Here is a 911,834-nt window from a genome sequence, read left to right on the forward strand (position 1 = left end):
CCTTTTCGGTGAAGACCTCATAGGTGAAGATGACATCGTCGGGCGTGATCTGCTGGCCGTCCGACCACTTGGCGTTGGGGTCGAGGTGGAACTCGATCCATTCGCGCTCGGGGTCGATGTCGACCGACTTGGCAGTCAGGCCATAGATGCTGAAGGCCTCGTCGGCACTGCGCTGCATCAGCGATTCGAAGACGAGATTGCCGTAGATCGTATCTATCATGCCGCGCGCGGTGGTGCGCAGGCTCTTGATGATGAACGGGTTGAGATTGTCGAAGCTGCCGATGACGCAGTAGGTGATCTTGCCGCCCTTGGGGGCGTCGGGATTGGCGTAGGGAAAGTTCTTGAAATCGGCGGGCAGGGCAGGGGTGCCATGCATGGAAAGGCCATGAACGGGCTCGGCCAGAGCGGCGCGCGGCGCCAGAGTTGTGATGGCGGCGGTGGCAACCAGCAGCGAAAGAGTGCGTCTCACGACGATTCTCCACGAATTCGGGGAAGCTTTGATGATTCGAAGCGTAGCGCAGGCGTATGTGGCCCGTCCATGCTGGCGCAAGGCACAAGAAATGCATGGAAACAGGCTGGATTCGCGGCTCGCGGCAGTGTAACACGCGCGGCGAAGTCATGCTGTTGCCTCATTTGCCCAACAGGTAGCGTCGACACACGGCTAGGGCCGGTTCCGGGATTGTTTGAGAGGAATTCATGAAGATGACGAGCCAGAAATTCGACGGTCTCCGCCTGTCGGCCTTGGCGGCTGGCGTTGCCGGTCTGCTGGCGTCGGGCCTCGCGCCGGCCGCTGCGCAGCAGCAGCAGGTGCCGCAGGGCTGGTTCAAGGCCTGTTCCAAGCAGGCTGACGTCGATATCTGCAACGTGCAGAACATCCTGACCGCGAGCAACGGCCAGCTGGTCACCGGCATCTCGATGATCGAGCTCAAGGGCAAGGTCAACCGCAAGGTGTTCCAGGTCACCGTGCCGAGCGGCCGCCTCATCCCTCCGGGAATCGGCCTGCAGGTCGATGGCGCCAAGGCCCAGAAGCTGGAATACGTGATCTGCTTCCCGGACCGCTGCGTGGCCGAGATCGCCCTGACCGACGCGCTCGTCGGCTCGTTCAAGAAGGGCACCGACCTGACCCTGACCTCGATCAACTTCCAGAACCAGCCGAACCCGATCAAGGTTTCGCTGTCGGGATTCACCGGCGCCTTCGATGGCGAGCCGCTGAAGCAGTCGGACCTGGAAGACCGCCAGAAGAAGCTCCAGGAGTTCGTGTCGAAGAACAACGAGGACTTCGCCAAGAAGCTCAAGGAAGAACAGGACAAGGCCAAGACGGCCAACTGATCGACCTGACCGTACTGAGCTGAAAAAAAACCGGGGTTTCGGCCCCGCTTTTTTGTTGCATATCAACTGGTTGCGTCTAGTGGCTGCTACGCGCCTTGGGGGCGTAGTGACCATCCGCTGTCTTGTCGAAAAACTCACCGACCTGTGGATGCCGCACCGGCTCGCCGGAGCTGTCCTCCAGCAGGTTCTGCTCGGAGACATAGGCGACGTATTCGGTCTCCGCATTCTCTGCGAGGAGGTGATAGAAGGGCTGGTCACGCCGCGGGCGCACGGCGGCGGGGATCGCGTCGTACCACTCCTCGGTGTTGGCGAATTCGGGGTCGACATCGAAGATCACGCCCCGGAACGGGAAGACCCGGTGGCGCACCACCTGTCCGATCGAGAATTTTGCCGTCTTCATGGATCACCTGCACCGCGTGAGAGTTGCCAATTCACACGCGCTTTCAATCGCTTAAGACACGTTCGAGGTCGATCTTTCCGTTCGGCCCCTGAGATCGCGCCCTTCCAACTTCCTATTTGGCGCAGCAAGGCAGCCATTTCAATGGCATAGCGGCTTGACGGCCGGTCCGGCGGCACGATACCGGCTGGTAGCAATGCTCCATCGCGCATCCGTTGCCCGCCAGGCGGCGAACGCGCCTTTTCCAGCACGAGAAGCGGGAAAGCGCCGATGTCTGAGGTGATCGGTCTGGTCTTGCCCTTTTTCGGGCTGATCTTCATGGGGTTCGTCGTTGCCCGGATCACCCGGCAGCCGCTGGAAGCGCTCGGCTGGATGACGACCTTCATCGTTTATGTCGCCCTGCCGGCGCTGTTTTTCCAGCTGCTGGCCAAGACGCCGTTCGAGCGGCTGACCGAGTGGGGCTACATATCAGGCGCGGTGTTCTCGACCTTCGTCATCTTCATGCTGATGTTTACGGCCTCCTGCATCCGAGGGCGCGGCGAGATCGCCGAATCGACGATCAAGGGGCTGGCGTCGGCCTATGGCAATATCGGCTACATGGGCCCAGGTCTGGCGCTGCTGGCCTTCGGCGAGGAGGCGGCGGTTCCAGTCGCACTGATCTTCTGTTTCGAAAACATCATGCATTTCACCGTAGCACCAATGATGATGGCGCTGGCCGGCGACGAGCCGCGCTCGCCGATGAGCGTTGCTCTGGACGTGGTCAAGAAGATCGCCTTTCATCCGTTCATCGTTGCAACGGCGATCGGCGTGCTCGCGGCCTATGTCGAATTCCGGCCGCCCCTGCCTGTCGAACGCTTCCTTGAATATCTGTCGCGGGCGGCAGCACCCTGCGCATTGTTTGCCATGGGCGTGACGCTGGCCTTGCGGCCGTTGAAGCGGGTGCCGCATGAGATGGTGCCGATCGCGCTGCTCAAGCTGATCCTGCATCCGCTGCTGTGCTACGTCGTGCTGAGCTGGGTTGGCAATTTCGAGCCGGTCTGGCTGTTCTCGGCCATGCTCATGGCGGCATTGCCGACGGCGACCAATGTTTTCGTCATCGCCCAGCAATATGGCGTCTGGGTTGAGCGGGCTTCGGCCAGCGTGCTGGTCACCACCTGTCTGTCTGTCTTGACGGTGACCGGGCTGCTTTACGCGATCCAGCACGGCATTTTGCCGCCGGATCTCTTTCCTTAAGCTCAGTCGGTGGCAGCGTCGCCGCCGCGGCGCGGCGAACGAAGCCCGGCGACGGCCGAGGAAAAGCCGCTACCCGGGCGCAGGCCTTCGCGCATGAAGAAGGCACGGAGTGGCGAGAAGACGCCGAGAACGTTGAGGCCGGCGCTGCGCGCCAGCTGCGCCGGCAGCATGTCGGACAACAGCGACCTGTTGAGCAGGTTCACCGCGCTGGTGCGGGCAACAATGTCGGGACGCCGTGCGGCATCATAGGCTGCCAGCGCTTCTGGAGCCCCGGAATCGTCGCGATGTTTGGCTGCCGTTTCAACGAGTTGGTCGACATCCCTGATGCCGAGATTGAGCCCTTGCGCGCCGATCGGCGGAAACACATGCGCTGCTTCGCCGACCAGGGCGATGCGGTTCTGGGCGAAGCGCAGCGGCAAGGATGTCGACAAAGGGTAGATCTGGCGTCCGCCCTCGATCGTGACGCGGCCGAGCATCGACTGCATCTGCTGCTCGACACGTTGCGACAGCGCATCGTCGCCGACGCTGGCGAATTCCTTGGCGGTTTCGGGTCTGAGCACCCAGACGAGGCTTGAGCGGCGGCCGGGTAGCGGCACCTGGGTGAATGGCCCGGTTTCGGTGTGGAATTCGGTCGAGGTGAAGGCGTGGTCACGACTGTGGACAAAATTCAGCACCAGAGCGGCCTGTGGCAGCGACTGCGCTGAGGCCGAAATGCCGGCGGCCTGGCGGGCCTGTGAATTCCTGCCATCGGCGGCAACCGCCAATGGCGCTTCAACCAACGTGCCGTCCGATAGCGTGGCAATCACCTTGCCGGGCTCAAGGGTCCAGTTGTCGACCATGGCGCGGCGCCACTCGATTCCCGAATGGGCTTCGACCGCCTTTTCCAGAACTGCATTGAAGACGCGGTTCTGGAAGTTCAGCCCAAAATGCTCTTCGCCGATCTCGCCGGCGCGGAAGGTGACCATCGGACTGCGGATCAGCCGCGACGTGCCGTCGATGATGCGCATCACCTTGAGGGGAGCAGCATCTGGCTCGAGCGAATCGAGCATGCCGAGCGTGGCCAGGAACTTCAGCGCCGGGACCATCAGAGCTGTGGTGCGGCCATCGTCGGTCCGGGCCGGCGGTCCGGCAAGCACGACGCTGAAGCCGGCCTTGGCAAAGGCGAGGGCTGATATCAACCCCACGGGCCCGGTGCCTGCCACCAGAATTCTCGTGTCGACGCTCATCGGCAGCCCATGCTGTTCCAGTGCTGTCTCAGCACCTCGGTTTTCCTGGTATATTGCAGGCCTAAGCCATTGATCAACGCGGCGATTCATCCCATTCGGTCGCAACAGTCGATCCCGGCGCAATTTCAGCCAGCCTGATAACTTGCCGGCTCATCACGCCGAAGTGGATGAAGCAGTGTTGGCGCCGTGACAAGGCATTTTCGGTTTGGCTTTCGTCTTGTCTGGAAAGCGACGCTGCTATTAAGTGCCGGAATGGCAAGGGAGACTACCGGTGGCAAACAGGAGGCACGATGACTAGAGAATTCGTGCAATCATGCCGCAACAGATTTGCTCCATATGCTCGGTCATGTTCATCCACTCGGCTCAATTCTGCAAAATGATTGGCGGGAAACGTGAAGCCTAAGAAAGTCACATGGCCGCAGGCGCGGGCCTTTTCGGTCCATCTTCTCACCGCATCGGGTTCGTTCCTTGCCTTCCTGTCGCTGGTTGCGGCGAGTGAGGAGCGCTGGACGGCGATGTTCTGGTGGCTGGGGCTCGCTCTTTTCGTCGACGGTATCGACGGGCCGATTGCGCGCAAGCTCGAGGTCAAGGAGATCCTGCCGACATGGTCGGGCGAACTGCTCGACAACATCATTGACTACGTCACCTACGTCCTGATCCCTGCCTTCGCGCTCTACCAGAGCGGCTTCATGGGAGAGGGGCTGTCGTTTCTGTCGGGCGCGATCATCGTGGTGTCGAGCGCGATCTACTATGCCGACACCGGGATGAAGACGAAGGAGAACTTCTTCAAGGGCTTCCCGGTGGTGTGGAACATGGTGGTGTTCACGCTGTTCGTCATCGAGCCGGGGCAATGGGTGTCGTTCGCAGTGGTGGTCATCGCCGGCATACTGACCTTCGTTCCGATGAACTTCCTGCATCCGGTGCGGGTCGTCAGGCTTCGCAACATCAACCTGCCGATGACGCTGATCTGGTGCGCGTTTGGCGGTGTCGCGCTGTGGCAGGCCATGGATGCCAGCGAATGGGTCAAGATCGGCATCGCCATCAGCGGCATCTACCTGTTCTTCATCGGTGGCGTTATGCAATTTTTCCCCAAACTCGGCGGCGAGCCGGCAATCGAGACAGAGAAAGACTGACGACGTGCCCAAAGCCATACGCGTTCACGCCCACGGCGGCCCCGAAGCGCTTGTCTATGAAGAGGTAGAGGTCGCCCGACCGGGGCCCGGCCAAGCGCTCATCCGCCATACCGCGATCGGCCTGAACTTCATCGACGTCTATTTCCGCACGGGGCTTTATCCTGCGCCCGCTGGCATGCCGGTGACGCCTGGCGGCGAAGCGGCCGGCGTGGTGCTCGAACTCGGCGAGGGCGTGAACTGGCTTTCTGTCGGCGACCGCGTCGCCTATTCCATTCCGACGGGCGCCTATTGCGAGCAGCGCGTGATTGCCGCCGACAAGCTGGTCAAGCTGCCCGACGGCATCAGCGACGAGCAGGCGGCGGCGATGATGCTGAAGGGCATGACCGCCGAATACCTGCTGCTGCGTACCTTCAAAGTGAAGGCCGGCGATACGGTTCTTTACCACGCGGCCGCTGGCGGCGTCGGCCTGATCCTCGGCCAGTGGGCAAAGCACCTCGGTGCGACAGTCATCGGCACTGTAGGCTCGGACGACAAGGGCGAGCTTGCCATGGCGCATGGCTTCGACCACGTCATCAACTATCGCAGCCAGGATTTCGTCGCCGAGGTGGCTGCCATCACCGGCGGCAAGAAATGCGACGTCGTCTACGATTCCGTCGGCAACGACACCTTTCCCGGCTCGCTCGACTGCCTCAGGCCGCTCGGCACATTCGTCAGCTTCGGCCAGTCCTCGGGACCGATCCCGCCGTTCAGCATTTCGCTCCTGGCCCAGAAGGGCTCGCTGTTTGCCACCCGGCCGACGCTGTTTGTCTACAATGCGCTGCGCGAAGATATGGTAAGGTCGGCTGACGCATTGTTCGATGTGGTGCTGAGCGGCGCCGTCGAGATCAGGATCAACCAGCGTTATGCGCTACGCGACGTGGCACAGGCTCATGCCGATTTGGAAGGCCGCAAGACGACGGGGACGACGGTTCTTATCCCTTGAGTTTTCGCTGGAATTCTTGAAGCTCTTTCAACTTCTGACATGCTTTGCGCCGGGAGCAGGACGCGCCTACCATGCTCCCGGGAACATAAAAAAGAACTGACATGGGAGGCGTTGTGGACACAACCCCTTTAGCCAATGGTCGGAACCTGCTTGAGGTTCGCGGCCTGACGAAGGTATTCGGCACGTTGAAGGCGTGCGACCAGGTCGACTTGACCATCGCCAAGGGCGAAATCCATGCCCTGCTCGGTGAAAACGGCGCCGGCAAGTCGACACTGGTAAAGATGCTGTTCGGCTCGCTCGAGCCCAATGCCGGCGAAATTGCCTGGAACGGACAGCCTGTCAGGATCACCAGCCCAGGCGTCGCCAAGAAACTCGGCATCGGCATGGTTTTCCAGCATTTTTCGCTGTTCGAGGCGCTGACGGCCGCCGAGAACATCGCGCTGTCGCTGGCCGACGACACGCCGATCAGCACCATTGCTGCCAAAGCGCGTGCGCTGTCCTACAGCTACGGCCTGCCGCTTGATCCGGACTCGCTTGTCGGTGATCTCTCGGTCGGTGAGCGCCAGCGCATCGAGATCATCCGCTGCCTGCTGCAGACACCAGACCTGATCATTCTCGACGAGCCGACTTCGGTGCTGACGCCACAGGAAGCCGACAAGCTGTTCGAGACGCTGGAGCGCCTGCGCGCCGAGGGCAAGTCGATCCTCTACATCTCACACCGGCTCGATGAAGTCCGCCGGCTTTGCGACAGCGCCACGATCATGCGGCACGGCAAGGTTGTGGGCCACTGCAATCCCCGGGTCGAAACACCGTCCTCGCTGGCTCGCATGATGGTCGGCACCGAGGTCAAGAACGCCGAGCGCACCACGGCATCGGTGCGTGGCGAGGAACTGCTCAGCATCTGCGGCATGAGCCGCAAGCCAGCCGGGCCGTTCTCGATGCCGCTCAAGAACATCTGGCTGAGCGTCGCCGGCGGTGAGGTCATCGGCATTGCCGGTGTCGCGGGCAACGGCCAGGGAGAACTGTTCGAGGCGATTTCGGGCGAGGCGCTGCAGGAAAGCGCAGACGCCGTCCGCATTCGCGGCAAGTCGGCCGGGCGCATGGGCATTTCGGCGCGGCGTCTTCTGGGGGCGGCTTTTGTCCCGGAGGAGCGCCTCGGTCATGGTGCTGCGCCGCGCCTGCGGCTGTCTGACAATCTTTTGCTGTCGCGCCACAGCACGGACGGCAAGGCGTTTGTCGGTACCGGCGGAATGGTCAAGTCTGGTGCTATCCAGAAGGCGGCACAGCGCATCATCGAGGTTATGGACGTGCGCAAGAGCGCGCCCGATCCGGAGGCCGCAGCCCTTTCGGGCGGCAACCTGCAGAAATTCATCATCGGCCGCGAGCTCGATCGCAATCCGTCGGTGATGGTGGTCAACCAGCCGACCTGGGGCGTCGATGCCGGTGCTGCGGCGCGCATCCGCCAGGCACTGATCGAACTCGCCCGCAATGGTTCGGCGGTGCTGGTGATCAGCCAGGATCTCGACGAGCTGTTTGAAATCTCCGATGCCATCGCTGTCATGCACAATGGCGAGCTGTCCAAGCCGATCCCGATCGCCGAGGCCACACTCGAGCGTATCGGCCTGTTGATGGGCGGCGCCGAACCAGGTCACCTCGACCCTGCGAAGGAGGTGGCGTGATGCGTATCGAACTCGTCAAGCGTCCCGAACGCTCCAAGTTGTTCGCGGCACTTTCACCCTTCATCGCGCTCGGGCTGACGCTGATCGCCGGCGCGATCATGTTCTCGCTGCTCGGCAAGAGCCCGGTCGAAGCGCTCTATTATTACTTCATCGATCCGCTGCGTGAGGTCTGGTCGCTGCATGAGCTGGCGGTCAAGGCTGCACCGCTGATCCTGATCGCGGTTGGTCTGTCGATCTGCTACCTCTCCAACAACTGGAACATCGGCGCCGAGGGCCAGTTCATCATCGGCGCCATCACAGGCTCGATCCTGCCGGTCATGTTCCCCGATTTCCAGTCGTGGATCGTGCTGCCGCTGATGCTGTTGATGGGTGTCGCCGGCGGTGCCGCCTATGGCGCTATTCCGGCCTATCTCAAGGTGCGCTTCAACACCAACGAGATCCTCACCAGCCTGATGCTGGTCTACGTCGCACAGCTGTTCCTCGACTGGATGGTCCGCGGCCCTTGGCGCAACCCGGCGGGCATGAACTTTCCGGAGACGCGCACCTTCAGTCCGAGTGCCGTGCTGCCCGAGATCTGGTCGGCATCCGGCCGTGCCAACTGGGGTTTTGTCTTTGCCATCGTCGCGGCGGTTGCGCTGTGGTTCATGCTGTCGCGAACGCTTCGAGGTTTCGAGGTGCAGGTGCTTGGGCAAAGCCCGCGCGCCGGCAAGTTCGCAGGCTTCTCACAGTCGCGCATGGTGTTCTTTGCCTTCCTGGTGTCGGGCGGGCTCGCCGGCCTTGCCGGCATTTCCGAAGTCTCGGGCGCTATCGGCCAGCTCAGGCCGACGATTTCACCCGGTTACGGCTTTGCCGCGATCATCGTCGCCTTCCTAGGACGCCTGAACCCGCTCGGCATCATCGCCGCGGGTCTGGTGCTGGCGCTGTCCTATCTCGGCGGCGAGGCAGCGCAGATCTCGATCGGCGTGTCGGACAAGGTGGTGCGTGCCTTCCAGGGTATGCTGCTGTTCTTCGTGCTCGCCTGCGACACGCTCATTCTCTATCGCATCCGCTTTGTCGGCGCCTCCGCTGCAAAGACCGTGGAGGCCAGGCAAAATGTTTGAAGATATCCTGATAACGATTGCGACGGCGGCAACCCCGCTCTTGATCGCAGCCGTCGGCGAAGTGGTGGTCGAGCGCTCCGGCGTGCTCAATCTCGGCGTCGAGGGCATGATGGTGATGGGGGCGGTGACCGGCTTCGGCGTGGCGCTCGCCACTGAGTGTCCATGGCTCGGCGTGCTCGCCGCCATCATCGTCGGCATGCTGTTTTCACTGCTGTTCGGTTTCCTGACATTGACACTGGTGACCAACCAGGTGGCGACCGGCCTGGCCCTGACGCTGCTCGGGCTCGGTCTCTCAGGTATGCTCGGCGAAGGTTTCGTCGGCCTGCCGGGCATCAAGATGAGCTATCTCTACATCCCCTATCTCACCGATGTTCCCTATATCGGCAGGCTGTTCTTCGGTCAGGATCCGCTCTTTTACGTGTCGATTCTGCTGACGGCGGGCGTCGCCTGGTTCCTGTTTCGCTCGCGCGCCGGCCTGACGCTGCGGTCGATCGGCGACAACCACACCTCGGCGCACGCGCTTGGCATCAAGGTCATCGGCATCCGCTATCTCGCGGTCATGTTCGGCGGCGCCTGTGCGGGACTCGCCGGCGCCTACCTGTCCCTCGTCTACACGCCGCAGTGGATCGAAAACATGACCGCCGGCCGGGGCTGGATTGCCTTGGCGCTGGTGGTGTTCGCGTCCTGGCGGCCGTGGCGCGTGCTTGCGGGCGCCTATCTCTTCGGAGCGGTCTCGATCGGCCAGTTGCATGCCCAGGCCCTGGGTGTCGGCGTGCCGTCGCAACTGCTCTCTTCGCTACCCTATCTGGCAACCGTCGTGGTGCTTGTGCTCATTTCGCGCAACAGGCGGCTCACGATGGTGAACACTCCGGCTTCATTGGGGCGGCCGTTTGTGCCAGATCGCTAAGATCATGGCGACGATTCGGAAGTCGTTCCGGTGACTTCCGGTCCGAACCATGTACAGGGACTATAAAAGGATGGGATAGTGCCCCGGGCAACCACTAGAGGAACAAGAGTATGAAGAAGACAATATTGTCGTTCGCCGCGGCGGCTGCCGTGATGTCTTTCGGAACCATGGCTGCGCAAGCAGCAACCAAGGCCTGCTTTATCTATGTCGGCCCGATCGGCGATTTCGGCTGGTCGTACCAGCACCACCAGGGCCTGGAGGAGATGAAGAAGGCGCTCGGCGACCAGGTCGAGACTGCCTATCTCGAAAGCGTGCCGGAAGGTGCCGACGCTGAGCGCGCCATTGAGCGCTTCGCGCGCTCGGGTTGCAACATCGTCTTCACGACGTCGTTCGGCTATATGGATCCGACCAACAAGGTTGCCGGCAAGTTCCCGGATGTGAAGTTCGAGCACGCCACCGGCTACAAGCGCGAGCATCCCAACGTCGCGACCTACAACTCGCGCTTCTATGAAGGCCGCTATGTGCAGGGTGTGATCGCCGCCAAGCTGTCGAAGGCAGGCGTTGCCGGCTACATCGCGTCCTTCCCGATCCCGGAAGTGGTGATGGGCATCAACGCTTTCGTGCTCGGTGCGCAGTCGGTCAACCCCGACTTCAAGGTCAAGGTGGTGTGGGCCAACACCTGGTTCGACCCGGGCAAGGAAGCCGACGCCGCCAAGGCGCTGATCGACCAGGGCGTCGACATCATCACCCAGCACACCGACTCGACCGCCCCGATGCAGGTTGCGACCGAGCGCGGCATCAAGGCCTTCGGCCAGGCTTCGGACATGATCAAGTTCGGCGAAAAGACCCAGCTGACCTCGATCGTCGATGATTGGGGCCCATACTACATCGAGCGGGTCAAGGCCGTGATCGACGGCAGCTGGAAGCAGCAGGACGTCTGGGGCGGCATGAAGGAAGGCCACGTCGTGATGGCGCCCTTCACCAACATGCCCGACGACGTGAAGGCGCTGGCCGAAGAGACCACCGCCAAGATCAAGTCCGGCTCGTTCAACCCCTTCACGGGCCCGATCGCCAAACAGGACGGTTCGGAATGGTTGAAGGCTGGCGAAGTGGCCGAGGACGGCGTGCTGCTCGGCATGAACTTCTACGTCAAGGGCGTGGACGACAAGCTGCCGCAGTAAGCGGATCGATATCGGCTGCGAGACGCCTCGCGGTTCAAGGAACCCCCGGTTATGCCGGGGGTTTTTCGTTTCAGGCGTCGCATGCAGCTGGCGCCTAGTCCGATTGGACCTGTATGCCTGATGCCGCGAGGACATTTTGGGCCGATTGCAGCCAGCCCCGGGATGACCAATGAAGACGCGCGAATATGTCTGCAGCTCGCACACGATAAGCGGCGTCATGCCAGGCAACCCCGTTGCCTCGCGCCATGGCTTTGCCGAGCGTGTGGAGGCGTGTGCTGCGGCCGGCTACACCGGCATGTGCCTGCATTTCCGCGACTATGCCGAGCAGCGGGCGCGTGGGTTTGGCGATGGCGAGCTTCGCGCCATTCTCGATGCACATGGCATGAAGCATGTGTCGGTCGAGTTCCTGACCGACTGGTTCATGGACGGCGAGGCGGGCCTCATCTCCCGCCGCAACGAAGAGACGGCGTTCCGGGCGGCGGCCGCGTTCGGCGCCAAGGTCATCAATGTCGGACCCGATCTTGGCGAACGTGGCATATCGCTCGAGACCATGCAGCGGAAATTCCGCGACCTCTGCGGCCGGGCGGTCGAACATGGGCTTTCGATCGCGCTGGAACTGGTGGCCTGGGGCAATGTGCGTGACGTAGACACGGCGCTGGCGATCATCGGCGACATTCCCAATGCCGGGCTGGTCATCGATTCGTGGCATGTTTTCCGCGCCGGCGTGCCGTTGGCGGATCTGAGGCGGATTGCCGCGAACAGGATCCTGTGCGTGCAGGTGAACGATGCCGGCAAGGTGCCGGTCGGCCAGCGCTCGGCCGAGACCATGAACCGCAGCCTGTGCGGGCAGGGCGCATTCGATCTTTCCGCCTTCGCTGCGACGCTGGATGATATGGGCGTTGCCGCGCCGTTCAGCGTCGAGGTGATTTCGCCCGAACTCGCGGCTCTCGGCCGGAATGAGGCGGCGAAAATTTCGTTCGACACGGCACGGGACTGCTTTTCCTGACCATTAGCGCCCAAGGGGGGGCGGCCATGGACGACGACGACAAAGTCGGCGTCTGAACAACCGCGTCCGAACCTTGCACGGGGCGACCGACCGCTCCGTTTTCCTGCAATTGTCGTTAGTCCGTTCGAACGATGTTGCGGGCGTCGCTGGCACGCATAAGCTGACCTCAAAATACGCCTTCCTCGTCAGCGTTCCGGGCTTGCCCGCGGTGCAGGCAGGGCGGGTTCATAAGTGAGGTCAGGGAGGCGAGCTTATGCTCAGCGAAATACTGATCATCGTGATACGCGGGATCGCCATCGGGTCGATCTTTGCCACCATCGCGATGAGCTTCAATATCGTCCATGGCGCGACCAACATCTTCAACTTCGCCCAAGGCAACATGTTCATCCTCGGCGGCTTCGCCGCCTATTTCCTGGCCAACCAGGTCGGGCTTGGCCAGTGGAGTCTGATGCTGCTGCTGACTGGCTTGGGCATCGCCGCCGTCGTCGCCGTCCAGGGCTACATCACGCTTTTGCCGCTGCGCTCCTCGGTCGAGCAGGACAGCTGGCTGATTTCGACGGTGTCGGTCTCGGTGATCGTGGCGGCGTTGCTGATGATCACACAGGGGCCGTTCGCCTATTCCGTCCAGAGCGTCGTGCCGAGCTTCCGCATCTTCGGGACCCGCACGCCGGGTGCCTATGCCTTGGCGATCGGTGCGATGATCTTCTGGTTTTTCGCGTTGCGCTACTTCCTGCGCCGCACTTTCATCGGTCTCGCCATCAGCGCGCTGTCGCAGGATTTCGACGCCGCGCGTGCTGCCGGCCTGCCGGTGCGCCGGCTGCAGCTCATCTCCTTTGCAATCAGCGGCCTGATGGTCGGCACCGTCGGCTTCCTCGTTGCTCCTGTGATCTCGGTCAGCCCTGACGCCGGCCTGAAATATGTGCTCAACGGCTTCGTCGCCGCCGTCGTCGGCGGCATCGGTTCCAACGCCGGCACGCTGATCGGTGGACCTCTGGTGGGCGTGGTGGCGATGCTGACCGCCTACAAGGTCGGTGGTGCCTATCAGGACCTCGCATCGTTGCTGGTTCTGGTGCTGATCCTGATGTTCCGGCCGCAAGGCCTGTTCGGGCGCGTCGGCGCAAGGCGGGTGTGATCATGCAGGCGACCGCGAACGTACAAACCGGACCCGTTTCCATGGCTGAAACCAAGCCGAAAGGCCGCTTCAACTCCGACCTGACGCAGGTCTGGATCGGCGTGGCGCTGATCGCGATCACCGGCTTCGGCCCGGTGATCGCCGGCAATTCCTACTGGATCCACACGTTCCAGCTGGTGAACATCTACATCGCAGCAGCCATCTTCCAGAACATGCTGTTCGTCGATGCTGGCCAGAAGTCGTTCGGCCAGGGCGCCATCCTCGGACTTGCCGCCTATGTCGCTGCGATCCTGTTCGGCCTGCATGGCTGGTCGTTTGCCGCCGCCGCGATGGGTGGCATCGTCGCTGCCATGCTTGGCGGCCTGCTGTTTGCCCTGCCGGCGTTGCGTGTACAAGGCTTCCACCTCGGCTTCGTAACCATGAGTGCCGCGATCGTTTTCCCGCAGCTTCTGGTGACGCTCGACAAGTGGACCAACGGCATCAACGGTATCAGCGTCACCGTACCGGCGCTGACCAATCCGATCGTGGGGAGCATGTCGCCGCTGGCGATCGCGGTTGCGGTGTTCCCGATGATCGCGCTGTTCGTCCATTACGGCATTCGGCGCTCGAAGCTCGGCCGTATGATGTTCGTGGCGGCGCTGAGCCCGGAAGCGGCGCGTTCCCTGGGCATCAAGCCGGGAGTGATGCGCTTCACCGCCTTCATCGTCGCGTCGATCGGGACCGGTATCTGCGGTATCCTCTACTTGCCGACGGTAGCTTTCGTCAGCCCGCAGGGCTTCAACATCGAGCTGTCTTTCGTGTTCTTCTTCGCGGTCGTTGTCGGCGGTCGCGGACAGATGCTCGGTCCGATCATCGGCATCTGGATCGTCTACATCCTGCCGAACATCCTCTTGGCCGGTTTCGTCGAGTATCGCCTCTTGATGTATGGCTGCCTGACGCTTGTTGCGGTCATGGCTTTCCCCGATGGCATCGTCGGCTCGGTCGAGCGCCTGCGCGCCAAGCGCAAGCAGACCGGCGGTGGCGAGCAGGCCTTCCGCATCGACGGTTTTCTCGCCGACCTGCAGGCCGGCAAGACGGTCCGCGAGCCGAGCGAGGAGATCGCCGTCGAGGTGCGCAACGGCACCAAGAAGTTCGGCGAGGTGGTGGCTGTCAGTGCTGTCGACCTCAAGGTTCGCAAGGGTGAGGTGCACGGACTGATCGGCGCCAACGGCTCGGGCAAAACCAGCCTGCTCAACGTGCTGAGCGGTCTGTCGCGCCTGAACACCGGCTCCTTCATGATCAACGGGGTAGACGCGACCAACATGGCGGCCGACCGCATCGCCAATATGAGCCTCGGCCGCACCTTCCAGGCGCCGCGCATCTTCAGCCAGATGTCGCTGTGGGACAACTTGAAGATCGGCATCGATGCCCGCGTCGGCCCTGCCAGCGCTGACATCACCGCGCTCGCCAAGGCAATGGAGAAGAGCTTTGGGCAGGACAGTGCCACGCTCCTGTCGCATGGCCAGCGCCGCCTGGTGGAGGTAATGCGCACGGTGCTCAAGGAAGCAACCATCGTCTTGTTCGACGAGCCGGCTGCCGGCCTGTCGCAGAGTGAGCGCACCAACTTCGCCAATCTCGTCAAGTTCCTGAGCCGCCAGATGGGCAAGACAGTTATCCTGGTCGAGCACGATCTCGACCTGGTGTGGGGTATTGCCGACACCATCACTGTGCTGGAACAGGGCCGAGTGGTTTCTTCAGGCAAGCCGGACGTAGTCGCCAAGGACCCGGCTGTGCAGCATATGTTCGTGGGGTCGCGCCATGCTTGAGGTCAAGAATCTGGTTGCAGGCTATGGCACCATCCCGGTGCTGCGCGATGTGTCGCTGACCGCAAAGGCGGGCGAGATCCTGCTCATCGGCGGCGAGAATGGCGCCGGCAAGTCGACGCTGATGCGGGCGATCGCCGGCTTCAACAAACCCGACAGCGGCGAGATCCTGCTCGACGGCAAGGCGATCGGCGGGATCGCGCCAGAGAAGGTGGCGCAGTCGGGCCTGCGCCTTGTGCTTGACGGGCACCGTGTGTTTCCCGAGCTCAGTGTGTTCGACAATCTGCGCATGGGCGCCGCCGCCCGGCGTGGCGACCGTGCCGGCTTCAACAACGCGGTCGAGGAGATCTACTCGGTCTTCCCGATCTTGAAGGAAAAGCAGAAACTCTACGCCCGCGATCTCTCAGGCGGTCAGCAGCAGATGCTGGCGCTCGGCCAAGCCTTCATCGCCCAGCCCAAGGTGCTGCTCTGCGACGAGCCATCGATGGGCCTTGCCCAGGCGCTGCTGCCACCGATCCTCGCCTTCCTGCGTCGCTGGGCGCAGACCGGCACGGCGGTTGTCATCGTCGAGCAGCATCTGGCTGTTACCGCCCCCTATGCCGACCGCGCCATGATCATCGAGCGCGGCCAGGTGAAGTTTTCGTGCCTCGCCTCCGAACTGGACGAGAAGCTGAACGCTCCGGCTGTCGCGGCGGAGTAAGGGCTGATGAACGACGAGGGCGCGGTCGGGGACCAAGTTTCGGGCGCGAATGCCGGAGACCCTGAAAACGGGCCGCGCGCCTATATCAGTTTCCGGGGGCAGGTCGAGCCGCGCTGGCTCGACGTCAACCGGCACATGAACGTGTCCTGGTACGACCACGTGTTCGATATCGCCGAAAGCGATCTGTTCGAGGTCTTCGGTATCCATGACGACTACATCAGGCGCACCAGCTACAGCTTCTTTCGGCTGGAAAAAAGCGTTCGCTACGAACGGGAACTGATGCCGGATGCAAAGCTGGAAGCCCGCAGCGTCGTGCTGTGGACCGACCTGAAGCGCGTCCACCACTTCCACGAATTGTGGAATGTCGACCAAAATTACCGCGCCGCGACGGTCGAAGGCCTGTCGATCCATGTCGACCTGCGCCTGCGCAAGGCAGCCAGGATCGTCGAGGCTGCCGTGGCCGATCCGCTGACAAGGCTTGCCCAGGAGCACGCGCGCCTGCCGTGGCCCAAGGGCGTAGCGCGGCGAGACTTCAGGGCAAGGACGTGACGTTCAGCGACCTCGAATTCGACTATGTCGTCGTGGGCGCAGGTGCGGCCGGCTGCGTGCTCGCCGCACGCCTGTCCGAGAACCCCAATGTGCGGGTTGCCGTCATAGAGGCCGGCGGGCTGGACAAGGACATGTTGATCCGTATTCCGGGCGCCAATGTCGTGACCGGCACGCATCCCGCCTACAACTGGAGCTACGAGAGCGAACCGGTGCAAGCGCTGGGCGGCCGCAAGCTCTATTGGGCCCAGGGCAAGCTCGTCGGCGGCTCCAGTTCGATCAACGGCATGATGTACATGCGCGGCCACCGGCGCGACTACGACAACTGGAAGGCGCTGGGCAATGACGGTTGGGGTTATGACGATGTTCTGCCCTATTTCAAGAAATCCGAGACCAACGAGCGCGGCGCCAACGACATTCATGGCGGCAGCGGGCCGATGCAGGTGTCGAAGGGACAGGGCACTGCCCCCGTCTGCGACATGTTCCTCGATGCGGCGGCCGACGAAGGCTTGCCGCTGACCGACGACCTCAACAAGGACGCGGCCCAAGCCTTCGGTCATGTCGACCTGACCATTGGCAAGGGCAAGCGTTCAAGCACGGCTGCGGCCTTCCTGCACCCGGCGCTGAAGCGGCCGAACCTGACGCTGATCGTCAACGCCCCGGTCAAGCGGGTGGTGATCGAGGCGGGGATCGCCACCGGAGTGGTGTTTGCCCATGAGGGCCGGCCACGCGTGGCGCGCGCGGTCAAGGAAGTGATACTCAGCGGTGGCGCAGTCAACTCGCCGCAATTGTTGATGCTGTCGGGCGTGGGCGACGCGAGCAGCCTGCAGCGTCTCGGCATCAAGGTAAACGCAGACAGCCCCGAGGTCGGACAGAACCTGCAGAACCACCCGATGTACCGGCTGATGTACACGACGACCAAGCCGGTCAGCGCCTACAGTCACGTCAAGCCGTGGGGGGCATTGAAGGCCGGCGCGCAATATGTGTTCCAGCGTCGTGGCGTGCTGAGCCGCGGGCTGTTTCCAACATCAGGCTATTTCCACGCCGTCGAGGGCGATCCCAGCAGCGAAATCCAGGTCTGCATGGCACCGGCAACAGTGATCCGCCGTGGTCCCGGGGTGCTTGGTATCCTGCCGCGGGAACATGGCTTCACGCTGTTGCTCAACCATGGCTCGCCCTACAGCCGGGGCCAAGTCACACTCAAGTCGGCCGATGCGATGGCGCATGCCGCGATCTCGCCGAACTATTTCTCTGATCCGCGCGATCTCAAGATTCTGACGGAGGGAGCCGCCCGGACGCGTGCGATCGTCAACCAGCCGGCTTTGCGCAATGTGCTTGCCAAGGAACTGTTGCCGGCGCGGCCGATCCGTTCGCTCGACGACATCGCCGAGGACATTTTGGCGACGGCCGTGACGCACTACCACGCTGCCGGCACCTGCCGGATGGGTGCGGACACAGACTCGGTGGTCGATCCACAACTGCGGGTGCGTGGTGTCGAAAGGCTGCGTGTCGCCGACGCGTCGATCATGCCGGTGCTGGTCAACGGCAACACCTATGCCGCGACAGTCATGATCGCGGAGAAGGCTGCCGATATTATCAAGGCGGCTGCCTAGGCTGTTTGCCTTCTAAATAAGATAGTTAGCGAACGAAGATGATGGAGTAGACGAGATGGAAAAGCGCGTTCTCGGCCGCACGGGCCTTGAGGTTTCGGTTGTCGGTCTCGGCTGCAACAATTTTGGCGGCATGATCAGGAGTCTCGACACCGAGGGCGCCCGCAAAGTGGTGCATGCCGCGCTCGATGCCGGCATCACGCTGCTCGACACCTCGGATTCCTACGGCGTCAATGGTGGGTCGGAGATCACTTTGGGCGAGGTGCTCGGCGACCGGCGCAAGGATGTGGTGTTGGCGACCAAGTTCGCCTCGCCGCTCAACCGCGAGAAGAGCAATCGCTACAACGGATCGCGCGGCTACATCATGAATGCTGTCGAAGACAGCCTGCGCCGGCTCAAGACTGACTACATCGACCTCTACCAGTACCATTTCCCCGATCCGCAGACGCCAGTCGAGGAGACGCTGCGGGCGCTCGACGATCTCGTGAAGCAGGGCAAGGTCCGCTATCTCGGCTGCTCGAACCTGCCGGCATGGATGCTGGTCGATGCCAGCTGGACTTCGCGCCATCACAATCTGCACAGCCTGCAATCCACCCAGGCCGAATACAATCTGATCTCGCGCACGGCCGAGACCGAGCTGTTCCCGGCGATGCACCGCACCGGCATGACGCTTTTGCCCTATTTCCCGCTGGCGAGCGGCCTCCTGACCGGCAAATACCGCAAGGGTCAGGCGCTGCCGGAGGACACGCGCATGAACATGGCCTATTTCAAATCCGGCCTGACCGACGCCAATCTCGACAAGGTCGAGAAGCTGATCGGCTTCAGTGAAGCGCGCGGACGCACCATCCTCGAGCTGGCGTTTTCCTGGCTGGCCTGCCAGCCGATCGTTTCCAGCGTAATTGCGGGTGCCACCCGTCCCGAGCAGGTGGTGGCCAATGCAGCGGCTGCCTCGTGGAATCTGACGGCAGCGGAGCTCGCCGAGATCGATACGATCTGCAAATGATCGTGCGGCAAGTGATTGTGCGGCGCACAAAGTTGCCGGCGCTTTAGTCCCTTTGGACGATTGCACCCCTTGGCGGGGAACGTAGTTTCTCCGGAGCTACCAAGTTGAATTGTCAGCGGAAACCCTTGATATGAGCGATCTGGTTGAGCCGCGTACGGCAGACATCATCTATGAGACGGGCGAGCCGGTCCTCTACGAAACCGAGGGACCGATCGCCTGGGTGACGATGAATCGCCCGACGTTCAACAACGCCCAGAACTCCCAGATGACCTATGCGCTCGACGATGCCTTCAAGCGCGCAGTCGACGACGACACGGTGAAGGTCATCATCCTGCGCGGCGCGGGGAAGCATTTTTCTGCCGGCCACGACATCGGCACGCCGGGTCGCGACGTCAACAAGACCTTCGACCGTCGCCTGATGTGGTCCGACCACACCAACAAGCCGGCTGCCGAAATGCTCTACACCAGGGAGCACGAGGTCTATCTCGGCATGTGCCGACGCTGGCGCGACATCCCCAAGCCGACGATCGCACTTGTGCAGGGCGCCTGCGTCGCCGGCGGGTTGATGCTTGCCTGGGTCTGCGACTTCATCGTCGCCACCGACGATGCCTTCTTCCAGGATCCGGTGGTGCGCATGGGCATTCCAGGCGTCGAGTATTTCGCACATGCCTTCGAGCTGCCGCCGCGCGTCGCCAAGGAATTCCTGATGATGGGTGAACGCATGCCGGCGTCACGCGCCGAGCAGTTCGGCATGGTCAACAAGGTGGTTGCCCGCGACGAACTGGAAGGCGCCGGTCGGGCCATGGCCGAAAAGCTGGCGCAGTATCCGCGCCTCGGCCTCTGGCTGTCCAAGCAGGCGATCAATCATGTCGAGGACCTGCGCGGAAAGCGCACCGCCATGGACGCGCATTATCACATGCATCATTTCGCCCATGCCCAGAACGACCTGACCACCGGCAACACGCTGGGCGGACAAGACGCCAAGAGCATGGCCGCCGCCAACAAGAAGCAGGCCGGCGAGGCTTGAGCCCGCCGCCGACCAACGGGAATTTCCAAGCGTGGATCTTGATTACACCGACGAGCAGCAGGCCTTCCGCCAGGAAGTGCGCTCCTGGCTCGAAAAGCATGTGCCCAGCAAGCCGCTGCCGTCCTTCGATGCCAGCCGCGAGGGTTTTGAGGCGCATCGCGCATGGGAGCGCGTGCTGGACGAGGGCCGCTGGGGCATGGTGACCTGGCCGGAAAGCTATGGCGGGCGCGGGCTCGACCTGATCCAGTGGCTGATCTTCGAAGAAGAATATTACCGTGCCGGCGCGCCGCTGCGCGTCAACCAGAACGGCATCTTCCTGCTCGGGCCGACGCTGATGGAATATGGCACCGAGGAGCAGAAGGCGCGCTTCCTGACCTCCATGGCCTCAGGCGACGAGATCTGGGCGCAAGCCTGGTCCGAGCCTCAAGCCGGTTCCGACCTGGCCTCGGTGCGCGCGACCGCCGTGCCTGAAGGCGACGAATATGTGCTCAAGGGCCACAAGATCTGGTCGTCGCGCGCGGTCTTCGCCGACTGGGCCTTTGGGCTGTTCCGCACCGATCCGGCGTCGCAGCGCCATAAGGGCTTGTCCCTGATCTTTTTCCCGCTCAACGCCCCCGGCGTGCGGGTGCAGGCGATCCCGCAGATCGACGGCGAGACCGGCTTTGCCGAAATCTTCCTCGACGATGTCCGCGTGTCCGCCTTCAACCGACTCGGCGGCGAGGGCGAGGGCTGGAACATCTGTATGGCAACTGCCGGCTTCGAGCGCGGCCTGATGCTGCGCAGCCCGGCGCGCTTCCAGGTGGCGGCGCGCAAGCTGGTCGAGCTCTACAAGGCGCATGAGGCCGAGGTCGAGCCAACGGTGCGCACGGCGGTGCTGCAGTCCTGGATGGACGCCGAGGCCTATGCGCTGTCGATCTACGCCACCGCATCGCGGCTTGCCGCAGGCGGCCATATCGGCGCCGAGGCCAGCACCAACAAGATCTTCTGGTCGGAAATGGACATCGCCATGCACAAGGCGGCATTGTCGATCCTGGGCGCCCGTGCGGAACTGCTGCGTACGGCGCCCGAGGCGGGCGACATCGGCCGCTGGCTGGACGGCTACTTCTTCTCGCTGGCCGGACCGATCTATGCCGGCTCGAACGAGATCCAGCGCAACATCATCGCCGAGCGTATGCTTGGGCTGCCGCGCGCATAAGGGGAGGCGAAAAGATGGATTTCCGTTTCTCCGAAGAACAGACGATGACGGCTGACGTCGTCCGTGAGTTGCTCGCTGACGTCTGCCAGCCCGCCGACCTGCGCCGATTGATGGGCGAGGGCGCTGCCCGCGACGCTTCCCGCTGGGCCAAGATTTTGGAGATGGGCCTCGCCGGTGCCCTGGTGGCTGAAGACAATGGCGGCCTCGGACTGTCGGCCATCGACTTCGTGCAGATCGCCGAGGCTTGCGGCTACGCCGGGCTGCCGGAGCCGCTGGTCGAGAATGCAGGCGTGGCGTTGCCGCTGCTTGCTGCCTTCTCCGACAATGCCCGGGTGGCCGCGCTGCTCAAGCGTGCGCTCGCCGGCGATGTAACCGTCACGGTGGCACATCCGGCCAATTCGTTCGTCGCCGATGCCGATACGGCCGAGGCGGTACTCGTCGTCCGCGACGGTGCTGTCCATCTCGTCGAAACCGCCAAGGCAAGGATCGTGGCGCAGCCGAGTGTCGATCCGTTCCGCCGGCTGTTCACGGTTGAATTCGAGCCGAGCGACGCAACGCTGGTTGCCGGCGCCAGCGAGGCCGCAGTCCCGCTGGCTGCCGCTCTCGACCGTGGCGCGCTGTTTGCAGCCGCTCAGATGCAGGGTCTAGCCCAGCGCTGCGTCGATCTCGGTGTCGCCTATGCCAAGGAACGCCAGCAGTTCGGCAAGCCGATCGGCTCCTACCAGGCGGTCAAGCATCACCTCGCGACCGCCCAGGTGAAGATCGAGTTCGCTCGTCCGGTGCTGCATGCGGCAGCCGCCCAGCTCGAGCAGAGCGATCTCTACAGCCGCGCTCGCATCTCGCAGGCCAAGCTTGCCTGCACTGATGCCGCCGACGTCGCGGCTCGGACCTCGATCCAGGTGCATGGCGCCATGGGTTATTCCTGGGAGGTGGACGTTCACTTCTTCCTCAAGCGTGGCATCGCGTTGACCAGTTGGTGGGGCGGCACTGCCTTCCATCGCGAGCGCGTCGCAGCCCGCGTCTTTGCGCGTCCGCTCGGACCCGAACACACCTTTGCCGGAGAGGCCTGATATGCCTGAAGCCTATATCGTCGACGCCGTCCGTACGCCGGTCGGCCGCAAGAAGGGCTCGCTTGCCGCCCTGCATTCGGCAGACCTTGGTGCCCAGCCGATCAAGGCGCTGATCGCCCGCACCGGCATCGACCCGAACGCGGTCGATGACGTCATCTATGGCTGCACCGACACGATCGGCTCGCAGGCCGGCGACATCGCCCGCACCTGCTGGCTGGTGGCGGGTCTGCCCGACCATGTGCCTGGTGTAACCGTCGACCGCCAGTGCGGTTCGGCACAGCAGGCGGTGCACTTCGCCGCGCAGGCGGTGATGAGCGGTACGCAGGAGCTGGTGATTGCCGGCGGCGTGCAGAACATGAACATGATCCCGATGGCGTCGGCCATGCTGGTCGGGCCGCAGTTCGGCTTCCCCGATCCGTTCAGCACCTCGCCGGGCTGGCGCGCCCGCTACGGCGACCAGGAGGTCAGCCAGTTTCGCTCGGCCGAAATGATCGCCGAGAAGTGGCAGTGCAGCCGCGACGAGATGGAGCAGTTCGCGCTGGAGAGCCACCAGCGCGCCATTGCCGCCATCGACGCGGGCCGGTTCACCAATGAGATCGTGCCGGTCGGCGACTTCGCCGTGGACGAGACGCCGCGCCGCGACACATCGCTCGACAGGATGGCGACGTTGAAGACGCTGGTCGAAGGCGGTCGCGTGCATGCCGGCGTCGCCAGCCAGAACGCCGATGCGGCGGCTGCACTGCTGATCGCCTCGGAACAGGCGGTGAAGGACCACAACCTCAAGCCGCGCGCCCGCATCCACCACATCAGCGTGCGCGGCGACGACCCGGTCTGGATGTTGACAGCGCCGATCCCGGCGACGCGCCATGCGCTTATGAAGACCGGCCTGAAGATCGAGGACATCGACCTGTTCGAGTGCAACGAGGCCTTTGCCTCGGTCCCGCTCGCCTGGATCAAGGACCTTGGCATTCCACGGGACAAGGTGAACGTCAATGGCGGCGCGATCGCACTCGGCCATCCGCTCGGCGCCACCGGCGCGCGCATCATGACCACGATGCTGAACGAACTCGAGCGCCGCAACGGCCGCTATGCGCTGCAGACCATGTGCGAAGGCGGCGGCCAGGCCAACGTGACCATCATCGAGAGGCTCTGACCATGCCGTGCTATGCCTTTGAAGGCATCGTGCCGGTGGTCGACCCCACTGCTTACCTGCATCCGACGGCTGTGCTGATCGGTGACGTGACCATCGGGCCGCGCTGCTACATCGGCCCCGGGGCGTCGCTGCGGGGCGATTTCGGCCGCATCACAGTCATCGGCGATGCCAGCGTGCAGGACAATTGCACCTTGCACACCGGCTCGGGCTCGGACTGCATCGTCGGCCGCGGCGCGACCGTAGGCCACGGCGCCATCCTGCATGGCTGCACGGTGGGCGAGAATGCACTTATCGGCATGAATGCCGTGGTGCTCGACGGCGCCGTTATCGGCGACGACAGCCTGGTGGCAGCGCTCAGCCTGGTGAAGAACGAGGTGGTGACGCCTCAACGTAGCCTGATCGCCGGCAATCCAGCCAAGGTGATCAAGGAAATGCCGGAAGCCGCTATCATTTGGCGCAACAATGGCGACGGTGAGTATCAGCGGCTGGCCGACCGGTCGCTTGCCGATCTCGTGGAATGCGAACCGCTCCGCGTCGCGGAACCTGGCCGCAAACGCAACACCGGCAAGGCGCGCGCTGTGCGCCTGTCGACCAAGACAAAGTGAGAAGGACTGACATGGCAGCGATCTGCGAAAACAGGGTTGTGATCGTCACCGGCGCCGGCCGCGGCCTCGGTCGCGCCTATGCGCTGGGCCTCGCGGCCGAAGGCGCGAAGGTCGTGGTCAACGATCTCGGCGTCGGCACTCATGGCGACGCGACGGCGGAGACGCCGGCGCAGCAGGTGGTCGACGAGATCAAGGCCATGGGCGGCCAGGCCGTCGCCAACTATGATGACGTCACCGATTTCGAGGCCGGCGGCCGCATCGTCAAGGCCGCACTCGACGCCTTTGGTGACCTGCATGCCGTGGTCAACAATGCCGGCTTCGTGCGCGACCGCATGTTCGTGTCATGCACGCCCGATGAATGGGACGCGGTACTGCGCGTGCATCTGCGCGGCCATTTCTGCGTCAGCAGACACGCCGTCGACTATTGGCGCGCCCAGCAGAAGGCCGGCAAGACGGTCGACGCCCGCATCATCAACACCTCTTCGGGCGCCGGCCTGCAGGGTAGCGTCGGCCAAAGCGCCTATTCGGCGGCCAAGGGCGGCATCGCTTCGCTGACACTGGTCCAGGCAGCCGAGCTCCGCCGCTACGGCATCACCGCCAATGGTCTTGCGCCGAATGCCCGCACGCGCATGACAGAGACCGCCTTTGCCGAGGCCATGCAGGCCAAGGACGGCGAGTTCGATATCTTCGCGCCTGAGAACACCGCACCCCTGGTTGCCTGGCTGTGCAGTTCGGCGTCGGCTGAAGTGACCGGCCAGATCTTCGAGCTGATCGGCGGCAAGATCCGCATCTGCCTCGGCTGGAACGACGGCCCTGAATTCGACAAGGGCAGCCGATGGGACGCAGCCGAGCTCGGCGACCGGATCAAGGAACTGGTGGCCACGCGTCCGGCACCGAAGGCGGTCTACGGGGCGTAGCCGAGCCACTGCGTCAGGAAGAACTGAAGGGCGTCGGGCAACCGGCGCCCTTTTCTTTGGTCAATGCAGTATCCCCGGGGATGCCGCATCCCGGGGGACGCGCAGTCTGGGCAACGCGGCCAAGAAAAAAGGGCGGCGCTTGCGCACCGGCCCTTGGGGAAAAGTCTGCACCTGCCGCTCCGGACCCCGCATCGGAGGGCAGGCGCACGCGATCAGGCGTCTTGGGGGACCTCTTCGCGCAGAATGTTCTTGAGCACCTTGCCTTGCGGGCTGGTGGGCAGGGACGGACGGATCTCGACGCTGCGCGGGCACTTGTAGTTGGCCATGTTGGCGCGCGACCAGTCGATGATGTCCTTCTCGGTGGCGCTGGTGCCCGGGCGCAGCACGACATAAGCCTTGCCGACCTCGCCGAGACGCTCGTCTGCCACACCGATCACGGCAACGATGCCGATGGCCGGGTGCTGACTCAGGATGCGCTCGATCTCGGCCGGATAGCAGTTGAAGCCACCGGTGATGTACATGTCCTTGAGACGGTCCTCGATGCGCAGGTTGCCGTCGCTGTCGAAGTAACCGATATCGCCGGTGTGCAGCCAGCCCTCGGGGTCGATGGTCTTGGCCGTCGATTTTGGATCGTTGAAGTAGCCCTTCATGACGATGTAGCCGCGGATCACCACTTCGCCGGGCTTGCCGTCGGGCAGGAAATGGCCGTCGTCGCCCATGATACGGACTTCGACGCCGGGAGCCGCCTTGCCGGCAGTGTTGGCAATCACCTCATCCGGGTCCGACGCCAGGCACATGGTGCCGTAGCCGCCGCACTCGGTCAGCCCATAGCCGTTTACAACGCCGGCGAAGCCGAGTTCCTCGCGCATACGCCGGATGAGGATCGACGGCACGACCGCGCCGCCGGTGACGCCGAGGCGCAGGCTGGAGGTGTCGAATTTTGCCAGGTCCGGATGCTGGAGCATGCCCTGGAAGATGGCGGGCGGACCGGGGATGACGCTGATCTTCTCTTCGGCGACGCGCTTGAGGATTTCGCCGGCATCATAGGTGAGATGCGGCATCAGAACCGCGCCACGCATCAGCGAAACGATGGCGCCGGAGCGATAGCCGAAGGCGTGGAAGAAAGGGGGGATGACCAGGATGCGGTCATGCTCGCGGATACCGACACGCGTTGCCCAGGCATCGATCGCCTGAAGGCACTGCTGGTGACCGTACATGACGCCCTTGGGATAACCCGTGGTGCCCGAGGTGAACAGCATGTCGCAGAGATCGTCCGGACCGACAGTGGCCTCGCGTGCGGCAAGCTCGGCATCGCTGATGCTGTCGCCCGATGCAACGAAGCTCTCCCAGTCGCGATCGCCTTTGCTGCCGTCGCCGATGACGACAACTTCGCGCAGCAGGTCGCGCGTCTCGGCACGGAGCTGGTCAGGGTAATAGGTGTTGAGGAAGTCGCCGACCGAAAACAGCACCGAGGTGCCGCTGCGCTTGACCAGCTCGGCGATTTCCGCGCCCTTGAAGCGGGTGGAGGCGGGAATGAGCACGGCGCCTGCGGTGACGAGGCCAAGGGCTGTGGCGAACCATTTCCAGGTGTTGGGCGCCCAGACCATGATGCGGTCGCCCTTCTCGACACCGGCTGCGATCATCGCCTTGGCGACGCGCTTGCGCATCGCGTCGAGCTCGACGAAGTTCAGCACGACGCCATTGTCCTCAACGGCCGTGCGTGTGCCATAGAGCTCGGCGGCGCGCGCGCAGAGGGCAGGAATGGTGGTGAACTTCCAGTCGGCGTCTTCTGAGATCATCTGTCTACCTGGAGGCACTGGGCCTGTTCGACGGTATGGCGGCCGCGGACGGTCACCGGGCTAGTTTGGCGGGAACATAGGCGTCGGCGGGCGGCCAGCATCGTCCGAAGAGACGAATAAACCTTACGGCGACCGACATAAAGGCTGTAGGACTGCGTACAGACGCGCGCGACGGACCATGCCTGGAGTTATGACATGAGCAATGCCCCGCAACCTGTTGGCTCGACCTTCGAGGGCAGGGTCGTCATCGTGACCGGTGGCACCAAGGGCATTGGCCGGGCGATCGCCGAGGGTTTTCTCGGCGCGGGCGCAACCGTCGTCGTCTGCGCACGCACCGAGCCGGACAGCCTGCCGCATTCGAACGGCAACAGGGCGATCTTCATGCAATGCGACGTGCGCACGGCCCAGGCCTGCAAGGAGCTGGTCGACCGTGTCGGCGAGGAGCATGGCCGTATCGACGTGCTGGTCAATAACGCCGGCGGCTCGCCCCATGTCGACGCAGCGACGGTATCGCCGCGCTTCTCCGACGCCATCGTCAATCTCAACCTGATGGCGCCCGTCTACATGTCGCAGGCCGTTTACCACTGGATGGCGAGGCTGCCGGAAGGCGGCAACATCATCAACATCGCCAGCGTGTCCGGCCGCCGGCCGTCGCCAGGCACCTCGGTCTACGGCGCGGCCAAGGCTGGCCTGCTCAGCCTGACCACCAGCCTTGCGCAGGAATGGGCGCCCAAGGTGCGCGTCAACGCCATCATCGTCGGCCTCATCGAGACCGAAAAAGCCGATGAGACCTATGGCTCACGCGAGGCACAGCAGGCGATTGCCGCCTCGGTGCCGATGAAGCGCATGGGGCGTGGAGACGACATCGCCCGCGCCGCCCTCTACCTCGCCAGTCCGACGGCGACCTTCGTCACCGGTGCGCAGCTCGAGGTGCATGGCGGCGGCGAGACACCGCTGTTCCTCGACCTGATCAAGCGTTACGCGCCGGACGCGAACTGACCGTGGCCGATCGCGCGGAAGTATCTGGTGCCGCGCCCGATCACGACCGGCTGGTCGAACTGCTCTATGCCGGTATCGGCGAAGCAAAGCCCTTCGACAGTTTTCTCAAGGGGTTGCGGGCATCGGTTGATGCTGAAAGCAGTACGCTGATCATCGAGCGCCAGCGCCGCGACCGACCGGGTGCGATCTATTCCGGGGCGGCGTCGGAAGAGCGCATCGCGCGCTACAACGACCTCTACACGCAAGACCCGTTCATCGACCTGCCGCTCGGCAAGGTGACGACGCTTGCCGAGCTTGTCGGCGAGGGAGGATTTTCCCGCTCGGAATTCATGACGAGTTTCATGACCGGCTCGGGCTGGATGCATGTCGTGGGTGCCGATATCGTCGAGCCCTCCGGGGCGCGGGTGCGGATGCGTGCGACACGTGTGCTGGGTCGGGACAATTTCGGTACGGCCGAACGAGAGTCGTTCCGACGGCTGTTGCCGCATCTGACGCAGGCGATGGGGCTATTCCTCAGGCTGAACGGGCTCGAGGCCGAGCGCGAGCTGTTCGCCGGTGCGCTGGGGCGGTTGGCGGTGGGCGCCATCATCGTCGACCGTGACTGCCGCATTCTGCAGGCAACGCCACAGGCCGAAGCGATCCTGGCCGAAAAGGACGTGCTAAAGAACGATCGCGGCAGGCTGCGCCTGCTCGACGAGGCCGGACCGAGCGGTGCGTTCACCACGGCGGTGGCCGAGATTGCCGAGACGAGCGACGCCTCCTTTGCCGGCTCGCGCGCGTTTTCGATTCATCGTTCCTGCGGCGAGGCGCTCGGGCTCGTCGTCAGGCCGGCACCGCATTCGGCCAAGCTGCATGCGCCGCTGCGCGGCGCGGCACTCGTCATCATCGCCGACGCCGGCAGCAACGTTGCGCCGCAGCCTGCGGTGCTTGTCAGGCTGTTTGGCCTGACGCCGGCAGAAGCGGAGCTTGCGGCGCTGATGGGGCAGGGTCTCGACCTCGACGATGCCAGTGCCACGCTCGGCATCACCAAGAACACCGCCAAGGCGCATTTGCGCATGGTGTTTTCCAAGACCGGAGTGAGCAGGCAGAGTGAGCTCGTGCGGCTGCTGCTGCGCTCGGTCGACGAGCTGAGCTAACGGCCAACCGCAATTTCTGGGCTCGCCCGTTCGAACGATGCCTCAGGGCCCTGTTCTGCGCGATGCTGCGATCGTTGCAGGACGTGGAGGAGCGCGGAATGTCCATTGAGGTCGACGAGCTGGTGGCGGACACGCGAGCGGCGATGCGCCGGCTGGCGAAGTCGGTGGTGATCCTGACCACAAGCCATCAAGGCCAGCGGCTGGCCATGGCCGCGACCGCTGTCGACAGCCTGAGCATGGAGCCGCCGTCACTGCTCGCCTGCGTCAACCGGAGCGCCTCGATCTTCGCCGCGTTCCAGGCGAAAGTACCATTCTGTGTCAACATATTGGGACGAAATCATGAAGCATTGGCGCAACGTTGTGGCGGCCAGGTGAAGGGCGAGGCGCGCTTCGCCGAGGGTGACTGGCGCGAGCGCCAGGGCATTCCTTATCTTGGCGACGCCCAAGCCAACATCTTCTGCGCCAATGACGGAGAATTCTATTATGGTACCCATGGCGTGTTCGTTGGGCGGGTTACCGACGTCGCACTGTTCGGCAGCATCGAGCCGCTGATCTATGCCGACGCCCGCTACGTCGGCGCGCATCTGGCAATGTGATACAAAGTGATACAAACGCCTATCGACCAGGCAGCGGAAAGGCCCGATGGTTGTGCCGGCCTTTGTCATTTCCGGTGCGGGAAAAGGCGGCCGGCTCCTGGGTGCCGACCGCTGGTAACCTATTCGGCGGCAGCGACGCGCAGCTTCTTGCCGCGGAAATGCGGGATCACCTCGCTGCCAATCAGCTCGATCGTCTCCATGATCGCTTCATGCGGCACGGTGCCCATCTGCGACAGGAACATGATCTCGTCGGCACCGGCCTCGAACAGGCGCTCGACATAGCGGATACAATCCTCTGGCGTGCCATAGGCGTCGTTGATGTCGTCGAGATAACCATAGGCCTGCGGATTGTAGGCGATCTTGTCTTCGCCGAGCTTGGCGAACTTGTGCTCGCGCACCTTGTCGAGCGCCGCCAGATGCTCTTCCGGGCTCATGTCGTCGACCTCAGGCTTGGGACCGCCCTGATACCAGTGCGACAGCGCCTCGGCGAAGAAGCGCTGGCCACGCAAGCCGATGCGGCGGGCCTTGTCCCGGTCGCGCAGGACGATGGCCGGGCACAGGGCGGAGAGGTGCTCGGTCGGGCGGAATCCGACCTGGTCCTCTGGTTTGCGCTCGGCAAAGGCCTTCCGATAGGCATCGCTCTTGGTCTTGATCTCGTCGGGGCCGCCGAAACCCATGACCAGCGCACCGAGGCCACGCGAGCCGGCTGTCAACACCGCCTCCCAGCGTGTGCAGGCCATGTACATGCGCGGGTGCGGTTGCTGCAGCGGCTTGGGATGGACGGGGCGGGCTGGAAACCTGATGTACCGGCCGTCATGCTCGACCACTTCTTCGGTGAAGAGGCGCGGGATCAGATACATGCTCTCGTCGATCAGCGGCTGCAACTCGGCCAACTGGTAGCCAAAGGCACCGGCCTCCTGCTGGCTGCCGCCCTTGCCGACACCGAAATTGACGCGGCCATTCGACAGGATGTCGAGCATGGCGACACGTTCGGCGACCTTGATGGGATGGTTCATCGCCGGCGGCAGGCAGACGACGCCATGGCCGATCTCGAGCCTCTTCGTCTGGCCGGCGACAAAGGCGAGGAAGGTTTCCGGTGCCGACATGTGCGAATATTGCGTCAGGCCATGGTGCTCGACGCACCAGACCCCGTCGAAGCCGCTCCTGTCGAGCTGCACGCACTGTTCCACCATCTCGCGGAAAACCTGCTGCTCGGCCTCCCGATGGGTTTCGGCGATCTGCGCCTCGTAGATCATGGAAAATTTCACTGGCAGGATCCTCCGCTTGAGACAATTGCCCTTTCGGCATGAGCTGGAGTGTCCGGCTGGCAATCACGAAATTCATCGTTCGATCGGGTGAGGGCCGTTTTGCTGCTGATGGCATTGGGCCAGGCGAGGCAGCTGCTGGCTCAATTCAATGGTCCTTATGGACGATGCCTGCCAATCACGTTAGGCCGAAACGGCGGCATCGATTTCCGTGGAGACCAGACTATGACTTCCAGCATTCGCAGCCGGCGCGCCATTGTCGCCGCCCTGATGTCGTTCACCGCCCTGGCAGCTGCCGGCACGGCCAGGGCCGAAGAGACGATCAAGATCGGCGGCATCATGTCGCTGACCGGCGCGGGCGCCTCGATCGGCAAGAATGCCGAGGTCGCCTGGAAGCGTGCTGTCGACGACATCAACGCCGCCGGTGGCATTCTCGGCAAGAAGGTCGAGCTGGTGCTGGCCGACACGATGACCGACCCGACGCATGGCGTCAGCGAGATGCGCCGCCTCATCGAAAGCGAGAAGGTTGCGGCGGTAGTTGGCCCGGCAACCAGCCAGGAAACGACGCCGCTGATGCCGATCGGCACCGAAGCCAATATCGCCCAGGTTTCAAGCGCCGCCTCGACGCAGCTGACCCCGCAGGTCGGCCCGTACCACTTCTCCACCTCGCCGATCGGTGAGAACCAGATGATCCCCAACATCGCCTATGCGCTCGATACGCTGAAGCTGACCAAGCTGGCGCTGATCTCGGACAATGGCGGCATGTCGAAGGCGGCGGTGTCCGACATCGTCAACTACATGAAGGGCAAGGGCGTGGAGCCGGTCGCCATCCAGGAATTCGCCTTCCGCACCGAGGACATGACCCCGCAGCTGTTTTCGCTGCGAAACTCCGAGGCCGAAGCGGTGCTGCTGATCAACTCGATCGGCGACGACGCCCGCAAGATGCTGGAAAATCGCTATGACATCGGCTGGGACGTTCCCGTGCTGGCGAGCCTGACCATGACCAACTACGCCGTCGGCAACGCCGCCACAATCGGCACCGAGCCGTTCGAGGGCGTGTATTCGGTGCAGTTCGAGGGCATGACCTTCTGCCCGGGCGACGCGCTCGGCGAGAAGCCGTTCGCCAAGTTCGCCGAGAAGGCCAAGGCCGATATTGCCGATCTCGACCGCATGGGCGGACCCTCGGCGCTGGTGCCCTATTACATCCAACCCTTCATCCTGGCTGCCGCCATGAACGGTTCGGGCAAGACCGACGGCAAGTCGGTTGCGGCCTGGATCGAGGCCAACGCCGGCGAGATCAAGACGCTGACGGGCAAACTGGCGGCCAGCGCCGACAACCACTTCCTGCCGTCGGTCGAGAGCCTCAAGGTCGTCAAGAACCCATACCAGCTGCGCGAGGACGGTCTCGTCGAACGTGCCGACTGCGCCCAGTAAGCAGCAGAACGGTTTCAACTTGCGAAAGGCGTCGCCGGTTTCCGGCGGCGCCTTTTTCATTGGCTCACCCGATCGAACGATGCGGCGAGTCTTGGGGCTGGCTTTCACTCCAGCCGAAGAAATGCCGCGGAGGTTGGTTATGGAATTGGCGCTCGATGCAGATATTGCCGCGATGGCGGAGGTCGTCGCCAGGCGGCCGCCGCTCGACCTCGTCAATGTCGACATCCCGGCGTTGCGCGTTGCCGTGAACGCGGCGGGATGGCCGACGGAGCGCACCGAGATGGCCGCGGTCGAGAACATCACCGTTGCCGGCGGTGCCGGAGACATCCCGGCGCGACTCTACAAGCCACGTCAGGGCAAGGCATTGCCGCTGCTGGTCTTCCTGCATGGCGGCGGCTTCGTGCTGTGTTCGCTGGATACGCATGACAATTTCTGCCGGGCGCTGGCCAAGGCGGGCGATTGCGCGGTGCTGTCGATCGACTACCGGCTGGCGCCGGAACACAGGTTCCCGGCAGCCTACGAGGATGCTTTGGCGGCTCTGGAGTGGGCGGCGGCCAACGCTATCACGCTCGGCTGCGACGGCAGGAGGCTGGCGCTTGCCGGAGATAGTGCCGGGGGCAATCTGGCGGCAGCTGCCGCACTCCATGCCTCATCGGAGGTCCGCCTGAAACTGCGACACCTGTTGCTTTTCTATCCTGCTTCGGATCCCACGGCTTCCGGCACGAGTTACGACACTTTCCCGCAGACTCCATTCCTTAGCGCGGGAATGATGCGCTGGTACTGGCGGCAATATGTGGGTGAGCCGGCTGGCTTGGCAGATCCCCGTGTCGCGCTGCTTCGGTCCGTCGATCTTGCCGGGCTGCCGCAGACGACGATCGCCATTGCCGAATTCGATCCCTTGCGCAGTGAGGTCGAGGCCCTTTACACAGCGCTGGCCGAGTCCGGTGTTGATGTGGAAGCCAGGCGCTACGACGGTGTCTCGCACGGCTTTGCCAGCATGGTCGGATTGATCGGCAAAGCGCGGCTGGCGATCGACCACGGTGGCGCCAGGCTGCGCGATGCATTTGCCAGGAACGCCTGAGATGCTGGAGGCAAGGCTGGCGCGCGCCGAGGCAATGCTCGACATCATCGCGCTCGAGGCGCGCTATGCGCGCGCCTGGGACTGCTGCAATGGCAAGGCATGGGCCGATGTGTTCACTGCGGACGGCGTGTTCGAAATCGCGGCCGTCGGCGACCGCTCGGCGCTCAAGGTTGAGGGCAGGGAGCAACTGTCGGCTTTCTGCTTCGATTTCACGGCGAAATTCTCCGGCGTTCATGTGCCCGGTCTGCCGTTGCTCGACATCGACGGGGACGAGGCGACCGGTCACCTGCATTTCCAGTTCGTCGCCATCGGCCGGTTAACACCGAACCACACGATGAGCCGCACAGCTTGCGGCCAATATGATGTGCGTTATCGCAGGACCGAAAAGGGCTGGCGCATGGTCCATCGATTGGAAAAGGCGTTCAGCAGCGCACGAAGCGAATTCTTCGATTTCTGAGCGTTCAGCGCCTTTCCTCAAGTACCAGGTCAGCAGCGCGCCAGGCCAGCGCCATCACAGGGCCGTTGGTGTTACCCGATATCGGTGCCGGGATGACCGAGGCATCGATCACACGGAGGCCATCGACGCCATGGACGCGCAATCGCTCGTCGACGACGGCGTCGGCGTCATTGCCCATCCGGCAAGTGCCGACCGCATGCAGCCCCGACACGAAGGTCGCGCGGAAGGCAGCGAGCATGTCGTCGTCCGATTGCACTGCTGGGCCAGGCCAAAGCTCCTGCTTCACGAAGGGCTGCAATGCAGGCTGGGCGACGAAGTCGCGCATTATGCGCATCATCGAAATGGCGGTGCGCCGGTCGTTTTCCGTCGCCAGCCAGTTCGGCCGGATCGGCGGCATGTCGCGCATGTCGGCCGAGCGGATGGTAATCTCGCCGCGGCTTTCCGGCCGCAGGGCATAGCCGATGATGGTGATGCCGGGCTCGGCCTCTAGCTTCAGGCGGCCTTGCAGCAGCCCACGGGCGAAGGTGTAGGGTGACAGCGATAGCTGCAGATCCGGATAGGTGACGTCTGACGAGGAGCGGACGAACGCGCCGATTTCGGACGCACCGAAGCTCATCAGCCCCGTGCCGGCGAGATAATAGCGCAGCACCTCGCCGACGAGGCGCAGGCCACTGAAGCTGCGGTTGTGGCCATGCATTCCGGCAAGGCGATAGGGCAGCGCCACAACGAGGTGTTCGGCAAAGTTGCGGCCGACGCCGGGCAATTCGGTCACAGTCTGGACGCCAGCCGCCGAAAGCACATCATGGCGGCCGACGCCTGACACCTGCAGCAGTTGCGGTGACTGGATCGCGCCGCAGGCAACGATGACCTCGCTTGCCGACCGGGCGGTGCGTTGGCGACCGCCCACGAGATATTCGACGCCGACTGCCCGACGACCGTCGAACAGGATACGCAGAACCTGCGCGCCGGTTTGGACGACGAGGTTCTTGCGCCGCATCGCCGGTCGGAGGAAGGCGCGGGCCGCGCTCATGCGCCGCCCCATGTGGTCGACCGTATGCGTGTAGGTACCGACGCCATCGCGTCTGGCGCCGTTGAGGTCGTCGAGATGGTCGAGGCTGAGCGAAGCACCTGCATCGAGGATCGCCTGGCCGAGAGGGTCGGCGAGAGGACGAACACTGACCTGCAAGGGACCATTGCCGCCCCTGATGACATCGCCACCAAGCTGATGGTTCTCGATCTTGCGGAAGACTGGCGCCATCTCGGTCCAGCTCCAGCCCGTGACGCCGAAGTCGGCCCAGCCGTCGTAGTCCTCGGGGGCGCCCCGGCAATAGAGCATTCCGTTGATCGAGCTCGATCCGCCAAGCCCGCGGCCGCGCGCCCATGTCTCGGCTTCCGGCCGACCTTCTTCATGCTCGACAGGAAAGTTCCATGAGCGTTTCGGATGCTTCGTCAGCTTGACCCATCCCCGGGGCATCCGGACCAAGGGATGAAGGTCCGATGGTCCGGCCTCGAGGACAAGCACCCTATGTCCCGGGTCTTCGCTTAGCCTGTTGGCCACCACACAGCCGGCCGAGCCGGCGCCAACGATGATCGTGTCGAATTCTCTCATGCCGCGATGTCTTGCGCGTGCGCGTCGGCTCGCATCCTGCAAACGAACTAGCCCAGGCAAGCGTTGTTCAGGCCCAGGCCGACATATGCGGTAGTCCGCATGGACGATGTTCGGCTCGCCTGCATCCTGTGATTTCTCCTTGAGGAGTCGTCACGCCATGCCGCGTGGCGGCCTTGCGCGCACATCAATGCCGGCGCGCATCCAGACCGGCACCAAAGCCTACGTTCCTGGGGAGGAATGACATGAAGAAATCCATTCTCGCGGCAGCTTTGCTGCTGTCGACCGCGCTGACTGCCGCAGCACAGGACACCAGCGTCAAGCTCGGCGTGCTCAACGACCAGAGCTCTTCCTTCTCCGCGCTCGGCGGCACCGAGGTGACCGAGGCAGTCAAGCTGGCAATCTCCGACTTTGGCGGTCAGGTGCTGGGCAAGCCGATCGAACTGGTCTCGGCCGATCATCAGAACAAGCCCGAGATCGCACTGTCCATCGCCCGCGAATGGCTGGAGCGCGACAATGTCGACGCGCTGTTCGATGTCGCCAATTCGGCAATCGCGCTTTCGGTCAACAACCTTTTGGGCGAACAGAAGAAGCTCGGCTTCTTCGTCTCGCCGATGACCGACAAGATGACCGAGGCCGACTGCAACGGCTACGGCATGGCCTGGGCATACGACGCCTATTCGCAGGTGCGTTCGTCGGTCAGCGCCCAGCTCAAGGCCGGTGGCGAGACCTGGTTCATCCTGTCGCCCGACTATGAAGCCGGCAAGGTGCTGGAAGCCGGCGTGAAGACCGCCGTCGAGGAAGAAGGCGGCAAGATACTGGGTTCGGTGCGGGCGCCGCTCGGCACCACCGACTTCTCGTCCTACATCCTGCAGGCCCAGGCCTCGGGCGCCAAGGTTCTGGCGCTGACGGTCAATGGTCCTGAACTGGTCAATGCGCTCAAGCAGGTCCAGGAGTTCGGCCTGATCGACCAGGGCATGCGCGTGGCGCTGACCGTGCTGCACCAGTCGGATGCGCGCGCCATCGGCCTTGAAGCGCTGAAGGGCATCCAGTTTGCCGCCGCCTGGTATTGGAACACCGATGACGCTTCCAAGCACTTCAAGGAAGAGATGCAGAAGAAGACCGGCAATGCTCCGGGCTGGGTTGCGGCCGGTGCCTATTCCGCAGCGACCAATTATCTGAACGCCGTCAAGGCCGCCGGTACCGACGAGCCGACCGCGGTGCTCGCCAAGCTGCGCGAAGGCAAGATCAACGACCTGTTCGCAAAGAATGCGACGCTGCTGCCCAACGGCCGCCTCGTGCATGACATGCAGCTGCTTGAGGTGCGTGCGCCCGGCGAGGCATCCGATGCGCAGGACGTGTTCAAGGTCGTGACCACCGTTCCTGCCGACATCGCCTTCCGCTCGATCGACAAGAGCGCCTGCAAGCTGGCCAAAGGCTGATCCGACAGCGCCGGACGGCACGCTCGCCGTCCGGCGCGTCCACCCGATGGGAGTGACGACTTGCCCGGCTATCTGATCTTCGAGATCGAAATTACCGACGAGGCCGCCTGGCAGCACTATCGCGAGGTCGCCGGGCCGATCATGGCCGCCGGCGGCGGGCGTTTCGTCTTGTCGGGCGATCGAATCGAAAGCCTCGAAGGCGGCTGGCAGCCGGCGACGATCTCGGTGGTCGAGTTCCCGAGCGCTGACGCGGCGCGCCAATTCTACCATTCTGACGACTACCAGAAGGTGGTGGCACTCAGGCAGCTGGCATCACGCGGCAAGGGCATTCTCGTCGACGTATGACGGGCGCCCTGTGCCGCATATTTCCTAGAGTACGTGGAGGACAAGGTGCAGCAAGGCACTGCGGACGACTACATCATCGAGGCGTCCGGGCTGAGCCGGTATTTCTATGGCTTCGCCGCCGTAAAAGACGTCGACCTCAAGGTCCGGCGCAATACCATCCACGCCCTGATCGGCCCCAACGGCGCCGGCAAGACGACGACCTTCAACCTGATCACCAAGTTCCTGCAGCCCAGCGAAGGTACGATCCGATACAACGGCGAGGACATCACCGCGCTGAAGCCGGAAGAGGTGGCGCGCAAGGGCATCGTTCGATCGTTCCAGATTTCGGCGGTGTTTCCGCGCATGAGCGTGCGTGAAAACGTGCGCATGGCACTCCAGCGGCCGACGGGGACCTCCTATCGCTTCTGGCAAAGCGAACGCACGCTCGGCGTGCTCAACGATCGCATCGATGAACTGCTCGACGCTGTCGGCATGCTTTCCTATCGCAACCATGTCGCGGTCAATCTGCCTTACGGTCGCAAGCGCGCGCTGGAGATTGCCACGACGCTGGCGCTGGATCCCGAGATGCTGCTGCTCGACGAGCCGACCTCGGGCATGGGCCACGAGGACGTCGACCGCATCGCCGAACTGATCCGCAAGGTAGCAAGCGACCGCACTGTCCTGATGGTCGAGCACAATCTGTCGGTGGTTTCAGCCCTTTCCGACACCATCACCGTGCTGGCGCAGGGACGGGTGCTGGCCGAAGGCAACTACGAAACCGTGTCGCGCGATCCGCGCGTTGTCGAAGCCTATATCGGTGGCGCAGATGACTGAGACTTCCCAGGTGGTGCTCGACATCGCCGACCTGCATGCCTGGTACGGCGAGAGCAAGGCGCTCCACGGCATGAATTTCGACATCCGCGAGGGTGAACTCGTCACGCTGCTGGGCCGCAACGGCGCCGGCAAGACGACAGCGCTGCGCTGTATCATGGGCCTCGTGCGCAAGAAGACCGGTGTTATCACCTATCGCGGTGAGAACGTTGCGAAGCGGGCGCCCGAGATCATCGCCCGGCGCGGCATCGCCTACTGCCCGGAGGAGCGCGGCATCTTCTCGAGCCTGTCGGTGGCCGAGAATCTGGAGCTGCCGCCGGTCATCGCCAAGGGCGGCATGACCGTGGACGAGATCCTCGAGCTGTTCCCGAACCTCAAGGCGCGCTGGCAGAGCCCCGGCACCAAGCTGTCAGGCGGGGAGCAGCAGATGCTGGCCATCGGCCGCATCCTGCGCACGGGCGCCAAGCTTTTGATCTTCGACGAGCCGACCGAAGGCCTTGCGCCGGTCATCGTCAAGCAGATCGCCGTCGTGCTCGAGAAGCTGAAGGCGAGGGGCTTCACCATCCTTCTGGTCGAGCAGAACTTCCGCTTCGCTTCCAAGCTCGCCGACCGGCATTTCGTCGTCGACCACGGCAAGGTGGTCGAGCGCTTCAGCCGCGACGAACTCGCCGGCAATGAAGCCAAAATCCAAGCTTATCTCGGGGTGTGATGGCCATGATGGACCTGATTGGCGTTCCGCCAACCCTTCTTTTCGGCCAGCTGCTCGTCGGCCTCATCAACGGTTCGTTCTACGCCATGATGAGCCTGGGCGTGGCGATCATCTTCGGCATGTTGCGCATCGGCAACTTCGTCCATGGCGCGCAATACATGCTGGGTGCGTTCGGCGCCTGGTATCTCATGCGCTTGCCTGAACTGTTCCCGGGTCTTGGTCTGCCGTCGATCGGCTACTGGTGGGCGCTGGTCATCGTTCCGCTGGTGGTGGCTGTCATCGGCGCGCTGATGGAGCGCATCTTCATCCGCCGCGTCTACGATCTCGACCATGCCTACGGCCTGCTTTTGACCGTCGGCCTCGCCATGGCGATCGAGGGTGCCTTCAACGTCTACTACGGTGCCGCCGGCCAGATGTATGGCGTGCCGGAGTCTCTGAAAGGCGGCATCAATCTCGGATTCATGTTCCTGCCGATCTACCGCGCCTGGGTGATCGCTGCGGCAATCGTCGTCTGCTTCGGCACCTGGTACATGGTCGAGCGAACCAAGCTCGGCTCTTACCTCCGGGCCGCGACCGAAAATCCCGATCTCGTCCGTGCTTTCGGCATCAACGTGCCGCGCTTGTTGATGCTGACCTACGCGTTCGGTGTCGGTCTTGCCGGTTTCGCCGGCGTCATGGCAGCCCCGATCTACCAGGTCAGCCCGCAGATGGGGCAGGGCATGATCATCACCATCTTCGCCGTCGTGGTCATCGGCGGCATGGGCTCGATCTTCGGCGCCATCGTTTCCGGCCTGATGCTCGGCGTGATCGAGGGCCTGACCAAGGTCTTCTATCCGCAGGCCTCGGCAACCGTGATCTTCATCATCATGGCGCTGGTGCTGATCTTCCGCCCGGCTGGCCTGTTCGGCAAGGAGACGACGAGCCACTCGGTCGCCGACGTCTCGTCGGGCCGCTCCGGCAGCTTCCTCGAGAACGGTCGCCTGTGGCTCGCGATCTTCACGGTCGGCGGCGTGGCGTTGCCGTTCCTCGTCTATCCCGTCATGGGCATGAAGATCCTGGTGCTGGCACTGTTCGCACTCGCCTACAATCTGATCTTCGGTTACGTCGGCCTCCTCGCCTTCGGCCATGCCGCCTTCTACGGGGCATCGGCTTATGTGACTGCGCATGCCGCTGCCGCCTGGGGCCTGCCGACCGAGCTCTGCATCCTTCTGGGCGTCATGGTGGCGACGGCGATCGGCGCGTTGTTCGGCTGGTTGGCGATCCGCCGGCAGGGGCTCTACTTCGCCATGATCACGCTGGCGCTGGCGCAGATCATCTATTTCTACGGAGTGCAGGCGCCATGGACCCATGGCGAGGACGGGATCCAGTCGGTGCCGCGCGGCATGCTGTTCGGCGTCATCGATCTCTCCAACACGCTGAACATGTACTACGTGACCCTCGCCGTGTTCCTGGCCGGCTTCGCCTTCATCTACCGCATCATTCACTCGCCGTTCGGCCAGACGTTGAAGTCGATCCGCGAGAACGAGCCGCGCGCCATTTCGCTCGGCTATTCGACCGACCGGTTCAAGCTGATCGCATTCACGCTTTCGGCGATGCTGTCGGGCGTAGCAGGCGGCCTCAAGGCGATCATCTTCCAGCTGGCGTCGCTGGCCGACGTCTTCTTCATGACCTCGGCCGACGTGCTGCTGATGACGCTGATCGGCGGCGTCGGCACGCTGCTTGGACCGGTGGTCGGTGCGGCAGTGCTGGTGACGCTGCAACGCGAGTTGGCCACCCTCGGTGCCTGGGTCGTGGTGGTGCAGGGCATCATATTCGTTCTCTGCGTGCTGTTCCTGCGCAAGGGCATCATCGGCACGCTGGAGGAATTCCTGGCGAACCGCGCCGAGCGCAAGGCCCAGCAGACGGCCGACCACACCGAGGCCACCACCAAAATCACGGCAGCACCATGAGCGCGCCGTCGACTCTGGTCATCGGCATGGGGCCTGGGCTTGGCCAGGCTTTGGTGAAGAAGTTCGCGCGTGAAGGACATCGTGTTGCCTTTGTCGGCCGCCGCGCAGAAGCGATTGCACGCTACGAGCAGGAGCTGCGGGCCGAGGGCCTCGACGTTGCCGGATTTGTCGGCGACGCCGGCAAGCCCGAAGAGATGGACCATGTCCATGCGGCGATCCGCGAGCGGCATGGCGATGCCGAGGCGCTGATCTACAATGCCGCCATCATCGAGCCGGCGCGGTTCGTCACGCCGTCGCGGCTGGGCGAGGTGAAATACGGCACCGCCGACGGCTGGAAGTCGCATGGTGAGGCGGCCAGCGTCGACTACGTCGTCGACGCCTTCAGGACCAACGTGGCTGGTGCGCTGCATGCGGCCCAGGCCGTTGCGCCAGGAATGATCGACCGCGGCCGCGGTACGATCCTGCTCACCGGTGGTGTGCTTGCCTTTGGCCCGTGGATCGAATGGGGCGTGACCTCGCTCGGCAAGGCGGCGCTGCGCAGCCTTGGACACTCGCTGGAGAAGGAACTCACCCCTGCGGGTATTCATGTGTCGACTGTCGCCATCCATGGCACGATGCAGGCCGGAACGCCTTACGATCACGATCTGGTCGCCGCAGCCTACTGGAGGCTGCATGTCCAGCCGCGCGCAGAATGGCAGCCGGACTTCCACGTCAAGCAGGACGCCGAAGACGGCGGGGATCCCGACGTATGAGCGCGCCCGCGATCAGGTTCGACGGCAAGCGGGTGCTGGTGACTGGCGGCGCCAGCGGCATTGGCGAAACGGTGGCAAGGCTGCTCTCGGATCTCGGCGCACGCGTGGTCATTGCCGACCTGAACCGCGAACAACTCGATCCGGCGGCACAGCGCACCGCAGCAGCCGATGTCACCCAGGGCGACGTCGCAAGTGAGGACGATGCCGAGCGCATGGTCAGGGAAGCGATCACGGCTCTCGGCGGCCTCGATCTCGTTTTCAACTCTGCCGGCATCGGCGACGACCTCGTGCCGGTGCACGACCAGTCGGTGGAACGCTGGCAGCGCGTCATCGACGTCAACCTCAAGGGCACCTACCTGATGTGCCGCGCCGCATCGCGACCGATGCTCCGGCAGAGATGCGGCGCCATCGTGAATGTGTCGTCCATCGTCGGGCTCGGCGGCTTCCCGCGTCGCTCGGCCTATGCCGCGGCCAAGGCCGGGATCAATCACCTGACGCACACGCTGGCCTGCGAATGGGGTCCCTCGGGCATTCGCGTCAATGCGATCGCGCCGGCTTATACGCGCACGCCGATGGTTCAGGCTTTGCTCGAGCGCAAGGCATTCGACCCGACGATCCTGGAACGGCGTACGCCGCTTGGCCGACTGGCGCTGCCGGAAGAAATGGCGCGAGCCGCCGTGTTCCTGCTGTCGGACTGGGCGTCCTACATCACAGGCACGGTTCTGCCGGTCGATGGCGGCTGGAGCGCATTCGGTGGCGCGGGTGATGTGGTGTCCGCTTAGGGACAATGGCCAGGTGTAAGCTGCAATGCAAAAGGCCGCGCATTTGACGCGGCCTTTTGCGTTCTGGTAGCCCGCGTTCACTTGTTCCTGAAATCGTCCAGTCGGTTTTCGCGCAGCGCCAGCACCAGCTCGCGTTTGCGGATCTTGGCGGCCTCGACCGGCATGGTGTCGATGAAGTGGACGGCGCGCGGGGCCTTGTAGGCGGCAAGGCTCTCGCGGCAGTGGCGGATCAGCTCATCCGCGGTCGCGTCCTGTCCCTCTGCCTTCACGATGACCGCGACCGGGATTTCGCCCTTGCTCTCGTCGGGCGCGCCGACCACCGCGCACATGGCGACCGCCGGATGCTTGTAGAGCAGGGCCTCGATTTCCAGCGGATAGACATTGTGGCCGCCGGCGATGATGACGTCCTTCTTGCGGTCGACGATGAACAGGTAGCCGTCCTCGTCGACGTAACCGAGGTCGCCCGACTTCCAGCCGCCATTGCCGAAGGCCTCGGCAGACGCCTTTTCGTCCATCCAGTAGCCTTGGGCGACGCAATCGCCCGAGATGATGACCTCGCCGATCTGACCCTGTGGGACGGCGTTGCCTTCGTCGTCGACGATCGAGATACGCGAGCTGCCGACGGGCAGGCCGGCGGAGCCTGGCTTCCGGATGCCTGCCGTCGGCTCCATGACGTTCTGGCCGCTGGTCTCGGTCGAGCCGTAAACTTGCGTGACGCGGGCGCCCGACAACTCCTCGAAGCGTCGGATGACCGGCTGAGGTACAGGTGAGCCGCCCGTCGTGCAGATGCGCAGCGACGACAGATCGTGCTTGGCCGGATCGACCTCGTTGACCATGTAGACATACATGGTCGGCGTGCCGCCGAAATAGGTAGCCTTGTATTCGCCGATTTCGGAAAGCACACGCTGGGTATCCCAGCGCTCGTGCAGGACGATGGTGCCACCGGTGTACAGGCAGAGGTTGAGCGTCACGGTCAGGCCGAAATTGGTGAACAGCGGCACGGCGCAGAGATAGACTTCCTCGGCAAAGCGCGTGCGGTGCGAGACCATCATGTCGCGCAGTGTCGAGCACTGGTTGAACTGCGATTGCGCGGCGCCCTTGGGCGCGCCGGTCGTGCCGGAGGTGAAGAACAGGGCGCAGATGTCGTCCATGTGGCAAGCGACGTCTTCGAATGTCGCGGGTGCCGTGGCCATCAGCGAGGTGAGGTCGTCGGTGCTGCCGTCGCCCGAAACGACCAGGCAATGGGCGAGATCGGCGAACTCGGCCCTGATCTCGGAAAAATAGGACCAGGTCGAGCTGTCAGCGACGAGCGCCTTCATGCCGGTCTGGGCAACGATCTTGCGCAGCTCGGCGTGGCGGAACATGGCGCTGAGCGGGGCCGGGATCGCGCCGAGGCGCTGACAGGCCCAGAAGCCGATCGCCATCATCGGCGTGCTCGGCAGATAGAGCCCGACGCGGTCACCCTTGGCCACGCCGCGCGCCTTGAGCACATTTGCCAGCTGTGCCGTCAGTTCGGCGAAGCGGGCATAGGTGATCGTCTCCTTGTCGGAGATGATGAAGTTGCGCTCGCCGATCAGCCGTGCGTTCCGCGCCAGCACCTGGCTCAGGATTTCCATGCTCGTATTTCCTGCAGTCGAAATTGGGATTTTGTGGCGACTAGAGAACTTGCCCGCATGAGCAGGCATCGTCTGCACAGACTAAGCCAGTCCGGGCGCGCCGGTCATGAAATCAGGATGCCGCCATCGATGGGCAACTGGTGACCGGTCATTTTCCGTGACTCGTCCGAGGCTAGATAAAGTGCTGCGTTGGCGACATCGACCGGTTCGGCGATGCCGAGCAGATAGGCGTCGAACTGTGCCTTGAGATGCGGCTCGCGCTCGAAGAAGCCGAGGACTCGGTCGGTGGCGACCGCGCCCGGCACCAGCACGTTGACGCGAATATTGTCCTTGGCGAATTCCACTGCCATCGAGCGGGTGAGCGAGATGACGCCACCCTTGGCCGCCGAGTAGGCGTCGCGGTTGGGGATGCCCATGGCCCCGACGATCGACGAGCAATTGATGATCGAGCCGCCGCCAGACCGCTGCATCAGGGGAATCGCGTTGCGGCAGCAGACCCAGGTGCCGAACAGGTCGAGCTTGATGCAGCGCCAGAACTCCTCGAACGGCGCAACCGTCACCGGGCCGTCGGCTGAACTCGAGCCGCCGGCGTTGTTGTAGAGCACGTCGAGCCGACCCCAGGCGTTCATCACCAGCTTGAACGCCGCCTCGACGCTGTCAGGCTCGGTGACGTCTGTCTCGACATAGAGTGCTGTGCCTCCCGATGTATTAATGGAGGAGGCGATGGCCTCGCCCTTGTCGCGGCTGCGGCCGGCCACCGCCACCTTGGCGCCTTCACGTGCAAAGAGCCGCGCCGCAGCCTCGCCAATGCCGCCGGTCGCGCCTGAAATGAATGCCACTTTGCCTGCCAGACGGGCCATGATGATCTCCTCGAAACGTTATCCGCGAACCTGCGCGCCCGGGCGCCTTCAACATCGTCCGAAGGGACTAAGATTGCCGGACATTTCAGCGGCTTGGCGGCCAAAATGCGTGCAGCCTTGTGACTAGTCCCATCAGACGATGTTAGCGGTCTGCCCCTGTCCCATTCCTTGCTTCGATTGAAGAAATTGGCAGTGCCGAAATGGCAGCAACAAGCGGCGTAGGAAAATGAAGGCAGTGATCTGCAAGGAGTTCGCCCCAAGGGCGCAGCTCAGGATCGAAGAGGTCCCTGAACCGTTGGTGAAACCGGGCCAGGTGGTCATCCGCATCGAGGCATGCGGCATCAACTTCTTCGACGGACTGATGGTCGAGGGCAAGTATCAAACCAAGCCCGAGCGACCCTTCACGCCGGGCAGCGAAGCCGCCGGCACGATCATCGCGGTCGGCGATGGTGTCGAGCGTCTGAAGGTCGGCGCGCGCGTGTTGGCCTTTGCCGGCATCGGTGGTTATGGCGAGCAGGTCGCGGTCGATGCCTGGAAGGTGTTTCCGATCCCCGCCGAGATGAGCTTCGTCGAAGCCGCCGGCTTCCTGATCACCTATGCGACATCGCACCATGCCCTCAAGGATCGTGCGCAGATCAGGCCGGGCGAAACGATGTTGGTTCTCGGCGCTGCCGGCGGCGTCGGGCTGACAGCGGTCGAGCTCGGCAAGCAGATGGGTGCGCGCGTCATTGCTGCCGCCTCCAGCGACGAGAAGTTGGCGCTATGCCGCGAATACGGGGCCGACGAGACGATCAACTATTCGACCGAGGACCTGCGCCAGCGGCTCAAGGAACTGACGGACGGGCAGGGCGTCGACGTGGTCTATGATCCCGTCGGTGGCAACATGACGGAAACGGCGGTGCGCGGTCTGGCACTTTTCGGCCGGCTGCTGGTGATCGGCTTTGCCGCCGGCGACATCCCCAAGATCGCGCTCAACCTTTTGCTGCTCAAGCAGTCGGCTTTGATCGGTGTGTTCTGGGGCGCCTATGCACGCTCGGCGCCGGAGAAGAATGCCGAGAATATCGCCGAGCTGATGGACTGGTTCGCCAAGGGCAAGCTCAGGCCGCATATCTCGGCCGCATATCCGCTCGACCGCTTTGCCGAAGCGCTCGACGTCGTCATGGAGCGCGCCGTCAAAGGCAAGGTCGTGCTGGTGACGGGCAATTCAGGACATAGCAAGGAAGGAGTGCCGGCATGACCGAGCTGCTCGCAAGGACCGTTTCGGTCGCAAAGCAAGGCAACATTCTGGTCGCGACCGTCGACAACCCTCCCGTCAACGCGCTGTCGCATTCGGTCCGGTCCGGGCTGATCAAGGCCGTGAAGGCGCTCGAAAGCGATGCCGGGGCGCGCGCCATGGTCATTTTGTGCGAAGGCCGCACCTTCATCGCCGGCGCTGATATCACCGAATTCAAGAAGCCGATGGTGGCGCCGCTGCTCGGCGAAGTGATCGACACGCTGGATGCTGCAACGAAGCCGATCGTGGCTGCGATCCACGGCACCGCACTTGGCGGCGGCCTCGAAGTGGCGCTTGCCTGCAGCTACCGCATCGCGGTGGAGAGCGCCAAGGTCGGCCTGCCCGAAGTCAAGCTCGGCATCCTGCCGGGGTCGGGCGGCACGGTGCGCCTGCCGCGTCTTGCCGGCGTCGAGCAGGCACTGGCGATGATCAGCGAAGGCGGTCAGATTACGGCACGCGATGCTCTGGAAAAAGGCATCGTCGACGAGGTCGTTTCGAGCGAGCTCAAGGCGGCGGCCGTAACCTTCGCCGAGAAGGTGATTGCTGGCGGCGCCAAGCTGCGCCGCACCAGCGACCTGCCGGTGCCGGCGTTCGACCCAGCCGTGCTCGAGACCAGCCGTGCGGCATTGGCCAAGAAATACAAAGGTTTCAACGCACCTCTTGCTGCGGTGGATCTGGTCAAGATGGTCACCGAGACGCCGGTCGCCGAGGCGATCGCGTTGGAATACCAGACCTGCAAGGAGTTGCTCGTTTCGCCGCAGTCGAAGGCGCTGCGCCACATCTTCGCGGCCGAGCGCGAGGCGCTCAAGATCGACGGCGTCGAGGCCGAGGTGAAGCCGCGCGACGTCAAGAAGGTCGCCATCGTCGGTCCGGGCACCATGGGCCGCGGTATCGCCGCCTGCTTCCTCAACATCGGCATTCCGGTGACGCTGATCGGCCTGACGGACGATGGCCTGGCTTCCGCGGTCAGGGCCATCGGCAATATCTATGAAGGCAGCGTCAAGCGCGGCAGCCTGTCGTCCGAAGAGATGGAGCGCCGCATGGCGCTGCTGACACCAGCGACCTCCTATGACGGCGTCGGTGACGTCGATCTTGTGATCGAGGCGGTGACCGAAGACATGATGGTCAAGAAGGACGTCTTCGCCAGGCTCGATGCCGTCCTGCGCGACGATGCGATCATCGCCACCAACACCTCGTTCCTCGACATCGAGGAACTCGCCGGCTCGTCGAAGAACCCGGCGCGTGTCGCCGGCATGCATTTCTTCAACCCGGCCAATGTCATGAAGCTGCTTGAGAATGTGCGTGCAGCGAAGACCGCCCCCGACGTTCTGGCGACCACCACGGCGCTGGGCAAGCGGCTGGGCAAGGTGCCCGTCATGGTCGGGCGCTCCGAAGGTTTCGTTGCCAACCGCATGCTGTCCAAGCGCACGCGCGAGGCTCAATTCCTGCTCGAGGACGGTGCGACGCCGCAACAGGTCGACCGCGTGCTAACCGCCTTCGGCTTCCCGATCGGCCCGTTCGCGCTAGCCGATCTCGCCGGCATGGACATCATGGCCGCAGCGCGGGCGGCACGTGTCGCCCGTATGTCGCCGCGCGAGCAGCAGTGCAACATCGTCGACAAGCTGGTCGCAGCCGGCCGGCTCGGCCAGAAGTCGGGTGCGGGCTACTACGTCTATGACGAGAACCGCAAGGCTTCGCACGATCCAGCTGTCGATGAACTGCTGGAGGCTCACCGCAAGGAGCGAGGCTTCGCCGCGCGTCCCATAACCGACGAGGAAATCCTCGAACGCTGCCTGTTTGCCATGGTGAACGAGGCAGCCAAGATCCTCGACGAGGGTGCGGCGGCGCGGCCCGGCGACATCGACGTCATCTGGACCAACGGCTTCGGCTTCCCGACCTATCTGGGTGGTCCGATGTTTTATGCCGACCAGGTCGGCCTGCCGAAGGTCAAGGCGGCGCTCGACACATACGCGGGCCTCGTAGGTGACCAATATTTCAAGCCGGCCGCGCTGATCGAGCGGCTGGTTGCCGAGGGCAGGGGCTTCTACGGCTGAGGCCGTATCCCTGCCGAAACAGAATGAAGAACAGACGGACTAGGATGCTATGAACAAGGAAATGGACCTGAAAGCGGTCGTCGCCCAGCTGCGCGACGGCATGACGATCGGCTTCGGCGGCTGGGGTCCGCGGCGCAAGCCGATGGCGCTGGTGCGCGAGATCCTGCGCTCGGACCTCAAGGACCTGACGCTGGTGGCTTATGGTGGGCCGGAAATCGGCATGCTTTGTGCTGCGGGCAAGGTCAAGAAGCTGATCTACGGCTTCGTGTCGCTCGACGCGATGCCGATCGAACCCTACTTCCGCAAGGCGCGCGAAGCCGGAGCGGTCGAGGTGTCGGAGCTGGACGAGGGCCTGCTGCTGCTCGGCCTGCAGGCAGCCGGCCACAACCTGCCGTTTGCGGCGACCCGCGTCGGCCTCGGCTCCGACGTCATGAAGTACAACCCGCACTTCAAGACGGTGAAGTCGCCCTATGACGACGGCGAAGTGCTGTTGGCGATGCCGGCGATCAAGCTCGACGTGGCGCTGATCCATGCGAGCCGCGCCGACCGGCTGGGCAACACCCAGACCGACGGTCCGGATCCGTTCTTCGATGGCCTGTTCGCTCGTGCCGCCGACAAGGTGTTCGTTACCACCGAGGTGCTGGTCGACCGCATCGGGGATGAACACTCCGACAAGGCCAAGAGCCAGCTGTTCGAACGCTGCCTGGTGACTGGCGTGGTGTCGGCACCGCTCGGTGCGCATCCGACGGCTGCGCATGAGGCCTATGGTTGGGACATGGGCCACCTCAAGGACTACGCCGCGTCAGCTGGTGAAGAGGGCGGCTGGCAGCGCTATTTCGACCAATATGTGAAGGGCGGCGATGCCAGCTACGCCTCGAGCGTTGGCGGCGAAGCCAAGATCCGCGCCCTGCCGCTCCCCATTTTCTGATCGGACACGACATGACGACTGCAAAAGAATTCACGCTTGCCGAACTGATCGTAGCTGTCGGTGCACAGGCCTGGGCCTCCGATGGTGAGGTTCTCGCCACCGGCATCGGCCCGCTGCCGCGTCTTGCGGCCGGTCTTGCCAAGCTCACCTGCGCGCCCGGGATCATGATGACCGACGGCGAGGCCTATCTTGTCGAGGACCCGATCCCGCTCGGGCCGCGCGGCGACTACAAGCCGAAGTTTTCCGGCTGGATGCCTTACGGCAGGGTCTTCGACAGCGTCTGGAGCGGGCGCCGCCACGCCATGGTGACGCCAGTGCAGGTCGACCGCTACGGTCAGGGCAACATCTCCGCACTTGGCGGAGAGTTCCAGAAGCCTAAGGTCGCCATGCTTGGCGTCCGCGGCTTCCCCGGCAACTCGATCTGCCACAAGAATTCGATGTTCCTGCCCAGCCACTCGAAGCGCACCTTCGTCGAGGGTGAGGTCGATGTGGTGGCGAGCGTAGGCTACAACGCCAAGAACTGGCCGGAAGGCGCCAAGCCCGCCGACGTCAAGCTCGGCGTAGTCATCACCGACCTCTGCGTGTTCGATTTCAACGGTCCTGATCATGCGGCGCAGGTGCTGTCGCTGCATCCTGGCGTCACCTTCGAGCAGGTGCAGGACGCGACCGGCTTCCCGCTGCTGCGCGCCGAAGGCATGACCACCACCGCGGCGCCGACCGAGGAGCAGATGGCGATCATCGCCAGGCTCGACCCGCACAATGTCCGTGCCACCGTCCTGAAGGGCAATCCTCCCGGCGTCCGCGCCGCCTGACGAACCCGCCGCCGGCACTCGCTGCCGGCGGCTCTTCCTGGAATGGCAGTGACGGACGCAAGATGGACTTCGAATACAGCGACAAGACAAAAAGCCTGCTCGAACGGCTTAATGCCTTCATGGATGAGCATGTCTATCCCAACGAGCGCCGCTATCACCAAGAGGTCGAAGCCGACCGCTGGGGCCATCCGCCTGTCTTGGAGGAACTCAAGGCCAAGGCCAAGGCGGCCAAGCTGTGGAACCTGTTCCTGCCGGATTCTTCGCATGGCGCGGGCCTGACCAACACCGAATATGCACCGCTCTGCGAAGTCATGGGCCGGGTGCACTTCTCGTCGCAGATATTCAACTGCTCGGCACCTGACACCGGCAACATCGAAACCATAGAGCGCTATGGCACCGAGGCGCAGAAGGCGCGCTGGTTGCCTGCCATGCTCGACGGGTCGATCCGCTCGGCCTTCGCCATGACCGAGCCTGACGTCGCTTCCAGTGACGCGACCAACATCCAGAGTTCGATCGTCCGCGACGGCGACGACTACGTCATCAATGGTCGCAAGTGGTGGATATCAGGTGTCGGCGACCGCCACTGCGAATTGCTGATCTTCATGGGCAAGACCGACCCGGGTGCTGCCAAGCACCAGCAGCAGTCGATGATCCTGGTGCCGATGGACACGCCAGGCATCAAGGTGCTGAGGCCGATGACGGTGTTCGGTTATGACGATGCACCGCACGGCCACATGGACATGCTGTTCGAGAACGTGCGGGTGCCGGCATCCAACATCCTGCTCGGCGAAGGCCGGGGCTTTGAGATCGCGCAAGGCCGCCTCGGACCCGGCCGCATCCATCATTGCATGCGCCTGATTGGCCTTGCCGAACGCTGCCTGGAGCTGATGTGCCGCCGGGTGAAGAGCCGCGTCGCCTTCGGCCGGCCGATCGGCGAACAGTCGGTGACGCTCGAGCGCATCGCCGAGTCCCGCATCCTGATCGACCAGGCTCGCCTGCTGACGCTGAAGGCCGCCTATATGATGGACACCGTCGGCAACAAGGCGGCGCGCGCCGAAATCGGCATGATCAAGGTGGCCGCCCCCAACATGGCCTGCAAGGTCATCGACTGGGCGATCCAGGCGCATGGCGCTGCCGGGGTTTCGCAGGACTTCGTGCTGGCCAATTATTATGCGCATGCCCGCAAGCTGCGCTTCGCCGACGGGCCAGACGAGGTACACCGCAACCAGATCGGGCGCATCGAACTCGCCAAATACGTGGACTGAGCGGGAGGCGCGCCATGGATGCCAGCCGTTTCGTCGGAACCGAGCCGCTCGCCGCCGACAGCAAGATCGACGTCGCGCGGCTGCACGCCTACCTCAAGGCCAACATTGACGGCTGCGAGGGCAAGCTCTCGGTCGAGCGCTTCCGCGGCGGCCAGTCCAACCCGACCATGCTGTTGTCATTCGACGGCAAGCGCAAGCTGGTGCTGCGCAAGAAGCCCGACGGCAAGCTGTTGCCCTCGGCGCATGCCGTCGACCGTGAATTCCGCGTCATCAGTGCCTTGCGCGACAGCGACGTGCCTGTGGCCGGCGCGCGGCTGCTCTGCGACGACGACAGCATCGTTGGTGCAATGTTCTACGTCATGGATTTTGTCGAGGGACGCTCGTTCTGGGCGCCTGCCTTGCCAGAGCAATCGCCTGCGGAGCGCAAGGCCATCTATATCGAGATGAACCGCGTTGCAGCGGCGCTGCACACCACCGACTACAAGGCGGCCGGGCTCGAGGATTTCGGCAGGCCGGGAGACTATGTCGCCCGCCAGGTGGCACGATGGTCCAAGCAGTATCGGGCGTCCGAGACCGAGACGATCGAGGCGATGGACCGGTTGATCGACTGGTTGCCCGACAATATCCCGCCTGAAACACGGACGTCGCTGATCCATGGTGACTTCCGCATCGACAACATGATCTTCCACGCGACCGAAGCGCGGGTGCTGGCAGTCGTCGACTGGGAGCTGTCGACGCTGGGCGAGCCGATGGCGGATTTCGCCTATCACATGCTGACCTGGCGCCTGCCCAATCAACCCTATCGCGGCCTGGGTGACCTCGACATCGGCGTACTCGGCATTCCCGACGAGCGCAGTTATCGCGACGCCTATCTCAAGGCGACGGGGCAGGACGGCGTTTCCGACCGGCATTGGTACGCCTATCTCGCCTACAGCCTGTTTCGCGTCTCCGGCATCCGCCAGGGCATCATGAAGCGCGTGGTCGACGGCAATGCGGCGAGCGCGCACGCTCGCGAGGCCGGCGCCTTGGCGCGGCCGGTGGCCGAATTCGGCTGGCATTATGCCGAACTGGCGATGAAATCATAAGGGAGGATCGACATGAGCGGACTGTATCCGGCCGAAGGAGCGGCCATCGTCATCGGTGGCAGCGGCGGCGTCGGCGCCGAGATTTGCCGGGTGCTGGCGCGCGACGGTTGCGACGTGGCGTTGACCTATCACAGCAACCAGGCCAAGGCGGAAGCTGCAGCCGAAGCGGTCCGCGGCGAGGGGCGCAATGCCTCCATCTACAAACTCAACATCGAGGATGTTGAGGCGACCCGCGCCTTCATCGACGGTGTGGCGGAAGCCAATGGCGGCATCCATACGGTGGTCTATGCCGCCGGGCCGCTCGTACCGCTGATCCATCTCAGCAAGATTGAGCCCGAGCAGATGCGCAAGCACCTGATGCAGGACGCCTTCGGCTTCTTTAATGTGGTCCATTATGCCATTCCGCATCTGCGCAAGGCACGCGGTTCCATCGTCGCTTGCCAGAGCTCGGCGCAATATCGCTTTGCCGCAGCCGACGGCCTCTCGGTGGTGCCGAAATCGGCGGTGCATGCCCTGATGAAGGGCGTCGCAAAGGAAGAGGGGCGCTACGGCATCCGCTCCAATGGCGTAGCGCTCGGCATCATCGAGACCGGCCAGCACACGGAACTCAGCAAGCTCGGCTATATCGACGACAAGTACATGCAGGCGGCGGCCATGAACACACCGCTGCGCCGCAACGGCAAGGCCATGGACATCGCGGAAGCGGTGTCGTTCCTGGCCTCCAGCCGCGCCGGTTTCATCTCCGGTGAGGTCATCAATGTCGACGGCGGCTATCACGTCTGATCGCATCTGTGGCGCGGGTTCGGTTGCCCGCGCCGTTGCCTCTTCCGCATCGGCCGTTCGCAATCGATGCGTGTCATGGACCCGCCGTTAGTCTTTTCAGACGATGTTCGGCCGCCCCGTCGCTCCTAGCAAGTAGTTGGAAAACTTCGGTTCCGGGCGCTTCGCAGCAGAAAATATCCTCTGCGTTGCCTGCCTGGTTCCCTGCCGACAACAACTGTTCTGGAGCAATCCTTTGCGCGAAGCCGTCATCGTTTCCGTCGCCCGCACCCCCATCGGCAAGGCCTTCCGTGGCGCCTTCAACGACACTGAAGCACCGGCGCTGTCGGGCCACGCGGTGCGCGAGGCCGTCATTCGTGCCGGCATCGCCCCCGACGCCGTCGAGGACGTCATTATGGGCTGCTCGGCCCAGCAGGGCACGCAGGGCTACAATATCGGCCGCCTGACCGCAGCGGCCGCGGGACTGCCTGACAGCGTGCCCGGCATGTCGATCGACCGCATGTGCTCGTCGGGCCTGATGGCAGTGTCGATCGCGGCCAAGCAGATCATCGTCGACGGCATGGAAACCATCGTTGCCGGCGGCGTCGAATCGATCAGCCTGACGCAGAACAAGCATAAGAACAGTTATCGCTCGCGCTCGCAGGCCGTGACCTCGCAGTGGCCGCATATGTACATGACAATGATCGAGACCGCCGAGATCGTCGCCAGGAAATACGGCATCAGCCGCGAGGCCCAGGACGAGTTCTCTCTCGCCAGCCAGTTGCGCACGGCTGCCGCCCATCAGGCCGGCCGCTTCGACGACGAGATCGTGCCGATGGCCTCTCGCAAGATGGTGGTCAACAAGGACACCAACGAGACCAGCTTCCAGGACGTGACGCTGGCGCAGGACGAGGGTTTCCGCGCCGACACCAATCTCGAGGGCCTGGCCAAGCTGAAGCCGGTTTTCGCCGACGGCGAAGTGATCAAGCTGGGCGAATATGTGACTGCCGGCAATTCGTCGCAGCTGTCGGACGGTGCTGCCGCTCTGGTGGTCATGGAGGCAAAGCGCGCCGAACAACTCGGCCTCAAGCCACTGGGCGCCTATCGCGGCATGGCGGTCGCCGGATGCGCGCCAGAGGAAATGGGCATCGGGCCGATCTTCGCGGTGCCGAAGCTGTTGCAGAAGCACGGCCTCAAGGTCGACGACATCGGCCTTTGGGAACTCAACGAAGCCTTCGCCAGCCAGGCGGTCTACTGCCGCGATACGCTCGGCATCGACCCGGAAAAACTCAACGTCAACGGCGGCGCCATCGCCGTCGGCCACCCGTTCGGCATGACCGGCGCGCGCACGGCCGGCCATGTGCTGATCGAGGGCCGGCGCCGCGGTGTGAAATACGGCGTCGTTACCATGTGCGTCGGCGGCGGCATGGGGGCTGCCGGCCTGTTTGAAATCTTCAACTGATCGCACAGAGTAGGGATATAGGAGCGCCCTTCGTCCCAATGGACGCACGGCGCTCCTTTGGGAAGGGACGATGACCGATCTCGGAATTGCACAGGGGCTCAAACCCATTCTGGGGCCTGCAACCCAGCTCGGCTTTGTCGTCCGCGACATCGAAAAGGCGATGCGCCACTGGATCGATGTTTCGGCGTCGGTCCATTCATCTTCATGGAGCGCGGCGTCAGCCAGCCCGTCAGCACCACCTGGCATCGCGGCCAGCCGGTCGAGGTCGAGCTCAAGCTCGCCTTCGGCTACATGGGTGATGTGCAGATCGAGCTGATCGAGCAGACCAACAACGCCTCGTCACCCTACACGGACTTCCTGGCGGCCGGACGTGAGGGCCTGCAGCATCTGGGTTTCTGGGTGCATGACCATGCCGAGGCGACGGCTCGCGTCGAGGCTGCCGGCTATGAGCGCGACTACGAAATCCGCGTCGCCGGCCAGGACCAGTCGATCCTCTATTACCGCTCGCCTGACCTCTACGGACCGATGCTGGAGATCGTGCCGCCGATGTGGCGCCGATCGCGCCAGGCGGTGCTGGACCATATCCGCGCCTACGCCGGCACGCATCCGATCATCCGCTTCGACACCTACAGCGCCTTCATCCAGCATGCCGGCGTGACGTTCGACTGATTTCGCTGAAATTGCTGTCAGCCGCGGCCGTCGGAACAACCGGCGGCCCTTTGCTATTTGACCAGCTTTTCCAGCTCGTCGATCTGCTGGCGCAGTCCCGAGATGGTCTGGCGCACGGCTTCGGCATCGCGCGGCTGGTCGTGATGGGCACGCAGGCCGGCCAGAGCCATGTCGGCAATGATCTCGCCGATCTCCTGCGGTGTCTTGGCGCCTGATGGCGAGTACCAGCGCGATGTCCAGTTGGCCATGCCGATCACCGCAAAGGCGGTAACCTTGGGATCGACAGTGCGAAACTCGCCTGACGTGATACCGTCGGAGATGCAGCGGACGTAGAAATCATAGATGTGGCGACGGCCCTGGTTGTAGAGCGGACCGAGCGCCTCGGGGATCTGGGTTTCGAGCCGCGACAACAGGATGAAGCGCGAGCCGGAAGACAGGCGGCGGACGATGCCGTCGACGATGGCGCGGCGCAGTCGCTCGGTTGGCGACAGGCCGGGCTCGGCCATCAGCTCCTGCAGCCGGTGTGACGGCGTCAGCGCTTCCGACTCGACGAGTGCTGCCAGCATTTCTTCCTTGTTGCGGAAGTAGTGGTAGACGGCCGAGCGGCCGAGGCCGAGCGCCTGGGCGATGTCGTTGATGCTGGTCTGGACGTAGCCCTTGCTGTCGAACAGCTCCGCGGCGATGTCGATCAGCTGTTCGCGCACCAGCTCCTTGCGCGGATTGGTCGACGCGCGGACCGAGCCGTCGCGATCGAGATATTCTGCGCCTGCGCTGCCATCCATCTGTGCCATACGCGCCATCCTGCTCAAATCAGCAACTCCACGCTTTGGATGTTCGACGCTGCGTTCGACAACCGGGGGTCGAATCGCCCAAAGCCCAGGCTACTGGCCGGATCGAATATAATACGCTTCGCGTTTCTGTAAGCCTGCCGCGATGCAGGATTTTCGTCGTCAGGCGTCAGTGTCATGATCTGGCTTCACCGGCCTCACCGGAGATCGGCCGATAGAGCGGAGCACCGAACAGCGGGCGGCGCGATTGAGGCAGGCGTCCATCGGCATCGATGACGCCATAGCGGCTAGCCAGTTCGGTCGAATAGAAGGTGCCGCCGCTGAGCGTCATGGCGTCGCCGGCGGCATGGATCGCCGCCAGCACACGGCCGATGAAGAACGGCGTCTCGATATGCGGCAGGTTGCCGGCAGTGTCACCGACGACGCCACCTGCGGCGATGCCGGCAAGCGTGCGCTCGGTGCCGATCAGGCCCGGCCACAGTGAAATCGCTGCGACGTCGAAGGGGCGCAATTCGTGCGCCATGTCGTGGGCCAGCTTGTCCTGGCCGGCCTTGCCGACGCCGTAGGGCAGGCTGTGACGGTAGATCTTGCCGCCGGGGCCGGAGGTGTTGGCGATCAGGCCGGAGCGCTGGCGGACCATGATCGGGGCGGCGAAGTGGCTTGCCGCATAGCTCGATCGCAGCCCGACATCGATCATGTCGCGCCAGAGCGACAGTGGGCGCTCCCAGAAATTGCCGTCCGGTACGGCCCAATCAGGCATGGCGAAGGCATTGTTGACGAGCAGGTCGAGACGTCCTTGTTCTGCGTCGACGCGTTTGAACAGGGCCTCGGTCTGGCTGTCGTCAAGGTGATCGCAAATGGCAACGATGCCCTTGCCGCCGGCCTGGTCGATCGCCTCGGCAGTGTCGCGGACGGTTCCGCCCCATGGGCCGATGGCCTTACGATCGCTGCGGCCGGTGCAATAGACGATGAAGCCCGCTTCGCCGAGCGCAATCGCGATGCCGCGGCCGAGACCGCGGCTGGCGCCGGTGACGACGGCGACCGGCCTGTGTTCCATGCCGCTCAATTGGGTTTCCTCTGGTAGCCGAGACCAAGCGGCTGCTGGTTGCCCGCCAGAGCCCCGGCGAAAGCCTCGGCAACCGCCCCGTAGCTCCAGTCGCCTTCCAGGACCGGATCGGCGATCAGTGGATGGGTGACCAAGGACAACTGTTTGCCGGCGATGCGGACGACCTGACCGTTGATCTTCTCGGCGGCGTCGGAAAGCAGAAAGCTGACGACCGGCGCGTTGACGTCGGCGTCGGGCAGGGCGGCGTAGTGCACCTCGCGGCTCGCTGCCTGCTCGGCCATCAGCGCCTTGTTCTGGGCGGCCATTGCGGTTTCCGCCAGAGGCGACAGCGCGTTGACACGCACGCCGGTGCCACGCAGTTCCATGGCCCAGCTGTAGGTAAGGGATGCCACCCCGCCCTTGGTGGCGCCATATCCGCCAAGGGCGACGTCACCGGCCTGGGAGCCAGAGGCGACATTGATGATCGAGCCGCCCGTGCCTGCGGCGAGCATACGCCGGGCTGCATGGCTGGCACAGGCGGCGGTGCCGATGAGATTGATCTCGACCATGCGGCGCATGTCCGTCTCGGTGAGGTCGAGAATCTTGCCGATGCGGAGAATGCCGGCATTGTTGACGACGCCTGTGATGGCGCCGAAAGCATCGATGCAGGCGTCGACCAGCTCTTGGGCATAACTCCAGGACGAGATGTCGCCGGTATGTGCAACGGCCTTGCCGCCCGATGCCACGATCGATTCGACCGTCGACCGCGCGGCGTCGACGCTGATGTCGTTGACGACAATCGCTGCGCCAAGGCTTGCGGCATGGCGCGCATAGGCGGCGCCCAGCCCGGATCCGGCACCGGTGATGACCACCGACTTGCCCTGAAGTGTATTCATTTCGTGTCCTCCCAGCCGGCCACCCTGAACGGACAAGCTCAGGCGGACATCCCACGTTCGGACGATGCCAGCGCAGGCGCCTGCTTGGGCCTGAGGACTGCCGTAAGCCGGTCAGCTCAGCTTTTCACGCTGCTCGACAAAAGGTCGCGCGCTTCGGGCTGGCCGTTGAGCAGACGGTTGATGCGATTCTGGACACGCCAACCTTCTGACGTGCGGACGAGTTCCCAGCGATTGGCACTGGCGCGTTCGACGCGCCAGTGGTCGCCCTGGTTGAGGTACACACGAGAGTAGCCGGTGGCCACGGCCGTGTCTCCGTTGACGGTGACGTGGGGCATGCTCAGCACGTGGGCGCAACCATCGGCGACGTAGTGGATATGCGGTTCGATGTTGACAAGCGAACCGACATTGTCGGCACCGACGAGCGGATCTCCACCGAAATCATATGCACCAGCTTCGGCCCAGAGCGAAGCGGTGGCACTGGCGGTGCGGCTGTCGACCGACGGGCCATAGGTGGCGATCAGCTGATAGATGGCCAACTGGTCTTCCAGTCCTTTGATGCGCGCTTCCAATGCCGCAAATCGCGCTTCGATATCAGACATTTCCCGTCCTCCGCTGCCGTTTGTCGGCTCATAGCTGACCCACTCGACGCGTCCGCCATCGTTCGTTTGGAGGATGAAGGCATTTTCGTCTGACGCGACGGTGGCCGGACATCAGGGGAGGATGGGATGGATCTTGCAGAGCGGATCGCCGCCGAACACGAATGCGCCAAGCTGGTGCAGCGTTATTGCGTGCTTGTCGACGACTACAGGCACGAGGAGCTCGTCGCGCTGTGGGCGCCTGACGGCTTGTGGGAGACCTGGAAAGGGCCACTCAGAGGCCATGCCGAAATGAGCGCCTATCTTGACGCCAAGGCGCAGACCGACACCACGATCCACATGGCGCACAACATCGTCATCGATGTGATCGATGAAGACAATGCGAGCGGCGTTGCGATCTTCACCTTTCACGGCACCAGCCGCAACGATCCGAAGGCGACACTGCCGCGCGTGGTCGGGCGCTATTTCGACCGCTTCGTCCGCACCACTGATGGCTGGAAGTTCGCCCACCGGCGCACCGACATGACTTTTCGCGCCGGCTGAAGAAAGCCGCCACTCCATTTGAAATGAAGAGACTGACATGACAGACACCTCACTCGCCGGCATGGCCAACTCCCTTCTCGGCAAGGTCACTCTGATCAGCGGCGCCGGCGCCGGAATTGGACGCGCCATCGCGCTGGCCTTCGGCCGCTGCGGAGCAATCGTGGTCGTCGCCGAGAAGGACCAGGGTCGCGCCGACAAGGTGCGGGCCGAACTCGATGCCGCCGGCGTCTGCAACATCGTCCTCTGCGCCGACGTCACTGACGCGGCTGCCGTTGACAAGGTGATCGCACGGGTCAGGGACGGCTTCGGCCGGCTCGACGTGCTGGTCAACAATGTCGGTGACTTCCTCGGCGTCCATAAGCCGTTCGCTGAGACGACGCGCGAGGAGTGGAACGCGCTCTACGGTGTCAACCTCGAGCACATCTTCCTGATGACGCATGCCGCACTGCCACTGCTGCGCCGGGGTGAGAGCGCCAGCATCATCAACATCTCGACCATCGAGGCCTTCCGCGGCATTCCCAACTTTGCCGTCTACAGCGCATTCAAGACCGCGATCACCGGCTTCACCAAGAGCCTGGCGCTCGAACTCGCGCCTGAGAATATCAGGGTCAACGCGATCGCGCCGGAGACGACCGAGACAGAGCAGATCCAGATCCTGAAATGGATCCCGGAAGAGCACCAGCACATGATCAAGCGCTGGATGCCGCTGGGACGCTATGGACAGCCTGACGATACGGCGGGCGCCGCACTGTTCCTGGCGTCGCCGCTGTCGAGCTGGATCACCGGTACGACCATCAACCTCGACGGCGGCGCGCTTGCCGCCGGCGGATGGCGTCAGACGGCCGACGGCACGTGGACGAACAGGCCAGTCATCACCGCGCACGCCCACAAGGGCTGACATCAGGCGCCGGCGTCAGGCCCGGCGCGCCTTCTTGGCGTTCAACCCACGGTCTGGGCGCCATCGACGACCAGCAAGGCGCCGGTGACGAAACAGGACTCCTCGGAGGCCAGATAAGCGAAAGCGCTGGCGATGTCCTCGGGCTCGCCGCTTTCCTTGCCGGCAAGCTTGGGCGGCTTGACCATGATGTCGGGGTCCTGGTTCTCGATCGGCTGCAGCCCGGTGCCGATCTCGGTACGGACGCGGCCGGGGCAGATGGCGTTGAAGCGTACGCCCTTGGGGGCGTACTCCGTCGCCAGCGATTTGGTCATGGCGATGATGCCGGCCTTGGATGCGGCATAGGCTGCGGCATAGGCGATGCCCTGCACGCCGGCGGTGGACGCCGTTGAGACGACATTGCCGCGCGAGGCGACGAGTGCCGGCAACGCCTGATGTACGATGTGGAAAACGCTCTCGAGGTTGATGCCGAACACCAGCGACCAGTCTTCGCCGGTCTGGTTGGCGAAATGATCGCGCCGGTAGATGCCGGCATTGTTGATGAGACAATCGAGGCGGCCGTGCAGCGCCAGCGCGTCATCGACCATACGGCGCGCCGAGGCGGTGTCGGCTGCGTCATAGGCGATGGCGTCGGCGCGGACACCGTATTGCGCGGCCGCGGTGGCGCAGACCTGTCTTGCGCCTTCGACGTTGCGGTCGGCGAGGATCAGTGTTGCCCCCTCGGAGCCCAGGCGGAGGGCGGTCGCGCGGCCGATGCCGGATGCGGCGCCGGTGATCAGCACCACCTTGTTGTCGAAACGCTTGAGCGCCATAGTCTCCTCCAGTGCAATGCGCGACCGCTTCGCGCCGGCCGTCTGAGGCGAGTAGACTAGGGCGGGCCAAGCACCAGCATCCCACATTTGGACGATGTTGCTGGCGCTGGCCGGTGGCATCCGGCATGAAGCGCTTTGCCACTTCAGGCGCAGCGGCGCCGCTCCAATCCGTGCCCGACAGGACCGCATGCTCGAATTCACACCAGACCAGCAGATGATCCGCGAGGAAGCCCAGCGCTTCCTGCGTGAACAGTCTTCCTCCGAGGCGATCCGGCTGATCGTCGACACTGGCGCGAGCCATGACGCCGGGCTGTGGGCCAGCATTTCGCGTGAGCTCGGCTGGTGCGCGATGGCTGTCCCGGAAGAATTCGGCGGACTGGGGCTCGGCGCCACCGAGGTGGCAATCCTGATGGAACTCACAGGTGCACGCCTTGCCTGCGTGCCATTCTGGTCGACGGTGTGCCTGGCGGCACCACTCCTGCAGTCGGCCGGAAGCGAGCCCGCCAAGGCGAAGTATCTTGGCGCCATAGCCGCGGGCGAAATGGCCGTGACCGTCGCCTATGCCGATCTTTCAGTGGCCGATCCGGCGGCGACGGTTGCGGTCAAAGCTCTCAGGACCGACGGTGGCTACAGGCTGGACGGCAAGGTCGCGCAGGTCATCGACCTCGAGGCGGCCGATATCGTGCTTGTACCGGCAGCGCTGGAAGACGGAGCGACGGCGCTGTTTGCGCTGGCGCGCGACGCAGGACAGTCAGTTGCGCCACTCGAGGTACTTGATCGGACGCGTCCGGTTGCTGCACTCGAACTGGCCATGGAGGTTTCCGCCGAGAGCCGTATCGATGAAGGGTGCGTCAGCGCCGGCCAGTTCCGCGAGGCACTCGCTTTTGCCAATCTCGGACTTGCCGCCGAACAACTGGGCGCGGCGCAAGGCGCGCATGAGGTGACGCTTGCCTACATCGCCGAGCGTGTTCAGTTCGGCCGCACCATTGCCTCGTTCCAGGCGATCAAGCACCGCTGCGCCAAGCTGGTGGTCGAAATTGCCGAGGCGCGGTCGCTGATCTTCGGAGCCGCTCAAGGTCTGGGCATTTCCGACGCAGCAGAAAGCGCGCTGGAGATCGCTGGGGCGCGCGTGCTCGCCTCCGACCTGCAGTTCCGAGCCGCCGAGGAGGCGATCCAGCTGCATGGCGGCGTCGGCTTCACCTGGGAATACGACCCTCATCTCTATTTCAAGCGGGCGCAAGCGAATGCCGCGCTGCTTGGCGCGCGTGAGGCGCAACTCGACCGCATTGCCGCATCTGTCTTCGGTGACGGAGGTGTGAAATGAGCGACCTGAACGCCTTCCGCACAGAGGTGCGCGACTGGATGGCAAGCCATCTCAGCGGCACGTTTGCCGAACTGAAATATCGCGGCGGTTCGGGCGAGGGCGACGTCCTGCCGGAACTGCGCAAGGAATGGGAGCGCGAACTCGCCGCCGGCCGCTGGACCTGCCCGGGCTGGCCTCAAGAACATGGCGGGCGTGGCCTGTCGGTCGCCGAACAGGTCGCGTTCCAGGAAGAATACAGCCGCGCCGGCGGTCCCGGTCGGATAGGCCATATCGGCGAGGGCTTGATGGGGCCGACGCTGATCGCTTTTGGCACGGAGGAGCAGAAGAAGCGCTTTTTGCCAGGCATCCGGAGCGGCACAGAGTTCTGGGCCCAGGGTTATTCCGAGCCGAGCGCCGGTTCGGATTTCGGCAATATCAAGACCCGGGCCAGGCTCGACCCTGTAACAGGCGATTGGGTCGTGTCGGGCCAGAAAGTGTGGACCTCGCTGGCGCATCTGTCCGATTGGATCTTTGTCGTGGCGCGCTGCGAGGAAGGCTCGGTCGGCCGAAATGGCCTGATCTTTCTGCTCATGCCGCTCGCCCAGCCGGGCGTCGAAATCCATCCGATCAAGCAGATCGGTGGCGGCGCCGAGTTCAATTCGGTGTTCTTCGATGGCGCGCGTGCCAAGGCTGATGATGTTCTGGGACAGCCCGGCGACGGCTGGAAGATCGCGATGGCGCTGCTCGGTTTCGAGCGTGGCATTTCGACGCTCGGCCAGCAGATGAGCTTCCAGCAGGAACTCGACCTGATCGTCGAGATATCAAAGGAGAACGGCTCCGACCGCTCGCCTGCCATCCGCCAACGCGTCGCCTATGCCTGGACCGGCCTGCGCGCCATGCGTTACCTAGCCATGCGCGTACTGAGTGACGACCAGTCGCCGGAAACGCGGCGCGAGGCGCTGACCTACAAGTACCAGTGGTCGAACTGGCACCGCGACCTTGGCCGGCTCGCAATGGACGTGCTGAAGATGGATGCCAACGTCGTTTCAGACGATCCGCGCCGCGAACGCCTGCAGCAGATGTTCCTTTTTGCGCGCGCCGACACGATCTACGGCGGCACCAACGAAATCCAGCTCAACATCATCGCCGAGCAAGGGCTCGGCATGCCCAGGGAGCCGCGCGGCAAGCTGTAACAGGCAAGGACGCGCCTGGGCCAGGGAGGAAATTTGGCATGGGCATCAGGGAGGCGGGTCTTCAGGAGATCGCGGCGCGCGAGGCGCTGCGGCGACTGGTGACGGCCTATTCGCGCGCCGTCGACCGGCGCGACTTCAAGCTGTTGCGCAGCCTCTATCACGACGAAGCCTACGAGGAGCATGGCGACATGTTCGTGGGCGGGCCGGACGACTATATGGCCTTCGTCGAGAAGGCGCTGTCGAACTATGCCGCGACCGCGCATTACGTGGTCAACACCAGCTTCGAGGTCGATGGCGACCGCGCCGAGGGCGAGGTCTACAAGATCAACTATCACCGCACCCATGGCCCCGACGCTCATGAAGTGATCACCGGCAGCCGCAGCCTCGACCGCTACCGGAGGGATGGCGGCGAGTGGCGATTTCTCGGTCGCTCGATCACGCTCGACTGGTCGACCAGGCGAGTCGTTGACGCCGATGCCTACAAGGATTTCGCTGCCGGCAGCCCGCCTGGCCAGCCGGGACCCGACGACCTGTCCTACCGGGCCCTGACGCTTTTCGGTCGTCATGGCTGACATCCAAACCAGTTCACAGACCAGGACTTCCTGAGGGAGCGAAAGCATGACTGACCAGAGACAATTCGCCGGCAAGATTGCCGTGGTGACCGGTGCCGGCAACGGCATCGGCCGCGCCGCGGCAATTGCCTATGCCCAGGAAGGTGCCGATGTCGCGATCCTCGACCGCGAAGCCGCGGCGCTGGCCAAAACCGCCGAACTGGTGCGCGCCCACAAGGTCAAAGCGCTGCCCCTGGTCGGCGACATGATGGATCAGGAGGTCGTCGCCGAGAGCTTTGTCCGCATCAAGCGCGACCTCGGGCCGGTCGACATGCTGCTCAACAACATCGGCCAGACCGCGCGGGAAAACTATTCCGAGTTCTGGCAGGCCAAACCCGAGACGCTGCAGTTCGTGATCGGCGTGTCGCTGATGACGACGCTGACCTGCACACGCCAGGTGGTCGAGGACATGCGTGAGCGCCGCTCGGGCAAGATCGTCTCGATCTCGTCGGACTCGGCGATGAATGGCGATATCGGCACTGTCGACTACGCCTCGGCCAAGGCCGGCGTGCTCGGTTTCACCCGCGCGCTTGCCCGCGAACTCGGGCCGTTCAAGGTCAACGTCAATGCCGTCTGCCCCGGCCCGACCAATACGCGCGCCATGCAGCGCATCCCCAAGGATGCCTATGAGCGGGCCAGGAACATGATCCCGCTCGGTGAACTCAGCGAGCCGGAAGACATTGCAAATGCTGTGATTTTCCTGTCGAGCGAAAAGTCGCGCTTCATCACCGGCCAGACCTTGATGGTCAACGGCGGACGCGTCTTCTACTGATCGTTTTCGTTAGTTCATTCAGACGATGTTCGGCTTTGTGCGGCGCATCATTTGAAACGAGACAGTGCGATCGCCCTTCTGCCATCGGCCGATGGGCGGTCGCCGGATCTTCCAGCGAGAGAGAATGTCCATGAACCTGCATACCGTCTTGTGCGAACGCCTCGGCAGCCGCTATCCGGTGGTGCAGACGGCCATGGGCTGGGTGGCCGACGCAAACCTCACCGCCGCGACCTGCAATGCCGGTGGCTTCGGTTTCTTCGCGGGTGCGACCACCGAGCCGGGCGATGTCGAAAACCAGATCCTCGCCATCAAGTCGAAGACGGACCGTCCGTTCGGCGTCAATTTCCACATGTTCCAGCCCAACGCCGAAGAAGTCATCTCGGTGGTCATCAAGCACAAGGTGCGCGCCGTGAGTTACGGCCGCGGCCCCGATGCCAAGACGATCAAGCGGCTCAAGGATGCCGGCGTGGTGTGCATGCCCACCGTCGGTGCGGTCAAGCACGCGATCAAGGCTGTCGAGCTCGGTGCCGACATCATCACCGTCCAGGGCGGTGAGGGGGGTGGCCATACCGGTGCTGTGCCGACGACCATCCTTTTGCCCCAGGTGCTCGACGCCGTGAAGGTTCCGGTGGTTGCCGCCGGCGGCTTCTTCGACGGGCGCGGCCTTGCTGCAGCTCTCGGCTATGGCGCCGCCGGAATCGCCATGGGCACGCGCTTCCTGATGACCAACGAATCGCCGGTGCCGCGCTCGGCGCTGGATCGCTATCTCGCGACCAAGGACCCGACACTCATCCGCACGACCACCGCCGTCGACGGCCTGCCGCAGCGCTTCATCGAGAATGCCGAGATCAGGCGCCTCGAAAACATGAGCCTGCCGGCGCGCCTCGCCATGAGCATGAAGTACGCACGCCAGTGGGGCAAGGAGAGCGGGCTTGGCCCGATCGCCATGGCCAAGCTCGGCCTCAAGGTGCTGTCGAGCGGCGAGAACAGCTTCGCCCAGACCGTGATGGCGCCGAACCTGCCGACGCTGGTGCAACGCGGCGTGGTCGAAGGCAACACAGAAACCGGCCTGCTGCCTTCCGGCCAGGCCGCAGCCATGATCGACAGGCTCGAAAGCTGCGAAGAGCTGATCGCCCGCATCGTCAGCGAGGCGGAAGCGCGGCTCAAGGCCATCTCGGCGCTCGTCGCCGCCAATTGAGTGGAGAGAATTCGATGAGCGACCAATTCTGGACCAAAATCGAGGACGGCATTGCCGAACTGGTGATCGAGAACGCGCCGGTGAATGCGCTCGACAGTATCGGCTGGCGCAGGCTTTCGCAGGAGATCGACGCGCTCAACGCCAATGCCGATGTCCGCGTAATCGTGATCCGTGCCGAGGGGCGGGGCTTTTGCGCCGGCGTCGACATCAAGGAACTTCAGAAGCACCCGGAGCGCATTCCCGAAGTGAATGCCGGCAACTGGGAAACCTTCCGCGCCATCCATCGCGGCCTGAAGCCGGTGATCGTGGCTGCCCATGGCTACATCCTCGGCGGCGGCATCGGCATTTGCGGCTCGGCCGACATCGTCCTGTGCTCGCCTGACGCGACCTTCGGCGTGCCAGAGGTCGACCGCGGCGCGCTCGGCGCCGGCGCGCATCTGCAGCGCCTGTTTCCGGTGCAGAAGGTGCGCCAGATGTATTTCACCGGCGAGCCGATCGACGCTGCGGAAGCCTATCGCCTCGGCGCGGTCGAGAAGGTGGTGCCGCGCGAGGAGCTCCGAGATGCCGCCCTCAAGCTCGCCAAGACCATCGCCGCCAAGAGCGCGATCATGATCCGTCTCGCCAAAGAGGCGCTGAACGGCATCGAGGATGGCGATCTCGAGAAGAAATACCGCTGGGAGCAGGGGTTCACGGCCCAGGCCTATCTCACCCAGGAATCGCAGGAAGCGCGCGACGCCTTCGTCGGCAAACGCGACGCCGACTTCAAGAAGTAACCAGATCAGGACGCCCGGACATGACCGCCACCAAGATCCTTCCCGCCCCGCCCTATGTCGAAGGCCATGGCCTGCTCAAGGGCCGTTCGGTGCTCATTACCGCGGCTGCCGGCGTCGGCATCGGCTTCGCTGCAGCCCGCAAGGCGATCGAGGAAGGTTGCCGCGCCATCATGATCTCCGACGTCCACGAACGGCGCCTGGCGGAAGCGGCCGACAAGCTGCGCGAACTCTCGCCGACCGTCGAGATCTACAGTCAGCTCTGCAACGTCACCGACGAGGAGCAGGTGCAGTCGCTTGTCGATGCGGCTGAAGACAAGCTCGGCGGCATCGACGTGTTGATCAACAACGCCGGTCTCGGCGGCCTCAAGTCCGTCGTGGAAATGACCGACGCCGAATGGAACCTGGTGCTCGACGTCACCCTGACCGGTACGATGCGCATGACGCGCGCCGCACTCAAGAAGATGCAGCCGCGCGGCAAGGGCGCCATCGTCAACAACGCCTCCGTGCTCGGCTGGCGCGCCCAAAAGGGTCAATCGCATTATGCTGCCGCCAAGGCAGGTGTGATGGCCTTCACCCGCTGCTCGGCGGTGGAAGCTGCCGAATACGGTATCCGCATCAATGCCGTGTCTCCATCGATCGCCATGCACGACTTCCTCAAGCGCTCGGCGCCGCAGGAGCAGCTCGACGCGCTGGCGAGCCAGGAGGCCTTCGGCCGCGCAGCCGAGGTGTGGGAAATCGCCAACGTCATGATGTTCCTCGCCAGCGACTATGCCGGCTACATGGTTGGCGAGATCGTCTCGGTCTCCAGCCAGAGGGCCTGACGATGGGGCTCGTCTTCTCCTCGCCCGACGAGGCGGTGGCAGCCATCGGCCAGAACCTCGGCTCGACCGACTGGCTCACCATCGACCAGGCGCGTATCGACATGTTTGCGGAGGCGACCGGTGACCACCAGTGGATCCATGTCGATCCGGTTCGCGCCAGGGACGGTCCGTTTGGCGGAACGGTTGCGCATGGCTGCCTGACGTTTTCGCTGATCAACGGCTTCCTGCCCGACCTGTTCAAGGCCGAGGGCATGAAGCTGGGCATTAATTATGGTTGCGACCGGCTGCGCTTTCCGGCACCCGTGCCGGTCAACTCCAAGGTCCGGGCGACGGGCGAGCTGGTCAATGCCGAGTTCCTGCCTGGCAATGCCGTGCAGACGACGGTGCGGGTGACCATAGAGATCGAAGGTTCGGCCAAGCCGGCCTGCGTCGCCGACATGGTCGGCCGCTACTACTTCTGAGGCGCTGGGCGCTTCGGCCACCGGAGGTGACAATGAACAAGACTGGTGACGCGCAGGCGGAGATCCTGGCGCGACTGGACAGGCTCGAGTCGCGCGACGAGATCCGCCAGCTGATTTCCAAATATTCGCTGGCGCTCGACATGCGCGACATGAACGCGATGGCCTCGCTGTTTGCGCCCGACGTCAAGGTCGGCGGCGGCAAGTCGGGCAGGGCGGCGCTGCGTGACTGGCTCGACGAGACGATGCGCAAACAGTTCGACGGCACCTCGCACCATGTCGGCTCGACAATCATCGAGTTCGTCGATGCCGACAATGCGGTGGGCGTCGTCTACTCCAAGAACGAGCACGAATGCGGCGCCGAGTGGGTCATCATGCAGATGATGTATTACGACCGCTACGAGCGCATCGACGGGCGCTGGTTCTTCCGCCGCCGCCAGCCGCTCTACTGGTACGCCACCGATCTCAACAAACCGCCCGTCGGCGCGCGCAAGATGCGCTGGCCCGGCCGCGAGCCCTATGAAGGCTCGTTCCACGAGCTGTTTCCGTCGTGGAAAGAGTTCTGGGCGCGCTCTGGCCCCGATGAGGCCCTGCCGGAACCGGCGCCGCTCGAAACCTTCATCGAAACCATGCGCAGAGGCAATGAAATCCGTGGCAACCGTGTGCGCTGAGAAGACCTCCGAGGGGCTGATCGCCGGCAAGCTGTTCCAGCCGATCAAGATCGGCAAGCTGGAGCTGTCCAACCGCATCGCCATGGCGCCGATGTCGCGCTATTTTTGCGCCGACGGCGTGCCGCACGAGAAGGTTTCTGCCTACTATTCGCGCCGGGCGTTGAACCAGGTCGGCCTCATCATTACCGAGGCGACCTATATCGGCCATCCCACGGCGCCGAGCTATGAGGGCGTGCCCTACTTTGCCGGCGAGGCAGCCCTTGCCGGCTGGGCCAAGGTACGTTCGGCAGTGCATGCCGCCGGCGGCAAGATATTTCCGCAGCTCTGGCACACCGGCAGTTTCCGCAACTCGGCCATGGCGCCGCAGCCGGGCGTACCGGGTGTCGGCCCGTCCGAGAACACCAACGCGTTTACCGGCCATCCCGAAGCGACCAGGGCGATGACCGAGCCAGAAATCCTCGAGGTGATCGAGTCTTATGCCGAGGCGGCGGAAGCCGCACAGCGGCTTGGTTTCGACGGCGTAGAGATCCACGGTGCGCATGGCTATCTGATCGACGAGTTCTTCTGGGAGACCTCCAACCGCCGCACCGACCGCTATGGCGGCAACCGTCGCGAGCGCACCCGCTTCGCAGTCGAGGTGATCGAGGCGATGCGCAGCCGCGTCGGTCCCGACTTTCCGATCTCTTTCCGCTATTCGCAATGGAAGCAGCAGGACTACAAGGCCGTGCTAGGCCAGACGCCCACTGAGCTGGCCGAAGTGCTTGAGCCGCTGGTCGATGCCGGCGTCAGCATCATGCACTGCTCGACACGCCGCATTTGGGAGCCGGGTTTCGCGGCGGAAGGCGACATGACGCTCGCCGGCTGGACGAAGAAGCTCACCGGCTTGCCCGTCATCGCCGTCGGCGGCGTCGGCCTCGACCGGCCGGGGCTCAATGCGGCGGAAGCGGCTTCGCTCGACGTGATCGAAAAGCCGCTTGCACGCGACGAGTTCGACATACTGGCTGTCGGCCGGGCATTGCTGGCCGATCCTGCCTGGGCGTTGAAATTTCGGCAAGGCCGGGCCCACGAAGGCGTGGGCTACGCCAAGGAACAGCTGAAATCGCTGTTCTGACCAGAGAGGCGCCGTTCGCGGCGCCTTTCTTGTCGAGGGGATACGCTTTCCATCTGCTCAGACGAAAAGAAGCGCCGGGGACCTTGTCCGCCGGCGCTTTCAGTTTGGGTCGACAGGGAGTTGGGAGGATGAGCTGTCAGGCCGCCTGGCGCGGCCCATGACCGAGGATCACGGCGCTGTTCAGCACCAGCCGGACCAGTTCCGTCTGGCGTGTGATGCCGCTTTTGGAGAAGATCGAGCGCAGATGGGCGCGTGCGGTGTTGCGGGAGATGTCGAGCGAGGTGGCGGCGTCTTCGAGCGACAGGCCTGCCGTCAGTCGGCGGGCAACCGCGGCTTCCGCTGGCGTCAGATCGAACAGCTGGCGCACGAGTTCGCCTTCGACCTCGGGATTGGCTTCGGGATCACGGATGTAGACGGCGACGGCCGAGTTGGCGGCTGCGGCGTTGTCCTTGCTGCCGCGGATTGGGCGGACGATGACACCGAGATTGCGCGAACCCGACTGCTTGGTCAGCGACAGCCCGCGCGACGTCGTGCCGGCATCGTCGGCGGCGAGCTGCATTGCCGCCTTGACCGCCGTCTGGAAGTCGCGGTCCTCCTTGGCCGAGGTGGCGCGCAGCTTGTTGCCCTGAATCTGCAGGCCGTCACGGGCTTCGAGCAGGCGCGTTGCGGCGTCCGAGGCGCGGACGATCTTGCCGGAATGGTCGAGGATGACGACACCGACATAGAGCTTGTCCATGACGTCGGAATAGAGCCGGCGCTCGACCTCGGTGGCGCCCATGCGCCAGGACGTCTCGACGCCGCGCGCAAGCTGCGAAACGAGGATCTCGCAGACCGAGGCTGCGTCGTCATCGAATTTGGCGTCCGAGCGGTCACGGAATACCCAGAGCGTGTAGCGCGCGGTGTCATCGGTGGGCACATAGGTGGCCGACATCGGCTGGCAGCGCTCGGAGAGATAAGCGAGCTGCGCCGGGCGCGTGAGGGCTGCACCTGCCGTGTCGGTCATCTGCTCATCGATCTCGGTAAAGGCGTAATAGGTTTCGCCGGTGCGCAGGCGGTCCTCTATCACCAGCACGGCGGCATAGGCGTCGAACTGCTCGCGGATCAGCTCGAGCGGGGTGCGCAGCGGCTTGCCGTTCATCAGGCTGTCAGAGACGCGGTTGAGGAAATGGCCGAATTCGACGATCGATCTGGCGTGAAAGGTCATGGCAGGAGCTCCCAAAATCCGCCGCACGGGGGCGTGCGGGACCGGTTCCCGGCTGCGCGGTGCATGCCAGGAGGTCATGAGTTCGATTGTATTGGCGAGGGCCTGGTATCGGCCCGGCGTCAGCCGATCAGGACGGCGGGAGGAAACCTCGTCGGGCAAGATGCCGGACGGACGACGATCCAGTTGTCATGCTGCGTAGGCTCGAACCGGTCATCGCGCTTCCTCCCGAATGCGAAATGTTTAATGTCGACAGTTATGTCATTAAATTGACACGTCGTCAAATTCGAAATGCGTTGCGTAGAATTTTTGACATGGTGTCAGTGGTGGACAAGTCTTGGGCAGAGTGCAAACGAAACGGGCCGGATCTTGCGACCCGGCCCGCACGTTCAGCAGATGAAGAAGGAAATCAGGCGCCGCAGTCAGCGCGCTCGACCAGACCGTCTTCGCGCGGCTTGTAGGGGTTCTTGACCACCTTGATCGACTCGGGCGCCGGCAGGAAGTGGCTTTTGCCGCTCGCCTGGATCGGGCCGGTGAGCATCTGGACGGACGCGGCATTGGCCTGCAGCCAGGCAGCGACCGACTCGCCGTCGGTCTTGCCCGAACCGTTGATGGCAGCCGCCAGCACGATCGGCTGGATGTAGTACGGGATCAGCGCCGAGGCACCGCCCATGCGGTCGACGTCGGCGACCTGTTCCTTTGCGCGCTTGGCGAACTTGGCGAAGGCGTTTTCGCCGACTGGGTCGCTCGGGCAATAGGTCATGCCGACGAACTGCACGCTGTAGACGTCCTTGAAGGCGTCTTCGCCGACCACTGCGACGTTGCCGACGGCGTAGTTGGTCATCGTCTGGTTGGCCAGAACCGGCACGTCCCAGCCGATGTCGGCGCGGTTTTCGAGCAGCTTGCGCGAGTCGTCGCCGATCGAGTTGATCAGAAGGATCGCTTCGGCGCCCGAGCTGCGCATCTGGAACAGCTGCGGGGTCATGTCTTCGGTGCGGAAGGCGAACTCCTGCACCGCGGTCGGCTCGACGCCCTTCGACTTGAGGTAGTCGACGATCTCGACCACGGCAGCCTTGGACATGCCGCCATTGTCCGAAATCAGCGCCAGCTTCTTGAGCTTCAGCACGTCGATGGCGAAGTCGATGTTCGGCTTCATCTGATTGAGACCAGTGACCGAGCCCGAGAAGTGGAACGGACCAGCTTCGGGCGTCAGCTGAGTCGAGGCAGCAGAAGAAACCTGGGCGATCTTCTTTTCGCTCGCCACAGGAACGACCGGAATGGTTTCCTGGCTGGTTGCCGGGCCGACGAGCGCCTCGACCTTTTCGTTCTCGATCAGGCGACGCACTTCGGCAACGGCATGGGTCGGGTCAGTCATGGTGTCGCCGAGAACCAGCTCGGCCTTCTTGCCGAGAATGCCGCCGGCGGCATTGATGTCTTCGATGGCCAGCTTCCAGCCCACTTCGGCGGTCTTGCCGATCGAGGCGCCGCCGCCGGTCATCGACATGATGCCGCCGATCTTGACGACCTCCTGTGCCTGCGAAATACCTGCCGACAAGGCAAGGGCTGCCACCGACACCATTCCGATGGCAGTGCGACGCGTAATGGAACCATTCCATTGGAAGTTCATGCGTTTCTCCTCCGCTTACTTCGACCGACAAACAGTCACGGCCATGTGTCCGAAACATCGTCCGCTTGGACGATGGAGGGGGAGGAGCTTCCGAATTCGTTAGCGAGAGCTAACAAAAGACGCATGCTTCAGCGCGGCGGTGCCTTCCTGGTGACGACGGCCCGCGCAAGGGCAGGCTCCGGCAGCTTGCGCCAGGCCAGCCAAGCGAGCACGGCCCCCAGTGCCATCAACGGCACGACGACGGACATGCCCAGCATCGCATCGCCGAGGATACCGGCGACGACAGTGCCCAGGAGGCCACTGCCCATCTGCAGGAACCCGCTCAGCGAGGAGGCGGCCCCGGCACTGTCGGGGAAGGCGGCGACAGTCGCGGCAGACATTGCCGGCATGACGAATGAATTGCCTAGAACGAACATGGCCATGGGCAGCGCGACCGACAGGAAGGTTGGCTCGTACAGTCCGAGCAAGACCGCCATGGCAGCAGCCCCGAGGCTGCTGATCCCCAGGCCGACGGGCACCATACGATAGGCACCATAACGTGGGATGAGACTGCGCATGACAAGCGAGCCGGAAATGAAGCTGGCCGACTGGAACAGCATCGCGAGGCCGAACTGCGCCGGCGTCAGCCCCAGCCGATCCATCAGGATGAAGGGCAGGACGGTCGCCTGGGTGTAGTAGGCGCCCAGGGTGCCGGCGATGACGAGGCTGGAGAACAGGAAATAGCCGCTGCCGAGCAAATTGCGATAGGTTTTCATGACGGCGCCCAGCCGCACCCGGCTCGGGTCGCGCTCGACGGTTTCGACCAGCGCGAAACGGACCGTCAGCAACGACGCCACGCCCATCAGGAACATGATCGAGAAGATGGCATGCCAGCCGGCGACTTCCATGACCAGACCGCCGACTGTCGGCGCGATGGCCGGCGCCAGCGCCAGGATCAGCGTGATCAGGTTGAGGATGCGTGCTGATTGCTCGTGGGCAAAGAGGTCGCGCACGATCGCGCGCGACAAAGACAGCCCGACTGCCGCGCCCGCGCCCTGCAACAGCCGCGACAGGATCAGCACGTCGATGGAGGGCGCGACCAGCGCGCCCAGGCTGCCGAGAAGGTAGATGCCGAGAAAGGCCAACGTCACCGGCTTGCGGCCATATCCGTCGGAGAGAGGACCACACACCAGCTGGGTGAGGGCGAAGCCGGCGAAATACAGCCCGAGCGTCATCTTCACCGCCTCTTCGGTGGTGCCGAAGGCATGAACGATTTCGGGCATGGCCGGCGTGAACAGCGACAGCGAGGCGGGACCGAGACCGGCTAGCACCGCACCGACGATGGTCACGCGCCGCTCGCTCATGAGGCCGGGCTGCTGGTCTTCTCGGTCTGATGTCATGATGCTGGCCCCGGCTCGATCGATGGCAGGCGCCTGAGCGGCAGAGTGCCTGTCACCAGATCGAACCGGTGCCGGGAAAGATCATCCGTCATACGGACTAGCGCGGGGATAATTCGGCTGCGTGTCGGCCAAAAGAAAGGGGCCGCATGCTGCGGCCCCTGGAGAGGTGTCAGACAGCGGTGCCGTAGAGATCGTATGGATCGGAGCGATCGACCTTGACGGTGACGATGTCGCCGACGCGCAGCGGACGGCGCGACTGGATATGGACCGAACCGTCGATCTCGGGCGCGTCGTACTTGGTGCGGCCCTTGGCCGACGTGCCGTTGGCCTCGTCGATGATGACGGGCAGGCGCTTGCCCACTTTCCGTGCCTGCGCGGCGGCCGAAATCTTCTGCTGGCGCTGCATGAAGCGATGCCAACGGGCTTCCTTGACCTCCTCGGGGATCTGTTCGAGGCCGAGGTCGTTGGAACGCGCGCCCTTGACCGGCTCGTATTTGAAGCAGCCGGCGCGGTCGATCTTGGCCTCGTCGATCCAGTCGAGCAGCATTTCGAAGTCTTCCTCTGTTTCACCGGGGAAGCCGACGATGAAAGTCGAGCGGATGGCGAGGTCAGGGCAGACGTCACGCCAGCCGCGGATGCGCTCGAGCGCCTTTTCGCCATGGGCCGGACGGCGCATGTTTTTCAGAACCCGCGGCGAGGCGTGCTGGAAGGGGATGTCGAGATAAGGAAGGATTTTGCCCTCGGCCATCAGCGGGATGACGTCGGCGACATGCGGGTAAGGATAGACATAATGCATGCGCACCCAGATGCCGAGTTCGCCCAGTTCCTGCGACAGGTCGAGGAACTTGGCGCGGACCTCGCGCTCCTTCCAGACGCTGGTCGCATATTTCACGTCGATGCCGTAGGCGCTGGTATCCTGGGAGATGACGAGCAGTTCCTTGACGCCGGCATTGGCCAGCTTTTCGGCTTCGCGCAGCACGTCGGCGGCAGGGCGCGAGACAAGGTCGCCACGCAGGTCGGGGATGATGCAGAACGTGCAGCGGTTGTTGCAGCCCTCGGAAATCTTGAGATAGGCGTAGTGGCGCGGGGTCAGCTTGACGCCCTGAGGCGGCACAAGGTCGGTGAACGGGTCGTGCGCCGGCGGAGCAGCCTCGTGCACGGCGGCCATGACGCTTTCATAGGCCTGTGGGCCGGTGATGGCGAAGACGTTGGGGTGCTTCTCTCGGATCAGTTCGGGCGTGGCGCCCATGCAGCCGGTTACGATGACCTTGCCGTTCTCCTTCATTGCCGTGCCGATGGCGTCCAGCGACTCGGTGCGGGCGGAATCGAGGAAGCCGCAGGTGTTGACCACGACCAGGTCGGCGCCGTCGTGCTTGCGGGCGATCTCATAACCTTCGGCGCGGAGCTGGGTGAGGATGCGTTCGGAATCGACAAGCGCCTTCGGGCATCCGAGGCTGACGAAGCTGACGCGGGGTGCTGCTGACATAGGCAGGTTTCCAATGGACGCGGGCCGGTAACCCATGAGGTCCGGCCCGAAAATCTGTTGATGTGTCGATCTGTCGGCTCTGAAAAGAGCTCAATTCGGGCGGCGCAATAGCACAGATCGGGGCCCAAGCAAACCGGCTGATCGCCACATGCAAAAAGGGCCGGAAAAACTCCGGCCCTTTTTGGTCTGTTGCTGCGGCTCAGTGGGCCGGCGCGCTGTGGCCGCCAAACCACTCGCTGAGGAACCCAAACTGTTCCGGGAACTGATCTACTGCGCCGTCGAGCAGCATCTTCACCGCGACATAGAGGATGATCAAAAGGCCGATATAGGCGATCCAGCGGTAACGATGCAGCAGGCGCGCGACGAAGGAGGCGGCAAAGCCCATCAGCGCGATCGACAGCGCCAGACCGATGATCAGCACCGTGGGATGATCCATGGCGGCACCGGCAACGGCGAGCACGTTGTCGAGCGACATTGACACGTCGGCGATGACGATCTGCCAGGCGGCCTGGGCGAAGGTCTTGCGCGGGCCCTTGGCGGCGATCTTGCCGTCCTTGTCATAGTCGGCGTCGGCAAGCGCCTCGGTCGCTTCATGTTCCTGCTCGTGGCTGACGCTCAGTTCGCGCCACATCTTCCAGCACACCCACAGAAGCAGCAGGCCGCCGGCGATGAGAAGCATCGGCCCGATGGCCAAAAGCCATTGGGTGATCAGTGCGAAACCGATACGGAGAACGGTCGCCGCGGCGATGCCGACGAGGATGGCCTTCTTGCGCTGATCGGCCGGAAGGCCTGCCGCGGCAAGGCCGATGACGATGGCGTTGTCGCCGGCAAGCACGAGGTCGATAGCTATGACCTGCAGAAGGGCTGTGAAGCCTGCAGCAGTGAATATCTCCATCGGACGGGACCCTCTCCGTTCAGTTCCAATGTCTTGATGTCGGCTATAACGCCCGACGCGCGTGCGTCAACAGACAAGCAACGCGTTTATTCGAAACGGCTTAAATCGGCGCGTTCCCTGACGTGAAGCTGACGAAACCTGGTGACAAACGCGGTTGGGCGTTCGTATTTGGAGCTCGACCGGCCGCTCCAGTAATCACTCGCAGACGTATCTGACGCGACCCGTAGAGCCGCTTACGGCGCGGCAGGATATCGGCTTGGAATTGCCGGTGCTCGCCGCACCGCTTGGCGCGCGCGTCACCGGGCGAGGGCCAGGCTGCTCGGTGGCAAAGCGAATATCGGGCCCGGTTGGAAAGGCGGCAGCCTGCTGGCGCTCGGCCGCGGCACGCTTGGCTTCGTCGTCCTGCCAGAAGCGCCGGGAGTCCATTGGTTTCGGAATGACGACGGTGCCATCGGACGAGCGACTGCAGCCGCCAAGCAGCGTGGCGGAGAAACCCAGGGTCAGCGCAAGCGTCAATGTCGAACCGAAATTCATGCGAATGCTATATCGCGGCCGAAGGCGTCGATAAAGTCCCAGAGTGCAAGCAGTTGGGATAAATGAGAAAATTCGTCCAGGACAGATCGACGCTGCCAGGCAAGGCCGCTCGGTCCGAACCTGAGGGGTTGTATGCTCAAAGCGTGTTTGCAACCGAACTCAAAGTTATCGCGATTGCCTGTTTGTATCTCTCGAATTCCGGCGACGTCTGCCTGACCACCTGTGGTGGCGGCGACGTCGGGGTTGAACTGGGGAGCGAGGTTGCTGCAGGAGCACGTCCGGTCATCTTTTTCTCCGCCCAGGCAACGACATAGGTGGCGTTCTTGCCGGTGAGGAAGGGATTGGCCTTGATCACGACGGCGCCCAGGACGTCGGCGATCATGGCATCGCCGGAGGCGGTCAGGATCTGGTGGGCGCCTTCCATGCCGAGGAAGTGGCAGAGATAGAGCCGCCCGGCGGTGATCTGGTGGCCGCGCTGCTTGAGATAGGCTTCGCCCTCGCGAGCCAGGTTGCGCACCATTTCGCGCGAGATGGTCGGATCGAAGCGCAATTCGAGCAGTTCGGCCGTCGAGAGCGAACGCGCGAGATCGGGCCTGTAGGTGTTCATCATCCTGATCCAGGTGCTGCTGATGAACTGCCCCAGGCCCGTCGCTGACGACAGCGGGTTCTTGGCACGCGCGCTGCCGCCGCTTTCGACATGGATGATGCGGTTGGTCAGGATCTCGATGGCCTGATCGTCCGAGGAGGTGGTGGCGACAGTGGTCGTGGTTGTGGTCGTTGCCACGGCAACGGAGACAGTGCCGAGCGGATCGATGGCCTGGCCGTCCTGGTAGAGCTCGAAATGCAGATGCGGGCCGGTCGACAAGCCGGTGGTGCCAATATAGCCGATGATGTCGCCGGCCTTGACCGCGGTTCCGACGCTGATGCCATCGGCGAAACGCTGCATGTGGGCATAGCGGGTCTCACGGTTGTTGGCATGCGAGATACGGATGAGGTTGCCGTAACCCTTGCCGTCACCCTCGAACACGACCTGGCCGTCAAAAGCGGCGGCGATCGGGGTGCCGATGGGGGCCGCCCAGTCGACGCCCTTGTGGATTCGGACAGTCTTCAGGATCGGATGCTTACGCGGTCCGAAGGTCGAGGTCATGACGCCGTTGACCGGCGTGAACATACCGTTCGTCGTCGCCAGCGATCGAACCTGGTCGTCGCCGCCGACACAGGAGAACTGGCCGTCAGTCTGCTGGAAGACGAAACATTCGAGCTTCTTGTCGGTGCCGTGGACGCCGACATAGAGCACGCGGCCGGCGACGCCATCCTTGCCGCGCGCCGTCTCCGAATAGAGCAGGACCAGGCGCTGGTCCTCGGTGGCAAAGGCGTTCAGGTCCTGGCCGCGCGACAGGTACATGATGGCCTCGCCCAGCACGCCGGTGGGCACGTTGTTGCGGGCAGCGGTCGAATAGATCGCGTCGAGCAGCCGGTATTGGCGCTTCTGGGCGCCGGCTTGCGGTGCGCCTGAATAGTTGAACAGATCGTCGCGCACCCACGGGTCGACGCCTTCGACGAACTGGCCGGCCGAATTGCGGGCAAGCGTGCCGATGAACCTGTTCATGGCGTAGACCGAAACCTGCATCAACGCCATTGCCGGGGCGCCGCGGCGCGGCCGGAAGCCGCGCAGGGCGACGACATAGCCGGGCTCGAGGGTCTCCAGCTTGAAGACCGCCTTGAGTGCGTCGCTGACCAGCTTGGCTTCGTCGGTGGAAAAATGCGCCTCGAGCGCAACGCTTTCGAGCGAGCGGCTGGTGAGGATCTTGATGAAAACGTCTTCGGTCGCCTCGAACCGCTCGGGCTCCGGGGTCACGGTCGCGACGCTGGTGTTGTTTTCGACGGCGGTTTTTTCGAAGGCGGGCAGAGCGGCTTCGCCCTGGTCGATGGTTTCGCCCCAGCCCGCGCCAACATCGGACGTGTCGTCGCCCTCGGCTTCGTCGAGGTCGGTTGCGATCGGCGGCGTCGGCTGGATGTTGGTTTGTTGCCCTGGCTGAGGCTCGGCGACAGCGCGCTGCGCCTGAAAGAAGGCAAAGTCGTCCTGCGTCGACGGGATGGCGGTCATGAAGCGTTCGCTGGAGCTCAGCATCGTGTCGGAGAGGTATTCGATGCTTGGCGAGATGCCGTCTTCGATAAGATCGGCCGGGCGGGAAAGCTGGCGTCGCTTGGTCTCTGTGCCTGCTTCATGCGCGAGGTTGATCCACATCGGGTCGCCGGCGAGGTCGACGATGGCCGGGACGTAGACAGCGGCATCGGCCGGCACGATGTCGCTTTCCTCGGTCGGCTGCAGGTCGCCCTCATATTCGCCCGATGGCCAGTAGTCCGCGCCGAAATAGACGGCGGCAGCGACGATACCGGTGAGGGCAAGTATGCCGGCAATGATCATGGCCTTGAGCTGCCGTTCGCGCGAGCGCCTGGCCATACGCTGCTGCTTTTGCTGCTTGAAGCTCGCGTCAATGCCATGCGTCATGGCGAAGACCCGGTCAGGAAGAAGGTCCAGCGCGACTGTTCCAGCGTGTCGACTTCGTAGAAGCGGGCGGCGATGTGGCCACGCTGCCAGCATTCGTCGATGCCACGCACGGTGAAACGCTTGCGCTCGACGCACATGTCGGTCGAACCGCTGAGGATGGCATTGCCGAAGACGTCGGTCGCGTAGATGTAGATGTAGCGGTTGGTCAGCTCTTCGCGGATGACGTTGACGCACTGATTGGCGCCGATTGTCCACCAGCCATCGGTCTGGAATGCGGCTTCGACTTCCTGGCCGACGGCGAGATTGACGACGTCGAGCGTCTGGTTACAGACGGTAAACTCCGCGCGAGCCAGACTGGGGGCGCAAAGCAATGACAGCAATGTCAGCAGGGCAAAGGTGGCTCCTCGTGCACCGGTTCGGTGTCCGATCCCGCCCGCATCGTCTTGCCGGCCGCTATCGGCCTCCCGCCAAAGCTTGAGAAGCTGCACCGTCGGTCTCGCCCCGAATCCGCACCAGTACAATGGTGACGTTGTCCGTTCCGCCGCGCTCGAGGACCTTTGCCAGCAGATCTTCGCAAGCCGCCTGCGGTGTCGTCGAAACCACCGCGGCCTCGATCTCCTCGTCGGAAACATGGGCGGTCAGGCCGTCGGTACCGAGTATGAAGACGTCGCCGGGCAAGAGATCGCCCTGGCGGAAGTCGACGTCGATGTCGTCGCTGACGCCTATGGCGCGGGTGATGACATTGCGGCGCGGCCAGGTCTGCGCCTCCTCGGCGGTGATCGCACCGCGATCAAGCAACTCCTGAACCTCAGTGTGATCGTGCGAGACCTGGGAGATCGAACCGTCACGCACCAGGTAGACGCGGCTGTCGCCGAGCCACAGGCAGGCGAACTTGCCGTCCATGGCAAGCAGTGCTGCAACCGTCGAACCCATCGTCGCGCCACGCGAATCCGATATCTCTCGGATGTCGGAATGAGCCAGCCTCAGCCTGTCGACGAAGCGTGCGCGCAGATCCGGCGCCGATTCAGGAATGCCGATCGTCGACAAGTGTTCGACGATGCTGGCGGAGGCGACCTCGCCGGCATCGTGGCCGCCCATGCCGTCGGCGACGACCCACAGGCCGCTGCGGGGCTCGATCAGGTAGCTGTCTTCATTGACCTGACGGACGCAGCCCTTGTGGCTGACGCCATAGCTTTCGAAGGGGAGGACGACATCGTTCAATGGCCTCAAGCGCTCTCGGGCGCCCCTCTGCGTTGCGTATTGACGCGCGCACCTTTCAGTCTGCCACAGGCCCGTGCGTTAGAGTACAGAAATTAACACGTGCCGGACTGACTGTGCCTACACACCGTTTCAAAGCCCCTTCGGACAGGTAAAACCGGAGAATGCGGCCAGCGAAAAGGGATTGCCCGGCGGGTTGATCTGGACGGTGTAGGCGACATCGCGGCCGCCGATGACGTAGCGCAGTTGCAGCTTGTCGCCATTGACTGTCGAGGTGCCTGCGTCGAGCAGGCGCTTCAAGGCCCACGGCCCTTCGAACCTGATGGCGGATTCGCGCCCGGGAAGCTCCGGCGTAAGGCTGAGATTGGCCGACCCGGCGGAGGCACTGCCGGGCCATGTGACGATGCCCGGGCTGCTGCCGTTCTGATAGCTCTGGACGACCTGTCCGTTGACGTCGAGCAAGGCCATGTCGGCGTCGCCATGCAGCGAAAACGGCGTGAAAGTGATGTTGACCGCAGGCGTGGACCCGCCAAGCGGAAAGAACGCGTCGCGGATTTCGGCGGCCAGCTGGAACTGCTTCAGCGTCGACCTGGAGAGCCCACGGCCCAGGCGCGACTCCTGCTTCCATTGCCATTCGGTCCCCGACATGTCTGCGAAAGAGGCCAAGTTTTGTGCGAAAAACCTGTCGATGATGCCGCTGGGCGCGAAAAGCCGGGCGAAATCGCCGATCGGCACATCCTGGCTGGCGCCGGTGCCGAAGGGATAGCGGTTGGCGATAACTTCCTCGCAGGGGCCGCTGACGGTCTCCTGCAGCGACTGGTTGAGTTGCGCTACGGAGGTCTCGGCCACGTCGCCCTCGAAATCGTCGGCGGCAGCGTGGACCATGCGCGACAGTGTCTTGGGCAGGCGCGAGGCGTTGGCGCGGAGATTGGATATCTGCAGCTGAAGATTGGCATTGACGCGACCTGCCTGCGACGGGGCGGCGGCCGAGATCGTCAGGCTCTGATAGACGGCATGGAAATTCTGGATCAGGGCATCGATCGGGCGCTGGCCGGGACGGCCATCGACAAGAAGCTGGAACGGCCGGAATTGCGCCTCGATGTTGGCGCCGGGCACGATGGTCGGCGCATTGGCGAATGCCGCACCGGCGCGACTGGCGGATTTGCGGCCCGGCAACTCGATGCCGATGCGGGCGAGGCCATCGGCACGCGCATCGGCGTCGGCAGTCGGGCCTGAGCCACGTGTCAGCGCCGTCTCGCGGGCAATCGCCTCGAACAACTGCGCCAGCGGCGAGCTGGGCGAGCCGGCGGCTGACAGCGCGAGATATTCCGGCTTGTCCGCCGCCATCGGCCGGAATTTGAGCTTGTCGAGAACACCGTTCCATACGGCTGAAAAGTCGCTGCTGTAGCGGTCGAGCAACTCTGGGCCGAGCCGCAACAGTTCCTGCTCGACGCCGCCTTGCTCGCCGCCGGCGCCGACGACCCATTGCTCGTCTATGAGTTTCTGGGCGATTCCGGAAAGCTGTGTCAGGTAGAAATCGTTGAAGCCGGCATAGGTATAGAGGCCGCGAACACGCAGCGCAGACAGGTCGCTGCCATCGACGGTCTCAAACACCAGCTTCGCTTCCTGGCCGCCCTTCGTGGTGACGGCGAAGTCGTCGAGCGTGGCCGCGGTCAGCGCCGAGGCGATCAAGGCGGAAGCCTGATCGGCGACCGTCATGCGGCCCAGCGCGCGCTGCGCAGACTCGACCACGGGGCGATTGAGCTCGAATGCCGGATCGAACTCATCGTCGAGCGTAAGCATCGCCCTCAGGTGCTTTTCTAGGATGAGACGGCCTTCGCGATTTTGCGGACCGGGATAGCGGTTCTGCTCCCAGTCCTTCTTCATCCACGAGACGATCTGTTCGTCATCGACCTTCGGCGCTTCGCCTGCGAGCATCAGATAAATCTTGAGAGCTTCGTAGAGAGCCGCAGGATCGCTCATCTTCGCTTGGATGGTGCGTTCAAGGTGCAGCAACAGGCGAGGGCGAAGCATCCGCTCCAGCGCCAGCCGGTAGGTCGTCTCCGATGCCGACAACAACCGCGCGCGCTGGCTGAGCCCGAGCGTTTCGCGCGCCGGCGTCGGCTGGTCGCGATGCTCGTAGCCGGTCGGCAGGCCGCTGATGCTCTCCAGCGCATCGATGACATTCTCAAGGTCAACGTCGGATACGGTTTCCGCCTGCAGCAGTGCGGCGGCGGACGACGTGTAGCTTTCCGCAGCCTGGCTGGTGGCCGCGATCAGGGCCTTGTTTGCGGCATAACTGACCGCCAGAACGCCCAAGGCGGCAGCGGCGATCAAGCTGATGGCGCCGGTTCCGGCGAAGCGGGCAAATCTGGCGCGCCGGTCGGCGGCATCGTCATAGGAGACCCAGCCGGCCTCAGCAAAGATGACATTGGCCAAAAGGTCGTGCAGGAAGAAGCTCTTGCCGGTCCCGGACAGCTGTGCTTGGGATCCGTTGCCGAAACCACGGCCGATGGCGCCGAGTACGCGGTCGATCGGCGTGCCTTCCTGCGTGCCGGAGGAGAAGTAGAAGCCGCGCAGGATAGCGCTTGCCGGCTTCTTCGTCGGTTCGAAGACACGGCCGAGAAAGGTCGCACAGCGTTGCTTAAGCGAAGCAAACTGCGCGGCGAAGCTGAAGATAGCGATGCGCGCGACCGGATCCTGCTCGCCCTGCATACGGTCGGGCACGTCCTCGGACAGGCGGCGAACGAGCGCATCGAATTCAGCCGGAACCTCGCTGACCATGTTCGCCTTTCGGTCGGCGCCCTGGAATGTCGTACCCCACACCATGCGCCGGTCGGTTTCGTCCAGACTGCCGAAACTCTCCATGAAGCCGGCGATCAGGTCGGCCTTGGTGAACAGCACATAGACGGGAAAGCCGATGTTCAGCGTCTCGTGGATTTCCTGCAGGCGATTGCGGATGACGACGGCGTGGGCGTCGAGCTCCTGGTCGCTTGAAGACATCACATCGGCTAGGCTGATGGCGACAATTACGCCATTGATCGGCTGCCTGGCGCGGTGTTTCCTGAGCAGCGACAGGAAGGCGAGCCATCCTTTGCGGTCGCTTTCGGTGTCGGAATCCTGGTTGGTGTAGCGGCCGGCGGTGTCGATCAGCACCGCTTCATCGGTGAACCACCAGTCGCAGTTCCGGGTTCCGCCGACGCCGGGCACCGGCTGGGCCGTGCCGGACACGGTGATCGGAAACGTGAGGCCCGAATTCACCAACGCCGTGGTCTTGCCGGCGCCGGGCGGGCCGATGATCAGGTACCAGGGCACCTCGTAGAGGAAATTGCGCCTGCCGCTGGCGCGCTTGAGCGCCGCGAGGGCCTTGGTCATGCCCGTTTCGAGCAATTGGCCGTCGCCGTCATAGGCACTCTCGCTGGCGATGGCGGCAGCGAGCGCCTTTTGAGCACGGCGCGCAAACCAGAAGCGGAACAGGGCGATGCCTGCGGCCAATGCAAGGATGAGGGCGATGATGGCGACGCGCGCGCCAGTAGATTCGAGCGGCTGGCTGCCGACCAGGACGATCAGCGGGCCGGCAAACCACACGGCTGCGGCAAGGCCGGCCAGTGCCATGACGCTCAAAGTTCTGAGCAGCCACGTCATCACGACCACCACAGCATGCGGCGGGGCGCGCTCATGGTGCGTCCTCGCGCCGGATCATGACGTCGACACGGCGGTTCAAGGCGCGGCCGTCGGCGGTTGCGTTGTCGGCGATCGGCACGTCCTCGCCCTTGCCTTCGACAGCTATTCGCGAGGCATCGCCGATCCCCTGAACAAGTGCCTTTGCCACAGCCTCCGCCCGGGCAACGGATAGATCGTAGTTCGACTTGTAGGCACTGGACTGGCGCGGCTTCACATTGTCGGTGTGGCCGACGATTCTGATCGGACCCGGTTCGCCTGCGAGTGCAGCCGCAATGCGCGCCGCCACGGGCGTGAATTCAGGCTTGGTCTCGGCCTTGCCCGGCTCGAACAGCAGCTCGTTGTTGAGCTCGATGATGATGAACTCGCCCTTGGAGGCGACGGTCAATGCGCCGGCGCCGATGTCCTGGGTGAGGGCAGCGCGGATGCGGTAAATCTGCGCCATGGTCGGGGCTGTTGCTGCCGGTTTGGCATCCTCGACCGGCGAAGCCGGCTCATCCGGCGCTGCCTGCTCGATCGGCGGGGCGAAGTCGCTGCGTTCGATGGCGACCGGCTTCGATGGTGTGAGTGCAAGCAATGTCGCGGCGAGCGCGTCGCCCTCTCTGGTGACGTCGCCGCGCATCCAGAAGAAGGCGGTGGTGACGAAGGCGAGGGCGAGGGCGGCCATCGCCCAGAGCGGTAGCCTGTAGGGGCGTCGGTCCACGGTGGCCGCGAGGCCCTGCCAGTGCGGAGAAATACCGTCGTCGGTGAGCGGCCGGAAGTAGCGCAGCGCGGCGTACAGGTCCTGGCGCACGAGCTCAAGGCTCTGATTGCCGCCGGCGACGCCACGATATTGTCCGGCGAAGCCGAGCGACATGCAGGCATGCATCAGTTCGAGCAGGTCGCCACGCTCCGCCGGATCGGCCAGCACCGAGTTCAGTGCCTCGAAGAAGCCGTTTCCTGACGCATCGATCCCGTAGAAGCGCGACAGCATGCCGTGCTGCGCCCAGTTGTCGGAGCCGATGCCCGGCAGGTTGGCGATGATGTCGTCGGCTGTCTCGCAAAGGGCATATTTCGCGACATGCGCGTCGTCTTGGTTCACGCCGGCTTCGGCGGCTTTCCATTCGAATTCTTCGATGCATTCGGCGACGTGCTGGGCCAATACGGACACGTCGGCTTCGACCGTCACCGTCCTGAGATGGCCAAACAAGATGAGAAGCGGCGTTGCCGCTGATATCAGCGGGTTGGCCCCGGAAACCTGGACACGTTCGGCCGCATCGAACAGGGCCTCCAGCGACGTGCCTGCTGCCGTTGCTGCCTGCTTACGCTGCTTGTGGCTGTTGCGGGGCGCGTCGCCAGGGGCGTCGCCGAAGGGACTGGCCTGATAGATCACCGTGCCCGAACTTGGCGCCTGCTGTTCAGGGCCGCCGGTGTAGATGATGGTCGGATCGGACGCCGGCTGTGGTGGCGAGGGCTGGTCCGGACGCGGCGCGCGGCGCGGCGATCCGCGAATGACGGTTCTGCCGTCGGAGCCGGAAGGATCGTCCTTCGAACTCATCGCCGATTATCCGCTTTCGCGCGACGGCTGCCATGCCCTGACAATGCCGCGGATGCCTCCGGTCACGTGCCAACAACGCATCGTAATGCATGGAAATGCCGATGGGAACCGGGGCTGAACCGCCCGCCGAAACGGTGGGGCCGACCGAGGGATCAGCTGCGTCCAGCAACGTTACTTCTTGTTCGCCGACCTGGCGTAGGCCTCGCTGAAATAGGCGAGAAAGACGTCGAGCATGCCGTTTTCATGCGCGGCCTCCTTGGCTTCCCATGTCGCGACGAACATGTCCCAGGCCCGCCCCTTCTTGGAGACGAAGGCAGAGGCGGGGAGCTTTCGCTCGATGGCATCGGGCGACAGTTCCGAAAGCAGCCGCGACAAGGCCGCCTGCATCGCCGCATAGGTCGCGAGTTCATGCGTCTTGAGATCGCGGAATGCCTCCTCGACGCTGTGCCGGGCGTCGAGATAACCCGAGCGACGCTGGGCAAACATGATCTCGAGAATTTCTTCCGAGCGCGGAATGAACTTCAGCGGGTTGTTGTCGACGCCGCCGATCATCGTGCGCTGGCTGCTCTTGGCGAGCGCCTTGGCGGCAGCGCGCGCCTTGAGCAGCAGGGCAAGCTCGTCGACAACCGCGCGCAGCACCGCGCCGACTTCGGCGGCAACATCCTTCGGGTCGCGCTGCAGGAACACGTCAGGCGAAACGCCGGCGCCGGCAGCGATGAGCCGGAGCAGTTCGGTCGCCTCCTGCCGTTGCGGCGGGGGAGGCGCAGGTTGCACGGGCACGGCCTGCGGCGGGCGCGCATGCTGGACCGGCTGACGCGCCACGACACCCGCCGCCGACTGGCCGTTGCTCGGACCTCCGAAGAAGGGATCAGCCAGTTGCGGCGGTGGCTGGCCGATATCTGCGGCATGGCGGGCCGGGATCGGATTGCCCCAGTCGTTGCCGGCGCTGCGGTCGTCCTCGAGCGCGACCGAGACGATATAGCTGCCAATCGATAGCTGGTCGCCGTGGCTGAGCGGATGTGGGTCGGTGACGCGCTGGCTCGAGCCGTTGACGAATGTGCCGTTGCGCGAGACGTCGTAGAGCCAGAACGTACCCCTGTCGTAACGCACCTCGCAATGCAGGCCTGAGATGAACAGGTTGGGATCGGGCAGGTTCCAGTCGCGATTTTCGCGCCCGATGGCGAAGCTGCGACCATTCGAACTGTAGAACAGCGGTCCGCCGGTGGGCAGCCTGTCGACATTCTCGATGGTCAAAGTGATGAGCATCCGAATTCGCCCGCCAAACCTCTGTTTCCGGCAGCCTCGTCCAAATTCCTTATTATATTCTAGCAGTTTGCAGCGACAGCAGCACAGGGGGATTTGGGCGCGCCGCTTTCGCGTCCGTGCCGTGCCGGCTTTGGCCGGTTGAAAAACTTGTGCTAAGCTTCGCGACAGATGTCCGGCCGTCCCCGCGGAGAGGCACGACGCCATGGCTAACGATCGCGCGACTGTGGTCCGGACACCGCTCGGCGACGCGTTGACATTCACCCATCTGGCCGGCCGCGACGAGATCAGCCGCTGTTTCGCCTATGCCGTCGGCTTCGTCAGCAGCGACCCTGATATCGACCCGTTGAAGATGCTTGGCGGCGCCGTCTCGGTCGAGGGCGAGTCCGACCCGAAACGCTGGTTCAGCGGCCTGGTGTCGGATTTCCGCCTGACCCGCATCGAGGACCGGCAAGTTTATTATGAAGCGGTCGTCCGGCCGTGGCTGTGGTTTCTCGGCACGGCCACGGACTGCCGCATCTTCCAGAACATGAGCGTCATCGAGATCGTCGAAAAGATCTTCTCGAAATATGGCTCGGCGAAGTTCGAGAAGCGGCTGCAGGGTTCCTATCCGCCGCGCGACTATTGCGTCCAGTATGACGAAAGCGACCTGGATTTCGTCCAGCGCCTGCTCGAGCACGAAGGCATCATGTATTTCTTCGAGCATGGCGACGGCGAACACACGCTGATCCTTGCCGACGCGATGAACAAGCTCAAGCCGGCACCGGGCTACGAGAAGGTGCCGTATCATTTCGAAGGGCAAGGCGCGCGCCGCGACGTCGAGTACATCACGGAGTGGATACCCGGCAGCTCGGTCAGGCCCGGCGCCTACACCCACACCGACTACGACTTCAAGAAGCCGGATGCCAGCCTGATGGCGAAATCAGACCAGGCATTTGGCCACAAGCTGGCATCGGGCGAAAACTATCGCCAGCCCGGCGCCCACCTGGATGTCGGCCGTGGTGACAAGATCGCCGGGATCCGCCGCGAGGAGCTGCAGGCCGTGCACCAGCGTATTGCCGCTGCCGGCACCGTGCGCGGGCTGTTTTCGGGCTGCACCTTCAAGCTCGACGGTTTTCCGCGCGACGATCAGAACCAGGAATATCTTGTCGTCAGCGTCGAGTACCGGATCTTCGATCCCGGCTATCACACCGGCATCGACACCGAGGGCGAAAGCTTCACCGTGGTACTCGGCGTTGCGCCGACAAGCCTGCCATACCGCCCGCCACGGATCACACCGCGCCCGATCATGCGCGGACCGCAGACCGCGCGTGTCGTCGGCCCGTCGGGCGAAGAAATCTTCACCGACGAATACGCCCGGGTGAAGGTGCAGTTCCACTGGGACCGCCTGGGAAAGAAAGACCAGGACAGTTCGTGTTTCGTGCGCGTGTCGCAGACCTGGGCCGGCAGCGGCTGGGGCTTCATCCAGATTCCGCGCATCGGCCAGGAGGTCATCGTCGATTTCATCGAAGGCGATCCGGACCAGCCAATCATCACCGGCCGCGTCTACAACGCCGCCCAGATGCCGCCCTACGGCTTGCCCGGCAACGCCACGCAGTCGGGCTGGAAGTCGAACTCGTCGAAGGGGGGCGGCGGCTACAACGAACTGATGTTCGAGGACAAGGCAGGCTCGGAACTGGTCAATTTCCAGGCCCAGAAGGATCACAACCTTCTGATCAAGAACGACCGCACCAAGCTGGTGCAGCACGACCAGTCCGACCGCATCGACCACGACGCCAAGCATTCCGTCGGCCACGACCTCGACGAGGACGTCGGCAACAACAAGACCGTGAAGGTCGGCGTCGACCAGAAGACCGACATCGGATCCAACGATACGGAAACGGTGGGCAAGAACCGCTCGTTGACCGTCGGCTCCAACGAGACCATCAGCATCGGCTCCAACTCGACCGAGACGATCGGCGCCAACCACGCCCAGACAGTCGCCATCGCCCAGGCGATCACGGTCGGCGCTGCGCGGGTGGACACGGTGGGTGCGACCGAGACGCGTACGGTCGGATCGGCGCAGACCAACACGATCGGGTCGACGCGCGCGGTCACAGTGGGTGCCGCCCAGACCCACCAGATCGGTGCCGATGACAGCTGGAACATCGCATCGAACCAGGAGGTGACGATTGGCGCCGACCAGACGTTCAACATTGCCGGCAACCAGAAATCGAAGATCGGCAAGGGAAGGCGAACCGAAATCGCCACCGACGACGGGACCAAGGTAGGCGGCGCCTACGAGTTGCGGATCGCCAAGGCGAGCATGGTTCAGATCGGTGAAGACGGGAAGATGAATGTCGGCAAGACATTCCTGATCGAAGCCGGCGACGCCATTGCGCTGAAATGCGGCTCTGCCAGCATCTCCATGAAGAAGGATGGTACGATCACCATCGAGGGCAAGGACATCAGCATCAAGGGATCGGGCAAGATCAACATCAAGGCTTCCAGCGACATCGTCATGAAGGGCTCGGAGATCAAGCAGAACTGAGGGCGCAGGGGATGACCAGAACCATCAAACGGATCGAGGGTGTAGTCATCGGGGTCTTTCTCGGCTTCGACGGTGCTGCACCGCTCGTCGTGTTTCCCGGCAATCCCAGGGACACTGCGCTTGCCGCGCGCAGCCTGGCCGAACTCAGCGCCGACATGGTCGGAGCAGAGGTGGCGCTGCTGTTCGAGGGCGGCGACCCCGGCCGGCCGCTGATCGTCGGGCGCATCGTCGAGCCCGTGCGCAAGGCACAGACGCCGCAGGTCGTTCGAGACGGCGAGCAGGTCAAGATCGTGGCCGGGGAACGTCTCGAACTGCGCTGCGGCAAGGCCACAATCATCATGGAGAAGGATGGGCATATCACCATTCGCGGCACATACGTCACCAGCCATGCCAGCGCGGCCAACCGCATCCGTGGCGGCTCTGTAAACCTAAACTGATGCCGAAGATCGTTCTGCGCGAGATCGTGCGGCAGCATGCGGAAATGGCGGCATTTCTGTGGACCGTCTACGACCATCACCTGCTCCATCCGGATGAGAACCCCGACATGGACGAGGAGCGTCTTGCGCGGCTGGTCGAGCGGCTGGATGCTCATCTCGACGGCCTTCGCATTGCAGGAGATGCCGGACGCGAGATCGCCCAGGAAGTCTACGCCGAATATCCTGAGGTCGGTGAGCTCTTCGTGCTTAGGATGCTCATGGAGGGCGCGCCGCAGCGCATAGCTGAGCTCGACCTGGAAAAGGTCCGGGCCTATCTCCGCGTCAACGGTGGCTGATCTGCGTGGGCAAGCGCGCCCGGTCTACAATCAGGTGAGCTTGAAGCCGTCGTCGTATTCGAGCGACAGCGATTTCCATTTCTTGCCGTCGAAGCGCCAGGCACTGTCGGTGCCCGCGACATAGAGATAATCGCCATCGGTACGGATATCGGAAGCGGTGCCGGTTTCCACCTCCAAGGGCACGATGGCGTTGCCCTTCTCCACGCCGATTCCGCCCTCATCGCCCCAATAGGCCTTGCCGCTATAGGTGCGCACGGCAAGATGGGTGGTGGTATCAGCCGGTTCGAGCTCGACCGCTTCTTCGTTGGCGATGCGCAGGCACGTTCCGTCTTCGCCGGCGACCCTGATCGTGCCGTCCGCGGCAACGTCGATGCCATAGAACACTTCTTGGCGATGCAGTTCCAGCGGCTGCCACGTCGAGCCCGCGAGCTTGTGCACCGATCCTGATTTTCCGCAGACCCAGATGCCATGCTTCGCGTCACCGTGAATATCCATGTATTCAGCCTGGGTTATCGGCGTGATCGGACGCCAGTCGTCTCCGACCAGCTTGACGGCGCCGCCTGAAGAGCCGACCATCATGGTGCCACCTGGGTCGGCGGCCCAAACCTGGCGAAAGCTCTCCGTGCCGACCTGATCGCGGGTCCATTGCTTGCCGCCGTAGCGCCAGATCCAGATCGTTGCCTCGAGCGCAAACAGTTCGCCTGAGGGCGACGCCGATAGCGACGTCAGCCATTCTGACGTGAACAGAACGCCCTTCGCGGTCTTTGGATTGAAGTCGTCGACCACAAAAATGACCGACACCGTGGTGTCGTAGTCGGAATCCGCGAGCAGGAACAGAATGGCCACCTTGCCATTGCCCATCGGCGCGACCTGAAGGCATTCGATCGAGGTGTCCTCATCTTCGACGAAGTCTTCCAGCTCTTCCTTGTCCATCTTCAGCTTACCGATCATGGCTAACGCCTCCCTGGCGGTTGGCTAGGCAGAGATCATTCACGGGCAGTCCTTCTTGGACTTGGCGACGTCGGACGCCCTGACGACGACTTTCTTCGGGTCCTTTCCGAGGCTCACGGCCTCCTTCTTCAATCGCTTCTTGGCAACTCCGGCAAGTCGGCCCTGGTCAATTGCCTTCGGGCAGGTGTCGACACAGCGCTTCGTGTCCTTCACCTCCTGCGCGTCCTTGCCCATGCTCTTTTTCTGATAGTCCTGGTTCGCTTTCCTGAGGCACTCCGCAGCAGCATCCTTCACTTCGTCAGGAATTTTCGGGTCATCCATGTTGTCGACCGTTGCCCTGGCGCATTTCTCGTTGAAATCGCCGAGCTTGCCCTCCTGGTTGAGCTTGATCCACTTGGCCGCTTCCTGGGTCTTGAGGTTGTGGGGCGTCTTCGACCCCTTGCCGATGACTTTGCCGGTGGCGCCAGCCTTCTTTGCCTTTGCAGCTTCGCCCGGAACCCATTTTGCCTTCATGCAGATGCAGGGGGCCTTGCTTTCATCATAGGCCTGACAGCAGTCGAGGGTCAGGTCACGCACGCCCTTGGCGGTGAAGAAGCGCACTTCCGTGGTGTGCTCCTTCTCATACCCCTCCGGACACGTCAGCTTGTTGTAAGGCTTGATCTCCAGCATGCTGCAATTGAAGGTCGCCACCGTCGCGGTGGAAATGTTCGGCATCGGCGGCCCGCCGGCGGTCGGCGAGGCGTGGTCGTTTGAGCCGATATCGGAGAAGCGGCTGATCGGCTCGCCGTCCATCTTCACATTGCCTGACCAGGCGTGGGCATATTCCTTGCCCGTGTTCACCGAGGTGATGATGTTCTTCTTCGGCGCGCAGCCGGCTTCGTTGCCCGAACATTTCGTATAGTAGGACTTGTTCTTCTGCGTGATCGTCTTGCCCCCGATCTTGACCGTACTTGTGCCGCTGTCGGTGTCGTCGTCCATGCTGAAGGTGGGATAGGGGATCGGTACGCCGGGGGGCGTCGCGGGCGTCTGCGGCGGCGTGAAACAGACATAGGGGAAGGCGGCGATGATCTTGTTGGCCTGCGCCTTGCAGGCGATCTCCAGACCGTTGGCATAGACGGTCATGCGGCTCTCCTCGATGCAAAGACTGCAGCGCCACACGCGCCGTCATCCGACGACGCTTCGATGAGCACCGGATTGCCGGCCGCGTAACCTTTTGCCGCCGCGGTCCAGGCCATGCCCACCATCACGGGAACGGCTGCGGCACCGATGTTGCCAAGCGATTCCGCAGGCGACCACAAATCCTGGAATTCGTGGCGGCCGCGCAGCAGCCGGATCGAAGCGAGTGCGGTCTGCTTGAACCAGTATTGTTCGCCGATGAGGTCCGAGATGCGGTAGCCCAGCCGGTTCATCTCGATGCCGGTTTCGCCAAACGCCGCATCATAGGCCGCTGTCATGCCATCGGCTCGCAACGGCAGATCGTCCTTGTTGTAGATCGAGGCTGTTTCGCGCGACAGGCCAAGGCCGAATAGCTGGAAGTTTCCGCCATTCGGCCGGGTGCACAACACCGCCGCCGCTGCCTCTCCCGGAATGAAGCCGTTCGAGTTGTCGGCGGTCAGCAGGCGGCGTCCCTTGAGGTAATGGGCAATCGTCGGCGCGGTCAGATAGCTGTCCACGCCAGCGATCATCACATAGGGCACGTCGCCTGATGCCAGCAGCCTGCGGGCATAATTGAATGCTACGTGCCCGGCAGGGCGCCCATGCGCCACGGTGCGGGAGCGGCTGTGAGGTTCGACCTTGACGATTTCGCCGATCCGCCGGAGCAGGCCGGAGTTGTCGCGCACCGGCCTGCCCGGGCGACCTTCCTCGGGAAGGCAGAGGATAAGTGCCGTCTGGCCGCGCGCTTCCGGCGCGCGCTCGAATGCCTCGGTAATGGCCCCTGCGGCCAGATGCGCCATGCGCTTCTCGCCGATCCAATTGCGCGGCAGCGGGACGGGCGCGCCGGTCAGCCACCCCTCCGGCGAGCCGAGGAAACGCGTCTCCTGGAAGCCGTCGAGGCGCGCGCGCATGGCTGCGCATGCTGAAGGCGCATCGAGTCCGACGGCCGTGGCCATCCCGACCGAAATGATGGCGACGCCGGCGGTCATGCCTCTTCCTCCTCAGGTGCTACCCCATCGGCACGGACGAAGGTGCGGCCGGCTGCCCGCGCCCTCAGCATGGATTCGGTGGGGGGACCTACCCAGCATTCGGTAAAATCCAGAATCGTGCGCTCGATCCGCTGCGCTACCCGCCAGACCAGGTGGTAGCGGCGGTTCTCCGGGTCGAACAGGATAGTGTCGGGGTACAGCTCACCCTCGAAACTCTTGGCGCCATCCTTGAACAGGGTCATCTCAAGCCCGGTTGGCGGCAGCCGGAAGCTCACCCGACCTTCCGGCGTCAGGTTCACCAGCTGTACCTCTTCACCACCCTTGGGATGATCGATCTGCTGGTCTGGCGGAGCCATCTGGAAATAGCGCTCGTCGAAGTCGGACGGCAGGAAGGGAAAGATGTTTTTCGTCCAGTTGTCATCGTAGGTACCGCCATGTTCGATGCGGCCGGGCCAGCCGCGGCCCATCGGTCCGAAGCTCATCGGCGTGTAGTCGCCGAAGGGCGAGCGGACTTCCTCGCCGACCTTCTGGGTGTTGGGCAGCCGCAGGCCCGGAATGAGGTGCTGGTTCCTGGTGCGCGACCAGCCGGTGCCGACCGGATTGGCGCCGTAGACGCCAGGCATCTTGTCCTCGGGATCCAGCTTGTCGACGCCACCCCAGGCGACGTCATAGCTGATCGGCAGTTTCAGGAAGGGCTGCGGTGCGGTCGCGGTGAAGACCGGGCCGATGGCGCGCCACTCGCGATGGCCGACCACCTCGAACAGTTTCGACCAGTTGCCGACCTTGATGCCGACCGGCACACGTTCCGCCGGCCGGCCGCCGGGCGCATAGGCGCAGCCATTGGCAATCACGTCGCAGCGCGGCTTGCGGAAGGCAAAATCGGTTTCCCACAGCGTGGCGGAATAGCCGGGCTCGCCCGTCTGCGTGTCGGCAAAGACCAGCGGCGCCTGCTCGGCCGACTTGCGCACCAATCCGCCCGGTGCGTCGGGAAGGTCGAACGTGCCCTTGACCACGACGACGATGTAGTCGTGGCCAGCCTTGTCCATGGCTACGGTGAATTGATGGACGTAGCCGGTCTGGTTCCAGATCTGCATCAACTGGTCTCCCAGCTCGCGGTGAGCAGCCGGTCGAGGACCGCTTGTGGGGCCGCCGGATCGACGTCCACCGGCACCCATGGGCCGGCCCACAAGACCATGCTGAGCACAGGCTCTCCCGTCATGTCGGCGATCGGAAACGGCAGCTCGGCAAGGCTGGCGGCGAATTCGTCTGCGCTGACATAACCATAGCGCGCCGCGTCGGCCGCCATCTCAATGTCGTCGAACCATTTCGCCGCCATGTCGGCCAATCCTGAATTGGCGGCGGAGAGGGGGGCTGCGACCGTCAGCGGAAAACGGCGGCCGGCGCGGTCGTTGCTCGTCACGACGATGCCCGCCATCGGGCCGTTGGCATCGGGACCGAGCAGGAAACGCAGTGCCACGTCCTCTGGCCAGGCGCCCGAACTCTGCAATGGCGCGAGGTGGCTTGCCACCCAACGGTCCCATGCGCGCACGAAGTCGCCGGGAAGCCCGCGGCCGACGAAGTCTCCGGTCGCCGGAATCTTGCCGTAGAAGCCGGTGGCTAGATGTTCTGCGGGCACGTGAACCTCTTGAACATCTGCAGGTTGTAGGGGTTCTCGACACTTGCCGCCTTGAGCTCGAAGTCGGCGTAAAAACTCTTGGCGCCGAGGCGCAGGTTGTAGACGTCGGACAGCGATGTCGCCGTGAAGCGACCCTTGGTGAGCAGCCGCAGCCAGGCCCAGCTCCCGGTTTCGTTGACGATGACTTCAGGCGACCCATCGATGGGCTGGAAGGCCAACGAGATGGTGCCGGTGCCGTCCTTGCCCGGCCAGGTCATCGGCTGAGGGCGGGTGGCGTTGTTGTAGTAGACGAGGCTTTGGCCATCGAGGTTGAGCGTCACCCGCGTGACTGTCGGCGACAGATCCTTGGGCTCGAGCGTGAAGCTCATCAGGGGGCCGGTGCCACCGGGGAACAGGTCGTCGCGAATACGGCGCGCCTGCTCGAAGGCGGCAAGGGCAGACGAATCCAGCCCCATGTCGGCACGCCAGGTCCATGGTTGTTTGGCCGTGTCGACATAGCTGATCAGGTGGTCGTTGGTGAAAGCGTCGATCAGTCCGCCTGGGCCGAACAGGCGGGCGAAATCGCGGACGTTGACGTCAACGGCACTTTCCGGGCTGAACGGATATCGGTTGGTCAAGGCAGCCTGGCAGAACGGCAGGATGTCGGCGCGCCAGATGGCATTGAGTTCGGAGGTGACGGCCTTTTCGGTCAGGCCGCTGGTGTCGCCGGCGATGCCGCCGAGCCAGTCGTCGATCGGATCGGGCAGGATCTGCGCCTGGCGCGCGACGGCACCGGTGAGTTCCGCGAGCCCGCCCTGCTTCTTGATGGCATCCTGCGGGTCGGGATTGGCGGTGACTGTCTGCAGCACATTCGATAGTGCCGTCAAGGCGACGACCGCGGCATCGAGCATGGGAGGCTGGCCGTCGACTTCGGCGACCGCACCTTTCAGCGGCTTGAAATGCTCGGCGACGAGCGTGCCGGTCATGTCGACTTCTGCTGCCGACCCGGCACGTGGCAACAGCTTGGCGCCGGCTTTGGCCAGTTTGCCGACCTTGCCGAGCTTGCCCAACAGCTTGGAGGCGCCTTTCGATGCGGCCTTGTTGTCGCCGGCCGGCTCCTCGTCCGAGCGGATGAGATCGGTCTCGTGAACGACTGCCGTGACCAGGCGCTTGAGCGCGGAATCGGCGCTCGACAGGTCCTTCAAATTTTCGCTGGCGACGTTGAGGTCGGTCAGCGGTGCCAGCCTTATGTCGCGCAGCAGGCTGTCCCACTGGGCGATGAAATCCTCGTAGTAGAGCTTCAGGATGTCTTCCGACAGCGCCGACACCGAGGTCTCGGAATTCTCCTCGCAGCCGCCGGCAAAGACGGCGCGGTCGAGGGCCGCCTGGGCGGCGACATCCTCCAGCCGTTCGAGGATGACGTCGTGGAAGCCGGCATAGGTGAATGCGCCGGGCAGGCCGACACGCAATGTTTTGTCGGAGCGGCGGGCAAAGACCTTGGAGCCGTTCGGGCCGGCGAAATTCGCCGGGATCCACTCCTTCAGTTCGGAGACGGCGGGATCGGCCAGCAGCTGCTTGTAGGCGCGTGCTGGCAGCGAAATGGTGCAGACGCTTTTCAGGGCCTCGGCGACCAGCGCCGGATCGGGCGCGACATAACTCGCGTCGATCGTCATGCGGCGGATGGCGGCAAGCTGGTGCTCTTCTGCGTTGGGCGTCGGGAAGGGCGCGACGGGTGCGAATTCGGGCAGGTCGTTGACCCACCAGTTTTGAGCGAAATCCGCGTCCATCTGGGAGAGGCCGGTCATCATGCGATAGGTCTTGAGCGCCCCCAGCATGAATTCCGGATCGCGGACCTGGCGCCACATCGTCGTTTCGAGCAGGGCGACCATGCGGGGTTCGAGGATGTTGCGCAAAGCGTGGTTGTAGCTGTCGGCCTGGGCCCGCAGCAGCTCGGGAGAGGCCGTCGGGCCGACCAGGTCACGAAAACCGCTGGGCGGCGGCGTGCGCGCATTGGTGACCTCATCCATCGCAGCCAGCGCAACGTCGATGTCGGGCGCATCGACAGGAGCCGGGGCCGCCGCGAATGGCGCCAACGGCGCCTGCAGTGCCTCCAACTGGCCGGCTTGGGCCGCGATGGCATTGCGGTTGTCGTAATAGGACAGTCCAAACAGCGCTCCGGCAAGCAGGACAGCTGCTCCGCAGGCTGCGGCGGCACCGCGCCAGATCCAGGTCCGGCGGCGTTGCGCCAGGGGGTCGAACATGCCCAGCCCGGCTTCCTTGAAGATCACTTCGGTGAGCAGGTTTTTGAGGAAGAAGCTGCGCTTTTCGACGCGTGGCGACGACATGGCGCGGCGCGGCGGCAGGCCGAACGAGGAAGAGAGTGCAGCGGTAAGCCGGTCGATGGGCGCGCCTTCCTGTGTGGCCGAAGTCAGATAGACGCCGCGCAACCAGGCGCTGTCTTCGTAGCGGCTTTCGCCGAAAATCTGTTCGACAAGAAGACGGATCGGTTCGGACAGGCTTTCGACCTGGGCCGGGAACCTGAAAATCTCGGCGCGGGCGGCGAGGCTGTCTTCGTCCTCGAGGCGGGGGACGAGGCGGCGCTCGAGCTCGGTCGCCAGCAACGAGATCTCGCTTGCGACCATCTTGCCGTCGACGCGTGCATCAGGCGCGAAGGTCGTGCCCCAGACCTGTTCGCGGGCCGAGGTCGAGAGGCCGCCGAAGAAGGGCTCGAAGCCTTTGATGAGGTCCGCCTTGGTCAGCATCAGATAGACCGGGAGCCGGATTTCGAGACGTTCGTTCAGCTCGGCGAGGCGGCGGCGGATCTTGCGGCCATGCGCCTTGATGGCTTCATCGCCCTCCGAGAACGCATCGATCGACAGGGCAACGATGACACCGTTCAGGGCGCGCCGGCCGCGATGTTTCTTCAACAGGTCGAGAAAGCCCAGCCATTCCACGGCATCGACATCTGGCTGGCTCTCCTGCTGGACGTAGCGGCCGGCGGTGTCGATCAGCACCGCGTGTTCGGCGAAGAACCAGTCGCAGTTGCGGGTGCCGCCGACACCCTGGATGTCGTCGGTGAGGTCGATCGGGAAATTCAGCCCGGACTGGCGCAAAGCCGTGGTCTTGCCGGTGGCCGGCGGTCCGACGATGACATACCACGGCATGTCGCGCAGCAACTTGCGGCCGCCGAGCTTGCGCCGCTTCATCTCGTCCATCAGCCCCTGGAACTTGGCGCCGACCGCGGCAACGCTCTGTTCGCCCGCCGTCAGCGGCTTCTCGACCGGCGGCGCGGCAATCTCGGCGACGAACATGCGATTGGCTCGGATGGCGCGGCGCTGCGCCAAAATCAGCCAGATCAGCCACAGGATGACCAGGCCTGCGATCAGCGCCATACGCACGGTTTCGGACGCAAACGGCGTGCTCTGGCCGACCGCGACGATGGGGCCGAAGATCCAGATGATCAGGGAAAGCAGCGTCAGGCCGATCAGCGTCCAGAGCCACCGCGATGTCAGTACCGACCAGAGGAAGCGCAGGATGAACATCTGTCACAACCTCTTTTCGACCAGCACTTCGACGCGGCGATTGAGCGCCCGGCCTTCACGCGTGGCGTCGTCGGCAACGGGGTCGGTGGCGGCGCGCCCCTCGGAGCGCACGCGCTCGCGCGGCACGCCGTTCTGGACGAGCATGTCGGCAATTGTCGCGGCGCGGGCCTCCGACAGGCGCTGGTTGGTGGAAAGCGGGTTGGTTCTTTGCAGCGGGATGCCGTCGGTATGTCCGACGATGGTGACGTTGCCGATCAGCTCCTGGTTCTCGACGATCACCTTGGCGATTGCCTCGATGAGCGGCTGGAAGCCGTCGGTCAGCTCGGCCCTGGAGGACTGGAAGAGCTCGGGGTTGGAGGCCTGGACGACGAGGCGGGCCAGCGACACGCTTTCGGCGCCCTTGAGCGCCGGGCGCAGGCCCTCGGGCGTGGCTGCCGCGAACTCCGGCAACAGCGCGAAGTCGACGGTCTCGACCGGTGGCGCTTCCGCCTTGGGTGTGGTGCGCAACACCTCGGCGCGGTCGGCCGGTGGAAGCGCACGCACAAGGGCCGAAAGCTGGACGGCCTGGTTGCTCAGCCCCAGCGAGAAGGCGATGTAGATCGCGGTGGCGAGCACGGCAGCGATGACGCCCATCACCCAGATCGGCACGGTGAAGCGCGGCGCCTCGTCGGCGGCAACGACGCCGCGCCAGTTGGGCGACAGCGGCGCGTCTTCGGCATCGGCGTCGCGCAGGAAGCGGGCGGCGGCGACACGCACGGCATTCAGCGACCGGTCGCCCGAGCGGCCGGGTACCCGGTATTTGCCGCGGAAGCCCAGCGCCATGCAGTGATACTGCAGCTCCAGCATTTCCCTATCGCGGTTTGGGTGGCGCTCGAGCTCCTCCAGGCGCGAGAAGAACTGGGCACCTGCATCGACGTCGCCGCGCAGCATGACAACCAGAGGTTGCCGAGGCCAGGCGCTCGAGCCGCCCCACGGCGTGTTCAACGCGAGGTCATCAAGCAGTGCGGCCACCGCCCATGCAGCCTGATCGGCCCGTTCGACCGACGATCCGGCGGCAACGGCGGCGTCGCGACCGCGCACCAGTTCTTCCTGCAGGCGGGTGCGAAGGTGTTCAGGATTCTCGGGCGGCAATGCGTTTTCGAGTTCGGGCGCGAATTCCAGCAAGGCGGAAAACGCATTGACCAATGTGTTCGGATGGGTGCGCGAGCGCTTCAGCGGCGCAGACGAAAACGGCATCGGCATGCGCGGCTGCGGCGTACCCACCATGCGTATCCGGGTACGCTCACGATCCTCCGACAAGCCGAAAGGATCGTCCTGGCTCATCGCGTCACCTGTTCACCGAATAGCAGTCGACCTGCGGCTCGCTCGGCAATACGCCGGAAACGCCGATGACGAATCCGGGTGCGTCGAGGAGGGAGGCCCAGTGCTCGCTTCTCTGATCGAGTTCAAGGCAAAGGCGGTCGCCGTCATAGGGGATTTCGCGCGGCTGCGAATGCAGCGGCTTCAGCGGTATGCCCGGCAGGCGCGACTTCCACAGGCCTTCGAATTCGCTGGCGGCCCCCACCGTCGCCTGGTTGACGAAGATCTTGCGCAGCGCGTCCTCGGACAGCTCGGAGCCGACGCGGATGACGATGCGACTGGCGACGAGCAGCTTGGGGTTGTCGATGCGCACCTTCCAGACATTGGTGGAGTGGCGCATGACCGGCAGCGCCCGCGATTTCGGCTCGACATAACGCAGGCTGAGGATCAGCGAACGCAATGTGTCGGCGAGCGCCGAATAGGCAGGACCTGGGGCCATGTGGTCATAAACAGGCAGTTCGGCGAGACGGCGCGAATTCGAGCCGTAGGTCGCCATCGATCCGGCGAGGCCGGCAAGTTCGAGATAGAGTTCGGCCGGATGGAAGATGTCCTGCGCCAGCATATGCGCCAGGCGTGGTCGCGCCGCATTGGCAAGGTTGAGCATCAGCAGATCTTCGACGCTGCGGCCGGGGCCGCCAAGCACCATCTTGGCATGCGCCTCGGCGATCTGGTCGAGCCCGGTGATGACCTCCTGCAGAAGCTGGGCGTACCAATGGACCGCACCTGTGGCGAGCGTCGGCGGCAGGAAGTTGGCGTCGACGGCAACACCGCCATCGGCGCGCAGGCCGGTGATTTCGGTAATCGGCAATGCCGTGTAGCCGCCGACCGATTTTCCCGGAGCAAGCAACAAGGCCTGCGGACGGGCGATCTCGATCTCTTCGGGGTCCGATCCGCCTTGCACGGCATCGCGAACGGTGACGATGCGGCCGCGGTAGCGCGCACCGCTGGTCTCGGCATGCGCCGGATCGAAGCCGACGCCACCGGGCGGTTCCAATGGTACCGCGATCAACACCGGACCGCCGCCCATGTCGGCGGTGATGGCGAGCGGCTTTGGCGCGTCCATGGTGTCGGGAATGGCAAAGGGCGTGCCGTCGGGAAAGATGCCGCGCGCCGAAAGCACGGCGACCTGTCCGGCTTCCAGCTGGGCCGGGTCGAGGGTGAGCGTGCGAAAGCCATAGGTGTGAAGTTGCCCGGCCTGCAGCGCGCCGCGCACCGTCGCCTCGAAGAAGCGGTCCTGTTGCTGGAAGTGCTGGGTCCGAAGGAAAAGCCCTTCGGACCAGAGCACCCTGTTTGCGTCGGTCATGCGGCAACTCTCTGCATCGACAACTCCTGATATGGCTCGGTCAGGCCGAAATGCCTCCGCTGCCGAGCGTCACGGTGATCGTCACCGTCGAACCCGGTGAAACCGACTTCGTCGTCCGCCAGGTGCGACCGGTTGGTTCGCGAACAAGCGCGACGAAGCCGAGCGCGGTCGCCTCCGGCTCGACGGTGATCGTCTTCGATGCCGCCGCACCCGGGCCGACCGAAAGCTGGTCGGAGCCGATGAGATCGCCGGCAAGTGCCGAGCCGGCGTCGCCCTGCAGGGCGAAATAGTCGGCCGAGTTGAACTTGCCCGTGCTCTTCAATCGCATGACCAGAACCGTGACCGGCCTGTCGCCGCCGTCGGGCCCGGGGTTCATGCCGGCTTGACCGCTCACATTGACGGTGACGGTGGACGGTTTCGGTGGCCCGCTTTGGCAGGCGGCCACCAGTCCTGTAGCGCCGAGAGCAATAATGAAGTCGCGCCGGTCGATCATGCGTCACTCCTCTTCATATGCGTTGCGGAAGTCGGCTCCTATTTCGCCCATGAAGCGCGTCTCGGCACTCAGGGCGATCTCACGATGGCGTTTCTTGTAGAGGTCCCAAAGCTTGGCGCTGCGGCCGCCGGCGAGCAGTTTCTCGATCGACGAGCTCGACTTCAGCTCCTCTTCGAGCGCGACGGGATCGAAGCGGTCGATCATGTGGCGCAGCGCGCCTTGCAGGCCGCGCCAGGCGCGAACATGGTGGTGGGCGAGGTCGCGGATCGCATCCGATATGGCCGGCTCTCCGGCGAGAAAACCCGGACTGCGCTCGGCCAGGATGGTTGCCAGCGCATCGTCGACCGTGGGCAGGAACTTAAGCGGATTGACCTCCGAGGAGCCGACGATAGTCTGCTCGATGCGAGCGTTGCCCTTTTCCTCGGCGCGCTTGCGCAACAGCTGCATCAGGCCTTCGAGCATCAGGCGATACTCACGGCCGAATTTTTCCATCTCAGCCAGCGGGTCGCGGTTGGAAGAGGCGTTTTCGCCAAGGCCCATGCCGCGCAGGAAGGCGGCGCGCAGCGCGCTGTCGGACGGTGCGGGCGTAGGAGTTGGCGCGGCTGCAGGTGCTGCCACCACATTTGCCGCGGCCTTCTCCCGCGCACGCAGCGACATCGGCGGCGGGGGCGGTGTGTCCGCTCGGCGGGCAGGCGCGTCCCAGGGCGCAACCGATGCCGGCTGTGCCGGAGCCGGAACTGGGGGCGGAGCGAGAGCGGTTTCGCGCGGGTCTGCATCGACCGCCGGCGGAAGCGGCGTCATAGGCGGAAGGTCGAAACCGTCATCGAATGACGGCGATTGTGTCACGACTGGTTCCGCTTTTGACTTCGGCGTCTCGGCCGAAGCGAGGCCGAAAGGATCGGCAAAGGCTGCCGTGCCGTTCTGGCTGTCGTCGGCATGGCCGTTCACAACGGGTGTCGCCACCGGATCGAGGCTGAACGGATCGTCGAAGGCAGGCGAATTGCGCTCGGAGCCGCCGGCGCGCTCATAGGCGCGGAACGCGCCGGGCTCGGGATGCTCGAACGGGTTGGGCAGATCGGCGGGCCGGGGGCGTTGCGGCTCCTCGTCCGTCTTGATCGAGAAGAAATCGTCGCCGCCGAGACCGACCGGGGCGCGAGATGCGGCAGGCGCCGGTTGCGGCACCGATGTCCTGGACGATGTTGGCTTGAAATGCTGCAGGTGGGCTTCCGTCGGCTGCAGCTCCACCGACACGACATAGTCGCCAAGACGGAGCCGCATGCCATGGCGCAGTTGCGCCGAGTTGCCCGAGCCAAGGGCGCTGCCGGCGTCATCGATGAACAGGCCGCTGCTCGACGTGTCGACGACGACGTAGCCGTCCTGTCCTGATGTGATCTTGCAGTGGGCGCGCGAGACGAACATGTCGGGGTCGTCGATCTGCCAGTCCGCATCGGGACTGCGACCGATCACGAGTTCACCCTGATCCAGCCGGGTCTGGCGCACTGCCTGTGCGCGCGGTCCCTGCTCAAGCGTGAGGAGCAAGCTCATGCCCCGACTCCCGCCATTTCGGGCCGCCAGCCGACGATCGTCCGCAGGCGCATATCCTCAGCATCGCCCCTTTCGGCAGGGGGCGCAAGCCACGCCGTTCGGCCGAGCTGCGCCGCCCCGATGCGGGCCGGCGGCACCTCGTCGCTGGCCAGCACAAGCCTGAGGTCGACGTCGAGCAATTCACCGAGGAGGTCGCTTATGGCGCGCTTGAGGACAGCCAGTCGCCGGCTGCCGGGAAGGAAGGATGAGTAGGTGTTCAAATCGAGCGGGCCGAGGCGCAGCTCGACGCGGTTCTGGCGGCTGAAGCTGCGCGGCCCGATGGTCGCACTTCTGCCCAGGGAGGCGCTGGCCATGCCGAGCCTCGTCTGCAGCGCGGCTGGAACGTCCAGCCATGACGCCACGAACTCCTTGAGCTGGACCTTCACATTGAACACTTCGGCGACGAACAAGGTCAGCCGCTCGGGCCCGTCGACCTGTCCGGCAAGTGCTGCTGCCTGGCGCAACTTGACCGAATCCATGTCCGGGTCCTGGGCGTTGCCGGTTTCGGGCAATCCGATGCCGGCCATTGCCTCCAGCATCGCGCGGATACGCCCGCCGACGGCACGCTCGACCTGCACGCCGGGATGCGCGTCCGCCCAGGCGCGGTAGAACAGGGCGATCATGCGGTGCTGAAGGATATTGACGAACTCGACGAAGGTCGTGTCGCTGGTCTGATGGGCATCCGCACCGGCAAACCAGCGTTGCGACATGCGGTCGAGCACCCACCGCGTGACATGCAGCGGCAGCGGGCCTTCGGGGCCAAGCAGGCCAAGATTGGCGACGGTGACCCGCGCGGCACCCTTGTCGGTGGCGGGCGAAAAATTGACGACGTCCTGGGTCGCGAAGCCCAGACGCACATGCTGGCCGAGGCGCGCCGGCTCGCGGTCCGGCCGGCCGGAGTGACCGAACAGGCGGCCGTCCCGGTTTTCAAGCTGGCGCAGCAGCTCGAAGAAGTCATAGCCCTCGGACAGCGTGTCGGCAGCCGCTAGATCAGGAAGCGGTTGCCGGGCGTCATCGGCCATGGCACGTCCTCCTGCTTCTGGAGCAGCCGCGTGCGGGTGCGCACGAAGCCGTTGATACCGGCGTGGCGGGCGAACAGCCGCGCCAGAAGCGCGGAAAGCAGCAGCGAGCTTTGGCCTGACAGAACCGACTGGTCGATGTGGAGCAGGATCTCGATGCCGCGGCCGAAACACATCGGCCCCGGTATCGCCAGGCGCTCGATCACCGGCTGGGAATCGATGCGGACGATCGAGCGGACATGGCGCGCCAGCCCCGGATCGCCGCGATCGGCATAGAGGTCGAGCAGTGCGTGCAGCGGATCGACGCCGCGCCCTTCCTTGGCAAGGCTGAGGAAGTTGAGCGCGAGTTGCGCCACCAGCCGCCAGGCCAGATCGTCGGCCCGCGATTCAGCGTCGGCCCCGGCAGGCAGGGCGGCGGGAATGGAGGGCTGTGGCGCACGCAACGCACCAAGCAGGCGGACCGCCTCGACCGGGTCGCCGCTCTCCAGCGTCAGCGTCGGATTGTCGTCGAGGATCGGCAGGTCGCGATTGGTGCAGAGAGCGGTGATCTCGATGCGTTTGAGCGGCCGCCCGGCCGGGATGCCTGCCGGGCGGGAGATCGCCAGGAAAACGTCGTCGCCGGTGTAGGAGGTGCGCGTCATGCCCTCGCGCCGTTCGTCTTCGGTGGCGCGCCGTGGACGGCGCTCGATCGAATAGACCCAGCCGCTGCCCCGGTTCTGACCCAGACTGAACAGTGCCGGTATCTCGGCGTCGGGGCCCTGGGCGTCGGCATCCTCGACATGGGTGACGCGGAAGATTTCGAAATCCCGTGGCCGGGTCCGGTCGGCATAAAGCACCTGCCGGGTCTTGCGGGCATCGAGCTCGATGACGTTGCATTCGCGCTCGAACAGATTGATCACCGGTGTGGCGAAAAGCTCGAAGTCGGCTGGCGCGAGGTCGGCGAGTTCAGGTGCTGCCCGCCGCAGCAGGAAGAAGATTTCGAGCCCCGCTTCGGAGCTGCGCACGACCGGCAGCAGACCCTGCACGCGGACATAATGGAAGCGCTCCGGCATCATGAAATATTCGCGCAGCAGCCGGTAGCCTTCGAAGGTCGGACGCGTGCGCGGCATCAAAGCTTCACTGTCGTTGATGCCGATCATCTCGGGCTGTGGCAGCACCGTGAGCTTGCCTGACTTGCCGTTGGGGCGGGCGCCCATTGCCGTGCAGACGCCAAAGATGGTGTCGAACAGCAGCGACGCCTTGGTGCGCCCGGCAAAATGCAGGTCGAGCCGATCGAGCGCCAGTTCGTTGAGCTTGCCCTTGCCGGATCTGGCGATGGTGATGCGCAGCGCCGCCTCGCACACAACACCACTGATCGGCGAGATGCCGGCTGCGGCGAGCGCGCTGCGATCCTGATAGTAGCCGACCGACGCAATCTCGATCGGCCACAAGGTGACGTCCTGGGCGGTCGTGAAGGTGGAGCGCGTCGAAAGGTTGGGCTGCAGGTTGGCGACAAGCCGGGTGCTGCGCTTGACGACGTGGCCCATGTTCATCGTCTGAACCTGCTGGCCCGGCTTCAGCACCGCCATGGTCACCGCGGGCGCCTGCGTCAGCAGGTCGGGATAAAGCACTTCGAGGACGCTGCGCGCGAACCTCGAGCGTTCGGCATCGACCTTGAGCCGGGTGCGTGCGGCGAGGAAGGCGACGCCGTCGAGCAGGCGCTCGACATAAGGGTCGGGGCAGGGCGCGGTGTCGAGCGAGAGGTTGCGTGCGACCGCCGGGTGCATGTCGGCGAATTCCGCAGCAAGCGTGCGGATGTGGGTCAGCTCCTCCTCGTAATACTCCAGGAAGATCCGATCCATTCTATGCCTCGCCGTATTCTGTCCGCGCCAAGCCGTTGTCGAGATTGATCGTGGTCCGCAGCCGGAGCCGTTCCGGCGTCGGCGTCATGATCAGCACCCCGTCGATTTCGATCTTGATGCCCATGCTCTTGTCGTTGAGGGTGACCGTGACCTTGGTCGCGCTCTCCTTGAGGCGCGGCTCGAAATTGGCCAGGACCGTCTTGATTTCACGGGCCAGCGCGTCCTTGTCGAAGTCGCGGGACGAGCGGCCGGAGAATGAAGGCACGCCGTAGTTGACCACGCTGCGCCGCACCTCCGGGAAGTCGTCGAGTTTCAGGCGACTTTCGGCGGCCTGCTCATCCTCGACGTCGGACAGCAACGGGACGGCATCGAAACGCTCGGTGTTGAACAGCGCCTCGATGTCGCGGCGAACCGCCTCGCGCAGCACGCGCGCCGACACCACAATGCCCCGGTTTTCGAGTTCGACGCGGTTACGGTTGAGGAAGACCAGCCGGTGCAGACGCTGCTTGTGGTCGGGCGTGAGATCGAGATCGGAATCGATCACACGCGCACTGCCGGTGGCGAGCGCTTCGACACGCTCGCTGCCAAGTTCATTGTTCAATGCCCGCTGCAGGGCCTCGATTTCAGAGCTTAGTCCAGGCAGGTCGTTCACCAGCCGGTCCCATAGCGATGGCTGTGACGCCTCTCGCCTTGCTTGCTGAACTCCACTGGCCTTCATCATGCAGCACCAGGGCGTCTATGCGGCACGTCACAAGCCGGTTGCAACGCTCATCTCTTGCGTATGGTCGGTGTCGTAGACCAGCTCGATCGTCTTGTAGGCGAACTGCACGAAGTCCTGGAGCGTGTCGCTGTTGGTCGTGCTGGCACCGAAGCCATAAGAAACGACGGATGCTTCCTTCATGGTGATGACGAAGTAGTCGCTCGTCTCGCCATCGATCGTGCGGCGGCAGGAAACCACCACTTCGTCGAACTGCTTGTTCTCGTGGCAGGCCTTGGCGAGGTATGGCGACGACATGTCGACATCCTTGGAACAACTCACCGTGCCCAGCGCGACGCGGCCCTTGCGGGAAAGCGAATTGGGATCGAATGGGGCCACCATGTTGAAGGCGACGTTGAATATCTCGATCTCTTCGTCATGACCATCGCGGGTGCTCGGACCCTTGATGTCGGGAACCTTCAGGAAGCCGTCGATCTTGGTAGCTTTTCTCAGATCGTCATCCGATGCCATTGTCTCTCTCCGTTACTGGACAGTTCAGGACTTGACCGAAGGCAGCTCCGACACCAGCCGAAGCGAAGCGTTGATTCCTTCCAACTGGTAGTGCGGGCGAAGGTAGAAGCGCGCGTTGTAGTAGCCGGGACGCCCTTCGACGCTGTCGACCTGGACCTCGGCCGCGGCGAGTGGGCGTTTGGCGCGGGCCTTGTCGTCGGCGAAGGCCGGATTGGCGAGCACGTAGCGGTTGATCCACTCGGTCAGCCATATCTGCATGTCGGCGCGTTCCTTGAACGAGCCGACCTTGTCGCGCGCAATCGCCTTGAGATAGTGGGCAAAACGCGACACCGGGAACAGATAGGGCAGGTTGGCACTGAGGCGCTCGTTGGACTGCGCGTCGGGATCGACGAGCCGTCCCGCACGGGTTTCATCGTCCTGCAGCGAATGGGCGCCGATGAAAGCGGCAAGATCGGTGTTCTTGCGATGCAGGATCGGCATCAGGCCAAGCTTGGCAAGTTCCGCTTCGCGGCGGTCGTCGATGGCGACTTCGGTCGGGCACTTCATCGCGATCGAGCCGTCGTCGGTCGGGAAGCTGTGCACCGGCAGGTTGATCACCGTGCCGCCATTCTCGACGCCGCGGATCTGCGTGCCCCAGCCGAACAGCTTGTGGCTGCGGTTGATGTTGACGCCCATCGGGAAGGCGGCATTCATCCAGACATATTTATGGTGGTCGCCCTGGACCTCCTCTTCGAAGGCGAAGCCCTTCACCGGCACGGTGTCGGCGCCATAGGGCAGGCGGGCCAGGACGCGCGGCATGGCAAGGCCGATGTAGCGGGCGTCCTCACTCTCGCGCAACGATTGCCACGAGGCGTAGGCCGGATTGGAGACGATCTGCTGCAGGTCCTGCGGATTGGGCAGTTCCTGCCAGCTGTCCATGCGGAACAGGCGTGGCGAGGCCGCCGCGATGAACGGCGTATGCGCCGAGGCGCAGACGCCCGAGATGTTGCGCAGCAGGCCGACGTCGCGCGGGTGGTTGGAGAACTCGTAGGCGCCGATCAGGCAGCCGAAGGGTTCGCCGCCGAACATCGAATATTCGTCGGTATAGACCTTCTTGAACACAGGGCTCTGGTCCCACATCTGGCCTTCATAGTCTTCCAGCGTGTCGGCCAGCTGCTCCTTGGAGATGTTCATCACCCGGATCTTCAGCTTCTGGTCGGTCTCGGTGTTGTTGACGAGATACCAGAGGCCGCGCCATGTGCCCTCCATCTCGCGCACTTCCGGTGCGTGCAGAATCTCGTTGAGCTGGACCGTCAGCATCTTGTCGATGCCAGCGATCAGCGACTTGATCGACTTGATCGCGTTCGACGAGATGGTGGTCGTCTCGGAGCGCGACTGGGCGGCGAGCGCGAGATTGCGCACGAGCTGCTGCAGCTTCTCGCTGTCGTCTTTCTTGACCTTGAAATCCTTTTCCAGCAGGTCGCTGAATTCTCCGAGGTCGATGGCCTCCGCCTCGGCGACCGTTGGGCTCTTCTGCTGCTCGGCCATGGCTCTACTCCTCGACCTTGTCGCTGTCCGAGAGCGCCTGGCTGGCGATCTGGCCGAGCAGAGGCTCGTTGTTCAGCAGTTGCGCGATGCGCTTCTCGGCATCGGCGCGACCGTCCATGAAGCCCAGAAGCTCTTCCAGCTGACGGCGCATCTTGAGGATCTCGGCCAGCTGCGGCACCTGCTCGGCGATCTTGTCGGGAGCGAAATCGCCCATCTTGGAGAAGGTCAGGTCGATTGCCAGTTCTTCTTCCCGTTCGGCACCCTCGGCCTGGGGCAAGGTGTTCTTCACACGCGCCTTCACCCGCGGTCCAAGCGCTTCCATGAAGCGCGGGAACCTGTTGGCGTCGGTCTCGACGAAGGTGCGGTCGAGCACCGTCTTCTGGGCCTCCTTGGTTTGCGACGACCCGGCGAGATCGGCCATCACGCCCATCACGAAAGGCAATTCAATCGTCGTCGGGCTGCCGTAGGTCTCGACGTCATAGGCGATCTGCACGCGCGGCGCGCGATTTCGCTCGATGACCTTTGCTTTGCTTTCGGCTGGCATGCTTGGCTACCTTTCATCCTTCTGAGGCGTCTTCTTGTCAGTTACGCCGGCGAGGAGCCGGAATTCCTTGAGCCCCGAGGGGGCGAGATCTTCCATCAGCTCGACGAAATCCATGTGCACCATGCGGCGCACGCGCCGGGCGAGGTGCGGGATCGGGCTCGACGGTTCGGTACGGTCGTAGAAGGCGACGACGAGATCGAGGCATTTGACGACGTCGTCGCGCGAGGTCAGGCGTTCGGGGAGTGCCATTGTCGGTCCCGCATGGTTGGCCACGGGCTCTGGCGCGTGGCCGTTGGGCTGTGCGGCCGCAGGTGCCGAGGTCGCCGTCTCCGGCACTGTTGCCGCGTTGGGCGCCGGCCGCGCGGCTGCTCCGCGCTCGATCGTGGTCAGCATGCGGTCGAGAAATTTCTTGAGCTCCGGGACAGCCGGTCCGGTGCTTTCCAGGCGCTTGTTGAGCGCCGAGTCGAGGGCAGCAAGGGCGGCAGCCGCCGCGCGGGCATCGGCAACCAATTGTTCGAGGGCCGCGGCAGCCTGATCGGCCTGGGCGGCGCAAGCGCTGCGCAGGCGCGTCAACAGCTGCTCGTGCTTGGTCGACAGGGCTGCACGTTCGGCGGCGTTCAGACCCTGTGCCGCTTCCTGCAGCATGACGCGGTCGTCGAGCGCACCCTGCTCGAGCTCGCGGCCGGTAACCGGGCCGAAGCCGCGCGGCGCGAAGAACACCATCTTCCTGAGGTCGTGGAGCAGACCAGGCTCCTGGCCGTTCTGCAGGTCGAGCACGGCGTTGACGCGGCGCAGTGCTGCATCGCGCGGTGGCGCGTTGGGCCGCAAAGCGGGGTGCATCGTGTCCCAATGCGCGTCGAAGGTCCGCGCGATCAGCATCAGCCCTTCGGCAAGGCCTGCCAGTCCGCGGGAATTGGCCAAGGCGCGGGTGACCAGCGTCAGCAGGCGCAGGTCGCGGCCATGGGTGCGCAATTCGTCGGCTTTTTCGAGGACGTCATCCCAGTCGACGGGAATGCTCACTTCGGCCGAGGGCCGGTTGCGCTCGTCATGGACGACATCGGATTGCGGGACGGCGAGGCGCTCGAGATCATGGAAGCGCGGATCATTGCGCAAATCTTCCCCCGACGGGTTTTCACCGTTCAAAGGGTTGAGCCAAAGAGCAAGATCAACCACGCACCCCCCCACGCCATACTCAGGTCGGAAGTAGCCGGTATTCCACTCGATTTCAGTTTTAGCACAGTTCAGGCGCCGCTCAAAGTTGGACGCGTCTAGCCCTTAAGCGTTAGTCACCACCGCCGCGCGAATTGTTATAGTCGTTCGGTGGCGGGGGCGCGGATACCGTCCGCCCCCGCTCGTGGGCCGGCTTTGTAAAGTCGCGGTTTGTGTGGCAAATTGCAGTGATCGCAGTCCGGCCATTGGAGAAATTCCATGGAACAGAAGGGCATGCAGCAGCGCAGGTCGTCCCAGGGCTTCAAGCGCAAGGAACTGGTCGGCAAGCTCAATCCCACCTGCTTGCGCGCCTTCAAGGCGGCGGCCGACGCGGCGAAGCTGCGTGGCAACCCTTACGTGGAACTTGTTCATTTCATTGAGCAACTTGTACTTTCGGATCGCTCTGACGTGCAGATGATCCTGGCTGACGCCGGCGTCGATGCGGCACGCGTCGCCGGCGACATGACACGCGCGGTCGACAAGCTGCCTTATGGCGCGACCTCGATCGAAGAGTTCTCCGACCACATCTTTCACGCCATCCAGGAGGCCTGGAACCTGGCGACGCTGGAGTTCGGCTCGGACGAGGTGCGCAGCGCCCATGTGATCCTGGCCTGCCTGAAGGTGCCGGTGCTGGAAGGGCTGTTGTCGAAGATCAGCACCGAGTTCGACAAGATCGACGCCGACGGCGTGATCTCGCGTTTTGCCGATGTGATCGACGGCTCGCTGGAAGGATCCGCCGCAAGTGCCGCGACGCCCTCCGACGAGGCGCCGCGGCGCCTGTCACCTGGCGGGGAGTCGGCGCTGGCGAAATATGCCACCGATCTGACGCAGCGGGCACGCGACGGCAAGATCGACGCCGTCGTCGGCCGCGATCCGGAAATCCGCCAGATCGTCGATATCCTGATGCGCCGGCGCCAGAACAACCCGATCCTGACCGGCGAGGCCGGCGTCGGCAAGACAGCCGTAGTCGAGGGTTTTGCGCTACGCATCGCCGAGGGCGACGTGCCGCCGATGCTGCAAGGGGTGAGCCTGCGCATGCTCGATGTCGGCCTGATGCAGGCCGGCGCCAGCGTCAAGGGTGAGTTCGAGAAGCGGCTGAAGGCCGTCATCGACGAGGTGCAGTCTTCCGAAACGCCCGTCATCCTGTTCATCGACGAGGCGCACACACTGATCGGCGCCGGCGGTGCTGCCGGCACGGGGGACGCGGCAAACCTGCTGAAACCGGCCTTGGCGCGCGGCGAACTGCGCACCATTGCTGCCACCACCTGGGCCGAATACAAGCAGCATATCGAAAAGGACCCGGCGCTGACCCGGCGTTTCCAGGTGGTCAAGATCGAGGAACCAGACGAGGCCGCCGCGATCCTGATGTTGCGCGGCGTTGCCGGCGTGCTGGAGAAGCACCATGAGGTGCAGATCCTCGACGAGGCGATAGAGACGGCGGTCAAGCTGTCGCATCGCTACATCCCGACGCGGCAACTGCCAGACAAGGCTGTCAGCCTGCTCGATACGGCCTGTGCCCGCGTCGCCATCTCCCAGCACTCCCGGCCCGGCGAGGTCGAGGACCTGATGCGCCGCAGGCAGGCGCTCGAGGTCGAGCAAGGCATCATTGGCCGTGAGGCGGCGATCGGCATCGAGGTGGAGGACCGCAAGGCGCGCGTCGAGGCCGGGCTGGTCGAGACGGACGCCGCACTGGCTGCGGCCCAGGAGCGCTGGGACAAGGAAAAGGCCGCCGTCGCCGAAATTCTCGACCTGCGCGCCAGGCTGCGCGGGCAGGGCGTGGCGCTCGATCCCGTTGTCGCGGAGGCGCAGGCGTCGGAAGAAGCCGGCGAGGAACCGATCGCTGCCAATGACGATGCTGCTGTCGATCAGGATGTCGCGGCTGACAGCATACCCCAGGTTGAGCAGGTCGAAACCGCTCAGCAAACAGAGGCAGTCTCCGATCCCGGGGCCGACCTTGTGCGGCTCAAGCAGCTGATGGCGGTGCTGGCCGAGGCGCAGGGCGAAACGCCGTTGATCCTGCTCTCCGTCGACCGCAATGCGGTGGCCTCAGTGGTGCAGGACTGGACCGGCATTCCCACGGGACGGATGCTGACAAGCCAGACGGAAAAGGCATTGCGGCTGGCGCAGACTTTGTCCGAGCGCGTGGTCGGCCAGGATCATGCGATGGAAATGATCGCCAAACGCGTTCAGACCAGCCGCGCCGGGCTTGGGGCACCGGAAAAGCCGGTCGGGGTGTTCCTTTTGTGTGGCCCCTCGGGTGTCGGCAAGACCGAGACGGCGCTGGCGCTGGCCGAGACGCTCTATGGTGGCGAGCAGAACCTGATCTCGATCAACATGTCGGAATTCCAGGAAGCGCACACCGTGTCGACGCTGAAAGGCGCGCCTCCCGGATATGTCGGCTACGGCAAGGGTGGCATCCTGACCGAGGCTGTCAGGCGCCGGCCCTATTCGGTGATCCTGCTCGACGAGGTCGAGAAGGCGCATCCCGACGTGCACGAGATTTTCTTCCAGGTTTTTGACAAGGGCATGATGGATGACAGCGAGGGCCGGCGGATCGACTTCAAGAACACGCTGATCCTGCTCACCTCCAATGTCGGCTCCGAGGTCATCATGTCCAAGACCAAGGGCGGCGAGCTGCGCGAAAAGATCGAGAATCTCGACGCTGCCTTGCGGGCGCCGTTGCTCAAGGTGTTCCCGGCGGCCTTCATCGGCCGTGTCGTGACGATCCCCTATTATCCGCTGTCAGGCGAGATGATCGAGGCGATCACGCGCCACCAGTTCGGCAAGATTGCCCGCCGGCTGCAGGTCAGCCACGGCGCGGAACTGGTGATCGGCGATGGCGTGATGGAACTGATCAAGGCGCGCTGCACCGAGATCGAATCCGGCGGCCGGATGATCGACGCGATCCTGACCAACACGCTGTTGCCGGAACTCAGCCGCGGCGTGCTCAACCGTTCGCTCGATGGAGAAAAGCTGACGCGCGTGACGGTCGGCGCGTCAGGTGAGGGGTTCAGCTACGAGTTTGGGTAATTCACCTGCGGGGTAGGTGCTGCAACGCCCTACCAAGGGCTTCCACTGTCGCCACCACCACCACTATCGCTTCTTTCGCTGCGTTCAACGCTCGGCGTCGCCGGAACGATCGGCTTCTTGACGACCCTTGGCTGAACCGGAGCCGCGACAGCGACCTTCTTCGCAGGCGCCACTTTCTGGACCTGTACCGGCTGAACAGCTGCCTGCTCTTCGACCTTCATCAAGGAACCACAACCGCACAGCGGCGTAAGCACGGTCGCCATTAGAAGACTGATGGTATGCGATCGCATGTAACGTCTCCCCTTCATGAGCCCAGCATGTCCAAACGTGGTCGTGTTTCGATCCATTCCTTGTGCAGGAGGTCGCTCAGTAGCTCCCCGGAACTACGCGGTGCGGCCGTTCCAAGAACGGTGCTTGCGGCTTGGCGGGTTCGCGGTCCAAGCCTGCCATCAATTTCGCCGACATCTTGGCCGGCACGTTTGAGCGCAAGTTGCACTTCCTTGCCGATTGTCAGAGCGTCGACGCCTCCCAATGCCTTCTTTGCCTGATCGGAAGCGTCCTTGAAGTTGAATGAGGCGGACAAGGCGTAAAGGCGGGCGATCTCACCGTTGTCTTTCTGCAGTGTCGGATTGTCCTTCAGTAACTCGGCAGCGTAGAAGGCACCCCATGCGTCGCCCCTCTCGGCGCTTTCGCGGTACCAGGTTGAGATTGTTGCCGCATCAGCTGTGTTCTCTCGCTGGGCAAGGCGCGCTAGCAACCGACCGGCATATGGATGCCCCATTGCGCGGGCCTTCTCAAACAATTCGGCGGCGTGCTTGGTGTCCTTCTGTACGCCTGCTCCATCGCGATAGAGGATACCGAGCAAGACCATGCCGTAGACGTCGTTGCGATCCGAGGATTCCGTGATGAACTTGAGGGCGCGGGCCTCGTCTTTAGCGACATGTTGTCCCGACAGGTACTCGGTGCCCAGCATGTTCATCGCATATGTGTGGCCGGACTCTGCCGCGCTCGCGACCATCGCCATGCCACGATCGATGTCTGGCCTCGTGCCGAGGCCCGTAACCAGCGCCCGGCCCAGCGCATATTGCGAATAGGGATCGCCACGCTTGGCACCGGATTCGAACAGCGGGATCGCTTTGGCCGGATCGCGCTCGACCGCGGCGCCGAACTGATAGAGCCTGCCGAGCAGATAGCTGGCGCGGACATGGCCGGCATCGCTGGCGGCATTGAGTTCGATCAGGGCGTCCTTGAAATCGCCTTGGGCATAAAGGGCGCGGGCGTACTGGTACTTGAACCGGGCGATCTCGGGATGCTGGTTGACGGCTGCCTTGCAAGCGCTCAGCGCCCTGGGTACGTCGATGTCGTTGGGCAGCTTGCCGTCGGCAACCGCCTGGACGTCGAGCGGTTCGGCGGCGAGCGTGTCGCACTCATTGACCGAGACGGCGACATTGATGGTGATCGGGGCGGGTGCTGCGGTCTTGGCAGCCGGCATCAGCACGACGGTGCGCAGCGGCTCCTTTGCAGGCACCTTGTCGGCGGGCAGGGGGATCGGCTTGACCTCCATGCTGTCGGTGCTGGTGTCAACCTTGCCGGCGCTGCCGCTGGTGTTCATCGCCACCGTCTCGGCCACCGGCTTTGTCTCGTCCTCGGCGGCGACGAGCTTGAGCGACGGGCGGATGCGCAGCTTGGTGATGTCTTCGGCCTTGATCAGGTCGCCTTCGGAAACGATCTTGCCGTCGACCGCCACCTGCGTCTCCGGATCGCGCTTTTCGAGCCGCAGCCAGCCGGTGGGGGCGGCACTCGTCGAGCGCACCACTTCTTCGGGCATGGCGGCGAAGCCGGTGCCGATGTCGGATGCCATGGCGACGAGGATCGGCTTTGCCTGTTCGGGCGCTGCCGGCTTCGGCTCGTCGCCCTGCTGGATGTTGAGCGCCGGCTTGACCTGCACCTCGGCGACGGCCTTGCTATCGACGACGACGCGGATGATGCCGCTGGCGCTGCGGCCGCCATCGGTGGTGACGGTGTAGCGCACCTCGTCGGCGGTCATGTCGGCGGAAGCCGGCTTGAACATGACCTCTTCGATGCGATCGGCCGCAATCTTGCTGTCGAGGCTGAGCTGCTGGTCGCCGAGCCAGAGCGTGCCCTGGTCGGGCAGCTTGGTGAAATTGACCGTCAGCTCGGCGTTGCCGCTGGTGATCGGCGGCGAGATGCGCAGCGCCACCTCCTTGGTTTCAGGCGGAACACGAACCTCGCGCATATCCTCTATAATCAACAGGTTCTGGCGGGTTACGAAGAAGAAAGATGAGGTGAGGCTCGACGCATCCCACGGCGTCTGGCGCCCGTCTGTGCGCTTGATGACCTCGGCGCGGATGTCGCTGAGCAGCTTCCTGACCTCGACATTCGGCTTCAGCGCATATTCGGCGAAGGTGCCGGTGAACGGGCTCAAGCCATCATTGCCGTCGAGCGCGACACGGTCGGGCGCGGTCGAATAGACGATCAGCGTGCCGTCCTGCGGCGCGACCGAGGCCAGGCCTTTTTTTCCCTCGACCGCGACCTTGGCCTGGCCGACATAATAGGAATTGTTGGCGAAAGGATTGTCGCGGCAGGCGTCGAGGATGGCGATCTGCAGCGAGGAGGTTTCGCGCATATATTCGAGCAGGCTCGACATGTTGTAGGCTTGGACCTCGAGGTCGTAGGAGGTCGCCAGTGTGGCGTCGACCGGGATCATGAAGTTGTGGCCGCCGACCTGCACCGCATGACCGCTGTAATAGAACAGCGCGACGTCGCCGTCGTTGAGCGTGCGGAGGAAGCCGAGAATGGTTTCCTCGAGGCCCTTCTTGTCGAGATCCTTGCCGAGCGTGACCTCGAAATTGGCGCGTTCCAGCACCTCGCGGATGCGGTCGGCGTCGTTGGCGGGGTTGGGCAGCGGGGCCAGATGCTGGTAGGCGGTGTTGCCGATGACCAGTGCAGCGCGGCGGCCTGACACGCCGTCAGCCGCCAAGGCTGTGCTCAGGGCCAGGAGCAGGATGAGACCGCAGGCGGCGAGAGCGCCGCTCAGGCGCGCGAGAATGCCAGCATTGCGAGCAGGCAAGCAGCCTTCGCATACCATGAACTGCTCCTTCCGGACATGCAGTCTTTACAGGCTTGGCACGGCTTGCATCTATTAGCGGTGAAGCATCCTCCTGACATGGACCTGTGTCAACGCAGTCGACATAGATCAAACGGCCTATTGCCCGGCGCGCGCAAAGGCCTCCGCGAGCAAAAGTCCCCATCGCGAAAATCCGTGTTATTGTCAGTCCGGTGATCGAAAAATCGCAGGTGTGAAGCAATGGCCGAACGGCGCTCACGCATGGATGGAACCAGGTCATGACGCCGGAGGACAAGACACGTATCGCGCCCGATACCGGTGTTCATCAGGGCGTGCAGCTCAACGGCATCTATGAGATCGACGAGCACATCGCCACCGGCGGCATGGGCGAGGTCTATCGCGGCCACAACATCCAGACCGGCGACCCGGTGGCGATCAAGGTCGTGCTGCGCGAATTCGCGCGCGACCAGGGCATTCTGGCGCTGTTCCGCAAGGAGGCGTCGATCCTCAATCACCTCTCCAACGACGCCATCGTGCGCTATCACGTCTTCACCATCGATCCGACCATCGGCCGGCCCTATCTCGCCATGGAGTTCGTCGACGGCCAGTCCCTCGGCGAGCGCATCCGCAACGGCCCGCTCGACACGCGCGAGGCGCGCAAGATGCTGGCTCGCGTGGCCTCCGGCCTGTCGGTGGCGCATGAGGCAGGCGTCATCCACCGCGATCTGTCGCCCGACAACATCGTCCTGCCCGGCGGCAAGGTCGAAAAGACCAAGATCATCGATTTCGGCATTGCGCGCTCGGCCAATGTCGGCGGCGGCACTTTGCTCGGCGGCAGCTTCGCCGGCAAATACAGCTTTGTGTCGCCCGAGCAGCTCGGGCTGTATGGCGGCGAAATTACCGACCAGTCCGACATCTACAGCCTCGGCCTGGTGCTGGCCGCCGCCTTGCGCGGCAAGCAGCTCGACATGGGCGGATCGCCGGTCGAGGTGATCGAGAAACGCCGCACGGTACCGGACCTCACCGGCATCGACCCCGATCTTCTGCCGTTGCTGCAGTCGATGCTGCAGCCCGACCCCAGGGATCGCCCGGAAAGTGCGGCGGCGATCGTCGAATGGCTGCGCGAGACGAGCGGTGCAACGGCGCCGCCCGTCACGCTGCCCGGTATGCCGCTGCATGACCAGGAACAGCGCAAGCCTGCCGAAGCCTGGCGGCCGCCGGGATCGACATCGAGCGGGCAGAAGCCGATGCCGGCTGAGGCGGTGCTGCCGCGCGATGCGCCGTGGCGCACCGCCGGTACGACGGGCAAGCCAATGCCCGACCCACGGCAAAGAGCAGCCCCCAAACCTGCACCCGCCGCGAGCGCAACCAAGTCACCACGCGGTGCGCTGGTAGGTACAGTCTTGCTGGCCGCCGTGGCCGCCCTGGGCGCCGGCGCCTATTTCTCCGGGTTGATGGACGGGCTCCTGCCGGGAGAAACTGATGTGACATCGGGGCAGGAAGCCGCTGGCGGCAAACTCACGCCGGCGCCGCCCGTACCCAAGGAGACGGTGCAGGTTCCGGCCAAGCCTTTGCCAGAGCCCGCGCCTGTAACCGAGGCAAAGGCGCCGGCACCGACTGACATCGCCAAGCCGAAGCCCGCCGTGCCGGTCAAGCCAATTGCCTTGCCCGAGCCCCCGAAGGCTGCGATGAGCGCCGCCGACTGGTTCAAGTCCTTTGACGGCGGTCCCTGCTTCTATGCCTCGGTGGCCAACGCATCGGCGCCCAGCCCCGAGGTCGAGGGGCTGGCGACCTCGAAGGCGCCGTTCGACAAGCTGAGCCGCGACTTTGCCTCGGCCTTCGGCAACGGCCCAAAGGTCAATCCGCGCATGATCGAGCGCGAGCAGTGCCCAGTCGCCGATTTCCTCGAGGCGGTGCATCCGGACACCGGCCAGGGCCCGACCCTGCAGTTGAACAAGGACAACCTCAAGGTCGGAGACTCGCTGCAAGGCACGCTGAGCCGGACCGGCAGCCGCAATGTCAATCTGCTGCTGATCGGCAAGGACGGCGTCGTCTACAACTTCGCCAGCCTGCTCAAGAAATCCGGGCCCGACGCGGCGAGCTTCAGCATGAAGCTGTTCCCGCTCAACGACCAGGAGGCCACGGCGCCCGAACCGCATCTGATCGTGGCGCTGGCGAGCGACAGCGGCATCAAGGCTGCCGACATCAAGGACCCCGAGCTCGCTTCCGACCTGTTCCCGAAAATCCGCACGGAGATCGAAGCACAGCCGAACGCCGCCGGTATCGCCTTTGCCTATTTCCTGTTCGACCGTTGAGTTTCGTTCAGATCACGGCGGGCGGCTGCTGAGGCCAGCGCTGCAGCGCTGCACGACCCGTATCCGTCAATTCGTAGATGCCGCGATCAACGCGTATGAACCAGCCATAAACATTGTCCTGCAGGATTTTGGGCGCGCGCGACACTGACTGGCTGAGGTCGCGCGGCCGCCTGGGGCCGTCGACAAGGGCCACGGCGCATTTCAGCGCGTCCTGGCGATAGGCGGTCATGATCGGCGCGCGCGAGCCACCGCCGACGACTGGGTCTCCCTGCCTCCGGCGATGTTCTGATACGAGGCGCGAGCGCCGTTTCGGATCGCGGCGCGGCGCCGGTGCCTCCGGGCTGAGCAGGACTTCGACCCGTTCGTCGTCGAATATGCCGAGCAGGCCGAAACCCAGGCGACGGCAGAGATTGCGGAAGCGTTTGTCGCCCTCACGGCCCTTGCCGCGCGGCGACATGCGGGCGGCAAGCCAGATCTCGTCGGCGGCGGCAGCACGATCGACACCTTGCAGGATGAGCTCGAGATTGAACTGCAGCTTCAGCTCGCAGACGACGACGATGGGCGGCGCATCGCTGCTCAGCGCCAGCAGGTCGCAGCCGCCGATCTCGCCCTTGACCTCGAAGCCGAGGCCTTCGAGGAAGTGTTTTACCGGGCTGTAGAGGGCCGTCTCGAGCAACAGGTTTTCTCACCGCATGAACGCTGGGCCAAGGCTTTGCCTCGTCGCTGGCGCTGGCCAAGTCTGCGTCGAATCATTCAGAATATCATGCCGATGCCACCGCCATAGTCGAGCGGTGACATCCGGCATCGGGGCATTCGACCCGGTTGGCGGCCAATTCGCCAGGACAGCGCCTGGAGCAATTCCAGGAAAAGTGTGCATCGGTTTTCTGTCCGGAATTGCGCAGAAACAAGTAGATGGAGAGTTTCCGCGATCCGAACAAAAGCGGAAACGCTAGTCCGAAATCCGGGGAATACCCTGCAATGCAGCCGCCGAGAGTGTCCTCAATCTGATGCGGGAGGCGCGTTCCTGGTCGCAATAGACCATGTTGCGGGCGACACGCTTGGCGCGGCCGCGGCCTTCCGGTGCGCCGGTGTTGGGATTGACGTCGAACTTGGGAAAATTGCTCGAGGATATGTCGAGCCGAAGCCGATGGCCCTTCTTGAACAGATTGGCCGTGGCAAAGGGTTCGATGGTGATGCTCATCACCTCGCCCGGGACGCAGGGTTTCGGCGCATCGAAGCCATCGCGGTATCGGCAGCGGAATATGCCGTCCGTCAGGATCATGGCGAAGCCGGTGGGATAGTCCTCGCTCGGTGGATAAACGTCGATCAGCTTTGCGGTGAAGTCGGTATCGGGGCCGTCAGTGGAAGCAAAAAGCTCAACGGTCACCGGACCGACGACGGCAATGTCTTCGGCAAATGGCTCGGTTTCGAAGGAGAGAACGTCCAGCCGAGCCGAAAGCGGCAGATTGGTGTTGTCACAGCCGAAGAACCGCGCCTGTTCGCGCTGATCGAAGCCGCCGCCCTCGAACACCGGTTGGCCGCTGGTCAACGCGCCGCCGATGGTCGGCACGGGGTGCTTCGGATCGAAGTCGTAGACGAATGGAGCTGCCGTTCGGGCAGGGGCCTCGGTCGACAGGCGGCCGTCCTCGTGGAGGTGCAGCACCGTTTCCTCGGAGGTCGGTACCGGCCAATCGGGTGCGGCGATCCAGCGCCCACCATGGTCGAGGCGGCCTTGCGGAGTCTTGCGGCCCGACCCACCGCCCATGACGAACAGGCGCGCGCGCGGTTCTCTGTCGACGCCATTGTCTGCGTCCTTCATCCAGCGGTCGAACCAGCGGCGGCGAAACTCCAGCCAGCTTTCGCTAACATTGCCGCCCAAGGGGGCGGTCGCGCCGAACTCGACATCGCCGGCGAAGGTGGCGTTGCGGTTGCCGTGCAGATTGGGGCCCATGATGAGCGCCATCGGACGATCCCGGTCACGCGCCAGTCCTTCGTAGTTCTCGAAGGTGGTTTTCACATAGGCATCGTACCAGCTCGACAACAGCGCGACCGGCACATTCGGGAAAGTATCGTAGCTTTCGGCAGCATAGATGCCGGGCTGCTTCCAGTAGTCGTCGAAGGTGCCGTGACGCCACTGTTCGAGCAGATAGTCCTCGTATTCGGGGACCCAACGCACCGGTGAGCGCCGCTCGGACCAGGGCATGGCGTTGAACCAGCTTCTGACATCCTCCGCTTCCAGTGCGCGCAGCAGGTTGGGGTCGTGTTTGGCCGCGGTGCTCTCGCGGGCATTGTTGTACGCCCAGGTTGCCTGCTTCAATTCAAACGCGCCGCCCTGGCGAATGCCGCAGGTAAATGCGTTGGAGAACCCACCGGAGTCCATGACCATCGCAGCAAGGCCGGGCGGGTTTAGGCAGGCCAGAGCCATCTGGGTGTGCGCGGCATATGACAGCCCCATCGTGCCGATCTTGCCATTCGACCAGGGTTGCTCGACGATCCAGGCAAGCGTGTCGTAACCGTCAGGACCTTCGGCGAGGTACTTGGTGAACGCGCCTTCCGAACCATGTCGGCCGCGGCAATCCTGATAGATCACGACATAGCCGTGGCGGACGAAGTGGCTTGCGACTTCGGCCCGCGTCATCGGCCTTGCCATGCCGAGTTCGATTTCCGAGCGCGAGCGCTCATCCTTGCCGTAGGCGGTACGTTCCAGGATGACGGGCAGGGCGTCTTCCAACACCCTGCCGTCATCTGCCGGACGATAGATGTCGGCCGCGAGCCGGACACCGTCGCGCATCGCCACCATCACATCGCGATGGACCACGACGCCGGGGCTCACCGGCTCGAGCGCAGGCAAGGACGCGACGCCCATCGTTTCGGCTGCTGCTTTCATGACTGCCTTACTTCGTCGTGTGGGCAAAGGTGGCGAGCGTGTCTTCGCCCTTGGAAGGGGTGAAGGCGATGCTGTCCCGGCTCGCCCAGGTGACCACCGGCCAGTAGAGCGGCATGATGGCGACGTCGCCGAAGGCGACCTCGGCAGCTTCGGCCAACAGCGCGTTGCGCTTGTCGACGTCGAATTCGGCCAGCGCCTCCTTCATCTTGGCATCGTAGGCGGGATTGGAATAACGCGCCCGGTTGAAGGAGCCGGTGCCAGCTTCCTTGTCGAACGTCATCAGCACGTTGGTCATGCCGGGCGCCGCAGACGGGGTGGTTGTGCCGAAGGAGAATACGAAGGCCGAGAATTCCTGCTTGCCGGCCGCCGCGACATAGACGCTGTAGGGCTGGGTGACGACGCCGTTGACCTTGAGTCCACCACGCGCAAACAGCTGGCCCAATGCCTGGCCGACATCGGCGTCGCCGGCAAAACGGTCGTTGGACGAATGCACAGTAATGCCGAAACCGTCGGGATAACCCGCCTCGGTAAGCAAAGCCTTGGCGCCGGCGAGATCGATCGCGTCCGGCTTGAGATTGGCCGAGTGGCCGCCGATGCCTTCAGGCACGAGCTGGCCGGCGGCGGCACCTGCACCCGACAGGATGCGGTCGATCAGAAGCTGGCGGTCGACCATCTTCGACATCGCCTGGCGCACGCGAACATCCTTCAGCGGGCTCGGCGCCAGCTTGGCGCCCGCCTTGTCGGTGACGAACGGGCTCTGGTCGCGTGCGCTGTCGAGTGCCAGATAGATGATCCGTGCCGAGGGCGTGGAATGCAGTGCGATGCCCTCGACGCTCTTCAGCGTTGCGACATCCGCCGGCGGCACGGCGTCGATCAGATCGACAGCGCCGGAACGAAGCGCCGCAACGCGTGCGGCGTTGTTGGAGATCGTGCGGAAAGTGACCTTTTCGAATTCCGGCTTGTCGCCCCAGAAATCGTCGTAGCGCTGAAGCACAAGGCGGTCGCCCGGCACCCATTCGACGAATTTGTAGGGGCCGGTGCCGATGGTCGCAGCGCCACTGTTGAAATCCGCGATGCCTTTGCCTTCGGAGGCCTTCCTGGAAACGATGTAGACCATGCCGGCCAGTTCCATGAATTGCGGCGTCGGCTTCTTGGTGGTGAAGCGGATGGTGGTCGGATCGACGATCTCCATCTTTGCGATGGAGCCGACATTGGCAGTGAACGGTGCCGGGCTGTTTTCGATCGTCGACACGCGTTCGAGCGAATAGACGACGTCCTCAGCGCTCAGCGGTGAGCCGTCGTGGAACTTGACGCCCTGACGCAGCTTCACTTCCCAGGTGAGCGGATCGGTATTCTTCCAGGATTCGGCCAGGTTCGGCTTGATCTGAAGGTTTTCGTCCTGTTCGACCAGCCGCCCGAAAATATGCTGGGCGGCATTCTGGTTGTTGCCGGTGCGCGAGAATTGCGGGTCGATCGCCGAAGGCTCGGCGGAAATGCCCACTGTAAGGTCGGCGGCAGATGCGGCCATGGAAAAGCTGCTGGCGAAAAGCAAAGCTGCGAAAGACGAACGGATGATCTGCATGGTCGTGTTCCCTTTTCTGTTCATGCAATTGCGGTTGTCGGGATGGCGGGCGAGGCCGCCTTGCCCGGCAGCTCGTTGAGATGGCAGGCGCTGACGTGGCCCGCCGCGATCTCACGCAAGATCGGCCGCTCGATGCGGCAACGGTCGAAGGCGTGCGGGCAGCGTGGATGGAAATGGCAGCCCGAAGGCGGATGAAGCGGCGAGGGGATCTCGCCTTTCACCGGATTGAACTGGCGTTTGCGCTGCTTGATCGTCGGCACTTCGGAAAGGAGTGCGATCGTGTAGGGATGATTGGGCGCGGCGAAGAAGGCGTCCGCCGGGGCGCTTTCGACGATGCGGCCGAGATACATGATCGCAACGCGGTCGGAGATATGCTTGACCACGCCAAGGTCGTGGCTGATGAACAGGTAGGTCAGACCGAGTTCCTGCTTGAGCTCCATGAACAGATTGAGGATCTGCGCCTGGATCGAGACGTCGAGTGCCGACACCGATTCATCGCAGATGATGAAGCGTGGATTCACCGCCAGGGCACGCGCGATGCCGATCCGCTGGCGCTGGCCACCAGAGAACTGATGCGGGTAACGGTTGAGATAGGACGGGTCGAGGCCGACACGCTGCATCAGCGCGGTCACCATTTCGGCGGCATCACGCCGCGCCACCATGCCATGGGCGATTGGCGCTTCGCCGATGATGTCGCGTATCGTCTTGCGCGGATTGAGCGAAGACATCGGGTCCTGGAAGATCATCTGCGAGGCAAGCCGCGCAGCCTTTGCCTCGGCACGCGGCAGCGCCGACATATCCTTGCCCTGCCAGTTCATCACGCCATCGGACTGGGACAGGATGCCAGCCATGATGCGGCCGAGCGTGGATTTGCCGCAACCGGACTCGCCGACGAGCCCGACGACTTCGCCGGGGTTGATCGTCAGCGAGACGCCGTCGACGGCATGAACGACACGCTCCTCTATATTGGCGCCAAGAAAGCGCGCCAGCCGCTCGGCGTAATCCAACCCGCGCGTGAACCGTCGAGAAATCGAAGTGGCTTCGACAAGAGGCGTCATGCTGCCCTCGCGATCTGCGGGTGGAAGCAGCGCCAGCGGTGGCCGTCGGCTGTGGCTTCTTCTTCTGGTTCGGTTTCGCAGGCTGCTGTGGCCGCAAAGCAGCGCAGGCGGAATGGACAGCCCGCAGGTCGCCCAAGCGGTGGCGGCGCCATGCCGGGAATGGGCGTCAGCGGTTCGCCCCGTTCGAGATTGGCTGGAACCGAACGCATCAGGCCGATCGTGTAGGGGTGGACCGGACTGTCGAGCACCGTGTCGGTTTCGCCGGTCTCGACGATCCTGCCGGCATACATCACCGCTATCCGGTGGGCGAGGCCGGCGACGACGCCGAGATCATGGCTGATCCAGATCAGCGACATGCCGAAGTCCCGGCTCAGCCCCTGGATTACCGCCAGGATCTGCGACTGGATGGTGACGTCGAGCGCTGTCGTTGGCTCATCGGCGATGATGAGCTCCGGCCGGTGTAGCAGTGCCATGGCGATTGCGACACGCTGGCGCATGCCGCCGGAAAACTGATGTGGATAGGCGGCCAGCCGTTCGTCGGGCGAGGGGATGCCGACCAGACCGAGCGCTTCGACGGCGCGAGCCCGCGCCTCGGCCCTGGAGACGCGGTCATGGGCGCGCACCGTCTCGACCATCTGGGTCTCGATCGACAACACCGGGTTGAGCGTCATCATCGGGTCCTGGAAGATCATGGCGATCTTCTTGCCCCTGAGTGTCCGCATCTCGCCCTGCGAGCGGCCGACAAGGTCTTCGCCATGAAACAGGATCCTGCCGCCGGCGATACGTCCCGGCGGATCGACAAGGCCCAGAACTGAAAAGCCGGTGATCGACTTGCCGGAACCGGACTCGCCGACCAGGCCGAGGATTTCACCCCGGCCAACCTCGAACGACACGCCGTCCACCGCCTTGGCCACGCCGGCTCGGGTGAAGAAATAGGTGCAGAGATTTTCGACCTTCAGCGTCATCTCATCGCTCCGAAAGTCGGGGGTTGAGCACTTCACGGAGACGGTCGCCGACGATGTTGATGCTGAAGACCAGCGCCAGCAGCAGAAGGCCGGGATAGACCGATATCCAGTATTGGCCCGACAACAGCGTCTGGTAACCATTGGCGATCAACAGGCCGAGCGACGGCTCGGTGATCGGCAGCCCGATGCCAAGGAAGGACAGCGTTGCTTCGGCTGAAATGGCGTTGGCCACCTGAAGCGTTCCGATGACGATGATCGGCGGCAGGCAGTTGGGCAGCATGTGGCCGAACAGGATGCGCGGCTTGGAAAGCCCCAGCGATGCGGCGGCTTCGACATATTCCTTGCCGCGCTCGATCAGCGCTGCTGCGCGCACCGCCCGGGCGAACTGAGCCCACTGGACGATGACCAATGCCAGCACCACCTTCCACACGCCCTGGCCAAGCAACGCCAGCAGCATAAGTGCCACCAGGATGGTGGGGAAACCGAGCATCAGGTCGACAAGGCGCATGATCAGCGTGTCGATGCGGCCGCCATAATAGGCTGCGGTGAGGCCAAGTGCCGTGCCGACCGCAAGAGCGATGACTCCGGAGAACAGGCCGACGCCCATCGACGTCCGCAGGCCGTAGACCATCGCCGAGAACATGTCGCGGCCCTGGCCGTCGGTTCCGAGCCAATAGGTCGTGCCCGACATGCTGTTGGACATCGGTGGCAGGCGCGCGTCGAAGAAGTCGATCGCTGCGAGGTCATACGGGTTCTGCGGCACCAGCGCGGGGCCGAAAATGGCCGTGGCGATCAAGATCAGGCAGATCGCGAGCGCGATCGTCGCCTTGGGGCTGCCGAGAATGCCACGCAGCGAGCGCGCCCAGAACGACTGGCTTTCCTGGAAACGGTGGGTGAGCGCTGTCATTGCGTTTCACTCAGCCGGATGCGCGGATCGAGCATCGAATAGACGATGTCGACGGCAAGATTGATGAAGATGAACATGGTGACGACGACCAGCAGGTAGGCAACGACCACGGGCCGGTCGAGCACGGTGATGGAATCGATCAGGAGCTTGCCGATGCCGGGCCACGCGAAGATGGTCTCGGTCACCACCGCGAAGGCGATCAGCGACCCGAATTCCATGCCGACCACGGTGACGATCGGGATCAGGATGTTCTTCATCACATGGACGGAAATGATACGGCGTTCGGACAGGCCCTTGGCACGGGCGAACTTGATGAAGTCGAGCGGCATCGTTTCGCGCACGCCGGTGCGGGTCAGCCGGATGACAAGCGACAGCTGGAACAAGGCGAGGTTGGTCGCCGGCAAGATGAGATGAGCGAGCCCGTCCCAGGTAGCCAGGGATGTCGTGATGCCGAAGATCTCCCCGGTTTCGCCGCGCCCGGATGACGGCAGCCAACCGAGCCAGACCGAAAAAATCATGATCAGCATCATGCCCTGCCAGAAATTTGGCAGGCTGAAACCGAGAATCGAACCGGTCATGATGGTTTCGTCCGTCACCGAACGCGGCTTGAGCCCCGCAATCAGGCCGAGGGGAATGCCGAGCACGAGCGCGATGGCGAGTGCGACGAAAGCGAGTTCGAGTGTGGCCGGCAGCCGCTGAAAGATGAGGCTGATGGCCGGCTGGTTGAAGACGAAGGAGCGGCCGAAATCACCGTGCAGCGCGTTGACGAGGAAGGTGCCGTATTGCGCGACCAGCGAGCGGTCGAGCCCGAGCGCCCGGATCGCCGCCTCGCGCTCGGCGAAGCTGGCGTCGGCGGGGATCAGGATGTCGACTGGATTGCCGATGGCGTAGACGCCGACAAAAACCAGAAGCGACGTCAGGAATACGACAAACAGGCTCTGGCTGAAGCGGCGGATGATGAAGATCGTCATCGCGTTTGCGCTCCTTGCATGACTTGCCTGAATGGGCTGCGCCCGGTCATCACGTGAATGCTCTCCTCCCGGCGCCGGTTGCCGACTGCCTGTTGTCGTGCGACGTAACAGCGAGGGCGGCAGGCGCGCAATCTTATGAGTTTTGTGCATTACTCGATGCGAAAAGGGCCGTGCAGCAGCGTGGGGAACTGAAAGCTGAATGAACCTGAAGCAGTTGGACGTGTTTCGCGCGGTGATGCAGACCGGTTCGACGATCGGCGCATCGGGCGTGCTCGCCTTGTCACAGTCGGCAATCAGCCGCCAGCTCACGAGCCTGGAGGAAGAGATCGGTTTTGAGCTGTTTCGTCGTGAGAAGGGCAGGCTGGTTCCAAAGCCTGAGGCAACCGCACTGCTCCAGGAGGTCGGCGAACTCTCGGACGTCTTGGCACGGCTAAAGCGCCGGACCGACGAACTCAGTGCCGGGCGCTCGGGCCGGACGCTGATCAAGATGGGGTTTCCGCACTCGCTGACGACGACGCTGTTGCCGAAGCTGGTCGCCGACTTTCTGGCAACGCAGGATCAGGTCAGTATCGAGCTGGTGGCCGGCCCCTACGATATGATCGAACGCGCGGTCATGGGCCGCAGCGTCGATTTCGGCTTTGTCCGGTTGCCGACCGAAGATCGTGGCCTGGTGACGATGCCGCTGGTGTCGAGCGGGCAGCTATGTGTTTTGCCGGCCGGTCATCCGCTGGCAGCGCGCGAGACCATCAGTGCCGACGATCTTGCAGGCTCCGATCTGGTGCTGCTCGGGCGGCTGAGATCGAGCCGCGAAGACATCGAAGAGCGGCTGCGGCGTGCCCAGGGTGCGGTCCGTTGCCGGGTCGAAGCGCATTCGGTGGAGGCAAGCGTCGCGCTGGTTGCCGAGGGCATAGGCGTTTCGATCATCCCGGCGCTGATCGGCAGCCTGCTGAAGTCCGAACGCGTTGTCATGCGGCCATTCGCGCCGCCGCTGTGGAGCGACTACGGTATCGCCACGCTGCGCGAAGCGCCACTTTCCAGGCCGATGTTGATGTTCATCGCCATGTTGAAAGAGCGACTTGTCGGTGACGGCGTGCTGACCAAGCCGATCTGAGCTGGGCCATGACAACATGCCTCGTGATGGACCAACAACGCCTGCATTGATCAAGGATCGACTTTGGGAGATAGTCGGCGCCATTGGTTCAGGAGCCTTGGGCGTATGCGTACACCGGTTGCCAACCAGATCAGGAAGCGCAGGGCCGTCTCCGACGCGCTCGGCCGCCATAAGGTATTCGTCAGTTCCAGGCTGTTTCGAGGCGATGGCCAGACCATTTCGCGGGTGCTGGTCTCGGGCCAGTATTACGACGTCAGCGACGCCTTGCTCGACAGGCTGATGGCGGGTGCGACCCCCAGGGAGCTTGAACTGGAGCCCGCGCCCGAAGACGCGGCGCACTAGGCCGGGATGGCAGCGGAAAAGCTTCGCACCTACCGGCAAAAGCGCGATTTCACCAGGACGCGCGAGCCACGCGGCGTCGAACAGGCGGGCGAGGGCAACCGCTTCGTCGTGCACAAGCACCATGCCACCGCCGACCACTACGATCTGCGCCTCGAACTCGACGGCGTGCTCAAGAGCTGGGCGGTGCCGCGCGGGCCGTCGCTCAATCCGGCCGACAAGAGGCTTGCCGTCGAGACCGAGGACCATCCGCTCGAATATATCGACTTCGAAGGCCTGATCCCTGAAGGTGAATACGGCGGTGGGCCGATGATCGTCTGGGACGGCGGCGTCTGGGCGCCGATGGAGGACGCCCGGGCGTCGCTCGACAAAGGCGCGTTCAAGTTCCGGCTCTGGGGCGAAAAGCTCAAGGGCGGCTGGATGCTGGCGCGGCTGAAGCCGAAGCCGGGCGAAGACAAGCGCAACTGGCTGCTGTTCAAGGAACATGACCCGGCGGCCGACGAGACGACGGACATTCTCGAAGCGCGGCCAGAAAGCGTAAAGTCTGGGCGGCGCATCGAGGAGCTGGTCGTGGTTCCGAGGAAGCCGCCGCCACCGAAGCCCGGCGACTTCAAGCCCGACAAGCTCGCGGGGGCGGTGCGGGCGCCGATGCCGGCACGGATCGAACCGCAGCTGGCCACCGCAGCACCCAAGCCGCCGTCGGGCGAGGGTTGGCTGCACGAGATCAAGTTCGATGGTTATCGCACCATGGTGCATCTGGAAGGCGGAACGGCCCGGCTGATCACCCGCAGCGGCATCGACTGGACAAAGCGTTACGGCAAGCTTTCGGCGGCGTTTCGCGACCTGCCATGCAGCGACGCGGTCATCGACGGCGAGATCGTCGTTCTTGACGACAAGGGCATCAGCCGGTTTGCCGCCTTGCAGGACGCGCTGGCCAGCGGGCACGACGAGCTCCTGGTGTTCTACGCCTTCGATCTTCTGCATCTCAACGGCTGGGGCCTGACGGGCGTAGAGCTTGGCAAACGCAAGGACTTGCTGGAGACCCTTCTTGCCGGCCATGTCCACGCGCAGTCGGCGCTGCAGGTCAGCGGGCATGTCGAGGGCGACGGCCAGGCATTGTACGACCAGGCAACCCTGATGGGATTGGAAGGCGTGGTGTCGAAGCGACGCTCGGCGCATTACACATCAGGGCGCTCGCATAGCTGGACCAAGACCAAGGCGCTGAAACGGGACGAATTCGTCATCGCCGGCTACACCACATCCGAAGCCGCAGAGGGCCTCGCGGCACTTGCGCTCGGCGAATGGGTGGACGGAGAGCTGCAGTATCGCGGCAAGGTTGGAACCGGCTTCGACGCCGAGACGTTGCAGTCATTGCTGCACCGGCTGCAAGGCCTGCGCGAGGGTGCGGCGAAGCTCGATGGCGCGCCGAAGGAGGTCATCCCTGTGCGACCCGTGCTCAATGCCCGCATCCACTACGCCAACCGCACCGCCGACAATGCGTTGCGGCATGCGGTGTTCAAGGGGCTGCGCGAGGCCGAGCTGTCGGAGGCGCCCCTGGCCCCGCGCAAGCGGCTGATCACCGACGCCGACCTTGCAGCCGTCACCATCACCAATCCGGAGCGCCGAATGCTCGGCAAGTCAGGGCCGACCAAGCTCGACATTGCCGTCTATTACGCCGCCGTCGGCGATTTCATGCTGCCGCACATCATGGGGCGGCCGGTGTCGCTGTTCAGGTGCCCAACCGGCCAGCACAAGGACTGCTTCTTCCAGCGCCACGCCTTCACCGGCATGCCGGCAACCATCGCGCGGTTCGAGACCAAGAACTCCGAGGACGAGACAAAAACCTACATTTCGGTCGAGGACGCCAAGGGCTACCTCGCGCTGGCGCAGTTCGGCGTCGTCGAGTTTCATGTCTGGGGTGCATTGCGCAAGCGCCTGGACAAGCCCGATCGGGTCGTCTTCGATCTCGATCCGGGCGAGGGGATCGGCTGGCGCGAGGTGGTCGAGGCGGCCGTGCATGTCCGCGACGAGCTGACGAAGATGGGGCTGGTGCCGTTCGTGAAGACCTCGGGCGGCAGCGGCATCCACGTCGTCGTGCCGACGACAGGCAAGCTCGGCTGGAAGCAGTTCCATCAGGCAAGCAGCGAAATCTCGTCGCGGATAGCCAGGACCGCGCCCGACACTTTCACCACCGTGATGGGCAAGGACAACCGCAAGAAGCGCATCTTCATCGACTTCCACCGCAACGCGCGCAGCGCGACCGCCGCTGCGCCCTACAGTCTTCGCGCCCGCACCAACATGCCGGCGTCGACTCCATTGAGCTGGGCCGATCTCGAGTCCATCGACGCTCCAGCGGATTTGAACTATTCTTCGCTTCCCGGACTTGTGGCAAGGTCGGGCGATCCTTGGGCAGACATATCAGATCATGCCAAGGACTTGCCGGTCGAGGTCACTGCCAAGAGTAAGTCTTGACCACGAGTATGTCTTGAGTTGTGTCGCGTAGGAGACAAGCATGGCACCAAGGGCAAGTTGGAAGGGGTATCTGAAACTCAGCCTGGTCAGCTGCCCGGTGCGGCTGTACCCGGCGACCAGCACGAGCGAGCGCATCAGCTTCAATCAGCTGCACAAAGACACGCACAACCGCATCAACATGAAGCCTGTCGATCCGGAACTCGGTCTCGTCGAACGCTCCGACCTCGTCAAAGGCTACGAATACGAAGACAAGAAATACATTATCATCGACGAAGCTGACATCGACAGCGTCAAGATCGAATCCAATCACACGATGAACATCGAAGCCTTCGTCGATGAAGACTCCGTCGACGTGATCTACCAGGACGCGCCCTATTATCTTGCTCCTGACGGCGCGATGGCCGAGGAGACCTTCGCCGTGCTGCGCGAGGCCTTGCGCAAATCGGGCAAGCTCGCCATCGCCCGCCTGGTCCTGTCCAGCCGTGAGCGCGTGGTGACGATCGGCGCACGTGAGAACGGCATGTTCGTCTGCACCTTGCGCAATCCGAGCGAAGTGCGTGGCACGTCTGAATATTTCGGCAACATTCCCGCTGGCAACCCGGACCCGGAAATGTTGGAGCTGGCCGAAGCGCTGATCAAGCAGAAGCTGACGACATTCGATCCGAAAAACTACGAGGACCGCTACGAGATCGCCTTGATGAAGATGATCAAGGAGAAGCTGAAGGGTCACAAGCCGATCATCGCGGCGGCTCCAGAGCGTGGCAACGTCATCAACCTGATGGATGCGCTGAAAGCCAGCCTCGGCCAGGCCAAACCGCCGGCCAAGAGCAAGACCAAGGCCGAACCGGCAGAGAAGCCCGCAGCCAAACTTTCGGCCGCTGGCAGCGGCAAGGCAGCGAAAGGCAAGAAGTGACGGCACTTTCGGGCAGGATCTTTGGCCTGGTCGGTGCGCTTGCCGCCTTTCCCAGGCGGCTTGCCGTGCGCGAGGTCGCTCGACAGGGCGGTGAACTGCAGCATGGCGTGACGCGGCGGACGACGCATGTCGTGGTCGGACGTATGTTGCTCGCCAAGCTTGACGAGGCGCAGTTGGAGGCGCGGCTCGACGCCGCGCTTGCCTCCGGTCGACCGGTGCTCAGCGAAAATGGCTTCCTCCGCGCGCTTGACCTGCTCGATCGGGCAGATGGCGCGGAGATGACCCGACAGTCGCTGATCGAGCAGTCGCGCATCGAGCCGCACGCCTTCGACTTCCTGTCGCTGTTCGACGCCTTCGAAGGCGACAGCGAGCCCTATGCGTTTCGCGACCTGATCCTGGCCCGGAAATATGCCGGGCTGCTGGCTGGCGGTGCAACCTGGAGCGCCATTGCCAGGTCGGTCCGCCGTTCGGGTGCCGTCGCGTCGCTCAGCGCGTTGTCGTTGCATGCCGACGGCAAGGACTCGATCTATGCCCGTCTTGGTGAAGACCTGGCCGAACTGGACGGCCAGCGGCTGTTGCCGTTGGGACGCCCAGGCGATGCCGAACTCGAGGATATGTTCGCGCTCGCCGAACAGGCGGAGGAGGGTGGTTCTTATGCCGAGGCGGCGGCGCTCTACGCACGCTGCCTTGCCGCCGATCCGAGCGACAGCGTCGCGGCATTCAACCGCGCCAACTGCCTGCGCGCGGCCGGCAACAGCCAGGAGGCGATGCAGACCTATCTCAGGGCGATCAAGCTCGACCCGAAATTCGTCGAAGCCTGGTTCAACCTCGGCGGGCTGTTTGCCACCGAAGGCAAGGTGCACACCGCACGGCGCCACCTCAAAAAGGCGGTGGCGCTCGACCCGACCTACGCCGATGCGATGTTCAACCTCGCCAACCTCGAATATGAGGCCGGCGACCTGGCCGAAGCCAGGCGCTGGTGGTCGCTTTATCTTGAGCTCGACGGCACGTCGGAATGGGCCAAGACCGCCGCCAAGGGCATCCAGTATGCCGATCTGCATCTCAGGGAACGGACGGCAAGCTAGATGGCATTGCATTTTCTTTTCGACGGGCCGGAAGACGCTGCCGTCACCGTGCTTCTGGCTCACGGCGCGGGCGCGCCGATGGACTCGGCGTCGATGACGGCCGCTGCCAGCGCGCTTGCCAAGGTCGGCTTTCGCGTGGCGCGCTTCGAATTCGGCTACATGGCGGCGCGGCGGAGCGAAGGCGCACGGAAGCCACCGCCAAGGGCGGAAACGCTGAACCCCGAATACAAGGCAGCCGTTGACCAACTGGCCGCCAAGGGACCGCTTGTCATCGGCGGCAAGTCGATGGGCGGGCGTGTCGCCAGCATGGTCGCCGACGAATTGTTTGCGTCGGGCAAGATCGTCGGGCTCCTGTGCCTTGGCTATCCGTTCCACCCTCCGGCCAAACCGACGCAGTTGCGCACCAAACATCTTGCGGCACTGAAGACGCCGACGCTGATCGTTCAGGGAACACGCGACGAGTTCGGAACGGTCGAGGAAGTTCCCGGCTATGAGCTGTCTGAGCGCATCGAGCTGCTGTGGCTCGAGGATGGCGACCACGATCTCAAACCGCGCAAGAGCATTTCCGGCTTTTCCGCCGCGGATCACCTGAAAACGCTGGGCGAAGCGGTCGCCGGCTGGTCGGCCCGGCTGACCTGACCGAATGAAGATCGCCACCTTCAACGTCAACAACGTCAACCGCAGGCTCGAAAACCTGCTGGCTTGGTTGAAGGAAGCAAAACCAGATATCGTATGCCTGCAGGAGCTGAAGGCGGCGGACACACAGCTGCCGCGTTCGGCCATCGAGGCGGCGGGTTATGGCGCGGCCTGGCTGGGACAGTCGACCTGGAACGGCGTGGCGATCCTTGCCCGCGATGCCGAGCCGGTCGTGACACGCTGGGAGCTGCCCGGTGATCCCGACGATCGCCAGAGCCGCTACATCGAGGCTGCGGTCAACGGCGTGCTGATCGCTTCGCTCTATGCGCCGAACGGCAACCCGCAGCCGGGGCCCAAATTCGATTACAAGCTGGCCTGGCACAGCAGGCTCAACGCGCATGCGGCAACGCTGCTTGCGGCCGATGTTCCGGCAGTGCTTGCCGGCGACTTCAACGTCGCGCCCGAGCCCTACGACGTCTACGCAACCAAATCCTACGACGACAATGCGCTCGTCCAGCCCGAGAGCCGTACCGCCTTCAGGCAATTGCTCGATCAGGGTTGGACCGATGCCATCCGCAAGACCTATCCCGCCGAGGTGGTCTACACCTTCTGGGACTACAGGCGAAACCGTTGGCCGCGCGACGCCGGCCTGCGGCTCGATCATATGCTGCTGAGCAAGAAGATGGCCAAGCGCATGACTGGTGCTGGCGTCGATCGCGAGGTGCGCGGTCGCGAAGACGCGAGCGACCATGCCCCGGTTTGGATCAGCACGAAGTAGCCGGCTTGCGGCTACCTCATGACCGGTGGATGGATTGCTCGATCGGTCAGGCAGGGCGCCACTCGAATTTCAGTTCCTCGCGGAAGGCGAAACGCACGATATGGTCGACAACGACCTGTTCCATGCGTGGCAGGTCTTCGGCCTCGACATTGACCGTCAGCGTATGGTCGTCGGCGCGCAGGTCGACAACACGTCCTTCGCCAAGGTCGATGCGACCTTCGGCCGGTGAAAAGTCGACTGAAAACTTGTGGCTCCAGTGCTTGCAGAGCTGCTGCAGATAGCGGCTGGCGTGTTCGGTGGCGACTGATGCAGTTGATCTGGGCATGATTGTCCTCGGATTGATTGTCACCCTGGGCGCCGACAGGGCGGATGTAGTCTCGCGATTTCGTCAAAAATGCGAGGCCGGGGCGCTGTGCATGGCAAGGTGGCTCTGCGCGATACGCCTTGCACTGTCGCAGAACGAAGGGAAATCCGGCAGAACGAGTTGATGTTTAGAGCCAGCGCCTGTTCCGAAGAGTTGGCGGTCGCCTTACGAGAGACCGTACCGTTTCAATGGAGCGAAGGGCGGGATGGCGAGGAGCCTTGCCGGAGGTGGGCGTATTCGACGCGGTTGCGTCCCTTCTCCTTGGCCGCCTGCATCTGGCGGTCGGCAGTGAGCAGCAGTTCGTCGGCGGTCGCGTCGGTTTCGAACAGCACGGCGCCGACACTGACGGTCAACGGCCAGGTCAAACCGCCGGCAACGGGTTCGAAACTCGCCTCGGCAACCGCATTGCGGATACGCTCGGCAACTTTCTCGGCATTCGCCTTGGTCGCTCCGGGCAGGTAGACGGCGAATTCGTCGCCGCCGATGCGCCCGACAAGATCGCCGCTTCGCACCGAAGCACGGATGATGGCGGCAATCGCGCTGAGCGCCTGGTTGCCGGCGGCATAGCCGATTTGCTCATTGAGGCGCCTTAGATGATCCATGTCGATCACCAGCAGCGCTCCCGGCCGCCGCCCTGTCGCAGAGCTCGTTGCGATGACGTCGATTGCCGCGGTGAACAACGGGCCGGTGAGGCATGACGTCAGGCTGTCATGCGCCAGCTCCTGGGCGTATTTTTGCTTCAGCGAGGCGTTTTCGGTCAGGCTCAGGCCCAGCAGCACAAGCAGGGGGGTGATGAAGAGCAGTGGCAAGAGAAAAGCGTTGACCGCGTCACGCCAGAGAATTTCGGCATCCACGCCAGCAAAGACAAGGACACGGAAGCCCAGTCCGACGATGACGAACAAAAGCGCACCACCCAAGGTCAGGAGCGCGACCTGACCCCATCGGCGCTGTGTTATTGCATTCAGCCTGTCTAGCATGCGTACCCAGCCGAAAGTCTTTCCAAGGATTTCGACCTTATCCGGCATATCTGCGCAATACGCGTCGCGAGAGCGCACTTTGAGCGCGAGGCCACAGTTACGAAGCGTTATGGTTAACGGAATGCTAAGGACCGCTTCGCAAACTCACTGGCGTGCCTTGCTGGCATCTATAGCCTAGCAATAGCGATCTTTCGGATAAGACCGGTGGCGGACCGTAGCCGATGAAGCAGAGAACTACGTTCCTCCACTCGGCACGAGCGCCGCTTGGTTAGGCGCTCCGCGCTTGACAAGCGGGACAGCGTCCTCATAATTCACCCAAAAGGATGAATTATGCGCTACGAAGGACCATCGGCTTACTTGGACAGGACGCTAATGGCGCTCGCCGATCCTGTTCGGCGGCGCATATTGAAGCGACTGGGGGCCTCAGAATCCCGCGTCACCGATGTTGCCGCCGAGTTTTCAATCTCGCTGAATTCGGTGAGCAAGCACATCCGTCTCTTGGAGCGAGCGAGGCTCATCGAGCGGAATGTGTCCGGGCGTGAGCACATACTTCGCTTCCGCCCCGAGCCGCTCTCTGAGGTTCAACAATGGATCGCGGCTCAGCAAGCCTTCTGGGCGAGCCGGCTTCAAGCCATCGACGATCTTTTGACGGCCGAAGATGCGGCGAGTGAGATACCACCTCGCAAGGAGAAGAAGCGTGTCTAGAACCATTGAAGCGAAGACGCGCCATGAGTTCAAGGCGTCGGCCGAGCGTGTATTCGATGCATGGCTCGATCCGGTGAAAATGCGGTCCTGGGCGGCGCAACCTGTTCCGGGAATGCCCTCATTCGATATTCGTAGGGTCGAGATCGACGCGCGAGTCGGCGGCAAGTTCACCTTTTCAGATATGCGGGAAGACGGCGAGGCAGTTCATTGGGGCTACTACCTCGAAATCGATCGACCCCGGAAGCTTGTCTTCACCTGGTTCACCTCGGAGGAAGAAGAACAGGAGAACAACTCTCTCGTCACCCTGACAATCGAACCGCTCGACAACGGATGCCGAGCGACCATCGTGCACAGTATGGATGAGCGCTGGGCCGAATGGGCGAAGCAGACAGCGGCTGGCTGGGCCCTCATGCTGCGCCAGATCGACTTGTATTTCGGGGCGAATGCAAACAACGACCAGAGCAGTATCCAGTAGGCGGTATGCATTGCGAGTCGCCCCGCAACGGGTCACAATGCTGCGATGCCCCCCCCGGATCAAGCCCGCACGACCTCGTGCAGCTATCCTCTATGAATAGGGGGTATCTCGCGCACTCACCGTTAATGGCCTAGCGTCGCGAAGACATCTCGAACCCGCGGGGTTCGCAAGCCCGAGCGGGCATCGCGCGGCCAGTGCGCTCTATCGGAGCCGTCAGCGAAGCAAACCGGCGTGAGACAAAGGAATTGGCGGAGAGAGTGGGATTCGAACCCACGGAGAACTTGCGCCCTCGACGGTTTTCAAGACCGTTGCCTTAAACCACTCGGCCATCTCTCCAAACCATTGCAGCCGCTGTGCTATTTGCCTGGTCCGATACGGTCGGATCGGCTGGTGCGCAGGGCTTGCAACCATCTGGTCACGAGTGCCGCGTTTATAGCTTTCCCTAGCTCGCCGTCAACGCCGCGAATCTTAAACAAGATGAGAAACGCCCAACATCGTCATTGGGCGGCAAGTGGCGCATCCGGCTTCGGCGAACCGGTTGGCAACACTGCGCTGCAACCCTGGCGCACGCAATCGCCGATCTGCACGGCGCTTCGACAACGCTGGAAGACAACAAATCCGGCTCCTGCCATCGGAACCCAAACAGCCAATGAGGCCGCTTCAGCTGTCGAAGTGGATTATCTTCTTGTTATGTTTTTTGTCATAATGACCTGAAAATAATAGCTTTCTTACGCTGCGACGCTGCGCTTGTTCTGCCACGGCGAACTTGGTTGAAGTCAAGTTACTCGAGGGCAAGCGCCGTAATTGTGCCACAATCTCGCCCGTTTCGGACCACAGTCGATTAATAGGCTGGCAAGCATTACCTGCGCACATAGGGGACTGGGGATACGTGCGCGAGCTGACTCCACATAAGCGTAACGGCGCTGCGCCTTTGGCGGCGCCGGAGTAGACTGGCAGGGGACTTCACGACAATGCAGAACTCGACGCGGACGCGTTTTGGGCGCGCAGCCACGGTCAGCATTCTCGCAGCAACGGTGGTTTTCATTGCCGGCTGCGCCTCCCAGAAGCCGACCTCCGTCGCCAGCAAGAAGCGCTCCAAGGAGTATTTCGCCGAGTCCGAATATGGCGTGAAGGCAAGCCCGCGCGTGACGACAGCAATGTCGAACCTGCCGCGCGGCGGCGGCCGGGACCAGACCGGCAAGCCCTACAAGGTGCGCGGCAAGTGGTACTACCCAAAGGAAGACAAGAATTACGCCGCGATGGGCCCGGCCTCATGGTACGGCGACGCCTTCCACGGCCGTCTGACCGCCAATGGCGAAATCTACGACATGACGCATCTGACCGCGGCGCATCCGACCATGCCGCTGCCGAGCTATGCGCGCGTCACCAACACCAAGAACGGCTCATCGGTGATCGTGCGCATCAACGATCGCGGACCCTATTCGAACGACCGTGTCATCGACCTCTCCAAGCGCGCCGCCGAGATGCTCGACTATGCCCACAGCGGCACGGCCAATGTGAAAGTCGAATATGTCGGTCGGGCACCGCTCGACGGCCGCGACGACCAGTACCTGCTGGCGTCCTACCGCCCGGGCAAGGGCATGGCCGATCCGATCAATGACGGCTTGCCGGCTGGCGTGATGATTGCCATGAACGGTCCGACGCCGAGCGTCGGCGTCGGCCAGGCGGCAGCCTTCCCGGGCACGATGACCACAAACGCAGCGCCTGCAATGATCCAGCAGGCCAGCGCGCCAGCCAACACGCTTGCCGCCCAGGCGGTCCAGTTCGAACAGCCGGCTGTGGCTGCGCAAGGGCAGGGCATCGTCGACGTCGTGCTGCCGGATTTCGGGCCGATCGCGCCTGAACGTCCCGACGGTATGATGGTGCCGCAAACCCGCGTGGCGCTCGCCACCATGGGCTACGCCAGCGAAAGCGAGAGTGCTGCGACCCGCGCCTTCGACGCACTTGCAGGCAATTCGATGACGTCGAGTGACATCGTCGAGTCTTGGAAACGCCTCAATCCCGGGCCGCGTGCCGAGCAGAAGCTGGAAGCTTATGTCGCAGCCGGCACGTTCGAGGACAGCGCAGAAGCCCAGCGTATCGCGAAGGCGCTATCGGCTTACGGTCGTACCCTGGTCGAGCAGTCCGACTTCGAAGGCAAGACCTGGTATTCGGTCGACCTTTATCCCGATGGCAAGACCTCGATCGACGCCATGCTGAAGGCGGCCTGGTCGCATGGCGCACCCGACGCGTTTGCGGTTCACGATTAAGGCATTCGCGCCTGCGGAGCTGTGGCTATCTGCCCCGCCACGGTTGATCCCATCGATCGAAGACTGATAGGTTCACGACGCTCGACCGGAACGGGGCCGAACGGGGCAGTATCTCTCATGAATTTCAGACTATCCGCTCCGATCAGCTTGATGATCGGCTTGCTTGCAGCGCTTGCCTTCACAGGACAGGCTGAGGCTCAGCTGTTCGAAACGAAGGCCACCCAAGCCTACATGATCGATGCCGAAACTGGCACCGTGCTGTTTTCGAAGGATCCCGACAAGCCGATGGCTCCGGCTTCGCTGGCCAAGCTGATGACCATGGAGGTGGTGTTCAACGCCATCAAGTCGGGCCGCTACAAGCTCGACGACACCTTTGCAGTGAGCGAAAACGCCTGGCGCACCGGTGGCGCCGCATCGCGCGCCTCGACGATGTTTGCCGCGGTCAAGTCGCAGATCCGCATCGAGGACCTGATCCAGGGCGTTACTGTACAACTCGCCAATGACGGTTGCATCGTGCTTGCCGAAGGCATGGCCGGCTCGGAAGCCAATTTCGCCCTGCAGATGACCGAACGCGCCCGCGAGATCGGGCTTCAGAAGTCGACATTCGTCAACTCGACGGGCCTGCCGGCGCCCGGCCAGACCACCACCGTGCGCGAGCTTGCCACGCTCGGCCTGCATATCTGGCGCACATATCCCGAGTTCTACCGCTATTACAGCCTACCGGAGTTCAACTGGAACAAGATCCTGCAGCGCAACCGCAATCCGCTGATCACCATGGACATCGGCGCCGACGGCATGGCGGCCGGATTCACCGAAGGCGAGGGCTTTGCCATCGTCGGCTCGGTCAACCGAGAGGGCAGGCGGCTGTTTGCCGCCATGGCCGGCCTTGCCAGCGACCGCGAGCGCTCGGAGGAAGCACGCAAGCTGCTCGACTGGGGCATGCGATCCTTCGAGAAGTCGGAGATCTTTGCCGCCAACGAGACAGTCGGCGAAGCGCAGGTGTTTGGCGGTACCAGATCGCATGTCGCGCTGGTGGCCCAGAAGCCGATCTCGCTGTTTTTACCGATTACCAATCGCGAGCGGCTCGTGGCACGCATCGTCTATGACGGCCCGGTGGCAGCTCCGATTGCACAGGGAACGCCGATCGGCTCGCTCAAGGTCTGGATCGGCGACACGCTGAGCCAGGAAACCCCGCTCTATGCCGCAGAGGCTGTCGAAGTAGGTTCACTGCAAAGCCGTGCCCTCGACGCGGTCAAGGAACTCGCGGTCGGCTGGCTCAGATAGTTCGGGTGGACCTTTGCGGCTCTCGACGCTAGAGCTTCGGCACCTACATAAGATATGCCGTGAGGCCGTTCGTGCGGCATGACGTGCGGTGCAGCGGACAGAAAGGCATTGGTTTGGCGCGCGGCTTCTTCATCACATTCGAAGGCGGCGAGGGCGCAGGCAAGTCGACCCAGATCGAACGCCTGGCCAGCAAGCTTCGCGACAAGCGCTATGACATTCTGGTGACGCGTGAGCCCGGCGGCTCGCCCGGAGCCGAAGCGGTGCGCCATGTGCTGCTGTCGGGTGCCGCCGAGCCATTCGGACCGGAAATGGAAGCGCTGCTGTTTGCTGCCGCGCGCTCCGACCATGTCGAGCAGGTGATCCGACCGGCCGTCGAGCGTGGTGCCATCGTGCTGTGCGACCGCTTTCTCGATTCGTCGCGTGTCTACCAAGGGGTTACGGGCGACCTCGATCCCGACTTCATGGCGGCTGTCGAGCGCGTGGCAATCAATGGCATGATGCCCGACATGACGCTGATCCTCGATCTCGACCCAACCGAAGGCCTTCGGCGCGCCACTGCCAGGCGCGGACAGGATGTGGCCGACCGTTTCGAGAAGGAGACCGTCGAGATCCACCAGCGCCGGCGCGAGGCCTATCTGGCAATTGCCGAGAACGAACCTGAGCGATGCATCCTGATCGACGCATCGAGGGATCAGGAAGAGGTCGAGCACCAGATAACCGACGCCGTCTTCGCCGCCCTCGAGGCGCGCGCTACTGCCGGCAGCCGGGCCAGGGCCGACGCCTGATGTTCGAACGGATCGCCCCCGAACAACACGACACGCTCGACGGCATTGCCGAGCCGGCCGAAAACCCGCGCCTGTTCGGCCATGAACAGGCGGCCGCGATGCTGACCGCGGCCTATCGCTCGGGCAAGCTGCCGCATGCCCTTATCCTCGCCGGCCCGGTAGGCATCGGCAAGGCGACACTGGCCTTTCACCTCGCCAATCATCTGCTGCGTCATCCCGACTATCGCAGCGCGCCCGAAGAGCTCGCGCATCCAGACCCGAAGTCGGGACTGTTCCGCCAGGTTGCCACCGGCGCGCATACTTCGGTGCTGCACCTGACGCGGCCGCAGAACGACAAGACCAAGGGTTTCAAGTCGGTCGTGACAGTCGACGAGATCCGAAAAGTGTCGCGTTTCCTATCGATGACCTCGCATGATGGCGCCTACCGTGTCGTCATCGTCGATCCGGCCGACGACATGAACACCAATGCCGCCAATGCGCTGCTCAAAAACCTTGAAGAGCCGCCGGCGCGTACACTGTTCGTCCTGATCGTCCATGCGCCCGGCAGTCTGCTGCCGACGATCCGTTCGCGCTGCCAGACCATCCGCCTGACCCCGCTCGACGACAATGCGCTGCTGGCAGCCCTTGCCGGCACCGATCAGCCGGCGCCTGACGAGCCGGAGGCGCGCGCGGCGCTGGTGCAGCGGGCAGGGGGCAGCGTGCGCGCTGCCATCCTGCTCACCCAGTATGGCGGGCTGGAGATCGCCGAAGCGCTTGACAGGATCGTGCGGTCCGGACGCAACGACATCGGCGCCGCGCACAAGCTCGCCGATGCGGTGGCGGGCAGGGACAGCGCCATCCAGTTCGACGTCTTCAATCGCCGCGCGCTCGACCTGCTGGCGGATACGGCGACGCAAGCTGCCTACAACTCCGACCTTTCACGGGCCAACGCCTTGTCCGATGCTTGGCACGACGCGCAAAACGCGATATCCGAGACCGAGACCTACAATCTCGACAAGAAACAACACGTCCTGGCCATGATCGACCGCTTGAATGCCGCATTGCGAATGTGACGCTCGTCCGAGCCGGATGGCAAACGCCATGCCGATGCGTTATCTGACCGCGACCCTTTCAATCCGACATTCATGACGGCCCACCCATGTCCCGCGAAAAATTCTACATCACGACCGCGATCTCCTATCCCAACGGCAAGCCGCATATCGGCCACGCCTACGAGCTGATCGCAACCGATGCTCTTGCCCGCTTCCAGCGCCATGACGGCAAGGATGTTTTCTTCCTCACCGGCACCGACGAGCACGGCATCAAGATGCTGCAGACGGCCAACCGCGAAGGCATCACCGCACGTGAACTGGCAGACCGCAATTCGAACGAATTCAAGAAGATGGCAACACTTCTGAATGCGTCGAACGACGATTTCATCCGCACCACCGAAGAGCGTCACTATGCTGCCTCCCAGGCGATCTGGAAGGCGATGGCTGACAAGGGCGACATCTACAAGAGCAGCTATGCCGGCTGGTATTCGGTGCGCGACGAAGCCTATTACGGCGAGGAAGAGACCGAAGTACGTCCCGACAATGTGCGCTATGGCCCGCAGGGCACGCCGGTTGAATGGGTCGAGGAGGAGAGCTACTTCTTCCGCCTGTCGGCCTATCAGGACAAGCTGCTTGCGCTCTATGACAGCAAGCCCGACTTCATCGGCCCCAACGAGCGCCGCAACGAGGTTGCGAGCTTCGTCCGTTCGGGTCTGAAGGACCTGTCGATCTCGCGCACGACATTCGACTGGGGCGTGCCGGTGCCCGGCGACGACAAGCACGTGATGTATGTCTGGGTCGACGCGCTGACCAACTACATCACGGCGCTCGGCTATCCGGACACCAGCGCCGAGAAGTGGGCTTACTGGCCTGCCGTTCATATCATCGGCAAGGACATCGTCCGCTTCCATGCCGTCTACTGGCCGGCTTTCCTGATGTCCGCCGGCATCGAGTTGCCGAAGCGGGTGTTCGGCCACGGCTTCCTGTTCAACCGCGGCGAGAAGATGTCGAAGTCGCTCGGCAACGTCGTCGATCCGTTCACCATGGTCGAGCATTATGGCCTCGACCAGGTGCGCTACTTCCTGCTGCGTGAGGTTCCGTTCGGCCAGGACGGCAGCTACAGCCACGAGGCAATCGTCAACCGCACCAATGCCGATCTCGCCAACGACCTCGGCAATCTTGCGCAGCGCTCGCTGTCGATGATCGCCAAGAACTGCAATGGCGTGGTGCCGCAGCGCGGCGAATTGGCGGAGGCCGACAAGGCGATCCTCGACCAGGCCGTGGCGGCGCTGGCGACGGCGCGCAAGGCAATGGCGGAGCAGGGCATCCACCACGCCCTCGCCGCGATCTTCGCCGTCGTTGCCGAGGCCAACCGCTACTTCGCGGCACAGGAGCCCTGGGCACTAAAGAAGACGGACCCGGCGCGCATGGAAACGGTGCTGTGGACCACGGCCGAGGTGATCCGTCGCGTCGGAATCATGTGCCAGCCGTTCATTCCGGCCTCGGCGGCGAAGCTGCTCGACCTGCTTGCCATCACCGACCGGGACTTCGTCCATGTCGACGCCGCGCATGCGCTGGTCTCGGGTGCGGCACTGCCGGCACCGCAGCCGGTGTTCCCGCGCTATGTCGAACAGGCAGCGGAAAGCTGAGGCCGGCAGAAATGTTGGTCGACAGTCATTGCCATCTCGACTTCCCCGATTTCGCCCAGGAGCGCGCCGATATCATCGCGCGCGCCAAGGCGGCGGGCGTCGAGCGGATGGTCACGATCTCGACGCGCGTGAAGCGCTTCGAACAAATCCTTGCGATCGCTGAAGAATTCGGCGAAGTTTTCTGCTCCGTCGGCACCCATCCGCACAACGCTGCGGAAGAACTCGACGTGACGACCGCAGATCTGGTCCGGCTGGCACAGCACCCGAAAGTTGTGGCGATCGGCGAGGCCGGCCTCGATTATTTCTACGACAAGTCGCCGCGTGACGCACAGGCGCAGGGCCTGCGCGTCCATATTGCAGCGTCGCGTGAAACCGGATTGCCGCTGGTCATCCACGCCCGTAACGCCGATGACGACATGGCTGATATCCTCAAGGAGGAAACAGGGAAGGGTGCCTTCCCCTTCATCCTGCACTGCTTCTCGTCAGGGGCCGAGCTGGCGCGCATCGGCGTCGCGCTTGGCGGCTATGTCTCGTTCTCCGGCATCCTGACGTTCAAGAACTCGGCCGAGCTGCGCGAAATCGCCAAGGACGTGCCGCGCGACCGGCTGCTGGTCGAAACCGATGCGCCATACCTTGCGCCGCCGCCGCATCGCGGCAAACGCAACGAGCCGGCCTTCGTGGCGCAGACGGCTGCAGTGCTGGCCGAAACCATCGGTGTCAGCGCAGCTGAAATCGCCGACATCACCACAGCCAACTTCTTCCGGCTGTTCACCAAGATGCCGAGGCCAGCCTGACGCCATGGCCGACGTGCTGCGCCTTACCATTCTGGGTTGCGGCTCGTCGCCAGGGACGCCGCGCATCACCGGGGACTGGGGCGCCTGTGACCCGACAAACCCGAAGAACAGGCGCACCCGCGCGGCCGCCATGGTCGAGCGCATTTCCGACACCGGCGTCACGCGCGTCGTCATCGACACGGGGCCGGATTTCCGCGCCCAGATGCTGGCCGCCGGCGTTCGCCACATCGACGGCGCGGTCTACACGCACCCGCATGCCGACCATATCCACGGCATTGACGACCTCCGGGGCTATGTGCTCGAGCGCGGTAGCCTCGTTGATATCTGGGCCGACGTTTTCACGCTCGACAGGCTGAAACAGGCATTTGGCTACTGCATCGAAACGCCGCCGGGCAGCTCATACCCACCGATCGTGCGGCCGCATGCGATCGCGCACGACCAACCATTCGTCATAACGGGAGAGGGGGGTGCCCTCACCTTTCTGCCGCTGCCGCAGATCCATGGCGACATCATCTCGCTCGGCTTCCGTGTCGGGCCTCTGGCCTATTGTTCCGACGTCAGTGACTTCCCTGATGCGACGGTCACATTGATGATGGGCCTGGAACTGCTCGTCGTCGACGCCTTGCAGCATAGGCCGCATGTCAGCCATCTGTCGCTCTCGGAGGCGTTGGAGTGGATCGGGAAGCTCAAACCAAGCAAGGCCGTGCTGACCCATATGCACGTGCCGCTGGACTACGCCGCCGTCATGGACGCCACGCCGGCACATGTCGAACCGGCCTATGACGGCATGACGATCGAAATGCCATTTCCGACAGAGTGATAAGCTGACAGTTTGACGCGCGCCTGAGTGGCATCGCAGCCGGCCAATAACGCGCATTGCGGCGAATGCGTCCAAGCCGATCGTCAGCCAAGCTTGCAGAGACGACCGGGAACAGCAAAAACCCAGCTAATCAGCGTTTCTGAAAGGTAGACTTGTTCCATAATCTATCTTATGCGACTTAAATTTGTAGCCGGGTGGGTTCTACCTTGAAGTGCGACTTTGCTGCGATACCAATGGGTTATCGCACGCAAGGAACCGCAGATGAGACGCACCTACTCCCAGATCGATTTGGATGAACGCCGTAAGATCGAGCGCTGGCGCCAAGCCGGAGTAAGTGTCGACGCGATCGCTGAGAAGCGCGGACGCCATCGCTCGACGATCTTCCGCGAGATCGCGCGGAACAAGTTCGAGGATCGGGAGATGCCCGATCTGACCGGCTACTTCTGCGATATCGCAAGCTTGTTCGACATCCGCAGCTCCAGGCCGCAATCATCGAGCGGATCAAACATGGCTGTCGCGTGACACCGACCCACTGCCCTTCGATGACCGCCACCTCAAGCAAGCGGGTGCTCATCTCAACGCGACACCACGTAAATGTCTTGGCTTCAGAACGCCAGCGGAAGTGTTCAGGCACAAGCTTCTGGCTGCCCGGCGATGAACCAGCTACCTTGCCTTGGCTCAAAGTCGCACTTCGCCCAGAACTCACAATGCGAACTTCACGATCAAAAGTCGATTGATCCGATCATCCGCGTTGCCTCGGCCAGCTCTTGCGCTATTTCCGGATCGTCAACCCGCATAGCAATGTGTACGTTGCCAGCACGATGTTTGCCGCTGTGGTAGCGGGCGATCGAAAACTGGAGCGCTCCGACGCCCGAGTTGCGCGCAAGCGTCGGCGGTGCGTCGCGCGGCAAATCGTCGGTTACATCGAACCAATCCGCTGGCAGGTCGAGCAGCAATCCGTATCACAACGAGTGACTGTATGCGGCAGCGGAAGCGCTTTAGCCTTGTTGTTGCTATGATGGCCATGGAGACAGGACGTGACGTCGGACAGGCAACGCAAAACCCATTGGGACGGCATCTACGGTACCAAGGCCGAAGACGCAGTCAGCTGGTATCAGCAGTCGCCGGAGCAGTCGCTGACGCTGCTTGAGCTCGTCGGCGCCTCACCGGCATCAGCCGTCATCGACATCGGCGGCGGCGTCTCGCATCTGGTCGACGTGTTGCTCGGACGAGGCTTTGACGATGTCACCGTGCTGGACATCTCGCAGGCAGCACTTGATGCGGACCGCGCGCGCCTTGGACCGGACGCAAGCCGCGTGACCTGGATCCGCAGCGACGTAACCGCATACCGGCCGGACCGCGGCTACGACATCTGGCATGACCGCGCCGCGTTTCATTTCCTTACCGAGGCCAGCGATCAGGAAACCTACGCCACGGTATTGGACAGCGCGCTGAAGCCCGGCGGCCATGCGATCATCGGCACTTTCGCACCCGACGGTCCTGAGAAATGCAGCGGGCTGCCGATCGTCAGGCACGATGCCGGCAGTATCGGCACATTGCTGGGCGACGGCTACGAGCTCGTCGACACGCGCCGCCACGAACACAGGACGCCATGGGACAGCGTGCAGCTATTCCAGTTCAGCACGTTCCGCAAACGGGGCTGACGACCACCCTGCCCGTATATTAGTCGTTACTGGATCGCCGCAAGGTCGCGGCGGCACAGCAACAGGTCAAGCCGGTGCCGCGACACGCCTGGATGCAAACGCCCTGGCCAGCCACATGCCGACAAGCATCATTGGCAGGAAGGCATATGTGCCGGCAGCTCCGAGCGTGGTTGCCGTCAGTGCTGGCCCCGGGCAAAAGCCGCCAAGTCCCCAGCCGATGCCGAAAATGGCCGAGCCCAACAGAAGCGGCCAGTCGATCTCCGTCTTGGCCGGAAGCTAGAACGCGGCAGCGGCCAACGGCTTTGAGCGTTTCAATACAAGGCGATAGCCGACGAATGCGGTGATGACGGCGCCACCCATGACGAAGGCCAGCGACGGATCCCAGGTGCCAGTCACGTCAAGGAAATTCAACACCTTGGCCGGGTCGGACATGCCTGAAACAACGAGGCCTATGCCGAACAGCAGGCCAAGCGCGAGATTGACAAGAAACGACATGGTCAGTCTCCTAAGACGTGCCGGACGATGAAAACCGTGACGAAGGCCGTGGTCATGAAGGTGACGGTGGCAAGCAGCGACCGCATCGACAGCCGCGACAGCCCGCAGACACCGTGTCCACTGGTGCAGCCGCTGCCATAGACCGAACCAAAACCGACCAGCAGACCGGCGATGGCCATCAGCGACAGGTTCGATGAAACGGTCTGGAGCACCTCGTTTCCGGATGCCATCAGATAGATCAGGGGTGCGGCGACCACGCCGAGAACGAAGCCGAGGTGCGACGGGAAAGCACCGTCGGCATAGGGCGGCAAAAGGCGGCTGGCGATGCCGCTGATGCCCGCTATGCGCCCTTCCCAGGCTATCAGCAGCACGGCCGCCAGGCCGATCAGGATGCCGCCTATTGTCGACGCGATGGGGGTAAATTCAGTCATTGTTCCTGCTTTTCGTTCGAAATTGGCGCGGTCGCCGGCGCACAGAACATGCGGTAGAGCAAGGCAACCATTTCCGCGACGCGCTCGTCGGCCAGACGATAGAAGACCGACTTCGATTCCTTGCGGCCGGCAATCATTCCGGCGTCGCGCAGCTCGGCGAGCTGTTGCGACAGGCCCGGTTGTCGGATGTCGAGGCGATCTTCGAGGGCGCGCACCGAACGCTCGCCGTCGACGAGGGCACAAACGATCATCAGGCGATTGGGATTGGCGAGCTTCTTCAGAAATTCTGAAGCCTCCCCCGCCCGTTCAAGCAGTTCAGATATCGCCTTGTTGGCTTCGGGATTCACGGCATTGACCTCGGTTTGGATGTGCGCATGTCCGGATCGCCCTAGCGTCCGTTTGACGGCGCCCGCATTGGTTCGCTTTCATAAATTACGTATATATGATTGCATTTTTTTGCAATCGACACTCTGCATATGTCAAGGCGCGAAACGAAGCGTGCGGATTGGCAAACGGCAGAAATTGGTCATAGACCGAGCTCGCGTCCGGGCAAATGTGCAACGGACGACATCGCCGGCGACTAGGGCCAATCGACATTCAGGATTCCCGGCGGGATGGAAGCGTGATTCATAGGTTTCCGTGGTAAGCCTCCGGTGGGGGCCGCGGCCGCCTTGGATTGTCAGCGTGCCTGACTACGGCTTTTCTCGAAGCCGACCTTGCCGAGAGCGCGGCGTCTGGCGAGCTTTTTCATCCGGGTTTGGATTTCGTCTTCATCGGCATGTGCGGGATCGAACGGACGGCCGTGCCAGCGCTTGAGTTCGCGATGCTGCTCGTGCTTGGGATCGGCGATGGCGTCGAGGAACAGTTCGAAGCCGGGGATGCCGCCGACATCTTCGGGTGGGGCGCGGCCGGCGCCGTCGATGTAGCGGGGATACTCGGCGGCGGGATCGGCATCGGCGACCGCCTCGATCGTGATCGTGTGCCTCCAGTCGTCACCGAAGTCGTAGGTGTAGGTCAGTTGCATGATGCCGCGATCGACCAGCGAGCCGAGCCGCAAGGTCTTCGCCGAGTAGGTTTTATCGCGCAGGCTATCCCATTCGGGATTAGGGATGGCGTAGCGCCTTCCGTCGGCGCGGAACTCGAACAGGTGATAGTCGTCAAACGGCATGGCCGCCTGGATTACGTCGTGCAAGGCCTTGAGCGTTGCCGTCAGCGGCACCTCGGCGCGCCGCCAGATGGCTGGCTGCCAGTCATCGAGCTGGATCCTGATGCGGGCGATGCGATCGGCGTGGCTCATGCCGCCAATCTTGCAGATTGCGCCTTCCAGTTCCACGGCAGGAGTTCGGACAGCCGGCTTTGCGGCGTGTCGGCGATGCGGGCGAGCACATCGGCGAGCCAAGCCTGCGGGTCAGCATCATTGAGCTTTGCCGTGCCGATCAGGGTATACATGACGGCCGCGCGATCGGCGCCACGGTCCGACCCAGCGAAGAGCCACGACTTTCTGCCGAGAGCCAAGCCGCGCAGCGCCCGTTCGGCAGCATTGTTCGTCAGGCAGATGCACCCGTCTTCGAGGAAACGAGCGAAGCCCGCCCAGCGTTTGAGCATGTAGTCGATCGCCTGGGCGACCGGGGCGTGGCGCGAGAGCCTGGCACGCTCGCCACGCATCCATGCTTCCAGCTCGGCGACGAGCGGCGCGCTTCTTTCGGTCCTGACGACAAGACGCTGCTCGCCAGCCAAGCCGTTGATGTCGCGCTCGATGTCGAACAGGAGATCGATGCGTTTGACGGCTTCGAAGGCGATCGGCGAGATCGGCGGCGCGGCCTTTCCCCGACGAGCATTGGCGGCGATGTCGGCAAGCACGAAGAACTTGCGCCGCGCATGGCTCCAGCAGAGCGCCTCCGTCACCGGTCCGGGCTTGCGGTCGCGGAGGTAGAGCCGGTTGTAGCCGGCATAGGCGTCGGCCTGCAGAATGCCGGTGAACTGCCGTAGGTGCCGCTCTGGATGATCGCCGGACCGGTCGCGGGATGCGTAGAACAGGGCTGCCGGTGGTGATGCACCGCCGAAGGGCCGATCGTCGCGGACATAGATCCAGGCTCGACCGGTGGTCGTCTTGCCCTTCGCCAGGATCGGCACCGTAGTGTCGTCGCCGTGAAGCCGCTCTGCCGAGAGCACATGGTCCTCGATCAGCGCATGCAGCGGACGCAGCACCACCGCGCATGCGCCGACCTGATCGGCCAGCGTCGACAGGCTCAGCTCGATGCCTTCGCGGGCATAACGCTCACTCTGCCGGTTCAGCGGCTGGTGCTGGCCGAACTTCTCGAACAGCACCATGGCAAGCAGGTTCGGGCCGGCAAAGCCGCGCGGCGTGACGTGGAACGGCGCCGGTGGCTGCGTGATCGCCTCGCACTGCCGGCACGAGAACTTCTCGCGCACCGTCTGGATCACCTTCCACTGGCGCGGGATCACCTCCAGCGTCTCGGTGACGTCCTCGCCCAGCTTAGACAGCCGGACCGATCCGCAGCACGGGCAGCTCTCGGGTGCGGCAATTACCACGCGCTCGCGCGGCAGATGCTCCGGGAACGGCTTGCGCGACGGGCGCCGGCGCTCGAATGAGCGAACCGTCTGTGTCTGGGACGCCGCCCTCTCGGCAGCGAGTTCGTCCTCCGATGCGTCCGCCTCCAGATCCTCGAGCTGTAGTACCATCTGCTCGAGCAGCCTGGCCTTGCGTTCCGAACGGCTGCCATAGAGCTCGCGCCTGAGCTTCTCGATCTCCAGCTTCAGTCGTGCAATCAGCGCCTCCGTCCCGGAACTGACCGCCGCCGCGCGGGCGGCAAGGGCTTCGGCCTCAACGCGCGCGGCGCGCTCCGCGAGGATCATCGCGTGGGCGGCGGCGAGGTCGGAAGGGAGCGATTCAGCGGCGGACACCAATCGATGGAATCACATCCACCGCCATGTGCAAGGCCAAAATCGTCAGCCGGTCGCCGTCGGCCGCCAGGTCTTCTGCGGCATGCGCCAATCAATGCCTTCGAGCAGATAGCCGAGTTGGGCCGGCGTGATAGTGACTGCGCCGTCGGCCGGCGATGGCCAGATGAAGCGGCCGCGCTCGAGCTTCTTCGAGAACAGGCAGGCGCCCTGGCCGTCGTGCCACAGAACCTTGATCAGATCGCCGCGACGGCCGCGGAAGACGAACAGATGACCATTGTGCGGATCACGCTTTAGCGTCTCCTGCACCACCAGCGCCAGGCCCGGAAAGCCCTTCCTCATGTCGGTGTGGCCGGTCGCCAGCCATACCCGCACGCCGCTCGGAACCGGGATCATCGGGACCCGAGCGCGTCCAGAACGCGCCGCAGCGCCTCGGCATCTACGTCGCGATCGACGCGGACGCGGCGCCCGCCGCCAAGCTCGATCTCGATGATGCCGCTCTTGCGGCGACGTCGGCCGGGAGACGCCGATGGCGCCGGCGCCTCAACGGCGGGCGGCGCAGCAGCAGGAACGATCTCGACCGCGACCAATTGCGAGGGACCGGCATCGACCCGATCACACAGGTCCTTGCGCCATCGAAAGAGTTGGCTGACGTGAATGCCCGCCGATCGCGCGACTTCCGACACCGACACGTCAGGCTCAAGAGACGCCGCGACCAGGCTCTCCTTCTCCTCACGCGACCACCGCCGGCGTCTCTCGACCGACGTGATCACCTCCACCCGCGGCATCGTCATAGGGCTACTCCTAGGATTATCCCTAGGACTTCCGACGTTCGCCCTCAGCCCGCAAGGCGGTCCTCACCGGAGGGATACTTTCCGTGATTTGGCGGAGACCTGATGATGTCAGTGAAACGATATGAACTGAGCGAGGTGCAGTGGCGGCGGATCGCAGCACTGTTGCCGGGCAAGGCTGGAGATCCGGGACGGACTGGCTCTGACAACCGTCTTTTCGTCAATGGTGTGCTGTGGGTGCTTCGATCGGGCGCCCATTGGCATGACCTGCCGGAGCGCTACGGCAAGTGGAAGACACTGCACAAGCGCTTCTCGCGCTGGTCCAAGGCGAAGGTCTGGGAGCGGGTCTTCGACGACCTCACCAAGGACCGGGACAACCAATACCTGATGCTCGACAGCACCTTGGTCCGCGCCCACCAGCAGGCGGCGACCGGAAAAGGGGGGACAAAAATCAGGCTCTGGGGCGTTCCCGAGGCGGATTGACCACCAAGATCCACATGCTCGCCGACAGCTTCGGCCGCCCGCTGAGGTTCCTGCTCGCCGCTGGCCAGAGCCACGATATCCTTGCCGCGCCGATGCTGCTGCAAGGCTACACCGCTGAGGCCGTTCTGGCCGATCGAGCCTATGATTCCAATGCCTTGCGCAGCCTCATCGCCGAAATCGGCGCCAAGGTGGTCATCCCCTCCACCCGCTCCAGATCACAACCCATCCCGCATGATCCGCTCATCTACCGATGCCGCAACCATATTGAGCGATGCTTCAACAAGCTCAAGCACTTCCGACGTTTCGCCACCCGCTACGACCGGCGCGCCATCCACTTCCTCGGCTTCATCCACATCGCCGCAACCATGATCTGGATCCGCTGAATGTCGATTCAGCCTAGTCGTCGGAGTGGCTGCGGTTGGCCTTGTTGCGTGCCCAAAATTCGAGGCGTTTTTTGATGTCGCGTTCAAAGCCGCGTTCATTGGGCGCGTAGAATTCCGGACGGTTGGCGCCGGCAAGCTCATCTGGCATGAATTCCTGGCCCGAAAACGCGTCGGGATAATCGTGGTCGTACTTGTAGCCCTCGTGGTAGCCGAGTTCCTTCATCAGCTTGGTCGGGGCGTTGAGGATGTGCTTTGGTGGCGCCAGAGAACCGGTCTGCTGGGCCATGGCAATCGCCTGGTTGAAACCCATATAGGACGCGTTCGACTTGGGCGCCGTTGCTACATAGGTGATCGCCTGGGCCATGAACAGGCGCCCTTCCGGCCACCCTACCCGCTCGAACGCCGTCCAGGCAGCGATGACCTGCGGCATCGCCTGCGGGTCGGCCATGCCGACGTCTTCGGATGCGGCGCAAGCCAGGCGGCGGAAAATCGTCGCCGGAGATTCGCCGCCAACAACCATGCGCGCTGCCCAGTAGAGCGACGCCTGCACGTCGCTACCGCGCAGGCTTTTATGGAAGCAGCTGAGCATGTTGTAGTGCTCTTCCTGCCCCTTGTCGTAGACCGGAGCACGCTTCTGCACCGTCTCGGCGAGGCCGCCGACGTCGAGCACCACGCCAGAAGGCAGCGCGAGCAGCTCCTCGCAGAGCCCGATCAGGTAGCGCCCATCGCCATCCGCCATGGTCAGAAGTGTATCACGCGCGTCAGCGTCCAGCGGCAGCTTCCTGCCGGCATGCGCCTCGGCCCGCTCGGCCAGGATGGCAAGGTCAGGCTTCTCGAAACGCTTGAGCGTGTAGACCTTGGCACGCGACAGCAGAGCCGCAACAAGGCTGAAGCTCGGGTTCTCCGTCGTCGCACCGATCAGCACGATGGTGCCGTCCTCGACATGCGGCAGCAGCGCGTCCTGGGTGGTTCTGTTGAAGCGGTGGAGCTCATCAACGAACACCACCGTCTGGCGCCCTGCCCCGCTGCGCAGCTGCCTGGCAGCGTCCACGACCTTCCTGAGGTCGGCGACACCAGAGAGAACCGCCGAGAGCTGAACAAAATCGAGACCGATTTCCTTGGCGACCAGCCGGGCAATCGTCGTCTTGCCTACGCCTGGCGGCCCCCAGAGGATGAAGGACGATGCCTTTTTCGACTTGACCATGCGGCCGATCGGACCGTCAGGACCGAGGATATGGTCCTGACCGATGACCTCGCTGAGGCTTTGCGGACGCAATGTCTCGGCAAGCGGGCGCGGCACGACCTCGTCGAAGAGAGAGCTCATGCGGTGGCCCTCCCCCCGATCCATTTATGTGCCACGTCCAGTTCGAGCATGGTCAAACGCTCAGTAGCGCAGCATCTGCCGCATGATGCGGCCGTCGCGCTCGACGGTGAAGCGCCACCAGCGTGTGTCCTCTTCGGAAAGCAGCTTGAGCTTCTCTGCGGTGTCGATCGTTTCACCGTTGAGCTCGCGCACGATGTCGCCGGCCTGGAAGCCGAAACCGGCGGCCGCCGAGCCGCCGTCAACGCCGACAATCACGACGCCTTTGGTGTCGGTCGCAACGCGCAGGCGCTGAGCCAGGCGCGGCGACAGCACGGCGACCTTGGCGCCGGCAAACGGGCTGCGGCCGCCCAGCAACACCTCGTTCGTGCTGGCGCCTTCCGGCGCGCGCTCAAGCGCCACTTCAACGGCCTTTTCCTCGCCCTTGGTCAGAACCGACAGCGTCGCCTTGCCGCCGATCGGCTGGGTCGCCAGGCGATAGTCGAGCGCTTCCATATGCTCGATGGCGGCTCCGTTGAACGACAGAACGACATCGCCGGGCTTGAGGCCGGCGCGTGCCGCCGGACCGTTTTCGTCGACGGACGAAATCAGCGCGCCGGCAGGATGGTCCATGCCGAGCGATTCTGCGATCTGTGGCGTCACCGGCTCGAACGAGGCACCAATGAACGGCCGTTCGAAGAACTCCGCGCCGCCCTTGGCCGCCTCGGTGAAGGCGCGCACCATATTGGAGGGAATGGCGAAGCCGATGCCGATCGAGCCGCCGGTGCGGCTGAAGATCGCCGTGTTGATGCCGATCAACTGGCCGCCCATATTGATCAGCGCGCCACCGGAATTGCCCGGATTGATGGCGGCGTCGGTCTGGATGAAGAAGCCGGAGTCGGAGACGCCGATATGCGTGCGGGCCAGTGCCGAGACGATGCCGCTGGTCGTGGTCTGGCCAACGCCGAAGGGATTGCCGATGGCAAGAACGAGATCGCCAACCTGTAGCGCGTCGGAATCGCCGATGGCGATCGTCGGAAACGGCTTGTCGGAATCGATCTTCAGCACGGCAAGGTCGAGCGAGTCGTCCTTGAGCAGAACTTTTGAGGTGAATTCACGGCCATCCGACAGAGCGACCTTCACCTGGTCGGCGTCCTGGACGACGTGATTGTTGGTGACGACGATGCCGCTCGCATCGACCAGTACCCCGGAACCGAGCGAGGAGCGATTGCGCGGCGCGCCACGGCCGAAGAATTGCTCGAAGAATGGATCGCCCTCAAAGGGCGAGCGTGCCTTCACCTGCTTGGAAGCATAGACGTTGACCACTGCGGCAGACGTATCCTTGACCAGCGGCGCGAAGGAAAGCTGCATCTCCTCGCGGCCGAAGGGCACGCGACGGTCGGGGCCGGGCGTGGCCGTGCCATCCTTGCCGCCGTTCAAAAGGTCCGTCAGCACATCCGACAGGCCGGGATCCTCGGCGGGCTTGGTGGCCTCCTGGGCCGATACACCACCTGCAACGGCCATCCAGGCACACAGCGCAAGCAGCAAATAATGTTTCGCACGCATTGCGAATCCTCCAACGTCTAGTCGGCGCCATTGTCGCGACGATTGTGCAAATTGAAAGGCTTTATGCGCGCGAAAGCGCTTATTTCCGCATAGTTGGCGCGGGATGCAGAACAACCGCTGCAGCCTTTTCTGGCGGGTCGCCCAAAACAAAAGGGGCCGCGAGGGCCCCTTCGGTTCAAAACAACGATGCGGGCTGTTTATGCAGCTTCAGCTTCGTTGGCAGCTTCGGCTTCGAGGCGAACGCGGTCGCCGGCGCCCTTGGCGGAGGTGTCGCGATCGACGAACTCGATGACTGCCATGGCGGCGTTGTCACCGCGGCGGAAGCCAGCCTTCATGATGCGCAGGTAGCCGCCGTTGCGGGTGGCGTAACGCGGCGCGACGACGTCGAACAGACGCTTCACGACGTTTTCGTTGCCGATCTGGGCGATCACCTGGCGGCGGGCATGCAGGTCGCCGCGCTTGCCGAGCGTCACCAGCTTCTCGACGATCGGACGCAGGTCCTTCGCCTTTTCGAGCGTGGTCACGATCTGCTCGTGCTCGATCAGCGAGACCGAGAGGTTGGCGAACATGGACTTGCGGTGGCTTACGCTGCGGGCGAAGCGACGGCCTTTGAAACCGTGGCGCATGGCTCTTTTCCTTCTTCAGTTGTTCAAGAGGCCACGGCCTCTGATGGTTTTCCGCAAGGCCGTCGGACCGGAATATCCGGTCCTAGGAACCTTGCTCGACTAAGTCGTCTTAGTACTGGTCTTCGTATCGCTTGGCGAGGTCTTCGATGTTTTCCGGCGGCCAGTCCTGCACTTCCATACCGAGGTGCAGGCCCATCGCGGCCAGAACTTCCTTGATCTCGTTGAGCGACTTGCGGCCGAAATTCGGAGTACGCAGCATTTCTGCTTCCGTCTTCTGGATCAGGTCGCCGATGTAAACGATGTTGTCGTTCTTCAGACAGTTGGCCGAACGGACCGAAAGCTCCAGTTCGTCGACCTTCTTGAGCAGCGCCGGATTGAAGGCAAGCTCGGTAACGGCCTCGGCTGCAACTTCCTTCTGCGGCTCGTCGAAGTTGACGAACAGGGCGAGCTGGTCCTGCAGGATGCGAGCAGCGAAAGCCACCGCGTCCTCACCGGTGATCGAACCGTCGGTCTCAATGGTCATGGTCAGCTTGTCGTAGTCCAGAACCTGGCCCTCGCGGGTGTTCTCGACCTTGTAAGAAACCTTCTTGACCGGCGAGTAGAGGCTGTCGACCGGGATGAGGCCGATCGGAGCATCTTCTGCGCGGTTGCGTTCAGCCGGGACGTAGCCCTTGCCGGTGTCGACGGTGAACTCCATACGGATCTCCGCACCCTCGTCGAGCGTGCAGATGACGTGGTCGGGGTTCAGGATCTCGACGTCGCCGACCGTCTGGATGTCGCCGGCGAGCACGGCACCGGGGCCCTGCTTGCGAACGACCATGCGCTTCGGGCCGTCGCCTTCCATGCGGATGGCGATTTCCTTGATGTTGAGCACGATATCGGTGACGTCCTCACGAACGCCGCCGATGGACGAGAACTCATGCAGCACGCCGTCGATCTGGACGGCAGTGACGGCAGCGCCGCGAAGCGACGACAACAGCACGCGACGGAGCGCGTTGCCCAGCGTCAGGCCGAAGCCACGCTCAAGCGGTTCGGCGACGAGCGTGGTCAGCGTCTTCTTCTTGGACGAGAACTCGATCTTGTTTGGCTTGATCAGTTCCTGCCAGTTTTTCTGGATCATATTCGCTTCCTTCCGTTGCCCCGCCACCATCCAATCGTGGCGGGCGACCTGGAAACCGTAACGAGCGCCCAAGGCGCTCGCACGGGGTGAAATATTAGACGCGACGCTTCTTGCGCGGGCGGCAGCCGTTGTGCGGGATCGGCGTCACGTCGCGGATCGACGTGATGGTGAAACCCGCAGCCTGGAGCGCGCGCAGCGCCGATTCACGACCCGAACCCGGACCGCAGACTTCGACCTCGAGCATACGCATGCCATGTTCCTGGGCCTTCTTGGCGCAGTCTTCGGCAGCCATCTGGGCAGCGAACGGGGTCGACTTGCGCGAACCCTTGAAACCCTGTGCACCGGCCGACGACCAGGCAATCGTGTTGCCCTGCGCATCGGAGATGGTGATCATGGTGTTGTTGAAGGTCGAATTCACGTGGGCGACGCCCGACGAGATGTTCTTGCGTTCGCGACGACGAACGCGAGCGGCTTCCTTAGCCATGGTAGTCCTTTCAGTTGATCTCTTCACCGCCGTAATACCAGCGGCTACACCAGCCTGCTTTTAAGGTGTCAGGCCGAACACCCGCCCATAAAAGGCGAAACCGGCGGGCCGAAACCCGCCGGGAACGAAATTACTTCTTCTTACCGGCAATTGCCTTGGCCGGGCCCTTGCGGGTGCGCGCATTGGTATGCGTGCGCTGGCCGCGGACCGGAAGCGACCGGCGGTGACGCAGGCCGCGGTAGCAGCCGAGGTCCATCAGGCGCTTGATGTTGATCGAAACTTCGCGGCGCAGATCGCCTTCGACCTGGTAGTCGCGATCGATGGTCTCGCGGATCGACAGGACTTCAGCATCGGTCAGCTGGTTGACGCGGCGCTCAGCCGGGATGCCGACCTTCTCGACGATCTCCTGGGCGAACTTCTTGCCAATGCCGTGAATGTACTGAAGCGCAATCACAACGCGCTTGTTGGTCGGGATATTAACGCCGGCTATACGAGCCATTTTCTCACTCCATTTGGGCCGGACTGTGCCGGCGCTTCAAGTTGCCCCGCGTCCGGTGGAGGCCGGCCCATGCGGGTTTTCCGTATCAATATGACTATGCACCCTAACGGGCAAACACCGTCATGCCTGAATGGAAGACGGGCCGCCATACGCCAGTACAGCCCGTCAGTCAAGCACGACGGCTGTTTTTAGTGCGTGACCGCTGCGATGACGGCTTCAATCTGCGCGGTAACGTCGTCCATGTCGGCCATTCCGTCGACCTGCTTGAGCAGGTCGTTGGCGTAGTAGTAGCCGATCAACGGCGCCGTCTTCTTGTAGTACTCGCGCAAGCGTTCTTCGAACACCTTGGCATTGTCGTCCTTGCGAACCGGTTGGCCAGCAGCCTGTGCTTCCTCGGCGCGCTTCAGAATCCGGCCAACGAGTGCCTTGTCGTCGACGACGAGCTCGATCACCACGTCGAGATGCAGGCCGCGTTCGGCCAGCATGTCAGCGACTGCATCGGCCTGCGCCAGCGTGCGCGGGTAACCGTCGAGGATGAAACCCTTGGCGCAGTCGTCCTGGTCGATTCGCTCGGCGACGATGGCATTGACGATCTCGTCCGAAACCAGCTCGCCGGCGTCCATGACAGCCTTTGCGCGCTTGCCAACTTCCGTCTCGGCCTTCACTGCGGCCCGCAACATGTCACCAGTGGAAAGCTGCGGGATACCGTGCTTTTCAACCAGCCTCTGCGCCTGAGTGCCCTTCCCCGCCCCGGGCGGTCCCAGCAAAATAAGCTTCATCTTCCCCTCTTACCTCCACGGAGCTTCGACTTCTTGATCAGCCCCTCGTACTGGTGGGCGATCAGGTGACCCTGAATCTGCGCCACGGTATCAAGGGTTACATTGACCACGATCAGAAGCGAAGTACCACCAAGGTAGAACGGAACGCCGGTTGCCGAAATCAGGAACTCGGGCATCAAGCAGATGACGACCAGGTAGGCAGCGCCGATGACGGTGACGCGGGTCAGCACGTAGTCGATATATTCCGCCGTGCGTTCGCCGGGGCGATAGCCGGGGATGAAGCCCGAATGCTTCTTCAGCTGGTCGGCAGTGTCCTTCGGATTAAAGACGATTGCCGTGTAGAAGAAGGCAAAAAAGACGATCATCGCGGCGTAGAGCAGCATGTAGAGCGGCTGACCATGGCCGAGAGCGGCCATGACAGTGCTCACCCAGCCGGGCAGCGTTGCGGTGTTCGAGAAGCCCGCGACGGTCGCCGGCAACAGCAGCAGCGACGAGGCGAAGATCGGAGGAATAACGCCTGCGGTGTTCAGCTTCAGCGGCAGGTGCGACGTATCGCCCTGGAACATCCGATTGCCGACCTGGCGCTTCGGATACTGGATCAAAAGGCGACGCTGGGCACGCTCGAAGAAGACGATCAGGGCAATGACGACGATCGCCAGAACGATGATCGCGAGAATCAGGCCGGTCGACAGAGCACCGGTGCGGCCGAGTTCCAGCGTGCCGCTGATGGCGCTCGGAAGGCCTGCGACGATGCCGGCGAAGATGATCAGTGAAATGCCGTTGCCGATGCCGCGCGCGGTGATCTGCTCGCCGAGCCACATCAGGAACATTGTGCCGCCGACAAGCGTGATGACCGTCGAGGCACGGAAGAACATGCCCGGATCGGTAACGATGCCGTTGCCGCCCTCGAGGCCGGCGGAAATGCCATAAGCCTGGACGACCGCCAGCAGCACGGTGCCGTAGCGGGTGTACTGGTTGATGATCTTGCGGCCCTGCTCGCCTTCCTTCTTCAGCGCTTCAAGCGACGGCACGACCGACGTCATGAGCTGCATGATGATGGAGGCGGAGATGTAGGGCATGATGCCGAGCGCAAAGAGCGCCATGCGCTCGACAGCACCACCGGCAAACATGTTGAAGATGCCGAGCACGCCGCGGCTCTGCTGGGTGAAAGCCTGCGCGAATGCGTCGGGGTTGATTCCCGGAAGCGGAATGTAGGTACCGAGGCGGTAGACCAAAAGCGCGCCAAGCGTGAACCAGATGCGCTTCTTGAGGTCTTCGGCCTTGGCGAAGGCTGCGAAATTCAGATTGGATGCTAGTTGTTCAGCAGCCGATGCCATTCAGGGTACTCCGCTTGGTCACGCCGAAATGCCGCGATGGGCGCGGCGCGTGTCACCGAAGCCACGAGATAGGCTCCGGGAGGCAAACATGCAAGCGGCGGTATCTCTACCGCCGCTTACTTTGCAAAGCCTTTTACTCGGCGGCTGCCACTTCAGGCAGCTTCACCGATCCTCCAGCCTTTTCGATCTTCTCGATCGCCGGCTTGGAAGCGCCGGCAACATCAAAGGCCACCTTGGCCTTGAGTTCGCCGTCGCCGAGGATGCGGACGCCGTCCTTGACGCGGCGAATCACGCCGGCCTTGACGAGCGCCTCACCGGTCACGGTCTCCTTTGCGTCGAGCTTCTTGGCATCGATCGCGGCCTGGATGCGGGCCAGCGAAACGGTGACGAAGCTCTTTGCAAAGATGTTGGTGAAGCCGCGCTTCGGCAGGCGACGGTAGAGCGGCATCTGGCCACCCTCGAAGCCGTTGATCGCGACGCCCGAACGAGCCTTCTGGCCCTTCACGCCGCGGCCGCCGGTCTTGCCGGAGCCGGAGCCGATACCACGGCCAAGACGCTTCTTGGAGTGGGTCGCGCCGGCGTTGTCACGCAGATCGTTGAGTTTCATCTTCTATCTCCTGCGCTCGGCTTACGCCTCGTCCACAACGCGGACGAGGTGCTGGACAGCTGCGATCATGCCACGCACCGAAGGAGTATCCTCCAGCGTGCGCTTGCGATGCATCTTGTTGAGGCCGAGGCCGACCAGCGTTGCGCGCTGTTCCTTCGGACGACGGATCGGGCTGCCGATCTGCTCGACGGTGATGGTCTTGGTTGCTTTCTTGGCCATGGTCATTGTCCCTGGTCAGCTCGAGCGACTATTCTTCAGCCGCTACGGCGGTGCCGCGGCGGGCCTGAAGCGTCGAGTACTTGATGCCGCGCTGTGCAGCCACATCCTTCGGATGCATCTGGCTCTTCAGCGCATCGAAGGTCGCACGAACCATGTTGTACGGGTTCGACGAACCCATCGACTTGGCGACGACGTCGTGCATGCCGAGCGTCTCGAAGACAGCGCGCATCGGACCGCCGGCGATGATGCCGGTACCCTGCTTGGCAGAGCGCAGCAGAACGCGACCAGCGCCCCAACGGCCTTCAACATCGTGGTGCAGCGTACGGCCCGAGCGGAGCGGCACGAAGATCATGTCGCGCTTTGCCGATTCGGTTGCCTTGCGGATCGCTTCCGGCACTTCGCGCGCCTTGCCGTGACCAAAGCCAACACGGCCCTTCTGGTCTCCGACGACGACGAGTGCCGCAAAACCGAAACGCCGGCCGCCCTTGACGACCTTGGCAACGCGGTTGATGTGGACGAGCTTATCGACGAACTCGCTGTCGCGCTCTTCGCGGTCACGGCTACGGTCGCGACCACCTTCCCTACGTTCTTGTGCCATATTCCTATCCTTATTTTTTTCCGGAAGCACGGGGGTTAAAAACCAAATCCGGCGTCTATAGCGTCGCCGGATTTATTGCAACTGCTCAGAAATGCGGCACAGCGCCACGCGCTACGCCGTAGACTGCATCAGAAGTTGAGGCCACCTTCACGTGCGGCTTCGGCAAGTGCCTTGACGCGGCCGTGATAGATGTAGGCGCCACGATCGAAAACGACGTCCTTGACGCCAGCCTTCGAAGCACGCTCGGCGATCAGCTTGCCAACCGCGGTCGCGGCAGCAGTGTCGGCGCCGGTCTTCAGCGAGCCCTTGAGATCCTTCTCGAGGGTCGAAGCGGCAGCGAGCGTACGGCCGTTGGCGTCGTCGATGACCTGGACGTAGATATTCTTCGACGTGCGGTGAACCGACAGGCGCGGACGGCCGTTGGCGACCTTCTTGATCTGGCGGCGGATACGCGCCGAACGGCGCAGGGTGGTTTCTTTCGAAGCCATAGTAGCAGTTCCTTGCCTTCTGAAACGGGCGCGGCCATCTGCGGTAAGCCCAATTGCTTCCCGCGACCGCGCACCGCGGCGTTGTTGTTACTTCTTCTTGCCTTCTTTGCGGACGATCTTCTCGCCTGCATAGCGCACGCCCTTGCCCTTGTAAGGCTCGGGACCGCGGTATTCGCGGATCTCGGCAGCGACCTGGCCGACTTGCTGCTTGTTGATGCCGTTGACCACGATTTCGGTCGGCTTCGGCACCGTGATGGTGATGCCTTCCGGCGTCTGATAGACGACGTCATGCGAGAAGCCAAGTGCCAGCTGCAGGTTCTTGCCCTGGAGCGCTGCACGGTAACCGACGCCGGTGATCTCGAGCTTCTTTTCGAAGCCGTCCTTAACACCCGTCAGGATGTTGACGATCTGCGTCCGCGACATGCCCCACTTGGAGCGCGCGTCCTTCGACTGATCGCGCGGCTGAACAGCGATTTCGCCGTTTTCCATCGTGACCAGAACTTCGTTGTTGACCACGAACTTCAGCTCGCCCTTGGGCCCCTTGGCCGTGACGGTCTGGCCGTCGACGGAAGCGGTAACGCCCTGCGGAAGCTGAACGGGTTTCTTGCCAATACGAGACATAGTCCTCGTGCCTTTCTTGTTTCAGCCTACGCAGATCAGAAGATCTGGCAGAGGATTTCCCCGCCGACGTTCTGTTCGCGCGCTTCGTGGTCGGCCATCACGCCCTTCGGGGTCGAAAGGATCGAGATGCCGAGGCCATTGGCAACAGGCGGAATCGACTTGGACGAGACGTAGACGCGGCGGCCCGGCTTGGAGACGCGGGCGATTTCGCGGATAACCGGCTGGCCGTCGAAGTACTTCAGCTCGATTTCGATCTCGGACTTGCCGTTTTCGAAGTCGGTCTGGCTGTAGTCGCGGATGTAGCCTTCCGCCTTCAGCACGTCGAGAACACGGGCGCGCAGCCTGGACGCAGGCGTCGACACGGTCGACTTCTTGCGGCCATAGGCGTTGCGGATGCGGGTCAGCATATCGCCGAGAGGATCACTCAAAGACATGTCAAATGCTCCTTACCAGCTCGACTTGACCAGACCGGGGATCGCCCCGATCGAGCCCAGGTCGCGAAGCGCGATACGCGACATCTTAAGCTTGCGATAGTAGGCGCGCGGGCGGCCGGTCACTTCGCAGCGATTACGAATACGGATCTTTGCCGAGTTGCGCGGCAGCGCGGCGAGCTTGAGCTGCGCGCGGAAGCGTTCCTCGATCGGCTTGGCCTGATCCATGACGACGTCCTTGAGGGCCTTACGCTTGGCAGCGTACTGGTCCACAAGCTTGCGGCGCCGATTGTTCTTCTCGACTGAGCTGGTCTTTGCCATTTCAGATTTTTCCTTTTCTCGCTGCCGTTACTGCCGGAAGGGGAAGTTGAAGGCCTTGAGCAGAGCCCGGGCTTCTTCGTCCGTCTTGGCGGTCGTGCAAACGATGATGTCCATACCCCACATCTGATCAACCTTGTCGTAGTTGATCTCGGGGAACACGATATGCTCCTTCAGGCCCATAGCGTAATTTCCGCGGCCGTCAAAGCTTTTCGGGTTCAGACCGCGAAAGTCGCGAACGCGCGGCAGTGCGATGTTCACGAGGCGGTCCAGAAACTCGTACATGCGCTCCTGGCGGAGCGTCACCTTGGCGCCGATCGGCATCTGCTCACGCACCTTGAAGCCGGCGATCGACTTGCGGGCGCGGGTGATGACCGGCTTCTGGCCGGCGATCATGGCCAGGTCTTCAGCGGCAACCGACGGCTTCTTCGAATCCGCGGTAGCTTCGCCAACACCCATGTTGAGCACGATCTTGTCGATGCGCGGAATCTGCATGACGTTGTCGTACTTGAACTGTTCCTGCATCGCCTGGCGGATGGTCTCGTTGTAGACCTTCTTCAGACGCGGCTCGTTGGTTGCCTTAGCCATTGATGACTTCTCCCGAGCGCTTGGCGACACGCACCTTCGTGCCGTCCTTCTGGACCTGGAAGCCGACGCGGGTCGGCTTGCCATCCTTGGGGTCGACGAGCGCGAGGTTCGACAGGTGGATCGGCGCTTCCTTGGTAATGATCCCGCCCTCTTGGGTCTGGGACTGCTTCTGGTGGCGGCGGATCATGTTCACGCCGCGGACAACTGCCTTGTCTTCCTTCGGCTGGACAGACAGCACCTCGCCGGTGCGGCCCTTGTCCTTGCCGGCCAGAACGACAACCTTGTCGCCTTTACGGATCTTCTGCATTGTTCCGGCTCCTTACAGCACTTCGGGCGCGAGCGAGATGATCTTCATGTGGTTCTTGGCGCGGAGTTCGCGCGGAACCGGCCCGAAGATACGCGTGCCGATAGGTTCTTTCTTGTTATCGACAAGAACGGCCGCGTTCTTGTCGAAACGGATCACGCTGCCGTCCGGACGACGAATGTCCTTGGCCGTGCGAACCACGACCGCCTTCATCACGTCACCCTTCTTAACGCGGCCGCGCGGAATGGCTTCCTTGATCGACACCACGATGATGTCGCCAACAGAAGCATACTTCCGCTTCGAGCCGCCCAGCACCTTGATGCACATGACACGACGGGCGCCGGAATTATCCGCGACGTCGAGGTTTGTTTGCATCTGAATCATGACTGGCCGCCTTCTTCTTCTCTAACGGGATGGGCTACCGCCCTCCCCGGCTTGTCCAAAATTCGTTGTTACGCCTGGTCCGGGGTGATGACGACCCAGCGCTTATCCTTGGAAATCGGCTTCGATTCCTGGATAGACACCTGATCCCCCACCTTGTGGGCGTTGTTTTCGTCGTGCGCCTTGTAGTTCTTCGACATACGCACGGTCTTCTTCATCACCGGGTGCGTGAAGCGACGCTCGACCTTGACGACGACCGTCTTCTCGTTCTTGTCGCTGACGACCGTACCCTGCAGGATGCGCTTTGGCATGGTTTTCGTCCTTAAGCCTTCTTGCCGGCCGACTTCTCGGCGGCGATGGTCTTGATACGCGCGATGTCCTTACGAACTTGTTTCACGCGCGCCGTCTTTTCCAGCTGACCGGTCGCCTTCTGGAAGCGCAGGTTGAACTGCTCCTTCTTGAGGCTGGCGAGCTCGTCAGTGAGCTGGTCCTGGGTCTTCGTCCTGATGTCCGAGGCTTTCATGATCAGCCCTTCCTTATTCTGCGATGCGCTGAACGAAGCGCGTCCTGACCGAGAGCTTGGCGGCGCCGAGACGCAGCGCTTCACGCGCCACTTCCTCGGAGACACCATCGATCTCGAACATCACGCGACCTGGCTTGATGCGGCATGCCCAGTAGTCGACGGCGCCCTTGCCCTTACCCATGCGGACTTCGGTCGGCTTCGACGTGACGGGGACGTCCGGGAAGATACGGATCCAGACGCGGCCCTGACGTTTCATTTCGCGGGTGATCGCGCGGCGAGCCGCCTCGATCTCACGCGCGGTGACGCGGTTCGGCTCAAGCGCCTTCAGTCCGAAGCCGCCGAAATCCAGGTTGGTGCCACCCTTCGCGGTACCGTGGATGCGGCCCTTGAACTGCTTACGGAACTTTGTGCGCTTTGGCTGCAGCATCGTTCTAACTCCAAATTCCTATGCGTATCAGGCGTTTTCGCGACGGCGGCGCTCAGGGCGCTCGCCAGCATGCGAATGCTCGCCTTCGGTTGCGCGACGCTCGGAAGCCATCGGATCGTGCTCGAGGATCTCGCCCTTGAACACCCACACCTTGACGCCGCAGATGCCGTAGGCGGTCTTTGCCTCGGCAGTGCCGTAGTCGACGTCGGCGCGCAGCGTGTGCAGCGGAACGCGACCTTCGCGGTACCACTCCATACGTGCGATTTCAGCGCCGCCGAGACGGCCCGAGCAGTTGATGCGGATGCCCTCTGCGCCGAGACGCATGGCCGACTGCACCGCGCGCTTCATGGCGCGACGGAAGGCAATGCGGCGCTCGAGCTGCTGTGCGATCGACTGTGCGACCAGCGTAGCGTCGGTCTCCGGCTTGCGAACCTCGACGATGTTGAGGTGCGTCTCGGACTTCGTCATCTCCATCAGCTTCTTGCGAAGCTTTTCGATGTCGGCGCCCTTCTTGCCAATGATCAGGCCCGGACGGGCTGCATGGATGGTCACGCGGCACTTCTTGTGCGGACGCTCGATCACGACCTTGGAGATCGCGGCCTGCTTCAACTCGGCTTCAAGATACTTGCGGATCTTGATGTCTTCGTGGAGCAGCTGGCCGTACTCACCGGTGTTTGCGTACCAACGCGAGTCCCAGGTGCGGTTGATGCCGAGGCGGAGACCAATTGGATTGATTTTCTGGCCCATTACGCGGCCTCCCCTTTCTCTTCGACTTCACGAACGACGATCGTGAGGTGCGAAAACGGCTTCTCAATGCGGCTGGCGCGACCACGGCCACGAGCGTGGAAACGCTTCATGACGATCGACTTACCGACAAAGGCTTCCGCCACCACCAGTGCATCGACATCGAGGTCGTGATTGTTTTCCGCGTTGGCGATAGCCGATTCGAGGGTCTTCTTAACCGTTCCGGCGATGCGCTTGCGCGAAAATTCCAGATCCGAAAGCGCGGTCGCTACCTTCTTGCCGCGGATAAGCGCGGCAACGAGGTTGAGCTTCTGCGGGCTGACCCGGATCGTGCGGAGGACCGCACGTGCCTCGTTGTCAGCAAGCCTGCGCGGAGCTTTGGCCTTGCCCATGTTACTTCCTCTTTGCCTTCTTGTCCGCGCCGTGACCGTAGTAGGTCCTGGTGGGAGCGAACTCACCGAACTTGTGGCCGACCATGTCCTCGTTCACCGAGACCGGGACGTGCTTCTGGCCGTTGTAGACACCGAAGGTGAGGCCGACGAACTGCGGCAGGACGGTGGAGCGACGGCTCCACATCTTGATCACCTCATTGCGACCGCCTTCACGAACCTTCTCTGCCTTCTTGAGCAGATAGCCGTCAATGAACGGGCCTTTCCAGACTGAACGAGTCACTGGCGTTACCTCTTCTTAGCTCTTGCGCTGATGGCGCGAGCGCAGGATGAACTTGTCGGTCGCCTTGTTGGACCGCGTCTTCTTGCCCTTGGTGGGCTTGCCCCACGGGGTCACCGGATGGCGTCCGCCCGAGGTGCGGCCTTCACCACCGCCGTGCGGATGGTCGACCGGGTTCATGGTCACGCCGCGGTTGTGCGGACGCTTGCCACGCCAGACCGTACGACCGGCCTTGCCGTCGTTGATGTTGCCGTGGTCCGGGTTGGACACGGCGCCGACGGTGGCGATGCAGAGACCGCTGACGACGCGCTGTTCACCCGAGTTGAGGCGAAGGATCGCCATGCCCTGGTCGCGGCCGACGAGCTGGGCGTAAGCACCAGCCGAACGAGCGACCTGACCGCCCTTGCCGGGCTTCAGCTCGATGTTGTGGACGATCGTGCCGACCGGCATCGAAGCGAGCGGCATTGCATTGCCCGGCTTCACGTCGACCTGCTCACCAGCGATGATCTTGTCGCCGGCCTGCAGACGCTGCGGAGCAATGATGTAGCTCAGCTCACCATCGTCGTACTTGATCAGTGCGATGAAGGCGGTGCGGTTCGGATCGTACTCGAGACGCTCGACCGTGCCGACGACGTCGAACTTGCGACGCTTGAAGTCGATGATACGGTACGAACGCTTGTGACCGCCGCCGATGAAGCGAGCCGTGATGCGGCCGTAGTTGTTACGACCGCCCGACTTGGTCAGGCCTTCGGTCAGACCCTTGACGGGCTTGCCCTTGTGCAGACCCGAGCGGTCGACGATGACCAGCTGGCGCGTGCTCGGCGTTACTGGCTTGAATTTCTTAAGTGCCATTGTCCTGTCCTCTCAGCCCAGCTCAGAGACCCGTCGCGACGTCGATCGACTGGCCATCGGCCAGCGTCACTACCGCCTTCTTGACGTCGCTCTGGCGGCCGATCGTGCCGCGGAAGCGCTTCACCTTGCCCTTGCGGACCAGGGTGTTCACAGCAGTCACCTTCACGCCGAACAGCGCTTCGACGGCAGCCTTGATCTCGGGCTTGCTCGCCTTCTTGGCGACATTGAAGACGACCTGGTTGTTTTCCGAAGCCATGGTCGACTTTTCAGTGATCGCCGGCGAGACGATCACGTCATAGTGGCGGAGATCCGTCATTTGAAGCGCTCCTCGAGAGCCTCGACGGCGGCCTTCGAAAGGACCAGCGTGCCGCGGCGCAGAATGTCGTAAACGTTGATGCCCTGGATCGGCAGGACATCGATGTTCGGGATGTTGGTCGCTGCGCGCTTGAAGTTGAGGTCAAGCTCAGCACCACCGATCACCAGGGCATTGGTCAGGCCCAGCGTCGCGAAGTTCGCGATCAGCGCCTTGGTCTTGCCCTCGGCGAGCGTCAGCTCGTCGACGATGATCAGGTTCGATGCCTTGGCCTTGGCCGACAGGGCGTGCTTCAGGCCGAGAGCGCGGACCTTCTTGGGAAGGTCATGCTCGTGGCTGCGAACGACCGGGCCGTGGGCCTTGCCGCCGCCGCGGAACTGCGGAGCGCGTGCCGAATGGTGACGAGCGCGGCCCGTACCCTTCTGCTTGTACATCTTGGCGCCGGTGCGCGCGATTTCCGCGCGGCCCTTGGCCTTGTGCGTGCCCTGCTGCTTCTTGGCGAGCTGCCAGCGCACGACGCGCTGGAGAACGTCTTCGCGCGGGTCGAGGCCGAAGATCTCTTCCGAGAGCTCAACCTTGCCGGCATCCTTGCCTGCGAGGGTTGTAATCTTGAGGTCCATTATTCCGCTCCCTCGTTGGCCGGAGCCTTGTTGCTGGCAGCGCGGATCGCAGCCGGCTTCGGCGCGTTCTCAGGAAGCGCAACCTTTGCGGCGTCGCGAACCAGGATCCATGCACCCTTAGAACCCGGAACCGCGCCGCGGATCAGGATGAGACCGCGATCGGTGTCGGTCGAGACGACCTCCACGTTCTGGGTGGTGACGCGAACGTCGCCCATGTGGCCGGCCATCTTCTTGCCCTTGAACACCTTGCCCGGGTCCTGGCGCTGACCGGTCGAACCGTGAACGCGGTGCGACAGCGAGTTGCCGTGGGTGGCACGGCCGCCGCCGAAGTGGTGGCGCTTGATGACGCCCTGGAAGCCTTTACCGATCGTCGTGCCCGTCACGTCGACCTTCTGGCCAACGACGAAATGCTCGACGGTGATCTCGGCGCCAACGTCCAGCATGTTGTCTGCGGAGACGCGGAACTCGGCAACCTTCGACTTCGGCTCGACGGAAGCGGCAGCGAAGTGACCGCGCAACGCCTTCGTCGTATTCTTGACCTTGGCCAGGCCAACGCCGAGCTGAACGGCAGTGTAGCCATTCTTCTCTTTGGTCAGCTGCGCCACGACCTGGCAGTTCTCCATGCGGAGAACGGTGACGGGAACGTGTTCGCCAGCGTCATTATAGACGCGGGTCATTCCCACCTTCTGTGCAATTACACCTGAACGCATCGGTTCGTTTTCCTTCAGAGGAGCCGTTTGGATCTGTTCGCGCGGCTCATGTTAGCTCTTAGAGCTTGATTTCGACGTCCACACCTGCCGCGAGGTCGAGCTTCATCAGAGCATCGACGGTCTGCGGGGTCGGGTCGACGATGTCCAGCAGACGCTTGTGCGTGCGCATTTCGAACTGCTCGCGGCTCTTCTTGTCGACGTGCGGCGAGCGGTTCACCGTGAACTTCTCGATCCGCGTCGGCAGCGGGATCGGGCCGCGAACATTGGCGCCGGTGCGCTTCGCGGTCGACACGATCTCACGCGTCGAAGCGTCGAGAACCCGGTGGTCAAACGCCTTGAGGCGGATGCGGATATTCTGTCCGTTCATGGTCACTTCCTTGTTCTGGCGCGGCGCGGGCGTATTCCCGCCCGCGACAGATCGTTAATTCGGATTATTCTTTGATCGAAGCGACGATGCCGGCGCCGACGGTGCGGCCACCTTCACGGATAGCGAAGCGGAGCTTCTCTTCCATGGCGATCGGCACGATGAGCTCGACGTCGACGGTGATGTTGTCGCCGGGCATGACCATCTCGGTGCCTTCCGGCAGCGACACGATGCCGGTCACGTCCGTCGTGCGGAAGTAGAACTGCGGACGGTAGTTGGTGAAGAACGGCGTGTGACGGCCACCCTCTTCCTTGGTCAGGATGTAGGCTTCAGCCACGAACTTCTTGTGCGGCTTCACCGAACCCGGCTTGCACAGCACCTGGCCGCGCTCGACGTCTTCACGGCCAACGCCGCGGATCAGCGCGCCGATGTTGTCGCCAGCCTGGCCCTGATCGAGCAGCTTGCGGAACATTTCAACGCCGGTAACCGTCGTCTTCGAGGTTGCCTTGATGCCGACGATCTCGACTTCTTCGCCAACCTTGACGATGCCGCGCTCGACGCGACCGGTGACGACAGTGCCACGGCCCGAGATCGAGAACACGTCTTCGATCGGCATCAGGAACGGACGGTCGATCGGACGCTCCGGCGTCGGGATGTAGGCGTCGACGGCTTCCATCAGCGCGCGGATCGCGTCTTCACCGATCTTCTTGTCCGAATCGTTGAGCGCAGCAACAGCCGAACCCTTGATCATCGGAATGTCGTCGCCCGGATATTCGTACTTCGACAGCAGCTCGCGAACTTCGAGCTCGACCAGTTCGAGCAGCTCGGCGTCGTCGACAAGGTCGACCTTGTTCAGGAACACCACCAGGGCGGGAACGCCAACCTGACGGGCGAGCAGGATGTGCTCGCGGGTCTGCGGCATCGGGCCGTCAGCAGCCGACACGACCAGGATCGCGCCGTCCATCTGGGCAGCACCGGTGATCATGTTCTTGACGTAGTCGGCGTGGCCGGGGCAGTCGACGTGGGCGTAGTGACGGGCCGGCGTCTCATACTCGACGTGCGCCGTCGAGATCGTGATGCCGCGGGCCTTCTCTTCCGGCGCTGCGTCGATCTGGTCGTAGGCCTTGAACTCGCCGAAATACTTCGTGATCGCAGCAGTCAGCGACGTCTTGCCGTGGTCAACGTGACCAATCGTGCCGATGTTCACATGAGGCTTATTACGCTCGAATTTACCTTTTGCCATGTGAGGTCTCCATTCTTGCTAGCCCAGTAAGGGCGTTGAATTAATAAAACGCTGCAATTCCTTGGAATTACGCGTATTTCTTTTGAACTTCCTGAGCGACCGCGGTCGGAACCGGCTCGTAGTGGTCGAACTGCATCGAGTACTGGGCGCGGCCCTGCGACATCGAACGCAAGCTGTCCACGTACTTGAACATGTTTGCCAGCGGCACCATCGCGTTGACGACGACGGCGATACCACGGCTTTCCTGGCCCTGGATCTGGCCACGACGGCTGTTCAAGTCGCCGATGACGTTGCCGACATAGTCTTCCGGCGTGACGACTTCGACCTTCATGATCGGCTCGAGCAGCTGGACGCCCAGCTTCGGAGCAGCTTCGCGAAGGCAGGCGCGGCCGGCGATTTCGAAGGCGAGAACCGACGAGTCGACATCGTGGTAGGCACCGTCGATGAGCGTCGCCTTGACGCCGATCATCGGGAAGCCAGCGAACGGACCCGACGACAGGACGCTGCGGAGGCCCTTGTCGACGCCCGGGATGTATTCCTTCGGAACAGCACCGCCAACGATCTTCGATTCGAAGACGAAGTCTTCGCCCTCGGGGTTCGGCTCGAACACCAGCTTGACGCGAGCGAACTGACCGGTACCACCCGACTGCTTCTTGTGGGTGTAGTCCTGCTCGTGGGTGCGGGTGATCGTCTCACGATATGCAACCTGCGGAGCGCCGACATTCGCCTCGACCTTGAACTCGCGGCGCATGCGGTCGACGATGATGTCGAGGTGCAGCTCGCCCATGCCGGCGATGATGGTCTGGCCCGACTCTTCGTCCGACTTGACGCGGAACGACGGATCTTCAGCAGCCAGGCGGTTGAGCGCGAGGCCCATCTTTTCCTGGTCGCCCTTGGTCTTCGGCTCGATCGCGATCTGGATGACCGGCTCGGGGAATTCCATGCGCTCGAGGATGACCTGGTGCAGCGGATCGCAGAGCGTGTCGCCGGTGGTCGTTTCCTTGAGGCCGGCCAGAGCAACGATGTCGCCGGCATATGCCTCTTCGATGTCCGAACGCGAGTTCGAATGCATCTGCAGCATACGGCCGAGACGCTCCTTCTTGCCCTTGACGGTGTTTTCGAGCGAAGCGCCCTTGACCACCTTGCCCGAGTAGATGCGGCAGAAGGTCAGCGAACCGACGAACGGATCGTTCATGATCTTGAAGGCCAGCATCGACAGCGGCTCGCTGTCGTCGGCGTGACGCTCGATCTCGGCTTCGGTCTTGGCATCGATGCCCTTGATGGCCGGGACGTCGAGCGGGGACGGCAGGAAGTCGACGACGCCGTCGAGCAGCGGCTGCACGCCCTTGTTCTTGAAGGCCGAACCGCAGAACATCGGGAAGAACTTGACGGCGATGGTGCCCTTGCGGATCAGCGCGCGCAGTTCGTCGTTGGTCGGCATCTTGCCTTCGAGGTAATTCTCGAGAGCCGTCTCGTCCATTTCGACGGCGGTCTCGATCATCTTCTCGCGGAACTCTTCAGCCTTGGCCTTGAGGTCTTCCGGGATCTCGACGACGTCCCAGGCAGCGCCCAGGCTCTCGTCGCGCCAGACGAGCGCATTCATCTCGATCAGGTCGACGACGCCCTTGAATTCCGACTCGGCGCCGATCGGCAGCTGAACGGCAACGGCGGTCGCACCGAGGCGCGACTTGATCATCTCGTACGAGCGATAGAAGTCGGCGCCGATCTTGTCCATCTTGTTGCAGAAGATCATGCGCGGGACGTGGTACTTGTCCGCCTGACGCCACACGGTCTCGGTCTGCGGCTCAACACCGGCGTTGGCATCGAGCAGCGCAATGGCGCCGTCGAGAACGCGCAGCGAACGCTCGACTTCGATGGTGAAGTCGACGTGGCCGGGGGTGTCGATGATGTTGAAGCGGCGCTGCTGGCCGTCACGGCCCTTCCAGAAGGTCGTGGTGGCAGCGGACGTGATGGTGATGCCGCGCTCCTGCTCCTGCTCCATCCAGTCCATGGTGGCAGCGCCGTCATGGACTTCGCCGATCTTGTGCGACTTGCCCGTGTAATAAAGGATGCGCTCGGTGGTCGTGGTCTTGCCGGCGTCGATATGCGCCATGATACCGAAATTGCGGTAGTCTTCGATCTTGTATTCGCGGGCCATGGGAGGTGCCTCTCAGTCGTTCGGACGCGCTATTACCAGCGGTAGTGCGCGAAGGCGCGGTTGGCTTCCGCCATCTTGTGGGTGTCTTCACGCTTCTTGACGGCGGTGCCGCGGTTGTTCGCCGCGTCCATCAGCTCGCCCGAGAGGCGGTCGACCATGGTGGTCTCGTTGCGGTTGCGGGCAGCAGTGATCAGCCAGCGAATGGCGAGTGCCTGACGGCGCTCGGGGCGCACATCGACCGGAACCTGGTAGGTGGCGCCGCCGACGCGACGCGAACGCACTTCCACGTGCGGCGCGACATTGTCGAGCGCCTGATGGAAGACAGTGACCGGCTCCTGCTTGGTCTTGGCCTGAACCTGGTCAAGCGCACCGTAGACGATCGTTTCGGCGATCGACTTCTTGCCGTCATACATGACGGCGTTCATGAACTTGGTGACGACGAGATCGCCGAACTTGGGATCCGGGTTGATTTCGCGCTTATCTGCACTGTGACGACGGGACATAGCTTTTGTCTCTCAAACTTGACTGGCGCTATATGACGCGGAGAACCTCGCGCAGCGCCTAATTGCAGAAGCCGAATTACTTCGGACGCTTTGCACCGTACTTCGAACGGCGCTGCTTGCGATTCTTCACGCCCTGCGTGTCGAGCACGCCGCGGATGATGTGATAGCGAACGCCCGGAAGGTCCTTCACGCGACCGCCGCGGATCATGACCACGGAGTGCTCCTGAAGGTTGTGGCCTTCGCCCGGGATGTAGCCGATCACTTCAAAGCCATTGGTCAGGCGAATCTTCGCGACCTTACGCAGAGCGGAGTTCGGCTTCTTCGGCGTCGTCGTATAGACGCGCGTGCAGACGCCACGCTTCTGCGGGTTGGCCTGCATGGCCGGAACCTTGTTGCGCTTCACCGGCGCAATGCGCGGCTTGCGGATCAGCTGGTTGACGGTAGGCATTAAACCCTCTTGTCTCTCAATTCCGTGTCTTAAGCCCGTTTGGGGCGGCTTCAAGCGCGAAATCCATACGCGAATTCGGGCCACAAACCGCGATCTGCGGTCTTGCCCGAACAAAGGCAGAGGAAGCGAATCCGCTTCATGCACGCCGGAAATGTCTTCTCGCTCGTAAAAAACGAACCCTGTTTGAGGTGAACTCCAAAGCACGTCGCTTCGGAAAAGCCAACCTCACATCGGCTCAGACGACGCGGTATCTACTCGCATGACCGCGAACCGTCAAGCCCACCCCCCCAAAAACCTTAACGAAACCGGGGCTTCGGGCGGGTTGGCGGGCTTGCGGCAACTATATTGCGCTGCAACATGGGCTGTAAGTCAGTTTATAAGGCTGTTTGTCCTGTCTTGCACCCCGCCTTCGTGCGAAAATCGGGGAAACCGGGGCGAATCCCCCGCAAACGAATCCAGATCCAGGGAATCACCATGAACGACAACGACGAACGGCCCGTGACGATCATCACCGGTCGGGTCTGGCGCAAGAAGGGCGGCAAGCCCGAAGGCGTCCACATCATGCTGGTGGCGCCCGACGACGACAGCGCCGTGCGCTCGGCGCTGGACGCGCTGGCAAAGGAGGGTTACGCCGAAGCAGAACTCGATCAGATCGGCGACATGCAGGGCGAACCTGACGACGAGCCGCACATCTCCGCCTATCAGGGGGCCCTCGAAGGCGAAGTCTCGATCGTCACCTTCAACGAGCCGTTCTGAGTCAGCGCATGTATATATAGAGAGGTCAGTTGACTGGCCCTGCCCCGCCGATGTCGGCCATTTCAGGTTCGGCAGGCTTTTGGCCAGTGGCGCGATTGACCAGCACGGTGACGAACCACAACACGACACCAATGCCGATCAGGATACCGGCGATCTTGTATTGAACAGGGTCGCGCCCAGTCCAGGGGCCGGCGAAGAAAGCGCAAGCCACGGCTCCCAGGATCGGCAACAGCGTCGGGGTGCGGAAGTGATCGTGCCCAACCCTGTCCTTGCGCAGCACCAGCACCGCGATGTTGACCACCGTGAAGACGCATAGCAGCAGCAGTGCGGTTGTGCCGCCCAGCGCCGGCACCTCGCCGACGAATGTGATCAGCGCGAAAGCGAGCAAGGTGGTGAAGCCGATCGCGATGTAGGGCGTGCGACGCGAGGCGTGAACCTTGCCTAGCACTTTCGGCAAGACGTGTTCGCGGCTCATGCCATAGACCAGACGGCTCGCCATCAGCATGTTGATCAAGGCGCTGTTGGCGACGGCAAACATGGTGATGAAGCCGAAGATCTCAACCGGGAAGTTCGGCGCGCCGGCCTGGACGACCTTGAGCAGCGGCGTCTCGCCCTCGCCCAGTTGTTCCGGCGGCACGAGCGTGATCGCCGAGATCGACACGAGCACGTAGATCACGCCGGTGATCAGCAAACCGGTCAGCAGCACCTTCGGGAAGATGCGCGTCGGATCCTTGCACTCCTCGGCCATGTTGACCGAGTCCTCGAAGCCGACCATGGCGAAGAAAGCGAGCGTCGTCGCCGCGATCACCGACCAGAAGGCGCTGCGGTCGGGCGCCGAGTGGAACTGAGTGATACGGGAGACGTCGCCCTCACCGGCGCCGATCGCCCAGAGGCCGATGACGATGATGATCATCAGGCCGGTGAACTCGACGCAGGTCAGCACGACATTGGCTTTGACACTTTCGCCGACGCCGCGGAAATTCACGGCTGCGACGATCGCCATGAATGCCAGACCGATGAGCGTGATGCCATAGGTGCCGGACAGGCCGAGATCGAAAGCCCCAGACATGTTGGCAGCGAAGGCGCGCGAGGCCGTCGACGCCGAGGTGATGCCCGAGCACATGACGGCGAAAGCGACGATGAAGGTGATGAAATGGATGCCGAATGCCTTGTGGGCGTAGAGAGCGGCACCGGCCGCCTTCGGGTATTTTGTGACCAGTTCGAGATAGCTGAAGGCAGTGATGACCGCGACGACGAAGGCAATCAGGAACGGCAGCCAGACCACGCCGCCAACCTGCTTGGCCACCTGCCCGGTCAGCGCATAGATGCCGGTGCCCAATATGTCGCCGACGATGAACAGCAACAGAAGCCACGGGCCCATGACGCGATGGAGGCTCGGCTCGACCGCCTGTCCTTTCGCATTGGAGGGGACATCGGTCATCGGGCACTCCTTTCAGGGCTGATGCACTTCAAGGAGGAGGCTATTTTCGCAACCTCGGGATGTCAAACGCCGCCAATACGTTAGAACAGACGCAGATGCGGCTGACAGCTCGTCGACCGGTGCCATCCCTGCGAGATCTTGGGAAAAGCCGCCAGATTGCGCCGGCGGCCCTTTCACCGAAGGATCTGCAGCGCTCGGATCAGTTCGTCGCGGCATCCAGTTTGAGCACGACGAACTGGGTGAACTGCTCCGGGTTGAAGTTGTTGTCGGAGGCAATGACCAAAGTGCGCTGGCCGTCGATCTCCGGTCCCCATGTCACCGACTCGATATTGTCGATGTCGAGACCAAAGTCACCCTCACCCAGCTTAAGAACCTTGCGCTTGGGCATGGCGGTTGCCGCGACGCCCTTGATCGAGGCCGCCCCCTTCACGTCAGTCGCGCCGGAGAAACTCGCCAGGTAGAAATTGATCTCGCTGCCGATGCCGAGCGCGAAAGAGCGTTCGATCGCCAACACATGGTCCGGTCCGAAGAACATGAACTCGGAGAGACCGTTGTCGTTGTAGAACGGGTCCTGCGTCGCCTTGGTGAAGATCGGCCCGTTGTCATAGACATACTCGGCCGTGACTGCACCGCTGGCAATGTCGAAGCCGATGACGCGCGACGGGCTGCCGGCTTCCAGCCGTCGCCTTTTCGCCGTCCTGTGCCAATGCGTTTTCGGTCCCCGCCCAAAGGGTCTTGCCGTCGGGCGAAATGGCAAGGCTTTCAAAAGCCAGGTTGCCGCGAACACCCCGCGTCCTGTCGGCATCGGGCAGATAGGCTTCGGGAATGGCAAAGCTCCTGACATGGGTGCCGTCGAGTTTTGCCTCATAGATTGCGGGTCGGCCGGCGGCATCACCCTCGCTCGACCAGAAGAGACGGTTGGCCGCCGCGTCGAAGCGGATCGCCTCGGGGTCGACGTCCTTCTTGGCGAAGGCGGCACCTTCGGCGTCGCGTAGCTCCGCGCTCGACACGATGTCGATGCCGTGAACGCCCTTGCCGTCGATGGCAAGCTTCAGCGTGTAGAGCCGCGCCGGCGCGCGCTCAGAGCGGTCGTCAGAAATGGCGTAGAACAGCCCGCTCGCAGCGTCGTAGTCGAGACCGGAAATCCCGCCGAACTCGGCGCCCGCGATCTTCAGTCCGGTCGGCAGCACGACCTGGCCGAGCAACGATGCCTTGAATGGCGTGGCCTCCTCGGCCTGGGCTGGCAAGGCAGCCGACGCCAACAGGGCAGCGAGGGCGGAAAAGACGGTTTTCATGATGACGGCCACCTGGCATGTGCGTTGAAGCAGCATGATTAGCGGCGGCATTTGACAGCGGCGTGAAGCCCTGTTGTCACCGAAATGAAAAAAGGGGGCCGAGGCCCCCTTTTCCAGTTCCTTGCGACGACACTCTTACTGAGCGGCGTTGACCATGTCGGTCAGGATCGGCTCGGCCACTTCCGCACCCGAGAGCTTGCGGCGCTCGTCGAGGATCAGCTCGTCGCGCGAGGTGGCGATGCGCCGGATCTGGCTCATCATGCCGCCCGTGCCGGCCGGGATCAGGCGGCCGACGATGACGTTTTCCTTCAGGCCCTGCAGCATGTCGGTCTTGCCGGCGACAGCTGCTTCGGTGAGCACGCGGGTCGTTTCCTGGAAGGAAGCGGCCGAGATGAAGGACGGCGTCTGCAGCGATGCCTTGGTGATACCGAGCAGAACCGGCTGACCTTCGGCAGGCTTCTTGCCTTCCTCGATCAGGCGCTCGTTGATCTCGTCGAACTCGATGACATCGACGTGATCGCCCGGGATATAGATAGAGTCGCCCTGTGCGGTGATCTCGACCTTCTGCAGCATCTGCCGGACAATGACCTCGATGTGCTTGTCGTTGATCGACACGCCCTGCAGTCGGTAGACTTCCTGGATTTCATTGACGAGGTAGGAAGCGAGAGCTTCCACGCCCTTGATGGCCAGGATGTCGTGCGGCGCCGGGTTGCCGTCGAGGATGTAGTCGCCCTTTTCGATGGCGTCGCCGTCCTGGAGATGGAACGGCTTGCCCTTCGGGATCAGGTATTCGACCGGTTCAAGCGTCGAGTCATGCGGCTCGATGATGATGCGGCGCTTGTTCTTATAGTCGCGACCGAAGCGGACCGTACCATCGATCTCGGCGATGATGGCGTGATCCTTTGGACGACGGGCTTCGAAGAGCTCGGCAACACGCGGCAGACCGCCGGTGATGTCCTTAGTCTTCGCGCTTTCCATCGGGATACGCGCCAGAACATCGCCAGGGCGAACCTGTGCACCCGGCTCGACCGAGAGAATGGCCTCGACCGAGAGCAGGAAGCGGGCATCGCCGCCCTTCGACAGCTTGCCAACCTTGCCCTTGGAGTCCTGAACCACGATCGCCGGCTTCAGGTCGTTGCCGCGCGGGGTCGACCGCCAGTCGATGACCTCACGCTTGGTGATGCCGGTCGACTCGTCGGCCGTTTCCTGGACGGAAATGCCGTCGACCAGATCCTCGAACGCCACACGGCCTTCGATTTCGGTGAGGATCGGACGGGTGTAGGGATCCCACTCGGCGATACGCTGGCCGCGCTTCACCTTGTCGCCATCGTCCACGAAGATACGCGAACCATAAGTGACGCGGTGGGTGGCGCGCTCCTTGCCGGTCTCGTCGAGGATCAGGATCGCCATGTTGCGGCCCATCACGACGAGGTTGCCGTCGGAGTTGCGAACCACGTTGCGGTTGCGGATCTCGACCTTGCCCTCATACGAGGCTTCAAGGAACGAGCTGTCCACCACCTGCGCGGTACCGCCCATGTGGAAGGTACGCATGGTGAGCTGCGTGCCCGGCTCGCCGATCGATTGAGCGGCGATGACGCCGACAGCTTCGCCCTGGTTGACAGGGGTACCGCGTGCCAGGTCGCGACCGTAGCAGACCGCGCAGACACCGACCTTGACTTCGCAGGTCAGGGCCGAACGGATGCGAACCGACTGGACGCCAGCCTTCTCGATGACCTCGATGTCACGCTCGTCCATGAGCGTGCCGCCCTTGACCAGCAGATCGCCAGTGACCGGGTGGTTGATGTCGTCGAGCGCGGTGCGGCCGAGAATGCGCAGGCCGAGCGAAGCGACAACCTGGCCGGCATCGACGATCGGCTGCATGGTGAGGCCCTTGTCGGTGCCGCAATCAACCGAGTTGACGATGCAGTCCTGCGCCACGTCGACGAGACGACGGGTCAGGTAGCCGGAGTTTGCCGTCTTCAGAGCGGTATCCGCGAGACCCTTGCGGGCGCCGTGGGTCGAGTTGAAGTACTCGAGAACCGTCAGACCTTCCTTGAAGTTGGAAATGATCGGCGTCTCGATGATTTCACCCGACGGCTTGGCCATCAGGCCGCGCATGCCGGCGAGCTGGCGCATCTGAGTGGGCGAACCACGCGCACCGGAGTGCGACATCATGTAGATCGAGTTCATCGGCTTCTGACGACCGCTGTCCTCGAACTCGACCGCCTTGATGCGGGCCATCATTTCGTCGGCGACCTTTTCCGAGCACTTGGCCCAGGCGTCGACGACCTTGTTGTACTTCTCGCCCTGGGTGATCAGGCCGTCATTGTACTGCTGCTCGTATTCCTTGGCCAAAGCCTCGGTGTCGGCGACCAGCTTCTCCTTGGTATCCGGGATCAGCATGTCGTCCTTGCCGAACGAAATGCCGGCGCGGCAGGCATGAGCGAAGCCGAGAGCCATGATGCGATCGCAGAAGATGACCGTCTCTTTCTGACCGCAGTGGCGGTAGACGGTGTCGATCATCTTGGAGATGTTCTTCTTGGTCATCTCCTGGTTCGCGGTGTCATACGGCACGTTGACGTTCTTCGGCAGCAGTTCGCCGATGATCATGCGGCCAGGGGTCGTGTCGTGGATCTTGGACACGACATTGCCTTCGGCGTCGACCGTGCGGAAGCGACCCTTGATCTTGGCGTGCAGCGTGACAGCCTTGGTCTCAAGCGCGTGCTGGAGTTCGCCCATGTCGGCAAACACCATGCCCTCGCCCGGCTCGTTCTGGTTGACGATCGAGAGGTAATAGAGACCGAGAACCATGTCCTGCGACGGCACGATGATCGGCGCGCCGGAAGCCGGGTGCAGGATGTTGTTGGTCGACATCATCAGCACGCGTGCTTCGAGCTGAGCCTCAAGCGACAGCGGAACGTGGACAGCCATCTGGTCGCCGTCGAAGTCGGCGTTGAAGGCTGTGCAGACGAGCGGGTGCAGCTGGATCGCCTTGCCTTCGATCAGCGTGGGTTCGAAGGCCTGGATGCCCAGGCGGTGCAGCGTCGGTGCGCGGTTGAGCAGAACCGGATGCTCGCGGATGACCTCGTCGAGGATATCCCAAACCTCAGGCTTTTCCTTCTCGACCAGCTTCTTGGCCTGCTTGACGGTCGAGGAGTAACCCTTGGCGTCGAGACGAGCGTAGATGAACGGCTTGAACAGCTCGAGCGCCATCTTCTTCGGCAGGCCGCACTGGTGCAGCTTGAGCTCCGGACCGGTCACGATGACCGAACGGCCGGAATAGTCGACGCGCTTGCCGAGCAGGTTCTGACGGAAGCGGCCCTGCTTGCCCTTGAGCATGTCGGACAGCGACTTCAGCGGACGCTTGTTGGCGCCGGTGATGACGCGGCCACGGCGGCCATTGTCGAACAGAGCGTCGACGGCCTCCTGCAGCATGCGCTTCTCGTTGCGGATGATGATCCCCGGCGCACGGAGCTCGATCAGGCGCTTCAGGCGGTTGTTGCGATTGATGACGCGGCGATAGAGATCGTTCAGGTCGGACGTCGCAAAGCGACCGCCGTCCAGCGGGACCAGCGGACGCAGGTCCGGCGGGATCACCGGCACGACCTTCATGATCATCCACTCGGGGCGGTTGCCCGACTCCATGAAGTTCTCAACCACCTTGAGGCGCTTGAGATACTTCTTCTGCTTCAGTTCCGACGTCGTCGTCGCAAGCTCGGAGCGCAGGTCGCCGGCGATCTTCTCGAGATCCATCGAGGCGAGCAGGTCGTGAATGGCTTCAGCGCCGATCATGGCGGTGAAGCTGTCCTCGCCATACTCGTCGACAGCGATCTGGTACTCTTCCTCGCCGAGGAGCTGGTGCTCCTTGAGTGCGGTCAGGCCCGGCTCGGTAACGATGTAGTTCTCGAAATACAGGACGCGCTCGATATCCTTGAGCGTCATGTCGAGCAGCGTGCCGATGCGGCTCGGCAGCGACTTCAAGAACCAGATGTGGGCGACGGGCGCTGCGAGCTCGATGTGGCCCATGCGCTCGCGGCGAACGCGCGACAGGGTGACTTCCACGCCGCACTTTTCGCAGATGACGCCCTTGTACTTCATGCGCTTGTACTTGCCGCACAGGCACTCGTAGTCCTTGATCGGGCCAAAGATGCGGGCGCAGAACAGCCCGTCACGCTCCGGCTTGAAGGTGCGGTAGTTGATCGTCTCCGGCTTTTTGATTTCGCCGAACGACCAGGACAGAATCTTCTCAGGGCTGGCGAGCGAAATCCGGATGGAATCGAACACCTGCGCAGGCGCCTGGGGGTTGAAGAGATTCATGACCTCTTGGTTCATGCCGTTCTCCTTTTCGGGGCCCACGAAAGCCCCTTTTCATCGTGTGCGGGCCAGAGCGCCCGCCAGCTTTCGGCCATCGCCGAAGAATTCTCATCGATGAACGCGATCAGTACCCAACCATGGGGATCGCGTTCAGGCGGCTACGCCGCGGGCAAATCCCGCGGCGCGCCTTTGGTGCTTACTCGGCGGCGTTCGGCAGCCGATGGTTTTCGTCGACCTTGGTGTTCTCAAGCTCGACGTTGAGGCCCAGCGAACGCATTTCCTTGACAAGAACGTTGAAGCTCTCGGGGATGCCCGCTTCGAACGTGTCGTCGCCGCGCACGATCGCCTCGTAGACCTTGGTACGGCCGGCCACGTCGTCCGACTTCACGGTCAGCATTTCCTGCAGCGTGTAGGCGGCGCCGTAAGCCTCGAGCGCCCAGACCTCCATTTCGCCGAAGCGCTGGCCACCGAACTGCGCCTTGCCGCCCAGCGGCTGCTGGGTCACGAGCGAGTACGGTCCGATCGAACGGGCGTGGATCTTGTCGTCGACCAGGTGGTGAAGCTTGAGCATATAGATGTAGCCCATGGTCACCTTGCGGTCGAACGGCTCACCCGTACGGCCATCGTACAACTGCGACTGGCCAGAGGTGTGAAGACCCGCCTGCTCCAACATGATGTTGATGTCGGCTTCATGCGCGCCGTCGAACACCGGGGTCGCAATCGAGACGCCACGCTTCATCTGCTCGCTGAGGCGAACGATGCTTTCGTCGTCGTAATCGCGGACCGGCTCGTTGCGGTCGTTGGCCGGAATGAAGCTCTCGAGCGTCTCGCGCAGCGGCTTGATATCGCCACCAGACTTGTACGCCTCGATCAGTTCACCGATCTTCTTGCCCATGCCTGCGCATGCCCAGCCCAGATGCGTTTCCAGAATCTGGCCGACATTCATGCGCGAAGGCACGCCGAGCGGGTTGAGCACGATGTCCGCATGCGTGCCGTCTTCGAGGAACGGCATGTCCTCGACCGGAACGATACGCGACACGACACCCTTGTTGCCGTGACGGCCGGCCATCTTGTCGCCGGGCTGCATCTTGCGCTTCACCGCAACGAAGACCTTGACCATCTTCATGACGCCGGGCGGCATCTCGTCGCCGCGCTGCACCTTCTCGACCTTGTCCATGAAGCGCTGTTCGAGCTGCTTCTTGGAGTCGTCGTACTGGCCGCGCAGAGCTTCAAGCTCACCCTGCATCTTCTCGTCTTCGACGGCGAACTGCCACCACTGCGAACGCGGATAGTCGTCCAGCGTCTCCTTGGCGACGGTCGAGCCCTTCTTGAAGCCCTTCGGGCCGGCAATCGCGTCCTTGCCGATGAGCATGTCGCTCAGACGGCTGTAGACGTTGCGATCGAGGATCGCCTGCTCGTCGTCACGGTCCTTGGCGAGACGCTCGATTTCCTCGCGCTCGATTGCCATGGCGCGTTCGTCCTTCTCCACGCCGTGGCGGTTGAAGACGCGCACTTCGACGACGGTGCCGAAGGTTCCGGGCGGCATGCGCATGGAGGTGTCACGGACGTCGGACGCCTTTTCACCGAAGATGGCACGCAGAAGCTTCTCTTCCGGCGTCATCGGGCTTTCGCCCTTCGGTGTGATCTTGCCGACCAGGATGTCACCCGGTGCAACTTCCGCACCGATGTAGACGATACCGGCTTCGTCGAGGTTCTTCAGAGCCTCTTCCGAAACGTTCGGAATGTCGCGCGTGATTTCCTCTGGCCCGAGCTTGGTGTCGCGCGCCATGACCTCGAACTCCTCGATGTGGATCGAGGTGAAGACGTCGTCGGCCACGATGCGCTCGGAGAGCAGGATCGAGTCCTCGTAGTTGTAGCCGTTCCACGGCATGAACGCGACGAGCACGTTGCGACCGAGAGCCAGATCGCCGAGCTCGGTCGACGGACCGTCAGCGATGATGTCGCCCTTGTTGACCCGGTCACCCATGCGAACCAGCGGGCGCTGGTTGATGCAGGTGTTCTGGTTCGAACGCTGGAACTTCATCAGACGGTAGATGTCGACGCCGGATTTGCCCGGATCGAGGTCTTCGGTCGCACGGATAACGATACGGGTCGCGTCGACCTGATCGACGATACCGCCGCGGCGAGCGCCGATGGCAGCGCCAGAGTCACGGGCAACGATCGGCTCCATGCCGGTACCGACGAACGGAGCCTCGGCGCGCACCAGCGGCACGGCCTGACGCTGCATGTTCGAGCCCATCAGAGCGCGGTTGGCGTCGTCGTTTTCCAGGAACGGGATCAGCGCAGCTGCGACCGACACCATCTGCTTCGGCGAAACGTCCATAAGGTCGACGTTTTCGCGCGGCGCCATCATCACTTCGCCAGCGTTGCGGCAAATGACGAACTCGTCGACGAAGTGGCCGTCCTTGTCGAGCGCGGCGTTGGCCTGGGCAACGAAGTGCTTGGCCTCTTCCATCGCCGAGAGATAGACAACCTCATTGGTCAGCGTGCCGTCGACGATCTTGCGGTACGGGCTCTCGATGAAGCCGTACTTGTTGACGCGTGCGAAGGTAGCCAGCGAGTTGATCAGACCGATATTCGGGCCTTCCGGCGTCTCAATCGGGCAGATACGGCCGTAATGCGTCGGGTGCACGTCGCGGACTTCGAAGCCAGCGCGCTCGCGGGTCAGACCACCAGGTCCAAGCGCCGAAAGACGACGCTTGTGGGTGATCTCCGACAGCGGGTTGGTCTGATCCATGAACTGTGACAGCTGCGAAGAACCGAAGAACTCGCGCACGGCGGCGGCCGCCGGCTTCGCGTTGATCAGGTCCTGCGGCATGACCGTGTCGATCTCGATCGAGGACATGCGTTCCTTGATCGCGCGCTCCATGCGAAGCAGACCGACGCGGTACTGATTTTCCATCAGCTCGCCGACCGAACGGACACGGCGGTTGCCGAGGTTGTCGATGTCGTCGATTTCGCCCTTGCCGTCGCGCAGTTCGACAAGCGTCTTGACCACGGCAAGGATGTCATCCTTGCGCAGGACACGGACGGTGTCTTCAGCGTCGAGCTCGAGGCGCATGTTCATCTTGACGCGGCCGACTGCCGACAGGTCGTAGCGCTCGCTGTCGAAGAACAGCGAGTTGAACATGGCTTCAGCGGTTTCGAGCGTGGGCGGCTCACCCGGGCGCATGACGCGGTAGATGTCGAACAGAGCATCCTGGCGGCTCTCGTTCTTGTCGACGGTCAGCGTGTTGCGGATATAGCCACCGACGTTGATGTGGTCGATGTCGAGGATGTTGATCTCTTCCTCGCCAGCCGCCAGCAGCGTCTTCAGCGTCTTTTCGTCGATCTCGTCGCCGGCTTCGAGGAAGATTTCACCGGTGGCGTAGTTGACGATGTCCTCGGCGAGATAGCTGCCGAAGAGGTCATCTTCGGTCGCCTTGATCGCCTTGAGGCCCTTCTCGGCAAGCTGCTTGGCCTGACGCGCGGTGATCTTCTTGCCGGCTTCGACAACGATCTCGCCGGTGTCGGCGTCAACCAGGTCGCCAACAGCCTTGAGGCCGCGGAAACGCTCGACCGAGAACGGAATGCGCCAGTGGTCGCCCGACTTCTTGTAGGTGATCTTGTTGTAGAAGGTCGACAGGATCTCTTCGCCGTCCATGCCGAGCGCCATCAGCAGCGACGTCACCGGAATCTTGCGGCGACGGTCGATGCGGGCATGGACGATGTCCTTGCTGTCGAACTCGATGTCGAGCCACGAGCCACGGTAAGGGATGACACGCGCGGCAAACAAAAGCTTGCCCGACGAGTGCGACTTACCCTTGTCGTGATCGAAAAACACGCCCGGCGAACGGTGCATCTGCGAGACGATGACGCGCTCGGTGCCGTTGACGATGAAGGTGCCGTTGGACGTCATGAGCGGCATGTCGCCCATATAGACGTCCTGCTCCTTGATGTCCTTGATCGACTTCGCGCCGGTGTCCTCGTCAATATCGAACACGATAAGGCGCAGCGTCACCTTGAGCGGCGCAGCGAATGTCAGATCGCGCTGACGGCACTCGTCGACGTCGAACTTGGGCGCTTCGAACTCGTACTTGACGAATTCAAGCATCGACGCGCCGGAAAAATCAGAAATAGGGAAGACCGACTTGAAAACGGCCTGCAGTCCCTCGTCCGGACGGCCACCCTTGGGCTCGTCCACCATGAGGAACTGATCGTATGATGCCTTCTGAACCTCGATGAGGTTCGGCATCTCCGCAACTTCCGGGATCTTTCCGAAGAATTTGCGTACGCGTCTGCGGCCATTGAAAGTCTGGACCTGGGCCATCGTCGCTCCTTGCTGCCTCTTGGGGTGAGCGTCGCTAATGCTCACCTTGCATGCGCGCCGCCTCAGCGGCGGCCTATCCAAAACGGGCGAAAACCCGTTTCCTGAAAGCCGCATTGCGGCCCTCAGGAAATAGGTTCCCCTCAATCCCCCGGGTCACGGGAGCCGGTGGACGGCAACTGTGCCGCCCACCGAAACCGTGAGCTTACTTGAGCTCGATCTTGGCGCCAGCTGCTTCCAGCTGAGCCTTGAGCTTCTCGGCGTCGGCCTTCGAAACGCCTTCCTTGACGGGCTTCGGAGCGCCTTCGACGAGGTCCTTGGCTTCCTTGAGGCCCAGGCCGGTGATGGCGCGGACTTCCTTGATGACTTCGATCTTCTTGTCGCCGGCAGCTGCCAGGATGACATCGAACTCGGTCTTCTCTTCGACCGGTGCAGCAGCAGCGCCGCCGCCAGCAGCAGCAACAGCCACGGGAGCTGCAGCCGAAACGCCCCACTTCTCTTCGAGGAGCTTCGACAGCTCAGCCGCCTCGAGGACGGTCAGGGCCGACAGGTCGTCAACGATCTTTGCGAGATCAGCCATTTTTCTATTCCTTCAATCAGTTCGAACGTGAGTTGATGATAGCGAGGAACGGCCTCATGCCGCCTCGTCCTTCCGGGCATAAGCGCCAATGACGCGCGCGACCGAAGCCGCCGGCGCATTGACGATCTGGGCGATCCGGGTAGCCGGGGTGGCGATCATGCCAACCAGCTTTGCACGCAGCTCGTCGAGCGACGGGAGCGAGGCGAGAGCCTTCACACCATCGGCGTTGAGCAAGGTCGTGCCCATCGAACCACCAAGGATGACAAGCTTGTCATTGGTCTTGGCGAATTCGGACGCGACCTTCGGCGCTGCAATCGGATCTTCCGAATAAGCAACCAGCGTCTGTCCCTTGAACAGATCGATGATGTTTTCGGATTCCGTGCCCTGAAGAGCGATTTTGGCGAGACGGTTCTTCGCGACTTTGACGGTGCCGCCGGCCTGACGCATCTTCACGCGAAGATCGTTCATTTGCGCGACGGTGATACCGGCATAGTGGGCCACGACCACTGAACCTGCGTTCGAGAACGCGTCATTCAGGCCCGTGACGAGTTCGCGTTTTTCCGCTCTGTCCACTGCCTATCTCCAGTTGACCGCCTCCCATTTGCGGGGTGAGCGGTCGGGTTGCCTTTTGCCGGGCGGCCAATCCAGAAATTCCAGATCACCCGAACGGCGCTCGAGGATCCTGCCCCCTTTCGCCACACCTGACGGGCTTGCGGCCCGGCGCGATGCGCAGACAAAAGGCAAACACGGTTCGAACCTTTCATTGGAGCAGAGGCTCCGTTGTCTGGTCTTCACCCGTCTCATGCAGGCCCATTCGAATTAAGGACCAAGGGTCGCCTGGACCGCCTGCAATCTCGGACAGGATTTTCGAAAGCTGTTGCCAGCTTCCGAAAATCCGGGCCCGGAGGCCCGGAATACTATTCAGGATCCAGCCGTTGCCGGCTGACCCCGCTTCAAATCATCAGGACGCTGCGAGCGTGCCGAGGTCGACCTTGAGGCCTGGGCCCATCGTCGAGGTGACGGAGACCTTCTTGACGTAGACGCCCTTGGCGCCTGCCGGCTTGGCCTTGTTGACCGCGTCAGCGAAAGCGCGGACGTTTTCTTCCAGCGCCTTGACGTCGAACGAGACCTTGCCGACGCCAGCGTGGATGATGCCGGCCTTCTCGACGCGGAACTCGACGGCGCCGCCCTTCGAAGCCTTGACGGCTGCTGCGACGTCGGTGGTGACGGTGCCGACCTTCGGGTTGGGCATCATGCCGCGCGGGCCGAGCACCTTACCGAGACGGCCGACCAGCGGCATCATGTCGGGGGTGGCAATGCAGCGGTCGAAGTCGATCTGGCCCTTCTGGACGATATCGACGAGATCTTCCGCACCAACGACGTCGGCGCCGGCGGCGCGGGCTTCGTCAGCCTTGGCATCACGTGCGAACACGGCGACGCGGACGGTACGGCCCGTGCCGTTCGGCAGGTTGACCACGCCGCGGACCATCTGGTCAGCGTGGCGCGGGTCGACGCCGAGGTTCATGGCGACTTCGATGGTCTCGTCGAACTTGACCGACGAGCGAGCCTTCAAAAGCTCGATGGCTTCACCAAGGCCATAAGCCTTGTTCACATCGATGCCTTCGCGGGACTTGGAAACGCGCTTTGCAATCTTAGCCATGATCTCAGCCCACCACTTCCAGGCCCATGGAACGAGCCGAGCCTTCAACCATCTTGATGGCGGCTTCGATGTCGTTCGCGTTCAGATCCTTCATCTTGGTCTCGGCGATCTCACGCACCTTGGCGCTGCTGATCTCACCAGCCTTGACCTTGCCCGGCTCCTTCGAGCCCGACTTCAGGTTGGCAGCCTTCTTCAGGAAGTAGGACACCGGCGGCGTCTTCATGACGAAGGTGAACGACTTGTCCTGGTAATAGGTGATCACGACCGGGATCGGCGATCCCTTCTCGAGCTCCTGGGTCTGCGCGTTGAACGCCTTGCAGAACTCCATGATGTTGATGCCACGCTGACCAAGCGCCGGACCGATCGGGGGCGACGGCGTCGCCGAACCCGCGGAAACCTGGAGCTTGAGCTGGCCCGCTATTTTCTTAGCCATCTCTTTCCTGCTTTCGTCTTATGCCGGATGACCCGGCGGTTGCAGTTCGGTGGTGCGAAAAAGACAACCGGCTAAGCCGCCTCATCTCCCACCATGCTTGCGCCAGGCCTGCGCCCGACACTGCCTTCCACCGAAACCGGTGACAGGCGCTTCGATCAGCCCTTTTCGACCTGACCGAATTCGAGATCGACAGGCACGGCGCGCCCGAAGATCGAAACTTCCACCTTGAGGCGCGCGCGCTCCTCGTCCACTTCCTGGACGAAACCGTTGAACGACGCGAACGGACCGTCGGAAACGCGAACCGCTTCGCCGATCTCGAAGGTGACCGACGGCTTCGGGCGCTCGACACCCTCCTGAACCTGGTTCAGGATGCGCTGGGCCTCGGATTCCGTGATCGGCACGGGCTTCGAATCGCCAAGGAAACCAGTGACCTTCGGCGTGTTCTTAACGAGCGAGAACACGGCATCGGTCAGATGGGCCTTCAAAAGCACATAGCCCGGGAAGAACTTGCGCTCGGCATCAACCTTGCGGCCGCGGCGAACCTCAACAACCTTCTCGGTCGGAACGACGATCTGCTCGATCTGCTCGCTCAGGCCCTTCTGCTTGGCCTTGTGCTCGATGTCCTCGGCGACCTTCTTTTCGAAGTTCGAATAGGCGTGGACGATGTACCAGCGCGCAGTCATCTCAGGAATTCTCCGTATTCGCGACCTTAACGGCCCATGCCCAAGATCTGCTCGACGGCGAATGCCATCAGCTGGTCAGCGGCAAAAAAGAAAATCATCGCAATAATTGCAAAGCCGAGAACCATGACCGTGGAGATCATCGTCTCGCGCCGCGATGGCCACGTCACCTTCGCCGTTTCCGACCTTACCTGCTGCAGAAAGGTGAAGGGGTTCGTGGTTTTCGCCATGTGCCGCTCTGCTCTCAACGTCCGTTGACCGGACTTCTGGATGATCCCGTGACCGGGAGATGCCATCACATGGCCGATATCCACGCCGAATCAGCGCAACATTTCGCCCATGCAATTCGGACGCGTAAAGCCGGATCCCCAGCTCCACGCGCCGCGTGTCTGTTTCGCTTACATAAAACCGATTCTCTCTCCACGCAAGTGGCAGGAACAAGCTTTACGTTTGTACGCCGCGTCGGAACCATCCAGTCGTTCCGTTCCGGCTATTGCAGTCCTTATGCCTGAATTAGCGAATTCTGGCAAGACTGGCACGGGCAGCAGGGCTCGAACCTACGACCTGCGGTTTTGGAGACCGCCGCTCTACCAACTGAGCTATGCCCGTGCATCTCGCCGCGCATCATCTGCGCAGCACGGGCTTCCTAGGGATTTCCACCGCATCTGTAAAGAGCGCAATGCGTGATGTCGGAAACATTCACAGGCGGATTTCGTCAGGCTTAACACAAGCGCCCTCTCCCGCCCGATGGCTACCGGCGTTCAGCTGCACGCGGCTTTCGCCAGTTTGCGCTGCCGAATCTGTTTGACGGCCAGGAACGCTGCCCAAGCACAGATGGTGATCTCGAGCGCGAAGGTCCAGTGCAAGACAAAGCTCAGCACCCAGTGCGAATAGCGCGCCGGAATGGTGACAAGCTCAACGGAGCCGTCGCTGAACGGCATCAGCCACAGCATCGGCGCTGCAATCGAATCGAGCACCATGTGGATCATGGCGGCAAAGAAGAACACCGCGGCCGCGGATGCGAACCGTGGCCTCAGCCACTTGACCAGCGGCAGGACGACACATCCAAGCGCGACCCAGAACAGCGGCCAGTGTGTGATGAAGCTGTGGTGGTGCGTCTGCTGGCCGTCGACCAGGTAGAAGTAGAACATGTCGAGGTCGGGCGCGATGCTGCCCAAAAGCGCGGCGGGCATAACCGCGCGGGTACCAGGCCTGACGTCCCGAGCCAGCGTCCCCAGGACGAAACCGGCCGGCAGATGCGCGATCAACATGCGATTTGTCCCCTGTCCCAAGACAGGTTCCGCGAAATTACGGCGGTTTTTGGGGTCGGGGCATTGCCTGGGCAGGCCCAGGCTTCATCTCACGGTTTGGCTGCTGGCACGTAAGGTCCGCCAGGAACGCCCCAGCCCCAACGAGGCATAGGCTCGTGCAGCGCCGGTGCGGCACCGTCCTGTGAATTCAGCTTGGCCAGCCGCGTGCCCCATTCGAGATAGGCGACGAATGCCGAACGAAACTCGGGATCGCCGGGCAGCTCCACCTCGTCGGCGGCATCGAGCAACAGCGCGATCCACCGCCGGCGCTGCTCCTCGGTCAGGTGGCGATTGAGGTGGTGGCTGATCATCGCGGGATGGCCGCCATGGTTTTCACTATAATCCTTGGGCCCGCCGAACACCTCGCCGATGAACGCAGCGACATGCGCGGGATGGTCGCCGGACATGTGTCGGAACACAGGCTCGAGCACCGGATCCGCGAGGACCTTGTCGTAAAACACCTCCGTCAGCCGGTTGAGCGCCGCAGCTCCGCCGGCCCAATCGAACAATGTCGGTACGTCTTTCTGCATCGTTTTCCTCCACTTGCGTTGGAGGCATATGGGGAGCTGAATCGCCGGCGGGAAGTGAGCAACGAAGAACTCCTGCCATGCCCCTCCTAACGCAGCGCGCGGCAGTTCACAGGCCGAGGTGACATCCGGCAAAGGCCGCTGTCGATCAGAAGTTGCGTAGAACCCGACCTGGTCGTCAGGTATCCCTCCCGGAGGAGAGCCAGCGCTGCGTCATCCAACTTGTCATAACCGGGTGTCGCGTCGGCGACTTTCGGTCCAACCCCCATCTGCACGAGGTAATGGTTCCGTATTGGAGCATCCAGTGCCGGACTGGCACCCCAGCCTGCTAGAATTCCCTCGCCAATCAGTCGGGTCTTTCCTGCCGACAGCACCAAAAGGCAACTCTCGCCACATTCCGCCCCGCCTGATCCCGCTATGCCCAGATATGGCCGACCGTCACCTTGCCAGCCGGTGCAGCCCTTGCCGTTCGGCTTGCAGCCGGCGAAGAACGTGCGCCCAACGGCCACATCAAGACCGTTGGCGCGGACAACGCGCCCCATCAGCATCGCGGCAATCGGATCGCCCTCGCTTGAGGAAATTATCAATGGCAGCTTTATGTCACCTAGTTCCTTGAGCAGAGTTTCCAGCCGCTGCGGCGCAGTTTCGTCGACCTGCCCTTCGGCGGAGATCCATTCCGGGCAGTCAGGTTCACAGGCCCCGACCGAACGCACGACTGCGAGCCACATCCCGGGTCCTTTCGGCACGAGCGGCTTGGGGTAGGAATTGGACGCAAGTTTTTTTCCCGGCGCCAGAACGCAATTCGCAGCAGGAGCCGCGGTCCTGCAGTTCTCGATGCTCACCAGCACGTCGGTAGCATCCAGGCTGGTTATCAGGTTCATGTTGAGCATCTCGACGGGCGCCAGCTGCCGCATCTCGGCGGCGGGAGTGCTTTGCCCGACCTCGTACATCTCCTTCTTGACCCCCATCTCCTTGAGATAGGTCAACATCCTGGCGTTGAACGCCTTTCCCATCTTGGTGGTGGTGTAGCTGCCAACGGTCTTGCGACGGACGACCTTGCGGCTGACGGTCTTCCTCTTGCCTTTCACGACCTTATAGGTCTCGCGATAGGTGATCTTTTGCTGCGTGACATGGGACGTCACCTGATGCACCCCCATATAGGCCCACTGGCCGACATGGCGGCGTACTCCGCCCGCGAACATCACCGAGCAGGCGGAGGCGCAATAGGCGCCAGCCGAGTATAGAGCGCCCTGGTAGATGCCTTTCCTGGCCGGATCGAGCTTGCAACCCTTCTGATCGGGCGCGCATTCGACGAAGCGTGTCAGCCCGACGCCAATGTCGAGCTTGCGGGTACGCAGCATGCGGCCCAGTTCCAAGGCTGCCTCGACCCGACCGCCTGGCGAGGTCACGATGACCGGCAGCTTTTTGTCGCCGAGTTTCTTGAGAAACTTCTTGAAGGCGGCTGGTGTCGCTGGAGTGATCGCGCCCTCGGCCGAGATCCATTCCGGACAAAAGGGCTCGCATCCCGGAGCAGAGCTGCGCACGACGACAAAGCGCATGGGCGGTCCGTCATTTTCCGGCGGCTTGCTCTTGGCTGCTTCAGCCGACCAGGGGAGAAAAAGGGCAGTTGCGGCGGCAAAGAAAAGCGGCAGGAGAATTCCCCGCCAAACCGCGCGCACTCCTGTCCCCATGACAAATCCCCACCTTCCTTCTTGCCGAGATACTAATGCGGGATCGGTGACGCGCAATGTGCCGCGCAAACAAAAAAGGGCGGCCCGAAGGCCGCCCTTGATGCATTCGACGAAAGGACGTCGATTATTCTTTGATCGAAGCGACGATGCCGGCGCCGACGGTGCGGCCACCTTCACGGATAGCGAAGCGGAGCTTCTCTTCCATGGCGATCGGCACGATGAGCTCGACGTCGACGGTGATGTTGTCGCCGGGCATGACCATCTCGGTGCCTTCCGGCAGCGACACGATGCCGGTCACGTCCGTCGTGCGGAAGTAGAACTGCGGACGGTAGTTGGTGAAGAACGGCGTGTGACGGCCACCCTCTTCCTTGGTCAGGATGTAGGCTTCAGCCACGAACTTCTTGTGCGGCTTCACCGAACCCGGCTTGCACAGCACCTGGCCGCGCTCGACGTCTTCACGGCCAACGCCGCGGATCAGCGCGCCGATGTTGTCGCCAGCCTGGCCCTGATCGAGCAGCTTGCGGAACATTTCAACGCCGGTAACCGTCGTCTTCGAGGTTGCCTTGATGCCGACGATCTCGACTTCTTCGCCAACCTTGACGATGCCGCGCTCGACGCGACCGGTGACGACAGTGCCACGGCCCGAGATCGAGAACACGTCTTCGATCGGCATCAGGAACGGACGGTCGATCGGACGCTCCGGCGTCGGGATGTAGGCGTCGACGGCTTCCATCAGCGCGCGGATCGCGTCTTCACCGATCTTCTTGTCCGAATCGTTGAGCGCAGCAACAGCCGAACCCTTGATCATCGCAATGTCGACCCTGCGGCATCGGGCCGTCAGCAGCCGACACGACCAGGATCGCGCCGTCCATCTGGGCAGCACCGGTGATCATGTTCTTGACGTAGTCGGCGTGGCCGGGGCAGTCGACGTGGGCGTAGTGACGGGCCGGCGTCTCATACTCGACGTGCGCCGTCGAGATCGTGATGCCGCGGGCCTTCTCTTCCGGCGCTGCGTCGATCTGGTCGTAGGCCTTGAACTCGCCGAAATACTTCGTGATCGCAGCAGTCAGCGACGTCTTGCCGTGGTCAACGTGACCAATCGTGCCGATGTTCACGTGAGGCTTGTTACGCTCGAATTTACCTTTTGCCATTGTCTCTTTCCTTGAGCATCGGGACCTTGGTTCCGGTCGGATGCGGGGCGATTACCGATAAAGGCCGAAAAAGACAAGCGCCTTTTGGCCAAACGACCACGTCGAGGCCAAAAGCAGTGCTGCTCTTTCAGTGCTGGACGCACATATGGGGACAAGCGGATGCAAATAAAAGGCTTCTTGCTTCGGCGAAAAGCCTGGAGCGGGTAGCGGGAATCGAACCCGCGTATTCAGCTTGGAAGGCTGCTGCTCTACCATTGAGCTATACCCGCGCCCCTGAGCGTCACGCGCCTGTTCAGGAGCGAAGCACGCCCTGGTATTCCTTGCCGCGCATTGCATCCAAAAGATGGAACCATCCTTTGAGGCAACGTTTTATGGCGTCCGGGCCGGCAGTGGTGGAGGAGGTTGGATTCGAACCAACGTAGACTGAGTCAACGGATTTACAGTCCGTCCCCTTTAACCACTCGGGCACTCCTCCAACTGCTTTGCCGGAGCCATGCTACGAGGCATTTGCGATCCCGGTTCGTGGCGAAGCGCCCTGCCCCGAAATCTGGGTGGGCTTATGGCGACAAGGTTTTGGCCTGTCAACCGGACATGGTGCGTTTTCATGCGGATTATTCAAAGTGCCGACTAACGGGCCGTATCCAAAGCCAGGCGTGGCGGCTATAGCAGGCGCATGAACGATACGAAAAAGCCCGGAACACCCAAAGACAGCCACTATGCCAAGCTGCGTCGCACCTTCCGCGACCAGAAAAGCGGCGGGGCACCCGCCTTCAGGCCCAAGCGTCCGCTGCCTCCGGGCGAGAACGCTCCTGACGGCCTGGTGCGGCTTTATGGCCTGCACACGGTGCGCGCGGCACTCGACAATCCACGCCGCAAGATCAGCCGCATGCTGGTGACACGCAATGCCGCCGAGCGGCTGGAGATTGCCGACATCGGCGCCCTGCCCTTTGCCACGGAACTGGTCGAGCCGAAGGACATCGACAAGATCACCGGCACCGACGCAGTGCATCAGGGCGTGCTGATCGAGGCCGAGCCGCTAAAGGCCAAGGCGCTGTCGGCACTGGGCGATTCGCCGCTGATTCTGGTGCTCGACCAGGTGACCGACCCCCATAATGTCGGGGCGATCATTCGTTCTGCAGTAGCATTCGGCGCCGGCGCGCTCATCACAACGCAGCGCCACAGTCCACATGAAAGCGGCGTACTGGCCAAATCGGCCTCCGGCGCGCTCGAGCACATCGACATGATAGAGGTGCGCAATCTCGCCGACGCGCTCGGCGTGCTGCACGAGGCCGGCTTCCAGACGATCGGGCTTGATTCGGAAGGCCCTGCGGAACTCGAAAAGGCGTTTGCCGGCGACAAGGTCGCTTTGGTGCTCGGCGCCGAGGGCAAGGGCCTGCGCCAAAAGACGCGCGAAACCGTGACGGCACTTGCCCGCCTCGACATGCCGGGCGCCATCCACTCGCTCAACGTGTCGAACGCAGCGGCTGTGTCGCTGTATGCGGCTCGACGCTTCCTGGCTGGCAACGGCTAGCGCTGCGGATGCCACGCAAGTTCGCGACCAAAGAGGATTGGCTGGTCGCCTGTGCAAACACAGTGGAACTGCTTGGGTCGATGTCACCAAGCGAATTCTACAACAAGGAGACAATGGAGTATCATTCTACGGCCAGATCGGCCGTTGTGAGCTTGGCCAATGGGCTCGCGGACGCCGGCGATTTTGGTGCGTTCCTTCAGCGTGAGGACCAGACGACACGCCGGCTCCCTTCTACCCCCGAGGCATTGAGGGGGATGGCGCTGTCAGATATGCACTTTCGGCTCATATGTACCTTCGCTGACGAACGATGGATGCCGGGTTTTCTGGCAAGGGCATTCAATGATGGCGTGCTGATTCCGGCCCTTGAACAGCTATCTGCCAACATCGACCACTTCACACTCCAAGAGTGACGGCTCCGGCCCTCCCCGGCCCCTTGACCTTCCACCTGGAGGAAGCCGTAATTTCCATGGCGCAACGGAGTTTCGCCATGGCCAGCCGCCCCCCAATTGGCGCCTTCCTGTCAGCTTTTTTTCGCGCTTGGAACCGCCTTACACGCGACGGGGACAGGGCTTGGGCGTCACCGATCTGGCCGGCAAGACGCATATTCATGGCCTCGCCTTCGACCGCGCCGATTCGTCGAGCGTGCTGGTTGCCACTCATCACGGCCTGATGAAGGCGGCGCTCGACGGCGCGGTGACGCCGGTGTCGGACAGCCGAGACGACTTCATGGGCTTTACACCGCACCCGACCGACGCAACGATCCTGTTTGCCAGCGGGCATCCGAGGGGCGGCGGCAATCTCGGCTTCATCAGGTCGGGCGATGCGGGAAAGAGCTGGCAGCAGATCGCACCCGGCGTCGACGGCCCCGTCGATTTTCACCAACTGGCGGTCAGCCCCTCGAACCCTGACGTGCTATACGGTTCATATGGCGCGATCCAGGCCAGCCGCGACGGCGGCAAGAGCGGGGCGATCGCCGGCGACGCGCCGGCCAAGCTGATCGACCTGGCGGTCTCGTCTGAAAATCCCGATGCCGTCTACGCCGCAACAGAAGACGGGTTGATGGTGAGCCGTGATGGCGCCAAGAGCTGGCAACAGCTCGCCCTGGCCGGCCAGCCGGTCACGACAGTGGAGTTGGCCTCCGACGGCGCGATCTACGCCTACGTGCCGGGGCGTGGGCTGTTGCGCGCCACCGAGGCGGCGCCGGACTTCAAGGCAGTGGGCGAAGGCCCCGACCCTGCCGGATGCATCTTGCACCTGGACGCGCAGGCACCCAACCGCATGGTCGCCGTCACCGGCACCAGCGCCATCGTCGGTTTCAAGCGATGCCGGCGCGACATGGTCGGTTCTAGCCGCCAAGTGACGTTGTCCCTACGAAACGCGGAACGGGCTCCAACGTCGCCGCTGGAGCCCGGTCCTCGACAGTGCCGGGACGATCACGGCGTGGGAACGTTGCGCCGTGGCTTCCCCTCCTATGCCGCCTTGCCTTTGGCGTCGGCCGCTTCCGAGCCGACTTCGAAATTGGCCATGCGCTCGAGCGCACGCACCAGCGCCGAATGGTCTTCCTTCGCGCCACCGTTGGCGGCGCAGGAATTGAACAGCTCCTGCGTCATCGAGGTGTTGGGCAAGGATACGCCGAGCGCCTTGGCGCCCTGAAGCGCCAGATTGAGGTCCTTCTGATGCAGTTCGATGCGGAAGCCCGGCGCAAAGGTGCGCTTGACCATGCGATCACCGTGAACCTCGAGGATGCGCGAGGCAGCCAGTCCGCCCATCAACGCCTGTCGAACCTTTGCCGGGTCGGCGCCCGCCTTGGAAGCGAAGACCAGCGCCTCGGCGACGGCCTCGATGGTGAGAGCCACCACGATCTGGTTGGCAACCTTGGTGGTCTGGCCGACGCCGTTGGGCCCGACGAGCGTGATGTTTTTGCCCATCTTCTCGAACACCGGACGGGCGCGCTCAAACGGCTTCTCCTCGCCGCCGACCATGATCGTCAGCGATGCCGCCTTGGCGCCGACCTCGCCGCCTGACACCGGTGCGTCGAGATAGTCGCAGCCAAGCGCGTTGATCTTTTTGGCGAATTCCTTGGTCTCGATCGGCGAGATCGAGCTCATGTCGATCACCAGCTTGCCCTTGGACAGGCCTGACGCAACACTGTTTTCACCGAACAGCACTTCAGCAACCTGCGGTGTATCGGGCACCATCAGGATAATGATGTCGGCAGCCTTGGCCAGTGCCTGGTGCCCGCTGACCGCCTTCAACCCTTTGCCAACCAGCTCGGTCGGCAGCGCGCCACGATGATCGCTGGCGATGACTTCATAACCGGCGTCGAGCAGGTGACCTGCCATCGGCGCGCCCATGATGCCCAGGCCGACAAATCCGATTTTTTCCATTTTCGTATTCCTTTTATTCCAGTGGCCGCGCGCTCAGGCAGCGGCGCTGCCCTTGTCGGCAAATCCAGCAAACCAGCCCAGGCCTTCGACCGTTCCGGCCTTGGGCTTGTATTCGGCGCCGACCCAGCCGGTGTAACCGATGCGGTCGAGATGCTCGTAGAGGAACGGGTAGTTTATCTCGCCCGTGCCCGGCTCATGACGTCCGGGATTGTCCGCCAGCTGCACATGCGCAATGCGGGTCAGATTGGCCTCGATGGTGCGGGCGAGATCACCCTCCATGATCTGCATGTGGTAGATGTCGTATTGCAAGAAGAGATTGTCCGAGCCGACCCTGTCGATGATGCCGAGCGCCTGTTTGGTGGTGTTCAGGAAGAAGCCGGGGATGTCCCTGGTGTTGATCGGTTCGATCAGCAGGCGGATGCCCGCCGTCTTCAGCTTTTCTGCCGCGAAGGCGAGATTTTCGACGAAGACATTTTCCAGCACGTCGCGGGCGTTGCCGGCAGGCGCGATGCCGGCCAGGCAGTTCACCTGCTCGCAGCCGAGCGCATGCGCATAGCTGATCGCCTTGGCGACGCCCTGGCGGAACTCGTGGATTCGGTCTGGCAGCACGGCGATGCCGCGCTCGCCTGCCGCCCAGTCGCCAGGCGGCAGATTGAACAGAGCCTGCGTCAGGCCGTTCTTCTTGAGGCGCGCGGCAACGACGTCGGGCGCATGATCGTAAGGCGCGATGTATTCGACGGCCTTGAAGCCGGCGCGCGCGGCGGCGTCGAAGCGATCGAGAAAGTCATGCTCGCCAAAGAGCATCGACAAATTGGCTGAAAACTTGGGCATTGTTGTTTCCTCGAAAAATCAGTCGAGCAGCATGATTGCGGTCGGCGCGTCTTCGTTGCTCTCGGCAAGCTCTTCGAACTCGACGACATTGTCGATCTCGACGCCCATGGAGATGTTGGTGACGCGTTCGAGGATGAACTCGAGAACGACCGGCACCTGGTGCTCCTTCATGAGCTGCTTGGCCTGCTTGAAGGCTGCGGCGAACTCTTCCGGCTTGCGCACGCGGACCGCCTTGCAGCCCATGGCCTCGGCAACCGCGACGTGATCGACACCATACCCCGCCTCTGGATCGTCCGCGCGGTTGATGTTCTCGAAGGCAAGGCTGACCTCGAAGTCCATCTGGAAGCCGCGCTGCGCCTGGCGGATCAGGCCGAGATAGGCGTTGTTCACGACGACATGGATATAAGGCAGCTTGTGCTGGGCGCCGACGGCCAGTTCCTCGATCATGAACTGGAAATCGTAGTCGCCCGACAAGGCGACGATGTCGCGGTCCGGATCGGCGGCACGGACGCCGAGCGCTGCCGGCAGGGTCCAGCCGAGCGGGCCGGCCTGGCCACAATTGATCCAGTTGCGCGGCTTGTAGACGTGCAGGAACTGCGCGCCGGCGATCTGCGACAGACCAATGGTGGTGACATAGGTTGTGTCGCGGCCGAATGCCCTGTTCATCTCCTCATAGACGCGCTGCGGCTTGAGCGGGACCTGGTCGAAATGGGTCTTGCGCTTCATCGTCTTCTTGCGCTGCTGGCATTCCTTGGCCCAGCCCGACCAGTCACGCAGCTTGCCTGCCGTCTTCCACTCGGTGGCGACGTCGAGAAGGATCTTCAAGGCAGCACCGGCATCCGAGGTCACGCCGAGATCGGGCGCAAAGACACGGCCGATCTGTGTCGGCTCGATGTCGATGTGAATGAACTTGCGGCCTGCGGTGTACTTGTCGACCGAACCGGTGTGACGGTTGGCCCAGCGGTTGCCGACGCCGAGAACGAAGTCCGAGGCCAGCATTGTCGCGTTGCCATAGCGGTGCGACGTCTGCAGGCCGCACATGCCGGCCATCAGGCGATGATCGTCGGGGATCGAGCCCCAGCCCATCAGGGTGGGAACGACCGGAACCCCGGTGATTTCGGCGAATTCGATGAGCAGGTCCGAGGCATCGGCATTGATGACACCGCCGCCGGCAACGATCAGCGGCTTCTCCGCCTGGTTGAGCATCGACAGCGCCTTCTCGGCCTGGGCCCGCGTCATCGCCGGCTTGTGGATGGCGAGCGGCTCATAGGCGTCGATGTCGAACTCGATCTCGGCGAGCTGGACGTCGACCGGCAGGTCGACCAGAACCGGGCCCGGGCGACCCGAACGCATGAGATAGAAGGCCTTCTGCAGCGCCATCGGAACCAGGTACGGCTCCATGACGGTGACTGCCCACTTGGTCACCGGGGCGGCGATCGCGGCGATGTCGACGGCCTGGAAGTCTTCCTTGTTCAGCCGCGCACGCGGCGCCTGGCCGGTAATGCAGAGGATCGGGATCGAGTCGGCGGATGCCGAATACAGGCCGGTGATCATGTCGGTGCCGGCCGGACCCGACGTACCGATGCACAGGCCGATGTTGCCGGCTTTGGCGCGGGTATAGCCTTCGGCCATGTGCGAGGCGCCCTCGACGTGGCGGGCCAGGACGTGCCGGACGGTACCGCGCGCCTTCAGCGCTGAATAGAACGGGTTGATGGCCGCACCCGGCACACCGAAGGCACACGAGATGCCTTCCTTCTCAAGAACGAGGACCGCTGCATCGACAGCGCGCATCCTGGCCATGGTCTTACCTCCAACTGAAAACTGATGTTGGCTGATCGTGTCATCGACGACCGCATTTTGCAATTTTTTCAAAATATTTTTTCATTCATTGAAGTCAGCGCTTACCATGTGATTTTGCTTCGATTTTCATTTTTCGTTGCATCGCTCGCCAATATGGATGAAAAAGTTTTTTAAAAGCAACTGGAGTGACGCAATGGCAACGATGGAAAAACGACAGCGCGGACGGCCCCGCGCATTCCAACCGGCATCGGACGCAGGATCAGTGCAGTCGCTCGACCGGGCGTTGCGCATCCTCGCCATCGTCGCACACGGTGACGGCCTGTCGCTGAGCGAGATTTCGGCTGCGTCCGACCTTGCCGCCGCGACCGCCTATCGCATGCTGACCACCTTGCAGAACCATGGCATGGTCGAATTCGACAGCGACGGCCAGTTGTGGTCGATCGGGGTCGAGACCTATCGTATGGGGGCAGCCTTCCTGCGCCGGCGCAAGCTCGTAGACCGCGCACGCGCGGTGATGCAGGAGCTCATGGAAAAAACCGGGGAAACCGCCAATCTCGGCGTCGCCGAAGACGATTGCGTGGTCTTCGTCAGCCAGGTCGAGACACATCAGGCGATCCGCGCCTTCTTCCGGCCGGGCACGCGCAGCCCCTTCCATGCCTCGGGCATCGGCAAGGCAGTGCTTGCCCATCTCGACCGCGAGCGGGTCAATGCCATCGTGCGCAAGGCCGGGCTCGACGCCTATACGGAAAGGACACTGTCTGAACCGGCGCTGCTTGCCCGCGATCTCGAGAAGATCCGCAGCCGCGGCTGGTCTGTCGACGACGAAGAACGTTATCCCGGCATGCGCTGCATCGCTGCCGCGGTGTTCAACGAATTCGGCGAACCCATTGGCGGCGTTTCGGTTTCCGGGCCGACGGTGCGCGTGACCTCGGAACGTCTCGGCGAAATCGGCCCGATCGTCCGCGACGCCGCAGCAGAACTGACCAGGATGATCGGCGGCTCGCCCGAAGGCACGGTGCCGGGTCTCTGAAAGCGCCTGGTGGGAGAAGGGTTGCCCCTCTCCCACAATGCAATCTGGTTCCGACTACAGGCGGCAGTAGCGCAGGCGGCCGTCATAGCCGACATAGGTGTCGGTGCGCGGATCGTAGCTGCGGTAGCGCGCGAAGCAGCGTTGGACGTGGCTGTCGTAAGGGTCGACCGGGTAATAGGCGTCGTAATAGGGTCCAGGCGCCGGGCGGTGGCCGCCGGCAATGATCGCCCCGGCGATGAAACCGCCGGCGCCGGCAAGGGCTGCAGCCTCGGCGCGGGTCAGGCCACCGGCAGACGACTGCTGGACGGTGCCGATGAGGCCGGTTGCGACGACGGTGGCTGCGATAAGGCCCGAAACCATCTTGCTCTTGAAAGACATGGTGCTCTCCTTCGGTTGATCTGGGAGGCGTTTCTCCGCCTCATGCCAGTCAGTCGTGGCCAGCACCCAAAAGGTTCACGACCCCCGAGAATCTTTTTTGCGGATAGGTCAAAACGCCGATCCGCGTCAGCCATCGCCTTAACTTGACAGCGGCGTGACAACGGCTGAAGTCACCTCATTCGCAATGACCAGCGCTGGAACGATCATGAGCCTGCAATCCGTGAAAGCCTTCTTCGCCGAAAACGCCCCTGACATCGACGTCATCGAGACACAGACAAGCTCGGCAACCGTGGCGCTGGCGGCCGAGGCGCACGGCGTCGAGCCCGCCCAGATTGCCAAGACCATCTGCATGCGCGTCGGCGAGCGGGTGGTCCTTGTCGTCGCGCGCGGCGATGCACGCATCGACAACCGCAAATGCCGCGACGCCTTTGGCGCCAAGCCGCGCATGCTGGACGTCGAGCAGGTGGCGGAATTGACCGGACATCCCGTCGGAGGCGTCTGCCCGTTCGGCCTGGCAACACCGCTCAAGATCTATTGCGACGTATCGCTGCGTGCCTATGACGAAGTCGTGCCGGCGGCCGGCGCCACCAACGCCGCAGTGCGAATCGGCGTCGAGCGCATGGCAACGCTCGTCAGCGCCGAATGGTGCGACATCTGCCAGGACGCCGTCGCCAAGACGGATGCGGAAGCTGCTGAGTAAGAAGAACTGGTGCCCCCGGCAGGAATCGAACCCGCGACCTTCGGTTTACAAAACCGCTGCTCTACCAGCTGAGCTACAAGGGCAATTCGCCCCGGTTAGCATATTTTGCGGTCCAGTAAAGACAATTTCGGGCGAGCCGCGCGGCATCCCCAGATGCGCACAGGCCCCGCGCCCTAAAACTGAAGCCTCGCGCCCACTATATCCAGATCGCAGGCAGCATGAACGCCGGCGCTGGAGGTGATGGATGATCAGGTTCGTGATTATTGCCGTGGTGGTGATTGTCGCGTGGCTGCTTTTGCTCAAGCTTTTCCGCCAGATGAAAGAGGCGCGGGTCGACTGGACCGGAATCGCCACGATCATCGGCTTTATCGTGCTCGCCATCTACCTGCACTATGTCACCGGCATCGGCTGACCCTGGCCCCCCGCAAGACGGCCTCAGACAACCGGCACCACCGGACTGGCAAACACCACACGATTGCGCCCCTGTTCCTTGGCCTCATAGAGGCAGCGGTCGGCAAGGCGCATGAGCTGCGATGTTGGTTGCTGCCCAGCGGATACGACCGCACCGATGCTGACCGTCAGGCGATGCGGGCGGCCTTCCACCGGATAGAATGCAAGCCGCTCGACCTCGACGCGGATCCGCTCGGCGACAGCGGCCGCCTCATCCGGACCTGTGGTTGGCAGGAAGGCGCAGAACTCCTCACCGCCGACACGCCCGACCAGGTCGTTTTCGCGGATCGCCGAACGTAGCGCCTTCGAGATCAGCTTGAGCGCCTCGTCGCCGACGAGGTGGCCAAAGGTGTCGTTGATGCTCTTGAAATTGTCGGCGTCGATCAGAAGCAGCGCGCCGGAATCGCATTTGCGTCTGGCTTGTTTCGATTTCTCGAAAAATGCCTCGCGATTCAGCAGCCCGGTCATGTGGTCGTGCGTTGCTTTTGCCTTCAACTGCATGTGGGCTTGCGACAGTTCGGCAAGCGCACGGCTGAGTTTCTCGTTCTGCCAGAAGATCAGGAATGCCGCAGGAAACGCCGTCAGCACCGGCAGGATCGAATTCATAGCAAAGACGAACGCCGTGAAGGACTGGCCGGCTGAATGACGGATCGAAAACGAAACGACCTGGGTCACGAGGATGACGGCGATGGTGACCAGGCTGGCCTTGAACGTGATCTTCCACACGACGATCCCCTTCCATGTCCGGGTCCGAATGCAGAGCTGGATAGCGAGCGAAGCTTAACGCTTTGCGATCCGGCCATGGATGTATCTCGCTGACGGAATGCGTAAGTGGTGTGAGCCCCGTGGAAATGTACGCCTGCCTCCGGCACAGTCTTTGTCGAGGCGGATACTTGACCTTCCCGAGGCCGAAGGCGGAATGTAGGCCCGAACGACATCGAATCCCCGTCCATGGAGTAGCAAATGCTAAAGCAAGTCTTGGTCGCCTCTGCCCTGGCGGCGATCACCGTTTCCGTAGCTCAGGCACAGACATGCGAAAAGAACTTCAAGGTCAGCGGCATTCCGCTGGTTACGGCGGTTTCCTTCAAAAGCTCGCAGTCGTTTCCCAAGGTCAAACAGGCGCAGGCCCTGAAGCGCCTCGCCCAGGCAATCGCCGCCGAGGGCTTCTCCGGCATCACGGTCAACAAGGAACTCGGGGCGATCGACGCCTATCAAGACACTTCGGGCAGCGGCCGGCTGCAGACATTGCGTGTTGTGGCTCGAAGCCAGGGCGGCGGCACCCTGGTCAACGCCGTGTTCGACATCCAGCCGGGCCAGGTGACCACCAACGACGTTGTCCGCACCGGCATGTGCTCGATCATCCGCTCGGCCGGCGGTTGAGCAGCCAGCGCCAGGCTGGCGCAGGCCGGCTAGCTCCCTTTGCTTTGGCAAATCAGCGTGCTACCCCGTTGCCGGCGGCCGGCATCGGCGTTCGGACCGCCGCCAGGGAGCACATGGACGCCAAGTCGCTGACATTTTCGTTTGCATCGTCAGGCACCGCGGAGGCGGATGCCGCGGCCAAGCGGCTCGCCCAGCGCTATGGCCAGATACCTCATGACCGGGCAGATATTGTCGTCGCATTGGGCGGCGACGGGTTTCTGCTCCAGACACTGCGCGAGACGATGAGTACCGGCAAGCGTGTCTACGGCATGAACCGCGGCACGGTCGGCTTCCTGATGAACGAGTACCGCGAAGGCGCCCTGCCCGAGCGCCTTGCGGCTGCGGTGCCCGAAACCATCCGGCCGCTGGAAATGATGACCGTCGACGACACCGGCACGTCAAGGGAAGCGCTGGCGATCAACGAGGTTTCGCTGCTGCGCCAATCCTACCAGGCAGCCCGGCTGCGCATTTCGGTCGACGGCAAGGTCAGGCTGGACGAGTTGATTTGCGACGGCGTCATGGTGGCGACGCCGGCAGGGTCCACTGCCTACAATCTGTCGGCCCACGGCCCTATCCTGCCGCTCGATGCACCGCTGCTGGCCCTGACCCCGGTCAGCCCGTTCCGACCCAGGCGCTGGCGCGGTGCGTTGCTGCCCAAGACGGCGGTTGTTCGCTTCGACATTCTGGAAGAGCAAAAGCGGCCGGTGAACGCAGTTGCCGACCATACCGAGGTCAAGTCTGTGGTTTCAGTGGAAGTTCGGGAATCCGCTGTGCACACCGCGACGCTGCTGTTCGACCCGGGCCATTCCTGGAGCGAACGCATCCTGGCCGAGCAATTCAAATACTGACCATTGGGCCACAGCTGGAAGTATTCAGCTGCAATCGCCACGTGTGTGCCAGTTTGAGTTGACAAATCGCGCACTTACGCCTATCGCGTTGCGGCATATTGCAGGCGGTTTGCGCCTGTCGTGGCCAGCGTGCCGCGCCCTTGAACGAGCAAAGACAGCCAACACACTTGTCCGAAGACACTCAGACCGCTCCAGAAGCGTTGACCTTCGCAGACCTCGGCCTTTCGCCGAAGGTCCTTTCCGCAGTCACCGACGCGGGCTACACTCAGCCCACGCCGATCCAGGCAGGCGCGATTCCGCACGCGCTGCAGGGCAAGGACGTTCTCGGCATCGCCCAGACAGGCACCGGCAAGACGGCTTCGTTCGTGCTGCCGATGCTGACGCGCCTCGAAAAGGGCCGCGCCCGTGCGCGCATGCCACGCACTCTGATCCTTGAGCCGACGCGTGAACTCGCGGCGCAGGTCGAGGAGAACTTCGTCAAGTACGGCAAGAACCACCGGCTGAACATCGCGCTGCTGATCGGCGGCGTGTCGTTCGACGAGCAGGAAAAGAAGCTCGAGCGCGGCGCCGACGTCCTGATCGCCACGCCCGGCCGCATGCTCGACCATTTCGAGCGCGGCAAGCTGCTGCTGACCGGCGTCGAGATTCTCGTCATCGACGAGGCCGACCGCATGCTCGACATGGGCTTCATCCCCGACATCGAGCGCATCTGCAAGCTGATCCCGTTCACGCGCCAGACGCTGTTCTTCTCGGCGACGATGCCGCCTGAAATCACCAAGCTCACCGAGCAGTTCCTGCATGCGCCGGTGCGTGTCGAGGTTGCCAAGGCGGCCTCTACCGCCGTCAACATCACCCAGCGCCTTGCCAAATCCGGCCCCAAGCCCTGGGACAAGCGCGAGACCCTGCGCCGCCTGATCAAGGCGGAAGGCGACGAGATCAAGAACGCGATCATCTTCTGCAACCGCAAGGTCGATGTCTCGGAATTGTTCCGCTCGCTGGTCAAGCACGACTTCGATGCCGGCGCGCTGCATGGCGACATGGACCAGCGAGCGCGCATGACCATGCTGTCCAATTTCCGCGACGGCAAACTGCGCCTTCTCGTAGCGTCGGACGTTGCCGCGCGCGGCCTCGACATCCCTGATGTCAGCCACGTCTTCAATTACGACGTGCCGATCCATGCAGAGGACTACGTCCACCGGATCGGCCGTACCGGTCGCGCCGGACGCTCGGGCAAGTCGTTCACCATCGCGACGCGTTCCGACACCAAATATGTCGACGCCATCGAAAAACTGATCGGCAACAAGATCGAATGGCACGACGGTGACCTGTCGACTGTCGTTGCCAGCGAAGGCGACGACGAGGCTCCGCGCCGCGGCCGTGGCGCGCCACGTCGCGCCGGCGGCAAGGACAAGCCAGGCCGCGAGCGCGACCGCAGGCCGCGTGACGAGGCACCGGTTGTCGAGGCTGCCGCCATCGTGGCAGCCGAAGCGCCTGCAGACAACGTCGTTGCCGACATCAACGAGCGCCGTGAACGCAAGGAAGCGATCAGGAACGGCAATGCCGATCGCAAACACCGCGAGCACGAGGACCGGCCGCGACGCGACGATCATCGTGGCAATCGCCGCCATCAGCGCGAGGAAGAAGACGACCGCACTGTCGGCTTCGGCGACGACATGCCAGCCTTCATGCTCATCGCGACAAACATCTGAGCGACATGACGCTCCAGAAAATGGCCCCAACGGGGCCATTTTCTTTTGCTGCTACACCCATCCTGATGTCGTTCAGTCGAGACGGCTTCGTCAGCGCGCCATGTTTTTCGCACCGGCGCTCAATGAAAAACGGCCCCGCAAGGGGCCGTCTCCTTCATGAGTTTTCCGGTCTGCAGCTCAGGTGAGCGGCGACAACTGAATCTCGACGCGGCGGTTTTGCGCGCGGCCTTCCGAAGTCGCGTTGGACGCAATTGGGCGAGTCGCACCAAAACCGGTAACGGCAAAGCGCCTGGAATCGACGCCCTGGGCACCAAGGTAGTTGGCGACCGACAACGCGCGACGCTGTGACAGGTCGAAATTGTGCTGGTCGCCGCCGGTCGAATCGGTGTGACCGAACACGTCGACGGTGGTCTGGTTGAACTTCTTGAGCACCAGCGCCACCGAGTTCAGCGTGTTGTAGAAGCCGGCCTTCACCGCGTCCTGGTCGGTGGCAAAGGTGATGTTCGACGGCATGTTCAGGATGATCTGGTCGCCGGCGCGGGTGACGCTGACGCCGCTGCCCTGCAGCTGGGCACGCAGCTCGGACTCCTGCCGGTCCATATAGCCGCCGGCGAGACCACCGGCGAGAGCGCCGACACCAGCGCCGATCAGCGCGTTGCGGCGGTCATTGCCGCCGGCGAGCAGACCAAGGCCGGCGCCGGCGAGTGCGCCGATACCAGCGCCTGCAGCGGCGTTCGAAACCTTCTGCTGACCGGTATAAGGATCGGTCGTGCACGCACCGACGAGCATGCTGCCAGCCAGCGCGAAAATCACTGTCTTCTTCATCAGGATATGTCCCTCTCCGTACCGCGAAACGCATCGGGCGTTCCGCGCAAAGCCCTTCACCGGCCTTGTAGCATGAAATACGGCGAAAAACGGAACGGAAGCAGTGACAAATGGGCAAACTCCGGCCTGCCCGCACGACAATCTAGTCGGCTACCAGAGGTTCTTGCCGTCGACCATCACGACTTCGATCTTGTCGAGGTCGAAGTCATCGAAGAGGCGTGCATTGACGCTGACCTTGGGGTTGTCGAAATCAGCTTCGCCGGTCGACCAGTCGGGTGTCTCGGTGAAGGTGCCGCAACCGCAGACGGCGCAGAAGCCATGCTTCACCACATTCTCTCCGCGCGCGTAGAAAGCAACGTTTTCCGGCGGACTGACGAGCTTGAACTGGGCGGGCGTGTAATAGGCCCAGAGTGCGCCGCGCTTGGAGCAGAACGTGCAGGTGCAGAAGGTCACCGTCTCTGGCACCTCCGTTACCTCAAACATGGTCGCCTTGCAGTGACAGCTGCCTTTGATCACCATCCTGGTCTTCCTCGCATGTCGTTTTGGGTCGCTTTCCTGCGACGGCGCACCATAGCGAGACGCTGCTGACACGCTGGTGTCAGCAGAACGGCTGTCAGGATTGTCAGTAGGACTTCGGCGGCACGAACAGGCAGAGGGTCTTGCTGTCATCGGCACCCGCGACGGAGCACCAATGATATCGGCCATCAGGCGATTCGTGGATCCGTGCATCCTGGTAGGTCACCACCTCGCCAGTGCCCTCGATGACATAGCCTTGTGGCCGCTCGCTTATCGCCTGCTTCGGCACCTCACGGCAGTCGTAGCCGGAACAGCAAGCGAAGGGATAAGTCCAGCCTTTCGGCGCGTCGTGGGATAGAGCGAGCGGCGTGCTGAGCGAAATCAGCGCGAGCGTGGACAGTGCAAGGATGTATCGGCGCAGGCGGAGGTTTTCTGGACGCATGGCGTCATCCCCTGAGATTACCTCCCAAGCGAATCCTGCTCCCGCACGCTTAACGAAATCCTACCTGAAATGTTCCGTCGACCGACGACCCGGTCATCACGCTTTAGCGATGACCGGGTGATGCCGGAAAGGGCTAGTCCAGATCGGCAACCGCCTGCCCTGCCCCGCCTTCGATGCGCTGCGACAGCGACGCTTCCATGAAGTCGTCGAGGTCGCCGTCGAGGACGTCGGACGGGCTGGTGCTTTCGACGCCGGTGCGCAGATCCTTCACCAGCTGATAAGGCTGGAGCACGTAGGAGCGGATCTGGTGACCCCAGCCGATGTCGGTCTTGGCCGATTCCGTCGCGTTGGCGATGGCTTCGCGCTTCTTCAGCTCTTCCTCATAGAGGCGCGAGCGCAACATTTCCCAGGCCTTGGCCTTGTTCTTGTGCTGCGAACGTTCGGCCTGGCAGGCAACAGCGATGCCGGTGGCGATGTGTGTGATGCGCACCGCCGAGTCGGTGGTGTTGACGTGCTGGCCGCCGGCGCCCGACGAACGGTAGGTGTCGATGCGCACATCCGATTCCGAGACGTCGATCTCGATCGAATCGTCGACCACCGGGTAGACCCAGATGCTCGAGAACGAAGTGTGGCGGCGCGCATTGCTGTCATAGGGCGAAATGCGGACCAGGCGGTGGACGCCCGATTCCGTCTTCAGCCAGCCATAGGCGTTGTGGCCCTTGATCAGCAGCGTGGCAGACTTGATGCCGGCCTCTTCGCCGTCATGGACTTCCAGTACCTCGACCTTGAACCGGCGACGTTCTGCCCAGCGCGTGTACATGCGCAAGAGCATGTTGGCCCAGTCCTGGCTCTCGGTGCCGCCGGCACCAGCGTGCACTTCGAGATAGGTGTCGTTCTGGTCAGCTTCGCCCGACAGCAGCGACTCGATCTGGCGCGCCCGGATCTCGCCGGCCAGCGAACGGATGGCGGTTTCCGCTTCGCTGATGATGTCAGCGTCGCCTTCTTCCTCGCCCATCTCGATCAGGCCGATATTGTCGTCCAGCGCCTGGCTCAGGCCCTTGATGGCCTTGATGTTGTCGTCGAGCGACTGGCGCTCGCGCATCAGCTTCTGGGCTTCCTGCGGGTCGTTCCAGAGGTTGCCGTCCTCTGCCCGCATGTTCAGGTAATCAAGTCGTTTTACCGCTTGATCCCAGTCAAAGATGCCTCCTCAGCAGGGTTATCGCCTGCCTGATTTCGTCGACAATGTTCTGCGTTTCCGCGCGCATGGAGATTGCTTCTTTTTGCTTGTTTCGCGCCCGAAGGCGGCTGTTGAATCCGCGCGGAACATAGGGATGAGGTCGTCCCCTGTAAAGCAAAATGGGCAGGCGCCTTCAGCTCTGCCCATCCGCCATGTCACTGCGTCGATCACCTAGCCGGCATAGGCCGCTTCAAGCCTGGCGACGTCGATCTTGGTCATTTGCAGCATCGCCTGCATGACCCTGGCAGCCCTGGCGCCATCGGGGTCGCCCAGCAGGCGCGGCAATGCCTCGGGGATGACCTGCCACGAAAGCCCGAATTTGTCCTTCAACCAGCCACACTGACCCGGCTGGCCGCCCTCGGACAGCTTGTGCCAGAAATGGTCGACCTCGGCCTGGTCCTTGCAGTCGATGCTCATCGAGATCGCTTCGGTGAACTTGAACATCGGACCGCCGTTCAGCGCGGTGAACTGCAGTCCTTCGAGCTCGAACTCGGCCACCATGACACTGCCGGCAGGCCCGGGACCAGCCTCGCCATAGCGGGTCATCTTGCCGACTTTGGAGTTGCGGAAAACCGACGTGTAGAACGTCACCGCCTCTTCAGCCTGGTTGTCGAACCACAGGAACGGGCTGATCTTCTGCATCATCTTCTCCTCACTGAATTTGCAATTGTCTCGCCGTTTCCTGCCGGCTGTCGCGTCCGACACCTCGACAGAGCAGGTTCCGGCAGGGCTTCGGACCGCTCGCGTTCCCGCATGACATCAGGCTCGAACAGCATTCTATAACTAAAAGGATATATAACTATTTGGATATTATCAAGCGAGGCTACAAACAAAATGCGCGCGGCCAAGCCACGCGCATTTGTCGGTTCCCTTCGATGTGCCAGCTGATGCCGGCCGATCGGTGCCTAATAGAGGCCGCCGCCGCCTTCGCTGATGGCCTTGCTGGCCTGCGGCGACAGCGCTTCGCCGTAGCCATTGGTGCCGTCTTCGCCCATGCCGATGACCCAGTAGCTGTCGGCAGGTCCGGTGCCCGGCTTGAAGGCCTCCATGATGGTGCCCGGCGCGCCCTCGGCTGCCTGCATGCCGGTCTTGCGATCGATCGAGATCAGCTTCATGCCGGCTGGAACGACGAAGTCGCTCTTGGGCGTGCCGTCGAGTGCCGTCGTCATGAAATCCTTGAACACCGGCGCGGCAAGGCCGCCACCCGTGGTGCCCTTGCCGAGCCCCTGCGGCTTGTCATAGCCCATATACAGTCCGACAACGAGGTTCGGCGTATAGCCGACGAACCAGGCGTCCTTCTCGTCGTTGGTCGTTCCGGTCTTGCCGGCGATCGGACGATTGAGCGACAGCAGCGTCGTTGCGGTACCACGCAGGACAACGCCCTCCAGCATCGAGGTGATCTGGTAGGCGGTCATCGGGTCGAGCACCTGCTCGGAATTGTCGACAAGTTCCGGCTCGGGCTGATTGGCCCATTCCGTGGCGACGCATCCCTCGCAGCCGCGCTCATCATGCTTGAACACGGTCTTGCCGTAGCGGTCCTGAATGCGGTCGATCAGCGACGGCTTGATCTGGCGGCCGCCATTGGCCATCACGGCATAGGCCGAAACCATGCGCATGACGGTGGTTTCGCCCGCACCCAGCGCCATCGGCAGATAGGGCGCCAGCTTGTCGTAGACACCGAAGCGCTCGGCGTATTCGGCAACCGTCTTCATACCCATGTCATTGGCGAGGCGCACCGTCATCAGGTTGCGCGAGCGCTCGATGCCGGCGCGCAGGGTCGACGGGCCAGCCGCCTTGCCGTCATAGTTCTTCGGCGACCAGCTGGTATTGCCCGACTGGATGGTGATCGGGCCGTCCATGATCACCGAGGCCGGCGTGTAACCGTTGTCGAGTGCTGCCGCGTAGACGAACGGCTTGAAGGCCGAACCTGGCTGGCGCATCGCCTGGGTCGCGCGGTTGAACTCGGACTGCGAGTAGGAGAAGCCGCCGACCATGGCGAGCACGCGGCCGGTGTGCGGGTCCATGGCGACGAGGCCGCCCGACACCTCCGGCACCTGGCGCAACGCATAGCTGTCGCCTTCGTTCTTCTCGACATAGATGACGTCGCCGGCCTTCAGCACTTCGGAGGGCGAGTTGGCCTTCACGCGCTTTCCGTCGGCGACGTAGCGCATGGCAAAGCTCATGTCGTCTTTCGAAACGGTGCTCGTCTCGCGCTCCTTGGACAGCGCGCCTGATATCTCGCGCTTGGGCTGCAAGCCGATATCGAGGCCCGTCTTCGTGGCGTCGAGCACCACGGCGAGACGCCATTCCGGAATGTCGTCCAGCGCCTTGACCTCGCCGAGCGCCGTGCCCCAGTCAGCAGATATGTCGATGCTCTTGACCGGGCCGCGATAGCCGCGCAGGCGATCATATTTCTCCAGGCCCGACTGCATGGCCTTGCGTGCCATGGCCTGCAGTTTCGGATCAAGCGTGGTGCGGACAGACAGGCCGCCTTCATAGAGCGCGTCCTGGCCGTAGCGCGCGATCAGCTCGCGGCGCACTTCCTCGGTGAAGTATTCGCCGGCGAAGACATAGGTGCCGGTCCGGCGCGGCGTCACGCCAAGCGGCGAGGCCTTGGCCTTGTCGCCTTCTTCGCGCGACACGTAGCCGTTGGCGACCATCTGGTCGACCACCCAGTTGCGGCGCTCGATGGCACGGTCGGCATATTTGAACGGGTGATAGTTCGACGGGCCCTTCGGCAGCGCGGCGAGATAGGCGGCTTCAGCGACGGTCAGCTCGTTGACCGACTTGTCGAAATAGGTCAGCGCGGCACCCGCGATGCCGTAGGCACCGAGCCCGAAGAATATCTCGTTGACGTAAAGTTCGAGGATGCGGTCCTTCGAGTAGGCCTGCTCGATGCGGAAGGCCAGCACCATTTCCTTGATCTTGCGCTCGTAGGTCTGGTCCGAGCTCAGGAGGAAGTTCTTGGCGACCTGCTGGGTGATGGTCGACGCACCGACCTGGCGGCGGCCGGAACCGAAATTCTGGAAGTTGGTCAGCACGGCGCGCCCAAGGCCGGTCACGTCAATGCCGGGGTGATTGTAGAAGTTCTTGTCCTCGGCCGACAGGAACGCCGCCTTGACGCGATCAGGCACGGCCTGGATCGGCAGGTAGAGCCGGCGCTCACGCGCGAATTCACCCATCAGCGCGCCGTCCGAAGCGTGCACACGCGTCGTCACCGGCGGCTCGTATTTGGCGAGCACCTCGTAGTCGGGAAGCTCCTTGGTCAGCTGGCCGAGATAGATCGCCACGCCAGCTGCGACGACGAGCGCAAGCGTCGTGCCGATGCCGAAGAAATAGCCGATAAGACGAATCATGCCCGCTCCAGTACAAGGTCCGGGGATTCCCTAAACCAACCCGCCATCATCGCAAGCCGCAGGTACTGTCCCGATCCGCTAACGGCCACCCATGTCGCGCGGTTGTGGACAAAATACGGCAACAGCCCGCAAGCGCCAAATATTCTGGCCGAAAACACTAGAAATGCCCGTTCCGCCGCTTGCCGGCAATGCCAGCAAGCATGCCAGGCAAGTCGACTCAGCCGCCGGTTGCGCCGCGCTCGGCAACAAAGGCTGCCACCGCCTTGGAAATGCTCGTCGCGGCCTTCTCGCGCCAGTCGGCGCTGCGCAGTTGCTCTTCGTCCTGCGGATTGGAGAGATAGCCGAGCTCGACGAGGACCGACGGCACATCAGGCGCCTTCAGCACCCGGAAGCCGGCCGAACGATGCGGGTTGTTGATCATGCCGACCGTCGGCGACAACTCACCGACCAGCGAGCGCGCGAAACGCGTCGAAAAGCCATGCGTCTCGCGCCGGATCAGATCGACAAGAATGTCGGATACCGCGTGGTCTTCTTCGGCGACATCGACGCCAGCCAGTTGGTCTGAGAGGTTTTCGCGATCAGCCAGTGCCTGCGCGTCGGCGTCGGAGGCCTTGTCCGAGACGGTGTAGACGGTGGCACCTCGGATACCCTTGAGCCGGATCGTGTCGGCATGGATCGAAATGAACAGGTCGGCTTCCTGCTGACGCGCGATGCGAACACGGTCGTCGAGGCGGAGAAACTCGTCACCTTCGCGGGTCAGGACGACCTTGTAGGCCTTGTTGGCGGCGAGCTTGGCCTGCAGCTCCTTGGCGAAGGCGAGCGTGACCGTCTTCTCGACAGTGCCATTCAGGCCTTCGGCGCCACCGTCGATGCCGCCGTGGCCAGGATCGAGCACGATGGTGAACGGGCGGTCGCCGCGATGCGCGATCTTGCCGAGCCTGTCGGTCTTGGGTGTCGTCGAACCTGTCGTTTCAGCCTGGATGGCCAGCGCGGCATCGAACTCGCGCTCCGAGGCGGCGGCGATGTCGGCAACCAGGCGATAACCCGATCCGTCTTCATTCTTGAGAATGTCGACCTTCTCGACGTTGAACGGCCCCTTCGAGGTCACGATCAACCGCGAGGCGCCCTCGCCCGCGGCGCCATAACGCACGCTTTTGATGAGACCGCGCGGCTTCAAGTCCCTGGCGTCGATCGCGAGCGTCGCACCAGGAAGATCAACGACAAGTCGATGCGGGCTACGCAGCAAGAACCACTTCGGTTCGGGTTCCTTGTCGAAATTCATGACGATGCGCATATGAGTCGCGTCACCCGCCATCTTGTAGTCGAGCGTCCTGATCGTGTCGGCGGCGATTACCGGCTGGCAAAAGATGCCGGCAAAGATGGTGAGGAACGCCAAAGCCGCGAACACGATGCGGCGAACCGCGCCGCCGGGCTGAGTGCCCCCGAACGGGAAGCTCTTGCCAGTCAATGCCGCAGGCCCCATCTCAGTCTTGCCGCTCCAAAAGCAGGCGTACAGTCATTGCACGCCGTTACCATTCGCAGGCCGAACAGGCGGCCCCTCGATTAACGAGTGGTAACCAGAGAAGGTTAACCGAGTCTTTGTCGGAATGCTCCCCCCGACGTCGCCGCATCCGCCTTTGCCGGCATCGGAAATCAGGGTTGCGCTCAGTCTCGCCAAATCATAAAAGCGACATTGGATCACTGCAATCCAGGGCCCGCGCCCCCAGCGCCTTCCGCTAGGGAACCACGCGACGAGCGATGGCCCGGCTCGCAACAGAGACAGTTTCAGTGATCGCGACGAGATTCGCAGGCGCGGCCCGTGGCGGGGTAGCGACTGCGTTGGAAAAACGGCCCGGGCACCGTTCCGCGCCGGCTCTGTAAGAGCAAAGTAGCTGGTCCGGATTCCCGGGCTTCGATTTGAAACAAGGTTCCGCAAGGTCACGCATTGGCCACAGACGCAATCATGGACTGGTCCGCAGGTAACCGCGCCATCACGGCAGCGGGCGGCACCGCCATGGCGTTTTGGCTGCGACCGGCGGGCGCAAAATCATCCGGCACCCCCATTTCAGCGACCCCACGGCGGCGGACGAGTTCCCGCAGGCCGCAGCTGACGGCTGCCGGGAGGACAAATAATGCCCAACAAGATGCTGATAGACGCCTCCCACCCGGAGGAAACACGGGTTGTCGTTGTTCGCGGTAACCGTATTGAAGAATTTGATTTCGAATCACAGGACAAGAAGCAGCTCAAAGGAAACATCTACCTCGCCCGCGTAACGCGGGTTGAGCCGTCTCTCCAGGCTGCCTTTGTCGAGTATGGCGGAAACCGTCACGGCTTCCTCGCCTTCAGCGAAATCCATCCCGACTATTACCAGATTCCGGTTGCCGATCGGCAGGCGCTGCTGCGCGCCGAGGCGGAAGAAGCCGAGGACGAGGACGACGAAAACAACGACGGCGACGAGAGCAAGAGCCAGGATCGTAACCGTGGCCGCCGCAGGCGCCGCGGCGGCAAGAACCGTGACCGCAACGACGAGAACAAGCCGGAGGGTTCGGGCGACGACGACAGCGCGTCTTCCGAGGACGATGGCGATTCGATCGCCGCAAGCGATGCTTCGGACGCCAATGGTGACGAGCACGCCACAGAGACGTCCAGCGATGAAGGCAATGGCGGTTCCGACGAGCGCGAACCGACGTCGATCGCCGCATCGGTCGATGCCGACGTCGTGTCCGAGCGGGCTCCTGAGCCGACGGTCACCGAAAACGAAAACGGCGGCGTGATCGAGGAAGTGCATTCGACCCATCACGACGATCACGAGATCGAATCGGTCGGCGCCGAAGACGCACTCGAAGAGGTGCGCAACCGCCGCAAGCCGGTTCGCCGCCACTACAAGATCCAGGAAGTCATCAAGCGCCGCCAGATCCTGCTGGTCCAGGTGGTCAAGGAAGAGCGCGGCAACAAGGGCGCTGCTCTCACGACCTACCTGTCGCTCGCCGGCCGCTACTCGGTGCTGATGCCCAACACGGCACGCGGCGGCGGCATTTCGCGCAAGATCACCAACGCCCAGGACCGCAAGCGTCTGAAGGAGGTCGTTGCCGATCTCGAAGTGCCGAAGGGCATGGGCGTCATCCTGCGCACCGCAGGTGAAAGCCGCACCAAGGCCGAGATCAAGCGCGACTACGAGTACCTGATGCGCCTGTGGGAGAACGTCCGCAGCCTGACGCTGCAGTCGACGGCCCCGGCACTGGTCTATGAGGAGGGCAGCCTGATCAAGCGATCGGTGCGCGACCTCTACAACAAGGACATCGACGAGGTTCTGGTCGCCGGCGAAGACGGCTATCGAGAGGCCAAGGACTTCATGCGCATGCTGATGCCCAGCCATGCCAAGGTCGTCCAGCCTTACCGCGACATCACGCCGATCTTCGTACGCAGCGGCATCGAATCGCAGCTCGAACGTATGGTCCAGCCGCAGGTGACGCTGAAGTCGGGCGGCTACATCATCATCAACCAGACCGAAGCGCTGGTTGCCATCGACGTCAACTCCGGGCGCTCCACCAAGGAGCACTCGATCGAGGAAACCGCCCTTCACACCAACCTTGAAGCCGCCGAGGAAGTCGCGCGCCAGCTCAGGCTGCGCGATCTCGCCGGCCTGATCGTCATCGACTTCATCGACATGGAGGAGAACCGCAACAACCGTGCGGTCGAAAAGAAGCTCAAGGACTGCCTGAAGAACGACCGCGCCCGCATCCAGGTCGGCCGCATCTCGCATTTCGGCCTGATGGAGATGTCGCGCCAGCGCATCCGCGCCAGCGTGCTGGAATCGACGATGAAGCCCTGCCCGCATTGCGGCGGAACCGGTCATGTCCGTTCGGACTCGTCGGTGGCACTCCAGGTCGTGCGCGCGATCGAAGAGTTCCTGCTCAAGGACTCGCGCAGCCACATCACGGTCAAGACGCCGGTTGCGACCGCGCTCTACGTGCTCAACCACAAGCGCTCGACGCTGGTCGATCTCGAAAACCGCTTCGGTGTGACCGTCACACTCGAGGCCGATGACAGCGTCGGTTCGCAGAACCACGCCATCTTCCGCGGTGCCATTGCCGAGAAGCCGGCAAACTTCGCCCTGCCCGTCGCAGCTCCGGCCTATGAAGAGCCAGAGGAAATCGAAGACGAGATCGTCGAAGAGGAAGCAGAGACCGTCGTCGTCGAGGCGCAGCCCGCCCGCGCGCCGCAGCCGGCTGCGGCCGAAGGCGGCGAGCAGCACGACCGCAAGCGGCGCAAGCGCCGGCGTCGCCGTGGCGGCCGCGACCGTGACCGCGAGCATGGCGCTCCTCAGGAAGGTGCCGTCGTCGCTGGCGAGGCCAACGAAGCCGAAGATGGCGAAGAGGACGTCGCCGCTGAAGCCGTTGTGTCCGAGGAAGCCGGTGAAATCGCCGCTGTCGACGCAAGCGCTGCCGAAGATGCCGCCGCCAAGAAGCGCCGTCGCGGCAAGCGTGGCGGTAAGCGTAACCGCAAGGAAGACGACGAGCAGTCGGCGGAAGGTAGCGAACAGGTCGCAGGCGACGAAGGCGCCGCTGCCGAAACCGTTGCCAGCGAAGTCGTGACGGCGGAAGTGGCGGTGGTCGAGGTTGCCGCTGAAGAGCCGGAGGCCGTCATCGAAGCCAAGCCGAAGAAGGCGCCGCGCCGCTCGGCAAAGGCCAAGAAGGCTGAGGCCGAAGCAGCAGCCGCTGAAGCGCCCGCCGCCGAAGTCGTTGCCGAGGCTGCAGCGCCGGAAGCTGAAACGAAGCCCGGAAAGAAGGCGGCAAAGCCGCGTGCGCCACGTCGCAAGGCTGCCGCAGCCCCAGCCGAGGATGAGGTCGTCTCCGAAGCCCCCAGCACTGAACCCCCTGCCGCGGCTGCAATCGCGCCTGCGACGCCTGTCGTCACCTCGGTCGTCGAGACCGAAGAAGCTGCCGCTGGCGAAGCCAAGCCGAAAAAAGGCGGCTGGTGGCAGCGCAAGGGCTTTTTCTAATCTTCGATTTTTCCGACATTAAAGACCCCGGCCAGCATTCGCTGGCCGGGGTCTTCAATTTGTGAGATTATTTTGCTTGCCGTCCGACACCATTTGCACCGATATACGGCTCAGCAAATGGTTAGACTCATATTTTGCTTTTAATACTGCCCGGAGAGACGGCCGATGACGAGTGATAGCAAGATCGACATCCTAGGACTGACTGCCCATATCGTCAGCGCCTATGTAGAGAACAACAAGGTTCCTGCAACTGGCCTGCCAGAGTTGATCGCCAGCATCAACGCCTCGATCCTGTCGCTCGATCAGCCCGCCGAAGAACCTGTCGAAGCCCAGCAGCCGGCGGTGAACCCGAAGCGCTCGGTTCACCCCGACTACATCGTCTGCCTGGAGGACGGAAAGAAGTTCAAGTCGCTCAAGCGCCATCTCTCGGTTCATTTCGGGCTGACACCCGAAGAATATCGCGCCAAGTGGGGCCTGCCGGCCGATTATCCGATGGTCGCGCCGAACTATGCCGCTGCGCGCTCTCAGCTCGCAAGGTCGCTCGGCCTCGGGCGAAAGGCAGCTTCCGCGTCCTCGAAGGCGGCGTCAGCACCTGCCAAGACACGCGGCCGCGCCAAGAAGGCATAATCTCCGGGAATTCAGTTACGCGCTTCGGGCCTCCCGGAGCGCGTTTTTTGTTGCGCAGTTTTTATGCGGCGACCACGTCCGCCGAAAAACGCAGTTCGCGCATCGGTCGCACGCGCTGCGTCGTCCGGTCATAGATCGGATCGGCCTTGTAGGCGTCCAGCGCCGCCTGGTCGGCAAACTCTGCATAAACGACGATGTCGATCTCGTCGGAGTACCAGTCGACCTTGGTGTTGACGGTCACTTCGAAGACCGTGGAATGCGGAATGCTGCCAAGCGCCGACAATTCCTCGCGGATCATCTCGACGTCCTGTTTCTGCCGCGCACTGAAAAACACGATGTGCCGGATCAAGCCGCGACTCCTTCTGCTGCTTTCGCTGGCGCCTTTTGGGTCGGCTTTCAGCCGGCGTCAATCGGGCAAAAGGCAGCAGCGGATGTCGGACAGCAGATCTGTCAGCCGGTGACCATCCTGACGACGCGATGCACCTCGCGTACACCTTTGGCGGTCGCGTCGCCGTGGTTGTAGAGCATGTCCCAGATGAGGAACAAGGCGACGCACATGATCGCAATGACGTAGCGAATTTGATGTCCTCCCCTGAGCGGCGCAGCAGCCTGGGAAACGATATGCGCCGTCGGCTCACCTTAGAGCATTAGCGTACTCTAATAACAAAGGAAATCGACGCTGCACGGGATTGCATCAGGGCAATCCCGGAGGGCTCCCCTCTGGCATATCAGCGCTTGCCAGATGTCACTTGAAGTTGGAGATTTTGACGGTGAAGATCACGACAGATTCACCGCAGCACGCGGAAGTCTTGGCGGATCCAAGCCAAGTCGATCGCGAGCTGACCGGAGATGCGTCCGGCGGCGCGTCCCCGATCAGATGAGCGAACGGTGCACTGGCTTGGAGCAACGCGCCCGACACGCCGTATCGGGCAGCAACTTTGGGACGTCGAGATGGCCCAGCGTAACGCGGACGGTTTCACGAATCAGGGCGTGACGAAGCTTCACGAAGGCAATGTCGCGGACTTTGCCAGAGGTTTGCCGGCGCGCGTACGTATGACGCTGTCTGCAGCACTGCATCTGCCGCGCGGTTCGCTCAAGGTGAAGATGCCTGACGGACGCAGCATCCTGGTCGGCGGTAAGGCGCCAGGACCGGAAGCGGAGATTGTCCTGCACAACTGGAAGCTACCGTCGCGCGCCTTCAGCGGCGGCACGATCGGGGTCGCGGAATCCTACATCGACGGCGACTGGGACAGCCCCGACGTCACCAGCTTCCTCGAGTTGTTCGTGGTCAACAGCGAAGCCGGCGAAGGTGTCGCCGGCGGCGCCAACTGGCTGCTGACAACCATTCAGCGCATTCGTCACTGGCTGAACGACAACACCCGCACCGGCTCGAAGAAGAACATTTCCGCGCATTACGACCTTGGCAACGCCTTCTACAGTCAGTGGCTCGACCCGAGCATGACATACTCGTCGGGGCTTTTTGCCACCGGCGCCAATGATCTTGCCGGCGCGCAGACCGAAAAGTACCGGGCGCTGGCGCGCGACACCGGTATCGGCCCGAATGACCATGTGCTGGAGATCGGCTGCGGCTGGGGCGGCTTCGCCGAGTTTGCGGCGCGCGAGATCGGCTGCAAGGTGACCGGGCTCACGATCAGCCGCGAGCAGTTCGACTTTGCCCAGAAGCGCATCCACAATGCCGGGCTTGCCGACAAGGTCGAGCTCAAGCTGCAGGATTATCGCGACGAGACCGGCCGCTACGACCGCATCGCATCGATCGAGATGTTCGAGGCCGTCGGCGAAAAATACTGGCCGGCCTTCTTTGCCAAGATGAAGCAGTGCCTGCCCTCGGGCGGCACGGCGGGCCTGCAGATCATCACCATCAATGAGGCGGCCTATCCCGTGTACCGGAAGCGGCCGGATTTCATCCAGCGCTACGTCTTTCCCGGTGGCATGCTGCCGACGCCGACGCTGCTCAAGTCGCTCGGCACCGAGCACGGCCTCGACTATCTGCGCGAGCGCGTCTTTCCGCAGGATTATGCCCGTACCCTCGCCGAATGGCGCACCCGCTTCTGGTCGTCCTGGGAGCGCATCGTGCCGCTCGGCTTCGACGATCGCTTCAAGAAGCTCTGGGAGTTTTATCTCCATTATTGCGAGGCAGGCTTCCGCGCCGAGTATATCGACGTCAGGCAAGTGGTCTACAAGGCCTAGGCGCGTTAAGCTAAACAGGACAAGGGGCGGAGACCGGTGCTCTTCGCCCCCGTCTCGATTTGACTAGGCCTGACCTGCGCAAGAATCAGCGACGTTCTTCCTGCTTGTAATCTTCGATCTCGGCACATCCAAGGCCGCAATTCCCGATGAATTCTTGAAATAGTCTTCAATTTGCGCATTTCCGCCGTGAAAATGCCTGCTCGCTCCTCTGTATCATTGTCTCGGTCGGGGCAACGGAGGGACAACCTGGCATGCGCAAGCGCAATATTATCTTGCTTCTGGTCGTTACGGCCGCTGGAGCCGTCTATCTCAACAACACGTCGCTGCTCTCGGACCGAGCCGCCGGAAAGCCCGTGGTGCTGGCCCATCGCGGGCTGGCGCAGGAATATGATCGTACCGGACTGACCAACGACACCTGCACTGCCGAGCGCATGCTTCCGCCTCGGCACGACTATCTCGAAAACACCGTACGTTCGATGGACGCAGCCTTCAGGCGTGGCGCCGACGTGCTGGAACTCGACGTGCACCCCACCACCGACGGCAAGTTCGCGGTCTTCCACGACTGGACCGTAGATTGCCGCACCGAAGGCAACGGCGAGACGCGCAGCCATTCGATGGCGGATCTCAAGAAGCTCGATGTCGGCTATGGCTACACCGCCGACGGTGGCAAGACGTATCCCTTTCGTGGCCAGGGTGTCGGCCTGATGCCATCGCTCGACGAAGTGATGGAGCGGTTCCCCGATCGGCGCTTCCACATCAACGTCAAAAGCAACGACGCCAAGGAGGGTGAGGCATTGGCGGCCTTCCTGTCGGCCCTGCCCAGGGAACGCCAGGCCGCCCTGACCATCGTTGGTGGCGACAGGCCGTTGCAGGCGGTCAAGGCCGCCCTGCCCGACATGCGGACCCTCAGCAAAAAGTCGCTGACCCGCTGCCTGCTACGCTACGCGGGGCTCGGCTGGAGCGGCTACGTGCCGGAAGACTGCCGCGGCACGACGCTTGGCGTACCGATCAACTTCGCACCGTGGCTGTGGGGTTGGCCGGACCGCTTCCTCGACCGGATGGAAAGTGCCGGCACCAACGTCTACCTGTTCGGCCCTTATCACGGCGGCGGCTTCTCCGATGGCATCGACGACCCCGCCATCATCGAAACGCTACCAGCCGGCTATTCGGGCGGCATTTCGACCGACGCACTCGAGCTGGTCATGCCGGCACTCGAACGCCGGAGCAACTGACCAACCTTTGCGCAGATGAAAGGGCCGGCCGGATTGCTCCAGCCGCCCTCCCCAATCAGGTTCCTAATCTCAGAGCGTGATGCGGTATTTGGCAAAACCCTCTGCGCCGTCGCCCGCCGGCTCGATCTTGACCGCCTTGACCTCTGATATGTGGTCCTTGGCCTTGGGGCCGGTCTCGAAGATTACCGAGGCCCCCGCAACCGGCGCGAACGACCAGTTGGAGTCGGCAGACGGATTGATCGTGCCCTGGTCGACGATGTAGCGCACGATCACGTCGCGGTTGGTGTCGGGTGCCTCGAAGACAAGCTTCGACGCGTTGATCTCGGGGAAGTTGCCGCCGCCGCCGGCGCGATAGTTGTTCGACGCGACAACGAATTTCGCTGCGGGATCGATCGGCTTGCCCTCGAACATCAGATCGACGATGCGATTGGAGTTCGCATCCAGGACCACACCCTTCGGATCGTACTTCGGCGGCTGCGCCAGGTCGATTCTGTAGGTCACGCCGTCAATGACGTCGAAATTGTAGGACGGGAAGTCTGGATTGATCAGCACCTGGTCGGCCTTGCCAGGCTCGATCCTGTTGAAGATGCCGGCCGACATTTCCAGCCACTCCTTGACTTGGGCGCCGGTCACCGCAACCGCCTGCACCGTGTTGGGATAGAGGTAAAGGTCGGCGACGTTCTTAATCGCGACGGCGCCGGCCGGGACATCGGTGTAATAATCCGGCCCGCCACGTCCGCCCGACTTGAAGGGTGCCGCGGCCGAGAGCACCGGCAGGTCCTTGTGCTCGGTGTCCTTGAGCATGTCCTTGATGTACCAGATCTGCGCCTGGCTCACGATCTGGACCGAAGGATCGTCGGCAACCAGGGCGAAATAGGAATAGAGCGGCGCCGACGTCTTGCCCACGGGCGTGCGCACATAGGCGAGTGTCGCCTCATGCTCCTCCTTCGCGGCAGCCTCGACCGCGGCCTTGCTCTCGACCGTCGGCACCACCTTCTTGTCGACACGCTTGGAGATCGGACGCGCCTCGCTGGTCGAGCTGACCACCTTCCAGCTGTTGCTGTCGCGTTCCAGCAAAAGGTCGATCAGGCCAAGATGCGAGCCCCAGAAGCCGCCCATCACGCCCGGCTTGCCGTTGATCGTGCCCTTGGCGTTATCGAGCCCCTCGACCTTGTCGAATTTTGGTCCGGGGAAATCGAGATGGCTGTGGCCGGTGACGATCGCATCTATGCCATCGACGCCGGCCAGCAGGATGGAGGCGTTTTCGAGATTTTCGGCTGCCTGCGGCGTGCCCATGCCGGAGTGCGAGAGCGCGATGACGATGTCGGCGCCCTGCTCGCGGATCTCGGGCACCCAGGCCTGGGCTGCCTTGACGATATCGCGGGTCATCGCCTTGCCGTGCAAATGGCGCGAATCCCAGGTCATCACCTGGGGCGGCACGAAGCCGATCAGGCCGATGCGGATCGGATGCTCCGCACCCGAGCCATCCTTCACCTTTTTGTCGAGGATCACATAGGGCTTGAGGAACAACTCGTCCTTGGTCGCGTCTGCGGCGAGCGCGCCCTTTGTCAGGTTGGAGCAGACGACGGGGAAGTTCGCGCCGGCGAGCACCTTGAACATGTAGTCGAGGCCGTAGTTGAACTCGTGGTTGCCCAGCGTCGAGCAATCATAGCCCAGCGTGTTCATCGCCTTGATGATCGGATGGACGTCGCCATCCTTCATGCCGCGCTGATAAGCCATGTAGTCGCCCATCGGGTTGCCCTGCAGGAAATCGCCATTGTCGACCAGGATCGAGTTGGCGGCTTCAGCGCGGATGGCGTCGATGATCGAAGCGGTGCGGGCAACGCCCATCGTGTCGTTCGGCTTGTCGGCATAGTAGTCATAGGGAAACACGTGGACATGCAGATCGGTGGTTTCCATGATGCGGAGATGCGCCTGATTTGCCTGGGCGCGTGCCGAAAAGGGATGGAGCATCACAAGTGCACCCGCTGCAGCCGATCCCGCCAGGAAAGAACGACGAGATACAGGTTGATTCACGTTGGACATTTTCATTCTCCAGGAAATGAACTGACAGTATTTAGCCGGCGTCCCAAAGATCAAATGTCGCGCCAAAATTCACGCGAGTCCAGCCGACTCGTATGACACCCTCGCGACATTACTCGGGGAATGGATTGGTCCAGCGCGATGCCGCCCATTTCGGCCTGGTTTGTTTCTGCTCAGAGCAGATCCGGCCTTATTCCCATAACGGTGCGATCGACGATCTCGCGCAGGGCGAAGGATGAATTGATCTTGGTGACGTGCGGCATCGCCGACAGCCATTCCTTGTGGATGCGCTCGTAGTCGGGCAGATCACGGGCGGCAATGCGCAGGATGTAGTCGTATTCGCCCGACATGAGATGGCAGGACAGGACGTTGGGGCAGCGCTTCACCGCGACCTCGAAGTCCGAAAGCGTCTTCTCGAACTGGCCCGACAGCGAGATATGCACGATGACGGTCATCTGGTGACCCAGCGCGACATTCGAAAGCCGGGCGTGGTAGCCGCTGATGATGCCCGATTTCTCCAGGTTGTCGAGCCGGCGCGAGCAGGCCGATTGCGACAGCCCGATCTTTTCGGCCAATGCCGCATTGGGCATCCGCCCATCCTTCTGCAGCGCGTCCAGAATGGCGATATCGATCCTGTCCAACGGCATTCTTCGAATTTCCTTCGATAATACAGAGGATATGCGCAAAAATTACCGAACACCCCATGGTAGCGCAACCGTTTTCGCAAACATATTCGAAACGATTCGTGATTGACTTCGTCATCGGGAGAGAAGGCCAAAATGGCTGCGGAGGAGCAGGAAGATGCGCGTAGGTTGTCCCAAGGAAATCAAGAATCATGAGTACCGTGTCGGGCTGACGCCCGGTTCGGTTCGCGAATATGTCGCCCACGGCCACGAGGTTCTGGTCGAGACCGGCGCCGGCTCAGGCATCGGCGCCGACGACAATGCGTACCGCGCGGCCGGCGCCCAGATCGCCAAGACCGCCGAGGAGGTGTTCACCCGCTCCGACATGATCGTGAAAGTCAAGGAGCCGCAGCCCAAGGAATGGGCGCAACTGCGAGACGGCCAGATTCTCTATACCTACCTGCATCTTGCGCCCGATCCCGAACAGACAAAGGGGCTCGTCGCCTCGGGCGTGACTGCCGTCGCCTATGAGACGGTGACCGACGATCGCGGCGGCCTGCCGCTGCTGGCGCCGATGTCCGAAGTTGCCGGTCGCCTGGCGATCCAGGCGGGGGCCACCGCGCTACAGAAGGCCCATGGCGGCCGTGGCGTTTTGCTCGGCGGTGTGCCGGGTGTGCTGCCTGGCAAGGTCGCAGTCATCGGCGGCGGCGTCGTCGGCCTGCATGCGGCGCGCATGGCCGCCGGGCTCGGCGCCGACGTCAGCATCATCGACCGCTCGATCCCGCGCCTTCGGCAGCTCGACGACCTGTTCGCCGGCCGTGTACACACGCGCTACTCGACAGTCGAGGCGCTCGAGGAAGAGTGTTTCTCGGCAGATCTCATCATCGGCGCTGTGCTTATCCCCGGCGCTGCCGCGCCCAAGCTGGTCAGCCGTGAAATGCTGTCGGGCATGAAGAAGGGTGCGGTGCTCGTTGATGTCGCCATCGACCAGGGCGGCTGCTTCGAGACTTCGCACGCCACCACCCATGCCGACCCGACCTACGAAGTCGATGGCATCATCCACTATTGCGTCGCCAACATGCCGGGTGCTGTGCCGGTCACCTCGGCGCATGCGCTCAACAACGCAACGCTGCAATACGGCCTAGCGCTCGCCGACCGCGGCCTGAAAGCGCTCGCCGACGAGCCGCATTTGCGCAACGGCCTCAATGTCCACCGCGGTCGGATCACCAATCGCGCGGTCGCCGAAGCGCTCGGCTATGAGATGACGGAAGCAAAGTCGGCACTGGCCGCCTGATTCTCTTTGGAGTTGCGATCAAGCGCCCGCCGCAGCGATGCGGCGGGCATTTTCTTGTCTGTCGATCCCTCGCCGGCTCGGCTTCGGCAAGATACTACCAAAAATAGTTTGCGCTTCGGCACGGATTTGCCCACCCGTGACATCTTAGCTGCATCAAACGCAACGCAGGCGTGCCATGACTGCATGGGGTTGCGACATTGGGCGTGGGCAAGACCTTCGAAATGCTTCCCCCCCGGGCAATCGGGGCAGTTGCGATGGCACGTCGGCAGATTCCGCTGAAGAGCAGCAGGATTTGCCGCCAAGCCATTGGTGCTTGAGGATATTTCGTGGTCCAGACGTTCATGCCGGGAAGCTAAATTGCCTGCGAGTGTGACATTTTAGTTGCACCGTAAGCAACCTAGGCGTGCTAGCAAGGCGACATTGGGTAAGGTTGGGGTAGTAAATTATGAAATTTGGCAAGACTTTGCAGGCGCTGTTGCTTGGCGCTGTGTCGGCTGTTGCGATCAACTCGGCAGCCCTTGCGGCTGATTCAGTCGCGGAAGCGCCAGCGGCAGGCTTCAACTGGAGCGGTCTCTATGTCGGCTTCGGTGGTGGCGTCGGTGCGGTCAAGCACGGCCTGGAAATTGCAAATCCGAACGGTCCGGAAACCATGGGCCTGCCTGACCTCGGTGGCGGCGGCGTCTTTGGCGAAGTGACCGTCGGCTATGACTACATGGTGTCGGACCGGTTCCTGCTCGGCGCATTTGCCGATGGCCATTTCGGCAATATCGGCCTTTCGCTCGAGGCTGCCGGCGGCTTTGCCGACGCAACACTCAACAACACCTACGGCTTCGATGTCGCAGCTCGCGCAGGCTATCTTCTGACGCCGACGACGCTCGGCTATGTCCTCGGCGGATACAGCTGGCAGCAGTTCAAGCTCGACGGCACGATCGTCGGCACGCCTTTCGAGTTCGACGAAAGCCGAAGCGGCTATGTGCTCGGCGTCGGCCTCGAAACAGTGGTCAGCGGCAACTGGACCCTCAAGTCAGAATATCGCTACGCCAACTATGGCAATGACACCGTCGTCGACCTGGGCGGCACCGGCCTGCTCAACGTCGCACCGACCACCCACACGTTCCATGTCGGCGCCAACTACCGCTTCGGCGGTCAGAATGGCGGCGGCACGTCCTTTGCAGCGCCCGCCTATAGCTGGACCGGCTTTTACGTCGGCGGCGCGCTCGGCGCAGGCGCCATTACCGATGAGATCAACCTTGGCGGCGGTGCGGCCTCGTTCAATGGCATCGGCGGCGAAGGCGCCTTCGGCGAGCTGAGCGTCGGTTACGACCACGAACTGAACGGCAACTGGGTTGTCGGCATCATGGTCGACGGTCGTTATTCAGGGATGAGCACGCAACTGTTTGATGCTTCGGCATTGGGCGGCCCGAAGCTCGAAGGCAAAGCCGACTACGGTTTCGACATATTGGCCCGAGTTGGCGCCAAGGTGAACGAATCGACCCTGGCATATGTGATCGGTGGCTATAGTTGGCAGCACGTCACAGAAGACAGGCTTGATGGCGCCGATGTCACCGAGTTTGATTGGAGCGTTGGCGGCTTCTCGGTCGGTGGCGGCCTCGAAACGGCTGTGACCAACAACATGTCCGTCAACCTCGAGTATCGCTACTCGAAGTTTGAAGGCCAGGACTACGACAGCGGCGGCATGTGGGAAACGGTTCCCGCCTTCCACACCGTCCGCGTCGGTGCGAAGTACAAGTTCAACTGAGACCGTTTCAGGCAAACGGCCCCAACCCGCCGCAGCGATGCGGCGGGTTTTTTGTTTGCGGTTCAGTTAGATAGCAACGCCGTTTGATTTGCCTTCTTGGTCCAGTTCGATCCGGCACTGGTAGCAATTGTTCTTTGCCGAGCGCATGTGCACGTAGGCCACTTCGGGTCGCTGGAGCAGCATTTCGGCGCGCTCACGGATTTCGGGCGTCGGCGTCACCGCCCCCGTGCCATAGACGATACGATCGTCGGCGCTGTAACCGCGCAGAATGTAGTCCTTGGTTCGGGTAAACAGTTCAGGCAATTCTGCCGCTTCTGGCGCGCGCGGGCATTCATCGGCATGCAGAAAGATCGGCCCGGTTTCGGCATAAGGCTGAACTGCCGGAAACGGCCTGTAGGCAAGAATGAGATAACCCTCGCCGGCACCGACATTGGTCAGGCAATGGCGGCACGGCACGCCGTCGCCATCGGAGACCCTGCGCTCCGGTGTCATGCCATAGGCGTCAGGCCCGCCCTGCTGGAGTGCCCGCACCGCCTCTGTGGGCAGGCCATGGAAAATGATGCTCATAACGACAATCCTCGTTGATCGATTGTCGCAAGCTATGGCGAGCGCAGGCATGCGCCCACCCGATTTCCTGCACCACCTGTTTCCTAAACAGACAGCGTTTCGTCCATCAGCGCGTCGAGCACCCTGACCAGGCCGGTGAATTCGCGCACCCGACGAACGGCAAGCAGGGTGCCGGCGACGTAAGGCACTGCCGAGGTGCCGGCATCGTGGCGAATGGTCAGTCGCTCCTCAGGCAGACCGAAAACGGCTTCGCAGGACAGCTGATAGGATGGCAGGCGCAGTGAATGGACCTGCACCGCCGTACCCTCGCCCAGCTTGGCGCCACGGGCTTCCGGATGCCCGTAAACTTCCGAGGTCGGCAAGGCCGTCGGCGCACCGCGAATCTCGGACAGCGTCTCGGCCAGCTCGAGCGCGGTGCCAGAGGGGGCGTCGGCCTTTCTTGCGCTGGCATAGTCGATGATTTCGACGTCGGGCACATATTGCGCCGCCATCAGCGCAAACTTCTTCATCAGGGTCGCGGTGATCGAATAGTTGCCGGCGGCAACGACACCGACGTTGTTGGCGCGGGCCGCCGCGTTGATCTCGCGGTAATCAGCAGCCCTCAGTCCTGATGTGCCGATGACGACATGGCAGCCGCGCGAAATGGCGAGCATGGCATGGTCGCGCACGGCAACCGGCTTGGTGTAGTCGACGACGACATCACAGGGCGCGGCCAGGGCCTCGGCAAGCGTGGCACTGATCCTCTGGCCGCTCGGCTGACCACCTGTCGCCACGCCAACGTCGTGGCCGGCAGCCCTGCGTGCGACTGCGCCGACAAGCCGCATGTCGCCTTGCCCCTCTATTGCCGGGACAAGCGCCTTGCCAACCCAGCCGGTGGCACCGGCCATCACCACTCTGATCGTCATCTTTTGCCTCCAATTTGGTATACTGTATACTACATTGGAGGACGCAAATAAAGCCCGGCTCTCGCAAGCCGGGCTTGTTGGCGCTGAAAATCGCTCGATGCTAGCGGATGAACGCGTCGTAGCGGCGCAGCGTGACGCGGCGGTTGCGCCAGTTCTCGTTCTGGGTCGGCACCAGCAGGAACTCCTCGCCATAACCCACGGTTTCCAGCGCATAGCGAGGGATGCCGAACTCGCGCACAAGGGTCTGCTTCAGCGAGGCGGCGCGGCGCTCCGACAAGGCCTGGTTCGACGAAAACGAGCCGACGGCATCGGTATGGCCTTCGATCAGCACACGCGCATCCGGGTCGCGGCGCAGGATGCGGTCCAGAGCGTTGGCGATGTTCTCGACCTTGCCATATTGCGAATAAGGCACCTCGGCCGAGCCGAAGGCGAAATTGATCGACTGGATGTCGATCGACGGCGCCATGCGGCGCAGGTCGGGCCGGCGCTTGAATTCACGAACGGTGACGCGCTGGTTGGGCCTGAGCTTCATTGTCGGTGCGGCCTGAAGCTGGCGCTCGATCTGCGACGCCGAAGGCGTCGTCGCCTGCGCGGCAGCGAGCGAAGGCGCGGCAAGCACGGCGATCAGCGCTGCGGCAAGCGTACGGCGGTTCAACATCCTCATTCTCCTTGCATATTTGTTGCGTGGAAAATGCCAGAACCGACATGAAGCAGCGATGAACGGGCGGTTCAGGCTGGGTTGTGCGCCATTACGGCCGCATCACGCTTGCCGAACGTTCGGCAAAGCTCATGGTGCGAACCGTTTCGGTTTTCTGAGCAACTGGCGAAAAACCCATCTTCTGGTAGAGCGGCAAGGCCGCAGGATGGTCGAGGGTGCAGGTCTGAACCGTCACCTTGTGCGGCCTGTAGGTCCACGCCGCTGCGATCGCAGCCCCCAGGAACCAGCGGCCGATACCCTGCCCGGTGGCGTGTTCCATCATGCCGAAATAGGCGAGTTCAACCTCTTCGGGCAGATGCGGCTTGATGTCCATGAAGCCCGCCGGCGCGCCATCGAGATAAAGCACCCTGATGTCGCGGTCCTCGCGATGCAGACCGGCGGCAAGTTCTTCGTCATTGAGCCTCAGGCTGTTGACCCAATGCCATTTGCGGCCGACGCGGTCGGCGAGATAGCGGTAGTAGTGCAGCGGAATGTCACGCGTCCTCAGAAGCGCGATCTGGCGATTGACCGGCAGCGGCGGCGTGTAAACAGGTGGCGTGTGCATTTCCAGAAAGGTGACCGTCACCTCGATGTTCTCGCTGCGGTCGACGGCCATGCTCATGCTTTCCCCGTCACGACAGGCGTGTCGGACATGCCGCCCCATTCGGTCCAGGAACCATCGTAAAGCCTGACGTCGCCGTGCCCGAGCGACTGAAGCGCAAGCGTGATGACGGCAGCGGTAACGCCCGAACCACAGGAGGTGACGACAGGCTTCGTGAGATCGAGCCCCGCCGCCTCGAGCGTTGCCTTCAGCCGGTCGAGCGGCAGAAGCTCGCCATTCTCCGACAACGTCACCGACGGCACGCTGTGCGCACCCGGCATGTGGCCGGAGCGCAGGCCAGGACGCGGTTCTGGATCGGTGCCCTCGAAGCGTCCGGCAGAACGCGCGTCGGCGATCTGGGCACTGCCCGTGTCGACGATCTTGCGCATCTCGGCCAGCGAAACGACCTTCGAAGCGTCATAGTCGACGTGGAACACGCCGGGCGCGGTCTTGGTCGGCTCGGCGGTCACCGGTCTACCAGCCGCCTTCCAGCGGTCGAAGCCACCGTCGAGAATGTAGACCTGGAACACGCCCATGATCCGGAACATCCACCAGACCCGCGGTGCCGTCTGGAACCCCGGGCCGTCATAGATGACGATGGTGTCGTCCGCCGAAATCCCCATCGAGCCTGCGAAACGTGCAAACAGAGAGGGTGACGGCAGCGTGTGCGGCAGTGCAGAATCCGGATCGACGATCAGGTCCTGGTCGAAGAACACCGCACCCGGGATGTGGGCGGCGTCATATTCGGCGCGCGGGTCGCGTTTCTGCGCCGGCATGTACCAGGAAGCGTCGACGATCGACAGGCCGGGCGTACCTAGCCGCATTTCCAGCCAGTCCGCATCGATGACGAAGGCGCTCTTGTCACTCATGGCAACGTCTCCAGGTTCAATTGGCAGGCATCGCGCCGAAGCGGATGCGGAAGCGGCGGTTTTCCCGCCCCTTCTTTTCGATCTTGCCGATATGGATCTCGCCGATTTCGGCAGTGCTGGCGACATGGGTTCCGCCGCAGGGCTGGCTGTCGACCGAGGCATTGTCGCCGATGCAGACGAGCCTGATCTTGCCGGTGCCGGATGGCGGGCGCACATTCTTGGACTTCACCAACGTCGGATTGGCGGCAAGCTCGGCGTCGGAAATCCAGCTGGTGTAGATCGGATGGTTGGCGCGGACGAGCTCCATCAACCTGGCGGTCACATCTTCCCTCGTGAAGCCGGCGTCGGGGATGTCGAAATCGACGCGCGAATCCTCCTCGCTGACCGACGCTCCGGTGATCGGGTACGGACAGACCACCGTCAACAGATGGCAGGCCGCGTGCATGCGCATCAACAGAAGCCGCCGCGGCCAGTCGATCGCCAGCCTCAACCGCTCGCCAACCTCGGGTACTCCCTGTTCCAGAGCGGGCACATGGATGATCTCGTCCTTGCTTTCACCCGTGATCGTGGCCTCCACAGCGATCCGGCTGCCGTCCTCGCGCACCAGGATGCCGGTGTCGCCGGGCTGGCCGCCCGAGGTCGCATAGAAGATCGTCCGGTCGAGGATAATGCCGCCGCGCTCATTGACGCCGACGACACTGGCCTCGGTCTCGCGGAGATAAGAATCCTCGCGAAACACCGCCTCGGTCGAAAATGCCATCACGCCACCTGCTCGAACGGCACCGAAATGCTGGGCTCGGTCTCCATCCAATCGGGCACAGGCAGGCTCTTGCTACGCAGGAAATCAGGGTTGAACAGCTTGGACTGGTAGCGCGTGCCGAAATCGGCAAGGACCGTCACGATGGTGTGCCCAGGGCCGAGCTGTCTTGCCAGCCGGATCGCGCCGGCAATGTTGATGCCGGTCGAGCCGCCAACGCAGATACCCTCTTCCTGGATCAGCCCGAAGACGATCGGCAATGCTTCCTCATCGGGGATTTGGTACGAAAAATCCGGTGTAAAATCTTCCAGATTGGCGGTGATCCGGCCCTGGCCGATGCCTTCGGTGATCGAACTGCCTTCGGCTTTCAATTCGCCCGAAGTGTAGTAGCTGTAGAGCGCAGCACCCAAGGGATCGGCGATGGCGATCTTCACGGCAGCACTCTTTGCCTTCAGCCCGATCGCTACGCCCGCAAGCGTGCCGCCGGTGCCGACGGCCGAAACGAAACCGTCAACCTTGCCGCCGGTCTGCTGCCAGATTTCCTCGGCCGTGGTGCGGATATGGCCTTCGCGGTTGGCGACGTTATCGAACTGATTGGCCCAGATGGCGCCGTTCGGCTCGGTTTTCGCCAGTTGCTCGGCCAGGCGACCGGAAACCTTCACGTAGTTGTTCGGGTTCTTGTAGGGAACGGCCGGAACCTCGATCAGCTCGGCACCGAGCAGGCGAAGCGCATCCTTCTTTTCCTGGCTCTGCGTGTCGGGAATGACGATCACAGTGCGGTAGCCGAGCGCCTTGGCAACGACGGTCAGGCCGATGCCGGTATTGCCGGCCGTGCCTTCGACGATGACACCGCCGGGCCGCAGCAGCCCGCGTTTTTCGGCGTCGCGGATGATGAACAGGCCGGCGCGATCCTTGACCGATTGCCCCGGGTTCATGAACTCGGCCTTGCCGAGTATCTCGCAGCCGGTTTCCTCCGAGGCCCGCTTGAGCCGGATGAGAGGCGTATTGCCGATGGCATCGATCACCGAGCGCATGAAGATTCCTTCCTAATTCGCCTGAGAACCCTAGAAATGTGAGCTCGCGCTTTCAAGGGATGAAATTCTCTGGACCAGTCGCATCCCGACGTCAACGCGCGCAAGCCCCCTCCCTGACCAGTCAAGGCACCATCATCACGGTGCTTCCTAAAACAGCCTTTCCATATGCATGCCGCCCGGCTAGAGCTACGCAATAGCTACTGCCCAGAGGTTAGAAGTGAGCACATACCGGGCCGACCCGGAACACGGGGTCGCGTGGATTACCGGCGGCAGCACCGGTATTGGCCGCAGCGTGGCCCGCTTGTTGGCAAAACAAGGCTACACGGTTGCCGTCACCGTCCGGGCCAACGACCCGCTCGATACTCTGATCGAGGAAACACGCGGCATGGCCGGAAAGGTGCTGGCCTTTCCCTCCGACGTCACCGACGAGGCTGGAATGGCTGCCGCCGTCGCCGCCATCGAAGCGCAGGCCGGGCCGATCGTGCTCGCGATCTTCAATGCCGGGTCCTACATGCCGGTAACCGGCGAAAACCTGCGCATGGAAGCCTTCCGCCAGAGTTTCGCCGTCAACGTCTTCGGCGTCATCAACGGCCTGGTTCCTGTGATCGAGCGGATGCGCAATCGTGGCCGCGGACATATCGTCTTCATGGGCTCGATCAGTTGTTATTTCGGCTGGCCGACGACGGCCGCCTACGGCGCCACAAAGGCAGCCGTCAACATCATCGCCGAAGCGCTGAAGTTCGACTTCGACAAGATGAACATCCGCACCCAGGTGATGAACCCCGGTTTCATCGACACGCCGCTGACCCAAAAGAGCGCCTATTACATGCCTGCGATGATGCCGGTCGAGGCGGCCGCCGAACGGGTCTGCAAGGCGATACGCAAGAGCGGTTTCGAGGTCACCTTCCCACGCCGCCTGACATGGGCAATGAAGCTGTTGTTCCTGCTGCCGCGACCATTGCGCGAAATGGCGCTGCGCGTTGCCACCCGCTGGAAGATGGAGCCCTTGATCTATCTCAGGCGCTCGAGCTTCGACTGATCCTCGACCACGACCTCGGGCTTTGCGTCACGTGCCCAGAGGTAGATGACGATCGCCGCCCCCAACATCAGCACATAGAACCAGAACAGCGCCGAATAGGCTGCCGTCGGCTGACCCGGCAGCAGATTGGCGGTGACCACTGCGCCTGTCGCGAATTGCATCAGTCCCACGCCGCCGATGGAGAAGAAGTTCATCAGCGTTACGCCCCGCCCGATCAGGTGCGGCGGCAGGAATGCGCGCGCATGCGCCATCAGCAGGCCGTAGGCACCACCAGACACGCCGATGATCACGAAGATGAGCGTGACGGTGGTGACGTCGGTGACGACGTTCAGCGCGAGATAGAGGATCGCCATGAGGCCGATGGTGTTGCCGATGACAGCCACCCACTTGCGGGTGCGGAACATCGTGTCGAGCGGGCCATAGACAAAGGCGCCGGCGACCATGGCGAGCGCCATGAAGAACGTCACCTGCCCGATCAGCAGCGCGTCGGCGCCGTAGACATCGACGAGATAGGGACCGGACCAGAGCCCCCTGATGCCGGTCGTCGGCGCATAATTGATCGCGGTCAGTGGGATGATCGGCCAAAGGACACGCATTCGCAGCAGTTCGAGATAACCGCCGAAACCGATATTGCCCTCTTTCATGTCCTCCGGCGATTTCGGATCACGCACGGCGACCAGCACGGCAAGTGCCGCGGCAATGGTAATGACACCCAGCCCGGCCATGACCGGTCGCCAGCCGAACGCCTCCGCAGCCTGCGCCAGCGGGGCGGCGCCAATGACGTTTCCGGCGGTGCCAAAAGCGACCATCCACGAGGCGAGCACGGCAAAGCGGGCAGTGGAGAAAGTGCGCGCAAATATGAACAGCGATGACATGAGCACCGGCGCGCAACCGATGCCGATCAGCGCCATGGCCGCCGTGACCAACCAGGGAGCAGTTGCCAAGGCAAAGACAAAGGCGCCACCCCCGCCGCCGAGCAAGAGCAGTGTCGAAGCGGTGCGGCGCGGGCCAAACCGGTCGAGTGACACCCCGATGAAAAATTGCGCCAGGGCAAAGGTGATGAAGAAGGCGCCGGAGGCGACGGAGAGTTGCGCCTTGGTGGCACCGAGCTCGGCGGTGAGTGCCGGGGTCAGCACCGCCAGGAAGGAGCGATAGAACTGGGACAGCACATAAGCGATTGCGAGCGTCGCTATTCCGGCCATTCCGTCCCCTCAAACGAAAGGGCGGCCGAAGCACCGCCCCGACCGCCCTAACCTATTCATACAATGCAGCAAATGGACCAGTCAGGCCCGATCTGCTGCACAGATCACGCTGCGCGCGTGTTCGGCTTGCGCGCACCGAAGCGGCGCTTGCCGCCCTTGGGCGCAGCACCCTTCGGAGCGCCGCCAGACTTGCGGTCGCCGCCGCCATGGCCGCCCTTGGGCTTGCCGCCATTGTTGCCACGCGGGCGCTGACCGCTGGGTCGACGCTCGTCGCGCTCGCCGCGATCGTTGGCCGGCGTGAAGCCGCGCGGTTCGCCAGCCGGACGCACCGGATCAGGTTCGCCGAGGTGATCGGCGTCGATGGTCAGCTTCATGCGGATGATGCGCTCGACCTGACGCAGCTTGGAGTTTTCCGAAGGATCAACCAGCGTGACCGCGATGCCATTGGCACCGTTGCGGCCAGTACGACCGATACGGTGGACGTAGCTTTCGGCTTCATCAGGCAGATCGAAGTTCACGACGTGGCTGATACCCGGCACGTCGATACCGCGTGCCGCGATATCGGTGGCGACCAGAATGCGAACCTTGCCGGCGCGGAAACCGTTCAGTGCAGCCTGACGTGCGTTCTGCGACTTGTTGCCGTGGATGACGGCGGCGGGGAAACCGTCGCGGTCCAGATCCTTCACGACGCGGTCGGCGCCATGCTTGGTGCGGGCAAAGACCAGGACCGAAGTCATGGCCTCGTCGGCGAGCATCTTTGCCAGGATCTGGCGCTTCTGCTTGGTGCGGGCGAGGATGATGCTCTGGCGGATCTCGGCGGCGGTGGTGCTCTGCGGGGCAACCTCGACGCGGATCGGATCCTTGAGCAGGCCCTGGGCGAGTTCGGCGATCTCCTGAGGCATGGTTGCCGAAAACAGGGCTGTCTGACGGTTGCGCGACGTTGCCTTGGCGATGCGCTTGACGTCATTGATGAAGCCCATGTCGAGCATGCGGTCGGCCTCGTCGAGGACAAGCCATTCGGTGTCGGCCAGAACGAGGTCGCCTTCGCGGACGAGGTCGGTCAGGCGGCCCGGCGTGGCAATCAGCACGTCGACGCCCGGCGCGATCTTCTTGACCTGCGAGAAACGCGACACGCCGCCGAGGACCAGCGCGGTCGAGACGTGCGCGCCCTTGGCGAGCACCTTGATGGTGTCTTCGATCTGCACGGCGAGTTCACGCGTCGGCGCAAGGATCAGCGCACGCGCCGTCTTGGGTCGACGCTTGGTGCCGAGCGCCATGATCTTGGACAGGATCGGCAGCGAGAAGGCCGCAGTCTTGCCTGAACCGGTCTGGGCGATGCCGAGGATGTCGCGGCCAGCCAGCTGCGCCGGGATCGACTCGATCTGGATCGGCTTCGGCTCGTTGAACCCGGCCAACTGGGTCGCCTTGAGCAGCGCGCCGGTAATGCCGAGTTTGGCGAAGCCGTTCAGCTCCGCATTGTTTTCATTCGTCAATATCTTCTTCTTTCGTGCGACGGCTATTCCGCCACAAACAACAATGGCGGCAGGGCGCAACCTGCCGGCCTGAATCTCTCGTGAAACGACAAGGCGGCGGACGACTGTCCGCTCGGCTGCGCTGTCGTGCCCGCTGGCCTCATGCCGCGGGTCTATTCCGCCGCCTGCCGTTACCGGCAAGGGTGAAAACAGACGCAACCAGTCTCTCTAGTGAGAAAGCCGTAAGCCCGGCCCAAGCGCCTATGACGCCGCATATGGATGATTTGGGAGGAAAATGCAAGCCGCCAATGCTGCATCGCAACATTCCAGCTTGGCAGCGTAATGCCGGCTCCGGCCTCACGCGTTGGCGACAACTTCGTTGAGCGCGTCCAGATCGACGTAGAAAATCCGGGTAATGGCGATGATCAGCTCGTCCCCCAGATATCCATATGACTTCAGGATGCTGACCGCGGTGAGTATGTCGACCGGCTCGGTCAGACGCCTCTTCATGCTTTCCTCGACAAACTGTTCCAACTGGCTGTTCCCTTGTCGATTGCCCAGACGCAACGAACACAGACCAGAACGCTCGATAAGAGGTATGGATCGCAGCTTGCGCGGAACTTGCCGGCACCGCCGGACAACCACGCATCGATCGGGAACGCGGGAAACGGTCGACTCACAAGGCCATCCTCAGGTTAGCACAGCCGCATATCCATGCTACCTCAGGGACGATCAGGCTCCGCCTCGACCCTTGATGTGCCGATCGCAACGTCGAGGGCAAGCCGGACCATGTCGGAGAACAGCTCCTGGCGCTCGGACGCATCCGTATCCTCGCCATTGACGAGGCTGTCGACAACCGTGCAGATCGACAGCGCCTTGGCTCTGAAGCGCGCGGCGATCGTGTACAGCGCGTTTGTCTCCATATCGACCGCCAGCGCGCCATGGGCACGCACTCCGGCAAAACGCCCGAGCACATCGGGATGATAAAACACGTCGCTCGAGGCCGTCTGGCCGACATAATGGATGATGCCCATTTCGACTGCCCGCCGGGCAGCCCGGCACAACAGCTCGAAGTCGGCGCTCGGCGCGTAGTCGTAGACACCGAAAAGCTGGCGATTGATGGCGCTGTCGCTGCTCGACGATTGTGAAATGACCAGACTGCGCAGCTTGACGTGGTCGGCTAGGCCGCCGCAGGTGCCGACGCGGATCAGTGTCCGTGCGCCATAGGTTTCAAGCAGCTCATGAGCATAGATGGCGAGTGAAGGCGCACCTATGCCTGTCGTGTGCAGGCTGATTGGACTGCCGCGATAGCGGCCAGTATAGGCGAGTGCCCCACGAACCCGGTTTATGCAGCGGACATCCTCAAGGAAGGTGGCAGCGATCCATTCGGTACGCTGGGGATCGCCCGGCAGTAGAACGGTTTCGGCGTAGTCGCCTCGTTTCGCCTCATTATGCGGCGTGGTCTGCATCTGTCACCCCCGACGACGCTTCCCCGCATGATGGCACGATCAGCACATACGGGAAAGCTAATAGAAAGTCGGGCAGGACTGACACTGGCTGTACACGATGCCTAGCCTTCTAGCACCTCTTTGACGACGGTCGCCAGTTGCTTGAGAGAGAACGGCTTGGGCAGGAAGCCGAACTGCGCATCCGCCGGCAGGTTCTTGGCAAAGGCGTCTTCGGCATAACCTGATACAAATACGAAGCGGATGTCGGGCTGACGCTTGCGCAGTTCGCCAAGCAGTGTCGGCCCGTCCATCTCGGGCATCACCACGTCCGAGACGACGATGTCGATCTGGCCCTTGAGCTCGTCGAAAATCTCGAGCGCCTCGACGCCCGACGACGCCTCATGCACGGTGTAGCCGCGCGACGTCAGCGCCCTCACCCCGCCCATGCGCACGGCATCCTCGTCCTCGACCAGAAGAACGGTTGCCGAACCGGAAAGGTCCTTGGCGCCATTGGCCTGTGCTGCTTCCGGCTGTTTCGGGGCCGCAGTCACGGCAATCTCGCCGTCCGCCTTTGGCTCCTCGACCGGCATTGGCTTGGCGACATGGCGCGGCAGGAAGATGCGGAACACGGTTCCCTTGCCGACCTCGGAATCGCAGTAGATGAAACCGCCGGTCTGCTTGATGATGCCGTAGACCATCGACAGGCCCAGGCCGGTGCCCTTGCCGACTTCCTTGGTGGTGAAGAACGGCTCGAAAATCTTCTTCAGAACCTCGGGCGCGATGCCGCTGCCGGTGTCCTCGACCTCGACCACGACATAGTCGGCAGGCACCATCTCACGATAGCCATAGGCCTTGCACTCGTCGGCAGGCACGTTCTTGGTGCGGATCATCAGGTCGCCGCCGTCGGGCATCGCGTCGCGCGCATTGACGGCGAGGTTGACCACCACCTGCTCGAACTGGCCGATATCGGCGCGGACCGGCCACAGATCGCGGCCATGATCGATCTTGAGTTTGATGCTGTTGCCGACCAGGCGCGCCACCAGCGTGCGCAGGTCGGCGAGCACGTCGGTAAGGCTCAGCACTTCGGGGCGCAGCGTCTGCTTGCGCGAGAACGCCAGCAGTTGCCTGACCAGAGAAGCGGCGCGGTTGGCATTCTGCTTGATGTTCATGATGTCGGGGAAAGACGGATCCGACGGACGATGGTTGGTCAGCAACAGGTCCGACGCCATGATGATGGCGGTAAGCACGTTGTTGAAGTCATGCGCAATGCCGCCGGCGAGTTGTCCCACCGCCTGCATCTTCTGGCTCTGCGCCATCTGGTTTTCGAGCGCTTTCTGCTCGGTGGTCTCGACCGCATAGACGATCGCCGCCTCTTCGGCGCCCTCGGCATCCGATCCGTCGGCAACCGCATTGACGTAGAAGCGCATATGGCGCTCCTCATTGTCGGGCATCACGGTGTCGATGGGCGCAATATCGGCCTGCCGCTGATGAGCCTTCTCGAGAGCGGCCGCGAAAGCCGCTCGGTCGCGATCGTGGATGACGGTGTCGAGACGGACCTTGCGGTCGACGGCATCCCGATCGACGACAGACGAAAACAGCGACAGGAACGGTGCATTGGTGCGCAGAATGCGGCCATTGTGATCAACGCCGGCGATCGCCATCGGCGTCGAATTGAAGAAGCGCGTGAAGCGCACCTCCGAAGCACGCAATTGTGCGGAAGAGTCCTCGCCCTGGGTGCGATTAAGCACAATCGTGCGCGTCGGCCCGTTGACGCCTTCGCGGCTTGCCGAGACGCGGTGCATGAATCGCACCGGCAAGGCCTCGCCCGCGATGGTCGCAAGATCGAGATCGATGACGGCGTTGCGCGTGGTTCCCGGATCGGCCTTGACCGAGCGGACTAGCGCCATGCCGTCGCCGGCGACGACCTCGTCGAGCGTGACGGCGCCGGGCGTGAAGCTTGCCAGGTCGATGCCCAGCCATTCGGCCAGCGTCGCGTTGACATAGGTGATGCGGCCGTCCTGGTCGGCCGAGAAGAACCCTGCCGGGGCATGGTCGAGGTGATCGATGGCCTGCTGCAGATCGAGAAAGAAGCGCTCCTGCTCGGCTCTTTCTGGAGAAATATCGGCCAGTTGCCAGGCGTTTAGCGGCTGGCGCTGGCTGGGCACCGTGAAAGCGCGTGCCCGCACGCGGTACCAGCGCGCGCCGGGAGCTGCACCTGGGCGAATGGATTGTGCGAGGCGGAACTCGCCATCGTTGGCCTCGCCGTCACGCAGGCCGGACGCGAGCTGCGAGATCGTCGATGACGCTTCGGGCACGTCCGACAGCAGGCCCTCGACAGTCTTCAGGTCCGTGGCGGTCGTAGCCCCGGTCATATCGGCATAAGCGCGGTTGGCGTAGACGACGCGGCCCTTGGCGTCGGTAAGCACCAGGCCTTGCGACATCGAGTCGACAAATGCCTTGGAAAGCCCGTCGGCCGGCGAACGCGGTGCGATCTGGACGAAGCCGATGGCGGTCGCGAAGAGGTAGCCGACGCCGACCATCGCAAGCACGCCGAGCATGCCCATCAGGAACGGGTCGCCGAGCCTCTCGCGAAAGATGCCGAAGACGATTGCCGCCACCGTCAACACGACGATAAAGATGATCAGCCGGGTGATGGCATCGGGGCGCGCTGCCTGATCCACAATCGGAACCGGATAGAAGTCGTTGCGCGTTTCCTTGGCCATGCCCCTGCGAGTCTCTCCGGCTCCTTCGTATTGGAGCGGTTGAATCACATTCTCCTTACCGGGAAAAGGCCTAGCCACAAAAAGGCGGTGCAAGCCCGGGGCAAGATCATGCGCTTAGCGTCAATCGTGCCTGTAATGCGTGATGGCAACTTGCCGGGCGCGACAGCTAAGGTTTAGTGTCGCGCGGGGCGGCGACGGGGGTAAGACATGTTTGAATGGCTCGATAGCGTAGCAGGACCTGGATACACGGCGGCGGTGCTGTGGACCTTCGCCGCCCTCGTGCTGCTGGTCATCGTGCTCGTCATCGTAAAGCTGGTCCGCAGCCTGACTTTCGGCACCTTCGTTGCCGGCGGCAGGAACAGGAAGACGCGTCTCGCCGTCATGGACGCGACCGCCATCGACAGCCAGCGGCGGCTCGTTCTGGTGCGCCGCGACGACATCGAACACCTGCTGCTGATCGGCGGGCCGACCGACGTGGTGGTCGAAACCGATATCCGCATGACCGCGCCGCGGCGCCCGGCACTGACCGGCACCGAAGGTGCGCAACAAGCGCCCCAGGCGCCTCGTCCCCAGCAGAGCCCGCAGCAGCCAGCCCCTCGCCCGGCAACGCCGGCGACTGCCAGGCCGCAACAGCAGCAGCAGGCACCAGCGCCGGTCCAGTCACGCCCGGCACCGCCCAAGATGCCCTTGGCTTCGGCACCGCTGGTCACGAACAGCCCGGATCCCAAAACCTATGTTGCGCCAACCTACTCGGCTCCAGTGCGACCTGCACCTGCGCCCGTGGCGGCACCATCGCCGCGCGACCTCATCGACGACACGCTGATGAAGGAGCTCGAAGTGTCGCTCGACGACAAGCCGCAAGCCAAACCGGCAAAGCTTGTGGATCCATCGCTCGATGACGAAATGGCCAAGCTGCTTGGCGAACTTACCAGTCACAAGCGGTAAGCTTGACCGACGATCTTGTAATGCGGACAAGAAAAAAGGCGGCCGAAGCCGCCTTTTTCGTTTCTGCCATTCCGCGATCAGTCGTCTCGATAGACTTTTTCGCGGCGCTCGTGACGCTCCTGAGCCTCAATCGACAGCGTAGCGATCGGACGAGCGTCCAATCGCTTCAGCGAAATCGGTTCACCTGTCTCCTCGCAATAGCCGTAGGTACCCTCGTCAATCCTCTGCAGGGCAGAGTCGATCTTGGAGATCAACTTGCGTTGCCGGTCGCGTGCCCTGAGTTCAATGGCACGGTCGGTCTCGGACGATGCGCGGTCGGCAAGATCCGGATGGTTGGCATTTTCCTGCTGAAGTATTTCGAGGGTTTCGCGAGCTTCGCGGAGGATGTCGTTCTTCCAGGCAACCAACTTAGCTCTGAAGTAAGACTTTTGCCGTTCGTTCATGAACGGCTCCTCATCGGAGGGCACGTAGCCAAGAGTAACGGTATCGTTCATTCGACTCACCCGACAACCCCGTTTTGGCGCCTATATATTCGCGGGCCAAGCCCCACACAAGCGTATTCATCGAAAAGTTTGCGCCGCCCACAATGTCGTGATTCGGACGTGGCAAGCGCGCAACTCTCTCCTCAAGAAACGCGCAATGGCATCGTCCGGTTGCAAGCGGCCTGACGCTTGGCTACATCCAGAGATGACAAGTTGGCGCAGGCTCGTCGCGAGATCGGGCTTCCAGGAGCAACATTTGGGAAAGCTCTACCTTCTCCGACACGCCAAGGCCGGCTGGGCCCTGCCCGGCGTCAGGGATTTCGACCGGCCGCTCGACGCCACCGGCATCGCGGACGCCGAAGCCACCGGCACGGCAATGCGCGCCAACGGCTATGTGCCGGAACTCACACTCTGCTCCAACGCCCGGCGCGCCCGCGAAACCCTGGAGGGCCTCGCCGGCCACGCGGACACCGGCCGGGTCGTCTTCACCGACGACCTCTACAGCGCCGACGCCGCGGGCTATTTCGACAAGATCCGCGAAAATGGCAGGCACGGCTCGATCCTGGTCATCGGCCACAACCCGATGATGGAAGACCTCGCCATGGCTGTTTCAGGCGATGGCGACCAAGCGGCGCTGCATACGCTGCAGACCGGTTTCCCGACCTCGGGCCTGGCCGTGATCCGCTTCGAAGGCGAGCTTTCCGGAGCCGAACTCGGCAATGGCTATCTCGAGGCGTTTCTGACGCCTGCCGATCTTTGAAACCGGCCGATCTTTGAAACCGGCCGCCATTTCAAATCCCTGCAGCGGCACCTATATCCGGCGCGACCGCATGGGGATCGACAATTGGCGTCTCTGACCACCTTCACCGATGAGGCGCGCATTGCGCTCGACACGTTTTCCGGCCGTGCCGTGGGACTTTTCTCGCCGTCTCTGCGGCTCGGAGTGACCGGGTTGTCGCGGGCCGGCAAGACCGTTTTCATCACGTCCTTCGTCCACAATCTGATCCATGGCGGCCGGCTGCCGCTGTTCGAGGCACAGAAATCGGGGCGCATTTCACGCGCTTTCCTCGAAGAACAGCCTGACGACGCCGTGCCTCGCTTCCAGTATGAGGATCATGTTTCGGCCCTCGTCGACCAGCGCATCTGGCCGGATTCGACCCGCGCGATTTCGGAACTCAGGCTGACCATAGAATTCGAGTCGGCCTCCGGCTGGAACCGCATGTTTTCAGCTGGAAAACTGTCGGTGGACCTCGTCGACTATCCGGGCGAATGGCTGCTCGACCTGCCGCTGCTCGGCAAGAGCTACGATGATTTCTCCCGGGAGGCGTTCGAGCTCGCACGCCTGCCGGTTCGTGCCGACCTGTCGGAAGCCTGGCGTGAGCTTGCCGCCACGGTGAAGCCCGAGGCGGATGCCGACGAGATGACGGCCCGGCGGCTGTTCGAGAGTTTTGCCGCCTATCTCAAGGCCTGCAAGGACGGCGAGCGCGCGCTGTCGACGCTGCCGCCCGGCCGGTTCCTGATGCCCGGCGACCTCGAGGGATCACCAGCGCTGACCTTCGCCCCGCTTCCCGGCCTCAGCCAGCGGGCGCGGCCCGGCTCGCTGCACGCGATGATGGAAAGGCGCTACGAGGCCTACAAGACGCATGTGGTGAAGCCGTTCTTCCGCGAACATATCGCGCGGCTCGACCGCCAGATCGTGCTGATCGACGCGATGCAGGCACTGAACGCCGGCCCCGGCGCCATCGCCGACCTCGAGCGCGCGGTGACCGAAATCCTCGCCTGCTTCCGGCCGGGCCGGGGCAATATCCTGACCGACCTGTTCTCGCGACGCATCGACCGCATCCTGGTTGCAGCGACCAAGGCGGATCACCTGCATCACGAGAGCCACGACCGGCTGCAGTCGATCGTGCGCCGGCTCACCGACCGCGCCGTGGCACGCGCCAACCTCTCCGGTGCCGAGGTCGACGTGCTGGCGCTTGCCGCCGTCCGCGCCACCCGCGAAGGCACCGTCAAGCAAGGTCGCGAGACACTGCCCGTCATCATCGGGACCCCGATCGAAGGCGAGACGATCGGCAAGGAACGCTTCGACGGCAACAGTGAAACTGCCATATTTCCCGGGGACTTACCTGACAAGGCTGATGTCGTGTTCCAGGATTTCGGCACCAATCACCGCCAGGATGCGAATGATCCGACGATCCGTTTCGTGCGCTTCCGCCCGCCCCGGCTGGAGCGCACGGCCGAAGGCGTGACGCTGTCGCTGCCGCACATCCGGCTCGACCGCGCGCTGCAATTCCTCATCGGAGACCATCTCGCATGAGCGCTCCCCGAAAACCCGCGGCCTTTCGCATCGAGCCGGAACCGGTAACGGAAGAGACAGCCGTCCGTGCGCCGTCGGCGGCGGCACCACGCAAGCCGCGCGCGCTGGCAGCCGAAGCCGCTGTGGTGACGCCAGCCGAGTTCGATGTCTTCGACGAGGCGGATATTGCTGCGGCCGAACCACCACCCGCAACCGCCCCAAGGCGCAGGTCCCGCATCGGCGCGATCTTCCTTACCGCCTTCGGCATCCTGATCTCGCTCGGCGTCGGGCTCTGGACCGACAGGCTGATCCGCGACCTGTTCTCGCGCGCCGACTGGCTCGGCTGGCTGGCGGTGGCCGTCGCAGGCATCGCGGCATCGGCGCTTGTGGTGATCCTCGCCCGCGAGCTTCTGGCAGTGTTCCGGCTGGCCTCTGTCGAGCGCCTGCGCAACCGGGCGACTGACGCCATTGCGCGCAACGATCCGGCCGCAGCTCGCAACGTCGTCGACGAATTGTCGAACCTCTTGTCGTCGAAGCCTGAAACGGCGGCGGGCCGGCGCGCGCTCGCCGACCTGCGCGGCGAAGTGATCGACGGCGCCGATCTCGTGCGGCTCGCCGAAGCCGAAATACTGACACCGCTCGACGCGCAAGCGAAGATTCTCATCCTCGACGCCGCCAAGCGTGTGTCGCTGGTAACCGCTGTCAGCCCGCGTGCGCTGGTCGATATCGCCTATGTCGCGTTCGAGGCCGGACGTCTGATCCGGCGCCTGTCTGAACTCTATGGCGGCAGGCCCGGCACGCTCGGCTTCTTCCGGCTTGCCCGTTCGGCCCTTGCCCATCTCGCCGTTACCGGCTCGATTGCCGTCGGCGACAGTTTCGTCCAGCAGCTTGTCGGCCACGGCCTTGCCGCCAAGGTCTCGGCCAAGCTCGGCGAAGGCGTGGTCAACGGCATGATGACGGCCCGCATCGGCATCGCCGCGATGGAAACGGCACGGCCCCTGCCCTTTGCCGCGGTCAAGCGCCCCGGCATAGGCGATTTCCTGGCTGCGCTGACCACCTTCGCGACCAAGGACAAGGGCGCCGAAAAGGTCAAATAGACGAAGCATTAACCATTCTTGGTCATGGTCCTCCCAGCTAATCGTTCCAGTTTCCTGCTGTCGGGTGTGCCCATGAAGCGCTTGTTGTTGTCCGCTGTCCTGCCTGCCGTGGCCATGGCGCTGCCGTCCGTCGCGCACGCCGACACGGTCAAGGGCGCCGAGCGCGACAAGAAGTTCTTCAAGACGGTGGAAGGCGAATGGGTCGGGCCGGGCGAGATCGTCGCCGGCAAATACAAGGGTACCAAATTCACCTGCAACTTCACCGGTTCGACCCCTGACGGCACAGTCGGCATGTCTCTCGACGGCGGATGCCGCGTCGGCGTGTTCACGCAGAAGATGTCGGCAACCATCGAACAGAAGGGCCGCAGCGGCTATCGCGGCAAGTTCCTGGACGGCTCCGAAGGCAAGGGCCTCGACATCATCTCCGGCAGTGTTGTCGACGGCCGGAAGGTGATCCTGTCGCTCAACCGCAACCAGCTCAACGGCGTCATGCAGGCACGCATGCCCGACGACAACCTGATGCATGTCACCGTCTCGGTACGCGTCGACAAGCAACTGGTGCCGGTGATCGGCATGAAGCTGTCGCGCGTCGACGGAACCGCCGTCGGAGCCATCGCCAAGAACTGATTCTTCAAATCGCAAAGAAAAAGGGCGGCACCCGTGGTACCGCCCTTTTCGTTTCAGGCCGAAGAATCAGCCCTTGATGGCGGTCAGCAGGTCGTCATAGGCCTTGCAGGCCTCTTCCGACGTCGTCGCACCGGTGTACTTCGTTGCAACTTCCTGCACCTTGGCGGACAGCTCGGCAGCCTTGGCCGGGTCCTTGGTGATGGCTTCCTGAAGCGCGGTCGCCACTTCCTGGCCCTTCTTGGTCAGAACCTCGGCGGTGCATTCCGGCGCCTTCGAGCAGGCCGAAAGGCCAAGCGCGGCAACGCCGAGCACGGCAAACAGCATATTTTTCATGTCAGTCCTCTCCTCGTAGCCGGCAACAAACGCCGGCGGCAGTTCAACCCCACACTGGTCGAAACCGAGCCCGCCTTAGCGTCAAGCCATGTCACACGCAATGGCAGGTTGTGGGGCCAGAGCCATGCCATAGCGATTCGGCGACAATGTTGTGGCAGGACAATTCGATAGGCTGGCCGGGCTGTTCTGAAGCGCCCGAAGCACCTATCTTGGCGCTTTCCCACCAAGCGGTATCAGCCGCACAGCCAAGGATCGAAAAGGCGCATGGCAGCAGAGACAGCGGGTGTCGATCTGGTTCCGGTGGTGGCGCTGCTGGCTGCAGGCGTCGTGGCCGTCCCCATCTTCAAGCGACTCGGCCTCGGCTCCATCCTCGGCTACCTCAGCGCCGGTGTGGTCATTGGCCCATTCGGCATCGGCATCTTCACCGAATCCTCCACCATCCTGCATGTCGCCGAACTCGGCGTGGTGATGTTCCTGTTCATCATCGGCCTCGAAATGCAGCCGTCGCGGCTGTGGGGTCTGCGGCGCGAAATCTTCGGGCTGGGCGCACTGCAGGTCGGCATCTGCGCGGCTCTGTTGACCATGGTTGGCCTCGCCGGAGGTTTCCTGGTCTCCCAATCCTTTGTCGCCGGTGCCGGCTTTGTGCTGACGTCCACCGCAATCGTCATGCAGTTGCTCGACGAGCGTGGCGAGATGTCGACGCCAAAGGGGCAGCGCATGGTTTCGATCCTGCTGCTCGAGGACCTCGCCATCGTGCCTTTGCTGGCGCTGGTGGCCTTCCTGGCGCCGGTCGCAGCCTCCGACACTGGTACGGGCTGGGCCGGGCGGCTGACCGACATCGGCATCGGCGTCGCGTCGATCACCGGACTGGTCATCGCCGGCCGCTATCTGCTCAATCCGTTGTTCCGGGTCCTTGCCGACTCGCGCGCTCGCGAAGTGATGACCGCAGCTGCCTTGCTCGTTGTGCTGGGTGCAGCACTCGCCATGCAACTTGGCGGTCTTTCCATGGCGATGGGTGCGTTTCTCGCCGGCGTGCTGCTGTCCGAATCGACCTTCCGCCATCAGCTCGAAGCGGATGTCGAACCCTTCCGCGGTATCCTGCTCGGCATGTTCTTCATCGCGGTCGGCATGTCACTCGACCTGACGGTCGTGCTGGCCAACTGGCAGATGATCGCCTTCTACGTCGTCGTCTACATGCTGATGAAAGGCATCGGCATCTATGGGGTTGCGCGTTTCCGGAAGTCGGGTCATCGCGAGGCGCTGGAACGTGCCGTCATCATGGCGCAAGGCGGCGAGTTCGCCTTCGTGCTCTACTCCTCGGCGCTGGCCGTCGGCATCATCGACGGCGAGGCCAATGCGATCCTGACTGCCATCATCATCATCTCGATGGTGCTGACCCCGTTGGCGATCATGGTGCTGCGCCGCTTCACGCCGCAGGTCGAACAATCGCTCGAAGACGTTGATGTCGCAGCGGAACTCAGTGGCACGGTGCTGGTGATCGGCTTCGGTCGCTTCGGACAGATCGCCAGCCAGCCTTTGCTGCTGCGCGGCGTCGACGTGTCGATCATCGACAACGACGTCGAGATGATCCAGGCGGCCGCTGATTTCGGCTTCAAGATCTATTATGGCGACGGCACCCGGCTCGATATCCTGCATGCGGCAGGCGCCGGACGGGCACGCGCCGTGCTGATCTGCGTCGACAAGGAAGACGTTGCTGTCCGCATCGCACAAAACCTCGCCGCCGAGTTCCCGTTGGTGCCGGTTCTGGCGCGTGCCTATGACCGCGGCACGGCGATGAAGCTCATTCGCGCCGGCGTCGACTATCAACTGCGCGAGACATTCGAATCGGCGATCGTCTTTGGCGGCGCCACGCTCGAAAAGCTCGGCGAGGATCCGGACGACGTCGCCGAGGTGATCGAGGAAGTGCGCCGCCGTGACGCCGCACGGCTGGAGATGCAGTTCGCCGGCGACATCCACGCCGGCGGCGACTTCCTGCAAGGCAATATCGCCGGGCCGGTGCCGACACCGCTGACACCGCCGCGCCGTACCGCCAAGGCCCTCAACGAGGAAGCAGCGGACGCGATCGCCAAGAGGGTCGTGCCTGGCGAATGATGGATTTGCCGTCGCGCGTCGATGGGCTACGCGCGATGCCACAGTGAAAGCAACGAGGAGCCGAAGATGATCGACAGGCAGCGTGCAACCGAAGTGGTCGCCTTTTGGCGCGAATCCGGGCCGGAAAGCTGGTTCCGCAAGGACGAGATGTTCGACGACAGCTTCCGCAGCCGCTTCGGCGACCTGCACATGGCCGCCGCCAAGCGCCAGTGCGACCACTGGGCAGACGATGCCGAGGGGGCGCTGGCGCTGATGATCCTGCTCGACCAGTTTCCGCGCAATTGCTTCCGTGGCAGCGGCCACATGTATGCCACCGATCCGCTCGCCCGCCATTTCGCGCGCCAGGCGGTGGCCGACGGCCACGACATGGCGACGGATGCGCCAATCCGGGTGTTTTTCTATCTGCCGTTCTCGCATTCCGAGACGCTGGCCGATCACGACACCCCGCTCGCACGCTCGACGGCGCTTGGCGGCGACTACCTCAAGCACGCCATCGGTCATCGCGACATAGTCGCCCGTTTTGGCCGCTTCCCGCACCGCAACTTCATCCTCGGCCGCGAATCGACCGAGCAGGAGCTGGCGTTTCTCGAAGCCGGCGGCTTTTCAGGTTAAGTTGCTTCCGCCGTAGTCACGCCTCAGAGTTCAAGACGCATCAGCGGCCGGCCCGGCTTCCGTTCGATTGCGCGCGTAAACCCCGCCTTTTCGAACACCCGCGTCGAGCCGACAAACAGGCTGACCGGGTGTTTGCCGTTCGATTGGTCGATTGGGCAGGCTTCAAGCACGCGGGCACCCGCCTGGCGCGCGAATGCGACACCGGCGTCGACAAGCCGGTGCGTCACACCCTGGCCGCGTGCCTTGCCGCGGATGAAGAAGCAGGAAATGGCCCAGACGGCTGGATCGCCGGCATCCTCTGGTGACAACGGCGCGGAGCCCCTGCCCTTGTTGTTGAATTCGGGCACGTCGGCGCGCGGGCCGATCTGCATCCAGCCGACCGCTTGGCCATCCGAGAATGCCAGCAGGCCCGGCGGCGGGCCGGCCGCGATTCGCGTCTTGATGTGATCCTTGTTGCTCTCGCGTTTGCTGTCCCGCCTGACCGCCGGCGGCAGCCTGAAATAGGTGCACCAGCAGCCATAGCAGGCGCCCTGCTCGCCGAACAAATCCTCAAAATGCGGCCACAGATCCGGTGTCAGCGGCGAAATGGCATCAGTCATGGCATGGCTCCAGAGCGCAGCCTTGTCCCGACGGGGCAGCTGACATAAAATCGCGCTTGTTCTCTTTATGTTCGCAGCGAAGGCGATGCCTGTCAACGATCCCAGCCACGGTTTTTGCCGCGACTGCCTTGCCCTTCAGCGTGGGTCGGGACCGCGCTGCCACGGCTGCGGCAGCCCCCGCCTGTTGCGCCATCCCGAGCTTTACAAGTTGCACCTCGCCCATATCGACTGCGATGCCTTCTATGCGGCGGTGGAAAAGCGCGACAATCCCGAGCTCAAGGACAAGCCGGTCATCATCGGCGGCGGCAAGCGCGGCGTGGTCTCCACGGCCTGCTACATCGCCCGTATCCATGGCGTGCGCTCGGCAATGCCGATGTTCAAGGCGCTGGAGGCCTGTCCAGAGGCGGTCGTTATCAGCCCCGACATGGAAAAATACGTCCGCGTCGGGCGCGAGGTGCGCTCGATGATGCAGGCGCTGACGCCGCTGGTGGAGCCGCTGTCGATCGACGAGGCCTTTCTCGACCTCGACGGCACCGAGCGCCTGCATGGCCTGCCGCCGGCACTTGTGCTCGCCCGCTTTGCGGTTGCCGTCGAGAAGGAGATCGGCATCACCGTCTCCGCCGGCCTGTCCTACTGCAAGTTCCTCGCCAAGGTCGCTTCCGACCTGCGCAAGCCGCGCGGCTTTGCCGTCATCGGCGAGGCCGAGGCGCTCGCCTTCCTCGCGCCACAGCCGGTGACGATGATCTGGGGCGTCGGAAAAGCCTTTGCCGCGACGCTCGAAAGCGACGGCATCCGCAGCATCGGCCAGTTGCAGCGCATGGACCGCGGCGACCTGATGCGGCGCTACGGCACGATGGGGAGCCGGCTCTATCACCTGTCGCGCGGCCAGGACGATCGCCAGGTGTCGCCCGACCAGGAAGCCAAGAGCGTTTCGGCGGAAACCACCTTCGATACCGATCTCGCGTCGTCGGCGGAGCTGGTGCCGGTGCTGCGTGCGCTGTCGGAAAAGGTCTCGGCGCGGCTGAAGAAGGCAAACATTGCCGGCCGCACCGTCGTGCTCAAGCTCAAGACCCAGGACTTCAAGCTCCGGACGCGCAACCGCCAGCTGACCGACCCGACACGGCTTGCCCACCGCATCTTCCAGACCGGCATGCAGCTTTTGTCGAAGGAAACCGACGGCACAAAGTACCGCCTGCTCGGCATCGGTGTCAGCGATCTCTCCGATGACGAACGCGCCGACCCGCCCGATCTCGTCGACGTCCAGTCGCGCAAGCGGGCGCTGGCCGAAGGCGCCATCGACGTGCTGCGCGGCAAGTTCGGCAAGAACGCCGTCGAGACCGGCTACACCTTCGGCAAAGGCCGCAATGCGCATCCGCCCGAGGCGCTGGACGACTGAAACGCACGCGGCAAGCACGTCTCCTGGAACCAGCGTCTCGCTACCAGGCGAATGTCAGGCCGGCGCGGCTGCCCACCGTGCCGTGGCGCGCGCCGACACCGATGCCGCCATGCAGGTGCAGATTGTCGTTGAAGCGCATGGCTGCGGTTCCGGCAAAGCCGTTCTCGCCCTCGAAGTTGACCCAGTTGATCGACATCGCGAAGTCCTTGTCGGAAGGCAACGTGCCGCCCGCCATCGCCAAGGCAATGGCGCTGCTGGCCTTTGCCGATGCTGCCGGAGAAGCTGTCCTCCAGCGCGGCGACGCGGCCGTCGAGCGAAGCGATCGTGTCCGGCCCGAAGTTCGACATCGCCAGATTGCCGCCGACCCCCATTTTGCTGCTGCCATGCTGATCTTCCCCAAGAGCGCGCACAGGTGGGGCAAATCAAACACAGTCTGGGAGTCGCGCATCCGGCAGATGCCGGATGAAATCTGCTTCGCAGCAGATTCAGCGGGTGCTCGAGCCGAGTGTTTTTGGAGTTTTCACCGGCGCCATCGCCGATGCCAGTCAGAGGCGCTCCCGCAGTTGCTTCAGCGGATACAGGTCACGCCGGCTCGCCTTCGACAATGCTGATACGCGGCCCGGCGTCGATCACCTTGGTCAGCCGGAAGCCGGATGCTGCGAACAGCGCCGCGAACTCGTCCCTGGTTCTTTCCTGTCCGCCGGGTACCGCCAGCATGTTGAGGTCGGCGAATTTGGCGCGCGCGCCTTCGTTCGGTGGCGCGAGAACAGCTTCGAGTACGACCAGCGTCCCATCCGGCCGGATTGCCCGCCGGCAGCTTTTCAGCACGGCGATCGAGCGCTCGTCGTCCCAGTCGTGCAATATCCATTTCATGACATGCGCATCGGCACCCTCCGGCACGGCAGCGAAGAAGTCGCCGCCGACCACCTCGCAGCGATCGGCGACCGACGCCGCACTGAGAACGGCACCGGCACCCTCGACCACCATCGGCTGGTCAAACAGGATGCCGCGCTGCGACGGATTGCGGGCAAGGATCGCCACCAGCAAGGCGCCCTGGCCGCCGCCGACATCCATGACGACGTCGAAGCTGCCGAAGTCGTAGGCCGCAAGCACCGCCGTAGCGACTGCCGGCACGAAGGACGACATTGCCCGGTCGAAGATCAGCGACTCCTCTGGATGATCGATGCGGTACTGCCAGACACCGGTGCCATGGGCATGCGCGAACGCGTTCTCGCCGGTGCGCACGCTGTGCAACAGCTCACCCCAGGCGTCGCGGTAGTAGGCTCGGCCAACCATGCGCGCCCAGGGTGCGACGGATTGCTCGGCATCCGAACGCAGCCCCGACCCAAGCATCGTCAGGGAAAACTGCCTCGTCGCCCCTTCATGGAGCACACCGACCGAAGCAAGCGCACGCAACAGGCGGTAGAGCGCCTGCGGGTGAGACCCGGTCGCAGCGGCGAGATCGTCGCTGGAGCGCGGTCCGTTCGTCAGTTCATCGGCAATGCCAAGGGTTGCGGCGACGCAGATCGCCTGGGACACCTGATACCCATTCACCATCTGCATGAGGTCTGCTGCGGCGGCTTTCTCGTCCATGACGGCGCCCTCTCACTGGCCGAGGCAAAGTACCAGCAGTGATGAAGCGCCGCAACGAAGCAAAGTGTTGCACGCGGCAAGAAATCGCCAACGGCTTTGTCGATCCTGCTGCCTTCTGCTCGTCGTGTTGGCAGACTAGGCTCAGACAATGGTGTCGGGCCTCATTGTGCGGGAGCAAACCAATGCGTTTCATGTTCGTGATCAAGGCCAGCAAGGACTCCGAAGCGGGCGTCATGCCCCCGGCGGAAATGATCTCAGCCATGGCCGACTATCACGGAGAACTGGCCAAGGCCGGTGTGCTGCTCGACGGCAGCGGCCTGCAGCCGAGCTCCAAGGGTTGGCGCATCACATGGTCTGGCGGCAAGAAGACCATCACTGATGGCCCCTTTGCCGAGACCAAGGAACTGATCGCCGGCTACACGATCATCCAGGTGAAGACGCGCGAGGAAGCGATGGAATGGGCCAACCGCTTTCCCAACCCGCAGATCGAGAACGGCCAGATCGAGGTGCGCCAGATGTTCGATCTCGAGGATTTCGAGCCCAGCGAAGGCATCGATCGCTTTCGCGAAATGGGCATCGCGCAAGACAGGCCATAGATGGCCGCAAACCATGGCCCTCCGCAGCCAACGATGCCGACCGACTTTGTTTCTGATGACAGCGTCGCCAGAAGCCGCGCGACGCACAGGGCCATCGAGACAGTGTTCCGCATGGAGCGGGCGCGGATCGTGGCGGCACTCACCCGGTTCACCCGCAGCGTCGACCTGGCGGAAGAGTTGGCCCAGGATGCCCTCATCGCGGCACTGCGCAACTGGCCCGTTTCAGGCATCCCGGACAAGCCTGGCGCCTGGCTGATCACTTCGGCCAGGCGCCGGGCCATCGACCATTTTCGGCGTGCCAAGATGGCAAACGGCAAACTCGCACTGCTGGGTATCGATGCCGACGTCGAGGCAATGGCCGAGCCAGAGGACGGGATGGGCGACGACATGCTCGGACTGATGTTCGTGTCCTGCCATCCGGTGCTTTCGCCCGACGCACGGGCGGCACTCACCTTGCGGTTGGTCGGTGGCCTGACCACGGAAGAGATCGCCCGCGCCTACCTAGTTTCCGAAGCAGCGATGGCGCAGCGCATCATCAGGGCCAAGCGCACTCTGTCGGACGCTTGCGTGCCGTTCGAGGTGCCTGCCGGCCAGGATCGCGCCGACCGGCTGAGCTCGGTGCTCGAAGTGCTCTATCTCGTCTTCAACGAAGGCTATTCCGCCACCCGCGGCGACGATTGGATGCGGCCACAACTCTGTCAGGAGGCGATGCGGCTGGGGCGGATGCTGGCGCTGCTTGCACCCAATGACACTGAAGTTCACGGCCTGGTCGCGTTGATGGAAATCCAGGCATCGCGCTTGCCGGCCCGCACCGATGCCGACGGCAAGCCGATCCTGCTGCTCGACCAGATCAGATCCCGTTGGGACCATCTGCTAATCAATCGCGGCCTTGCGGCACTCGCCAAGGCCGAAGCCATGCAGCAACCAGGCCCATACACGCTGCAGGCGGCGATCGCGGCCTGCCACGCCCGGGCGCACGCGGCCGAACAGACCAACTGGCCGCGCATCGCCGCTCTCTACGCGGCGCTGGCCGCGCTTGCGCCCTCGCCCGTGATCGAGCTGAACCGGGCCATGGCACTGGCGATGGCATTCGGTCCGGCAGCCGGACTGGAGCTCGCCGACCAGCTGATGCTGGAGCCGGCGCTGCGCAACTATCACCTGCTGCCAAGCGTGCGCGCAGACCTGCTGATGAAGCTCGGTCGCCTTGGCGAGGCGCTTGGCGAGTTCGAACGGGCGGCTGCACTAACCCAAAACGAGCGCGAGCGGGCCATGCTTGTGGAACGGGCGCAGGCCTGCCGGGCCGAGCTGGCCGGCAAGGCGAGGTGACGTCGCGGAGACAACCTAACCGGCTAGACCAGCTCGACCTCGACAACTCCCGGCACGGCGCGCATCGCCGAAGCGATCGACGGCGTGATGCGGTAGCGTTCGCGTAGCTCGATTTCGATCTCGCCCTCGGCCTCGCCCTTGAGCACGATGAAGCTTACCTCGCCTTCGCCGCGCACCGTCAGCTGGTTGGACAGCATGTTGAGCGGAGCCGCGTCGCGCACGAAGATGCGCAGCGTCTTCTGCACCCGGCTCGCTTCGTCCTCGAGCGACTGCACAGTCTGGATGCGCAGGTTGACGCCTTCGGGGCGATCCTCGGCGGCAACGGTGACGACCACCGATTTGCCGGGTTCACACAGGTCGCGATACTGCGCCAGCGTCTCCGAGAACATCACCGCTTCATACTGGCCCGAGACATCCGAGAACTGGACGATGCCCATCTTGTTGCCGGTCTTGGTCTTGCGTTCCTGCTTGGTGGTGACGGTACCGGCCAGACGCCCTGCGGTCGCACCACGCTTCACGGCAGCGGCAAAGTCGGCCCAGTTCTGGACGCGCATCTTCTCAAGTGCGGCCTTGTATTCGTCGAGCGGATGCGCCGAGAGGTAGAAGCCGACGACCTGGAATTCGCGATGCAGGCGATCGGCGGCAAGCCAGGCATCGGCGACCGGCAGGTGCAGCGACGGCGCCTGCCCTGAGGCAGCACTGCCGAAGATGTCGGACTGGCCAAGGGTGGCATTTTCGTGGGCGCGGGAGGCAAGGCCCATCATGCGCTCGATGCCCGCCATCATCGCCGCGCGCTCGTGGCCGAAACAGTCGAGCGCGCCGGCCATGATCAGGCTTTCAAAGACACGCTTGCCGACCAGCTTGGGGTCGATGCGCTCGCAGAAGTCGGCGAGGCTGGCGAAGGGCTTTTCCTGGCGCTTGGCAACAATGTGGTGCACCGCCGCCTCACCCACGCCTTTGATCGCGGCGAGCGAGTAGAAGATCTTCTTCTCGCCGACCTCGAAGTCGCGGAAGCTGGTCATAACCGATGGCGGCACGACGTCGATGCCGAGCCGCATCGCATCCTGGCGGAAGTCGTTCAGCTTGTCCGTGTTGGACATATCGTAGGTCATCGAGGCCGCGAGGAACTCGACCGGATAGTGTGCTTTCAGATACGCCGTCTGGTAGGAGACGATGGCGTAGGCTGCGGCGTGCGACTTATTGAAGCCGTAGTCGGCAAACTTGGCGAGCAGGTCGAAGATGGCGTTGGCCTGCGGTTTGCTGACCTTCTTGTCCATGGCACCGGTGACGAAGCGCTCGCGCTGCTTGTCCATCTCGGCGCGGATCTTCTTGCCCATGGCGCGGCGCAGCAGATCGGCTTCGCCGAGCGAATAGCCCGACAGCACCTGCGCGATCTGCATGACCTGCTCCTGGTAAACGATGACGCCTTGCGTCTCCTTCACCAGATAGTCGATCATCGGATGGATCGAGGCGATCTCCTCGTCACCATGCTTGCGGGCGTTGTAGGTCGGGATGTTCTCCATCGGGCCGGGGCGGTAGAGTGCCACCAGCGCGATGATGTCCTCGACCTGGTCGGGCTTCATGCCGATCAGCGCCTTGCGCATGCCGGCACTTTCAACCTGAAAGATGCCGACGGTCTCGCCGCGCGACAGCATGGCGTAGGTCAGCGGATCGTCGAGCGGGATCAGCGCGAGGTCGATGTCGACGCCCTTGCGGCTGATGAAATGCACCGCCTTTTGCAGCACCGTCAGCGTCTTCAGGCCGAGGAAGTCGAACTTCACCAGTCCGGCCTGCTCGACATATTTCATGTTGAACTGGGTGACCGGCATGTCCGAGCGCGGGTCTCGATACATCGGCACCAGTTCGGACAACGGGCGGTCACCGATGACAATGCCGGCGGCGTGCGTCGAGGCGTGGCGGTAGAGGCCCTCGAGCTTCTGTGCCATGTCGAGCAGCGTCTGCACGATCGGCTCGCGTTCTGCCTCCTCGGCAAAGCGCGGCTCGCCCTCGATCGCCTGGGCCAGCGTCACCGGATTGGCCGGGTTCTGCGGCACCATCTTGGTGAGCTTGTCGACCTGGCCATAAGGCATCTGCAGAACGCGGCCAACGTCGCGCAGCACGGCGCGCGCCTGCAGCGTACCGAAGGTGATGATCTGACCGACCTGGTCGCGACCATACTTGCCGACCACATAACGGATCACCTCTTCGCGGCGGTCCTGGCAGAAGTCGATGTCGAAGTCGGGCATCGAGACGCGGTCGGGGTTGAGGAAGCGCTCGAACAGCAGCGAGAAACGCAGCGGATCGACATCGGTGATGGTCAGCGCATAGGCAACCAGCGAGCCTGCACCTGAACCACGGCCGGGGCCGACCGGGATGCCCTGTTGCTTGCCCCATTTGATGAAGTCGGCAACGATCAGGAAGTAGCCCGGGAATTTCATTCGCTCGATGATGCCAAGCTCATATTCGAGCCGTTCCTGGTACTGTTCGGGCGTGTAGCCGGTCGACAGGCCACGCGTTTCCAGGCGCATCGCAAGACCTTCGCGAGCCTGGCGGGACAGTTCCGCCGCTTCGGCGGCAACCGCCGCGTCAGCATCGGCGATGTCGCCACCGGTGAATCGCGGCAGGATCGGATTGCGGTTCTTGGGATAGTAGGAACAGCGCCTGGCGATCTCGACGGTGTTGTCGATCGCCTCAGGCAGATCGGCAAAAAGCTCTGCCATCTCCTTCTGCGACTTGAGGAAATTGTCCGGCGTCAGCCTGCGGCGATTGTCCTCGGCGACGACCGAACCCTCGGCGATGGCAATGAGCGCGTCATGGGCCTCGAAGTCGGCACGCTTGGCGAAGAACGCCTCATTGGTGGCGACCAGCGGCAGATAGTGGCGATAGGCGAGTTCGATCGTTGCCGCCTCGATCATGCGGTCATAGCCGGCCAGACGCTCGAGTTCGACGTAAAGCCGATCGCCGAACATCTGCTTCAGGGTGAGCAGGCGGCTTTCGGCAATTGCCGTATGGTCGCTCTTGATCGCGGCACCGACCGGCCCGCGTGGGCCACCGGTCAGGCAGATAATACCGTCCGCTGCGGTGGCGAGCCAATCGAGCTTGGCGTGCACCGGTTCGCCGTTCGGGGTTTCGAGATAGAGCCGGCTGACCAGCCTGACAAGGTTGGCGTAGCCGGTCTCGGTCGCGGCAATCAGAACCACCGGAAACAGATCGAGTGCCTGCTTCCAGCCCTGGCCGCGTTGGGTGCTGTCGCCACCGTCTGCAAAGTCAACGTCGACCTGGCAAGCGATCAATGGCTGCACACCATCCTTGGTGGCCTTCTGGGCAAACTCCAGCGCGCCGAACAGGTTGTTGGTGTCGGCAACCGCGATGGCGGGCGCCTCGTCCTTGGCAGCGTGTCCGACGACCTTGTCGAGCTTCAGGGCACCTTCGAGCAGCGAATAGGCAGAGTGAACGCGCAGATGAATGAACATCCGGTCGGAAGTCTCTGGTTTTTCTGCCCTTATGAGCGCTTCACGCTTCAGGGGATCGCGTGGGAGCCTGTCACTCGACATCGAATCGTCTGCCATTTACCTGGAAATTCCGTGGCCATGTTCGGCCACGCCAGCCACCATGTCCATCCCGCAAGGGGTCGCGTCGGAAACCGCTTGTGGAGTATCTTGCCAACCGTCGTCCTGCGACGTTCAGGTGTCGCCTTGCCGGTTGCCTGCGGCGGCAAAACCTGAAACCTTGCCGACAACAAATTTTCCTCTGAGTAGATATAAGGACGATCGCCATGAAAACCCGCGCCGCCGTTGCTGTTGGAGCCGGAAAGCCGCTCGAGATCATGGAGGTGGACCTCGAGGGGCCGCGCGAGGGCGAGGTGCTGGTCGAGATCAAGGCGACCGGCATCTGCCACACCGACGAGTTCACGCTGTCGGGCGCCGATCCCGAAGGCATCTTCCCGGCCATTCTCGGCCATGAGGGTGCCGGCGTCGTCGTCGATGTCGGCAAGGGTGTCACCTCGCTCAAGAAGGGCGACCACGTCATTCCGCTCTACACGCCGGAATGCCGCTCCTGCCCGTCCTGCCTCAGCCGCAAGACCAACCTCTGCACCGCGATCCGCGCGACGCAAGGCCAGGGGCTGATGCCTGACGGCACCTCGCGCTTCTCGATCGGCAAGGACAAGATCTTCCATTATATGGGCTGCTCGACCTTCTCGAACTTCACCGTGCTGCCCGAGATCGCGCTCGCCAAGGTCAATCCGGACGCCCCCTTCGACAAGATCTGCTACATCGGCTGCGGCGTGACGACAGGCATCGGTGCGGTCATCAACACGGCACGCGTCGAGATCGGCTCGACGGCCATCGTCTTCGGCCTCGGCGGCATCGGCCTCAACGTGCTGCAGGGCCTCAGGCTTGCCGGTGCCGACATGATCATCGGCGTCGACATCAACAATGAGCGCAAGGCCTGGGGCGAAAAGTTCGGCATGACGCATTTCGTCAATCCGAAGGAGGTCGAGGGCGACATCGTTCCTTATCTGGTCAACATGACCAAGCGTGGTGCCGACCAGATCGGCGGTGCCGACTACACCTTCGACTGCACCGGCAACGTCAAGGTGATGCGCCAGGCACTCGAAGCATCACATCGCGGCTGGGGCGAGTCGATCGTCATCGGTGTCGCCGGCGCCGGCCAGGAGATTGCGACGCGGCCGTTCCAGCTGGTCACGGGCCGGACCTGGAAAGGCACCGCCTTTGGCGGCGCACGCGGCCGCACCGACGTGCCGAAGATCGTCGACTGGTACATGGAGGGCAAGATCCAGATCGACCCGATGATCACCCATACGCTGAAGCTCGAAGACATCAACAAGGGCTTCGACCTGATGCATGCAGGCGAAAGCATCCGCAGCGTGGTCGTCTACTGATGAGCGGCATCGCATATGAGATCGACGTAAGATCGCTCGACGAGCTGTCGCCGCGCGACCTCTATGCGATGCTGAAGATGCGTCTCGATGTCTTTGTCGTCGAGCAGAAATGCGCCTTTCCCGAGATGGACGGCAAGGATCCCGAGGCGCTGCACCTCAGGCTGCTTGCCGGCAAGGAATTGCTGGCCAGCACGCGCATCCTCGCCCCATCGGGCCATGACGATCCGGCCTATATCGGCCGGGTGGTGGTCTCTCCTGATCATCGCGGCAAGCGCCTCGGCAACAAGCTGATGGCCGAATCCATAGCCGCCTGCGAAAGGCTCTTTCCGGACCGGCCAATTGCGCTTTCGGCCCAAAGCCATCTCGAGAAATTCTACGCGTCCTTCGGCTTCGACACAGTGTCGGACGAATATCTCGAGGACGACATCCCGCATGTCGACATGCTCAGGCCTGTCCCGCGCGCAAGAGCCTGACGGGGCTTACTCCAGCCAGGTCGTGTCGAAGGCACCGGCTACATGCAGGTCGGTCGTCTCCAGCCGTCCAGGCCCGAGATTGGCGAATTTGTGCGGCGTGTTCGCCGGCGCCACCAGGATCTGCCCGGCCTCCGCTTCGATCGTCTCGTCGCCGACGGTAAACAACGCCCGGCCGACACGGACGATGAACACCTCCGGATAAGGATGGGTGTGCAGCTTCGGCCCGCCGCCGACCTTGTCGCTGCTGAAGAACACCACCGAGACATCGGCGCCGAAAGCGCCGCCCTGGAACTCGCCGTGCCAGGAATCGGGCTTTTCGGCCCATTGTTCGCGATTGATCAGATGTGCCATGCTCGGTCTCCGTTCGACGCGCCAGACCATAATCAAAGAACTGCCTTCCCGGAACCGTGCCTGAAATGACTGAAAATGCCCCTGTGATCTATGTCGATGCCGACGCCTGCCCGGTGAAGGACGAGGTGGTGAAGGTCGCCGAACGGCTGGACCTCGTCGTCACCTTCGTGTCAAACGGCGGCTTGCGCCCGTCGCGCGATCCGATGATCCGCAACGTCGTGGTCTCAAAGGGCGCCGACGCCGCCGACGACTGGATCGTCGAAAACGCGCGCGCCAACGACATCGTCATCACCGCCGACATCCCGCTCGCCGCGCGCACCGTGGCGCTTGGCGCCCATGTGCTCGGCCCGACCGGCAAGCCGTTCACGCCGGAGACCATCGGCATGGCGGTCGCCATGCGTGATCTGAAACAGCACCTGCGCGAAACCGGTGAAAGCAAGGGCTACAATGCCTCCTTCTCCGCCCAGGACCGCTCGCGCTTTCTCGGCGCGCTCGACCAGATGGCGCGAAGGGCTGTGAAGTCGGTGCAGGCACAATGAAGCCGTTCGGCCGCCATTTCATTTTCCTGGCAAGCGCCGGCATCGGGGTGGCAGCGCTCGCCGTGGCAATGCTGCTCCAGCATCCGCTCAGCTACAGCATCGCCGCCAATACGTTTTTCGCCACTTACATACTGCTTGTCCTGCGTGAAATGCCGCGACTGACGGCGGACTTCCTCAGCCGGCGCGCCCAGCAGGCCGACGAGCCGATCTGGATCATCTTCTTGGTGACCATCGGTATCGTCGTGGTCGCCGTCGGCTCGCTATTCGTGCTGATGAATGCCAAGCAGGTTCCGCATCCCTCCTGGCTGGCGTTTTCGCTGCTGTCGCTGCCGCTCGGCTGGCTGACCATCCACGCCATGGCGGCCCTGCACTACGCCCGCCTCTACTGGAAAGGCGACACCAAGGCCGATGCCGCGTCGACACGCAGCCGCAAGCCGGTCGGCGGCCTGATCTTTCCCGGCACAGAACGCCCCTGTGGCTGGGATTTTCTCTACTTCGCCGTGGTCATCGGCATGACGGCGCAGACCGCTGACACCAACATTTCGTCGACGCACATGCGCCAGGCAGCGCTTGTCCATTCGGTCCTGTCGTTCTTCTTCAACACCATCATCGTCGCCGCGGCCGTCAACCTGGTGGTCTCACTCGCAAGCTGATTTCACGCCGAAGTCACCGCCGCAGCGAAACAATTCCCGACGCCAAAGCGTAATCCTCTGCGAAAGGGCGTAAGATGACGCCCCCGCAATCGCCGATGCCACGGGAGATCGGGTGTTATGGAAAGCCAGGCGCACATGCTGCAGCAGGCGAATGACGCGAAAGCGTCAGGCACCCGCGGCGAACTCGTCTATCGGCAGACACGCTGGACACGCCTCACCCATTGGATCTGGGCAGTGTCGCTGTTTTTCCTGCTGCTGAGTGGTCTGCAGATCTTCAACGCCCACCCCGCGCTCTACATCGGCAAGCAGTCAGGCTTTGCTTTCAGCAACGACGTGCTGGTCATCGGTGCTGAAAATAGCCCAACGGGACCAGTCGGTTACACGACGATCCTGGGAAACAGATTCAACACGACGGGTGTGCTTGGCCTGTCGGGATCGGCCGCCAATCCAAACGGGCGCGCGTTTCCGGCATGGGCGACGATTCCATCCGGCCAGGATCTCGCCACCGGCCGCGTCGTGCATTTCTTCTTCGCCTGGGTGCTCTCAGGCACGTTGCTCGTCTGGCTCGTCGCCAGCGCCATCAACGGCCATCTGCGTCGCGATCTTGCGCCAAGCGTCAACGATCTGCGCAACCTGCCGAAGGACGTCGCCGACCACGCCAGGCTGAGGTTCCACCATAGCCGCAACTACAACACCTTGCAGAAGCTCGCCTATGGTGGCGTGCTGTTCGTGCTTCTGCCGCTGATGATCGTCACCGGGCTTGCCATGTCGCCGAGCATGAATGCAGCCGTGCCGTTCCTCGCCGACCTGTTGGGCGGACGCCAGACCGCGCGCACCATCCACTTCGTCACCATGGCGCTGCTCGTCGGCTTCTTCGTTGTCCACATGCTGATGATCCTGGCGGCGGGACCGATCAACGAACTGCGCTCGATCGTCACCGGCTGGTATCGCACCGACCCACCGCAACGCGACCGTCGCGAAGGGAGCGCCTGAGATGCCCAAGTTCCAGCTCAACCGCCGGCGCTTCCTCACAACAGCTACGCTCAGTGCATCGACACTTGCACTCTCCGGTTGCGACGCCTTCGATTTTCTCGCCGATCGCGACAACGGCGTGCGCAATGTCCTCGAGGGTGCCAACGACCTGACATACCGCGTCCAGCGGCTGCTCGCCGGCCGCGAGTCGCTGGCCCAGGAGTTCACCGAGGCCGACATTCGGCAGCCGCAACGCCCCAACGGCATCACTGCACCCGACGACAGTGTCTACAAATCCCTTCAGTCGGGCGACTTCGCCGACTGGCGGCTGGAGGTGACGGGCCTGGTCGAAAAGCCGCTATCGCTTACGCGCCAGCAACTGATGAACATGCCCTCGCGTACCCAGATCACCAGGCATGACTGCGTCGAGGGATGGAGCTGTATTGCCAAATGGACAGGCGTGCCGATGGCGCTCGTACTCGATGCCGCCGCGGTCAAGCCCAATGCCCGCTACGTCGTCTTCCACTGCCTCGACACCATCGAACGAAGCCTCTCGGGCGAAGTCAAATATTACGGCTCGATCGATCTGGTCGACGCGCGGCACCCGCAGACAATCCTCGCCTATGGCATGAACGGCATGCCGCTGCCGGTCGAAAACGGCGCACCGCTTAGGGTGCGTGTCGAACGACAGCTCGGCTACAAGATGCCGAAATACATCCACAAGATCGAGTTGGTCGACGGCTTCGGCGCCATGGGCCTTGGTAAGGGGGGCTATTGGGAAGACCGTGGCTACGACTGGTACGGCGGCATCTGACGGACGATCGCAAGCGCCATTGATAGTCACGCTTATTCAATAGCTTGACCGATTTTTCGTATCTTGCGGTTGCGCATCCGGGCTCGCTGGCCGATGCTCGCGGCATGCCGCCCAGACATTAGGCGGCCCAAATCCAACATACGACAGGAGGCCCTTCTGGTGTCCGACACCACGAACATCTATGAGCAGACACCCGATCTCGACACCATTGGCGGACGCCTGTCGCGTGCGCGCGAAGCAAGCGGCCTGAGTGCTTCGGAACTTGCCTGGCGCCTCGGGGTCAAGACCGCCACCATCAATGCCTGGGAGCGCGACCGCTCGCAGCCCGGGGCCCATCGCATCGCCAAGCTGGCCGGCCTGCTCGGCACCAGCATTTCCTGGATCCTGCACGGCATCGGTCCTGCGCCGCGCGAAGACGACCTGTCCGCCGCCTCGGTTTCGTTGCAGATGGAACGGCTGCTACGACTGCACCGCCAGACCGGCAACCTGATTGGCCAGCTCGAGCGCGACCTGCGCAAGCTGGAAAGTGCCGGGACCTGACCCGGACCACCCGGAAGTATTGGTTGGGACTATCCATCCGGTGAATAAGCACTGCGCGGACAGGTGACAAAGTGTCGTCGGTGGGATATTGACGACTCGTCTGGAGCCTTTGCGGGCTCCACCTGTTTGCGGGAGAGAGCAGCGAAAGCTGACGCCGAAGGGGAAATCGCCCGAAATCTCTCAGGCAAAAGAACCGTAAACAGGAAGGACACTCTGGAAAGTCGGGACCTTGGTCCCGCGCCGAAGGTGTAAGCGCTGCCGACAGAGTTCCGGAGCGCGAGTCTCTCAGGCTTCAGACAGAGGGGCACGGAATGGCTGCCACAAGCGGCTGGACACGTGCGACTCTGGAGAAGACATGACAGGCGAAGCCACCAACCAACTCCCACTTGCAGATCTGCATGCAGCCGCCGGTGCGCGCTTTGGCGCCTTCGCCGGCTGGAACATGCCGCTGACCTATCCTGCCGGCGTGATGAAGGAACACCTTCACACCCGGGAGCATGTCGGCCTGTTCGACATCTCCCACATGAAGCTGTTCCTTGTCACCGGCCCGGGGGCCGCCGACCTCATCAACCGCGCCTGCCCGCTCGATGCGCGCGCGCTTGAGACCAGGCAGTCGAAATACACCTTCTTCCTGACCGAGACCGCCGGCATCATCGACGACCTGATCATCACCCGTCTCGGCGACGAGCGTTTCATGGTGGTGGCCAATGCCGGCAACGCAGCGACCGACGAAGCGCATCTGCGTGCGCTGGCCAAGGACTTCGACGCCACGATCGAGCCGCTCGACCGCGTCTTCATCGCGATCCAGGGCCCCGAGGCGGCCACAGTGCTCGGCAAGGCCGGCATTGCCACCGACGCGCTGTTCTTCATGCAGGGCTTCGAGCCGCGCGCCACCTGGTTCATGAGCCGCTCCGGCTATACCGGCGAGGATGGTTTCGAGATCGGCCTGCCGGAGGCAGACGCGCGCGAATTGCTTGCCAAGCTTCTGGCCGACGAGCGCGCCATGTGGATCGGCCTTGCCGCACGCGACAGCCTGCGCCTCGAAGCCGGGCTCTGCCTGCATGGCAACGACATCACCCCCGACAACGACCCTGCAAGTGCCGGCCTGATGTGGGCGATCCCCAAGGACCTGCGTGCAGACGGCGGCTTTATCGGCCGCGCGGCACTTGCTGCGATCCTCGCCGACGGCGCCAAGGAAAAGCGCGTCGGCCTGAAGCCTGAAGGCCGCCAGCCGGTGCGCTCCGGCGCCGAGCTGTTCGATGCCGACGGCAAGCTGATCGGCCGCGTCACCTCGGGCGGCTTTGGCCCGTCGGCCGGATTCCCGGTCGCCATGGGCTATGTCTCAGCGTCGCTGGCCAAGGCCGGCACCCGTGTCTTCGCCGACGTCCGCGGCACCAAGGTGCCCGTCGACGTTCATTCTCTTCCCTTCACGCAGCATCGCTACCGCAAAGGATAATTTCCATGACCAAGACCTATTTCACCGAAGACCACGAGTGGATCCGCGTTGAAGGCGACATCGCTACCGTCGGCATTACCGACTACGCCCAGGAACAGCTTGGCGACCTGGTCTTCGTCGACCTGCCGGAAGCCGGCCGCAAGCTCGCCAAGGGCGACGTCGCCGTGGTCGTCGAGTCGGTCAAGGCCGCATCGGACGTCTATGCACCGATCGACGGCGACATCACCGAAGCCAATGCAACGCTCTCGTCCGACCCGGCGCTCGTCAATTCGGCTGCATCAGGCGACGGCTGGCTGTGGAAGATGAAGATCGCCAATGCGGGCCAGCTCGACGGCCTGATGGATGAAGCGGGCTACAAAGCCCATATCGGTTGACAGGATCGCCTGAGATGACCACCGCACCCTATCCCTTTTCGGCCCGCCACATTGGGCCCGGCCCAAAACAAACCCGCGCCATGCTCACCGCCATCGGCGTACCCTCCGTGGAAACGCTGATTTCGCAGGCCGTGCCGAAGTCGATCCGGCTCGACCGCGCGCTCAACCTGCCGGCCCCGGCGAGCGAACATGAAGCGCTTGCCGAGCTTGGCGAGAAGATGGGCCGCAACAAGGTGCTGAAGAGCTTCATTGGCGCCGGCTATCACGGCGTCAACGTGCCTCCGGTCATCCAGCGCAACCTGTTCGAGAACCCGGCCTGGTACACCGCCTACACGCCTTACCAGGCCGAAATCAGCCAGGGCCGCCTGGAGCTCCTGTTCCACTTCCAGACGCTGGTCGCCGAACTGACCGGCCTGCCGGTCGCCTCCGCCTCGCTGCTCGACGAAGCAACCGCCGTTGCCGAAGCGGTCGGCATCGCGCTGCGCCATCACCGCGACAAGCGCAGCCGCGTCGCCATTGCGGGTGCAGCGCACCCGCAGGTCCTCGACGTCGTTCGTACCCGCGCCGAGCCGCTGGGCACCGAGATCGACGGCGAGACCATCGACGACAACACGGCAGCGCTGATCGTTTCCTGGCCCGACACCAACGGCGTCTATGGCGACCACAGGGCGGCGATCGAGAAGGCCAAGGCCGTCGGCGCCATCGTCATCTTCGTCTCGGATCCGCTCAGCCTGACCGTAACCGATACGCCTGCCAGCCTTGGCGCCGACATCGCCGCAGGGTCGATGCAGCGCTTTGGCGTGCCGATGGGCTTTGGCGGTCCGCACGCAGCATACTGCGCCGTCTCCGACAAGCTGACCCGCCTGATGCCTGGCCGCCTCGTTGGCCAGTCGGTCGACAGCAAGGGCCGCCCCGGTTACCGCCTCGCACTGCAGACCCGCGAACAGCACATCCGCCGCGACAAGGCGACGTCGAACATCTGCACCGCACAGGCCTTGCTTGCCAACATGGCGGCATCTTATGCCATCTGGCACGGCTCGGTCGGCCTGCAGGCGATCGCCGAGCGGGTCCACGCGCTGGCCAGCCGTCTTGCCGAGAGCCTGAAAGCTGCCGGCCTGCCGGTGCTTGGCGACAAACGTTTCGACACCGTCACCATCGAGGCCAAGGGCAAGGCCGAGGCTATTGCCGCCGAGGCCGAGAAGACCGGCCGCCTGCTGCGTGTCATCGACGCCGACCATGTCTCGGTCGCCTTCGACGAGACCTCGACAGCTGCCGATCTCGAAGCGATCGCTGCCCTGTTTGGCGCAAAGGTCGTGGCCGAAGCCAAGCGTTCGCTGCCGGGCCAGCCGCGCGGCAAGGAGTTCCTGACCCAGCCGGTGTTCCACCAGAACCGCTCGGAAACCGACATGATGCGCTTCCTGCGCAGGCTGGCCGACAAGGACCTGGCGCTCGACCGCGCCATGATCCCGCTCGGCTCCTGCACCATGAAGCTCAATGCCGCCGCCGAGATGATGCCGGTCAGCTGGCCGTCGGTCGCCAACCTGCATCCGTTCGCGCCGACCAGCCATTCCCTCGGTTATCGCGCGATGACCGACGACCTCGAAGCATGGCTGTGCGAAATCACCGGCTTCGACGCCGTCAGCCTTCAGCCGAATGCCGGCAGCCAGGGTGAATATGCCGGCCTTCTGGCCATCCGCCGCTATCACCATTCGCGTGGTGAGACGCAGCGCAACATCTGCCTCATCCCGTCCTCGGCGCATGGCACCAACCCGGCCAGTGCTGCCATGGCCGGCATGGACGTTGTTGTCGTGCACTGCCTCGAAGATGGCGACATCGACGTCACCGACCTCAAGGTGAAGGCCGAGCAGCACGCCGACAAGCTCGCGGCGCTGATGTTCACCTACCCCTCGACGCATGGCGTGTTCGAGGAAGGTGCGCGCGACATCTGCGAGATCGTCCATGCCCATGGTGGCCAGGTCTATTTCGACGGTGCCAACCTGAACGCGATGGTTGCGCTTTCGCGGCCCGCCGACATCGGTGCCGACGTGTGCCACATGAACCTGCACAAGACGTTCTGCATTCCGCATGGCGGCGGCGGCCCCGGCATCGGCCCGATCGGCGTCAAGTCGCACCTGGCGCCGTTCCTGCCAGGCCATGTCGAAATCGGCAGCGCGCATGCGGTGTCGGCTGCCCCCTTCGGCAGCGCCTCGATCCTGCCGATCACCTGGATGTACATCCGGATGATGGGCGCTTCGGGTCTCAAGCACGCGACGGAGACGGCGATCCTCAATGCCAACTACATCGTCAGCAAGCTCGAGGCGCACTATCCCGTGCTGTTCAAGGGCCGCAACGGTCGTGTCGCGCATGAGTGCATCCTCGACACCCGCGTGCTCAAGGAGCGTGCGGGCATCTCGGTCGAGGACATCGCCAAGCGCCTGATCGACTACGGCTTCCATGCGCCCACCATGTCGTGGCCGGTTGCCGGGACGCTGATGGTCGAGCCGACCGAGTCCGAGCCGAAGCACGAGATCGACCGTTTCTGCGAAGCGATGATCGCCATCGCCAACGAAGCGGCAAAGGTCGAAAAAGGCGAATGGCCTAGGGATGACAATCCGCTGGTCAACGCGCCACACACGGCGACCGAGACGCTGGCCGGCGAGTGGAAGCACCCCTACTCGCGCCTCGAAGCGGCCTATCCCGGCGGCGATCCCGACACTGTCTCCAAGTACTGGCCGCCGGTGTCGCGCATCGACAACGTCGCCGGCGACCGCAACCTGGTCTGCGCCTGCCCGCCGCTGAGCGAGTACCTCGGCGCAGCCGAGTAACCTGACCCGGCGAACACCTTCATCGGCGGCGCACCTCACGGGCGCCGCCGATTTGATTCATAGCCTGTCGGCTTAAACCGCAGCGTACGCCGAAATGGCCGTTCGTCAGAGATCGAACGGGTGGCCCAACGGGGTCGGGCTACGCAACTTTGATGCAGTGTTCAGTTCGGGAAACTCATTCAGTATCGGTACAACAGTCTCGACAAACATGTTTCCCATGGCGATTCCCACCGCCGTCCTCAACTCAACAAAGTCTTTGTCGGAGATTTTGCCTTGGCAATCCAAAAGAAGGTCGTTTAGTAGAACTCTACTTTCTACCGCTATATCAAGAAGGCGTTCGAATGCCTCTCGCCTCTCCATCGCACTCTCCGACTCTTTGCTTTACTTTGTAAATCAAGCTCTCGCATCGCGACATCAAAGGCAACCATCACCCGCCTGCCTGTGCAGCCAATCCGGAGTGAGCCCTGCAGCTAGGTCGGACAATCGTCGGGTTCGCCGATGCTATCAAGCAAACAGCAGTTCCGGCTCGCGATAAGCCTTGCTGCCCGCATTTCCAGCCGTCGCGACGCGGTTGCGGCCGGCGCGCTTGGCGGCGTAGAGCGCAGCATCGGCTCCAAGCAGCATCTGTTCGACCGTGCGCGGCTCATCATCGCCGAAACACACGCCAACGCTGACCGTGCTCCGGAGCGGGCCGAGCTTGGTGCCGACGACCTCGGCGCCGAAAGACGCGCCAATCTTGCGCAGGACGTCATAGACCTCCAGCGTGCTCATTCCCGAGATGACGATGGCAAATTCCTCGCCACCGAGCCGGAATACCTCGACGCCGTCGCGCGATTGTCTTCTGACAACATCGGCAAAACGCTGGAGCACCCGGTCGCCCACGGCATGGCCGAAGACATCGTTGGTCCGCTTGAAGTGGTCGAGATCGGCCATGGCGAGAGCCCGGCGTTCACCGAACTGCGTGTCGCCATGCAGCGACGTAAGCGCCCGGCGGTTCATCAGCCCCGTCAGCGGATCGGTCAGCGTTTCCTCGGTCAGCCGGCTCTGGGTGCGCAGATGGTGGAACGAGATGGTGAGTGCCCCAAGTGCGGTCATGCAGGCAACGACCACGACAGTATTGACGTCCTCGGCCCAGTTCCTGGGCACGCTGCCGAGCACCCACTGCTTCTGCTGCACGATGACGAAGGCGCATAGCGCGAAGGATATGGCGCTGCTGCCGGTAAGCAGCGAGACCGGGGCCAGCACGCGGCGGTCGACCTCCTTGCTCGTCCAGAATGCGGTCGCGGTCATGACGAGGATGCCTGTTACCGCCGAATAGGCGATGACAAAGCCGAGACCGTCGAAGCCCGCCGCGGTGACCACGACTGTCAGGACGATGATCGCGGCGACCGGAAAGGCTGCGGGTTTCGACCAGCCGCGCTCGATATACTGGTCGGCGGAGGTGAAGACGACGAAGAAGCCGGCGACGAGCAGCGCCAACATGCCCTGCCCGAGCCATGAGGAGGCATGGCGACCATAAAGCCAAAAGGCGATGACATGGGTGACAAGAAGTAGTATTCCCACCGCCATCGTGAGAACGAAACGGGACTGACGCGCCGTCAGCCAGATCGCGACGAGTGTTCCGCTCAGACACGCACCCGACAGGGCCGTGGCGAGCAACAGGGAACCAAAGTCAAGCACGGGGGCGCGGCCTTCCTGATGTCCGAATGTTCGGGCAGCAGTTATTGGACATTCCGGGTCAGCCGCAACCTTACATTGCCGCGCCATCGTCAGCTGAGTGCTGCGACTTCGGTTAGCGTTTACGAAAGGTTGCGCCGGCCCTGCCAATTCGGGCAAATCGAACGGGCGGGGGACGAACAGATCAGGAACTGTTGCCGGACCGGCAAAACTGGCAAACTCGACAAGTGATTCGCAGCGCGGAACAACCGTATTGAGCATGGACGACAACAGCGACCTTTTCGGCAATCTCGGCAACCAGCCTGCACGCCCCGTTTCCCGTCCGGTTGACCCGCTGGTCGCGGCGGCCGCGGCGGCGAAGCGCCCTGCTCCGGCAAAGGACGCCAGCGACAGCTACAGTGCTGCCGATATCGAAGTTCTCGAAGGCCTGGAGCCCGTCCGCCGTCGCCCCGGTATGTATATCGGCGGCACCGACGAAAAGGCGCTGCACCATCTCTTTGCCGAAGTCATCGACAACTCGATGGACGAGGCGGTGGCTGGCCATGCGACCTTCATCGAGGTCGAGCTCGACGCCGAGGGGTTCCTCACCGTCACCGATAACGGTCGCGGCATCCCGGTCGATCCGCACCCCAAGTTCAAGAACAAGTCGGCGCTCGAGGTCATCATGACCACGCTGCATGCCGGTGGTAAGTTCGACTCCAAGGTTTATGAGACCTCGGGCGGCCTGCACGGTGTCGGCGTTTCGGTCGTCAACGCGCTCTCCGACCAGCTTGAAGTCGAGGTGGCGCGCAACCGCAAACTGTTCCGTCAGCGTTTTTCGCGCGGCGTCCCGCAGGGCGGGCTGGAAAGCCTTGGCGACGTCCAGAACAGGCGCGGCACCAAGGTGCGCTTCCACCCCGACCCGGACATCTTCGGCAAGGGCGCGCATTTCGAACCGGCACGCATCTACAAGATGGCGCGCTCCAAGGCCTATCTGTTCGGCGGCGTCGAAATCCGCTGGAGCTGCGATCCCACGCTGATCAAGGAAAAGGACGAGACGCCTGCCAAGGCCGTGTTCCACTTCCCCGGCGGTCTCGGCGACTATCTCAAGGCCTCGCTCGGCAGTGAGATGCAGGTCACCCGTGAAATCTTCTCGGGCAAGAGCGAGAAGCAGAGCGGCCACGGCTCGGTCGAGTGGGCCGTCACCTGGTTCGGCGGCGACGGCTTCATCAATTCCTACTGCAACACCATCCCGACGGGCGACGGCGGCACCCACGAGATGGGCTTCCGCAACATACTGACGCGTGGCCTGCGCGCCTATGCCGACCTCGTCGGCAACAAGCGCGCCTCGATCGTCACCAGCGAAGACGTGATGATCTCGGCCGCCGGCATGCTATCGGTGTTCATCCGCGAGCCCGAGTTTGTCGGCCAGACCAAGGATAAGCTGGCAACTGTCGAGGCCATGCGCATCGTCGAGACGGCGATCCGCGACCCGTTCGACCACTGGCTCGCCGACAATCCGCAGGAAGCTTCCAAGCTGCTCGACTGGGTGATTGCGCGCGCCGACGAGCGCGTGCGGCGGCGCCAGGAAAAGGAAGTGTCGCGCAAGAGCGCGGTGCGCAAGCTGCGCCTGCCCGGCAAGCTGGCCGACTGCACGCAGAATGCTGCCGCCGGCGCCGAACTGTTCATCGTCGAGGGTGACTCGGCGGGTGGCTCGGCCAAGCAGGCGCGCGACCGCTCGATGCAGGCGATCCTGCCGCTGCGCGGCAAGATCCTCAACGTCGCCAGCGCCGGCAACGACAAGCTGGCCTCGAACCAGTTGATCGGCGACCTGATCCAGGCGCTCGGCTGCGGCACGCGCTCGAAATACCGCGAAGAGGACCTGCGCTACGACCGCGTCATCATCATGACCGACGCCGACGTCGACGGCGCGCACATCGCCTCGCTTTTGATCACCTTCTTCTACCAGGAGATGCCAGAGCTCGTCCGTGGTGGACACCTTTACATGGCGGTGCCGCCACTCTACTCGATCCGCCAGGGTGGCAAGGTCGCCTATGCCCGCGACGACGCCCACAAGGAGGAGTTGCTGAAGACCGAGTTCACTGGGCGCGGCAAGATCGAGATCGGTCGATTCAAGGGCCTTGGCGAGATGATGGCCTCGCAGCTCAAGGAAACGACGATGGACCCGAAGAAACGCACGCTGCTGCGTGTCGAGGTCAATGAGAGCGAAGACGACACCAAGAGCGCCGTCGACGCGCTGATGGGAACCAAGCCGGAGCTGCGTTTCCGCTTTATCCAGGAACGCGCCGAGTTCGCCGCAGCGGACGCGCTGGATATCTGATCAGGATTTGAATGAAGAAAGCGGCCCGCAGTCAGGCGGCCGCTATCGCCAGAGCGTGGCCGCGGGCGTTTTCACGCAGGGCTTCGAGGTGGATCGACTTCACCAAAGAGGCCAATTCGCCTTCGGCTGCCTGGCCACCCAGTTCCTTGAGCATCAGCCAACTGACTTCCTGGGCACCGGCGACACGACGGCCATTGGCAACTTCGCGCCAGATCTTCAGCGCCCGCAGGATGATCGCGTGTGTCGCATCGGCGAGGCCGGCGGAGCGCAACAGCGCGGTCAGCGCGACGTCTTGCCCAGCAGAAAGCAGCGCCCTCACCCGTGGTTCGTCGCGACCGGTCAGGACGACAAGGGCAGCGCCGAAGAAATCGACCTTGCCATGGGCAAGGATGCGGATGATGAAGCTTGCGGTCAGGTCGCCGCGCAACCTGAGATGTTCGACAAGCGCCATGTGTTCGTTGGCGCGGGTGCCCTCGATCAACGTCAGCGAAGACTTGACGCAGGCATCGCGCGTCACCTTTTCGGCGCGCGCGGCGCCCATCAATGCCATGACGAAGGGCGAGGCCTTCAAGGCCTCGCCAAGCTTGACCAGCAGCAGGTGCCGGCAATCGGACGGCAGGCGCGGATCGGCGACAAGTGCCTCGCGCACGTGCGCATCATGGCCAAAGCGCTCAGCCATGCGGCGGAAGCTCAGCGAGGCGATGTCGGCGCCATAATTCCGCAGCAGGACGACGCAGGCTTCGGCCTCACCGACTTCAGCGATCGCAGCCGAAACCGACATCGACACGACCGGCCGGTCGGCAACGAGCTTCTGGATGGCAATCGAGCCCGATGCAACGCGGTCGATAAGGTCAGCGTCGGTCAGCAAGGGAGAACGCGCCAGCACCATCGCCGCAACGTCGGGCTGGTCAGCGGCAAGGGCTGCGATGATCTGGAGCGGTGCGTGGACGCTCATCGAAAGCGCCTCGGCCAGCGCCTGGCGCACTTTCGAAGACGGGTCGTCGAGCAGCAGCGTGAGCGCCGCTTCAGCTGCGCAGCGATCCTCGAACGGCATCTCGCGGTTGACATAGGCGCTCGCAAGAGCGGCAGCCGCGGCCGCCCGCTCACCCACCTTGGCTGTGTCTATCCATTTCAGGAAATGCGAAACGACCATCCGCTTTTCTTCGCCCCTGGCAGCAAGCGCCCAAACCCAATGACGACCCTAGGAAGAAAAGGTTTACGAACGGTTCACCATATCCGTTAACCCTTGCCGGGCCGCGAGGCAGCGCCTATCAAATCCGCACAACGGGAGGAGTTGCCGATGGCTGGACTGTATCTTGAGGAATTCGTCGTCGGCCAGGTGATCCGGCATCAGCTCACCAAGACCGTAACCGAGAGCGACAACATGTTCTTCTCGACGATGACGCTCAACCCCCAGCCGCTGCACATCGACTTCGACTTTGCCGCCAGGAGCGAATGGGGCAAGCCGCTGGTCAATTCATTGTTCACGCTCGGGCTGATGATCGGCATTTCAGTGCACGACACGACGCTCGGCACCACCATCGGCAATCTCGGCATGACCGAGACCACCTTCCCGCATCCGGTCTTTCACGGCGACACGATTCGTGTCGAGACGGAGGTGCTTTCGGTGCGCGAATCGAAATCGAAAACCGATCGCGGCATCGTCGAGTTCCTGCATTGCGCCTATAATCAGGACGGCGCGCTCGTTGCCAAATGCCAGCGCCAGGCGATGATGATGAAGAAGAAGGCGGCCTGATGCGCTCGCTGCTGTTCGTTCCAGGCGATTCCGAAAAGAAGCTCGAACGCGGTTTTTCGTCCGGCGCCGACGTCGTCATCGTCGATCTCGAGGATTCGGTCTCACCCGACAACAAGGCGCATGCGCGCGGCGTCGCCGCCGACTTCATCGCCAGCAAGCGCAACGACACCCGCGCGTCGATCTATGTGCGCGTCAATGACCTGTCGACCGGACTCACCGACGACGACCTCAGGGCGATCGTGCCGATCGCGCCAGACGGCATCATGCTGCCCAAGTCGAATTCCGGCGCCGACGTCCAGCATCTCTCTACCAAACTGCGTGTGCATGAGGCGGAAAACGGCCTGCCGGACGGCGCCATCCGCATCATCCCGATCATCACGGAAACCCCGGCCGGCGTGCTGGCGACCGGCAGCTATGCCGGCGCAAGTGCCCGGCTTGCCGGGCTGACATGGGGGGCGGAAGACCTTTCGGCGGCCATCGGCGCACGCGTCGCACGCGACAGTGACTGCCGCTACACCGACGTGTTCCGCCTGGCGCGGGCAATGACGGTGCTGGGTGCAGCGGCAGCCGACGTTGCCGCTGTGGACACCGTCTTCGTCAACTTCCGGGATGGCGAGGGCCTGCGCGCCGAGTGCCTCGAAGCCGAACGTGACGGCTTCACTGCCAAGATGGCGATCCATCCGGACCAGGTCGCCATCATCAACGAGGCGTTCACACCGACCACTGATGCGGTGGCACACGCGGCCTCCATCGTCACCGCCTTCGAGGAGGCGGGCAATCCGGGCGTGGTCGGCATCAACGGCAAGATGTATGACCGGCCGCATCTGAGGCTCGCCCAGCGCCTGCTGGCCCGGGCGCGTGCTGCCGGCGTCGCCGGCTGAGGTTCAGTCCTCCCAGCGCGGCCGCCGCATCGAGAAGATGGCATCGATCGTCGAATAATCCATGTAGCCGAGGCGCGAGACGTTGCCGGCCTTGACGACGTCGAACAACCCATCGGTCAGATAGGCCTCGTCGATGTGGATGCCGACGACCTCGCCGATGACGACGATGGCGCCGGTCTCCTGCCCGCTCAGACCTCTGGGGCGGAAGATCTCGGTGACCTTGCATTCCAGCGCAGCGGGTGCCTCGCCGACGCGTGGCGGCGCCACCAGCCGCGAAGGCACCGGCGTCAGCCCGGCATAAGCGAACTCGCTGACACCGCGCGGCGCATTGACCGAACTCTTGTTCATCTTCTCGGCCAGGTCGCGCCCGACGAGATTGGCAACGAACTCCCTGGTTTCGCTGGCGAAGGTGGCACTGTCCTTCTGACCCTCGGAGGAAAACCACACCAGCGGCGGCTTGCCGGACAGCGCGTTGAAGAACGAATAGGGTGCGAGATTGACCGCCCCATCCTTGCCGACGGACGAAATCCAGCCGATCGGCCGCGGCGACACCAGCGACTTGAATGGGTCATGCGGTAGTCCGTGGCCTTTCGACGGCTCGTAGAACACCTGTGCTAGCCCTCCCAAGGCCCGGCATAGTCAGCATAGAGCTTTGCCACGTCTGGACGCTGGCGCTCCTGTCCGGCGCCATCATAGGAGCCGATATGGACGAAGCCGACAACACGTTCATGCGGCGCAAGGCCAAGCAGTGCGCGGCCCTCTTCGCAATCCGAATACCAGTTGGTGATCATGTTGGTGCCGTAACCGAGCGCATTGGCTGCGGTAATCAGGTTCATCGCCGCCATGCCGCCCGACAGGAACATTTCCCATTCGGGGATCTTGGGATGGTCCTTGGGGCTGGACACCACGCCGATGACCAGCGGCGCGCGCGAGAATCGGGCAAGCTCCTGGTTGCGTCGGCCTTCCGGCAGCGGTCCTTCCCGGCGTTCAGCCAAGTCAGCCAGCTTCTGGCCGATCTCGACACGCACGTCGCCACGATAGAGAATGAAGCGCCAGGGCTCCAGCCGGCCGTGATCAGGCACGCGGCTTGCCGCCGCCAGAATGGTGGCGATCTCGGCGTCGGACGGTGCCGGCGCCCGGAGTTCGGGGATCGGCGCGGAGTTGCGGGTCAGCAGGAAGTCGATAATCGGCGATGTCACGGCGCGGGCACTCCTTGGATGTTGGGCTGAAGCGCCTGTCCGTAAATGGTGGCTGCTCTGGCATCGGCGCAGTGCGGTTGAGAATCCATCGCGCCGGAATAGCCTTGAAATTGCCACCGCCTTGCGCTTCAAACAAGGGATGCTGAGGGGATCCTTCCGACTTTTCGCGCCGATTCTGGCTGTCGCGCTGTTCGCCGTGCAGCCTGCGGCCGTTTTCGCGCAGGACGGTGCCGCGGCAATCGACGGGTTGAGCCTTCCCGGCATTTCTAGTTTTGCCTCGCCGCGCGGCGACGAACCGCTGGCGACGGGCGCCCTTGGCGAGATCACGCTGACCGCGCAGCTGACCGACAAGGGCAGCGACATCGGCCGCGGCCTGGTCTGGCGCGTCTTCCGCCCCGAGGCCGGACCCGACGGCAAGCTACCGCTGGTCGCTTCGGCCCTGGGCGGCACCAGCATGTTCCAGCTGCCGCCCGGCAGCTACCTCGTCCATGCCTCCTATGGCCGCGCCGGCGCCACCAAGCGCATCACCGTTGGCAAGCAGGGCAAGCGTGAGAGCCTGGTGCTCGACGCCGGTGGCCTGAAGCTCGACGCCGTGCTTTCCGGCGGCGTCCGCATCCCGCCGGCCAAGCTCAAATTCTCGATCTTCGAAGGTGATTCCACCAGCGACGGCGAACGGGCGCTGATCATCCCCAACGTCGCGCCCAATTCGGTGGTGCGGCTCAATTCGGGCACCTATCACGTCGTCTCGACCTATGGCAGCGTCAACGCCGTCATCCGCTCAGACATCCGCGTCGAAGCCGGCAAGCTGACCGAGGCAACCGTCGAGCACCGCGCCGCAGACGTCACCTTCAAGTTGGTGCGCGAAGCCGGCGGCGAAGCCATCGCCGACACGTCCTGGTCGGTGCTGACGGAGTCAGGCGACCCGCTGCGCGAGGCCGTCGGTGCCTTCGCCTCGATGGTGCTGTCGGAAGGCGACTACACAATTATCGCCAAGAACCGCGATCGCATCTACCAGCGCGACTTCACCGTCGTTGCCGGCCGCAACCAGGACGTCGAAGTTGTCGCCTCGGAAGACGCCGCCATCGACCCCAACGAAGGCGCGGACTAGGCTTCAGCAAGTCGCCTGACTTCCGGACCTCTGAACTGAAAAGGGCGGCATCGAGCCGCCCTTCTTGTTTGTCTCAGGCGTAGGCCTGTTTGTCTCAAGCGGTCAGCGCGCGGCGCCTGTCCGGCGCCATCGCCTCGTCACGCAAAGCAGCGATTGCCTCGTCGAGGCCCATCGACACTTGGTCGCGCGAACCGAGACGGCGGACATTGACGGTCGCCTCTTCCGCCTCGCGCTTGCCGCAGACAAGAATGACCGGAACCTTGGCCAGCGAGTGCTCGCGGACCTTGTAGTTGATCTTTTCGTTGCGCAGGTCGACTTCGGCCGACAGGCCGGCGGCCTTGAGCTTGGCAGCGACCGAACGCGCATAGTCGTCGGCGTCCGAGGTGATCGTGGTCACCACCACTTGCTGCGGCGCGAACCACAGCGGGAAGTGGCCCGAATAGTTCTCGATCAGGATGCCGAGGAAACGTTCCATCGAACCACAGATGGCGCGGTGGACCATGACCGGCTGCTTCTTCTCGGAATCCGAGCCGATGTAGAAGGCGCCGAAGCGTTCGGGCAGGTTGAAATCGACCTGGGTCGTTCCGCACTGCCATTCGCGGCCGATCGCATCACGCAGGACGTATTCGAACTTGGGGCCGTAGAAGGCACCCTCGCCCGGATTGATCGACGTCTTTATGCGGTTGCCGGACTGCGCCTCGATGGTCTTGAGCACATTGCCCATGATCTCTTCGGCGTGATCCCATGCCTCATCGGAGCCGACGCGTTTGTCGGGCCTCGTCGACAGCTTCACCGAAATCTCGTTGAAACCGAAGTCGGCATAGGTCGACAGGATCAGGTCGTTGATGCGCAGGCACTCGGCGGCGAGTTGTTCCTCGGTGCAGAAGATATGCGCATCGTCCTGGGTGAAGCCGCGCACGCGCATCAGTCCGTGCAGCGCGCCTGACGGCTCATAGCGGTGAACGTTGCCGAATTCGGCGAGCTTGACCGGCAGGTCGCGGTACGACTTCAGGCCATGCTTGAAGATCTGCACGTGACCCGGGCAGTTCATCGGCTTCAGCGCAAAGACGCGGTCGTCGTCGGTGTCGTCACCAGCAACCGTCACCTTGAACATCGCGTCGCGATACCAGCCCCAGTGGCCCGAGGTCTCCCACAGGCTCTTGTCGAGCACCTGCGGCGCGTTGACTTCCTGGTAGCCCTGCTGGTCGAGGCGGCGGCGCATGTAGCTGACCAGGTTCTGGAACATCTTCCAGCCCTTGGCATGCCAGAACACGACGCCCGGACCTTCCTCCTGGAAGTGGAACAGATCCATCTCGCGGCCGAGGCGGCGGTGGTCGCGTTTCTCTGCCTCTTCCAGCATGTGCAGATACTGGTCGAGCTGGGCCTGGTCAGCCCAGGCCGTGCCATAGATGCGCGTCAGCATCGGGTTGTTGCTGTCACCACGCCAATAGGCACCGGCGACCTTCATCAGCTTGAAGGCGCTGCCGATCTGACCGGTCGAAGCCATATGTGGGCCGCGGCACAGGTCGAACCAGTCGCCCTGGGCGTAGATGTTGAGGTTCTGGTCCTCGGGGATCGCGTCGATCAGCTCGAGCTTGTAGGCCTCGCCCTTGTCGCGGAACACCTGCTTGGCCTTGTCGCGCGACCAGACCTGCTTGGTGAACGGCTTGTTGCGGCCGATGATCTCGCGCATCTTCTTTTCGATCGCCGGGAAATCCTCCGGCGTGAAAGGCTCGTTGCGGGCGAAATCGTAATAGAAGCCGTTGTCGATGACAGGGCCGATGGTGACCTGGGTTCCGGGCCACAGTTCCTGCACGGCTTCCGCCAGCACATGCGCGGTGTCGTGGCGGATCAGCTCGAGCGCGCGCGGGTCGTCGCGGGTGACGATCTCGACCTTGCCGGACTTGCCGAGCGGATCGGAAAGATCGCGCACGGTGCCGTCGACGGCATAGGCCACCGCCTTCTTGGCCAGCGACTTCGAGATCGACTCGGCCAATGCAGCACCAGTCATTGCCGCGTCGTAGTCGCGGACGGAACCATCGGGGAATGTCAGGGAAACGGAATTCGACAAAGCTCTTCTCCTATCCAGTCCCGCAAACGAGCGCGGGTGGTAAAAAAACCGGATGCGTCCGGCAGCGAGGGGTCTTTTAGGGGGAGTTTTCTGGCTCGTAAAGCCAAACAGCGACGCTTCGAGCGCCGCTGCGTCATTTCGGAGGAGCCTGGAACTAGTTGGCCGACTTGATCAACCCTGGCAGGTCGGTGAGGAAGTCGGCGCGCACCTTTGGTCCCATGAGTACCGGGCTCTTGCCTTCGTTGACGAACAGCCTGGCAAAGACGACCTTCCGGCCGTCCTTTTCGGCCCAACCGACGAACCAGCCAAACGGCCTGGTGCGATTTTGGGCGCCTGCCTTGTTGGTCAGCCAGCCGGTGCCGGTCTTGCCCTGGACCTTCCAGTCGCCGGCGTCGAAGGCAGGCAGGATCTGGCCGGTCATGTCGTATGCCTTGGCCGAGACCGAAAGCTTACGATCGAGAATACGCCTGATGAATGCCGCCTGCTCATCTGGCGAAATCTGCAGCGACGAGCTCAGCCACGAGTGGGTCAGGCCATCCTTCTTGCCCGGATTGCCCGTGATGTCGCCATTGCCATAGTTGAAGCTCTGGACATAGCCGGCAAAGCGCTCGTTGCCGAGCTTGCGGGTGATCTGCTGCGAGTACCAGACGACGGAATCCTTTTCCCAGATCGTCGGATCGACAGGCCTGTGATCGCGTTTGATGGCATTGAACTCGGGCTTGTAGTCCCAGCGCGGCGTATGCGCGTCGGTGAGGATGCCAGCATCGTAGCCCATAAGCGCCAGCGGCACCTTGAACGTCGATGCCGCGCTCACGCGCCGGTCACAGGTACCATCGCGGCGCAAGGTGGCGCCGCTTTGGGCATCGACGATCAGCGTGCATTCGAACACCGGCTTGAGCGCCGGATCATTGGCGGCCGCCTGCGCCGCGGCAATAGGCACTGCAAGCAGAGAAAAGAAAGCGAAGATCGAAGATCGACGAAACGAAGCAAGCACTGTCATGACATCCTCTGTCGGTTGGCGCCAAAGGACTATGGACGGCAATTGTCTCGAATATGGCTCAACTTGGACGGAACTGTCTTAGCCTGATCAAACGGTAAACCGGAAAATATCGGCGTTAACTGATATGCGGCGCGCGCTGCATCCACTTCAATGCCCCGATGGACGTCGACCAATCAGCCAATAGCGCCACGGCAGGTACCAGGCATAGGGCGCGGCAAGGCTCTCCGGCACCCGGTCGATGCCATGGGTGCCCCAGGGGCCGCAACGCAGGACGCGAAACAGGCCCATCCAGCCGCCGGCCCACAAGCCGTGGCGCGCAATCGCCTCATGCGCATATTCCGAACAGGTCGGCAGATGCCGGCATGAATTGCCGATAAAGCCCGAGAGCGTCAGCTGGTAAAGCCGGACCAACGAGGTGCCGAGCACTCGGCCGGGCGTCTTGCGCCACGGCCCGGCCCAGTTGCGGCCGCGCGCGGCGGTGCCGCGTGATTGGTCATGTCCGTGGTCCATCGTCTCCGCCGGATCGGAATCTATTCGCTATAGATGTCCATTCCGCCATGCAGACGCAATGTTCGGCATCTACCACCTCGCCGCTGCGGCGCCGTGTCACGCATTCCAGCCAAGCTTCGCCCCGCGGTGGGGGCACCGCCGTTGCGGAGCGTCGAGTTGAAGCCGGTCGGCGTCGCAGCACTTCGTTCTTTGGATGGCATGGTCGCACTGAAAGGTCGCGATGCGGAACATCTCTGCGTAGGCGTTGAAGAGCGTTGGCATGGTTTTTCCTCCTTGTGTCGGAGGATTAGACGGCCTCTAGCCGTGCTCTTCAAACGAGTATAACGTCCAGCTTGGATAACTTGAGATTATGCGAATGAACCGCGGGCGGCTTCCGCTGACGGCATTGAGAAGTTTCGAGGCAGCCGGGCGGCACCTGAGTTTCAGCCGTGCAGCCGACGAGCTGTTTGTCACCCAGGCGGCCATCAGCCGCCAGATCCGCGAGCTGGAGAGTTTCCTGCGCCAGCCGCTGTTTGTGCGCTATCACCGTCGTGTCGAACTGACCGAGCCGGGCCAGAAATTGCTGCAGCAGCTGGTCAAGAGCTTCGACGACATCGACCGCCGGCTTTCTGAACTGGCGACACGGCCTTCCCTTTCAGTGGTCAGCGTCAGTGCCGAGCCGGCGCTGGCTGCCAGCTGGCTCCTGCCGCGCCTCAACAAGTTTCGCGAGATGCGCCCCGACATCGAGATCGCGCTCGATGTCGACCCGCGCCTGATCGATTTCCGCAGCGACCAGGCCGAGCTCGCCTTGCGCTTCAGCGCGCACAACAGCTCGTGGCCGCGCAGCGAGTCGGAACTTTTGGGGATGGTCGTCGATTCGCCAATCCTGTCGCCGGCGCTGCTGGCGTCCGGCCCGCCACTGGACTCCCCTGCCGACCTGCGCCGCTACACGCTGTTGCATGAGGAAAACCGCCAGGGCTGGGCACGCTGGTTCGAGGCGGCGGGTGCCGACGAGGCATCCGTCCCGGAGCGCGGGCCGTTGCTGGCCGACGCGGCACTGTCGAAACAGGCGGCGATGCTCGGCCACGGTGTCGCCCTTGGCGACCTTTTGCTGGTCTACGAGGAGCTTCAGGCAGGAACGTTGGTCAAGCCGTTCGAGACCAACGTCGTCTGCGGCGGCTACTGGCTGGTGGCGAAGAACCTGGCCAAGCTGTCCGAGCCGGCACAGTGCTTCGCCGAGTGGATCAAGACCGAATTCACCGAAAGCCTCGAGATTCTCGACAACTGCCTGGCGTCAGCCTACCTGCGCTCGATCTGACCGATGGCGTCGACCACGGCGTCGAAGGTCAGCATCGTCGAGGCGTGCCGCGCCTTATAGTCGCGCACCGGCTCGAGATATTTCAGGTCGCCGAATCTGCCCTCCGGCGGCGTGCCGCCTTCCTTGAGCATGCGCAGCATCGTGTCGCGCACGGCGCGCAATTCATCGGCGCTGGCGCCGACGACATGCTCGGCCATGATCGATGACGACGCCTGGCCCAGAGCGCAGGCTTTCACCTCATGCGCGAAGTCGGTGACGATACCGTCCTTCATCGCCAGATCGATCGTGACCGTCGACCCGCACAGCTTGGAATGTGCTGTCGCCGTCGCATCGGGGTGATCGAGCCGGCCGAGCCGGCCGATATTGCCGGCGAAACCGAGAATTTTCGTGTTATAGATGTCGTCGATCAACTTTTTTCACTCTGAGTGCGTGTGATGAACAACTCTTGTCGCTGACGCATCTTCCAATCGTCGTCTTCACCCATATATAATGGTGGCGCTCGCCTCCCGACAAGGAGCTGAAAAGGCATCGGGATTTGAGCAAGATAAGCAGCTTTGGGTACGGCACTCGTTCCGGTGGTCCCTAAAGTGGCTGTGTCCGTTCAACTCGTCCCTGCTCTGACAGGGACTACTGGAGACGCCTGATATGGATGCCGTAGCGAAGAAGCTGATGCCGCAATCAGCCTATATGGACAAGCATGCAACCGACCGCCCGACCGAGGCGGAGGTCGAAGCCGCTGTGAAGGTGCTCCTGCGCTGGACCGGCGACGATCCACAGCGCGAAGGCCTGATCGACACGCCCAAGCGCGTGACCAAGGCTTTCCGTGAAATGTTCAATGGCTACGACATGTGCCCGGCCGACGAGCTTGGCCGCACATTCGAGGAAGTCGCCGGCTACGACGACCTGGTCATCGTTCGTGACATCAAGTTCCATTCGCATTGCGAGCACCATATGGTGCCGATCATCGGCAAGGCTCATGTCGGCTATCTGCCGGATGGCAAGGTCGTCGGTCTCTCCAAGATCGCCCGCGTCGTCGATATCTTCGCCCACCGCCTGCAGACGCAGGAAGCGATGACGGCGCAGATTGCCGGTGTCATCCAGGACGTGCTAAACCCGCGCGGCGTCGCCGTGATGATCGAGGCCGAGCATATGTGCATGGCCATGCGCGGCATCCGCAAGCAGGGTTCGACGACCCTGACCTCCACATTCACCGGCGTTTTCCGGGATACCCCCGAAGAACAGGTCCGGTTCGTGACCATGGTACGAGCCGGCGGCGGCGGGATCTGATCCCGCTTCGCCGGAGCCCCGACTTAGGACCCCGGCGATGACTTTGCAGTTTCCCGAAGCTCCCAACGACAAGCGCTCCCTCGAAGAGGGCGAGCTGTTCTCGCCACGTTTCGACGTCAACGGCCTGGTCACCGCCGTGGTGACCGACGCCGCCGACGGCATGCTCTTGATGGTCGCGCACATGAATGCCGAAGCGCTGGCTCTGACGATCGAGACCGGCATCGCCCACTATTGGTCGCGCTCGCGCAACGCGCTTTGGAAGAAGGGCGAAACCTCGGGCAATTTCCAGCACGTCCAGGAGATTCGCACCGACTGCGACCAGGACGCGGTGTGGCTCAAGGTAAAAGTGAGCGGCCACGACGCAACCTGTCACACCGGCCGGCGTTCTTGTTTCTATCGGACGGTGGGACGACAAGGCAGTGTCGCGACGCTCAGCGCGGACGGCAGCGATCCGCTGTTCGATGTCGACGAGACCTACCGCAAGAAAACGTGAACCGGCTACCTGTTCCAGAACACAGAGATTCACGATTTTAATACGGGTCGGGAGTAGTCTGTATTTGGGAACAAGGAGTGTGCGATGCTCGAATGGGCGTCATTCTATGCGCGCCAGAACGTCCGGGAAGCCAATGGCTTTTCTTCCGGCACAAGCTCGAACGTTCCCGAAACAGCAAGACAGAACGGCATTTCACTGGCGCTCGGCGGCGGTGCTGCACGCGGCTGGGCCCATATCGGCGTGCTGCGCGCGCTTGATGAAGCCGGCATCCGCATCAACATGATCGCCGGCACTTCGATCGGTGCCCTCGTCGGTGGCTGCTATCTCGCCGGAAAGCTCGATCAGCTCGAGGAATTCGCCCGTAGCCTGACCAAGCGCCGTATCTTCGGACTGTTCGACTTCAAGCTCGGCGGCAGCGGACTGTTCGGCGGCATGAAGCTCGATTCTCGCATGCAGCAGCACATGGGCAGCATCACCTTCGAGGATCTGCCGAAACCCTTCGTCTGCGTTGCGACCGAAATCCGCACCGGCCACGAGATCTGGCTGTCGAGCGGTTCGCTGATCAAGGCGATGCGGGCGTCCTACGCCCTGCCCGGCGTGTTCGAGCCGGTCACCTGCAACGGCCGCGTGCTGGTCGACGGCGCGCTCGTCAATCCCGTGCCGGTTTCGGTCTGCCGCGCCAACGAGCAGCCCTTGGTCGTTGCGGTCAACCTGCACTACGACCTGTTCGGCCGCGCGGCAGTGATCAAGCATAGCGCTGGCGAACTGGTGGTCGAGCGTCCGGCTGCACCGGGAGAGAACTCCGCTCAAAGCGAGCGCGAGGCACGGCTCGGCATCACGGGTGTCATGGTCGAAGCGTTCAACATCATCCAGGATCGCATTTCCCGCGCGCGGCTGGCCGGCGATCCGCCAGATCTGTCGATCCAGCCCAAGCTCGGCCTGATCGGCCTGTCCGAATTCCACCGCGCCGACGAGGCCATCCGGCTCGGCTACGAGGCGACAAAGGCGCAGATGGAAGAGATCCTGAGGCTTCAGGCGGTTCTCGGCTAAGACCAATTCTCGGTCAAGGACCGGCCAGCGACGCGTCGACGATCCTGAACTGGGCCGTGCGGCTGCCATTCCAATGATTGACCGAAATCGAGCCGGCGACGTGTATTGCACGGTCGCGGTTCCGGAACAGGAAATCGCCAAGTGGCGTCTCTGCCGCCCTGAACGCCATCGCCTGGACCTTGCCGCCGCTTTCCGAACGCAGGTCGATGCGTATATGTGCGGAGCCGACCAGCCTGGCATCGGCGATGCGATGCCTTGGCAGGACGAAAACGGGCGGCACATGCCCTGCCCCGAACGGTCCTGCTTTCTCCAGCGCGTCGACGAGGTTCAGCGTCGCGCCTTCCGCGGCCAGCGCACCGTCAATCTTCAGGCTTTCCTCATCCTGCAGGCGGAACACGTCGGCTGCGGCGCGCTGTTCGAAGAAGGCGCGCAACTCGCCCAGCTTGGCGCGCTCAACGGTGATGCCGGCCGCCATGGCGTGCCCGCCACCCTTGACCAGCAGTCCGGCTTCGACCGCCTCGCGCACCAGCCGGCCAAGGTCGAAACCGGACACGGAACGGCCTGACCCTGTGCCAACGCCATTCGGGTTGAAGGCAATCGCAAAAGCCGGGCGGCGCGCGTGATCCTTGAGACGCGATGCCAGCAAGCCAACGATGCCAGGGTGCCATGTGGTGCTCGCGGTGACCAACACGGCCGGGCCCGGTCCGGCGCCGATTTCGGCATCGGCCTCGGCGCGTGCCTCGGCCAGCATCTCCGTTTCCATCGCCTGGCGCTCCTGGTTCAGGCGGTCGAGCGTTTCGGCGATGGTTCCGGCTTCGACCGGATCGTCGGTGGCAAGCAGCTTGCTGCCGAGCGCAGCGTCGCCGATGCGCCCGCCGGCATTGATGCGCGGGCCGAGCAGGAAGGATAGGTGGAAGGTGTTGAGCGGCTCGCCTATGCGCGCGACGCGGGCGAGTGCCGTCAGCCCGACATTGTTCTGCTGGCGCATGGCCTGCAGCCCCTTGACGACGAAGGCCCTGTTCACGCCGGTCAACGGCACGACGTCGGCGACCGTCGCAAGTGCCACAAGGTCGAGCAGCTTGAGCAGATCGGGACGCGGCGCGTCAGGCAGTCGCGCGCGCATCACCTTTGCCGTCTGCACCAGGGCCAGGAAGGTGACGCCGGCAGCGCAGAGATGGCCTTGGCCGGAGAGATCGTCGTCGCGGTTCGGATTTACCACGGCCACGGCATTCGGCAGCGCGCCGCCGACCTGGTGATGATCGAGCACCACGACATCGGCGCCGGCCTCGTTGGCTGCGTCGATGGAGGCGGCGCTGTTGGTACCACAGTCGACGGTGACGATCAGGCTCGCGCCGCGCCCGATAAGCTCACGCATCGCATCCGGGTTCGGGCCGTAACCTTCGAAGATGCGGTCGGGAATGTAGATCTCGGACTCGATGCCGAAATGGGTGAGAAATCGCTTCACCAGCGCCGACGAACAGGCACCGTCGACGTCATAGTCGCCGAAGATCGCGACCTTTTCCCTGCGTAGCACCGCGTCGGCAAGGCGCGATGCCGCCTTGTCCATGTCGGTCAGCGAGGCCGGATCGGGCAACAGGTCGCGGATGGTGGGGTCGAGGAAACGCTCGGTGTCCTCGGGCAGCACGCCGCGGCCGGCAAGCACACGGGCGACGATGTCGGGCACGCCATGCCCCTGGGCGATGGCGAGCGCCAGCATGTCCTGGCGTTCGGTCAGGCGATGTTCCCAGGAAACACCGGTGGCCGAACGCCTTACGCCGAGAAAGTTACGCTTTTCAGTCGCCATTCAGTTGAGGTCCACCCGCTTCGGATTGACCATAGGCGACCGCAACAGGCGCGTAATCAGAATTTTTCCAGATCCTGGTGGCGTGCCTTGATCTCACGCACGGTCTTGGACGACGAGCGCAGCACAATCGTGTGGGTGGTGATCGAGTCACGACCGAACTTGACGCCGGCAAGCATGTTGCCGTCGGTGACGCCGGTGGCAGCGAACAGCACGTCGCCACGCGCCATCTCCTCGACGCGGTAGACCTTTTTGGGGTCGGTGATGCCCATGGTGGCCGCGCGCGCAACTTTCTCAGGGGTGTCGAGCATCAGGCGTCCAAGCATCTGCCCGCCGGTGCAGCGCAGCGCAGCAGCAGCCAGCACGCCTTCGGGCGCACCGCCGGTGCCGAGATAGATGTCGATGCCGGTTTCCTCGGGATCGGTGGTGTGGATGACACCGGCCACGTCGCCGTCGCCGATCAGGCGGATGGCAGCACCGGTCTCGCGCACGGCTTCGATCAGCTTGGAATGGCGCGGACGGTCGAGGATGCAGGCGGTGATTTCTTCGACCGGCACGCCCTTGGCCTTGGCGACGCTGGCGATGTTGTCGGCCGGCGAGGCGTCGATGTCGATGACACCCTCGGGATAACCCGGGCCGACGGCGATCTTGTCCATATAGACGTCAGGCGCAAACAGCAGGCTGCCCTTTTCGGCAATGGCGATGACGGCAAGGGCGTTGGGCAGGTTCTTGGCGCAGATGGTGGTGCCTTCGAGCGGATCGAGCGCGATGTCCACATCGGGGCCGCCGGAACCGACTTCCTCGCCGATGTAGAGCATCGGAGCTTCGTCGCGTTCGCCTTCGCCGATGACGACCGTGCCGTTGATGGCAAGGCGGTTCAGTTCCTGGCGCATGGCGTCGACGGCAACCTGGTCGGCGGCCTTCTCGTCGCCGCGTCCGCGCAGCCTGGCTGCAGCCACGGCGGCCCGCTCGGTGACGCGCACGAGTTCCATGGTGAGAATCCGGTCGAGGCCGGCTACAACGCTTTTCGCCATAATACTGGGTCCTGAAGTCGATGAGTTCGGAGCGCCCAAACCGGGCCGGCTCTTATTGTCAAACCCGCATGACAACGGCAAGACCTGTTGCCCGGTTTATCGAAAGCGAAACAATATCAATCGATTGAAAGGGAATTGCGGCTTGACTGCCTGGCCGGGGGCACAATTGCGCCCCTGACCTAGACGCCTGCTCAGCCGGCGCGCTCGATGCGGATGACCTGCGGCTTGTCGGTCAGGTGACCGTCCTTGGTCACGCCGTCGACGGCCTTGCGCACGGCAGCTTCCGTGGTCTCGTGGGTCACCAGGATGACGGTCTTCTGGGCGATGCCGCCTTCGGTGCCATTGGCGTGCTGGACGATCGATTCCAGCGAAATGTCGTTGTCGGCCATGCGCTTGGCGATCGCTGCGAAGACGCCGATGCGATCATGTACGGTCAGGCGGATGAAGTAGCCGCCGGCATGGCTGCGCATCTGCGCCTTTTTGTACGGCTTCAGTTCCTTGGCCGGACGGCCGAACACCGGACCGTGCTGGAAGCCGGGCCGGCTCTTGGCGATGTCGGCGATGTCGCCGACGACGGCCGACGCCGTGGCGTTGCCGCCGGCGCCGGGGCCGGATAGAAGCAGCTCGCCCAAAATGTCGGTTTCGATCGCCACCGCATTGGTGACGCCGTGGACCTGGGCGATGACGGATGCCGTCGGCACCATTGTCGGGTGCACGCGCTGCTCGATGCCGCTTTCGGTGCGCTGGGCAACGCCAAGCAGCTTGATGCGGTAGCCGAGTTCAGCCGCTGCGCGAATGTCGGCCTGGGTGATGTTGGAGATGCCTTCGAGATAGATGTCGTCGGCAGCGATTTTCGAGCCGAATGCCAGGCTGGTCAGGATGGCGAGCTTGTGGGCGGTGTCGTTGCCCTCGATGTCGAAGGTCGGGTCGGCCTCGGCATAGCCCAGGCGCTGGGCGTCGGCGAGGCATGCCTCGAAGGTCAGGCCTTCGGCTTCCATGCGCGTCAGGATGTAGTTGCAAGTGCCATTGAGGATTCCGAACACGCGATTGACGCTGTTGCCCGCCATCGCCTCGCGCATGGTCTTGATGACAGGGATGCCGCCGGCAACGGCCGCTTCGTAGTTGAGCAGTACGCCTTTCTTCTCGGCGACCTCGGCCAGTGCCACGCCATGCTTGGCGAGTAGCGCCTTGTTGGCGGTCACGACATGGCGGCCGGCATCGAGCGCGGCACGCACACAGGCGCGCGCAGCACCTTCGTCGCCGCCGATCAATTCAATGAAGACGTCGATGTCGGCCTTCTCGGCCAGCTCGATCGGATCATCGAACCATTGCGCGCCGCTCAGGTCGACACCGCGATCACGGCTGCGGTCGCGGGCGGAAACGGCGGTCACGACGATTTCGCGACCGCATTGCCGGGTGAGCTCGGCGCCCTTGTCGCGCAGCACACGCGCCACCGAAGCACCGACCGTGCCGAGACCGGCAATTCCAACACGCAATGCTTCAGCCATGGTCGCGGCGCCTCTTTATTTCAATCGTTCTGGGAATGTGGCGCGGTGCCGCTCAGCGATGGGCTGCGAGCGGAACCACGTTGTTGGGGTGTTTGGCTGTGGTCTGCAGGAAGCGCTTGATGCTTCGTGCTGCCTGGCGGATGCGGTGCTCGTTTTCGACCAGCGCCAGACGCACATAGTCGTCGCCGTGCTCGCCGAAGCCGACGCCGGGAGCGACAGCCACGTCCGCATGTTCGATCAGCAGCTTGGAGAATTCGAGCGAACCAAGATGCTTGAACGGCTCCGGGATCGGTGCCCAGGCAAACATCGTCGCCGCCGGCGCCGGGATTTCCCAGCCGGCACGGGTGAACGAGTCGACCATCACGTCGCGGCGCTTGTGATAGACTTCGCGCACCTCGGCTATGTCGGCACCGTCGCCATTGAGCGCGGCAGTTGCCGCCACCTGGATCGGCGTGAACGCGCCATAATCGAGGTAAGACTTCACGCGGGTCAGTGCGGCGATCAGGCGCTCGTTGCCGACGGCAAAGCCCATGCGCCAGCCCGGCATCGAAAACGTTTTCGACATCGAGGTGAACTCGACGGTGACGTCGATCGCGCCCGGCACCTGCAGCACCGAGGGCGGCGGATTGCCATCGAAATAAATCTCCGAATAGGCAAGATCCGACAGGATGATGATGTCGTGCTTCTTCGCAAACGCCACGACGTCTTTGTAGAAGTCGAGCGAGGCGACGAAGGCCGTAGGGTTCGACGGATAATTGAGGATAAGCGCCAGCGGCTTGGGGATCGAGTGGCGGACGCCGCGCTCGAGCGCCGGAATGAAGCCATCATCCGGCTTGGCCTGGAGTGAGCGGATGACGCCGCCCGACATGATGAAACCGAAAGCGTGGATCGGATAGGTCGGATCCGGACACAGCACGACGTCGCCAGGCGCGGTGATCGCCTGCGCCATGTTGGCGAAGCCTTCCTTCGAGCCCAGCGTCGCAACGACCTGGGTATCGGGATTGAGCTTCACGCCAAAGCGGCGGGCATAATAATTGGCCTGGGCGCGGCGCAGGCCGGGAATGCCGCGCGACGACGAATAGCGGTGGGTGCGCGGGTCGCGCACCACTTCGCACAGCTTGTCGACGATGGCGGTCGGCGTCGGCAGGTCCGGATTGCCCATGCCAAGATCGATGATGTCGGCGCCCCGCGAACGGGCGCTGGCCTTCAGCCGGTTGACCTGCTCGAAGACATAGGGCGGAAGGCGGCGGACCTTGTGAAATTCTTCCATGTCAGTTCCAGGTAAACGGGGGCTCGGCGATGCGTGCGCGATATACACTCAATTGCAGGCGGGGTCGATAGTCTCGCACTTGCCTTCGATGGCCTTCAGCGTGTCGTCGCCGTGCTTTCTGGCAAGCGTGGTCATCGCCGCCGAATTGCCACCGCCTGCGCCGGCCTTGGCGCCCTGGCGCTGTCTGGCAGCCTGGAGTTCGGCCAGCTTGGCGGCCTTCTGGTCCTCGGTGAACTGGGCGGCGGCCACCTCAGGCGCAATGTTGAGATTGGGGTAGGTGCCGGTATCCTGCGCGCCACGTCCGGTTGCCGGTGCAGCGCTGCTGTCGGCGCTGGTCGTGCTGGTGCAGCCGGCAGCGGCAATGGCCAATGCCAGCACGCCCGCGGACAACATCACGCGGGAGCAGAAAAAAACATTCCGACCAACACTATATGTCATAAAGTTTCCCCGACAGGCGCGGTAGAGCGCGTTGGACCCGGTAAGACGTCACATGATACTATGTCAACAATGGGCGCTTTGGGAGGACCAGCAAGAACCATGGCGAAGGTAGACGATTCGGACAAGCAGAGTGGCGATACCCCCTCCTCCGTCGAGCAATACCTCGTCAAAGATCCGGAACGTTTTGCGCTCAACATGGCCCGCATGATCGAGCAGGCCGGGAAGGCAGCCTCCGCCTGGGCCGAACCGCGCGAGAAGGGCGAGGTGCGCGACACCGTCGCCGAGCCGATGGCCGACATGGTCAAGACCTTCTCCAAGCTTAGCGAATACTGGCTGTCCGACCCGCAACGCGCGCTGGAAGCGCAGACCCGATTGTTCTCCGGCTATCTCGACGTGTGGAGCAAGTCGATCCAGCGCATGGGCGGCGACGAGGTCGACGACGCCGTCAAGCCAGAACGCGGCGACAAGCGCTTCCTCGATCCCGAATGGGGCCGCAACGCCTTCTTCGATTTCCTCAAGCAGGCCTATCTGGTGACTGCGCGCTGGGCCGGCGACCTCGTCGACCATGCCGACGGTCTCGACGAGCACACCCGCCACAAGGCCGGCTTCTACGTCAAGCAGGTTGCCAACGCGATTTCGCCGTCCAATTTCATCCTCACAAATCCGGAGCTGTTTCGCGAAACCGTCGCCAGCAACGGCGAGAACCTGGTGCGCGGCATGAAGATGTTTGCCGAGGACATTTCGGCCGGCAAGGGCGACCTCAAGCTCCGGCAGGCCGACTACAGCGGCTTCGAGATCGGCAAGAACATCGCCACCACGCCGGGCAAGGTCGTCGGCCGCAGCGACGTCGCGGAAATCATCCAGTACACGCCGACCACCGACAAGGTGCTGAAGCGGCCGCTGCTGATCTGCCCGCCATGGATCAACAAGTTCTACATCCTCGACCTCAACCCGCAGAAATCCTTCATCCGGTGGGCGGTCGAGCAGGGCCACACGGTCTTTGTCATCTCCTGGATCAATCCAGACCAGCGCCACGGCCTGAAGGATTGGGAAGCCTATATCCGCGAAGGCCTGCAATATGGACTCGACATCGTCGAGCAGGCGACGGGAGAAACCAAGGTCAACGCCATCGGCTACTGCGTCGGCGGCACGTTGCTGGCGGCAGCATTGGCTCTGCTGGCACAGGAAGGTGACCACCGCATCCAATCGGTCACCTTCTTCACGACGCAGGTCGATTTCACCTATGCCGGTGACCTCAAGGTGTTCGTCGACGAGGATCAGATCAAGGCTCTCGAAGGAGCGATGAAGGACAAGGGCTATCTCGACGGCACCAAGATGGCGACGGCCTTCAACATGCTGCGCTCGGGCGACCTGATCTGGCCCTATGTCATCAACAACTACATGCGCGGCAAGGAGCCGACGCCGTTCGACCTGCTCTACTGGAATGCCGATTCGACGCGCATGGCAGCGGCCAATCACTCCTTCTACCTGCGCAACTGCTATCTCGAGAACAACCTGTCGCAAGGCAGGATGGAGCTGGCCGGCCGAACCATCTCGCTCGCCGACGTCACCATTCCGGTCTACAACCTCGCTGCGCGCGAGGATCACATCGCCCCTGCCCGCTCGGTCTTCCTCGGCTGCCAGTATTTCGGTGGCGATGTCGACTATGTCGTCGGCGGCTCTGGGCACATCGCCGGCGTGGTCAATCCGCCCGCCGCCGGCAAGTACCAGTTTTGGTCGGGAGGCAAGCCATCAGGCGATTTCGACGAATGGCTCAAGGGCGCTGCCGAGACGCCGGGCTCGTGGTGGCCGCACTGGCAGCGCTGGATCGAAGCCAAGGACGACACCCGCGTTGCGGCACGCAAGCCTGGCATAAGCGGGCGCGTGCTAGAGGATGCGCCCGGCAGCTATGTAAAGGTACGCGTGTAACCAGCTGTCACAGGCATTGAATTGACGCCCTTTACCAAGAGGGCGAAAACATGGCGCCTATCATGATCTCGCCTTAATTGGCGCCTAGCCCGCTTACTGGGGGATCATTGCCACAAGTTTGAGTGCCGCTTCTTCTGCGGAAGCGGGGTTGCGTAGATGTTCGATTTCAATCGCCAAGCGTAATCGTTGGCCTGCAGTGCATGAGAGGGGATCCGGTTTGACGTCAGGACGACTGCGATTCGCAGACCGGCGCTGCGGCGTTGCGCTGACCGTGCTGGTTTCGCTCATGAGCGTGTCCTGCTCCTCGACGGGCGAGCCGAATTTCGACCTGACAAATCCTGCGGCCAACGCCGCAACGACCACCGAAACAACCACTGCCCAATCCGTGACCGCAGCAGGCGCCCCAGCCACATCAGTGGCCCAGGCAACGATGAGCACGGCAGCCGACACTGCCCTGCCCGACCAGGTCGGTTATGTCCCACTGATCAAGCCGGGAAGCGAAAACGCAGCGGAAGTCGCCATCGCCAGTGCCGAACAGCCGCAGCAGGTCGCGACGGCAGCCACAGCGGAGCAGCCGAAGACAGCAGCTGTCGCTTCCCAGGCTGCGGACGCAAAACCGGCCAAGCCGCCGGTGCAGCAGGATACCGGCTTCATCCTGACCAATGGTCCGGCAGCCGAACCAGAGGCGCCCAAGAAGAAGGGGCTGTTCGCCTCGTTGTTCGGCTCTTCATCTGCCAAGGCAGCACCTGCGCCCGCCGAACAGAAGGCAAGGCCGCTGATCGCGATGGGCGACGAATCGTCTGAAACCAAGCCGAAGGCACCCGAGGAAAAGGCCAAGCCGATCATCACGCTGGCCTCGGCAAAAACTGAAGCAAAGCCGGTGGAGCTTGCGTCGCTGGGCGGCTCGTCGGGCGGCGATTCGAACTGGGCGCTGCCGGGCGTGCGCACCACCGATCTGTTCGAAATCAAGCGCAAGTCCGGCCTCAACGACGACAGCGACGTCGACCTGCACGAGGACGAGGATCCAGAACTGTACCAGACGGCATCGGCTGCCGGCATGGCGCGCCTCGCGCCTAACGGGCTGCTCAAGCAGCATGAAAGCGTCGATGTCGCCTGCCTGAAGCCGTCGCTGGTGCGCATCCTCAAGGCCGCCGAGCAGCACTACGGCAAGAAGATGATCGTGACATCGGGCTATCGCAACCCGGAACGCAACCGTCGCGCCCGCGGCGCCAAGAATTCGCAGCACATGTATTGCGCGGCAGCCGACATCCAGATTCCCGGCGTCGGCAAGTGGGAACTGGCGACGTATCTGCGCGCCATGCCTGGCCGCGGCGGTGTCGGCACCTATTGCCACACCAATTCCGTCCACATCGACGTCGGCCCGGAACGCGACTGGAACTGGCGTTGCGGCCGTCGCCGTGGATAAGTCGAAAAAATTTCGCGGCGCAGCAAAAAGACGGGTTGCCTGTCTCGAACAAGCCAACTATACACCGCCTCACCTGAGCGCGCCCATCGTCTAGCGGTTAGGACACCGCCCTTTCACGGCGGTAACAGGGGTTCGATTCCCCTTGGGCGTACCAGGTTTTCTCCACATTTTTTGAGCATTTCGGAAGACGCGGCAGCTGCAATTCTTGCACGCATCGTCTCGCTCTCGGTAATGCCCGACGGCACATGTCTGTATTCAAGGCAGGTCCAACTGACCGCCTGTCAATGCACGCCGCTACCGAACGAGAAGCAGAGCCACGAACGGCTACGGCCTCTCCCTCGCCTCATAATGGCTAAGGCGCAAAGCCGTCATGGCTGGATCGACGTGCCCTTCGATCTGCCAGGCGGCGCGGCCGGCCTTGGCGCGGGTTGGGTTGTGGTGAAGTTCGCGCCCTTGCGGGCCGCCGAGGCCGCGGCGGCGAGGCTAACGTCGAAAGCCACGAGAACGGGGGAAAGGGCATCGACCATCGCCTGATCGCCGATCTTTGCGCCACCGATCTCTGCATCCGTGCGAGCTCTGCCCGCAGCGCCTCCCGCATCGGCAGACCGGTCGAGCCGCTGTCTCCGGCGGCGGCGAAGACGAACGAGGCGAGCAGCGCTGACGGCCGAAGGCTTAAGTTAACGCGGACCTTTTTTGGATCGTGACCAAGCCACCAATGTTAGGCAGGCGCGTTGACAGCACGCTCTTGTGGCGCCGCCTAATGAGCAATTTGTTGCTCAGAACCCCGGCTGGTCCCGGCTACATCGCGATAATAGACAAGCTCAGTTCACACACAGGCCCGGCCGCCATCCGTCGGAGACTTGGGCGGGCGTTCAACATAACTCGAGCAGGAACTCGAATGCGGCTGATGGTGACTAATACAGCTTGTCAAAAAGTTGCCAGACGTCGAACGGCAAGTCTTCTTGCTGCGTCTGATCACCATTGTCCCCCGACAATGAGCCAAGAACGGAGATGAACTCTCCCTCAGCTATGATGCGATCGACCTCGCTTCGAGTCTTTTCGCGAAAGAATTCACAGTGGATGGTATCGATAGACCTTCCAACGATGTGGCAACCAGAGGTCCCCTCATCATTATTGAATCTCAGGTAGAAGAAATCCGGGATGGTTCTCATGCCGCCGACACGAACGGATGCACCCCCTTCAGAGAGTCGTATGAGTCGAAACTTCGCTCCGTGTATTTCGCGCACGCCACGCGCTGGGAAAAGCAACTCTACCTCACAATTGACTTCTCTCCACACCCAACTTTGGCATTTATTTACATCCTTTGAAGGCATGTACGCAATTCCTACAATTTACAAGGCAATTACGAGCGAACGAGCAGAGTTTTTCACTACATCTTGCTGACGATCAGAATGCCAACTTCTCTTGCAGCCTCCTCGAATGCAGACCTGGCATGGGACGTCTCTTTGGTCCCTTGCAGGACAGCGAGACAAGCCTCGGTCGCGGTGACGAAATTAGGTCCAGTTGCTCGTGGCCACCGGAAGAGCAGGTACTCGGCTGCTTCTTGAGTGGAGGCTACAGAGCGTATCTCGTCTACGGCGCCAAGCTGAACCAAGACCGGAGTATCGAACGGTTCATCCTCCAACTCACAACCTCGCCTTCTGTGGAGCCCGCAGGCTCCAGTTCCCATTATGATCAAAGCTGGAATGCGCTATTCCCCGAGGACAATCCGGACGAGGTCAATTGTACTCCTCGCACCTACCTTCTTGAGCAGATTGGCTCGATGGAACTCAACGGTGCGAGGAACGATACCTAGCTGGCGAGCAATTTCCTTGCTGGAGCAACCCCTCACGAGTTCGCCCAAGACGTTTCGCTCCCTCGATGTGAGCGTGTCGTGCCCCGGAAAGGACTTGGAGCAGATATCGCCATTGACCTCCGCTACTTCCTGTTTTGTTTGCCTGGTGAACTTGCGTCCAGGAGTCTCCAGGAACTCCCATTCGCCACACCTCCTGGCGATGGTAAACTGATGGGCGCGGGCTACATCAAGCAGGTCGACGATCCGACTTTCCGAAAGGGAATACGTGCAGAGAACAACCATCTTCTGGCCAGCGAGCGATCGGTCCAGTTCGCGCTCGTACTCCGTGAATTCCTGAAAATGGTTGGTGCCAATCCAGAATGCGTTTCCACTCACACGCATCCCCTCGTAGCCCTTGGCCAATGCGAGCCGCAGCTTGTTGTGCCACCCCCCGGTAATCCGCTGCAAATCGAACTCGCCGCCGCGCAGATACCAGTCCGTGCCTGCAATAAACTCGATTTGTCCCGCATCGAGGCGCTCATCAAGGTCGGGGACTGACCGGCGCAGCGCATTCCTTGCGTCCGCCTCCGTGATCGGATCAGAGATCGCCCAAACGCAGAACTCGTTGCCTTCCAAACCTGCCTTTAGATACAGGAAATTGGCGTCCAGAAGGTCCTGCTTTGTCTCGTAAAAAACACATATGTGCGTGCCCCAAGCGATTTCGCTTATGGAGCTGATGCCGGAATTGCGTGGCGCTTGGGCCGGACCAGCAGTGTCTTTCAGATCGTCTTGAACCCTGCGCGCAGCAGAAGATTTCATATGGCTCACCAGTGGGTCCGGCCGAGATTGGGGACCCCCACGTAAACGACCATTTCCAGACGCGTAAACCTGACAATATCAACAGTACAATATTCGCCGACCGCTTATCGTTCGTACTCCTAGGCCATAAATAGGCGGCTGCATTTAAAGGCCATTTCAACTAATTGTTGTGCGCAAGACGCGGGTTCATAGCACTCACTAGGAGCCGCTCGAACTGTAACGCACGTCGGCGAAGAGGGTTCCCCGCTAACTCCTCGGCCATTGCTGACAAGCCTCCCCAAGAACTGCGATGAACAACCGTATGGCTCGCGGATTCCGACCGGATGCCAGATGGCCGCCGCGATCTCGAGGATTTTGCAAAGGCGTATCCGGCTCCATGGGTGCAGCAGGAAAATCCGGGCACACACAAGACCGGAACAGGGAGCGAGGGGCCATAGCATCGCGATCGTCATCGGGACGCGGATAGCGCATCTCGATGGTGCAGAGGCGGCGGCGCTGCTGCTCGAGGATCTGGCGCGCTGACGGCGCCGAGCGCATCAACGCCGGGATCGATGTGGACTTCGAATCGCTTGGCGGCGCGGCGGGCCCTGCCTTGGACGGGTCGGGGCCCACCGCGGTACTCAGTCGAGATCAGTTGATGACGTTACCGTAGAAGCCGGCCTCGACCTTGGCCATGTCGATAGAGGCAAGATCCTCAGGCAGGGCATAATTGTCGGCATCGGCATGCACCGCCGCGACATCGAATTTGTTCGCATCGGCGATGAAGGCGTTGGTCACGAACCGCTCCGTGTCGATGTCGATCGACGACTGGCCGATCTTCTTCAGGATTTTGAAGAAGCTGTCCCAGCCCCGGATGTCGTGCTCGCCCCAGCCTTTCCGCTTCGCCATGTCGCCCTTGAAGGTGCGATGGATCTGCATGAGGCTCTCCGTGCCATAGCGCGGGCCGTAATTCGCTTTCGTCGTCGGCAGTGCCTTGAAGACGATGTCGGCAGCGGCCCTTGGATTGCGGTCGGCAAATGCGCTGCCCATGGCCCAACCCTTGAGATATTGGGCGAGGAAGTGGCGGCGGTCCTGGTCCTCGATGTCGGCACGTCGTACGACCAGCGAATTGGACGGCAGCGGCGAGCCGCGCATGCCGAGCCAGTAGTCGAAGTCGAGCCCTTTGGCCGAGAGGTCGGCGCGCAACCCTTCCCAGGCCAGGCAGGCATCGCCCTGTCCGCTCGCGAGTGCCGTGGTCCAGGTTGGCCAGCCGGCTTCGACATACTTGATCGACTTCGGGTCAACGCCGGCAGCTGCAAACATCGGATCGCAGATCGACTGCCAGGCGGCCGACCCGAGCAGCACAGTCTTGCCCTCGATCTTGGCAAGATCCTGCACGCCCTCGCCTTTGCGGAAGGCAAAGTTGAAGAGGTCGAGATTGCCGCTGCCGAAGACCGAAACCAGATCCATCCCGCTGTTGACGGCATAAGACAGCACGCCTGGTGATGGGAAGCCAATGTCGGCCTGTTCGACGGCCAGGAATTTGACCACGGCAGTGCCATCCGACGGCCCCGGCTGCATTGCCGTCTCGACAGCCAGATCGCCGAAATAGCCCATCTCCTTCGCCACCCAATAGGGGTAGTCGTCCATTACCTCGATGGTCCCGCGCGGCGAGATCCAGTTGAATGGCGAGGCGTAGGGCTTGGCGAATGCGATGCCCGGCTTGAACAGGCTGCCTCCGAGTACCGTGCTCGTCACCAGGCCTCCCGCTCCCACCTGGAGCAGCCTGCGGCGTGAAATGTTGGTCGTTGTCATTGCATGTCCTCGATACAGAAGACCGCGGTCAGGTGGCGCTGGCGGGCGCGGTCATTCCCCGCCCGGCCAATCAGCTCTCCCAGCCGGCGAGTTTCTTTCCGAGCCAGAAGAAGAAGGCGTAGATCGCGATGCCCGTGACCGCGAGGATCAGGATGCAGGCGAAGAATTCGGGCATGCGCAGCGTCGACGAATAGGTCGTCAGTCGGCTGCCTATGCCGAACCCGCCTCCCGACATCTCGGCACCCACTGCGGTGATCATTCCGAAGATTGCGCCGATCATCAGTCCGACGATGACCATCGGCATCGCCATGGGGATGCGGATCTTGGTGAATATCTGCAAGGTGCTGGCGCCATATGACCGCGCAAGCGCGATCTTGCCGGCATCGACGCGCCTGAAGCCGGTCGCCGCGTTGACCATCACCATCGGGCCGGAGGCCAGGGCGACGGCAATGACACGCGGCGTGTAGCCGAAGCCGAAATTCAGGATCAGCAACGGCACCAGCGCCAACATCGGCGTGGTCACCAGAAGCAGGATGTATGGCGTGATCACCTTCTCGACGAAGGGGAACTGGGTGATAACGGCCGCCAGCACCAGCCCAATCGAGGCGCCGATGGCGTAACCGGCAAACAGCTCGAACAGCGTGTAGCCATAGTGCTGCGAGATTGTCGTAATCTCCGGCGAGGCGAAGACGGCGGCAATGGTCGACGGTGCCGGCAGTATGAACTGAGGGACATCGAAGAAGCGCAGCAGGAATTCACCGCCGCCGATGACGAGGACGGCAACGGCAAGGATCGCAATGATCTCACGCGCACCCTGGCCGCCCATGCCGCTGACGATTCCCGTGGCACTGGCAAGGCCAGAGCCTCCGGTCGGCAGGTCTGAATTGTGGGTCATGTCGGTCATGGTTACCTCGCGGAGGTCGTGCGCCCTGCCGGCGGCACCTGATGCTTGATGTCGGATTTGATGTCGTTGACGAGGTCGAAGAACTCACGGGTTTCCATGAGTTCCAGCGGACGCGGCCGTTCGAACGGCACGTCGACGACCCTGGAGATGCGGCCCGGACGGGCGCTCATCACGTAGACCTTGTCGGAGAGAAAGACGGCCTCGGCGATGGAGTGGGTGATCAGGATCACTGTCTTGCGCGCCTCGAGCCAGATCTCCTCGACAAGCTTGTTCATCTCATCGCGTGTGAAGGCATCCAGCGCGCCGAAAGGCTCGTCCATCAAGAGGACGTCAGGGTTACTGGCGAGTGCGCGCACGATCGAGGCGCGCTGTTGCATGCCGCCGGAGAGCTCGCGCGGCATCTTCTCGCCGAAGCCGCCAAGGCCAACACGTTCGAGCAAGGCCTCGACCCTGTCCCTATCCGGCCTGATCCGGCGCAATTCGGACGGCAACGAGATGTTTTGCTCGATGGTGCGCCAGGGCAGCAGGTTCGCTTCCTGGAACATCATGCCGATGCTGGGATGCGGCTGCTTGATCTCATCCTCGCCCAGGTGGATCCGGCCGCCGCTCAGCTGGTGGAGGCCAGCAATGGACCAGAGCAAGGTGGTCTTGCCGCAGCCGGATGGTCCGACGACAGAGATGAACTCGCCAGCCTCGACGATCATGTCCACGTCCTGCAGCGCGTGGACCACGCCTGAGTGCGCTGCATATGTCTTGGTTGCGCCGCTTATGCGCAGCGCCTCGTGGGTATGGCCTCCCATCCCATCCTCCCTGTCCGGGACATGCTTCTCCCGTTCCAGCGCCATCGGCGCCGACCAAGAGTTGCGTCCCTGTTGTTGGTCTCAGTTGTTGAGAAGAGCCCTCAAATGCTCATCCACCTGGCTGATGTAGCCGGGTTCAAATCCGTTGAGGCCCATATGGCCTTCCGGGGTGTGGATGAGCTTCAGTTCCGCACGCTCGATCAAGGCACAGTCCGCTTCGCATTCGTGCGGCGGGAAAAACATGTCGTGACTGATCGGCATGACATAGGTTTTGGCGGTGATCCGTTTCAGTGCCGTCGGGAGGTCTCCGCCCGTGTGGCGGGAAACATCGGCCCGCTGCCACTTCCACATTTCGCAGAGCAGCACGTTGGGATCCATGGGTTCGAAGTAGGCTTTCATCACCCCGTTGATGAAGTCGTCGGGCGACGACATGCCGAGCACGTTCCGCCAGCGTTCCTCCTGGTAGAACTGCGGCGACCACCCCAGGGTTGCCACGATCCTCGCCAGGCGGCCCATACCGTCGCGCACGTCATGGCCGCTATTGTACCAGCCGCCATTCCAGCCGGGATCGGACATCAGCGCGTCGGCGCAAACATCGACGAAGATGGCCTGGTGATGCGAGATGCGGGCAGTTGCCGCGATCGGTGCTGCGCGCACGACCATGTCGGGATAGCGCACAGCCCACTCATAGACCTGCTGCCCGCCCATCGACCCGCCGACGACCAGTGCCAGCCGTTCGATGCCGAAATGCTCTGTCACGAACCTGTGTTGGGCCCTGACATCGTCCCCAATGCGCAGCTTCGGAAACTTGGCCATGGATTGCGGTGCCGGCGAGTTCTGCGGCGACGACGACACCCCGCTGCCGATCTGGTCGACGACAATGATGAAGTACTCGTCGGGGTTCAGCGCGTGATCGCGGCCGACATAGACATCCGCCATCACCTTGCCCGTCCCGGAGAACCAGGTTGTCACCAGGATGGCGTTGGACTTCTCGGCGTTGAGGCGACCGAAGGTGCGATAGGCGAGTTTTGCGCCACGCAGCGTTTCACCATCTTCAAGGACCAGGTTTCCGAGATCGTAGAGCTTGAACTCGCCCTGCGTTTCACGACCGTAATACGGATTGTCGATCATCGTGAGGCCCTCAGTCGAGGCTTTTCGCGACAGCGTCGAGGCCCACCTGCGCGCAGCTTTCGTCCTGGTCTTCGCTGGCGCCGCTGACACCGATCCCGCCAATGACGTCACCAGAGGCTGACTTGACGGGCAGACCGCCGGCAAAGGCGACAAGGCCCGGGACAAAAGCCGCACCCGGCAATCCCGCGCCCACGCCATCGCGCTTCACGCCAAAGGACAGGTCAGCCATGGCCCGGGTCGGAGCGGCGTAGAGCGCGGATGTGGTTGCCTTGTTCTCCGCGATGTCGGTGCAGGCCTTGCAGGCCCCGTCCTGTCGCGCGGCGGCAATGAGCCGTCCGCCATCGTCGACCACGACGACATTGACCTGGGCGTGTCCTGCGGCTGCCTGTGCCGCGAAGCAGGCTGCGATCATCCGTCCAGCCGCCTCATAACCAAGTACGGGCTTGGCCAGCCCCTCGGCCGCACTGAGCGTCGGCAGCCATGCCACCAGCGCCGTTGCCACAAGCAATCGTTTGCTCATCTCGTCTCCTCCCTCGGCCAAGCCATCTGTCTGGGGGCTTCAGCGTCGAAGGAGCTTACGAAGAATGCTTGGTGGCCATCTATCGCGAACATTCGCGATGCCGACCAGAGTTCGCCGAAACTTCAGTTCATCGGCATATCATATTGATAATGCTTACTTTACGATGGCCGGCGTAAGAATGGCGAGAACGGATGACCGCGCGTGCGGCAGTGCTCCCGGCTAGGACAAGTCAGACCGGGCAAGCAGGCTGACCAAAGCCGATGTACTGGAGGCACCGGTCTTCTGCCGGATGCTCCTGAGCTGATGGTCGATCGTGGAAAGTGAGCGGTCGCGAACCCGCGCGATCTCCTTGTAGCTCATCCCCTTCGCAACCAGCCGTGCAATCTCCAGTTCGGACGCCGTCAGTGTCGCAAGTGAGGCAGTGTCCGAAACGCCCGCATATGCGGCCAGGGATCCCTGTGGTTTTCCAACCGCACCACGAGAGCCTTGGTCGGCAATCTGCTTGGATACGGCGATGATCGGGCTCAGGACATCCGTCACGGTCTGCTCGAAGCAATCGTAGAGACCGGATTCCCAGGGCACCAGGTGTTCGGTCCAGTCGGCACAGATCAGGCCGTAGCCACCGCGCTCGGTGCGAAGCGCCCAGGCGAGTTTCGATTTCGTCCGCGCCCCGGACATCCTTTGCCGCAGCCGCATGGTGACGCGGCGGTCCTGCTTGATGTCGGCAAAGATCAGCGGACGAGGGTCCAGCCACATCGCCTGCATGGCGACGTCGCGGTTGTCGACAGCCTTGCCGCATCCGAACGAAGGAACGTCAAAGCTCGCGTCCTTTGCTTCCGCAAAACCCGGGAAATAGTCCTTCGCCTCACGCATCCCGAAACCGGTATCGACCCGCTGGCATCCGAGCTCGGCCCGCAGCCAATTGGTGGCGACCGACCAGCACCCCGGCAAATCGTCGAGACGAAGCAGCATATGCGCGGCCAGGTCGCGCGCATGGCGATAGCGAATGGTGCTGCGATCGAGGAGGCGGTTTCGCAGCTGTCGCTGCGCAGCAAGGATGCCCCCGCGGAAGTCTTCCGCAAAGGCTGGATACGTGTCCTGGTTTCGCCCGTCCACCAACCCTTCCCCTCTGACGCGCTGTGTCTGGCCAAAAGTTCGGCTGAAGGACAGGGCGACACGACGTTCATTCAGACTCTATGCCGCCCCATCAATGAGTCAAATCCTGGATGGCCTGATCGGCAAGCGCAGACACCTCTCCGCGCCAACCCACCAAACCAGCCAACGCTCTTTAGGTTGCCAGATGTTCAAACAGCCGTGCCACAGCCTCCGCGCCGGGATCGATGTGGCCCTCGAGCTGCCTGGCGTTGATGTAGGCGGCGCGACCGGCTTTGGCGCGGGTGAGTGTGGCAGTGTAGTTGGCACCCTTGCGGGCGGCCGTGGCAGCGGCGGACAGGCTGTCGCCAAGGGCGTCGAGGGCGGGTGCCAGGGCGTCGACCATTGTGCGATCGCCGATCTTCGCGCCGCCGATCTCCTGCATGCGCGCCAGCCCGGCCCGCAGCGCCTCACGCATCGGCAGGCCGCTGGAGGCGCCGTCGCCGGCTGCGGCGAAGAAGATGGCGAGCAGCACGCCAGATGAGCCGCCCATGGTCTGGCTCAGTTCCTGGCCGATAGCGCGCAGAAGCTGTGTGTGGTCGGACAAAGGCAGCCGGTCGATGGCGCTGATCAGGGCGCGGGCGGCCCCGGCCAGCGTCGACCCTGTGTCACCGTCGCCCGACTTGGCATCGAGCGCGTTGAGGTCCTGCTCGGCCGCGATCAGCACGTTGCAGCAATTGACCAGGAAGGCGCGCGTGCCCGCGTGGTTGGACGGCATCGGCGTGATCGGCGTCAGCCCGTCGGGCATGGGCGCGACCACGAGCGACCTGACCTGCGAGACGCCGGGCCATGCCGGGATCGCGACGGGCGCCTTCAGCAGTTCCAGTTCCGTCGCGTCGGCGGGAAATACCGAAATGGAAATACCCTGCATGTCGAGCGAAGTCATCAGCGGCGACGGCCCGATGGCATGAGTGATCCTGTCACCGATGGACGACTGCAGCAGGTCATGCGCCAGCACCGACATTTCGAGCACCGAGGTACCGCCGAGATTGTTGACGAGCACGACATGTGGTCCCTCGCCCATAAGTGCCGCCAGCCGCTCGACCATTGTGGCGACGGAGGCGCGCGCGCCGGCGAAGTCGATCTGCTCAACGCCGGCCTCGCCGTGGATGCCGAGGCCGAGTTCGGCCTTGCCGAGCGGAATGCGATCCTCCTTGGGCGAGCCAGGAACGCTGCAGGTGTCGAGCGACATGCCGATCGAGCGGGTGCCCGCAATCACATGTTTCGCCGCCGCCGTCACCGTCTCCAGGTCAGCGCCACGTTCGGCGAGCGCACCGGCAATCTTGTGCACGAACAGCGTGCCGGCGACGCCGCGCGCCTGCGGCAGGTCAGGCAAGGCGATGTCGTCGCCGACGATGACCATCGAAACGTTGAGGCCGAAGGCCCGTGCGCGCTCGGCAGCGAGGCCGAAATTCAGCCTGTCGCCGGTGTAGTTCTTGACGATCAAAAGGCACCCAGCCGGACCGGTTACCGCCAGGATGCCGGCGAGCACGGCGTCGACGCTGGGCGAGGCAAAGACGTCGCCGCAGACCGCGGCCGTCAGCATGCCCTTGCCGACGAAGCCGACATGGGCCGGCTCATGGCCGGAGCCGCCGCCGGAGACGATCGCCACCTTGGACCTGTCCCAGTCGCTGCGCAGCACGACGCGGATATGCGGATAGCCATCGAGGCGGGTCAGCGCGCCGCCCGACAGCGCCAGCACCCCATCGATGGCCTCGGTGACGACGTCTTCGCGCCTGTTTATGAATTGCGCCATGAAATCTTGCTCCTCAAGCTAAACGCATGCCCGCCGCATCGAAGTAGAGCGGCCGCGACGGCTGGATCCGGATTGTTTCGCCGCCCTTGAGCGGCGTGTGGGCATCGGTGACGGTGACGAGGTCGTGCCGCTTCAGGTTGAGATGCAGCCGCGTCTGGTCGCCGAGATGCTCGACGCGCTTGACCAATGCCTCCTCGCCCTCGCCCTGAACGATGTGCTCGGGGCGCAGGCCAATGCTTTTCGCCCCCGACGGCGCTCCGGCAAAGATGTCGGCCGGCAGGACGTTGATGCGCGGCTGGCCGAGCCGGGTTGCGGCATAGACACTGACCGGCTGCTCATAGACCTCGCGCGGCGAGCCGAACTGCACAAGTTTGCCTTCGTTCAGCACGCCGACATGGGTCGCCATCGTCATCGCCTCGATCTGGTCGTGGGTGACATAGAGCAGCGTCGCCCCCAGCTTGGCCTGGATGCGCTTCAGTTCGATGCGCAGGTCGGCGCGCAGCTTGGCGTCGAGCGAACTCAGCGGCTCGTCCATCAGGAAGATCTGCGGATTGCGCACCAGCGCACGGCCTATGGAGACGCGCTGCATCTCGCCGCCCGACAATGCGGTCGCCTTGTTGTCGAGCTTGTGGCCGATCTGCAGAACCTCGGCGACCTCCCTCACGGTCCGGTCGATGAGATCGCGTGGCGTGTTGAGCAGCGGTGATTTCAGCGGAAACTCAAGGTTCTGCCGCACCGTCAGATGCGGATAGAGCGAATATTGCTGGAACACCATCGCCACGTTGCGCTCCGCCGGCGACAGCCCCTTCATCAGGCGTCCGCCGATATGGACCTCGCCGCTGTCGGGCACATCGAGCCCCGAAACCATGCGCAAAGTCGTCGTCTTGCCGGCGCCCGTCGGGCCGAGCAGCACGACGAAGGAGCCGTCGGGGATGGTCAGTGACACATTGTCGAGCGCGAAAGTGCCACCGAAGCTCTTGGTCACGTTTTCAAGGACCACTTCAGCCATGTCCCAGCACTCCGTCATTGGCGTCCGATCGCAGCGCCTTGCCGGTTTCGGCGTCGAACAGTGACAACGTCCTTGCGTCGAAGGCGAGGCCGACCAGCTCGCCCTCGCGGACCGGCCGGTCCGAGGGAATACGCGCCTTGAGGTCGCCGTGGCTCGATCGCAGCGTCACGATCTGGGTGGTGCCTAGATATTCGACCGCTGTGACTCGCCCCCTGTATGCCGACTCGGTGGCGAACCTGACATGCTCGGGCCGAACGCCGAGCGTCAGCTTGCCGGCCCGCCCCTCCCGCGCGGCCGGCACTTCGATCTTCGCCTCGCCGAGATCGACCGACTTGCCGCCAATGCCGATCATGCCTTCGAAATCGAGGAAGTTCATGGATGGCGAGCCGATGAACTGGGCGACGAACTTGGTCGCCGGCCAGTCGTAGATCTGCTGCGGCTTGCCGAACTGCTCGACGACGCCATGGTTCATGACGACGATCTTGTCGCCCATCTGCATGGCCTCCAGCTGGTCATGCGTGACATAGACCGTCGTTGCGCCCATGCGGTCGTGCAGCGCGCGCAGCTCCTCAGCCATGTGCTCGCGAAATTCGGCATCGAGCGCGCCGAGCGGCTCATCCATGAAAAAGGCTTTTGGCTGCCTCACGATAGCCCGGCCAAGCGCCACTCGCTGACGGTCGCCGCCCGACAGCCCGCCGACCGGCCGATCGAGGATGTTCTCGATCTTGAGGATGCGGGCGACCTCCTGAACACGCGTCTTCACTTCCTCGCGCTTCATGCCCTGGCTGACCAGCGGATAGGAGATGTTCTTGCGCACGTTCATGTGCGGGTAGAGCGCGAACATCTGGAAGACGAACGCGATGTCGCGCTTGCTGGCCGGCTTCATGCCGACCTCTTCGCCATCGATGAAGATCTCGCCCGAGGTCGGCAGCTCGAGGCCCGCCATCATCCTGAGCGTCGTCGTCTTGCCGCAGCCGGAGGGGCCGAGCAGCATGAAGAACTCGCCGTCCTCGATGGTGAAGGTCGATGAGCGCACGGCGGTGAAGGCGCCGAACTCCTTGCGCACATTCTGGATTCTGATCTGTGCCACGGGCCTACTCCGGGAAATGGCTGACGATGATGAACATCACTGTGCCCAGCAGGGTTACGAGGAAGGACCAGGAATAGAGGACCAGGGCGAATGGCTGCATGAGCATGACGACGCCGGCGGCAATCAGCACCGAGGCCAGCATCTCCCAGGCGCCGCGCCGGAAATGAAGCAATCCGTCGAGGAACCTGGTCATTTGCGTACCGCTCCGAAGGTGATGCCGCGCAACAGGTGCTTGCGCAGGAGAATGGTGAAGACCATGACCGGCACGAGGAACAGCGTCGCGCCCGCGGCGACCGCCGGCCAATCCTGGCCGCTGACGCCGATGATGGTCGGAATGAAGGGCGGCGCGGTCTGGGCATTGCCCGAGGTCAGCAGCACGGCAAAGGCGTATTCGTTCCAGGCGAAGATCAGGCAGAAGATCGCGGTCGAGGCGATGCCGGTCGCCGCCTGCGGCAGCACGACCTTGTAAAAAGCCTGGAAGCGCGTGTAGCCGTCGATCAGCGCCGCCTCCTCATATTCGACCGGGATCTCGTCGATGAAACCCTTGAGCAGCCAGACCGACAGCGACAGGTTGACCGCCGTGTAGAGCAGGATCATGCCGGCATGGGTGTCGCTCAGCCCGAGAGAGCGGAACATCAGGAAGATCGGGATGGCGACCGCGATCGGCGGCATCATCCGCGTCGACAGGATGAAGAACAAAAGGTCGTCCTTCAGCGGCACCTTGAAGCGCGAAAAGGCGTAGGCGGCTGCTGTCCCCAGCACGATGCAGAGCACGGTCGAGCCGAAGCCGATGATGACGGAATTGGTGAAGCGTTCGGCAAAGCGCGACGGTCCCGAGATGACCAGCCCGTCCTTGCGCACAAGCCTGTCGTACCAGGTCTGGGGCTCGCCGACCGCCTGCAACTGTTCCTCGGTCAACCGGGTGCGGGTGGTGAAGACATTGACATAGCCTTCAACCGTCGGCGTGAAGAAGGTTTTGGGCGGATAGGCGATGGCATCCGACGGGGTCTTGAAGCTGGTACCGATGATCCAGACCAGCGGCAAGATGGTGATCAGCGCATAAAGGACGACAAGTACCCCGGCGAACCACTTCTGCCGGCGCGACGGCTCGGTGATGGAATAGCTGCTCATCGCTCTTTCACCTTGTTCAGGGCTTTGACGTAGATCGAAGCCAGACCGAAGACGGTCACGAAAAGGATGACGGCATAGGCCGAGGCATAACCGGTGCGCCACTTCTCGAAGGCTTCGCGCTTGAGGTTGATCGAGGTGAGCTCGGTGATCGAACCCGGACCGCCGCCGGTGAGCTGGACGACGAGGTCGAACATCTTGAAATTCTCGATGCCGCGGAACAGAACGGCGAGCATCAGGAACGGCAGCACCAGCGGGATGGTGATGGTCCAGAACTGCCGCCATTTGCTGGCGCGGTCGCATTCGGCGGCTTCATAGATGCTGTCGGGAATGGAACGCAGCCCCGCCAGGCAGATCAGCATGACGAAGGGCGTCCACATCCAGGTGTCGACGATGACGATCGCCCAGGGCGCCAGCGCCACGTCGCCGATCATCGAGAAGCTGGAGGGATCGGCACCCGTCAGGAAGCCTATGGCATAATTGAACAGGCCGATCTGCGGCTGGTAGAGGAAGGTCCAGAAATTTCCGACGACCGCCGGGCTCAGCATCATCGGCAGCACGATGATCGTCGTCCAGAGATCATTGCCGCGGAACTTCTTGTTGATCAGATAGGCGAGCGAGAAGCCGATCAGCACCTGCAGCACCAGCGTCCAGATCAGGAAGTGGGCCGTTGCCTGCATGGTCAGCCAGATGTCCTTGTCGGACAGGATGCTGATGTAGTTCTTCAGGCCGACGAACTCGACCTCGGCATTGGGTCGATTGACGCGGAAATTGGTGAAGCTCAGCCGGATCGTCCAGATCAGCGGAAAGATGTTGACCGCGAGCAGGAGCACGATTGAGGGAGCAACGAAGAGCCAGGCGAGCGAACGGTCAGACAGACCCCGGAAACGCTTGGCAATGGCGTGCGGCGTCGCTTCGGCGACGCGATCCACCGGTGAATGCAGCATTGATATTCCCCTGATTATCAACTGTGCGGCGACGGAGCCGGCAAGCGCCGGCCCCGCACCGTAGCATGGCCCGCTGGGAGGATGCGGGACAGGGCTTTACAGCGATCAGTACTTGCCTTCGTCGTCGAAGATCTGCGTCCAGTCCTTGGCGAGACCGTCGAGCGCATCCTGGGCGGAGCCCTGGCCGGCAACGACATAATCGTGGAAGCGCTTCTGCGTCGCCTGCAGCAGCGAGGCGTAGGCCGGCTCCGCCCAGAAATCCTTCACGATGGCCATCGAGTCGAGGAAGGTCTGGGCATAGGGCTGGCTGGTGGCGAAGCCCGGATCCTCGACGACCTTGCGCAGTGCCGAATAGCCGCCCATCTGCCACCATTTCTGCTGGACCTCGGGCTGGGCGAACCACTTGATGTAGGCGAGCGCGTCGTCCTTCTTCTCCGAAGCCGAGACCACCGAGATGCCCTGGCCGCCGAGCTGGGCGAAGGCCACCCCGTCCGGACCCGCCGGGTTCGGGAAATAGCCCGACTTGTCGCCACCGACATTGGCATCGGCATTGATGCCGGGCCAGGTGAAGGCGAAGTTCATGTGCAGCGCCACCTGGCCCGACTTGTAGGCGTCAATGTCCTCGGACATGTAGGCGTCGGAATGGCCGGGAGGCGTACAGCAATCATAGAGCTGCTTGTAGAATTCCAGCCCCTGCACCGCCTTGGCCGAATTGACGAACCCATCGAGCTCGTAAGGCTTGTCGGGGTTCTCGTACTGGAAGCCGAAGCTGTAGAGCACGTCCATCGCGCCCATGGTGATGCCTTCGGACCCGCGCTCGGTGTAGATCGCAGCACCATAGACAGTCTTGCCGTCGATCTCGCGCTTCTGGAAGAACTCGGCGATGTCCTTGAGCTCGGCGAAGGTTTTTGGCACGGCGAGGTCACGGCCGTATTTCTTCTTGAACTCGGTCTGCAGCTCGGGCCGCGCGAACCAGTCCTTGCGATAGCTCCAGCCGATGACATCGCCGAAGGCCGGCAGCGCCCAGTAGTTCGGCGAATTCTTCGGCCATTCGGCATAACCGACGACGGTCGCCGGAATGAAGTCGTCCATCTTGATTCCTTCCTTGTCGAAGAAATCGTTGAGCTTCACATATTGGCCGTTCTCTGCCGCGCCACCGATCCACTGGCTGTCGCCGATCATCAGGTCGCAGAGCTTGCCGCCCGAGTTCAGCTCGTTGAGCATGCGGTCAGCGAAGTTCGGCCACGGCACGAACTCGAACTTCATCTTGACGCCGCTCTTGGCCTCGAAATCCTTGCTCAGCTCGACCAGCGCGTTGGCCGGGTCCCAGGCGGCCCAGCACAGCGTCAGGTCCTTTGCGCTGGCCTGGCTTGTTCCCGCCACGCCGGCAGCCAAAACGGCGCCGAAAGCGGCCAATGATCTCACATGGCGAATTGTCATGGCTGGGACCTCCCTCCCATCCTTCCGACCTCCATCGGAAGGTGAAAACGCCCGCTTGGGGCACCTGACGCGGAAACGATCTTCCTGGCGGGCCAGTCTCCTCCGCGCCGCCTGCGTGGCTCGCTCAGTCCTCCCGGCGACCACCATGAGAGTCTTAATTGAGGTGCGCACCTCAATGCAAGCGAATTTTGAGGCACGCACCTCAAAACTTGATTTTCATCTGGTTTTGTTGGAGAAATCGCCCGAAGACGACATGATCGGGAAGAGAGTCGAGGATGCGGCCAACCGCGAGAGACCTGGCAGAAGCCGCGGGCGTCAGCCTCGCGACCGTCGACCGCGTCCTCAATGAGCGACCGAATGTCAGCCCAAAGGCGGCGAGGAGCGTGGCCGAGGCGATCGAGCGCATCGGCTTCATGCGCAACCCCGCCGCCGTGGCGTTGGCCCGCAACAAGACATACCGCTTCCGCTTCGTCCTGCCGACGTCAGGTGACCAGTATCTTGCCGAACTCATCGCCCGCGCCGGCGAAGCGACGGAGGCACTCCGCGCCGATTCGACCGACGTGGAAGCCGTGCAGATCGCCATGAGCGACCCACACCATGTCGCCAAATACCTCACGGCCATTGACCACGACACGGTCGACGGCGTTGCCGTCATGGCGCCCGAGTCACCGCAAGTGCGCGACGCGATGCTGCGGCTGGTCGAGCGCGGTGTTCGGGTGGTGCAGTTCCTGTCGGGCCAGGAGCGACTTGAGAGCGCCGACTATGTCGGCGTCGACAATTTTGCCGCTGGCGCCACCGCCGGCAAGATCACCGGCCGTTTCCTCTGCGAACGTCCGGGCAAGATCATGGTCGTTGCCGAAACCATGATGGCCCTCGACAGCATCCAGCGCCGCCTCGGCTTCGACAGCATCATCAACGCCCAGTTCCCGCATCTCGAAAGCCTGCCGTCGCTGGAGACTTATGGCGACGAAAAGCGCGCCGAACTGATCATCCGGCGCACCTTGGAGCACAACCCCGACACGGTCGCCGTCTATGTCCTGAGCTCCGAGGCCCGCATCCCGCTGACGGCGGTGTGGAACACGCAAGGCGCCCGCGCGCTCACCGTCGTCGCCCATGAGCGAACCCCGTTCAGCGAGCAGGCGCTGATGGACGAACGCATCGACGCCGTCATCGCCCAGGACCCCGGCCACGCCGTCCGCAGCGCGCTGCGCATCCTGCGCGCCCGTTCCGACCACCGCGAACCTCTCGCCTCCCAGGAGCGCATCCGCATCGAAGTGCTGCTCAAGGAGAATCTGCAGTTCGATTGACCGGGAGAGCACAGCGCGTACCCCAACTGTCGAAGGTAAAGGCGGCTCATCTCCGGCGCTGAGGCGCATCCTGTCAGGTGCCTCCAATCACTTACAGTTCAACTGCAAGTCGCGCATGTGGCGACGGCAAAGGCTTTGCCATATCTTGACGCCGTCCAGCCGCGACCTGCGATTCACCTGACCGCCAAACCGGAAGAAGCGCGATGCATGCCACAAGAATAACGGTCGCCCTGCTCGCCTGCCTGACCCTGTCGGCCTGCGGCATGGCGAAAGCGGCGAGGACCGGCGGCCAGACATTCGACAAATACGGCTGCATGGCGCGCGACTTCAAAGGTCAGCCGCCTTGCGAACCGGCTGAAGCTCCCGCGCCTGGTCCATAACAGGCGTGCCCCCTTTACGTCACCGCTTTGACGACCTACTGCAGACGGACATATCGAGCTGCAGCGGAAGGAAAAGACATGTCCGAGATCATCGTCAAAGACAGCAACGGCACTCAGCTGAATGAAGGCGATTCCGTTACGCTGATCAAGGACCTTAAGGTCAAGGGGACCTCCGAGACGATCAAGCGCGGCACGCTCGTCAAGAACATTCGCTTGAACGGCAATCACGGCGAGATCGAATGCAACACCAAGCAGGTCAAGGGGCTGGTGCTGAAAACCGAGTTTGTGAAGAAGGCCTGAGCCGCCAACGCTGCGCCGCGCCGATAGACCAGCGTCAACGCGGTTTTAAGCTCTGAAGTCCAGACTCAGCGCATGTCTGGATTCGCCCTTCCCAAGTTGAGATGGTTGGTGCTCGGCGCACTTGCTGCCGGCGGCTGGGCGATGACACAGGACTTGCCCAGCAAGGCGCGCTTCGACGATCGCCCGGCCAGGGCAGCCAACAAGTCCAGGGCGGAAACCACCGAGCGCAAGGACGTCACCGTCACCAGGCCGAAGGTCAATGTCGCGCCACGGCCACAAGCTGACGTGGCGCGCCCCAAGGTGGATGTCGAACTGCGCAAGCTGGCTGCCGCGCCGAAGCCCAAGGCAGAGGTTCCAACTAAGAAGGCGGCAGCCACGGCGCCTGCGGCCAGAGAAAGGACGCCACGCAAGCCTGCCGCCGACATCGAGACGGCCTCGATCACACGCCCGCCCACGCCATTGCCGCGGCCGAAATCGACAGCAAAGGAGCCGGCGCCGAAATCGACGAGCACCGGCGCTGCCGCGCTCAACGTGCTCTATACCAGCACCACGGTCTATCTGCGCCAGCGCCCAAGCGTTTCCGCCCCCGTCACGTCAAGTCTCAAGCAGGGCGAGAGTGTCAGGGTGTTCGCCCGTGACGGCAAATGGACGCTTGTGTCGGCCTCGGGACGCAAGGGTTGGTTGCATGGCGACCTGCTGCGACCGGCGGATCCTGCCGCCCCTCGCCCGAAACAGACGCTCGGCCACGCCGCCAACACCGCCACGCCGGGCTGAGCCGCCTAAATTCGCCTCTGAAACAGCCGATATCATGCCTGATCGGGCATTGCGGGTTGAAACCGGACGCATCCGGTGCCAAATCTGCGGCTCGTCTCGCAGGTGCTGCGAGCACCCAAAAGGTTACCCGGTAGAGGTCAATGGTCAGCTATCTCGACGCCGCCACGGCGCCCCTCAGGAACACCGGCCAGATCCGCCTTTACGGCGCCGAGGCTTTTGAAGGCATGCGCAAGGCGTGCCAGCTCACCGCCAGCTGCCTCGATGAGCTGGTCGACCGCGTTGCTCCAGGGGTTACAACCGACGCCATCGACCGTTTCGTCTTCGAATACGGCATGGATCACGGCGCGCTCCCGGCGACGCTGAACTATCGCGGCTACACCAAGTCGTCTTGCACCTCGATCAATCATGTCGTCTGCCACGGCATCCCCGACAACAAACCGCTCAAGGACGGCGACGTCGTCAACATCGACGTCACCTACATCCTCGACGGCTGGCACGGCGATTCGAGCCGGATGTACCCGGTCGGCACCATCAAGCGCGCCGCCGAGCGGCTGCTCGAAGTCACCCACGAATGCCTGATGCGCGGCATCGCGGCTGTCCGTCCAGGTGTCCGTACCGGCGCGATCGGTGCTGCCATCCAGACCTATGCCGAAGCTGAGCGCTGCTCGGTGGTGCGCGATTTCTGCGGCCATGGCGTCGGCGCGTTGTTCCACGACGCACCGAACATCCTGCACTACGGCAATGCCAATGAAGGCGTCGAGATGCGCCAGGGCATGATCTTCACCATCGAGCCGATGATCAATCTCGGCCGGCCGCATGTGAAGGTGTTGTCGGACGGCTGGACGGCGGTCACCCGCGACCGCTCGCTTTCGGCCCAGTACGAGCATACGGTCGGCGTTACGGCCACAGGCTGCGAGATTTTCACACTCTCGCCCAAAGGGCTCGACCGACCGGGCCTGCCCGCATAAGATCACCTCGCCGGCAAGCGCATCGGCCCGCACAAGCACGATGTGTCAACTTGGGGAGAGCGTCCTAGCTGCGTTCGTTCGAACGCACAGGCGATCGCGCCGGCGGGGGCGACATACTGGGCATGGCGAGCGACGATCACGACGAGCGCGGTTTCTTTGGCGAGCGGTCGCTGCCGCAGCCCAAGCGCGACACTGAGCCGGAGAAACCCCACTATCTCGGCCATCGCGAGCGTCTGCGCGCGCGTTTCTCGGCAAGCGGCGGCGACGCCCTCGCCGACTATGAACTGCTCGAACTCTTGCTGTTCAGGCTGATCCCGCGCGCCGACACCAAGCCTGTCGCCAAAGCCCTGCTCGCCCGCTTCGGCACACTCGCCGAAATGCTGGGCGCACCAGTCAACCTGCTGCAGGAGGTCAAGGGCGTCGGGCCGGCAGTGGCTCTCGACCTCAAGATCATCGCCGCCTCGGCCACGCGCATGGCGCGCGGCGAAATCAGCGGCCGCGAGGTGTTGTCGTCGTGGAACCAGGTGCTCGACTATTGCCGGGCAGCGATGGCGTTCGAAGAGCGCGAGCAGTTCCGCATCCTGTTCCTCGACAAGAAAAACGTGCTGATCGCCGACGAGGTGCAACAAACGGGCACCGTCGACCATACGCCGGTTTATCCCCGCGAGGTCATCAAGCGCGCGCTTGAGCTGTCGGCCACTGCTGTCATCCTCGTGCACAACCACCCGTCCGGCGACCCGACACCTTCACGCGCCGACATCGACATGACCAAGACCATCATCGACATCGCCAGGCCGCTCGGCATCGCCGTGCACGACCACATCATTATCGGCAAGAAGGGCTTTGCCAGTATGAAGGGGCTGCTGCTGATCTAGACGTGCGCAGCAGGCATTGGCCGGAACAGCTTTCGACGAAGACAGAATCAAAAAAGGCCGCCGGATTGCTCCAGCGGCCTTTCCTGTTTCACTCAGGAGCGTCGCCCTATTCGGCGTCGGCTTCCTTGGCCTTCTTCTTCGGAGCGGCCTTCTTCTTGGGCTCTTCGCCCTCGGCCTTCTCGGCCTTGTCTGCCTTCTTGGCCGAAGCCTTCTTGGCCGGCTTTGCCGAAGCCTCGTCCTCGTCGTCGGCGAGCAGCTCTTCCTTGGTCACCTTCTTGTCGGTGACGGAGATCTGCGACAGCAGGTGATCGACGACCTTCTCCTCGAACAGCGGCGCGCGCAGGTTGACCAGCGCCGACGGGTTGTTGCGGTAGAAATCGAACACTTCCTGCTGCTGGCTGGCCGGGTAGCGGCGAACGGTGTCGAACAGACCGCGCTGCAACTCTTCGTCGGAAACCGTCACGCCGGACTTCTCGCCGATCTCGGCGAGGACCAGACCGAGGCGCACGCGGCGCTCGGCAAGGCGCTGGTACTCGGCACGGGCTTCTTCTTCCGTCGTCTCTTCGTCGGCAAAGGTGCGGCCGGCGATCTCGAGATCGCGGGTCACCTGGCTCCAGATGTTGCCGAATTCGGCTTCGACGAGCTTGGAAGGCGCCTCGAACTGGTAGGCACCGTCGAGCTGGTCGAGCAGCTGGCGCTTGACCTTCTGGCGCGTCATGGCGCCGAACTGGTTCTCGATCTGGCCGCGAACAATGTCACGCAGCTTATCGAGCGACTCGAGGCCGAGGTTCTTGGCGGTCTCGTCGTTGACTTCCAGCTTGCCGGGGGCAGCGACTTCCTTGACGGTGACGTCGAAGGTGGCTTCCTTGCCGGCCAGATGCGCGGCCTGGTAGTTCTCCGGGAAAGTCACGGTGACGAGCTTCTCGTCGCCTGCCTTGGCGCCGATCAACTGGTCCTCGAAGCCGGGAATGAACTCCTTCGAGCCGAGCACCAGCGGCTGGTCGCCGCCCGTGCCGCCGTCAAAGGCAACGCCGTCGATCTTGCCGACATAGTCGATGGTGACGCGGTCGCCTTCGGCGGCCTTGCCGGTCTTCGGCTCGTAGGAGCGCGCCGATTCGGCAACGCGGTTGACCTGCTCGTCGATCTCGCTTTCCGGAACGTCGTAGACCGGGCGTGACACCTTGATGTCGGTGAAGTCCTTGATCTCGATCGCGGGAATGACTTCATAGCTCAGCGAGAACTCGAAATCGACGCCGCCGGCCAGGATCTTCTCGGCTTCCTTCTCGTCCTCGGTCATCACGACGTCGGGCTGCATCGCAGCCTTTTCGCCGCGCTCGGCGATGATCGTGCGCGTCGAGTCGGTCAGGATCTCGTTGACCACTTCGGCCATGAAGGACTTGCCGTACATCTTGCGGATGTGCTGCATCGGCACCTTGCCCGGACGGAAGCCGTTGATGCGGACCTTGTCCTTGGCAGCCGAAAGCCGCTTCTCGAGACGGGCTTCCATATCGCCGGCAGGAACCGAGACCTTGATCTCGCGCTTGAGGCCGGAGTTGAGCGTTTCGGTGACCTGCATCATCAAACCTTTGTTTTACGTATGGCGCGGCTTGAACGGCGTCCTGCCGTTCAGCCTGCCGGAATTCGTTTGCCGGGGGTGGCTTCAAGTTCGCAAATCGTCATCCTGGCCCGCCATCGCGGCCCGTTTGGCTCCGCCATCTTCCGAAAATCCGATAAGTTATTGTTTTTCCGACTTCTTATCGTATCTTTCAGAGACGGTCCTTTGCGTCCCATCCTATTTGACAGGCCTTTTGTCACAGGCGAAGCCAATTTTCAACTATCTTCGCGGTTTCTCCCGGCCCGGGTCATTTCGGCTCCGAGATTGACAGAATGATGGCGGCATGTGATTGGCGGTCGCATGCGGATGTGGCGGAACTGGTAGACGCCCTGGATTTAGGTTCCAGTGCCGAGAGGCGTGTAGGTTCGACTCCTATCATCCGCACCATAGACGCTCTGCCCGGCGGACCTGAAACCTCTGATCGCGAGTGATCGAGCCGTGCACGCAACGACAAATCCCCCAGCTACCACCTCCACTGCCGACAACAATCGCCCGGTCCGACCGCGACGCAGCCTGCTCATTGCCTCCGATGCGGTGTGGCCGCCCGTTTCGGGTGGGGATCTACGCAACTGGCAGAATGTCCAGGCCCTTGCGGGGCTGGGTGATGTGCTGGCGACCTCGGTCCACGCACCAGCTGCACCTACGACGCTCGACGACGACAGGATCACGACACTCGCCCTTGCCAACGCAGCCGAGGCCGCAACCTCGCCGCGCCTCGCCAAACGCCGGACCCCGATCGACACACGCATCCCGCAAGTCGCGCTTACGCGCCTGCTGGCGGCGGCACGCGACTTCAAGCCCGATGCCATCGTCGTCGAGGGTATTCCACTGTTTCCTCTCCTCGAGCATCTGCGCCCACTGGCGTCGACGATCGTGCTCGACATGCACAACATAGAGTCCGACCTTTTCAGGCAGATGATGCCGAAAACCGGCTGGCTGGGAGGGCTGTTCTCAAAGAAGGCCCGCCATGTCAGGCGCATGCGCGACATCGAGTTGCAGTCGCTGCGCATGGTGGACAAGGTCTGGGTCTGCTCGGAGCAGGATCGCGACAGACTACGCGACCTGTCCGGCGGGCGTGCCCTTGCCGATGTCGTTCCGAATGGCGTTCCCCGATTTGATCTCATCCCGGAACAATTGGCCGACCAGCCCGCAATGGCCACGGGCCAGCCGACGCTGCTGTTCATCGGCCACCTCAACTACCCGCCGAATCTCGAAGCGGCGCGGCGGTTGGCAACGCAAATCCTGCCGCGGCTGCACGCCGCGCTCGGCGGCGCAAGGCTCGTCATTGCCGGGCGCAACCCGCACCGCAGCCTTGGCGACGTGGCTGCCTTGCCCAATGTCGAACTGATAGCCAATCCAGACGATCTTGCGGAGCTTTATCGCCGAGCGCATCTTGCCGTCGTACCGCTGGTCAGCGGCGGCGGCACGCGGCTGAAAATACTGGAAGCGATGGCCTGGGGCCTCCCGGTCGTGGCCACCCGGCTGGCTGCGGAAGGCCTCGGCCTTGTCGACGGTGTCGACATCGACTTTGCCGAGACCGACGACGACCTCGCCGCGCGCGCGGCGGCGCTGTGCACGGACACCGACTGGCTTCAGGCGCGGCGGCTCCGTGCCCGTGAAACAGTCACGCAGCGCTTCGGTCCGAAAGCCATCGCGGCGGCCGTCAGATCCAGCCTCGCGTGATATCCGAGAAACTCTCGATATCAGCTTGATAAGCCTTGTCTAATAATGCCATGACATGCAGGATGACTGAAAGACGAAGTTGATCGGCTTTGCATGACAATTCCAAAAATTCTTCACCAGACCTGGAAGACGGACAGAATTCCCGACAAATTCCTCAGCTGGTCGACGAGTTGGGAGAAACACAATCCGGGCTGGCGGCACATCTTGTGGAGCGACAGGATGCTGCTCGACTTTGTCGCCGAACACTATCCTGATTATCTTGAGACCTACTGCAGCTACAAGGTCGGCGTCCAGCGTGCGGACGCTGCGCGTTACATGCTGCTGCACCATTTCGGTGGCGTCTATGCCGACATCGACTGCGAATGCGTGGCGCCCTTCGACGGGCTTTTGGACGAGAACCGCGTCGTCCTGTGCAAGGAACCCCAAAGTCAGTCGGATGCGCAGACGCGCATGCGCAACCTGCCTCACCTTCTCTTCAACGGGACGATGGCGAGCCCGAAAGGACACCCGTTCTGGCCCCACCTGCTTGCCTATCTGCCTTTGGTCAAGGATGCGCGGGACGTTCTCGATGCCACGGGCCCATGCCTTCTGACGGCGGCGCAGCTGAGTTTCCCCGATCAGTCGGCCTTTGCGATCCACCCGAACGAACTTTTCAGCCCGGCTGGCAGCAGCGGCAATTCGGCCGACGCCGCCACGACCGCGACCCTGTCCATTCATCACTGGGCCGGCACCTGGTGGATCAAACCCAAACCACCGTCTTTGCTGGCACGGTTGCGGCAAAGCTACTATCAGGCGCGGCATGCCTTGACCAAAGGCGAGCAGCTCGACCTGGCCGCAGCACAGGCGGCAGTCGACCCGGCTGCCCTCAACCGCCTACCGCCCTCGGGCAACAACATCGCGATACTTGTGCCATTGCGCGATGCCGCCGACCACATTGAACCCTTCCTCGCAGCGCTCGCCCGGCTCGGCCACCCCAAGGAGTGCATAAAGCTGGTGTTCTGCGAAGGCGACAGCAGCGACGGCAGTTGGGAAAGGCTGACCGAAGCGACCGCTGCACTCAAGGGAAACTACCGCGACATCGTGCTGCTCAAGAAGGACCTTGGCATCAAGATGGAACGAGCGAAGCGCTGGAAGCCGAGCCTTCAACGCAAGCGCCGCTCGGCCATTGCCGCCGTCCGCAATCATCTCATCAGCCACGGGCTCGATGCCAGTGACGACTGGGCTCTGTGGATCGATATCGACGTCTGGCGTTATCCCTCGGACGCCATATCGCGCCTGATCGCTTCGGGCGGCAGGATCGTCGTTCCCAACTGCGCGGTGGCGCCGGGTGGTGGCAGCTTCGACATGAACAGCTTTGCCACTCTCCGAAAGCCAAGGGATTACCGATACTACCGCGCGCTGCGCGGCGGCCTCTACCAGCCTCCAGCCAAGGAAAACACCAGGCTTTACCTTAGCGACCTGCGCCATCTCGACAGCGTAAACCTCGACGGCGTCGGTGGCACGATGCTGCTCGTCGACGCAGCGCTGCATCGCGGCGGCCTCAACTTTCCCGAGATCCCCTACAGGTTCCTGCTCGAGACAGAAGGCTTTGCTGCCCTTGCCAATGATCTCGGCGTCGTGCCGCTCGGGCTGCCTAAAATAGAAGTACTGCACGTCCCCTGGTGAACGCCAGCGGACTTGCCCTGTCTTGATGCCTTAATAGAGCGGTTCCTCAAACAGCATTGTGTCGCCGTCCATCAGTGCCTTGATCTGGCCGGTGCCGTCGCTGCCGACCGCCACCTTGATGCCGAAGCTGCGCAATTCGGGCTCCGCGCCGGAGTTGCGCTTGCGCATCTCCTCCTCGATGGCCAACCCTTCGCCCTCCGGCACATAGAAGCGCTCGATGCCGTAGTCGACGCTAATGGTCGAACCCGGCGTCAGGCTCCAGGCATTGGTGACCTGGCCGCTAAGATCGACCTCATCCGGGCTTGCGATCGTCGAGTCAGTAGTGAGCATGGCGGATTTGGCGCGCCAGTACCCATCAGCGTCCTTCTTCAAGCGGACGACGATCGGCCATCCTTCCACGGCCGCCGCTTCACCCTGTGGTAGGTTTTCGACGATTTCGACAGGAATGCGCGAGATGTCGTAGCCAAGCCTGACATAGTCGCCGCGCAACAGGTCGCGCGGGTCGACGGGCTCGACCTTGAGCAGGATTTCCTTGCCGTCGCGCAGGATCGCCGCGCGCCCGACGATCATCCAGCCGAGGAAACCGATTTGCGCCAGGGCCACGACAATGGCGGCGACAACGAGCTTGTAGCGGGTCATCACGCGGCTCCCTGGGCTGGCTGTGATTTCATGCGCCGTTCGATGCGGATGATCGCATAAGCTAGGCCGGCGAGGATTATTGCAGCTGCGAAGAAGAAGCCTGCCGTGCCCAACATGGAGCCGACCGTCACCATGTAGACGATCGCCAATTCGAAGGCGAAGCCGATATAGGCGATCCAGCGCAAGCCTCGACTCTCGCGACCGAGGAAGACGATCACGGCCGCGATGACCGCCAGCGCCACGGCAGCGGCGATGACAAAGCCTGCATCATCCATCTGGTCGAGCTGGACCATGCCCATACCGGAGAGGAAGCCGATCAGCGCGTGCAGCGGCAGCCGCCCGCCAAGCTGGGCAATGCGCTCCGAAGCCGCAGGTGCCAGCGCTGCAGCGGCGAGAAGCGCTGCCGAGACCAGCGCAAGCACCAGCCCGACCTCCAGCGACTCGTAGTGAAAGCCGAGCAGCACCGCATAGAGAATGACCGACAGCGCGATCAGGTGGCGCGCAGCGCGGCTCTGCGTCCAGAACGACAGCGCCCAGTATGCGGCCATGAACACAATGAAGAGATGCGGAAACTCCGCGCGGCGGAACAGCTCAAATCCCTTCGTCACCAGCCATGCGTCGGCGATGCCGATGGCGGCGACAGTCAGGGCATTCGAACGCAGTGCGGCCGCGGCTATGGCCGTGCCTATCGACCAGGTGACGATCGCCGCCGCCTCGTCGCCGGAGAAATGGTACATCTGGCCGATCAGCGCGATCGAACCGCCAAAGGCCGCGGCAGCGATCAACCACAATGCTTCGGCGAAGCCGCCATGGTCCCGCTGCTTGAGCACGGCTCCGCCGACATAACCCGCGAAGATCACGGCAAACAGCGAGGCCACTCGCGCCGGGCGCGGTATTGCTTCCCAGTTGGCCGCGACAAGGATCAGGATCGCTGCCGCAAACAGCAGAGCCGCCATCATGGCGAGGATCGAACCGAAATTGAGCCCGTTGCGCTCATTGGTCTCGACATCGCGGATCAGCGCGTCACCGGTCGCGCGGTCGACGAGCCCGCTGTCGACCCAACGGCCGATGTCGTTCTTCACCTTGGTGGCATAGCTCGCCATATGTCGCTTCCCCTGCCCGACGGCCCACACCAGGGCCAAGCCGTTGTCATCATGGCGAATTTCAGATTCGGTCACAATTATGACCGAAGCCTTAATGCCCATTAATGTTGCAATGCACAAAACGCATTGCTGCCATGCGAGCATAGCGCTTCAATTTTAGGCAAGGGCATCCTATCTACGCCCCGTACACAGAAGAGAAAAGAAGACGAACGGAAAACGAAGATGAACCTGATCCGCAATTACCGCAACTGGCGCCGCTACCGTGACACTGTCTCCGAGCTGAGCCGCCTGTCGAACCGTGAACTGACCGACCTCGGCATTACCCGCAGCGATATCCACTTCGTCGCTCGCAAGGCGATCTAACCGAAGCCGATCTACCCAAACTACCTGTCCGAACCGAAAAGAGAACTGAAATGAACTTGCTCCGCACTTACCGCAACTGGCGTGCATATCGCGAGACGGTGAACGAGCTTGGCCGTCTGTCGAACCGCCAGCTTGCCGATCTCGGCATCAATCGTGGCGAGATCCAGTCGATCGCCCGCCGTGCAATCTAATTCAAGCTTTCCGTCCGGGTCGACCTCCTCCCCGACCCCGATGGATCTGGTCAGCTTTCTCCTCCCATTGAGCTGACCACCTTAACACACCCGCCGGATCCTCCTCCCCCGGCGGGTGTCGTTAGCCCGAGAGCCTCGCCCTCTTCGATTGGCGAACAGAATTCAGCCTGCGCCGACCTCCTCCCCGGCAAAGGCGAATAGGTCAGCTTCTTCCTCCCGATAAGCTGACCACCAACAACGACACCTGCCGGACCTCCTCCCCCGGCAGGTGTTGTTACCCGGTGCATGACCCCGAATATCGAAATCGATTTTCGGAAAGGATTATGCACCCACCATAAGTGCTACAGCGTCCTTTGCGCGTCCAAATGGACGCGCTGCGTTGTAGAGAGCGTCGCCCTCTTCGATTGGCGAACAGAATTCAGCCTGCGCCGACCTCCTCCCCGGCAAAGGCGAATAGGTCAGCTTCCTCCTCCTCCCAGAGGCTGACCACCAAAACCAATACCCGCCGGTCCTCCCCCGGCGGGTGTTGTCGTTTTGGCGCCGCGCCTTCGATCTCGGGAGATAACTGCCCTAGTTCAGCGCGCCGCTTTCCAGCACACCACGCTGCTTCCAGTCGTTGAGCCGGATGATGTCGGGCGCGCCACCCATCGGCGCATACCAGGAATCGACAACCCATTTGACGCCGTCGGGGGCCCGGATCACCGCAGTCCAGTGCGGATAGCGGCCATCGAGCAGGAAGCCCCTGGAATCGCGTGCCTCCACCTTGTGGTGGCGGAGCAGGCCGCGACGCGCGAGGTAGCGCAGCAATGCATCGGTGTTGGTCGATTCATCGACGCAATCCATCTGTCCGCGTATCTTCGAGGCGCCGAACTCCGAGCGTGGCTGATCGCGCACGCCTGTCACTTGCTGCGCCCGCTTTTCGAAATAGCTGACCGCCCGGGCGATCGCCTTGCGCTCGGCCTCCGGCGTGGCACGGCCGGCAGCCATGATCGATGCAAACTTGCGGTCATCACCAAGGCCAAGATCGAGGCGCGAACGAAACGCGCAGCCATAGCCATGGCAGATGTCGATGGACGTTGCCGGGGCCGCGACGGCGCGGTCAGTGACCGGACTGCCGGCCATGATGGCAACAAGGCCGGCAAACAGAACAAACGAACGTCTCGTCATGGCATGATCCTAGTGATTGTCCCGCACCGGCTGCAACTCGCAAGCCGCCCAATCGTTGCATTCCCCTGGCCAAGGGATTATTCCGGCGCCATGAGCACAAAACCCATTCACATCATCGGCGGCGGTCTCGCCGGATCGGAAGCGGCATGGCAGGTGGCTTCGGCCGGCGTGCCTGTCATCCTGCATGAAATGCGCGGCGTGCGCGGCACCGACGCGCACAAGACCGACGGCCTGGCTGAGCTTGTCTGTTCCAATTCGTTCCGCTCGGATGACGCCGAAACCAACGCCGTCGGCCTGCTGCACGCCGAGATGCGGCTTGCCGGCTCGCTGATCATGAGCGCCGGCGACGCCAACCAGGTTCCCGCCGGCGGCGCGCTCGCCGTCGACCGCGACGGTTTCTCCAATGCCGTCACCGCACGGCTCGAAGCGCATCCGTTGATATCAATCGTGCGCGAGGAAATCACCGGCCTCCCGCCCGAGGACTGGGACCAGACGATCATCGCAACCGGCCCGCTCACCGCACCTTCGCTGGCCGAGGCGATCGCCGCCAGCACCGGTGCCGACGCGCTCGCCTTTTTCGACGCGATTGCGCCGATCATCCATTTCGACAGCATCGACATGAATGTCTGCTGGTTCCAGTCGCGCTACGACAAGGTCGGCCCCGGCGGTACCGGCAAGGACTACATCAACTGCCCGATGGACAAGGAGCAGTACGACGCCTTCGTCCAGGCGCTGCTCGATGGACAGAAGGCCGAGTTCAAGGAGTGGGAAGGCACGCCCTATTTCGACGGCTGCCTGCCGATCGAGGTGATGGCCGAGCGTGGTCGCGAGACCCTGCGCCACGGGCCGATGAAGCCGATGGGCCTGACCAATGCGCACAACCCGACTGTGAAGGCCTATGCAGTTGTGCAGCTGCGCCAGGACAATGCGCTCGGCACACTGTACAACATGGTCGGTTTTCAGACCAAGCTGAAGCATGGCGAGCAGGTCAATGTGCTGCGCATGATTCCGGGGCTGGAAAACGCCGAATTTGCGCGTCTCGGCGGCCTGCACCGCAACACCTATCTCAACTCGCCGACCCTGCTCGACCCGACGCTGCAGCTCACGTCGCGACCGGGCCTGCGTTTTGCCGGCCAGATCACCGGTTGCGAGGGTTATGTCGAAAGTGCTGCCATCGGGCTTTTGGCCGGCCGCTTCGCCGCCGCCCAGCGCTTGGGACAACAGATCAGCACTCCACCCGTGACCACCGCCTTCGGTGCGCTGCTCAACCACATCACCGGCGGGCACATCGTCTCGGACGACGAGCCTGGCAAGCGCTCGTTCCAGCCGATGAACGTCAATTTCGGCCTGTTCCCGGTCATGGAAGCGCCGAAAGTCGAAGGCAAGCGCCTGCGCGGCAAGGAAAAGACCGTTGCCAAGAAGAAGGCGATGACGGCGCGCGCGCTCGTCGACTGCCGCGCCTGGCTCGGCCTTGCCCCCGCGGCACAGGCCGCGGAGTAGGCATCAGGCCATGGCGCTTGCGGAAACGCAACGGCTGACGCTCAGGGAAATGGAACGCGGCGACGCCGTCGCGATCCAGTCCGTCTTCAATGACGATTATGCCCATCGTTTCTATCCGGAGATGACGAACGAGGCCGCGGCGATAGAGTGGATCGACCGCAACCGCGAACGCTACCAGCGCGACGGTTTTGGCCTGTGGGCAATCATCGACAAGACCAGTGGTGCGCTGATCGGCGATTGCGGCCCGACCTGGCAGGATGCCGGCGGCACCCGCGTGCTGGAAATCGGCTATCACATAGCGTCGCAATGGCGCGGACGCGGCTACGCGCTCGAAGCCGCCCGCGCCGCCATGGCTTTCGGTTTCGCCAGGACCACCGAGCCCCTGATCGGCTCGATTGTCGCCACCGACAATGCGTCATCGGTCAGCGTCGCCCGGCGCCTGCACCATGACGTCCGCTCCTACGTCAACGCCCGCGGGCTTGATCGATTCCTGTTCTTCACGCGGCGCGAGCGGTACGTCTCGTCCTAGCGCTCACGCGCGCGAGGTCACTCGCCAAGTATCGGCCCCGCTTCAGGCAGCCCCGGCTTGCCCGCTTCGCCGGGATTGCGCCTGACATAGGCGGCTTTCAGGCTTTCCGAGGTCTCGCGCGAGCCGTCATGGCTCCAGCCCGGCGGCATGAACAGGTAACCGAGGCGCTGGCGCAGGCTGAGCCCGGACGCGAATGCGTCCTTGAACATGCCAATCCATTCATGGAAGGCGACGCGGACCGGATTGAAGGTGCCGATGTTGTGGACGATACCGTAGCGCGGCAGGTCCTCTTCCCGTTCCTCGACGAAAGTGCCGAACATGCGATCCCAGATGATCAGCGTGCCGGCAAAATTGGCGTCAAGGTAACGCGGGTTGGTGGCGTGGTGCACCCGATGATGTGACGGCGTGTTGAAGATGAACTCGAACCACGCCCACATCCTGCCGATGGCCTCGGTGTGGATCCAGAACTGCCAGACCAGGTTGAAGCCGAAGACGAAGGCGATAACCGCCGGGTGGAAGCCGAGCAGCACCAATGGCATCTGCAGGATGAACATGCCGGTGAACAGGCCGGTCCAGCTTTGCCTGAGCGCGGTCGACAGATTGTAGTGCTGGCTCGAATGGTGGTTCACATGCTCGGCCCAGACCCAGCGCACGCGGTGAGCGATGCGATGGTACCAGTAGTAGCGCAGGTCATCGAGCAGGAAGGCTGTGATGAACACCCAGAGCGACAGGCCAAGGTCGAAGACCCTGAATTGCCAGACCCAGAGCAGAGCCCAGTAAGACACGACGCCGAGCAAAAGGCCGGCAACCACGTTTCCTGTGCCCATCATCAGGCTCGTCAGCGTGTCACGCGTTTCGAAAGCACCCTTCGCCCGGCCTGTGCGAACAAGCCAAAGCTCTATCAGGATCGCGATCACGAAGAACGGAATCGCAAGCTCCGTGACCTTGGGAAAATCGTAGTTCTCCATCACGCCTTATCCCCTTCGCCGCTTGCGCCTGATCTGCCCGAAAGCGCGGCGACCACAGCGCCGGCAGCCTCGGCATCCGTGAAGCGGAAGTCTCCGCCCTTCCAGGTGAAGTCGAGCAAGCTCAGCGCTACGGTCCTGTCATCGCGGACAGTTACGGCCGCCACATCGGCCCCGGTCACGATACGCGTGAGAAACTTGTCACCGATGCCGCGGACGATACCGACGGAGCCGTTGTCGAGCTGCAGGAACGCCGTGCCGCCGTCCTCGGTCAGCAGCACCGCGCGAGACGCGACATCAGGAAAGTCAGTGGCAAACCGCTGCAGCGCATGGTCCGTGCCCGCCAGCTGCGCCTTTGCACTGCCGCCACTAAGATGCACGGCAGCCACTACCGCTGATATGCCGACGACGACCATCGCCACCAGTATTGGCAAGCTCATGATAACAGATGTCCTCCCGAAACCGCTCTCCAGGCGATTTCAGCGGCAGACTAGCATCGTTGACGTTTACGTCAACGATAGTCTAGCGCCACCCACGGGAAGCTGTCGCGACCATGGCGAAATGCTTGCGCAGCACAGACATGCCATCTTTGCCGCGCTCGACGCGGTCGAGATAGGCAGGCGTCAGCGCAATCGGCAGGAAGGCTGGCCGCAATGACTGCGGCAACGCCTTGGCGCCGCGTTCGAAGGCACGGAGATGCTCCCGCGCCAAGGCAATCATCGCCTGGACCGCGACAGTCGATCTCTGGTCGTCGATGCCAGCGACGAACTCTTCCGGCGTCAGGCCGGCCGCAGCAAGGATGTCCCGTGGCACATAACATTGGCCGCGCGCCCGGTGCATCGGCAGCAGGCGCAGCAACCCTGCGATCGCCTGGGCGCAACCAGCATGGCCCGCAAGCTCCGCATGCTTCGGCGCGCCGTCGGCATCGAGCACCAGCGAAGCCAGTTGGATCAGCGCCGAGGCAGTCTCGCCGCAATAGCCTTCGAGGTCGGTTCGCGACGGCATCGGGTCGTCATAGAGATCGAAGATACGGGCTTCGAGGTAGTTGTCGAAAGCCGCGACAGGCAGACGATAGGATTCGATCACCGCCATCAAGGCTGAGGCGAGCGGATGTCCGGCGCCGGCTTCCCGACTGCCCGAGGCAATGACGTCGCGCCACCATTGCAGCCTGATCTCACCGGGCATCGGCTCGCTGACGCGGTCGCGGATGGCTGCAATCTCGGCGTTGAACGCATAGAGCGCCAGAAGCGCCGGCCGCTTGTCCTCGGGGGCGTAGAGCGCAGCAAGATAGCGGTCGCGATCGGCAACGCGCACCGTATCCATCAGGGCTTTCGCCGGGTCGTTTGCGCCGTGCACGTCAGTCGACAGCAATGAAGGCCGCGGCGACGGCGCGATCTTCGGCAAGCAGCACGTTGTAGGTGCGTACCGCTGCCCCCGTCGACATCGGGTCGGCCGAGATCCCGGCGGCCTTCAGCGCGGCGCGCAACGCTTCCGGCAGGCGGCGCAACTCCTTACCCATTCCGACGAGCAGGATCTCCACAGCCCCTGCCTCGGCGAACAGCTTGTCGAAATCGGACGGCTGCAGCGCCTGCGCATCGGCCGGCTGCCAGCCATAGATGCCTGACGGCAGGCACAGGATCGATCCGCGATGCGACATGTCGGCGAAACGGAAGCCACCGTCGCCATAAGCGTCGACGGGCGCCCGTCCCGGGAAATGCGCCTCGCGGATGATCATTCCCGCCATGGCTTACGACTTGGTCGGCTGGGCACCGGCCGGCACGGCCGGCTTGCCCATGTCGTCCGCGCCTTCAGGCCGCAGCTTGAACAGGATCAGCAGCGGACCAGCGACGAAGATCGACGAGTAGGTGCCGACCAGGATGCCGAAGATCATCGCCAGCGTGAACGACTGAATGACCTCGCCACCGAACAGGTAGAGCGAAACCAGGGCCAACAGCGTCGTCACGCCGGTCAGCACGGTACGCGACAGCGTCTGGTTCATCGACAGGTCGAGCAGCTGCTCGATCGGCATCTTCTTGTACTTGCGCAGGTTTTCTCGGACGCGGTCATACACGACGACGGTATCGTTGATCGAATAGCCGACGATCGTCAGGATCGCCGCGATACTGGTCAGATTGAACTCGATGCCGGTTATGACATAGAGCCCGACCATCATCGTCACGTCGTGCACAGTCGCGATGATCGCACCGAGCGCGAACTGCCATTCGAAGCGGAACCAGATATAGATCAGCATCGCCAGCATGGCGGCGAGCACGCCGATCGTTCCCGACCAGGCCAGTTCGCTCGACACCGTCGGTCCAACCGATTCGACGCGCCGGAAATCGTACTCGGCGGAAAGCTCGCCGCGCACCTTCTCGACCACGCTCTGCTCGGCATTGTCGCCGGCATTCTGCCCCTCGACGCGGATCAGCAGCGTGTTGTTGGCGCCGAACTCCTGCACCTGAACGTCGCCGAGGTTGAGCTCGCTCAGCCTGGCGCGGACGGCGGCCGAGTCAGCGGTACCGCTCTTGGACTGCACCTCGATGCTGGTGCCGCCGCGGAAGTCGATGCCGTAATTCATCTCGATCGAGAAGAACAGCACGGCCGCCAGGATCGACGCCGCTGCGGACAGGGTGAAGGCATGGCGCCGCCAAGACATGAACGGATAGCTGGTGTTGTCGGGCACGAAGCGCACCAGGCCCTTGGGCAGTTCCTTGGGCTTGGCGCGGCGCAGCCAGATCGAAACCAGCCAGCGGGTCAGGGTGAAGGCGGTGAAAACGGTCGTTAAGATGCCGATGGCGAGCGTGACAGCGAAGCCGCGAACCGGACCCGAACCGAGATAGAACAGGATCAGGGCGGCGATGAAGGTGGTGAAGTTGGCGTCGACGATAGTCGCCAGCGCGCGGGCAAAACCCGAGTCCAGCGACTGTACCAGGGATCGGCCGAGTTGCCGCTCTTCGCGCACGCGTTCGTAGATGATGACGTTGGAGTCGACCGCCATGCCGACGGTCAGCACGATGCCGGCAATGCCGGGCATGGTCAGCGTGGCACCCAGGATGGACAGGATCGCGATGATGAGCGCCACGTTGGCGGCAAGCGCAATGTTGGCGATAATGCCGAGCGTGCCATAGGCGACCAGCATGAAGCCGACGACGAGGATGCCTGCGATGACCGAGGCGAACTTGCCGGCGGCGATCGAGTCGGCGCCAAGGCTCGGACCGACGGTGCGTTCCTCGACGATGGTGAGGTCGGCGGGCAGCGCACCGGCGCGCAGCAGCACTGCCAGATCATTGGCGCTTTCAGCGGTGAAGCTGCCGGAAATCTGACCCGAACCGCCGAGGATCGGCTCGTTGATGCGCGGTGCCGAGATCACCTGGTTGTCGAGGATGATGGCAAACAGGCGACCGACATTCTGCTGGGTGGCCTGGCCGAAGCGCGATGCGCCCTTGCCGTCGAAGCGGAAGGAAACGACGGCTTCCGAGGTGCGCTGGTCGAAGGTCGCCTGCGCGTCGGTCAGGTTTTCACCCGACACGATGACGCGGTTTTCGATCAGATAGGGAACGGGCGGATCGTCCTGCGAATACATGACCGTCGAGCCTGCCGGCGGGCGGCCCTGCAGGGCCTCCTGCGGCGACATCGACTGGTCGACCATCTGGAAGGTCAGCTTGGCGGTCTTGCCGAGGATTTCCTTGAGACGGGTCGGATCCTGAAGGCCCGGAACCTGGACCAGGATGCGGTCGGCGCCGGCGCGCTGGATGATCGGCTCGGTGGTGCCGAGCTCGTTGACGCGGCGGCCGATGACCTCGATCGACTGGGTCACGGCATTGTTGACGCGGTAGTCGATGCCGCCTTCGGTCAGCGTGTAGCGCAGAAGCCCGGCCTCGGGCTCCTCGAGCGACAGCTCGCTCACGGTACCGGTGCCGAACATGCTCGACGACAACGGCGCAACCAACGGCGCGAGCGCCGTCTTGGCCGCATCGATCTCGTTCACATCGCTGATGCGCACCTGCACCGTGGTGCCGGTGCCGGTCAGGCCGGTGTAGCCGATCTTAGCGTCGCGCAGCAGCGTGCGGATGTCGTCGCGGGTCGCCTGCAGGCGTTCATCGACCAGGTCCTGCCGGTCGATGGACAGCAGGATGTGCGAACCGCCCTGCAGGTCGAGGCCAAGCGTCAGTGCGCGCTTGGGAAACCACCCCGGAAGGGAATCGAGCTGAGACTGGGTCAGCATGTTCGGGATGGTGAAGAGCACCCCGAGGAGCACGACGGCCCAGATCGAGATTGTCTTCCAGCGCGAGAAATAGAGCATTTGGCCTCGTCCAATAAGGCGTGATCGCGGTGCTTATCGCCCGCCTGCGATTACTTCTTGGCGTTCTGGTTGGCGATCGGCTCGCCCTTGACCCGAACGTCGGAAATCGTCGCACGCAGCGCCGTCACCTTGAGACCATTGCCCAGATCGATCTCGAGCTCGTGGTCGTCGATGACCTTGCTCACCTTGCCGACGAAGCCACCACCGGTGACGACCGTATCGCCGCGGCGGATCGCCGTAAGCATCTCGCCGCGCTTCTTCAACTGGGTGCGCTGCGGGCGGATGATCAGAAAATACATGACCACGAAGATCAGCACAAACGGCAAGATGCTGATGAGAACGTCGGGCGCTCCCGCGGTGGCGGCCTGTGCGTATGCCGGCGTGACGAACATGAATGTCTCCTGAGAAAGTATCGGGATACCGCACATCGGGACCCCGGAAATGTGCGCGGAATATAGTCGCTCATGCCACCAATGCAACTACGCTTGGCCCAAGCCGTGGCGCTTTTCCGCGCAATTTGAGCGTGTTACAGCGTCGCGCACAGGTAATGTCTAGAGACTAACGGGATCGGCCATGGAAAAGACCATCGAAGCGCTCAACTCCAAGCTGGATCTTCTGATCGCTGCGGTAACCAGGCTTGCGCCTCCGTCCGTCCCCGAAACCGACATCGCCACCGCCGACTGCTATGTCTGGGCGGCCGATCCGGGCTTTCTCGAACCCGTATTGCGGGTCAACCGCGTCGACATCGGCCTGATCAAGGGCGTCGACCGCGTCCGCGACATCCTCGTCGACAACACCGAGCGCTTCGCCGCCGGCCTGCCTGCCAACAACGTGCTTTTGTGGGGTGCGCGCGGCATGGGCAAGTCGTCGCTGGTCAAGGCAGCACATGCCACGATCAACGCCTCGGGCAAGACGGCAACGCCGCTCAAGCTGATCGAGATCCACCGCGAGGACATCGACACCCTGCCCAAGCTGATGAACCTTCTCAAGGCGGCGCCCTTTCGCTTCATCCTGTTCTGCGACGACCTGTCGTTCGACCATGACGACACCTCGTACAAGTCGCTCAAGGCGGCCCTCGAAGGCGGCGTCGAGGGCAGGCCCGCCAACGTCATCTTCTATGCAACGTCGAACCGCAGGCATCTCCTGCCGCGCGACATGATCGACAATGAGCGCTCGACGGCGATCAACCCGTCGGAGGCTGTCGAGGAAAAGGTCTCGCTCTCCGATCGCTTCGGCCTGTGGCTCGGCTTCCACAAATGCTCGCAGGACGAATATCTCGAGATGGTCAACGGCTATGCCCGTTACCACGGCTTCGACAATGATCCGGAGACCCTGCGCGCCGAGGCGCTGGAGTGGGCGACGACGCGCGGCAGCCGCTCGGGCCGCGTTGCCTGGCAGTTCATCCAGGACCTCGCCGGCCGCCTGGGCCAACCGCTGAAAGACTGAACCCTCCAAACGAAAAATGCCCGCCCCTGGTCGGGACGGGCTGATATGGCGGGACTGATGGAGGTCACGCGACCCGCGCCGGCATCGATCCGAAAACCCCTTACGATTTTCGGAAAGCGATGCGTGGCTCCAGTGCCTATTCGAGGTAGCCGCTCGGATCGACCGGCGTGGAGTTCTTGCGCACTTCGAAATGCAGCTTCGGGGCATCGGTCGAACCGCTCATGCCTGACAGCGCGATCTCGTCCCCACGTTTGACCTTCTGGCCGCGCTGGACCTTGAGCGAGCTTGCGTGACCATAGACGGTGACGAGGCCGTTCTCATGGCGCACCAGCACCGTGTTGCCGAATTCCTTGAGCCCGTCGCCGGCATAGATGACGACACCGTTTTCGGCAGCCTTCACCGGCGTGCCTTCGGGCACCGAGATGTCGATGCCGTCATTCGACTTGCCGCCGCCCTTGCCGTAGTTGGAAACGACGCGGCCACGCACCGGCCAGCGCATGCGGTCGATACCGGTGGCATTTGGCGCTGCCTCGGCCGATTCCTCGGCCTGCTGCACCAGCTTGTCCTTCTTCGGCGGCGTGTAGGCAACGGCGGGAGCTTCGGCCGCAGGCTTGGCCGCGGCAACGGCCGGCTTCGGAGCGGCTGTGGCAGCGGTTGCGGTAACGACCGGGTCGACGGCGGGTGCAGCCTTGGCAACAGTCGAGGTCGCGCCGCCAGCCGGCACCTTCAGCGTCTGGCCGATCCGGATGCGGCCATCCTGCAGGCTGTTGGCCTCCTTGAGTGCCGCCGTCGACACGCCGAGCTTCTTGGCGATACGGTTGAGCGTATCGCCTTCGACGACCTTGTAGCCGCCGCCGGCACCTGCCGGCTTGGCATTGCTGTCGGTCGGCGAGCCGAGCTGCGCGGTTGCGGTTTCCTTGGTCTTGGGCTGCTGCGGCAGCACCGCAACCTTGTTGCTCGGCAAGGTGGCCGGCTGCGGATTTTTGCCCGGAACCTTGAGCGTATTGTCCTGCGCCGTCTGCGGCTGGGCTATCGCGCCGGTCGACCTATTGTCCAGCGCAGGTGCCAATGCCGGGGCTTGAGCCGGAGCCTGGGCGGTACGAACTGGAGCCGGAGCAAGCGCTGGCGCCTGGGCGACCGGTGCCGGCAGAGGCTGCGACGACACCGGCTGCAGACTGCCGCGACTGACCGAACCGGCACTGGCCGAGGCAACCGGCGTCGCCATCTGGGCATCGCCAGGGAATGGCTGCTGCTGCGGCTGCTGGTTGATGATCGAACGCTGGTTCGGCGTCGATGCGGTGAAGATGTCATCGACACCACCGCCGCCAAATCGCGACACTCCGGAACTGCACCCTGCGGCCATGCCGGCAACCAGCAGAACGGCGCCGCCGCGCGCCAGAGAGCGTCTATTCGCCTTCAAAATACTGAAACGCATCGCACTGACCCGCGCTTTACCCGATACCAACTAGGCTTGATTAAAGCGCGTTAATGTTACTGGCCGGTTAAGAGGATCAAATAAATCAAAAGCTTCGCCAGCTCGCGACAAGACGCTTTCCGAGGCGGGCTGGAGGCCCCGGCTGCGCGCAGATAGCAGCGATGTGGGTGGTGCCGACTTAGATGACGGCAGCGACGCCGCGGGCCAGCGGCTGCAGGCGGACGACGCCGAGGTCTTCGCGCTCGAAGCGGCTTCCGATCTTGGTCAGCTTGCACAACACCTGCTCGCCCTCTTCCGGGCCGATCGGCGCGATCATGGTGCCGCCGCTCGACAGCTGGTCGACGAACATGCGCGGATGGCTGTCGAAGGCAGCCCATACGACGATGCGGTCGAACGGCCCCTCGCCCGGCAGGCCGTTCGAACCGTCGGCCTGGCGGACCAGCGCATTGCCAAGGCCGAGCATCTCGAAGCGCTGGCGCGCCAGATCGGTCAGGGTTTTGAAACGCTCGACGGTGACGACCCGGCCGGCAAGCCGCGCCATGACCGCGGCTGTGTAGCCGGAACCCGTACCGACTTCGAGCACACGGTTTCCCTGTTCGATGTTGAGCGCTGATATGACCGCCGCCTGGAGATCGGCGCCTTCGATCGCCTCGCCACATTCGATCGGCAGCATGCGGTCCGACCAGGCGATGGAATGGAACTGGCCAGCGAGGAAGTCGCGACGGGGCGTTGCCTCGAAGGCGGCGATCAGATTTTTCGGAACGATGCCGCGCCCGCGCAGGCGAAGAAGAAAGGCGGCGAAGCCCTCACGGTCGTCCGGCATCATATTCATGCAATAGCCTTGGCCAATTGATCGCGCAGTTCATGCGCCGTCATGTCGAGCTTGAGCGGCGTGACCGAAATCTGCTTGTTGCGCACGGCGTGCAGATCCGTGCCCGGCTTCACCTCCGGCTCATCGCGGCCGAAACGCAGCCAGTAATATGGCAGGCTGCGGCCGTCGCGGCGCTCCTCGACCCAGATGCCGTAGGCAAGCTTGCCCTGGCTGGCGACCACAGGTCCGGTGACCTCTTCGGGCGGGCAATTCGGGAAATTGACGTTGAGCAGCACGCCGATCGGCAGTTCCGTGGCGATCAGCTTGCGCAGCAAGGCCGGGGCCAGCACTTCGGCCGTCTCGTAAGGCACGATGCGTTCGTCGTTTTCATAGATATAGGCCTGGCTCAGCGCAATCGAGCGGATGCCGATCAGAGCACCTTCCATGGCACCCGCCACCGTGCCCGAATAGGTCACGTCATCGGCAACGTTGAGACCCGAATTGATGCCCGAAAGGATCAGGTCCGGCGGCTCTGGCAGGATCTTGCGGGCGCCCATGATGACGCAGTCGGTTGGCGTGCCGTTCACGGCATAATGCTTGTCGCTGATCTTGCGCAGCCTGAGCGGCTCCGAGATCGACAGCGAATGCGCATAACCCGACTGGTCGGTTTCCGGTGCCACCACCCAGACATCGTCCGACAGCTGGTTGGCGATCCGCTCCAGGACAGCCAGGCCTTCGGCGTGGATGCCGTCGTCGTTGGTCAGCAGAATGCGCATGTCACTTCGCTTCGATCTTGGTCAGGCCACCCATGTAAGGCAGCAGCGCTTCAGGAATCGTTACGCTGCCATCCTCGTTCTGGTAATTCTCGATGACGGCGATCAGCGCGCGGCCGACGGCAACGCCCGAACCATTGAGCGTGTGCACGAAACGCGTGCCCTTCTCTTCCTTCGGACGGTAGCGGGCATCCATGCGGCGCGCCTGGAAGTCGCCGCAGACCGAGCAGGACGAGATTTCACGATAGGTGTTCTGGCCGGGAAGCCAGACCTCGATGTCGTGTGTCTTGCGCGCGCCGAAGCCCATGTCACCGGTGCACAGAACCATGGTGCGGAACGGCAGGCCGAGGCGCTTCAGCACCTCTTCAGCGCATTCGGTCATGCGGTCGTGTTCGGCCAGCGCACTGTCGGCGTCCGTGATCGAGACCAGCTCGACCTTGTAGAACTGGTGCTGGCGCAGCATGCCACGCGTGTCGCGACCGGCAGAGCCTGCTTCCGAACGGAAGCACGGTGTCAACGCCGTCATGCGCAGCGGCAGCTGCTCGTTGGCCACGATTTCCTCGCGCACCAGATTGGTCAGCGGCACCTCGGCGGTCGGGATCAGGCCGAGCCGGCTCTCGCCATGCGGCACGAAGAACAGGTCTTCCTCGAACTTGGGCAGCTGGTTGGTGCCGAACAGCACCTCGTCACGCACCAGAAGCGGCGGCTGCACTTCGGTGTAGCCGTGTTCCGACGTGTGCAGGTCGAGCATGAACTGACCGAGGGCGCGTTCGAGCCGGGCCAGCTGGCCCTTGAGCACGGTGAAGCGCGCCCCGGACAGCTTCGCGGCGCGCTCGAAATCCATCAGGCCGAGCGCCTCGCCGATCTCGAAATGCTCCTTCACCCAGTTCGGGCGCGGCAACACCTTGCCGACGGTGCGCAGCACGACATTGCCGGTTTCGTCCTTGCCGACGGGCACGTCTTCGAGCGGCACGTTGGGGATCACGGCCAAGGCTGCGTCGAGCGCCTTGTCGAGCTCACGCTCGCGGCCTTCGCCGTCCTGGATGAAACCCTTGATCTCGGCGACTTCGGCTTTCAGCTTCTCGGCAAGGGCGGAATCACCATTGCGCATGGCGTTGCCGATCTCTTTCGAGGCGGCGTTGCGGCGCTCCTGCGCTTCCTGCAACTTCGAGACATGGGCGCGCCGCGCCTCGTCCTTTGCGATCAGGTCCTCGACCGTCGACTTTGCCGCATCCGCCGACTGACTGCGCTTCATCAGCGCTTCGATCAGAGCTTCAGGGTTCTCGCGAATCCATTTGATATCAAGCATTTAAAAGTTTCCGGTCGCGGCAGTTGTCGAACAACCGCGCCGGCGGATCGGGCTGTCAGCCGGCCTTGTCGGCGCTGCCTGTGCCTTCGAGCGAAGTGGATGCTGCTTGCGATTGCGGGGCCGCGGCACTGTCGTCCGCATCCTGCTTTTCGCGCGCCACACGTTCCTGTTCGCGCTTCTTTTCGATCATCCGGGCGGTCCAGATGGAAATCTCGTAAAGAAGGATCGTGGGAAGGGCAAGGCCGATCTGGCTTACCGGATCGGGTGGGGTGAGCACTGCCGCAACGACGAAAGCGATGACGATCGCCCATTTGCGCTTCTCGGCCAGCCCTTGCGAACTGACCATTCCGACCCGCGCCATCAGTGTCGTCACGACGGGCAGTTGGAACACCAGGCCGAAGGAGAAGATCAGCGTCATGATCAGGCTGAGATATTCCGACACCTTGGGCAGCAGAGAAATCTGCACCTGGTCGTCGGTGCCGGCCTGCTGCATGGCGAGGAAGAACCACATCACCATCGGCGTGAAGAAGAAATAGACCAGCGACGCGCCCATCAGGAAAAGCACCGGCGAAGCGATCAGGAACGGCAGGAAGGCCGCGCGCTCGTTCTTGTAGAGGCCGGGTGCGACGAACTTGTAGATCTGCGAGGCAATGACAGGGAATGCAATCACCAGGCCGCCGAACATGGCGAGCTTGATCTGCGTGAAGAAGAATTCCTGCGGCGCGGTGTAGATCAGCTCGACCTTGTGCGGATCGAGCCCGGCCCAGTTGGTCGCCCATTTGAACGGGATGACCAGCAGGTTGAACAGCTGCTTGGCAAAGAAGAAGCAGACAAGGAAGGCGATGAAGAAACCGCCGATGGACCACATCAGCCGGGTGCGCAATTCGACCAGATGTTCGATCAGCGGCGCCGAGGACTTCTCGATTTCGTCGTCTTCGGCGCTCACGAGGCTTTTCCTGCTTTGGTCGTCTTGGCGGTCTTTTTGGGCGCAACAGCCTTGGCCGATGCTGCCTTGGCTACCGGCGCCTTAGCCGGAGCGGACTTGGCCACGGGTGCCTTGGTCGTTGCTACCGAAGCCTGGGCTTTTGCGGCAAGCTTGGGCGCGGCAACAGCTTTAGCCGCGGCCTTGGGCTTGGTCGCTGCCTTCGGCTCTTCGGCTTTGGCTGCAACCGCTGGCGCAGGAACAGGCGTGGCCTTGACCTCGGCGGCCGGAAACACCGGTGATGTGGCAGGCATCGCGTCCGGCCCGGCAACGCCTGGCATGACGGTTGCGCCATTCTTCAGCGGTTCGGCCGGATGCGTTGCGTCCACGGCAGGATCAGCCGACGGCGCCGGCTGTGACGGCTTCATCGCCGCGTCGAGGCCGGCACGCACATCGGAAGCCGCCTGCTCGAAAGGATTGAGCTGCTTCCTGATCTGCTGCGCGGGGTTGAGACCGCGCAGTTCGTCGACCGACTTCTTGACGTCGTCGAGCTCGGCTTCCTTCAGCGCCTCATTGAACTGGCGCTGAAAATCGCCCGCCATGGAACGAGCCTTGGCCGTCATCCGCCCCATTGTGCGGAGCATCTTGGGCAAATCCTTGGGGCCGACGACCACGATCATGACGACCGCGATCACCAGCATTTCGGTCCAGCCGATTTCAAACATGTCGGTGCGATCCGGCTAGCAAGAGACGATGGTCAGCTCTTGCTGGCCTTTTCCTTGGTCGAGTTCACGGTCTCATCATTGCGGTGCTCGACCGTCTTGGAGTCATCGGCTTCGTCGTCCGACATACCCTTCTTGAAGCTCTTGATGCCCTTGGCCATGTCGCCCATCAGTTCCGGGATCTTGCCACGACCAAACAGCAGCAGCACGACGACCAGAACGATCAGCCAGTGCCAGATTGAAAACGAACCCATTGAACTCTCTCTTGAACAGTTTCCCTGCGATTGATCTAGGCTCTTTCGCTTCCGGATTCAAACACTAGAACATCCGCTTTCCGAAGCGACAGCCATATATCACGTGCTTTTGCGGACAAAGCGCCGCAGCGTATGCGCGCCCGCACCGGCGTCTCGGCGCCCGGCACCGCGAGTTCAAGCAGTTCGACGACGCCTAGATAGCGCCTGGAAATGATGCGGGCCTGCGTTTCGCCGGTGTCCTCGCTGACGTCGATGCCGGTCAGGCGCACGGCGACAAGCACGTCCGCGCCGTCTGAAACGGCTGTTTCGACCTCGCCCACCGGGGTCGCGGCATAACCGTCCAGAACAGTGGCTGGAAAGACGTTGAGCTCGGAAAAGAAGCCGGCGACGAACAGGTTTGCCGGCTTGAGGTAGAGGTCTTCCGCCCTGCCCGTCTGTACCAGCTTGCCGTCCTTCAACAGCGCGATGCGGTCGCCCATGCGCATCGCTTCTTCGGCATCGTGGGTAACGACGATGGCAGTCGCCCGGCTTTCGCGCAGGATCGCCAGGGTTTCGGCGCGCACCGAATCCTTGAGGCGCGAATCAAGCCCGGAGAACGGCTCGTCCATCAACAGGACCGCCGGTCGCGGCGCCAACGCGCGAGCTAGAGCCACGCGCTGCTGTTCGCCGCCCGACAATGCATGCGGATAGTTGTCGGCGTAATGTTCGAGCCCGACGCGGGCGAGCGCGATCAGCGCTTCCCTCCTGGCCTCCTCGCGCGACAGCGCGGTCAGCCCGAAGCGGACGTTGTCGAGGATGGTCAGATGCGGAAACAGCGCAAAATCCTGGAACACCAGGCCGATAGAGCGCTGTTCCGGCGGCAGGAACACCTGAGGACCAGCGATTTCCTTGCCGTTCAGCAGTACGCGCCCGGAGGTCTGCGCCTCGATGCCGGCGGCAATCCGGAGCAGCGTCGTCTTGCCTGAGCCCGACGGCCCTAGAAGGCACAGCACCTCGCCCGGCTCGGCGGCAAGACTGACCTCGCGCAGCGTCTCCGAGCCATTGCCGAAGGAATGGCGAATGTCCTCAAAAGCCAACCGCGCGGCGAAGGTCACGCCCGCAGTGACACGCGCTGCCGTCTGGGTTTGATTTGTCGTCACAGGATCGACCTCCTGCTGCCGGTTCCACACCGGCGCGGGTCAATCATCTGTGGCGCGGGGTGTCAACAGGCCGAGCTCTTCCAGGTCGATGTCGGTGAGCGGGTCCTCGTCGTCGGTGAGCAGGTCAGGATCGGACGGCGGCAGCGGCACCGAGAAGCCGGGCGGCATGCGCGACGACAACAGCCCTGCCCCCTTCAGCTCTTCCATGCCGGGCAGATCGCGGATCTCCTCCAGGCCGAAATGATCGAGGAACTTGTCGGTCGTGCCATAGGTCACCGGCCGGCCCGGCGTCTTGCGCCGGCCGCGCATGCGCACCCATTCGGTTTCCATCAGGGTGTCGAGCGTGCCCTTCGAGGTCTCGACGCCGCGGATATCCTCGATCTCGGCGCGGGTCACAGGCTGATGGTAGGCGATGACCGACAGCACTTCGAGGGCGGCGCGCGACAGCTTCTTCTGCTGGATGGTGTCGCGGCTCATCAGGAAGGCAAGATCGCCGGCAGTACGGAACGCCCAGGAATCGGCAACCTTGACCAGATTGACGCCGCGCCGCTCGTAGATGCGCTGCAACTCGGCCATGGCGGCGGGAACGTCGATGCCTTCCGGCAAGCGCGCGACAAGCTGCCGTTCGCTCACCGGCTCGGCGCTGGCGAAAACGATGGCTTCCGCCATGCGCGCGGCCTCGGCCAGATGCAGCCGTGCCGCCGGGTTGCGCTCGACAGTCTCCTCGTCCTCGTCGTCGAGGGCAAACGGGGCGACATTTGATCCTTCGGTCATGACGCACCTTCGGTCTGCGGGGCCGCGGCCTGGCGTTCGCGCAGGTAGATCGGCGCAAACGGCTCGTGCTGACGGATTTCGACGGTCCCGTCGCGGACCATTTCCAGGCTGGCGGCAAACGAGCTGGCGATCGCCGTTGCACGCTCTTCGGGGCTGGTCATGTAGCGGATCAGGAAATGATCGAGCGCAGTCCAGTCCTTCAGTTCGCCGACCATGCGGGTCAGGATCTCGCGTGCTGCCTTCAGCGACCAGACACCGCGCTTGGCGATCTGCACATTGGTAATCGCCTGCCTTTGGCGCTGGCCGGCATAGGCGCTCAAGAGATCGAATAACGAGGCCGAGTACTCGTTGCGCTTGTCGATGATGACCAGTTCGGGGGCGCCGCGCTGAAAGACATCGCGACCGAGCCGGTTGCGGTTGACCAGCCGAGAGGCGGCATCGCGCATCGCTTCCAGGCGCTTCAGGCGGAATTGCAGCACGGCGGCCAGCTCTTCACCGCTCTCGCCCTCGTCGCCCGGCAACTTGGGGATCAAAAGCTTGGACTTGAGGAAGGCGAGCCATGCCGCCATGACCAGATAGTCGGCGGCGAGCTCCAGCCTCAGGGCCCGCGCCTGCGAGACGAAGGTCAGGTACTGCTCGACGAGGGCCAGGATGGAAATGCGCGACAGATCGACACGCTGGCTGCGCGCCAGGTGCAGCAGAAGATCGAGCGGGCCTTCGAAGCCGGCGACGTCAACGACCAGCGACGGATCGTCAGTCATGCGGTCGTCAGCGTTCTCCGCCCACAGACGGTCCATCGGTGCTGGCTTTTGCGCCTTGCTTTCCAATGCTTCCGCCAATTCCGTGCCTTCTCCTTGAGAGGCTATGCAACTGCCTCGAAAGTGTGTCCGAATTCCGCCTGCTGCACGGTTTCAGCGCGGGCATGCAACTTGCCGGCGATTTTGCAGTGAAGGACAAGATCGGCATCCGCCGCAAGGATTGCCGCGGTCTTTGCCCGGTAATCCCCAGAAAGCCGCGTCCCCAACGTGTCAGGCGGTGATTCGGTCATGCCAAGAGCTTAGCGCCTTTTGACCTGACATAGAATCGTGCGCATCGTCAGGGCCTGAAAACGAAAACGGCGCAGCCAGGCTGCGCCGTTTTCCGATTTGGGTGTGGCTCGCTTACTTCGAGACGAAGCAGTTGCCGCCGGCGGCCTTGTAGCTTTCGCACAGGCTGACCGCATCGTTGCGGGTGCCGGCAGGTACGCGAACACGCCAGAACGTGCCCTTGCCGGCGATGTCGGCCTTGACGATGCTGACTTCGCGGCCGTTCAGCACGCTGCCGTAGCGGCGGGCGAGATCGGCATAGGTCGACTTCGCGGCGGCTTCGCTCGGCTGCGAGGCGATCTGCATGGCCCAGGCGCCGGATGCTGCAGCCGTCGTCGGGGCCGACGGCGCGATAGCTGCCACCTGGTCAGGCTTGACCTCGCCAACGACATCGACCGGCTGCTCGGACGGGCGCTGTGGCGCGATCGGAGCGGTTGACGGGGTGTTGGCCGACTGCGCAGGCTTGGCGACAGGCGCCAGCGCCGACTGTGCCGGGACGGTGCCGGTGGCTTCACTTGCCGGCTCGGCAACGCGCTGCGGTGCCGGATCGGTCGGCTCGGTTGCGGCAACAACGGCCGGGGCCGGTTCTTCGCGCGGCACCAGCGTGCCATCAGGCCTCACCACCATGGTGCGGACCTTGCGCGGAGCAACAGCAGCCGTCTCGGTGCTGGCGTCGGGCTGATCGGCTTGTGGCACTTGCGCGACACGCTCTTCCGACTTCGCGGTCGGTTCAGCGGCGACATCGTCTCCGTTGAGCGGCAGGTTTTCGGGCATGTTCGCCTCGGCTTCCTGTGCCGCGAGATCGACCGGCTCTTCAGCGTTGGTAACAAGCTTGTCCTGGGCCGGAGCACCATTGGTCGAGCCGCCTGCGACGCGGTCATAAACCTTGCTGTCCTGGTTCGGCACGGTTGCGCCGCCCGGATTTTCCGGCTTGATCTTGATCGGGCTCTCGTCGGCCTTGACGATGACGGGGGCGCCTGCCCCCTCGCCGCCGCCGAACGACAGTGCAAAGGCGCCAATGCCGCCGACAACCGCGACCGCACCGACGATTGCGGCGATCATCATGCCGCGACGTGCCGGACGGGCTGCCGGCGAACCGGGCAGCGTTTCCATCGCTTCGTCGAAATCAGGATCGTAGTCGAACTCGTCGGCCTGGGCCTGCTGGCGCGGCGCGTTGGGCTGGCTCTGCTGCATGCCGCCGAGGTCGAAGCCACCCAGGCGGTCATCGGCCTGCTGGCGGCCGGCATACATCGCTGCGGCACCGGCTGCGGCCGCACCTGCCAGTTCGATCGGCTGCGATGCATCGCCATCGCGCAGCGTCTTGCGATCGAAGCCGTCGGCATAGGGATTCGATGCATAGTTCGACGACGCGGCAGGCTTGGTAACCTCCGGTGCATTCATCTCGTTCATCAGGTTCGAGAATTCACCGTCGAGATCGTCATAGGCAGGAGCCGGGGGGGCGTCATCCTCGAACGACAATTCAGGGATGTCGAGGTCGTCGGCGAGCGCGACGGCCTTTTCCGGCACATCGACGGTCTCGATATCGGGCGCATCATCGAAGGACGAAACGGCGGCGAAAAGCTCGGCTTCCAGATCATCGACCTCGGGCTCAGCTGGCGCATATGCCTCTGGTTCGGCCTGCGGTGCATAAGCTTCGGGCGCATAGGCAACGGGTTCAGCCTGCGGCTCATAAGTCGGCGCGACCGGCACATAGGCGTCCGGCTGCTGGATTGCTTCCGGCTGGTAGCTCGACTGGGCTGCTACAACAGGAGCTGCTGCGCGCGGGGCAACCGGCGTGCCGAGGCCCCAGCTGCGGGCCTGCTCGTAGCGTGAGGCCGCAAGCGGACGCATCGGCGCTGCGGCAGCAGCGGCTGCTGCGACGGCGACTGCCGGCGCTGCAACTTCCGCCACCTCGGCCACGGCACTGCGCTCGAGCGCCATGTCGAAGGCGTCGTCATCAAAGCTGACGTCGATGTCGGCCTGGTGATCGTAGCTCGGCTCGGAATAGCCAGCATCGGCCTGGACGGGAGCCTCGGCGGCCACGAATTCCTCGACCTGCGCGTCGTAGGACGGCGCATAGTCGGTGTCGTCATAAGCCTGGGCCGGCTCTTCGGCAGGCTGCTCGGGCGCCCACAGCGAGCTTGCGAAGGTCGGCTCGGGCTCAACAGCAACCGGTTCGACGACGCGAAGCGGCGTCGGCTCGGACAGCGCCTTGGCCTGGCTGCTCATATTGCCAAGCAGTGCGTTCAGCTCGTCCTCGAGGCTGGTGTCTTCGACTGTGGCCACCGGGGCCGCGACTTGGGCGACCTCGAGCTCCTGGATCGGCGCCTCGACCACCGACTCGACGGCTGGCGCTTCATAAGCGACCGCAGGCTCATAGGCGGGCTCTTCGTCACGCAGCGCCTCCTGCAGGCGGCGTTCGAACTCGTCATAGTGCTCGGCCTGCGCGACAGGTGCTGCAACCGCCTGCGGCTCCTCGACCAGATCGGCATGCGAGAACGCGATTTCCGGCTCGGCCGTCTGGTATTCGCCCAGTGTCAGCTGATCGTCAGCGACGGCTTCAACAGCATAGTTGTCATCGTCAACAGCCGCGAAATCCATGTCGACATCGGCAAGGGCGACGTCAAACTCGGCATCGAGATCGACTTCGGTCGAAGTCGAATAAGAAACCGGCGCAGCGACCTGCTCGGCAGGCTCATCGGCCACCAGCAGTTCGTCCTCCATCGAGAATTCCTGTTCGAAGGACGCAGCAACCGCGTCGTCAAAATCGGGCTCAGGCGTGAAGGACGGTTCGGGCGTGAAAGCGGGCTCAGGAGCGAAAACGGGTTCCGGAGCGAAATTGACTTCAGGCGCCGGCTCATAGGCAGGTGCGGCAGCATAAGCCCGCTCTCCGGGATGAAGCAGCTCATCCTCGAGCGAGAAATCCTCGAAGCTCGCGGCAACGGCATCGTCGAACGACGCGTCGGAGGCGAACTCCGGCTCACGAGCGCGCTCTTCGGTCGGCGCGTAAGGAACCGACGATTCGACGGGCGCGTAGGACGAGGGTTCGTTTGCCTGAACATATGCCGCGGGGGCAACGTGCTCGGGCGCCGCGACGAGATCGTCGCCGGCCAGTTCGCCGAGCAGTTCCTTCTCCAGATCAATGCCGAAGTCGTCGTCGACAGCCGGTTCGATGCGCTCAGCGGGCGCGCCAACATCCTGGCGCACCACTGGCTGGCGCGGGTCGAAACCCATGATCCTCGTCAATTCGGCGAAGGGATCTTCGTCGGCGAAGTCATTCTTGTCTGCGATCTTCAGCTGGGTTCTGTCTGCCATTCTTTTTCCCGAACTCTCGCACTTTTTTCGGACGCAGTGAACGTCGCGTAAGGTTGGCCCTTACCAGCGCAATGTGGGCAAAAGGTGACATTCAGCTCCGGAAAACCTAGCGCATTTCGGTCGGCGCATCCGCTCCGATCAACGCCAGGCCTGACGTCAAAACGTCCGAAACAGCCTGCACCAGCCCGAGTCTGGCATAGGTCAATTCTGGATCGTTAACCTTAACAAACCGTAAGTCATGGTTGTCCGTGCCACGATTCCAGTGTCCGTGGAAGGTGCTTGCGAGGTCGTAGAGATAGAATGCCAGCCTGTGCGGCTCCATCGACTGTGCGGCCTGTTCGATCAGGCGCGGATACTCGGCAAGCTTCTTGATGAGTGCGATTTCGCCTTCGTCCGTCAGCCTTTCGACAGCCCCGATCAGGCCGGCGCGCGCGAACTCTCCTTGGCCGAGCTGCTCCTTTGCCTGCCTGAACACCGAGTGGCAGCGCGCTGATGCGTACTGCACGTAGAACACCGGATTGTCCTTGGACTGCTCGGTGACTTTGGCAAAATCGAAGTCGAGCGGCGCATCGCTCTTGCGGTAGAGCATCATGAAGCGAATCGCGTCGCGACCAACTTCCTCGACGACCTCGCGCAGCGTGATGAACTCCCCTGCCCGCTTGGACATGCGCACCGGCTCGCCGTCGCGGAACAGCTTGACCAGTTGGCACAGCAGCACGTCGAGCTTGACCGCACCGTCGGTGACGGCACGCGCCAGCGCTTCCATGCGCTTGACGTAGCCGCCATGATCGGCGCCAAGCACAAACACCAGCTCCTCGAAGCCGCGGTCGACCTTGTCCTTGAGGTAGGCGACGTCGGCGGCGAAATAGGTGAAGGCGCCGTCCGACTTGACCAGGGCGCGATCCATGTCGTCACCGACCTCGGTCGAGCGGAACAAAGTCTGCTCGCGGTCTTCCCAGTCGTCAGGCTTCTCGCCCTTGGGCGGCGGCAGCTTGCCCTTGTAGACATGGCCCTTCAGTGTCAGGTCGCTGATCGCGGAGCGGATCGCCTTGGCGTTGTCGGCATGCAGTGTGCGCTCGGAGAAGAACACCTCGTGGCGAACGTTGAGCAGCGCCAGATCCTCGCGGATCATCACCATCATCGCATCGATGGTGCGATCCTTGATCAGCGCCAGCGCCTCCTCATCCGGCTTCTGCAGCAGATCGCGGCCGAATTCCTTGGCCAGCGCCTGGCCGACCGGCACAAGGTAGTCGCCGGGGTAGAGGCCGGCAGGGATCTCGCCGATCTGCTCGCCGAGGGCTTCGCGATAGCGCAGCATTACCGAGCGGCCGAGCACGTCGATCTGCACGCCGGCGTCGTTGATGTAATATTCCTTGGTCACGTCGTAGCCGGCAAAGCCGAGGATGTTGGCCAGCGCATCACCGACAACCGCGCCACGACAATGGCCGACATGCATCGGCCCGGTCGGATTGGCCGAGACGTATTCGACGTTGACGCGCTTCTTCTTGCCGAAGCCGGAGCGGCCGTAGTCGGTGCCGCGCGAAAGCAGGTCAGCCAGGTGCTTCTGCCAGAAGCTGTCGTGGAGCTTGAGATTGACGAAGCCCGGGCCGGCAACCTCTGCCTTGGCGACGTCGGCATCCTTGGACAGCTCCGCCACAAGGCGTTCAGCCAGCGCGCGCGGGTTCTGCCCGGTCGGCTTGGCCAGCACCATCGCCGCATTCGTCGCCAGATCGCCATGGGTCGCATCGCGCGGCGGCTCGACGGCAATGCGCGTCAGATCGAGCGCGCCGCCCTCTTTCGGAGTCAAATCAAGCGCTTCGACGGCTTTGGTAATCCGCTCGCTGAAATCGGCGAAAATGTTCATTTCTGGGCTTTCGTAGGACGCTTCGACGTCACTTTTGACGTGACATTCCACTGAATGATGATTTCGCCCGGCCTAAACCAAATCGGGCGTATGGTCAAACAAGCGTCGGTGCTCCTTGACCGCATAGGTGTCGGTCATGCCAGCCAGGAAATCGGCGACGGCGCGTGCCTTGATGCGATCCTCGGCCCTGTCGAGCCCCTCACGCCAGCCCTCGGGCATGGCGCGGGGATCAGCGTAATAGGCGTCGAACAGGTCGCGCACGATGCGGTCGGCGTTGGCGCGCACCCGCATCACCTCGGAGTGCCGGTACATGTTGCGGTAGAGAAAAGCCTTCAGCTCCTTCTCCGAAGCCGTCATCTCGCCCGAAAAGGTCACCATGACCTCGCCCGCGTTCCTCACCTCATCGGCGCTTTGCGGTGCCAGGCGCGCGATCCTTGCGGTCGCGGTGGAGATGACGTCCTCGACGAACATGGTGATCTGGCGCCGCATCAGTTCGTGACCGGTGCGCATTGGGTCGAGCGCGGGATAACGCTCGCGCACGCCGCGCAGGATCGCGGCCGGCAGTGGCACGTCGTCAAGCATTTCGAGGGTCAGCAGCCCTGCCCTCAGCCCGTCATCGATGTCATGGGTGTTGTAGGCGATGTCGTCGGCGATCGCGGCACACTGCGCCTCCAGGCTGGCAAAGCGGTCGAGCTCGAGGTCATGCAACTCGGAATAGTCGCGGATCGCCTGCGGCACGGGGCCCTTCAGCCCCTTGCCGGTGGCGTCGGTCAGCGGGCCGTTGTGCTTGACCAGCCCCTCCAGCGTCTCCCAGGTCAGGTTGAGACCGTCGAACTCGGCGTAACGGCTCTCCAGCCGTGTCACCACGCGCAGCGACTGGGCGTTGTGGTCAAAGCCACCCCAGGCCGCCATCTTGTCGTTCAGCGCGTCCTCGCCGGTGTGGCCGAACGGCGTGTGGCCGAAATCGTGGACCAGCGCGATCGCCTCGGCGAGATCCTCGTCGCAGCGCAGCGCACGCGCCAGGGCGCGGGCTATCTGCGCCACCTCGATCGTGTGCGTCAGCCGGGTGCGGAAATGATCGCCTTCATGGGCAACGAACACCTGAGTCTTGTGCTTGAGGCGACGAAAGGCCGTCGAATGGATGATGCGGTCGCGGTCGCGCTGGAACGGCGTGCGTGTCGGGCTTTCAACCTCGTCGAACAGGCGGCCGCGCGAGGCCGCGGGATCGCAGGCATAGGCCGCGCGCGGCCGGTAGCCGAAGCCGATATCGCCAAGTTGCCGTTCGCCTGCCATACTCCCCACCTGTTGACTTGCCCCAGGTGGCTTCATACCTATCATAAGAAACTGAAAGCAAGGTGACGCCAATGGGCGCTGATGCCAAGACCGCCATGAAGGTCGACATGACCGAAGCCGCAGCGAAGCGGATAGCCAAGATCGTCGCCGGCGATCCGGGCAAGATCGCGTTGCGCATCTCGGTCGAAGGCGGCGGCTGCTCCGGTTTTTCCTACAAGTTCGACCTCGTCGAAGGCCGCAACGACGACGACGTCGCCATCGAACGCGATGGTGCGACGCTGCTCGTTGACGACCTGTCGCTCGTCTATATGGGCGGCTCGGTCGTCGATTTCGTCGACGACCTGATGGGCCAGTCGTTCCAGATCAAGAACCCCAACGCGGTCGCCGGCTGCGGCTGCGGCACCAGCTTCTCCATCTAGTCATGCGCAGGCCGCAAGCGCTCCGTCAGGTGGCGCTTTCGGCCGGTCGCGACATCGACGCGACGCTTGCCTTCTGGCTCGATGTCTTCGGCCTTCCCGTACACGCCCGCTACGACCCGCCCGGCATCGCCTTCATCATCGTCGGCGGCATCAGGCTGTTTTTCACCGGCGGCATACCGCAGGCGACCGTCTATCTCGACATAGACGACCTCGACTCCTTTTACGAAACCGCATCCGACAATGGCGTGGCGTTCACCACGGCACCCACGCTCGTCCACCGCGATGCGGCGGGCGAATTCGGCCCTGCCGGCGAGAGCGAGTGGATGGCTTTCCTGAAGGACCCCGCCGGCAACACGATCGGGCTGGTCGAGCGCAAATAGGCTTGCGCATTCCTCTGAACCACTCCATCTCGTCGCGATGCGCCGCTGCCCCCGGGCGTTCTACGATTCCGAGCGTAAGGGAACAGCATGCATATCCGTCGTTTTGAACCGCGTGACTTCGATGCCGTGGTGAACGTCATCCTGCCCATCCAGCGAGACGAATTCGGCTTTGACGTTACCGTCGACCACCAGCCGGACCTCCGGATCATTCCAGAATTCTATCAGCGCGACCTTGGCGATTTCTGGGTCGCCGAAGCAGATGGCAAGATCGTCGGGACGATCGGCCTGGTCGACATTGGCGATGGGCTCGCCGCCTTGCGCAAGATGTTCGTCGCCGCCGAGTGGCGTGGCCGCGAACATGGAATCGCCGCAAAGCTGCTGGGGCTCTTGCTTGCCACGGCCCGCGAACGCGGCATCCGCGCGGTCTATCTCGGCACCACCGACAGGTTTCTTGCCGCCCATCGCTTCTACGAGAAGAACGGCTTTGCCGAGGTCGCCAGATCCGACCTGCCGGCGAGCTTCCCGGTCGTGTTCATCGACACCAAGTTCTACGTGCACCGGCTGGATGCCTGAAAAGCAGAGGGCCCCACGCAGGGGCCCTCGTCTCTTGCCAGTGGTCCGGCATCAAGCTTCCGACGCCATCGCAGCTTCGCGGATCTCAGCCTCGTTGACCTTGGTGCCGTTGAAGAAGGCGTTCAGCACCACCGCCGACACCGATGCCAGAAGGATGCCCGACTCGATCAGCGGGTGGATGTCGTGCGGCATCCACATCTTGAAGTCGGGGGCGACGAGCGGGATCATGCCGAAGCCGATGGAGACCGCGACCACGAACAGGTTGTTGCGGTTGGTCTTGAAGTCGACATTGGACAGGATGCGGATGCCGGTCGCCGCCACCATACCGAACATCACCAGCCCCGCACCACCGAGCACCACGGTGGGCAGCGCCTCGACCAGCGCGCCCATCTTGGGCACCAGTCCCAGGATCAGCAGGATCACACCGCCGGCAACGCAGACAAAGCGGCTCTTGACGCCGGTAACGCCGACGAGGCCGACATTCTGCGAGAAGGAGGTGTACGGAAAGGTGTTGAACAGGCCGCCGATAATGGTGCCAAGACCATCGGTGCGCAGGCCCGCCGACAGCATCGGCTGGGTCACCTTGCGTCCGGTCATGTCGCCGAGCGCCAGGAACATGCCTGTCGATTCGATCATCACGACGATCATCACCAGCACCATCGTGATGATCAGGATCGGGTCGAAGATCGGCATGCCGAAGCGCAGCGGCGTGATGAGCTCGAACCACTCAGCCGAAGCGACCTTGTCGAAATGCATCATGCCGAGCGAAGCGGTGAGCACGCCTCCAATGAGGATGCCGAGCAGCACGGCGATGTTGGCGACAAACCCCTTGCCGAACTTGGCGATGACCAGGATCGACAGCAGCACGACCGCCGAGATCGCGACATTGACCAGCGGCGCATAGGCGGCGTTGGGCGCGGTTGCGGCGAGCGCAAGCTTGGCCGGGATCGGCGGGATGGTCGAGCCGGTGGCAGCCGCCATCTCAGTCACGGTCTTCAGCCATTCGGCATGCTCGGGCGCCACCAGCCGGGGCGCGGTCGGACCGACCGGGTTGCCGAATATCCAGTTGATGCCGATGCGCATCAGCGACGCGCCGATGACGACGATGATGGTGCCGGTGACAACAGGCGGAAAAAACCTGAGCATGCGGCTTACAAGCGGCGCGATCAGGAAGGCGACGATGCCGGCGCCGATGATGGCGCCGAAGATCATGCGGGCGCCGTCGGGGCCCTGATTGGCGTTGGCCATGGCGACCATCGGGCCGACGGCGGCGAAGGTGACGCCCATCATGACCGGCAGCTTGATGCCGAACCACTGGGTCGCGCCGAAGGACTGGATGATGGTGACGAGGCCGCAGACGAAAAGATCAGCGGAGATCAGGAAGGCGACCTGCTCCGGATCGAGCTTGAGGGCTCGTCCGATGATGAGCGGCACCGCGATAGCGCCGGCATACATGACCAGCACGTGCTGGATGCCGAGCGCGGCTAGGCGAGGCGCTGGCAGCACCTCGTCCACAGGATGAGTACTGTTGGACATGGCATTTGTTCCCCTTTTGCCAGCCGGTCCGAAGAATGCCGAAGAGGACCGGTTCCCTTCTCCCAAGGGATGGTGCAGGATCGTCTGGAACCGCCGTGCAGGCTATCAAGAATTGTTTGAAATCATCGCGTGAAATTCATGAAGATCGTCACCTGGAACATCAACGGCGTCCGTGCCCGTATCGAGAACCTTGTGCATTGGCTCAAGGAAAGCGATCCGGACATTGTCTGCCTGCAGGAAATCAAGACGGTCGACGAAGGCTTTCCACGTTTCGAGATCGAGGCGCTCGGCTACAATGTCGAAACCCACGGCCAGAAGGGCTTCAACGGCGTCGCGATCCTGTCCAAGCTGCGCTTCGACGAGGTCAATCGCGGCCTGCCGGGCGATGATGCCGACGAGCAGGCGCGATTCATCGAAGGCGTGTTCTCGACCGACAAGGGCGTGTTGCGCGTCGTGTCGCTCTATTTGCCCAACGGCAACCCCGTCGGCACCGAAAAATTCCCCTATAAGCTGTCATGGATGGCGCGGCTGGAGCGCTGGGCAACGCAGCGGTTGGCACTCGAAGAGGCGCTGGTGCTCGCCGGCGACTACAACGTCATCCCCGAGGCCATGGACGCCCGCAACATCGAGCTGTGGCTGGGCGATGCGCTGTACCAGCCTGAGACGCGGCAGGCGTTCCGCCGGCTGATCAACCTCGGCTTTACCGAGGCCGTGCGCGCGGTCACCGACCAGCCCGACGTCTATACCTTCTGGGATTACCAGGCCGGCGCCTGGCAGAAGAACAACGGCATCCGCATCGACCACCTGCTGTTGTCGCCGGAAGCCGCGAACCGCTTCGCCTCGGCCTCGATCGAAAAGCACGTCCGCGCCTGGGAAAAGCCGTCCGACCACGTGCCCGTGGCGATCGATCTCAATCTTCAGGCGGCGTGAGCCCCAGCCAGGGCTTCGGCCCTGGCACAACATGTCATGCTGTTGAAATACATCGGGCGACCGCCAGTGGCGGTCTTGCCAACAGGCGTATGCAATCCGGCAGCGGTAATCGTTCCGCCTACTGGTTGCCTTTGGTCAGGATGTCTTCGGCAAGCGAGATCGCCGTGCGGCGATCGGATTCGTCGGCCAGCGCAAATGCCTCTTCCTGCATGCCGCGGATCCAGGGCTGGTCGGAGGGCTGGGCGCGTTCGAGGGCCGCGGTCATCATGGCAAGGCCGCGCACCACCTTGCCGCTCTGGAACAAGAGATTGCCAAGCGTCGCCTGCGCGCCGGCATGGCCCTTTTCCGCCGCCAGCTGCAGCCAGCGGCCCGCCTGCTTGACCGACGCCTTCACGCCACCGTCGCCCTTGAGGAACATCTTGCCCATCTCATACTGGGCATTGGCATTGCGGTAGTTGGCGGCGGCGCGCATGTAATATTCCTGCGCGGCGACCGGGTTGGCCGAGACCGGGCTGCCCGGGATGCCTTCCTTCATGTAGCCACCGAGTGCCACGAGCGCATCGGAGACATAACTCTCCTCAGGCGAGCCGGGCTCGACATCCTGCTCGGCGATCTCGGTGAAGAATTTGAAGGCCTCGTAGTCGTCCTGGGCGACGCCGTCGCCTTCGGCATACATGCGTGCAAGCTTCCAGGTGGCGCCGATCTGGCCGTTTTCAGCAGCGTAGCGATAGGCCTCGACGGCCTGGTCCTTGTGACCGCTCTTGTAGGCGGAGAAGCCGAACTGGAACACAGCCCACGGGTTCGATTCCGGCTTCACGCCGGTCTTGTCGTCGAACACCTTGTCGTCGAACGCCAGTGCCTCGCCTGCGGCGCCCAACAGGGAGACCGCGACAAGCGCCGAAAAGGCTGATGCTCTTACCAACTCAGATATGCGCATGGCAGTACGTTTCTTCCGCCCACCTCGGTGGGTGACCGTGCCCTTGCCCTGCAGCTCGGACACAATTCCAGATCGTGCCCGGCTTTTCGGCCGGACCCGGATTCCATTCTTTCGCCCTCTCCACGCTTTCGCAGTCGGACCGCGCCAGGCCAGCCTCTGCGGCCGTCTGCGCCAGGTCCACGACATCGATCACATCAAGATGCGCGTTGTTTTCGACCAAACTACGGCCAAGGCGTTGCAAGAAATCGTGATCGGCGGCCAACTGCGCCGGCACGCTCGTGGAGTGTATGACGACGCCAATACTTCTGCGGGGCGCGCGAAAACTCGAAGCACGGCAGGAAAAGCGGCGTCCAAAGACCGATGCCGCCGTCTTTCGACGGCTGGGCAGCTTGGCCATGAAGGTCGCCTTGGCGTTCATTTCTGTTCCTGCCGCGACATCGCGACTTTGCTGTTGGATTCCATTGACAACGTCCCTCAACCGGGCGCTGGTCCGAAGACCCATTCGAGGTGCGCCGGGTTTATGGCGGGAAATTGGCAATGTCCCCGTCATGTTCCTTAGCCGATAGCTTGATTAAAAAGTGTTGCCGAATCGTCACAACTGTTGCCGACTTGCCGCGCCATGGTTTCTAGAACGGAAACGCGCGGGTCGGCGACAGGCCACAAAAAAGCCGGGCACGAGGCCCGGCTTTTTTTGATCAGATTGTGGAGGTTACCACTTCACGCTGTAGCCGGCTGAGACGGCGACGGACCAGTCGTTGCCGACAGCACGATTGAAGCCAAATGCCGGGTTGTTGGCAGGCACAGCAAGGCTATACTTATCTTCGGTAGCGGCAGTCAGATAAGACAGACCGAGGCCGGCGCGCAGTTCGCCGCCGATCTTGTCCTTCATCGAAACGCCGGCGCCAATCGTATAGGTATCGCTCTGAAGGTCCCAGCCGGTGCCGACACCACGGTCCCACGTTGCAAAGACCGTGCCGGAGATCGCATCAGTGAAGGCGTGGCCGATACCGCCCGTGACCGTCCAGCCGTCCTGCCAATTGTAGGTATTAATCCGAGTGGTGGGGCCGGGATTGAACTTGTTTAGAACAAGCAAGAGTCGCTCGTTCACCGACCAGTCTGTCCACTTCACACTACCGTATGCGAGCCAACCTGGAGCGATGCCGGACTGAACCTTCAACTCAACGCTCTGGGGAAGCTCCGCAAAGCCCTGCGCAACTGGTGCTCCGTTGGTCGTACCCTCTGCTGCCACATCGGTACCGGAGCGGTACATCAACTGAGCGCGCAGTGCGATTTCCGGAATTTCGTATGCAAGTCCAGCACGCCAACCGATATCGTTGTCCTTCAGCCTAACCGAAACGGTACCGCTGCCGCCAAGCAGAGTGTAGTCAACGTTTTCGACAAAAAGCCCGCCGAGAAACGATAGGCTTCCCTTGCCCAAGTCATACTTGAAGGCGCAGGTGGCGCCGTATTCCGTGACCGTAAAATCTTCTTCGAGCTTCGCCAGCGTTCCATTGCCAGGGAAGCGATAGGTCACGCCGCCGCCATAAGGCTGGCTCACTGTCCCGGCGCAGGAAAGCTGGTCAAAGAACTTGAACTTAACGGCAGCTGACGGGACGACATAAGTATCCGCGAAATTGTAGCCAGTACCGTCCGCGTAGCCATTTACAGTGAATTCGCGGTGCGGCTTGACCACGACGACGCTGGTACGCAGGTTAAAGTTGCCCTGTTCAAACAGGATGTCCGTATCGGCCGTGCCGCGCGAAAAACCGCCAGCCTGGGCTGTGCCTGCCGCAACGATCGTCAGCGCCGTTGCCCCCAGCAGCGCTTTGAGACGCGAAATGTTCATGGTGGTCCTCTCCCGAATGCCTCGTGACGAGAATTGAACGAATTCAGACTGCTCACGCAACATTGATTTTTTGCAAACATTGGCGGCCCAGCGGCAGGGGCATGGCAGGGGTCATCGCCTTCCGCTTACGCAAACGTCAATTTTAGCCAATTCCGCATCATTCGATCCTGAATCTCCAGGGAAATCCGGAACCGGAATGCAAAAACAGCCCGAAATCGGGCTGTTTTGGAGGCTTGTTACATTATGGCAACAATCGGGCGCAAAATAGTTACATTGGCCACAATTTACGCAGCGACATGCCTTTTCTGACGGCACAAGCAAAGCCTGCCGCAACGTCATCGCGCGGCAGGTTTTGAGCTTCGAATCGTCAGCCGGCGTCGCGCACGCGCGACAGCGCCGTGTCGAGCTTTTCCTGCGTCCGGCGGTAGTCCTCGAGCTTTTCGCGCTCGGCTGCGACGATCTCTTCCGGAGCCGAAGCGACGAACTTCTCGTTCGACAGCTTCTTGTGCAGCCGGGCGATCTCCTCGGTCGTCTTGGCGAGCTCCTTCTGCAGGCGCGCCGCTTCGGCGGAGAGGTCAATCAGGCTGCCGAGCGGCAGGCAGGCAGTGGCTTCGCCGGCGACGATCTGGGCCGCTCCCTTGGGTGCCGCCGCCTCATGCGTGATCTCGCCGACGCGGGCGAGGCGCGCAATCGCCGACTGATGGCGCTTCAGGCGCTCCAGCGTCTCGGCATTGGCCCCGACGAAGACGAGCGGCGCGATCGCCGCCGGCGGCACGTTCATTTCGGACCGAACCGAGCGGATGCCGCTGACGAGATCGACGAGCCAGTTGATCTCGGCCGCAGCGCCCACGTCCTCGAAATCAGGCGCCGGCCATGCAGCGTGGCACAGAAGCGACGTGCGCTCCTTGCCCTCGCCGGCGGTGTGCGCCCACAGCTCCTCGGTCATGAACGGCATCATCGGATGCAAGAGCTTGTAGATCTCGTCGAGCACGAAAGCCGCGACCGCCTGGCTTTCCGCCTTGGCGGACTCGTCCTCGCCCATGAAGATCGGCTTGAGCAGTTCGAGGTACCAGTCGCAGAAGGTGTTCCAGACGAAACGATAGGCAGCACCAGCCGCCTCGTTGAAGCGGTAGGTGGTGATCGCCGCAGTCACCTCGCGCGTCGCGCGGGTCAGTTCGGTCAGGATCCAGCGGTTGACGGTCAGCTTGGCGTCGTTGAGCCAGAATTCGTCATTGCGCGCGACACCGTTCATCTCGGCAAAGCGCGTGGCATTCCACAGCTTGGTGCCGAAGTTGCGGTAGCCGGCAATGCGGGCCGGATCGAGCTTCACGTCGCGGCCCTGCGCGGCCATGATCGCCAGGGTGAAGCGCAGCGCGTCGGCGCCATACTCGTCGATCAGCTCCAGCGGATCGATGACGTTGCCCTTCGACTTCGACATCTTCTGGCCGTTCTTGTCGCGAACCAGCGCATGGACGTAGACCGTGTGGAACGGCTCCTCTTCCATGAAATGCAGGCCCATCATCATCATGCGGGCGACCCAGAAGAAGATGATGTCGAAGCCGGTCACCAGCACGTCGGTCTGGTAATAGGTTTCGAGCTCGGGCGTCTTGTCCGGCCAGCCGAGCGTCGAGAACGGCCACAGCGCCGACGAGAACCAGGTGTCGAGCACGTCCTCATCGCGGGTCAGGATCTTGCCCGGTTCGAAATTCTCGAGGCGCTCCTCGACCCAGGCCTTCCACGGCCCTTCAAGCGCGAGATAGTGCTGGATCGCTGCATCGAGGGCTTCTTCCTCGCTGCGCTCGACGAAGACCTGGCCGTCCGGGCCATACCAGGCCGGGATCTGGTGACCCCACCACAGCTGACGCGACACGCACCAGGGCTGGATGTTCTCCATCCAGTCGAAATAGGTCTTTTCCCAGTTCTTGGGCACGAAGTTGGTGCGGCCCTCGCGCACCGAGCGCAAGGCAGGCTTGGCCATCTCGGCGGCGTTGGCGTACCACTGGTCGGTCAGGAACGGCTCGATCGGCACGCCGCCACGGTCGCCATGCGGCACCATGTGCTTGTGGGGCTCGATCTTGTCGAGGAAACCGCCCTCTTCCATGATCTGGACGATCAGCTTGCGCGCCGCGAAGCGGTCGAGGCCGTGCAGTTGCGCCCACACGCCGTCGCGCATCTCGGTGCGCTCGACGCCTTCGAGGAACTCGTCGTTGTCGACGATGTTGATGTTGGCCTCGACGGTCAGGATGTTGATCTGCGGCAGGTTGTGGCGCTTGCCGACCTCGAAGTCGTTGAAGTCATGTGCCGGCGTGATCTTGACCGCGCCCGACCCCTTTTCCGGATCGGAATATTCGTCGGCGACGATGGGGATCCTGCGGCCGACGATCGGCAGCACGACGTGTCTGCCGACGAGGGCTGCGTAGCGCTCGTCTTCGGGATGGACGGCAACGGCGGTATCGCCGAGCATCGTCTCAGGCCGCGTGGTCGCAACCGTGATGTAGGTCGCCGGGTTCTCCGGATCGTAGACCTCACCTTCGACAGGATAGCGGAAGTGCCAGAGATTGCCGTTGATCTCGTGCTGCTCGACCTCGAGATCGGAAATCGCGGTCAGGAGCTTCGGATCCCAGTTCACAAGGCGCTTGTCCTTGTAGATCAGGCCCTGCTTGTGCAGCGTCACAAACACCTCGATGACGGCCTTGGACAGGCCCTCGTCCATGGTGAAGCGCTCACGCGACCAGTCGCAGGAGGCACCCAGCCGCTTCAGCTGGTTGAAGATCATGCCGCCGGACTCGTCCTTCCACTCCCAGACCTTGTCGACGAACTGCTCGCGGGTCAGGTCGCGGCGATGGATCTGCTTTTCCATCAGCTTGCGCTCGACCACCATCTGGGTGGCGATGCCGGCATGGTCCATGCCGGGCTGCCAAAGCACGTTCTTGCCACGCATGCGCTCGAAGCGGACCAGAATGTCCTGCAGCGTGTTGTTCAGCGCATGGCCCATATGCAGCGAGCCGGTGACATTGGGCGGCGGGATGACGATGGTGAACGGGTCGGCACCCTCGGGCGCGCCGGCGCCTGCCTTGAAGGCGTCGGCATCTTCCCAGGCCTTGGCAATCCTGGGTTCGACTGTTTTGGCGTCGTAGGTCTTCTCAAGCATCGGAATTGGTTCCGTTTTGGTCCGGATCTGTTGGTCCGGTGTAAATCGGATGGGTGCAACCAAGTCAACAGCGCGGCAAGCACCAGCCGGAAACGAAAACGCCGCCCGAAGGCGGCGCTTTCATGTCGGCAGAGCCGAAATCACTGTGCGCCGCGTGCCACGCGTTCGATCTCTTCGCGTACCAGCCGTTCGACCAGCGTCGGCAGGTTGTTGTCCAGCCAGTCCTGCAGCATCGGCCGCAGCATCTCGGTGGCGATGTCGTCGAAGGATTTGCGGCTGCGCGCCGCGTAGGCGTCGTTGAGCTCGCCGAAAGCCGCTGAGATCTGGCGACCCGCCTGTTCCGAGATGATCGCAGGCTTCGGCGCGGCCAGCTCTTCGGCCACGGCAGGCTCCGGCGTTGCCACTACGGTCTGGGCAACGACCTGAGGTGTCTGCTTCTCCGCTTCGCGCGGACCAGCCAGGCGCTCCATCTGCTCTACGGCGATCGTCGACTGCGGCGCCCAGCTTGCGGCAGCCGGGCGGGTTGCGGCGGGCATCTCCACGATGGGCGCCGGTGTCTCGACGACGGGCGCTGGCGCCTCGGCGACGGTTGAGCGCATGGGCATTGCGGTGGCCGCCGCGACCTTCGGCTCTGCCGACGGCCACTTCGCGGGCTCGTCGCGCCGCGGCACTTCCTGCTTCGCGGCCATCGGTACGGCCTCTGCCGGCTTCACATCGACCGGCGCGGCCTTGGGCGCCTGGAACTCGGCCCTGAATGCCTCGACTTCGATGATGTTGCGGTCGCTGCGGTCGTCTTCGGGCTCCGGCCGCATCTGTTCGAAATCAACCGCCGGACGGCGTCCGGTATCGTTGTCTTCGATGATCCTGCGGATGGAAGCGAGAATCTCTTCCATCGAGGGTTCGCGCTGAGCGCTGCTAGCCTGAGCCATCGTCACATCCGCCGCCTTTGTGACAGGATACAAAATGCGCCCGCCGAAACGGGCGTCGAATCAGAGCCCAAGCGTAGCCGACTGATTCCCCTTCGAGAATCCCCAATCGGACACCCCTGGCGATTTCAACAGAATACAGTGTCCCGGCCGCTCGTCGGCAAAACGAAAACGGGCGCCTGCTCCATAGGAGCAGACGCCCGCCTGATCAGGTAGCCGGCTCGCTGAAGCTCAGCGGCCGTCCGGCGTGCGGAGACCGATCCACTTGTCCTTGACGGCGTTGTAGTGCTCTTCCGGCTTGTACTTGGTCACCTGCAAATTGAGCCGCTCGACCGACAGATTGCCGGCGGCCGACAGGATGGCATAGCTCGCCACCACGACATCGCGCTCGGCGGTCGCCAGGTTGATCTGGGCGTCGATGACGTCCCTCTGCGAGTTGAGCACGTCGAGCGTCGTGCGCTGGCCGACATTGCGCTCCTCGATAACGCCATTAAGCGCCAGCTGTGCTGCCGAGATCACTTCGCGGTTCGCCGCCACCGCCTCACGCGCCGCCGCGTACTGCGTCCAGGCGGACGTCACCGCCTGACGAACCTGGTCGCGGCTGACATCGACTTCGATGCGAGCCTGGCCAAGTGATTCCTTGGACTGGCGCACGGTCGCCGAGGCACGGCCACCCTGATAGATCGGCACAACGAGCGATGCGCCGATATTGGCCGAGGTCGTCCAACCGTCCGGCGAGGTGATGCTGTTCGGTGAATTGTCGCGATGGACCTGCGAAATGCCGGCCGATGCCGACAGTTGCGGCAACAGCGCGCCTTCGGCCGATTTCACCGAGAAGCCCGCCGCGTCGACGAGATATTCGGTCGCCTGGATCGCCGGATGTTGATCGGCCGCCAGTGCTACAGCGCTGTCGAGGCTCTTTGGCAGAAGCTTGGACAGCGGCGCTGCCCCCTTCAGGTTCTTCGGGTCTTCGCCGACGAGTCGGCGATAGGTCGCAGCACTTGCCAGTGCCTGGGCGCGGGCAGCGGCCAATTGCGCAAGCGCCGACGACCGCGAGGCATCGGCCTGCGCCACGTCGGTACGGGTGCCCTCGCCCACGTCGAAACGCGAACGGGCAGCGCGAACCTGTTCGCCGAGGAACTGCAAATTGCGTTCCCTGAGCGCCGCGATCTGGCGGTCGCGGATCACATCCATATAGGCGCTCGCCGCATCGAACAGGATGTTCTGCTCGGTATTGCGCAAGCTCTGGTTCTGCGCGCGCACACGCGCCTCGGCAGCTGCGACGTTGTTCTTGGTCTGGAAACCGTCGAACAGCGACTGCTTGATCTCGATGCCGAACGAGCCGGTCGTCAGGTGGCTCGTCGAGTCCCGCCGCGTCGTCGAATAATCGATACTGGCGGAGCCATTGATCGTCGGCCGATAGCCCGACTTGGCGATCGCCACGCTTTCATCGATGACACGCACCCCGGCGCGGGCCGAATTGAGCTGGGAGTTGTTCTGATATGCCTTGGCCAAGGCCCCGAGGATCGTTTCCGCGGAGGCCGACAGCGGCGAAAGCGCCGTCGCGGAAACCAAAGCTACGGCAAACACACTTTTACGGAAAAACGACACGCGCGTCCCTCATTCATTCTGCGGCGAGCTGCCCGAAGACAGCTACTAATGCCCCTCGCCGAATCCGACAACAAGCGACCAATCTGGACTAGTACAGTCCAGAATCAATCACCCTCGTCCGCTCCTTAGATCATCACGACGCATTGCCCGCCGCAAGAAAAAGGAGATCAGAACTCAAATTCGTGTGTGCGATTGAAGCCGGGTAGTGGCTTAACTGCCGCATTGAAAGCACGACGCGCCGTCACTACGGCACCATCCTTGAGGAAGACGCTGGCGACGCCGGCGTTGCCGCGACCCTCTACGACGACCAGACGACCGCCGTCCTTGAGCTGGGCAAGCAGTGCCTCGGGGACCTGCTCGACACTGCCGCCGACGAAGATCACGTCATATGGCGCCTGCGACGGATAGCCGGCAGCGAGAGGTGCCGTTACCACGACGACATTATCATGGCCGAGTGACGAAAGCGTCGATGTCGCCTTTGCGGCAAGCGTGGCATCGCTTTCGAGCGCGATCACCGAGCTGGCGATGCGCGACAGCACCGCCGAGGAATAACCCGTGCCGCAACCGACATCGAGAACGAAGTCGCTCGGCGCAATTTCTGCCAGCTGTGCCAGCTTGGCGAAGGGCGACGGCTCCATCAGATAGCGCGGCTGATCAGCATCGGCGGTCGCGCCGTAGCGCATGTCTTCGTCGATATAGGCAAGCTCGCGATGGCCGCTGTCGACGAATTCTTCGCGCGGCACGGACAGCATAGCTGAAAGAATGGCTGCGTCGGTCACGTCGGTGGTGCGGACCTGGCCGTCCACCATCTTCACGCGACGTTCGGAAAAATCAGCGTTCATGTTCAACTGGTCCGCCTTCGGCGCGTGATGCGCAACTATAACTGCCCGAATGGGTCCTCGGCGGCGGTTGCCGAGGAAGCTGGAGGCCTCGCCCGGAATCGAACCGGGGTGCAAGGATTTGCAGTCCTCTGCGTAACCACTCCGCCACGAGGCCTCGCCGCTTCGGGCGTCTACAGCGCTCCAATAGGTTGCCAGGATTCCGCCGTCAAGCGGGAGACGACTCTTTCTCCGTGGGTTTTGGCTGCCGCCACGGCAAAGGACCTGGGAAAGGCTCAGCAAAGGATTCGATCATGCACCGCAGCAGCAAGAATCGCAGCAACGCCCTTGTTTTCCCTCCAGACGCGGCTCGGCCAACGCCTTCGCAACGTGGCCGGGCGGTGCAAGGGCGATGTCGGGCGATTCCCTGGCGTCGCCTGCGCTAGTTCGCTGGCCGCTTGCGCCGCTCCCACCAGATGATCAGCCTGCGGCGTACGCGGCGGACGACATGGAATTCGTGCGACAGGACCAGAAGTCCGAGCGGAATCATCCAGAAGCCAAGCACCGGCAGGAAGCCCAGCAGGCCAAAGAAGGAGAGGGCGACGCCGATGCCGATGCGCACCCCGCGCGAACGCGGCATGGCGAATTCGCGGCCGAAGATCGAAATCTTGCGTCTGGGTGGCTGCTGGGGGCTGGCGCTGGTCATTATCCCTGCATTTGCTCGGTGAAGCCTGTGCGCCCGAATGACGCGCCAAGCCGGCGAAAGGCTTGGTAAAGCGGACATATGAGGCCGTCCCGGGGTGATTACCAGAAAGCTGTCTGGGAAAAACTCGCAAAAAGGTTCGATTACCGCTTTGCAAATCGAATTCCCGTTGCTATACGCCGCCTCGTTCACACCAGAGCGCTGTTCCCCGGTAGCTCAGTGGTAGAGCAACCGGCTGTTAACCGGTTGGTCGCTGGTTCGAATCCGGCCCGGGGAGCCACTTCCACTTAGGAAGTTGTTATTTCTCAACGTTTTCAATAGCTAGGAACTCCCTCCGGTCCACATCGCGGTCCACAGGAGGTTCACTTTGAGGCTGGTTTTGAAACACGTTGTCCCCACCAAAGCAGGAACTTGGCATTACCGCCGCCGACTCCCGAAAGACGTGTCGGAGGTCTTGGGACGGGGTGAGTTCAAGCGCCTTCTCGGTTCCACCGAAAAAGAAGCCGTTCGGAACTTCCCGAAGGTCAACGCAGAGTTTGAGCGGCTGGTGTCCGAAACCCGGAGACGGGCGGCGGCGGCGGCTACCCCCACTCTTGGGGCCGCAACACCGTTGGAAATCCACCGCGCGGCGGAGCGTCGTGCCCGTGAACTGGCGCAAGCCTCGATCACCTTGGGCAGTGAGTCGCTCCCCGGCGACCACTACGACGCCATAGACATTCTCCGCGAAAGCTACCTGTCGTCGCGTCCCGTGGACCCGGAAACGGGCGAGCCCTTGGGCGATCCTGGGGTCGAAGGTCGCGCAATCGCCTTGCTGTCGAGCGGCGGCAAGCTTCCCCGCCCTGCCCCGACCATCGATGACGCCCGAAAGCTCTACCTGAAAGAGCGTGTCGGAGACGACGACAAGAAGAAGCTAGAGCTTGAACGTGTTTTCCGGTTGGTCGGGGAAGCGCTCCAACAGGACCGAACCTTAGCGAGCCTCAAGCGGGAAGACGCCAAGGAGGTCCGCGACCATATGCGGGATGGCCGGAAAGCCTCATCCGTTGACCGCTATCTCAACGTGGTCCGCGCCGTCATCAATCACGCCATCCGCGAATTTGACCTCGGCGGCATGGCGAATCCCTTCATGCACCTTGAAGCTGGTCCAAAAGACAAAGCCGAGCCAGACCGCGACAAGCGCCGACCTTTCACAGAGAAGGAATTGACCGCCACCTCCACGCGCATCATCGCCATGGCCCGAGCCGACCTTCGGCAGATTTGGCAAATGCTGGAGGGGACGGGGTGTCGTCTGGCCGAGATTGCTGGCCTTCGGAAGGCCGATGTCCACCTTGACCACGCAATCCCTCACATAGTTGTCGAGTGGCACGAGGACCGCCGAATCAAGAATGCAGTTTCCCGTCGCGCTGTTCCCCTGATGGGGGCTGCTCTCGTAGCGGCGCGGGATGCCGTTGAAACCTCGACAGGCGCGAATCTACTGTTCCCGCCATATGGCCGCCTTAAGGGTCCTGCGGCTGCCTCGGCGGCCCTTGGCAAGCACGTTCGGGCCTGTGTTATCGATCCCAAGGTGACCACCCATTCCCTCCGTCACCTAATGAAAGACCGGCTCCGGCTAGCGGGAGTCTCGAAATCTGACCAAGACATTGTTCTCGGCCACTCATCAGGTAGCGTTGGGGAGGACTACGGCGGTGACGAGGCCCGCCTAGAGGTTGCACGACGGGCCCTTGAAGCTGCTCTGTCACAGTCGAAGGGCGCGCCCAAGAAGGCCGCCTGACCCCCCCACAGCGCCACTGTGCTGGCGACAACGATAGAGGCCCCGCCCAAACTTGAACGGGGCCCTTTCAGGTCATCTTTCGGGCCTATCCTCAATGAGCGCCCCGAGGGTGGCTGTGAGGGGTATCCAGTTTCCCAACGGCATCAGGCGGGCGGCGGTACGCAGTTGCTGCTGTGACACCTCCTCACCCTCCCACGCAGACTTCATCGCACCCCGTCCGAAGTTTCGGAATACGTCAATGTAGTCGAGCGCCGGGGAGCCTAAGAACGCGTCGGTGGCTGAGCCAGAGGCTCGGGCGTTGCCGAACTGCGGCCCGACGGGAGTCCACATCGTAAGGCTATCGAGGAACATCGGGACCACCGAGGCGGTCGCCGTGCGGGCCCATCCGTTCTTGACGAGGTTCACCGGGTCCATGGTCTCCTCCCAATACTTGTCCCACCCATCTTGGGTGACTGCCGTACCGGCCTGACGCACCATGAAGGTGGCAGCGCCAGCGGCCAGTTCTCCGAGGAGGAGGACGAGCATCCGGGGATCGGTGAATGCGCCATGGTTCAGAGACCAAAGCGTGGACTTGGCGAACGCGCCGAAGACGAAGGAGCGGAACTGCGTGAACAGTTGTGCCACAGGCACGGACATCCACTTCGAGAGCCCGCCGAAGTCGTTCTGCTGAACGAGACGGTCGGTATAGCGCCCGAGGAAGACCCGGTACTTGGTGACGGCATCCGTGTCCCACTTGCCGACGTTGACGCCGACGATCTTCCGGCCTTCGAACTCCGAGTGGTCGAGGAGGTTCTTGAACAGGAGCTTGGCGTCCTGCTCCCCGAGGCCGATGGAGGCCAGCCGGTCGAGGTCCCGCTGCTTGATCTTCGAGAGATCGAAGCTCCCGTCCTGCTGGCGGACCTTCCGGGCCATTCCCGCGATCTGCTGCGTGATGGCTTTCATCGCCCACCGCTGCTGGTAGTCGTGGATTTGGCGCATGAACGAGACGTTGGTGGTGAGCCGCTGCCCCGCGTCCAGAACGTTGTCCACGAACTGTGTCACGCGACCACCTGGCTCTGCTCCGAGACGGTCGTCGGTGAGGCGGAGGTCGTAGCGGTTCCAGAGGTTATCCAGACCGATGCCGGTCATGTCGGTCAATTCGTTGAGGAGCCTGTCCTTGCTGGTTTTCCCGGCCATGACGGCGCGGGTCATCGAGCGGAGTGCCGGCATCTGCGAGACCGCAGCGCGGAAGCCCGTCAGGGACACGATCTTCCACGTTTCCTGCACCTGATTGAGGCCCATATTGGACATCAGGCGGACGAACTGAAACGCCTTCACTCGGCGTATCCACTGAGCGTAAGCCTTCTCGGAGCCGTAGACCGGCATCCCGTTGATACGCTTCCAGCCGAAGTCGATGTTCTCAAGGGCGTTGTTGAGTTCCGCGTCCTTCTCCCGCTTGGTCCCCGGCATGAGCCTGTAGCTCTCCGCAAGGGACTGCTTGAGCTTCGCCAGATCGGCCTCCGAACGGATGCCATCCGCGATCACGTCACCGTTGGACGGGTTCATGATCTTGGTCTTGGCGAAGGCCACGCGGCCCGACATGGAGCGCGCATAGCGGCGGTAGAGGAGTTCGGCGTCATCCTCGAACAGGTCCCGAACCCGAAGTTGGTGGACGTTCCCTTGTCGATCCGCGACCGAGAACTTCTCGTTGTAGTCGAGGAGCGTCCTGCGCTTGAGGTAGCCTACGCCCTTCGAGCCGTCCGTGGTCTTCTTGGCGTCGTCCATCATCCCCGACAGGAGATCGAACACCTGGCCCAACTCGTCGTCGGATAGGAGGTTCTTGTTGTCGAGGGTGTCGTAGAACGAGGACTTGAAGCCCTCCCGGTCGTTCATGTGGAGGGACTTGCTCATCCCGTCCTCGATCCCGTACCCGGCCTTGCGAAGGTTCCCCCAATAGCCTCGGGCCATTTTGGCGGCCAGCTCGTCGCTGATGTCGGAGGAGTGCTTGCGGATAGCGCCCTTAATGAGCCCCTCCATGACCTCGTGGTGGAATATCGTGTCCACCTGAGCGATGCGCTCATGGTTCGCCACCAGTGGAAGGTAGTTGGCGTCGGCCTTGCCGTTCCAGAGACCGGCTTGGTTCATTTCATCGGCAAAGGAGGCCATGCCCTTCTTGAGGGCGCTCGCCGCCTTGACGACATGCTGGTTCGTGTCCGGGGACGGATGGGGTTCCCAAACGTAGTCCGCGACGAGGCGATTGAACTCGGCCTCGCGCTGCGCCTTGCCCGTCATGTTGAGGCGCGACAGTCCGCCTTCCGCGACGTAGGCGTTCTTGGCCGGGACGTACTCCAGATTGAAGTTGCCCTGCATCTGTCGGTGGAGTGCGGTGAAGCGGGAGTTCACGCTGTCGGGGACGACGCTGTGATCCTTGAAGCCCGCCGTCTCCTCAAAGAGGTTCTGCCCGATGAGGCGGGTGAGCGGGTTCTTGGCGGTCGTCATCTGGCCCGTCACGTCGCCCTGTCGGAACCACCCGCCGAAGCCGGTAGCAACGTCCTCATCCCTGATCTCGACGGAGAGGCTCCGCGCGTCGGGAATGAGGTTGTCTCGGGCCATCGGGTTTCGAGCCGCACCAGCGGAGCCGGTAAGGTTCACCGGAGGGGCCACAGGACGCGCCGATAGCGCCACCTGCTCGAAGGCAAGGTCAGCCTCGTAGGCCGTCGCTCGGCCGCGCGTGAGGGCACCACCTAGGGCCCCGAACAGGGCACCCACGCCAGCCGCCATCAGGGGGTCCGCGTGGGGGTCATCGAACAACTGCTGCGAGCCGTAGTCGATGGCGGCGTTGGAAGCGGCACCCATGGCAGCACCAGCAGCGGCCCGACCGGCGACCGAAAGGCCACCGATGGCTGCACCGGCCATGCCGCCCGTGAGGAGCGACGGAAGGGCCACTACGGGGTCCGTAGCGCCCACCAAGAGGGATGCGCCTGTTGCTGACCAGCCGCCAGCGGCGAGGCGCTCTTGGCGGACGACATCCTCCGAGGCCCACTTTAGGCGCTGCTGGAGGACGTTCTCGGAACCCGAGGAGAGGAGGAAGTCGTGGTAGGTGTCGGGGTACTGCTTCGCAAGCTCGACGCCGCGATCCTCCCCGATCTGATAGCCGGGATCGATGGTGTCTTCGGAGGCCCACCGGAGCATCTGAGCGGTGATCGTCTGCGACTGGAAGGCCGCGCTGACCTCACCGCCAAAGCTGTCGTATGGCTGCGGTTCGGGGTTGGCGTTGCGCTCCACGATGTTGACCGGGCGCTGTGTGCCGAGGGCCGCGTCCGGGTGCGTGGTGATGTCAGGATTAACGTCGCCCTGGGTGTCCGGGTAGTGGGTCCGTTCGGTGGGCGTATAGGTGCCCCCGAGAAGGGCCGCGGCCTTCCGCTTATGGCCCTCCATCTGGTGGTTCACCTTGTCGTCCGAGGTGCCCCAAGCGCCGCCGTTATTGGCGTCCGACTTGTGGCCCCCGTTGGGGCTACCGGTGTTGATGGTGGCGTACATCTGGTGGATGCTCATGCCCGGCTTGAAGCCGTTGGCGACGAGGAAGTCCGCCGAGGAGCGAACCGCGTCCTCAATGGGCATTCCACGGTAGTAGTTGAACTGTTTGCGCTGCGGCTCGCCCATCTGGATCAGACCGCGATGGGTGCCGTGTTGGGTCGTCGGGCCCTTCTGCCAAGGGTCGAAGGTGCCGCCTGTCTCGTAGGACATGACCGTGGCGAAGTCTTGGGGGTCCGCCCCGATGCGTTCCGCTTCCGCCCTGATGGCGTCGGCAAGTCTGGTAGTCATTCAGTCTCCTATTGCGCTCTTGCGCTGTTCAAAAAGAAAGACCCCGCTCAAGAGCGCTGAGCGCGTCTCGAAACGGGGCCTTAAGATTCATTTTGGGAGGGCGCATAGCAGGGTGGCGGTCGATTGACACGACACCTTGAGCCCACTACGTCGGCAGTGGGCGTCCCCCGATACATTCGTTCAGGCAATAGTCCAAAGCATCGCCATATGCCGTTCGTGCAATCCACGACGGACGGGCCGCTAAGGGTCTCTCTTAGCTCGAATGTAAGGAGGATTGGTCAATGGGAAGTACAAGTTCTCATAAACCTGACCTTATTCGCTACTTCCGCCTCGCGATCCGCTGGATCAAGAGGGCGTGGGACCTCTACCGGGTATACGAACTCATAGAGGCACTGGTCGAGGCAGCTTAAGAATAAGGGTATTCAGGGGACGCCCACCTATCGCGACAACCTTAGACCCGCACAATCCCGGCCCGTACAGCCGCCCCGAAGGACAACGCTGGCCGCCCCGGAACAGTCACGATCCACTCGCCCCGGTTGTTCTTCGACAGGGCCTTGCGTTCTGCCGGAGACATGCCCTCGACCATTTCGGCGAACGCTTCGGGATTGGCGGTTGGTAGAAGCGCCAGACGGTTCACGGCTTGCTGCCCGAAATGCTGCATCTTGCTCGCATCGCCCATGATCGTTGCCCGCCGTGCTTCTCGAAGCTCATCGTCGGTCATCGTCTCCATCAGCATATTGACGGACGAACCGACGCCCAAAAGCGTATCGTTCGCTTGGGCCGTATATCCGGCGACGATCTGGTCTAGGTGGTCGGCGGTGACGCCCTCCGGGAGCTTGTCAGCCTCGGGCAGATAGCCACTGTCGGCCACCTCGTCCAAGCCCATATCGACCATCTGCGGACCATGGGCCTGTTCGATGCTCTGGATGGTTTCGCTGGCGACCCGTGCGGCGGCCTCTAGGGCGTGTTGGGCCTCTTCCAGGGTGTCGGTCCCGGTGTCGCTCTGGCGGTCCTGTGCGGAGTCGTGAGCGCCCTTAGCGCCGTTGCTGGTGCCGGTGTCGCCCGCCGTCGCGGCCCACTGCCGGGCTCCACGCTCGACGGGCTGCTTAAAACCCGACGCAGCATCCTCCCGGCTGATAAGACCGGCCTGTATCGCGGCCTCGACAGTGGTCTCAACGCCACCGATGACAACATGACCGGGACGGAGAGAGGGGGCGGCGTATGCGGTCTGAATACCCATGGTCCGGGAGCCGTCGCGGCCCTTGGTGCCGACATCAACGTGCGTGGTCTTGCCGCCGATGGTGATGGTCGGCATAGCTGGGGCGAAAGCCTTGTGCCCGTTGGCGTTCTCGAATTGTCGGACGAGTGCCTCGTGCTGTTCCGGGGAGTAGCTGCTGTCGATGGTGACTGAGTTAATATTAGCCATTGATGAGGTTTCCTGTTGAAGTTGACTGAGTCGGTTTCTGAATCGCGTTTGCCGCGTTTAGCCGAGAGTTTGTTCGGTCTTTGGGGGACGAGCGATCTACGGGTAAGTGCGTGGCTGTGACCGGGAGGCGGACGACAACGCGGTCCTGCCACCAATCGCCGCTCGGGGTGATCCCCGCCTGTCTCATTTCGCGGTAGCGGAAGACCATCTGCTTGACCCTGCGGACTGGTGCGCCGGTCGTCTTCCCGATCTCGTATTCGGATGAGTAGCACTGGCCGTTTTCTCGCTCGATGACCTTGGTCCAAGCGGCGTTGTCGGCAATCGCTGCCGCTGCTTTGTGGTTCATGTCATTTCCTTAGTTTCGATGTGATGGCTGATGGTTCGGAGGGTGGGGCGTCCAAGCACGACCACGAGGGCATCAGCCACAAGGCTTTCGTGCCCTTCGCCGTACTTCGATCGGTCCCCAATGGCGGCCATGAGCCGTTGCGCTATGCGGGCGACGACAAGGGCCCGCGCGTGGCCCGTAGGCTGCACGATCTGGCGGCCCATAGCGGTCAGTCTCCACGGAGACGGGAGAAATTACCGAAGGCGGTGTCGAACGGATCGGACTTGCTCCAATCGCCATCCGTGAGAACCTCGGCAGGTGCCCCGCTTTGATCCTCGGCAAGCTCTATTGCCGGGGGTGTAATTGGTGCACTCCCAGCGCTGGTACAGCGGGCGCACAATCGCTCATGTCCATGGCCCGCGACGTACAAGACTCCGCATCCACGACACTTACCCTGGCGGACTCCGAATCGCCTGAGCATGTCGGAACTGTCCCGAAGCGCTACAACTCTCACGCCGCCCGCCGTCATTGTCTGCGGCGGAGCCAGCGCCGAGGCGTCTACCCACGGTCGGGCCGCCCACCCTCGGCTCATAGACCACGCTCCAGACGTAGCGCCTTGCTCTGATGCGCCAGCGCCGTGTCGTTCCGCTTGGCCCTGCCCCGTTCCCAAAGCAGGTTACCACTCCGAAGGTCGAGGGTGTCGCCGTTGGAATATCTGATTACGGACTTGGCGCCCGCGCCGACGACGACACGAGCCACCTGCACAAGCGTCCCGCCTCGTGTCCCGTCAGGAACATAAGTACGGACGTATTCGCGGCCCTGTGAGTTCGCGTTCAAGAACCATGCGGCGGTCGCTCCAGCGTCGAGAACTTGCCTGTATGCCCCTGCCTCGACCAAGGCATGTCGTCTCCCTTGACGGTCGAGTGCAACCCTAAGGCACTCCACGCCGTACTCATCGGTGAAAGGGACCGGGGTGGGTCGAGAAGGCTCGCGCGACATTGAGCGGCGGGATGTTTCCGCGCGGATGATGCTGATGTTCGGCAGTTTAGGTGATGGCGATAAGAACATCGCTGGTTCCTTCACATGAGAAAAGCGAACGGCCCTGCAAGGTGTCCTGCAAGGCCGCTCAAGATTGATGATGATGGGTTTTAGGCTTGGTGCGCCGCTTGCTGCCCTATGGGCGCTACTGTTGCCGGGCTAATACACGTCTGAAAACTGATAGCGACACGGACGGACGCGATGGCCAACTAGCAAGGGGAAATCCAACGGACTCACTGTCAGAAGCACTCTGTCCGTGGTTCCTTGGAGGAGGGAGCCGTAGGTGGGGGCATATCGAAGGTGCTCATATCGAACAGCCGTAAGGGGCCTCCTCGCTATACCCTTATAGGTATGTACAGGGGGACCCCATCCTAGAGGTAAGGGGTAATTGGATGAGGAGGGAACAGCGGTCCGCGTTCACCCACTTACCTATCAGCGCTCATCTTCCTCCTCCTCGCTTGAGGACACGGCGACTGCGCGTCCCCGACGCTGCCGCATGTCGCGGCGGAAGCAGTGAACGGACAGGTCTCCCCGCAGTTCCTCCGGCAGGACCGCATTAAACTCGACCACCTTCATGACCGCCCAACGAAACGGCGTCAGCACGTCCGGGGAAGCGAGCCCGCTACCAGTTGCCAGCGCCATGGCGGCTTGCTGTAGGAAGTCTTCTGCATGGCGAAGTGCCGTGACTGCGTTCCTCACCTCTATGTCCAGTCCATGAGCCGAGGCCGCTTCAAAAAAGGCAGCGTCGGCGGCGATCAGTGCTCCGATGGAAGCTTTGAGGTCGGATAGCGAGGTGGTCGAAATGGGAGCCACTGTGGGGTCTTGGTCGATATGCATAATGGGCCGTCCTGTGTTGAGTGATGATTGAACGGCAACCACATAGACGCCATAAAACTGATTTGAAACAATTACTTAGTCCCACAATCGGAACGATATTGGTTTCGTCCCATTGCCGAGACCAATTTCTCCAAGGCGGCCAACGCCTCTTGCGCGAGATCGCCGCCGGATCGTCCCACGACAGGAACGAATGGACAAATTGACTCAGGCAGGAGCGGCGCGGACTATCTAGTAGCGGGTGGTAATCACCAGAGTCGCCAAAAGGGGGCAACGGAAAGGCCCCGGCAGGGTCGCCAAGGAGCCTCGGAGTGGTTGCGCGAGATCAGGGCCTACCAGCGAAAGAACGTGTCCCATACGCCCCATAGCCCTGCCAGCGCCACCGGGACAATCACAACCAAGCTGATGGCGCTCATTGCGCTGCCTCCGGCTGAACCCTTTTGGCAGCTTTGGCAACTGTCGCCCGACTGGCACCCGTCAATCGCATGACGGCGCTCCACGACTTCCCCTCGGCTAGTAAAATGCCAATCTGCTCTAGCCGCTCTGTGTCTTCTGGGCGGCCCCGATAGGCTCCCTCGGCCTGTGCCTTTGCGATGCCCTGGGCCTGTCGTCTGCGGCGGTCTTCGTAGTCCTTGCGAGCGATGGCGGCCAGCATGTCCAGCATCATGCCGTTGATGGCGTCGGCCATGCGTTGCGTGAACTCATCCCCGTTCGCTCCGACCATCTGCCATGAGGTCGGCAGGTCCAATGCGACGACGCGGAGGCGCTTTGCTGCGATCTCAGACCGGAGCTTCTGCCAATCGTCAGCTCCCAATCGGGACAGGCGGTCCACCTGCTCGCACAGTATCACATCACCGGCGTGGGCATCGCCGAGTAGCCGGTGAAGCTCGGGCCTATCCAGTTTCGCCCCGCTCTCGTTCTCGACATACCAGCTTGCAATCGTCATGCCTCGCTCGGTGGCGAAGGCTTCAAGATCTTTCCGCGCCCGTTGGGCGTCCTGCTCTTTGGTCGAGGCGCGGAGGTATGCGCGAATGAACATGACAGAGGCTCTCATCGGTCTGCTTGAACTGGTCTGCATATTAGTGGTCTGCATAGGGCTGTCAATGGCAATTAGCAGACCAACGTTTGCAGGGTGGCTGAATGGTCTGCCAGAGGCGCACCCAGAAGTAACCGGCTCTGGCCCCTGTCCTGATGGCCATTGCTCGGCCTGTGGGCTCTGCTATATCGCCCCCCGAACGTGGCCCCCGGAGTGAGACGAGATGGACGAGACAGACGCCGTAGTGGTCGACAATCGGAGCGACTTCGCGCTGTGGGCAATTGAGCGCGCCAAGGCTATCGTCGGAGAGCAAGGCACGGCTCTCGCACTGGCGGCTCGTGACGGGGACGAGGAGGCTTTGAGGGCGACAGGGAACGCGCTCGGCACCGCAATCTCCGCAGCGCTGCTGGAGGTATTTGACGGACTGCTGCCAGCCGAAGGACGGGACTGACCTGACTTCAATCCGCGCGACAACCAAGCGCAGCCGCTCCGTGAGAAGACCCCCTACCGGGGGGTATCGCGCCGCCTCACTTGTCGAGGTCGAGGTCTCAGATTTTTTGGTATTTTTTAGATCGGTCTATCGGTAAGCCTCCGGTGGGGGCCGCGGCCGCCTTGGATTGTCAGCGTGCCTGACTACGGCTTTTCTCGAAGCCGACCTTGCCGAGAGCGCGGCGTCTGGCGAGCTTTTTCATCCGGGTTTGGATTTCGTCTTCATCGGCATGTGCGGGATCGAACGGACGGCCGTGCCAGCGCTTGAGTTCGCGATGCTGCTCGTGCTTGGGATCGGCGATGGCGTCGAGGAACAGTTCGAAGCCGGGGATGCCGCCGACATCTTCGGGTGGGGCGCGGCCGGCGCCGTCGATGTAGCGGGGATACTCGGCGGCGGGATCGGCATCGGCGACCGCCTCGATCGTGATCGTGTGCCTCCAGTCGTCACCGAAGTCGTAGGTGTAGGTCAGTTGCATGATGCCGCGATCGACCAGCGAGCCGAGCCGCAAGGTCTTCGCCGAGTAGGTTTTATCGCGCAGGCTATCCCATTCGGGATTAGGGATGGCGTAGCGCCTTCCGTCGGCGCGGAACTCGAACAGGTGATAGTCGTCAAACGGCATGGCCGCCTGGATTACGTCGTGCAAGGCCTTGAGCGTTGCCGTCAGCGGCACCTCGGCGCGCCGCCAGATGGCTGGCTGCCAGTCATCGAGCTGGATCCTGATGCGGGCGATGCGATCGGCGTGGCTCATGCCGCCAATCTTGCAGATTGCGCCTTCCAGTTCCACGGCAGGAGTTCGGACAGCCGGCTTTGCGGCGTGTCGGCGATGCGGGCGAGCACATCGGCGAGCCAAGCCTGCGGGTCAGCATCATTGAGCTTTGCCGTGCCGATCAGGGTATACATGACGGCCGCGCGATCGGCGCCACGGTCCGACCCAGCGAAGAGCCACGACTTTCTGCCGAGAGCCAAGCCGCGCAGCGCCCGTTCGGCAGCATTGTTCGTCAGGCAGATGCACCCGTCTTCGAGGAAACGAGCGAAGCCCGCCCAGCGTTTGAGCATGTAGTCGATCGCCTGGGCGACCGGGGCGTGGCGCGAGAGCCTGGCACGCTCGCCACGCATCCATGCTTCCAGCTCGGCGACGAGCGGCGCGCTTCTTTCGGTCCTGACGACAAGACGCTGCTCGCCAGCCAAGCCGTTGATGTCGCGCTCGATGTCGAACAGGAGATCGATGCGTTTGACGGCTTCGAAGGCGATCGGCGAGATCGGCGGCGCGGCCTTTCCCCGACGAGCATTGGCGGCGATGTCGGCAAGCACGAAGAACTTGCGCCGCGCATGGCTCCAGCAGAGCGCCTCCGTCACCGGTCCGGGCTTGCGGTCGCGGAGGTAGAGCCGGTTGTAGCCGGCATAGGCGTCGGCCTGCAGAATGCCGGTGAACTGCCTCAGGTGCCGCTCGGGATGATCGCCGGACCGGTCGCGGGATGCGTAGAACAGGGCTGCCGGTGGTGATGCACCGCCGAAGGGCCGATCGTCGCGGACATAGATCCAGGCTCGACCGGTGGTCGTCTTGCCCTTCGCCAGGATCGGCACCGTAGTGTCGTCGCCGTGAAGCCGCTCTGCCGAGAGCACATGGTCCTCGATCAGCGCATGCAGCGGACGCAGCACCACCGCGCATGCGCCGACCTGATCGGCCAGCGTCGACAGGCTCAGCTCGATGCCTTCGCGGGCATAACGCTCACTCTGCCGGTTCAGCGGCTGGTGCTGGCCGAACTTCTCGAACAGCACCATGGCAAGCAGGTTCGGGCCGGCAAAGCCGCGCGGCGTGACGTGGAACGGCGCCGGTGGCTGCGTGATCGCCTCGCACTGCCGGCACGAGAACTTCTCGCGCACCGTCTGGATCACCTTCCACTGGCGCGGGATCACCTCCAGCGTCTCGGTGACGTCCTCGCCCAGCTTAGACAGCCGGACCGATCCGCAGCACGGGCAGCTCTCGGGTGCGGCAATTACCACGCGCTCGCGCGGCAGATGCTCCGGGAACGGCTTGCGCGACGGGCGCCGGCGCTCGAATGAGCGAACCGTCTGTGTCTGGGACGCCGCCCTCTCGGCAGCGAGTTCGTCCTCCGATGCGTCCGCCTCCAGATCCTCGAGCTGTAGTACCATCTGCTCGAGCAGCCTGGCCTTGCGTTCCGAACGGCTGCCATAGAGCTCGCGCCTGAGCTTCTCGATCTCCAGCTTCAGTCGTGCAATCAGCGCCTCCGTCCCGGAACTGACCGCCGCCGCGCGGGCGGCAAGGGCTTCGGCCTCAACGCGCGCGGCGCGCTCCGCGAGGATCATCGCGTGGGCGGCGGCGAGGTCGGAAGGGAGCGATTCAGCGGCGGACACCAATCGATGGAATCACATCCACCGCCATGTGCAAGGCCAAAATCGTCAGCCGGTCGCCGTCGGCCGCCAGGTCTTCTGCGGCATGCGCCAATCAATGCCTTCGAGCAGATAGCCGAGTTGGGCCGGCGTGATAGTGACTGCGCCGTCGGCCGGCGATGGCCAGATGAAGCGGCCGCGCTCGAGCTTCTTCGAGAACAGGCAGGCGCCCTGGCCGTCGTGCCACAGAACCTTGATCAGATCGCCGCGACGGCCGCGGAAGACGAACAGATGACCATTGTGCGGATCACGCTTTAGCGTCTCCTGCACCACCAGCGCCAGGCCCGGAAAGCCCTTCCTCATGTCGGTGTGGCCGGTCGCCAGCCATACCCGCACGCCGCTCGGAACCGGGATCATCGGGACCCGAGCGCGTCCAGAACGCGCCGCAGCGCCTCGGCATCTACGTCGCGATCGACGCGGACGCGGCGCCCGCCGCCAAGCTCGATCTCGATGATGCCGCTCTTGCGGCGACGTCGGCCGGGAGACGCCGATGGCGCCGGCGCCTCAACGGCGGGCGGCGCAGCAGCAGGAACGATCTCGACCGCGACCAATTGCGAGGGACCGGCATCGACCCGATCACACAGGTCCTTGCGCCATCGAAAGAGTTGGCTGACGTGAATGCCCGCCGATCGCGCGACTTCCGACACCGACACGTCAGGCTCAAGAGACGCCGCGACCAGGCTCTCCTTCTCCTCACGCGACCACCGCCGGCGTCTCTCGACCGACGTGATCACCTCCACCCGCGGCATCGTCATAGGGCTACTCCTAGGATTATCCCTAGGACTTCCGACGTTCGCCCTCAGCCCGCAAGGCGGTCCTCACCGGAGGGATACGTCTATCGTACAAATTTGGACACCGGCATTCACTTAACCAAGGCTTTGACAATTGGAAAAGCGCGATCATAGGGCACGCCAGAATCGCGTCCGAACCATACTCTGGACCCAACACTCACCGAGCCTGACCCATAAAAGCACTTAGGATGCCACATCAAGACGGCGCCCTTTTCATCATGGATGCGCCCCGTTATGCCTGGCAGGTCAACTACCGTCCCGTAGCCGTACGAGGTTGGGCCGTAGCAAAGCTCTCCACACAGCTGAACCAACTGATCAGCTGATGGACGCTTGCCAACATCCTTGTCCAAGCATTGCAGAATTATCTCGTATAGCTGACCACCAAGAGTCTTGAACTGTGGCCCATTGATTAGGCTGGGCCTCTTAGGGGGGATTGCCTCAACTATTTTCGGGATCGACTTCAGCCCCATACCGAACGGGAGTTCGCCGGAAAGCAATTCGTAGATTATGGCGGCAATTGCCCAAACATCAGACGACTTCTTTGCCACCCTGAAGTCATTTATAGCCTCAGGGGACATGTATGGGATCGCTCCGAGGACCGTCTTGGAAGAGGTTGCCCCGCCAACCTCCGCCCATTCACCGATTTCATCCTCAGCCATCTTCGCAATGCCGAAGTCCGTAATCTTCACATCATGAAACCGAGCCCCGCCGACAACCATAATGTTGCTCGGCTTCAAATCTCGATGGACAACATCAACAGCATGGGAAGCCGCCAACCCTTTGGCCAATTGGTGTAAAATTCGAGCACATGTAGAAGGAGGTAGGTATGGCAGATTACCATTCATTACTGCAAATAAATCTGTATCAGGAACTAACTCCTCTATAAGGTAGGGCCTCTCCCCTTCTTCAAAATAATCAAGCGTCTTCGCAACATTTTGATGGTTAACCTTCGCGCTAACGACCGCCGATTGTTTGAACCGTTTGGCTCCAGAATCATCCTTGGGGGTCTTAAGAGCGACATTTCGTTCGAACAACACATCGAACGCCAGATACACGTGTTGCATACCCCCTGCGCCAATCCAGTCCTTCGGAACATATCGCCCCGCAAGTGGAGACATCCCGGTTGAAATTGGGCCCTTCAATTCATCACCTCCGGGTGGGATATGTCGGCAGTAATTGACGTTCGCCCCCGCAACCCGGGATCCCCGAGAACAATAACAGACGAACCCTGAAGGATATAACCAACAACTACAGGCCTATTATTGTGCCGAACATGTCCAGAAACATTCGTAACCACAAACTCAAGCCCATTGTAGCTTATTGTAACAGAATCTGCACCAGAGCTTAGCTTCACCTGACTCCGAGAAGCATCAACCACATGGTCCATCCCCGAATGAGTTAGAAGCATTCGATGCTTACCAAAAAGCAACTGCTTTCCTATTGCGATTTTCAATTCTGCCGCCGAAGGCCGAGCGTTCGGATCACAACTTAGACAACGATTAAGCAACGCGGTTATCCCCGCTGACAACTTTAGCGGTATTGCATCGAAAATAGCAGGCAGCGCAGGAACAGACGGCGGTATTGAGCCAAGTTCAGGCGGAAGGTTACCGCCATTCAGCAGCCAGAGCGCCGTAGCGCCAAACGCAAAAACGTCCACCGCTGCAGTAAAAATATGATTTCCATCTTTGTCGGATACGAACACCTCAGGCGCCGTGTAGAACTTTGTAAAGTACAACTGCTTTGTTTTCGCGTCCTTTTCAATTTTTGCCAAACCAAAGTCAAATATCTTAAGAACTCCAGACACATCGAACTTCATGTTATCTGGCTTAATATCTCGATGCACCCTCCCCGCAGCATGAATGTCCTGGATTCCAGCAACGATAGAATATAAAATACCAATAGATATTAATTCATCGGTCGAAACATCCAAGGGCGATATTTCTTTACCTTCAATAAATTCTTCAACAAAACCGACTATTTCCTCTCCATCTCGTAAGACGTCTAGGACTTGCACAACGTATTTTGATCTTATGTCTGCTAGCGCAGACAGTTCATCCATCAGGCGGTGTTTCTCAATCCCGGCTTTAAGAGACTTAACGACCACTTTGCGTTGAAGATTCTCGTCAAGACACACCAACGTATCCGACATGCCGCCGCCCGAAAGGGTCTGCAAGACAGTTGCATACCGACTTGGAAGCCCAATCATAATTCTTCGATGTCCTTGCTTCCAAACTCAATATTCAGCTGCGGCTTGGCTCCTACTTCGTCATCGCTCCTCTTACTGGCGTTTGGGTCGGCCTTCTTGCTCGCCTTTTTGCCGCCCCGTGACGGTTTCTTAGGTTTATCAGCCGCTGCGGTTGGCTTGTTGTCCTTGAGTGCTTCTGGCTGCACACGTTGAGGAGAGCGAAGCGGTCGTTCTATCCATATTTCAAGCCGGTCGCTTACCCCCCAAAGCGTCAACTCGGCGCCGTCGCCGAAGGTAGGCGTCCAGACAACATCAGACCCCGTTATCGCAACTGCTGTCGAGTTATCCTCGACTCCCACCGCTTCCGCCACAAAGACAACTTTGCGGACCAATTCTGCGGGACTGCGAGACCGCCTGGCTATGCCGTCAAGGGTCCTCCTTCCGAGGCTGTGCGCGCCATCGGAAGTCAGAAGGTATGTCGGCTCCATGCCCTTAGGGAGACGGAAAATATGTGGCTCTATCGGCGCTCCGATGCCAACAAACTGGAGCAGTCGATTGTCAAGAGTGTCTTCGTCCGCGCTGCCGGGGGGCCTCAGTTGGCCCCCAATGGTATCGTCTCGGGTAAGAAGGCTAAGCCCTTCCTCTGCGCCACACTCATAAAGGCGGCTGTCTCCCACATGAACCGCCCAAGCTTCTTTCATACTGGTCGAGACAATAGCTGTAAGCGTGGTCCCGCCACTGCCCCGGAACCGGCGGAAAACCTCTCGGTTCGCAGCCGAGACCGCGTCATGCAGAATATCTTCAATAGAACGCCGAGAGCTGGTGGCGAACTGGCCAACAAAATTGCTAGCGGCACAGGCCGCTGCTTCTCCCCCCGCAGCCATCCCTCCCATTCCGTCGCAAACAAGTGCAATAAGAAATGTTTCACCAGATGGCATCGAGAGCGTCGCAACCGCTGCGCGGTCTTGATTTTCAACTCGCACCGGCCCTTTCAGCGTGCCGAGGGCCAATCCGGGACTCACCAGAGTGCTCCGCCCCGAAAGCTCGCCAGAAAGGAAGAACTCAATGCGCTTAACAAGTCCTGTTGTCACAAGTGCTCCAATTTGGCGCAGAACAGTATTTTCAGGTAGTAGCTCACAATTACGGCTTTCGACAGAGGAATCGCCGCGCTCGTTGCCATCTTGGGCTTACTCAGACTTGGGCGCTAGCTCTCACTTGGTAGGGGCGGAATCCAGTATTGTCTTGGCAACCAGGCGCCGCTATCGTACTGTTGTCGCGGTCCACAATTGGGCCACATGAGGTACACATGGCCCGATACCGGCCAGTGGAGATTTCTAGCTTAACGCATTGAACATGTTGTAGAAATCTTGGATCTTCGCCCGGTTCGATTTCGTTCGGATTGCCCGGCCCGGGGAGCCACTTCATTCTCAAAGCATCGAAGTTTTCAGATCAGCCCTCGCCTTGGCGGGTCTTCGGTTGTTGTCCGCCTTACCGCGCAAACTGTCCTTGCAGGCCTGTCACGCCTTCTGAGCGCAGATCACCTGATATCGGCCGCCGGTAGCCCCCATGTCAGTATTGATCGGCCTTTCACACCATCGCCGCTCAAGCGATTCGTTGGAATCAGACATCGCAACGAATTACGCATTCAGCCTTAAGCAACCTGCAATATGTCCACTCTAGATATGCAACCATATCTTAAGGTCATTTGTCGGGCGCAGGATGATACGTTTCCTCTCACTGGGCATTCTAACGCTGCTGCTGACCGGATGTTCGGACAGCGATTCGCCACCGCAAGGTAATCCTGCCGATTCCCTGAGAACGGACCGCTTCGGCTATCAGGTCGATTCGAACGTCATTGTCGGCAAGGACAATTCTCTCAGCTGGCTCAAATCGGTCGTCACGGGCTATGCACCCGTCGAAGGCGAGCGCCCGGCCAAGATCGGCTGGCTCGAGACGACCCAAAGCTGCAAGTTTCCGCTTCCGTCCGTCGGCGACAAGCTCGTCCAGATTCACACCAACGAGACCAATCAGGTTTCCGATGTCTTCGCCCTGTCGCAGGCGGAAGTGCTGGAGCGGGCGCAAGCCTATGTCTCGCAATGGCAGAATGACGGAAAGGACCCAGGCGTCAATTCGAACCGCTCCGGCGATCGGCTGAGGGTGGTCAATGTGGTCGTCACCGAAACGGCGGCGCCCGTCTATCTGGTGCTTGCCGGCGGCTTCGACACGCTCTGGAACATCCAGAAATCGCCCAATGCCCGCCTCTCGCGCGTTGCCATCATCGGCACGCGCAACGCCGGTATCGTCAATCTCGAGCCCGGCACGCCGGTCACCGTGCTGGCCGGCAACGCCGCCAAGGATTGCAAGATATCGATATCCCGCCGCCCACAACCGTTCTGGAGGGTCGTCGAGGCTGCCAAGGGCGGCGACCAGATCTCCAAGGAGGCGGTAGCCAGCCGCAATGCGATCTACAACAGATATGACCGCTGGTTCCGCGCCAGTTTCGGCAAGGCCAGCGAAGAGGTCACCATCGGCATCGACCAGATGAACCACGCCATCGTCGGGCCGCTGCCGGCATCACTCGAAGAGCGCTTGCCTTACCGTGGCATCACCGACGCCACCGTGCAACTCGCCCGCACCGACTACGCCTTCGTTGCCGCCTCCCGCGACGACTATGATTCGAAGCATTCCGATCTCGTCACCATGAAGGCACAACAGCTCGCCGGAGGCGACCTCACAACTCTCAATCGGAAGCAATGACGGCCATGCAGGGCAGTTTTCTCAAGATCGTGGTCGTCGTGCTGCTGCTGTTGGTCGGCGCGCCGCTCATCGGCAGCCTGATCTTCAACGTCGCCGCCGCAGCCTACATCATGCAGATGATGGGCATGGTGAGCGACAGCCAGGAAAAGGCGGCTGAACGGCGGGCATCGGATTTCCAGGGCGTCAAGGTCGTGCCCGAGGGCGCGCCGGGTCTGGTGGCGCTGCGCAACTTCGACGACTTCGAGCAGACGCGCACTGTTTCCCTCAACATGCATATGCGGCTGACGGACATCCGGCGCGGCGACCAGAACGCTTTCGACGCCAACGACGTCGAGGCGTATCTCGCGTCTCGCCTGCCCGTCCTGGCGCGCGCCGAATGCGACCTGATCGTCAAGGCCTTCGCCAGCAAATGCGCGGTCAACAGGGTTTCGGCCCGGCCGACGGAAGATCTGTACCAGGTCAGCATGCGCCTGACCTTCGTCCAGCGCGAGCCATTCGGCGAGGTCGCCAAGGCGCCCGAACTCAACTACGTAGAAATCCCGCTCAACCTGAATGACGGCGACGACAAGTCGATCATGACCGACAGCTGGGTTTCACAACGGACGAGGTATTACGACGCCGTTGCCAAGGGCTGCGCCAGATCCGCGCCCAGAACAAGAATTGCGCCATCATGACGCTGACAATCGCCTCGACCCCGCAACGCGGCAGCTCGGCCATCAAGGTCAATGCCGGCGCACGCTACGCGATCCTGCAGTGACGGGGTGATCCTGCCGGGACGGCTTGCGGCACGGCGTTGCCCTGCCCGCACGACCGCTCTCCGGGTAATGCCAAGGCCGCCGGACAATCGCCCGCGCGGCCATTCGCCCTCGCGCAGATTCGCGAACGACCAGCAGCAGTGCTGATTGCCAGACCAGCCTAGGTGTCGAAGCTATGAAGGTTGTTCATTCGAGGAGGGACTGAGAAGCTGGGGTTGCGAAGCCAACCGGCGTGCTGCCGGTTCGGCCGGGGTTTCGGAACGAACGGCTTATCGCTGGCTCGACCGCTACCGGGCCGGCGACCGGGTTCTGCACGATCGCAGTTCAGCGCCGCGCAACTGCCGGCATCGGCTGGCAGCCATGCAGGTGTCGCGGATCGAGCAGTTGCGGCGCCAGCGCATGACCGGGCCGGCAATTGCCCGGTCCTTGGGCCTGGCGCGTTCGACGGTAGGCTTGGTGCTGCGCCGGCTGGGACTGAACCGGCTGGCCTGGCTCGATCCCCGGCCCCCGGTGTTGCGCTACGAACGGCAGCGGCCGGGCGAACTGATCCATATCGACATCAAGACCTTGGGCCGTATCGACGGCGTTGGCCATCGGATCACGGGTCAGCACCAAGGCCATCATCGCGCCCGAGGCATCGGCTACGAACACCTGCATGTCGCCATCGACGATGCGTCCCGCCTCGCCTATGTCGAACTGCTGCCCAGCCTGGGCCGGGATGATGCCACCGGGTTCCTCAACCGGGCACTGGCCTGGTACGCCAGGCTGGGCGCCAGGGTTGAGCGGGTGATGACCGACAACGGCTCGGCGTATCGCTCCAAACTGTTCGCCCAGGCACTCCAAGGTGCCGGTGCCCGACACATCCGCACAAGGCCCTACACCCCGCGCACCAACGGCAAGGCCGAGCGCTTCATCCAGACTTCGCTGCGCGAATGGGCCTATGCCAGGCCATACGCCTCATCGAACGAACGCCTGCGCAACACCTCCTCGACCAGGAGGTCGAGGAGGCGGTCTACGCGCTGGTGGCCGATCTGCGGATGAGCAAGCAAGACATGCTTGCGCGTCGTGATCCGCGAATGGCTGGAAAAGGGCGGGTATCTGCCGGTACGGATGCTGGACGAAGACGACGAAGTGGATGGGAATGCCTAGATGCGGTCGCCCCCGCACCGTTCTACTCGCTCTCGCGCCGCGGCAGAGCCAGGCTAACGGCGCTCGTTAGCTTCGCAAGAGCGAGGCAGGGGCCCATAAACGACAAAAAAGCCCCGCCACCTTTCGGCAGCGGGGCGCTTGGGGTGGCCAAAGCGACGATCACTTCCTGGCTTCCACGCGGATGACTGTCGGGTCGTCGTCCTTGTGGACTGCCAGGCCCTTAGCCTCGAGCGAGTGAACGACATCAAAACCGACCACCTCCAAACGGCGCAGTAGATCATCCCTCACGATGAAGCGGCGGTAGTGACCGTGTATGCGTTCGGTCGGGCTAATCACCTCGCCCAAACGTGCCATTGGGTCATTGATGGACCTGCATTCGATAAACAGCTGACCACCTGGCTTGAGCGACCTATGGACCGCCTCGAGCGTCTCGACCTCCTCCGCGAGCGGCATGGCGTGCAAGACGAAGCGACTATAAACGGCATCGAACTTCCCGTTTTGCAGGGATGGGAGTTCAGGAAGCCGACCAGAGCGGAATTCGGCATCGATATCGCCCTTGTTGGCCTCGCAGTTCTCGATCGCCTGTGCGGACAGATCGATGCCAACGACCCGATGGCCTTGGCGTCCGAAGAAAATGCTATCCCGGCCGTTTCCACAGCCGACCTCCAGCAACGTTATGGGGCGCGGCGACAGCTTTTCGGCAACGGCCATCGCGAACGGAGAAGGCGACGAGGGCGCCGCGCCTTTCGAATAGTAGCTGCTCCAATGAGCGGTGCGGCCCATGTCCGGACTGCGCCACGCGGTGTTGAGAAATGCCTCGACGATCAGCGCGGCACTGTCGGCAGGCGAAACCCCTCCGTGGTTGTCAATCACCACATCAGCAGCGGCAGGCTCATCATAGAGCCGGGCAACGTCACCGATGCTCCCATACAGTTTCTTGGTCTCTTGGTCGCGGGCGCGCCGCTCATCCTCTGGTACGCGCAGATAAATCTGCAGGCTTCGCGGGATGTGCCTCCGCATCCACTGCACCACCTCGTCATACATGGCGACGGCGCTGATAACGACCGCATATCCTTGCGAGGACAGGTGGCTGCAGAGCCGGAAGTACACTTTAGCGAGCTCGACCCGCTGATCTCGTTCGTATCCCCAATTATTTCCCAGGATGGAGCGCAGATCGTCGCCGTCGAGAAAAATCGACGGCTGCCCGGCTTCGAGCAACTGGGACTGGACTTGCCTGCCTACGGCTGTCTTCCCAGCCGCAGAAAAGCCCGTTATCCAGATCACACCAGAGTTCAAGTCAACATTTTGCAAACCGTTCAAAACTTTCCACCGTTAGGGCAACATGAAATTTGTTTCGTGGCTACAAAATATTAGGGCCAACTACAAGACACCACTACCGGAAGGCTACTCTCCCGTACGTGTACGGTCTCGCCGTTTCGAACCGATCCAAGATGGACAGATCGTCTTTCACGGAATCAACAAGAGCGGGTCGCTTGCTCTGTCCACCGTCTTGCGCGAAGGATACAAACGGGAAGCGCGGCTGAATCAGTTTTTCTCGCGCTATCTGAGTATCCCGCAGCACGAGCGCGACTTCCACGAGATCATTCGAAACTCCTCAGGGCACGCGTTCTTCGTCGACCACAACATCTATGGAGCTATTTCTCCTGCTCCGCATCGCGCCTTGGTTACAATCCTGCGCCATCCTCTCCCCCGCATATTCTCGGTCTACCGGTGGCTTGAGCGACACCATTCGAAGGATTTCGGAGGTTCGATGCCTGCCTTTATCGAATGGGTCAGGAACACAAAGGGCATCACCTATAGTCAGCTTGAGCAGTTTGGCGCTGGCTATGGGCCTGAGATGCACGAACTGCGAAAACTGCCAGGCGACGAACTGCTGGATAGGGCGAAACAGGCACTGGCCAAGGATGTCCACTGCCTTGGCTTGGCAGAGCGCTTCGAGGAAACGATCTTCCTTTTTGCACATCTCTGCGGTCTATCGGCAGTGCCCGCGTGGAAGCGTGACGACCGAAACAGCGACCGCCCCCTGGTCAGCACCATCGACAAGAACGATCTCGATCTGGTCGAGGAGGCGTTTCACTGGGATTTCAAGCTTTACAGGTTTGCGGTCGACCTATTCGAAAAGCAGTTGCAGGACGTTGCATTCGACACGGATGATCTCGGCCGCTACAAGTTGGCGTGCATCGACGAATACAAAGACCGTCTTGTCTGATTTGGTCAGGGTGGCGGCCGGCCGGTGAACCATGTATAGGCCCCAGAAACCACCCGGCAGCGCCGACGATTGCGATCCCTGTCTTCAGCAGTAGCCGCCCAGCCGTGCCTGCGCCCTGTGCCTGTGTTCGAAGATTAACGACGTCGTCGGTCACCGCCTGCATGTTCGCCTGACTGTGCTTTACCGAGATCAGGTCGGACTCGACGCGCGTGAGGCGATGCACAAACTCATCGAACTGGCGGTGAACCCCTGCGCGGCTTTCGTCAGCTCGATCCATCCGGTCGAGGATCGCTTCAAGCTGCCCTTCCATACCGCCAAGCATCATATCCATGCTGCGCTCGGTCACAGGCGGCTTTCCTTTCCGTGACGCGCACATTCGCTCTTGGTCCAGATGCCGCCGGTGAATAGGCCGGCCGCGGTCTCGTCGATGCCAGCCTGGTCTTCTGGCGTCTTGCCCTGAACACCGACCAGCGACGTGCCGACAACGGTGCGCAGCCCGTCAGTGCTGACAGGCGCCGGTTTCGAAGTCGAACAGCCCGCCAGTGCCAGTGCAGCGGCGAAGCTCAGCGCGCCAGTGCTCAGCAACGTTGCCGGCATTGTCATTCCTCTTGGATATCTCGGCGACAAACCGCGCCTGTTCGGCCGAACGGCCGTAGCGATAGGCCGCTGTGTGGCTCCAGGTCAGCGCTGCGCCAGTCCTGAAACACCGCCAGTATCGGCACGATCACGCTAGTGATGATCCACTGCCAGACGGTCTTGCTCTTCATCGGATGCTGCTCGAGCTCGCCAGGATCCGCGACCACGGATTTTTCGATAACGACGGGCTCGGAGGTGACCGGAGGCGCGGCGACCGGAGGCGAAGCCGGTTTCGGTTCGGCCATCTTCAGCGCCGCGTCGCGCACGCCAAAGACGCGGTCCGTCCAGTCCTTGCCGAAGGACGGCAAGGTCTTCAGGCTCCGCAGGAACGCCATGCGCTTGTCACACAGGTCGTTGATGACGGTGGCGCGCATCGCGGTCTTGGTGGCTGCGATGGTGGCCGGGCCGATCCTACCATCCTGCACGACACCGACGACGCCCTGCGGGTACTTGGCCGCTCTGCCCGGCCCGCTGTTCACAACGAAGTCGAAGACGGCATAAGTCGACGCCGTGGGGCAGTTCGGCGCCATGCACAGCGTCCCAGTAGAAGCGCCGGTAGACGGTGGACAACTGCGCGTGGGTGATCCCCCGCAGATCGTCCTTGGTGGCGCCCGGCTTCACGTAACGGCGGAAGTTCGCCAGCGTGACGCCTTTCATGGTGGCGCCGCCAGGATCGGCCGGATGATCTGACCAGCCCCCCTCATGTTTCAGGACGAGCGAAAGCGCCCGCGGGAAATTGCGGTCCATGGGAGTACTCCATTGTGGTGGGCAGCCGCCGTAATTCCCGCAGGGTGCGGGGCGTTGGGGTTGCTTTTTCCGCGCTACTTGCTACGTCCGCCGGGAGAGATGGGTAGACTTCGGATGCGGCACGAAAACAATTTTGACGTTCTTCGGCACATTGCCGCGATCACGGTACTGGTTGTTCATAGTTTCCCGCTGACTGGTCAGTCGGATCCCAGTGCTTCCGTGTTCCTGTACTTCGGCGCGTCAGGTATGGCGGTCGACACATTTTTCTTCATCAGCGGGTATCTCGTCACTGTCTCGTCGATCCGCCGATCGGCGATTGAATTTGTCGCCGCGCGAGCGCTCCGTATTCTACCGGCGCTTTTCTTCGCAGTTCTCTTCTGCCTCGTGCTGGGCTTGCTCTGCACGACCCTGCCTGCTTGGGACTACATCACTCATCCCGCGACACGTGGGTATCTGGGCAACATCTATGTGTTTGGGTTGCAATTCCGGTTGCCGGGCGTTTTCGAGGGGTTGCCCCACGCTGGCGTAAACGGCTCCATCTGGACTATCCCGCTAGAGGTCGCGATGTACATCGTTACCTTGGCACTGATCATGACCCGGCTGAACCGCTCAGTTTGGGTCTATGTCGTGCTAGCTGCGACCTTTTTCGGTTCGTTCTTCGTCGGCGTCACGCAATTCGATCTTGGGTGGACCAATCAAGGCCCCGCCATCCTCCCTCACGTCCGCCCGTTCACGACCCTGCACTATGGGTTTTTCTACCTCGCGGGCGCGATCTTCTCGTTTTGGCGTCCCAAGCCGAGCATGTGGGTTGTGTTGCTGGCAATATGCCTGATGGTGGCGACTGTTCGGACCATGCCCGGCTTCGCCATTTACTTCGTGGTCATGCCATACTTGATCTACTCGCTGGCCTTTTCTGGCCCTTTTATCAAGATGCCCTTCGGCATGGACGTCAGCTACGGGGTCTACATCTATGCGTTTCCGATCCAGCAGACGATCGTTCACCTCTTCGGTGCGGCCATCGGCCCATATTGGCTGACGGTCACGGCCCTCCCGCTGACCGTCGTCATGGCTGTGCTTTCGTGGTTCCTGGTGGAAAAGAAGGCGCTCGCACTGAAAGACACTGTTTCCGGCTATCTTTCGTCTGTCCAGCCCACGCGCCCTGCGCTTGATGCCAACGAGGCGGGCTGAAGCGACTAGGCCGCGGCTTCGGACTCAGTGTTGTCTTGACGTCCATCAGCCTGCACATCGGCCGGCTGCAGCCGAACCATCGCGTCGATGAAGTGATGAACCTCCCGATAGGGGCGTGCTGCAAGGTAGTCGAGCAGCGCCTGTGCCAATGCCTGCGGGATGAGAAAGTTTTCCATGAGTTATGCTCCGATCAGACCGTGACCGGCTGTCGCGTGAAGGTCATCTTTCAGGGCCTTGATTGTTTGTGTCGCGTCCCGGAGGGCATTCATGACCGCCGTCATTTCTGCCTGCACATACTCAGCAGACGCGGTTCCCGCACAGGTCGCATTCGCCGTGCGCTTCGCGGTACCCGTGTCGATAGACCAGCCGGTCTTTCTGGCGCCGACGACAGGATTGGTGGCAATGCGAAACGTCGAATTGGAGATGTTGAACCCAAAGATTTCGGTCGAGCCGTTCTGAAGGACTACGTTGTTGGTCGCGGTTGGCATCGTCATGCTGAGCGTGCCGGTCGCTTCGAAGTCTATTTTCTGGGCACGCTGGAGCCGAACAGCCGAAACGACGCCAGCGGCGGCGGAGGAGAAGTCTAGCCCCGCACCAGCATACGTGCCGGTGATCCTGATGCCGTAATCCTTCTTGCCGGAGTCCACGATGCCGGCGCCACCGGCACCCGATGAATTCTGGATGTTGATGCCTGTAGTTATCGCTTCGGCACCACCACCGATCAGAATGCCGTTGATCCACTTACCCGACGTGCCGCCGTTGCGGATGCGCAGGCCGGCGGTAAAGCGGCCCGCGGCGCCGCCGGTGGCTGGATTGGTGAATGCAATCAGGTCAATGCCGTAGCGATGGGAGTTCGTGTCTGGGCCGTTGGCGGTGATCTTGATTTCTGTACCAATCAAGCCGCCGGTGGTCGCAGCGTTCGTCAGATCGTTGGCTTGAAAATGCCCCCCCCCAGCACACACCGGCCCCTGTACCGAACTTGTTTGCTACACCTGACGTTGCAACGCCGCCTTCACCTGTGAAAGGGTTACTGTTGTTTCGCCAATCGATTTCACCCGACAGAGACCACGGACGACAATCACTTTCGGCTCCATCTGCCACGTCGTAGAGAACACGGAGAGCTTTCGGGTTGGCGGCGGTTCGCCCGCTCGCTTTTCCAAACCGATGAATTTGTACAGGTCGCAGTAATTCCGTTGTCCGAGTTGATGCCGGGGTCTTGCGACCGAATTACAAGCTTACTGTCGGCAATGGCACCAACGCCGATACTGCCGAGCTTGGCAACCTGGAGACCAAACTGGCCACCGCTTCCAATTCGAAGGTCGTCTGCTCCAGCACGGGAAATTCCCGTGTCAGCGTCATCGACAAACCGAAGGCTAGGCACTGTTTGCGTTCCATCTTCGATTGTCCCTGCATTGTCCCCCGCCCTAACGAACGTTAGGACATATTGCGCTTCCGCAACAAACACTCCGTTGCCACCTATATGGACGTGCTCATCCGCATGGAACGTGCGGACAAACGCAATGCCGGTCTGGGCGGCGAGCATTTCAGCGCCGTGGTCGCCACCTCCGGCAGGCTCAAGGGGTTCGTACGCATGGATCTCGCGCTGCGCGACGGCGTCCTGCCCAGCCAGGACGAAGCGCATGACATCGCCATGCGTTTCCTGTCCGACCATGCCGCCGACCTTCTGCCTCGCCACGAGGTCAGCTTCATTGCTCCGCATGACGAGGCGATCCGCGCTGACGGCAAGAGCACAACGTTGACGGGCATGAAGGTGAAAATGCGCAATCTTGTCGACGGCCGCTGGTTCTGGGTGATCGTCGGCGCCGACCGCGAGGTGATGGTGTTCGAGCGCGACATCGTCTGGGCCAACCTCGAAGGCCGCCGCCAGAGCGAAAAATGGCTGCATGACAGCTGGCTGGCAGAGCAACACTAAACCGGCGGTGCCTGAGCCCGGGCCGGCCTGCAGCATCGTCCAGCGCGAAATGCCTCAGCGCGAGGCGAAGATCGACCAGTTCATCCTTTTGGTCAGCCGTTCCAGCGCGATCGAGCCCAGCATCGAGTTGCCGCGCGCATTGAGCCCCGGCGACCACACGGCGATCGATGCCACACCAGGCACGATCGCCAGGATGCCGCCGCCGACGCCGCTTTTTCCGGGAATGCCGACGCGGAAGGCAAACTCGCCCGAACCGTCATAGTGTCCGCAGGTCAGCATCAGCGCGTTGATGCGGCGGGCGCGCTCGCTCGAGACGATCGTGTGACCCGTCTCCTCGATGCGCCCGGCATTGGCCAGGAACCGCCCCGCATTGGCCAGTTGCAGGCAGCTCATGGCGACGGCGCAATGGTGGAAATAGACGCCCAGCGTCATCTCGGGCGCGTGGTTCAGATTGCCGAACCCCTTGAGATAGTTGGCCAGTGCGAAATTGCGGAAGCCGGTGGCGCGCTCGGAATTGGCCACGTCGCGGTCGATGATGACAGAATCGTCGTCGGCCACAGTGCGCATGAAGCTCAGCACCTCGCCGATCGCCTCGCGCGGCTGGTGGCCCGACAGCAGCACGTCGGAGACGACGATGGCCCCGGCATTGATGAAAGGATTGCGCGGAATGCCGTGTTCGAGTTCGAGCTGGACGATGGAGTTGAAGGCCGTGCCTGAAGGTTCGCGCCCGACGCGGTTCCACAGCTGGTCGCCGACGCGACCAAGCGCCAGCGCCAGGGTGAACACCTTCGATATGCTCTGGATCGAAAACGGCTCGTCGGCGTCACCCGCCGCCGCCACTTCGCCGTCGTTCTTGACCACTGCGATGGCGAATTTGGCCGGATCGACCTTGCCCAGTTCTGGAATGTAGGAGGCAACCTCGCCGCGCTCCGTCTGCGCTGCCATCTCGGCGACGATCTCGTTCAGCGTATCCTGGAGGCTGGGCATGACACTTCCTGCTTCGACCGGCTCGAACCGGCAGGCCGTTCTACATCAAGTCGCGCGCGACGCCACCCATCCCCTGGTCATCACAGAGCGGCACAACCCTGACGCTTTGTGGGCTGGCGGCCGCCGAATCGTCGAAAGATGTGCCGAAAGCGAAACTTTCGTAGCGGCGATTCACGTATCCCTCACGTTGCGTCAACACGGCACTGTTACAAGCAACCTCTAATGTTCGTTCAACCCACCAAACGGAGACGTTGCGAAATGCGTTTTTCTGATGTGCGTGAGAGCCTGCGGAGCATCGGCGTGGTCATGAGCAAGCGTGGTGAAACCATCCGGCTCAATTATTTCGGCGGCCTCGAAGATACGGCCAAATACGCAACCGACCTGCAGGAAGCGCTGGCACTTGGCAGGGAACTCGCCGGCCCCCGCCGCAGCAACGGCTCGTCGGGACGCTAACCTTTCACGACTGGCGACGCGACGGCGCACGATCTGCGCGTCGCGGTCACCGAGGCGATTGCCGAAACGCTTGGCGCGTGAGGAACATGGGCCCCATCTGATGGGCCGTCAAATCTGCATTTCACGGCTGTTTTGACGTTTCACTCACGCCGCAATCACCCCGCCTCCCCTAACGTCCTTCCGAAATCAGGCCGGAATCGGCTCCGGCAAGAGTGGTGAGGAACGCTGGAATGCTGCAGGTTTTGCCCGGTGCCAGAAGCATACAAGCACGCGCACTTGCCGGAATGTCGTTGTATGCTCCCGATGCAAGTTGCGAGGACCACAGGCGATTCGACCTGTGGTACCCTCTTCAGGGGCATGGACGACCTGCAGCGAAGGTCCGCACGATGGCTGGTGAAGACGCCAGTACGCTTTGCAATATCTACCTGTTCGGGGCGCTGGCCGTCACCGACGCAGCCGGCGCGTCGTGCACGCCCAAGGCGCAGAAGTCGCGCGCGCTCATGGCCATGCTGGCACTTGCTCCACGCGGTGCCCGCTCGCGTATCTGGCTGCGCGACAAGCTATGGAGCGACCGCGGCGAGGAGCAGGCCGCAGCCAGCCTGAGACAGGCCCTCGTCGACGTCCGCAAATCGCTCGGCCCGATCGCCGACAGCATCATCATTTCCGACAACCACACCATCTCGCTCGACCTCAACCGCGTGTCGGTCGACGCGCTGCAGTTGCTCGACCCGTCGCGCCAATCCGTGCCCAGCGAAGTCGAGCTCGAATCCTGGCCGGAGCTGCTCGAAGGCCTCGACATCGGCGACCCCGAATTCGAGGAATGGCTGATGCTCGAGCGGCAGGTCTGGCAGGGCCGACTCGAAAATGCGCTCGGCCAGCGCGACGTCAGCCCCAAGGACAGGCGCAGCAACGGCCTCATCCCGGCCCAGGGACAGAAATCGGGACCGAATTCCTCCGACGGCGGCAACCGCAAGTCGCTGCCGCTGACCGGGAGCCGGACCGGCTGGTCGGTGGCGCTACTGCCGCCGGCGATCTCAGGCGATGCCTTCGGGGCAGAATCGCTGCCCGACATGTTTTCCGAACTCTTGGTGCGGTCGCTGCTCGAAGGCGGCGAACTGACCGTCTCCGACCTGTCGCGGCCGGATCTGTCGCCGACGCAGGAACCGGAAACGGCGTTCGATTCGGTGGCGCTGGCGATTCAGGTCCGCTACCGCTTTTCGGCGCACCAGGCCTATATCAGCGTCAGTGTCCATCGCACCGCCGACCGCAGCCTGCTGTGGATGGGCGGCGCCACGCTTGAACGGCGCGCGATCGAGGCAGGCGAAACCTCGGCGGCGCACCAGCTCATCAACGAGGCGATGGACGAGTTGCGAAAATATTTCATTGCGCGCTCCGAACAGACCGACGACGCCGTCGAGGCCGAGAGCCTCTATGCCGCCGTCAACGCCATGTTCCGGCTGTCGCGCAACGACCTCGTCATGTCCGAGGCGTCGCTCCGGCGCATCATCGCCCAGCGGCCGTCGTCGCAGGCCTATGCCTGGCTCGCCTTCCTGATGACCTTCCAGGTCGGCCAGCGTTTCTCCGATTCTGCCGTGGCCATCGAGCAGGCTCAGCATTACGCCCGCAAGGCGCTGGAACTCGATTCCAGCAATTCGGTCACCCTGGCGCTCGTCGGCCATGTGCATTCGTTCCTGTTCGGCGAATACGACTACGCATCGGGCCTGTTCGAGCGCGCCATCCGCGCCAACCCGACCCAGGTGCTCGGCTGGGACCTCTATTCGATGCTGCATGCCTATGCCGGCCAGCCGGACAAAGGGCTCAGCCTCGCCAACTGGGCGCGCCATCTCGGAGCCTACAGCCCCTATCGCTACTATTTCGACACCTCGCGGCTGATCAACGCCACGCTCGCCGGCAATCATCGCGTCGCCATCGAAGCCGGCGAGCAGGCGCTACGCGAGCGGCCCGATTTCAATTCGCTGCTGCGTTATCTCGTGGCGAGCCACGCCCAGCTCGGCGACATCCGCGCCGCCCGCTCGCTGCTCGACCGGCTGAACGTCGTCGAACCCAATTTCTCGATCAGCTCGCTGATCGACGCCCGCTATCCAATCATGCGCACCGAGGGCGGCGCCAATCTGATCTCCGGTCTGATCAAGGCCGGTGTCAAAAAAACATGACGGACGCGCCGAGCACCGCACATTTCGATCAATTCAATGGGGAATTCAGTGTCTGGCAACGACAGCTCCGCGCCTGCTGAGGGCGGCTTTTCGCACTTTCTCGATCAGTACCGCTTCAAGATCGCCGGCGACGACGTGCTGCCTTGCGCGGCCACGGATCGGCCTCCGATCGTGTTGGAAACCACACTCGCCTCCGGCGCCGAGGCGATGGTGATGTCGGCCGGAGTCGCCAGTGCCGTCATGAGCGCCGGCGTGCTCAACAAGGCCTCGCTCAACAAGAACAAGAATAAAAACAAGAACAAAAACAAGAACAAGGGCAGCGCTCTTCAATCGGGATCAGGCACTGGATCGCAGGCAAGCCTGATCCCGGCCTTCGAGCTCAGGCGTCTGCACACGTCGCCCTCGCCACATGCGTTCACGGCAGCGCGCAAATTCACCTGGGAGCAGCTCGACATTCCGCTGCCGCCCGGCCCCGACGTCACCCGTCTCGAAACGACAGTCATGCTTTCGCTGCAGGCCCGTGACCGCGAACGCTCGCGTCGCAAGGACGACATCGAGCGCGAGGCGACGCTTGACGTCTCCGACTTCACCAAGCCGCTGGGCATCGACGGCATCAGCGGCTTCGACCAGACCGAGGGCCTGTTCCAGTCGATCCTGACGGCCTGCGAATATGTCGGGCTGATCTACAAGGCAAAATTCAACCGCACCCGACCCAACCAGGTCGAGCCACGCCTGCGGCTCATGCTGCCCAATCCAGCGCACCAGGCCTATCCGAGCAACCACTCGTTCCAGTGCCACTCGATTGCCTTTGCCTTCAACGCCATCCTGCCGGAGCACCCGGCGACGGAGGAGCTGTCGCGCATTGCCCGCAAAGTCGCGGAAAACCGCGAATGGGCAGGCCTGCACTATCCCAGCGACACCAATGGCGGCCGGGCGCTGGCACAGCGCTTCCAGCCATATCTGCGTGACGCCTTCATGGCGAACTATCTCGCCGCACAGCGCGAATGGATCTGAGGGGCGATCATGGCAAACGGCAACACACAGTTCTCCTTCCAGCACCCTCAGTCCTACTACTACCTCTGGCACCTTGCGGCACTCGGCGTGATCGATGCCACCTTCGGGCCGCTGACCCCGGGTGGCGGGGTCGACTACTCCTCGCCCACAATCAACGGCACCGTCTGGGATACGATATCAGAGGCGTTCCCGGCAGCGACGGCTCCTGCGACAGTCGCGCTGATCGACGTCGGCGTCAGCCGCAGCCACCCCAACCTCAAGAGCCGGCTGGACGCGGTGAAGTCGATCGACCTGGTGAGCCACCCCTATGGCGCCAAATATGTCGCCGCCCCTGCCGCCAGCCCCTATGACCCCGAGGTCAAGGCCGCCTTCTTCGCCGGCATCTCCACCGCAGGGCTGGGCACGCTCAACCTGACGGGCCCGGAGACCGCCTATCTCGGCAGCCTGATCGCCGAGCTCGCAGCTTCGGAAGGCGTGCTGCACACGCTGATCGAGGGTGACGAGACCTTTGGCAGCCACGGCACCGCTGTTGCTGGCCTCGTCGTCGGCGAACCGGCGGCAACCGTCGCGCCCAATCCGGCGATCGCCCTGCCCGATGTGCTGATATCAGACGACGGCACTGCCGTGCCGAACCCGAACCGCAACATGCTGCCTTATTTCGGCGTCGACCCGCTGTCGCGGCTGATCTCGATCCGGACCGGCTTCGAGCAGCAGCCCGACCAGTTCATAGCAGCGCTCCTCTATGCCTTTGCCAATGGCGCCGACGTCATCCTGTTGCCGCGCGGCATCCCCGACCCGGTGCGCAGCGTTTTGAATGCCAAGCCGGAGCTCTCTCAAGACCTCGACGACCGTGCCAACTGGGAGCGTGCCGATCTGTTCGCCCGTCTTGAGGAGGCGACGCCGCCGGCAAGCGAGATCAGGCCGCATGCGGTCGGCAAGACCGGCAACCGCGAGATCGCCTGGAACACGCTCGCCAAGCTCATCGTTGCCATCAGCCGCAAGGTGCCCGTGGTCTGCGCGGCCGGTAATGACGGCGAGAGCCAGCTGATCTACCCGGCCAATCTCGCCGCCGCCAACAACGGCATCATCGCCGTCGGCGCGGTGACGCCACATGGCTACCGCTCCGGCTACAGCAACTATGGCGCCAAGCTGACGCTTGTCGCGCCGTCGGACGATTTCGAGATCTATACCAGACACCAGTTGCGCGTCGACCGGACCAACCCGATGGTCGACCAGCACCACTACCATCCGGGCAAGGGCAAGGTCATTCCGCACAGCCATTTCTCGCTGCTGACCACCGACCTGCCCGGCACCTTCGGTTATGCCGGTGGCTCCGACCCCTATTCGTCGATCCTGCCGCCGCTCGACAACCAGGGCATCGGCGGCGGTTACTACACCACCTTCGGCGGGACCTCCGGCGCGGCGGCTCTCGTCGCCGGTGTGGCTGCCCTCACGGCCCGTGCCCACAAGGCAAAGCATGGCGCCGCGGCGAAACTGGACGGCCTGACATCCAAAGCAAACCTCATTGCCGCCTGCGATCAGAATGCTTCTGTCAAGCCGGGCACGACCCCGCTGACGCAGGATCCGATGAACGCCGACAACGAACCGGCGAAGGGCAAGACGTATTTCTTCGGCGCTGGCCTGCTCGATGCCGGCAAGGCGGTCGCGGCAATACTCGCGCCCTGACCGATCGCGTAACTCATGTCGGAATGCATGCTGGGGGGCATGGGCATTCCGGCGCTCAGGCGGCAAAGCCCATCCTCCCCTTTGCCCCTGTCCGCCCCGTCGGTACGGCCGACGGGGCGGTTGCGCTTTCAACGCAGCCAGCGTTCCAGGCGATCCATCGACTCGATCATGTCGTCATGGCTGCCCGCATAGGAAAACCGCATGAAACGGTGCCCTGCGAGCGGGTCAAAATCCCGGCCCGGCGTGGCTGCGACATGCGCCTCGGCCAGCATGCGGCTGGCGAATTCCATGCTGTCATTGGTCAGCCGCGAGACGTCGCAGAAGGCGTAGAACGCACCGTCCATGGGTGCGGCGAAGCTGAAGCCCAGTTCCGGCAGTCTTTTGGCCAGCAGTTCGCGGTTCCAGGCGTAGCGCGCCTTGATCACTTCGAGTTCGTCAGTGACGTTGAACGCCTCGATGGCCGCCACTTGCGACAGCTCAGGCGCCGAGATGTAAAGCGATTGCGCGATGCGCTCGACTGGCCGCACCAGCCGGTCCGGTAGCACCATCCAGCCGATGCGCCAGCCGGTCATGCAGTAATATTTGGAGAACGAGTTGATGACGGTGACGTCACTGTCATAGGTGAGTGCGGTCACATCTGGCGCGCCATAGGCGAGCCTATGGTAGATTTCGTCCGAAATCACCGCGATCCCGAGTTCGCGCGCGGTATCGACAAGCGCCTTGAGGTCGCCGGCCGGCACGACGGCACCGGTCGGGTTGGCGGGGCTTGCAAACAAGACGCCTTTCAGCGGCTTCTGCGCATGTGCTGTGCGCAGGTGCTCGGCATGGAGGTAGGCCGCGCCCTCCAGCTCGATCTCGACCACGTCGAGCCCAAGAGCGCCCATGATGTTGCGATAGGCAGGATAGCCGGGCGCCGCGATCGCCACCCGGTCGCCGGCATCGAACATTGCCAGGAATGCGAGATTGAAGGCCGCGGACGAGCCGGTGGTGACGGCGATTCGCGAAACCGGCACATCGATGCGGTAATGCTCGGCATAATGTGCCGAGATCGCCTTGCGCAGATCGGAAAGCCCGAGCGCGTCGGTGTAGCCGATACGGCCGAGTTTGAGCGCGGCTGCCGCGGCGTCACGCACCCGCTGCGGCGCCGGATCGGAGGGTTGGCCGACAGCCATCGAAATGACCGGCGCGCCCAACGCCCTGAGCCTGTTGGCCTCGGCCAGAATGTCCATCGCATGGAAGGGCTCGACTTCGCCGCGCCGTGAAATCGCAACCGCCATTTTCGTTCACTTTCTACTGTCGCCCGCCAGGCAATGTGCCGCACAAATGCCTGATTGATATGGGGATCACAAGTTGATGAGTTTCTTGAACCAGCCTTTTCACAGCCCGACGGCTCGTTTACGAGTGTTTCCCGCTATGCAGAGCATCACAAGTCTTTCGCGTTTCGTCGCAAGATCAACGCGCGCAGTCACTGCGCTTGCGCTGTCGGCCGGGCTTGCTCTCGGCACAATGGGAACTGCCCATGCACAGGGTGTTCCGATCGTCCGCGACGCCGAGATCGAAGCCCTGGTGCGCGACTATGCCCGGCCGATTCTCAAGGCGGCGGGGCTTGCCAATTCGAACATCAACATCGTGCTCGTCAACGACCCGGCCTTCAACGCCTTCGTTGCCGGCCGGCGCATGTTCATCAACACCGGCGCACTGATGACGGCCGAGACGCCGAACGAGATCATCGGCGTCATCGCCCATGAAGCCGGCCACATCGCCGGCGGCCACCAGGAGCGCCTGCGCGACCAGTTGGCGCGTGCCCAGACGATGGCGATCGTCGCCGCCCTGCTTGGCGCCGGTGCCATGGTCGCAGGTGCAGCGAGTGACGCAAAGGGCCTTGGTGCTGCGGGCGCCGGCGTCGTCGCCGGCGGTTCAGAAATGGCACGGCGCAGCCTGCTCGGCTACCAGCGCACGGAAGAAGTCACCGCCGATCGTTCGGCGATCACCTATCTCAATGCCACCGGCCAGTCGGCGCAGGGCATGCTGAAGACATTCCAGCGCTTCCAGAACGCACTGTCGCTGTCGGGCGCGCGCGTCGATCCATACCAGGTCAGCCACCCGATGCCGCGCGAGCGCATCGCCAATCTCGAGACGCTGGCGCGCGAAAGCCCCTATTTCGACAAGAAGGATTCCGAGGCGCTGCAGCAGCGGCACGACATGATGCGTGTCAAGATCGCCGCCTACACCCAAGGGCAGGCCGCCACTTCACGACTGCTGCGCGGCACCGACGGTCTCGCCTCGCGCTATGGCGACGCCCAGTCGACCTATCTTTTCGGCGATCTGCGTTCGGCGCTGAGCAAGACAGATGCGCTGATCAAGTCGCAGCCGAAAAACGCCTACTTCCACGAGCTGCGCGGCGACATCCTGATGAAGTCGAACAAGCCCGCGGCCGCAGCCGAGGCCTATACCAACGCTGTCCGCCTCGACACGGCGAAATCAGGTATCCTGCCGATCCAACTCGGCCAGACCTATCTCGCCATGGGCACGCCCGACGCGCTGAAGAAGGCTGTCGTCGAAATCCGCAAGGGCCTCGACCGCGACCGCGAGAACGCCTCGGGCTATCGCTACCTCGCTCAAGCCTACGGCATGCTCGGCGACGTCGCCGACGCCGACCTTGCCACCGCCGACGGTCACTACTACAGCGGCGCCTATCAGGACGCGAAAATCTTTGCGATGCGAGCCCAGCAGAAGCTCAAGCCAGGCTCGCCGGGCTGGGTCCGCGCGCAGGACATCATCAACTACAAAGCGCCGAGCAAGAAAAAGAAGTGAACTTTCTTTCGGCGGACAGCGACACACAGCGCCGCGCGTCATCCGGACGCGCAAAGGACGCTGTAGAACTTTAAACCTGATGCATGCCCCTTGCCAAAAATCGTTTCAGATTTTCGGAGGCATGCATAAGCCGAAACGGCTGGAGACCAAGGGACCATGAAAAAAGCACTTCTTCTCGGCACGACCGGCATCGCCGTCGCCCTCGCCATGCTGGCCTTCGGCCTCGCCGGTTCGCCAAATGCCGCACATGCGGAAACAGCGGCTACCACGGCCCTCGACAAGAAGCAGGTCGAGACGATCGTGCGCGACTACCTGCTCAACAACCCTGAACTGCTGCTCGAAATGCAGGGCGCTCTCGAAGCCAAGCAGAAGGAAGAGCAGCGCATCGCCAGCCTGAGCGTGATCAAGGAGAGCAAGGACGAAATCTTCAACTCGAAGTTCGACGGCATCGTCGGCAATCCCGACGGCAAGATCACTATCGTCGAGTTCTACGACTACAATTGCGGATACTGCAAACGCGCCCAGGCCGACATGAACGCGCTGGTCAAGACCAACCCCGACCTGCGCTTCGTGCTCAAGGAGTTCCCGATCCTCGGCCCGGACTCTCAGAAGGCCCATGTCGTGTCGATGGCCTTCCGCAAGTTGATGCCCGAGAAGTACGGCGAGTTCCACGACAAGCTGCTCGGCGGCGAAGGTCGCGCCGGCGAGGACAGCGCCATCAAGCTGGCGCTCGAGCTCGGTGCCGACGAGGCCAAGCTGCGCGAGGCGATGAAGGACCCCACGATCGGCGAAGCCTTCAACCGCACCTACGATCTCGCCAACAAGCTGCAGATCAGCGGCACGCCATCCTATGTCGTCGGCAACGAGGTCGTCTTCGGCGCACTCGGCCAGGATGTGCTGGCGGAAAAGATCGCCGCGGCAGCCGCCTGCCAGGCAAATTCCACCTGCTGAGCAAGCTTTGTTCAGCGCGAGCCGTTGTGGACAGCGCAAGAAGTCGCTTGCGCTCTTTCCGCGACGGCTTATGCCGATTATAGAGGGTCCGCCGCGCCAGAGAGGATCTGGCGGGTGGAAAGGTCTTTAATTTGAAAACGGTTTACGTCCTCAACGGTCCGAACCTTAACATGCTGGGCAAACGCGAGCCCGGGATTTATGGCGGCAAGACCCTGGCCGACATCGAAGCCGACTGCCAGGCGGCAGCCGCCTCGCTCGGCCTTGCGATCGAATTCCGCCAATCGAACCACGAGGGCGTCCTGGTCGACTGGATCCACGAGGCCGGCGAAAAAGCTGTCGGCATCGTGCTCAATGCAGGCGCCTACACCCACACCTCGATCGCGCTGCAGGACGCCATTCGTGCCGTCTCGCCCTTGCCGGTCGCCGAGGTGCACCTTTCCAACATCCACGCCCGCGAGCCGTTCCGCCACAAATCGATGGTGGCACCAGTGGCCGTGGGCATGATCTGCGGCTTCGGACCGCTCGGATACACGCTGGCGCTGCAGGCGCTGGCCGCCCGGCTCTGACCGGAAACAGGAAGAGAAAAGGCTAGAACATGGCGACGAAGAAGACCGATGGTGTTGATCAGCAGCTGGTCCGCGACCTCGCAGGGATCCTGAACGATACCAACCTGACCGAGATCGAAGTCGAACTCGGCGATCTCAAGGTGCGCGTGTCGCGCCAGGCAGCGGCTGCCGTCCAGGCTTACGCCGCGCCGGCGCCTCTCCCGCTTGCAGCCGCCGCACCGGTGGCCGCAGCGGCTGCCGCTGCCCCGGCTGCTGCCGTCGACAGCTCGAAGAACGCAGTGCCCTCGCCGATGGTCGGCACCGCCTATCTCGCGCCGTCGCCGGATGCCAAGCCGTTCATCGAGATCGGTTCGGTGGTCAAGGAAGGCCAGACGCTGCTGATCATCGAAGCGATGAAGACGATGAACCAGATTCCGTCACCGCGCTCCGGCACGGTCAAGGCGATCCTCATCGAAGACGCGCAGCCTGTCGAATACGGCATGCCGCTCGTCGTCGTCGAGTAAGCCGGAAGGCTGCGCGCAATGTTTCAGAAAATCCTGATCGCCAATCGCGGCGAAATCGCCCTCAGAGTGCTGCGCGCGGCCAAGGAGCTCGGCATCCAGACGGTTGCCGTGCACTCCACCGCCGACGCCGACGCCATGCATGTGCGCCTCGCCGACGAAAGCGTCTGCATCGGACCGCCGCCGTCGCGCGACAGCTATCTCAACATCCATCAGATCGTCGCGGCCTGCGAGATAACAGGCGCCGACGCCGTGCATCCGGGCTATGGCTTCCTGTCGGAGAACGCCAAGTTCGCCGACATCCTGGCTGCGCACAACATCACCTTCATCGGTCCCTCGGGCGACCACATCCGCATCATGGGCGACAAGATCGAAGCCAAGCGCACCGCAAAGCGCCTCGGCATCCCGGTCGTGCCCGGCTCGGAAGGTGCCGTCAGCGACGAGAAAGAAGCCAAGCGCGTCGCTGCCGAGATCGGCTATCCCGTCATCATCAAGGCATCCGCCGGCGGCGGTGGCCGCGGCATGAAAGTCGCGCTGACCGAAGCCGACCTCGAGATGGCGCTCGCCACGGCGCGCTCGGAAGCCGGTGCCGCCTTCGGCGACGACGCCGTCTACATCGAAAAGTACCTGCAGAAGCCGCGCCACATCGAAGTGCAGATTTTCGGCGACGGCGCCGGCAAGGGCGTCCATCTCGGCGAACGCGATTGTTCTTTGCAGCGCCGCCATCAAAAGGTCTGGGAAGAGGCCAATTCGCCCGCCCTCAACAGCGAAGAGCGCTCGCGCATCGGCGACATCTGCGCCAACGCGGTGGCCAATCTCGGCTATTCCGGCGCCGGTACGATCGAGTTCCTCTACGAGAACGGCGAGTTCTACTTCATCGAGATGAACACCCGCCTTCAGGTCGAGCACACGATCACCGAAGCGATCACCGGCATCGACCTCGTGCACGAGCAGATTCGCGTCGCCTCGGGCGGCGGCCTGTCGGTCACCCAGAACGACATCCGCTTCCACGGCCATGCCATCGAGTGCCGCATCAACGCCGAGGATCCACGCACCTTCGTGCCCTCGCCCGGCACGATTACGCATTTCCACACGCCCGGCGGCCTCGGCATCCGTGTCGATTCAGGCGTCTATTCCGGCTACCGGATCCCGCCATACTACGACAGCCTGATCGGCAAGCTGATCGTGCACGGCCGCAATCGCGTCGAATGCATGATGCGTCTCCGGCGCGCGCTCGATGAATTCGTGGTAGATGGTATCAAGACGACGTTGCCGCTGTTCCGCGAGCTTGTCGGTAACCCCGACATCGCAAATGGCGACTACGACATCCACTGGCTGGAAAAACATCTCGCGAAAGGCGAGTAGAATGAGGGTCGCATGACCCGACCTTATGCGCCCGGCTACGGCATACCCACGGACCTTCTTCTGAAGGCCTATGCGTCGGGCGTCTTTCCCATGGCAGAAAGCGCGTCGGATCCGGAAGTGTTCTGGGTCCGGCCCGAGACACGCGGCATCATCCCCTTCGACGGCTTCCATGTGCCGCACAGCCTCGCCAAGACGATCCGGCAGGGCCATTTCGAGATCCGCTTCGACAGCGACTTCGAAGGCGTCATCGACGCCTGCGCCGAACGGCGCGCAGGCCGCCTGTCGACATGGATCAACGCGCCGATCCGCGAGGCCTACACCCACCTTCACCGGATCGGCAACGCCCACTCCGTCGAGGCCTGGCGCGACGGCGAGTTGGTCGGCGGGCTCTACGGTGTCTCCCTGGGCCGCGCCTTCTTCGGCGAAAGCATGTTCTCACGCGAGACAGATGCGTCCAAGGTGTGCCTCGTCCACCTGGTGCAGCGGCTCAGAGAACGCGGCTTCCTGCTGCTCGATACGCAGTTCACAACCGATCACCTGAAGCGCTTCGGTGCGGTCGACGTGCCACGCGACAAATACGAGAAGCTGCTCGCCAAGGCGCTCCTCGGCGAAGCCACCTTCACGCCCTGAGGGCAAGCTAGCTCTTCGTCTGAGCCGCTTGCGTTATCGGCGTCTGGGCGTGGAACATCATCTTCCAGCCCTGCAGGCGATGGACGTAGCCCGTGCTCACCAGCGCCTGGTACGGCTCGCCATCTTCACGGATTGCCTTGGCCTCGTATGTCAGCATGACGATGTCGCTGCCCGGTTCGACGATTCCTTGCACCTTCATCTCGAGATTGCGCCAGCGGCGCGGCTTGGTCGCGGTGGCGGCAAGCTCGGCATTGCTCATCACGCCCGCCATCTCGGGAAAAGCGACAAGGCACTCCCTGTCGGCGTTTTCGGCAAAAAACTCCTGGTTCCCGGTCCAGAATTCCCGTTCGAGCTCAAGCAGTTCGTCACGGTTGACGGTCACGGCACGATCCTCCGCTGGCGTTGCTCACGACGCCAAACGTCAGGGGCCCCAAGCGGTTCCGAAAAAGGCTCAGTTGGTCTTGGCGGCTTCCGGAGCCGGAACGTCCGACTTCTGCTTGCAGGCCTTCAGCCAGACGTCATAGACGGCGTGCTCGACGGCGTTGAGGCCCGGGCTTTCGGCAAACATCCAGCCGGTGAAGATGCGCCTGATCTTGCGGTCGAGGGTGATCTCGTCGACTTCGACGAAGGAATCGGTCTTCGGCTCTTCGTTCTCGGGCCTGGAATAGCAGACGCGCGGCGTCACCTGCAGCGCGCCGAACTGCACGGTCTCGTCGACATAGACGTCGAAGGTGATGATGCGGCCGGTGATCTTGTCGATGCCGGCAAACTCGGCAACCGCGTTCTTGATCCGCTGCGGCGGGGCCGCGACCTTGGGTGCTGCCTGTGTCTCTGCAGGAGCAGGCTGGGCCTGATCGGGAGCAGGCTGCCCCTCACCCGGCAAGGGTGGGACGTCGATGGCAGGCAGATCGTCACCTTGCTCGACCTGCTGATCGAGCGGCAGCCGCTCGATGCTGTCCTGGGCCGTTGCCTGGCCAAGCGCTGCGCACAGCGTTGCCGCCACAAGTAGGGTTTTCGCCTTCGATCGTCCGCTCGACGGAATCCGGCCAGGAAAAATCATTCAGTCGTTACCGCCGTTGCGCCCGGAGTGTGTCCCACTCGCTGATTCCCACGCGCCAAGGCTAATCGCCTGACGCCAATGGGCAAGGAGTTAGCCGCCAATTGTGGCGACAAATGTCCGCGCCGTTAAGCTGTCTGTCTTAAGCGCCGGGCGTCCAGGCGTCGTAGTCGCCGGTGACCTGCGGGCGATGCGTATTGCCCAGCACCGAACCCTTCGGGCGGTAGGCGCCGCCGGTGCCGGTCAGATTCGGCTGATGCGGCTTCTGCCAGTCACGCGGAATGTAGTTGTCGCTCGGCGGCGCCACGTCGACACGATGGTGCATCCAGCCGTGCCAGCCGGGCGGAATCGTCGAGGCTTCGGCATAACCGTTGTAGATCACCCAGCGGCGCGTGCGGCCTTCCGAATCCTTGCCGCCTTCATAGTAGACGTTGCCGAACTCGTCCTGGCCCACCTTGGTGCCTTTGCGCCAGGTGTGGAAACGCGTGCCAAGGGTCTGGCCGTTCCACCAGGTGAAAAACTGGACAAGGAATTTCTTCATCGGATCCTCGCGGCAGGCGCGTCGAAAGTCTCCTGCTTATGGCGTCACGCCGGCGCGAAGGCAAGAGATTAGACGCCGCAACCTGGTGCCTGCGACGATTGGCAGACGATCCATCAACACCTACTGTTCACGGTGAGCACCAGAATGGACGCAATCCATGCCCTTCATGCAGATCCTCGAAATGCTGAGCATGCTGGTGACGATCTTCGGCCTGCCGCTGGCGATCTTCATCTTCGTCTTCGAACAGCGCAAGGCGCGGGTCAACGAAGAGGAAGAAATCTACCAGATGCTCTCAGACGGCTACACCAACTTCCTGACGCTGTCGCTCAACCATTCCGACCTCTACCTGCAATCGCAGACCGCAACGAAGGACCTGACGGCCGAACAAAAGGACCGGCTGCTCGCCATGTTCGCAATCCTGATCTCCCTGTTCGAACGTGCCTATCTCGTCGCCTACGAACCCGGCATGTCCGATCGCAAGCGCCGCCGCTGGGCATCCTGGGAGGATTTCATGCGCGAATGGTGCCGGCGCGAGGATTTTCGCAACGCCCTGCCCCAGCTCCTGCCAGGCGAAGACCCCGCGTTCGCCGTCTACATCAGGCGCCTTGCGCAGGAAGAGGCAGAGCCGCGCTCGTCCTGATGGACGATGCCATTTCGCACTTGCTCACGTTTTCATCTCGCACTTGCAAAGTAATTAGCCGGTCCTTAAAGGACTCTCGCCCTGACAGGGCTCACGGACCGGCCTTGGCCGGAAACGTCGAGGGAGGAAAAGACATGGCTTCCGACGCGCCTGCGGCTGCCGGCCGCATCACGCCCGCCGCTCTGCTGGCCCGCAAGGGCAAGGAGCCCATCGTCTGTCTCACCGCTTACACCTATCCGATCGCCCGGCTGCTCGATCCGCATGTCGATCTGCTGCTCGTCGGTGACAGCGTTGCGATGGTGCTGCATGGCCATCCCAACACGCTGGGCGCGACGATGGACATGATGGTCGCCCACGGCCAGGCGGTGATGCGCGGCGCGTCCCGCGCCTGCGTCGTCGTCGACATGCCCGCCGGCAGCTACGAGGACAGCGTCGAAAACGCCGTCACTTCCGCCGGCCGCATCATGCGCGAAACCGGCTGCGATGCCGTCAAGCTCGAAGGCGGCGTGGCAATTGCCGCGCAGATCGCAGCCATCGTCGCATCAGGCATTCCCGTCATGGGCCATATCGGGCTGTTGCCGCAGTCGGTCGAAAAGGAAGGCGGCTACAAGATCAAGGGCCGCTCCGAGGCCAATGCCGAGGCGCTTTATGCCGATGCCAGGGCGGTCGAGGCGGCGGGCGCCTTTTCGGTCGTCATCGAAGGCACCGTCGAGCCGGTTGCGGCCGAGATCACCCGGCGCATCACTATTCCCACCGTCGGCATCGGCGCCAGCCCCGCTTGCGACGGCCAAGTGCTGGTCATCGATGACGCCATTGGCCTGACCGTCGACCGGGTGCCCAAATTCGTCAAGGAATACGCGCATTTGCGCGATGTCGTCGCTGACGCCGCCGCGTCCTACGCTCGCGACGTCCGCAGCCGCGCCTTTCCCGGCCCCGAGCACCTGTTTTCGCTGAACAAGGACAAGGCATGACCATTGTCGTCGAAACCATCGCCGCCCTCCGCGCCCAGGTGCGGGCATGGCGTGCCGAAGGACTGAAGGTCGCGCTGGTGCCGACAATGGGCGCGCTGCATGACGGCCATGTCTCGCTGATGCGTGCCGCCCTTGAGCGCGCCGACCGTTGCGTCGTCTCGATCTTCGTCAATCCGCGCCAGTTTGCGCCGACCGAAGACCTCGACAAATATCCGCGCCAGTTGGCGCTCGACCTCGACAGGCTGGAAAAGGCGGGCGTCCACCTCGCCTTCACGCCCGGTGTCGAGGAGGTCTACCCGCAAGGCTTTGCCACCTCGATCTCGGTCGGCGGCCCGTCGGCCGGGCTCGAGACCGATTTCCGGCCGGCTTTCTTCGACGGCGTCGCCACCGTCGTCGGCAAGCTGTTCATCCAGTCGGAGCCCGACCTCGCCGTGTTCGGCGAGAAGGACTACCAGCAGCTCTGCGTGGTGAAGAAGCTTGTGCAGGACCTGAACCTGCCGCTGGAGATCGTGGGCTCGCCGACGATCCGCGACAGCGAGGGCCTCGCCATGTCGTCGCGCAACGCCTATCTCAGCGCCCAGGAACTCGAGATCGCGCGCCGATTGAACAAGATCCTGCGCAAGGCAGCGTCCGCCCTTGAAGGCGGTGCCGACGAGGCGGTGACGATGGCCGCCGCGCGGCAGGACGTGCTGGAAGCCGGATTCGATGCCGTCGACTATGTCGCCGCGCGCCAAAGCGACACGCTCGCGCCATGGCAACGCGACACGGACGGTCGAGTGCTGGTTGCGGCCCGCCTCGGCAAGACGCGTCTCATCGACAATGTCGAGATTTCGGCCAGCTAAGTCCGGCCTGTATCAGCCCAGCTTCTTCTCGAAGATCAGCGCCGGAATGCCGGACTGGTCGGCGCCGCAATTGGCAGTCGCACCGGCATGGGCGAAACCATTTGCTTCGTAGAAGGCAATGGCGCCTGCATTTGCCTCTTCCACTTCGAGCCGCAACATGCGCGCCTCGGGAAAGCACTGTTCGATCTCGTCGAGCAGCAGCCGACCGACGCCGGCCCGCTGGTGGCGCGGCAGCACATAAAGTTGGTGCAGCATGACTGTCTTGGCGTCACCGGATGCCGCCGCGAAGGCCATGCCGGCGATGGTCTTGCCGTCGTCGGCAACAAGAAACTCGGAATTCGGCCGCGTCAGCCGCGCCTTGAGCGACGCCAGCGAATGCCACTCTGCCGTGATTTCATCGACCCGCTCGACGCCATAGATGGCGTCGTAGGTCGCGTGCCACGTGTCGGCGAGCAGCGCCTTGATCGTCTCAAGGTCGCGCTCGCTCGCCGTGCGTACGAACATCGCTATTCCTCGATGCCGAGCTTGGCCTTGACCAGGTCGTTGACCGCCTGCGGATTGGCCTTGCCGCCGGTCGCCTTCATCACCTGGCCGACGAACCAGCCGGCCATTGTCGGCTTGGCGCGGGCCTGGTCGGCCTTGTCGGGGTTGGCGGCGATGACGTCGTCGACGGCCTTTTCGATGGCGCCGGTGTCGGTCACCTGCTTCATGCCGCGGCTCTCGACCAGCTCCTTGGGGTCGCCGCCCTCGTTCCAGACGATCTCGAACAGGTCCTTGGCGATCTTGCCGGAGATCGTGCCTTCCTTGATCAGGTCAATGATGGCACCGAGCTGATCCGGAGAAACAGGTGCGTTTTCGATATCCTTGCCGGCCTTGTTGAGCGCGCCGAGCAGATCGTTGATGACCCAGTTGGCGGCCGCCTTGCCGTCGCGGCCGCTTGCCACCTTCTCAAAATAGTCGGCGATCGACTTTTCGGAAACCAGAATCGAGGCGTCATAGACCGACAGGCCGAGCGAGGTGACCAGGCGATCCTTCTTGTCGTCGGGCAGCTCGACGAGGTCCTTGGCGAGCGCGTCGACATAGGCCTGGTCGAATTCCAGCGGCAGAAGGTCCGGATCGGGGAAATAGCGGTAGTCGTGCGCCTCTTCCTTCGAGCGCATCGAACGCGTCTCGCCCTTGTTCGGGTCGAACAGGCGGGTTTCCTGGTCGATCTTGCCGCCATCCTCGAGAATGGCGATCTGGCGACGTGCCTCATATTCGATAGCCTGGCCGACGAAACGGATCGAGTTGACGTTCTTGATCTCGCAGCGCGTACCGAACTCGCCACCCGGACGACGCACCGAAACGTTGACGTCGGCGCGCATCGAGCCCTCGTCCATGTTGCCGTCGCAGGTGCCGAGATAACGCACGATGGTGCGCAGCTTGGTGACATAGGCCTTTGCCTCGTCCGACGAGCGCATGTCCGGCTTGGAGACGATCTCCATCAGCGCCACGCCCGAACGGTTGAGGTCGACGTAAGACATTGTCGGATGCTGGTCGTGGATCGACTTGCCGGCGTCCTGTTCGAGATGCAGGCGCTCGATGCCAATCTCGATGTCCTCGAACTCGCCCTTGCGGTCAGGGCCGACGGAGATGGTGATCTTGCCCTCGCCGACGATCGGCTGCTTGAACTGTGAGATCTGATAGCCCTGCGGCAGATCGGGATAGAAGTAGTTCTTGCGGTCGAACACCGACTTCAGGTTGATCTGCGCCTTGAGGCCGAGGCCGGTGCGGATCGCCTGCTTGACGCATTCCTCGTTGATGACGGGCAGCATGCCGGGCATTGCCGCGTCGACCAGGCTGACATTGGCGTTGGGCTCGGCGCCGAACGCGGTCGACGCACCGGAGAACAGCTTGGCTTCCGAAGTGACCTGGGCATGGACCTCCAGGCCGATGATGACCTCCCAGTCACCGGTGGCACCGGAAATGAAGCGCTTGGCGTCGGGCGTGCGGGTATCGATGAGGGACATGGCGGCCTGCGTCATTGGATCGAGAAGATGCGGATCGAGAAGTACGAAACGCATAGTTTAGTGTGCGCCTTCGCTAGTGCAAACAGCCAATGGAGGCAAGCGCTGCCTGCGCGGCAAGGCTGCGGCTTGCGTTCTCATCTCGCTTCAGGACATCGCTTCGGCGGCGACAAGGCCTCTTGGCAGGTCGACCTTGACCACAAGCCCGGTCGGCCTGTTGTCGTCGAGCGCTATCCTGCCGCCATGGCCGTGCACGATGTCGGCGACGATCGACAAGCCCAGGCCGAAGCCGCGCCTGGCGCTCGCGCCGCGTGAGGCGTCGACCTTGTAGAAGGGTTCGAATACACGCGCCCGCACCGTTTCGGGGATTCCGGGGCCGTTGTCGCTGACCTCGATCAGCACCGCGTCGTCGGTGGCGGTCAGCACCACCTCGACATTGGGCGCGAACTTGACGCTGTTGTCGCAGAGATTTGTTCGTCATTGGCTGTGGCGCGATCTGCTGCCCAAGCCGTATCCGGGGCGAGAATCCCGATGACCATAACCGCCAGCGACATGCGGAAAGCAACCGGTGCAGTATCTATATTTGCGGACATGCGTACTCCGAAGCCTGAGATGGGCGCCCCGCCCCACCGGGCGTTGCACCCGACGCGACCAGTCATCCCAATTCGGAACCCGTGCCGGTATGAAGTAATGTCAAGTCTTGTTGCAGCGATGCCGGCATCGGCAACAGATCCGCCAGCCAGCAACCCGACCGCGCGGGTCGGTGGGCTGGCATTTCGCCTGCTTCGTTGCTATATCCTGGCCATCCCTATGGAGTGTGGATGTTCTATTCGTCTGAGCCCTGCTGAGGCCCCAGCCTTCTCCTGAAGGCGGGGCATGAAAACCTGAAACCCCGTGCCGTGAGTTCTCGCGGCGGCGGCATTTTTCTTTGGCCCATCGGCCAGGTTTTCCAGGACTCATCAAGAATGGACATCTCGCGCACGGAACAGCGCATCCTCCACCTGCTCGCCCAGGGCGGACGTATCGAAATCGAGAAGAACGACAAGAGCAAGATCGAGGCAGCCATCTGCCTCACCCGCGATGGCTGGCGCTATCCGGGCTTCGATCTCGACCTTTTCAGGAAACTGAAGCGAAAGAAGGCTGTTTCTTCTTCCGATGGCGGCCCCTATCGCATCACACGGCGCGGACTCGAACTCGTCCGCTCCGAACTCGACAACAGGTAAAAGGCGGCATCGCCGGCCGGGATCAGTCCTGGCCGGCGCAAGCCCTGCGTGCTCCTGAGCTCAGGCGGTGGCGATGTAGGCCTTGATTTCCTCTGCCTCCCGCTCGACATCCTCGATGCGGCGCTTGACCACGTCGCCGATCGACACGATGCCGTAGAGATAACCGTCGCGCTCGACAGGTAGGTGGCGGAATCGGCCGACCGTCATGATCTCCATGACCTGGTTAACCGTGTGGTTCTCGTTGCAGATCTTGACCTTGGGGGTCATCACGTCGCGCACCGCCTTTTCAAGGGCGGCACCACCTTCCTTGCCGATGATACGGACGACGTCGCGCTCGGACAGGATGCCGACGATCTTGCGGTCGCCATTGGTCACGACCAGGGCACCGATACGGTGTTCGGCAAGAATGCGAACCGCTTCCGACAGCTGTACATTGGGCCCAATGGTAAAAACGTCGTGGCCCTTCTTCTCGAGAATTGCCTTCACAGTCATCGTGGCCTCCTGCTGCTGTCGATCAGTCAAAACACTCCATGCCGGCCCACCGGGCCAACTGCATCGTGCGCTGCATTGGGTCGCATTTCAAGTAAAACGCGCTCAGGCAAACTCGCGCCTGCGGTCGAAAAACCTGATGCCCAGAAAGCCCGCCAGGAAGCCGCCTATATGGGCTTCCCAAGCGATCTGATTGTCGACGCCAGGGGTGAAACCGACGATCCCGGTGACTAGGTTGATGACCATCCACACGCCCAAGAAGGTCATTGCCGTCCGTGAGCGGAAGACATCGCGGATCGGCAGCGGCGCGCCTGCAAAAGCCGGCTTGCCTTGCGAACGGTCGACCTGGAAGCTGAAACGCGCGGCAGCCCCCATCATGCCTGAAATCGCGCCCGAGGCGCCGACGAGCGGCGAGGCATCGGTCGAATGCAGCACATAGTGCAGCGCCACCGCCGCAAGCGTCGTGACGGCGAAGAACGCCGAGAACCGAGCGACCCCGAGTCGGTTGGCAAGCGGCGAGCCGAACGCTGCCAACCACACCATGTTGATGATCAGGTGGGCGAAGCCGCCATGCAGGAAGGCATAGGTCAGCGGGCTGGTGAAAGCCCAGATTTCGAGATCATATTGGCCCGAATAGCGGATCGGAATGAAAGCTGCCCGTACCACCAGGGCAAAATCCTGGTCGGAGCTGAGGACATAGACACGGATCAGATGGATCGCCACGCAGGCGCCGATGATCGCAATGACGATGGCTGGCAGGTTGAACACCGGTTCGCGGCGCTGCGGCTCGGCCTCGATGATCTCAGGCGCGTCGTTCTGTCTTGCTGGTTCGCTCATGCACTTCCGATTCGTTTGTGGTCCGGCGTGCGCCAGCCTCGTTCCATCTAGTGCAGGCCGGCCGAAAGCGCAAAAAAGAAGCCGCCCAGGGTTGCCCCTGGACGGCTGGTCGAGCCCCCCTGCCCGTCCCCAAAAGTAACTCTTGACTGAAGTGCTGCCGACCGCGCCTGCGCGGCCACTTCATGGAGTGAATGGAACGTGCCACGTAAGCCTGGGCACAGCAACGTAAACCCTTTGTTAACCTTAACGATCCCGACCCGTTAACAACTGTTACCAAGACTGGCACGCGTCCTGCTCCGCGCCTCATGTAGTCCTCAAGAATGAAGCGATTCTGTCCAGAGATGGCACATCAGGCACAGAAACGCTCGGAGCGGAGCAATATGAAACAGAAAGGATCGCTGGCACTGTTCCAATATTGGAACCGCCTTCGCGACGGCCGACCCGCACCTAAACGGACGGAAGTCGAGCCGGCCGAGATCAAGGCCCTGCTTGCAGACACTTTCATCCTCGAGCGCGACACCCGCGGCGAAGCGGTCTTCCGCCTCGCCGGCACCCGGCTGTGCGCCACCTTCGGCCGCGAGCTCAAGGGCTTTTCGTTCCCCTCGCTGTGGCGTCAGAAGGACCAAAGGCTGATGGCACGCCTTGCCTATGGTGTGTTCCAGCAGAAGTCCGTGGTGGTAATCAACTTCGAAGGCTTCACCTCCAGCCTGCGCGCAACGAGCTTCGAAATGCTTCTGCTGCCGCTCGATGGCGGCATCGAAAACCCGCGCAGCCTGGGCGTCCTGTCGAGCGTCGACCGGCCGTTCTGGCTCGGCTCCGATCCGCTCACCGATGCCTCCATCGAAAGCGTGCGCGTCGTCGATCCGGACCTGGAGCCGATGTTCCTCAAGAACCGTCCGGCGGTCACCGTGCCATCGCTCGCACCGAGCGATAGCGCCCTTTCCGGCGAGCCGAGCCCGCTCGATGGCGCGCGCCGGATACGCCACCTGTTCGTTCTCGAAGGCGGACGCGAAGAATAGCGCAAGCGGGCGACCCCAGAGGCCCGCTGCTAGGCGTTTTGTTAACCTCTTTGGCTCTAGTTTCGCCCAATAGCTCCCCGATGCGGTTCGGCGGGAGTTTGCAGATATGAGGGTAACATGAGGCCAGCGGCGATTGACTACGCGCCGTCACGGGCGGAACGACGCAACTTCCAGCGCGTCCGCGTGAAGATCTATGGTCGCTTCATGCTCGAGGATCGAACCGAGCATGCCGGCCAGGTCGTCGACATGTCGCCCGGCAACGTCGCCTTCCGCACCGACCGCTCAGGCGCCGCAGGCGAAAAAGTCATTGCCTATATCGACCATATCGGCCGCGTCGAGGGCGTCATCACCCGCACGCTATCGGACGGCTTCGCCATGACCGTCATCGCCTCCGAGCGCAAGAAGGACAAGCTGGCGGCCCAGTTGACCTGGCTTGCCAACAAGCACGAACTCGACCTGCCGGAAGACCGCCGCCACGAGCGCGTCGCCCCGCGCAATCCGATCAGCGCGCTGCAGCTCATGGATGGCCGGCAATATCCCTGCCGCATCATCGACCTGTCGCTCTCAGGTGCTGCCATCGAGATCGAGGTTAAGCCGGCGATCGGCGTCCAGGTCACGCTCGGCACCATGCGGGGCCAGATCGTCCGCCACTTCGAAGACGGCGTCGCCATCGAATTCGCCGTCATCCAGCGCCCCGAATCGCTCGACACCGAGTTCAACCGCCCGCGCACCTGACTGCGCCCAGTTTTCATAAAAAGGCACAGCCTGACCTTCCGCCGAAGGTCAGGCTGTTTGTATTTTGACCCAGGCACATCCGAAAGCGCACAAGCGTAGCGTTCCAGAACAACGGCAGCGGCTCGAATGCTGTTTCATTCCAGCACAGACAAGCCCGCGACTGCCTCTCCGGCGTCACCTCCCCGGCATCACGCTCCTCACCATCACAGCATGGATCCTCGGGGCAGGCCTCTGGGATGACGAAGCGGAGAGGCAGCTCCGGACAAACCGGGCTTGCCACCCAAGCCCGCGAAACAGGTCATGCCACTCGGACCTGATTGCCCGATCCCTGCGGCACGCAGCGTCGTCATGCCAAATTCGATAAAAATGTAATCAAATTTTCCGCAAGTTTTATTCTTATTCTATTCTTTGTTTCCGCAATTTCTCTTTTGTTTTTACTCAACATCTACTTCGCAGTTTTGCGTCAAATAAATCCGGACCTGTCATTGTCACCTCAAACGGGGAGACAACAAAATGAACATGCGTCGGGGATGGCTTCTGCTTCTGGCCACGACAATTCAGGCAGGCGCCGTCAGCGCCGCCATGGCGACACCGGCAGTCATGCAGACCAACGGCCGCACCACCCAGCCGGTCGGCCACTATGAGCTGTGCAAGCGCTCGCCGATCGAGTGCAATGAAAAGACCGCAAGCAGCAAGCCGGTCGAGCTGACCCGCAGCCTGTGGAAGGCGATGATTGCCATCAACGACAAGGTCAACACCGACGTCGCGCCGCGCACCGACATGGAAATGTGGGGCCAGGAAGAAGTCTGGTCCTATCCCGACAACGGCGCCGGCGACTGCGAGGACTATGTTCTGGAAAAGCGCCGCAACCTGATGGAGCTGGGCGTCCCCGCCGGCAATCTGCTGATCACCGTCGTGCGCCAGCCCAATGGCGACGGCCATGCAGTCCTGACGGTGCGAACCAGCCTCGGCGAATACATCCTCGACAACCTCGACACGCGGGTCCAGGCCTGGGACGAGACCGAATACACCTATCTCAAGCGCCAGTCGGAGCGGAATTCGGGCGTCTGGATTGCGATCAACGACGGCCGCGCCGACGCGGTGGCGTCGGTTCGCTAAGCGCAGCAGCCCCGGGCGCGCCCTATGAGAGGCGCGCCAAGGCAGCCGCAGCCCTATGAATCGGTGCATGGCATTCCGAAAATCGGCCCCGGTTTTCGGGGGCATGCGCTGGTGAGAAAACCCGGTCGCGTCCCCACCCTCCCCGTCCCCAACGACCGGGTCTAGGAGCCGGCCCATCCCCGGGCCGGCTCCGCCTTTTCAGGCAAGCCAGAGTGCAAACGAAATGCCGCCGGGCAAGGTGGTCTGGCTCAAGATAAGCCCGCGGTCGCGGGGATGAGTTTCCCTGGCTGCGAAAATGCCGAAACGCAGCGGCTGTGTTCAGAAGCCTGGCGTCGCTGCGCCGCGCGGCGCAGCCTTCGCGAGTCGGCCGTCTCGCCTAGTCCTCGCGCTTCTTCAGCCCGCCGGAAAACCGGCGCTGGTTGGCGACGTAATCGTCCGCGGACTTGCGCAGCCGGTCGGCGGCTGCGTCATCGAGTGTGCGGATCACCTTGGCGGGGGAGCCGACAATCAGCGAATTGTCGGGAAATTCCTTGCCTTCTGTCACCAGTGCACCGGCACCGACAAGGCAGTTCCTGCCGATCCTGGCGCCATTGAGCACGATCGCGCCCATGCCGATCAGCGAATTGTCGCCGACCGTGCAGCCATGCAGGATAGCCCTGTGGCCGATGGTACAGCCCTCGCCGATTGTGAGCGGAAAGCCCGGATCGGTGTGCATTACCGTATGTTCCTGGACATTGCTGCGGGCGCCGATGGTGATCGGCTCGCGGTCGCCGCGGATGGCTGTCCCGAACCAAATGCCGACGTCGCGCCCGATCCTGACATCGCCAACCACCGCCGCATCGGGCGCGATCCAGCTGGTGGCGCGGTCCTCGAACTGCGGCTCGACCCCGTCGATTGCGTAAAGCGGCATCGTCAATTCCTTTTCTTTGGCGCGCGCAACCTATGGAGCGCATCGCCACAAGGCAAGCGTGCAACACAGCCTTAACGCGCCATTAACCATGCGCACGCAATGTCGAACAGATATCGGGCTCCCGAACGAACGGGAGCTGGGGTTACCGGCCCGGCAAGGCGCATGACGCGAAGGCAAATGCCAGCCGTGGCCGCTCTGGAGACATCAGATGAAGCAAGAGACGGCCGACAATTCCGGTTTCGACGTCGTCGATTCGGCGCTGATGATGAAGGTCTTCTACGGCTTTGCCGTGCTCGCCATACTTTCGGTGGCGATCAGTCTGGGCGGCCGCTGGTTCGGCCAGACCATCGCCATGGCCGGCTACACAGATGAGGTCGCACCGCGCGAAATCGTCATCGGCAACGACGTCATTTCAGCCCCCGCCAACATGATCCGCTTCGAGAAGGCCCGCCGCGACGGCATTGCCGGGCGCCTCGATCTCTATCTGCGCTGGCCCGAAATGGACGGCTACAGCGAGGCGGCACGGCCGGCATTCAACAATCTCGACGGCCACAAGCGCATCGTCTTTCTCAGCCTAGAACCGCGCATGATGACCCGCGACATGAGCGGCCGTCTTGCGCCAATCTACAGCGAACTGACCGTCAAGCCGGGCGTACCGGGCCCCGAAGGCATGACGCTGTTCGGCTTCACCGAGAACTCAGGCTATCTCAACGAGGTGCTTGCGGTTGCCGCGCGCAACGGCGAACCACCCTTCGTCGCTCGCTGCCTCAGCGGCACGGAGGCTGAGGAATCGCTCGCGCCTTGCGAGCGCGACGTCTTCGTCGGCAAGGATCTGAGCCTGACCTACAGATTTCCGAGGGAGCTTCTGGGAGAGTGGCGTGCGCTGGACCGGGCGGTGATCGCCAAGGCGAATGCCATGCTGCACGTGAAGTAGCTGCCGCGCGAACGTCGCCGCGCGGCGCAGGGGCCGAGCGATTGGTCAGCCCAGATCGACGTCGAGGATCGCCATCGAGAAATTGTAGTCGCCGTCGTCCTCGTCCTTGAAAACGATGCCGAGGAATTCGTCGCCGATATAGACCTCAGCCGAGTCGTCCTTGCGCGGACGTGCCTTGACCTGAAGGTTGGGGTTCTGGAACTGACGCTTGAAATAGGCGTCGAGTTTTCGGATTTCTTCCGGCTTCAACTGGCTTCTCCGGCTTGTCGTTAAGAGACGCGCTTCTGACACGCCAACCATGGCGCTGTAAAGGCAAGGCTTGGCTTACCCCCGCGCAAATCGCGCCAGCGCCCGTCACGGGCGCCGGCACGCAATCTCAGATATCGAAGCTGACGACGTGATCCATGGTCTGCGACGGCAGCAGCTGGTCCATCTGGCTCGACGGTCGGTCGCAGCCGGTTTCGCCGACGACGCGCGCCGGAACACCTGCCACCGTCTTGTTGTGCGGCACCGGCGACAGCACCACCGAACCCGCGGCGATCTTGGAGCAGTGGCCGACCTCGATGTTGCCGAGGATCTTGGCGCCGGCGCCGATCAGCACGCCGTAGCGAATCTTTGGGTGGCGGTCGCCCCCGGCCTTGCCGGTGCCGCCCAGCGTCACGCCATGCAGGATCGAGACGTCGTCCTCGACGACGGCGGTTTCACCGACGACGAGACCGGTGGCATGATCGATGAAGATGCCCTTGCCCATGCGCGCGGCCGGGTTGATGTCGGTCTGGAACACCGAGGACGAGCGGCTCTGCAGATAGAGCGCGAAATCCTTGCGGCCGCGGTTCCACAGCCAGTGCGCCAGGCGATGCGTCTGGATGGCGTGGAAGCCCTTGAAGTAGAGCACGGGCATCAGATAGCGGTCGCAGGCGGGATCGCGATCGTAATAGGCCTGGATGTCGGTGCGCACCGTGTCGCTCCACTCCGGCCGATCTTCCAGCATGGCATAGAAGGTCTGGCGGATCAGGTCGGCGCCGAGATCCTGATGCGCCAGGCGCTCGGCCAGACGGTGGATCACCGCTTCCTCGAGCGTGTCCTGGTTCAGGATCGTGGCATAAAGAAATGCCGCCAGCAGCGGGTCGCCCGCAACCGCATCGGTCGCTTCGTCACGCACCGATCGCCAGATCGGATCGACCGGCTTCACCGAGCTTGGGCGCGCTGCGGATATGGTGTTCATCGACGGTCTCCGTTCACTGCCGGCTTGTGCATTCCCGCGCGGGACATATAAGCCAGATGTTAGCACGATTGAACTCAATTTTCCTTAGTGCTCGATCAAGTGGATTTGGTTCGCGGATATTCAAGGCGCCATGGAAACTGAACCCTTGCTGGTCACGACGGCCGGTGGCGTTGCCACGATCGTCATCAACCGCCCGTCGCGCAAGAACGCCGTCACCCAGGCGATGTGGGTCGACCTGGCCCGTCATGTCCTCCTGTTGTCGTCCAATCCCGACATCCGTGTCATCGTCCTCAGCGGCGCGGGCCAGGACTTTTCCGCCGGCGCCGACATCTCCGAATTCGATACATTGCGCGGCGATGCCGACAGTGCACGCGCCTATGAGGCGACAAATTCGGCGGCCTTCGCCGCCCTGCGCAACAGCGCCATTCCCGTCATCGCGGCGATCCGCGGCATCTGCTTCGGCGGCGGCTTCGGCCTGGCGGCGGCCTGCGACCTGCGCATCGCCACGCCGGACGCCCTGTTTGCCGTGCCCGCGGCACGCCTTGGCCTCGCCTACCCGCAGGACGCGATGGGCGACATCGTCTGGGCCGCCGGACCGCAGATGGCGAGATATCTCACCTACACCGCCGGCCGCATCGATGCGCAGGCAGCCCTCTCTGCAGGGTTCCTGCTCGAAACCGTCGAACCCGAGCGTTTCGATGCCCGCGTCGGCGAGATCAGCAGGACAATTGCCGAGAATGCGCCCCTGTCGGTGCGCGCCTCCAAGGCGGCAATCCGCGCGGTGTTGAGCCGTGACGCAGGCGACACAGCCCTTGCCCGGGCCGCCGGCGACGCCACCTTTCTCAGTGACGACTATGCCGAGGGCCGCGCCGCCTTTGCCGGCCGGCGCACACCCGTGTTCAAGGGGCGGTGACATGTCTTTGATCGACGACGCCACCAAGGCGGAACTGACCGCCCTCTATCAGGCCGACGACCGCCATTACCACGGCATCCGCCACATTGAGGCTTTGCTGGGGCTGCTGACGGAGTATCGCGCCCAGTTCGCCGATGCCGAGGCGGTCGAGGCGGCGATCTGGTTCCATGACGCGATCTATGACAGCCGCGCCAAGGACAATGAGGCGCAAAGTGCAGCGCTGGCCGCCGACAGGCTCAATGGGCGGGTCGACGCCGCTCGCCTCGCCGGCATCGTCAGGATGATCGAGGCCACCGCCAGCCATGAGGTGCCTGCATTCGAAGATGCGGCAGCCAAGGTCGACGCAGCCCTTTTGCTCGACATGGATCTGTCGATCCTCGGTGCCCCGGCTGACATCTTCGACGCCTATGAAGACGCCGTCAGGCGCGAATATGACTGGGTCAGCGACACCGACTGGTGCGCCGGTCGCGGTGCGGTGCTGCGCAATTTCCTGGCGCGGCCTCGTATTTTCCATACCGACATCTTCGTGACGCGGTTCGAAGCCGAAGCACGAGCCAACATGGAGCGCTCGCTGACAAGGCTGGGCGGCTGACGCTCAGAGCGGGTGCTCGGCATAAAACTCCAGAACGCGCTTCTTGAACGTCCTGTCGCCGACGGCCAACATGTGGTCGCGGCCTTCAATATCGAAGCTTTCGCCATGCGGCATCAGGCGTGCCAGTTCCTCGGGAGAGCCGGCGATATCGTCCTTGGTGCCGACGGCGACCAAGGTCGGCTGCATGATCCGCCTGATGTCGTTGTCGGTCACCAGTTCGCGTGAGGTCGAAATGCAGGCGGCAAGTGCCTTTTTGTCGCTGCGCGTCTGGTCGGCGAAGGCGCGGAACATCCTGGCCCGCGACTGTGTGATCGCAGCAGGGTCCTCGGCCAGCAGTGCGGCGGCGATCGGGTCCCAGTCGCCGACACCGTCGACCATGCCGATGCCGAGCCCGCCGAACACCAGCGTCGCCACCCGGTCGGGCGCCTCCAGCGCCATGAACGCCGAGACGCGCGCGCCCATCGAATAGCCCATGACATGGGCACGCTCGATGCCGAGATGGTCGAGCAGGGCCACCGCATCGCTGGCCATCTTGCTCGGCGTGTAGTCGGCCTCGTTGTAACTCTTGGTCGAGCCGCCATGGCCGCGATGATCGAAGGCGACGGCGCGGTATCCGGCTTCGGTCAGCGTCTTGAACCAGCCCGGCGACACCCAGTTCACGAAGTGGCTGGAGGCAAAGCCATGGATCATCAGCACCGGCTCGCCGCTGCCGGCGCCCGCCGGCGGCAGGTCGAGAAACGCCAGGTCGAAACCTTCATGGAAAAAATGATCGATAGCCATCGTTGCTCCGAATGGTCTTTGGCCCAGGTCTGGCGTCAGCCCGGATTGCCGGCGGCAGCCGTGATTGCGCGATGCCTGAGCCTGACGCCGTCGGCAATGCCTGACCTGGCTGCCGTGCCGGCCTTGAGTTCGAGCACGAAGCGCGCCGGCTCGTCGGGTGCAATGACCGCTTCCGAAAATGGCGTGCCCGGCAGGACGTCGAGCACCTTGCCGTCGGGACCGACAAAGACCAGGTCAAGCGGCAATGGCGTGTTCTTCATCCAGAAGCCGACCGGCTGGGTCTGCTCGAACACGAACAGCATGCCCTGGTCGTCGGCAAGGTCCTTGCGGAACATCAGTCCCATCGAGCGTTCGCCCGGCTCGTCGGCAATCTCGATACGGAACGGCACGTCGCCCCTGGCGGTGGCAGCGATCAGTGGCTCGGCATCGACCGGCAGCTTCATCGCCTCCTGGGCAATGCTGGCCCCGGTGGCAACCAATGAAACGACAAAGGCCGGCGCCGCAAACAATGCAGCGCCGAGGGCTCCGGCCAGCAGCGAATTGCGTGTGATCATTATATCCATCTTCGGGGCGCGTTCGCGTTTCTGGTCAGGCCGATCCGAAAATGGTGGATTTCGAGAACCGGAGCAGAGCTGACATTCAGGTCCGTGAGCGCCGGAAGCGCAGAAAGCCGCCATTTGCAGGCCGGCTTCACCTGAAACCTAGTGCGAAACCGGCAAGGTCCCTAGATCGGGGTGAATTTCGGCAGCCATAAGGCCTTTGTCGCCCTTGCCGAAACGAACCAGCACCACCTGCCCCGGCCGAAGCTCGGTGACGCCGAAGCGACGCAGCGTTTCCATGTGGACGAAGATGTCCTCGGTGCCTTCACCGCGCGTCAGGAAGCCAAAACCCTTGGTACGGTTGAACCACTTGACCAGCGCGCGCTCGAGCCCGCTTTCCGGCGTGACCGAGACATGAGTGCGCTGTTCCTGCATTTCGGCGGGGTGCACTGCGGTCGAATTGTCGATGGAGAGCACGCGGAAGGCCTGCAGGCCGCGGTCGCCCTGCTTGACCAGGCAAACGACGCGGGCGCCTTCGAGCGCCGTCTGGAAGCCGTCGCGGCGCAGGCAGGTGACATGCAGCAGCACGTCGCTGCCAATTCCGTTGTCGGGAAGAATGAAGCCGTAGCCCTTGGCCACGTCAAACCATTTGATGGCGCCCGAAAGCTCGACCAGACCGACACCGTCGTGGCTGTCGTCGAGCTCGAAAGCGTCACGGCCAGTGCCGTTCTGCACCACGAGAGAGGCCTTTTCCCCCATCAGAACGCCCCCTTTCCTTGCAAACGCCATTACTGATTCTTGAGATAAGATTAACACTTCCGTTTTGGTCTTACGCAAGGGCCGACCGGCCATTTTTCGACTTGCCCCCCGGATAGCCACAAGCTTCGCGCCAGTTCCGCAGAAAACGCACTGCCATGGTTGCCGAGCGTGCGGGCCGCGCCCTATGTATCGCGCCGAACCCCAACCCAAGGAACAGCGATGCGCTATCTGCACACCATGGTCCGCGTCAAAGACGTCGACGCCTCACTGGACTTCTACTGCAACAAGTTCGGCATGAAGGAGATCCGTCGCTCTACCAACGAAAAGGGTCGCTACACGCTGATCTTCCTCGCCGCCGACGAAGACGTCGGCGCCGGCAGCGAGCGCCAGACGCCGCTGCTCGAACTGACTTTCAACTGGGACACGGAAGACTATCAGGGCGGCCGCAATTTCGGCCACCTCGCTTATGAGGTCGACGACATCTACGCCACCTGCCAAGACCTGATGAACAAGGGTGTCACCATCAATCGCCCGCCCCGCGACGGCAACATGGCCTTCATCAAGTCGCCCGACGGCATCTCGATCGAACTGCTGCAGAAGGGTGAGCGCCAGGCCCCGGCGGAACCCTGGCTGTCGATGCCCAATATCGGCAGCTGGTAACAGCGCCAGCCCGAAACCGGGACCGGTTTCGACAGCAGGACACACCGGGAGGCTCAGGCCTTCCGGGCCATGTCGAGCAAAGTCAGCACGGTGCGCCAGTTGCGCATCGTGCCCGGCACCTTCAGGGTGCGCGGCAGCACCTCGGCGAACTTTGACTTGCCGAGACCATCGGGGGCGTGAAGGTAGAGAACGTCGCCCTTGACCGCGAAGCTTTCAGGACCGGTGCAGCGCTCCGCCAGCCGCGCGATCTCTTCGGCGGTCGGCTCACGCTCCAGCGCGCTCGCATGCAGCCTGGTCGGATCATCTGCCACTTCGGGATAAGGATTGCTTGCCACCAGCGCCTCGAGCCAGCCGAGGTCGCGCACCATGATCCGCGAGCGAAAGCCCCAGCGCTTTTCGAACGCCGCCTCGATACGCTCGGTCAGTGGACCGGCTTCGGAAGCCTCGGCTCCGAACACCACGTTGCCGCTCTGGATGTAGGTCGCAACGTCGGCAAAGCCGAGCTCTTCGAAGAATGTCCTGAGTTCAGCCATCCTGACGAGGCGGTTGCCGCCGACATTGATGCCGGAAAACAGCGCGACGAACACGCTCATATGATGAAGCCGCCCAGCGTCTCGTTGTCGGTGATGTCCTGGTACTGCACGCCCTCGACATCGAAACGCGCCTTGAGCAGGTCGAAGTTGCGCCGGTCCTTGGTTTCGATGCCGATCAGCACCGAGCCGAAATTGCGTGCCGACTTCTTGAGGTATTCGAAACGCGTGATGTCGTCGTCCGGGCCCATGAGCTCGAGGAAATCACGCAGCGCGCCGGGCCGCTGGGGGAAGCGGATGATGAAGTATTTCTTCAACCCCTCGAAGCGCAGCGCCCGCTCCTTGACGTCGGGCAGGCGCTCGAAGTCGAAATTACCGCCCGACACCACCGCCACCACGGTCTTGCCCTTGAGCTCTTTCTTCGAGAAGTCCTTGAGTGTGTCGATCGCCAAGGCACCGGCAGGTTCCAGCACCACGCCCTCGATATTGAGCATCTCGATCATCGTGGCGCAGAGGCGGTTCTCCGGAACCAGATGGACGCTGTCGGCCGGAAAGTCCTTGAGCAGGCGCAGCGGCTCGCGACCGAGCTCGCCCACGGCCGCACCGTCGACGAAATTGTCGACCTTGGCGAGCTTGACCCGTTTGCCGGTGGCGAGGCTGTCGCGCAGGCTGGGCGCACCCGCCGGCTCGCAGAAGACGAAGCGTGGTGCAGCACCCGTCTCGGCGAAATAGCGCGTCACGCCGGCCGCCAATCCGCCGCCGCCGACCGGCAGCAGCACCATGTCGGGCGCACGCCCGTTCGGCATCTGGGCGGCAATCTCGAGCGCCACTGTCGCCTGGCCTTCGATGATGTCCTTGTGGTCGAAAGGCGGCACCATGTGCCCGCCCGAGCTTTCGCAAAACTCCAGGGCGGCGCGATAGCAATCGTCGAAGAAGTCGCCGACCAGCTTGATCTCGACGAACTCACCACCGAACAGCCGCGTCTTGTCGATCTTCTGCTGTGGCGTCGTCACCGGCATGAACACCACGCCCCGCTTGGCGAAATGCCGGCAGACGAAGGCAAAACCCTGGGCGTGATTGCCGGCCGACGCACAGACGAACAGCTCGGCCTCATTGCCGGCGGCAAGCGTCTTGCGGAAGAAGTTCAACGCGCCGCGGATCTTGTAGGAGCGCACCGGCGTAAGGTCTTCGCGCTTCAACAGCACGCGTGCGCCAGTCTTGCGCGAGAGATAGTCGTTCTCCTGCAGCGGCGTCTCGGGAAACAGCTGCCTGACTGCCCCGGCTGCCAGCGAAACCCTTTCGGCAAAACTGGTCATGGCGAAGGCACTCCTGAAATCGACCGGGCAAATGCTGTGGCCCGCGTCCCTGCGCTATTGCATATTCGGCGCCGTGAAGCCACTGTCCGGCTCCCGCCACCAGGTCCAGGCCGACAGATTGGCTCGCCGCGATACATTTGGGGATACGTCTCGGTGAACAGAATTGCCGTCCGCGCCGCGATCCACATCGCAGCCGTCTTTGCCATCTACCTGTCCGTTGCAATGCTCCTTCCGGCGGCCGTCGACCTCTATTACGGCAATGACGACTGGCGCTCCTTCGCCTTCACCGCCTTGTTCATGGGCGGCCTGTCGCTGGCCATAGCGCTGGCGACCCAGGGGCGCACGCCTCCCGCCAACACCCGCTTCGGCTTCCTGCTGGTCAATTTCCTCTGGCTCACGCTAGCGATCGCGGGGGCCGTGCCGTTCATGACGTCGTCACTGCAGCTCAGCGTCACAGATGCCTTTTTTGAATCGGTCTCGGGCATCACCACGACAGGCTCGACCGTCATCAGCGGGCTCGACACCGCGCCTCCAGGCGTTCTGATCTGGCGCTCGCTGCTCAACTACATGGGCGGCCTCGGCGTCATTGCGCTCGGCCTGTTCCTGCTGCCGTTCCTCAATATCGGCGGCGTTTCCTACTTCAAGATCGAATCCTCCGACATTGAAGACCGCCCCTTCGAGCGTTTCCAGACCTTCACGGTCAGCCTGATCGGCATCTACACCACGCTCGTCGTCACCTGCGCTTTCGCCTACGCTGCCGCAGGCATGACTGGCTTCGATGCAGTCAATCACGCCATGGCAACGCTCGCCACGGGCGGCATGTCGACCAGCGACACGTCCTTCATGCGTTATGCAGGCGAGCCTGCGATCCTGTGGATCGGAACCACCTTCATGTTCATCGGCTCGCTGCCGTTTTCGATCATGATCCTGTTTGCCGTTCGCGGCCGGCTCGACGCGCTGCGCGACCCGCAGATCCGGATCTTTGCCGGCTACTACGTCGTCTTTGCGGTGGCGGTCGCAGTCTATCTCAGCGTCCGCACCGGCATGCCGTTCTTCATGACCCTCAGCCACACCGCCTTCAACTTCATGTCGATCATCTCGACGACCGGTTTCGCTTCCGACGACTACGCGCTCTGGGGGCCGTTTGCCGTCGCCTGTATTTTCGTCGCCACCTTTCTCGGCGGCTGCTCCGGCTCCACCACCGGCGGTATCAAGGCCTACCGTTTCCTGATCCTCTTCGAACTTCTGGCCAACGGCTTGCGCCGCCTGATCTATCCCAACACGGTGACGCCGGTGCGCTATGGCGACCGCTCCGTGCCACCTGAAATGCAAAGCGCGGTGGTCCTGTTCATCGCGTCCTTCTTCGTCATCTGGGGCATCGGGACGATCCTGATGGCAGCCACCGGCCTCGATCTCGTGACGTCGATGACGGGCGTGCTTACTGCCCTCACCAATGTCGGCCCCGGTCTCGGCCCGATCATCGGCCCCGTCGGCAACTTCGCCTCGCTGCCCGATGCCGCCAAGTGGATCTGCTCGGCCGCAATGCTGCTCGGCCGCCTTGAAATCCTCGCCGTGCTCGTGATCTTCACGCCAACTTTCTGGGGTCGCTAACTCTGTGAACTCCGGTGCGGAAGCCCTTGTTTCCGCCACAATTTCGGCAATCCGGCAACACTCCTCCACCGACTTCCGCCGAAGCTGTTACTTTCGGCTGGACCCGACTTACTTCCGCCACTATGAGCCGGTCGGGAGGAAGGCATGCTGAATGCACTGCCCGTCAGAGAGATCGCCAAAGTGTCGCCGTCGAAATACTGCCTTGTCATCGTCGCCCTCCTGTTGTCCGGTTGCATCGGGCAGCCGTCCGGCGCGCTTTTGACGGGTGCCGTGGTCAATGTCCCGGTCCAGGAGATCGCCGGCAACCATGCGATCTTCGTCGCCTCGACGCGCCAGTACGCCGCCGACAACAAGGAGGTCTTCGACCGCGACCGTTCGGCGACGCTGAACTTCGCCCGCGTCGACGTGACCGTTCCCAAGGTCCACAAAACCGGCCAGATCGAACTGCGCGGCCGCAAGGACCCGGATCCGACCAAATTCTTCACCGCCACCAACGCGGTCGGCTACCAGACGCAGCCCGAATTCTCCAAGGCGCTCAGCGCCGACATCGCCGCACGTGGCGGCCGCGCAATGCTATTCGTGCACGGCTACAACACCTCCTTCGACGCCGGCGTCTACCGCGCTACCCAGATCGCGCATGACTCGGGCTATACCGGCACGCCGGTATTGTTTTCATGGGCGTCCGGCGGCAGCACGACCGACTATGTCTATGACAGGGAAAGTGCTGCGGCCGCACGTGACCAGCTCGAGGTGACGCTACGCATGCTCGCCCAGTCGGGTGCGCGCCGCATCGACATCGTCGCGCATTCGATGGGCACTTGGGTAACCATGGAAGCGCTGCGCCAGCTGGCGCTGACCGGCGACCGTGACCTTGGCGGCAAGCTCGGCGACGTGGTTCTCGCCTCACCCGACATCGACGTCGACGTATTCAAGAGCCAGATGCGCCGGTACGGCAAGCCGACCAAGCCGTTCTTCCTGATGACCTCGGGCGACGACCGCGCACTCAAGCTGTCGGGCATCCTGGCCGGCTCCAAGCCGCGCCTCGGCGATTACAAGAACGCCGCCGACCTCGCCGAATACGGCGTCATCGTCGTCGACCTGTCGGATGCAAGGGGTGCGGACAGCTTCAACCACACCAAATTCGCCGACAACCCGCAGATGGTGAAACTGCTCGGCCAGCGCCTGCGCGCCGACGACGGCTTTGCCAGCGACCGCGAGGTCACTGACCGCATCAACATGCTCGGCGGGCTGCAGTAGGGCCGCCGCTACAGGAATGAAAAAAGGGCGCCTTGGGCGCCCTCAGACTGCTGACGAACCCCGTCGAATTTCGGCGGGGTTTTGTTTTGTGGGTTGATTGAGCTTTTTTGGATTGATGTCGGGGGGCAGATGCCAAGGCCGTTGCGAGCCGGCTTTGGCCTCATGCGAGGCTTGGTTTTGGCTTTGGCCAGAGGCTGATTGCGATCTTTTTCATGTTCTGGGCGGCGGCTGCGATCAGGCACTGGCAGGCGACGCGTGTTCGCCCTCGGAAGCGGGCATAGCGATGGCCGAAGAGCTGCTTGGCATCGGCGAAGGATCGCTCGACCGTCTCCTTGCGGCGTCGATAGATCGCCTTGCCCCATGCGGTTAAGCGGTTGGCATCGACCCGCTCGCGGACATCCTGCCAGACATGGCGCGTGATGGTGCGCTCGGCCTTGGCGTTTGATGTGCAAGACGCCAGCAGCGGACAGTTGCGGCAGATCGTCGGGTCGCTCCTGTAGTGGCGATAACCGCCGCGATCGGTGGTGGCGTAAGTGAGCAACTGGCCCTGCGGGCAACGATAGCCGTCAAGGTCCGGCTCATGGACGAAAGCGCCCTTCCTCATCTTGCCAGGCTTTGGCCGGGTCGGGTTGCGATAGCCGACGACACCGTGGATGTTCCTGTCCTCCAGGCCCTTGGCGATGCCTGGCGTGGCATAGCCGGCATCCAGCCCCGCCGCCGTGACGTCGAAGCCGAAACGCTCCACCTGGCGGTCGAGCCGGTCGAGATAGACGATCGAGTCATGCACGTTGGCCGGCGTGGCAAACGTGTCGGTGATGATGCCGAAGCCGCCATCCACCGTGCGGTGATCGAGATAAAAGAAGCCCTTCGGCTTGCCCTCGCGCACCATATAGCCAGCCTCAGGATCGGTGCGCGAGACCTTCGTCTCTTTCACCGCAGGCTGCCGCTCCTGCTCCTTCAGCGCCTTCTGGCCGTGCAACGCCCGTTCGGCATCGATCGCCCGGTCGAGCTCGCCCCAGTAGTCGGCACGCGACTTGGCGACCATGGCAAGGTCGTACTTGCCCTTGTTGGCATTGGCCTTCAGGTGCGTGCTGTCGGTGTAGAGCACCGTGCCGTCGACCAAGCCTGCCCCGATCGCCTGCTCGACAATGCGGTCGAAGATCGCCTGCGCGATCGTCTCGTCCTGGTAGCGCCGGCGTCGGTTCTGCGACAATGTCGAGGCGTCGAACACCTTGTCCGTCAGCTTCAGCCGCAGGAACCACCGGTAGGCGACATTGACCTCGATCTCTCGCACCAATTGCCGCTCCGAGCGCACCCCGAACAGGTAGCCGATGAACAGCGCCTTGAACATCAAGGTCGGATCAAGTGGCGGGCGACCATTGTCGGCGCAGTAAAGCGGCGCTGTCAGATCGTGGATGAACGAGAAATCGATAACACCATCGATCTTGCGCAGAAGGTGATCAACTGGAACCAGTTGATCGAGCGTGACGATCTCAAGTGCGGTTTGTTCAGGGCCGGCTCGCTTCAACATCACCCACTGAATCACAAACCCCCAACTCTCGCCAGGGGGTTGTCAGCAGTCTGAGGGCGCCTTGGGCGCCCTTCTTGGGCGCCCTTTTTTGTCCCTGCCCTTGGCTTCCGCCTCAGACGAACAAATCGACCTTCTCGAAGGTCCTGACATCGACCAGACCGACATCCGAGATGCGCAGTTCGGGGATCACCACCAGCGCCAGCAGCGAGTGCTGCATGTAAGCGTTGTTGAGGCTGCAGCCCATGTCGCGCATTGCCTGCACAAGCTTGTCGGCTTTGGCGGCGACGATCTCGGCGCGCTCGTCCGACATCAGGCCGGCGATCGGCATCTCGACCAGCGCCAGCTCCTTGCCCTGGGAGAACAGCACGACGCCGCCGCCGACCTGCCCGAGCCGGTTTGCGGCCAGCGCCATGTCCGCCTTGTTGGTGCCGACGACGATCATGTGGTGGCTGTCATGGGCGACAGTCGACGCCAGCGCGCAGTCCTTCACGTAGCCGAAGCCCGAGACGAAGGCGTTGGTCACCTGCCCCGTGGACCGGTGGCGCTCGACAAGCGCGATCTGGCAGACGTCGTTGCGGCGGTCCATGCCGACCAGCCCATCCTCGACCGGCAGGTCGGCCTCCAGCGCGCGCGTCGGTGCCTGGTTCTCGATGACGCCGATGACACGAACGCGCACCTCGTTGGCGCCCTCGGGTGCCTTGATGTCGAAATCGAGCGCGCCGAGCTGCTTGCCAAGCTTGACCGTGTTCTTGGCCTCAGTGGGATAGGCATAGGCCGGAATGTCGATGTCGAGCCTGCCAGCCTTGGCGACGCGCACACCGCGGGCATAAACCTCGTCGATCTTCATTTCGGCCAGATCCGAGACGATCAGCACGTCGGCCAGCCTGCCCGGCGCGATCGAACCGATCTCGCGCTCTAGGCGGAAATGCTGGGCGGTGTTGATCGTCGCCATCTGGATCGCGGTCACCGGCTTCAACCCCTGCTGGATGGCGTGGCGAACGACGCGGTCCATGTGCCCGTCATGAACGAGCGTGCCGGAATGGCTGTCGTCAGTGCAGAGGATGAAGTTGCGCGGGTCGATGCCCATCTCGGTCACAGCCTTGATCTGGCTGGCAACGTCGTACCAGGCAGAGCCGAGACGGAGCATCGCCTTCATGCCCTGACGGACGCGGGCGATAGCGTCCTCGGCGCGGGTGCCCTCATGGTCGTCCTCTGGCCCGCCGGCGACATAGCCGTGAAACGGCAGGCCGAGGTCGGGCGAAGCATAGTGGCCGCCGACGGTTTTGCCGGCCTTCACCGTCTCGGCGATCTCGCCTGTCATAACCGGGTTGTTGGCGGCGACACCGGGGAAGTTCATCACTTCGCCCAGGCCGACGATGTTCTCCCAGCTCATCGCCTCGGCAACGTCCTCGACGGTCAGCACCGCACCGGCATTTTCCAGCCCCGGCGCCGACGGCACGCAGGACGGCATCTGCACATGGACGTTGATCGGCATGGCCAGCGCCTCGTCATGCATCAGCCTGACGCCCTTGAGGCCGAGCACATTGGCGATCTCGTGCGGGTCAATGAACATCGAGGTGGTGCCGTGCGGAATGACGGCGCGGGAAAACTCGGTGACGGTGACCATGCCGCTCTCGACATGCATATGCGCGTCGCACAGGCCCGGCACGAGATAGCGCCCGCCGGCGTCGACGACCTTGGTGCCCTGGCCGATGGCGTGGCTGGCGTCGGGCCCGCAATATGCGAAGCGGCCGGCTGATATGGCCAGGTCGGTGCCGGGGATGATCTCGCCCGAATGCACGTTCACCCAGCGACCGTTGCGGATGACGAGGTCGGCCGGCTTGCGGCCCATCGCGACGTCGACCAGTGCAGGTGCGGTCTCGGTCCAGGGGCGCGGCTTGGCGAAGGCGGTCGTGTTGGGCATTGCAAGGAATCCTGTGTGCTTTCGCAACGACTGTAGCGAAAGTCGCGACGGAAAACAGAGCCTTGGTTGTGCGGCATCACCGCCCCGCTATACTTGGCGGCAGAAACGGTTCGGGCCGCGTCATGCAGCATTTTCTTAACGGTCGCCGCTTGTTGTGGCCGGGGCTTGCCCTGGCAGCGCTGGCGCTTGCGATCGTGGTGCTGGGCGGCCGGCTCGCCACGCGCGCCTACATGGATGAAGCCGAGGCGCGTGGACAGACGACGCTCCGGCTTGCCGTCTCGGCTCTCACCGGCCAGATCAGCCGCTACAAGTCGCTGCCACAGCTGATCGCCGACAATGACGACATCCAGCTGCTGCTCGCCTCGCCCGACGACCAGGCGCTGCGCGACGTGGCCAACCGCTACCTCAAGTCGATCAACGGTCTGCTCGAATCGTCCGATATCTATCTGATCAAGCCGGGCGGCGACACGATCTCGGCCAGCAATTACGACCTGCCCACCACCTTCGTCGGCGAGAACTATTCCTACCGCCCCTACTACCAGGATGCCATCCGCGGCGGCATCGGCCGCTTCTTTGCGCTCGGTGTCATGTCCAATATGCGCGGCTACTACTTCTCGGCGCCGGTAATACTCGGCGAGCGCGTCGCCGGCGTCGTCGTGCTCAAGGTCCATATCGAGGAGATCGAGGCCTCCTGGCGCGGCGGCGACTTCGAGCTGACGGTTACAGACCCCGAAGGCATCATCTTCATGAGCAGCCGCCCGCTCTGGCTCTATTCGAGCATGAAGCCGCTGACTTCAGAGATGCTGGCGCGCACCACCGCCTCGCGTCGCTATTCCGATGCGATCCTGCGCAACCTGCCCGTGTCGCGCTTCATGGCCGACGGCCGCGAATTGCTGGCGATAAGCGAACGCGGCAACACCCGCGAGTTCCTCGAGGTTGCAGAGGAGATGCCCGAGGCTGGCTGGACGGTGCATGTGCTGGCCGACACGGGTTCCGCCCGCGCCCAGTCGCTGACGGCTGTCGTGCTTGCCCTGCTGGCGCTCGGCCTAGCGGCACTCGCCGGTGCCATCGTCCTGCAGCGCCGTGCTCGGCTCGCAGAACGCATGCAGATGCAGCAGTCGGCGCAACAGGAGCTCGAACGCCGCGTCGAGGAGCGCACAGCCGACCTGGCACTGGTCAACACACGGCTGGAAACCGAGGTCGCCGAGCGCCGCGCCACCGAGCAACAGTTGCGCCAGACCCAGGCCGACCTCATCCAGGCAGGCAAGCTCGCGGCCCTCGGCCAGATGTCGGCGGCACTGTCGCACGAGTTCAACCAGCCGTTGGCTGCGGTGAAGACCTATGCCGACAATGCCGCGATCCTGATCGACCGCGAGCGCGTCGCCGAGGCCCGCGACAACGTCTCGCGTATTTCGAGCCTCACCGACCGCATGGCCTCGATCAGCAGGCATCTGCGCAATTTCGCCCGCAAGCCGAACCAGAAGCTCGGCCCGGTGTCGCTGCAGGAGGTCGTCCACGACACCCAGGAAATCGTCGGCTGGCGTCTCAAGGCAGCGGATGCGACACTGTCCGTCGACCTCGGGCCGAGCCCGTTGACGGTCAAGGCAGGCTCGGTGCGCCTGCAGCAGGTACTGGTCAACATCGTCACCAATGCCGCCGACGCCGTCGAAGGCCTGCCCGACCGCCGCATCGAACTGATGGCCAGGCGCAAGGCCGGCAAGGTCACCATCACTGTACGCGACCATGGACCCGGCGTGCCCAAGGCCATCGCCGAACGCATCTTCGACCCGTTCTTCTCGACCAAGGGCGTAGGCAAGGGCCTTGGTCTCGGGCTCTCGATTTCATACAATATCATCAAAGACTTCGGTGGGAGTCTTGGTGTCATGACTCATGCTGAGGGCGGGGCCTTGTTCACGATCGAGCTCGATGCGATGCGCTCCGCCATGCGCGAGGCCGCGGAATGAAGCCGCCGGTCGTGCTTCTGGTCGACGACGAGGACGAGCTGCGCCGATCGACCGCGCAGTCGCTCGACCTCGCCGGCCTCGCCGTCCAGGACAGCCCCAGCGGCGAGCGCGCCCTCGACTTCATCACCCAGGGCTTCAACGGCGTCGTCGTCTCGGACATCCGCATGCCCGGAATGGACGGCATGACGCTGATGGGACGCATCCACGAGGTCGACCCCGACATTCCCGTCATCCTGGTCACCGGCCATGGCGATGTCCAGCTTGCCGTGCGCGCCATGCGCGAGGGGGCCTACGACTTCATCGAGAAACCCTTCACCTCCCAGCACATTGCCGAAATGGCTGCGCGCGCCATCGACCGGCGCAAGCTCGTACTCGAGAACCGGGAGCTGCGCGCCGCAGCTGGCAAGAACGACGACCTCGAGGCCCGCCTGCCCGGGCGCAGCAACATCATGGTCGAGTTGCGCTACAAGCTGCGCGCCATTGCCGGTACCGATGCCGACGCGCTGATCATCGGCGACACCGGCACCGGCAAGGAAGTGGCGGCTCGTGCGCTGCACGACATCAGCAGCCGCGCCACCAAACCCTTCGTCGCCATCAATTGTGCCGCCTTGCCCGAAACCCTGATCGAGAGCGAGCTGTTCGGTCACGAGGCCGGCGCCTTCCCCGGCGCGCTGCGCCCACGCTACGGCAAGTTCGAGCATGCCCGTGGCGGCACGGTGCTTCTCGACGAGATCGGCTCGATGCCGGCAGACCTGCAGGCCAAGCTGTTGCGCGTCATCCAGGACCGCATCATCTTTCGCCTCGGCTCCAATGAGCCGATACCGCTCGACGTGCGCTTCATCGCCACCAGCAAGGCCGACCTCGACGCCGAGGTTGCTGCCGGACGCTTCCGCGCCGACCTGCTCTACCGGCTCAACGTCGTGACCTTGCGCATGCCCGGGCTCACGGCTCGCCGCGAGGACGTGCCGCTGCTTTTCCTGCAGCTGGTGCGCGAAGCAACCGGGCGCTACCGCCGCGAGGCGATGGAGGTGCCGCCCCGCATCGTCGCCGACATCGCCCGGCGCGACTGGCCCGGCAATGTGCGCGAATTGCGCAACGCCGCTGACCGTTTCGTGCTCGGCCTCGGGCTGCAGTCCACCGAAGAGGGCTCCAGCGACGGCGACGAGCGCCTGGCCGAGCGCGTCGCCGGCTTCGAGAAGAACGTCATCCAGGCAGCCCTCGTCGCTCATGGCGGCAGCCTCAAGCCGGTCTACGAGCAGCTCGGCATCTCGCGCAAGACGCTCTACGAGAAGATGCAGCGCTATGGTCTCGACAAGAATCAGGTCGGCATGGCGGATGCCTCCGAGCAGTAGCGGCCGCTTGGTGTGTGGAATTCCACACACCGGGAAAGGCCGATGTTACCTTTTCCACCCACCATCGAGGTCGACATGGCATTTTATGCGTCAACAGTGGCTGCGTGACATTGCGGAACGGCTCCGGCTGCCGCCCAATCGGCCATCCGACGCCGGCCCCGGAGGAGCTGTGGTCAAGGCGGAGGTCGAGTTCCGATATCTGGGAGGATTCCGTGAAGAAACTTATCGCCTCGCTGGCGACGGCAGCCGCCGTTGCCATTTTCCCGCTTGCTGCCAATGCCGCGGGCTATCCCGAACGCACCATCACCGTCGTCGTGCCCTTCGCCGCCGGCGGCCCGACCGACACCGTCACCCGTCTCGTCGCTGAATCGATGTCCAAGGATCTCGGCCAGCAGGTCATCGTCGAAAACGTCGGCGGTGCCGGCGGCACGCTCGGCGCCGGCCGCGTCGCCTCCGCCGATCCGGACGGTTACACGCTGTTGCTGCACCACATCGGCATGGCCACCAGTGCAACGCTGTACCGCAAGCTCGCCTATGACACGCTGAACGCCTTCGAATATGTCGGCCTGGTCACCGAAGTGCCGATGACCATCGTCGCCAAGAAGGACCTCGCGCCGACCGACCTCAAGGGTCTCGTCGAATACGCCAAGGCCAACAAGGACACCGTCACCGTCGCCAACGCCGGCATCGGTGCAGCATCCCATCTGTGCGGCATGCTGTTCATGAGCGCCATCGGCACGCCACTGGTCACCGTGCCCTACAAGGGTACCGGCCCTGCCATGACCGATCTGCTCGGCGGCCAGGTCGACATCATGTGCGACCAGACCACCAACACCACCAAGCAGATCCAGGCCGGCACGATCAAGGCCTATGCCGTCACCTCGCCTGCCCGCCTCGACGTGCTGAAGGACGTGCCGACCACCAAGGAAGGCGGTCTTGAGGGCATGGAAGTCGGCATCTGGCACGGCGTCTACGCGCCCAAGGGCACACCTGCCGAGGTGACCGAACGCCTGTCGAAGTCGCTGCAGGTGGCCCTGAAGGACCCCAACGTCGTTGCCCGCTTCGCCGAGCTCGGCACCATCCCGTCATCCGAGGCGGACGCGACCCCGGCAGCACTGAAGGCCAAGCTCGAAGACGAAATCGCGCGCTGGAAGCCGATCATCGAGGCTGCCGGCCAGTTCGCCGACTAAGCCACGACCCGGGCCGCGCTCCGGCGCGGCCCTTCTCCGGCTGCCCCTTCTCCCGACGGAGAAGCCCATTCGCTGCACCCCCTTGCCAATTGCCGACGCCGCGCGATCATGCGCGCGTTCGATGCTCCCTAGTCGCCCTCAGGCGCGACCAGGCCAAGGCAGGCGGACGGGGAACAGAACAAGGCAGCCACAGAACGTCAGGCGCCAGCAGAGGGCCTCGCATGAAAAACCTCGCCATCGACCCAACCAATGGAGCCTGCGGCGCGATCTTCGTCGCAACCGGCGCCTTCTTCGCCATCCAGTCGCTCGGCCTCGACCTCGGCACCACTTTCCGCATGGGACCGGGTTACTTCCCGCTCGTGCTTGCTCTGGTACTGATCCTGCTCGGGGGCATCGTCATCGTCCAGGCCACCCGCATAGCCGGCGAGCCGATCGGCCCGATCGCCTGGCGCGGCTTGGCCTTCATCCTGCCTGCACCGATATTCTTCGGCCTCACCGTGCGCGGCCTCGGCTTCGTGCCGTCGATCTTCATCACCTGCCTGATCGCTGCCTTCGCCTCGACCCGGATGAAGCCGCTGGCTGCTGTCTTGCTTGCCGCCGGCGTGACTCTGTTTTCGGTCGTCGTGTTCAGCTACGCACTCGGCCTGCCATTCCAGCGCTTCGGCCCCTGGCTGCCGTTCTGAGGGGTATGAGATGGAACTCTTCGACAATCTCGCGCTTGGCTTCTCCACCGCCTCGACGCTCTACAATCTCGGCTTCTGCCTGATCGGCGTGCTGCTCGGCACGCTCATCGGCGTGCTGCCCGGCATCGGCGCCACCGCAACGATCGCCATGCTGTTGCCGATCACCTTCCAGATCGGCGACCCCGTCTCCTCGCTGATCATGCTCGCCGGCATCTATTACGGCGCGCAATATGGCGGCTCGACCACGGCTATCCTGATCAACATGCCGGGCGAATCCTCGTCCGCCGTCACCGCGATCGACGGCTACCAGATGGCCCGGCGTGGACGTGCAGGTGCGGCGCTGGCGATCGCCGCCATCGGCTCGTTCTTCGCCGGCACGGTGTCGACCTTCCTGGTTGCCATCTTCGCGCCGCCACTGACGGCGATCGCGCTGCAGTTCGGTGCCTCAGAATACTTCTCGCTGATGGTCGTCGGCCTGGTCTCATCCATCGCCCTTGCCCATGGCTCGATCGTCAAGGCACTGGCGATGGTCGTTCTCGGCCTGCTGCTCGGCCTCGTCGGCACCGACATCTACACCGGAACGCCACGCTTCACGCTGGGCATCCGCGAATATGCCGACGGGCTCAACTTCGTCGCGGTCGCCGTCGGCGTTTTCGGCATCGCCGAGATCCTGCGCAACCTCGAAAGCGAAAAGACCCGCGAAGTGCTGATGGCCAAGGTGTCAGGCCTGATGCCGACACGCGAGGACTTCAAGGCGATGGCAGCACCTATCCTGCGCGGCACGGCAATCGGCTCCGCACTCGGCATCCTGCCCGGCGGCGGCGCGATCCTTGCGGCGTTTGCCTCCTACACGGTGGAGAAGCGCGTCTCCAAGAACCCGGAAGAGTTCGGAAAGGGTGCGGTCGCCGGCGTCGCCGGTCCGGAATCGGCCAACAATGCCGGTGCCCAGACCTCGTTCATCCCGATGCTGACGCTCGGTATCCCGGCCAACCCCGTCATGGCGCTGATGATCGGTGCGATGATCATCCAGGGCATCGTGCCCGGCCCCAATGTGGCTACCGAGCAGCCGGCGCTGTTCTGGGGCATCATCGCCTCGATGTGGATCGGCAATTTGATGCTGATCATCCTCAACCTGCCGCTGATCGGCCTGTGGGTGAAGCTACTGACAGTGCCTTACTACGTGCTGTTCCCGATCATCATGGCGTTCTGTGCAATCGGCGTCTACAGCGTCAACTCCAACGTCTTCGACCTCTATGCCGTCGCCTTCTTCGGCTTCATTGGCTACGTGCTGGTCAAGCTGCGCTGCGAGCCGGCGCCGCTGCTGCTCGGCTTCGTGCTCGGACCTCTGCTCGAGGAAAACCTGCGCCGCGCCATGATCCTGTCGCGCGGCGACCCGACGACCTTCTTCACCCGCCCGATCAGCGCCCTGCTGCTGGCGATAGCCGCGGGCGTGTTGATCGTCGTGCTGCTGCCGGCAGTTCGCAAGAAGCGCGACGAGGTCTTCGTCGAGGAAGAAGGCTGATCAAAAACCAGCAACTTGCAGCAAAACCAACGGGCGGATCTTCCGCCCGTTGACTTTTCCAGCGCATTGGCAGTCACTTGCCGCACAAGATGGGCGGAGGCGGGCATGCGTTCTTTCTGGACTGCCGTTGTTGTTGCTTTTGTTTCACTGTTTTCCATTGCTGCAGTGGGCGCTGAAGAGCGCTGGCTGACCTTGCCGGAACCGGCCGCCATGCCGGCCTCCACCGAAACCGGCTATGCCAAGGTCAACGGCATCGACATGTATTATGCCGTGTACGGCTCGGGCGACCCGGTGCTGCTGATCCATGGCGGCCTCGGCCATGCCGACATCTGGGCATGCCAGGTGGCCGAGTTCTCCAAGACCCACAAGGTGATCGTCGCCGACAGCCGCGGCCATGGCCGCTCGACACGCACCACCGAGCCCTTCGGCTATGAGTTGATGGCCTCAGATTATCTTGCGCTGCTCGACCATCTCAAGATCGACAAGACCGCGATCGTCGGGTGGAGCGACGGCGGCATCATTGGTATCGACATCGCCATGAAGCACCCGGAGCGCCTGACGCGGCTCTACGCACATGCTGCCAACGTCACCACCGATGGTGTCGATCCCGGTGTCGAGAGCAACAAGACCTTCGGCGCCTATATCGAGCGCTCCGGCAGGGACTATGCCAGGATGTCCAAGACGCCGACCGAATACGACGCCTTCGTCGGCCAGATCAGCGAGATGTGGAAGACGCAGCCGAATTGGACCAAGGAACAGCTGGCGACGATAACGGCGCCGACGGCCATCGTTCTCGGCGACCATGACGAGGCGGTGACGCGCAAGCACACCGAATACATGGCCTCGATCATTCCCGGCGCCGAGCTGATCATCCTGCCCAACGCCAGCCACTTCGCCATGCTGCAGGCACCGGACGAGTACAACAGATCGGTGCTGGAGTTCATCGACGGGAAGTAGACTTTCAACCGCAGCGCCCGTTCTGCCTTTGCAGGCGACCGCAACAAGCGATCGCCATCGGCCGCTGCGCCGGCTCGCCGCCGTTCGTCGCATCGACCATGCCCTTCATTGCCCCCAAGCGGAACAAATCGTGTATGGAAGGCCAAGGCCGCTGACTCGCGGCGCGATGAAATGGCGGACAGCATGGCAATCAAGTTCACAGAAAAGGCGGCCCCGGCCGCAGCAAAACCCACGCCTGCAAAGGCGGCCTTGCCGGCCGCAGTACCGCAGGAAGCGGCAAATGTCGCGACGAAGGAGGCGGGCAAGAAGCCGGCCAGAAAGACGCGCCGCAAGTCGGTGAAAAAGGATGCTGCAGCGGTGTCCCCGCTGCTCGATTTCAACGGAACGAAGTAGCCACAAGCGCTTCCCGGAACACCGGACGCATAAGGCAAGCACCTGCTGGAGTTGATCGTTCCCACGCGGCGGGACGCGATCCAGACCCAAGCTGGATGGCGCGGCAGCCCCCATTCAGGACACCAATTGCCCGTCACGGTCCGGTGGCGGCACAAGGCCAGTTGACGGAATCGCCTGCGCAGTTGAAATGCGAGCCAAGCGGACGTGGCGAAACTGGTAGACGCAAGAGACTTAAAATCTCTCAGCCTCGGCTATGCGGGTTCGATCCCCGCCGTCCGCACCAAACATCGCTCCATTGCCCAGCGCACGCGAATCGAGCCTCGATCGCGAGGCATATCCGCCCACATATTAGCGTGACATAATTGCCACGCTCACACTCTTTCGTCACCGCACAACCACACCGGAAAATTGCGGATTGTTTCAGAGTGAAATACAACTTCACCGCGTGGGGGCGTTGTGAGTGGGGAGCCGAGTACATGCACTACAATTGGGAACGTGCGCCATACTTCTGGGAAAAACACCGTAGCGCCTGCCTTGGACTTGCCGCCGCCGTTTGCGGCGCCTGGGTCGTGTTTTCCATCGTCCCTCTCTGAACCGGACCAGATAGCACCGTCCAAAACGCCGTTTGACGGCATGCAACCATTTGCGCCCGGCAACGTTTGAGCGGGCATGGTCGCATATGAATCCATTGCGCGCTGTGTATCTGTTGCGCCTCCGCGCCAGACGACCGGCCGTTGTCGCCTGACAGCAAGCACCGTTGCGCCCGGCACTGGGTCGCCTACCGCTCACCGTATTTGCCATGCCCACCGGATAGGCCGGGACGGTCGTGAGGCTCTTCTCACTGTCGCGCGCGGACACTCGCGGCAGCACGGCCCCTTGAGGCGCTGATGCACAACGACAAACCACCCAACGAGGAAACCCATGGCCAAGCTCGTCTATGAGATCGTCCAGCACGATGGTGGCTGGGCCTACAAGGTCGGCGACACCTTTTCCGAGACCTTCCCCACCCACAATCACGCCCTGCAGGCCGCCGAGACTGCGGCAGCCGAACAGCGCGTCGCCGGCTCGACCGACGGCATCCAGTACGAGGATGCGGAGGGCCGCTGGCACGACGAACTCGCCAAAGGCGACGACAGGCCGGACACCGAAGTCTCCGACTAGCCGTTTGCAACGAACTGCCTGAACCTTTTGCCATGTCAGCGATACTCACCGGCATCCGGCGAGACGCCGGTTGCTCGGCGGAGGCCGAACAGTGTCGCTCATGTCAGTATTTGCAGGCAAACCAGCATTTTCAACCAAGGCGGCGCTCTCGGCCGCAGTGCTTGCCACCGTTGCGGCAACGCTATCCATCGGCGTCGCGACACCGGCGCAGGCGCAATATGCGAAGGCACCGTTCACGGCCTGTCGCGTACCTACAGCCTGGCCCGCGGCACCGGCTTCCTTGCCGTGCGCGCCGGCCCGAGCGCCACGGCGCCCATGATCCATCAGTTGTTCAACGGCGACACCGTCGAGATCACTGACAGGCGCGGCAGCTGGTACTTCGTCGGCGTCGACGGTTTTGAAGGCTGGGCCCACCGCAGATGGATGAGCAATTCCTGCGGCTACTGACCTTCGGCCCGTTCCGAGGCGAATGCCTTGGCAGCAATGCGCCGGATCATCGCCGCCACCCGTTGCGGCACGACGAATTGCGGCATGTGGCCGAGGCCTTCGACCAGGTCGAGCTCCAAGCCCTTGATCCTGCCGATCAGGGGTTCACCGTGCAGCCGGTAGTCGAGCACACGGTCGGCGGTGCCGAACATCACCGCGACCGGCAGGTCGAGCTCGCCATAACGCGCCTCGATGGCGCCGAGATTAAGCTCGATCGCCACCATGTCGGCTGAGGACGCGTAGAAATGGCTCGGCCGCAGCCCGGCAAAACCGCCGCCTGACGTGCCATAATCCTTCGGTGCCGCCTGCGGCGAAAACAGGAAGGCCAAGGTCTGCGGCGCGTATTTCAGGCTCGTCGGTATGGCAATCGTCTCCGCCACCAGACGGCGCTTCAGCCGCGACTTGATGTAGAGCGAGCGGAATTCCGGCCGCAGTTCGTTCTCCAGATGTGTCAGCGGCGACAGCAGCACCAGACCCGACACCGCCTGCGGATGGTTTTGCGCCAGCGTGAATGCGACCGCACCGCCAAGCGAATGGCCGACGACAAGCGGCCGCTCCAGCCCAAGTCTTTCGATGAAGCGCGCGACCAGTTCGGCCTGCTCGACCAGGCTGCCGGAAAAGCCGGCCGGCCGGATGGAATAGCCCGAGCCCGGCCGATCGAGTGCGATGCATCTGAATTCGGCGAGTTCGGGAAACAGCGGATGGCGGAAATGGTGCAGTTGCGCGCCGAGGCCGTGGATGAACAGGATCGGCCGGCCCTGCCCTTCGTCGGCATAATGAATGTTGTGGCGGCCCAGTTGCAGGAACTTGCCGCTGGCCGGCACGGCGCGTTCTACCTGTGCCGATATCCTGCGTGTCGCCAGCACGAAATAGCCGCCGACAAGGGCAATGGCTAGGAAGGCGATGCTGGCCACCCAGCCGAGAATCGTCGTCGCCATCGAACCTCCTGGAAGCAATGCCGGCAGTCTAGCCGCCCAGGAGCGCGGGCTCAAACACACCAATGCAAAACGGGCGGCCCAGCGGCCGCCCGTTCACAAAAATCATAACGATCCGAAGCTGTTAAGCAAGTTCGTTGCTAAGCAACGTCTCTGTTATGCAACTTCCTTGACGGCGTTCGAACCCTTGCCATGCAGGCGGATGGCGATCTCGGCCACGCGCTTGCCCTGGAAGTGGGCGCCTTCGAGTTCCTGTGCCGAAGGCTGGCGCGAACCGTCGCCGTCCGAGGTGGTGGTCATGCCGTAAGGTGCGCCGCCACGGACGACGTCATTGCCCATCTGGCCCTGGTAGGCATAGGACAGCGGAACGATGACCATGCCGTGGTGCTGCAGGTGGATCTGGGCGTTGATGAGCGCCAGTTCGGCGCCGCCATGCTGGGTCGCGGTCGACACCATCACCGAGCCGACCTTGTCGAGCAGCGCGCCCTTGGCCCAGAGCGGGCCGGTCTGGTCGAGGAAGTTCTTCATCTGCGAGGCCATTGTGCCGTAGCGGGTGGCGGTGCCGATGATGATGCCGTCATAGTCGGCCAGTTCGAGCGGGTCGGCGATCGGCGCTTCCTGATCGAGCTTGTAGTAGGCGGCCTTGGCGACTGCCTCGGGCACAAGCTCGGGAACACGCTTGATGGTCACGTCGGCGCCGGCGGCGCGGGCGCCTTCGGCAGCGGCCTTGGCCATCTGCTCCATGTGGCCCCAGCTCGAATAATAGAGAACAAGAATCTTAGCCATTTCAAACTCCAGCGGGAAAATCTCGTTGCGCCGTCTTGGGTCGGCGTCTGGGGAGAGATGTAATCCAATGCGCGTTCAATGAAAGCGTGCCAATACGTGACGCATCGTTCACCAAACAGCGACCATTGCCCGCTTGCCTGCATGAATGAAGAACGATCAGCAGCCTTCAGCATTCCGAAAGCTTCTGGTCGCCAAATCTGGCCGGCTGGTGTTAAGCCATTGCACCAACAAGCTTGCGAGACGATCTTGGGACAACAACAAGCAGCCTTTATGTTGATCGCAGCCGCTTTGATCGTGACCGGTCCGGCATGGGCGGTAAATGCTCCCCACTGCGCGATGTTTCATGGCGCCGGCCAGCTCGTGCAAGTCGTTGTCGAGGATGAGGGACCGCGAACCTCCCCTCCTGCCTCATTCGACCCGGCGGTCAGTGTCCGGCTGGCATACCCCAACGACTACCGAAGCCTCCCACTGACAACTGCTGGGCAAACCATGTTGCGCCACCAAGACGGCGAGAACTTCGTGATGCGTATGGACGGCGGTCCGCTGCCTTGGTTGATGAGGCACACCCTTGCTGGAAAGCCAATCAAGCCGGACGACCAACCGCCGTCATTCAGGTTCCTCATCCACGACCGCTACAGTGTGGAAAAACTGGTTCCGATCAGGATTCGCACGGTAACTGGGCTGCCGTGGTCCTTCGACATGATCCCTTTCACGCTCATCCCGGCAGAAACCGAAGGGCTGTTCGAGGTCACCGATGTCAAAACGCCGACATACCAAAACAAGAGAATTTTTGTCACGACAATGGAAGCGCCATTCAAAGACTTGCTAGAATGCAACACCCCAGCCCACGGAATGTCCCCCCAGTGCGAGCATCAATTTGACTACAAGGCGGTCGACATCACCGCGTCATACTCATTGCAATTGTTCGGCCGATGGAAGGAAATTAAAAGTCTGATCCAGACATTTCTCGCCTGTGCATACGCAGAGGAAATTCCACATAAATCGGGAACCAACCCGGTCTGGGACTAGGCTCGTCGGCAAGCCCGCCCAAGCGGTTTGCGAACGACCGTTGCAGGGCCCAATGCCTGCGGCATATACCTCACTGGCTCTGGCACCCCAGCGCACCTCACTGACAGCGGAGTTCCCAAATGGCCGACATCGTCACCGCAGCAATGATCGTCATCGGCGACGAGATCCTGTCCGGCCGCACCAAGGACAAGAATATCGGCCACCTCGCCGACATGATGACCGCCGCCGGCATCGACCTCCGGGAAGTGCGCGTTGTAGCCGACGACGAGGACGAGATCGTCGCCGCGGTCAATGCGGTGCGCGCCCGCTACGACTACGTCTTCACCACGGGCGGCATCGGACCGACGCATGACGACATCACCGCCGACTCGATCTCCAAGGCATTCGGCGTGCCCTGCGAATACGAGCCGCGCGCCTATGCCATGCTGGAGGCCAACTACGCCTCGCGCGGCCTCGAATTCTCCGAAGCGCGCAAGCGCATGGCGCGCACCCCGCGCGGCGCCGAGCTGATCGAGAACCCGGTCTCGGTGGCGCCCGGCTTCCGCATCGGCAACGTCCACGTCATGGCCGGCGTGCCGTCGATTTTCCAGGCGATGCTCGACAATGTCATGCCCACCCTCAGGACCGGCGCCAAGCTGCTGTCGACGACGGTGCAGTGTCCCTATGGCGAAGGCACCATAGGCGGCCCGCTCGGCGAGATCCAGAAGGCGCATCCCGACACCATTATCGGCTCCTACCCGAAATATCTCGACGGCAGCTTCTGGACCGAACTCGTCGTGCGCTCCCGCTCCGAGCAAGCCATGGACGCCGCCCGTATCGCCATCGAGGCCATGCTCACCAACATCGCAGCTGCTGCCAAACACGCCACAAAGACTTGATCCCAAACACTTGATCCAGGTCACATGGGAACAAGTAGCCGCATGATAGTGTTTCTTTGCTGAGCAGATTTCTGCGCACAAAGGAGGGTTCCATGCCGTTCAAGACAATCGTTGCCATCATCCAGAGCGAACGCGACGTCAGCCGCGTTCTCGACGTGGCGATCCCGTTTGCCGACCGGCACGAAAGCCACCTGATCGGCGTCCACGCCGAGGCGCTGGCCATGCCCTACACGACGGCTGTCGGCTTTCCCGACACCGAATTCATCCAGGCCAATGCCGACCTGTGCAAGGAGCGCGCCGAAAAGGTGCAGAAGGCATTCCTGTCGCGCATCGAGACGTCGGGCGTGTCGTTCGAATGGCGCAGCTTCGAGAGCTTTTCCGGCGACAGCGCGCTGTCGGGGGTCGAAAGCGCACGTTGCGCCGACATCGTCATCGTCGCCCAGGCATCTCCGGATGCGAAGGACTCTGTTGCCGCCGATATAGACTCTTTGATCTACGAGGCCGGCCGGCCGGTGCTTGTCGTGCCGCATGCCGCGCCGCTGATCTCGACGTTCCGCCGCATTCTGATCGCCTGGAACGGCAGCCGCGAAGCCACCCGCGCTGCCTTTGACGCCCTGCCCTTCATCATCGAGGCCGACGCCACCGAAATCCTGGTCATCGATCCGGTCGAAACAGCAGCCCAGAGCATGGACGCGGCAGGTGCGGAGATCGCCTCCGCCTTTGCCCGCCATGGCGCCAAAGTGTCGGTCAGTGTTCAGGAATCGCGGGGCCACACGGTCGATGCCGTCATCCACAACAAGGTTGTCGAAACCGGCGCGGACCTCCTGGTGATGGGCGCCTACAGCCATTCCTGGATCCGCGAATTCCTGTTCGGCGGCGTCACCCGCAACGTCCTGCAGGCCGGCGACACGGCTATCCTGCTATCGCGGTAAGATAACCGCACAACTCCTGCCGCCCCGCCCTTGCCAAGGACGGGGCTTTCCGGCTAATTCCGCCTGCATTCCCATATTTCCGCGCCATATGGCGCGCCGAGCCGGAGTGCGCGTCAAATGTCCCTTCCCGAAAAAGCCTTTCCCGTATCCTGGGACCAGTTCCATCGCGACGCGCGTGCGCTCGCCTGGCGTCTCGCCGGCGTCAACCCGCAGTGGAAGGCGATCGTCTGCATCACCCGCGGCGGCCTGGTGCCCGCGGCCATCATCTCACGCGAACTCGGCATCCGCCTGATCGAGACGATCTGCATCGCCTCCTATCACGACTACACCTCGCAGGGTCAGCTGCAGGTGCTGAAGGAGATCACGCCCTCGCTGCTCGAAGGCGAAGGCGAGAACGTGCTGATCGTCGACGACCTGACCGACACCGGCAAGACCGCCGCGATCGTGCGCGCGATGATGCCCAAGGCGCATTTCGCCACCGTCTACGCCAAGCCCAAAGGCCGGCCGCTGGTCGACACCTTCGTGACCGAGGTGTCGCAGGACACCTGGATCTATTTCCCCTGGGATCTCGGCTTCACCTACCAGAAGCCGATCGCCGAAGACCACATGGGCTGAGCCGCGACGCCTGTCTCCGAAGTCTCGAGCGGCCCGGCCGTTAGAGCGCCGCGCGTCCTGTTCGGACGCGCAAAGGACGCTCTGACTATCCAAGGGTTCGCATCGTGTTTTCCGAAAATCGATTTCGATTTTCGGGCCGATGCGTGCCGGGCGCCTTCATTATCAATCTATTTACTTTTGTTACGGAGGATTAACCGTACAATTCGTTACGCGGCATATGAGTCTTCTGGCTGGGTGGGACTGCCGATGCTTATGAAGCCAAGCTACCACAATCACCTTCTTGAGCGGATTCGCCGCCTGTTCGGCGCGACGCCGTGCCGAATGCAGGTCGCCGCCCTGCCCTGGCACCGCACCGCAACCGGCATCGAGGTCATGCTCATCACCAGCCGCGACACCGGACGCTGGGTGCTGCCCAAGGGCTGGCCGGAACCGTCCGAACGGCTGTGCGAGACCGCAGCGCGCGAGGCGAGCGAAGAAGCCGGCCTCAGCGGATCGGTCGACACCCACGAAGCCGGCCGCTATTTCTATCTCAAGGAGCTTTCCAGCGGCGAGCAGGTCGCCTGCGAGGTGCTCGTCTATCCGCTCGAGGTGCGCAAGGTCGCCGAGAAGTGGAAGGAGCGGCGCCAGCGCACGCGCAAGTGGGTCTCGCCCAGTGAAGCCGCGCGCATGGTCAACGAACCCGATCTTTGCCGGCTGATCTCGTCCTTCGGTGCCGCGCACGGAAAATTCGCCGCCTGAAACGGGCTTGCGCCCGCGCAGTCTAGGGTTCGCGGCCCGCCCTGACCGCCCTTTCGCCGGCTTCGTTCACGCGGCCGGTTCTCCCCGTTATCCACACAAGTGACACACAAGATGTTGGGGTCACAAAAACTGCATAAACGACTTCTTGACGTTAACGGCCGAGTCGCTTTTTATGACTCAAGCGCGCTTGTTGAGCACGTGACCGGAAAGTTCTGAGGCCGGTCCTTTTCTCCAGATTTAGTGAGTTCCCGCTCGCATTTGCACCCCCACAGACGGGGTGGTTTCGCGCGCGGTTCCGGGGTGTCCAAGAGGTTTGCGGGTAAAAATTGGGGACTGGCGGAAATCTTCTGTTAACACTATATTTAGTGTTTGCAGGCAGTCTGAACGCTAGATAGTGTGAGTTGTCCCTCCATGAGGGAATCGCAATCAAAGTTTCAGTTCGACGGGCCCGGTACGGGCCGCAGGCTTGAGGAAAGCAGTCTCCGCAAGGAGATTCTCCAGCCAGGCGGCGGCTAGTCCGGGAAAAGGCAACCGGCTGTCCAGGCAGCCGGATCAACGGGCTTGCGTCTTTCGCATCAGCAACGGGAAATCTCCCGCGAAAGACGCTATATATAGACAAAAGGAAATCGACCGATGCGCATCGAGCGGCGTTTCACCAAGGATGGACAATCGGCCTATGCGGAGATCGAGTTCCGCAAGGCCCTATCCGAGATCAAGAACCCCGACGGTTCGGTGGTGTTCCGCCTCGACAACATCGACGTGCCGGCGCAGTTCAGCCAGGTCGCTGCCGACATCCTGGCGCAGAAATATTTCCGCAAGGCCGGGGTGCCCGCCCGCCTGAAGAAGGTCGAGGAGAACGACGTCCCCTCCTTCCTGTGGCGCTCGATCCCCGACGAAGCCGAACTGGAAAAGCTGCCCGAAAACGAACGCTATGGCTCCGAGACCGATGCCCGTCAGGTCTTTGACCGCCTCGCCGGCACCTGGACCTACTGGGGCTGGAAGGGTGGCTATTTCAAGTCCGAAGGCGACGCCCGCGCCTTCAAGGACGAACTGGCCTACATGCTCGCCACCCAACGCGTCGCGCCGAACTCGCCGCAGTGGTTCAACACCGGCCTGCACTGGGCCTATGGCATTGACGGTCCCGGCCAGGGCCACTTCTATGTCGACCCCTTCACCGGCAAGCTGACCAAGTCGAAGTCGTCCTACGAACATCCGCAGCCGCATGCCTGCTTCATCCAGGGCGTCCAGGACGACCTCGTCAACGAGGGCGGCATCATGGACCTGTGGGTGCGTGAGGCACGGCTGTTCAAATATGGCTCGGGCACCGGCTCCAACTTCTCGATGCTGCGCGGCGAAGGCGAAAAGCTGTCCGGTGGCGGCCGTTCGTCGGGCCTGATGAGCTTCCTCAAGATCGGCGATCGTGCCGCCGGCGCCATCAAGTCAGGCGGCACCACCCGCCGCGCCGCCAAGATGGTCGTCGTCGACGCCGACCACCCCGACATCGAGGCCTATATCGACTGGAAGGTGAAGGAAGAGCAGAAGGTCGCAGCACTCGTCACCGGCTCCAAGATCGTCAAGCAGCACCTCGCCAAGATCATGGCTGCCTGCGTCAACTGCGAAGGCCAGGATGACGATTGCTTCGATCCGGCGGTCAACACCGCGCTCAAGCGCGAGATCAAGGCTGCCAAGAAGAACGCGGTGCCGGAAAACTACATCTACCGCGTCATCCAGTTCGCCAAGCAGGGCTACACCTCGATCGAGTTCAAGACCTACGACACCGACTGGGATTCGGAAGCCTACCTCACCGTTTCGGGCCAGAACTCCAACAACTCGGTCTCGCTCAAGGACGACTTCCTGCGCGCCGTGGAAACCGATGGCGACTGGCACCTGACCGCCCGCAAGGACGGCAAGGTGATGAAGACGCTCAAGGCGCGCGACCTGTGGGAAAAGATCGGCTACGCCGCCTGGGCTTCGGCCGATCCGGGCCTGCACTTCAACACCACGATGAACGACTGGCACACCAGCCCGGCTGCCGGCCCGATCCGCGGCTCCAATCCGTGCTCGGAATACATGTTCCTCGACGATACCGCCTGCAACCTGGCGTCGATCAACCTTTTGCCCTACCGCAACGCCGACGGCAGCATCGACATCGCCGCCTACGAGCACACCGTGCGGCTGTGGACCATGGTGCTCGAAATCTCGGTCATGATGGCGCAGTTCCCGTCCAAGGAAATCGCCAAGCTGTCCTACGAGTACCGTACGCTTGGTCTGGGCTATGCCAATATCGGCGGCCTGCTGATGACCTCGGGCATTCCTTATGACAGCGACGAAGGCCGCGCCATCGGCGCAGCTCTGACCGCGATCATGACCGGCATTGCCTATGCCACCTCGGCCGAGATGGCCTCCGAGCTCGGCGCCTTTGCCGATTACGACCGCAACGCCGACAACATGCTGCGTGTCATGCGCAACCACCGCCGCGCCGCCTATGGCGACAAGGACGGCTACGAGAAGCTGTCGGTCAATCCGGTGCCGCTGGTGGCAAGCGACGTCAAGCAGCAGGAGCTGGTCAGCCACGCCCGCGCTGCCTGGGACCTCGCCATCGAGCTGGGCGAAAAGCACGGCTACCGCAACGCCCAGGCAACCGTGATCGCGCCGACCGGCACGATCGGCCTGGTCATGGATTGCGACACCACAGGCATCGAACCTGACTTCGCACTGGTCAAGTTCAAGAAGCTCGCCGGCGGCGGCTACTTCAAGATCATCAACCGTGCAGTACCCGAGGCGCTGCGCACGCTCGGCTACACCGAGGCCCAGATCGCCGAGATCGAGGCTTATGCAGTCGGCCACGGCAATCTCAACCAGGCACCTGGCATCAACCCCGGCTCGTTGAAGGCCAAGGGCTTCACCGACGAGAAGATCGAAGCGCTGAATGCGGCGCTGAAGAGCGCCTTCGACATCAAGTTCGTGTTCAACCAGTGGACGCTGGGTGCCGACTGGGTGAAGGAGACTTTTGGCTTCACCGACGCGCAGCTCAACGATTTCTCGTTCGAAATCCTGCCGGCCATCGGCTTCTCCAGGAAGGACATCGAAGCCGCCAACATCCATGTCTGCGGTGCGATGACCCTCGAGGGAGCGCCCTTCCTGAAAGAAGAGCACCTTGCCGTGTTCGACTGCGCCAATCCCTGCGGCAAGATCGGCAAGCGTTATCTCTCGGTCGACAGCCACATCCGCATGATGGCGGCAGCCCAGCCCTTCATCTCGGGCGCCATCTCCAAGACCATCAACATGCCCAACGAGGCGACGGTCGAGGACTGCAAGAGCGCCTACATGCTGTCATGGAAGCTGGCGCTGAAGGCCAACGCGCTCTACCGCGACGGCTCGAAGCTGTCGCAGCCGCTGAATGCCTCGCTGATCGCTGACGAGGACGAGGATGAAGACGAGGTCGTCGAGGCGCTGATCGCAGCACCTGCCGCCGCCAAGGCGGTACAGGTCACCGAAAAGATCGTCGAGCGCGTCATCGAGCGTCTCTACCGCGACCGCGAGAAGCTGCCGAACCGCCGCAAGGGCTACACCCAGAAGGCTGTCGTCGGCGGCCACAAGGTCTATCTGCGCACCGGCGAGTTCGACGACGGCCGCTTGGGCGAAATCTTCATCGACATGCACAAGGAAGGCGCTGCCTTCCGTGCGATGATGAACAACTTCGCCATCGCGATCTCGCTCGGCCTGCAGTACGGCGTGCCGCTCGACGAATATGTCGAAGCCTTCACCTTTACCAAGTTCGAGCCGGCCGGCATGGTCATCGGCAACGATGCCATCAAGAACGCCACCTCTATCCTCGACTACGTCTTCCGCGAGCTCGCCGTCAGCTACCTCGGCCGCCACGACCTCGCCCATGTCGACCAGTCGGACTTCGACAAGACCGCACTTGGCAAGGGCATCACCGAAGGCAAGGCCCTGCCCTTCTCCAAGGGCCTGACCCGCGGTGCCTCGCCGCTCAAGGTCGTCTCGGCCGGCGCCGGCAACGACCCCAAGGGTTCGGCCACCACCGCCCCGGCGCGCGCCACACCGGTGACCGCCTTCTCCGGTTCCAACGTGCTGTCGCTGTCGCCAAAGGCTGCGATCTCAGCTGAGGAATCGACCGCCTACAAGCGCGACTACGAGGAGCGCGCCAAGGAACTGGCCGAGGAAATCACCGTTGAGGAGACGGAGGAAACGGTGACGACGTCGCTGTTCACCGACGCCGCCGCCCAGGAAGCCTCCGACGCCAAGAAAGTCGCCGCCGACCGCCGCGCCAAGTCGATGCTGCAGGGCTACACCGGCAACTCCTGCTCCGAGTGCCAGAACTTCACCATGGTCCGCAACGGCACCTGCGAAAAGTGCGACACCTGCGGCGCGACATCAGGGTGCAGCTGAGGCTGGTCAGCAGTGGGCGGACACCCAAAGTTGTGTGCCTGAAAGCCAATGTTGTGTTCCTGGAGCGGCGAAACGGCCGCTCGATGAGAAGTAAGGGAAGCTGCGAAGAGTGCGCAGCTTGAGGATGCACGGAGAGCTGCCTCTTGGGCGGCCACCCAAAGTTGAAAATGCCCTGACGCGTCACCGTATCTTGCTCAGCGTCAAGATGGATGGCTCATCCGACACTCAAAGTTGGCTCGCCTAGATCGATAGGGAAAAAAGCCCGGACATATAGATATCCGGGCTTTCGCTTTCTGGCTCTCTGTCCCTGGTTAAGGGCGTGAAGGCAAAATCTCGCGGGCACTCGCGCCCCCACGGAACGGTACATGTGATTGCCTCTGTGCTCGGCATTCGCTCGCTTGGTCCAGCATGTCACATGCTGTCTGACGCATCTCCTCGCTTGTTTGTTCGCATGGATCCGCATTTCAACAAACCTGGATATCGAGCTTGTTCAGGGCTTGCATAAGCTGGAGCTTCGGCAGTTTGGTGAGATCTTTTGCGACCTCTTTCACCAGTGTGGAAAGCAGAACTCCGGGTAGGTTCTGACGCAGTGCCCCGAGCATGCGTGGCTCGGCGACGATCGCAAGATGATCGAATTCATGGTCGGCGTAGCGCCGTCCCAATTCTTCAATGAGCGTAATCGCGAACTGCACCTCTTGCTCTTGGACTGGGTCAGACGCGTACTCCATCGCGGAGCGCCGTCTTCCCTTGGACGCAAAGCTGCGTCCGGGTCTGTCCGACATAATCTCGCGCAGTGTTTTGTGATTCACCTCGAAAACCAGATCGTCCAACAAGGCTGCGTCCTCGTTGTCGCCCTCCATCCGGCGAATGATGCGAGCACGAGCGCCATCCGCTACCAAGATCCACATTTTCTTGCGTTTCATGGCGCATTCCTTTCGGAGTGGTTCTTGATGGTCGCAAGAGAATAAGTCGGTGCTCGCCACCTCGCTTTGACCGGGGTCAAGGCGCGCATGGAACAAAGTCCGTTTTCTGAAGGCGGGCGAAGCAACCGGGCGAGCGAACCTCCCTTCTGGCAGCGACATAAGACCTAGCAGGAGCAAATGCTGTGCGGCTGGCACGATGCATATACAGCCTTGTTGCTATCGGTGCGGTGGCAGGAGCTGCCGCCTGGTATTTCTGGCGCCCCCCAAGCGTGTCGGTTGCGACGATGTCGCGCGGAGACGCGGCCGAAATCGTCTATGCAAGCGGTACAGTCGAGCCACGGACCTGGGCGAAAGTGGCCCCGGTGGTTCGCGAACGTATCGTCGAACAATGCAACTGCGAAGGGTCCCGGGTCTCACAAGGCGACGTTCTGGCTCGTCTGGATGATAGCGAAGAGCGCGCGGCACTGGCCGAACTTGAGGCACGACGCTCGCTGGCCCAAGAGGATTTTCGGCGCTTGTCCGTACTTGCCGAACGGAACGCGGCCAGCCGACAAGCGCTCGATCGCTCCCAAAGCGAGCTTCTGCAAATTGAAGCCCTGGTCGCTGGGCGGAAAGCCCGGCTCGAGACTTATGTTCTGCGAGCGCCCAGTCCGGGGATCGTTCTCAGGCAAGATGGTGAGGTGGGCGAGGTCGCCGAGCTAGGTACGGTTTTATTTTGGGTCGGGGAGCCAAAACCACTGCTCGTGGTCGCAGATGTCAACGAAGAGGACATTCCCCGCGTCGAAATTGGTCAACGCGCCCTTCTTAGAGCCGATGCCTTTCTGAAGCAAAAACTCGAGGCTCAAGTCGACAGCATTACGCCAAAAGGCGATCCGGCGACGAAGACCTATCGCGTCCGCTTTCGGCTGCCCGATGAAACACCGCTGCGCATCGGGATGTCGACAGACATCAACATCGTCGTCCAAGTCTCGAAAAATGCCCTGCTCATTCCCTCTGCTGCGGTTGACCAGAACCATGTCTTCGTTGTCGAGGACGGCAGGTCGCGACGGCGCGATATTCGTATCGGCATCCGCGGCACGGGCAGCACCGAGGTTCTGGCTGGCCTCGACGAAAAGGCTCTCGTCGTCACTCCCTATCCTGCCGACCTCGCCGACGGTAGCCGTGTGATCATCTCAGGCCCAGAGGAGTAGATCATGCCCCTCATTCTCGACATTGCGGTCACGCATATCGCCGGACGCGGGCGACAGACAGTTGTGGCCATCCTGGGTGTTGCTGTTGGCGTGGGCTTCTCAATTGCCATGGCGGCATTGATGCAGGGTGGGCAGGACGATTTCGTCAGGCAGCTCATCAACACCATGCCTCACGTTGCCATCACCGACGAAATGCGCACAGCCCCCCGGCAGCCTGCGGAGGACGTTTTTGCCACTGCCGCCATTTCCGGGCTGAGGCCACGTGATGATCGGCGTGGGATCATCAATCCGACGGCTGCAGCAGCCTGGCTCGACACCTGGGTTCCCGGTCGCTTCTCAACGAGCCTGAAGACGCAAGGTGTTATCCGCTATTCCAATCGAGAAGCTGGCGCGGCGGTCATCGGGATCGATCCGATGCGAGAATCTGCTGTTTCGCCGATCATCGAGGAGTTCGTTGAAGGCAGCTTCGCAGCGCTCGCGGCGGGCGGCAACAACGTGGTGATCGGAGACACCATGGCTTCCCGGCTAGGTGCCAGCTTTGGAGACACGATAACGGCCGTTTCCTCAGACGGGCTTACCCGCGCGTTCAGAATTGTGGGCCTGTTCCATACCGGGACAACGATTCGTGACGAAGGCGAGGCCTACGTTCTGCTGAAGAATGCTCAAATCCTGTCAGCGCGCCCGAACGCCATCAACGAGATACGAATTAAGCTCGACAATCCGGACAGCGCACCTGCGGTGGCGCACCGGGCTGAGACTGAGCTTGGCTACAAGGCTGTTGCTTGGCAGGAAGCGAACGAATCCATCCTCGAGGCCCTCGTTGTCCGCAATGTCATCATGTACACGGTGGTAGGTGCGATCATGCTGGTCGCCGGATTCGGCATCTACAACATCATCTCCACCATCACGCATGAGAAGGCGCGTGACATCGCCATCATGAAGTCGCTCGGCTTCCCCGAAGCCGACATGCGTCGCATGTTCCTGATGGAAGGCTTGGCAATCGGCGCTGCCGGCTGCGCGTTCGGTTGGCTCCTCGGCCTTGCAATGACCTACGCTCTGTCGCAGGTTCGCTTCGAAATCGCCGCGACCGGTCAGGAAATGACCCGGCTGCCAATCACTTGGAGCATTCTGCACTATTTGAGCGCTTCAGCTTTTGCACTGGCCTCTGCAGCGGTCGCTGGATACTTGCCCGCCCGCCGTGCGGCCCGTCTCAATCCTGTCGACATAATCCGGGGCGCATCATGAGCCCGCTGATCGAGACCGAACGACTGACGCGTATTTTGCCGGAAACAGTTCCGGTAACGCTCGTCAAAGATGTCACGCTGAGCATTGGCGAAAAGGAATTCGTGGCCGTTACTGGACCGTCTGGGTCCGGCAAGTCTTCTCTGCTCTACTTGCTCGGGCTCCTTGACAGCCCCACCAGTGGCACACTGAAGATCGGTGGACGCGACACCGGACCCATGGACGAGAAGGAGCGCTCCCGTACACGGCTTTCGATGATGGGTTTCGTCTTCCAGTTCCATTTTCTCCTGCCAGAGTTCACCGCGCGAGAGAACGTGGAGATTCCAATGCGCAAGCTGCGCCGCCTCGAACGAAGCCAGATACGCGAGCGGGCCAGCGAGTTGCTCATATCCCTGGGGCTTGCCGAGCATCTCGACAAACGGCCTGACCAACTGTCGGGCGGCCAGCGACAACGGGTCGCCGTGGCGCGATCGCTCGCAAACGACCCGCCGATCATCCTTGCCGATGAACCGACGGGAAGCCTGGATAGCAAAAGCTCCGAGCAAGTTTTCGAGATACTCCAGCACCTCGTACGTGAACGCGGCAAGTCCATCGTGGCGGTTACGCACGACCTCGAAATGGCAGCCCGCATGGATCGCCGCATCCATCTTGTCGACGGCAAGATCGCTGAAGTGGTCCCAGGCTAGCTTGGCTTATAGTGGCGATGCGCCCGCCCCGGGACGATTGCCTCCAAGGACACGACAATGAAGAACAAGGCATTTCTCCATCGTTTTGGTTTTGCCATTCAGGGACTGCAAGACGGCTGGCGACGTGAGCGCAGTTTCCGCACTCAAGCGCTGATTGGCCTGATCGTTGTCCTAGGCGCTGCCCTGCTCGGCATTTCTGGTATCTGGCTGGCCGTCATTGGGCTGGCGATTGCCGTTGTGCTGGCCGCGGAACTGTTCAACTCGGCTCTTGAGGCCCTCGTCGATCATCTGCATCCGGAAGTACATCCGGAGATTCGCGTTGTTAAGGACATGGCGGCTGCCGGCGTGTTGCTCGTCTGCCTTGGCGCGCTGACGGTCGGTTTGCTGTTCTTGGCGGCACACAGCTAAGCCATCCAGGCGTGGCCAATAGCAGGCGGTCACACAGTCTCCCCTCGACCAATCGGAAGAGTGCACTCCAACTCGACATACAATTGACATGGCTCAACGCATGCTGAGTCACATTGACTACGCTCCCGAAGACATTTCCATCTTGGGAAGGAACGCGGAATGCAGAGCGCCAAGAAGTCACTCGCCGAAATCGACGACGCATTCGTCGATTCCGAAGAACTCCATCTGCTTCATCGGTATTGGCAGGCGGCGAACTATCTGTCGGTTGGGCAGATTTATCTGCTGGACAACCCTCTGCTGCGGGAACCGCTGAAGCCCGAGCACATCAAGCCACGCCTGCTTGGCCACTGGGGCACCACACCCGGACTCAACTTCATCTACGCACATCTGAACCGCCTCATCAGGAACCGCGACCTCGACATGATCTATGTCTGCGGGCCAGGCCATGGCGGACCGGGTATGGTGGCCAATACATATCTCGAGGGCAGCTATTCCGAGATTTACCCCGAGATCGGCCGCGACACCGACGGCATGCGCGCGCTCTTCCGGCAGTTTTCCTTCCCCGGCGGCATCCCCAGCCACGCCGCGCCTGAAACCCCCGGCTCCATCCACGAAGGCGGAGAGCTGGGCTATGCACTGGTTCATGCGTATGGGGCCGCCTTCGACAATCCCGATCTAGTCGTAGCCTGCGTGATAGGCGACGGCGAAGCTGAGACTGGCACGCTTGCAGCCTCATGGCACTCGAACAAGTTCTTGAGCCCTGTCCATGACGGCGCCGTCCTGCCGATCCTGCACCTCAATGGCTACAAGATCGCCAATCCGACGGTGCTTGCCCGCATCGACAAGTCCGAGCTGCATGACCTTCTGACAGGTTACGGGCACGAACCCATCTTCGTCGAGGGTGAGGACCCTGTCGAAATGCATGGCAAGATGGCCATGGCGCTCGACACTGCATGTGATCGCATCGAGGCGATCCAGACGGCAGCAAGGCGGGAGGGTCGCGCCGAACGCCCCCGCTGGCCGATGATCGTATTGCGCAGTCCCAAGGGCTGGACTGGTCCCAAAGAGATAGACGGCAAGAAGACCGAAGGGTTCTGGCGGTCTCATCAGGTCCCGATCACTGATCCACGCCAAAACGAGGAGCATCTTCACATCCTGGAACAATGGATGCGGAGCTATGACCCCGACAATCTGTTCGACGATCAGGGAAGGCTGCGCGCGGAGCTGGCGGCATTGGCTCCTGAGGGGATCAGAAGGATGGGAGCCAACCCTCACGCCAACGGCGGTGGCCTCAAGCGCGACCTTGTCATGCCCGACTTCAGGTCGTTTGCGATCGATGTGCCATCACCCGGTTCCGTCAACGGGGAGGCGACGCGGACAATGGGACGGATGCTCAGGGAAATCGTCGAGCTGAACGCCGAGGCTCGGAACTTCCGCATCATGGGACCCGACGAGACTGCTTCCAATCGGCTTGATCCAGTGTTCGCATCCACCGACCGGGTGTGGATGGCCGACATCGAGCCTTATGACGAGCACCTTGCCCGCGATGGGCGTGTCATGGAGGTTTTGAGCGAGAATCTCTGCCAGGGCTGGCTGGAAGGCTATCTACTGACAGGGCGGCATGGGCTGTTCTCTTGCTACGAAGCCTTCATTCACATTGTTGACTCGATGTTCAACCAGCATGCCAAATGGCTAAAGGTTTCACGAGAATTGCCTTGGCGGCAACCGATCGCTTCGCTCAACTATCTTCTGACCTCGCACGTCTGGCGGCAGGATCACAACGGCTTCAGCCATCAGGATCCGGGCTTCGTCGACCTCGTGGCCAACAAGAAGGCGGACATAGTCCGCATCTATTTGCCTCCCGATGCCAACACCCTGCTTTGGGCAACTGACCATTGCCTGCGCACTTTTAACCGGATCAATGTGATCGTGGCTGGAAAGCAGCCCCAGCAACAATGGCTGAACATGGCCGACGCGATCGCCCACTGCCAAGCTGGAGCAGGCATCTGGCATTGGGCCGGCTCCGAAGACGACAGCGGCCCCGATGTTGTGATGGCCTGCGCCGGCGATGTACCCACGCTAGAGACACTTGCCGCGGTGGGCCTGCTGCGGGAAGCCCTGCCAGACCTGAAGATTCGTGTCGTCAACGTCGTGGATCTCATGACGTTGCAGTCGGCTAGCCAGCATCCCCACGGCCTCACAGATGCAGCTTTTGACGCATTGTTCACTGCGGACCGACCGGTCGTCTTCGCCTATCACGGCTACCCTTATCTGATCCATCGGTTGACCTATCGCCGCAACAACCACGAGAACATCCACGTTCGCGGCTTCCAAGAAGAAGGTACCACCACTACGCCTTTCGACATGACCGTTCTCAACAAGATGGACCGCTATCATCTCGCCATCGAAGCTATCGACCGCGTCCGCAACCTTGGGCCCAAGGCTGCAGAAGCGCGGGCCTATTTCGAGAACTGTCTCTCACAACACTGGCATTACGTCCGAGATCATGGAGAAGACATGCCCGAGGTGCGCAACTGGTCATGGCGGGGCTGAGAAAGGAAGAACCACATGGCTCTCCTGGCGCTGAACGCAGGATCTTCCAGCTTGAAATTCGGGCTGTTCACGCAGTCGCCTGCTGGCCCGGAGCAGTTGTTACGCGGCGTGTTCGATGGCATTGGCGGATCTCCCCGTTTTTCGGCAAAGCACTCGTCGGGCCAAATTCTCGCCGACGGCCGACCTGTTGCCGCGAGATCAACGGCATCGTTGCTGGAGGGACTTATCGAGTTTCTCCAACCGTTCTTGGACGGCCGGCCGCTGGAGCTGGTCGGCCACCGCATAGTTCATGGCGGAAGCCGCTTTGTGACACCAATTCGCCTGTCGACGGACGTTATCGCCGCACTTGACGAACTCACCCCCATCGCCCCGTTGCACCAGCCCGCGAGCCTCGCGCCCGTCAGGGCGTTGGCTGAGCTACAGCCGGGCCTCGTGCAGATTGGCTGTTTCGACACGGCTTTTCATTCCTCGATGCGGCCGCCCGCCAGCCGATATGCGCTTCCCCGTCAGTTAGAAAGCGATGGCGTGCGTCGCTACGGCTTTCACGGCTTGTCCTATGAATATGTTTCCCACCATCTGGGCGAGATCTCACCTCGGCTTTTGCAGCAGAGGACTATTGTTGCCCATCTGGGCAGCGGCTGCAGTCTTTGCGCCATGGTCGACGGGAAGAGCCAGGACACGACCATGGGTTTCACCGCACTGGATGGGGTGATGATGGCCACACGCTGTGGTTCGATTGATCCCGGCATCCTGCTCTATCTGCAAAAAGCGCAAGGGCTGGGGGTCACCGAGGTCGAGGACCTGCTGTATCGTCGATCGGGCCTACTCGGCGTGTCGGGCATATCGGGCGACATGCGCGCCCTGCTTTCCAGCAGCGATCCACGGGCGACCGAGGCCATCGACTTGTTCGTGTTCAGCATTTCACGGGCCATTGCGGCTCTTGCCAGTTCGATCGAAGGCATCGAGCTTCTGGTTTTCACTGGAGGGGTCGGCGAACACGCAACAGAAATACGGCAGGCGATTTGCCGGCGACTCCAGTGGTTGGGGGTCAAACTCGATCCATCGCGCGACGGCGACGTGATCAGCCATCCCGACAGCAAGGTGGAGGTTCGTGTGATAGCCACGAACGAGGAACTGTCCATTGCCAGACAGATGTCCAAGTTTCAGTCCTGACAAGTCGGCACCCGGCGCGACCCAACTGATCCCACGCTGTTGACCCAAGTCAAAGCGTTGCCGTTGATGCGTTTCTAGGATTGAAGCGAACCGCTGCTGCGGCTCCGGGACATTCGGGCGGGGACAGCCAATGAAGTATCGCGAAGTGCAGGAACGCCTGCGTGCGGTGGGCGTAGCAATCAGCAAGCGAGGCGGCGTCATCCGGGTCAATTATTTCGGTGGCTTCGAAGGAAGCGCGAAATACACAACTGACCTGCAAGAGGCGCTGGCCCTCGGACTTGCGATGGCCAGGCCGGAACATCTGCCCAAGATTTGGCTGTCAGTTCGACCAACCGACTAGTCCCGCAGCCGAGCGTTCCAGACCGTCTCGCTCGATGCCTCACGATCGTTCGGTTGTCAGGGCTCGGCGCAACCGACGAATGACAGCAGACCGTTTGGGGGCCACCGGTAATCCGACAGGCTCCGGCCGGCGAGGATAACCTCGCCAAGAGCCTAATGCGACTGCAACGAAGCCGAGCCAATCCGCCTTTCATATAGAATCTTCAGGCCAAGCAAACCGGCAACTACGGCAAACACAAGGAACCACGTCAAATCGCCGAGGATGTCGGCAACAGCCAGAATGCTGCGACTGAAAAGTATTCCCAACCCAACAAATTGGAACACCCAGACAGCTTCGCCGAAGACACCCCAGACGGTAAAGCGTGACCAAGGATAGGCCATCATACCGGCAACAATGTTGACTCCCGGACCGAGCGGGCTAAGCAGCCACCTGGTAAGGAAGACACTGATTGCACCCCATCGGACAGTTGCTGTCCGCGCATGGCTAAGGGTGTCGGCCATGTGCAGCCTCTCGGCTAGCCTTTCGGCCAGCCCCTCGCTTCCCAGGCGGCCAATCAGGTAGCCCACCTGATCACCCAACACAGCGCCGGCAATCCCCCACGCGAAGATGGAGACCAAATCCAACTGGTCGCGCGCCACCAGCGAACCGGCCACGAGCAGGGCGAGCGACGAAGGAAGCGGTACGCCGAGGCTACCGAGAGCAAGGATGGCGAACAACGCAAAGGCACCATAGTCCGCGAGAAAAGCCATCGCCGCATCGCTCATGGGCCTAGCTGCCGCTCATTCTATCGGACAGACCGCCGTTCGATTGCTGCCGGCTCCTGCCTATGCTCGCTTCGATGGTGGATTTGAGCGCCTCAAACGAAACGCCCTTGGCCGATGCTATGTCGCCAAGGGTCCGCCTGTCCGAAACACCTGTCGGAAGATCAAGCGCACTGAAAAGCGCTTTCGGCTCCAGATTGTAGGAGTGGGCCACATAGCCCACTGTCATCCATGGTTCGATCGGCTCGTCGCGGTGCGATGACCAATAGACCGCATGGACGGTCAGGCGAATCGCGAAGAACCCACTGGCAACAAGTGCGGTGACGAACGCAGCCAGCAGGATCAGATTTGCCAGGCGGACCGGTATCTTGTTCGAGCGGATGCGCATTACCCTCCCCGACCTTGCATGTCTGTTGGAGTTCTTTCAGCGGGACTTGCCAGGGTCATTTGTTCATTTCTCATCTACGTCCTCAGCACCCTGTAGATCGCCGGGATGACGAGCACCGTGAGCAATGTCGACGAAGCAAGACCGAACAGCAGAGAGATGGCGAGCCCTTGGAAGATCGGATCCGACAGAATTACCGCCGCGCCAATCATGGCTGCGAGCGCGGTGAGTAGGATCGGTTTGAAACGAATTGAACCAGCTTCAATCAGTATCTCGGTCAGAGGCAGTTCGCCGGTGTTGGCATGACGGATAAAATCGACAAGCAAGATTGAGTTACGCACGATGATGCCGGCGAGCGCGATGAACCCGATCATAGAGGGCGCCGAGAACGGCGCGGAAAGCAGCCAATGGCCACCCAGTATGCCGATGAAGGTCAGCGGTATCGGTGTCAGGATCACAAGCGGCAGCTTGAAGGAGCCGAACTGCGCAACGACCAAAATGTATATGGCAAGCAGCGCGACCACAAATGCTGCGCCCATGTCGCGGAAGGTCACCCAGGTAACCTCCCATTCGCCATCCCAAAGGAGCGTCGAGGAACCCTCATCCTGCGGTTGGCCATGCAGCGAGACGACGGGCTTCGGAAGCCCCGTCCAGTCCTGCACATCGATGGCCTCCCGCACCGCAAGCATGCCGTAAAGGGGGGCTTCGAAAGTTCCAGCGAGTTCAGCCGTTACCATTTCGGCAGCGCGGCCATTGTGCCTGAATACCGGAAACGACGCACGTTCTTCGGCAACCCGCACAACGTCGCCGAGTTCGACAACGCCGCGATCACCCGGCAGTACGTTGGCTGGAAGGGGCGTCGCCAAGAACTGCTCGTCGACAACCCTATCGCCCTTCGGCCGCTCGACGCGGATGGGGATTGGTTGCCGGCCGCCTCCGCGATGGGAATAGCCGACCGTCGTGCCGCCGTTGAGGATCGCGATCGTGTCGAAGACGTCGCTCTCTTCGACATGGAAGAATTCGGCGTCGTCGGTTGAAATCCGCATGCGCAGCCGGCGCGCGGGCTGCCCATAGGAATTGTCGATGTCGACGATGAATGGAACCGACCGAAAGGCCATCTCGACCTTCTCCGCGACTTTTCGCCGGGTCTCGCCATCGGGTCCGTAGACTTCTGCCAGAAGCGTTGCCATGACGGGTGGCCCAGGCGGCGGCTCGACGACCTTTAGGCTGGTGCCCGACGGCATGGACACGGCCTTGATACGCTCTCGAATCTCGAGCGCGATCTGATGGCTGGAGCGGATGCGCTCCGCTTTGGGCAGAAGGTTTATGGCGACATCGCCCTGTTGCGGCTCCGTCCGATAGAAGGAATGGCGCACCAGGCCGTTGAAATTGAAAGGTGCCGCAGTCCCGGCATGCGTCTGGACCGACATCACCTCCTCCAAAGCCAGAACTATGCGCGCAACCTCCTGCGCAACGCCGTCTGTGGCTTCGACGGAGGAGCCCTCGGGCAGGTCGATCGTGACCGATAGCTCTGACTTGTTGTCGAAGGGAAGCAGCTTGACGGTCACATCCCTGGTGTAAAACAACGCAAGGGAACCGAGGGTAAGAATGCCGACTGCGAGCAGAAACGACCAGCTTGCGATTTTCGACGACAGGATCGGGCCTGCCACGGCGGCATAGGTGCGGCCGAACACGCCGCCATGCCCCTGGTGGTGACTGATCGGGGTTGCCCTACCGGCGATCCTGAGCATCAACCAAGGTGTTACCGTGACAGCGACGAAGAACGAAAAGATCATCGCTGCCGACGCATTTGCAGGAATCGGGCTCATATAGGGTCCCATCATCCCCGACACGAAAAGCATCGGCAGAAGCGCAGCGACGACGGTAAGTGTCGCAACGATGGTCGGATTGCCGACCTCGGCAACCGCCTCAATTGCAGCATCCTTGCGTTCGCGGCCGTCGCCCATGCCCCAGTGGCGCGCGATGTTTTCGATGACGACGATTGCGTCGTCGACGAGAATGCCGATCGAGAAGATGAGGGCAAAAAGCGATATGCGGTTGAGCGTATAGCCCATCCACCACGAAGCGAAGAGGGTAAGCAGAATCGTTACGGGAATAACTACAGCGACGACTACGGCTTCACGCCACCCGATGGCCAGCCAGACAAGAAGGATGATCGAGACCGTGGCGAGCCCGAGATGATAAAGCAGCTCGTTCGCCTTTTCGTTGGCGGTCTCGCCATAATTGCGTGTGACTTCGACCGACACCTCGCCCGAAATGAGGCTTCCTTTGAGCATTTCGACACGGTGCAGGATCGATTCGGCAACTGTCACCGCATTCGAACCCGCACGTTTGGCAATGGCCAGCGTGACCGAAGGAACGCGCGAAACTCCATTTTTCGATCGTAGGACCGTCGACACCAGAATTTCCCCCGTGTCGGTTGCGAAGGCAACGTCGGCCACGTCACGGACATAGACTGGACGGTTATCGCGCGTCGTCACCAACAGATTGCCGATCTGGTTTGGTGAACTCAGCGTCTCGCCGGCAATGACGGCGATCTGCTCGCCATCGTCCCTGGCCCCTCCAGCAGGAAAGGCCTTGTTGGCTCCGGAAACCTTCGCGGCAAGCTGCTGCAGCGTGACGCCGTAGAGGGCGAGCTTTTCGGGACGCGGCGCCACCCGTATGATCTCTGCCGTTTCGCCGACGAGATAAGTCAGGCCGACATCGTCGATCTTGGCAATCTCGGTGCGCAATTCGCGTGCGATGCGCGTCAAATCGTTCGCCGTTATGCGATCGGCCATGTGTGGGTTGGGCGAAAGCGTCAGCGTGACGATCGCAACATCGTCAATGCCGCGGCCGACGATGCGCGGTTCGGGGACGCCGAACGGAATGCGGTCCAAGTTCGCGCGGACCTTGTCATGGACACGCAACACCGCGGCGTCGGATGAAGTTCCGACGATGAAGCGTGCGGTTACCATCACTTGATCGTCGTCAGTTTGCGAATAGACGTGCTCCACGCCATCTATTCCTTTGACGATCATTTCCAACGGTTCGGTGATCAGCTTGACGGCATCATCGGCCTTCAGGCCGTCAGCGCGAACAAGGATATCAACCATTGGAACCGAAATCTGCGGCTCTTCCTCACGTGGCAATGTCAACAGAGCGACGAGTCCGAACGCGAAGGCAGCGACCAGGAACAGCGGCGTCAGTGGCGAGGCGATGAAAGCTCGCGTCAAGCCCCCGGCAATACCAAAACTCATCGGGAGCTTCATGGCGTGATCACGACATCGCCGACGGCGAGTCCAGTCAGGACCTCGACATAGTCCCCGTCAGAACCTGCGATCCGCTCGCCCAGTACAAGCGCCCGATCAATCTCGACGCCACTAACCATCACACGGACAAAATCGATGCCCGACCGGGCTTCAACGGATGCGACCGGTACGAGCAGTGCTGAGCGCTCGCCAACCGGAACCTCGACGAGCACACGGGCGCCGATAAAAGCCGTTTCCAGCTTTTCGACCTCGACGTCGGCGAGAACGCGGCCATTCTCGATCTGCGGGTAAATTTTTGCGAGACGGCCGGTCGAGTCCGCGCCGTTCGCATTAATACGGATCGAGGCCCCCTCTTTCAGCAGCGGAGCATGGCGTTCAGGCATCGCCAGGCGCAGGAAAACGCCGCCACCGCCTATCGTGGCCACCACTTCGCCGGCCATGATGACGGCGCCCCGCGTCACCGGCACGGTGAGCACGCGGCCAGCGCCGGGCGCGAATACTTCTCCCTCAGCGCCTTGCTGAACGATGACCGATCGTTGCGCCTCGCTCGCAGCCAGTTGGTTTTGTGTAACATCCGCATCGGTCCGAAGCTGGTCGAGACGCTGCGCGGTCATCACGCCCCTTTCGACCAGGGTCTGGCCGCGGGCCAACTCGGATCTTGCCGTGACAAGTTGCGCCTCAAGCGCGCGAATTTGCGCGTCGATCGCGGCGATCTGAAAAGCGATCTTGTCATCGCGAACGGTAGCGATCTTCTGCCCGGCCTTGATATTATCGCCCTCGCTCACATTGAGCTCGACGATTACTCCACCAATGCGGGCACGCGCAGGAATCGTGTCGCGTGCCTCGACCCGGCCATAGACCGCCTTCCACTCGATCACCGGGGTGGGAGCGAGCGTCACGGTTCCAGCCAATGCCGGGCCACACGCGAGCAGCCCGGCGAACAGCGGCAAGGATCGCATTTCGGCAAACCTTAAAAGGCGCGGCCCGGCTTGACGCCGAGCATCTTGAAGACGGCCGCTGCCGGGCAGAATCCAGTGAACGCGGATTGCACCAGATTCAGGCCAACAAAGACCGTGAGCCAAACGAACAAGGGCGAAACCCAAATCGTCAGCACCACCGAAAGCAGCACCATGATGCCGGCAAATGCGAGAACGGAACGGTCAAGCGTCATTGGTAATCTCCATCTGTCTGGAAAAGGCCTGCATAACTCTTGGATACGGAGCCGGAACGTGCCGCCGCATGTCCTGCTCGGCAAAGCATCGAGCACTTAGACATGCGGCGTAGCCGCGCCGTCATCGATCTTGATTTCCTTCAGCTTGTCGACGCCCATCACCTGCAAGGCGAGACGCTCGTAAAACGGCTCGGCCTTGCCTGTCCGGACCTTGTGCAGGAAATACCTCTCGAAGCCGACCTTCGCTGTGTGTACCCATTTGCCGGAGGACGACCAATTGACATTGCGCGGCGGGATTTGCGGCTGGGCGACGAAAGCAACGCCGGAATCGCCCAGGTCGGCCAAGCAAACCGCGTTCCATGTTGCTTGAGCATCCGGCTCGGCGCCCGTAACCAAGCGGCCAATGTTCCGGGCTGCAGCAGTCACCATGGATTCGATCATGAAGCCCGTTTTTGGAACGCCGGTCGGGACCGGCGTCTTTCCGAGAGGCGCGATGGCGACGCACACGCCGATTGCGAAAATATCCGGGTAGGAGGTGCTGCGCTGATGTTCGTCGACGACAATGAAGCCGCGAGCATTGGTTAGGCCTTCGATGCCAAATACGGCCGCAACACCGCGAAACGCCGGAAGCATCATTGAAAAGACTTGCGGAAGTTCGTGCGCCTTCTTCAAGGACCCGTCGTCGGCGATTTCCGAGACGAACATCTTACCCGGCTCGACGCGGTCAACCTTGGCATTGCAGATCCACTTGATGTGATGCTGACGCAACTCGCTTTCGAGAAGTCCCTTGGTGTCGCCGACACCGTCCAGGCCAAGGTGACCAACATACGGCTCCGAGGTGACGAAAGTCATCGGCACCCGATCGCGAACCTTGGCCTTGCGCAGCGCCTTTTCGAGGATGAATGCAAATTCGTAGGCGGGACCGAAGCACGAAGCGCCCTGCACAGCGCCGATGACCACTGGGCCTGGATTGTCGACCAACGCATCGAACGCCTTCTTTGTCTTGAGGGCATGGTCGATGTGACAGATTGACTGCGAGTTGTGGTCAGGTCCGAGCCCGTCGATCTCATCGAAAGCCAGTTCGGGACCCGTAGCAATCACCAGATAGTCGTAGGCAACAGAAGATCCGTCGTTGAGTTCGATGCGACGCTCTGCCGGTTTCAGCCGCTTGGCGCCTTGTGGATGCAGCGCGATGTCGTGGCGTGCAAACACCGGCGCAAGGTCGACTTCGATCGATTCCCTATCGCGCCAACCGACCGCAACCCAAGGGTTGGAAGGCACGAACGAATAGCGGTCTCCATTGGAAACAACCGAAACCTTGTGTTCTTTCCCAAGACCTTTGCGAAGCTCATAGGCCATGATCGTGCCGCCAAGCCCGGCACCGAGAACGACAACATGCGCCATGCATTCCTCCCGCTGTGATGCCCTCGCGCACGCTACAAACCGTTGTTTCAGCGCCGCCGAACGCTTGTGATATACGGCCTCCTCACCAGTTCGGCCTTGATCTTTGTCAAGCGACCGACTGATACCGCCACAAGTGCCCCTGCCAGCAGTGAACGCCGTCTTGCCAGTCGACGCATCCTGGGAAACGCAATGAGTGAGCGTGTCTTACGGACACGGGACCGCACCTATTTCGACGCACACAAGCGCAGCAAAGACATCCCGGTTGATGGGCTGAGCACTGGAAGATCGGGGCTGACAGGACGGATCAACCGCTCGTCGGCGTTGGTCTTGCGACTGGCGGGTCCACGCTCGACGCCGGGAATTCCACGATGAAACAGGCCCCACCCTCCGGCACCCTTTCATAGCGTACGGACCCTCGGTGGTGAGTGGCGATCTGGCGGACCAAGGATAGTCCAAGGCCCCAACCGCCCTTGCTCTCGCTTCGTCCCGTCGGACGGTAGAACGGTTCGAAGACCCGTGTGCCCTCGCCGTCCGGAATGCCCTCGCCGTGGTCTTTGACGCACAGGCGCACGATTGCCCCATCGGTCTCGACCTCGGCGATCACCGGCGGAGCCCCATGGCACAACGCATTCTGCATCAAATTTCGAACCAGGCGTCTCAACAACCGCACATCGCCCGAGATCATGGCGGTCGAGCCGGAGACCGCAACGTCGTTGCGCGCACCTTCTTCGGCTGCAAGTGCAAGCATGTCGACGGCTTCCACATGGTCCAGTTTTTGGACATGGTCGAGCCGGCTGGCCAACAGGATTTCCTCGACCAGGCTGTCGAGTTCCGAGAGGCTTTGCACGATCTCTCGCTTCGTTGCCTGATCGGCCGAACGCTCGTAGAGATCTATGGCCATGCGAAGCCTTGCCAACGGCGAACGCAGTTCATGGCTGGCATTGGCGAGCAGGGACCGGTGCGCGTCGACCAGACGTTCGATGCGATCGGCCGCAATGTTGAAACTCCGTGCGACTGCTGCGACTTCATCGCTGCCACTCGCCGCAACCCGGGTTCCAAGCTCGCCTGCCCCCCAAATTTCCACGCCGCGGCGCAGACGCTCCAACCGCCGCGTCAGATGACGAACCACAGGATAGGCTGCAAGGCCGATGACACCGGCGATGACTGCCAGATAGCCAAGGGGATTTCGTCCACCCGGCCCCAGGGGCATGCGGGCCTGTATGACCCGTCCATCCGCCAGTCGAATTGCAAACGGCCGTTTGCCATCGTGCGACTGACGCGAGCCGGGCGCATCGAATTTGAACGGTTCTCCAGCACTGGCAATCAATTGTTCATGCGGGTTGTATAGCGCCAAGTCGGCTGCGAAGGCGTCCGCAAGCCGTTCAAGCGTGATCTTGAGCATAGCCGGATCGTCGGTCACCGGTAACATTGTGGCGATGAATTTGTCACGCCGGCCGCCCCATCCCCGGTCCAGCTCGTCCTGCCCCAGCCGGACAAAGAACGCACTCGTGAATGCGACTACGGCCAAACTGGCCAGCAGCGTGAGGTAGACCTTGAGGAAGAGGCTGTTGCGCACCACAGTTTCGCCCCGACTTATTTCTGATCGTCCTGAAAGCGAGCGAAAACATAGCCGGCGCCGCGCACGGTTACGATGCGACGCGGGTGTTTGGGACTATCCTCGATTGCCGCCCTGATCCGAGAAATATGCACATCGATCGACCGATCGAACGCTTCGAGTTCCTCGCCTTTGACAAGGTCCATCAGTTGCTCGCGCGACAGCACACGTCCGGCATTCTCCGCCAATGCAACGAGAAGGTCGAATTGATAGCTGGTCATCGGACAATCGCGGCCATCGATACGGACTGAACGAGAACCGGGATCTATCTCGAGCCGCCCGGACCGAAGGATGCGTGATGCGGTCAGATCGCCGCCACGGCGCCGCCGCAGTATAGCCTTGAGACGCGCCAGCAGTTCGCGCGGATTAAACGGCTTTGGCAAGTAGTCGTCTGCGCCCAACTCCAGCCCGATAATCCGGTCCGTCTCATCCCCTTTCGCCGTGAGCATAAGAATGGCCACGTCAGATACGGCGCGCATGCGGCGGCAGGCCTCGAAGCCGTCCAGGTCGGGCAGCATGACGTCGAGAATTACCGCGTCTGGCGAACGCCGTTGCACATCAGCGAGGCCGGCATGCCCGGTTGCCGCAGTGTGGACGATGTAGCCATTTCCCGAGAGATAGTCCGCGATCATGGCGGACAGGCGTGTGTCGTCATCGATGATCAGCACCTGTTCCGCCATGGCCGGGACTCTCCGGATTTCAACCTTGCAGTTGAAATCCTACCACCGGCCGTGGCCTCCGCGCGCGTTGAAACGCTCCAGAATCTTTGCCCTTTGTTCTGGCGTCAGGATTTCTGCCGCATCGACAAGAGTGGCCGTCATTTTCCGCGAGGCGGCATCGATCGCGGCAACGCGCTCACTGCGCAACTTTTCGATTGCAGACCGGTCGATAGTCGGCGCGCCCAGAATGTCGGCTGCGGCGTTGCGCGTGTCCCTGAAGTCGTCGAGCATCGGAGCGATCTCATCTCGGGCAGAACCGAAGAGCTCCTTCAGCTTCTTCGACTGTTCCGGTGTGGCATCGATATCTTCCATCATATGCTCCATCCGGCGCTCCGAGAAGCCACCGCGGCCCATAGAAGCATCCATCATCTGGTGTCCCTTGCCAAAATGCAGCATTCCGTGCCCATCTCCGAACTCGCCACTGTTGGCCACAGCAAGTCCAATGCCAGCGACTGCTGCGGCAGCAAGGCCGCCGATAACGATGCGCCGTCCCCAGCTACGCGACCCAGTTGCGGTGTTCGGAGCCAATGGGGCCTGCATATCCTGCTTGTCGTTGTCCATGATCGCTTCCTTGGTTAGGCGGCACTTGCTGCCGCGATAACGCCAGACTGGAGGGTCAACGTTTCTCGAGTGACGGGGAAGTGTGAAGAAATGTGAAGGTGCCTCCCTGTCGACCAGGTTTCCAAGGACGCTCTTTGACTTGGCTCAAGGCGGTGAGCGATGGCGACTGGCAGATATATGTCGCTGCATCCGGTGAGCGGGTTTCAGTCTGCCCTGCGGAATACCGCAATAATGGAGTGCGATCGTTTTGACTGACTGGATCAAGCAGTTTCCGGGCTTGTCCCGTATCGAGCCGGCCGTACGCGACGCGCTGACCCGAAAGAGCGCCATAATTGCGGTCCCGCAAGGCACTGTGATCTTCGGTCCTGGCAAGTCACCCGAGAACCTGCTTCTGCTGCTGGAAGGCAGGGTGCGGGTGCAGCAGGTCTCGGAAGGTGGCCGCGAGATCGTCCTTTATCGGGTCGAGGCTGGACAAAGCTGCGTACTGACGACCGCCTGCCTGTTGGCCCACGAAGACTATTCCGCCCAGGGCATCGCCGAAACCGACGTGCGCGCCGTGGCCATCCCGCGCGCGGTCTTCGATGACCTGGTCTCCCAGTCGGTCGCTTTCCGCAGTTTCATATTCACCGCCTATTCCAAAAGGATCACCGATCTGTTTCAGGTCATCGAAGACATCGCGTTCCAGCGCGTCGATATCCGGCTGGCGCAGAAGCTGATCGATCTGGAACGTGGCGCAAGACAGATCAAAGCCACGCATCAGCAGATGGCAGCCGAACTGGGCACCGCGCGCGAGGTTGTCTCGCGCCAGTTAGGCGAGTTTCAGCGACGGGGATGGATTCGGCAGTCGCGCGGGACGATCGATCTGGTGGATATTGCCGGGTTAGAAAGACTAGCCGCCCTGGATGCGGGATAGATCTCATGGTTTCTCGTGAACAGTAGCTATCGCTGATGCTCAGGGCTCCAACGCTAGAACTCAAAAAGGCCAGAGAGGGCTAGGCGCACACCGGTGAAGAACACGGGCTGCCTGAGGGTCAAAATGGCCTCCGGACGACTTGGAAGCAGTACCCGCGCGGGCGCCAGCCGGGCTCTCCCACGCCCGAGTTCGCACCCAATCTGATCGCCCGGCAAGGCCCGCGAGCCGACCACCACGCCAAGCCGCGACCAATGCTCCGCCAAGATTACCAAGGAACTTGATACCAGCACAGCGGAGACAGGCAGCACAGCCTCGGTATCGCCCCTTTCGCCGCCCCGTCAGCCTGCAAGTCCCGCCATTCACTTCCGCTTGGTGACATCGTCACTGAACGGCGGATCGAAAGGGCATAGACAGGTCCCGTATTCAACAGGAGATCAGGACAATGATTGCCAATGTAGGAACCATAGACCGGGCTCTTCGTCTTGTCCTCGGCGTGGGGCTGATCGCTGCGGCGTTGTTCAGCAGTTGGGACGTCTTTGACAGCGTTGCACTAGAATATGGCGCTGTGGTCGTGGGCATTGTGATGCTGGCGACTGCCATGTTCCGCTTCTGCCCACTCTACGCGGTGCTGGGGGCCACGACGTGCCGGAACTGACCACCATCGAAACCCTTTTCACCCCGTGGCAATCCCTCTCAGGCGGCATTCTGATCGGGCTGGCCTCGGTGCTGCTGATGCTGACCCTTGGCCGGATCATGGGAGCCACCGGCGTCCTGGCAGGTGTTCTGACGCCGTCCGCGCATCCAGATACCGGTTGGCGGCTTGCATTGCTGGCCGGGATGATCAGCGGGCCGCTTGTTACGCTGGCTGTGACCGGGCAGATGCCCGCAGTCGAGGTAACCGTGTCCATGCCGATGCTTCTGGTGGGCGGCGTGCTGGTCGGGATCGGCGTAACCTACGGATCCGGCTGCACCTCGGGACACGGGGTTTGCGGGGTGGCGCGCCTGTCGCGCCGGTCCATTGCGGCAACATTGACCTTCATGCTGACCACCGGGGTGACCGTCTATCTCATCCGTCATGTTCTGGGGGCCTGACACATGCGACTTCTGACGTCCTATCTCATCGGCCTTGTCTTTGGCGTGGGCATTTCGATTTCGGGCATGGCCAACCCAGCCAAGGTGCTCAACTTCTTCGATGTGACAGGCAACTGGGACCCAAGCCTCATCTTCGTCATGGGAGGGGCGGTTATCATCGCCTTCCTTGGTTATCGCATTGTCTTGCGCAGGACCTCGCCGATCATCGACGCGAAATTCCACTTGCCCGACAATCTGCGCATCGACGCCCGTCTGCTCGCCGGCTCGGCCGTGTTCGGCGTGGGCTGGGGCATCGCCGGGTTCTGCCCGGGGGCTGCGCTCCCCGCCTTGGGAACTGGCCGGATCGAGGTCGTCGCCTTCGTGGCGGCGCTGATCGCCGGCATCTTTGGCGCCAAGGGCCTAATGGCCCTGAGCGGTGCGCGCACAGCCCGCGTGCTGCGCCGCGAAACCTGAACCAGAAAGGAGACTGCCGTGACAGATTATCCGATCAACATGTCCGTCAAACCACAGGTCGAGGCATTCTTCGACCCGGCAACCAATACCATCAGCTATGTGGTGAAAGACCCGTCCTCGAACGCCTGTGCCGTGATCGATTCCGTCATGGACATCGACTATGCGGCGGGCCGGATCACCTATGACCATGCCGACGCCATCATCGACCATATCCGCAAGCACGGCCTGAAGCTGGAGTGGATCATCGAGACCCACGTGCATGCCGACCACCTTTCCGCCGCGCCCTACATTCAGAGCGCTCTCGGCGGCAAGATTGGCATCGGCGACAAGATCATGGTCGTTCAGGACACGTTCGGCAAGATTTTCAACGAAGGCACCGAGTTCCAGCGCGACGGCAGCCAGTTCGACGCCCTATTCGAGGATGGCGACACCTACAAGATCGGCAACATGCAGGCGGTGGCAATCTACACCCCCGGCCATACGCCGGCCTGCATGGTTCATGTCATGGGTGACGCGGCTTTCGTGGGAGATACACTGTTCATGCCCGATGGCGGATCGGCGCGCGCCGATTTCCCTGGCGGCGATGCCGCCACACTTTACGACAGCATCCAGAAGGTGCTGGCTTTGCCAAACGAGATGCGCCTGTTCATGTGCCACGACTACGGTCCCAATGGCCGCGACATCCAGTGGCAAACCACGGTGGCCGCGGAAAAAGAACACAACATCCATGTCGGCAAAGGAGCCACCAAGGAGCAGTTCGTGAATTTGCGCACCGAACGCGACGCAACGCTGGCGATGCCAAAACTCATCATCCCGTCGCTCCAGGTGAACATGCGCGCAGGCGAGGTGCCGACCGACAAGGACGGCCGGCCAATGCTCAAAGTACCCATCAACGCGCTTTGACCTCTGACCTCCATTCAAGGACAAGAAAATGCAGGACATCAAACACATCACGCCGGATTTCGCGGTCAGCCCGCAGATTGCGCCTGTACAACTCGCCGACCTGAAGGCCGCGGGCTTTACAACAGTGATCTGCAACCGCCCCGATCACGAGGATGCAGGCCAGCCAAGCTTTGCCGAGATCAAAGCCGCCGCCCTGGTCGCAGGGCTTGAGGCGTTCCACATTCCGGTCACGCCAGGTCAAGCAACCAGGGTTGACGTTGTCGCTTTCGACACCGCCGTGGCCACGGCTCAAGGCAAGGTTCTGGCCTATTGCCGTACGGGCGCCCGGGCGCAGAGCCTCTTTGCCGCGATCCAGGGATGAACCCGGCACAGTCTGCCCCTTTCTGCAGACGCATTGAAGCCGCCTCTCTTGGACCATGAAGAACCCAGAAAAGTCTCGTCCCATGTCCGCCATATCGCTCGCCCGCTATCTTCCGATCCTGCAATGGGGCCGGACCTATGACCGTCACGCCCTGACGGGCGACCTGCTGGCGGCAGTGATCGTGACGATCATGCTGATCCCTCAGTCGCTGGCCTATGCGCTTCTGGCGGGATTGCCGCCGGAAGCCGGGCTCTATGCCTCGATCGCGCCAGTCATCCTTTACGCGATCTTCGGTACCAGCAGGGCGTTGGCCGTGGGACCAGTGGCGGTGGTGTCACTGATGACGGCCGCTGCCATCGACAACATCGTCGAACAGGGGACCATGGGCTATGCCGTGGCCGCCCTCACCCTTGCAGGATTGTCTGGGGCAATCCTGCTGGCGATGGGGCTCCTTAAGCTGGGATTTCTCGCCAACTTCCTGTCACATCCCGTCATCGCAGGCTTTATCACAGCATCCGGCATCCTCATTGCGACCAGCCAGATCAAACATATTCTGGGCGTAAGAGCAGGTGGCGACACTCTGCCTGCAATGGTCGTATCACTGGCCGACAACCTCATTGCGACCAACTGGATCACCCTGGTGATCGGGATCGGTGCCACCGGGTTTCTGTTCTGGGTCCGCAAGGGTTTGAAACCGATGCTGCGCCAACTCGGCCTTGGCCCGCGCCTGGCGGATGTGGTGACCAAGGCCGGTCCGGTGCTTGCCGTGGCCGTGACGACGGTCGCAGTCTGGGGCCTCGGACTGGATGCAAAGGGAGTGCAAATCGTTGGTGACGTGCCACAGGGCCTGCCGCCGCTAACGCTGCCCTCATTTTCCACCAATCTGATCGGGCTTCTGCTGCTTCCCGCATTGTTGATTTCGGTCATCGGGTTCGTGGAATCCGTCTCGGTCGCGCAGACGCTCGCCGCCAAGAAACGACAGCGGATAGACCCCGACCAGGAACTGATCGGACTGGGCGCCGCCAACATCGGGGCGGCTTTCACGGGAGGATACCCGGTGACGGGTGGCTTCGCTCGATCGGTGGTAAACTTCGATGCAGGGGCCGAGACGCCTGCCGCCGGCGCCTTTACCGCAATAGGGTTGGCCGTCGCAGCCATAGCGCTAACCCCGCTGATATACTTCCTCCCCACGGCCGCCTTGGCCGCGACGATCATCGTGGCGGTGCTTTCGTTGGTCGATTTCTCGATCTTGAAGCGCAGTTGGACCTACTCGAAGGCAGATTTCGTCGCCGTGGCCTCGACGATCGCTCTGACCCTCGCGATGGGCGTAGAGACCGGCGTATCAACGGGAGTGGTGCTATCCATCGTACTACATCTCTACAGATCCTCGCGTCCACATATTGCAGAGGTTGGCCTTGTTCCAGGCACCCAGCATTTCCGCAATATCCGACGCCACACCGTCCTCACCGACCCTACCCTTCTCACCATCCGCATCGACGAGAGCCTCTACTTCGCCAACGCTCGTTTTCTCGAGGATTACGTCGCCGATCGCGTCGCCTCCGATTGCCCGATCAGAAACGTGGTGGTGATGTGCTCTGCCATCAACGAGATCGATCTCAGCGCACTGGAAAGCCTGGAGGCGATCAACCATCGCCTGGGGATGATGGAAGTGAAGATGCACCTGTCGGAAGTGAAAGGCCCGGTGATGGACCGGTTGAAAAGATCCCATTTCCTCGATGCGCTGACGGGGCAGGTGTTTCTGTCGCAATACGACGCGATGCAGACCCTTGCCCCCAAACAGGGCCTGAACCACCCGGACAACCCAAGTCATGCCGCGAGCACCTGTTCAAGGTCAGATCCGGGGTAAGCCGTGACATCACCTCTCGCCTTGACCGATGCGGGTGCGTCCCCCATCGTCGAATTGGCTCCTGGGCAGCGTCCGCTTTTGGATGGCTCGAAACAGGCGTTCGACACGGCCCGCAAGCGGCTGGGGGATCCGCGTCGAGATGATGGCTCGGACATCCGCTCCTGGGCGGCATGCAGAGAGAACTGGTCGGCACGGCTCAAGGTCGGCCCTCAGTGGTGAGGGCTCGGCGCAGCCGACGAATGACAGCAGACCGTCCGCGTTCGTCCGCCTGCTGACTGACGGCCTGGCTTACATCGAGCAGCAATTCCGATAACTCGTTGTGCCAATCAAGGCGGGCGACCTTGCCCGGCAACAGACGCTTCGGTTCGTTGAAATCAACCCTTTGCGCGCCGGCCCTACCGAGATCGAAGGCTTCGTCGAGTTGCGGCGCAATGATACGTTCCGGAGAGACGAATGCCGCCAAGCGTGCCTTCAGTCCGGACAGGCCAGTTTCTTCGCCATGGGTCAGGAATACCCCTTTATGGATAGGCAGGCGCGCCCTTACCCAATCCTCGAGCTCGCTGGCATCGGCGTGGCCCGAATACAGGTCGAGCAGTCTGATCCGAGCCTTGACTTGAAACTCCTCTCCCTGAATTCGTACCCGTTCGGCCCCGTCGAGGAGTATGCGTCCCAGCGTTCCCTGTGCCTGAAATCCGGCAAGCATCACTGTTGCGTTCCTTCGCCACAGATTCGCCTTCAGATGGTGTCGGATGCGACCTGCATCGCACATGCCGCTTGCTGCGATCACGACGTAGAACCCGCTAAGGCGATTGATCGCCTTGCTTTGCTCAACCGTTTCCGTGAAGCGAATTTCACGAGAACTGAGGGCCTGCCTGAGCGCATCGCCTTCCTGGATTTCGTCGGCATGTCGCTCGAAGATTGTGCTGGCGCGAGTGGCTAGCGGCGAATCCACGAAGACATCGGCCTTGGGAATCTGCTCTTCGCGCATCAACCAGAACAGGTCGACAAGCAACTCCTGCGTTCGTTCGACGGCAAACGATGGGATGATAAGCGGACCACTTGCGGCGAGCGCGCCTTGCACTTCTTGCAAGAGCAGGGACCTACGTCGCTGAGGGGTGATTTCTCCTCGCTCCCGATCTCCGTAGGTCGATTCGCAAATCAGATAGTCGACATCCGTCGGCGCTTCCGGATCCGGCTGCAGAAGTTTGTGGGCCGGACCGACATCTCCGGAAAACAATAGTCTGAGCGGCTTGTCCGAAAAATTGATCTCAATTTCGACTGAAGCGGACCCCAACAGATGCCCGGCGTTCCAGAACCTAACCCGAACACCAGCTACGACTTCGAACCATTCTTTATATTGCCTGGCATGGAAGAGCGTCATGCACTTTGCCGCGTCTTCCGCCGTGTATATGGCGGCTACTGCCATACGACCCCGTTGGGCGTTGCGGCGATTGAGGTGCTCAACTTCCATTTCCTGGATGTGAGCGCAATCGGGCAGCATGACCGAGCAGAGATCGATCGTGGCTCGGGTAGCATGTATGGGGCCGGAGAACCCATGCTTCATCAGCTTGGGAAGCAACCCACTGTGATCGATGTGGGCATGGGTCAGCACGACCGCGTCAATCCTGCTCGGATCGAATGGAAAGTCTCCGTAATTGAGCTCCCGTTCAGATTTCGACCCTTGGAAGAGACCACAGTCGATCAGGATGCGCTCGTTCCCGACTTCAAGCTCGTAACAAGAGCCTGTCACCGCATGAGCCGCGCCATGAAAACGTAGACGTGGCACCATTTCTTGACGCTCCGCGAAGGTTCCCGTTTTGGCGTGGTCCGCCAACCTAGACGCAAGTCTGCCAGGTTTCACTTTGCAAGCCTTGACTGGGGTCAATTTTCGGCCTGCTATTTTGAACCCATCCGGAAGCGGGGTGCAGGCTTGTCATGGCAAGGAAGAGCGCAGGCATACTAGCGTTCAGGCGAACGCAAGGGTTCGTGGAAGTCCTGCTTGCACATCCGGGCGGGCCGTTCTGGAGCAAACGCGATCTTGGCGCCTGGTCCATGCCCAAAGGCGAGTATGCCGACGACGAGGAATCGGAGGCAGCGGCCAGGCGAGAGTTCCAGGAAGAGACAGGCATCGAAGTGACGGGCAAGCTCATTCCGCTCGGAACCGTCCGCCAGCATAGTGGGAAGCTGGTCACCGCCTTTGCCGTGGAAGCCGACATCGAGACGACCGATTTCAAAAGCAACCTGTTTGCCATGGAGTGGCCGCCCCACAGCGGCCAAGACAAGCTCTTCCCGGAGGTGGACCGAATTGAGTGGTTCTCGTTGGCCGACGCGAGCAACAAGCTCGTCGCCGGACAGCGTCCATTGTTGGATTTAATGAGCCAAGCAACTGCGAGCGCAGCCTCTGCGGAAAGATGCTCGGGCCAGTGACTGGGACAATGCCCAGCCATCTATTCACACATAACCGATAGCGCCTGCATCTTGACGATTTCAACCGTTCTCAAGGACACCAGCCGCATGATGCCTTGTCCGCGCAGTCGGGTGAAAACACGTGACACGGTTTCAAGCGACAGGCCTAGATAATCGGCAATGTCTGTCCGTGACATCGGCAGTTCAAAGCGCTCGAGCCCACCCTGACGCTCGAACATGTCCAGCAAAAAGGCGGCAACTCGCTCAGGGGCATTCTGACGGCCGAGAACGAGGAGATGCTCCTGGGCGCGCACCAGGCCGCGCAGCGCCAGAGGCAGCAGCGTTGCCGACAAATCAGCGGTTGCCGACACTCTCATGGAAAGCGTCGAGGTGGCACCGACCGCCTCGGCGAAGAAATGATGGCGACTATCTGCCTCAAATCCGAACACTTCGCCGGGCAGGTGAAATGCAGAGATTTGCCTGCGGCCATCAGCCAGCAGCCTGTAAACCCGAACGCAACCGAATTTCACCACATAGAAGCAGTTCGCGTCGCTGCCTGGGGAGAAAATCTCGGAGCCAGCCGGATGGAATGACGCGGGCATTGGAACTCCGAATGCCGGAAGAGGCATCTGGCCTAAAAGCGCGTCCCAATTGGACTCCGTGGTATTGTCGACCTTGCCCTGAGAATGCATTGCTCTCTCCCGCTGTAACCGGGAGATTCATCGCGCATGAGCCGCTGCGGAGAAATTCGGTTATGTCACTAGGGGACAATACGTAGTCACGTGATGGTTTGGGGGCTGTTAATGCTGCCTGGCACCAAGTCCCGCTTCGATGGCCATTCTCACCAGTTCTGGAAGGCTTCGCGCTTCCATTTTGGACATCACGCTTGCCCGGTGAACCTCGACGGTTCGAGGACTGATATCGAGATCGTAGGCGATCGTTTTGTTGGGGAGGCCCGCAACAACGGCGGCGAAGACCTCGCGCTCGCGTTCGCTCAACAGCGCCACGCGTGAACGAATGGCAGATATGTCCTCGTGAACGGCCTGCCTTCCGAGGCTGGCGATGGCCCGGTCTACGGCCGAGATCAGGACATCGTCCTTGAACGGCTTTTCGATGAAATCGAAAGCTCCTGCTTTCATGGCTTCGACGGCAAGTGGAACGTCGCCATGTCCCGTGATGACGATCGCGGGAATGGCGCAGGATAGCTGGCGGAGCCGCTGAAGCAATTCGATCCCATCTACGTCAGGCATGCGAAGGTCCGTCACCAGGCAGCCATTGCGGATGGTTGGTGCCGCAGACAGGAACGCCAAGGCAGACTCGTGCTGGCGCACAGTGTATCCGGACATGGTAAGCAGGAATGCCAGAGACCTTCTGACCGGTTCCTCGTCGTCGACGATGTGGACGACGCTCTCACCCTTGTCCATCGATCGTCTCCTGTTCAAAAGCAGGCAAGGTGAAGCGGAAAGTGACCCCGCCATGGGCGTTCATCCGCATGCTCAGCTCGCCACCGTGGGCCTCAACGATGCGTTTGGCAATGGAGAGGCCAATGCCCATGCCGCTGGCCTTGGTGGTGACGAAGGGCTGGAAAAGGCGTGCAGCGATTTCATCGGGGATGCCAGGCCCAGTGTCGGAAACTTCGACGGCCACTTCCCCCGGGTTCCCAGAAGCTGTCCGCACGGTGAGCAGCCGTGTGTCGCTATCGCGCATGGCTTCAATGCCGTTGCGCATGAGATTTGTGAGCACCTGCTGGATCTGCACTCTGTCAACCATCACCATCCCTGTTCCGGGCCCGAAATCAAAGACTGAGCGAACGCCTCGCTCTCTTGACCCCATCAGAGCCAGAGCGCCTGCCTCTTCGACAAGCTTATGAATGTCCTCGGGCGCTTTCTCGGTCTCCCCGCGCATCACGAATTCGCGCAGATGGCGAATGATCTCTCCCGCTCGTAGCGATTGCGTCGCAATCTCTTGCAACGCCTCTGGAAGCTGGGAAGCCGCTTGCTCTGGGCGTTCGCGCAGCATGCGGATTGACCCTTGCGTGTAGTTTGCAATTGTCGACAGCGGCTGATTGAGTTCGTGTGCAAGCGTGGAAGCCATTTCGCCCAGCTCGTTGAGGCGGGCAAGCCTGGCAAGTTCGCCTTGAATCTCCTGGAGGCGAGCTGCAGATTCCTCTCGTTCGGTCAGATCCCTGATGAAGCCGGTGAAATAGATCTTGTCGCCGGATTTCATCTCGCCCACCGCAAGCGTCATCGGAAACGTGGAGCCATCCTTCCTGCGGCCGACCACCACCCGGTCGACCCCGATGATGCGCTTCTCGCCAGTGGTCAGGTACCTGCGGATGAAGCCATCGTGACCGCTTCGATACGGCTCCGGCATGAGGATTCGAACATTTTTGCCCCTGACTTCCTCTTCCAGGTAGCCGAACTGCCTGACTGCTGCCGTGTTGAAGGAAACGATGGTTCCATCTCTTTCGATGACAACCGAAGCGTCGAGGACGGTGTCCAGTATCGACTTGAGATGGGCCTCGCGCTCGACGAGCCTGTGCTTCGTTTCCTCATTGACGGTCCAGGCCCTATGCAGGAGTTCACCCATTGCCGCCAGCGCGAACCCAACGAGGGTGAAAACCAGCAGCGCACCGACACCAGTGTTGCCCTCCAACTTGAGCCCGCCAATGTAGAAAGCGCCAATGACGGACAGGGCGACGGAAACCAGTCCGGGGCCTGTGCCGCCTATCATCGCAGCCATGAGAATTGCCGGTACGAAGAGTATGAAAGTGGCGCTGTCAGCCAGAAAGCCATGGAGGAGAATACGCACCAAGAATGCGAATGCCACGACTGAACAGGCAAAAAGGTAAGCTTTTTCCCCTTTGTAAACAGAGGGAAACGTTACCTTGCGGAACTTAGAGATGGCGTCTGCTGCCATACCCGCTTCCTGATGTCCCCTGACCTAACGCCGCCGAAATGCCGGTCAGCATTCCACCCTTGTACATCCATAGATCTTGCAGAGCTATCGGGATCGCGTGCAGGCTGAGAGAGTGGGGCCGCGGGCGCAATCCGTTTGACACAGGTCAATGCAGCCCTGGCTTTCTGCGAGAGACTGGACGCTTTCTGCTGCCGAAGGAGTTCGAAGCATGTCTGACGCCGCTCTCAAGCAGGATGTCCTGGACGAACTCGATTTCGAGCCCAGCATCGATGCGGCCCACATCGGCGTAGCAGTTGATCACGGTGTTGTCACCTTGACTGGACACGTCTCGACCTATGCTCAAAAGGCCGCGACAGAAGCAGCGACGCGACGGGTGAAGGGGGTTAAAGGGATCGCTCAAGAAATCGAGGTCCGGCCCTTCGGAGCCAATGCCACCGCCGATGACGAGATCGCCAGGCGGGCTCTAGACACCCTGGCATGGAATACGACGATTCCAGACAACGCTGTTCAGATCACGGTGCAACGTGGCTGGGTGACGCTTACTGGTAGCGTCACTTGGCAGTACCAGAAGTCCGCCACAACCGATGCCATACATCGGCTGGCTGGCGTGGTCGGCATCTCCAACAATATTGAAATCAAGCCGCACCTGACATCAGCCGATGTCAGCAAGAAGATTAAGTTGGCCTTGATACGCAGCGCTGAAGTCGAAGCTCAAGCAATCCAGGTTTCGGTAGTCGATGGAACTGTCCGGCTGGAGGGCCACGTTCGGACATGGTCAGAGCGCATGGCCGCCGAACGCGCAGCTTGGTCCATCCCCGGAGTGACCCAGGTCGACGACCGAATTTCGGTGAGTTGAAGGCATATTGAGGGACTGCTGCAATGAAGGCAATGCTGCTGGAGCATGTGGGCCAACAGCTTCGGCTTGTTGAGAGGACGGATCCTTTCCCCGGGCCCAGGCAGATTCGACTGCGTGTCGAAGCCTGCGCCGTATGCCGAACCGATCTCCATGTTATCGACGGAGACCTGCCAAATCCGAAGCTGCCGTTGATCCCGGGGCACGAGATCGTGGGCATTGCTGACCTAGTCGGATCGGATGTCGACAGTTCTATGCTCGGCCGTCGATTCGGCGTGCCTTGGCTGGCTCGAACGTGCGGCACCTGTCTCTATTGCAGCACGGGTCGCGAGAACCTGTGCGATGCAGCTGAGTTCACAGGCTACACACTGGACGGTGGTTTCGCGACCCATGTCTTGGTTGGCATCGACTATGCCTTCGAGCTCGACCCCCTTGCCGATCCGGTGGCGCTGGCCCCTCTGTTATGTGCTGGGCTTATCGGGTGGCGATGCCTGAAAAAGGCGGGAGACGCTAAGCGTCTCGGGATCTTTGGTTTCGGCGCGGCCGCTCATATCATCGCCCAGGTTGCGGTCTGGCAAAAACGGGAAGTCTTTGCTTTCACCAAACCGGGAGACGTGACCGCCCAGGGCTTGGCCCGCCAGCTTGGCTGCGCGTGGGCAGGCAGTTCGGGAGATCAGCCTTCGGCAGAACTTGACGCGGCGATCATCTTTGCATCGGTTGGTACCCTTGTGCCGAGGGCGCTCGCTCTGGTTCGCAAAGGCGGGCGCGTTATCTGTGGCGGCATACACATGAGTGACATCCCCGCCATGGAGTACAAAGTCTTGTGGGGGGAGCGCGAACTCGTTTCGGTGGCGAACCTGACGCGTGGGGATGGCCAGGAGTTCTTTTCAATCGCTGAGCAGGCGAAAATTCATGCCCGCACCACCGCCTATCCGCTCCAAGAAGCCAACACCGCACTAGACGACCTTAGGTCGGGAAAGCTCAGTGGGGCTGCAGTCCTAACGCCTTGGCCAATTTCTGCCCGGCATTGGATACCTCGCCGACGGGCCAATCTGTGAGACAGCTATCGACGCTTGGGGAATGCGCTACCGTTACGATGGCCTCGCCCCGCGCGACGTCGGCGGATGCCTGGATGTCTTATGCCTGCATACGGGTGAATGGATCGATCCCGGCGGCCTCATCTACATCGCAGAGGTTCCGTGAACCAAAGTGCAGGACGTGCCGTGATCAGCCACCACCCGAGCATGCGCTAGATATTTTGCACCGCCTTAGCATTTGGGACCGCAACTTGATGCGCGACATGTCTTCCCGGATAGGAAACCCACTGATGAGCATCTTCGACAAGATCAACAAGAGGCTTTCGGACAATCTGTATCGGCATGGGCATTACTTGACGGACCCCCACGCAAAAGACCATGACAAGATCGTTGAAATGGTCGACGACCTCATGGAGTTTGTCAAAGAGGACGCGAAGAAGGACGTGAGGGGGAAGGTCATAAATCTAATACGTCGCCACAAACGTCACGACGTGGAAATATGAGGCACCCACGAGTGACGATCAGCTATTCCGAACTGGCACGACGTAGATTGGCCATCTCGACGGACTACTCACAGGCTAAGAAACATCCGAGGACTGGGCTGGCCCCCTAGCGGAGTTCATCGAGCGCCTATCCCAAGGCTTTCGATCTTCCGGATCCATTTCTTCCGCCGCTCCAGACTTCCCCCCACAGGCCCGAGCAAGGTTTCATATACGGGCTTGATCCCCACGAAATTCAGGATCCCTCGGCGCATGCCAGCGATCCCGTGGTTGAGGAACCATAGCCGATAGAAGATCGACGGCATTCCCATGGTCACCACGATCCGAGCGGATCGGCCTCGCAGGAGAGATTCTGTCAGCATTCCCTTGTTTTCCGGGTACTGGAAGGCCACTCCTGGCCGCATCGTCTGCTCGAGGAATCCTTTGAGCAGTGCAGGCATGGTGCCAAGCCACAAAGGGAATACGAACACTAAGTGTTCAGCCCAGACGATCGCGTCGGTAGCCGCTCGCAATGGTTCAGGGACAATACCGTGCTCGAACTCTTCGGCGGTCCTCAACAGCGGGAAGTCTGTGATCGCCAGATCGATCTCACGGATCTGATGGCCCGCGCTCTCCGCCGCGGCAGCATACGCTTTCGCAAGCACGCGACAAAACCGATCGGGGGAAGGATCCGGGTGACCAATTACAATGAGGATACGTCGAGCCATCGAGACAACTCCGTTCACTGCGACCTGCTCGCCAATCCGCCAACAAGGGCACGCTTCGTTGGACTGTGCAGGCCAGTGTTAGAAATGCCAGAAGTCGCGAAGAACCGGACCTTCAACCACTCCGTCGCCATCACATATGCAAGGGTGATGTAGAGCAGTCCGCCCATGGTTGTTAAAGGCAGAGGCACGAACCCAAACCAGGCGGCCACGGGCGAATAGGACAGACTAACCGCAACGGCACCGACGAGGATCGTAAGCGAGACAAGCATCCGACTGGGACGGCTTGCCCAAGCAGGCTTGTGGGTCCGAATGACCAGAACGATGGCAAGTTCGGTGAGTAACGATTCAGTGAACCAACCGGTCTGAAACACCGAAGCGTCGGCGTGAACCACAAACAATAGGAAGGCGAACGTTGCCGCGTCGAACAGGGAACTGACCAAACCGAAACGGATCATGAAGCGGCGAATGAAGGAGATGTCCCATCTCCTCGGCCGCCTGGTTTCATCTATGTCGACATTGTCGGTTGCGATCGCCAAAGACGGGAGATCGGAAAGAAAGTTGTTTAGCAGAATCTGCTTCGCCAAGAGGGGGAGAAAAGGCAGGAAAAGCGACGCGATGGCCATGCTGATCATGTTGCCGAAGTTCGCGCTTGTCGTGATGGCGATGTACTTCATTGTGTTGGCAAAGGTCTTTCGACCGTCGTCGATCCCCAACATGAGAACCCCAAGGTCCCGTTCGAGCAGAATGATATCGGCCGCCTCGCGCGCCACGTCGACGGCTTGATCCACCGAGATGCCGACATCGGCCTGGTGGAGTGCCGGCGCGTCGTTGATGCCATCCCCGAGGTAGCCGACAATCCGGCCTCGTCTCTTGAATGCTTCGACGATCCGTTCCTTCTGGTTGGGGTCGATCTCGGCAAAAATGTCGATGTCTTCGACACGCGCGAACAAGGCTTCCTTCGTCATGTGAACCAGTTCGCCGCCGGTCAATATCGCGTCGGGGGCTAGGCCTATTGCCTTGGCAAGATGCCTGGCAACGTGTCGGTCATCGCCACTGATCATTCGAACGGACACGCCGCGATTGGCGAGTTCCTTCAGTGCGTCAGCCGAGCTCTCCTTTGGAGGGTCGAAGAATAGTAGAAAGCCCGCGAGCGTGAGATCCATTTCATCACCGCGGGTGAAACCTTCAGTCTTCAGAAACTGACGGACAGCCAGGGCAATAACGCGAAAGCCCTGTTCGCTCCACGACCGAACCTGGTCATCGATATCGGCCCGACGCTGATCGGAGAGTTTTTCAGCCGTGTGTCCGTCTGTCTCAGTCCCGCACACATCCAGCATCGTCCGGACCGCACCCTTGCAGATCATCAGCGAGCCGCCTTCGGCTCTGCGGACGATTACGGACAGGCGCTTGCGGGCGAAGTCGTAGGGAATCTCGTCGAGCTTGAACTCTTGCCCGCCCAGGGGCTGCTGCTCCTGAGTGCCGGCATCGACGATCGCTTCGTCGAGTGGATTCTTGATCCCAGTCTGGAGCGACGCGTTCAGTTTCGCCCAAGCAAGCAGTTGATCGGATGGCCGCCCACGCGAATCTACCCATCGGTCAAGCCGAATGGCTCCTTCGGTTAATGTCCCCGTCTTGTCGGTACACAGGACATCCATGCTGCCCAGGTTCTCAATTGCCTCGAGCCGTCGGACGATCACGCCATTCTTGGCCATGACCGCGGCCCCACGAGCGAGCGTCACGCTGATGATCGCAGGCAACAGTTCCGGGGTAAGGCCGACCGCCAGTGCAAGAGAAAAGAGCAGCGATTCTGCCAACGGTCTGTGGAGCAACAGGTTGACCACAAATACGACGATCACAATCGCCAGCATCACCTCGGTCATGAGGTATCCGAATCGCCGGATCCCCTTGGCAAAGCCGCTTTCCTCCACCCGCCTCTCGACTGCATCGGCGATGGCTGCGAACTCTGTGGCGCTTCCTGTTGCGACGGCGAGTACGGTAGCCGTGCCACTGCGGACGGATGTCCCTGTGAAGACAGAATTCGTCCGTTGCCCCAGCGGCGTTTCTGCCCCGACTACTCCCATGGTTTTCAGGACGGGAAAGGATTCGCCAGTCAGGACCGCCTCACTGACGTTGAAGTCTCGGGCATCGACGATGAGGCCGTCGGCAGCAATCATGTCCCCAGCGGATAACTTGAGAAGATCACCGGGGACGACCTCATCTACGGCAACGTCGGTCTCGATACCATCGCGCAAAGTCCTGACTCTTCGAAGCAATTGACGCTTCAGGGCCAATGCGGCCTTGGACGCGCCGTATTCTTGCGTGAAGCCCAGGCCACAACTCGCCAACAGTATAAGGCAGATAATAATCGCTTCTTGCGCCTCTCTCATCAGAGACGACACTGCCGCGGCAAACATGAGTATGAGCACCAAAGGGCTGCGGACTTGCCGAAGCACCAGGCGGAGAGCCTCTCCCCCCGAGCGATCTTGAATGGCGTTGATTCCGTGAAGCGCACGACTTTGGTTCGCTTGCGCGGTGGTCAAACCGCTTGGGTTCGTGCCCAGCGCGGTCATGACCTCCACCAGCGGCATCGACCAATAGGGATCACGCTGCGGCTTCATCGGCTCGCCTCGCCCCTTCGAGGGTATTCCAGATGTCAGAGGGGACCACTAACAGAACAGCCGGACGGCCAACTGAGGTGTCACGGCCGCTCGACCCTGGCGACCTGGTAGGTATGCATGGCTTGTTTTCGTCCGATCGAGACGTATTCGCCGACAGTGAAACGTTCGTCGTTCAGGCGAAAGCCGATCTCATCGTCGCGGTCGCCTTCAGAATAGTCGAAATACCACTGCCCGCCCGGCTTGCGCCTCAGCAATCCTATGCGGTCTTCGCTCCCGTCGCCGAACTTTCGGACGCGGCAAAACGCCTGGTGCGTCTTCCAGTCGGCAGCATCAAGCCGACCTTCAGCATCGAGTGGGACAAGCAAATCGTATCCGACCTCTCGATCCCCGATGGGATGTCCCTTTTCGCGGGCCAGAAGCAGCCGCACGTTCCGAAAGCCAGGTGTCAAATCTGCCAACGAGGTCATAGCGCAATCCTCTATTTGCCCTGACATAGCGCTCGATCCCGCGGGACGGCATTGATCCGCGTCAAATTGACGACGACCAGGACATGGCACCCGTAAGGAAAAAGACAGCCGCGCCTAACGCCATGGCTATGAGCGTCGCCAGAAGCAGGCCTCCGGCAAAACGACCAGGTCCGGCAATCGCAGCCATTCCTATGCGCCCCAACGCATTCGCCGCAAGTGCCACCAGCACAGCCCAAGCAGCAGTCTGAGTGGAAGTCGGCCCCGCCACCAGGCGAAGAGCGCTCAGTACGGCAACGTCGACGTCGAAGAGGCCGGAAAGCGTCGAGACCGCAAGCACCCCTCTGCTTCCAATCAAGCCTGCCGTCCATGCACTTGCTACCGACGCAATTGAAAAGAGGACTGCAAACGCAAGCAATGGGTAGAGTTCGAACGGATTGCGCACCAAATTGCTATCTACCTTCTGATCACCGTAGGCTGACAAGAAGAAGCCACCCACGCAGCCGAACCCGACAGCGGCAGCGAGGGCTGATGTTGCAATGAGCCCGGCCACACTCGGCTCCAGGACAAGGACCACGACGACCACTCGAATGATGGAGACGGCTGCTGCAAGACACGCTGCTCCAACCAATGTTAGCACGCCTCCTGAAGTCCTGGCGGAGCGAGCCAAGGCTATGGTGACTGCTGTCGAAGAAACGACAGCGCCTGTCACGGAACTGACGACCAGACCACGCCTGGCTCCGAGAATGCGTACGGCGACATAGCCCGCGTACGAGATCCCGGCGATTAGAATGGTGAAGACCCAAACCTCGCGAGGATTGAAACCTCCCCATGGGTCAACCGCCTTGTCGGGCAACAGTGGCAGCACGACTGTCGTCATGACGGCTAGCACAAGTGCCGAGCGCAACTCGATCCAAGTCAGTCGCCGAAGCAGCCCGTGCAGAACCTCCCGGCTTGCTAGGGTCGCAGCCAAAACGCCGCCACCAGCTGCCGCGGCACGGTAGTCGCCCACAACAGCCAAGGCCCCCAGTGAGAAAACCCCCAGGCCCGCCACGACCCCGGTGACGCTGAAGTCCTCGTCATGTGCCGCCTCCCGCGCTTTGTACCAAGACAGAACGGCGGCAAATCCAAGGAAGCCCGCAACCAGCACTGCCGGCGCTTGTACGGCTTGGCTGAGGGCAGCGATAACACCACCAAGAAGCCCAGAAATCCCGAATGTCCGAATGCCTGCAGTGCGGCTTCGATCAGGCTCGTTCCGTTCTTGCCACCCACGCTCGAGGCCAACCAGGAGCCCGATCGCCAGCGCGAGTCCGAGACGTGCTATGGCACCATCCATTGGTCACCTGCTGTCGAAGCGGCTTGTCATTGGTATCCCATTTTGCGTTTCCCATGGTCGCCGAGTGCCCGCAAAGCATTGAGGATGACCGCAACGTCTATCGCCTCCTGAAGAAGCGCCCCAGAGACAGGCGAAAGAAAGCCAAAGGCCGCGGCGATCATCGCCAATGCAGATAGCCCGATGCCAGCCACGATGCTTTGTCTTGCGATCATGGTAGTCCGGCTCGCGATTTCAACCGCCGTCGCCACAGCCCCTAAGCTGTCTGTCAGGACGACCACATCTGCAGCCTCGGATGAGGCTGTTGCTCCGCGAGCACCCATCGCAACACCCACTGTGGCCATCGCTAGTGCTGGAGCATCGTTGATGCCGTCGCCGACCATCATGGTAGCTGCCTTGCTGCTCTCGGCATTTACAACAGCCACCTTGTCAGCGGGTGACGCGTCCGCAACGACGAGGTCCAGCGGGAGAGTGGCCGCTATCCGATTGGCGGCATCTGCATCATCGCCTGTCAGCATTATGCTGCGCCTCACGCCGGCATTCCGAAGCCGGGTCACGGCCGAAACAGCATCCGCCCGAAGGCCGTCGCCAAGAACCAAGACCGCCGCGAGGCGGCCCTCGACAGCCATGTACACAACAAGAACCGGATGCCCCTGATATCGGGACACCACCCGTTCCGCCCAAGCCGGGGGCGCTGAAGCCGCCAAGATTAGGGACCGGGAACCAGCGGAGACCCTGGTTCCTGAAATGGTTCCGATCAACCCCGATCCTCTATGCTCACAAACGCTATCAGGGCGCGTCAAGGTGAGCCCCCTGTTTCTAGCGAGGGCAACGATCGCTGAGGCGAGAACGTGGTGAGATGCCTGTTCCAGGGAACCCAACAAACTTAGAAGTTCATCTTCGTCTCTTCCCGGGGCAATTTGCATCTCGATCAGTTGAGCGCCGCCATGGGTGAGTGTGCCTGTCTTGTCGAAGATGGCAGTCCTCACTTTTGCGAGGGCTTCCAGCGCCGTGCTGCCCTTCATCAGAACACCCTGACGTGCCGCGCGGGAGACTCCGGCTATGAAAGCGATCGGCGCCGCGAGAATGAGCGGACACGGTGTTGCCACGACCAGGACGGCGAGTGCTCGCACTGGGTCACCTGAAACATGCCACGCGGCAGCTGCCACGATCAGCGTGAGGGGCAACAACACCAACGCAAATCGGTCGGCCATGCGGATGAATGGTGCTTTGGCAGTCTGAGCCGCCTCGACCATTCTGACGATGCCGGCATAGGTGCTTTCCGCTGCGACGGCAGTGGCGCGCATGTGAAACATTTCTCCTGCGTTCCCTGTGCCGCTGCGGACTGCATCTCCTTGCTTGCATGCCTTTAAGAACGGCTCCCCGGTGATGGCGGACTCATCGATCCTTGTGTCATCATCGAGCAGCACGCCATCGACGGGCAGCACCTCGCCGGCCCGAACCATCAAATCGTCTCCAACCGAGACGCTCTCGATTGAAATGCTCTCGAGGACCTCGCCGCGGCGGCGGTGCGCAATCCTCGGTGACCGGTCAGTCAAGGCCTTCAGGTCACTTTGGGCACGACCACGAGCATAGTCCTCAAGGACATTGCCCCCCATGTACATGATCGCGACAACTATTGCGGCCAAATCCTCACCGAGCCAAAGCGCCGCACTCATTGACACAAGAGCAATGGCATCGACACCAAAACGACCAGCCCACAGATCTCGGCCAATGGAGAGTGCGAGGGCGGCGATCACCGGGGCGCTTGCGAAGGCCCAAATGCTGTCAGCCAGATTTTCCATGCCGAGCTGAAAATGTGTCGCAAACCCAGCGGCGAGCCCTAAAACGGCGATCGCCAGTAAGATCTTTCTGAGCAAGGGTTCGTTGACGGGCATGTTCCCTCGATCGCTTTGCACGACAACAGGTACGAGTCTGCCGTCGCCATTCCGACTTCAGACGGCAGCCGCGTCCCGCATACGTTCGAGTCACATTGCGACAAGATCGTCCGAGAGGACGCTACCTTCGGTTTGACTATCGGAGCGCTGCGCAAGCGCCTTGATCCACGTCAATTTGGATCCGCGCTCGCTCCGACCTCAAACCAAAACACTGCTCTCCAGCGATTGACGCGCGTCAAAGCCGAACGGCCAATTGCAGCGCACTCTGCCAGCAATTGGTCTGCACTTTGGGAGACGCACCATGGCTGCCACAGACATCTCTTCCGCACCTAACTCCGCCGCCGCGACAGCAAACGGGACCAAGCTGCGCCTGGGCCCATTGACGGCCCTTGTCATCGGTTCGATGGTCGGATCCGGGGTGTTCAGCCTGCCGCAAAACATGGCCGCTGGCGCAGGTCCTCTTGCCATTGTGATTGGCTGGGCCATTACCGCCATCGGCATGCTGGCATTGGTGTTCGTCTATCAGTCTCTTGCGACCCGCAAGCCAGAACTTGATGCCGGGCCATATGCCTATGCAAAAGCTGGGTTCGGACCGTTCGTCGGCTTTAACAGCGCCTGGGGTTATTGGATCAGCGCCTGGGTCGGCAATGTTTCATACGCTGTGATCGTATTCAGCGCACTTTCCTACTTCTTTCCTGCCTTCGGCGATGGAAACACATGGCAGGCCGTAGTAGGCGCATCAGCCCTGCTGTGGGCAATCCATTTCCTCATCATGGCTGGCGTTCGGCAAGCTGCACTCGTCAACCTGATCGTGACGGCAGCCAAGATCGCTCCCATCGTCCTGTTCATCGGCATCGTCGTCGTGGCATTCAAGGTGGACGTATTCAATGCCGACTTCACTGGGCTTGGGAATACCAGCCTCGGTTCAATCATGAACCAGGTGAAGAGCACGATGCTGGTGACGTTGTGGGTATTCATCGGCATCGAAGGCGCCAGTGTATTTTCGGCTCGCGCCGAGAAGCGCAGGGACATTGCCAAGGCCACCGTCTTTGGCTTCCTAGCCTGCCTTGCCCTCTACGCACTGGTCTCCCTGTTGTCGCTCGGCATCATCAGTCAGCCGCAACTGGCTGCACTGAAGAACCCCTCGATGGCAGGCGTTCTAGAGGCCGTGGTCGGTCCGTGGGGTGCCATACTTATCAATCTGGCATTGGTTATTTCAGTGGTCGGCGCATTCCTGAGCTGGACGTTGCTCGCAGCTGAGGTGCCGCATATCGCAGGTAAAGACGGCACCATGCCGGCCTTCTTCGGTCATGAAAACGACCGTGGCGTTCCGTCCGTATCGCTCTTCGTGACCAACATTCTGGTGCAAGCGTTCCTCATCATTACGCTGTTTGCGCAGAGCACCTACCAAGCTCTGTTCTTCATCGCTTCGACGGCCATCCTTGTCCCCTATATCTTCTCTGGTGCTTACGCCGCAAAGCTGGCGATACAAGGCGACAGCTATGGTGCCAGCGAAAACCGTAATGCGCCTTTGCTTATGGGGCTGTTGGCCACGGCATACGGGCTGTGGCTCGTCTATGCCGCCGGGCTTTCGTACCTGTTCATGTGCGCCGTGCTCTACGCCCCAGGGATCGTCTTCTACATCTGGGCACGTCGGGAAAACAGCCAGCGGATCTTTCGACCTGCGGAAGCTGCGATCGGTCGGGGTCGCCATCTATGCGGCGTACCAGATGTGGACGGGTGCGGTGAGCGCGCTCTGACCCATTCCGAAAGGTTTAGCCATGGCCGAACTCGGCGTTCATTCCGAAACCGGTCGGTTGCGCGAAGTCATCGTGCATCGGCCTGACCTCAGCCTCCGCCGCCTCACACCAGGGAACTGCAAGGCGCTTTTGTTCGATGACGTGCTTTGGGTCAGGCGCGCACGTCAGGAGCACGACATTTTCGTGGATTCGCTCCGCGAGCGCGGCGTGACCGTGCACCTCTTCGGTGAGCTGTTGGCCGAGACCATGGCAATCCATGAAGCCCGCGACTGGCTGCTCGACCGCAGGGTAGACGCGTCGGTGGTTGGCCATGACATGGTCAGCGAGCTTCGTGGCTGGCTCGACCCCATGCCCGCAGAGCAGCTTTCATCGCTTCTTGTGGGCGGAATAACTCGCGCCGAACTGCCGTTCGACCCCGCTGGCCTGACGGGCAAGACACTGCTTGCAGAAGACTTTGTACTGCCTCCGCTGCCCAACCAACTTTTCACTCGCGACAGCTCCTGCTGGATCTATCGGTCCGTGTCGGTGAATCCGATGTATTGGCCAGCGCGCAAGCCGGAGGCAGTCAATGTCGAAGCGGTCTATCGTTTCCATCAGCGTTTTCGAGCCGCCGACGTGCCCTTTGTTGCGCCTGACAAGCCCGGTCCAAATGTGAGTCTGGAGGGCGGCGATGTCATGCCTATCGGCAATGGCGTGGTCCTTGTCGGAATGGGCGAACGAACCACTCCACAAGCCGTGGGCGGCCTCGCGCGAAACCTCTTTTCGGCCGGAGAAGCTACCCAGGTGATCGCGGCGCTTATGCCCCGCGATCGGTCCTTCATGCATCTCGATACTGTCTTTACCTTGTGCGACCGCGACCTCGCGACAATGTTCCCGGCGGTGGTCGGGCGGCTTCAGACTTTTTCGCTGCGCCCAGGTGAAGGCATCAATTCCGTCGATGTTGTCGAGGAGCGCAGGAACTTCACGGAAGTGGTCACAGAGGCGCTCAATCTGAAAACCCTGCGCATCGTCGAAACTGGCGGTGACGCACCCGAAGCCGAGCGAGAGCAATGGGATGACGGCAACAACGTCGTTGCGATCGAGCCGGGTGTCGTCATCGGTTACGACCGCAACGTCTACACCAACACGCAGCTACGGCGCGCAGGCATCGAGGTCATAACGATCGAAGGCAGCGAGCTGAGCCGCGGCCGCGGTGGAGGCCATTGCATGACGTGCCCGATATCTCGAGATCCGAATTAAGAGGAGATCACCATGCCCGTAAACTTGCATGGGCGTAACGTCCTGACGCTTGATGATTTCTCCGGCCAGGAGATCCGATATCTGCTTCGGCTTGCCGCAGATCTGAAGGCCGCCAAGCAAGCGGGAACCGAAAAGCCGCGGCTGACCCGCAAGAACATCGCCCTGATTTTTGAGAAAGATTCGACCCGCACCCGATCGGGCTTCGAGGTCGCGGCCTATGACCAGGGCGCGCACGTTACCTACATCGGGCCGTCAGGAAGCCATATCGGTCACAAGGAATCGATGAAGGACACCGCACGGGTGCTGGGCCGCATGTACGATGCCATCGAGTATAGGGGCTACAGTCAGCACCAGGTCGAGTTATTGGCGGCCTATGCGGGGGTCCCAGTCTACAACGGACTCACTGACGAAGCGCATCCAACCCAAATCCTCGCCGATTTCATGACGATGCGGGAATTCACCCACAAACATCTCTCGGACATGACGATCGCATTCGTCGGAGAAGGCAGAGACAATGTTGCCCAGTCGCTGGCGATAGGTGCAAGCAAGCTTGGTATGGATATCCGGATCGCGTCTCCCCGAGAGCTGTGGCCCGACAATAATTTCTGCGCCCACGTGAAAGAGCTGGCCGAACGAAGAGGCGGACAGTTCAGGATCGACGACGACGTGCAGGCCTGCGTCAAGGGAGCTGACTTCATCTACACCGACGTTTGGCTTTCTTTGGGTGAGGACGAAGGCGGCTGGGGCGAGCGGATCAAGTTGCTGACACCTTTTCGGGTCACCCGCGATCTGATGGCCGCGACAGGAAACCCTCACACCAAGTTCATGCATTGTCTGCCAGCGTTCCACGATACCGAGACGGCGGTCGGGGCGCATATCGAACGCGAATACGGCATTGACTGCATGGAGGTCGAGAATGCCGTTTTCGAGTCCGAGGCTTCGATCGTGTTCGATCAGGCGGAGAACCGCATGCATTCGATCAAAGCCATCCTCTTGGCAACGATCGGCAGCTGAAATGCGTATCGTTGTGGCGCTTGGAGGCAACGCCCTATTGAAGCGAGGCGAACCGATGACGGCAGAAAACCAGCGCGCCAACATCAGAAGAGCGGCCCGGTCACTCGCCGACCTCGTGAGCCAGGGCCATGCCCTGGTGATCACTCATGGAAACGGTCCGCAGGTCGGGCTGCTTGCCCTGCAGGCGGCCGCGTCTTCGGGCGAGCCATTTCCACTGGACGTGCTCGACGCAGAAAGTGCAGGAATGATCGGCTATGTTCTTCAACAGGAACTTGGCAACGTCATGAGAGATCGGCATTTCGCCACCCTTCTCACCCAGGTCAAAGTCAATCCGCACGACCCTGCCTTCAGCAAGCCGACGAAACCGATCGGACCAATGTATGATAAGGCGATAGCGACAAAGCTGGCTGCCGAACGGGGCTGGCACATCGCGCCTGACGGCGAGAAGTGGCGGCGTGTCGTTGCCTCGCCGAAACCGCTTGAAATCCTGGAAGTCCAGGTGATCAGCTTCCTGACCGAGGGCGGCGTGACCGTTATCTGCGCCGGCGGGGGAGGCATTCCGGTAGTCGAGCTGAGCGACGGAAGCCTAGCCGGGATCGAAGCAGTCATCGACAAGGATTTGGCATCTTCCCTGCTGGCGCGACAGCTTGATGCGGACTTCTTGCTCATGCTGACGGACGTAGATGCTGCCTACGAAAATTGGGGTACGCCACGCGCTCGCCCCCTCGATCAGGTCAGTGTTTCCGAGCTCTCGCTGGATGACTTCGCTCCTGGCTCGATGCGTCCGAAAATGGCCGCGGCCATCGAGTTCGCGCATGCAACAGGTCGGCCTGGCGCAATCGGACGTCTCGAAGACGCTTCGGCCATCGTGGCCGGAACTAGGGGCACCCTGGTTCACGCGCATGACGTGGCGCACAATCCATCTTCGACAGGGATTGTCAATTGATCCGCGTCAAGGCGTTCACCCCTGCTTGCGCCATTGTAGATCGAGTTGGATCCTGATTTCGAGGCGCAGAAATGAGCTACAAATCCGTCCTTGTGAACATCGATATCGACGGACCGGTCATTCCGATTGTGACGGTGGCAATCGAGATCGCGAGATCCCACGACGCAAGATTGATCGGTCTCTGTGGGGCCGACGCACCGCTGCCTATTGCTGGGGTCATGACGGCGGAAGCATGGCAACAGATGCGGGACAACATCGAGAAGCGCTTCACGAAAGTGCGGGCAGAGTTTGAGCGGTTGACCACGGGATCGGTGCGGACCGAATGGCGGCAGAGCCTGACCAACCCCACCCATGCAGTGGTCCAGGCAGCCCAGTCAGCGGACCTCATCGTCATGGCGGCTTCAGAGGGCGCGGCTACCGGAGATTCCTATAAGCACGCCAGTCCCGCGAGTGTCGTTCTTCGTGCGGGCCGTCCGGTTTTGGTCGTGCGCGACAAGGTGGAGCAGTTTGGTGCCGAGCGCATCGTTGTGGCATGGAAGGACACACGCGAAGCCCGACGCGCCGTAGCCGACGCACTGCCTCTGCTTGTCGCGGCCAAAGAAGTGACGGTGGTGACCGTGACGGCTGAGGCAGATCAAGTCATTCGAGATGGCCTAAACAATGTAGTCGCTTTCCTGGCGGAACATGGCATCAAAGCCACGCCAAGATTGATCGAAAGCCCCGATGAATATCTCATGTTGTTCAATTTCATCGACCGTAGCGGTGCTGACCTCGTGGTGTCGGGCGCGTACGGGCACAGCCGATTGAGAGAGTGGGCGTTTGGTGGGGTCACGCGCGCATTGCTCGATGAAGCCCGGCTCAATCGGTTCTTGTCAAGTTGAGAGCATTTCGCCCAACCGCGCGGATCGAAAGCCCAAGAAGAGCGGCTTTCGGTCCTTCTTCGTTGAAGAGTTTCGTCGGCAGTTATTGAGCGTCCGCTGACAGCTGAACATTAGTCAGCGCATCCGACTACATCGACATGTTCGTGTCGGTCGGTCGAACTCCCTTTTCTTCGGGAATCTCCGTCGTCGTGGCTTCGGTCAGCAGCAACGTGCTAGCTACCGAAACTGCATTTTCCAACGCAATGCGCACGACCTTGGTCGGATCGATGATACCCGCCTCGACGAGATCGACATACTGCTTGCGACCAGCGTCAAAGCCGAAATTGTCTTTCCCTTCCAGCATTCTCGCAACGACGACACCTCCATCGACTGCGGAATTCTCCGCTATCTGGCGCACCGGAGTTTCGAGCGCCCGTTTCAAGATCTGCACTCCCGTACGCTCGTCCCCGTCAACGAGCTTCTCTTCCTCCTCGACAGCCGTCGTACAGCGCAGGAGTGCAAGCCCGCCACCGGGAACGATGCCCTCTGCGATAGCTGCCTTGGTGGCGCTGATTGCGTCGTCCAAGGCCTCTTTTCGTGATTTCATCTCGGATTCGGTGGGAGCCCCCACCTTGATTACCGCAACGCCCCCAGTGAGCTTTGCGAGCCGCTCCTGCAGCTTTTCGCGATCATAATCGCTGGTGGTATTCTCTATCTCCCGGCGAATCTGCTCGATCCTGGCATCAATTGCCTTGCGCTTTCCGCCGCCGCCTACGATTGTCGTGTTTTCCTTGTCGCACACGACGCGGCGGGCACGGCCGAGTTGCTCGACCGAGACATTTTCAAGCTTGATACCCAACTGCTCCGAGATGAGCTGTCCTCCCGTCAGAACTGCGATGTCCTCAAGCATTGCCTTACGCCTGTCGCCGAAACCTGGCGCCTTGACGGCACAGCTCTTCAGTGTCCCGCGGATGTGGTTGACGATGAGCGTCGCAAGAGCATCTCCCTCAACCTCCTCGGCCACGATCAGAAGGGGCGCGCCGGACTTGGCCACGGCCTCGAGAAGCTTAACCAGATCGTTCAGCGTACCAATCTTGCGGTCCACGACCATTACAAGCGCGTCCTCAAGGACCGCCTCCATCTTCTCCGTATCAGTCGCGAAATATGGTGAAAGGTAACCACGGTCGAACTGCATGCCCTCGACCACGTCGAGGACTGTCTCCGTCGTCTTTGCCTCTTCAACGGTGATGACACCGTCATCGCCGACCTTCTCCATGGCCGCTCCAATCAGTTCGCCAATCCCGGCATCATTGTGCGCCGAGATCGCAGCGACCTGTTCCCTTTCCCATCGGGTCTGAACCGGTTTGGAAGCTGCCTTCAATGCTTCGATCGCTCTTTTCGCAGCGCGATCGAGACCTCGCTTGATATCGATGGCGCTGGCACCTGCCACGACGTTTCGAACGCCATCAGCGAGCATCGCTTGAGCAAGAATGGTCGAAGTGCTGGTTCCGTCACCCACCATCTCGCCCGTTTTTTCGGCTGCCTGCCTGAGCATCCGGGCTCCGAGATTTTCCTCCGGATCCCTGAGGTCGAACTCTTTGGCGATCGTAACGCCATCATTGCAGACTATTGGCGGACCCCATCTTGCCTCGATCAGAACCGACTTCGAACGCGGTCCGAGTGTAACTCGAACCGCGTCGGCGAGCTGGGCAGCGCCTCGCAATATCTTCTCGCGAGCCTCCGAACGGAACAACACTTGTTTGTGAGCCATTGCGTGATCCTTTTGAAGGTCTGGAGATTGCCGGATCCGTCAGGATGCTTCACTTGGTCGTCGGCGATTTCTGAGCATTGCCACCCATCATCCCAGTGCCGCATCCGGATGGCATGTGTTCCCATTCGGTGTCTTGTGGCAGGGTGATCCCCAGTTCCGCTGCGCGTTTCTGCATGGCCTCGTGGTGCTCGGCCCGGATAGCGTCGCATTCCTCGTCGGACTTTGCGCTACGCATCCGGTCCATCATCGTGGCCATCTCATCCGCGGACATCATTTGATGACCTTGGAACATCAACGGGCCACGCATCTGGGCCAGAGTCCCTGGGACTTCGCTGGCCAGGGCAACAATCGCGACTGCCGCCCCCAGCATGCGCTTGGTGAACTGCATGTTCATTTGGTTCCTCCTTTTTCACAAATGAAGCACGGGTTGACCCGACGAGCCTTGATGCATGTCAATCTGAACGGCGACATCGGGAATTGATCTAGGGCAATGCGTCCTGCAACGCGGAGCCGTACTGGTCCATGGAGGAGGAAGTCGCTTTGACCATCCGCAACCTGGAATTCGTTCTGCATCCCAGATCGATCGCCATATTCGGCGCATCGACCCGGCCCGGCTCGGTAGGCGCGGTGGTCATAGAGAACATTGTCCAGGGAGGGTTCGAAGGACCGATCTGGCCAGTCAATCCAAAGCATCGTGAGATCGCGGGCAGACCTTGCTATCGAACCGCCAAAGAACTTCCCGAGGCACCCGATCTCAGCGTGATCGTTACCCCTGCCGAAACGGTTCCAGGCATTGTCCGGGATCTCGGCAACATAGGCAGCAAGGCGGCTGTCGTAATCACTGCCGGCCTGACGGTGGAAAACGGCCTCAAGCAGGCAATGCTCGAGGCCGCAAAGCCCAATCTGTTTCGAATAGTTGGGCCTAACACGCTTGGCTTGCTCACGCCCAAGCTGAAACTCAACGCCAGCTTTTCGCATTGCAATGCGTCCCCGGGCGGCATCGCGCTGCTTTCCCAGTCCGGGGCGATCGTGACAGCGCTGGTAGACTGGTCACTCGACAACAATGTCGGCTTTTCCCACATCGTGTCCCTGGGCGACATGGCCGATGTTGATGTTGGCGACTACCTCGACCTGCTCGCCAGTGACCCGTCCACGCATGCGATCCTGATGTACCTGGAAACTATCCCCCATCCGCGGAAATTCATGTCGGCTGCACGGGCGGCAGCTCGGCTCAAACCGGTGGTCGCGATAAAATCAGGCCGACATGATCAGGCTGCAAAGGCGGCCATGACACACACTGGCGCACTTGCCGGCGGTGACCGCGCGGTCAGCGCTGCTTTCACCCGGGCGGGAATTCTTCGCGTCGGCGGTCTCATTGAGCTGTTCGATGCGGCAGAGATACTAGCTCTTCTGGGGCCGCTTCAACAAACCCGCCTGGGCATCGTAACCAATGGCGGTGGTGCCGGAGTCCTCGCGGTCGACGACTTGCTTGATCGTCGCTGTGAACTCGCTGCGTTCGCTCCCGCGACGGTTGAACGCCTTAACGCCTGTCTGCCGTCGACCTGGTCGAAAGGAAACCCGGTAGACATCATCGGTGACGCATCGCCACGTAGATATGCCGAAGCCATTGAAGCCGTCGCAGCCGACCCCGGAACAGATGCCCTGATGGTTCTAAATTGCCCGACTGGCCTCGCCTCTTCGACCGATGCGGCATTGGCCGTTTCTTCAATCGCCCGAAGCGGAAAGATAGACGGAAAGCCGTTGATCACCTGCTGGCTTGGAGAAAGCACGGCACGACAGGGGCGACACCTTTTGCAAAACGCCGGGGTCCCGAGTTTCGAGACTCCGGCTGAGGCAGCTCAGGCAGCATCATATCTCAGCGAGTGGTCGCGAGCCCAGGCCGCATTGATGCGAGTGCCGCCGGAGTCCGGGAGCGCTTACATGGCTGACCGCTCCCACGCGATAGCAATCTTCCGGGCGGCTGCGGCTGATGGACGGCAAACGTTGACGGAGGCCGAAGCGAAGGAGGTGATCGCGGCATATGGCATTGCAACGCCAAAGACCGTAGTCGCAAAGTCACCCGCAGATGTCGAGAAGGCTGCGGCAGCTATGCTCCTGAGTGCCGACAAGGTCGTCGTCAAGCTTGTGTCCAGGGACATCTCTCACAAATCAGACGTTGGCGGGGTGGCTCTCGACCTGGGTTCTGCTGAAGCTGCGCGGGAAGCCGCCGAGGCCATCTGCCTTCGCATACAGCACTCTTCGCCTGATACGTCGGTGGACGGTTTCACTGTCCAGCCCATGATTAGCAAACGGAGCGCATACGAACTGCTCGTAGGCATCCATCAAGACCCGATCTTCGGGCCTGTGATTATGTTCGGAAGCGGCGGCGTTGCCGTTGAATTGCTTGACGACACGGCAGTGTCTTTGCCTCCGCTCGACGACGTATTGGCGGGAGATCTCATCGACAATACGCGGGCAGGCCGATTGTTGGCAGGATATCGTGATCGCGAACCAGCCAATCGAGCCGCCATATTGGGTACCTTGGACAGTGTCTCGCGACTGGTCGTCGACTTTCGCTGCATCAAGTCAATGGACATTAATCCTCTGTTGTCGGATCGCGAGGGAGCGGTCGCCCTGGATGCCCGCATCCAGTTCGATCCATCGTTGATCGAGGATCCCGCACCCAATGCCGATCTCGTCATTCGTCCATATCCATCAAAGTGGGAGCGAGACATCGAGGTCAAAGGGCAGCGATACATCATCCGGCCGATCAAGCCGACAGATGTCGCTCTCTATCCGGCATTCCTGGCTAAGGTCACGCAGGAAGACATGCGGCTACGATTTCTCAGTCCTCGCAAGCATTTTCCAGACCAGATGCTAAAGCGGATGACCCAGCTCGACTACGACCGCGAGATAGCCTTCGTAGTCATTGCGCGTGGTGGTGACGAGCTTGCCGGCATCGGTCGCCTCTCATGCGACCCGGATCATGTCGTCGCAGAATATGCGCTGCTCGTCCGAACGGATCTGCAGGCCCAGGGCATCGGCTGGGAACTGCTCAACCAGCTTATCGACTATGCCCGTGAGGACGGAATCTCCAAGATCGAAGGCATGATGCTTGCCGAGAACCGCAAGATGCTGTCGATGTGCCGCGCCCTGGGATTTATGATCCAGCATGAAGTCGATGACCCCGGCCTCTGCCGGGCATCGCTGCGGCTGAAACCTCGCGCGAATGCCGAAGCCAACGACTGACAGTTCAGCAGGAAACCACGCGATCCGTGGCGACCAGAATGTCTGAGACAACGCCGGCAGGTGTCTGGGCGGCATTCAGTCTTTGCCAGCCGACATCGGCAGCCGACCTGCGAAGCTGACGCGACAGCACGTCCACCGTCGCATCTGACACGCCCCCACTTCGCTCGCTCACCCGCGACCAAAGCAGGTTGGCATCGGCCTCCAACCAAAATCCCGCAAACGGCACCCCCCGTTCTGTGGCGCAGAGATCCATTCTGTTCCTGTCTTTCGGACGCTCGAAAACGGCATCTGCCACCACCGACGCCCCCTGAGACAGGATAAGTCCTGCACGCCAGGCCATCTCCGCATAAACGCGCTCGGAAACTTCGGGAGCATAGGCCCTTTCAGGCAGCCGGGTTTCGGGTGCCACACCATGAAGGATTTTCCGAATGCGATCACTTTCGACGACGCGTGCGCCTGGCGGAGCTCCAATATGCGCTGCAAGCGCTTCTGCGACCGTTGTCTTGCCGGAGCCGCTGAGGCCACCAATCGCCACGAGACGGGGCGGGCAAGCGGCCAGAAGCTGACGCGCGAGCTTGAAGTACGATCGTGCATCCGCTGCAAGTCGCGTCTTTTGGGGCCCGCCTTCTTCAGCCTGCGTGGCAGTGACGTGTGCGCGTACAGCTGCACGGATTGCCATTAGCAGCGGCAGGAGTACGAAACCGTCCTCATCGTCTGCTTCATCGAGATAGCGGTTCGCAACCAGGTTAGAAAACTCGGGCAGCCCCCGATGCCAAAGGTCCATCAACAAAAACGCAAGGTCGTAGAGGACATCGACGGTAGAGATGTCGTCGTTGAACTCGATGCAGTCGAACAGACGTGGCTTGCCCTGGAAGAGGCAGATGTTGCGCAAGTGAAGGTCGCCATGGCATCGACGCACCTTTCCATGTCGTTCCCGACTGTCTAGCAGGCCCCCCTGCCGTTGTAGGGCTGTCCGGAAGAGGCCATCGAACTCCTCGACCTCGGATCTGGAGAACACATGGCTCGTGCCAAACCCTGCAAGATTGATGTCGAGCACGCGCTGAAGATTGGCAGCACCTCCGCAGCCATGGGCCACAGGCCCATCACGATGGAATCTAATGATCGTATGGGCAACGTCGGTCATCAGTTGCGGTGTCAATTCATCTGCCACTGCCATCTTGTCGAGCAAGGCAGATTGATCGAAACGTCGCATCTCGACCACAGCGTCAATGAGATCTCCCCTTCCATCAAACTCCAGACGGCCGTCAGGCCTTCGCGTCAACCGTCTCACCCCGAGATAAAGCTCCGGTGCCGTCTTTGAGTTGCGTTCCACCTCCAGCTGACAAACAGCAAGCCTACGATCCGCCGATGAGAAGTCCACGTACGGAAGCTGCACCGCCCGCTTCATCTTGAACGCGCGATCTCCTGCAAGGAAAACGCGGGAAATGTGCGTCTCAATCATTTCCACGGGCCGCGGATCACCATGGCTGGTGGCATCCATCAAGAAATCGACTGCTGCGACCTGGTTATCGGTGATCATTATCCATGCCCTCGATCCGTCCCGTGGCCTCAGGAAGCAACGCTTTCGTTTTCACCTCTGCAGGCTCTCGATGAACGTTGCCAGCTCGTGAATTCTCTCCTGCGTCACGACGGGTCCGTCATCCGGACCATAAAGGCGTTTGTCGCTTAGAAGGAATTGCTGCCCCCAGACTGGCATGTCGCGCTCGCCATGGCCTGGAACAACATAGCGGCCGTCAATTGTTGCCATCACACGCCGATACGGAAACTCTTCACCGTTCTTTTCGGCAAGCTGCGTCAGGTCAGTCGGTGCGCTTCGTAATTCCGCAGCCAAAGGACCATCGCCCCGCCCGCCACTTCCATGGCAGGCCGCGCATGAATTTAGAAACTCAGATTCCCCGTAGCTCATCTCTTGAGCATGAAGAGAAATTGAGCTGCCTGAAATCAATACAGCGACTGTGATCAAGCGTTTCATATGGCGACCTCAGCCCATCGGGTTGGAGCCTAATGTCCCGGTCATGCGTAACCTTGATACGGATCAAATCACATGCGCTTTCACGAATTGACGTAGAGCAAGGAATGTTCCGATCCTGGGCGGTATCAGAAGACCTGGTTTCAATTGACTGAGGATTCAAGCCATGGCCTTCAAGACAATTCTAACGGTTACCGGCACCCACCGCGGCGACAATGACATCAAGTTGGCCGCCTCCTTGTGCGCGGAGGTGGACGCTCATCTTTCCGTGCTTGCCGTGACGCTCGCGGCACCTCCGCCCATTGGCGACTACGCAGCGCCGATGTCCGATGCCTGGATGGAAGAGCGGCGCGCCGATCTCGAGAGGCTTGATACGAGGACGGCCGAGGTCACGCGATTGCTAGCCAGCGCCGCGATTTCGGCGGATGTTTCCAACGCCTATCCTGAAATGGCCTGGGCCGACGAGATCATCGGACGGCGCGCGCGATATTCTGATCTGACCTTCGTCGGTCCGGATCTGCTGTCAGGAGGAACGCTCAGGGACAAGACGATTGAGGGTGCGCTCTTCTCGTCGGGCAAGCCAATGCTGTTGTCGCCCGAGGGCAGCAAGCCGACGCTGCGGCCCAGGAAGGTGATGGTTGCATGGGATTCGCGCATCGAAGCCTCGCGCGCAGTTCGGGAGGCTATCGACATCCTGAGGGCCGCAGACGACGTGCATCTGGTCCTCGTCGATCCGCTTGAGGGTGAAGGCCGTCAGGGCGACGAGCCCGGAGCCGATGTTGCGACCTATCTGGCCCGCCACGGCGCAAAGGTCACGGTCGACAGGTTGCCGAGTTCAGGGCAAAAAGTCGCCGATGTGCTGAAGCGGCATGCCTCGGACATGTCCGCTGAACTGATCGTGATGGGCGCATATGGCCACTCCCGCCTGCGGGAGAAGATCTTCGGCGGCGTAACCAAATCGATCCTGGAAGACGTTTCAATCCCGGTATTGATGGCACGCTGAACTTAAGCTGCGGGGTCGGTGGGAGAGATCGAACCGGCCCCGCGCGTCAGATTGCCAACATCCTTCAAGATTGCTCCCCCTCGACAGCCTCCCGGCCCGATACTTGTTCGACGCAAATCCGGAAGAAAAGGTGGGATGAATGCTGGGCAATGGGACGCTGATCGGGTTTCAGACCGCCTGGCTCCCACCAGTTCACATGTTTGCTGAGCAGGTTCCAGGCATGCTCCTGATCGATCTTGTTCTGCGGCGTGTCGCCTTTCAACTCCTCGAATCGGCCATCGACCAGCACGCTGCGCCACTCTCGGCCACTTCCCCTTTCGTCGACCAGCACGCAAACGCAGGGATTGGCTCGCATGAAGTCTATCTTCTTTCCAGGCATAGAGAACGCGTAAAGCCTGCTGTCTGAGTAACAGAAGTAGAACGGCACAACATATGGCCGTCCGTCCTTGGAACAACCAAGGTGGCCGAAATGACTGCGAGCCAAAATCTTGCTGCAGTCAAGCGTAGACAAAGAACGAACCCACATGACCTCACCTCCGTAAGGTTGAATCAGCGCGGCCAGAAGTCGATCGCGCCTGCCATGGTTGGCACAACACGTGTCCCGGCCTCCCCTGACAGGACATGTTCCACATTCGAAATCGATCCGATGGCAGCCCATCTGTGCGATGCCTCGACGAAGTCGCATGCGGCCTTCACCTTAGGCCCCATCGAAGACGGATCGAAGGCCAGCGTTCCCAACGACGCGGGAGTGGCTTGTCTGATTTGTCGCTGTTCCGGTTTGCCATAGTCCGTGGCAACCGACAGCACGTCCGTCAGAAACAGCAATCCGTCGGCATCCAATTCTCGTGCCAGGAGCGAAGCGAATTCGTCTTTGTCCGGCAGGGCCTCCATCCCGTGCAACTCACCACCAGAGCCCGCAGCGACGGGTACGGGGCCGCACATGACAACTGCCGTACCAGACCCGAGCATAGATTTCGCTGCGCCAATCTCGATGGTCTCGAGAAGGCGGGGAACTGGGACAACACGTCGATACTCGCCGTCAAAATCCGCAAATTGCCAGCCACGCAGCTGGCGCAATTGATGGGCGTAGGTCCGTTCGTAGAAGGGTCCGATGGGCTTCGCCGGCTTTCCAAAAGCCTCGTCATCGGCATTGACCAGCACCTGCGCCATGTGCGCGACAACGTGTCGGTCGCTCCCGAGTTTGTTCCACAACTCTCGAGCCAGCAGATACCCTGTCTCACCCCCAGCTTGAGCGCACAGCAGATCAAGACGCGTAGGTTCGGCGACCCTGTAGGAAAACGACTGCAGTGCGAGCATCGCCAACTGTGGGCCGCTGCCGTGAGCGATCACCACGTCGTGTTCCCTAAACACGGGCGCGAGCCACATGGCGGCCATGGCGGCGTTTTCGCGCTGGTTCTCGGCCGTGATCGCCTGCCCTTTGCGCAAGAGGGCATTCCCACCCAAGGAAACCACAAGTCTCATGTTGTGCCTCCGCAGTTTGTGTTCGCCGCTGGCAATCGGGGACGTTCGCGATGCCGTGAGGGCGACTATCGCGACGTGTAACCTCCGTCGACCAGATGATAGCTGCCCGTTATGAAGCTTGCTCTTTCGGACAAGAGGAAGCAGGTCAGCGCCGCGACCTCACGCGCAGATCCGAGGCGGTTCAACGGGTGCAGGGCCGCCAGCTGTCCGATCGTCTCATCGTCCAGGTTCTTCTTGAGGAGTGGGGTGTCGATAAACGCTGGGCCGACGGCGTTAACGCGAACATTCTTCGCTGCATATTCAATAGCTACCGCTTTCGTCAATCCAACCAGAGCGTGCTTTGCAGCAACATATGCGCAAGCCTTGCTCCAACCCACCGACCCCAGGATGGAAGACATATTGACGATCGCTCCTCCGCCGGACTTCAGCATGGCCGGAAGCTGGAACTTGATGCAGTAGAAAACACCATCGAGATTCACTTCCATCACGCTTAGCCAATTATCGATCGGATAGTCGGCCGTTTCGGTATCCACGCCGCCTACGCCCGCATTGTTGACCGCAAGGTGAAGGCCTCCGAACGTCTCCACGGCGAACCGGACCATCTGTTCAACTGATCGTGGATCAGCAACGTCGACCTGACAGGCGTGGGCTTCGCCATTTTCAGCCACGATGGCTTGGGCCACGCGTGCCGCTGAGTGGATGTCGATGTCTGCCACAACAACCTTGGCACCGCCCGCGGCAAGCTCTCGAGCCACAGCCTCGCCTATGCCCGATCCAGCTCCGGTGACAAGCGCGACTTTACTCGAGAACTCCATGGTCGCGTTCCTCAATGCGACATCAGTATCGGCAGACGCAGGTCTGTCAGCACGCCTTCCGTCGCCCCTCCAAGCACGAAGTCACGAACCCTGGAATGGCCGTATCCCCCCATCACCAGGAGGTCCGCACCCAGCTCTATCGCCCGTTCCTGCAAGGTGATTGCGATCGGGCAGTCTTCGGATTTGATGTCTGCGGCATCCGCGTTGAGCCCACGCTTTCTCAATGAAGCGACCAGCTTTTCGCCGATGTCGGCTGCCTTCAGCGGCTTTTCGTCGACTATCGTGAGAACATGGATCCTGGAGGCGTGCGTCAGGAGTGGTAATGCATCAGCCACGGCGCGAGCTGCCACGCGGCTGCCGTCCCATGCGATCGCGATGTGCTCGATCTTGGCTGCGCTGGCCGAGTCGGGCAGCAGGATTGTTGGCCGGCCGGAGTCGAAAATGACCCCTTCCGCAATCATTCTGGAGGTCTGGTTGTTCGGCTCCCACCCCACGAGCGCAAAGTCATGATACCTAGCATGGGTTGCCGCATTTTCACCCTGAAGCGCGAGAAGGACGGCCTCGGAAGCAGTGGTGACGGCAACGCCCTGTCGCGATCCTTCTTCGACCACTTTCGCGAGAAGGTGATCGCCGGCTTTGCGACTGACTGCCTCGGCCTCCCGGATTCGCGCCGGGACATCGATCAGAATTCGTGACAATGGACTCGAAACGTGTGGGATCTCCGCATGAATCGCTAGAACATGCAGGTCGGCATGCAGCTGTTGCGCGACAGCGACGGCATTGACGGCGACGGCATCCGAGTTTGGATCAGGATATGTCGCGAGTGGCAGAAAAATCTGGGTTTTCATGCTGCGTCTCCTTGAGCAACGTTTCAGGAAGCCACATCGACCTGAACATGGTCAGAATGAGCGTTCCGGGAGATCTTCGCCTTGACGTAGAGCAAACATTTGCAGATGCACCGCAACTGCCCGAGAGAAGACATCGGAATTGTCTTATCGAGGATGCCGAAGCCTTCGCTCTTCGTTGGCTGCCCGAAGCGCATTCATCGCGTCCTCATCCGTCAGCTGAGGGAAACTGCGATAGTGGTAGCTCAGGGCGCGAAAGCGGCCTGGCGCACTCAAGCAGAAGACTTGGTCGGCCTCCTGTCGGAGAACGTCAAGCGCGTCGGACGGTGCGACAGGGAGTGCCACGACGGTACGTGTCGGCCCCCGCCGTTTGACCGCGCGCAAGGCGACTTTCAGGGTCGCCCCTGTGGCGGCACCGTCGTCGACCAAGACCGCAGTTCTGCCAGCCAGTGAATGGGAGCGGGTGACCCCTCGAAAAAGCCTGCTGCGCCGCTCCAGTTCCGGACGCTCTGCGTTCACCAGCGCAGCAAGTTCCTCGTCTCCCAGGGAATACGCTTCGACGATTTCGCGGTTCACGACCACATCCGGAGGCGTGCCATCGACGATTGCAGCGACAGCCAATTCCGCGTTCCCCGGCGCGCCAACTTTGCGGACAATGAGCACGTCGAGAGGAGCATCGAGCGCACTAGCGACGGCTGCGGCCACTGGGATGCCCCCACGGGGAAGCGCCAGAACAACGGGCTTGGCCAGCTTGGCGCCAAGCAATTCAAGCCCCAGCCTTTCGCCCGCCTCTTGCCTATCTCGGAACATTGCCGTCATTCCGGCCAAAGGTGTCGAAGCGACTTGCGCATCGAATTCTTCACCTGGACGATTTCACCATGGGAAAGATGCCGATCGAGGAGCCTGAATACGGCTGCAATACCTTCCTCGATGTCGACCTCGGGCTGTTCGTTCAAGGACTTCGAGATTCGGAGCACAAAGTCACGTTTGTCACGCTCCACGGCGGGCGACTTCGCTGGATCCCAGCCTTCGAAATAGATTCCTCGGATCATCTCAGGTAGCTGCGAAGAAAGATCCGCGGCCTCCTCTGGCGACAGCCAGTCGCGCAACGCCTGAAGCACTGCCCTCATCAAACGATGAGAGAGGTTTTCCGGCCAGCCGAGATCGGCAGCCAGTTCATTCACCCATTGCTGAGCTTGCTGGGCGGAGTGTGAGAAGTTGGGCTTTGATGCGTGTCCCATGAGTCGACCCCATGTCCTTTGCCGGAGTGTCTCGACTTTTGGTGGTTTGGGAGATCAGCCTCACCACCCCACGTCGTTGCGAAGTATCTGGCGATCTCGTTGTCAGAAAGCCCCAGGTGCCTCAGGGCGCGGACGCTAGCTTTCGTCCGCTACCATCGGAGACCTTCTGGCATGAGTGTCGGCGCCATGAACGCGCCAACACTCAGCATTGTGGTTGGCCCTATGCGGCCTTCACCGTGATCGTCTTTTCAGGCTTCTGGGCTTCCGCAGTCTTCGGCAGCCTGACAGTCAAGATGCCCTTCGAAAAGGTGGCTTCGATCTTGTCGGCATCGACCCCCTCGGGAATCTGAACGGACCGCTGGAATGAACCGTAACGGCGTTCTGACAGGAAATAGTCTTTCTTCTTCTCTTCCTTTTTCTCGGATTTTTCACCCTTGATCGTCAGCACGTGGTTGGTGACCTTGATATCGATGTCCTTCTCGTCGGTCCCAGGGAGTTCGGCCGTGATTTCGTACTCCCCGTCCTTTTCGACCAGATCCATCGCAGGAGCCAATGGCCAATTGCCTGCAAAGGGAGTGCGTAGCTCTGGCAACCTTGGAATAGCCCCACGCCAACCAAATGGATGGAAATCATCGAAGAGACGATCGACCTCTCGGCGCAAGGACTCAAACGAAGTCCATCCTCCGCCGCGAGCCTGCGGTACATTTTCCTTCTCGGCCGTTACGGGAAGTTTGGTCGATGTATCAGCCATGGAATTGATCCTTCTTGAACGTTGACCTATCGCCTCGTTTGGGCAGCTATTCCGCCGCGTGCACAGATGGCCGCGCAGGTTGGAGAGGCGCTCTCCCAGCTCTTCCTTGAGACGATGTTCCTGAATGTTACGCCGAGCACCCTCGACCACATTGACGTATGTCAAACTGGCGGTGACCAACACGGCACATTGGGCGTGAAGACGAAGTCAGGCACGTCGCGAAGGGGCCAGAGCAGTTCGGTCACAGTCTCGCTTGTCGACCTGCCTGGATAGGATTCCCACATGTCGCCAGTCGCAGTGAGCCCGCGCGCGTGAATTTCCGCGAGCACAGCCCTGTAGGTGTCGGTCAATGGCTCTCTGGAACCAACTTGTTGAGCCTTGACTGCTTCTCCGGCCGCCGTTGCGCCAAGCCCTAAGCCGGACCCACGCAAGATTCTGAATTGATCCTCGCGTATCGGGAAGCCTGCGTCGAAAAGAACCTCATTCTCGTCGATCTTGCGATAGCGAACCAGACGTGGACCTGCCGGAACGACCATGCTCGACGATAGCGCCCCGTAGAGCTTCTCAAAGCTTACAGCCAGCATGTCGCCGAGTTGTGCAGAGGTGCCACTTCGCGAGACATACGCATAAGGGCTCGGCAACATGGAAACCAGTTCAAGGTCTGGCATTGCTGCACCCTGGATCACCGTCAGTTTGACATCAGCCGATTTATCGCTGGACTTCTAAGCAGGGCACGAGTGACACCGCCAAACGCCCATTCTCGGATTCGGCTATGACCGTAGGCACCGGAGACAAGCAGATCAGCGCCATATTCATCGGCAATCTGGATTAAGGCTTCGGCCTCATCTGCTCCGCCGACATCAATGGCCTCTGCGGTTGCCCTAACGCCATGTCGAGCGAGAAAGCTGACGACATCATCGATGCCTTGTCTCGCTGTGCCGTCGACGCTTCCGAGAGCCACGACGCGCACCCGCGACGCAGCTGTAAGGAATGGCATCGCATCTGCGACTGCACGCCGAGCCTCGCGCGTATCCTTCCAGGCGATCAAGACAGCCTCAGCGCTGACGGGCTTGAAATCGGCAGGCGCCAGCAGCACTGGGCGCCCTGCGGAAAGCAGCAAAGTTCCATGGTCCACAGTTCGGTTGGAGTCGACTGCCGATAGAGGCCCAGACCCCGCGACGATCAAGTCTGCCGCTCGCGAGTGCAGTGCTAGCAGTTGGTTGGGATTGCCGATTTCACCACGCCAGGAGACACGTTTGTCGTCACCTGCCAGTTGGAAGAATTCCTGCCTTACCTTTGCGAGGCGGTCCTCAATTTCGTCGACTTGGCGCTGCATCGCTTCTGCAATTGCAAGGTCGCTGTCACCTGTCGGCATGACATATCTCGGCTCGGCCGCGCAGAAGCCTATCAAATCTGCGTCAAACATCAGAGCCGCGGCTTTTGCATAGGCTACCCTAGACCGGACAGGACGGTCGATATCGAGTTGCAGGAGGATCGTGTTGTAGCTCATTGACTTGCTCCACTCCGAGCAAACCATGACATGTTGGCGTTGGTCCGCTTTGACGTGCGTCAAGGAGGAGCCTTACCCGACAACCAAATCGGCCTTCGATAGATTTCCTTCGCTCCCGCCCATCTCACTGACAGGCGGGTGTTGCGGTCGGCCGCTTACCAAATCCCAAATGATTGGGCATTTGATCCTTCGCCAGCCGCACCAGCTGCAAGGTCTGGGTTATCCCGCCGGGCTACCGTCGGTCGATGGTCTCTTTCAAGTCTGGGACCTCATAGGGAGCTTCGGGTTTGGCATTGTGCGTCAGGGTGCTCCCGGGGCAGCCCATCTCAGGCGATCTGGTCGCGGAAGATTACTACATGTCCAAGACCGATAAGGACATCAACGCGCTCTTGCGGTCAAAGCGCCTGCGCATTGATGAAGGACGTTACTCGAAAACACTGTCGATCCTACGGGTTCGACATGACAGTTCAGATCTGAGTGATCTCTCCGAGGAAGAACTGCGCACCGTCGCCTGGAAAAAGGAATGGTGCGTCAGGTTTCTCCGTGAAGCTTCCAACATTGAGGAGCGATGGCAGCCGCGTCGAACCCTGGAAGATTTCGGAGTCTTCGTTGAAATCTATCGCGACGCGATGGTGGTATCTTGACGAGAGGCGGCGCCCGGCAGCATTCCTCACCTGCCCTACCGCGCAGCTACCGCTGTGATTTCAACGCCGAGATCGGGATAGGCGAGCCTGGATTCGACCGTCGCCCTCGCCGGCGCCTCGCCGGAGATGACCCATCGGTCCCAGGCTTCGTTCATCTGGGCGAAGTTCGACATGTCGGCCAGATAGATCTGCACCATGGCGAGGTTCCTCTTGGTCACCCCGGCCTGCGCCAGCGTCTCGTCGAGCAACTGGAGCACCTCTTCCGTCTGTTCGCGCACCGATTGGCCTCGCGTCTTCTCGGCGGTGTGGCCGGCGACGAAAATCAGGTTGCCTACGACGACAGCGTCACTCCACCTGATATCGGGGTTTATTCTTTCAAGCATCGGATCATCCTTTTTCGCGGGCTCCACGGCACGTGGGAATCCAACTGACGACAGCCTATGTTTGATAGGCCGCCAGAGAGCAAGGGACGTTCATCGGCAGCGATCTGCCGGCAGCTGAGACGCCATTCGTCACGGCCGAGAGTTTTCGGCGGGTGGCGAGTGGCTGCACCATCCAACATACACGCCGCTACTCTTCGCCCGCATTCGCTGCGGCCCGAAAGCGCCCCTCGAACTCCCGCCTCAGTTCGCGGCGCAGTTCAGCGGCGCGGTGGCGTCTGCGGTCGATGTCGGTCGACGGCACAAAAGGCGGGATCCCGGTCGGGCGGCCGTCTTCGTCCACTGCCACCATGGTGAAGTAGCAGGAATTGGTGTGGCGCCGCTGGCCGGAGCGAATGTTTTCGGCCTCGACGTGGATGCCGATTTCCATCGAGGTGCGGCCGGCGAAATTGACCGAGGCCCGGAAGGTGACAAGTTCGCCGACATTGATCGGCTCGCGGAACACCACCTGGTCTACCGAGAGCGTGACGGCGTATTTGTTGGAATAACGGGACGCGCATGAGAAAGCGACGCGGTCGAGGAGATTGAGCAAGGCACCGCCATGCACCTTGCCGCTGAAATTCGCCATCTCGGGCGTCATCAGCACGACCATCTCGAGCCGGCGCGTATCCCTGTCCACCTAACGAACCTCCCCGATGATTGCAGCCGCATTCGACCACATTTGATGCGCGTCGAACACTGCGCACTTCATCACCGTCCCAAACTGCGAGCCCGAATGGTCGCGAAGGAGCTGTGCCCAAAACAGGTCGGAGACGCGCCCATTCCGATCGAGCTCAACTGGCTGCTCCATCAGACGAACAAGCTACATCAACCCATCCAATGAGCTAATTGTCTCTGTACCTGCGACGGGCGTAGATTCGAAGGTGGGAAGGTGGGGTAGTGCGCCGACGCGGTGCCTTAAATCCTAGGTGTGAGTATTGCGTCGGCTGCCCCACCCCAACGCCCACCGCGCAATGCAGACGGCCCGACTTGGCAACGCCAAGCGGGCCGCTCTTGCAATTGCTGGCCGCCACCGCCACGTTCTGCTTTGAAGGTTGGAACGCACCTATCTCGTCGTCATGCCAACGCGACGCAGGAGCGCAGCGGCGAGGAGCGGTCCGGGAAGTGGACCAAAAGCCAATTGCTTGGCCTTTCGAGCGACGAACGCCCGAAGTGACAGCGAAGAGCCTCGGAGACTATAGGATTCCTGCAGTGACATTGCGGAAAGCATAGATCCGCACTGCTGGCGCAGCTTACTCCATCGTCCTGAACACCTAGCGTAGCGTCCTGATCGAGCCGGCGTCATGACGAGGTCGTCGAACGGCTGGCCGCGCGCGCCGCATCCACCCGCATCGGCGGCCCCAGGGAGACCTCGACCGGCATGGGGCCGCTGGTCTCGGAAGTGCAGATGAAGCGGGTGCTCGACTACATCGAGATCGGCAAGCAGGAGGGCGCGCGCCTGGTCACCGGCGGCAGCCGCCACGGCGAGCGCGGTTTCTATGTCGAGCCGACAGTCTTCGCCGACGTCGCGCACGAGATGCGCATCTCGCAGGAAGAGATCTTCGGCCCCGTCGCCACCGTCATCAAATTCAACGACGACGAGGACGCACTGCGCATTGCCAACGGAACTGTCTACAGCCTCGCCGCCGGGGTCTGGACGGCAGATATCGGCCGCGCCCACGACTTCACCAGGCGCCTCAAGGCCGGCACGGTCTGGGTCAACACCTATGGCCCGACCGACATCCGCCTGCAAAAGCCGCCGAAATCATCGGCGGCTTTTGTCGTTGGTGGGGGCACATCGTCCCAATCAGCCAAGGAATGCCAGCCAGTTTGCCCGACCCAACGATCCGATCTGCCGGCAGCAAAGCCGATCGGTGGCGAGCTGTAGCCGGGCACAGTCACGTAATGCTGCTGCAATGCGTCATCCGTAATCAGTCGCGCGGAAGGTTTTCCAAGGAGAACTCATGCTGGTTTCCGCGTTCATTCTGGCGCTCGCCGCCATAAGCATCGTTTATGTCTACCGTTTCAGGGGTGAGGCTCGCTACAACAGCCTGACCGAGTATATCCGCAAGGGTTGGCCGATCTTCACGCCCCTCAATTGCGTGCTCTACATGACCACGCTGCGGCGTGGATCGAAGGCCGTCCTCGACCCGGCCGAGTTCCCTGAAGTCGGCCTGCTGCGCCAGAACTGGCAGACGATCCGCGACGAAGGGCTGGAGCTGGTGCGCCAGGGCTATTTTGACGCGACCAAGCGTCCGGGCACGGCAGGCTCCTACGATGTCGGCTTTCGGACGTTCTTCAAATATGGCTGGAGCCGCTTCTACCTCAACTGGTATGGCTACACGCACCATTCCGCGCGGCGGCTCTGTCCCCGGACGACAGAGATATTGCTGCAGGTGCCGGCGGTGCATGGCGCCATGTTCGCCTTCCTGCCGGGCCGCTCAAAACTGACCAGGCATGCCGATCCCCTCGCCGTATCCCTGCGCTATCATCTTGGCCTGGCGACACCCAATTCGGACGACTGCTTCATCAATGTCGATGGCCGCAATCAGAGCTGGCGCGATGGCGAGGTGCTGATGTTCGACGAGACCTACCTGCACTATGTCCGCAACGACACCGACTCCGACCGTCTCATCCTCATGTGCGACGTCAAACGCCCGTTGAACCCGATCGGGGCGCTGTTCAACTTTTTCTACCAGGGCATAACCCGTGCCTCGGTCGTGCCCAACACACCGGAAGACCATCGCGGTCTGGCCAACAGGGCCTTTGCCCGGCTATCACCGCTGCTGGCACGGATCAAAGCGCTGAAGGCGACCAATCGCCTGATGTATTACACCATCAAGCGGTCGCTAAATGTGCTGCTGGTCCTGCTGCTTGTGGGCTTGGCAACGGGCGTGGCTCAATTGCTTGGCCGCCTAGTTTGAAGGCCGTATCGTAGAACCATTCCTGGTTTCGGAACACGGCCGCTCGCGGATGGCTTTTCAGAATTGCCGATGCAGGGTGTGATGGAGGCTGCGAAAAGACCGCAATCTCAGCACCGCCGCACCCCGCCTCTCCTGGCGCAACGCTTGCGCTCGCCCGGGCTCCGGTTTGCGACGACAGGGCCGGCATCCGCCTCCGTAATGCCGTAGCGCTTGTAGAATTCGGCGTTGTCGCGCTCGATCTGCTCGCGCATCACCTTGTCGTGGCGGATGATCATCGCGTCGCGGGCAGCCCTGCCCGCCGTCGTGGTAACAAGGCTGCCGGCACCCATTGGCAGCATCGAGGCGGCTACCCCCGCGACGCCCTGCGCCGTTCCCAGCGCAGTCGCCTCCGCCATCATCTGCTTTTCCAGCTTGCGCGTGTCGTCGGAATAGCCAGGGCCTTCGAAGTTCGATTCAGTGGTCGTCGAGCAGGCCGAGATCGCGTAGCAGAGCGCCAGCGCGCCACTGCCGATCCATGCCCGATGACCTGACAATGCGGTTCTGCCCATGCCTCGCCCCTCGACCGGCAACGGCCGGCGCAGCGGCGGCCCCTGCCGCCAGCCCCTTTCATTTACGCCCGGGGGAAGGCCACGTCTTGGACTGGAATGAACAGACCATGCCCAGACGGAACAAGCCATCGATTTCAGCTGTTACTCGGCAAAACAACTTGCTGCCTGCACCAAATCTGCTGCACGAAATACGCGCAGTGTTGCTGGAATATCTTTTCCTCGCGACCGGAACAGCCAAAAATTGTTCACTGGACATCGTTCTTCCCTAGGGCAAACTGCCTCCAGGGGTGCGAAGGAGGAGATATGCGCGCAAGAACAGCGACCATCGGCGACCTCGAGGTGGTCTTCCATGACCTGTCCAAACGGATGTCCGACGAGTATGCCGCCGCCGGCAAGGACGCCAAGAGCGCCTACGACAACCTGATGATGAACCTGAAGGAAGGACGCGCCCACGCGCTTGTCGAAGGTGACCGCCCGGTGGCGATCATCGCCTGGCACGAGCATTCGGACGCGGCCGAAACACTCTTCGCCGCCCAGGACGAATTCTTCGCCGCGCCCACGGTCCGGTTCTGCAAGCGTCACATCCGCCGTATCCAGCAACTTGCCGGCAACGTGCCGATCCACTCGCGCGGCTGGCTCGATCGCCCCGAGGTCGCGCGCTGGTTCCGCATCATCGGCTATGTCGAACGCGGCCGGCAGCATGGCGCCCTGCTGTTCGAACTCCCGCCCGCCTAGACCAGCCGTCTTGGCAAGGACGCGTCGTCGTAGCAGACTGCTGCGGCGACTGTGCCCCCATCCCGGGAGTAACCGATGCCATCTGACACGGTACCCTCTGAAATGGTCAATGTCCGCTACCTCGTCGACGACGTCGAGGTCTCGATCGACTGGTACACGCGCCATCTCGGCTTCGAGGTGCTTACCAACTATGCGCCGGCCTTTGCCGACGTCTCCCGTGGGTCGCTGCGCCTGTTGCTCAGCGGCCCGACCAGTTCGGCGGCACGGCCGATGTCCGATGGCGCCCAGCCGCGCGCCGGCGGCTGGAACCGCATCCACCTGATCGTCGACGATCTCGCGGCGCAGGTGGCGCGACTGCAGGCCGAGGGCGCGCAGTTCCGCAACGACATGATCAAGGGCCCCGGCGGCGCGCAGATCCTGCTCGTCGACCCCTCGGGCAATCTCGTCGAGCTGTTCCAACCGGTCGGGCGCTAGGCGCAAGAGGTCGCGGCTTCCCCCGACAGGCGCCTGCACAACCCATGCTTGCGCGCTTGAGCAAAGGCGCTCACAGTTCCTTGGCCTCGATGGGAGGTTCTTTTCATCAACTGCGGGGGTAGTCATGATGCAGGCTTGGGGAGCTGATACGACCGAAGAGACATTCCAGAGCGCCGGAGGGCTGAACATCTTCCTCAGGTCGCGGCGACCGGAAGGCAAGGCGCGCGCCGTCGTCGTCATCTGCCACGGCGTCAATTCCCATGGCGGGCAGTATGGCTGGGCGGCGGAGCATCTCGTGAAGCACGGCTTTGCCGTCTTCGCGCTCGACCTGCGCGGACGCGGCAAATCGGACGGCGAACGCTTCTTTGTCGAGACGGTCGACGACTATGTCAGCGATGTCGCCGGCGCGATCCGGATTGCCAAGTCGCGATATCCCGGCCTGCCGCTGTTCCTGCTCGGCCACAGCGCCGGCGGCGTGGTCTCGGCCACTTACACGCTCGAAAACCAGTCGGAGCTTGCCGGCTTCATCTGCGAGAGTTTTGCCTTCCAGGTGCCGGCGCCCGGGTTCGCGCTCGCTGCGATCAAAGGACTCAGCCACGTCGCCCCGCGCCTGCCGGTGCTTAAGCTCAAGAACGAGGATTTTTCCCGCGACCCGGATGCGGTGGCAGCTCTCAACAGCGACCCGCTGATCGCCCACGAGGTTCAGCCGGCGCTGACCGTCGCAGCGCTCGTCCGCGCCGACGAAAGGCTGCGTGAGGAGTTCCCCATGATCACCCTGCCGGTGCTGATCATGCACGGCACCTCCGACAAGGCCACCGTCTGCCATGGAAGCGAATACTTTTTCGAAACCGCCGGCTCCCGGGACAAGACGCTGAAGCTCTATGAGGGCCATTATCACGATCTGCTCAACGACATCGGCAAGGAAGACGCCATTGCCGACATGACCAATTGGATCGACAAGCGCCTTTAGGCGCGCCAGCGCTGGGCGGCGTACAGGTCGTCACCGGGATCGCGACGCTCGCCGCGATCCATTCATTCAGCTGCCGAGTGCCTCCCACCTCCGCAATTTCCGCCCAAGGCCGCCAAGCACCAGCAACTCGCAGAAGTGGTTCATGTCCTCGAACGAGCAGAACGCCGGCGGGTCGAGTTCGAGGATCGGCATCTTGCGCCTGATGTCGCCGGCCACTTCGCCCAGCATCTCCTGCCAGCGCGGCAAGGCGTCGTCGTCGAGCCAGTCGATGGCGTAGGCGAAGGTGATGTGGAACGGGTAGTCGTCATGATCGGGATGGCGGTAGCCGAGCAGGTCGGCGAGCACGTCGCGCCATTGGCGCATTGCCCTGCGGTCGCGTTCCCGGGCACCGTCAACCAGAAGGCCGGAGGGCCGCGCATGTGTCACCTCGACCTGGAACGGCTCCAAGACCGGCAGCGTCTCCAGCCGCGCGGCCATGATCTCGGTCAACTCCTCGATCGACGCGTCGAGCGCCAGGCCATCCGGCCAGAATCCCGGCTTGCGACGGTACTCGATGACGCCCTGGAACAGTGTCATGTGCAGGCTGGTGATGGGAGTGAAGACGAAGTGCCTCGCCTCGGGCATGGCGAGGAATTTCTCGCGGGCCTCGACCAGACCTTCCAGCGTCGGCGAGCCCTTCGAGACATGGCAGACGATGGTGTTGCCAGGCTCAGGCAGGAAGCCACCAGCGCGTAGATAGCGCGTGCCGAGATGCGGCGGCTGGGTCGTGTTGCGTCCACTGGAATAAGCGAGCAGTTCGGGCGAGAGAGCATCTGCGGGCATCGTTGCGGTCCATCGTTCGAGGTCCGCCTGCCCTAACGCCCCTCAGCGACCGCCGCATGACAACAAGGAGATACGAGATTGCGAGTTCACGAAGCCGCAGCCTGAAAAGCTGCCCTCACCTTCGGGATCGTCGATGCGGGTGCTGCCGCCACGACACCTCAGGCCATCGCCGGCGTGGCAGGCACGACATCCTGCACACCGGCGGCCTCTCGGCGGATCGCCCAGCCAGCCTGCGTCTTCGCTCAGATCGCCGCCGCGGCCTTGATGCCGGCGTTGGGGATATGGATGTCGATTTCCAGCGTCGAGGTGGTGGCGCCGCGATCCATGGTGATCTTGACGTCATCCTGGTTGACCTGGACGTGCTTGGCGATGACCGCGATGATCTCCTCGCGCAGCACGGCGACGAGATCGGGCTGGTTGCGGTTGTTGCGTTCATAGGCGAGCAGCACCTGCAGACGCTCGCGCGCCACCGGTGCACTACCGCCACGCTTGAAGAAGTCGAGCAGTTTCATGCCACTCTCCTTCCCAGAAGACGGTTAAGGAGACCTTTCTTCTCGACCGGCGTGACCATCGGCACGTCCTCGCCCTCAAGGCGCTTGGCAGCGTCGGCATAGGCGCGCGCAGCGGCATTGGTCGGCTCGTTCAGCGTCACTGGCGAGCCGACATTGGAGGCGCGCAACACGCCCTGGCTTTCCGGAATGATGCCTAGCAGCGGCACCGACAGGATTTCCAGCACGTCGTCGATCGACAGCATCTCACCGCGGGCCGCGCGGCCGGCATCGTAGCGGGTTACCAGCACGTGCTTGGTGACGCGCTCCCCCTTCTCGGCCTTCAGCGTCTTGGAATCGAGCATGCCGATGATGCGGTCGGAATCGCGGACGGAGCTGACTTCCGGGTTGGTGACGATGACGGCCTCGTCGGCGAAGCGCATGGCAAGCTGGGCGCCGCGCTCGATGCCGGCCGGGCTGTCGCACAGCACGTAGTCGAACTTGTCCCGGAGCGCGTTGATGACACCGGCGACACCCTCCTCGGTCAGCGCGTCCTTGTCGCGCGTCTGCGAAGCCGGCAGCAGGAACAGCGATTCGACGCGCTTGTCGCGGATCAGCGCCTGCGCCAGCTTGGCCTGACCCTGCGTGACATTGACGAGGTCGAAGACGACGCGACGCTCGGCGCCCATCACCAGGTCGAGATTGCGCAGGCCGACGTCGAAGTCGATCAGCACCACCTTCTTGCCGGACTGGGCGAGCACGGCACCGAGGGCAGCCGTCGAGGTCGTCTTGCCGACCCCGCCCTTGCCAGATGTGACGACCACTACCTTGCCCATTTTGTTGTCTCCGTTTGTCAATTGAGGGGCGCGACCTGGATGGCGTTGTCTTCCAGATGGACCTGGATCGCCTTGCCATGCATCGACGGCTCCATGTCCTCGGCGGTGCGGTACCAGCCGTCGACGGCCAAAAGCTCGGCCTCGTTGCGGCGGCAGAAGATGCGGGCGCTGCGGTCGCCCCAGGCGCCGGCAAAGGCGCGGCCGCGCAGCGTGCCATAGACGTGGATCGAGCCGCCGGCGAGGATCTCGGAACCGAAGCTTGCCGAGCCCATGACGATCACGTCTCCATGCGGATGGACGATCGACTGGCCGGAACGCACCGGCTGCTCGACGATCAGTGTGTTGGACGGTGACAGCGGCGCCTTGGCGGCCTCCTCGGCCTTCGCCAGCGCTTCGGCGTCGACCTGTTCTTCCTCGACCATCGTCTTCCTCGCGCCGGCCAGTTTCGGTGGCAGCTCGTCGCCGAGCGAATCGATATAGTCGGCCTCGATCGCATAGGTCCTGATTCCGCGCTCGGCGATCAGGGCCACCAGGGCGCCGATTTCGTCGGCCAGCGGCTTCAGCGCATTGAGGTCCAGCACCACCGGCCGACCCTTGAAAAAGCCGGGAGAATTCTCGATCCAGCGGTCGAGATCCTGCAGCCACTGGTCCAGCGGCGCCTCGGGCACAAGCGCGAAGGCAACAAACGAACGGGCGCGAAAGCGGATGGATTTGTTCTGCATCGGGGCGCAAATCACTGGCAGGCTTCTGGGAGGTCGGGGTGTAGGCGATGGTGAACGAAACGTAAACTGCAATTCGCCTTACAGCGCGTTATGCTCCGCGCGTATCGCATTTGCGCAACGGCCCCGTGACCCGACCCCAAACATTGGCACCTGCCCTTCCCGCACTTTACGTAAGGGTAACTGGACAAACTGCCGAAAACATTGGCTTATCCTGACATCGGCAGCACGAGGGGGCGCGCGGCATGGGCACGGCGACACGCAGCAACGCAACGATCTACCGGCTCTTCGCCATCTGCGCGGTGCTGGCCATTCTGGGCAGCCTGATCGCGCCCGATGCCAGCTCGCACTGGCGCTGGCTGCATTACCTCACCAAGCCGACGGCGACGCTGCTATTGCTGATCGCCGTGCTGCGCGGCATGGATTCGCGTAGCTATGGCCTGCCGATCGCCATTGGCCTCGGCTTTGCCGCGGTGGGTGACTTTTTCCTGATGCTGCCGGGAGACTATTTCCTTGCCGGCCTCGTCTGCTTCCTGCTCACCCACTGCGCCTATATCTGGGCGCTGACCCGCGATTCGAAATTTGCAGGCAATATCGGCATCTTCGCGCTGTTTGCCGCGCTGGCCGCTGCCGTCTTCGCCGGGCTGTGGTCGTATTTGCCCTCGCCCATGCGCATTCCGGTTGCGATCTACGCGCTGGTGCTTGCCACCATGGCCGCCCAGGCGCTGTCGCGCGACCGCCAGCTTGCCGGCACGCCCGCGCAGAAAGCGGCACGCCTTGCAGCCCTCGGCGGCCTGTTCTTCATGGTCAGCGACACAGTGCTTGCTTATGGCCGCTTCCGCTGGAACATTCCCTACAATGCCATCTGGGTGCTCGGCACCTATTATGCAGCGCAGTATCTCTTCGCCCGTTCGACGGAAAACGATGCTGAAGCCTAACGACAGCCAGCCCGACCTCAGGGCAACCTTCGACACGCTGCGCGCCGCCTGGCTCGAGACGCGGCCGTCCTATGCCCAGCGCGTCGACGACCTCAAGCGCCTGCAGCGCGCTTTCGGCCAGCGCCTCGACGAGATGGTCGAGGCAATCAGCGCCGATTTCGGCCACCGCTCCCGCCATGAAAGCCTGCTCGGCGAAGGCAGCGTCGTCTTGTCTGAAATCAAGCACACGCAACGCATGCTGAAATCGTGGATGAAGCCCGAGCGTCGTTCGGCCGGTTGGAAGCTTCTGCCCGCCAGCGCCGAGATCCGCCACGTGCCGCTTGGCGTCGTCGGCATCATCGCGCCGTGGAACTATCCGGTGAACCTGGCGTTGGCACCGCTTGTCGCGGCCATCGCCGCCGGCAACCACGTCTTCCTCAAGCCCTCCGAACACACGCCGCGCACCGCCGCCTTCCTGCAGTCGCTGCTGGCAGAAGTCTTTCCGCCTGCGCGGGTGGCGGTGGCGCAAGGCGGCACTGAGCTGTCGGCGGCCTTTTCCGAACTGCCTTTCGATCACTTGTTCTTCACCGGCTCGACGGCTGTCGGCCGCAAGGTGATGGCCGCGGCCGCCCGCAACCTGACGCCGGTGACACTCGAACTCGGCGGCAAGTCGCCAGCCATCATCGCGCCGTCGGCCAATCTCGAACGCACGGCCCGGCGCATCGCCACCGGCAAATTCTTCAACGCCGGCCAGACCTGCATCGCGCCCGACTATGTTCTGGTGCCGCAGCAAAAGCGCGACGAGCTCGTCCGCCTGGTCAAGCAGGAAGTCAGTGCCCGCTACAACGCCAGGCAAGGTTTCGACGACTACACCTCGATCGTCAATGACGGCCAGTTCGCCCGCCTGAGCGGCCTGCTCGACGACGCAGCCGTACGCGGCCACGAGCGGGTCCCACTGCTCGACATCGCCACTTTGCCCGCCGGCCGCGAGCGCCTGCTGGCGCCGACCGCCGTGCTCGATCCCGCCCCTGACAGCGCCGTCATGCGCGACGAGATCTTTGGGCCGATCCTGCCCATCGTCGGCTATGCTTCGCTGGACCAGGCCATCGCCTATGTGGTGGAGCGAGACCGCCCGCTGGCGCTCTATTGCTTCGGCGACGACAAGGCCGAGATCGAAACAATGCTGTCGCGCATCGTCGCCGGCGGCGTTTGTGTCAACGACACGCTCTACCAGTTCGCCTGCGCCAACCTGCCCTTCGGCGGCGTCGGCGCCTCCGGCATGGGCCACTATCACGGCCGCGAGGGTTTCCTCACCTTCTCCAAGGCGATGCCGGTGTTGCGCAAATACGAGCCCTCGGCCAGTGACCTGATCCGCCCGCCCTACAAGGGCCTGACCGACTGGTTGGTGCGGCTGGTGACGAAACTGCACTGATTGAGATGTGCCGCTGGGTCAGCGCTGCCGCCGGTGATAGGTCAGCGCCATCGCCAGGCAGATCGCCAATGGGGCCGGCAACGGTTTATCGACGTCGAGCAGGAGCGCCCTGTTGCCCTGATAGGTGAAGGTTTCGCCAAAATGGGCGCGAACACTCTCCACCAGCGTCGTTTGACAGTTGAAATACACCGCGCAGGTCTGGCCGCCGGGCTTCGGCCAGCCGAGCCGTATGGTGGAGCCGCTGCCGCTGGCTTCTGTCAGATAAGCCGGCTCGCCCCATTTCAGCGTTTCGGTCAATGGCCCGACGCCCGGCGTTTCGGCCGCCGTCGACAGGATCAGCCCGCGTATCTCGAGCAATCGCGCCCGCACCGGCGCGGGGAATGCTGCAAACGCCGCCGCCACGGCCTCTGGTATCGCGGCGTTGAGCGCAGCCACGTTGTGCATATCAGCCAGTCTGCACTCGTTCATGTCGGCTTGCTGCATCATCAGCTGATCCCTGCTCCGCCCGGCACGATCGCATCATCCGGATTGACAAATCCTGCTGAATTTCAGGGGCCGGTGCGGGCCTCATTTGCCGCCGGCCGCCCTCACTTCATGAACAGCAGCGCCATGCCAGCCACCACCAGCGCCGCCCCTGCCCAGGCGCCGCCGGCCGGGCGTTCGCCCGTCTTGGCCCACAGCATCGGCAGGATGATCACGGGCGACGTGGCAGACAGGGTCGAGACGATGCCGACCTTGCCGCCGGACAGCGCAAACAGCAGCAGCGTCATGCCGATGGCGAGCGCGATGATGCCGGTCAGCGCTGTCAACGCCGCCACCTTCCAGGTCAGCGGCCCCTTCGGCTTCACCGCCGGGATCGGCAGTTGCAGCAGCACCGTCAGGCAGAAGGCGGCAATGCCGACACGCAGCATCGAGGCGAGGAACGGGTCGATACCTGTCGCCATGACAGGCCGCGCGATGATCGAGCCGATCGCCTGGCCGGTGGCGGCTCCCAGCCCGAGCGCCACGCCGATCCACAGCGGCCCCTTCACCGTCTCCCAGGCGTGCAGCTGGTCGCGGCGCTTGCCGAACAGGATCGCCAGCAACACGCCGGCGACCGTCAACCCGATGCCGGCCGCGGCCTTGGCGGACAGATCCTCGCCCAGCACCATCCAGCCAAGCACGGCAGCAATCGGCGCATTGAGCGCAAACAATATGCCGGAGCGGCGCGGGCCGAGCCGGTTCAGCGCGGCAAACAAAAGCGTGTCGCCGGCGAAGATACCGATCAGGCCCGACAGGATCAGCGGCCCGGCAACGCCGGCGTCGAGTTCGCGCCAGCTGCCGGTCGCCACCACGTAGACAGCCAAAAGCCCGGTGACGAAGAGCTGGCGCAGCCGGTTGAACGCCGGCGCACCGAGATGGCCGGCAGGCCCGGCCGAGATCAGCCCGGTGATGGCCCAGCATGTCGCGGCACCCAGTGCTGCAATCTCGTAAACAGGCATCGGCGACTCGGCATGAATGAGGAACGGAAGGGCCCAAGAGATACCAGAGACCGGACAGAGGTGAAACGCGCCAGACCATTCGCCTCACCCGAACGATTCAAGCGATATTACGCGTTGGATTGATTGAAAGCGGGCGCATAGCTTGCACCTGAAATCGACAAGTCCAAGCCCATGAATGCCCTAACCAGAACCGAAACCACACTTTCCCCCACCCGCAGCCAGGCGGGGCGCCAGCCGGCGCGTGGCCGTCACGACAACGCCAGACTGCTGCCCGGGCTGCTGCTTGCGGCGGGCATCGCTGCCCTTGCCTTTGCGCTGCGGCATTTGCCCGGCCTCGGCAGTTTCAGCCCGATGATCATTGCGATCGTGTTGGGCATCGCCTTTCACAATCTTGCCGGCACCCCGGACCAGGCCAAACCAGGTGTGGCGTTTTCGATGCGCAAGGTGCTGCGTTTCGCCATCATCCTGCTTGGCCTGCAGCTGACAGCAAGCCAGGTCGCCGAAGTCGGCATCACTGGTGTGGCCATCATCGCTGCCACGCTTGTTGCCACCTTCACCTTCACCGTGTGGCTCGGTCGGCTGATCGGCGTCGAGCAAAAGCTTGCCGAGCTGATCGCCGCCGGCACCTCGATCTGCGGCGCGTCCGCCGTCATCGCCACCAACACGGTGACCAAGGCATCGGACGAGGATGTCGCCTATGCGGTTGCCTGCGTCACCGTCTTCGGCTCGATCGCAATGTTTGGCTATCCGCTGCTGCCCGGGTTGCTCCAGCTTGGCCCCCACGCCTACGGTCTGTGGGCGGGCGCCTCGATCCACGAGATCGCCCAGGTCGTGGCAGCCGCCTTCCAGGACGGCCAGCAGGCCGGCGAGTTCGGCACCGTCGCCAAGCTCACCCGTGTCCTGATGCTGGCGCCTGTCGTGATCACGCTCAGCCTTGCCGCCCGCCAGCGCGCGAGATCGTCCAGAGCGACCCAAGGCGGCACAACTGCCCCGATGCCGTGGTTCGTGCTCGGCTTCATAGCCATGGTTGGCGTCAACAGCCTCGTCGACATTCCGGCGGTTGCGAAGACATGGATCGTCGCACTCACCACCTTCCTGCTCACCATGGCGCTTGCCGCCATGGGCCTCGAGACCGACATTCGCAAGCTCAGGGCCAAGGGACTTCGTCCACTCTTTCTTGGCCTGGCCGCGTTCCTTTTCATCGCGACTTTCTCTCTAATGCTGGTCAAGCTTCTGGGCTGAGACCGAAAGGAAAGCCGTGACTCTCGAACAGCTCAGGATCTTCGTTGCGGTCGCCGAACGCGAACATGTCACTCGGGCCGCCCAGGCACTGAACCTGACGCAATCGGCGACCAGCGCCGCGGTGTCGGCGCTGGAGGCGCGTTACCAGACGAAGCTGTTCGACCGCGTCGGCCGCCGCATCGTGCTCACCGACGCCGGCCGCATCTTCCTGTCCGAGGCGCGTGCCGTGCTGGCCCGTGCCGGCTCCGCCGAGGTGGTGCTGGCCGATCTCGCCGGCCTGAAGCGCGGCTCGCTCAAGCTTGCCGGCAGCCAGACTGTCGCCAATTATTGGCTGCCATCGGTCGCTCATCGTTTCCAACAGCGCTTTCCCGGCATCGCGCTCGGCATCACCATCGGCAACACCGAGACGGTCGCAGCTCAGATCCATGACGGTTCGGCCGATCTCGGCTTTGTCGAGGGCGAGGTCAACGATCCCGCCCTCGCCATTGAAGCGGTCGCCGAGGACGAACTGGTGCTGGTCGCCGTCGCCGATCATCCCTGGACCGTCACGCCGCCGTCCTCTCCCGAGGACCTGAAGTCGCAGCGCTGGATCGTGCGTGAACAAGGTTCGGGCACGCGCGCCCATTTCGAAGCGATACGGGCGCTGCGCGGCGTCGAGACCGACAGCCTCGACATCGTGCTCGAGCTGCCCTCGAACGAGGCCGTACGTGCGGCGGTGGAAGCCGGTGCCGGCGTCGCCATCATGTCGCGCCTCGTGGCGCACGCCTCGCTCAAGGCCGGCACGCTTGTCGCCGTCGACTTCGCGCTGCCCAGGCGCAGCTTCTTCGTACTGCGCCACCAGGAGCGTTATGCCACGCGCGCCGCGCGCGAATTTCTGGCGCTGGTCCGGGGTGAAGCCAGCCACGGCTGATCGACGTCGGCTTCACGTGCGAAATGCTGGCGTCATCGTCCCCTGCCAGATGCCGCGCATGCGGATGATCATCGCCATTTCGGGAATTTCCGACCCGGAAAAACCACGCTCACGCGCGCCCTGGCCGAGCGCTTTCACAGCTGTCATCTTCTGGGGCGACGTCGATGGCATCTCACGCCATCCCGATGACTATCTGGGCTGGCATCGCACAGGTTCTACGCCGATGGCGGTCACGAGTTGTTCGCCGACAAGGAGCTCGTCGATTCAGCAGACATCGTCATCGACGGAATGTGGCCAATAGCCAGCCAGATGGAGAGGCTCGAACGCCCGCTGCGTGAACTGGCTGACCTGGAACATGCGGGCCGCCGGTAAGCCGCTGGCCCGTATGCCCGGTCAGTTCGCGAAGCTCAGCACGGCCTCGACCTCGTCGTCATAGGTCTCGCCCGTCGTGACGAAACCGAGTCGCTTGTAGAAGCCTTCCGGGCTCGCCTCACCCAGGCCGTAGCTGGTGAAGAGTTCGGCAAATCCCCTCGCCTTCATCTCGCGGACGACGAGCGCGATCGCCTTTTCGCCATACCCCATGCGCTGGAACGGTCCCGCGATCATGAAGCGCCAGAGGAAGGCGCCAGGGCAGTCGATGACGTCATAGTCGGAGCCGATATGCAGCATGACGAAGCCCACCGGTACCTCGTCGGCATAGACGGCGCGGAACCAGGCGTTTTCGGAAAAATGCGCCTCGGCGATAGAGGTGCCGTTGTCGGCGACCTTGTTGCGCTGGGCCTCGCTCAACGTCTCGCTGAGATCGCAAATGTCGGAGACGGTCTGGGCGGAGATACGGCGCAACGAGACTTCGACGGCCGAATTGATCTTTTCGGTCATGGCACTTTCCATGCTTGGATGTCTGACCCGGCAAAGCCGGCGCGGTTGATGTCGTCCGCCAACGGGTCGGGCTGTTGCCCGAAGCGCACATAGTTTCGGAATTCCGTGGCGTCAAGCAACTCTCATTTCAAATTATGTATTGCTTCGAGCGATACAAACAAAAGTATGAGCCGCCCCCCCGACGCAAGAACCACTTGATCGGTAAAATCAAAACATGTTCTGGAAAAGATTCGGACATTACTAATTTAACATCCTGGAATGGAGGACCGAATGGCGCGCATCGCAGCAATCACGATCGAGGTCAACAAAACTATCATTTCAACAGGATATCTGCTCCGTGAAAACACGCACAGAAAACTACATCGATAACGCCATCACCTGGGCCATGTCCCAGCTTGGCAATGAGGATTACTGCTTCCGCTGCCTCGCCTTCGTCGAGGACGCCTATGAAGAGAGCAACGAGATCGAAATCTTCGGCGGCGACTGCGCCAAGGAATCAGCGGACGAATATGGCGTCAACCCACCGACCGGCGAACCGCCGCGCGGCGCCTTCGTCTTCTTCGACATGACCGGCGAGCTATTCGACGTCACGACCAACTGGGGCCATGTCGGGCTTGGCCTTGGCGAAGGCCGCATCGTCCATGCCTGGGATGAAGTGCGCATCGACGACATCAACGCCGTCGAGGCACTGGAGCCCGCCGAAGGCTGGACTCAGCCACGCTACATTGGCTGGGCACCCGTCGAGCGCATCCTGCAAGGCCACAAGATCAGGTAAGTCAGGCATCCGCGGCCACGGCCCCATGGCCGCGGATGCCTTTTTCGACGCCGAGGGCTTTCTTGTCCTCGTCCAGCCGGCACACAGGTGCCGGCAGGACAGAGTTGCAGTTCCTGGAAGCTGACTGCCGGATTGAGGTCCATCCTGGTCCGCGCGCACTGGAAGCGGTAAAGCCGATTCCAGTTCGGCAAGACAGAGCCGCAACAGCGCTTAAAAGCTGACCGCCAGCTTGACGTCGACGCCATGGTCCGAGGCACCGTTGCTCACTTGGCCGAGGAGGTCACCACTATACGGGGTGACCACGCAGACCGCACGTCGCGACATCATGGCGCTGGAGCAGGGCGGCAAGGTGCGGCGCCTGCATGGCGGGGCGACGATTTCAGCACCCGTCGATCCGACGGTGCTGCGCCAGCGCCGCGTCGAAAACGCCGCCGCCAAGGAGCGCATCGGCAGCCTGACCGCCGAGCTTGTGCCCGATGGTGCTGCTGTCTTCATCGACACCGGCACCACCTGCGAGGCGATGGCGCGCGCGCTGGTCAAGCGCCGCGACCTGCGCGTCGTCACCTACTCGCTGCGCGTCGCAACGACGCTGAGCGAAAGCACCAATTTCGCCATCGCCGTGCCAGGCGGTTTCGTCCGCCAGGTCGACGGTGGCGTCTTCCGCGAGGAAACGTCGGAATATATCAGGCGCTTCAAGTTTGACGTCGCCATCATTTCGGTCAGCGGCGTCGACCATGACGGCGACATCGGCGACGACGATCATGCCGAAGTCGCGGCCGTTGCCGCGGCCATAGGCCAGTCCGCGCGCACCATCATGGCCGTCGACAGCTCGAAATTCGGCCGCCGCGCCCTGGTCCGCCTCGGCTCGCTCCATGACATCCACACGCTCGTCACCGATACGCTGCCGGAAGAGCGCCTGCTCGCCCGACTGCGCGACAGCGGCGTCGAAATCTGCGTCTAGATCACGCGCAACAAGACTATGCCGGCGCTGCCTCGGCAAACTGCGGCAGGCCGTCATCAAGCTTGAGCCAGGGCTGCTTCGACGACACCCAGATATGCATGGTCGGGCGAAACAGGCCGGGATCGTCGAGCGAACCCGACGTTACGGCCAGCACGCCGGCGGATTCGCGCCCCGACAGCACGGTCGTGCCGCATTCGGCGCAGAAGCCGCGCTTCACCCCTGGCGACGAAAATGCAGTCTTCACCGGCCCGCTCATCGTCACCTGCTCGGTGCGGAACATCAATCGCGCATTGAACGCCGCCCCAACCGCCTTCTGACAGCTGCGGCAATGGCAGACGCGTTCGTTCAGCGGTGCGGCGTCCACGGCGTAGCGCACGGCTCCGCACATGCAGCCGCCTTCATATCGTTGCGCCATGTCAAATCCCCTCACCTGAGATACCGCTGTTGCGGCATCAGGCATAAGGTGCAGTGCTGTCGATTGTCGATGAAAAAGGTGGGGGTGACTGCCTCAGGCGGCAGTCACATCGCAGGTTGCGGCTTTACGCGCAAAGCGACGTGCACGACGCATTGGCCGTGCGGAAAGCCAAGCGGCTCTGCCGGCGGGCGCTGGCCCGCGAGGATACGCTTTCCCAGACCTGGGCGCCCGAAGTGGCATGCCGCGCCAGAAGGCGGATGTCGTCGGGGCAATAGCCGTCGCGTTCCATGACTTTCAGGATGATCGGATCCTGCAGCAGGTCTTCGAGTGTCAGTTCATGCTGGTCGTCCATAGTCGCCTCCATTCGTGACCATTTCGACATTGCTCACCATAGCCCCGAACCATGACCGCCGAATGGCGGATCGGTGACACGAAGCAGGTATTTTCCCGAACGGCGAAAAAACCTCTCGCTGTCGACCGAACCGCCCCTGAGGGCGTCCGGCCTGCCGCCCCGGTCAACACCTTAAGCGGCAATAGGCATCGTCATTCAATGACTTGCGTAAAGGCGCGCCCCGCCCCTTCACGCCGGGCTCAACTTTTCACCAGCTGATGCGGGCCTGCGGCATGCCATACATCAGCCGCGAAAACTCGTCCCCGGTGACATGCACGAGGGTGCGGTGGTCGCCGCCCTCGAAATAGACATCGCTGCCGCGGCGCAGTTGCTCGTCGACCACACAGGCCACCCTGTAGGGCACGCCGAGGATCGGCACCGCACCTTCGTCGCAGTCGGGAAACAGCGAACTCGCCTCTTCTTCGGTCGCCAGCCTCACCTTGTCGCCGATGATCTCGCGCATTCGGGCAAGATCGACATGGCGGGTCGCCGGCAGCACGGCCAGCACATAGCCGTCCTCCCATTTCAGCACCACGCCTTTGGCCAGCGCACTGCCGGGCACATGGCTCGCTTGCGCCGTCATCATCGAGCAGCCGGTGCGCGCATGCCTGGCGGCATCGTAGCGGATGTGATTGTCTTCGAGATATTCCTGCATCGTCAATGAGATAGCCATGACCACTTCCTTTCGTGGCATCATCGCGTCACTGCGGCCTGCATGTAGAAAGCGGCATCGACTGCCGTGCGGCAAGTTGGGCCGCATCATCGCCAGCTCATTTTCGATCAGTTTGCTGGCCGCATCTCCGACACCCTGCAAGGGGCATTTTCAGCGTGCCCGAACGATACCATTCGAAGCCGTGGTCCGGCAAGGAAATTGGCCGGGCGCCGCCGATTTCCGGCAGGCGCCCGGCCATTGCGCTACTGCGATTCCTTGACCTGCTCGTCCCAGGTCTTGACCTTGGTCTCGCCATTGAGGAAGGGCAGCACGGTCGTCGCCAGTTCCGGTGCGAAGAACACGTCGTAGTGGGTGCGGTTGGGGATGATCGCCAGCCGGTTCTGCGACATGTTCTCGCGCATCCAGCCGGCATCCTTCAGCCCGCCGCCGAGCAACTGGTAGAACTTCACGATGTGCTCGGGCCGGTACATGTCGCTGTCGCCATAAACCAGCATGACCGGCATCTTCAGCGTCTTGACGTCCTCGGCCCAGTCATAGGGCTGGCGCATGAACTCGCCCATCTGGTCGAGCAGTTTCGGGAAATCCTCGACCTTGGGCGCCACCGCCGCATAGGTCTGGTACATCGGCGTCTGCTTCATCATTTCGGCCATACCGGCGCCGACCTGGGCCTGCATCGGCAGCATTTCGGGATAGAAGCCGTCCTGGGCATAGGCTGCCGACACCAGCGCCAGCCGGCGCACCGTCTCGGGATGCTGCACGGCCAGGCGGAAAGCGACGCCCGAGCCGAAGGAATAGCCAAGCGCGTCGACCTGGTCGTAGCCGAGTTTCTTGACCAGCCCGGCCATGTCGTCGCCCATGTCGATCATGCTCATCTTGCGATCGGTCAGCGCGGTGCGGCCATGACCATAAAGATCGACGGCGATCACCTGGCGATTCTTCGACAACGCCGGCAGCACCGGCCCGAACATGTCGATCGACCCCAGCCCGCCATGCAACAGGAGCAGCGGCTCGCCCTCGCCGTGGATCTCGTAATAATAGTTTACACCGTTGATCTCGGCATGACCTGCCTTGACGCCGGCATCCGTGGCTTTCGCCGTCTCGGCCATCGCTGCTCCTCCCGTCACAACTGCAAATGCCGCCGCCGCCAGCATGGTGATGAAACTGCGCTTGTTCATGTCCTCGTCCTCTCCTGTCCGAGCCTCGTCGCTCTTGCCTCTAGGACGAACGAGGCGAACGCATGCCTACATCGTGGGCGAAATTTTCCACGGGTGGAACAATTTTTGCAGTGACTTGCCGCGCCGCGATCCTTCCCACCCCCCTCTGCCCTGCCGGCCAGAGGGGGTGCGAAAGATCAGTAAGCCGAAGGTTGGCTTCGTAGGGCAACGTCAGACCATGCTCACGAGGCCGCCGCCGCCCTAGGAATCGAAAAGGCCAGGTCTGCCGACCTGGCCTTTTCGCAATCAGGCAATAATCCTCAGAGCGTCTTGGCGAGCGCCTCGAGCTGATCCGCGCACTGACCCCAGCCTTCGTGGAAACCCATCTTTTCGTGGGCTTCGCGGTCCTCGACGTTCCAGTGACGGGCAACGGCGGTGTAGCGGGTCTTGCCGCCGCCAATGTCCTCGAAGGTCACGGTCGCCGCCATGAACGGCTTTTCCGATGGCTGCCAGGCCTCGGTAAAGGCGTCGGTGAAGACCAGCTTCTCGTTCGGCACGACTTCGAGATAGACACCCGAGCTCGGGTAGTCGACGCCCTCGGGGCTGCGCATGGTGATCGCGCTGGTGCCGCCGGCACGCACGTCGAGCTTGGCGCTGGCCGTCGTCCAGGGCAGCGGCGCGAACCACTTCGGCAAAAGTTCAGCATCGGTCCAGCAGCGATAGAGTTTTTCGCGCGGTGCAGCGATGATGCGGGTCAGGACCAGTTCGCGATCGTTGGCAGAAGTCATTTCAGTCTCCTCGTTGAAATCAGCTTTCGGACCTAGGACGAGCCAGCCGCGCTCGATCCGACAGGCCGCCGGAAAAAATCTGGCTAGTGTTTCCGCGCCTGGACGAGATAGGAATCGATGCTGGTCTCGCCGAGCCAGCGCGCCGCCTCGAGCCGATGCAACCCCTCGACCAGCACGTAGCGCTTGCCGTCGTGTCGCACCTGGATCGGCGTCTTCATGCCGTTCTCGACGATGTCTTCGGCGAGATGCCGCACCGTTTCGGGATGCAACGTCTTCTTGCGCGCCGCGGGCACGTAGATGTCGTCGAGCGGTATCTTCTGGACTCTGAGCATGGGGCCTCCCGGCAGTGCGATGCAGCGTCTCACAGATAGGACGTCTCGCTGCATCGGCCAAGCGGGGCACTGGCCGGTCCGGCATCAGGCTGAAGGCGGCGTCAGCTTTTTTTCTTGGCGGCGCGGCGCTTGGCGTCGTCGATCATCATGTTGGCGAGTTGCATGCGCACCATGGCGCGCTGGCGCAGATGCGGCGCCACGCGGTCGGGGTGGTTGGCGAGCGCAAAGATACGGCGCAGCCTGGCGAGATCGGCCGGCTTGGCTTCGGCCAGGCCGAGCTCGGCGGCGATCGCGTCCGGGTCGATCGACGGCGGTTCGGGCGCTGGGGGCTCCAGAGGACCCGCCGCGGCTTCGACGGCGTCGGCCACAGCCCTGGCCCTGACCATGTCGAGCAGGGAAACGAATTCGTCCTCGAGCGCCTCGCCCGCCTCACGATAGCCGGCGGTCGCGGTCTCGCCCGAAACGCGGATGCGGCCGGAATGCAGTTCCTCGGCAACGGCGAGATAGTCGAACGGGATGGTCGGCGCGGGCGCAATCTCGCCAGGCTCGGGCGCGACGAACAGGTCGTCGAGCAACGAAGCGAAGTCGCGATTGGTCTCGGTGCCCATGCAAGGCCCTCCGCACGAAACGGCATGATACGCAATATTTGCCGGAACCGTAATCAGGCTCGGTTAAGAATCGTTTCGTGACGCCAGTGGCTTCTTAGAAATGTCGGCACAAAAAAACCGGGCCGCATGGGGGGGTAATATGCGGCCCGAAGTCGCCTTGCGGCGAGGAAAGCCAGCAGTGCCGGCTATTCAGTTACGCAACCGACACCTGACTTGTTACACCGGTCGTGAAAGATTTTTCCATGCACTGCATGGCAGCCATGCCGATGCTGCACTGCACAATCACGCCGGAATCACCTATATGTCGCCATGGGAGGACAAACCGGAGCCTGAGAGATGGGTTTCTATACCGAATTGTTCGCCCGCCCTCGCCCCAAGGAACAGGTCCGCTATCGTGCGGCGCTTGCTTTGCTGAACGCGATGAACTCGGCCGACCGCGCCGACATCGGTATCAAGCCGGCAGATTTTCCCCGTATCGCCCGCGAAATGTCGACGCGCCAGGCATGATGGTTCCGCGCGTCACTGCGCTGCCGCAATCGATGATGCATCATTGCGGCAGGCAGGAGATTCGCGATGAGGACTTTTTCGACACGGGCAGCATTGACCGCCGCCTTGACCAGCCTCTGGTCGTTCCAGGCGCTGGCCGCCGATCTGCCCTATCTCGATGACCGATCCGATGCGGCCGCCGTGGTACGCTCGCTCTACAATGCGGTCAGCCGCAAGGAATATGCCCGTGCCTGGGACTATTTCGGCGATGCCAAGCCCGCCAAGGACTTTGCCGAATTCGCCAAGGGATATGAGAAAACCGAGCGCGTCGAGATCGAGACAGGCGCGGTCAGTTCGGACGGCGCTGCCGGCTCGATCTTCTACAACATCCCGGTCGCCATTCGCGCCATAGACAAGGACGGCACCGAGAAGGTTTTCGCCGGCTGCTACACCGCCCGGCAGGTCAACGGCTCGATCCAGGAGCCGCCCTTCACCCCGATCCAGCTCGAGAAAGGTGCACTCAAGCCAGCCGAAGGCAATCTGAGCGAAGCGCTGCCCAAGCAGTGTGGCGATGCCCCACCCACAGAGATCGACGCCGTGCTCGACCTTGCCACCAAGACATTCGCTGCAAGCCACAAGGCCCAGTGCGACGTTGCCCGTGAAGGTAACGAGGCGATCCAGAGCTACAAGATTCCCTACCACAACAAATCGGACGCCGCCGACGCGCCGGCCAGCGAAGCCCGGCTGTTCCGCTTCTTCTGCGAGATGGGCGCCTATAACGAGACCCATGTCTATTATCTCTGGAACGAGGCCGACGGGCTGAACGAGCAGCATTTCGCCGCCCCCGAGCTCGACATCCACTACGAGGGCGACAATCCCGACGGCAAACTCGAGAGCGTCAACGTCATCGGCTACCGCACGGAAAACGCGCTGGTCAATTCGTCCTTCGACGACAAGACGATGACGATCACTTCGCACGCCAAATGGCGCGGCGTCGGCGATGCCTCATCCGACGGCACCTGGCTGTTCCGCGACGGCGCGTTTGCGCTGGTCCGGTACGACGTCGATGCGTCCTATGACGGCGAAATCAACCCCGAGACGGTGCTCGACTACAATTCGGGACCTTGAGGCTATTTCGCAGACAGCATCCAGTTGAGCGTCTCGCGCCAGTCGGTCATGCGGATCGGCGTGCCGTGGGTTCCGGTCTCGAAGCGGACGAAGCGCGTCGGATAGCTTTTGTTCTTGGCCAGGATCGAGCGGAAGAACGCCTCCTGCTTGTCGGCGGGGAAAACAGGATCCTTGCTGCCGTGGCCGAAGAACACCGGCACATTGGCCGCGAAGGCCGGTGATTTGAGGAAGAAGTCGTCCCAGAGCGAGCCGAGCAACATCAGCCCGCCCAGCTTCCTGGCTGCCTTGGCGTCGCGCGCCAGTCCCCAGCACAGCTGGCCGCCCATCGAGCCGCAGGCGACGACGATCCTGGCGCCAGGTGACTGCGCCGCGTAGTGGTCGATAAGCGCCGCCACCTCTGCAACGCCCTTGTCGCCGAAGTCGGAAAAGTCGGGCGACAGATAGAGCCCGCCATTGGCGGCCATCAGGTTCTTGATACGGTTGAAATTGCCGCCGAAGGTGAAATCGTCGACACCCTGCTTGCGGCTACCGCCCTGGCCATGAAGATAAAGCACGATGACTGAAGCGCCCTCGGTCTTGCCGACGGCGAAGTGCCTGACGTCGCCGGCATCAAGCTTCAGCACCAGGTCCTGTTGTGCCTTGCGGACGCCCGTCGAGACGTATTTGCCCTGAACCCGCCGCTCCGGCACCTGGTCGCGCTCGTTGATGTCGCGCATCTCCTGGTAGTCGACGACGCGGTAGGTCTCGCCCTCGGACGAGAGGATGGCAGGATAGGCGAAGAGCTCGTCCTTGTAGGGGGCGAGGGATTGAGCATGGGCGGTGGTTGCTAGCGACGAGAAAGCAAGCGCTATCACGCCCCAGGCGAGCCGTCGAAGGAATGCGCTCGACGTTGCCCCCCTCTGTCCTGCCGGACATGAGGGGGGCGTGAAGGAATGAGACTTCAAATCGAATGACATGACGTAGGGTTGGCCAACCGGCAGGCGCTTTGTCAACAGCCTCAATCCTGCGGCACCCCGCCCGCTCCTGCCAGCGCCTCGGGCGTGTCGACGTCGACGGCAGCGCCGGCGCCGATCTCGATGTCGACGACATCGACGCTTTCGCTCTCGATCAGATGCCGGGCGCCGGTGTCGCCTTCGAGATGGGCAACGGCTGCAAACAGGGCGCGCGGCAGGATCACCGGATTGCCACGTTTACCGTCATGGGTGGCGCGGACAACCGCACGGCCGCCTGCCCGCTCGAAGGCCTCGATCAGCCGGTCGAGGTCGGCCGGCAGCACCTCGGGCATGTCGCCGAGAACGATCAGCGCACCGGCTGCATCCTCGGGAAGCGCCGAAATTCCCGCCTTGAGCGAACTGGCGAGGCCTGAGGCAAAGTCGGCATTGTGGGTCGCGGGAATGTCGAGCCCGGCGAGCGCATCACCGATGCGGCTCGCCTGATGGCCTGACACAACGACAGTGCTTTCGGCCTTCGACGCAAGCACCCGTTCGGCGGTTCGGCGCACAAGCGGCTTGCCCTGGAACAGCGCCAAAAGCTTGTTGGGCCCGCCCATGCGGCTGGAACGACCGGCGGCGAGCAGCACGGCATGCACTTTCGGAACCGACGGAATGGCGGTGAGATCGCGTGGCTGCGGCCGCGTCGCAATTTCCATCAGCAGGCCGCCGACGCCCATTCCGGCAATGTCGGCCGCGGAGACGTCGAGCCCTGCCATCAGCCGGTCGAGCACCCAGTCGAAGCCGTTTTCCTTGGGGCTGCGCGCGCAACCCGGCGCACCGAGAACGGCGGTCTTGCCGATATGGCCAAGCACAAGAAGGTTACCGGGATCGACCGGCATGCCGGAACGGACGACGGTGCCGCCGGCGGCGCGGATGGCGGCCGGGATGACGTCATCGAAATCGGCCAGCGCCGAAGCGCCGAAAATGACGACGAGGTCGTTGTCGCGGGCAAGCTGCCTGGTGGCCTCGGCCACCGCACCGGCCTCATGCGCCGTTCGCCGTTCGGCGACGAGCCGGCTGCCCGAGCGTGCCAGCCGCTGCTGGGTCAGGCGCGCGGTCTTGTCAAGCACGCTTGGCTTGACGCTGGGCAGCATGGTCTGGATGACGCCGACGCGCTTCGCCGCGAAGGCATTGACGGCGAAGATCTCGCCTTTGGCGCACAGTTCGGTCGCCTGCCGCACCAGATCGCCTGACACGGCAAAGGGGATGATCTTCACCGTCGCGACCATCTGGTCTTTTTCGACCGTGAAATGCTGGGCCAGAGTGGCAACCGTTATCGAGGGGTCTATGGCGTTGATGGCGTCGATCAGGCCGGCATCGACGGTGAAGACGCCGGCTTCACGCGCATGCAGATTGACCCGGCCGGTCGCCGCCGGCTTCACCTCGATATGACGGTGCCGCATGCTGGCCGCGATCGCCCCAGCCGCCTGGTCTTCGCCGAGATCGCCCGGCTCCAGCACGGCGACGACGATCTCGCTCAGCCCCGAGGCTGCGAGGATGGCCACGTCTTCGGCGGCAAGCACATGGCCCTTGCGGTAGCGGAGGTCACCGGCGCTGGTGGAATGCGCAAGCACAGCGCCCTTGGCCTGGTCGACGGGGATTGCGCCAAATCTCACGCCGCCTCGCTTTTTGCCTTGGCGCCGAGGCCGCGCGCACGGAACGCCGAAATGACCTGCGCGAGAATGGCAACCGCGATCTCGGCGGGGTTGGCGGCACCGATGTCGAGCCCGATCGGCGCGTTGATGCGGTCGATCTGCTCCGGCGTCACGCCCATTGCCAGCAGGCGCTCTACGCGCCGGCCATGCGTCTTGCGGCTGCCCAGCGCACCGACATAAAAACACTCGGCATCGAGTGCTGCCTTGAGCGGCCAGTCGTCGATTTTGGGATCGTGGGTGATGGCGGCAAGTGCGGCATAACGATCGAGCGGACAATGCTTCAGCGCATCCTCGGGCCACTCGGCCTTGTGGACGACGTCGGGGAAACGTTCATCGCTGGTGAAGGCCGTGCGCGGGTCGATAATCTCCAGCGGAAAGCCGGCGATCTTGGCCATCGGCGCAAGTGCCTGGCTGATATGGACGGCGCCGATCACCACCAGCCTGGGCTGTGGCAGGTGCACGTTGAGGAAGAAATTGTGGCCTTCGGCCTCGACCAGGCCGGACATGCCGCTGCGAAATGCCCTGGCGATCGCCTGGCCAAGGTCGCCTGCGACGGCATCGCCTTCCCTGACGACGCGGTCGCGGCCATCCCCGATGTCGGTGACGAGTATCGCGGCGCGGCGGGCGCGACGCTCGGCATTCAGCGTTTTCAGAACATAAGGATCCATCGATCAGCCCAACCGCTCGACATAAACCCTGATCTTGCCGCCACAGGACAGGCCGACCTGCCACGCCGTCTCGTCGGCGACACCGAACTCCAGCATCTTCGGCTGGCCGCTGCCGATGACATCGAGGGCCTCTGATATCACCGCCCCCTCGACGCAGCCGCCGGAGACCGAGCCATGGAAGGTGCCTTCGGCGTCGATAACGAGATGGCTGCCGACGGGGCGCGGCGCCGAGCCCCAGGTTTCGACCACGGTGGCGATGGCGACATCCTTGCCGTCCTTCATCCAGCCTTCGGCGATGATCAGCGGGTCGCGGGCCTCATCGAGAAACTTGCTTGGCATGGAAACCTCCCTTTGCGACCTTACGCCGCCCGGCGCAGGCCGTCGATCATCCACAATCTGGGGTCGGTGTCGCGCGACGCCGGCGCGCCGAGCGAAGCGCAGAGATCGCCAAGCGCGTTGAGATTGTGCACCGGGCGGAACTCGTCGACATAAGGCAGCATGGCACGAACCCCGCGCGCGCGCGCTTCGAACCCCTCGAAGCGCAGCAACGGGTTGAGCCAGATCAGTCGGCGGCAGGACTTCTTGAGCCGCTCCATTTCTTCGGCGAGCCCTGACACATCGTCACGCTCGAGCCCGTCAGTGATCAAAAGTACCACGGCGCCCTGCCCGAGCACCCGGCGCGACCACAAACGGTTGAACTCGCCCAACGTGTCGCCGATGCGGGTGCCGCCGGACCAGTCCTTGACCGCGGCGGAGCAGTCGGCAAGGGCCGTGTCGGGATCGCGGTGACGCATCTGCCGGGTCAGGTTGGTCAACCTGGTGCCGAAGACGAAGGTGTGCACGCGCCGGCGCTTTTCGGCCAGCGCGTGCAGGAAATGCAGGAAGATGCGGGTGTACTGGCTCATCGAGCCTGAGATGTCGGCAAGCACGACCAGGGGCGGATGCACCTCGCGCACGGAGCGGAATTTCGGCAGGATCAGCTGGCCGCCGGTGCGGGCTGCCGCCCGCATCATGGCGCGCGGATCGACCGTGCCGCCATGCGGGTCCGGCTTGAAACGACGCGTGCGCACGGTGTCGAAGGGCAGCCTGAGCGCTGCGATCTCGCGCCGGGCGTCTGACATCTCGCTTGCTGTCATCTGGGCAAAGTCCTTGCCGCGCAGCATCTCGTTGCCCGACACGGTAAAACGGGCGTCGACCTCGATCTCGGGGATTTCGCGCGGCGGCTGGCTGTTGTGGTGGCCTTCGAACATCGCCTGGCTGACGCGGTTTTCGGCGGCGCGCGGCTTCTGCTTCTCGCGGCGGTCGGGCGCCACGGGCGAAAACATCGCCAGCATCTTTTCGATCAGCTCGCGCGACTTCCAGAACAGCCGGAAGGCTTCATCGAAGGTTGCGTGATCCTCGTGGCGGCTGACCAGCACGGCATGCAGCGTCCAGTAGAAATCGTCGCGCGAGCCGATGCCCGCGGCCAGCACCGCCTCGATCGCATCAATCACCGAAGCCGGGCCGACACGCATGCCGGCCTTGCGCAGCGCGCGGGCGAAATAGACGATGTTGTCGGCGATGCGACCGTCTGATGTTGCACTGCTGGGCGTCATGTCACCGCACCTACTCCGCCGCAGCCAGCTCCGCCCTCACCTCGTTGAGGATGCGGCGGCCCTCGCCTTGCTCGATGCGCGCGATGTCGTCCTGATATTTGAGCAGCACGCCGATGGTGTCCGAAATCGTCTCGGGATCGAGTGCTATCTTGTCGAGCTCCGTCAGCGCCGACGCCCAGTCGATGGTTTCGGCGACGCCGGGCACCTTGAATAGCTCGATCTCGCGCAATTTCTGGATGAAGCGGACGACCTCGGCGGACAGGCGCCGGTTGGCCTGCGGCACCTTGCGGCTGACGATTTCGAGCTCGCGCTCTGCATTGGGATAGTCGACCCAGTGATAGAGGCAGCGGCGCTTCAGCGCGTCGTGGATCTCACGGGTGCGGTTGGTGGTGATGATGACGATCGGCGGTTCCTCCGCCCTGATCGTGCCGAGTTCTGGAACGGTGACCTGGTAGTCGGAGAGGATTTCGAGCAGGAAGGCCTCAAAGGCCTCGTCGGTTCGGTCGAGTTCGTCGATGAGGAAGACAGGGGCAGCACCCGCCTTGCCGGTCAACGCGTCCAGCACCGGACGCCGGATCAGGTATTTTTCCGAGAAGACGTTCCTTTCCATGTCGGAGCGGTCGACCTTGCCGACAGCCTCCTCCATGCGAATCTCAATCATCTGCGCCGCATAGTTCCACTCATAGACGGCGGAGGAAACGTCGAGGCCTTCGTAGCATTGCAGCCGGATCAGGCGGCGTCCGAGCGCGCTGGCCAGGACCTTTGCGATCTCGGTCTTGCCGACGCCGGCCTCGCCTTCGAGGAATAGCGGCCGGTTCATCCGCAGGGATAAGAAAAGTACCGTCGCAAGCGCCCTGTCGGCGACGTAGTCCGCGCCGGCGAGCATCTTAAGCGTCTCGTCGATTGTCTGGGGAACTGGACGAGGCGTGTCGGTCATGGCGTTTCCGGAGAGGCGGTCTACAGCACGTGATAGCTGCGGCCGTGATAGATCAGCGGGCGAAGATTATCGCCGATGCGCAGGCCTGTCACCTTGCCAAACATGACACGATGGGTGGCCAGTTCCTTGGCGTCGACGAGCTCGCAGTCGAACACGGCAACGGCGCCGATCAGGGCCGGCGCGCCAGATGCCAGCACCTCCCACTCGCCAAGGGCGAAGCGCTGTTCAGGCGCGAGGCCTGTGACACCTGAGAAGGCCACGGCCAGTGGCTCGTGCCTGGCGGCGAGCGTGTTGAGGGCAAAGTTGCCGTTCTTGACGAACAGGTCGTTGTTGGGGTTCTCGCGGTTGACGCAGACAAGCACCATCGGCGGGTTGTCTGACACCGAGCAGGCAGCGATGACGGTGGTGCCACGTTTTCCCGCCAGACCGTCGGTGGTCAACAGATGCACCGCGCCGGCAAAATGGCTCATCGCGTCCCGGTAGGCCTGCGGCCCGACTTCAAACTTCTTCAACACCGGATTTTCCTGCAACGAGACATAACCGCTATATATGGCCGCATCGACCGGGTCACAAGCTGAGATGGCACAAGCACGTTGCGCTTGGCCGGGCCAGGCAGTAGGTCAGGTTATCAGCCTAAACTTGGTCTTGCAGAGGATTTTTCGGAGCGAATGCGAGCCGCAACGGCCATCACCACCCTGCTTTGCGCGTCGCTGGCGACGCTTGCCGCCCATGCCGAGCCGGTGAAGCTCGGGCTTGCGACACCGCTGTCGGGTCCGTCAGCGATCCTCGGCGAGCAGGTCAAATCAGGTGCCGAGCTTGCCGCGACGCGCAGCGACGCTGTTCTGGTGATCGCCGACGACGGCTGCACGGCCGAAGGCGGCGCCAAGGCAGCGCAGGTGTTCATCGACGCCAAGGTTGCGATTGCCGCAGGCTTTCTCTGCACCGAGGCGGTCGAGGCCGCTCTGCCCGTGCTCAAGGCCGCCAACATTCCTGTCATTTCGGTCGGCGTGCGCACCGACAGCCTGACCGACCTGCGTGACAAGACCGCCTGGCCGCTGTTCCGGCTGGGGCCGCGCGGCGATGGTGAGCGCAATGCGGCAGCCTCGATCCTGACGCGCCTGTGGAACGACGAGCTGTTTGCGATCATCGACGACGGCACGATCTATGGCCGCGAGCTGGCCGAAAGTTTCCGCGCCAGCGCCGAACAGGCCGGGCTGAAGCCGGTGTTCTTCGACACCTACAGACCTCAGCTCGACAACCAGGTCGCGCTGATCGGCCGACTGCGCAAGGCGGGCGCCACGCATGTCTTCGTCGGCGGCGACGGCGAGGACATCGCCGTGATGGGCCGCGACGCAGCTTCGCTCGGCGCCGACATCATTTTCGCCGGCGGCGAGACCTTGCGCGTCGCCGACCGCACCGTGCCGCCCGCCATGGGCACGTTGATGATCGCACCGCCTGAATGGTCGGATGTCGCCAAGCCGGAGGTGCGTTCGGCGTTCGAAGCGGCCAAGACGATGACCGACGGCTACACTTTGCCCGGCTACGCCGCCGTGGAAATCGCCGGCGCTGCAGCGCGGCTCGCCGCGTCGAGCGGAAAGCCTGTCGCGGACATGCTGGCGGGCCAGGACTTCGACAGCGCCATCGGCACCATCCGCTTCGACGCCAAGGGCGACCTTGTGGAAAGCCCGTTCCGGCTGTTTCGTTTCGACGGAACCAGCTACCTGCCTGCAGAGACCCAGTAATGCTGCCAGCCACGTTAACAGCCGGACCGCTGAACCTGATCACCGACGTCGCCGGACTGCGTGTCGGCAACGCCAGCGAAGAAAAGCTGAAATCGGGCGTGACGGTGGTGATCTGCGACACGCCGGCCACCGCTGCCTGCCAGGTGCTGGGTGGTGCGCCGGGAACGCGAGAGACCGACCTGCTCGAAGCGCACAACACCGTCGAGACGATCAACGCGGTCGCACTCTCGGGTGGCTCGGCCTTCGGTCTGGATGCCGCCTCGGGTGTGCAGGCAGCGCTGCGCGAAAAGGGCATCGGCTTTGCCATGCGCGACCAGGTGATCCCGATCGTACCGGCGGCGATCCTGTTCGACATGCTGAATGGCGGCGACAAGGACTGGGGCCGCTATCCGCCCTATCGCGAGCTTGGCTACGAGGCGGTGCAGGCAGCGGCGCGCGAATTCGCGCTGGGCACGGCAGGTGCCGGTACCGGCGCGCTGACCGCCGGCCTCAAGGGCGGGCTGGGCTCGGCATCGACGGTTCTGCCCAACGGTGTGACGGTCGGCGCCCTTGTCGCCGTCAACGCGACGGGGTCGGTGACAGTCGGCCGCTCCAGGCATTTCTGGGCGGCACCGTTCGAGCTGGACGGCGAGTTCGGCGGACTGGGATTCCCATCATCACTGCCTGCAGACGCTTCGCGCGTGTTCAAGAAGTACGAGGAAGACAACAGTGCGGCCGCCAACACCACGATTGCCGTCATCGCCACCGACGCGGTGCTGACCAAGGCTGCTGCCAAGCGGCTGGCGATCTCGGCGCATGACGGCTTCACCCGCGCCATCTGGCCGGTGCACACGCCTTTCGACGGCGACCTGGTGTTCGCGCTCGCAACCGGCGCAAGCGGCATCGAGGTCGGCCAGGCCGAGGTCGTCGACTTCTACGCTGCCGCCGCCTCGACCATGGCGCGCGCGATCGCCCGGGGCGTGCACGCTGCGACCGCCACGCGTGGCGACATCATGCAGGTGTGGACGACGCGCAAAGGATGAACCAAAACTCTTCGTTGTCTGTATGTTAGCGCCGTCATTTAAAAAGCCGATTCAACTGCAGGGAGGGGCCACTGCCATGAAAGTGATGAAGCTTCTTTGCCTCGCCGCCATGTCGCTGTGCGCCGCCTCGCAGGTGGCACGGGCCGGCGACGCCGCCGAACTCAACGTGCTCGGCTTCAGCGCCGACGGCAAGGTCTTTGCCTTCGAGGAATATGGCATCCAGGACGGCTCCGGCTTTGCCTATGCCAATCGCTTCTATATCGACACTGCGTCGGACAAGTTCCTGCCCGGCACGCCGGTGCGCGTTCAGATGGAAGACGAGAGTGTGGGCCTCGACGCAGCGCGCGCCGAAGCGCGCAAGCGCGGCGACACAATCGTCAAGGAGGAGGAGCTGGCCGCCAATCGCGGCCGCCTCGCCGGTTTCAACGCCGTGACCGAAACGAGTGCCGACCCGTTCAACATGACGGTCAATCCGCGCCCGGTGTTTCCGCCCATTGACAAGCAGCTCGAATTCAAGCTCGCGGAGATTTCCTTCGGCGAGATCGAGCGCTGCGCCGGCATCGGCCCGGCCAAGGGCTTCAAGCTGGTCCGCGTCGATGAAGACGGCAAGGCAGAGGTGCTGCAGGAAGACAAGGACGTGCCGCAGAGCCGTGGTTGCCCGACCGGATACCGCATCGGCGGTGTGCAGACCTTCTTCGGCGATGGCGGAACGCCCGCCTATGCCGTGCTGGTGACCGTCATCCGCCATGGCTTCGAGGGCCCGGACCACCGCTGGATCGCCGTGACGGGGCAGATGTGAGCAATACTGTTGTCGCGGGCCCGTCCCGCAGCAAGAGCCGAGGGCCGATGCGCATACGCCACCGACTGGGCCAGGCGCTGCCGTCGCTGCGGGTTGCCATTCTCGGCGCAGCCCTGTGGGGCTTTGCGATGGGCGCCAGCGCCTTCCTGACGCTTCTGCTCGACCATTGGGAAACGCCGGTGCGCGTCCGTGCGGTCGTGCTGCTGTTCGCACTCGGCGGCGCGATCGCCTTCCCCATCGGCTGGACCTTGGCGCGCCTTTTGTCATGCCACCGCGGCCGCGAGACCGCTTTCGCGGCGGCATTCGTGTCGTTCGGGGTGGTGACGATCGGCCTGACCGCCCTGCTCTATGCGCTGCAGTACCGGAGCTATTATGCAGAGTGGCATGCCGCACCCTTCACCATCACCTGGGCATTCCAGTTCGTCTTCACCGGGCTCGTCGCGCTCTATCAATTCGCTGTTCTGGGCCTGCGACTCTATTTTCCCGGCGGATTCGTCGCTCTTTTCGCCGCAGCTTCATGGTTTGCCAGCCGTTCGCGTTGAGCATTGCGCCCACCTCTGTTAGGGGAGCCGCAACGAAACCACAGCTGGACGAGCCCCGCCATGATCCCTCGCTATTCCCGGCCCGAGATGGTCGCCATCTGGTCTCCCGAAACCCGGTTCCGGATCTGGTTCGAGATCGAGGCCCATGCCTGTGACGCGTTGGCCGAAATCGGCGTCATCCCCAAGGAAGCCGCGAAGACGATCTGGGAAAAGGGCGGCGCCGCCACCTTCGACGTCGAGCGCATCGACGAGATCGAACGCGTCACCAAGCATGACGTCATCGCCTTCCTGACGCATCTCGCCGAATTCGTCGGCCCGGATTCGCGTTTCATCCACCAGGGCATGACCTCGTCCGACGTGCTCGACACCTGCCTCAGCGTGCAGCTGGTGCGCGCCACCGACATGCTGCTCGCCGACCTCGACGCGCTTTTGGCCGCTCTCAAGCGCCGCGCCTTCGAGCACAAGGACACCGTCACCATCGGCCGCAGCCATGGCATCCATGCCGAGCCGACAACCTTCGGCGTCAAGCTGGCGCTGGCCTTCGCCGAGTTCACCCGCTGCCGCGAGCGCCTGGTGCATGCCCGCGAGGACATCGCCACCTGCGCCATCTCGGGCGCGGTCGGCACCTTCGCCAACATCGATCCGCGCGTCGAGGAGCATGTCGCCGCCAAGCTCGGCCTGAAGCCGGAGCCGGTGTCGACGCAAGTCATCCCGCGTGATCGCCACGCCATGTTCTTTGCCACGCTGGGCGTCATCGCCTCGTCGATCGAGCGCCTGGCCACCGAAATCCGCCATCTGCAGCGCACCGAGGTGCTGGAAGCGGAAGAGTATTTCTCGCCGGGCCAGAAGGGCTCGTCGGCAATGCCGCACAAGCGCAACCCTGTCTTGACCGAGAACCTGACCGGCCTCGCCCGCATGGTCCGCTCCTATGCCGCGCCGGCAATGGAGAACGTGGCGCTCTGGCACGAGCGCGACATCTCGCACTCGTCGGTCGAACGCATGATCGGCCCGGATGCCACCGTCACGCTCGACTTCGCGCTGGCGCGCCTGACCAACGTCATCGACAAGCTCGTCGTCTATCCCGACAACATGCTGAAGAACATGAACAAGTTCCGCGGCCTGGTGCACTCGCAGCGCGTGCTCTTGGCCCTTACCCAGGCCGGCGTTTCCCGTGAGGACGCCTACCGTCTGGTCCAGCGCAACGCCATGAAGGTGTGGGAAGAAGGCAAGGACTTCCTCGAGGAACTGCTCGCCGACAAGGAAGTGACCGCTGCCTTGCCGGAAGCGGAGATCCGTGAAAAGTTCGACCTCGGCTATCACACCAAGCACGTCGACACGATCTTCAGCCGCGTCTTCGTCTGAGCTATTCGACCATCGACGCAAATAAAGTCCTTGCGCGCATCACCGCAAGGACTTGCATCCGTCCCGTCGCGAACGATTTGAGACGTTGATTTCTGCACCGGAACTGTGCAGAAGGCACCCAGTCATCGGACCCGGTGCAATTCCGGGTGGCTCTTCCGGCCGCCGATCCGCCGGACAATCCAGTCAATGCAATCTGATTGCTCGCCAGCAGGCGAGCTTACCATTGCCATGTCCTCTGCAACACAATGACCATCCTTGACAATTTTCGCCGCGATTGGCTTTCCAACGTCCGCAATGACATTCTGGCTGGCATAGTCGTCGCCCTTGCGCTGATACCCGAGGCAATCGGCTTTTCAATCATTGCCGGCGTCGACCCCAAGATCGGCCTGTACGCCTCATTCTCAATCGCAGTGGTCATTTCTATTGCCGGCGGCCGTCCAGGCATGATTTCGGCTGCCACGGCCGCGACGGCCGTCTTGATGGTCACGTTGGTGCGCGAGCACGGTCTGCAATACCTGTTGGCCGCGACCATCCTAGCCGGAATCATTCAGGTCGTCGGCGGATTCGCCCGGATCGGCTATGTGATGCGGTTCGTTTCGCGTTCGGTGATGACGGGCTTCGTCAATGCCCTTGCCATCCTGATCTTCATGGCGCAACTGCCCGAACTGATAGGCATGTCGTGGCAGACCTACGCTATGATTGCCGGCGGCCTCGCCATCATCTACCTGTTCCCCCGCCTTACCAAGTCGATCCCCTCGCCGCTGGTTTGCATCATCGTTCTCACCGCGGCAGCGATTGCGCTCGACATCGATGTTCGGACGGTAGGCGATCTTGGTGCTTTGCCCAACAGCCTGCCAGAGTTCCTCATCCCCAACGTGCCCTTCACCATGGAAACGTTCTGGATCATCTTGCCTTATTCGATAAGCGTCGCTGCCGTTGGCCTGCTCGAAAGCTTACTGACAGCATCTATAGTCGACCAAATGACCGACACGCGCAGTGACAAGAACAGGGAGGCCGTCGGGCAAGGAGTCGCAAATTTCGTCACCGGCTTCCTTGGAGGCATGGCGGGTTGCGCGATGATCGGCCAGTCGGTGATCAATGTGAAGTCCGGCGGCCGGGGCCGTCTCTCCTGCTTCGTGGCCGGATCGCTGCTACTTTTCCTGATCCTTGTGTTGGACGATTTCGTGCGCATCATCCCCATGCCTGCACTCGTGGCGGTCATGATCATGGTATCGATCGGGACATTCAGCTGGTCATCGCTCCACGACCTGCGCAAGCATCCGCGCCGTTCCAGCATCGTCATGCTGGCTACCGTGGTCGTGGTCGTGGGCACGCACAACCTCGCATTGGGAGTTGGAGTAGGCGTGCTATTGTCGGGCATCTTCTTTGCGTGGAAGGTATCCCAGATTTTCCGCGTCACCTCATCCCTGACCGCCGACGGCAAGGAACGAACCTACAGGGTCGAAGGCCAGCTGTTTTTTGCTTCCTCCGACGATTTCCTCGACTCTTTCGATTTCAGGGAACAATTGGAACGCGTTCGCATCGACGTCAGCATGGCCCATATTTGGGATCTGACAGGCGTCGGCGCCGTGGACAGGGCAGTGCTCAAGTTTAGGCGCGAGGGCACTGAAGTCGAGGTCATGGGCCTTAACGAGGCAAGTGCCACGATCATGGACAAACTTGCTGTACACGACCAGCCTTATGCGATGGAGCGTATGCTGGGTCACTAGCAGGCGTGCCGCCTGGATTGCGCCTGCCTGATGGTTGTGCCAACGCGTTCGCCGGTTATCAACCCGCGAACGCATCCATCAGGATGAAGGTCGCGTCCTGTCGCTGATGCTTGTTGATCAGCGGCACCAGCCGCGTGAAATGCTCGGACGCGCAGTGGATATCGAGCGCCGCGCGATCGGCCACAACTCGATGAACACGAAATGCCCCGGATCGTTCTGGTCGACGAACAGGTCATAGGACAGGCAGAGTGGCTCCTGCCGCGTCGTCTCCACCAGTTCGGCATAGAGCGGCCGCACGATCTCGACGAACTCAGGCCTGATGAAATCCTGAGCGATGACTTTCAGCATATTTGTCCCGGTCCTGCATGTTCATTGGCCGAACCGCCGGTCTGGCGGTTCGGCCATTGGCTTAGCACAGGCTCCGGCCAGTTGCTGTCAGGAGGAAAGTCAGCCCGGCTGGCCAGGCACAGCGCGGATGACCGTGCCCCAGGGGTCTTCGTAGGTCGAAGCGGCCTTGGCGTCGGCCGAGCGCATCTCGACCCAGGCAAGGCCGGTCAGCGAGGCGTCGCGCCTGCCGGCACCCGGGCTCTGCCAGGAATTGGCGCCGATATGGTGGTGATAGCCGCCCGAGGACAGGAAGACAGCGCTGTTGCCGTATTCCGCGACCGTGTCGAAGCCGAACTGGCTGTGCCACCAGCGGGCCGCCGCAGCGGGATCACCGACGCGCAGGTGGACATGGCCGACAATGCTGTTTTCAGGCGCGCCCTGCCAGCCGGCGTCGCCGTCGGGCACTTCTGATACGATCGAGCCGATGTCGAGCTGCCTGGTCGCCATCTCGACCTGCGCGCCATTCCACTTCCAGCCATCATGCGCGCGGTCGGAATAAATCTCGATGCCGTTGCCTTCCGGGTCGGTGAGATAGAGCGCCTCGCTGACCAGATGGTCGGAAGCGCCGTCGACCGGAATGCGCCTGTCGATGGCATGCTTGATCCAGCGGCCGAGATCGGCCCGGCTTGGCAAAAGGAATGCGGTGTGGAACAGGCCGGCACTACGCGGATCGTCTGGCTTCGCTGCCTGGTCGGCCTCGATGTCGAGCAGCGCGCGGCTGCCGGCGCCGAGCGTGATCGTCTCGCCGTCGCGCTTGAGTTCCTGCAGGCCGACGACGTCGCGATAGAAACTGGCCAGCGCATTGGCATCTCGGGCCTTGAGGCCGACGCGGGAAACGCTGATCGGGGTCGTCGCGGCAAAGGGAATGTTGCTCATCCTTGGCTCCGTGTGGCCGACCCGCACTCCCGCACCCAATGCGAGAAGTGCCGCGCTGCCAACCAGTTTGCGTCGTGTCAGTTCCAAAATCCACTCTCCGGCCAACACGGCTGTTTTTCTCCAGCCATAGATCGTCCGCGCGCATCGTTCACACAAGTAAGCAAAGACCGAACACGTCGTTCAACGATTCGATATCAATCTAAGACAGTAGATGACCTCGCGCAGCGCGCCTTTGGCCGTGAAGCGCACCGCCCCACACAAACATGAGCCCTTGTGCAGATTATCCATTGCATACTCCTCCAATTGACCGACAGCCATATTGATCTTGACCGGGGCACAGGACATGAATGTTTGCGACATGATCGATGCTGGCCAATGTTGCGGCCTCGTCTGGCACAGTGGGAATTACACCCTCTGGTAGAAAAATACCGGCAACAAGGCTGGAAATTAAGGAAACCTTAGCCAGCCTAAATTAGAGCTGATTACAAGTGATGGGCGCAGAGGGGACCTGCGCCGCCGCAAGCATTTTATCTCACGCCGCTCGCGCCCCCGTCCGATTGCACGTCAGCCTTCCGGCTGGCCATGCAGACGGCCGTCTGGCCAACTGAAACGGGACATACATGCAGTCTGCAGCCGCCCCGACAGAACGAGGCAACGATATTGCGAGTACTGTCGTGGCGACGATGAGCCAGATGGGCGTCATTGGACTGCCGCGCAATTACGAGATCTTCTACGAAGCGCTGACCGGCACCAACGCGGCCCTCAGCCTGGAGGTCATCGCACTCGGCAATCGTCCGACACAGGAGCAACTCGACCTTATCGGCCAGAAGTTCTTTGCCCAAAACCATGGGCAAGGCATCGTCGAACATGCCCGCGAAATCCTGGCGCGAGAGCTGGAAGGCGTCGCCAACCTGCTGCGCAACGAGCAGACGCATCTGGAGCGTTATGGCAAGGTTCTCGATGAGACGTCGAGCGGCTTGAACAGCCGTACCGCCATGTCGCAGGAACTGCTGCAGAAAATCGTCGGCGTGATGGCGGTTGCCACCGCCTCGAAGATCGATCACGGCAAGCACGTGGCAACCGCGCTGAGCGACAAGTCGAGCGAACTCGAAAGCGTCAAGTCGAAGCTCGAAGAGTACAAGAAGCTTGCCGATACCGATCCCCTCACCCACATCTGGAACCGGCGCGCCTTCGACCGGCGGATCGCCAAGATCTATAACGACAACAGGGGCGTGCTGTTCAGTGCGCTGATCCTGGCCGACATCGACCGTTTCAAGGACATCAACGACCGGCACGGCCACCCTGTGGGTGACAAGATCCTGCGGATCATCGCCAGCATCTTTCAGTCCAGCGTCCACCGCGACATGTTCGTGGCCCGGACCGGCGGTGAGGAGTTCGCACTGATCGTCGAAGGCACCACTGAGGAAGCGACGTTCGAGATCGCTGACCGCGTTCGCCTTTTGGTTGCGCAGACGCAATTCAAGGATATTCAGCCGGGCGTGAACTGCGGCCAGGTCACCGTTTCGATGGGTGTGTGCATGGCCTCGGATGCCGATAGCGCCGAGGACCTCTACGCCAAGGCCGACCGGGCACTCTACCGCTCCAAACTGATCGGCCGCAACCGCGTTACACGCTATTCGACGATCGCCGAGCGCCAGGGCAAGAACTGGATGCTGTACAAGAAGGACTGAGGCGCATCGCCATCCGTTCAAATGAAAAAGGCGCCGGTCAGACCGGCGCCTTTTCGATTCTGCAACCGCGTTTTGGCGATCAGGCGTTGACGGCTTTCTTCACTGGAGTCGGTGCGCTCTTGCGGAGCAGTTCCGACACGAGGAAAGCGAGCTCGATCGCCTGGTCGGCATTGAGGCGCGGGTCGCAATGGGTATGGTAGCGGTCCTGCAGTTCCTCGGCCGTGATGGCACGGGCGCCACCGGTGCATTCGGTAACGTTGTTTCCGGTCATCTCGACATGGATGCCGCCCGGGTGCGTGCCCTCTGAGCGGTGGATGTCGAAGAAGCTCTGCACTTCGCTCAGGATGCGGTCGAATGGACGCGTCTTGTAGCCGGCAGCGGTGATCGTGTTGCCGTGCATCGGATCGCACGACCAGACGACCTTGCGGCCTTCCTTTTCGACGGCGCGGATCAGCTTCGGCAGGTGCTCATCGACCTTGTCGTGGCCGAAGCGTGCGATCAGCGTCAGGCGGCCTGCCTCGTTCTCCGGGTTGAGCAGGTCGATCAGCTTGAGCAGGTTATCAGGCGTGATCGACGGGCCGCATTTGAGGCCGAGCGGGTTCTTCACGCCGCGGCAATACTCGACATGCGCGTGGTCGACCTGGCGCGTACGGTCGCCGATCCAGATCATGTGGCCCGAGGTGGCGTACCAATCGCCCGAGGTCGAGTCGACGCGGGTCAGCGCCTGCTCGTAGCCGAGCAGCAGGGCTTCATGGCTGGTGTAGAAGTCGGTCTCACGCAGCGCGTAGTTGGTCTCCGAGGTGATGCCGACGGCCTTCATGAAGTCCATCGTCTCGGTGATCCGGTTGGCCAGCGCTTCGTAGCGCTCGCCCTGCGGACTGTTGGAGACGAAGCCGAGCATCCACTTGTGCACGTTCTCCAGGCTGGCATAGCCGCCCTGGGCGAAGGCGCGCAGAAGATTCAGCGTCGCCGCCGACTGGCGGTAGGCCATTTCCTGGCGCGCGGGATCGGGAATGCGCGACTTCTCGTCGAAAGCCGGGCCATTGATGATGTCGCCGCGGTAGCTCGGCAGCGTCACGTCGCCCTTGGTCTCGTTGTCGGACGAACGCGGCTTGGCGAACTGGCCGGCGATGCGGCCGACCTTCACCACCGGCTGCGCGCCGGCGAAGGTCAGCACGACCGACATCTGCAGGAAGACGCGGAAGAAGTCGCGGATGTTGTCGGCACCGTGTTCGGCAAAGCTCTCGGCACAGTCGCCGCCCTGGAGCAGGAAGGCTTCGCCATTGGCAACGGCAGCAAGCTGTTTCTTCAGCTTGCGCGCCTCACCTGCAAAAACCAAGGGGGGAAAAGATGCGAGACGAGCTTCCGTTTCCACGAGCGCCGCAGCGTCCGGATAAGCCGGGACCTGCTGGATCGGCATGCTTCTCCAGGAATTCGGGGACCATTTCGTCATGTTCGCACCTAATAAAGTTCGCTAACGGGCACCTCACCCGCGCCATAACCCGCCATTGCGGGAACGCGGCTCTTTACACGATGAGGAGCCCCTAATCTACCCCGGAACACGTCCGAGATCGAACGTTTCCCTGCGGCAGGTCCGAGAGGCGACCACGTCAGTTGTCGACGCGGACGCCGTCTTTCACCAGATAGGTCGGCTTGTACATCGTCACCAGCTCTTCAGCAGCCGTCGGATGCACGGCCATGGTGCGATCGAAGTCGTCCTTGGTGAGCCCTGCCTTGAGCGTAATGCCGAGTAGCTGCGCCATCTCTCCGGCGTCGGGGCCGAGCACGTGAGCGCCCAGGACAAGCCGCGTGTCGCCGTCGACGACCAGCTTCATCAGCATCTTTTCCTGCCTGCCCGACAGCGTGTGGCGCATCGGCCGGAAGCTGGTGCGATAGATCTCCAGATGCCTGAACCGCTTGGCGGCGTCTTCCTCGGAGAGACCGACGGTGCCAATCTCGGGCTGCGAGAACACAGCTGTCGGGATGCAATCGTGGTCCGGCTCAGTCGGATTGTCCTTGAACGCCGTTTCGACGAAGCACATTGCCTCATGGATGGCGACAGGGGTCAGCTGGACGCGATTGGTGACGTCGCCGACGGCCCAGATGTTGTCGGCGCTGGTGCGCGAATACCGGTCGACGACGATCGCGCCCTGCTTGTCCATCTCAACGCCGGCGGCCTCGAGGCCGAGGTTCTCGGTGTTGGGTGTGCGGCCGATCGCGAGCAGAACCTGGTCGACGGTGAGCATCTGGCCGGTGTTCAGTGTGACGTCGAGACGGCCATCGCCGCGCTTGCTGACGCCCTGCGAAACCGAATGCAGCAAGATCTTGATGCCCTTCTGCTCCATCGTCTCGTGCAAGGTGCGGCGCAGGTCCATGTCGAAGCGGCTGAGGATTTCCTTGCCGCGATAAACCAGCGTGGTGTCGACACCGAGGCCATGGAAGATGTTGGCAAATTCGACAGCGATATAGCCGCCGCCCTCGATCATGATCGCCTTGGGCAGTTCGGGGAGGTCGAACACTTCGTTCGAATAGATGCAGTGCTCATGCCCCGGCAGTGCGGGATGCACCGCAGCCCGTCCGCCGGTTGCGATCAGGATCTGATCGGCAGTGACGGTGCGGTTTTCATCGACGATCCGGATCGTGTGGCTGTCGACCAGTTCGGCACGCGAATGGATCGTCTCGCCGCCGGAACCTTCGACATTGCGCTTGTAGATCGCCTCGAGCCGCGAAATCTCGCGCTCCTTGTTGGCTACAAGCGCCTTCCAGTCGAACTTGGCCTCGCCGACCGTCCAGCCGTAACCGGCAGCATCTTCGAAATGCTCAGGAAACTGCGAGGCGTAGACATAGAGCTTCTTGGGCACGCAGCCCCTGATGACACAAGTGCCGCCGAAACGGAACTCTTCGGCAAGTGCGACGCGCTTGCCGAGAGCGGCCGCAACACGTGCCGCACGCACACCGCCCGAGCCGCCACCGATGACGAAAAGATCGTAGTCGTACTGGGCCATGGGTGTCCTTCCTGCGGGAGAGCAGTACGCCAACGACGCGCGCCGCTCTTCTAAGTCCTTGAAACTGCGCACCGCACGGGATGCGCCTGTGATGCGGTCACAGGTAGTGGCAGAGACATCAAAAGAAAAGCCCGGCGAATGCCGGGCTTTTGCATCGTGACCGATGGTCGCGGCTGATCAGTTCGCCGGTGCTGCCGGGGCTGCGGGCGCAGCACCCTCGGCCGGAGCCTTGGTGCCGATGACTGCCTTGAGCTGCTCACCCACCTGCTCGGCGAGATCGCGCGCGATGCCGTTCTGCCAGATCTCGGCAGCCTTGACCAATTCGCGCGAGGCGATCGGGCCGTTCTCGATCAGCTTCTTGCCGGCTTCCGAATTGTAGAAAGCAGCAATGTCGTTGAGGTTCTGTTCGGAGAACGACTTTGCGTAGGCGAGCGCTGATTCCTTTTCGAGATCGGCACGGCGGGCGGCCAGCGCCAGCGTCTTTTCGTCGACGGTCTGGGTGATGACTTCCTGCATATCGGGATTCTGCTGGATCAGCTGCTGCTTAAGTGCCGCGGCTGCCTGCGGCAGGATCGAATCGAAAGAGTCGGTCGCGTGGATCGAAGCGATCGCAGCATGTGCCGCCTTGAGGTGGGATTCGCTGATTTCCTGCGCCTGGGCCGAGAATGCGACGGCCGCGAATGCCGAAGCCGCCACCATGACGGAGAAGCGGCGAAGCCGGTTTATCGAAATCATGATGAATAGAACTCCTGTTTAGCGTGCCGGATGAACGGTTCTGACCCCGTCCGAGCCGGCGATGACGGCAACGGTGGCCAGCCCCAGAAAGAGACCGTGCTCCACGACGCCAGGAATGGCGTGCAGGGCATCCGAAAGCGCTCTTGTATCTGGAATGCGGCCAAAAGATGCATCGATAATGAAATGTCCACCGTCGGTTACGAAGGTCTCGCCGCCGACTTTGCGCAGCACCAAAGGCCCCGAAAGCCCGAGCTTTTCCGCAGCTTTCGCGATGGCGATCTCCGTCGCCTTGAGGCCGAACGGATTGACCTCGACCGGCAGCGGGAAGCGCCCCAGCGTGTCGACGAGCTTGGTCTGGTCGGCGATGACGACCATGCGCGTCGACGCCGCGGCCACGATCTTCTCGCGCAGCAGCGCGCCGCCGCCGCCCTTGACCAGCGTCAGCTGCGGATCGATCTCGTCGGCACCGTCGATGGTGAGGTCGAGCTCAGGCGTCTCGTCGAGCGTCGACAGCGGAACCGACAGCTCGTGGCAAAGGGTTGCGGTGCGTTCAGACGTCGGCACGCCGATGATCTGCATGCCGTCAGCTACCTTCTCGGCCAGCAGCCTGACGAACTCCTCGGCCGTCGAACCGGTACCTATGCCAAGGCGCATTCCGCTCTCGACATACCCCAAGGCGGCGCGCGCCGCCTCGATCTTCAAAGCCTTGGCATCCATGACTTGTTCGCAAAATCCTCGAATATCAGGCTTGGCTCCTAGCATTTTTGCCCGTTGGGTCAAAGGCTTTATGGCCCGGGCTTGCGTCCTGCCGGGTCCAAGGCTATCGCCTCTTGCAACGCACAACTCCACAAAAGGCGGAGCCATGTCCAAGCCGATCATCGTTTTCGACCTCGACGGGACGCTCGTCGACACCGCCCCCGACCTTTTGGACAGCCTCAATCACACGCTCGTCGCCGGCGGCCTCGCCGAAGTCGACGACCGGGCGTTCCGCCGCTTCGTCGGCCAGGGCGGCCGCATCATGATCGAGCGCGCCTACAACGCCCAGCAAAAGCAGCTGGCCAGCGTGGAGCACGATCGCCTGCACGACATCTTCCTCGATCACTACACGGTCAATATTCCGGGTCGCTCGCTGCCTTATCCCGGCGTGGTCGCCGCGATGGACCGCTTCACTGATGCCGGCTACCTGCTCGCCGTCTGCACGAACAAGTACGAAAACCTCGCCAAGGGGCTCATCCAGGCGCTCGGCCTGTCCGATCGTTTCGCCGCCATCACCGGCCCGGAAACCTTCGGCATCCGCAAGCCCGATCCGCGGCACCTTACCGAAACCATCGCCAAGGCCGGCGGCGACGCGTCCCGCGCCGTCATGGTCGGCGATTCGGTCACCGACATCGACACGGCAAAGGCCGCCGGCATTCCTGTGGTTGCCGTCGATTTCGGCTACACCGACCGTCATGTCAGCGAATATGAGCCGTCGGTGGTCATCTCGCACTACGACGAACTGACGCTTGGCATGGCCCAGAAGCTGATAGAGGCGGCAAGTCGCTAAAGCCGCCTTGACACCACTCCCACCCCTCCCCTATATCGCCGTCACGTTCGGCTCTCGGGCCTCGGACGGGCGATTAGCTCAGCGGGAGAGCACACCCTTCACACGGGTGGGGTCATAGGTTCAATCCCTATATCGCCCACCATTACCTTGGCCCCTCCGCAGCCGTCTCCAAGCAATACGCACAGTCATGCCAAACGATGCCGGAACGTGTACGATTCTGGCATCGAATTGATATGGCTCGTTCTCCTTCCGCAGATCTGTCGACGCGCAAGGACATGTCATGAGCGAAGATTGGGAAGTGTGACCCGAGCCGCTGGCTGAAAACGTGCTGTTGGCCGAGGGCCATACGATCATCTGGCGACCGAAGGTCAAGCTACCCTGGCGATTGCCAGCACGGCCGTCCCGCGTGTTGATCGAACATGATGTGTTCTGGCCGGCTGCAAGTGCGAGAGGGACCGCACGCGGTTACACTTACCACGTGAAGGCGGTCGATGATCAGGCGGACGATCCAGTTGAGCGTGCCGTCGAGCCTGGCCGCCGCCGCGCCTGGCGTGGGAGCCTGAACCAAGCTGGCGCTATGGAAAAACCGGTCCCTCTGGTTCGGGCTCAGTCGGCGTCACAGGCTTTTCCCTGACCTGCCTCTCCGGCCGATCGCTGCCTTCAGCTGGCTTTGCCGCACGCCCGCAGTTATCGCTCTTTCGATAGGTGGCAGCGCCGCCCGTTTCGGTTTCGCACCGCCGCCTATCGGTCTGGCAGGCCGTCAACAGCATAAGTGACGCAAGGACGAGAATAATCTTCAGTACAGAAGGCATGCATTCCTCCAGACACACAGCGAACCCTTGCCGGCACCTTAGGTACAGCACATTACCACAAGATTATATTGTCACATAATTTTCAAATAACATCACGTAATACGCATAAGAATATTTTCCACTACATCTTTAATCCCAGTCAGAACGCCAAATCACAGTTCGATATCCGAATACATAACCGAACAACGGCAATGCCGCTCTCCCTTACACGTCCCGGATCACTGGCGACGAACACTACGCTACCTGCCCCGATCAGGAGACAAACGCAGTCTCCGGCAAGATGGGACCAGAATTCGTCGTTTCGCCGTTACGATATTCGTGTCATTTGCCGTGCGACGGTAACCAATTCAACTACCTGGACTAAACATCGAGACCGGCCAATACATTGCCACGCGCGATTCGAATAACCTGAGAGACTCTGTTTTTTGATGTGATTTTCCAGACGACCTGCAGATGAAATTTACAGATATTCTTTTGAAGCGAAGCTACGCGCTCTATTTCGTGGTTATCTACGTTTTGTATCTCGCCCTCCTGCTGATTGCCCTGCGAGAGCGGAATCCGGCATTCACCGTCGACGTCACCACAATCTTGCTGCCGGCGATCGAGCTCGCGTTCTTTTGCGTGCTGGGACTTGTTGCCTGGCATGCCCAGCGCAGCGGCTGGGTGGCCTTGCCGGCGTTGTTCGTCTCTCTCGCCGTGCCCCTGCTGGTGATGCTGATCTATCTGGTGCAGGGATTTTCCGCCTATCTGTCGGGGCACTACATCTCCGTTCTGGCGTTGGAAAACCACACCGACGGCAGCCAGTATGCGGCAAAGCCCCTGTTCTTCGTCATCGCAGCCCTTGGCTTCGGAAGCTGGATCTGCCTTTCGTTGTTCGCCCTCAAGGCGCGCAAGCAAGCGGCGCTCCACCGGCCCGGAAAGAGCTTCGTTTTCGCCGCGACACTTGCCTGCCTGCTCTTTGCCGGCATGTTCGACAGCTCTTCCTTCACCGAAAGAACCCTCGATCTCCGTCCGGATATGGCTCCGGCCACATCTCTTGCCCGCAAATTTCGCGATCTGCGCAGGGCCCGCAACAACCTCTCTGACATGGCCGACACGCTGGATCGGCAAGGCATCAGCCTGCCGATCAACGAGCACTACCCTCTGTTGCGGGATCAGGCCTATTCCAGCCCTTTGTCGTTTGGCGCCGCACAATCGGCGTCAGACAGGCCCAACATTATCGTGGTCTTTGCCGAAGGGCTGTCTGCCCGCTTTCTGGGAACCTATGGCGGCAAGCATCAGGGATTGATGCCCAACATCGACCGCTTTGCCGCGCGTTCAATGACTGTCTACAACTACTTCAGCCACACTGCGGCAACCTATCGAGGAATCCAGGGACAGCTGGTTTCCGGATATCCGAGGAATGGCGGCGCTGAAAGCGGCGGCTGGGAAGCCGAAGGGGAAAACAACACAGCGCTGCTCACCAGCATCAACTACCGGACGATACCAGACATCCTGCTGGACCGAGGCTACAAGACGGCATTTCTGTCCTCCAGCCCGCAGGGCGCCAGTTTCAACGCCATGCTGCGATCGCTCGGCTTTGACACCGTCTACGCCGTAGAGACGCTCCCTGAACTTTTGGGTGGCAGACCCGCAGTACTCAGTTCCGGCACGTCTGACGCAGCCGACGCGGAGGTATTTTCGGGCCTGAAAGGCTTCCTGGAGAAACAAGGCTTAAGCGGCAACAAGCAGCCGTTCTTCGTTGCGACCTACAATGTCGGCACCCATGCGTTCCTGGATTCCGACAGCGCCGGCGTGACCTATGGCAGCGGTGATAACCCCGCGCTGAACAGGATGCACAATTTCGATGCGCAGCTTGGAAAATTCCTGGATTACTTTCAGAGCTCGAGCTTTTCCGACAATACGATCCTGATCATCACTGCCGATCATGCGACCTATCCTGAACCCGCGGTGGTAAAGGCCCTGCAGGGGGACGACTACCAAGCCTATTTCGTCGACCGCATCCCTTTGATCATTCATCACAGCGGATTGGCTCTGCCGGTGACCTTCGACGCCGACTATCGCACGTCGGTCGACTTCGCCCCCACGCTGCTGCACTTGCTTTCGTTGCAGGACGCCGGGAACGCCTTCATGGGATTTTCGATTTTTGAGCAAGCGCCCGCGCACCATGTGCCGTTGGCCGCGATGGGAGAGGAGTATTATTACATCGGCCCGCATGGGATTTCGAAGGCGACAGGGACGGCAGATGAGGATGCGAAGTACTTGGCCTATCAAAACTACGTCCGGATGTATTACTGGCTCGAAAGCCAGAACCGGGTGTTCCCGCCTGAAGAAACTGCATCGAATTGACCGGCACCGACTGTTCTGCGATCAGCAGGCGAGCGGGAAAATATCCGATGCGGTGCTTCGTCATCAACCTTGATCGGGAGACTGGACGGCTGGCCTGGATGACCACGGCCTTCCGCCGGATGGGCCTGGGCTTCGAGCGCTTCAGCGCCATCGACAAAACCGCACTTGATGACGACATCATCAACCGGCTGGTCCTGCGCAATCATCACAATTGGTCGCCGGGCGAGGTTGCCTGCTTCATGAGCCATATCGCCGTGTGGCGACGGATTGCCGAAGGCAGCGACAGACATGCGGTCGTGCTCGAAGACGATGTCTATTTCAGCCGGGATGCCGCCGATTTTCTGAGCGACGACGCGTGGATTCCTGCAGGCGTCGACCTGATCAAGCTCGAAACGACGCTGAATCCCGTGTTGGTCGGCCGGCGCGGCGGCAAGATCAAGACACACCGCCTGCTGCCGCTGTACAGCTTCCACAACGGCGCTGCCGCCTATGCCATCTCCAGGCGCCTGGCCGCGCAATTGGTGACGCAGGCCAGCAGGATCGACCGCCCGGTGGACGATTTTCTCTTCGACATGACCAGGCACGAGACGCCCTGCTGGCAATTGTCGCCCGCCATCAGCATCCAGGAAATGTTCCTGCCCGACCAGGCGATCACGCTGCCGAGCGACCTCGAGCCGGAACGGTTGGCGTCACCGCGTATGCCCCGACCGAAAGTGCGGCTGACGCGATCCGAAAAGGCAATCCGCGAAATCCGGCGGCTGTTGTGGAGGATCCTGCACTTTCCCCGCCGCGCCATCATTCCGATGGGCGCGCAGGACCGGCAATCCGGACGCCTGGCTGAACAGATGCTCGGCTGACCCGGACCTTGTCCTGAGCCTGCATGCAGCAGATCAGATGCTCGGTGCCCTCGCCGCATCTGTACGAGCCATGGCGTCCTTGAGCCTGGCGTCGCGATCATAGACGTCGCCGAAATACTCGACCTTGCCGTCGAGATCAGGCCAGGCGGTGAAATAGGCGACGTACACCGGGATCTTGCGGGTCACTTTCTCGAAGGAATGGCCCTGCTTCAGCTTGGCCGCGATGTGATCTACGTCGGTGCCAAGCACTGCGGCGGCCATGCCGCGCGGATCGGCCAGGCGGATGCAGCCATGGCTGAAGGCCCGGTTGTCGCGGTCGAATAGCGCCTTTTGCGGGGTGTCGTGCATGTAGATGGCGTGCTTGTTGGGGAACAGAATCTTGAGCTCGCCCAGCGCATTGGCCTCGCTCGGCGCCTGGCGCACGCTGTAGGGCACCTTCGAGCCATACTGGCCCCAATTGATCGCCGACGACGGAATGCGCTGGCCGCGCGAATCGGTGACTTCGTAACCGGCGCGGTCGAGATAGCTGGGATCGTTGCGCAGGCGCGGCAGCATCTCGTTGACGATGATCGACTGCGGCACGCCCCAATACGGGTTGTAGTCGACCTGCTCGATTTCGTCCTGGAAGAAGCTGGTCTGGTTGCTGGTCTTGCCGATCACCGTCCGCATCTTGAGCTTTTCCGTGCCGCCGTCGATGTAGCTCGCGGTATAGGCCGGCTGGTTGATGAAGACGCGTGGGCTGCCGAGCTCGGATGGCAGCCAGCGCAGCTGTTCGAGCGCGACGACGACCTTGTCGAGGCGATCTGCCTTCGACGTGCCGGCAAGGGTTGCCACCGTGCGCGGGCCGACGACGCCGTCGGCCTTGAGCCCGGCACGCTTCTGCACCGCCTCGATGACCGGCACCAGTTCGGGTGTATAGATTTCGCTGCTGCCGAGCCTGGCCAGCGTTTCGCCGAATTCGCCACCCATCTCATCGTCGAGGTCGCGGGCGATGAGATGCAGCAGCTTGGGCAGCTCCGGGCTGGTCTCGCCGGGCTTCAGCAAAAGCTTGGCATCAACGACGATGTCGTTTTCCTCGCTCGCCTTGAGCGCCTCGAGTTCGACGCGCAACGCCTTGTATTCGGGATTCTGCGGATGGAATGCCTCAAGCAAGGCCCGCGCGTCATTCGACTGGCTGAGGCTCTTCAGCACGCCGGCCATGTCGAGCGGCTTGGCGGCGAAATCATAGTAGCCGGAGATGCGGTTCGGATCGATGCGGCCGCCTTGTGCATCATGCACGTAGCGCAACACGCGTGCCGACATCGCCATCTCGAAACGGATGAGCGTCTTCATCCGGCCGACAGTGTCGTCAAGCGCATAGGCTGCCGGCGGCACGGAGACCGCATAGTCGGCCGGCATCAGCCCGTGGCTGGCGGCGTCGCTCAACGTCCTGATCGCCTCTTCGGCGCGGCTGTTGGCGGTCTGGCCGGTGACCCAGATGAAATCGGGATTGGCCGTATAGTAGTCGAGCAGCCCCTTGGCGATGTCCTTTTCGGCAACAAGGTCGAAGGCATCGAGCCCGGCCAGCGCCTCGCGGAACGCCGTAGCGGCAAGCGACGGCTCCAGCGACACCGACTGCGTGCCGGCGATCAGCTTGGCAAAGTCGACCGTCACCATCGCGTCGGTCTTGTAGGTATAATAGGACGGCGCGCTGATCTTGGCCGCCGCTACGGGTGCCCGCTTCTTCTGCACCGGAGCCGGCGGAAATTCGCCCTGCTGCTGGCGCGGGGCGCGGTTGCCACCACCGAACAGGATGTCGAAGAAGTTCTGAGCACCAGCCTGCGGCGCGCCAAGCGCCACTGTCGCAGCCAATGCAGCCAGCGGAAGCGAGATCGGCCTGCTCAGGAGAGAAAATTTCATAAAGACACCATCCCTGCCCGGAAAATGCTCTGGAATCGCCATGCGCCGGTGGAAGAATTCCTGTCCACAAATGGCTGATGTAAGGCGCTGCTCTCTCGATTCATACCGATAACGTTAAGCTTTCATAAATTTCCCGGCAGCTGTTGCCGAACAGTTTCACATCATCGTGAGACAAGCCGGCAGGTGGCACAATTCATCGGCGATGACAGCTTCGCCGCTTCATGCGATCACTTGGCCTTGCAAGCTGCATTTGGGCCGATTTGACGCGAGGGCAAGGTGAAGAAGGGCTACACGGAACTGCTCGACGAGGCCAATGCAGTGGTCGAGGTGGTGTCGCCCGAGGAAGCGGCAACCCTGCTCGACGACACCGAGACCATCTTCGTCGACCTGCGCGATCCGCGTGAGGTCGAGCGCGAAGGCAGGATTTCGGGCGCCCAGCATTGCCCGCGCGGCATGCTCGAATTCTGGATTGACCCCGACAGCCCCTATCACAAGCCGTTCTTTTCCAGCGGCAAGAACTTCGTCTTCTTCTGCGCCGGCGGCTGGCGCTCGGCGCTCGCCGCCAAGACCGCGCAGGAGATGGGGCTGGAGCCGGTCCGGCACATCCTTGGCGGGTTCACTGCGTGGCGCGCGGCGGGCCTGCCTGTAGAGCCAGGCAACAAGAAGGGCTGATCGGCGGGCGGCGACGACAGCAAATCGCGCGCTTGACCTCGCCCCTGGGGCCAGCCCTAGACACGGCGTTATGACCGATTCCTATCTCCTCGCCGGCCGTTTCGGGGCCGCCACGCGGCTGTCGCCAAAGGCATTGCGGCTCTATGCCGAGCAAGGCCTGCTGGTGCCGGTCCACGTCGATCCGCAGACCGGCTATCGCTATTATGCCTCCGCGCAGGCGCCACGGGCGCGCCTGATCTCGCGGCTGCGCCAGCTGGGGCTGCCGATCGCCCGCGTCACGCAGCTGCTGGAGCTCACACCGGAAGCACGCGTCGTAGAACTGCAAAGCTGGCTAAGCGCGCAGAACGACAGGCTTGCCGACCAGGCCGAACTCGTGCGCGCGCTTTCCCGGCAAGCCGAAGGCGGCGAACCGGCATTGATGGCGACGATCGGCCTGCGTGAGGTACCGGCCGCAAAGGTCGTGTCGCGACAGCGCCAGATCGGCGTCGAAGGGCTGGACGATTTCATCGCCGCAGCCGAAGCCGACATCCGGACGCATTTGCGCGCCTCGGGATCGGCTTGCGACGGATTGATGAGCGTGCATTTTCACGACCTTGTCAGCCGCGACAGTGAAGGTCTCGTCGAGGTCGCCATCGCCTGCGCGGGAAAGCTCGAGCCGGCAGGCGACCTGCTCATCAGGCTGCAGCCAGCGCGGCGCGAGGTCTATCTGCCGGTTCCCAAGGCCTATGAGAATTTTCCCCGCGTCATGCACGTGTACGACGCCCTTGAAGCGTGGCTCGACGCGCGGAGCGAGCTGAGTTGCGCCGGCAGCCCTTGCGAAACCTATCCCGGAACCCAAGGCGCCCGTTTCGACGTCGCCTATCCCCTCATCTGACAAGAGGTCCAGACATGACGCACTTTGCCTACACGGGCTCGGGCCCGTATTGCTATGCCAATTCCTTCGCCATGATGTTCGGCGCCGATGGACCGTCGACCGCCGTCATCGAGGTGGCCATTGGCGGCCCGTTCGGCATGCAGTTGATCGGCGGCACGTTGCCCTTCTTCGACCCCTATGGCTGGGACCCGGAGAAAGGTTTCGAAGTCGCGCTTTCAGCGCTCGGCTGGACATCTGATGTCACGCAAGGGGGCGAAGCCGAAGAGGCCCTGGCGCGCCTCAAGGCGGCATTGGCCGCCGGCCCGGTCTGGATCGGTCCCGTCGAGATGGGGCATCTCAGGCATCAGCCACGCATGCGCGGCCCGATTGAGGCCGATCATTACGTCGTGGCGCTCGAAGTCGACGACGAGAGCATTCTGATGCACGATCCGCAGGGCTATCCCTATGCCCGCCTGCCCCTCGCCGACTTCATGGCCGCCTGGAGCGCAAAAACGCTGATCTACGGCACGCCCTATACGATGCGCACCGCCTTCAGGCGGACCGCCGACGTCGCCGAAGTGGATATGATCAGGGCGTCGATCCCTTCGGCGATCCGCTGGCTGTCGATGGCGGGTGAGCACGACATGCCGGCGGGGAGCTCGGGCAACGCCGCCGCCGCCGAAGCGCTGGCGCGGCTGATCGAGCGTGGTTGCAGCGACGACCTTCGTAGCCACATGATCCATTTCGCCGTCCAGGCAGGCGCTCGCCGCGCGACAGACGCCGCAACCTGCCTGGAACGCGCGGGATATGTCGAGGCGGCTCGGATTGCGGGACGACAGGCCCGGCTCATCGGCGCGCTGCAATACCCCCTTGTCGCCGGCAAGGATGGCGAAGCGGCGGCATCGCTTCGCGAACTGGCGCCGACCTACGACATGCTGAGGGCCGCGCTGAAGGGCCAGGGCTGAGCCCTGGCAATCCGCATAGCGCCAACGACTGCCTAGTGGACCGTGTCGAGTTCGCGCGCTGCCTGGAGAAAACCAACCGCCTCGGCCACGACCTTGGCGCTCGACAGGATGCGGCGGTGACCGAGACCGTCGGCCCAGAACAGCCTGACATGGCCGCCGGCGCCGGCCATGGCGCGCGCTTCGTTGGCCGACACTTCCCTGTCGTCAGGGGCGTGGATCACAAGCGTCGGGGTGGCCAGGCGCATCAGCAGCCTGGAACCGACGAACTGGCCGATTGGGGTGCCGGTCACACGCTGCACCTGCCCCGAGATCGCGCGCTGCGTCCTGGGACCGAGGTTCAGATAGCGGCCGAAATCGTCGAACAGCCTGGGCATCGAATCGGGCGCGGCCACCAGCACGAGCCGCTTGGCTCCAAGCGGCTCGAACCCCTTGACGGTTCCGGCAGCAGCGTTGACGGCAACCGCGCCGCCGAAGGAATGGCCGACGATCGCCTCGAACGGCCCGAACCATTGGCCGGCAAGGGTTGCCGCTTCGACGGCCTTGGCCATGTCGAGCGCGCGTCCAAGCGAGCCACCATGCCCCGGCAGGTCGAGCGAGATCACGCGCATGCCGGCATCCCTGTAGCCTTCGATCAGCGCTTGCATGTATTCGGTGCGCGAGCGCCAGCCATGGATGACGAGCACTGTTCCCCTGCTTGCTCCCTCAGGGCGAAACTCGTGCATCGCCACACAGCTTTTCTGCGTCTTGATTCGATGGTGACGGGCCTCCGCCATGAAGCCCGAAGCATTGCCGATGGCGCGCCTTTCGCCCGATGTCAGCGAGCGCTGGCTCGGCGTTCGTCGAAAAAGCTCGAATGCGGCGCGACCGGCGAGACGTGGCGAAACCAGTTCGGCCGCACCGAACAGCCGCCGGATGACCTTGAGCCCGATTGATGCCATAGTGATCGTCCATCCATAAGTTCAATCATGAACAATAATAGTTCAATCATGAACAATAGACAAGATTTGCCGTGGGACAACCCGCGGTTCCGCAACTGGGTCGCCGTGGCCAAGGCGTGCCACTCGATGGAGCGTGCCCTGGCGAGCGCGCTGCAGCCGCACGATCTGAAGCCGGCGCAGCTCGATGTCCTGATGAATCTCTATCGCCATCCCGGCATTTCGCAGCACGATCTGGCCCGCAAGCTGCTTGTCGGTCGCTCGAACATCACCATGCTGCTGCCGCAGCTGGAAAAGCGCGCGCTGGTCAAGCGAGAGGGCGATGCCAAGGACCGCCGGGTGATGCGACTAACGCTGACCGAAGACGGCGCCGCACTGCTGATGCGGGCGCTGAAAGCCTATGGCGCCTTGATCGAAAAGGCGATGAGCGCATCGACGCCCGAACAATGCGACCTGATCGGCGCGCACATGCTGCGCGTTGCAGACGCACTGAAGGAATAGCCGCTCAGGCGGCAGCCCTTGCAGCCCGCCTGCCCCGCGGCGCCTCCGCCCTTCCCATCGATCTGACGAAACCGAGCACCGCTGCGGCAAGGCCCGTCGCCAGCACCCACCAGCCCGGCCGGATCGTGTAGGAAAACTGCAGGTTGGCCCACAGCACGCGGGCGGGCGGCACGCCGGTCGCCAGCCCGTACCAGGCCGCCTCGACAATCACCGTCGACATCGCAGCGACGACCGCAATCGCGACAAGCACCAGCGGCGACGTCAGGTTGAGCCCACGCCAATGCGCCAGGCGGTAGAACATCAGAAGCAGGAACAAGCCGGCCAACAGCGTCGGCTCGTACACGTCGGCCTTGGACTGCATGAAAAAATGCAATGCCGCAAGTATGCCGATGGCGTAGACAATCTTGTGCAATCGGTTCCAGTTGCGCCCGAGCTTCCTGATAGCCCCGTCCGTCGACGTCAGCCCGAGGGCAACAAGTCCCAGCAGTGCAACGAAGCCGATGGTGAGATAGATTCGAAGCGCGATCTCGCTGACGACACGGAAAACATCCCAATTCTGGTCGAAGAAATAGAGCACGAGATGACCGATGGCGTAGGCAAGCGCGGCAATGCCGAGCATGCGACGGATGAGGATCAGCTTCGGCCATTGGCCGATGCGGCGCAGCGGCGTCACTGCCAGCGACATCAACAGGAAGCGGATCGCCCAATCGCCGGTTTCATGGATGGCGGCGGTGAAGGGCCGTGGCCCGAGCAGCGTGCCGGCGCCGGCGCCTTGCGGAAAGCCTTTCACCGCGTAGTAGCCAAGCAGCAATGCCGGCACCAACGTTCCGGCAAAGGCCAAAGCCTTGAGCGGCGAGAGTTTTCCGGCGCGGTCAGTCCAGGGCGTCATTCCATCCAGCTCCAGCAGTTTTGCTGGTATACGTCGATAACGCCCGCTGAGTTACACCAACGCAATCACTTTGTTTTGAGCCCGGTTGCCGCGCTGACGGCCCAAAACGCGGCCTCGGCCTACCACATCGACTTCCTGGCGCGCTCCGGCCATTCACGATCATAGGTTTCGCCATCGATGCCGGCGCGACTGGTGATCGCAAGGATCTGTCCCGGCGTTGGCAGCGTCTTCGGATCGACATGACGCTCGGGGTTCCACAGTTCCGACCGCACGATCGCGCGCGCACACTGGAAATAGACGGCATCGACGTCGACCACCGTCACCGAACGCGCCGGCTTGCCTTCGACTGCGAAGGACGCACACAGCTCCGCATCGACGCTGATATGGGCACGACCATTGACGCGCAGCGTCGTGCCGGAACCCGGCACCAGAAACAGCAGCGCGACGCGTGGATCGCGGATGATGTTCCTCAGCGAGTCGGCGCGGTTGTTGCCGCGGCGGTCCGGCATCATCAGAGTGCGTGGATCGTGGATGCGGACGAAGCCGGCGAGATCGCCGCGCGGCGAACAGTCGAGCCCTTCCGGCCCGCTGGTCGCCAGCGAGACGAAGGGCGAGGCCTCGATGAACGCGGCGTATTCAGGGATGACATGGTCGAGTTCCTTGACCAGCGAGGTTTCGCCTGGAACGCCGTAGAGCGCCTCAAGCTGTTCGACCGTTGATATGACCGACATCATGTCCCCTTCCTGCTTGGATGCTGATGCGCTTAGCCGGCCAATGTGAACTGCCCAAGACAACGTGAACGGCCAAAGACAATCAGCGGTCGCGGCTCAATCCTTTTTGCGCCAGCTCGTCGAGATATTCCTGCCAGCGCTTGTCCTTGTCGTGTCCGAGCGTATGCAGATAGTTCCAGGTGAAGATGCCGGTGTCGTGGAAATCGTCGAAGGTGATGCGTACGGCATAATTGCCGACCGGCTCGACCTTGAGGATGGCGACCTCCTTCTTGCCAGGCACCGTCACCCGCTGCTCAGGCGAATGGCCCTGCACCTCGGCGGAGGGCGAAAGCACGCGCAGCAGTTCGGCCGAAAGCTCGAACGGGCGATGGTCCGGGAACGTCACCGTCAACAGCTTGCGGTCCTTGGAGACCCTCAATTCCTTCGGTGCCGTCATGATCCGTCCTGCCGTTATGAGATGCCATTCACTACTGCGCTTCGGACGTCGCGGAAAGCGCTAAGACAGCGCCGGGACGGCAAACCAAGGAGAGTCACTCCGGGGCAACAAACTTTCATCTTGATTGACATGCACAAGCGTACAACATAGCCGTAATATGACAGTGCTGGCCAAGGCACCACGAAACGGGAAACGGAAGCGCAGACCATGGATATGATCGATCCTTTCGGTCGCTCGATCAGTTATCTGCGCGTGTCGGTTACCGACCGCTGCGACTTCCGTTGCACTTATTGCATGGCCGAAGACATGGCCTTCCTGCCCAAGAAGGACCTGTTGTCGCTCGAGGAGCTCGACCGGCTTTGCACCGTCTTCGTCGAAAAGGGCGTCAAGAAGCTGCGCCTGACCGGCGGCGAACCTTTGGTGCGCAAGAACGTCATGCACCTCATTCGCCAGCTCTCGCGCCATCTCGATAGCGGCGCACTGGAAGAGCTGACGCTGACCACCAATGGCTCACAGCTGTCGCGCTTCGCTGCCGAACTGGCCGATTGCGGCGTCAAGCGCATCAACGTCTCGCTCGACACGCTCGATCCCGACAAGTTCCACGCCATCACGCGCTGGGGCCATCTCGCCAAGGTGATGGAAGGCATTGATGCCGCCCAGGCGGCCGGCCTGCACATCAAGATCAACGCGGTTGCCCTCAAGGGTTTCAACGACACCGAAATCCCTGAAATCCTGCGCTGGGCCAATGGCCGTGGCATGGACCTGACGGTCATAGAGACGATGCCGATGGGCGAGATCGATGCCGACCGCACCGACCAGTATCTGCCGCTGTCGCTGCTGAGGGCCAATCTCGAGCGGCAATTCACCTTGACCGACATCCCGTTCAAGACAGGCGGACCGGCGCGTTACGTCGATGTCGCTGAAACCGGCGGAAAGCTGGGCTTCATCACGCCGATGACGCATAATTTCTGCGAGAGCTGCAATCGCGTGCGCCTGACCTGCACCGGCACGCTCTATATGTGCCTCGGCCAGGAGGACGCGGCCGACCTCAGGGCGCCGCTGCGCGCCTCCGAAGGCAACGAACTCTTGTCCAATGCCATCGACGAGGCGATCGGACGCAAGCCGAAGGGCCACGATTTCATCATCGACCGCCGCACCAATCGGCCGTCCGTCTCCCGCCACATGAGCGTGACAGGCGGCTGAGCGATATCGACCTTCGCCACCCGACAACGTCCTCGTGAGGCCATGAGCATGCTTACCGGCTCGCCGCGACGTTCTCCGCCCCGACCTTCTCCGCAATGACGCTGACGAAGCGTGTCGCCCGCAAGCTGCAAACGCTGTGGCGCCATGTGTTTCCGCGCGCGCAGGCGTTCTGCGTCGAAACCGTCGGACGTGCGCGGCTTGCATACGATCCGCAGTATCCGGCGTTCGTGCGGGAATACTATTTGTACTGTGTCGCATTGTTCCGCGAAACGCTGGCCGTGCGCGACGCGCCGGTCAATCTCGTGTTCGGCGACTCCGAGGTCGACTGCGGCAATGCGAACCGCACGCGGCGCATCGATGTCCAGTGGGAACACACGCTGGTCATGCCGGGCGGGCGCGACAGCGACGGCGCGCCGACCGGTGCCGTGCCATTGCCGGACGGCCAAGGGCACTATCTCGCGCGCGTGGTGAACCGCGCGGTGGTCGAATCGGCCGACGTGATCATCGACTACAGCCAGCCGAATGTCGAAAACCTGCGTCGCGCCGGCGGCTTCGATGCGTATCTGGCCAAGACGATCGTGCTCGCGCCGCTGCTGTATGACACCGACGTCACCCCAGGCGCGCGGCGGCGCGACGCGATCACGCTGTTTGGCGACGTCGCGCAACCGCGCCGCGCGGCGTTTCTTGAAGCGGCCCACACGGCGCGCCTGTCGCTGGTCAATGTCAGCGGTGTCTACGCGGGCGCCGCGCTGTGCAGGCTCTACCGCGACACGCGCGTGCTCGTGAACGTGCATCAGACCGGCCAGCACCACACGTTTGAGGAATTGCGCGTATTGCCGGCGCTGCTGTGCGGTGTGGTCGTCGTCAGCGAAGACGTGCCGCTACGCGAGTCGATCGCGTATCACCCGTTCGTGGTGTGGGCGCGCTACGGCGAACTCGCCGACACGGTGCGCGCGGTGCTCGCCGACTACGCGGCCTATCGCGAACGGATCTTCGGCGACGGGCGATTCGAGGCGGTCGTCGAGCGAATGAGGCGGGACAATCGCGATGCGGTGAAGACCGCGCTGCAGCGGTTGTGGTAGCGTCGGGACGCGGCTGACCTCAGGGCGCCGCTGCGCGCCTCCGAAGGCAACGGGCTTTTGTCCAACGCCATTGACGAGGCGATCGGGCGCATCATCGACGCCGCACCAATCGCCCGTCCGTCTCGCGCCATATCAGTGTGACAGGCGGCTAAGTTGCAGCTATCGTCGCCACCCGACAACGTCCTCGTGAGGTAATGGGCATGGCTTACCGGTTCGCCAGGACGTTCTCCGCAATGGTGCTGGCGATGGTGCTGGCCGCGCCTGCACTTGCCAAGCCATTCATCTACACCAATGCCCGCTTCGGCACGTCGGTGACGTTTCCGCATGAAATCTTCGTCAGCAAGGCCGAACCGCCCGAGAACGGCGACGGCATGACATTCCTGGCGGCGGATGGGGCGAGCCTCGCGATCTACGGTTCCAACAACGCGCTCGAGCAGACGCCCAGGCAGCTTGCCGACATGAGTTCCGAGGGCGTGGAGGTCACCTACCGCAAGCTGGGCAAGGACTGGATCGTACTGTCGGGCCACGACGGCAACGACATATTCTACCACCGGCTCGAATTTGGCAGGGGCGGCGTCATTCATGCCTTCCTGCTCAAATACCCAGTGTCGTCCAAGGCCAAATACGACCCGTTGGTGAGCGCCATCGCCGAGAGCCTCAACGGCCCGTGAGGCCAATCGACATGTCTGGTCCATCCGATTGGCATTGCTGTTTCACGCACCGGTGCTAAAGCCGTAAGCAACAGCAGCAACGGAAAGCCGACGTGCCACTTTCCTCGAATATTCGCGGCGCCACCTTCATGGTCGTCGCGATGGCAGCCTTTACCTTCAACGACACGCTGAGCAAGCTCGCCGCCCAGACGATCAATCCGGGCCAGCTGATGCTGGTTCGCGGGCTGTTCGCCACCACGCTGATCAGCCTTCTCGCCTGGCAGCAGGGTGCCTTGAAGGGCTACCGGAGCTACTGGCATCCGATGGTGTTCCTGCGCCTTGTCGGCGAGGTTGGCGGCACGGTTTGCTTCCTCGCCGCCCTGCCCCATCTACCGTTGGGCAATATCTCGGCCGTGCTGCAGGCGCTGCCCTTGGCGGTAACCATGGGGGCAGCCCTTTTCCTCGGCGAGGCCGTCGGCTGGCGCCGCTGGCTGGCCATCGCCTCCGGTTTCGGCGGCGTCCTGATCATCGTCCGGCCGGGGTTCGAAGGCTTCAACGCGTTTTCGCTGCTGGCCCTGCTTTCGGTCGCCTTCTGCGCCGTGCGCGATCTGGCAACGCGCAAAATCCCCGGGCACATCCCGTCGCTTTTCGTCTCGACCACCACCACTGTCATCATCACCGTCACCGGGGCGCTGACCATCGTGCCGTTCGGCGGCTGGGTGACCATGTCGGTCAATCTTGTCGCATTCCTTGCCGGCGCCGCGGTGCTGGTGCTTTTCGGCTACCAGTTCGTCATCATGGCGATGCGCGAAGGCGAAATTTCCTTCATCGCGCCGTTCCGCTACACCGCCCTGATCTGGGCGCTCTCGCTCAGCGTCTTCGTCTTCGGCGATATCCCCGACCTGGCCATGATCGCGGGTGCTGCCGTCATCGTTGCTTCCGGCCTCTATTCGCTCTATCGCGAACGCGTTGTCGGCAAGGGCCGGCCGGCAGCCGAAAGCACCAGTGCTTCGATGGCACCCGACGGGATCTAGGCATGGCAGAGCAGATTGCAGGGTTGATCCTCGCCGGCGGCCGCTCCAGCCGGATGGGCGGCGCAGACAAGACGCTTCTGGCGCTTGCCGGCCGTCCCCTGACCGGCCTGGTGCTCGATCGCCTGCGCCCGCAGGTCGGTCGGATCGCCATCAACACCAATGCCGACCCAGCCGGTTTCGTTGGCTTCGGCGTCGACATCATCAGCGACACGATTGCAGGTTATCAGGGACCGCTGGCGGGAGTCCTGGCCGGCATGGCGTGGGCGGCAGTCGAGCCTGATATCACGCACATCCTCAGCGTTGCCGGCGACACGCCCTTCTTCCCCGAAGATCTCGGCAAGCGACTGGCCGCGCACGCGGTCGCCGGACGCGTCGTTGCAGCCGCCTCGAACAGGCGCGTGCACCCGACATTTGCGCTGTGGCCGGTTTCGCTGCGCGAGGCGCTTGCAGGGTTTCTGGAAAGCGGCGATACCCGCAGAGTGATGACTTTTCTTGAGCAGGCAGGCCTCGAAGTGGTGGATTTTCCGGTGACGCAACGTGGTTCCGTTGAAGTCGACCCGTTCTTCAACATCAACACGCCCGACGACCTTGCCCAGGCTGCGCGTATCATCGACGAGGCAGACCGATGACGCATCGCGTTTTCGGCATCACCGGCTGGAAGAACTCCGGCAAGACGACTTTGACCGAACGCCTGGTGACGGAACTGGTCAGACGCGGCTGGAGGGTCTCGACCATCAAGCATGCCCACCACGATTTCGACATAGACAAGCCGGGCGCTGACAGCTTTCGCCATCGCGAGGCTGGGGCCACGGAAGTCGCCATCGTGTCGGGGCGGCGCTGGGCGTTGATGCACGAGCTGCGCAACGAAACCGAGCCCACGCTCGACGAGGTTCTCGAGAGAATCGCTCCTTGCGATCTGGTGCTGGTCGAAGGCTACAAGCGCGAGCACCATCTCAAGATCGAGGCACGCCGGCTCGCGGCCAAGGACCGCTCGCCATTGACATCGAACGACCCTTCGATCGTTGCCGTCGCCGCCGACCATCCGGTCGAAGGCGAACAGGTTCCGGTGTTCGGCATCGACGACATCACGGCGATCGCCGACTTCGTCGAAGCGCGGACAGGCCTCGCCGCGCAGTGACGCTGCGTCACCGCGCTTGCCCGATCGCCCGCTCGCAAATCCCCTTTTCGCGATTGATTTTTAACTGAAAACAGTGGGAGTATCGCGGCCAGCGGCGGAGTTCATCCGCTCAACGGCCGCCATGGACGGGAACCGGCCGAAGCGAACAGAGAGGAACATCATGGGTATTTCCAAGCGTATTGCCCTGGCTGCGACCGCGGCCCTGGCGCTCACCATCGGTATGGCGCAGGCGCAGGAAAAGACGATCAAGATCGCCACTGAAGGCGCATACCCTCCCTACAACAACCTGACATCAGACGGTAAGCTCGTTGGCTTCGACGTCGACATCGCCAACGCGCTCTGCGAGGAGATGAAGGTCAAGTGTGAGATCGTCGCCCAGGAATGGGACGGCATGATTCCCGCGCTCCAGGCCAGCAAGTTCGACGCCATCATCGCCCAGATGTCGATCACACCAGAGCGCAAGGAAAAGATCGACTTTTCCAAGAAGTACATCAACACGCCAGCCGTGATCGCCGCCGCCAAGGACACCGACATCAAGGGTGTGACCAAGGAAGACCTCGCCGGCAAGACCATCGGCGTCCAGGGCTCGACCATTCACTATAACTACGCCGAGAAGGTCTTCACCGACAGCACCGTCAAGTCTTATCCGACGGCTGACGAATACAAGCTCGACATGGCCAACGGCCGCCTCGACGCGGTCAGCGACGACGCCGTGACCTTGGGTGCCTGGCTGGAAACCGCAGACGGCGCTTGCTGCAAGATCGTCGGCACCATCCCGAACATGCCCGAGATCCACGGCGACGGCGCCGGCGTCGGCGTGCGCAAGGGTGATCCGCTCGCGGATCAGTTCTCGGCAGCCATCGACGCCATCCGCGCCAACGGAAAATACAAGGAAATCAACGACAAATACTTCAAGTTCGACGCTTACGGCAGCTGAGCCGTCAATGCTGTGAAAACTGAACAAGCGGCGGGACAAGTTCCCGCCGTTTGGCTAACATAAGCTCAACGACAAGCCGTCTACAAAGACGGCGGCACTCCCGCCAAGGGAGGCCGATGGGGGCAGCATACCGATGCAAAGCGCGTGGACGCTTCTGAGTTTCGGGCCTGACGGATGGGGGGACGATCTCGCTCATGGCGTGCTCGTCACGGTTTCGCTCGCCCTTGTGACATTGCCGCTGGGCCTGCTGATCGGCTTCCTGGTTGCACTTGCCAAGCAGTCGGGCGAACCTTCGATGCGGCTCGCCGGTAACATCTACACCACCATCTTCCGCGGCTTGCCCGAACTGCTGACGCTGTTCCTCGTGTTCTACGGCGCCCAGATCGGCATCCAGCAGGTCGTGCGGCTGGTGCGGCCCGACGCGGTTGTCGAGATCAACAGCTTCGTCGCCGGCATGGTCGCTCTCGGCGTCGTCTTCTCGTCCTACGCCAGCGAGGTTTTCCTCTCGGCCTTCCGCGCCATCCCGCGTGGCCAGTATGAGGGCGGTTATTCCGTCGGCCTGTCGCCGCGCCAGACGATGCGGCTGGTGATCCTGCCGCAGCTCGTGCGTATCGCACTGCCCGGCCTGTCCAATCTCTGGCTCATCCTGCTCAAGGACACGGCCCTGGTCTCGGCCGTCGGCCTGACCGACATCGTGCGCCAGAGCAGCATCGCAGCCCGCGTCACCAAGCAGGCATTCATGTTCTTCGGCGTCGCCTGCCTCATCTATCTCGCGCTCGCCATCATCTCCTCATTCGGCATCGGCGCCATCGAGCGCTGGGTCGGCAAGCGGGCGGCCCAGCGATGAGCGCGACTGACGGAACCACTGTGAAAGTGCAGCGCCCGGCAGCACCGCCGCGCGGTTGGTCGCGTGAACGCATAGTTGGCTGGGTCCTGGTCTGTCTCTGGATCGCGCTCGGCGCCGGCCTGGCCACCTATCTGTTCAGCGCCTGGAATCCCGAACTTTTCGCCAAATATGCGCCGTCCTATCTCTCGGGCCTGCGTGTGACCCTTGTGCTGGTGGCGATATCCATCGTCCTCGGTGCCATCCTGTCGGTTCCGATCTGTTATGCCCGCATGTCGAAGAACCGCGTTCTGAACGCGATTTCCTACGGCTATGTCTATTTCTTCCGCGGCACGCCGCTGCTCGCTCAGACCTTCCTGATCTATTACGGCTTCGGCTCGTTCCGGCCCCAACTCGAGGCCATCGGCGTGTGGGGCTTCTTCCGCGAAGCCTGGTATTGTGCGGTATTCGCCTTTGCCCTCAACACCGCCGCCTATCAGGCCGAGATCCTGCGCGGGGCGATCGAGAGCGTCGGCAAGGGCCAGTGGGAGGCAGCGTCCGCGCTTGGCCTGTCCAAGCTGCAGACGCTCTACAAGATCATCCTGCCTCAGGCCTTGATCGTCGCGTTGAGGCCATATGGCAACGAGATCATCCTGATGATCAAGGGTTCGGCCATCGTCGCCATCATCACGGTCTATGACCTGATGGGCGAGACGCGCCGCGCCTTCTCGCGCACCTTCGACTTCCAGACCTATCTCTGGGCTGCCCTGCTCTACCTGTCGCTGGTCGAAACCCTGCGACATCTGGTGGACTGGATCGAAAGGCGCATCACTCGCCATCTGCATCGCTGATCAGGTCACCGAAACGCTGGTCCAACCATCGTCGTCTTGACGAATCCGTTCCATGGCATAGACCACGGACACCAGAGCATTTTGCACTTCGAAAGGGTGAGCCATGGCATCGGTTGCGTTCCTTGGTCTCGGCGTTATGGGGTACCCCATGGCCGGCCATCTCAAGAACAAGGGCGGGCACGACGTCACCGTCTACAACCGCACTGCCGCCAAGGCCGAGAAATGGGCTGCCCAGCATGGCGGCGCCTTTGCCGCGACGCCCGCCGAAGCCGCGCAAGGCAAGGACTTCGTCTTTGCCTGCGTCGGCAATGACGACGACCTGCGCGAGGTCACGACCGGCGCCAGGGGTGCATTCGGCTCGTTGAAGAAGGGCGCCATCTTCATCGACAACACAACCGCCTCGGCCGAGGTGGCGCGCGAACTCGACACCGCCGCCAAGGCGGGCGGCTTCCACTTCCTCGACGCCCCGGTTTCAGGCGGCCAGGCCGGTGCCGAAAACGGCGTCCTGACCGTCATGGTCGGCGGCGAGCAGGAACCCTTCGAGCGCGCCCGCCCTGTCATCGATTCCTTTGCCCGCATGGTTGGGCTGATGGGGCCTGCAGGCGCTGGCCAGTTGACCAAGATGATCAACCAGATCTGCATCGCCGGCCTCGTCCAGGGCCTCGCCGAGGGCATCCATTTCGGCAAGAAGGCCGGCCTCGACATCGAAAAGGTCGTTGACGTCATCTCCAAGGGTGCCGCCGGCTCCTGGCAGATGGAAAACCGCCACAAGACGATGAATGCCGGCAAGTATGATTTCGGCTTCGCCGTCGACTGGATGCGCAAGGATCTCGGCATCTGCCTGGAAGAGGCCGACCGCAATGGCGCCAAGCTGCCGGTGACCGCCCTTGTCGACCAGTTCTACAAGGACGTGCAGGGCATGGGCGGCAAGCGCTGGGATACCTCGTCCCTGCTCGCCCGCCTCGAGAAATAGAGCGGCACCATGGCGCTTTCGTCGGCTTCGACCGTCGATGATATCATCGCGCATCTGCGCACGCTGGCCTCGCAAGCGAATCTCGCCGGTATGGCCCGCTTCGGCATTGCCACCGACCGCGCACTCGGCATCCCCAATGCCGTGACCAATCCCATAGCCCGCCTGCTCAAGCGCGATCACAGCCGCGCTCTGGGCCTGTGGGCGACAGGCATTCGCGAAGCGCGCATCCTGGCGGCCGCGACCGACGAGCCGGCAAAGGTGACCCGCGCCCAAATCGACGCGATGGCCGCCGAGTTCGACAGCTGGGAGATCGTCGATCACGCAGCTCATCTCATCTGCGCTGCAAATCTGGCTCACGAGATCATCCCGGCCTATGCCGCCGATGAGCGCGAATTCGTCCGCCGTGCAGCCTTCTCGACGATCGCGACCGCCGCGGTACATCTCAAGAAGGAGCCGGACGAGACCTTCCTCGGCTGGCTCGGGCTTGTCGAGGCGCAGGCGGGTGACAGCAGGAACTTCGTCAAGAAAGCCGTAAACTGGGCGCTGCGCCAGACCGGCAAGCGCTCACCTGCCCTCCACGCACCCGCCTTGCAACTGGCGGAGAAGCTGGCGGCGTCGACTGACAAGACGGCGAAATGGATCGGCAAGGACGCCGTGCGCGAACTCACAGATCCCAAGATTGTCGAACGCCTGAGCGCGAAAGCTTGATCAAGCCGCCGACGCGCCGCTCTCCTTGTCGAGGATCATGTAATCGAGCGGCATTTCGGTCGTGTACTTGATCTGCTCCATGGCGAAGGACGACGACACGTCGCGGATCTCGATCTTGGCGATCAGCCGCTTGTAGAAGGCGTCATAGGCGCCGATATCGGGCACCACGACACGCAGGAGGTAATCGACGTCGCCGCTCATGCGGTAGAACTCGATCACTTCAGGAAACTCCTGGATCACCTCGGAGAAGCGGCGCAGCCATTCATGGCTGTGCGAATTGGTGCGGATCGCCACGAACACGGTCACGCGCGCATTGATCTTTTCAGGATCGAGCAGCGCCACGCGGCGCTTGATGACGCCCTCTTCCTCGAGCTTCTGGATGCGGCGCCAGCACGGTGTGGTGGACAAGCCGACTTTCTTGGCGACGTCGGCCACGGCCAAGGTCGCGTCCTCCTGGAGGAGGCGGAGGATTTTCCGGTCAAGGCGGTCCATATCTGGGCTCCGTTAGAAAAGGTTCGCCATAATCCTGTCATTTAGGCCATCATACAAGAAAGGAATTCTCCGCACACCCTGTATCTTCGGTATCGAATTCCACTACACTTGGGAAAGGCGACGTTGGATTTCCGCCTTGAGAAAAGGCAGCAATTCCATTTCGAACCAGGGATTCCGCTTGATCCAGCCGGTGTTGCGCCAGGACGGATGCGGCAAAGGCAGCACATGCGGCGAAGACGAACGCGCCCAGACAGCCCGCCAGTCGGCGACGGTGTCGGTCAAGGACGCCGCGCGCGCCGCGCCCATGTGCCAGCGCTGCGCGTACTGACCGATCGTCAGCACGAGATCGATCTGCGGCATCAGCTTCATCAGCCGGGCACGCCAGGCCATTGCGCATTCCCGTCGCGGCGGCAGATCACCGCCCTTGGCGTCCTGGCCCGGGAAGCAAAAGCCCATCGGCACGATGGCAAAGGCGTCCGGGTCATAAAAGGTCTCCGACGGCACACCCAGCCAATCGCGCAGCCGGTCGCCTGATGCGTCGGTGAAAGGCGCTCCGCTCAGATGCACCCTGGTGCCCGGCGCCTGCCCGGCAATCAGGATGCGCGCAGTGGAAGACGGCACCACCACCGGCCGCGGCTCATGCGGCAAGGACTTGCCCAGTGGTTGCTCGACGCAGATGCGGCAAGCCTTGATCTCGGCGACGAGGCTGTCGAGTTCGGCCGACATGATCAGGCGGCAGCGCTCGGGCGTGCCGCCAGCGCGCGATACCAGCGCTGCACGTTGGTAAACGCCTCCGGCATCACGATCTTCGCCGGCTTCATGAAGTCGATGGCGCACAATCCGGTGATGTCGGCGATGGAATAGTCGTCCCCGGCGGCGAATTCGCGCGCGGCGAGTTCCTTGTCGAGAAAGGCCAGGAACTCGATGGCCTTCGGCCGGTTGACCTCGCCCCATTCCGGCACCTGGGGGATTTCCCACTCCTTCATCGCCGGATGGGTATGGCGGAAGGCGAAGGCCACCGGCTGGAACAGATTCTGCTCGATCCGCCTTTGCCACATCTCGACCCTGGCCTTGCCGAGCGCACTGTTGCCGAACAAGGCGGGCTCGGGATGAAGCTCCTCGAAATAGCGGCAGATGGCGACCGTTTCGGTGAGGATCGTGCCGTCGTCGAGCTCGAGTACCGGCAGTCGCTGCAGCGGATTACGCGAGGAAACATCAGCTCTCTTGTGCTCCATCGCCCCCATGTCGACTGATACCTTGGGCACATCAATGCCTTTTTCGGCCAGGAACACGCGCACGCGCCTCGGATTCGGCGCCCTTCCCCCGTCAAACAGCTTCATTTCTGCCTCCTCAGACTTGTACCGATCTTGCAAGCATAAGCCGCAAGCTACGAGAATCGAAAGATTTCCCGCAGCCAGTTGAGCATGCGCCCATAGCTGCCATGCTCGATTTCAGCCATATCGCCATGCATGGTGCGCCAATCGCGCGGACGGTCGAAGTCGCCGGCCCACAGGCCCTTTCGGCCAAGCCGCGCGGCCGCTTCCTCCGCTTCATAGCCACCATAGGCAACGGCCCAGCCGGCCTCCACCTGCGAACGGTTGAGATCGGCACCGGCAGCCGTGCACTCGCCAAGCAGTCGGCCGTAACGGTCGCGCTCCCAGCCGGCGCAACGCACCTGGCGCCCACTGACCAGCTTCGACAGCGCCTCGCGCGAACGCCGGCCGCAGGGATAGTCAGCGCCGTCCTTGCGGCAAATCTGGGAATATTCCGGCGCATCGATGCCGCGCAGGCGGATGCGCTCGCCGCCGAGCGTGATCGAATCACCGTCATTGACGACGGCGACCCCTTCCGTCCTGCGCGTTTCCACCCGGTCGAGGCGCGCCGAAACCAGGATCAGCAGCCCGAGGACGGCAAACGCCAGCGCATAGTCGAGAATCTTGCGCCAACGACTGCGCGGGCGCCTGAAATACCGCTGCCGCGGCCTGCCCGACCACGAACGGCTCATATGGCAAACAATCCCTTAATCATTCGGACGTAGCGTGCGGACTTGAAGAAAAGCGCGCGCGAAAACTGAATTATCACATGCCGTTGCAACGCTCTAACACGGCGGACAAGATCATTGTGGACCGCAGGAAACGCCATCGCAACAGCGATGTCGCTCGTGCTGTGCGCAAGACACGCGATCAATTGGCCCAGCAGCCGGGCGGCCTGGCTTTCGACCGCGAACTGCTGAAGCTGCACGCTCGTTCGATCAGGGCCAATTCTGCAACCCTGCCGCTTCTCGTCGTCATCTTCGCCGGCATCGGGTTCTTGCTCGGCGCTGACGATGCCATCCTCAAATGGTCGCTGGTCGCGATGATGGGTTATGTCGGGTTGGCCTTGCTTGCCCGCCGCGCCGACGAGGCAGCGCCTGCGGCGATGACGCCGTCGGCCATCCGGCGCAATTTCTTCATTGGCCATTTCGTCACCGGCCTCGCCTGGGCCTATCTCGCCGCCATGACCTGTGCGGCCTGCGAACCGGGCCTGCTGTCGGTCGTCAAGGGCGTCTTCCTGCTCGTCGCCATGGCCGCGACCGCAATCGTCGCGTCGTCGCTGCGCGGCGCACTGGCCGCAACTTTCGTCGTTCCCGTCGCCGCCTATGCCGCCTTCGGCGTCAAGCTGTCCGAGCCGCTTGGCATCGTCATGGTCGCGCTGCTGGTCGCTGCCTTGCCCTTCTTTTCGCTCGTTGCCGGCATCAAGAAGCGGTCCGCGCTGCTGCTGATGGCCGCCCGGTCCGAAATGGACGCGCTGATTGCCGAACTGGAGACGGCAAAATCGATGTCGGACGAGGCCCGCCGCCGCGCCGAAGACGCCAATCTCGCCAAGTCACGATTCCTGGCCACGATGAGCCATGAGCTGCGCACGCCACTCAATGCCATCCTCGGCTTTTCGGAAGTGATGGCCGGCGAAGTGCTCGGCCCGATCAACAGCCCGACCTATCGCGAATATTCCCGCGACATCCACCAGTCGGGCCAGCACCTGCTCGACCTCATCAACGAGATCCTCGACCTGTCGCGCATCGAGGCCGGCCGCTATCAGCTCAACGAAGAGCCGCTGATGCTGCTCCAGGTGGTCGAGGACTGCTGCCACATGATGGAGCTCAAGGCACGCAACAAGGATCTCAAGATCGTCGAGCAGTTCGAGCCGACGCTGCCGCGCCTGCTCGGCGACGAACGCGCCATCCGACAGATCACGCTCAACCTTCTGTCCAACGCCATCAAATTCTCGCCGACGGGCAGCGAAATCCGCGTCCGCGTTGGCTGGACCGCCGGTGGCGGTCAGTACATCTCAGTCAAGGACAGAGGCCCGGGAATTCCCGCCGACGAAATCCCCGTCGTGCTTTCGGCTTTCGGCCAGGGCTCGATCGCCATCAAGAGCGCGGAACAGGGAACCGGCCTTGGCCTGCCCATCGTCCAGGGCCTGCTTGCCTTGCATGGCGGCGAGTTCGAATTGCGCTCGAAGCTGCGCGAAGGCACCGAGGCCATCGCCGTCTTCCCGCCGGCCCGGGTCATCGACGACCTGCCTTCGCTGGCGCGCAGCACCGCCGGCCGCCGCTAGGGCAATTCAGGGAAAGCGGGAAGCGGGTTTCCCCTGGGGAATCGCGCGGACTCAGAAGCTGGAGCGCTGTTCGAAGAACGTGGAAATGGGTGATATCAGCGGATAGCCGCTGCCATTCCCGAGCTGATCTGCGCCGCCGTCCTGACCAGGCCTGCGGCAAGCCCCGCACCAACCGCCTCGCCATGGTCGATGCCAAGCCCGAGCAAGGGCCGCGCGCCGAGCTTGGCCAGCAGGCGGGCATGGCCCGGCTCGGTCGAGACATGCGAGAACATGCAATGGTCGAGAGCCGTCCGGTCGACGGCGTAAAGCACGGCGGCGGCAGCGGTCGTGGCGAAGCCGTCGAGCAACACCGGCATCTTTTCCATGCGCGCCGCAAGGATGGCACCGGCAATGGCCGCGAATTCACGCCCGCCGACCCGACGCAGAGCATCGAACGGGTCCTTGATGTGAGGGCCATGCAGCGCCAGCGCGCGGTCGACCATTTCGGCCTTGCGCGCCTGCATGGCGGCATCGGCACCGGAACCCGGCCCGACCCAGTCGGCGCCCTTGCCGCCGAACAAAGCCGCGCAAAGGGCCGCGGCAACCGTCGTGTTGGCAACGCCGAGGTCACCGATGCAGAACAGATCGCTGCCGCCGGCAATCGCCTCCATGCCGAAAGCCATGGTGGCGGCGCAGCCACGTTCGTCCAGCGCCGGCTCGACGGTGATGTCCGATGTCGGCAGGTGCAGCGCCAGGTCGAGCACCTTCAGCCCGAGATCGTTAGCAAGGCAGATCTGGTTGATCGCAGCACCGCCGGCAGCGCACAGTTCGACGCGCTGGGCCGTCGCTTCCATGGCTCGCGGCGACACGCCCTGTGCGGCGACACCGTGATTGCCGGCAAAGATCGCGACCATAGGCTTGAGCACCGAGGGTGGCGCGCGGCCCGTCCAGCGCGCCAGCCAGGCCGCGATGTCCTCGATGCGGCCGAGCGAGCCTTTCGGCTTGTCTGTCTTGGCAAACAGCGCCCAGACCTTGCCTGCCTGGGCGACATCGCCCTCGGGCAGATGCGCAAACAGGTTGCGGAAATCGTCAAAGGGGGAAGCGCTGGTCATGGGTGCTGCCTGCCGTTCGTCATGGTCATGCGCGGCATAGCCGCCTCGACGAGCGAAAACAATCGCGAGATCGCATACAGGCGGCGAGACGTGACGTCGCGGGATAGCGCTTGCAATGACGCGCAGGCTACATCATCTGTGGCGGGCCGGTGTTAAACATCGGTGCGAGGCCCCATGGACGACACGATGACGGCAATAGAAACCCCTTGCATCATGCTGTGCTCGATTGACGATGCGACGGGCTATTGCTTCGGTTGCGGCCGTACCCGCGACGAGGTTGGTGCCTGGTACAAGATGACGCCGGAGACGCGCCGCGCCGTCATGGCCACCTTGCCCGCCCGCCTCGAGACCATCGAGCGCAAGCCGCGCCGCGAAACTCGCCGCGCGCGGATGGCGCGAGAAAATGCGTCCAGCTAAGGATACCAGACAGAGATGAGCCGGCTTTACTGGGTCGTCATTGCCGTGCTCGGCGGCGGGCTGCTGCTCTTGCTGCTCAACCATTCGTCGGGCGAAACGCTCGGCCTCAACAATGACAGCTTCGGCCAGTTGATCTACGCTGGCGCGCTGCTGCTGGTCATCAGCGCTGGCGTCCTGCGGCGTGGCACGCGCTTCGGCGAAACGGTGCGCAGCCTGGCAATGTGGGTGGTGATCGTTCTGGTGTTTGTCGCCGGCTATCAGTACCGCTACGAACTGCAGGACGTCGCCAGCCGTGTCACCGCCGGCCTCGTGCCGGGAAGCCCGATGTCGGCGCTGGATGGCGATGGCCGCGCGACCGTCACCCTGGACAAACTGACCAACGGACATTTCGGCGCCCGCATGCAGGTCAACGGCCAGACCATTGATGTCATGGTCGACACGGGCGCCACAACCACCGTCCTGACCGTGGCCGATGCCCGCCGCGCGGGCTTCGATCTCGAAAGCCTGAGCTTTACCGTACCGGTCTCGACTGCCAACGGCATTGCGCATGCGGCACGGGTCACTGCGGCGAGCGTCCAACTCGGCTCCATCGAACGCAGGAACCTGCCGATGCTCGTCGCCGACCAGGGGCTAGAGCAGAGCCTGCTCGGCATGAACTTCATCGGCTCGCTCTCGGGCTTCGACGTGCGCGGCGACAGGATGATCCTGCGCGACTAGGGCCAATCGACATTCAGGATTCCCGGCGGGATGGAAGCGTGATTCATAGGTTTCCGTGATTTGGCGGAGACCTGATGATGTCAGTGAAACGATATGAACTGAGCGAGGTGCAGTGGCGGCGGATCGCAGCACTGTTGCCGGGCAAGGCTGGAGATCCGGGACGGACTGGCTCTGACAACCGTCTTTTCGTCAATGGTGTGCTGTGGGTGCTTCGATCGGGCGCCCATTGGCATGACCTGCCGGAGCGCTACGGCAAGTGGAAGACACTGCACAAGCGCTTCTCGCGCTGGTCCAAGGCGAAGGTCTGGGAGCGGGTCTTCGACGACCTCACCAAGGACCGGGACAACCAATACCTGATGCTCGACAGCACCTTGGTCCGCGCCCACCAGCAGGCGGCGACCGGAAAAGGGGGACAAAAATCAGGCTCTGGGGCGTTCCCGAGGCGGATTGACCACCAAGATCCACATGCTCGCCGACAGCTTCGGCCGCCCGCTGAGGTTCCTGCTCGCCGCTGGCCAGAGCCACGATATCCTTGCCGCGCCGATGCTGCTGCAAGGCTACACCGCTGAGGCCGTTCTGGCCGATCGAGCCTATGATTCCAATGCCTTGCGCAGCCTCATCGCCGAAATCGGCGCCAAGGTGGTCATCCCCTCCACCCGCTCCAGATCACAACCCATCCCGCATGATCCGCTCATCTACCGATGCCGCAACCATATTGAGCGATGCTTCAACAAGCTCAAGCACTTCCGACGTTTCGCCACCCGCTACGACCGGCGCGCCATCCACTTCCTCGGCTTCATCCACATCGCCGCAACCATGATCTGGATCCGCTGAATGTCGATTCAGCCTAGGGCTCTAGTGGCCGATCGACCATTTCTTGCGTGTCGGCACAGGCTTGTTGCCGATCTTGCACAAGGCGCAGCCACAACCGGCAAGATGCGCCTTCTTCACCACTTTTGGTTCGGTGCCGCTGGCCTCCGACCGGGCCAATGCGCGGCGCAACTTGCCGTTCATCAGGCTCAGGCGTGGTGCGGCCACGTCGCGCTTGCTTTGCTCCTCGCATTGCGGACAGGCGCACGCCCAAAGCGCGTCCTGCATCGGCACCCATTCTTCAAACGGTCCGCAATCGTCGCAAACATAATTGTAGAGCGGCATGACCAGCCTCCAGAAAGCATCCATTGAAACGATATGGCGGGCAAAACAGCCCTCGCCCGCCCGCAAGCGGCCAAGCGCGCCAACGCCTGGCCGGAAAAGCCAGCGTCAGAGCTTGCCGTCGAGCAGCAGGAAGCCCGGCACCCAGCCGGTGACGATGCCGGCAAGCAGCGTGACCACCGCCGTCAGCCGCAGGATCGGCCGCTGCAGCGCCAGCAGCAGGAAATACAGGAACCACAACACGCCCCAGATCACCCAGTTGGACGCGAGCCAGAGATCGGTCGACGTCTGGGCGGTGGAAAGTCCTTGTACCGCGACCGGGATGGTGGTGATGGCGACGAACAGGCTGAACCAGCCGAGGCCGCGTCCGTCGACCTTCACCACCCTGTTATAGGCCACCCAAAAATAGGTCGCCGAAAACAGGATCGTCAGCGCCGCCCCCTTGATCGAGGCAGCATCGGCAGCTGGTCCGAACGCCCAGGCGAGCGACGCGCACAGCGTGACGACACCCGAGACCACGTTGATGACGACGATTTCCCGGTCTTCGATCTTTCCGAGAAGCCAGAGTCCGTTCAGAAACAGGACGGCGCCGACATAAAGCAAAGCAAATCCAAGCAGCATGAATCCCTCCCAGGAGAGCGCCGGCCAGGACCGGGCCTGACCGTCGCTTCATTGTTGTTGTGCAGCCTGATCAGCTCGTCTTGGCAACGTCGGCCTTGAAGTCCTGCTTCTTGGGCCCGAGCGCATTGGGATTGATGTCGAAGTCGAAGATCGCCGTAGGAATGGCCAGGGTGGCGCAGACGTTGGGGATGTCGACGATGCCGGCGATGCGCCCCTCGACCGGTGCCGTGCCGAGGATCATGTAGGCCTGTTCGCCCGAGTAGCCGAATTTCTTGAGGTACTCGATGGCATTCAGGCAGGCCCGGCGATAGGCGACGTGAGCGTCGAGGTAATATTGCTCGCCGGTGTGCTCATCGACCGAGATGCCCTCGAAGATGAGATAGTCGTCGAAATGCGGGTCGATCGGGCTCGGCTTGAAGATTGGGTTGATGACGCCGTATTTCGCCATGCCGCCCTTGATGACGTCGACGCTGATATCGACCCAGCCAGCCATTTCAATGGCGCCGCAGAAGGTGATTTCGCCGTCGCCCTGCGAGAAGTGGATGTCTCCCATCGAGAGCCCGCCACCCTTTACATAGACCGGGAAGTAGACCTTCGAACCGCGCGACAGGTTCTTAATGTCGCAGTTGCCACCGTGTTCGCGCGGCGGCACCGTGCGCCAGGCTTCGGCTGCGGCCGTCCGAGCAGCATCGCCCTTCATCTGTCCCATCAGTGCCGTGTCGGCATATGGCAGGGCTGCCAGAGGCGGCACTCGAGCCGGATCGGTCGCCACCAACGCGGCTTCGCGCCGGTTGGCTTCGGCAAGCAGCTTGTGGTCCGGCAGGCAGCCGATCAGGCCGGGATGGATGATGCCGGGGTAGCGCACGCCAGGAATGTGGCGCGACGTCGTGTAGATGCCGTGGAAATCCCAGCAGGATTTGCTGGCCTCCGGATAGTGCTCGGTCAGGAAGCCGCCGCCATTTTCCTTGGCGAACAGGCCGTTGAAGCCCCATTCCGAATCGGGCTTGGCGCCGAGATCAAGAATGTCGACGACCAGCAAATCGCCGGGTTCCGCGCCGTCGACGCCGAACGGGCCGCTGAGATAATGGACGCGCGTCAGGTCGACGTCGCGGACGTCGTTGGCGCTGTTGTTGTTGCCGATCTGGCCTCCCGTCCAGTCATGGCACTCCACCCGGTAGGTGCGCCCAGGCTTGAGATACTCGACCATCGGGATATCGGGATGCCACCGGTTGTGCGTCTTGATGGCATGGTCTTCGGGCGCCTTGTTCAGATCGACTGAGAATACTGTCTGTGGCATGCGGCTGTTCCTCCTCATTTGCCGGCGTGCAGGGGTGTGGCTTGCGCGCCGTCCCCGTTGCTGCGCCGGGCAGCGCGACGCCGCCCGGCATCACCGTGCGTCGCCAAGCTAGGAGCGGCATGTAATCGCCATGCATCGGAAAGCGGGCCGTATTGTAATTTTTTGTAACCAAACGGATGGCTGCAGGCATGGGCCGCGCACGGCGACCCATCAATTTCAGCTAGAGTTTTCAGTGTATTAGACAGACATTCCCGCGCAGGAAGGATGTCGATCTGCCCGCACTCGCGGGTCGGCGGCGCCGACCGCGACCAATGGCCATCTTCCCTTCTCGACCGGGCCCATGAATTGCGATTATCGTAGCTGCCATGTCAGTTGCCGAGCCAAGATCACGCATTCTCATTGTCGATGACGATCGTCGGCTGTGCAGCTTCCTGGAAAAATTCCTGACCAGCGAAAGTTACGCCATCGTCAGCGCCCATGACGGGCGTTCGATGCGGCGTGCGCTGGCCGACGAGGCCTTCGATCTCGTCATCCTCGATCTCGGCTTTCCCGTCGGCGAGGACGGCGTGACGCTGGCGCGCAGCATGCGCTCGCAATACGACCTGCCGCTGATCATGCTGTCGGGCAAGAACAGCACAATCGACAAGGTCGTCTGCCTCGAACTCGGAGCCGACGACTACATCACCAAGCCTTTCGAACCGCGCGAACTCCTGGCGCGGGTGCGCACTGTGATGCGGCGTTTTGCCAAGCGCATCAACCTGCCCGAGCAGGCAGAAGTGGATCGTTCGGCCGCCGTCTGTTTCGATGGCTGGCAGCTCGATCCCGCACGCTACAAGCTGTCGTCGCCGAACGGCGAGAACGTGCGGCTCACCAGCCAGGAGTTCCAGATCCTGTCCGCGCTGGTCGAACGGCGCGGCCGCATCCTGTCGCGCGAACAGATCCTCGACATCGTCGCCAACCGCAACTGGACGCCTTACGACCGCAGCATCGACGTGCTGATCGGCAAGATACGCCGCAAGTTGCGGGACAATGCGCGCGACACCCAATTCATCAAGACCATTCGCGGCGTCGGCTACATGTTCGCCCCTCAGGGCCGGGACTGAACTGCCCGCGGCAGATAGAGATTGATCCGGGTGCCCTCGTCCGGATTGCTGGAGATGCCCAGGCGCCCGCCCGACTGTCGCACGAAGCCATCGACCATCGGCAGACCGAGGCCACTGCCCTTTCCCGCTGCTTTGGTGGTGAACAGCGGTTCCAGCGCCCGGCGCCGCACCGCCAGCGGCATGCCGTGGCCGGTGTCGATGACCGAAATGACGACATACTGACCGGGCAACAGACCCGAGGCGACGCGGGCGTCATCGGGCCGGACGACAAAATTGCAGGCCTCGAACCGAAGCAGGCCGCCATCTGGCATTGCGTCGCGCGCGTTGAGCGCCAGATTGAGCAGGCTGGTTTCCAGTTGTGCCGGCTGAACTTCGACCTCATGCAGATCGTCCGCCAGTTCGAGCGACAGGCCGATTTTGTCGTCCAGCGTGCGACGCAAGACGCGCATCAGGTCGGGCAGCGCCTCACCCAGATCGACACGGGCCGTGTCACCGCCCTCGCGGCGGCCGAAATTGAGCAGGCGCGAGGTCAGCTCCGTCCCTGCCTTCACCGCCTCCAGCGCATCGTCGACCATCTGCGCCAGTTGAGGCTCGGTCTGCACGTGCTCCTGCAGCCAGCGCAGATTGCCGAGCAGGACAGCCAGGATGTTGTTGAAGTCGTGCGCGATGCCGCCGGTCAGCTGTCCCATCGCCTCGATGCGCTGCATCTGGCCGAGCCGCTCGGCGACCAGGCGCTTTTCCTCCATGAGGCGCGTGCGTTCGAAGCAGCGCTCCAGCGTCGCCAACAGATCGGCACTGTGGAACGGCTTGCACAGATAGTCGTAGGCGCCGGCCTGCAACGCCTCCACCGCCGTCTCGACCGAGGCATAGGCTGTGACCATCAGGCAGATGAGATCGGGGCTTTGCTGGCGAAACGCCCTGACCAGTTCGACACCGTTGCCGACGCCCAACCGCACGTCGACAAGGGCCACCGCCGGCAGGTGCAAGGCCAAAGCGCGCTGGGCTGACGGCGGATCATGCGCGATGATCGCCTGATAGCCTTCGAGCTCGAGCAATCCGGCGAGGCTTGCGGCAAAATCCTCGTCGTCGTCGACGATGAGAACACGCTTCTTCTCGGTCGGCTCGGCTGCATGCGGAATGACGTCGTCGCCGATGAAATCGGTCTGCAGATCGGTCTGGTCGGTCATGACGAACCAGCGCCCGCGCGCGGCAACACGATCGACACGCGCGTGCCGGCTCCCTGCTCGCTGTCGATCAGCACAGAGCCGCCATGCTGCTCGACGATGCGCTTGACCAGCGGCATGCCCAATCCGACGCCGAACGCCTTGGTGCTGAACAGCGGCTCGAACACCCGTGCCACTGTCTCGCGCGACATGCCGGTCCCATTGTCGGCAACGCAGATGATGGCGTTGTTGCCCTCGCAGCGGGTCGAGACAACGATTGCCGCGTCATCCGCCGTCTCGCAGGCCTGCAGCGCATTGGCCAGGACGTTGGAAAAGGCCTGCCGCAACCGCTCGCCGTCGGCCGATATCCTGCATCCGGCGGCAAGTTCCAGCTGTATCGGCCGCGCAGCCTCCTGTTCGGCGACATGCTGGGCCACCCATCGGTCGATCAGTATCGGCGAGACGACCAGGGCGTGCTTGCGCGAGAAATCGAGCAGGTCCTCGATGATCCGCACGCAGCGCCAGGCGTTTCGCTGCAGCCGTTCCAATTCAGAGAGTACCGGTGCGTCGGCGCTCTTCAGCGAGCGGCGCAACACGTCGGCTGACGTCACCAACGTGCCAAGCGGATTGCGCAGCTCGTGGCTGACGGTTGCCGTGATCTGACCGATGGCGGCGAGGCGCTCGTTGCTCGCCAGGTCTCGCTGCGTCTGCCGCAACTTTTCCAGCGAGGCGACAAGATCGCGCTCGGCAAGTTCCCGGCTCTCCTGCGACAGCACGATCCACCAGGCGCCGATGCCGAGCAGCGGCAGCAGCGCGAGAAAAACCCTGAGAAGCAGTTGGCCGCTTGCCAGATGCGGCTGCTCCGACCCGGGCTCGATCAGGCGATAAGTCAGCAGAAACACGCCGCCCGAGAGCACCGCGAGCGCAAACAGCACACCCGCCACCTTGAGCAGGCGCTGGCCCATGCGCGGGGCGATCTTGTCGCGAATATGCGGCAGCGCCTTCCCGAAATAGCGCGAGCGCGACGTCTGCAGCTCGCCTCCCGGCGCCTTGCAGACATCGTGGCAATGCGAATCCAGGCTGCAGCACAGCGAGCAGATCGGCTGCTCGTAGAAGGTGCAATGCACCATGTCGGAGCCTTCATAGGTGACGCCGCAGATGGCGCACAGATTGGCATCCGACGTGGCCGCCGGCAGGTCGACGGGCTGGCGCGCCAGATAATACCGCCCCTTGGTGGCAACACCGATGGCCACAGCGGAGCCGAGTGCCGTGACAAAGGCGATCGGCGCGGCATAGGCCTGCGCCATGACGCCGAAAATGCCGGAAAAACACAGCAGGGCAACGAACGACGCCAGCGCCATCGAACCGCAGCCGACGGGGTTGAAGTTGTAGAGATAAGCGCGCTTGAACTCCGGGAATGCCGGGCTGACTCCGATCGGCTTGAGGATGGCGAGGTCGGCAAAGATCGAGCCTACCCAGGCAGCGGCGATGATCGAATAGACCGCCAGCACCAGCTCCAGCGTCTGGAAAATGCCGAGCAGCATCAAAAGCAGCGAGATCAGGATGTTGAACACCAGCCAGACGACCCGGCCGGGGTGGTAATGGGTGACGCGCGAGAAGAAATTGGACCAGGCCAGCGAACCGGCATAGGCATTGGTGACGTTGATCTTGACCTGCGAGATCAGCACGAAAACGGCGGCCAGGGTGAGCACGACGCGCGGGTCGGCGCTGACATATTCATAGGCGATGATGTACATGTGGATGGGTTCGAGCGCCGTCGAGCGCGACAGCCCGGCCTGGATGGCGAGCACCGCGAGCAGGCTGCCGCACAGTATCTTGAAACCGCCGACGACGATCCAGCCCGGCCCTGCGGCAATCACCGCCGCCCACCAGCGGAAACGGTTCTCACGCGTCTTGTCAGGCAGGAAGCGCAGATAGTCGACCTGTTCGCCGATCTGGATCGACAGCGCGCACAGAACGCCGATGGCCGAGCCGAAGGCCAGGAAGTTGAACCCCTCGCCTGCCACATCGCTGCCGACGAAAGCCGCCCACTCGTTCAGCGTGTCGGGATGGGCAAACAGGATGTAGGCGAAGGGCGCCAGATGCATGGCGATCCAGATCGGCTGCGACAGCAGCTGCAGCTTGCTGATCAGCGTCACGCCCATGAAGGTGATGGGGATGATGACCACCGAGGAGATGACATAACCCAGCACCAGCGGCACATCGGCGAACAGGTGGAGCGCCTGCGCCATGATCACGCCTTCGAGAGCAAAAAAGATGAAGGTGAATGTCGCGTAGATCAGCGAGGTGATCGTCGAGCCGATATAGCCAAAGCCCGCGCCGCGCGTCAGCAGGTCCATGTCGATGTTGTGGCGGCTGGAATAATAGGCGATCGGCAGGCTCGTCACGAAGACGAACAGGCAGGTTACCAGGATCGCCGGAAAGGCGTTGGCGAAGCCGTAGCTCAGCGTGATCGCGCCGCCGATGGCCTCAAGGGCGAGAAATGAAATGCCGCCGAGTGCTGTGTTGGCAATGACGAATGGCGACCAACGGCGAAACGACCGGGCCGCGTATCGGAGTGAATAATCCTCCAGCGTCTCGTTGGCGATCCAGGAGTGGTAGGATCGCAAGGCCGGCAGTTGCGGCGTTTCCATCACGCGCAGCCTTCACGCGCCATAGCTCCGCGCGGCAATCGGCACATGAAACCGCCCCTCCTCGAACATGCCCCCGCCAAATGATCACACAAACCAAATGGCGAGGCCAGCCCGTCCGGCAACGTCGGAGCATGAGCGGCCATCGGCGCAAACGCTTTGCATGGGGGCAGCGACGGTGTGCGGCTGAATCCTGCGCGAAGTTCGGCTTGCCAACGCGATCCGGGACGTGCCGCGGCCAGACCGGGCAAGGCCTAAGTTATGGAAGCTATGCAGCCTCGCTGCGGCTCGTCAGGTCGACGGCGGCGAAAGCGTCGCGCAACACCTGCGGCCCGGCACCCGGCTTGTTGGCGTCGGTCGACAGAACCTGACGGTAGCGCCGCGCGCCCGAAAGACCGTGGAACAGCCCGACCATATGGCGCGTGACATGACCGAGACGACCGCCTGATGCGATATGCCGCCCGGCATAGTCGGCCATGGCGTCGATCAGCACCGCATAGTCCATCTTGTGGGCCACTTTGCCATTCAGCAATGCGTCGACACCGCCGAGCACGCTCGGCGTGTGATATGCAGCACGGCCGAGCATCACGCCATCGACCTTGTCGAGATGGTCGCGGCTTTCGTCCAAGCTCTGGATGCCGCCATTGATGCCGATGAATTTGTGCTGGTAACGTGCTTTCAGGCGGTAGACCCGGTCATAGTCGAGCGGCGGGATTTCGCGGTTTTCCTTTGGACTGAGCCCTTCCAGCCACGCCTTGCGGGCATGCACCCACAGCGCGTCGGTGCCGGCAGCAAAAACCATGTCGGCAAGAATATCAAGCGCCGGCTCGGGGTCCTGGTTGTCGACGCCGATACGGCACTTTACCGTGACTGGAATGCTGACCACAGCTTTCATCGCCGAAACGCATTCGGCGACGAGCTCCGGCGTCTTCATCAGGCAGGCACCGAATGTGCCCGACTGCACACGGTCGGACGGGCAGCCGACATTGAGGTTGATCTCGTCATAACCGAAGCCTTCGCCGATGCGCGCGGCTTCCGCCAGCTTGGCCGGATCGGAGCCGCCGAGCTGAAGCGCGATAGGGTGTTCGACGGCATCGAAACCAAGCAGGCGCTCGCGCGGACCGTGGATGACGGCATCGGCCACCACCATCTCGGTGTAAAGCAGCGCATCGCCGGTGATCTGCCGATGGAAATTTCGGCAGCATCGATCGGTCCAGTCCATCATCGGTGCGACGGCGACGATTTTCGTGCCGTCGGCGTAGAGCTTGGTCATAAGGTCTCGAATGTATGTGGGGCGGCAATCGCCCTCTAGATAAGGCCGCTCCCTACCACAACAAGGCACGGAAGGCCAAATCCGACCGGTCCCGCCCAAAAGGCGGCGCGACAGCCTCGGACGTCAGCCGTCCGCTTGGCTTGGTTTGGGCTCGGGCCGCGTGCCGACATAAACGGCGCCTGCGACAAAGATCAGTGACACGCCGACCGCCACCCACGGACCAGGCTTGCTCAACCAGAACAGGCCGTAGCCGAGGGCCATGCCTGTCCAGGCCATGATCTTGGCCCGGCGCGGGATGGCACCCTGTTCGCGCCAGGCGCGTAAGGGCGGGCCGAAAGTCGCATGGCCGAGCAGCCATCCCTCGAAGCGCGGCGACGAGCGACCAAAGCACCAGGCAGCCAGGATAATGAAGATCGTGGTCGGCATGACGGGCAAGAAGGCGCCGACAATGCCGAGCGCCAGCATCAGCAGACCGAGCGCGAAATAGACGCCGCGCTTGGCGCTCGAACTCATCGCACCAGCGCGTCGCAAAAGCTGCTTCATCGCGTCGCCGCCAGCCCAGCCGAACCCTCAGCGCCGGACGATGATACGGCTGTCGACGTCCTTGATGTCGCGCAGGCCGCAGAAGGCCATGGTGATATCGAGCTCCTTGCGGATAATGTCGAGGCACGCGGTCACGCCCGCCTCGCCGCCGGCGCCGAGGCCATAGAGGAACGAGCGGCCGATGAACACGCCCTTGGCGCCAAGGGCCACGGCCTTGAGCACGTCCTGGCCGGAGCGGATGCCGCCATCCATCAGCACCTCGATGCGGTCGCCGACAGAGTCGACGATGCCGGGCAGCGCCGAGATCGAGGAAACCGCGCCGTCGAGCTGGCGGCCGCCATGGTTGGAGACGATCAGCGCGTCGGCGCCGCTTGCCACGGCCTTCTCGGCGTCTTCGGCATCGAGGATTCCCTTGAGGATCAGCTTGCCGCCCCACTGCTCCTTGATCCACTTCACGTCGTCCCAACTGAGCGCCGGGTCGAACTGTTCGGCGGTCCATGACGACAGCGACCGCAGATCGGTGACGCCCTTGGCGTGACCGGCGATATTGCGGAAGGTGCGCCGGTTGGTGCGCAGCATGTTGAGGCACCAGCGCGGCTTGGTCGCCAGATTGATGATGTTGGCAACCGTCATGCGCGGCGGCGTCGACAGGCCGTTGACGATGTCCTTGTGGCGCTGGCCGAGAATCTGCAGGTCGAGCGTCAGCACCAGGGCCGAGCATCTGGCAGCCTTGGCGCGACGGATCAGGTTCGAGACGAATTCGCGGTCGCGCATCACATAGAGCTGGAACCAGAATGGCTTCGACGTATTTTCGGCGATGTCTTCGATGGAGCAGATGCTCATCGTCGACAGCGTGAACGGAATGCCGGCCTTCTCTGCAGCGCGTGCGCCATGAATCTCACCGTCGGCATGCTGCATGCCGGTTAGGCCGGTCGGCGCGATCGCCACCGGCATCGACACCGTCTCGCCGGCCATCGTCGTTTCAAGCGTACGGTCGCGCATGTCGACGGCAACGCGCTGGCGCAGCTTGATCGGCACGAAGTCGCTCTCATTCTCGCGATAGGTGCTCTCGGTCCAAGAGCCGGAATCGCAATAGTCGTAGAACATGCGCGGCACCCGGCGCTTGGCGATGGCTCGAAGATCGGCGATCGAGGTAATCGGACGCGCCATTCCACTATGCTCCAGGATGCTGATGACCGGCGGCATGTAAGCCGCCTTCGCGACCGATGCCAAGGCCTGACCGGCAAGATGTCTGTCCGGAAATCGCAGACTTTCGTTCTATGCCCGGTGTTCGAGGATGTTGACGATGTTGCCGAACGGGTCGCGGACAAAAAACCGCCTGACGCCCCAGGGCTCATCGGCAAGATCGTAGACGATCTCAAGGCGCGCGGCCTTCACCCTGTCATAGAGCTCATCGACATTGTCGACCTCGATCGAAAGCAGCGGTACAGGCGTACCCGCCCCACCTTCGCTGGCAACGCCGAGCTGCGGTGTCATCGTGCCGCCGGTGCCGAAGGTCAGGATCCAGCCGTGATCCATGAGAATGTCGAGCCCGAGCAGGTCGCCGTAGAATGCTTGTGCCGCCCTGGGCTCCGCTGCGTGTAGATTGGCGACGATGCGACGAACGGCCATGTCGTGTTTCCTTTCTGACGTCAAAAGGGGCCCGGAGGCCCCTCTCGGCATTTTTTGCGTTTGCTGGCCCTCAGGCGTTGGCGGCCATGACCGCACGTTTGGCCATCACCACCACCAGGTTGGCGCGATACTCCGGTGTGGCATGGATGTCACCCATCAGGCTGCCTGACGGAACCGTCACCCCCTCCAGCGCCGATGCCTCGAACTTCCTGGTCAGCGCCGCCTCGATCTCCTTGGAGCGGAACACGCCATCGTCGCCTGCCCCGGTGACTGCCGCACGCACGCCATCCTTGCCCTTGGTTACGAACACGCCGGTCATGGCATAACGCGACGCCGGGTTCGGGAACTTGGCGTAGCCCGACCTGGCCGGCGCGGTGAAGGTGACGGCGGTGACGATCTCGTCGTCCTTGAGCGCTGTTTCGAACAGGCCCTTGAAGAATTTGTCGGCGGCGATCTGGCGCTTGTTGGTGACGATGGTCGCGCCCAGCGCCAGCAGCGCCGAGGGGTAGTCGGCCGCCGGATCGTTGTTGGCGACCGACCCGCCGATGGTGCCGCGATGCCGGACGGCGGGATCGCCGATGTGGCTGGCGAGATGCGACAAGGCCGGGCAGACCTTTTTCAGCTTCTCGTCATTGGCGACGTCGAAATGCGTCGTCGCCGCACCGATGGTGACGTTCTTGCCCGAGACCTTGATGCCCTTGAGGTCGGCGATGTGGTTCAGGTCGACCAAGTCCGAGGGGGCTGCGAGCCGTGTCTTCATCGCCGGGATCAGCGTCATGCCGCCGGCGAGATATTTGGCGTCACCGCTCTTGATCTTCTTGGCGGCGTCCGCGACCGAGGTGGCGCGATGATAGTTGACGGAATACATGGTGCGTCCTCCTCAGTGCTTCGTGCCGGCGCGCAATGCGGCCCAGACCTTGCCCGGCGTCGCCGGCATGGTCAGGTTGTCGTGGCCGAGCGCATCGGTGATGGCGTTGATGACCGCCGGCGGCGAACCGATGGCGCCGGCCTCGCCGCAGCCCTTGATGCCGAGCGGATTGCTCGGACAGGGCGTGTTCGACGTCGATATCTGGAACGACGGCAGATCGTCGGCACGCGGCATGGTGTAGTCCATGTAGCTTGCCGTCAGAAGCTGGCCGCTGGCGTCATAGACAGCGCCTTCCAGCAGCGCCTGGCCGACGCCCTGGGCGATGCCGCCATGCACCTGCCCTTCGACGATCATCGGATTGATGATGTTGCCGAAATCGTCGGCAGCGACGAACTGGACGATATCGGTCTTGCCGGTCTCGGGATCGATCTCGACCTCGCAGATGTAGCAGCCGGCCGGGAAGGTGAAGTTCGACGGATCGTAGAATGCCGTCTCCTTCAGGCCGGGCTCCATGCCTTGCGGCAGGTTGTGTGCGGTATAGGCGGCAAGCGCCATCTGGAACCACGGCACATTCTTGTCGGTGCCGGCGACCTTGAGCTGGCCGTTCTCGATGACGATGTCACCCTCGTCGGCCTCGAGCAGATGTGCTGCGATCTTCTTGGCCTTGGCCTCGACCTTGTCGAGCGCCTTGACGATCGCCGACATGCCGACTGCGCCCGAGCGCGAGCCATAGGTGCCCATGCCCATCTGCACCTTGTCAGTGTCGCCATGGACGATGGAGACACTGTCGAGCGGCACGCCGAAGCGTGAGTTGACGAGCTGGGCGAAGGTCGTCTCATGGCCCTGGCCGTGGCTGTGCGAGCCGGTCAGAACCTCGATGGTCCCGACGGCATTGACCCGCACCTCGGCGGATTCCCACAGGCCGACACCTGCGCCGAGCGACCCCACCGCCGCCGACGGCGCAATGCCGCAGGCCTCGATGTAGCAGCTCATGCCGATGCCGCGCAGCTTGCCTTTCTTGGCCGCCGCAGCCTTGCGCTTGGCAAAGCCGGCATAGTCGGCCTGCTTCATCGCAGCGTCGAGCGAGGCGCCATAATTGCCGGCGTCGTAGCACATGATGACGGGCGTCTGGTGCGGGAACTGGGTGATGAAGTTGGTTCGCCTGAGTTCGGCCGGCGACACGCCGAGCTCGCGCGCGGCAATCTCCATGGTGCGCTCGAGCACGAAGGTGGCTTCAGGCCGGCCTGCCCCGCGATAGGCATCGACCGGTGCGGTGTTGGTATAGACGGTGCGCACATTGCCGTAGATCGCCGGGATGTTGTACTGGCCCGACAGCAGCGTGGCGTAGAGATAGGTCGGCGTCGCCGAGGAAAATAGCGACATGTAGGCGCCGAGATTGGCGACCGTGTCGACTTTCAGCCCAACGATCCTGTTGTTCTTGTCGAAACCCATCTCGACAGTGGTGTGATGGTCGCGGCCATGGGCGTCGGTGAGGAAACTCTCGGTGCGATCGGCCACCCACTTGACCGGCACGCCGGTCCGCTTCGAGGCCCACAGGCAGACGATTTCCTCGGGATAGATGTAGATCTTCGAGCCGAAGCCGCCGCCGACGTCGGGTGCGATGACACGCAGCTTGTTTTCCGGCGCGACGTTGTAGAACGCGCTCATTACCAGTCGGGCGACATGCGGGTTCTGCGAGGTCGTCCAGCAGGTGTAGTGATCCTCGGCCTTGTCGTAGTGGCCAAGGGCCGCGCGCGGCTCCATCGCATTCGGAACCAGCCGGTTGTTGACGATGTTGAGCCGGGTGATGTGGGCAGCCGACTTGAGGGCGGCGTCGGTCGCAGCTTCGTCGCCGATGCCCCAGTCGAAGATCAGGTTGCCGTCGGCTTCGGGATGAAGCTGCGGCGCGCCCTTGGCGAGCGCATCGACCGCATCGGCAACCGATTTGCGTTCCTTGTAGGTGATCTCGACAGCTTCGGCGGCGTCGCGCGCCTGGCCCTTGGTGTCGGCCACCACCACCACGACGGCATCACCGACATAGCGCACCCGGTCGACCGCCAGCGGCGACCACGCACCCATCTTCATCGGCGAACCATCTTTGGAATGGATCATCCAACCACAGATCAGGTTGCCGATGCCGTCGGCCTTGAGCTGCTTGCCGGTCAGCACGCCGATGACACCCGGCATCGCCTCGGCCTTTTTGGTGTCGATCTTCTTGATGTCGGCATGGGCGTGCGGGCTGCGCACGAATGCCGCGTGTTTCATGCCCGGCACGACCATGTCGTCGACATAACGTCCGGCGCCTGTGATGAATCTCTTGTCTTCCTTGCGCGCAACCCGCGCGCCGATGCCTTCGATTCCCATTTCAGTTCCTCCCGAACTCAAAAAGCAGATGGCGAATGGTGGCTATGGAAGGAGATCGCGAAGGCGTAAGGGACCATGTCCCTGCGCCCTTCGCTCCCCGCCCCTATGCCGCCTTTTTCGCCTTGCTCTTGGACGCCTTCGACATCGTTTTCGAAGCGGCGAGGATCGCCTTGACGATGTTGTGGTAACCTGTGCAGCGGCAGATGTTGCCTTCGAGCTCCGCGCGCACGGTCGCCTCGTCGAGGCCTTCGGGATGCCTGCGGATCATGTCGGTCGCCGTCATGATCATGCCCGGCGTGCAAAAGCCGCACTGCAGGCCATGATGTTCCTTGAACGCCGCCTGGACGGGATGAAGGTCGGCGCCATTGGCGAGGCCTTCGATGGTGGTAACGGTCGAACCCGAGGCCTGTACCGCAAGCATCGAGCAGGACTTCATCGCCTTGCCGTCAACGTGGACGACGCAGGCACCGCATTGCGACGTATCGCAACCGACATGCGTTCCGGTCAGCCCCAAATGCTCACGCAGGAAATGAACGAGAAGCGTGCGGTCCTCCACCGCGCCGCTGACCTTTCGGCCATTCACGACCAAAGATACCTCCGACATGAAACCTCCCATGTTGCCGCGACCGGCTAGGCAGACCCCGCACCAGTCAGGTGAGCAAATCCTATCTGTGCAAATGCAGGCTGCAAGCGCCTTTTTGGATCCAGACACGCAATGCGTGCATGCCAGCGCAGAAAAGACGCCTGATCGCGGCCGCTTCGACTTCAGCCAACTTGCAGCCCAGCCAGCAACGGCCACTTCCCAGGCTGCAGATTGCAAGTGGCCAGACTGCAGATTGCAAGTGGAATGCGCGCGCGGATCGTGCCAAAAGCCGTCATCACGTTTGCGGGAGGCCCTGCTTGGTCAACTTCGTCATCTCTCCGCCCGAGCCAGCTTCGGTCGCCATTTCAGGATCTTCGCACCGGTTTCCGGTACGGCGCATCTTCTGCGTCGGCCGCAACTACGCAGCGCATGCCCGCGAAATGGGCAAGGATCCCGATCGCGAGCCGCCGTTCTTCTTCGGCAAGCCGGCAGATTCTGTCGTCGACAGCGGCACGACGATCCCCTATCCGCCGCTGACCGGCGACCTGCACCACGAGATCGAGCTTGTCGTCGCCATCGCCAAGGGCGGATCGAACATCGCCGCGGCCGACGCGCTCGACCACGTCTGGGGCTACGGCGTCGGCATCGACTTGACCCGCCGCGACCTGCAGGACGCAGCCAAGAAACTCGGTCGCCCCTGGGACTGGGGCAAGGGTTTCGACCGCGCGGCACCATGCGGACCGCTGGTGTCGGTGTCCGACATCGGCCACCCCGACAAAGGCCGGGTGTGGCTCGCCGTCAATGGCGAAACCAGGCAGCAAGGCGACCTCTCCGAACTGATCTGGTCGATCCCCGAAGTGATCGCCATCTGCAGTGAATCGATGGAACTGAAGGCCGGCGACCTAATCTACACCGGCACGCCGGCGGGCGTCGGCGCAGTCAAGCCAGGAGACCGCATGACAGGCGGTGTCGACGGCGTCGGCGAGATCGAGATTTCGATCGCTGCACGGTAACTGGCGGGCGGCGGCTCAGGCCGTCGCCTTCTTGCGCTTTTCGTAGAGCATGACGAGCGTTTCGGCGACGAGCGCCGGCTTGTCCTCGCCTTCGATCTCGATGGTGTTTTCGGCCTTGAGCAGATATTGGCCCGGGCCCTTGTCGTCCATCGACATCAGCACGGTGCGCAGGCGCACCCGCGAGCCGACCTTCACCGGCGAGATGAAACGCACCTTGTCGAGGCCATAGTTGAAGGCAGCAAGCGTATTCTCGGGCACCACGCCGATTTCCTGGACCAGCGCGCCAATCAGCGACAATGTCAGGAAGCCATGCGCCACCGTGGTGCGGAACGGACTGCGCCGTTTCGCCCTTTCGGGATCGACGTGGATCCACTGGCGGTCGCCGGTGCAGTCGGCAAAGGCATCGATGCGGCTCTGGTCGACAAGCACCCAATCGGAAACGCCGAGTTCCTGCCCGATATTTTCGCGCAATTCCTCATAGGTCTCGATGGGCTTCCGCACGCTTCCCTCTCCTCACATAAGCTGGCCAAGTGGGCGTTGGGGACCATAAACGAGGCGCGTTTGTCAACCTCCAAGCGCAGCGGAAAGGGCTATTCCGCAGCCTCGCGCTCTGGCAGATCGTCGGTTCTCTCGGGGTCGCCGGGGGCTGTTTCGCAGCCGAGTTCGGGGAACGCCACCGAGCGCTTGCCGTGGAAATCGGTGCGCACGACAACCAGCCCCTGCTCCTCGAAATAGGTCAGCAGCCGCCGTGCCCGGCGCGCCGAATGGCTGCCATAGGCATGCGCGATCGCAGCGTCGGATGGGCAAGGCGCGCCTTTGACCGCTGCCTGGGCAACGATCAGGAACACCGCCTGCAGATCCTCGGGAAGTGTCACGGACATGCCGAGGGCCTGTTGCCAGGTATCGCTCGACGCGGTTTCTTCATCGATGCCCGAACGCGCCACCGCGTAGCGGCGGCGGAACATCGACAGCGGCGGCGGCTCGCCCTGCATCCGCTTGATGCGGCAGCGGACGAGAAAATCCTGGTACAGCACGGCGTCCGTACGGAACGCCGCGTCGGGATCCTCGACCATCTCGCGCACGATGGTATCGATCAGGGCCTCGCGCTCGGCTTCATCGAACAGCGGGAAGATCGGCTCGGCAACGGGCGCCGAGGCCTCGGCGCGCACCTGGGAAAGCTGGGCGATGATGTCGGCCGTGGGCGTCGGCGCAGGCGGCGCCGTGCGCCGGACCGTCTGGCGCGTTTCCAGCGGCGCCGGCGCAAAGATCAGGTCGCGCGTGTCTTCGCTGGCGTCGGGCAGTGGCATCAGCTTGGGGCTGACCGAACGTGCCGAGGTCTCGACCGGGCCGATGGCGACCGGCAGCGGCCGGCGCGACATCGCCGGTCCAAGCGCGATGAAATTGCCGCGCGCCAGATCGCGGAACATTTCGGCCTGGCGCCGCTCCATGCCGAGCAGGTCGGCGGCGCGCGCCATGTCGATGTCGAGGAAGGTGCGGCCCATCAGGAAGTTGGACGCCTCGGCGGCGACGTTCTTGGCGAGCTTGGCCAGGCGCTGGGTGGCGATGACGCCGGCCAGGCCGCGCTTGCGGCCGCGGCACATCAGGTTGGTCATCGCGCCAAGTGAGATCTTGCGGGCTTCGTCGGAGACCTCGCCGGCGATGGCCGGCGCAAACAGCTGCGCCTCGTCGACCACGACCAGAACCGGGTACCAGAAATCACGCTCGGCATCGAACATGCCGTTCAGGAACGCTGCGGCACCACGCATCTGCTGCTCGACGTCGAGGCCCTCGAGATTGAGCACGACCGATACGCGATGCTGGCGGATTCGGCCGGCAATGCGGGTCAGTTCGGCTTCGGTGCGCTGGGCATCGACGACGACATGTCCGAACTTGTCGGCGAGCGTGACGAAATCACCCTCGGGGTCGATGACGCACTGCTGCACCCACGGCGCGCTCTGTTCGAGCAGGCGACGCAACAGATGCGACTTTCCCGAGCCCGAATTGCCTTGAACCAGCAAACGGGTCGCCAACAGTTCTTCGAGATCAACCTGAGCCTTCGTCCCCCCGGACGCCGCCCCCATCTCGATGCCTACCTTCATCCTCTACCCCAGTTGAACCCTGCTGCGCCGGTCCGCGAGTCCGTATCGATTCGCGGAAGCCACAATAGCCGGATTCAAAGTGTTAAAGCGTCTTTGTGCGCCCGGACGGACGCACCACGCTCCGATGGTGATCGCCCTTCAATAGCATCCGATCGCGGGCAATGCGCGAGCCCTCTCGCGAAACCCACAAGAGAGCTGAGGTCAGGACTGGATCGGCACGGCTACTTCTTCTTGTCGAAGCTGTCGCGGATTTCCTCGATCGATTCATGGATGCGGCTGCGCAGGATATCGACGGATTCCGTGCCCGACTTGCGTACGATGGAGGCTACCTCGCCGGCATTCTTGACGGCAGCCTCGAATGAGCGCTTGGCGAAGTCGGCCTGCCTGGAAATCAGCTCCTGCGGGTTGCCTGGCGCCCGAAGCCCCTGGGCGGCCTCGGTGATCTCATGCAAGGCTTCCTGCAGCATCTCGCGCTGCTTCGCCACCAGCGACGAGGCTCCGGAGGCCGTCGCCTTGACCGATTGTTCCAGCGCTTCGAGATTCTTGCGGTGATGGCCGATGATCGTGTCGACATCGACCGCGGGCATCTTCAGGTCGCGCCCGAATTTCGAAAACATGTCCATGAAGGATTCCGGTTCCGGCTTCTTCGCCATGGCTCGCTCCCGTTTGGCTCCGGGCGTCCCCCGGAGGTCGCCAGGTCAGCATAGACGAGCAAGGCGGCCGGTCAATTCGCAAGTACCAGCAACTCGAGTGAATACAGCGCGAGGCCGGCAAGACCACCGATCAGCATGCCGTTGAAGCGGATATATTGCAGGTCGCGGCCGATGTTGATCTCGATCAGCCGGGTCAGCTGGCCGAGATCCCAGCGCTTGACCTGTTCGGAGATGAAACCGGAAACACCGCTTTTCTGGCTTTCGACGAACGAGGCGAGTGCCACGACGAAACCGGCATTCATGTCGGCGCGGATATCGGGGTCGCGCGCCAGGTTCTGGCCGACTTCGACGAACAGGCTGGTCAGGTGCCTTCGCGTCATCGAATTGGGCGACGCGACATCCTGCTCGATGAAGCCGCGCATGCTTTTCCAGACATCCTGCGCCAGCCCGCGCAATTCCGGTCGGGCGAGGAAGTTGCGCTTCAGCTGCTCGGCCCGCCTGGCATAGTCAGGCGAATGGCGAAGCTGGTCGATGAAACCGTGGACGAACTGGTCGAACTCGCCGCGCAGCGGATGGTCGGGATCGCCCCTGACATCTTCAAGCAGCGTCGCTGCCGACGCCACGATCCGCTTGAGCAGATAGGCATCGGCCCGGAACAGATTGAACACCGACGGCAGCTCTTCCCTGATCTTCTCGCGCAGCACGGCCAGAGCCTGCTCGTCGCTGAGGAAATTGCCGATGATCTTGGTGAACTCGTCGAGCAGGCGCTGGTGGCGGCGGTCTTCGGTGAAGGCTGTCAACAGCTCCGCCACCAGCGGTGCGACCTCGACCTTGCCGATGCGCTCCAACATACGCCGCGTCGCGAAATCCCGCAGGCCCGAGCCTTCGATCGCCTGCAGCATCTGCGGCACCAGCCGGCCGACAAAAACCGACAGCCCCTCCGCTCTTTGGCGGTCCGACAGCCAATCGGCGACGAGCGCTGCGAAATCCACTTCCTTGAGCTTCTGCCGCACCGGCTCCGGCGCCAGGAAGTTGGATTCGATGAAACGGCCGAGATTGTCGGCGATCCGGTTTTGATTGGATGGAATGATTGCCGTATGCGGGATCGGCAGGCCGAGCGGCCGCTGGAACAGCGCCACCACGGCATACCAGTCGGCGAGGCCGCCGATCGTCGCCGCCTCGGCAAAGGCGGCGACAAAACCGAGCCACGGCCAGCGCCCCTGCAGCGACTTGGCGAGGGCAAAGATGGCAACGCAGACAACCAGTGCGCCGGTTGCGATGAACTTTGTCCGCCGCAGGGCGGACAGTTTTGCCGCCTCGTCGGCACTCAAGGCGCGCAAGGCCGTGGGCATGGCGTCGCCGTTTGCTGCAACCATTCCAGGTCCGTCCTTGCTCATATTCTACCCTCGCATGCGGCGGCGGGTCGACGCGACAAACATGTCTCATGCCGGTCAGATATCGAGACGGCGCGCCCGATTACAACCCTTCCGGCAAATCAGATGTCCTTCTCTTGAATAAACAGAGCACGCGGTTTATTATTAACCAATGCGCCCGATCCCGATTGCCCGACGCACCAACGCCATACGCCTCAAGGCCAGGCTGGTAGCTTTCGCCCGGCGTCATCCGTGGCTCCACGCGTCACGCCACGTGATACTGGCCACGACAGAAGTGCTGGCCGGCATGTTGGGCGTCGGTGCGATTTTCGCCTTGCTGATCCCGAACATCGACTGGTCGTGGATCCCCTGGCCAAGCCTCGACCTGTCGTGGATGCGCGGCTTCTGGCCGGAGTGGCTGACTTTGCGCAGGCTTTGGCCCTCATGGCTGCATGTCGATCTGCCGGACTGGCTTAAGCCCGTGCTTGCCTGCATGAAGTGGGTCGTCCCGATTATGGCAGCGATTGTCGTAAGCTTCACTGAAATCAAGCGCCGGCGCCGCCGCAAGACCTCACGCCAGTGGCAGTCGCAGGATGAATGAGCCGATGAACAAAAGCATCCGCATCTCGCTCACGGGAGCTGCCCATGCGCACGGTTGACCCCGCAAAGCACGAGGCGAAGCGCCGCCATATCCTTGCCGCAGCCGCCGAGTGCTTCGCCACCAAGGGGTTTGAAAGCACGCGCACTGCCGACATCTGCGCTTCGGCAGGCATGAGTTCGGGCAACCTGTTTCACTACTTCCCCTCCAAGCAGGCGATCTTCTTGGCGATCTTCGAACAGGACGGGCGCGACAATGCCGCCCTGTTCGAGCAGGCAGCGACCGCCCACGATGCGCTCGAGGCGCTTTTGGGTTTCGCCGAATTCATGGTCGCGCAGACAGATTACCCGCATCTGGCAGGACTGATGCTCGAGGTGATCGCCAACGCAAAACGCGACGCGGAGTTCGCCGCCCTGCTCGACCGCAACGACCGCGCAAACCGCGACGGCGTGACGATGCTACTGAGACGGGCAGCTGAGGCCGGCCAGATCGACCCGACGCTCGATCCAGTGGCGACCGCCAACTGGATCATGGTGCTGATCGAGGGGGCATTCGTGCGCTCCTCGGCCGACGCCGGCTTCCAGCCCTACAGAGAAAAAGCCAGCTTGCGGCGCATCATCATCCGCTTCCTGGCACCTGGAGCCGACACCGCGAGCTGACTGGGAGCCGACCAGGGATCGGCGACACAGGCTGAACAATGATGGAGATTGAATATGGCGAACGAAACCGTTCCGGCCAACAGGACAACTGCATCTGGACGCCGGCAGATCATCAAGGGCGGCGCAGCGATCACCGCCGGCCTGGCGCTGGTTTCTGTCGGCCTGAGCCGGGCCAAGGCGACCGGGACTTCAAGAGCTACGGCACCAGACAGCCGCAAGCCTTTGAGCCTATGCGGCATAGTCTACGACACTGGCACCAACTACTGGCCGGGCCAGCTGTCGCGGCAGATCTGGAACCGGGCAGTGGTGCAGGAGGAAATGCGCGTCATTCGCGCCCAGCTTCTCTGCAACGCGATCAGTATTTCTGGCACCAACATCCAGCGGCTCGAACAGGCTGCGACGGCAGCTTTCGGCCAGGGGCTTCAGGTATGGATGCAGCCGCGGCTGTTCGACGCCAGCAGGCAGGACATGCTGACCTATCTCGGCGAGATCGCAACGATGGCCGAGACACTTGGGCAGCGCCACGGAAAACTCGTCCTCAATGTCGGCTGCGAGCTTTCAATGTTCACCCAAGGCTTCGTCGAGGGCGGCAACTTCCAGGAGCGCATGGCGACGCTGCAAGCCTCTCCGGTTCCGCTGTTTCCTGACATCAACAAGGCGCTCGGCGAGCACCTGGCTCAGGCAAGTGAGATTGCCCGCAAGCACTTCAAGGGTGAGATCACCTACAGCCCGATCCCCTGGGAGGACGTCGACTGGAAGCTGTTCGACATCGTATCGGCCAACTACTACCGCGACGCCGACAACCGCTCGACCTATGTGGAGGGCCTGCGCGAGCTGCGGCGCCACGGCAAGCCGGTGGTCATCACCGAATTCGGCTGCAGCACCTTCGAAGGGGCCGAACAGCGTGGCGGAATGGGTTTCGACATCATCGACTTTGAGCAGGACCCGCCACGGATCAAGGACGGTCATGTCAGGAGCGAGCAAACGCAGGCAACCGAGATAGGCAACCTGCTGCGCCTCTATAAGGAAGAAGAGATCGACGGGGCCTTCGTCTACCAATTCCTGTCGGAGGGTGAAGTGCATTCGCCCGATGCGCGCTACGACCTCGACATGGCCAGCCACGCCATCGTCAAATGTCACGGCATCGATCTCGCCAGAGGCAAGATCCGCTGGGAGCCAAAGCTGGCCTTCCACGACATCGCAAGGATTTATGGGCAGTCGTGAGCAGATCTTCTGACCCGCTCGGATGCAGTCAGGTAAGTGACGCTGCTCACCGAGACATGTGTCAGGCAGCAATGGCCTTGCCGGCACCGCGCCTGCCGAGAACGGCGGACGCGCGCCAATCGGCATCAAGGCCTGCCGCGCCGTCGAGTTCGATGATGCCGTTGGTTTCGCCCTGCTGGAAGCTGAGCTTGGCATCGAAACGCCGGGCCAGGGCCTTCATGGCGCTGTTGTTGGCGTGCGTCGTCACCTGCAGCCTGAGGTAGCCGAGCCCCCTCGCCTGGGCAACGAGGCGCTGGAACAACCGTCCGCCGATGCCCCGGTTCTGGATCTTGTGCTCGACACTGAAGGCAATTTCGGCCGTCGGCTCGCTCTCTTCGGCGCGTTCGTGCAGCTCGGCGGCGGCAAGTACCTTGTCGCCCTCGACATAGCCGATGACCGTCGCCCCCTCGCGGAAGCTGCGCTCGGCATAGGCTTGGAGAAAGCCGTCATGGGTCAGGCCGTTGAAGCGGTCGCGCCGGCTCTGGTCGTCAAGTCTCAGCAGATGTTCGGCAAAGCGGGGCAGATCGGACGGCCGCAACTGACGGATGACGCCCGTCAATGGCCTTTGTGTGCGTATGATCTGTTCCATGTCGCAGTCCTCATGGGTTCCTCCCTGAGTCTCCAACTCCCGACATCGCTAATATTGTGCAGCGCAGCATCAAAATCAACCGTTTTGACCTTTACGTAAATGCAAGGCTGCTATGCGCCACAAATATGACTATCTCCGTCATATATAATTTGAAACCCTGTCTGGAATTGTTCTAAGGTATGGGCCATATTAGCCGGACTCGCGGACTCAACGCAGAGCAAGGAACACGCAATGCGCCTCACACGCCAGACCAACTACGCCATGCGCATCCTGATGTATTGCGCGGCCAATGAAGGACGGCTGAGCCGCGTTCCTGAAATCGCCGCTGCCTATACGGTGTCGGAACTGTTCCTGTTCAAAATCCTGCAGCCGCTGGTCGAAGCCAAGCTGGTCGAGACGGTGCGTGGCCGCAACGGCGGCGTGCGCCTTGCCAAGCCGGCCGACCAGATCTCGCTCTTCGACGTCGTCCGCGTCACCGAAGAGAGCTTCGCCATGGCCGAGTGCTTCGAGAACGATGCCGCCGAGTGCCCGCTTGTCGACAGCTGCGGCCTGAATTCCGCCCTGCGCGAAGCGCTCAACGCCTTCTTCGAAGTGCTGGCGCGCTACACCATCGCCGATCTGGTCGCTGCACGTCCCAACATGCGCGACCTGCTCGGGCTGCACTTCCCCGAGCCCAGCGCCCTGGCCAGCTGACACGCCCTGGCCAAGTGCAAAGGCTTCAGGCCACGGCCGATTGCGGCAGCACGAACGGGATATCCCCCTGAGGCAGCGCACCGACGCGCAGCCGGCAGCCGAACACCTTTTCGATCAGACCATCGGTGAGCACGACCTGCGGGGCACCCGCGGCCGCAAGCTTGCCGCGATGCATGACGCAGATCTGGTCGGCATACATCGCCGTCAGATTGAGGTCGTGCAGGATCGCGACAACGCCGCCGCCGCGCCGCGCGAAATCGCGGGCGATGTTCATGATGATCAGCTGGTGCTTGATGTCGAGGCTCGACACCGGCTCGTCGAGGAACAGATAGCGCGGCTGCCCGTCCAGCACCGGCGCCCACACCTGGCACAAGACGCGGGCAAGCTGCACGCGCTGCTGTTCGCCGCCTGAAAGCTCCTGATAGAAGCGTCCGGCAAAGCCTTCGAGATCGACCCGGGCCAGCGCCCGCTCCGGCAGCCGGTCGTCCTCGCCCGCCAATGCGCCTGAGCGGCCGCCCGTCACGCCAAGCTTGACGATCTCGCGCACCGTGAAGGGAAATGACAGCGCCGTCGACTGCGGCAGCACCGCACGGATGCTTGCCGCTTCCCATGGCTTCAGCTTCACTGCGTCGCGCCCATTGAGCGATACCTGGCCCGAATAGGCCAGTTCGCCCGTCAGCGCTCTCAGGAAGGTCGTCTTGCCGGAACCATTGGGTCCGACGATCGCTGCCAGTTCACCCGGACGTACGGTGAAATCCACATCGCTGACGATGCGCGTGCTGCCGATCGACACCGAAACCTGGCGTGCTTCGATCATGAGTACCTCACAGTTCGCCGCATCAAAGATCGACGACGCCGCGCTTGCGCAGCAATATCCACAGGAAGAACGGGCCACCGACGGCGGCGGTGACGATGCCGATCGGCAACTCGGCGGGTGCCACGATGGTGCGGCTCACCGCGTCCGCCAGCAGCAGCAGGCATGCGCCCAGAAGCGCCGACGCCGGCAAGAGGTAGCGGTTGTCGGGTCCGATCGCCAGACGCAGCAGATGCGGCACGACGATGCCGACAAAGCCGATGCCGCCGCTGACCGCCACCGATGCGCCGATCGCCGCCGAAACCGCAACGATCGCGACATATTTCAGCCGCTGGACCGGAACGCCGAGATGGCTTGCCGTCGCCTCGCCCAAGGCAAGTGCATTCAGCCCCTTGGCCATGAAAGGCGTCGTCGCCAGGGCCAGGACGATGATCGGGCCGGCACCCGCGATCTTCAGCCAGGTCGCGCCGGCCAGCGAGCCGAGCTGCCAGAATGTCAGGTCGCGCAATTGCCTGTCGTCGGCGATGTAGACCAGCACCCCGGTCAGGGCCATGGCCATCGCGCCCAGCGCGATGCCGGCCAAAAGCATGGTGGCGATCGAGGTGCGCCCCTGCCGCGTGGCGACATTGTAGAGGATGATGGTGGTGAGCAGGCCACCGCCAAATGCCGCGAATGGCAGCGCGTAGCTGCCGAGCAGCGCCGTGAACGGTCCAAGCACGGTCGCGCCCAGCACGATCACCGAGACAGCGCCAAGGCCCGCGCCTGCCGATACACCGACCAGGCCGGGATCGGCCAGCGGATTGCGGAACAGGCCCTGCATGACCGCGCCCGATACGGCAAGCGCTGCGCCCACCAGCATGCCCAGCACGATGCGCGGCAGGCGAATGTCGTAGACGATGACGCTGTCGCGCATCGACAACGCCTCATTGCCCGGCGTCGCGCCGAACAGCCAGCTGCGAACGAGCCCAAGCGCCGAGGCGTCGGATGCGCCCCATGTCAGGCTGAACAGCGCCGTTGCGGCCAGCGCCAGGGCAAGCAGGCCGATGACCAGCAAAGCACGAGCGGAGCGGTCGCCGTCGACACGGCGACCTCTCTCCTGCACGCCGGCGCCGCCGGCGATCGTTTCATCCACCACTGTCCTGGCCTTACTTCTTGACGGCGTCGCCATAGAGCGCAACGGCGAGGTCCTTGATCGCAGCTGCCGTGCGCGGGCCGAAGCCGAGCAGATAGGCGCCGTCCATGCGGATAACTCGCCTGGCCTGACCGGCCGGCGTCGAGGCGATAGCTGGATGGGCGAACAGCTCGTCGTCGGGGACTGCGGTGCCGCCGCCACGATCCATCATCAGGATCACATCGGGCCTGGCGGTGATCGCCGCCTCGTCGGTGAGCTGCTTGTAGCCAGGGTAGCCTTCGACCGCATTGACGGCACCGGCCAGCGCGATGATGCCGTCGGCAGCGGTATGGTTGCCGGACGCCAGGATTTTGCCGCCCTGCATGCTGAGGATGAACAGCACGCGTTTGCGCTCGCCTTGCGCAATGTCCTTGGTCAGCGCCTCGGCTTCCGACAGCTGCTTGCCGACGTCGGCGGCAAGCGCATCGGCCTTGGCGTCGGCGCCGAGCGCTTTGCCGACGACACGGATCTTCTGGAGGATGCCGTCGTGGCTGAAGCCTTCAGGCACCTGGATGTAGGGAACGCTCGCCTTCTTGAGGACGTCGATCGCTTCCTTCGGCCCACTGCCTTCGAGCGCCAGGATGCCGGTCGGATTGACCGACAAGACGCCTTCTGGCGACAGCGCCCTCATGTAGCCGACGTCGGGCAGCTTGAAGACTGCTTCCGGATAGACGCTGGTCGAGTCGCGGGCAACCAGTGCCTTCTCTTCGCCGAGCGCATAGACGATCTCGGTGATCGAACCGCCGACGGAAGCGACGCGGGCGCGGTCAGGGAAAACAGTGGCGCCCTCGACCGCCAAGGCGGCGGTCCCGGTTGCCAGAAGCAACGACAGGCCTAGTGCGGCTGAGCGAAGCAGCCGTTGGGGTGTCGACATCATCATGCTCCTCAGGCCGCGTTCTGCTGCGCAACAGGCAGCGCTTCGACCAGCTCGCGCCAATCCCCGCGCTCGTCGTGGCCTTCCTTACGCTTGCCGAAGAACTGGATGATCATCTCGCCATTGGCGTCATAGGCCTCGACCGAGGTGACATGGCCATCCTTGGTCGGCTTGCGAACCGCCCAGAGTTCCTGGACGTGATCGGTTCGGAGATGCAGGTGGAACGTCTCGTCCATCACGTTGAGCCACGGGCCCATCGGCTTGATGTTCTGGACCGAGCCGGAATGGATCTGGATGCAGCCATGGTTGCCGACGAAGCACATGATTAGCTGGCCGCTTGCCGCAGCCTTGTCGAAGACGGCCGGCAGCGCGCCATGTTCCAGCTTCCAGGCATAGTCCTGGCCGACCATGCGCATGGCCTGCTGGCGGCCGAGCTTGAGCGACTTCAGCATGCCGAAGAACTCATGCGTGTCGGTCAGCTTGCTCCAGCGGTCGCGCAACTCCTCAACACCGGTCGACGTCTCCTCGTCCGGCGACTTCACCACTGAAGGAACCGTCACGATCGACGGGTCTTGATTGTCGCTGATCAAGGTTTCGACCAGCTTCTGATATGCGTAGAGGTTAGAAGCCGGACGCAGGTGGATCTTGTGCACCGCCGTGCCGGCGGCGTCGAAGAACTGCAGGCTGCGGCGGATGTCGTCGCCGTCGCGCTTTTCGACGGCGAAGCCGTGAACCCAGGCCCTCGGAAAGATCCTGAGGTCGATCTGTTCACCGAGCACCATTGCGGCCTGGGTGCCGGGCACGACCTTGTCGTAGATGCCGATCTTTTCATGGACCGCGCTTTCGTTGCGGGTCAGGGCCATGACCTCGCCGACGGCCTCGATGCCGGCGAGCAGATCATTGACGCGCGGTTCGATGCGAACGACACCCTCGCCGCAATGCGCGGCCACCAGCTCAGCCTCGGAAATGCCGAGCTGGCTGGCGAGATCGCGCTCGCGCATCTTGGGGTTGTCAGTTCGCGCCCGCCTGATTTCGTGTGGGTTGGGCCTTACGCGCTGGTCCATTTGAAAACACCTACTTGTTGAGAATGAGCTTGCCCTGACGGGTAATCTTCAGGCGGTAGAGAGCGCCGCCATGGTCGATGCCGATCTCGAAATCACCGAGAAACAGCGACTCGCTGGTCAATGTTCTGACAGCGAGGGAACCGGCGATCGGACGCGCCGCAACCTGGCCTTCAGGCCGGCGGTATCCGTGCCGGAATTGGCCAGAACGGAAATGGTTCGGATTGTGCGAATTCATCTCATTCCACTCCTTCATCCGTCCGCCGCGCCGGAAAAGCCCGGACGAGGCCCTCATGCTTGAATCTATTAGTTGACTCGAACATTCATGTTTATTAGTCAGTGCAATACCGGAGTGATCAAGTCAAGATTTAAGACGCAGCCGGCGAGCGAAAAATTGCTAGCGAGCGAAAAGCAAGCCAGCACGAGACATTTTTGGAGTGGGACATGGGGCTAGTTGGTCGGAATAAGGCCGCTCTGCTGGGCGGAGCGGCAATGGCGGTGTTCGTGGGCGCGCATGCGGCTCACGCGCAGGAAGCCAAAACCACTGAGCAGGACAGGAAGCCGCGAGTCACAGTCCTGCAACGTCTCGTCGTCAGCGCCGGCGTCGCCAAGGTCGCCATCGATACGCCGCAGGCGGTGACCGTCGTGGAGCAGGAAGATATTGACCGCCTTCAGCCCGAGACGATCGGCGAAATCATCCGGGCGACGCCCGGCGTCAACGTGACGGGCTCCGACAGACTGCTTGGCCAGAGCTTCAACATCCGCGGCATCGGCGCGCCGGAAAACACCGGCGACGGCGGCCGCATCATCGTCAACGTCGATGGCGCGCAGAAGTTCTACGAGCAATATCGCCTGGGATCGTTCTTCTCGGACCCGGAACTCTACAAGCGCGTCGAAGTGCTCCGCGGGCCGGCCTCCTCGACGCTCTACGGTTCGGGCGCCCTCGGCGGCGTCATCAATTTCGAGACCAAGGATGCCTCCGATTTCATCGCCGAGGGACAGACCGGTGCCCTGCGCCTGAAGAGCTCTTGGAACAGTAACGGCAATGGCTACCTGGTGAATTCCGTGCTTGCCCAGCGGCTTGGCGACAACGCCGAGTTCCTTTTGACCGGCAACTACCGCGCTTCCGACCCTTACGAATCCGGCAACGGCAAGGAAGTCATCGGCACCAATTTCAAGGCCTGGTCCGGGCTCGCCAAGGGCACGTTCAATGTCGGCGACGAGGGCAAGCTTCGGCTTTCCTACCAGCAGTGGGATTCCGAGCTCGAAGATCAGCAGCTGTCGCAGACGAGCGGCGATGCGGGCTTCGGCCTGGTCGACCGCCACGTCGTCGACCGCACTGCTGCCGTGTCCTATGAAAATCCGTTCGCCGATAACGACGTGCTCGACCTGAAGGTGTCGGCGTCCTACTCCAACACCACCAACAAACAGCGCAATGCCAGCCTGCGGTCGTTTTGCAGCGCCGGCACGTTCGCGGTGGTCTGCGACTCGAACTATGGCTACGAGACCTGGCAGTTCAATGCCCAGAACACGATGGACTGGACTGGCGACGACTGGGCCAACCACCTGACCATCGGTTCCCAGTCGAGCTACCAGACCCGCAAGGCCGAGGCGTTCTTCAACAACGGCAACCTGTTTCCAGTCACCTTCCACCCGGAAGGCACCGACGTAAAAACCGGCGTCTTCGTCCAGAACGAGTTCATCTGGGACGAGCGGTTGACGATCACGCCCGGCATGCGCCTTGACTGGCACAAGCTGACGCCAGATGGCGCGCTGAACGCCCCTTCCAGCGACGACACGGCCTTCTCGCCGAAGATTGCAGCCCTTTACAAGTTCAACGATAGCGTATCGGTCTTCGGATCCATCGCGCACACGGAACGTTTTCCGACCATCGACGAGGTCTTTTCAACAACCAGTTCCTCTTCGCAGTTCAAACCAAGCCTCAGCCTGAAGAAGGAACAGTCGAACAACTTCGAAGCAGGCTTCGCCCTCTCCGGCTATGATCTGGTTCAGGACGGCGACGCGGCCCAGTTGAAGTTCACGGGCTTTTATAACGACATAACGAACCTGATTGCGCTGAACAGCGAGCTTGTCCCGGGCTTCAATCCCACGCGCGAAGGCTATGTCAACCTGAACAAGGCGAACATCTACGGCTTCGAAATCGAAACTGCCTACGATTCCGACTACGTTTTTGCCAACGCCGCATATTCATTCGTCGTCGGCAAGGACAAGTCGACCAACAGCTATCTGACCACAATCGCGCCGCACGAACTTGCACTGACTCTTGGCGGCAAGCTGTCGGACTACGATCTCAAGTTCGGCTGGAAGGCCCGCTTCGCCGCCGCTCCGCAGGATGCAAGCAGGCGGTCTTCGGCCCCCGTCGTGATCCCGCCAAGCACACGTCCGTCGTCGCGTTATGCGCAGGCCTTCGACGTCCACGACATCTTCGTCACCTGGAAGCCGCAGGACGGCCAGCTCGCCGGCTGGGAAGCCAATTTCGGCGTCGATAACATCTTCAACAAGCAGTACAAGGAGTTCCTGATGAACGACGATGCCAAGGGCCGGACGTTCAAGGTCTCCCTGTCCAAGCAGTTCGGGTGGTAATCGTGCGCTTTGGCGTGAACGCGTTGTCACCCCTGGTCACGGCAGCACTGCTTGCCGCCACGGCCATGGCGGGCGCCCAGAGCGCCCCGTCGGCCCCGGCACTTGTGCTCGAGCTCAACGCAGCCCAACCCTCCGACAAGGGCTGCCGCTTCACCTTCGTCGTCACCAACAATCTCGGCGCCGCGCTGTCCAAGGCGGCGTTCGAGATTGTGCTGTTCAACGAGGCGGGCGTCGCCGACAGGCTGACGGTGCTCGATTTCAAGGACCTGCCGGCCGGCAAGACCAAGGTCACGCGCTTCGACCTGTCGGGCACCGACTGCACCAAGGTCAGTCGTGTCCTGATCAACCAGGCCACCGATTGCACCGGCGGCGGGATCGACGCGACGGCCTGCCTCAAGGCGCTGCGGACCGAAACCAGATCCGGCATCGCCTTCGGCATCTGAGACCAGCCTTGCCCAGACTCCTGTCCCCCGGCGCGCGGCGCATCGAAAGGCATAAACGCATGTTCGGACTGAACAAATTCGATCAGATGGTGAAACGCCAGGGCGACGGCCTGCTGCCCGAGATGCGCGAGCTGTTCGACCGCCTGGCAGCGATAAGGACGAGCGAAAACGTGACCGACCTTGCCAGCTACCGTGCGCAGTCGACGACCCAGGCTGGCCCGAATCCAAGAGCCGCCGGTGACGGTACCGGCGCCAATGTTGTGTCGCTACGCAGCGCTCAAAGGACTACAACAGCGCAACGCAAGGCCCGTTGAAAGGAAGACAATGTACATCGCAATGAACCGCTTCAAGGTGCAGAACGGCTCCGAGACCGCCTTTGAAGACGTCTGGAAGAACCGCGACTCATCGCTGAACGAAATGAAGGGTTTTCGCGAATTCCACCTGCTGCGCGGCCCGGTGAACGAAGCCGAAGGCTATACGCTCTACGCGTCGCACACGATCTGGGCGAGCCAGGACGACTTCGTCGCCTGGACCAAGTCGGAAAACTTCCGCAACGCCCACAAGAACGCCGGTTCGTCCAAGGCATCCTATGTCGGCCATCCGCAGTTCGAGGGCTTCTCGGTCGTCGAAGGCGCCTGACGATTGACCGACCTCGCCCGCAGCATTCCGGTCTTGCCCTCGCCTGACATCGGCGAGAGCCGCGATTTCTATCGCGACAGGCTTGGTTTCGAGGGCATCGGTCCCGAAATGGACGACTATCTGATCGTGCGGCGCGGCGAGATCGAGATCCATTTCGGGAGGTCGGACGACCGCAAACTGCCGGTGGTGACATCCTGCCACATCAGGGGTGGCGAGGTTCCCGCCCTTCACGCCGAGTTTTCGGCGCGCGGCGTGGAACGACTCAGCCCGTTCACCGTGCGGCCATGGAACATGAAGGAATTCTACGTCCACGACCCGCATCGCAATCTGCTGCGCTTCGGCTGCGCGCAGGAAGAAAGTTGAAAGGGGCAGGCCCACGCCTGCCCCTTTCGTATTGTGCGAGCGTGATCCTGCTCGGCTTTAGGCCGAGGCCAGCAGGCTAGCGTTGCCGCCGGCGGCCGTGGTGTCGACGCAGACAGCGCGTTCATGTGCGTAAGCCGCCGGATAGATCACCTCGCTGATCAGCGGAACGATCGGCCCCTTGCGCTCGGCGATGACCTTGCGGACGATGCGCATGCTCTCTTCCGTGCCCGAATAAGCCACGACATCGACGGCCAATGCGCGCGCTTCCACCGGGTCGGGGCGACCGTCGATCGCGGCGATCGGCAGATCCTTGCCCATCAGGGCATGGACGGCGGCCGGCGCACCGGGCGCAACGGCCAGGACCGCATTGCCGGCGGCCAGCGCCTGGATCGCCTGGGCAAGCAGGGTCTCGGCGTCAGGGCCAAGGCACAGAACGCGCCCGCGCGGGTTGAGCGACAGCGTGTTCGCCTCGCCCGTCGGTCCGGGCAGGTCGACCTGGCCGAAGTCGATGCTCGCCGCTGCCGCGATGGCCGCGGCACCCTTGCCGCGCAGATGCTTGCGCAGCATGGCGATGCGATCGGTCCGCGTCGCCCACTCCCCGGCATCGACGAGATTGTCGACCAGCTCGGTCGCCGTGACCTTGCGGCCTTCCGGCAGCACTGCGCCCGCCTCGGGCGACTTGCGGAAACGACGGAGATAGTGCGGTCCGCCGGCCTTGGGCCCGGTGCCCGACAGCCCCTCGCCGCCAAAAGGCTGCGAGCCGACGACGGCGCCGATCTGGTTGCGGTTGACATAGATGTTGCCGGCGTGGATGCCGTCGACCATGTGCTGGACGCGGCCCTCGATGCGGGTGTGCAGGCCGAAGGTCAGGCCGTAACCCTTGCGGTTGATCGCCGAAATGATGTCGTCGATCTCATCGGCCTCGAAGGTCGCGACATGCAGCACCGGTCCGAAGACCTCGCGCTCCATCTCCTCGATGCCTTTGACCTTGAAGACATGCGGCGCGACGAAGCGGCCATCGGCCGGCGCGTCGAGCTTGGCGATCAGCTTGCCCTTGGCTTCCATCGCAGCGCAATAGTCGCGGATCGAGCTCTGCGCTTCCTCGTCGATAACCGGGCCGACGTCGGTCGACAACTGCCACGGATCGCCGATGGTCAAGGCATCCATCGCGCCCTTCAGCATCTCGACCATCTTCTTTTCGACGTCGGTCTGGACGTAGAGCACGCGCAAGGCCGAGCAGCGCTGGCCAGCACTCTGGAACGACGAGGCCAGCACGTCGCGGATCGCCTGCTCGGGCAATGCGGTGGAATCGACGACCATCGCGTTGAGGCCGCCGGTCTCGGCGATCAGCATCGCGTCGGGCGCCGCCGTCTCGGCCAGCTGCTTTTCGATCAGCTTGGCAACGTCCGTCGAGCCGGTGAAGCAGACACCGGCGATGCGCGGATCGGCCGTCAGCGGTGCGCCGACGGTCGGGCCGTCGCCCGGCAGGAGCTGGATCACGTCTTCCGGCACGCCGGCCTCGCGCATCAGGGCCACCGCACGCGCGGCAATCAGCGGCGTCTGCTCGGCCGGCTTGGCAATGACCGAATTGCCGGTGACCAGGGCCGCCGCGATCTGGCCGGTGAAGATGGCGAGCGGGAAATTCCACGGCGAAATGCAGACGATGGCACCGCGCGCCTCGGTGCCGGCCTCGGTCTTCTCAGCCTCGGCAGCGTAGTAGCGCAGGAAGTCGACCGCCTCGCGCACCTCGGCGACGCCGTCCGACAGCGACTTGCCGGCCTCGCGTGTGGCGAGCGCAAAGAACTCGGCGGCATTGGCCTCGTAGAGATCGGCTGTGCGGCGCAGGATGGCGGCGCGTTCGGCAACGGGCTTCTTCGCCCAGGCCGGCTGTGCTTCGATGGCAAAACGCACTGCCGTCGGCACCTGCTTGGCCGCAGCCTCGGTCACCGTGCCGACGATGTCGGCGGGCTTGGCCGGATTGGTCACCTTGCGCGACGCGCCGTAGCCGGCGGCGCGGGTAACCGGCTTGGCGCTCCAGCGGTCCGGCCCCCTGAATTCCGCCTTGGCCTTGTCGAGCGCTGCCAGCGTCACCGGGTCGGTGATGTCCCAGCCCTTGGCGTTGACGCGGCCAGCGCCGAAGATCGCCGAAGGCGTCGGGATCGACGGATTGGATGCCGTCCCTTGCGTCTCCACCGTGTCGAGCGGGTCGCGGGCGATGTCCTCGGGGGCGACGTCCTCGTCGGTCAGTTGGTGGACGAAGGACGAGTTGGCACCGTTCTCCAGCAGGCGGCGGACCAGATAGGCAAGCAGGTCGGAATGCGCACCGACCGGCGCATAGATGCGGCAGCGCGTGCCCTCTGCCTTGCGCACCGTCTCGTGCAGCGCCTCGCCCATGCCGTGCAGGCGCTGGAACTCGAATGAGGTGCGGTCCGTGGCCATCGACAGGATGGCGGCGACGGTGTGGGCGTTGTGGGTGGCGAATTGCGGGTAGATGCGGTCCGTCATCGACAACAGCTTGCGGGCGCAGGCCATGTAGGAGACGTCGGTGTTGGCCTTGCGGGTGAACACCGGATAGCCCGGCAAACCCATCGTCTGGGCGCGCTTGATCTCGGTGTCCCAATAGGCGCCCTTGACCAGGCGCACCATGATGTTGCGGTCGAGCTTGTTGGCGAGCGCATAGAGCCAGTCGATGACAAAGGCCGTGCGCGGGCCGTAGGCCTGGACGACGACGCCGAAACCATTCCAGCCTTCGAGCTGCGGACTGGCCAGCACGCCCGCAATGACGTCGAGCGACAGGTCGAGCCGGTCAGCTTCCTCGGCATCGATGTTGAGGCCCATGCGCGCATGCTTGGCGGCGAGGCACAGCGACAGCAGGCGCTCGGTCATGACAGGCAGCATCTCGTCCTTGTGCGAGACCTCGTAGCGCGGATGCAGCGCCGACAGCTTGACCGAAATGCCGTGATTGTAGCGGATGTCGGGGCCGTTGGTGCCATTGTCGAGCGACGAGATCGCCTCGGCATAAGCGCGGTGGTACCGCAGCGCGTCGGTCTCGGTGCGGGCGGCCTCGCCCAGCATGTCGAAAGAATAGAGATAGCCCTTCTGGATCATCGAGCGGCCGCGCTTGACGGCCTCGGTGATGGTGCGGCCGAGGACGAATTGTTCGCCCATCTCGCGCATGGCAGCCGCGACCGCGGTGCGGATCACCGGCTCGCCGAGGCGGCGGACCATGGAGCGCAAGGTGCGCTCGATCGAACCCTCGCCTTCGTCGAGCACGCGACCGGTCAGCATCAGCGCCCATGTCGACGCATTGACGAAGATCGAGCTAGAACCGCCCGAATGCGACGACCAGTCATGCGGCGCGATCTTGTCCTTGATCAGGTCGTCCATCGTCTCGGTGTCGGGCACGCGCAGCAGCGCCTCGGCCAGACACATCAACGCCACGCCTTCCTTGGTCGACAAGCCGTAGGCAGAGAGGAAAACCTCCATCAGCCTGGGATCGGTCGAGCCGCGCACGGCACGCACGAGATCGGCGGCACGGGCCGAGATCGCCTTGCGGTCGTCCTGGGAAAGGTTGGCGAGAGCTGCCAGCCGCTTCACAGCGGCGGCTTCGTCGGGGAGATAGTTGGCGCGGATTTCCTGGCGGATGGCGTCGAGCGCGGGCATGGCGATCCTGTAGAGCTGTTGCGGCTGCGCCGGGCGAACCATCGCTCCCGGCATTTGGTCGAAAACTACCACATCGTCGTGAAACCAGCCGGTCCAAACAATTCGACTCTGCAGACCAAAACGCCTAGTGTTGGCGCAATTCATTCGCCAAACGAGCCGCTACTTTCATGCCTGAAGACCAATTGGACCGCATCGACCGCAACATCATGTTCGCCCTTTCGCGCGACGGCCGCTTGTCGATGGCAGAGCTTGCCACAAAAGTGGGACTTTCCAAGACCCCCGTACAGGCGCGCGTCAAGCGGCTGGAGAAAGAGGGCTTCATCCGGGGCTACCAGGCGGTCATCGACAGCGAACGCATGGGCGAAGGCCACGTCGCATTTGTCCAGGTCAAGCTGTCCGACACCCGCTCGGCTGCCCTCGACGATTTTAACCGCGCCGTGCATGCGGTGCGCGAGATCGAGCAGTGCCACATGATGGCGGCAAGCTTCGACTATCTGCTCAAGGTGCGAACTCGCGACATCGCTGCCTACAGGCGCGTGCTCGGCGAGCGCATATCGGCCCTGCCCCATGTCGCCCAGACATCGACCTTCGTTGCCATGGAAACGGTCAAGGACCGCTGACTAGTCACTGAGCGTCTTCAGGAACGCCACGAGTGCCGCCCGCTCCCCCTCGGACAGCGCCACGGCATGTATCTCGCTCTCGCCTTCTACCGATTTCGGCGCTGTCGCGTAGTGGTTCACGACCTGCTCCAAAGTGGCGAACTGCCCCGCATGCATATAGGGCGGACGCCCGGCGACATTGCGCAGCGATGGGGTCTTGTAGGCGCGGACGAGCTCGGGCGAACTCTTCTGCATGAAGCGCAGCTCACCGCAGGCCTCCTCGCCGCCGTCGCGAAATTTTCCCACGCAATTGAACGGATCGGCCAGAACCTCGTCGACAACTGCGATGCGTCCACGATCGGCGGGCAATCCGGCGACCGGCGGCACAGCGGTGTTGTGGAAGTGATTGTCGGTGAAACGTGGCCCGGTATGGCAGGTCGAGCAATTGGCCTTGCCGATGAAAAGCCTGAGGCCTTGCCGTTCCTCGGCCGACAGAGCGTCTTCCGCGGACGGCGCCCGTCCCTGCGCCACGGCATCGGCGAAGCGGTCGAAGCGGGTCTTGCCGTGGACCAGCGAGCGCTCGAAGGCAGCGATGGCCTTGCCGATGTCGGAAAAGATGCGGTCGACACCCTCGCGCTGCGCATCGCTCATCCCGGCCCAGGCGGCCTTCTCCGCCGGCGTGCCGAACGGCCCGGCACTGGCCGGCAATGTCGACAGGTCGGGCAGAGGCCGGAAAATGCGTTCGTAGCGCTCGCCGAAGCGGCGCTTGAGATAATGCGCATAGGCGGTGCGCGTGCCGGCATGCTCGAGCACATTTTCCAGCGGCACCAGCGCCTGTGACCACAGGCTGTCGCGCCGGCCGTCCCAGAAAAAGAACGGATCGCGCGCCACGCCGGCCAGCGGCATGGTCCTTCGATTTGTCTCGCCGACTCCGACACCGCGCGGCAGGTCGTCCTGGAACTGTCTGTCGATCTTGTGGCAGGTGCCGCAGGCGACATTGCCGTCGCGGCTCATGCCGGTGTCGAAGAACAGCGTTGCACCAAGTGCTGCAGCCCCGGGATCGTCGGCGAAGCTGTTGGTCGGATCCGACGCCAGGGGGGCAAGTGCCGACAGCGACATCGATACGATGGTGCGCTTTTCGGCGTCGGTGAAATCGGCTTCGCTGCAGCCTGCCAGCGCTGCCGTTATCGTCGCAGCGGCGATCAGATTGGTGAGCAGGCCGCCCGCCATCGCCTCACAGCACCAGGTTGAATGTGGCTTCGTCGGTGCCGGCAGGCGCGCTGACGCCAAGTTTCAGCTGCCACCAGCCGGGCATGGAAAACTTCATCCCTTCGATGCGGTAGCGGCCATCGCCGAGATAGGCCGTCGCTTCAGGGCTCGTCGGCAGGCCATGCGCATGCTCGGGCATGCCGCCGCCGACGCTGATCGCAGCCCCCTCCACCGGCGCCCCTTGCCGCGTCTTCACCGTCACCACCCACGCATGCAGCTCGCCTTGCCTGGGCTCACCGGCCTCTGGCGCGATGGACAATGCATAGAGGCCCTTGGCCGAATTCTTGGAACGCGCGAGGTCGGGCCCCGGCGCCGCAGGCGCTGTCAGGAAAACGACCGAAAGAAAGCCGATGGCCAGCGCCACCAGCCCGAACGCCCCGACGACCATGCGCCACGCTGAAGTCATTCCTGTTCCTCCCGCCTGCCGACAACGTTTTTCCGACAGCGCGCTTTCCCGGCGACATCAGATTAGCGGCACCGCAAGATGGCCCGTTCTCGAGCACTTGGCCATTCCAAACGCGACACCGAAACAGAACCAGCCGAACATAACGATTGCAGCACGTTATGCCGATTTCCGGATTCTTCCTGTCAAAGATCCAAGAGAAAACGCGCGCGCCCTTCGGAGCGCGCGTTCGATCATTCCAGCGGCCAGATGGATCCGGAGCCCCTTAGAGGCCCAGCCCGCCGATGCAGACATATTTGGTGTCGAGATAGTCCTCGATGCCCTGATGCCCGCCTTCGCGGCCGAGGCCGGACTCCTTGACGCCGCCGAACGGCGCTTCCGGCGTGGTGATAAGGCCTTCATTGACCCCGACCATGCCGTATTTCAGCCCTTCCATGACCCGGAAGGCACGACCGAGATCGCCGGTGTAGAAGTAGCTGGCGAGGCCGAACTCGGTGTCATTGGCGAGCGCAATCGCCTCCTCTTCGGTCTCGAATTTGAAGACCGGAGCGACCGGGCCGAAGATCTCGTCCTTCATGAACAGCATGGCAGGCGTCGCGCCCGAAATGACCGTCGGCTCGAAGAACGAGCCGCCGAGCGCGTGGCGCTTGCCGCCGGCAACCACCTTGCCGCCCTTGGCGGTGGCGTCGGCGATGAATTCCTCGACCTTTTCGACGGCCTTTTCGTCGATCAGCGGGCCCTGCTGCACGCCGGCGTCGAGACCCGAGCCGACCTTGAGCTTGCTGGACGCCTCGGCCAGCTTGGCCACGAACCTGTCGTAGATGCCGGCCTGCACGAAGAAGCGGTTGGTGCAGACACAGGTCTGGCCGGAATTGCGGAATTTTGCGGTGATCGCGCCTTCGACGGCACGATCGATGTCGGCGTCATCGAAGACCAGGAACGGCGCGTTGCCGCCCAGTTCCATCGAAACCTTCTTCACCGTCGAGGCCGACTTGGCGATCAGCATCTTGCCGACTTCGGTCGAGCCGGTGAATGTGATCTTCTTGACCAGCGGGTTGGCGCAGATTTCGTCGCCGATCTCGCCGGCCGACCCCGTCAGGACGTTGACCACGCCCTTGGGGAAGCCGACTTCCTCGCACAGCGCACCCCAGGCCAGGCCCGAATAGGGCGTCTGCGACGCCGGCTTGACCACGGCGGTGCAGCCCGCGGCAAGGGCCGGTCCAAGCTTGCGCGACAGCATAGAGGACGGGAAATTCCACGGCGTGATGGCAGCAATGACGCCCACCGGTTCCTTCGTGACGAGGACACGGCGATCCGCCCAAGGCGATGGCACGACGTCGCCATAGGTGCGGCGCGCCTCTTCGGCAAACCACAGCACATAGGCGGCCGACGAGCCGATCTCGCCCTTGGCTTCGGTCAGCGACTTGCCCTGCTCGATGGTGAGCAGTTCGGCCAGCGCGTCCTGATTGTCCATGATGGCGTCGTGCAGCTTGCGCAGCAGCTTCGAGCGCTCGAGCGCCGAGGTCTTGCGGAAGGTCTTGAACGCCTCGTTGGCCGCTTCGATGGCGCGACGCGTCTCGGCCGCACCCGAACGCGGCACGGTGCCGATCTTGAGACCCGTCGCCGGATTGGTGACGTCGATGGTCTTGCCGGAATCGGCCTGGACCCATTCGCCGTTGATGAGATTGGCCTGCCGCATGAAATGACTGGTTTTCTGAAGCATGGCTTCACCTCCTGAAATGGCGTCCGTTGCGACGCAGGCTACTCTGAAAATCGTCGAAAAGCGCGCGTCCGGGATAGCTGACGGCCCGATGCGCCAGGCAGTTTAGTAGCGTGCCGCCGGGTCGGCGATCAACCGCATTATGGCACAGATGCGTTGGTCCAGCCTAACCGCATACCCGGCTGCCCTTCTACCCGAACACCGCCCATCTACCCGAAGACCATCGTCGCAATCGTCAGCCAGAATGCGGTCGTGACCACGGCACAGGCGGTGGCGATCGTCATCTGGTTGGAGGCCAGGGCCTGGCCGGTGCCGAACTGCGTGGCGATGAGATAGGAATTGACGCCCGAAGGCAGGCTGGCTGCCGCCACGGCCACCTTCGCCGACAAGGGCGGCAGACCGAACAGCCAGGCAAACAGCAACGCTACGGCCGGCATCAGCATCAGCTTGAGCACCGACAGCGCCAATGCCGGCTTGATGTTGCCCGAAATGCCGAACTTCTTGAGCCCGAGCCCCATCGCAAACAATGCGACCGGCCCGGCGATGTTGGCAAGCGCGTCGACAAAGCGGGTGGCAAGGCCCGGCAATGGCACCCCGGTCGCCCGCCAGGCAAGCCCGGCCACGATGCCGACGATCAGCGGATTGGTCAGGATCTTGCGCAGGAAATCACGAATGATCACAACAGGATGCATCGGCTCGCTGCGTCGTGGCCCGAATATTTCGAACAGGATGATCGACGCCATCATCATGGTCGGCAGGTGCACCGAGACGATCAGCGACAGGATCTCGAACCCCTCCTGGCCGAAGACGCCGAGCATGAAGGGAATGCCGAGCAGCACGAGATTGGAAAAGGCCGAGGACACGCCGCCGACCACGCCGGCCTGCCCGTCGCGGCCGAACATGCGCGTCGTCACCAGATGTCCCGCTGTCCAGGCGACCGTAACCGCAATGAAATAGGTCGCCCATAGCAACCAGGGCGCCGAACCGTGGAAATCGGCGCCAATCATGGTCCTAAACAGCAAGAGCGGCAGCGCCACGCCGATGGCGAACTCGGAAAGCGCGTCCCCGGTTTCGCTGCGCAGATAGCCGCTGGCACCCGCGAGATAGCCCAGCGCCACCAGGCCGAAGACGAAGAGCACGGTTTCTACGAGAGGTGACATCGGCACTCGGCAAATGGGAATCGGCTTATCCGAGCATTGCCCCGCGGTCACGTTCGATCAAGGCACGACACGAGTTCAGCAGTCGGCGCACGGTATTTGGCGTCACCTTGCCTTTCAATCCACTTTGGCCTCCCTATATCCGCATCGCCTGTTCGGGATCACTCATGCTCAGATTCATCATTGCGATCATGCTGTTGCTCGGCGCCCTGCCCGCCCAGGCCACGGAAGCCGGCTGGGCGCTGCTGCGAAATGGCGGCCATGTCGTGCTGCTGCGCAACGCCATGACAACCGGCACGGTCGAGCCGCCCAATTTCGACATCGAGAAATGCGCCTCCCAGCTCAACCTGTCCGACCGCGGCCGCCAGCAGGCGCGCAAGATCGGCGCGCTGTTCGACGCCCGCGCCGCGCCGGTCGAGCGCATCCTGGCCAGCCGCTATTGCCGGACGCTGGAAACCGCCCGCCTCGCCTTCGACGACCGCAAGGTCGAGCCGACTGCGGCCCTCGACAAGCCGACGGATGCCACCCGCGAGGCCGACGTCGCCGCCGTGCTGGACATCATCCGCAACTATTCCGGCTCCGACAACATCGTGCTCGTTACCCATCTCGAGAACATCCAGGCATTGACCGGTGCGGCCGCACGCGAAGGCGAAGCGCTGATCGTCGGCCTGCAAGGAGAAAAGCTGCATGTGCTTGGCCGCATCGTCTTCTAGAGCTTCAGGCGGCCTGCCTTCCCTTGCGTTCGGGGCCGGACGCCTTAACGAAAGCGCAGGATTTGGCCTTTTCCTGTCCGGAAAAACCGATTAGACAGCCCCTCAAAACTATGCGCGTAGAATCTGTCCCGGGTTCATGATCGCCCTCACCAAAGGAAAAACCGTGTCCACGACCTTCGACAAAGTCGCCAAGATCATTGCCGAGACCAGCGAGATCGACATCGACACCATCACGCCCGAGAGCCACACCATCGACGACCTGGGCATCGACAGCCTCGACTTCCTCGACATTGTCTTTGCGATCGACAAGGAATTCGGCATCAAGGTGCCGCTCGAGAAGTGGACGCAGGAAGTCAACGATGGCAAGGCTTCGACTGACGAGTACTTCGTCATGAAGAGCCTCTGCGCCAAGATCGACGCGCTCGTCGCTGCGAAGAACGCCTGAGCACGCTGAAGCCGCCCATGGCCAATCGCAACGTCGTCATCACAGGCATCGGCCTCGTCTCCTCGCTCGGAGAAGGCGGTGCAGCCCACTGGGACAAGCTGACAACAGCGGGCACCGCCCCGGTGATCGACGCCGAGCGCTTCCAGCCCTATGCCATCCATCCGCTTCCCGAGATCGACTGGGGCCTGCAGATCGCCAAGCGCGGCGACCAGCGCCAGATGGAAACCTGGCAGCGGCTTGGCACCTATACGGCCGGCATGGCGCTGGATGATGCCGGCATCAAGGGCAATGACGAACTCAGCGCGACCATGGACATGGTGGTGGCTGCAGGTGGCGGCGAACGCGACGAAGCGGTCGACGCCGGCGTGCTTGCAGCATCCGAAAATCGCGCCGACCGCGATGTGCTGATCAATGAGAAGCTGACGACGGAACTCCGCCCGACGCTGTTTCTGGCCCAGCTTTCCAACCTGCTCGCCGGCAACATCTCGATCGTCCACAAGGTCACCGGCTCTTCGCGCACCTTCATGGGCGAGGAAGGTGCCGGCGTTTCGGCGATCGAGACGGCAGCGGCCCGCATCCGCTCGGGCCAGTCGACGCATGTGCTGGTCGGCGGCGCCTTCCAGACCGAACATTCCGACATGCTGCTTGGCTACGAACTGGCCGGTTATCTCCATCGCGGCCCGTGGAAGCCGGTATGGCAGCGCCAGGGCTCGGAAGGCGGCGGCGTCATCACCGGCTCCGGCGGCGCGTTCCTGGTGCTTGAATCGCGCGATCATGCCGAAGCACGCGGCCAGAAGATCTATGCCGAGCTCGGCCCGGTCCTTTCCGGTCGCAGCAGGCGTCGGAATGGTGGCCTCGCTGAGAACATTGCCGAACTGTTGGCCAAAGCCGAGTTGCCGGAGGGCGACCTGCTCGCGATTTCGGGTGCATCGGGCGCACATGCCGCAACGGCTGCCGAAAAATCGGCGCTCGACGGCAATCCGGCGATTGCGGCACGCGCCCTTTCGTCGCTGACCGGCCACATGAAGGAAGCACAGTTTCCGTTCGCGGTGGCGCTTGCCGCCTTGGCCGTCGACCGTGGCGCCGGCTATCCGGCGTTCGAGGTGGGCGAAAGAGATTTCTCCGGCCAGCCACGCAATGTTCTCGCAACGGCGATCGGCTATCACCAGTTTGAAGGCATGGCGCTCGTCTCCGCGCCGCGCTGAAGGGTGTCAGGACAAAACATGACCAATCTGAAGGATCACCTCGGCAGACCCGTCGTCGCCGTCACCGGCATCGGCGTCGTCACCTCGCTTGGCGTCGGCAAGGCCGACAACTGGGCCGCGCTGACCGCTGGCAAGTCGGGTATTCATCCGATCACCCGCTTCCCCACCGATCTGCTCAACACCCAGATTTCAGGCATGGTCGACTTCCTGCCGTCGAGCACCAAGGGTGCCAGCGCGCTGACTTATGAGCTGGCCGAGACGGCCGCACTCGAAGCCGTCGAGGAGGCCGGTTTTGCCGGCGCCGACTTCGACGGGCCGCTGTTCCTCGCCTCGCCGCCGGTCGAGCTCGACTGGCGCGACCGCTTCACGCTCTATGCCGGCGACGATGAAGGCTCGGCCTCCGAGCGCCTGCTCAAGGTGGCGCGCAGCCAGAACTCGCTCGACATGTTCGACACCTCTCAATTCGGCTCGATCGCCGATCGCCTCGCCGACCGGTTCGGCACGCGCGGCCTGCCGATCACCACCTCGACCGCCTGTGCATCGGGTGCCACCGCCATCCAGCTCGGCGTCGAGGCCATTCGTCGCGGCGAATGCGACCGCGCATTGTCGGTCGGCGCGGACGGTTCGGCGACGGCCGAAGCGCTGATCCGCTTCTCGCTGCTGTCGGCGCTGTCGACCAACAACGACGTGCCGGAAAAGGCCTCCAAGCCTTTCTCCAAGGACCGCGACGGCTTCGTGCTGGCCGAAGGTTCGGCAGCTCTGGTGCTCGAATCGCTGGAAAGCGCGCTTGCCCGTGGCGCCGAGGTGCTCGGCATCCTCAGGGGCTGCGGCGAAAAGGCCGACGACTTCCACCGCACCCGCTCCAAGCCCGACGGCTCGCCGGCGATCGCCGCGGTCAAGGCGGCCCTTGCCGATGCCGGCCTCGCCGAAGACGAGATCGACTACGTCAATGCGCATGGCACCTCGACGCCCGAGAACGACAAGATGGAGCATCTGTCGCTGTCGACGGTGTTCGGCGAGCGCATCCGCAAGATTCCGGTGTCGTCGAACAAGTCGATGATCGGCCACACGCTGTCGGCAGCAGGCGCCATCGAGGCCGCCTTCTCGCTGATGACCATGCGTGAAGGCGTCATTCCGCCGACCATCAACTACGACAATCCCGACCCGTCGATCGAGCTCGACGTGGTGCCGAATGTGAAGCGGAAGGCCGAGGTTCGCACCGTGCTTTCCAACTCCTTCGGCTTCGGCGGTCAGAACACCTGCCTTGTCATGGCGCGGGAACCGGTCTAAGCGACCGCCTACACGAAATCAGGTACTGCGACGCCGCGCGCGCATCGAATTCGATGCGCTGCGCCGCAGCGACAAGGATTAGCGACACCATGCGCGCATTGCAGCTCGTTGAGGACCGCCGGCTCGAGCAGGTCGACATCGCCCCGCCTTCCCCTCCCGGCCTCGGCGAAGTCACCTTGCGCATCAAGGCAGTCGCCCTGAATCACATCGACGTCTGGGGCTGGCGCGGCATGGCGTTCGCCAAGCGCAAGATGCCGCTGGTCATCGGCGCCGAGGCCTCCGGCGAGGTCGATGAAGTCGGCCCCGGCGTCACCGGACTTACGCCCGGTCAGCTCGTGTCGATCTACGGCGCCCGCACCTGCGGGCTTTGCCGCCCCTGCCGCGAAGGCCGCGACAATCTCTGCGAGCACGTCTCGGGTGTGCACGGCTTCCACCTCGACGGTTTCGCCCAGGAAAAGATCAACCTTCCGGCGCGCCTGCTGGTGCCTGCACCTCCCGGTGTCGACGCCGTTGGTGCCGCGGTCGCGCCCGTCACCTTCGGCACTGTCGAGCACATGCTGTTCGACAACGCCAGACTTGAGCCGGGCGAGACGATCCTGGTCCACGCCGGCGGCTCGGGCATCGGTTCGGCCGCGATCCAGCTCGCCAAGAAGATGGGCTGCACCGTCATCACCACGGTCGGCTCCAACGACAAGATCGAGAAGGCCAAGGCGCTCGGCGCCGATCACGTCATCAACTATCGCGAAGACCGCTTCGAAGGCGTCGTCCGTAAGCTGACCAAGAAGAAGGGTGTCGACGTCGTTTTCGAGCATGTCGGCAAGGACACCTGGGCAGGCTCGATGTTCAGCCTCAAGCGCGGCGGCCGCCTCGTCACGTGTGGTTCGACCTCGGGTGTGTCGACCGAAATCAACCTGATGATGCTGTTCCAGCAGCAGCTCAAGCTGCTCGGCTCCTTTGGTTGTCGTATGGAAAACATGGCCAACGCCATGCAGAAGATGGCCGCCGGCCTAGTCAAGCCGATTATCGACACCGAAGTCGACTTTGCTTCCATCGACACCGCGCTGAAGCGGATGGAAGGTCGCGACGTGTTCGGCAAGATCATCCTGCGCATCGACTGAGTAGGACGCCAGCGAATTGCCCCGCAGGAAGGCCAGCAAGATCCCAAGCCCCACAATGATGCGCATCATGGGGCGGCTGCGCATGCTCAACTACTGGCTGGTGGCGCAGGTCGCCCTAGTAGCGCTCAAGCTGCTGCGCCTGCTGCCGGTCGACAAGGGGCTCAACTTCGCCGACCGCGCCGCCCGCACCGTCGGTCCGTGGTTTGGCCGTCACCGCGTGGCACTCTCCAACCTGCGCGCCGCCTATCCTGAGAAAAGCGAAGCCGAAATCGAAGCCATTGCCTTGGATATGTGGGGCAATATGGGCCGGCTTGGCGCTGAGTACATCTTTCTCGGGCAGATTTTCGACTACGATCCGGAGGCCGAGACGCCCGGTCGTATCGAAGTGACCGGCAACGACCATTTCCTCAAGATCGCCAGCGAGGACAAGCCCCACATCGTCTTCACCGGCCATCTCGGCAATTTCGAGCTGCTGCCGATCGCCGCTGCCACCTTCGGCATGAAGATCACGTCGCTGTTCCGCCCGCCAAACAACCCCTATCTGGCCGAGTACATCTTCTCGACACGTGCGTCGAACATGGGTGACCTGCTCGCCTCGCAGCGCGGCGCGTCCTTCGCACTCGCCGGCATTCTCGACCGTGGCGGCAATGTCGGCGTGCTCGTCGACCAGAAGTTCAAGCGCGGCCTCAGGACGACCTTCTTCGGCCGCGAATGCGAGACCAATCCGGTGCTCGCCATGCTCGCCCGCCATTATGACTGCGACGTCTATCCGGCGCATTGCATCCGCCTCCCCGGCGGGCGCTACAGGCTGACGATCGAAGATAAGCTGGCACTGCCGCGCCGCGACGATGGCGCCGTCGATGTCCAGGCCACCACACAGATGCTCAACGACACCGTCGAGCGCTGGATCCGCGAGGATCCGGGCCAGTGGATGTGGTTCCACAAGCGCTGGGGCTTGACCGAAGGCCGACGCCGCAAGGTCAACAAGTCGGGCAAGCTCTCGGCCGATAGCTGAAGCGCTATCCCTCGTAATAGGTCATGACCGCATGGCGGGCTTCCGCGAAAAACAGCCAGCGCTCGACGACAAGGCCGAGCGCATAGCAGAACACGGCCAGCACGGCAGCCGGCACGGCGGCCGACCCGCCGGCAAGGATCGCCACCAGCAGCAGCAGAACAGGCGCCAGCCCGCCAGACAGGATCGCCAGCCTGGACAGCTTGAGCGCGTGCTTGCGCGCGACCTTGAAGCCCATTTCACGGGTCAGGTAGTTCTCATTGACATGCGGCCGCTCGAACAGCCTGACATGGCCGATATGGCCAAGCCCGGTGGCGCTCTCGGGCGTCGAGAACGGCGCGAGTGTCCGCAGCCTTGTCCACCACTTTTGCTTGCAGATCCACGCCGCCACGACAAACAGGATGGCGATTGCGGCGCAAACCGGGCCGCGGCTGCCGGATGAATAACCGGCGACGGACGCGAGCAGGAAGCCCCCGGCTGCGGCGAACAGCAGGTAGCAAAGCGGCGTTAGCCCTGTATTCCAGGCCTGGATCGAGCGCAGCGAACCGTAGATCATCGCCGTGCAGTAGACCGTGGCGCCACACATGAGCGTGCCTGCCAGGCCCGCAACCGCGAGGTGACGCCCCTCGACGATCGCAAACCATGCCGTAACAGTCAGCGGCACGAAGCTGGCGATTGCCATCACGCCTTCGCGCGACAGCCAGCTCGAGCGCCATTGCGACAGCGCCCGCCATGCCCGTTGCGGGTTGCCGAGATGCAGCGTCGACGCCAACAGGCCGGCTGCGATCATTGCCAGCGCGCCGATGTGTGCAAGCTTGACCGACAGGGTCGAGGCGTCGAGCAGGCCAAGGCCGAGCACAGCCGCCAGGCCGTAGCCGAGCCCGGAAAGCGTGGTGAACACGATGATGGAGAAGGCGGGATGCATGGTTCAGATCCGGTCCAGCATGCCGTCGAGCCAGGCAAAGAACCCTTTGGCGTCGTGGGTGTTCTCAGCCAGCACGGCAGAACCGGCACTTGCGGCCAGCGGCTTGCGCGGCCGTGGCGGCAGGTACTTGTTGGTCGGGCGCGTGCCCTGCTCCGGCATCAGGTCGTAGCCGCCGCGCTCGGCCACCATGCGCGAGACCTCTGATGAGGCATCGCCGAGATCGCCGAAATGCCGGGCATTGGCCGGGCATGTCCGGACACAGGACGGCACCCGGTCGACCTCCTTGAGCGTCTCGTTGTAGATGCGGTCGACGCAGAGCGTGCATTTCTTCATCACCCCGGCGGCCAGATCCATCTCGCGCGCGCCATAGGCGCAGGACCAGGCGCACAGGCCACAGCCGATGCACTTGCTCTCGTCGACTAGCACGATGCCGTCTTCGGCGCGCTTGTAGGAGGCGCCTGTCGGACAGACGGTGACGCAGGGCGCGTCCTCGCAATGCAGACATGACTTGGGGAAATGCACGATGCGTGCCTCTCCCGCCTCGCCGATCACCTGCCCGCCCTCCGGCACGACCTCGAAGGTGTGGATGCGATTGAGGAAGGTGCCGGAGACATCGGCCCCATACGGGTCCTGGTCGGACAGCGCCGCGCCATAGCCGCCGGTATTCCACTCCTTGCAGCTGATGACGCAGGCATGGCAGCCGACGCAGACGTCGAGGTCGATGACCAGGCCAAGCTTCTTCGGTGTCGGCAGTGACGGCAGGCTGGTCATTCCGCCCACTCCTGGCCGTAGCGCAGCTCGTCAGCATGCGGACGTGCTCCGCCGGGTTGCGCGACGGCGGCAAGATGCGGCTCGCTGACCTCTGCCGGTTCGGCTTTCTCGATGCGCACGCGCAGATCGTACCACGCCGCCTGGCCGGTCACCGGATCCGAGTTCGACCAGCGCATCCCGTCGCCCTTCGGCGGTAGAAGTTCATGGATCAAGTGATTCATCAGGAAGCCTTTTTTGGCTTCTGGTGCATCCTTGTCGAGCGCCCAGGCGCCCGCGCGCTTGCCGATCGCATTCCATGTCCAGATCGTGCTCGAATTGACCGCTTCCATCCGCGCGACCTCGACCTTGATGCGGCCGTGATGCGAAATCACCCAGACCCAGTCGCCATCGACGAGCCCGATCTCGTCGCAGATCGGACCAGGCACATAGAGCGGGTTCCGTGTATGGATCTGCCTGAGCCAGGCATTCATCGAGCCCCAGGAATGGTACATCGCCGCCGGTCGCTGGGTGATGGCATGATAGGGATAGTCCTCTCGGCTGACCGCCGCCTCCTCGAACGGCCGATACCACATCGGCAGCGGATCGAAGGTTGCGAGGATGCGCTCACGATGCGTCTCGGGCGCCACCGGTTCACGCAGGCCTTCGGCCGAGAGCCGGAATTTCTGCAGTGATTCCTGGTAGAGCTGGAAGGTCACCGGCTTCGGCTCGTCGAAGAAGCCCATGCGCACGGCAAAATCCTGATAGGCCTTGTTGGCGTGCTTGAAGAACTGCGCTTCGAGCGGGATATGCGCTGAGAAGAACGAGCCGTTCTCGATGTAGCGATCGAGCTGGTTACGGTTGATCGCCCCGCGCCCGGCACGGTCGCCATTGCTGCCGCGGAAGCCGGCAAGCGGCCCGATGCCCGGCCGCCTTTCATGGCGCACGATATAGTCGGCATAGTCCGCATAGAGCGCCTTGCCGCGGCTGTCGACGAAACCGGGCAGCTTGAGCCGCGCGCCAAGGTCGATCAGCACGCTCTGGAAGCCGCGCACATCCCGATCCGGCTCTACCACCGGCCAACGGATGGCGTCCTGGACCGCATCCGGCTCGGAGATTGGCCGGTCGAGCAGCGAAATGCAGTCGTGCCGCTCGAGATAGGTCGTGTCGGGCAGCACCAGGTCGGCATAAGCGACCATTTCGGAGGAATAGGCGTCCGAATAGATGATCTTCGGGATGCGGTAGGCGCCCGTCGCGGGATCCTTGTCCTCGAGCATCCTGATGACGCCCGCGGTGTTCATCGACGAGTTCCACGCCATGTTGGCCATGTAGAGGAACATCAGATCGATCTGGTACGGATCGCCGGCATGGGCGTTGGCGATCACCATGTGCATCAGCCCATGGGCAGAAATCGGCGCATCCCAGGAAAACGCCTTGTCGATGCGCATCGGTTTGCCGTCGGCGTCGATCAGCAGATCTTCCGGCCCACGGGGAAAACCGAGATGCGGGCCGGACAAAGGCTTGTTGGAGCCGAAATGCTCGGCCTTGCCGTGCGGCGTCGGATGCGCCTCGATCGGCTTGGGATAAGGCGGCTCGAAGCGGAAGGCCCCGGGGCAGTCGACAGCGCCGATCAGCACCTGCAGCATGTGCAGGGCGCGCGCCGTCTGGAAGCCGTTCGAATGCGCCGAAAGCCCGCGCATGGCATGGAACGACACCGGACGCCCGACAAACGCCTCATGGCGCTCGCCATTCATGTCGGTCCAGGGTTGGTCGATCGTAATCGCCTCGTCGAAGGCGACGCGCGCGATCTCGGCAGCGAGGCCCCGGATGACGTCGGCGGCGACGCCGGTTTCCGCGGCGACCGCCTCCGGCGCATATTGCGGGTCGAGGTATTTTTCGGCGAGGAGTTGGAACGACGGCACCGCAAAGCGGCCGTCGGGCAGCTCGACACGCCCGGAAAGTGCGGCCCGCGCGCCTTTGCTGCCCAATGCCACGACCTGTTCGGTGACGGATTCGAAGATCTGCGGCTTGCCCTCGGCATCGCGGACGAAAAGTCCGTGCTCGGCGGTTCCGGGCGCATCGACGACCAGCCAGGTCGCGTTGGAATAGCGCACGATGTAGTCGACATCGATTTTCCGCGCTTTCAGCAGTTCATGTATGACGGCGAGGATCAGCAGGCCGTCGGTGCCGGGCCGGATGCCGATCCAGTTGTCGGCGACTGCCGAATAGCCGGTCCGCACCGGATTGACCGAGACGAAGCGCGCGCCGCGCTTCTTGAGCTTCGAAATGCCGATCTTGAGCGGGTTGGAATCGTGGTCCTCCGCCACGCCGAACATCACGAACAGCTTGGTGCGGTCCCAGTCGGGCGCGCCGAATTCCCAGAAGGCGCCGCCGATGGTCATGATGCCGGCGGCCGCCATGTTGACCGAGCAGAAGCCACCATGGGCGGCGTAGTTGGGCGTGCCGAACTGCTGGGCCCAGAAGCCGGTCAGCGACTGCGACTGGTCGCGGCCGGTGAAGAAGGCCAGCTTCTTCGGATCGGCATGGCGCACGCCGTCCAGCCAGCCGGTCGCCAGCTCCAGCGCATCGTCCCAGGAAATCTCCTTGAACTCACCCGAGCCGCGCGGCCCGGTCCTGAGCAGCGGCGCGCGCAGCCGCGCCGGCGCGTAGTGCTGCATGATGCCGGCCGAACCCTTGGCGCACAGAACGCCGCGATTGACCGGATGGTCCCGGTTGCCCTCTATGTAGCGGACCTTGCCGTCCTTGAGATGGACGTCGATGCCACAGCGGCAAGCGCACATGTAGCAGGTGGTCTTGCGGACCTCGTCGGAGACGGGTTCCGAAAGCGCTACATGCGGTTCTGACTTCATCCGGCGGCCTCCCTGAACAAGAGTCCTAGCGAGGCGGCGGCTGAAAGGAAATGCCCGAAAACGGCTCTCTACGGCAAAATTTGTCTATACCGAGACAACAACTTAGACCAGACGGCTAAAGTCACGCCAGAAATGAAAAGGCCGAGGAGCCCCCACTCCCCGGCCTTTTCGTAGGCACGTCGCCCCGAAACTCAGTTGGCGGTCACATTAGCACCGTCTTGATCGACAGCAATTCTTGAGCCGTTCAGTTCAAGCTCTTTCATCGCGGCATGAAGCAATTCTGCAACAGAAATGCTGATATCGGCGCAAATGGCATGTATGTTTCCGCCAGCAAACGCTAGTTGGTGACGACGATCCGCGTGTTGCTCGCACCGACTTCCCTGACCAGCGAATAGAACCTCGCGGCATTCGCCGTCTGCAGCCGGACGCAGCCATGTGATGCCGGACGGCCCAGTTGCCTGACCGCACCCGTGCCATGGATGGCATAGCCGCCATTGTAGAACACCGAATAGGGCATCGGCGAATTGTCGTATTTCTGCGAATACCACATCCGATGCAGGCGCTTCGGCCGCCAGCTGCCGCGTGGCGTGACATATCCCCTGCGTGCCGTCGAAACTGGCCATTGGTGGATCACCCGCCCGTCGAAGCTGACGGTCATGGTCTGCGTCGCGATACTGACCCGCGCGACAAGAACATCGGCAAGTGCCTGAGTTGGAACGCCAGCAAAGCCCAATGCGGCGACCATGAAGAAGAGAGCCCTGTACATTCTTCGCACACTCCCCAAACCGGCAGTATTTTCCCTGCCCACCGACGATGGGAGCACGAAAAGCTGTACGGTTGGTAAAACTGAACTCGGAAGATGAATGCAACCAGATCAGCAACCTGAGGTTGATGGCGTGAATTTTCGCCGACTTTCAGGTGGCCCAAGTCAGTGCCCCTCGCCGCCCCGTCTGGCCCAGTTGACTCGACCCGGTATGGGCATAGGCTGCCCGTCGCAGCTGGAGCCACGTTCCAAGATGCTCCAGCCGGATAACGTGCGGCCCACGGCGGACCGTCGCCCGGAGGATCTCAAAAATGCAACCATCCCAATATTTTAGCGGCATGAGCAGGCGAAACCTGCTGTCGTTGATCGGCCTCACGGCAGGCACTGCCGCGATGTACCAGGCGATGACCAGCCTCGGTCTCGCGGTTGAGTCAGGCTACAAGGGACCGGTGAAACTGGAGGGCGATCCGAAGGGCGCCAGCGTGCTTATCCTGGGTGCCGGCCTCGCCGGCATGACGGCCGCACTCGAGCTCCGGCAGGCCGGCTACAAGGTCAAGATTCTCGAATACAACAACAGATCGGGCGGGCGTAACTGGACGTTGCGCGGCGGCGACACCTACACCGAGCTCGGCGGCGCGACGCAGAAATGCGATTTCGACGAAGGCCTCTACATCAATCCCGGCCCGTGGCGAATCCCTTATCACCACAACGGTCTGCTCGCCTATTGCCGGCGCCTCGGCGTCACGCTGGAGCCGTTCCAGCAGCTCAACCACAACGCCTTCCTGCATTCGTCCAAGGCGTTCGGCGGCAAGCCGCAGCGCGTGCGCGACATCAAGATCGACTTCCAGGGCCATGTCTCCGAACTGCTCGCCAAGGTTGCCCACACCGGCAAGCTCGAAGGCGGCGTCACCAAGGAAGACCAGGAGATGCTGGTCGAGGCCCTGCGCTCCTGGGGTGCGCTCGACAAGGACTATGCCTACACCAAGAGCATAGCAAACTCCGAATTCCGCGGTTTCGCCAAGGATCCCGGCGGCGGCCTCGGGGCTGCCCCCGTGCCGAGCGATCCGATTGCGCTGACCGACATATTGAGCTCGGGCCTGTGGGGCAGCCTCGCCAATTTCGCCCTTTACGAGTTCCAGACGACGATGTTCCAGCCGGTTGGCGGCATCGACATGATCGGCAAGGCCTTCACCAAGGAGGTCGGCGACCTGATCACCTACAATGCCAAGGTGTCGAAGATCCATCAGGACGACAAGGGCGTCACCGTCACCTATGAGGACGTCCAGAAACCGGGCACGATGGCCGAGGAGAAGGCCGATTGGTGCATCTGTACCATTCCGCTGACCATTCTCAGCCAGATCGAGATCAATGTCGGCGCCCCGATGCAGGCGGCGATCGAAGCCGTGCCTTATGCCTCGTCGGTCAAGGTCGGCCTGCAGTTCAAGCGGCGTTTCTGGGAACAGGACGAGCTGATCTTCGGCGGCGTCAGCTACACCGACCTGCCGATCACCCAGATCTCCTATCCGAGCACCAGCTTCAACACCAACGGCAAGGGCGTGTTGCTCGGCGCCTACACCTGGAACGGGCCGCATTCCTATGAGTTCACCTCGATGGCGCCGGAGGAGCGCGTCAAGCGCGCCGTCGAATACGGAACGATGATCCACCCGCAATACAAGGACGAGTTCGAGAACGGCATCTCGATGGCCTGGCACCGCTCACCGTTTACGCTCGGCTGTGCCGGCGACTGGACCGAGGAAGCGCGCAAGGAGCACTACGACAATCTTTGCCAGATCGATGGCCGCATCGTGCTCGCCGGCGAACACGCCTCCTACATCCCGGCGTGGATGGAGGGGGCGATCCTGTCGTCGCTCGATGCGATCACTCGGCTGCACCAGCGCGTCGTGGCCGGATGACGGCCGCCGCCGCTCATCCTTCATCCTCATTTTTCGCAAGGCATGTCGACATGACCCAGCAATCGAAACTTTTAACCGGCCAAATCACCGCCGCCGTCATCTTCGCTACATTCCAGGCGAGTGCTGCCCTGGCCGACTCGGCCGGTGCAACCTTCAGCGATGGTGACAATTTCTCCGAAAAAACCGGCCAGGAACTCTACGCCAATGTCTGCCAGGCCTGCCACATGGACCAGGGCCAGGGCGCCGTCGGCGCCGGCAAATATCCGGCGCTCGCCAAGAACGAGAACCTGGAATCAGGCGGTTACCCCGTCTACGTCATCCTGCATGGCCAGAAGGGCATGCCGCCCGTCGGCAGCATGATGAGCGACGACCAGGTGGCCGCCGTGGTCAACTATGTCAGGACCAATTTCGGCAACGACTACAAGGATCCGGTGACGGCGGAAGACGTCGCCGGGGCACGCTGACGGATTGACGCCGGATTGGCCACCAGACGGCCTGGATCCACCAGGTTTGGAGCGCCAGCTCCAGCGACCGAAGCAGCCGGTGATCCTGCTGGCTGCTTCATTTCATGCGGCAAAAGGAGAAAGACATGACAACACTGCGGATCTGCGCCGCCACGCTCGTGGCCGGCCTGTTGCTCTCGGGCAGCGCGCTGGCTGAGGATGTGGTGCGCCACAAGAACCCCAATTCGGACTTTCCGATCGCCCAGGCCGTCGAAGTCCCCGCCGGCAAGACGACGGTCTATGTCAGCGGCGCCGTGCCCTCGGTCATCGACGAGAAGGCCGAGAAGGGCAGCCTTGCCGCCTATGGCGACACCAGAACGCAGACGGAATCGGTGCTGAAATCGATCGAAAAGACCCTCGAAGGGCTCGGCCTCAAGATGGGCGACGTGGTCAAGATGCAGGTCTTCCTCGTCGGTGATCCGGCACAGGGCGGCAAGATGGATTTTGCCGGCTTCATGGACAGCTACACCAAGTTTTTCGGCACCAAGGAACAACCGAACCTGCCGGCCCGCTCGGTGATGCAGGTCGCCGGCCTCGTCGCGCCCGGCTGGCTGATCGAGATCGAGGTCACCGCCGTCCGGCCGTGAGTGGTACGGTTTGCGCGGGTTGCCCCGAAACAGGCAGCCTGCGCGCTCGACAGCAGCTGACGGATGCGCAAGACTGGCAACAATCCGGGCAAGGTGAAGCCAGACAAAGTGAACAATGTCGACCGCATGTATGACAAGCTTTTCAAGATCATAGACGACCGTCGTGAAGAACTGGCGGAACTGACTGCGGAGCTGATCCGTTTTCCCACCATCAACCCGCCCGGCGACGCCTATCGCCCTTGCGCGGAATATCTCGGCAATCGCCTGGCCAAGCGCGGCTTCGGCGTCGAATACATCAGAGCCGAAGGCACGCCAGGCGACACCGATCGCTATCCGCGCATCAATGTCGTTGCCCGTTTCGACGGCCGGGTGGCCGGACCCACCGTCCATTTCAATTCCCATATCGACGTCGTCGAGGCGGGCGAAGGCTGGTCGGTTGATCCATTTGCCGGCACGATCCGCGACGGCCGCGTCTATGGCCGCGGCGCCTGCGACATGAAGGGCGGGCTGGCGGCCTCGATCATCGCCGCCGAAGCTTTCATGGACGCCAACCCGGATTTTCCCGGCGCCATCGAGATATCAGGCACCGTTGACGAGGAGTCGGGCGGTTTCGGCGGCGTCGCCTATCTCGCCGGCAAGGGGTATTTCTCCAGGCCCAGGGTCGACCACGTCATCATTCCCGAGCCGCTCAACAAGGACCGTATCTGCCTCGGTCATCGCGGCGTCTGGTGGGCGGAAATCGAGACCAAGGGCGAGATCGCACATGGCTCCATGCCGTTCCTCGGCGACTGCGCCGTCCGCCACATGGGGGCCGTGCTCGAAGCCTTCGAGCGGGAGTTGTTTCCCGCGCTCGACCGCAAGACGACGCGAATGCCGGTGGTGCCGGAAGGCGCCAGGCGCTCGACGATGAACATCAACTCGATCCATGGCGGCCAGACCGACGATTTTCGCCCCGGCCTGCCCTCGCCCAACGTGCCCGATTCCTGTCGCCTGACCATCGACCGTCGCTTCCTGCTGGAAGAAAACATCGTCGACGTCAAAGGCGAAGTCACCAGCATCCTTGACCGCCTGAAGAGCGAGCGGAAGAAGTTCGACTACGAGATCCGCGACATCATGGAGGTCCAGCCGCTGATGACCGAGCGCGATGCGCCGGTGGCGTCGGCCATTGCCAGGGGCATACGCGAGATCTTCGACAAGGAGCCAGAATATGTCATCTCGCCCGGTACCTATGACCAGAAGCACGTCGCCCGCATCGGCCATTTGTACGATTGCATCGCCTATGGCCCGGGTATTCTCGACCTCGCCCATCGGCCGGACGAATGGGTCGGCATCGACGACATGGTCCAGTCGGCGAAGGTGATGGCAATAGGCCTCGACATCTTGCTGCGCGGCCAGTTCAGCGGCTGAGCGGGCAAGCAACGGCTGTTGGGCCGTGAGAAAATCATTTCCGCAGCACTGCTGCAATTGCAACAAACGCGATTTACTCGGCCGGGAAATCACGCTTCTATCCGGCCCGTCGAAGTCGAAGCGGGGAGATCTGAGCATGAAGCAATGGAAAACCATACTGGCGGCCGCAGCGCTGGCGCTGGCCTCCGGCACCGCCGCGATGGCCGCCCGCACCGACCTCGTGCTCGGCATGCCCTTGGAGCCGCCACATCTCGACCCGACGGCAGGCGCAGCCGCCGCCATCGACGAAGTCTTCTACGCCAACGTCTTCGAAGGCCTGACCCGCATCGGTTCGCGCGGCGAGGTGCTGCCCGATCTGGCCGAGAGCTGGACGATTTCCGACGACGGCAAGACCTACACCTTCAAGCTGCGCTCCGGCGTGAAATTCCATGACGGCAGCGACTTCGACGCCTCCGACGTCAAGTTCTCGCTCGACCGCGCCCGTGGCGAAAGCTCGGTCAACGCGCAGAAAGGCCTGTTTGCGCCGATCGACACCATCGAGGTCGTCGATCCGGCCACCGTCAAGGTGACGCTCAAGAACCCGCTCGGCTCGTTCCTCTACAATCTCGGCTGGGGCGACGCGGTGATCGTTGCGCCGGAGAGCGCCGAGACCAACAAGGAAAAGCCTGTCGGCACCGGCCCTTTAAAGTTCCAGAACTGGGCCAAGGGCTCGTCGATCACGCTGGTCAAGGCCGATGGCTACTGGGGCGATCCGGTGGCGCTCGACAAGGCGGAGTTCCGCATCATCCCCGACGCCGCCGCCGCCATCCCTGCCCTGCTTTCGGGCGACGTGCAGGCGCTGCCCAACTTTGCGCTCGGCGATGCGCTCGCCCAGGTCAAGGCCGACCCGCGCTTCAAGGTGGTCATCGGCACCACCGAGGGTGAAACGGTGCTGTCGACCAACAACAAGAAGCCGCCCTTCGACAATCTCAAGGTGCGCCAGGCGATCGCACATGCCATCGACCGCAAGGCGCTGATCGACGGCGCGACCGGTGGCCTGGGCACGCCGATCGGCTCGCATTTCGCCCCGCACAACCCGGCCTATATCGACCTGACCGGCACCTATCCGCACGACATCGCCAAGGCCAAGGAACTGCTCAAGGAAGCGGGCCTCGCCGATGGCTTCAAGGCGACGCTCAAGCTGCCGCCGGTCGGTTACGCCCGCCAGGGCGGCGAAATCATCGCCTCGCAATTGCGCGAGATCGGCATCGACCTGCAGATCATCCCGGTCGAATGGGCCGACTGGCTCAAGCAGGTGTTCACCGACAAGGATTACGACCTGTCGATCGTCTCGCACACCGAGCCCAACGACATCGATATCTATGCCCGCAAGGACTACTACTTCAATTACGACAACCCGGCCTTCAACAAGGTCATCGACGAGCTCAACCTGACCTCCGACGAGGCCAAGCGCACCGAGCTCTACAAGCAGGCGCAGAAGATTCTCGCCGACGATGCCGTCAACGGCTTCCTGTTCGAACTGCCCAAGGTCGGCATCTGGGACGCCAAGGTCGAAGGCCTGTGGGAAAACTCGCCCATCCAGGCCAACGACCTCACCAAGGTGAAGTGGGCCGACTGATGACAAGGTGGCGCGCCTTCGGGTGCGCCACCACCCGCTTGGCGGAAGCACGGCATGTTGCCTGCCGATATGAAGGCACTCGCGACGAACTTCGTCGCCGTTATTTCTGGGAGCATCGCAAGAGTTCTGTGAACTGCGCTTCTCTGCAACCTTTGCGAGCTTTCGAAGCGGCATTTTCTCGGGCAGTTTGCGCTTGATGACGATCTATCTGCTCAAACGCCTGTTGATCGGAATTGCGACCCTCATCGTCGCCTCGCTCGTCGTGTTCCTGATGCTCGAGGTCGTCCCCGGAGATCCGGCCCGGCTGATGCTGGGCATGAACACCAGTGACGCGCAGGTCGACCTGCTGCGTGAGCAGATGGGGCTGAACCAGCCGCTGATCCTGCGCTATCTCGACTGGATCCGCGGCCTGCTCCGGCTGGATTTCGGCAAATCCTACACCTATTCGGTGCCGGTGATCGACCTGATCAGGGAGCGGCTTGTCGTCTCCTTCCCGCTTGCGGTGATCTCCCTGACGCTTTCGACACTCATTGCCATCCCCGTCGGCCTGTTCGCCGCCGCGCGCCGTGGCAAGGCTGGCGACACCGCTGCCATGGCCGTGGCACAGGTCGGCGTCGCCATGCCCAATTTCTGGTTCGCGCTGCTGCTTGTCTATGTTTTCGCCGTCTGGTTGCGGCTGGTGCCCGCCGGCGGCTTTCCCGGCTGGGGCAACGGCATCTGGCCGGCGCTCAAGGCGCTGATCCTGCCGGCGCTCGCCCTCGCCTTGCCGCAGGCGGCGATCCTGGCCCGCGTCACCCGCGCCGCCTTGATCGAGGTGCTCAACGAGGACTACATCCGCACGGCACGCGCCAAGGGCATGCCGATGCGCGCAGTGCTGTGGCGGCACGCGCTGCGCAACGCCATGATCCCGGTGCTGACCATCATGGGCCTGCAATTCGCCTTCCTGCTCGCCGGCACCATCATCATCGAAAATGTCTTCTATCTGCCGGGCCTGGGACGCCTTGTCTTCCAGGCGATCATCCAGCGCGACCTGATCGTCGTCGAAAGCGTGGTGATGCTGCTGGTCGCCGCCGTGGTGCTGGTCAACCTGATCGTCGATCTGTCCTATGCGCTGGTCGACCCGCGCCTGAGGGCACGGCAATGAACGAAGCGATACCTCACAGCGAAGGTTTCGGCGAATTCGTCGGCCGTGCGTTCGGCAACCGCTCTTTCGTCATCGGCCTCGTCATCGCCCTGGTCGTCGCTGCCATGGCGGCCATCTCGTTCTTCTGGACCCCCTTCGACGTCACCAGGCTCGTCGTCGCCGACCGCATGCAGCCGCCCTCCGCAGAGCACTGGTTCGGCACCGACCATTTCGGCCGCGACGTGCTGTCGATGATCATGATCGGGGCGCGCAACTCGATCGCCGTGGCGCTTGTCGCGGTCGTCATCGGCATGGGCATCGGCGTGCCGCTCGGCTGCTGGGCGGCAGCGCGTGGTGGCTGGGTCGACGAGGCGCTGATGCGCTTCAACGATCTCGTCTTCGCCTTTCCCGCATTGCTGTCGGCGATCATGATCACCGCTGTCTTCGGACCGAGCGCGATCAACGCCATCATCGCCATCGGCATCTTCAACATCCCGGTCTTCGCCCGCGTCGCGCGTGCCGGCGCGTTGTCGATCTGGCCGCGCGAATACATCCTTGCCGCCCGTGCCGCCGGCAAGAACAAGAGCCGCATCACCGTCGAGCATATCCTGCCCAACATCGCCAACCTGCTCCTGGTGCAAGGCACCATCCAGTTCGCGCTTGGTATCCTGGCCGAGGCCGCCCTGTCTTATGTCGGGCTCGGCACGCAGCCGCCGATGCCGAGCTGGGGACGCATGCTGTTCGACGCGCAGACGCTGATGATGGTGTCGCCATGGCTGGCGTTGTTCCCCGGCTGCGCGATCCTGATCACCGTGCTTGGGCTCAACCTGCTCGGCGACGGCATCTCAGATATCTTCGATCCGCGGTCGAGGCGTCGCCCATGAGCCTGCTCGAGATCGAAAAGCTGTCGCTCAGGATCGGCCGGACGCAGGTGCTGAAGGAGATCGACCTCGCCATCGAACCCGGCGAGGTGATGGGGCTCGTCGGAGAATCCGGGTCGGGAAAATCCATGACGGCACTTGCCGTCATGCGCCTCACGCCTGCGGCATCGCAGATGAAGGGGCGTGTCACCTTTGACGGCATCGACATTCTCTCTGCCACCGAGGCCCAGATGTGCGCGCTGCGCGGCGACGACATCGGCATGGTGTTCCAGGAGCCGATGACAGCGCTCAATCCGGTCAAGACGATCGGCGAGCAGGTCGCCGAAGGCATCAGGTGGCACACAAGGGCGAGCCGGGCCGAGGCCGAGGCGCAAGCGCGGAAAATCCTCGACCGGGTCGGCCTGCCGGAGCAGAAATTCCCGCTGTCGCGCTATCCGCACGAATTGTCCGGCGGCCAGCGGCAGCGCGTCGCCATCGCCATCGCCTGCGCGTTGAAGCCCAAACTGCTGATCGCCGACGAGCCGACGACCGCACTCGACGTCGTGCTGCAGGCGCAGATCCTCGACCTGCTCAAGGAACTGGTCCGCGAAAACCGGATGAGCCTGCTGTTCATCTCGCACGACCTCGCCGTCGTCACCGAAATGGCCGACCGGATCACCATCCTGCGCCAGGGCATGGTGACGGAGTGTGGCGACACCGCACGAACGCTGTCGGAGGCAACCCATCCCTACACCCGCCAGCTGGCTCTGGCCTCGATGCACGTGCCGGCCCGCGTCAGGCCTCATATCGACGAAACCGCACCCGACACCCTGCTCGACGTCGCCAATCTGACCAGGGACTATCCCGGCCGGCGACGGTCGCTGTTTTCGAAGCCGGAACCCGTCCGTGCCGTCGACAACGTCTCGCTCAAGATGAAGCCGGGTGCTTCGGTAGCGCTTGTCGGCCGCTCCGGTTGCGGCAAGTCGACCCTTGCGCGGATGATCCTTGCGCTCGACACCCCCACCGATGGAACCATCAAGTTTCGCGGCATGGACATTACCCGCGCCGACGAGACCGCCATGCGCCGCGCCCGCCGCAACATGCAGGTGGTGTTCCAGGACCCTTACGGCTCGTTCGACCCGCGTCACACCGTCGAGCGGCTTGTTGGCGAACCGCTGCATCTTCTCGAGCGCAAGCCAGACCGCAAGGAACGTCGCGACATGGTCGGTCGCGCCCTGCATGAAGTCGGCCTCAGCCGTTCCGACATGGAGAAATACCCGCACGAGTTTTCAGGCGGCCAGCGCCAGCGCCTGTCGATCGCCCGCGCCATCATCACCCGGCCCAAGCTGGTGGTGGCGGACGAGCCTGTGTCGGCGCTGGATGTCTCGATCCGCGCGCAAATCCTCGACCTGTTCGCCGAGCTCAACCAGAAGCTGGGCGTGGCCTATCTCTTCATCACACACGACCTGACCGTCGCCCGCGCCATAACAGACGACGTTCTGATCATGCATGAAGGGCGGATCGTCGAGCGCGGCAAGACATCTGAAGTGCTGGACCATCCGCAGACGGAGGCCGCGCAGGCACTTGTCTCGGCAGCACCCGACCTGCACCGGGCAATCGCCCGGAGGCTGCAGGAACAGGGGTGAGCAGCCGGTTCGCTTAGCGAATTCATCGTGCCAGTGTACGATGAAAGGCTAGCGAACGCCGGGACGATGCGAAGCAGCGGGGACCCGGCGATCAAGCCTGGAAAAAAGCCTAAGTCGCCGGCTTCACCACATCGACGGGGCTGATGCCCAGCAAATCGAGCGTGCGGCGCAGGAGCTTGACCTCGTTTTCCGCCAGATGGGCGTCGGCCTTGGCGATCTCGGCCATGTGGCGGGCCAGTTGCCGGCGTCGTTCGACGTCGAGATCACGGAACATGGCGATGGCCTGCGAACCGTTGGTCTCGTAGCCGAACTCGTTGAGATATTCGATGACGCCATCGATGCTGCTCTCGGCGATGCCGAAGGCTTCGGTGCAGATCCGACGAAAGGCGATCATCTCGGCTTCACTGGCGACACCGTCGGCGAGGATCATCCGGAACAGCAGCAGCAGCTCGGCCGAAAGCACGGGGTCGTCGGCGACCTTGCGGACGCCGGGGTCGCCCTCGAACATGTTCAGAATTTGGGTCAGCAATCCTGTTACCATGCGAATCCCTTCCGTCGAGGCAACTGCAATTCCGATATAGAGCAATGCACGGCGAAAAACACTTGGCCCAATGGCTGGGCCAGCATTGCCGCCGACGCGCTATTGCGCAAGCGGGTGCGCTGTGGTCGAAGGCCTCATACTCCTGGACAGATCTCCGCACCGATGTTCGACATAGCCACAGAAACCTTGCTGATCCTGATCGTGGCTGCCTTCATCGCCGGCTTCATCGATTCCATAGCAGGCGGCGGCGGCCTGATCGCCATTCCGGCACTGCTGCTCGCCGGCCTACCGCCGCTCGAGGCGCTCGGCACCAACAAGCTGCAATCGCTGTTCGGCTCGGGCTCCGCCACCATCAGCTACGCCGCCAAAGGCCATGTCGACCTGCGCAAGCAATTGCCGTTCGCAGCCATTTCATTCGTCGGCGCGATGCTCGGAGCCATGCTGGCGACGGTCCTGCCCGGCGACATCCTGCGCATCTTTCTGCCGTTCCTGCTGATCACGATTGCGCTGTACTTCGCGTTCAAGCCCAACATGGATGACGTCGATCGCGTCGAACGCCTGCCGCCCCTGCTGTTCGGACTGACAGTGGTGCCGCTGATCGGCTTTTATGACGGCGTGTTCGGCCCCGGCGCCGGCTCGTTCTTCATGCTCGCCTTCGTCACCCTGGCCGGCTACGGCGTGCTCAAGGCCACCGCCCATACCAAGCTGCTCAACTTCGCCTCCAATGTCGGCAGCTTCATTGCCTTCGCGCTTGTCGGCGTGGTTGCCTGGAAGATCGGGGTGCTGATGGGCATTGCCCAGTTCCTCGGCGCCCGGCTTGGCGCCCACATGGCAATGCGCAACGGCGCAAAGCTGATCAAGCCGCTGCTGGTCTGCACCTGCGTCGCACTGGCCATCCGCCTGCTCATCGACCCCACCAACCCGCTGTGCGTGATGATCGGCCTGTGACGGCGTTTTGACCGTCTGCCCCCTGGCTGATATCGTCCGTTTGCCCCGGCGGAGCCATGACATGGCAAGCGGCCAACGCGACGAGACACCTGATGAGCCTGCCCCGGCGCAGTTCGAGTTCGTGCGGCGCACGCCTTCGCCACAGCTCGCCGGCATCGTCACCAAACTCATCGGTTTTCGCGAACTTGTCCCTGTCTATGTCAGGCAGACCGAGGTCGCTTCGCTGCATGTTCCGCTGATCATCAGTTTCGGTGAAGCCTTCGCCATCGGCCTGAGCCGGGCACCCCGAGACAATGACCGCTTCGCAAGCTTTGCCGCTGGCATCCACGCCGGACCGGTGATCATCGATTCCTTTGGCCGGGCCTGCTGCATCCAGGTCAATTTCACGCCGCTTGGCGCAAGGCGCTTCTTCAGCCTGCCGATGAGCAAGCTTGCCGACCGCATGGTGCCTTTCGACGAGGTGCTCGGCAGCGCCGGCCACCGGCTTCGAGAACGGCTTGGCGATGAAACCGACTGGCATCGGCGGCTCGACATGACCGAGGCTTTCATCATCGAACGGCTGACGAGGATGCCGGCTATCTCCGATGAAATCGGCTGGGCCCTGGCAACGATCGTCGCCAGCGGCGGCCGGGCCCGTGTCGCATCCATCGCCGACGAGATCGGCTGGAGCCGCAAGCACCTGGCCGCCCGCTTCGCCGACCAGGTCGGCGTCGGGCCGAAATCCATCGCGCGCATCGCAAGGTTCAATCGCGCCGCAAACCTGTCAAAACGGGCGGATCGCACAAGCTGGGCCGATCTTGCCGTTGAGTGCGGATATGCCGATCAGGCCCACATGGTGCGCGAGTTCCGCGCGCTTGCCGGCGCCACACCGACCGGGCTCGACTGAGCCGGTTACATTTGTTCAATACCGCCATCAGGCACGCGGCCACACTGGGTGATCGTTCAACGCCACAGGAGGCGCCAGATGCCTACCCCGGAAGCTCCCCGCATATTCCCGACGCCGCGCTACGCCAATGCTGCCGCCATGATTGACTGGCTCGCAACAGCCTTCGGCTTTCTCGTCCATGCCAAATACATGGACGGCGCCGACGTCGGTCACGCCGAACTCGCGCTCGGATCGTCGATGATCATGATCGGGTCGTCTCGCGCCGACGCCTTCGGCGCCATCGTTGGCGAACCCGGCCACAATGGCGGCAAGGCCATCTATCTGGCGGTCGAAGATGTCGACGTCGTCCATGCCAGGGCCAAGGCGGCAGGCGCCGACATCGTCCAGCAACTCACCGATCGCGCTTACGGCAGCCGCGAGTTCATCTGCCGCGACCCCGAGGGCAATGTCTGGAGTGTCGGCACCTACTGGCCGAAAGCAGGCGAACCGGCCGCCTGATGGACTTCAACGCGCGGCAGCAAAAATCGCGTCGCAGTCGAGGTGGCGTTCGAGCTGTTCGGCAATCTCGTCGAGGGCGCGCTCGACTTCGGCGCGGTAGTCGATGCCGCCGCCCCTGATGCCAAGACTTTCGAGGAACCGCCCGCGGAAACCGTCGGCGCCGAACAGGCCGTGCATATAGGTGCCGAACACCTTGCCGTCGGCCGAGGTCGCACCATCGTCGACGCCATTGATGACGGCTGTCGGCCTGACGCAATCGGCGCCCGTGGTCTTGCCCAGGTGTATTTCGTAGCCGGACAGTGGCTCGCCATAGCGCACCGAGCGCGCCTCGACATTGCGCACGGTCTTTTCCGGCGCCATCACCGTCTCGACGTCGAGCAGGCCGAGACCTTCGGCGCGCGTAACGCTGCCTTCGATGCCCAGCGGGTCGTGCACGATACGGCCGAGCATCTGGTAGCCGCCGCAGATGCCGACGACATGACCGCCTCGCCGGCGATGTGCCTCGAGATCGCGGTCCCAGCCATTGTCGCGGAACAGCAGCAGGTCGCCGATCGTCGATTTCGACCCCGGAATGACCACCAGCCCGGCATCCTCGGGCAGCCGCTGCCCCGGCGGCACGAACACCACTTCGACCTGCGGTTCGGCACGCAACGGGTCGAGATCGTCGAAATTGGCTATGCGGCCGAGCATCGGCACGGCAACCTTGAGCGCCCGCTCTTCCCCGCCGGCCAGCCTTTCGAGGATCACCGAATCCTCCGAAGGCAGCAGCGCCGCCGCCTTGAGCCACGGCACGACGCCGAAGCAGGGCCAGCCGGTGAAATGCCCGATTGCCTTGATGCCGTCGTCGAACAGGCTGGCATCGCCGCGGAACTTGTTGATCAGATAGCCGACGATCATGCGCCGATCGTCTTCCGGCAGGATCAGATGCGTGCCGGCAACCGAGGCGATGACCCCGCCGCGATCGATATCGCCGACGAGGATGACGGGCACACCAGCGCGGGTGGCGAAGCCCATATTGGCGATGTCGCGCGGACGAAGATTGATCTCGGCGGGCGAGCCGGCGCCCTCGACGACGATCAGCTCGGCGCCCTCGCCCAGTGTCTGCCAGGAATCGAGCACCGCGCCCATCAGCTTGGGCTTCAGTTCCTGATAATCGCGCGCCTTGGCGTAACCGAAGACCTTGCCCTGCACCACGACCTGGCTGCCGATGTCGCTCTGCGGCTTGAGCAGCACCGGGTTCATGTGGATCGACGGCTTGACCCCGCAGGCTATCGCCTGAAGCCACTGCGCGCGGCCTATCTCGCCGCCGCCTGCCGCGCCGGAAATGTCGGCGACCGCGGCATTGTTCGACATGTTCTGCGGCTTGAATGGCCGCACCTGCATGCCGCGATTGCGCGCCGCCCGGCAAAGGCCGGCCACCAGCACTGTTTTGCCGACATCCGAGCCGGTGCCCTGGAGCATGATCGCCTTGGCCATGGTTCAGGCCCTTACGCCAGCGGCTGTTCCTGAAACCGTCGACCTGGCCGCCAGCGGCCCGCCGCGCCAGAGATAGAGCGCGAGCAGCGGCTCGCCGCCGGTGCGCATGGCGTGGTTCACATTGGCGGCGTGGTGGATCACTTCGCCTGCATCGCGCGGGCCGAACGGCGCATCGCCCATTCGCCACGCCGTGCCGCCGGTCAGCGGGATGTAGATCTCTTCGGCAAGGTGGTGGTGGTCGGGATATTCGACATCAGGGCCAAGCACGAGGAAGCCGCCCGCCACCGTGTCGTTGGCATAGTGGCCGCGCGTGCCGAACATCTCCGCCCAGCCGTAATTGTAGAGGAAGCGCTGCCCGAAATCCGCTGCCGTGTAGGTCTGCCCCCAGTGCAGTTCGCCGCGATGCCGCGCCACAAGCTCAGCCAAGGGACGGCAACCGGCAGGCGCCAATTCGACGGCGCGGTCGAGAAGGCGTGCGCACGCGACAGCATGCGGCCTCAACGGACGCGCGGGCATGTCCCAGTCGATGTCGCCGAGGAATTCGCCTACTGGCGCCACCGAATCGGTTGCCTCGAGAAAGCCTCTGAAGGCCTGCAGCAGCCCATCAAAATTTGTCGCCACGTTCGTTCTCGCCCATGCATTTGCGCACAGCCGCTCTGTTGAAGGTCGGGTTGCGCGGCCGCATCATTGGTCTAGATTGAGCCCCGCGCATAGCCAAAAAACGACAGGGAGGCCGACATGGACGCCGCAATCGACGCGACCGCCGGTCAGTTTGAGCTCAACGAAGATCAGCTGGCCATCCGCGAAATGGCGGGCAGTTTCGCCGCCGAAAAGGTGGCGCCCTTTGCCCTTGAATGGGACAAGGCCAGGCGCTTCCCCGAGGACGTCATCCGCGAAACCGGCCAGCTCGGCTTCGGCGGCCTCTACGTCAAGGAAGATGTCGGCGGCTCCGCCCTCACCCGTCTCGACGCCGTGCTGGTTTTCGAACAGCTGGCACATGCCTGCCCGGGCTTCTCGTCCTTCATCTCGATCCACAACATGGCCGCGTCGATGATCGACCGCTTCGGCAACGAGGAGCAGCGCCAGCGCCTCCTGCCCAGGCTGACATCGATGGAATGGCTCGCCAGCTATTGCCTGACCGAGCCGGGTTCCGGTTCGGACGCCGCAGCACTCAAGACCAAAGCGGTACGCAGCGGCGGCAACGGCAGCGACTTCGTCGTCAACGGCACCAAGCAGTTCATCTCGGGCGCCGGCGACAGCGACGTCTATGTCGCCATGGTCCGCACCGGTGCCGACGGCCCCAAGGGCATCTCGACGCTGGTCATCCCCAAGGATGCGCCCGGCCTGTCCTTCGGCGCCAACGAGCACAAGATGGGTTGGCATATGCAGTCGACCCGCCAGGTCATCTTCGACGATTGCAAGGTGCCGGCCGAAAACCTGCTTTCCGATGAGGGTGCCGGCTTCGGCATCGCCATGGCTGGCCTCGACGGTGGCAGGCTCAACATTGCCGCCTGCTCTGTCGGCGGCGCCCAGTCGGCGCTGGACAAGGCGCTGGCCTACACCGCCGAGCGAAAGGCCTTCGGCCAGACCATCGACCGCTTCCAGGCGCTGCAGTTCCGCCTCGCCGACATGGAAACCGAACTCCAGGCCGCCCGCCTGTTCCTCTATGCCGCCGCATCAAGGCTCGACCGCAAGGCGCACGACGCCTCGAAATGGTCGGCCATGGCCAAGCGTTTCGTCACCGACACCGGCTTCGACATTGCCAACGACGCCCTGCAGCTGCTCGGCGGCTACGGCTATCTGCACGACTACGGCATCGAGAAGCTGGTGCGTGACCTCAGGGTCCACCAGATCCTCGAAGGCACCAACGAGATCATGCGTGTCATCATCGCCAGGCATCTGATCGGAAAGTAGCGGTCGAGGACAGTAGGGGGACACTCCCATTGCCCCACTGCCTTGTCCCCCTGTTCCCTTAGTCCCTACCGCCCTACTCCCTTCCCACTGGAGGAACCAACCAATGACCACCATCGCCTTCATCGGACTGGGCAACATGGGCAACCCCATGGCCGCCAATCTCGTCAAGGCCGGCCACGCGGTGCTCGGCTTCGACCTGATGCCCGAGCATCTCGAGACGGCGCGCAACAACGGCGTCACCGTCATGGCCAATGCCGCCGCCGCCGCCAAGGATGCCGATGTGGTCATCACCATGCTGCCCGCCGGCAAGCATGTGCTTACGGTCTATGAGGACATCGCGCCGAAGCTGAAGAAGGGCGCGCTGCTCATCGATTCCTCGACCATCGACGTCGATTCAGCCCGCAAGGCACATGCGATTGCTGCCAGCAATGGCCTGCTGTCGGTCGACGCGCCGGTCTCGGGCGGCACCGGCGGTGCTGCGGCCGGCACGTTGACCTTCATGGCCGGCGGCGCGCAGGCGGCGTTCGACTTGGCCGAGCCGGTGCTCAAGCCGATGGCCGGACGCATCGTCCATTGCGGCGACGCCGGCGCCGGCCAGGCAGCCAAGATCTGCAACAACATGATCCTCGGCATTTCGATGATCGGCGTTGCCGAGGCCTTCGTGCTCGCTGAAAAGCTCGGCCTGTCGCATCAGGCGCTGTTTGACGTCGCCTCGACCTCCTCGGGCCAGTGCTGGTCGCTGACGTCCTATTGCCCGGTCCCCGGCCCGGTGCCCAATTCGCCGGCCAACCGCGACTACCAGCCCGGCTTTGCCGCAGCCCTGATGCTGAAGGACCTGAAGCTGTCGCAGGAAGCGGCGCAGCAGGCCGGTGCCGTCACTCCGCTCGGCGCCGAGGCAACCCAGCTCTATGCCCTGTTCACGGCTCTCGGCAATGGCGGCACGGACTTCTCCGGCATCATAAGGTTTCTGCGTGGCGATGCGGCCTGATTAATCCAAAAAAGTTCAAAATTTAGGTTTGCTTAAGCTCTCGATAACCACGCGGTAACGATGTCCAGCTAAAACGGTTTGCAAGGGCGGGCTTCGCAGCCGCCTCTGGCTCCGGATCAGGTCTCGCGTACCGGAGCTGTAAACCTTCGCTGGTCAAGCGTCGCGAAGGGCCATGCGTAATAGTGGCAAAGCCGCGTTCCCGTCCGGGACGCGGTTTTTGCGTTGTGCCCACCCCTCATGTCCCGGATTTCGTCGCCAGCCGGCGAAAATTGGCGCGCACGCGCTTGCTGGCCGGCTTCAACGCGGCTGCAACCGACTTTTGCGCGGCAACGCCGTTCAGCACCGATGGCGTGCGGCCCGACAGCACTTCCGGCCAGAACTGCAGCGCCGACTGGAAGTAGGATATCTGCGCCGCCACCATGCCTTCGGCCATGGCGGTCGTCTTTTCGGTTACAGCCGCCAGGCTTTCGCCATGCAGTGGCCCACCCTTGCGCGCTTCGGTCGCCATCATCGGCAACCGCATCGCCATGACCATCGGCGCCAGCATCAGATTGCCGGCAATGGCGCCGGAATGGCGCGAGGCCCTTGCCAATCGTCTATTCTTCATCTCGCGCACTCCGGTTTGCCCGGCCGATTATGCGCGCGAGCTTATTGTGCAGTGCACAATATAAGCCGCGGCACTGTCATGAACAAGCCGATCGCCTCAGTCCCTTGGTTCGAACTGCACGTCCACCGGCGGCCGCAAGCCGTTGGCGAGGCGGTTTGTCTCGTTGGCCATGCCGACAACAGCGAGCAATTCCATCAGCTGGGCTTCACTCATGCCTTTGCTGCGCGCCGCCGCCGTATGGGAGTAGGTGCAATATTCGCAGCCATTGGTCGCCGATACGGCGATATAGATCAGTTCCTTGGTAAGCGGATCGAGCGCGCCGGGCGCCATCACCTCGCGCACCGACTCCCAGGTGCGCTTGAGCAGCGCCGGGTCATGCGCCAGCACCTTCCAGAAATTGTTGATCCAGTCGACCTTCCTGAAAGCCAGGATGTCGTCATAGACGGCGCGGACCGCCTCGCTTGCATCCTCATACTGGATCAAAGGCACGATCGGCTTGCCGCTCATCGTTCGCTCCCGGGGTAGGCCGGGCAGAAATCCCCTGCCCGGCAATCTGGCATCAGGCTTTCCTGAGATCGGCTTCGGCGAGGTCGAGCGCCTTCAGGATACGGTCGCCGGCCATGTCGATGGTGGCGCGAGTCCAGATCAGCGGCGGCGACAGGATCATCGAGTCGCCGGTCGCGCGCATCATCATGCCGTTGGCAATCGCATGGTCGCGCACCACGACCGCGGCACTGCCGCCCGGTGAGAACCGCTCCTTGGTCGCCTTGTCCCTGACGATCTCGATGGCGCCCATCAGGCCCACCGAACGGACTTCGCCGACGAGGCCGTGGCGAGCGATGCGCTCCTTGAGCATCTGGGCGAAATACGGGCCGGTGTCGGTCTTCACCCGCTCGACCAGCCCTTCACGCTCGATGATCTCGATATTCTTGAGCGCCACCGCACAGGCCACCGGGTGCCCGGAATAGGTGTAGCCGTGATAGAACTCACCGCCCTTCTCGACCAGCGTCGAGGCGATACGATCGCCGACCAGCAGCGCCGACAGCGGCTGGTAGCCCGAGGTCAGCGCCTTGGCGGTGGTGATCGTGTCGGCCTCGATGCCGAAGGTCTGGGCCGCAAACCACTCGCCAGTGCGCCCGTAGCCGGTGATGACCTCGTCGAGCATCAGGAGCACGTCATATTTGCGGCAGATGCGCTGGATCTCCGGCCAGTAGCTTGCCGGCGGAATCTTGACGCCGCCCGCCCCCATGATCGGCTCGCCGATGAAGGCGGCGACATTGTCGGCGCCGGCCTCCAGGATCGCATCCTCGACCGACCTGGCGGCGCGCAGGCCGAAATCATCATCGCTCTCGCCTGGAAGCGCCAGTTCATAGGCGTAGGGCATCATCACATGGACGATGTTGGGCACGGCACCGCCAAGCTGCTGGTGCATGCCCTCCATGCCGCCGAGCGATGTGCCGGCGACGGTCGAGCCGTGATAGGCCATCTTGCGCGAGATGATGCGGTTCTTCTCGGGCTTGCCCTCGAGCGCCCAGTAGTGGCGCACCAGGCGGAGCGCCGTGTCGTTCGATTCCGAACCCGACGATCCGTAGAACACCTGGTTGATGTTCCTGGGCGCCAGTTCCGCGAGCTTCTTCGACAGCAGCACCGGCGTCGGCGTCGAGCATTTGAAGAAGGAATTGTAGTAGGGCATTTCCTTCATCTGGGCGTAGGCCGCTTCGGCCAGTTCGTCGCGGCCGTAGCCGACATTGACGCACCACAGGCCGGCCATGCCGTCGAGCAGTTCGGTGCCTTCCGAATCGTAGATGAACGGCCCTTCGGCGTGGGTGATCATGCGCGAGCCCGCCTCGCGCAGTTCCTTGTGGTCGGTGAACGGGTGGAGATGATGCGCGGCGTCGATCTGCTGAAGCTGCTTCAGCGAATAGTTCTGATAAGTCATTGGCTTGTGCCTTTCTCTTGAATCGATCCGGCAGGCGCCGGGGCGGATTCGAGTTCAGGCGGGCGGCGAGTAGCCAATGCGTGCGCAAAGCCGCAGAAGCTCGGTGTGCCGCGTCCGCGGCGACGGCTTCGATGCGGCGTCCGCTGCCGGGGTATGAGCATGAAATGCGCACATGCCGGCACTCTAACCCGGCGTTTCGCCAATCTACAAGCGCCGGCCACAAGTGCTGGAAAAATCCTCTCCTGCGCCTCATGGCGGGAATAGATCGGCGATGGCAAGCGTTGACTGCCCGTGTGGCCGGCATTTTGCGGCCAACCCAGGGAGAACCATCATGAAGACCGTACTGTCCGCATTCGCCCTCCTGCTTGCGAGTTCAGCCCTCTCCTTCGCCGCCGAACCGGCCAAGATCGCCGAAGGCGCCGGCGGCAAGATGTACACCGACGCCAACGGCATGACGCTCTACACCTATGACAAGGACAGCGCCGGCAAGTCGGCCTGCAATGGCGACTGTGCCGTCAACTGGCCGCCGCTGATGGCTGCGGCCGACGCCAAGGACGAAGGCGACTGGACCGTCGTCACCCGCGACGACGGCTCCAAGATGTGGGCCTATGAAGGCAAGCCGCTCTACACCTTCGTCCAGGACAAAAAGGCCGGCGACGTCACCGGCGAGGGCAAGGGCGGCGTCTGGCACATCGCCAAGGCCGACTGACCTTTTGCTGCGCGACGGGGCCACCTCGTCGCGCAGCCCGCCCCAGTCCGCCCCCGCCCTAATCCGTCCTGTGGCGCCGGACTGCAGCGCGATAGAAGGCGAAGGCCAGCAGGGTGACATTCAGGCTCGCCAGCACCGCCGGCAGCCCGATCGGGCCGAAAGTCTGCATCACCAGCCCCGAACTTGGCGGCCCGACAATGCCGCCCATGCCCCACATCAGCGCAAACGCCGCGTTGCCGGCGACGAGCACACTGCCGTTGAAGCGGTTGCCGAGTTCGACCAGTGCCATGGTGTAGACGCCATAGCCCACGGCCCCCATCACCACGAGCACGGGCCAGATCAGCCTCGTCTCGATCAGCAGCGGCAAAAGCACGGCGCAGATGGCCGTCACCGCGGCGCAAAACAGGATCATGGCACGGCCGCCGACCCGTTCCGCCATCAGGCCAAGCGGAATTTGCAGCAGGATGTTGCCCATCGACAGTGCCGTCAGCATCGCGGCGAGCATGGCTTCGGGCAGCCCGTGGCCGGCGCCGAAAACCGGCAGCAGCGAATAGGTGCTTTGCTGGTTGGCCGCCGACACGAGCACGGCAAACAGCAGCGCCGGCGCGAGCGCCGCAAAGCCAAGCACACCGCCCTTGGACTGGCCGTCATCCTCGAAGCCCGACAGATCCGACAAGATGCGCAGGACGGTGGCACAGGCGAGGAAGCCGACGATTGCAATGACGAAAGGCGTCCAGCCTGCGGTGCCGACGAAGGTCAGCACCAGCGGCCCGCTGGCATAACCGACCCCCATCAGCGTGTTGAACACGCCCATGACGCGCCCGCGCCGCGACGGCGGGGCCATCGACAGCGCCCACACCTCGCCGAGGATGTAGAGCGGGTTGATGACCACCCCGATCATGAAGCGCAGGACGAACCAGGCGAACCAGTCCTGGAGATAGCCGATGAGCAGGAAGCAGATGGCAGCCGCGATCGAGCAGCCGACCGCCAGGTTTCTCGCCCCGACGAGGCGCACGGCCCAAGGCACGAAGGCGGCGGAGGCGATCAGGCCCAGCGGCATCATCGCCGCCGACAGGCCGATCATCGCCGGCGGCATGCCCTGTTTCTGCATCAGCAACGAAAACAGCGGATAGCTCAGCCCTTGCGCTGCGCCAAACATCGCAAGTGCTGCGGTGACGCCGACAAGCGGTGCCCACCTGAGAGGCGGTTCGGCGGCGGTGGAAGCGGGAGAGGTCAAAGCAGTCACCAGGAGAATCGAATGACGGCGATCCTATAGATGATGCGCCCTGTGCCGGATGCCTCACCACGACGGAGAACGTCGGTCCAGTCCCAATCGGTCGCTGTCCCCACGGCACCCGTCGACGATGTCGTTTCCCTCGCGCTACTTGTCGCCACCTCCGCAATGAGCAGCACTGCCCCGGTCCATTATGCCTCCCGACACTGAAGCTTGCCGTGAGGATTCCATGACCGTGGCCCTGCAAACAGCCGAACAGGCTCCTGCCTCCGACCGCGCTCGACGCGGCGGTCGTGCCGGCAAGCGCGCCGGCGGCGCCCAGGCATTCGAGCAGCCGCCTTTCCGCCAGCTCAAGATCCCGTTTGCACCGACCAGGCTGATCTCCGACGACGAGCTGGAGTCCATCCACCTTGCCTCATTGCGGGTGCTCAAGGAGATCGGCGTCGACGTGCTGCACGACGAGGCACGCCGCATCATGAAGGCACATGGCGCCGACGTGCGCGACGGCACCGAGCGCGTCCGCTTCGATTCCGACATGATCCTCGAGTTGATCTCGCATGCACCGGCCGAGTTCACCCTGCATGCCCGCAATCCGGCCCACAATGTGCGCTTCGGCGGCAACAATCTCGTCATTTCGCAGATGGCGTCGGCGCCCAACTGTTCCGATCTCGATCGTGGCCGTCGCCCGGGCAACCAGGCCGACTACCGCAACTTCCTCAAGCTCGCCCAGATGCACAACATTTTGCAGACGACGGGCGGCTATCCTGTCGAACCGGTGGACATCCATCCCTCGATCCGCCATCTCGAATGCATCCGCGATCTGGCGACTTTGACCGACAAGGTGTTTCACATCTATTCGCTCGGCAAGGAGCGCAACGTCGACGGCATCGAGATCACCCGCATCGCCCGCGGCATTTCCCGCGAGCAGATGATGGTGGAGCCCTCGGTCTACACCATCATCAACACCAACTCGCCACTGAAGCTCGACGTGCCGATGATGGAAGGCATCATCCAGATGTCGTCGATGGGCCAGGTGGTGATCGTCACCCCCTTCACCCTGTCAGGTGCGATGGCGCCCGTCACCATCGCTGGCGCCCTGGTGCAGCAGAATGCCGAGGCGCTCTCCGGCCTCGCCTTCACCCAGATGGTCAGGAAGGGCGCGCCGGTCGGCTATGGCGGTTTCACCTCCAACGTCGACATGAAATCGGGCGCCCCGGCCTTCGGCACGCCCGAATACATGAAGGCCCAGCTTGTCGGCGGCCAGCTCGCCCGCCGCTACAACATCCCCTACCGCACCTCCAATGTCTGCGCTGCCAACGCCGTCGACGCTCAGGCAGCCTATGAGAGCGTCTTCTCCTTGTGGGGCGCGATCCAGGGCGGCGCCAACTTCATGTTGCACGGCGCCGGCTGGCTCGAGGGCGGCCTTCGCTGCTCCTACGAGAAGATGATCCTCGACATCGACCTGCTGCAGATGGTGGCCGAGTTCCTGACCCCGCTGGACCTGTCGGAAGACGCGCTCGCCGTCGACGCGATCCGCGACGTCGGCCCCGGCGGCCACTTCTTCGGCACCGCGCACACCCAGTCGCGCTACAAGAATGCCTTCTATTCGCCCATCATCTCCGACTGGCGCAATTTCGAGACCTGGGCCGAGGCCGGCAGCCCGACGGCGGTGGAAAAGGCAAATCGCGTCTGGAAGGAGCGCCTCGCCTCCTACGAGGAGCCCTGGATGGACCCCGCCATCCGCGAAGAGCTCAACGCCTTCGTCGACAAGCGCAAGGCCGAAGGCGGCGCCCCGACCGACTTCTGATCGCCATCAAGCCGATTCAATTTCTTACAACTCGGACATAACCTTATGAAATCCCATGTGAAAGCAGTTGTCATCGGCGGCGGCGTTGTGGGCTGCTCGGTGTTGTATCACCTCGCCCGCGCCGGCTGGACCGACATCATGCTGATCGAGCGCTCGGAGCTCACCTCCGGCTCGTCCTGGCACGCCGCCGGCGGCTTCCACACGCTCAACGGCGACCCCAACGTCGCCAAGCTGCAGGCCTACACCGTCCAGCTCTACAAGGAGCTGGAGGAGATTTCCGGCCAGTCCTGCTCGCTGCACCTGACCGGCGGCGTCATGCTTGCCGACAGCCCCGAGCGCATGGACTTCCTGCGCCTGGCCCATGCCAAGGGCCGTTATCTCGGCATGGACACCGAACTCATCACGCCGTCCGAAGCCAAGAAGATGTTCCCGCTGATGGACGAAAAGCATTTCGTCGGCGCGATGTGGGATCCCGTCGAAGGCCATCTCGACCCGTCAGGCACAACCCATGCCTACGCCAAGGCGGCGAAGAAGCTCGGCGCCGAGATCGTGCTGCGCAACCCGGTCAAGGAACTGACGCAGGATCCCGACGGCACCTGGAACGTCGTTACCGAGCAGGGCACCGTCAGGGCAGAGCACGTGGTCAACTGCGGTGGCCTGTGGGCGCGCGAGGTCGGCCGTATGGTCGGCGTCGAGCTGCCGGTCCTGGCCATGGAGCACATGTACCTGCTGACCGAGCCGATGCCGGAGGTCGAGGCCTTCAACAAGGAAACCGGCCGGGAAATGATCGGCGTGCTCGATTTCAAGGGCGAGATCTACACGCGCCAGGAACGCAACGGCATCCTGCTTGGCACCTATGAGAAGGCCTGCAAGCCGTGGTCGCCTGTCAACACGCCGTGGGATTTCGGACATGAACTGCTCGCGCCCGACCTCGACCGCATCGCGCCGTCGCTGGAAATCGGCTTCCAGCATTTCCCCGGCATCGCCAACGCCGGCATCAAGCAGGTCATCAACGGACCCTTCACCTTCGCGCCCGACGGAAACCCGCTGGTTGGCCCGGTCCAGGGCCTGACCAATTTCTGGGTCGCCTGCGGCGTCATGGCCGGTTTCAGCCAGGGCGGCGGTGTCGGCCTCGCTCTGTCGAACTGGATGGTCAACGGCGACCCGGGCTTCGACGTCTGGGGCATGGATGTCGCGCGCTGGGGCGAATGGGCCAGCCTGCGCTACACCAACGCCAAGGTGCGCGAAAACTACTCGCGCCGCTTCTCGATCCGTTTTCCGAATGAAGAACTGCCCGCCGCCAGGCCGGCCCAGACCACCCCGCTCTACGACACCATGGTCGCCAACAATGCCGTCATGGGCGACAGCTGGGGCCTGGAAACGCCGTTGTGGTTTGCTCCGAAGGGTACAGAGCCCAAGGACATCGTCTCCTTCCACCGCTCCAACGATTTCGAGCATATCGGCAATGAGGTTCGCGCCACACGCGACCGCGTCGGCGTGACCGAGATCGCCAATTTCGCCAAATACGAAGTGTCGGGCCCGGCATCGGAGGATTTCCTCAACCGGCTGATGACCAACCGCATGCCGAAGAACGGCCGCATCGTGCTGACGCCGATGCTGAACGAGTTCGGCCGGCTGATCGGCGACTTCACGATTGCCAAGACTGGCGACGACACGTTCATGATCTGGGGCTCGTCGGCGGCGCAGAAGTATCACATGCGCTGGTTTGAACAGCACCTGCCCAAGGACGGATCGGTGCGCATCCACCGCTTCGACCAGACCCTCGTCGGCCTGTCGATTGCAGGCCCGAAGTCGCAGGCGCTGCTGGCCAAGCTGGTCGACGAGGACGTCTCCAGCAAGGCCTTCCGCTTCATGGATTTTCGCGAGATGGCCGTCGGAGGTGCGCCCTGCATGGTCAACCGCATCACCTATACCGGCGACCTCGGCTACGAGATCTGGATGGCGCCTGCCTACCAGCGCCTCGTCTACAAGGCGATCAAGGACGCCGGCGAAGAGTTCGGCATCGTCGATTTCGGCATGCGGGCACTTTTGTCGATGCGCCTAGAAAAGAACTTCCCGACCTGGTTCCGCGAGCTTCGCCCGATCTATGGGCCGTTCGAGGGTTCGATGGAGCGCTTCATCAAGCTCGAAAAGAACGACTTCATCGGCCGCGAGGCAGCCGCCAGGGAGCACGCCGAGGGGCCAAAGCTGCGCCGTGTCTCCTTCTATGTCGATGCGCAGGACGCCGACGTGATGGGCGACGAGCCGATCTGGGCCAAGGTCGGCGCCAAGGATTTCGGCACGATCGAAAAGCCGCACGGCTATGGTGCGCCGCGCTTCGATGAGACTGGCAAGGAAGTGCGCGGTTCGGACGCCGCCACCGGCGCATCCGCGGTGCGCGGCATCGTCGACGGCGACTGGCGTGTGGTCGGCTGGGTGACGTCGGGCGGCTATGCCCATTATGTCGAGAAGTCGATGGCCCAAGGCTATGTGCCAGCTGCGCTTGCCGAAAACGAAGCGGAAGGTCTGTTCGAGATCGAGATCCTCGGCCACCGCCGTCCCGCCCGCATCAATGTCGAGCCGCCGTTTGATCCGAGCGGTGACAAGATGCGGGGGTAGTTCGGCTCCAAGCAAGAGACTGGGAACGCACATGCTCTACGTTGCCCCCCTCTGTCGTGCCGGACATCTCCCCCACAAGGGGGGGAGATTGGCTGTCAGATGCCTCTCGCCCGAATTCGAGCGATCCAAGAAGAGCGCCAAAACCTCAACTGCTGATCTCCCCCCTTGTGGGGGAGATGTCCGGCACGACAGAGGGGGGCGCGAAAGGACCACACATTCGGCCACTTGCGGGGCATTGCTGATGGATACCCCTGCAAAAGGCAGTTTCGGCCGCCACCGCAAGATCATGCCGTTCGAGCCGGGTTCCGCGGACGATTTGCGCGCGCAGGCACGCACCAAGGCGGCTGGGCTCAACAGCCACGTTCTGGGTTATGGAGCGCAGGCCGAGGCCGAATGGGCGGCGGCAGGCATTGCGGCACCTGACATGCCGGCCCTGCGAAAATACCGGCTGGAGCGCATCCGCGCCGAGCTCGCGCGGCGCGGCTACGCCGGCGCCCTGCTCTACGATCCCGTCAACATCCGCTACGCCACCGATTCCACCAACATGCAGCTGTGGGTGGCGCACAACCCGACCCGTCACTGCTTCGTCGCCACAGACGGCCCGGTGGTGCTGTTCGACTATTTTTCCTGCGAGCACCTGTCCGATCATTCCGGCGTCGTCAACGAGGTTCGCCCGGCAGTGTCGTGGATGTATCTCTACAGTGGCGAACTGACGGAGATGAAGGTCGAGCGTTGGGCGCAAGGCATCGCCGATGTCGTTCGCCAGCACGGCGGCGGCATCACGCGTATTGCCGTCGACCATCTCGACCATGAGGGCGTCGACGCTCTGGCACGGCATGGCATTTCGGTCGGCAATGGCGAGGCGGTGATGGAGAACGCCCGGCTGATCAAGTCGCCTGACGAAATCCTCTGCATGCGTCGTTCGATCGTCGCCTGCGAAGCGGCGATGGGCGAGATGGAAGCGGCGCTCCGGCCGGGCATCTCCGAGAACGAACTCTGGGCCGAACTGCATCGCGGCAACATCGCCCGCGGCGGCGAATGGATCGAAACACGGCTCCTGGCATCCGGACCGCGCACCAATCCCTGGTTCCAGGAGTGCTCCTCGCGCGTGGTCGAGGCAGGCGAGCTCGTCGCCTTCGACACCGACCTGATCGGGCCCTACGGCTTCTGCGCCGACCTGTCGCGCACCTGGCTGTGCGGTGACGGCGCGCCGACCGACGAGCAGCGCGACCTCTACAGGACTGCCGCCGAACAGATCGCCTACAATACGGCGCTGCTCAGGCCCGGCCTCGGTTTCCGTGAACTGGTGGAACGCGCGGCCGTGCCGCCGCCCGACTGCTTCGCGGCACGTTATGGCGTGCTGTTTCACGGCGTCGGCCTGGCCGACGAATATCCCACCCTGCCCCACGCCTCGGACTGGACGGCCGATACGCCGGACGGCGTGCTCGAGCCCGGCATGGTGGTCTGCGTCGAGAGCTATATCGGCCGCCTCGGCGGGCATGACGGCGTCAAGCTCGAGGAGCAGATCCTGATCACGGAAAGCGGATACGAACAACTGTCGAGTTACCCGCTCGACAAGCGCCTGCTCGGCTAGGCGCGCCCCAAGCCCCGGCTTTCTGTTCGAGATCTTCCATCGGCGAAGAACAATTGATCGGCAGATGAAATCGCTCGCCGGCGACTTTACTGCGATGGTGCAAGATCACTGGCCTGCCGGATTTGGTGTGGACAGGAGCGTTCGCGAGTGGCTTCCGCCGCAAGCTGCACCGATAGTGAAAATGGGCCTGAAACGGCGCCCTTTTTCTTTATCAGATCGGATCGCATATGACGCACTTCTATCGGATTGGCCTTTCGGGCCTCGCCCTGGCCGGCGGTCTCGCCTCGAATGCATCAGCGGCGTCGGCGCAGCCGCTGGCCCCCAAAGTGCTTGTTATAACGATGTTCGGAGGCGAAGCAAAACCATAGCTCGAGGGCCGCAAGCTGGAGACCAGACTAACAATTCCGGGCTTCGCCAAGGAGTATCCGGAACTTGCCTGTGACGCTGCCGGCCTGTGCGTCATGACGACGGCGATGGGTTATGCCAACGCGGCCAGCTCGGTTTCAGCGCTCGTCTACAGCGGTCTTGTCGACCTCAAGCAGAGCTACATCGTGATTGCCGGCATTGCCGGCGTCGATCCCAGCGATGGCACGCTGGGTTCGGCACATTGGGCGCGTTATGCCGTCGATGCCGGCCTGCGCCACGAAATCGATCCGCGCCAGATTCCCGCCGACTGGCCTGATGGCGTGGTCGGGCTGGGCGCCAATCGCCCCGGCGAAAAGCCGAGCTGGGGATCGGCAACCGAGGTTTACCAGCTCAACGAACAGCTTCTGCAAAAGGCATTTGCCCTGACCAGGAGCGTCGAACTTGCCGACAGCCCCGAAGCGAAGGCCTATCGCGTGGCCTACGCGACAGCACCGGGCAGCGCCGCCCCTGAGGTCAGCATCTGTGACACGCTGTCCACCGACACCTACTGGCATGGCTCAATGACGGCCAGAAGCATGGGCGATTGGGTATCGTTGCTGACCGAGGGCAAGGGCAACTATTGCACGACCCAGATGGAGGACAACGCCTCGCTGACGGCGCTGCGGCGCGGCGCCGATGCCGGCCTGCTCGATTTCGACCGCATCGCCTTGCTGCGCACGGCATCTAACTTCGATCGCGAACCCGCCGGCATGAGCCCCATCGATTCGCTGAGCGCCAAGTCGGGCGGTTTTGGCCCGGCAGCCACCAACGCCTATCGTGTCGGCGCAGCCTTTGCAGATGCGGTCACCGGCGATTGGACGAAATGGGAAAAGGGCGTTCCGTCCGAATAGGCCCGAAAGAGCGAGGCAGGGCGGGCGGTTCAGGCCGCCCGCCCTGTTCAAAATGCGGCGTTCAAAGTGCGGCCTGGCTCAGCGCCAGGTTCAGCAACGTCACCGAAACGGGAGGCGTGTTTAGCCCGGTGATGTAAGGCAAACCCTTGCGCTTTGCCGTCCAGCCGATGATCACGACGTCCTGGGCAGCCGGCTCGAAGCGCTGTGCCAGCGCCCAGCTCCGGCAATCGATGGTCGCCACGTCGGCCCGGCCTTCGGCAATCGAGACGATCGATGCGCGATGGCCGCCGCTTTCGATCCGTTCGGAAAAAATCCGCAACCCTTCGCCCATGGCGGCAAGATCGCGCGAAATACCGATGAAGCCCGACATCGAATCGTGGCTGTTGAAGGCAAGGCGCTTGTCACGGATCAGATCGAGCGGAATGAGCGTCGCGTCGCCATCAGGCGCATGCGCATGATCGGCGGTCACGGATCCGCGCCGCACGACGATGGCGCTGGAATAGAGTTCGCCACGACCGCCTTCGATGCCATCATAGTTCGGCTGGCCAATCACCTTGACCTGAGCCGCAAGGCCCGTGCTTTCCATCGGCCCCCAGCAGGTCTGGCCGAACAGCAATTGGGGATGCCGCCACAGCGTCGGCAGGTCGAATTCTTCGGGCGGCAGCGTAGCCGGATCGGGCGCGATCACCGTAGCCGATGCGTCGCGAATACCACCTGGAACCGCCGGCAGTTCGGCATTGCGCCTGACAAGGCGTTCCGGCGCGTCCAGACCAAGCTGACGCAATGCCGTTCGCAACCTTGCCCATTGCGCATCGACCTCGTCGTGCATCTCGGGCCAGTCATACATGGGCAGTGCGGCGATGAAGTCGCTCATTGCAACATTTCAGGCTAGAGCGCGGGAATTGGCAAGGTCTGAAAGGATCATTCCTTCGGCGGCTCAGCAGGCACAGGTGCTGTGCCCAGCCCATTGACGTTGCGCGCCCTGACGCGCGGCACGAACGCCCTGCCCGGCTCGGGCGCGCGGCGCAGCGCCGGGTGGCACACCGGTTCCTTGGCGCGGAAGGCATAGGCTTTGACCAGCGCGAGATAGTTCGGATAGGCATAGCCCTTGTTCATCCGGAGCCACTCTTCGCGGCGCGCGCGGAACAGTTCCGGCAGCTTGTACCAGGCGACGGTCGGGCTCTTGTGGTGCACGAAATGCAGGTTGTTGTTGAGGAACAGGATCGAAAGCGGCGAGCGTTCGACGATGACGGTGCGCCCTTCCGGATGCTCCGACCATTGATGCTCGGCAAAGGTGCGGATCGAGATCAACGAATGGCCGAGCCAGACCGGCACCAGAACATAGAGCCAGAGCGGCAGGCCGAAGCCGAACTGGATGACCGGCAGGACGATGACCAGCCCCGCCGCGTGCAGCAGCCAGGCAGTGCGGACTGCCTTGTCGCCGCCGGCGATCGCCTTGGCGTCGTCGATGACAAAGCCGATGCAGGACAGCAACGGCCCGAGCACGAAACGACCGGCCATGGTGTTGTTGATCCTGAGCACCAGCTTCATCGCCTCAGGCAGGTCGTCATGCTGCCAAAGTGAGCGGTAGTAGCTCTCGGGATCGTCGAACGGGTCGGTCAGCTTCTCGTCGGCGTGGTGGCGCAGGTGAATGGTTTTGAAACGACGGTAGGGCCAAAGCAGACCGATGGGCAGAGAAACCAGCGCTTCGTTGATGCGCGCGTTGCGGGTTGGGTGGCCGTGCAGCACCTCATGCACCAGCGACGATTGCAACGCCACCGTCAGCACCATCAGCACCAGCGCAGCAACCGGATAGCTGGGCCACACCAGCAGTCCCACCAAAAGCCAGGCACCGTAGCAGGCGGCGATCAGAAACACCGTCGGCCATTCGACCCTGGTGGTCGTGCCGCGTTTGTTTCCCCTGTTAGCCATGCTGCTGCCTGCTGTCCTTGGATGCCTGGAACTCGATGATTCCTGACATAATGCTGTCAGTAGCCTTGCGTTTCTGCAACGAGACAATGCGCACAGATTGTTTACATTGCGCTGCTTAAGCCGCAAGTGTTACACTTAGTAAACAAGCTGGAAGATGAATCTATTTCCCGCGGGCGCCTTGCCTGCGTTCCGCAAAACCATTCCACCTTTGGGCAGGCCATGGACAAACGCGATCTATCCGAAGTTTTCCGCGAGCGTCTCAAGGCGTTGGTCCAACGCTCCGGCCTCAATCAGTCGGCCTTTGCCACATCGGTCGGCATCGACCGCTCGGCGCTGTCGCAGTTGCTTTCGGGGGCAACGATAAGGCTCCCTCGCGCCGAAACCCTGCTGACAATCGCATCCGCTCACAAGGTTTCGCTCGACTGGCTGCTTGGCCTCAGCCAGGACGAAGGGGTTACAGGCGAAATCCGCGAAAGCCTCGAGATCGAGGAGGCATCGGGCGGTTTCGAACGCACGCTGATCGCGAAATGGCATGCCGAGGCCGCCGGCACCAAGATCCGCTATGTGCCCGCGGGCATTCCTGACCTGCTGCGCACCGAAGCACTCATCGACTACGAGGCCGGCATCTCCAACAAGAGCCGCGAGAGCCAGGCCGGCGAGACGCAGTATCGCATCGACTACAACCGCCGGCCCGAGACCGACATGGAAGTATGCATGCCGCGTCACACGCTCGAGATTTTCGCGCGCGGCCTGGGCGTCTGGTCGGGTTTTCCAGACAAAGACCGCAAGCAGCAGCTGCGCCACATGGCTGACTTGCTCGACGATCTCTACCCGACATTCCGGCTGTTCCTGTATGACGGCCGCATGCGCTATTCCGTGCCCTACACGATCTTCGGCCATTCCCGCGCGGCGATCTATGTCGGCGACATGTACCTTGTGCTCTATGCCACCGACCCGATCAGGACGCTGACCCGCCATTTCGACAATCTGATCCGCGCCGCCGACATCAACGCCCACGAGACCGCGGCCTTCGCGCGACGGCTGGCTGTGGCTTCGTTCCCGGCCAGTTGGGGCTGACTGGCGCTCTGGTTGAATTTGCCGCCGCGATACGGCAGCGTGCGCCGCGATCCCCGAGGAAACCCATGCCAGATCAGAAGCGTGTCGTCATACCTGCCCAGTCGGGCCGTTCCATCCGCGTCTCCAGCGGTGACCTGGTCCGCATCATCGACATCAAGGGCCAGCAGGTCGCCGACCTCTGGGCGTTCACGCCTGATATGAAGGACTGGCTGAGCACTTCCAACACCCGCGATATCGGCGAGCGGCTGTTTCCCAAGACAGGCGAACATTTCTACGGCACGACGGGAAACAAATTGCTGACCTTGGTCGAAGACGCCTCGCCCGGCCCGCACGACATGCTCTACCCCGCCTGCAACCACGCGCTTTATGTCCGCGCCGGCTTCGACGAGCATCCCAGTTGCCAGGACAATCTGCACAAGGCCCTTGCCTCGGAAGGGCTCGCCTTGCCCTTCACGCCAGACCCGGTCGACCTGTTCCAGAACTCGCTGCCGCAGCCCGATGGCAGCATCGACGTCTTCGCCTCGATCAATCCGCCCGGCGGCTACGTCGCTTTGCGCGCCGAATGCGACCTGCTGCTCGTCGTCACCGCCTGCTCGGTCGATCATTATCCGACCAATGGCGGCGTCTGCACCGAGATCGCGGTCGAGGTGACGCCGGCAGCATGGTCGGCCAAGCAAACGCGTTGACTGGACATAAAGACTTCTTTATATCCTTATCTAATCTCCTGATATGAAAGTCGCTGCGATGACGACCAATCCGATCGATACCCTGCTGGCCGAAAAGGGCGTGCTGCTCGCCGATGGCGCAACCGGCACAAACCTGTTTGCCATGGGCCTCGAGGCCGGCGAAGCACCCGAGCTGTGGAATGAAAGCGCGCCCGAGAAGATTTCGACGCTGCACCGGAAATTCGTCGAGGCCGGCGCCGACATCATCCTTACCAATTCGTTTGGCGGCACCCGTCACCGGCTCAAGCTGCATCACGCCCAGGATCGCGTGCACGAGCTCAACAAGCGCGCTGCCGAAATCGCCCGTGGCGTTGCCGACAAGACCGGCCGCAAAGTTATCGTCGCCGGCTCCGTCGGCCCGACGGGCGAGCTTCTGGTTCCGCTTGGTGCCATGACCTATGACGAGGCGGTCGATGCATTCGCCGAACAGATCGAAGGCCTCAAGGCCGGCGGCGCCGAAGTCGCATGGATTGAAACGATGTCCGCGCCGGACGAAATCCGTGCGGCGGCGGAAGCTGCCATTCGCGTCGGCCTGCCCTACACCTACACCGGCTCGTTCGACACTGCCGGCCGCACCATGATGGGCCTGCTGCCCAAGGACATCCACGGTGTCGTTGACGGCCTTGCCCAGACGCCGCTTGGCGTTGGCGCCAATTGCGGTGTCGGTGCGTCCGATATCCTGGCTTCGCTGCTCGACATGAGCGACGCCAAACCGGATGCAACGATCATCATCAAGGGCAATTGCGGCATCCCGGAATTCCGCGGCACCGAGATTCACTATTCGGGCACGCCGGAACTGATGTCGGACTATGTCCGCCTCGCTGTCGACGGCGGCGCCAGGATCATCGGCGGCTGCTGCGGCACCTCGTTCGAGCATCTGGCCGCCATGCGCAAGGCGCTCGACGCCCACAAGAAGGACGTTCGTCCGACCGTCGAGGCAATCGTCGAGCGCATCGGCCCGATGCGCAACAAGCTGGCGGCGCCGAACACCACGGAAACCAGCGAAGGCCGCCGCGAACGCCGTCGCCGCAGCTGAGGCTTCTTCTGATCAGCTGTTTTCTTCGTATCGCGCGAGTGCCGACTTGATGTCGGTGCCCGCGCCTTCGACCGGGCGCATCATCATCACGGCGTCCGATGTGCGCACATCGCCCAGTTTCTCCATCGCCAGCCGGAAGCGCTCATTGTTGAGCGCCGACCATGCCGTGCGATGGGCGTCATCGACATCGCTCACGCGGGAACGCGAGGAACTCGGGGTTGAGACCGGCACCGCCTGCTGGACAGGCTTGGCGGGCACATAGATGTGGCTGCTGGTGGCAGGCGCCGGCGCCTGTGCGGCAGCATCTGCCACGGCGTCGCTATTGCGGTTGGCAGCCTCCGGCCGGGTTGGCATCGCCAAGGCATCGGCGGTGCGAGCAATTGATACCGCACCCGCCATCACACGTCCAACCAGCATTCTCAAACCACCCCTTGTACACCCGCAGCTGTATTAGCCGGGGATCGTTGCGATCGGGTTCCGGGGCGAATTGGCTTTTGATTCAAATTGTCGGAAACGGCCCGCAAATCTGGCCTTTTCCTAGGTTTCACACAGAAAAAGCTCCCGCCTTGCGGCGGGAGCTTCAGACGTTACAAGACCTCGGGGAATCAAAGGTCTTCGAGGTCGCGACGGGCCTTCTTCAGGATCTCGCGCGCCTTCTCAGCCTGTACGGCGGTCAGCGAACCGCTGCGCAGTCGGCTGAACACAGCGAAGTTCAGCGCCTTGACTTCGTCGCCGAGGGCGACACCGCTGACCTGCGTCGAGTTTTCCTCGATCTGGCCATTGATCTTGGCGAGCTCGGCGGCGTTTTCATCGAGATATGCCTGGCCCGCCTCGGTGATCGAGTAGAGCTTCTTGTTGCCATTGGCGACGGAGACGACGAGGTCCGCCTCCTCCAGCATCTGCAGCATCGGATAGATCGCGCCCGGGCTCGGGCTGTAGGCGCCCTGGAACTTGGCCTCCAGCGCCTTGATGATGTCGTAGCCGTGGCGCGGCTCTTCGGCAATCAGGCCGAGCACGACCAGGCGCAGAGCGCCGGGATCGAACATGCGCGGGCCGCGGCCGCCGAAGGGACCGCCACGATGACGGCCGAAGGGACCGCCGCGGCCATGCCGGCCGCCGCCCCTGCCGCCTTCATTCTGGCCCGACATGGACCATTCTCCACGGCAACGATCGTTGAAATTCGGGTGGTTGAACATGTGAGTACCTCTCCAGGATGTTTGTTTCATGTCGCTATATCTATTCAAAGATATATCTTTTGCAAGATAGAACGTAGGGAATTTTCGCGCCGCTCTGCGAACGCGTGCGGAAACATCCCGGAAGGGAGCGCCCTCCCCAGTCCGATGAAAGTCGATTTCAGCTTGTTTTCAACCGCTTACGCCCGGATCGAGATGTCCTCGCAGGGCCACGCCGTTGCAACGGAATTTCGCTCCGTCCGGCACCTAGGCGCCGACAACCATGTCGCTCAGAACATGACTGAAGTGCTTTTCCTGCCGTTCCAGCCACGCGTAAGCCCGCGGCCAGTTGGCCGGATCTGTCATCGCGACCGGATGGTTGGACAGGTAGCACAGCGCGTACTCGCCGCGCAGGCTGACGCCAAGCGCCTTGCCCAATGCGGGCTCGAAGGCAATCAGCCGGTTCGCGGTTGTGGCATAACCCTCGCCGCGTTGGCCCCTGACGAACAGCCCGACGCTGCGATTGGTCAAATAGAGCGAAACCACCAGATCGTCGGCGATATGCCGCCAGCGCGAATAGAGGCTGCCATGGCGTATCCTGGGATCGTTGCGGCGGGCGAGATAACCGTCCCAGAAAACCTTGATCTCGCGCGACGACAGTGAGCGCAGCCCGCCATGCGCAATATCCCATTCGTCCAGTTGCCGGTCGGCCATCACCAGTCTCCGAAACACCACCCCAGCGATTTTCGGGTGGACGCCTAGAGATCACAAAAGAACGGCCGGCGGAAAGCCCCCTTTCCGCCGCCGGAGATCACAAAAGAATGGCCGGCGGAAAGCCCCCTTTCCGCCGCCGGAGATCACAAAAGAATGGCCGGCGGAAAGCCCCCTTTCCGCCGGCCGGCCCACCTGCCCTTGCCTGTTGCCTTACTGCTTGTTGCCCTGGAGCGACGATGCCAGCCGCACCAGCGACAGGAATTCGGCGCGATAGCCATAGGGATCGGCACCGCGCGCCGCCGAGGCGATCTCGGCGATCCGGTCAAAGCCGAACCTGGCTGTCGCGTCCTCGTCGCGCAGTTTCTGGCCGAAGGCCGCAACCGCCACCGAGAACCGCTGATCGGTGCCGGCGCCGTCGAAGCTCGCGACTTCGTTCGTCTTCGTCACCGGCGTGGTGATCAGCTTGCTCACGTCGCCATCAGGCGCCTTGTAGCGGATCTTCACGAAAGCATACTCGTCGGCATCGGCGACGCCGCCATTGCCTGTCGAAGCCTGGCCGTAGCGCAACGGGTCCATCGCCAGCGACGGGCTGCCCTTGGGCGTGATCTCGTAGATCGCCGTCACCGAATGGCCGGAGCCGATCTCGCCGGCATCGACGCGATCGTTGTTGAAGTCCTCGCGATTGAGCGCACGAGTCTCGTAGCCGATGAGCCGATATTCGGCGACGGCAGCCGGATTGAACTCGACCTGTATCTTGACGTCTTTGGCAATCGGGAACAGCGTCGAGGAGGCATCCTGCACCAGCACCTTCTCGGCTTCGGCCAGCGTGTCGATATAGGCCGCCGTGCCATTGCCGTTCTGGGCGATGGTCTGCATCATCTGGTCGTTGAGATTGCCGCGGCCGAAGCCGAACACCGACAGGAACACGCCCGACTTGCGCTTGTCCTCGATCAGCCGCTTGAGCTCGTCGTCATCGGTCTGGCCGACATTGAAGTCGCCGTCGGTCGCCAGCATCACACGATTGATGCCGTCCTTGACGAAGGATTTTTGCGCCAGCCGATAGGCTTCGCGAATGCCCGCTTCGCCGGCAGTCGAGCCGCCAGGGGCCAGCGTGTCGATGGCCGACAGTATCTTTTCCCGGTCCGACGCCTTGGTCGGTTCGAGCACGGTACCCGCGTTGCCGGCATAGGTGACGATCGAAACCGTGTCGTCGGCATTGAGCTTGTTGACCAGGAGGCGGAAGGCCGAGCGCAGCAACGGCAGCTTGTCCGGCTCGTCCATCGAGCCCGACACGTCGATCAGGAACACCAGATTGGCCTTCGGCTGCTCGGTCGGCTTGACGTCATAGCCCTTGATCGCGACGTGCATCAGCTTGCTGTGCTCGTTCCACGGCGTCGGCATGACGCTGACGGTGGTGTTGAACGGCGTGGCGATCGCCTCCGGCCCCTTCCAGTCATAGGGGAAGTAGTTGATCATTTCCTCGACCCGTACCGTGTCGGGCTGAGGCAGAACCCCTTCCTTCAGCAAACGGCGAGCGAAGGAATAAGAGGCTGTGTCGACATCGATGGAAAATGTCGAGACCGGATCCTCGAGCGCCAAACGCACCGGATTGGTCTTGAAATCCTCGACGCGATCGCGGTTTTCCGGCGGAGCCATCGGCATGTCGGAGGGCGCGATCACGCCCTGCAGCTCGGTTGTCAGCGTCGGCGCGGACATGCGGCTCACCTGCGCTGCCGCGTCGGCCAGCGGTGCCGGCGCCGGCACGGCCGGCGCCGCCTCGTTCATGACAGCAGCTTCTTCGGCTGTCGCTTTTGCCTCCGCCTTGGCCGCCTGCGAGGCAGCAGCCACCGGTTTGGCCGGCGCGGTCTGCGCCGCGCCTGAATCGGTCTTCTTCAACGCGGCGGCAAGCGGCTCCTTCAAGCGCCCGGAAGGCACATCGGCGATCTCCTGCTCGGCGCCGAAATTGAACGGCGAGCCCTCCATCAGATAGAATGTGGCATAGCCGGCGAGCGGCAGGGCAACGAGACCGGCAAAGGCCGGCGCTGCAATCAGCTTCTTTTGCATGATGTCTCTCCAGAGCTTTCGTGCTCGTTCGGTGAGACGACCGGCATTGACGGTTCCTTGGGTGGCCGCGGAATTTTTTTCGAGGTCGTAGGCTGCCATCGCCGCGGCAAGCGCGCGCGCCTTGGCCTCGGTGCCTGGAGCGGGCGTCGGAGTGTTGCGCAGCATGTCGAGTTCGTTATCGTCGACCATGGTCACTCTTCCCCGGCCGAGCGCATGAGCAGCTTCAGCCGTTTCTTCGCTTCATGGATGTGCCAGGACACGGTGGCCTCGGCGATCGCCATGGCGTCCGCCGCCGCCGCATGGCTCAAGCCCTCGCCATAGACGAGAAGGATCGCGTCGCGCTGCTTGTCCGGCAGTTGCCTGACCGCCGCCCACATCCGCTCAGTCGGATCTTCCGTTTCCGGCCCGCCATCTCCCGCGACAAGCGCATGGACGCCATAGGCGGTGGTCTTCGCCGTCTCGCGCGCCGATTTGCGCTGCATGTCGCGCGCGGCATTCAGCGTCATCGCATAGAGCCATGTCGTGAAGGCGGCACCGCCGCGATAGTCGCGAATGGCCTGGCCCAGCCGCGCACAGACCTCCTGGGCAATGTCTTCGGCATCCGATCTGTTGCCGCACCAGCGCCAAGCGACACGGTGGACGAATCCGTAATGCCTTTCGACGAGTTCGCCGAAAGCTGTCCTGTCGCCATCGCACGCTCGTCCGACCAGATCGCCGTCGGAGGCTTCGCTTTCGTCCAGCATCATCGCCATCATTTGTCCGTTGGACGAAAGCTTTGAGGCAATCCTTGGGGTGCTGCGAAAAAAAAGTTTCGGCGCCAACCCAAGACATGCCGGGCGGCGCGACACCTCCGTCACGAGCCGGGGCAGACCAGCTTGACGCTTACCGTGTTCTTGCCGCTGACGGACATGCCGCCGGTGACATATTTGGCAAACGGCAAGGTGCTGACATCCTGGGACACCTCGGTGTCGACGGTGAAGCTCTCATTGGCGAAGACATTGCCGCCGTCGACTTCTCCTTGCGGCCGCATCGACATGCCATGGCCGCCCTTGCAGCGGATCTTCACGTCGCCCGGCCGGCCTTTCGACTTGTTGTCGAGAGCCATGGTCAACCCGTCGAGCTCCAGCGCCATGTCGATGTCGTCGTTGATCTGTCCGCTCGAAGTGCATGACATACCGGCAATCCTGACGCTCTTGATCTTGCCTGCCCGACGCGTTTTCCCCTTCAGCATCCATGTGTCGGATCCCGGCGAACTGTTGCCCTCCATCTCCACGGACTGGGTGACATAGGAGTAGGTCACGTCGAACTGCGGCCCCTTGATGCGCGGCTCGAGCTTTGCCTCGATGGTAACCGTCCCTTGGTCGACGATGCGCTTGAGCAATGCGCGTGTCGCCTTGGCCTGTTCGCGATAGCGCTCCGCTTCCTCAGCTGCGAAGTGGCTCGGCAGTCTGTCCCAGTAGATGGTGGCGGTGTCTCTTGCGCATTTCGCCCGGTGAACAGCTTCGTGCTCGAGCGCGAAATCCGCGAGTTCCTTGCATTGCGAGCCTGCTTTCAAGGCTTCGAGCGCAGCGGGTTGCTGCTCGCAGCTGCCATATTTCATGTCGACCGTCGCTGGCCCGGTGTAACCATGGGCGGGACGGTGGGGTAAGCTGAACCTCCCCATGATTTCGGTCCGTTTCAGCGACGAGCGGTGATAGATGCTGACGTCGGAATCCGGATGCGTCGGGATTTTGTGCGCCTCGATCAGCGGGTCCTCGACTGCCTTGAGCTGTGCTGCCATGTCGGCGAAGAACTTTGCTGCGTAGTCGGCGTTTCTGAGTTCTTCCTGGACGCTTTGCAGGTTCTTGCACGAGCATTGTTGCTGGTCGGCCAAAACAGGCATCGCCAGCGCGCCGCCGAGCGCCAGCGAAACGGCAAACGCCTTGATTGTCGAGAACATCCGCACCACACCTTGTGATTGATTCAGGTGGCAGTCGGTATCGGAAACCTGTGTATCCGCAGGATGTTGCGATGCGGGTGCGTTGGATGCACAACGAAAACAGGGATGAGCAAGATCAGGCTGCCTGCCCGGCCGCCCAGCCCGACGACCATGCCCACTGGAAATTGTAGCCGCCGAGCCAGCCGGTGACGTCGACGACCTCGCCGATGAAGAAAAGGCCCGGCACCGATTTCACCTGCATCGTCTTCTGGTCGAGCGACCTGGTGTCGACGCCGCCAAGCGTCACTTCCGCCGTACGATAACCCTCGGACCCGGCAGGCTTGATACGCCACTGATTGACAGCAGCATCGACGGCTTTCAGATGCGTATCGTTCAGATCGGCGAGATTGCCGTTGAAGCCGAGCCGTTCGGCAATCGCCTGGGCCAGCTTCTTGGGCAGGTGGGCGGCGAGAACGGTCTGCACCGCCTGGCGCCCGTTGGCGCGCTTGGCCTCGCGTAGGATCGCCGCGACGTCGCTGCCCGGCAGCATCGAGATCGCGATTTCGTCGCCCTCGCGCCAGTAGGACGAGATCTGCAGGATCGACGGCCCGCTGATGCCGCGGTGGGTGAACAACATGGCTTCGGAGAAGCTGGTCTTGCCGCAGGCAACATCGGCATCGACAGCGATGCCGGCGAGCGGGGTCAATTTCTGCAAGGTGTTGGCGTCGAAGGTCAGCGGCACCAGCGCTGGCCGCGTCTCGACCACGGGCAGCCCGAACTGCGCAGCAATCTCGTAGCCGAAACCGGTCGCCCCCATCTTGGGGATGGACTTGCCGCCGCAGGCGACCACCAGCGACTTGCACGCGACCCGACTGCCGGAGACAAACAGCTCGAACCCGTCGGCCGTCCTGCTGATGTCCTCCACCGCGGTCGACAGCCTCAGCTCGGCGCCGTTTTCGCGCATTTCCTCGACCATCATCTCAATGATCTGGCGTGCCGAGCCGTCGCAGAACAGTTGGCCGAGCGTCTTCTCGTGATAGGCGATGCCGTAGCGCTCGACGAGGCCGATGAAATTGCGCTGGGTGTAGCGGCTCAGCGCCGAGATGCAGAAATGCGGGTTCTGCGACAGAAAATTCTTCGGGCTGGCGTGGATGTTGGTGAAGTTGCAGCGCCCGCCGCCGGAAATCCGTATCTTTTCGCCGGGCGCCGAAGCGTGATCGACGACCAGCACCGAGCGGCCGCGCTTGCCGGCTTCCACGGCGCACATCATGCCGGCCGCGCCGGCGCCGATCACCACGACATCAAAGGACTGCATTCCGGAGTGTTCCCGCTGGTCCGTCGCCGCCTTGCCGGCGCGCGAACCCTGGTTGTCGGATCAAGCTGTTCGGTGCCTGATAGCCGAAGCTGTCGGGATGGCAAAGTTGGAAGTTATGCCAGCGTTTCCTCAAACAACGCCGTCAGCCGCTTCCAGTGGCGTTCGGCACCGGCGGCATCGTAGACGCCGTGGTCGGATACGCACCAGCCATGGCCCATGCCGACATAGTTTTCGAGAATGTGGTCAACGCCGGCAGTGCGCAGGCTCTCGGCCAGGATTGCCGACTGTTCCGGCGGGAAGCTGCCGTCGACACCGGCAGAGCCGACATAGACACGCGCCTTGATCTTTGCGGCGCTGCGGTGTGGGCTACCGGTCGCATCGCTGGCCAGATTGCCGCCATGGAAGCTTGCCGCGGCCACGATGCGGCCCGGATGGGCGGCGGCAGCGTTGAGCGCACGCGAGCCGCCCATGCAATAGCCGACAGTGCCAATCGGGCCTGTTGCGCCGGCCTTTGCCAACGCGTCGATGAAGGAGGCCGTGTCGCGTGCGGTCATCTCCTGCGTCGTGCCGCCGATCAGGGCACGCAACTCGGTCCGCGTCTTCTCCTCGACGAAGGCCGTCTTGGCGTCGAACGGACCATAGGCGCCTGCACGATAGAACAGGTCGGGCACCAGCACCGCATAGCCGTGGCTGCCCAGCCGTTCGGCCATCTCGTCCAGCGCCGGGCGCGGACCGAAGGCATCCATATAGAGGATCACCCCGGCTTTCGCCTTGGCAGGTCCGAACAGCCCGGCCTTGCAAACGCCATCCGCCGTCCTGATCTCAATCTCGCGCTTGGTCGGCATGGCAAGGTTCCTTCTGTCTGCCCCGTCGCGAACATAGGGACTTCGGCCCGCCAGACAAGCTCAGGCGGCAATGGTCCGCTCGGTGCGCGCGCCGACATGCAGCGCCCTGCCCGCGCCCAGTCCCGTGATCGCAACGCCAAGGCCAAGGGCCACGAACAGCACCGAAGAGGCGGCGAAGCTGCCGGTCCAGTTGCGGATCAGCCCGACCAGCAGCGGGCCTATGGCCGCCAGCGTGTAGCCCACGCCCTGCGCCATGCCGGAGAGATGGGCCGCGACATGGGAATCCGGCGAGCGCAGCACGATCAGCGTCATGGCGGCGGCAATCAGCCCACCCTGGCCGATGCCCTGCAGCACGGCCCAGAACAGGATCGTCGAGGTCGGCGCAAACAGGATGCCGAGCAATGCCGTTACGGCAGCCACGACGAGCGCCACATTGACGCCGCGCTGGTCCTTGCGGCGGATGGCGATCGAAGGCACGGCAAGGCAGGTCACAACCTGCGCCATGACCGACAGCGAGACGATCGCGCCGGCCGTCGTGGCATCGAAGCCGCGCTCGCGCAGGATCGGCGCCAGCCAGCCGAAGACGCAATAGGCGAGCGCCGACTGCAGCCCCATGAACAAGGTGACCTGCCAGGCCAACCGGTCGCGCCACAGGCCGACGACGCGGAAGCCGCTTTGGCTCGCCTGCCTGCGGCTGCCGAGCGCCTGCGGTGTCCAGATGAGCAGCACGATGAAGGCGGGAACCGCCCAGGCAGCGAGCGCGCCAGACCAGGAGCCCGTCAACAGATGTTCTATGGGCAGTGTCAGCCCCGAGGCCGAAGCAGCACCAGCGCAAAGCGCCATCGTATAGAGCCCGGTCATCATCGCCGCCTTGTCGGGGAAGTCGCGCTTGACCAGCCCGGGCAAGAGCACGTTGCCGATGGCGATTGCGGCGCCGGCCATAAAGCTCGCGATGAACAGCAGCGGCACGGTGCCGAGACCACGAAGGACAGTGCCAAGGGCCAGCAGCGCCAGCGCAAACAGCAGCGTGCGCTCGGCGCCGAAGCGCTGCGCCAGCTTTGGCGCCAGCGGCGCGAACAGGCCGAGGCAGAGCACCGGCAGCGTCGTCAAAAGGCTGGCGCCGGCGGGCGACAGGCCGGTTGCCTGCATCACCTCCGGCAACAGCACGGAGAGGCTGGAAAAGATCGGCCTGAGATTGAAGGCGATCAGCACCAGGCTGGCGCCGAGCACAAAACGCGCCATGCCGCTGCGCAGGACGGGCGCCTGCGGTGCCGGCAGGCTGTCGATCTCGGCATCGACAAGCTGGTCGTCGAGACCATCGATGGCGACGGCCTCGGCAGGCCGGCCGGCCGGAACAATGCTCTGGTTCATTGGTCAAGCAACCTGTCGAGTTCGAGAAGCACCGGCGCCATGAAGGCGCGGACTGCCGCGGCAGCCCTGTCCGGATCGCCGGAGGCGACGGCATCGACGATGGCCGCGTGGGCCGTCGCGTCGGGCTCGGGCAGTTCGCCGGCCAGCGTCGCCTTGATCGTCTCGGCGATGGCGCCGGTGAAGAAGTCGTAGAGTTCAATCATTGCCCGGTTGCCTGAGGCCTCGACGACCGACTTGTGGAAGGCGATGTCGCGGCGAATGAAGGCCTCGTGCCCGCCATCGGCAACCGTGCCACGCGCCTCCAGCAACCGGCGCATCTTCACCAGATCGGCTGGTGTGTGGCGCTGCGCTGCCAGCCGCGCCGCCTCGGCGTCCAGGGCTGCGCGCGTCTCCCATTGGTCGCGCAGGCCGGCGCGCTTGACGCGATCCAGCGCCGCCGACGGATCGACCGCCGAGCGGACATAGGTGCCCGACCCTTGCCGCGTATCCAGCAAGCCTTGCGAGACCAGGGCGCGGACAGCTTCGCGCACCGTGCCGCGGCTTACCGAAAGCAGGTCGGTGAGTGCCGCTTCATTGGGAATACGCTCGCCCACGGCCCAGCGGCCGCTGACAATTTCGGCCCTTAGGCTATCGGCGACGCTGTCGGTGAGGTTGGTTCGTGTGGCAGGCTGCATGGCTATATTCATCAAGTCATCCGATGACTTGGATAAGCCCGTCAGCTCGCGAAGGCAACAAGCGAGCCAGGAAAGCGATTGGGCCAGTGGGCGAGCTCAGAGGCCGGCGTAGCTCTTCATGTGAAAGGCCTGCACATCGGCCGGATACCGATAGGCAAGCCCGTAGGGACAGGCATGGCGATCGAGGCAGCCTTGCGTCCGGCACCCCCCACCCGAGGCGCCGCGTACATGCTCCAGGCATCGCTCATAGGCGAAACCCGCCTCCGAATAGGCATCGACGGGACAGGCTTTAAGACAGGGTTTTCCTGGGCATAGGTCGCAAAGGTGATTCTGTTCGCGAACTTCGGCGAACTCAAGTTCGGCCTCGAACAGCAGCGCCCCGCGATAGGCATGCCAGAGCCCATATTCGGGGTGCATCAGAATGCCCAACGGCGACGGCCTGAGGCCTTCCGCGCGCATCGCCCATTGCTGAAACGGCAGATAGGGCTTGTCGGACGGCGACACCGCACGCGCGCCGAACTTGCGCGCGACATCGCCGATCACCTCGCGCGCCCAGCTGTCGAGCGGATTTTCGAGGTCAGCCGGCTGCGCCTCGCGCCAGCGCAGGAAGTACGGCCAGACGGCCGCCCCTGCCTGCCCCACCAGCAACACCGACCGCGCCGGCTTGCCCACCGGACCGCCCGGTGCTGGATTGCTGTGGTCAAAAGCAAAACCGCCGCGGTGGATGAGGCCATGATCGGCCAGCGCGGCGGAAATCTCATCAAGGTCGGGGGACGTCAAGCGTCACCCCTTCTTGTCCGGATCGGAGAATGCGCTCCGCCAGACTTCCTTGTGAATGATGCTGGCGACTTTAGCCCCGCCTGAAACGGGCTCCTTTCACGTGAAGGCGTCGGGCATCGACGCCTTCTTCGCAGCAATGAAGTCCTTAAGGCCGTCGTCGATGCTGGGATCGAGATACGGCGCCTCGTAGCTTTCGAGCCAGCGGCGGGCGAGCTCGTTGGCACGCTGCGGTGCCGTCTTCTGTCCTTCGGCCAGCCACTGCTCGTAGGAATTGTTGTCGGCGATGCTCGAGCGGTAGAACGCGGTCTGGAAGTTCGCCTGGGTATGGTCGCAGCCGAGATAGTGGCTGCCGGGCCCGACCTGGCGGATGGCGTCCATGGCCTGGCCGTTTTCGGAGAGATCGACGCCCTCGGCAAATTTCTGCTGCATGCCGAGCTGGTCGATGTCCATCATGAACTTCTCGTAGCACGAGGCGAGACCACCCTCGAGCCAGCCGGCCGAATGCAGCACAAAATTGGTGCCAGCCAAAAGCGTCGAGTTCAACGTGTTGGCGCTTTCATAGGCCGCCTGCGCGTCCGGGACCTTCGAGGCGCAGAGCGAGCCGCCGGTGCGGAACGGCAGGCCGAGGCGGCGCGCCAACTGGGCGGCGCCGTAGGACACCAGCGTCGGCTCCGGCGTACCGAAGGTCGGCGCACCCGACTGCATCGAGATCGACGAGGCGAAGGTGCCGAACAGCACAGGGGCGCCCTTGCGGATCAGCTGGGTGAACGAAGCGCCGGCCAGCACCTCGGCCAGAACCTGGGTCAGCGTACCGGCAACCGTCACCGGGCTCATTGCGCCGGCCAGAATGAACGGCGTCACGATGCAGGCCTGATTGTGGCGCGCATAGACCTTGGCCGCGCCCAGCATGGTCTCGTCGAAGACCATCGGCGAGTTGGCATTGATCAGGCTGGTCAGAACCGTGTTGTTCTCGACGAAGTCGTCGCCGAACACGATTTTGGCCATCGCCACCGTGTCCTCGGCGCGTTCGGGTGCGGTCACCGAGCCCATGAACGGTTTGTCGGAATATTTGATGTGGCTGTAGACCATGTCGAGGTGGCGCTTGTTGACAGGCACATCGACAGGCTCGCACACCGTGCCGCCCGAATGGTGGATCGACGGCGCCATATAGGCCAGCTTCACGAAGTTGCGAAAATCCTCGATCGTCGCGTAGCGCCTGTTGCCGTCGAGGTCGCGCACGAAGGGCGGGCCGTAGACCGGCGCAAAGACGGTAGCATCACCGCCGATCTGCACCGAACGCTCGGGGTTGCGCGCATGCTGGGTGTAAACAGAAGGCGCCGTCTTCAGCAGTTCGCGGCACAGCCCCTTGGGGAAGTGGACCCGTTCGCCCTTGACGTCGGCGCCGGCTTCCTTCCACAACGCCAGCGCTTCGGCGTCGTCGCGGAACTCGATGCCGATTTCTTCCAGCACCGTGTCGGCGTTCTTCTCGATGAGGGCGAGGCCCTCCTCGTTGAGCACCTCATACACGTTCACCTTGCGCTTGATGTAGGTGAGCTGCGTGCCCGGCCCGCCACCGCTGCGTGCTGCGCGTCGCGCAGCCGCGCCACCGCTTGCGCCACGCCCGCGCCTGCCGCCCGCTTGTTCCTGCTCGACTGCCGCGTCTTCGCCCATGGCTCTGCCTTCCGTAAGAATCCGTTTTTCGCCGCCCATGCGGCTCTACGACGGATCGTAATCATGCACCCATATCGAAACGGCTCGCCAGCGCCAACGCCTGTCGCAAAATCGACAAGCCGACAGCCAAGACGACAGCCGGACTGCCAGTCGCTTTCGTTTTGCAGGAGGTCGCAAATCAGCTATGGATTTGCGGCACTTGCAAGCTAGGTATAGCGCAACATCAGCAAGCCGCACTTTAGCGCTGCCTCGAGGGAGCCTTAGAAGATGTCCGACGACGAAATCATCCTGTCCGAGCTTTCCGACGACGAACTCGTGCAGCAGATGCACGACGACCTGTATGACGGGCTCAAGGAAGAAATCGAGGAAGGGACCAACATCCTGCTCGAGCGTGGCTGGGCGCCCTACAAGGTGCTCACCGAAGCACTGGTCGAAGGCATGCGCATCGTCGGCGAGGATTTCCGCGACGGCATTCTGTTCGTGCCGGAAGTTTTGCTCTCGGCCAACGCCATGAAGGCGGGCATGCACATCCTGCGCCCGCTGCTCGCCGCCACCGGCGCTCCCAAGCAGGGCAAGATGGTGATCGGCACCGTCAAGGGCGACATTCACGACATCGGCAAGAACCTCGTCGGCATGATGATGGAAGGCGCCGGCTTCGACGTCATCGACCTCGGCATCAACAATCCGGTCGAGAATTATCTCAATGCGATCGAAGAGCATCAGCCCGACATCATCGGCATGTCGGCGCTGCTGACCACGACCATGCCCTACATGAAAGTCGTCATCGACACGATGAAGGAAAAGGGCATCCGCGACGACTATGTCGTGCTGGTCGGCGGCGCGCCGCTCAACGAGGAATTCGGCAAGGCCGTCGGTGCCGACGCCTATTGCCGCGATGCGGCTGTGGCTGTCGAAACCGCCAAGGACTACATGAAGCGCAAGCACAACCTGCGCGCGGCCGGCTGACGACAAAGGGCCGCCCCTTGCGGCGCGGCCCTTTCATTGCGATCTGGCCGATCTGAGTTCGGCCAATCTGAGAAATGCGGCGGTATGGTGCCTTATTGGACTGTGTCCTCGATGGCGTTCGCCGTACCTTTGACATCCTTGCCGACGCCGCGAATGGTGTTGGCGCAGGAGGCCAGTGCAAGCGCGCAGGCAATGACGGCGATCGGTGCCAGACGTGACAGTTTCATGGACGGTGTCTCCCTCTCTCGATAAACTTCGTCCTAGAGCAACGAAGGCCGGATCGACTGGTTCCATGGCCGCAAAGCAGACAACGAAACCCGACGTCGAAGACAGGCTGCTGGTCATAGGCTGCGGCATGATTGCGCGCGAGGTTTTGGCGGTCAAGCAGCAGCTCGCGCTCGATCATCTCGAGCTGACCTGCCTGCCGGCCGATTTCCATTTCCACCCCAGCCGGATCGCGCCTGCCATGGACCAGGCGATCACCGAAGCGAAGGCGGAGGGGTATCGGCACATCTATGTCGGCTATGCCGACTGCGGCACCGGCGGCCTGCTCGACCGTGTCTGCGAAAAGCATGGCGTCGAGCGCATCGCCGGCCCGCATTGCTTTGCCTTCTACCAGGGTGCTGCTGCCTATGCGCAAGTCGGCGAGGCCGACATGATGTCGTTCTACATGACCGATTTCCTCTGTCGGCAGTTCGATGCCTTCTTCATCAAGCCGCTCGGCCTCGACCGGCATCCCGAGCTGGTGAAGGACTATTTCGGCAACTACGAGAAGCTGATCTACCTCGCCCAGACCGACGACCCCGCGCTCGACAAGGTCGCCGAGGATGCCGCCAGAATGCTCGGCCTCGTCTACGAGCGTCGCGCCACCGGCTATGGCGACCTGCCCGAGGCCCTTGCCAACGCATCGGACGCTGCGGCACATCATCAAAGAGCCTGATTCCTCCCCTGAGGTTCGGCCTTTACAGAGGTTTGCCATGGCTTTTCGACGACTGATTCTTGCTGCTGCTCTAGCAACCACGGCGACCTTCACGCATGCCGACGGCGTGGTGCAGAAGCTGATCACACCGGCAGACAAGGCCAGACTCGAAAAGTACGAAGCCACGCGTAAGGGAGCGCTTCAGGAGGCCAAGGCAGGCCAGGCACGCGAGGTCGCCGTGCTCGACGCGATCGTCGCCAAAAAGCCCATGTCGTTTTCCGATTTCGACATGACCGGCAACTGGCAGTGCCGCACCATCAAGGCCGGCGGCCTCGGCCCGCTCGTCGTCTACGGCTGGTTCAAATGCAAGGTCAGCGACGACGGCTCGGGCTGGATGCTGGAGAAGATTTCCGGCTCGCAGCGCACCAAGGGCCGCTTCTATACCGACGGCGACAGCAGACTGATCTATCTCGGCTCCGGCTTTGTCTCGGGCGAAAAGCCCAAGGCCTATGGCCGTGGCCCAGATACCGACCAGGTCGGCTATGCCTTCCGCAGCGGGCAGGCAGAATGGCGCATCGAGTTTCCGGCGCCGCGATACGAATCGAAGCTGGACATCATCGAATTCCGCCGTTGATGTTGCATTCTGCGCGAAGCGACATCACATTCGCACCCTCCGGGGTCATCAAGGATTAACCTGGCCGTCGCACACTGCGATGGGGATTGGCGCGTTGGAAAGCGGGCCGCAAGTGGGCTGAAGGCTGAATGTTAGGGCAAGACAAGCAAACCGACGCAGGCGAATTCGATGCGGCGCCGAAGCGCCGTCGTGGCCGGCGCTTGTCAGCGATCTTCGCCCAGCTCGCCCGCGACGCCAAAGGCAGCATCTCGATCGGCGACATCAGGGACACGCTGGGCAAGCGCAGTTTCGCGCCGCTTCTGGTGCTGTTTGCCGCCTTCAACATGCTGCCGCTGCCACCGGGCGCCTCAGCGGTGCTTGGCCTGCCGCTGCTGATCGTCGCAGCACAGATGGCCTTCGGCAGCAATCGCGCCTGGCTGCCCGACTTCATCACCCAGCGCTCGCTGTCGGCGGAACAGTTCCGCACGGTCACTGACTGGGTCGTTCCCAGGCTGATCCGCCTTGAGCAAGTGGTGCGTCCGCGCTACTGGCCGTTCTGGCGCAAGCGCGGGGACCGCGTCATCGGCATCATCGCGCTTGTTCTATCCGTTTCGATCACGCTCCCGATCCCGTTCGGCAATTGGCTGCCGGCCTTTGCTACGGCGCTGCTCGGCCTGGCGTTGTCGGAGCGCGACGGTATCCTGTTTGCCGTCGGCAGCGTCGTCGGCGTGGCATCGCTTGCCGTCGTTTGTGCGGTCGTCGGCGGCGCCGGCTTTGCCACGCACGCCTTCCTGGCCTGGCTGGGGTAGACTGAATGGATCGCAGGCCGATCGTCTTCGTGACTGAAGGCGGCGAACATATCTGGGCAATCATCAACAGCCTGACCGATCGCTTCGGCCCCGTCACTGTCGTTCTGGAAACGCCCTACTCCAAGCGTGAACTGATGAGGCGCCGCGCCAAAAAACTCGGCTGGATCTCTGTCGCCGGTCAGTTGGGCACCATGGTGCTCATCCGTGCAGCCAAGAGCCTCGTGAGCGGTGGCATCGAGCGCATTATTGCTGATGAAAAGCTGGAAATCGTGCCGCGCGCCAGCCAGGAGATCGTTCCGGTCTCCTCCGCCAATGCCCCCGAACTGATCGACGTCGTCCGCAAGCTGGAACCAGCGGTGATGTTCCTCGCCAGCTGCCGGCTGTTGTCGGCCAGGACGCTTGCCGCCATCCCCTGCCCTGTCATCAACTATCACTCCGGCATCAACCCGAAATACCGCGGCATGAACGGCGGCTATTGGGCGCTTGCCACCGGCGACCACGGCAATTTCGGCTCGACAGTGCATATCGTCGATGCCGGTGTAGACACCGGCTCCGTCCTCTACCAGGCACGCGGAACTCCTGGAAAAGGCGACACTATCGCGAGCTATGCGATGCGCCAGGCTGCCTTTTCACGCGACATCTGCATCCGGGCCATCGAGGACGTGCGTGCCGGCCGAATGACGCCGATCGACACCGGCCTCCCATCACGCCAATGGTACCATCCGACCATCTGGCAGTATCTCTGGACGGGCATCCGCCGCGGCGTCTGGTAGACGCGTCTGCAGCAATCCTCACTTTATCTTTTTGCGACAGGAGATCGCGTCGCTTTTGAATGCGCGCGCGTCGTCCCATAACAAGCGGCACCCGCATGGTTGCGGCAATGCTCAACGTCATCGAAAGCGAGACCGAAATGGCCGACCTGATCATCGTCTACTGGCGCGACATCCCTGCACAGGTGATCGTCAAGAAGGGCCGGCAGAATGCCAAGCGCGAATTGCCGCTGCGCTTTACCGAAGCGATCGACATGTGCGCGATGCGCACCGGTGCCGGCGACACCGACGCCTATCTGGCGGAGTGGCGCAAGGCCGACCCGGTTCCGGTCAGCGACGACCTCGAGGCGGAAGCCGACAAGGCGATGGCCGAGATCGATGCAAATTTCACACGCGAGCGGCTGGTCGCTCTCGTCAAGGCAGGCGGCAAGGAAGATGGTTGATACCCAGCCGACAGTAACCCAGGCGACCTTGGTCAAGAAGGCCGCGCCAAAAAGCGACTACAAGCCGGCCGACGTATCGCCGCAGCGGCGCGTCCAGCGCAGCTACACGATCAGGCTCTGGTCGATCCGCCACTCGCGCCTGCTTGAATGGTTCTACAGCCGCTTCGCCGACGCCTTCCTGCTGCTCCATCCCCTGTGGAAGGGCATCGGCTATGGCCGTGTCGAGGCCCCGATCAAGTTCGTCGAGAAGCGGGTCAAGGGACTGATGTTCGACTGCCGGATGTGCGGCCAGTGCGTCTTGTCGTCGACCGGAATGTCGTGCCCGATGAACTGCCCCAAGCAGCTGCGCAACGGCCCCTGCGGCGGCGTCCGCGCCAACGGCAATTGCGAGGTCGAGCCCGACATGCCCTGCGTCTGGGTCAAGGCCTGGGAAGGCTCGCGCAACATGGTCAATGGCGACGCCATCCTCAACGTCCAGAAGCCGGTCGACCAGTCGCTGCGCGAAACTTCGGCCTGGCTGAGGGTGACCGCTCAGGCTGCCGCAACGCGCGAAACTGCCAGCAAGGAAGTCGCATGACCCCGCCGCGCCCGCGCCAGACCGACGAGCATCCCGATGGCATCGACCTGCCGCTCGACCCCCTGCCCGGCCACTCCTCGCGCGGCCGCCTGGAGCGCGTGCTGCGCCGGGGCGAATTCGCCGTCACCACCGAACTGAATCCGCCCGACAGCGCCGACCCCGAAGACGTCTACAACCGCGCCAAGATCTTCGACGGCTGGGTCGACGGCATCAACGCGGTCGATGCTTCTGGTGCCAATTGCCACATGTCGTCGGTCGGCATCTGTGCTCTGCTCACCCGCATGGGCTACGCACCGATCATGCAGATTGCCTGCCGTGACAAGAACCGCATCGCCATCCAGGGCGACGTGCTCGGCGCGGCCGCCATGGGCGTGGCCAACATCCTGTGCCTGACCGGCGACGGCGTGCAGGCCGGCGACCAACCCGGCGCCAAGCCGGTGTTCGACCTCGACTCGACATCGCTGCTCGAAACCGTGCGCATCATGCGCGACAATGGAAAGTTCCTGTCGGGCCGCAAGCTGACCACGCCACCACAGCTCTTCCTTGGCGCCGCAGTCAACCCTTTCGCCCCGCCCTATGATTTCAGGCCTGTTCATCTCGGCAAGAAAATCGCCGCCGGCGCACAGTTCGTGCAGAGCCAGTACTGCTTCGACGTGCCGATGTTCCGCACCTTCATGAACCGCGTGCGCGATCTCGGTTATGACGAGAAATGCTACATCCTGGTCGGTGTCGGCCCGCTTGCCTCGGCCAAGACAGCCAAGTGGATCCGCGCCAACGTGCCGGGCATCCACATCCCGGATACAGTCATCAAGCGTCTGGAAGGCGCCCAGGACCAGAAGAAGGAAGGCAAGCAGCTCTGCATCGACATCATCAACGAGGTCAAGGAGATACCTGGCGTATCGGGAGTCCACGTGATGGCCTACCGGCAGGAGGAATATGTCGCCGAGATCGTCGATGAATCGGGCGTACTGAAGGGTCGCCGGCCATGGAAACGCGAGGCCCGTGCCGACGACCAGCGTGTCGCCGAGCGGCTCGAGCACATCCTGCACGACGACGTTACCGAATCGCAGGTCGACATGGTGAAGACCGCGCACTGACAGGCAGGCGCGACTGCCGCGCTTGAACGAAACCAGACAACGATATAAAGAAATCTTTATATCTTAGGGAGAACTTCATGACCCGCACGATCGTCGCCTCGGCGACCCGCGAAATCATCATCGGTTTCGATCAGCCTTTCTGCGTCATTGGCGAACGAATCAATCCGACCGGCCGCAAGAAGCTGGCCGCCGAGATGGTTGCCGGCAATTTCGAGACCGTCATCAAGGACGCCCTGGAACAGGCCGCCTGCGGCGCGACGATGCTGGACATCAATGCCGGCGTGACGGCGGTCGATCCGAATGCGACCGAACCGGCGCTTCTGGTGCAGACGCTCGAGATCGTCCAGAACCTGGTCGACCTGCCGCTGGCGATCGACAGCTCGGTGTCGGCGGCGATCGAGGCAGCCCTCAAGGTTGCCAAGGGCCGCCCGCTCGTCAACTCCGTCACTGGCGAGGAAGAGAAGCTCGAGGCGATCCTGCCGCTGGTCAAGAAGTACAACGTCCCGGTCGTCGCCATCTCCAATGACGAGACCGGCATCTCGATGGATCCCGACGTCCGCTTTGCGGTTGCCAAGAAGATCGTCGAGCGTTGCGCCGATTTCGGTATTCCCGCCCATGACGTGGTCGTCGATCCGCTCGTCATGCCGATCGGCGCGCTTGGCGATGCCGGCCGCCAGGTCTTCGCGCTGCTGCGCCGCCTGCGTGAAGAGCTCAAGGTCAACACCACCTGCGGCCTGTCCAACATCTCGTTCGGCCTGCCGCACCGCCACGGAATCAACGCCGCCTTCATCCCGATGGTCATCGGCGCCGGCATGACCTCGGCGATCATGAACCCGGTTCGTCCGCAGGAAATGGAAGCGGTGCGCGGTGCCAACGTGCTCAACGGCACCGACGAGCACTGCACCCACTGGATCAAGACCTACAAGGACTACAAGCCATCGGAGGGCGGCCACGCCGTTGCAGCTCCCGTCGCCGTCAGCGCACCGGGTGACGCCGCCGGCGGCCGCCGCCGCGGCGGCCGTGAAGCCCGCATGGCGCGCGGCTGAGATCAGTCGTGGGACACGACGCGCTCCATTTTCCCCCAGTCGTCCTGTCGGACGGGGAAGCTGAGCCGTCGCATGTATTTTCCTTCCCCCCGCACGCGCCCGCACGCGGGGGGAAGTTGCCGGCAGGCAGATGAGGGGCAACCCGATCGCCATAAGGTCGGTGCATTCCGGAGCATTGCAATGAACTCTCCCGCCAACATCACCGATCCGCTTGTCCTGTTCATGCCTTCGGGCAAGCGCGGCCGGTTTCCGGTGGGAACGCCCGTGCTCGACGCGGCGCGTACGCTTGGCGTCTATGTCGAAAGCGTGTGCGGCGGACGCGCCACCTGCGGCCGCTGCCAGGTCGAGGTGCAGGAAGGCAATTTCGCCAAGCACAAGATCATCTCGTCGAACGACCACATCTCGCCCAAGGGCCCGAAGGAAGAGCGCTACGAGCGCGTTCGCGGCCTGCCTGAGGGCCGGCGCCTGTCATGTTCGGCGACGATCCAGGGCGACCTCGTCATCGACGTACCACAGGACACCGTCATCAACGCGCAGGTCGTGCGCAAGGCAGCCACCGATCGCGTCATCGAGCGCAATGCCGCCGTCCAGCTCTGCTATGTCGAGCTGGAGGAGCCCGACATGCACAAGCCGCTCGGCGACCTCGACCGCCTCAAGGTGGCACTCGAAAAGGACTGGGGCTGGAAGGACCTGCTGGTCGCCCCCCACCTCATCGCCCAGGTCCAGAAGATCCTGCGCACCAAGCTGCCCGACCAGCCGGAGGTTACGCCCGGCAAATGGGGCGTGACCGCGGTAGTCCACCGCGACATGGATTCCTCGCGCCCCTTCATCATCGGCCTGTTCCCCGGCTTGAAGAACGAGGCCTATGGCATCGCCTGCGACATCGGCTCGACGACCATCGCCATGCATCTGGTGTCGCTTTTGTCCGGCCGCATCGCTTCTTCGTCAGGCACGTCCAATCCGCAGATCCGCTTCGGCGAAGATCTGATGAGCCGCGTCTCCTATGTGATGATGAACCCCGACGGTCGCGAAGCCATGACCAAGGCCGTGCGCGAGGCCGTCAACGGGCTCATCGGCAAGGTCTGCGAGGAAGGCCAGGCCAACCGCGACGACATCTTCGACTGCGTCTTCGTCGCCAATCCGATCATGCATCACCTGTTCCTCGGCATCGACCCGACGGAACTCGGCCAGGCGCCGTTCGCGCTCGCCGTTTCAGGCGCGCTGCAATTCTGGGCGCATGAGATCGACATCGAGGTCAATCGCGGCGCGCGTCTCTACACCTTGCCCTGTATCGCGGGGCACGTCGGCGCGGATGCTGCCGGTGCGACCTTGTCCGAGGGACCGTACCGCCAGGACAAGATGATGCTGCTGGTCGATGTCGGCACCAATGCCGAGATCATTCTCGGCAACCGGAACCGAGTCGTCGCCGCGTCCTCGCCCACCGGCCCGGCCTTCGAAGGCGCCGAAATCTCTTCTGGCCAACGTGCAGCCCCTGGCGCCATCGAGCGCGTGCGCATCGACCCTGAGACGCTGGAGCCGAAATACCGCGTCATCGGCACCGACAAATGGTCGGACGAGGAAGGCTTCGACGAGGCATCATGGACCACCGGCGTCACCGGCATCTGCGGCTCGGCGATCATCGAGGTGGTGGCGGAGATGTACCTGTCTGGCATCATCTCCGAAGATGGCGTCATCGATGGATCGATGGCTGAGAAAAGCCCGCGCATCATCCCGAACGGCCGCACCTTCTCCTATCTGCTGCGCGAAGGCCGCCAGGGCGAGCCACGCATTACCGTTACCCAGAACGACGTCCGCGCCATCCAGCTTGCCAAGGCAGCTCTCTATGCCGGCGTGAAGCTGCTGATGGAAAAACAGGGCGTCGAGACCGTCGACACCATCCGCTTCGCCGGCGCCTTCGGCTCCTTCATCGATCCGAAATACGCAATGGTGCTCGGCCTGATCCCCGATTGCGACCTCGACGAGGTCAAGGCGGTCGGCAACGCCGCCGGCACCGGCGCGCTGATGGCGCTGCTCAACCGCAATCACCGCCGCGAGATCGAGACGGAGGTCGGCCAGATCGAAAAGATCGAGACCGCGCTCGAGCCGCACTTCCAGCAGCTATTCATCGACGCCATGGCGCTGCCCAACAAGGTCGATCCATTCCCCAAGCTGCAGGCCGCGGTCAAGCTACCGCCGCGCAAGGCGGCAAGCGTCGAAGGCGAGCTTTCCGACGGTGCACCACGCCGCCGGTCTCGCGAGGAACGCGCCGCGCGTCGCTCCCGCGACTGAACCACAAGGACATCTGCCCAACCGGCGCTTCGACGAGGTTTTCCGCGCCTCGCCGGAGCGCTGTTGTGCTATGATGCACGTATCGGGTGTGTTTCAGCTAGGCAACCATTCGACCTAAAGTTGCCGCTCATACGAAATCGATACGAAACAATCCCGAACTAGTTTCTGCTCGTCAGCCGCCAGCGAGCTTCGCCTCTCAGGCGGTAAACGTGCATGGCCTCGAAGATCGAATTCGGTTTTTGGAATGGATCAGGCACCGATTCACACGAACCACAGCGTTCATTGCACGCCCCTTGAGGCGCGCGGCGCAGCGGGATTTGCAGGAGACGACAATGTCGATGATGAGCACCATCGGCCGCTTCGGTGCGGCCATCCAGAGCGCCCGCCGCGCCGCCCGATCCGAACGCATGCTGAACAGGTTGCCGCCGGAGATCCAGAAGGACATTGGCTGGCCCGCCCCGGAACATGGCCGGCGCCACGCGACACTGGCGATCTACATGTCGCCCGACCGTTGAGGCGGATGTTTCAGAATCGCGCGCAATATGAAACAGAAAGGCGCTCAAGCGATATCAACCTGAAACACAAACGAGCATAAACTCTTACCCGGCCGGCGGCGCATCCAGTCTCGCGTGGTGCTGCCGGCCCGTTACTCCCAGGAGACGACCATGTCCATCATTGGAGAGTTTCATCAGTACGGCTCGGTGTTGCGCCATGCGTGCCGCGATAGCCGCATCGAGAACATGATGAACGGCTTGCCGCGCGAATTGCAGGTCGAGCTCGGCTGGATCGACGGGGTGACCCACCATGGGTCGGGCGCCGCGGGTCAACTCCACAAATATGGTCGCGTGGCGATGCTGATCGACGCGTTGCCCATCGACATTCAGATCGAACTCGGCTGGCCCGTCGGCCCCTTGGCGCCGGCGACAAATGTTATCGCGTTCGCCCGGCCGAAAGAGCGCTGCGCATGACCTTCGCCGAAAAGGTCGGCCTGCTCGTCTTTCGCCAGCGCACCGCCGGCCGGCCTGCCGCGGCCGACCGGCGCCTGCGCATGGCATTGAAACCGCGCCGCCGCGCAAGCTGATTGCTGGAACTCACAATCGGAATTCACATTGAAAGGAGGGCCAGATGCCCCTTTTCGACGATCTCGGCCGCATTGGCGCCCGTTACAAGCTGGCGCGAAGCGCCCGCCGGACCGTCCGCATCCTGAATGCGCTGCCACCGGAGATTCAGCGCGACCTTGACTGGCACCCGCCATCGTCGCTGATGGCGAGCATCTACCGGTCGATGGCCACAGCAGTCAGGCGCTGAAGCCATCACCACAGGTGCGCTCTAGAACTTGCCTGTAAGGTTGAAGGTCTCGAAGGCCGCGCGGATATGGTCGGCCGCGGCCTTGACGGGCGCGCTTGCCTCGGGTGCCACGATCATCGCCAGGCTGTAGTTGCCGATCTCCGGCATGCCATCCTTGACGCCGAGTTCGACGAGTTCGTCGCCGATGAACGACCGCGGCAGCGGCGCGACCGCCAGGTCGGACAGGATTGCGGCCCGCTGCCCGGCCGTGTGCGCGCTCATATAGGCGACACGATAGTTGCGGCCATCGCGGCCGAGCGCTTCGAGCGCCCCTGCCCGCCATGCGCACCCCTCTTCCCAGATCGACACCGGCAGCGGCTCGCGCAGATGGGCGCAGCCGCCCCTGGCGCCAGCCCAGACGATCGGCTCGGTCAGCAGCGTCTCGGCGCCTGCTGCATTGGCCCTGCAGGCATTGGTCAGCAGCGTGATGTCAAGCGCCCGATCGTCCATACGGCGTCTGAGATTGCTGCTCTGGTCGATGATGACGTCGACGGCAATCGAAGGATGCGTCTGAGCAAAACGCTTGAGCACATGCGGCAGCACGCGTTCGCCGAAATCGTCGGGCGAACCCAGGCGAACCACGCCAACGATGTCGGGAATGATGAACTTCGACACCGCCTCGCGATTGATCGCCAGCATGCGGCGCGCATAGCCGAGCAGCATTTCGCCGTCGGTGGTCAGCGTCACCGAACGCGCGTCGCGGAAGAACACCGAGCGCCCGAGAATGTCCTCGAGCTTCTTGATCTGCATCGACACGGCCGAGGGCGTGCGGAACACCGCATTGGCGGCCGTGGTGAAGCTGCCGGTCTCGGCAATCGCAACGAAAGTGCGCAGCACATCGAGGTCGAGCAGCGGCAGCGGATGATTGAGCGGTGCGTTCATGGCCAATGACCTTCAATATTTCTGATCGAACACATCATTTCATTTCGTTTGATTGAACCTCATCCCTGAGCGATAGTCAACACCATCGAAGCAGCGGCCATGGCCAAGCGTCGACAGAGCCCGGAACGGAAGCGCCATGGTGCGCGAGACGGTTGAAGCAAGCGGTGCCCACCGGGCGAGCACCTCAAGCCGGCCTTGACCCGGCCCAGCAGGAAGGAGAGACCGCAATGTCCATTTTCTCATCGATCGGGCGCATCGCCAGCGAACTCAACGCCGCCCGTACCCGCATTAACACCGCCCGCTCGATCCGCTCGCTGCCGATCGAATTGCAGAAGGACATCGGCTGGCCGGAAGCCTTCGATTCGAACACCGGCTACCGTCGCGGCCACAGCGGTGAAGCGGTCTGAGCAGTGTCGAGGCGAAGTCGCGACCTGTCGCATGGTGTCGACAGGTCATGCGACCTCGCCTCAGCCATGCGAGCGCCGCACGCCTGGGATGAACGGCTTGCATGGCGCCGCAGCATCCTCTCAAGAGACTGAAATAGCTTGATTTTTCGTCGCAACCGACGTCGCATCCGCAGTAATGTCGCATGTCGTGTCGCTTTTGAGGTGTGCCACTTCGCATTTGCAGCATGATCCGCATCGGCCAAGGCCTATATGCGCATCGTCAAACGAGCTGCCCCACTCCACAACGCGAAGGCACCCCGTGTAACCACTGTGCATGGAGATGTGTCATGAAGATTTTTGCCCGCTTGTTCGGTATCCGCCGCGACACCTCGCTGTCGACCGCGATCGAGCGCCAGCGCCTTTCCAGGACGATGCCCGGCCAGACCGGAGCGATAGCCGCAAACCGCCTCGGCATGCTCGTCGGCTGAGTTTTCTTTCGATCCCTTTCCTCCCGGATCGAACCATTGGAGCGGCGCAAGCCGCTCTTTTCTTTTTGACGCCGTCATTCGGCGACGCCAGTTGCGACATCACCGGCATTCGGCCGGCCCGGGCTGCCCCGCCGTTTCAAACGCGTCATTTGTTCGTCAAAACGAGCCAGCGGCGTTTTGCCCATGTCGCAAACTTTAATTTTAGCGACAGCTTCAACCCCATTGACAGCAAGGGAATTTGCTGTTGACGCTATGCTATTCGCGACATCAAAGTCGCGTCGTTCCCGGCCAGCGCGAGGGTTCCTTGAACGCCATCAAACATCCGATCAAACGATCGCTTGTGTTCTTCCTTGTCCCCGACTTCACCATGGTCGCCTTTGCGACTGCCCTCGACCCACTGCGCATCGCCAATCGCATGCTCGGCTACGAGGCCTACAAATGGCGCTTGGCCAGCATCGACGGTAAGGCCGTGCCCGCCTCGAATGGCGTCGAATGTGCCGTCAACACCTCGCTCGACGAGGAGCGCAAGAAAATGGCCGGGCCGGAACGGCCTTCGATGGTCATCGTCTGCACCGGCATCAATGTTGAGACCTACACCAACAAGTCGGTCTTTGCCTGGCTGCGCGAGGAGTACAATCGCGGCGTCGCCGTCGGCGGCTTGTGCACCGGCGCCTATGTGCTGGCCAATGCCGGCCTGCTGTCCAACAAGCGTTGCGCCATCCATTGGGAAAATCTGCCGGGATTCGCCGAGGCTTTCCCCAAGGCCAATGTCTATGCCGACCTGTTCGAGGTCGACCAGAACATCTACACCTGCGCCGGCGGCACCGCTGCCCTCGACATGATGCTCAAACTGATCGGCGACGATTTCGACGACAACCTCGTCAACCGCATCTGTGAGCAGGTGCTCACCGATCGTGTCCGCAGCCCGACCGACCGCCAGCGCCTGCCGTTGAGGGCACGGCTCGGCGTGCAGAACTCGAAGGTCCTGACAATCATCGAACTGATGGAAGCCAACCTGTCGGAGCCGCTGTCGCTGATCGAGATTGCCGACCATGTCGGCCTGTCCAGGCGACAGATCGAGCGACTGTTCCGCACCGAGATGGGTCGGTCCCCTGCCCGCTATTATCTCGAAATCCGGCTCGACCGCGCCCGGCATCTTTTGATCCAGTCGTCGATGCCTGTCGTCGAGGTTGCCGTCGCCTGCGGCTTCGTCTCAGCCTCGCATTTCTCGAAATGCTACCGTGAGCTTTATGCCCGTTCGCCGCAGCAGGAGCGCATCGACCGCAAACAGTTGATTGCGGCCTGACAGCTACTGTCGCCGGTAAGGGTCGTAACCGTCCTCGACGTCGTCCTGATAGCCGTCGCAGATGCACTCTGCCGACGATATCTGGTCGTTCCAGCCGCCAATGGAGCGGGCATTGCGGTCGAACTCTTCCGACGCGCCCTGCATGCCGGTGTGCTGGTAGACGACAAGCGTGCAGCCGGGCGCGACGCGCACCGACGAGACGCGGTCGTTCCAGAACCGGCCGGCGCGGAAGCTGATCGACCGGTCGGCCCGCATCGGCAGGACACGGCCGCCATAGCCATTGTGTTCGTACATCTCGCAGGCAACGTCGTCGTCATACTGCGCGTTTGCGCTGCCGGTCATCAGGACCGATGCGACGGTGGCAAGGAGTGCTAGGCGTTTCATGTTTCTCAGTGTCCTCGTGGCCAGAAGACGCAGAGAAAACAGCCGCGTGGCCAAACTTTGGCATTTTCCGCTACTGGATCGCAGTTTACGACTTATGCCTAACGGCTGTCCCAGAGCCAGGAGCGGTCGCGCCACAGCTTCTCGCCGATCAGGCAGTCATATCTCGGCTGCGCCTGGGCAAGCACGACAGGCGGATGGGCTGCTTCCTCGGCGGCCCACTGACGTGACGCGGGCCCAGCCAGTTCCAGCACCAGCTTGCGCCGGATCGCCTCCGGAAACTGCGACCACTCTTTGACCGGGATCATGAAGGCGCCCGGCCCACCAATGACGCAATCGGCGTAGTAGCGGTCGAGATCCTCGACGTCATAGGCATTGCCAAAGCCGCCATTGGTCATCAGCGGCAAGCCATTGATGGTGATGCCTTGCGCCACGGCAGCGTCTCGCACCAGATCCACCGGCGGCCCCTGATTGTTCGGACCGTCGCCCGAGATGTCGATCACTCGCTTCATGCCGCGGTAGGCGCTTTCGGCAAAGAGGTCCGTGCCGAATTCCAGCGCACTGGAGATAGAGGTGCGGCGCGCGCTGTTGGGCGGCTTGGCCGAGAGTTGCCGCACCACGCGCTCGGCATCGGCGCGATTGGCAATGACTGTCCATGGCACCACGACGATCTGCGACGTCGAGCCGGCCCATTCGACATAGGTCACCGCGATCTTGCCATAGGCGCCCTCGGCGATCGCCTGCAGGACACGTTCATGGGTCAGCGCCGCGGCATAGCCGTGGCGCTGGATCTCGAGTTCGTCAGGCGACATGGAGAGCGAGACGTCGACGGCCAGAACCAGTTCCACATCGACCTGTTCGGCTGCATTGGCGTGAAAGCCGAGACCCAGCATCAGTGCCAAAGCAGCACCGCCTGCGAGAAGAGCTTTGGCCACGGCAGACATAAGCAAAGGGTAAGCGAGATTCGGCTTCTTCAAAAGAAACGCCCGCCCAGAAAGCCGGACTTTTCAATCACATTGTCGGGAAGCGCACCGCAAATGGTCAGGCTGCCGGGGAATTGCCACGCTTTCTCGACCGGACTTGCAGGCCGACTGTGAGGAACACCGAAACGACGAAGACGACGGTCAGGCCACTCGGCGGCATGATCGCCGTCATGATGGCCGTCCAGACGAGCAGCCCCCAGCCGACAAAGACAGGGATGGGCAGGCTCCTGCGATCGAGCCAGAGGATGAGCGCGCCGAGAATGACCAACGGGATGGCCAGCGACCCGATGGATTGCCAGAACACACCGCCGGAAAGTGCCAGGTCGAGCGGCTGGGCCCTGAGCGGCGCCCAGTGATCCCAGGTCCAGAGATTGAGCGACAACCAGTTCGGCAGTTCCGCGGGGATTTCGGCCCCGAGCACGAGCATATGAATGATGCCGAGCGAAATCAGCGCAATGGCGCTCCATTTGACCATGACGTCCACCTCCTTCGATTGACCGCGACCGCGCCGCAAGGCATGACCATACGCAACCGTATGTAGCGCGAGCGCCCAAAAATAACCATACGGATGCGTATGGTGTGGCGCGATGCCGCAAGAAGGGAGAGATGATGGCTGGGACTGTTCCGCAGACAAAAGGCGAGACAAGGGACCTGACGCGCGAAGACTGGCTGATCGCCGCCGTAGCTGCCCTGGCGGATGGCGGCGTTGACGCAGTCAGGGTCGAGCGCCTCGCCAAGTCGCTGGGCGTCAGCAAGGGCTCGTTCTACTGGCACTTCAAGGACCGCCCGCAATTGCTGGCAGCGATCCTCGACCTTTGGGATGCCGACTTCACACAGCAGCTCATCGACAATGCGGCCGGATTGGCGACGCCGCAATTGCGGCTGCGCCATCTCGCGCGGGATGCCTTGGCAAGAACCGTCTACGGCATCGATTCAGCACGCGCAGAAGCCGCGATCCAGTCGTGGGCTGCGACCAACGTCCAGGTTGCGGAGCGTCTGCGAGCCGTCGACGCCGCCCGCCTCGCCTATCTCGAAAGGGAACTCGCTGCCGCCGGCCAGCAACCAGACAAGGCCCGCGCCAGGGCGAAGATGCTTTATCTCGCCCTGCTCGGGCTTTACGCGGCGCGCGGCTACAATCCGGAGCTCGCCGACGACAGCGCCTATCTCGCGCTGGTCGAACTGGCCCTGCAGTAGACCAAGCGGCGCGCGTAAGATTGCATGGGCGGCGTTACCGTCGGATTGGCCGCCCGCCTTTGCCGCGCCACTCCAACGTCTCGGCTTCTTCCGGCGCTGGCTTGCGGCGCACCGCCTTGGTCTTCCGGATGCCTCGCGCCGCCCGCCAGTTTGGGCCGAAGGGCGGGGGCAGCCAGATCAGGAAGCCCTTCGATGCCACCCACAGCATGGCAACCATGCGCAGCGTCGACAGGGTAAGGCCGCAAATCCCAACGATCCGTGTCGCGGCTTGCGGGCTCAGCCTTGCCTGCAACAGCTCCCTGGCTATGAATCCCCCGTCGAGAGGCAGGGCCGGCAGCAGGTTGAGACATGCGAGCGCAAGATTGAGGACCGCGCCCAGCGCAAAGGTCCACGCCAGCAGGCGCAAAGGTTCGAGCGGTGGCGGGACAAGGCTGAGACCTGGCCCTGCGGAGGCAGCGAATAGATAATAGCCGGCCAGAAACAACAGCCCTACGGTCAGGTTCACCATCGGCCCGGCAGCATAGATCCTGTGTGTTTGGCTTGGTGTAGATTGAATGCGGGAAGGACGCCGTCAGGATCCTGGTCGTCGCGCTGAGCACGGTAGACCGTGGCTTGGCTCGGCTCCCTTCCCGCACCATGCCGTCAACCTGCACAGTTGCACGAGGCCGTTGGCGCGGACCTCGCACCACAGGAAGAGGTTCCATGACGATACACCAGACCTACATCGGTTGCGACATCGCCAAGGCGATGATCGATGTCTTCGATCCGCTCAGCCGCCGTTTCAGCCGGGTGGCCAACGAACCGGCAGCCTTGGCCGGCTTCGCTGCCGGCCTGGTACCAGGCAGCTTCGTCGTCTTCGAGGCGACGGGCCACCACGACAAGGCCCTGCGCCATGCGTTTGCCCGGGCCGGCATCCCTTGTGCCCGGCTCAATCCGATGATGGTGCGCCGCTTCGCCCAGGCGCGCGGCCGCCTGGCCAAGACCGACAGGGTCGATGCCCGCATCCTCAGCGAGATCGGGGCGATGTTCCGCCCCGATGCCGACACGCCGCCCTGTCCCGGGCGTGAGCGCCTGGCTGCCTTGGCCCGCCGCCGTGACCAACTGGTCGCCACGCGGGCGCTCGAGCTGCGTCATCGCGACGAAACTGGCGAGGCCACCGTCGTCGCCGACATCGAAGCTGCAATCACCAACCTGTCGCTGCGCATCGCAGCCCTCGAAGCCGAGATCGCCAGCCATGTCGAAACCCTGGACGGACTTGCCGAACAGGCCGCGCGCCTGACCTCTGCCCCCGGTATCGGCAAGGTGACCGCCGTGACCCTCTTGGCCCACATGCCCGAACTCGGAACCATCTCCCCCAAGGCCATCGCCAGCCTCGCAGGCCTTGCGCCCTTTGCCAATGACAGCGGCACAAGGACCGGCCGGCGTAGCATCCGGGGCGGCAGGCCGAGGCTGCGGCGGGCGCTCTACATGGCAGCCCTCGGCGCCATCCGCGCCAACCAGCGCTTCAAGGCCTTCTACCAGGCTATCGCCCAACGCTCCGGATCAAAGAAATGCGCTATCATCGCTGTCGCCATGCCCATGGCGCGCGAAGCTGGCCGAATGGTCTGAACAAGATACGCCCACCGAACAGATAGAGCTCGATGCGCTCGGCGGCGATCTTGCTACGGCGCGCGGCCCAGAGATGGCCGAGTTCGTGAAGCAGCACCGCCGAGAACAGCAGCACCGCGACAATGACGGTGAGCACCAGGGCATGCCGCGGCCGCACGAACCATTCATGCAGGAACGGCAGCATCACAGGAATGGCAAAGGTCGCGTGGACATGAACGGGAACGCCGGCCACGCGGAATGTCAGCGCATCAACGCGCCTTTTTGATCGAACGGTCGCCAGAAACCCCTCCCCGGTCGGCTGGTTTGGCCGAGCGTATCAGACCTGGGCCAGGCAGGGGTAGCCGTGTCGAGCGGTCGACAGGAGTTTCCGACCGCTCAAAACTGCCATGTCAGCTGCGCGGCTTCAGGTTCTCCGGATCATAGAGCGGCTTGTAGCCGATGCCGACAACCTCGACCGGATAGGTTTCGGCGAAATACTCGACAACGAGCTTGCGGCCTTCCTGGCAATAGGCGTGAGGCAGATAGGCCAGCGCGATATTCTTGCCGATGGTCGGGCCGAAGGCGATCGAGGTCGTGTAGGAACGGCGCCCGAGCTCGTCGACCAGCACTTCGCCCGTCTGCGGGTCGATGACCGGCAGCGTGCCGACCGGGTAACGCTTGACGCCATTCCTGTCGGTGTTTTCGGTCATGACCAGCGTGCACAGCATCGCGGGCTGGTGATCGCGCGCCTTGTATTCAAGATGCTTGGCCTTGCCGCGGAAATCGACGTCCTTGACCTTCGGGCGGGCAAGATCGGCCTCGATGAGGTTGTATTGGGTCAGCAGGTCGGCGTTCTGCAGGCGCAGGCTCTTTTCCATGCGGCGCGAATTGGCATAGGTCTCGACGCCGAAGGCCATGACGCCGGTCGAGCGCAGCGCATCCCAGACGGCCAGGCCATCCTCGTATTTCATGTGCAGTTCCCAGCCCTGCTCGCCGACATAGGAGATGCGGAACGCTGTGACACTCTTGCCGGCGATCTCGATCTGCTTGATCGCGGCGAAGGCAAAATTTTCCTGGTCGAGGCCAGCAGGGTTCGCCACCACCTTCTTCAGGTTCTCGCGGGCATTCGGCCCCCAGATGCCGATGGTGATGAACTTTTCCGACGTGTCGGTGATGGTGACGTCGAGGCCACGATCCTCGGCGACGCGCTTCATGTAGTGGAAGTCGCGCGGACCGGCATCGGCACCGTTCACCAGCCGGCAGCGGTCGGCCATGCGGAACACGGTGAAGTCGGCGCGCACCATGCCCTCGTCGTCGAGGAAGTGAGTGTAGACGCCCTTGCCGATGTTGCCGTCGCCGCCGATCTTGGCAGCGCAGAGCCATTCCAAGAGCTCGACATGGTCGGGGCCTTCGATATCGACCATGTGGAAATGGCTGAGGTTGACGATGCCGCAATCCTCGCTCATCGCCAGATGCTCGGCATTCGAAACGCGCCAGAAGTGCCTGGAGTCCCACTCGTTCTCGCGCACCGGCACGCGGTCGCCATACTTCTCCAGCAGGTGCTCATTGGCCTTGTAGCCATGCGCACGCTCCCAGCCGCCAAGTTCCATGAAGTAGCCGCCGAGCTCGACTTCGCGTTCGTAGAAGGGCGAGCGCTTGACGTTGCGGCCGGTGGCATAGGGCTCGCGAGTATGAACGGCCGGGAAATAGATCTTCTGCGCCGCCTCGAAGGTACGGCCTTCGATGAACTTCTCTTCCAGCTGGTGCGGGTAGAAGCGGGCATAGTCGATCGAGTTGTGGTCGATCTCGGTGCGGCCGTCGGTCATCCAGTCGGCGATCAGCTTGCCGTAACCGGGTCCGTCCTTGACCCAGATGGCGACGCAGTACCAGAGGCCGCGCACCTTCTGGCTTTCACCGCAGGAGGCGCCGCCAGCAGCGGAAACCTGCAGCAGGCCGTTGAAGGAGTGGCTCTCGTTGTAGCCGATCTCGCCAAGGATCGGCGTCAGCTCCATGGCGCGCTCGAGCGGCTCCATGATCTGCTCCATGTCGAGGTCGCGCTGCGACGGCGACAGGCGAGCCTCATGTTTTTCCAGGAGCTCGCGCGGATGACAGAGGCGCGGATTGGTCTGCTCGTAGTAGCCCCACTCGATCTGGCCGCCTTCGGTGGTCTTGGGGTCGCCGGTGTCGCGCATATAGGCCGAGTTGCCCTGGTCGCGCAGCAGCGGGAAGCCGATTTCCTTGCCGGTGCCCTCGAACTCGTTGTAGGGGCCGAAGAAGGTCAGCGGGTGGTCGACCGGCATGACAGGCAGGTCCTCGCCGACCATTTCGGCGATCAGGCGGCCCCAGATGCCGGCGCAGACGACGACATGGTCGGACATGATTGTGCCGCGATGGGTGACGACGCCCTTGATGCGGCCACCCTCGACGATCAGCGACGTCGCCGGCGTGTTGCCGAAGACCTGGAGCTTGCCGGACTTCTCGGCGGCATCGACAAGCTTGCCTGCGACCGTCTGCGAGCGCGGGATGACGAGGCCGGCATCGGGATCGAACATGCCGCCCATCACCTGATCTTCCTCGATCAGCGGGAACATCGCCTTGATTTCGGAGGGCGAAACGTAGTGTGCGCGGGTGCCGAACGCCTTGGCCGAGGAAAGCTTGCGCTTGATCTCCTCCATCCAGCTGTCGTCGCCGGCGCGCGCCACCTCGAGGCCGCCAATGCGGGCGTAGTGGCCCATCTTCTCGTAGAAATCGATCGAATATTGCGTGGTCCAGACCGAGAGAAAGTCGTGGCTGGTGGTGTAGCAGAAGTCGGAGGCATGCGCCGTCGAGCCGATGTCGGTCGGCACGCCCGACTTGTCGATGCCGACGATGTCGGTCCAGCCGCGCTCGATCAGGTGATGGGCAATCGATGCGCCCACGATGCCGCCCAACCCGACGATGACGACCTTTGCCGTTTTCGGAAACTCAGCCATTACCCACGACTCCGAGATGATATTGCGCGCAGACTATAGAGCGCCGCCGCGCGATTGCAGCCTGTTTGCGACATTGCCACAAGGCCGCGCGACCTCGGCAAAATTGCCGGCATCGATCCGCCGCGCCGCCCGGTTCTGCTCCTGCCGCCGACGCGCCTTCGTCACCCCGGCCCACAGTCCGCGGCCACGGCCGCAAGCATGGCGAAATCGGCCCGCTTAACGCTTTTGTCGCCATTTACCTGTAGTTGAATACAACAACTCCATGTCGATCGAGATTGCCGCAGGTGCCGAAGATGAACACCACTTTCACGCCGCCTACTGCATCCCTGGGTTCACGCCTCAAGGCCAAGACGACAAGCCCGCTTTTTCTTTTGGCTGTCGCGTTTCTGCTGGTTTGCACCTTGCTGGCATTGCCGGTCGCCGTGCCGATCGGCCCGATGTATTGGGACGTGCTGATCTATTACGATGCGGCGAACCGCATTTTCGACGGCCAGGTGCCGATCAACGACTTCTTCACCCCCGTCGGCCCGCTCGGCTACTACCTGTTTGCAGGCTGGGTGACGCTGTTTCCCAACGCCCAGCCGGCGCTCGTGGCGCACTGGTCGCTGCTTGCCGTCAGCGCACCGCTGATGGCGCTGGTGCTGTGGGATGTAGGCCAGCGTTCGCGCGGAATCGCATTTGCGCTGCTGGTGCCGTTCCTGCTGTTCGCCCTGCTGCCCTTCAACACGCGCGAATTCTATCCGTTCCCCGGCTCCGACGCATTCGGCATCTATAACCGCCAGGTCTGCCAGATGCTGTATGTGCTGGTGGCCGCGCTGATGTTCGTGCGCAATCGCTACCTGCTGGTTGCGCTGATTTCGCTCACAATGACGGCGCTGTTCTTCCTCAAGATCACCGGTTTCGTCGCCGGCGGCGTCATCGCCGCCTATGCGTTCTTCGCCGGCCGCGTGAAGTTTCGCTACGCGCTGGAGGCGCTGGTCATCTTCGCCGCCGTCCTTGCCGCCATCGAACTGTCCAGCGGCCTGGTCAGCCACTACATCACCGACATCCTCAAGCTGGTGATGATGAACGGCGGCACGCTCTTGCCGCGCTTCCTGCAGTCCACCTCGATCAATTTCGGAGTCGTGCTGGCGACGTCTGCGCTCGCCCTGGTCCTGCTCTGGTCCGACCGGCACAAGCTGTCCGAGCGCTTTTCCGCCGACCGCAAGACGTCGCTTGCGACAGCGGTTTCGGGGCTTCTCGACCATAACGGGCTTTGGCTGCTCGCTGTCCTGTTCGCCGGCGTGCTGTTCGAGACGCAGAACACCGGCAGCCAAGCGTTCATCTTCCTGGCGCCGCTCATCGTCGCCATCCTGCTAAAGGCGTCTAGGCTGCTTGCCAAGCCTATGGTGCTGCTCTCGGTCCTGGGACTGGCTGCGGCCGTCATATTGCCGCCAGCGTTGTTCGTCGTCGAGCGCGCGGCCCGCGCCTATATCGGCTCGCTCAAGAACCGGCCCATCGCGCAGCGCAATCTTAGTACGCTCGGGGCGGTCAACATGCGCAGCGAGGTCGCCGTCCGTGTCGACCATATGCTGAAATTCTACCCGGAGCATCGGCAACTCTATGCCGACCTCACCAACGCCGGCGAGTTGCCGACGCCGCTGCTCTATTCCGATTTCGACTTCCAGGTCACCTATCTCAGCAATGTCGACACGGCGGTCGATTCCATCCGCAAGCTGGAAGCCGACAAGGGCGTCCACTTCAACACGCTGATGTCGCTGAACTTCGTCAACCCCTTCCCTTGGCTGCTCGACCGCTCGGCACCGCTGCACATCGCCATCGGCGCCGACCCGATGCGCGCCGTGCCCGACCCCGGCTCGACCGAGGAGGCGGCGGTGGCGGACACCGACCTCGTCCTCCTGCCCACCTGCCCGCCGACCACGGCCAATGCCGCGCTCTACGACATGTACAAGAGCGCACTGACCCAGCACCGCCGTATCCAGCTCGATTCCTGCTACGACGCCTTCGTCCATCCCAGGTTTTTCGCAGCGCTGGACAAGTAGCGTCGAGCCGCAAACGGAACGGCTTACCTGCTCTCGCGGTCGTAGTAGTCGGTCGTATTCTCGGCCCGGAACATCTTGCGGAGCCCGGGAACTCCCCGCTTGCCGGAGACGACCATCACCTTGCCCGAGTCCGGGTACTCGCAGGCATCGACCTCGACCAGCGTCGACAATGCCAGATACCGCATCGTCGTCGTGCCGGTGTTGATGATCTGGTGGGCCACTTCAGCTCCCCCGGTCGGACAGGCGATGACGTCGTGCTGACGGATCGGATAGCGCTTGTCGCCGAAGCGTAGCTCGCCCTCACCTTCCATGATGAAGAACATCTCCTCTTCGCCGCGATGGTTGTGGAACGGGCATTGAACCTTGCCCGGCGGCAGAACGGTGAGGTTGTAGCCGAGGTTTTGCGCGCCGATGTGACGGCTTATCGACGCCCTCTTCGACGTGTAGATGCCATTCTCCTCGATGTCGTCGAACTCGACCTCGTCCAGATTAATGATCGGCTTGACCATTCGCTCCTCCCGATTGTTGCTCCGCCGCGCCATCCGAACATGCCGCGCTTGCGGAAGCCGGACAACCGCCTCCCGCCGACAGCGCCAACGCCCTCCGGCAACCAGCTAACAAAAAAAGCCGGGTCGAGACCCGGCTTTGGAGGCGACGGGGATGATGTCCCCTACTTGACCTGGCTTTTGACGAAGTCCTTGACGATCGAAACGATGCCGCGGCCGAGCAGGCTGTCGAGGGCTGCGATCAGCACGTCGACATCGGCGCGGCTGCAGGTCAGCGGCGGCAGCAGGCGCACGACATTACGGTTGTACTCGGTGAAGGCCACCAGCACGTCATAGTCCCGCAGCAGCAGCGCCCCGACGAAGCCTGACAGCGACCCCTTGAGCTTGTCGTCGAGCACGCTGACCACCGGGCGCAGCACCATCGGCAGCGTCTGCGAGAAGTCGTGGAACTCGAGCCCGACCATCAGGCCCTGGCCGCGAACCTCCTTGATGATCTTGGGGTACTTCGCCTGGAGTTCCTCCAGCCGCGCCAGGAGATAGGCGCCGGTGTCGGCCGAATTCTCGATCAGGCCTTCGTCATAGAGCACGTTGAGCGTCTCGATGGCCGTGATGCAGCCCTCGCCGATACCGCCGAAGGTCGCCATGGCATGGATCATCGCCGTCTTCGGCGTGCCATAGGCCTTCATGTAGACGTCGCGGCGGGCGATCATCGCAGCCATCGCTGCCTTGCCGCCACCCAGCGACTTGGCAACCGCGGTGATGTCGGGCACCACGTCATAGTGCTCGAAGGCATAGAAACGGCCGGAACGGCCGACGCCGCACTGCACCTCGTCGGCGACCCAGATCACCCCATACTGGTCGCACAGCGCGCGCAGCTTGTGCCAGAACGCGGCCGGTGCCTTGTTGATGCCGCCACCACCCTGGATCGTCTCGAGCACGATGGCGCCGATGGCCGAATCGGAACGGAACGCCTTCTCGATGGCATCGATGTCGCCGAACGGCACCCGCACGGTGTTTTCGGTGAGCTTGAACTCGCCGCGATAGAGCGCGCCGTCGGTGACCGAGAGCACGCCCTTGGTCTTTCCGTGGAACGAGTTCTCGGCATAGACGATCTTGGGACGTGCCGGCCCCGCAGCACGCTCGGCGAGCTTGACAGCTGCTTCCATGGCTTCCGAACCGGACGAGCCGAAAAACACCATGTCGAGATCGCCGGGCGAGATCTGTGCCAGATTGTAGGCCAGCGCCGAGGCGTATTGCGACATGAAGGCGATGCCGATTTCGTGGCGCTTCTCGTCCTGGAACTTCTTGCGCGCCTCGAGCACGCGCGGATGGTTGTGGCCGAGCGCCAGCGAACCGAAGCCGCCGAAGAAATCGAGGATCTTGCGGCCATTCTGATCGATGTAGTGCATGCCCTCGGCACGCTCGATCTTGATCTTGTGGAAGCCGAGCAGCTTCATGAAATGCAGCTGGCCGGGGTTGAGATGCGCCTTGAACAGGTCGGTCATCCTGGCGACGTCGAGCGCCTTGGCCTGCTCGACCGACATCAGGTTCGGCTTGGCGAGCTTTGCCGAAGTCATTGCCGGAGCAACCGCGACGGCATGCGAATGGGCCGTATCCGGCTTGGTGACAAGCGTCATGTTCATATCCTCTATTCAGCCGGGGCGTGCTGCGTGGACGCAGCGAGGCCGTCCTTTTTGGCGCGATATTCCTTGTAGGCTGCGATGAGCATGTCCTCGTCGCGGTACTGCGGCACCCAGCCGAGCTGGCGCTCGCCCTTGGAGACGTCGAGAACGCACTCCTCGTCGGCGATCAGATACTGCTCGGGATCCATGATCGGCATGTTCATCAGGTCGAGCAGGTCGAGCGTCCGCTTGACCGCCCAGCCCGGCGTCGGCAGCAGGATCGACTTCGAACCGGCATGCTTGACAAGGTCGCCGAGCAGCTTGCGCACCGGCGGCGGATTGAGCGATCCGAGATTGTAGGCCTCGTTCGGCACGCCGGCCTTCCAGGCAAGCCGCGCTGCCTCGGCGCAGTCGAACACCGAGATGAACTGGTATGGGTTCCTGCCCGAACCGATCATCGGCACCGGCAGGTTCCAGTCGATCATCTTGAACAGCTTCTCCAGAATGCCGAGACGGCCGGGCCCGATGATCAGGCGCGGGCGGAACAGCGAGATGTTCATGCCGCGCGTCCGCCACTCGGCGGCCAGTTCCTCGGTCTTCTGCTTCGACCAGCCATATTCGCCGAGCGGCGCCACCGGATGCTCTTCGGTCATCGGATGGGTCACGGTATGACCGTAGATCATGTCGGTGGTGTAGTGGACCAGCCTCGGCGCTGCCGCATGGTCCATCGCCTTGATGATGTTCTCGGTACCGAAATAGTTGACCGGGAAGAAGAAGTCGTGGCGCTTGGCCCGCACCTGCAGCGGCGACAGCATCTTGGCCGACAGGTTGTAGACCATGTCGTCGGCCTTGATGCCGACGGCTGCGATCGCGGCGGGATCGGTCACGTCGCAATGGACAAAACGCGCGTTGCGGTAATGCGCAAGGTCGCTCTTGACGATGTCGGCAACGACAACCTCTTCGCCGTCGGCGATCAGTTTGGGCGCAAGATGACGACCGACGAAGCCGTCGCCTCCGAAAATGATGTGTCTCATCGCAAAAGCTCGCTTGTCTTGGTGGGTTCGGTAGAGGCCGCGGCGACAACTTCGCCATGGTCGCGGCCGCTTTGGGCGATCAGCACGGTGCCGACGCAGATGAAGGCGATGCCGGCGATGCGCCAGGCATTCAGGTCTTCATGGAAGACGAAGTAGGCAAACACCGCCACCGCCACATAGGCCAGGCTGAGGAAGGGATAGGCGAAGCTGAGCTCGACCTTGGACAGCACATAGAGGTGCGATGCCATCGAGAGGACGAAAGTCAGCAGTCCGGCGAAAACCCATGGGCTGAAGACGATCTGCAGTATCTTGATCAGCGGATTGCTGCCTTCGAAAGAAAGCGGACCAAGAGACATCATGCCCTGTTTCAGCATCAGCTGGGCCGCGGCATTGGTCATCACTGTGAAAAGGATGAAGAGGATATATTTCATTGCTTTGTCCGTCCTTCGCACAACCTATCGGAAAGCCCCTGATATTCTGTGAAGCTTTCCTGGCAATTTGAACTTTTTCCGCACTTCTCTAACAAGCGCCTACTCGGCCGCCTGCGCGGTCTCGCCATTGCGCCCGCCCAGCCGGCCGGCGGTCCGGGCCCAGAAGTCGGACATGAATGCCGGATCGCGCATTGCCTCGAGCCGCTGCCAGTCCGGGAACGAAGCCGCGAATGTCTCAGCCGACATGCGCGCGTCCTTGTAGGGATTGACCGCGCCACCCGCGCCGACGGTGATCCGGTCGAGTTCGGCGAGCAGCTCCAGCGTGCGCCGGCCATGGTTCGGAAAATCGAGCGTCAGCGTGTAGCCCGGACGCGCGAAGGACAGCAAAGCCGGCGAACGCTGGCTGCCAAAACGTTTGAGCACGGTCAGGAACGAGCCCTGCCCGGCGCGTCGCGCCGCCGCCAGCAATGCCGGAATTGTTTCGCGCGCCATAGCTTCAGGCACGACGCTCTGGTGCTGGTAAAGCCCGCTCGGACCGTAGAGCCGGTTCCAGTCGGCAACGCCGTCGAGCGGAAAGAAGAACTTCTGGTAGCTCGCCTGGCTTTCCCTGTGGCGGCCGCGCCGCCAGCCATAGGCGGCATTGAACAGCTTCAGGAAGGGCCGGTTGAGCAAGGTCAAGGGCGGCTGGAACGGCACCGACAGTCTTGCCGTGCCGCATTCGGCCGTCCGCGCGCCATAGGCGGCGTGGTTGCCGGCAAGCAGCAATCCGCGGCCGGCATGCTTGCCGCCGGCCAGCTGGTCAATCCAGGCAACAGCATATTCGTTGTCGCGGTCGGCGGCTTCGGCGAGATCAAAATATTCGCCCAGGCTGCCGAACGGCTTCACCGTCTCGGCGATATCGAGCGAGGGTACCCGCATCAGGCGGATCGCGGCGGACATGATGATGCCGGTCAGCCCCAAGCCGCCGATCGTCGCCCAGAACAGCCGGGCGTTCTCACCGGCCGAGCAGGCATAGCTGCGTCCGTCCGAGCGCAGCAATGTCAGGCGTTCGACATGGCAGCCAAAACTGCCACGACGGTGGTGGTTCTTGCCATGCACGTCGTTGGCGATGGCGCCGCCGAGCGTGACGAACTGCGTCCCCGGCACGACCGCCGGGAAAAACCCATGCGGGGCGGCATAGGCGATGATGTCGGCCAGCAGCGCGCCGGCCTCGGCTTCGATCAGGCCGGTCTCGGCGTTGAAGGAAACGACGCGCTGGCGCGGCCGCATATCGACGACGGCGCCGGCGCTGTTCTGGCAGCTGTCGCCATAGCTGCGGCCATTGCCATAGGCGAGCAGCGATCCGGCGCGTGCCGTCCCGCCGGCCAGAAGCCGCGTTGCCTCGGCGATGTCGATCGCCTGGCTTGCGCCCGGATTGGCGCGGCCAAAGCTCTGGTAGCGGGCCAGTCCCACGCTCACAGGCCCGCCACCACAAGCAGCGCCGCGCCGGCGAAAACGACGATCTGGCTGCGCCAGTCGCGGATGATGAAGACGACCGGATCGTCATGCAGTTCATCGCGCCGCGCCAGAATCCAGATGCGCATCGTGAGATAGAGCACGATTGGCGCCAGCGGCCAGACCAGCCAGGGATGCTCGTAGAGCTCACGCACCGCGCTGCTGTCGATGTAGAGCGCCAGAACCAGCGCCGAGGAAAACGCCGACGCCATGCCGGCCTGGGCGACGATCTCCTGGTCCTCGATGCGGTAGCCGCGCCCGGCGATACGCTCGCCGACGCTGAGGCTGGACGAACGCAGCTCGACATAACGCTTCACCAGCGCCAGCGAGAGGAAGAAAAAGATCGAGAAGGCGAGCAGCCAGAACGACACGTCCACCCCGGTCGCGGCGGCACCCGCCAGGATGCGCAAGGTGTAGAGCCCGGCAAGGGTCAGCACGTCGAGCAGCAGCATCCGCTTGACCGACAGCGAATAGGCGGTTGTGGCCACGAGATAGACCAGCAGAACGCCGGCAAACTCGATTGTCGTGAAGGTAGCCGTCGCCAGGCTGATGACCAGAAGGACGCCCACGGACGCCAGTCCGAACGGGATCGACAGCTTGCCGCTGGCGAAAGGCCGCTCACGCTTGGTCGGGTGCGCCCGATCAAGCGCCAGGTCGAAGAAGTCGTTGACGATGTAGATAGCCGAGGCGGCAGCGCTGAACGAGATGAATGCCAGGATCGCCGGCACCAGCATCTCGGGATTGAAATATTTGTGCGCCAGCACCAGCGGCACGGCGATCAGCACGTTCTTGAGCCATTGATGGACACGCAGCATCTTGCGGATGGTGCGCAGGTCGGGCTTCGGCGTCTCGATCAGTTCGGACTGATGGCTGGCCTGCCAACGTGCGGCGGCCCGGTCGGGTGCAACCACGATTGCCTCGCGCGCGGCATCGAACACTTTGATGTCGTGACGGCTGTTACCGGCATAATCGAAGCCGCCATCGCCATAGGCTGCCACCAGAGCCCTGCGCTTGCGTTCAGCGGTCAGGTTTTCACCGCCATCGCTGGCAAGCACCGCGTCGAACAGGCCAAGATGGCGTGCGATGGCTTCGGCGAACTTGCGTGGCGTGCCGGTGGCGAGAACGATCTGGCGCCCGTTGGCCTGCTCTTCGCGCAGGCGTTTCAGCACTTCGGGCCGATAAGGCAAGGTCGCCGGGTCGATGTCGACCACCGCGGCAATCGCCTGCTTGAGACGCGCCGGGCCGCCCTTGAGCAGCCAGTACGGCACCATGAAGATGGCGAGCGGATTCTTCTTGAGAAGGGCAAACAGTCCTTCCCACAAAAGATCGCTGGCGATCAGCGTGCCGTCGAGATCGACCGCCAGTGGTACTATCTTGTTGTCTGATCGCGCATCCATCAAACTGCCTGCCCTGCCCCTTGCCGGACGGCGTGAACCTTCCGGACCCCTTGCCGCTATAGCGGGCGACCAGGTTCCGGATGGTTAAGGTCGAGGCCGAATGCTAAACGAGCACCAGTCATTTCGCCAGTCATGCTTAAGCAGACGTTAGCAGAATGCAGAAAAGGCCGGGCTGATGCCCGGCCTTTTCGATCATTAGCCTGTGTGTTGACAGGCTTTACTTGATGCGGGCAGCGCCGCCCGAAATCTCTACTGTTTCATCACCGGTCAGCGCTTCGCGGTCGCCATTCGGCAAGGTCACGAAGCAGCCGCTCGAGCAGAACTCGACCGTTTCGCCGGCGGCAAGGGAAAGTTCCGTCTTGGAACCACCTTCCGTGACGATCAGGGTCCGCGGTTCGGCATCGAGGTTTACCGCGCTTGCAGCATGCGCAGCGCCCGACATTGCCAGGACCAGCGCGCCTGCAGCGACAAGAAACCTTTTCATTTAGCACTCGGTGTTTCCACCGCCCCTGTTCATCTCAGCAAGGCATTTTCGCCGTTTGCATGAGAGCTTATATGAGTTCGAAGCTGAACGGCAACTGAATGCCTTGTTCATGCCATAATTGGCATCGGCCCACCATTAGCTCGGATCCGGCTTGCGGCGACGGGACTTTGGCTTGGCGGTTTCCTCCCCGCTCTTCTTGAGCCGCTCCTGCTCCATGGCGGCATATTCCGCTTCCGCCTGCTCGTCATCGGCAGGCCACGGGGTTGCCTGCTTGTCGCCAACCACACGGATGCTGCGCTGTGGGAATGGAATGTCGATGTGCTCGCGCTCGAATGCCTCAAGGATGGCGAAGCGCAGGTCGTTTTGCACGAATGCGCTATTGCCGATATCGGCGAGAAATACCCTGATTTCGAAGTTCATCGACGAATCCGCGAACGCCGAAAACAGCACGAACGGCTCCGGATTCTTGAGCACCAGCGGGTGGCCACGCGCAATATCCAACAAAATCTGGTGCACTCGCTTGGCGTCCGAACCGTAGGCAACTCCGATCGGCACTTCGACGCGGCCAAGCTTGTTGCGGTGGGTCCAGTTGCCGACTGCGCTGTTGATCAGATCGGAATTGGGCAGGATCACCGACTGGCGCTGGAAGGTTTCGATTTCGGTGGCACGCACGCTGATCTTCTTGACCGTGCCCGACACCGCACCGGCAACGATCCAGTCGCCGACCTTGAACGGTCGCTCGGCGAGCAGGATCAGGCCCGAAACGAAGTTCGATACCACATTCTGCAAGCCGAAACCGATACCGAGGGAAAGCGCACCGGCAACGAGCGCGAGGTTGGAAAGATCGATGCCTGCTGCCGAAACGGCGATCAGTCCGGCAATCGCCACGCCGGCATAGCCGACGGCGAGACGGATCGAATTGCGCACGCCGGCGTCGACCTTGCTGCGCGCCATGACCGAGCCGTCGAGCCAGCCCTGGAACCAGCGTGTCAGGAAATAGCCGATGGCAAACACCATGATGCCCGACAGAAGGCCGGCGGGCGAGAAGGTGAAGCTGCCGATCTGGAAACCCGAGCCGATGCGGTAGAGCCAGGTGATCATGTCGCCGGGCTGGAACCCCCACGTAAACAGGATCAGCGGCACGCCGACGGTCAGCACGAGCAGATTGATGACCATGCTGGTGACTAGGCCGAGTTGGTCGAGCGTCGCATCGTCGAGGGTGAACATTCGCTTGATGCGCCGGCCGACCGTCGTCTTGATGAAGGCGTCTTCCTCGTTGATCGCCTGCGACGACAGAAAGCCGATATACATGGTCGCCAGGATCGTGCCGGTGATGACGATCTGCTGCGACACGAAACGCGCAAGCCCGATATAGCCCAGCAGCGCTGCGGCGATGGTGACGCCGCCAAGGGTAAGCACGATGTAGCGGAAGAGACGCGGCCACGGCTTCGGCCGTCCTTCCTCATCGACGAACGGCTTGACCAGGCCGATCAGGATGACCAGCACGCCGATCACCACAGTCGAGGTCAGCGCCTCGCCGACAGTCAACGCAACCGGCGAGCCGAGCACCTGGTAGACCGAGCTCAGGAAGTAATCGAGGCCGGTAAACAGGGCGGTCGCGGTGATCAGGAGCATCAGCCAGCGCGCAGCACCGCTTTCGACCGGGATAAGCCGCCACTTGGGCAGCTTGGGCGACAGCACGGCCATGCCGAGGCGCGAAACGAAGAACACGATGGCGATGACGTAGAACAGCGACCACAGCATGGCGCCGATGTCGCCACGCAGCACCTCGAAATAGGCGAACAAATAGTAGGTGACGCCAAGAAAGACGACGAGCGCCGCCGACTGCATGAAGGTCGACCAGAAGGCGACCGAAAGCCTGCTGAGATAAGACGGCTCTTCTACCCGGCCGTCGGGCTCGAACATCCGTCCGAACATGCGCCGGCCACCGATGATGATGACCGCCGCCGCACCCAGGGCGAAGAACGTTGCCGCCAGCATCGACTTGAGCTTGAAGCTGACAACGAAACGAACCCAGGACGATACCGTTCGGTAGAGGTCGTTCATCTCCGTCTTGAAGGCGTCGGCCACCTCCGACCCCAGAGCGAAATTGATCTGGTAGCGTTTGGTCAAAAGGTTCTGGAACAGGCTGCGACGGATCTCGGTGATCTGGCTGATCAGCCTGTCGATGCGGATCGACAGGTTCTCGGCAACGCCGAGCACGGCATTGATTTCGGTTTTCTCGGCGTTCAGTTTCTCGCGCTCACTGGTCACCACGGCAGGTTCGGGCGGCTGGCCCTCTGCCGGCGGCTTGCCGAGCTGCTCCAGCCGGGCGTTGATCTCGGCCAGGCGGGGACGGAACGCGACGCCGCTTTGCAACAGGTCGCGCGACAGCTGTTCGAGCTGCAGGCGGATGTCGACGAGACCGGCATCGTCTTCGGCGCTCTGCTCCATCTTCTTCTGCAGCGCATCGGTCCTGGCCGTGATGCTGGCGATGACCTCCTGCTGGTCGGACACCACGCCGGCCGGCGCCTTGCCGAGATCGGCATCCTGCGCTGCAGCGTTTGCCACAAGCACGGCTGTGAAGATGAACAGGGTGGCAGCTATGCGCCGGACTGCGGAAAACAACATGATTTGTCAGCGACTCGTGGTCAGTTTGCCAAGGAAAAGGCGTGGCCATTGATAATGACGCGCATCTCGGCGGGCAAGCCGATGCGCGCTGGCCCATGGGAAAGTCGGCCTGACGAAAAACAATGGCGGAATATTGGCTTGATCGCCGCAGTGCGGCCTGTAGTGTCCCGGCGCAGCCTGAAGGATGACATGAAGTATGGCGGAATATTCGGCCTTTTCGCTTCTCAAGAACGCGCTCAGCGGCAACCGCGACTGGAAACCGGCGTGGCGCAAGCCGAGTCCCAAGGCCTCGTATGACGTCATCGTCATCGGCGGCGGTGGCCACGGATTGTCGACGGCCTATTACCTCGCCAAGGAATTCGGCATCACCAATGTCGCCGTGCTGGAAAAGGGCTATCTCGGCTCCGGCAATGTCGGCCGCAACACCACCGCCGTCCGTTCCAACTATCTGTTGCCGCAGAACACGCGCTTCTACGAACATTCGATGAAGATGTGGGAGAATCTATCCCACGACCTCAATTACAACGTGATGTTCTCGCAGCGCGGCGTGCTCAACCTGGCGCACACGCCCGGCCAGCTCGACGACCTCGCCCGCAAGGGCAACGCCATGCGCCATCTCGGCGTCGACGCCGAGCTGATGACGCCGGCCGAGATCGGCCGGCGTGTTCCCGGGCTCGACATGTCGCAATCCGCACGTTTCCCGATCTATGGCGGCCTGATGCAGGAACGCGCCGGCACCGCCCGCCACGACGCCGTGGCCTGGGGTTATGCCCGGGGCGCCGACCGCCGCGGTGTCGAGATCATCGAGAATTGCGAAGTCACAGGCTTCCTGCGCGACGGCGACCGGGTCATCGGCGTCTCGACAAGCCGCGGCGAAATCCGCGCCAAAAAGGTCGCCGTTGCCGTGGCCGGCAGCACGGGGCGCGTGATGCAGCTTGCCGGCATCGACCGCATGCCGATCGAGAGCCACGTCCTCCAGGCCTTCGTCTCGGAATCGCTCAAGCCGTTCCTCGACACCGTGCTGACCTTCGGCATGGGCCACTTCTATGTCGGCCAGTCCGACAAGGGCGGCCTCGTCTATGGCGGTGACCTCGACGGCTACAATTCCTATGCCCAGCGCGGCAGCCTGCCCATCGTCGAGGAAGTAATGAGTGAGATGCTGGCGCTGTTCCCTTCGCTGGCACCCGTGCGCGTGCTGCGCTCATGGGGTGGGGTCTGCGACATGTCGATGGATGGCTCGCCGATCATCACCACCGGCCCGTTGCCCGGCATGTATCTCAATTGCGGCTGGTGTTACGGCGGCTTCAAGGCAACGCCGGCTTCCGGCTTCTGCTTTGCCCACACCATCGCCAAGGACGCGCCGCACGAGTTCAACGCGCCCTTCACGCTCGACCGTTTCAGCCGTGGCACCGTCATCGACGACAAGGGCCAGGGTCCGACGCCGCGAATGCACTAGGGGTTCGAACATGTTGATCACCTGCCCCTATTGCGGCCCGCGCGACGTCTCCGAATTCGCCTATCAGGGCGACGGCAACCGCACCCGTCCCGATCCCGCTTCGACCGATGCCGAGGCGTGGAGCGCCTATGTCTATGACCGCCTGAACCCGGCCGGCATCCACAACGAGATCTGGCAGCACGCCGGCGGCTGCCGCGCCCATCTCGCCGTCGTCCGCGACACGCTCACCCATGAAATCAAGAGCGTGCGTTTTGCCCGCGAACATGGCGCGCCGCCCCACGGCCGCCGCACATCCGGAGCCAAGGCATGAGCCCGCGCCGCACACCGTCGGGTGGCCGCATCGACCGGTTGCGGACCATCCGCTTCACCTTCGACGGCACCGCCTATACCGGCCACCAGGGCGATACGCTGGCCTCGGCGCTGCTTGCCAATGGGGTTTCGCTGTTCGGCCGTTCGTTCAAGTACCACCGTCCGCGCGGCGTGCTGACATCAGGCGTCGATGAGCCAAACGCTCTCGTGACGGTGCTGCGCGGCGAGGTCCGCGAACCGAACATTCCCGCCACGATGGTCGAGATCCATGACGGCCTCACCGCGGTCAGCCAGAACCGCTTTCCCTCGCTCGCCTACGACGTCAGTGCCATCAACCAGCTCGGCGGCAAGTTCATCTCCGCCGGCTTCTACTACAAGACCTTCATGGGTCCGGTGATTGGCCCGCTCAAGGGCACCCGCTTCTGGATGCTTTGCGAAAAGATCATCCGCCGCGCCGCCGGCCTCGGCCGCGCCGGCCACGCGGCCGATCCGTCACGTTATGAGCGCATGAACGCCTTCTGCGACGTGCTTGTCGTCGGCTCCGGGCCCGCCGGCCTTGCCGCCGCGCACGAGGCTGCCCAGTCGGGCGCTCAGGTCATCCTGACTGAGCTCGATCCATGCTTCGGCGGCTCGGCCAACTGGTCGGGCGAGACGATCGACGGCGAGCCCGCCGCAACCTGGGCCTCCGATGTCGTCGGCGAACTCAAGACCCATGACAATGTCCGCCTGCTCAAGCGCACCACCGTCTGGGGCTACTATGACGGCAACACGCTGGCCGCCGTCGAACGTGTCAGCGACCACAAGGACACGCCCGCCAAGGGCGCGCCGCGCCATCGCCACTGGACCATCCGGGCAAAGAACGTCGTGCTCGCCACCGGTGCCTTCGAACGGTCGCTGGTGTTCCCCGGCAACGACCGGCCGGGCGTGATGATGGCCAGCGCCGCGATGCGCTACGCCAATGAGTACGGCGTGCTGGCGGGCGAGAAGATCGCCGTTCTAGCCAACAACGACAGCGCCTATCGTGCAGCCGCGGCCCTCGCCAAGGCGGGAGCCAGGATCGTCGCCATCGCCGACCTGCGCTCGGACGTCTCCGCGGCCTGCCGCACTCTTGCATCAGAGGCCGGCGCCGAACTGTTGACCGGCCATGCGGTGATCGGCACCGAAGGCGGCAAGAAGCTCTCCGGGGTCAAGCTGGCCCCATTCTCCGCCACATCGGGTGTCTCCAAGGGCAACGCACGCGACATCGGCGCCGACTGCCTGATCGTTTCGGGCGGCTGGTCGCCAACCATCCACCTCGCCAGCCAGGCCGGGGCGCGGCCGGTCTGGAGCGACGACCTGCAGGCCTTCCTGCCGCCGGAAACCGGCAAGGGCTGGATCGGCGCCGGCGCCTTCAACGGCACCTTCTCGACGGCCGAAGTCATCTCCGAAGGCTTTTCCGCCGGCCGCAAGGCGGCAGGCCAGCCGGCGCTCGAAACCGCCACCCTGCCCGACGTCGAACCCGCGCCGCTCGACCCCAACCCGGCACCGGTCTTCGAGATCAGGGCCAAGGGCAAGGCCTTCGTCGACCTCCAGCACGACGTGACGGCTGACGATGTCCGCCTCGCCCACCTCGAAGGTTTCGTCTCGGTCGAGCATCTCAAGCGCTACACCACCCTCGGCATGGCCACCGACCAGGGCAAGGGCTCCAATGTGCCCGGCCTCGCCATCATGGCCGAAGCCCTGGGCAAGCCGATCCCCGAGGTCGGCACGACGCGCTTCCGCCCGCCATACGCACCTGTCTCCGTCGGCGCACTTGCCGCCGAGCGTTTCGGCGACCTCAAGCCTGACCGACTGACCCCGATGCATGACTGGCATCTGGAAAACAGCGCGACGATGTATTCGGCCGGCCTGTGGTTCCGCCCGATGATCTATGGCGGACCCGGCGAGACGATCGAGCAGGCCTATGTCAGGGAAGCGGCAGCGACCCGCGAAACGGCGGGCATCGTCGACGTCTCGACGCTCGGCAAGATCGCCGTCCAGGGACCGGATGCCGCCGAGTTCCTCGATCGCGTCTATTCCAACGTCTTTTCGACCTTGCCCGTCGGCAAGGCGCGTTACGGCCTGATGCTGCGCGAGGACGGCCTCGTCTTCGACGACGGCACCACCTGGCGGCTTGGCGAACACGACTTCCTGATGACCACGACCACGGCCAATGCCGGCAAGGTCATGCAGCATCTCGAATATTTCCTCGATGTCGTCTGGCCGGATCTCAAGGTTCACCTGACCTCCGTCACCGACCAGTGGGCCGGCGCGGCGATCGGCGGCCCGAAGGCGCGGGACATCCTCGCTTCCTGCGTCACCGGCACCAGGGTCGACAACGAGGCCCTGCCCTTCATGGGCATCGTCCATGGCGAGATTTCGGGCGCGCCGGTGATGATCTGCCGGCTCTCCTTTTCCGGCGAGATGGCCTTCGAGGTCTATTCCGGTGCCGGTCACGGCACCCATGTCTGGGAAGCGCTGATCGAGGCGGGCAAGCCTTTCGGCATGGTTCCCTACGGGCTCGAGGCCCTCGGCACGATGCGCATCGAAAAAGGCCACGTCACCGGTGCCGAGATCGACGGCCGCACCTCGGCACGCGACCTCCATCTCGGCTGGATGCTGTCCAAGAAAAAACCCTTCATCGGCTCGGCCATGATGGACCGCGAAGGACTTGCCGCCTCGGGCAGGCTCGAACTGGTCGGCCTGATCGCACTCGACAACCGGCCGCTCAGCGGTGGCGCGCACATCGTCGAGGAGGTCGACGCCGCCAACCCGCACGGATCGCTCGGCCACATCACCGCCGCCTGCTTCTCGCCCGCGCTCGGCAAGTACATAGCACTTGCGCTGGTCTCGGGCGGCAAGGCGCGCCATGGCAAGCGCGCTCACATCTCCGACCCGTTGCGCAACCGCTTCGGCCCGGTGGAAATCGTCAGCCACCACTTCTTCGATCCCGAAGGGAAGCGCATGCATGGTTGAGCAGCTTTCACCGCTCGAACCGGTATTCCGGCCCGGCTCGTACGGAAATTTCGTCGATGGCGTCGGCGTAACCTTGTCCGAGATTGCACCCGGATCGATTGTCCAGCTTGCCGCCTGGCCGGGCGAGGAAAAGAAGCTGATGGCAACGATCGGTTCGGTCACCGGCCTCAAGCTGGCCGATGGCGCGGGCGCCGGCGCTTCGTCCGAGCGCTGTTCCGCCTTCGGCTTCGCTCCCGGAAAGTTCCTGGTATCAGACGCTTCGGAAGGACTCGCCACAGCCTTTGCCGGCAAGGTCACCGCAGCGATCGGCACCATCACCGACCTGTCACATGGACGCACGGCGATCAGAATTGGCGGCCCGAAATCGGAATGGGTGCTGGCCAAGCTCTTTGCCGTCGACTTCTCCCTGACTGCATTTCCAGTCGGTTCGGGCATCTCGACCACCCACCACGACGTGTTCACCCAGATCCAGCGCAGCGGCCCCGACAGCTTCGACCTCTACGTCTTCCGCTCTTTCGCCCGCTCGTTCTGGAAAATGCTGTGCCATGCATCGGACGAAGTCGGCTACGAGGTTAGGTAAGTCAGGCAGCGGTCATGGTGCCCAGCCCGCATTCTGCAACACGACGCGGTAACCATCACAATCCTCAAAGGTCACGCCTCGCCTGTCCCAGTAGGGATTGAAGGACGGCACCGGCTGATAGCCATGCGCCTTCATGCGCGCGATCGATGCCTGCCAGTCGTCGCTGTCGGGCAAATAAAACACGACGAGATTGTCCTGCGTCGGCGCCCTGCCGGCGTCATGGCCATGGGCATGGGTGAACTCGAAATGATGCGCTTCGTCAGCCTTGCCGAGCATCACGCCATCGAAACCGTCATGGTTCTCGAAGCGGGCGAGTTCGTCGAGCCCGAGCCCGTCGCGATAAAAGCGGACGGTGGCCTCGAGATCGTTCGTGGGCCGCGCCACGCGCAGGACGACGTTCTTTTTCATGATCTCTCTCCCTGGGTCGAGCCTAGCCTGCCTTCGCATTTGCCCACTGGGTGACGACGAGCCCAATGACGATCAGCACCAGGCCGGCAACCCTGGCGAGACTGGCAGGGCGCTGCACGAACCCCATCAGCCCGAAATGGTCGATGACGAGCGACGCCACCATCTGCCCGCCTATGACGGCGACGACGAAGCTCGCCGCCCCCATCTTCGGCGCCAGCAGCAGCGCCGCCGTGACATAGACCACGCCCGCGACGCCGCCGGTCCAGATCCACCAGGGCCCGGTGGCTGCGGCGGTTGCAAAGCTGGGCACCGGGACCCTGAACGCCAGCATGACAGGCACGGCCAGGGCCACGCTGACGGTCAGCGAGACCATAGTCGCCCAGAGCGGATGGCCGAGCAGCCGCCCGAGCATGGCGTTGGCGCCGGCTTGAAACGGGATGGCGGCGCCGGCGACCAGCGCTGCGGCGAGCAGGGATGAACCTAGGTTCGGCATGACATGTCTCCTTGTTTTCCAAGACCTAGGGCATCCGAAATTCTGATGGAAATTCGTATTTCGTAGCCGCAATATGCACGGGATGAATAATCTTGCCGGCATCGATCTCAACCTCCTCGTCGTGCTCGACGCGCTTCTGGCCGAGCGCCATGTCTCGCGCGCCGCTATCCGCCTGAACAAGAGCCAGCCGGCAGTCAGCCACGCGCTTGGCCGTCTCCGCCATCTGCTCGACGATCCGCTGCTGGTCCGGCATGGCGGTGCGCTTCAGCCGACCATGCGCGCGCTGGAGATTGCGCCGCGGCTCACTGAAGCGCTGGAACGTATGCACGATCTGCTCGCCCCGAGCGGCTTCGATCCGGCCACGGCACGCCGCAGCTTCCGCCTCGCAATGTCCGACTATGGCGCTATCGTCGTTTTGCCGCGCCTGCTGCCGCTTTTGCGCCGGCGCGCGCCAGGCATCGATCTCCATGTCAGCCAGGCCGGCCGCGAAGCCATGGCGGCACAGGTCATGGACGGCGAGGTCGACATCGCGATCGGCGTTTTCCATGCGCTCGACAAAGCCGTCCGGCGACAGCGGCTGTTCGAGGAGGACTATGCCTGCCTTTCCGACGCCGCGTTGCTGGGCAAAGCGGCTGGAATGGACATTGCCGCCTATCTCCAACGGCCCCATGCGCTCGTCGCGCTGCGCGCCGACGTCGAAAGCGAGATCGACGTGGCATTGGCCGCCGCCGGGCACAAACGGCGCATCGCATTGGTGCTACCGCATTGGGGCGTCGCACCCGGGCTGATCGCCGGAACCGATCTGGTGCTCACCATCGCGCGCCGGCTGCACCCGGCAGTGCCGGCAGCAAGCGGCCTCGCCGCCTTCGAGCCGCCATTTGCGATACCGTCCTTCGCCTTCCAGCAGATCTGGCACAGGCGCCGCGACGGCGACGCCGCGCATCAATGGCTGCGCGAGACGATTGCGGGCCTGTTCGAAAGCCTGCAACGCCTGCCATAGCCGAAAAAGAGCCGATGCTTTAAGATCGTCGCCGCTTGAATGGCAGTTGCACATTGGTATCGGCACTCATGGCCAGCAACGCGTTCCGCTTCGATGAGGTCTGGGAAATCCCCGAGGCATCCCCGCGACAGGTGTGGGACGTACTCGCCGACGCGACGCTGCTGCCACTGTGGTGGGGCGACGTCTACAAGGACGTGGAAAAACTGACTTCCCATGACAAGCCGTCGGTCGGTGCCAGGGTCCGCGCGCGTGCCCGGGGATTTCTGCCCTATGAGCTCAACTTCATTCTCGAAGCGGTGGAACTCGAGCCCGGCAAGGTCGTGGCGGTGAAGACATCAGGCGATTTCGATGGCCACTGGCGTGCAGTGCTCGCGCCCTCCGGCCATGGCACCCATGTCACGCTCACCTGGCAGGTCATCGTCGAGCGCCCGATCCTGCGCCTGTTGTCGCCGCTGCTGCGCCCCGCCTTCGCCTGGAACCATCGCTGGACCACGCCACGCGGCGAAGCCGGTCTGCGCCGCTATCTTGCCAAGCGAAAGGCCGCCCAGGCCTGATCGCCTTATCCGCAAGATTGACAGTTCGGACCGGAATCGCGTCATGTTGTCGGTGGCCCGTGCAGCCTGCCGCTCGCCCCTTCCGGGAAGGTGAATGCACGACGATTGACGCGGTTTGACCTTTTGCACGGGCGATCCGCCAGAATGCGAGCACTGGCACTTTCCAAAAGTTCGCCCGGGCCAAGGATCGAACCATGCATTCCTTTCTCGACGCCAAACTGGTGGCCAAGGCGCTGCGCAAGGCCATGGCCGAACGTCATGTCGAATTGTCCCACACCGATTGTCTCGAAGTCGTATCCCGGCAGTTCGGCCTTGCCGACTGGAACACGCTTGCCGCCCGCATCGCCGCTGCCACGGGTGACGACGCGCTCCCGCTTCCCAAGGGCTGGTTCATCACCGGCAACACCGAGCGCATCAACTACCGCATCGGCCTCGACCCAACTCAGCCCGGAACGGCCATCATCGAATGCCGCTTTCACCGCCAGGGCGGTATCGTGCTGCGCGAGGACCATTATGGCGTGCTGATGCAGAGCATCCAGGCCGACGACTATCGCGGTGGTCGCATCAGGCTGTCGGCAACGTTGAAGGCTGATGACGCCGACGCCGGATCCATCTGGATGCGCGTCGACAAATCGGAGGGCAAGGTCCTCCAGTTCGACAACATGATGACGCGGGAAGTCGACGGCGCACTGAGCGGGCTCCACCGGCTGGCTTGAGCGCAACGTCGTGCTCGACGTTCCGGCCGAAGCCTCGAACATCCACTACGGCTTGCTGCTGCAGGGATATGGTCGCATTTCGGCGCAGTCGTTCCAGGTCGAGGCCGTCGACGCAAAGGTGAGCCCGACGCCACGGAGCCCGAAACATCTCCCACGGCCGACCAATCTCGACCTGAGGTCGAGTGGACTGTCCGCGTGACGGGTATTAGCCGGCGCTGTGCGGCGCCGGCATTTCCCGGCTATTTCAGGAACTGCACCCACTCGTCGAGGGGCGCGCGGTCGGTGCGGAAGGTGCTTTCCGGCTTCGACGTGTCTTCGTGGCCCAGCGCCATGCCGCAGACCACGACCTCTTCCTCGGGAATGCTGAGCACCGGCCGGATCTGGCGGTGATAGGGCGCAAATGCTGCCTGCGGGCAGGTGTGCAGCCCCCGCGCCCGCGCCGCGATCATGATGTTCTGCAGGAACATGCCGTAGTCGATCCACGAGCCCTGGTTGAGCCTGCGGTCGATGGTGAAGATCATGCCGACCGGCGCGTCGAAGAAGACGAAATTGCGGTCGTGCTGGGCGCGCATGCGGTCGACGTCGCGGCGGCCGATGCCGAGCGTGCTGTAGAGCCCGAAGCCGTTGGCGCGGCGGCGGCCGAGATAGGGCTCGAAGAACTGGTCCGGGTAATATTTGTATTCGTCCCAGACGGCCTTTTCGGCACGCACGCCGGAATTCAGGATGGCCTCGCTGATGCCGCGCAACGTCTCGCCCGAGGTCACATAGACCTTCCACGGCTGCATGTTGGTGCCGGAAGGCGCACGTGCGGCAACGTCCAGGATGTCCCTGATGACACTGTCGTCGACCGGCGTCGGCAGGAATGCACGCACCGACCGGCGCGACACGATGGCCTCATCAACGATATCGGTTTCGTCGTAGTGCTGCGGTTTTTGGTCCGGTGCCAGCATCAGCTGTCCCTATGGCATGGCTATTGTCGGATCGCCCCTCACCGCCCGTCCGAAACCGAGCCTTTGCACTCTCTCCCGGAGTCTCGCAAGAGAAACTTGCTGGACTATGAAAATGGGCTTGAATTTTTCACCGCAATGCCATTTCATGAAATTCTTCCTTGAAATTTCACGAGGGCCGCATTTTGAGTTCCACCGTGTCGCTGCGCAAGGAAGGCAACGTCGCCGGCGATGTGCTGGCCAACGACCTGCGCGCGCTGCGCAAGTCGCGCGGGCTGACGCTCGCCGAGATCGCGATCAAGCTGGGCCGCTCGGTCGGTTGGGTGAGCCAGGTCGAGCGAGGATTGTCGACGCCATCGATCGGCGACCTTCGCGCCTTTGCCGAACTGTTCGGCGTGCCGATCAGCCTGTTCTTCGGCCATGAGGCCACCAATGACATCGAGCGCGGCGTCGTTGTCCGCTCCGGACGGCGGCGCTCGCTGGGCAGCAACGAATCCGGGCTGGTCGAGGAGCTCCTGTCACCCGACCTCGGCGGTAGCTTCGAAATGCTGCGCTCGATTTTCGCGCCCGGCGCCGGCATGGCAAAGCCTGTGACGCGCCCCACCGAAGAGGCCGGCTATGTCGTCTCGGGCGGCTTCGACATCGAGATCGACGGCACCTGGCACAGCCTGGGCGAAGGCGACAGCTTCCGCTTCGACCACAAGCCATTCCGGTGGCGCAACCCCGGTTCGGTTCCGGCAGTGGTCATATGGGTCGTATCGCCACCGGTTTACTGATTGCTTTTTTGGGAGGAAAAGATGGCTGAGTTGCCGAGCACGGCCCGCGTGGTGATCATCGGCGGAGGCGCGGTCGGAGTCTCGTCGCTCTATCACCTCGCCAAATCAGGCTGGACCGACTGCGTCTTGCTCGAAAAGAACGAGCTGACCTCCGGCTCGACCTGGCATGCCGCCGGCAACGTGCCCACCTTCTCGTCGTCCTGGTCGCTGATGAACATGCAGCGCTATTCGACCGAGCTTTATCGCAGGCTGGCGACCGAGGTCGACTACCCGATGAACTACCACGTCACCGGCTCGCTCCGCCTCGCCCACAGCAAGGAGCGCATGCAGGAGTTCCAGCGCGCCAAGGGCATGGGCCGCTATCAGGGCATGGATATCGACGTCATTGGCACAGACGAAATCAGGCGCCGCTACCCTTTCATCGAGACGCATGATCTCAAGGGCGCGCTCTACGATCCCAGTGACGGCGACATCGACCCGGCACAGTTGACCCAGGCGCTGGCCAAGGGGGGGCGCGACATGGGCGCAAAGATCATCCGCTTCTGCCCTGTCATTTCGGTCCGCCGCGACAAGGACGAATGGGTCGTTTCGACCGAAAAGGGCGACATCCGCTGCGAAAAGGTGGTGAATGCGGCCGGTTATCGCGCCGCCGAGGTGGGAAAAATGTTCGGCCGCGACGTGCCGATGATGGTGATGAGCCACCAGTACATCCTGTTCGACGAAATCCCCGAACTGGCTGCATGGTCGCGGGAAGCAGGCCAAAAGCTGCCGCTGCTGCGCGACGTCGACACCTCCTATTATCTCCGCCAGGAGAAGAACGGCATGAATCTCGGCCCCTATGAGCGCAACTGCCGCGCCCATTGGGCAACGCCCGACGACCAGATGCCCGCGGATTTTTCCTTCCAGCTCTACCCCGACGATCTAGAGCGGCTGGAATGGTATCTCGATGACGCCGTCCGCCGCGTGCCGATCCTGGGCACCGCCGGCCTGTCCAAGATCATCAACGGCCCGATCCCCTACGCTCCCGACGGCAACCCGCTGATCGGCCCGATGCCCGGCGTGCCAAATGCCTTCGAAGCCTGCGTCTTCACCTTCGGCATCGCCCAGGCCGGTGGCGCCGGCAAGGTGTTGGCCGAGTGGGTTACCAGGGGCGAGACCGAATGGGACATGTGGTCCTGCGACCCACGCCGTTTCACGTCGTTTGCCTCCGCGACCGACTATGCGGTTGCCAAGGGGATGGAGGTCTACGGCCACGAGTACGCCATCCATTTCCCCCGCCACGCCTGGCCCGCGGCGCGTAACCGCAAGCTCTCGCCGATCCACGACCGGATCGCCGCCCTCGGCGCGCAGTTCAACGCCTATAATGGCTGGGAGCGCGCCACCTGGTATGCCCAGCCCGGCGACGACACCTCGGAAGCATCGACCCAGACCTTCGCCCGTTCCGGCCCCTGGGAGAAACGCATCCGCGAGGAATGCCTCGCCGTCCGCGATGCCGCCGGCATCCTCGACCTGCCCGGATTCAGCCGCTTCAATCTCGACGGGCCGGGTGCCGCCGCGTGGCTCGAGACGCAGGTCACCGGTACCGTGCCCAAGGTCGGCCGCATCGGGTTGTGCTATTTCGCCGACGATCACGGCCGCATCGTCAGCGAGATGTCGGTTGTCCGCCATTCCGACGACCTGATGACGCTGATAACCGCAGCGGTTGCCCAGTGGCACGATTTCGAGTGGCTGAAAGCGCACATGCCTGCCGGCGCCACCTTCGAGCTGATAGACCGCACCGAGGAGTATTCGACCCAGATCCTCGCTGGCCCCAACTCCAGGAAAATCCTGGTCGAGGTCTGCGAGGCGGACCTCGCGGCCCCTTGGCTGACGCATCAGGAGACGACCATCGCCGGGCGCTGGGCCAAGCTGGTGCGCGTTTCATTTGCCGGTGAGCTCGGCTGGGAGATCCACACAAAGGTCGCCGACACGGCGACCGTGTTCGACGCTCTCTGGGCCGCCGGCCAGAAGCACGGGCTAAAACCCTTCGGAATGTTCGCGCTCGACGCGCTGCGGTTGGAAAAGGGTTACCGCGCCTGGAAAGGCGATCTTTCGACCGACTACACCATCCTGCAGGGCGGGCTCGGGCGTTTCGTCAAATGGGACAAGGCCGACTTTCGCGGCAAGACGGCGCTGCTCAACGAGAAGCAGCAGGGCACAAAGAAACGTTTCGTCACGCTTGTCATCGACACGCCGGGCGAATGCGACGCGCCCTACATGTCGACGCTCTGGCACAATGGAACAATTGTCGGTGAGACCACGTCAGGAGGATGGGGCCACAGGGTAGACAAATCGATCGCGCTGGGCATGCTGCGAACCGATCTGGCCGTGCCGGGCGTTACCATCGAAGTCGAGATTTTCGGGGAGCGCTTCAGCGCCACGGTCCAAGAGGACAAGCCCTTGTGGGATCCCGAAAACGAAAGGCTACGCTCATAATGTCCCTTCCCCATTCCGGTCGCGCCTTCGGCGCCTTCATGTTCGACATGGACGGCACCATCCTGAGCTCGATCGCCTCGACTGAACGCGTCTGGAGCGCATGGGCAATCAAGCACGGCCTCGACGTCGAGAGCTTCCTGCCGACCATCCATGGCGTTCGGGCCTATGAGACCATCCGCAGGCTGAACCTGCCCGGCGTCGACGTCATGGCAGAAGTCGAGGCTCTGACCCAGGCCGAGTTCGACGACGTCGACGGCATCGCATCGATCCATGGTGCAGCGAACTTCCTCAATGCACTGCCTGTCGAGCGCTGGGCGATCGTGACGTCGGCACCGCGCCGGCTGGCACTGCGCCGGCTGGAGGCCGCGGGCCTGCCTGTCCCGCCGATCATGGTCACCGGCGAGGATGTCGCCAACGGCAAGCCTGCGCCCGACTGCTTCCTGCTCGGTGCTGAGCGGCTCGGCCACAGGCCGGAAGATTGCCTGGTGTTCGAGGATGCGCCGGCAGGCATTCGCGCGGCGGAAGCCGCTGGCGCGCAGGTGCTGGTCATCACCGCCACCCACAACCATGCCGGCGGCACCCCGCATCCTTCGGTTACCGGCTATGGCGCGCTGACGCCCCGGCTCGACGGCACGAGCAGGCTGACACTCGCCCGTCTGGCGGCCTTGCAGGATGCAGGAGCCTGAGATGCCGAAACCATCCGCCCGCATCTCCGGCATCGTCCCATCAGGCAAGGACGGCTGGGAAGTGCATTTCGCCGCCATGACACGCAAGCAGGCCGGCGAAGACATCATCATGCTGTCGGTCGGCGACCACGATTTCGATACGCCGTCGGAGACGGTCGAGGCCTGTGTCGACGCCGTGCGCGCCGGCTACCACCACTACACACAACTGCCCGGCCTGCCGCGCCTGCGTGCTGCCATGGCCAGAATCTCCACGCGCTGCAGCGGCGTCGACACCGCACTTTCCGAAATCATCGCCACACCGGGCGGCCAGGCCGCTCTCTACGCCGCGGTCCAGGCAACGCATGATCCGGGCGACCACGCCGTGGTCGTGGCGCCCTATTACGCCACCTACCCCGGCACCTTCCGCGCCGCCGGCGCCGGCTACACCGTCGTCGAGGCGCACGCATCGGATGGCTTCCAGCCGCGTGCCCAAGAGATCGAGACGGCGCTGAAGCCCAACACGCGCTCGATCCTCATCAATACGCCGAACAACCCGACCGGTGCCGTCTATAGCAGGAAATGCCTGGAGGACATCGCCGAGCTTTGCATCCGACGCGACCTCTGGCTGCTCTCCGACGAGGTCTATTGGACGCTCGGCGGCGGCGAGCATGTGTCGCCCCGGGCCCTTCCCGGCATGGCCGAACGCATGCTCATCATCAACTCGATGTCCAAAAGCCACGGCATGACCGGCTGGCGCATCGGCTGGCTCACCGCCCCAGCCGACCTCGTCTCGCTGGTCATCAACCTCAACCTCGTCACCACCTACGGCCTGACCGACTTCGTCAGCCGCGCGGCGATCGAAGCGCTGGAAAACGATTTCGGCGTTGAATGGATCGCGGCCACCTATGCCGGCCGCCGCAGCCTGTTCGTCGACCAGATGCGTGGACTGAACAACGTCACCGTGCGCGGCTCCGAAGGCGGCATGTATGTCATGCTCGATGTCAGCGCCATCGAACCCGACTGCGAGAAATTCGCCTGGGATCTGCTCGAAGCCGAGAAGGTCGCCGTCATGCCTGGCAAGAGCTTCGGCGACGCCGCCGCAGGTCACATCCGCATCAGTCTGTGCCAGCCCGACGACGTGCTGAGGGAGGCCGCCGGCCGCCTGAGGCGCTTCGCCAACAGCTACGAGAGGTCTGCCGCATGACCGAAATCCCCACCCGTGCCCGCGCCGTCATCATTGGCGGCGGTGTGTCCGGCTGCTCCGTCGCCTATCATCTGGCGAAGCTCGGCTGGACCGATATCGTGCTTCTGGAGCGCAAGCAGCTCACCTCAGGGACGACATGGCACGCGGCGGGGTTGATCGGACAGTTGCGCGCGTCGCAGAACATGACCCGGCTGGCGAAGTATTCGGCCGACCTCTACGTCAGGCTCGAGGAAGAGACCGGCGTCGCCACCGGCATGCGCCAGGTCGGCTCGATCACCGTCGCGCTGACCGAGGAGCGCAAGCACGAGATCTACCGCCAGGCTTCGCTCGCCCGCGCCTTCAATGTCGACGTGCGCGAGATTTCGCCTGGAGAAGTCAAGGAGATGTATCCGCATCTCAATGTCGCCGACGTTGTCGGTGCCGTGCATCTGCCGCTCGACGGCCAGTGCGACCCGGCCAACATCGCGATGGCCTTGGCCAAGGGCGCACGGCAGCGTGGTGCAAGGATCATCGAGAACGTCAAGGTCACGAAGGTCCTTACGAAGAATGGCCGTGTTTCCGGCGTGTCATGGGCGCAAGGCGGCGAACAGGGAACCATCGAGACCGACATCGTCGTCAACTGCGCCGGCATGTGGGCGCGCGAGCTGGGCGCCAAGAACGGTGTCAGCATCCCGCTGCATGCCTGCGAGCATTTCTACCTCGTCACCGAAGCCATTCCCGGCCTCGGCCGCCTGCCGGTGCTGCGCGTGCCCGACGAATGCGCCTACTACAAGGAAGACGCCGGCAAGATGATGCTCGGCGCGTTCGAGCCGGTGGCCAAGCCCTGGGGCATGGACGGCATCCGCGAGGATTTCTGCTTCGACCAGTTGCCCGAGGACATGGATCATTTCGCCCCGATCCTCGAAATGGGCGTCAACCGCATGCCGATGCTGCAAACCGCCGGCATCCACACCTTCTTCAATGGGCCCGAGAGCTTCACCCCCGACGACCGCTATTATCTCGGCGAAGCGCCGGAGCTGGGCGGCTACTGGGTCGCCGCCGGCTACAATTCCATCGGCATCGTCTCATCTGGCGGTGCCGGCATGGCGCTGGCGCAGTGGATCCATGACGGCGAAGCGCCGTTCGACCTCTGGGAGGTCGACATCCGCCGCGCCCAGCCATTCCAGAAGAACCGGCGTTATCTCAAGGAGCGCGTCTCGGAGACGCTGGGCCTGCTTTATGCCGACCATTTCCCCTATCGCCAGATGGCGACATCGCGGAACATCAGGCGCTCGCCCCTGCATGAGCACCTGAAGGCGCGCGGAGCGGTGTTCGGCGAAGTCGCCGGCTGGGAGCGCGCCAACTGGTTTGCGCGCGAAGGCCAGGTGCGCGAATACAGATATTCCTGGAAGCGGCAGAACTGGTTCGACAACCAGCGTGACGAACACCTGGCAGTCCGCAACGGCGTCGGCCTGTTCGACATGACTTCCTTCGGCAAAATCAAGATCGAGGGCCGTGATGCGCTGGCCTATCTGCAGCGCCTCTGCGCCAACGACATGGATGTCGATCCCGGCCGGATCGTCTACACCCAGATGCTCAACCAGCGCGGCGGCATCGAAAGCGACCTGACGGTCACACGGCTTTCACCGACGGTCTTCCTGGCCGTCGTGCCCGGCGCCACGCTTCGCCGCGACCTTGCCTGGCTGCGGAGGCATCTTCGCGACGAATTCGTCGTCATCACCGACGTAACTCCGGCAGGATCGGTGCTCTGCCTGATGGGACCGAATTCGCGGGAGCTGATCGAAAAAGTCAGCCCCAACGATTTCTCCAACGACAATAATCCGTTCGGAACCTGGCAGGAGATCGAGATCGGCATGGGCCTTGGCCGCGCCCATCGCGTCACCTATGTCGGCGAACTCGGTTGGGAGCTCTATATTCCGACCGACCAGGCGGCGCATGTATTCGAGGTCATCGAGGAAGCCGGTGCCGATCTTGGGCTGAAGCTGTGCGGCCTCCACGCGCTCGATTCCTGCCGCATCGAGAAGGCTTTTCGGCATTTCGGCCATGACATCACCGACGAGGATCATGTTCTGGAGGCCGGACTCGGCTTTGCGGTCAAGACCGGCAAGGGCGACTTCATCGGCCGCGACGCGGTGCTGCGCAAGCGCGAGGCGGGTCTTGCCCGCCGGTTGGTCCAGTTCCGGCTGACCGACCCCGAGCCGCTGCTGTTCCACAACGAGGCCATCATCCGCAACGGCAAGATTGTCGGCACGATCACCTCGGGCAATTACGGCCATTGTCTCGGCGGCGCCATCGGGCTCGGTTATGTCCCCTGCGCTAACGAGCCCGAGGCAGACGTGCTCGGTTCGCGCTACGAGATCGAGATCGCCGGCGAACGTTTTGTTGCCGAAGCCTCGCTGAAGCCGATGTACGATCCCAAGGCCGAACGCGTGCGCATGTAGCCGCCCCTTACAAAATCGCCCGCGCTGACATATTCAGACGGAGGGAATTCATGCGGCGAGGCCGGGCAGTGACGAAAAAGCAGCGACGCGTCTGGTGGGGCGACTTCAAGGCGGCCGATTTCGCCGGTCTCGATCCGGAAATGACCATCGCCGTCATCCCTGTCGCGGCCATCGAGCAACACGGCCCGCATCTGCCCGTCTCGACCGACCTTTCGATCATGGAAGGCATGCTGGCCGAGACCTTCGCCCATCTGCCCGACGACCTCGACGCCCGCTTCCTGCCGATCCAGGCAGTCGGCAAGTCCGACGAGCATATGCAGGCACCCGGCACGCTCAGCCTGCCCGCCAATATGCTGGTCGACGCCTGGACCGAACTCGGCGCCTCGATCGCCCGCGCGGGCATCCGCAAGTTCGTGTTCGTCACCTCGCATGGCGGCAATGAGGAGGTGATGGGCATCGTCTCGCGCGAACTGCGGGTGCGCTTCTACGCCCTGTCGGTGCGCTCGAGCTGGGGCCGCTTCGGCACGCCCGACGGCCTCTACCTTCCTCGCGAGATCCAGCTCGGCATTCATGGCGGCGATGTCGAGACTTCGCTGATGCTGCATTTCCGCCCCGAGCTGGTCGAGATGGCAAGGGCCCAGGACTTTGCCTCCAGCTTCGAGCGCACTGAGGCCGAGTTCGACCTGCTGCGCTCACATGGCCCACACGGCTTCTCGTGGATATCAAGCGATCTCAACCCGCATGGCGTGGTCGGCAATGCGCTCGCCGCCACCGCCGAGAAGGGGCGGCTGACGGCCACGCATCAAGCCAAGGGATTCGTTCGCCTGCTGCAGGACATCCGCAAGGCGAAGTTGGCGGAATGGCTGGCGTAGAGATGGTGCGTCCTTCGAGGCTCGCCGATCGAGGATAGCGGCTCAACTGAGTGAAGGGTCGCACGACCGGCCTCATCCTGAGGTGTGGGCCCGAACGGTCAGCGCTGTTGTGCACAGCCCATCGGCGGGCGAGCCCTGAAGGACGCACGACCAGCTAAGCTGAACCCTGGCCGCCTAGACCTCCAGCCCGAATGTCACGCCCTCGAAACAATCGGCGCCACGACCGATGGCGGCGATCGCCGTCACCATGCGCCCGTTGCGTCCCAGAACGTGGTCTGCCACCGCAATCAGCCGCGGATTGGGCGTCGCCGTTGGTGAAAGTCTCCGCAACAGCAGGGCAAGCTCCGTCTCGTCGCGCGACGGATCGAATGCCGCAGCGATAATGTAGGCCGACGCCGTCGACCGGCTTACACCAGCCAAGCAATTGATCGCCAGCGGCCGCGAGCGGTCCCAGGCGCGAGCGAAATCGAGCAATTGCCGCACATGGGCCTCGCCGGGCAGCGTCATGCCGTCCTGCTCGACTGCGATGTCGTGCATGTTCATCAAAAGGTGGTTCTCGGCGCGGATCGACACTGGCCGCGTCATTTCCATTCCGGCCGAAAGCAGTGAGACAAGCCGCTCGGCGCCGATGCGCGCAACTGTCTCGTCGACCTTCGAAAGCGGGCAGACAAAGATCACCGCGCAGCCTCCCTCTTCGCCATTTCCCGGTCCTGCGCCCAGTCACCCAGCGCCACGTCAAGCCGCCGCCACTCGACTTCGTGGCCCGGCAGGCCGCAGCGCAACTGGGTCGGTCGATCAGCGAAACTGCGCACCAGGATACCCTCGCGCCCCAGTGCCTTGAACAGTCCGGCGGCGTCGGAAATGTCAACATGGCGGAACAGCGACGTGCCACCGGTGACGATCACGCCAGCGCGGGCAAAGGCCTGGTCGAGACGATCCGCGGCATGCGCCAGCGTCGTCCGCATCTCACGCTGCCAGTCAGCATCCGACAGTGCCTTGATGCCATATTCGAGCGACGGTACGGCCACCGACCAGGGCCCGAGCTCTTCCTCCAGTCGACCGGCGATATCGGGGTGGGCCAGTGCAAAGCCGAGACGGATGCCGGCCAGCCCGTAGAACTTGCCGAAGGAGCGCAGCACCACGAGGCCACTCTGTTCGACGTCGCCGGCAAGGCTCTGCGCCAGCGGGCCGACGTCCATGAACGCCTCGTCGACGACCAGAAGCCCACCGCGGGCGCGCAGGCTGGCGGCCAGTTCAAGCAGGTCCTTGCGCTGCACGACACGGCCGTCAGGGTTGTTCGGATTGACCACGACGGCGAGGTCGGCGTCGAAAAGCTGCCCGAAATCGCGGGTCTCGGCCACCTGATGACCGGCGATCGCAGCGGCGCGGGCGTGTTCCTGATAGGTCGGCCCGAGCACGAAGGCGCGGCCGGGCCGCACCAGCGAGGCGATGCGCGGCAATAGAATCTGCGTGCCCGGCGCCGGCAACACATGGGCGGCCGAGGGCGCACCGTAAGCAGTGGCGGCAACCGCTGTGAGGTCGCGCGCCCGGCCCGGCTCGGGCAGGCGCGACAAGGCTGTGGCAGGCAGCTCGAAAAGCGGATAGGAGTTTGGATTGATCCCGGTCGACAGGTCGACGAATGGCTCGGGCGCTCCCGGAAACAGCGCCCTCGCCCGTTCCAGGCTGCCGCCGTGGTCCACGGTCCCTGTCCTACGTCCTGCAAGAAGCGTCATGTCTTTTCCGCTCGCCTTCCTGTCGCTTCTGGTTGAACTCGGTCTCGGCTATCCGGACCGGCTTGTGCGCAAGATCGGTCATCCGGTCATCTGGATTGGCAAGCTGATATCCTTTCTCGACATCAGCCTCAACCGAGCCACCGATACCGACGCTCAGCGCCGCATCTGGGGTGTCGCCGCCCTCGTCGTCATCGTCACACTGCCCGCCACAATCGCCTTCGCCCTGGAGCGGCTGTTCGGTTTGCTGCCCCTCGGCATGCTCTTGACCGCCATCGCCGCTTCCAGCCTCGTCGCCCAGCGCAGCCTCGGCAGCCATGTGAAGGCGGTCGCCGACGCGCTCGACAGCGGCGGTATCATTGCCGGTCGCAAGGCCGTGTCGCAGATCGTCGGCCGCGACCCCGAGCGTCTCGACGAAGCAGGCGTCAGCCGTGCCGCAATCGAGAGCCTGGCCGAAAACTTCTCCGACGGCATCACCGCACCTGCCTTCTGGCTCGCCATCTCAGGTTTCGCTGGAGGTGCCGCCTACAAGGCGGCCAACACCGCCGATTCGATGATCGGCCACCGCACCAACCGCCACGAAGCCTTCGGCTGGGCCGCCGCCCGTTTCGACGACCTCATCAACCTGCCGGCCTCGCGCCTGACCGCGCTTGCCATCGTGCTCGCCGCCTCCCTCGTGCCCGGCGCCGACCCGAAGGCCGCCTGGGAGGCCGTCTGGCGCGACGCCCAAAAACATCGTTCACCCAATGCCGGCTGGCCCGAGGCCGCCATGGCCGGCGCGCTCGGCCTCGCCCTTGCCGGCCCTCGCGCCTATGGCGGCGTTTTGGTCGAGGACGCCTTCATGGGCGCGGGCGGCCGCCGGGACGCCAATGCCCGGGATATCCGCGCAGCACTCCGCCTCTACTGGACCGCCGACGCCATCCTGGTCGGCGCCATCGGCCTGATCGGCTTCGCCATCTGGCTCTGACACAGCAGCGCTAGAACTCGATTCCCTTCTGAGCCTTCACGCCGGCCGAGAAGTGATGCTTGGTCGCGCCCATCTCGGTGACAAGGTCGGCAGCCTCGACCAGCGCCGGCTTGGCGTTGCGGCCGGTGACCACGACATGCAGGCCCTCGCGACGGTTCTGCAGCGTCGCGACCACCGCCTCCAGATCGAGATAGTCATAGCGCAGTGCGATATTGAGCTCGTCGAGCACGACAAGCGAAATTGTCGGGTCGGCCAGCAGTTCCTGCGCCTTTGCCCAGGCTGCTTCGGCGGCGGCGATATCGCGCTTGATGTCCTGCGTCTCCCAGGTAAAGCCCTCGCCCATCGTGTGCCAGACGGCGCGGTCACCGAAGGCGGCGAATGCGTCCTGCTCGCCCGAATGCCAGGCGCCCTTGATGAACTGCACGACGCCAACCCGCTGGCCATAACCCAGCATGCGCAGCGCCAGACCGAATGCCGCGGTCGACTTGCCCTTGCCGGGACCCGTGTTGACGATCAGCAGCCCCTTCTCGACGATGGTCTTGCCGGCGACCTCGGCATCCTGAACCGCCTTGCGCTTGGCCATCTTGGCGCGGTGACGTTCGGCTTCCTGCTCGTCGATCGTCTTCATCATTTCACCTTCATCGGCAGGCCGGCGACAAGAAACAGCACCTCTTCGGCCACGGCCGCCACCTTCTGATTGAGCCTGCCGGCATCGTCACGAAAACGGCGGGCCAGTGCATTGTCGGGCACGATGCCGAGCCCAACCTCGTTGGAGACCACGAACCACGGCCCGCGCGGACGCGACAGTGCCTCGACGAGCGCCGCACATTCGGCCTCGACGTCATGATCGGCCAGCAGATGATTGGTAAGCCAAAGCGTCAGGCAGTCGACCAGAACAGGCGCGCCATCGGGCAGGCTGGCGAGCGCGCCTACCAGATCCAGCGGCGCGTCGAGCGTCCGCCAGCCCTCGCCACGGCGTCCCAGATGGATCGAAATGCGCTCACGCATCTCGTCGTCATAAGCCTGCGCCGTGGCAACATAGGTCCACGGCGCAGGAAATTGGGTGATGAGCTGCTCGGCATGCGCGCTCTTACCGGAGCGCGCGCCGCCGAGCAGGAGGGTCAGCTTCTCAGGCAAGGCGGCTGTTCAGCGACGGCGCCGGCTCGCTCATGAAGCGGTTGCGCACGTAGCCCGCCACCGCCCCCAGCACGACCCAGAACACCAGATTGGTGATGGTGACGGCGACGACGAAGCTGTGGTGCAGGTCTGCTGGAATCGGCGACTCGTGGCTTTCCGGTTGCGGTGCACCGACGATGTGCGGCGCAACGATCAGCACCACACCGAGTATCGCCAGCGGCAGCGACTGCTTGAAGGCGATCAGCGCGAGACCCGCCGCGGTGGCGACGACGGTCAGCGTCCACCAGATCTGGCGTGCGCCAAGATCGGCGGCCGGCATCGCCGGCAGCTCCGGCGGCAGGCCAAGACCGGGAGCCAGGGTAAACACGGCAAAGCCGGCAAAGCCCCAGAACACGCCCTGGCGCCAGTTGGCGATGCCACCGGCAAACTCGGAAACGGCGACCAGGATCAGGCCGAAAGCGATGCCGCTGACGATATTGGCGAGCGCCGAATAGGCAAAACGTTCAGCGCCGTCGGCCGGAGCCCAGGCTTCTTCTTCGGCTGGCGCCGCAGTCTGTGCCGCCGTGGTTTCGGCGCCGGCCGCAGGGGCGGTCGCCTCAGTGCCGGCAACTGGTGCCGCGGCGTGCTCATGGCCACCGCCGGCGTTCTCATAGGTCTCCGCCTTGAGGATCAGCGGGACGGTTGCATAGGTCTGGAGTGCGGCAAGGACCACGCCTGCCAATAGCCCGCTGATCGCCGCGATGAACACGACGTTTCTGAAGATGGACATTGTTGGATCGCCTTGGTTAGTGGCAGGGGAAAGCCATCGAGTGGCGATAGTCGTGGGCAGCGTTGTGCACCACGTCCATATGCGAGAACCCGAGGAAGCCAACAACGAAAAGGCCGAGCAGCGCGGCAAGCGCCAGCTGCATGCTACGCGACTGCGAAGAGACGTCGGTGCCGAGAGCAGAAACAGTGTTCATCACAAGTCCTTTCGCCCTCCACCCGAGGGCACAGAGATAAGTGCCTGTCGCCGGCAGGTCTCCTGGCTTGCGGATCGGCACCCTTCCCCGCCTTCCCGAAGCAAGCTTCAGTGGCATTTGAGGAGAGCTAACCGCATACAGTTGCGGGGGCAGCCACGGCTTTGGACCTTCAAATGGCCCTTACCGCATTCCCTCTTGATTCCATAACGGAACCGACGACGCCGCAACTATAGAAACAAATGGCTTGGGCGGCAAACCAAATTCCGACGCCGCCGCGCTCGAAAGCGGCGTTCCGGCGATCATCCGCGGGCCACGATTCGCTCGGCCACCAGATGCTGGAGCCGCCACAGATGCCGATCGTGGATCGCCCGCTGCTCGAGGTTGCTGACCACATTATAGAGATAGTCCGCAGCCGAACCCCAATGGCCGCAGGTCGTCGCCAGTCGCTCCGCCACCGCGTCCTCGCCCAGCGCGCCGGCATAGGCGTGGCCTTTGCGGTTGATGACGAAGGCGAGCGCGGTCAACGGACCTTCATCGGTGGCGAGCTTCAGCCAGCGCGGCTTGTAGGTGGAGGGTTTCAGCGTCATCTCGCGGCGAAACAGCCTGTCCAGCTGCTCGCGGCGGTCGCCGTCCGTCAGCCTGAGCGCCACGCCCTTGCACTGGCCGCCGCGATCCATGCCCATCATCAGTCCAGGCTCAGCCTTTGTGGCGCGCCAGCGGGTCATGTTGATGCAGAACGAACGGTGCCAGCCGCGCGCCAGCGCCACCCTTTCGTCGGTGTGCTCCACCTCGGGTTTCCAGATCAGCGATCCATAGGCAAACAGCCACAACGGTCCATTGCCGGGACGCGCGGCAAGCGTCTCGTCGATCATCACCTCATAGTCGGCGTCGTCGAGATGCATCGCATCGGGGTCGGGGCCCGTGTCAGCGACCTCGCGATGGCAACGCGCCACCAGTTCCTCGGTCAGCGCCATCTTTCGTCCGCTCATGCCCGCCCCATCAATTGCTTAACCCTGTGCACGACAGACAGTTCTGCTCTCTTCCGCCCCGCTTCAACCATGATAGTGCTGCATGGGCGCTGCAACACCCGAAAACGCAGAAGCGAACAATATGACGATGCAACCGGACCCCGACCAGATCAAAGCACCTTCTCGGCGCGTATCGGTCATCGACATCGCCCGCGGCGTAGCCCTGATCGCCATGGCGATCTACCACTTCGCCTGGGACCTCGAATTCTTCGGTTATGCCGATCCGGGCATGACCGCCTATGGCAACTGGAAGCTGTTCGCGCGCTGCATCGCCTCGAGCTTCCTGTTCCTCGTCGGCGTCAGCCTGGTGCTGGCACATGCCAAGGGCATCCGCTGGCCCGGCTATTTCAGGCGGCTCGCCATGGTGACAGCGGCGGCACTAGCGATCACCGTCGCCACCTGGTTCGCCACGCCCGACACCTTCATCTTCTTCGGCATCCTGCATCATATCGCGCTCGCCAGCGTGCTTGGCCTCGCCTTCCTGCGCGTCCCGCCGGTGCTGACGCTGATCGCCGCTGCTCTGGTGATCGTAGCACCCCACTATCTGCGCTCGGAGGCGTTCAATCACCCGGCCCTGGTCTGGATCGGCCTTTCCACCGCCAACCCGCGCTCCAACGATTTCGTCCCGCTGTTCCCCTTCTTCGGCGCAGTGCTGGCTGGCATCGGCGTCGCCGGACTGGCGCTCAGGGCAGGCCTGATCGAAAGGATGGCGCGACTTCAGCCCGGCGCCTGGTCGCGCCCCCTCTCCTTCTTTGGTCGCCACAGCCTTGCCTTCTACCTCATTCACCAGCCGGTGATGATCTCGCTGGTCTGGCTCTTCGCCCAGCTCTTCCCGGCCCCGGTCGAAACCCGCGAGGTCACTTTCCTGAAATCCTGCCAGCTTTCCTGCGAGCAGAGCCGCGACACCGATTTCTGCTCGCGCTACTGTGTCTGCATGCTCGACGAGTTGCAGAAGGATGATTCGTTCGATCGGCTCTATGCCTCCGACCAGAGCCCGAAGTTGAAGGCCCATGTCGGGCAGACCGCCGCCATGTGCACGACAAGCACCGAAAATCAGACGATACCAGGAGGAGCGCAGTGACCAATCCCAACGCCGCCCCCAGCAAGGTGCCATGGCCGCCGATCCTCTACCTCGCAGCAATCGTGGTGGCGGCGGTGCTCGGACTGCTCTATCCCTTGCCGTGGATCACCGAACCGCTGTCGGACTTGCTTTTTGCCGCCGGCTGGCTGGCGGTTGCCGGCGTTGTTGCGATCTATTATTCGGCCATGCAGACGCTGAAGCGGGCCAAGACCACCATCCGCCCCGACAGGCCGTCCGAGCATCTGGTCACGTCGGGCGCCTTCTCCTTCACCCGCAACCCGATCTATTTCGCCAACACGCTGCTGATGATCGCCATCGGGCTGATCACCGCAAATGTCTGGTTCCTGGCGCTGGCCCTCATTGCCGCCTTTGCCACGCAAAAGCTCGCCATCGTACCGGAGGAAAAGCACCTGCAGGCACGTTTCGGCAAGAAATACATCGATTACGCGAAGAAGGTCCGGCGCTGGATCTAACCGGCGACGGCGGTCGCTTGCCTTCGGAGAAAACTGCTCGTCCCATAGACGGCGACGATCGCCAGCGCGAACACCAGCCATAAGATCAAGCCGATCCATTGATGCTGGGCCGCATCGCCGCCTTCAAACACGCGGCCGAGATAGCGGACGCTGTTCTGGTGAGATGCATGCATCAGGATCGCCGGCAGCACGCTTCCGGCCGAGTTCTGGTACAGCCACGTGAACACCACCGCTGCCGCCATGACATTGAGCGCGCTGGAAATGCTGTAGTCGTTCAGCAGCACCAGCGGCAGGTGCCAGGCCGCCCAGATCAGCCCGAGCACCAGACTGGCATTCAGCGCTCCGCGCTCGCCGAGAAGCAAGGGCAGTGCAAAGCCCCGCCATCCCGGCTCCTCGCCAAGCGGACCGCTGAAAACCATGAGCAACGCGACCATGACGGCGATTTCCGTGACGGCCGGCACATTCGCCCAGTCTGGCGGGGCCGAGCCGAACATCGGATTGAGCCAGATAGCAAGCAGTTGCACGTGAATGCCAGCAGCACGAAGCTCACGACCGGCCAGTCGCGAACCGTCCTGACGAGCATGGACATTGGAGCTACTCCCGAGGGGTAGTTGACCATACCACAATGCCGTAGGCGAGTCCGGGCTGCCGCCCGCAGAGCGTGACCGGATCGGGCGTCAGGTGTTGACGCCGAGTTCGACCAGCCGCTCGACGCAGGATTCCTCGGCCTGGTCGAGCTCGGCCAGCGTCTCCTCGAGGTCGCGGCGCTTCTGGCGCAGGTCCTCGCGCTTCTCCTCGATGCGCTTGATCATCAGCTTGAGTTGACCGACTTCGCCGGGCGGCTCGCGATACATCTGGATGATCTCGCGGATCTCGTTGATCGAGAAGCCGAGCCTTTTGCCGCGCATGATCTGGCGAATGAGATGCCGATCGGATGGTCTGAACAGGCGGGTGCGGCCACGGCGGACGGGCTGGACCAGCCCCTCGTCCTCGTAGAAGCGCAGCGTGCGCGTCGAAATGTCGAATTCCCGGGTCAGTTCGGTAATCGAGTAATATTCCCGCATCGTCTCTCCACCCGGCGGACGCTATCGCCCCGCCTCAAATTCATGCCGGGCACTAGCCGAGGCGATCATGCCGCGCGACTGATCCGCGCAAGCCGAGGAACCGTCACCGATCCCTTGCGGAGTCTGGCACGCGATTTACGTAAAAGTCAATCGAGCACAACTATCCCGGAGCGGCTCCGAGATGCAGCCACCAGGTGGCGAGACTGAGGAAGGCCAGGAAGCCGATGACGTCAGTGATCATCGTCGTGAAGATCGATGACGAGATCGCCGGATCGGCGCCGAATTTGTCGAGCAGCAACGGAATGAGGATTCCGCCAAGTGCCGCCGCCAGCATGTTGAGGATCATCGCCGCAGCAATGACAAAGCCGAGGTCCGGATTGTGGAACCACAGGCCGGCAACGAGGCCGAGGATGGTCGCGATGACCGCGCCGTTGAGCAGACCGACCATCACCTCGCGGCGAATGACGCGGCCGGCATTGTAGATGTCGAGGTCGCGGGTCGCGAGTGCGCGCACCGTCACCGTCATCGTCTGCGTTCCGGCATTGCCGCCGAGCGAGGCGACGATTGGCATTAGCGCCGCCAGTGCCACCATTTCCTCGATCGTCGCGCCGAACTGGCTGATGACGGATGCCGAGATGAAAGCGGTGCCGAGATTGACCAGCAGCCAGGGCACGCGCGAACGCGACGTCGCCGCCACCGTGTCGGACAGCTCTTCGTCGCCGACACCGCCCATGCGCAGCAGATCTTCCTCGGCCTCCTGCTGGATGACGTCGACGACATCGTCGATGGTCAGCACGCCGACAAGACGCTCGTTCTCGTCGACGACGGCAGCGGAAAGCAGATCGTATTGCTCGAATTCGCGCGCCGCCTCTTCCTGATCCATCGTTGCAGGAATGGCATGGCGCGTCTCGTGCATCACCTCTTCGATCTTGACTGCGCGCTTGGTGCGCAGGATCTGGTCGAGGTCGACAGCGCCGAGCAGCTTGAAGGTCGGGTCGATGACGAAGACCTGGCTGAAGCGGTCAGGCAGATCCTTGTCGTCGCGCAGATAGTCGATCGTCTGGCCTATGCTCCAGAAAGGCGGCACGGCGACGAACTCGGTCTGCATGCGCCGGCCGGCCGATTCCTCGGGATAGTCGAGCGAACGGCGCAGCCGGATGCGTTCGGTGAACGGCAGCTGCGCCAGGATCTCGTCCTGGTCCTCGGTGTCGAGATCCTCGAGAATGTAGACCGCGTCGTCGGAATCGAGTTCCTGGACGGCCTGGGCGATCTGCTCGTTGGGCAGGTTGTCGACGATGTCGAGGCGGATCGCATCGTCGACCTCGGTCAGCGCCGAGAAGTCGAAGTCCGAGCCCATCAGTTCGACAAGCGCCAGCCGCTGTTCCGGCAGCAGCGCCTCCAGCAGGTCGCCAAGTTCGGACTGGTGCAGGACGGAGACGTCGCGCTTCAGCGTCAGCGTATCGCGATCGGCAATCGCCGCCCCGATATGGGCCAGGAACGGCGCGAGAATCACCCCGTCATCGCCATAGATTTCGGCGCGGACAGCGTCAGCGGCGTCGGCGCCGTGGCTATGGTCGTGTCGGGCTTCCATCGGCGCTTCCCGCTTGCGGATTTCGGGATTCGAGGTGGGTTATCCCTAGCCCGCAAAGGGCCGGAATATCAAATGAAATACGGCCCGGACGCAGCACTTCGAACAGGCGGCGCGCGCCTGTCTCAATCAGGCCACATGATCGGCGGCGCAGTGGCCGTGATCGGCCAGAACCTCGATGATGCGGCAGTCGCAGATACGGCCATGGCCGCACTCGTCGATCATGCGGGCGAGCTCGCCGCGCAGCCGCCTGAGCTTCTCGATGCGACGGTCGACCTCAAGCAGATGCGACTGGGCGATGCTGTCGGCCTGATGACAGGAGGCCTGCGGCTCCTGTGACATGGCAAGCAGTTCGCGGATGTGATCGACTTCGAAGCCGAGTTCTCGGGCGTGGCGGATGAAATTCAGCCGGTCGATCTCGGTCTTGCCATAGCGGCGCTGGTTGCCCTCGGTGCGCGGCGGCGCGGCGATCAGCCCAATCTGTTCGTAGAAGCGGATCGTCGGCACTTTGACACCGGTTCGCCGCGCCAATTCGCCAATCGGCAGATTCATCGAAAAATCCTCTTGATCCTCTAGTGGCTAGAGATTCTAGCATCGCTTCATATAGGATTGAAAGGACCTGAAATGAACGACGCCAGCCACGGCAAGACACGCTTCCGCGTCGGCGGCATGGATTGCGCCTCTTGCGCGACCAAGATCGTAAACGCGGTCAGCCGCCTGCCCGGCATCACCGAGGTCGGCATTTCGGTGTCGGCCGGCACCATGATCGTCACCCATCAGGGCCCCGCCCCCTCCGCCGCCATCTCGAAACAGGTGAAGGCGCTTGGCTACTCGGTTGCCGAAGTGGGCGCAGCCAGGACCGCGGCACCGACGGCTCATGTCCATGAGCACGGCCCGAACTGCAGCCACGACCACGTCGGCCATGACCATGCAGGTCACGACCATTCCGGCCACGATCATGGCGACCATTCCGGACACGACCATGGCGCGGCGGCGGCAAATGTTGCCGGGGCCGGCCACGATCATTTCGACCTCGACGACGGCCCGTGGTGGAAATCGCGCAAGGCCAAGCTCACCATCACCTGCGGTGCAGCACTTGTCGCCGCCTACGCCATCGGCCAGCTCTTGCCGCAAATCGGGCATTGGGCTTTTCTGGCAGCACTTGCGGTCGGCCTGGTGCCGGTCGCCCGCCGTGCTTATGCCGGTGCCATATCGGGCACGCCGTTCTCCATCGAGACCTTGATGACCATCGCCGCCGTCGGCGCGGTGTTCATCGGCGCGACCGAAGAAGCAACGATGGTCGTCCTGCTGTTTCTCATCGGCGAATTGCTCGAAGGCGTCGCCGCCCGCCGCGCACGCGCCAGCATTCGCGGCCTGGCCGACCTCGTCCCCAAGACCGCACTCGTCGAGGAAGGTGGCACGACGCGGGGAGTTGCGGCCGACACGCTTCAGGTCGGCGCGATCATGCTGGTCCGGCCGGGCGACCGCGTTGCCGCCGACGGCACAATCGTCGAAGGATCGAGCACGCTCGACGAAGCCCCGGTCACCGGGGAGAGCGTGCCCAAATCGAAGACCGCAGGCGACGACGTCTTCGCCGGCACGATCAACACCGATGCGGTGCTGAAAGTCCGTGTCACCGCGGCCGCCGCCGACAACACCATTGCCCGCGTCATCAAACTGGTCGAGGAAGCGCAGGAGAGCAAGGCGCCGACCGAGCGCTTCATCGACAGCTTCTCGCGCTATTACACCCCTGCCGTCCTCGTCGTCGGCGCGCTGGTCGCCATCCTGCCGCCTTTGGTTGCCGGCGGCGACTGGTCGGAGTGGATCTACAAGGGCCTCGCCATCCTGCTGATCGGCTGTCCCTGCGCGCTGGTCATCTCGACGCCTGCCGCGATCGCCGCCGGCCTGTCTGCCGGCGCCCGCCGCGGCCTGCTGCTCAAGGGCGGCGCCGTGCTCGAAGGCATGCGCCGCGTCACCACGGTCGCGCTCGACAAGACAGGCACGCTGACCGAAGGCAAGCCGAAAGTCACCGACATCATCGGCATCAGCCTCTCCGAGGCCAATGTCCTGTCGCGCGCCGCCGCATTGGAAACAGGCTCCAGCCATCCACTGGCGCTGGCCATCCTCGGGCGCGCCAAGGCCGATGGCGTGCCAATACCACCGGCCAATGCCGCCAAGGCCATCGCCGGCAAGGGCGTGACAGCCAGGGTCGGCGGCGAGGAGGTTTTCCTCGCCTCACCTGGTGCTGCCGAAGAAATGGCCGGGCTGTCAGCCGAACAAAAGGCGCGGATCGCTGCCTTCAATGCCGACGGCAAAACAGTCTCGGTGCTGCTCGTCGACGGCAGGGTCGCGGGCATTCTCGCCATGCGCGACGAGCCGCGCGCCGATGCCATCGCCGCTCTCGCCCGGCTCAAGGACGATGGCATCGCCACAGTCATGCTGACCGGCGACAACGAGGCCACTGCCAAAGCCATCGGCAAGGGACTCGGCATCAACGTCCGCGCCGGGTTGATGCCAGACGACAAGCAGCGCATCGTGCGCGAACTGCAGAAGCAGGGCCAGGTCGTCGCCAAGGTCGGTGACGGCATCAACGACGCCCCTGCTCTGGCCGCGGCCGACTTCGGCGTCGCCATGGGCGGGGGCACAGATGTCGCGCTCGAAACGGCCGACGCCGCGATCCTGCATGGCCGCGTCAGCGACATCCCCGACATGATCGCACTGTCCAGGACAGTGATGGGCAACATCGCCCAGAACATCACCATCGCGCTCGGCCTCAAGGCGGTCTTCCTGGTGACGACAATCATGGGCATCACCGGCCTGTGGCCGGCGATCCTGGCCGACACAGGCGCGACCGTGCTGGTCACCGCAAACGCAATGCGCCTGCTCGCCTGGCGCGGGCGCTGACGAAAGCCGGCTCTGCTAGGTCTCAAGCGCGCAGAGCCGCCCCGGCACACTGCTTCAGCTCGCGAGCTTGCCCGGCTCCACCATCCCTGGGCATCGCCGCCTGGCCGGCGGCGATGCGGCGCACGTCACCGCCGACGCCACGCCCTGTTCGCATGGCGTCGGCCCTTAAGACAGACACCACGACTTGAGCGCGACGGAATGTGTGTTATCGTCCCTGCATTGCGAAGGGACGATCGCAGTGTACCGTGGATAACATGCGCGCACTGAATGTCGTCACAACCAGCACCTGCCCCTGAACTTGCCACCATCGTCATTGGCTACCGGGCCCCGGCGGAAATCGTCGGCGCCGTCCGCTCATTGCGCGAACAGTCAGTGGCGACCGACATTCTCGTCGTCAATTCCGGCGGCGGTGACATCGGCGCCCTGCTCCGCCGCCACGGCCTCGACGTCGCTTTCGTCGAATTCGAGGAGCGCCTTTATGTCGGTGCCGCCAGAAACCGCGGCATCGAACGAACCAGGGCGCCCTACGTCGCCTTCCTCGCCGATGATTGCCGCGCCGCACCCGGCTGGGTCGAGCGCCGCCTTGCACGCCATAAGGCCGGCGCGCCTGTCGTCGCCAGTGCTGTGATCAACAGCAAGCCGCAAAATCTGGTCGCCTGCGCCGCCCATCTCAGCCTGTTCATGCGCCGCCTGCCCGGATTGCCGGAGGAACAGGCTATTCGCTATGGCGCCTCCTTCGAGCGCGGCCTGTTTGCGCGTCATGGCCTCTATGACGAGACGATGGCGACCGGCGAGGACAGCGAATTCCTGTTGCGCCTGCCCGCCGAGCTCAAGCCGGCCTGGGATGGCGACATAAGAACGGTTCACCTCAACGAAACGAGGATCTTGCGCTTGCTGATCGACCAGTATCAGCGCGGTACCAACTACGGCCGCGAAATGCACCGGCTGTCCGGCAAATCCTTGCGCAAGATCGCCCGCGATGTGCTGCGCCAGCACCGCCCCGCCCGCCAGTTGGCCATGGCGGGGCTCTCCGGCGACGAACTGATCCAGACGCTGCGGGCCATGCCCATCCTGCGGCTCAGCCTGCTCGCCAAGGCCGCCGGCGTTTTGATGGCGGCCGACAGCAGGGACAAATCTGTCATCGCTCCCCTCAGCAGGCACGGGGTGCGGCCATGATCACCGTCACGGCCAAGCCACAGCGCCGACGCCGTTGGCGCGATCTTTTCCGCCGCCGGCAGACGGTACTTGCCGTTTTCAGCTACCGCTACGACGCCCATCTGGTGCCCGACCTGCTGACCAACATCGATCCGATCGTCGACGGCTGGGTCGCGCTGGACGACCGCGCCTCCACCGGGATTGTCAGCAGCGAGTTCGAGCGCCAGCGCACCCTCATCGGCGCTGCGCGGGCCGCCGGCGCCGACTGGATTCTTGCCATGGATCCGGACGAGCGATTCGAGATCGGCGCTGCGACCGCCATTCGAAGGCTGCTGTATCCGCGCAAGCCGACGGCCTGGGGCTTCAACCTGCGCGAACTCTACGAGCCAGACGCCTATCGCATCGACGGCATCTGGGGCCAGAAGGTCCGCTACCGGCTCTTCCCCGTCTTTGATGCAGCCGAACTGCCCGACCGTGGCATGCATGCATGCTGGTATCCGCGCGACGGCCGCTATCTCGAGCGGCACTGCGACCTGAACCTCTATCATCTCAAGATGATCGCCCCGGCCAGACGGTTGGCACGCCGGGATCTCTACAATCATCTCGATCCGGAGCTTCGCGACCAGCCGATCGGCTACGACTATCTTGCAGACGAGCAAGACGCCCGCTTCGAAACGATTCCGCAGGGCCGCGCCTACGCGCCGCCACATCATGATGACGGAGGGTTGTGGATGGCCGACCTGGCTGCAGCAGTTCAGACGGAACCTTAAAAACGGCCGTCAACATCCTGCACGTGTTTGATGATTGAGGAGTTTCCGGCTTTTCAGCCTGCCGGCACGTCTGGCCGGTGAAGCGGATATTTCCGCTTAGGAGTGACTGGTGCGGTCGAGAAGACTCGAACTTCCACGGGTTGCCCCACAGCGACCTCAACGCTGCGCGTCTACCAATTCCGCCACGACCGCACTGTCACGAAGGGCCGGTCCGAACCGGCTCGCGGCATGTAGCAAATCGTTTCCGGGGAAACAAGCGCCCTGTGCGATATTCGTCCATCATTCTTGCATACCCCAAGGGAAGCCGCATGACGGAGGCTGCGATAGCCGGCTTTCTAAGCCTGACCACTGGACGTTTTATCCCCAAGCCGCCATATCAGGTCGACGAACGGACCCCCAGAATGACCGAACGCAGCCTGATCGCCACGTCGTTTCTTGCCCTTCCCGGTTCAGCACCGGTCGAATGGCGAATCGAACCAGGCCTGACGCCCTACGATCAGGCGCTCGCCTTCATGGAACAGCGCGCAGATGCGATTCGCCAGGGCACATCAGGCGAGATGGTCTGGCTTGTCGAGCACCCGCCTGTTTACACCGCCGGCACCAGCGCCCAGGAACAGGACCTTGTCGAGCCCGACCGGTTTCCCGTCTTCAAGACCGGGCGAGGTGGCGAATACACCTATCATGGGCCCGGCCAACGCGTGGCCTATGTCATGCTCGACCTCAAGCGAAGGCGCGAGGACGTCCGCGCCTTCGTTGCGGCACTCGAAGCCTGGATCATTTCGGCGCTTGCCGCCTTCAACGTGAAGGGCGAACGGCGCGAGGACCGCGTCGGCGTCTGGGTGGTGCGGCCCGACCGCCCGGCCCTGCCTGACGGCTCGCCGGCGGAAGACAAGATCGCAGCCATCGGCATCCGTCTTCGCCGCTGGGTCAGTTTCCACGGCATCGCCATCAACGTCGAACCGGAGCTCGGCCATTTCTCCGGCATCGTGCCGTGCGGCGTCACCGACCACGGCGTTACCAGCCTCGTCGACCTTGGCCTACCGGTGACCATTGATGACCTGGATGTCGCGCTTAAAACTGCCTTCGAAGAGATATTCGGGCCGGCCGAAACCACCGCGACCGCTGTCCGGAAGACGGCCTGAGGCCGCCTTCCCGCGCGGCAGCTGCGATCCGCGCTTGATTCAACTCATTTTGCGCCAGGCGGCGCTGGCTCAGTCTTTTCCGTCTTGGCGATTTCAGCCCGCACGGTGTCGGCATCGAGTTAACCCGGTGCCCTGTTTCATGTTGGGATTCAGCTCGCGCTGCTCATCAGGCACTCCAATCAGAGTGCGCCGATCCACACAGCCATGGTGACAAGGAAGGTGCTCATGCAGACCATCGAAATGACATCCTGTACCAGCTCGGTCATCTGTTGCTCCTGTTTTTAATATGTTCGTAATTTGTTCTATTTTTGTTCAAATGTCAACGCGAGCCATTGCATCCGGCAGCAGCCACTCGCCGCAACCGATTCGACAGTAAATGAAGGGTTTATCCAGGCGAACCGAGACCTTCGCCCGTTAACGAACAGGCAACGGCGTCATCAGGCGATAGGGACAGCGGTTGAGAACAGATTCGTCCGGCTCAAGCGCCGGGCGTCTTCAGCAAGCGTCAGTGGCGCTCGACGCCCTTGAGCTCGATGACATGCTCGATGCCCATCATTCATACCTCAGGGCTTCGACCGGATCGAGCGCGGCCGCCCGCCATGCCGGAACCAACGTCGCCAGGAACGACAGCACCAGTGCCATCAGCACCACCGAGATGGTCTCGCCGACATCCATCTTGGCCGGCAGCTGGCTGAGGAAATAGAGCTCGGGGTTGAACAGCACGGTACCCGACAGCCAGGAAAAGAACTGCCTGATGCGCTCGACATTGAGGCAGATGACCACGCCGAGCATCACGCCGGCGAGCGTGCCGGTCATGCCGATGGCAGCTCCCGTCATCAGGAAGATGCGCATCACCGCACCGCGTGTCGCCCCCATCGTGCGCAGGATGGCGATGTCGTGGCCCTTGTCCTTCACCAGCATGATCAGGCCGGAAATGATGTTGAGCGCCGCCACCAGCACGATCAGCGTCAGGATCATGAACATGACGTTGCGCTGGACCTGCAGCGCCGAAAAGAAGGTCTGGTTGCGCTCGCGCCAGTCGGTCAGGAAGATCGGCCGCTGTACCGCCTCCTCCACCTTGGACCTGATCGCGTCAACATTGTCGGGATCGTCGAGATAGACCTCGAGGCTCTGCGCCTTGCCTTCGGAGTTGAAGTACGTCTGCGCTTCAGACAACGGCATGAACACGATCGAGGCGTCGTATTCCGACATGCCGACTTCGAAGATCGCCGTGACCGCATAGCCTTGCAGGCGTGGCGTCGTGCCAAGCTGACTGACATCGCCGTCAGGCGCGATCACCGTAATGATGTCGCCCAGCGCCAGGCCGTGATTCCTAGCCATGCGGCTGCCGATTGCGACGCCGCCGGCCGTATCGAAACCGGCGATGCCCCCCTGTTTGATGTTATTGGCAACCAGCGTGATCTTGCCGAGATCCTCTCCGCGGATGCCGCGCACCAGCGCGCCGGAACCGGCGCCGACATTGCCCCGTGCCAGCACCTGACCTTCGACCATTGGAATGGCGTATTTGACGCCTGGGACACCATTGATCCGCTTGGCAAGCTCGGCATAGTCCTCCAGCGGCAAATCGACCGGCGTGACGATGAGATGGCCGTTGATGCCAAGAATCCGCGAAAGCAACTCCGCTCGGAAACCGTTCAACACCGCCATCACGACAATCAGCGTGGCGACACCCAGCATGATGCCAAGGAAAGAGATCGAGGCGATCACCGATACCATCGTTTCGTTGCGACGCGAGCGCAGATAGCGCCACGCCACCATGCGCTCGAAAGTCGAAAAAGGTCCGGCGCCTGCCGGCTTGGCTGCGCTTGTCTGGCTCATGCGGCAACGCCCAGGCGCTGGAGGGTGCTGGCCAGTCGCACCGTTTCGCGCGTGTCGCTCTTGCGGTTGATTTCGACCTCGCCGGCGGCAACACGACGCGGTCCGACGATGACCTGCCGGGGCAGGAAACTGCACGACAAACGCATGGGCTGGTCCGAAAAATGAGGAACGTTGCGCCGGAATCGGCGCACAGCTTCAGTGCACAGGCTTCATAGCCATTTCGTGGCGGAATGGAAACTCGCGGGCGCGAGGCAACCGCAGAGCATGCGGCCGCGTTAGCCTGCCTTGTGAGAAGGGCCGCGGACCACCAGCGGTAACGGACCGCACGAGATGCGAAGCGGGCAGCAGCTCGCTTCTGGAGACACCGTGGACGGAAGAAAGGCAGCCCTACAAGGGCACGATCTTGCCTTCGGAAAGCGTAACGCGACGATCCATGCGTCCTGCAAGCTCGTGGTTGTGGGTGGCGATCAGGGCCGCCAAGCCCGACTGCCGCACAAGTGCTGAAAGCGCGTCGAAGACATAACCCGCCGTCACCGGATCGAGATTGCCGGTCGGCTCGTCGGCCAAAAGCACCAGCGGCGCATTGGCCACCGCGCGTGCAATCGCCACACGCTGCTGTTCGCCGCCTGACAGCTCCGACGGCCTATGCTGCGCCCGCTTGCCGATCTTCATATAGTCGAGCAGCATACCGGCACGCTCGGCCGCTTCTTTGCGCGACAGGCCCTTCACCAGTTGCGGCATCATCACATTCTCCTGCGCGGAGAATTCGGGCAGCAGGTGATGGAACTGATAGACGAAGCCGACGTCGTTGCGACGGATGGCGGTACGCTCATCGTCCGACAGCCGCCCGCAGGCACGCCCATTCAGGATGACGTCGCCGGCGTCGGGCCGCTCGAGCAGCCCTGCCGTGTGCAGCAGCGTCGACTTGCCGGCACCCGAAGGCGCCACCAGCGCCACCATCTCGCCGGGCTTCAGCGCGAAGCTGGCATTGTTGAGGATCGTCAGCTTGCGCGAACCCTGCTCATAGTGGCGCTCGACGCCCTTGAGCTCGATGACATGCTCGATGCCCATCATTCGTACCTCAGGGCTTCGACCGGATCGAGCGTTGCCGCCCGCCATGCCGGAAACAGCGTCGCCAGGAACGACAGCACCAGTGCCATCAGCACAACAGAGATGGTCTCGCTCATGTCCATCTTGGCCGGCAGCTGGCTGAGGAAATAGAGCTCGGGGTTGAACAGCACGGTGCCCGACAGCCAGGAGAAGAACTGCCTGATGCGCTCGACATTGAGGCAGATGACGACGCCGAGCAGCACGCCGGCGAGCGTGCCGGTCATGCCGATGGCAGCTCCCGTCATCAGGAAGATTCGCATAACCGCGCCGCGTGTCGCCCCCATCGTGCGCAGGATGGCGATGTCGTGGCCCTTGTCCTTCACCAGCATGATCAGGCCGGAAATGATGTTGAGCGCCGCCACCAGCACGATCAGCGTCAGGATCATGAACATGACGTTGCGCTCGACCTGCAGCGCCGAAAAGAAGGTCTGGTTGCGCTCGCGCCAGTCGGTGAGGAAGATCGGCCGTTGCGCCGCTTCCTCGACCTTGGGTTTCAGCGCGTCGACATTGTCGGGATTGTCGACATAAATCTCGATCGAGCCGACCTTGCCTTCGGAGTTGAAGTAGAGCTGCGCCTCGTTGAGCGGCATGAACACAATCGAGCTGTCATATTCCGACATTCCGACTTCGAAGATGCCGGTGATCGGATAAGCCTTGGCTCTCGGCGTCGTTCCCATCGGTGTCACGTCGCCGTCGGGCGAAATCAGCCGGATGGAATCGCCCAGCACCAGCCCCATGTTCTCGGCCATGCGCTTGCCGATCACCACGCCCTCGCCCTGGTCGAAGCCAACGATCGAACCCTGCCTGATGTTGTTGGCGACCAAGGTCACCTTGCCCAAGTCGTCGCCCCTGATGCCACGCACCAGTGCGCCGGAACCGGCGCCGACATTGCCCTGGGCAAGCACCTGGCCCTCGACCAGCGGGATCGCGTATTTCACGCCCGCCACGCCATTGATGCGGTCAGCGACCGCTGCATAATCCTCGAGCGGCGTGTCGGTCGCGGTCACGACAAGATGGCCGTTGACGCCAAGGATGCGGGTCAGCAGCTCGGCGCGAAAGCCGTTCATCACCGCCATCACCACGATCAGCGTGGCGACACCCAGCATGATGCCGAGGAAGGAGATCGAAGCGATGACGGAAATCACCGTCTCCTTGCGCTTCGAACGCAGGTAGCGCCATGCCACCATGCGTTCGAACACCGAGAAAGGCCCAGCCCCTGCCGGTTTCGCCGCCACCGCCTGGTTCATGCGTTGGCGCCCAGCTTGGCCAGCGCCTCGGCCACCGGCAGCGTCAGGCGCTCGCCGGACTTGCGGTTCTTGATCTCGACCTCGCCGGCAGCCGCACCACGCGGGCCGACGATGACCTGCCAGGGCAGGCCGATCAGATCGGCGGTCGCGAACTTGCCGCCCGCGCGCTGGTCGGTATCGTCATAGAGCACGTCCTTGCCGGCCGCTTCGAACGCCTTGTAGAGCTCGTCGCAGATGCGGTCGCAGTCGGCGTCGCCGACCTTCATGTTGATCAGGCCGATGTCGAACGGCGCCACGGCCTCCGGCCAGATGATGCCGTTCTCGTCGTGGCTTGCCTCGATGATCGCTGCGATCAGGCGGCTCGGGCCGATGCCGTAGGAGCCCATCGACACGAAATGCTCCTTGCCGTCGGGGCCCATGACCTTGGCGCCCATGGGCTTGGAATATTTCTCGCCGAAGTGAAAGATGTGGCCGACCTCGATGCCGCGCGCCGATACCTTGTCGGCCTCGGGCACCGCCGCCCAGGCGGCCTCGTCATGCATCTCTTCGGTTGCCGCATAAGGCGTCGTCCACTGCTTGACGATGCCGTCGATCTCGCCGTCATTGGCGAAATCGGTCGCAGCGCCCGGCACAGGTAAAGCAAGGTAGTCGCGGTGGCAGAACACCTGGCTTTCGCCCGTCTCGGCCAGGATGATGAATTCGTGGCTGAGATCGCCGCCGATCGGGCCGGTGTCGGCGCGCATCGGAATCGCCTGCAGGCCCATCCGGGTGAAGGTGCGCAGGTAGGAAACGAACATGCGGTTGTAGGCAGCTTTCGCGCCTTCGTAGTCGAGGTCGAACGAGTAGGCGTCCTTCATCAGGAATTCGCGCGAACGCATGACGCCGAAGCGCGGACGCATCTCGTCGCGGAACTTCCACTGTATGTGGTACAGGTTGAGCGGCAGATCCTTGTAGGACTTGACGTAGGACCGGAAGATCTCCGTGACCATCTCTTCATTGGTCGGGCCGAACAGCATGTCGCGTTCGTTGCGATCCTTGATGCGCAGCATCTCCTTGCCGTAGTCGTCATAGCGGCCGCTTTCGCGCCACAGCTCGGCCGACTGGATGGTCGGCATCAGGATTTCCAGCGCCCCTGCCCGGTCCTGCTCCTCGCGCACGATGCGGCAGATCTTGTCGAGCACACGCTTGCCCAGCGGCAACCAGGAGAAGCTGCCCTGGCCCTGCTGCCTGATCATGCCCGCGCGCAACATCAACCGGTGCGAAACGATCTCCGCCTCGCGGGGATTCTCTTTCAGGATGGGCAGGAAATAGCGCGACAGACGCATCGAATGTTCCATGAAATCGGTGATGCCGGAATCGGCATGACAAGGAGGCTTGCTTGAACGGGCTTCATAGCCATTTCAAGGCGGAATGAAAACCCGCGCATGCCGTTTCGACGCAGCGTCACAATGCGCTTTGTGGTTGATCGAGGGCACTTGCCAATCAATTGTGCAACGCAGCACAGGATTGCCCGCCACGAAGCAAAATTCCGCGTGACAATTCATTTCGGCTTGGTCTAATGTGCCCCGATAACCGAGAGGGCGGAGAAAAAATCCGCTCTCCTACGCGGTCAAAGTCTTGGGAGGATGCGATCTAGGCGCGATAACTCGCTGCCGCCGGCAACGGAAAGCAGATCGGACGCGTTTAAATTGCAAGGCTTCGTGCCTTGCATTTTTTTTGGGCAATCATCAGCTTATGCTGCTTCGCTGAGAAGCAACGCTAACTGCGTCCCCCCCTTAGGAATGCGTCAATTGATCTCGGGAATGAACTGCGGGAAATCGTCGAAGCTGTAGCCCAGCCCCTTGGTGACGAAATAGAACGCCCCGATCACCACAGCGGTCACCACCGTCGTCCACAGCATAGCGCGCAGCATATGCGGTCCGCGCGGCGCACTTGCCTCCGTGCCAAGCGTCACGTCACGGTCGTCGTCCTGGGTCTTCAGGCCAAAAGGCAGGATGGCGAACAAGGTCAGCCACCAGAAGACAAAATACATCGCTGCGAGTGATACCCAGGTCATACCTGCTCCAGTTCTACCAGCGTGCCCTGGAAATCCTTGGGGTGGAGAAACAGCACCGGCTTGCCGTGCGCCCCAATCTTCGGATTGCCGTCGCCGAGCACCCGAGCGCCCGTCGCCTTGAGACGGTCGCGCGCGGCCAGGATGTCGTCAACCTCGTAGCAGACATGGTGCATGCCGCCCGACGGGCTCTTGGCCAGGAACGCCGCAATCGGCGACCCCTCGCCCAGCGGCTCGAGCAGCTCGATCTTGGTGTTGCCGACGTCGATGAAGACCACGGTCACGCCATGCTCCGGCAGCGCCTGCGGCGCGCCGACATTGGCGCCGAGCGTATCGCGATATACAGCACTTGCCGCTGTGAGGTCGGGCACGGCGATCGCGACGTGGTTGAGACGTCCAAGCATGGTTCCAAATCCCAGCGAATGGCTACCAGTGAGCGCGGAACAGGACGAAACGGCCACAACAGCCGTCTGTTGCCTATTCCCCACTCCCTGTCCGCTCACCTCGTGACGAACACCGTCACCAGCGGTTTCTTGCCCCAGGCTTCGTTGGCGGCACCGCGCACAGCGCGACGCACGGCTTCCTGCACCAGGTCGAGGTCTTTTCGCCGCGCGCGGGGTATCGAGTCCACGGCGCCGATTGCCGCATCGAGCATCAGCTCCTCGAGATCTTCGCCGGCAGCATCGGTTTCGGCGACGCCGATCGCCACCAGATCCGGGTCGCCGGCGAGCTCGTACTTGTCGTCGAGCACGACGTTGACTGCAACATGGCCGGCAAACGACAGCTTGCGCCGGTCGCGAATGCCCATTGCCTCGTCGGAACCGATCAGCTTGCCATCCTTGTAGACGCGGCCGAACGGCACCTGGTCGATGATCTCGGCAGCTCCCGGCCACAGCCTCAGCATGTCGCCGTCGCGGATCTGCGCCACCTCGGGAATGCCCGACAGCGACATCAACGAACCCTGACCGACAAGGTGGGCGGCCTCGCCATGCACCGGCACGCCGATGCGCGGGCGAACCCACTCATACATGCGCTTGAGTTCCGAGCGGCGTGGATGGCCGGAGACGTGGACCAGCGCGTCACCGTCCTCGATGATCTTGATGCCTTGGTCGATGAGCAGGTTCTTGATCTCGAGGATCGCCTTCTCGTTACCAGGAATGGTGCGCGAGGAAAACACCACGGTGTCGCCGGGCGAAAGCGCCACCGACTTCATCTCGTCACGCGCCAGCTTGGCGAGTGCTGCGCGCGGCTCGCCCTGGCTGCCGGTACAGATGACGACGAGATTTTCGCGCGGAATGTAGCCGTAATCCTCTTCGGATACGAACTCGGGCAGCCCATCCATGTAGCCGAGTTCGCTCGACACGTCGATGACGCGCTTGAGCGAACGGCCCATGACGAGAACCTGTCGACCGGCATCGCGCGCGGCTTCCGCGATCGAGCGGATGCGACCGACATTGGACGAGAAGGTCGTGACCGCGACACGGCCCTTGGCTTCCTCGATGACCTTGCGCAGCCCCTGCCCGACCTGCTGCTCGGACGGCGAGTCGCCCTCGCGCAGCGCATTGGTCGAATCGCAGACGAGTGCCAGCACGCCCTTGTCGCCATAGGCGCGGAAGCGAGCCTCGTCGGTCATCGGGCCGATTTCGGGCGCGGGATCGATCTTCCAGTCGCCGGTGTGGATCACGGTGCCGGCCGGCGAGGTGATCGCCAGCGACACGGGCTCCGGGATCGAATGGCTGACAGCGATCGCCTCGATCTCGAACGGACCGACGGTGAATTTTTCGCCGGCACGGTAGACAGTCACCGGGATCTTCGGCGCACCCTGCTCCGACTGGCGCTTGGCTTCCAGCAGGCCGGCGGCGAACGGCGTCATCCACACAGGTGCCTTCAGCTTCGGCCAGGTGTCGTGCAGCGCACCATAATGGTCTTCATGCGCATGCGTGATGATGATGCCGCGGAGGTTTTCCAGCTGCTCCTCGATGAAGCGCGTGTCGGGCAGCACAAGGTCGACGCCGGGCAGCGTCGCATCGGGGAACGTCACGCCGACGTCGATGATGATCCATTCACGCTTGTTCGCCGGGCCGAAGCCATAGAGAGCGAGGTTCATGCCGATCTCGCCGACACCGCCCAGCGGCACGAATACGAGCTCGGCTTTTTCCGCTTTAGCCATACCAGAAATCCTTTCAGGCCTGTCAGGCCGCGCCGGCCGAAGCAACCGCGCCGAAATGCACGTCGCCGGCGGCGATCTTTACCGCCTCACCTTTAGTGTCACGGATCACGAAGCGGCAATCCTCGTCGATGGTCTCGAAGACGCCGCGCACCACATTTCCCTCGATCCGCACGGCGACTTCGCTGCCGAGGCCGGCCGCGCGCCCAAGCCAGCGCTTGCGGATCGCCGCCAGTCCCCTGCCGCCGGCCCAGATGCGTTCGTTCTCGCTCCAGGCATCGGAAAGCGCCAGGAACAGGGTCTCGGCATCGACGCCTGCCCCCAGGCTGGCGAGCGAGGTCGCGGGATAAGGCACTTCGGTCGGATGCGCCACGACATTGACGCCGATGCCTATGGCGATCGCCAGCCTGCCTTGCCCGAGCAATGTCGATTCAAGCAGGATGCCGGCAAGCTTGGCGCCGGAAGCCAAGACGTCGTTCGGCCATTTCAGCTCGAAACGCTTGACGCCCTGCCCGCTGCCGCCGTCGACGCCGACCGAAAAGCGCGCATTCGGCGCAACTGCGTCGAGTGCATCGGCAAGCGCCAATCCGGCGACGAAGCCAAGCGTCGCCGCATATTGCAGGTCGTGGTCGAGAACCTTGAGCAGGGTCGCTGCGAGATTGCCTTCCGGCGTCGCCCAGGCGCGGCCACGTCGGCCACGCCCGCTTTCCTGTTTCTTCGAAACGACCCAGAGTTTTCCAGGGTCGCCGGCCATCGCCCGTTCCAGCGCCAGTGCGTTGGTCGAGCCCACGGCGTCATGGGCTTCGAGGCGGAAACCGTCGGCAGTTGCTGTCGGTGCGAGCTGGAACCCCATACCGTCAGAAGAAGGTCTTGGCAGCAGCTTCCGCCATCTGCCCGATCGGGCCGCCGATCAGCACGTAGAACAGAACGAACGCACCCGACAGGCCGAGCACGAGCCGAAGCTCGCCCGCCATCGGCTGGAAACCGCCAACCGGCTCATCGAACCACATGATCTTGATGATGCGCAGATAGTAGAACGCACCGACCACCGAAGCCAGCACGCCGATGACCGCCAGCGCGTAGAGATTGGCGTTGATCGCGGCGAGGAAGACGTACCACTTCCCCCAGAAGCCCGCGAGCGGCGGGATGCCGGCCAGCGAGAACATCAGGATGGTCAGGATCGTCGCCATGACAGGATTGGTCGACGAAAGGCCTGCGAGATCTGAGATCTGCTCGACATTGCCGTCCTTGCGTCGCATGGCGAGGATGAAGGCGAAGGTGCCGAGCGTCATCACCAGGTAGATCAGCATGTAGATGACCACGCCGCGCACGCCGGCTTCACTGTTGGCGGCAAGGCCGACAAGCGCGTAGCCCATGTGGCCGATCGACGAATAGGCCATCAGGCGCTTGATGTTCTTCTGGCCGATCGCGGCGAAGGCGCCGAGCGCCATCGAGGCGATCGAGACGAAGACGATAATCTGCTGCCAGTCGGTACCGATCGGCTCGAACGCGCCCATGGTGACACGCACGATCAGCGCCATCGCCGCCATCTTCGGAGCAGCGGCGAAGAATGCCGTGACCGGCGTCGGCGCGCCTTCATAGACGTCGGGTGTCCACATGTGGAACGGCACCGCCGAGATCTTGAAGCACAGGCCGGCAAGCACGAAGACCAGGCCGAAGACCAGGCCGAGCTGGCGCTCGCCACCGGTCAGGGCCGCGGCAATCGCCTCGAACGAGGTGTGACCGGTGTAGCCGTAGACGAGGCTGATGCCGTAGAGCAGCATGCCCGAAGACAGCGCGCCGAGGACGAAGTACTTGAGGCCAGCTTCGGTCGATCGCACGTTGTCGCGGTTGATCGCGGCAATGACGTAGAGCGCCAGCGACTGCAGCTCGAGGCCGAGATAGAGCGCCAGCATGTCGTTGGCCGAGATCATCAAGAGCATGCCGAGCGTCGCCAGCAGCACCAGCACCGGGAACTCGAACTTGTCGAACTTCTCGGCCTTGGCGAAACCAACCGACATGATCAGCGTCACCGCGGCACCCAGCAGCGTCAGGAATTTCATGAAGCGTGCGAAGGCATCGGAAACGAAGGCCGTGCCGTAGCCCGCGCCGTCATGGCCGAACACCAGCATCCAGGCGCCGGCCGCCACCAGCAGGGCGACGGCAAGGCCGGTCACGGTCGAGTTGGCGCGCTCGCCGGAGAACACGCCGATCATCAGAAGCGCCAGCGCGCCCAGGGCGATGATCAGCTCCGGTGCGGAGAGCGAGAGGCTCGAAAGGAGTTCGGGCGTCATGGTTCGCAAAACCCCTGTCAGTTCGCCGCCGCGGTCTGCGCGGCGTCGATCGATACGGTTACGTTGTTGATCAGCGCCTTGACCGAAGCGGTCGTGGCGTCGAACACCGGCGCCGGATAGACGCCGTAGAAGATGACCAGGATGATCAGCGGATAGAGCACCACCTTCTCGCGACCCGACAGGTCGAACAGACCCTTCAGGCTTTCCTTGGTCAGCGCGCCGAACACGACGCGGCGGTAGAGCCACAGCGCATAGGCTGCCGACAGGATCACACCGGTTGCCGCAATCAGCGCCACCCAGGTGTTGACCTGGAAGACACCGAACAGCGTCAGAAACTCGCCGACGAAGCCGGAAGTGCCGGGCAGGCCGACATTGGCCATGGTGAAGATCAGGAAGGCCACAGCGTATTTCGGCATGTTGTTGACCAGGCCGCCATAGGCCGCGATCTCGCGGGTATGCATGCGGTCGTAGACGACGCCGACGCAGAGGAACAGCGCGCCCGAGACGAGGCCGTGGCTGAGCATCTGGAAGATAGCGCCCTGAACGCCGGCTTCGTTCATCGCGAAGATGCCCATGGTGACGTAGCCCATGTGGGCGACCGACGAGTAGGCGATCAGCTTCTTGATGTCTTCCTGCATCAGCGCCACCAGCGAGGTGTAGACGATGGCGATTGCCGACATAGCAAACACCAGCGGGGCGAAGAATTCGGAAGCCAGCGGGAACATCGGCAGCGAGAAACGCAGGAAGCCGTAACCGCCCATCTTCAAGAGGATGCCCGCCAGGATGACCGAGCCGGCCGTCGGCGCCTCGACGTGCGCATCCGGCAGCCAGGTATGAACCGGCCACATCGGCATCTTCACCGCGAACGAGGCAAAGAACGCCAGCCACAGCCATGTCTGCATATTGGCCGGGAAGTCATATGCCAGCAGCGTCGGAATGTCGGTCGTACCGGCCTGCCAGAACATCGCCATGACGGCCAGCAGCATCAGCACCGAGCCGAGCAGCGTGAACAGGAAGAACTTGAAGCTGGCATAGACGCGGCGCTTGCCGCCCCAGACGCCGATGATGATGAACATCGGGATCAGGCCAGCTTCGAAGAAGACGTAGAACAGCACGATATCCAGTGCGCAGAACACGCCAATCATCAGCGTTTCCAGGATCAGGAACGCAATCATGTATTCCTTGACGCGCTTCTCCACCGACTCCCAGCTCGCCAGGATGCACAGTGGCATCAGGAAGGTCGTCAGGATGACGAACAGCATCGAAATGCCGTCCACGCCCATGTGGTAAGAGATGCCGGAGTCGAGCCAGGCGGCCTTCTCGACGAACTGGAAACCAGCTTCCGCATTGTCGAAATAGATCCAGATCAGCAACGACACCGCGAAGGTGAACACCGTCGTCAGAAGCGCGACGTTGCGGATATTGCGGCGCGCAGCGTCACCATCGTCCCTGATCAGCAGGATCAGGAGCGCGCCGACCAGCGGCAGAAAGGTGACCAGCGATAGAATGGGAACGCCAGACATCAGAAGGAGCTCCCGAGCATCATCCAGGTAACGAGGGCCGCCACGCCGATCAGCATGGCGAATGCGTAGTGATAGAGGTAACCGGTCTGCAGCTTGACGACGCGGTTGGTAACGTCAACGACGCGCGCCGAGATGCCGTCGGCACCGAAGCCGTCGATCAACCAGCCGTCGCCCTTCTTCCAGAGGAAGCTGCCGAGCCACTTGGCCGGGCGCACGAACAGGAAGTCGTACAGCTCGTCGAAGTACCACTTGTTGAGCAGGAAGGCGTAGAGCCCGCGATGGCGTTCGGCCAGGACCTTCGGCATCTCCGGCGACCGGATGTAGAACAGGTAGGCCATGGCGAACCCGCCGATCATCGCCGCGAACGGTGCCAGCTTCACCCACATCGGCACGCCGTGGAAATCGTGCAGGATGTGGTTGGTGTCGAGCGTGAACAGCGCGCCCTTCCAGAACTCGTTGTAGGCTTCGCCGATAAACTGGTCGTGGAAGACGACGCCCGCCAACAGCGCACCGACAGCCAGGACAAACAGCGGCACCAACATGACCGGCGGCGATTCATGCACATGGTGCATGACGTCGGCGGTGGCGCGCGGCTTGCCGTGGAAGGTCATGAAAATCAGGCGCCACGAGTAGAAGCTGGTGAAGCAGGCAGCGATAACCAGCATGGCGAAAGCGAAGCCCGCGACCGCATTGTGGCCGACGAATGCGCCTTCGATGATGGCATCCTTGGAGAAGAAGCCTGCCGTGCCGATGATCGTCGCCGGGATGCCGACGCCGGTCAGCGCCAGCGTGCCGATGACCATCATCCAGTAGGTGGTCGGGATCAGCTTGCGGAGGCCGCCCATCTTGCGCATGTCCTGCTCGTCGGAGACGGCATGGATCACCGAGCCCGATCCCAGGAACAGCAGCGCCTTGAAGAAGGCATGCGTGAACAGGTGGAAGATCGCCGCCGAGTAGAAGCCCATGCCGAGCGCAACGAACATGTAGCCGAGCTGCGAGCAGGTCGAATAGGCGATGACGCGCTTGATGTCGTTTTGCACCAGGCCAACGGTTGCCGCGAAGATCGCCGTGATCGCGCCGACGAAGGTGACGACGGTGAGCGCAGTGTGCGACAGTTCGAAGACCGGCGACAGACGCGCCAGCATGAACACACCGGCGGTGACCATGGTCGCCGCGTGGATCAGTGCCGACACAGGCGTCGGGCCTTCCATGGCGTCGGGTAGCCAGGTGTGCAGCGGCACCTGCGCCGACTTGCCCATGGCGCCCATGAACAGCAGCAGGCAGACGATGGTCAATGCATTGTGCTTGTCCAGTGCGTAGCCGAGGAAGTTCAGCACGGTGCCACCGTGTTCGGCGGCGCCTTCGGCCGGCAGGTAGGAAGCAGCGCTGGCAAAGATGGTGCTGAATTCGACCGAGCCGAACAGGACGTAGAGGCCGAAAATGCCGAGCAGGAAGCCGAAGTCGCCGACGCGGTTGACAACAAAGGCCTTGATCGCGGCGGCGTTCGCCGACGGCTTCTTGTACCAGAAACCGATCAGCAAGTAGGACGCGAGGCCCACCCCTTCCCAGCCAAAAAACATCTGGACGAGGTTGTCAGACGTCACCAGCATCAGCATGGCGAAGGTGAACAGCGACAGATAGGCAAAGAAGCGCGGCCGATGCGGATCGTGGTGCATGTAGCCGATCGAGTAGATGTGGACCAGCGCCGACACCGTGTTGACCACCACCAGCATGACGGCGGTCAGCGTATCGATGCGCAGAGCCCAGTCGGCCTGCAGTCCGCCGACGTCCAGGAAACGCAACACCGGCACGGTGAAGGCTTCGACGTCGCCCAGGGCCACGGCCACGAAGGCGATCCAGGACAGGACCGCCGATATCACCAGGAAGCCCGAGGTGACGTATTCGGCCGCTTTCGCGCCGATCGAACGGCCGAGCAGGCCGGCGATCAGGAAGCCGAGAAGCGGAAGGAAAACGATGAAGTGGTACATCATTGGCCGATCAGCCCTTCATCATGTTCACGTCTTCGACCGCGATGGAGCCGCGGTTGCGGAAGAAGACGACGAGGATTGCAAGTCCGATCGCCGCTTCGGCGGCGGCAACCGTGAGCACGAACAGCGCGAACACCTGGCCGACGAGATCGCCGAGCTGGGCCGAGAACGCCACGAAGTTGATATTGACCGCGAGCAGGATCAGCTCGACCGACATCAGGATGACGATGACGTTCTTGCGGTTCAGGAAGATACCGAACACGCCGAGCGTGAACAGGACCGCCGAAAGCGTCAGATAATGAGCGATGCCGACAACCATGGTCAGATTCCCTTGCCTGTCTCGACCTTCTTGACCTCGATCGCGGTCGCCGGGGTACGGGCGACCTGGGCCGAGATGTCCTGGCGCTTGACGTTCGGCTTGTGGCGCAGCGTCAGCACGATGGCGCCGATCATGGCGACCAAAAGCACGAGGCCGGCGATCTGGAAGAAATAGATGTAGTCTGTGTACAGAATGTCGCCGAGCGCTGCCGTGTTGTGGCGCGTCGCGATATCGGGCGTCGGCTGCGCAACGGCTGTCGCCAGTTTCGGCGCGAAGGCGTAGCCGCCGGTGACAACGATCAGTTCGGCAGCGAGGATCAGGCCGACAAGCGCGCCGATCGGCGCATATTGCAGCGCGCCCGATTTCAGCTCGGCGAAGTCGACGTCGAGCATCATGACGACGAACAGGAACAGCACCGCCACCGCGCCGACATAAACGACGAGCAGGATCATCGCCAGGAACTCGGCGCCGGTCAAAAGGAACAGGCCCGCCGCGTTGAAGAACGTCAGGATCAGGTAGAGCACCGAGTGAACCGGGTTGCGCGCCGAAATGACCATGAAGGCCGACGCCACCGCGATGAAGGCGAAGAGGTAGAAAAATACCGCTTCAAGTCCGTTGAGCATGGGTTCCCCCGGGTTTCCTTTCGGGCAGCGCGCCTTGTGCGCCCTGCCCTGTTCACGTCCTCGCTCCGCCTCCGAAGCAGGCCGCGCGTTCCTTAGACGAGCCGATTGGGCCCGTCCATTGTTCAGGCATCAGCGATACGGCGAATCCATAGCGATGTTGCGCGCGATTTCGCGCTCCCACCGGTCGCCATTCGCAAGCAGCTTGTCCTTGTCGTAGTACAGCTCCTCGCGCGTTTCCGTCGCGAATTCGAAGTTCGGCCCCTCGACGATGGCGTCGACCGGGCAGGCTTCCTGGCAGAAGCCGCAATAGATGCACTTCACCATGTCGATGTCGTAACGCACCGTGCGGCGGGTGCCGTCGTTGCGGCGCGGGCCGGCTTCGATGGTGATCGCCTGTGCCGGGCAGATCGCCTCGCACAGCTTGCAGGCGATGCAGCGCTCTTCGCCGTTGGGATAGCGGCGCAGCGCATGCTCGCCACGGAAGCGCGGGCTGACCGGGCCCTTTTCATGCGGATAGTTCAGCGTCGCCTTGGGCGCGAAGAACTGGCGCATCGACAGGAAGAAGGCGCCGACGAAGTCCTGCAGCAGCAGCGATTTGGCGGCTTGTGCGAGAGCGGACATCATGCAGCTCCGGTAAGCTTGAGGACGGCGGCGGTGATGACGACCATCGCCAGCGAGATCGGCAGGAACACCTTCCAACCCAGGCGCATCAGCTGGTCGTAGCGGTAGCGCGGCACGAAGGACTTCACCATGGCGAACATGAAGAACACCATGCAGACCTTGAGCACGAACCAGATCACGCCGGGAACCCAGGTGAAGGGTGCGAAGTCGAACGGCGGCAGCCATCCGCCGAGGAACAGGATCGTCGTCAGCGCGCACATCAGCACGATTGCGACATACTCGCCGAGGAAGAACAGCAGGAACGGCGTCGACGAATATTCGATCATGTGACCGGCGACGAGTTCCGACTCGGCTTCGACCAGATCGAAGGGCGGACGGTTGGTCTCGGCCAGCGCCGAGATGAAGAAGATCACGAACATCGGGAACAGGACGAGCCAGTTCCAGTCGAGGAAGGTATTCGGCAGGCCAAGGCGCGTGCCGATGCCGTCGCCCTGCGACAGGACGATGTCGGTGAGATTCAGCGAGCCGACGGTGAGCAGCACGCAGACGATGACGAAGCCGATCGAGACTTCGTAGGACACCATCTGCGCCGCCGAACGCAGCGCGCCGAGGAACGGATATTTCGAGTTCGAGGCCCAGCCGCCCATGATCACGCCATAGACCTCGAGCGAGGAGATGGCGAAGACATAGAGGATGCCGACATTGACGTTGGCGATCGCCCAGCCTTCGCTGACCGGGATCACCGCCCAGGCCGAGATCGCCAGCACCGCCGAGACGACGGGCGCGAGCAGGAACACGCCCTTGTTGGAGCCCGACGGGATGATCGGCTCTTTGAAGACGAACTTCAAAAGATCGGCGAAGGCCTGCAGCAGGCCCCAGGGGCCGACGACGTTCGGGCCGCGGCGCAGCTGGACGGCGGCCCAGATCTTGCGGTCGGCATAGAGGATGTAGGCGACGAAGATCAGCAGGACGACGATCAGGACGACCGACTTCAAGAGGATGATCAACGCCGGCAGGACGTAGAAGGAGAAAAAGGTATCCATGACAGCCTTTACTCCGCCGCCTGCTTGAAGCCGTTCTTGGCCAATGCCGAACATTCGGCCATCACCGCTGACGCGCGAGCGATCGGGTTGGTGAGGTAGAAGTCCTTCACCGCCGAGGTGAAGGCGCCCTTGTTCAGCCGGCCACCAAGCTTGGCGACCTTGGCAATGTCGTCGTTGTCGCCGGCGTCGATCTCGTCGATGCGGCGCAGGTGCGGGAATTCCTGATACAGCTTGGCACGCAGCTGCTGCAGCGAATCGAAGGGCAGCTTGTGGCCAAGCACGTCGGACAGCGCGCGCAGGATCGCCCAGTCTTCCTTGGCCTCGCCCGGCGCGAAGCCGGCACGGCTGGTCTGCTGCACGCGGCCTTCGGTGTTGACATAGGTGCCCGACTTTTCGGTGTAGGCGGCAGCCGGCAGGATGACGTCGGCGCGGTGCGCACCGGTATCGCCATGGGTGCCGATGTAGACCACGAATGCGTTCGCTGCCTTGGCCAGCTCGAGTTCGTCGGCGCCGAGCAGGAACAGCACGTCGCTGTCGCTGAGCATGCCGGCGACGTTCTTGCCGCCCTCGCCCGGCACGAAGCCGACGTCGAGGCCGCCAACGCGGGCAGCTGCGGTATGCAGCACGGCAAAGCCGTTCCAGTCCGGGCGGCTCGCCTTGACAGCAGTCGCGAGCTTCGCCGCCTGGCCGAGCACGGCAGCACCATCGGAGCGCGCAATTGCGCCCTGGCCAACGATGATCAGCGGGTGCGAGGCCTTCTTCAGCACCGAGAAGAACTTGCCATTGCCTTCGGCCAGATCCTTGAGCGTATCCGGGCCTGAGCCGAGCTGTTCGTAGTCGTAGCGGGTGTCGCCGATCTCGCCGATGACGCCGACCGGCACATTGGCTGCACGCCAATGCTTGCGGATACGTGCATTGAGTACCGAAGCCTCGAAGCGCGGGTTGGCGCCGATGATCAGGATGGCGTCGGCCTGCTCGATGCCTTCGATGGTCGGGTTGAAGATATAGCTGGCGCGGCCGAGCGACGGATCGAGCGCTGCACCATCCTGGCGGCAGTCGATGTTCTTCGAGCCGAGCGAGGCGATCAGTTGCTTGAGTGCATACATTTCCTCGACGGTTGCCAGATCGCCGGCGATCGCGCCGATGCGCTCGGCCGAGGTCTTGGCGACGGCATCCTTGATCGCCGTGAACGCCTCTGGCCAGCTCACCGGAGCGAGCTTGCCACCCTTGCGGGCGTAAGGCCGGTCAAGGCGCTGCGTGCGCAGGCCGTCCCAGATGAAGCGGGTCTTGTCGGAGATCCACTCCTCGTTCACCTGCTCGTTGATGCGCGGCATGATGCGCATCACTTCGCGGCCACGCGTGTCGACGCGGATGGCCGAGCCGACGGCGTCCATCACGTCGATGGATTCAGTCTTGGTCAGCTCCCACGGACGTGCCTGAAAGGCGTAGGGCTTGGAGGTCAGCGCGCCGACCGGGCACAGGTCGATGACGTTGCCCTGCAGCTCGGAGGTCATCGCCTGCTCGAGATAGGTGGTGATCTCGGCGTCCTCGCCACGGCCGATCAGGCCGAGCTCGGAGATGCCGGCAACTTCGGTGGTGAAGCGGACGCAGCGCGTGCAGTGGATGCAGCGCGTCATGATCGTCTTGACCAGCGGGCCGATGTACTTGTCTTCGACCGCACGCTTGCTTTCGTTGTAGCGGGAGCCGTCGAGGCCGAAGGCCATCGCCTGGTCCTGCAGATCGCATTCGCCGCCCTGGTCGCAGATCGGGCAATCGAGCGGATGGTTGATCAGCAGGAATTCCATCACGCCTTCGCGGGCCTTCTTGACCATCGGCGTGTTGGTGAAGATTTCGGGCGTCTCGCCGTTCGGGCCGGGACGCAGGTCGCGCACGCCCATGGCGCAGGATGCCGCCGGCTTGGGCGGTCCGCCCTTCACCTCGACAAGGCACATGCGGCAGTTGCCGGCGATCGACAGCCGCTCATGGAAGCAGAAGCGCGGCACTTCCGCGCCCGCCTCTTCCGCCGCCTGCAGCAGCGTATAGTGGTCGGGTACCGAAATCTCTTTCCCGTCGACCTTAAGCTTTGCCATAGCGCCTCAAATCCCGCGGATGATCCGCATTCCGTCCTGCAAGGGGCGCGGCCAGCGCTGCGCCCCGAAATCCACAATTCAAGCGGCTCAGTTGCCGCCGGCAAGCGTTGCCGCCTGCCCTATCCAATCATCACGACCGATCCGACCCTTGAAGCCGAGATAGTCGTCGGCCCAGGCCACCTCTTCCGCCGTCCAGCCGGCGATCTGGCCATAGGTCCAGATACCGAGACCATTCAGCACCTGCTCCAGCTTCGGGCCGATGCCCGAAATGGCCTTGAGATCGTCAGGCGTCTCAGGCCTTTCGATCGATGCAGGCTGCCTGAAATCCTCAGGCTGAAGCCCCACCGGAGCTTCTTCAAAGACAGCGGCCTCGATGACCGCCGGTTCGACCGTGGCAGCAACCGCCGGCTTCGCCTCGGCCTGCTCCAGCTTGCGCGCCAGGGTCTTGACCTCGGCGATCAGCGACGCCGTTTCATCGTCCCCGCGCCTGGCGATCTTCGTACCCGCGGGCGCGAAACTCGCCACGTCGCCGGCATAGTCGGCAAAGGGCGACAGCAGGCGTTGCGCGGCTTCCGATGCGCCCGACACGGCTCCCATCCAGACGCCCATGGCGTGACTGGCGAGACCAACGCCGAGAGCCGAAGCAGCGGCGAAACCTGCGGCGGGATGCACCATGAGGTTCGCCGATCCGGCAAACTCCTTGGGCAGCATCGCCACGAAGTCCCTGTTCATCTGCTCCAAACGTTCCATTTCAGGCACTGCATTCTTGGGAAAGGGAAATGTCGACATTGATAGCTCCTTGTCGCCTTCGCCGTTCGCCTCTGCCTCGTCGTTTCCTGTTTCGGACCTTTGGCCCGCACTTTCTGACTTAACCCTTACTCAGCCGCCACCAACACCGGCTCGCTGCGGTGCGCATTGCGCGAGAACTCGTCGATGCGCCGCTCGATTTCCGGGCGGAAGTTGCGGATCAGGCCCTGGATCGGCCATGCCGCCGCATCACCCAGCGCACAGATCGTGTGACCTTCAATCTGCTTGGTGACGTCGAGCAGCATGTCGATCTCGCGCTTGTGCGCTTCGCCGCGCACTAGGCGCTCCATGACGCGCCACATCCAGCCCGTGCCTTCGCGGCACGGCGTGCACTGACCGCAGCTCTCATGCTTGAAGAAGTAGCTGAGACGCGCGATCGCCTTCACGACATCGGTCGACTTGTCCATGACGATCACGGCAGCCGTGCCGAAGGACGACTTGCGCTCGCGCAGGCCGTCGAAATCCATCGGGCAGTCGATGATGTCCTCGGCCTTGACCAATGGGCAGGACGCGCCGCCAGGAATGACGGCAAGCAAATTGTCCCAGCCGCCGCGGATGCCGCCACCGTGCTTTTCGACCAGCTCGCGGAAGCTGATGCCCATGGCCTCTTCGACCGTGCAGGGTGTGTTGACGTGACCGACCAGCATGAACAGCTTGGTGCCGACATTGTTCGGGCGGCCGATGCCGGAGAACCAGGCCGCACCACGGCGCAGGATGGTCGGCGCGACGGCGATCGACTCGACGTTGTTGACCGTCGTCGGGCAACCATAGAGGCCGACATTGGCCGGGAACGGCGGCTTCAGGCGCGGCTGGCCCTTCTTGCCCTCGAGGCTTTCCAGCAGCGCGGTTTCTTCGCCACAGATATAGGCGCCGGCACCGTGATGGACATAGATCTCGAAGTCGTAGCCGTTCTTGTTGTTCTTGCCGATCAGCTTGGCGTCATAGGCCTCGTCGATGGCGCGCTGCAGCGCTTCGCGCTCGCGGATGAACTCGCCGCGCACATAGATGTAGGCCGCAACCGCACCCATGGCGAAACCGGCCAGCAGGCAGCCCTCGACCAGCGTGTGCGGGTCATGGCGCAGGATGTCGCGGTCCTTGCAGGTGCCCGGCTCGGATTCGTCGGCGTTGACGACGAGGTAGGACGGACGGCCATCCGGGTTGCTCTTGGGCATGAACGACCACTTGAGACCCGTCGGGAAGCCGGCGCCGCCGCGGCCACGCAGGCCCGACGCCTTCATCTCGTTGATGATCCACTCACGGCCCTTCTCGATGATGCCGGCGGTGCCATCCCAGGCGCCACGCGACATCGCGCCGGCCAGCGACTGGTCGAAGCGGCCGTAGATGTTGGTGAAGATGCGATCCTTGTCTTCAAGCATGCTCTTGCTCCTCAGACCGGCTTCTTGCCGAAGACGCGGACGTATTCGGCCACACCGCCCTTGGCGAGCGCCTTGGCCTGCTTGACCCAGTCGTCACGCTCGATGCGGCCCTTGAAATTCAGGTAACCGTCGACCCAATCGCGCTCGGCCTTCTTCCAGGAAGCGACCTGGCCGAAGGTGAAGATACCGAGCTCGTGCAACGTGCCCTCGATCTTCGGGCCGACACCCGAGATCAGCGTGAGGTCGTCGACGGCAGCCGGCTTGGCGATGCCGGCCGGACGGTTCTTGTCTTCGAGCGACGGCTTGGCCGCAGCTGCTGCCTTGGGCGCTGCAACACTTGCTGCCTTCTCGGCTGCGGGTGCTGCCTTGACCTTCGACGGCGACTTGACGGCCGGGCTGGTCTCGATCGCGTCGGTCTTCGGCTTGGCGGCGTTCGACGGCGGAACGGCCGTTCCGACGGCGGCGGCCTTGGCGGCCTTTGCCGCGGCCTTGGCAGCCTTGTCGCGGGTCGTCTTGAGCACGCCCTTCTCGTCGGCCAGCGAGGTCAAGCCTGTCAGCGGCGCGGAAAACACGCGGCCGGTCTGCGGTCCGGTCTTGACCTGCGCGCCCTTGCCAGCCTCGAACTGGTCGATGATCTCGCCCAGGCGTTCCGGCGTCAGGTCCTCGTAGGTGTCCTTGAAGATCATGACCATCGGTGCGTTGACGCAGGCGCCAAGGCACTCGACTTCCTCCCACGACAGCGTTCCCGCCTCGTTGGTGTGGAACTGGTCGTGATGGATCTTCGAGCGGCAGACGTCCATCAGCTCTTCCGAGCCGCGCAGCATGCAGGGCGTGGTGCCGCAGACCTGGATGTGGGCGCGCGTGCCGACCGGCTTGAGCTGGAACTGCGTGTAGAAGGTCGCGACTTCGAGCGCACGGATATAAGGCATGGCAAGCATGTCGGCGACATGCTCGATGGCAGCCTTGGTCACCCAGCCGTCCTGCTCCTGCGCCAGCATCAGCAGCGGGATGACGGCCGACTGTTCGCGGCCCTTGGGATACTTCTTGATCCAGGTCTTGGCTTGCGCCGTGAACGCCTTGTTGAAGGCGAATGACGCTGGCTGGACGCTGGCTTCTGCGAGACGGCGGACTGACATTTAGCGGTCGACCTCACCAAACACGATGTCGAGGGAGCCGAGAACGGCCGAGATATCCGCCAGCATGTGGCCGCGGCACAGGAAATCCATTGCCTGGAGATGGGCGAAGCCCGGTGCGCGCAGCTTGCAGCGGTAAGGCTTGTTGGTGCCGTCGGAGACCAGGAAGACGCCGAATTCGCCCTTAGGCGCCTCGACGGCTGCATAAACCTCGCCAGCCGGCACACGATAGCCTTCGGTGTAGAGCTTGAAGTGATGGATCAGCGATTCCATCGAACGCTTCATCGCCTGGCGCTTCGGCGGAACCACCTTGCCGTCCACGTTTGACACGGGACCGGTCGCTTCCTTGCCGAGCAGCAGATCGACGCACTGGCGCATGATCTTCGCCGACTGGCGCATCTCTTCCATGCGGATCAGGTAGCGGTCGTAGCAGTCGCCGTTCTTGCCGATCGGAATGTCGAATTCCATCTCCGAATAGCATTCGTAGGGCTGGCTCTTGCGCAGGTCCCAGGCAGCGCCCGAACCGCGCACCATGACGCCCGAGAAACCCCAGGCCCATGCGTCGTCGAGCGACACCACGCCGATGTCGACGTTGCGCTGCTTGAAGATGCGGTTCGGCGTCAGAAGGTCGTCGAGATTCTGCACGGTCTGCAGGAACGGATCGATCCACTTGCCGATGTCTTCGACCAGCTTCTGCGGCAGGTCCTGGTGGACACCACCCGGACGGAAATAGGCCGCGTGCATGCGCGCGCCGCAGGCGCGCTCATAAAACACCATCAGCTTTTCGCGCTCTTCGAAGCCCCACAGCGGTGGGGTCAGCGCGCCGACGTCCATCGCCTGCGTGGTGACGTTGAGCAGGTGCGACAGGATGCGGCCGATCTCGGAATAGAGCACGCGGATGATCTGGCCACGCTTCGGCACTTCGAGGCCGAGCAGGCGCTCGACCGCGAGCGCAAAGGCATGCTCCTGGTTCATCGGCGCGACATAGTCGAGGCGATCGAAATAGGGCACGGCCTGCAGATAGGTCTTCTGCTCAATCAGCTTTTCGGTGCCGCGATGCAAAAGGCCGATATGCGGATCGACGCGGTCGACGACTTCGCCGTCGAGCTCGAGCACCAGCCGCAGCACGCCGTGTGCCGCCGGATGCTGCGGGCCGAAATTGATGTTGAAGTTGCGGACGGAGGTTTCAGCCATTTCGGCGCCTCAATTCGTCTTGGCTTTTTCGTCACCCGGCAGCACGTATTCGGTGCCTTCCCAGGGAGACAAAAAGTCGAAATTGCGGAATTCCTGCTTGAGCTCGACCGGCTCGTAGACGACACGCTTCTGCTCGTCGTCGTAGCGAACCTCGACGAAGCCGGTGAGCGGAAAGTCCTTGCGCAGCGGGTGACCTTCGAAACCGTAGTCGGTCAAAAGTCGGCGCAGGTCGGGATGGCCCGAAAACAGGATGCCGTACATGTCATAGGCTTCGCGCTCGAACCAGTCGGCACCCGGATAGACCGAGGTGATCGACGGAACCGGCGTGTCCTCGTCGGTGGCGACCTTGACGCGGATGCGCAGGTTCTGGCGCGGCGACATCAGATGATAGACGACATCGAAACGCTTGCGACGCTGCGGGTAGTCGACACCGGCAGCATCGATGAAGGAGACGAACTGGCACTGCACATCGCTGCGCAGGAAGGTCATCACGTCGACGATGTCGGCGGCCTTCACCGTCAGCGTCAGCTCGCCATAGGCGACGACGCTTTCTTCGATGTCCGCATCGAGCTTTTCCGCAATGTACGCGGCAAGGTCGTTCAGGGCTTCACTCATCTGGGATCACCGCTCGATCGTGCCGGTGCGGCGGATCTTCTTCTGGAGAAGAAGGATGCCGTAGAGAAGTGCTTCGGCGGTCGGAGGACAGCCGGGCACATAGATGTCGACGGGCACGACGCGATCGCAGCCGCGCACCACCGAATAGGAATAGTGATAGTAGCCGCCGCCATTGGCGCACGAGCCCATCGAGATGACGTAGCGCGGTTCCGGCATCTGGTCGTAGACCTTGCGCAGCGCCGGCGCCATCTTGTTGGTCAGCGTGCCGGCGACGATCATCACGTCCGACTGGCGCGGTGAGGCGCGCGGCGCGATGCCGAAGCGCTCGGCGTCATAACGCGGCATCGAGATGTGCATCATCTCGACGGCGCAGCAGGCCAGACCAAAGGTCATCCACATCAGCGAACCGGTACGCGCCCAGGTAATCAGCGCTTCGGACGAGGTGACGAGGAAACCCTTGTCGGACAATTCGTTGTTCAGCTCGCCGAAGAATGCGTCGTCTGAACCGATGGGCTTGCCGGTGTTCGGATCGATGATGCCTTTCGGCTTCGGCGCGATCAGGGTGCCGGAGGCGTCGTTCAATCCCATTCCAGCGCTCCCTTTTTCCACTCATAGACAAAGCCGATGGTCAGCACGGCAAGGAAGATCATCATCGACCAGAAGCCGAGCATGCCGATCTCGCCGAAGGACACCGCCCACGGGAACAGGAACGCCACTTCGAGATCGAAGATGATGAACAGGATGGAGACCAGATAGAAGCGGATGTCGAACTTCATGCGGGCGTCGTCAAACGAGTTGAAGCCGCACTCATAGGCTGAAAGCTTTTCCGGATCCGGACTGCGGTAGGCCACAAGGAAAGGCGCCACGATAAGCGCAATGCCGACAATAAGCGCCACACCGATAAAAATGACGATGGGCAGGTACGAACTCAGGAGAGCGTTCATGCTGCGAATTCCGTTGGTGGCCTATCCACCCAGATTTACAGCACGGGGTCCGTTTCCGGAAGCGCGACAGATTCTCGCCGAGCCGGACGAAACGGTCGTGCTGCAATGCGGCGACGGTTAGCGCAGCCGGTCGGTCGAAGCAAGTCCAACCTTGGCCAAAACGTGGCAAAGCACACTGCTGGCCCAAAATCCTGCGCGTGTGGCTCCCCTTTGATTTCCTTCGTTTTTTACTCAAGTTTACGCTCCTGACAAGACCGGAACCCAAGTTCTGCTAGCATTTGCAGCAAAGGTCGATTCTCGTGCCCTTGCGTCACTCCTCAAGAGACTGCGATAGCTTGCCGCAATGAAGGAAAAACTCTCACTCGCCACGGCCCGCCGCATCGCATTGGCGGCCCAGGGATTTGCCGACCCGCGCCCCACCGGCGCGATCACGCGGCGTCACCTGCAGCGCGTGCTCGACCGCACCGGCCTGCTGCAGATCGACTCGGTCAGCGCCGTCGTGCGCGCCCACTACATGCCGCTCTATTCGCGACTAGGCTCCTACCCCATGGCCCTGCTCGACGACGCCATGGCTCCGAAGAAGCGCATGCTGTTCGAATACTGGGCGCATGAAGCGTCGCTGCTGCCGCTGGAGACCTTTCCGTTGTTGCGCTGGCGCATGGCGCGGGCCGAGGACGGGATGTATGGCGGGCTTGCCAAGTTCGGCCGTGCCAACAGGCCCTATATAGAAGAGATCTTTCGCCAGGTGGTCGACCGCGGTCCGATCGCCGCTTCCGACATCGAGGGCGCCAAGGGTTCCGGCGGCTGGTGGGGCTGGAGCCAGGAAAAGCATGCCTTCGAATGGCTGTTCTGGGCCGGCCGCATCACCACCCATTCGCGGCGTGGCTTCGAACGCCTCTACGATCTGCCTGAGCGCGTGCTCCCGGCCGGCATATACGACCGTCCAGTTCCCCAGACCGAGGATGCGCATCGCGATCTCTTGCGAATCTCCGCCCGCGCCCATGGCATCGCCACCGGCATATGCCTGCGCGACTATTTCCGCCTGTCGCCAGCCGACATGAAAGGCCGGCTCGAAGAGCTGGTCGAGACCGGCGAACTGATTCCCGTCCGCGTCGAAGGCTGGGACCGGCAGGCCTATCTCCACGCCGATGCGCGCATTCCGCGCAAGATCCAGGCACGCGCCCTGCTTGCGCCCTTCGATCCGCTCGTCTTCGAGCGCACCCGTGCCGAGCAATTGTTCGACTTCCGCTACCGCATCGAAATCTACACCCCGGCTGAGAAGCGCCAGTACGGCTACTACGTCCTGCCCTTCCTTCTGGGCGAGCGCATCGTCGCCCGCATCGACCTGAAGGCCGACCGACCGGCGGGTATCCTGCGCGTCCACGCCGCCTATGCAGAGCCCTGTGCGCCACCGGAAACCGCAGCCGAACTTTACGAAGAACTCCAGCAGATGCGCGACTGGCTCGGCCTCGAAAGCATCGAGGTGACGCCCGCAGGCGATCTCGGACCCGGCCTGAGCGACATTGCGGGTCGCTCCGCCTCGTTGACTCCACCCCTCGCGAAAGCCTAAATCGCCCACAGACGGTCCTTCGCCCGCAACGGCGAAGGCTAAGAGGGAATGCGGTGCGCGCCGGTGGCGTCAAATCCGCGGCTGTCCCCGCAACTGTGAGCGAAGAGCCAAGCTCGAAGACCACTGGGATTTTCCCGGGAAGGCGAGCGAAGGCGACGATCCGCAAGCCAGGAGACCTGCCGTCGCAGACATTGATCCGATCGCCTGGCGGGTGCCCCGGGCAAGGAGCCTGGATTTGGATTTCGACGACAACCTTCCGGTCGCATCAGCCGACGCATCCTGCGATGCAGCCGACGCGCGCCCATGCGACGTGACCATCCTCGTCTGCTCATCCTGCCGCGACGAAACCGGGTCCGACGCCCATCCACGCGCCGGCGCCCAGCTTGCCGAGCACGCCCGCCTCGCCGCCAATGGCGAGATCGCCGTGCGCAGCGTCGAGTGCCTGGGCAACTGCAAGCGCCGCCTTAGCGCCGCCCTGATCCGCGACGGCGCGTGGAGCTACGTCTTCGGCGATCTCAACACCATGTCGGGCGACGATCTCGTCGCCGGCGCAAGACTCTTCGCCACCTCGACCGACGGCCTGATCCCCTGGCGCGGCCGTCCCGATAGCCTCAAGCGCGGCCTCGTCGCGCGCATCCCACCACTTGCTCTCATCAAGGAAGATACATGACCGCCTCCCTCGAACGCGTTCCCTGCACCGTCGTCACCGGCTTTCTCGGCGCCGGCAAGACCACGCTGCTGCGCAACATCCTCGAGAACTCCAAGGGCAAGCGCCTCGCCATCATCGTCAACGAGTTCGGCGATGTCGGCATCGACGGCGAGATTCTCAAGGGCTGCGGCGTCGATGCCTGCCCGGAGGAAAACATCGTCGAACTGGCCAATGGCTGCATCTGTTGCACCGTCGCCGACGACTTTGTCCCTGCCCTCGACCAAATCCTGTCGCTTACACCGAGGGTTGACCACATCCTGATCGAGACCTCGGGCCTGGCGCTGCCCAAGCCGCTGGTCCAGGCCTTCCAGTGGCCAACGGTCAAGAGCCGCGTGACAGTCGACGGCGTCATCGCCGTGGTCGACGGCCCTGCGCTGGCCGCAGGTAAAGTTGCCTCCGACATGGAAGCGCTCGCCGCCCAGCGCAGTGCGGACGATTCGCTCGACCACGACGACCCGGTCGAGGAAGTGTTCGAGGATCAGGTCGCCTGCGCCGATCTCATCATCCTGTCCAAGAGCGACCTGCTCGACGAAGCCGGCCACGCCCGCGCCACCGCCATCGTGCGCGAGCACCTGGCACGCGCCGTCAAGATCGTGCCGTCGGCGCATGGCAAGGTCGATCCGTCGGTGCTGCTCGGCCTCGGCCTCGCCGTCGAGGACGACATCGAAAACCGCAAGACCCATCACGACGGGGCGTTCGACCACGAGCATGACGACTTCGATACCTTCGTCATCGAGATCCCGTCGATCGCCAACCCGGACGAACTGGCGAAACGCGTCGCCACCGCCGCCGAAGAAGAGAACGTGTTGCGTGTAAAGGGCTTCGTCGACGTCGGCGGCAAGCCGATGCGGCTGCTCATCCAGGCCGTCGGACCGCGCGTCAACCACTATTATGACCGTGCCTGGACCGCAGAGGACGACCGCCGCTCGCGCCTGGTCGTGATCGGCCTCAAGGGTCTCGACCGTCCGGCCATCGAGCGTATCCTGGTCGGCTGAACCGGACAGCCGGGATGCACATCCTCACCACCACCTCCGCCTCGCTCGATGACCTGATCGAGCCTGTCGACCTCAGGCAGAAGCCTGCGGATGTGGTGGCGCTGTCCTTCACCGACAGCGATCTAGCCGGCCTCGCCGGCGCCTGGAAGGCGGATGCGGACAACTTGCCATCGATGCGGCTCGCAAGCCTGCGCGACCTCCGCCATCCGATGTCGGTCGATCTCTGGATCGACAGCGTCGCCAGCCACGCCAAGGTCATCCTTGTCCGCATTCTCGGCGGCCACGACTGGTGGCGCTACGGCTGCGACCAGCTTGCCGCGATGGCGCGCGAAAAAGGCATCGCGCTGGCGCTCTTGCCGGGCGAAAGCCACGACGAGGATCTCAGGCTGATCGAGGCCTCGACCCTGCCGCGCACCGAACTCGACGCTCTACTCGGCTATTTCCGCGAGGGCGGCCCGGAGAACATGAAGGCGCTGGTGGCGCGGCTGGCAGCTCAGGCGGGTGGCAAGAATGCCATGGCAGCACCCGTCGCAGTGCCGAAGGCGGGTTTTTATGATCCGGCGCGGGGCATCGTCTGTGATTTAGAAGCCTCTTTTGCCGGATGGACCAGCGCCTCTGCGCAGGTGTCCGGCAGGACAGAGGGGGGTGCGCAGGATCACGCCATCTCCAGCTCTCCTGCCATCCCCATCCTCTTCTACCGTTCGATGCTGCTCGCCGCCGACGTCGCCCCTATCGACGCGTTGGTCGAGGCACTGAGAGCACAGGGCCTCCGCCCCGTCCCGATTTTCGTCTCAAGCCTCAAGGATAAGGCCTCCCTAGCATTCGTCGAAGCAGCCCTGGACCAGCTCGCGCCTACGGCCATCATCACCGCAACCGCCTTCGCCGCCGGCGCCGGCGCCGAACCGGGCACGGAAACGCTGTTCGACCGCGCCCGCGTGCCGGTGTTCCAGGTCATCGTCGCCACCACCCGCCGCGAGGCCTGGGAAGGCAGCCCGCGCGGCCTTGCGCCCGCCGATCTTGCCATGCATGTGGTGATGCCCGAACTCGACGGTCGCATCCTCGCCGGCGCCATCTCGTTCAAGGCGGAGAGCGAAGTCGACCCAGCCCTCGGTTTCCGCGCCTTCGCCAACCGGCCCGAGTCCGATCGCGTCGAGCAGGTCGCCCGCCGCATCGCCGCCCACCTCAGGCTGCGCCAGACACCGCCCGAAAAGCGCAAGCTGGCGATTCTCGTCCCCGACTATCCCAGCGCCCCCGGTCGCACCGGCTATGCCGTCGGCCTCGACGTTCCATCAAGCGTGCTCGCCATGCTGCACGACCTCAAGGAGGCCGGCTACACAGTTGAATCGATTCCGCAATCGCCGCGCGCATTGCTCGACCTGATTGAGGCTGGTGGGCAAGGGCTGGCGCTCGAAGACTATCTCACGCTTGCCGAAGATCTGCCTGGGGAGGCGAGGAAAGCTGTCGAAGCGGCGTGGGGCTATCCCGAAGCGGAGGCTACAGGCGGAAGTGCGCGCTCTACATTGCCCCACTTCGCCTTCCGCGCCGCCACCTTCGGCAACGTCACCGTCGCCCTCGCCCCTGACCGCGGCCGTTCGGCCGATCGCCGCGCCGACTATCACGACCCGACGCTGCCGCCGCGCCACGCGCTGCTTGCCTTCGGCCTCTGGCTGCAGAAGTCGCTCGGCATCCACGCCATCGTCCATGTCGGCGCCCATGGCACGCTCGAATGGCTGCCCGGCAAGGCGGTGGCACTGAGCCGGAACTGCTTTCCCGAAATCGTCACCGGCTCGCTGCCGGTGGTCTATCCCTTCATCGTCTCCAATCCCGGCGAGGCGGCCCAGGCCAAGCGTCGCATCGCAGCGATCACGCTTGGCCACCTGCCGCCGCCGCTCGCCGCTGCCGGCCTGGACGAACACCAGCAGAAGCTCGAGCGCCTGGTCGACGAATACGCCCAGGCAGACGGCCTCGACCGTCGTCGCCGCGACCGCCTGGCCAAGCTCATCGTCGAAACGGCGTCGCAGACCGGCCTTGCTGCCGAGGCCGGCGTCGCCGGGACCGACGCGCCCGACGAAGCGCTGCGCCGCATCGACGCCTGGCTCTGCGACCTCAAGGATTTCGCCATCAAGGACGGCCTGCATATCTTTGGCCGCGCCGAAGAGAACGAGCCGGACTCAGCGCGCCTTGCCAGCGCAGAAGCCGAGCGGAAAAACCTGATCGCCGCGCTCGACGGCCGCCATATCAAAGCCGGCCCAGCAGGCGCTCCGGCACGTGGCCGCACCGACGTCCTGCCGACGGGGCGCAACCTGTTCACGTCAGACCCGCGCACAATGCCGACGCCGACGGCCTTCGACCTCGGCAAGGCAGCCAGCGACGAGGTCATGCGCAGCTACCTGCAGAGCCATGGCGAATGGCCGCGTGCGCTCGTCATCGACCTGTGGGGCAGCGCTTCCTTGCGCACCGGCGGTGAGGAGATCGCCCAGGGCCTGGCGCTGATGGGCTGTCGGCCGCAATGGGACGCCGCCACCGGTCGCGTCACCGGCATCGAGGTGCTGCCGCCGGCAGCGATCGGCCGCCCGCGCGTCGATGTCACCTGGCGTATATCAGGCCTGTTTCGCGACATGTTCCCAACCCAGATCGCACTCATCGACGCCGCCGCGCGCGCCGTTGCCACCCGCGACGAAGACGACCACGACAACCCGCTCGCCGCCAGCACGCGCGCCGCGGGCAAGGTCGAGCCACGCATCTTCGGTTCCTCCCCCGGCACCTATGGGGCGGGCCTCGAGGACCTGCTTTCCAGCGGTGACTGGCAGGCGCGCGAGGACCTCGGCCGCGCATATCTCCATGCTGCCTCCCACGCCTACGGGGGCAGCGACGGCGAAGGCGTTTCCGCGCCGGGCGCCTTTGCCGACCGCATCGCCGGGGCCGATCTGCTTGTGCACACCGGCGACGACCCCGGCCGCGACATTCTCGAAGGCTCCGCCGACGTCGCCTTCATCGGCGGCTTCGCAGCAGCGGTCGCTGCCCTCGGCAGGCACGCGGACGTCATCGTGCTCGACACCTCGGATCCGCAGAAGCCGCGGCCGCGCTCGGTCACTGAGGCTGTCGGCCGCGTCGTCAGGGCACGCGCCACCAATGCCCGCTTCATTGCCGGCCAGATGCGCCATGGCCCGCGCGGCGCTTCCGAATTCGCCGAGACGGTCGACAGGCTGATCGGTTTTGCCGAGACCACCAACGCCATCCCGGCCGCGCTGATCGAGGCCGTCCACGACGCCTATGTCGGCAACGAGGACGTGCGCGACTTCATGCTGCGCGAAAACCCGGCGGCAGCAAAATTCATCGCCGAGCGTTTTGCCACCGCCCGTCGGCGCGGCTTGTGGCACCCGCTGCGCAACTCCGTCGACGACGATCTGGCTGCCCTCATCGCCGAGGCTGAAGCGCGCGAGGTTGCGGCATGACCGGCTTTTCCCGCCGCGGCGCTTGTCCGGCCCTTTCGGCCCCGATGTCGACCGGCGACGGCCTGTTGGTGCGGCTCAACCCGCTTGCTGGAGAAATCGCGCCCAACGTCTTGATCGGACTCTGTGAATCCGCCGCGCGGCATGGCAACGGCATCGTTGAGGTGACTGCGCGTGGCAGCATCCAGATCAGGGGCCTGACGTCGGAGAGTGCTTGCTTGCTGGGGGAAGAAGTCGACGCGCTGGGGATCGCGGTACGCACCGGCGTGCCGGTCGACACCAACCCGCTCGCCGGCATCGACTCCAGGGAGACCACCAATCCCACGCGGCTGGCCGCAGCGATCCGGACAGCGATCGAGCGGGCCGGGCTCGCGCCTCGGTTGGGGCCTAAGGTGTCCGTCGTCGTCGATGGGCGTGGCCAGATCGGGCTCGGCGCAATCATCGGCGACGTCCGACTGGTGGCAAAGGATGCCGAGCGCTGGCGCTTGTCAGTTGCCGGCGACGAGAGTTCGGCGCGTTTGGTCGGTGAAGTCGATGTCGACGCCGCATGCGCGGTCACGCTCGACATTCTCCAGGCAATTGCGGCACTCGGCCGGCAAGGCCGCGCGCGTGACCTTGGCCCGGAGGTCATAAGAGCTGTCGTTGAAGCATATGAAACGTCTCGCTCCTTCACGTCCCCCTCTGTTCTGCCTGACATCTCCGCCACGGGTAGGAAGATTGGCAGCTCCGCCGGTAGCGCTGATCATGCAGCGTCGTCGATGGGCGGAGGCGGCGATGGCAGCCTGATCTCCCCCTTTGCGGGGGAGATGTCCGGCAGGACAGAGGAGGGTGGGAAGGATCGCTACCCAACTGACTCAAAAACTGAGCACTCCGCCGCAACCGATTCATCGCCCATCGGAATCCTCCCGCTCACAGGCGCCCGGATCGCCCTCGGCATCGCCCTGCCCTTCGGCAGCATCGAGGCCTCGATTCTGGCCAGATTCTGCCAGGCGGCGACAGCCGCGGGCGCCACCGGCATTCGCCCGGCGCCCGGCCGGACCCTGCTCGTCATGGGCGTCGACCGCTCCGCCGCCGCCACGCTCACCACCACCGCCCAATCCCTCAGCCTTGTCACCTCGCCCGCCGATCCCCGCATCCGCATCGCCGCCTGCCCCGGCGCGCCGGCCTGCGCTTCGGGCATGATCGCCGCGCGCGACGTCGCCGCCGAAATTGCCCACGAGATCGGCGAAAGCCTCGACCCGACGCTGTCGCTGCATGTCTCCGGCTGCGCCAAGGGCTGCGCCCATCCGGGACCGGCCACGCTCACCATCGTTGGTGACGAAAAGGGTGCTGTATTTGTCGTCGGCGGAACGGCGAAGGGCCTTCCGGCCGCCTACACCGCAGGATATGAAGCCGCGCGCGGCATGGGCCGCCTCACGAAATTGCTCGCCCAAGAGCGCAAGCCGGACGAAAATGCCGCCGCCTGCCTCGCACGGTTGGGCGCAAAGCGCCTCGCGCAAGCTCTGGCACAGGAATGAACATGGCCGCCTACGACTATATCCATGATGGCACGGCCATCTACGAACGCTCCTTCGCCATCATCCGCTCGGAGGCAGACCTCAAGCGCTTCTCCGAAGACGAGGCCGACGTTGCCGTGCGCATGATCCATGCCTGCGGCCTGGTCGAGGCGGCCGAACATTTCGTCTTCTCCGAAAACGTCGTCGCCGCTGCGCGCGGTGCGCTGAAGGCCGGCGCGCCGATCTTCTGCGACGCCGAAATGGTGGCGCGCGGGGTCACCCGCGCCCGTTTGCCCGCCGACAACGAAGTGATCTGCACACTGCGCGACCCGCGCACATCAGATATCGCCAGGGAGATCGGCAACACCCGATCGGCCGCCGCGATCGACCTCTGGGTCGACAGGCTCGCAGGCTCGGTCGTCGCCATCGGCAACGCGCCGACAGCCCTGTTCTACCTCCTCGAGAGACTGCGCGACGGCGCGCCCAAGCCTGCCGCCATCATCGGCATGCCGGTCGGCTTCGTCGGCGCGGCCGAATCGAAGGACGCCCTGGCAGAGAATTCCTATGGCGTGCCCTACGCCATCGTCCGCGGCCGCCTCGGCGGCAGCGCCATGACGGCCGCTGCCCTCAACTCGCTGGCGAGGCCCGGCGTATGAGCGCTCCCGCTGCAAAGGGTCGCCTCATCGGCGTCGGCACCGGGCCCGGCGATCCCGAACTTTTGACGCTCAAGGCCGTGCGCGCGCTGGCCGAGGCTGACGTGATCGCGCATTTCGCCAAGCGCGGTGCCAATGGCAACGCCCGCACCATCACCGATGCACATTTCCGCGACGACGTGATCGAGCTGCCGCTGATCTATCCGGTCACCATCGAGATCGACAAGGATCACGACGACTACCGCGCTGCCATTACGGGCTTCTACGAGGCGTCGGCGCAAGCGATAGCCGCCCATCTCGATCAGGGCCGTATGGTTGCGATCCTGTCGGAGGGCGACCCGCTGTTCTACGGCTCCTACATGCATCTGCATGTGCGCCTGTCGCATCTCTACCCGACCGAGGTCATCCCCGGCGTCACTGCCATGTCCGGCTGCTGGTCGCAGACGGGCGTGCCGATCGTCCAGGGCGACGACGTGTTGTCGGTACTGCCCGGCACGATGAGCGAGTTCGAGCTGACCCGCCGCCTCGCCGATACCGACGCTGCGGTCATCATGAAGGTCGGCCGCAACCTGCCGAAGATCCGCAAGGCGCTGGACGCGACCGGCAAGCTCGGCCGCGCGCTGTATGTCGAGCGCGGCACCATGCCCAACACCCAACACATGAAGCTGATGGACAAGACAGACGACAAGGCGCCCTATTTCGCCATCGTGCTGGTGCCCGGTTGGGCCGGCAAGCCGGGAGCGGACAATTGAGCGGCTCCCTCGTCGTCATCGGCCTCGGCCCCGGCAATCCGGACCAGATCACGCCGGAAGCCAGCCGCGCGGTCGCGGAAGCCAGCCATTTCTTCGGCTACAAGCCCTATCTCGACCGGCTTGAGCTGCGCCCTGACCAGACCCGCGTCGCCTCCGACAACCGCGAGGAGATCTCGCGCTCCAACGCCGCCCTCGATATGGCGGCAAGCGGCCACCACGTTGCTGTTGTCTCGGGGGGCGACCCCGGCGTCTTTGCCATGGCAGCCGCCGTCTGCGAGGCCATCGAGGCCGGCCCGAGGGCATGGCGCGACATCGAGTTGTCGGTCGTTCCAGGCGTCACCGCCATGCTGGCCGTGGCAGCCCGCGTCGGCGCACCGCTCGGCCACGATTTCTGCGCCATCAATCTGTCGGACAATCTCAAGCCATGGGATTTGATCGAGCGCCGGCTTGTCGCTGTCGCGCAGGCAGGCTTCGTCATCTCACTCTACAACCCCATCAGCAAGGCCCGTCCCTGGCAGCTCGGCAGCGCGTTGGAAACCCTGCGCAAGCATCTGCCTGCCACGACGCCCGTCATCTTCGGCCGCGCCGCCGGCCGGCCCGACGAGCGCATCGAGATCTTCACGCTTGGCGAAGCAGATGCGGCGAAGGCCGATATGGCGACCTGCGTCGTCATCGGCTCGCCCGAGACGCGCCTGATCGAACGCGACGGCAAGCCCCCGCTGGTCTACACGCCGCGTTTTTCCGCCGGAGCGGCGAAATGATCGACAAGATCGGCCATGGCAGCCACATCAGGTGCGGACGGCACCTCGGGAAGCTGCGGCCGGCGGAAGAGGATCACCTCGATGCCGAGTTGCCGCGCTGCCGCGATCTTGCCGTAGGTCGCCTGCCCGCCGCTGTTCTTGGCGACGATGACGTCGATCCTGTGTGCCTCGAGCAACGCCCGCTCATCCGCTTCGCGAAACGGCCCGCGCGCCAGAATGTAGGTCGCGTCGGCCACGCCGAGCGGCGGCTCTATCGGATCGACGCTGCGAATGACATAGCCGTGCTGGGGGGCTGTCTCGAAGGCCGCGACCTCCTGCCGACCGAGCGCCAGGAACACGCGGCGCGAGCTCTGGCCCAGCGCGGCGACAGCCTGTTCGGCGTCTTCCACCAGCGTCCAGCTGTCACCTTCGACCGGCTCCCAGCCGGGACGGCGCAGGGCGAAGATCGGCACACCCGATATCCGAGCCGCCTCCGCCGCATTGGCCGAGATGCGCGCCGCATAAGGATGCGTGGCGTCGATCAGGAGATCGGTCTTGTGCCCGGCCAGCCAATCGGCCAGCCCCTGCGCGCCGCCGAAGCCACCGGTTCGTACCGGCACCGGCTGCTCGACAGGGTTTTCGGTCCGGCCCGCCAGCGAAAGCAAGATGTCGAGATCGCCACGGGAGGCGAGCCTGGCCGCCAGCTGCCGCGCTTCGGTGGTTCCGCCCAGGATCAGAATACGGTGGGTCATCATGCCTGCTGAACTCGACGCCCCGATGCAAGAATGGCTGACCGTCATCGGCATCGGCGAGGACGGTGTAGCGGGTCTCGGCGACGAGGCCAAGCGCGCAATATCAGGCGCTGCCTACGTCTTCGGCGGCAAGCGTCATCTGGCGCTGGCAGCAACGCTCATCACGGGCGCGGCTCGCCCATGGCCGACGCCCTTCGACAGCGAAATGCGTGACGTGGTCGCCCTGCACGGCGAAAATGTCTGCGTGCTGGCTTCGGGCGACCCGTTCCTGCACGGCGTCGGCGCCACCCTTTCCCGCGTCGTGCCGTCAGCGGACATGCGGGTCCTTCCGGCCCCATCTGCTTTCTCGTTGGCCGCCTCGCGGCTGGGCTGGGCGCTGCAGGACATCGAAACGGTTTCGCTCCACGGCCACGCCATCGATCTGATCCGCCCGTTGCTGCAGCCGGGCGCGCGCATCATTGCACTCACCTCGGATGGCGAAGCGCCGGCCCAGATCGCAGCCCTTGTCACCGGCAACGGTTTCGGCGCTTCGCGTTTGACGGTGCTCGAAGCGCTCGGTGGAGAAAGCGAGCGCATCCGCGCCACGACAGCCAGTGGCTTCGACCTCGAAAACATCAATCCGCTCAACGTCCTGGCGCTCGAGCTTGAATCCGGATCGCAGGCACGGATCCTGCCGCTTGCCTCAGGTCTCGCCGACGACTTGTTCGAGCATGACGGCCAGATCACCAAGCGCGAGATCCGCGCGGTCACGCTTTCCACCCTCGCGCCCCGCCGCGGGGAGTTGCTGTGGGATATCGGCGCCGGCTCCGGCTCGATATCCGTCGAATGGATGCTGTGTCACACCTCGCTGCGCGCCATCGCCATCGAGCACAATGCCGAGCGCGCCGAGGGCATCGAGCGCAATGCCGGCGCCTGCGGCGTGCCCGGCCTCACGGTTGTCAGGGGCGCAGCGCCTGACGCGCTGATCGGCCTGCCGACGCCAGACGTCATCTTCATCGGCGGCGGCGGTTCGGACGCCGGCGTCTTCGATGCGGCAATCGCAGCACTTCGATCAGGCGGTCGCCTCGTCGCCAACGCCGTCACGCTCGAAATGGAAACATTGCTGCTGTCGCACCATGCCGCGCATGGCGGCGATCTTCTGCGCCTTCAAGTCTCCCGCGCCGCCCCTGTTGGCTCGATGACCGGCTGGCGGCCGGCAATGCCGGTCACACAGTGGAGCTGGGTGAAGCCATGATGGTTGCAGGCATTGGCTGCCGCAAAGGCGCAGCAGGCGAAGACATCCTCTCGGCAATCGAAACCGCGCTCGAGGCGCACGGCCTTGTCGTCACAGCACTTTCGGCGCTGGCCACCGCCAGCCTGAAACGTGACGAGCCCGGTATTCTTGCAGCCGCACGCCGGCTCGACCTGCCGCTGCTCGTCATGGACGACGCGGCACTCGCCGCCGCCGCATCCCGTACGTCCAGCCAGTCGCAAGCCTCATTGGAGGCAGCCGGCACGCCATCCGTATCGGAGGCCGCCGCGCTCGCCGCTGCCGGCGCGGATGCCGCACTGCTTGGCCCGCGCATATCAGTCGGCCCCGCAACCTGCGCCATAGCCACCTCTGGAGCCACAGCTTGACCGTTCACTTCATCGGCGCCGGCCCGGGCGCGGCAGACCTCATCACCGTGCGCGGCAGCCGCCTGCTCGGCTCCTGCCCGGTCTGCCTCTATGCCGGTTCCATCGTTGCGCCGGAGCTTCTGACCTATTGCCGCGCCGACGCCCGGCTGGTCGACACGGCACCGATGTCGCTCGACGAGATCGAGGCGCAATATGTCGCCGCCCACAAGGCCGGGCATGACGTCGCGCGGCTGCATTCGGGTGACCTGTCGGTGTGGAGTGCGGTCGCCGAACAGATCCGGCGACTGGAAAAGAACGGCATTCCCTACACGCTGACCCCCGGCGTACCATCCTTCGCGGCGGCAGCGGCGGCGCTGAAGCGCGAGCTGACGATCCCCGAAGTCGCCCAGAGCCTGGTGCTGACCCGCACCTCCGGCCGCGCCTCGAAGATGCCTCCGGGCGAAACGCTTGCCGGCTTCGGCCGCACCGGCGCCACGCTTGCCGTCCACCTGTCGATCCACGCCATCGACCGCGTCGTGACTGAGCTGACACCGCATTACGGTCCGGATTGCCCCGTGGCGGTCGTCTTCCGCGCCTCCTGGCCGGACGAGCGCATCGTCAGGGCCACGCTTTCGACCATAGCAGCCGAGTTGGCAAAGGACCCTATCGAGCGCACCGCCATCATCTTCGTCGGCCAGTCGCTGGCAGCGCAAGATTTCCGCGAAAGCTCGCTCTACGACGCTTATTATCAGCGCCGCTTCAGGGGCCGCGACGGGCTATGAGAGGCCGCGAAGGGCGCATGCCCCATCAGCTCTCCCTCGCGGTTGAAGACCAGGATTTCGACCGCGATATCGAGCTTGTCGAACACGCTTGCCGCCGTGCGCCAGGCCGCAGCAGCGACCGCGTCACCTATGCCGATGCCCGCCTTGTTGGCCTCGATGAAGGCCTCGGCGACGGTGTTCGCGTCCTTGATGCGGGCTTCGAGTCCGGTGTCTGCTCCGGCCCCGACGGCGATGGCTGCCAGGCCGTCGAGATCGGCCGAACCGCGGCTCGAATGCAGGTCGAGCAGGCCTTGCGCCAGCTTGGTCATCTTGGCGACGCCGCCGGCAATGGTGACCTTTGCCACCGGGTGGGCGCGAATATATTTCAGCATGCCGCCGACGAAGTCGCCCATGTCGATCAACTGCACCTCGTGAAGACCATGGAATTTCTGCACCGCCAGCTCGGAAGTGTTGCCGGTGGAACCCGCCACATGGTCGAAACCCATGGCGCGGGCCACGTCGACGCCGCGATGGATGGAGTGGATCCAGGCCGAGCAGGAATAGGGAATGACGATGCCCGTCGTCCCCAGGATCGAGATGCCGCCCAAGATGCCAAGGCGCGGGTTGAGCGTCTTCAGCGCCATTTCCTCGCCGCCGGCGACGGAAATCTCGACCTCTACATCAGCCCCTTCGCCCAGCACCTCGGCCACGACGCCGGCAATCATCTTGCGCGGCACCGGGTTGATCGATGCTTCGCCGGGCGGAATCGGCAGGCCCGGCCGCGTCACCGTGCCGACGCCCTTGCCCGCCTTGTAGACAAGACCGCTGCCGGCAGCGCCCGGCCGCACCGTGCTCATGACCAGCGCACCATGCGTGACGTCAGGGTCGTCGCCGGCATCCTTGACGATACCGGCCATGGCCAGGCCGTCGCCGCGTTCGTTTCTCGCCAGCGCAAAGGCCACGTTCTGCCCGCCCGGCAGCACGATCTCCACCGGATCGGGAAACGCACCCGCCTTCAATGCCACGCACGCCGCCTTGGTGGCGGCAGTGGCGCAGGCGCCGGTGGTCCAGCCGCGCTTGAGCGGACGATCTTCTTCATTCATGACGCGATCTATAGGCTGGCACAGCCTGTGCGTCATCGGCGAAAGCGACACGCATGACACTCGAAAACGCTATCACGCGTTTGAATTACAAGCAGCACGTGCTCGAACCGGGCCATGTATGGCTGGCCGGCGCCGGCCCCGGCGATCCCGGTCTGCTGACACTCGACGTCCTGTCGGCGCTGGCCCAGGCCGATGCGCTGGTGCATGACGCGCTGGTCTCGCCCGAGATCGTTGCGGTTGCCGAACAGGCGGAAAAATTCTTCGTCGGCAAGCGCGGCGGCCGGCTGTCGATCCCGCAGGGCGACATCAATGCGCTGCTGGTCAGGCTGGCGCGCGAAGGCCGCAAGGTCGTGCGGCTCAAGGGCGGCCATCCCTTCGTCTTCGGGCGTGGTGCCGAAGAAGCGCTGGTGCTGACCCGAGAGAACATTCCCTGGCGCGTGCTCTCGGGCATCACCTCGGCCTTCGGCGGCCTCTCCTCCGCCGGCATTCCAGCCACCATGCGCGGCGTCAACGGCGCGATCATCCTCGCCACCGGCTTTGCCGCCGTCAGCGACGACCGGCCCGACTGGGCAGCGCTTGCCCGCACCGGCCAGCCCATCGTCATCTATATGGGCCTGACACACATGGCCGAGACGGTGACGGAGCTTCTGCGCGGCGGACTGTCGACCGACACGCCTGCAGCCTTTGTCGAGAACGCCTCGACGCCGGAGGAACGCACGGTCACCGCCACGCTCGGCACACTGGTTGCCACCGCCGAGCGCGAAAAGGTCGTCTCGCCGGCCCTCATCGTCGTCGGCGGCATTGTCTCGCTGCGCGCCGAGCTGATTGGACGGAAATGACGGCGCGTGGGCTCATCATCGGCGCCCCACGCTCGGGCTCGGGCAAGACCAGCGTAACGATTGGCCTGCTGCGCGCGCTCGCGCGCCGCGGCATCAAGGTGCGTGGCGCGAAATCGGGACCGGACTACATCGATCCCGGCTTCCACGCTGCCGCAACCGGCCGGCCCGGCGTCAATCTCGACAGCTGGGCCATGGCGCCGTCGCTGCTCAACGCATTGGCCGCCGATGCATCGGCCGAAGCCGAGATGGTGATCCTCGAAAGCGCCATGGGCCTGTTCGACGGCATCCCCGCGGAGACAGGCCGCTCGGGTGCGGCTGCCGATCTCGCCCGTCTCTACGGCCTGCCGGTGCTTCTGGTGCTCGACGTCTCCGGCCAGTCGCAGACAGCGGCGGCCATCGCCAAGGGTTTTGCCACCTACGACCCCGGCGTCCGGATCGCGGGCGTGGTGCTCAACAGGCTCGGCAGCGACCGTCACCGCAAGCTTGCCGGCGACGCCATCGAGGCGCTCGGTCTGCCCGTCGTCGGCGCCATCCTGCGCGACCCGACCTTGTCCATTCCAGAACGCCATCTCGGCCTCGTCCAGGCCGAAGAGCATGCTGACCTCTTCGCCCACATCGAAAAGCTCGCCGACATGGTCGAGCGCTCGCTCGACCTCGATGCCATCGTCGAACTGGCGACGCCGCTGGCGCCAATGTCTGGCGACCAATCCTTCGCCCTGCCGCCGCCCGGACAGCGCATCGCGCTCGCCCAGGATGCCGCCTTCACCTTCCTTTACCCGCACCTCGCCGCCCACTGGCGCGCCATGGGCGCGGAGCTGGTTCCGTTCTCGCCGCTCGCCGACCAGGCGCCCGACGCCACCTGCGACATCTGCTGGCTGCCGGGCGGCTATCCCGAACTCCATGCCGGCCGCCTCGCCGCAGCTGGCACCTTCCTGTCGGGCACCCGCCGTTTTGCCGACACCAAGCCGGTCCATGGCGAGTGCGGTGGCTTCATGGTGCTCGGCGGTTCCATCGAGGACGCCGATGGCGCCACCCACGCAATGCTCGGCCTGCTCGGCCATGCCACCAGCTTCGCCAAGCGCAAGATGAACCTCGGCTACCGCCAGGCCAGACTTTCGGCACCTTGCCCGCTTGGCTCCGAGGGCAGCGTCGTCAGGGGGCACGAGTTCCATTACGCCCAGACGGTTGTTGCAGGCGACGATACGCCACTCGGGCAACTGGCCGATGGCCAGGGCAAGCCGCTCGGCAGCTTCGGCGGCCGGCGCGGCCATGTTACCGGCACCTTCTTCCACGCGATCGCGCGAGGCTGAGACGATGACGCCGGCGACGATCTTCGACGACATCCGCCTCGGCCTCGTCTTCTTCACGCGCCTGCCGCTGCCGCATTTCGAGGTCAGGGATCGTTCGCTCGCCGACGCCATCTGGACTGCGCCGCTCGTCGGCTTCGTCGTGGCGGTCCTGGCCTGGCTCGCCTTCGCTGCCGGACAAGCCCTCGGCCTCGCCGAAGGCCCGACTGCCGCACTGGCCATCGCTGCCGCCATGCTGGTCACCGGTTGCCTGCATGAGGACGGCCTGTCCGACACATCAGACGGTTTCGGCGGCGGACGTACACGCGAGCGCAAGCTCGAGATCATGCGCGACAGCTGCATCGGCAGCTATGGCGCGGCAGCGCTGGCGCTGTCGATCCTGGCGCGCTGGAGCGCGATCGTCGAAATCGAAGACCCCGCCCCTGTTTTCGCCGCCCTCGTCGCCGCTCATGTCGGCTCGCGCGCACTGATCCCCGCCTTCATGCAGAACCTGCCCCAGGCCCGCGCCGACGGCCTTGCCGCCGGCGTCGGCACAGTCGCCGACGGGGCAGTGATCGCCGCCCTCGCCATCGGCGCCGCAGGCCTGCTGTTCCTCGGGCTCAGCGGCGCGGTCGTCGCGGCGTTGTGCCTCGCCCTCCTCTTCTTCGCCTTCAGAAAGCTCTGCCTCGCCCAGATCGGCGGCCAGAGCGGCGACACCATCGGCGCTCTGCAGCAAATGGCCGAAATCGCCCTGCTGTTTGTCGCATCCGCCATCCTTGCTTGATTCTGTTTTGGAGTATTCACTGCCATGGCCTTCAAATCGCTCAATGAATTGCGCCAAGCTTGCCTCGACCTGCCGGCCGGCAGCGACGCCGCAGCGGATGCCGTCGCCCGCCGCCAGGACACGCTGACCAAGCCGCGCGGCAGCCTCGGCAAGCTCGAACAGATCGCCGCCTGGCTCGGCCGCTGGCAGGGCCGCGAGATGCCGAGGCTCGACGAGGTCAAGGTCATCGTCTTCGCCGGCAACCATGGCGTCACCGCCCAGGGCGTGTCGGCCTATCCGTCGGAGGTGACGGTACAGATGGTCGCCAACTTCGCCGGCGGCGGCGCTGCCATCAACCAACTCGCCCGCCTTGCCGGCGCCGAACTCGCGGTCATCCCGCTCGAGCTCGATCGCCCCACGGGTGACTTCACCCAGACGGCGGCCATGGACGAAGCCGATTTCCTCGCCGCCGTCTCGACCGGCTATGACGCGGTGACGCCTGATCTCGATCTCGTCTGCTTCGGCGAAATGGGCATCGGCAACACCACACCCGCCGCGGCCATCGCCGCAGGCCTGTTCGGCGGCACCGGCCGCCAGTGGGCCGGCCGCGGCACGGGCGTCGACGATAGTGGCCTGGCCCGCAAGTTCGCCGCCATCGATGCCGGCCTCGCCCGTCATGCCGCCACGCTCGCCGATCCGCTGGCTGTCGCCGCCAATCTCGGCGGCCGCGAACTCGCCGCCATCCTCGGCGCCACGCTGGCCGCGCGCCACCACAACGTGCCCGTCCTGCTCGACGGCTTCGTCGTCACGGCAGCAGCTGCCCCCTTGGCAAAACTCCACCCAGAAGGCCTTGCCCACACGCTGTCGGCCCATGTCTCCGCCGAGGCAGGCCATCGCCAGCTGCTCGAAACCCTGAAGCTCGCGCCGCTGCTCGACATGGGGATGCGGCTCGGCGAAGGTTCGGGCGCCTGCGTGGCCGTCAATCTCGTCCGTTCGGCGCTGGAATGCCACGCCAGAATGGCAAGCTTCGCCGAGGCCGGTGTCACCGAAAAATAGTTAGGCATTCCGCAGGAAGGCGGTCGCACATCTCAAGCCTAGAAATCGATTTCTTCGTTTGACAAAACGATAGAAGAAAATTCTTCATACAAGCGCAGAGGCAATCCACCTCTGCCTCTACCTGAAACAGGCCCGCAGCTATGTTGCGGCAAAGTTTAGCCATTTGCCGCTTGTCTCAGGAGAATGCCCCCATGAAACGTTTCCTTCTTGTCGGCGTAGCACTTGCCGCCATGCTCGCCGGCCCACTGCAGGCGTCTGCCGCCGACAAGCTGCTCAACGCGTCTTACGACGTCGCCCGCGAACTGTTCGCTGCCGAGAATGCCGCCTTCATCGCCAAGAATCCGGGTGTCACGCTCGACCAGTCGCATGCCGGCACCTCCAAGCAGGCACGCGCCATCGTCGAAGGACTTGAAGCCGACGTCGTCACCTTCAACCAGGTCACCGATATCGAGTTCCTGGTCAAGAACGGCTTTGTATCAGACGACTGGAAGAAGGATTTCGCCAACCAAGCCTCGCCCTTCTATTCGCTGCCGTCCTTCCTCGTCCGCGCCGGCAACCCCAAGGGCATCAAGGACTGGTCCGACCTGGTCCGCGACGACGTGAAGGTCGTCTTCCCCAATCCGAAGACCTCGGGCAATGCGCGCTATACCTATCTGGCGGCAACCGCCTACGCCAAGGAAGCATTCAAGGGTGACGAGGCCAAGGTCAAGGAGTTCGTGACCAAGCTGTTCGACAACGTGCCGGTGTTCGACACCGGCGGCCGCGCCGCCACCACCACCTTCGTCGAGCGCAACATCGGCGACGTGCTGATCACCTTCGAGGCCGAGACCCGCTCGATCGCCAAGGAATATGGTTCCGACAAGGTCGAGAGCGTCATCCCCTCGGTCAGCCTGCTCGCCGAATTCCCCGTCGCCATCGTCGACAAGGTCGTCGACAAGCGCGGCTCGCGCGATCTGGCAAAGTCCTATCTCGATTTCCTCTACACGCCGGAAGGCCAGCGCATTGCCGCCCAACACGGCAACCGTGTCCACGAGCCTTCGGTCGCCACCGAATTCAAGGAGCAGTTCCCCGATGTTCGCCTGGTCACTGTGGAAGATGTCTTTGGCGGCTGGGACAAGGTCCAGAAGGAACATTTCGGTTCCGGCGGCCTGCTTGAAGAGATTTACGGCGAGCGTTGACCTCAGTGCATGACCCCGGAAATCAATATCGATTTTCGGAAGAGGATCATGCACAACTCAGACTGCTACGGGGTCCTTTGCGCGTCCAACAAGGACGCGCGGCACCGTCGTCGTTATCGTGGAGAATTGGAGAGCCGGCCATGCCGGCTTTCCGCATTGTTGTATCCGGGAAGGCATTTCAGTGGCGCGCCGCATTCTGCCGGGGTTTCCCCTGGCACTGGGGATAACCCTCGTCTACGTCTCGATCATCGTCGTGCTGCCGCTCGGCGCGCTGGTGTTCAAGGCGGCCAGCCTCGGCTTCGAGGACTACTGGCGCATCGTCTCGTCGCCGCGCGCGGTCGCCAGCTACCGGGTCACGGCCCTTTCGGCGCTCGCTGCCACTGCCTTCAACCTCGTCTTCGGCATGGCGCTGGCGTGGGTGCTGGTGCGCTACCGTTTTCCCGGCCGCCGCTTCATCGACGCGCTCGTCGACCTGCCCTTTGCACTGCCGACGGCGGTCGCCGGCATCGCCTTGACGACATTGTTCGCCGAAAACGGCTGGTTTGGACAGGCGCTTGCCCAGGCCGGCATCAAGGTTGCTTACACCCCGCTCGGCATCATGGTCGCCATGGCCTTCACCAGCCTGCCCTTCATCGTGCGCACCGTGCAGCCGGTACTGGAAGACCTCGACCCCGCACTTGAGGAAGCGGCCCAGACGCTCGGCGGCAGCGACCGGTCGATCTTCCTGCGCGTTATCCTGCCGCTGCTGGCGCCCGCGCTGCTGGCCGGCCTGTCCTTGTCCTTTGCCCGCAGCTTGGGCGAGTTCGGCGCCATCATCTTTATCGCCGGCAACCAGCCGATGTCGACCGAGATCACGGCGTTGCTCGCGTTCATCCGGCTCGAGGAATACGACTACCAGGCCGCTGCGGCGATCGCCTCGGTGCTGCTCATCACAGCCTTCCTAATGCTCGCCATCACCAACATCCTGCAGGCACGTGCCCTGCGCTACACGGCGAGGGGCTGAGATGAGCAATTCCGTCAAGGGCCGCCCGTCCCGCGTCGGCGACGCGCCGGCCTTCCGCCGCGCGCTCATCGGCATCGTGCTGACGCTGGTCGCCATCGTCATCGTCGCGCCGCTGGTCGTCATCGGCTACCAGGCCTTCTCGCAAGGTATCGCGGTCTATGCCGCCGCGATCGCCCATCCCGACACGCTGCACGCCATCGGCCTGACTGTGGTCACCGCGCTCATCGCCGTGCCCATCAACACCGCCTTCGGCGTTGCCGCCGCCTGGGCAATTACAAAGTTCGATTTCCCGGGACGCCGCTTCCTGCTGGTGGTGATCGAAATCCCGTTCTCCATCTCGCCCATCGTCGCGGGCGTCGCCTATCTCTTCGTCTACGGCCTGCAGGGCCTGTTCGGCCCGGCGCTGGAGCAGGCTGACATCAAGATCCTGTTCGCCCTGCCCGGTATCGTGCTCGCCTCGATGTTCGTCACCGCTCCCTTCGTCGCCCGTGAGCTGATCCCGCTGATGCAGGCGCAAGGGCGCGATCTGGAAGAAGCCGCGACATCGCTCGGCGCGTCGGGCTGGCGTACCTTCTTCTCGGTCACCCTGCCCAACATCCGCTGGGCGCTGCTCTATGGCGTGGTGCTGTGCAATGCGCGCGTCATGGGTGAGTTCGGCGCCGTGTCGGTGGTGTCAGGCAATATCCGCGGCCAGACCAACACGCTGCCGCTGCATATCGAACTGCTCTACCACGACTACCAGACCGCGGGCGCCTTCGCCGCGGCCTCGATCCTGGCCCTGCTCGCCGTCGTCACCCTCGCTGCCAAGGTGCTGCTCGAGCGCCAAGGCGCCGGCCGCGCCCGTCGTCGCCCCGCGCTTGCAGCCCCCGTAGCCGCACCCAAGACCGCTTCCGCTGAGGTTCCGTCATGAAAATCCGCCTCGACAACGTCGTGAAGACCTTCGAGACCTTCCGCGCCGTCCATGGCGTCTCGCTTGAAATCGAGAGCGGCGAACTGGTGGCCCTGCTCGGACCTTCCGGCTCGGGCAAGACCACCATCCTGCGCATGGTCGCCGGCCTCGAATATGCCGACGCCGGCCACATCTATTTCGGCGCCGAGGATGCCACCGACATTCCGGTGCGCGACCGTGGCGTCGGTTTCGTCTTCCAGCACTATGCGCTGTTCCCGCATATGACGGTTGCCGAGAATATCGCCTTCGGCATGAAGGTCTCGAAGCAGCGCCGCGACAAGACTGCCATCGATGCTCGCGTCGCCGACCTGCTGCGCCTCGTCCAGCTCGAAGGCCTGGCCGAACGTTTCCCCGGCCAGATTTCAGGCGGACAGCGCCAGCGCGTCGCCCTTGCGCGAGCGCTCGCCGTCGATCCCAAGGTACTCTTGCTCGACGAACCTTTCGGTGCGCTTGACGCCAATGTCCGCCGCGACCTGCGCCGCTGGCTGCGCGAGATCCATCAGGAGCTCGGCATCACCACTTTGTTCGTCACCCACGACCAGGAGGAAGCGCTCGACCTCGCCGACCGCGTCGTCATCCTCGACAAGGGCCAGATCGTCCAGCAGGGCACGCCCGAAGAGGTCTGCCGCAACCCCGCATCCGCCTTCGTCATGAATTTCCTCGGTGACACCAACCGCATTTCCGCAGCCGTGGCCGGCGGCATAGCCCGCCTTGGCGAGGCACAGATCCCCGCCCCCGGCTTTGCTGACGGCCCGGTCGAAATCTTCCTGCGCCCGAGCGATCTCAGCTGGAGCAGCAGCGGCGCCGGCATCCCCGCAACCGTCGCCCGCGTCATCGACCGGCCTGCCGGACGGCGCATTCTGGCGCTGACGGCAACGGGCGAAGCCGTCGAACTCGACGTCGCGCCTGAAACCCAGGTCAGTGCCCGCGAGCAGGGCATCATCACCATCGAACGCGCCAGGGTATATGCGGCAGGCTGATTCTGCCGCGAATAGGGTCAAAACCCGCAAAACTTACGGAAAATCAACGCGTTTCGGCTTGTATATCAAGTCTGTGGAATTTATCTCTGGTGAAGGCCGGAATGCGATGGGGACGAATCGTTATCCTCGGCAAGCAACCTCACGCTGCGACTGGCAGCAGGAAGCCGATGACACGCGTTCGCCATGCTGACTAAAAAAGGCAAATACGGCCTCAAGGCCCTCGTTCACCTATCCCAACTGCCTGCCGGCCAGCTCGCTTTCGTCGGCGACATCGCGACCACCAACAAGATACCGAAAAAATTCCTCGACGCGATCCTAGGCGAACTCCGCAACGCCGGTTTCGTCCAGAGTCGTAAGGGCAAGGACGGCGGCTACCGCCTCGCCAAGCCTGCCGCCGAGATCAAGATCGGCCATGTCGTGCGTGTGCTCGACGGCCCGCTGGCACCGATCCCTTGCGCCAGCCGGACCCAGTACCAGCCCTGCGACGACTGCGACGAGGCGACCTGCCAGATCAGGCACATGATGCTCGAAGTTCGCCAGGCGATTGCCGGCGTGCTCGACAATCGCAGCCTCGCGCAGGTGCGCGACGCTGCCAATGACGACATTCTGAGCGACGCCCTGAACCACGCCTGACCGTGCCGGTCAGACAATGCGGCGCAGCACCACCGGCCGCTTGCGCAAATGGGTCGGCGCGGGATCATGGCGGCGAAATGCCTTGCGCAATGCCGGTATGACCTGACGCCCGAAGGCCTCAACCGCATCGGCATCGTCGAGCCCGTGGACGATGAAATCGCTCACTCCGAGTTCGACAAAGCCAGCCAGCACAGAAACGACGTGCTCCGGTTCACCCGTCAGCTGCCAATCCTGCTGCCCGCCCTCGCCAGCTTGCACATGCCCGACATGCACCGGCAAGGAGAAGCGGATGCGCTGGGCCCGACCGAACGGTTCGGCAGCAACCCTCACGCGTTCGATCAGCCGCAACGTGTCGTCGAAGCCACCCACCGGCAGCTCGAACCTGTCGGCGTGCCGGCCCGCGATCTTGAGCGCCGTGCCAGACAATCCGCCGAGTTGCAGCCGGATCACTGCGCCTTCGGCTGCCTTCATCGGCACGAAACCGCCATGGATGCGGTAGAACAGGCCCTCATGGTCGAAGGGCTGCGCATTGCTCCACAGCCGCTTGAGCAGCATCAGATATTCGTCGGTGCGCCCCAGCGTGGCGACGAGACCGCTGTCGTCATTGATCTCGCGCAGGTCGCGGCTTGGCGGCACCCGCAATGCCAGCCGGCCAGAGCCGATCTGGTCGAAGGCCGCAAACTGCCGGGCAGCCATCACCGGCGCCACGATTCCAGGCCAATGCGAGACGAGCACACCGATCGACTGCGTGCTGCGCAGCGCAAGCGACGCCAGGTCCATATTGGCAAGCAGGCCGCCCATGTCGTCGATGAGAACGCAGTCGAAGCCCGCCCTTTCGAGCTGGCGCAGCCTCTGCACGGCAACCGCCGTGTCTGAAAAGAAGGAAGAGTGAAGTTCGTCCTTGTCGGCAACGCCGCCCGGGCAATGGGTGAAGTCGATCTGCATCGCAAACTCCTTCATCTTGTCAGGAACAGTTATTGGCGCCGCCCGCCGGTTCACGCGCTACTCTGGAAAACCTTCTTCAGTTGGGTTGAGATGATATAGCGCGCCCGCCTCCGGGCACGGGGTGGCCCTAGTGGACCAGACCGACGACGACGGCCGCGGTAAAGCCGAACGACACCGTGAAGAACAGATACGACGCGATCTGCGCAATGCTGGCAGGGCTGCCGGCCGCAGCTGCCGTCCTGCCGACGCGGCTGTTCGAGAGATACTGGGTCTGTGCCATCGCAATCTCCATCATGCCGTTAGTCTATAAAATTAATAGACTTTGTCGATCGCTAATTTTGGCGAGATTGTGGAACGGCTTTGCCCTGCCACAGCTGGGCGGGAGCAATTTTTCTCTTGCGAGAATGATCTGCCGACTACCGGTTGAGCGCTGAAGCGCCGCTGCGGCAGGACGCATGAACTCAAAAACATCATTACATAACAGATGGATAGCCGAAATCCAGTCGCCAAAAGATTACAGTTTTGGGCCGAATTCGACGACAGGAGGGAGGCAAAAAAAATGTCCCGAAGGCACTGTTGGCGCCTTCGGGACCGGACGAAATACGGCTAGCCGGCTCAGTAATAGCCGCGCGGGCATTCTGCCAGATAGGTGCGACCATAGCGGTCGCGATAGCGGCAGCGGTTCGGCTCGTTGGCCCGGCCGATCAGGGCGCCGGCAACGGCACCGACGGCGCCACCGACGAGCGCGCCTTCAGCCCGGTTTCCGGGTGCGGCAACGGCACTGCCGATCGCCGCGCCGCCAAGACCGCCAATGGCTGCACCCTGTTCGGTCTGCGAGCAGGCTGCCAGCGGCACCAGAAGTGCAAGACTCAATACGAGTTTCATCATCACCAATAACTCCCGAAAATGTGTCCCCGCCTCGCCTACAATGCGCGGCGGCGAAAAACGATCCATCGCGCCTCTCCAGCGCGTGGACCACTAAGTCCCTTCAACCCAAGGCATGCCAAGGCAATCGGGCAGCATTCGGGCAGCTCCGATCCGCAACTGCCGCGATGAACCGGCTTCGAAACGAGCCGCTTCCAGCCCGTCGAATTACGCTGACCTATGCCGTCTTGCTCTTCCGCCCCGCCTGTGACGGACGCCGGACCTTCCGTTTGGCGGCCTTGAGCGGTACCGCGGGCGCGTCAGTCAGGGCGCCGATGGTGGCGCCGGCCATGTTGAACGCCGCAAAGTCGGCGTTGAGGTCGCCGGCAAGCTTGTCGGCATCCCCGGCAGCACCGTCGGTCCACAGCACCACCCCTACCCTGAGCGATGGCTTGGCACGTTTCAGACGCCGCACCAGAAAGCGGCCATGGTGAAGCGAATCGGCATTCAGGAAGCCGATCACGGCTGTATGCACGCCTTCGAGCGGCAGGCTTCTGATGCTGGACGGTTCGACATCGGCATGGTTCGCCGTGGCAACAGTCGCGCCCTGCACCGTCAGCACCTGCGCCAGCATGGCCGCGGCCGCGTTGTCGAGCTCGCCGCGCCCGCCAATGCACAGCACCGCCTTCCCCGCACCGTCGGGCAGTTCGTCGGCCGGCTCGCCATCGTCCTGCGTCACATCCTCGGGCGCGTCGTCCTCTTCATCCGCTTCTTCGCCGGCGATTTCGTTCAAGTTGGCCACCAGCACCACGGCACTGGCGGCGACGCGCGTCCGCTGCTCGTCGGTCAGGGCACCGCGCGCCCGGTCGAATTCGCCAAGCAGCAGGGCCGGAATGGCGACATTGCCGTAGAAGTCGACGAGATATTCAGTCTCGAGCATCTCTTCGGCGTGATCAGTCGCCTCATCAGGATCTCCTGCCAGAAGGCGCTGGTATAGCCGCTCCTTGGGGTCGAGCACCGGTTCGTTGCCGAACAGAACTTCAAGGAACTCGAACTGTGGCACGTGTTTTCCGAGCACCACCAGGCAGACGGTCAGCGGCGTCGACAGGACCAGTCCGACCGGTCCCCACAACCAGGTCCAGAAGATCGCGGCGACGATGATGGCGAGCGGCGAAAGGCCGGTTCTCGAGCCATACAGCCAGGGCTCGAGCACATTGTTGATGACCAGTTCCATGGCGATGAACAGTGCCGCGGCCCACAGCACGAGCGACCAACCGGGGGCAACCGCAATCGCCAGGAACAGCGGCAGGATCATTGCGATCGCCGGCCCGATATAGGGCACGAAGCGCAGCACGATGGCGAGCAGGCCCCACAGAATCGCATTCGGAATGCCGAGCAGCCAGAGGCCCATTCCAATCGGAACGCCATAGGCGACATTCACCACCAACTGCATCAAAAGGTACTGACCGACCCTTCGCCCGGCATCCTGCAGCGCTTCGGTCGTCCGGTGCAGGTCGCCATAACCGACGAGGCGAATGAACCGGTCGCGCAAATCCTCGCGCTCCAGCAGCATGAAGATGACGACGACGATGACGAGGCCAGCCGTCGCCAGCGGTCCGATCAGCGGCGTGATCAGGTTCATAAGCGTTTCGATCGGCTTTTGCGGTGTGAAGATCTCGACCAGCAGCGGGTCCGGCCGGGATGGATGGGCCGCGGGCGCGAGATTGTCTTCCGGCTTATCGATCTCCTGGCCAACGCGCTCGATGACCCCGCTCAGCCTGTCGATGATCCCCTCTCCGCTGCCGCTTTCCTTGAGCGCGCGCACCTTGTTGAGGATGTTCGACTGATAGGTCGGTACGTTCTGCGCGACCTCGCCGATCTGCGAAACCACCACGAAGCTGAACACCGCGACCACGCCGAAGGCGGCCAGCACGCAGGCAATCACCGAAACCAGCCTGGGAACACCGAACCGCCTGAGCCAGCTGGCGATCGGCGCAAGCGCGAAGGTCAACAGCACCGCGATCGCAAGCGGCAGGAACACATCGCGGGCAAAATACAGGATCGCAACGACAGCTGCTGTGGCCGCGAACGGCGGCAGCGCCGTCCTGGACTGCGGCTGAAGCAACGGTGGCTGTCCAGAACCGAGGCCTCGAGTTTTCGGAATTGCCTCCACCACCTGCAACCTCCTGGCCCTGAAACCGCTTCGCGCTGATGACGAGCAACCATTCGTGACAGGAGACGTCACGAGCACGCTGTCATGTCGTGCCGCATAGTCGCGGCAGATGGGCCGCATTTGCAATGGCCCGCAAGTCTGCCGCCAGAAGAAGCGCCGGCCATCAGCGGAACGTTCATGCCAAGGGCGCAAGTGCCTGCGAGGGGCGGAGCTCGGATCGCCGGGGCAAATGCTCAGGTCGGAGCGAAACGTGCTTGCCAACTGGCTGCCCCGCGCCCGACGGACATTTGCGCATTGGCAATGCTGAATCCGGCACGCTAGGCAAGATGCAGTCCGATTCGCTACCGACAGGTCCGCCATGAACAAGGCCGCAGCTTCATTTGCCCTCGTTGCCGTGCTGGCGGCCGCACTGACGGCACTCAGCCTCGCCGTTGCGCGGCACGGCTATCCCTTCGGCGTCATCGGCGTGCAGCGCCTCGACGGCATCGCCAGCGCCGATAGCTTCATTCCGCTGGCGGCGATCTACTTCCTTGCCGCGATGCTGATGATGATCCTGCCGCTCAAGGCGGCGAGTATCGTCCTGGTCAATGCTGCCGACACCATCCACTGGATCGTCATCGCCCTGTTCGCCACCATCGTCGGCTGCCTCGCGGCGCGCTGGGTATTCGGCCAGGCCAGTGCGCCTTGGGCCCTGCTCGACTGGCGCTACCTGTTCGTCGCCATCATTGTCGGCTGCCATCTCGCAATGAACGAACTGCGCCGTAACGTCCTGCTGCGCAGCCTCTTCTTCGCCCTCTTCGGCGTGGCAACGCTTGCCTGCCTGTTCTGGTCGTTCCGAATTTGAGGCAGCGCAGGGCCGACCAGAAATAGGACTCCAAGCGACTTCAACCCAATTGAAGCAACAGTCACAGCGGTTTGAAATCTTTGGAGAAGAAGTGGTGGGTGCGACAGGGATCGAACCTGTGACCCGCTGATTAAGAGTCAGCTGCTCTACCAACTGAGCTACGCACCCACTCGCGACCGGTGAACCGACCGTGGCCGCATATAGCCACACCATCCGTTGCTGTCCACCCATGTCCGCCAAGAAAGATGCAGCAATCGGCAGTGGTACGCGATTGCCTGTGCAAAGCCTGGCGGCATTGCATCCGGACAAGGAGATCGACCATCCGCCCGCGCAATCATATGCGCGGCGTTCTAGTATTCGGCGGCTAAGGGAAAGAAGTGGTGGGTGCGACAGGGATCGAACCTGTGACCCGCTGATTAAGAGTCAGCTGCTCTACCAACTGAGCTACGCACCCACTCGCGACCGGTGAACCGACCGTGGCCGGCATATAGCCAAGGCATTTTCGCCTGTCCACCCCACCAGCCGCTTTTTCTTTCAGTCGGCAAAAATAGCTGGGTCAAACCAGCAGAACGCCCTCGGCCACCCTCACCGCGTGTCCGCCGATGCGCGCGGAAGCCAGCTTGCCGCCCGAGATCTCGAGCTCCAGCCTGATCCTGGACGGTCGCCCCATCTCGATGCCCTGTTCGATCCAGAATCGCTGCGCCCCATCGGTCGGCCTGTCGAACTCCATGATCGCCCCAGCAAAGGCGGCAGCCGCCGAACCTGTCGCCGGATCTTCGTAGGATGGGCTGCCTGGAACGATCATCCTCGCGTGGAATGCGTTTTCGTGCCCCACAGTCTCGCGACAATAGACATAGGCGCTGGCCACCGCCGAGTCGTTCTTGCGCGGCGAAAAGGTGAACCAGGCCTCGTTGTCGAATCGAATTCTCGCCGCAACCTTGGTGTCTGCCACCGGCACGGTGATGTAGGGAACGCCCGCAGACCACAGCGATACACGATGGTTCTCAAAGCCGATCTCGTGTGGCGCCAGTCCAAGGGCTGCGGCAACCGCATCGGTGCTGGCGGCCAGCGGCATCGGCTCGGGCAGTTTCGGCAGGTCGAATTCGGCAAACAGGCTGTCGCCAACCTTGTTCACGGCACAGCGCACCAGGCCGATATTCTCTTCGAGGACAAAAATGCCGGCAAGATCATTACCTTGCGCCATCTCGGTCAGCGCGATCGCCGTGCCGACGGTCGGGTGACCGGCAAACGGCATCTCGTAGTCAGGCGTGAATATGCGGACCCGTGCCTTGTGCTTCGGGCTTGCGGGCGGCAACACGAATGAGGTCTCCGACAGGTTGAACTCCCTGGCGATGACCTGCATCTGCGCCGTGCTCAACCCCTTGGCATCGACGACCACAGCGAGTGGGTTGCCGGCAAGCCTGTTTTCGGTGAAGACGTCATAGACAAAATACTTGCGTCCGCCCGTCATGTTTGCTCCTTCTGCGCCGGCAACATGAGCGAAATTTAATTTGAATTTCGGGACCACTCAGCCGATCTGTGATTTTAAAGCATGATCGTCAAACTGGCATCCCGGTTTCAGACAAGATCATGCTCGATCGAACCAGCTTAGAGCAGGCTCTAGGCGGATTTTCTGGGACCATCGAAAGGGTCTGGCTTGGACCAGCTGACAAATCGCCCGCAATCAGCGAGCACGCCATCGATAGAGGCAGCCCTCGGCCTCGACGGCAACGGCCGCGCCACGCGCCGCCGCCGTGGCTGGCTGTGGCTGCTGGTGGCGCTGGTCGCTGCGGCTTGCGCCTATGCCGGCTATTCCTGGTTCGCAACGCCTTCCCAGAAGCTTGTCTACACCACCCAGGCCGCCGAGACAGGCGACCTGACCATCGAGGTGTCGGCGACGGGCAATCTGCAGCCGCTCACCCAGGTCGACATTTCGAGCGAATTGTCGGGTGTCGTCCGCTCGGTCGCGGTGGTCGAAAACCAGCAGGTCAAGAAAGGCGACGTGCTCGCCTCCCTCGACACGACGCGGCTTTCCGCCCAGATCGAGCGTGCCCAGGCGTCCGCCAAGGCTGCCGCCGCCAAGGTCGAAGACACGCGCACCACCTTGTCGCAGAATGCCCAGGCGCTCACCCGCGCGCAGGAACTGGCAAGACGCGGCATGGCCACCACCCAGGCGCTGGAAGCAGCCACCGCCGAGCGCGATCGGGCGCAGAGCGCGCTCGACATGGCCGAAGCCAACCTCGCTATCTCGGAGGCCGATCTCAAGCTGCAGCAGGCCGACCTCGCCAAGAGCACGATTTATGCCCCCATCGACGGCGTCGTGCTGACGCGCTCGGTCAATCCGGGCCAGACGGTGGCGTCCTCCATGCAGGCGCCGGTGCTGTTCGTGCTCGCCGCTGACCTGTCCCAGATGGAGCTCAAGGCGGCGGTCGACGAGGCCGACATCGGTTCGGTGGCGAAGGGTCAGAACGCCCGCTTTACCGTCGATGCCTTTCCCGACCGCAGCTTCAAGGCGACGATCCGCGACATAGCCTATGCCGCTGTTACCACAGACGGCGTGGTCACCTACAACGCCTGGCTCGAAGTCGCCAATGACGAGCTGCTGCTGCGCCCGGGCATGACGGCGACGGTGTCGATCGTCACCCGGGAGGCCAAGGATGTGCTGACAGTGCCAGCCACCGCCTTCCGTTACCGCCCGGCACCTGTTGCCCGCAGCAGCGGATTCAGCCTGCAGAACCTGTTCCTCGGCCGTTCCAATCGCGGCCCGACCGATCGCAGCCGTCCAGCCTCGACGCCTACAGATGGCCTGCGCACGCTCTATGTGCTCAAGAACGGCGCGCCGGTCGCGGTCAGGGTCAAGCCCGGCTCCACCGACGGCGATCGCACCGAGATCGTCTCCGGGCTTGCGGTCGGTGATGCGGTCATCACCGCCTCGTCGTCCGCAAGGGCCAATTGAGCTGGTCGTGGAAACCCTGTGATGACCACCGCGCCGCTCATCCTCTTCGACAAGGTCTGGAAGACCTACGGCCAGGGCGAAGCCGAGGTGCGTGCCCTCGCCGGCATCGATATCGCCATCGCGCAAGGCGAGTTCGTCGCCATCATGGGCCCGTCCGGTTCCGGCAAGTCGACAGCGATGAACATTATCGGCTGCCTCGATACGCCCACCTCAGGGCGCTACGCCTTCATGGGCACAGACGCCGGCCGGCTCGACCGCAACCGCCGCGCCGTCTTGCGCAATCTCTACATCGGCTTCGTCTTCCAGGGCTACAACCTGCTGCCGCGCACCACGGCTGTGGAGAACGTCGAACTGCCGTTGATCTATCGCGGCGCAGCCGCGCATGAGCGCCGCGCGCTGGCCATGCAGGCCCTTGCCGAGGTTGGCCTCGAGGGTCGTGAGCACCACACGCCGGCCGAACTCTCCGGCGGGCAGCAGCAGCGCGTGGCGATCGCGCGCGCCATTGTCACTCGGCCCACCCTTCTTGTCGCCGACGAGCCGACGGGCAATCTCGACACTGCCCGCAGCCACGAGATCATGGATCTGCTGACCCGCCTCAACGAGGAGGCCGGGCTCACCATCGTCATGGTCACCCACGAGGCCGATATCGCCGCCTATGCCGGACGCACCATCGCCTTCCGCGATGGCCACGTCGCCTCCGACACCAGAAAGCTGGAGGCAGCATAAGTCATGATCTGGGAGACCGTCCGCCTCGCCCTCCGCTCTGTCCGCCGCAACGCGCTGCGCTCGTTCCTGACGCTGCTTGGCATCGTCATCGGCGTCGCCGCCGTCATCGCCATGCTGACAATCGGCAGCGGCACCACCGAGAAGGTCAAGGCCGACATCTCGCAGCTCGGCAGCAACCTTCTGATCGTCCGCGCCGGCCGTCCCGCCGCCCCCGGCTCAGGCCCGCAGCAGACCATCCGCCAACTCGGCGACAAGGAGGTCGCAGCCCTCACCGCCCATCTCGAAGGCGTACGTGCCGTCTCGCCGGCGTCGCAGAAGCAGGTGCGCGTCGTCTTCGGCACCGAAAGCCTGACCTCGTCCATCACCGGCACCGACAACGCCTATCTCGACGCCCGCGACTGGAAGGTCGCTTCGGGCCGGCCATTCAGCGAGTCCGAGGTGCGCGGCGGCGTCAATGTCTGCCTGATCGGCGAAACCTTGCGCCAGCAGTTCTTTGGCGCCGGCGATCCCGACGGCGCCGCCATCCGCGTCGGCCGCGTCAGTTGCAAAGTCATCGGCCGGCTCGAGCCGAAGGGTTATTCCGGCTTCGGCCAGGACCAGGACAATGTCGTGCTGATGCCGCTTCAGGCGTTCCAACGCCGCATCGCCGGCAACCGCGACATCGACAACATCTATGTCGCCGCCGATGACGTGACACCGACCTCGGTCGTCCAGACGCGGATCGAGGACATCATGCGCGACGTCAGGCGCGTCACCGCCGACCGCGAGGACGATTTTTCCGTCCGCGACATGACCCAGATCGCCGATGCGATGGCCAGCGCCACCGCCACGATGACCGGCATGCTCGGCGCTGTCGCCGGCGTCAGCCTGCTCGTCGGCGGCATCGGCATCATGAACATCATGCTGGTGTCGGTCACCGAACGCACCCGCGAGATCGGCATACGCCTCGCCATCGGCGCGCATGAAAAGCACATCCTGATCCAGTTCCTGGTCGAGGCAACCGTGCTGTCGCTGCTCGGCGGGCTGATAGGCATCGCCATCGGCCTGACGCTGGCGGGCGTCGCCTCGCTGGCGCTATCCATCCCGTTTGCGCCGAGTCTGGCGGTCGTGCTGCTTGCCGTCGGCTTCTCGGCGTTGATCGGCATGGTGTTCGGTTTCTTCCCAGCGCTGCGCGGCGCGCGCCTCGATCCGATCGAGGCGCTCAGGCACGAATAGCCGAAGCTACTTCTTCAGCAGCGTGTTTGCCGTGCCTTCCTCGACCTGGTCGATGACAAGCAGCTTGACCGGCTCGGCACCGACATTGGCGCCCTGATGCCACGTGCCGAGCATCTCGACGATGAAGTCGCCCGTCTTGTAGCTGGTGCTCTTGCCGGTTTCGGCATTGGTCACCTGCAGTTGGCCCTCGAGCACATAGGCGTAGCGCGCCGACGGGTGCATGTGCACCGGCAGCGACGCCCCGGGCGGGATCTCGAAGGAGGAGACCAGCACCTGCACGTTCTTCTGCGGCAGCACGATCGGCTGTCCGTTCGCGGTCACCGTCGTCGACGCCAGCGGCGTCACGACAACCTTGGCAGCAGGCGTGTTGTCGAGAGCATGGGCACTGGCGCTCAGAGCCAGCGCAATGGCGCCAGCGAAAAACCTTGCACGTGCTGGAAAGCTGGCCATCGAATCCCCCCGAAATGCCGCACAAGGTCTGCGGCAACTTGTGACCCAGCGGCATGCGGCCCGCAAGGGCTTCGGCAGGTCGGCGACGGCTGGTGGCGTCAGCCGCGTGAAAAATGCCATTCCACCAGCGCGGGCATATGCGGCATCAAATTGTCGGGCAGATCGTCCATGCCGCGGATGATGACAGGCCCTTCGATCTCGGGCTCCGCATCGGCCGCCACAAAGCGCTCGATGCGCGCGGCCACCTCGTCGGCGGTCTCAGTGAGATGGTAGCAGCGCACGATCGCCGTGCCGGTGTCCCCAGACAGCGCATAACAGCGTTCTTCGCCGCGAGCCTCGCCAAGCTCGAGCCCGGTCTCCTCGCGAACCTCGCGCGCCATGTTGTAGTCGAGGTCGACGAGCCCATCACAAAAGTCTTCCGGCTCGAACGAGCCGGCGGCGAAATAGACCTTTCCCGCATTGACCGTATGCGCGCCCATGCGGATCGCCACCAGCGCATTGTCGCTGGAGATCAGCATGGCGTGCGCGAAGGAATGTTCGGCACTGGTGAGCGGTTTCAGCTTTCGCCACAGCATGAAGGTCGAGAAGCGGACGGCGTGGCAGCGACCCACGAGCCGGTTGTCGCCATAGGCAAGCTCCGACAGGAGGACCACCGTGCCGTCGAACATCGCCGGCGTCAGTGCCTTTTCAGCCGCCCAGTTGGCCAAGATCGCCTCGGCATTGTCGCGCTCGAACGGGTGCGGCTCGGCATCGAGGCGCACGTCGACGACGTCGACCGGCAGGATCTGGTTGCGTGGAATGTCGAATGCCAAGGAAATCTCTCAGGTAATGCTCAACGTCACCGCAACCGGGCAGTGGTCGGAGGCCTTCGGCCGGTCCCAGCCGGCGCGCGGATAACGGTCCACCTCTTGCCCCGGCGGGAAGATGGTGCGCCAGGGCTGGCCGCGCCGCACGATGTCGGGCACCGCCTGCTCGTTCGTCCGTGCCAGCGACGGCGAAAGCAGGATGTAGTCGAGCTGGCACAGATGCCGTTCCAGCGGTCCACGCGTGTGATAGAGTGTCCAGCGGTCCATCTCCTGTCGCCGCGCGACAACGTTTTCGGCAAAACCATCGGCGAGGAACACGTCGAGGCAGGACGCCGTCTCCTGAACCGGCGTGAAGCCGTAGCCCTGATAGGCATCGCCCGAGATCACCAGCCGCTCGCGATAGTCGTTCATGTCGCCGCAGATCACCCAGCGCTTGTCGGCTGCATGGTCCTTGCCGAAACGGTCCTCGATGATCCGCCGGACGGCCTTGGCCTCGGCGACACGGATCGGCATCGTCGCGTCACGGCCGTTCAGCCCGTTGCGCGGCGAGCCCATCGACTTGAAGTGCACCGAATAGATGGTCAGCGGCTTGCCGCCGATCTTGACGTCGATCTCCAGGCAGTCGCGCCGGAAGATGCGCTCGAACGGCTCCTGGCCGAGACTGGCGAGTTCCGGCGTATGCAGCCCGAGCTCCTCGAAGGTGACATGGGCATGGCTGGTCATGCGCACGAACTCGATCGGTTCGCCATGCGCGGTCTCATTCCGCATCATCACCGCAACGTCGATGCCGCGCGAATCATTCCCAGAGGTGGTGTATTTGTGCTGGTAGCCTTGCCCCACCATCTTGAACAGATAGCCGTATTCGAAGGCCTTCAGCGCTTCGATGTTGTCGACTTCCTGCAGGCAGATGATGTCGGCGCGGGTCTCGGCGATGGCCAAGGCCGTCAGCTGGCGCATGTCGTCGGCATGCGCGATCGCGCGCGCCTGCTCAAGCAGCCGATACTCAGCCTCGCTATGGATTTCGAACAGGGCAAGTGTCCGGTCCTCGTTGAGCTGATTGCGGTAGCCGGAATAGTCGAACCTGTTCATCAGGTTCTCGACATTGAAGGTGGCAAGGCGCAGCGACATGCGCCGAGCATTGCCTTCATGTTGGCCCAAACACAAGAGCCCAGCCCACAAGCCCACGGGAACTCGGCGTTCATTTCCCGTTCAGGCTGAAAGGCGGAATATGCCTGATCTCCATCGAAATTTGGGGGCATGGAGCCTTTGGGATTCGGACTCAGGAGACGATCATGAACCTCTCATCCCTTGCACGTTCCGGGCTCGTCGCGCTCGGTCTCGTCACCGGCCTGCCGCTGGCTGCGTCGGCTTCGCCAGCCAGCCTGGGCCAGATGCCCTCAATTGTTCCGCAGGCGACGCAGAATATCATCCTCGCCCAGAGCCATTTCTGCCCGCCCGGAAGCGGATGCTATGGCCGCCGTGATGGCCGGCGCGATGGTTGGCGTGGCGACGGTTGGCGCCACAAAAACTGGAGCGGTGACCGTTGGCGGGACGACTGGCGCTGGCGCCACCGCCCGCACCGCCGCCATTTCAGGAGCGGCATCTATCTGAACTTCGGCATCCCTGCTTACCGCTACTACGAGCCGCGCTACTACCAGCCACGCTATGTCCAGCCGCGCCGCGTCTATCGTGGCGGCGGCTCGCCGCACGTCCAGTGGTGCTACGACCGCTATCGTTCGTATCGGGCCTGGGACAACACCTTCCAGCCTTATAACGGTCCGCGCCGGCAGTGCTGGTCGCCCTATAGCTAGGCGAAGCCGAAACAACGGAGACGGCGTCGCACCTGCGGCGCCGTTTTGCTTCAAATATGACTTCAGGCTAATAAACAACAGCTACAAGCTGTTGTTTACGTATCATGTGTAGAACCAAGAATACCGGGAGGATTTCTATTCTGGGTTGAAATTACATGACGGCAGACAACGCCGAGATTGCCGAAAACGAACTGCGCCGGGAGCGACGCAACCGCGTCCTCAAGGGCGCTGCGATTCTGACCGGCATCACCAATTCGGAAACCCGCTGCACCATCCGCAACATGCATACGAACGGCGCCGAGATCAAAATCCCCGCGGAAAGCCGCGTCCCCGACCAGTTCCTGCTCTATGTCCCCGTCGACGGCATCGCTTATCGCTGCATCGTGCGCTGGCGCAAGGCCGACCGCCTCGGCGTCCAGTTCGAAGGCACCGAACCCAAGCCGCACTGGCATTACGGCTGAACCCCCGATTCCCAGTCGATAAAAAAGGCCGGCAGATTGCTCCACCAGCCTCTTTTTGATTTTCGAGCCAATCGCCCTGCCGAGCCTGGGGCCGGCAGGGTGACGCGGACTTCCTAGTTCTTGGCCTCGTCGACCAGCTTGTTCTTCGCGATCTCCGCGCGCCCGCAGGGCGTAGCCCGAGGACGCGTAACGAAGGAGACCTGGATCGTCTCAGTTCTTCGCCTTGTCGACCAGCTTGTTCTTGGCGATCTCCGCGCGCCCGCAGGGCGTAGCCCGAGGACGCGCAACGAAGGAGACCTGGATCGTCTCAGTTCTTCGCCTTGTCGACCAGCTTGTTCTTGGCGATCCACGGCATCATCGCGCGCAGCTTCGAGCCGACTTCCTCGATCTGGTGGCTGTCGTTCATGCGGCGGATTCCCTTGAAACGAGCGGCGCCCGAACGGTATTCCTGCATCCAGTCGGAGGTGAACTTGCCGGTCTGGATGTCCTTGAGGACGCGCTTCATCTCGGCCTTGGTCTCTTCGGTGATGATGCGCGGGCCGGTCACGTACTCGCCCCACTCTGCGGTGTTCGAGATCGAGTAGTTCATGTTGGCGATGCCGCCTTCATAGATCAGGTCGACGATCAGCTTCACTTCGTGCAGGCACTCGAAATAGGCCATCTCGGGAGCGTAGCCGCCCTCGACCAGCGTCTCGAAGCCGGCGCGGATCAGCTCGACAAGGCCGCCGCAGAGGACGACCTGCTCGCCGAACAGATCGGTTTCACACTCTTCCTTGAAGTTGGTCTCGATGATGCCCGACCGGCCGCCGCCGACGCCGCATGCATAGGACAGGCCGAGATCGAGCGCGTTGCCCGAAGCGTCCTGATGCACGGCAACCAGGCACGGCACGCCGCCGCCCTTCTGGTATTCGCCGCGCACGGTGTGGCCCGGGCCCTTCGGCGCGACCATAATGACGTCGACGGTCGACTTCGGCTCGATCAGGCCGAAATGCACATTGAGGCCGTGGGCGAAGGCGATCGCTGCACCATCACGAATGTTCGGAGCGATCTCGTCGCGGTAGATGTCGGCCTGCAGTTCGTCAGGCGTCGCCATCATCATCAGGTCGGCCCACTTGGCGGCTTCAGCAACCGTCATGACCTTGAGGCCGTCGGCCTCGACCTTCTTGGCGGTCGCAGAGCCAGCCTTCAGACCAACAACCAGTTCCTTGGCGCCCGAATCCTTGAGGTTCAGCGCATGCGCGCGGCCCTGGCTGCCGTAGCCGATGATGGCGACCTTCTTGCCCTTGATCAGGTTGAGATCGGCATCGCGATCGTAATAGACACGCATTGGTGGGTTCCTTCCCGGTTTTTAAGTCAGAGGGCCTTGGGCCCGGTTTTCGCTCCATGAAGAGCAAGAAACTGCTGCGTTGCGCGCACGGCGTCGCCGTCGATCCCCGCCTCAGTCAATTCCAGCCGGTCGCCGAGCAGCAGACGGATCTGCACGTCGCGGGCGACCAGCCCAAAGAATGTCCGGAATGCCGTCTCGGCATCGTCGAATTCGAGCAGGCCCGCCTCGCGCCCCGCTTCCAGCACCGGCTTCAGCCTGCGCCCCAGCGCAAAGCGGCCGCGCTCCAGCACGATGGCGCCAAGGTCGCGCTTGTCCGATCCGGCATGCACGACGCCAACCCTATTAAGCGCGATCGAAGTGTCGCTCGAAATCACCCGCAGCCAGTCGGAAGCGAAACGTTCGAGGCTCGACGTCAGCGACGCCAGGTCCAGTCCCTTGCGGTCGACCGGCGGCACACGCACCTTCGAAGCCTGCCACTGCACGGTCGCGGTCAAAAGCCCGTCACGGTCGCCGAACCACTTGTACAGCGTTTCCTTGGAGCAGCTGGCGCGGCGCGCAACGGCCGTCATCGTCAGCCTGTCGCCCTCCTCGACGAGCAGGCGCAGCACCGCGTCGAGCACGTCCTGCTGACGTGCCGTCGGTCCCTCGCCTTCCATCATCTCAGTTGTCGTCTGCAACATCGTTCCAAGCCTGCCACGTCACGCCGGCTCGCTTCGAACAAGCCGTACCGTACGTTACGGTTCGGTTGATAGCGCAATTGAAGGCAGCCCTGCAATCGGATTCTTCGCATCGCTTGCAATTATCTGGTGACCGCCTTGACGGAAGCCGCCCCTGCGAAAACTTGCCGTCTGGCCGCCTCAGGAACCACCGAGATCGACGGTCTCGGCCAGGAAATCGAGCAGCGCCCTCACCCGCGCCGGCACCGGGCCGCCATTGCCAAGAAACACCGCGTGCACATCCTCGAGATCGCCGGGATTGGCCTCTTCGAGAACGTTGGCCAATCTGCCTGCCGCCAGATCGTCGCGCACCTGGAACGCGGCAATGCGCGCCAGTCCGATTCCGGCCAGCGCCAGTTCGCGCAACGCCTCGCCATCGCTGGCCTGGACGTTGCCTGTGGGCGTGACGTCCACGACAGCGCCGCCCTGCAGCACCGGCCATGCCGGCATGGTTCGGGCATAGGACGGCCCGAGCAGATTGTGCCGCTTCAGTTCGTCGGCGCTGCGCGGCATGCCTCGCATTGCGATATAGGCGGGCGCTCCGACGATCATCATCCGCGTCGCGCCAAGCTTGCGTGCGACAAGGCTCGAGCTTTTCATCGGTCCGGCTCTGATCGCCACATCGGCGCGTGCTTCCAGAAGATCGACGACAATGTCGGACAGGGCGATATCGACGGAGATCTCGGGATATCTTGCCAGGAACTGCGGCAACAGCGGCAGCAGGAAATGCTTGCCGAACGGCACGTTGGCGTTGACGCGCAGGCGCCCGCGCGGCGCCTCGCCGGCTGCCGCGCATTGTTCCGCCTCCTTGAGGTCGGCAAGGATGACGACGCTGCGCTCATAGAAGGCACAGCCCTCAGGCGTCAGTTGCAGCCGCCGCGTCGAGCGGTTGACCAGCCGCGTGCCGAGCCGGTTCTCCAGCCGCGACACCAGCTTGCTCACCGCCGAAGGCGACATATCAAGCGCGCGTGCCCCAGCCGAAAAGCCACCGCTCTCCACAGCCCGGACAAACACTTCCATTTCGCCGAAGCGGTTGACGTCCACGCGCGTCATTGTGAATTCACGTCACAGATCCTTCGCCAGAGCGACGTCTACTTCATCTAGTTGGCCGCGTCCATATCAAGGCTCTCACCGGAGACTTGGATGATGAAACAGAACACTGCACTGATCGTCGGCGCCCATGGCGTCATCGGCAGCAATCTCGCCAGCCACCTGGCAGCACTCGGCAACTGGGACATTGTCGGACTGTCTCGGCGCGGCGGTTCGAGCCAAGGCTCAGTCCGTCACATCGCTGTCGACCTGCTCGATATCAGGGACGCCAGGGAAACGCTCGGCGGCCTCCACGACGTCACTCACATCTTCTACGCGGCCTATCAGGATCGGCCGAGCTGGGCCGAGCTCGTCGAGCCCAACGTCGCCATGCTGCGCAATGTCGTCGACACGGTCGAACCGATCGCCAGGAACTTGCGCCACATCAGCCTGATGCAGGGTTACAAGGTCTATGGTGCGCATCTTGGGCCGTTCAAGACGCCGGCACGCGAGACCGACGCCAACCACATGCCGCCGGAGTTCAACGCTGACCAGCAGGATCTTCTCGAAGACCGGCAGGTGGGCAAGAGCTGGGGCTGGTCGGCGCTGCGTCCTTCGGTGGTCATCGGCCAGGCGCTTGGCAACCCGATGAATCTCGCCATCGCCATTGCCGTCTATGCTTCGATGTCGAGGGAGCTTGGCCTGCCGCTGCGCTTTCCCGGCAAGGCAGGCGCCTATGACAAGATCATCGAGATGACCGACGCCGGCCTGCTGGCGCGGGCCACCGTCTGGGCCGCGACAGACGAACGCTGTGCCAACCAGGCGTTCAACATCACCAATGGCGACCTGTTCCGCTGGAACGAGATGTGGCCGAAGATCGCCTCGAGCTTCGGCATTGAGACAGCCCCGCCCTTGCCGATGTCGCTCGACACCATCATGGCCGACAAGCAGCCGCTATGGGACAAGATGAAGGCTCGCCACGGCCTCGCCGACACACCCTATGCCGATGTGTCGTCATGGCGCTTCGCTGACTTCGTTTTTGGTTGGGACTACGATTTCTTCGCCGACGGCACCAAGGCGCGGCGTTTCGGCTTCCACGACTTCGTCGACACCGAGGAGATGTTCATGCGCACCTTCAGTGAGTTGCGCCAGCGCCGGATCATCCCCTGATCCGACGGGCCGCCGCCTACTGTCCGTAGGTTGCGAGATAGTACGGAGGAATGACTACCGGATACAAGGCGCCGGACAACGCCATGACAATCAGCGCCGCCAGCAGCGCGCCCACTCCGGCAGCACCTCCAAGCAAGGCCGTCCCCAGCGCGGGACGGCTGGCCAGAGAGCTCCAGTATGCCGCGCAACCGACATGGACGAATAGCGAGAGAACCCCGAGAAAATAGTAGGGCGCGAAGAACCAGTGCCAGGGCGGCGCAAAGAAGCCGGCGGCGGCAAAGCGAAAGTCAGTGTCGAGACCAAAGACTGTGCGTCCGGCGATGACGGCCCCGATATGGTTGACCAGGAAGAAGGCGAGATAGCCACCCGACGCCGCCTGTAGCCAGGCGACGGTTCCCGTTCGCCTCGCCCAACCGCGCACCAGCATGGTGAGCCCGCTGCCGACCTGCCACAGGATGAGGCAGACCAGCGCCACCTCGACGAAGGGCTGTCGATAGAGCTGCCGTGCTTCGGCCATGAAGGCTATGTGGGTCTCCTGCCCGCTCAGGCCGGCAAGATGATTGGCCATGTGCAGCAGCACGAACAGGCCGATGAACAGCGCCGACGCGCGATGCAGGCCGCGCAGCCTCGGGCGCGCCGGTAGATCTTCCATTCATCCCCCTCAGTCGGCCGCCGCATCGTCGGCCGCAATGCTGCAGAATGCCTGATCAGTTCAGCTTGACCAGGGCCACGCGCCGGTTCTTGGCCCGGCCTTCGTCATTGTCGTTGCTGGCGACCGGCGCCATCATGCCGGCACCCGCTGCAGTCAGCCGTCCGCCGTCGATGCCGAATTGCGAGACAAGCGCTGCTTTCACCGCAGCCGCCCGGCGATTGGACAGGTCGATATTGTAGTCGAACTTGCCCTGGCTGTCGGTATGCCCGACAACGGCCACCGCCAGCGCCGGGTTGTCACCCAGAAGCTTGGCGATCTCCTTCAGCGTCGGTCCTGACTCCGGCTTGATGTCGGCCTTGTCGGTGTCGAAAAAGATGCCGTAGAGCGAGATGCCGCCGCTGGTCGACAGTGTATCAGCCATCTTGGCTGCCTCCACCACAACCATCTTCTTGTCGCGCGCCTTGGGCTCCACCACGTGCACGATGGCGATGGTGCGCGCATTCAGCGCCTTGCAGTAGAGGTCGTCGAGCAGTTGGAAGGTCTGCACCGTGACATAGGCGTCGCCGCCGTCACGCGGCACCTTGGCGCTGAGATAGCGCTGGTCGGCAACCCCAGACGAGGCCACGCAGGCGGCATTGGAGAACGCCTCGACGCCGAGGTCGCTGTCGTAGAAGAAGTTCATCATCAGGCTCATGTCGCCGCCGCCGCTCGAGGCCGAGCGCGAAGCGTCGCCACCGCATTCCTCCTTCTTGCATTCGAACACGACCTCGCCGCCGGCCGCCTGCACCACGTCCTGGTAGTTGCGCAGCACTTCGAGCGGCGAACGGCCGTCCGGCAGCACATAGAACAGCCGGGTGAGCGTGCCTTCAATCTCGTCAGCCTTCTCCGGCTTGAACACCCTGTTGTTGTTCTTGTCGCGCTTGTCCGGATCGGGATCGGCCTTAAGCGGCGAAAGCGGCACGCTGAAATCAGTGTAGTCGAGCTTCTGGTGGTAGACGATGAACGAGCCTTCGTAGCGCTTGGCAAGCGCGTTGTCGGCGGAACCTTCGATGTCGGCGGAGGGCACCGTCGCATCGGCAAGAGCTGGCATGCAGCTGACGGCGAGCAATGCCAAGCCTGCCGCTGCCTTTCGAAATCCACGCACCATAAGTCCCCGCATCGCACGCTCCCCGGTTGAATGTGACGCAAGGTAGCCACAACCGCAGCATGGCTCAAGCAAGGATGCGAACTTGCCTTTCTTCGCTGCGCTCCGTCCAGTCCGCTTCCTTGAGTCCGGCCGACGCGAACGGATCGATCAGCGTGCCGGCGACAATCGAGGCCAGCAGTTGCGGCGCCGGCGGCAGCTTGGCGACCGTCGCCACCAGCCGGTCGCGCAGGAATGGCAGCAGCACCGAGTCGGACTGGTAGAATGGCGTAAAGGCCAGCGACAGCGCCTGGAACAGCCTGAGGTGCCGGCGCCGGGCGCGAACATAGGCCGTAAGCGCTGCCTCCGTGTTGCTTGCCTGCCGCAAGGCGTGCGCAAGTGCAGCAGCGTCCAGCAAGGCCATGTTGGCACCTTGACCCAGTTGTGGGCTGGTCGAATGCGCGGCATCGCCGATGACGGCAAGGCCCCGCGCCGCCGGCGGCAGTAGCGTGTGATGGCCATAGCGGGCCAGTGTCAACTGGTCGAAATCCTCAATCTGGTCGAGATAGGACTGGCTTTCAGGCCAATGCCCTGCCACCTCGGCCTTCCAGGCGTCCAGCCCAAGGGCCTGCACGCGCTCGGCATGCGCCGGCTTCAGGCTCCAGAAGAACGCCGCCATCTTGCGCCCGCCTGGCTCGGCGCGGCCGATCGGCAGCACCCCGATCATGATGCTGGCACGGCGATAGCGCTGGGTCAGCGAGTGTTTGTCGAAGCCTTCGCCCTGCCAGTCCAACGAAGCCCAGAACGCGCCATAGGCCAGCGGTTTCGGCTCGCCCGCGAGGCCGGCGCTACGCCGGATCTTCGACCTTGCGCCGGTGGCATCGACAACGAGGTCGAACGATCCAAGCTCCCGCCCTGCGGCGTCGACAAGCCGTGTCTGCTCGCCCGGAACCACGGCCTCCAGCTCGGCAGCGGTGACGATGTCGATGCCTTCGCCCAACACCGCCCGGTACAGCACGCCGAACAACGCCGCACGGTGGACAGCCAGGCCAAACCGCCCACCCGGCCGCTCATCGTAACGCACGTCGAGCACCGTGCGCCCGCTCACGGCATCGGTGCCGTGCAACCGGTCGATCCGGCTTCCAAGTTATGAGATTTCGCCCAACAGGCCGAGATCGGCCAGCACCGAAAGTCCGGTCGGCTGCAGGATCAGCCCGGAGCCCAGCGGCTTCGGCTCGACGAAGCGATCATAGACAGTGACCCGGTGCCCGTCGCGCTTGAGATAGAGTGCCGCTGCCAGTCCAGCAGGCCCGGCTCCGGCGATTGCGATGTGAAGTCTTCGAGTGCCCATCTGCCTTCCGTCGATGACGCATGGTTCACGGACGGAACATGTACTGGCAATGCTACTTTTTGCCCCGCGCCGGTCTCAGATCGACACCTGCGTGCCAACCTCGACCACGCGGCCGGTCGGGATCTGGAAGTATTCGGTCGCATCCGCCGCCGTGCGTGCCAGGCCGATGAACAGCCTGTCCTGCCACAAGGGCATGCCCGAGTTGGGCGACGCCTTCAGCGAGCGCCGCGACAGGAAGAACGACGTCGTCATGATGTCGAACTTCCAGCCCTGCTTGCGGCAGATGGCCAGCGCCTTGGGGATGTTCGGCTGCTCCATGTAGCCGAATTTCAGCTTCACCCGCATGAACAGCTCGTTGACCTGCTCCATCTTGACCCGCTCGCTGTCGGGCACCACCGGCTGTTGGGCCGTTACCACCGACAAGATGACGTTCTGCTCGTGCAGCACCTTGTAGTGCTTGAGGCTGTGCATCAGCGCAGTCGGCGCGCTGTCGGGATCGCTGGTCAGGAACACAGCAGTGCCCTGCACAAGATGCGGTTTCTTCTTGCCCAGATTCTCCGCCAGGAAATTGAGCGGAATCTCGTTCTTGCGCGTCTTGTCGAACAAATAGCGGCTGCCGCGTACCCAGGTCCACATGATCAAGGCGCTGGTGAAGGCCACCGCCAGCGAGGCCCAGCCGCCCTCGAACACCTTGACGATGTTGGAGGCGAAGAAGCCGACGTCGATCAGGCCGAATATCGCGGTCGCAACAATCGCCACAGCCGCCTTCCAGCGCCAGATGCGCAGCATCACCACCGAAAGCAGCAGCGTCGTTACCAGCATATTGCCGGTGACAGAGATGCCATAGGCTGAAGCCAAAGCGCTCGACTCGCCGAAGCCGACAACCAGCAGCATCACCACCAGCGCGAGGATCAGGTTGACCCGCGGCATGTATATCTGCCCCAGTGTCGTCTCGGAGGTGTGCTGGATCTCAAGGCGCGGCAGCATGTTGAGCTGCACCGCCTGGCGCGTCAGCGAATAGGCGCCTGTTATGACCGCCTGGCTGGCAATGACGGTCGCGGCCGTCGCCAGCACCACCATCGGGATCAGCATCCAGCCTTCGTTCATCTCGAAGAACGGATGGCCGACGGTACCGTTGTGGCTGAGCACGAAAGCACCCTGACCGACATAGTTCAGCAGCAGGCACGGAAAGACGATGCACAGCCAGGCCAGAACGATCGGCCTGCGGCCGAAATGTCCGAGGTCGGCATAAAGCGCCTCGGCACCCGTCACCGCCAGGAAGATGGCGCCGATGGTGACGAACGACACTTCCGGCTGGTTGGTGAGGAAGTTGACGATGTAGATCGGATTGACCGCCCAGAGGATTTCCGGGTCGTCGAGGATATGGACGACCCCCGAATAGCCGATGGCGATGAACCAGACGAGCGTGATCGGACCGAAGACGATCGCCACGCCGCTGGTGCCGAAGCGCTGCACCGAAAACAGCGCTGCCAGGATTACTAGGGTCAGCGGCACCACGTAAGGCTGGAACGCCGGTGTCACGACATTCATGCCCTCGACTGCCGACAGCACCGAGATCGCCGGGGTGATCACCGCGTCGCCATAAAACAGCGAAGCACCGACCATGCCGAGCGCCAGGATGATGCCGGAGCGCTTGGGCAGGCTGCGCCGTGCCAGCGCCATCAGCGACAGCGTACCGCCTTCGCCCCGGTTGTGCGCCCGAAGCACGAACATGACATATTTGACGGTGACGATGATCGTCAGCGCCCAGATGATCAGCGAGAGCACGCCGAGGATGTCCTCGCGCGATGCCACCTGGCCACCAGCCGACGCCACCAGCGCCTCGCGGAAGGCGTATATCGGACTGGTGCCGATGTCGCCGAAAACGACACCCAGCGCGCCGATGACGAGCAGTCTGATGTCGTGGGAATGGCCGTCCGCCTGGACCGCCTGCCCGCTATTTGCCGCCTTGTCAGCGCCGGCATCGGTCATGAACGACTCTCCGTGAAGCCGCGGGGCTCTACGCTCGCTGTGTTGCAAAAGCAACAGTTGTTTTGCGACAGCTAATGTTGAGCTCATGCGGGCGACGCATGGCTCGCCTGGATATTACCACCCGCAAGCCTTGAGATAGCGCCTGATCGTGCCGGCCATGCCATGCTCCAGTGCATCGGCTGTCAGCCCATGGCCGATCGAAACTTCAGCCAAAGTGGGAATGTGTTTCATCAACTGCGGCAGGTTGTCGACGACGAGGTCGTGTCCCGCATTGACGGAAAGGCCCGCCGCCAGAGCCGCCTCGGCGGTTCTTGCCAGCTTTTCCAGTTCCCTGGCGGCCTTTGCCTTGTCATCGAAGCAAGCGCCATAGGGCCCGGTGAACAGCTCGATCCGGTCGGCACCGGTGTCGCGGGCGGCAGACATTCCGGCCGGTTCGGCATCCGAAAACAGCGAAACGCGGAAGCCGCCCTTCTTGAGCCGCGCCACCACAGGCTTGAGCAGGCCGGCCTGTCCAGCGAAATCCCAGCCATGGTCGGAGGTTGCTTGCGACGGATCGTCCGGCACCAGCGTCACCTGCTCCGGCTGGTGCTTCTCGACCAGTTCGAGGAAATCTTCCGTCGGATAGCCCTCGATGTTGAATTCGGCCTTGGGAAACTCGTCGTCGATCAGCGCTCGGATTTCAGGCACGTCGGAAAAGCGGATATGGCGTTGGTCGGGGCGCGGATGCACGGTCAGTCCGTGTGCGCCGGCGGCGAGTGCGATGCGCCCCAGGCCGGTGACGCTCGGCCACGGCAGATCGCGGCGGTTGCGCAGCATAGCGACGGCATTGACGTTCACGGACAGCTTGGCAGGCATCGGCAACTCTCAGCAAAAGCGACACCCACGCCACCTATCACGGCTTGGTCGGGAACAGAGAGCGCTTTTATGTGTTCCAGTGACGATACGGGATGCATGACCCCGACAATCGGAATCGATTGTCGGAAAGGATCATTCACAGCTTGAAGCCGCATCGACGAGGACAACCCGATGAGCTCCATGGATGCTCCACCGCCCTTCCGGCGCATCGACACCGACAATGCGGAGGTCTTTGCCTTTGAGATCGTCGGCCATTTCACCCAGGCCGACATCGAAAACGCCTATGGCCTGCTCGATGCCGCCTATGAAGGCCATGACAAGATCGACGTCCTGCTGCGCGCGAGCGGATATGACGGGTTCGACTGGTCGGCCTTGTTCGATCCCATGACCTTCAGGGGCAAGTGGAAGGCATTGCATCACATCAGGCGCTATGCGCTCGTCGGTGGCCCTGTCTGGATGGGCCCGGTCGTCGGCCTGTTTGCGCCACTCACCTCGATCGAAACAAAACACTTCACCGATGCCGACGAAATCAAGGCGTGGGAATGGCTCGGCGCAAAGCCGGCCGACGCCGGCTAGGCTCTCATCGAGCGTGGCCTCAGATAGCGGACATTCTTGCGCAGGCGCCGCATCTGCTCGGCCATGATGGCCGACAGCGGCCACCTGATCTGAAACGACGACAGATGCGCTTTCCAGACCTCGTGATCGCCGCTCCAGTGGTTGTCATGATCGCCCTCAGGCGCTGCAAGAAGCAGGAAACGTCGCCCGGGACGCGCCTTTTCGATGAGACCGGAAATCTCGGCCATATCGCCCGCCGACACCGGACGGGCCAGTACGAACAATGTCGAGAGATCGTTGTTCAGAGCCATCCTGCTGACCGCGCACCAGATGTCATGGCCTTCGCGTGCCTTGGCATAGAGCGCGTCGAGCGTATTCTCGGCGATGTCTTTGGGAAACTCGTGCATGTGGCTGGTGCCGAAGCGCTTGTTGAAGACGACGCCGTCGACGACATGGAGATCGTCCCGCTCGAACAAGCCGTTGAAGTCGCGCCTGATGTATTCGGCAACGGCTGGAACAGGCGTCACCTGCCAGTCGAACACACCCCGCCTCGAGATGTGCTCGCCGAAAATCTTCCGGATATGGAACTTTGCGCGGCAATTCGGGCCGAGACTGACGATCTGTTGAAAGACTGCCATGGACCAACAAAGGTTCGGTTGCCTGACCTGACAATCTGCCACGGACTGTGCAAACTGCAACCTTCACACACCTTGCCGCGGTCACACTCCGGTCATCGGCGCGCGCCACACAGCGATCATCATGCCAAACATCCGCATTATCGATTCGATCACTGACCCGGGCTCTGCCTCGCGTCCCAACGAAGACAGCGCCGGCGGCAATGCCAGCTGCGCCTTTGTCATCGACGGCGCCACCGGCCTCGGCGGCACCAGCATCGTCGGCCTGCACGGTTCGGATGCCGCCTGGCTCGCGCGTTTTGCCCAGAGCACCTTCGAGGAACTCGTCCGTAGTGGCCGCAAGGTCGCCGAGGTCGTGCGCGAGCTCAACCAGCGCGCCGCCAATGTCGTGCACGAGGCGGCCCACGCCTTGCCGATCGAGGCCTGGAATCTGCCGATCGCGAGCTTCCAGATGGTTCATGTCGAAGGCGACCGGCTGGTCACGCACGGCCTGGGCGATTGCCGCCTGTTCCTGGTCGACGCCGATGGCAAGGTCGTCGAAACCTCTGCCATCAAGGCCGCCTACGCCAATGAGCGCGACGGCGCCCGGCGGGCGATTGCACAGTCTGGTGGATTCGCGACGCATCAGGCGCTCGCCGACGAGCCCGTTGTGCGCGACGAGTTGCGCCGCCGCCGCGCCGCTTACAACCAGCCTGGCGGATCGGTCTGGACCCTCGGCATCGAGCCCGCCGCCGCCGATCATCTCGCCTCCGAGCAGCTCGACGTTGCCCTGCCGGCCAGGGGCTTGCTGTGCTCCGACGGCTTCGCCGCCCTTGCCGACCAGTATGGCCGCTATGGCGTCTCCGACCTGGTCCGCGCCGCTGCCAGCACAGGCCTTGCCCCGCTCCTGCAGGAGCTTCGGCATATCGAACGGGTCGATGACCCCGACGGCCAGCAATTCCCGCGCTTCAAGATCTCGGACGACGCCACGGCAGTGCTGTTCGAGATCGTCGCCTGACGGCAAGCAAGGCGGCTCGGCTCACGTAAAGCCAACTGCGGCAAATTATTGCAGAACCGTCTCGATGCGCATCCTCGCGCTCGAGAACGCGCGCATCGGCGGGTTGCCAGCCGGCCCAATGCTCTAGCGGACGATCGTCAGCCGTTCGGCCGCACGCGTGATCGCCGTGTAGAGCCAGCGCTGGCGCGTGTCCTTGAATGCCCAACTCTCGTCGAACAGCACGACATTGTTCCACTGCGAGCCTTGCGCCTTGTGCACCGTCAGCGCGTAACCGTAGTCGAAATCGTCGTAGCGCTTCTTGGTGCCCCACGGGATCTCCTCGTCGGGGCTCTCAAAAGTCTGTTTCAATAGCTTGATCTTGGCGACGCCACGGTCGGGATCGTCCTCCTCGGGCGCGACCAGCAGGTTAATGCCGGGCTTCACCGTCTCGCGCGACGAGGTCATCACCTTCCACAACGAGCCGTTGAGCAGACCCTTGGCCGGGTCGTTGCGCAGGCAGACAAGCTTGTCACCCGCCTGTGGGTATCCTGCCGTAAAACCCTTGAGCTCGCGCAGCCGCTGGTTGTAGCGCCGCCGTGTCCGGTTGGTACCGACAAGCACCTGGTCGGCTTCGAGCACCAGATCCTGGGTGACGTCCTCCTTGCCGATCACCTGCGCCGTGCCATAGTCGCCACGCATGAATTCACGGCCCTCGCGCACGTCAAGCGCCAGCCTCAGAATCGGGTTGTCGCGCGCCTGGCGATGGATTTCGGTCAGCAGGAAATCCGGCTCGTGTTCGGTGAAGAAACCGCCGCCCGAAATCGGCGGCAACTGTGCCGGGTCGCCCAGGACGAGAACCGGCGTGCCGAAGGTCAGAAGGTCACGCCCGAGCTGCTCGTCGACCATAGAGCATTCGTCGATGACGACGAGCTTGGCCTTGGCGATCGGGCTCTGCCGGTTGAGCGAGAATGTCGGCGACATCGAGGTCTTGCCGGTCGCCTCGTCGGCAATCGCCTCCTCGCCCTTCGGCCGGTAGATCAGCGAATGGATGGTGCGCGCATTGGTGGCACCCTTCGAGCGCAGCACCTGCGCTGCCTTGCCGGTGAAGGCAGCGAACTGCACCTGGCCGTCGACATGCTCGGCGAAATAGCGCGCAAGCGTCGTCTTGCCGGTGCCGGCATAACCGAACAACCGGAATATCTGCGGCCTTCCGGACTTGAGCCAGCGCGCCACTGCCTGCAGCGCTTCGTCTTGCTGAGGTGAAAAATCCATCGTTTCGACTGACAGGATTCGGCGGCCAAGGGCAAGAGATTGCGTCCCGAAGCGCCACATAAGCTGACAAGTTGGCCCAATAAGGTGCAGTCTTCCTCGGAAAGGGAACCCTCGCTCATCAGCCAACCGCGAGAAACCTGGCAAATTGTGATATCGTGGCGCGTGCATCTCCATGAAGGCGACTGACATGACCAGAAGCCTGCAAAGCGATGAAGCCGAGACCTGGCCTGCCCTGCTTGTGGCAGCGGAGCGCGGTGATGTAGACGCCGCCAGTGCGGAGCTTGCCGCCGGCGCCGACGTCAATCAGGCGGACGACGACGGCTGGTCGGCACTTCACCTGTCGGCCCTGAACGCCCATGTCCCAATGGTGGAAACGCTGCTCGGCCACCCGGACGTCGATGTGAATTGCAGGAACAGATGGAAGAGCACGCCGCTGAGCCTGGCCTCCGCCAAAGGCCACCACGCCTGCATTGTCGCCATCGTCGGACACCCGCAAACGGACATCAACGCAAAGGCGGAATATTACGGCAGGACGGCCCTGATCGAAGCCGCAAAGAACGGCCATGTTGATGTCGTCAGGCTGCTGGTGGAGCACGGCGCGGACGTCAATTCCACCGACAAAAGCGGACGAAACAACGCCCTCATCGAGGCCATCAAGGGACGCCACTACGCAATCGCGGAATATCTGCTGGATTCAGGGAAGCTGAACTTCCTCAACAAGGACACCAGGCTGAACGCCCTGATCTGGGCTGGAAGTGGCCACGATCACCCCTTCATCGAAAGGCTGGAAGCGTCGATCCGCAAGTTCTTCGACGGCGATTGAGCCGTCGTCGCGTTCGTGTCGTTCAGGCAAACACATCAACGACAGCACCCAAAATAAGGTCTTCGCGCCCCACCGATACGGCTTGTCCCGAGCCGATCGGCTGGCCTGTCAGTTTGCCCGGCTCCGCCATTGAGTTTTCCAAAGACTGCCGCTACGCCGCTCAGGATCGAAGAAAGCCCTTGTCTTGACGACAGATCCTGCAATCCCTCAAATCCGGCCGCTGATCCCGGCGGATGCTTCCGCCGTGCGCGACCTCTATGATCGCGCCGCCGACTTCGTCTTGCTGGAATCCGGCACGGAACCCACCGATCAGATGGTGGCGGACTTCTTCACCGACCATCCGCCCGGCAGCGATCTCGCGGCGTCTTGCAAACTTGGCATGTTCTTGCCCGGCGGAACGCTTGTCGCCATAGCCGACATGGCCTTCGGCTATCCTGAAACCGACGACGCCTATGTCGGGCTGCTGCTGATCGATCAGAACTGCCGTGGTGTGGGCCTCGGTCGCACTTTCCTCGACCACCTGACCGCCACAGCACAGGCGCGCAACGGGACACGGCTTCTGATTGCCGTGCTCGACGAAAACACCCGCGGCCGCGCCTTCTGGGAGCGCGAAGGCTTTCGACTGCTCCAGAGTATCCCGGATTTCAAGGCCGGCCTGAAAACCCACATCGTGCACCGTATGTGGCGGCAGCTCTAGGGCGCCGAGCCTTAGCGGATGCCAGGCGAATACGCGCTTTCCGGATCGTTCTCCAGCACGATCGGCTGGCCGTGCGGCGTGGCGTACGCGGCCCGCGCCCATGCGGCGGCGACAGCATCGACCTCGTCATGGCCGGCAAGCCCCTTTTCCGCCAACAGCCTCTCAAGCGCCGCCAGCCAGCGCTCGTAATAGTCGCTTCCATCGGCTGCTGCCTGCGGCCGCCTAACCTCCGCCGACAGCCGCTCGGCCCATTCCGCCCAGCTGAACAGGCCGCGCTCGTGCAGCGCCACCACCATGGCAAAGGCCTCGGCCTGCCAGGGCTCGGCGAAAACAGGCGCATCGGGCGCCCCTGTTCCTGCCGGAATCCCGGCCTCATGCCGGCTCAAGGTAGCTCTCCCAGGCATCGATGCTGACTTCAAGCGTCGGATCCGCCCCCTCGCCCCACAATTCGCCGCCGGAAAACACCACGGTGTAGACCCGTTGCGGGTTTTCGCCTCGGCCAGGCGCATTGCTGTCAGGGAAGACAAAACCGTCGCGCACAGCGTCGATCACCCCCTCCTTGCCGCGGGCATAACGCGGCAGGCGGGTGTGGCCGGTCGGGTGAAAATTCTTGGTCCGCACACGCTGACCAACCGAAAACCGCGCCAGCCCCTCCACCGGTCGGTCGCAAGGCCCGCCTCTGGCAAGCACAGCTGGCACATTTTCTGCTTTCAGCACCCGCTTGGGCGTCGCCGCCGGGTCGACAGCATCGCCAGCCTCGAGATCATTCTCCGTGACAAAGTTGTGTCGCTTGAGCAGCGTTTCCAGCGCCTTGATCCAGATCTCGTAGTAGCTCGACGCATAATAGTCGGCCGGGTGCAGGCTCTCGCGCGCATGTCGGCTTTCGTCAATGTTCCAGGCACCCATGGCGCCTGCCGTCAGCGTCACACCCAGCGCGCGCTTTTCCCATTCGGCGTGGAAATAAGGCTCGTCCTGTTCCGGCGCGACAGGCCCGAAGCCCATCTGCCCGCCGAGGTCGTGCGGTCCGTTCATGCCGCCTCCCGCGCGAGCGCCGTGCCGATCATCGAATCCCGAGTCACCAGTTCGGCAAGTTCTTCCTCGCTCCAGCCATCGGTATCTGCGGGCCGCTGTGGTACGACGAGATAGCGCAGCTCGGCGGTCGAATCCCAGACGCGAACCTTCTTGTCCGCCGCCAAGGTGAGCCCGAATTCTTCCAGTACACCACGCGGGTCGATCACCGCCCGACTGCGATAGGGCGGCGCCTTGTACCAGGCCGGCGGCAGGCCCAGCACCGACCACGGGTAGCAAGAGCACAAAGTGCAGACGACGAGGTTGTGCGTCTCGTCGGTGTTGAACACCGCTTGCATGTGCTCGCCCTGCCGCCCGCTATAACCAAGCGAGGCGATGGCGGCAGTCGCGTCGCGTTTCAGCCAGTCGGCAAATTCGGGATCGGACCACGCCCTGGCCACCACGCGCGCGCCGTTGCGTGGGCCGACCTTGGTCTCGTAGGTGTCGACGATGACGTCGATCGCCTCGGGGTCGATCAGGCCCTTCCTGGTCAGGATGGTCTCCAGCGCCCGCACGCGGGCGGCCATCGGATCGAGCTCATTGTCGTGATGGTGGTCATGGTCGTGTGACATGGCAGGAGGCTAAGCGCCGGCACGGCGCCACGCAAGCATCCTCGCCTTGGGCCAGCCGAGGTTTGCCGTGTCGCCCCGAAGCTGGCTATCGTTCCGCCATGCGGGTTCTGATTCTCGGCGGCAACGGCTTCATCGGTGCGGCGGTGGCAAGGTCGCTTGCCACGCGCGGGCATTCGGTCGTTGCATTGGCACGAGACACCGAAACTGCCGCCCGCCGCCATCCCGACTTCGACTGGGTCAAGGCCGACATCGCACAGCTGTCGCAGCCCGCGGACTGGCTTCCGCTGCTTCAAGGCATCGATGCCGTGGTCAATTGCGCCGGCGCACTGCAGGATGGTCCACGCGACGATGTCGCTGCTGTCCAGTTCGGCGCCATGAATGCGCTTTACCAGGTCGCGGCGCCGCGCCTCCTCGTCCAGATATCGGCGCGCACCGACGACGTCGCCGCCGACACCCCGTTCTTCGCCACCAAGCGGCAGGCCGACGCTGCTCTTCGGGCCTCTGGCCTGGCCTTCGTCATGCTGCGCCCCGCCATTGTCATCGGCCGCGCGGCCCATGGCGGCTCGGCATTGCTGCGGGCGCTGGCGGCGTTTCCGCTTGTAACCCCGCTGGTCCTGGGCGACAGCCGCATGCAATTCGTTGCGCTTGACGACGTCGCTGACGCCGTCGCCGACGCCTTGTCAGGCTCAAATCCCAGCCGGCAGTGACCTCGACCTGGCGGCGCCTGAGACAATGACGCTCGCTGAAGCCGTCGCACGCCATCGCCAATGGCTCGGCCTGCCGCCGGCACGCGTGCTTGCCCTTCCCGGTATTTTTGCCGGTATCGCCTCCAGTGCTGCCGACCTGCTTGGCGGGCTCGGCTGGCGTTCGCCCCTGCGTTCGACAGCACTCGCGGTCGCGGCCGGCGGCATCACGGCCCATGCGACCGTGGCCGGCCGCAAGCCGCACTCCCTCGACCAGACGCTGGCAGCAAATCCCGCCGGCGTGCAGGACTTGTGGTTCGCCCGGCTCTATCTGCTGAAACCGTTGGTGATCGGCACGCTTTGCCTGTTCTGGCTGCTCTCCGGTGTCGTCGCGCTGCTACGCTTCGATGCCTCGTCAGCGCATCTTGCCGCTGCCGGCGCATCCGAGAGGCTCGCTTCTGCCATCACCCTGGTCACCAGCCTTGCCGACATCGCGCTTGGCCTGGGCGTTGTCATCCGCCGCTATGCCAAACCGGCGCTGATCGGCATGGTCGTGCTTTCCCTTGGCTATCTCGCGTCGGCCACAGTGCTTGTTTCAGGCCTCTGGGCCGATCCGCTCGGTCCGCTGGTCAAGGTGCTGCCGTCGATCGTGCTGGCGCTGGTGGCGCTTGCCATTCTGGATGAGCGCTGAACGATGGAAGAAATCCTCCGCCTCGCCCACGTCCTCGGTGCCGCCGTGCTGTTCGGCACCGGGGCCGGCATCGCCTTTTTCATGGTCATGGCCCATCGCACGCGCGATCCCGCAACCATCGCCCATGTCGCCGGCACCGTGGTCGTCGCCGACACGATCTTCACCGCCACGGCGGTCATTCTGCAGCCGGTTACCGGGGCCTGGCTGGCGCATGAGGTCGGCTGGCCTCTGACAGAGAGCTGGATCGTCCTGTCGCTCGCACTCTACGTGCTGACCGGTCTGTTCTGGCTGCCTGTGGTGTTCATCCAGATCAAGATGCGGAACCTGGCGCGCGACGCCGCTGCCAGGGGGCGGCGCCTGCCCGACAGCTACTTCAGGCTCTACCGCGTCTGGTTCGCCTGCGGCTTCCCAGCCTTCTTCAGCGTCATTGCCATCTTCTGGCTGATGCTGAACCGGCCGGCGATCGAGCTATTCTGACTATTTCAGCATCGGCCACAGCGTCGCCGCCAAAAGCACGCCCATGGCAATGTTGAACCATTTCAACCGCACCGGGTCGGCGAGGAAACCGCGCAGCGCCATGCCGAAACCGGCCCAGCACGACACGCTCGGCACGTTCACCACGGCAAAGGCAGCGGAAATGATCAGCACCGACAGGAACGGCGCTTCGGTGCTGGTGTAAAGCGCCATCGCGGTAACGGCCATCACCCAGGCCTTCGGATTGATCCACTGGAAGGCGGACGCTTCGAGAAATGTCATCGGCTGGCCCTTGCTTTCGCCGTCCTTGCCGAGCGAACGCGACATGGCGATGCGCCAGGCAAGATACAGCAGATAGGCCCCGCCGGCGATCTTCAGCACCAGATGCAGCGCCGGAAACGCCGTCAGCACCGCGCCCAGCCCGAAGCCGACGCCAAGCAGTAGGGACAAGAATCCGAAGCCGATGCCGAGCATGTGCGGGATCGTGCGCACGAAGCCAAAATTCACGCCCGAGGCCAAAAGCATGAAATTGTTCGGTCCCGGGGTGACCGAGGTCACGAACGCATAGACCAGCAGTGCAAGGAATGCGTCGTAGGTCATCGATCCCTCCCTTTGGGTAATTTTATGTCAGCATTACTGACCTTATTTGAAAGATTCGGCAACGATCCAGTGACGTTCAAGCGCTAAGCCAGATATGCCGGAACGCCTCAATGGCGGCAGCCTCAATCACCGCCGCCGCAGCCGCCACCATCGCCATCTCCGCTGCTGCCACCGGCGCCGCAACCGCTATCCCCGGCTGCCGAACGGCGCCGGCGCCGACGCCTGATTGGCAGGAACGCAATCGCGGCGATGAAACCCGCCACGCACAGGCCCACGCCGATCTCCTTTCCGATCATGCCACTGCTCCAGAGCAGCGAAACCGTAATCACGATCAAAACCAGGGCGATCCCGAAGGTGATCTCGGCCGCGGGCAGGACCGCGGATCCCAGTCCGAGCGCCCCGGCCGCCAGAGGCCGATCCCTGGCATCAGCGGCAGGCCACACGGTGGCATCGGGAGCCTCGCCGAACTCCTCGGTCAGAAATTCAAGAGTCCTGGCGTAGGCATCACGCAGGTGTCCCTGGCTCTCGTCCGCGCCTCGGCTCGGATAGTGGTGGACCTCCTGCCCCAACGTCTCGTCGCAGAAGCGTTTCCAGTAGTCCTTGGTGTAGATCAGATGGAGGTGCCAGACCTTATCGACGTCGGGCGACGGGCTGAGCATGTCATCGGAAATGCAGACCAGATAGATAAAGCGGCGGTACTGATCGATGGCCGTCTTGGTGCGCTCGGGCGTCCAGCCGTTGTCCCGCGCCAGCCGCACCGAAAACGGAGCTTCGGCTTGCGGATCGTCGAAGTCGTAGCCGGTGATCTTGTTCCAGAGATCCTGGTCGGTCAGGTCGTTCATCTTGAGGCTGTGAAGTTGAGCTTGAACGCCCGGAACCTACACTGCCCGGACGTTGTTGCAATCACCCTCAGCAGCCAGAGGCCGCCAACGACTGGCCCCGAACGATCGCGTGGCCAGGCATGTAGGGCGTCGGCCGAAACCGCGCCCTGCCCTCACATCCCCTGTGGGCCGCGGTTCATCGCCGCCACTCCGGTGCGGCAGACCTCGACCAGGCCGAGCGGCTTCATGATGGCGATGAACTGCTCGATCTTCGACACCTTGCCGGTCAGCTCGAAGATGAAGTGTTCGGTGTTGGCGTCGATCACCTTGGCGCGGAAGGCGTCGGCCAGGCGCAGCGCCTCGACGCGGGCGTCGCCGGTGCCCGACACCTTGACCAGCGCCAGCTCGCGCTCCAGCGCGCCGCCGGTCCCCAGTTCCTGCGCAGTGACCGTCAGGTCGACGACGCGGTGCACCGGCACGATCCTCTCGAGCTGGTGCTTGATCTGCTCGAGCACATGCGGCGTGCCGCGCGTCACGATGGTGATGCGTGACAGGTGCTTCTCATGCTCCGTCTCAGAGACGGTCAGGCTTTCGATGTTGTAGCCGCGGCCGGAAAACAGGCCGATGACGCGGGCAAGCACGCCCGGTTCGTTGTCGACCAGCACCGATAGCGTGTGGGTTTCCGGCTTCTCGGTTTCCTTGGCAATGAAATAGGCCGAACCGGTGGGCTGTAGCTGTGCGTTCATAAGATGAATCTCGATCTCAGGCGTTTGCGCCAACTCGTTGATTGTGCGGCCTTCCCCGAAGGCCGCACGCGGTCCGTCACACCAGTTCGCGGCCCTTGGCGTCGATGGCGTTGGCCACCGCCTCGTCGGTCGCCTCGTCCGGTAGCAGCATCTCGTTATGCGCCTTGCCCGACGGGATCATCGGGAAGCAGTTGGCGAGGGTCGCCACGCGGCAATCGAAAATCACCGGTTTCTTCACCGAGATCATCTCCTTGATCGCGTCGTCGAGCTCGTCCGGCTTGTCACAGCGAATGCCGTGGCCGCCATAGGCTTCCGCCAGCTTGACGAAGTCGGGCATCGCCTCGGTGTAGGAATGCGACAGGCGATTGCCGTGCAGCAGTTGCTGCCACTGGCGCACCATGCCCATATAGGAGTTGTTGAGAATGAACACCTTGATCGGCGCATCATACTGCAGCGCCGCGCTCATCTCCTGGATGCACATCTGCACCGAAGCGTCGCCGGCGATGTCGATGACGAGCGATTCAGGATGCGCGATCTGCACGCCGAGTGCTGCCGGCAGTCCGTAGCCCATCGTGCCCAGGCCACCCGAGGTCATCCAGCGGTTCGGCTTCTCGAAGCCGTAGTGCTGGGCCGCCCACATCTGGTGCTGGCCGACCTCTGTCGTGATGTAGGTGTCGAGGTGCTTGGTGTTCTCATACAGCCGCTGGATCGCGTATTGCGGCATGATCACGTCGCTGTTCTGCTTGTAGGCGTAGCTGTCGCGGGCGCGCCACTTGGCGATCTGCTCCCACCACGGATACAGCGTCTTCTTGTCCGCCTTGGCGGTCGCCCGCCACAACCGCACCATATCTTCCAGCACGCGGCCAACATCGCCCAGGATCGGCACGTCGGCACGCACGTTCTTGTTGATCGACGACGGATCGATGTCGATGTGGATCTTTTTCGAGTTCGGCGAGAACGCATTGAGGCGGCCGGTGATGCGGTCATCGAAGCGCGCGCCAATGCAGACCATGACGTCGCAGTCATGCATCGCCATGTTGGCTTCGTAGCTGCCATGCATACCCAGCATGCCGAGCCAGTTCTTGCCCGATGCCGGATAGGCGCCGAGGCCCATCAGCGTCGAGGTGATCGGGAAGCCGGTCAGGTCGACCAGCTCGCGCAGCAGGTGACTTGCTTCCGCGCCGGAGTTCACCACGCCGCCGCCGGAATAGATGATCGGCCGCTTGGCGGTGGCCATCAGGGCAACGGCTTCCTTGACCTTCTCCAGGTCACCCTGGACCTTGGGCTGGTAAGAGGTGCGCGGCGCAGTCTGCGGCGGTGTGTAGGTGCCCCGGGCAAACTGCACATCCTTGGGGATGTCGACCACGACCGGGCCAGGACGGCCGGTGGTGGCGACATGGAAGGCCTCGTGCAGGATGCCGGCCAGTTCGTTGACGTCCTTCACCAGCCAGTTGTGCTTGGTGCACGGCCGGGTGATGCCGACGGTGTCGCATTCCTGGAAGGCGTCGGAGCCGATCAGCGAGGTCGGCACCTGGCCGGTGATGCAGACCAGCGGGATCGAATCCATCAGCGCATCCTGCAGCGGCGTCACCGCATTGGTGGCGCCCGGCCCCGACGTCACCAGCATCACGCCGGCCTTGCCGGTCGAGCGCGCATAACCTTCGGCGGCATGGCCCGCACCCTGCTCGTGGCGCACCAATATGTGCTGGACGTCGTCCTGCTGGAACAGTTCGTCATAGATCGGAAGGACGGCGCCGCCGGGATAGCCGAAGAGGTGCTTGACGCCATTGTCCTTCAGCGCCTGCACCACCATTTCGGCGCCGGTCATTTCGCGTCGTCCGCTGTCACTATGTCCGCTCATCGGTCCGTCCCGTCTTTCCTTCGCCGTTCTCGGCGGTTGCTGCTCGTTTAGTCCTGTTTCGGGCAATAAAAAAGGCCCCCGAGGGAGCCTTCACATTTGCGCATGGGGGGATTTCGCCCGGCGGTTACACCGCCTTGCCCACGCGCAGTCCTACTACGAGAATGAGTGTCTTGTTCATGGGCGCGGACGTTAGTGCGCGAGACGCCGCGCTGTCAACCGGGCGCAGCAATTTTTCCGCAACGTCACCCGGTGCTTCGGAAGCTGCAATGCGAGCGTTTCGTTTAACGATCGCTACACCATCAACCATCACCCCACCTTAACCGCACAGCGCTATTCTCTTGGTCAGATTTGGGGGATTTACTGGGATGTACTTCGAACGTCAGGCCGAGGGCGGAGAAACCACCTCTCAGGAGCGACGCGACCCGAAACAGGACGACGCCCGCATCCTTGGCCATGTCGTGCAGTGCGACGGCGCCCGCGCGGTCATCAGCGCCTATGCCGAAGGCGCCTCGGCCGCAGTCGGCCTGTGGACCGTCGGTCGCATGATCTGCATCAATCTCGGCGAAACCCGCACCATCGGCCTGGTCTATTCCATCGCCAAGTCCGACCGCTCGTGGAGCAGCGAAGGCGACAACCCCATCGAGGTTAATGTCGAGCTGATCGGAGAGGTTCGTGACGTGGGCACCGACAAGCACCCGGTGTTCGACCGCGGCATCACCGCCTATCCCTATATCGGCGCCATCGCCCATCGCATACGCAGCCGCGACCTGCAGGCGGTCTACGACCTTGCCGGACGCCGCACCGTCACCATCGGCCAGCTTTCCCAGGACGATACTATCGACGCCTGTATCGCGATCGACGAGACCCTTGCCCGCCATTTTGCCGTCGTCGGCACGACAGGCGTCGGCAAATCGACTGCCGTCTCGCTCCTGCTGCGCAAGGCGATTTCGGCACGGCCCGATTTGCGCGTCCTAATCATGGACCCGCACAACGAGTTCGCTGCATCGCTGCCGGAGCACTGCGTCAAGGTCGACACCAATTCGCTCGACCTGCCCTTCTGGCTGTTCCGCCTCGAGGAGTTCTCGGAAGTGCTGTTTCGCGGCCGCGAGACCGACGCCGACGAGATCGACGTGCTGCGCGACCTCATTCCGGTCGCCAAGAACCTCTACCGCAGTCCCCAAGGCGGCGCCTTCCTGCGCCGTGGCGTCGACGCGCTGACCGCGGACACGCCCGTGCCCTACCGCATCGCAGACCTGATCAAGCAGATCGACGAACGCATGGGCCTGCTCGAATCGAAGAACGAGCGCCCGATCCTGAAGTCGCTGCGCACCCGCATCGAGTCGGCGCTGGCCGATCCGCGCTACCGCTTCATGTTCCATTCCAGGCTGATCGAGGACACCATCCACGAGACCATCGGCAACATCTTCCGCGTGCCGACGCATGGCCGTCCGGTCACCTGCTTCGAAATGGCAGGCATGCCGTCGGAAGTCGTCAATTCGGTCTGTTCGGTGCTCGCCCGCCTCGCTTTCGACCTTGCGCTGTGGAGCGAAGGGCGCCTCAAGCTGCTGCTGCTGTGCGAAGAAGCCCATCGCTACATGCCCGCCGATCACAGGCTCGGCTTTGCGCCGACGCGCCACGCGCTGTCGCGCATCGCCAAGGAGGGCCGCAAATATGGCTGCTACCTCGGCGTCGTCACCCAGCGCCCGGGCGAACTTGACCCCACAATCCTGTCGCAATGCTCGACCGTTTTCGCCATGCGCCTCGCCAACGAACAGGACCAGGCGATCATCCGCTCGGCCATCGCCGATTCCTCCGCCTCGACACTCTCCTTCCTGTCGTCGATGGGCCAGCGTGAGGCCATCGCCTTTGGCGAAGGCGTCGCCACCACAATGCGCCTGAAGTTCGAAAAGCTTTCGGACGAACTTATCCCCGGCACCGGCAAGCGTGCCGCCGAGGCGCCGACGAGCAGCGGCGACGACGTCGATCTGGCCGCCGTCGTCGAGCGCCTGCGCAACGTGCCAAAACCGCAAGCAACGGCACTCGGCTTCGCCGAAGTCGTCGACGTCCAGCGCCAGGCAGGCGACAGCGACTACCGCAAACCGGCAGCGCCGAGGCCGCAGCCGGACGACGATTTCGATACCCGCTTCGGCCTGCGCCCCTCGACCTTCGGCGGCCGTCCGCCACAGGACTGAACGGGCTCAAGAATGGCTGTTCAAGTTCAGATTCCCGAACCGTCCAGCTGTTCCTCGTCATCGCCTTCCCAGGGCGTCGGCATTTCAGGGGAATTCTTGCTCAGATTGGCTGTAGGAAGCGGCATCCAGCATTTCAGTTCCGGATCGGCATAGCCGATGATGCAGCCCGGGTAGGAATCGCCGGCGCGCCAGCCTTCGATGCCGAATGCGTCGGGCCGGGCCCAGTAGGCCACGTCGACCTCCGCCGGTCCCTGTTCGGAAGGCCGCACGGTGACCAGAATCCGGCTGCCGTCCTTTGGCGCGCTCGCCATGTTCCGCCACCGGTCTGAATCGTCCATTCGTCGTCCTCCTCTGCCCTGATGCGGCCGCAGCCATTCAGACGGCGGCAGGATCAGTGTTGCGTCGTTCGACGAGGACGTCCAGCGGCAAGTTAGAGCCAAGGTCTATGGCAGATGAATTCCGTCGCCTTGGCGCAGTCGCCATCCGGCGCTGAGCCATGACATCTGCCGCCGCAGCCGCGACCATGAGAGCCGGCATACCGTGGAGAAAAGCGCATGGCCGAATGGACGCTTTCCGAATCGGTCTCGACCAGCGCCGGCCGTATCAGCGCCGGCCGCGCCGGCGATGGCCCCGACCTCGTGCTCGCGCATGGCTGGCCTTGGTCGTCCTTCTCCTGGCACCGGGTCATCCCTGATCTGGCGCGGCGATACCGGGTGCACTGGTACGACATGCCAGGCTACGGGCAATCGGACAAGGTCGCCACGCAGCGGACTTCGCTCGATGTCCAGGGTGAGATTTTCGCCGAGATGCTTGCCCACTGGCAACTCGTGCGCCCCTCGGTCATTGCCCACGACTTCGGTGGTGCCACCACCTTGCGAGCGCACCTTCTGCTTGGCTGCGACTACGACCGCTACGTCCTGATGAACGTTGTGGCGATGCGCCCCTGGGGCTCGGCATTCTTCGATCACATGGGCAAGCACGTCGAGGCCTTCCAGGGTCTGCCGACCCACATCCACCGGGCGCTTGTGGAGGCCTACATCAGGGGCGCCCTGGTCGGCACGGTCGCAGATGACGACATCCGCGGCCTGGTCGAGCCATGGCTAACGGACGACGGATCTGCCAGCTTTTACAGGCAGTTTGCCCAGGCCGACGAGCGTTACACGGCAGAGGTCGAGCCCCTGTTTGGAAATGTGCGCTGCCTGGTGCAGATCATCTGGGGAGAAGACGATCCCTGGATCCCGCTTGAGCGGGCGAAGGCCCTTCACGCGCTTATGCCGCAGGCAGGTTTCGAAACGATTCCCTATATTGGCCACATGCCACAGCTGGAAGCGCCCAAACGTTTCTTGGCCAGCCTGGAGGACTTTCTCTAACGGCTCCGCAGTGCCTATTGCTATCGGGGAATTCGTCAGGTCGTGCCGAATGGCGTGGGTTTCGAGAACCGGAACGGAGCGGACACCAAGTCCGTGAGCACGGGAAGCGGAGAAAACCGCGTCAGGCGGCCGGCATCACGAATTCAGCGATAGGAATTCACGCGCAGACGCGGTTGCGGCCCTGCCGCTTGGCTTCGTAGAGTTGTTTGTCGGCGCGGCGATAGAACTCTTCGGCCGTTTCCTCGCGGTCCCACAAGGCGAGGCCGAAGCTCGAGGTGACGTTGAGGTGCGCGCCGCCTGCCTCGATGGCCATGCCGGCGATCGCCTTGCGCATGCGCTCGGCGAAGCGCTGCAGAAGCTCGATGTCCATGTTGGGCGCGACGATGGCGAATTCCTCGCCGCCCAGCCGCGCCACCACGTCGTGATATCTCGTCATGCTCTTGAGGCACTTGGCGACAGAGCGCAGAACCTCGTCGCCGGCGTCGTGCCCATAGGTGTCGTTGACCTGCTTGAAGTGGTCGAGATCAAGGATCATCAGCCCGACAGGCCTGTCGATGCGGCGAAACTCGCCGAGATATTCCCGCAATGCATCGTCGAAATAGCGCCGGTTCTGCATGCCTGTCAGACCGTCGGTGAGTGCCGCCTGTTCAAGCGTGCGCGACCGCTCGCTCAGCGACGCCGTCATCTGGCGCAGCTCGCCGCCTTCCTTCACCTGCGTGCGGATCTGCGGAAAAATGAAGAACACGCCGTAGACAAGCGTACCGCTCAAAAGCAGTGCGATCATGAACAGCAGCCGCTCGACGGCCTCGACGCTCTGCACCCAGCCGGGCGTGTAAAGCGCCTCCGCGGCCCCCTGCATCTGGCCCCAGGCGTAGAAAATCCCCAGCGCTGCCGACAAAATCAGCGCACTGAAGATGAAAAACGCGGTTTCAGCCCGGTGAAAGCGCATGATGATCCTAGTGGAACCCCTGCGCGGGTTATGTCATGGCTGCGCCTTACGGACGGTTAATCCCTGCCGCCACTTCCGATGCATCGGCGCCTCCGGACGTCCGTCCGGCCTCGCCGCCGATTCGTTGCCACTCCGGCCCGAACTGGTTGCGGAACCACGTCGATTGCCGCTTCGAATATTGGCGCGTGGCGATCTTGGCACGTTCGATCGCCTCGTCGAAGCTCATCTCGCCGGCTATGGCCGCCGCCAGTTCGCGCACACCGATCGCCTTCATCGCCGGCAGTTCGGGCGCAAGCCGCATCGCCATGATTTCCTTGACCTCGTCCAGCGCGCCGCCCTCGATCATCCTGTCGAAACGCTGGTCGATGCGCTTGATCAGAAGGTCCCGTTCCGGCGCGATGACGATGAAGCGCGCCGTGGCGAAGTCGATCAGCGGATGGCCCTTGTCGGCCTGCCATTTCAGGATCGAGCGGCCCGACGCCTCCAACACCTCCAGCGCGCGCACGATCCGCTGGCCGTCGCTGGCTTTCAGCCGCATCGCCACCTCGCTGTCGACGTGCATCAGCACGCGATGCAGCCGCGGCGCACCTTCCTCGTTGAGGCGCCAGCGCCAGCGATCCCTGATCTCGGCTGGGATTTCGGGCATCTCCGAAATACCCTCGGCGAGCCCCCGAAAATAAAGCCCGGTTCCGCCGACGAACACAGGCGGCTTTTCGGCAAACAGTCCGCTGTCGGCCAGCACGGCGACGTCGCGCAGCCAGTTGCCGGTCGAATAGGCCGTCGCCGGCGAGACATGGCCGTAGAGGAAGTGGCGCACGCGTGTCAGATCGTCGGCGCTCGGGCGCGCCGTCAGCACGTCGAGCACGCCATAGACCTGCATCGAATCGGCATTGACGATGACGCCGCCGTCACGCTCGGCGAGTTCGAGCGCCAACGCCGACTTGCCGCTGGCGGTCGGCCCGGCTATCAGGGTCGCGTTCTTGATGCGCCCCTCGCTAGTCCCGGAATTTTTGATGCCGCTGATCGCCACGCTGATTTCCCATCCGGACCGCGCTCTGCTGGCTCCGTCCCTTGCCGATAAGGCCTCTCGCGCCCTGGGCGCAAGCGCCATTGTGTGGCTGGCCGAGGCCGTTGCCTGCGACATCGCCCTGCCAGCGGGACTTTCGGCCGACGATGCCCATGCGTCGCTTGCCGCCGCCCTCTCCGGCGAAGCCATCGATTTTGCCATTCAGGACAACGCGACACGTAGGAAAAAGATCCTCATCGCCGACATGGATTCGACGATGATCGACCAGGAATGCATCGACGAGCTCGCCGACGAGATCGGCGTCAAGGATCGTGTCGCCGACATCACCGCGCGCTCGATGAATGGCGAGATCGCCTTCGAGCCGGCGCTGCGCGAGCGTGTCGCGCTGCTTGCCGGTCTCGACGCCGCAGTCATCGACCGCATCATCGACACCAGGCTGACACTCACCTCCGGCGGCAAAACGCTGGTCGCCACCATGAAGGCGCATGGTGCCTATACCGCCCTCGTCTCCGGCGGCTTCGACGTCTTCACCTCGCGCATCGCCGCCAAGCTCGGCTTCGACGAAAACCGCGCCAACCACCTGATTGAGGCCGACGGCAAGCTCACCGGAAAGGTTTCCGAGCCGATCCTCGGCCGCGCCGCCAAGGCCGCTGCGCTCAACGAGATTTCTACCCGCCTCAGCCTCACCCCGACCGACGCGATGGCCGTCGGTGATGGCGCCAACGATCTCGACATGATCCGCCTCGCCGGCTCGGGCGTTGCTCTTCATGCCAAGCCGTCGGTGGCCGCCCAAGCCAAGATACGCATCGACAATTCCGATCTTACCGCCCTGCTCTACCTCCAGGGCTACAGCGCGCGCGAATTCGCGCGATGAAGGAGATTCGTACTGAGCGTTTGATCCTGCGCAACTGGGAAGAGCGCGACCGTGCCCTCTTCCACCGCATCAACTCCGACGACTTGGTGATGGAGTTCTTCGGCATGCGCCGCAGCCGCGCAGAGAGCGACGGGTTGCTGGACAAGCTGCGCGCCGGCATCGACAGCGACGGCTTTGGCTTCGCCGCTGCCGAAATTGCCGGAACAGGCGAATGCATCGGCTTCGTCGGCCTGCTGCGCACCGACCTCGAACCGTTCATCCCCAAGGGCACGCTCGAAATCGGCTGGCGTCTTGCACCAGAGTTCTGGGGCAAGGGCTATGTCACCGAGGCGGCGGATGCCTGGCTCGATTTTGCTTTCGAGGCGATCGGCGACGATGAAGTCGTCTCGTTCGCCGTCTGGAACAATAATCGCTCGACGGCGGTCATGCAGCGCCTCGGAATGCGGGCGGAGCCGTCGCGCAATTTCGACCACCCGCGCGTTCCCGACGCCCATCCAGAGCTCAAGCGCCACGTCTTCTACAGCCTCAAGCGGAACCAGTGGCAAGAACGGAAAAAGGCGGCCAACTAGCCGCCTTTTCCTTGTCTTTCAGGGGTTTGCCTGAATCTCCTGACTCAATCCATCCGGATCGTCACGAAGCGCAGTTCACCCGTCTTGGACGCCAGCATCAGCAGCGCGTTCTTGCGACCCTGCTCCTTGAGCGCGGCGATCCGGTCGGTCACTTCCTTCGGCGTCGACACCGATTCCTGAGCGATCTCGGTGATCACCTCGCCGGCGACGATTCCGCGCTCTGCGGCAGCTGAATCCTTGGCAACGGCAGTGACCACCGCGCCTGACACCTCGGCAGCGATGCCGAACTTGGCACGCGCGTCGCTGTCGAGTTCGCCGATGGTCATGCCGAGCACGCTTGCCGTGGCGACCTCGGCACCCTTGTCGGCGCCCTCTTCCGGCTTGGCGGCCTCGCCTTCAGCCAGCTTCTCGCCGTCCTCGAGCCGACCGAGCGTCACCTTGACGGTCTGCTCGACGCCCTTGCGCACGATCACCACGTCAACGGCCTTGCCGACGGGGCTTTCAGCGACGACGCGCGGCAGGTCGCGCATTTCGACGACGTCCCTGCCGTCGAACTTGATCACCACGTCGCCGGGCAGGATCTGGCCCTTGTCGACCGGTCCGCCCTTGATGATGCCGGCAATCAGCGCGCCCTTGGCGGTGGCCATGCCGAGGCTCTCGGCAATGTCGTCGGTGACAGGCTGGATGCGCACGCCGAGCCAGCCGCGACGGGTTTCGCCGAACTCGGCGAGTTGGTTGACAACGCCGACCGCGATCTCGGCCGGGATCGAGAAACCAATGCCGATCGAACCGCCCGAGGGCGAGATGATCGCCGTGTTGATGCCGATGACCTCGCCATCCATGTTGAACAGCGGCCCGCCCGAATTGCCGCGGTTGATCGCAGCGTCGGTCTGGATGAAGTCGTCATAGGGGCCGGAATTGATGTCGCGGTTACGCGCCGAAATGATGCCGACGGTGACCGTGCCGCCAAGCCCGAACGGGTTGCCGATCGCCATCACCCAGTCGCCGATGCGCATCTTGTCGGAATCGCCGAACTTCACCGCGGTCAGCTTCTTGGCCTTCGGGTCGATCTTCAGCACCGCAATGTCGGTCTTGGTGTCGGTGCCGACCAGCTCGGCCTTCAGCTTCGAGCCGTCGGAGAAATTGACCTCGATCTCGTCGGCGTCGGCGATGACGTGGTTGTTGGTGACGACGATGCCTTTTTCGGCATCGATGACGAAGCCGGAGCCGAGCGACTGCACCTTCTGGGAGCCGCCATTGTTCTGGCCTTCGCGGTTCTTGAAGAACTCGTCGAAGAAATCCTGGAACGGCGAGCCCTCGGGAAGCTGCGGCATCGGAACCGCGTTCTCGTCCTCACCGCCCTCGCTGCCCTTGACGGTCTGCGACGTCGAGATGTTGACAACCGCGCCCAGCAGGCCCTCGGCGAGGTTGGCGACCGACTCCGGTCCTTGCGCCAGCGCCGGCGTCACGAAGGACGGGGCGACGGAGGCGCCGATCATCAGCGCCGTGGTGGCGGCCAGAGAGGCCTTTCGCATGGCGCGCAAAAGGGGCGTGGAAATCATAGGGAAGCCTCCCGGGGCTGTCATGGCATAGATCGCGCCCGGGCCGTCCGGACGCGAAGCGTCATGATGGAAACAAATAAGGCCTGTTTGCGACCATTGCTACGGGCACGGGATAAATCGTCCGTTATCCCCTGACGAGCCAGACGATGCCGACGCCCATGGCAAGGGCGGCAAGGCCGACTGTCCGGAGCACTGCCTCGGGCATTTCGGCCGCCTGCGCGGCCATCCTCTTGGCCACGGCGGGAAAACCGCCATAGACCAGGCCCTCGATGACGAGGACCAGGCCCATGGCGACGACGAAGTCCCGCACTGCTTAGTTGTTGGCGGCGGGAGCGGCAGCCCCGGCGGCAGGCGCCGGCGCAGCCTTTGCAGCACCGCCTTCGGGGCCGCGGAAGTAGCGGAAGAACTCCGATTCCGGCGACAGCACCATGGTCGTGCCATCGGCATTCAGGGCCGTGCCGTAGGCGCTCATCGACCGGTAGAAGTCGAAGAACTCGGGATCGCGGTTGTAGGCGTCGGCAAACACCGCCGAGCGTTCAGCTTCGCCTTCACCGCGCAGGATTTCCGATTCCTTCTGCGCCTCGGCGACGATCTCGACCACTTCGCGGTCGGCGCGGGCGCGGATGCGCTGCGCAGCTTCCCGGCCGCGGGCCCTCAGCCTTTCGGCCTCGGCCAGACGTTCGGCCTTCATGCGGTCGAAGGTCTGCTGCGACACTTCCTGGGTGAGATCCGTACGGCGAATGCGGACGTCCTGGATTTCCAGGCCGAGCGACGTGGCGTCAGGCTGCAGCTGGTCGCGAACCTCGCGCATCATCGCCGCGCGCTCTTCCGAGAGCGCGGATTCGAAACCACGCACACCGTAGACCCGGCGCAGGGCCGCGTCGAAGCGGGTGCGCAGGCGCTGCTCGGCCAGTTCCACGCTGCCCGACACCGTCGAGCGGAACTTGCGGGCGTCGTTGATGCGATAGGCGATGAAAGCATCGACGTCGTAGAACTTGCCGCCAGAAACCTGGACGCGGATGTCGTCGAGGTCGAGGCGCAGCACGCGGTCCTCGATGACCTGCACGTTGTCGGCCTCGAACATCGAGAACGGCGCCTTGAAGTAGATGCCCGGCTCGGTCTTGACGTCGACGATCTCGCCGAAGCGCAGCACGATGGCCTGCTGGCGTTCGTTGACGACGAAGATCGACGACCAGATCAGGAACAGGATGATAGCGGCGAGAACGCCGATGATGGGAAGACGATTGGACATTAGTTGCCTCCCGCCGCCGGAGCGCGCTTCTGCAATTCAGGCAGCGGCAGATAGGGCACAACGCCCTGGCCGTTGCCTTGCTCGACGATCACCTTGCTCGAGCCCTGAAGCACCTTTTCCATCGTTTCGAGATAGAGGCGCTGGCGGGTCACGTCGGGCGCCTTGGCATATTCGTCATAGACCGAGATGAAGCGCTGCGCCTCACCCTGGGCTTCCTGAACGACGCGGTTCTTGTAGGCGGCGGCGTCCTCGCGGATCTGCGCCGCCTCGCCTCGCGCCTGGCCGAGCTTCTGGTTCGAGTACTGGTTGGATTCCTCGACGAAGCGGTCTTCGTCCTGCTCGGCGCGCTGCACCTCGTCGAACGCGTCGGCCACTTCGCGCGGCGGTGCCGCGTCCTCGATCGAGATCGCGTTCACGGCAAGGCCGGCGCCATACTGGTCGAGGGTCGACTGGATGATGTCGCGCACGCCAGCGGCAATGCCCTGGCGGTCGTCGCGGAAGATGTCCTGCGCCGGACGGCGGCCGACGACTTCGCGCATCGCGCTCTCGGCAATCTGGCGAACCATGATGTCGGGCTCGGAAACCTTGAACAGATAGGCCTGGGGATCCGAAACCTGGTAGGCGACGGAGAACTTGACGTCGACGATGTTCTGGTCGCCCGAAAGCATCAGGCCGGAAGACGTGCTGCCGCGGACTTCGCCGATATTGACCAGCTTTTCAGCCGTGTTGACCTTCTCGACAGTCTCGATCGGCCACCAGTGGAAATGCAGGCCGGGCTGCGACAATTCCTGCTTGGGCTTGCCGAAACGCAGTTCAACCGCCAGTTCATCCGGCTGCACGGTGTAGACCGACTGAAACGCCAGGAAAGCGACAAGGCCAGCGCCGATAAGGCCGAACAGCACGCCGGTCGAGCCACCGCCACCGGGCAGCGCGCGCTTCAGCTTGTCCTGGCCCCGGCGAATGATGTCCTCGAGATCGGGAGGCGAACCTTGCGGCCCGCTTGGACGTGGTCCCTGCCCCCAGGGGCCGCCGCCGCCATTATTGCCGCCGCCGCCACCCCAAGGGCCACCGCCGCCGCCTCCACTTTGATTGTTCCAGGGCATGAATGTCCTTTCGACTACGAAACCATGGCAGCCACGCCTGAGACGGCCGCACAATTACTGACACCATCTATAGGGATGCGGGCAAGCGCTTTCAACGCGATGCCCTTGAAGTGCCTCGGATTCCACTACAAATGTATGAATTCACACCATCAATGCACGTCGTGGCGCTTTTCGTAAACGGTATAGCGTGTCGCATGGCTGTCTTTTTCGCCGGCGGCAAAATCTTCGGCGTGTGCAACCGCCCAGATCTCCGGATCGATATCGGGAAAGCGCGTGTCGCCGTCGGGAGACGCCATGACATGGGTAACATGCAGCCGGTCGGCGAGCGGCAGCGCCTGGCGGTAGATCTCGCCCCCACCGATGACGCAGATTTCGGTGACGCCAGGCATGCAGCGACCCTTGGCAGTGCCAAGCGTGATGGCGTCTTCCAGCGAATGCACCACCTCCGCACCCTCGGCGCGAAACGCCTTGTCACGGGTAACGATGATGTTCAGCCGTCCCGGCAGAGGGCGCTTGGGGAAACTCTCCCAGGTCTTGCGCCCCATGATGATCGGCTTGCCCATCGTGTCTGCTTTGAAGCGCTTGAGATCGCTCGACAGCCGCCACGGCAAGCCGCTGTCGCGGCCGATGACACCGTTTTCGGCTATCGCCACGTAGATCGCAACTTCCATCGGACGCCCTTCCCACCCAGGCGAATCTGCGCCCGGTCGCTTATCGTGGGCTATCGTAGGGCTGCAGGATCAGAATTTCGATATCGCGCTCGGGATAAAAATCGGTGGCAGTCATCTCGAAGGTGGTCAACCCCACTTTCTTCACGCCAGCGCCACAGAAGCTGACAATGTTGGCTGGATCGCCCTTGTCGATGGTCAGCCTGAACTTGCCTATCGTGCCCAATGCCCAGTTGCCGCCCGTGGTGAGCACATAGGACAGCCAGGTTTCTGTATAGGGTGGGAAGCCGTCACCGGAATTCTTGGTCGCCTTCTCGACAGCGCGTTCAAAACTTTCGTCGAGGCAGTATTTGCGCTTGTAGTCGTCGTATTGCCCCTGAAACTTTCCGTCCGTGTAGAAGCTGACACCAGCCGTGCCGCCAACACTCGGCTTGTAGCTGTGCGCGACCTTCACCGGCTTGCCCGCCGGAAAGCTGGCCCTCCACCAATAAGTCGAGCGCAGCTGCCACAAAGGCTCGCGCACGCTCTTCATGCCCGAACCGTCGTCATACTCATTGAGTGTGATCAGCCCGCGGTTTTGCCAGTCGGCCGCCACTTCCGACGACAGCTTCTCCAACGCCTTCAACGTCGCGTCGCCGAACGGAAAATAAGGTACGCCGTTGGCGTCCAGCTCCTTGCCGATATCCAGCCCCACGGCAAAAGCCGAATGCTGCAACTCAGGCTTCACCTCCTGACCGTCGATCGATACCGAGAAGCCGAGGAAATTGTCGGACGCATCCACCGGAATGTCGACATTGGCGTAGGGACTGCCCTCGATGTCGGGCATCGGAAACGCCACCAGCGTCTCGACATCCTTGTCCGAATTGTTGCGGAACACGTAGTCGACCGTCACCTTCTCCGGGGAGATGAACAGATCCTCGCTTTCCATGGCGATCTGGTCGCTGCGACCGATGATCAACCCGCCGGCGCCAAGCTGCGCCGTCGTGTCGTTGGCGGATGCGGGAGCAGACATCGCCGACATGCCGGCAACGCTCAGGGCGATCAGTCCGTCACGGCGTGCCATCCGGTAGCCCTCACACCGCGATCGGCGCTCGGATGGTAGCGTCGGCGACGTAGTTCTCGAGCCTGAAATCCTCGAAGCGGAAGGCAAACAGGTCCTTCACCTCGGGATTGATCCACATCGTCGGCAGCGTCTTCGGGCTGCGCGTCAGTTGCTCGCGCGCCTGGTCGAAATGGTTGTGGTAGATGTGTGCGTCACCCAGCGTGTGGACGAAGTCGCCCGGTTTCAGCCCGGTCACCTGCGCCACCATCATCGTCAGCAGCGCATAGGACGCGATATTGAACGGCACGCCGAGGAAGATGTCGGCCGAGCGCTGGTAGAGTTGGCATGACAGTTTGCCGTCGGAAACATAGAACTGGAACAGGCAGTGGCACGGCGGCAGCGCCATGGCATCGACCTCTTCCGGGTTCCAGGCCGAGACGATCAGCCGGCGCGAATTGGGGTTCTTGCGGATCTGTTTGAGCAAAAGTGCGATCTGGTCGATCTCGTCGCCGTCGCGCGTCGGCCACGACCGCCACTGCTTGCCATAGACCGGCCCGAGATCGCCATTCTCGTCGGCCCATTCATCCCAGATCGATACCCCGTTGTCCTTGAGATACTTGATGTTGGTGTCGCCGGCGAGGAACCACAAAAGCTCGTGGATGATCGACTTCAGATGCAGCTTCTTGGTGGTGACAACAGGAAAGCCACGCCCCAGGTCGAACCGCATCTGATGGCCGAAGACCGAGCGTGTGCCGGTGCCGGTGCGGTCGCCACGGTCGCTGCCGTTTTCAAGGACATGGCTGAGAAGGTCGAGATACTGGCGCATGAAGGACGTCCGGTCGGATTGGCGAGATTCGCTGGCCGCAAGCGTAGCCCATTCCGCTGCCCCGGCAAACGCCGGGACACGCGGCTGGTCGCTCGTCCGATCCTATTTCAGCACGCCAGGCCAGTTCCTCTCAGCCTTTGCAATGTTGCCCTCGACATCCTGCCGCCACAACGAGCGAACGCTTTTGGAGTAGTTGAGGTAAAGCTTGTCGCCCACCACTGTCCAGGCATTCGGGTCTGAGGAAGCGGTTGCACCCTGGCTGACGGCATAGGCGCAATAGCCGCCATATTGCGGCAGGTATCGAGCCGGAGACCGCAGGAACGTCCCCCGGTTGGCGGCACTGGCGAAGCGATAGGTGATGCCGTCATGCACCGCGACGTGCGCAGGCAACCCCTTGGTCGCCTTGCCGGCGGTGAAATAAGCGACCACGTCATAGCCGCTCGCGCCGACACCGGGCGGTTTACCGGTGTAAACCATAGCCTGTTTCGCTCGCGCGACGCCCGGTCCGAGGGCCCCGCTCACGGCGAGCGGCAGAAACATTGCGGTCAGAATGAGACGGCGTCTGTCCATCGCCGGTTTCCCTCGACAAGCCACCATTATCATAGCAGCCCGCGGCCCCATCTGCCGGGCGCCTCGCTACACAATCAGGTGATCCGGTCAGGGTCAGGCTAATGATTGGCCAGCAGATGGACTTGCCGGAAAGACAGCTCAGAGCGAACCGAGTTTGCCCAGTTCCTTGGCCACAAGGTAATAGAACGTCACGCGGTTCTTGGTGTTGTCGGCCGACATCGCCTTGCAGACCTTTTCCAGCGCGCCGTCCGCCTTCTTCGCATCCTCGACGCCGAGCTTCTTGGCAATCCAGCCGGCTTTTATGCGATCGAGTTCCTTGGGGTCGGTGCACGAGACAAGCGAAGAGTCGCGGTTCCGGAGCGCGATGCCCAGGTGCTTGACGATCTTGGTCACCACCTCTTCCTTGGCGCCGGCGTCGTACTTCTTCACGTCTGCAAGATAGTCGGTCATGTGAACTCCCCTCGTCGACGAATTGATCTCATCTCCCGCAGGGGCCCGGCTTAGACCGGTTCAGGTACTTCACGGGCATCCCCAGCGGGCCGAAGCTTCGGTTCGCGCATCACGCGAGTCAACCCTGCGTATTCGCGTGGCTTCATGAATCTGTTGCGAATGGCTGTTAGGACTTGCCGTTCCCACCTTCCATTTTGCAGCCGGCCTCCCTATATTGGGGTCGTCAGCTTGACTGACTATGGCGATAAACTGCCGATGAAATAAGCCATTCGGACCCGGGGGCGGTACCCGGCGCCTCCACCAAAAGTCGTCGCACAGTCGAACGACGATTTTTGCTGGGGGCGAAATAGGATCGACGAGGGTGTAAAGATCGGACTTTTGCCCGGCATTGTACCACCGTTATCGGGCTAAACTTGTAGTTGCAAACGACAACTATGCGGAAGCACGTCTCGCTGCTTAATGCAGTGCGATAGCTTCAAATTAAGCCCTAGAGGTTCGCACTTCTAGGCGGGGTTCGGAGGTACCTGGCAACAGAAACCTCCACTTCTCTCCCCCAAAATCTTCCAAGATCAAAATCTCCCAAGACATTGTCATCGCCGGCCAATGCCGGTTTGCCGTTGCCTGTTTTTTTGCCGGTGCGCCGCGCGTCCTGACGGGTGCCCGAGACGCGCTCCGGCCGACCCCTGCAGCGTCGGCCTGCCATGGCCGGTCCCGTTCCATCCGGAGACCTACATGCCTCGCAATTCCAACCGCTTCTTCGTGCTCACCGGCGGCCCCGGATCGGGCAAGACGACCTTGATCGAACGCCTTGCCGCAGCCGGCCACGCCACTTCGGTCGAAGCCGGTCGCAGCATCATCCGCGACCAGGCCGCAATATCCGGCACCGCCCTGCCCTGGCATGACCGCGCGCTGTTCGCCGAGCTCATGCTGTCATGGGAAATGCGCTCGCATACCATCGCCGAGGCTACGCCCGGCCCGGCGTTCTTCGATCGGGGCGTCCCTGATGTCATTGGTTATCTCAGGCTCGTCGGCCTGCCGGTACCGATCCATATCGAACAGGCGGCCCGGGAATTTCGCTACAACCGCAAGGTGTTCGTCCTGCCGCACTGGCCCGAGATCTTCACCCAGGACAACGAGCGCAGGCAGGACGAGGACGAGGCGCGGCGCACCCATGCCAGCATGGTCGCGACCTACGCTGCCTGCGGCTATGATCTTGTCGAGGTCCCCACGGCACCGGTCGAAGACCGTCTCGCTTTCATTCTCGAAAACGTCCGTCAGGCGTGACGAATCACGCCGCGTGCGGCAGTTGCAGCCCTTCGGCGAAGGTGCGGTTGCGGCCTGCCCGCTTGGCGGCATAGAGCACTTTGTCGGCGCGGCCGATGGCGTCCCAGAGGCCCTCTCCGGCATGCAGCTTGGCGATGCCGAAGCTGCATGTCACCGCGAAATCGCCGGGCATGCCGGCAAATCGCACATTCGCGATCTCCCGGCGCAGCGTCTCGACCAGGCCGAAGGCATCGTCCACCGGTGCATCGTTCAACACGATGACGAATTCCTCGCCGCCGGTGCGTGCCGCGATGTCGCCCGCCTTGAGTTTCGACTTGATGACCCTGGCAAGGCTCGACAGCACGACATCGCCGCCGGCATGGCCGAAGCTGTCGTTGATCGACTTGAATCGGTCGATGTCGCAGGCGACGATGCTCAACGGCTTGCCTACGCCCTTGGCGAACAGGCGCTGGGTCTTGCCCTGCAAGCCGCGGCGGTTGAGCAGCCCGGTCATAGGATCGCTGTCGCGCTCCGCCTTCAGCGCCAGAATGACGTCGGCACAGGCGACGACCACCAACGCAAGCCCCATCGCCACGCCCAGCACCGACATGGCAAACTGCGCCCAGACCTAGAAGGCGGACTGGAAGAAGGCATCGACATCGCGGCTCGGCACCGTACCGCCCGTCAGCAGGGTACGGCCGACAAAGGTCGCCCCCAGGCCCAGCAGCAGCCACAGCATGCCCCGGTCGACGACATTGCCGAGCACGAGATGCCTGAGCTTCCACGCCCCGCTCAGCAAAATGCCGCCCATGCCGAAATTGAGGGCATAGACGCGGACGGCGAGATCGTTGTGGACGTAATAGAAGAAGGTTAGGATGGCGACGATGCCGCCGAACCACAGCGCTTGCTCGGCCCGTGCCATCGATTTGCCCGAGCGCATCAGCACGCCCTGCACAAGAAAGAGCGGCGCCGCCGAATAAAGCACCGCGCACGCAATGGTGTTGTAGCCGACGTCGGCCGGCCACAGCGCGAACTGGACGACGGTTGCGGCACTGATCGTCAGGAACGCCAGCGCAAACAGCAGCAAGTGCCTGTTTCGGCGATCGAGCAGCCAGATGCACAGGAACGTTGCCGCAAACAACAGCAACAGGACGGAAGGGATGAATTTCAAGATCTTTTGTCGCCTCGACGTCTCGGTTCTGCTTCCGGTGTCTTCGCAACGACTTACCGGCCGAGTGTAAACAAACGATATCGAGGCTTTGTGAGGCGACGGCGACAGCGCCTGACCTGCGTCACGATGATGTGAAACGAGGCCGGGCGGATGCCCGGCCTCGACAAAACTCACTCCGCCGGCGCGCCGACGGCCGTTTCGCGCCTGCGGCCGAGCGTCACCTGCGCCAGCGCGAAGGCGACGACGGCGGAGATGGTGATGCCGAACACCATCGGCAGCGGCGTTCCGTCGAAGAAGAGGCCAGCCACCGCCATGGCGACGGCGCCGGTGGCAAAGTGCAGCGTGCCCATCAGTGCGGATGCCGTTCCGGCGATTTCGCCATGCTCTTCCATCGCCAGCACCGAGGTCGTCGGGATGACGAGACCGAGGAAGCCGTAGCCGATGAACAGAAGCACGGCCAGTACGTCGAGGCGGTCGACGCCTGCGGAAAACACCGCCAGCAGAATGACCATCATCGTGGCGTAGCCGACCACTGCCACCCGCACCACCCGGTGCAGGCCGAAGCGCTCGGTCAGCAAGCCGGTCAGCTGCGACATGCCGATGAAGGCTACCGCGTTGATCGAGAAGAACACGCTGTAGACCGACGGCGACAGGCCGTAATGGTCGATCAGAATGAAGGACGAATTGGCGAGATAGACGAAGAAGCTGGCAATGCCGAAGCCGCCGATGAAGGTCAGGCCGAGGAAGTTGCGGTCGCCGAGCAGGAAGCGGTAGCCGCTGAGCGCGCTGCCGACCGAGCTTTCGGCGCGATGCTCGACGGGGCGCGTTTCCTTGAGCGACGTCGACAACAGCACGATGGCAAGTACTGCAGCAGCAGTCACCACCCAGAATACGGCGCGCCAGCCAAAGCCTTCGATGACAAGCGAACCGGTCAGCGGCGCAAGGATAGGCGACACCGAAAACACCAGCATCAGCAATGACATGAGCCGCGCCGCTTCGGTGCCGGTATGCAGGTCACGCACGATGGCGCGCGGCACCACCATGCCGGCAGAGGCACCCAGGCCCTGGATGACGCGGAAGAAGATCAACCATTCGATATTGGGCGCAAGCGCCGCCCCAAGGCCGCCAATGGCAAACAGCACCAGGCCGATATAGAGCGGCGCCTTGCGGCCTATCATGTCGGAGATCGGGCCGACGACGATCTGCGCCAGACCCATGGCCAGGAAGAAGACAAGCAGGCTCATCTGCACGGCCGCGGTGCCGGCGTTGAGATCGGCGCCGATCGTCGGCAGAGCGGGAAGATACATGTCGATGGCGAACGGGCCGATGGCCGACAAAAGGCCGAGCACGACCGCTACGCGGAGAAATTGGGGTGTCATGATGTGGTTCTTTCGGATCGGGTTCCCGCCGTGAAGCCACGGCGACGTGTAATCCAAGGACGTTTGGCAACATGAGATTCCGACTCCTCCCGAACCGGCATCTCGCCATTGCGTCCAGTTTTTTAGACAGACTTGTCCAAATCGTCAATCACCTGTATATAAAAATTCCATGACACCTGCCATCGCTCCTGACATTGCGGTCGCCCGCAGCCACACCGCCAAGCGGCTCTCGATCCTCGACGCCGCTGCACGCGTCTTCTGCCGCGAGGGCTTCGCCGGCGCCAACATCGACCTCATCGCCGCCGAGGCCGGCGTGTCGCGCCAGACCGTCTACAACCACCATGGCGACAAGGAGAACCTGCTCGTCGCGGTAGTCCGGGAAATCACCGAACGCATCAACGCTGGTGTGTTCGAAACTCTGGCCACCTTCCCCGACAAGCCGATCGACCTCGAGGCCGAGCTCGTCGAGTTCGCCGTGCGGCTCAACCAGAACTGCATGTGCAACCGCGACGGCAAATTCCTGCGCAAGCTGCTGCAGACCGAAGGCGAGCGTTATCCCGAATTGTTTGCCGGCTGGCGTGAACATGGCCCGGCCAAGACCTGGGCGGCCCTTGCCGCGCGATTCGCCCGCCTCGCTTTGTCAGGCTGGCTCGATCTCGACGATCCCGATGTCGCAGCGCGCCAGTTCCTGGCGCTGGTCAATGCCGATCTGCAGATGGCGCTGATCTTCGGCGACACCGTCTCGGAAGAACAACTGCGCACAGCAGCAAGCAATGCCGTGCGCTGTTTCCTGCGCGCCTACGGCAAGCCGCGCCCGGTCTGATTCCTAGGGAATGGACGGCCGTCCGGACCTGCGGCAGGCATCGTGGCGCCTGCTCGAATCCCAAACATTCCATACCGCGTTATATCCGGTTTACGCCGGCCAAAAGCTTGATTACAGGTAGGGAGACGATTCAATCGGACCCGCATCTACATATGGCCGAAGACCAGATCCGCTACGACATTCTCGCCCAGGAGGCACTGCGTGGGGTCATGCGCAAGGTCCTGGCGGAAGTCGCGCGCACCGGCCTGCCGGGCAACCACCATTTCTTCATCACCTTCATGACCGGCGCGCCGGGCGTGCGCATCTCCTCGCGCCTGCATGAACGTTATCCCGAACAGATGACGATCGTCATCCAGTTCCAGTATTGGGACCTCAAGGTCACCGATACCGGCTTCGAGGTCGGCCTGTCCTTCTCGGATGTTCCGGAGAAGCTCGAAATCCCCTTCTCTGCCGTGCGCGGCTTCTACGATCCCTCGGTCAACTTCGAACTCGAATTCGAGGTCAAGGCCGAAGCAGCTGCAGCCCCCGAAGAGGTTGCCGCCAAGCCGGAGCCGATCGCGGTGGTCAAGCCTGCCGAGCGCAAGCCTGCGACCAAAAAGAAAGCCGACGCGACTGAGAAGGAAGCCGTCGAAGAGCCCGCTCACGGCAAGGGCGCGGATGTCGTATCGCTCGACGCGTTCCGCAAGAAGTAGCCAGGACGAGGTCGCATGGCCGACATCGTCAATCTTCGCCAGTTCAAGAAACAGAAGGCACGGGCCGAGCGCGAGACGCTTGCCGACCGCAACCGCGCCCTGCACGGTCGCACCAAGGCCGAAAAACAGCGCGACCAACTGACCTCGGAGCGCGCCGACAAATTCGTCGACGACCATCGCCGCGAGCGCGATCCAGAGAAATCCGACCGGTGAGCCTGGTCGAAAAGCGCTCGGTGACGATCCGCGGCCACCGCACCAGCTATTCGCTCGAAAAGCCGTTCTACGACGACCTCTTGGCCATATCGGCGGCGCGCGACATGACGCTGGCCGCCCTCGTCGCCGAAGTCGACACCCAGCGCCCGCGCGAGGCAAACCTTTCCTCCGCGCTCAGGCTGTTCGTGCTGGAGCAAGCCAAGCGCGGCGTGAGACAGACCTGAGGCGCGTCGTCTCCATCCGCCTCGATCCCGATGTCATTGCCCAGTCAAAGGCCACTGCCAAAGGCTGGAGCACAGGCATCAACGAGGTTCTGAAAAGGCAGAGGGCGGGCTGGCGCGACAGCGCCACCACATCGGGCCAGCATCGCCTGCCTATTGGCTCTGCAGCGACTTGAAGAAATCGTCGAGACTGAGCGGTTCGAGCTTTTTCTTCACCGGCGCATCGGCGGGTGGCGCCGGCACGGCGTCGACTGGCGCATCCATTGGCCGGACTTCCGGCAACGGCGCCCGCTCGATCTCAGCCGCTGGTTTGGGCTTGGCAGCCTCAGCCTCGCGCCTCGCCTTCTGCTCGGCCTCGTGCCGCAACTTTTCTTCCGCTGCCTGGCGTGCCTTCTCAGCTTCCTGGCGCGCCGTTTCCCTGTCCGCCTCGGCTTTGGCCTTCGCGGCGGCTTCCGCGGCGCGTTTTTCTTCTTCGGCGCGCAAGCGTTCCGCTTCCGCCTTTGCCTTGGCTTCCTCTTCGGCTTTCAGCCTTTCGGCCTCGGCTTTCGCCTTGGCCTCTTCCTCGGCCCGGATCCGCGCCTCCTCGGCAAGCCGCGCCTCTTCGGCGATACGCTCGCGCTCGGCCTGGAGTGCTGCGAAATACCGCGTCTCGCGTCGTAGCCGCTGCTTTTCCAGCAACACCGCCTGCATCGCCTCGACGCGGGCCTGTTCCTTTTCCAGGGCGCGCTGGGTCAGGAACTGCGCCATCGGCGCGCTGTCGAACAGCTTGACCGTCGCACCCGGCTCGCCGTCGATCTGGAAGTTCATCGCCGGCTCCGAGCCGACCAGCTGCTCCTTGCCGGGCGCGTATGTGATCGAGCCATTGGCCGAGATCACACCGGCGTTGAGGTCGGTGCGCAAATCGGCGTTCAGCATCGCAGCCGGGTTTTTCAACGTCAGTGGCGGCGCCCGCAGGATGCCGCCGGCAACGGTAAACGCGATGTCGGCCTTCCCGGCGGCAAAACTGCCCTCGCCGGCCAGGTCAGGCGCGAATTCTGCGACGCGCGCCGCATTGATATCTCGGCCAAGCGCGTCGGCCTTGGCGATCAGCGCGGCAAACGCGTCGGGGTTGAAGCCGGGCAGGACGAGCCCGTCAATATCGGCCGTGCCCGACCCGGCCAGCGAGGCGACAAGGCCCTCGACCGATTTGCCGCTGCCTGAAAGCGTCGCCGAAAAATTGCCCTTGCCGCCGATATCGCTGGCCACCGGGACCGCAGCGACATCGGCGCCGTCGAGCTTCAACTGGCCCGACACGAAGGCCGTGCCATCGTTGTTCTTGAGTTCGACAAGTCCGCCAAGGTCGCCGCCATACAGCTTGGCCTTGATGTTGGACAGCCTGAGCGCCTGGCTGTCGATCTGCAACGCCAGCACCGCATCATTGGCGGTCGCCAGCGGTTCGGCCAAAAGTGTGCCGGCGATGATTTCGAGGTCAGCGCTGAAGGGCGCAATCGGTTTCGGCGCGAATGCCGCCGTAGGCCACCCGCCGTTGCCGCTTTCCAGCGCCGCGACGCCCAGGGTCATTTCGGCGAACGGCCGGAGATTCAGTTCGTCAAGCGTCAGCGAACCGCTGAGATGCGGCAGCCCCTCGTTCAGCTCGGCCTTGAGATTGCCGACCACCGCACCCTGGTTGACGGTGCCGTCGAGCCTGTCGAGCGCAAGAACGCCTTGGGCAAGGCTGGCATCTGCGGCGAGCTCCACCTCGGTGCCGGTGCCCATGCCCGGCAGGCTCACGCCCGAGGTCATCAGCCACGGCTCCAGGTCGGCAGCCTGCAGCGTCGCCCGGCCCGTCAGGCTGGGCAGGCCGTCGCGCACCGCCACCGTGCCGGTGAAGCCGGCCGAAGAATCGTCACCTTTGAGGCTTGCGGTCACGTCGAGGCCATTCTGCACGGCACCTTTCGCGGCAATGGCTAGCTCACCCGGGCCGGTCACGCCGAGCGGCAGCACCGGCAGGCCGGCCAGCGCCAGCAGGCTGGTCGCATCCTCGTTGCGGGCGGAGAATTCGAGCTTCAGCTGCGAGCTGGCAAGCGCGCTCGATATCGCCTGCGCCGACAGCGTCGCCAGAAGATCGGAGCCGCCGGCCTCGCCTTGCCCGCTGAGCGCAATGCTCGTCGTCTTGTCGCCATTGTCGACGGCACTGGCGACGAAGTCGATGCGCGCGTCAGCCAGCAGGCCGGGATAGGCCGCAGCACGGGTTGCCAGCTCGTTCAGCAGCCGGTTCTCGGGCGTCTGTTTAGCTGCCAGCGCGACCAGCGGCGCGAGGTCGACTGATATCACCGAGGCGTCGAGATTGCCGGTCGGCGCCTTGGGAAAATCCTTGATCCGCCCGGTGGCACTGAGCGAGGCGCCTGCCAGTCCGCCGACCGACAGCTTGTCGATTTCCAGCACGCCCTCGCGCAGCCTGAGCGCGGTATCGACGGTTTCGGCGCTGAGGCCGGCGAAATTCACCGGCCCGGCCTTCACCGCGAGATCGAGGTCGGCGTCGCTGAAGCGGTTGGCGCCCTGGTCGGTCACGAACAGCGAGGCAAAGGCGCGCAACCCGTCGAGATCGAGCTCGCCGCCGTCGAGCTTCATCGTCATCGACGCCCTGGCATCGTCGGGAAGCATGCTGTCCAGCTCGCCGGTGAACTTGGCTTTGCCGAGGATCAGCTCGACGGCATCGAATGTCTGCTGCTCGCGGGTCAGCCTCACCTTGGCCTTGAAGCCCGCCGCCGGCAGCTTGCGCACCGCCTCATCGACATCCTTGGCGACCCAGGCGGCGAAGCCCGAGGGCTGGCCCACGGCCAAGAGCATCTGGCCGTCGAAGCCGAGCGTGTTTTCGGTGCGCAGGAAACCGTCGGCCTCGAGTCGCGTGCGGCCGGGCAAGGTCGCAGCCAGCGACTTCAGCACCCAGCCGCCTTCGCCCGGCTGCGCCGACATCTTGACGTCGCGCACCGTGGTGTCGCCGGCGACGACCGCGGGCAGGTCGACGTCGACGGTGCCGGGGATCGTCGGCCGCGGCAAGTCGACCAGTACCTTTTCAAGCGCCGTCAGCCGTTCGGAAACCGAAAAGCCGGTGCCGGTCTGATCACCCCCAACCGCTTCGTCGAAACGCACCTGGGCGCCATTGGCCGTAATGGTGAAATGCGGGTTGGCGCCGAGATCGACCTCGCCCGTGCCTTCGGCGGTATAGGGATCCTCAAGTGGCCCGCTTTCGAAGCGGAACTCCTCCACGCCCAGTCGGGCATGGTCGAGCGCGAACTTGCCCTTTACCCGAAAGCCGGGTTCAACTGGTTTGACTGGCGCCTTCGGCTTTTCGCCTTCGGCCGTGGCCACGGGCTCAGGCTGCGCCTCGATCACGGTGAAGCCGCCGGCATAGAGGGCCTTGCCCTTGTCCATCGAGGCATTGCCGTCGCCTTCGATGACCACGCCGTAGCGATCGGGCGTCGCGCGTATCCTGAGCCGCATCTGTCCAGCCGGATCGACGGAGCCGGTCGACACCGAAAGCTGGGTTTTCAGCCCGTCGACGCGCAGCGAACCGTCGACGCGCCACGGCCCGGCGAGCGACTTTGCCGAGACCTCGGTGTTGATCTCCGACAACAGGTGGTCGCGCCCGCTGGCGGCGCGGCGCAGCCGCACCTGTCCCTCGGTGATGGTCAGCTTTTCGATCGAGATCTGCCTGGCGTCGAACGGCGCAGACGGGCGGATCGCCCAGTCGACGACGCCGTCGGCGGCGACATCGATGATCGCCTTCGGCCGCACCAGCCGCATGTCGTAGATCAGGAACTCGCCGCTCAGCAGCGGCGCGAGCTCCGCATCCATCGAAAACGTCTCGACGGTCATCGCATCGTTGCCGCCGGCCCCGCCGCCGACGGTGACGTCCGAGAAGGTCACCGATGGAAACGGCAGGATGCGCGCCGTCACCTCTCCCTGCACCGCAACCTTGCGGCCGAGTATTGCGCTGGCCTCGCGCTCGAAATCGGCCTTGTAGCCCGACCAGTCGATGAAATACGGCCCCACCAGCGCCGCACACAGCGCCAGCACGAAAAGTCCACCGAATATGACAAACAGGCGTGCGAGCATTGCCTCTGGGCAAATCTTTCATGCGTCCCAGGCGACTAAGCGCAGGAGCGTGGTCATTTGGTGGCATGTTGGGCTGTGCGCTGCAGCACGTCAACGCCGCCCGGCAACCTGTCCCGTGAAAAACGGTCGCGCCGCGTCATCACGGCATTCGTCGCCGTCCCTGCAAGCGGACCAACGAAGACGCGGAGATTCAGGTCAGGCCGAGCCGAAAATGGTGGAGACCGAGAACCGGAACGGAGCGTACATTCGGGTACGCGAGTACGGAAGCGCAGGTGTCCGGCATTTGCAGGCCGGCCCCACCTGAATCTCCGCTATTTTGAGTCGCGCTTGGCCTGGGCTACTGCCGCTGCCTTGCGCAGGCGCCCACGTTCCATCGGCCTGACCAGGCTCTTGGCCTTGGCGTTGTCCACCGCCCGCATGCCGAGATGCGCCTGTCGGGTGTTGAAATCGGCGGCGCGGGCCGGCTTCTTTTCCTTGCTCAGCGCCAGTGCGTGGCGCGCGTTCTCGACGAGATCGATGCGCGCCGCCAATTGCCGCCGCCGCTCATGTTCGCCGTTGAGCCGGCGCATGCTCATCGCCAGCACGCCGAGCTTTGCCTTGGTGCCGTGATCCTTGGTCGCCGGCTGCGCGCCTTTGGCGGCTGCCTTGCCGCGCATCTCGCGGCGCTTGCGGTTGGCTTCGCCCTGCGCCCTGTCGCGTCGTTCGCGCACCGCCTTCAGCAGGTCGCGCAGTTCGGCATCCGAGAGATCCTGCACCACCGGGTGGTGCGAGTTCTGCACCAGCTTCCACTCGTCTTCGCTGAGGGCTCGTTCTTCCTGCTTCCTGGAAACAGCCATCTTCTGGTCCTCGCCTGTCACAGTCCGGTTGCCCAAGACCTAGGCAACAAGACCTGAGCAACCCGGACTGTCCGCCCGAACCAAAGCGGGGTCAAGCCGGCTATGCCGGGCGGCGCATCCGGATCACCTCCTGCAACCGCCCGTCATCGTCGGCGTTGCGCCTCAGCGTTTCGACGAAGCCGAGCTTGCGGTAGAAGCCGACCGCCGTCTCGTTCTCGGCATAGACTTCCAGCTCGAGCGCGCCCTTCAGCGCCACGGCATGCAGCACCAGCGCCTTGCCGAGCCCATGGCCATGGGCTGCGGGATCGACGAACAGGCCGCCGATGAAGCCCTCGATCAGGCCGATGAAGCCGGCCGGCTCACCGTCGAGTTCGATCACCCAGTTCTCGGCCTGGGGCAGATAGATGTCGCGGACCCGCCCCTGCTGCTCCAGCAGGTCAGCCTCGGACATGAAGGGATGGCCGATGCGCGAAGCCTCGAGCCAGACGTGAGCCAGCCGATCGCGATCGGCGGCGCAATAGGCGCGGATCGTCGCGCCATGGGCGTGTATCATGGGAATATCCTCGGAATTTTGCGTATCAGAGAAAGACGCATAAGCGTCTCAGACTGCTGACGAACCCCGTCGAATTTCGGCGGGGTTTTGTTTTGTGGGTTGATTGAGCTTTTTTGGATTGATGTCGGGGGGCAGATGCCAGTGCCGTTGCGAGCCGGCTTTGGCCTCATGCGAGGCTTGGTTCTGGCTTTGGCCAGAGGCTGATTGCGATCTTTTTCATGTTCTGGGCGGCGGCTGCGATCAGGCACTGGCAGGCGACGCGTGTTCGCCCTCGGAAGCGGGCATAGCGATGGCCGAAGAGCTGCTTGGCATCGGCGAAGGATCGCTCGACCGTCTCCTTGCGGCGTCGATAGATCGCCTTGCCCCATGCGGTTAAGCGGTTGGCATCGACCCGCTCGCGGACATCCTGCCAGACATGGCGCGTGATGGTGCGCTCGGCCTTGGCGTTTGATGTGCAAGACGCCAGCAGCGGACAGTTGCGGCAGATCGTCGGGTCGCTCCTGTAGTGGCGGTAACCGCCGCGATCGGTGGTGGCGTAAGTGAGCAACTGGCCCTGCGGGCAACGATAGCCGTCAAGGTCCGGCTCATGGACGAAAGCGCCCTTCCTCATCTTGCCAGGCTTTGGCCGGGGCGGGTTGCGATAGCCGACGACACCCTGGATGTTCCTGTCCTCCAGGCCCTTGGCGATGCCTGGCGTGGCATAGCCGGCATCCAGCCCCGCCGCCGTGACGTCGAAGCCGAAACGCTCCACCTGGCGGTCGAGCCGGTCGAGATAGACGATCGAGTCATGCACGTTGGCCGGCGTGGCAAACGTGTCGGTGATGATGCCGAAGCCGCCATCCACCGTGCGGTGATCGAGATAAAAGAAGCCCTTCGGCTTGCCCTCGCGCACCATATAGCCAGCCTCAGGATCGGTGCGCGAGACCTTCGTCTCTTTCACCGCAGGCTGCCGCTCCTGCTCCTTCAGCGCCTTCTGGCCGTGCAACGCCCGTTCGGCATCGATCGCCCGGTCGAGCTCGCCCCAGTAGTCGGCACGCGACTTGGCGACCATGGCAAGGTCGTACTTGCCCTTGTTGGCATTGGCCTTCAGGTGCGTGCTGTCGGTGTAGAGCACCGTGCCGTCGACCAAGCCTGCCCCGATCGCCTGCTCGACAATGCGGTCGAAGATCGCCTGCGCGATCGTCTCGTCCTGGTAGCGCCGGCGGCGGTTCTGCGACAATGTCGAGGCGTCGAACACCTTGTCCGTCAGCTTCAGCCGCAGGAACCACCGGTAGGCGACATTGACCTCGATCTCTCGCACCAATTGCCGCTCCGAGCGCACCCCGAACAGGTAGCCGATGAACAGCGCCTTGAACATCAAGGTCGGATCGAGTGGCGGGCGACCATTGTCGGCGCAGTAAAGCGGCGCTGTCAGATCGTGGATGAACGAGAAATCGATAACACCATCGATCTTGCGCAGAAGGTGATCAACTGGAACCAGTTGATCGAGCGTGACGATCTCAAGTGCGGTTTGTTCAGGGCCGGCTCGCTTCAACATCACCCACTGAATCACAAACCCCCAACTCTCGCCAGGGGTTTGTCAGCAGTCTGAGACGCATAAGCGTCTGTATTGGCCTTTCGGCCTCATCGGCACTTGGGCCGACGCTTCAGCGATGGAAGTCTCTACGCATAAGATTCCTGGTTGGACGGCGCCGCAGTAGCAGCACCGCCCACGCCACGTCAATGCCCTGTCGATTGTTCCGCCGCGGGTAACACCTTGCCGGGATTGAGAATATTCTGCGGGTCGAGTGCGGCCTTGATCGTCCGCATCACCTGCACGCCATGGCCGTGCTCGCGCTCCATCAGACCCATCTTGCCCTGGCCTATGCCATGCTCGCCGGTCGAGGTGCCGTCCATCGAGATCGCCCGCTCGGCCAGCCTCTTGACGAATTCCTCCGCCCTGCCGATGTCGGCGGGGTCGTTCTGATCCATCAGCACCAGCGTGTGGAAATTGCCGTCACCGACATGGCCGACGATCGGTGCGATCAGGCCCAGCCGCGCTATGTCGGCCTCTGTCTCGGCGATACATTCGGCAAGGCGGGAGATCGGAACGCAGGCGTCCGTCGACAGGGCACGTGCGCCCGGCCTGAGCGTCTGCGACGCCCAATAGGCATCATGGCGCGCCTTCCACAATTTCGCCCGCTCCTCGGCGACAGTGGTCCACAGGAACGGCCCGCCGCCATACTCCGTCGCAATCTCGCCAAAGCTCTCCGCCTGCTCGGCCACGCTGGCGTCGGATCCGTGAAATTCGAGAAACAGGCACGGGCTTTCGGGATAGTCGAGCTTGGAGTAATTCTTCATCGCCCGCATCTGCAGCGCGTTGACCAGCTCGATCCGCGCCACCGGAATGCCCATCTGGATCGTCGTGATGACGGCCTGGCATGCCGCTTCGACAGTCGGGAACGGGCAGACCCCGCCCGAGATCGCCTGCGGAATGCCCTGCAGCCTGAGCGTCACCTCGGTGATGATGCCGAGCGTGCCTTCCGAACCGACGAGAAGCCGCGTCAGGTCGTAGCCCGCCGAACTCTTGCGCGCCCGATGCGAGGTCACGACCTCGCTGCCATCGGCCATGACAGCCCTGAGCGACAGCACGTTCTCGCGCATCGTGCCATAGCGCACCGCGTTGGTGCCGGAGGCGCGGGTCGCCGCCATGCCGCCGAGGCTGGCGTTCGCCCCGGGATCGATCGGGAAAAACAGGCCAGTATCGCGCAGATAATTGTTCAGCGCCTCACGCGTCACACCCGCTTCGACGGTGCAGTCGAGATCGTCGGCATTGACCGACACTACCTTGTCCATACGCGAGATGTCGAGCGATATGCCGCCCGCCGGAGCGTTGACATGGCCTTCCAGCGAGGTGCCGGTGCCAAAGGCGATGACCGGCACGTGATGCGCGGCACAGACCCGCACAACGTCCTGCACGTCGGCTGTGCTTTCGGCGAACACCACGCCATCGGGCGCCTGGTTGGGCAGATAGGTGGTGGTGTGGCCATGCTGCTCGCGGATCGCCTGGCCGGTCTGGAAGCGCTCGCCGAACTGCTGCTTGAGGATGCCCAGCGCAGCCGCGATCCCCTCCTCGTTCCGCGCCATCGCCTTCAGGTCGCTCAGAGCCATGTTTTCCTCCGCGTTTGGAACAGCCTGGCGCCTTGCCGGCGCCTTATGCTGCGGTAATCTGCCAGCCCCGACAGTTTGTCCAGCACCACCGTGCATGACCCCGAAAATCGGGATTATCGGAAAGGATCATGCACAAACCTAAGTTTAACAGCGTCCTTTGCGCGTCCTGACGGACGCGCGGCGCTTTAAGGTCAAGAGGATCGTCCATGCCTGCACCGTTCGTCTCGAGCGTCATGGAGGTCGAGAAAGCCTGGCTCGACTACAACGGCCACATGAACATGGCCTATTACAACGTGCTGTTCGACCGCGGCGGTGAAGAAGCGCTCGACCTGCTTGGGCTGGGCGCGGCCTATGCCCGCGATCGCAAGCTCACCACCTACACCGCCGAGATCCATGTCTGTTACGTCAGGGAGCTGCATCTTGGCGACAAGGTCACCGCCACCTTCCACCTGCTCGACCACGACGAAAAGCGCTTCCGCGTCTACCAGGAACTGCACCATGTCGACGGCTGGCTGTCGGCGACGTCAGAGACGCTGTCGCTGCATGTCGACATGAACGGCCCGAAGGTCGCGCCCTTCCCTCAGGACATCATGGCGAGCCTCGACGCTATGCGCTCCGCCCATGCCGCCTTGCCGACGCCCGAGCGTGCCGGTCGCTCGATCGGCATCAAACGCAAGCCCGCATAGTGGCTTCAAGGCCACAGGCGATTAACCTTACCTGTTTATAACCTGCGCCACAGCCTGAGGTTCGTTGATCGCCCCTCGCTGCCCTCCGACAATCCCATGCAAGCGAAGTTGAGTCGCGGCGGCGGGCACCGGACGGCTTTGAGGCAAGGCATGCACACTGACATCGAAGCAACGGCCAACAAACTCGCCTGCGACCCTCGCATCAGCGACTATGATTTCTGGCGTTCGCTTCGCAACATCAACAACGAACTTTTTGAGATCGCCAACAACAACCGGCCGATCCCGATCGAAATGCTGCGCTGGCGCGTCATCCTGCGCCAGGCCCGCTCCAAGCGCGGCGTGGCCTGAGCCGGCCGAAAGGCGCGCCAGCCGCGCGCCTTCACCGCTTGCCTGATCAGGCAAGCTTCTCCTTGAAGAAGTTGACCGTTCGCCCCCAGGCCAGTTCCGCCGCCGCCTTGTCGTAGCGGGCTTCCGAGGTGTCGTTGTTGAAGGCGTGCTGGGCGCCGTCATAGACGAACAGTTGGAACTCCTTGCCGGCCTTCTCCAGTGCCGCCTTGTAGGCGTCTATGCCGGCGTTGATGCGGTCGTCCTTGCCGGCATAATGCAGCATCAGGGCTGCCTTGATCTTGGCGATATCGGCCTCGTCCTTCGGCTGGGAGCCATAATAGGCAACGCCGGCGGCCAGATCGGGCGCGTTGACGGCCAGCGCGTTGACGGTTCCACCGCCCCAGCAGAAGCCCATGGCGCCAACCTTGCCATTGCCGCTTTCATGGCCCTTCAGGAACGCCACCGTGGCGACGCCATTGGCCACTGTCTGCGCCGCATCGAGCTGGCCGAACATTTCGCGTGCCTTTTCTTCATCCGCCGGCGTGCCGCCGAGCGGCGACAGATAATCGGGCGCCAGCGCCACGAAGCCTTCGAGCGCGACCCGCCGCGCCACGTCGCGGATATGCGGGTTGAGGCCGCGGTTCTCATGAATGACGATGACAGTCGGCAGCTTGCCTGTGGCGTCGGCCGGCCGGACCAGATAGCCCTTCATTTCGCCGGCACCACCGGGATAGGTAATGTCCTCGGCCTTCAGCCGCTTGTCGTCGTCGGCGACGATCGCCGCCCGCGCCTGGTTGGTCGTAAGCAACGGCACGATCGCCGCCGCGGCAGCGCCTGAGCCGGCAAGCCTGGTCAGCTTCTCCATGAAGCCGCGCCGGTCGAGTGTCAGGTGGGTGTATTCGTCATAGGCATCGATCATCGCCTGGGTAATGGCAGGTCGTGTCATTTCTCGCTCCCTGTCTGGTTCCGAGGCCGGGAGTTTAACGTATGCAAATGTAGTTGGTTTCACTGTTGCGTGATCGCCGCGGCCACGAAAAAAGCGCCCGCGCGAGGTCGGCGCGGGCGCTTCGACAAGCGCTCAGTCTTCGCTTTCCATGAAACGGATGCGGTTGCCGAACGGGTCGATCACCTGGCACTCCAGCCCCCAGTCCTGCCGCTCCAGGCCTGGGCGGTTGTACTTGTAGTTCTTGGCAATCAGCCCCTTCTGGAAGGCCTCGACGCCCTTCATGTAGCAGACAGCCGTCGCACCCGGGCTGGCGTCGCCCGAATGCTCCGACAGATGCAGCTTCAGGTCGCCGCGCGACACCTGGCAATAGAGCGGTGCGCCGGGGTGGAAGCGGTGCTCCCAGTCGAAAGTGCAGTCGAGGAATCCCTCGTAAAAGCCCCTCGCCTTGTCTTCGTCGAATATGCGGAAGATCGGCACCGGCTGGGTGAAACTCACCGCACCGCCTGTCGGCTCTTCCGCCTTCTCGAGCTTGCTCGACAGGATGTTCCAGGTCTCCACGCCGAATTGTCTGGCGACGATCTCGAGCGCCTCGCTGTGGCTGACTTCGAGGTTCTTCTGGGCAAGCGCCTCGCGCATGGCCTTCGCCATCGCCTTTGCGTCACGATAGGTTCGCATGATCTTCCGATCCTCTGGTTGTGGCGAGAAATCCCATCAGTGCCCGCATTGCCGGTGCTCTCACCATCCCATGGGATCAGGTGACGGAAGCGTCCGATGTGTTCGCCATACCCCCGGAGGGCGCGGACTGCCGGCCACATCAAGCCGTCAGCCACGCTAGCAAAGCGCCTGCGGCAGGGTCAACACCGCTCGCTTTTCCCGGCAAAACCAGAACAAAACAGAGACACTTCTGGCCTTTCCGCCCCGAATCACTACATTCGGGGCAAATGTCAGACTTTCCGGACGACATGCCCTTTTTCGACGAGCCCGGCGGGATGCCGCCCCGGGCCGCCAGCACGCCTGCGCCCAGCGGTATCGCTGCGCGCGCCATGGCCGCGCGCCAGGCGCCGTCAGCGCCCGATTACCTCAACGGCCTGAACCCCGAGCAGCGCCAGGCTGTCGAGACCACCGAAGGCCCGGTTCTGGTGCTCGCCGGCGCCGGCACCGGCAAGACGCGTGTGCTCACCACCCGCATCGCCCATATCCTCAGCCAGGGCCGCGCCTACCCCAGCCAGATCCTCGCCGTCACCTTTACCAACAAGGCGGCGCGCGAGATGAAGCAGCGCATCGGCCACCTTGTCGGCGAAGCGGTCGAGGGCATGCCGTGGCTCGGCACCTTCCATTCGATCGGCGTCAAGATGCTGCGTCGCCATGCCGAACTGGCAGGGCTGCGCTCCGACTTCACCATCCTCGACACCGACGACGTCATCCGCCTGATCAAGCAGTTGATCCAGGCCGAGGGCCTCGACGACAAGCGCTGGCCGGCGCGCCAGTTCGCCATGATGATCGACGGCTGGAAGAACAAGGGCCTCGGTCCAGCCGAGATCCCCGAGGGCGACGCCCGCTCCTTTGCCAACGGCAAGGGCCGCGAGCTCTACAAGGCCTATCAGGACCGGCTGCAGACGCTGAACGCCTGCGACTTCGGCGACCTGTTGTGTCATCCGATCCGCATCTTCCGCGCCTACCCTGACGTGCTCAAGGAATACCACAAGCGCTTCAAATACATTCTGGTCGACGAGTACCAGGACACCAACACCGCGCAATATATGTGGCTGCGGCTCCTGGCCCAGGAAACGGGTGGTCCGGGGCAGAAGAATGTCTGCTGCGTCGGCGACGACGACCAGTCGATCTATGGCTGGCGCGGCGCCGAGGTCGACAACATCCTGCGCTTCGACAAGGATTTCCCCGGTGCCGTCGTCATCCGGCTCGAGCGCAACTACCGCTCGACCGCGCACATACTGGGTGCCGCCGCCCACCTCATCGCCCACAATGAGGGCCGTTTCGGCAAGACGCTGTTCACCGATCGCAACGATCCCGAAGACGGCAAGGTCAATGTCCATGCCGCCTGGGATTCCGAGGAGGAAGCCCGCGCCGTCGGTGAGACCATCGAACAGCTGCAGCGCCAGAAACACAATCTCAACGACATGGCGATCCTGGTGCGCGCCTCGTTCCAGATGCGCGAGTTCGAAGACCGCTTCGTCACGCTTGGCCTCAACTACCGCGTCATCGGCGGCCCGCGCTTCTACGAGCGCCAGGAAATCCGAGACGCCATGGCCTATTTCCGCGTCGTCGCCCAGGGTGCCGACGATCTCGCCTTCGAGCGCATCGTCAACGTGCCCAAGCGCGGCCTCGGCGAAGCCGCCATCCGCCAGGTCCACGATACCGCGCGCGCCCTTGGCGTGCCGATGCTGCAGGCAGCCGCCCAGCTCGCCGAGAGCGACGAACTCAAGCCCAAGCCTCGCGCCGCCCTGCGCGAAGTCGCGGCCAATTTCGAGCGCTGGCAGAAGGCGCTCGACAACACCCCGCATACTGAGCTCGCCGAGATCATTCTCGAAGAGAGCGGCTATACCGATATGTGGAAGAACGACCGCTCGGCCGAAGCGCCGGGCCGACTTGAAAACCTCAAGGAGCTGATCCGCTCCATGGAGGAATATGAGTCGCTGCGTTCCTTCCTTGAACATGTCGCCCTTGTCATGGACGCCGAGCAGGACGAGCAGCTCGACGCCGTCTCGATCATGACGCTGCATTCGGCCAAGGGCCTCGAATTCGAGACCGTCTTCCTGCCCGGCTGGGAGGAAGGCCTGTTCCCGCACCAGCGTGCCCTCGACGAAGGCGGCCGCTCGGGTCTCGAGGAGGAACGCCGCCTCGCCTATGTCGGCCTGACCCGCGCCAAGAAGAACCTGCATCTGTGGTTCGTCTCCAACCGCCGCATCCATGGCTTGTGGCAGTCGACGATTCCCTCGCGCTTCCTCGACGAACTGCCCGAGGCGCATGTCGAAGTGGCTGATGCCGGCAATTCCTATGGCGGCTATGGCGGCGGCCGCCAGAACCCCTACGGTGCCTCGCGTTTCGACAGCGTCGGTGAAAAGTCCTTCTCCAACACCTACGCCACGCCGGGCTGGCAGCGTGCCCAGCAGAACCGCACCGAAGCCACCGACCGCAACTGGGGTTCCCGCTCCGGTCATTCGGTCGAACGCATAGGCTATGGCGAGACCGATTCCGGCTTCGGCGCCGGCCGCGGCTCGGTCAAGGGCCGCACAATCGACGGCGAACTGGTCGCCAAGTCGGTCGCGACGGAGCCCTCGCGCTTCGAGGTCGGCGACCGCGTCTTCCACCAGAAATTTGGCAACGGCAACATCGCCAACATCGATGGCAACAAGCTCACCATCGACTTCGACAAGGCCGGCCAGAAGAAGGTACTGGACGGGTTCGTGAACCCAGTGTGAGGGCATTTGACAGACCCGGCGCCAGAGCCAACGTCCCGCCACACGGCGCTTGACCGCTGGTTCGAACGCATGCTCGGTGATCATGGACCACAAGGTTTCGGATCCGGCTGGTTTTCCGGTCTGTTGGGGCTTTTGTTGTCCCTCGGAAGTTTCTGTGCGGTCCTGGTGTTCCGGTTTCCGGAATGGTTGACCACGTCCGAACTGCGCAGCTCCTATCCGGTCGAGTTCATGCGCGGGCTGCTCGTACTCGCTATCATTGCCGGTTTCTTCTTCTCCGCTCTGAACATCCTGCTCAGGCCGTCGAAGAAGCTGGGCCTTGCCGGTATCGGTTTTGCCACGCTGGCCATCATTCTGGGTGGCACCGGCGTCAATGTCGATTACGACGGCGACGCGCCGATTCATGTCGGCTTGGACTGGCTGGTCCTCAATGTCGTGTTGTTGTCACTCGTCTTCGTGCCGTTGGAGCGCCTGTTTCCGCTGCGTCCCGAGCATGGAACGTTCCGTGCCGGCTGGACGACCGACGGGCTCTATTTCATCGTCAGTCACGTACTGGTCGAGCTTTTGACCTTCTTCACACTGTTACCTGCGACGATTGTCTCCCAAGCCTGGCAGGCCGATACCATGAGTGCCCAGGTCAAGAGCATGCCACTCATTGCGCAAGTCCTGCTGATCATGCTCGTTGCCGACCTGACGCAGTACTGGGTACATCGCAGCTTTCACCGTATAGGTTTCGCCTGGCCGTTTCATGCCATCCATCATTCCTCGCGCGCGATGGACTGGCTGGCGGGTTCCAGGCTGCATGTGGTCGATATCGTCGTCACACGGGCACTCATTCTGGTGCCCGTGCTCCTGTTCGGCTTTTCCGAAGCCGCCCTCTACATCTGGCTGGCCATCGTGGCAGCACAAGCCACCTTCAACCACGTCAACATGCGCATACGGCTCGGCTGGCTGGAACAGTTGCTGGTCACACCCCGTTTTCACCATTGGCACCACGCGGTCAGGCCGATCGACAAGAATTTCGCCGTGCATTTCCCCTGGATCGACAGGCTTTTTGGTACATTCTATCTGCCGGCCGATGCCTGGCCCGAAAATGTCGGCATCCATAACGACCCCATACCGGAAGAGTTCGGGCGCCAACTGCTCTGGCCATTTCACCGAAAGACGCGTTAATGCACCGCGCACCGCCGGCCCACGCCCTTTCCCACCGGACGCCGTGATCCAGGGCTTGGCAGGCAGTCGCCGGGTTTGACCCATTGGTATCGCTCCCGCAACAGGCGGCCGCAGCTGATTCACTTGCCAGGTCGACCTTCAACCCTCTGCACGAAATCTGCACGAAACTCCTGAATATCTCCTCGTTCCAGCCACCATACCCACCCGCTGCAACGGCATTGATGTCATATGCAAACGACATCGAGCCCCACGCACCGCACGCCCCGCCAGCTGCCCAAACGGCTGCTCACTGAAGCATGGTGGCTGGTCGATCCAGCGCCACCTCAGGCGATCACGCCCTTCCCTGGCACATATTGCAGCCCAGCAGGACTCCCCCGCAAGCTGGAGCGTAGGGCATGAACTTCCGCCATGCCCCGTCCACCATCTCCGCCAAGGTTGGCGCCGCATTGCTGCTGACCCTTGCAGCCGATTTTCTGCTGTTCCGGCAGCCGCTGGACATTTCGCTTTTCATCTTCGCCGCACTGGCTGCTGGTGCAATGATCGCATTTCATTCTCGGGGACCCCGTCCCCGCCCGCTCGCGCTCAAAATTGTGCTCGCCGCGCTCGCTCTCGCCCCGCTCGCCGAAAATGTCAGCCTGCTTTCGGTGACGGTCGCGACCCTTTGCCTGGCGGCCTTCGCTCTGTCGGTCTCGGCCCGCCTGCGATCCGGCCCGGTAAACTGCCTCAAGCGCATCGCCGGCTTTATCCTGACAATCCCCGGCCGGCTGCCATTCGACATCGCGCGGCTACGGAAACTGGCCGGACGCCGCAAGATCTGGCGCCTTGGCAGCCTTACCGCTTGGACGCTGGCTGTCGCTCTGGGCATGGTGTTCGTCGCGTTGTTCGGCATCGCCAATCCCGTCATCGGCTACTGGATGTCGCTGATCGACATCCGGGCCATATTCAACCTTCTTGACGTCTGGCGGATTGCCTTCTGGCTCGTCGTGGCTGGCAGCGTCTGGAGCTTCCTCAGGCCAAGATTACCGCGTTGGCTACCCAAATGGCGCCTCTTCGCACCGCGGCCGATCGCCGAAGCACAGGCAAACTTGGAACCGCCCGCCGGACTGCACCAGTCGCTCTTCGGCAAGGCGGCGATCCTGCGCGCGCTTGTCGTGTTCAACCTTATCTTCGCGCTGCAGACCGTCCTCGACGGCGCTTATCTCTGGGGCGGCGTGGCATTGCCCGCTGGGCTCACCTATGCCGCCTATGCCCATCGCGGTGCCTACGCCCTCATCGTCACGGCACTCTTGGCGGCGATTTTCGTGCTGCTCGCACTGAGGCCGGGCAGCACGACCTCGGCCGATCGCCGCGTCCGCGCCCTGGTCTATCTCTGGTCGGCGCAGAACTTTGTCCTGGTCATCTCGTCCATCCTGCGGCTCGACCTCTACATCGACGCATATTCACTGACCTACTGGCGCGTTGCCGCCTTCGTCTGGATGGGACTGGTCGCTATCGGCATCGTCCTGATCATGTCCCGCATCGCTCTCGACAAGTCGAACGAATGGCTTTTCGGTGCCAACATGCTGACGCTTTCTGCAGTTCTCTACGTCAGTTGCTTCATCAACTTCGCCGCAATCATCGCCCACTACAATGTCAGCCACAGCCGCGCGATGGATGGAGGATCGGAATTGGACTGGTATTATCTGCGCTCGCTTGGACCCCAGGCCATCCCGGCAATCGACATGGTGCTGAACCGCATGGGTGATACCGGCGCGGTCGCGCGCACAAGCCTCGTCTCGCGCCACTATGAGGCGGATCGGTTTCGCGAGCAGTTGCAGAACTGGCGTGCCTGGAGTTTTCGGAACTTCCGGCTGGCAGCGTATCTCGACCGGCCTTCGCCTTTGCCTTCCGGCACAGAGCCGCAGTGACGACGATGCCGCGCCATATCCTCGTCGTCGACGACGACCCTCATATACGCGACGTGATCTGCTTTGCCCTCGACAAGGCCGGCATGGAGACCGAGCCGGTCGGCGACGGTATGGCAGCGCTGGCGCGCATAGAGCGCCGCATGCCCGACCTGGTTGTGCTCGATGTCGGCATGCCCGAGATGGACGGGCTGGAACTGTGCCGCAGGCTTCGGCGAACCTCCGACGTGCCCGTGTTGTTCCTGTCTGCCCGCGACGAGGAAATCGACCGCATCCTCGGGCTTGAGATGGGCGGCGACGACTATGTCACCAAGCCGTTCAGCCCGCGAGAGCTGGTGGCGCGCGTCAACGTCATCCTTCGCCGCGCACGGCCGGCTCCGGCGGAACTCGTCTCGGCAAGCCTCAGTCACGGCCTGATTGTGCTCGATCCTTTGCGGCGCGCGGTGAATTACGATGACCGAGACATCGACCTCACCGCGACCGAATTTACCATCGTCAAGGCGCTGATGACGAAACCGATGCATGTCCTCAACCGCAGTCAGCTGATCGATGCCAGCCACGCCGCCAACATCCACGTCTCGGAGCGAACGGTCGACAGCCACATCCGCAACATCCGCGCGAAGTTCGCAACAGTGGGTTGCTCCAACGCGATCGAGACCGTCCATGGCATGGGCTTCCGCCTCGGGCGGTGCGGCGCGTGACTGAAAAATGGCGCCCGCCCCTCGGCCTCGTCGTGCTGGCCATCCTTGCCACCGTCATGACGCTGCCGCTATTGGGGCTGTTCAGCTTCCAACTCTATCAGCAGCGCTTCGAACCGGCCACCGAGCCCGCCGTTCTATCGCATGGCGCGGTCGCCGCAGCGGCCCTTGTAACAGGCGTCACGCTGCTGATCGGCTTCGTCTTCATCCGCACCATCTCCCGTCCCATGCACGATCTGATGGAAAGAACCGCGCGCATCGCCGAGGGGCAAACGGACGCCCTCCAGCCACTTGCCCATCACGGCACGCGCGAGATGGCGGAGTTGTCCAAAGCCTTCCTCGACATGGCGCGCAAGCTGCAGATCCGCAACGAAACGATTCGCACCTTTGCCACCCACGTCTCGCATGAGCTGAAATCGCCGCTGACCGCGATCCAGGGCGCCGCCGAATTGCTGCGCGACGCCAGCGACGACATGGATCCGGCCACAAGAACGCGCTTCCTCGACAACATCGTCGCCGACACCGACAGGCTGAACCGCCTGGTTCGCCGCCTGATCGAACTGGCGCGCGCCGACAAGGCAGCGCTGCCAGGCCAGAGCACGTCGCTCACTGAGATTCTCGGCTATCTCGCTCCTGTCGAAGGTGTCGACCTGTCGATCTTGTCTGGCGCTGACATCCGCTTTGCCATGTCGGCTGAAAATGGCGCGGCCATCCTGTCCAATCTCGTCGACAACGCGCTGCGCCATGGCGCCGGCCGTTTCGTGCTGGAGGCCAGCAGCTTTGACGACACTGTGACCATAGCTGCCACCGACGATGGCTGCGGCATCTCGCCCAACAACCGCGCCCGCATCTTCGAGCCGTTCTTCACCACACGGCGTGAAACCGGCGGTACCGGCCTTGGCCTCGGCATCGTCTCGGCCTTGCTCAACGCCCATGACGGAACGATCCGGCTTGCCGGCACCGACAAGGGCACCCGCTTCGAGATCAGGCTGCCGGTGGCATAGGACTGCCACGATCAGCCTCTTGCCGGCAATCACGTCGGCGAGAGCCACCGCCGCGGCCGCCACTTACCGGTTGCCGCCCCGCATGCGCAGGAATAACATCAGGTTTGCGCTAATTGTGGATCGCAGGGAGGCGAAGACGATGCGCAGATATATCGATTGCCGTGAATTCCCGAGCGAAATGAAGTGCACCGTGGCGATCGCAGCCGACAACGAGGACGAACTGGTCAACGCTGCCGTCCAGCATGCTGTCGCCGTCCATGGCGAGCATGACACACCGGATTTCCGCGCGGAGGTCAGGAAAGCCATCCATATAGGCTCGCCGCCGGCCTGATTTGATGCTCGTGACATATTGCCGGTGCTGATGCAGGGCTCAGCAACGCATCGCGAGTGGTGATGCCCTGTCCTACTGCCGGCGCACAGGCTCGCCGCTGCGCATTGCCTTCAGCCGTTCGGCGGCCGACGCCGCCAGCTCGGCGTAGCGTTCCTCCAGAGCCTCGGCGGCAACCAGCACCTCCGGCTCGAAGTCATTGGCCTCGAGCACTTGCCTCAGCTTTTCGACAAATTCGGCCTGCTGTTCGAGCGCGGCAAACAGCTTCTTGACCTGGTCGCGGCTGATGTCGGGATTGGCGAGCGTCGCCGGAACCTCGCGCGCCATCTCGGCGCCGGTCTCGGCCTGCTCTCTGAGGATATCCAGCCAGTCAGTCACGCCACGCCATACCCTACCCGCCACAATCTTGTTCCGGACCGCGGCAATCGTCAACCGCCCGGGAGCAGCGGAGGACAGTACTTTCACGCCTGCAGCAGGAATTGCGGGCGGTGGTTTTTGTTCCCAAATCCCAAGCGCCTGCATGAAGACGCTGCAGCATAGGCAGCGCCAGGCATGCGAGGCGCAGGGACTTCTTCGTCTGCGAGGAGACGCAGCACTCACCCCTTCGCTTTCGCTCGGACATCATGCCGTTTGGCCGCTTGCTCGCATTTCTTGCGGATTTCCTCGACCTCGGTTTCGGTCAGATGCTCGATGCCGATGAAATGGTTGTGGCCGGTGCCGACCCGGATCAGCTCGTCGAGCTTGGCCTGGATCGCAGCACCGTCGCGGTTCTGGGTGTTCTGGATCAGGAACACCATCAGGAAGGTGATGATGGTCGTGCCGGTGTTGATCACCAGCTGCCAGGTGTCGGAAAAGCCGAACACCGGACCTGATACCGCCCAGGCCAACACGACAATGCAGCAGCCGAGAAAGGTCAGCGGCAGGCCGGCGGCATAGGCTACCTTGTTGGCGATCTTGGTGAAAACCTTCTCGAACATGGCCACATCCCTTCGGTGCGAAGGAAACAACCGGGCCCCGCTTCGGGTTCCGCAGCCGGCGCTTAGGCCTGCCTCGCTTCCCAGCGGTCGAGAAAGGCCTCGATCGGCAGGCTCTGCATGTCGGGGATCGCCTCGAACAGTCTTTCGCGCGGCCAATCCCACCAGGCCAGCGCCTCGATGCGGGCGATAACCTCGACGGGGAACCGCATCTTCAGCCTCTTTGCGGGCACGCCGGCAAAAACCTCAAACGGCGCGACGTCGCGCGTCACCACGGAATTCGCCCCGACCACCGCTCCATTGCCAATGCTCACACCGGGCATGATCACCGCACCATGTCCGACCCACACATCGTGTCCGATAATCACGGGCTTAGCCCTGCGACGCTCGCGGAAATCGTTGTCGACGCCGAGATAGCGGAAATACTCGTTCGGCCGGTAGCTCAGCTTGTGCGTGGTCAGCCGCTCCATCGGATGCTCTAGCGCGTTGATGCGCGTATTTGCGGCGATCGAGCAGAACTTGCCGATCGTGGTGTAGATCGCCTCGGCGTGGCGCTCGAAATAGGAGTAGTCGCCGACCACCACCTCGCGCAACACGACGCGCTCGCCGACGATCACATGGCGGCCAAGCCGGCAGCCTTTCAGCTCCGACGTCGGGTGGATTCGCGGTTCGTCATCCTTGAAGCGAAGGTTTGCTTGATCGTCCATGACGCGGATGTACGCCCGCGCCACACTGCCCGCAAGCTATTGCGGCTTGCCCTTGGCCCAGACGACGTTCTGGCCATAGAGCGGCACCGTGGTCATCGACATCTTGGCCGAGCCGTCCTGCACTTGGCGCGAATGGGCGAGATAGATTAGTGTCTCGTTTTTCTGGTCGTAGATGCGGTTCACCACCTGCTCCTTCCAGATCAGGCTGATGCCCTGTTTGAAGACCTCCTCGCCCTCCTGGCCGAGGTCGATCTCGCCAATGGTGATCGGTCCGGTCTGCTGGCACGAGATTGCGGTGTCCGACGGGTTCTCGAACCAGTTGCCTTTCTGCAGCCGGTCGATCACGCCGCGGTCGAAATAGGAGACGTGGCAGGTGACGCCCTCGACCTTGGGGTCCTTGATCGCCTCGACGATGATGTCGTTGCCGAGCCAGTCGACGCCGACCTCGCCCACCTGCTGGGCCATGGCGGGCAATGCTGCGCCGAGCGCAAGGGTGGTCGCAAGGACGGAAAGGGCAAGCCGCATGAAAGCCTCCTGAATTGGCTGAAGTCGTCCACACTTGGGTCGCCCGCGCCCGCCTTGCAAGCCAGAGACGCTGCATCCTGCTCGCGAAAAGGTGTTTTGTGGACGAATGAGAGCGTCAACATGTCCCTTTTGGCAAATCACGCGCCGCGCTATGTAGGGTTGATGAAACAGGCCTTGCCCATATCGCTTTCGGCGACCGCGTGGATCGCGCTCGGCATGATGGCGTTTGCGGCAGCTTCGGGCCTCGCCTTCGCCTCCTGGCTGGACAAGGACGCCGGCATCTTCATGTCGCTGGTCGAGGCCGGCATGTCCTGGTGCTTCTGAACCGGTCATCAATAACACCATGGAATCACAATCGATGATGCGCACGATCCTTGCCGGCATTCTGATCCTGATGGCCGCCGGCGTCGGCTGGCTGACCTTCGACTGGTACAGCAGCAAGACCAGCGCCCAGGCTTTCGGTGCGCCCTTCGTGCTTGTCGATCAGAAGGGCGCCGAGATCACCGAAGCGGCGTTCCGCGGCCAGCCAAGTGCTGTCTTCTTCGGCTTCACCCATTGCCCCGAGGTCTGCCCGACCACGCTGTTCGAGCTCGACGGCCTGCTCAAGCAGATGGGCGACGAAGGCAAGAACCTCCGCGCCTATTTCGTCTCGGTCGATCCCGAGCGCGACACGCCCGAGGTGATGAACAGCTACGTCAGCAACGTCTCCGACCGCATCACCGGCATCACCGGCTCGCCCGACAAGATCGCCGCCATGGCCAAGGCCTTCGGTATCTATTCCAAGAAGGTGCCGACCGAAGGCGGCGACTACACCATGGATCACACGGCGTCGGTGCTGTTGCTCGACAGCAAGGGTGATTTCTTCGGCACGATCGCCTATGAGGAGAACCCAGAGACCGCACTTGCCAAGCTCAAGCGGCTTGCCAAGGAAGGCTGACCCTCCTCTCCCGGACCCGACATGACCCAGACACGGCTGCACTTTACCACCGGCCGCGAAGCCGCCAACCGCATCTTCGCTGCCCTCGAAACCGCCTTCGAGGAAGATGGCTGGCCGATCGCCGTGATCGAGGTCGACGAGGACCGCGATATCCACGAGGTCTCGCTCTACACGGATGGCGATGTCGAGGACGTTGCCCGCCGCATGGCCGAGGTGGTTGCAGAAGCAGGCCACAAGGGCCCGCTGGGCCGTGAGGTGCTACCCGACGTCGACTGGGTGGCGAAGTCGCTCGAAGGCCTGAAGCCGGTGCAGGCAGGACGCTTCATCGTTCATGGCAGCCATGACCGCGAGGACGTGCGCCCCGGACAGATCGCCATCGAGATCGAGGCCGGCCTCGCTTTCGGCACCGGCCATCACGGCACCACGGCAGGCTGCCTCGCGATGATCGAAAAGGTGATGGCCGCGGAAAAACCGGCCAAGGCGCTCGACCTTGGTACCGGCAGCGCCGTGCTGGCGATCGCAGTCGCCAAGCTGGCGCCGATCCCGGTACTGGCAACCGACATCGACCCGGTCGCAACCGACGTTGCCGCCGCGAATGTCCGCCTCAATGGTGCTGCCGACCACGTCGAGACGGTCACCGCCGCAGGCTTCGACGACCCGATCTTCGCCGCGCGCGGCCCTTTCGACCTGATCGTCGCCAACATCCTGGCGCAGCCGCTGATGCTGCTGGCGCCCGAAATGGCCACGAACCTTGCGGTCGACGGCTCCCTCGTGCTGTCGGGTATCCTCGACCGTCAGCACGACGCCGTGGTCGAAGCCTATGTCGCGGCAGGCTTCCGCCACATCGAGACCTTCCACAGGGAAGGCTGGGTGACAATCCACCTCAAGAACTGAGCCCGCTGGACAAGCCGGCGGCGTTGCCAGCAACGGCCGGCGCGGATAGGTTCGCCCGACATCCAGCTTTCGGGAAACCACCATGTTCCAGTCCTTTGATTCAGCCGGCGATCCCACCGTCGGCAAGCCGCGCGTGGCGTTGCTCCGGCAATGGCTCAAGGAAAATGGGCTCGACGGCTTCGTCGTGCCCCGCGCCGATGAGCACCAGGGCGAGTATGTCCCGCCACGTTCGAATCGCCTGCGGTGGCTGACCGGCTTCAGCGGCTCGGCCGGCGTTGCGATCGTGCTCGCCCGCAGCGCCTACATCTTCGTCGACGGGCGCTACACGCTGCAGGTGCGCGACGAGGTCGATCTCGATATCTTCACCGTCGAAAGCCTGATCGACAACCCGCCATCGGTGTGGATCAAGGAAAGCCTGCCCAAGGGCGCAAGGCTTGGCATCGACCCGTGGCTGCACACCATGGGCGAGGTCAAGGCGCTGACAACGGCAACCGAAAAGGTCGGCGCCGTGCTTGTCCCCCTCGCCCGCAACCCCATCGACGCGATCTGGGAAGATCAGCCCGACGCACCGTTGGCCCCAGTCGAGATCCATCCGGAGGCCTTTGCCGGCGAACTGGCCAAGGACAAGTTGAAACGGCTCGCCGCAGCGATCGAGAACGACGGCGCCACCCATGTGATCCTGACCGACCCGTCGTCGCTCGCCTGGGCGTTCAACATCCGTGGTGGCGACGTACCCCACACGCCGCTTGCCCTTGGCTTCGCCATCCTCTCCGCCGACGGCAGCCATGCCGTGTTCATGGACAAGCGCAAACTTGGCCGCACCGAGGAGGCCTATCTCACCCAGCTTGCCGACATCAAGGCACCGAGCAAGCTCGATGACGCGGTCGCGGCCCTTGCCAAATCTGGTGCGAAGATCGCGCTCGACCCGGTGCTTGCCGCCGACAGGCTGCGCGCCCTGATCGAGGACAATGGCGGCACGGTGGTGCAAGCGCCCGACCCGGCCCGCCTGCCCCGCGCCACCAAGAATGCCCAGGAGATCGCCGGTTCGCGCGCTGCCCACCGCCGTGACGGCGCTGCTGTCGCCAAGCTTTTGTGCTGGCTCGACCGGCAGAATCCCGGCAGCCTCGACGAGATCGCCGTCGTGACCAAGCTGGAGGAATGCCGCCGCCAGACCGGTGAGGAAACGCAGATGCCGCTCCGCGACGTCTCGTTCGACACCATCTCGGGTGCCGGCGCCAATGGCGCGATCATGCATTACCGCGTCTCGAAAGCGACGAGCCGGGTGCTGGCCGAGGGTGAACTGTTCCTGCTCGATTCGGGCGCGCAATATCAGGACGGCACCACCGACATCACTCGCACTATGCCGGTCGGCAAGCCGAGTGAGGAGATGCGCGAGCGTTTTACCCTGGTGCTCAAGGGCATGATCGCGATCTCGCTGGCGCGGTTTCCCGCAGGCACGCGTGGCGCCGACATCGACGCGCTCGCCCGCATCGCACTGTGGAAGAACGGCCTCGACTACGCCCACGGCACCGGCCACGGCGTCGGGTCCTATCTCGCTGTTCATGAAGGCCCGCAGCGCATCGCCAAGACCGGCATGGAAAAGCTGCTCGCCGGCATGATCCTGTCCAACGAGCCCGGCTACTACAAGGAAGGCCATTACGGCATCAGGCTGGAAAATCTGATCCTGGTGACGCCAACCGCCGAGCTGCCCGGCGGCGACATCGCCATGCACGGCTTCGAGACGTTGACGCTGGCGCCTTTCGACCAGCGCCTGCTGCGCGCCGACCTGCTGACCCGCGAAGAGCTGGATTGGCTCAATGCCTACCATGCCCGCGTGCTGGCCGAGATCGGACCGATGCTCGACGGCGAAACGCTGGCGTGGCTGGAAAAGGCGACGGCGCAGATCGCCTGATCAGCGTGTAATGAAAACGACCGGCCGCTTCATGCGGCCGGTTTTCGTTCAGCCGATGAAATGCCGCATGGCAATCAACACGGCAGCGCCTGTCAGAAACATCGTCATCAGGCCACCACGCAGTCCAACAACGGCTGCCACGGCAAGCGCTGCCAGCTCAGCCGGACCGGCCGAGAGTGCCGCGGGTGCCACGAGCGTCGTCAGAACCGCAGCCGGCACCGCGTTCAGGCCCGCCTCGACGCGCGGATGGATGCGCTCGAAACGCGAAATGACGAGATGGCCGCCGATACGGGTCAGATAGGTGGCGACAGCGCCGGCAATGATGATCCAAAGCGTCGTGCTCATGACACCACCTCCGCCGTTTCTTCACTCGTCAGGCTCTCGTCGGACCTGACCGGCATCGCCGCCGCAAACAGCACGCCGGCCAGCGCCCCAATGGAAACATGCCAGGGTGAGCCTACGGTCTTGTAGGCGATCATCGAGGCAACGGCGCTGGCAACGACGATCGGCAGCCAGCGCGGGCGCTTGCGGAAGCTCATCACCAAACCGAGAAAATAGATCGGCAGCAGGAAGTCGAGCCCGATGGCATGGGGGTTGGGAATCAGCCGCCCGAACAGCGCGCCGAGCGCGCTTTCGGCGACCCAGAAGACATAGATCGGCAGCGCCATGCCCATGTACCAGGCAAAGGTCACCTGCTCGCCATTCTCGCCCTTGCGCTCGGCCTCGGCATATTGCGGATCGACCAGGAAGAAATAGCCGATGGCCTGCTTCAGGAACGGCCAATGGTCGATGTGCTTACCAACGGCAGCCGAATAGAGAACGTGGCGGAAGTTGACGGCGAAGATCGATAGCACCACCAGCCACGGCGCGACATGCTGGCCGAACAACTCGATGCCGACCAGCTGGCTGGCGCCGCCATAGATCGAGGCGCTCATCAGTGTCGCCTCGACGACGGAGAAGCCGTTGTCGACGGCCAACGCCCCGAACAGGATGGCAAAGGGCGCCGACGCGACCACCACCGGCACGCTCAATCGCATGCCCTGCAAGAATTCACCGCGACGATCAGACATTAGGCCTCCGTGGCGCATCGGCCCCAGATCGAATTTTGAGCGTTGGAATGCACGATACAGGCCGAACGAGCTCGGCCAAGGCTCCATAGCTTGCGCGGGGGTCTGAATAAGTCAGCCGGCTTGGCGTGTCACATCAATTCGGTTGAGCCAACGATCAGCGCTTCTTGGCCTTCGGCGGCCGCTTCACCGAGCACGGCACATTACCGCCGGCATGAAGCCGGCCCATCGTCATGTCGAGCTTGATCGGCAGGTCGCGCAGCGCCGAGACGTTCAGCTTGCGCGCGGCTGCCAGCGCCACCTCGCCGCAGGCATGCGCGTCCTCTGCAGCATTATGGTGCCTGAAGGAGAAATCGATATGGCGCGACACCTCGTTGAGCCGGTGCGAGGTTAGCTCCTGCCACACCTTCTTCGCCATCTTGAGCGTGCAGATGTAGTCGATGTCAGGACTGACAGTGCCATACAGCTGATAGCTCGCCCTGAGCACACTCATGTCGAAGGACGCGTTGTGGGCGATCACAAGCGTGTCTGAGAGATCGTCCTCGAACTCCTCCATCACCTCGGGAAACTCGGCTGCGTCCTCGACATGTTCGGGCCGTATGCCGTGAACGGCAATGTTGAAGCGCGAGAACCGCATGTCCCGGGGGCGGATCAGTCGCTCCTCGATACGGATGACCGCGCCGTCCTCGATCCAGGCAAGGCCAATGGAGCACGGGCTGCTCCGCTGCTCATTGGCAGTTTCGAAGTCGATGGCAAGTGCTCGCATGACGTCTGTCAGCCCGCCTGCCCGACGCGTTCGAACCACTGGTCCTCTGTGATCACCTCGATACCCAGATCGGTCGCCGCCTTGAGCTTCGAGCCAGCACCTGGGCCCGCCACAACGAGGTCGGTCTTCTTGGACACCGAGCCCGCCACCTTGGCGCCAAGCTTCTCGGCCATCGCCTTGGCCTCGTCGCGCGACATCTTTTCGAGCGAGCCGGTGAACACCACCGTCTTGCCCGAAACGGGTGACGACACGTCGCCGATACGCTCCTCGTCAAGCGGCGTCACTTCGGCAAGCAGCGCATCGAGCACCTGCCTGTTGTGCTCCTCTGCGAAGAACTCGACCACCGCCTCGGCGACGATGGCGCCGATGCCGTTGACGCCGGTCAGCTCCTGCCAGGCGGCATTGCCCTTGTCACCCTTGCCCTCAGGCATCACGGCAGCAACACCAGCGGCGCGGAAGGTCTCGAAATTGATGTAGTGGCGCGCCAGGCGCTTGGCATTGGTTTCGCCGATGTGGCGGATGCCGAGCGCAAACAGGAAGCGCGAGAACTCGACCTGGCGGCGGTCGTCGATGGCCGCAAACAACTTGCGAGTCGATGTCGCGCCGAAGCCATCGATGTTCTCGAGCTTGGTGAGCGATCCTTCTTGTCGCCGCTTCAGCGTGAAGATGTCCGCCGGCGAGCCGACATGCAATGCCGGGTCCTGCGACTGGAAGAAGAACTCGATCTGCTTCTCGCCCAGGCCCTCGATGTCAAAGGCATTGCGCGAGACGAAATGGCGAAGGCGCTCCACAGCCTGTGCCGGACAGATCAGGCCGCCGGTGCAGCGGCGCACCACCTCACCCTCCTCGCGGACAGCATGGCTGTCACAGGCCGGGCAGCGCGTCGGGAACAGATAGGGCTGCGCTCCTGCCGGGCGCTTCTCCAGGACGACGTCGAGGATCTGCGGAATGACGTCACCTGCCCGCTGTACGATGACGGTGTCGCCGACGCGGATGTCATGATCCTCGTCGCGAATGGCCGCGCCGCTGTTGCCGAGGCCCTTGATGTAGTCCTCATTGTGCAGCGTGGCGTTGGTGACCACCACACCGCCCACCGTCACCGGCTGCAGCCGCGCCACCGGCGTCAGCGAGCCGGTGCGGCCGACCTGGATGTCGATGCCGAGCAGTGTCGTCGTCGCCTTTTCAGCCGGGAACTTGTGCGCGATGGCCCAGCGCGGCGAACGCGAGACGAAGCCGAGCCGCTGCTGCAGGTCGAGCCGGTCGACCTTGTAGACGACGCCGTCGATGTCGTAGCCGAGCCCGGCGCGATTGGCCTCGATCATCCGGTACTGCGACAGCAGGCCGTCGACGCTGTCGAACACCTTCATCAGCGGATTGGTCTTGAAGCCGTAGGTCTTAAAAGCCTCGACCATGCCCATCTGGGTGTCGGCCGGCATGTCGCTGACCTCGCCCCAGGCATAGGCGAAAAAGCGCAGCGGACGGCTGGCAGTGATAGACGTGTCGAGCTGGCGCAGCGAACCGGCGGCCGCATTGCGCGGATTGGCGAAAATCTGCTTGCCAGCTTCAGCATTGCGCCGGTTGAGTTCGGCAAAGTCGGCGTGGCTCATATAGACCTCGCCGCGCACTTCCAGCACCTCGGGAAAGTCGCCCTTCAGCACGTTCGGAATGTCGGCGATGGTGCGGGCGTTCGCCGTGACGTTTTCGCCGACCTGGCCGTCGCCGCGCGTCGCCGCCGTCACCAGCCGGCCGTTCTCGTAGCGGATCGACAGCGACAGGCCGTCGATCTTGGGCTCGGCGGTGATTACCACCGGCTCGTCGGCGGACAGCCTGAGGAAGCGCCTGATGCGGCCGACGAACTCGCTGACGTCCTCGTCGGCAAAGGCGTTGTCCAGCGACAGCATCGGCACGACATGGGTGACCTTGCCGAATTTTTCGGAGACGGCAGCGCCCACCGACTTGGACGGCGAGTCCTCACGCACCAGTTGCGGAAAACGCTGCTCGATGGCGAGGTTGCGGCGGCGCAGCGCATCGTAATCCGCGTCCGAAATCGTCGGCGCGTCCTCGGCATGATAACGCAGGTCGTGGCCGGCAATTTCTTCGGCCAGCCGCGCAAGCTCCGCCGCGGCTTCAGTCTCGCTCAGCGAATCGACTGGCTTGTCGGACATGGTACGGCTCCGGCTGAAAACGCGGCCACCATAGATCAGGACGCTGTCGAGCGGGAGCCGCCCGGACCGAATTCCACGTCAAATCAGCAGCATCGCGAAGGCTCCTGACATGGGAGCCGCAATCGCGTGGTCAGGAAAGGACGGCCGTGTTCTCGCGCAGCAGGCGCTCGGCGGCGGCGCGCGCTTCCTCGGTGATCGAGGCGCCAGACAGCATGCGCGCGATTTCCTCCTGGCGCGCGGTACGGTCCATCTCGTGGATACCGGTCGCCACCTTGTCGGTGTTGCCCTTCTTGGAGATCAGGAAATGCGTCGCCGCGCGGGCCGCGACCTGCGGCGCATGCGTCACTGACAGCACCTGCACCCGGCGGGACAGCCGTGCCAGCCGCTGGCCGATGGCGTCGGCAACCGCGCCACCCACGCCGGTATCGATCTCGTCGAACACCAGTGTGGGTGCCGAACCACGGTCGGCAAGCGCCACCTTCAACGCGAGGAGAAAACGCGACAACTCGCCACCCGAGGCGACCTTCATCATCGGGCCCGGTCGGGTGCCGGGATTGGTGCGCACCCAGAACTCGACCTGATCGATACCTTCCTGCATGCGATTGTCGGCTTCGCTCGACATCTCGACGATGAATTCGGCGCGTTCGAGCTTGAGTTCGGGCAATTCGGCCATGACGGTCTTGCGCAGGCTCTCGGCCACAGTCTTGCGGAGCTCCGACAGATTGGCAGCGATGCGATCATAGGCATCGCGGCTGGTCCTCGCCTGCGTTTCCAGCACCTGCAGCCGCTCCTCGCCGGCATCGAGGTCGGCGAGGTCGGCAACCATCGTGTCGCGCAGCCTGGCTAGGTCGTCGACGGCAACATTGTGCTTGCGTGCAGCCGCGCGCAGGGCAAACAGCCGCTCCTCAGCCTTTTCCAGCCGCTGCGGGTCATATTCGGTGGCGCGAAGGGCGGCATCGACGCCGGATTGCGCCGCATCAAGCGAGATCATCGCCTCGTCGAGCGATTTCACCACCTCATCGAGCAGGCCCGGCACCTCGGCCGCCTTGCGCTGCAGGCGGCGCAACAGGCTGGCAAGCTGCGGCAGCGGCGACGACGAGCCCGACAGCACGTCCTGTGCATCCTGGATTTCGGAGGCGATCTTTTCGACGCGCATCATTGCGGCACGCAGCTCGGCGAGTTCGCTCTCCTCCCCCGGCTGGGGATCGAGCTTGGTGAGTTCGGTCACCGAGGCACGCAGATATTCAGCCTCGCGCGCGGCGGCATCGACGCGGGCGCGATGGCGTGACAGCTCCTGCTCGGCACCGCGCCACAACTTCCACGCGTCGGCGGTGGCCTTGGCTTCGCCGACATGACCGCCAAAGGAATCGAGCACATCGCGATGCGCCCCGGCGTCGACAAGCGCGCGATCGTCGTGCTGGCCGTGGATTTCGACAAGCGCGCGGCCGATGTCGCGCATCAGCGTGACGCTGGACGGCTGGTCGTTGACGAAGACGCGCGTGCGCCCGTCGACGGTCTGGACGCGTTTCAGGATGATGTCGCCATCGTCGTCGATGGCATTGTCGGCAAGCAGCGTACGCGCCGGATGGTTGCGCGGCACGTCGAAGACCGCACTCACCTGCCCTTGCGTGGCACCGTGGCGGACCAGCGATGCATCGCCGCGCGCGCCGAGCGCGAGCGACAATGCGTCGAGAAGGATGGATTTGCCCGCGCCGGTCTCACCGGTCAGCACCGACAGGCCAGGCGTGAAATCGATGTCCAGCCGTTCGATCAGGACAATATCGCGGATCGACAGGCGCGAGAGCATCTATTTCTGGTCAGGCGCCGGAGAACATCTTCCCGGCCTTGGAAATCCAGGAGCCGGCATTTTCCCGAGGCTCGAGGCCATTGGTCTGCAGCAGCTTGTACGAATCCTTGTACCACTGGCTGTCAGGATAGTTCTGGCCGAGCACGGCCGCCGCCGTCTGGGCTTCCGAGGTCAGGCCCATCGCGTAGTAGGTTTCGACGAGGCGCGCGAGCGCTTCTTCGATGTGGCGTGTGTTCGAATAGTTCTCGACAACATTGCGGAAGCGCTTTGCCGAAGCGATGAATTCGCGACGCTCGAGATAATAGCGGCCGATCTGCATTTCCTTGCCGGCGAGCTGGTCGCGGGCGAAGCGGATCTTGGCGTTGGCGTCGTCGACATATTCGGAAGCCGGCCAGCGCTGAACCACCTCGGTCATCGCCTCGATGGTGCGGCGAGCTTCCTTCTGATCCTGCGTCACGTCGCGAATCTGGCGGAAATAGCTGAGGCCGATGATGTACTGGGCGTAGGCCGCGTCGTCGGTCGAGGGATAGAGCGCGAGATAGCGCTTGGCCGAGTTGATGGCCTCTTCATAGGAGCCCTGGCGATAGCTGGCGAAAGCGCCCATCACCATCGATTTACGGGCAAACTCCGAATAGGGATGCTGACGGTCGACAGCCTCGAACTTGCGGCTGGCCTCCTTGAGGCGGCCGGCATTGAGGTTGGCGAGGCCCTGATTGTAGAGCACATCGGCCGGTTCGGTCTGCTCGACATAGGTCGCGAGATCGACATCGGCTTCGCCGGACATGCAGCCGGACAGTGCAAGCGTCGGAGCGATGAGCGAAAGCGCCACAACCAGAGGCTTCACGCGCAATTTCGATCGATCGGCTCGTATCAATGACATCACAGAGTTCCGCCCCTTTGGCGCTGTTTCGCTTTTAGGCAATGGCCATAGATCACAACTGGCTTTGCCGGGCAACGCTATCAGCCGCCAATCGCGCAATTTTGTGGCACGCAATGACGCATGCCATTTCGCCGGCCAAGCGGTGCAACAAGGTCACACCACCTCCAGGCGATTGCCGGCCGTCAGAGGGTCCAGGGCGCGTGGACTGCGGCACTGACAGCGATAAGTTCGGCCGAGCGGCCGCGCTCGCGGCGCGACGTCTCGACGACTTCGAAAGCCGACCTGTCAGAAAGCAGGCGGCGCAGCGCAGCGGCGTTCAGCCGGTGGCCACCGCGATAGGAACGGAAGCAGCCGATGAAGCGCGCGCCGGCGAGTGCCAGGTCGCCCATCGCGTCAAGCGTCTTGTGGCGCACGAACTCGTTGGAGAAGCGCAGGCCTTCCATGTTGATGATGTGGTTGTCGTCGCCGATGACCACTGAATTCTCGAGCGACGAACCAAGCGCATAGCCGGCTGCCCACAGGCGCTCGACGTCCTTCATGAAACCAAAGGTGCGGGCGCGCGAGATCTCGCGGCGGAATATGTCGTCGTTGATATCGGAAGCAAAGGACTGGCGCCCGATCGCTGGGCTCTCGAAATCGATCTCGACCTCGAATCGCGTGCCGCCATAGGGACGGAACTCGGCCCAGGAGGCGCCGCTTTCGATTCGTACCGGCTTGAGAACGCGGATGTAGCGGCGCTTGACGCACTGCACTTCGATGCCGGCCAGGTCGATGGCCTCGACGAACTGCGCGGCACTGCCGTCCATGATCGGGATTTCAGCGCCTTCGACTTCGATCAGCAGATTATCGATACCGAGGCCGAACAGAGCGGCCATCAGGTGTTCGATCGTGGCAACGTGCTGGCCGGCGGGATCGCCGAGCAAGGTGCAAAGATCGGTCGCACCCACTTCTGACACAATTGCGCGAAATTCTCGGTCAGCAACCTGAAACACCACGCCCGTATCCGCGTCTGCCGGCGCGAAATGGATGGCTACCGGCTTGCCGCTGTGAACGCCAACGCCCGACAGGGTGACACGCGATTTGAGTGTTGTCTGATAGTCCTGCAAGTCGATCCCCATATGCCCGTACTCACCACGTCCGCTTCGCCACACCACGGCGCACGGCTCTTATGCTCGCCAGACGGGACCTCATCCCCACAATACCCGTCAGCGACCTTAATCGGCGCGAAGATAGTCTTCCGGGTGAGAGACTCCAAATCACGGTTTCTTACTCTGTGTAACTGCGGGGACGCTTCGACTCGCCCCGCCAAGCTCATGTTTTAACTTATCTTTTCAGAGCAAAAGGCGGGCGTCGAGACGCCCGCCTTTCAAACAGTGTTACCGGCCGTTCACAGATCAGTTGGCTTGCCGGCGAAGGAACGCTGGAATCTCCAGCTGATCGTCCTCCTGAGTCCGTGCCTGCGGTGCCAGGCGGCCATGTTCGTCGAGCTGTCCGCGGCGCGGCGCGTACATCTGCGATTCCTGGCTGGTCATGCGGCGCTGCTCGGGCGCCGGCTGGCGCAGCTTGGGCTCGCGCGGCTGCGCGGGCTGCAGGCGTGCCGGTTCTTCCTCACGGCGGGTCAGGCCGCTGGTCAGGCGCTTGAGCAGGCCCATCGGACCACGATCCTCATGCTGCTCGGCCGGCTGAGCCTTGGCTTCGACCTCGGCCTTGACCATCGGCGGAAAGTCCTCGACGCGCGGCATGCGCGGCTGAACCTGGGCCGGCTGCATCATCTCGCGCTGCGGTGCCATCTGCGGCTGGGCAACCGGCTGCGGTGCGGGCTGCTGGAACTGCTGCGGCTGATACTGCTGGACCTGCGGCTGGGCCGGCGGAGCGGCAAACAGCTTGCTCTGCGGACGGAAGTCGTCAGCCGGAGCGGCTGGCCGCGGCTGCGCCATCGCGGCGGCATTGGCTTCGGCAAGGCGGATGGCCTCGGCAACCGGATCGTTGGTGCGCACTTCCATGCGCGGCTGTTCGACAGGAGCAGCCTGCACGACAGGACGCGGTGCCTCGACCTGACGCTGTGCCGGCTTCGGCGCCTGACGGATGGTCAGCGGTGCAGCAGCCATGTCGGCAGCCGACTTGTCGATGCCGGTGGCGACGACCGACACGCGGATGACGCCTTCGAGGTCTTCGTCGAAAGTGGCGCCCAGGATGATGTTGGCGTCCTGATCCACTTCCTCACGGATTCGGGTGGCAGCTTCGTCGACTTCGAACAGGGTCAGGTCGCGGCCGCCGGTGATCGAGATGAGCAGGCCCTTGGCGCCCTTCATCGAGGTTTCGTCGAGCAGCGGGTTGGCGATTGCTGCTTCGGCGGCGGCCATCGCACGGCCCTCGCCCGAAGCTTCGCCGGTGCCCATCATCGCCTTGCCCATTTCGCGCATCACCGAACGGACGTCGGCGAAGTCGAGGTTGATCAGGCCTTCCTTGACCATCAGGTCGGTGATGCAGGCAACGCCCGAATACAGCACCTGATCGGCCATGGCGAAGGCGTCCGCGAAGGTCGTCTTGTCATTGGCCAGACGGAACAGGTTCTGGTTCGGGATGACGATCAGCGTGTCGACGCACTTCTGCAGCTCTTCGATGCCGTAATCAGCCGTCTTCATGCGGCGCTGGCCTTCGAAGTGGAACGGCTTGGTGACGACGCCGACGGTCAGGATACCCTTTTCGCGAGCGGCGCGGGCGACGACCGGAGCAGCACCGGTGCCGGTGCCGCCGCCCATGCCGGCGGTGACGAAGCACATATGCGTGTTCGACAGGTGGTCGATGATCTCGTCGATGCACTCTTCAGCGGCGGCGCGACCGACTTCCGGCTGCGAACCCGCGCCCAGGCCCTCGGTGACATGCGCGCCGAGCTGGATGAGACGCTCGGCCTTCGACATGGTGAGTGCCTGCGCATCGGTGTTGGCCACGACGAACTCGACGCCGCGCAGGCCAGCGGTGATCATGTTGTTGACAGCGTTGCCGCCGCCACCGCCGACACCGAACACGGTGATGCGGGGCTTGAGCTCGGTGATGTCCGGCTTCTGCAGATTGATCGTCATAGTCCTCGTCCTTTTTGCCTTTCGAACCGCTTCGCCGTGCGGCCGGTAATGGGGCTGCCCCCGTCAATTCCTAAAAACTGTCTCTCAACCACTGACTCATGCGATGCAGTTTTCCGCCAGTTCCCGTTGCCCTGTAACGGGAAATCCCTTTCGCAGACTGGCTCTCGATGCCGGCCATCTGCGGGTAGATGAGAAGCCCGACGGCGGTCGCGAAAGCCGGCCCCTTGGCCGCCTCCGGCAGACCTGCCACGCCGAGTGGGCGGCCGATGCGCACATTGCGGCCGAGAATGCGTCGCGCTGCCTCGGGCAGGCCGACGAGCTGACTGGCACCGCCGGTGAGGACGACGCGTTTACCGACGGCATTGCCGTAACCCGACTTGTTGAGCCGGTCGCGCAGCAGTTCCAGCGTCTCGTCAATGCGGGCGCGGATGATGCGCGTCATGACAGAACGCGGTATCTGCAGCGGAACTTCGCTGTCGTCGACGCCGATCGGCTGGATGCTGATCATGTCGCGGTCGTCGGTGGTGCCGGGCAGCGCCGATCCATGCATGACCTTGAGCCGCTCGGCATCGTCGAGACGCGTCGACAGGCCCTTGGCCATATCCATGGTGACGTGATTGCCGCCCACAGGAATGGCGTCGGCATGGACGAAGCGCCCTTCCGCAAAGACCGAAAGCGTGGTCGTGCCACCGCCCATGTCGATGCAGGCAGCACCCATTTCGAGTTCGTCGTCGACGAGTGCCGCAAGGCCACTGGCGTAAGGCGTAGCCACCATATGCTCAACCGACAGGTGCGAGCGGTTGATGCAGAGCTCGAGATTGCGCATCGGCGCCGAATCGCCGGTCAGCACATGCATGTCGACGCCAAGCGTGTCGCCGACCATGCGGCGCGGATCGCGCACGCCGCGCTCGGCGTCGAGCGAGAAGGCGACAGGCAGCGAGTGGATGACGTCGCGCTCTGCCTTCAGCGCCTGCTTGGCACCGGCGGCGAGCACGCGCTGGACGTCGGTTTCGTCGACCTCATGGCCGCCGAGATTGATGGTTGCCGAAAACGCCTCGCTCTTGATGCGGCCGGCGGACAGATTGACGATCAGTGAGTCGGCGGTAAGGCCTGCCATGCGCTCGGCGGCGTCGACGGCGAGACGGATGGCATGTTCGGCGCGGTCGAGATCGACGACCACGCCCGACTTCACGCCCTGCGACTTCTGGTGGCCGATGCCGATGACCTGGGCCTGGTGGGTACGTCCCTTGAGCAGCTGACTGCCTTCGGCCGGCTTCAGCTTGGCGACCACGCAACAGACCTTGTTCGAACCGACATCAAGCACCGTAAGGATGCCCGAGCGACGCGAAACCGGATCCTTTTGACCGCCCAGCCAGCTCATATTCTCTTCTCCGCCTTCGCCTTGAGGGCTTTCGGCTTGTTTTTCAGCAGATCGGCGCGCCGCTCGACAGCTTCCGGCGTCAACTGCACGACCAGCCGGTCACTGAAACGCATGTCGACGGCCGCGATGTCACGGGTCAGCAGCGCGTTCTCGCGGTCGAGATCGGCAAGATCGGCAAGCGCTGCATCGACCTGATTCTCGGGCAGCTTGACGGTGATGCCGTTGTCGAGACGCAGATCCCAGCGCCGTTCGCCGACGCGAATGTAGCCTTTTACCCGCGAACCAAGCGCGGGGAACGCCTGAACCCTGGCGACGAAGTCGGCGGCACGGTCGGCGGCACCAAAGCCGACGACCAGCGGCAGCGTGGCCTGGCGCCCGCCAGCATAAGGAGCGATGATCTTGCCGTCCTTCTCGACGACGCTGAGCTGGTTTCCGTGCTGCCAGATCGCAAAAGCGTCGCGCTCGTCGATGCGAACCTCGATCGTATCGGGATAGACCTTGCGAACAGCGGCATCGCGCACCCAGGGCAAGCTGACGATACGCTCGCGCGCCTCTTCCGGATTGAAGCCGACGAGCGAAGTCCAGCCATCAAGCTCGAGCTTGTCGAGAATGTCGATTTCGGAGGTTTCGCGATTGCCCGAGACCTTGATCTGGTCGACGGCAAAGCCGCTGCGAGCGGTCACGCCCTGGACCATCGCCGGGAAGTGACCCCCGAGATAGGCGCCATAAAGCGAGCTTGCGGCAAGGAACGCAGCCGTCAGCATCGACGCAGCATAGGGCGGAGGAGTGAACTCCCCACGCCCGAAGCGCGACAGCATGCGAACCGGCTTGCGCAGCAGCCGCGGCAGCACGAAATGCTCCGCGGACAAGGGCAGCCCGAAGACGCGCGGCGCCGAGCCACCCATCCTTCTGTTCTGTCCCGACCTCAACGCAAACACGAAGCGTCCTCCACCATCCAACTCAACAACTCACCAAACGAATGCCCGGCTTGGGCTGCAATCTCAGGCACCAGCGACGTCGGCGTCATGCCGGGTTGAGTGTTGACCTCCAGCCAGACGACCTCTCCATTTTCGGAATGGCGGTCGTCGTACCGGAAGTCAGACCGGGAGACGCCCCGGCACCCGATCGCTTGGTGAGCCTTGAGCGCCAGTGTTTGTATTTTTTGGTAAATATTCGGTGAAACTTTCGCGGGGCATTCGTGCTTTGATCCGCCGGCGACATATTTTGAATCATAATCGTAGAAGGCGTGACCGGTCGGAACGATCTCGCAGACGCCAAGCGCAACATCACCCATAACGGCACAGGTCAACTCACGACCATGGACGTAACGCTCGACCATCACCGTGTCGCCGTAGCGCCACTCGGATGAGGAGATGACCTGCGGCGGATGCGACTGGTCTTCCTTGACGATGACGACACCGAAGCTCGACCCTTCGGACACCGGCTTGACCACGTAAGGCGGCTTCATCGGGTGTTGGTTGCCGATGGCAAAACGGTCGAGAACCCTGGATTCGGCAATCGGAATGCCGGCAGCTTTGGCCACCTTCTTCGACTGCTCCTTGTTCATCGCCAGTGCCGAGGCCAGCACGCCGGAATGGGTGTAGGGAATGCCGAGATATTCGAGGATGCCCTGGATGGTGCCGTCTTCGCCGAAGGGGCCATGCAGGGCGTTGAATGCGACATCCGGCTTGAGCGTCGAAAGCACTGCGCCGACATCGCGATCGACGTCCACTCGCGTGACCTGATAACCGACCTGCTCGAGCGCTTCGGCACAGGCATTGCCAGACGACAGGGACACAGGCCGCTCGGACGAAAACCCGCCCATCAGGACAGCGACGTGCTTTGACTTCATCCCCTGAGATCCCCTCTCGACTCAGACACAACGCCTTGTTTCCAAAGATCAAAAAAGAGCACCCGGAAGTTGGACCTCCGGCTGGAAACGCGGGCTACGCGTCACGCGACTCAAATCAGGAAACGCTTTAGGTCAGAGAATCAGAGACTTGATTCCGTGGCAAGAGCCGATTGGAATTCGTTGCAATTTCATGACCAATGCGACTTCCGTTGACCTGCAGGATGACCAGAGGAAAAGGCGGAATTCGGGTCGCAAAAAGGCCCCGGCGAGGATGCGCCGAGGCCTTTCGAAGATCGTCATTTCGGATGGCCTTCACAGGCTCCTGCTGCTCCGGCGGAGCGCGCCGCCTAGAGCAATTGCCCCAAGAATTCCTGCACTTCGTGGCCGGGCTTGAAGTTGCCGAGACGCTTGATTTCCCACTGCAGGCGGATGCCCGAATTCTCGAGCACGCGGCTGCGCACCGTCTCGCCAAGATACTCGAGATCATAGCCGCTGGCGTTGCCGGTGTTGATCATGAAATTGCAATGCAGCGGCGACATCTGTGCGCCGCCGATCATCAGTCCGCGGCAGCCGGCGTTGTCGATTTCCTTCCAGGCCGAGGTTCCCTCGGGATTCTTGAAGGTCGAGCCGCCCGTCTTCTCGCGGATCGGCTGCACCGTCTCGCGATGGTGCTGGACCGCATCCATCGCCGCTTTGATGGCGTCCTTGTCCTCCGTATAACCCTCGAAGGTCGCCGAGGTGAAGATCAGGTCGGCTGCGGCAGCCGATTGACGGTAGCTGTAGCCCATGTCGGCATTCGACAGCAGATGCAGGTCGCCCTTGCGGTCGAGCGCGCGGACCTCGACGACGCGTTCGCGCGTCTCGACGCCATTGGCGCCCGCATTCATCCGCAAGGCGCCGCCGATGGCGCCGGGAATGCCGTGGTAGAAATGAAAGCCGCCGATGCCGTTGTCATGCGCAAGGGCTGCCACGCGCTTGTCGGGCGTCGCAGCACCAGCCTTTATGCCGGTCGCCGAAATTGCCTCGGCCTCGCCGAACCCCTTGGCCGACAGCCGAACCACGAAGCCAGGAATGCCACCCTCGCGCACCAGTAGGTTGGAGCCGATGCCGACGACCATGACAGGGATTTCTTCCGGCACAGCCTTCAGGAAGGCAGCCAGATCCTCTTCGTCCGCCGGCTGGAACAGCGCCTGGGCAAGGCCTCCGGCACGGAACCAGGTGATCTTCTCCATCTCGGCGCTGGGCGTGAGGCGTCCGCGCAGGCCGGTTAGCCGGTCGCCGAGTTTGGCTATGAGCGCCTCGCCTCCGATCACGATCCGCCCCCGGCGAGCTCGCCCGGCAGGGCGTAGGCCCATTGTGTGATGTTGCCGGCGCCGAGATAGACGACAAAGTCGCCCGGCATGGCCAGTTCGCGCACGACCGGCGCCACGGCAGCCGGGCCATCGATGTAACGCGCGTCGCGATGGCCGCCGGCACGGATGCGGGACGTCAGGGCTTCCGAGTTGACGCCGTCGATCGGATCCTCGCCGGCCGTATAGACGGGCGCGATCATGACGGTATCGGCGTCGTTGAAGCAGGCCGAGAAATCGTCGAACAGGTCGCGCAGGCGGGTGAAGCGGTGCGGCTGGGCAATGGCGATGACGCGGCCGGCGGTGGCTTCGCGCGCCGCGCGCAGCACGGCCTTGATCTCGACCGGGTGGTGGCCGTAGTCGTCGAACACCTCGACGCCATTCCAGGTGCCGGTATGGGTAAAGCGGCGCTTGACGCCGCCGAACGACGACAGCCCGCGCTTCACCGCTTCGGCAGAAAGGCCGAGTTCGGTGGCAACCGCGATGGCAGCTGTGGCGTTCGAGACGTTGTGGCGGCCCGGCATCGGCAGGCGCAGGCCCTCGATGGTGGTCGAAGTCGCCGACTTGCGGTTGCGGATGACAACGTCGAAGACCGAAACGGCACCTTCCATGTGGTGATTGGTGAAACGCACGTCGGCCTGGGCATTCTCGCCATAGGTGATGACGCGGCGATCCTCGATGTGGCTGACCAGCGCCTGCACCTCGGGATGGTCGGTGCACATCACCCCAAAACCGTAGAACGGCACATTCTCGACGAACTGGCGGAACGCTTCGCGCACCTTGTCGAAGGTGCCGTAGTGGTCGAGATGCTCGGGGTCGATGTTGGTGACGACGGCGACGTCGGCCGGAAGCTTGAGGAAGGTGCCGTCGCTCTCGTCGGCCTCGACCACCATCCACTCGCCTTCGCCCATGCGGGCGTTGGTGCCATAGGCATTGATGATGCCGCCATTGATGACGGTCGGGTCGAGCCCGCCTGCATCGAGCAGCGTCGCCACCATCGAGGTCGTCGTGGTCTTGCCGTGGGTGCCGCCGATGGCGACCGCGTTGCGGAAGCGCATCAGCTCGGCCAGCATTTCGGCGCGGCGTACGACGGGCAGAAGCTTCTCGCGTGCCGCCTGCAGTTCGGGATTGGTCTTCTTGATCGCGGTCGAAACGACGATCACCTCGGCGTCGCCAAGGTTCTCGGCCTTGTGACCGACGAAGCACTCGATGCCCTTGTCGCGCAGGCGCTGGACGTTGGCGCTCTCGGACTGGTCGGAGCCTTGCACCTTGTAGCCGAGATTGTGCAGCACCTCGGCGATGCCGCTCATGCCGATGCCGCCGATGCCGATGAAATGCACGAGGCCGATGGTCTGCGGCATCTTCATGACCGCACTCCCTTCTTGAATTCCGAAACGGGCGTTTTGGACGCAATAGCCTCTGCGAGGTCGGCGAGCAACCGTGTGGCGTCCGCTTTGCCAACTGACTTGGCGGCAGCCGCCATCGTCACCATGCGCGCCGGATCCTCCATCGCACCCCCGATCAGCTCGGCAATGCGCTCAGGCGAAAGCGTTGCCTGCGGGTGCACTTCGCCGCCGCCGGCTGCAGCCAGTCGCGCGGCGTTCGCCGCCTGGTCGTGGTCGAGCGCGTAGGGATAAGGCACCAGAAATGCCGGGCGGCCGATGACCGCAATCTCGGAAACCGTCGAGGCACCCGAGCGCGAGATCACCAGATGCGCTGCCGCCATGCGCTGCGCCATGTCGCCGAAGAACGGCGACACGTCGGCGGCGATGCCGAGCTTGGCATAGGCCGCCTTGACCTTGTCGGCATCCTCGACGCGTGCCTGCTGGGTAACACACAGGCGCTTGCGCTGCGCTTCGCTCAATAGCGCGATTGCACCAGGAACCGCGTCGGAAAAGAACTGCGCGCCCTGGCTGCCGCCGAAGACCAGCAGATTGAAGGCATCCGCGCCGGTCGACGCAATGTAAGGCGTCTTCGCCGCCTCGATGACAGCCGGGCGCACCGGATTGCCTGTCACGACGACCTTGGCGCTATTGGCGCCGGCATTCTCGGGCAGGAAGCCGCCGGCGACCGCATCGACCCTGGCTGCAAGCGCCTTATTGGCGCGCCCCATCACGGCGTTCTGCTCATGCACCATCGACGGCACGGAACGCCGCGTCGCGGCATAGAGCGGCGGCAGAGTCGGATAACCGCCGAAGCCGATGACGACGGAGGGCTTGATCTGGGCAATGACCTTCGAGGCCTGGCGCACGCCGCGCCAGATGCTCCAGAAGGCGCGCAAGAGCGCAATCGGGTTCTTCGAGCCGATGGTCGACGATGAAATCGGATGAATGGCCGCAGCCGGAAACTTGCCGGCGAAACGTTCGGCGCGGTCGTCGGTGGCGAGATGCACCTGCCAGCCGCGCGCGGTCAGTTCATGTGCCAGCGCCTCGGCCGGAAAGAGATGGCCGCCGGTCCCGCCGGCGGCAAGCATGACAGTTCCCTTGGCCATGTTATTGGGCCGCAACCACATGGCGCGGCATGGCGGAGAAACCACCCGGCCTGAGTTTTTCCGGCTTCTTGCGGGTCAAGGACAGCACCATGCCCATCGACATGGCGATCGCGATCAGCGACGAGCCGCCATAAGAGATGAAGGGCAGCGTCATGCCCTTGGCCGGCATCAGTTGCAGGTTCACACCCATGTTGATGACCGACTGGAAGCCGAAAACGACGACGAGGCCGGCAACAGCATAGCGGGTGAAGTCATCATGCTCCCTGAGCGCGGTGCGCAGGCCGCGCAGCACGATGAAGGCAAAGATCGCCATGATGATCAGGCACAGGATGATGCCGAACTCCTCGCCGGCGACGGAGAAGACGAAGTCGGCGTGGCTGTCGGGGATGACCCGCTTGACGGTGCCCTCGCCCGGTCCGACGCCGAACCAGCCGCCATTGATAATGGCGTCGCGGCCCATGTCGACCTGGAAGGTGTCGCCCTCGCCGGTCATGAAGCGGTCGATACGTCCGGCGACGTGCGGGAAAATCGTATAGGCGGCAAACAGGCCGCCGGCGCCCACGCATCCAAGCGCGATGATCCAGAACCATGACATGCCGGCCATGAAGAACATCACGCCCCAGGTGCCCAGCACCAGCATGGTCTGGCCAAGGTCTGGCTGCGCCACAAGCAATGCCACGACGAGGCCGAGCAGGATCATGGCAAACAGGTTGCCGGGGATGTCGGGCTGGCGCTCGTGCTCGGCGAACAGCCAGGCGCAGATGACCACGAAGGCCGGCTTGAGAAACTCGGAGGGCTGGATCGAGACACCGGCCAGCGACAGCCAGCGCCTGGCGCCCTTGACCTCGACGCCGATGAACAGCACGGCCACCATCATCACCAGCATGATGCAGAGCATCACCAGCGCCATGCGCCTGATCTGCCTGGTGTCGAGGAACGACACCGCGATCATCACCGCCAAGGCGGGGATGGTGAAGATGATCTGGCGGGTGGCGAAGTGGAACCCGTCCAGGCCGATGCGCTCGGCAACCGCCGGGCTTGCGGCGAATGAAAGCACGATGCCCAGTCCCATCAGCGACAGGAATGCCGCGAGGAACCATCGATCGACCGTCCACCACCACAAGGCGACGGGACTTCTGTCGAGACGGCTGGCCATTATCTTGCCCCTCCGATAGCGCTGACGCCATCAATAGCATTCACAGCTTGCCTGAAGGCTTCGCCGCGAATTTCGAAATTCTTGAACTGATCGAAGCTGGCGCAGGCTGGCGACAGCAGCACCACGGCCTCGCTCGTATCGTCCCTGGCGGCATCCTCGGCCGCGTGCTCGACGGCTGCCGCCAACGTGCCCGAGATTTCATAGGGCACCGCTTCGCCAAGCGTCGCGGAAAACGCCGGAGCCGCTTCGCCAATCAGATAGGCCTTGGCGATGCGCGGGAACAGGCTGCGCAGCGGCTCGATGCCTCCCTCCTTGGGCAAGCCGCCGGCAATCCAGTAGATGCGCGGGAAGCTCGACAGAGCGGGTGCCGCGGCATCAGCGTTGGTCGCCTTGGAATCGTTGACGAACAACACATGCCCCTTGCGGCCAACCTGCTCCATGCGGTGGGCAAGGCCGGGGAAGCTTTCGAGACCGGCCTGGATCTCGCCGAGGTCGAGCCCGACCTTGAGACAGGCAGCTACAGCTGCGAGCGCATTCTGGGCGTTGTGTTGGCCGCGCAGCGAACCGATGCCTTCGAGGAAGGCGATGCGGCTGTAGCGGCCGTCGATTGCTTCCATCAGGTCGCTGCCGTCGGCGAAATAGCCGTCGGTCAAAGGAAGACGCTTCGAAATACGCACGACTTCCTTGCCGGCGCGTTCGAGCCTGTCGGCGATCTGGGCGCAGTAGATGTCGTCGACGCCGATGATGGCGGTGTCGCTGCCGGCGACCAGGCTCTCCTTGATCGACGCGTAGTGCTGCATGGTGCCGTGGCGGTCGAGATGGTCGGGCGTCAGGTTGAGCAGGACACCGGCAGTCGGGTTGATCGATGGCGCGAGGTCGATCTGGTAGGACGAGCACTCGACGACGTAGTGGCGGTCGGGCCGCGGCGCATCCAGCGTCATCACGGCGCGACCGATATTGCCGCCCATCTGCGTATCACGACCGGCCGACTGCAGGATGTGCGCTGTCAGCGCCGTCGTCGTCGACTTGCCGTTGGTGCCGGTGATGGCGATGAAGGGCGCGGTCGGCGCCGTCGCCAGGCGTTCGCGCGCGAAAAGTTCGATGTCGCCGATGATCTCGACGCCGGCGCCACGCGCCAATTCCACGGTCCAGTGCGGTTTGGGGTGCGTCAGCGGCACGCCCGGCGACAGCACGAAGGACGCGACGCCGGCCCAGTCGGCGCCGCGCAGGTCGCCGGTCGAAATGCCCTCGGCAGCGGCCCGCGCCACGCTTTCGGGATTGTCGTCCCAGGCAAGCACGTCGGCCCCACCCTCCGCGAGCGCGCGCGCGGTCGCGATCCCGGAGCCGCCGAGGCCGAAGAGCGCCACTCGCTTTCCCTGAAATGACGTCGCGGGGATCATGGGAGCCTCAGCGCAGCTTGAGGGTGGAAAGGCCGATCAGCGCCAGGATAACAGCAATGATCCAGAAGCGGATGACAACCTGGCTTTCGGTCCAGCCAAGTTTTTCGAAATGGTGGTGGATCGGCGCCATCAGGAACACCCTCTTCCCGGTCATCTTGAAGAAGCCGACCTGAATGATGACCGAAAGCGCCTCCATGACGAACAGACCGCCGACGATCGCCATGACGATCTCATGCTTGGTGGCGACAGCAACCGTTCCGATCAGGCCACCAAGCGCCAGCGAGCCGGTGTCCCCCATGAAAATGGCGGCGGGCGGCGCGTTGAACCAGAGGAAGCCGAGGCCGGCGCCGATGACGGCGCCCAGGATGACGGCGAGTTCGCCGGTGCCGGGCACGAAGTGAATCTGCAGATACTCGGCGAAGACCGCGTTGCCCGAGAGATAGGCGATGACGCCAAAGGAAGCCGCCGCGATCATGATCGGAACGATGGCAAGGCCGTCGAGGCCGTCGGTCAGGTTCACGGCATTGCCGGCACCGACGACCACGAAGCAGGCGAAGGGAATGAAGAACCAGCCGAGATTGAGCAGGAAATCCTTGATGAACGGGAATGTCAGCGACGACGAGAACGGCGCCTGGCCATTGTGCATGATGACCCATGCAGCGATGCCGGCGATGACGAATTCGATGCCGAGGCGCGCCTTGCCTGACAGGCCGAGATGCGACTGCTTGGTCACCTTGAGATAGTCGTCATAGAAGCCGATGGCGCCGAAGCCGAGGGTGACGAACAGCACCACCCAGACATAGACGGAGGTGATGTTGGCCCACAAAAGCGTCGACCCGACGATGCCGCTGAGGATCATCAGGCCGCCCATGGTCGGCGTGCCGGCCTTCTTGAAATGGGTTTGCGGACCGTCGGCGCGGATCGGCTGGCCCTTTCCTTGCCTCAGGCGCAGGGCGTTGATGATCGCCGGCCCGAAGATGAAGACGATCAGCGCCGACGTGATCAACGCGCCGCCGGTGCGAAAGGTGATGTAGCGGAAGACGTTGAAGAACGACACCTTGTCCGCAAAGTCGACAAGCAAAGTTAGCATGCGTATCGGTCCCCCGAGACCTCGTCAGGTCGGTGTGGTGTTGCCGGCCTCAGCCGGGAATGTCTTGATGAGCGCTTCAACCAGGCGATTGAAGCCAATGCCTTTCGACGACTTGATCATGACCGCGTCGCCGGGCCGCAGCGTGGTGAGGAGCACGGATTTCAGCTCCTCGACGCCGCTGCGATATTCGGCCCTGAACCCCTCGGGCAGCGTATCGGCAAGCGCCTTCATTTCCGGTCCCGCCATCAGCACCATGTCGGTCCTGGTCGAGCCGATCAGTTCGGCAAGTGCCTGATGCAGCTTGGCCGAATGGCTGCCGAGCTCCAGCATATCACCGAGCACGGCGATGCGGCGGCCGGCGCCATGGATCGGCGTCGCGTCAAGCAGCTCGATCGCTGCCTTCATCGAGGCCGGATTGGCGTTGTAGCTCTCGTCGATCAGCGTGATCGGCCCGTTCGGCAGCTGCAAAATGTGGCGCTGGCCGCGTCCGCTCTCTGCCGTCATCGAGGCGAGCGCCGTAGCGACCGTCGGAACGTCGGCGCCGCAGAGATGGGCTGCCCCCAGCACGGCGAGCGCATTCTGGACGATGTGGCGTCCTGGCGCACCGATGCGGGCCGGCACGTCACGGCCGCCGATGCGCGCCATGACCATCGAATGATCGGCTTCCAGCGTGCATTTCAGCAGGCGGAAATTGGCACGGGCGTTCTCGCCATAGCTCATGACATTGTCGATGCCGGCAGCGCGAGCGAACTTTTCCAACAGCTTGAAGCGGCCGTCGTCGCGGTTGAGCAGCACCGCCCCGCCCGGCTCGACGCCTTCGAAGATCTCGGCCTTGGCCTTGGCGATCTCGTCGAGATTGCGGAAGAAGCCGAGATGGGCCGCCGCGATCAGGGTGACGATGGCGATGTGCGGGCGGACCATGCGCACCAGTGGGCTGATCTCGCCGGGATGGTTCATGCCGATTTCGAAGACCGCGTAGTCGCAATCCTCGGGCATGCGTGCCAGGGTCAGCGGCACACCCCAGTGATTGTTGAAGGATGCGGCCGAGGCATGCACCTTGCCGACCGACGACAAAGCGTGGCGCAGGGCTTCCTTGGTCGAGGTCTTGCCGACGGAACCGGTCACCGCGATGATCCGTGCCCGCGATCGGGCACGCGCCGCAATACCGGCCTTCTCCAGTGCAACGAGCACGTCGGGCACGACGATCATGGGCGCCGTCAGGCGCCCCAGGGCGGGCAGCTTGCCTTCGGCAACGACCAGCAGGCCGGCACCGGCCTTGATCGCCGCGGTAGCGAAGTCGTGGCCGTCCATCGCGTCGCCCTTGATGGCGAAAAAGGCCTCGCCGGGTTTTAGGCTGCGGCTGTCGATGGAAATGCCCGAAATGCCTTCCGGCATCTGGCCGAGCGGGCGGCCGCCTGTCGCCTCAACGAGCGCCTCGGAGGTCCACAACAGACTCATGCCGCAACTCCGGCAAGCGCGTTGCGGACTTCCTCGTGATCCGAGAAGTGCAGTGTATCGGCGCCGATGGTCTGGCCTTCCTCGTGGCCCTTGCCGGCGACGATCAGCGTATCGCCCGCATGCAGCATGCCGACGGCCTCGTGGATCGCCCGGCGGCGGTCACCGATCTCAATGGCGCCGGGAGCCGCAGCCATGATGGCCGCGCGGATGGTTTCAGGAACCTCCGAACGTGGATTGTCGTCGGTGACGATGGTGACGTCGGCCAGTCGCGTCGCGATCTCGCCCATGATCGGGCGCTTGCCGCGATCGCGGTCGCCGCCGCAACCGAACACGACGATGACGCGGCCGGTGGTGAACGGCCTGACAGCCGCCAGCACGTTTTCGAGCGCGTCGGGCTTGTGGGCGTAATCGACATAAACGGGCGCACCTTGCGCCGTTGTGCCGACGAGGTCGAGACGGCCCGGCGCGCCTTCGAGATGTTCGAGGGCTGCCAGCGCCTTGGCAACGTCGGTGCCGGTAGCGATCGCGAGCCCCGCGGCAACGAGCGAGTTGGAGACTTGGAAATCGCCGGCCAGCGGCAGGTCGATCTCATAGATGGTGCCGCCGCATTCGATTTCGGCGCGCTGGCGGTGGCGTTCGTGCTCGACGCGCTTGAGCGCCAGGAACTGGCCGTTACGGCCGACGGTCAAGACGTCGAGGCCCGCGGCGCGGGCCGCTCCGATCGTCGGCGCGGACCAGGCATCGTCGGCGAAGACGATCGCCGGCGCGCCTTTGGGCAACAGCGTGTCGAACAGGCGCAGCTTGGCGCGGTGATAGTCCTCGACCGTCGGATGGTAATCCATGTGGTCGCGACCAAGATTGGTGAAGCCGGCGGCGGCGAGGCGCACGCCATCGAGGCGGCGCTGGTCGAGACCATGGCTGGAAGCCTCCATCGAGGCGTGGGTCACGCCTGAAGCGGCGAGTTCAGCGAGCAGCTTGTGCAAGGCGACCGGATCGGGCGTGGTCAGCTGGCCGTATTCGACCCGACCGGGCGCGACGACGCCTGTCGTACCTATGCTGGCCGCGGCCAGGCCGGCATGTTTCCAGACCTGGCGAGTAAAGGCGGCGACCGAGGTCTTGCCGCTGGTGCCGGTAACGGCAACCATGGTTTCGGGCTGGCTGCCGTAGAATTTCGCTGCCGCGAGCGCCAATGCCCGCCGCGGATCGTCCACCGTGATCACCGGCAGGCCGGCGGAAGAAAGATCGACGCCCTTGGCCGCGACGACAGCAATTGCACCGCGCCTGGCCGCATCGCCTGCATAGGTCGCGCCGTCCGCCTTGCTGCCGGAGACGGCAAAGAAAAGGATTCCCGGCGTTACCTGCCGCGAATCCGACGAAACCCCGCTCACCTCGACATCCCGGGGCAGAACCCCGTCGACGGGCAGGACACCAGCAAGGTCTTCTATTTTCATCGAGTTCCGTTCGTCACAAACAAGCAGGACGCTTCTGCGCGCCCAGAATCAAGGGTAGGAAGCCAGCGTTGCCCCAGCTTCTTGGCCGAATTCTGGCTTCACGCCAAGCAGAGACGCCGAACGGCGGATAATGTTGGCGACCATGGGTGCCGCGTTGAAGCCCGCCGTTGCGCCCACGCCCGGATGTTCACGCTTGGGTTCGTCGACGATGGTCAACACGACGTATTTCGGATTGTCCATCGGAAATGCCGCAAGAAAGGCGTTGAAACGGACGTCGGAGGAGTAGCGGCCGTTGACGACCTTCTCGGCGGTACCGGTCTTGCCGCCGACACGGTAGCCCTCGACCTGCGCTCGCGCGCCTGACCCGCCCGACCCCTTGGTCGCGTTGAGCTTGTAGAGATACCTCATATCCTCGCTGGTCTGCGGCTTGATGACCTGCGTCGCAACCGCGTCGGCTTCGGCCTCGGTCCGCGTCAGGAAAGTCGGCGGTATCAGCTTGCCGCCATTCATCAAGGCGGCGGCGCCAACCGCTGTCTGTAGCGGCGTCGTCGACATGCCGTGGCCGAAGGAGATCGTGATCGAATGCACCTTCTTCCACACCTTCGGCTCGGTCGGACGGGCAACTTCGGGCAGCTCCGTCTGCATGCGGTCGAGCAGCCCCATGCGCTTCAGGAACTCGCGGTGGCCTTCGATGCCGACAACATCGGCTTCACGCGCCGAGCCGATGTTGGACGAATAGATGAACACCTCAGGCACGGTCAGCACCCTGCCCTTGCCGTGGAAGTCGCGGATGGTCTGGCGTCCGATGGTGATCGGCCGGCGCGCGTCGAAGGTGCTGTCCATCGTCACCTTGCCGGAATCGAGTGCCATCGCGGTGGTGAAGCTCTTGATCGTCGAACCCATCTCGAACAGGCCCGCCGACATGCGGTTCAGTCGATCCTTGTCCTGGGCGTTGTAGGGATTGTTGGGATCGAAATCGGGCACCGAGCCCATGGCCAGCACCTCGCCTGTCTTGACGTCGAGCACGACGGCGCCGGCGGCGATGGCCTTGTACTTCTCCAGGGCGCTGACGAGTTCGTCGCGCACGATGTGCTGGACGCGCAGGTCGATGGACAGCTTGACCGGCTTGAGGTCCTTGGCGATTGCCAGGCCCGAAGCCTGGAGGTCGGCGAGACCCTGATCGTCGATGTATTTCTCGAGGCCGGAAATGCCCTTGTTGTCGATGTTGGTCAGGCCGACGATGTGCGAAGCCGTTTCACCGCCGGGATAGAAGCGGCGCTTTTCGGTTCGGAAGCCGATGCCGGGAATGCCCAGCGCCATGATCTCGGCCTGCTGCTTGGGTGTGAGCTGGCGCTTGAGCCAGACAAAGCCGGTGCCGCTCTTGAGCTTGAGATAGGTCTGCTCGACCTCAAGGTCGGGCAGCACGGTGGTAAGCTTCTCGATCGCCTCGTCGGCATCGACGATGCGGCGCGGCTCGGCGAACAGCGACGACGTCTTGATGTCGGTGGCAAGCACCTCGCCGTTGCGATCGACGATATCGGGACGCGACGCCGTAACGCGCGATTCAGGTCCCGAAGACGTCTCGGGGTCCTGCATGCCGAGATAGACGAGACGTCCGGCAATCGTCGCATAGATGCCGAAGAACACCGCCATGGTCATGACGACGCGGTTGCGCGTGCGGCCGCCGGTCGCCTTGCGCGCGCTGTCGACGACGATCGAGGGCTTGCCTTCACCCTTGCCGCGCTTCCTGCCAAGCAAGCCGATCATCGGGCAATCCCTCCGGTCACTGTCTGGTCGGGTGCGGCTTCGGCAACGCCGCCGAAACGCTCCGATGTGATGTCTTCGATGGTCAACTGGCGTTCCGGCAGATCGTTCAGGCCAACGATCTGGCGCGCATCCACCGGCTGCAGCTTGAGTTCGGCCTCATAGACCTGTGACAGCTTCTGCAGGCGCGCGGGCTGGGTGAGCAGGCTCCAGTCCGCTTTCAACAGGTCGATCGTATCTTCCTCGAAGCGGATCTGCGCCTCGATCTTGTTGACGGCCTTGAGCTGGTTCTCGGCCTCATCCTTGGTCTTGTAGGTGAACGCCGCGGCGCCAACCATGACGGCGATCAGCACGATGTCACTGGTGCGGAACATGGTTCACCTTTCTCCCGACTGGCTGACGTCGGGAAGCTTCGGAAGCCCGAAAATGGAAAAGTCTTCGGCGCGCGGTGCAGCCGTCGTGCGAACGGCAGCCCTGAGTCTGGCCGAACGCGAACGCGGATTGATTGCCGTCTCGGCGTCGCTCGGACCGACAGCACCGCCGGCCTTGTCGAAGGTCGTGGCGATGGTTTCGAGTTCCGGCATGTAGCGCGACCGCGACGGGCTCGACGAGCGGTCGGTGATGAAGCGCTTGACGATGCGGTCTTCGAGCGAATGGAAGGTGACGACCACAAGCCGCCCGCCGGGCTTCAGTGCACGCTCGGCTGCGAACAACGCCCGCGCCAGTTCGCCAAGCTCGTCGTTGACATAGATGCGCAGCGCCTGGAACACGCGCGTCGCCGGATGAATCTTGTCCTTCGGCGCGCGACCGATATGGGTCTCGATGGCGTCTGCCAGGTCGAGCGTGCGCTCGAACGGGCGGCGCTCGCGGCGGCTTTCGATCATACGGGCGATACGCCCGGCGTGGCGCTCCTCACCGAGGAAACCGAAGATGCGGGCAAGATCGCCTGATTTGAAGCGGTTTACGACGTCGGCGGCGCTGGCACCGGCCTGGGCCATGCGCATGTCGAGCGGTCCGTCGGCGCGAAAGGAAAAGCCGCGCTGCGCCTGGTCGAGCTGCATTGATGACACGCCGATATCGAGCACGACACCGTCGACGAGCTCGACATGCTCGTCGAGGCTGGAGAATGGCGCCTGGACGAGACGGAGCTTGCCGCTCGACTGCGCTTCGAGCTCGCGCCCGGCTGCAATGGCATCAGGATCGCGGTCGATTGCCACCACCGACGCGCCGGCCGCGAGAATAGCCCTGGTATAGCCGCCGGCACCGAACGTGCCGTCGACGACCACGTCGCCCGGCTGCGGATGAAGCGCCTTCAGAACTTCGGCGAGGAGGACCGGAATGTGGCGGGCCGGTCCGCCGACAGCAAGATGGTCATCGCCGTGGCCAGCCGTCATTCCGGTCGCTCCCCAGGCTTCGTCCCCTGCCGAAGCTTCAGGAGCCGGGCACGCACGTCCGCGCCATGGCTGCGCAGCCGCTCCGGCTCCCACATCTGAAAAAACTGCCCCCGCCCGACAAAGGCCACGTCGGTGGTGATCCCCGTATGCTCGCGCAGGAAATCCGACACCGAAATGCGCCCATCCTGATCGAGCTTGAGGAAGGTGCTGTCGCCATGGATGAAAAAGGACATGTCGTCCGCCGTCTGCAGGAACGGATCTTCTTGGGCGATGCGCTGCTCGTAACGGTCGAGCAGGTCGAGGCCGCCAACATCCAGCGCCGGCACGTCGAGTGCCCTGAGCGCATAGAGCTCGGCGTAGCCGCGCTTCTGCAATACGGCACGGAAATGCGCCGGAACGGAGACCCGCCCCTTCGCATCGATCCTGTTCACCGCGTTTGACAGAAACCGATCCATCGACTGATCCGGCCACTTCCGTGGCCGCGCCCCTCTTCGTCATGTCACCCGAGCCCCGATGGCCCGGATCAATCCCAAAAAATGCCTCCGTCGCAGGGCCAGCGCACTTCGACCTGCAGCCGCCGCGGCTGCCGGATCGGCGAACGCCTTACCCTTTACTGGAACGAAATCATGGTTACCGATTTGGGATAACATGGGGTGATATGGGCGTCAACGGGAACTGGGCACACTTGGCCGTCACCAGCGCCCTTTCGGACCCTTTCGCGGCTTCCTGATTTTTATGATCCCTTAAGGCTAACGAAGTCTTACGTGGCCCAACGCTGCGGCCCGGTTTCCGTCTTGCCGCGCAAGGACCTAGCCCCTAGCGTTGAGGTGTCATCTGCATTGCCAGGGAGAGACAGCAAATCATGTCCGAGACCATGAAGGCCCGCGCTGCCAGCCTCGCCCATTTGCGCCGTTCGAAACTCGGCGTCGGCGACCCGATCCCGGTACCGCTGACCATGGCCTCGATCTATCACACGCCCGGCGACGCGACGGGCTTCAACCAGTATGGCCGCTTCAGCAACGCCAACTGGTCGGCCACCGAAGAGATGCTCGGCCATCTGGAGGGCGCGCCTTGCGTGGCATTTCCCTCAGGCATGGGGGCCATTTCGGCCGCCTTCTTCGCCTTGCTCAAGACCGGCGACCGTATCCTCGTCGCCTCGGACGGCTATCACACGACGCGCATCCTGGCCGATCGCTTCCTCGGCGCCTTCGGCGTCAAGACCGACGTGCGGCCGACGGCAAGCTTCCTCGATGGCGGCTTCCAAGGCTACCGCCTCGTCTTCATCGAAAGCCCGTCCAACCCGACGCTCGACATCTGCGACATCGCGGCCGTGGCGGATGCCGTGCACAAGGCCGGCGGCCTGCTTATCGTCGACAACACCACGATGACGCCCTTCGGCCAGCGCCCGCTCGACCTCGGCGCCGACATCGTCGTCGCCGCCGACACCAAGGCGCCCAACGGCCATTCCGACGTGCTGTTCGGCCATGTCGCCAGCCGCGATCCGGACATCGTCGCCGCCGTCACCGAATGGCGACAGAATGCCGGCGGCATTCCCGGCCCGTTCGAGGCCTGGCTGGTGCATCGCGGCCTGGAAACGCTCGAGTTGCGCTTCGACCGCATGTGTTCGACAGCCGAAATCATCGCGCCGCGCCTCAATGCGCACCCGGCCGTCAGCGGCTTGCGCTTCCCAGGACTGGAAGGCGACCCGTCGCACAATCTGGCCCGTGTCCAGATGGACCGCTTCGGCTTCCTGATCAGCTTCGATCTCGGCTCCGAGGAGCGGGCGGAAGCCTTCATCAATGGCTGCGAACTGATGCATGCTGCCACCTCTTTCGGTGGCGTGCACACCGTCGCCGAGCGCAGGCTGCGCCGCGGCGACGCAGTTACGCCGGGTTTCGTCAGGCTGTCGGTTGGCTGCGAGCCGGCGGAGGAGCTGTGGACCGCGATGAAGGCATCGCTGGACAGGCTGGACGGTTGACGGCAGTCAGGACGACGAAACGTCGTCGACCGAGATACCGCTATGGCCATGAAGGACGCACAGGATGTCTACGCGTCCGCCTCCAACACCACAGAAAATGACATGATCGACCTCGGCCAATCACATGCCCCGGGGCGCGGCCTCCGCGCCCTTGAATCAAGACACGCGAGATCGGCCACAAGCGATTGAAGGCATGGGCAAAGAGGCAAGCGCCAGCTGGCCTGTAAGCCGGGTTCTGTATGGCCCCCGCGCCTTGCAGCACGGGAACGTGGCGACCATTCTTCTTGGGCGCATGTTGCCATGCGCCTCACGCAACCTACCCGGGCGGTGAGCCGGAAACAGCCCTGAGGGTTTCCCCTCGCACCACCCCTATTCGGTTTTGCTCCCGGTGGGGTTTACCTTGCCGCTCCTGTTGCCAGTCGCGCGGTGGGCTCTTACCCCACCCTTTCACCCTTACCGCGAAAATCGCGGCGGTTTGCTTTCTGTGGCACTTTCCCTGGGGTCGCCCCCGCCGGCCATTAACCGGCACCGTGTATCCATGGAGCCCGGACTTTCCTCACCCGCTGCCTTTCGGCAATTGCGGGTGCGGCCGCCCGGCCAGCTGGCAAGGCGTATAGAATGGTTCACACGGCAAAAGGCAAATGAAAACATTCGCCTTCAGCGCACTGTGCGTCCGAATGGACGCGCCCCGGACGCTCCAACTCGCTACATCTGCGCATCGTGCTTTCCGAAAATCGCAATCGATTTTCGAGCCGATGCGGCGGGATCCCCGAGCGGTTATCCGCCGATGCGGGCCTGGACTTTCTTGCAGTAGGCGGCGGAAACCGGGTTCATGCGCTTGGCACCGTGGCCGGCATTGTACTTCAGGATTGTGCCGCAAGTCGTGCCGCCGGAAAGCTCGTGAGCCTTGGCAAGGTACTTCATGCCGAACTTGATATTGGTCTCGGGGTTGAACAGGCCCTTGGCCGAACCGCTGTAACCCATCATGCGGGCAGTCGACGGCTTGATCTGCATCAGTCCGATTTCGCCGGCGCTGCCGCGGACGTTGGGGCGGTAGTTGCTTTCGACGCTGATCACGGCATGGGCGAGCGAAACCGGAACGCCGTAGGACGAAGCGTAGCGCGCGACGATCTCACCGTAAGGTGTGTTCGCCTTGGCGGCCTTGGCCGACTTGCCGGCCTGCTCCTTCAGCGACTTCGCGCCCTTGGCGCCGATCGAGGCGGTCGTGAAATTGTCGACGGCGGTTTCCTTTTTGGCGCTGCAGCCGAAAAGATATGGGCAATCGTCGCCGATCTTGTTTGCCTTGGCTGCACTGGCTTTCTTGCTGGTTTCGATGATCGCCTTCGAGGCCCTGACTGCGCCGTCCTGGGCGTGAGCGGCAAAAGAGGTCAGGCCGGCGGCACATGCCACCGCTAAAACGGTCAAATTCTTCATATTATCCTTGTTCTCGAACAGGCCGAACGACAGCCGAAAGCCGTCGCGCAGCATCCCTTCCTAAACGCCGGAGGGCCCTCTTACGGGGCATGGCAGACTTAGCCGGCGCCTTGCACGGAAATGCATGTGAAGGGGGAACTGGCGGGAAAAATGACCGGACAAGTCACAATGCGTGACAGGTTGTAATCTGGCGAATCACCAACCCAGGGCTAGTCAAGCCCGCCGGGAAGCGCCGCAAGTAGCCGCCGCAGCGTCGACACGGTCGATGAATCGACCACGCCGTCGACGCAGCTGGTGCGGAAGTGACGTTGAAAAGCCTGAACAGTTACAACCGTTTGCGCGTCGAGGCGGCCGGTGATCTCGACGCCGTAACCATAGAGCGCGAGCATCGATTGCAGCTCCTCGACAGCCGCCCCGCCGTCGCCCGGTTGCAGCAGCGCGCGCCCTTTGCGCGGCGAAGGTGCGACCCAATGACCTATGCCGGACTGGGCCAGCATCCGCCACGAAAACTTCTCGCCGGGGTCGACCTTGCGTCCCAGGGCGACGTCGGAATGCGCCAGGACGCGCTCCGGCGCCACATTGTGGCGCTCGGCGATGCCGAGGCAGAGCTCGATCACCGCCCGCATCTGACGCCTGGGAAACGCGCGGTAGCCGAGCGCATGGCCCGGATTGACGATCTCGATGCCGACCGAGCAGGAGTTGATGTCGGTTTCGCCGCGCCAGGAGCTCTTGCCGGCATGCCAGGCGCGGTCGCCTTCGCGCACCATCTGAACGATGCGTCCGTCCTCATGCACCAGATAGTGCGACGACACTTCGCTTTCGGGATTGCACAGCCAGGACTCCGCACCATCGCCGGTTTCCATACCGGTGTAGTGCAGCACGATCATGTCGGGCTTCATCCCGTCGCGCCGCTGCCCGAAATTGGGCGAAAGCCGTACCTCGGCATGCGGTTGGTCGGGTTGAAAACCGCTCATGCGTGCCGGAGTCCCCTTTCGATCATCTCGTAGGCCGCATTGATCGCGGCGATGCGGGTGGTGGCGATCCTAATGAACTCTTCCGGCAGGCCGCGCGCGATCAGCTTATCGGGATGATTGCTGGCGACAAGCTTGCGGTAGTGTTTGCGCACATCTTCGAACGGCTTGCCGCGCTCGATGCCGAGCACACGATAGGGATCGGTGTCGCCGAGATCGAAATGGCGCGCCACGATTGTCTGGTAGTGCATCTCGTCGATGCGGAATATCTCGGAGACCCGATGCAGGAAGCTGCCCTCGCACTGGTGCATCATGCCGTCGGCCTTGGCGATGTGAAACAGGCCGTCGAGGATGTCCTCCAGCATTCCGCAATTGGAATGGCCGGAACCACACAGCTTGGCCATGCGTTCGGCATAGAACTCGAAGCCGGCGACGTCCTGCTGGGCAATGTCGTAGAGTCGCGCGACGTCGCGCGCATGCTCGGGCGGGACCGCAAATATTTCGTAGAAGGCGCGCACCTCGGCCTGGGAAACAACCCCATCGGCCTTGGCCATCTTCGCCGACAGCGCGATCATCGCCACTGAAAACGCCACGCGGCGGCGGGTTTCCGCGTCTCCGGAAAAGACGGTGCGCACGGCCTCGACGACGTCCGCGACGCCATTTGCCGCCGACGCAGAGATACGCGCGATGAAGTCGCCGAGACGGTCCCAAATCGACATGGCCGCTTCTTAGGATGAAACATTCGCAAATGCGAGATGCCTTGGTGCCGCGCGCATAACTTTGTCGGCAACAGTCCGGCATCTGGACCAAAATTCTGGCCCAATGGAATTTTCACGACGCAAAAGTCAGCCGCCGCTATCGATCTGCGTCATGGATGCACGCAACACCACCCAGCCGGCACGCACGGTCTCCCGCGAGACGATTGGCCTTGCCTTGGGCACGCTCGGCGTCGTCATCTTCGGCGGCACCTTGCCGGCGACTCGCGTGGCTCTCGCAACCCTTTCGCCCTGGTTCGTCACCAACGGCCGCGCGGCAATGGCCTCGCTTGCTGCGGCCGCGCTGCTGCTCGTCCTGCGCAAGCGGTTCCCGAAGGACGATGCGCCGGCATTGTTTCTCGCCGGCCTGCTTCTGGTCTTCGGCTTCCCGATCTCCTCCTCCAACGCCATGCAGACGGTACCGGCGTCCCATGGCGGGGTGGTTCTCGGCGTAGTGCCGCTGACCACGAGTATCTTTGCCGCCCTCATCGGCGGCGTGCGGCCATCCTCGCTTTTCTGGGCCTGCGGCGTCGCAGGCGCCGCTCTCGTCGTCACCTTCGCCATCAGCGACAGCGGCACGCAGCTGTCGTCAGGCGACCTGTTCCTGTTCCTCGCGGCCCTCTCGGCGAGCCTCGGCTACGTCGTGCCTGGCAAGCTGTCCCGCCGCATGCCGGGCTGGGAGGTCATCTGCTGGTCGCTGATCCTGACCGCGCCGATCTCCATAACAGGAGCCCTGCTGAGCTGGCATCCGGAGTTCGCCTCCGCCTCCTCGGCGCAGACATCTGCCTTCTTCTATCTTTGCTTCGGCTCGATGTTCCTCGGCTTCTTCGCCTGGAATGTCGGTCTCGGCATGGGCGGCATCGCCCGCGTCAGCCAGGTCCAGCTGCTGCAGACCTTCGTCACCATCGCCATCTCCGCGTTCCTGCTTGGCGAACATGTCGGCGCAAGAACTCTCATCTTCGCGCTCGCCGTCATCGCGATCGTGGCGCTTGGCCGCCGGGCCCGGGTGACGCGCTAACCTCGACACAAAAGAAAAGCCCGGAGCGATGCTCCGGGCTCAGACTGCTGACAAACCCCGTCGAATTTCGGCGGGGTTTTGTTTTGTGGGTTGATTGAGCTTTTTTGGATTGATGTCGGGGGGGCAGATGCCAAGGCCGTTGCGAGCCGGCTTTGGCCTCATGCGAGGCTTGGTTCTGGCTTTGGCCAGAGGCTGATTGCGATCTTTTTCATGTTCTGGGCGGCGGCTGCGATCAGGCACTGGCAGGCGACGCGTGTTCGCCCTCGGAAGCGGGCATAGCGATGGCCGAAGAGCTGCTTGGCATCGGCGAAGGATCGCTCGACCGTCTCCTTGCGGCGTCGATAGATCGCCTTGCCCCATGCGGTTAAGCGGTTGGCATCGACCCGCTCGCGGACATCCTGCCAGACATGGCGCGTGATGGTGCGCTCGGCCTTGGCGTTTGATGTGCAAGACGCCAGCAGCGGACAGTTGCGGCAGATCGTCGGGTCGCTCCTGTACCTTCGGTAACCGCCGCGATCGGTGGTGGCGTAAGTGAGCAACTGGCCCTGCGGGCAACGATAGCCGTCAAGGTCCGGCTCATGGACGAAAGCGCCCTTCCTCATCTTGCCAGGCTTTGGCCGGGGCGGGTTGCGATAGCCGACGACACCCTGGATGTTCCTGTCCTCCAGGCCCTTGGCGATGCCTGGCGTGGCATAGCCGGCATCCAGCCCCGCCGCCGTGACGTCGAAGCCGAAACGCTCCACCTGGCGGTCGAGCCGGTCGAGATAGACGATCGAGTCATGCACGTTGGCCGGCGTGGCAAACGTGTCGGTGATGATGCCGAAGCCGCCATCCACCGTGCGGTGATCGAGATAAAAGAAGCCCTTCGGCTTGCCCTCGCGCACCATATAGCCAGCCTCAGGATCGGTGCGCGAGACCTTCGTCTCTTTCACCGCAGGCTGCCGCTCCTGCTCCTTCAGCGCCTTCTGGCCGTGCAACGCCCGTTCGGCATCGATCGCCCGGTCGAGCTCGCCCCAGTAGTCGGCACGCGACTTGGCGACCATGGCAAGGTCGTACTTGCCCTTGTTGGCATTGGCCTTCAGGTGCGTGCTGTCGGTGTAGAGCACCGTGCCGTCGACCAAGCCTGCCCCGATCGCCTGCTCGACAATGCGGTCGAAGATCGCCTGCGCGATCGTCTCGTCCTGGTAGC

887 protein-coding genes, 14 tRNA genes, 2 other RNA genes, 15 pseudogenes, 3 riboswitches and 1 other annotated feature (2 of these 922 only partly in view) are annotated in these 911,834 nt (G+C 63.1%); of the genes and pseudogenes, 404 read left to right on the plus strand and 514 right to left on the minus strand.

What is annotated here, in order from left to right; all coding sequences use genetic code 11:
* Positions 1-469: the beginning of an extracellular solute-binding protein gene (locus tag Amn_RS13965; RefSeq protein WP_502874724.1), read on the minus strand. Its footprint begins 1,352 nt before the window's first position; 469 of the gene's 1,821 nt are visible here — the first part of the coding sequence; it begins with the start codon at positions 467-469; the stop codon falls past the left edge of the window.
* A gap of 233 nt (positions 470-702) precedes the next feature.
* On the opposite strand from Amn_RS13965, the gene Amn_RS13970 reads away from it, so the two are divergent.
* The gene (locus tag Amn_RS13970) at positions 703-1,329 is read left to right on the plus strand and encodes an invasion associated locus B family protein (RefSeq protein ID WP_067966575.1); all 627 of its coding nucleotides are present in this window, start codon (positions 703-705) and stop codon (positions 1,327-1,329) included.
* Positions 1,330-1,405: 76 nt separating this feature from the next.
* Here Amn_RS13970 and hspQ read toward each other — a convergent pair whose 3' ends face one another.
* Complete coding sequence (gene hspQ, locus Amn_RS13975; protein WP_067962194.1) at positions 1,406-1,729, minus strand: heat shock protein HspQ; 324 nt, start codon at positions 1,727-1,729, stop codon at positions 1,406-1,408.
* Between the two features lie 267 nt (positions 1,730-1,996).
* On the opposite strand from hspQ, the gene Amn_RS13980 reads away from it, so the two are divergent.
* A complete protein-coding gene (locus Amn_RS13980) occupies positions 1,997-2,959 on the plus strand; it encodes an AEC family transporter (RefSeq protein ID WP_067962193.1) in 963 nt (320 codons plus the stop codon).
* 2 nt (positions 2,960-2,961) lie between these two features.
* Here Amn_RS13980 and Amn_RS13985 read toward each other — a convergent pair whose 3' ends face one another.
* Positions 2,962-4,185 carry a UbiH/UbiF family hydroxylase gene (locus Amn_RS13985; RefSeq protein ID WP_286288274.1) on the minus strand — a complete coding sequence of 408 codons (1,224 nt, stop codon included), beginning with the start codon at positions 4,183-4,185 and terminating at the stop codon, positions 2,962-2,964.
* A 392-nt stretch (positions 4,186-4,577) separates the two neighbouring features.
* Between Amn_RS13985 and pcsA the strand changes: the two genes are divergently transcribed.
* From pcsA to Amn_RS14080, 19 genes are all read left to right on the plus strand, one after another.
* Positions 4,578-5,318 (plus strand): phosphatidylcholine synthase, encoded by a 741-nt coding sequence (gene pcsA / locus Amn_RS13990; RefSeq protein ID WP_067962191.1) that lies wholly within the window; start codon positions 4,578-4,580, stop codon positions 5,316-5,318.
* 4 nt (positions 5,319-5,322) lie between these two features.
* Positions 5,323-6,300, plus strand: coding sequence for a quinone oxidoreductase family protein (locus tag Amn_RS13995; protein WP_067962189.1), 978 nt, complete (start codon positions 5,323-5,325; stop codon positions 6,298-6,300).
* A gap of 101 nt (positions 6,301-6,401) precedes the next feature.
* Entirely contained in the window at positions 6,402-7,979 is a 1,578-nt protein-coding gene (locus Amn_RS14000) for an ABC transporter ATP-binding protein (protein WP_182574189.1), read from the plus strand.
* Entirely contained in the window at positions 7,979-9,079 is a 1,101-nt protein-coding gene (locus tag Amn_RS14005) for an ABC transporter permease (RefSeq protein WP_182574188.1), read from the plus strand. Before Amn_RS14000 ends, Amn_RS14005 begins: the two co-directional genes overlap by 1 nt.
* Positions 9,072-9,986, plus strand: a complete 915-nt coding sequence (locus Amn_RS14010) for an ABC transporter permease (RefSeq protein WP_286288282.1) — start codon at positions 9,072-9,074, stop codon at positions 9,984-9,986. The genes Amn_RS14005 and Amn_RS14010 overlap by 8 nt, the downstream gene beginning before the upstream one ends.
* A gap of 110 nt (positions 9,987-10,096) precedes the next feature.
* Complete coding sequence (locus tag Amn_RS14015; RefSeq protein WP_067962182.1) at positions 10,097-11,167, plus strand: BMP family ABC transporter substrate-binding protein; 1,071 nt, start codon at positions 10,097-10,099, stop codon at positions 11,165-11,167.
* Between the two features lie 169 nt (positions 11,168-11,336).
* Positions 11,337-12,173: a sugar phosphate isomerase/epimerase family protein gene (locus tag Amn_RS14020; RefSeq protein WP_192316542.1), complete on the plus strand. Its 837-nt coding sequence runs from the start codon at positions 11,337-11,339 to the stop codon at positions 12,171-12,173.
* A 253-nt stretch (positions 12,174-12,426) separates the two neighbouring features.
* The gene (locus tag Amn_RS14025; protein WP_192316540.1) at positions 12,427-13,305 is read left to right on the plus strand and encodes a branched-chain amino acid ABC transporter permease; all 879 of its coding nucleotides are present in this window, start codon (positions 12,427-12,429) and stop codon (positions 13,303-13,305) included.
* A 41-nt stretch (positions 13,306-13,346) separates the two neighbouring features.
* The gene (locus Amn_RS14030; RefSeq protein WP_192316538.1) at positions 13,347-15,110 is read left to right on the plus strand and encodes a branched-chain amino acid ABC transporter ATP-binding protein/permease; all 1,764 of its coding nucleotides are present in this window, start codon (positions 13,347-13,349) and stop codon (positions 15,108-15,110) included.
* On the plus strand, positions 15,103-15,807 hold the full coding sequence (locus tag Amn_RS14035) for an ABC transporter ATP-binding protein (RefSeq protein WP_067962177.1): 705 nt from the start codon (positions 15,103-15,105) through the stop codon (positions 15,805-15,807). The genes Amn_RS14030 and Amn_RS14035 overlap by 8 nt, the downstream gene beginning before the upstream one ends.
* A 6-nt stretch (positions 15,808-15,813) precedes the next feature.
* Positions 15,814-16,356 carry a thioesterase family protein gene (locus Amn_RS14040; RefSeq protein ID WP_286288295.1) on the plus strand — a complete coding sequence of 181 codons (543 nt, stop codon included), beginning with the start codon at positions 15,814-15,816 and terminating at the stop codon, positions 16,354-16,356.
* Positions 16,353-17,966 carry a GMC family oxidoreductase gene (locus Amn_RS14045; protein WP_286288297.1) on the plus strand — a complete coding sequence of 538 codons (1,614 nt, stop codon included), beginning with the start codon at positions 16,353-16,355 and terminating at the stop codon, positions 17,964-17,966. The genes Amn_RS14040 and Amn_RS14045 overlap by 4 nt, the downstream gene beginning before the upstream one ends.
* A gap of 55 nt (positions 17,967-18,021) precedes the next feature.
* On the plus strand, positions 18,022-18,966 hold the full coding sequence (locus tag Amn_RS14050; RefSeq protein WP_182574181.1) for an aldo/keto reductase: 945 nt from the start codon (positions 18,022-18,024) through the stop codon (positions 18,964-18,966).
* A gap of 130 nt (positions 18,967-19,096) precedes the next feature.
* Positions 19,097-19,993 (plus strand): enoyl-CoA hydratase, encoded by an 897-nt coding sequence (locus Amn_RS14055; RefSeq protein WP_286288300.1) that lies wholly within the window; start codon positions 19,097-19,099, stop codon positions 19,991-19,993.
* Positions 19,994-20,024: 31 nt separating this feature from the next.
* The gene (locus Amn_RS14060) at positions 20,025-21,188 is read left to right on the plus strand and encodes an acyl-CoA dehydrogenase family protein (RefSeq protein ID WP_286288301.1); all 1,164 of its coding nucleotides are present in this window, start codon (positions 20,025-20,027) and stop codon (positions 21,186-21,188) included.
* A 14-nt stretch (positions 21,189-21,202) separates the two neighbouring features.
* A complete protein-coding gene (locus Amn_RS14065; RefSeq protein WP_067962168.1) occupies positions 21,203-22,258 on the plus strand; it encodes an acyl-CoA dehydrogenase family protein in 1,056 nt (351 codons plus the stop codon).
* A 1-nt stretch (position 22,259) separates the two neighbouring features.
* A complete protein-coding gene (locus Amn_RS14070; RefSeq protein ID WP_286288306.1) occupies positions 22,260-23,411 on the plus strand; it encodes an acetyl-CoA C-acetyltransferase in 1,152 nt (383 codons plus the stop codon).
* 2 nt (positions 23,412-23,413) lie between these two features.
* Complete coding sequence (locus Amn_RS14075) at positions 23,414-24,016, plus strand: gamma carbonic anhydrase family protein (RefSeq protein WP_067962165.1); 603 nt, start codon at positions 23,414-23,416, stop codon at positions 24,014-24,016.
* Positions 24,017-24,027: 11 nt separating this feature from the next.
* Positions 24,028-24,933 (plus strand): SDR family oxidoreductase, encoded by a 906-nt coding sequence (locus tag Amn_RS14080; protein WP_067962164.1) that lies wholly within the window; start codon positions 24,028-24,030, stop codon positions 24,931-24,933.
* A 212-nt stretch (positions 24,934-25,145) separates the two neighbouring features.
* Here Amn_RS14080 and Amn_RS14085 read toward each other — a convergent pair whose 3' ends face one another.
* A complete protein-coding gene (locus tag Amn_RS14085) occupies positions 25,146-26,732 on the minus strand; it encodes a FadD3 family acyl-CoA ligase (RefSeq protein ID WP_286288308.1) in 1,587 nt (528 codons plus the stop codon).
* A gap of 195 nt (positions 26,733-26,927) precedes the next feature.
* Between Amn_RS14085 and Amn_RS14090 the strand changes: the two genes are divergently transcribed.
* From Amn_RS14090 to Amn_RS14100, 3 genes are all read left to right on the plus strand, one after another.
* Entirely contained in the window at positions 26,928-27,731 is an 804-nt protein-coding gene (locus Amn_RS14090) for an SDR family oxidoreductase (RefSeq protein WP_182574178.1), read from the plus strand.
* A gap of 2 nt (positions 27,732-27,733) precedes the next feature.
* Positions 27,734-28,867, plus strand: coding sequence for a helix-turn-helix transcriptional regulator (locus Amn_RS14095; protein WP_286288312.1), 1,134 nt, complete (start codon positions 27,734-27,736; stop codon positions 28,865-28,867).
* A gap of 98 nt (positions 28,868-28,965) precedes the next feature.
* The gene (locus tag Amn_RS14100) at positions 28,966-29,463 is read left to right on the plus strand and encodes a flavin reductase family protein (RefSeq protein ID WP_286288314.1); all 498 of its coding nucleotides are present in this window, start codon (positions 28,966-28,968) and stop codon (positions 29,461-29,463) included.
* Between the two features lie 119 nt (positions 29,464-29,582).
* Here the strand turns inward: Amn_RS14100 and Amn_RS14105 are convergent, their stop codons facing one another.
* Positions 29,583-30,731 (minus strand): LLM class flavin-dependent oxidoreductase, encoded by a 1,149-nt coding sequence (locus Amn_RS14105; RefSeq protein ID WP_286288316.1) that lies wholly within the window; start codon positions 30,729-30,731, stop codon positions 29,583-29,585.
* 222 nt (positions 30,732-30,953) lie between these two features.
* Here Amn_RS14105 and Amn_RS14110 point away from each other — a divergent pair, with 222 nt between their 5' ends.
* The 3 genes from Amn_RS14110 to Amn_RS14120 are packed head-to-tail and all read left to right on the plus strand — an operon-like array spanning position 30,954 to position 33,700.
* Complete coding sequence (locus Amn_RS14110) at positions 30,954-32,162, plus strand: ABC transporter substrate-binding protein (protein ID WP_154386534.1); 1,209 nt, start codon at positions 30,954-30,956, stop codon at positions 32,160-32,162.
* Positions 32,143-33,243, plus strand: a complete 1,101-nt coding sequence (locus tag Amn_RS14115; RefSeq protein WP_154386533.1) for an alpha/beta hydrolase — start codon at positions 32,143-32,145, stop codon at positions 33,241-33,243. The genes Amn_RS14110 and Amn_RS14115 overlap by 20 nt, the downstream gene beginning before the upstream one ends.
* A 34-nt stretch (positions 33,244-33,277) precedes the next feature.
* Positions 33,278-33,700, plus strand: a complete 423-nt coding sequence (locus Amn_RS14120) for a nuclear transport factor 2 family protein (protein WP_286288327.1) — start codon at positions 33,278-33,280, stop codon at positions 33,698-33,700.
* A gap of 4 nt (positions 33,701-33,704) precedes the next feature.
* Here Amn_RS14120 and Amn_RS14125 read toward each other — a convergent pair whose 3' ends face one another.
* On the minus strand, positions 33,705-35,309 hold the full coding sequence (locus tag Amn_RS14125; protein ID WP_067962144.1) for a GMC family oxidoreductase: 1,605 nt from the start codon (positions 35,307-35,309) through the stop codon (positions 33,705-33,707).
* A 242-nt stretch (positions 35,310-35,551) separates the two neighbouring features.
* On the opposite strand from Amn_RS14125, the gene Amn_RS14130 reads away from it, so the two are divergent.
* From Amn_RS14130 to Amn_RS14160, 8 genes and pseudogenes are all read left to right on the plus strand, one after another.
* Positions 35,552-36,748, plus strand: a complete 1,197-nt coding sequence (locus Amn_RS14130) for an ABC transporter substrate-binding protein (protein WP_154386531.1) — start codon at positions 35,552-35,554, stop codon at positions 36,746-36,748.
* 60 nt (positions 36,749-36,808) lie between these two features.
* On the plus strand, positions 36,809-37,093 hold the full coding sequence (locus Amn_RS14135) for a DUF1330 domain-containing protein (RefSeq protein WP_067962140.1): 285 nt from the start codon (positions 36,809-36,811) through the stop codon (positions 37,091-37,093).
* A gap of 45 nt (positions 37,094-37,138) precedes the next feature.
* Complete coding sequence (locus Amn_RS14140) at positions 37,139-37,906, plus strand: ABC transporter ATP-binding protein (RefSeq protein ID WP_067966563.1); 768 nt, start codon at positions 37,139-37,141, stop codon at positions 37,904-37,906.
* Positions 37,899-38,612: an ABC transporter ATP-binding protein gene (locus Amn_RS14145; protein ID WP_067962138.1), complete on the plus strand. Its 714-nt coding sequence runs from the start codon at positions 37,899-37,901 to the stop codon at positions 38,610-38,612. Before Amn_RS14140 ends, Amn_RS14145 begins: the two co-directional genes overlap by 8 nt.
* 5 nt (positions 38,613-38,617) lie before the next feature.
* Positions 38,618-39,526: pseudogene (locus Amn_RS32620) on the plus strand (branched-chain amino acid ABC transporter permease); the annotation flags it as partial.
* 132 nt (positions 39,527-39,658) lie between these two features.
* Positions 39,659-40,561: a branched-chain amino acid ABC transporter permease gene (locus tag Amn_RS32625; protein ID WP_353622436.1), complete on the plus strand. Its 903-nt coding sequence runs from the start codon at positions 39,659-39,661 to the stop codon at positions 40,559-40,561.
* On the plus strand, positions 40,558-41,313 hold the full coding sequence (locus tag Amn_RS14155; RefSeq protein ID WP_246670851.1) for an SDR family NAD(P)-dependent oxidoreductase: 756 nt from the start codon (positions 40,558-40,560) through the stop codon (positions 41,311-41,313). The genes Amn_RS32625 and Amn_RS14155 overlap by 4 nt, the downstream gene beginning before the upstream one ends.
* Positions 41,310-42,095 (plus strand): SDR family NAD(P)-dependent oxidoreductase, encoded by a 786-nt coding sequence (locus tag Amn_RS14160; protein WP_154386529.1) that lies wholly within the window; start codon positions 41,310-41,312, stop codon positions 42,093-42,095. The genes Amn_RS14155 and Amn_RS14160 overlap by 4 nt, the downstream gene beginning before the upstream one ends.
* Positions 42,096-42,172: 77 nt before the next feature.
* Here Amn_RS14160 and Amn_RS14165 read toward each other — a convergent pair whose 3' ends face one another.
* Positions 42,173-43,711, minus strand: a complete 1,539-nt coding sequence (locus tag Amn_RS14165) for a class I adenylate-forming enzyme family protein (protein ID WP_067962133.1) — start codon at positions 43,709-43,711, stop codon at positions 42,173-42,175.
* A gap of 104 nt (positions 43,712-43,815) precedes the next feature.
* The gene (locus tag Amn_RS14170; protein WP_154386528.1) at positions 43,816-44,571 is read right to left on the minus strand and encodes an SDR family NAD(P)-dependent oxidoreductase; all 756 of its coding nucleotides are present in this window, start codon (positions 44,569-44,571) and stop codon (positions 43,816-43,818) included.
* A gap of 226 nt (positions 44,572-44,797) precedes the next feature.
* Between Amn_RS14170 and Amn_RS14175 the strand changes: the two genes are divergently transcribed.
* The 9 genes from Amn_RS14175 (at position 44,798) to Amn_RS14215 (ending at position 54,878) form a co-directional block, all read left to right on the plus strand.
* Positions 44,798-45,808 carry an NADPH:quinone oxidoreductase family protein gene (locus Amn_RS14175; RefSeq protein WP_154386527.1) on the plus strand — a complete coding sequence of 337 codons (1,011 nt, stop codon included), beginning with the start codon at positions 44,798-44,800 and terminating at the stop codon, positions 45,806-45,808.
* The gene (locus Amn_RS14180) at positions 45,805-47,898 is read left to right on the plus strand and encodes a 3-hydroxyacyl-CoA dehydrogenase NAD-binding domain-containing protein (RefSeq protein ID WP_286288339.1); all 2,094 of its coding nucleotides are present in this window, start codon (positions 45,805-45,807) and stop codon (positions 47,896-47,898) included. The genes Amn_RS14175 and Amn_RS14180 overlap by 4 nt, the downstream gene beginning before the upstream one ends.
* Positions 47,899-47,947: 49 nt before the next feature.
* Positions 47,948-48,826, plus strand: a complete 879-nt coding sequence (locus tag Amn_RS14185; RefSeq protein WP_067962126.1) for a CoA transferase subunit A — start codon at positions 47,948-47,950, stop codon at positions 48,824-48,826.
* An 11-nt stretch (positions 48,827-48,837) separates the two neighbouring features.
* On the plus strand, positions 48,838-49,638 hold the full coding sequence (locus Amn_RS14190; RefSeq protein ID WP_067962124.1) for a CoA-transferase subunit beta: 801 nt from the start codon (positions 48,838-48,840) through the stop codon (positions 49,636-49,638).
* A 62-nt stretch (positions 49,639-49,700) separates the two neighbouring features.
* Entirely contained in the window at positions 49,701-50,903 is a 1,203-nt protein-coding gene (locus tag Amn_RS14195) for an acyl-CoA dehydrogenase family protein (protein ID WP_067962122.1), read from the plus strand.
* 14 nt (positions 50,904-50,917) lie between these two features.
* A complete protein-coding gene (locus tag Amn_RS14200) occupies positions 50,918-51,988 on the plus strand; it encodes a phosphotransferase family protein (protein ID WP_067962120.1) in 1,071 nt (356 codons plus the stop codon).
* A gap of 12 nt (positions 51,989-52,000) precedes the next feature.
* A complete protein-coding gene (locus Amn_RS14205; RefSeq protein ID WP_067962117.1) occupies positions 52,001-52,771 on the plus strand; it encodes an SDR family NAD(P)-dependent oxidoreductase in 771 nt (256 codons plus the stop codon).
* Between the two features lie 232 nt (positions 52,772-53,003).
* The gene (locus tag Amn_RS14210) at positions 53,004-54,209 is read left to right on the plus strand and encodes an acetyl-CoA C-acyltransferase (RefSeq protein ID WP_067962115.1); all 1,206 of its coding nucleotides are present in this window, start codon (positions 53,004-53,006) and stop codon (positions 54,207-54,209) included.
* Between the two features lie 204 nt (positions 54,210-54,413).
* Entirely contained in the window at positions 54,414-54,878 is a 465-nt protein-coding gene (locus tag Amn_RS14215; protein ID WP_286288350.1) for a VOC family protein, read from the plus strand.
* Between the two features lie 53 nt (positions 54,879-54,931).
* Here the strand turns inward: Amn_RS14215 and Amn_RS14220 are convergent, their stop codons facing one another.
* The 4 genes from Amn_RS14220 to Amn_RS14235 form a co-directional block, all read right to left on the minus strand.
* Positions 54,932-55,669 carry a TetR/AcrR family transcriptional regulator gene (locus tag Amn_RS14220; protein ID WP_246340694.1) on the minus strand — a complete coding sequence of 246 codons (738 nt, stop codon included), beginning with the start codon at positions 55,667-55,669 and terminating at the stop codon, positions 54,932-54,934.
* A gap of 172 nt (positions 55,670-55,841) precedes the next feature.
* Positions 55,842-56,723 (minus strand): SDR family NAD(P)-dependent oxidoreductase, encoded by an 882-nt coding sequence (locus Amn_RS14225; protein ID WP_067962109.1) that lies wholly within the window; start codon positions 56,721-56,723, stop codon positions 55,842-55,844.
* 5 nt (positions 56,724-56,728) lie between these two features.
* Entirely contained in the window at positions 56,729-57,607 is an 879-nt protein-coding gene (locus tag Amn_RS14230) for an SDR family NAD(P)-dependent oxidoreductase (RefSeq protein WP_067962107.1), read from the minus strand.
* A gap of 116 nt (positions 57,608-57,723) precedes the next feature.
* On the minus strand, positions 57,724-58,206 hold the full coding sequence (locus tag Amn_RS14235; RefSeq protein WP_083948589.1) for a nuclear transport factor 2 family protein: 483 nt from the start codon (positions 58,204-58,206) through the stop codon (positions 57,724-57,726).
* Between the two features lie 126 nt (positions 58,207-58,332).
* Here Amn_RS14235 and Amn_RS14240 point away from each other — a divergent pair, with 126 nt between their 5' ends.
* The gene (locus tag Amn_RS14240) at positions 58,333-58,746 is read left to right on the plus strand and encodes a nuclear transport factor 2 family protein (RefSeq protein ID WP_182574171.1); all 414 of its coding nucleotides are present in this window, start codon (positions 58,333-58,335) and stop codon (positions 58,744-58,746) included.
* A 37-nt stretch (positions 58,747-58,783) separates the two neighbouring features.
* Positions 58,784-59,644, plus strand: a complete 861-nt coding sequence (locus Amn_RS14245) for an SDR family NAD(P)-dependent oxidoreductase (RefSeq protein WP_246670849.1) — start codon at positions 58,784-58,786, stop codon at positions 59,642-59,644.
* Between the two features lie 41 nt (positions 59,645-59,685).
* Here the strand turns inward: Amn_RS14245 and Amn_RS14250 are convergent, their stop codons facing one another.
* Positions 59,686-60,453, minus strand: coding sequence for an SDR family NAD(P)-dependent oxidoreductase (locus Amn_RS14250; RefSeq protein ID WP_067962102.1), 768 nt, complete (start codon positions 60,451-60,453; stop codon positions 59,686-59,688).
* 187 nt (positions 60,454-60,640) lie between these two features.
* Here Amn_RS14250 and Amn_RS14255 point away from each other — a divergent pair, with 187 nt between their 5' ends.
* The 10 genes from Amn_RS14255 (at position 60,641) to Amn_RS14300 (ending at position 69,364) form a co-directional block, all read left to right on the plus strand.
* On the plus strand, positions 60,641-61,777 hold the full coding sequence (locus Amn_RS14255; RefSeq protein ID WP_083948771.1) for an acyl-CoA dehydrogenase family protein: 1,137 nt from the start codon (positions 60,641-60,643) through the stop codon (positions 61,775-61,777).
* Positions 61,774-62,949, plus strand: a complete 1,176-nt coding sequence (locus Amn_RS14260; RefSeq protein ID WP_067962098.1) for an acyl-CoA dehydrogenase family protein — start codon at positions 61,774-61,776, stop codon at positions 62,947-62,949. The genes Amn_RS14255 and Amn_RS14260 overlap by 4 nt, the downstream gene beginning before the upstream one ends.
* Before the next feature lie 38 nt (positions 62,950-62,987).
* On the plus strand, positions 62,988-63,521 hold the full coding sequence (locus tag Amn_RS14265; RefSeq protein WP_067962096.1) for a nuclear transport factor 2 family protein: 534 nt from the start codon (positions 62,988-62,990) through the stop codon (positions 63,519-63,521).
* Positions 63,522-63,567: 46 nt separating this feature from the next.
* Positions 63,568-64,332, plus strand: a complete 765-nt coding sequence (locus tag Amn_RS14270; protein ID WP_286288367.1) for an SDR family NAD(P)-dependent oxidoreductase — start codon at positions 63,568-63,570, stop codon at positions 64,330-64,332.
* Between the two features lie 130 nt (positions 64,333-64,462).
* The gene (locus Amn_RS14275; RefSeq protein ID WP_154386525.1) at positions 64,463-65,530 is read left to right on the plus strand and encodes an NAD(P)H-dependent flavin oxidoreductase; all 1,068 of its coding nucleotides are present in this window, start codon (positions 64,463-64,465) and stop codon (positions 65,528-65,530) included.
* Positions 65,531-65,544: 14 nt separating this feature from the next.
* On the plus strand, positions 65,545-66,303 hold the full coding sequence (locus tag Amn_RS14280) for an enoyl-CoA hydratase family protein (RefSeq protein ID WP_067962089.1): 759 nt from the start codon (positions 65,545-65,547) through the stop codon (positions 66,301-66,303).
* A 20-nt stretch (positions 66,304-66,323) separates the two neighbouring features.
* Positions 66,324-67,124 (plus strand): SDR family oxidoreductase, encoded by an 801-nt coding sequence (locus Amn_RS14285; RefSeq protein WP_286288372.1) that lies wholly within the window; start codon positions 66,324-66,326, stop codon positions 67,122-67,124.
* A gap of 2 nt (positions 67,125-67,126) precedes the next feature.
* On the plus strand, positions 67,127-67,585 hold the full coding sequence (locus tag Amn_RS14290; RefSeq protein ID WP_286288374.1) for a MaoC family dehydratase: 459 nt from the start codon (positions 67,127-67,129) through the stop codon (positions 67,583-67,585).
* Positions 67,586-67,617: 32 nt separating this feature from the next.
* Complete coding sequence (locus Amn_RS14295) at positions 67,618-68,253, plus strand: nuclear transport factor 2 family protein (protein WP_286288375.1); 636 nt, start codon at positions 67,618-67,620, stop codon at positions 68,251-68,253.
* A complete protein-coding gene (locus Amn_RS14300) occupies positions 68,225-69,364 on the plus strand; it encodes an NADH:flavin oxidoreductase (protein WP_286288378.1) in 1,140 nt (379 codons plus the stop codon). The genes Amn_RS14295 and Amn_RS14300 overlap by 29 nt, the downstream gene beginning before the upstream one ends.
* Before the next feature lie 136 nt (positions 69,365-69,500).
* On the opposite strand, the gene Amn_RS14305 is transcribed toward Amn_RS14300, so the two are convergent.
* The 12 genes from Amn_RS14305 to tagH (Amn_RS14360) form a co-directional block, all read right to left on the minus strand.
* Positions 69,501-70,568 carry a helix-turn-helix transcriptional regulator gene (locus tag Amn_RS14305; protein WP_286288379.1) on the minus strand — a complete coding sequence of 356 codons (1,068 nt, stop codon included), beginning with the start codon at positions 70,566-70,568 and terminating at the stop codon, positions 69,501-69,503.
* Between the two features lie 406 nt (positions 70,569-70,974).
* The gene (locus tag Amn_RS14310) at positions 70,975-72,192 is read right to left on the minus strand and encodes an ABC transporter substrate-binding protein (RefSeq protein WP_246340692.1); all 1,218 of its coding nucleotides are present in this window, start codon (positions 72,190-72,192) and stop codon (positions 70,975-70,977) included.
* Positions 72,193-72,320: 128 nt separating this feature from the next.
* On the minus strand, positions 72,321-73,571 hold the full coding sequence (locus tag Amn_RS14315) for a multidrug effflux MFS transporter (protein WP_067962075.1): 1,251 nt from the start codon (positions 73,569-73,571) through the stop codon (positions 72,321-72,323).
* A gap of 169 nt (positions 73,572-73,740) precedes the next feature.
* Positions 73,741-75,057, minus strand: coding sequence for a 30S ribosomal protein S12 methylthiotransferase RimO (rimO, locus tag Amn_RS14320; protein ID WP_154386523.1), 1,317 nt, complete (start codon positions 75,055-75,057; stop codon positions 73,741-73,743).
* A gap of 199 nt (positions 75,058-75,256) precedes the next feature.
* Positions 75,257-75,952: a TerC family protein gene (locus Amn_RS14325; protein ID WP_067962072.1), complete on the minus strand. Its 696-nt coding sequence runs from the start codon at positions 75,950-75,952 to the stop codon at positions 75,257-75,259.
* Between the two features lie 195 nt (positions 75,953-76,147).
* Complete coding sequence (locus tag Amn_RS14330) at positions 76,148-76,486, minus strand: hypothetical protein (protein WP_286288388.1); 339 nt, start codon at positions 76,484-76,486, stop codon at positions 76,148-76,150.
* Positions 76,487-76,622: 136 nt separating this feature from the next.
* Positions 76,623-78,998, minus strand: coding sequence for a peptidoglycan DD-metalloendopeptidase family protein (locus Amn_RS14335; RefSeq protein WP_286288390.1), 2,376 nt, complete (start codon positions 78,996-78,998; stop codon positions 76,623-76,625).
* Positions 78,995-79,387 carry a DUF1036 domain-containing protein gene (locus Amn_RS14340; protein ID WP_067966559.1) on the minus strand — a complete coding sequence of 131 codons (393 nt, stop codon included), beginning with the start codon at positions 79,385-79,387 and terminating at the stop codon, positions 78,995-78,997. The genes Amn_RS14335 and Amn_RS14340 overlap by 4 nt, the downstream gene beginning before the upstream one ends.
* A 64-nt stretch (positions 79,388-79,451) precedes the next feature.
* On the minus strand, positions 79,452-80,219 hold the full coding sequence (locus Amn_RS14345; RefSeq protein WP_154386520.1) for a PP2C family protein-serine/threonine phosphatase: 768 nt from the start codon (positions 80,217-80,219) through the stop codon (positions 79,452-79,454).
* Positions 80,220-80,348: 129 nt separating this feature from the next.
* Entirely contained in the window at positions 80,349-83,861 is a 3,513-nt protein-coding gene (tssM, locus tag Amn_RS14350) for a type VI secretion system membrane subunit TssM (protein WP_286288396.1), read from the minus strand.
* A gap of 31 nt (positions 83,862-83,892) precedes the next feature.
* Positions 83,893-85,434, minus strand: coding sequence for a type VI secretion system protein TssL, long form (gene tssL, locus Amn_RS14355; protein ID WP_286288397.1), 1,542 nt, complete (start codon positions 85,432-85,434; stop codon positions 83,893-83,895).
* Positions 85,435-85,605: 171 nt separating this feature from the next.
* Positions 85,606-86,700, minus strand: a complete 1,095-nt coding sequence (tagH, locus tag Amn_RS14360) for a type VI secretion system-associated FHA domain protein TagH (protein ID WP_286288399.1) — start codon at positions 86,698-86,700, stop codon at positions 85,606-85,608.
* 202 nt (positions 86,701-86,902) lie between these two features.
* Between tagH (Amn_RS14360) and Amn_RS14365 the strand changes: the two genes are divergently transcribed.
* From Amn_RS14365 to Amn_RS14375, 3 genes are read left to right on the plus strand one after another with little or no spacing between them, the layout of a single operon-like run.
* The gene (locus Amn_RS14365; RefSeq protein WP_286288402.1) at positions 86,903-89,227 is read left to right on the plus strand and encodes a type VI secretion system Vgr family protein; all 2,325 of its coding nucleotides are present in this window, start codon (positions 86,903-86,905) and stop codon (positions 89,225-89,227) included.
* An 11-nt stretch (positions 89,228-89,238) separates the two neighbouring features.
* Positions 89,239-89,664, plus strand: a complete 426-nt coding sequence (locus Amn_RS14370) for a DUF6484 domain-containing protein (protein WP_067962059.1) — start codon at positions 89,239-89,241, stop codon at positions 89,662-89,664.
* On the plus strand, positions 89,664-89,999 hold the full coding sequence (locus Amn_RS14375) for a hypothetical protein (protein WP_286288408.1): 336 nt from the start codon (positions 89,664-89,666) through the stop codon (positions 89,997-89,999). Before Amn_RS14370 ends, Amn_RS14375 begins: the two co-directional genes overlap by 1 nt.
* Positions 90,000-90,029: 30 nt before the next feature.
* On the opposite strand, the gene Amn_RS14380 is transcribed toward Amn_RS14375, so the two are convergent.
* The 17 genes and pseudogenes from Amn_RS14380 to tssA all read right to left on the minus strand — a co-directional run bounded on the left by Amn_RS14380 (position 90,030) and on the right by tssA (position 110,322).
* Positions 90,030-90,950, minus strand: a complete 921-nt coding sequence (locus tag Amn_RS14380) for a beta propeller repeat protein (protein WP_067962055.1) — start codon at positions 90,948-90,950, stop codon at positions 90,030-90,032.
* Positions 90,951-90,989: 39 nt separating this feature from the next.
* The gene (locus tag Amn_RS14385; protein WP_083948587.1) at positions 90,990-92,072 is read right to left on the minus strand and encodes a PAAR-like domain-containing protein; all 1,083 of its coding nucleotides are present in this window, start codon (positions 92,070-92,072) and stop codon (positions 90,990-90,992) included.
* Positions 92,069-93,094, minus strand: a complete 1,026-nt coding sequence (locus Amn_RS14390) for a 3-oxoacyl-ACP synthase (RefSeq protein ID WP_067962053.1) — start codon at positions 93,092-93,094, stop codon at positions 92,069-92,071. The genes Amn_RS14385 and Amn_RS14390 overlap by 4 nt, the downstream gene beginning before the upstream one ends.
* A complete protein-coding gene (locus Amn_RS14395) occupies positions 93,091-94,188 on the minus strand; it encodes a DUF2169 family type VI secretion system accessory protein (RefSeq protein WP_067962052.1) in 1,098 nt (365 codons plus the stop codon). Before Amn_RS14395 ends, Amn_RS14390 begins: the two co-directional genes overlap by 4 nt.
* A complete protein-coding gene (gene tagF, locus Amn_RS14400; protein ID WP_067962050.1) occupies positions 94,188-94,730 on the minus strand; it encodes a type VI secretion system-associated protein TagF in 543 nt (180 codons plus the stop codon). The genes Amn_RS14395 and tagF overlap by 1 nt, the downstream gene beginning before the upstream one ends.
* A complete protein-coding gene (gene tssM / locus Amn_RS14405; RefSeq protein WP_067962048.1) occupies positions 94,712-98,251 on the minus strand; it encodes a type VI secretion system membrane subunit TssM in 3,540 nt (1,179 codons plus the stop codon). The genes tagF and tssM (Amn_RS14405) overlap by 19 nt, the downstream gene beginning before the upstream one ends.
* 3 nt (positions 98,252-98,254) lie before the next feature.
* The gene (icmH, locus tag Amn_RS14410) at positions 98,255-99,574 is read right to left on the minus strand and encodes a type IVB secretion system protein IcmH/DotU (RefSeq protein ID WP_067962046.1); all 1,320 of its coding nucleotides are present in this window, start codon (positions 99,572-99,574) and stop codon (positions 98,255-98,257) included.
* A 4-nt stretch (positions 99,575-99,578) separates the two neighbouring features.
* Complete coding sequence (gene tssK, locus Amn_RS14415; protein WP_067962044.1) at positions 99,579-100,913, minus strand: type VI secretion system baseplate subunit TssK; 1,335 nt, start codon at positions 100,911-100,913, stop codon at positions 99,579-99,581.
* Positions 100,914-100,953: 40 nt separating this feature from the next.
* Positions 100,954-101,406, minus strand: a complete 453-nt coding sequence (tssJ, locus tag Amn_RS14420; RefSeq protein ID WP_067962042.1) for a type VI secretion system lipoprotein TssJ — start codon at positions 101,404-101,406, stop codon at positions 100,954-100,956.
* 3 nt (positions 101,407-101,409) lie between these two features.
* A complete protein-coding gene (gene tagH, locus Amn_RS14425) occupies positions 101,410-102,951 on the minus strand; it encodes a type VI secretion system-associated FHA domain protein TagH (RefSeq protein ID WP_067962040.1) in 1,542 nt (513 codons plus the stop codon).
* Entirely contained in the window at positions 102,948-104,012 is a 1,065-nt protein-coding gene (tssG, locus tag Amn_RS14430; RefSeq protein ID WP_067962038.1) for a type VI secretion system baseplate subunit TssG, read from the minus strand. The genes tagH (Amn_RS14425) and tssG overlap by 4 nt, the downstream gene beginning before the upstream one ends.
* On the minus strand, positions 103,976-105,850 hold the full coding sequence (tssF, locus tag Amn_RS14435; RefSeq protein WP_182574158.1) for a type VI secretion system baseplate subunit TssF: 1,875 nt from the start codon (positions 105,848-105,850) through the stop codon (positions 103,976-103,978). The genes tssG and tssF overlap by 37 nt, the downstream gene beginning before the upstream one ends.
* A gap of 1 nt (position 105,851) precedes the next feature.
* A pseudogene (gene tssE / locus Amn_RS14440) lies at positions 105,852-106,597 on the minus strand (type VI secretion system baseplate subunit TssE).
* 1 nt (position 106,598) lies between these two features.
* A complete protein-coding gene (locus tag Amn_RS14445) occupies positions 106,599-107,078 on the minus strand; it encodes an Hcp family type VI secretion system effector (RefSeq protein WP_286288428.1) in 480 nt (159 codons plus the stop codon).
* Positions 107,079-107,102: 24 nt separating this feature from the next.
* Positions 107,103-108,605, minus strand: a complete 1,503-nt coding sequence (gene tssC, locus Amn_RS14450) for a type VI secretion system contractile sheath large subunit (protein WP_154386506.1) — start codon at positions 108,603-108,605, stop codon at positions 107,103-107,105.
* Positions 108,606-108,609: 4 nt separating this feature from the next.
* Entirely contained in the window at positions 108,610-109,149 is a 540-nt protein-coding gene (tssB, locus tag Amn_RS14455) for a type VI secretion system contractile sheath small subunit (RefSeq protein WP_067962030.1), read from the minus strand.
* Between the two features lie 6 nt (positions 109,150-109,155).
* Positions 109,156-110,322, minus strand: coding sequence for a type VI secretion system protein TssA (gene tssA, locus Amn_RS14460; protein ID WP_067962027.1), 1,167 nt, complete (start codon positions 110,320-110,322; stop codon positions 109,156-109,158).
* Between the two features lie 270 nt (positions 110,323-110,592).
* Between tssA and tssH the strand changes: the two genes are divergently transcribed.
* Positions 110,593-113,388 carry a type VI secretion system ATPase TssH gene (tssH, locus tag Amn_RS14465; RefSeq protein ID WP_286298049.1) on the plus strand — a complete coding sequence of 932 codons (2,796 nt, stop codon included), beginning with the start codon at positions 110,593-110,595 and terminating at the stop codon, positions 113,386-113,388.
* A gap of 29 nt (positions 113,389-113,417) precedes the next feature.
* On the opposite strand, the gene Amn_RS14470 is transcribed toward tssH, so the two are convergent.
* Both Amn_RS14470 and Amn_RS14475 read right to left on the minus strand, forming a co-directional pair.
* Positions 113,418-113,678 (minus strand): hypothetical protein, encoded by a 261-nt coding sequence (locus tag Amn_RS14470; RefSeq protein WP_286288434.1) that lies wholly within the window; start codon positions 113,676-113,678, stop codon positions 113,418-113,420.
* Positions 113,679-113,692: 14 nt separating this feature from the next.
* Complete coding sequence (locus Amn_RS14475) at positions 113,693-116,479, minus strand: caspase family protein (RefSeq protein WP_286288436.1); 2,787 nt, start codon at positions 116,477-116,479, stop codon at positions 113,693-113,695.
* A 275-nt stretch (positions 116,480-116,754) separates the two neighbouring features.
* Between Amn_RS14475 and Amn_RS14480 the strand changes: the two genes are divergently transcribed.
* Complete coding sequence (locus Amn_RS14480) at positions 116,755-118,791, plus strand: serine/threonine-protein kinase (RefSeq protein WP_286288438.1); 2,037 nt, start codon at positions 116,755-116,757, stop codon at positions 118,789-118,791.
* A gap of 7 nt (positions 118,792-118,798) precedes the next feature.
* On the opposite strand, the gene Amn_RS14485 is transcribed toward Amn_RS14480, so the two are convergent.
* The 7 genes from Amn_RS14485 to Amn_RS14515 all read right to left on the minus strand — a co-directional run bounded on the left by Amn_RS14485 (position 118,799) and on the right by Amn_RS14515 (position 127,161).
* Entirely contained in the window at positions 118,799-119,467 is a 669-nt protein-coding gene (locus Amn_RS14485) for a DUF2161 domain-containing phosphodiesterase (protein ID WP_154386501.1), read from the minus strand.
* Positions 119,468-119,740: 273 nt separating this feature from the next.
* Complete coding sequence (locus Amn_RS14490; protein WP_154386500.1) at positions 119,741-121,678, minus strand: CocE/NonD family hydrolase; 1,938 nt, start codon at positions 121,676-121,678, stop codon at positions 119,741-119,743.
* A 7-nt stretch (positions 121,679-121,685) separates the two neighbouring features.
* Entirely contained in the window at positions 121,686-123,260 is a 1,575-nt protein-coding gene (locus Amn_RS14495; protein WP_154386499.1) for an ABC transporter substrate-binding protein, read from the minus strand.
* A 20-nt stretch (positions 123,261-123,280) separates the two neighbouring features.
* Entirely contained in the window at positions 123,281-124,318 is a 1,038-nt protein-coding gene (locus Amn_RS14500) for an ABC transporter ATP-binding protein (RefSeq protein WP_286288444.1), read from the minus strand.
* Positions 124,315-125,283 carry an ABC transporter ATP-binding protein gene (locus Amn_RS14505; protein WP_067962012.1) on the minus strand — a complete coding sequence of 323 codons (969 nt, stop codon included), beginning with the start codon at positions 125,281-125,283 and terminating at the stop codon, positions 124,315-124,317. Before Amn_RS14505 ends, Amn_RS14500 begins: the two co-directional genes overlap by 4 nt.
* Position 125,284: 1 nt before the next feature.
* Entirely contained in the window at positions 125,285-126,190 is a 906-nt protein-coding gene (locus Amn_RS14510; RefSeq protein ID WP_067962011.1) for an ABC transporter permease, read from the minus strand.
* The gene (locus Amn_RS14515; protein ID WP_154386497.1) at positions 126,187-127,161 is read right to left on the minus strand and encodes an ABC transporter permease; all 975 of its coding nucleotides are present in this window, start codon (positions 127,159-127,161) and stop codon (positions 126,187-126,189) included. The genes Amn_RS14510 and Amn_RS14515 overlap by 4 nt, the downstream gene beginning before the upstream one ends.
* A gap of 199 nt (positions 127,162-127,360) precedes the next feature.
* Here Amn_RS14515 and Amn_RS14520 point away from each other — a divergent pair, with 199 nt between their 5' ends.
* From Amn_RS14520 to Amn_RS14550, 7 genes are all read left to right on the plus strand, one after another.
* On the plus strand, positions 127,361-128,272 hold the full coding sequence (locus Amn_RS14520) for a LysR family transcriptional regulator (RefSeq protein ID WP_263007113.1): 912 nt from the start codon (positions 127,361-127,363) through the stop codon (positions 128,270-128,272).
* 105 nt (positions 128,273-128,377) lie between these two features.
* Positions 128,378-128,614 (plus strand): hypothetical protein, encoded by a 237-nt coding sequence (locus Amn_RS14525; RefSeq protein WP_286288456.1) that lies wholly within the window; start codon positions 128,378-128,380, stop codon positions 128,612-128,614.
* 6 nt (positions 128,615-128,620) lie between these two features.
* The gene (gene ligD, locus Amn_RS14530; RefSeq protein WP_286288457.1) at positions 128,621-131,083 is read left to right on the plus strand and encodes a DNA ligase D; all 2,463 of its coding nucleotides are present in this window, start codon (positions 128,621-128,623) and stop codon (positions 131,081-131,083) included.
* A 40-nt stretch (positions 131,084-131,123) separates the two neighbouring features.
* Complete coding sequence (gene ku, locus Amn_RS14535; RefSeq protein WP_263007111.1) at positions 131,124-131,996, plus strand: non-homologous end joining protein Ku; 873 nt, start codon at positions 131,124-131,126, stop codon at positions 131,994-131,996.
* Positions 131,993-133,081: a tetratricopeptide repeat protein gene (locus Amn_RS14540; RefSeq protein ID WP_067961999.1), complete on the plus strand. Its 1,089-nt coding sequence runs from the start codon at positions 131,993-131,995 to the stop codon at positions 133,079-133,081. Before ku ends, Amn_RS14540 begins: the two co-directional genes overlap by 4 nt.
* A complete protein-coding gene (locus Amn_RS14545) occupies positions 133,082-133,720 on the plus strand; it encodes an alpha/beta hydrolase family protein (protein ID WP_263007110.1) in 639 nt (212 codons plus the stop codon). It abuts the gene before it with no gap.
* A gap of 4 nt (positions 133,721-133,724) precedes the next feature.
* Positions 133,725-134,495 carry an exodeoxyribonuclease III gene (locus tag Amn_RS14550; RefSeq protein WP_067961996.1) on the plus strand — a complete coding sequence of 257 codons (771 nt, stop codon included), beginning with the start codon at positions 133,725-133,727 and terminating at the stop codon, positions 134,493-134,495.
* 46 nt (positions 134,496-134,541) lie between these two features.
* Here the strand turns inward: Amn_RS14550 and Amn_RS14555 are convergent, their stop codons facing one another.
* A complete protein-coding gene (locus Amn_RS14555) occupies positions 134,542-134,820 on the minus strand; it encodes a DUF2218 domain-containing protein (RefSeq protein ID WP_067961994.1) in 279 nt (92 codons plus the stop codon).
* A 224-nt stretch (positions 134,821-135,044) separates the two neighbouring features.
* Entirely contained in the window at positions 135,045-135,836 is a 792-nt protein-coding gene (locus Amn_RS14560) for a GGDEF domain-containing protein (RefSeq protein ID WP_067961992.1), read from the minus strand.
* 372 nt (positions 135,837-136,208) lie between these two features.
* Here Amn_RS14560 and Amn_RS14565 point away from each other — a divergent pair, with 372 nt between their 5' ends.
* Together Amn_RS14565 and Amn_RS14570 are read left to right on the plus strand one after the other, a co-directional pair.
* Positions 136,209-136,541: an ArsR/SmtB family transcription factor gene (locus Amn_RS14565; RefSeq protein ID WP_286288469.1), complete on the plus strand. Its 333-nt coding sequence runs from the start codon at positions 136,209-136,211 to the stop codon at positions 136,539-136,541.
* Positions 136,534-137,016, plus strand: a complete 483-nt coding sequence (locus Amn_RS14570; protein WP_286288471.1) for an SRPBCC family protein — start codon at positions 136,534-136,536, stop codon at positions 137,014-137,016. The genes Amn_RS14565 and Amn_RS14570 overlap by 8 nt, the downstream gene beginning before the upstream one ends.
* Positions 137,017-137,262: 246 nt before the next feature.
* Here the strand turns inward: Amn_RS14570 and Amn_RS14575 are convergent.
* Positions 137,263-137,352: transfer RNA gene (locus Amn_RS14575), tRNA-Ser, on the minus strand.
* Between the two features lie 141 nt (positions 137,353-137,493).
* Here Amn_RS14575 and Amn_RS14580 point away from each other — a divergent pair.
* From Amn_RS14580 to Amn_RS32740, 10 genes and pseudogenes are all read left to right on the plus strand, one after another.
* Positions 137,494-137,730 (plus strand): hypothetical protein, encoded by a 237-nt coding sequence (locus tag Amn_RS14580; RefSeq protein WP_182585861.1) that lies wholly within the window; start codon positions 137,494-137,496, stop codon positions 137,728-137,730.
* 257 nt (positions 137,731-137,987) lie between these two features.
* Positions 137,988-139,286, plus strand: a complete 1,299-nt coding sequence (locus Amn_RS14585; protein WP_182576229.1) for a septal ring lytic transglycosylase RlpA family protein — start codon at positions 137,988-137,990, stop codon at positions 139,284-139,286.
* A gap of 150 nt (positions 139,287-139,436) precedes the next feature.
* Positions 139,437-140,570: a D-alanyl-D-alanine carboxypeptidase family protein gene (locus Amn_RS14590; RefSeq protein ID WP_067961938.1), complete on the plus strand. Its 1,134-nt coding sequence runs from the start codon at positions 139,437-139,439 to the stop codon at positions 140,568-140,570.
* 113 nt (positions 140,571-140,683) lie between these two features.
* Positions 140,684-141,355, plus strand: a complete 672-nt coding sequence (gene tmk, locus Amn_RS14595; protein WP_067961936.1) for a dTMP kinase — start codon at positions 140,684-140,686, stop codon at positions 141,353-141,355.
* Positions 141,352-142,407, plus strand: a complete 1,056-nt coding sequence (locus tag Amn_RS14600) for a DNA polymerase III subunit delta' (RefSeq protein ID WP_067966526.1) — start codon at positions 141,352-141,354, stop codon at positions 142,405-142,407. Before tmk ends, Amn_RS14600 begins: the two co-directional genes overlap by 4 nt.
* Before the next feature lie 86 nt (positions 142,408-142,493).
* The gene (gene metG / locus Amn_RS14605; RefSeq protein WP_182576231.1) at positions 142,494-144,035 is read left to right on the plus strand and encodes a methionine--tRNA ligase; all 1,542 of its coding nucleotides are present in this window, start codon (positions 142,494-142,496) and stop codon (positions 144,033-144,035) included.
* An 11-nt stretch (positions 144,036-144,046) separates the two neighbouring features.
* A complete protein-coding gene (locus tag Amn_RS14610; RefSeq protein WP_182576232.1) occupies positions 144,047-144,829 on the plus strand; it encodes a TatD family hydrolase in 783 nt (260 codons plus the stop codon).
* Positions 144,830-144,833: 4 nt separating this feature from the next.
* Positions 144,834-145,649, plus strand: coding sequence for an MBL fold metallo-hydrolase (locus tag Amn_RS14615; protein ID WP_182576233.1), 816 nt, complete (start codon positions 144,834-144,836; stop codon positions 145,647-145,649).
* Positions 145,650-145,910: 261 nt separating this feature from the next.
* Positions 145,911-146,161: pseudogene (locus Amn_RS32735) on the plus strand (helix-turn-helix domain-containing protein); the annotation flags it as partial.
* Positions 146,158-146,307: pseudogene (locus Amn_RS32740) on the plus strand (IS30 family transposase); the annotation flags it as partial. The pseudogenes Amn_RS32735 and Amn_RS32740, both read left to right, overlap by 4 nt.
* 64 nt (positions 146,308-146,371) lie before the next feature.
* On the opposite strand, the gene Amn_RS14625 reads toward Amn_RS32740, so the two are convergent.
* Positions 146,372-146,605 (minus strand): hypothetical protein, encoded by a 234-nt coding sequence (locus Amn_RS14625; protein ID WP_067961928.1) that lies wholly within the window; start codon positions 146,603-146,605, stop codon positions 146,372-146,374.
* Between the two features lie 81 nt (positions 146,606-146,686).
* Here Amn_RS14625 and Amn_RS14630 point away from each other — a divergent pair, with 81 nt between their 5' ends.
* Complete coding sequence (locus Amn_RS14630; protein ID WP_286288484.1) at positions 146,687-147,313, plus strand: class I SAM-dependent methyltransferase; 627 nt, start codon at positions 146,687-146,689, stop codon at positions 147,311-147,313.
* Positions 147,314-147,379: 66 nt separating this feature from the next.
* Here the strand turns inward: Amn_RS14630 and Amn_RS14635 are convergent.
* From Amn_RS14635 to tnpA (Amn_RS14665), 7 genes and pseudogenes are all read right to left on the minus strand, one after another.
* Positions 147,380-147,808, minus strand: a pseudogene (locus tag Amn_RS14635) (DUF6691 family protein).
* Positions 147,809-147,810: 2 nt separating this feature from the next.
* Positions 147,811-148,239, minus strand: coding sequence for a YeeE/YedE family protein (locus Amn_RS14640; RefSeq protein WP_154384200.1), 429 nt, complete (start codon positions 148,237-148,239; stop codon positions 147,811-147,813).
* Positions 148,236-148,586, minus strand: coding sequence for an ArsR/SmtB family transcription factor (locus Amn_RS14645; protein WP_246786991.1), 351 nt, complete (start codon positions 148,584-148,586; stop codon positions 148,236-148,238). Before Amn_RS14645 ends, Amn_RS14640 begins: the two co-directional genes overlap by 4 nt.
* Before the next feature lie 332 nt (positions 148,587-148,918).
* Positions 148,919-149,536, minus strand: coding sequence for a plasmid pRiA4b ORF-3 family protein (locus Amn_RS14650; protein WP_286288506.1), 618 nt, complete (start codon positions 149,534-149,536; stop codon positions 148,919-148,921).
* Positions 149,533-151,116 carry an IS66 family transposase gene (gene tnpC, locus Amn_RS14655; protein WP_286297879.1) on the minus strand — a complete coding sequence of 528 codons (1,584 nt, stop codon included), beginning with the start codon at positions 151,114-151,116 and terminating at the stop codon, positions 149,533-149,535. The genes Amn_RS14650 and tnpC (Amn_RS14655) overlap by 4 nt, the downstream gene beginning before the upstream one ends.
* Positions 151,117-151,209: 93 nt before the next feature.
* On the minus strand, positions 151,210-151,557 hold the full coding sequence (gene tnpB, locus Amn_RS14660) for an IS66 family insertion sequence element accessory protein TnpB (RefSeq protein ID WP_286288509.1): 348 nt from the start codon (positions 151,555-151,557) through the stop codon (positions 151,210-151,212).
* Positions 151,554-151,955: an IS66-like element accessory protein TnpA gene (tnpA, locus tag Amn_RS14665; protein WP_286288512.1), complete on the minus strand. Its 402-nt coding sequence runs from the start codon at positions 151,953-151,955 to the stop codon at positions 151,554-151,556. Before tnpA (Amn_RS14665) ends, tnpB (Amn_RS14660) begins: the two co-directional genes overlap by 4 nt.
* A 105-nt stretch (positions 151,956-152,060) precedes the next feature.
* Between tnpA (Amn_RS14665) and Amn_RS14670 the strand changes: the two are divergent.
* Positions 152,061-152,818, plus strand: a pseudogene (locus Amn_RS14670) (IS5 family transposase).
* 13 nt (positions 152,819-152,831) lie between these two features.
* Here Amn_RS14670 and Amn_RS14675 read toward each other — a convergent pair.
* The 33 genes from Amn_RS14675 to rpsL form a co-directional block, all read right to left on the minus strand.
* Positions 152,832-154,142 carry a replication-associated recombination protein A gene (locus Amn_RS14675; RefSeq protein WP_067961917.1) on the minus strand — a complete coding sequence of 437 codons (1,311 nt, stop codon included), beginning with the start codon at positions 154,140-154,142 and terminating at the stop codon, positions 152,832-152,834.
* Positions 154,143-154,202: 60 nt separating this feature from the next.
* On the minus strand, positions 154,203-155,684 hold the full coding sequence (locus Amn_RS14680; RefSeq protein ID WP_182576130.1) for a DegQ family serine endoprotease: 1,482 nt from the start codon (positions 155,682-155,684) through the stop codon (positions 154,203-154,205).
* A gap of 197 nt (positions 155,685-155,881) precedes the next feature.
* Complete coding sequence (rplQ, locus tag Amn_RS14685) at positions 155,882-156,310, minus strand: 50S ribosomal protein L17 (RefSeq protein ID WP_067961913.1); 429 nt, start codon at positions 156,308-156,310, stop codon at positions 155,882-155,884.
* A 109-nt stretch (positions 156,311-156,419) separates the two neighbouring features.
* Complete coding sequence (locus tag Amn_RS14690; protein WP_055976463.1) at positions 156,420-157,430, minus strand: DNA-directed RNA polymerase subunit alpha; 1,011 nt, start codon at positions 157,428-157,430, stop codon at positions 156,420-156,422.
* Positions 157,431-157,524: 94 nt separating this feature from the next.
* Positions 157,525-157,914, minus strand: a complete 390-nt coding sequence (gene rpsK / locus Amn_RS14695) for a 30S ribosomal protein S11 (protein ID WP_055976460.1) — start codon at positions 157,912-157,914, stop codon at positions 157,525-157,527.
* 130 nt (positions 157,915-158,044) lie between these two features.
* Complete coding sequence (gene rpsM / locus Amn_RS14700) at positions 158,045-158,413, minus strand: 30S ribosomal protein S13 (protein WP_055976458.1); 369 nt, start codon at positions 158,411-158,413, stop codon at positions 158,045-158,047.
* 188 nt (positions 158,414-158,601) lie between these two features.
* Positions 158,602-159,192, minus strand: coding sequence for an adenylate kinase (locus Amn_RS14705; RefSeq protein WP_154384198.1), 591 nt, complete (start codon positions 159,190-159,192; stop codon positions 158,602-158,604).
* Positions 159,189-160,529: a preprotein translocase subunit SecY gene (gene secY / locus Amn_RS14710; RefSeq protein ID WP_067961908.1), complete on the minus strand. Its 1,341-nt coding sequence runs from the start codon at positions 160,527-160,529 to the stop codon at positions 159,189-159,191. Before secY ends, Amn_RS14705 begins: the two co-directional genes overlap by 4 nt.
* Before the next feature lie 133 nt (positions 160,530-160,662).
* Complete coding sequence (rplO, locus tag Amn_RS14715; protein WP_067961906.1) at positions 160,663-161,136, minus strand: 50S ribosomal protein L15; 474 nt, start codon at positions 161,134-161,136, stop codon at positions 160,663-160,665.
* A gap of 21 nt (positions 161,137-161,157) precedes the next feature.
* Positions 161,158-161,355 carry a 50S ribosomal protein L30 gene (gene rpmD, locus Amn_RS14720; RefSeq protein ID WP_067961904.1) on the minus strand — a complete coding sequence of 66 codons (198 nt, stop codon included), beginning with the start codon at positions 161,353-161,355 and terminating at the stop codon, positions 161,158-161,160.
* A gap of 28 nt (positions 161,356-161,383) precedes the next feature.
* Positions 161,384-161,953 carry a 30S ribosomal protein S5 gene (gene rpsE / locus Amn_RS14725; protein ID WP_067961902.1) on the minus strand — a complete coding sequence of 190 codons (570 nt, stop codon included), beginning with the start codon at positions 161,951-161,953 and terminating at the stop codon, positions 161,384-161,386.
* A 128-nt stretch (positions 161,954-162,081) separates the two neighbouring features.
* Positions 162,082-162,441, minus strand: a complete 360-nt coding sequence (gene rplR, locus Amn_RS14730) for a 50S ribosomal protein L18 (protein ID WP_067961899.1) — start codon at positions 162,439-162,441, stop codon at positions 162,082-162,084.
* Between the two features lie 87 nt (positions 162,442-162,528).
* Entirely contained in the window at positions 162,529-163,062 is a 534-nt protein-coding gene (gene rplF / locus Amn_RS14735) for a 50S ribosomal protein L6 (RefSeq protein ID WP_067961897.1), read from the minus strand.
* Positions 163,063-163,097: 35 nt separating this feature from the next.
* On the minus strand, positions 163,098-163,496 hold the full coding sequence (gene rpsH, locus Amn_RS14740; RefSeq protein WP_067961896.1) for a 30S ribosomal protein S8: 399 nt from the start codon (positions 163,494-163,496) through the stop codon (positions 163,098-163,100).
* 12 nt (positions 163,497-163,508) lie between these two features.
* On the minus strand, positions 163,509-163,814 hold the full coding sequence (gene rpsN / locus Amn_RS14745; RefSeq protein WP_067961894.1) for a 30S ribosomal protein S14: 306 nt from the start codon (positions 163,812-163,814) through the stop codon (positions 163,509-163,511).
* 27 nt (positions 163,815-163,841) lie between these two features.
* Positions 163,842-164,399: a 50S ribosomal protein L5 gene (gene rplE, locus Amn_RS14750; protein ID WP_067961892.1), complete on the minus strand. Its 558-nt coding sequence runs from the start codon at positions 164,397-164,399 to the stop codon at positions 163,842-163,844.
* Positions 164,392-164,706: a 50S ribosomal protein L24 gene (gene rplX / locus Amn_RS14755; protein WP_067961890.1), complete on the minus strand. Its 315-nt coding sequence runs from the start codon at positions 164,704-164,706 to the stop codon at positions 164,392-164,394. Before rplX ends, rplE begins: the two co-directional genes overlap by 8 nt.
* 12 nt (positions 164,707-164,718) lie before the next feature.
* Complete coding sequence (rplN, locus tag Amn_RS14760; RefSeq protein ID WP_006205457.1) at positions 164,719-165,087, minus strand: 50S ribosomal protein L14; 369 nt, start codon at positions 165,085-165,087, stop codon at positions 164,719-164,721.
* A gap of 68 nt (positions 165,088-165,155) precedes the next feature.
* Positions 165,156-165,395 carry a 30S ribosomal protein S17 gene (gene rpsQ / locus Amn_RS14765; protein ID WP_055976426.1) on the minus strand — a complete coding sequence of 80 codons (240 nt, stop codon included), beginning with the start codon at positions 165,393-165,395 and terminating at the stop codon, positions 165,156-165,158.
* Between the two features lie 11 nt (positions 165,396-165,406).
* The gene (gene rpmC / locus Amn_RS14770; protein ID WP_018427849.1) at positions 165,407-165,607 is read right to left on the minus strand and encodes a 50S ribosomal protein L29; all 201 of its coding nucleotides are present in this window, start codon (positions 165,605-165,607) and stop codon (positions 165,407-165,409) included.
* Positions 165,608-165,620: 13 nt separating this feature from the next.
* A complete protein-coding gene (gene rplP, locus Amn_RS14775; RefSeq protein WP_055976423.1) occupies positions 165,621-166,034 on the minus strand; it encodes a 50S ribosomal protein L16 in 414 nt (137 codons plus the stop codon).
* A 27-nt stretch (positions 166,035-166,061) separates the two neighbouring features.
* Positions 166,062-166,781, minus strand: coding sequence for a 30S ribosomal protein S3 (gene rpsC / locus Amn_RS14780; RefSeq protein ID WP_067961888.1), 720 nt, complete (start codon positions 166,779-166,781; stop codon positions 166,062-166,064).
* The gene (rplV, locus tag Amn_RS14785; protein ID WP_055976417.1) at positions 166,781-167,170 is read right to left on the minus strand and encodes a 50S ribosomal protein L22; all 390 of its coding nucleotides are present in this window, start codon (positions 167,168-167,170) and stop codon (positions 166,781-166,783) included. The genes rpsC and rplV overlap by 1 nt, the downstream gene beginning before the upstream one ends.
* A gap of 1 nt (position 167,171) precedes the next feature.
* Positions 167,172-167,450 carry a 30S ribosomal protein S19 gene (gene rpsS, locus Amn_RS14790; protein WP_055976414.1) on the minus strand — a complete coding sequence of 93 codons (279 nt, stop codon included), beginning with the start codon at positions 167,448-167,450 and terminating at the stop codon, positions 167,172-167,174.
* A gap of 15 nt (positions 167,451-167,465) precedes the next feature.
* A complete protein-coding gene (gene rplB, locus Amn_RS14795) occupies positions 167,466-168,299 on the minus strand; it encodes a 50S ribosomal protein L2 (protein ID WP_055976411.1) in 834 nt (277 codons plus the stop codon).
* A gap of 22 nt (positions 168,300-168,321) precedes the next feature.
* Positions 168,322-168,615 (minus strand): 50S ribosomal protein L23, encoded by a 294-nt coding sequence (locus Amn_RS14800; protein WP_067961884.1) that lies wholly within the window; start codon positions 168,613-168,615, stop codon positions 168,322-168,324.
* Entirely contained in the window at positions 168,612-169,232 is a 621-nt protein-coding gene (gene rplD / locus Amn_RS14805; RefSeq protein ID WP_055976408.1) for a 50S ribosomal protein L4, read from the minus strand. The genes Amn_RS14800 and rplD overlap by 4 nt, the downstream gene beginning before the upstream one ends.
* A complete protein-coding gene (gene rplC, locus Amn_RS14810; protein ID WP_067961881.1) occupies positions 169,232-169,942 on the minus strand; it encodes a 50S ribosomal protein L3 in 711 nt (236 codons plus the stop codon). Before rplC ends, rplD begins: the two co-directional genes overlap by 1 nt.
* Positions 169,943-170,000: 58 nt before the next feature.
* The gene (rpsJ, locus tag Amn_RS14815) at positions 170,001-170,309 is read right to left on the minus strand and encodes a 30S ribosomal protein S10 (RefSeq protein ID WP_006205468.1); all 309 of its coding nucleotides are present in this window, start codon (positions 170,307-170,309) and stop codon (positions 170,001-170,003) included.
* A gap of 64 nt (positions 170,310-170,373) precedes the next feature.
* A complete protein-coding gene (tuf, locus tag Amn_RS14820) occupies positions 170,374-171,549 on the minus strand; it encodes an elongation factor Tu (protein WP_067961853.1) in 1,176 nt (391 codons plus the stop codon).
* Between the two features lie 67 nt (positions 171,550-171,616).
* Positions 171,617-173,707 (minus strand): elongation factor G, encoded by a 2,091-nt coding sequence (fusA, locus tag Amn_RS14825; RefSeq protein WP_067961879.1) that lies wholly within the window; start codon positions 173,705-173,707, stop codon positions 171,617-171,619.
* Between the two features lie 32 nt (positions 173,708-173,739).
* Positions 173,740-174,210: a 30S ribosomal protein S7 gene (gene rpsG / locus Amn_RS14830; RefSeq protein ID WP_067961877.1), complete on the minus strand. Its 471-nt coding sequence runs from the start codon at positions 174,208-174,210 to the stop codon at positions 173,740-173,742.
* Between the two features lie 76 nt (positions 174,211-174,286).
* Positions 174,287-174,658 carry a 30S ribosomal protein S12 gene (gene rpsL / locus Amn_RS14835; RefSeq protein ID WP_008837709.1) on the minus strand — a complete coding sequence of 124 codons (372 nt, stop codon included), beginning with the start codon at positions 174,656-174,658 and terminating at the stop codon, positions 174,287-174,289.
* Between the two features lie 474 nt (positions 174,659-175,132).
* Here rpsL and Amn_RS14840 point away from each other — a divergent pair, with 474 nt between their 5' ends.
* On the plus strand, positions 175,133-175,414 hold the full coding sequence (locus Amn_RS14840) for a transcriptional regulator (RefSeq protein ID WP_115732109.1): 282 nt from the start codon (positions 175,133-175,135) through the stop codon (positions 175,412-175,414).
* A 25-nt stretch (positions 175,415-175,439) separates the two neighbouring features.
* Here Amn_RS14840 and Amn_RS14845 read toward each other — a convergent pair whose 3' ends face one another.
* The 17 genes and pseudogenes from Amn_RS14845 to Amn_RS14930 form a co-directional block, all read right to left on the minus strand.
* A complete protein-coding gene (locus tag Amn_RS14845; protein ID WP_154384196.1) occupies positions 175,440-176,855 on the minus strand; it encodes an APC family permease in 1,416 nt (471 codons plus the stop codon).
* Positions 176,856-177,054: 199 nt separating this feature from the next.
* A pseudogene (locus Amn_RS32630) lies at positions 177,055-178,201 on the minus strand (esterase-like activity of phytase family protein).
* An 84-nt stretch (positions 178,202-178,285) separates the two neighbouring features.
* Positions 178,286-182,482 carry a DNA-directed RNA polymerase subunit beta' gene (rpoC, locus tag Amn_RS14860; protein WP_067966519.1) on the minus strand — a complete coding sequence of 1,399 codons (4,197 nt, stop codon included), beginning with the start codon at positions 182,480-182,482 and terminating at the stop codon, positions 178,286-178,288.
* Positions 182,483-182,660: 178 nt separating this feature from the next.
* Positions 182,661-186,794 carry a DNA-directed RNA polymerase subunit beta gene (rpoB, locus tag Amn_RS14865; RefSeq protein WP_067961871.1) on the minus strand — a complete coding sequence of 1,378 codons (4,134 nt, stop codon included), beginning with the start codon at positions 186,792-186,794 and terminating at the stop codon, positions 182,661-182,663.
* 202 nt (positions 186,795-186,996) lie between these two features.
* Positions 186,997-187,371: a 50S ribosomal protein L7/L12 gene (gene rplL / locus Amn_RS14870; RefSeq protein ID WP_067961869.1), complete on the minus strand. Its 375-nt coding sequence runs from the start codon at positions 187,369-187,371 to the stop codon at positions 186,997-186,999.
* A 54-nt stretch (positions 187,372-187,425) separates the two neighbouring features.
* Complete coding sequence (gene rplJ, locus Amn_RS14875; RefSeq protein ID WP_067961867.1) at positions 187,426-187,944, minus strand: 50S ribosomal protein L10; 519 nt, start codon at positions 187,942-187,944, stop codon at positions 187,426-187,428.
* Positions 187,945-188,332: 388 nt separating this feature from the next.
* Positions 188,333-189,031 carry a 50S ribosomal protein L1 gene (gene rplA / locus Amn_RS14880; RefSeq protein WP_067961865.1) on the minus strand — a complete coding sequence of 233 codons (699 nt, stop codon included), beginning with the start codon at positions 189,029-189,031 and terminating at the stop codon, positions 188,333-188,335.
* 4 nt (positions 189,032-189,035) lie between these two features.
* Positions 189,036-189,464, minus strand: a complete 429-nt coding sequence (gene rplK / locus Amn_RS14885) for a 50S ribosomal protein L11 (protein WP_067961864.1) — start codon at positions 189,462-189,464, stop codon at positions 189,036-189,038.
* A gap of 155 nt (positions 189,465-189,619) precedes the next feature.
* Complete coding sequence (nusG, locus tag Amn_RS14890) at positions 189,620-190,147, minus strand: transcription termination/antitermination protein NusG (RefSeq protein ID WP_067961861.1); 528 nt, start codon at positions 190,145-190,147, stop codon at positions 189,620-189,622.
* Positions 190,148-190,173: 26 nt separating this feature from the next.
* Positions 190,174-190,374, minus strand: a complete 201-nt coding sequence (secE, locus tag Amn_RS14895; protein ID WP_067966516.1) for a preprotein translocase subunit SecE — start codon at positions 190,372-190,374, stop codon at positions 190,174-190,176.
* Between the two features lie 303 nt (positions 190,375-190,677).
* Positions 190,678-190,753, minus strand: a tRNA-Trp gene (locus Amn_RS14900).
* Positions 190,754-190,905: 152 nt separating this feature from the next.
* A complete protein-coding gene (locus Amn_RS14905; protein WP_286290031.1) occupies positions 190,906-191,415 on the minus strand; it encodes a metal-dependent hydrolase in 510 nt (169 codons plus the stop codon).
* An 89-nt stretch (positions 191,416-191,504) separates the two neighbouring features.
* A complete protein-coding gene (locus tag Amn_RS14910) occupies positions 191,505-191,984 on the minus strand; it encodes a group II truncated hemoglobin (protein ID WP_286290033.1) in 480 nt (159 codons plus the stop codon).
* 86 nt (positions 191,985-192,070) lie between these two features.
* On the minus strand, positions 192,071-193,672 hold the full coding sequence (locus Amn_RS14915) for a hypothetical protein (RefSeq protein ID WP_286290036.1): 1,602 nt from the start codon (positions 193,670-193,672) through the stop codon (positions 192,071-192,073).
* A 124-nt stretch (positions 193,673-193,796) separates the two neighbouring features.
* Positions 193,797-194,823, minus strand: a pseudogene (locus Amn_RS14920) (elongation factor Tu).
* Positions 194,824-195,018: 195 nt separating this feature from the next.
* Positions 195,019-195,092: transfer RNA gene (locus Amn_RS14925), tRNA-Gly, on the minus strand.
* Positions 195,093-195,213: 121 nt separating this feature from the next.
* Positions 195,214-195,298 (minus strand) — tRNA-Tyr (locus Amn_RS14930).
* A gap of 198 nt (positions 195,299-195,496) precedes the next feature.
* Here Amn_RS14930 and rlmB point away from each other — a divergent pair.
* Both rlmB and Amn_RS14940 read left to right on the plus strand, forming a co-directional pair.
* Entirely contained in the window at positions 195,497-196,354 is an 858-nt protein-coding gene (gene rlmB, locus Amn_RS14935; protein ID WP_286290038.1) for a 23S rRNA (guanosine(2251)-2'-O)-methyltransferase RlmB, read from the plus strand.
* 8 nt (positions 196,355-196,362) lie between these two features.
* On the plus strand, positions 196,363-196,764 hold the full coding sequence (locus Amn_RS14940) for a hypothetical protein (protein ID WP_286290040.1): 402 nt from the start codon (positions 196,363-196,365) through the stop codon (positions 196,762-196,764).
* A gap of 1,059 nt (positions 196,765-197,823) precedes the next feature.
* Here Amn_RS14940 and Amn_RS14945 read toward each other — a convergent pair.
* The 3 genes from Amn_RS14945 to gcl are packed head-to-tail and all read right to left on the minus strand — an operon-like array spanning position 197,824 to position 201,372.
* Positions 197,824-198,741 carry a 2-hydroxy-3-oxopropionate reductase gene (locus tag Amn_RS14945; protein WP_286290043.1) on the minus strand — a complete coding sequence of 306 codons (918 nt, stop codon included), beginning with the start codon at positions 198,739-198,741 and terminating at the stop codon, positions 197,824-197,826.
* 33 nt (positions 198,742-198,774) lie between these two features.
* Positions 198,775-199,572 (minus strand): 2-oxo-tetronate isomerase, encoded by a 798-nt coding sequence (gene otnI / locus Amn_RS14950; protein WP_067961844.1) that lies wholly within the window; start codon positions 199,570-199,572, stop codon positions 198,775-198,777.
* An 18-nt stretch (positions 199,573-199,590) separates the two neighbouring features.
* Positions 199,591-201,372, minus strand: a complete 1,782-nt coding sequence (gene gcl / locus Amn_RS14955) for a glyoxylate carboligase (RefSeq protein ID WP_067961842.1) — start codon at positions 201,370-201,372, stop codon at positions 199,591-199,593.
* 193 nt (positions 201,373-201,565) lie between these two features.
* On the opposite strand from gcl, the gene bhcR reads away from it, so the two are divergent.
* The gene (bhcR, locus tag Amn_RS14960) at positions 201,566-202,402 is read left to right on the plus strand and encodes an HTH-type transcriptional regulator BhcR (protein ID WP_067961840.1); all 837 of its coding nucleotides are present in this window, start codon (positions 201,566-201,568) and stop codon (positions 202,400-202,402) included.
* Between the two features lie 54 nt (positions 202,403-202,456).
* Here bhcR and Amn_RS14965 read toward each other — a convergent pair whose 3' ends face one another.
* A complete protein-coding gene (locus tag Amn_RS14965) occupies positions 202,457-202,780 on the minus strand; it encodes a BA14K family protein (protein WP_286290050.1) in 324 nt (107 codons plus the stop codon).
* Between the two features lie 205 nt (positions 202,781-202,985).
* On the opposite strand from Amn_RS14965, the gene Amn_RS14970 reads away from it, so the two are divergent.
* Complete coding sequence (locus Amn_RS14970) at positions 202,986-203,480, plus strand: YbaK/EbsC family protein (RefSeq protein ID WP_067961836.1); 495 nt, start codon at positions 202,986-202,988, stop codon at positions 203,478-203,480.
* Between the two features lie 7 nt (positions 203,481-203,487).
* Here Amn_RS14970 and Amn_RS14975 read toward each other — a convergent pair.
* A tRNA-Thr gene (locus Amn_RS14975) sits at positions 203,488-203,563 on the minus strand.
* Between the two features lie 161 nt (positions 203,564-203,724).
* Between Amn_RS14975 and Amn_RS14980 the strand changes: the two genes are divergently transcribed.
* Positions 203,725-203,892 (plus strand): hypothetical protein, encoded by a 168-nt coding sequence (locus Amn_RS14980; RefSeq protein WP_165915959.1) that lies wholly within the window; start codon positions 203,725-203,727, stop codon positions 203,890-203,892.
* 23 nt (positions 203,893-203,915) lie between these two features.
* Here Amn_RS14980 and Amn_RS14985 read toward each other — a convergent pair whose 3' ends face one another.
* Entirely contained in the window at positions 203,916-204,656 is a 741-nt protein-coding gene (locus Amn_RS14985; protein WP_067961835.1) for a GGDEF domain-containing protein, read from the minus strand.
* Between the two features lie 237 nt (positions 204,657-204,893).
* Between Amn_RS14985 and Amn_RS14990 the strand changes: the two genes are divergently transcribed.
* From Amn_RS14990 to Amn_RS15000, 3 genes are all read left to right on the plus strand, one after another.
* Complete coding sequence (locus Amn_RS14990) at positions 204,894-205,310, plus strand: hypothetical protein (RefSeq protein ID WP_067961833.1); 417 nt, start codon at positions 204,894-204,896, stop codon at positions 205,308-205,310.
* Positions 205,311-205,423: 113 nt separating this feature from the next.
* Positions 205,424-206,197, plus strand: coding sequence for an NAD kinase (locus Amn_RS14995; RefSeq protein ID WP_067966513.1), 774 nt, complete (start codon positions 205,424-205,426; stop codon positions 206,195-206,197).
* A gap of 167 nt (positions 206,198-206,364) precedes the next feature.
* Complete coding sequence (locus tag Amn_RS15000; protein WP_067961831.1) at positions 206,365-207,906, plus strand: DEAD/DEAH box helicase; 1,542 nt, start codon at positions 206,365-206,367, stop codon at positions 207,904-207,906.
* A 177-nt stretch (positions 207,907-208,083) separates the two neighbouring features.
* Here the strand turns inward: Amn_RS15000 and Amn_RS15005 are convergent, their stop codons facing one another.
* The 7 genes from Amn_RS15005 to Amn_RS15035 all read right to left on the minus strand — a co-directional run bounded on the left by Amn_RS15005 (position 208,084) and on the right by Amn_RS15035 (position 215,765).
* Positions 208,084-208,731: a YiaD family glycine zipper/OmpA-like lipoprotein gene (locus Amn_RS15005; protein ID WP_067961829.1), complete on the minus strand. Its 648-nt coding sequence runs from the start codon at positions 208,729-208,731 to the stop codon at positions 208,084-208,086.
* Positions 208,732-208,881: 150 nt separating this feature from the next.
* Entirely contained in the window at positions 208,882-209,250 is a 369-nt protein-coding gene (locus tag Amn_RS15010) for a GFA family protein (RefSeq protein WP_067961826.1), read from the minus strand.
* 103 nt (positions 209,251-209,353) lie between these two features.
* Positions 209,354-209,689 (minus strand): cupin domain-containing protein, encoded by a 336-nt coding sequence (locus tag Amn_RS15015; RefSeq protein WP_286290064.1) that lies wholly within the window; start codon positions 209,687-209,689, stop codon positions 209,354-209,356.
* Positions 209,690-209,822: 133 nt separating this feature from the next.
* Positions 209,823-210,954 (minus strand): peptide chain release factor 2 gene (prfB, locus tag Amn_RS15020; RefSeq protein ID WP_154384183.1). Its coding sequence is split into 2 segments (ribosomal slippage): positions 209,823-210,887 and positions 210,889-210,954, totalling 1,131 coding nucleotides; the frame shifts between segments, so codons are not numbered across the junction.
* A 143-nt stretch (positions 210,955-211,097) separates the two neighbouring features.
* The gene (locus Amn_RS15025; RefSeq protein ID WP_067966506.1) at positions 211,098-211,568 is read right to left on the minus strand and encodes a VOC family protein; all 471 of its coding nucleotides are present in this window, start codon (positions 211,566-211,568) and stop codon (positions 211,098-211,100) included.
* Positions 211,569-211,831: 263 nt separating this feature from the next.
* Entirely contained in the window at positions 211,832-214,282 is a 2,451-nt protein-coding gene (locus Amn_RS15030) for a penicillin-binding protein 1A (protein ID WP_067961823.1), read from the minus strand.
* 217 nt (positions 214,283-214,499) lie between these two features.
* The gene (locus Amn_RS15035; protein ID WP_182575680.1) at positions 214,500-215,765 is read right to left on the minus strand and encodes an N-acetylmuramoyl-L-alanine amidase; all 1,266 of its coding nucleotides are present in this window, start codon (positions 215,763-215,765) and stop codon (positions 214,500-214,502) included.
* Positions 215,766-216,414: 649 nt separating this feature from the next.
* Between Amn_RS15035 and Amn_RS15040 the strand changes: the two genes are divergently transcribed.
* Positions 216,415-219,285 carry an Rne/Rng family ribonuclease gene (locus Amn_RS15040; protein WP_286290075.1) on the plus strand — a complete coding sequence of 957 codons (2,871 nt, stop codon included), beginning with the start codon at positions 216,415-216,417 and terminating at the stop codon, positions 219,283-219,285.
* Between the two features lie 165 nt (positions 219,286-219,450).
* On the plus strand, positions 219,451-219,912 hold the full coding sequence (locus Amn_RS15045) for a Ros/MucR family transcriptional regulator (protein ID WP_286290076.1): 462 nt from the start codon (positions 219,451-219,453) through the stop codon (positions 219,910-219,912).
* Between the two features lie 61 nt (positions 219,913-219,973).
* Here the strand turns inward: Amn_RS15045 and Amn_RS15050 are convergent, their stop codons facing one another.
* Positions 219,974-220,261 (minus strand): Dabb family protein, encoded by a 288-nt coding sequence (locus tag Amn_RS15050; RefSeq protein WP_154384181.1) that lies wholly within the window; start codon positions 220,259-220,261, stop codon positions 219,974-219,976.
* Positions 220,262-220,863: 602 nt separating this feature from the next.
* Here Amn_RS15050 and Amn_RS15055 point away from each other — a divergent pair.
* Both Amn_RS15055 and Amn_RS15060 read left to right on the plus strand, forming a co-directional pair.
* Positions 220,864-222,120: an SAM-dependent methyltransferase gene (locus Amn_RS15055; protein WP_286290078.1), complete on the plus strand. Its 1,257-nt coding sequence runs from the start codon at positions 220,864-220,866 to the stop codon at positions 222,118-222,120.
* 251 nt (positions 222,121-222,371) lie between these two features.
* On the plus strand, positions 222,372-223,352 hold the full coding sequence (locus Amn_RS15060; protein ID WP_286290080.1) for a glycerophosphodiester phosphodiesterase family protein: 981 nt from the start codon (positions 222,372-222,374) through the stop codon (positions 223,350-223,352).
* 69 nt (positions 223,353-223,421) lie between these two features.
* Here the strand turns inward: Amn_RS15060 and Amn_RS15065 are convergent, their stop codons facing one another.
* Both Amn_RS15065 and Amn_RS15070 read right to left on the minus strand, forming a co-directional pair.
* Positions 223,422-225,398 carry a bifunctional 2',3'-cyclic-nucleotide 2'-phosphodiesterase/3'-nucleotidase gene (locus Amn_RS15065; protein ID WP_286290082.1) on the minus strand — a complete coding sequence of 659 codons (1,977 nt, stop codon included), beginning with the start codon at positions 225,396-225,398 and terminating at the stop codon, positions 223,422-223,424.
* Between the two features lie 170 nt (positions 225,399-225,568).
* The gene (locus Amn_RS15070) at positions 225,569-226,042 is read right to left on the minus strand and encodes an Lrp/AsnC family transcriptional regulator (RefSeq protein WP_067961812.1); all 474 of its coding nucleotides are present in this window, start codon (positions 226,040-226,042) and stop codon (positions 225,569-225,571) included.
* Between the two features lie 154 nt (positions 226,043-226,196).
* Between Amn_RS15070 and ald the strand changes: the two genes are divergently transcribed.
* Positions 226,197-227,312, plus strand: coding sequence for an alanine dehydrogenase (gene ald, locus Amn_RS15075; protein ID WP_286290084.1), 1,116 nt, complete (start codon positions 226,197-226,199; stop codon positions 227,310-227,312).
* A gap of 445 nt (positions 227,313-227,757) precedes the next feature.
* The gene (locus tag Amn_RS15080) at positions 227,758-229,071 is read left to right on the plus strand and encodes an outer membrane protein (protein WP_154384178.1); all 1,314 of its coding nucleotides are present in this window, start codon (positions 227,758-227,760) and stop codon (positions 229,069-229,071) included.
* 66 nt (positions 229,072-229,137) lie between these two features.
* Here Amn_RS15080 and Amn_RS15085 read toward each other — a convergent pair whose 3' ends face one another.
* The 7 genes from Amn_RS15085 to Amn_RS15115 all read right to left on the minus strand — a co-directional run bounded on the left by Amn_RS15085 (position 229,138) and on the right by Amn_RS15115 (position 234,501).
* On the minus strand, positions 229,138-229,638 hold the full coding sequence (locus Amn_RS15085) for a DUF1203 domain-containing protein (RefSeq protein WP_154384177.1): 501 nt from the start codon (positions 229,636-229,638) through the stop codon (positions 229,138-229,140).
* Positions 229,639-229,721: 83 nt separating this feature from the next.
* Entirely contained in the window at positions 229,722-230,543 is an 822-nt protein-coding gene (gene dapB, locus Amn_RS15090) for a 4-hydroxy-tetrahydrodipicolinate reductase (protein ID WP_067961805.1), read from the minus strand.
* 100 nt (positions 230,544-230,643) lie between these two features.
* A complete protein-coding gene (locus Amn_RS15095; protein WP_067961803.1) occupies positions 230,644-231,201 on the minus strand; it encodes an OmpA family protein in 558 nt (185 codons plus the stop codon).
* Between the two features lie 91 nt (positions 231,202-231,292).
* Entirely contained in the window at positions 231,293-231,856 is a 564-nt protein-coding gene (locus Amn_RS15100; RefSeq protein ID WP_067961801.1) for a GNAT family N-acetyltransferase, read from the minus strand.
* Positions 231,857-231,858: 2 nt separating this feature from the next.
* Positions 231,859-232,710 carry a 3-mercaptopyruvate sulfurtransferase gene (sseA, locus tag Amn_RS15105; RefSeq protein ID WP_067961799.1) on the minus strand — a complete coding sequence of 284 codons (852 nt, stop codon included), beginning with the start codon at positions 232,708-232,710 and terminating at the stop codon, positions 231,859-231,861.
* A gap of 16 nt (positions 232,711-232,726) precedes the next feature.
* Positions 232,727-233,470, minus strand: coding sequence for an alanyl-tRNA editing protein (locus Amn_RS15110; protein WP_067961797.1), 744 nt, complete (start codon positions 233,468-233,470; stop codon positions 232,727-232,729).
* Positions 233,470-234,501, minus strand: coding sequence for a cysteine synthase A (locus Amn_RS15115; RefSeq protein WP_067961795.1), 1,032 nt, complete (start codon positions 234,499-234,501; stop codon positions 233,470-233,472). Before Amn_RS15115 ends, Amn_RS15110 begins: the two co-directional genes overlap by 1 nt.
* Before the next feature lie 217 nt (positions 234,502-234,718).
* Between Amn_RS15115 and Amn_RS15120 the strand changes: the two genes are divergently transcribed.
* Positions 234,719-235,540 (plus strand): SDR family NAD(P)-dependent oxidoreductase, encoded by an 822-nt coding sequence (locus Amn_RS15120; protein WP_286290096.1) that lies wholly within the window; start codon positions 234,719-234,721, stop codon positions 235,538-235,540.
* Here the strand turns inward: Amn_RS15120 and Amn_RS15125 are convergent.
* The 5 genes from Amn_RS15125 to cckA form a co-directional block, all read right to left on the minus strand.
* The gene (locus Amn_RS15125; RefSeq protein WP_067961791.1) at positions 235,513-236,742 is read right to left on the minus strand and encodes an MFS transporter; all 1,230 of its coding nucleotides are present in this window, start codon (positions 236,740-236,742) and stop codon (positions 235,513-235,515) included. The two genes, Amn_RS15120 and Amn_RS15125, sit on opposite strands and share 28 nt — an antisense overlap.
* A gap of 104 nt (positions 236,743-236,846) precedes the next feature.
* Positions 236,847-238,235: a DEAD/DEAH box helicase gene (locus tag Amn_RS15130; protein ID WP_263007025.1), complete on the minus strand. Its 1,389-nt coding sequence runs from the start codon at positions 238,233-238,235 to the stop codon at positions 236,847-236,849.
* Between the two features lie 336 nt (positions 238,236-238,571).
* The gene (locus Amn_RS15135) at positions 238,572-238,748 is read right to left on the minus strand and encodes a hypothetical protein (RefSeq protein ID WP_182585841.1); all 177 of its coding nucleotides are present in this window, start codon (positions 238,746-238,748) and stop codon (positions 238,572-238,574) included.
* Between the two features lie 188 nt (positions 238,749-238,936).
* Positions 238,937-239,683: a purine-nucleoside phosphorylase gene (gene deoD, locus Amn_RS15140; protein WP_263007024.1), complete on the minus strand. Its 747-nt coding sequence runs from the start codon at positions 239,681-239,683 to the stop codon at positions 238,937-238,939.
* A gap of 101 nt (positions 239,684-239,784) precedes the next feature.
* On the minus strand, positions 239,785-242,385 hold the full coding sequence (gene cckA / locus Amn_RS15145) for a cell cycle histidine kinase CckA (protein WP_067961785.1): 2,601 nt from the start codon (positions 242,383-242,385) through the stop codon (positions 239,785-239,787).
* A gap of 207 nt (positions 242,386-242,592) precedes the next feature.
* Here cckA and Amn_RS15150 point away from each other — a divergent pair, with 207 nt between their 5' ends.
* Entirely contained in the window at positions 242,593-243,330 is a 738-nt protein-coding gene (locus Amn_RS15150; protein WP_286290104.1) for a flagellar biosynthetic protein FliO, read from the plus strand.
* A 77-nt stretch (positions 243,331-243,407) separates the two neighbouring features.
* Here the strand turns inward: Amn_RS15150 and dksA are convergent, their stop codons facing one another.
* Positions 243,408-243,824, minus strand: a complete 417-nt coding sequence (dksA, locus tag Amn_RS15155; protein ID WP_067961780.1) for an RNA polymerase-binding protein DksA — start codon at positions 243,822-243,824, stop codon at positions 243,408-243,410.
* 244 nt (positions 243,825-244,068) lie between these two features.
* Here dksA and Amn_RS15160 point away from each other — a divergent pair, with 244 nt between their 5' ends.
* The 4 genes from Amn_RS15160 to Amn_RS15175 all read left to right on the plus strand — a co-directional run bounded on the left by Amn_RS15160 (position 244,069) and on the right by Amn_RS15175 (position 247,832).
* Positions 244,069-244,572 (plus strand): SixA phosphatase family protein, encoded by a 504-nt coding sequence (locus Amn_RS15160; protein WP_067961778.1) that lies wholly within the window; start codon positions 244,069-244,071, stop codon positions 244,570-244,572.
* Between the two features lie 84 nt (positions 244,573-244,656).
* Positions 244,657-246,129 carry a YcjX family GTP-binding protein gene (locus tag Amn_RS15165; RefSeq protein WP_286290108.1) on the plus strand — a complete coding sequence of 491 codons (1,473 nt, stop codon included), beginning with the start codon at positions 244,657-244,659 and terminating at the stop codon, positions 246,127-246,129.
* The gene (locus tag Amn_RS15170) at positions 246,126-247,205 is read left to right on the plus strand and encodes a YcjF family protein (protein WP_286290110.1); all 1,080 of its coding nucleotides are present in this window, start codon (positions 246,126-246,128) and stop codon (positions 247,203-247,205) included. Before Amn_RS15165 ends, Amn_RS15170 begins: the two co-directional genes overlap by 4 nt.
* 114 nt (positions 247,206-247,319) lie before the next feature.
* A complete protein-coding gene (locus Amn_RS15175; protein ID WP_246341006.1) occupies positions 247,320-247,832 on the plus strand; it encodes a hypothetical protein in 513 nt (170 codons plus the stop codon).
* 66 nt (positions 247,833-247,898) lie between these two features.
* Here the strand turns inward: Amn_RS15175 and Amn_RS15180 are convergent, their stop codons facing one another.
* Positions 247,899-248,165, minus strand: a complete 267-nt coding sequence (locus Amn_RS15180) for a hypothetical protein (RefSeq protein WP_263007020.1) — start codon at positions 248,163-248,165, stop codon at positions 247,899-247,901.
* Positions 248,166-248,429: 264 nt separating this feature from the next.
* On the opposite strand from Amn_RS15180, the gene Amn_RS15185 reads away from it, so the two are divergent.
* Together Amn_RS15185 and Amn_RS15190 are read left to right on the plus strand one after the other, a co-directional pair.
* A complete protein-coding gene (locus Amn_RS15185) occupies positions 248,430-250,277 on the plus strand; it encodes a monovalent cation:proton antiporter-2 (CPA2) family protein (protein ID WP_192316300.1) in 1,848 nt (615 codons plus the stop codon).
* 66 nt (positions 250,278-250,343) lie between these two features.
* On the plus strand, positions 250,344-250,889 hold the full coding sequence (locus tag Amn_RS15190) for a DUF924 family protein (RefSeq protein ID WP_286290114.1): 546 nt from the start codon (positions 250,344-250,346) through the stop codon (positions 250,887-250,889).
* A gap of 23 nt (positions 250,890-250,912) precedes the next feature.
* Here Amn_RS15190 and Amn_RS15195 read toward each other — a convergent pair whose 3' ends face one another.
* Positions 250,913-251,488 carry a GNAT family N-acetyltransferase gene (locus Amn_RS15195; RefSeq protein ID WP_286290116.1) on the minus strand — a complete coding sequence of 192 codons (576 nt, stop codon included), beginning with the start codon at positions 251,486-251,488 and terminating at the stop codon, positions 250,913-250,915.
* A 67-nt stretch (positions 251,489-251,555) separates the two neighbouring features.
* Here Amn_RS15195 and Amn_RS15200 point away from each other — a divergent pair, with 67 nt between their 5' ends.
* Entirely contained in the window at positions 251,556-252,884 is a 1,329-nt protein-coding gene (locus Amn_RS15200; protein WP_286290118.1) for a DNA polymerase IV, read from the plus strand.
* A gap of 40 nt (positions 252,885-252,924) precedes the next feature.
* On the opposite strand, the gene Amn_RS15205 is transcribed toward Amn_RS15200, so the two are convergent.
* A complete protein-coding gene (locus Amn_RS15205) occupies positions 252,925-253,080 on the minus strand; it encodes a YadA-like family protein (RefSeq protein WP_185910125.1) in 156 nt (51 codons plus the stop codon).
* Here Amn_RS15205 and Amn_RS15210 point away from each other — a divergent pair.
* A complete protein-coding gene (locus Amn_RS15210; RefSeq protein WP_286290125.1) occupies positions 253,070-253,495 on the plus strand; it encodes a hypothetical protein in 426 nt (141 codons plus the stop codon). The two genes, Amn_RS15205 and Amn_RS15210, sit on opposite strands and share 11 nt — an antisense overlap.
* Here Amn_RS15210 and Amn_RS15215 read toward each other — a convergent pair.
* On the minus strand, positions 253,467-254,477 hold the full coding sequence (locus Amn_RS15215) for a methyltransferase (protein ID WP_286290127.1): 1,011 nt from the start codon (positions 254,475-254,477) through the stop codon (positions 253,467-253,469). The genes Amn_RS15210 and Amn_RS15215 overlap by 29 nt on opposite strands.
* 182 nt (positions 254,478-254,659) lie before the next feature.
* Between Amn_RS15215 and Amn_RS15220 the strand changes: the two genes are divergently transcribed.
* Both Amn_RS15220 and Amn_RS15225 read left to right on the plus strand, forming a co-directional pair.
* Positions 254,660-255,073: a YciI family protein gene (locus Amn_RS15220; RefSeq protein WP_192316289.1), complete on the plus strand. Its 414-nt coding sequence runs from the start codon at positions 254,660-254,662 to the stop codon at positions 255,071-255,073.
* A gap of 33 nt (positions 255,074-255,106) precedes the next feature.
* Positions 255,107-256,399, plus strand: coding sequence for an RNA polymerase sigma factor (locus Amn_RS15225; protein ID WP_286290130.1), 1,293 nt, complete (start codon positions 255,107-255,109; stop codon positions 256,397-256,399).
* A 23-nt stretch (positions 256,400-256,422) separates the two neighbouring features.
* Here the strand turns inward: Amn_RS15225 and dnaE are convergent, their stop codons facing one another.
* Entirely contained in the window at positions 256,423-259,872 is a 3,450-nt protein-coding gene (gene dnaE, locus Amn_RS15230; RefSeq protein WP_185910123.1) for a DNA polymerase III subunit alpha, read from the minus strand.
* A gap of 302 nt (positions 259,873-260,174) precedes the next feature.
* Between dnaE and Amn_RS15235 the strand changes: the two genes are divergently transcribed.
* Both Amn_RS15235 and Amn_RS15240 read left to right on the plus strand, forming a co-directional pair.
* Positions 260,175-261,302: an S-(hydroxymethyl)glutathione dehydrogenase/class III alcohol dehydrogenase gene (locus tag Amn_RS15235; RefSeq protein WP_286290132.1), complete on the plus strand. Its 1,128-nt coding sequence runs from the start codon at positions 260,175-260,177 to the stop codon at positions 261,300-261,302.
* Positions 261,302-261,775, plus strand: coding sequence for a GNAT family N-acetyltransferase (locus Amn_RS15240; protein ID WP_286290134.1), 474 nt, complete (start codon positions 261,302-261,304; stop codon positions 261,773-261,775). The genes Amn_RS15235 and Amn_RS15240 overlap by 1 nt, the downstream gene beginning before the upstream one ends.
* Positions 261,776-261,781: 6 nt before the next feature.
* Here Amn_RS15240 and Amn_RS15245 read toward each other — a convergent pair whose 3' ends face one another.
* Complete coding sequence (locus Amn_RS15245) at positions 261,782-262,126, minus strand: cupin domain-containing protein (protein WP_067966498.1); 345 nt, start codon at positions 262,124-262,126, stop codon at positions 261,782-261,784.
* 65 nt (positions 262,127-262,191) lie between these two features.
* Here Amn_RS15245 and Amn_RS15250 point away from each other — a divergent pair, with 65 nt between their 5' ends.
* The 8 genes from Amn_RS15250 to gcvP all read left to right on the plus strand — a co-directional run bounded on the left by Amn_RS15250 (position 262,192) and on the right by gcvP (position 270,299).
* On the plus strand, positions 262,192-262,665 hold the full coding sequence (locus tag Amn_RS15250) for a YaiI/YqxD family protein (RefSeq protein ID WP_067961755.1): 474 nt from the start codon (positions 262,192-262,194) through the stop codon (positions 262,663-262,665).
* Positions 262,662-263,318, plus strand: a complete 657-nt coding sequence (locus tag Amn_RS15255) for a DUF1345 domain-containing protein (protein ID WP_067961752.1) — start codon at positions 262,662-262,664, stop codon at positions 263,316-263,318. Before Amn_RS15250 ends, Amn_RS15255 begins: the two co-directional genes overlap by 4 nt.
* Positions 263,319-263,435: 117 nt before the next feature.
* Positions 263,436-264,311, plus strand: coding sequence for a cytochrome b/b6 domain-containing protein (locus tag Amn_RS15260; protein ID WP_083948573.1), 876 nt, complete (start codon positions 263,436-263,438; stop codon positions 264,309-264,311).
* A 1-nt stretch (position 264,312) separates the two neighbouring features.
* Positions 264,313-265,104, plus strand: coding sequence for a molybdopterin-binding protein (locus Amn_RS15265; RefSeq protein ID WP_067961750.1), 792 nt, complete (start codon positions 264,313-264,315; stop codon positions 265,102-265,104).
* 159 nt (positions 265,105-265,263) lie between these two features.
* A complete protein-coding gene (locus Amn_RS15270) occupies positions 265,264-265,644 on the plus strand; it encodes a helix-turn-helix domain-containing protein (RefSeq protein ID WP_067961748.1) in 381 nt (126 codons plus the stop codon).
* 119 nt (positions 265,645-265,763) lie between these two features.
* Positions 265,764-265,850, plus strand: a riboswitch (glycine riboswitch).
* Positions 265,851-265,999: 149 nt separating this feature from the next.
* Complete coding sequence (gcvT, locus tag Amn_RS15275; protein WP_067961746.1) at positions 266,000-267,100, plus strand: glycine cleavage system aminomethyltransferase GcvT; 1,101 nt, start codon at positions 266,000-266,002, stop codon at positions 267,098-267,100.
* Between the two features lie 5 nt (positions 267,101-267,105).
* Entirely contained in the window at positions 267,106-267,474 is a 369-nt protein-coding gene (gcvH, locus tag Amn_RS15280; protein WP_018427756.1) for a glycine cleavage system protein GcvH, read from the plus strand.
* A gap of 14 nt (positions 267,475-267,488) precedes the next feature.
* Positions 267,489-270,299: an aminomethyl-transferring glycine dehydrogenase gene (gene gcvP, locus Amn_RS15285; protein WP_286290145.1), complete on the plus strand. Its 2,811-nt coding sequence runs from the start codon at positions 267,489-267,491 to the stop codon at positions 270,297-270,299.
* Positions 270,300-270,803: 504 nt separating this feature from the next.
* Here gcvP and Amn_RS15290 read toward each other — a convergent pair.
* Positions 270,804-271,979 carry a GGDEF domain-containing protein gene (locus Amn_RS15290; protein ID WP_286290147.1) on the minus strand — a complete coding sequence of 392 codons (1,176 nt, stop codon included), beginning with the start codon at positions 271,977-271,979 and terminating at the stop codon, positions 270,804-270,806.
* Between the two features lie 256 nt (positions 271,980-272,235).
* Between Amn_RS15290 and parE the strand changes: the two genes are divergently transcribed.
* Complete coding sequence (parE, locus tag Amn_RS15295) at positions 272,236-274,296, plus strand: DNA topoisomerase IV subunit B (protein WP_067961737.1); 2,061 nt, start codon at positions 272,236-272,238, stop codon at positions 274,294-274,296.
* A 31-nt stretch (positions 274,297-274,327) separates the two neighbouring features.
* Here the strand turns inward: parE and Amn_RS15300 are convergent, their stop codons facing one another.
* Complete coding sequence (locus Amn_RS15300) at positions 274,328-275,449, minus strand: DUF2336 domain-containing protein (protein WP_286290149.1); 1,122 nt, start codon at positions 275,447-275,449, stop codon at positions 274,328-274,330.
* Between the two features lie 147 nt (positions 275,450-275,596).
* On the opposite strand from Amn_RS15300, the gene Amn_RS15305 reads away from it, so the two are divergent.
* Both Amn_RS15305 and Amn_RS15310 read left to right on the plus strand, forming a co-directional pair.
* Complete coding sequence (locus Amn_RS15305; protein WP_067961733.1) at positions 275,597-276,052, plus strand: MaoC family dehydratase; 456 nt, start codon at positions 275,597-275,599, stop codon at positions 276,050-276,052.
* Positions 276,052-276,933 carry an HpcH/HpaI aldolase/citrate lyase family protein gene (locus tag Amn_RS15310; protein WP_286290155.1) on the plus strand — a complete coding sequence of 294 codons (882 nt, stop codon included), beginning with the start codon at positions 276,052-276,054 and terminating at the stop codon, positions 276,931-276,933. Before Amn_RS15305 ends, Amn_RS15310 begins: the two co-directional genes overlap by 1 nt.
* Positions 276,934-276,936: 3 nt before the next feature.
* Here the strand turns inward: Amn_RS15310 and Amn_RS15315 are convergent, their stop codons facing one another.
* On the minus strand, positions 276,937-277,542 hold the full coding sequence (locus Amn_RS15315) for a flavin reductase family protein (RefSeq protein ID WP_286290156.1): 606 nt from the start codon (positions 277,540-277,542) through the stop codon (positions 276,937-276,939).
* A gap of 5 nt (positions 277,543-277,547) precedes the next feature.
* Positions 277,548-278,132 carry a nitroreductase family protein gene (locus Amn_RS15320; protein WP_067961729.1) on the minus strand — a complete coding sequence of 195 codons (585 nt, stop codon included), beginning with the start codon at positions 278,130-278,132 and terminating at the stop codon, positions 277,548-277,550.
* A gap of 139 nt (positions 278,133-278,271) precedes the next feature.
* On the opposite strand from Amn_RS15320, the gene Amn_RS15325 reads away from it, so the two are divergent.
* Complete coding sequence (locus tag Amn_RS15325; protein WP_286290161.1) at positions 278,272-279,240, plus strand: RgsD C-terminal domain-containing protein; 969 nt, start codon at positions 278,272-278,274, stop codon at positions 279,238-279,240.
* Between the two features lie 94 nt (positions 279,241-279,334).
* On the opposite strand, the gene thrS is transcribed toward Amn_RS15325, so the two are convergent.
* The 3 genes from thrS to yidD all read right to left on the minus strand — a co-directional run bounded on the left by thrS (position 279,335) and on the right by yidD (position 282,821).
* Complete coding sequence (gene thrS / locus Amn_RS15330; RefSeq protein ID WP_286290163.1) at positions 279,335-281,311, minus strand: threonine--tRNA ligase; 1,977 nt, start codon at positions 281,309-281,311, stop codon at positions 279,335-279,337.
* Between the two features lie 154 nt (positions 281,312-281,465).
* Positions 281,466-282,311 (minus strand): class D beta-lactamase, encoded by an 846-nt coding sequence (blaOXA, locus tag Amn_RS15335; RefSeq protein ID WP_286290165.1) that lies wholly within the window; start codon positions 282,309-282,311, stop codon positions 281,466-281,468.
* Between the two features lie 147 nt (positions 282,312-282,458).
* The gene (gene yidD, locus Amn_RS15340) at positions 282,459-282,821 is read right to left on the minus strand and encodes a membrane protein insertion efficiency factor YidD (protein WP_067961721.1); all 363 of its coding nucleotides are present in this window, start codon (positions 282,819-282,821) and stop codon (positions 282,459-282,461) included.
* A gap of 355 nt (positions 282,822-283,176) precedes the next feature.
* On the opposite strand from yidD, the gene Amn_RS15345 reads away from it, so the two are divergent.
* Positions 283,177-284,118 (plus strand): LysR substrate-binding domain-containing protein, encoded by a 942-nt coding sequence (locus tag Amn_RS15345; protein WP_286290168.1) that lies wholly within the window; start codon positions 283,177-283,179, stop codon positions 284,116-284,118.
* Here Amn_RS15345 and Amn_RS15350 read toward each other — a convergent pair.
* Positions 284,100-284,528: an iron-sulfur cluster assembly scaffold protein gene (locus tag Amn_RS15350; protein WP_067961718.1), complete on the minus strand. Its 429-nt coding sequence runs from the start codon at positions 284,526-284,528 to the stop codon at positions 284,100-284,102. The two genes, Amn_RS15345 and Amn_RS15350, sit on opposite strands and share 19 nt — an antisense overlap.
* Before the next feature lie 235 nt (positions 284,529-284,763).
* On the opposite strand from Amn_RS15350, the gene folE reads away from it, so the two are divergent.
* The 3 genes from folE (at position 284,764) to Amn_RS15365 (ending at position 286,948) form a co-directional block, all read left to right on the plus strand.
* A complete protein-coding gene (folE, locus tag Amn_RS15355) occupies positions 284,764-285,405 on the plus strand; it encodes a GTP cyclohydrolase I FolE (RefSeq protein WP_286290172.1) in 642 nt (213 codons plus the stop codon).
* A 37-nt stretch (positions 285,406-285,442) separates the two neighbouring features.
* Positions 285,443-285,898, plus strand: a complete 456-nt coding sequence (gene hisI, locus Amn_RS15360; protein ID WP_286290174.1) for a phosphoribosyl-AMP cyclohydrolase — start codon at positions 285,443-285,445, stop codon at positions 285,896-285,898.
* Positions 285,899-285,982: 84 nt separating this feature from the next.
* Positions 285,983-286,948 (plus strand): patatin family protein, encoded by a 966-nt coding sequence (locus Amn_RS15365; RefSeq protein ID WP_154384154.1) that lies wholly within the window; start codon positions 285,983-285,985, stop codon positions 286,946-286,948.
* A 13-nt stretch (positions 286,949-286,961) separates the two neighbouring features.
* Here Amn_RS15365 and recJ read toward each other — a convergent pair whose 3' ends face one another.
* The 5 genes from recJ to Amn_RS15390 all read right to left on the minus strand — a co-directional run bounded on the left by recJ (position 286,962) and on the right by Amn_RS15390 (position 292,954).
* Positions 286,962-288,752 carry a single-stranded-DNA-specific exonuclease RecJ gene (gene recJ / locus Amn_RS15370; RefSeq protein WP_286290178.1) on the minus strand — a complete coding sequence of 597 codons (1,791 nt, stop codon included), beginning with the start codon at positions 288,750-288,752 and terminating at the stop codon, positions 286,962-286,964.
* A gap of 56 nt (positions 288,753-288,808) precedes the next feature.
* On the minus strand, positions 288,809-289,783 hold the full coding sequence (gene glpX / locus Amn_RS15375; RefSeq protein WP_067961708.1) for a class II fructose-bisphosphatase: 975 nt from the start codon (positions 289,781-289,783) through the stop codon (positions 288,809-288,811).
* A gap of 191 nt (positions 289,784-289,974) precedes the next feature.
* Positions 289,975-291,291: a homoserine dehydrogenase gene (locus Amn_RS15380; RefSeq protein ID WP_067961706.1), complete on the minus strand. Its 1,317-nt coding sequence runs from the start codon at positions 291,289-291,291 to the stop codon at positions 289,975-289,977.
* A 52-nt stretch (positions 291,292-291,343) separates the two neighbouring features.
* Positions 291,344-292,561, minus strand: a complete 1,218-nt coding sequence (locus Amn_RS15385; RefSeq protein ID WP_067961704.1) for an LL-diaminopimelate aminotransferase — start codon at positions 292,559-292,561, stop codon at positions 291,344-291,346.
* A gap of 48 nt (positions 292,562-292,609) precedes the next feature.
* Complete coding sequence (locus Amn_RS15390; RefSeq protein ID WP_246670701.1) at positions 292,610-292,954, minus strand: hypothetical protein; 345 nt, start codon at positions 292,952-292,954, stop codon at positions 292,610-292,612.
* A 144-nt stretch (positions 292,955-293,098) separates the two neighbouring features.
* On the opposite strand from Amn_RS15390, the gene Amn_RS15395 reads away from it, so the two are divergent.
* From Amn_RS15395 to Amn_RS15405, 3 genes are all read left to right on the plus strand, one after another.
* A complete protein-coding gene (locus Amn_RS15395; protein WP_067961699.1) occupies positions 293,099-294,928 on the plus strand; it encodes a PHA/PHB synthase family protein in 1,830 nt (609 codons plus the stop codon).
* Positions 294,929-295,214: 286 nt separating this feature from the next.
* Positions 295,215-296,354 (plus strand): YcbK family protein, encoded by a 1,140-nt coding sequence (locus Amn_RS15400; protein WP_286290188.1) that lies wholly within the window; start codon positions 295,215-295,217, stop codon positions 296,352-296,354.
* 79 nt (positions 296,355-296,433) lie between these two features.
* Positions 296,434-296,508, plus strand: a tRNA-Glu gene (locus Amn_RS15405).
* 760 nt (positions 296,509-297,268) lie between these two features.
* Here the strand turns inward: Amn_RS15405 and Amn_RS15415 are convergent.
* From Amn_RS15415 to Amn_RS15490, 16 genes are all read right to left on the minus strand, one after another.
* Positions 297,269-297,688, minus strand: a complete 420-nt coding sequence (locus Amn_RS15415) for a hypothetical protein (protein WP_157097082.1) — start codon at positions 297,686-297,688, stop codon at positions 297,269-297,271.
* A 56-nt stretch (positions 297,689-297,744) separates the two neighbouring features.
* Positions 297,745-298,044 carry a DUF982 domain-containing protein gene (locus tag Amn_RS15420; protein ID WP_067961692.1) on the minus strand — a complete coding sequence of 100 codons (300 nt, stop codon included), beginning with the start codon at positions 298,042-298,044 and terminating at the stop codon, positions 297,745-297,747.
* 21 nt (positions 298,045-298,065) lie between these two features.
* Positions 298,066-298,968 carry an MEDS domain-containing protein gene (locus tag Amn_RS15425; protein WP_067961690.1) on the minus strand — a complete coding sequence of 301 codons (903 nt, stop codon included), beginning with the start codon at positions 298,966-298,968 and terminating at the stop codon, positions 298,066-298,068.
* 630 nt (positions 298,969-299,598) lie between these two features.
* Positions 299,599-300,762: an ABC transporter substrate-binding protein gene (locus Amn_RS15430; protein WP_067961686.1), complete on the minus strand. Its 1,164-nt coding sequence runs from the start codon at positions 300,760-300,762 to the stop codon at positions 299,599-299,601.
* Positions 300,763-300,832: 70 nt separating this feature from the next.
* Positions 300,833-301,666: an ABC transporter permease gene (locus tag Amn_RS15435; protein WP_157097081.1), complete on the minus strand. Its 834-nt coding sequence runs from the start codon at positions 301,664-301,666 to the stop codon at positions 300,833-300,835.
* Positions 301,667-301,668: 2 nt separating this feature from the next.
* On the minus strand, positions 301,669-302,466 hold the full coding sequence (locus Amn_RS15440; RefSeq protein WP_154384138.1) for an ABC transporter ATP-binding protein: 798 nt from the start codon (positions 302,464-302,466) through the stop codon (positions 301,669-301,671).
* A gap of 81 nt (positions 302,467-302,547) precedes the next feature.
* Complete coding sequence (locus Amn_RS15445; protein WP_286290204.1) at positions 302,548-303,597, minus strand: alpha/beta fold hydrolase; 1,050 nt, start codon at positions 303,595-303,597, stop codon at positions 302,548-302,550.
* A gap of 10 nt (positions 303,598-303,607) precedes the next feature.
* On the minus strand, positions 303,608-304,117 hold the full coding sequence (locus Amn_RS15450) for a GlcG/HbpS family heme-binding protein (protein WP_210283753.1): 510 nt from the start codon (positions 304,115-304,117) through the stop codon (positions 303,608-303,610).
* A gap of 219 nt (positions 304,118-304,336) precedes the next feature.
* Positions 304,337-305,233 (minus strand): helix-turn-helix transcriptional regulator, encoded by an 897-nt coding sequence (locus tag Amn_RS15455; protein WP_286290212.1) that lies wholly within the window; start codon positions 305,231-305,233, stop codon positions 304,337-304,339.
* A 172-nt stretch (positions 305,234-305,405) separates the two neighbouring features.
* Positions 305,406-307,025, minus strand: a complete 1,620-nt coding sequence (locus Amn_RS15460; protein WP_154384135.1) for a dihydroxyacetone kinase subunit DhaK — start codon at positions 307,023-307,025, stop codon at positions 305,406-305,408.
* A gap of 13 nt (positions 307,026-307,038) precedes the next feature.
* On the minus strand, positions 307,039-308,034 hold the full coding sequence (locus tag Amn_RS15465) for an ABC transporter ATP-binding protein (protein WP_286290215.1): 996 nt from the start codon (positions 308,032-308,034) through the stop codon (positions 307,039-307,041).
* A complete protein-coding gene (locus Amn_RS15470) occupies positions 308,027-309,124 on the minus strand; it encodes an ABC transporter ATP-binding protein (protein ID WP_182574075.1) in 1,098 nt (365 codons plus the stop codon). The genes Amn_RS15465 and Amn_RS15470 overlap by 8 nt, the downstream gene beginning before the upstream one ends.
* Before the next feature lie 4 nt (positions 309,125-309,128).
* Positions 309,129-309,317, minus strand: coding sequence for a hypothetical protein (locus Amn_RS15475; protein ID WP_067961671.1), 189 nt, complete (start codon positions 309,315-309,317; stop codon positions 309,129-309,131).
* Positions 309,314-310,255: a carbohydrate ABC transporter permease gene (locus tag Amn_RS15480; RefSeq protein WP_067961669.1), complete on the minus strand. Its 942-nt coding sequence runs from the start codon at positions 310,253-310,255 to the stop codon at positions 309,314-309,316. The genes Amn_RS15475 and Amn_RS15480 overlap by 4 nt, the downstream gene beginning before the upstream one ends.
* The gene (locus Amn_RS15485) at positions 310,252-311,199 is read right to left on the minus strand and encodes a carbohydrate ABC transporter permease (protein WP_067961667.1); all 948 of its coding nucleotides are present in this window, start codon (positions 311,197-311,199) and stop codon (positions 310,252-310,254) included. The genes Amn_RS15480 and Amn_RS15485 overlap by 4 nt, the downstream gene beginning before the upstream one ends.
* 105 nt (positions 311,200-311,304) lie before the next feature.
* Entirely contained in the window at positions 311,305-312,639 is a 1,335-nt protein-coding gene (locus Amn_RS15490) for an ABC transporter substrate-binding protein (protein ID WP_154384133.1), read from the minus strand.
* A gap of 275 nt (positions 312,640-312,914) precedes the next feature.
* Here Amn_RS15490 and Amn_RS15495 point away from each other — a divergent pair, with 275 nt between their 5' ends.
* The 5 genes from Amn_RS15495 to radC all read left to right on the plus strand — a co-directional run bounded on the left by Amn_RS15495 (position 312,915) and on the right by radC (position 317,243).
* The gene (locus tag Amn_RS15495) at positions 312,915-313,946 is read left to right on the plus strand and encodes a LacI family DNA-binding transcriptional regulator (protein WP_154384132.1); all 1,032 of its coding nucleotides are present in this window, start codon (positions 312,915-312,917) and stop codon (positions 313,944-313,946) included.
* Between the two features lie 458 nt (positions 313,947-314,404).
* Complete coding sequence (locus Amn_RS15500; protein WP_067961661.1) at positions 314,405-314,626, plus strand: alkylphosphonate utilization protein; 222 nt, start codon at positions 314,405-314,407, stop codon at positions 314,624-314,626.
* Between the two features lie 72 nt (positions 314,627-314,698).
* Complete coding sequence (locus Amn_RS15505; RefSeq protein WP_182574078.1) at positions 314,699-315,400, plus strand: SH3 domain-containing protein; 702 nt, start codon at positions 314,699-314,701, stop codon at positions 315,398-315,400.
* Positions 315,401-315,540: 140 nt separating this feature from the next.
* A complete protein-coding gene (map, locus tag Amn_RS15510) occupies positions 315,541-316,368 on the plus strand; it encodes a type I methionyl aminopeptidase (RefSeq protein ID WP_067961656.1) in 828 nt (275 codons plus the stop codon).
* A gap of 122 nt (positions 316,369-316,490) precedes the next feature.
* Positions 316,491-317,243, plus strand: coding sequence for a RadC family protein (gene radC / locus Amn_RS15515; RefSeq protein WP_182574079.1), 753 nt, complete (start codon positions 316,491-316,493; stop codon positions 317,241-317,243).
* A gap of 106 nt (positions 317,244-317,349) precedes the next feature.
* Here radC and tig read toward each other — a convergent pair whose 3' ends face one another.
* Positions 317,350-318,819, minus strand: a complete 1,470-nt coding sequence (gene tig / locus Amn_RS15520) for a trigger factor (protein WP_286298060.1) — start codon at positions 318,817-318,819, stop codon at positions 317,350-317,352.
* A 341-nt stretch (positions 318,820-319,160) separates the two neighbouring features.
* On the opposite strand from tig, the gene Amn_RS15525 reads away from it, so the two are divergent.
* The 3 genes from Amn_RS15525 (at position 319,161) to Amn_RS15535 (ending at position 322,206) form a co-directional block, all read left to right on the plus strand.
* Positions 319,161-319,245, plus strand: a tRNA-Leu gene (locus Amn_RS15525).
* Between the two features lie 51 nt (positions 319,246-319,296).
* The gene (locus Amn_RS15530; RefSeq protein WP_182574080.1) at positions 319,297-320,541 is read left to right on the plus strand and encodes a glycosyltransferase family 4 protein; all 1,245 of its coding nucleotides are present in this window, start codon (positions 319,297-319,299) and stop codon (positions 320,539-320,541) included.
* 93 nt (positions 320,542-320,634) lie between these two features.
* Positions 320,635-322,206 (plus strand): glycosyltransferase, encoded by a 1,572-nt coding sequence (locus tag Amn_RS15535; RefSeq protein ID WP_182574081.1) that lies wholly within the window; start codon positions 320,635-320,637, stop codon positions 322,204-322,206.
* A 30-nt stretch (positions 322,207-322,236) separates the two neighbouring features.
* Here the strand turns inward: Amn_RS15535 and Amn_RS15540 are convergent, their stop codons facing one another.
* A complete protein-coding gene (locus Amn_RS15540; RefSeq protein ID WP_182574082.1) occupies positions 322,237-322,848 on the minus strand; it encodes a GDYXXLXY domain-containing protein in 612 nt (203 codons plus the stop codon).
* Positions 322,845-323,948 carry a DUF2157 domain-containing protein gene (locus Amn_RS15545; protein WP_067966482.1) on the minus strand — a complete coding sequence of 368 codons (1,104 nt, stop codon included), beginning with the start codon at positions 323,946-323,948 and terminating at the stop codon, positions 322,845-322,847. The genes Amn_RS15540 and Amn_RS15545 overlap by 4 nt, the downstream gene beginning before the upstream one ends.
* A 222-nt stretch (positions 323,949-324,170) precedes the next feature.
* On the opposite strand from Amn_RS15545, the gene Amn_RS15550 reads away from it, so the two are divergent.
* Entirely contained in the window at positions 324,171-324,311 is a 141-nt protein-coding gene (locus Amn_RS15550) for a DUF1127 domain-containing protein (protein ID WP_082496386.1), read from the plus strand.
* 50 nt (positions 324,312-324,361) lie between these two features.
* A complete protein-coding gene (locus Amn_RS15555; protein ID WP_018427695.1) occupies positions 324,362-324,502 on the plus strand; it encodes a DUF1127 domain-containing protein in 141 nt (46 codons plus the stop codon).
* Positions 324,503-325,072: 570 nt separating this feature from the next.
* Here Amn_RS15555 and Amn_RS15560 read toward each other — a convergent pair.
* Positions 325,073-325,669 (minus strand): hypothetical protein, encoded by a 597-nt coding sequence (locus Amn_RS15560; protein WP_286290244.1) that lies wholly within the window; start codon positions 325,667-325,669, stop codon positions 325,073-325,075.
* Positions 325,670-325,759: 90 nt separating this feature from the next.
* On the opposite strand from Amn_RS15560, the gene trmFO reads away from it, so the two are divergent.
* Together trmFO and Amn_RS15570 are read left to right on the plus strand one after the other, a co-directional pair.
* On the plus strand, positions 325,760-327,169 hold the full coding sequence (trmFO, locus tag Amn_RS15565; protein WP_286290246.1) for a methylenetetrahydrofolate--tRNA-(uracil(54)-C(5))-methyltransferase (FADH(2)-oxidizing) TrmFO: 1,410 nt from the start codon (positions 325,760-325,762) through the stop codon (positions 327,167-327,169).
* 10 nt (positions 327,170-327,179) lie between these two features.
* Entirely contained in the window at positions 327,180-327,698 is a 519-nt protein-coding gene (locus Amn_RS15570) for a GNAT family N-acetyltransferase (protein WP_286290247.1), read from the plus strand.
* A gap of 17 nt (positions 327,699-327,715) precedes the next feature.
* On the opposite strand, the gene Amn_RS15575 is transcribed toward Amn_RS15570, so the two are convergent.
* From Amn_RS15575 to yajC, 6 genes are all read right to left on the minus strand, one after another.
* Positions 327,716-328,666: a sterol desaturase family protein gene (locus Amn_RS15575; protein ID WP_286290249.1), complete on the minus strand. Its 951-nt coding sequence runs from the start codon at positions 328,664-328,666 to the stop codon at positions 327,716-327,718.
* On the minus strand, positions 328,666-329,103 hold the full coding sequence (locus Amn_RS15580) for a hypothetical protein (RefSeq protein ID WP_067961640.1): 438 nt from the start codon (positions 329,101-329,103) through the stop codon (positions 328,666-328,668). Before Amn_RS15580 ends, Amn_RS15575 begins: the two co-directional genes overlap by 1 nt.
* An 82-nt stretch (positions 329,104-329,185) precedes the next feature.
* On the minus strand, positions 329,186-329,986 hold the full coding sequence (locus Amn_RS15585; RefSeq protein WP_286290252.1) for a phytoene/squalene synthase family protein: 801 nt from the start codon (positions 329,984-329,986) through the stop codon (positions 329,186-329,188).
* A gap of 34 nt (positions 329,987-330,020) precedes the next feature.
* The gene (locus tag Amn_RS15590) at positions 330,021-330,407 is read right to left on the minus strand and encodes an Mth938-like domain-containing protein (protein WP_067961638.1); all 387 of its coding nucleotides are present in this window, start codon (positions 330,405-330,407) and stop codon (positions 330,021-330,023) included.
* A gap of 3 nt (positions 330,408-330,410) precedes the next feature.
* A complete protein-coding gene (gene secDF / locus Amn_RS15595) occupies positions 330,411-332,966 on the minus strand; it encodes a protein translocase subunit SecDF (RefSeq protein ID WP_286290255.1) in 2,556 nt (851 codons plus the stop codon).
* Positions 332,967-333,016: 50 nt separating this feature from the next.
* Positions 333,017-333,358: a preprotein translocase subunit YajC gene (yajC, locus tag Amn_RS15600; RefSeq protein WP_067961635.1), complete on the minus strand. Its 342-nt coding sequence runs from the start codon at positions 333,356-333,358 to the stop codon at positions 333,017-333,019.
* A gap of 181 nt (positions 333,359-333,539) precedes the next feature.
* On the opposite strand from yajC, the gene Amn_RS15605 reads away from it, so the two are divergent.
* On the plus strand, positions 333,540-334,412 hold the full coding sequence (locus Amn_RS15605; protein ID WP_154384056.1) for an ATP-binding protein: 873 nt from the start codon (positions 333,540-333,542) through the stop codon (positions 334,410-334,412).
* Positions 334,413-334,548: 136 nt separating this feature from the next.
* Here the strand turns inward: Amn_RS15605 and Amn_RS15610 are convergent, their stop codons facing one another.
* From Amn_RS15610 to Amn_RS15675, 14 genes are all read right to left on the minus strand, one after another.
* Positions 334,549-335,847 (minus strand): peptidoglycan DD-metalloendopeptidase family protein, encoded by a 1,299-nt coding sequence (locus Amn_RS15610; RefSeq protein ID WP_286290269.1) that lies wholly within the window; start codon positions 335,845-335,847, stop codon positions 334,549-334,551.
* A gap of 178 nt (positions 335,848-336,025) precedes the next feature.
* Positions 336,026-336,679, minus strand: a complete 654-nt coding sequence (locus Amn_RS15615) for a protein-L-isoaspartate(D-aspartate) O-methyltransferase (RefSeq protein WP_154384054.1) — start codon at positions 336,677-336,679, stop codon at positions 336,026-336,028.
* Entirely contained in the window at positions 336,676-337,434 is a 759-nt protein-coding gene (gene surE, locus Amn_RS15620; protein ID WP_286290272.1) for a 5'/3'-nucleotidase SurE, read from the minus strand. The genes Amn_RS15615 and surE overlap by 4 nt, the downstream gene beginning before the upstream one ends.
* 1 nt (position 337,435) lies before the next feature.
* Positions 337,436-338,740, minus strand: coding sequence for a serine--tRNA ligase (gene serS / locus Amn_RS15625; RefSeq protein ID WP_286290274.1), 1,305 nt, complete (start codon positions 338,738-338,740; stop codon positions 337,436-337,438).
* 55 nt (positions 338,741-338,795) lie between these two features.
* The gene (gene tatC, locus Amn_RS15630; RefSeq protein WP_067961623.1) at positions 338,796-339,686 is read right to left on the minus strand and encodes a twin-arginine translocase subunit TatC; all 891 of its coding nucleotides are present in this window, start codon (positions 339,684-339,686) and stop codon (positions 338,796-338,798) included.
* Positions 339,683-340,387, minus strand: a complete 705-nt coding sequence (gene tatB / locus Amn_RS15635; protein WP_067961621.1) for a Sec-independent protein translocase protein TatB — start codon at positions 340,385-340,387, stop codon at positions 339,683-339,685. The genes tatC and tatB overlap by 4 nt, the downstream gene beginning before the upstream one ends.
* 32 nt (positions 340,388-340,419) lie before the next feature.
* A complete protein-coding gene (locus tag Amn_RS15640; protein ID WP_115732237.1) occupies positions 340,420-340,638 on the minus strand; it encodes a twin-arginine translocase TatA/TatE family subunit in 219 nt (72 codons plus the stop codon).
* A 35-nt stretch (positions 340,639-340,673) separates the two neighbouring features.
* Entirely contained in the window at positions 340,674-341,777 is a 1,104-nt protein-coding gene (locus Amn_RS15645; protein WP_286290279.1) for an ABC transporter ATP-binding protein, read from the minus strand.
* Between the two features lie 39 nt (positions 341,778-341,816).
* Positions 341,817-342,551 carry an SMC-Scp complex subunit ScpB gene (gene scpB / locus Amn_RS15650; protein WP_286290282.1) on the minus strand — a complete coding sequence of 245 codons (735 nt, stop codon included), beginning with the start codon at positions 342,549-342,551 and terminating at the stop codon, positions 341,817-341,819.
* The gene (locus tag Amn_RS15655; RefSeq protein WP_067961616.1) at positions 342,548-343,348 is read right to left on the minus strand and encodes a segregation and condensation protein A; all 801 of its coding nucleotides are present in this window, start codon (positions 343,346-343,348) and stop codon (positions 342,548-342,550) included. Before Amn_RS15655 ends, scpB begins: the two co-directional genes overlap by 4 nt.
* 65 nt (positions 343,349-343,413) lie before the next feature.
* Positions 343,414-343,599: a hypothetical protein gene (locus tag Amn_RS15660; protein WP_067961615.1), complete on the minus strand. Its 186-nt coding sequence runs from the start codon at positions 343,597-343,599 to the stop codon at positions 343,414-343,416.
* Positions 343,600-343,711: 112 nt separating this feature from the next.
* Positions 343,712-346,951: an SPOR domain-containing protein gene (locus Amn_RS15665; RefSeq protein WP_286290283.1), complete on the minus strand. Its 3,240-nt coding sequence runs from the start codon at positions 346,949-346,951 to the stop codon at positions 343,712-343,714.
* A gap of 106 nt (positions 346,952-347,057) precedes the next feature.
* Positions 347,058-348,815, minus strand: coding sequence for an arginine--tRNA ligase (argS, locus tag Amn_RS15670; RefSeq protein ID WP_286290287.1), 1,758 nt, complete (start codon positions 348,813-348,815; stop codon positions 347,058-347,060).
* Positions 348,816-348,887: 72 nt separating this feature from the next.
* Complete coding sequence (locus Amn_RS15675) at positions 348,888-350,108, minus strand: deoxyguanosinetriphosphate triphosphohydrolase (protein WP_182574088.1); 1,221 nt, start codon at positions 350,106-350,108, stop codon at positions 348,888-348,890.
* A 71-nt stretch (positions 350,109-350,179) separates the two neighbouring features.
* On the opposite strand from Amn_RS15675, the gene erpA reads away from it, so the two are divergent.
* From erpA to Amn_RS15690, 3 genes are all read left to right on the plus strand, one after another.
* Positions 350,180-350,527, plus strand: coding sequence for an iron-sulfur cluster insertion protein ErpA (erpA, locus tag Amn_RS15680; RefSeq protein WP_067961606.1), 348 nt, complete (start codon positions 350,180-350,182; stop codon positions 350,525-350,527).
* 2 nt (positions 350,528-350,529) lie between these two features.
* The gene (locus tag Amn_RS15685; protein WP_182574089.1) at positions 350,530-350,907 is read left to right on the plus strand and encodes a VOC family protein; all 378 of its coding nucleotides are present in this window, start codon (positions 350,530-350,532) and stop codon (positions 350,905-350,907) included.
* An 87-nt stretch (positions 350,908-350,994) separates the two neighbouring features.
* Positions 350,995-351,480, plus strand: coding sequence for a GNAT family N-acetyltransferase (locus Amn_RS15690; RefSeq protein WP_286290293.1), 486 nt, complete (start codon positions 350,995-350,997; stop codon positions 351,478-351,480).
* A 51-nt stretch (positions 351,481-351,531) separates the two neighbouring features.
* Here the strand turns inward: Amn_RS15690 and Amn_RS15695 are convergent, their stop codons facing one another.
* Positions 351,532-353,016, minus strand: coding sequence for a nucleobase:cation symporter-2 family protein (locus Amn_RS15695; protein WP_286290295.1), 1,485 nt, complete (start codon positions 353,014-353,016; stop codon positions 351,532-351,534).
* Between Amn_RS15695 and Amn_RS15700 the strand changes: the two genes are divergently transcribed.
* Positions 353,009-353,149, plus strand: a complete 141-nt coding sequence (locus Amn_RS15700) for a hypothetical protein (RefSeq protein WP_157097079.1) — start codon at positions 353,009-353,011, stop codon at positions 353,147-353,149. The genes Amn_RS15695 and Amn_RS15700 overlap by 8 nt on opposite strands.
* Before the next feature lie 5 nt (positions 353,150-353,154).
* The gene (xth, locus tag Amn_RS15705; RefSeq protein WP_067961597.1) at positions 353,155-353,946 is read left to right on the plus strand and encodes an exodeoxyribonuclease III; all 792 of its coding nucleotides are present in this window, start codon (positions 353,155-353,157) and stop codon (positions 353,944-353,946) included.
* A gap of 118 nt (positions 353,947-354,064) precedes the next feature.
* On the opposite strand, the gene Amn_RS15710 is transcribed toward xth, so the two are convergent.
* From Amn_RS15710 to Amn_RS15750, 9 genes are all read right to left on the minus strand, one after another.
* A complete protein-coding gene (locus tag Amn_RS15710) occupies positions 354,065-354,883 on the minus strand; it encodes a tetratricopeptide repeat protein (protein WP_067961595.1) in 819 nt (272 codons plus the stop codon).
* Positions 354,870-355,301, minus strand: a complete 432-nt coding sequence (locus Amn_RS15715; protein WP_286290299.1) for a hypothetical protein — start codon at positions 355,299-355,301, stop codon at positions 354,870-354,872. Before Amn_RS15715 ends, Amn_RS15710 begins: the two co-directional genes overlap by 14 nt.
* Before the next feature lie 291 nt (positions 355,302-355,592).
* A complete protein-coding gene (locus Amn_RS15720) occupies positions 355,593-356,729 on the minus strand; it encodes an outer membrane protein transport protein (RefSeq protein WP_263006956.1) in 1,137 nt (378 codons plus the stop codon).
* Between the two features lie 367 nt (positions 356,730-357,096).
* Positions 357,097-359,880: a valine--tRNA ligase gene (locus Amn_RS15725; RefSeq protein ID WP_286290300.1), complete on the minus strand. Its 2,784-nt coding sequence runs from the start codon at positions 359,878-359,880 to the stop codon at positions 357,097-357,099.
* A 140-nt stretch (positions 359,881-360,020) separates the two neighbouring features.
* Positions 360,021-360,809: a PopZ family protein gene (locus Amn_RS15730; RefSeq protein ID WP_192316189.1), complete on the minus strand. Its 789-nt coding sequence runs from the start codon at positions 360,807-360,809 to the stop codon at positions 360,021-360,023.
* A 228-nt stretch (positions 360,810-361,037) separates the two neighbouring features.
* Complete coding sequence (locus tag Amn_RS15735) at positions 361,038-362,417, minus strand: TolC family outer membrane protein (protein WP_185910112.1); 1,380 nt, start codon at positions 362,415-362,417, stop codon at positions 361,038-361,040.
* A 167-nt stretch (positions 362,418-362,584) separates the two neighbouring features.
* On the minus strand, positions 362,585-363,259 hold the full coding sequence (locus Amn_RS15740; RefSeq protein WP_154384242.1) for a protein-L-isoaspartate O-methyltransferase family protein: 675 nt from the start codon (positions 363,257-363,259) through the stop codon (positions 362,585-362,587).
* 80 nt (positions 363,260-363,339) lie between these two features.
* Positions 363,340-363,413, minus strand: a tRNA-Cys gene (locus Amn_RS15745).
* A gap of 264 nt (positions 363,414-363,677) precedes the next feature.
* Positions 363,678-363,941, minus strand: a complete 264-nt coding sequence (locus Amn_RS15750) for a hypothetical protein (RefSeq protein ID WP_286290304.1) — start codon at positions 363,939-363,941, stop codon at positions 363,678-363,680.
* A gap of 202 nt (positions 363,942-364,143) precedes the next feature.
* Between Amn_RS15750 and Amn_RS15755 the strand changes: the two genes are divergently transcribed.
* Positions 364,144-364,218 (plus strand) — tRNA-Asn (locus Amn_RS15755).
* Positions 364,219-364,305: 87 nt separating this feature from the next.
* Positions 364,306-365,592 (plus strand): annotated as a pseudogene (locus Amn_RS15760) (tyrosine-type recombinase/integrase); the annotation flags it as partial.
* Between the two features lie 186 nt (positions 365,593-365,778).
* Here Amn_RS15760 and Amn_RS15765 read toward each other — a convergent pair.
* The 5 genes from Amn_RS15765 to Amn_RS15785 form a co-directional block, all read right to left on the minus strand.
* A complete protein-coding gene (locus Amn_RS15765) occupies positions 365,779-369,510 on the minus strand; it encodes a hypothetical protein (RefSeq protein WP_286290308.1) in 3,732 nt (1,243 codons plus the stop codon).
* A 451-nt stretch (positions 369,511-369,961) separates the two neighbouring features.
* The gene (locus Amn_RS15770; RefSeq protein WP_286290310.1) at positions 369,962-370,936 is read right to left on the minus strand and encodes a hypothetical protein; all 975 of its coding nucleotides are present in this window, start codon (positions 370,934-370,936) and stop codon (positions 369,962-369,964) included.
* Positions 370,929-371,282: a hypothetical protein gene (locus Amn_RS15775; protein ID WP_286290312.1), complete on the minus strand. Its 354-nt coding sequence runs from the start codon at positions 371,280-371,282 to the stop codon at positions 370,929-370,931. Before Amn_RS15775 ends, Amn_RS15770 begins: the two co-directional genes overlap by 8 nt.
* Before the next feature lie 1,449 nt (positions 371,283-372,731).
* Positions 372,732-373,136: a hypothetical protein gene (locus Amn_RS15780; protein ID WP_286290315.1), complete on the minus strand. Its 405-nt coding sequence runs from the start codon at positions 373,134-373,136 to the stop codon at positions 372,732-372,734.
* A gap of 409 nt (positions 373,137-373,545) precedes the next feature.
* Complete coding sequence (locus Amn_RS15785; protein WP_286290317.1) at positions 373,546-374,172, minus strand: recombinase family protein; 627 nt, start codon at positions 374,170-374,172, stop codon at positions 373,546-373,548.
* A gap of 220 nt (positions 374,173-374,392) precedes the next feature.
* Between Amn_RS15785 and Amn_RS15790 the strand changes: the two genes are divergently transcribed.
* Positions 374,393-374,620, plus strand: coding sequence for a hypothetical protein (locus Amn_RS15790; protein WP_286290319.1), 228 nt, complete (start codon positions 374,393-374,395; stop codon positions 374,618-374,620).
* A 169-nt stretch (positions 374,621-374,789) separates the two neighbouring features.
* On the opposite strand, the gene Amn_RS15795 is transcribed toward Amn_RS15790, so the two are convergent.
* From Amn_RS15795 to Amn_RS15825, 7 genes are all read right to left on the minus strand, one after another.
* A complete protein-coding gene (locus tag Amn_RS15795) occupies positions 374,790-375,407 on the minus strand; it encodes a plasmid pRiA4b ORF-3 family protein (protein ID WP_286288506.1) in 618 nt (205 codons plus the stop codon).
* Positions 375,404-376,987 (minus strand): IS66 family transposase, encoded by a 1,584-nt coding sequence (tnpC, locus tag Amn_RS15800; RefSeq protein WP_286297879.1) that lies wholly within the window; start codon positions 376,985-376,987, stop codon positions 375,404-375,406. Before tnpC (Amn_RS15800) ends, Amn_RS15795 begins: the two co-directional genes overlap by 4 nt.
* 93 nt (positions 376,988-377,080) lie before the next feature.
* A complete protein-coding gene (tnpB, locus tag Amn_RS15805; RefSeq protein WP_286288509.1) occupies positions 377,081-377,428 on the minus strand; it encodes an IS66 family insertion sequence element accessory protein TnpB in 348 nt (115 codons plus the stop codon).
* A complete protein-coding gene (gene tnpA / locus Amn_RS15810) occupies positions 377,425-377,826 on the minus strand; it encodes an IS66-like element accessory protein TnpA (protein WP_286288512.1) in 402 nt (133 codons plus the stop codon). The genes tnpB (Amn_RS15805) and tnpA (Amn_RS15810) overlap by 4 nt, the downstream gene beginning before the upstream one ends.
* 107 nt (positions 377,827-377,933) lie before the next feature.
* The gene (locus Amn_RS15815) at positions 377,934-379,004 is read right to left on the minus strand and encodes a serine/threonine-protein kinase (RefSeq protein ID WP_286290322.1); all 1,071 of its coding nucleotides are present in this window, start codon (positions 379,002-379,004) and stop codon (positions 377,934-377,936) included.
* Complete coding sequence (locus Amn_RS15820; protein WP_286290323.1) at positions 379,001-380,035, minus strand: serine/threonine-protein kinase; 1,035 nt, start codon at positions 380,033-380,035, stop codon at positions 379,001-379,003. Before Amn_RS15820 ends, Amn_RS15815 begins: the two co-directional genes overlap by 4 nt.
* Before the next feature lie 29 nt (positions 380,036-380,064).
* Positions 380,065-381,138: a PP2C family protein-serine/threonine phosphatase gene (locus tag Amn_RS15825; protein ID WP_286290325.1), complete on the minus strand. Its 1,074-nt coding sequence runs from the start codon at positions 381,136-381,138 to the stop codon at positions 380,065-380,067.
* Between the two features lie 628 nt (positions 381,139-381,766).
* On the opposite strand from Amn_RS15825, the gene Amn_RS15830 reads away from it, so the two are divergent.
* The 3 genes from Amn_RS15830 to Amn_RS15840 all read left to right on the plus strand — a co-directional run bounded on the left by Amn_RS15830 (position 381,767) and on the right by Amn_RS15840 (position 384,600).
* A complete protein-coding gene (locus tag Amn_RS15830; protein ID WP_286290327.1) occupies positions 381,767-382,804 on the plus strand; it encodes a hypothetical protein in 1,038 nt (345 codons plus the stop codon).
* Positions 382,801-383,478 carry a hypothetical protein gene (locus tag Amn_RS15835; protein ID WP_286290329.1) on the plus strand — a complete coding sequence of 226 codons (678 nt, stop codon included), beginning with the start codon at positions 382,801-382,803 and terminating at the stop codon, positions 383,476-383,478. Before Amn_RS15830 ends, Amn_RS15835 begins: the two co-directional genes overlap by 4 nt.
* A gap of 228 nt (positions 383,479-383,706) precedes the next feature.
* Positions 383,707-384,600 carry an IS481 family transposase gene (locus tag Amn_RS15840; RefSeq protein WP_286290330.1) on the plus strand — a complete coding sequence of 298 codons (894 nt, stop codon included), beginning with the start codon at positions 383,707-383,709 and terminating at the stop codon, positions 384,598-384,600.
* A gap of 267 nt (positions 384,601-384,867) precedes the next feature.
* Here the strand turns inward: Amn_RS15840 and Amn_RS15845 are convergent, their stop codons facing one another.
* The gene (locus Amn_RS15845) at positions 384,868-386,004 is read right to left on the minus strand and encodes an adenylyl-sulfate kinase (RefSeq protein WP_286290332.1); all 1,137 of its coding nucleotides are present in this window, start codon (positions 386,002-386,004) and stop codon (positions 384,868-384,870) included.
* A gap of 46 nt (positions 386,005-386,050) precedes the next feature.
* On the opposite strand from Amn_RS15845, the gene Amn_RS15850 reads away from it, so the two are divergent.
* Positions 386,051-386,938 carry a hypothetical protein gene (locus tag Amn_RS15850; protein ID WP_286290334.1) on the plus strand — a complete coding sequence of 296 codons (888 nt, stop codon included), beginning with the start codon at positions 386,051-386,053 and terminating at the stop codon, positions 386,936-386,938.
* Between the two features lie 169 nt (positions 386,939-387,107).
* Here Amn_RS15850 and Amn_RS32635 read toward each other — a convergent pair.
* From Amn_RS32635 to Amn_RS15870, 4 genes and pseudogenes are all read right to left on the minus strand, one after another.
* Positions 387,108-387,314 (minus strand): annotated as a pseudogene (locus tag Amn_RS32635) (hypothetical protein); the annotation flags it as partial.
* Positions 387,281-387,535, minus strand: coding sequence for a hypothetical protein (locus Amn_RS15860; protein ID WP_286290336.1), 255 nt, complete (start codon positions 387,533-387,535; stop codon positions 387,281-387,283). The gene Amn_RS15860 and the pseudogene Amn_RS32635, both read right to left, overlap by 34 nt.
* Before the next feature lie 2 nt (positions 387,536-387,537).
* Positions 387,538-388,104, minus strand: coding sequence for a lysozyme family protein (locus Amn_RS15865; protein WP_286298233.1), 567 nt, complete (start codon positions 388,102-388,104; stop codon positions 387,538-387,540).
* Positions 387,986-388,321 carry a glycosyl hydrolase 108 family protein gene (locus tag Amn_RS15870; RefSeq protein ID WP_353622408.1) on the minus strand — a complete coding sequence of 112 codons (336 nt, stop codon included), beginning with the start codon at positions 388,319-388,321 and terminating at the stop codon, positions 387,986-387,988. Before Amn_RS15870 ends, Amn_RS15865 begins: the two co-directional genes overlap by 119 nt.
* 114 nt (positions 388,322-388,435) lie before the next feature.
* On the opposite strand from Amn_RS15870, the gene Amn_RS15875 reads away from it, so the two are divergent.
* Positions 388,436-389,509 (plus strand): acyltransferase family protein, encoded by a 1,074-nt coding sequence (locus Amn_RS15875; RefSeq protein ID WP_286290338.1) that lies wholly within the window; start codon positions 388,436-388,438, stop codon positions 389,507-389,509.
* 5 nt (positions 389,510-389,514) lie between these two features.
* Here Amn_RS15875 and Amn_RS15880 read toward each other — a convergent pair whose 3' ends face one another.
* The gene (locus tag Amn_RS15880) at positions 389,515-389,685 is read right to left on the minus strand and encodes a hypothetical protein (protein WP_286290340.1); all 171 of its coding nucleotides are present in this window, start codon (positions 389,683-389,685) and stop codon (positions 389,515-389,517) included.
* Positions 389,686-389,688: 3 nt separating this feature from the next.
* Positions 389,689-390,408, minus strand: coding sequence for a hypothetical protein (locus Amn_RS15885; protein ID WP_286290342.1), 720 nt, complete (start codon positions 390,406-390,408; stop codon positions 389,689-389,691).
* A 545-nt stretch (positions 390,409-390,953) separates the two neighbouring features.
* Between Amn_RS15885 and Amn_RS15890 the strand changes: the two genes are divergently transcribed.
* A complete protein-coding gene (locus tag Amn_RS15890; protein ID WP_286290344.1) occupies positions 390,954-391,442 on the plus strand; it encodes a hypothetical protein in 489 nt (162 codons plus the stop codon).
* Positions 391,443-391,496: 54 nt separating this feature from the next.
* Here Amn_RS15890 and Amn_RS15895 read toward each other — a convergent pair whose 3' ends face one another.
* Complete coding sequence (locus Amn_RS15895; RefSeq protein ID WP_182574098.1) at positions 391,497-392,429, minus strand: glutaminase; 933 nt, start codon at positions 392,427-392,429, stop codon at positions 391,497-391,499.
* A 258-nt stretch (positions 392,430-392,687) separates the two neighbouring features.
* Between Amn_RS15895 and Amn_RS15900 the strand changes: the two genes are divergently transcribed.
* The 4 genes from Amn_RS15900 (at position 392,688) to Amn_RS15915 (ending at position 397,756) form a co-directional block, all read left to right on the plus strand.
* A complete protein-coding gene (locus tag Amn_RS15900) occupies positions 392,688-392,882 on the plus strand; it encodes a hypothetical protein (RefSeq protein WP_067961573.1) in 195 nt (64 codons plus the stop codon).
* Between the two features lie 386 nt (positions 392,883-393,268).
* Positions 393,269-395,056, plus strand: a complete 1,788-nt coding sequence (locus tag Amn_RS15905) for an AfsR/SARP family transcriptional regulator (protein WP_067961572.1) — start codon at positions 393,269-393,271, stop codon at positions 395,054-395,056.
* Positions 395,057-395,104: 48 nt separating this feature from the next.
* Complete coding sequence (locus Amn_RS15910) at positions 395,105-396,070, plus strand: phosphatase PAP2 family protein (protein ID WP_249925985.1); 966 nt, start codon at positions 395,105-395,107, stop codon at positions 396,068-396,070.
* A 9-nt stretch (positions 396,071-396,079) separates the two neighbouring features.
* Positions 396,080-397,756: a S8 family serine peptidase gene (locus tag Amn_RS15915; RefSeq protein ID WP_286290348.1), complete on the plus strand. Its 1,677-nt coding sequence runs from the start codon at positions 396,080-396,082 to the stop codon at positions 397,754-397,756.
* Positions 397,757-397,884: 128 nt separating this feature from the next.
* Here Amn_RS15915 and Amn_RS15920 read toward each other — a convergent pair whose 3' ends face one another.
* Positions 397,885-399,033 carry a pyridoxal phosphate-dependent aminotransferase gene (locus Amn_RS15920; RefSeq protein ID WP_154384033.1) on the minus strand — a complete coding sequence of 383 codons (1,149 nt, stop codon included), beginning with the start codon at positions 399,031-399,033 and terminating at the stop codon, positions 397,885-397,887.
* A 136-nt stretch (positions 399,034-399,169) separates the two neighbouring features.
* On the opposite strand from Amn_RS15920, the gene Amn_RS15925 reads away from it, so the two are divergent.
* The 6 genes from Amn_RS15925 to aat all read left to right on the plus strand — a co-directional run bounded on the left by Amn_RS15925 (position 399,170) and on the right by aat (position 404,582).
* Positions 399,170-400,570: a M48 family metalloprotease gene (locus Amn_RS15925; RefSeq protein ID WP_067961565.1), complete on the plus strand. Its 1,401-nt coding sequence runs from the start codon at positions 399,170-399,172 to the stop codon at positions 400,568-400,570.
* 156 nt (positions 400,571-400,726) lie between these two features.
* A complete protein-coding gene (locus Amn_RS15930; RefSeq protein WP_286290356.1) occupies positions 400,727-401,521 on the plus strand; it encodes a DsbA family protein in 795 nt (264 codons plus the stop codon).
* Between the two features lie 131 nt (positions 401,522-401,652).
* Entirely contained in the window at positions 401,653-402,087 is a 435-nt protein-coding gene (aroQ, locus tag Amn_RS15935) for a type II 3-dehydroquinate dehydratase (RefSeq protein WP_182574102.1), read from the plus strand.
* A gap of 29 nt (positions 402,088-402,116) precedes the next feature.
* Positions 402,117-402,590: an acetyl-CoA carboxylase biotin carboxyl carrier protein gene (gene accB, locus Amn_RS15940; protein ID WP_067961559.1), complete on the plus strand. Its 474-nt coding sequence runs from the start codon at positions 402,117-402,119 to the stop codon at positions 402,588-402,590.
* A gap of 18 nt (positions 402,591-402,608) precedes the next feature.
* Entirely contained in the window at positions 402,609-403,952 is a 1,344-nt protein-coding gene (accC, locus tag Amn_RS15945; protein WP_067961557.1) for an acetyl-CoA carboxylase biotin carboxylase subunit, read from the plus strand.
* Between the two features lie 12 nt (positions 403,953-403,964).
* The gene (gene aat / locus Amn_RS15950; protein WP_067961555.1) at positions 403,965-404,582 is read left to right on the plus strand and encodes a leucyl/phenylalanyl-tRNA--protein transferase; all 618 of its coding nucleotides are present in this window, start codon (positions 403,965-403,967) and stop codon (positions 404,580-404,582) included.
* A gap of 7 nt (positions 404,583-404,589) precedes the next feature.
* Here the strand turns inward: aat and Amn_RS15955 are convergent, their stop codons facing one another.
* From Amn_RS15955 to Amn_RS15965, 3 genes are all read right to left on the minus strand, one after another.
* On the minus strand, positions 404,590-404,964 hold the full coding sequence (locus Amn_RS15955; protein WP_067961552.1) for a hypothetical protein: 375 nt from the start codon (positions 404,962-404,964) through the stop codon (positions 404,590-404,592).
* 69 nt (positions 404,965-405,033) lie between these two features.
* Positions 405,034-405,465: a DUF2155 domain-containing protein gene (locus Amn_RS15960; RefSeq protein WP_154384240.1), complete on the minus strand. Its 432-nt coding sequence runs from the start codon at positions 405,463-405,465 to the stop codon at positions 405,034-405,036.
* A 316-nt stretch (positions 405,466-405,781) separates the two neighbouring features.
* Positions 405,782-406,180 (minus strand): NADH:ubiquinone oxidoreductase subunit NDUFA12, encoded by a 399-nt coding sequence (locus tag Amn_RS15965; RefSeq protein WP_286290363.1) that lies wholly within the window; start codon positions 406,178-406,180, stop codon positions 405,782-405,784.
* Between the two features lie 157 nt (positions 406,181-406,337).
* On the opposite strand from Amn_RS15965, the gene Amn_RS15970 reads away from it, so the two are divergent.
* The 3 genes from Amn_RS15970 to panC all read left to right on the plus strand — a co-directional run bounded on the left by Amn_RS15970 (position 406,338) and on the right by panC (position 408,633).
* Entirely contained in the window at positions 406,338-406,820 is a 483-nt protein-coding gene (locus Amn_RS15970) for a hypothetical protein (protein WP_286290364.1), read from the plus strand.
* 134 nt (positions 406,821-406,954) lie between these two features.
* A complete protein-coding gene (gene panB, locus Amn_RS15975) occupies positions 406,955-407,791 on the plus strand; it encodes a 3-methyl-2-oxobutanoate hydroxymethyltransferase (protein ID WP_067961546.1) in 837 nt (278 codons plus the stop codon).
* Complete coding sequence (gene panC / locus Amn_RS15980; RefSeq protein WP_154384032.1) at positions 407,788-408,633, plus strand: pantoate--beta-alanine ligase; 846 nt, start codon at positions 407,788-407,790, stop codon at positions 408,631-408,633. Before panB ends, panC begins: the two co-directional genes overlap by 4 nt.
* Positions 408,634-408,645: 12 nt before the next feature.
* Here panC and Amn_RS15985 read toward each other — a convergent pair whose 3' ends face one another.
* The 3 genes from Amn_RS15985 to Amn_RS15995 form a co-directional block, all read right to left on the minus strand.
* Positions 408,646-409,137 carry a GNAT family N-acetyltransferase gene (locus tag Amn_RS15985; RefSeq protein WP_067961543.1) on the minus strand — a complete coding sequence of 164 codons (492 nt, stop codon included), beginning with the start codon at positions 409,135-409,137 and terminating at the stop codon, positions 408,646-408,648.
* Positions 409,138-409,139: 2 nt separating this feature from the next.
* The gene (gene gatB, locus Amn_RS15990; protein WP_067966460.1) at positions 409,140-410,642 is read right to left on the minus strand and encodes an Asp-tRNA(Asn)/Glu-tRNA(Gln) amidotransferase subunit GatB; all 1,503 of its coding nucleotides are present in this window, start codon (positions 410,640-410,642) and stop codon (positions 409,140-409,142) included.
* A 144-nt stretch (positions 410,643-410,786) separates the two neighbouring features.
* On the minus strand, positions 410,787-411,065 hold the full coding sequence (locus Amn_RS15995) for a sensor histidine kinase (protein WP_246786989.1): 279 nt from the start codon (positions 411,063-411,065) through the stop codon (positions 410,787-410,789).
* Positions 411,066-411,604: 539 nt separating this feature from the next.
* On the opposite strand from Amn_RS15995, the gene Amn_RS16000 reads away from it, so the two are divergent.
* Positions 411,605-411,862: a YjhX family toxin gene (locus tag Amn_RS16000; RefSeq protein ID WP_067961539.1), complete on the plus strand. Its 258-nt coding sequence runs from the start codon at positions 411,605-411,607 to the stop codon at positions 411,860-411,862.
* Positions 411,863-411,922: 60 nt separating this feature from the next.
* On the opposite strand, the gene Amn_RS16005 is transcribed toward Amn_RS16000, so the two are convergent.
* Both Amn_RS16005 and Amn_RS16010 read right to left on the minus strand, forming a co-directional pair.
* Entirely contained in the window at positions 411,923-412,354 is a 432-nt protein-coding gene (locus Amn_RS16005; protein WP_067961538.1) for a CBS domain-containing protein, read from the minus strand.
* A 102-nt stretch (positions 412,355-412,456) separates the two neighbouring features.
* The gene (locus tag Amn_RS16010; RefSeq protein ID WP_154384031.1) at positions 412,457-413,188 is read right to left on the minus strand and encodes a rhomboid family intramembrane serine protease; all 732 of its coding nucleotides are present in this window, start codon (positions 413,186-413,188) and stop codon (positions 412,457-412,459) included.
* Between the two features lie 380 nt (positions 413,189-413,568).
* Between Amn_RS16010 and Amn_RS16015 the strand changes: the two genes are divergently transcribed.
* The 3 genes from Amn_RS16015 (at position 413,569) to Amn_RS16025 (ending at position 416,061) form a co-directional block, all read left to right on the plus strand.
* Positions 413,569-414,207, plus strand: coding sequence for a PAS domain-containing protein (locus tag Amn_RS16015; protein WP_067961534.1), 639 nt, complete (start codon positions 413,569-413,571; stop codon positions 414,205-414,207).
* A gap of 117 nt (positions 414,208-414,324) precedes the next feature.
* Positions 414,325-414,942 (plus strand): PilZ domain-containing protein, encoded by a 618-nt coding sequence (locus tag Amn_RS16020; protein ID WP_067961533.1) that lies wholly within the window; start codon positions 414,325-414,327, stop codon positions 414,940-414,942.
* Between the two features lie 513 nt (positions 414,943-415,455).
* A complete protein-coding gene (locus tag Amn_RS16025; RefSeq protein ID WP_286290378.1) occupies positions 415,456-416,061 on the plus strand; it encodes a transglutaminase-like cysteine peptidase in 606 nt (201 codons plus the stop codon).
* A gap of 376 nt (positions 416,062-416,437) precedes the next feature.
* Here the strand turns inward: Amn_RS16025 and Amn_RS16030 are convergent, their stop codons facing one another.
* Positions 416,438-416,971: a gamma carbonic anhydrase family protein gene (locus Amn_RS16030; protein WP_067961529.1), complete on the minus strand. Its 534-nt coding sequence runs from the start codon at positions 416,969-416,971 to the stop codon at positions 416,438-416,440.
* 208 nt (positions 416,972-417,179) lie between these two features.
* Here Amn_RS16030 and Amn_RS16035 point away from each other — a divergent pair, with 208 nt between their 5' ends.
* Positions 417,180-417,905 carry a hypothetical protein gene (locus tag Amn_RS16035; protein WP_067961527.1) on the plus strand — a complete coding sequence of 242 codons (726 nt, stop codon included), beginning with the start codon at positions 417,180-417,182 and terminating at the stop codon, positions 417,903-417,905.
* Positions 417,906-417,950: 45 nt separating this feature from the next.
* Here Amn_RS16035 and Amn_RS16040 read toward each other — a convergent pair whose 3' ends face one another.
* Both Amn_RS16040 and cysE read right to left on the minus strand, forming a co-directional pair.
* Positions 417,951-418,154: a DUF3126 family protein gene (locus Amn_RS16040; RefSeq protein WP_067961526.1), complete on the minus strand. Its 204-nt coding sequence runs from the start codon at positions 418,152-418,154 to the stop codon at positions 417,951-417,953.
* 127 nt (positions 418,155-418,281) lie between these two features.
* The gene (gene cysE / locus Amn_RS16045) at positions 418,282-419,130 is read right to left on the minus strand and encodes a serine O-acetyltransferase (protein WP_067961524.1); all 849 of its coding nucleotides are present in this window, start codon (positions 419,128-419,130) and stop codon (positions 418,282-418,284) included.
* 130 nt (positions 419,131-419,260) lie between these two features.
* Between cysE and Amn_RS16050 the strand changes: the two genes are divergently transcribed.
* Entirely contained in the window at positions 419,261-420,043 is a 783-nt protein-coding gene (locus tag Amn_RS16050; protein WP_286290383.1) for an enoyl-CoA hydratase-related protein, read from the plus strand.
* Position 420,044: 1 nt separating this feature from the next.
* Positions 420,045-420,635 (plus strand): HD domain-containing protein, encoded by a 591-nt coding sequence (locus tag Amn_RS16055; protein WP_067961522.1) that lies wholly within the window; start codon positions 420,045-420,047, stop codon positions 420,633-420,635.
* Between the two features lie 3 nt (positions 420,636-420,638).
* Here the strand turns inward: Amn_RS16055 and Amn_RS16060 are convergent, their stop codons facing one another.
* The 3 genes from Amn_RS16060 to Amn_RS16070 all read right to left on the minus strand — a co-directional run bounded on the left by Amn_RS16060 (position 420,639) and on the right by Amn_RS16070 (position 422,713).
* Positions 420,639-421,415, minus strand: coding sequence for an alpha/beta fold hydrolase (locus Amn_RS16060; RefSeq protein ID WP_502874725.1), 777 nt, complete (start codon positions 421,413-421,415; stop codon positions 420,639-420,641).
* A gap of 35 nt (positions 421,416-421,450) precedes the next feature.
* Positions 421,451-421,969: a DUF192 domain-containing protein gene (locus Amn_RS16065; protein ID WP_286290387.1), complete on the minus strand. Its 519-nt coding sequence runs from the start codon at positions 421,967-421,969 to the stop codon at positions 421,451-421,453.
* Positions 421,970-422,116: 147 nt separating this feature from the next.
* Positions 422,117-422,713, minus strand: a complete 597-nt coding sequence (locus tag Amn_RS16070) for a cold-shock protein (protein WP_067961518.1) — start codon at positions 422,711-422,713, stop codon at positions 422,117-422,119.
* Between the two features lie 219 nt (positions 422,714-422,932).
* Here Amn_RS16070 and gloA point away from each other — a divergent pair, with 219 nt between their 5' ends.
* A complete protein-coding gene (gene gloA / locus Amn_RS16075; RefSeq protein ID WP_154384026.1) occupies positions 422,933-423,373 on the plus strand; it encodes a lactoylglutathione lyase in 441 nt (146 codons plus the stop codon).
* A gap of 53 nt (positions 423,374-423,426) precedes the next feature.
* On the opposite strand, the gene Amn_RS16080 is transcribed toward gloA, so the two are convergent.
* Both Amn_RS16080 and ilvA read right to left on the minus strand, forming a co-directional pair.
* A complete protein-coding gene (locus Amn_RS16080; protein ID WP_192316014.1) occupies positions 423,427-423,966 on the minus strand; it encodes a DUF1697 domain-containing protein in 540 nt (179 codons plus the stop codon).
* Complete coding sequence (gene ilvA / locus Amn_RS16085) at positions 423,963-425,219, minus strand: threonine ammonia-lyase IlvA (protein WP_067961512.1); 1,257 nt, start codon at positions 425,217-425,219, stop codon at positions 423,963-423,965. The genes Amn_RS16080 and ilvA overlap by 4 nt, the downstream gene beginning before the upstream one ends.
* 153 nt (positions 425,220-425,372) lie before the next feature.
* On the opposite strand from ilvA, the gene Amn_RS16090 reads away from it, so the two are divergent.
* Positions 425,373-426,830, plus strand: coding sequence for a TrkH family potassium uptake protein (locus tag Amn_RS16090; RefSeq protein WP_286290394.1), 1,458 nt, complete (start codon positions 425,373-425,375; stop codon positions 426,828-426,830).
* A gap of 144 nt (positions 426,831-426,974) precedes the next feature.
* Complete coding sequence (locus Amn_RS16095) at positions 426,975-428,087, plus strand: alpha/beta hydrolase (RefSeq protein WP_067961506.1); 1,113 nt, start codon at positions 426,975-426,977, stop codon at positions 428,085-428,087.
* Positions 428,088-428,247: 160 nt separating this feature from the next.
* On the opposite strand, the gene Amn_RS16100 is transcribed toward Amn_RS16095, so the two are convergent.
* Both Amn_RS16100 and ade read right to left on the minus strand, forming a co-directional pair.
* The gene (locus Amn_RS16100; RefSeq protein ID WP_192316544.1) at positions 428,248-429,618 is read right to left on the minus strand and encodes an IS1182 family transposase; all 1,371 of its coding nucleotides are present in this window, start codon (positions 429,616-429,618) and stop codon (positions 428,248-428,250) included.
* Between the two features lie 112 nt (positions 429,619-429,730).
* Entirely contained in the window at positions 429,731-431,542 is a 1,812-nt protein-coding gene (gene ade, locus Amn_RS16105; RefSeq protein WP_067961502.1) for an adenine deaminase, read from the minus strand.
* 122 nt (positions 431,543-431,664) lie between these two features.
* On the opposite strand from ade, the gene Amn_RS16110 reads away from it, so the two are divergent.
* From Amn_RS16110 to Amn_RS16155, 10 genes are all read left to right on the plus strand, one after another.
* Positions 431,665-433,506, plus strand: coding sequence for a sensor histidine kinase (locus tag Amn_RS16110; RefSeq protein WP_286290408.1), 1,842 nt, complete (start codon positions 431,665-431,667; stop codon positions 433,504-433,506).
* Positions 433,503-434,858 carry a sigma-54-dependent transcriptional regulator gene (locus tag Amn_RS16115; RefSeq protein WP_286290410.1) on the plus strand — a complete coding sequence of 452 codons (1,356 nt, stop codon included), beginning with the start codon at positions 433,503-433,505 and terminating at the stop codon, positions 434,856-434,858. The genes Amn_RS16110 and Amn_RS16115 overlap by 4 nt, the downstream gene beginning before the upstream one ends.
* A 212-nt stretch (positions 434,859-435,070) precedes the next feature.
* Entirely contained in the window at positions 435,071-436,048 is a 978-nt protein-coding gene (locus tag Amn_RS16120; RefSeq protein WP_067961498.1) for a tripartite tricarboxylate transporter substrate-binding protein, read from the plus strand.
* Positions 436,049-436,269: 221 nt separating this feature from the next.
* The gene (locus tag Amn_RS16125) at positions 436,270-436,731 is read left to right on the plus strand and encodes a tripartite tricarboxylate transporter TctB family protein (RefSeq protein WP_067961496.1); all 462 of its coding nucleotides are present in this window, start codon (positions 436,270-436,272) and stop codon (positions 436,729-436,731) included.
* A 10-nt stretch (positions 436,732-436,741) separates the two neighbouring features.
* Positions 436,742-438,253, plus strand: a complete 1,512-nt coding sequence (locus Amn_RS16130) for a tripartite tricarboxylate transporter permease (protein ID WP_067961494.1) — start codon at positions 436,742-436,744, stop codon at positions 438,251-438,253.
* A gap of 105 nt (positions 438,254-438,358) precedes the next feature.
* Entirely contained in the window at positions 438,359-439,210 is an 852-nt protein-coding gene (locus tag Amn_RS16135; protein ID WP_286290415.1) for an alpha/beta fold hydrolase, read from the plus strand.
* Between the two features lie 183 nt (positions 439,211-439,393).
* Positions 439,394-439,603 carry a hypothetical protein gene (locus Amn_RS16140; protein WP_286290417.1) on the plus strand — a complete coding sequence of 70 codons (210 nt, stop codon included), beginning with the start codon at positions 439,394-439,396 and terminating at the stop codon, positions 439,601-439,603.
* A gap of 198 nt (positions 439,604-439,801) precedes the next feature.
* A tRNA-Leu gene (locus tag Amn_RS16145) sits at positions 439,802-439,886 on the plus strand.
* A 638-nt stretch (positions 439,887-440,524) separates the two neighbouring features.
* On the plus strand, positions 440,525-440,764 hold the full coding sequence (locus Amn_RS16150) for a DUF2188 domain-containing protein (protein WP_182574111.1): 240 nt from the start codon (positions 440,525-440,527) through the stop codon (positions 440,762-440,764).
* 315 nt (positions 440,765-441,079) lie between these two features.
* Complete coding sequence (locus tag Amn_RS16155) at positions 441,080-441,211, plus strand: SH3 domain-containing protein (RefSeq protein WP_246670681.1); 132 nt, start codon at positions 441,080-441,082, stop codon at positions 441,209-441,211.
* Here the strand turns inward: Amn_RS16155 and Amn_RS16160 are convergent.
* Both Amn_RS16160 and wrbA read right to left on the minus strand, forming a co-directional pair.
* Positions 441,205-442,188, minus strand: coding sequence for an alpha/beta fold hydrolase (locus tag Amn_RS16160; protein ID WP_286290421.1), 984 nt, complete (start codon positions 442,186-442,188; stop codon positions 441,205-441,207). The two genes, Amn_RS16155 and Amn_RS16160, sit on opposite strands and share 7 nt — an antisense overlap.
* 153 nt (positions 442,189-442,341) lie before the next feature.
* Entirely contained in the window at positions 442,342-442,971 is a 630-nt protein-coding gene (gene wrbA / locus Amn_RS16165; RefSeq protein ID WP_067961485.1) for an NAD(P)H:quinone oxidoreductase type IV, read from the minus strand.
* A 96-nt stretch (positions 442,972-443,067) separates the two neighbouring features.
* On the opposite strand from wrbA, the gene Amn_RS16170 reads away from it, so the two are divergent.
* The 6 genes from Amn_RS16170 to Amn_RS16195 all read left to right on the plus strand — a co-directional run bounded on the left by Amn_RS16170 (position 443,068) and on the right by Amn_RS16195 (position 451,576).
* A complete protein-coding gene (locus Amn_RS16170) occupies positions 443,068-444,000 on the plus strand; it encodes a hypothetical protein (protein ID WP_286290422.1) in 933 nt (310 codons plus the stop codon).
* Between the two features lie 119 nt (positions 444,001-444,119).
* Positions 444,120-444,878 (plus strand): competence/damage-inducible protein A, encoded by a 759-nt coding sequence (locus tag Amn_RS16175; protein WP_263006861.1) that lies wholly within the window; start codon positions 444,120-444,122, stop codon positions 444,876-444,878.
* A gap of 92 nt (positions 444,879-444,970) precedes the next feature.
* Positions 444,971-445,810 (plus strand): universal stress protein, encoded by an 840-nt coding sequence (locus Amn_RS16180; protein WP_067961480.1) that lies wholly within the window; start codon positions 444,971-444,973, stop codon positions 445,808-445,810.
* A gap of 117 nt (positions 445,811-445,927) precedes the next feature.
* Positions 445,928-446,425 (plus strand): xanthine phosphoribosyltransferase, encoded by a 498-nt coding sequence (gene gpt, locus Amn_RS16185; protein ID WP_055970685.1) that lies wholly within the window; start codon positions 445,928-445,930, stop codon positions 446,423-446,425.
* A gap of 246 nt (positions 446,426-446,671) precedes the next feature.
* Positions 446,672-447,163, plus strand: a complete 492-nt coding sequence (locus Amn_RS16190; protein WP_286290432.1) for an NUDIX hydrolase — start codon at positions 446,672-446,674, stop codon at positions 447,161-447,163.
* Between the two features lie 633 nt (positions 447,164-447,796).
* Positions 447,797-451,576 carry a vitamin B12-dependent ribonucleotide reductase gene (locus tag Amn_RS16195; RefSeq protein ID WP_286290436.1) on the plus strand — a complete coding sequence of 1,260 codons (3,780 nt, stop codon included), beginning with the start codon at positions 447,797-447,799 and terminating at the stop codon, positions 451,574-451,576.
* 464 nt (positions 451,577-452,040) lie between these two features.
* On the opposite strand, the gene Amn_RS16200 is transcribed toward Amn_RS16195, so the two are convergent.
* A complete protein-coding gene (locus Amn_RS16200) occupies positions 452,041-452,499 on the minus strand; it encodes a host attachment protein (RefSeq protein ID WP_286290438.1) in 459 nt (152 codons plus the stop codon).
* A gap of 182 nt (positions 452,500-452,681) precedes the next feature.
* On the opposite strand from Amn_RS16200, the gene Amn_RS16205 reads away from it, so the two are divergent.
* From Amn_RS16205 to Amn_RS16235, 7 genes are all read left to right on the plus strand, one after another.
* Positions 452,682-453,689 (plus strand): efflux RND transporter periplasmic adaptor subunit, encoded by a 1,008-nt coding sequence (locus Amn_RS16205; RefSeq protein ID WP_286290441.1) that lies wholly within the window; start codon positions 452,682-452,684, stop codon positions 453,687-453,689.
* A gap of 3 nt (positions 453,690-453,692) precedes the next feature.
* Complete coding sequence (locus tag Amn_RS16210) at positions 453,693-454,934, plus strand: ABC transporter permease (protein WP_286290442.1); 1,242 nt, start codon at positions 453,693-453,695, stop codon at positions 454,932-454,934.
* A complete protein-coding gene (locus tag Amn_RS16215) occupies positions 454,931-455,617 on the plus strand; it encodes an ABC transporter ATP-binding protein (protein ID WP_067961471.1) in 687 nt (228 codons plus the stop codon). The genes Amn_RS16210 and Amn_RS16215 overlap by 4 nt, the downstream gene beginning before the upstream one ends.
* 57 nt (positions 455,618-455,674) lie before the next feature.
* On the plus strand, positions 455,675-456,025 hold the full coding sequence (locus tag Amn_RS16220) for a diacylglycerol kinase (RefSeq protein WP_067961469.1): 351 nt from the start codon (positions 455,675-455,677) through the stop codon (positions 456,023-456,025).
* Positions 456,026-456,184: 159 nt separating this feature from the next.
* The gene (locus Amn_RS16225) at positions 456,185-458,578 is read left to right on the plus strand and encodes a phosphoketolase family protein (RefSeq protein WP_067961468.1); all 2,394 of its coding nucleotides are present in this window, start codon (positions 456,185-456,187) and stop codon (positions 458,576-458,578) included.
* A 15-nt stretch (positions 458,579-458,593) separates the two neighbouring features.
* A complete protein-coding gene (locus Amn_RS16230) occupies positions 458,594-459,751 on the plus strand; it encodes an acetate/propionate family kinase (RefSeq protein ID WP_067961466.1) in 1,158 nt (385 codons plus the stop codon).
* Positions 459,752-459,881: 130 nt separating this feature from the next.
* Positions 459,882-460,091, plus strand: coding sequence for a hypothetical protein (locus Amn_RS16235; protein WP_067961463.1), 210 nt, complete (start codon positions 459,882-459,884; stop codon positions 460,089-460,091).
* A 152-nt stretch (positions 460,092-460,243) separates the two neighbouring features.
* On the opposite strand, the gene Amn_RS16240 is transcribed toward Amn_RS16235, so the two are convergent.
* From Amn_RS16240 to Amn_RS16280, 9 genes are all read right to left on the minus strand, one after another.
* Positions 460,244-460,855, minus strand: coding sequence for a DedA family protein (locus Amn_RS16240; RefSeq protein WP_067961461.1), 612 nt, complete (start codon positions 460,853-460,855; stop codon positions 460,244-460,246).
* Positions 460,856-460,859: 4 nt separating this feature from the next.
* A complete protein-coding gene (locus Amn_RS16245; protein ID WP_067961459.1) occupies positions 460,860-461,240 on the minus strand; it encodes a hypothetical protein in 381 nt (126 codons plus the stop codon).
* A 74-nt stretch (positions 461,241-461,314) separates the two neighbouring features.
* A complete protein-coding gene (locus tag Amn_RS16250; RefSeq protein WP_210283742.1) occupies positions 461,315-464,497 on the minus strand; it encodes an efflux RND transporter permease subunit in 3,183 nt (1,060 codons plus the stop codon).
* An 8-nt stretch (positions 464,498-464,505) separates the two neighbouring features.
* The gene (locus Amn_RS16255; RefSeq protein ID WP_182573977.1) at positions 464,506-465,468 is read right to left on the minus strand and encodes an efflux RND transporter periplasmic adaptor subunit; all 963 of its coding nucleotides are present in this window, start codon (positions 465,466-465,468) and stop codon (positions 464,506-464,508) included.
* Between the two features lie 11 nt (positions 465,469-465,479).
* Positions 465,480-465,680 carry a YgaP family membrane protein gene (locus Amn_RS16260; RefSeq protein ID WP_067961455.1) on the minus strand — a complete coding sequence of 67 codons (201 nt, stop codon included), beginning with the start codon at positions 465,678-465,680 and terminating at the stop codon, positions 465,480-465,482.
* Between the two features lie 96 nt (positions 465,681-465,776).
* On the minus strand, positions 465,777-467,084 hold the full coding sequence (locus Amn_RS16265; protein WP_067961453.1) for an NAD(P)/FAD-dependent oxidoreductase: 1,308 nt from the start codon (positions 467,082-467,084) through the stop codon (positions 465,777-465,779).
* A gap of 304 nt (positions 467,085-467,388) precedes the next feature.
* The gene (locus Amn_RS16270; RefSeq protein WP_067966446.1) at positions 467,389-468,660 is read right to left on the minus strand and encodes a sensor histidine kinase; all 1,272 of its coding nucleotides are present in this window, start codon (positions 468,658-468,660) and stop codon (positions 467,389-467,391) included.
* 17 nt (positions 468,661-468,677) lie between these two features.
* Positions 468,678-469,379 (minus strand): response regulator, encoded by a 702-nt coding sequence (locus tag Amn_RS16275; RefSeq protein WP_067961451.1) that lies wholly within the window; start codon positions 469,377-469,379, stop codon positions 468,678-468,680.
* A gap of 39 nt (positions 469,380-469,418) precedes the next feature.
* Positions 469,419-469,979, minus strand: coding sequence for a Spy/CpxP family protein refolding chaperone (locus Amn_RS16280; protein ID WP_067961449.1), 561 nt, complete (start codon positions 469,977-469,979; stop codon positions 469,419-469,421).
* A gap of 247 nt (positions 469,980-470,226) precedes the next feature.
* Between Amn_RS16280 and Amn_RS16285 the strand changes: the two genes are divergently transcribed.
* The 7 genes from Amn_RS16285 to Amn_RS16315 all read left to right on the plus strand — a co-directional run bounded on the left by Amn_RS16285 (position 470,227) and on the right by Amn_RS16315 (position 475,568).
* Complete coding sequence (locus Amn_RS16285; RefSeq protein WP_083948565.1) at positions 470,227-470,892, plus strand: Crp/Fnr family transcriptional regulator; 666 nt, start codon at positions 470,227-470,229, stop codon at positions 470,890-470,892.
* Positions 470,893-471,334: 442 nt separating this feature from the next.
* A complete protein-coding gene (locus Amn_RS16290; protein ID WP_192315966.1) occupies positions 471,335-471,547 on the plus strand; it encodes a YgaP family membrane protein in 213 nt (70 codons plus the stop codon).
* Positions 471,535-471,984 carry a YeeE/YedE family protein gene (locus Amn_RS16295; RefSeq protein WP_067961441.1) on the plus strand — a complete coding sequence of 150 codons (450 nt, stop codon included), beginning with the start codon at positions 471,535-471,537 and terminating at the stop codon, positions 471,982-471,984. Before Amn_RS16290 ends, Amn_RS16295 begins: the two co-directional genes overlap by 13 nt.
* Before the next feature lie 3 nt (positions 471,985-471,987).
* Entirely contained in the window at positions 471,988-472,437 is a 450-nt protein-coding gene (locus Amn_RS16300) for a DUF6691 family protein (RefSeq protein ID WP_067961439.1), read from the plus strand.
* Between the two features lie 39 nt (positions 472,438-472,476).
* Positions 472,477-473,340 (plus strand): MBL fold metallo-hydrolase, encoded by an 864-nt coding sequence (locus tag Amn_RS16305; RefSeq protein WP_067966444.1) that lies wholly within the window; start codon positions 472,477-472,479, stop codon positions 473,338-473,340.
* A 28-nt stretch (positions 473,341-473,368) separates the two neighbouring features.
* Positions 473,369-473,701, plus strand: a complete 333-nt coding sequence (locus Amn_RS16310) for a protein tyrosine phosphatase family protein (protein ID WP_067961437.1) — start codon at positions 473,369-473,371, stop codon at positions 473,699-473,701.
* Positions 473,702-473,756: 55 nt separating this feature from the next.
* Positions 473,757-475,568, plus strand: coding sequence for a SulP family inorganic anion transporter (locus Amn_RS16315; RefSeq protein ID WP_246340644.1), 1,812 nt, complete (start codon positions 473,757-473,759; stop codon positions 475,566-475,568).
* 196 nt (positions 475,569-475,764) lie between these two features.
* Here the strand turns inward: Amn_RS16315 and Amn_RS16320 are convergent, their stop codons facing one another.
* Positions 475,765-477,357, minus strand: a complete 1,593-nt coding sequence (locus Amn_RS16320; protein ID WP_286290475.1) for an MBL fold metallo-hydrolase — start codon at positions 477,355-477,357, stop codon at positions 475,765-475,767.
* A 146-nt stretch (positions 477,358-477,503) separates the two neighbouring features.
* Between Amn_RS16320 and Amn_RS16325 the strand changes: the two genes are divergently transcribed.
* Entirely contained in the window at positions 477,504-477,995 is a 492-nt protein-coding gene (locus tag Amn_RS16325; protein ID WP_286290477.1) for an NUDIX hydrolase, read from the plus strand.
* A 20-nt stretch (positions 477,996-478,015) separates the two neighbouring features.
* Here the strand turns inward: Amn_RS16325 and Amn_RS16330 are convergent, their stop codons facing one another.
* The 3 genes from Amn_RS16330 to Amn_RS16340 form a co-directional block, all read right to left on the minus strand.
* The gene (locus Amn_RS16330) at positions 478,016-478,576 is read right to left on the minus strand and encodes a helix-turn-helix domain-containing protein (RefSeq protein WP_083948563.1); all 561 of its coding nucleotides are present in this window, start codon (positions 478,574-478,576) and stop codon (positions 478,016-478,018) included.
* 198 nt (positions 478,577-478,774) lie between these two features.
* Positions 478,775-479,398: a response regulator FixJ gene (fixJ, locus tag Amn_RS16335; protein ID WP_067961431.1), complete on the minus strand. Its 624-nt coding sequence runs from the start codon at positions 479,396-479,398 to the stop codon at positions 478,775-478,777.
* Positions 479,385-480,893, minus strand: a complete 1,509-nt coding sequence (locus Amn_RS16340; RefSeq protein WP_286290481.1) for a PAS domain S-box protein — start codon at positions 480,891-480,893, stop codon at positions 479,385-479,387. Before Amn_RS16340 ends, fixJ begins: the two co-directional genes overlap by 14 nt.
* A gap of 208 nt (positions 480,894-481,101) precedes the next feature.
* Here Amn_RS16340 and Amn_RS16345 point away from each other — a divergent pair, with 208 nt between their 5' ends.
* The 3 genes from Amn_RS16345 to Amn_RS16355 all read left to right on the plus strand — a co-directional run bounded on the left by Amn_RS16345 (position 481,102) and on the right by Amn_RS16355 (position 483,286).
* Positions 481,102-481,749, plus strand: coding sequence for a BON domain-containing protein (locus tag Amn_RS16345; protein ID WP_286290483.1), 648 nt, complete (start codon positions 481,102-481,104; stop codon positions 481,747-481,749).
* A gap of 23 nt (positions 481,750-481,772) precedes the next feature.
* Complete coding sequence (locus Amn_RS16350; protein WP_286290484.1) at positions 481,773-482,804, plus strand: zinc-dependent alcohol dehydrogenase family protein; 1,032 nt, start codon at positions 481,773-481,775, stop codon at positions 482,802-482,804.
* 269 nt (positions 482,805-483,073) lie between these two features.
* On the plus strand, positions 483,074-483,286 hold the full coding sequence (locus Amn_RS16355; protein ID WP_286290485.1) for a hypothetical protein: 213 nt from the start codon (positions 483,074-483,076) through the stop codon (positions 483,284-483,286).
* A 116-nt stretch (positions 483,287-483,402) separates the two neighbouring features.
* Here Amn_RS16355 and Amn_RS16360 read toward each other — a convergent pair whose 3' ends face one another.
* The 5 genes from Amn_RS16360 to Amn_RS16380 form a co-directional block, all read right to left on the minus strand.
* A complete protein-coding gene (locus Amn_RS16360) occupies positions 483,403-483,990 on the minus strand; it encodes an NAD(P)H-dependent oxidoreductase (RefSeq protein WP_286290486.1) in 588 nt (195 codons plus the stop codon).
* Positions 483,991-484,004: 14 nt separating this feature from the next.
* Positions 484,005-486,608: a magnesium-translocating P-type ATPase gene (mgtA, locus tag Amn_RS16365; protein ID WP_286290487.1), complete on the minus strand. Its 2,604-nt coding sequence runs from the start codon at positions 486,606-486,608 to the stop codon at positions 484,005-484,007.
* 80 nt (positions 486,609-486,688) lie between these two features.
* Complete coding sequence (locus Amn_RS16370) at positions 486,689-486,973, minus strand: hypothetical protein (protein ID WP_246670678.1); 285 nt, start codon at positions 486,971-486,973, stop codon at positions 486,689-486,691.
* Between the two features lie 163 nt (positions 486,974-487,136).
* Positions 487,137-488,408 (minus strand): MgtC/SapB family protein, encoded by a 1,272-nt coding sequence (locus tag Amn_RS16375; RefSeq protein ID WP_067961415.1) that lies wholly within the window; start codon positions 488,406-488,408, stop codon positions 487,137-487,139.
* A gap of 26 nt (positions 488,409-488,434) precedes the next feature.
* Entirely contained in the window at positions 488,435-490,303 is a 1,869-nt protein-coding gene (locus Amn_RS16380; RefSeq protein ID WP_286290488.1) for a heavy metal translocating P-type ATPase, read from the minus strand.
* Positions 490,304-490,604: 301 nt separating this feature from the next.
* Between Amn_RS16380 and arcD the strand changes: the two genes are divergently transcribed.
* The 5 genes from arcD (at position 490,605) to Amn_RS16405 (ending at position 496,143) form a co-directional block, all read left to right on the plus strand.
* Complete coding sequence (arcD, locus tag Amn_RS16385) at positions 490,605-492,149, plus strand: arginine-ornithine antiporter (RefSeq protein ID WP_286290489.1); 1,545 nt, start codon at positions 490,605-490,607, stop codon at positions 492,147-492,149.
* A complete protein-coding gene (locus tag Amn_RS16390; RefSeq protein ID WP_286290491.1) occupies positions 492,085-493,302 on the plus strand; it encodes an arginine deiminase in 1,218 nt (405 codons plus the stop codon). The genes arcD and Amn_RS16390 overlap by 65 nt, the downstream gene beginning before the upstream one ends.
* 12 nt (positions 493,303-493,314) lie before the next feature.
* On the plus strand, positions 493,315-494,316 hold the full coding sequence (gene argF / locus Amn_RS16395) for an ornithine carbamoyltransferase (RefSeq protein WP_263006831.1): 1,002 nt from the start codon (positions 493,315-493,317) through the stop codon (positions 494,314-494,316).
* A gap of 1 nt (position 494,317) precedes the next feature.
* On the plus strand, positions 494,318-495,262 hold the full coding sequence (gene arcC, locus Amn_RS16400) for a carbamate kinase (protein ID WP_154384005.1): 945 nt from the start codon (positions 494,318-494,320) through the stop codon (positions 495,260-495,262).
* 71 nt (positions 495,263-495,333) lie between these two features.
* A complete protein-coding gene (locus Amn_RS16405) occupies positions 495,334-496,143 on the plus strand; it encodes a universal stress protein (protein ID WP_286290495.1) in 810 nt (269 codons plus the stop codon).
* Positions 496,144-496,270: 127 nt separating this feature from the next.
* Here the strand turns inward: Amn_RS16405 and groL are convergent, their stop codons facing one another.
* Complete coding sequence (gene groL, locus Amn_RS16410) at positions 496,271-497,893, minus strand: chaperonin GroEL (RefSeq protein ID WP_286290496.1); 1,623 nt, start codon at positions 497,891-497,893, stop codon at positions 496,271-496,273.
* 49 nt (positions 497,894-497,942) lie between these two features.
* Positions 497,943-498,287 carry a hypothetical protein gene (locus Amn_RS16415; RefSeq protein ID WP_154384002.1) on the minus strand — a complete coding sequence of 115 codons (345 nt, stop codon included), beginning with the start codon at positions 498,285-498,287 and terminating at the stop codon, positions 497,943-497,945.
* A 128-nt stretch (positions 498,288-498,415) separates the two neighbouring features.
* Here Amn_RS16415 and Amn_RS16420 point away from each other — a divergent pair, with 128 nt between their 5' ends.
* Positions 498,416-501,142, plus strand: coding sequence for a bifunctional acetate--CoA ligase family protein/GNAT family N-acetyltransferase (locus Amn_RS16420; RefSeq protein WP_154384001.1), 2,727 nt, complete (start codon positions 498,416-498,418; stop codon positions 501,140-501,142).
* Positions 501,143-501,146: 4 nt separating this feature from the next.
* Here the strand turns inward: Amn_RS16420 and Amn_RS16425 are convergent, their stop codons facing one another.
* Positions 501,147-502,682 carry a bifunctional aminoglycoside phosphotransferase/ATP-binding protein gene (locus Amn_RS16425; RefSeq protein ID WP_286290499.1) on the minus strand — a complete coding sequence of 512 codons (1,536 nt, stop codon included), beginning with the start codon at positions 502,680-502,682 and terminating at the stop codon, positions 501,147-501,149.
* Positions 502,683-502,733: 51 nt separating this feature from the next.
* A complete protein-coding gene (locus tag Amn_RS16430; RefSeq protein ID WP_154383999.1) occupies positions 502,734-503,135 on the minus strand; it encodes a c-type cytochrome in 402 nt (133 codons plus the stop codon).
* A gap of 163 nt (positions 503,136-503,298) precedes the next feature.
* Here Amn_RS16430 and Amn_RS16435 point away from each other — a divergent pair, with 163 nt between their 5' ends.
* Positions 503,299-504,135, plus strand: coding sequence for a universal stress protein (locus tag Amn_RS16435; protein WP_154383998.1), 837 nt, complete (start codon positions 503,299-503,301; stop codon positions 504,133-504,135).
* A 64-nt stretch (positions 504,136-504,199) separates the two neighbouring features.
* On the opposite strand, the gene Amn_RS16440 is transcribed toward Amn_RS16435, so the two are convergent.
* The 9 genes from Amn_RS16440 to Amn_RS16480 all read right to left on the minus strand — a co-directional run bounded on the left by Amn_RS16440 (position 504,200) and on the right by Amn_RS16480 (position 510,779).
* Entirely contained in the window at positions 504,200-504,661 is a 462-nt protein-coding gene (locus Amn_RS16440) for a pyridoxamine 5'-phosphate oxidase family protein (RefSeq protein ID WP_067961390.1), read from the minus strand.
* A 23-nt stretch (positions 504,662-504,684) separates the two neighbouring features.
* Complete coding sequence (locus tag Amn_RS16445) at positions 504,685-505,617, minus strand: amino acid kinase family protein (protein WP_067961388.1); 933 nt, start codon at positions 505,615-505,617, stop codon at positions 504,685-504,687.
* Between the two features lie 65 nt (positions 505,618-505,682).
* Positions 505,683-506,432, minus strand: coding sequence for an SDR family NAD(P)-dependent oxidoreductase (locus tag Amn_RS16450; RefSeq protein WP_067961386.1), 750 nt, complete (start codon positions 506,430-506,432; stop codon positions 505,683-505,685).
* A gap of 11 nt (positions 506,433-506,443) precedes the next feature.
* Entirely contained in the window at positions 506,444-507,280 is an 837-nt protein-coding gene (locus tag Amn_RS16455) for a universal stress protein (RefSeq protein WP_067961384.1), read from the minus strand.
* 144 nt (positions 507,281-507,424) lie between these two features.
* Positions 507,425-508,087, minus strand: coding sequence for a phosphoribosyltransferase (locus tag Amn_RS16460; protein ID WP_246340642.1), 663 nt, complete (start codon positions 508,085-508,087; stop codon positions 507,425-507,427).
* 5 nt (positions 508,088-508,092) lie between these two features.
* Positions 508,093-508,518, minus strand: coding sequence for a DUF2267 domain-containing protein (locus tag Amn_RS16465; RefSeq protein WP_067961380.1), 426 nt, complete (start codon positions 508,516-508,518; stop codon positions 508,093-508,095).
* Between the two features lie 220 nt (positions 508,519-508,738).
* Positions 508,739-509,269, minus strand: a complete 531-nt coding sequence (locus Amn_RS16470) for an Hsp20/alpha crystallin family protein (protein WP_067961378.1) — start codon at positions 509,267-509,269, stop codon at positions 508,739-508,741.
* A gap of 161 nt (positions 509,270-509,430) precedes the next feature.
* A complete protein-coding gene (locus Amn_RS16475; protein WP_157097075.1) occupies positions 509,431-509,937 on the minus strand; it encodes a GyrI-like domain-containing protein in 507 nt (168 codons plus the stop codon).
* A gap of 20 nt (positions 509,938-509,957) precedes the next feature.
* On the minus strand, positions 509,958-510,779 hold the full coding sequence (locus tag Amn_RS16480) for a universal stress protein (protein ID WP_067966429.1): 822 nt from the start codon (positions 510,777-510,779) through the stop codon (positions 509,958-509,960).
* 356 nt (positions 510,780-511,135) lie between these two features.
* On the opposite strand from Amn_RS16480, the gene Amn_RS16485 reads away from it, so the two are divergent.
* On the plus strand, positions 511,136-511,423 hold the full coding sequence (locus Amn_RS16485; protein ID WP_157097074.1) for a hypothetical protein: 288 nt from the start codon (positions 511,136-511,138) through the stop codon (positions 511,421-511,423).
* A gap of 35 nt (positions 511,424-511,458) precedes the next feature.
* Here Amn_RS16485 and Amn_RS16490 read toward each other — a convergent pair whose 3' ends face one another.
* Entirely contained in the window at positions 511,459-511,806 is a 348-nt protein-coding gene (locus tag Amn_RS16490; protein WP_067966427.1) for a RidA family protein, read from the minus strand.
* A 187-nt stretch (positions 511,807-511,993) separates the two neighbouring features.
* On the minus strand, positions 511,994-512,455 hold the full coding sequence (locus Amn_RS16495) for an acyl-CoA thioesterase (protein ID WP_067966424.1): 462 nt from the start codon (positions 512,453-512,455) through the stop codon (positions 511,994-511,996).
* Between the two features lie 690 nt (positions 512,456-513,145).
* Here Amn_RS16495 and Amn_RS16500 point away from each other — a divergent pair.
* A pseudogene (locus Amn_RS16500) lies at positions 513,146-513,592 on the plus strand (aldehyde dehydrogenase family protein); the annotation flags it as partial.
* Positions 513,593-513,806: 214 nt separating this feature from the next.
* Entirely contained in the window at positions 513,807-514,766 is a 960-nt protein-coding gene (locus Amn_RS16505; RefSeq protein WP_286290525.1) for an aspartyl/asparaginyl beta-hydroxylase domain-containing protein, read from the plus strand.
* Positions 514,767-514,873: 107 nt separating this feature from the next.
* Here the strand turns inward: Amn_RS16505 and Amn_RS16510 are convergent, their stop codons facing one another.
* Positions 514,874-515,314, minus strand: a complete 441-nt coding sequence (locus tag Amn_RS16510) for a VIT1/CCC1 transporter family protein (protein WP_157097073.1) — start codon at positions 515,312-515,314, stop codon at positions 514,874-514,876.
* 303 nt (positions 515,315-515,617) lie between these two features.
* Here Amn_RS16510 and Amn_RS16515 point away from each other — a divergent pair, with 303 nt between their 5' ends.
* The 3 genes from Amn_RS16515 to Amn_RS16525 all read left to right on the plus strand — a co-directional run bounded on the left by Amn_RS16515 (position 515,618) and on the right by Amn_RS16525 (position 517,493).
* Positions 515,618-516,049, plus strand: a complete 432-nt coding sequence (locus Amn_RS16515) for a hypothetical protein (RefSeq protein ID WP_067961369.1) — start codon at positions 515,618-515,620, stop codon at positions 516,047-516,049.
* Positions 516,050-516,124: 75 nt separating this feature from the next.
* Complete coding sequence (locus tag Amn_RS16520) at positions 516,125-516,523, plus strand: VOC family protein (RefSeq protein WP_286290530.1); 399 nt, start codon at positions 516,125-516,127, stop codon at positions 516,521-516,523.
* A gap of 124 nt (positions 516,524-516,647) precedes the next feature.
* Positions 516,648-517,493, plus strand: coding sequence for an alpha/beta hydrolase (locus Amn_RS16525; protein WP_286290532.1), 846 nt, complete (start codon positions 516,648-516,650; stop codon positions 517,491-517,493).
* 66 nt (positions 517,494-517,559) lie between these two features.
* On the opposite strand, the gene Amn_RS16530 is transcribed toward Amn_RS16525, so the two are convergent.
* The 4 genes from Amn_RS16530 to minC form a co-directional block, all read right to left on the minus strand.
* On the minus strand, positions 517,560-518,315 hold the full coding sequence (locus Amn_RS16530; protein WP_154383992.1) for a DUF1868 domain-containing protein: 756 nt from the start codon (positions 518,313-518,315) through the stop codon (positions 517,560-517,562).
* A gap of 242 nt (positions 518,316-518,557) precedes the next feature.
* Positions 518,558-518,827: a cell division topological specificity factor MinE gene (minE, locus tag Amn_RS16535; protein WP_067961364.1), complete on the minus strand. Its 270-nt coding sequence runs from the start codon at positions 518,825-518,827 to the stop codon at positions 518,558-518,560.
* The gene (minD, locus tag Amn_RS16540; RefSeq protein ID WP_286290537.1) at positions 518,824-519,639 is read right to left on the minus strand and encodes a septum site-determining protein MinD; all 816 of its coding nucleotides are present in this window, start codon (positions 519,637-519,639) and stop codon (positions 518,824-518,826) included. Before minD ends, minE begins: the two co-directional genes overlap by 4 nt.
* 17 nt (positions 519,640-519,656) lie before the next feature.
* Positions 519,657-520,361: a septum site-determining protein MinC gene (minC, locus tag Amn_RS16545; protein WP_067961361.1), complete on the minus strand. Its 705-nt coding sequence runs from the start codon at positions 520,359-520,361 to the stop codon at positions 519,657-519,659.
* Positions 520,362-520,603: 242 nt separating this feature from the next.
* On the opposite strand from minC, the gene Amn_RS16550 reads away from it, so the two are divergent.
* Together Amn_RS16550 and Amn_RS16555 are read left to right on the plus strand one after the other, a co-directional pair.
* Positions 520,604-521,296, plus strand: a complete 693-nt coding sequence (locus tag Amn_RS16550; protein ID WP_286290538.1) for a lysoplasmalogenase — start codon at positions 520,604-520,606, stop codon at positions 521,294-521,296.
* Positions 521,283-522,707, plus strand: a complete 1,425-nt coding sequence (locus Amn_RS16555; protein WP_286290540.1) for a coniferyl aldehyde dehydrogenase — start codon at positions 521,283-521,285, stop codon at positions 522,705-522,707. Before Amn_RS16550 ends, Amn_RS16555 begins: the two co-directional genes overlap by 14 nt.
* 18 nt (positions 522,708-522,725) lie before the next feature.
* Here Amn_RS16555 and Amn_RS16560 read toward each other — a convergent pair whose 3' ends face one another.
* Together Amn_RS16560 and Amn_RS16565 are read right to left on the minus strand one after the other, a co-directional pair.
* Entirely contained in the window at positions 522,726-523,193 is a 468-nt protein-coding gene (locus Amn_RS16560; RefSeq protein ID WP_312870921.1) for a DUF1801 domain-containing protein, read from the minus strand.
* 101 nt (positions 523,194-523,294) lie between these two features.
* On the minus strand, positions 523,295-524,188 hold the full coding sequence (locus tag Amn_RS16565; protein WP_067961354.1) for a DMT family transporter: 894 nt from the start codon (positions 524,186-524,188) through the stop codon (positions 523,295-523,297).
* Between the two features lie 171 nt (positions 524,189-524,359).
* On the opposite strand from Amn_RS16565, the gene Amn_RS16570 reads away from it, so the two are divergent.
* Complete coding sequence (locus Amn_RS16570; RefSeq protein ID WP_286290542.1) at positions 524,360-525,430, plus strand: YeiH family protein; 1,071 nt, start codon at positions 524,360-524,362, stop codon at positions 525,428-525,430.
* Between the two features lie 16 nt (positions 525,431-525,446).
* The gene (locus tag Amn_RS16575) at positions 525,447-526,340 is read left to right on the plus strand and encodes a LysR family transcriptional regulator (protein ID WP_067961350.1); all 894 of its coding nucleotides are present in this window, start codon (positions 525,447-525,449) and stop codon (positions 526,338-526,340) included.
* 12 nt (positions 526,341-526,352) lie between these two features.
* Here the strand turns inward: Amn_RS16575 and Amn_RS16580 are convergent, their stop codons facing one another.
* Positions 526,353-526,478 carry a hypothetical protein gene (locus Amn_RS16580; protein ID WP_256438249.1) on the minus strand — a complete coding sequence of 42 codons (126 nt, stop codon included), beginning with the start codon at positions 526,476-526,478 and terminating at the stop codon, positions 526,353-526,355.
* Between the two features lie 99 nt (positions 526,479-526,577).
* Between Amn_RS16580 and Amn_RS16585 the strand changes: the two genes are divergently transcribed.
* Positions 526,578-526,712, plus strand: coding sequence for a hypothetical protein (locus tag Amn_RS16585; protein WP_256438248.1), 135 nt, complete (start codon positions 526,578-526,580; stop codon positions 526,710-526,712).
* Positions 526,713-526,733: 21 nt separating this feature from the next.
* Here Amn_RS16585 and Amn_RS16590 read toward each other — a convergent pair whose 3' ends face one another.
* Positions 526,734-527,219 (minus strand): GNAT family N-acetyltransferase, encoded by a 486-nt coding sequence (locus tag Amn_RS16590; RefSeq protein WP_182573960.1) that lies wholly within the window; start codon positions 527,217-527,219, stop codon positions 526,734-526,736.
* A gap of 337 nt (positions 527,220-527,556) precedes the next feature.
* Between Amn_RS16590 and Amn_RS16595 the strand changes: the two genes are divergently transcribed.
* A complete protein-coding gene (locus Amn_RS16595; protein WP_286290553.1) occupies positions 527,557-527,994 on the plus strand; it encodes an NlpC/P60 family protein in 438 nt (145 codons plus the stop codon).
* Between the two features lie 295 nt (positions 527,995-528,289).
* Positions 528,290-528,955, plus strand: a complete 666-nt coding sequence (locus Amn_RS16600; RefSeq protein WP_286290555.1) for a DeoR/GlpR family DNA-binding transcription regulator — start codon at positions 528,290-528,292, stop codon at positions 528,953-528,955.
* 16 nt (positions 528,956-528,971) lie between these two features.
* On the opposite strand, the gene Amn_RS16605 is transcribed toward Amn_RS16600, so the two are convergent.
* The 7 genes from Amn_RS16605 to Amn_RS16635 all read right to left on the minus strand — a co-directional run bounded on the left by Amn_RS16605 (position 528,972) and on the right by Amn_RS16635 (position 533,316).
* Positions 528,972-529,370, minus strand: coding sequence for a GFA family protein (locus Amn_RS16605; RefSeq protein WP_246340641.1), 399 nt, complete (start codon positions 529,368-529,370; stop codon positions 528,972-528,974).
* Between the two features lie 124 nt (positions 529,371-529,494).
* A complete protein-coding gene (locus Amn_RS16610; protein ID WP_067961344.1) occupies positions 529,495-529,722 on the minus strand; it encodes a hypothetical protein in 228 nt (75 codons plus the stop codon).
* Positions 529,723-529,969: 247 nt separating this feature from the next.
* Complete coding sequence (locus Amn_RS16615) at positions 529,970-530,434, minus strand: aminoacyl-tRNA deacylase (protein ID WP_067966415.1); 465 nt, start codon at positions 530,432-530,434, stop codon at positions 529,970-529,972.
* A gap of 242 nt (positions 530,435-530,676) precedes the next feature.
* The gene (locus Amn_RS16620) at positions 530,677-531,609 is read right to left on the minus strand and encodes an alpha/beta fold hydrolase (RefSeq protein ID WP_263006803.1); all 933 of its coding nucleotides are present in this window, start codon (positions 531,607-531,609) and stop codon (positions 530,677-530,679) included.
* Positions 531,610-531,908: 299 nt separating this feature from the next.
* Positions 531,909-532,376 carry an SRPBCC family protein gene (locus Amn_RS16625; RefSeq protein ID WP_154383984.1) on the minus strand — a complete coding sequence of 156 codons (468 nt, stop codon included), beginning with the start codon at positions 532,374-532,376 and terminating at the stop codon, positions 531,909-531,911.
* An 83-nt stretch (positions 532,377-532,459) separates the two neighbouring features.
* Entirely contained in the window at positions 532,460-532,708 is a 249-nt protein-coding gene (locus Amn_RS16630) for a ParB N-terminal domain-containing protein (protein ID WP_115732322.1), read from the minus strand.
* 101 nt (positions 532,709-532,809) lie between these two features.
* Positions 532,810-533,316: a hypothetical protein gene (locus Amn_RS16635; RefSeq protein ID WP_286290563.1), complete on the minus strand. Its 507-nt coding sequence runs from the start codon at positions 533,314-533,316 to the stop codon at positions 532,810-532,812.
* Positions 533,317-533,652: 336 nt separating this feature from the next.
* Between Amn_RS16635 and Amn_RS16640 the strand changes: the two genes are divergently transcribed.
* The gene (locus Amn_RS16640) at positions 533,653-533,823 is read left to right on the plus strand and encodes a hypothetical protein (RefSeq protein WP_154383983.1); all 171 of its coding nucleotides are present in this window, start codon (positions 533,653-533,655) and stop codon (positions 533,821-533,823) included.
* A gap of 66 nt (positions 533,824-533,889) precedes the next feature.
* Complete coding sequence (locus Amn_RS16645) at positions 533,890-534,930, plus strand: DUF1176 domain-containing protein (RefSeq protein WP_286290567.1); 1,041 nt, start codon at positions 533,890-533,892, stop codon at positions 534,928-534,930.
* Between the two features lie 2 nt (positions 534,931-534,932).
* Here the strand turns inward: Amn_RS16645 and Amn_RS16650 are convergent, their stop codons facing one another.
* The 7 genes from Amn_RS16650 to Amn_RS16680 all read right to left on the minus strand — a co-directional run bounded on the left by Amn_RS16650 (position 534,933) and on the right by Amn_RS16680 (position 541,292).
* On the minus strand, positions 534,933-535,784 hold the full coding sequence (locus Amn_RS16650; protein WP_502874726.1) for an alpha/beta hydrolase family protein: 852 nt from the start codon (positions 535,782-535,784) through the stop codon (positions 534,933-534,935).
* 143 nt (positions 535,785-535,927) lie between these two features.
* A complete protein-coding gene (locus Amn_RS16655; RefSeq protein ID WP_263006801.1) occupies positions 535,928-537,538 on the minus strand; it encodes an NTP transferase domain-containing protein in 1,611 nt (536 codons plus the stop codon).
* Positions 537,535-538,245: an XdhC family protein gene (locus Amn_RS16660; RefSeq protein ID WP_286290571.1), complete on the minus strand. Its 711-nt coding sequence runs from the start codon at positions 538,243-538,245 to the stop codon at positions 537,535-537,537. Before Amn_RS16660 ends, Amn_RS16655 begins: the two co-directional genes overlap by 4 nt.
* 3 nt (positions 538,246-538,248) lie before the next feature.
* Positions 538,249-538,584, minus strand: coding sequence for an XdhC family protein (locus Amn_RS16665; RefSeq protein ID WP_067961329.1), 336 nt, complete (start codon positions 538,582-538,584; stop codon positions 538,249-538,251).
* A gap of 20 nt (positions 538,585-538,604) precedes the next feature.
* Positions 538,605-539,840, minus strand: coding sequence for a vWA domain-containing protein (locus tag Amn_RS16670; protein WP_286290574.1), 1,236 nt, complete (start codon positions 539,838-539,840; stop codon positions 538,605-538,607).
* A gap of 10 nt (positions 539,841-539,850) precedes the next feature.
* Complete coding sequence (locus Amn_RS16675) at positions 539,851-540,777, minus strand: AAA family ATPase (protein ID WP_192315882.1); 927 nt, start codon at positions 540,775-540,777, stop codon at positions 539,851-539,853.
* A gap of 20 nt (positions 540,778-540,797) precedes the next feature.
* Positions 540,798-541,292 carry a flavin reductase family protein gene (locus Amn_RS16680; RefSeq protein ID WP_263006799.1) on the minus strand — a complete coding sequence of 165 codons (495 nt, stop codon included), beginning with the start codon at positions 541,290-541,292 and terminating at the stop codon, positions 540,798-540,800.
* A gap of 153 nt (positions 541,293-541,445) precedes the next feature.
* Between Amn_RS16680 and Amn_RS16685 the strand changes: the two genes are divergently transcribed.
* The 6 genes from Amn_RS16685 (at position 541,446) to Amn_RS16710 (ending at position 547,974) form a co-directional block, all read left to right on the plus strand.
* Entirely contained in the window at positions 541,446-542,519 is a 1,074-nt protein-coding gene (locus tag Amn_RS16685) for a branched-chain amino acid ABC transporter substrate-binding protein (RefSeq protein ID WP_263006798.1), read from the plus strand.
* Entirely contained in the window at positions 542,519-543,541 is a 1,023-nt protein-coding gene (locus Amn_RS16690) for a P1 family peptidase (protein WP_263006797.1), read from the plus strand. The genes Amn_RS16685 and Amn_RS16690 overlap by 1 nt, the downstream gene beginning before the upstream one ends.
* 76 nt (positions 543,542-543,617) lie before the next feature.
* Positions 543,618-544,340, plus strand: coding sequence for a DUF2259 domain-containing protein (locus Amn_RS16695; RefSeq protein ID WP_286290583.1), 723 nt, complete (start codon positions 543,618-543,620; stop codon positions 544,338-544,340).
* A gap of 47 nt (positions 544,341-544,387) precedes the next feature.
* Complete coding sequence (locus Amn_RS16700; RefSeq protein ID WP_192315874.1) at positions 544,388-544,882, plus strand: hypothetical protein; 495 nt, start codon at positions 544,388-544,390, stop codon at positions 544,880-544,882.
* Between the two features lie 60 nt (positions 544,883-544,942).
* The gene (gene purB / locus Amn_RS16705) at positions 544,943-546,244 is read left to right on the plus strand and encodes an adenylosuccinate lyase (RefSeq protein ID WP_067961313.1); all 1,302 of its coding nucleotides are present in this window, start codon (positions 544,943-544,945) and stop codon (positions 546,242-546,244) included.
* A 124-nt stretch (positions 546,245-546,368) separates the two neighbouring features.
* Positions 546,369-546,424 (plus strand) — a sequence feature (sul1 is cis-regulatory element that is thought to sense ions involved in sulfur or methionine metabolism; They are found in Alphaproteobacteria).
* A 65-nt stretch (positions 546,425-546,489) separates the two neighbouring features.
* On the plus strand, positions 546,490-547,974 hold the full coding sequence (locus Amn_RS16710) for a SulP family inorganic anion transporter (protein ID WP_154383975.1): 1,485 nt from the start codon (positions 546,490-546,492) through the stop codon (positions 547,972-547,974).
* A 117-nt stretch (positions 547,975-548,091) separates the two neighbouring features.
* Here the strand turns inward: Amn_RS16710 and Amn_RS16715 are convergent, their stop codons facing one another.
* Both Amn_RS16715 and Amn_RS16720 read right to left on the minus strand, forming a co-directional pair.
* Positions 548,092-548,322: a putative quinol monooxygenase gene (locus tag Amn_RS16715; RefSeq protein WP_286290593.1), complete on the minus strand. Its 231-nt coding sequence runs from the start codon at positions 548,320-548,322 to the stop codon at positions 548,092-548,094.
* Between the two features lie 99 nt (positions 548,323-548,421).
* Positions 548,422-549,324, minus strand: coding sequence for a VOC family protein (locus tag Amn_RS16720; RefSeq protein ID WP_371818567.1), 903 nt, complete (start codon positions 549,322-549,324; stop codon positions 548,422-548,424).
* 596 nt (positions 549,325-549,920) lie between these two features.
* Between Amn_RS16720 and Amn_RS16725 the strand changes: the two genes are divergently transcribed.
* The gene (locus tag Amn_RS16725) at positions 549,921-550,928 is read left to right on the plus strand and encodes a GGDEF domain-containing protein (RefSeq protein ID WP_246340646.1); all 1,008 of its coding nucleotides are present in this window, start codon (positions 549,921-549,923) and stop codon (positions 550,926-550,928) included.
* 79 nt (positions 550,929-551,007) lie between these two features.
* Here the strand turns inward: Amn_RS16725 and Amn_RS16730 are convergent, their stop codons facing one another.
* From Amn_RS16730 to rpiA, 4 genes are all read right to left on the minus strand, one after another.
* On the minus strand, positions 551,008-552,381 hold the full coding sequence (locus Amn_RS16730) for a class II 3-deoxy-7-phosphoheptulonate synthase (RefSeq protein WP_067961301.1): 1,374 nt from the start codon (positions 552,379-552,381) through the stop codon (positions 551,008-551,010).
* Positions 552,382-552,538: 157 nt separating this feature from the next.
* Positions 552,539-553,933 carry a glutathione-disulfide reductase gene (gene gor / locus Amn_RS16735; protein WP_154383973.1) on the minus strand — a complete coding sequence of 465 codons (1,395 nt, stop codon included), beginning with the start codon at positions 553,931-553,933 and terminating at the stop codon, positions 552,539-552,541.
* 177 nt (positions 553,934-554,110) lie between these two features.
* Positions 554,111-554,668, minus strand: a complete 558-nt coding sequence (locus Amn_RS16740; RefSeq protein WP_154383972.1) for a DUF2059 domain-containing protein — start codon at positions 554,666-554,668, stop codon at positions 554,111-554,113.
* A gap of 18 nt (positions 554,669-554,686) precedes the next feature.
* Positions 554,687-555,385 carry a ribose-5-phosphate isomerase RpiA gene (gene rpiA / locus Amn_RS16745; RefSeq protein ID WP_286290599.1) on the minus strand — a complete coding sequence of 233 codons (699 nt, stop codon included), beginning with the start codon at positions 555,383-555,385 and terminating at the stop codon, positions 554,687-554,689.
* A 145-nt stretch (positions 555,386-555,530) separates the two neighbouring features.
* Here rpiA and Amn_RS16750 point away from each other — a divergent pair, with 145 nt between their 5' ends.
* The 4 genes from Amn_RS16750 (at position 555,531) to Amn_RS16765 (ending at position 560,232) form a co-directional block, all read left to right on the plus strand.
* On the plus strand, positions 555,531-556,214 hold the full coding sequence (locus tag Amn_RS16750) for a phosphoglycolate phosphatase (RefSeq protein ID WP_067961289.1): 684 nt from the start codon (positions 555,531-555,533) through the stop codon (positions 556,212-556,214).
* Between the two features lie 67 nt (positions 556,215-556,281).
* Positions 556,282-556,356: transfer RNA gene (locus tag Amn_RS16755), tRNA-Val, on the plus strand.
* 1,123 nt (positions 556,357-557,479) lie between these two features.
* The gene (locus Amn_RS16760; RefSeq protein WP_286290602.1) at positions 557,480-559,375 is read left to right on the plus strand and encodes an LTA synthase family protein; all 1,896 of its coding nucleotides are present in this window, start codon (positions 557,480-557,482) and stop codon (positions 559,373-559,375) included.
* Positions 559,376-559,422: 47 nt separating this feature from the next.
* The gene (locus Amn_RS16765) at positions 559,423-560,232 is read left to right on the plus strand and encodes a glycosyltransferase family 25 protein (RefSeq protein ID WP_286290604.1); all 810 of its coding nucleotides are present in this window, start codon (positions 559,423-559,425) and stop codon (positions 560,230-560,232) included.
* 33 nt (positions 560,233-560,265) lie between these two features.
* Here Amn_RS16765 and Amn_RS16770 read toward each other — a convergent pair whose 3' ends face one another.
* Positions 560,266-562,131: a L,D-transpeptidase family protein gene (locus Amn_RS16770; RefSeq protein WP_286290606.1), complete on the minus strand. Its 1,866-nt coding sequence runs from the start codon at positions 562,129-562,131 to the stop codon at positions 560,266-560,268.
* A 276-nt stretch (positions 562,132-562,407) separates the two neighbouring features.
* On the opposite strand from Amn_RS16770, the gene Amn_RS16775 reads away from it, so the two are divergent.
* The 3 genes from Amn_RS16775 to Amn_RS16785 all read left to right on the plus strand — a co-directional run bounded on the left by Amn_RS16775 (position 562,408) and on the right by Amn_RS16785 (position 564,621).
* Positions 562,408-562,803: a rhodanese-like domain-containing protein gene (locus Amn_RS16775; protein ID WP_182573944.1), complete on the plus strand. Its 396-nt coding sequence runs from the start codon at positions 562,408-562,410 to the stop codon at positions 562,801-562,803.
* A 70-nt stretch (positions 562,804-562,873) separates the two neighbouring features.
* The gene (locus tag Amn_RS16780; RefSeq protein WP_286290608.1) at positions 562,874-563,677 is read left to right on the plus strand and encodes a MerR family transcriptional regulator; all 804 of its coding nucleotides are present in this window, start codon (positions 562,874-562,876) and stop codon (positions 563,675-563,677) included.
* 14 nt (positions 563,678-563,691) lie between these two features.
* Complete coding sequence (locus Amn_RS16785) at positions 563,692-564,621, plus strand: YobF C-terminal domain-containing protein (protein WP_286290609.1); 930 nt, start codon at positions 563,692-563,694, stop codon at positions 564,619-564,621.
* 32 nt (positions 564,622-564,653) lie between these two features.
* Here the strand turns inward: Amn_RS16785 and Amn_RS16790 are convergent, their stop codons facing one another.
* Positions 564,654-565,559, minus strand: coding sequence for an alpha/beta hydrolase (locus Amn_RS16790; RefSeq protein WP_067961269.1), 906 nt, complete (start codon positions 565,557-565,559; stop codon positions 564,654-564,656).
* A gap of 48 nt (positions 565,560-565,607) precedes the next feature.
* On the opposite strand from Amn_RS16790, the gene Amn_RS16795 reads away from it, so the two are divergent.
* The gene (locus tag Amn_RS16795; RefSeq protein WP_067961264.1) at positions 565,608-566,057 is read left to right on the plus strand and encodes a MarR family winged helix-turn-helix transcriptional regulator; all 450 of its coding nucleotides are present in this window, start codon (positions 565,608-565,610) and stop codon (positions 566,055-566,057) included.
* 4 nt (positions 566,058-566,061) lie between these two features.
* Here Amn_RS16795 and msrQ read toward each other — a convergent pair whose 3' ends face one another.
* The 3 genes from msrQ to Amn_RS16810 all read right to left on the minus strand — a co-directional run bounded on the left by msrQ (position 566,062) and on the right by Amn_RS16810 (position 568,113).
* The gene (gene msrQ / locus Amn_RS16800) at positions 566,062-566,946 is read right to left on the minus strand and encodes a protein-methionine-sulfoxide reductase heme-binding subunit MsrQ (protein ID WP_067961261.1); all 885 of its coding nucleotides are present in this window, start codon (positions 566,944-566,946) and stop codon (positions 566,062-566,064) included.
* Between the two features lie 119 nt (positions 566,947-567,065).
* Positions 567,066-567,677: a pyridoxamine 5'-phosphate oxidase family protein gene (locus tag Amn_RS16805; protein ID WP_067966405.1), complete on the minus strand. Its 612-nt coding sequence runs from the start codon at positions 567,675-567,677 to the stop codon at positions 567,066-567,068.
* An 82-nt stretch (positions 567,678-567,759) separates the two neighbouring features.
* The gene (locus Amn_RS16810; protein ID WP_067961257.1) at positions 567,760-568,113 is read right to left on the minus strand and encodes a gamma-butyrobetaine hydroxylase family protein; all 354 of its coding nucleotides are present in this window, start codon (positions 568,111-568,113) and stop codon (positions 567,760-567,762) included.
* A 207-nt stretch (positions 568,114-568,320) separates the two neighbouring features.
* Here Amn_RS16810 and moaA point away from each other — a divergent pair, with 207 nt between their 5' ends.
* The 12 genes and pseudogenes from moaA (at position 568,321) to Amn_RS16870 (ending at position 577,512) form a co-directional block, all read left to right on the plus strand.
* Positions 568,321-569,316: a GTP 3',8-cyclase MoaA gene (gene moaA, locus Amn_RS16815; RefSeq protein WP_067961254.1), complete on the plus strand. Its 996-nt coding sequence runs from the start codon at positions 568,321-568,323 to the stop codon at positions 569,314-569,316.
* A gap of 95 nt (positions 569,317-569,411) precedes the next feature.
* Positions 569,412-570,398: a hypothetical protein gene (locus tag Amn_RS16820; RefSeq protein WP_067961252.1), complete on the plus strand. Its 987-nt coding sequence runs from the start codon at positions 569,412-569,414 to the stop codon at positions 570,396-570,398.
* A pseudogene (locus Amn_RS16825) lies at positions 570,399-570,550 on the plus strand (GTP 3',8-cyclase MoaA); the annotation flags it as partial. It lies immediately after the preceding gene.
* A gap of 48 nt (positions 570,551-570,598) precedes the next feature.
* Positions 570,599-571,069 carry a hypothetical protein gene (locus Amn_RS16830; RefSeq protein ID WP_246340640.1) on the plus strand — a complete coding sequence of 157 codons (471 nt, stop codon included), beginning with the start codon at positions 570,599-570,601 and terminating at the stop codon, positions 571,067-571,069.
* Positions 571,070-571,161: 92 nt separating this feature from the next.
* Complete coding sequence (locus Amn_RS16835) at positions 571,162-572,082, plus strand: DMT family transporter (protein WP_067961247.1); 921 nt, start codon at positions 571,162-571,164, stop codon at positions 572,080-572,082.
* Positions 572,083-572,084: 2 nt separating this feature from the next.
* Positions 572,085-572,711: a molybdenum cofactor guanylyltransferase MobA gene (mobA, locus tag Amn_RS16840; RefSeq protein ID WP_067961244.1), complete on the plus strand. Its 627-nt coding sequence runs from the start codon at positions 572,085-572,087 to the stop codon at positions 572,709-572,711.
* Positions 572,708-573,220: a molybdopterin-guanine dinucleotide biosynthesis protein B gene (gene mobB, locus Amn_RS16845; protein ID WP_067961242.1), complete on the plus strand. Its 513-nt coding sequence runs from the start codon at positions 572,708-572,710 to the stop codon at positions 573,218-573,220. Before mobA ends, mobB begins: the two co-directional genes overlap by 4 nt.
* A gap of 160 nt (positions 573,221-573,380) precedes the next feature.
* Positions 573,381-574,157: an ABC transporter substrate-binding protein gene (locus Amn_RS16850; protein ID WP_182573939.1), complete on the plus strand. Its 777-nt coding sequence runs from the start codon at positions 573,381-573,383 to the stop codon at positions 574,155-574,157.
* A 133-nt stretch (positions 574,158-574,290) separates the two neighbouring features.
* Positions 574,291-575,004, plus strand: coding sequence for an ABC transporter permease (locus Amn_RS16855; protein WP_182573938.1), 714 nt, complete (start codon positions 574,291-574,293; stop codon positions 575,002-575,004).
* On the plus strand, positions 575,001-575,831 hold the full coding sequence (locus Amn_RS16860; RefSeq protein ID WP_067961223.1) for an ABC transporter permease: 831 nt from the start codon (positions 575,001-575,003) through the stop codon (positions 575,829-575,831). The genes Amn_RS16855 and Amn_RS16860 overlap by 4 nt, the downstream gene beginning before the upstream one ends.
* 103 nt (positions 575,832-575,934) lie before the next feature.
* The gene (locus Amn_RS16865; protein ID WP_182573937.1) at positions 575,935-576,804 is read left to right on the plus strand and encodes an NAD(P)-dependent oxidoreductase; all 870 of its coding nucleotides are present in this window, start codon (positions 575,935-575,937) and stop codon (positions 576,802-576,804) included.
* Between the two features lie 9 nt (positions 576,805-576,813).
* Positions 576,814-577,512, plus strand: a complete 699-nt coding sequence (locus Amn_RS16870; RefSeq protein WP_286290625.1) for a DNA alkylation repair protein — start codon at positions 576,814-576,816, stop codon at positions 577,510-577,512.
* Here Amn_RS16870 and Amn_RS16875 read toward each other — a convergent pair whose 3' ends face one another.
* From Amn_RS16875 to Amn_RS16890, 4 genes are all read right to left on the minus strand, one after another.
* On the minus strand, positions 577,513-578,004 hold the full coding sequence (locus Amn_RS16875) for an Lrp/AsnC family transcriptional regulator (RefSeq protein ID WP_067961212.1): 492 nt from the start codon (positions 578,002-578,004) through the stop codon (positions 577,513-577,515).
* A gap of 102 nt (positions 578,005-578,106) precedes the next feature.
* Positions 578,107-578,730 (minus strand): uracil-DNA glycosylase family protein, encoded by a 624-nt coding sequence (locus tag Amn_RS16880; protein WP_154383958.1) that lies wholly within the window; start codon positions 578,728-578,730, stop codon positions 578,107-578,109.
* A 2-nt stretch (positions 578,731-578,732) separates the two neighbouring features.
* A complete protein-coding gene (locus Amn_RS16885) occupies positions 578,733-579,344 on the minus strand; it encodes a glutathione S-transferase family protein (RefSeq protein ID WP_067961206.1) in 612 nt (203 codons plus the stop codon).
* A gap of 47 nt (positions 579,345-579,391) precedes the next feature.
* A complete protein-coding gene (locus Amn_RS16890) occupies positions 579,392-580,009 on the minus strand; it encodes a thermonuclease family protein (protein ID WP_182573935.1) in 618 nt (205 codons plus the stop codon).
* Between the two features lie 77 nt (positions 580,010-580,086).
* Here Amn_RS16890 and Amn_RS16895 point away from each other — a divergent pair, with 77 nt between their 5' ends.
* Positions 580,087-581,601, plus strand: coding sequence for a sensor histidine kinase (locus tag Amn_RS16895; RefSeq protein WP_192315833.1), 1,515 nt, complete (start codon positions 580,087-580,089; stop codon positions 581,599-581,601).
* Positions 581,602-581,696: 95 nt separating this feature from the next.
* Here Amn_RS16895 and Amn_RS16900 read toward each other — a convergent pair whose 3' ends face one another.
* Complete coding sequence (locus tag Amn_RS16900) at positions 581,697-582,692, minus strand: nicotinate-nucleotide--dimethylbenzimidazole phosphoribosyltransferase (protein WP_067961200.1); 996 nt, start codon at positions 582,690-582,692, stop codon at positions 581,697-581,699.
* A 186-nt stretch (positions 582,693-582,878) separates the two neighbouring features.
* Here Amn_RS16900 and Amn_RS16905 point away from each other — a divergent pair, with 186 nt between their 5' ends.
* The 3 genes from Amn_RS16905 (at position 582,879) to Amn_RS16915 (ending at position 584,660) form a co-directional block, all read left to right on the plus strand.
* Positions 582,879-583,109, plus strand: coding sequence for a DUF1289 domain-containing protein (locus Amn_RS16905; RefSeq protein ID WP_067966403.1), 231 nt, complete (start codon positions 582,879-582,881; stop codon positions 583,107-583,109).
* A gap of 15 nt (positions 583,110-583,124) precedes the next feature.
* Positions 583,125-583,826 carry a TIGR02281 family clan AA aspartic protease gene (locus Amn_RS16910; protein ID WP_286290639.1) on the plus strand — a complete coding sequence of 234 codons (702 nt, stop codon included), beginning with the start codon at positions 583,125-583,127 and terminating at the stop codon, positions 583,824-583,826.
* 83 nt (positions 583,827-583,909) lie between these two features.
* Positions 583,910-584,660, plus strand: a protein-coding gene (locus Amn_RS16915) for an IS5 family transposase (protein WP_286298082.1) whose coding sequence is annotated in 2 segments (ribosomal slippage) — positions 583,910-584,229 and positions 584,228-584,660 — 753 coding nt in all. Because the reading frame shifts where the segments join, the coding sequence is not laid out codon by codon here.
* 21 nt (positions 584,661-584,681) lie between these two features.
* Here Amn_RS16915 and Amn_RS16920 read toward each other — a convergent pair.
* From Amn_RS16920 to fmdA, 3 genes are all read right to left on the minus strand, one after another.
* The gene (locus Amn_RS16920; protein WP_286290640.1) at positions 584,682-584,981 is read right to left on the minus strand and encodes an FmdB family zinc ribbon protein; all 300 of its coding nucleotides are present in this window, start codon (positions 584,979-584,981) and stop codon (positions 584,682-584,684) included.
* 105 nt (positions 584,982-585,086) lie between these two features.
* Positions 585,087-585,599, minus strand: coding sequence for an AmiS/UreI family transporter (locus tag Amn_RS16925; RefSeq protein ID WP_286290642.1), 513 nt, complete (start codon positions 585,597-585,599; stop codon positions 585,087-585,089).
* A 70-nt stretch (positions 585,600-585,669) separates the two neighbouring features.
* Entirely contained in the window at positions 585,670-586,896 is a 1,227-nt protein-coding gene (gene fmdA / locus Amn_RS16930; RefSeq protein ID WP_067961192.1) for a formamidase, read from the minus strand.
* Positions 586,897-587,261: 365 nt separating this feature from the next.
* Here fmdA and Amn_RS16935 point away from each other — a divergent pair, with 365 nt between their 5' ends.
* On the plus strand, positions 587,262-587,999 hold the full coding sequence (locus Amn_RS16935) for a response regulator (protein WP_067961189.1): 738 nt from the start codon (positions 587,262-587,264) through the stop codon (positions 587,997-587,999).
* Here Amn_RS16935 and Amn_RS16940 read toward each other — a convergent pair.
* The 9 genes from Amn_RS16940 to Amn_RS16980 all read right to left on the minus strand — a co-directional run bounded on the left by Amn_RS16940 (position 587,984) and on the right by Amn_RS16980 (position 599,097).
* The gene (locus tag Amn_RS16940; RefSeq protein ID WP_263006776.1) at positions 587,984-589,186 is read right to left on the minus strand and encodes a sensor histidine kinase; all 1,203 of its coding nucleotides are present in this window, start codon (positions 589,184-589,186) and stop codon (positions 587,984-587,986) included. The genes Amn_RS16935 and Amn_RS16940 overlap by 16 nt on opposite strands.
* A complete protein-coding gene (locus Amn_RS16945) occupies positions 589,183-591,816 on the minus strand; it encodes an ATP-binding protein (RefSeq protein WP_154383956.1) in 2,634 nt (877 codons plus the stop codon). Before Amn_RS16945 ends, Amn_RS16940 begins: the two co-directional genes overlap by 4 nt.
* A 265-nt stretch (positions 591,817-592,081) precedes the next feature.
* Positions 592,082-593,086, minus strand: a complete 1,005-nt coding sequence (gene dusA, locus Amn_RS16950; protein ID WP_286290651.1) for a tRNA dihydrouridine(20/20a) synthase DusA — start codon at positions 593,084-593,086, stop codon at positions 592,082-592,084.
* Positions 593,087-593,209: 123 nt separating this feature from the next.
* A complete protein-coding gene (locus tag Amn_RS16955; RefSeq protein WP_067961175.1) occupies positions 593,210-593,629 on the minus strand; it encodes a YbaN family protein in 420 nt (139 codons plus the stop codon).
* Positions 593,630-593,656: 27 nt separating this feature from the next.
* Complete coding sequence (locus Amn_RS16960; RefSeq protein WP_067966396.1) at positions 593,657-594,799, minus strand: alpha-hydroxy acid oxidase; 1,143 nt, start codon at positions 594,797-594,799, stop codon at positions 593,657-593,659.
* A 108-nt stretch (positions 594,800-594,907) separates the two neighbouring features.
* A complete protein-coding gene (locus tag Amn_RS16965; RefSeq protein WP_067961170.1) occupies positions 594,908-595,261 on the minus strand; it encodes a VOC family protein in 354 nt (117 codons plus the stop codon).
* A gap of 70 nt (positions 595,262-595,331) precedes the next feature.
* The gene (locus tag Amn_RS16970; protein WP_067961167.1) at positions 595,332-596,129 is read right to left on the minus strand and encodes an FAD binding domain-containing protein; all 798 of its coding nucleotides are present in this window, start codon (positions 596,127-596,129) and stop codon (positions 595,332-595,334) included.
* A gap of 12 nt (positions 596,130-596,141) precedes the next feature.
* The gene (locus tag Amn_RS16975; RefSeq protein ID WP_067961162.1) at positions 596,142-598,493 is read right to left on the minus strand and encodes a xanthine dehydrogenase family protein molybdopterin-binding subunit; all 2,352 of its coding nucleotides are present in this window, start codon (positions 598,491-598,493) and stop codon (positions 596,142-596,144) included.
* 103 nt (positions 598,494-598,596) lie between these two features.
* Positions 598,597-599,097 carry a (2Fe-2S)-binding protein gene (locus tag Amn_RS16980; RefSeq protein ID WP_067961159.1) on the minus strand — a complete coding sequence of 167 codons (501 nt, stop codon included), beginning with the start codon at positions 599,095-599,097 and terminating at the stop codon, positions 598,597-598,599.
* Between the two features lie 296 nt (positions 599,098-599,393).
* Here Amn_RS16980 and Amn_RS16985 point away from each other — a divergent pair, with 296 nt between their 5' ends.
* The gene (locus tag Amn_RS16985; RefSeq protein WP_067961157.1) at positions 599,394-600,089 is read left to right on the plus strand and encodes a fumarylacetoacetate hydrolase family protein; all 696 of its coding nucleotides are present in this window, start codon (positions 599,394-599,396) and stop codon (positions 600,087-600,089) included.
* Between the two features lie 15 nt (positions 600,090-600,104).
* Here Amn_RS16985 and Amn_RS16990 read toward each other — a convergent pair whose 3' ends face one another.
* The 4 genes from Amn_RS16990 to Amn_RS17005 form a co-directional block, all read right to left on the minus strand.
* The gene (locus Amn_RS16990; RefSeq protein ID WP_067961154.1) at positions 600,105-600,590 is read right to left on the minus strand and encodes a MaoC family dehydratase; all 486 of its coding nucleotides are present in this window, start codon (positions 600,588-600,590) and stop codon (positions 600,105-600,107) included.
* A gap of 89 nt (positions 600,591-600,679) precedes the next feature.
* On the minus strand, positions 600,680-602,188 hold the full coding sequence (locus Amn_RS16995; protein WP_067961151.1) for a helicase HerA domain-containing protein: 1,509 nt from the start codon (positions 602,186-602,188) through the stop codon (positions 600,680-600,682).
* A gap of 221 nt (positions 602,189-602,409) precedes the next feature.
* Positions 602,410-602,841: a phasin family protein gene (locus Amn_RS17000; protein ID WP_067961147.1), complete on the minus strand. Its 432-nt coding sequence runs from the start codon at positions 602,839-602,841 to the stop codon at positions 602,410-602,412.
* A 71-nt stretch (positions 602,842-602,912) separates the two neighbouring features.
* Positions 602,913-604,217, minus strand: coding sequence for a DUF445 domain-containing protein (locus tag Amn_RS17005; RefSeq protein ID WP_376775248.1), 1,305 nt, complete (start codon positions 604,215-604,217; stop codon positions 602,913-602,915).
* A 169-nt stretch (positions 604,218-604,386) separates the two neighbouring features.
* Between Amn_RS17005 and Amn_RS17010 the strand changes: the two genes are divergently transcribed.
* The 3 genes from Amn_RS17010 to Amn_RS17020 are packed head-to-tail and all read left to right on the plus strand — an operon-like array spanning position 604,387 to position 606,695.
* Positions 604,387-604,815 (plus strand): hypothetical protein, encoded by a 429-nt coding sequence (locus Amn_RS17010; RefSeq protein ID WP_067961144.1) that lies wholly within the window; start codon positions 604,387-604,389, stop codon positions 604,813-604,815.
* A gap of 44 nt (positions 604,816-604,859) precedes the next feature.
* Positions 604,860-605,471, plus strand: a complete 612-nt coding sequence (locus Amn_RS17015; RefSeq protein ID WP_067961142.1) for a TetR/AcrR family transcriptional regulator — start codon at positions 604,860-604,862, stop codon at positions 605,469-605,471.
* A 54-nt stretch (positions 605,472-605,525) separates the two neighbouring features.
* Entirely contained in the window at positions 605,526-606,695 is a 1,170-nt protein-coding gene (locus tag Amn_RS17020; RefSeq protein WP_286290674.1) for a glycoside hydrolase family 113 protein, read from the plus strand.
* 61 nt (positions 606,696-606,756) lie between these two features.
* On the opposite strand, the gene Amn_RS17025 is transcribed toward Amn_RS17020, so the two are convergent.
* On the minus strand, positions 606,757-607,323 hold the full coding sequence (locus Amn_RS17025) for a GNAT family N-acetyltransferase (protein WP_067961137.1): 567 nt from the start codon (positions 607,321-607,323) through the stop codon (positions 606,757-606,759).
* Between the two features lie 231 nt (positions 607,324-607,554).
* Here Amn_RS17025 and rirA point away from each other — a divergent pair, with 231 nt between their 5' ends.
* Positions 607,555-608,016, plus strand: a complete 462-nt coding sequence (gene rirA / locus Amn_RS17030) for an iron-responsive transcriptional regulator RirA (protein WP_067961133.1) — start codon at positions 607,555-607,557, stop codon at positions 608,014-608,016.
* Between the two features lie 25 nt (positions 608,017-608,041).
* Here rirA and Amn_RS17035 read toward each other — a convergent pair whose 3' ends face one another.
* From Amn_RS17035 to hemP, 5 genes are read right to left on the minus strand one after another with little or no spacing between them, the layout of a single operon-like run.
* On the minus strand, positions 608,042-608,833 hold the full coding sequence (locus Amn_RS17035; RefSeq protein ID WP_067961130.1) for a heme ABC transporter ATP-binding protein: 792 nt from the start codon (positions 608,831-608,833) through the stop codon (positions 608,042-608,044).
* A 22-nt stretch (positions 608,834-608,855) separates the two neighbouring features.
* Positions 608,856-609,965 (minus strand): FecCD family ABC transporter permease, encoded by a 1,110-nt coding sequence (locus Amn_RS17040; RefSeq protein ID WP_263006770.1) that lies wholly within the window; start codon positions 609,963-609,965, stop codon positions 608,856-608,858.
* A gap of 10 nt (positions 609,966-609,975) precedes the next feature.
* Positions 609,976-610,881 (minus strand): heme/hemin ABC transporter substrate-binding protein, encoded by a 906-nt coding sequence (locus Amn_RS17045; protein WP_263006769.1) that lies wholly within the window; start codon positions 610,879-610,881, stop codon positions 609,976-609,978.
* A 5-nt stretch (positions 610,882-610,886) separates the two neighbouring features.
* The gene (locus Amn_RS17050) at positions 610,887-611,939 is read right to left on the minus strand and encodes a hemin-degrading factor (RefSeq protein WP_182573385.1); all 1,053 of its coding nucleotides are present in this window, start codon (positions 611,937-611,939) and stop codon (positions 610,887-610,889) included.
* 10 nt (positions 611,940-611,949) lie between these two features.
* Complete coding sequence (gene hemP / locus Amn_RS17055; protein WP_067966393.1) at positions 611,950-612,174, minus strand: hemin uptake protein HemP; 225 nt, start codon at positions 612,172-612,174, stop codon at positions 611,950-611,952.
* A gap of 254 nt (positions 612,175-612,428) precedes the next feature.
* Here hemP and Amn_RS17060 point away from each other — a divergent pair, with 254 nt between their 5' ends.
* The 5 genes from Amn_RS17060 (at position 612,429) to Amn_RS17080 (ending at position 615,985) form a co-directional block, all read left to right on the plus strand.
* A complete protein-coding gene (locus Amn_RS17060; protein ID WP_286290693.1) occupies positions 612,429-614,540 on the plus strand; it encodes a TonB-dependent receptor domain-containing protein in 2,112 nt (703 codons plus the stop codon).
* A 65-nt stretch (positions 614,541-614,605) separates the two neighbouring features.
* The gene (locus Amn_RS17065; protein ID WP_182573521.1) at positions 614,606-614,983 is read left to right on the plus strand and encodes a hypothetical protein; all 378 of its coding nucleotides are present in this window, start codon (positions 614,606-614,608) and stop codon (positions 614,981-614,983) included.
* 59 nt (positions 614,984-615,042) lie between these two features.
* Positions 615,043-615,297, plus strand: coding sequence for a hypothetical protein (locus Amn_RS17070; RefSeq protein ID WP_154383944.1), 255 nt, complete (start codon positions 615,043-615,045; stop codon positions 615,295-615,297).
* Positions 615,298-615,307: 10 nt separating this feature from the next.
* Entirely contained in the window at positions 615,308-615,622 is a 315-nt protein-coding gene (gene hmuQ / locus Amn_RS17075; protein WP_067961110.1) for a heme-degrading protein HmuQ, read from the plus strand.
* 3 nt (positions 615,623-615,625) lie between these two features.
* The gene (locus tag Amn_RS17080) at positions 615,626-615,985 is read left to right on the plus strand and encodes a bleomycin resistance protein (RefSeq protein ID WP_182573387.1); all 360 of its coding nucleotides are present in this window, start codon (positions 615,626-615,628) and stop codon (positions 615,983-615,985) included.
* A 57-nt stretch (positions 615,986-616,042) separates the two neighbouring features.
* On the opposite strand, the gene putA is transcribed toward Amn_RS17080, so the two are convergent.
* Positions 616,043-619,648 (minus strand): bifunctional proline dehydrogenase/L-glutamate gamma-semialdehyde dehydrogenase PutA, encoded by a 3,606-nt coding sequence (putA, locus tag Amn_RS17085; protein WP_182573522.1) that lies wholly within the window; start codon positions 619,646-619,648, stop codon positions 616,043-616,045.
* 167 nt (positions 619,649-619,815) lie between these two features.
* On the opposite strand from putA, the gene Amn_RS17090 reads away from it, so the two are divergent.
* The gene (locus Amn_RS17090) at positions 619,816-620,268 is read left to right on the plus strand and encodes an Lrp/AsnC ligand binding domain-containing protein (protein WP_067961104.1); all 453 of its coding nucleotides are present in this window, start codon (positions 619,816-619,818) and stop codon (positions 620,266-620,268) included.
* On the opposite strand, the gene Amn_RS17095 is transcribed toward Amn_RS17090, so the two are convergent.
* The 4 genes from Amn_RS17095 to Amn_RS17110 form a co-directional block, all read right to left on the minus strand.
* Positions 620,269-621,477, minus strand: coding sequence for a cytochrome-c peroxidase (locus Amn_RS17095; protein ID WP_154383942.1), 1,209 nt, complete (start codon positions 621,475-621,477; stop codon positions 620,269-620,271).
* 4 nt (positions 621,478-621,481) lie between these two features.
* Entirely contained in the window at positions 621,482-621,922 is a 441-nt protein-coding gene (locus tag Amn_RS17100) for a FixH family protein (RefSeq protein WP_182573389.1), read from the minus strand.
* 262 nt (positions 621,923-622,184) lie between these two features.
* Entirely contained in the window at positions 622,185-623,642 is a 1,458-nt protein-coding gene (locus Amn_RS17105; RefSeq protein WP_154383941.1) for an NAD-dependent succinate-semialdehyde dehydrogenase, read from the minus strand.
* 206 nt (positions 623,643-623,848) lie between these two features.
* The gene (locus tag Amn_RS17110; RefSeq protein WP_154383940.1) at positions 623,849-624,799 is read right to left on the minus strand and encodes an AEC family transporter; all 951 of its coding nucleotides are present in this window, start codon (positions 624,797-624,799) and stop codon (positions 623,849-623,851) included.
* 164 nt (positions 624,800-624,963) lie between these two features.
* On the opposite strand from Amn_RS17110, the gene Amn_RS17115 reads away from it, so the two are divergent.
* The 6 genes from Amn_RS17115 (at position 624,964) to Amn_RS17140 (ending at position 630,582) form a co-directional block, all read left to right on the plus strand.
* A complete protein-coding gene (locus Amn_RS17115; RefSeq protein ID WP_154383939.1) occupies positions 624,964-625,509 on the plus strand; it encodes a histidine phosphatase family protein in 546 nt (181 codons plus the stop codon).
* Between the two features lie 136 nt (positions 625,510-625,645).
* Positions 625,646-625,954, plus strand: a complete 309-nt coding sequence (locus tag Amn_RS17120) for an acyl carrier protein (protein ID WP_286290705.1) — start codon at positions 625,646-625,648, stop codon at positions 625,952-625,954.
* A 17-nt stretch (positions 625,955-625,971) separates the two neighbouring features.
* On the plus strand, positions 625,972-627,159 hold the full coding sequence (locus tag Amn_RS17125) for a beta-ketoacyl-ACP synthase (RefSeq protein WP_263006765.1): 1,188 nt from the start codon (positions 625,972-625,974) through the stop codon (positions 627,157-627,159).
* Between the two features lie 18 nt (positions 627,160-627,177).
* A complete protein-coding gene (locus Amn_RS17130; RefSeq protein ID WP_286290709.1) occupies positions 627,178-628,449 on the plus strand; it encodes a beta-ketoacyl-ACP synthase in 1,272 nt (423 codons plus the stop codon).
* Between the two features lie 89 nt (positions 628,450-628,538).
* Positions 628,539-629,567, plus strand: coding sequence for a zinc-binding dehydrogenase (locus Amn_RS17135; RefSeq protein ID WP_286290711.1), 1,029 nt, complete (start codon positions 628,539-628,541; stop codon positions 629,565-629,567).
* 55 nt (positions 629,568-629,622) lie between these two features.
* Positions 629,623-630,582 (plus strand): lipid A biosynthesis lauroyl acyltransferase, encoded by a 960-nt coding sequence (locus tag Amn_RS17140; RefSeq protein WP_182573523.1) that lies wholly within the window; start codon positions 629,623-629,625, stop codon positions 630,580-630,582.
* Between the two features lie 4 nt (positions 630,583-630,586).
* Here the strand turns inward: Amn_RS17140 and Amn_RS17145 are convergent, their stop codons facing one another.
* The 4 genes from Amn_RS17145 to Amn_RS17160 all read right to left on the minus strand — a co-directional run bounded on the left by Amn_RS17145 (position 630,587) and on the right by Amn_RS17160 (position 635,887).
* The gene (locus Amn_RS17145; RefSeq protein ID WP_154383933.1) at positions 630,587-631,504 is read right to left on the minus strand and encodes a dimethyl sulfoxide reductase anchor subunit family protein; all 918 of its coding nucleotides are present in this window, start codon (positions 631,502-631,504) and stop codon (positions 630,587-630,589) included.
* A 3-nt stretch (positions 631,505-631,507) separates the two neighbouring features.
* Positions 631,508-632,275: a 4Fe-4S dicluster domain-containing protein gene (locus Amn_RS17150; protein ID WP_154383932.1), complete on the minus strand. Its 768-nt coding sequence runs from the start codon at positions 632,273-632,275 to the stop codon at positions 631,508-631,510.
* Positions 632,272-635,121: a molybdopterin oxidoreductase family protein gene (locus Amn_RS17155; RefSeq protein ID WP_286290714.1), complete on the minus strand. Its 2,850-nt coding sequence runs from the start codon at positions 635,119-635,121 to the stop codon at positions 632,272-632,274. The genes Amn_RS17150 and Amn_RS17155 overlap by 4 nt, the downstream gene beginning before the upstream one ends.
* 337 nt (positions 635,122-635,458) lie before the next feature.
* Positions 635,459-635,887, minus strand: a complete 429-nt coding sequence (locus Amn_RS17160; RefSeq protein WP_083948557.1) for a L,D-transpeptidase — start codon at positions 635,885-635,887, stop codon at positions 635,459-635,461.
* Between the two features lie 308 nt (positions 635,888-636,195).
* Here Amn_RS17160 and Amn_RS17165 point away from each other — a divergent pair, with 308 nt between their 5' ends.
* The 8 genes from Amn_RS17165 (at position 636,196) to Amn_RS17200 (ending at position 645,541) form a co-directional block, all read left to right on the plus strand.
* Positions 636,196-637,797 (plus strand): flavin monoamine oxidase family protein, encoded by a 1,602-nt coding sequence (locus Amn_RS17165; RefSeq protein ID WP_246340537.1) that lies wholly within the window; start codon positions 636,196-636,198, stop codon positions 637,795-637,797.
* A 50-nt stretch (positions 637,798-637,847) separates the two neighbouring features.
* Complete coding sequence (locus Amn_RS17170) at positions 637,848-638,261, plus strand: c-type cytochrome (protein ID WP_246340539.1); 414 nt, start codon at positions 637,848-637,850, stop codon at positions 638,259-638,261.
* 125 nt (positions 638,262-638,386) lie between these two features.
* Positions 638,387-638,887 carry a RidA family protein gene (locus Amn_RS17175; RefSeq protein ID WP_067966382.1) on the plus strand — a complete coding sequence of 167 codons (501 nt, stop codon included), beginning with the start codon at positions 638,387-638,389 and terminating at the stop codon, positions 638,885-638,887.
* Positions 638,888-639,013: 126 nt separating this feature from the next.
* Positions 639,014-640,294, plus strand: a complete 1,281-nt coding sequence (locus Amn_RS17180; protein WP_067966379.1) for an acetylornithine deacetylase/succinyl-diaminopimelate desuccinylase family protein — start codon at positions 639,014-639,016, stop codon at positions 640,292-640,294.
* A gap of 136 nt (positions 640,295-640,430) precedes the next feature.
* Positions 640,431-641,912: an ABC transporter substrate-binding protein gene (locus Amn_RS17185; protein WP_067961064.1), complete on the plus strand. Its 1,482-nt coding sequence runs from the start codon at positions 640,431-640,433 to the stop codon at positions 641,910-641,912.
* 196 nt (positions 641,913-642,108) lie between these two features.
* Entirely contained in the window at positions 642,109-643,056 is a 948-nt protein-coding gene (locus tag Amn_RS17190; RefSeq protein WP_067961060.1) for an ABC transporter permease, read from the plus strand.
* On the plus strand, positions 643,053-643,919 hold the full coding sequence (locus Amn_RS17195) for an ABC transporter permease (RefSeq protein WP_286290728.1): 867 nt from the start codon (positions 643,053-643,055) through the stop codon (positions 643,917-643,919). Before Amn_RS17190 ends, Amn_RS17195 begins: the two co-directional genes overlap by 4 nt.
* Positions 643,916-645,541, plus strand: coding sequence for an ABC transporter ATP-binding protein (locus Amn_RS17200; RefSeq protein WP_067961055.1), 1,626 nt, complete (start codon positions 643,916-643,918; stop codon positions 645,539-645,541). The genes Amn_RS17195 and Amn_RS17200 overlap by 4 nt, the downstream gene beginning before the upstream one ends.
* 109 nt (positions 645,542-645,650) lie before the next feature.
* Here Amn_RS17200 and Amn_RS17205 read toward each other — a convergent pair whose 3' ends face one another.
* Complete coding sequence (locus Amn_RS17205) at positions 645,651-646,082, minus strand: tellurite resistance TerB family protein (protein ID WP_067961052.1); 432 nt, start codon at positions 646,080-646,082, stop codon at positions 645,651-645,653.
* A gap of 162 nt (positions 646,083-646,244) precedes the next feature.
* Here Amn_RS17205 and Amn_RS17210 point away from each other — a divergent pair, with 162 nt between their 5' ends.
* The 3 genes from Amn_RS17210 (at position 646,245) to Amn_RS17220 (ending at position 648,414) form a co-directional block, all read left to right on the plus strand.
* The gene (locus Amn_RS17210; RefSeq protein ID WP_286290732.1) at positions 646,245-647,030 is read left to right on the plus strand and encodes a TSUP family transporter; all 786 of its coding nucleotides are present in this window, start codon (positions 646,245-646,247) and stop codon (positions 647,028-647,030) included.
* Positions 647,031-647,091: 61 nt separating this feature from the next.
* The gene (locus Amn_RS17215) at positions 647,092-647,916 is read left to right on the plus strand and encodes a helix-turn-helix domain-containing protein (protein ID WP_067961041.1); all 825 of its coding nucleotides are present in this window, start codon (positions 647,092-647,094) and stop codon (positions 647,914-647,916) included.
* Between the two features lie 78 nt (positions 647,917-647,994).
* Positions 647,995-648,414 carry a VOC family protein gene (locus tag Amn_RS17220; protein ID WP_286290734.1) on the plus strand — a complete coding sequence of 140 codons (420 nt, stop codon included), beginning with the start codon at positions 647,995-647,997 and terminating at the stop codon, positions 648,412-648,414.
* A 6-nt stretch (positions 648,415-648,420) separates the two neighbouring features.
* Here Amn_RS17220 and Amn_RS17225 read toward each other — a convergent pair whose 3' ends face one another.
* Both Amn_RS17225 and Amn_RS17230 read right to left on the minus strand, forming a co-directional pair.
* Positions 648,421-649,890: a cobyric acid synthase gene (locus Amn_RS17225; RefSeq protein WP_067961039.1), complete on the minus strand. Its 1,470-nt coding sequence runs from the start codon at positions 649,888-649,890 to the stop codon at positions 648,421-648,423.
* A gap of 3 nt (positions 649,891-649,893) precedes the next feature.
* Positions 649,894-650,511 carry a dimethylsulfonioproprionate lyase family protein gene (locus Amn_RS17230; RefSeq protein WP_067961030.1) on the minus strand — a complete coding sequence of 206 codons (618 nt, stop codon included), beginning with the start codon at positions 650,509-650,511 and terminating at the stop codon, positions 649,894-649,896.
* Between the two features lie 117 nt (positions 650,512-650,628).
* On the opposite strand from Amn_RS17230, the gene Amn_RS17235 reads away from it, so the two are divergent.
* The gene (locus Amn_RS17235) at positions 650,629-651,804 is read left to right on the plus strand and encodes an isobutyryl-CoA dehydrogenase (protein WP_067961029.1); all 1,176 of its coding nucleotides are present in this window, start codon (positions 650,629-650,631) and stop codon (positions 651,802-651,804) included.
* A 103-nt stretch (positions 651,805-651,907) separates the two neighbouring features.
* Positions 651,908-652,792 (plus strand): 3-hydroxyisobutyrate dehydrogenase, encoded by an 885-nt coding sequence (gene mmsB / locus Amn_RS17240; RefSeq protein ID WP_154383929.1) that lies wholly within the window; start codon positions 651,908-651,910, stop codon positions 652,790-652,792.
* 235 nt (positions 652,793-653,027) lie between these two features.
* Here the strand turns inward: mmsB and Amn_RS17245 are convergent, their stop codons facing one another.
* The 3 genes from Amn_RS17245 to Amn_RS17255 form a co-directional block, all read right to left on the minus strand.
* Positions 653,028-653,399, minus strand: coding sequence for a hypothetical protein (locus Amn_RS17245; RefSeq protein WP_067961021.1), 372 nt, complete (start codon positions 653,397-653,399; stop codon positions 653,028-653,030).
* Positions 653,400-653,495: 96 nt separating this feature from the next.
* Positions 653,496-653,906, minus strand: coding sequence for a carboxymuconolactone decarboxylase family protein (locus Amn_RS17250; RefSeq protein ID WP_067961019.1), 411 nt, complete (start codon positions 653,904-653,906; stop codon positions 653,496-653,498).
* Between the two features lie 52 nt (positions 653,907-653,958).
* Positions 653,959-655,338, minus strand: a complete 1,380-nt coding sequence (locus Amn_RS17255) for an aspartate aminotransferase family protein (RefSeq protein ID WP_067961017.1) — start codon at positions 655,336-655,338, stop codon at positions 653,959-653,961.
* A gap of 331 nt (positions 655,339-655,669) precedes the next feature.
* Between Amn_RS17255 and Amn_RS17260 the strand changes: the two genes are divergently transcribed.
* Entirely contained in the window at positions 655,670-656,047 is a 378-nt protein-coding gene (locus Amn_RS17260) for a COG4315 family predicted lipoprotein (protein WP_067961015.1), read from the plus strand.
* A 58-nt stretch (positions 656,048-656,105) separates the two neighbouring features.
* Here the strand turns inward: Amn_RS17260 and Amn_RS17265 are convergent, their stop codons facing one another.
* Positions 656,106-657,206 (minus strand): MFS transporter, encoded by a 1,101-nt coding sequence (locus tag Amn_RS17265; RefSeq protein WP_246340561.1) that lies wholly within the window; start codon positions 657,204-657,206, stop codon positions 656,106-656,108.
* Between the two features lie 304 nt (positions 657,207-657,510).
* On the opposite strand from Amn_RS17265, the gene Amn_RS17270 reads away from it, so the two are divergent.
* The 4 genes and pseudogenes from Amn_RS17270 to Amn_RS17285 all read left to right on the plus strand — a co-directional run bounded on the left by Amn_RS17270 (position 657,511) and on the right by Amn_RS17285 (position 664,557).
* A complete protein-coding gene (locus Amn_RS17270; protein ID WP_067961012.1) occupies positions 657,511-659,088 on the plus strand; it encodes a trimethylamine methyltransferase family protein in 1,578 nt (525 codons plus the stop codon).
* 45 nt (positions 659,089-659,133) lie between these two features.
* Positions 659,134-661,707: a GcvT family protein gene (locus tag Amn_RS17275; protein ID WP_067961010.1), complete on the plus strand. Its 2,574-nt coding sequence runs from the start codon at positions 659,134-659,136 to the stop codon at positions 661,705-661,707.
* A gap of 241 nt (positions 661,708-661,948) precedes the next feature.
* Positions 661,949-663,301 carry a M24 family metallopeptidase gene (locus Amn_RS17280; protein ID WP_286290746.1) on the plus strand — a complete coding sequence of 451 codons (1,353 nt, stop codon included), beginning with the start codon at positions 661,949-661,951 and terminating at the stop codon, positions 663,299-663,301.
* A 227-nt stretch (positions 663,302-663,528) separates the two neighbouring features.
* Positions 663,529-664,557: pseudogene (locus tag Amn_RS17285) on the plus strand (purine-nucleoside phosphorylase).
* Positions 664,558-664,618: 61 nt separating this feature from the next.
* Here the strand turns inward: Amn_RS17285 and Amn_RS17290 are convergent.
* Together Amn_RS17290 and Amn_RS17295 are read right to left on the minus strand one after the other, a co-directional pair.
* Positions 664,619-665,431, minus strand: coding sequence for a phosphate/phosphite/phosphonate ABC transporter substrate-binding protein (locus Amn_RS17290; RefSeq protein ID WP_067961003.1), 813 nt, complete (start codon positions 665,429-665,431; stop codon positions 664,619-664,621).
* 47 nt (positions 665,432-665,478) lie between these two features.
* Positions 665,479-666,489: a fatty acid desaturase gene (locus tag Amn_RS17295; protein ID WP_067961000.1), complete on the minus strand. Its 1,011-nt coding sequence runs from the start codon at positions 666,487-666,489 to the stop codon at positions 665,479-665,481.
* A gap of 219 nt (positions 666,490-666,708) precedes the next feature.
* Here Amn_RS17295 and Amn_RS17300 point away from each other — a divergent pair, with 219 nt between their 5' ends.
* From Amn_RS17300 to bmt, 3 genes are all read left to right on the plus strand, one after another.
* Positions 666,709-667,566 (plus strand): helix-turn-helix domain-containing protein, encoded by an 858-nt coding sequence (locus tag Amn_RS17300; protein ID WP_067960997.1) that lies wholly within the window; start codon positions 666,709-666,711, stop codon positions 667,564-667,566.
* Between the two features lie 65 nt (positions 667,567-667,631).
* Positions 667,632-668,252: a DUF1989 domain-containing protein gene (locus tag Amn_RS17305; protein ID WP_154383928.1), complete on the plus strand. Its 621-nt coding sequence runs from the start codon at positions 667,632-667,634 to the stop codon at positions 668,250-668,252.
* Positions 668,253-668,310: 58 nt separating this feature from the next.
* Positions 668,311-669,327 carry a betaine--homocysteine S-methyltransferase gene (bmt, locus tag Amn_RS17310; RefSeq protein ID WP_286290751.1) on the plus strand — a complete coding sequence of 339 codons (1,017 nt, stop codon included), beginning with the start codon at positions 668,311-668,313 and terminating at the stop codon, positions 669,325-669,327.
* A gap of 12 nt (positions 669,328-669,339) precedes the next feature.
* On the opposite strand, the gene Amn_RS17315 is transcribed toward bmt, so the two are convergent.
* From Amn_RS17315 to Amn_RS17370, 12 genes are all read right to left on the minus strand, one after another.
* The gene (locus Amn_RS17315) at positions 669,340-669,744 is read right to left on the minus strand and encodes a hypothetical protein (RefSeq protein ID WP_154383926.1); all 405 of its coding nucleotides are present in this window, start codon (positions 669,742-669,744) and stop codon (positions 669,340-669,342) included.
* Positions 669,745-669,932: 188 nt separating this feature from the next.
* Entirely contained in the window at positions 669,933-670,475 is a 543-nt protein-coding gene (locus Amn_RS17320) for a PadR family transcriptional regulator (RefSeq protein WP_246340545.1), read from the minus strand.
* 291 nt (positions 670,476-670,766) lie between these two features.
* Positions 670,767-671,213: a hypothetical protein gene (locus Amn_RS17325; protein ID WP_246340547.1), complete on the minus strand. Its 447-nt coding sequence runs from the start codon at positions 671,211-671,213 to the stop codon at positions 670,767-670,769.
* Between the two features lie 210 nt (positions 671,214-671,423).
* Positions 671,424-673,466: a vWA domain-containing protein gene (locus Amn_RS17330; RefSeq protein ID WP_286290758.1), complete on the minus strand. Its 2,043-nt coding sequence runs from the start codon at positions 673,464-673,466 to the stop codon at positions 671,424-671,426.
* 2 nt (positions 673,467-673,468) lie between these two features.
* Positions 673,469-674,029 (minus strand): RNA polymerase sigma factor, encoded by a 561-nt coding sequence (locus Amn_RS17335; protein WP_263006738.1) that lies wholly within the window; start codon positions 674,027-674,029, stop codon positions 673,469-673,471.
* A gap of 101 nt (positions 674,030-674,130) precedes the next feature.
* Complete coding sequence (locus tag Amn_RS17340; RefSeq protein ID WP_263006737.1) at positions 674,131-675,216, minus strand: hypothetical protein; 1,086 nt, start codon at positions 675,214-675,216, stop codon at positions 674,131-674,133.
* A gap of 115 nt (positions 675,217-675,331) precedes the next feature.
* The gene (locus tag Amn_RS17345; protein WP_067960970.1) at positions 675,332-676,510 is read right to left on the minus strand and encodes a BaiN/RdsA family NAD(P)/FAD-dependent oxidoreductase; all 1,179 of its coding nucleotides are present in this window, start codon (positions 676,508-676,510) and stop codon (positions 675,332-675,334) included.
* 113 nt (positions 676,511-676,623) lie between these two features.
* The gene (locus Amn_RS17350) at positions 676,624-677,355 is read right to left on the minus strand and encodes a dienelactone hydrolase family protein (RefSeq protein ID WP_263006736.1); all 732 of its coding nucleotides are present in this window, start codon (positions 677,353-677,355) and stop codon (positions 676,624-676,626) included.
* A 60-nt stretch (positions 677,356-677,415) separates the two neighbouring features.
* On the minus strand, positions 677,416-678,726 hold the full coding sequence (locus tag Amn_RS17355) for a CynX/NimT family MFS transporter (RefSeq protein ID WP_286290767.1): 1,311 nt from the start codon (positions 678,724-678,726) through the stop codon (positions 677,416-677,418).
* Positions 678,723-679,400: a FadR/GntR family transcriptional regulator gene (locus Amn_RS17360; protein WP_192319985.1), complete on the minus strand. Its 678-nt coding sequence runs from the start codon at positions 679,398-679,400 to the stop codon at positions 678,723-678,725. Before Amn_RS17360 ends, Amn_RS17355 begins: the two co-directional genes overlap by 4 nt.
* Before the next feature lie 96 nt (positions 679,401-679,496).
* Entirely contained in the window at positions 679,497-680,180 is a 684-nt protein-coding gene (locus Amn_RS17365) for a 4Fe-4S dicluster domain-containing protein (RefSeq protein WP_286290769.1), read from the minus strand.
* A gap of 96 nt (positions 680,181-680,276) precedes the next feature.
* Positions 680,277-681,851 (minus strand): trimethylamine methyltransferase family protein, encoded by a 1,575-nt coding sequence (locus Amn_RS17370; RefSeq protein ID WP_067960954.1) that lies wholly within the window; start codon positions 681,849-681,851, stop codon positions 680,277-680,279.
* A gap of 267 nt (positions 681,852-682,118) precedes the next feature.
* On the opposite strand from Amn_RS17370, the gene Amn_RS17375 reads away from it, so the two are divergent.
* On the plus strand, positions 682,119-682,817 hold the full coding sequence (locus Amn_RS17375; protein ID WP_067960949.1) for a cobalamin B12-binding domain-containing protein: 699 nt from the start codon (positions 682,119-682,121) through the stop codon (positions 682,815-682,817).
* Positions 682,818-682,909: 92 nt separating this feature from the next.
* Here the strand turns inward: Amn_RS17375 and Amn_RS17380 are convergent, their stop codons facing one another.
* The gene (locus Amn_RS17380) at positions 682,910-683,044 is read right to left on the minus strand and encodes an entericidin A/B family lipoprotein (protein ID WP_067960946.1); all 135 of its coding nucleotides are present in this window, start codon (positions 683,042-683,044) and stop codon (positions 682,910-682,912) included.
* 65 nt (positions 683,045-683,109) lie between these two features.
* Here Amn_RS17380 and Amn_RS17385 point away from each other — a divergent pair, with 65 nt between their 5' ends.
* From Amn_RS17385 to Amn_RS17440, 12 genes are all read left to right on the plus strand, one after another.
* Positions 683,110-683,757, plus strand: coding sequence for a DUF1638 domain-containing protein (locus tag Amn_RS17385; protein ID WP_067960943.1), 648 nt, complete (start codon positions 683,110-683,112; stop codon positions 683,755-683,757).
* A gap of 37 nt (positions 683,758-683,794) precedes the next feature.
* Positions 683,795-684,370 carry a DUF4893 domain-containing protein gene (locus tag Amn_RS17390; protein WP_067960942.1) on the plus strand — a complete coding sequence of 192 codons (576 nt, stop codon included), beginning with the start codon at positions 683,795-683,797 and terminating at the stop codon, positions 684,368-684,370.
* 128 nt (positions 684,371-684,498) lie between these two features.
* Positions 684,499-685,158, plus strand: a complete 660-nt coding sequence (locus tag Amn_RS17395) for an exopolysaccharide biosynthesis protein (RefSeq protein ID WP_067960940.1) — start codon at positions 684,499-684,501, stop codon at positions 685,156-685,158.
* Positions 685,159-685,163: 5 nt separating this feature from the next.
* Positions 685,164-685,931 (plus strand): formyl transferase, encoded by a 768-nt coding sequence (locus Amn_RS17400; RefSeq protein ID WP_286290783.1) that lies wholly within the window; start codon positions 685,164-685,166, stop codon positions 685,929-685,931.
* A gap of 137 nt (positions 685,932-686,068) precedes the next feature.
* On the plus strand, positions 686,069-686,371 hold the full coding sequence (locus tag Amn_RS17405) for a virulence factor (RefSeq protein WP_115733777.1): 303 nt from the start codon (positions 686,069-686,071) through the stop codon (positions 686,369-686,371).
* The gene (locus tag Amn_RS17410) at positions 686,364-686,948 is read left to right on the plus strand and encodes a methylenetetrahydrofolate reductase C-terminal domain-containing protein (RefSeq protein WP_067960936.1); all 585 of its coding nucleotides are present in this window, start codon (positions 686,364-686,366) and stop codon (positions 686,946-686,948) included. The genes Amn_RS17405 and Amn_RS17410 overlap by 8 nt, the downstream gene beginning before the upstream one ends.
* A complete protein-coding gene (locus Amn_RS17415) occupies positions 686,945-688,045 on the plus strand; it encodes a methylenetetrahydrofolate reductase (protein ID WP_067960933.1) in 1,101 nt (366 codons plus the stop codon). The genes Amn_RS17410 and Amn_RS17415 overlap by 4 nt, the downstream gene beginning before the upstream one ends.
* 77 nt (positions 688,046-688,122) lie before the next feature.
* Positions 688,123-689,091 (plus strand): methyltetrahydrofolate cobalamin methyltransferase, encoded by a 969-nt coding sequence (locus Amn_RS17420; protein ID WP_067960930.1) that lies wholly within the window; start codon positions 688,123-688,125, stop codon positions 689,089-689,091.
* A 180-nt stretch (positions 689,092-689,271) separates the two neighbouring features.
* On the plus strand, positions 689,272-691,380 hold the full coding sequence (locus Amn_RS17425) for an ASKHA domain-containing protein (RefSeq protein WP_067960928.1): 2,109 nt from the start codon (positions 689,272-689,274) through the stop codon (positions 691,378-691,380).
* 332 nt (positions 691,381-691,712) lie between these two features.
* A complete protein-coding gene (locus tag Amn_RS17430; protein WP_067960925.1) occupies positions 691,713-691,895 on the plus strand; it encodes a hypothetical protein in 183 nt (60 codons plus the stop codon).
* Positions 691,896-692,045: 150 nt separating this feature from the next.
* The gene (locus Amn_RS17435; RefSeq protein ID WP_154383918.1) at positions 692,046-692,348 is read left to right on the plus strand and encodes a hypothetical protein; all 303 of its coding nucleotides are present in this window, start codon (positions 692,046-692,048) and stop codon (positions 692,346-692,348) included.
* 157 nt (positions 692,349-692,505) lie between these two features.
* Positions 692,506-692,688: a hypothetical protein gene (locus Amn_RS17440; protein ID WP_067960918.1), complete on the plus strand. Its 183-nt coding sequence runs from the start codon at positions 692,506-692,508 to the stop codon at positions 692,686-692,688.
* 21 nt (positions 692,689-692,709) lie between these two features.
* Here Amn_RS17440 and Amn_RS17445 read toward each other — a convergent pair whose 3' ends face one another.
* A complete protein-coding gene (locus Amn_RS17445; RefSeq protein WP_067960915.1) occupies positions 692,710-693,609 on the minus strand; it encodes a LysR substrate-binding domain-containing protein in 900 nt (299 codons plus the stop codon).
* 227 nt (positions 693,610-693,836) lie between these two features.
* Between Amn_RS17445 and Amn_RS17450 the strand changes: the two genes are divergently transcribed.
* The 3 genes from Amn_RS17450 to Amn_RS17460 all read left to right on the plus strand — a co-directional run bounded on the left by Amn_RS17450 (position 693,837) and on the right by Amn_RS17460 (position 695,789).
* Positions 693,837-694,016, plus strand: coding sequence for a hypothetical protein (locus Amn_RS17450; RefSeq protein ID WP_182573456.1), 180 nt, complete (start codon positions 693,837-693,839; stop codon positions 694,014-694,016).
* 326 nt (positions 694,017-694,342) lie between these two features.
* Complete coding sequence (locus Amn_RS17455; protein WP_182573457.1) at positions 694,343-694,483, plus strand: hypothetical protein; 141 nt, start codon at positions 694,343-694,345, stop codon at positions 694,481-694,483.
* A gap of 367 nt (positions 694,484-694,850) precedes the next feature.
* The gene (locus Amn_RS17460; RefSeq protein WP_353622437.1) at positions 694,851-695,789 is read left to right on the plus strand and encodes a GlxA family transcriptional regulator; all 939 of its coding nucleotides are present in this window, start codon (positions 694,851-694,853) and stop codon (positions 695,787-695,789) included.
* 3 nt (positions 695,790-695,792) lie between these two features.
* On the opposite strand, the gene Amn_RS17465 is transcribed toward Amn_RS17460, so the two are convergent.
* From Amn_RS17465 to Amn_RS17475, 3 genes are all read right to left on the minus strand, one after another.
* Positions 695,793-696,173 (minus strand): peptidase inhibitor family I36 protein, encoded by a 381-nt coding sequence (locus Amn_RS17465; RefSeq protein ID WP_182573459.1) that lies wholly within the window; start codon positions 696,171-696,173, stop codon positions 695,793-695,795.
* A gap of 98 nt (positions 696,174-696,271) precedes the next feature.
* Entirely contained in the window at positions 696,272-697,114 is an 843-nt protein-coding gene (locus Amn_RS17470; RefSeq protein ID WP_286298088.1) for a DUF1194 domain-containing protein, read from the minus strand.
* Between the two features lie 97 nt (positions 697,115-697,211).
* Positions 697,212-697,628, minus strand: a complete 417-nt coding sequence (locus Amn_RS17475; protein WP_154383915.1) for a DUF6463 family protein — start codon at positions 697,626-697,628, stop codon at positions 697,212-697,214.
* Positions 697,629-697,762: 134 nt separating this feature from the next.
* Here Amn_RS17475 and Amn_RS17480 point away from each other — a divergent pair, with 134 nt between their 5' ends.
* Positions 697,763-698,347, plus strand: coding sequence for a TetR/AcrR family transcriptional regulator (locus Amn_RS17480; protein WP_246719222.1), 585 nt, complete (start codon positions 697,763-697,765; stop codon positions 698,345-698,347).
* A 34-nt stretch (positions 698,348-698,381) separates the two neighbouring features.
* Here the strand turns inward: Amn_RS17480 and Amn_RS17485 are convergent, their stop codons facing one another.
* Entirely contained in the window at positions 698,382-698,855 is a 474-nt protein-coding gene (locus Amn_RS17485; RefSeq protein ID WP_067960895.1) for a site-2 protease family protein, read from the minus strand.
* Positions 698,856-699,049: 194 nt separating this feature from the next.
* On the opposite strand from Amn_RS17485, the gene Amn_RS17490 reads away from it, so the two are divergent.
* Complete coding sequence (locus Amn_RS17490; protein ID WP_067960891.1) at positions 699,050-699,955, plus strand: IS110 family RNA-guided transposase; 906 nt, start codon at positions 699,050-699,052, stop codon at positions 699,953-699,955.
* On the opposite strand, the gene Amn_RS17495 is transcribed toward Amn_RS17490, so the two are convergent.
* Entirely contained in the window at positions 699,906-700,187 is a 282-nt protein-coding gene (locus Amn_RS17495) for a zinc metalloprotease (RefSeq protein WP_067960888.1), read from the minus strand. The two genes, Amn_RS17490 and Amn_RS17495, sit on opposite strands and share 50 nt — an antisense overlap.
* 157 nt (positions 700,188-700,344) lie before the next feature.
* A complete protein-coding gene (locus tag Amn_RS17500; protein WP_067960886.1) occupies positions 700,345-702,906 on the minus strand; it encodes a GcvT family protein in 2,562 nt (853 codons plus the stop codon).
* A gap of 293 nt (positions 702,907-703,199) precedes the next feature.
* On the opposite strand from Amn_RS17500, the gene Amn_RS17505 reads away from it, so the two are divergent.
* A complete protein-coding gene (locus Amn_RS17505) occupies positions 703,200-704,948 on the plus strand; it encodes a glycosyltransferase family protein (protein ID WP_286290796.1) in 1,749 nt (582 codons plus the stop codon).
* A 23-nt stretch (positions 704,949-704,971) separates the two neighbouring features.
* On the opposite strand, the gene Amn_RS17510 is transcribed toward Amn_RS17505, so the two are convergent.
* The 8 genes from Amn_RS17510 to Amn_RS17545 all read right to left on the minus strand — a co-directional run bounded on the left by Amn_RS17510 (position 704,972) and on the right by Amn_RS17545 (position 714,547).
* Positions 704,972-705,457 carry a cupin domain-containing protein gene (locus tag Amn_RS17510; protein WP_067960878.1) on the minus strand — a complete coding sequence of 162 codons (486 nt, stop codon included), beginning with the start codon at positions 705,455-705,457 and terminating at the stop codon, positions 704,972-704,974.
* 161 nt (positions 705,458-705,618) lie between these two features.
* The gene (locus Amn_RS17515; protein ID WP_286298090.1) at positions 705,619-707,031 is read right to left on the minus strand and encodes an aspartate aminotransferase family protein; all 1,413 of its coding nucleotides are present in this window, start codon (positions 707,029-707,031) and stop codon (positions 705,619-705,621) included.
* A 71-nt stretch (positions 707,032-707,102) separates the two neighbouring features.
* Positions 707,103-708,110 carry an NAD-dependent epimerase/dehydratase family protein gene (locus Amn_RS17520; protein WP_286290798.1) on the minus strand — a complete coding sequence of 336 codons (1,008 nt, stop codon included), beginning with the start codon at positions 708,108-708,110 and terminating at the stop codon, positions 707,103-707,105.
* Positions 708,107-708,541: an EamA family transporter gene (locus Amn_RS17525; protein WP_286290799.1), complete on the minus strand. Its 435-nt coding sequence runs from the start codon at positions 708,539-708,541 to the stop codon at positions 708,107-708,109. Before Amn_RS17525 ends, Amn_RS17520 begins: the two co-directional genes overlap by 4 nt.
* Positions 708,542-708,640: 99 nt before the next feature.
* Complete coding sequence (locus Amn_RS17530) at positions 708,641-709,993, minus strand: FAD-binding oxidoreductase (protein ID WP_286298092.1); 1,353 nt, start codon at positions 709,991-709,993, stop codon at positions 708,641-708,643.
* A 2-nt stretch (positions 709,994-709,995) separates the two neighbouring features.
* Entirely contained in the window at positions 709,996-711,432 is a 1,437-nt protein-coding gene (locus Amn_RS17535) for a UbiA family prenyltransferase (RefSeq protein WP_286290801.1), read from the minus strand.
* Between the two features lie 217 nt (positions 711,433-711,649).
* Positions 711,650-711,916 (minus strand): hypothetical protein, encoded by a 267-nt coding sequence (locus tag Amn_RS17540; RefSeq protein ID WP_067960870.1) that lies wholly within the window; start codon positions 711,914-711,916, stop codon positions 711,650-711,652.
* A 135-nt stretch (positions 711,917-712,051) separates the two neighbouring features.
* On the minus strand, positions 712,052-714,547 hold the full coding sequence (locus tag Amn_RS17545) for a mechanosensitive ion channel family protein (RefSeq protein ID WP_286290803.1): 2,496 nt from the start codon (positions 714,545-714,547) through the stop codon (positions 712,052-712,054).
* Between the two features lie 196 nt (positions 714,548-714,743).
* Here Amn_RS17545 and Amn_RS17550 point away from each other — a divergent pair, with 196 nt between their 5' ends.
* Genes Amn_RS17550 through soxG form a run of 4 tightly spaced genes read left to right on the plus strand, consistent with a single transcriptional unit; the run spans position 714,744 to position 719,886 of the window.
* A complete protein-coding gene (locus Amn_RS17550) occupies positions 714,744-716,003 on the plus strand; it encodes a sarcosine oxidase subunit beta family protein (protein ID WP_067960865.1) in 1,260 nt (419 codons plus the stop codon).
* A 10-nt stretch (positions 716,004-716,013) separates the two neighbouring features.
* On the plus strand, positions 716,014-716,313 hold the full coding sequence (locus tag Amn_RS17555; protein ID WP_182573463.1) for a sarcosine oxidase subunit delta: 300 nt from the start codon (positions 716,014-716,016) through the stop codon (positions 716,311-716,313).
* Positions 716,310-719,306 carry a sarcosine oxidase subunit alpha family protein gene (locus tag Amn_RS17560; protein WP_286290804.1) on the plus strand — a complete coding sequence of 999 codons (2,997 nt, stop codon included), beginning with the start codon at positions 716,310-716,312 and terminating at the stop codon, positions 719,304-719,306. The genes Amn_RS17555 and Amn_RS17560 overlap by 4 nt, the downstream gene beginning before the upstream one ends.
* Positions 719,299-719,886, plus strand: a complete 588-nt coding sequence (gene soxG, locus Amn_RS17565; protein ID WP_067960856.1) for a sarcosine oxidase subunit gamma family protein — start codon at positions 719,299-719,301, stop codon at positions 719,884-719,886. The genes Amn_RS17560 and soxG overlap by 8 nt, the downstream gene beginning before the upstream one ends.
* Positions 719,887-719,898: 12 nt before the next feature.
* On the opposite strand, the gene Amn_RS17570 is transcribed toward soxG, so the two are convergent.
* Positions 719,899-720,294 (minus strand): VOC family protein, encoded by a 396-nt coding sequence (locus Amn_RS17570; protein WP_286290805.1) that lies wholly within the window; start codon positions 720,292-720,294, stop codon positions 719,899-719,901.
* Between the two features lie 22 nt (positions 720,295-720,316).
* Positions 720,317-720,787 (minus strand): DMT family transporter, encoded by a 471-nt coding sequence (locus Amn_RS17575; protein WP_286290806.1) that lies wholly within the window; start codon positions 720,785-720,787, stop codon positions 720,317-720,319.
* 82 nt (positions 720,788-720,869) lie between these two features.
* Between Amn_RS17575 and Amn_RS17580 the strand changes: the two genes are divergently transcribed.
* The 4 genes from Amn_RS17580 (at position 720,870) to Amn_RS17595 (ending at position 723,256) form a co-directional block, all read left to right on the plus strand.
* Positions 720,870-721,787, plus strand: coding sequence for a LysR family transcriptional regulator (locus Amn_RS17580; RefSeq protein WP_067960847.1), 918 nt, complete (start codon positions 720,870-720,872; stop codon positions 721,785-721,787).
* Between the two features lie 68 nt (positions 721,788-721,855).
* Positions 721,856-722,341: an SRPBCC family protein gene (locus Amn_RS17585; RefSeq protein WP_286290807.1), complete on the plus strand. Its 486-nt coding sequence runs from the start codon at positions 721,856-721,858 to the stop codon at positions 722,339-722,341.
* 194 nt (positions 722,342-722,535) lie between these two features.
* A complete protein-coding gene (locus Amn_RS17590; RefSeq protein WP_286290808.1) occupies positions 722,536-723,057 on the plus strand; it encodes a glyoxalase superfamily protein in 522 nt (173 codons plus the stop codon).
* A gap of 10 nt (positions 723,058-723,067) precedes the next feature.
* Positions 723,068-723,256, plus strand: a complete 189-nt coding sequence (locus Amn_RS17595; RefSeq protein WP_286290810.1) for a hypothetical protein — start codon at positions 723,068-723,070, stop codon at positions 723,254-723,256.
* A 40-nt stretch (positions 723,257-723,296) separates the two neighbouring features.
* Here Amn_RS17595 and Amn_RS17600 read toward each other — a convergent pair whose 3' ends face one another.
* Positions 723,297-724,007 (minus strand): nitroreductase, encoded by a 711-nt coding sequence (locus tag Amn_RS17600; RefSeq protein ID WP_067960837.1) that lies wholly within the window; start codon positions 724,005-724,007, stop codon positions 723,297-723,299.
* Between the two features lie 230 nt (positions 724,008-724,237).
* On the opposite strand from Amn_RS17600, the gene Amn_RS17605 reads away from it, so the two are divergent.
* The 6 genes from Amn_RS17605 to Amn_RS17630 all read left to right on the plus strand — a co-directional run bounded on the left by Amn_RS17605 (position 724,238) and on the right by Amn_RS17630 (position 732,437).
* Complete coding sequence (locus Amn_RS17605) at positions 724,238-724,780, plus strand: helix-turn-helix domain-containing protein (protein ID WP_067966366.1); 543 nt, start codon at positions 724,238-724,240, stop codon at positions 724,778-724,780.
* A gap of 21 nt (positions 724,781-724,801) precedes the next feature.
* On the plus strand, positions 724,802-727,255 hold the full coding sequence (locus Amn_RS17610) for a GcvT family protein (RefSeq protein WP_286290814.1): 2,454 nt from the start codon (positions 724,802-724,804) through the stop codon (positions 727,253-727,255).
* Positions 727,252-727,941 carry an HAD-IA family hydrolase gene (locus tag Amn_RS17615; protein WP_371746563.1) on the plus strand — a complete coding sequence of 230 codons (690 nt, stop codon included), beginning with the start codon at positions 727,252-727,254 and terminating at the stop codon, positions 727,939-727,941. The genes Amn_RS17610 and Amn_RS17615 overlap by 4 nt, the downstream gene beginning before the upstream one ends.
* Position 727,942: 1 nt before the next feature.
* Positions 727,943-729,124 carry a pyridoxal phosphate-dependent aminotransferase gene (locus Amn_RS17620; RefSeq protein ID WP_286290818.1) on the plus strand — a complete coding sequence of 394 codons (1,182 nt, stop codon included), beginning with the start codon at positions 727,943-727,945 and terminating at the stop codon, positions 729,122-729,124.
* Positions 729,121-731,565 (plus strand): GcvT family protein, encoded by a 2,445-nt coding sequence (locus tag Amn_RS17625; RefSeq protein ID WP_286290819.1) that lies wholly within the window; start codon positions 729,121-729,123, stop codon positions 731,563-731,565. Before Amn_RS17620 ends, Amn_RS17625 begins: the two co-directional genes overlap by 4 nt.
* Before the next feature lie 68 nt (positions 731,566-731,633).
* Complete coding sequence (locus Amn_RS17630) at positions 731,634-732,437, plus strand: creatininase family protein (RefSeq protein ID WP_286290820.1); 804 nt, start codon at positions 731,634-731,636, stop codon at positions 732,435-732,437.
* A 174-nt stretch (positions 732,438-732,611) separates the two neighbouring features.
* Here the strand turns inward: Amn_RS17630 and Amn_RS17635 are convergent, their stop codons facing one another.
* Positions 732,612-733,115, minus strand: a complete 504-nt coding sequence (locus Amn_RS17635; RefSeq protein ID WP_286290821.1) for a tyrosine phosphatase family protein — start codon at positions 733,113-733,115, stop codon at positions 732,612-732,614.
* Complete coding sequence (cobD, locus tag Amn_RS17640) at positions 733,112-734,170, minus strand: threonine-phosphate decarboxylase CobD (protein ID WP_502874727.1); 1,059 nt, start codon at positions 734,168-734,170, stop codon at positions 733,112-733,114. The genes Amn_RS17635 and cobD overlap by 4 nt, the downstream gene beginning before the upstream one ends.
* Here cobD and cbiB point away from each other — a divergent pair.
* Positions 734,169-735,134 (plus strand): adenosylcobinamide-phosphate synthase CbiB, encoded by a 966-nt coding sequence (cbiB, locus tag Amn_RS17645; RefSeq protein WP_182573469.1) that lies wholly within the window; start codon positions 734,169-734,171, stop codon positions 735,132-735,134. The genes cobD and cbiB overlap by 2 nt on opposite strands.
* A gap of 10 nt (positions 735,135-735,144) precedes the next feature.
* Here the strand turns inward: cbiB and cobO are convergent, their stop codons facing one another.
* The 5 genes from cobO to Amn_RS17670 form a co-directional block, all read right to left on the minus strand.
* Positions 735,145-735,762, minus strand: a complete 618-nt coding sequence (gene cobO / locus Amn_RS17650; protein WP_067960818.1) for a cob(I)yrinic acid a,c-diamide adenosyltransferase — start codon at positions 735,760-735,762, stop codon at positions 735,145-735,147.
* On the minus strand, positions 735,762-736,271 hold the full coding sequence (gene cobU / locus Amn_RS17655) for a bifunctional adenosylcobinamide kinase/adenosylcobinamide-phosphate guanylyltransferase (protein WP_286290824.1): 510 nt from the start codon (positions 736,269-736,271) through the stop codon (positions 735,762-735,764). Before cobU ends, cobO begins: the two co-directional genes overlap by 1 nt.
* On the minus strand, positions 736,264-737,040 hold the full coding sequence (locus tag Amn_RS17660) for a CbtA family protein (RefSeq protein ID WP_154383901.1): 777 nt from the start codon (positions 737,038-737,040) through the stop codon (positions 736,264-736,266). Before Amn_RS17660 ends, cobU begins: the two co-directional genes overlap by 8 nt.
* A 16-nt stretch (positions 737,041-737,056) precedes the next feature.
* The gene (locus tag Amn_RS17665) at positions 737,057-737,233 is read right to left on the minus strand and encodes a CbtB domain-containing protein (protein ID WP_067960811.1); all 177 of its coding nucleotides are present in this window, start codon (positions 737,231-737,233) and stop codon (positions 737,057-737,059) included.
* A 35-nt stretch (positions 737,234-737,268) separates the two neighbouring features.
* Positions 737,269-737,465: riboswitch (cobalamin riboswitch) on the minus strand.
* 67 nt (positions 737,466-737,532) lie between these two features.
* Complete coding sequence (locus Amn_RS17670) at positions 737,533-738,222, minus strand: gamma-glutamylcyclotransferase (protein ID WP_263006701.1); 690 nt, start codon at positions 738,220-738,222, stop codon at positions 737,533-737,535.
* 121 nt (positions 738,223-738,343) lie between these two features.
* Here Amn_RS17670 and Amn_RS17675 point away from each other — a divergent pair, with 121 nt between their 5' ends.
* Both Amn_RS17675 and Amn_RS17680 read left to right on the plus strand, forming a co-directional pair.
* Positions 738,344-739,342, plus strand: coding sequence for an acetyltransferase domain-containing protein (locus Amn_RS17675; protein WP_286290827.1), 999 nt, complete (start codon positions 738,344-738,346; stop codon positions 739,340-739,342).
* A complete protein-coding gene (locus Amn_RS17680) occupies positions 739,339-739,815 on the plus strand; it encodes a methyltransferase family protein (RefSeq protein ID WP_067960808.1) in 477 nt (158 codons plus the stop codon). Before Amn_RS17675 ends, Amn_RS17680 begins: the two co-directional genes overlap by 4 nt.
* Here the strand turns inward: Amn_RS17680 and Amn_RS17685 are convergent.
* The 4 genes from Amn_RS17685 to Amn_RS17700 all read right to left on the minus strand — a co-directional run bounded on the left by Amn_RS17685 (position 739,812) and on the right by Amn_RS17700 (position 743,019).
* Positions 739,812-740,309, minus strand: coding sequence for a CPBP family intramembrane glutamic endopeptidase (locus Amn_RS17685; protein WP_286290828.1), 498 nt, complete (start codon positions 740,307-740,309; stop codon positions 739,812-739,814). The genes Amn_RS17680 and Amn_RS17685 overlap by 4 nt on opposite strands.
* Before the next feature lie 183 nt (positions 740,310-740,492).
* Positions 740,493-740,879: a MerR family transcriptional regulator gene (locus tag Amn_RS17690; protein ID WP_055969316.1), complete on the minus strand. Its 387-nt coding sequence runs from the start codon at positions 740,877-740,879 to the stop codon at positions 740,493-740,495.
* A gap of 160 nt (positions 740,880-741,039) precedes the next feature.
* A complete protein-coding gene (gene mgtE / locus Amn_RS17695; RefSeq protein WP_067960804.1) occupies positions 741,040-742,470 on the minus strand; it encodes a magnesium transporter in 1,431 nt (476 codons plus the stop codon).
* Positions 742,471-742,596: 126 nt separating this feature from the next.
* The gene (locus Amn_RS17700; RefSeq protein ID WP_067960801.1) at positions 742,597-743,019 is read right to left on the minus strand and encodes a MerR family transcriptional regulator; all 423 of its coding nucleotides are present in this window, start codon (positions 743,017-743,019) and stop codon (positions 742,597-742,599) included.
* Between the two features lie 72 nt (positions 743,020-743,091).
* On the opposite strand from Amn_RS17700, the gene Amn_RS17705 reads away from it, so the two are divergent.
* The 3 genes from Amn_RS17705 to Amn_RS17715 all read left to right on the plus strand — a co-directional run bounded on the left by Amn_RS17705 (position 743,092) and on the right by Amn_RS17715 (position 747,296).
* Positions 743,092-745,371, plus strand: coding sequence for a heavy metal translocating P-type ATPase (locus Amn_RS17705; protein ID WP_067960799.1), 2,280 nt, complete (start codon positions 743,092-743,094; stop codon positions 745,369-745,371).
* 267 nt (positions 745,372-745,638) lie between these two features.
* Positions 745,639-746,547: a glycosyltransferase family 2 protein gene (locus Amn_RS17710; protein ID WP_182573472.1), complete on the plus strand. Its 909-nt coding sequence runs from the start codon at positions 745,639-745,641 to the stop codon at positions 746,545-746,547.
* On the plus strand, positions 746,544-747,296 hold the full coding sequence (locus tag Amn_RS17715; RefSeq protein ID WP_067960792.1) for a glycosyltransferase family protein: 753 nt from the start codon (positions 746,544-746,546) through the stop codon (positions 747,294-747,296). The genes Amn_RS17710 and Amn_RS17715 overlap by 4 nt, the downstream gene beginning before the upstream one ends.
* Before the next feature lie 107 nt (positions 747,297-747,403).
* Here the strand turns inward: Amn_RS17715 and Amn_RS17720 are convergent.
* Positions 747,404-747,488: transfer RNA gene (locus Amn_RS17720), tRNA-Leu, on the minus strand.
* 209 nt (positions 747,489-747,697) lie between these two features.
* Between Amn_RS17720 and lipB the strand changes: the two genes are divergently transcribed.
* Positions 747,698-748,438, plus strand: a complete 741-nt coding sequence (lipB, locus tag Amn_RS17725; protein ID WP_067960788.1) for a lipoyl(octanoyl) transferase LipB — start codon at positions 747,698-747,700, stop codon at positions 748,436-748,438.
* A gap of 552 nt (positions 748,439-748,990) precedes the next feature.
* Here lipB and Amn_RS17730 read toward each other — a convergent pair.
* The 24 genes from Amn_RS17730 to Amn_RS17845 form a co-directional block, all read right to left on the minus strand.
* A complete protein-coding gene (locus Amn_RS17730) occupies positions 748,991-750,277 on the minus strand; it encodes a lipoprotein-releasing ABC transporter permease subunit (RefSeq protein ID WP_067960784.1) in 1,287 nt (428 codons plus the stop codon).
* Positions 750,274-750,423, minus strand: a complete 150-nt coding sequence (locus Amn_RS17735) for a hypothetical protein (RefSeq protein ID WP_154383891.1) — start codon at positions 750,421-750,423, stop codon at positions 750,274-750,276. Before Amn_RS17735 ends, Amn_RS17730 begins: the two co-directional genes overlap by 4 nt.
* Positions 750,424-750,664: 241 nt before the next feature.
* Positions 750,665-751,348, minus strand: a complete 684-nt coding sequence (locus Amn_RS17740) for an ABC transporter ATP-binding protein (protein ID WP_067960781.1) — start codon at positions 751,346-751,348, stop codon at positions 750,665-750,667.
* The gene (locus Amn_RS17745; RefSeq protein WP_067960776.1) at positions 751,348-752,634 is read right to left on the minus strand and encodes a lipoprotein-releasing ABC transporter permease subunit; all 1,287 of its coding nucleotides are present in this window, start codon (positions 752,632-752,634) and stop codon (positions 751,348-751,350) included. The genes Amn_RS17740 and Amn_RS17745 overlap by 1 nt, the downstream gene beginning before the upstream one ends.
* Positions 752,631-753,959, minus strand: a complete 1,329-nt coding sequence (proS, locus tag Amn_RS17750; protein WP_067966358.1) for a proline--tRNA ligase — start codon at positions 753,957-753,959, stop codon at positions 752,631-752,633. The genes Amn_RS17745 and proS overlap by 4 nt, the downstream gene beginning before the upstream one ends.
* Before the next feature lie 461 nt (positions 753,960-754,420).
* Positions 754,421-754,690: a DUF1467 family protein gene (locus tag Amn_RS17755; protein WP_067960771.1), complete on the minus strand. Its 270-nt coding sequence runs from the start codon at positions 754,688-754,690 to the stop codon at positions 754,421-754,423.
* A complete protein-coding gene (gene mce / locus Amn_RS17760) occupies positions 754,687-755,091 on the minus strand; it encodes a methylmalonyl-CoA epimerase (RefSeq protein WP_067960767.1) in 405 nt (134 codons plus the stop codon). The genes Amn_RS17755 and mce overlap by 4 nt, the downstream gene beginning before the upstream one ends.
* A 95-nt stretch (positions 755,092-755,186) precedes the next feature.
* Positions 755,187-756,857: a ribonuclease J gene (locus Amn_RS17765; protein ID WP_286290829.1), complete on the minus strand. Its 1,671-nt coding sequence runs from the start codon at positions 756,855-756,857 to the stop codon at positions 755,187-755,189.
* 22 nt (positions 756,858-756,879) lie between these two features.
* On the minus strand, positions 756,880-757,707 hold the full coding sequence (locus Amn_RS17770; RefSeq protein WP_154383890.1) for a biotin--[acetyl-CoA-carboxylase] ligase: 828 nt from the start codon (positions 757,705-757,707) through the stop codon (positions 756,880-756,882).
* A 4-nt stretch (positions 757,708-757,711) separates the two neighbouring features.
* Positions 757,712-759,148 carry an NADH-quinone oxidoreductase subunit NuoN gene (gene nuoN, locus Amn_RS17775; protein WP_067960760.1) on the minus strand — a complete coding sequence of 479 codons (1,437 nt, stop codon included), beginning with the start codon at positions 759,146-759,148 and terminating at the stop codon, positions 757,712-757,714.
* A 17-nt stretch (positions 759,149-759,165) separates the two neighbouring features.
* Positions 759,166-760,671, minus strand: coding sequence for an NADH-quinone oxidoreductase subunit M (locus tag Amn_RS17780; RefSeq protein WP_067960757.1), 1,506 nt, complete (start codon positions 760,669-760,671; stop codon positions 759,166-759,168).
* On the minus strand, positions 760,671-762,659 hold the full coding sequence (nuoL, locus tag Amn_RS17785) for an NADH-quinone oxidoreductase subunit L (protein ID WP_154384209.1): 1,989 nt from the start codon (positions 762,657-762,659) through the stop codon (positions 760,671-760,673). The genes Amn_RS17780 and nuoL overlap by 1 nt, the downstream gene beginning before the upstream one ends.
* 10 nt (positions 762,660-762,669) lie before the next feature.
* Entirely contained in the window at positions 762,670-762,978 is a 309-nt protein-coding gene (gene nuoK, locus Amn_RS17790; RefSeq protein ID WP_067960754.1) for an NADH-quinone oxidoreductase subunit NuoK, read from the minus strand.
* A gap of 2 nt (positions 762,979-762,980) precedes the next feature.
* Complete coding sequence (locus Amn_RS17795) at positions 762,981-763,601, minus strand: NADH-quinone oxidoreductase subunit J (RefSeq protein ID WP_067960751.1); 621 nt, start codon at positions 763,599-763,601, stop codon at positions 762,981-762,983.
* Positions 763,602-763,730: 129 nt separating this feature from the next.
* Positions 763,731-764,222, minus strand: a complete 492-nt coding sequence (gene nuoI / locus Amn_RS17800) for an NADH-quinone oxidoreductase subunit NuoI (RefSeq protein ID WP_055970601.1) — start codon at positions 764,220-764,222, stop codon at positions 763,731-763,733.
* Positions 764,222-765,265 carry an NADH-quinone oxidoreductase subunit NuoH gene (gene nuoH / locus Amn_RS17805; protein ID WP_067960748.1) on the minus strand — a complete coding sequence of 348 codons (1,044 nt, stop codon included), beginning with the start codon at positions 765,263-765,265 and terminating at the stop codon, positions 764,222-764,224. Before nuoH ends, nuoI begins: the two co-directional genes overlap by 1 nt.
* Positions 765,266-765,273: 8 nt before the next feature.
* Positions 765,274-767,355: an NADH-quinone oxidoreductase subunit NuoG gene (gene nuoG, locus Amn_RS17810; protein ID WP_286290830.1), complete on the minus strand. Its 2,082-nt coding sequence runs from the start codon at positions 767,353-767,355 to the stop codon at positions 765,274-765,276.
* 87 nt (positions 767,356-767,442) lie between these two features.
* A complete protein-coding gene (locus tag Amn_RS17815) occupies positions 767,443-768,144 on the minus strand; it encodes a helix-hairpin-helix domain-containing protein (RefSeq protein WP_286290831.1) in 702 nt (233 codons plus the stop codon).
* A gap of 86 nt (positions 768,145-768,230) precedes the next feature.
* Positions 768,231-769,538, minus strand: a complete 1,308-nt coding sequence (gene nuoF, locus Amn_RS17820; protein ID WP_154383887.1) for an NADH-quinone oxidoreductase subunit NuoF — start codon at positions 769,536-769,538, stop codon at positions 768,231-768,233.
* Between the two features lie 11 nt (positions 769,539-769,549).
* Positions 769,550-770,674, minus strand: coding sequence for an NADH-quinone oxidoreductase subunit E (locus tag Amn_RS17825; protein WP_154383886.1), 1,125 nt, complete (start codon positions 770,672-770,674; stop codon positions 769,550-769,552).
* Positions 770,675-771,865, minus strand: coding sequence for an NADH-quinone oxidoreductase subunit D (locus Amn_RS17830; protein WP_067960709.1), 1,191 nt, complete (start codon positions 771,863-771,865; stop codon positions 770,675-770,677).
* A 9-nt stretch (positions 771,866-771,874) separates the two neighbouring features.
* Entirely contained in the window at positions 771,875-772,480 is a 606-nt protein-coding gene (locus Amn_RS17835; RefSeq protein WP_067960706.1) for an NADH-quinone oxidoreductase subunit C, read from the minus strand.
* A gap of 6 nt (positions 772,481-772,486) precedes the next feature.
* The gene (locus Amn_RS17840) at positions 772,487-773,068 is read right to left on the minus strand and encodes a NuoB/complex I 20 kDa subunit family protein (RefSeq protein WP_067960703.1); all 582 of its coding nucleotides are present in this window, start codon (positions 773,066-773,068) and stop codon (positions 772,487-772,489) included.
* A complete protein-coding gene (locus tag Amn_RS17845; protein WP_067960700.1) occupies positions 773,059-773,424 on the minus strand; it encodes an NADH-quinone oxidoreductase subunit A in 366 nt (121 codons plus the stop codon). The genes Amn_RS17840 and Amn_RS17845 overlap by 10 nt, the downstream gene beginning before the upstream one ends.
* A gap of 343 nt (positions 773,425-773,767) precedes the next feature.
* On the opposite strand from Amn_RS17845, the gene Amn_RS17850 reads away from it, so the two are divergent.
* From Amn_RS17850 to Amn_RS17885, 8 genes are all read left to right on the plus strand, one after another.
* The gene (locus Amn_RS17850) at positions 773,768-774,994 is read left to right on the plus strand and encodes a winged helix-turn-helix domain-containing protein (protein WP_286290832.1); all 1,227 of its coding nucleotides are present in this window, start codon (positions 773,768-773,770) and stop codon (positions 774,992-774,994) included.
* Positions 774,990-775,192, plus strand: a riboswitch (cobalamin riboswitch). It overlaps the preceding gene by 5 nt.
* Before the next feature lie 37 nt (positions 775,193-775,229).
* A complete protein-coding gene (locus Amn_RS17855) occupies positions 775,230-775,664 on the plus strand; it encodes a DUF1636 family protein (protein WP_067966355.1) in 435 nt (144 codons plus the stop codon).
* Positions 775,661-776,698 (plus strand): cobalamin biosynthesis protein CobW, encoded by a 1,038-nt coding sequence (gene cobW, locus Amn_RS17860; RefSeq protein ID WP_286290833.1) that lies wholly within the window; start codon positions 775,661-775,663, stop codon positions 776,696-776,698. Before Amn_RS17855 ends, cobW begins: the two co-directional genes overlap by 4 nt.
* A gap of 14 nt (positions 776,699-776,712) precedes the next feature.
* On the plus strand, positions 776,713-780,153 hold the full coding sequence (gene cobN, locus Amn_RS17865) for a cobaltochelatase subunit CobN (RefSeq protein WP_286290834.1): 3,441 nt from the start codon (positions 776,713-776,715) through the stop codon (positions 780,151-780,153).
* Positions 780,150-781,667, plus strand: a complete 1,518-nt coding sequence (gene cobG / locus Amn_RS17870; RefSeq protein ID WP_502874728.1) for a precorrin-3B synthase — start codon at positions 780,150-780,152, stop codon at positions 781,665-781,667. The genes cobN and cobG overlap by 4 nt, the downstream gene beginning before the upstream one ends.
* Positions 781,668-781,669: 2 nt before the next feature.
* Positions 781,670-782,302: a precorrin-8X methylmutase gene (locus Amn_RS17875; protein ID WP_182573478.1), complete on the plus strand. Its 633-nt coding sequence runs from the start codon at positions 781,670-781,672 to the stop codon at positions 782,300-782,302.
* On the plus strand, positions 782,299-783,051 hold the full coding sequence (locus tag Amn_RS17880) for a precorrin-2 C(20)-methyltransferase (RefSeq protein WP_182573479.1): 753 nt from the start codon (positions 782,299-782,301) through the stop codon (positions 783,049-783,051). Before Amn_RS17875 ends, Amn_RS17880 begins: the two co-directional genes overlap by 4 nt.
* Positions 783,048-783,812 carry a precorrin-3B C(17)-methyltransferase gene (locus Amn_RS17885; RefSeq protein WP_154383879.1) on the plus strand — a complete coding sequence of 255 codons (765 nt, stop codon included), beginning with the start codon at positions 783,048-783,050 and terminating at the stop codon, positions 783,810-783,812. Before Amn_RS17880 ends, Amn_RS17885 begins: the two co-directional genes overlap by 4 nt.
* On the opposite strand, the gene Amn_RS17890 is transcribed toward Amn_RS17885, so the two are convergent.
* Positions 783,776-784,543, minus strand: coding sequence for a cobalt-precorrin-6A reductase (locus tag Amn_RS17890; RefSeq protein WP_182573528.1), 768 nt, complete (start codon positions 784,541-784,543; stop codon positions 783,776-783,778). The two genes, Amn_RS17885 and Amn_RS17890, sit on opposite strands and share 37 nt — an antisense overlap.
* A gap of 1 nt (position 784,544) precedes the next feature.
* Here Amn_RS17890 and cbiE point away from each other — a divergent pair, with 1 nt between their 5' ends.
* Genes cbiE through cobM form a run of 3 tightly spaced genes read left to right on the plus strand, consistent with a single transcriptional unit; the run spans position 784,545 to position 786,921 of the window.
* Positions 784,545-785,777 (plus strand): precorrin-6y C5,15-methyltransferase (decarboxylating) subunit CbiE, encoded by a 1,233-nt coding sequence (cbiE, locus tag Amn_RS17895; RefSeq protein ID WP_286290835.1) that lies wholly within the window; start codon positions 784,545-784,547, stop codon positions 785,775-785,777.
* Positions 785,774-786,160 carry a cobalamin biosynthesis protein gene (locus Amn_RS17900; RefSeq protein ID WP_067960673.1) on the plus strand — a complete coding sequence of 129 codons (387 nt, stop codon included), beginning with the start codon at positions 785,774-785,776 and terminating at the stop codon, positions 786,158-786,160. The genes cbiE and Amn_RS17900 overlap by 4 nt, the downstream gene beginning before the upstream one ends.
* Complete coding sequence (gene cobM, locus Amn_RS17905) at positions 786,157-786,921, plus strand: precorrin-4 C(11)-methyltransferase (protein WP_286290836.1); 765 nt, start codon at positions 786,157-786,159, stop codon at positions 786,919-786,921. Before Amn_RS17900 ends, cobM begins: the two co-directional genes overlap by 4 nt.
* Here cobM and Amn_RS17910 read toward each other — a convergent pair.
* Positions 786,888-788,003, minus strand: coding sequence for a cobalt-precorrin-5B (C(1))-methyltransferase (locus Amn_RS17910; RefSeq protein ID WP_246340550.1), 1,116 nt, complete (start codon positions 788,001-788,003; stop codon positions 786,888-786,890). The two genes, cobM and Amn_RS17910, sit on opposite strands and share 34 nt — an antisense overlap.
* Before the next feature lie 53 nt (positions 788,004-788,056).
* Between Amn_RS17910 and cobA the strand changes: the two genes are divergently transcribed.
* The 9 genes from cobA to Amn_RS17955 all read left to right on the plus strand — a co-directional run bounded on the left by cobA (position 788,057) and on the right by Amn_RS17955 (position 796,690).
* Positions 788,057-788,842: a uroporphyrinogen-III C-methyltransferase gene (cobA, locus tag Amn_RS17915; protein ID WP_067960668.1), complete on the plus strand. Its 786-nt coding sequence runs from the start codon at positions 788,057-788,059 to the stop codon at positions 788,840-788,842.
* Positions 788,839-790,152 (plus strand): cobyrinic acid a,c-diamide synthase CobB, encoded by a 1,314-nt coding sequence (locus Amn_RS17920; protein ID WP_067960665.1) that lies wholly within the window; start codon positions 788,839-788,841, stop codon positions 790,150-790,152. Before cobA ends, Amn_RS17920 begins: the two co-directional genes overlap by 4 nt.
* A 4-nt stretch (positions 790,153-790,156) precedes the next feature.
* Complete coding sequence (locus Amn_RS17925) at positions 790,157-790,912, plus strand: adenosylcobinamide-GDP ribazoletransferase (protein WP_182573485.1); 756 nt, start codon at positions 790,157-790,159, stop codon at positions 790,910-790,912.
* A 24-nt stretch (positions 790,913-790,936) separates the two neighbouring features.
* Positions 790,937-791,947, plus strand: coding sequence for a nicotinate-nucleotide--dimethylbenzimidazole phosphoribosyltransferase (gene cobT, locus Amn_RS17930; RefSeq protein WP_154383873.1), 1,011 nt, complete (start codon positions 790,937-790,939; stop codon positions 791,945-791,947).
* Positions 791,948-792,138: 191 nt separating this feature from the next.
* Positions 792,139-793,125: a thiosulfate ABC transporter substrate-binding protein CysP gene (gene cysP, locus Amn_RS17935; protein ID WP_067960659.1), complete on the plus strand. Its 987-nt coding sequence runs from the start codon at positions 792,139-792,141 to the stop codon at positions 793,123-793,125.
* A gap of 181 nt (positions 793,126-793,306) precedes the next feature.
* Positions 793,307-794,128, plus strand: a complete 822-nt coding sequence (gene cysT / locus Amn_RS17940) for a sulfate ABC transporter permease subunit CysT (protein ID WP_115731505.1) — start codon at positions 793,307-793,309, stop codon at positions 794,126-794,128.
* 1 nt (position 794,129) lies between these two features.
* On the plus strand, positions 794,130-795,038 hold the full coding sequence (cysW, locus tag Amn_RS17945; protein ID WP_286290837.1) for a sulfate ABC transporter permease subunit CysW: 909 nt from the start codon (positions 794,130-794,132) through the stop codon (positions 795,036-795,038).
* Positions 795,035-796,057 carry a sulfate/molybdate ABC transporter ATP-binding protein gene (locus Amn_RS17950; RefSeq protein WP_286290838.1) on the plus strand — a complete coding sequence of 341 codons (1,023 nt, stop codon included), beginning with the start codon at positions 795,035-795,037 and terminating at the stop codon, positions 796,055-796,057. The genes cysW and Amn_RS17950 overlap by 4 nt, the downstream gene beginning before the upstream one ends.
* 183 nt (positions 796,058-796,240) lie before the next feature.
* A complete protein-coding gene (locus Amn_RS17955; protein ID WP_067960647.1) occupies positions 796,241-796,690 on the plus strand; it encodes an RrF2 family transcriptional regulator in 450 nt (149 codons plus the stop codon).
* A gap of 9 nt (positions 796,691-796,699) precedes the next feature.
* On the opposite strand, the gene Amn_RS17960 is transcribed toward Amn_RS17955, so the two are convergent.
* From Amn_RS17960 to Amn_RS17975, 4 genes are all read right to left on the minus strand, one after another.
* On the minus strand, positions 796,700-797,635 hold the full coding sequence (locus Amn_RS17960; protein WP_185910103.1) for an LLM class flavin-dependent oxidoreductase: 936 nt from the start codon (positions 797,633-797,635) through the stop codon (positions 796,700-796,702).
* Positions 797,636-797,762: 127 nt separating this feature from the next.
* Positions 797,763-797,915: a hypothetical protein gene (locus Amn_RS17965; protein ID WP_286290839.1), complete on the minus strand. Its 153-nt coding sequence runs from the start codon at positions 797,913-797,915 to the stop codon at positions 797,763-797,765.
* 335 nt (positions 797,916-798,250) lie between these two features.
* Positions 798,251-798,523 (minus strand): YMGG-like glycine zipper-containing protein, encoded by a 273-nt coding sequence (locus Amn_RS17970; protein WP_067960641.1) that lies wholly within the window; start codon positions 798,521-798,523, stop codon positions 798,251-798,253.
* A 214-nt stretch (positions 798,524-798,737) separates the two neighbouring features.
* Positions 798,738-800,792 carry an AI-2E family transporter gene (locus Amn_RS17975; protein WP_154383869.1) on the minus strand — a complete coding sequence of 685 codons (2,055 nt, stop codon included), beginning with the start codon at positions 800,790-800,792 and terminating at the stop codon, positions 798,738-798,740.
* Between the two features lie 238 nt (positions 800,793-801,030).
* Between Amn_RS17975 and Amn_RS17980 the strand changes: the two genes are divergently transcribed.
* Complete coding sequence (locus tag Amn_RS17980; RefSeq protein ID WP_067960634.1) at positions 801,031-801,516, plus strand: hypothetical protein; 486 nt, start codon at positions 801,031-801,033, stop codon at positions 801,514-801,516.
* Between the two features lie 92 nt (positions 801,517-801,608).
* Here Amn_RS17980 and Amn_RS17985 read toward each other — a convergent pair.
* From Amn_RS17985 to Amn_RS17995, 3 genes are all read right to left on the minus strand, one after another.
* Positions 801,609-801,684 (minus strand) — tRNA-Lys (locus Amn_RS17985).
* Positions 801,685-801,894: 210 nt separating this feature from the next.
* Positions 801,895-801,970 (minus strand) — tRNA-Lys (locus Amn_RS17990).
* Between the two features lie 102 nt (positions 801,971-802,072).
* Entirely contained in the window at positions 802,073-802,987 is a 915-nt protein-coding gene (locus Amn_RS17995; protein WP_286290840.1) for a PhzF family phenazine biosynthesis protein, read from the minus strand.
* Positions 802,988-803,173: 186 nt separating this feature from the next.
* On the opposite strand from Amn_RS17995, the gene Amn_RS18000 reads away from it, so the two are divergent.
* The 3 genes from Amn_RS18000 to Amn_RS18010 are packed head-to-tail and all read left to right on the plus strand — an operon-like array spanning position 803,174 to position 806,413.
* Complete coding sequence (locus Amn_RS18000) at positions 803,174-804,472, plus strand: efflux RND transporter periplasmic adaptor subunit (protein ID WP_286290841.1); 1,299 nt, start codon at positions 803,174-803,176, stop codon at positions 804,470-804,472.
* Positions 804,473-804,493: 21 nt separating this feature from the next.
* Entirely contained in the window at positions 804,494-805,198 is a 705-nt protein-coding gene (locus tag Amn_RS18005) for an ABC transporter ATP-binding protein (protein ID WP_286290842.1), read from the plus strand.
* A gap of 3 nt (positions 805,199-805,201) precedes the next feature.
* The gene (locus Amn_RS18010; RefSeq protein WP_067960623.1) at positions 805,202-806,413 is read left to right on the plus strand and encodes an ABC transporter permease; all 1,212 of its coding nucleotides are present in this window, start codon (positions 805,202-805,204) and stop codon (positions 806,411-806,413) included.
* Between the two features lie 6 nt (positions 806,414-806,419).
* Here the strand turns inward: Amn_RS18010 and Amn_RS18015 are convergent, their stop codons facing one another.
* From Amn_RS18015 to Amn_RS18025, 3 genes are all read right to left on the minus strand, one after another.
* Positions 806,420-806,863, minus strand: coding sequence for a cupin domain-containing protein (locus Amn_RS18015; protein ID WP_286290843.1), 444 nt, complete (start codon positions 806,861-806,863; stop codon positions 806,420-806,422).
* A 98-nt stretch (positions 806,864-806,961) separates the two neighbouring features.
* A complete protein-coding gene (locus tag Amn_RS18020) occupies positions 806,962-807,675 on the minus strand; it encodes a hypothetical protein (RefSeq protein WP_067960618.1) in 714 nt (237 codons plus the stop codon).
* A gap of 9 nt (positions 807,676-807,684) precedes the next feature.
* Positions 807,685-808,797, minus strand: a complete 1,113-nt coding sequence (locus Amn_RS18025) for an endonuclease/exonuclease/phosphatase family protein (protein ID WP_286290844.1) — start codon at positions 808,795-808,797, stop codon at positions 807,685-807,687.
* A 164-nt stretch (positions 808,798-808,961) separates the two neighbouring features.
* Here Amn_RS18025 and Amn_RS18030 point away from each other — a divergent pair, with 164 nt between their 5' ends.
* Positions 808,962-809,480 carry a BA14K family protein gene (locus tag Amn_RS18030; protein WP_286290845.1) on the plus strand — a complete coding sequence of 173 codons (519 nt, stop codon included), beginning with the start codon at positions 808,962-808,964 and terminating at the stop codon, positions 809,478-809,480.
* Positions 809,481-809,635: 155 nt separating this feature from the next.
* Positions 809,636-809,941 (plus strand): PilZ domain-containing protein, encoded by a 306-nt coding sequence (locus Amn_RS18035; protein ID WP_154383862.1) that lies wholly within the window; start codon positions 809,636-809,638, stop codon positions 809,939-809,941.
* A gap of 307 nt (positions 809,942-810,248) precedes the next feature.
* Here the strand turns inward: Amn_RS18035 and ilvC are convergent, their stop codons facing one another.
* The 3 genes from ilvC to Amn_RS18050 form a co-directional block, all read right to left on the minus strand.
* A complete protein-coding gene (ilvC, locus tag Amn_RS18040; protein ID WP_067960608.1) occupies positions 810,249-811,268 on the minus strand; it encodes a ketol-acid reductoisomerase in 1,020 nt (339 codons plus the stop codon).
* A gap of 26 nt (positions 811,269-811,294) precedes the next feature.
* Complete coding sequence (locus Amn_RS18045) at positions 811,295-811,948, minus strand: TetR/AcrR family transcriptional regulator (RefSeq protein WP_067960605.1); 654 nt, start codon at positions 811,946-811,948, stop codon at positions 811,295-811,297.
* A gap of 177 nt (positions 811,949-812,125) precedes the next feature.
* On the minus strand, positions 812,126-813,037 hold the full coding sequence (locus Amn_RS18050; protein WP_286290846.1) for a LysR family transcriptional regulator: 912 nt from the start codon (positions 813,035-813,037) through the stop codon (positions 812,126-812,128).
* Positions 813,038-813,130: 93 nt separating this feature from the next.
* Between Amn_RS18050 and Amn_RS18055 the strand changes: the two genes are divergently transcribed.
* Positions 813,131-814,183, plus strand: a complete 1,053-nt coding sequence (locus Amn_RS18055; RefSeq protein ID WP_286290847.1) for an SDR family oxidoreductase — start codon at positions 813,131-813,133, stop codon at positions 814,181-814,183.
* A 16-nt stretch (positions 814,184-814,199) separates the two neighbouring features.
* Here Amn_RS18055 and Amn_RS18060 read toward each other — a convergent pair whose 3' ends face one another.
* The 5 genes and pseudogenes from Amn_RS18060 to Amn_RS18080 form a co-directional block, all read right to left on the minus strand.
* Positions 814,200-814,835, minus strand: coding sequence for a hypothetical protein (locus Amn_RS18060; RefSeq protein ID WP_286290848.1), 636 nt, complete (start codon positions 814,833-814,835; stop codon positions 814,200-814,202).
* A 55-nt stretch (positions 814,836-814,890) separates the two neighbouring features.
* Entirely contained in the window at positions 814,891-815,994 is a 1,104-nt protein-coding gene (locus tag Amn_RS18065) for an OmpA family protein (protein ID WP_286290849.1), read from the minus strand.
* 52 nt (positions 815,995-816,046) lie between these two features.
* A pseudogene (locus Amn_RS18070) lies at positions 816,047-817,309 on the minus strand (FAD-dependent oxidoreductase).
* A 75-nt stretch (positions 817,310-817,384) separates the two neighbouring features.
* Positions 817,385-819,301 (minus strand): potassium transporter Kup, encoded by a 1,917-nt coding sequence (locus Amn_RS18075; protein ID WP_286290850.1) that lies wholly within the window; start codon positions 819,299-819,301, stop codon positions 817,385-817,387.
* Positions 819,302-819,415: 114 nt separating this feature from the next.
* Entirely contained in the window at positions 819,416-820,156 is a 741-nt protein-coding gene (locus tag Amn_RS18080) for a pyridoxine 5'-phosphate synthase (RefSeq protein WP_286290851.1), read from the minus strand.
* Between the two features lie 171 nt (positions 820,157-820,327).
* Between Amn_RS18080 and Amn_RS18085 the strand changes: the two genes are divergently transcribed.
* Positions 820,328-820,732 carry a SpoIIAA family protein gene (locus Amn_RS18085; protein ID WP_182573494.1) on the plus strand — a complete coding sequence of 135 codons (405 nt, stop codon included), beginning with the start codon at positions 820,328-820,330 and terminating at the stop codon, positions 820,730-820,732.
* On the opposite strand, the gene Amn_RS18090 is transcribed toward Amn_RS18085, so the two are convergent.
* Positions 820,729-821,349 (minus strand): hypothetical protein, encoded by a 621-nt coding sequence (locus tag Amn_RS18090; protein ID WP_067960580.1) that lies wholly within the window; start codon positions 821,347-821,349, stop codon positions 820,729-820,731. The genes Amn_RS18085 and Amn_RS18090 overlap by 4 nt on opposite strands.
* A gap of 121 nt (positions 821,350-821,470) precedes the next feature.
* Between Amn_RS18090 and Amn_RS18095 the strand changes: the two genes are divergently transcribed.
* Positions 821,471-822,343, plus strand: coding sequence for a protein phosphatase 2C domain-containing protein (locus tag Amn_RS18095; RefSeq protein ID WP_286290852.1), 873 nt, complete (start codon positions 821,471-821,473; stop codon positions 822,341-822,343).
* 123 nt (positions 822,344-822,466) lie between these two features.
* On the opposite strand, the gene Amn_RS18100 is transcribed toward Amn_RS18095, so the two are convergent.
* Positions 822,467-823,594 carry an ATP-dependent DNA helicase gene (locus tag Amn_RS18100; protein WP_182573496.1) on the minus strand — a complete coding sequence of 376 codons (1,128 nt, stop codon included), beginning with the start codon at positions 823,592-823,594 and terminating at the stop codon, positions 822,467-822,469.
* A 187-nt stretch (positions 823,595-823,781) separates the two neighbouring features.
* Here Amn_RS18100 and Amn_RS18105 point away from each other — a divergent pair, with 187 nt between their 5' ends.
* Together Amn_RS18105 and Amn_RS18110 are read left to right on the plus strand one after the other, a co-directional pair.
* Entirely contained in the window at positions 823,782-824,417 is a 636-nt protein-coding gene (locus Amn_RS18105; protein ID WP_286290853.1) for an ankyrin repeat domain-containing protein, read from the plus strand.
* 184 nt (positions 824,418-824,601) lie between these two features.
* The gene (locus Amn_RS18110) at positions 824,602-825,114 is read left to right on the plus strand and encodes a GNAT family N-acetyltransferase (RefSeq protein WP_286290854.1); all 513 of its coding nucleotides are present in this window, start codon (positions 824,602-824,604) and stop codon (positions 825,112-825,114) included.
* 11 nt (positions 825,115-825,125) lie between these two features.
* On the opposite strand, the gene Amn_RS18115 is transcribed toward Amn_RS18110, so the two are convergent.
* Genes Amn_RS18115 through nthA form a run of 3 tightly spaced genes read right to left on the minus strand, consistent with a single transcriptional unit; the run spans position 825,126 to position 826,754 of the window.
* Complete coding sequence (locus Amn_RS18115) at positions 825,126-825,500, minus strand: nitrile hydratase accessory protein (protein ID WP_286290855.1); 375 nt, start codon at positions 825,498-825,500, stop codon at positions 825,126-825,128.
* Positions 825,487-826,146: a nitrile hydratase subunit beta gene (gene nthB / locus Amn_RS18120; protein ID WP_286290856.1), complete on the minus strand. Its 660-nt coding sequence runs from the start codon at positions 826,144-826,146 to the stop codon at positions 825,487-825,489. Before nthB ends, Amn_RS18115 begins: the two co-directional genes overlap by 14 nt.
* Positions 826,143-826,754, minus strand: a complete 612-nt coding sequence (nthA, locus tag Amn_RS18125) for a nitrile hydratase subunit alpha (RefSeq protein WP_286290857.1) — start codon at positions 826,752-826,754, stop codon at positions 826,143-826,145. Before nthA ends, nthB begins: the two co-directional genes overlap by 4 nt.
* A 98-nt stretch (positions 826,755-826,852) precedes the next feature.
* Between nthA and Amn_RS18130 the strand changes: the two are divergent.
* Together Amn_RS18130 and Amn_RS18135 are read left to right on the plus strand one after the other, a co-directional pair.
* Positions 826,853-828,128, plus strand: a pseudogene (locus tag Amn_RS18130) (SDR family oxidoreductase).
* A 3-nt stretch (positions 828,129-828,131) separates the two neighbouring features.
* Positions 828,132-828,605, plus strand: a complete 474-nt coding sequence (locus Amn_RS18135; protein ID WP_286290858.1) for a DUF2269 family protein — start codon at positions 828,132-828,134, stop codon at positions 828,603-828,605.
* Here Amn_RS18135 and Amn_RS18140 read toward each other — a convergent pair whose 3' ends face one another.
* From Amn_RS18140 to Amn_RS18155, 4 genes are all read right to left on the minus strand, one after another.
* Positions 828,606-829,202, minus strand: a complete 597-nt coding sequence (locus Amn_RS18140; protein WP_263006649.1) for a LysE family translocator — start codon at positions 829,200-829,202, stop codon at positions 828,606-828,608.
* A gap of 122 nt (positions 829,203-829,324) precedes the next feature.
* Complete coding sequence (locus Amn_RS18145; RefSeq protein ID WP_286290859.1) at positions 829,325-830,044, minus strand: glycine-rich domain-containing protein; 720 nt, start codon at positions 830,042-830,044, stop codon at positions 829,325-829,327.
* A gap of 152 nt (positions 830,045-830,196) precedes the next feature.
* Positions 830,197-830,769: an acetolactate synthase small subunit gene (gene ilvN / locus Amn_RS18150; protein ID WP_067960547.1), complete on the minus strand. Its 573-nt coding sequence runs from the start codon at positions 830,767-830,769 to the stop codon at positions 830,197-830,199.
* 76 nt (positions 830,770-830,845) lie between these two features.
* Positions 830,846-832,597: an acetolactate synthase 3 large subunit gene (locus tag Amn_RS18155; protein WP_269441465.1), complete on the minus strand. Its 1,752-nt coding sequence runs from the start codon at positions 832,595-832,597 to the stop codon at positions 830,846-830,848.
* 398 nt (positions 832,598-832,995) lie between these two features.
* On the opposite strand from Amn_RS18155, the gene Amn_RS18160 reads away from it, so the two are divergent.
* Positions 832,996-834,822 carry an ATP-binding protein gene (locus tag Amn_RS18160; protein ID WP_263006646.1) on the plus strand — a complete coding sequence of 609 codons (1,827 nt, stop codon included), beginning with the start codon at positions 832,996-832,998 and terminating at the stop codon, positions 834,820-834,822.
* A 26-nt stretch (positions 834,823-834,848) separates the two neighbouring features.
* On the opposite strand, the gene Amn_RS18165 is transcribed toward Amn_RS18160, so the two are convergent.
* Positions 834,849-835,160 (minus strand): hypothetical protein, encoded by a 312-nt coding sequence (locus tag Amn_RS18165; RefSeq protein WP_067960538.1) that lies wholly within the window; start codon positions 835,158-835,160, stop codon positions 834,849-834,851.
* A gap of 216 nt (positions 835,161-835,376) precedes the next feature.
* Here Amn_RS18165 and Amn_RS18170 point away from each other — a divergent pair, with 216 nt between their 5' ends.
* The gene (locus Amn_RS18170; protein WP_286290860.1) at positions 835,377-836,192 is read left to right on the plus strand and encodes an alpha/beta fold hydrolase; all 816 of its coding nucleotides are present in this window, start codon (positions 835,377-835,379) and stop codon (positions 836,190-836,192) included.
* Positions 836,193-836,349: 157 nt separating this feature from the next.
* On the opposite strand, the gene Amn_RS18175 is transcribed toward Amn_RS18170, so the two are convergent.
* Both Amn_RS18175 and miaA read right to left on the minus strand, forming a co-directional pair.
* Positions 836,350-837,141: a GGDEF domain-containing protein gene (locus Amn_RS18175; protein ID WP_263006645.1), complete on the minus strand. Its 792-nt coding sequence runs from the start codon at positions 837,139-837,141 to the stop codon at positions 836,350-836,352.
* A 46-nt stretch (positions 837,142-837,187) separates the two neighbouring features.
* Entirely contained in the window at positions 837,188-838,165 is a 978-nt protein-coding gene (gene miaA / locus Amn_RS18180; RefSeq protein WP_185910400.1) for a tRNA (adenosine(37)-N6)-dimethylallyltransferase MiaA, read from the minus strand.
* Here miaA and serB point away from each other — a divergent pair.
* Together serB and Amn_RS18190 are read left to right on the plus strand one after the other, a co-directional pair.
* Positions 838,155-839,042, plus strand: coding sequence for a phosphoserine phosphatase SerB (serB, locus tag Amn_RS18185; RefSeq protein ID WP_182573501.1), 888 nt, complete (start codon positions 838,155-838,157; stop codon positions 839,040-839,042). The genes miaA and serB overlap by 11 nt on opposite strands.
* Positions 839,039-839,611 (plus strand): GNAT family N-acetyltransferase, encoded by a 573-nt coding sequence (locus Amn_RS18190; RefSeq protein ID WP_154386661.1) that lies wholly within the window; start codon positions 839,039-839,041, stop codon positions 839,609-839,611. The genes serB and Amn_RS18190 overlap by 4 nt, the downstream gene beginning before the upstream one ends.
* Positions 839,612-839,655: 44 nt before the next feature.
* Here Amn_RS18190 and Amn_RS18195 read toward each other — a convergent pair whose 3' ends face one another.
* The 9 genes from Amn_RS18195 to Amn_RS18235 all read right to left on the minus strand — a co-directional run bounded on the left by Amn_RS18195 (position 839,656) and on the right by Amn_RS18235 (position 847,084).
* Entirely contained in the window at positions 839,656-841,173 is a 1,518-nt protein-coding gene (locus Amn_RS18195; RefSeq protein WP_067960527.1) for a DegQ family serine endoprotease, read from the minus strand.
* A gap of 124 nt (positions 841,174-841,297) precedes the next feature.
* Positions 841,298-841,483: a DUF2065 domain-containing protein gene (locus Amn_RS18200; RefSeq protein ID WP_263006644.1), complete on the minus strand. Its 186-nt coding sequence runs from the start codon at positions 841,481-841,483 to the stop codon at positions 841,298-841,300.
* A gap of 3 nt (positions 841,484-841,486) precedes the next feature.
* On the minus strand, positions 841,487-842,425 hold the full coding sequence (hflC, locus tag Amn_RS18205) for a protease modulator HflC (protein ID WP_286290861.1): 939 nt from the start codon (positions 842,423-842,425) through the stop codon (positions 841,487-841,489).
* The gene (hflK, locus tag Amn_RS18210) at positions 842,425-843,528 is read right to left on the minus strand and encodes an FtsH protease activity modulator HflK (RefSeq protein WP_067960518.1); all 1,104 of its coding nucleotides are present in this window, start codon (positions 843,526-843,528) and stop codon (positions 842,425-842,427) included. The genes hflC and hflK overlap by 1 nt, the downstream gene beginning before the upstream one ends.
* Before the next feature lie 149 nt (positions 843,529-843,677).
* Positions 843,678-844,199 carry a dihydrofolate reductase gene (locus Amn_RS18215; protein ID WP_192315594.1) on the minus strand — a complete coding sequence of 174 codons (522 nt, stop codon included), beginning with the start codon at positions 844,197-844,199 and terminating at the stop codon, positions 843,678-843,680.
* 40 nt (positions 844,200-844,239) lie between these two features.
* Positions 844,240-845,259 carry a DUF4424 domain-containing protein gene (locus Amn_RS18220; protein ID WP_263006641.1) on the minus strand — a complete coding sequence of 340 codons (1,020 nt, stop codon included), beginning with the start codon at positions 845,257-845,259 and terminating at the stop codon, positions 844,240-844,242.
* Positions 845,260-845,269: 10 nt separating this feature from the next.
* Entirely contained in the window at positions 845,270-846,064 is a 795-nt protein-coding gene (locus tag Amn_RS18225) for a thymidylate synthase (protein WP_286290862.1), read from the minus strand.
* A 102-nt stretch (positions 846,065-846,166) separates the two neighbouring features.
* On the minus strand, positions 846,167-846,634 hold the full coding sequence (locus Amn_RS18230) for a YHS domain-containing (seleno)protein (protein ID WP_154386663.1): 468 nt from the start codon (positions 846,632-846,634) through the stop codon (positions 846,167-846,169).
* A 138-nt stretch (positions 846,635-846,772) separates the two neighbouring features.
* Positions 846,773-847,084: a DUF2853 family protein gene (locus tag Amn_RS18235; RefSeq protein ID WP_067960504.1), complete on the minus strand. Its 312-nt coding sequence runs from the start codon at positions 847,082-847,084 to the stop codon at positions 846,773-846,775.
* 183 nt (positions 847,085-847,267) lie between these two features.
* On the opposite strand from Amn_RS18235, the gene ssrA reads away from it, so the two are divergent.
* Positions 847,268-847,629, plus strand: a transfer-messenger RNA (tmRNA) gene (gene ssrA, locus Amn_RS18240).
* 187 nt (positions 847,630-847,816) lie between these two features.
* Positions 847,817-848,368, plus strand: coding sequence for an AAA family ATPase (locus tag Amn_RS18245; RefSeq protein WP_154386664.1), 552 nt, complete (start codon positions 847,817-847,819; stop codon positions 848,366-848,368).
* A 4-nt stretch (positions 848,369-848,372) separates the two neighbouring features.
* Here Amn_RS18245 and Amn_RS18250 read toward each other — a convergent pair whose 3' ends face one another.
* From Amn_RS18250 to Amn_RS18260, 3 genes are all read right to left on the minus strand, one after another.
* Complete coding sequence (locus tag Amn_RS18250; RefSeq protein ID WP_286290863.1) at positions 848,373-848,957, minus strand: GGDEF domain-containing protein; 585 nt, start codon at positions 848,955-848,957, stop codon at positions 848,373-848,375.
* A gap of 18 nt (positions 848,958-848,975) precedes the next feature.
* Complete coding sequence (locus tag Amn_RS18255) at positions 848,976-849,518, minus strand: hypothetical protein (RefSeq protein ID WP_286290864.1); 543 nt, start codon at positions 849,516-849,518, stop codon at positions 848,976-848,978.
* Between the two features lie 170 nt (positions 849,519-849,688).
* Positions 849,689-850,897 carry a multidrug effflux MFS transporter gene (locus Amn_RS18260; RefSeq protein WP_067966336.1) on the minus strand — a complete coding sequence of 403 codons (1,209 nt, stop codon included), beginning with the start codon at positions 850,895-850,897 and terminating at the stop codon, positions 849,689-849,691.
* 169 nt (positions 850,898-851,066) lie between these two features.
* Between Amn_RS18260 and Amn_RS18265 the strand changes: the two genes are divergently transcribed.
* From Amn_RS18265 to Amn_RS18285, 5 genes are all read left to right on the plus strand, one after another.
* On the plus strand, positions 851,067-851,720 hold the full coding sequence (locus Amn_RS18265; RefSeq protein WP_067960499.1) for a TetR/AcrR family transcriptional regulator: 654 nt from the start codon (positions 851,067-851,069) through the stop codon (positions 851,718-851,720).
* Between the two features lie 152 nt (positions 851,721-851,872).
* On the plus strand, positions 851,873-852,412 hold the full coding sequence (locus Amn_RS18270; RefSeq protein ID WP_067960496.1) for an SspB family protein: 540 nt from the start codon (positions 851,873-851,875) through the stop codon (positions 852,410-852,412).
* A gap of 15 nt (positions 852,413-852,427) precedes the next feature.
* On the plus strand, positions 852,428-852,625 hold the full coding sequence (locus Amn_RS18275; RefSeq protein WP_154386667.1) for a DUF4169 family protein: 198 nt from the start codon (positions 852,428-852,430) through the stop codon (positions 852,623-852,625).
* Positions 852,622-852,849, plus strand: coding sequence for a ribbon-helix-helix domain-containing protein (locus tag Amn_RS18280; RefSeq protein WP_067960490.1), 228 nt, complete (start codon positions 852,622-852,624; stop codon positions 852,847-852,849). The genes Amn_RS18275 and Amn_RS18280 overlap by 4 nt, the downstream gene beginning before the upstream one ends.
* A 14-nt stretch (positions 852,850-852,863) precedes the next feature.
* Positions 852,864-853,022, plus strand: coding sequence for a BrnA antitoxin family protein (locus Amn_RS18285; RefSeq protein WP_348640628.1), 159 nt, complete (start codon positions 852,864-852,866; stop codon positions 853,020-853,022).
* On the opposite strand, the gene Amn_RS18290 is transcribed toward Amn_RS18285, so the two are convergent.
* From Amn_RS18290 to Amn_RS18310, 5 genes are all read right to left on the minus strand, one after another.
* Positions 853,000-856,944 carry an AsmA family protein gene (locus Amn_RS18290; RefSeq protein ID WP_182573505.1) on the minus strand — a complete coding sequence of 1,315 codons (3,945 nt, stop codon included), beginning with the start codon at positions 856,942-856,944 and terminating at the stop codon, positions 853,000-853,002. The two genes, Amn_RS18285 and Amn_RS18290, sit on opposite strands and share 23 nt — an antisense overlap.
* 311 nt (positions 856,945-857,255) lie before the next feature.
* Positions 857,256-857,780: a hypothetical protein gene (locus Amn_RS18295; protein ID WP_182573506.1), complete on the minus strand. Its 525-nt coding sequence runs from the start codon at positions 857,778-857,780 to the stop codon at positions 857,256-857,258.
* Positions 857,781-857,880: 100 nt separating this feature from the next.
* Complete coding sequence (locus Amn_RS18300) at positions 857,881-858,333, minus strand: GNAT family N-acetyltransferase (RefSeq protein ID WP_067960483.1); 453 nt, start codon at positions 858,331-858,333, stop codon at positions 857,881-857,883.
* 166 nt (positions 858,334-858,499) lie between these two features.
* On the minus strand, positions 858,500-859,870 hold the full coding sequence (locus Amn_RS18305; RefSeq protein WP_185910302.1) for an IS1182 family transposase: 1,371 nt from the start codon (positions 859,868-859,870) through the stop codon (positions 858,500-858,502).
* A gap of 182 nt (positions 859,871-860,052) precedes the next feature.
* Positions 860,053-861,483, minus strand: coding sequence for an FAD-binding oxidoreductase (locus Amn_RS18310; RefSeq protein ID WP_182575659.1), 1,431 nt, complete (start codon positions 861,481-861,483; stop codon positions 860,053-860,055).
* 206 nt (positions 861,484-861,689) lie between these two features.
* Between Amn_RS18310 and Amn_RS18315 the strand changes: the two genes are divergently transcribed.
* Both Amn_RS18315 and Amn_RS18320 read left to right on the plus strand, forming a co-directional pair.
* Positions 861,690-862,169 carry a thioesterase family protein gene (locus Amn_RS18315; protein ID WP_246340996.1) on the plus strand — a complete coding sequence of 160 codons (480 nt, stop codon included), beginning with the start codon at positions 861,690-861,692 and terminating at the stop codon, positions 862,167-862,169.
* Between the two features lie 150 nt (positions 862,170-862,319).
* Positions 862,320-862,517, plus strand: a complete 198-nt coding sequence (locus tag Amn_RS18320; RefSeq protein ID WP_067960475.1) for a hypothetical protein — start codon at positions 862,320-862,322, stop codon at positions 862,515-862,517.
* A gap of 46 nt (positions 862,518-862,563) precedes the next feature.
* On the opposite strand, the gene Amn_RS18325 is transcribed toward Amn_RS18320, so the two are convergent.
* Together Amn_RS18325 and Amn_RS18330 are read right to left on the minus strand one after the other, a co-directional pair.
* Positions 862,564-863,442, minus strand: coding sequence for a dienelactone hydrolase family protein (locus tag Amn_RS18325; protein ID WP_246340995.1), 879 nt, complete (start codon positions 863,440-863,442; stop codon positions 862,564-862,566).
* Positions 863,443-863,574: 132 nt separating this feature from the next.
* On the minus strand, positions 863,575-864,117 hold the full coding sequence (locus Amn_RS18330; RefSeq protein ID WP_182575658.1) for a glyoxalase superfamily protein: 543 nt from the start codon (positions 864,115-864,117) through the stop codon (positions 863,575-863,577).
* A 266-nt stretch (positions 864,118-864,383) separates the two neighbouring features.
* Between Amn_RS18330 and Amn_RS18335 the strand changes: the two genes are divergently transcribed.
* The 6 genes from Amn_RS18335 to Amn_RS18360 all read left to right on the plus strand — a co-directional run bounded on the left by Amn_RS18335 (position 864,384) and on the right by Amn_RS18360 (position 871,989).
* A complete protein-coding gene (locus Amn_RS18335) occupies positions 864,384-866,882 on the plus strand; it encodes an ATP-dependent helicase (RefSeq protein ID WP_154386671.1) in 2,499 nt (832 codons plus the stop codon).
* 135 nt (positions 866,883-867,017) lie between these two features.
* On the plus strand, positions 867,018-868,052 hold the full coding sequence (locus Amn_RS18340) for a sterol desaturase family protein (protein WP_286290865.1): 1,035 nt from the start codon (positions 867,018-867,020) through the stop codon (positions 868,050-868,052).
* Between the two features lie 395 nt (positions 868,053-868,447).
* Complete coding sequence (locus Amn_RS18345) at positions 868,448-869,959, plus strand: DUF4153 domain-containing protein (RefSeq protein WP_182575656.1); 1,512 nt, start codon at positions 868,448-868,450, stop codon at positions 869,957-869,959.
* A 5-nt stretch (positions 869,960-869,964) separates the two neighbouring features.
* The gene (locus tag Amn_RS18350) at positions 869,965-870,657 is read left to right on the plus strand and encodes a response regulator transcription factor (RefSeq protein WP_182575660.1); all 693 of its coding nucleotides are present in this window, start codon (positions 869,965-869,967) and stop codon (positions 870,655-870,657) included.
* Entirely contained in the window at positions 870,654-871,658 is a 1,005-nt protein-coding gene (locus Amn_RS18355; protein WP_263006630.1) for a HAMP domain-containing sensor histidine kinase, read from the plus strand. Before Amn_RS18350 ends, Amn_RS18355 begins: the two co-directional genes overlap by 4 nt.
* Positions 871,659-871,797: 139 nt before the next feature.
* Positions 871,798-871,989 (plus strand): DUF1059 domain-containing protein, encoded by a 192-nt coding sequence (locus Amn_RS18360; RefSeq protein WP_154386673.1) that lies wholly within the window; start codon positions 871,798-871,800, stop codon positions 871,987-871,989.
* Between the two features lie 72 nt (positions 871,990-872,061).
* Here Amn_RS18360 and Amn_RS18365 read toward each other — a convergent pair whose 3' ends face one another.
* From Amn_RS18365 to Amn_RS18380, 4 genes are all read right to left on the minus strand, one after another.
* The gene (locus tag Amn_RS18365; protein ID WP_182575655.1) at positions 872,062-872,364 is read right to left on the minus strand and encodes a hypothetical protein; all 303 of its coding nucleotides are present in this window, start codon (positions 872,362-872,364) and stop codon (positions 872,062-872,064) included.
* Positions 872,365-872,582: 218 nt separating this feature from the next.
* Positions 872,583-872,963 carry a low affinity iron permease family protein gene (locus tag Amn_RS18370; RefSeq protein ID WP_263006629.1) on the minus strand — a complete coding sequence of 127 codons (381 nt, stop codon included), beginning with the start codon at positions 872,961-872,963 and terminating at the stop codon, positions 872,583-872,585.
* 62 nt (positions 872,964-873,025) lie between these two features.
* Positions 873,026-873,667 (minus strand): DapH/DapD/GlmU-related protein, encoded by a 642-nt coding sequence (locus tag Amn_RS18375; RefSeq protein ID WP_182575653.1) that lies wholly within the window; start codon positions 873,665-873,667, stop codon positions 873,026-873,028.
* Positions 873,668-873,703: 36 nt separating this feature from the next.
* On the minus strand, positions 873,704-874,192 hold the full coding sequence (locus Amn_RS18380) for a CreA family protein (protein ID WP_182575652.1): 489 nt from the start codon (positions 874,190-874,192) through the stop codon (positions 873,704-873,706).
* Between the two features lie 120 nt (positions 874,193-874,312).
* Here Amn_RS18380 and Amn_RS18385 point away from each other — a divergent pair, with 120 nt between their 5' ends.
* The 4 genes from Amn_RS18385 to Amn_RS18400 all read left to right on the plus strand — a co-directional run bounded on the left by Amn_RS18385 (position 874,313) and on the right by Amn_RS18400 (position 877,935).
* A complete protein-coding gene (locus tag Amn_RS18385) occupies positions 874,313-874,516 on the plus strand; it encodes a hypothetical protein (RefSeq protein ID WP_154386677.1) in 204 nt (67 codons plus the stop codon).
* 34 nt (positions 874,517-874,550) lie between these two features.
* Positions 874,551-875,129: an SCO family protein gene (locus Amn_RS18390; protein ID WP_154386678.1), complete on the plus strand. Its 579-nt coding sequence runs from the start codon at positions 874,551-874,553 to the stop codon at positions 875,127-875,129.
* Between the two features lie 21 nt (positions 875,130-875,150).
* On the plus strand, positions 875,151-876,023 hold the full coding sequence (locus Amn_RS18395) for a 50S ribosomal protein L11 methyltransferase (protein WP_182575651.1): 873 nt from the start codon (positions 875,151-875,153) through the stop codon (positions 876,021-876,023).
* A gap of 82 nt (positions 876,024-876,105) precedes the next feature.
* Positions 876,106-877,935 carry an aminopeptidase P family protein gene (locus Amn_RS18400; RefSeq protein WP_182575650.1) on the plus strand — a complete coding sequence of 610 codons (1,830 nt, stop codon included), beginning with the start codon at positions 876,106-876,108 and terminating at the stop codon, positions 877,933-877,935.
* A gap of 48 nt (positions 877,936-877,983) precedes the next feature.
* On the opposite strand, the gene Amn_RS18405 is transcribed toward Amn_RS18400, so the two are convergent.
* The 23 genes from Amn_RS18405 to mraZ form a co-directional block, all read right to left on the minus strand.
* Positions 877,984-878,280: an AzlD family protein gene (locus Amn_RS18405; RefSeq protein WP_154386681.1), complete on the minus strand. Its 297-nt coding sequence runs from the start codon at positions 878,278-878,280 to the stop codon at positions 877,984-877,986.
* Entirely contained in the window at positions 878,277-879,005 is a 729-nt protein-coding gene (locus Amn_RS18410) for an AzlC family ABC transporter permease (RefSeq protein ID WP_246340994.1), read from the minus strand. Before Amn_RS18410 ends, Amn_RS18405 begins: the two co-directional genes overlap by 4 nt.
* A gap of 154 nt (positions 879,006-879,159) precedes the next feature.
* Positions 879,160-879,768, minus strand: coding sequence for a 3'-5' exonuclease (locus Amn_RS18415; RefSeq protein ID WP_154386708.1), 609 nt, complete (start codon positions 879,766-879,768; stop codon positions 879,160-879,162).
* Between the two features lie 8 nt (positions 879,769-879,776).
* Positions 879,777-881,933 carry an NAD-dependent DNA ligase LigA gene (gene ligA / locus Amn_RS18420; protein ID WP_154386683.1) on the minus strand — a complete coding sequence of 719 codons (2,157 nt, stop codon included), beginning with the start codon at positions 881,931-881,933 and terminating at the stop codon, positions 879,777-879,779.
* A 130-nt stretch (positions 881,934-882,063) separates the two neighbouring features.
* The gene (gene recN, locus Amn_RS18425) at positions 882,064-883,740 is read right to left on the minus strand and encodes a DNA repair protein RecN (RefSeq protein ID WP_286290866.1); all 1,677 of its coding nucleotides are present in this window, start codon (positions 883,738-883,740) and stop codon (positions 882,064-882,066) included.
* Between the two features lie 10 nt (positions 883,741-883,750).
* Entirely contained in the window at positions 883,751-884,620 is an 870-nt protein-coding gene (locus Amn_RS18430) for an outer membrane protein assembly factor BamD (protein WP_067960420.1), read from the minus strand.
* 182 nt (positions 884,621-884,802) lie between these two features.
* Positions 884,803-885,738: a UDP-3-O-acyl-N-acetylglucosamine deacetylase gene (lpxC, locus tag Amn_RS18435; protein ID WP_182575649.1), complete on the minus strand. Its 936-nt coding sequence runs from the start codon at positions 885,736-885,738 to the stop codon at positions 884,803-884,805.
* 276 nt (positions 885,739-886,014) lie between these two features.
* Complete coding sequence (ftsZ, locus tag Amn_RS18440; RefSeq protein WP_067960410.1) at positions 886,015-887,703, minus strand: cell division protein FtsZ; 1,689 nt, start codon at positions 887,701-887,703, stop codon at positions 886,015-886,017.
* 70 nt (positions 887,704-887,773) lie between these two features.
* On the minus strand, positions 887,774-889,084 hold the full coding sequence (gene ftsA / locus Amn_RS18445; RefSeq protein WP_067960407.1) for a cell division protein FtsA: 1,311 nt from the start codon (positions 889,082-889,084) through the stop codon (positions 887,774-887,776).
* The gene (locus Amn_RS18450; protein WP_067960405.1) at positions 889,081-890,022 is read right to left on the minus strand and encodes a cell division protein FtsQ/DivIB; all 942 of its coding nucleotides are present in this window, start codon (positions 890,020-890,022) and stop codon (positions 889,081-889,083) included. The genes ftsA and Amn_RS18450 overlap by 4 nt, the downstream gene beginning before the upstream one ends.
* Positions 890,010-890,936 carry a D-alanine--D-alanine ligase gene (locus Amn_RS18455; protein WP_067960401.1) on the minus strand — a complete coding sequence of 309 codons (927 nt, stop codon included), beginning with the start codon at positions 890,934-890,936 and terminating at the stop codon, positions 890,010-890,012. Before Amn_RS18455 ends, Amn_RS18450 begins: the two co-directional genes overlap by 13 nt.
* Before the next feature lie 347 nt (positions 890,937-891,283).
* Positions 891,284-892,249 carry a UDP-N-acetylmuramate dehydrogenase gene (gene murB / locus Amn_RS18460; protein ID WP_067960398.1) on the minus strand — a complete coding sequence of 322 codons (966 nt, stop codon included), beginning with the start codon at positions 892,247-892,249 and terminating at the stop codon, positions 891,284-891,286.
* Positions 892,246-893,652, minus strand: coding sequence for a UDP-N-acetylmuramate--L-alanine ligase (gene murC, locus Amn_RS18465; protein WP_067960396.1), 1,407 nt, complete (start codon positions 893,650-893,652; stop codon positions 892,246-892,248). The genes murB and murC overlap by 4 nt, the downstream gene beginning before the upstream one ends.
* Positions 893,649-894,776: an undecaprenyldiphospho-muramoylpentapeptide beta-N-acetylglucosaminyltransferase gene (murG, locus tag Amn_RS18470; RefSeq protein ID WP_067960393.1), complete on the minus strand. Its 1,128-nt coding sequence runs from the start codon at positions 894,774-894,776 to the stop codon at positions 893,649-893,651. Before murG ends, murC begins: the two co-directional genes overlap by 4 nt.
* Before the next feature lies 1 nt (position 894,777).
* On the minus strand, positions 894,778-895,932 hold the full coding sequence (ftsW, locus tag Amn_RS18475; protein WP_067960389.1) for a putative lipid II flippase FtsW: 1,155 nt from the start codon (positions 895,930-895,932) through the stop codon (positions 894,778-894,780).
* A complete protein-coding gene (gene murD / locus Amn_RS18480) occupies positions 895,932-897,332 on the minus strand; it encodes a UDP-N-acetylmuramoyl-L-alanine--D-glutamate ligase (RefSeq protein WP_286290867.1) in 1,401 nt (466 codons plus the stop codon). Before murD ends, ftsW begins: the two co-directional genes overlap by 1 nt.
* Positions 897,333-897,339: 7 nt before the next feature.
* Positions 897,340-898,422: a phospho-N-acetylmuramoyl-pentapeptide-transferase gene (gene mraY, locus Amn_RS18485; protein ID WP_067960384.1), complete on the minus strand. Its 1,083-nt coding sequence runs from the start codon at positions 898,420-898,422 to the stop codon at positions 897,340-897,342.
* 24 nt (positions 898,423-898,446) lie between these two features.
* Positions 898,447-899,880 (minus strand): UDP-N-acetylmuramoylalanyl-D-glutamyl-2,6-diaminopimelate--D-alanyl-D-alanine ligase, encoded by a 1,434-nt coding sequence (locus Amn_RS18490; protein ID WP_067960381.1) that lies wholly within the window; start codon positions 899,878-899,880, stop codon positions 898,447-898,449.
* Entirely contained in the window at positions 899,877-901,331 is a 1,455-nt protein-coding gene (locus Amn_RS18495; protein WP_067960378.1) for a UDP-N-acetylmuramoyl-L-alanyl-D-glutamate--2,6-diaminopimelate ligase, read from the minus strand. Before Amn_RS18495 ends, Amn_RS18490 begins: the two co-directional genes overlap by 4 nt.
* A gap of 48 nt (positions 901,332-901,379) precedes the next feature.
* Positions 901,380-903,098 carry a peptidoglycan D,D-transpeptidase FtsI family protein gene (locus Amn_RS18500; protein ID WP_192315545.1) on the minus strand — a complete coding sequence of 573 codons (1,719 nt, stop codon included), beginning with the start codon at positions 903,096-903,098 and terminating at the stop codon, positions 901,380-901,382.
* Positions 903,095-903,469, minus strand: a complete 375-nt coding sequence (gene ftsL / locus Amn_RS18505; RefSeq protein WP_067960370.1) for a cell division protein FtsL — start codon at positions 903,467-903,469, stop codon at positions 903,095-903,097. Before ftsL ends, Amn_RS18500 begins: the two co-directional genes overlap by 4 nt.
* 3 nt (positions 903,470-903,472) lie before the next feature.
* Positions 903,473-904,489, minus strand: coding sequence for a 16S rRNA (cytosine(1402)-N(4))-methyltransferase RsmH (gene rsmH, locus Amn_RS18510; RefSeq protein ID WP_286290868.1), 1,017 nt, complete (start codon positions 904,487-904,489; stop codon positions 903,473-903,475).
* Positions 904,486-904,944 carry a division/cell wall cluster transcriptional repressor MraZ gene (gene mraZ, locus Amn_RS18515; RefSeq protein ID WP_055969736.1) on the minus strand — a complete coding sequence of 153 codons (459 nt, stop codon included), beginning with the start codon at positions 904,942-904,944 and terminating at the stop codon, positions 904,486-904,488. Before mraZ ends, rsmH begins: the two co-directional genes overlap by 4 nt.
* Before the next feature lie 407 nt (positions 904,945-905,351).
* Here mraZ and Amn_RS18520 point away from each other — a divergent pair, with 407 nt between their 5' ends.
* Positions 905,352-906,467 (plus strand): cystathionine gamma-lyase, encoded by a 1,116-nt coding sequence (locus Amn_RS18520; RefSeq protein ID WP_286290869.1) that lies wholly within the window; start codon positions 905,352-905,354, stop codon positions 906,465-906,467.
* Between the two features lie 208 nt (positions 906,468-906,675).
* Here Amn_RS18520 and rnpB read toward each other — a convergent pair.
* The 4 genes from rnpB to Amn_RS18540 all read right to left on the minus strand — a co-directional run bounded on the left by rnpB (position 906,676) and on the right by Amn_RS18540 (position 909,591).
* Positions 906,676-907,072, minus strand: an RNA gene (rnpB, locus tag Amn_RS18525) — RNase P RNA component class A.
* Between the two features lie 172 nt (positions 907,073-907,244).
* Positions 907,245-907,955, minus strand: a complete 711-nt coding sequence (locus tag Amn_RS18530; RefSeq protein ID WP_371818562.1) for a lytic transglycosylase domain-containing protein — start codon at positions 907,953-907,955, stop codon at positions 907,245-907,247.
* 155 nt (positions 907,956-908,110) lie between these two features.
* Positions 908,111-908,875 (minus strand): N-acetylmuramoyl-L-alanine amidase, encoded by a 765-nt coding sequence (locus Amn_RS18535; protein ID WP_154386691.1) that lies wholly within the window; start codon positions 908,873-908,875, stop codon positions 908,111-908,113.
* Positions 908,872-909,591, minus strand: coding sequence for a J domain-containing protein (locus Amn_RS18540; protein WP_182575646.1), 720 nt, complete (start codon positions 909,589-909,591; stop codon positions 908,872-908,874). The genes Amn_RS18535 and Amn_RS18540 overlap by 4 nt, the downstream gene beginning before the upstream one ends.
* Before the next feature lie 151 nt (positions 909,592-909,742).
* Here Amn_RS18540 and Amn_RS18545 point away from each other — a divergent pair, with 151 nt between their 5' ends.
* Positions 909,743-910,645 carry a DMT family transporter gene (locus Amn_RS18545; protein WP_182575645.1) on the plus strand — a complete coding sequence of 301 codons (903 nt, stop codon included), beginning with the start codon at positions 909,743-909,745 and terminating at the stop codon, positions 910,643-910,645.
* Between the two features lie 158 nt (positions 910,646-910,803).
* On the opposite strand, the gene Amn_RS18550 is transcribed toward Amn_RS18545, so the two are convergent.
* Positions 910,804-911,834 carry the 3' portion of an IS1182 family transposase gene (locus Amn_RS18550; protein WP_286290870.1) on the minus strand. It continues 340 nt past the right edge of the window, so only the last 1,031 of its 1,371 coding nucleotides appear in the window; the start codon falls outside the window, past its right edge; the stop codon is at positions 910,804-910,806.

It is taken from the genome of Aminobacter sp. Y103A (assembly GCF_030294925.1).
Classification (GTDB): domain Bacteria; phylum Pseudomonadota; class Alphaproteobacteria; order Rhizobiales; family Rhizobiaceae; genus Aminobacter; species Aminobacter ciceronei.

Coding starts and splice junctions, on each gene's coding strand:
- Amn_RS13970 (WP_067966575.1), top strand. CDS start 703: ATGACGAGCCAGAAATTCGACGGTCTCCGCCTGTCGGCCTTGGCGGCT.
- hspQ (WP_067962194.1), bottom strand. CDS start 1,729: ATGAAGACGGCAAAATTCTCGATCGGACAGGTGGTGCGCCACCGGGTC.
- Amn_RS13980 (WP_067962193.1), top strand. CDS start 1,997: ATGTCTGAGGTGATCGGTCTGGTCTTGCCCTTTTTCGGGCTGATCTTC.
- Amn_RS13985 (WP_286288274.1), bottom strand. CDS start 4,185: ATGAGCGTCGACACGAGAATTCTGGTGGCAGGCACCGGGCCCGTGGGG.
- Amn_RS14000 (WP_182574189.1), top strand. CDS start 6,402: ATGGGAGGCGTTGTGGACACAACCCCTTTAGCCAATGGTCGGAACCTG.
- Amn_RS14005 (WP_182574188.1), top strand. CDS start 7,979: ATGCGTATCGAACTCGTCAAGCGTCCCGAACGCTCCAAGTTGTTCGCG.
- Amn_RS14010 (WP_286288282.1), top strand. CDS start 9,072: ATGTTTGAAGATATCCTGATAACGATTGCGACGGCGGCAACCCCGCTC.
- Amn_RS14015 (WP_067962182.1), top strand. CDS start 10,097: ATGAAGAAGACAATATTGTCGTTCGCCGCGGCGGCTGCCGTGATGTCT.
- Amn_RS14020 (WP_192316542.1), top strand. CDS start 11,337: ATGAAGACGCGCGAATATGTCTGCAGCTCGCACACGATAAGCGGCGTC.
- Amn_RS14025 (WP_192316540.1), top strand. CDS start 12,427: ATGCTCAGCGAAATACTGATCATCGTGATACGCGGGATCGCCATCGGG.
- Amn_RS14030 (WP_192316538.1), top strand. CDS start 13,347: ATGGCTGAAACCAAGCCGAAAGGCCGCTTCAACTCCGACCTGACGCAG.
- Amn_RS14035 (WP_067962177.1), top strand. CDS start 15,103: ATGCTTGAGGTCAAGAATCTGGTTGCAGGCTATGGCACCATCCCGGTG.
- Amn_RS14040 (WP_286288295.1), top strand. CDS start 15,814: ATGAACGACGAGGGCGCGGTCGGGGACCAAGTTTCGGGCGCGAATGCC.
- Amn_RS14050 (WP_182574181.1), top strand. CDS start 18,022: ATGGAAAAGCGCGTTCTCGGCCGCACGGGCCTTGAGGTTTCGGTTGTC.
- Amn_RS14055 (WP_286288300.1), top strand. CDS start 19,097: ATGAGCGATCTGGTTGAGCCGCGTACGGCAGACATCATCTATGAGACG.
- Amn_RS14065 (WP_067962168.1), top strand. CDS start 21,203: ATGGATTTCCGTTTCTCCGAAGAACAGACGATGACGGCTGACGTCGTC.
- Amn_RS14070 (WP_286288306.1), top strand. CDS start 22,260: ATGCCTGAAGCCTATATCGTCGACGCCGTCCGTACGCCGGTCGGCCGC.
- Amn_RS14075 (WP_067962165.1), top strand. CDS start 23,414: ATGCCGTGCTATGCCTTTGAAGGCATCGTGCCGGTGGTCGACCCCACT.
- Amn_RS14080 (WP_067962164.1), top strand. CDS start 24,028: ATGGCAGCGATCTGCGAAAACAGGGTTGTGATCGTCACCGGCGCCGGC.
- Amn_RS14085 (WP_286288308.1), bottom strand. CDS start 26,732: ATGATCTCAGAAGACGCCGACTGGAAGTTCACCACCATTCCTGCCCTC.
- Amn_RS14090 (WP_182574178.1), top strand. CDS start 26,928: ATGAGCAATGCCCCGCAACCTGTTGGCTCGACCTTCGAGGGCAGGGTC.
- Amn_RS14100 (WP_286288314.1), top strand. CDS start 28,966: ATGTCCATTGAGGTCGACGAGCTGGTGGCGGACACGCGAGCGGCGATG.
- Amn_RS14110 (WP_154386534.1), top strand. CDS start 30,954: ATGACTTCCAGCATTCGCAGCCGGCGCGCCATTGTCGCCGCCCTGATG.
- Amn_RS14120 (WP_286288327.1), top strand. CDS start 33,278: ATGCTCGACATCATCGCGCTCGAGGCGCGCTATGCGCGCGCCTGGGAC.
- Amn_RS14125 (WP_067962144.1), bottom strand. CDS start 35,309: ATGAGAGAATTCGACACGATCATCGTTGGCGCCGGCTCGGCCGGCTGT.
- Amn_RS14130 (WP_154386531.1), top strand. CDS start 35,552: ATGAAGAAATCCATTCTCGCGGCAGCTTTGCTGCTGTCGACCGCGCTG.
- Amn_RS14145 (WP_067962138.1), top strand. CDS start 37,899: ATGACTGAGACTTCCCAGGTGGTGCTCGACATCGCCGACCTGCATGCC.
- Amn_RS32625 (WP_353622436.1), top strand. CDS start 39,659: ATGAAGATCCTGGTGCTGGCACTGTTCGCACTCGCCTACAATCTGATC.
- Amn_RS14155 (WP_246670851.1), top strand. CDS start 40,558: ATGAGCGCGCCGTCGACTCTGGTCATCGGCATGGGGCCTGGGCTTGGC.
- Amn_RS14160 (WP_154386529.1), top strand. CDS start 41,310: ATGAGCGCGCCCGCGATCAGGTTCGACGGCAAGCGGGTGCTGGTGACT.
- Amn_RS14165 (WP_067962133.1), bottom strand. CDS start 43,711: ATGGAAATCCTGAGCCAGGTGCTGGCGCGGAACGCACGGCTGATCGGC.
- Amn_RS14170 (WP_154386528.1), bottom strand. CDS start 44,571: ATGGCCCGTCTGGCAGGCAAAGTGGCATTCATTTCAGGCGCGACCGGC.
- Amn_RS14175 (WP_154386527.1), top strand. CDS start 44,798: ATGAAGGCAGTGATCTGCAAGGAGTTCGCCCCAAGGGCGCAGCTCAGG.
- Amn_RS14180 (WP_286288339.1), top strand. CDS start 45,805: ATGACCGAGCTGCTCGCAAGGACCGTTTCGGTCGCAAAGCAAGGCAAC.
- Amn_RS14185 (WP_067962126.1), top strand. CDS start 47,948: ATGAACAAGGAAATGGACCTGAAAGCGGTCGTCGCCCAGCTGCGCGAC.
- Amn_RS14190 (WP_067962124.1), top strand. CDS start 48,838: ATGACGACTGCAAAAGAATTCACGCTTGCCGAACTGATCGTAGCTGTC.
- Amn_RS14195 (WP_067962122.1), top strand. CDS start 49,701: ATGGACTTCGAATACAGCGACAAGACAAAAAGCCTGCTCGAACGGCTT.
- Amn_RS14200 (WP_067962120.1), top strand. CDS start 50,918: ATGGATGCCAGCCGTTTCGTCGGAACCGAGCCGCTCGCCGCCGACAGC.
- Amn_RS14205 (WP_067962117.1), top strand. CDS start 52,001: ATGAGCGGACTGTATCCGGCCGAAGGAGCGGCCATCGTCATCGGTGGC.
- Amn_RS14215 (WP_286288350.1), top strand. CDS start 54,414: ATGGAGCGCGGCGTCAGCCAGCCCGTCAGCACCACCTGGCATCGCGGC.
- Amn_RS14220 (WP_246340694.1), bottom strand. CDS start 55,669: ATGGCACAGATGGATGGCAGCGCAGGCGCAGAATATCTCGATCGCGAC.
- Amn_RS14225 (WP_067962109.1), bottom strand. CDS start 56,723: ATGGAACACAGGCCGGTCGCCGTCGTCACCGGCGCCAGCCGCGGTCTC.
- Amn_RS14230 (WP_067962107.1), bottom strand. CDS start 57,607: ATGAATACACTTCAGGGCAAGTCGGTGGTCATCACCGGTGCCGGATCC.
- Amn_RS14235 (WP_083948589.1), bottom strand. CDS start 58,206: ATGTCTGATATCGAAGCGCGATTTGCGGCATTGGAAGCGCGCATCAAA.
- Amn_RS14240 (WP_182574171.1), top strand. CDS start 58,333: ATGGATCTTGCAGAGCGGATCGCCGCCGAACACGAATGCGCCAAGCTG.
- Amn_RS14245 (WP_246670849.1), top strand. CDS start 58,784: ATGACAGACACCTCACTCGCCGGCATGGCCAACTCCCTTCTCGGCAAG.
- Amn_RS14250 (WP_067962102.1), bottom strand. CDS start 60,453: ATGGCGCTCAAGCGTTTCGACAACAAGGTGGTGCTGATCACCGGCGCC.
- Amn_RS14255 (WP_083948771.1), top strand. CDS start 60,641: ATGCTCGAATTCACACCAGACCAGCAGATGATCCGCGAGGAAGCCCAG.
- Amn_RS14260 (WP_067962098.1), top strand. CDS start 61,774: ATGAGCGACCTGAACGCCTTCCGCACAGAGGTGCGCGACTGGATGGCA.
- Amn_RS14265 (WP_067962096.1), top strand. CDS start 62,988: ATGGGCATCAGGGAGGCGGGTCTTCAGGAGATCGCGGCGCGCGAGGCG.
- Amn_RS14270 (WP_286288367.1), top strand. CDS start 63,568: ATGACTGACCAGAGACAATTCGCCGGCAAGATTGCCGTGGTGACCGGT.
- Amn_RS14275 (WP_154386525.1), top strand. CDS start 64,463: ATGAACCTGCATACCGTCTTGTGCGAACGCCTCGGCAGCCGCTATCCG.
- Amn_RS14280 (WP_067962089.1), top strand. CDS start 65,545: ATGAGCGACCAATTCTGGACCAAAATCGAGGACGGCATTGCCGAACTG.
- Amn_RS14285 (WP_286288372.1), top strand. CDS start 66,324: ATGACCGCCACCAAGATCCTTCCCGCCCCGCCCTATGTCGAAGGCCAT.
- Amn_RS14290 (WP_286288374.1), top strand. CDS start 67,127: ATGGGGCTCGTCTTCTCCTCGCCCGACGAGGCGGTGGCAGCCATCGGC.
- Amn_RS14295 (WP_286288375.1), top strand. CDS start 67,618: ATGAACAAGACTGGTGACGCGCAGGCGGAGATCCTGGCGCGACTGGAC.
- Amn_RS14300 (WP_286288378.1), top strand. CDS start 68,225: ATGAAATCCGTGGCAACCGTGTGCGCTGAGAAGACCTCCGAGGGGCTG.
- Amn_RS14305 (WP_286288379.1), bottom strand. CDS start 70,568: ATGACCTTTCACGCCAGATCGATCGTCGAATTCGGCCATTTCCTCAAC.
- Amn_RS14310 (WP_246340692.1), bottom strand. CDS start 72,192: ATGAACTTCCAATGGAATGGTTCCATTACGCGTCGCACTGCCATCGGA.
- Amn_RS14315 (WP_067962075.1), bottom strand. CDS start 73,571: ATGACATCAGACCGAGAAGACCAGCAGCCCGGCCTCATGAGCGAGCGG.
- rimO (WP_154386523.1), bottom strand. CDS start 75,057: ATGTCAGCAGCACCCCGCGTCAGCTTCGTCAGCCTCGGATGCCCGAAG.
- Amn_RS14325 (WP_067962072.1), bottom strand. CDS start 75,952: ATGGAGATATTCACTGCTGCAGGCTTCACAGCCCTTCTGCAGGTCATA.
- Amn_RS14330 (WP_286288388.1), bottom strand. CDS start 76,486: ATGAATTTCGGTTCGACATTGACGCTTGCGCTGACCCTGGGTTTCTCC.
- Amn_RS14335 (WP_286288390.1), bottom strand. CDS start 78,998: ATGACGCATGGCATTGACGCGAGCTTCAAGCAGCAAAAGCAGCAGCGT.
- tssM (WP_286288396.1), bottom strand. CDS start 83,861: ATGACGTGGCTGCTCAGAACTTTGAGCGTCATGGCACTGGCCGGCCTT.
- tssL (WP_286288397.1), bottom strand. CDS start 85,434: ATGAGTTCGAAGGACGATCCTTCCGGCTCCGACGGCAGAACCGTCATT.
- tagH (WP_286288399.1), bottom strand. CDS start 86,700: ATGCTCATCACTTTGACCATCGAGAATGTCGACAGGCTGCCCACCGGC.
- Amn_RS14365 (WP_286288402.1), top strand. CDS start 86,903: ATGGCTAACGATCGCGCGACTGTGGTCCGGACACCGCTCGGCGACGCG.
- Amn_RS14370 (WP_067962059.1), top strand. CDS start 89,239: ATGACCAGAACCATCAAACGGATCGAGGGTGTAGTCATCGGGGTCTTT.
- Amn_RS14375 (WP_286288408.1), top strand. CDS start 89,664: ATGCCGAAGATCGTTCTGCGCGAGATCGTGCGGCAGCATGCGGAAATG.
- Amn_RS14380 (WP_067962055.1), bottom strand. CDS start 90,950: ATGATCGGTAAGCTGAAGATGGACAAGGAAGAGCTGGAAGACTTCGTC.
- Amn_RS14385 (WP_083948587.1), bottom strand. CDS start 92,072: ATGACCGTCTATGCCAACGGTCTGGAGATCGCCTGCAAGGCGCAGGCC.
- Amn_RS14390 (WP_067962053.1), bottom strand. CDS start 93,094: ATGACCGCCGGCGTCGCCATCATTTCGGTCGGGATGGCCACGGCCGTC.
- Amn_RS14395 (WP_067962052.1), bottom strand. CDS start 94,188: ATGCAGATCTGGAACCAGACCGGCTACGTCCATCAATTCACCGTAGCC.
- tssM (WP_067962048.1), bottom strand. CDS start 98,251: ATGTTCATCCTGCGCTTCCTCTGGTCGGTACTGACATCGCGGTGGCTC.
- icmH (WP_067962046.1), bottom strand. CDS start 99,574: ATGAGCCAGGACGATCCTTTCGGCTTGTCGGAGGATCGTGAGCGTACC.
- tssK (WP_067962044.1), bottom strand. CDS start 100,913: ATGACCGACGCAAACAGGGTGCTCTGGTCCGAAGGGCTTTTCCTTCGG.
- tssJ (WP_067962042.1), bottom strand. CDS start 101,406: ATGATCGACCGGCGCGACTTCATTATTGCTCTCGGCGCTACAGGACTG.
- tagH (WP_067962040.1), bottom strand. CDS start 102,951: ATGAGCTTGCTCCTCACGCTTGAGCAGGGACCGCGCGCACAGGCAGTG.
- tssG (WP_067962038.1), bottom strand. CDS start 104,012: ATGGCCGATGACGCCCGGCAACCGCTTCCTGATCTAGCGGCTGCCGAC.
- tssF (WP_182574158.1), bottom strand. CDS start 105,850: ATGGATCGGATCTTCCTGGAGTATTACGAGGAGGAGCTGACCCACATC.
- Amn_RS14445 (WP_286288428.1), bottom strand. CDS start 107,078: ATGGCATCGGATGACGATCTGAGAAAAGCTACCAAGATCGACGGCTTC.
- tssC (WP_154386506.1), bottom strand. CDS start 108,605: ATGGCCGAGCAGCAGAAGAGCCCAACGGTCGCCGAGGCGGAGGCCATC.
- tssB (WP_067962030.1), bottom strand. CDS start 109,149: ATGCCAGCCGAAAGCAAAGCAAAGGTCATCGAGCGAAATCGCGCGCCG.
- tssH (WP_286298049.1), top strand. CDS start 110,593: ATGCAGCAGCGCAGGTCGTCCCAGGGCTTCAAGCGCAAGGAACTGGTC.
- Amn_RS14470 (WP_286288434.1), bottom strand. CDS start 113,678: ATGCGATCGCATACCATCAGTCTTCTAATGGCGACCGTGCTTACGCCG.
- Amn_RS14480 (WP_286288438.1), top strand. CDS start 116,755: ATGACGCCGGAGGACAAGACACGTATCGCGCCCGATACCGGTGTTCAT.
- Amn_RS14490 (WP_154386500.1), bottom strand. CDS start 121,678: ATGAAAGCAGCAGCCGAAACGATGGGCGTCGCGTCCTTGCCTGCGCTC.
- Amn_RS14495 (WP_154386499.1), bottom strand. CDS start 123,260: ATGCAGATCATCCGTTCGTCTTTCGCAGCTTTGCTTTTCGCCAGCAGC.
- Amn_RS14500 (WP_286288444.1), bottom strand. CDS start 124,318: ATGACGCCTCTTGTCGAAGCCACTTCGATTTCTCGACGGTTCACGCGC.
- Amn_RS14505 (WP_067962012.1), bottom strand. CDS start 125,283: ATGACGCTGAAGGTCGAAAATCTCTGCACCTATTTCTTCACCCGAGCC.
- Amn_RS14510 (WP_067962011.1), bottom strand. CDS start 126,190: ATGACAGCGCTCACCCACCGTTTCCAGGAAAGCCAGTCGTTCTGGGCG.
- Amn_RS14515 (WP_154386497.1), bottom strand. CDS start 127,161: ATGACGATCTTCATCATCCGCCGCTTCAGCCAGAGCCTGTTTGTCGTA.
- Amn_RS14520 (WP_263007113.1), top strand. CDS start 127,361: ATGAACCTGAAGCAGTTGGACGTGTTTCGCGCGGTGATGCAGACCGGT.
- Amn_RS14525 (WP_286288456.1), top strand. CDS start 128,378: ATGCGTACACCGGTTGCCAACCAGATCAGGAAGCGCAGGGCCGTCTCC.
- ligD (WP_286288457.1), top strand. CDS start 128,621: ATGGCAGCGGAAAAGCTTCGCACCTACCGGCAAAAGCGCGATTTCACC.
- ku (WP_263007111.1), top strand. CDS start 131,124: ATGGCACCAAGGGCAAGTTGGAAGGGGTATCTGAAACTCAGCCTGGTC.
- Amn_RS14545 (WP_263007110.1), top strand. CDS start 133,082: ATGGCATTGCATTTTCTTTTCGACGGGCCGGAAGACGCTGCCGTCACC.
- Amn_RS14550 (WP_067961996.1), top strand. CDS start 133,725: ATGAAGATCGCCACCTTCAACGTCAACAACGTCAACCGCAGGCTCGAA.
- Amn_RS14555 (WP_067961994.1), bottom strand. CDS start 134,820: ATGCCCAGATCAACTGCATCAGTCGCCACCGAACACGCCAGCCGCTAT.
- Amn_RS14560 (WP_067961992.1), bottom strand. CDS start 135,836: ATGCTAGACAGGCTGAATGCAATAACACAGCGCCGATGGGGTCAGGTC.
- Amn_RS14565 (WP_286288469.1), top strand. CDS start 136,209: ATGGCGCTCGCCGATCCTGTTCGGCGGCGCATATTGAAGCGACTGGGG.
- Amn_RS14580 (WP_182585861.1), top strand. CDS start 137,494: ATGAGAAACGCCCAACATCGTCATTGGGCGGCAAGTGGCGCATCCGGC.
- Amn_RS14585 (WP_182576229.1), top strand. CDS start 137,988: ATGCAGAACTCGACGCGGACGCGTTTTGGGCGCGCAGCCACGGTCAGC.
- Amn_RS14590 (WP_067961938.1), top strand. CDS start 139,437: ATGATCGGCTTGCTTGCAGCGCTTGCCTTCACAGGACAGGCTGAGGCT.
- metG (WP_182576231.1), top strand. CDS start 142,494: ATGTCCCGCGAAAAATTCTACATCACGACCGCGATCTCCTATCCCAAC.
- Amn_RS14610 (WP_182576232.1), top strand. CDS start 144,047: ATGTTGGTCGACAGTCATTGCCATCTCGACTTCCCCGATTTCGCCCAG.
- Amn_RS14615 (WP_182576233.1), top strand. CDS start 144,834: ATGGCCGACGTGCTGCGCCTTACCATTCTGGGTTGCGGCTCGTCGCCA.
- Amn_RS14640 (WP_154384200.1), bottom strand. CDS start 148,239: ATGACTGAATTTACCCCCATCGCGTCGACAATAGGCGGCATCCTGATC.
- Amn_RS14650 (WP_286288506.1), bottom strand. CDS start 149,536: ATGAGCCACGCCGATCGCATCGCCCGCATCAGGATCCAGCTCGATGAC.
- tnpC (WP_286297879.1), bottom strand. CDS start 151,116: ATGATCCTCGCGGAGCGCGCCGCGCGCGTTGAGGCCGAAGCCCTTGCC.
- tnpB (WP_286288509.1), bottom strand. CDS start 151,557: ATGATCCCGGTTCCGAGCGGCGTGCGGGTATGGCTGGCGACCGGCCAC.
- tnpA (WP_286288512.1), bottom strand. CDS start 151,955: ATGACGATGCCGCGGGTGGAGGTGATCACGTCGGTCGAGAGACGCCGG.
- Amn_RS14675 (WP_067961917.1), bottom strand. CDS start 154,142: ATGAGCTCTCTCTTCGACGAGGTCGTGCCGCGCCCGCTTGCCGAGACA.
- Amn_RS14680 (WP_182576130.1), bottom strand. CDS start 155,684: ATGCGTGCGAAACATTATTTGCTGCTTGCGCTGTGTGCCTGGATGGCC.
- rplQ (WP_067961913.1), bottom strand. CDS start 156,310: ATGCGCCACGGTTTCAAAGGCCGTCGCTTCGCCCGCAGCGTAAGCCAC.
- Amn_RS14690 (WP_055976463.1), bottom strand. CDS start 157,430: ATGATCCAGAAAAACTGGCAGGAACTGATCAAGCCAAACAAGATCGAG.
- rpsK (WP_055976460.1), bottom strand. CDS start 157,914: ATGGCTAAGGAAGCCGCTCGCGTTCGTCGTCGCGAACGCAAGAACATC.
- rpsM (WP_055976458.1), bottom strand. CDS start 158,413: ATGGCTCGTATAGCCGGCGTTAATATCCCGACCAACAAGCGCGTTGTG.
- Amn_RS14705 (WP_154384198.1), bottom strand. CDS start 159,192: ATGAAGCTTATTTTGCTGGGACCGCCCGGGGCGGGGAAGGGCACTCAG.
- secY (WP_067961908.1), bottom strand. CDS start 160,529: ATGGCATCGGCTGCTGAACAACTAGCATCCAATCTGAATTTCGCAGCC.
- rplO (WP_067961906.1), bottom strand. CDS start 161,136: ATGAAACTCAACGATCTGCGTGACAACGCCGGCGCGACCCACTCCAAG.
- rpmD (WP_067961904.1), bottom strand. CDS start 161,355: ATGGCCAAGAAAGCAACCAAGACCATCACCGTCGAGCAGATCGGCAGC.
- rpsE (WP_067961902.1), bottom strand. CDS start 161,953: ATGGCACAAGAACGTAGGGAAGGTGGTCGCGACCGTAGCCGTGACCGC.
- rplR (WP_067961899.1), bottom strand. CDS start 162,441: ATGGCTTCGAAAGAAACCACCCTGCGCCGTTCGGCGCGTATCCGCCGC.
- rplF (WP_067961897.1), bottom strand. CDS start 163,062: ATGTCTCGTATTGGCAAGAAACCCGTTCAGCTTCCGCAGGGCGTTACC.
- rpsH (WP_067961896.1), bottom strand. CDS start 163,496: ATGTCTTTGAGTGATCCTCTCGGCGATATGCTGACCCGCATCCGCAAC.
- rpsN (WP_067961894.1), bottom strand. CDS start 163,814: ATGGCAAAGACCAGCTCAGTCGAGAAGAACAATCGGCGCCGCAAGCTT.
- rplE (WP_067961892.1), bottom strand. CDS start 164,399: ATGGCTAAGGCAACCAACGAGCCGCGTCTGAAGAAGGTCTACAACGAG.
- rplX (WP_067961890.1), bottom strand. CDS start 164,706: ATGCAGAAGATCCGTAAAGGCGACAAGGTTGTCGTTCTGGCCGGCAAG.
- rplN (WP_006205457.1), bottom strand. CDS start 165,087: ATGATTCAGATGCAAACAAACCTCGACGTCGCGGATAATTCCGGCGCC.
- rpsQ (WP_055976426.1), bottom strand. CDS start 165,395: ATGCCAAAGCGCATCCTGCAGGGTACGGTCGTCAGCGACAAGAACGAG.
- rpmC (WP_018427849.1), bottom strand. CDS start 165,607: ATGAAAGCCTCGGACATCAGGACGAAGACCCAGGACCAGCTCACTGAC.
- rplP (WP_055976423.1), bottom strand. CDS start 166,034: ATGCTGCAGCCAAAGCGCACAAAGTTCCGTAAGCAGTTCAAGGGCCGC.
- rpsC (WP_067961888.1), bottom strand. CDS start 166,781: ATGGGCCAGAAAATCAATCCAATTGGTCTCCGCCTCGGCATCAACCGC.
- rplV (WP_055976417.1), bottom strand. CDS start 167,170: ATGGGCAAGGCCAAAGCTCCGCGCAGGCTTGCTGACAACGAGGCACGT.
- rplB (WP_055976411.1), bottom strand. CDS start 168,299: ATGGCACTTAAGAAATTCAAGCCAGTAACGCCGAGCACGCGCCAGCTG.
- Amn_RS14800 (WP_067961884.1), bottom strand. CDS start 168,615: ATGACGGATCTCCGCCACTATGACGTGATCGTCTCGCCGGCGATCACT.
- rplD (WP_055976408.1), bottom strand. CDS start 169,232: ATGGACCTCAAGATTACAACCCTCGCAGGCAAGGATGCCGGCAAGGTT.
- rplC (WP_067961881.1), bottom strand. CDS start 169,942: ATGCGTTCAGGTGTAATTGCACAGAAGGTGGGAATGACCCGCGTCTAT.
- rpsJ (WP_006205468.1), bottom strand. CDS start 170,309: ATGAACGGACAGAATATCCGCATCCGCCTCAAGGCGTTTGACCACCGG.
- tuf (WP_067961853.1), bottom strand. CDS start 171,549: ATGGCAAAAGGTAAATTCGAGCGTAATAAGCCTCATGTGAACATCGGC.
- fusA (WP_067961879.1), bottom strand. CDS start 173,707: ATGGCCCGCGAATACAAGATCGAAGACTACCGCAATTTCGGTATCATG.
- rpsG (WP_067961877.1), bottom strand. CDS start 174,210: ATGTCCCGTCGTCACAGTGCAGATAAGCGCGAAATCAACCCGGATCCC.
- rpsL (WP_008837709.1), bottom strand. CDS start 174,658: ATGCCTACCGTCAACCAGCTGATCCGCAAGCCGCGCATTGCGCCGGTG.
- Amn_RS14840 (WP_115732109.1), top strand. CDS start 175,133: ATGAACGACAACGACGAACGGCCCGTGACGATCATCACCGGTCGGGTC.
- Amn_RS14845 (WP_154384196.1), bottom strand. CDS start 176,855: ATGACCGATGTCCCCTCCAATGCGAAAGGACAGGCGGTCGAGCCGAGC.
- rpoC (WP_067966519.1), bottom strand. CDS start 182,482: ATGAACCAAGAGGTCATGAATCTCTTCAACCCCCAGGCGCCTGCGCAG.
- rpoB (WP_067961871.1), bottom strand. CDS start 186,794: ATGGCCCAGGTCCAGACTTTCAATGGCCGCAGACGCGTACGCAAATTC.
- rplL (WP_067961869.1), bottom strand. CDS start 187,371: ATGGCTGATCTCGCAAAGATCGTTGACGACCTGTCGGCCCTGACCGTC.
- rplA (WP_067961865.1), bottom strand. CDS start 189,031: ATGGCTAAGATTGCAAAGCGCGTTTCCAAGTCCCGCGAAGGCATCGAT.
- rplK (WP_067961864.1), bottom strand. CDS start 189,464: ATGGCTAAGAAAATAGCGGGCCAGCTCAAGCTCCAGGTTTCCGCGGGT.
- nusG (WP_067961861.1), bottom strand. CDS start 190,147: ATGACTGCGCGCTGGTACATCGTCCACGCCTATTCGAACTTCGAAAAG.
- secE (WP_067966516.1), bottom strand. CDS start 190,374: ATGGCGAAAACCACGAACCCCTTCACCTTTCTGCAGCAGGTAAGGTCG.
- Amn_RS14905 (WP_286290031.1), bottom strand. CDS start 191,415: ATGTTGATCGCGCATCTGCCGGCCGGTTTCGTCCTGGGGACGCTGGCT.
- Amn_RS14910 (WP_286290033.1), bottom strand. CDS start 191,984: ATGCAGAAAGACGTACCGACATTGTTCGATTGGGCCGGCGGAGCTGCG.
- Amn_RS14915 (WP_286290036.1), bottom strand. CDS start 193,672: ATGGGGACAGGAGTGCGCGCGGTTTGGCGGGGAATTCTCCTGCCGCTT.
- rlmB (WP_286290038.1), top strand. CDS start 195,497: ATGAACGATACGAAAAAGCCCGGAACACCCAAAGACAGCCACTATGCC.
- Amn_RS14940 (WP_286290040.1), top strand. CDS start 196,363: ATGCCACGCAAGTTCGCGACCAAAGAGGATTGGCTGGTCGCCTGTGCA.
- Amn_RS14945 (WP_286290043.1), bottom strand. CDS start 198,741: ATGGAAAAAATCGGATTTGTCGGCCTGGGCATCATGGGCGCGCCGATG.
- otnI (WP_067961844.1), bottom strand. CDS start 199,572: ATGCCCAAGTTTTCAGCCAATTTGTCGATGCTCTTTGGCGAGCATGAC.
- gcl (WP_067961842.1), bottom strand. CDS start 201,372: ATGGCCAGGATGCGCGCTGTCGATGCAGCGGTCCTCGTTCTTGAGAAG.
- bhcR (WP_067961840.1), top strand. CDS start 201,566: ATGGCAACGATGGAAAAACGACAGCGCGGACGGCCCCGCGCATTCCAA.
- Amn_RS14965 (WP_286290050.1), bottom strand. CDS start 202,780: ATGTCTTTCAAGAGCAAGATGGTTTCGGGCCTTATCGCAGCCACCGTC.
- Amn_RS14970 (WP_067961836.1), top strand. CDS start 202,986: ATGAGCCTGCAATCCGTGAAAGCCTTCTTCGCCGAAAACGCCCCTGAC.
- Amn_RS14980 (WP_165915959.1), top strand. CDS start 203,725: ATGATCAGGTTCGTGATTATTGCCGTGGTGGTGATTGTCGCGTGGCTG.
- Amn_RS14990 (WP_067961833.1), top strand. CDS start 204,894: ATGCTAAAGCAAGTCTTGGTCGCCTCTGCCCTGGCGGCGATCACCGTT.
- Amn_RS14995 (WP_067966513.1), top strand. CDS start 205,424: ATGGACGCCAAGTCGCTGACATTTTCGTTTGCATCGTCAGGCACCGCG.
- Amn_RS15005 (WP_067961829.1), bottom strand. CDS start 208,731: ATGAAGAAGACAGTGATTTTCGCGCTGGCTGGCAGCATGCTCGTCGGT.
- Amn_RS15010 (WP_067961826.1), bottom strand. CDS start 209,250: ATGGTGATCAAAGGCAGCTGTCACTGCAAGGCGACCATGTTTGAGGTA.
- Amn_RS15015 (WP_286290064.1), bottom strand. CDS start 209,689: ATGCGTCCAGAAAACCTCCGCCTGCGCCGATACATCCTTGCACTGTCC.
- Amn_RS15025 (WP_067966506.1), bottom strand. CDS start 211,568: ATGCAGAAGATCAGCCCGTTCCTGTGGTTCGACAACCAGGCTGAAGAG.
- Amn_RS15030 (WP_067961823.1), bottom strand. CDS start 214,282: ATGATTCGTCTTATCGGCTATTTCTTCGGCATCGGCACGACGCTTGCG.
- Amn_RS15035 (WP_182575680.1), bottom strand. CDS start 215,765: ATGGGGCCTGCGGCATTGACTGGCAAGAGCTTCCCGTTCGGGGGCACT.
- Amn_RS15040 (WP_286290075.1), top strand. CDS start 216,415: ATGCCCAACAAGATGCTGATAGACGCCTCCCACCCGGAGGAAACACGG.
- Amn_RS15045 (WP_286290076.1), top strand. CDS start 219,451: ATGACGAGTGATAGCAAGATCGACATCCTAGGACTGACTGCCCATATC.
- Amn_RS15055 (WP_286290078.1), top strand. CDS start 220,864: ATGGCCCAGCGTAACGCGGACGGTTTCACGAATCAGGGCGTGACGAAG.
- Amn_RS15060 (WP_286290080.1), top strand. CDS start 222,372: ATGCGCAAGCGCAATATTATCTTGCTTCTGGTCGTTACGGCCGCTGGA.
- Amn_RS15065 (WP_286290082.1), bottom strand. CDS start 225,398: ATGTCCAACGTGAATCAACCTGTATCTCGTCGTTCTTTCCTGGCGGGA.
- Amn_RS15070 (WP_067961812.1), bottom strand. CDS start 226,042: ATGCCGTTGGACAGGATCGATATCGCCATTCTGGACGCGCTGCAGAAG.
- ald (WP_286290084.1), top strand. CDS start 226,197: ATGCGCGTAGGTTGTCCCAAGGAAATCAAGAATCATGAGTACCGTGTC.
- Amn_RS15080 (WP_154384178.1), top strand. CDS start 227,758: ATGAAATTTGGCAAGACTTTGCAGGCGCTGTTGCTTGGCGCTGTGTCG.
- Amn_RS15085 (WP_154384177.1), bottom strand. CDS start 229,638: ATGAGCATCATTTTCCATGGCCTGCCCACAGAGGCGGTGCGGGCACTC.
- dapB (WP_067961805.1), bottom strand. CDS start 230,543: ATGACGATCAGAGTGGTGATGGCCGGTGCCACCGGCTGGGTTGGCAAG.
- Amn_RS15095 (WP_067961803.1), bottom strand. CDS start 231,201: ATGTTGAACCGCCGTACGCTTGCCGCAGCGCTGATCGCCGTGCTTGCC.
- Amn_RS15100 (WP_067961801.1), bottom strand. CDS start 231,856: ATGGCCGTCGACCGCAGCGAGAACATCGAGGTGACGGTCACCTTTCTG.
- sseA (WP_067961799.1), bottom strand. CDS start 232,710: ATGAGTGACAAGAGCGCCTTCGTCATCGATGCGGACTGGCTGGAAATG.
- Amn_RS15110 (WP_067961797.1), bottom strand. CDS start 233,470: ATGGCATTTTCGACCGAGGCGGTGTTTCGCGAGGATTCTTATCTCCGC.
- Amn_RS15115 (WP_067961795.1), bottom strand. CDS start 234,501: ATGCGCTCGGTGATCGATGCCATCGGCAATACGCCTCTCATCCGGCTC.
- Amn_RS15125 (WP_067961791.1), bottom strand. CDS start 236,742: ATGGCCGGAATAGCGACGCTCGCAATCGCTTATGTGCTGTCCCAGTTC.
- deoD (WP_263007024.1), bottom strand. CDS start 239,683: ATGCAGACCACGCCGCATAATGAGGCGAAACGAGGCGACTACGCCGAA.
- cckA (WP_067961785.1), bottom strand. CDS start 242,385: ATGGCCAAGGAAACGCGCAACGACTTCTATCCGGTTCCGATTGTGGAT.
- Amn_RS15150 (WP_286290104.1), top strand. CDS start 242,593: ATGTTTGAATGGCTCGATAGCGTAGCAGGACCTGGATACACGGCGGCG.
- dksA (WP_067961780.1), bottom strand. CDS start 243,824: ATGAACGATACCGTTACTCTTGGCTACGTGCCCTCCGATGAGGAGCCG.
- Amn_RS15170 (WP_286290110.1), top strand. CDS start 246,126: ATGAGCGCTCCCCGAAAACCCGCGGCCTTTCGCATCGAGCCGGAACCG.
- Amn_RS15175 (WP_246341006.1), top strand. CDS start 247,320: ATGGCGCTGCCGTCCGTCGCGCACGCCGACACGGTCAAGGGCGCCGAG.
- Amn_RS15180 (WP_263007020.1), bottom strand. CDS start 248,165: ATGAAAAATATGCTGTTTGCCGTGCTCGGCGTTGCCGCGCTTGGCCTT.
- Amn_RS15185 (WP_192316300.1), top strand. CDS start 248,430: ATGGCAGCAGAGACAGCGGGTGTCGATCTGGTTCCGGTGGTGGCGCTG.
- Amn_RS15190 (WP_286290114.1), top strand. CDS start 250,344: ATGATCGACAGGCAGCGTGCAACCGAAGTGGTCGCCTTTTGGCGCGAA.
- Amn_RS15195 (WP_286290116.1), bottom strand. CDS start 251,488: ATGACTGATGCCATTTCGCCGCTGACACCGGATCTGTGGCCGCATTTT.
- Amn_RS15200 (WP_286290118.1), top strand. CDS start 251,556: ATGTTCGCAGCGAAGGCGATGCCTGTCAACGATCCCAGCCACGGTTTT.
- Amn_RS15205 (WP_185910125.1), bottom strand. CDS start 253,080: ATGTCGATCAACTGGGTCAACTTCGAGGGCGAGAACGGCTTTGCCGGA.
- Amn_RS15215 (WP_286290127.1), bottom strand. CDS start 254,477: ATGGACGAGAAAGCCGCCGCAGCAGACCTCATGCAGATGGTGAATGGG.
- Amn_RS15220 (WP_192316289.1), top strand. CDS start 254,660: ATGCGTTTCATGTTCGTGATCAAGGCCAGCAAGGACTCCGAAGCGGGC.
- Amn_RS15225 (WP_286290130.1), top strand. CDS start 255,107: ATGCCGACCGACTTTGTTTCTGATGACAGCGTCGCCAGAAGCCGCGCG.
- dnaE (WP_185910123.1), bottom strand. CDS start 259,872: ATGTTCATTCATCTGCGCGTTCACTCTGCCTATTCGCTGCTCGAAGGT.
- Amn_RS15235 (WP_286290132.1), top strand. CDS start 260,175: ATGAAAACCCGCGCCGCCGTTGCTGTTGGAGCCGGAAAGCCGCTCGAG.
- Amn_RS15240 (WP_286290134.1), top strand. CDS start 261,302: ATGAGCGGCATCGCATATGAGATCGACGTAAGATCGCTCGACGAGCTG.
- Amn_RS15245 (WP_067966498.1), bottom strand. CDS start 262,126: ATGGCACATCTGATCAATCGCGAACAATGGGCCGAAAAGCCCGATTCC.
- Amn_RS15250 (WP_067961755.1), top strand. CDS start 262,192: ATGACTGAAAATGCCCCTGTGATCTATGTCGATGCCGACGCCTGCCCG.
- Amn_RS15255 (WP_067961752.1), top strand. CDS start 262,662: ATGAAGCCGTTCGGCCGCCATTTCATTTTCCTGGCAAGCGCCGGCATC.
- Amn_RS15260 (WP_083948573.1), top strand. CDS start 263,436: ATGGAAAGCCAGGCGCACATGCTGCAGCAGGCGAATGACGCGAAAGCG.
- Amn_RS15265 (WP_067961750.1), top strand. CDS start 264,313: ATGCCCAAGTTCCAGCTCAACCGCCGGCGCTTCCTCACAACAGCTACG.
- gcvT (WP_067961746.1), top strand. CDS start 266,000: ATGACAGGCGAAGCCACCAACCAACTCCCACTTGCAGATCTGCATGCA.
- gcvH (WP_018427756.1), top strand. CDS start 267,106: ATGACCAAGACCTATTTCACCGAAGACCACGAGTGGATCCGCGTTGAA.
- gcvP (WP_286290145.1), top strand. CDS start 267,489: ATGACCACCGCACCCTATCCCTTTTCGGCCCGCCACATTGGGCCCGGC.
- parE (WP_067961737.1), top strand. CDS start 272,236: ATGGACGACAACAGCGACCTTTTCGGCAATCTCGGCAACCAGCCTGCA.
- Amn_RS15300 (WP_286290149.1), bottom strand. CDS start 275,449: ATGGTCGTTTCGCATTTCCTGAAATGGATAGACACAGCCAAGGTGGGT.
- Amn_RS15305 (WP_067961733.1), top strand. CDS start 275,597: ATGGCTGGACTGTATCTTGAGGAATTCGTCGTCGGCCAGGTGATCCGG.
- Amn_RS15310 (WP_286290155.1), top strand. CDS start 276,052: ATGCGCTCGCTGCTGTTCGTTCCAGGCGATTCCGAAAAGAAGCTCGAA.
- Amn_RS15325 (WP_286290161.1), top strand. CDS start 278,272: ATGCTGAGGGGATCCTTCCGACTTTTCGCGCCGATTCTGGCTGTCGCG.
- blaOXA (WP_286290165.1), bottom strand. CDS start 282,311: ATGACAGTGCTTGCTTCGTTTCGTCGATCTTCGATCTTCGCTTTCTTT.
- yidD (WP_067961721.1), bottom strand. CDS start 282,821: ATGGACCACGGACATGACCAATCACGCGGCACCGCCGCGCGCGGCCGC.
- Amn_RS15345 (WP_286290168.1), top strand. CDS start 283,177: ATGAACCGCGGGCGGCTTCCGCTGACGGCATTGAGAAGTTTCGAGGCA.
- folE (WP_286290172.1), top strand. CDS start 284,764: ATGGATGCCGTAGCGAAGAAGCTGATGCCGCAATCAGCCTATATGGAC.
- hisI (WP_286290174.1), top strand. CDS start 285,443: ATGACTTTGCAGTTTCCCGAAGCTCCCAACGACAAGCGCTCCCTCGAA.
- Amn_RS15365 (WP_154384154.1), top strand. CDS start 285,983: ATGCTCGAATGGGCGTCATTCTATGCGCGCCAGAACGTCCGGGAAGCC.
- recJ (WP_286290178.1), bottom strand. CDS start 288,752: ATGGCGACTGAAAAGCGTAACTTTCTCGGCGTAAGGCGTTCGGCCACC.
- glpX (WP_067961708.1), bottom strand. CDS start 289,783: ATGGCGAAAAGCGTTGTAGCCGGCCTCGACCGGATTCTCACCATGGAA.
- Amn_RS15380 (WP_067961706.1), bottom strand. CDS start 291,291: ATGGCTGAAGCATTGCGTGTTGGAATTGCCGGTCTCGGCACGGTCGGT.
- Amn_RS15385 (WP_067961704.1), bottom strand. CDS start 292,561: ATGGAAGAATTTCACAAGGTCCGCCGCCTTCCGCCCTATGTCTTCGAG.
- Amn_RS15390 (WP_246670701.1), bottom strand. CDS start 292,954: ATGTTGTCCGCGGGCGTGCTGGCATTGGCCATTGCCGCTGCCGGCTGC.
- Amn_RS15395 (WP_067961699.1), top strand. CDS start 293,099: ATGGCGAAGGTAGACGATTCGGACAAGCAGAGTGGCGATACCCCCTCC.
- Amn_RS15400 (WP_286290188.1), top strand. CDS start 295,215: ATGAGCGTGTCCTGCTCCTCGACGGGCGAGCCGAATTTCGACCTGACA.
- Amn_RS15415 (WP_157097082.1), bottom strand. CDS start 297,688: ATGCCTTCAAAGGATGTAAATAAATGCCAAAGTTGGGTGTGGAGAGAA.
- Amn_RS15420 (WP_067961692.1), bottom strand. CDS start 298,044: ATGGGAACTGGAGCCTGCGGGCTCCACAGAAGGCGAGGTTGTGAGTTG.
- Amn_RS15425 (WP_067961690.1), bottom strand. CDS start 298,968: ATGAAATCTTCTGCTGCGCGCAGGGTTCAAGACGATCTGAAAGACACT.
- Amn_RS15430 (WP_067961686.1), bottom strand. CDS start 300,762: ATGACAACGACCAACATTTCACGCCGCAGGCTGCTCCAGGTGGGAGCG.
- Amn_RS15435 (WP_157097081.1), bottom strand. CDS start 301,666: ATGACCGACATGACCCACAATTCAGACCTGCCGACCGGAGGCTCTGGC.
- Amn_RS15440 (WP_154384138.1), bottom strand. CDS start 302,466: ATGGGAGGCCATACCCACGAGGCGCTGCGCATAAGCGGCGCAACCAAG.
- Amn_RS15445 (WP_286290204.1), bottom strand. CDS start 303,597: ATGATCGACAATCCGTATTACGGTCGTGAAACGCAGGGCGAGTTCAAG.
- Amn_RS15450 (WP_210283753.1), bottom strand. CDS start 304,117: ATGAGCAAACGATTGCTTGTGGCAACGGCGCTGGTGGCATGGCTGCCG.
- Amn_RS15460 (WP_154384135.1), bottom strand. CDS start 307,025: ATGGCGCAATTCATAAACAGGCGCGAAGACGTCGTCACCGAGGCCATC.
- Amn_RS15465 (WP_286290215.1), bottom strand. CDS start 308,034: ATGGCTGAAGTGGTCCTTGAAAACGTGACCAAGAGCTTCGGTGGCACT.
- Amn_RS15475 (WP_067961671.1), bottom strand. CDS start 309,317: ATGACCAGGTTCCTCGACGGATTGCTTCATTTCCGGCGCGGCGCCTGG.
- Amn_RS15480 (WP_067961669.1), bottom strand. CDS start 310,255: ATGAGCAGCTATTCCATCACCGAGCCGTCGCGCCGGCAGAAGTGGTTC.
- Amn_RS15485 (WP_067961667.1), bottom strand. CDS start 311,199: ATGCTGCATTCACCGGTGGATCGCGTCGCCGAAGCGACGCCGCACGCC.
- Amn_RS15490 (WP_154384133.1), bottom strand. CDS start 312,639: ATGACAATTCGCCATGTGAGATCATTGGCCGCTTTCGGCGCCGTTTTG.
- Amn_RS15495 (WP_154384132.1), top strand. CDS start 312,915: ATGCGGCCAACCGCGAGAGACCTGGCAGAAGCCGCGGGCGTCAGCCTC.
- Amn_RS15500 (WP_067961661.1), top strand. CDS start 314,405: ATGTCCGAGATCATCGTCAAAGACAGCAACGGCACTCAGCTGAATGAA.
- Amn_RS15505 (WP_182574078.1), top strand. CDS start 314,699: ATGTCTGGATTCGCCCTTCCCAAGTTGAGATGGTTGGTGCTCGGCGCA.
- map (WP_067961656.1), top strand. CDS start 315,541: ATGGTCAGCTATCTCGACGCCGCCACGGCGCCCCTCAGGAACACCGGC.
- radC (WP_182574079.1), top strand. CDS start 316,491: ATGGCGAGCGACGATCACGACGAGCGCGGTTTCTTTGGCGAGCGGTCG.
- tig (WP_286298060.1), bottom strand. CDS start 318,819: ATGCAGGTCACCGAAACGCTCAACTCCGGCCTCAAGCGCGAGATCAAG.
- Amn_RS15535 (WP_182574081.1), top strand. CDS start 320,635: ATGACAATTCCAAAAATTCTTCACCAGACCTGGAAGACGGACAGAATT.
- Amn_RS15545 (WP_067966482.1), bottom strand. CDS start 323,948: ATGGCGAGCTATGCCACCAAGGTGAAGAACGACATCGGCCGTTGGGTC.
- Amn_RS15550 (WP_082496386.1), top strand. CDS start 324,171: ATGAACCTGATCCGCAATTACCGCAACTGGCGCCGCTACCGTGACACT.
- Amn_RS15555 (WP_018427695.1), top strand. CDS start 324,362: ATGAACTTGCTCCGCACTTACCGCAACTGGCGTGCATATCGCGAGACG.
- Amn_RS15560 (WP_286290244.1), bottom strand. CDS start 325,669: ATGACGAGACGTTCGTTTGTTCTGTTTGCCGGCCTTGTTGCCATCATG.
- trmFO (WP_286290246.1), top strand. CDS start 325,760: ATGAGCACAAAACCCATTCACATCATCGGCGGCGGTCTCGCCGGATCG.
- Amn_RS15570 (WP_286290247.1), top strand. CDS start 327,180: ATGGCGCTTGCGGAAACGCAACGGCTGACGCTCAGGGAAATGGAACGC.
- Amn_RS15575 (WP_286290249.1), bottom strand. CDS start 328,666: ATGGAGAACTACGATTTTCCCAAGGTCACGGAGCTTGCGATTCCGTTC.
- Amn_RS15580 (WP_067961640.1), bottom strand. CDS start 329,103: ATGAGCTTGCCAATACTGGTGGCGATGGTCGTCGTCGGCATATCAGCG.
- Amn_RS15585 (WP_286290252.1), bottom strand. CDS start 329,986: ATGGATACGGTGCGCGTTGCCGATCGCGACCGCTATCTTGCTGCGCTC.
- Amn_RS15590 (WP_067961638.1), bottom strand. CDS start 330,407: ATGGCGGGAATGATCATCCGCGAGGCGCATTTCCCGGGACGGGCGCCC.
- secDF (WP_286290255.1), bottom strand. CDS start 332,966: ATGCTCTATTTCTCGCGCTGGAAGACAATCTCGATCTGGGCCGTCGTG.
- yajC (WP_067961635.1), bottom strand. CDS start 333,358: ATGTTCGTCACGCCGGCATACGCACAGGCCGCCACCGCGGGAGCGCCC.
- Amn_RS15605 (WP_154384056.1), top strand. CDS start 333,540: ATGGAAAAGACCATCGAAGCGCTCAACTCCAAGCTGGATCTTCTGATC.
- Amn_RS15610 (WP_286290269.1), bottom strand. CDS start 335,847: ATGCGTTTCAGTATTTTGAAGGCGAATAGACGCTCTCTGGCGCGCGGC.
- Amn_RS15615 (WP_154384054.1), bottom strand. CDS start 336,679: ATGAATATGATGCCGGACGACCGTGAGGGCTTCGCCGCCTTTCTTCTT.
- surE (WP_286290272.1), bottom strand. CDS start 337,434: ATGCGCATTCTGCTGACCAACGACGACGGCATCCACGCCGAAGGCCTG.
- serS (WP_286290274.1), bottom strand. CDS start 338,740: ATGCTTGATATCAAATGGATTCGCGAGAACCCTGAAGCTCTGATCGAA.
- tatB (WP_067961621.1), bottom strand. CDS start 340,387: ATGTTTGAAATCGGCTGGACCGAAATGCTGGTGATCGCGGTCGTCATG.
- Amn_RS15640 (WP_115732237.1), bottom strand. CDS start 340,638: ATGGGTTCGTTTTCAATCTGGCACTGGCTGATCGTTCTGGTCGTCGTG.
- scpB (WP_286290282.1), bottom strand. CDS start 342,551: ATGACCGAAGGATCAAATGTCGCCCCGTTTGCCCTCGACGACGAGGAC.
- Amn_RS15655 (WP_067961616.1), bottom strand. CDS start 343,348: ATGGACCGTCTGTGGGCGGAGAACGCTGACGACCGCATGACTGACGAT.
- Amn_RS15660 (WP_067961615.1), bottom strand. CDS start 343,599: ATGACCGAATCACCGCCTGACACGTTGGGGACGCGGCTTTCTGGGGAT.
- Amn_RS15665 (WP_286290283.1), bottom strand. CDS start 346,951: ATGGCAGACAGAACCCAGCTGAAGATCGCAGACAAGAATGACTTCGCC.
- argS (WP_286290287.1), bottom strand. CDS start 348,815: ATGAACATTTTCGCCGATTTCAGCGAGCGGATTACCAAAGCCGTCGAA.
- Amn_RS15675 (WP_182574088.1), bottom strand. CDS start 350,108: ATGGCAGGCGAACGGCAACTTGGCGATATCGGCTTCGGCTACCGGCCG.
- erpA (WP_067961606.1), top strand. CDS start 350,180: ATGGGCGCTGATGCCAAGACCGCCATGAAGGTCGACATGACCGAAGCC.
- Amn_RS15685 (WP_182574089.1), top strand. CDS start 350,530: ATGCGCAGGCCGCAAGCGCTCCGTCAGGTGGCGCTTTCGGCCGGTCGC.
- Amn_RS15690 (WP_286290293.1), top strand. CDS start 350,995: ATGCATATCCGTCGTTTTGAACCGCGTGACTTCGATGCCGTGGTGAAC.
- Amn_RS15695 (WP_286290295.1), bottom strand. CDS start 353,016: ATGTCCAACAGTACTCATCCTGTGGACGAGGTGCTGCCAGCGCCTCGC.
- xth (WP_067961597.1), top strand. CDS start 353,155: ATGAAGATCGTCACCTGGAACATCAACGGCGTCCGTGCCCGTATCGAG.
- Amn_RS15710 (WP_067961595.1), bottom strand. CDS start 354,883: ATGCGCATATCTGAGTTGGTAAGAGCATCAGCCTTTTCGGCGCTTGTC.
- Amn_RS15715 (WP_286290299.1), bottom strand. CDS start 355,301: ATGAACGCCAAGGCGACCTTCATGGCCAAGCTGCCCAGCCGTCGAAAG.
- Amn_RS15720 (WP_263006956.1), bottom strand. CDS start 356,729: ATGAACATTTCGCGTCTCAAAGCGCTGCTGGGGGCAACGGCGCTGACG.
- Amn_RS15725 (WP_286290300.1), bottom strand. CDS start 359,880: ATGCTTGAGAAGACCTACGACGCCAAAACAGTCGAACCCAGGATTGCC.
- Amn_RS15730 (WP_192316189.1), bottom strand. CDS start 360,809: ATGGCTCAGGCTAGCAGCGCTCAGCGCGAACCCTCGATGGAAGAGATT.
- Amn_RS15740 (WP_154384242.1), bottom strand. CDS start 363,259: ATGAACGCTGATTTTTCCGAACGTCGCGTGAAGATGGTGGACGGCCAG.
- Amn_RS15750 (WP_286290304.1), bottom strand. CDS start 363,941: ATGACCAGCGCCAGCCCCCAGCAGCCACCCAGACGCAAGATTTCGATC.
- Amn_RS15765 (WP_286290308.1), bottom strand. CDS start 369,510: ATGACTACCAGACTTGCCGACGCCATCAGGGCGGAAGCGGAACGCATC.
- Amn_RS15770 (WP_286290310.1), bottom strand. CDS start 370,936: ATGGCTAATATTAACTCAGTCACCATCGACAGCAGCTACTCCCCGGAA.
- Amn_RS15775 (WP_286290312.1), bottom strand. CDS start 371,282: ATGAACCACAAAGCAGCGGCAGCGATTGCCGACAACGCCGCTTGGACC.
- Amn_RS15780 (WP_286290315.1), bottom strand. CDS start 373,136: ATGCATATCGACCAAGACCCCACAGTGGCTCCCATTTCGACCACCTCG.
- Amn_RS15785 (WP_286290317.1), bottom strand. CDS start 374,172: ATGTTCATTCGCGCATACCTCCGCGCCTCGACCAAAGAGCAGGACGCC.
- Amn_RS15790 (WP_286290319.1), top strand. CDS start 374,393: ATGGACGAGACAGACGCCGTAGTGGTCGACAATCGGAGCGACTTCGCG.
- Amn_RS15795 (WP_286288506.1), bottom strand. CDS start 375,407: ATGAGCCACGCCGATCGCATCGCCCGCATCAGGATCCAGCTCGATGAC.
- tnpC (WP_286297879.1), bottom strand. CDS start 376,987: ATGATCCTCGCGGAGCGCGCCGCGCGCGTTGAGGCCGAAGCCCTTGCC.
- tnpB (WP_286288509.1), bottom strand. CDS start 377,428: ATGATCCCGGTTCCGAGCGGCGTGCGGGTATGGCTGGCGACCGGCCAC.
- tnpA (WP_286288512.1), bottom strand. CDS start 377,826: ATGACGATGCCGCGGGTGGAGGTGATCACGTCGGTCGAGAGACGCCGG.
- Amn_RS15830 (WP_286290327.1), top strand. CDS start 381,767: ATGATACGTTTCCTCTCACTGGGCATTCTAACGCTGCTGCTGACCGGA.
- Amn_RS15835 (WP_286290329.1), top strand. CDS start 382,801: ATGACGGCCATGCAGGGCAGTTTTCTCAAGATCGTGGTCGTCGTGCTG.
- Amn_RS15850 (WP_286290334.1), top strand. CDS start 386,051: ATGAAATTTGTTTCGTGGCTACAAAATATTAGGGCCAACTACAAGACA.
- Amn_RS15860 (WP_286290336.1), bottom strand. CDS start 387,535: ATGCCGGCAACGTTGCTGAGCACTGGCGCGCTGAGCTTCGCCGCTGCA.
- Amn_RS15865 (WP_286298233.1), bottom strand. CDS start 388,104: ATGGCGCCGAACTGCCCCACGGCGTCGACTTATGCCGTCTTCGACTTC.
- Amn_RS15870 (WP_353622408.1), bottom strand. CDS start 388,321: ATGGACCGCAATTTCCCGCGGGCGCTTTCGCTCGTCCTGAAACATGAG.
- Amn_RS15875 (WP_286290338.1), top strand. CDS start 388,436: ATGCGGCACGAAAACAATTTTGACGTTCTTCGGCACATTGCCGCGATC.
- Amn_RS15880 (WP_286290340.1), bottom strand. CDS start 389,685: ATGGAAAACTTTCTCATCCCGCAGGCATTGGCACAGGCGCTGCTCGAC.
- Amn_RS15895 (WP_182574098.1), bottom strand. CDS start 392,429: ATGCCCAGCCTCCAGGATACGCTGAACGAGATCGTCGCCGAGATGGCA.
- Amn_RS15900 (WP_067961573.1), top strand. CDS start 392,688: ATGCGTTTTTCTGATGTGCGTGAGAGCCTGCGGAGCATCGGCGTGGTC.
- Amn_RS15905 (WP_067961572.1), top strand. CDS start 393,269: ATGGCTGGTGAAGACGCCAGTACGCTTTGCAATATCTACCTGTTCGGG.
- Amn_RS15915 (WP_286290348.1), top strand. CDS start 396,080: ATGGCAAACGGCAACACACAGTTCTCCTTCCAGCACCCTCAGTCCTAC.
- Amn_RS15920 (WP_154384033.1), bottom strand. CDS start 399,033: ATGGCGGTTGCGATTTCACGGCGCGGCGAAGTCGAGCCCTTCCATGCG.
- Amn_RS15925 (WP_067961565.1), top strand. CDS start 399,170: ATGCAGAGCATCACAAGTCTTTCGCGTTTCGTCGCAAGATCAACGCGC.
- Amn_RS15930 (WP_286290356.1), top strand. CDS start 400,727: ATGAAAAAAGCACTTCTTCTCGGCACGACCGGCATCGCCGTCGCCCTC.
- accB (WP_067961559.1), top strand. CDS start 402,117: ATGGCGACGAAGAAGACCGATGGTGTTGATCAGCAGCTGGTCCGCGAC.
- accC (WP_067961557.1), top strand. CDS start 402,609: ATGTTTCAGAAAATCCTGATCGCCAATCGCGGCGAAATCGCCCTCAGA.
- aat (WP_067961555.1), top strand. CDS start 403,965: ATGACCCGACCTTATGCGCCCGGCTACGGCATACCCACGGACCTTCTT.
- Amn_RS15965 (WP_286290363.1), bottom strand. CDS start 406,180: ATGAAGAAATTCCTTGTCCAGTTTTTCACCTGGTGGAACGGCCAGACC.
- Amn_RS15970 (WP_286290364.1), top strand. CDS start 406,338: ATGCCCTTCATGCAGATCCTCGAAATGCTGAGCATGCTGGTGACGATC.
- panB (WP_067961546.1), top strand. CDS start 406,955: ATGGCTTCCGACGCGCCTGCGGCTGCCGGCCGCATCACGCCCGCCGCT.
- panC (WP_154384032.1), top strand. CDS start 407,788: ATGACCATTGTCGTCGAAACCATCGCCGCCCTCCGCGCCCAGGTGCGG.
- Amn_RS15985 (WP_067961543.1), bottom strand. CDS start 409,137: ATGTTCGTACGCACGGCGAGCGAGCGCGACCTTGAGACGATCAAGGCG.
- gatB (WP_067966460.1), bottom strand. CDS start 410,642: ATGTCCCTCATCGATACCCGCACGCCCGACGCCAAGCGCTTCATTTCC.
- Amn_RS16000 (WP_067961539.1), top strand. CDS start 411,605: ATGGACATCTCGCGCACGGAACAGCGCATCCTCCACCTGCTCGCCCAG.
- Amn_RS16005 (WP_067961538.1), bottom strand. CDS start 412,354: ATGACTGTGAAGGCAATTCTCGAGAAGAAGGGCCACGACGTTTTTACC.
- Amn_RS16010 (WP_154384031.1), bottom strand. CDS start 413,188: ATGAGCGAACCAGCAAGACAGAACGACGCGCCTGAGATCATCGAGGCC.
- Amn_RS16015 (WP_067961534.1), top strand. CDS start 413,569: ATGAAACAGAAAGGATCGCTGGCACTGTTCCAATATTGGAACCGCCTT.
- Amn_RS16020 (WP_067961533.1), top strand. CDS start 414,325: ATGAGGCCAGCGGCGATTGACTACGCGCCGTCACGGGCGGAACGACGC.
- Amn_RS16025 (WP_286290378.1), top strand. CDS start 415,456: ATGAACATGCGTCGGGGATGGCTTCTGCTTCTGGCCACGACAATTCAG.
- Amn_RS16030 (WP_067961529.1), bottom strand. CDS start 416,971: ATGCCGCTTTACGCAATCGACGGGGTCGAGCCGCAGTTCGAGGACCGC.
- Amn_RS16035 (WP_067961527.1), top strand. CDS start 417,180: ATGAAGCAAGAGACGGCCGACAATTCCGGTTTCGACGTCGTCGATTCG.
- cysE (WP_067961524.1), bottom strand. CDS start 419,130: ATGAACACCATATCCGCAGCGCGCCCAAGCTCGGTGAAGCCGGTCGAT.
- Amn_RS16050 (WP_286290383.1), top strand. CDS start 419,261: ATGGAAACTGAACCCTTGCTGGTCACGACGGCCGGTGGCGTTGCCACG.
- Amn_RS16055 (WP_067961522.1), top strand. CDS start 420,045: ATGTCTTTGATCGACGACGCCACCAAGGCGGAACTGACCGCCCTCTAT.
- Amn_RS16060 (WP_502874725.1), bottom strand. CDS start 421,415: ATGGCTATCGATCATTTTTTCCATGAAGGTTTCGACCTGGCGTTTCTC.
- Amn_RS16065 (WP_286290387.1), bottom strand. CDS start 421,969: ATGATCACACGCAATTCGCTGCTGGCCGGAGCCCTCGGCGCTGCATTG.
- Amn_RS16070 (WP_067961518.1), bottom strand. CDS start 422,713: ATGGGGGAAAAGGCCTCTCTCGTGGTGCAGAACGGCACTGGCCGTGAC.
- gloA (WP_154384026.1), top strand. CDS start 422,933: ATGCGCTATCTGCACACCATGGTCCGCGTCAAAGACGTCGACGCCTCA.
- Amn_RS16080 (WP_192316014.1), bottom strand. CDS start 423,966: ATGAGCGTGTTCGTCGCGCTGTTTTCCGGCATCAATGTCGGCGGCAAC.
- ilvA (WP_067961512.1), bottom strand. CDS start 425,219: ATGACCAGTTTTGCCGAAAGGGTTTCGCTGGCAGCCGGGGCAGTCAGG.
- Amn_RS16095 (WP_067961506.1), top strand. CDS start 426,975: ATGCTGAATGCACTGCCCGTCAGAGAGATCGCCAAAGTGTCGCCGTCG.
- Amn_RS16100 (WP_192316544.1), bottom strand. CDS start 429,618: ATGTTGAAGCGAGCCGGCCCTGAACAAACCGCACTTGAGATCGTCACG.
- ade (WP_067961502.1), bottom strand. CDS start 431,542: ATGCCCAACACGACCGCCTTCGCCAAGCCGCGCCCCTGGACCGAGACC.
- Amn_RS16110 (WP_286290408.1), top strand. CDS start 431,665: ATGCAGCATTTTCTTAACGGTCGCCGCTTGTTGTGGCCGGGGCTTGCC.
- Amn_RS16115 (WP_286290410.1), top strand. CDS start 433,503: ATGAAGCCGCCGGTCGTGCTTCTGGTCGACGACGAGGACGAGCTGCGC.
- Amn_RS16125 (WP_067961496.1), top strand. CDS start 436,270: ATGAAAAACCTCGCCATCGACCCAACCAATGGAGCCTGCGGCGCGATC.
- Amn_RS16130 (WP_067961494.1), top strand. CDS start 436,742: ATGGAACTCTTCGACAATCTCGCGCTTGGCTTCTCCACCGCCTCGACG.
- Amn_RS16135 (WP_286290415.1), top strand. CDS start 438,359: ATGCGTTCTTTCTGGACTGCCGTTGTTGTTGCTTTTGTTTCACTGTTT.
- Amn_RS16140 (WP_286290417.1), top strand. CDS start 439,394: ATGGCAATCAAGTTCACAGAAAAGGCGGCCCCGGCCGCAGCAAAACCC.
- Amn_RS16150 (WP_182574111.1), top strand. CDS start 440,525: ATGGCCAAGCTCGTCTATGAGATCGTCCAGCACGATGGTGGCTGGGCC.
- Amn_RS16155 (WP_246670681.1), top strand. CDS start 441,080: ATGATCCATCAGTTGTTCAACGGCGACACCGTCGAGATCACTGACAGG.
- Amn_RS16160 (WP_286290421.1), bottom strand. CDS start 442,188: ATGGCGACGACGATTCTCGGCTGGGTGGCCAGCATCGCCTTCCTAGCC.
- wrbA (WP_067961485.1), bottom strand. CDS start 442,971: ATGGCTAAGATTCTTGTTCTCTATTATTCGAGCTGGGGCCACATGGAG.
- Amn_RS16175 (WP_263006861.1), top strand. CDS start 444,120: ATGGCCGACATCGTCACCGCAGCAATGATCGTCATCGGCGACGAGATC.
- Amn_RS16180 (WP_067961480.1), top strand. CDS start 444,971: ATGCCGTTCAAGACAATCGTTGCCATCATCCAGAGCGAACGCGACGTC.
- gpt (WP_055970685.1), top strand. CDS start 445,928: ATGTCCCTTCCCGAAAAAGCCTTTCCCGTATCCTGGGACCAGTTCCAT.
- Amn_RS16190 (WP_286290432.1), top strand. CDS start 446,672: ATGCTTATGAAGCCAAGCTACCACAATCACCTTCTTGAGCGGATTCGC.
- Amn_RS16195 (WP_286290436.1), top strand. CDS start 447,797: ATGCGCATCGAGCGGCGTTTCACCAAGGATGGACAATCGGCCTATGCG.
- Amn_RS16200 (WP_286290438.1), bottom strand. CDS start 452,499: ATGAAACGCAAGAAAATGTGGATCTTGGTAGCGGATGGCGCTCGTGCT.
- Amn_RS16210 (WP_286290442.1), top strand. CDS start 453,693: ATGCCCCTCATTCTCGACATTGCGGTCACGCATATCGCCGGACGCGGG.
- Amn_RS16215 (WP_067961471.1), top strand. CDS start 454,931: ATGAGCCCGCTGATCGAGACCGAACGACTGACGCGTATTTTGCCGGAA.
- Amn_RS16220 (WP_067961469.1), top strand. CDS start 455,675: ATGAAGAACAAGGCATTTCTCCATCGTTTTGGTTTTGCCATTCAGGGA.
- Amn_RS16225 (WP_067961468.1), top strand. CDS start 456,185: ATGCAGAGCGCCAAGAAGTCACTCGCCGAAATCGACGACGCATTCGTC.
- Amn_RS16230 (WP_067961466.1), top strand. CDS start 458,594: ATGGCTCTCCTGGCGCTGAACGCAGGATCTTCCAGCTTGAAATTCGGG.
- Amn_RS16235 (WP_067961463.1), top strand. CDS start 459,882: ATGAAGTATCGCGAAGTGCAGGAACGCCTGCGTGCGGTGGGCGTAGCA.
- Amn_RS16240 (WP_067961461.1), bottom strand. CDS start 460,855: ATGAGCGATGCGGCGATGGCTTTTCTCGCGGACTATGGTGCCTTTGCG.
- Amn_RS16245 (WP_067961459.1), bottom strand. CDS start 461,240: ATGCGCATCCGCTCGAACAAGATACCGGTCCGCCTGGCAAATCTGATC.
- Amn_RS16250 (WP_210283742.1), bottom strand. CDS start 464,497: ATGAGTTTTGGTATTGCCGGGGGCTTGACGCGAGCTTTCATCGCCTCG.
- Amn_RS16255 (WP_182573977.1), bottom strand. CDS start 465,468: ATGCGATCCTTGCCGCTGTTCGCCGGGCTGCTCGCGTGTGGCCCGGCA.
- Amn_RS16260 (WP_067961455.1), bottom strand. CDS start 465,680: ATGACGCTTGACCGTTCCGTTCTCGCATTTGCCGGCATCATGGTGCTG.
- Amn_RS16265 (WP_067961453.1), bottom strand. CDS start 467,084: ATGGCGCATGTTGTCGTTCTCGGTGCCGGGCTTGGCGGCACGATCATG.
- Amn_RS16275 (WP_067961451.1), bottom strand. CDS start 469,379: ATGGCGGAACAGGTGCTGATCATCGATGACGACACACGCCTGTCCGCC.
- Amn_RS16280 (WP_067961449.1), bottom strand. CDS start 469,979: ATGGACAACGACAAGCAGGATATGCAGGCCCCATTGGCTCCGAACACC.
- Amn_RS16290 (WP_192315966.1), top strand. CDS start 471,335: ATGATTGCCAATGTAGGAACCATAGACCGGGCTCTTCGTCTTGTCCTC.
- Amn_RS16300 (WP_067961439.1), top strand. CDS start 471,988: ATGCGACTTCTGACGTCCTATCTCATCGGCCTTGTCTTTGGCGTGGGC.
- Amn_RS16305 (WP_067966444.1), top strand. CDS start 472,477: ATGTCCGTCAAACCACAGGTCGAGGCATTCTTCGACCCGGCAACCAAT.
- Amn_RS16310 (WP_067961437.1), top strand. CDS start 473,369: ATGCAGGACATCAAACACATCACGCCGGATTTCGCGGTCAGCCCGCAG.
- Amn_RS16315 (WP_246340644.1), top strand. CDS start 473,757: ATGAAGAACCCAGAAAAGTCTCGTCCCATGTCCGCCATATCGCTCGCC.
- Amn_RS16320 (WP_286290475.1), bottom strand. CDS start 477,357: ATGGTGCCACGTCTACGTTTTCATGGCGCGGCTCATGCGGTGACAGGC.
- Amn_RS16325 (WP_286290477.1), top strand. CDS start 477,504: ATGGCAAGGAAGAGCGCAGGCATACTAGCGTTCAGGCGAACGCAAGGG.
- Amn_RS16330 (WP_083948563.1), bottom strand. CDS start 478,576: ATGCCCGCGTCATTCCATCCGGCTGGCTCCGAGATTTTCTCCCCAGGC.
- fixJ (WP_067961431.1), bottom strand. CDS start 479,398: ATGGACAAGGGTGAGAGCGTCGTCCACATCGTCGACGACGAGGAACCG.
- Amn_RS16340 (WP_286290481.1), bottom strand. CDS start 480,893: ATGGCAGCAGACGCCATCTCTAAGTTCCGCAAGGTAACGTTTCCCTCT.
- Amn_RS16345 (WP_286290483.1), top strand. CDS start 481,102: ATGTCTGACGCCGCTCTCAAGCAGGATGTCCTGGACGAACTCGATTTC.
- Amn_RS16350 (WP_286290484.1), top strand. CDS start 481,773: ATGAAGGCAATGCTGCTGGAGCATGTGGGCCAACAGCTTCGGCTTGTT.
- Amn_RS16355 (WP_286290485.1), top strand. CDS start 483,074: ATGAGCATCTTCGACAAGATCAACAAGAGGCTTTCGGACAATCTGTAT.
- Amn_RS16360 (WP_286290486.1), bottom strand. CDS start 483,990: ATGGCTCGACGTATCCTCATTGTAATTGGTCACCCGGATCCTTCCCCC.
- mgtA (WP_286290487.1), bottom strand. CDS start 486,608: ATGAAGCCGCAGCGTGATCCCTATTGGTCGATGCCGCTGGTGGAGGTC.
- Amn_RS16375 (WP_067961415.1), bottom strand. CDS start 488,408: ATGGATGGTGCCATAGCACGTCTCGGACTCGCGCTGGCGATCGGGCTC.
- Amn_RS16380 (WP_286290488.1), bottom strand. CDS start 490,303: ATGCCCGTCAACGAACCCTTGCTCAGAAAGATCTTACTGGCGATCGCC.
- arcD (WP_286290489.1), top strand. CDS start 490,605: ATGGCTGCCACAGACATCTCTTCCGCACCTAACTCCGCCGCCGCGACA.
- Amn_RS16390 (WP_286290491.1), top strand. CDS start 492,085: ATGGCCGAACTCGGCGTTCATTCCGAAACCGGTCGGTTGCGCGAAGTC.
- argF (WP_263006831.1), top strand. CDS start 493,315: ATGCCCGTAAACTTGCATGGGCGTAACGTCCTGACGCTTGATGATTTC.
- arcC (WP_154384005.1), top strand. CDS start 494,318: ATGCGTATCGTTGTGGCGCTTGGAGGCAACGCCCTATTGAAGCGAGGC.
- Amn_RS16405 (WP_286290495.1), top strand. CDS start 495,334: ATGAGCTACAAATCCGTCCTTGTGAACATCGATATCGACGGACCGGTC.
- groL (WP_286290496.1), bottom strand. CDS start 497,893: ATGGCTCACAAACAAGTGTTGTTCCGTTCGGAGGCTCGCGAGAAGATA.
- Amn_RS16415 (WP_154384002.1), bottom strand. CDS start 498,287: ATGAACATGCAGTTCACCAAGCGCATGCTGGGGGCGGCAGTCGCGATT.
- Amn_RS16420 (WP_154384001.1), top strand. CDS start 498,416: ATGGAGGAGGAAGTCGCTTTGACCATCCGCAACCTGGAATTCGTTCTG.
- Amn_RS16425 (WP_286290499.1), bottom strand. CDS start 502,682: ATGATCACCGATAACCAGGTCGCAGCAGTCGATTTCTTGATGGATGCC.
- Amn_RS16430 (WP_154383999.1), bottom strand. CDS start 503,135: ATGAAACGCTTGATCACAGTCGCTGTATTGATTTCAGGCAGCTCAATT.
- Amn_RS16435 (WP_154383998.1), top strand. CDS start 503,299: ATGGCCTTCAAGACAATTCTAACGGTTACCGGCACCCACCGCGGCGAC.
- Amn_RS16440 (WP_067961390.1), bottom strand. CDS start 504,661: ATGTGGGTTCGTTCTTTGTCTACGCTTGACTGCAGCAAGATTTTGGCT.
- Amn_RS16445 (WP_067961388.1), bottom strand. CDS start 505,617: ATGAGACTTGTGGTTTCCTTGGGTGGGAATGCCCTCTTGCGCAAAGGG.
- Amn_RS16450 (WP_067961386.1), bottom strand. CDS start 506,432: ATGGAGTTCTCGAGTAAAGTCGCGCTTGTCACCGGAGCTGGATCGGGC.
- Amn_RS16455 (WP_067961384.1), bottom strand. CDS start 507,280: ATGAAAACCCAGATTTTTCTGCCACTCGCGACATATCCTGATCCAAAC.
- Amn_RS16460 (WP_246340642.1), bottom strand. CDS start 508,087: ATGTTCCGAGATAGGCAAGAGGCGGGCGAAAGGCTGGGGCTTGAATTG.
- Amn_RS16465 (WP_067961380.1), bottom strand. CDS start 508,518: ATGGGACACGCATCAAAGCCCAACTTCTCACACTCCGCCCAGCAAGCT.
- Amn_RS16470 (WP_067961378.1), bottom strand. CDS start 509,269: ATGGCTGATACATCGACCAAACTTCCCGTAACGGCCGAGAAGGAAAAT.
- Amn_RS16475 (WP_157097075.1), bottom strand. CDS start 509,937: ATGCCAGACCTTGAACTGGTTTCCATGTTGCCGAGCCCTTATGCGTAT.
- Amn_RS16480 (WP_067966429.1), bottom strand. CDS start 510,779: ATGAGCTACAACACGATCCTCCTGCAACTCGATATCGACCGTCCTGTC.
- Amn_RS16485 (WP_157097074.1), top strand. CDS start 511,136: ATGTCCAAGACCGATAAGGACATCAACGCGCTCTTGCGGTCAAAGCGC.
- Amn_RS16490 (WP_067966427.1), bottom strand. CDS start 511,806: ATGCTTGAAAGAATAAACCCCGATATCAGGTGGAGTGACGCTGTCGTC.
- Amn_RS16495 (WP_067966424.1), bottom strand. CDS start 512,455: ATGGTCGTGCTGATGACGCCCGAGATGGCGAATTTCAGCGGCAAGGTG.
- Amn_RS16505 (WP_286290525.1), top strand. CDS start 513,807: ATGCTGGTTTCCGCGTTCATTCTGGCGCTCGCCGCCATAAGCATCGTT.
- Amn_RS16510 (WP_157097073.1), bottom strand. CDS start 515,314: ATGGGCAGAACCGCATTGTCAGGTCATCGGGCATGGATCGGCAGTGGC.
- Amn_RS16515 (WP_067961369.1), top strand. CDS start 515,618: ATGCGCGCAAGAACAGCGACCATCGGCGACCTCGAGGTGGTCTTCCAT.
- Amn_RS16520 (WP_286290530.1), top strand. CDS start 516,125: ATGCCATCTGACACGGTACCCTCTGAAATGGTCAATGTCCGCTACCTC.
- Amn_RS16525 (WP_286290532.1), top strand. CDS start 516,648: ATGATGCAGGCTTGGGGAGCTGATACGACCGAAGAGACATTCCAGAGC.
- Amn_RS16530 (WP_154383992.1), bottom strand. CDS start 518,315: ATGCCCGCAGATGCTCTCTCGCCCGAACTGCTCGCTTATTCCAGTGGA.
- minE (WP_067961364.1), bottom strand. CDS start 518,827: ATGAAACTGCTCGACTTCTTCAAGCGTGGCGGTAGTGCACCGGTGGCG.
- minD (WP_286290537.1), bottom strand. CDS start 519,639: ATGGGCAAGGTAGTGGTCGTCACATCTGGCAAGGGCGGGGTCGGCAAG.
- minC (WP_067961361.1), bottom strand. CDS start 520,361: ATGCAGAACAAATCCATCCGCTTTCGCGCCCGTTCGTTTGTTGCCTTC.
- Amn_RS16550 (WP_286290538.1), top strand. CDS start 520,604: ATGGGCACGGCGACACGCAGCAACGCAACGATCTACCGGCTCTTCGCC.
- Amn_RS16555 (WP_286290540.1), top strand. CDS start 521,283: ATGCTGAAGCCTAACGACAGCCAGCCCGACCTCAGGGCAACCTTCGAC.
- Amn_RS16560 (WP_312870921.1), bottom strand. CDS start 523,193: ATGATGCAGCAAGCCGACATGAACGAGTGCAGACTGGCTGATATGCAC.
- Amn_RS16565 (WP_067961354.1), bottom strand. CDS start 524,188: ATGCCTGTTTACGAGATTGCAGCACTGGGTGCCGCGACATGCTGGGCC.
- Amn_RS16570 (WP_286290542.1), top strand. CDS start 524,360: ATGAATGCCCTAACCAGAACCGAAACCACACTTTCCCCCACCCGCAGC.
- Amn_RS16590 (WP_182573960.1), bottom strand. CDS start 527,219: ATGACCGAAAAGATCAATTCGGCCGTCGAAGTCTCGTTGCGCCGTATC.
- Amn_RS16605 (WP_246340641.1), bottom strand. CDS start 529,370: ATGGCGCAACGATATGAAGGCGGCTGCATGTGCGGAGCCGTGCGCTAC.
- Amn_RS16610 (WP_067961344.1), bottom strand. CDS start 529,722: ATGGACGACCAGCATGAACTGACACTCGAAGACCTGCTGCAGGATCCG.
- Amn_RS16615 (WP_067966415.1), bottom strand. CDS start 530,434: ATGGCTATCTCATTGACGATGCAGGAATATCTCGAAGACAATCACATC.
- Amn_RS16620 (WP_263006803.1), bottom strand. CDS start 531,609: ATGAACAAGCGCAGTTTCATCACCATGCTGGCGGCGGCGGCATTTGCA.
- Amn_RS16625 (WP_154383984.1), bottom strand. CDS start 532,376: ATGACTTCTGCCAACGATCGCGAACTGGTCCTGACCCGCATCATCGCT.
- Amn_RS16630 (WP_115732322.1), bottom strand. CDS start 532,708: ATGCTCAGAGTCCAGAAGATACCGCTCGACGACATCTACGTGCCCGCG.
- Amn_RS16635 (WP_286290563.1), bottom strand. CDS start 533,316: ATGGGCACCGAGACCAATCGCGACTTCGCTTCGTTGCTCGACGACCTG.
- Amn_RS16640 (WP_154383983.1), top strand. CDS start 533,653: ATGGGTTTCTATACCGAATTGTTCGCCCGCCCTCGCCCCAAGGAACAG.
- Amn_RS16645 (WP_286290567.1), top strand. CDS start 533,890: ATGAGGACTTTTTCGACACGGGCAGCATTGACCGCCGCCTTGACCAGC.
- Amn_RS16660 (WP_286290571.1), bottom strand. CDS start 538,245: ATGGATCCTTATGTTCTGAAAACGCTGAATGCCGAGCGTCGCGCCCGC.
- Amn_RS16665 (WP_067961329.1), bottom strand. CDS start 538,584: ATGCCAAGCAAGTTTCTCGATGAGGCCCGCGACCCGCTGATCATCGCC.
- Amn_RS16670 (WP_286290574.1), bottom strand. CDS start 539,840: ATGACGCCCAGCAGTGCAACATCAGACGGTCGCATCGCCGACAACATC.
- Amn_RS16675 (WP_192315882.1), bottom strand. CDS start 540,777: ATGACCGACACGCCTCGTCCAGTTCCCCAGACAATCGACGAGACGCTT.
- Amn_RS16685 (WP_263006798.1), top strand. CDS start 541,446: ATGCGAGCCGCAACGGCCATCACCACCCTGCTTTGCGCGTCGCTGGCG.
- Amn_RS16690 (WP_263006797.1), top strand. CDS start 542,519: ATGCTGCCAGCCACGTTAACAGCCGGACCGCTGAACCTGATCACCGAC.
- Amn_RS16695 (WP_286290583.1), top strand. CDS start 543,618: ATGAAAGTGATGAAGCTTCTTTGCCTCGCCGCCATGTCGCTGTGCGCC.
- Amn_RS16700 (WP_192315874.1), top strand. CDS start 544,388: ATGCGCATACGCCACCGACTGGGCCAGGCGCTGCCGTCGCTGCGGGTT.
- purB (WP_067961313.1), top strand. CDS start 544,943: ATGATCCCTCGCTATTCCCGGCCCGAGATGGTCGCCATCTGGTCTCCC.
- Amn_RS16710 (WP_154383975.1), top strand. CDS start 546,490: ATGACCATCCTTGACAATTTTCGCCGCGATTGGCTTTCCAACGTCCGC.
- Amn_RS16715 (WP_286290593.1), bottom strand. CDS start 548,322: ATGCTGAAAGTCATCGCTCAGGATTTCATCAGGCCTGAGTTCGTCGAG.
- Amn_RS16725 (WP_246340646.1), top strand. CDS start 549,921: ATGAGCCAGATGGGCGTCATTGGACTGCCGCGCAATTACGAGATCTTC.
- Amn_RS16730 (WP_067961301.1), bottom strand. CDS start 552,381: ATGACGAAATGGTCCCCGAATTCCTGGAGAAGCATGCCGATCCAGCAG.
- gor (WP_154383973.1), bottom strand. CDS start 553,933: ATGGCCCAGTACGACTACGATCTTTTCGTCATCGGTGGCGGCTCGGGC.
- Amn_RS16740 (WP_154383972.1), bottom strand. CDS start 554,668: ATGATTTCGATAAACCGGCTTCGCCGCTTCTCCGTCATGGTGGCGGCT.
- rpiA (WP_286290599.1), bottom strand. CDS start 555,385: ATGGATGCCAAGGCTTTGAAGATCGAGGCGGCGCGCGCCGCCTTGGGG.
- Amn_RS16750 (WP_067961289.1), top strand. CDS start 555,531: ATGTCCAAGCCGATCATCGTTTTCGACCTCGACGGGACGCTCGTCGAC.
- Amn_RS16760 (WP_286290602.1), top strand. CDS start 557,480: ATGAAATTTACAGATATTCTTTTGAAGCGAAGCTACGCGCTCTATTTC.
- Amn_RS16765 (WP_286290604.1), top strand. CDS start 559,423: ATGCGGTGCTTCGTCATCAACCTTGATCGGGAGACTGGACGGCTGGCC.
- Amn_RS16770 (WP_286290606.1), bottom strand. CDS start 562,131: ATGAAATTTTCTCTCCTGAGCAGGCCGATCTCGCTTCCGCTGGCTGCA.
- Amn_RS16780 (WP_286290608.1), top strand. CDS start 562,874: ATGACCGATTCCTATCTCCTCGCCGGCCGTTTCGGGGCCGCCACGCGG.
- Amn_RS16785 (WP_286290609.1), top strand. CDS start 563,692: ATGACGCACTTTGCCTACACGGGCTCGGGCCCGTATTGCTATGCCAAT.
- Amn_RS16790 (WP_067961269.1), bottom strand. CDS start 565,559: ATGGCATCAATCGGGCTCAAGGTCATCCGGCGGCTGTTCGGTGCGGCC.
- Amn_RS16795 (WP_067961264.1), top strand. CDS start 565,608: ATGAACAATAGACAAGATTTGCCGTGGGACAACCCGCGGTTCCGCAAC.
- msrQ (WP_067961261.1), bottom strand. CDS start 566,946: ATGACGCCCTGGACTGACCGCGCCGGAAAACTCTCGCCGCTCAAGGCT.
- Amn_RS16805 (WP_067966405.1), bottom strand. CDS start 567,677: ATGTCGGTCATATCAACGGTCGAACAGCTTGAGGCGCTCTACGGCGTT.
- Amn_RS16810 (WP_067961257.1), bottom strand. CDS start 568,113: ATGACGGCACCGAAGGAATTGAGGGTCTCCAAGGACCGCAAGCTGTTG.
- moaA (WP_067961254.1), top strand. CDS start 568,321: ATGGATATGATCGATCCTTTCGGTCGCTCGATCAGTTATCTGCGCGTG.
- Amn_RS16820 (WP_067961252.1), top strand. CDS start 569,412: ATGACGCTGACGAAGCGTGTCGCCCGCAAGCTGCAAACGCTGTGGCGC.
- Amn_RS16830 (WP_246340640.1), top strand. CDS start 570,599: ATGGCTTACCGGTTCGCCAGGACGTTCTCCGCAATGGTGCTGGCGATG.
- mobA (WP_067961244.1), top strand. CDS start 572,085: ATGGCAGAGCAGATTGCAGGGTTGATCCTCGCCGGCGGCCGCTCCAGC.
- mobB (WP_067961242.1), top strand. CDS start 572,708: ATGACGCATCGCGTTTTCGGCATCACCGGCTGGAAGAACTCCGGCAAG.
- Amn_RS16850 (WP_182573939.1), top strand. CDS start 573,381: ATGGGTATTTCCAAGCGTATTGCCCTGGCTGCGACCGCGGCCCTGGCG.
- Amn_RS16855 (WP_182573938.1), top strand. CDS start 574,291: ATGCAAAGCGCGTGGACGCTTCTGAGTTTCGGGCCTGACGGATGGGGG.
- Amn_RS16860 (WP_067961223.1), top strand. CDS start 575,001: ATGAGCGCGACTGACGGAACCACTGTGAAAGTGCAGCGCCCGGCAGCA.
- Amn_RS16865 (WP_182573937.1), top strand. CDS start 575,935: ATGGCATCGGTTGCGTTCCTTGGTCTCGGCGTTATGGGGTACCCCATG.
- Amn_RS16870 (WP_286290625.1), top strand. CDS start 576,814: ATGGCGCTTTCGTCGGCTTCGACCGTCGATGATATCATCGCGCATCTG.
- Amn_RS16875 (WP_067961212.1), bottom strand. CDS start 578,004: ATGGACCGCCTTGACCGGAAAATCCTCCGCCTCCTCCAGGAGGACGCG.
- Amn_RS16880 (WP_154383958.1), bottom strand. CDS start 578,730: ATGTCGGCCGAACTCGACAGCCTCGTCGCCGAGATCAAGGCTTGCCGC.
- Amn_RS16885 (WP_067961206.1), bottom strand. CDS start 579,344: ATGAAGCTGTTTGACGGGGGAAGGGCGCCGAATCCGAGGCGCGTGCGC.
- Amn_RS16890 (WP_182573935.1), bottom strand. CDS start 580,009: ATGAGCCGTTCGTGGTCGGGCAGGCCGCGGCAGCGGTATTTCAGGCGC.
- Amn_RS16895 (WP_192315833.1), top strand. CDS start 580,087: ATGCCGTTGCAACGCTCTAACACGGCGGACAAGATCATTGTGGACCGC.
- Amn_RS16900 (WP_067961200.1), bottom strand. CDS start 582,692: ATGACCAGCGCTTCCCCCTTTGACGATTTCCGCAACCTGTTTGCGCAT.
- Amn_RS16905 (WP_067966403.1), top strand. CDS start 582,879: ATGACGGCAATAGAAACCCCTTGCATCATGCTGTGCTCGATTGACGAT.
- Amn_RS16910 (WP_286290639.1), top strand. CDS start 583,125: ATGAGCCGGCTTTACTGGGTCGTCATTGCCGTGCTCGGCGGCGGGCTG.
- Amn_RS16920 (WP_286290640.1), bottom strand. CDS start 584,981: ATGCCGCTCTACAATTATGTTTGCGACGATTGCGGACCGTTTGAAGAA.
- Amn_RS16925 (WP_286290642.1), bottom strand. CDS start 585,599: ATGCTGCTTGGATTTGCTTTGCTTTATGTCGGCGCCGTCCTGTTTCTG.
- fmdA (WP_067961192.1), bottom strand. CDS start 586,896: ATGCCACAGACAGTATTCTCAGTCGATCTGAACAAGGCGCCCGAAGAC.
- Amn_RS16935 (WP_067961189.1), top strand. CDS start 587,262: ATGTCAGTTGCCGAGCCAAGATCACGCATTCTCATTGTCGATGACGAT.
- Amn_RS16940 (WP_263006776.1), bottom strand. CDS start 589,186: ATGACCGACCAGACCGATCTGCAGACCGATTTCATCGGCGACGACGTC.
- Amn_RS16945 (WP_154383956.1), bottom strand. CDS start 591,816: ATGGAAACGCCGCAACTGCCGGCCTTGCGATCCTACCACTCCTGGATC.
- dusA (WP_286290651.1), bottom strand. CDS start 593,086: ATGACCAAGCTCTACGCCGACGGCACGAAAATCGTCGCCGTCGCACCG.
- Amn_RS16955 (WP_067961175.1), bottom strand. CDS start 593,629: ATGAAGCAGCTTTTGCGACGCGCTGGTGCGATGAGTTCGAGCGCCAAG.
- Amn_RS16960 (WP_067966396.1), bottom strand. CDS start 594,799: ATGGCGCGTCCGATTACCTCGATCGCCGATCTTCGAGCCATCGCCAAG.
- Amn_RS16965 (WP_067961170.1), bottom strand. CDS start 595,261: ATGGCCGTTCGTCGCATCGTCGCCAATCTACACGCAGCGGAGCCCAGG.
- Amn_RS16970 (WP_067961167.1), bottom strand. CDS start 596,129: ATGTATTCCGTCAACTATCATCGCGCCACCTCGGTCGCGGACGCCGCC.
- Amn_RS16975 (WP_067961162.1), bottom strand. CDS start 598,493: ATGGGAATCGAAGGCATCGGCGCGCGGGTTGCGCGCAAGGAAGACAAG.
- Amn_RS16980 (WP_067961159.1), bottom strand. CDS start 599,097: ATGTCGGAGGTATCTTTGGTCGTGAATGGCCGAAAGGTCAGCGGCGCG.
- Amn_RS16995 (WP_067961151.1), bottom strand. CDS start 602,188: ATGAAGGTAGGCATCGAGATGGGGGCGGCGTCCGGGGGGACGAAGGCT.
- Amn_RS17000 (WP_067961147.1), bottom strand. CDS start 602,841: ATGGCGAAGAAGCCGGAACCGGAATCCTTCATGGACATGTTTTCGAAA.
- Amn_RS17005 (WP_376775248.1), bottom strand. CDS start 604,217: ATGGTTGCAGCAAACGGCGACGCCATGCCCACGGCCTTGCGCGCCTTG.
- Amn_RS17010 (WP_067961144.1), top strand. CDS start 604,387: ATGCGCCCGATCCCGATTGCCCGACGCACCAACGCCATACGCCTCAAG.
- Amn_RS17015 (WP_067961142.1), top strand. CDS start 604,860: ATGCGCACGGTTGACCCCGCAAAGCACGAGGCGAAGCGCCGCCATATC.
- Amn_RS17020 (WP_286290674.1), top strand. CDS start 605,526: ATGGCGAACGAAACCGTTCCGGCCAACAGGACAACTGCATCTGGACGC.
- Amn_RS17025 (WP_067961137.1), bottom strand. CDS start 607,323: ATGGAACAGATCATACGCACACAAAGGCCATTGACGGGCGTCATCCGT.
- rirA (WP_067961133.1), top strand. CDS start 607,555: ATGCGCCTCACACGCCAGACCAACTACGCCATGCGCATCCTGATGTAT.
- Amn_RS17035 (WP_067961130.1), bottom strand. CDS start 608,833: ATGATCGAAGCACGCCAGGTTTCGGTGTCGATCGGCAGCACGCGCATC.
- Amn_RS17045 (WP_263006769.1), bottom strand. CDS start 610,881: ATGATGATGTCGACACCCCAACGGCTGCTTCGCTCAGCCGCACTAGGC.
- Amn_RS17050 (WP_182573385.1), bottom strand. CDS start 611,939: ATGGACCAGCGCGTAAGGCCCAACCCACACGAAATCAGGCGGGCGCGA.
- hemP (WP_067966393.1), bottom strand. CDS start 612,174: ATGAATTCGCACAATCCGAACCATTTCCGTTCTGGCCAATTCCGGCAC.
- Amn_RS17060 (WP_286290693.1), top strand. CDS start 612,429: ATGGCGGTGTTCGTGGGCGCGCATGCGGCTCACGCGCAGGAAGCCAAA.
- Amn_RS17065 (WP_182573521.1), top strand. CDS start 614,606: ATGGCGGGCGCCCAGAGCGCCCCGTCGGCCCCGGCACTTGTGCTCGAG.
- Amn_RS17070 (WP_154383944.1), top strand. CDS start 615,043: ATGTTCGGACTGAACAAATTCGATCAGATGGTGAAACGCCAGGGCGAC.
- hmuQ (WP_067961110.1), top strand. CDS start 615,308: ATGTACATCGCAATGAACCGCTTCAAGGTGCAGAACGGCTCCGAGACC.
- putA (WP_182573522.1), bottom strand. CDS start 619,648: ATGCCCGCGCTCGACGCCATCCGCCAGGAAATCCGCGCCAACTATCTC.
- Amn_RS17090 (WP_067961104.1), top strand. CDS start 619,816: ATGCCTGAAGACCAATTGGACCGCATCGACCGCAACATCATGTTCGCC.
- Amn_RS17095 (WP_154383942.1), bottom strand. CDS start 621,477: ATGGCGGGCGGCCTGCTCACCAATCTGATCGCCGCTGCGACGATAACG.
- Amn_RS17100 (WP_182573389.1), bottom strand. CDS start 621,922: ATGACTTCAGCGTGGCGCATGGTCGTCGGGGCGTTCGGGCTGGTGGCG.
- Amn_RS17105 (WP_154383941.1), bottom strand. CDS start 623,642: ATGCTTCAGAAAACCAGTCATTTCATGCGGCAGGCCAATCTCATCAAC.
- Amn_RS17110 (WP_154383940.1), bottom strand. CDS start 624,799: ATGTCACCTCTCGTAGAAACCGTGCTCTTCGTCTTCGGCCTGGTGGCG.
- Amn_RS17115 (WP_154383939.1), top strand. CDS start 624,964: ATGCTCAGATTCATCATTGCGATCATGCTGTTGCTCGGCGCCCTGCCC.
- Amn_RS17120 (WP_286290705.1), top strand. CDS start 625,646: ATGATCGCCCTCACCAAAGGAAAAACCGTGTCCACGACCTTCGACAAA.
- Amn_RS17125 (WP_263006765.1), top strand. CDS start 625,972: ATGGCCAATCGCAACGTCGTCATCACAGGCATCGGCCTCGTCTCCTCG.
- Amn_RS17130 (WP_286290709.1), top strand. CDS start 627,178: ATGACCAATCTGAAGGATCACCTCGGCAGACCCGTCGTCGCCGTCACC.
- Amn_RS17135 (WP_286290711.1), top strand. CDS start 628,539: ATGCGCGCATTGCAGCTCGTTGAGGACCGCCGGCTCGAGCAGGTCGAC.
- Amn_RS17140 (WP_182573523.1), top strand. CDS start 629,623: ATGATGCGCATCATGGGGCGGCTGCGCATGCTCAACTACTGGCTGGTG.
- Amn_RS17145 (WP_154383933.1), bottom strand. CDS start 631,504: ATGCATCCCGCCTTCTCCATCATCGTGTTCACCACGCTTTCCGGGCTC.
- Amn_RS17150 (WP_154383932.1), bottom strand. CDS start 632,275: ATGACCAGCCTGCCGTCACTGCCGACACCGAAGAAGCTTGGCCTGGTC.
- Amn_RS17155 (WP_286290714.1), bottom strand. CDS start 635,121: ATGAAGTCAGAACCGCATGTAGCGCTTTCGGAACCCGTCTCCGACGAG.
- Amn_RS17160 (WP_083948557.1), bottom strand. CDS start 635,887: ATGTACAGGGCTCTCTTCTTCATGGTCGCCGCATTGGGCTTTGCTGGC.
- Amn_RS17165 (WP_246340537.1), top strand. CDS start 636,196: ATGCAACCATCCCAATATTTTAGCGGCATGAGCAGGCGAAACCTGCTG.
- Amn_RS17170 (WP_246340539.1), top strand. CDS start 637,848: ATGACCCAGCAATCGAAACTTTTAACCGGCCAAATCACCGCCGCCGTC.
- Amn_RS17175 (WP_067966382.1), top strand. CDS start 638,387: ATGACAACACTGCGGATCTGCGCCGCCACGCTCGTGGCCGGCCTGTTG.
- Amn_RS17180 (WP_067966379.1), top strand. CDS start 639,014: ATGTATGACAAGCTTTTCAAGATCATAGACGACCGTCGTGAAGAACTG.
- Amn_RS17185 (WP_067961064.1), top strand. CDS start 640,431: ATGAAGCAATGGAAAACCATACTGGCGGCCGCAGCGCTGGCGCTGGCC.
- Amn_RS17190 (WP_067961060.1), top strand. CDS start 642,109: ATGACGATCTATCTGCTCAAACGCCTGTTGATCGGAATTGCGACCCTC.
- Amn_RS17195 (WP_286290728.1), top strand. CDS start 643,053: ATGAACGAAGCGATACCTCACAGCGAAGGTTTCGGCGAATTCGTCGGC.
- Amn_RS17200 (WP_067961055.1), top strand. CDS start 643,916: ATGAGCCTGCTCGAGATCGAAAAGCTGTCGCTCAGGATCGGCCGGACG.
- Amn_RS17205 (WP_067961052.1), bottom strand. CDS start 646,082: ATGGTAACAGGATTGCTGACCCAAATTCTGAACATGTTCGAGGGCGAC.
- Amn_RS17210 (WP_286290732.1), top strand. CDS start 646,245: ATGTTCGACATAGCCACAGAAACCTTGCTGATCCTGATCGTGGCTGCC.
- Amn_RS17215 (WP_067961041.1), top strand. CDS start 647,092: ATGGCAAGCGGCCAACGCGACGAGACACCTGATGAGCCTGCCCCGGCG.
- Amn_RS17220 (WP_286290734.1), top strand. CDS start 647,995: ATGCCTACCCCGGAAGCTCCCCGCATATTCCCGACGCCGCGCTACGCC.
- Amn_RS17225 (WP_067961039.1), bottom strand. CDS start 649,890: ATGGCCAAGGCGATCATGCTCCAGGGCACCGGCTCGGATGTCGGCAAA.
- Amn_RS17235 (WP_067961029.1), top strand. CDS start 650,629: ATGGACGCCGCAATCGACGCGACCGCCGGTCAGTTTGAGCTCAACGAA.
- mmsB (WP_154383929.1), top strand. CDS start 651,908: ATGACCACCATCGCCTTCATCGGACTGGGCAACATGGGCAACCCCATG.
- Amn_RS17245 (WP_067961021.1), bottom strand. CDS start 653,399: ATGAAGAATAGACGATTGGCAAGGGCCTCGCGCCATTCCGGCGCCATT.
- Amn_RS17250 (WP_067961019.1), bottom strand. CDS start 653,906: ATGAGCGGCAAGCCGATCGTGCCTTTGATCCAGTATGAGGATGCAAGC.
- Amn_RS17255 (WP_067961017.1), bottom strand. CDS start 655,338: ATGACTTATCAGAACTATTCGCTGAAGCAGCTTCAGCAGATCGACGCC.
- Amn_RS17260 (WP_067961015.1), top strand. CDS start 655,670: ATGAAGACCGTACTGTCCGCATTCGCCCTCCTGCTTGCGAGTTCAGCC.
- Amn_RS17265 (WP_246340561.1), bottom strand. CDS start 657,206: ATGTTTGGCGCAGCGCAAGGGCTGAGCTATCCGCTGTTTTCGTTGCTG.
- Amn_RS17270 (WP_067961012.1), top strand. CDS start 657,511: ATGACCGTGGCCCTGCAAACAGCCGAACAGGCTCCTGCCTCCGACCGC.
- Amn_RS17275 (WP_067961010.1), top strand. CDS start 659,134: ATGAAATCCCATGTGAAAGCAGTTGTCATCGGCGGCGGCGTTGTGGGC.
- Amn_RS17280 (WP_286290746.1), top strand. CDS start 661,949: ATGGATACCCCTGCAAAAGGCAGTTTCGGCCGCCACCGCAAGATCATG.
- Amn_RS17290 (WP_067961003.1), bottom strand. CDS start 665,431: ATGAGCGACTTCATCGCCGCACTGCCCATGTATGACTGGCCCGAGATG.
- Amn_RS17295 (WP_067961000.1), bottom strand. CDS start 666,489: ATGGCTAACAGGGGAAACAAACGCGGCACGACCACCAGGGTCGAATGG.
- Amn_RS17300 (WP_067960997.1), top strand. CDS start 666,709: ATGGACAAACGCGATCTATCCGAAGTTTTCCGCGAGCGTCTCAAGGCG.
- Amn_RS17305 (WP_154383928.1), top strand. CDS start 667,632: ATGCCAGATCAGAAGCGTGTCGTCATACCTGCCCAGTCGGGCCGTTCC.
- bmt (WP_286290751.1), top strand. CDS start 668,311: ATGACGACCAATCCGATCGATACCCTGCTGGCCGAAAAGGGCGTGCTG.
- Amn_RS17315 (WP_154383926.1), bottom strand. CDS start 669,744: ATGCTGGTTGGACGTGTGATGGCGGGTGCGGTATCAATTGCTCGCACC.
- Amn_RS17320 (WP_246340545.1), bottom strand. CDS start 670,475: ATGTCGGGCCAGAATGAAGGCGGCAGGGGCGGCGGCCGGCATGGCCGC.
- Amn_RS17325 (WP_246340547.1), bottom strand. CDS start 671,213: ATGGCCGACCGGCAACTGGACGAATGGGATATTGCGCATGGCGGGCTG.
- Amn_RS17330 (WP_286290758.1), bottom strand. CDS start 673,466: ATGGTCGACGATAACGAACTCGACATGCTGCGCAACACTCCGACGCCC.
- Amn_RS17335 (WP_263006738.1), bottom strand. CDS start 674,029: ATGGCGATGATGCTGGACGAAAGCGAAGCCTCCGACGGCGATCTGGTC.
- Amn_RS17340 (WP_263006737.1), bottom strand. CDS start 675,216: ATGTTCTCGACAATCAAGGCGTTTGCCGTTTCGCTGGCGCTCGGCGGC.
- Amn_RS17345 (WP_067960970.1), bottom strand. CDS start 676,510: ATGCAGTCCTTTGATGTCGTGGTGATCGGCGCCGGCGCGGCCGGCATG.
- Amn_RS17350 (WP_263006736.1), bottom strand. CDS start 677,355: ATGCCGACCAAGCGCGAGATTGAGATCAGGACGGCGGATGGCGTTTGC.
- Amn_RS17355 (WP_286290767.1), bottom strand. CDS start 678,726: ATGAACCAGAGCATTGTTCCGGCCGGCCGGCCTGCCGAGGCCGTCGCC.
- Amn_RS17360 (WP_192319985.1), bottom strand. CDS start 679,400: ATGCAGCCTGCCACACGAACCAACCTCACCGACAGCGTCGCCGATAGC.
- Amn_RS17370 (WP_067960954.1), bottom strand. CDS start 681,851: ATGGGCGAAGACGCGGCAGTCGAGCAGGAACAAGCGGGCGGCAGGCGC.
- Amn_RS17375 (WP_067960949.1), top strand. CDS start 682,119: ATGTCCGACGACGAAATCATCCTGTCCGAGCTTTCCGACGACGAACTC.
- Amn_RS17380 (WP_067960946.1), bottom strand. CDS start 683,044: ATGAAACTGTCACGTCTGGCACCGATCGCCGTCATTGCCTGCGCGCTT.
- Amn_RS17385 (WP_067960943.1), top strand. CDS start 683,110: ATGGCCGCAAAGCAGACAACGAAACCCGACGTCGAAGACAGGCTGCTG.
- Amn_RS17390 (WP_067960942.1), top strand. CDS start 683,795: ATGGCTTTTCGACGACTGATTCTTGCTGCTGCTCTAGCAACCACGGCG.
- Amn_RS17395 (WP_067960940.1), top strand. CDS start 684,499: ATGTTAGGGCAAGACAAGCAAACCGACGCAGGCGAATTCGATGCGGCG.
- Amn_RS17400 (WP_286290783.1), top strand. CDS start 685,164: ATGGATCGCAGGCCGATCGTCTTCGTGACTGAAGGCGGCGAACATATC.
- Amn_RS17405 (WP_115733777.1), top strand. CDS start 686,069: ATGGCCGACCTGATCATCGTCTACTGGCGCGACATCCCTGCACAGGTG.
- Amn_RS17410 (WP_067960936.1), top strand. CDS start 686,364: ATGGTTGATACCCAGCCGACAGTAACCCAGGCGACCTTGGTCAAGAAG.
- Amn_RS17415 (WP_067960933.1), top strand. CDS start 686,945: ATGACCCCGCCGCGCCCGCGCCAGACCGACGAGCATCCCGATGGCATC.
- Amn_RS17420 (WP_067960930.1), top strand. CDS start 688,123: ATGACCCGCACGATCGTCGCCTCGGCGACCCGCGAAATCATCATCGGT.
- Amn_RS17425 (WP_067960928.1), top strand. CDS start 689,272: ATGAACTCTCCCGCCAACATCACCGATCCGCTTGTCCTGTTCATGCCT.
- Amn_RS17430 (WP_067960925.1), top strand. CDS start 691,713: ATGTCGATGATGAGCACCATCGGCCGCTTCGGTGCGGCCATCCAGAGC.
- Amn_RS17435 (WP_154383918.1), top strand. CDS start 692,046: ATGTCCATCATTGGAGAGTTTCATCAGTACGGCTCGGTGTTGCGCCAT.
- Amn_RS17440 (WP_067960918.1), top strand. CDS start 692,506: ATGCCCCTTTTCGACGATCTCGGCCGCATTGGCGCCCGTTACAAGCTG.
- Amn_RS17445 (WP_067960915.1), bottom strand. CDS start 693,609: ATGAACGCACCGCTCAATCATCCGCTGCCGCTGCTCGACCTCGATGTG.
- Amn_RS17450 (WP_182573456.1), top strand. CDS start 693,837: ATGTCCATTTTCTCATCGATCGGGCGCATCGCCAGCGAACTCAACGCC.
- Amn_RS17455 (WP_182573457.1), top strand. CDS start 694,343: ATGAAGATTTTTGCCCGCTTGTTCGGTATCCGCCGCGACACCTCGCTG.
- Amn_RS17460 (WP_353622437.1), top strand. CDS start 694,851: ATGGTCGCCTTTGCGACTGCCCTCGACCCACTGCGCATCGCCAATCGC.
- Amn_RS17465 (WP_182573459.1), bottom strand. CDS start 696,173: ATGAAACGCCTAGCACTCCTTGCCACCGTCGCATCGGTCCTGATGACC.
- Amn_RS17470 (WP_286298088.1), bottom strand. CDS start 697,114: ATGTCTGCCGTGGCCAAAGCTCTTCTCGCAGGCGGTGCTGCTTTGGCA.
- Amn_RS17475 (WP_154383915.1), bottom strand. CDS start 697,628: ATGGTCAAATGGAGCGCCATTGCGCTGATTTCGCTCGGCATCATTCAT.
- Amn_RS17480 (WP_246719222.1), top strand. CDS start 697,763: ATGGCTGGGACTGTTCCGCAGACAAAAGGCGAGACAAGGGACCTGACG.
- Amn_RS17485 (WP_067960895.1), bottom strand. CDS start 698,855: ATGGTGAACCTGACCGTAGGGCTGTTGTTTCTGGCCGGCTATTATCTA.
- Amn_RS17490 (WP_067960891.1), top strand. CDS start 699,050: ATGACGATACACCAGACCTACATCGGTTGCGACATCGCCAAGGCGATG.
- Amn_RS17500 (WP_067960886.1), bottom strand. CDS start 702,906: ATGGCTGAGTTTCCGAAAACGGCAAAGGTCGTCATCGTCGGGTTGGGC.
- Amn_RS17505 (WP_286290796.1), top strand. CDS start 703,200: ATGAACACCACTTTCACGCCGCCTACTGCATCCCTGGGTTCACGCCTC.
- Amn_RS17510 (WP_067960878.1), bottom strand. CDS start 705,457: ATGGTCAAGCCGATCATTAATCTGGACGAGGTCGAGTTCGACGACATC.
- Amn_RS17515 (WP_286298090.1), bottom strand. CDS start 707,031: ATGACTTCGGCAAAGCTCGCCAAGCCGAACCTGATGTCGGTCGAGCAG.
- Amn_RS17520 (WP_286290798.1), bottom strand. CDS start 708,110: ATGAGACACATCATTTTCGGAGGCGACGGCTTCGTCGGTCGTCATCTT.
- Amn_RS17525 (WP_286290799.1), bottom strand. CDS start 708,541: ATGAAATATATCCTCTTCATCCTTTTCACAGTGATGACCAATGCCGCG.
- Amn_RS17535 (WP_286290801.1), bottom strand. CDS start 711,432: ATGGATGCGCGATCAGACAACAAGATAGTACCACTGGCGGTCGATCTC.
- Amn_RS17540 (WP_067960870.1), bottom strand. CDS start 711,916: ATGAAAAGGTTTCTTGTCGCTGCAGGCGCGCTGGTCCTGGCAATGTCG.
- Amn_RS17545 (WP_286290803.1), bottom strand. CDS start 714,547: ATGTTGTTTTCCGCAGTCCGGCGCATAGCTGCCACCCTGTTCATCTTC.
- Amn_RS17550 (WP_067960865.1), top strand. CDS start 714,744: ATGGCGGAATATTCGGCCTTTTCGCTTCTCAAGAACGCGCTCAGCGGC.
- Amn_RS17555 (WP_182573463.1), top strand. CDS start 716,014: ATGTTGATCACCTGCCCCTATTGCGGCCCGCGCGACGTCTCCGAATTC.
- Amn_RS17560 (WP_286290804.1), top strand. CDS start 716,310: ATGAGCCCGCGCCGCACACCGTCGGGTGGCCGCATCGACCGGTTGCGG.
- soxG (WP_067960856.1), top strand. CDS start 719,299: ATGGTTGAGCAGCTTTCACCGCTCGAACCGGTATTCCGGCCCGGCTCG.
- Amn_RS17570 (WP_286290805.1), bottom strand. CDS start 720,294: ATGAAAAAGAACGTCGTCCTGCGCGTGGCGCGGCCCACGAACGATCTC.
- Amn_RS17575 (WP_286290806.1), bottom strand. CDS start 720,787: ATGCCGAACCTAGGTTCATCCCTGCTCGCCGCAGCGCTGGTCGCCGGC.
- Amn_RS17580 (WP_067960847.1), top strand. CDS start 720,870: ATGAATAATCTTGCCGGCATCGATCTCAACCTCCTCGTCGTGCTCGAC.
- Amn_RS17585 (WP_286290807.1), top strand. CDS start 721,856: ATGGCCAGCAACGCGTTCCGCTTCGATGAGGTCTGGGAAATCCCCGAG.
- Amn_RS17590 (WP_286290808.1), top strand. CDS start 722,536: ATGCATTCCTTTCTCGACGCCAAACTGGTGGCCAAGGCGCTGCGCAAG.
- Amn_RS17600 (WP_067960837.1), bottom strand. CDS start 724,007: ATGCTGGCACCGGACCAAAAACCGCAGCACTACGACGAAACCGATATC.
- Amn_RS17610 (WP_286290814.1), top strand. CDS start 724,802: ATGGCTGAGTTGCCGAGCACGGCCCGCGTGGTGATCATCGGCGGAGGC.
- Amn_RS17620 (WP_286290818.1), top strand. CDS start 727,943: ATGCCGAAACCATCCGCCCGCATCTCCGGCATCGTCCCATCAGGCAAG.
- Amn_RS17625 (WP_286290819.1), top strand. CDS start 729,121: ATGACCGAAATCCCCACCCGTGCCCGCGCCGTCATCATTGGCGGCGGT.
- cbiB (WP_182573469.1), top strand. CDS start 734,169: ATGTCTTTTCCGCTCGCCTTCCTGTCGCTTCTGGTTGAACTCGGTCTC.
- cobD (WP_502874727.1), bottom strand. CDS start 734,170: ATGACGCTTCTTGCAGGACGTAGGACAGGGACCGTGGACCACGGCGGC.
- cobO (WP_067960818.1), bottom strand. CDS start 735,762: ATGAAGACGATCGACGAGCAGGAAGCCGAACGTCACCGCGCCAAGATG.
- Amn_RS17660 (WP_154383901.1), bottom strand. CDS start 737,040: ATGTCCATCTTCAGAAACGTCGTGTTCATCGCGGCGATCAGCGGGCTA.
- Amn_RS17665 (WP_067960811.1), bottom strand. CDS start 737,233: ATGAACACTGTTTCTGCTCTCGGCACCGACGTCTCTTCGCAGTCGCGT.
- Amn_RS17670 (WP_263006701.1), bottom strand. CDS start 738,222: ATGAGCGGACGAAAGATGGCGCTGACCGAGGAACTGGTGGCGCGTTGC.
- Amn_RS17675 (WP_286290827.1), top strand. CDS start 738,344: ATGACGATGCAACCGGACCCCGACCAGATCAAAGCACCTTCTCGGCGC.
- Amn_RS17685 (WP_286290828.1), bottom strand. CDS start 740,309: ATGTTCGGCTCGGCCCCGCCAGACTGGGCGAATGTGCCGGCCGTCACG.
- Amn_RS17690 (WP_055969316.1), bottom strand. CDS start 740,879: ATGCGGGAATATTACTCGATTACCGAACTGACCCGGGAATTCGACATT.
- mgtE (WP_067960804.1), bottom strand. CDS start 742,470: ATGGAAGCCCGACACGACCATAGCCACGGCGCCGACGCCGCTGACGCT.
- Amn_RS17700 (WP_067960801.1), bottom strand. CDS start 743,019: ATGAATCTGCCGATTGGCGAATTGGCGCGGCGAACCGGTGTCAAAGTG.
- Amn_RS17705 (WP_067960799.1), top strand. CDS start 743,092: ATGAACGACGCCAGCCACGGCAAGACACGCTTCCGCGTCGGCGGCATG.
- Amn_RS17710 (WP_182573472.1), top strand. CDS start 745,639: ATGTCGTCACAACCAGCACCTGCCCCTGAACTTGCCACCATCGTCATT.
- Amn_RS17715 (WP_067960792.1), top strand. CDS start 746,544: ATGATCACCGTCACGGCCAAGCCACAGCGCCGACGCCGTTGGCGCGAT.
- lipB (WP_067960788.1), top strand. CDS start 747,698: ATGACCGAACGCAGCCTGATCGCCACGTCGTTTCTTGCCCTTCCCGGT.
- Amn_RS17730 (WP_067960784.1), bottom strand. CDS start 750,277: ATGAGCCAGACAAGCGCAGCCAAGCCGGCAGGCGCCGGACCTTTTTCG.
- Amn_RS17735 (WP_154383891.1), bottom strand. CDS start 750,423: ATGCGTTTGTCGTGCAGTTTCCTGCCCCGGCAGGTCATCGTCGGACCG.
- Amn_RS17740 (WP_067960781.1), bottom strand. CDS start 751,348: ATGGGCATCGAGCATGTCATCGAGCTCAAGGGCGTCGAGCGCCACTAT.
- Amn_RS17745 (WP_067960776.1), bottom strand. CDS start 752,634: ATGAACCAGGCGGTGGCGGCGAAACCGGCAGGGGCTGGGCCTTTCTCG.
- proS (WP_067966358.1), bottom strand. CDS start 753,959: ATGCGTCTGTCGCGCTATTTCCTGCCCATCCTGAAAGAGAATCCCCGC.
- Amn_RS17755 (WP_067960771.1), bottom strand. CDS start 754,690: ATGACCTGGGTATCACTCGCAGCGATGTATTTTGTCTTCTGGTGGCTG.
- mce (WP_067960767.1), bottom strand. CDS start 755,091: ATGCTTGGACGTCTCAACCACGTCGCGATCGCCGTGCCCGACCTCACA.
- Amn_RS17765 (WP_286290829.1), bottom strand. CDS start 756,857: ATGGCTAAAGCGGAAAAAGCCGAGCTCGTATTCGTGCCGCTGGGCGGT.
- Amn_RS17770 (WP_154383890.1), bottom strand. CDS start 757,707: ATGGGGTTCCAGCTCGCACCGACAGCAACTGCCGACGGTTTCCGCCTC.
- nuoN (WP_067960760.1), bottom strand. CDS start 759,148: ATGACGCCCGAACTCCTTTCGAGCCTCTCGCTCTCCGCACCGGAGCTG.
- Amn_RS17780 (WP_067960757.1), bottom strand. CDS start 760,671: ATGTCTGGCGTTCCCATTCTATCGCTGGTCACCTTTCTGCCGCTGGTC.
- nuoL (WP_154384209.1), bottom strand. CDS start 762,659: ATGTACCACTTCATCGTTTTCCTTCCGCTTCTCGGCTTCCTGATCGCC.
- nuoK (WP_067960754.1), bottom strand. CDS start 762,978: ATGGTTGTCGGCATCGCTCATTATCTGACGCTTTCGGCGGTCCTGTTC.
- Amn_RS17795 (WP_067960751.1), bottom strand. CDS start 763,601: ATGCTCAACGGACTTGAAGCGGTATTTTTCTACCTCTTCGCCTTCATC.
- nuoI (WP_055970601.1), bottom strand. CDS start 764,222: ATGTCCGCTCTCGCACAAGCCGCCAAATCGCTGCTGCTGCAGGACTTC.
- nuoH (WP_067960748.1), bottom strand. CDS start 765,265: ATGGATACCTTTTTCTCCTTCTACGTCCTGCCGGCGTTGATCATCCTC.
- nuoG (WP_286290830.1), bottom strand. CDS start 767,355: ATGGCAAAGCTTAAGGTCGACGGGAAAGAGATTTCGGTACCCGACCAC.
- Amn_RS17815 (WP_286290831.1), bottom strand. CDS start 768,144: ATGTCGACATTTCCCTTTCCCAAGAATGCAGTGCCTGAAATGGAACGT.
- nuoF (WP_154383887.1), bottom strand. CDS start 769,538: ATGCTTGAAGACAAGGATCGCATCTTCACCAACATCTACGGCCGCTTC.
- Amn_RS17825 (WP_154383886.1), bottom strand. CDS start 770,674: ATGTCAGTCCGCCGTCTCGCAGAAGCCAGCGTCCAGCCAGCGTCATTC.
- Amn_RS17830 (WP_067960709.1), bottom strand. CDS start 771,865: ATGGCTGAAACCTCCGTCCGCAACTTCAACATCAATTTCGGCCCGCAG.
- Amn_RS17835 (WP_067960706.1), bottom strand. CDS start 772,480: ATGAGTGAAGCCCTGAACGACCTTGCCGCGTACATTGCGGAAAAGCTC.
- Amn_RS17840 (WP_067960703.1), bottom strand. CDS start 773,068: ATGGGATTGAACGACGCCTCCGGCACCCTGATCGCGCCGAAGCCGAAA.
- Amn_RS17845 (WP_067960700.1), bottom strand. CDS start 773,424: ATGAACGCTCTCCTGAGTTCGTACCTGCCCATCGTCATTTTTATCGGT.
- Amn_RS17850 (WP_286290832.1), top strand. CDS start 773,768: ATGAAGGAAAAACTCTCACTCGCCACGGCCCGCCGCATCGCATTGGCG.
- cobW (WP_286290833.1), top strand. CDS start 775,661: ATGACCGCCTCCCTCGAACGCGTTCCCTGCACCGTCGTCACCGGCTTT.
- cobN (WP_286290834.1), top strand. CDS start 776,713: ATGCACATCCTCACCACCACCTCCGCCTCGCTCGATGACCTGATCGAG.
- cobG (WP_502874728.1), top strand. CDS start 780,150: ATGACCGGCTTTTCCCGCCGCGGCGCTTGTCCGGCCCTTTCGGCCCCG.
- Amn_RS17875 (WP_182573478.1), top strand. CDS start 781,670: ATGGCCGCCTACGACTATATCCATGATGGCACGGCCATCTACGAACGC.
- Amn_RS17880 (WP_182573479.1), top strand. CDS start 782,299: ATGAGCGCTCCCGCTGCAAAGGGTCGCCTCATCGGCGTCGGCACCGGG.
- Amn_RS17890 (WP_182573528.1), bottom strand. CDS start 784,543: ATGACCCACCGTATTCTGATCCTGGGCGGAACCACCGAAGCGCGGCAG.
- cbiE (WP_286290835.1), top strand. CDS start 784,545: ATGCCTGCTGAACTCGACGCCCCGATGCAAGAATGGCTGACCGTCATC.
- Amn_RS17900 (WP_067960673.1), top strand. CDS start 785,774: ATGATGGTTGCAGGCATTGGCTGCCGCAAAGGCGCAGCAGGCGAAGAC.
- Amn_RS17910 (WP_246340550.1), bottom strand. CDS start 788,003: ATGAATGAAGAAGATCGTCCGCTCAAGCGCGGCTGGACCACCGGCGCC.
- cobA (WP_067960668.1), top strand. CDS start 788,057: ATGACACTCGAAAACGCTATCACGCGTTTGAATTACAAGCAGCACGTG.
- Amn_RS17920 (WP_067960665.1), top strand. CDS start 788,839: ATGACGGCGCGTGGGCTCATCATCGGCGCCCCACGCTCGGGCTCGGGC.
- Amn_RS17925 (WP_182573485.1), top strand. CDS start 790,157: ATGACGCCGGCGACGATCTTCGACGACATCCGCCTCGGCCTCGTCTTC.
- cobT (WP_154383873.1), top strand. CDS start 790,937: ATGGCCTTCAAATCGCTCAATGAATTGCGCCAAGCTTGCCTCGACCTG.
- cysP (WP_067960659.1), top strand. CDS start 792,139: ATGAAACGTTTCCTTCTTGTCGGCGTAGCACTTGCCGCCATGCTCGCC.
- cysW (WP_286290837.1), top strand. CDS start 794,130: ATGAGCAATTCCGTCAAGGGCCGCCCGTCCCGCGTCGGCGACGCGCCG.
- Amn_RS17950 (WP_286290838.1), top strand. CDS start 795,035: ATGAAAATCCGCCTCGACAACGTCGTGAAGACCTTCGAGACCTTCCGC.
- Amn_RS17955 (WP_067960647.1), top strand. CDS start 796,241: ATGCTGACTAAAAAAGGCAAATACGGCCTCAAGGCCCTCGTTCACCTA.
- Amn_RS17960 (WP_185910103.1), bottom strand. CDS start 797,635: ATGCAGATCGACTTCACCCATTGCCCGGGCGGCGTTGCCGACAAGGAC.
- Amn_RS17965 (WP_286290839.1), bottom strand. CDS start 797,915: ATGGCACAGACCCAGTATCTCTCGAACAGCCGCGTCGGCAGGACGGCA.
- Amn_RS17970 (WP_067960641.1), bottom strand. CDS start 798,523: ATGATGAAACTCGTATTGAGTCTTGCACTTCTGGTGCCGCTGGCAGCC.
- Amn_RS17975 (WP_154383869.1), bottom strand. CDS start 800,792: ATGCGGCCCATCTGCCGCGACTATGCGGCACGACATGACAGCGTGCTC.
- Amn_RS17980 (WP_067960634.1), top strand. CDS start 801,031: ATGAACAAGGCCGCAGCTTCATTTGCCCTCGTTGCCGTGCTGGCGGCC.
- Amn_RS17995 (WP_286290840.1), bottom strand. CDS start 802,987: ATGACGGGCGGACGCAAGTATTTTGTCTATGACGTCTTCACCGAAAAC.
- Amn_RS18005 (WP_286290842.1), top strand. CDS start 804,494: ATGACCACCGCGCCGCTCATCCTCTTCGACAAGGTCTGGAAGACCTAC.
- Amn_RS18010 (WP_067960623.1), top strand. CDS start 805,202: ATGATCTGGGAGACCGTCCGCCTCGCCCTCCGCTCTGTCCGCCGCAAC.
- Amn_RS18015 (WP_286290843.1), bottom strand. CDS start 806,863: ATGGCCAGCTTTCCAGCACGTGCAAGGTTTTTCGCTGGCGCCATTGCG.
- Amn_RS18025 (WP_286290844.1), bottom strand. CDS start 808,797: ATGTCGCTGCGCCTTGCCACCTTCAATGTCGAGAACCTGATGAACAGG.
- Amn_RS18030 (WP_286290845.1), top strand. CDS start 808,962: ATGAACCTCTCATCCCTTGCACGTTCCGGGCTCGTCGCGCTCGGTCTC.
- Amn_RS18035 (WP_154383862.1), top strand. CDS start 809,636: ATGACGGCAGACAACGCCGAGATTGCCGAAAACGAACTGCGCCGGGAG.
- ilvC (WP_067960608.1), bottom strand. CDS start 811,268: ATGCGTGTCTATTACGATCGCGATGCCGATCTCAACCTGATCAAGGGC.
- Amn_RS18045 (WP_067960605.1), bottom strand. CDS start 811,948: ATGTTGCAGACGACAACTGAGATGATGGAAGGCGAGGGACCGACGGCA.
- Amn_RS18050 (WP_286290846.1), bottom strand. CDS start 813,037: ATGACGCGCGTGGACGTCAACCGCTTCGGCGAAATGGAAGTGTTTGTC.
- Amn_RS18055 (WP_286290847.1), top strand. CDS start 813,131: ATGAAACAGAACACTGCACTGATCGTCGGCGCCCATGGCGTCATCGGC.
- Amn_RS18060 (WP_286290848.1), bottom strand. CDS start 814,835: ATGGAAGATCTACCGGCGCGCCCGAGGCTGCGCGGCCTGCATCGCGCG.
- Amn_RS18065 (WP_286290849.1), bottom strand. CDS start 815,994: ATGCGGGGACTTATGGTGCGTGGATTTCGAAAGGCAGCGGCAGGCTTG.
- Amn_RS18075 (WP_286290850.1), bottom strand. CDS start 819,301: ATGACCGATGCCGGCGCTGACAAGGCGGCAAATAGCGGGCAGGCGGTC.
- Amn_RS18080 (WP_286290851.1), bottom strand. CDS start 820,156: ATGCCTGCCAAGCTGTCCGTGAACGTCAATGCCGTCGCTATGCTGCGC.
- Amn_RS18085 (WP_182573494.1), top strand. CDS start 820,328: ATGAGCTCCATGGATGCTCCACCGCCCTTCCGGCGCATCGACACCGAC.
- Amn_RS18090 (WP_067960580.1), bottom strand. CDS start 821,349: ATGGCAGTCTTTCAACAGATCGTCAGTCTCGGCCCGAATTGCCGCGCA.
- Amn_RS18095 (WP_286290852.1), top strand. CDS start 821,471: ATGCCAAACATCCGCATTATCGATTCGATCACTGACCCGGGCTCTGCC.
- Amn_RS18100 (WP_182573496.1), bottom strand. CDS start 823,594: ATGGATTTTTCACCTCAGCAAGACGAAGCGCTGCAGGCAGTGGCGCGC.
- Amn_RS18105 (WP_286290853.1), top strand. CDS start 823,782: ATGACCAGAAGCCTGCAAAGCGATGAAGCCGAGACCTGGCCTGCCCTG.
- nthB (WP_286290856.1), bottom strand. CDS start 826,146: ATGAACGGACCGCACGACCTCGGCGGGCAGATGGGCTTCGGGCCTGTC.
- nthA (WP_286290857.1), bottom strand. CDS start 826,754: ATGTCACACGACCATGACCACCATCACGACAATGAGCTCGATCCGATG.
- Amn_RS18135 (WP_286290858.1), top strand. CDS start 828,132: ATGGAAGAAATCCTCCGCCTCGCCCACGTCCTCGGTGCCGCCGTGCTG.
- Amn_RS18140 (WP_263006649.1), bottom strand. CDS start 829,202: ATGACCTACGACGCATTCCTTGCACTGCTGGTCTATGCGTTCGTGACC.
- Amn_RS18145 (WP_286290859.1), bottom strand. CDS start 830,044: ATGAACGACCTGACCGACCAGGATCTCTGGAACAAGATCACCGGCTAC.
- ilvN (WP_067960547.1), bottom strand. CDS start 830,769: ATGAACGCACAGCTACAGCCCACCGGTTCGGCCTATTTCATTGCCAAG.
- Amn_RS18155 (WP_269441465.1), bottom strand. CDS start 832,597: ATGACCGGCGCCGAAATGGTGGTGCAGGCGCTGAAGGACAATGGCGTC.
- Amn_RS18160 (WP_263006646.1), top strand. CDS start 832,996: ATGTACTTCGAACGTCAGGCCGAGGGCGGAGAAACCACCTCTCAGGAG.
- Amn_RS18165 (WP_067960538.1), bottom strand. CDS start 835,160: ATGGACGATTCAGACCGGTGGCGGAACATGGCGAGCGCGCCAAAGGAC.
- Amn_RS18170 (WP_286290860.1), top strand. CDS start 835,377: ATGGCCGAATGGACGCTTTCCGAATCGGTCTCGACCAGCGCCGGCCGT.
- Amn_RS18175 (WP_263006645.1), bottom strand. CDS start 837,141: ATGCGCTTTCACCGGGCTGAAACCGCGTTTTTCATCTTCAGTGCGCTG.
- serB (WP_182573501.1), top strand. CDS start 838,155: ATGCCGCTGATCGCCACGCTGATTTCCCATCCGGACCGCGCTCTGCTG.
- Amn_RS18190 (WP_154386661.1), top strand. CDS start 839,039: ATGAAGGAGATTCGTACTGAGCGTTTGATCCTGCGCAACTGGGAAGAG.
- Amn_RS18195 (WP_067960527.1), bottom strand. CDS start 841,173: ATGATTTCCACGCCCCTTTTGCGCGCCATGCGAAAGGCCTCTCTGGCC.
- hflC (WP_286290861.1), bottom strand. CDS start 842,425: ATGTCCAATCGTCTTCCCATCATCGGCGTTCTCGCCGCTATCATCCTG.
- hflK (WP_067960518.1), bottom strand. CDS start 843,528: ATGCCCTGGAACAATCAAAGTGGAGGCGGCGGCGGTGGCCCTTGGGGT.
- Amn_RS18215 (WP_192315594.1), bottom strand. CDS start 844,199: ATGGAAGTTGCGATCTACGTGGCGATAGCCGAAAACGGTGTCATCGGC.
- Amn_RS18220 (WP_263006641.1), bottom strand. CDS start 845,259: ATGGCACGCCGTGACGGACTGATCGCCCTGAGCGTTGCCGGCATGTCG.
- Amn_RS18225 (WP_286290862.1), bottom strand. CDS start 846,064: ATGCGCCAGTATCTCGACCTTCTCAGCCATGTCCTTGAAAACGGCAGC.
- Amn_RS18230 (WP_154386663.1), bottom strand. CDS start 846,634: ATGGACAGACGCCGTCTCATTCTGACCGCAATGTTTCTGCCGCTCGCC.
- Amn_RS18235 (WP_067960504.1), bottom strand. CDS start 847,084: ATGACCGACTATCTTGCAGACGTGAAGAAGTACGACGCCGGCGCCAAG.
- Amn_RS18245 (WP_154386664.1), top strand. CDS start 847,817: ATGCCTCGCAATTCCAACCGCTTCTTCGTGCTCACCGGCGGCCCCGGA.
- Amn_RS18250 (WP_286290863.1), bottom strand. CDS start 848,957: ATGTCGGTGCTGGGCGTGGCGATGGGGCTTGCGTTGGTGGTCGTCGCC.
- Amn_RS18260 (WP_067966336.1), bottom strand. CDS start 850,897: ATGACACCCCAATTTCTCCGCGTAGCGGTCGTGCTCGGCCTTTTGTCG.
- Amn_RS18265 (WP_067960499.1), top strand. CDS start 851,067: ATGACACCTGCCATCGCTCCTGACATTGCGGTCGCCCGCAGCCACACC.
- Amn_RS18270 (WP_067960496.1), top strand. CDS start 851,873: ATGGCCGAAGACCAGATCCGCTACGACATTCTCGCCCAGGAGGCACTG.
- Amn_RS18275 (WP_154386667.1), top strand. CDS start 852,428: ATGGCCGACATCGTCAATCTTCGCCAGTTCAAGAAACAGAAGGCACGG.
- Amn_RS18290 (WP_182573505.1), bottom strand. CDS start 856,944: ATGCTCGCACGCCTGTTTGTCATATTCGGTGGACTTTTCGTGCTGGCG.
- Amn_RS18295 (WP_182573506.1), bottom strand. CDS start 857,780: ATGGCTGTTTCCAGGAAGCAGGAAGAACGAGCCCTCAGCGAAGACGAG.
- Amn_RS18300 (WP_067960483.1), bottom strand. CDS start 858,333: ATGATACACGCCCATGGCGCGACGATCCGCGCCTATTGCGCCGCCGAT.
- Amn_RS18305 (WP_185910302.1), bottom strand. CDS start 859,870: ATGTTGAAGCGAGCCGGCCCTGAACAAACCGCACTTGAGATCGTCACG.
- Amn_RS18310 (WP_182575659.1), bottom strand. CDS start 861,483: ATGGCTCTGAGCGACCTGAAGGCGATGGCGCGGAACGAGGAGGGGATC.
- Amn_RS18315 (WP_246340996.1), top strand. CDS start 861,690: ATGCCTGCACCGTTCGTCTCGAGCGTCATGGAGGTCGAGAAAGCCTGG.
- Amn_RS18320 (WP_067960475.1), top strand. CDS start 862,320: ATGCACACTGACATCGAAGCAACGGCCAACAAACTCGCCTGCGACCCT.
- Amn_RS18325 (WP_246340995.1), bottom strand. CDS start 863,442: ATGACACGACCTGCCATTACCCAGGCGATGATCGATGCCTATGACGAA.
- Amn_RS18330 (WP_182575658.1), bottom strand. CDS start 864,117: ATGCGAACCTATCGTGACGCAAAGGCGATGGCGAAGGCCATGCGCGAG.
- Amn_RS18335 (WP_154386671.1), top strand. CDS start 864,384: ATGTCAGACTTTCCGGACGACATGCCCTTTTTCGACGAGCCCGGCGGG.
- Amn_RS18345 (WP_182575656.1), top strand. CDS start 868,448: ATGAACTTCCGCCATGCCCCGTCCACCATCTCCGCCAAGGTTGGCGCC.
- Amn_RS18350 (WP_182575660.1), top strand. CDS start 869,965: ATGCCGCGCCATATCCTCGTCGTCGACGACGACCCTCATATACGCGAC.
- Amn_RS18360 (WP_154386673.1), top strand. CDS start 871,798: ATGCGCAGATATATCGATTGCCGTGAATTCCCGAGCGAAATGAAGTGC.
- Amn_RS18370 (WP_263006629.1), bottom strand. CDS start 872,963: ATGTTCGAGAAGGTTTTCACCAAGATCGCCAACAAGGTAGCCTATGCC.
- Amn_RS18375 (WP_182575653.1), bottom strand. CDS start 873,667: ATGGACGATCAAGCAAACCTTCGCTTCAAGGATGACGAACCGCGAATC.
- Amn_RS18380 (WP_182575652.1), bottom strand. CDS start 874,192: ATGCGGCTTGCCCTTTCCGTCCTTGCGACCACCCTTGCGCTCGGCGCA.
- Amn_RS18385 (WP_154386677.1), top strand. CDS start 874,313: ATGTCCCTTTTGGCAAATCACGCGCCGCGCTATGTAGGGTTGATGAAA.
- Amn_RS18390 (WP_154386678.1), top strand. CDS start 874,551: ATGATGCGCACGATCCTTGCCGGCATTCTGATCCTGATGGCCGCCGGC.
- Amn_RS18395 (WP_182575651.1), top strand. CDS start 875,151: ATGACCCAGACACGGCTGCACTTTACCACCGGCCGCGAAGCCGCCAAC.
- Amn_RS18400 (WP_182575650.1), top strand. CDS start 876,106: ATGTTCCAGTCCTTTGATTCAGCCGGCGATCCCACCGTCGGCAAGCCG.
- Amn_RS18405 (WP_154386681.1), bottom strand. CDS start 878,280: ATGAGCACGACGCTTTGGATCATCATTGCCGGCGCTGTCGCCACCTAT.
- Amn_RS18410 (WP_246340994.1), bottom strand. CDS start 879,005: ATGTCTGATCGTCGCGGTGAATTCTTGCAGGGCATGCGATTGAGCGTG.
- Amn_RS18415 (WP_154386708.1), bottom strand. CDS start 879,768: ATGCGAGCACTTGCCATCGACTTCGAAACTGCCAATGAGCAGCGGAGC.
- ligA (WP_154386683.1), bottom strand. CDS start 881,933: ATGTCCGACAAGCCAGTCGATTCGCTGAGCGAGACTGAAGCCGCGGCG.
- recN (WP_286290866.1), bottom strand. CDS start 883,740: ATGCTCTCGCGCCTGTCGATCCGCGATATTGTCCTGATCGAACGGCTG.
- Amn_RS18430 (WP_067960420.1), bottom strand. CDS start 884,620: ATGTCATTGATACGAGCCGATCGATCGAAATTGCGCGTGAAGCCTCTG.
- lpxC (WP_182575649.1), bottom strand. CDS start 885,738: ATGGGGATCGACTTGCAGGACTATCAGACAACACTCAAATCGCGTGTC.
- ftsZ (WP_067960410.1), bottom strand. CDS start 887,703: ATGACGATCAATCTGCAGAAGCCGGACATCACCGAGCTCAAGCCCCGC.
- ftsA (WP_067960407.1), bottom strand. CDS start 889,084: ATGAGCTGGCTGGGCGGTCAAAAGGATCCGGTTTCGCGTCGCTCGGGC.
- Amn_RS18455 (WP_067960401.1), bottom strand. CDS start 890,936: ATGAAGTCAAAGCACGTCGCTGTCCTGATGGGCGGGTTTTCGTCCGAG.
- murC (WP_067960396.1), bottom strand. CDS start 893,652: ATGAAGATGCCGCAGACCATCGGCCTCGTGCATTTCATCGGCATCGGC.
- murG (WP_067960393.1), bottom strand. CDS start 894,776: ATGGCCAAGGGAACTGTCATGCTTGCCGCCGGCGGGACCGGCGGCCAT.
- ftsW (WP_067960389.1), bottom strand. CDS start 895,932: ATGGCCAGCCGTCTCGACAGAAGTCCCGTCGCCTTGTGGTGGTGGACG.
- murD (WP_286290867.1), bottom strand. CDS start 897,332: ATGATCCCCGCGACGTCATTTCAGGGAAAGCGAGTGGCGCTCTTCGGC.
- mraY (WP_067960384.1), bottom strand. CDS start 898,422: ATGCTAACTTTGCTTGTCGACTTTGCGGACAAGGTGTCGTTCTTCAAC.
- Amn_RS18490 (WP_067960381.1), bottom strand. CDS start 899,880: ATGAGTCTGTTGTGGACCTCCGAGGCGCTCGTTGAGGCGACAGGCGGC.
- Amn_RS18495 (WP_067960378.1), bottom strand. CDS start 901,331: ATGAAAATAGAAGACCTTGCTGGTGTCCTGCCCGTCGACGGGGTTCTG.
- Amn_RS18500 (WP_192315545.1), bottom strand. CDS start 903,098: ATGATCGGCTTGCTTGGCAGGAAGCGCGGCAAGGGTGAAGGCAAGCCC.
- ftsL (WP_067960370.1), bottom strand. CDS start 903,469: ATGTTCCGCACCAGTGACATCGTGCTGATCGCCGTCATGGTTGGCGCC.
- rsmH (WP_286290868.1), bottom strand. CDS start 904,489: ATGACGGCTGGCCACGGCGATGACCATCTTGCTGTCGGCGGACCGGCC.
- mraZ (WP_055969736.1), bottom strand. CDS start 904,944: ATGGATCGGTTTCTGTCAAACGCGGTGAACAGGATCGATGCGAAGGGG.
- Amn_RS18520 (WP_286290869.1), top strand. CDS start 905,352: ATGTCCGAGACCATGAAGGCCCGCGCTGCCAGCCTCGCCCATTTGCGC.
- Amn_RS18530 (WP_371818562.1), bottom strand. CDS start 907,955: ATGCTGCGCGACGGCTTTCGGCTGTCGTTCGGCCTGTTCGAGAACAAG.
- Amn_RS18535 (WP_154386691.1), bottom strand. CDS start 908,875: ATGAGCGGTTTTCAACCCGACCAACCGCATGCCGAGGTACGGCTTTCG.
- Amn_RS18540 (WP_182575646.1), bottom strand. CDS start 909,591: ATGTCGATTTGGGACCGTCTCGGCGACTTCATCGCGCGTATCTCTGCG.
- Amn_RS18545 (WP_182575645.1), top strand. CDS start 909,743: ATGGATGCACGCAACACCACCCAGCCGGCACGCACGGTCTCCCGCGAG.